Annotated in this window: 824 protein-coding genes, 9 tRNA genes, 1 other RNA gene, 2 pseudogenes and 1 riboswitch (2 of these 837 cut by a window edge); of the genes and pseudogenes, 319 read left to right on the forward strand and 517 right to left on the reverse strand. The window is 65.0% G+C overall.

From position 1 onward, the window contains the following. On the reverse strand, positions 1-537 hold the 5' portion of the coding sequence (locus AC239G_RS11800; RefSeq protein WP_487488939.1) for an IclR family transcriptional regulator. Its footprint begins 354 nt before the window's first position; only the first 537 of its 891 coding nucleotides appear in the window; its start codon is at positions 535-537; its stop codon lies off the left edge, out of view. Positions 538-581: 44 nt separating this feature from the next. Between AC239G_RS11800 and AC239G_RS11805 the strand changes: the two genes are divergently transcribed. Together AC239G_RS11805 and AC239G_RS11810 are read left to right on the forward strand one after the other, a co-directional pair. After that, positions 582-1622, forward strand: coding sequence for an amidohydrolase family protein (locus AC239G_RS11805; protein ID WP_487488940.1), 1041 nt, complete (start codon positions 582-584; stop codon positions 1620-1622). A gap of 122 nt (positions 1623-1744) precedes the next feature. Then, on the forward strand, positions 1745-2971 hold the full coding sequence (locus tag AC239G_RS11810; RefSeq protein WP_487488941.1) for an MFS transporter: 1227 nt from the start codon (positions 1745-1747) through the stop codon (positions 2969-2971). A gap of 48 nt (positions 2972-3019) precedes the next feature. Here the strand turns inward: AC239G_RS11810 and AC239G_RS11815 are convergent, their stop codons facing one another. Continuing rightward, on the reverse strand, positions 3020-3769 hold the full coding sequence (locus tag AC239G_RS11815) for an IclR family transcriptional regulator (RefSeq protein ID WP_487488942.1): 750 nt from the start codon (positions 3767-3769) through the stop codon (positions 3020-3022). 151 nt (positions 3770-3920) lie between these two features. On the opposite strand from AC239G_RS11815, the gene AC239G_RS11820 reads away from it, so the two are divergent. From AC239G_RS11820 to AC239G_RS11835, 4 genes are all read left to right on the forward strand, one after another. Then, positions 3921-5273, forward strand: coding sequence for an RraA family protein (locus AC239G_RS11820; protein ID WP_487488943.1), 1353 nt, complete (start codon positions 3921-3923; stop codon positions 5271-5273). Between the two features lie 38 nt (positions 5274-5311). Then, positions 5312-6664, forward strand: coding sequence for a TRAP transporter large permease subunit (locus tag AC239G_RS11825; RefSeq protein WP_487488944.1), 1353 nt, complete (start codon positions 5312-5314; stop codon positions 6662-6664). 1 nt (position 6665) lies between these two features. After that, a complete protein-coding gene (locus AC239G_RS11830; RefSeq protein WP_487488945.1) occupies positions 6666-6908 on the forward strand; it encodes a hypothetical protein in 243 nt (80 codons plus the stop codon). Positions 6909-7019: 111 nt separating this feature from the next. After that, positions 7020-8060 (forward strand): Ldh family oxidoreductase, encoded by a 1041-nt coding sequence (locus AC239G_RS11835; protein ID WP_487488946.1) that lies wholly within the window; start codon positions 7020-7022, stop codon positions 8058-8060. A 56-nt stretch (positions 8061-8116) separates the two neighbouring features. Here AC239G_RS11835 and AC239G_RS11840 read toward each other — a convergent pair whose 3' ends face one another. Continuing rightward, positions 8117-8776, reverse strand: coding sequence for a pentapeptide repeat-containing protein (locus AC239G_RS11840; RefSeq protein ID WP_487488947.1), 660 nt, complete (start codon positions 8774-8776; stop codon positions 8117-8119). A gap of 84 nt (positions 8777-8860) precedes the next feature. Between AC239G_RS11840 and AC239G_RS11845 the strand changes: the two genes are divergently transcribed. Continuing rightward, on the forward strand, positions 8861-9232 hold the full coding sequence (locus tag AC239G_RS11845; protein ID WP_487488948.1) for a hypothetical protein: 372 nt from the start codon (positions 8861-8863) through the stop codon (positions 9230-9232). Positions 9233-9270: 38 nt separating this feature from the next. Then, entirely contained in the window at positions 9271-9687 is a 417-nt protein-coding gene (locus AC239G_RS11850) for a VOC family protein (RefSeq protein WP_487488949.1), read from the forward strand. Positions 9688-9693: 6 nt separating this feature from the next. On the opposite strand, the gene AC239G_RS11855 is transcribed toward AC239G_RS11850, so the two are convergent. From AC239G_RS11855 to infC, 5 genes are all read right to left on the reverse strand, one after another. Next, on the reverse strand, positions 9694-10044 hold the full coding sequence (locus AC239G_RS11855; RefSeq protein WP_487488950.1) for a hypothetical protein: 351 nt from the start codon (positions 10042-10044) through the stop codon (positions 9694-9696). Between the two features lie 148 nt (positions 10045-10192). After that, complete coding sequence (locus AC239G_RS11860) at positions 10193-11014, reverse strand: TrmH family RNA methyltransferase (RefSeq protein ID WP_487488951.1); 822 nt, start codon at positions 11012-11014, stop codon at positions 10193-10195. A 191-nt stretch (positions 11015-11205) separates the two neighbouring features. Next, positions 11206-11595: a 50S ribosomal protein L20 gene (rplT, locus tag AC239G_RS11865; protein WP_039206669.1), complete on the reverse strand. Its 390-nt coding sequence runs from the start codon at positions 11593-11595 to the stop codon at positions 11206-11208. A 128-nt stretch (positions 11596-11723) separates the two neighbouring features. Next, positions 11724-11930, reverse strand: coding sequence for a 50S ribosomal protein L35 (gene rpmI, locus AC239G_RS11870; protein ID WP_039206667.1), 207 nt, complete (start codon positions 11928-11930; stop codon positions 11724-11726). Positions 11931-12030: 100 nt separating this feature from the next. Then, positions 12031-12681 carry a translation initiation factor IF-3 gene (gene infC / locus AC239G_RS11875; RefSeq protein ID WP_229664191.1) on the reverse strand — a complete coding sequence of 217 codons (651 nt, stop codon included), beginning with the start codon at positions 12679-12681 and terminating at the stop codon, positions 12031-12033. Between the two features lie 278 nt (positions 12682-12959). Between infC and AC239G_RS11880 the strand changes: the two genes are divergently transcribed. Further along, the gene (locus tag AC239G_RS11880) at positions 12960-13331 is read left to right on the forward strand and encodes a DUF1844 domain-containing protein (RefSeq protein ID WP_039206663.1); all 372 of its coding nucleotides are present in this window, start codon (positions 12960-12962) and stop codon (positions 13329-13331) included. 110 nt (positions 13332-13441) lie between these two features. Here AC239G_RS11880 and AC239G_RS11885 read toward each other — a convergent pair whose 3' ends face one another. Then, positions 13442-14152, reverse strand: coding sequence for a TetR/AcrR family transcriptional regulator (locus AC239G_RS11885; protein WP_487488952.1), 711 nt, complete (start codon positions 14150-14152; stop codon positions 13442-13444). A 135-nt stretch (positions 14153-14287) separates the two neighbouring features. Here AC239G_RS11885 and AC239G_RS11890 point away from each other — a divergent pair, with 135 nt between their 5' ends. Continuing rightward, positions 14288-15295: an NmrA family NAD(P)-binding protein gene (locus tag AC239G_RS11890; protein ID WP_487488953.1), complete on the forward strand. Its 1008-nt coding sequence runs from the start codon at positions 14288-14290 to the stop codon at positions 15293-15295. A gap of 72 nt (positions 15296-15367) precedes the next feature. On the opposite strand, the gene AC239G_RS11895 is transcribed toward AC239G_RS11890, so the two are convergent. From AC239G_RS11895 to AC239G_RS11940, 10 genes are all read right to left on the reverse strand, one after another. Continuing rightward, on the reverse strand, positions 15368-15742 hold the full coding sequence (locus tag AC239G_RS11895) for a VOC family protein (RefSeq protein ID WP_487488954.1): 375 nt from the start codon (positions 15740-15742) through the stop codon (positions 15368-15370). A gap of 13 nt (positions 15743-15755) precedes the next feature. Beyond that, complete coding sequence (locus AC239G_RS11900) at positions 15756-17402, reverse strand: AbgT family transporter (protein ID WP_487488955.1); 1647 nt, start codon at positions 17400-17402, stop codon at positions 15756-15758. A 49-nt stretch (positions 17403-17451) separates the two neighbouring features. After that, the gene (locus tag AC239G_RS11905) at positions 17452-18798 is read right to left on the reverse strand and encodes a M20 family metallopeptidase (protein WP_487488956.1); all 1347 of its coding nucleotides are present in this window, start codon (positions 18796-18798) and stop codon (positions 17452-17454) included. A 46-nt stretch (positions 18799-18844) separates the two neighbouring features. Beyond that, positions 18845-19681 (reverse strand): SseB family protein, encoded by an 837-nt coding sequence (locus tag AC239G_RS11910; RefSeq protein WP_487488957.1) that lies wholly within the window; start codon positions 19679-19681, stop codon positions 18845-18847. A 4-nt stretch (positions 19682-19685) separates the two neighbouring features. Next, positions 19686-20423: a bifunctional 1-(5-phosphoribosyl)-5-((5-phosphoribosylamino)methylideneamino)imidazole-4-carboxamide isomerase/phosphoribosylanthranilate isomerase PriA gene (gene priA, locus AC239G_RS11915; RefSeq protein WP_139470134.1), complete on the reverse strand. Its 738-nt coding sequence runs from the start codon at positions 20421-20423 to the stop codon at positions 19686-19688. Between the two features lie 58 nt (positions 20424-20481). Beyond that, a complete protein-coding gene (hisH, locus tag AC239G_RS11920) occupies positions 20482-21165 on the reverse strand; it encodes an imidazole glycerol phosphate synthase subunit HisH (protein ID WP_487488958.1) in 684 nt (227 codons plus the stop codon). Further along, positions 21162-21764, reverse strand: coding sequence for a hypothetical protein (locus tag AC239G_RS11925; RefSeq protein WP_487488959.1), 603 nt, complete (start codon positions 21762-21764; stop codon positions 21162-21164). The genes hisH and AC239G_RS11925 overlap by 4 nt, the downstream gene beginning before the upstream one ends. Next, a complete protein-coding gene (gene hisB / locus AC239G_RS11930; protein WP_172174436.1) occupies positions 21761-22357 on the reverse strand; it encodes an imidazoleglycerol-phosphate dehydratase HisB in 597 nt (198 codons plus the stop codon). Before hisB ends, AC239G_RS11925 begins: the two co-directional genes overlap by 4 nt. Then, positions 22354-23532 (reverse strand): histidinol-phosphate transaminase, encoded by a 1179-nt coding sequence (locus tag AC239G_RS11935; RefSeq protein ID WP_258041695.1) that lies wholly within the window; start codon positions 23530-23532, stop codon positions 22354-22356. Before AC239G_RS11935 ends, hisB begins: the two co-directional genes overlap by 4 nt. Positions 23533-23670: 138 nt before the next feature. Then, the gene (locus AC239G_RS11940) at positions 23671-24009 is read right to left on the reverse strand and encodes a LysM peptidoglycan-binding domain-containing protein (protein WP_101546893.1); all 339 of its coding nucleotides are present in this window, start codon (positions 24007-24009) and stop codon (positions 23671-23673) included. A 234-nt stretch (positions 24010-24243) separates the two neighbouring features. Here AC239G_RS11940 and lexA point away from each other — a divergent pair, with 234 nt between their 5' ends. After that, positions 24244-24999 (forward strand): transcriptional repressor LexA, encoded by a 756-nt coding sequence (lexA, locus tag AC239G_RS11945; protein WP_092012603.1) that lies wholly within the window; start codon positions 24244-24246, stop codon positions 24997-24999. 66 nt (positions 25000-25065) lie between these two features. Here lexA and AC239G_RS11950 read toward each other — a convergent pair whose 3' ends face one another. Further along, positions 25066-27036, reverse strand: coding sequence for an ATP-dependent DNA helicase (locus AC239G_RS11950; protein ID WP_172174430.1), 1971 nt, complete (start codon positions 27034-27036; stop codon positions 25066-25068). Further along, positions 27033-28505, reverse strand: coding sequence for a GTPase HflX (gene hflX, locus AC239G_RS11955; RefSeq protein ID WP_434590301.1), 1473 nt, complete (start codon positions 28503-28505; stop codon positions 27033-27035). The genes AC239G_RS11950 and hflX overlap by 4 nt, the downstream gene beginning before the upstream one ends. Before the next feature lie 129 nt (positions 28506-28634). Here hflX and AC239G_RS11960 point away from each other — a divergent pair, with 129 nt between their 5' ends. Beyond that, entirely contained in the window at positions 28635-29249 is a 615-nt protein-coding gene (locus AC239G_RS11960) for a class I SAM-dependent methyltransferase (protein ID WP_434590303.1), read from the forward strand. 2 nt (positions 29250-29251) lie between these two features. On the opposite strand, the gene dapF is transcribed toward AC239G_RS11960, so the two are convergent. The 12 genes from dapF to AC239G_RS12020 all read right to left on the reverse strand — a co-directional run bounded on the left by dapF (position 29252) and on the right by AC239G_RS12020 (position 41067). Next, positions 29252-30241 (reverse strand): diaminopimelate epimerase, encoded by a 990-nt coding sequence (dapF, locus tag AC239G_RS11965; protein ID WP_482400454.1) that lies wholly within the window; start codon positions 30239-30241, stop codon positions 29252-29254. 75 nt (positions 30242-30316) lie between these two features. Beyond that, positions 30317-31237: a tRNA (adenosine(37)-N6)-dimethylallyltransferase MiaA gene (gene miaA, locus AC239G_RS11970; RefSeq protein ID WP_482400455.1), complete on the reverse strand. Its 921-nt coding sequence runs from the start codon at positions 31235-31237 to the stop codon at positions 30317-30319. A gap of 6 nt (positions 31238-31243) precedes the next feature. Then, complete coding sequence (locus AC239G_RS11975; protein ID WP_482400456.1) at positions 31244-31954, reverse strand: hypothetical protein; 711 nt, start codon at positions 31952-31954, stop codon at positions 31244-31246. Beyond that, complete coding sequence (gene miaB / locus AC239G_RS11980) at positions 31911-33407, reverse strand: tRNA (N6-isopentenyl adenosine(37)-C2)-methylthiotransferase MiaB (RefSeq protein WP_482400457.1); 1497 nt, start codon at positions 33405-33407, stop codon at positions 31911-31913. Before miaB ends, AC239G_RS11975 begins: the two co-directional genes overlap by 44 nt. 35 nt (positions 33408-33442) lie before the next feature. After that, the gene (locus AC239G_RS11985; protein WP_482400458.1) at positions 33443-34429 is read right to left on the reverse strand and encodes a regulatory protein RecX; all 987 of its coding nucleotides are present in this window, start codon (positions 34427-34429) and stop codon (positions 33443-33445) included. Then, positions 34410-35501, reverse strand: coding sequence for a recombinase RecA (gene recA / locus AC239G_RS11990; RefSeq protein WP_101595229.1), 1092 nt, complete (start codon positions 35499-35501; stop codon positions 34410-34412). Before recA ends, AC239G_RS11985 begins: the two co-directional genes overlap by 20 nt. A gap of 191 nt (positions 35502-35692) precedes the next feature. Continuing rightward, a complete protein-coding gene (locus tag AC239G_RS11995) occupies positions 35693-36100 on the reverse strand; it encodes a VOC family protein (RefSeq protein WP_181272067.1) in 408 nt (135 codons plus the stop codon). A gap of 120 nt (positions 36101-36220) precedes the next feature. After that, positions 36221-36448 (reverse strand): DUF3046 domain-containing protein, encoded by a 228-nt coding sequence (locus AC239G_RS12000; RefSeq protein WP_139470110.1) that lies wholly within the window; start codon positions 36446-36448, stop codon positions 36221-36223. Then, entirely contained in the window at positions 36448-36777 is a 330-nt protein-coding gene (locus AC239G_RS12005) for a helix-turn-helix domain-containing protein (protein WP_098731348.1), read from the reverse strand. Before AC239G_RS12005 ends, AC239G_RS12000 begins: the two co-directional genes overlap by 1 nt. A 177-nt stretch (positions 36778-36954) precedes the next feature. Next, positions 36955-37497 carry a CinA family protein gene (locus AC239G_RS12010; RefSeq protein WP_487488960.1) on the reverse strand — a complete coding sequence of 181 codons (543 nt, stop codon included), beginning with the start codon at positions 37495-37497 and terminating at the stop codon, positions 36955-36957. After that, the gene (gene pgsA, locus AC239G_RS12015; protein ID WP_181272065.1) at positions 37490-38158 is read right to left on the reverse strand and encodes a CDP-diacylglycerol--glycerol-3-phosphate 3-phosphatidyltransferase; all 669 of its coding nucleotides are present in this window, start codon (positions 38156-38158) and stop codon (positions 37490-37492) included. The genes AC239G_RS12010 and pgsA overlap by 8 nt, the downstream gene beginning before the upstream one ends. 125 nt (positions 38159-38283) lie before the next feature. Next, positions 38284-41067, reverse strand: a complete 2784-nt coding sequence (locus tag AC239G_RS12020) for an FtsK/SpoIIIE family DNA translocase (protein WP_487488961.1) — start codon at positions 41065-41067, stop codon at positions 38284-38286. A 627-nt stretch (positions 41068-41694) separates the two neighbouring features. Here AC239G_RS12020 and AC239G_RS12025 point away from each other — a divergent pair. Both AC239G_RS12025 and AC239G_RS12030 read left to right on the forward strand, forming a co-directional pair. After that, positions 41695-42495 carry a hypothetical protein gene (locus AC239G_RS12025; RefSeq protein ID WP_482400462.1) on the forward strand — a complete coding sequence of 267 codons (801 nt, stop codon included), beginning with the start codon at positions 41695-41697 and terminating at the stop codon, positions 42493-42495. A gap of 130 nt (positions 42496-42625) precedes the next feature. Beyond that, positions 42626-43885, forward strand: a complete 1260-nt coding sequence (locus AC239G_RS12030; protein WP_139470450.1) for an IS30 family transposase — start codon at positions 42626-42628, stop codon at positions 43883-43885. Between the two features lie 86 nt (positions 43886-43971). On the opposite strand, the gene AC239G_RS12035 is transcribed toward AC239G_RS12030, so the two are convergent. Continuing rightward, the gene (locus tag AC239G_RS12035; RefSeq protein WP_482400463.1) at positions 43972-44775 is read right to left on the reverse strand and encodes a class I SAM-dependent methyltransferase; all 804 of its coding nucleotides are present in this window, start codon (positions 44773-44775) and stop codon (positions 43972-43974) included. After that, on the reverse strand, positions 44765-45304 hold the full coding sequence (locus AC239G_RS12040) for an ArsR/SmtB family transcription factor (RefSeq protein WP_482400464.1): 540 nt from the start codon (positions 45302-45304) through the stop codon (positions 44765-44767). Before AC239G_RS12040 ends, AC239G_RS12035 begins: the two co-directional genes overlap by 11 nt. 150 nt (positions 45305-45454) lie before the next feature. On the opposite strand from AC239G_RS12040, the gene AC239G_RS12045 reads away from it, so the two are divergent. Then, positions 45455-46816 carry an MFS transporter gene (locus AC239G_RS12045; RefSeq protein WP_487488962.1) on the forward strand — a complete coding sequence of 454 codons (1362 nt, stop codon included), beginning with the start codon at positions 45455-45457 and terminating at the stop codon, positions 46814-46816. A 158-nt stretch (positions 46817-46974) separates the two neighbouring features. On the opposite strand, the gene AC239G_RS12050 is transcribed toward AC239G_RS12045, so the two are convergent. Together AC239G_RS12050 and AC239G_RS12055 are read right to left on the reverse strand one after the other, a co-directional pair. Beyond that, on the reverse strand, positions 46975-47634 hold the full coding sequence (locus AC239G_RS12050) for a response regulator (RefSeq protein ID WP_487488963.1): 660 nt from the start codon (positions 47632-47634) through the stop codon (positions 46975-46977). Continuing rightward, on the reverse strand, positions 47631-49433 hold the full coding sequence (locus AC239G_RS12055) for an ATP-binding protein (RefSeq protein WP_181272052.1): 1803 nt from the start codon (positions 49431-49433) through the stop codon (positions 47631-47633). Before AC239G_RS12055 ends, AC239G_RS12050 begins: the two co-directional genes overlap by 4 nt. A 143-nt stretch (positions 49434-49576) precedes the next feature. Between AC239G_RS12055 and AC239G_RS12060 the strand changes: the two genes are divergently transcribed. Then, positions 49577-51070, forward strand: a complete 1494-nt coding sequence (locus tag AC239G_RS12060; protein ID WP_458311120.1) for a CitMHS family transporter — start codon at positions 49577-49579, stop codon at positions 51068-51070. A 13-nt stretch (positions 51071-51083) separates the two neighbouring features. After that, the gene (locus AC239G_RS12065; protein ID WP_487488964.1) at positions 51084-51545 is read left to right on the forward strand and encodes a universal stress protein; all 462 of its coding nucleotides are present in this window, start codon (positions 51084-51086) and stop codon (positions 51543-51545) included. Between the two features lie 52 nt (positions 51546-51597). On the opposite strand, the gene AC239G_RS12070 is transcribed toward AC239G_RS12065, so the two are convergent. Both AC239G_RS12070 and aceB read right to left on the reverse strand, forming a co-directional pair. Further along, positions 51598-52752 (reverse strand): FAD-binding oxidoreductase, encoded by a 1155-nt coding sequence (locus AC239G_RS12070; RefSeq protein WP_482400468.1) that lies wholly within the window; start codon positions 52750-52752, stop codon positions 51598-51600. Positions 52753-52912: 160 nt separating this feature from the next. Beyond that, on the reverse strand, positions 52913-54517 hold the full coding sequence (gene aceB, locus AC239G_RS12075; protein ID WP_172174384.1) for a malate synthase A: 1605 nt from the start codon (positions 54515-54517) through the stop codon (positions 52913-52915). Between the two features lie 357 nt (positions 54518-54874). Here aceB and AC239G_RS12080 point away from each other — a divergent pair, with 357 nt between their 5' ends. Next, a complete protein-coding gene (locus tag AC239G_RS12080) occupies positions 54875-56746 on the forward strand; it encodes an L-lactate permease (protein WP_482400469.1) in 1872 nt (623 codons plus the stop codon). Positions 56747-57005: 259 nt separating this feature from the next. Here the strand turns inward: AC239G_RS12080 and AC239G_RS12085 are convergent, their stop codons facing one another. Together AC239G_RS12085 and dapA are read right to left on the reverse strand one after the other, a co-directional pair. After that, complete coding sequence (locus AC239G_RS12085; RefSeq protein WP_181272060.1) at positions 57006-58652, reverse strand: ribonuclease J; 1647 nt, start codon at positions 58650-58652, stop codon at positions 57006-57008. Between the two features lie 34 nt (positions 58653-58686). After that, positions 58687-59610 (reverse strand): 4-hydroxy-tetrahydrodipicolinate synthase, encoded by a 924-nt coding sequence (dapA, locus tag AC239G_RS12090; RefSeq protein ID WP_482400470.1) that lies wholly within the window; start codon positions 59608-59610, stop codon positions 58687-58689. A 174-nt stretch (positions 59611-59784) separates the two neighbouring features. Between dapA and AC239G_RS12095 the strand changes: the two genes are divergently transcribed. After that, positions 59785-61098: an ATP-binding protein gene (locus AC239G_RS12095; protein WP_487488965.1), complete on the forward strand. Its 1314-nt coding sequence runs from the start codon at positions 59785-59787 to the stop codon at positions 61096-61098. An 11-nt stretch (positions 61099-61109) separates the two neighbouring features. On the opposite strand, the gene AC239G_RS12100 is transcribed toward AC239G_RS12095, so the two are convergent. The 3 genes from AC239G_RS12100 to ypfJ all read right to left on the reverse strand — a co-directional run bounded on the left by AC239G_RS12100 (position 61110) and on the right by ypfJ (position 64839). After that, on the reverse strand, positions 61110-61802 hold the full coding sequence (locus AC239G_RS12100) for a TetR/AcrR family transcriptional regulator (protein ID WP_487488966.1): 693 nt from the start codon (positions 61800-61802) through the stop codon (positions 61110-61112). After that, entirely contained in the window at positions 61799-63799 is a 2001-nt protein-coding gene (locus tag AC239G_RS12105; RefSeq protein ID WP_487488967.1) for an oxidoreductase, read from the reverse strand. Before AC239G_RS12105 ends, AC239G_RS12100 begins: the two co-directional genes overlap by 4 nt. Positions 63800-63960: 161 nt before the next feature. Beyond that, a complete protein-coding gene (gene ypfJ / locus AC239G_RS12110) occupies positions 63961-64839 on the reverse strand; it encodes a KPN_02809 family neutral zinc metallopeptidase (RefSeq protein ID WP_181272045.1) in 879 nt (292 codons plus the stop codon). A 68-nt stretch (positions 64840-64907) separates the two neighbouring features. Here ypfJ and AC239G_RS12115 point away from each other — a divergent pair, with 68 nt between their 5' ends. Further along, positions 64908-66188 carry a heparan-alpha-glucosaminide N-acetyltransferase domain-containing protein gene (locus AC239G_RS12115; protein ID WP_487488968.1) on the forward strand — a complete coding sequence of 427 codons (1281 nt, stop codon included), beginning with the start codon at positions 64908-64910 and terminating at the stop codon, positions 66186-66188. Here the strand turns inward: AC239G_RS12115 and AC239G_RS12120 are convergent. The 8 genes from AC239G_RS12120 to AC239G_RS12155 all read right to left on the reverse strand — a co-directional run bounded on the left by AC239G_RS12120 (position 66151) and on the right by AC239G_RS12155 (position 75230). Further along, positions 66151-66609: a tetratricopeptide repeat protein gene (locus AC239G_RS12120; RefSeq protein ID WP_139908413.1), complete on the reverse strand. Its 459-nt coding sequence runs from the start codon at positions 66607-66609 to the stop codon at positions 66151-66153. The genes AC239G_RS12115 and AC239G_RS12120 overlap by 38 nt on opposite strands. Beyond that, the gene (gene dapB, locus AC239G_RS12125) at positions 66609-67355 is read right to left on the reverse strand and encodes a 4-hydroxy-tetrahydrodipicolinate reductase (RefSeq protein ID WP_139908414.1); all 747 of its coding nucleotides are present in this window, start codon (positions 67353-67355) and stop codon (positions 66609-66611) included. The genes AC239G_RS12120 and dapB overlap by 1 nt, the downstream gene beginning before the upstream one ends. Positions 67356-67576: 221 nt before the next feature. Beyond that, the gene (locus AC239G_RS12130; RefSeq protein ID WP_487488969.1) at positions 67577-68146 is read right to left on the reverse strand and encodes a GNAT family N-acetyltransferase; all 570 of its coding nucleotides are present in this window, start codon (positions 68144-68146) and stop codon (positions 67577-67579) included. A gap of 122 nt (positions 68147-68268) precedes the next feature. Beyond that, positions 68269-68895, reverse strand: a complete 627-nt coding sequence (locus AC239G_RS12135) for a superoxide dismutase (protein ID WP_135539373.1) — start codon at positions 68893-68895, stop codon at positions 68269-68271. A 184-nt stretch (positions 68896-69079) separates the two neighbouring features. Then, the gene (locus AC239G_RS12140) at positions 69080-70246 is read right to left on the reverse strand and encodes an acyl-CoA dehydrogenase family protein (protein ID WP_487488970.1); all 1167 of its coding nucleotides are present in this window, start codon (positions 70244-70246) and stop codon (positions 69080-69082) included. A gap of 70 nt (positions 70247-70316) precedes the next feature. Next, positions 70317-71951 (reverse strand): thiamine pyrophosphate-binding protein, encoded by a 1635-nt coding sequence (locus tag AC239G_RS12145; RefSeq protein WP_487488971.1) that lies wholly within the window; start codon positions 71949-71951, stop codon positions 70317-70319. 2 nt (positions 71952-71953) lie between these two features. Next, a complete protein-coding gene (locus AC239G_RS12150; protein ID WP_487488972.1) occupies positions 71954-74041 on the reverse strand; it encodes an acetate--CoA ligase family protein in 2088 nt (695 codons plus the stop codon). A 4-nt stretch (positions 74042-74045) separates the two neighbouring features. Next, entirely contained in the window at positions 74046-75230 is a 1185-nt protein-coding gene (locus AC239G_RS12155) for a glutamate dehydrogenase (RefSeq protein WP_487488973.1), read from the reverse strand. A 115-nt stretch (positions 75231-75345) separates the two neighbouring features. Here AC239G_RS12155 and AC239G_RS12160 point away from each other — a divergent pair, with 115 nt between their 5' ends. After that, a complete protein-coding gene (locus AC239G_RS12160) occupies positions 75346-76011 on the forward strand; it encodes an SDR family NAD(P)-dependent oxidoreductase (RefSeq protein ID WP_181272037.1) in 666 nt (221 codons plus the stop codon). 105 nt (positions 76012-76116) lie between these two features. Here the strand turns inward: AC239G_RS12160 and AC239G_RS12165 are convergent, their stop codons facing one another. The 14 genes from AC239G_RS12165 to AC239G_RS12230 form a co-directional block, all read right to left on the reverse strand. After that, positions 76117-76704, reverse strand: a complete 588-nt coding sequence (locus tag AC239G_RS12165) for a TetR/AcrR family transcriptional regulator (protein ID WP_181272036.1) — start codon at positions 76702-76704, stop codon at positions 76117-76119. 77 nt (positions 76705-76781) lie between these two features. Next, complete coding sequence (locus AC239G_RS12170; protein WP_446657220.1) at positions 76782-78053, reverse strand: M16 family metallopeptidase; 1272 nt, start codon at positions 78051-78053, stop codon at positions 76782-76784. A 62-nt stretch (positions 78054-78115) separates the two neighbouring features. Continuing rightward, entirely contained in the window at positions 78116-80338 is a 2223-nt protein-coding gene (locus tag AC239G_RS12175) for a polyribonucleotide nucleotidyltransferase (protein ID WP_376907120.1), read from the reverse strand. Positions 80339-80671: 333 nt separating this feature from the next. Continuing rightward, positions 80672-80941 (reverse strand): 30S ribosomal protein S15, encoded by a 270-nt coding sequence (gene rpsO / locus AC239G_RS12180; protein WP_039210907.1) that lies wholly within the window; start codon positions 80939-80941, stop codon positions 80672-80674. Between the two features lie 91 nt (positions 80942-81032). Further along, the gene (locus AC239G_RS12185; RefSeq protein WP_139908423.1) at positions 81033-81971 is read right to left on the reverse strand and encodes a bifunctional riboflavin kinase/FAD synthetase; all 939 of its coding nucleotides are present in this window, start codon (positions 81969-81971) and stop codon (positions 81033-81035) included. Between the two features lie 90 nt (positions 81972-82061). Further along, on the reverse strand, positions 82062-82433 hold the full coding sequence (locus AC239G_RS12190; RefSeq protein WP_139468782.1) for a hypothetical protein: 372 nt from the start codon (positions 82431-82433) through the stop codon (positions 82062-82064). Further along, entirely contained in the window at positions 82423-83064 is a 642-nt protein-coding gene (locus AC239G_RS12195) for a hypothetical protein (RefSeq protein WP_139468783.1), read from the reverse strand. Before AC239G_RS12195 ends, AC239G_RS12190 begins: the two co-directional genes overlap by 11 nt. Positions 83065-83163: 99 nt before the next feature. After that, entirely contained in the window at positions 83164-84102 is a 939-nt protein-coding gene (gene truB / locus AC239G_RS12200) for a tRNA pseudouridine(55) synthase TruB (protein WP_139468784.1), read from the reverse strand. An 11-nt stretch (positions 84103-84113) separates the two neighbouring features. Next, entirely contained in the window at positions 84114-84989 is an 876-nt protein-coding gene (locus AC239G_RS12205) for a VldE C-terminal domain-containing protein (RefSeq protein ID WP_139468785.1), read from the reverse strand. Positions 84990-85183: 194 nt separating this feature from the next. After that, a complete protein-coding gene (gene rbfA / locus AC239G_RS12210; protein ID WP_139468786.1) occupies positions 85184-85618 on the reverse strand; it encodes a 30S ribosome-binding factor RbfA in 435 nt (144 codons plus the stop codon). 189 nt (positions 85619-85807) lie between these two features. Beyond that, the gene (infB, locus tag AC239G_RS12215) at positions 85808-88726 is read right to left on the reverse strand and encodes a translation initiation factor IF-2 (protein WP_139468787.1); all 2919 of its coding nucleotides are present in this window, start codon (positions 88724-88726) and stop codon (positions 85808-85810) included. A 130-nt stretch (positions 88727-88856) separates the two neighbouring features. Then, positions 88857-89195: a YlxR family protein gene (locus tag AC239G_RS12220; protein ID WP_487488974.1), complete on the reverse strand. Its 339-nt coding sequence runs from the start codon at positions 89193-89195 to the stop codon at positions 88857-88859. A 9-nt stretch (positions 89196-89204) separates the two neighbouring features. After that, on the reverse strand, positions 89205-90167 hold the full coding sequence (gene nusA / locus AC239G_RS12225; RefSeq protein WP_101547295.1) for a transcription termination factor NusA: 963 nt from the start codon (positions 90165-90167) through the stop codon (positions 89205-89207). A 137-nt stretch (positions 90168-90304) separates the two neighbouring features. Further along, complete coding sequence (locus AC239G_RS12230; protein ID WP_446657216.1) at positions 90305-90769, reverse strand: ribosome maturation factor RimP; 465 nt, start codon at positions 90767-90769, stop codon at positions 90305-90307. A gap of 242 nt (positions 90770-91011) precedes the next feature. Here AC239G_RS12230 and AC239G_RS12235 point away from each other — a divergent pair, with 242 nt between their 5' ends. Both AC239G_RS12235 and AC239G_RS12240 read left to right on the forward strand, forming a co-directional pair. After that, positions 91012-92010, forward strand: coding sequence for a hypothetical protein (locus tag AC239G_RS12235; RefSeq protein ID WP_446657215.1), 999 nt, complete (start codon positions 91012-91014; stop codon positions 92008-92010). Then, the gene (locus AC239G_RS12240; protein ID WP_487488975.1) at positions 92007-93026 is read left to right on the forward strand and encodes an aminoglycoside phosphotransferase family protein; all 1020 of its coding nucleotides are present in this window, start codon (positions 92007-92009) and stop codon (positions 93024-93026) included. The genes AC239G_RS12235 and AC239G_RS12240 overlap by 4 nt, the downstream gene beginning before the upstream one ends. A 67-nt stretch (positions 93027-93093) precedes the next feature. On the opposite strand, the gene AC239G_RS12245 is transcribed toward AC239G_RS12240, so the two are convergent. Together AC239G_RS12245 and AC239G_RS12250 are read right to left on the reverse strand one after the other, a co-directional pair. After that, positions 93094-93861: a TSUP family transporter gene (locus AC239G_RS12245; RefSeq protein WP_139909806.1), complete on the reverse strand. Its 768-nt coding sequence runs from the start codon at positions 93859-93861 to the stop codon at positions 93094-93096. Between the two features lie 51 nt (positions 93862-93912). Continuing rightward, positions 93913-95760 (reverse strand): proline--tRNA ligase, encoded by a 1848-nt coding sequence (locus AC239G_RS12250; RefSeq protein ID WP_487488976.1) that lies wholly within the window; start codon positions 95758-95760, stop codon positions 93913-93915. Positions 95761-95965: 205 nt separating this feature from the next. Here AC239G_RS12250 and AC239G_RS12255 point away from each other — a divergent pair, with 205 nt between their 5' ends. Further along, complete coding sequence (locus AC239G_RS12255; protein WP_229664182.1) at positions 95966-96826, forward strand: NUDIX hydrolase; 861 nt, start codon at positions 95966-95968, stop codon at positions 96824-96826. Next, positions 96826-97242, forward strand: a complete 417-nt coding sequence (locus tag AC239G_RS12260; protein WP_139468792.1) for an RNA-binding S4 domain-containing protein — start codon at positions 96826-96828, stop codon at positions 97240-97242. The genes AC239G_RS12255 and AC239G_RS12260 overlap by 1 nt, the downstream gene beginning before the upstream one ends. A 12-nt stretch (positions 97243-97254) precedes the next feature. On the opposite strand, the gene AC239G_RS12265 is transcribed toward AC239G_RS12260, so the two are convergent. Both AC239G_RS12265 and ispG read right to left on the reverse strand, forming a co-directional pair. Next, positions 97255-98136: a GNAT family N-acetyltransferase gene (locus AC239G_RS12265; protein WP_487488977.1), complete on the reverse strand. Its 882-nt coding sequence runs from the start codon at positions 98134-98136 to the stop codon at positions 97255-97257. An 81-nt stretch (positions 98137-98217) separates the two neighbouring features. Continuing rightward, complete coding sequence (ispG, locus tag AC239G_RS12270) at positions 98218-99381, reverse strand: flavodoxin-dependent (E)-4-hydroxy-3-methylbut-2-enyl-diphosphate synthase (protein WP_487488978.1); 1164 nt, start codon at positions 99379-99381, stop codon at positions 98218-98220. Positions 99382-99662: 281 nt separating this feature from the next. Here ispG and AC239G_RS12275 point away from each other — a divergent pair, with 281 nt between their 5' ends. After that, positions 99663-101063, forward strand: a complete 1401-nt coding sequence (locus tag AC239G_RS12275) for a serine hydrolase domain-containing protein (RefSeq protein WP_487488979.1) — start codon at positions 99663-99665, stop codon at positions 101061-101063. A 71-nt stretch (positions 101064-101134) separates the two neighbouring features. Here the strand turns inward: AC239G_RS12275 and AC239G_RS12280 are convergent, their stop codons facing one another. Next, a complete protein-coding gene (locus AC239G_RS12280) occupies positions 101135-102685 on the reverse strand; it encodes a M50 family metallopeptidase (RefSeq protein WP_487488980.1) in 1551 nt (516 codons plus the stop codon). Beyond that, positions 102682-103902 carry a 1-deoxy-D-xylulose-5-phosphate reductoisomerase gene (dxr, locus tag AC239G_RS12285; RefSeq protein WP_139468798.1) on the reverse strand — a complete coding sequence of 407 codons (1221 nt, stop codon included), beginning with the start codon at positions 103900-103902 and terminating at the stop codon, positions 102682-102684. The genes AC239G_RS12280 and dxr overlap by 4 nt, the downstream gene beginning before the upstream one ends. 158 nt (positions 103903-104060) lie before the next feature. Between dxr and AC239G_RS12290 the strand changes: the two genes are divergently transcribed. Then, a complete protein-coding gene (locus AC239G_RS12290; RefSeq protein WP_092017334.1) occupies positions 104061-105260 on the forward strand; it encodes an acyl-CoA dehydrogenase family protein in 1200 nt (399 codons plus the stop codon). Positions 105261-105460: 200 nt separating this feature from the next. On the opposite strand, the gene AC239G_RS12295 is transcribed toward AC239G_RS12290, so the two are convergent. From AC239G_RS12295 to rpsB, 9 genes are all read right to left on the reverse strand, one after another. Further along, on the reverse strand, positions 105461-106276 hold the full coding sequence (locus AC239G_RS12295; RefSeq protein ID WP_487488981.1) for a N5-glutamine methyltransferase family protein: 816 nt from the start codon (positions 106274-106276) through the stop codon (positions 105461-105463). Between the two features lie 172 nt (positions 106277-106448). Then, positions 106449-107123, reverse strand: coding sequence for a hypothetical protein (locus AC239G_RS12300; RefSeq protein WP_139908439.1), 675 nt, complete (start codon positions 107121-107123; stop codon positions 106449-106451). After that, positions 107116-107676 (reverse strand): DivIVA domain-containing protein, encoded by a 561-nt coding sequence (locus AC239G_RS12305; protein WP_025777300.1) that lies wholly within the window; start codon positions 107674-107676, stop codon positions 107116-107118. Before AC239G_RS12305 ends, AC239G_RS12300 begins: the two co-directional genes overlap by 8 nt. 100 nt (positions 107677-107776) lie before the next feature. Beyond that, on the reverse strand, positions 107777-109006 hold the full coding sequence (rlmN, locus tag AC239G_RS12310) for a 23S rRNA (adenine(2503)-C(2))-methyltransferase RlmN (RefSeq protein WP_139468950.1): 1230 nt from the start codon (positions 109004-109006) through the stop codon (positions 107777-107779). A gap of 186 nt (positions 109007-109192) precedes the next feature. Next, the gene (locus AC239G_RS12315; RefSeq protein WP_487488982.1) at positions 109193-110215 is read right to left on the reverse strand and encodes a phosphatidate cytidylyltransferase; all 1023 of its coding nucleotides are present in this window, start codon (positions 110213-110215) and stop codon (positions 109193-109195) included. Further along, complete coding sequence (gene frr / locus AC239G_RS12320; RefSeq protein WP_101544639.1) at positions 110215-110772, reverse strand: ribosome recycling factor; 558 nt, start codon at positions 110770-110772, stop codon at positions 110215-110217. Before frr ends, AC239G_RS12315 begins: the two co-directional genes overlap by 1 nt. A gap of 193 nt (positions 110773-110965) precedes the next feature. After that, a complete protein-coding gene (gene pyrH / locus AC239G_RS12325) occupies positions 110966-111718 on the reverse strand; it encodes a UMP kinase (protein WP_139468802.1) in 753 nt (250 codons plus the stop codon). Between the two features lie 184 nt (positions 111719-111902). Continuing rightward, entirely contained in the window at positions 111903-112730 is an 828-nt protein-coding gene (tsf, locus tag AC239G_RS12330; RefSeq protein WP_101544635.1) for a translation elongation factor Ts, read from the reverse strand. Positions 112731-112763: 33 nt separating this feature from the next. Then, entirely contained in the window at positions 112764-113681 is a 918-nt protein-coding gene (rpsB, locus tag AC239G_RS12335) for a 30S ribosomal protein S2 (RefSeq protein ID WP_101544634.1), read from the reverse strand. Between the two features lie 551 nt (positions 113682-114232). Here rpsB and AC239G_RS12340 point away from each other — a divergent pair. Next, the gene (locus AC239G_RS12340) at positions 114233-115303 is read left to right on the forward strand and encodes a D-alanyl-D-alanine carboxypeptidase family protein (protein WP_487488983.1); all 1071 of its coding nucleotides are present in this window, start codon (positions 114233-114235) and stop codon (positions 115301-115303) included. A 63-nt stretch (positions 115304-115366) separates the two neighbouring features. On the opposite strand, the gene AC239G_RS12345 is transcribed toward AC239G_RS12340, so the two are convergent. From AC239G_RS12345 to smc, 19 genes are all read right to left on the reverse strand, one after another. Then, positions 115367-116482, reverse strand: coding sequence for a tyrosine recombinase XerC (locus tag AC239G_RS12345; RefSeq protein ID WP_487488984.1), 1116 nt, complete (start codon positions 116480-116482; stop codon positions 115367-115369). A gap of 77 nt (positions 116483-116559) precedes the next feature. Continuing rightward, a complete protein-coding gene (locus tag AC239G_RS12350; RefSeq protein WP_487488985.1) occupies positions 116560-117234 on the reverse strand; it encodes a maleylpyruvate isomerase N-terminal domain-containing protein in 675 nt (224 codons plus the stop codon). A 49-nt stretch (positions 117235-117283) separates the two neighbouring features. Then, positions 117284-118513 carry a DNA-processing protein DprA gene (dprA, locus tag AC239G_RS12355; RefSeq protein ID WP_487488986.1) on the reverse strand — a complete coding sequence of 410 codons (1230 nt, stop codon included), beginning with the start codon at positions 118511-118513 and terminating at the stop codon, positions 117284-117286. Then, positions 118510-120147, reverse strand: coding sequence for a YifB family Mg chelatase-like AAA ATPase (locus tag AC239G_RS12360; RefSeq protein ID WP_482400480.1), 1638 nt, complete (start codon positions 120145-120147; stop codon positions 118510-118512). Before AC239G_RS12360 ends, dprA begins: the two co-directional genes overlap by 4 nt. Further along, positions 120144-120563 (reverse strand): YraN family protein, encoded by a 420-nt coding sequence (locus tag AC239G_RS12365; RefSeq protein ID WP_139908445.1) that lies wholly within the window; start codon positions 120561-120563, stop codon positions 120144-120146. The genes AC239G_RS12360 and AC239G_RS12365 overlap by 4 nt, the downstream gene beginning before the upstream one ends. Positions 120564-120732: 169 nt before the next feature. Beyond that, entirely contained in the window at positions 120733-121050 is a 318-nt protein-coding gene (locus AC239G_RS12370) for a DUF2469 domain-containing protein (RefSeq protein WP_025777313.1), read from the reverse strand. After that, positions 121047-121859, reverse strand: a complete 813-nt coding sequence (gene rnhB / locus AC239G_RS12375; RefSeq protein WP_482400481.1) for a ribonuclease HII — start codon at positions 121857-121859, stop codon at positions 121047-121049. The genes AC239G_RS12370 and rnhB overlap by 4 nt, the downstream gene beginning before the upstream one ends. Then, positions 121859-122566 carry a signal peptidase I gene (gene lepB / locus AC239G_RS12380; RefSeq protein WP_172171301.1) on the reverse strand — a complete coding sequence of 236 codons (708 nt, stop codon included), beginning with the start codon at positions 122564-122566 and terminating at the stop codon, positions 121859-121861. The genes rnhB and lepB (AC239G_RS12380) overlap by 1 nt, the downstream gene beginning before the upstream one ends. A gap of 106 nt (positions 122567-122672) precedes the next feature. After that, entirely contained in the window at positions 122673-123296 is a 624-nt protein-coding gene (gene lepB / locus AC239G_RS12385) for a signal peptidase I (protein WP_482400482.1), read from the reverse strand. Between the two features lie 31 nt (positions 123297-123327). Continuing rightward, positions 123328-123669, reverse strand: coding sequence for a 50S ribosomal protein L19 (gene rplS, locus AC239G_RS12390; RefSeq protein WP_025777317.1), 342 nt, complete (start codon positions 123667-123669; stop codon positions 123328-123330). A 173-nt stretch (positions 123670-123842) separates the two neighbouring features. Further along, entirely contained in the window at positions 123843-124661 is an 819-nt protein-coding gene (gene trmD / locus AC239G_RS12395; protein WP_181272055.1) for a tRNA (guanosine(37)-N1)-methyltransferase TrmD, read from the reverse strand. A 119-nt stretch (positions 124662-124780) separates the two neighbouring features. After that, positions 124781-125281, reverse strand: coding sequence for a ribosome maturation factor RimM (rimM, locus tag AC239G_RS12400; protein WP_458310317.1), 501 nt, complete (start codon positions 125279-125281; stop codon positions 124781-124783). Positions 125282-125461: 180 nt separating this feature from the next. Next, positions 125462-125692: an RNA-binding protein gene (locus tag AC239G_RS12405; RefSeq protein WP_039210974.1), complete on the reverse strand. Its 231-nt coding sequence runs from the start codon at positions 125690-125692 to the stop codon at positions 125462-125464. A 1-nt stretch (position 125693) separates the two neighbouring features. Further along, entirely contained in the window at positions 125694-126137 is a 444-nt protein-coding gene (gene rpsP / locus AC239G_RS12410; RefSeq protein WP_139468811.1) for a 30S ribosomal protein S16, read from the reverse strand. A 157-nt stretch (positions 126138-126294) separates the two neighbouring features. Next, a complete protein-coding gene (gene ffh / locus AC239G_RS12415) occupies positions 126295-127905 on the reverse strand; it encodes a signal recognition particle protein (RefSeq protein WP_458310316.1) in 1611 nt (536 codons plus the stop codon). 429 nt (positions 127906-128334) lie between these two features. After that, a complete protein-coding gene (locus AC239G_RS12420) occupies positions 128335-129555 on the reverse strand; it encodes an ammonium transporter (RefSeq protein ID WP_139908450.1) in 1221 nt (406 codons plus the stop codon). A gap of 174 nt (positions 129556-129729) precedes the next feature. Beyond that, positions 129730-130872, reverse strand: a complete 1143-nt coding sequence (ftsY, locus tag AC239G_RS12425) for a signal recognition particle-docking protein FtsY (RefSeq protein ID WP_482400484.1) — start codon at positions 130870-130872, stop codon at positions 129730-129732. Positions 130873-131033: 161 nt separating this feature from the next. Next, entirely contained in the window at positions 131034-131435 is a 402-nt protein-coding gene (locus AC239G_RS12430) for a hypothetical protein (protein WP_025777325.1), read from the reverse strand. A 238-nt stretch (positions 131436-131673) separates the two neighbouring features. Continuing rightward, on the reverse strand, positions 131674-135213 hold the full coding sequence (gene smc, locus AC239G_RS12435) for a chromosome segregation protein SMC (RefSeq protein WP_482400485.1): 3540 nt from the start codon (positions 135211-135213) through the stop codon (positions 131674-131676). A gap of 87 nt (positions 135214-135300) precedes the next feature. Here smc and AC239G_RS12440 point away from each other — a divergent pair. From AC239G_RS12440 to AC239G_RS12455, 4 genes are all read left to right on the forward strand, one after another. Next, positions 135301-135373, forward strand: a tRNA-Asn gene (locus AC239G_RS12440). Positions 135374-135656: 283 nt separating this feature from the next. Next, positions 135657-137441: a BCCT family transporter gene (locus tag AC239G_RS12445; RefSeq protein ID WP_229664185.1), complete on the forward strand. Its 1785-nt coding sequence runs from the start codon at positions 135657-135659 to the stop codon at positions 137439-137441. A 90-nt stretch (positions 137442-137531) separates the two neighbouring features. Beyond that, positions 137532-138005, forward strand: a complete 474-nt coding sequence (locus AC239G_RS12450; RefSeq protein WP_139468815.1) for a hypothetical protein — start codon at positions 137532-137534, stop codon at positions 138003-138005. A 72-nt stretch (positions 138006-138077) separates the two neighbouring features. Further along, positions 138078-138938 carry a CorA family divalent cation transporter gene (locus AC239G_RS12455; protein WP_487488987.1) on the forward strand — a complete coding sequence of 287 codons (861 nt, stop codon included), beginning with the start codon at positions 138078-138080 and terminating at the stop codon, positions 138936-138938. Positions 138939-138959: 21 nt separating this feature from the next. On the opposite strand, the gene AC239G_RS12460 is transcribed toward AC239G_RS12455, so the two are convergent. From AC239G_RS12460 to AC239G_RS12495, 8 genes are all read right to left on the reverse strand, one after another. Then, positions 138960-139355 carry a DoxX family protein gene (locus AC239G_RS12460; RefSeq protein ID WP_139468817.1) on the reverse strand — a complete coding sequence of 132 codons (396 nt, stop codon included), beginning with the start codon at positions 139353-139355 and terminating at the stop codon, positions 138960-138962. A gap of 293 nt (positions 139356-139648) precedes the next feature. Beyond that, entirely contained in the window at positions 139649-140587 is a 939-nt protein-coding gene (mutM, locus tag AC239G_RS12465) for a bifunctional DNA-formamidopyrimidine glycosylase/DNA-(apurinic or apyrimidinic site) lyase (RefSeq protein WP_139468818.1), read from the reverse strand. 61 nt (positions 140588-140648) lie between these two features. Continuing rightward, positions 140649-141353 carry a ribonuclease III gene (rnc, locus tag AC239G_RS12470; protein ID WP_025777329.1) on the reverse strand — a complete coding sequence of 235 codons (705 nt, stop codon included), beginning with the start codon at positions 141351-141353 and terminating at the stop codon, positions 140649-140651. A gap of 4 nt (positions 141354-141357) precedes the next feature. After that, the gene (gene rpmF / locus AC239G_RS12475; protein ID WP_025777330.1) at positions 141358-141561 is read right to left on the reverse strand and encodes a 50S ribosomal protein L32; all 204 of its coding nucleotides are present in this window, start codon (positions 141559-141561) and stop codon (positions 141358-141360) included. A gap of 2 nt (positions 141562-141563) precedes the next feature. After that, on the reverse strand, positions 141564-142127 hold the full coding sequence (locus AC239G_RS12480) for a YceD family protein (protein WP_227492764.1): 564 nt from the start codon (positions 142125-142127) through the stop codon (positions 141564-141566). A 74-nt stretch (positions 142128-142201) separates the two neighbouring features. Next, entirely contained in the window at positions 142202-143392 is a 1191-nt protein-coding gene (locus tag AC239G_RS12485; protein WP_487488988.1) for an MFS transporter, read from the reverse strand. 3 nt (positions 143393-143395) lie between these two features. Next, a complete protein-coding gene (coaD, locus tag AC239G_RS12490) occupies positions 143396-143914 on the reverse strand; it encodes a pantetheine-phosphate adenylyltransferase (RefSeq protein WP_139468820.1) in 519 nt (172 codons plus the stop codon). A 71-nt stretch (positions 143915-143985) separates the two neighbouring features. Next, a complete protein-coding gene (locus AC239G_RS12495; protein WP_139468821.1) occupies positions 143986-144744 on the reverse strand; it encodes a GntR family transcriptional regulator in 759 nt (252 codons plus the stop codon). A 116-nt stretch (positions 144745-144860) separates the two neighbouring features. Here AC239G_RS12495 and ehuB point away from each other — a divergent pair, with 116 nt between their 5' ends. From ehuB to ehuA, 4 genes are read left to right on the forward strand one after another with little or no spacing between them, the layout of a single operon-like run. After that, entirely contained in the window at positions 144861-145739 is an 879-nt protein-coding gene (ehuB, locus tag AC239G_RS12500; RefSeq protein ID WP_139468822.1) for an ectoine/hydroxyectoine ABC transporter substrate-binding protein EhuB, read from the forward strand. Positions 145740-145761: 22 nt separating this feature from the next. Further along, positions 145762-146508, forward strand: coding sequence for an ectoine/hydroxyectoine ABC transporter permease subunit EhuC (ehuC, locus tag AC239G_RS12505; protein ID WP_139468823.1), 747 nt, complete (start codon positions 145762-145764; stop codon positions 146506-146508). Beyond that, positions 146508-147164: an ectoine/hydroxyectoine ABC transporter permease subunit EhuD gene (gene ehuD / locus AC239G_RS12510; protein WP_139908457.1), complete on the forward strand. Its 657-nt coding sequence runs from the start codon at positions 146508-146510 to the stop codon at positions 147162-147164. Before ehuC ends, ehuD begins: the two co-directional genes overlap by 1 nt. After that, positions 147151-147963, forward strand: a complete 813-nt coding sequence (gene ehuA / locus AC239G_RS12515; RefSeq protein ID WP_139468825.1) for an ectoine/hydroxyectoine ABC transporter ATP-binding protein EhuA — start codon at positions 147151-147153, stop codon at positions 147961-147963. The genes ehuD and ehuA overlap by 14 nt, the downstream gene beginning before the upstream one ends. Here ehuA and rsmD read toward each other — a convergent pair. Genes rsmD through thiL form a run of 4 tightly spaced genes read right to left on the reverse strand, consistent with a single transcriptional unit; the run spans position 147960 to position 153387 of the window. Next, positions 147960-148562: a 16S rRNA (guanine(966)-N(2))-methyltransferase RsmD gene (gene rsmD, locus AC239G_RS12520; protein WP_139468826.1), complete on the reverse strand. Its 603-nt coding sequence runs from the start codon at positions 148560-148562 to the stop codon at positions 147960-147962. The genes ehuA and rsmD overlap by 4 nt on opposite strands. Before the next feature lie 10 nt (positions 148563-148572). Further along, positions 148573-150720, reverse strand: a complete 2148-nt coding sequence (locus AC239G_RS12525) for an ATP-dependent DNA helicase RecG (RefSeq protein WP_139468827.1) — start codon at positions 150718-150720, stop codon at positions 148573-148575. Next, positions 150717-152348 carry a DAK2 domain-containing protein gene (locus AC239G_RS12530; RefSeq protein WP_139468828.1) on the reverse strand — a complete coding sequence of 544 codons (1632 nt, stop codon included), beginning with the start codon at positions 152346-152348 and terminating at the stop codon, positions 150717-150719. Before AC239G_RS12530 ends, AC239G_RS12525 begins: the two co-directional genes overlap by 4 nt. A 1-nt stretch (position 152349) precedes the next feature. Then, on the reverse strand, positions 152350-153387 hold the full coding sequence (thiL, locus tag AC239G_RS12535; protein ID WP_139468829.1) for a thiamine-phosphate kinase: 1038 nt from the start codon (positions 153385-153387) through the stop codon (positions 152350-152352). Positions 153388-153419: 32 nt separating this feature from the next. On the opposite strand from thiL, the gene AC239G_RS12540 reads away from it, so the two are divergent. After that, positions 153420-153944, forward strand: a complete 525-nt coding sequence (locus AC239G_RS12540; RefSeq protein ID WP_139468830.1) for a DUF3515 domain-containing protein — start codon at positions 153420-153422, stop codon at positions 153942-153944. Positions 153945-154001: 57 nt separating this feature from the next. On the opposite strand, the gene AC239G_RS12545 is transcribed toward AC239G_RS12540, so the two are convergent. From AC239G_RS12545 to leuC, 7 genes are all read right to left on the reverse strand, one after another. Further along, positions 154002-155117 (reverse strand): D-alanine--D-alanine ligase family protein, encoded by a 1116-nt coding sequence (locus AC239G_RS12545; RefSeq protein ID WP_139468831.1) that lies wholly within the window; start codon positions 155115-155117, stop codon positions 154002-154004. Positions 155118-155209: 92 nt separating this feature from the next. Continuing rightward, positions 155210-155743 (reverse strand): YbhB/YbcL family Raf kinase inhibitor-like protein, encoded by a 534-nt coding sequence (locus AC239G_RS12550; protein ID WP_487488989.1) that lies wholly within the window; start codon positions 155741-155743, stop codon positions 155210-155212. A 44-nt stretch (positions 155744-155787) separates the two neighbouring features. Then, positions 155788-156801 carry an NAD(P)H-dependent glycerol-3-phosphate dehydrogenase gene (locus AC239G_RS12555; protein ID WP_139468833.1) on the reverse strand — a complete coding sequence of 338 codons (1014 nt, stop codon included), beginning with the start codon at positions 156799-156801 and terminating at the stop codon, positions 155788-155790. After that, positions 156798-157565, reverse strand: a complete 768-nt coding sequence (locus AC239G_RS12560) for a lysophospholipid acyltransferase family protein (protein ID WP_139468834.1) — start codon at positions 157563-157565, stop codon at positions 156798-156800. The genes AC239G_RS12555 and AC239G_RS12560 overlap by 4 nt, the downstream gene beginning before the upstream one ends. After that, complete coding sequence (gene murA / locus AC239G_RS12565) at positions 157562-158878, reverse strand: UDP-N-acetylglucosamine 1-carboxyvinyltransferase (protein ID WP_139468835.1); 1317 nt, start codon at positions 158876-158878, stop codon at positions 157562-157564. Before murA ends, AC239G_RS12560 begins: the two co-directional genes overlap by 4 nt. 206 nt (positions 158879-159084) lie before the next feature. Continuing rightward, positions 159085-159684 carry a 3-isopropylmalate dehydratase small subunit gene (gene leuD, locus AC239G_RS12570; RefSeq protein WP_139468836.1) on the reverse strand — a complete coding sequence of 200 codons (600 nt, stop codon included), beginning with the start codon at positions 159682-159684 and terminating at the stop codon, positions 159085-159087. A 16-nt stretch (positions 159685-159700) separates the two neighbouring features. After that, positions 159701-161185 carry a 3-isopropylmalate dehydratase large subunit gene (gene leuC / locus AC239G_RS12575; RefSeq protein WP_139468837.1) on the reverse strand — a complete coding sequence of 495 codons (1485 nt, stop codon included), beginning with the start codon at positions 161183-161185 and terminating at the stop codon, positions 159701-159703. Positions 161186-161360: 175 nt separating this feature from the next. On the opposite strand from leuC, the gene AC239G_RS12580 reads away from it, so the two are divergent. The 4 genes from AC239G_RS12580 to AC239G_RS12595 all read left to right on the forward strand — a co-directional run bounded on the left by AC239G_RS12580 (position 161361) and on the right by AC239G_RS12595 (position 165135). Continuing rightward, a complete protein-coding gene (locus AC239G_RS12580) occupies positions 161361-162077 on the forward strand; it encodes an IclR family transcriptional regulator (RefSeq protein ID WP_025777351.1) in 717 nt (238 codons plus the stop codon). 155 nt (positions 162078-162232) lie between these two features. Then, the gene (locus AC239G_RS12585; RefSeq protein WP_487488990.1) at positions 162233-162991 is read left to right on the forward strand and encodes a DeoR/GlpR family DNA-binding transcription regulator; all 759 of its coding nucleotides are present in this window, start codon (positions 162233-162235) and stop codon (positions 162989-162991) included. A gap of 150 nt (positions 162992-163141) precedes the next feature. Continuing rightward, positions 163142-164839, forward strand: coding sequence for a sodium:solute symporter family protein (locus tag AC239G_RS12590; protein WP_139468839.1), 1698 nt, complete (start codon positions 163142-163144; stop codon positions 164837-164839). Between the two features lie 17 nt (positions 164840-164856). Further along, complete coding sequence (locus AC239G_RS12595) at positions 164857-165135, forward strand: hypothetical protein (RefSeq protein WP_487488991.1); 279 nt, start codon at positions 164857-164859, stop codon at positions 165133-165135. A 94-nt stretch (positions 165136-165229) separates the two neighbouring features. Here AC239G_RS12595 and AC239G_RS12600 read toward each other — a convergent pair whose 3' ends face one another. From AC239G_RS12600 to galT, 3 genes are all read right to left on the reverse strand, one after another. Beyond that, positions 165230-166150, reverse strand: coding sequence for an alpha/beta fold hydrolase (locus tag AC239G_RS12600; protein ID WP_487488992.1), 921 nt, complete (start codon positions 166148-166150; stop codon positions 165230-165232). A gap of 86 nt (positions 166151-166236) precedes the next feature. After that, positions 166237-167544, reverse strand: coding sequence for a galactokinase (gene galK, locus AC239G_RS12605; protein WP_487488993.1), 1308 nt, complete (start codon positions 167542-167544; stop codon positions 166237-166239). After that, positions 167541-168761: a galactose-1-phosphate uridylyltransferase gene (gene galT, locus AC239G_RS12610; RefSeq protein WP_139468843.1), complete on the reverse strand. Its 1221-nt coding sequence runs from the start codon at positions 168759-168761 to the stop codon at positions 167541-167543. The genes galK and galT overlap by 4 nt, the downstream gene beginning before the upstream one ends. 119 nt (positions 168762-168880) lie before the next feature. Here galT and AC239G_RS12615 point away from each other — a divergent pair, with 119 nt between their 5' ends. Next, complete coding sequence (locus AC239G_RS12615; protein ID WP_139468844.1) at positions 168881-169882, forward strand: aldose 1-epimerase family protein; 1002 nt, start codon at positions 168881-168883, stop codon at positions 169880-169882. A gap of 106 nt (positions 169883-169988) precedes the next feature. Next, complete coding sequence (locus tag AC239G_RS12620; RefSeq protein WP_487488994.1) at positions 169989-170735, forward strand: DUF4282 domain-containing protein; 747 nt, start codon at positions 169989-169991, stop codon at positions 170733-170735. Positions 170736-170902: 167 nt separating this feature from the next. Here the strand turns inward: AC239G_RS12620 and AC239G_RS12625 are convergent. From AC239G_RS12625 to AC239G_RS12645, 5 genes are all read right to left on the reverse strand, one after another. Further along, positions 170903-170975, reverse strand: a tRNA-Glu gene (locus tag AC239G_RS12625). Positions 170976-171012: 37 nt separating this feature from the next. Next, a tRNA-Gln gene (locus AC239G_RS12630) sits at positions 171013-171084 on the reverse strand. A 203-nt stretch (positions 171085-171287) separates the two neighbouring features. Then, entirely contained in the window at positions 171288-172616 is a 1329-nt protein-coding gene (locus tag AC239G_RS12635) for an alpha/beta fold hydrolase (RefSeq protein WP_487488995.1), read from the reverse strand. A gap of 2 nt (positions 172617-172618) precedes the next feature. Further along, positions 172619-174085, reverse strand: coding sequence for a glutamate--tRNA ligase (gltX, locus tag AC239G_RS12640; protein WP_139468847.1), 1467 nt, complete (start codon positions 174083-174085; stop codon positions 172619-172621). A gap of 111 nt (positions 174086-174196) precedes the next feature. Then, entirely contained in the window at positions 174197-175003 is an 807-nt protein-coding gene (locus AC239G_RS12645) for a fumarylacetoacetate hydrolase family protein (RefSeq protein WP_139468848.1), read from the reverse strand. Positions 175004-175131: 128 nt separating this feature from the next. On the opposite strand from AC239G_RS12645, the gene AC239G_RS12650 reads away from it, so the two are divergent. The 3 genes from AC239G_RS12650 (at position 175132) to AC239G_RS12660 (ending at position 180103) form a co-directional block, all read left to right on the forward strand. Beyond that, on the forward strand, positions 175132-177912 hold the full coding sequence (locus AC239G_RS12650) for an ATP-dependent RNA helicase (protein WP_487488996.1): 2781 nt from the start codon (positions 175132-175134) through the stop codon (positions 177910-177912). A gap of 37 nt (positions 177913-177949) precedes the next feature. After that, the gene (locus tag AC239G_RS12655; protein WP_345788947.1) at positions 177950-178918 is read left to right on the forward strand and encodes a 3-methyladenine DNA glycosylase; all 969 of its coding nucleotides are present in this window, start codon (positions 177950-177952) and stop codon (positions 178916-178918) included. Between the two features lie 129 nt (positions 178919-179047). Beyond that, positions 179048-180103 carry a zinc-binding dehydrogenase gene (locus tag AC239G_RS12660; RefSeq protein WP_487488997.1) on the forward strand — a complete coding sequence of 352 codons (1056 nt, stop codon included), beginning with the start codon at positions 179048-179050 and terminating at the stop codon, positions 180101-180103. Positions 180104-180176: 73 nt separating this feature from the next. Here AC239G_RS12660 and AC239G_RS12665 read toward each other — a convergent pair whose 3' ends face one another. From AC239G_RS12665 to AC239G_RS12720, 12 genes are all read right to left on the reverse strand, one after another. Continuing rightward, complete coding sequence (locus tag AC239G_RS12665) at positions 180177-180611, reverse strand: HIT family protein (RefSeq protein ID WP_139468851.1); 435 nt, start codon at positions 180609-180611, stop codon at positions 180177-180179. Positions 180612-180692: 81 nt separating this feature from the next. Beyond that, a complete protein-coding gene (locus AC239G_RS12670; protein WP_139468852.1) occupies positions 180693-181271 on the reverse strand; it encodes a maltokinase N-terminal cap-like domain-containing protein in 579 nt (192 codons plus the stop codon). Between the two features lie 119 nt (positions 181272-181390). After that, positions 181391-182176, reverse strand: coding sequence for an FAD-dependent thymidylate synthase (gene thyX, locus AC239G_RS12675; RefSeq protein WP_139468853.1), 786 nt, complete (start codon positions 182174-182176; stop codon positions 181391-181393). A 93-nt stretch (positions 182177-182269) separates the two neighbouring features. Next, positions 182270-183073, reverse strand: a complete 804-nt coding sequence (locus AC239G_RS12680; protein WP_482400498.1) for a Type 1 glutamine amidotransferase-like domain-containing protein — start codon at positions 183071-183073, stop codon at positions 182270-182272. Then, a complete protein-coding gene (gene lplB / locus AC239G_RS12685) occupies positions 183070-184149 on the reverse strand; it encodes a lipoate-protein ligase small subunit (protein WP_139468854.1) in 1080 nt (359 codons plus the stop codon). The genes AC239G_RS12680 and lplB overlap by 4 nt, the downstream gene beginning before the upstream one ends. 10 nt (positions 184150-184159) lie before the next feature. After that, positions 184160-186361, reverse strand: coding sequence for a prolyl oligopeptidase family serine peptidase (locus tag AC239G_RS12690; RefSeq protein ID WP_487488998.1), 2202 nt, complete (start codon positions 186359-186361; stop codon positions 184160-184162). Positions 186362-186435: 74 nt separating this feature from the next. After that, positions 186436-187098, reverse strand: coding sequence for a GNAT family N-acetyltransferase (locus AC239G_RS12695; RefSeq protein WP_487488999.1), 663 nt, complete (start codon positions 187096-187098; stop codon positions 186436-186438). Between the two features lie 78 nt (positions 187099-187176). Further along, a complete protein-coding gene (locus tag AC239G_RS12700) occupies positions 187177-188145 on the reverse strand; it encodes a hypothetical protein (protein ID WP_487489000.1) in 969 nt (322 codons plus the stop codon). A gap of 66 nt (positions 188146-188211) precedes the next feature. After that, positions 188212-188907 (reverse strand): DUF222 domain-containing protein, encoded by a 696-nt coding sequence (locus AC239G_RS12705; protein WP_487489001.1) that lies wholly within the window; start codon positions 188905-188907, stop codon positions 188212-188214. A gap of 130 nt (positions 188908-189037) precedes the next feature. Beyond that, a complete protein-coding gene (locus AC239G_RS12710) occupies positions 189038-190441 on the reverse strand; it encodes an MFS transporter (protein WP_367647473.1) in 1404 nt (467 codons plus the stop codon). 151 nt (positions 190442-190592) lie between these two features. Next, positions 190593-191684 carry a branched-chain amino acid aminotransferase gene (locus AC239G_RS12715; RefSeq protein ID WP_139468859.1) on the reverse strand — a complete coding sequence of 364 codons (1092 nt, stop codon included), beginning with the start codon at positions 191682-191684 and terminating at the stop codon, positions 190593-190595. Between the two features lie 213 nt (positions 191685-191897). Then, the gene (locus tag AC239G_RS12720; protein WP_434590555.1) at positions 191898-192935 is read right to left on the reverse strand and encodes a 3-isopropylmalate dehydrogenase; all 1038 of its coding nucleotides are present in this window, start codon (positions 192933-192935) and stop codon (positions 191898-191900) included. A 298-nt stretch (positions 192936-193233) separates the two neighbouring features. Between AC239G_RS12720 and AC239G_RS12725 the strand changes: the two genes are divergently transcribed. Further along, the gene (locus tag AC239G_RS12725; protein ID WP_139468861.1) at positions 193234-194085 is read left to right on the forward strand and encodes an HpcH/HpaI aldolase/citrate lyase family protein; all 852 of its coding nucleotides are present in this window, start codon (positions 193234-193236) and stop codon (positions 194083-194085) included. After that, the gene (locus tag AC239G_RS12730) at positions 194082-194783 is read left to right on the forward strand and encodes a phosphatase PAP2 family protein (protein ID WP_487489002.1); all 702 of its coding nucleotides are present in this window, start codon (positions 194082-194084) and stop codon (positions 194781-194783) included. The genes AC239G_RS12725 and AC239G_RS12730 overlap by 4 nt, the downstream gene beginning before the upstream one ends. Positions 194784-194804: 21 nt before the next feature. On the opposite strand, the gene serA is transcribed toward AC239G_RS12730, so the two are convergent. Both serA and AC239G_RS12740 read right to left on the reverse strand, forming a co-directional pair. After that, a complete protein-coding gene (gene serA / locus AC239G_RS12735) occupies positions 194805-196397 on the reverse strand; it encodes a phosphoglycerate dehydrogenase (protein WP_172171209.1) in 1593 nt (530 codons plus the stop codon). Positions 196398-196524: 127 nt separating this feature from the next. Continuing rightward, the gene (locus tag AC239G_RS12740) at positions 196525-197817 is read right to left on the reverse strand and encodes a GNAT family N-acetyltransferase (RefSeq protein ID WP_139908478.1); all 1293 of its coding nucleotides are present in this window, start codon (positions 197815-197817) and stop codon (positions 196525-196527) included. A 285-nt stretch (positions 197818-198102) separates the two neighbouring features. Between AC239G_RS12740 and AC239G_RS12745 the strand changes: the two genes are divergently transcribed. The 4 genes from AC239G_RS12745 (at position 198103) to AC239G_RS12760 (ending at position 203710) form a co-directional block, all read left to right on the forward strand. Then, complete coding sequence (locus tag AC239G_RS12745) at positions 198103-199092, forward strand: ABC transporter permease (RefSeq protein ID WP_376906218.1); 990 nt, start codon at positions 198103-198105, stop codon at positions 199090-199092. Then, a complete protein-coding gene (locus AC239G_RS12750; RefSeq protein WP_139908480.1) occupies positions 199089-200087 on the forward strand; it encodes an ABC transporter permease in 999 nt (332 codons plus the stop codon). Before AC239G_RS12745 ends, AC239G_RS12750 begins: the two co-directional genes overlap by 4 nt. 143 nt (positions 200088-200230) lie before the next feature. Continuing rightward, a complete protein-coding gene (locus AC239G_RS12755; protein ID WP_487489003.1) occupies positions 200231-201904 on the forward strand; it encodes an ABC transporter substrate-binding protein in 1674 nt (557 codons plus the stop codon). Between the two features lie 3 nt (positions 201905-201907). After that, positions 201908-203710: an ATP-binding cassette domain-containing protein gene (locus AC239G_RS12760; protein WP_487489004.1), complete on the forward strand. Its 1803-nt coding sequence runs from the start codon at positions 201908-201910 to the stop codon at positions 203708-203710. Between the two features lie 188 nt (positions 203711-203898). On the opposite strand, the gene ilvC is transcribed toward AC239G_RS12760, so the two are convergent. The 3 genes from ilvC to AC239G_RS12775 form a co-directional block, all read right to left on the reverse strand. Further along, positions 203899-204930: a ketol-acid reductoisomerase gene (ilvC, locus tag AC239G_RS12765; RefSeq protein WP_101544534.1), complete on the reverse strand. Its 1032-nt coding sequence runs from the start codon at positions 204928-204930 to the stop codon at positions 203899-203901. Between the two features lie 106 nt (positions 204931-205036). Next, positions 205037-205552, reverse strand: a complete 516-nt coding sequence (ilvN, locus tag AC239G_RS12770; RefSeq protein WP_139468869.1) for an acetolactate synthase small subunit — start codon at positions 205550-205552, stop codon at positions 205037-205039. Then, positions 205549-207483: an acetolactate synthase large subunit gene (locus AC239G_RS12775; RefSeq protein ID WP_139468870.1), complete on the reverse strand. Its 1935-nt coding sequence runs from the start codon at positions 207481-207483 to the stop codon at positions 205549-205551. The genes ilvN and AC239G_RS12775 overlap by 4 nt, the downstream gene beginning before the upstream one ends. A 371-nt stretch (positions 207484-207854) precedes the next feature. Here AC239G_RS12775 and AC239G_RS12780 point away from each other — a divergent pair, with 371 nt between their 5' ends. From AC239G_RS12780 to AC239G_RS12790, 3 genes are all read left to right on the forward strand, one after another. Then, positions 207855-209645: an ABC transporter ATP-binding protein gene (locus tag AC239G_RS12780; RefSeq protein WP_487489005.1), complete on the forward strand. Its 1791-nt coding sequence runs from the start codon at positions 207855-207857 to the stop codon at positions 209643-209645. After that, positions 209642-211462 (forward strand): ABC transporter ATP-binding protein, encoded by a 1821-nt coding sequence (locus AC239G_RS12785; protein WP_487489006.1) that lies wholly within the window; start codon positions 209642-209644, stop codon positions 211460-211462. Before AC239G_RS12780 ends, AC239G_RS12785 begins: the two co-directional genes overlap by 4 nt. A gap of 298 nt (positions 211463-211760) precedes the next feature. Further along, positions 211761-212132, forward strand: a complete 372-nt coding sequence (locus tag AC239G_RS12790) for a hypothetical protein (RefSeq protein ID WP_487489007.1) — start codon at positions 211761-211763, stop codon at positions 212130-212132. On the opposite strand, the gene AC239G_RS12795 is transcribed toward AC239G_RS12790, so the two are convergent. After that, positions 212122-212736, reverse strand: coding sequence for a protein-L-isoaspartate O-methyltransferase family protein (locus AC239G_RS12795; RefSeq protein ID WP_487489008.1), 615 nt, complete (start codon positions 212734-212736; stop codon positions 212122-212124). The two genes, AC239G_RS12790 and AC239G_RS12795, sit on opposite strands and share 11 nt — an antisense overlap. 90 nt (positions 212737-212826) lie before the next feature. On the opposite strand from AC239G_RS12795, the gene AC239G_RS12800 reads away from it, so the two are divergent. Continuing rightward, positions 212827-213345 carry an adenine phosphoribosyltransferase gene (locus tag AC239G_RS12800; RefSeq protein WP_376906226.1) on the forward strand — a complete coding sequence of 173 codons (519 nt, stop codon included), beginning with the start codon at positions 212827-212829 and terminating at the stop codon, positions 213343-213345. A gap of 25 nt (positions 213346-213370) precedes the next feature. On the opposite strand, the gene AC239G_RS12805 is transcribed toward AC239G_RS12800, so the two are convergent. Beyond that, positions 213371-213823: a PTS sugar transporter subunit IIA gene (locus tag AC239G_RS12805; RefSeq protein ID WP_487489009.1), complete on the reverse strand. Its 453-nt coding sequence runs from the start codon at positions 213821-213823 to the stop codon at positions 213371-213373. 123 nt (positions 213824-213946) lie between these two features. Then, entirely contained in the window at positions 213947-214309 is a 363-nt protein-coding gene (locus AC239G_RS12810) for a PTS sugar transporter subunit IIB (protein WP_376906228.1), read from the reverse strand. Between AC239G_RS12810 and AC239G_RS12815 the strand changes: the two genes are divergently transcribed. Continuing rightward, the gene (locus AC239G_RS12815; RefSeq protein ID WP_487489010.1) at positions 214297-215667 is read left to right on the forward strand and encodes a PTS transporter subunit EIIC; all 1371 of its coding nucleotides are present in this window, start codon (positions 214297-214299) and stop codon (positions 215665-215667) included. The two genes, AC239G_RS12810 and AC239G_RS12815, sit on opposite strands and share 13 nt — an antisense overlap. Before the next feature lie 132 nt (positions 215668-215799). Continuing rightward, positions 215800-216621 carry an aldo/keto reductase gene (locus AC239G_RS12820; RefSeq protein ID WP_139468878.1) on the forward strand — a complete coding sequence of 274 codons (822 nt, stop codon included), beginning with the start codon at positions 215800-215802 and terminating at the stop codon, positions 216619-216621. A gap of 141 nt (positions 216622-216762) precedes the next feature. On the opposite strand, the gene mdlC is transcribed toward AC239G_RS12820, so the two are convergent. Together mdlC and AC239G_RS12830 are read right to left on the reverse strand one after the other, a co-directional pair. Beyond that, a complete protein-coding gene (mdlC, locus tag AC239G_RS12825) occupies positions 216763-218409 on the reverse strand; it encodes a benzoylformate decarboxylase (RefSeq protein ID WP_487489011.1) in 1647 nt (548 codons plus the stop codon). Between the two features lie 96 nt (positions 218410-218505). Then, a complete protein-coding gene (locus tag AC239G_RS12830) occupies positions 218506-219447 on the reverse strand; it encodes a D-2-hydroxyacid dehydrogenase family protein (protein ID WP_139468880.1) in 942 nt (313 codons plus the stop codon). Between the two features lie 56 nt (positions 219448-219503). On the opposite strand from AC239G_RS12830, the gene AC239G_RS12835 reads away from it, so the two are divergent. Then, complete coding sequence (locus AC239G_RS12835; protein WP_180345618.1) at positions 219504-220085, forward strand: YdbT family protein; 582 nt, start codon at positions 219504-219506, stop codon at positions 220083-220085. Between the two features lie 77 nt (positions 220086-220162). Here AC239G_RS12835 and AC239G_RS12840 read toward each other — a convergent pair whose 3' ends face one another. From AC239G_RS12840 to cysK, 11 genes are all read right to left on the reverse strand, one after another. Beyond that, complete coding sequence (locus AC239G_RS12840) at positions 220163-221860, reverse strand: ABC transporter family substrate-binding protein (protein ID WP_139468882.1); 1698 nt, start codon at positions 221858-221860, stop codon at positions 220163-220165. Between the two features lie 52 nt (positions 221861-221912). After that, the gene (locus AC239G_RS12845; RefSeq protein WP_248283985.1) at positions 221913-224018 is read right to left on the reverse strand and encodes an ABC transporter ATP-binding protein; all 2106 of its coding nucleotides are present in this window, start codon (positions 224016-224018) and stop codon (positions 221913-221915) included. Beyond that, positions 224011-224928, reverse strand: coding sequence for an ABC transporter permease (locus tag AC239G_RS12850; RefSeq protein WP_139468884.1), 918 nt, complete (start codon positions 224926-224928; stop codon positions 224011-224013). Before AC239G_RS12850 ends, AC239G_RS12845 begins: the two co-directional genes overlap by 8 nt. A 1-nt stretch (position 224929) precedes the next feature. Further along, positions 224930-225913, reverse strand: coding sequence for an ABC transporter permease (locus tag AC239G_RS12855; RefSeq protein ID WP_139468885.1), 984 nt, complete (start codon positions 225911-225913; stop codon positions 224930-224932). Positions 225914-226411: 498 nt separating this feature from the next. Further along, positions 226412-228124 (reverse strand): dihydroxy-acid dehydratase, encoded by a 1713-nt coding sequence (gene ilvD, locus AC239G_RS12860; RefSeq protein ID WP_487489012.1) that lies wholly within the window; start codon positions 228122-228124, stop codon positions 226412-226414. Between the two features lie 189 nt (positions 228125-228313). Beyond that, the gene (locus AC239G_RS12865; RefSeq protein WP_487489013.1) at positions 228314-229258 is read right to left on the reverse strand and encodes a 2-hydroxyacid dehydrogenase; all 945 of its coding nucleotides are present in this window, start codon (positions 229256-229258) and stop codon (positions 228314-228316) included. 67 nt (positions 229259-229325) lie between these two features. Then, positions 229326-229790, reverse strand: a complete 465-nt coding sequence (locus tag AC239G_RS12870; RefSeq protein ID WP_139468888.1) for a MarR family winged helix-turn-helix transcriptional regulator — start codon at positions 229788-229790, stop codon at positions 229326-229328. Between the two features lies 1 nt (position 229791). After that, entirely contained in the window at positions 229792-230505 is a 714-nt protein-coding gene (locus AC239G_RS12875) for an NAD(P)H-dependent oxidoreductase (RefSeq protein ID WP_487489014.1), read from the reverse strand. Next, positions 230502-231692, reverse strand: a complete 1191-nt coding sequence (locus AC239G_RS12880; protein ID WP_139468889.1) for an LLM class flavin-dependent oxidoreductase — start codon at positions 231690-231692, stop codon at positions 230502-230504. The genes AC239G_RS12875 and AC239G_RS12880 overlap by 4 nt, the downstream gene beginning before the upstream one ends. Positions 231693-232030: 338 nt before the next feature. Beyond that, positions 232031-232705, reverse strand: a complete 675-nt coding sequence (gene epsC, locus AC239G_RS12885) for a serine O-acetyltransferase EpsC (protein WP_139468959.1) — start codon at positions 232703-232705, stop codon at positions 232031-232033. A gap of 146 nt (positions 232706-232851) precedes the next feature. Continuing rightward, on the reverse strand, positions 232852-233778 hold the full coding sequence (cysK, locus tag AC239G_RS12890) for a cysteine synthase A (protein WP_482400506.1): 927 nt from the start codon (positions 233776-233778) through the stop codon (positions 232852-232854). Positions 233779-234160: 382 nt separating this feature from the next. Between cysK and def the strand changes: the two genes are divergently transcribed. Next, positions 234161-234733 (forward strand): peptide deformylase, encoded by a 573-nt coding sequence (gene def / locus AC239G_RS12895; RefSeq protein WP_139468891.1) that lies wholly within the window; start codon positions 234161-234163, stop codon positions 234731-234733. 13 nt (positions 234734-234746) lie between these two features. Here def and AC239G_RS12900 read toward each other — a convergent pair whose 3' ends face one another. The 10 genes from AC239G_RS12900 to AC239G_RS12945 form a co-directional block, all read right to left on the reverse strand. Then, positions 234747-235781 (reverse strand): hypothetical protein, encoded by a 1035-nt coding sequence (locus AC239G_RS12900; protein ID WP_434590590.1) that lies wholly within the window; start codon positions 235779-235781, stop codon positions 234747-234749. A 213-nt stretch (positions 235782-235994) separates the two neighbouring features. Then, positions 235995-237476, reverse strand: coding sequence for an Asp-tRNA(Asn)/Glu-tRNA(Gln) amidotransferase subunit GatB (gene gatB, locus AC239G_RS12905; RefSeq protein ID WP_482400507.1), 1482 nt, complete (start codon positions 237474-237476; stop codon positions 235995-235997). Beyond that, a complete protein-coding gene (gatA, locus tag AC239G_RS12910; protein ID WP_487489015.1) occupies positions 237473-238975 on the reverse strand; it encodes an Asp-tRNA(Asn)/Glu-tRNA(Gln) amidotransferase subunit GatA in 1503 nt (500 codons plus the stop codon). Before gatA ends, gatB begins: the two co-directional genes overlap by 4 nt. 1 nt (position 238976) lies before the next feature. Then, positions 238977-239282, reverse strand: a complete 306-nt coding sequence (gene gatC / locus AC239G_RS12915) for an Asp-tRNA(Asn)/Glu-tRNA(Gln) amidotransferase subunit GatC (protein WP_062862017.1) — start codon at positions 239280-239282, stop codon at positions 238977-238979. Between the two features lie 153 nt (positions 239283-239435). Next, the gene (locus AC239G_RS12920) at positions 239436-239903 is read right to left on the reverse strand and encodes a hypothetical protein (RefSeq protein ID WP_259357842.1); all 468 of its coding nucleotides are present in this window, start codon (positions 239901-239903) and stop codon (positions 239436-239438) included. A 169-nt stretch (positions 239904-240072) separates the two neighbouring features. Beyond that, positions 240073-242301, reverse strand: coding sequence for an NAD-dependent DNA ligase LigA (ligA, locus tag AC239G_RS12925; RefSeq protein ID WP_487489016.1), 2229 nt, complete (start codon positions 242299-242301; stop codon positions 240073-240075). Continuing rightward, on the reverse strand, positions 242298-243470 hold the full coding sequence (locus AC239G_RS12930) for a uroporphyrinogen decarboxylase/cobalamine-independent methonine synthase family protein (protein ID WP_487489017.1): 1173 nt from the start codon (positions 243468-243470) through the stop codon (positions 242298-242300). Before AC239G_RS12930 ends, ligA begins: the two co-directional genes overlap by 4 nt. Beyond that, positions 243463-245514 carry a S9 family peptidase gene (locus AC239G_RS12935; RefSeq protein ID WP_376906782.1) on the reverse strand — a complete coding sequence of 684 codons (2052 nt, stop codon included), beginning with the start codon at positions 245512-245514 and terminating at the stop codon, positions 243463-243465. The genes AC239G_RS12930 and AC239G_RS12935 overlap by 8 nt, the downstream gene beginning before the upstream one ends. A gap of 66 nt (positions 245515-245580) precedes the next feature. Next, on the reverse strand, positions 245581-246795 hold the full coding sequence (gene mnmA, locus AC239G_RS12940) for a tRNA 2-thiouridine(34) synthase MnmA (RefSeq protein ID WP_139468898.1): 1215 nt from the start codon (positions 246793-246795) through the stop codon (positions 245581-245583). Beyond that, positions 246792-248003: a cysteine desulfurase family protein gene (locus tag AC239G_RS12945; protein WP_181271631.1), complete on the reverse strand. Its 1212-nt coding sequence runs from the start codon at positions 248001-248003 to the stop codon at positions 246792-246794. Before AC239G_RS12945 ends, mnmA begins: the two co-directional genes overlap by 4 nt. A 114-nt stretch (positions 248004-248117) precedes the next feature. On the opposite strand from AC239G_RS12945, the gene AC239G_RS12950 reads away from it, so the two are divergent. Both AC239G_RS12950 and AC239G_RS12955 read left to right on the forward strand, forming a co-directional pair. Continuing rightward, positions 248118-248468, forward strand: coding sequence for a hypothetical protein (locus AC239G_RS12950; protein WP_139468900.1), 351 nt, complete (start codon positions 248118-248120; stop codon positions 248466-248468). A 149-nt stretch (positions 248469-248617) separates the two neighbouring features. Then, the gene (locus AC239G_RS12955; protein WP_181271683.1) at positions 248618-249010 is read left to right on the forward strand and encodes a hypothetical protein; all 393 of its coding nucleotides are present in this window, start codon (positions 248618-248620) and stop codon (positions 249008-249010) included. Positions 249011-249040: 30 nt separating this feature from the next. Here AC239G_RS12955 and AC239G_RS12960 read toward each other — a convergent pair whose 3' ends face one another. From AC239G_RS12960 to AC239G_RS12970, 3 genes are all read right to left on the reverse strand, one after another. After that, complete coding sequence (locus AC239G_RS12960) at positions 249041-250693, reverse strand: hypothetical protein (protein ID WP_487489018.1); 1653 nt, start codon at positions 250691-250693, stop codon at positions 249041-249043. Between the two features lie 167 nt (positions 250694-250860). Then, entirely contained in the window at positions 250861-251856 is a 996-nt protein-coding gene (locus AC239G_RS12965) for a tetratricopeptide repeat protein (protein WP_487490115.1), read from the reverse strand. A gap of 157 nt (positions 251857-252013) precedes the next feature. Then, complete coding sequence (locus tag AC239G_RS12970; protein WP_482400510.1) at positions 252014-253633, reverse strand: DUF8094 domain-containing protein; 1620 nt, start codon at positions 253631-253633, stop codon at positions 252014-252016. 227 nt (positions 253634-253860) lie between these two features. Between AC239G_RS12970 and orn the strand changes: the two genes are divergently transcribed. The 3 genes from orn (at position 253861) to AC239G_RS12985 (ending at position 256595) form a co-directional block, all read left to right on the forward strand. Next, positions 253861-254445, forward strand: a complete 585-nt coding sequence (gene orn / locus AC239G_RS12975) for an oligoribonuclease (protein WP_139468963.1) — start codon at positions 253861-253863, stop codon at positions 254443-254445. Between the two features lie 117 nt (positions 254446-254562). Further along, positions 254563-254934, forward strand: a complete 372-nt coding sequence (locus AC239G_RS12980) for an ArsR/SmtB family transcription factor (RefSeq protein WP_062862026.1) — start codon at positions 254563-254565, stop codon at positions 254932-254934. Continuing rightward, entirely contained in the window at positions 254931-256595 is a 1665-nt protein-coding gene (locus AC239G_RS12985; RefSeq protein WP_487489019.1) for a SulP family inorganic anion transporter, read from the forward strand. Before AC239G_RS12980 ends, AC239G_RS12985 begins: the two co-directional genes overlap by 4 nt. Before the next feature lie 7 nt (positions 256596-256602). On the opposite strand, the gene AC239G_RS12990 is transcribed toward AC239G_RS12985, so the two are convergent. After that, entirely contained in the window at positions 256603-257523 is a 921-nt protein-coding gene (locus AC239G_RS12990; protein WP_139908507.1) for an SCO6745 family protein, read from the reverse strand. Positions 257524-257834: 311 nt separating this feature from the next. Between AC239G_RS12990 and AC239G_RS12995 the strand changes: the two genes are divergently transcribed. The 7 genes from AC239G_RS12995 to AC239G_RS13025 all read left to right on the forward strand — a co-directional run bounded on the left by AC239G_RS12995 (position 257835) and on the right by AC239G_RS13025 (position 265651). Beyond that, complete coding sequence (locus AC239G_RS12995; protein ID WP_487489020.1) at positions 257835-258830, forward strand: (Fe-S)-binding protein; 996 nt, start codon at positions 257835-257837, stop codon at positions 258828-258830. Continuing rightward, the gene (locus AC239G_RS13000; RefSeq protein ID WP_487489021.1) at positions 258827-260350 is read left to right on the forward strand and encodes a lactate utilization protein B; all 1524 of its coding nucleotides are present in this window, start codon (positions 258827-258829) and stop codon (positions 260348-260350) included. Before AC239G_RS12995 ends, AC239G_RS13000 begins: the two co-directional genes overlap by 4 nt. After that, positions 260347-261069, forward strand: coding sequence for a LutC/YkgG family protein (locus AC239G_RS13005; protein WP_487489022.1), 723 nt, complete (start codon positions 260347-260349; stop codon positions 261067-261069). Before AC239G_RS13000 ends, AC239G_RS13005 begins: the two co-directional genes overlap by 4 nt. 91 nt (positions 261070-261160) lie before the next feature. Then, positions 261161-261895, forward strand: a complete 735-nt coding sequence (locus tag AC239G_RS13010; RefSeq protein ID WP_172171152.1) for an LmeA family phospholipid-binding protein — start codon at positions 261161-261163, stop codon at positions 261893-261895. Positions 261896-261973: 78 nt separating this feature from the next. Continuing rightward, positions 261974-263470, forward strand: coding sequence for a SulP family inorganic anion transporter (locus tag AC239G_RS13015; protein ID WP_487490116.1), 1497 nt, complete (start codon positions 261974-261976; stop codon positions 263468-263470). A gap of 347 nt (positions 263471-263817) precedes the next feature. Then, entirely contained in the window at positions 263818-265158 is a 1341-nt protein-coding gene (nhaA, locus tag AC239G_RS13020; RefSeq protein ID WP_487489023.1) for a Na+/H+ antiporter NhaA, read from the forward strand. A gap of 139 nt (positions 265159-265297) precedes the next feature. Next, positions 265298-265651 (forward strand): antitoxin, encoded by a 354-nt coding sequence (locus AC239G_RS13025; protein ID WP_172171146.1) that lies wholly within the window; start codon positions 265298-265300, stop codon positions 265649-265651. A gap of 139 nt (positions 265652-265790) precedes the next feature. Here the strand turns inward: AC239G_RS13025 and AC239G_RS13030 are convergent, their stop codons facing one another. Both AC239G_RS13030 and AC239G_RS13035 read right to left on the reverse strand, forming a co-directional pair. Beyond that, a complete protein-coding gene (locus tag AC239G_RS13030; protein WP_139468910.1) occupies positions 265791-266525 on the reverse strand; it encodes a hypothetical protein in 735 nt (244 codons plus the stop codon). After that, complete coding sequence (locus AC239G_RS13035; RefSeq protein WP_139468911.1) at positions 266525-267394, reverse strand: hypothetical protein; 870 nt, start codon at positions 267392-267394, stop codon at positions 266525-266527. Before AC239G_RS13035 ends, AC239G_RS13030 begins: the two co-directional genes overlap by 1 nt. Positions 267395-267642: 248 nt before the next feature. Here AC239G_RS13035 and AC239G_RS13040 point away from each other — a divergent pair, with 248 nt between their 5' ends. Both AC239G_RS13040 and AC239G_RS13045 read left to right on the forward strand, forming a co-directional pair. After that, a complete protein-coding gene (locus AC239G_RS13040) occupies positions 267643-268974 on the forward strand; it encodes a glutaminase (protein WP_139908515.1) in 1332 nt (443 codons plus the stop codon). 155 nt (positions 268975-269129) lie between these two features. Continuing rightward, on the forward strand, positions 269130-269948 hold the full coding sequence (locus tag AC239G_RS13045) for a siderophore-interacting protein (RefSeq protein WP_487489024.1): 819 nt from the start codon (positions 269130-269132) through the stop codon (positions 269946-269948). Positions 269949-270043: 95 nt separating this feature from the next. Here AC239G_RS13045 and AC239G_RS13050 read toward each other — a convergent pair whose 3' ends face one another. The 4 genes from AC239G_RS13050 to AC239G_RS13065 form a co-directional block, all read right to left on the reverse strand. Then, positions 270044-272245, reverse strand: a complete 2202-nt coding sequence (locus tag AC239G_RS13050; protein WP_487489025.1) for a choice-of-anchor I family protein — start codon at positions 272243-272245, stop codon at positions 270044-270046. 223 nt (positions 272246-272468) lie between these two features. Continuing rightward, positions 272469-273386, reverse strand: a complete 918-nt coding sequence (locus AC239G_RS13055) for a dihydrodipicolinate synthase family protein (RefSeq protein WP_487489026.1) — start codon at positions 273384-273386, stop codon at positions 272469-272471. 108 nt (positions 273387-273494) lie between these two features. Next, complete coding sequence (locus tag AC239G_RS13060) at positions 273495-274340, reverse strand: ribokinase (protein ID WP_487489027.1); 846 nt, start codon at positions 274338-274340, stop codon at positions 273495-273497. 148 nt (positions 274341-274488) lie between these two features. After that, positions 274489-274561, reverse strand: a tRNA-His gene (locus AC239G_RS13065). A 227-nt stretch (positions 274562-274788) separates the two neighbouring features. Between AC239G_RS13065 and AC239G_RS13070 the strand changes: the two genes are divergently transcribed. The 6 genes from AC239G_RS13070 to AC239G_RS13095 all read left to right on the forward strand — a co-directional run bounded on the left by AC239G_RS13070 (position 274789) and on the right by AC239G_RS13095 (position 279946). Beyond that, a complete protein-coding gene (locus AC239G_RS13070; protein ID WP_487489028.1) occupies positions 274789-276474 on the forward strand; it encodes a hypothetical protein in 1686 nt (561 codons plus the stop codon). Positions 276475-276605: 131 nt separating this feature from the next. Continuing rightward, on the forward strand, positions 276606-278246 hold the full coding sequence (locus AC239G_RS13075; protein ID WP_487489029.1) for a hypothetical protein: 1641 nt from the start codon (positions 276606-276608) through the stop codon (positions 278244-278246). A 6-nt stretch (positions 278247-278252) separates the two neighbouring features. Next, the gene (locus AC239G_RS13080; protein WP_376906753.1) at positions 278253-278975 is read left to right on the forward strand and encodes an ASCH domain-containing protein; all 723 of its coding nucleotides are present in this window, start codon (positions 278253-278255) and stop codon (positions 278973-278975) included. Positions 278976-279071: 96 nt separating this feature from the next. Next, a complete protein-coding gene (locus tag AC239G_RS13085; protein ID WP_062862037.1) occupies positions 279072-279356 on the forward strand; it encodes a DUF3618 domain-containing protein in 285 nt (94 codons plus the stop codon). Then, entirely contained in the window at positions 279349-279669 is a 321-nt protein-coding gene (locus AC239G_RS13090; RefSeq protein ID WP_039209700.1) for a GroES family chaperonin, read from the forward strand. Before AC239G_RS13085 ends, AC239G_RS13090 begins: the two co-directional genes overlap by 8 nt. Before the next feature lie 204 nt (positions 279670-279873). Further along, a tRNA-Lys gene (locus tag AC239G_RS13095) sits at positions 279874-279946 on the forward strand. Between the two features lie 228 nt (positions 279947-280174). On the opposite strand, the gene AC239G_RS13100 is transcribed toward AC239G_RS13095, so the two are convergent. After that, positions 280175-280813: a GntR family transcriptional regulator gene (locus tag AC239G_RS13100; RefSeq protein WP_139908521.1), complete on the reverse strand. Its 639-nt coding sequence runs from the start codon at positions 280811-280813 to the stop codon at positions 280175-280177. Between the two features lie 206 nt (positions 280814-281019). On the opposite strand from AC239G_RS13100, the gene AC239G_RS13105 reads away from it, so the two are divergent. The 9 genes from AC239G_RS13105 to AC239G_RS13145 all read left to right on the forward strand — a co-directional run bounded on the left by AC239G_RS13105 (position 281020) and on the right by AC239G_RS13145 (position 289251). Beyond that, complete coding sequence (locus tag AC239G_RS13105; protein ID WP_259357777.1) at positions 281020-282324, forward strand: NRAMP family divalent metal transporter; 1305 nt, start codon at positions 281020-281022, stop codon at positions 282322-282324. Next, positions 282321-283112, forward strand: coding sequence for a LamB/YcsF family protein (locus AC239G_RS13110; RefSeq protein ID WP_482400522.1), 792 nt, complete (start codon positions 282321-282323; stop codon positions 283110-283112). Before AC239G_RS13105 ends, AC239G_RS13110 begins: the two co-directional genes overlap by 4 nt. Next, positions 283109-283924: a putative hydro-lyase gene (locus tag AC239G_RS13115; RefSeq protein WP_487489030.1), complete on the forward strand. Its 816-nt coding sequence runs from the start codon at positions 283109-283111 to the stop codon at positions 283922-283924. The genes AC239G_RS13110 and AC239G_RS13115 overlap by 4 nt, the downstream gene beginning before the upstream one ends. Continuing rightward, a complete protein-coding gene (locus AC239G_RS13120; RefSeq protein ID WP_487489031.1) occupies positions 283921-285675 on the forward strand; it encodes a 5-oxoprolinase subunit B/C family protein in 1755 nt (584 codons plus the stop codon). The genes AC239G_RS13115 and AC239G_RS13120 overlap by 4 nt, the downstream gene beginning before the upstream one ends. Before the next feature lie 3 nt (positions 285676-285678). Beyond that, positions 285679-287448 carry an ATP-binding protein gene (locus tag AC239G_RS13125; protein ID WP_487489032.1) on the forward strand — a complete coding sequence of 590 codons (1770 nt, stop codon included), beginning with the start codon at positions 285679-285681 and terminating at the stop codon, positions 287446-287448. Between the two features lie 139 nt (positions 287449-287587). After that, complete coding sequence (bcp, locus tag AC239G_RS13130) at positions 287588-288061, forward strand: thioredoxin-dependent thiol peroxidase (protein ID WP_101553572.1); 474 nt, start codon at positions 287588-287590, stop codon at positions 288059-288061. 136 nt (positions 288062-288197) lie between these two features. Further along, positions 288198-288279, forward strand: a tRNA-Leu gene (locus AC239G_RS13135). A 130-nt stretch (positions 288280-288409) separates the two neighbouring features. Beyond that, positions 288410-288874, forward strand: coding sequence for a GNAT family N-acetyltransferase (locus AC239G_RS13140; RefSeq protein WP_139468923.1), 465 nt, complete (start codon positions 288410-288412; stop codon positions 288872-288874). Continuing rightward, a complete protein-coding gene (locus AC239G_RS13145; protein WP_248283994.1) occupies positions 288871-289251 on the forward strand; it encodes a hypothetical protein in 381 nt (126 codons plus the stop codon). The genes AC239G_RS13140 and AC239G_RS13145 overlap by 4 nt, the downstream gene beginning before the upstream one ends. On the opposite strand, the gene AC239G_RS13150 is transcribed toward AC239G_RS13145, so the two are convergent. Beyond that, positions 289229-289876: a MerR family transcriptional regulator gene (locus tag AC239G_RS13150; RefSeq protein WP_248283995.1), complete on the reverse strand. Its 648-nt coding sequence runs from the start codon at positions 289874-289876 to the stop codon at positions 289229-289231. The two genes, AC239G_RS13145 and AC239G_RS13150, sit on opposite strands and share 23 nt — an antisense overlap. Positions 289877-289990: 114 nt before the next feature. On the opposite strand from AC239G_RS13150, the gene AC239G_RS13155 reads away from it, so the two are divergent. Beyond that, entirely contained in the window at positions 289991-290431 is a 441-nt protein-coding gene (locus AC239G_RS13155; RefSeq protein WP_139468924.1) for an anthrone oxygenase family protein, read from the forward strand. 73 nt (positions 290432-290504) lie between these two features. On the opposite strand, the gene AC239G_RS13160 is transcribed toward AC239G_RS13155, so the two are convergent. From AC239G_RS13160 to AC239G_RS13170, 3 genes are all read right to left on the reverse strand, one after another. Continuing rightward, on the reverse strand, positions 290505-291134 hold the full coding sequence (locus AC239G_RS13160) for a maleylpyruvate isomerase family mycothiol-dependent enzyme (RefSeq protein ID WP_139468925.1): 630 nt from the start codon (positions 291132-291134) through the stop codon (positions 290505-290507). Further along, positions 291131-291568: an ASCH domain-containing protein gene (locus AC239G_RS13165; RefSeq protein ID WP_139468970.1), complete on the reverse strand. Its 438-nt coding sequence runs from the start codon at positions 291566-291568 to the stop codon at positions 291131-291133. Before AC239G_RS13165 ends, AC239G_RS13160 begins: the two co-directional genes overlap by 4 nt. A gap of 80 nt (positions 291569-291648) precedes the next feature. Then, on the reverse strand, positions 291649-292278 hold the full coding sequence (locus tag AC239G_RS13170; protein WP_139468926.1) for a TetR/AcrR family transcriptional regulator: 630 nt from the start codon (positions 292276-292278) through the stop codon (positions 291649-291651). Between the two features lie 134 nt (positions 292279-292412). On the opposite strand from AC239G_RS13170, the gene AC239G_RS13175 reads away from it, so the two are divergent. Together AC239G_RS13175 and AC239G_RS13180 are read left to right on the forward strand one after the other, a co-directional pair. Continuing rightward, positions 292413-294059, forward strand: coding sequence for an amidohydrolase (locus tag AC239G_RS13175; RefSeq protein ID WP_218973647.1), 1647 nt, complete (start codon positions 292413-292415; stop codon positions 294057-294059). Positions 294060-294074: 15 nt separating this feature from the next. Further along, positions 294075-295436: an APC family permease gene (locus tag AC239G_RS13180; RefSeq protein WP_139468928.1), complete on the forward strand. Its 1362-nt coding sequence runs from the start codon at positions 294075-294077 to the stop codon at positions 295434-295436. A gap of 401 nt (positions 295437-295837) precedes the next feature. On the opposite strand, the gene AC239G_RS13185 is transcribed toward AC239G_RS13180, so the two are convergent. Beyond that, positions 295838-296458, reverse strand: coding sequence for an HAD-IA family hydrolase (locus AC239G_RS13185; RefSeq protein ID WP_248283997.1), 621 nt, complete (start codon positions 296456-296458; stop codon positions 295838-295840). A 175-nt stretch (positions 296459-296633) separates the two neighbouring features. Between AC239G_RS13185 and AC239G_RS13190 the strand changes: the two genes are divergently transcribed. Together AC239G_RS13190 and AC239G_RS13195 are read left to right on the forward strand one after the other, a co-directional pair. Further along, entirely contained in the window at positions 296634-296981 is a 348-nt protein-coding gene (locus tag AC239G_RS13190; protein WP_487489033.1) for a PadR family transcriptional regulator, read from the forward strand. Then, a complete protein-coding gene (locus AC239G_RS13195; RefSeq protein WP_487489034.1) occupies positions 296978-297949 on the forward strand; it encodes an HAAS signaling domain-containing protein in 972 nt (323 codons plus the stop codon). Before AC239G_RS13190 ends, AC239G_RS13195 begins: the two co-directional genes overlap by 4 nt. A gap of 56 nt (positions 297950-298005) precedes the next feature. Here the strand turns inward: AC239G_RS13195 and AC239G_RS13200 are convergent, their stop codons facing one another. The 7 genes from AC239G_RS13200 to AC239G_RS13230 all read right to left on the reverse strand — a co-directional run bounded on the left by AC239G_RS13200 (position 298006) and on the right by AC239G_RS13230 (position 307267). Further along, positions 298006-299283, reverse strand: coding sequence for a class I SAM-dependent methyltransferase (locus tag AC239G_RS13200; RefSeq protein ID WP_181271608.1), 1278 nt, complete (start codon positions 299281-299283; stop codon positions 298006-298008). Positions 299284-299336: 53 nt separating this feature from the next. Continuing rightward, a complete protein-coding gene (locus AC239G_RS13205) occupies positions 299337-299618 on the reverse strand; it encodes an HPr family phosphocarrier protein (protein WP_135808719.1) in 282 nt (93 codons plus the stop codon). Between the two features lie 121 nt (positions 299619-299739). Next, entirely contained in the window at positions 299740-301410 is a 1671-nt protein-coding gene (ptsP, locus tag AC239G_RS13210; RefSeq protein ID WP_376906731.1) for a phosphoenolpyruvate--protein phosphotransferase, read from the reverse strand. 38 nt (positions 301411-301448) lie between these two features. Beyond that, positions 301449-303632, reverse strand: a complete 2184-nt coding sequence (locus AC239G_RS13215; RefSeq protein ID WP_487489035.1) for a PTS fructose transporter subunit IIABC — start codon at positions 303630-303632, stop codon at positions 301449-301451. Beyond that, positions 303629-304771, reverse strand: coding sequence for a 1-phosphofructokinase family hexose kinase (locus AC239G_RS13220; RefSeq protein ID WP_181271605.1), 1143 nt, complete (start codon positions 304769-304771; stop codon positions 303629-303631). Before AC239G_RS13220 ends, AC239G_RS13215 begins: the two co-directional genes overlap by 4 nt. Further along, a complete protein-coding gene (locus AC239G_RS13225) occupies positions 304768-305562 on the reverse strand; it encodes a DeoR/GlpR family DNA-binding transcription regulator (RefSeq protein ID WP_172171091.1) in 795 nt (264 codons plus the stop codon). The genes AC239G_RS13220 and AC239G_RS13225 overlap by 4 nt, the downstream gene beginning before the upstream one ends. Before the next feature lie 328 nt (positions 305563-305890). Continuing rightward, the gene (locus AC239G_RS13230; RefSeq protein ID WP_229664088.1) at positions 305891-307267 is read right to left on the reverse strand and encodes an MFS transporter; all 1377 of its coding nucleotides are present in this window, start codon (positions 307265-307267) and stop codon (positions 305891-305893) included. A 316-nt stretch (positions 307268-307583) separates the two neighbouring features. On the opposite strand from AC239G_RS13230, the gene AC239G_RS13235 reads away from it, so the two are divergent. After that, positions 307584-307994 (forward strand): universal stress protein, encoded by a 411-nt coding sequence (locus AC239G_RS13235; RefSeq protein ID WP_139468937.1) that lies wholly within the window; start codon positions 307584-307586, stop codon positions 307992-307994. Positions 307995-308033: 39 nt separating this feature from the next. On the opposite strand, the gene AC239G_RS13240 is transcribed toward AC239G_RS13235, so the two are convergent. The 3 genes from AC239G_RS13240 to sucC all read right to left on the reverse strand — a co-directional run bounded on the left by AC239G_RS13240 (position 308034) and on the right by sucC (position 311532). Then, entirely contained in the window at positions 308034-309176 is a 1143-nt protein-coding gene (locus AC239G_RS13240) for a threonine aldolase family protein (protein WP_181271604.1), read from the reverse strand. Positions 309177-309447: 271 nt separating this feature from the next. Beyond that, entirely contained in the window at positions 309448-310344 is an 897-nt protein-coding gene (sucD, locus tag AC239G_RS13245; RefSeq protein WP_139468939.1) for a succinate--CoA ligase subunit alpha, read from the reverse strand. Between the two features lie 18 nt (positions 310345-310362). Beyond that, on the reverse strand, positions 310363-311532 hold the full coding sequence (gene sucC, locus AC239G_RS13250; protein ID WP_139908545.1) for an ADP-forming succinate--CoA ligase subunit beta: 1170 nt from the start codon (positions 311530-311532) through the stop codon (positions 310363-310365). 197 nt (positions 311533-311729) lie between these two features. Between sucC and AC239G_RS13255 the strand changes: the two genes are divergently transcribed. The 4 genes from AC239G_RS13255 (at position 311730) to AC239G_RS13270 (ending at position 315398) form a co-directional block, all read left to right on the forward strand. Beyond that, complete coding sequence (locus tag AC239G_RS13255; RefSeq protein WP_181271603.1) at positions 311730-312224, forward strand: MarR family winged helix-turn-helix transcriptional regulator; 495 nt, start codon at positions 311730-311732, stop codon at positions 312222-312224. A gap of 85 nt (positions 312225-312309) precedes the next feature. Beyond that, positions 312310-312999 carry a GNAT family N-acetyltransferase gene (locus AC239G_RS13260; RefSeq protein ID WP_181271602.1) on the forward strand — a complete coding sequence of 230 codons (690 nt, stop codon included), beginning with the start codon at positions 312310-312312 and terminating at the stop codon, positions 312997-312999. A gap of 191 nt (positions 313000-313190) precedes the next feature. Next, positions 313191-313901 (forward strand): hypothetical protein, encoded by a 711-nt coding sequence (locus AC239G_RS13265; RefSeq protein ID WP_172171087.1) that lies wholly within the window; start codon positions 313191-313193, stop codon positions 313899-313901. A 153-nt stretch (positions 313902-314054) separates the two neighbouring features. After that, positions 314055-315398 carry an FAD-dependent oxidoreductase gene (locus AC239G_RS13270; RefSeq protein WP_487489036.1) on the forward strand — a complete coding sequence of 448 codons (1344 nt, stop codon included), beginning with the start codon at positions 314055-314057 and terminating at the stop codon, positions 315396-315398. A gap of 315 nt (positions 315399-315713) precedes the next feature. On the opposite strand, the gene AC239G_RS13275 is transcribed toward AC239G_RS13270, so the two are convergent. The 5 genes from AC239G_RS13275 to AC239G_RS13295 form a co-directional block, all read right to left on the reverse strand. Further along, complete coding sequence (locus AC239G_RS13275) at positions 315714-316154, reverse strand: hypothetical protein (protein ID WP_248284103.1); 441 nt, start codon at positions 316152-316154, stop codon at positions 315714-315716. Then, complete coding sequence (locus tag AC239G_RS13280) at positions 316151-317254, reverse strand: adenosine deaminase (RefSeq protein ID WP_139470381.1); 1104 nt, start codon at positions 317252-317254, stop codon at positions 316151-316153. Before AC239G_RS13280 ends, AC239G_RS13275 begins: the two co-directional genes overlap by 4 nt. Positions 317255-317289: 35 nt before the next feature. Next, entirely contained in the window at positions 317290-318456 is a 1167-nt protein-coding gene (locus AC239G_RS13285) for a BMP family ABC transporter substrate-binding protein (RefSeq protein WP_139470355.1), read from the reverse strand. Between the two features lie 97 nt (positions 318457-318553). After that, the gene (locus tag AC239G_RS13290) at positions 318554-319726 is read right to left on the reverse strand and encodes an amidohydrolase (protein ID WP_139470356.1); all 1173 of its coding nucleotides are present in this window, start codon (positions 319724-319726) and stop codon (positions 318554-318556) included. Positions 319727-319876: 150 nt separating this feature from the next. Beyond that, the gene (locus AC239G_RS13295) at positions 319877-320986 is read right to left on the reverse strand and encodes a mannose-1-phosphate guanylyltransferase (protein ID WP_181272497.1); all 1110 of its coding nucleotides are present in this window, start codon (positions 320984-320986) and stop codon (positions 319877-319879) included. A gap of 345 nt (positions 320987-321331) precedes the next feature. Between AC239G_RS13295 and sdhC the strand changes: the two genes are divergently transcribed. The 6 genes from sdhC to AC239G_RS13325 all read left to right on the forward strand — a co-directional run bounded on the left by sdhC (position 321332) and on the right by AC239G_RS13325 (position 326773). Beyond that, on the forward strand, positions 321332-321709 hold the full coding sequence (sdhC, locus tag AC239G_RS13300; RefSeq protein ID WP_081770431.1) for a succinate dehydrogenase, cytochrome b556 subunit: 378 nt from the start codon (positions 321332-321334) through the stop codon (positions 321707-321709). Position 321710: 1 nt separating this feature from the next. Next, positions 321711-322160: a succinate dehydrogenase hydrophobic membrane anchor subunit gene (locus tag AC239G_RS13305; protein ID WP_025778711.1), complete on the forward strand. Its 450-nt coding sequence runs from the start codon at positions 321711-321713 to the stop codon at positions 322158-322160. Positions 322161-322169: 9 nt separating this feature from the next. After that, positions 322170-323930, forward strand: coding sequence for a succinate dehydrogenase flavoprotein subunit (sdhA, locus tag AC239G_RS13310; RefSeq protein WP_139470358.1), 1761 nt, complete (start codon positions 322170-322172; stop codon positions 323928-323930). Beyond that, the gene (locus tag AC239G_RS13315; protein ID WP_101546859.1) at positions 323930-324718 is read left to right on the forward strand and encodes a succinate dehydrogenase iron-sulfur subunit; all 789 of its coding nucleotides are present in this window, start codon (positions 323930-323932) and stop codon (positions 324716-324718) included. Before sdhA ends, AC239G_RS13315 begins: the two co-directional genes overlap by 1 nt. 242 nt (positions 324719-324960) lie before the next feature. Then, positions 324961-326187, forward strand: a complete 1227-nt coding sequence (locus AC239G_RS13320; protein WP_139470359.1) for a D-alanyl-D-alanine carboxypeptidase family protein — start codon at positions 324961-324963, stop codon at positions 326185-326187. A 415-nt stretch (positions 326188-326602) separates the two neighbouring features. Beyond that, complete coding sequence (locus AC239G_RS13325) at positions 326603-326773, forward strand: hypothetical protein (protein ID WP_172171077.1); 171 nt, start codon at positions 326603-326605, stop codon at positions 326771-326773. A 123-nt stretch (positions 326774-326896) separates the two neighbouring features. Here AC239G_RS13325 and AC239G_RS13330 read toward each other — a convergent pair whose 3' ends face one another. The 5 genes from AC239G_RS13330 to nrdH all read right to left on the reverse strand — a co-directional run bounded on the left by AC239G_RS13330 (position 326897) and on the right by nrdH (position 333381). Further along, a complete protein-coding gene (locus AC239G_RS13330) occupies positions 326897-329251 on the reverse strand; it encodes an FdhF/YdeP family oxidoreductase (protein ID WP_229664250.1) in 2355 nt (784 codons plus the stop codon). Between the two features lie 219 nt (positions 329252-329470). Then, a complete protein-coding gene (gene nrdF / locus AC239G_RS13335) occupies positions 329471-330442 on the reverse strand; it encodes a class 1b ribonucleoside-diphosphate reductase subunit beta (RefSeq protein ID WP_139470360.1) in 972 nt (323 codons plus the stop codon). A gap of 145 nt (positions 330443-330587) precedes the next feature. Beyond that, the gene (gene nrdE, locus AC239G_RS13340) at positions 330588-332714 is read right to left on the reverse strand and encodes a class 1b ribonucleoside-diphosphate reductase subunit alpha (protein ID WP_229664253.1); all 2127 of its coding nucleotides are present in this window, start codon (positions 332712-332714) and stop codon (positions 330588-330590) included. A gap of 5 nt (positions 332715-332719) precedes the next feature. Continuing rightward, on the reverse strand, positions 332720-333133 hold the full coding sequence (nrdI, locus tag AC239G_RS13345; RefSeq protein WP_101546862.1) for a class Ib ribonucleoside-diphosphate reductase assembly flavoprotein NrdI: 414 nt from the start codon (positions 333131-333133) through the stop codon (positions 332720-332722). 2 nt (positions 333134-333135) lie between these two features. Next, positions 333136-333381 (reverse strand): glutaredoxin-like protein NrdH, encoded by a 246-nt coding sequence (gene nrdH, locus AC239G_RS13350; RefSeq protein WP_025778731.1) that lies wholly within the window; start codon positions 333379-333381, stop codon positions 333136-333138. A 702-nt stretch (positions 333382-334083) separates the two neighbouring features. Between nrdH and AC239G_RS13355 the strand changes: the two genes are divergently transcribed. The 7 genes from AC239G_RS13355 (at position 334084) to AC239G_RS13385 (ending at position 340601) form a co-directional block, all read left to right on the forward strand. After that, on the forward strand, positions 334084-335079 hold the full coding sequence (locus AC239G_RS13355; protein WP_139908556.1) for an AAA family ATPase: 996 nt from the start codon (positions 334084-334086) through the stop codon (positions 335077-335079). 12 nt (positions 335080-335091) lie between these two features. Continuing rightward, on the forward strand, positions 335092-335976 hold the full coding sequence (locus AC239G_RS13360) for a DUF58 domain-containing protein (protein ID WP_181272496.1): 885 nt from the start codon (positions 335092-335094) through the stop codon (positions 335974-335976). Next, complete coding sequence (locus tag AC239G_RS13365; protein WP_139470365.1) at positions 335963-336415, forward strand: hypothetical protein; 453 nt, start codon at positions 335963-335965, stop codon at positions 336413-336415. The genes AC239G_RS13360 and AC239G_RS13365 overlap by 14 nt, the downstream gene beginning before the upstream one ends. Then, entirely contained in the window at positions 336406-337380 is a 975-nt protein-coding gene (locus AC239G_RS13370; protein ID WP_139470366.1) for a vWA domain-containing protein, read from the forward strand. The genes AC239G_RS13365 and AC239G_RS13370 overlap by 10 nt, the downstream gene beginning before the upstream one ends. Further along, a complete protein-coding gene (locus AC239G_RS13375) occupies positions 337377-338561 on the forward strand; it encodes a vWA domain-containing protein (protein ID WP_139908559.1) in 1185 nt (394 codons plus the stop codon). The genes AC239G_RS13370 and AC239G_RS13375 overlap by 4 nt, the downstream gene beginning before the upstream one ends. Continuing rightward, positions 338558-339343 carry a tetratricopeptide repeat protein gene (locus AC239G_RS13380; protein ID WP_139908560.1) on the forward strand — a complete coding sequence of 262 codons (786 nt, stop codon included), beginning with the start codon at positions 338558-338560 and terminating at the stop codon, positions 339341-339343. Before AC239G_RS13375 ends, AC239G_RS13380 begins: the two co-directional genes overlap by 4 nt. Positions 339344-339413: 70 nt before the next feature. Continuing rightward, positions 339414-340601: a histidinol-phosphate transaminase gene (locus tag AC239G_RS13385; protein ID WP_446657111.1), complete on the forward strand. Its 1188-nt coding sequence runs from the start codon at positions 339414-339416 to the stop codon at positions 340599-340601. Between the two features lie 54 nt (positions 340602-340655). Here the strand turns inward: AC239G_RS13385 and AC239G_RS13390 are convergent, their stop codons facing one another. After that, a complete protein-coding gene (locus AC239G_RS13390; RefSeq protein ID WP_487489037.1) occupies positions 340656-342077 on the reverse strand; it encodes a PucR family transcriptional regulator in 1422 nt (473 codons plus the stop codon). Between the two features lie 145 nt (positions 342078-342222). On the opposite strand from AC239G_RS13390, the gene speB reads away from it, so the two are divergent. From speB to AC239G_RS13410, 4 genes are all read left to right on the forward strand, one after another. Then, positions 342223-343233: an agmatinase gene (speB, locus tag AC239G_RS13395; protein WP_139908563.1), complete on the forward strand. Its 1011-nt coding sequence runs from the start codon at positions 342223-342225 to the stop codon at positions 343231-343233. After that, on the forward strand, positions 343234-344952 hold the full coding sequence (locus AC239G_RS13400) for a thiamine pyrophosphate-binding protein (RefSeq protein ID WP_487489038.1): 1719 nt from the start codon (positions 343234-343236) through the stop codon (positions 344950-344952). Between the two features lie 24 nt (positions 344953-344976). Further along, complete coding sequence (locus AC239G_RS13405; protein ID WP_487489039.1) at positions 344977-346533, forward strand: sodium:solute symporter family protein; 1557 nt, start codon at positions 344977-344979, stop codon at positions 346531-346533. A 292-nt stretch (positions 346534-346825) separates the two neighbouring features. Further along, on the forward strand, positions 346826-348502 hold the full coding sequence (locus tag AC239G_RS13410) for a thiamine pyrophosphate-binding protein (RefSeq protein WP_139470374.1): 1677 nt from the start codon (positions 346826-346828) through the stop codon (positions 348500-348502). On the opposite strand, the gene AC239G_RS13415 is transcribed toward AC239G_RS13410, so the two are convergent. From AC239G_RS13415 to prfB, 11 genes are all read right to left on the reverse strand, one after another. Then, positions 348483-349613, reverse strand: a complete 1131-nt coding sequence (locus AC239G_RS13415) for a DUF418 domain-containing protein (RefSeq protein ID WP_139470375.1) — start codon at positions 349611-349613, stop codon at positions 348483-348485. The two genes, AC239G_RS13410 and AC239G_RS13415, sit on opposite strands and share 20 nt — an antisense overlap. 176 nt (positions 349614-349789) lie before the next feature. Then, positions 349790-350428, reverse strand: a complete 639-nt coding sequence (locus AC239G_RS13420) for a response regulator (protein ID WP_482400540.1) — start codon at positions 350426-350428, stop codon at positions 349790-349792. Further along, positions 350425-351627 (reverse strand): sensor histidine kinase, encoded by a 1203-nt coding sequence (locus tag AC239G_RS13425; protein WP_139470377.1) that lies wholly within the window; start codon positions 351625-351627, stop codon positions 350425-350427. The genes AC239G_RS13420 and AC239G_RS13425 overlap by 4 nt, the downstream gene beginning before the upstream one ends. A 79-nt stretch (positions 351628-351706) precedes the next feature. After that, on the reverse strand, positions 351707-352264 hold the full coding sequence (locus AC239G_RS13430) for a hypothetical protein (protein ID WP_139470378.1): 558 nt from the start codon (positions 352262-352264) through the stop codon (positions 351707-351709). Positions 352265-352511: 247 nt separating this feature from the next. Then, positions 352512-352898 (reverse strand): SdpI family protein, encoded by a 387-nt coding sequence (locus tag AC239G_RS13435; RefSeq protein WP_139470379.1) that lies wholly within the window; start codon positions 352896-352898, stop codon positions 352512-352514. Between the two features lie 169 nt (positions 352899-353067). Continuing rightward, positions 353068-353445, reverse strand: a transfer-messenger RNA (tmRNA) gene (ssrA, locus tag AC239G_RS13440). Positions 353446-353666: 221 nt separating this feature from the next. Beyond that, positions 353667-354137 carry an SsrA-binding protein SmpB gene (gene smpB / locus AC239G_RS13445; protein ID WP_101547462.1) on the reverse strand — a complete coding sequence of 157 codons (471 nt, stop codon included), beginning with the start codon at positions 354135-354137 and terminating at the stop codon, positions 353667-353669. Positions 354138-354300: 163 nt separating this feature from the next. Continuing rightward, positions 354301-355530 carry a peptidoglycan DD-metalloendopeptidase family protein gene (locus AC239G_RS13450; RefSeq protein WP_259357733.1) on the reverse strand — a complete coding sequence of 410 codons (1230 nt, stop codon included), beginning with the start codon at positions 355528-355530 and terminating at the stop codon, positions 354301-354303. A gap of 1 nt (position 355531) precedes the next feature. Then, a complete protein-coding gene (ftsX, locus tag AC239G_RS13455; protein ID WP_139908578.1) occupies positions 355532-356446 on the reverse strand; it encodes a permease-like cell division protein FtsX in 915 nt (304 codons plus the stop codon). Beyond that, entirely contained in the window at positions 356443-357132 is a 690-nt protein-coding gene (ftsE, locus tag AC239G_RS13460) for a cell division ATP-binding protein FtsE (protein ID WP_139908579.1), read from the reverse strand. The genes ftsX and ftsE overlap by 4 nt, the downstream gene beginning before the upstream one ends. 209 nt (positions 357133-357341) lie before the next feature. Continuing rightward, a complete protein-coding gene (gene prfB, locus AC239G_RS13465) occupies positions 357342-358466 on the reverse strand; it encodes a peptide chain release factor 2 (RefSeq protein WP_487489040.1) in 1125 nt (374 codons plus the stop codon). Between the two features lie 394 nt (positions 358467-358860). On the opposite strand from prfB, the gene AC239G_RS13470 reads away from it, so the two are divergent. The 8 genes from AC239G_RS13470 to AC239G_RS13505 all read left to right on the forward strand — a co-directional run bounded on the left by AC239G_RS13470 (position 358861) and on the right by AC239G_RS13505 (position 367655). Next, positions 358861-360084 carry a TadA family conjugal transfer-associated ATPase gene (locus AC239G_RS13470; RefSeq protein WP_376906417.1) on the forward strand — a complete coding sequence of 408 codons (1224 nt, stop codon included), beginning with the start codon at positions 358861-358863 and terminating at the stop codon, positions 360082-360084. Next, positions 360081-361055, forward strand: a complete 975-nt coding sequence (locus tag AC239G_RS13475; protein ID WP_487489041.1) for a type II secretion system F family protein — start codon at positions 360081-360083, stop codon at positions 361053-361055. The genes AC239G_RS13470 and AC239G_RS13475 overlap by 4 nt, the downstream gene beginning before the upstream one ends. Continuing rightward, positions 361052-361990, forward strand: a complete 939-nt coding sequence (locus AC239G_RS13480; RefSeq protein WP_487489042.1) for a type II secretion system F family protein — start codon at positions 361052-361054, stop codon at positions 361988-361990. Before AC239G_RS13475 ends, AC239G_RS13480 begins: the two co-directional genes overlap by 4 nt. Before the next feature lie 119 nt (positions 361991-362109). After that, entirely contained in the window at positions 362110-362352 is a 243-nt protein-coding gene (locus AC239G_RS13485; RefSeq protein ID WP_487490117.1) for a hypothetical protein, read from the forward strand. A gap of 58 nt (positions 362353-362410) precedes the next feature. Then, positions 362411-362809 (forward strand): TadE/TadG family type IV pilus assembly protein, encoded by a 399-nt coding sequence (locus AC239G_RS13490; protein WP_172170900.1) that lies wholly within the window; start codon positions 362411-362413, stop codon positions 362807-362809. Next, a complete protein-coding gene (locus AC239G_RS13495; RefSeq protein WP_181272338.1) occupies positions 362802-363251 on the forward strand; it encodes a hypothetical protein in 450 nt (149 codons plus the stop codon). Before AC239G_RS13490 ends, AC239G_RS13495 begins: the two co-directional genes overlap by 8 nt. Before the next feature lies 1 nt (position 363252). Next, positions 363253-363738 (forward strand): pilus assembly protein TadG-related protein, encoded by a 486-nt coding sequence (locus AC239G_RS13500; RefSeq protein WP_181272339.1) that lies wholly within the window; start codon positions 363253-363255, stop codon positions 363736-363738. A gap of 146 nt (positions 363739-363884) precedes the next feature. After that, positions 363885-367655, forward strand: a complete 3771-nt coding sequence (locus AC239G_RS13505; protein ID WP_487489043.1) for an FtsK/SpoIIIE domain-containing protein — start codon at positions 363885-363887, stop codon at positions 367653-367655. Here the strand turns inward: AC239G_RS13505 and AC239G_RS13510 are convergent. After that, the gene (locus tag AC239G_RS13510) at positions 367629-368669 is read right to left on the reverse strand and encodes a GNAT family N-acetyltransferase (protein WP_487489044.1); all 1041 of its coding nucleotides are present in this window, start codon (positions 368667-368669) and stop codon (positions 367629-367631) included. The genes AC239G_RS13505 and AC239G_RS13510 overlap by 27 nt on opposite strands. A 44-nt stretch (positions 368670-368713) precedes the next feature. On the opposite strand from AC239G_RS13510, the gene AC239G_RS13515 reads away from it, so the two are divergent. The 3 genes from AC239G_RS13515 to AC239G_RS13525 all read left to right on the forward strand — a co-directional run bounded on the left by AC239G_RS13515 (position 368714) and on the right by AC239G_RS13525 (position 371907). After that, positions 368714-369523: a purine-nucleoside phosphorylase gene (locus AC239G_RS13515; RefSeq protein ID WP_487489045.1), complete on the forward strand. Its 810-nt coding sequence runs from the start codon at positions 368714-368716 to the stop codon at positions 369521-369523. Positions 369524-369584: 61 nt separating this feature from the next. After that, the gene (locus AC239G_RS13520) at positions 369585-371396 is read left to right on the forward strand and encodes a phospho-sugar mutase (RefSeq protein ID WP_487489046.1); all 1812 of its coding nucleotides are present in this window, start codon (positions 369585-369587) and stop codon (positions 371394-371396) included. 94 nt (positions 371397-371490) lie between these two features. Further along, positions 371491-371907, forward strand: a complete 417-nt coding sequence (locus AC239G_RS13525) for a hypothetical protein (RefSeq protein WP_376906427.1) — start codon at positions 371491-371493, stop codon at positions 371905-371907. 70 nt (positions 371908-371977) lie between these two features. Here AC239G_RS13525 and deoC read toward each other — a convergent pair whose 3' ends face one another. From deoC to AC239G_RS13560, 7 genes are all read right to left on the reverse strand, one after another. Next, positions 371978-372625, reverse strand: a complete 648-nt coding sequence (deoC, locus tag AC239G_RS13530; protein WP_487489047.1) for a deoxyribose-phosphate aldolase — start codon at positions 372623-372625, stop codon at positions 371978-371980. Positions 372626-372759: 134 nt separating this feature from the next. Beyond that, the gene (locus AC239G_RS13535) at positions 372760-374049 is read right to left on the reverse strand and encodes a thymidine phosphorylase (protein ID WP_487489048.1); all 1290 of its coding nucleotides are present in this window, start codon (positions 374047-374049) and stop codon (positions 372760-372762) included. A gap of 134 nt (positions 374050-374183) precedes the next feature. Further along, positions 374184-374690 (reverse strand): cytidine deaminase, encoded by a 507-nt coding sequence (locus tag AC239G_RS13540; protein ID WP_487489049.1) that lies wholly within the window; start codon positions 374688-374690, stop codon positions 374184-374186. A gap of 74 nt (positions 374691-374764) precedes the next feature. Continuing rightward, positions 374765-376048, reverse strand: coding sequence for an ABC transporter permease (locus AC239G_RS13545; protein WP_259357721.1), 1284 nt, complete (start codon positions 376046-376048; stop codon positions 374765-374767). Between the two features lies 1 nt (position 376049). Beyond that, positions 376050-377282, reverse strand: a complete 1233-nt coding sequence (locus AC239G_RS13550; RefSeq protein WP_487489050.1) for an ABC transporter permease — start codon at positions 377280-377282, stop codon at positions 376050-376052. Next, positions 377279-378838 carry an ABC transporter ATP-binding protein gene (locus AC239G_RS13555; RefSeq protein WP_139468459.1) on the reverse strand — a complete coding sequence of 520 codons (1560 nt, stop codon included), beginning with the start codon at positions 378836-378838 and terminating at the stop codon, positions 377279-377281. The genes AC239G_RS13550 and AC239G_RS13555 overlap by 4 nt, the downstream gene beginning before the upstream one ends. A 74-nt stretch (positions 378839-378912) precedes the next feature. Then, positions 378913-379980 carry a BMP family lipoprotein gene (locus AC239G_RS13560; protein WP_248283945.1) on the reverse strand — a complete coding sequence of 356 codons (1068 nt, stop codon included), beginning with the start codon at positions 379978-379980 and terminating at the stop codon, positions 378913-378915. Between the two features lie 326 nt (positions 379981-380306). On the opposite strand from AC239G_RS13560, the gene AC239G_RS13565 reads away from it, so the two are divergent. The 4 genes from AC239G_RS13565 (at position 380307) to AC239G_RS13580 (ending at position 385306) form a co-directional block, all read left to right on the forward strand. Then, positions 380307-382163, forward strand: a complete 1857-nt coding sequence (locus tag AC239G_RS13565; RefSeq protein ID WP_139468458.1) for an ABC-F family ATP-binding cassette domain-containing protein — start codon at positions 380307-380309, stop codon at positions 382161-382163. Beyond that, positions 382164-382514: a TraR/DksA family transcriptional regulator gene (locus AC239G_RS13570; RefSeq protein WP_248283944.1), complete on the forward strand. Its 351-nt coding sequence runs from the start codon at positions 382164-382166 to the stop codon at positions 382512-382514. A gap of 113 nt (positions 382515-382627) precedes the next feature. Continuing rightward, positions 382628-384034 (forward strand): acyltransferase family protein, encoded by a 1407-nt coding sequence (locus AC239G_RS13575; RefSeq protein WP_487489051.1) that lies wholly within the window; start codon positions 382628-382630, stop codon positions 384032-384034. A gap of 222 nt (positions 384035-384256) precedes the next feature. Next, a complete protein-coding gene (locus tag AC239G_RS13580; RefSeq protein ID WP_259357717.1) occupies positions 384257-385306 on the forward strand; it encodes a homocysteine S-methyltransferase family protein in 1050 nt (349 codons plus the stop codon). Positions 385307-385593: 287 nt separating this feature from the next. Here AC239G_RS13580 and AC239G_RS13585 read toward each other — a convergent pair whose 3' ends face one another. After that, complete coding sequence (locus AC239G_RS13585; RefSeq protein ID WP_139908666.1) at positions 385594-386736, reverse strand: pyridoxal-phosphate-dependent aminotransferase family protein; 1143 nt, start codon at positions 386734-386736, stop codon at positions 385594-385596. 151 nt (positions 386737-386887) lie between these two features. After that, complete coding sequence (gene gndA / locus AC239G_RS13590) at positions 386888-388330, reverse strand: NADP-dependent phosphogluconate dehydrogenase (protein WP_487489052.1); 1443 nt, start codon at positions 388328-388330, stop codon at positions 386888-386890. Between the two features lie 125 nt (positions 388331-388455). Between gndA and AC239G_RS13595 the strand changes: the two genes are divergently transcribed. Both AC239G_RS13595 and AC239G_RS13600 read left to right on the forward strand, forming a co-directional pair. Further along, entirely contained in the window at positions 388456-388968 is a 513-nt protein-coding gene (locus tag AC239G_RS13595; protein ID WP_229664230.1) for a gluconokinase, read from the forward strand. Positions 388969-389018: 50 nt separating this feature from the next. Beyond that, positions 389019-390422 carry a GntP family permease gene (locus AC239G_RS13600; RefSeq protein ID WP_139908669.1) on the forward strand — a complete coding sequence of 468 codons (1404 nt, stop codon included), beginning with the start codon at positions 389019-389021 and terminating at the stop codon, positions 390420-390422. Positions 390423-390484: 62 nt separating this feature from the next. On the opposite strand, the gene AC239G_RS13605 is transcribed toward AC239G_RS13600, so the two are convergent. Genes AC239G_RS13605 through rsmA form a run of 3 tightly spaced genes read right to left on the reverse strand, consistent with a single transcriptional unit; the run spans position 390485 to position 393158 of the window. Then, complete coding sequence (locus AC239G_RS13605; RefSeq protein ID WP_482400554.1) at positions 390485-391258, reverse strand: FadR/GntR family transcriptional regulator; 774 nt, start codon at positions 391256-391258, stop codon at positions 390485-390487. Positions 391259-391260: 2 nt separating this feature from the next. Then, a complete protein-coding gene (locus AC239G_RS13610; RefSeq protein WP_434590878.1) occupies positions 391261-392208 on the reverse strand; it encodes a 4-(cytidine 5'-diphospho)-2-C-methyl-D-erythritol kinase in 948 nt (315 codons plus the stop codon). Next, the gene (rsmA, locus tag AC239G_RS13615) at positions 392205-393158 is read right to left on the reverse strand and encodes a 16S rRNA (adenine(1518)-N(6)/adenine(1519)-N(6))-dimethyltransferase RsmA (protein WP_487489053.1); all 954 of its coding nucleotides are present in this window, start codon (positions 393156-393158) and stop codon (positions 392205-392207) included. The genes AC239G_RS13610 and rsmA overlap by 4 nt, the downstream gene beginning before the upstream one ends. 116 nt (positions 393159-393274) lie before the next feature. Here rsmA and AC239G_RS13620 point away from each other — a divergent pair, with 116 nt between their 5' ends. The 3 genes from AC239G_RS13620 to AC239G_RS13630 all read left to right on the forward strand — a co-directional run bounded on the left by AC239G_RS13620 (position 393275) and on the right by AC239G_RS13630 (position 396653). Beyond that, a complete protein-coding gene (locus AC239G_RS13620; RefSeq protein WP_487489054.1) occupies positions 393275-394492 on the forward strand; it encodes a class I SAM-dependent methyltransferase in 1218 nt (405 codons plus the stop codon). A 47-nt stretch (positions 394493-394539) separates the two neighbouring features. Then, positions 394540-395373, forward strand: coding sequence for a sulfurtransferase (locus AC239G_RS13625; RefSeq protein ID WP_487489055.1), 834 nt, complete (start codon positions 394540-394542; stop codon positions 395371-395373). A gap of 383 nt (positions 395374-395756) precedes the next feature. Continuing rightward, positions 395757-396653: a C40 family peptidase gene (locus AC239G_RS13630; RefSeq protein ID WP_487489056.1), complete on the forward strand. Its 897-nt coding sequence runs from the start codon at positions 395757-395759 to the stop codon at positions 396651-396653. A 127-nt stretch (positions 396654-396780) separates the two neighbouring features. Here the strand turns inward: AC239G_RS13630 and AC239G_RS13635 are convergent, their stop codons facing one another. The 5 genes from AC239G_RS13635 to AC239G_RS13655 all read right to left on the reverse strand — a co-directional run bounded on the left by AC239G_RS13635 (position 396781) and on the right by AC239G_RS13655 (position 403311). Then, entirely contained in the window at positions 396781-398418 is a 1638-nt protein-coding gene (locus tag AC239G_RS13635) for a glycoside hydrolase family 3 N-terminal domain-containing protein (RefSeq protein ID WP_487489057.1), read from the reverse strand. Positions 398419-398456: 38 nt separating this feature from the next. Next, positions 398457-399971: a mannitol dehydrogenase family protein gene (locus tag AC239G_RS13640; protein ID WP_487489058.1), complete on the reverse strand. Its 1515-nt coding sequence runs from the start codon at positions 399969-399971 to the stop codon at positions 398457-398459. Then, positions 399968-400921 (reverse strand): carbohydrate ABC transporter permease, encoded by a 954-nt coding sequence (locus AC239G_RS13645; protein ID WP_245395713.1) that lies wholly within the window; start codon positions 400919-400921, stop codon positions 399968-399970. The genes AC239G_RS13640 and AC239G_RS13645 overlap by 4 nt, the downstream gene beginning before the upstream one ends. After that, on the reverse strand, positions 400918-401859 hold the full coding sequence (locus tag AC239G_RS13650) for a carbohydrate ABC transporter permease (RefSeq protein ID WP_253903790.1): 942 nt from the start codon (positions 401857-401859) through the stop codon (positions 400918-400920). The genes AC239G_RS13645 and AC239G_RS13650 overlap by 4 nt, the downstream gene beginning before the upstream one ends. 93 nt (positions 401860-401952) lie before the next feature. Further along, a complete protein-coding gene (locus tag AC239G_RS13655) occupies positions 401953-403311 on the reverse strand; it encodes an ABC transporter substrate-binding protein (RefSeq protein WP_487489059.1) in 1359 nt (452 codons plus the stop codon). A gap of 130 nt (positions 403312-403441) precedes the next feature. On the opposite strand from AC239G_RS13655, the gene AC239G_RS13660 reads away from it, so the two are divergent. The 4 genes from AC239G_RS13660 (at position 403442) to AC239G_RS13675 (ending at position 408485) form a co-directional block, all read left to right on the forward strand. Continuing rightward, on the forward strand, positions 403442-404455 hold the full coding sequence (locus tag AC239G_RS13660) for a sugar-binding domain-containing protein (RefSeq protein ID WP_487489060.1): 1014 nt from the start codon (positions 403442-403444) through the stop codon (positions 404453-404455). Beyond that, positions 404452-406107 carry a xylulokinase gene (locus AC239G_RS13665; RefSeq protein ID WP_482400561.1) on the forward strand — a complete coding sequence of 552 codons (1656 nt, stop codon included), beginning with the start codon at positions 404452-404454 and terminating at the stop codon, positions 406105-406107. The genes AC239G_RS13660 and AC239G_RS13665 overlap by 4 nt, the downstream gene beginning before the upstream one ends. A gap of 5 nt (positions 406108-406112) precedes the next feature. Next, the gene (locus AC239G_RS13670) at positions 406113-407210 is read left to right on the forward strand and encodes an ABC transporter ATP-binding protein (protein WP_181272358.1); all 1098 of its coding nucleotides are present in this window, start codon (positions 406113-406115) and stop codon (positions 407208-407210) included. A gap of 147 nt (positions 407211-407357) precedes the next feature. Next, complete coding sequence (locus AC239G_RS13675) at positions 407358-408485, forward strand: glutamate--cysteine ligase (protein ID WP_139908678.1); 1128 nt, start codon at positions 407358-407360, stop codon at positions 408483-408485. Between the two features lie 162 nt (positions 408486-408647). Here AC239G_RS13675 and AC239G_RS13680 read toward each other — a convergent pair whose 3' ends face one another. From AC239G_RS13680 to AC239G_RS13695, 4 genes are read right to left on the reverse strand one after another with little or no spacing between them, the layout of a single operon-like run. After that, positions 408648-409202, reverse strand: a complete 555-nt coding sequence (locus AC239G_RS13680) for an NUDIX domain-containing protein (RefSeq protein WP_229664235.1) — start codon at positions 409200-409202, stop codon at positions 408648-408650. Beyond that, entirely contained in the window at positions 409189-410268 is a 1080-nt protein-coding gene (gene tsaD, locus AC239G_RS13685) for a tRNA (adenosine(37)-N6)-threonylcarbamoyltransferase complex transferase subunit TsaD (protein ID WP_181272360.1), read from the reverse strand. The genes AC239G_RS13680 and tsaD overlap by 14 nt, the downstream gene beginning before the upstream one ends. Further along, complete coding sequence (locus AC239G_RS13690) at positions 410265-410792, reverse strand: SRPBCC domain-containing protein (protein WP_487489061.1); 528 nt, start codon at positions 410790-410792, stop codon at positions 410265-410267. Before AC239G_RS13690 ends, tsaD begins: the two co-directional genes overlap by 4 nt. Further along, positions 410789-411736: an aldo/keto reductase gene (locus AC239G_RS13695; RefSeq protein WP_181272362.1), complete on the reverse strand. Its 948-nt coding sequence runs from the start codon at positions 411734-411736 to the stop codon at positions 410789-410791. The genes AC239G_RS13690 and AC239G_RS13695 overlap by 4 nt, the downstream gene beginning before the upstream one ends. 155 nt (positions 411737-411891) lie before the next feature. Here AC239G_RS13695 and AC239G_RS13700 point away from each other — a divergent pair, with 155 nt between their 5' ends. After that, positions 411892-412530: a biliverdin-producing heme oxygenase gene (locus AC239G_RS13700; protein ID WP_181272363.1), complete on the forward strand. Its 639-nt coding sequence runs from the start codon at positions 411892-411894 to the stop codon at positions 412528-412530. Positions 412531-412548: 18 nt separating this feature from the next. Here the strand turns inward: AC239G_RS13700 and AC239G_RS13705 are convergent, their stop codons facing one another. Genes AC239G_RS13705 through alr form a run of 4 tightly spaced genes read right to left on the reverse strand, consistent with a single transcriptional unit; the run spans position 412549 to position 415599 of the window. After that, the gene (locus tag AC239G_RS13705) at positions 412549-413055 is read right to left on the reverse strand and encodes a GNAT family N-acetyltransferase (protein WP_181272578.1); all 507 of its coding nucleotides are present in this window, start codon (positions 413053-413055) and stop codon (positions 412549-412551) included. Continuing rightward, the gene (gene tsaB, locus AC239G_RS13710; protein WP_181272579.1) at positions 413052-413786 is read right to left on the reverse strand and encodes a tRNA (adenosine(37)-N6)-threonylcarbamoyltransferase complex dimerization subunit type 1 TsaB; all 735 of its coding nucleotides are present in this window, start codon (positions 413784-413786) and stop codon (positions 413052-413054) included. Before tsaB ends, AC239G_RS13705 begins: the two co-directional genes overlap by 4 nt. Continuing rightward, positions 413783-414388 (reverse strand): tRNA (adenosine(37)-N6)-threonylcarbamoyltransferase complex ATPase subunit type 1 TsaE, encoded by a 606-nt coding sequence (tsaE, locus tag AC239G_RS13715; protein ID WP_487489062.1) that lies wholly within the window; start codon positions 414386-414388, stop codon positions 413783-413785. The genes tsaB and tsaE overlap by 4 nt, the downstream gene beginning before the upstream one ends. Continuing rightward, complete coding sequence (alr, locus tag AC239G_RS13720; protein WP_181272581.1) at positions 414385-415599, reverse strand: alanine racemase; 1215 nt, start codon at positions 415597-415599, stop codon at positions 414385-414387. The genes tsaE and alr overlap by 4 nt, the downstream gene beginning before the upstream one ends. Positions 415600-415751: 152 nt before the next feature. Between alr and AC239G_RS13725 the strand changes: the two genes are divergently transcribed. Then, on the forward strand, positions 415752-416429 hold the full coding sequence (locus AC239G_RS13725; RefSeq protein ID WP_487489063.1) for a hypothetical protein: 678 nt from the start codon (positions 415752-415754) through the stop codon (positions 416427-416429). Between the two features lie 190 nt (positions 416430-416619). Continuing rightward, positions 416620-417105 (forward strand): hypothetical protein, encoded by a 486-nt coding sequence (locus AC239G_RS13730; protein WP_487489064.1) that lies wholly within the window; start codon positions 416620-416622, stop codon positions 417103-417105. A 6-nt stretch (positions 417106-417111) separates the two neighbouring features. Here the strand turns inward: AC239G_RS13730 and AC239G_RS13735 are convergent, their stop codons facing one another. The 4 genes from AC239G_RS13735 to AC239G_RS13750 form a co-directional block, all read right to left on the reverse strand. Then, on the reverse strand, positions 417112-418641 hold the full coding sequence (locus tag AC239G_RS13735; protein ID WP_420096372.1) for a bifunctional ADP-dependent NAD(P)H-hydrate dehydratase/NAD(P)H-hydrate epimerase: 1530 nt from the start codon (positions 418639-418641) through the stop codon (positions 417112-417114). Between the two features lie 106 nt (positions 418642-418747). Then, positions 418748-420064, reverse strand: coding sequence for a M20 metallopeptidase family protein (locus AC239G_RS13740; RefSeq protein WP_487489065.1), 1317 nt, complete (start codon positions 420062-420064; stop codon positions 418748-418750). A gap of 124 nt (positions 420065-420188) precedes the next feature. Further along, positions 420189-420416, reverse strand: coding sequence for a HepT-like ribonuclease domain-containing protein (locus tag AC239G_RS13745; protein ID WP_487489066.1), 228 nt, complete (start codon positions 420414-420416; stop codon positions 420189-420191). 5 nt (positions 420417-420421) lie between these two features. After that, positions 420422-420775 carry a nucleotidyltransferase family protein gene (locus AC239G_RS13750; protein ID WP_482400566.1) on the reverse strand — a complete coding sequence of 118 codons (354 nt, stop codon included), beginning with the start codon at positions 420773-420775 and terminating at the stop codon, positions 420422-420424. A gap of 155 nt (positions 420776-420930) precedes the next feature. On the opposite strand from AC239G_RS13750, the gene AC239G_RS13755 reads away from it, so the two are divergent. Beyond that, positions 420931-421344 (forward strand): GNAT family N-acetyltransferase, encoded by a 414-nt coding sequence (locus tag AC239G_RS13755; RefSeq protein WP_259357925.1) that lies wholly within the window; start codon positions 420931-420933, stop codon positions 421342-421344. Positions 421345-421371: 27 nt separating this feature from the next. Here the strand turns inward: AC239G_RS13755 and AC239G_RS13760 are convergent, their stop codons facing one another. The 3 genes from AC239G_RS13760 to glmS all read right to left on the reverse strand — a co-directional run bounded on the left by AC239G_RS13760 (position 421372) and on the right by glmS (position 424443). Further along, on the reverse strand, positions 421372-421992 hold the full coding sequence (locus AC239G_RS13760; protein ID WP_229664269.1) for a DJ-1/PfpI family protein: 621 nt from the start codon (positions 421990-421992) through the stop codon (positions 421372-421374). 44 nt (positions 421993-422036) lie between these two features. Further along, positions 422037-422495: a holo-ACP synthase gene (locus AC239G_RS13765; protein ID WP_259357675.1), complete on the reverse strand. Its 459-nt coding sequence runs from the start codon at positions 422493-422495 to the stop codon at positions 422037-422039. A 73-nt stretch (positions 422496-422568) separates the two neighbouring features. Next, complete coding sequence (gene glmS / locus AC239G_RS13770) at positions 422569-424443, reverse strand: glutamine--fructose-6-phosphate transaminase (isomerizing) (protein WP_487489067.1); 1875 nt, start codon at positions 424441-424443, stop codon at positions 422569-422571. Positions 424444-424672: 229 nt separating this feature from the next. Here glmS and coaA point away from each other — a divergent pair, with 229 nt between their 5' ends. After that, positions 424673-425710 (forward strand): type I pantothenate kinase, encoded by a 1038-nt coding sequence (gene coaA / locus AC239G_RS13775; RefSeq protein ID WP_025779539.1) that lies wholly within the window; start codon positions 424673-424675, stop codon positions 425708-425710. A gap of 253 nt (positions 425711-425963) precedes the next feature. After that, complete coding sequence (locus tag AC239G_RS13780; protein ID WP_482400568.1) at positions 425964-427826, forward strand: ABC transporter ATP-binding protein; 1863 nt, start codon at positions 425964-425966, stop codon at positions 427824-427826. Between the two features lie 353 nt (positions 427827-428179). On the opposite strand, the gene glmM is transcribed toward AC239G_RS13780, so the two are convergent. From glmM to rplM, 3 genes are all read right to left on the reverse strand, one after another. After that, the gene (gene glmM, locus AC239G_RS13785) at positions 428180-429532 is read right to left on the reverse strand and encodes a phosphoglucosamine mutase (protein WP_259357672.1); all 1353 of its coding nucleotides are present in this window, start codon (positions 429530-429532) and stop codon (positions 428180-428182) included. Between the two features lie 400 nt (positions 429533-429932). After that, on the reverse strand, positions 429933-430442 hold the full coding sequence (gene rpsI, locus AC239G_RS13790; protein ID WP_025779545.1) for a 30S ribosomal protein S9: 510 nt from the start codon (positions 430440-430442) through the stop codon (positions 429933-429935). 32 nt (positions 430443-430474) lie between these two features. After that, entirely contained in the window at positions 430475-430918 is a 444-nt protein-coding gene (rplM, locus tag AC239G_RS13795; RefSeq protein WP_101554123.1) for a 50S ribosomal protein L13, read from the reverse strand. Between the two features lie 320 nt (positions 430919-431238). Between rplM and AC239G_RS13800 the strand changes: the two genes are divergently transcribed. Both AC239G_RS13800 and AC239G_RS13805 read left to right on the forward strand, forming a co-directional pair. Next, positions 431239-433635 (forward strand): hypothetical protein, encoded by a 2397-nt coding sequence (locus AC239G_RS13800; RefSeq protein ID WP_487489068.1) that lies wholly within the window; start codon positions 431239-431241, stop codon positions 433633-433635. After that, the gene (locus AC239G_RS13805; protein WP_487489069.1) at positions 433632-435932 is read left to right on the forward strand and encodes a hypothetical protein; all 2301 of its coding nucleotides are present in this window, start codon (positions 433632-433634) and stop codon (positions 435930-435932) included. The genes AC239G_RS13800 and AC239G_RS13805 overlap by 4 nt, the downstream gene beginning before the upstream one ends. Before the next feature lie 400 nt (positions 435933-436332). Here the strand turns inward: AC239G_RS13805 and AC239G_RS13810 are convergent, their stop codons facing one another. From AC239G_RS13810 to AC239G_RS13820, 3 genes are all read right to left on the reverse strand, one after another. Further along, positions 436333-438954, reverse strand: coding sequence for a bifunctional metallophosphatase/5'-nucleotidase (locus AC239G_RS13810; RefSeq protein WP_487489070.1), 2622 nt, complete (start codon positions 438952-438954; stop codon positions 436333-436335). A 218-nt stretch (positions 438955-439172) separates the two neighbouring features. Further along, the gene (truA, locus tag AC239G_RS13815; protein ID WP_487489071.1) at positions 439173-440027 is read right to left on the reverse strand and encodes a tRNA pseudouridine(38-40) synthase TruA; all 855 of its coding nucleotides are present in this window, start codon (positions 440025-440027) and stop codon (positions 439173-439175) included. Further along, on the reverse strand, positions 440024-440650 hold the full coding sequence (locus AC239G_RS13820) for a LemA family protein (protein ID WP_487489072.1): 627 nt from the start codon (positions 440648-440650) through the stop codon (positions 440024-440026). Before AC239G_RS13820 ends, truA begins: the two co-directional genes overlap by 4 nt. Before the next feature lie 250 nt (positions 440651-440900). On the opposite strand from AC239G_RS13820, the gene AC239G_RS13825 reads away from it, so the two are divergent. Continuing rightward, complete coding sequence (locus AC239G_RS13825; RefSeq protein WP_487489073.1) at positions 440901-442082, forward strand: glycosyltransferase family 4 protein; 1182 nt, start codon at positions 440901-440903, stop codon at positions 442080-442082. A gap of 129 nt (positions 442083-442211) precedes the next feature. Here the strand turns inward: AC239G_RS13825 and AC239G_RS13830 are convergent, their stop codons facing one another. From AC239G_RS13830 to AC239G_RS13875, 10 genes are all read right to left on the reverse strand, one after another. Further along, positions 442212-442781 carry a cysteine hydrolase family protein gene (locus AC239G_RS13830; RefSeq protein ID WP_258233415.1) on the reverse strand — a complete coding sequence of 190 codons (570 nt, stop codon included), beginning with the start codon at positions 442779-442781 and terminating at the stop codon, positions 442212-442214. A 270-nt stretch (positions 442782-443051) separates the two neighbouring features. Then, entirely contained in the window at positions 443052-444002 is a 951-nt protein-coding gene (locus AC239G_RS13835; RefSeq protein WP_487489074.1) for a hypothetical protein, read from the reverse strand. Positions 444003-444110: 108 nt separating this feature from the next. After that, positions 444111-444809, reverse strand: coding sequence for an energy-coupling factor transporter transmembrane component T family protein (locus tag AC239G_RS13840; protein WP_258041728.1), 699 nt, complete (start codon positions 444807-444809; stop codon positions 444111-444113). After that, positions 444806-445534 (reverse strand): energy-coupling factor ABC transporter ATP-binding protein, encoded by a 729-nt coding sequence (locus AC239G_RS13845; protein WP_482400575.1) that lies wholly within the window; start codon positions 445532-445534, stop codon positions 444806-444808. Before AC239G_RS13845 ends, AC239G_RS13840 begins: the two co-directional genes overlap by 4 nt. Further along, complete coding sequence (locus AC239G_RS13850) at positions 445531-446187, reverse strand: biotin transporter BioY (RefSeq protein ID WP_062243406.1); 657 nt, start codon at positions 446185-446187, stop codon at positions 445531-445533. The genes AC239G_RS13845 and AC239G_RS13850 overlap by 4 nt, the downstream gene beginning before the upstream one ends. A 180-nt stretch (positions 446188-446367) precedes the next feature. Further along, positions 446368-447951: a glutamine-hydrolyzing GMP synthase gene (gene guaA, locus AC239G_RS13855; protein WP_139908708.1), complete on the reverse strand. Its 1584-nt coding sequence runs from the start codon at positions 447949-447951 to the stop codon at positions 446368-446370. 170 nt (positions 447952-448121) lie between these two features. Next, positions 448122-448559: a DUF3817 domain-containing protein gene (locus AC239G_RS13860; RefSeq protein ID WP_139468416.1), complete on the reverse strand. Its 438-nt coding sequence runs from the start codon at positions 448557-448559 to the stop codon at positions 448122-448124. A gap of 2 nt (positions 448560-448561) precedes the next feature. Further along, complete coding sequence (locus AC239G_RS13865) at positions 448562-449488, reverse strand: SURF1 family protein (protein ID WP_258041729.1); 927 nt, start codon at positions 449486-449488, stop codon at positions 448562-448564. Positions 449489-449543: 55 nt separating this feature from the next. Then, the gene (locus AC239G_RS13870; RefSeq protein ID WP_139468415.1) at positions 449544-450677 is read right to left on the reverse strand and encodes a GuaB3 family IMP dehydrogenase-related protein; all 1134 of its coding nucleotides are present in this window, start codon (positions 450675-450677) and stop codon (positions 449544-449546) included. 135 nt (positions 450678-450812) lie between these two features. After that, the gene (locus AC239G_RS13875; RefSeq protein ID WP_487489075.1) at positions 450813-451718 is read right to left on the reverse strand and encodes a LysR family transcriptional regulator; all 906 of its coding nucleotides are present in this window, start codon (positions 451716-451718) and stop codon (positions 450813-450815) included. 189 nt (positions 451719-451907) lie between these two features. Here AC239G_RS13875 and AC239G_RS13880 point away from each other — a divergent pair, with 189 nt between their 5' ends. Beyond that, positions 451908-452633, forward strand: coding sequence for a LysE family translocator (locus tag AC239G_RS13880; protein ID WP_367647459.1), 726 nt, complete (start codon positions 451908-451910; stop codon positions 452631-452633). 91 nt (positions 452634-452724) lie between these two features. Here AC239G_RS13880 and AC239G_RS13885 read toward each other — a convergent pair whose 3' ends face one another. The 3 genes from AC239G_RS13885 to panB all read right to left on the reverse strand — a co-directional run bounded on the left by AC239G_RS13885 (position 452725) and on the right by panB (position 456258). Then, the gene (locus AC239G_RS13885; protein WP_487489076.1) at positions 452725-454149 is read right to left on the reverse strand and encodes a mechanosensitive ion channel; all 1425 of its coding nucleotides are present in this window, start codon (positions 454147-454149) and stop codon (positions 452725-452727) included. Between the two features lie 211 nt (positions 454150-454360). Continuing rightward, complete coding sequence (gene panC, locus AC239G_RS13890) at positions 454361-455272, reverse strand: pantoate--beta-alanine ligase (protein ID WP_487489077.1); 912 nt, start codon at positions 455270-455272, stop codon at positions 454361-454363. Continuing rightward, positions 455272-456258, reverse strand: coding sequence for a 3-methyl-2-oxobutanoate hydroxymethyltransferase (gene panB, locus AC239G_RS13895; RefSeq protein WP_487489078.1), 987 nt, complete (start codon positions 456256-456258; stop codon positions 455272-455274). The genes panC and panB overlap by 1 nt, the downstream gene beginning before the upstream one ends. A gap of 316 nt (positions 456259-456574) precedes the next feature. Here panB and nadA point away from each other — a divergent pair, with 316 nt between their 5' ends. The 5 genes from nadA (at position 456575) to AC239G_RS13920 (ending at position 461933) form a co-directional block, all read left to right on the forward strand. Further along, entirely contained in the window at positions 456575-457858 is a 1284-nt protein-coding gene (gene nadA / locus AC239G_RS13900) for a quinolinate synthase NadA (RefSeq protein WP_259357654.1), read from the forward strand. After that, positions 457858-459489 carry an L-aspartate oxidase gene (gene nadB, locus AC239G_RS13905; RefSeq protein WP_487489079.1) on the forward strand — a complete coding sequence of 544 codons (1632 nt, stop codon included), beginning with the start codon at positions 457858-457860 and terminating at the stop codon, positions 459487-459489. Before nadA ends, nadB begins: the two co-directional genes overlap by 1 nt. Next, entirely contained in the window at positions 459483-460334 is an 852-nt protein-coding gene (gene nadC / locus AC239G_RS13910) for a carboxylating nicotinate-nucleotide diphosphorylase (protein WP_259357652.1), read from the forward strand. The genes nadB and nadC overlap by 7 nt, the downstream gene beginning before the upstream one ends. Before the next feature lies 1 nt (position 460335). After that, positions 460336-461589: a cysteine desulfurase family protein gene (locus AC239G_RS13915; RefSeq protein WP_487489080.1), complete on the forward strand. Its 1254-nt coding sequence runs from the start codon at positions 460336-460338 to the stop codon at positions 461587-461589. Positions 461590-461717: 128 nt separating this feature from the next. Beyond that, positions 461718-461933 (forward strand): hypothetical protein, encoded by a 216-nt coding sequence (locus AC239G_RS13920; RefSeq protein WP_139468407.1) that lies wholly within the window; start codon positions 461718-461720, stop codon positions 461931-461933. An 85-nt stretch (positions 461934-462018) separates the two neighbouring features. Here the strand turns inward: AC239G_RS13920 and AC239G_RS13925 are convergent, their stop codons facing one another. The 13 genes from AC239G_RS13925 to guaB all read right to left on the reverse strand — a co-directional run bounded on the left by AC239G_RS13925 (position 462019) and on the right by guaB (position 478914). After that, the gene (locus tag AC239G_RS13925; RefSeq protein ID WP_487489081.1) at positions 462019-462759 is read right to left on the reverse strand and encodes a TenA family protein; all 741 of its coding nucleotides are present in this window, start codon (positions 462757-462759) and stop codon (positions 462019-462021) included. A 101-nt stretch (positions 462760-462860) separates the two neighbouring features. Beyond that, positions 462861-463730 carry a bifunctional hydroxymethylpyrimidine kinase/phosphomethylpyrimidine kinase gene (gene thiD / locus AC239G_RS13930; protein WP_487489082.1) on the reverse strand — a complete coding sequence of 290 codons (870 nt, stop codon included), beginning with the start codon at positions 463728-463730 and terminating at the stop codon, positions 462861-462863. After that, a complete protein-coding gene (gene thiE, locus AC239G_RS13935) occupies positions 463727-464485 on the reverse strand; it encodes a thiamine phosphate synthase (protein ID WP_487489083.1) in 759 nt (252 codons plus the stop codon). The genes thiD and thiE overlap by 4 nt, the downstream gene beginning before the upstream one ends. Further along, positions 464482-465411, reverse strand: a complete 930-nt coding sequence (thiM, locus tag AC239G_RS13940) for a hydroxyethylthiazole kinase (protein WP_487489084.1) — start codon at positions 465409-465411, stop codon at positions 464482-464484. The genes thiE and thiM overlap by 4 nt, the downstream gene beginning before the upstream one ends. Next, positions 465399-465532, reverse strand: a riboswitch (TPP riboswitch). It overlaps the preceding gene by 13 nt. Before the next feature lie 151 nt (positions 465533-465683). Beyond that, positions 465684-466895 carry a sugar ABC transporter permease gene (locus AC239G_RS13945; protein ID WP_139468402.1) on the reverse strand — a complete coding sequence of 404 codons (1212 nt, stop codon included), beginning with the start codon at positions 466893-466895 and terminating at the stop codon, positions 465684-465686. Then, positions 466892-467716 (reverse strand): ATP-binding cassette domain-containing protein, encoded by an 825-nt coding sequence (locus AC239G_RS13950; RefSeq protein WP_259357645.1) that lies wholly within the window; start codon positions 467714-467716, stop codon positions 466892-466894. Before AC239G_RS13950 ends, AC239G_RS13945 begins: the two co-directional genes overlap by 4 nt. A 98-nt stretch (positions 467717-467814) precedes the next feature. Further along, a complete protein-coding gene (locus AC239G_RS13955; RefSeq protein ID WP_487489085.1) occupies positions 467815-468909 on the reverse strand; it encodes a substrate-binding domain-containing protein in 1095 nt (364 codons plus the stop codon). A gap of 92 nt (positions 468910-469001) precedes the next feature. After that, a complete protein-coding gene (locus AC239G_RS13960) occupies positions 469002-470099 on the reverse strand; it encodes a LacI family DNA-binding transcriptional regulator (RefSeq protein WP_482400587.1) in 1098 nt (365 codons plus the stop codon). A gap of 93 nt (positions 470100-470192) precedes the next feature. Then, positions 470193-470540: a TfoX/Sxy family protein gene (locus AC239G_RS13965; RefSeq protein WP_487489086.1), complete on the reverse strand. Its 348-nt coding sequence runs from the start codon at positions 470538-470540 to the stop codon at positions 470193-470195. A 638-nt stretch (positions 470541-471178) separates the two neighbouring features. After that, positions 471179-473809: a GNAT family N-acetyltransferase gene (locus AC239G_RS13970; protein ID WP_482400588.1), complete on the reverse strand. Its 2631-nt coding sequence runs from the start codon at positions 473807-473809 to the stop codon at positions 471179-471181. Next, positions 473806-475239, reverse strand: coding sequence for a lysine N(6)-hydroxylase/L-ornithine N(5)-oxygenase family protein (locus AC239G_RS13975; protein WP_487489087.1), 1434 nt, complete (start codon positions 475237-475239; stop codon positions 473806-473808). The genes AC239G_RS13970 and AC239G_RS13975 overlap by 4 nt, the downstream gene beginning before the upstream one ends. After that, positions 475236-476888 carry a pyridoxal phosphate-dependent decarboxylase family protein gene (locus AC239G_RS13980; protein ID WP_487489088.1) on the reverse strand — a complete coding sequence of 551 codons (1653 nt, stop codon included), beginning with the start codon at positions 476886-476888 and terminating at the stop codon, positions 475236-475238. The genes AC239G_RS13975 and AC239G_RS13980 overlap by 4 nt, the downstream gene beginning before the upstream one ends. A 499-nt stretch (positions 476889-477387) precedes the next feature. Beyond that, the gene (gene guaB / locus AC239G_RS13985) at positions 477388-478914 is read right to left on the reverse strand and encodes an IMP dehydrogenase (RefSeq protein ID WP_259357641.1); all 1527 of its coding nucleotides are present in this window, start codon (positions 478912-478914) and stop codon (positions 477388-477390) included. A gap of 171 nt (positions 478915-479085) precedes the next feature. Between guaB and AC239G_RS13990 the strand changes: the two genes are divergently transcribed. Beyond that, positions 479086-479400, forward strand: coding sequence for a hypothetical protein (locus AC239G_RS13990; RefSeq protein ID WP_181272453.1), 315 nt, complete (start codon positions 479086-479088; stop codon positions 479398-479400). A 64-nt stretch (positions 479401-479464) separates the two neighbouring features. Here the strand turns inward: AC239G_RS13990 and AC239G_RS13995 are convergent, their stop codons facing one another. Both AC239G_RS13995 and AC239G_RS14000 read right to left on the reverse strand, forming a co-directional pair. Beyond that, entirely contained in the window at positions 479465-480127 is a 663-nt protein-coding gene (locus AC239G_RS13995) for a GntR family transcriptional regulator (RefSeq protein ID WP_025776861.1), read from the reverse strand. A gap of 9 nt (positions 480128-480136) precedes the next feature. Continuing rightward, positions 480137-481222, reverse strand: coding sequence for a pseudouridine synthase (locus tag AC239G_RS14000; RefSeq protein ID WP_181272452.1), 1086 nt, complete (start codon positions 481220-481222; stop codon positions 480137-480139). Positions 481223-481429: 207 nt separating this feature from the next. On the opposite strand from AC239G_RS14000, the gene AC239G_RS14005 reads away from it, so the two are divergent. Then, entirely contained in the window at positions 481430-481882 is a 453-nt protein-coding gene (locus tag AC239G_RS14005; protein ID WP_139908728.1) for a hypothetical protein, read from the forward strand. 139 nt (positions 481883-482021) lie between these two features. Here AC239G_RS14005 and AC239G_RS14010 read toward each other — a convergent pair whose 3' ends face one another. Next, positions 482022-483695: an acyl-CoA dehydrogenase family protein gene (locus tag AC239G_RS14010; protein WP_139908729.1), complete on the reverse strand. Its 1674-nt coding sequence runs from the start codon at positions 483693-483695 to the stop codon at positions 482022-482024. Beyond that, positions 483692-484294, reverse strand: a complete 603-nt coding sequence (locus AC239G_RS14015; RefSeq protein WP_172170756.1) for a TetR family transcriptional regulator — start codon at positions 484292-484294, stop codon at positions 483692-483694. The genes AC239G_RS14010 and AC239G_RS14015 overlap by 4 nt, the downstream gene beginning before the upstream one ends. A gap of 135 nt (positions 484295-484429) precedes the next feature. Between AC239G_RS14015 and AC239G_RS14020 the strand changes: the two genes are divergently transcribed. The 3 genes from AC239G_RS14020 to AC239G_RS14030 all read left to right on the forward strand — a co-directional run bounded on the left by AC239G_RS14020 (position 484430) and on the right by AC239G_RS14030 (position 490102). Beyond that, complete coding sequence (locus AC239G_RS14020; protein ID WP_482400593.1) at positions 484430-485947, forward strand: class I adenylate-forming enzyme family protein; 1518 nt, start codon at positions 484430-484432, stop codon at positions 485945-485947. Between the two features lie 90 nt (positions 485948-486037). Next, positions 486038-487252, forward strand: coding sequence for a lysophospholipid acyltransferase family protein (locus AC239G_RS14025; RefSeq protein ID WP_487489089.1), 1215 nt, complete (start codon positions 486038-486040; stop codon positions 487250-487252). Between the two features lie 108 nt (positions 487253-487360). Further along, on the forward strand, positions 487361-490102 hold the full coding sequence (locus AC239G_RS14030) for a PEP/pyruvate-binding domain-containing protein (protein ID WP_487489090.1): 2742 nt from the start codon (positions 487361-487363) through the stop codon (positions 490100-490102). Positions 490103-490251: 149 nt separating this feature from the next. Here the strand turns inward: AC239G_RS14030 and AC239G_RS14035 are convergent, their stop codons facing one another. Next, a complete protein-coding gene (locus AC239G_RS14035) occupies positions 490252-491673 on the reverse strand; it encodes an FtsX-like permease family protein (RefSeq protein WP_487489091.1) in 1422 nt (473 codons plus the stop codon). Further along, complete coding sequence (locus AC239G_RS14040) at positions 491670-492446, reverse strand: ABC transporter ATP-binding protein (RefSeq protein WP_487489092.1); 777 nt, start codon at positions 492444-492446, stop codon at positions 491670-491672. Before AC239G_RS14040 ends, AC239G_RS14035 begins: the two co-directional genes overlap by 4 nt. Before the next feature lie 265 nt (positions 492447-492711). Between AC239G_RS14040 and AC239G_RS14045 the strand changes: the two genes are divergently transcribed. After that, the gene (locus AC239G_RS14045; RefSeq protein ID WP_487489093.1) at positions 492712-493116 is read left to right on the forward strand and encodes an SRPBCC family protein; all 405 of its coding nucleotides are present in this window, start codon (positions 492712-492714) and stop codon (positions 493114-493116) included. Positions 493117-493353: 237 nt separating this feature from the next. Here the strand turns inward: AC239G_RS14045 and AC239G_RS14050 are convergent, their stop codons facing one another. The 11 genes from AC239G_RS14050 to AC239G_RS14100 all read right to left on the reverse strand — a co-directional run bounded on the left by AC239G_RS14050 (position 493354) and on the right by AC239G_RS14100 (position 506399). Further along, positions 493354-494922: a polysaccharide pyruvyl transferase family protein gene (locus AC239G_RS14050; protein WP_487489094.1), complete on the reverse strand. Its 1569-nt coding sequence runs from the start codon at positions 494920-494922 to the stop codon at positions 493354-493356. A 283-nt stretch (positions 494923-495205) separates the two neighbouring features. After that, positions 495206-496798 carry a chaperonin GroEL gene (groL, locus tag AC239G_RS14055; protein WP_172170740.1) on the reverse strand — a complete coding sequence of 531 codons (1593 nt, stop codon included), beginning with the start codon at positions 496796-496798 and terminating at the stop codon, positions 495206-495208. Positions 496799-496834: 36 nt separating this feature from the next. Continuing rightward, positions 496835-497128: a co-chaperone GroES gene (gene groES, locus AC239G_RS14060; protein WP_039209993.1), complete on the reverse strand. Its 294-nt coding sequence runs from the start codon at positions 497126-497128 to the stop codon at positions 496835-496837. A gap of 391 nt (positions 497129-497519) precedes the next feature. After that, positions 497520-498734, reverse strand: a complete 1215-nt coding sequence (locus AC239G_RS14065; protein ID WP_487489095.1) for a ubiquitin-like domain-containing protein — start codon at positions 498732-498734, stop codon at positions 497520-497522. A gap of 218 nt (positions 498735-498952) precedes the next feature. Beyond that, positions 498953-499954: a TatD family hydrolase gene (locus AC239G_RS14070; protein ID WP_487489096.1), complete on the reverse strand. Its 1002-nt coding sequence runs from the start codon at positions 499952-499954 to the stop codon at positions 498953-498955. Next, positions 499954-501669, reverse strand: coding sequence for a methionine--tRNA ligase (gene metG / locus AC239G_RS14075; RefSeq protein ID WP_259357627.1), 1716 nt, complete (start codon positions 501667-501669; stop codon positions 499954-499956). The genes AC239G_RS14070 and metG overlap by 1 nt, the downstream gene beginning before the upstream one ends. 176 nt (positions 501670-501845) lie before the next feature. After that, positions 501846-502910 carry a type IV toxin-antitoxin system AbiEi family antitoxin gene (locus AC239G_RS14080; protein ID WP_139908741.1) on the reverse strand — a complete coding sequence of 355 codons (1065 nt, stop codon included), beginning with the start codon at positions 502908-502910 and terminating at the stop codon, positions 501846-501848. 300 nt (positions 502911-503210) lie between these two features. Further along, on the reverse strand, positions 503211-504083 hold the full coding sequence (gene rsmI, locus AC239G_RS14085) for a 16S rRNA (cytidine(1402)-2'-O)-methyltransferase (protein ID WP_219729093.1): 873 nt from the start codon (positions 504081-504083) through the stop codon (positions 503211-503213). Between the two features lie 167 nt (positions 504084-504250). Further along, the gene (locus AC239G_RS14090) at positions 504251-504685 is read right to left on the reverse strand and encodes a DUF4190 domain-containing protein (protein WP_139908742.1); all 435 of its coding nucleotides are present in this window, start codon (positions 504683-504685) and stop codon (positions 504251-504253) included. A 192-nt stretch (positions 504686-504877) separates the two neighbouring features. Continuing rightward, entirely contained in the window at positions 504878-505333 is a 456-nt protein-coding gene (locus AC239G_RS14095; protein ID WP_139908743.1) for a DUF4190 domain-containing protein, read from the reverse strand. Positions 505334-505697: 364 nt separating this feature from the next. Continuing rightward, positions 505698-506399 carry a DUF4190 domain-containing protein gene (locus AC239G_RS14100; protein WP_258041733.1) on the reverse strand — a complete coding sequence of 234 codons (702 nt, stop codon included), beginning with the start codon at positions 506397-506399 and terminating at the stop codon, positions 505698-505700. A 314-nt stretch (positions 506400-506713) separates the two neighbouring features. Between AC239G_RS14100 and AC239G_RS14105 the strand changes: the two genes are divergently transcribed. The 7 genes from AC239G_RS14105 to AC239G_RS14135 all read left to right on the forward strand — a co-directional run bounded on the left by AC239G_RS14105 (position 506714) and on the right by AC239G_RS14135 (position 516437). Then, the gene (locus tag AC239G_RS14105; RefSeq protein WP_487489097.1) at positions 506714-508597 is read left to right on the forward strand and encodes a dolichyl-phosphate-mannose--protein mannosyltransferase; all 1884 of its coding nucleotides are present in this window, start codon (positions 506714-506716) and stop codon (positions 508595-508597) included. A gap of 507 nt (positions 508598-509104) precedes the next feature. Then, positions 509105-510559 (forward strand): acylneuraminate cytidylyltransferase, encoded by a 1455-nt coding sequence (locus AC239G_RS14110; RefSeq protein WP_248283932.1) that lies wholly within the window; start codon positions 509105-509107, stop codon positions 510557-510559. Beyond that, complete coding sequence (locus AC239G_RS14115) at positions 510556-511443, forward strand: N-acetylneuraminate synthase family protein (RefSeq protein ID WP_487489098.1); 888 nt, start codon at positions 510556-510558, stop codon at positions 511441-511443. Before AC239G_RS14110 ends, AC239G_RS14115 begins: the two co-directional genes overlap by 4 nt. 114 nt (positions 511444-511557) lie before the next feature. After that, complete coding sequence (locus AC239G_RS14120) at positions 511558-512553, forward strand: glycosyltransferase family 2 protein (protein WP_062243296.1); 996 nt, start codon at positions 511558-511560, stop codon at positions 512551-512553. Next, complete coding sequence (locus AC239G_RS14125; RefSeq protein ID WP_487489099.1) at positions 512550-514010, forward strand: polysialyltransferase family glycosyltransferase; 1461 nt, start codon at positions 512550-512552, stop codon at positions 514008-514010. Before AC239G_RS14120 ends, AC239G_RS14125 begins: the two co-directional genes overlap by 4 nt. Continuing rightward, the gene (locus AC239G_RS14130; protein ID WP_487489100.1) at positions 514007-515008 is read left to right on the forward strand and encodes a polysialyltransferase family glycosyltransferase; all 1002 of its coding nucleotides are present in this window, start codon (positions 514007-514009) and stop codon (positions 515006-515008) included. Before AC239G_RS14125 ends, AC239G_RS14130 begins: the two co-directional genes overlap by 4 nt. Continuing rightward, entirely contained in the window at positions 514995-516437 is a 1443-nt protein-coding gene (locus tag AC239G_RS14135; protein WP_487489101.1) for a DUF6716 putative glycosyltransferase, read from the forward strand. Before AC239G_RS14130 ends, AC239G_RS14135 begins: the two co-directional genes overlap by 14 nt. A gap of 120 nt (positions 516438-516557) precedes the next feature. Here AC239G_RS14135 and AC239G_RS14140 read toward each other — a convergent pair whose 3' ends face one another. Then, the gene (locus AC239G_RS14140; protein ID WP_181272506.1) at positions 516558-517337 is read right to left on the reverse strand and encodes a TetR/AcrR family transcriptional regulator; all 780 of its coding nucleotides are present in this window, start codon (positions 517335-517337) and stop codon (positions 516558-516560) included. A gap of 77 nt (positions 517338-517414) precedes the next feature. On the opposite strand from AC239G_RS14140, the gene AC239G_RS14145 reads away from it, so the two are divergent. Beyond that, positions 517415-518383, forward strand: coding sequence for an ATP-binding cassette domain-containing protein (locus AC239G_RS14145; RefSeq protein ID WP_487489102.1), 969 nt, complete (start codon positions 517415-517417; stop codon positions 518381-518383). Beyond that, entirely contained in the window at positions 518380-519162 is a 783-nt protein-coding gene (locus AC239G_RS14150) for an ABC transporter permease (RefSeq protein WP_181272504.1), read from the forward strand. Before AC239G_RS14145 ends, AC239G_RS14150 begins: the two co-directional genes overlap by 4 nt. A 79-nt stretch (positions 519163-519241) precedes the next feature. Here the strand turns inward: AC239G_RS14150 and AC239G_RS14155 are convergent, their stop codons facing one another. Genes AC239G_RS14155 through AC239G_RS14165 form a run of 3 tightly spaced genes read right to left on the reverse strand, consistent with a single transcriptional unit; the run spans position 519242 to position 522358 of the window. After that, entirely contained in the window at positions 519242-519754 is a 513-nt protein-coding gene (locus AC239G_RS14155; RefSeq protein ID WP_181272503.1) for a GtrA family protein, read from the reverse strand. A 13-nt stretch (positions 519755-519767) separates the two neighbouring features. After that, a complete protein-coding gene (locus AC239G_RS14160) occupies positions 519768-521291 on the reverse strand; it encodes a hypothetical protein (RefSeq protein WP_487489103.1) in 1524 nt (507 codons plus the stop codon). Then, positions 521288-522358 (reverse strand): glycosyltransferase, encoded by a 1071-nt coding sequence (locus AC239G_RS14165; RefSeq protein WP_229664254.1) that lies wholly within the window; start codon positions 522356-522358, stop codon positions 521288-521290. Before AC239G_RS14165 ends, AC239G_RS14160 begins: the two co-directional genes overlap by 4 nt. A gap of 407 nt (positions 522359-522765) precedes the next feature. On the opposite strand from AC239G_RS14165, the gene AC239G_RS14170 reads away from it, so the two are divergent. The 5 genes from AC239G_RS14170 (at position 522766) to AC239G_RS14190 (ending at position 527530) form a co-directional block, all read left to right on the forward strand. After that, positions 522766-523734 (forward strand): methionine ABC transporter ATP-binding protein, encoded by a 969-nt coding sequence (locus tag AC239G_RS14170; RefSeq protein WP_139908749.1) that lies wholly within the window; start codon positions 522766-522768, stop codon positions 523732-523734. Beyond that, positions 523734-524408, forward strand: coding sequence for a methionine ABC transporter permease (locus tag AC239G_RS14175; RefSeq protein ID WP_139468372.1), 675 nt, complete (start codon positions 523734-523736; stop codon positions 524406-524408). The genes AC239G_RS14170 and AC239G_RS14175 overlap by 1 nt, the downstream gene beginning before the upstream one ends. A gap of 154 nt (positions 524409-524562) precedes the next feature. Continuing rightward, positions 524563-525399 (forward strand): MetQ/NlpA family ABC transporter substrate-binding protein, encoded by an 837-nt coding sequence (locus AC239G_RS14180; RefSeq protein WP_139468371.1) that lies wholly within the window; start codon positions 524563-524565, stop codon positions 525397-525399. A gap of 219 nt (positions 525400-525618) precedes the next feature. Next, positions 525619-526551, forward strand: a complete 933-nt coding sequence (gene bla / locus AC239G_RS14185; RefSeq protein ID WP_482400604.1) for a class A beta-lactamase — start codon at positions 525619-525621, stop codon at positions 526549-526551. Positions 526552-526753: 202 nt separating this feature from the next. After that, positions 526754-527530: an NAD(P)-binding domain-containing protein gene (locus tag AC239G_RS14190; protein ID WP_487489104.1), complete on the forward strand. Its 777-nt coding sequence runs from the start codon at positions 526754-526756 to the stop codon at positions 527528-527530. A 75-nt stretch (positions 527531-527605) separates the two neighbouring features. On the opposite strand, the gene AC239G_RS14195 is transcribed toward AC239G_RS14190, so the two are convergent. Continuing rightward, a complete protein-coding gene (locus tag AC239G_RS14195; protein WP_487489105.1) occupies positions 527606-529387 on the reverse strand; it encodes a formate--tetrahydrofolate ligase in 1782 nt (593 codons plus the stop codon). 115 nt (positions 529388-529502) lie between these two features. Beyond that, positions 529503-529865, reverse strand: a complete 363-nt coding sequence (locus tag AC239G_RS14200) for a MerR family transcriptional regulator (protein WP_487489106.1) — start codon at positions 529863-529865, stop codon at positions 529503-529505. Positions 529866-529919: 54 nt separating this feature from the next. On the opposite strand from AC239G_RS14200, the gene AC239G_RS14205 reads away from it, so the two are divergent. Continuing rightward, on the forward strand, positions 529920-530747 hold the full coding sequence (locus AC239G_RS14205; RefSeq protein ID WP_487489107.1) for an alpha/beta hydrolase: 828 nt from the start codon (positions 529920-529922) through the stop codon (positions 530745-530747). A 182-nt stretch (positions 530748-530929) separates the two neighbouring features. Further along, a complete protein-coding gene (locus AC239G_RS14210; RefSeq protein ID WP_487489108.1) occupies positions 530930-531679 on the forward strand; it encodes a class I SAM-dependent methyltransferase in 750 nt (249 codons plus the stop codon). A 43-nt stretch (positions 531680-531722) separates the two neighbouring features. Here AC239G_RS14210 and AC239G_RS14215 read toward each other — a convergent pair whose 3' ends face one another. Together AC239G_RS14215 and galE are read right to left on the reverse strand one after the other, a co-directional pair. After that, positions 531723-532871, reverse strand: a complete 1149-nt coding sequence (locus AC239G_RS14215; RefSeq protein ID WP_487489109.1) for an FAD-dependent oxidoreductase — start codon at positions 532869-532871, stop codon at positions 531723-531725. A gap of 41 nt (positions 532872-532912) precedes the next feature. Then, positions 532913-533905 carry a UDP-glucose 4-epimerase GalE gene (galE, locus tag AC239G_RS14220; protein ID WP_487489110.1) on the reverse strand — a complete coding sequence of 331 codons (993 nt, stop codon included), beginning with the start codon at positions 533903-533905 and terminating at the stop codon, positions 532913-532915. 152 nt (positions 533906-534057) lie between these two features. Between galE and AC239G_RS14225 the strand changes: the two genes are divergently transcribed. From AC239G_RS14225 to AC239G_RS14235, 3 genes are all read left to right on the forward strand, one after another. Continuing rightward, the gene (locus tag AC239G_RS14225; protein ID WP_487489111.1) at positions 534058-534375 is read left to right on the forward strand and encodes a hypothetical protein; all 318 of its coding nucleotides are present in this window, start codon (positions 534058-534060) and stop codon (positions 534373-534375) included. 17 nt (positions 534376-534392) lie between these two features. Further along, positions 534393-535112 (forward strand): hypothetical protein, encoded by a 720-nt coding sequence (locus tag AC239G_RS14230; RefSeq protein ID WP_487489112.1) that lies wholly within the window; start codon positions 534393-534395, stop codon positions 535110-535112. A gap of 86 nt (positions 535113-535198) precedes the next feature. Further along, on the forward strand, positions 535199-535723 hold the full coding sequence (locus tag AC239G_RS14235; RefSeq protein WP_487489113.1) for a Dps family protein: 525 nt from the start codon (positions 535199-535201) through the stop codon (positions 535721-535723). A 96-nt stretch (positions 535724-535819) separates the two neighbouring features. On the opposite strand, the gene lhgO is transcribed toward AC239G_RS14235, so the two are convergent. Next, positions 535820-537034 (reverse strand): L-2-hydroxyglutarate oxidase, encoded by a 1215-nt coding sequence (lhgO, locus tag AC239G_RS14240; RefSeq protein ID WP_487489114.1) that lies wholly within the window; start codon positions 537032-537034, stop codon positions 535820-535822. Between the two features lie 478 nt (positions 537035-537512). Here lhgO and AC239G_RS14245 point away from each other — a divergent pair, with 478 nt between their 5' ends. Next, positions 537513-541160: a choice-of-anchor G family protein gene (locus AC239G_RS14245; protein ID WP_487489115.1), complete on the forward strand. Its 3648-nt coding sequence runs from the start codon at positions 537513-537515 to the stop codon at positions 541158-541160. A gap of 166 nt (positions 541161-541326) precedes the next feature. On the opposite strand, the gene AC239G_RS14250 is transcribed toward AC239G_RS14245, so the two are convergent. Further along, on the reverse strand, positions 541327-542856 hold the full coding sequence (locus AC239G_RS14250; protein ID WP_487489116.1) for a deoxyguanosinetriphosphate triphosphohydrolase family protein: 1530 nt from the start codon (positions 542854-542856) through the stop codon (positions 541327-541329). Positions 542857-543021: 165 nt separating this feature from the next. On the opposite strand from AC239G_RS14250, the gene AC239G_RS14255 reads away from it, so the two are divergent. Then, positions 543022-543210: a hypothetical protein gene (locus AC239G_RS14255; protein WP_139468354.1), complete on the forward strand. Its 189-nt coding sequence runs from the start codon at positions 543022-543024 to the stop codon at positions 543208-543210. Between the two features lie 17 nt (positions 543211-543227). Here AC239G_RS14255 and AC239G_RS14260 read toward each other — a convergent pair whose 3' ends face one another. Both AC239G_RS14260 and AC239G_RS14265 read right to left on the reverse strand, forming a co-directional pair. Beyond that, entirely contained in the window at positions 543228-545030 is a 1803-nt protein-coding gene (locus AC239G_RS14260) for a thiamine pyrophosphate-requiring protein (protein ID WP_482400620.1), read from the reverse strand. Between the two features lie 213 nt (positions 545031-545243). Next, on the reverse strand, positions 545244-545933 hold the full coding sequence (locus AC239G_RS14265; RefSeq protein ID WP_487489117.1) for a peptidyl-tRNA hydrolase: 690 nt from the start codon (positions 545931-545933) through the stop codon (positions 545244-545246). 170 nt (positions 545934-546103) lie between these two features. On the opposite strand from AC239G_RS14265, the gene AC239G_RS14270 reads away from it, so the two are divergent. Continuing rightward, positions 546104-547174, forward strand: coding sequence for an alpha/beta hydrolase fold domain-containing protein (locus AC239G_RS14270; RefSeq protein ID WP_487489118.1), 1071 nt, complete (start codon positions 546104-546106; stop codon positions 547172-547174). Here AC239G_RS14270 and AC239G_RS14275 read toward each other — a convergent pair. Beyond that, entirely contained in the window at positions 547135-548019 is an 885-nt protein-coding gene (locus AC239G_RS14275; protein ID WP_487489119.1) for a YihY/virulence factor BrkB family protein, read from the reverse strand. The genes AC239G_RS14270 and AC239G_RS14275 overlap by 40 nt on opposite strands. Positions 548020-548045: 26 nt before the next feature. Next, positions 548046-549131 carry an AI-2E family transporter gene (locus AC239G_RS14280; RefSeq protein ID WP_458310767.1) on the reverse strand — a complete coding sequence of 362 codons (1086 nt, stop codon included), beginning with the start codon at positions 549129-549131 and terminating at the stop codon, positions 548046-548048. Positions 549132-549272: 141 nt separating this feature from the next. Between AC239G_RS14280 and AC239G_RS14285 the strand changes: the two genes are divergently transcribed. Next, a complete protein-coding gene (locus AC239G_RS14285) occupies positions 549273-550412 on the forward strand; it encodes a phosphatase PAP2 family protein (protein ID WP_487489120.1) in 1140 nt (379 codons plus the stop codon). Here the strand turns inward: AC239G_RS14285 and AC239G_RS14290 are convergent. The 5 genes from AC239G_RS14290 to AC239G_RS14310 form a co-directional block, all read right to left on the reverse strand. Beyond that, positions 550294-551403, reverse strand: a complete 1110-nt coding sequence (locus AC239G_RS14290) for an LLM class flavin-dependent oxidoreductase (RefSeq protein ID WP_487489121.1) — start codon at positions 551401-551403, stop codon at positions 550294-550296. The two genes, AC239G_RS14285 and AC239G_RS14290, sit on opposite strands and share 119 nt — an antisense overlap. 2 nt (positions 551404-551405) lie before the next feature. Continuing rightward, complete coding sequence (locus AC239G_RS14295; RefSeq protein ID WP_487489122.1) at positions 551406-552776, reverse strand: LLM class flavin-dependent oxidoreductase; 1371 nt, start codon at positions 552774-552776, stop codon at positions 551406-551408. Positions 552777-552865: 89 nt separating this feature from the next. Continuing rightward, positions 552866-553639 (reverse strand): ABC transporter ATP-binding protein, encoded by a 774-nt coding sequence (locus tag AC239G_RS14300; protein WP_482400625.1) that lies wholly within the window; start codon positions 553637-553639, stop codon positions 552866-552868. Then, positions 553615-554478, reverse strand: a complete 864-nt coding sequence (locus tag AC239G_RS14305) for an ABC transporter permease (protein WP_259357573.1) — start codon at positions 554476-554478, stop codon at positions 553615-553617. The genes AC239G_RS14300 and AC239G_RS14305 overlap by 25 nt, the downstream gene beginning before the upstream one ends. Next, entirely contained in the window at positions 554475-555602 is a 1128-nt protein-coding gene (locus tag AC239G_RS14310; RefSeq protein WP_487489123.1) for an ABC transporter substrate-binding protein, read from the reverse strand. The genes AC239G_RS14305 and AC239G_RS14310 overlap by 4 nt, the downstream gene beginning before the upstream one ends. 416 nt (positions 555603-556018) lie before the next feature. On the opposite strand from AC239G_RS14310, the gene AC239G_RS14315 reads away from it, so the two are divergent. After that, entirely contained in the window at positions 556019-557854 is a 1836-nt protein-coding gene (locus AC239G_RS14315) for a DEAD/DEAH box helicase (RefSeq protein ID WP_487489124.1), read from the forward strand. 36 nt (positions 557855-557890) lie between these two features. Here AC239G_RS14315 and crtI read toward each other — a convergent pair whose 3' ends face one another. The 3 genes from crtI to AC239G_RS14330 are packed head-to-tail and all read right to left on the reverse strand — an operon-like array spanning position 557891 to position 561572. Then, positions 557891-559456 (reverse strand): phytoene desaturase family protein, encoded by a 1566-nt coding sequence (gene crtI, locus AC239G_RS14320; protein WP_487489125.1) that lies wholly within the window; start codon positions 559454-559456, stop codon positions 557891-557893. Beyond that, entirely contained in the window at positions 559453-560379 is a 927-nt protein-coding gene (locus AC239G_RS14325) for a phytoene/squalene synthase family protein (RefSeq protein ID WP_487489126.1), read from the reverse strand. The genes crtI and AC239G_RS14325 overlap by 4 nt, the downstream gene beginning before the upstream one ends. Further along, complete coding sequence (locus AC239G_RS14330) at positions 560376-561572, reverse strand: polyprenyl synthetase family protein (protein WP_487489127.1); 1197 nt, start codon at positions 561570-561572, stop codon at positions 560376-560378. The genes AC239G_RS14325 and AC239G_RS14330 overlap by 4 nt, the downstream gene beginning before the upstream one ends. 114 nt (positions 561573-561686) lie before the next feature. On the opposite strand from AC239G_RS14330, the gene AC239G_RS14335 reads away from it, so the two are divergent. The 7 genes from AC239G_RS14335 to AC239G_RS14365 are packed head-to-tail and all read left to right on the forward strand — an operon-like array spanning position 561687 to position 568142. After that, entirely contained in the window at positions 561687-562265 is a 579-nt protein-coding gene (locus AC239G_RS14335) for a MarR family winged helix-turn-helix transcriptional regulator (RefSeq protein ID WP_487489128.1), read from the forward strand. Continuing rightward, entirely contained in the window at positions 562262-563536 is a 1275-nt protein-coding gene (locus AC239G_RS14340; protein ID WP_482400632.1) for a cytochrome P450, read from the forward strand. The genes AC239G_RS14335 and AC239G_RS14340 overlap by 4 nt, the downstream gene beginning before the upstream one ends. Then, positions 563533-563928: a lycopene cyclase domain-containing protein gene (locus AC239G_RS14345; protein ID WP_487489129.1), complete on the forward strand. Its 396-nt coding sequence runs from the start codon at positions 563533-563535 to the stop codon at positions 563926-563928. Before AC239G_RS14340 ends, AC239G_RS14345 begins: the two co-directional genes overlap by 4 nt. Then, on the forward strand, positions 563925-564248 hold the full coding sequence (locus AC239G_RS14350; protein ID WP_487489130.1) for a lycopene cyclase domain-containing protein: 324 nt from the start codon (positions 563925-563927) through the stop codon (positions 564246-564248). Before AC239G_RS14345 ends, AC239G_RS14350 begins: the two co-directional genes overlap by 4 nt. Continuing rightward, positions 564245-565819, forward strand: coding sequence for an FAD-dependent oxidoreductase (locus tag AC239G_RS14355; protein WP_487489131.1), 1575 nt, complete (start codon positions 564245-564247; stop codon positions 565817-565819). Before AC239G_RS14350 ends, AC239G_RS14355 begins: the two co-directional genes overlap by 4 nt. Continuing rightward, positions 565819-567279 (forward strand): cryptochrome/photolyase family protein, encoded by a 1461-nt coding sequence (locus AC239G_RS14360; RefSeq protein WP_487489132.1) that lies wholly within the window; start codon positions 565819-565821, stop codon positions 567277-567279. Before AC239G_RS14355 ends, AC239G_RS14360 begins: the two co-directional genes overlap by 1 nt. Next, positions 567276-568142, forward strand: a complete 867-nt coding sequence (locus AC239G_RS14365) for a Rossmann-fold NAD(P)-binding domain-containing protein (RefSeq protein WP_487489133.1) — start codon at positions 567276-567278, stop codon at positions 568140-568142. Before AC239G_RS14360 ends, AC239G_RS14365 begins: the two co-directional genes overlap by 4 nt. Here AC239G_RS14365 and AC239G_RS14370 read toward each other — a convergent pair. Then, the gene (locus AC239G_RS14370; protein ID WP_487489134.1) at positions 568100-569695 is read right to left on the reverse strand and encodes an SDR family oxidoreductase; all 1596 of its coding nucleotides are present in this window, start codon (positions 569693-569695) and stop codon (positions 568100-568102) included. The genes AC239G_RS14365 and AC239G_RS14370 overlap by 43 nt on opposite strands. A gap of 146 nt (positions 569696-569841) precedes the next feature. Here AC239G_RS14370 and AC239G_RS14375 point away from each other — a divergent pair, with 146 nt between their 5' ends. After that, positions 569842-570072, forward strand: coding sequence for a hypothetical protein (locus tag AC239G_RS14375; protein ID WP_376905737.1), 231 nt, complete (start codon positions 569842-569844; stop codon positions 570070-570072). Between the two features lie 93 nt (positions 570073-570165). Here AC239G_RS14375 and AC239G_RS14380 read toward each other — a convergent pair whose 3' ends face one another. Genes AC239G_RS14380 through AC239G_RS14400 form a run of 5 tightly spaced genes read right to left on the reverse strand, consistent with a single transcriptional unit; the run spans position 570166 to position 576388 of the window. Next, a complete protein-coding gene (locus AC239G_RS14380) occupies positions 570166-571938 on the reverse strand; it encodes an ABC transporter ATP-binding protein (protein WP_487489135.1) in 1773 nt (590 codons plus the stop codon). Beyond that, positions 571938-572855 (reverse strand): ABC transporter permease, encoded by a 918-nt coding sequence (locus tag AC239G_RS14385; RefSeq protein ID WP_487489136.1) that lies wholly within the window; start codon positions 572853-572855, stop codon positions 571938-571940. The genes AC239G_RS14380 and AC239G_RS14385 overlap by 1 nt, the downstream gene beginning before the upstream one ends. After that, a complete protein-coding gene (locus AC239G_RS14390) occupies positions 572852-573805 on the reverse strand; it encodes an ABC transporter permease (protein WP_376905742.1) in 954 nt (317 codons plus the stop codon). The genes AC239G_RS14385 and AC239G_RS14390 overlap by 4 nt, the downstream gene beginning before the upstream one ends. 1 nt (position 573806) lies before the next feature. Continuing rightward, complete coding sequence (locus AC239G_RS14395) at positions 573807-575354, reverse strand: ABC transporter substrate-binding protein (RefSeq protein ID WP_487489137.1); 1548 nt, start codon at positions 575352-575354, stop codon at positions 573807-573809. Between the two features lie 11 nt (positions 575355-575365). Next, on the reverse strand, positions 575366-576388 hold the full coding sequence (locus AC239G_RS14400; RefSeq protein ID WP_487489138.1) for a TetR family transcriptional regulator C-terminal domain-containing protein: 1023 nt from the start codon (positions 576386-576388) through the stop codon (positions 575366-575368). 785 nt (positions 576389-577173) lie between these two features. Between AC239G_RS14400 and AC239G_RS14405 the strand changes: the two genes are divergently transcribed. Beyond that, positions 577174-578307 carry a Stealth CR1 domain-containing protein gene (locus tag AC239G_RS14405; RefSeq protein WP_487489139.1) on the forward strand — a complete coding sequence of 378 codons (1134 nt, stop codon included), beginning with the start codon at positions 577174-577176 and terminating at the stop codon, positions 578305-578307. A gap of 30 nt (positions 578308-578337) precedes the next feature. Here AC239G_RS14405 and AC239G_RS14410 read toward each other — a convergent pair whose 3' ends face one another. Continuing rightward, complete coding sequence (locus tag AC239G_RS14410) at positions 578338-579804, reverse strand: polysaccharide pyruvyl transferase family protein (RefSeq protein WP_487489140.1); 1467 nt, start codon at positions 579802-579804, stop codon at positions 578338-578340. 342 nt (positions 579805-580146) lie between these two features. On the opposite strand from AC239G_RS14410, the gene AC239G_RS14415 reads away from it, so the two are divergent. The 4 genes from AC239G_RS14415 to AC239G_RS14430 all read left to right on the forward strand — a co-directional run bounded on the left by AC239G_RS14415 (position 580147) and on the right by AC239G_RS14430 (position 586795). Then, on the forward strand, positions 580147-583434 hold the full coding sequence (locus tag AC239G_RS14415) for a CDP-glycerol glycerophosphotransferase family protein (RefSeq protein WP_487489141.1): 3288 nt from the start codon (positions 580147-580149) through the stop codon (positions 583432-583434). A 38-nt stretch (positions 583435-583472) separates the two neighbouring features. Continuing rightward, the gene (locus AC239G_RS14420) at positions 583473-585284 is read left to right on the forward strand and encodes a glycosyltransferase (RefSeq protein ID WP_487489142.1); all 1812 of its coding nucleotides are present in this window, start codon (positions 583473-583475) and stop codon (positions 585282-585284) included. A 172-nt stretch (positions 585285-585456) separates the two neighbouring features. Beyond that, positions 585457-586437: a hypothetical protein gene (locus AC239G_RS14425; protein ID WP_487489143.1), complete on the forward strand. Its 981-nt coding sequence runs from the start codon at positions 585457-585459 to the stop codon at positions 586435-586437. Next, positions 586391-586795 (forward strand): hypothetical protein, encoded by a 405-nt coding sequence (locus tag AC239G_RS14430; protein WP_487489144.1) that lies wholly within the window; start codon positions 586391-586393, stop codon positions 586793-586795. The genes AC239G_RS14425 and AC239G_RS14430 overlap by 47 nt, the downstream gene beginning before the upstream one ends. A gap of 214 nt (positions 586796-587009) precedes the next feature. On the opposite strand, the gene AC239G_RS14435 is transcribed toward AC239G_RS14430, so the two are convergent. The 5 genes from AC239G_RS14435 to AC239G_RS14455 all read right to left on the reverse strand — a co-directional run bounded on the left by AC239G_RS14435 (position 587010) and on the right by AC239G_RS14455 (position 593498). Continuing rightward, a complete protein-coding gene (locus AC239G_RS14435) occupies positions 587010-588371 on the reverse strand; it encodes a polysaccharide pyruvyl transferase family protein (RefSeq protein WP_487489145.1) in 1362 nt (453 codons plus the stop codon). Between the two features lie 33 nt (positions 588372-588404). Beyond that, positions 588405-589817 carry a polysaccharide pyruvyl transferase family protein gene (locus AC239G_RS14440; protein WP_487489146.1) on the reverse strand — a complete coding sequence of 471 codons (1413 nt, stop codon included), beginning with the start codon at positions 589815-589817 and terminating at the stop codon, positions 588405-588407. 96 nt (positions 589818-589913) lie between these two features. After that, positions 589914-591026: an NAD-dependent epimerase/dehydratase family protein gene (locus AC239G_RS14445; protein ID WP_487489147.1), complete on the reverse strand. Its 1113-nt coding sequence runs from the start codon at positions 591024-591026 to the stop codon at positions 589914-589916. Beyond that, entirely contained in the window at positions 591016-591738 is a 723-nt protein-coding gene (locus tag AC239G_RS14450) for an IspD/TarI family cytidylyltransferase (RefSeq protein WP_487489148.1), read from the reverse strand. Before AC239G_RS14450 ends, AC239G_RS14445 begins: the two co-directional genes overlap by 11 nt. Beyond that, on the reverse strand, positions 591720-593498 hold the full coding sequence (locus tag AC239G_RS14455) for a CDP-glycerol glycerophosphotransferase family protein (RefSeq protein ID WP_229664207.1): 1779 nt from the start codon (positions 593496-593498) through the stop codon (positions 591720-591722). Before AC239G_RS14455 ends, AC239G_RS14450 begins: the two co-directional genes overlap by 19 nt. A 250-nt stretch (positions 593499-593748) precedes the next feature. Here AC239G_RS14455 and AC239G_RS14460 point away from each other — a divergent pair, with 250 nt between their 5' ends. After that, complete coding sequence (locus AC239G_RS14460) at positions 593749-595041, forward strand: CDP-glycerol glycerophosphotransferase family protein (protein ID WP_487489149.1); 1293 nt, start codon at positions 593749-593751, stop codon at positions 595039-595041. 60 nt (positions 595042-595101) lie between these two features. On the opposite strand, the gene AC239G_RS14465 is transcribed toward AC239G_RS14460, so the two are convergent. The 7 genes from AC239G_RS14465 to AC239G_RS14495 form a co-directional block, all read right to left on the reverse strand. Next, a complete protein-coding gene (locus AC239G_RS14465) occupies positions 595102-596988 on the reverse strand; it encodes a glycosyltransferase (RefSeq protein ID WP_487490118.1) in 1887 nt (628 codons plus the stop codon). Positions 596989-597047: 59 nt separating this feature from the next. After that, positions 597048-599705: a glycosyltransferase family protein gene (locus AC239G_RS14470; RefSeq protein WP_487489150.1), complete on the reverse strand. Its 2658-nt coding sequence runs from the start codon at positions 599703-599705 to the stop codon at positions 597048-597050. A 115-nt stretch (positions 599706-599820) separates the two neighbouring features. Further along, positions 599821-601893 carry an acyltransferase family protein gene (locus AC239G_RS14475; protein ID WP_446656971.1) on the reverse strand — a complete coding sequence of 691 codons (2073 nt, stop codon included), beginning with the start codon at positions 601891-601893 and terminating at the stop codon, positions 599821-599823. Between the two features lie 211 nt (positions 601894-602104). Next, entirely contained in the window at positions 602105-603028 is a 924-nt protein-coding gene (locus tag AC239G_RS14480) for a glycosyltransferase family 2 protein (protein WP_039206953.1), read from the reverse strand. Continuing rightward, on the reverse strand, positions 603025-603855 hold the full coding sequence (locus tag AC239G_RS14485) for a CDP-alcohol phosphatidyltransferase family protein (RefSeq protein ID WP_139908806.1): 831 nt from the start codon (positions 603853-603855) through the stop codon (positions 603025-603027). The genes AC239G_RS14480 and AC239G_RS14485 overlap by 4 nt, the downstream gene beginning before the upstream one ends. A 65-nt stretch (positions 603856-603920) precedes the next feature. Next, complete coding sequence (gene tagD / locus AC239G_RS14490; RefSeq protein ID WP_101639558.1) at positions 603921-604310, reverse strand: glycerol-3-phosphate cytidylyltransferase; 390 nt, start codon at positions 604308-604310, stop codon at positions 603921-603923. Positions 604311-604413: 103 nt separating this feature from the next. After that, positions 604414-605619 carry a CDP-glycerol glycerophosphotransferase family protein gene (locus AC239G_RS14495; protein WP_487489151.1) on the reverse strand — a complete coding sequence of 402 codons (1206 nt, stop codon included), beginning with the start codon at positions 605617-605619 and terminating at the stop codon, positions 604414-604416. Between the two features lie 396 nt (positions 605620-606015). Here AC239G_RS14495 and AC239G_RS14500 point away from each other — a divergent pair, with 396 nt between their 5' ends. Continuing rightward, positions 606016-606948, forward strand: coding sequence for a magnesium and cobalt transport protein CorA (locus AC239G_RS14500; protein ID WP_487489152.1), 933 nt, complete (start codon positions 606016-606018; stop codon positions 606946-606948). Here AC239G_RS14500 and AC239G_RS14505 read toward each other — a convergent pair. After that, entirely contained in the window at positions 606932-609688 is a 2757-nt protein-coding gene (locus AC239G_RS14505; RefSeq protein ID WP_487489153.1) for a CDP-glycerol glycerophosphotransferase family protein, read from the reverse strand. The genes AC239G_RS14500 and AC239G_RS14505 overlap by 17 nt on opposite strands. Positions 609689-609760: 72 nt before the next feature. On the opposite strand from AC239G_RS14505, the gene AC239G_RS14510 reads away from it, so the two are divergent. Further along, a complete protein-coding gene (locus tag AC239G_RS14510) occupies positions 609761-611593 on the forward strand; it encodes a CDP-glycerol glycerophosphotransferase family protein (RefSeq protein WP_487489154.1) in 1833 nt (610 codons plus the stop codon). A 27-nt stretch (positions 611594-611620) separates the two neighbouring features. Continuing rightward, a complete protein-coding gene (locus AC239G_RS14515) occupies positions 611621-612655 on the forward strand; it encodes an XcbB/CpsF family capsular polysaccharide biosynthesis protein (RefSeq protein WP_487489155.1) in 1035 nt (344 codons plus the stop codon). Between the two features lie 37 nt (positions 612656-612692). On the opposite strand, the gene AC239G_RS14520 is transcribed toward AC239G_RS14515, so the two are convergent. Continuing rightward, positions 612693-613589, reverse strand: coding sequence for a CPBP family intramembrane glutamic endopeptidase (locus tag AC239G_RS14520; RefSeq protein ID WP_487489156.1), 897 nt, complete (start codon positions 613587-613589; stop codon positions 612693-612695). 194 nt (positions 613590-613783) lie between these two features. Between AC239G_RS14520 and AC239G_RS14525 the strand changes: the two genes are divergently transcribed. Genes AC239G_RS14525 through AC239G_RS14535 form a run of 3 tightly spaced genes read left to right on the forward strand, consistent with a single transcriptional unit; the run spans position 613784 to position 615955 of the window. After that, complete coding sequence (locus AC239G_RS14525) at positions 613784-614659, forward strand: glycerophosphodiester phosphodiesterase (RefSeq protein WP_487489157.1); 876 nt, start codon at positions 613784-613786, stop codon at positions 614657-614659. 13 nt (positions 614660-614672) lie between these two features. After that, entirely contained in the window at positions 614673-615434 is a 762-nt protein-coding gene (locus AC239G_RS14530) for a pyrimidine reductase family protein (RefSeq protein WP_487489158.1), read from the forward strand. Next, positions 615431-615955 (forward strand): flavin reductase family protein, encoded by a 525-nt coding sequence (locus AC239G_RS14535; protein WP_487489159.1) that lies wholly within the window; start codon positions 615431-615433, stop codon positions 615953-615955. The genes AC239G_RS14530 and AC239G_RS14535 overlap by 4 nt, the downstream gene beginning before the upstream one ends. A gap of 8 nt (positions 615956-615963) precedes the next feature. Here AC239G_RS14535 and AC239G_RS14540 read toward each other — a convergent pair whose 3' ends face one another. Then, the gene (locus AC239G_RS14540) at positions 615964-617220 is read right to left on the reverse strand and encodes a phospholipase D-like domain-containing protein (protein ID WP_487489160.1); all 1257 of its coding nucleotides are present in this window, start codon (positions 617218-617220) and stop codon (positions 615964-615966) included. A 119-nt stretch (positions 617221-617339) separates the two neighbouring features. On the opposite strand from AC239G_RS14540, the gene AC239G_RS14545 reads away from it, so the two are divergent. From AC239G_RS14545 to AC239G_RS14555, 3 genes and pseudogenes are all read left to right on the forward strand, one after another. Continuing rightward, the gene (locus tag AC239G_RS14545) at positions 617340-618443 is read left to right on the forward strand and encodes an FUSC family protein (RefSeq protein ID WP_487489161.1); all 1104 of its coding nucleotides are present in this window, start codon (positions 617340-617342) and stop codon (positions 618441-618443) included. Positions 618444-618462: 19 nt separating this feature from the next. Beyond that, positions 618463-618603, forward strand: a pseudogene (locus AC239G_RS14550) (ChaB family protein); the annotation flags it as partial. Positions 618604-618606: 3 nt separating this feature from the next. Then, positions 618607-618825 carry a Rho termination factor N-terminal domain-containing protein gene (locus AC239G_RS14555; protein WP_487489162.1) on the forward strand — a complete coding sequence of 73 codons (219 nt, stop codon included), beginning with the start codon at positions 618607-618609 and terminating at the stop codon, positions 618823-618825. A 58-nt stretch (positions 618826-618883) separates the two neighbouring features. On the opposite strand, the gene AC239G_RS14560 is transcribed toward AC239G_RS14555, so the two are convergent. Both AC239G_RS14560 and AC239G_RS14565 read right to left on the reverse strand, forming a co-directional pair. Next, a complete protein-coding gene (locus tag AC239G_RS14560; RefSeq protein WP_487489163.1) occupies positions 618884-619036 on the reverse strand; it encodes a hypothetical protein in 153 nt (50 codons plus the stop codon). Next, a complete protein-coding gene (locus AC239G_RS14565) occupies positions 619030-619389 on the reverse strand; it encodes a hypothetical protein (protein ID WP_181270670.1) in 360 nt (119 codons plus the stop codon). Before AC239G_RS14565 ends, AC239G_RS14560 begins: the two co-directional genes overlap by 7 nt. Before the next feature lie 119 nt (positions 619390-619508). Here AC239G_RS14565 and AC239G_RS14570 point away from each other — a divergent pair, with 119 nt between their 5' ends. The 4 genes from AC239G_RS14570 to AC239G_RS14585 are packed head-to-tail and all read left to right on the forward strand — an operon-like array spanning position 619509 to position 623078. Continuing rightward, positions 619509-620312, forward strand: coding sequence for a DsbA family protein (locus AC239G_RS14570; protein ID WP_487489164.1), 804 nt, complete (start codon positions 619509-619511; stop codon positions 620310-620312). After that, on the forward strand, positions 620312-621049 hold the full coding sequence (locus tag AC239G_RS14575) for a DsbA family protein (RefSeq protein ID WP_487489165.1): 738 nt from the start codon (positions 620312-620314) through the stop codon (positions 621047-621049). The genes AC239G_RS14570 and AC239G_RS14575 overlap by 1 nt, the downstream gene beginning before the upstream one ends. After that, positions 621049-621900 (forward strand): cytochrome c biogenesis CcdA family protein, encoded by an 852-nt coding sequence (locus AC239G_RS14580; RefSeq protein ID WP_487489166.1) that lies wholly within the window; start codon positions 621049-621051, stop codon positions 621898-621900. Before AC239G_RS14575 ends, AC239G_RS14580 begins: the two co-directional genes overlap by 1 nt. Beyond that, complete coding sequence (locus tag AC239G_RS14585) at positions 621900-623078, forward strand: hypothetical protein (RefSeq protein ID WP_376905846.1); 1179 nt, start codon at positions 621900-621902, stop codon at positions 623076-623078. Before AC239G_RS14580 ends, AC239G_RS14585 begins: the two co-directional genes overlap by 1 nt. 46 nt (positions 623079-623124) lie before the next feature. Here AC239G_RS14585 and AC239G_RS14590 read toward each other — a convergent pair whose 3' ends face one another. The 3 genes from AC239G_RS14590 to AC239G_RS14600 all read right to left on the reverse strand — a co-directional run bounded on the left by AC239G_RS14590 (position 623125) and on the right by AC239G_RS14600 (position 625755). Further along, positions 623125-624420 carry an MFS transporter gene (locus AC239G_RS14590; RefSeq protein ID WP_487489167.1) on the reverse strand — a complete coding sequence of 432 codons (1296 nt, stop codon included), beginning with the start codon at positions 624418-624420 and terminating at the stop codon, positions 623125-623127. 164 nt (positions 624421-624584) lie between these two features. Beyond that, positions 624585-624818 carry a hypothetical protein gene (locus tag AC239G_RS14595; protein ID WP_487489168.1) on the reverse strand — a complete coding sequence of 78 codons (234 nt, stop codon included), beginning with the start codon at positions 624816-624818 and terminating at the stop codon, positions 624585-624587. A gap of 277 nt (positions 624819-625095) precedes the next feature. Continuing rightward, positions 625096-625755, reverse strand: a complete 660-nt coding sequence (locus tag AC239G_RS14600; RefSeq protein WP_487489169.1) for a DUF998 domain-containing protein — start codon at positions 625753-625755, stop codon at positions 625096-625098. Positions 625756-625894: 139 nt separating this feature from the next. Here AC239G_RS14600 and AC239G_RS14605 point away from each other — a divergent pair, with 139 nt between their 5' ends. Continuing rightward, entirely contained in the window at positions 625895-626377 is a 483-nt protein-coding gene (locus tag AC239G_RS14605; protein ID WP_487489170.1) for a MarR family winged helix-turn-helix transcriptional regulator, read from the forward strand. A 13-nt stretch (positions 626378-626390) separates the two neighbouring features. Here AC239G_RS14605 and AC239G_RS14610 read toward each other — a convergent pair whose 3' ends face one another. From AC239G_RS14610 to AC239G_RS14620, 3 genes are read right to left on the reverse strand one after another with little or no spacing between them, the layout of a single operon-like run. Further along, on the reverse strand, positions 626391-627533 hold the full coding sequence (locus tag AC239G_RS14610; protein ID WP_487489171.1) for an aminotransferase class V-fold PLP-dependent enzyme: 1143 nt from the start codon (positions 627531-627533) through the stop codon (positions 626391-626393). Positions 627534-627577: 44 nt separating this feature from the next. Continuing rightward, positions 627578-628459: a formate dehydrogenase accessory sulfurtransferase FdhD gene (fdhD, locus tag AC239G_RS14615; protein WP_259357491.1), complete on the reverse strand. Its 882-nt coding sequence runs from the start codon at positions 628457-628459 to the stop codon at positions 627578-627580. 14 nt (positions 628460-628473) lie between these two features. After that, positions 628474-629007: a MogA/MoaB family molybdenum cofactor biosynthesis protein gene (locus tag AC239G_RS14620; RefSeq protein ID WP_181270673.1), complete on the reverse strand. Its 534-nt coding sequence runs from the start codon at positions 629005-629007 to the stop codon at positions 628474-628476. A gap of 304 nt (positions 629008-629311) precedes the next feature. On the opposite strand from AC239G_RS14620, the gene AC239G_RS14625 reads away from it, so the two are divergent. The 4 genes from AC239G_RS14625 to AC239G_RS14640 all read left to right on the forward strand — a co-directional run bounded on the left by AC239G_RS14625 (position 629312) and on the right by AC239G_RS14640 (position 632236). Next, positions 629312-629791, forward strand: a complete 480-nt coding sequence (locus AC239G_RS14625; RefSeq protein WP_487489172.1) for a DoxX family protein — start codon at positions 629312-629314, stop codon at positions 629789-629791. Positions 629792-629958: 167 nt separating this feature from the next. Then, the gene (locus AC239G_RS14630; RefSeq protein ID WP_487489173.1) at positions 629959-630405 is read left to right on the forward strand and encodes a MarR family winged helix-turn-helix transcriptional regulator; all 447 of its coding nucleotides are present in this window, start codon (positions 629959-629961) and stop codon (positions 630403-630405) included. 62 nt (positions 630406-630467) lie between these two features. After that, positions 630468-631673, forward strand: a complete 1206-nt coding sequence (locus AC239G_RS14635) for an LLM class flavin-dependent oxidoreductase (RefSeq protein ID WP_487489174.1) — start codon at positions 630468-630470, stop codon at positions 631671-631673. After that, a complete protein-coding gene (locus AC239G_RS14640) occupies positions 631670-632236 on the forward strand; it encodes an NADPH-dependent FMN reductase (protein ID WP_487489175.1) in 567 nt (188 codons plus the stop codon). Before AC239G_RS14635 ends, AC239G_RS14640 begins: the two co-directional genes overlap by 4 nt. Here the strand turns inward: AC239G_RS14640 and AC239G_RS14645 are convergent. The 5 genes from AC239G_RS14645 to AC239G_RS14665 are packed head-to-tail and all read right to left on the reverse strand — an operon-like array spanning position 632224 to position 637375. Further along, entirely contained in the window at positions 632224-633105 is an 882-nt protein-coding gene (locus AC239G_RS14645; protein WP_376905857.1) for a citryl-CoA lyase, read from the reverse strand. The genes AC239G_RS14640 and AC239G_RS14645 overlap by 13 nt on opposite strands. After that, positions 633102-634316, reverse strand: a complete 1215-nt coding sequence (locus AC239G_RS14650) for a CaiB/BaiF CoA transferase family protein (protein ID WP_376905858.1) — start codon at positions 634314-634316, stop codon at positions 633102-633104. The genes AC239G_RS14645 and AC239G_RS14650 overlap by 4 nt, the downstream gene beginning before the upstream one ends. Next, complete coding sequence (locus AC239G_RS14655) at positions 634313-635818, reverse strand: tripartite tricarboxylate transporter permease (RefSeq protein ID WP_487489176.1); 1506 nt, start codon at positions 635816-635818, stop codon at positions 634313-634315. The genes AC239G_RS14650 and AC239G_RS14655 overlap by 4 nt, the downstream gene beginning before the upstream one ends. 1 nt (position 635819) lies before the next feature. Continuing rightward, entirely contained in the window at positions 635820-636398 is a 579-nt protein-coding gene (locus tag AC239G_RS14660; protein ID WP_376905861.1) for a tripartite tricarboxylate transporter TctB family protein, read from the reverse strand. Next, positions 636395-637375, reverse strand: a complete 981-nt coding sequence (locus AC239G_RS14665; protein WP_376905862.1) for a Bug family tripartite tricarboxylate transporter substrate binding protein — start codon at positions 637373-637375, stop codon at positions 636395-636397. Before AC239G_RS14665 ends, AC239G_RS14660 begins: the two co-directional genes overlap by 4 nt. Before the next feature lie 120 nt (positions 637376-637495). Between AC239G_RS14665 and AC239G_RS14670 the strand changes: the two genes are divergently transcribed. Both AC239G_RS14670 and AC239G_RS14675 read left to right on the forward strand, forming a co-directional pair. Continuing rightward, complete coding sequence (locus AC239G_RS14670) at positions 637496-637837, forward strand: universal stress protein (protein ID WP_487489177.1); 342 nt, start codon at positions 637496-637498, stop codon at positions 637835-637837. Continuing rightward, positions 637830-638600, forward strand: a complete 771-nt coding sequence (locus tag AC239G_RS14675; RefSeq protein ID WP_376905865.1) for an IclR family transcriptional regulator — start codon at positions 637830-637832, stop codon at positions 638598-638600. The genes AC239G_RS14670 and AC239G_RS14675 overlap by 8 nt, the downstream gene beginning before the upstream one ends. A gap of 80 nt (positions 638601-638680) precedes the next feature. Here the strand turns inward: AC239G_RS14675 and AC239G_RS14680 are convergent, their stop codons facing one another. Beyond that, positions 638681-639304, reverse strand: a complete 624-nt coding sequence (locus AC239G_RS14680) for a TetR/AcrR family transcriptional regulator (RefSeq protein WP_376905866.1) — start codon at positions 639302-639304, stop codon at positions 638681-638683. A gap of 79 nt (positions 639305-639383) precedes the next feature. On the opposite strand from AC239G_RS14680, the gene AC239G_RS14685 reads away from it, so the two are divergent. Both AC239G_RS14685 and AC239G_RS14690 read left to right on the forward strand, forming a co-directional pair. Then, positions 639384-639917: a hypothetical protein gene (locus tag AC239G_RS14685; RefSeq protein ID WP_376905867.1), complete on the forward strand. Its 534-nt coding sequence runs from the start codon at positions 639384-639386 to the stop codon at positions 639915-639917. Positions 639918-640344: 427 nt separating this feature from the next. Beyond that, positions 640345-641574: a calcium:cation antiporter gene (locus AC239G_RS14690; RefSeq protein ID WP_487489178.1), complete on the forward strand. Its 1230-nt coding sequence runs from the start codon at positions 640345-640347 to the stop codon at positions 641572-641574. A gap of 80 nt (positions 641575-641654) precedes the next feature. Here AC239G_RS14690 and AC239G_RS14695 read toward each other — a convergent pair whose 3' ends face one another. Next, complete coding sequence (locus tag AC239G_RS14695) at positions 641655-642122, reverse strand: winged helix-turn-helix transcriptional regulator (RefSeq protein ID WP_259357483.1); 468 nt, start codon at positions 642120-642122, stop codon at positions 641655-641657. A gap of 76 nt (positions 642123-642198) precedes the next feature. Here AC239G_RS14695 and AC239G_RS14700 point away from each other — a divergent pair, with 76 nt between their 5' ends. Then, the gene (locus tag AC239G_RS14700) at positions 642199-642639 is read left to right on the forward strand and encodes a PaaI family thioesterase (protein ID WP_376905869.1); all 441 of its coding nucleotides are present in this window, start codon (positions 642199-642201) and stop codon (positions 642637-642639) included. A gap of 1 nt (position 642640) precedes the next feature. Beyond that, positions 642641-643156 carry a PaaI family thioesterase gene (locus tag AC239G_RS14705; RefSeq protein ID WP_487489179.1) on the forward strand — a complete coding sequence of 172 codons (516 nt, stop codon included), beginning with the start codon at positions 642641-642643 and terminating at the stop codon, positions 643154-643156. 3 nt (positions 643157-643159) lie between these two features. Here the strand turns inward: AC239G_RS14705 and AC239G_RS14710 are convergent, their stop codons facing one another. Next, entirely contained in the window at positions 643160-644761 is a 1602-nt protein-coding gene (locus AC239G_RS14710; RefSeq protein ID WP_487489180.1) for an AMP-binding protein, read from the reverse strand. A gap of 186 nt (positions 644762-644947) precedes the next feature. Further along, on the reverse strand, positions 644948-646003 hold the full coding sequence (locus AC239G_RS14715; protein ID WP_487489181.1) for a GmrSD restriction endonuclease domain-containing protein: 1056 nt from the start codon (positions 646001-646003) through the stop codon (positions 644948-644950). A 271-nt stretch (positions 646004-646274) separates the two neighbouring features. Between AC239G_RS14715 and AC239G_RS14720 the strand changes: the two genes are divergently transcribed. After that, a complete protein-coding gene (locus AC239G_RS14720; RefSeq protein WP_487489182.1) occupies positions 646275-646967 on the forward strand; it encodes a hypothetical protein in 693 nt (230 codons plus the stop codon). 142 nt (positions 646968-647109) lie between these two features. Here AC239G_RS14720 and AC239G_RS14725 read toward each other — a convergent pair whose 3' ends face one another. Then, positions 647110-647907, reverse strand: coding sequence for an NAD(P)H-dependent oxidoreductase (locus AC239G_RS14725; protein ID WP_487489183.1), 798 nt, complete (start codon positions 647905-647907; stop codon positions 647110-647112). 80 nt (positions 647908-647987) lie between these two features. Between AC239G_RS14725 and AC239G_RS14730 the strand changes: the two genes are divergently transcribed. Next, positions 647988-648929, forward strand: coding sequence for an AraC family transcriptional regulator (locus tag AC239G_RS14730; RefSeq protein WP_139468224.1), 942 nt, complete (start codon positions 647988-647990; stop codon positions 648927-648929). A 14-nt stretch (positions 648930-648943) separates the two neighbouring features. On the opposite strand, the gene AC239G_RS14735 is transcribed toward AC239G_RS14730, so the two are convergent. From AC239G_RS14735 to AC239G_RS14750, 4 genes are read right to left on the reverse strand one after another with little or no spacing between them, the layout of a single operon-like run. Then, entirely contained in the window at positions 648944-649744 is an 801-nt protein-coding gene (locus tag AC239G_RS14735) for a sulfite exporter TauE/SafE family protein (protein ID WP_487489184.1), read from the reverse strand. 15 nt (positions 649745-649759) lie between these two features. Continuing rightward, the gene (locus tag AC239G_RS14740) at positions 649760-650566 is read right to left on the reverse strand and encodes a thioesterase family protein (RefSeq protein WP_487489185.1); all 807 of its coding nucleotides are present in this window, start codon (positions 650564-650566) and stop codon (positions 649760-649762) included. A 44-nt stretch (positions 650567-650610) separates the two neighbouring features. Then, complete coding sequence (locus AC239G_RS14745) at positions 650611-651366, reverse strand: enoyl-CoA hydratase/isomerase family protein (RefSeq protein WP_139468221.1); 756 nt, start codon at positions 651364-651366, stop codon at positions 650611-650613. A 31-nt stretch (positions 651367-651397) separates the two neighbouring features. After that, positions 651398-652285, reverse strand: coding sequence for a LysR family transcriptional regulator (locus AC239G_RS14750; RefSeq protein ID WP_139468220.1), 888 nt, complete (start codon positions 652283-652285; stop codon positions 651398-651400). Positions 652286-652364: 79 nt separating this feature from the next. On the opposite strand from AC239G_RS14750, the gene AC239G_RS14755 reads away from it, so the two are divergent. The 6 genes from AC239G_RS14755 (at position 652365) to AC239G_RS14780 (ending at position 659166) form a co-directional block, all read left to right on the forward strand. Beyond that, positions 652365-653312 carry an EamA family transporter gene (locus tag AC239G_RS14755; RefSeq protein ID WP_218973628.1) on the forward strand — a complete coding sequence of 316 codons (948 nt, stop codon included), beginning with the start codon at positions 652365-652367 and terminating at the stop codon, positions 653310-653312. After that, the gene (locus AC239G_RS14760; protein ID WP_487489186.1) at positions 653309-653944 is read left to right on the forward strand and encodes an NAD(P)-dependent oxidoreductase; all 636 of its coding nucleotides are present in this window, start codon (positions 653309-653311) and stop codon (positions 653942-653944) included. Before AC239G_RS14755 ends, AC239G_RS14760 begins: the two co-directional genes overlap by 4 nt. Before the next feature lie 148 nt (positions 653945-654092). Continuing rightward, positions 654093-655499: an MFS transporter gene (locus AC239G_RS14765; protein WP_139468217.1), complete on the forward strand. Its 1407-nt coding sequence runs from the start codon at positions 654093-654095 to the stop codon at positions 655497-655499. Beyond that, complete coding sequence (locus tag AC239G_RS14770) at positions 655496-656158, forward strand: GntR family transcriptional regulator (RefSeq protein WP_139468216.1); 663 nt, start codon at positions 655496-655498, stop codon at positions 656156-656158. The genes AC239G_RS14765 and AC239G_RS14770 overlap by 4 nt, the downstream gene beginning before the upstream one ends. 220 nt (positions 656159-656378) lie before the next feature. Next, positions 656379-657389: an aldo/keto reductase family protein gene (locus AC239G_RS14775; protein WP_487489187.1), complete on the forward strand. Its 1011-nt coding sequence runs from the start codon at positions 656379-656381 to the stop codon at positions 657387-657389. A gap of 325 nt (positions 657390-657714) precedes the next feature. Beyond that, positions 657715-659166, forward strand: a complete 1452-nt coding sequence (locus tag AC239G_RS14780) for an MDR family MFS transporter (protein ID WP_487489188.1) — start codon at positions 657715-657717, stop codon at positions 659164-659166. Positions 659167-659236: 70 nt separating this feature from the next. Here the strand turns inward: AC239G_RS14780 and AC239G_RS14785 are convergent, their stop codons facing one another. Beyond that, positions 659237-659788: a TetR/AcrR family transcriptional regulator gene (locus AC239G_RS14785; RefSeq protein ID WP_139468213.1), complete on the reverse strand. Its 552-nt coding sequence runs from the start codon at positions 659786-659788 to the stop codon at positions 659237-659239. A gap of 114 nt (positions 659789-659902) precedes the next feature. Between AC239G_RS14785 and AC239G_RS14790 the strand changes: the two genes are divergently transcribed. After that, entirely contained in the window at positions 659903-660436 is a 534-nt protein-coding gene (locus AC239G_RS14790; protein ID WP_139468212.1) for a DoxX family protein, read from the forward strand. A 10-nt stretch (positions 660437-660446) separates the two neighbouring features. Here AC239G_RS14790 and AC239G_RS14795 read toward each other — a convergent pair whose 3' ends face one another. Continuing rightward, positions 660447-660962 (reverse strand): SRPBCC domain-containing protein, encoded by a 516-nt coding sequence (locus tag AC239G_RS14795; RefSeq protein WP_139468211.1) that lies wholly within the window; start codon positions 660960-660962, stop codon positions 660447-660449. 16 nt (positions 660963-660978) lie between these two features. Here AC239G_RS14795 and AC239G_RS14800 point away from each other — a divergent pair, with 16 nt between their 5' ends. After that, on the forward strand, positions 660979-661320 hold the full coding sequence (locus tag AC239G_RS14800) for an ArsR/SmtB family transcription factor (RefSeq protein ID WP_181270692.1): 342 nt from the start codon (positions 660979-660981) through the stop codon (positions 661318-661320). Positions 661321-661420: 100 nt separating this feature from the next. Here the strand turns inward: AC239G_RS14800 and AC239G_RS14805 are convergent, their stop codons facing one another. Next, on the reverse strand, positions 661421-662653 hold the full coding sequence (locus AC239G_RS14805) for an MFS transporter (protein WP_181270693.1): 1233 nt from the start codon (positions 662651-662653) through the stop codon (positions 661421-661423). Between the two features lie 110 nt (positions 662654-662763). Between AC239G_RS14805 and AC239G_RS14810 the strand changes: the two genes are divergently transcribed. Further along, positions 662764-663327: a hypothetical protein gene (locus AC239G_RS14810; protein ID WP_434591395.1), complete on the forward strand. Its 564-nt coding sequence runs from the start codon at positions 662764-662766 to the stop codon at positions 663325-663327. A 78-nt stretch (positions 663328-663405) separates the two neighbouring features. Here AC239G_RS14810 and AC239G_RS14815 read toward each other — a convergent pair whose 3' ends face one another. Beyond that, on the reverse strand, positions 663406-664629 hold the full coding sequence (locus AC239G_RS14815) for an integrase (RefSeq protein ID WP_181270695.1): 1224 nt from the start codon (positions 664627-664629) through the stop codon (positions 663406-663408). 126 nt (positions 664630-664755) lie between these two features. Here AC239G_RS14815 and AC239G_RS14820 point away from each other — a divergent pair, with 126 nt between their 5' ends. Both AC239G_RS14820 and AC239G_RS14825 read left to right on the forward strand, forming a co-directional pair. Then, positions 664756-665889: a helix-turn-helix transcriptional regulator gene (locus AC239G_RS14820; protein ID WP_139468206.1), complete on the forward strand. Its 1134-nt coding sequence runs from the start codon at positions 664756-664758 to the stop codon at positions 665887-665889. A 281-nt stretch (positions 665890-666170) separates the two neighbouring features. After that, on the forward strand, positions 666171-666674 hold the full coding sequence (locus AC239G_RS14825; RefSeq protein ID WP_181270696.1) for a hypothetical protein: 504 nt from the start codon (positions 666171-666173) through the stop codon (positions 666672-666674). A 62-nt stretch (positions 666675-666736) separates the two neighbouring features. Here AC239G_RS14825 and AC239G_RS14830 read toward each other — a convergent pair whose 3' ends face one another. Then, positions 666737-667180 (reverse strand): NUDIX hydrolase, encoded by a 444-nt coding sequence (locus AC239G_RS14830; protein ID WP_139468204.1) that lies wholly within the window; start codon positions 667178-667180, stop codon positions 666737-666739. Further along, on the reverse strand, positions 667177-667797 hold the full coding sequence (locus tag AC239G_RS14835) for a DNA-3-methyladenine glycosylase I (protein WP_482400696.1): 621 nt from the start codon (positions 667795-667797) through the stop codon (positions 667177-667179). Before AC239G_RS14835 ends, AC239G_RS14830 begins: the two co-directional genes overlap by 4 nt. Before the next feature lie 107 nt (positions 667798-667904). On the opposite strand from AC239G_RS14835, the gene AC239G_RS14840 reads away from it, so the two are divergent. After that, entirely contained in the window at positions 667905-668864 is a 960-nt protein-coding gene (locus AC239G_RS14840) for an aspartate dehydrogenase domain-containing protein (RefSeq protein WP_482400697.1), read from the forward strand. Positions 668865-669031: 167 nt separating this feature from the next. Here the strand turns inward: AC239G_RS14840 and betT are convergent, their stop codons facing one another. The 4 genes from betT to aztD all read right to left on the reverse strand — a co-directional run bounded on the left by betT (position 669032) and on the right by aztD (position 675861). Further along, positions 669032-671113 (reverse strand): choline BCCT transporter BetT, encoded by a 2082-nt coding sequence (betT, locus tag AC239G_RS14845; protein WP_487489189.1) that lies wholly within the window; start codon positions 671111-671113, stop codon positions 669032-669034. A gap of 293 nt (positions 671114-671406) precedes the next feature. Further along, positions 671407-672786 (reverse strand): short-chain fatty acid transporter, encoded by a 1380-nt coding sequence (locus tag AC239G_RS14850; RefSeq protein WP_487489190.1) that lies wholly within the window; start codon positions 672784-672786, stop codon positions 671407-671409. A 150-nt stretch (positions 672787-672936) separates the two neighbouring features. Beyond that, the gene (locus AC239G_RS14855; RefSeq protein WP_139468199.1) at positions 672937-674316 is read right to left on the reverse strand and encodes an NAD-dependent succinate-semialdehyde dehydrogenase; all 1380 of its coding nucleotides are present in this window, start codon (positions 674314-674316) and stop codon (positions 672937-672939) included. A 279-nt stretch (positions 674317-674595) separates the two neighbouring features. Beyond that, positions 674596-675861 carry a zinc metallochaperone AztD gene (gene aztD, locus AC239G_RS14860; RefSeq protein WP_139468198.1) on the reverse strand — a complete coding sequence of 422 codons (1266 nt, stop codon included), beginning with the start codon at positions 675859-675861 and terminating at the stop codon, positions 674596-674598. Between the two features lie 172 nt (positions 675862-676033). Here aztD and AC239G_RS14865 point away from each other — a divergent pair, with 172 nt between their 5' ends. After that, positions 676034-676387, forward strand: a complete 354-nt coding sequence (locus AC239G_RS14865) for a nuclear transport factor 2 family protein (RefSeq protein WP_139468197.1) — start codon at positions 676034-676036, stop codon at positions 676385-676387. 14 nt (positions 676388-676401) lie between these two features. Here AC239G_RS14865 and AC239G_RS14870 read toward each other — a convergent pair whose 3' ends face one another. Together AC239G_RS14870 and AC239G_RS14875 are read right to left on the reverse strand one after the other, a co-directional pair. After that, positions 676402-677229 carry a DUF981 family protein gene (locus AC239G_RS14870; RefSeq protein WP_229663988.1) on the reverse strand — a complete coding sequence of 276 codons (828 nt, stop codon included), beginning with the start codon at positions 677227-677229 and terminating at the stop codon, positions 676402-676404. Between the two features lie 150 nt (positions 677230-677379). Beyond that, positions 677380-678300: a 3-hydroxyacyl-CoA dehydrogenase NAD-binding domain-containing protein gene (locus AC239G_RS14875; RefSeq protein ID WP_181270703.1), complete on the reverse strand. Its 921-nt coding sequence runs from the start codon at positions 678298-678300 to the stop codon at positions 677380-677382. Positions 678301-678464: 164 nt separating this feature from the next. Here AC239G_RS14875 and AC239G_RS14880 point away from each other — a divergent pair, with 164 nt between their 5' ends. Continuing rightward, positions 678465-679328, forward strand: coding sequence for a hypothetical protein (locus tag AC239G_RS14880; RefSeq protein WP_139468195.1), 864 nt, complete (start codon positions 678465-678467; stop codon positions 679326-679328). Between the two features lie 129 nt (positions 679329-679457). Then, the gene (gene chrA / locus AC239G_RS14885; protein WP_482400701.1) at positions 679458-680792 is read left to right on the forward strand and encodes a chromate efflux transporter; all 1335 of its coding nucleotides are present in this window, start codon (positions 679458-679460) and stop codon (positions 680790-680792) included. A gap of 49 nt (positions 680793-680841) precedes the next feature. On the opposite strand, the gene AC239G_RS14890 is transcribed toward chrA, so the two are convergent. From AC239G_RS14890 to AC239G_RS14910, 5 genes are all read right to left on the reverse strand, one after another. Beyond that, positions 680842-682473, reverse strand: coding sequence for a long-chain-fatty-acid--CoA ligase (locus AC239G_RS14890; protein WP_139468193.1), 1632 nt, complete (start codon positions 682471-682473; stop codon positions 680842-680844). Positions 682474-682710: 237 nt separating this feature from the next. Next, positions 682711-683472: an enoyl-CoA hydratase gene (locus AC239G_RS14895; RefSeq protein ID WP_139468192.1), complete on the reverse strand. Its 762-nt coding sequence runs from the start codon at positions 683470-683472 to the stop codon at positions 682711-682713. A gap of 231 nt (positions 683473-683703) precedes the next feature. Next, the gene (locus AC239G_RS14900) at positions 683704-684276 is read right to left on the reverse strand and encodes a GNAT family N-acetyltransferase (RefSeq protein ID WP_139468191.1); all 573 of its coding nucleotides are present in this window, start codon (positions 684274-684276) and stop codon (positions 683704-683706) included. Further along, positions 684276-685463, reverse strand: a complete 1188-nt coding sequence (locus AC239G_RS14905) for a trans-sulfuration enzyme family protein (protein WP_139468190.1) — start codon at positions 685461-685463, stop codon at positions 684276-684278. The genes AC239G_RS14900 and AC239G_RS14905 overlap by 1 nt, the downstream gene beginning before the upstream one ends. Before the next feature lie 176 nt (positions 685464-685639). Next, on the reverse strand, positions 685640-686557 hold the full coding sequence (locus AC239G_RS14910; protein ID WP_482400703.1) for a LysR family transcriptional regulator: 918 nt from the start codon (positions 686555-686557) through the stop codon (positions 685640-685642). Positions 686558-686643: 86 nt separating this feature from the next. Between AC239G_RS14910 and AC239G_RS14915 the strand changes: the two genes are divergently transcribed. Beyond that, positions 686644-687780, forward strand: coding sequence for a YeiH family protein (locus tag AC239G_RS14915; protein ID WP_487489191.1), 1137 nt, complete (start codon positions 686644-686646; stop codon positions 687778-687780). Between the two features lie 209 nt (positions 687781-687989). Further along, positions 687990-689363 (forward strand): SLC13 family permease, encoded by a 1374-nt coding sequence (locus tag AC239G_RS14920; RefSeq protein ID WP_139468187.1) that lies wholly within the window; start codon positions 687990-687992, stop codon positions 689361-689363. 156 nt (positions 689364-689519) lie between these two features. On the opposite strand, the gene AC239G_RS14925 is transcribed toward AC239G_RS14920, so the two are convergent. Continuing rightward, positions 689520-690107, reverse strand: a complete 588-nt coding sequence (locus tag AC239G_RS14925) for a GNAT family N-acetyltransferase (RefSeq protein ID WP_139468186.1) — start codon at positions 690105-690107, stop codon at positions 689520-689522. A gap of 165 nt (positions 690108-690272) precedes the next feature. Here AC239G_RS14925 and AC239G_RS14930 point away from each other — a divergent pair, with 165 nt between their 5' ends. Beyond that, complete coding sequence (locus tag AC239G_RS14930) at positions 690273-690599, forward strand: GNAT family N-acetyltransferase (RefSeq protein WP_139468185.1); 327 nt, start codon at positions 690273-690275, stop codon at positions 690597-690599. Positions 690600-690662: 63 nt separating this feature from the next. Here AC239G_RS14930 and AC239G_RS14935 read toward each other — a convergent pair whose 3' ends face one another. Continuing rightward, positions 690663-691235 (reverse strand): DUF2306 domain-containing protein, encoded by a 573-nt coding sequence (locus AC239G_RS14935; protein WP_487489192.1) that lies wholly within the window; start codon positions 691233-691235, stop codon positions 690663-690665. Between the two features lie 121 nt (positions 691236-691356). Between AC239G_RS14935 and AC239G_RS14940 the strand changes: the two genes are divergently transcribed. After that, positions 691357-692058 (forward strand): MerR family transcriptional regulator, encoded by a 702-nt coding sequence (locus AC239G_RS14940; RefSeq protein ID WP_180345580.1) that lies wholly within the window; start codon positions 691357-691359, stop codon positions 692056-692058. A 60-nt stretch (positions 692059-692118) separates the two neighbouring features. On the opposite strand, the gene AC239G_RS14945 is transcribed toward AC239G_RS14940, so the two are convergent. Continuing rightward, positions 692119-693186: a zinc-dependent alcohol dehydrogenase gene (locus AC239G_RS14945; RefSeq protein ID WP_487489193.1), complete on the reverse strand. Its 1068-nt coding sequence runs from the start codon at positions 693184-693186 to the stop codon at positions 692119-692121. Next, positions 693186-694550, reverse strand: coding sequence for a shikimate transporter (shiA, locus tag AC239G_RS14950; RefSeq protein WP_420095619.1), 1365 nt, complete (start codon positions 694548-694550; stop codon positions 693186-693188). The genes AC239G_RS14945 and shiA overlap by 1 nt, the downstream gene beginning before the upstream one ends. 156 nt (positions 694551-694706) lie before the next feature. On the opposite strand from shiA, the gene AC239G_RS14955 reads away from it, so the two are divergent. Then, positions 694707-695504, forward strand: coding sequence for an IclR family transcriptional regulator domain-containing protein (locus AC239G_RS14955; protein WP_248283913.1), 798 nt, complete (start codon positions 694707-694709; stop codon positions 695502-695504). 73 nt (positions 695505-695577) lie between these two features. After that, on the forward strand, positions 695578-696057 hold the full coding sequence (locus AC239G_RS14960) for a putative immunity protein (protein ID WP_482400711.1): 480 nt from the start codon (positions 695578-695580) through the stop codon (positions 696055-696057). 188 nt (positions 696058-696245) lie between these two features. Here AC239G_RS14960 and AC239G_RS14965 read toward each other — a convergent pair whose 3' ends face one another. The 3 genes from AC239G_RS14965 to galU all read right to left on the reverse strand — a co-directional run bounded on the left by AC239G_RS14965 (position 696246) and on the right by galU (position 700101). Beyond that, positions 696246-698402 carry a hypothetical protein gene (locus AC239G_RS14965; RefSeq protein ID WP_487489194.1) on the reverse strand — a complete coding sequence of 719 codons (2157 nt, stop codon included), beginning with the start codon at positions 698400-698402 and terminating at the stop codon, positions 696246-696248. A gap of 116 nt (positions 698403-698518) precedes the next feature. Beyond that, the gene (locus tag AC239G_RS14970; RefSeq protein ID WP_139468299.1) at positions 698519-699115 is read right to left on the reverse strand and encodes a GNAT family N-acetyltransferase; all 597 of its coding nucleotides are present in this window, start codon (positions 699113-699115) and stop codon (positions 698519-698521) included. An 83-nt stretch (positions 699116-699198) separates the two neighbouring features. Then, complete coding sequence (galU, locus tag AC239G_RS14975; protein ID WP_139468177.1) at positions 699199-700101, reverse strand: UTP--glucose-1-phosphate uridylyltransferase GalU; 903 nt, start codon at positions 700099-700101, stop codon at positions 699199-699201. 45 nt (positions 700102-700146) lie between these two features. Here galU and AC239G_RS14980 point away from each other — a divergent pair, with 45 nt between their 5' ends. From AC239G_RS14980 to mscL, 4 genes are all read left to right on the forward strand, one after another. Further along, a complete protein-coding gene (locus tag AC239G_RS14980; RefSeq protein WP_487489195.1) occupies positions 700147-700890 on the forward strand; it encodes a 5-formyltetrahydrofolate cyclo-ligase in 744 nt (247 codons plus the stop codon). A gap of 123 nt (positions 700891-701013) precedes the next feature. Beyond that, positions 701014-701331 (forward strand): FmdB family zinc ribbon protein, encoded by a 318-nt coding sequence (locus AC239G_RS14985; RefSeq protein WP_139468176.1) that lies wholly within the window; start codon positions 701014-701016, stop codon positions 701329-701331. Positions 701332-701494: 163 nt separating this feature from the next. After that, the gene (locus AC239G_RS14990; RefSeq protein WP_487489196.1) at positions 701495-702124 is read left to right on the forward strand and encodes an SAF domain-containing protein; all 630 of its coding nucleotides are present in this window, start codon (positions 701495-701497) and stop codon (positions 702122-702124) included. Positions 702125-702374: 250 nt separating this feature from the next. Continuing rightward, entirely contained in the window at positions 702375-702836 is a 462-nt protein-coding gene (mscL, locus tag AC239G_RS14995; RefSeq protein ID WP_062862383.1) for a large conductance mechanosensitive channel protein MscL, read from the forward strand. Between the two features lie 406 nt (positions 702837-703242). On the opposite strand, the gene AC239G_RS15000 is transcribed toward mscL, so the two are convergent. Continuing rightward, positions 703243-708228, reverse strand: a complete 4986-nt coding sequence (locus AC239G_RS15000) for a DUF4011 domain-containing protein (RefSeq protein ID WP_487489197.1) — start codon at positions 708226-708228, stop codon at positions 703243-703245. A 107-nt stretch (positions 708229-708335) separates the two neighbouring features. Here AC239G_RS15000 and AC239G_RS15005 point away from each other — a divergent pair. Next, a tRNA-Arg gene (locus AC239G_RS15005) sits at positions 708336-708411 on the forward strand. 152 nt (positions 708412-708563) lie between these two features. On the opposite strand, the gene AC239G_RS15010 is transcribed toward AC239G_RS15005, so the two are convergent. From AC239G_RS15010 to pdxH, 6 genes are all read right to left on the reverse strand, one after another. Further along, on the reverse strand, positions 708564-709628 hold the full coding sequence (locus tag AC239G_RS15010) for a universal stress protein (protein ID WP_139468173.1): 1065 nt from the start codon (positions 709626-709628) through the stop codon (positions 708564-708566). 167 nt (positions 709629-709795) lie between these two features. Continuing rightward, the gene (locus AC239G_RS15015) at positions 709796-710296 is read right to left on the reverse strand and encodes an HNH endonuclease (RefSeq protein WP_139468172.1); all 501 of its coding nucleotides are present in this window, start codon (positions 710294-710296) and stop codon (positions 709796-709798) included. A 416-nt stretch (positions 710297-710712) separates the two neighbouring features. Continuing rightward, positions 710713-711537: a C40 family peptidase gene (locus AC239G_RS15020; RefSeq protein ID WP_139468171.1), complete on the reverse strand. Its 825-nt coding sequence runs from the start codon at positions 711535-711537 to the stop codon at positions 710713-710715. Positions 711538-711994: 457 nt separating this feature from the next. Next, entirely contained in the window at positions 711995-712681 is a 687-nt protein-coding gene (locus AC239G_RS15025; protein ID WP_139468170.1) for an iron-dependent transcriptional repressor DtxR, read from the reverse strand. A gap of 263 nt (positions 712682-712944) precedes the next feature. After that, on the reverse strand, positions 712945-714417 hold the full coding sequence (locus AC239G_RS15030) for an aldehyde dehydrogenase family protein (RefSeq protein WP_487489198.1): 1473 nt from the start codon (positions 714415-714417) through the stop codon (positions 712945-712947). 204 nt (positions 714418-714621) lie between these two features. After that, the gene (pdxH, locus tag AC239G_RS15035; RefSeq protein WP_139468168.1) at positions 714622-715293 is read right to left on the reverse strand and encodes a pyridoxamine 5'-phosphate oxidase; all 672 of its coding nucleotides are present in this window, start codon (positions 715291-715293) and stop codon (positions 714622-714624) included. A gap of 175 nt (positions 715294-715468) precedes the next feature. Between pdxH and serC the strand changes: the two genes are divergently transcribed. Beyond that, a complete protein-coding gene (gene serC / locus AC239G_RS15040; RefSeq protein ID WP_487489199.1) occupies positions 715469-716650 on the forward strand; it encodes a phosphoserine transaminase in 1182 nt (393 codons plus the stop codon). 307 nt (positions 716651-716957) lie between these two features. Here serC and AC239G_RS15045 read toward each other — a convergent pair whose 3' ends face one another. The 5 genes from AC239G_RS15045 to AC239G_RS15065 form a co-directional block, all read right to left on the reverse strand. Continuing rightward, entirely contained in the window at positions 716958-717455 is a 498-nt protein-coding gene (locus tag AC239G_RS15045; RefSeq protein WP_181270724.1) for a DUF456 domain-containing protein, read from the reverse strand. A 162-nt stretch (positions 717456-717617) separates the two neighbouring features. Further along, positions 717618-718895, reverse strand: a complete 1278-nt coding sequence (locus AC239G_RS15050; RefSeq protein ID WP_139468165.1) for an MFS transporter — start codon at positions 718893-718895, stop codon at positions 717618-717620. An 8-nt stretch (positions 718896-718903) separates the two neighbouring features. After that, positions 718904-719863 carry a DUF3027 domain-containing protein gene (locus tag AC239G_RS15055; protein ID WP_487489200.1) on the reverse strand — a complete coding sequence of 320 codons (960 nt, stop codon included), beginning with the start codon at positions 719861-719863 and terminating at the stop codon, positions 718904-718906. Then, the gene (locus tag AC239G_RS15060) at positions 719863-720243 is read right to left on the reverse strand and encodes a cold-shock protein (RefSeq protein ID WP_101543626.1); all 381 of its coding nucleotides are present in this window, start codon (positions 720241-720243) and stop codon (positions 719863-719865) included. The genes AC239G_RS15055 and AC239G_RS15060 overlap by 1 nt, the downstream gene beginning before the upstream one ends. A gap of 405 nt (positions 720244-720648) precedes the next feature. After that, positions 720649-720879 carry a hypothetical protein gene (locus AC239G_RS15065; protein WP_101543627.1) on the reverse strand — a complete coding sequence of 77 codons (231 nt, stop codon included), beginning with the start codon at positions 720877-720879 and terminating at the stop codon, positions 720649-720651. A gap of 73 nt (positions 720880-720952) precedes the next feature. On the opposite strand from AC239G_RS15065, the gene AC239G_RS15070 reads away from it, so the two are divergent. Together AC239G_RS15070 and AC239G_RS15075 are read left to right on the forward strand one after the other, a co-directional pair. Further along, positions 720953-723097, forward strand: coding sequence for a helicase-associated domain-containing protein (locus tag AC239G_RS15070; protein ID WP_139468163.1), 2145 nt, complete (start codon positions 720953-720955; stop codon positions 723095-723097). 135 nt (positions 723098-723232) lie between these two features. Then, positions 723233-724867 carry a DNA repair helicase XPB gene (locus AC239G_RS15075; RefSeq protein ID WP_137211323.1) on the forward strand — a complete coding sequence of 545 codons (1635 nt, stop codon included), beginning with the start codon at positions 723233-723235 and terminating at the stop codon, positions 724865-724867. A gap of 82 nt (positions 724868-724949) precedes the next feature. Here AC239G_RS15075 and AC239G_RS15080 read toward each other — a convergent pair whose 3' ends face one another. Together AC239G_RS15080 and AC239G_RS15085 are read right to left on the reverse strand one after the other, a co-directional pair. Then, on the reverse strand, positions 724950-726629 hold the full coding sequence (locus AC239G_RS15080) for an ABC-F family ATP-binding cassette domain-containing protein (protein ID WP_487489201.1): 1680 nt from the start codon (positions 726627-726629) through the stop codon (positions 724950-724952). A 104-nt stretch (positions 726630-726733) separates the two neighbouring features. Then, positions 726734-727696, reverse strand: a complete 963-nt coding sequence (locus tag AC239G_RS15085) for an EamA family transporter (protein ID WP_139468161.1) — start codon at positions 727694-727696, stop codon at positions 726734-726736. 215 nt (positions 727697-727911) lie between these two features. Here AC239G_RS15085 and AC239G_RS15090 point away from each other — a divergent pair, with 215 nt between their 5' ends. The 10 genes from AC239G_RS15090 to pspAB all read left to right on the forward strand — a co-directional run bounded on the left by AC239G_RS15090 (position 727912) and on the right by pspAB (position 737884). Continuing rightward, on the forward strand, positions 727912-728523 hold the full coding sequence (locus AC239G_RS15090) for a CGNR zinc finger domain-containing protein (protein WP_248283910.1): 612 nt from the start codon (positions 727912-727914) through the stop codon (positions 728521-728523). A gap of 15 nt (positions 728524-728538) precedes the next feature. Next, the gene (locus AC239G_RS15095) at positions 728539-729315 is read left to right on the forward strand and encodes a hypothetical protein (RefSeq protein WP_139468160.1); all 777 of its coding nucleotides are present in this window, start codon (positions 728539-728541) and stop codon (positions 729313-729315) included. 233 nt (positions 729316-729548) lie between these two features. Continuing rightward, positions 729549-730307 (forward strand): response regulator transcription factor, encoded by a 759-nt coding sequence (locus AC239G_RS15100; RefSeq protein ID WP_039208507.1) that lies wholly within the window; start codon positions 729549-729551, stop codon positions 730305-730307. Between the two features lie 30 nt (positions 730308-730337). Next, positions 730338-732416, forward strand: a complete 2079-nt coding sequence (locus tag AC239G_RS15105; RefSeq protein WP_487489202.1) for a sensor histidine kinase — start codon at positions 730338-730340, stop codon at positions 732414-732416. Next, entirely contained in the window at positions 732413-734485 is a 2073-nt protein-coding gene (locus AC239G_RS15110; protein WP_487489203.1) for a S1C family serine protease, read from the forward strand. Before AC239G_RS15105 ends, AC239G_RS15110 begins: the two co-directional genes overlap by 4 nt. 228 nt (positions 734486-734713) lie before the next feature. After that, entirely contained in the window at positions 734714-735001 is a 288-nt protein-coding gene (locus AC239G_RS15115) for a WXG100 family type VII secretion target (protein ID WP_035321190.1), read from the forward strand. 214 nt (positions 735002-735215) lie between these two features. Beyond that, positions 735216-735965, forward strand: a complete 750-nt coding sequence (locus AC239G_RS15120) for a PspA/IM30 family protein (protein ID WP_101543641.1) — start codon at positions 735216-735218, stop codon at positions 735963-735965. Further along, the gene (pspAA, locus tag AC239G_RS15125) at positions 735962-736246 is read left to right on the forward strand and encodes a PspA-associated protein PspAA (RefSeq protein ID WP_139468159.1); all 285 of its coding nucleotides are present in this window, start codon (positions 735962-735964) and stop codon (positions 736244-736246) included. The genes AC239G_RS15120 and pspAA overlap by 4 nt, the downstream gene beginning before the upstream one ends. A 79-nt stretch (positions 736247-736325) precedes the next feature. Next, positions 736326-737237, forward strand: coding sequence for a zinc metalloprotease HtpX (gene htpX, locus AC239G_RS15130; RefSeq protein ID WP_487489204.1), 912 nt, complete (start codon positions 736326-736328; stop codon positions 737235-737237). Between the two features lie 47 nt (positions 737238-737284). Next, positions 737285-737884, forward strand: coding sequence for a PspA-associated protein PspAB (gene pspAB, locus AC239G_RS15135; RefSeq protein WP_139468158.1), 600 nt, complete (start codon positions 737285-737287; stop codon positions 737882-737884). Between the two features lie 111 nt (positions 737885-737995). On the opposite strand, the gene AC239G_RS15140 is transcribed toward pspAB, so the two are convergent. From AC239G_RS15140 to AC239G_RS15150, 3 genes are all read right to left on the reverse strand, one after another. Further along, positions 737996-738214, reverse strand: a complete 219-nt coding sequence (locus AC239G_RS15140; RefSeq protein ID WP_259357418.1) for an RNA-binding S4 domain-containing protein — start codon at positions 738212-738214, stop codon at positions 737996-737998. Continuing rightward, a complete protein-coding gene (locus tag AC239G_RS15145) occupies positions 738214-739035 on the reverse strand; it encodes a hypothetical protein (RefSeq protein WP_487489205.1) in 822 nt (273 codons plus the stop codon). Before AC239G_RS15145 ends, AC239G_RS15140 begins: the two co-directional genes overlap by 1 nt. Positions 739036-739264: 229 nt before the next feature. Beyond that, on the reverse strand, positions 739265-740014 hold the full coding sequence (locus AC239G_RS15150) for a sulfite exporter TauE/SafE family protein (RefSeq protein ID WP_487489206.1): 750 nt from the start codon (positions 740012-740014) through the stop codon (positions 739265-739267). Between the two features lie 76 nt (positions 740015-740090). Here AC239G_RS15150 and AC239G_RS15155 point away from each other — a divergent pair, with 76 nt between their 5' ends. Continuing rightward, positions 740091-740858: a DUF1707 SHOCT-like domain-containing protein gene (locus AC239G_RS15155; RefSeq protein WP_487489207.1), complete on the forward strand. Its 768-nt coding sequence runs from the start codon at positions 740091-740093 to the stop codon at positions 740856-740858. 113 nt (positions 740859-740971) lie between these two features. Here the strand turns inward: AC239G_RS15155 and AC239G_RS15160 are convergent, their stop codons facing one another. The 6 genes from AC239G_RS15160 to AC239G_RS15185 form a co-directional block, all read right to left on the reverse strand. Continuing rightward, positions 740972-741355 (reverse strand): DUF4440 domain-containing protein, encoded by a 384-nt coding sequence (locus AC239G_RS15160; protein ID WP_181270736.1) that lies wholly within the window; start codon positions 741353-741355, stop codon positions 740972-740974. 202 nt (positions 741356-741557) lie between these two features. Next, positions 741558-743201 (reverse strand): chaperonin GroEL, encoded by a 1644-nt coding sequence (groL, locus tag AC239G_RS15165; RefSeq protein ID WP_039208485.1) that lies wholly within the window; start codon positions 743199-743201, stop codon positions 741558-741560. 553 nt (positions 743202-743754) lie between these two features. Beyond that, positions 743755-743958: a cold-shock protein gene (locus AC239G_RS15170; protein ID WP_025780447.1), complete on the reverse strand. Its 204-nt coding sequence runs from the start codon at positions 743956-743958 to the stop codon at positions 743755-743757. Positions 743959-744407: 449 nt separating this feature from the next. Beyond that, complete coding sequence (locus AC239G_RS15175; RefSeq protein ID WP_487489208.1) at positions 744408-744971, reverse strand: LytR C-terminal domain-containing protein; 564 nt, start codon at positions 744969-744971, stop codon at positions 744408-744410. A 2-nt stretch (positions 744972-744973) separates the two neighbouring features. Next, entirely contained in the window at positions 744974-745240 is a 267-nt protein-coding gene (locus AC239G_RS15180) for a DUF3263 domain-containing protein (protein ID WP_025780444.1), read from the reverse strand. 331 nt (positions 745241-745571) lie between these two features. After that, positions 745572-747038, reverse strand: coding sequence for an aldehyde dehydrogenase family protein (locus AC239G_RS15185; protein WP_487489209.1), 1467 nt, complete (start codon positions 747036-747038; stop codon positions 745572-745574). Positions 747039-747524: 486 nt separating this feature from the next. On the opposite strand from AC239G_RS15185, the gene AC239G_RS15190 reads away from it, so the two are divergent. Further along, positions 747525-748226, forward strand: coding sequence for a uracil-DNA glycosylase (locus tag AC239G_RS15190; RefSeq protein ID WP_139468151.1), 702 nt, complete (start codon positions 747525-747527; stop codon positions 748224-748226). A gap of 25 nt (positions 748227-748251) precedes the next feature. On the opposite strand, the gene AC239G_RS15195 is transcribed toward AC239G_RS15190, so the two are convergent. Together AC239G_RS15195 and AC239G_RS15200 are read right to left on the reverse strand one after the other, a co-directional pair. Next, positions 748252-750159, reverse strand: a complete 1908-nt coding sequence (locus tag AC239G_RS15195) for a threonine/serine exporter family protein (RefSeq protein WP_487489210.1) — start codon at positions 750157-750159, stop codon at positions 748252-748254. Further along, on the reverse strand, positions 750156-751436 hold the full coding sequence (locus AC239G_RS15200; RefSeq protein ID WP_172171483.1) for an amidohydrolase: 1281 nt from the start codon (positions 751434-751436) through the stop codon (positions 750156-750158). Before AC239G_RS15200 ends, AC239G_RS15195 begins: the two co-directional genes overlap by 4 nt. A gap of 284 nt (positions 751437-751720) precedes the next feature. Here AC239G_RS15200 and AC239G_RS15205 point away from each other — a divergent pair, with 284 nt between their 5' ends. Both AC239G_RS15205 and AC239G_RS15210 read left to right on the forward strand, forming a co-directional pair. Continuing rightward, on the forward strand, positions 751721-752659 hold the full coding sequence (locus AC239G_RS15205; RefSeq protein WP_139468148.1) for an SGNH/GDSL hydrolase family protein: 939 nt from the start codon (positions 751721-751723) through the stop codon (positions 752657-752659). Then, on the forward strand, positions 752656-753420 hold the full coding sequence (locus AC239G_RS15210; protein ID WP_139468147.1) for an alpha/beta hydrolase: 765 nt from the start codon (positions 752656-752658) through the stop codon (positions 753418-753420). Before AC239G_RS15205 ends, AC239G_RS15210 begins: the two co-directional genes overlap by 4 nt. A 9-nt stretch (positions 753421-753429) precedes the next feature. Here the strand turns inward: AC239G_RS15210 and AC239G_RS15215 are convergent, their stop codons facing one another. From AC239G_RS15215 to AC239G_RS15225, 3 genes are read right to left on the reverse strand one after another with little or no spacing between them, the layout of a single operon-like run. Further along, positions 753430-754350 (reverse strand): tryptophan 2,3-dioxygenase, encoded by a 921-nt coding sequence (locus tag AC239G_RS15215; RefSeq protein ID WP_139468146.1) that lies wholly within the window; start codon positions 754348-754350, stop codon positions 753430-753432. 17 nt (positions 754351-754367) lie between these two features. Continuing rightward, positions 754368-754694 carry a protealysin inhibitor emfourin gene (locus tag AC239G_RS15220; RefSeq protein ID WP_139468145.1) on the reverse strand — a complete coding sequence of 109 codons (327 nt, stop codon included), beginning with the start codon at positions 754692-754694 and terminating at the stop codon, positions 754368-754370. Next, positions 754691-755815, reverse strand: coding sequence for a M4 family metallopeptidase (locus tag AC239G_RS15225; protein ID WP_487489211.1), 1125 nt, complete (start codon positions 755813-755815; stop codon positions 754691-754693). Before AC239G_RS15225 ends, AC239G_RS15220 begins: the two co-directional genes overlap by 4 nt. Positions 755816-756006: 191 nt before the next feature. On the opposite strand from AC239G_RS15225, the gene AC239G_RS15230 reads away from it, so the two are divergent. Together AC239G_RS15230 and AC239G_RS15235 are read left to right on the forward strand one after the other, a co-directional pair. Beyond that, the gene (locus tag AC239G_RS15230) at positions 756007-756642 is read left to right on the forward strand and encodes an ArsR/SmtB family transcription factor (RefSeq protein WP_139468143.1); all 636 of its coding nucleotides are present in this window, start codon (positions 756007-756009) and stop codon (positions 756640-756642) included. Further along, positions 756639-756950 (forward strand): hypothetical protein, encoded by a 312-nt coding sequence (locus AC239G_RS15235; protein WP_139468142.1) that lies wholly within the window; start codon positions 756639-756641, stop codon positions 756948-756950. The genes AC239G_RS15230 and AC239G_RS15235 overlap by 4 nt, the downstream gene beginning before the upstream one ends. A gap of 114 nt (positions 756951-757064) precedes the next feature. Here AC239G_RS15235 and AC239G_RS15240 read toward each other — a convergent pair whose 3' ends face one another. Then, positions 757065-758267: a low temperature requirement protein A gene (locus AC239G_RS15240; RefSeq protein ID WP_218973627.1), complete on the reverse strand. Its 1203-nt coding sequence runs from the start codon at positions 758265-758267 to the stop codon at positions 757065-757067. A 180-nt stretch (positions 758268-758447) separates the two neighbouring features. On the opposite strand from AC239G_RS15240, the gene AC239G_RS15245 reads away from it, so the two are divergent. Both AC239G_RS15245 and AC239G_RS15250 read left to right on the forward strand, forming a co-directional pair. Further along, the gene (locus tag AC239G_RS15245) at positions 758448-759794 is read left to right on the forward strand and encodes an MFS transporter (RefSeq protein ID WP_139468141.1); all 1347 of its coding nucleotides are present in this window, start codon (positions 758448-758450) and stop codon (positions 759792-759794) included. Between the two features lie 118 nt (positions 759795-759912). Further along, complete coding sequence (locus tag AC239G_RS15250; protein WP_139468140.1) at positions 759913-761925, forward strand: ABC1 kinase family protein; 2013 nt, start codon at positions 759913-759915, stop codon at positions 761923-761925. A gap of 282 nt (positions 761926-762207) precedes the next feature. Here AC239G_RS15250 and AC239G_RS15255 read toward each other — a convergent pair. From AC239G_RS15255 to AC239G_RS15265, 3 genes are all read right to left on the reverse strand, one after another. Further along, positions 762208-762283 (reverse strand) — tRNA-Thr (locus AC239G_RS15255). Positions 762284-762477: 194 nt separating this feature from the next. After that, a complete protein-coding gene (locus tag AC239G_RS15260; protein WP_139468139.1) occupies positions 762478-763338 on the reverse strand; it encodes a DsbA family protein in 861 nt (286 codons plus the stop codon). Positions 763339-763682: 344 nt separating this feature from the next. Then, a complete protein-coding gene (locus AC239G_RS15265; protein ID WP_139468293.1) occupies positions 763683-765737 on the reverse strand; it encodes a serine/threonine-protein kinase in 2055 nt (684 codons plus the stop codon). 65 nt (positions 765738-765802) lie between these two features. On the opposite strand from AC239G_RS15265, the gene AC239G_RS15270 reads away from it, so the two are divergent. Together AC239G_RS15270 and AC239G_RS15275 are read left to right on the forward strand one after the other, a co-directional pair. Then, positions 765803-767392, forward strand: a complete 1590-nt coding sequence (locus AC239G_RS15270) for an alpha,alpha-trehalose-phosphate synthase (UDP-forming) (protein ID WP_139468138.1) — start codon at positions 765803-765805, stop codon at positions 767390-767392. A gap of 10 nt (positions 767393-767402) precedes the next feature. Continuing rightward, complete coding sequence (locus tag AC239G_RS15275; RefSeq protein WP_487489212.1) at positions 767403-768380, forward strand: trehalose-phosphatase; 978 nt, start codon at positions 767403-767405, stop codon at positions 768378-768380. A 143-nt stretch (positions 768381-768523) separates the two neighbouring features. On the opposite strand, the gene AC239G_RS15280 is transcribed toward AC239G_RS15275, so the two are convergent. Together AC239G_RS15280 and AC239G_RS15285 are read right to left on the reverse strand one after the other, a co-directional pair. Beyond that, positions 768524-769609, reverse strand: a complete 1086-nt coding sequence (locus tag AC239G_RS15280) for a substrate-binding domain-containing protein (protein WP_139468136.1) — start codon at positions 769607-769609, stop codon at positions 768524-768526. Beyond that, positions 769606-770589, reverse strand: a complete 984-nt coding sequence (locus tag AC239G_RS15285; RefSeq protein ID WP_139468135.1) for a LacI family DNA-binding transcriptional regulator — start codon at positions 770587-770589, stop codon at positions 769606-769608. Before AC239G_RS15285 ends, AC239G_RS15280 begins: the two co-directional genes overlap by 4 nt. A 236-nt stretch (positions 770590-770825) precedes the next feature. On the opposite strand from AC239G_RS15285, the gene AC239G_RS15290 reads away from it, so the two are divergent. The 4 genes from AC239G_RS15290 (at position 770826) to AC239G_RS15305 (ending at position 775494) form a co-directional block, all read left to right on the forward strand. Continuing rightward, the gene (locus AC239G_RS15290; RefSeq protein ID WP_258041763.1) at positions 770826-771524 is read left to right on the forward strand and encodes an ABC transporter ATP-binding protein; all 699 of its coding nucleotides are present in this window, start codon (positions 770826-770828) and stop codon (positions 771522-771524) included. 3 nt (positions 771525-771527) lie between these two features. Continuing rightward, on the forward strand, positions 771528-772874 hold the full coding sequence (locus AC239G_RS15295) for a DUF4032 domain-containing protein (RefSeq protein ID WP_487489213.1): 1347 nt from the start codon (positions 771528-771530) through the stop codon (positions 772872-772874). A 147-nt stretch (positions 772875-773021) separates the two neighbouring features. Further along, positions 773022-773909 (forward strand): SDR family NAD(P)-dependent oxidoreductase, encoded by an 888-nt coding sequence (locus tag AC239G_RS15300; protein ID WP_482400748.1) that lies wholly within the window; start codon positions 773022-773024, stop codon positions 773907-773909. A gap of 85 nt (positions 773910-773994) precedes the next feature. After that, positions 773995-775494 carry an amino acid permease gene (locus AC239G_RS15305; RefSeq protein WP_487489214.1) on the forward strand — a complete coding sequence of 500 codons (1500 nt, stop codon included), beginning with the start codon at positions 773995-773997 and terminating at the stop codon, positions 775492-775494. 68 nt (positions 775495-775562) lie between these two features. On the opposite strand, the gene rlmB is transcribed toward AC239G_RS15305, so the two are convergent. Then, positions 775563-776501 (reverse strand): 23S rRNA (guanosine(2251)-2'-O)-methyltransferase RlmB, encoded by a 939-nt coding sequence (gene rlmB, locus AC239G_RS15310; RefSeq protein WP_139468133.1) that lies wholly within the window; start codon positions 776499-776501, stop codon positions 775563-775565. Between the two features lie 60 nt (positions 776502-776561). Beyond that, positions 776562-778013 carry a cysteine--tRNA ligase gene (gene cysS, locus AC239G_RS15315; RefSeq protein ID WP_487489215.1) on the reverse strand — a complete coding sequence of 484 codons (1452 nt, stop codon included), beginning with the start codon at positions 778011-778013 and terminating at the stop codon, positions 776562-776564. Positions 778014-778260: 247 nt separating this feature from the next. Here cysS and AC239G_RS15320 point away from each other — a divergent pair, with 247 nt between their 5' ends. After that, positions 778261-779823 (forward strand): sodium-dependent transporter, encoded by a 1563-nt coding sequence (locus tag AC239G_RS15320; RefSeq protein ID WP_139468131.1) that lies wholly within the window; start codon positions 778261-778263, stop codon positions 779821-779823. A 1-nt stretch (position 779824) separates the two neighbouring features. Further along, positions 779825-779929 carry a methionine/alanine import family NSS transporter small subunit gene (locus tag AC239G_RS15325; RefSeq protein WP_139468130.1) on the forward strand — a complete coding sequence of 35 codons (105 nt, stop codon included), beginning with the start codon at positions 779825-779827 and terminating at the stop codon, positions 779927-779929. Between the two features lie 179 nt (positions 779930-780108). Here AC239G_RS15325 and AC239G_RS15330 read toward each other — a convergent pair whose 3' ends face one another. Then, the gene (locus AC239G_RS15330; RefSeq protein WP_139468129.1) at positions 780109-781602 is read right to left on the reverse strand and encodes an amino acid permease; all 1494 of its coding nucleotides are present in this window, start codon (positions 781600-781602) and stop codon (positions 780109-780111) included. Positions 781603-782047: 445 nt separating this feature from the next. Here AC239G_RS15330 and AC239G_RS15335 point away from each other — a divergent pair, with 445 nt between their 5' ends. The 3 genes from AC239G_RS15335 to AC239G_RS15345 all read left to right on the forward strand — a co-directional run bounded on the left by AC239G_RS15335 (position 782048) and on the right by AC239G_RS15345 (position 785394). After that, the gene (locus AC239G_RS15335; RefSeq protein ID WP_482400751.1) at positions 782048-783139 is read left to right on the forward strand and encodes an S-(hydroxymethyl)mycothiol dehydrogenase; all 1092 of its coding nucleotides are present in this window, start codon (positions 782048-782050) and stop codon (positions 783137-783139) included. Then, positions 783139-783810: an MBL fold metallo-hydrolase gene (locus AC239G_RS15340; RefSeq protein WP_139468127.1), complete on the forward strand. Its 672-nt coding sequence runs from the start codon at positions 783139-783141 to the stop codon at positions 783808-783810. The genes AC239G_RS15335 and AC239G_RS15340 overlap by 1 nt, the downstream gene beginning before the upstream one ends. A 171-nt stretch (positions 783811-783981) precedes the next feature. Then, a complete protein-coding gene (locus AC239G_RS15345) occupies positions 783982-785394 on the forward strand; it encodes an amino acid permease (RefSeq protein WP_248283906.1) in 1413 nt (470 codons plus the stop codon). A 171-nt stretch (positions 785395-785565) separates the two neighbouring features. Here AC239G_RS15345 and AC239G_RS15350 read toward each other — a convergent pair whose 3' ends face one another. From AC239G_RS15350 to AC239G_RS15365, 4 genes are all read right to left on the reverse strand, one after another. Continuing rightward, the gene (locus tag AC239G_RS15350) at positions 785566-786789 is read right to left on the reverse strand and encodes a hypothetical protein (RefSeq protein ID WP_139468126.1); all 1224 of its coding nucleotides are present in this window, start codon (positions 786787-786789) and stop codon (positions 785566-785568) included. Between the two features lie 84 nt (positions 786790-786873). Then, complete coding sequence (gene ispF, locus AC239G_RS15355) at positions 786874-787359, reverse strand: 2-C-methyl-D-erythritol 2,4-cyclodiphosphate synthase (protein ID WP_487489216.1); 486 nt, start codon at positions 787357-787359, stop codon at positions 786874-786876. Next, a complete protein-coding gene (locus AC239G_RS15360) occupies positions 787356-788393 on the reverse strand; it encodes an IspD/TarI family cytidylyltransferase (RefSeq protein WP_487490119.1) in 1038 nt (345 codons plus the stop codon). Before AC239G_RS15360 ends, ispF begins: the two co-directional genes overlap by 4 nt. Beyond that, on the reverse strand, positions 788387-788869 hold the full coding sequence (locus tag AC239G_RS15365) for a CarD family transcriptional regulator (protein WP_025779034.1): 483 nt from the start codon (positions 788867-788869) through the stop codon (positions 788387-788389). Before AC239G_RS15365 ends, AC239G_RS15360 begins: the two co-directional genes overlap by 7 nt. 352 nt (positions 788870-789221) lie before the next feature. Between AC239G_RS15365 and AC239G_RS15370 the strand changes: the two genes are divergently transcribed. Then, positions 789222-789785, forward strand: a complete 564-nt coding sequence (locus AC239G_RS15370; protein ID WP_139468124.1) for a hypothetical protein — start codon at positions 789222-789224, stop codon at positions 789783-789785. A gap of 163 nt (positions 789786-789948) precedes the next feature. Here AC239G_RS15370 and AC239G_RS15375 read toward each other — a convergent pair whose 3' ends face one another. Together AC239G_RS15375 and AC239G_RS15380 are read right to left on the reverse strand one after the other, a co-directional pair. Continuing rightward, positions 789949-790632: a response regulator transcription factor gene (locus tag AC239G_RS15375; protein ID WP_039208435.1), complete on the reverse strand. Its 684-nt coding sequence runs from the start codon at positions 790630-790632 to the stop codon at positions 789949-789951. Beyond that, positions 790629-792053: a sensor histidine kinase gene (locus AC239G_RS15380; protein ID WP_482400753.1), complete on the reverse strand. Its 1425-nt coding sequence runs from the start codon at positions 792051-792053 to the stop codon at positions 790629-790631. Before AC239G_RS15380 ends, AC239G_RS15375 begins: the two co-directional genes overlap by 4 nt. A 267-nt stretch (positions 792054-792320) precedes the next feature. Here AC239G_RS15380 and phoU point away from each other — a divergent pair, with 267 nt between their 5' ends. Next, positions 792321-792983, forward strand: coding sequence for a phosphate signaling complex protein PhoU (gene phoU / locus AC239G_RS15385; protein WP_487489217.1), 663 nt, complete (start codon positions 792321-792323; stop codon positions 792981-792983). A gap of 99 nt (positions 792984-793082) precedes the next feature. Here phoU and AC239G_RS15390 read toward each other — a convergent pair whose 3' ends face one another. Further along, complete coding sequence (locus tag AC239G_RS15390; protein ID WP_487489218.1) at positions 793083-794027, reverse strand: EamA family transporter; 945 nt, start codon at positions 794025-794027, stop codon at positions 793083-793085. Between the two features lie 71 nt (positions 794028-794098). On the opposite strand from AC239G_RS15390, the gene AC239G_RS15395 reads away from it, so the two are divergent. Beyond that, a complete protein-coding gene (locus tag AC239G_RS15395) occupies positions 794099-795016 on the forward strand; it encodes a LysR family transcriptional regulator (RefSeq protein WP_487489219.1) in 918 nt (305 codons plus the stop codon). 83 nt (positions 795017-795099) lie between these two features. Here AC239G_RS15395 and AC239G_RS15400 read toward each other — a convergent pair whose 3' ends face one another. Then, the gene (locus tag AC239G_RS15400; RefSeq protein ID WP_139468119.1) at positions 795100-795843 is read right to left on the reverse strand and encodes a phosphoglyceromutase; all 744 of its coding nucleotides are present in this window, start codon (positions 795841-795843) and stop codon (positions 795100-795102) included. A 167-nt stretch (positions 795844-796010) separates the two neighbouring features. On the opposite strand from AC239G_RS15400, the gene AC239G_RS15405 reads away from it, so the two are divergent. Together AC239G_RS15405 and AC239G_RS15410 are read left to right on the forward strand one after the other, a co-directional pair. Next, positions 796011-797051, forward strand: coding sequence for a bile acid:sodium symporter family protein (locus tag AC239G_RS15405; protein ID WP_446656859.1), 1041 nt, complete (start codon positions 796011-796013; stop codon positions 797049-797051). Then, the gene (locus AC239G_RS15410) at positions 797051-797758 is read left to right on the forward strand and encodes a GNAT family N-acetyltransferase (protein ID WP_487489220.1); all 708 of its coding nucleotides are present in this window, start codon (positions 797051-797053) and stop codon (positions 797756-797758) included. The genes AC239G_RS15405 and AC239G_RS15410 overlap by 1 nt, the downstream gene beginning before the upstream one ends. 13 nt (positions 797759-797771) lie before the next feature. On the opposite strand, the gene AC239G_RS15415 is transcribed toward AC239G_RS15410, so the two are convergent. From AC239G_RS15415 to AC239G_RS15445, 7 genes are all read right to left on the reverse strand, one after another. Further along, the gene (locus AC239G_RS15415) at positions 797772-798152 is read right to left on the reverse strand and encodes an iron chaperone (protein WP_259357390.1); all 381 of its coding nucleotides are present in this window, start codon (positions 798150-798152) and stop codon (positions 797772-797774) included. Beyond that, complete coding sequence (locus tag AC239G_RS15420; RefSeq protein WP_259357389.1) at positions 798149-798730, reverse strand: YbjN domain-containing protein; 582 nt, start codon at positions 798728-798730, stop codon at positions 798149-798151. The genes AC239G_RS15415 and AC239G_RS15420 overlap by 4 nt, the downstream gene beginning before the upstream one ends. A 50-nt stretch (positions 798731-798780) precedes the next feature. After that, positions 798781-800217, reverse strand: coding sequence for a glycosyltransferase (locus tag AC239G_RS15425; RefSeq protein ID WP_487489221.1), 1437 nt, complete (start codon positions 800215-800217; stop codon positions 798781-798783). Positions 800218-800370: 153 nt separating this feature from the next. After that, positions 800371-801180 carry an alpha/beta fold hydrolase gene (locus AC239G_RS15430; protein WP_139468115.1) on the reverse strand — a complete coding sequence of 270 codons (810 nt, stop codon included), beginning with the start codon at positions 801178-801180 and terminating at the stop codon, positions 800371-800373. Positions 801181-801253: 73 nt separating this feature from the next. Continuing rightward, positions 801254-801565 carry a DUF2516 family protein gene (locus AC239G_RS15435; protein ID WP_487489222.1) on the reverse strand — a complete coding sequence of 104 codons (312 nt, stop codon included), beginning with the start codon at positions 801563-801565 and terminating at the stop codon, positions 801254-801256. Positions 801566-801674: 109 nt separating this feature from the next. Then, positions 801675-802157, reverse strand: coding sequence for an AzlD domain-containing protein (locus AC239G_RS15440; protein WP_139468114.1), 483 nt, complete (start codon positions 802155-802157; stop codon positions 801675-801677). Next, entirely contained in the window at positions 802154-802930 is a 777-nt protein-coding gene (locus AC239G_RS15445; protein ID WP_139468113.1) for an AzlC family ABC transporter permease, read from the reverse strand. Before AC239G_RS15445 ends, AC239G_RS15440 begins: the two co-directional genes overlap by 4 nt. A 66-nt stretch (positions 802931-802996) precedes the next feature. On the opposite strand from AC239G_RS15445, the gene AC239G_RS15450 reads away from it, so the two are divergent. Beyond that, entirely contained in the window at positions 802997-803650 is a 654-nt protein-coding gene (locus AC239G_RS15450) for a helix-turn-helix domain-containing protein (RefSeq protein WP_139468112.1), read from the forward strand. A gap of 12 nt (positions 803651-803662) precedes the next feature. On the opposite strand, the gene AC239G_RS15455 is transcribed toward AC239G_RS15450, so the two are convergent. Further along, positions 803663-804811, reverse strand: coding sequence for an FUSC family protein (locus AC239G_RS15455; protein ID WP_139468111.1), 1149 nt, complete (start codon positions 804809-804811; stop codon positions 803663-803665). 85 nt (positions 804812-804896) lie between these two features. Here AC239G_RS15455 and pepN point away from each other — a divergent pair, with 85 nt between their 5' ends. Continuing rightward, positions 804897-808022, forward strand: a complete 3126-nt coding sequence (pepN, locus tag AC239G_RS15460; RefSeq protein WP_139468110.1) for an aminopeptidase N — start codon at positions 804897-804899, stop codon at positions 808020-808022. Between the two features lie 363 nt (positions 808023-808385). On the opposite strand, the gene AC239G_RS15465 is transcribed toward pepN, so the two are convergent. The 3 genes from AC239G_RS15465 to AC239G_RS15475 form a co-directional block, all read right to left on the reverse strand. Next, a complete protein-coding gene (locus AC239G_RS15465) occupies positions 808386-809474 on the reverse strand; it encodes a C40 family peptidase (protein WP_139468109.1) in 1089 nt (362 codons plus the stop codon). 318 nt (positions 809475-809792) lie between these two features. Continuing rightward, on the reverse strand, positions 809793-810908 hold the full coding sequence (locus AC239G_RS15470; RefSeq protein ID WP_139468108.1) for an LLM class flavin-dependent oxidoreductase: 1116 nt from the start codon (positions 810906-810908) through the stop codon (positions 809793-809795). Between the two features lie 163 nt (positions 810909-811071). Further along, positions 811072-812958, reverse strand: a complete 1887-nt coding sequence (locus AC239G_RS15475; protein WP_487489223.1) for a DUF222 domain-containing protein — start codon at positions 812956-812958, stop codon at positions 811072-811074. Positions 812959-813114: 156 nt separating this feature from the next. Between AC239G_RS15475 and AC239G_RS15480 the strand changes: the two genes are divergently transcribed. Further along, entirely contained in the window at positions 813115-813387 is a 273-nt protein-coding gene (locus AC239G_RS15480) for a hypothetical protein (RefSeq protein ID WP_180345573.1), read from the forward strand. Positions 813388-813988: 601 nt separating this feature from the next. Here AC239G_RS15480 and AC239G_RS15485 read toward each other — a convergent pair. Then, positions 813989-814648, reverse strand: a complete 660-nt coding sequence (locus AC239G_RS15485) for a helix-turn-helix domain-containing protein (protein WP_487489224.1) — start codon at positions 814646-814648, stop codon at positions 813989-813991. A 109-nt stretch (positions 814649-814757) separates the two neighbouring features. Between AC239G_RS15485 and AC239G_RS15490 the strand changes: the two are divergent. Both AC239G_RS15490 and AC239G_RS15495 read left to right on the forward strand, forming a co-directional pair. Next, positions 814758-814913 (forward strand): annotated as a pseudogene (locus AC239G_RS15490) (NAD(P)/FAD-dependent oxidoreductase); the annotation flags it as partial. Between the two features lie 292 nt (positions 814914-815205). Beyond that, positions 815206-815787, forward strand: coding sequence for an FAD-dependent oxidoreductase (locus AC239G_RS15495; RefSeq protein ID WP_487490120.1), 582 nt, complete (start codon positions 815206-815208; stop codon positions 815785-815787). A 66-nt stretch (positions 815788-815853) separates the two neighbouring features. Here the strand turns inward: AC239G_RS15495 and AC239G_RS15500 are convergent, their stop codons facing one another. From AC239G_RS15500 to AC239G_RS15595, 20 genes are all read right to left on the reverse strand, one after another. Then, positions 815854-816249, reverse strand: coding sequence for a universal stress protein (locus tag AC239G_RS15500; RefSeq protein ID WP_101543775.1), 396 nt, complete (start codon positions 816247-816249; stop codon positions 815854-815856). A 133-nt stretch (positions 816250-816382) separates the two neighbouring features. After that, positions 816383-817816 (reverse strand): APC family permease, encoded by a 1434-nt coding sequence (locus tag AC239G_RS15505; RefSeq protein WP_229663977.1) that lies wholly within the window; start codon positions 817814-817816, stop codon positions 816383-816385. 105 nt (positions 817817-817921) lie between these two features. After that, the gene (locus AC239G_RS15510; RefSeq protein WP_434591603.1) at positions 817922-818623 is read right to left on the reverse strand and encodes a type 1 glutamine amidotransferase; all 702 of its coding nucleotides are present in this window, start codon (positions 818621-818623) and stop codon (positions 817922-817924) included. Continuing rightward, on the reverse strand, positions 818620-819846 hold the full coding sequence (locus tag AC239G_RS15515) for a dipeptidase (RefSeq protein ID WP_229663976.1): 1227 nt from the start codon (positions 819844-819846) through the stop codon (positions 818620-818622). Before AC239G_RS15515 ends, AC239G_RS15510 begins: the two co-directional genes overlap by 4 nt. 112 nt (positions 819847-819958) lie before the next feature. Further along, entirely contained in the window at positions 819959-821116 is a 1158-nt protein-coding gene (locus AC239G_RS15520; RefSeq protein WP_487490121.1) for a DUF819 family protein, read from the reverse strand. A 220-nt stretch (positions 821117-821336) separates the two neighbouring features. Next, a complete protein-coding gene (locus AC239G_RS15525) occupies positions 821337-821645 on the reverse strand; it encodes a DUF3870 domain-containing protein (protein WP_139468103.1) in 309 nt (102 codons plus the stop codon). A gap of 165 nt (positions 821646-821810) precedes the next feature. Beyond that, a complete protein-coding gene (locus tag AC239G_RS15530) occupies positions 821811-822611 on the reverse strand; it encodes a serine hydrolase (protein WP_139468102.1) in 801 nt (266 codons plus the stop codon). A gap of 94 nt (positions 822612-822705) precedes the next feature. Further along, on the reverse strand, positions 822706-823752 hold the full coding sequence (locus tag AC239G_RS15535; protein WP_139468101.1) for a S66 peptidase family protein: 1047 nt from the start codon (positions 823750-823752) through the stop codon (positions 822706-822708). Then, a complete protein-coding gene (locus AC239G_RS15540) occupies positions 823745-825400 on the reverse strand; it encodes an ATP-binding cassette domain-containing protein (protein WP_139468100.1) in 1656 nt (551 codons plus the stop codon). The genes AC239G_RS15535 and AC239G_RS15540 overlap by 8 nt, the downstream gene beginning before the upstream one ends. Further along, a complete protein-coding gene (locus tag AC239G_RS15545; protein WP_139468099.1) occupies positions 825400-826383 on the reverse strand; it encodes an ABC transporter permease in 984 nt (327 codons plus the stop codon). Before AC239G_RS15545 ends, AC239G_RS15540 begins: the two co-directional genes overlap by 1 nt. Beyond that, positions 826383-827543 carry an ABC transporter permease gene (locus AC239G_RS15550; RefSeq protein ID WP_487489225.1) on the reverse strand — a complete coding sequence of 387 codons (1161 nt, stop codon included), beginning with the start codon at positions 827541-827543 and terminating at the stop codon, positions 826383-826385. Before AC239G_RS15550 ends, AC239G_RS15545 begins: the two co-directional genes overlap by 1 nt. Before the next feature lie 126 nt (positions 827544-827669). Then, a complete protein-coding gene (locus AC239G_RS15555) occupies positions 827670-829490 on the reverse strand; it encodes an ABC transporter substrate-binding protein (RefSeq protein WP_139468098.1) in 1821 nt (606 codons plus the stop codon). 183 nt (positions 829491-829673) lie between these two features. Next, positions 829674-831203, reverse strand: coding sequence for a type III PLP-dependent enzyme domain-containing protein (locus AC239G_RS15560; protein WP_248283902.1), 1530 nt, complete (start codon positions 831201-831203; stop codon positions 829674-829676). A gap of 149 nt (positions 831204-831352) precedes the next feature. Then, positions 831353-833245 (reverse strand): PucR family transcriptional regulator, encoded by a 1893-nt coding sequence (locus AC239G_RS15565; RefSeq protein WP_139468096.1) that lies wholly within the window; start codon positions 833243-833245, stop codon positions 831353-831355. A gap of 150 nt (positions 833246-833395) precedes the next feature. Further along, a complete protein-coding gene (locus AC239G_RS15570; protein WP_229663972.1) occupies positions 833396-834175 on the reverse strand; it encodes a response regulator transcription factor in 780 nt (259 codons plus the stop codon). Next, positions 834175-835668 carry a sensor histidine kinase gene (locus tag AC239G_RS15575; RefSeq protein WP_139468095.1) on the reverse strand — a complete coding sequence of 498 codons (1494 nt, stop codon included), beginning with the start codon at positions 835666-835668 and terminating at the stop codon, positions 834175-834177. The genes AC239G_RS15570 and AC239G_RS15575 overlap by 1 nt, the downstream gene beginning before the upstream one ends. 104 nt (positions 835669-835772) lie before the next feature. Then, positions 835773-837137 (reverse strand): 4-aminobutyrate--2-oxoglutarate transaminase, encoded by a 1365-nt coding sequence (gene gabT, locus AC239G_RS15580; RefSeq protein ID WP_487489226.1) that lies wholly within the window; start codon positions 837135-837137, stop codon positions 835773-835775. A gap of 207 nt (positions 837138-837344) precedes the next feature. Further along, complete coding sequence (ygfZ, locus tag AC239G_RS15585) at positions 837345-838556, reverse strand: CAF17-like 4Fe-4S cluster assembly/insertion protein YgfZ (protein WP_139468094.1); 1212 nt, start codon at positions 838554-838556, stop codon at positions 837345-837347. Between the two features lies 1 nt (position 838557). Then, positions 838558-839160 (reverse strand): heme-binding beta-barrel domain-containing protein, encoded by a 603-nt coding sequence (locus tag AC239G_RS15590; protein WP_180345572.1) that lies wholly within the window; start codon positions 839158-839160, stop codon positions 838558-838560. Positions 839161-839330: 170 nt separating this feature from the next. After that, positions 839331-840134, reverse strand: coding sequence for an ammonia permease (locus tag AC239G_RS15595; protein ID WP_229663971.1), 804 nt, complete (start codon positions 840132-840134; stop codon positions 839331-839333). 130 nt (positions 840135-840264) lie between these two features. Between AC239G_RS15595 and AC239G_RS15600 the strand changes: the two genes are divergently transcribed. The 10 genes from AC239G_RS15600 to AC239G_RS15645 all read left to right on the forward strand — a co-directional run bounded on the left by AC239G_RS15600 (position 840265) and on the right by AC239G_RS15645 (position 852742). After that, a complete protein-coding gene (locus AC239G_RS15600) occupies positions 840265-841170 on the forward strand; it encodes a winged helix-turn-helix domain-containing protein (RefSeq protein WP_229663970.1) in 906 nt (301 codons plus the stop codon). Beyond that, a complete protein-coding gene (gene mshD, locus AC239G_RS15605; protein WP_139468093.1) occupies positions 841167-842195 on the forward strand; it encodes a mycothiol synthase in 1029 nt (342 codons plus the stop codon). The genes AC239G_RS15600 and mshD overlap by 4 nt, the downstream gene beginning before the upstream one ends. Positions 842196-842199: 4 nt before the next feature. Next, positions 842200-844344, forward strand: a complete 2145-nt coding sequence (locus tag AC239G_RS15610) for an RNA degradosome polyphosphate kinase (protein WP_229663969.1) — start codon at positions 842200-842202, stop codon at positions 844342-844344. Continuing rightward, positions 844341-845315 carry an NUDIX hydrolase gene (locus tag AC239G_RS15615; RefSeq protein WP_139468091.1) on the forward strand — a complete coding sequence of 325 codons (975 nt, stop codon included), beginning with the start codon at positions 844341-844343 and terminating at the stop codon, positions 845313-845315. Before AC239G_RS15610 ends, AC239G_RS15615 begins: the two co-directional genes overlap by 4 nt. 306 nt (positions 845316-845621) lie before the next feature. Next, the gene (gene pstS / locus AC239G_RS15620; RefSeq protein ID WP_139468277.1) at positions 845622-846725 is read left to right on the forward strand and encodes a phosphate ABC transporter substrate-binding protein PstS; all 1104 of its coding nucleotides are present in this window, start codon (positions 845622-845624) and stop codon (positions 846723-846725) included. Positions 846726-846969: 244 nt separating this feature from the next. Beyond that, positions 846970-847860, forward strand: coding sequence for a phosphate ABC transporter permease subunit PstC (gene pstC, locus AC239G_RS15625; protein ID WP_101544086.1), 891 nt, complete (start codon positions 846970-846972; stop codon positions 847858-847860). A 14-nt stretch (positions 847861-847874) separates the two neighbouring features. Then, positions 847875-849014 carry a phosphate ABC transporter permease PstA gene (gene pstA / locus AC239G_RS15630; RefSeq protein WP_139468090.1) on the forward strand — a complete coding sequence of 380 codons (1140 nt, stop codon included), beginning with the start codon at positions 847875-847877 and terminating at the stop codon, positions 849012-849014. 55 nt (positions 849015-849069) lie between these two features. Beyond that, positions 849070-849849 (forward strand): phosphate ABC transporter ATP-binding protein PstB, encoded by a 780-nt coding sequence (gene pstB / locus AC239G_RS15635; protein WP_139468089.1) that lies wholly within the window; start codon positions 849070-849072, stop codon positions 849847-849849. Positions 849850-850243: 394 nt separating this feature from the next. After that, entirely contained in the window at positions 850244-850801 is a 558-nt protein-coding gene (locus AC239G_RS15640; protein WP_139468088.1) for a PadR family transcriptional regulator, read from the forward strand. A 168-nt stretch (positions 850802-850969) separates the two neighbouring features. Continuing rightward, complete coding sequence (locus tag AC239G_RS15645; RefSeq protein ID WP_229663994.1) at positions 850970-852742, forward strand: ABC1 kinase family protein; 1773 nt, start codon at positions 850970-850972, stop codon at positions 852740-852742. A gap of 69 nt (positions 852743-852811) precedes the next feature. Here the strand turns inward: AC239G_RS15645 and AC239G_RS15650 are convergent, their stop codons facing one another. Continuing rightward, positions 852812-853450: a winged helix-turn-helix transcriptional regulator gene (locus tag AC239G_RS15650; protein ID WP_139468086.1), complete on the reverse strand. Its 639-nt coding sequence runs from the start codon at positions 853448-853450 to the stop codon at positions 852812-852814. A 127-nt stretch (positions 853451-853577) separates the two neighbouring features. Here AC239G_RS15650 and AC239G_RS15655 point away from each other — a divergent pair, with 127 nt between their 5' ends. Then, positions 853578-854138 carry a dihydrofolate reductase family protein gene (locus AC239G_RS15655; protein WP_139468085.1) on the forward strand — a complete coding sequence of 187 codons (561 nt, stop codon included), beginning with the start codon at positions 853578-853580 and terminating at the stop codon, positions 854136-854138. 85 nt (positions 854139-854223) lie between these two features. Here the strand turns inward: AC239G_RS15655 and AC239G_RS15660 are convergent, their stop codons facing one another. The 3 genes from AC239G_RS15660 to AC239G_RS15670 all read right to left on the reverse strand — a co-directional run bounded on the left by AC239G_RS15660 (position 854224) and on the right by AC239G_RS15670 (position 857650). After that, on the reverse strand, positions 854224-855357 hold the full coding sequence (locus tag AC239G_RS15660) for a hypothetical protein (RefSeq protein ID WP_139468084.1): 1134 nt from the start codon (positions 855355-855357) through the stop codon (positions 854224-854226). Positions 855358-855476: 119 nt separating this feature from the next. Next, a complete protein-coding gene (locus tag AC239G_RS15665; protein WP_139468083.1) occupies positions 855477-856115 on the reverse strand; it encodes a response regulator transcription factor in 639 nt (212 codons plus the stop codon). Continuing rightward, a complete protein-coding gene (locus tag AC239G_RS15670) occupies positions 856112-857650 on the reverse strand; it encodes a sensor histidine kinase (RefSeq protein WP_434591652.1) in 1539 nt (512 codons plus the stop codon). The genes AC239G_RS15665 and AC239G_RS15670 overlap by 4 nt, the downstream gene beginning before the upstream one ends. A 122-nt stretch (positions 857651-857772) precedes the next feature. On the opposite strand from AC239G_RS15670, the gene AC239G_RS15675 reads away from it, so the two are divergent. Further along, a complete protein-coding gene (locus AC239G_RS15675; protein ID WP_229663967.1) occupies positions 857773-858231 on the forward strand; it encodes a DUF4383 domain-containing protein in 459 nt (152 codons plus the stop codon). Between the two features lie 104 nt (positions 858232-858335). Here AC239G_RS15675 and AC239G_RS15680 read toward each other — a convergent pair whose 3' ends face one another. The 3 genes from AC239G_RS15680 to AC239G_RS15690 all read right to left on the reverse strand — a co-directional run bounded on the left by AC239G_RS15680 (position 858336) and on the right by AC239G_RS15690 (position 860901). Then, the gene (locus tag AC239G_RS15680; RefSeq protein ID WP_487489227.1) at positions 858336-859349 is read right to left on the reverse strand and encodes an anion permease; all 1014 of its coding nucleotides are present in this window, start codon (positions 859347-859349) and stop codon (positions 858336-858338) included. A gap of 3 nt (positions 859350-859352) precedes the next feature. Further along, entirely contained in the window at positions 859353-859973 is a 621-nt protein-coding gene (locus tag AC239G_RS15685) for a DUF47 domain-containing protein (RefSeq protein ID WP_101543807.1), read from the reverse strand. A 340-nt stretch (positions 859974-860313) separates the two neighbouring features. Continuing rightward, on the reverse strand, positions 860314-860901 hold the full coding sequence (locus AC239G_RS15690; protein WP_229663966.1) for a hypothetical protein: 588 nt from the start codon (positions 860899-860901) through the stop codon (positions 860314-860316). A gap of 175 nt (positions 860902-861076) precedes the next feature. Here AC239G_RS15690 and AC239G_RS15695 point away from each other — a divergent pair, with 175 nt between their 5' ends. The 3 genes from AC239G_RS15695 (at position 861077) to AC239G_RS15705 (ending at position 862941) form a co-directional block, all read left to right on the forward strand. After that, positions 861077-862015 carry a hypothetical protein gene (locus tag AC239G_RS15695; RefSeq protein ID WP_434591657.1) on the forward strand — a complete coding sequence of 313 codons (939 nt, stop codon included), beginning with the start codon at positions 861077-861079 and terminating at the stop codon, positions 862013-862015. Positions 862016-862158: 143 nt separating this feature from the next. Continuing rightward, positions 862159-862231, forward strand: a tRNA-Lys gene (locus AC239G_RS15700). A gap of 230 nt (positions 862232-862461) precedes the next feature. Further along, the gene (locus AC239G_RS15705; protein ID WP_434591660.1) at positions 862462-862941 is read left to right on the forward strand and encodes an RDD family protein; all 480 of its coding nucleotides are present in this window, start codon (positions 862462-862464) and stop codon (positions 862939-862941) included. A gap of 20 nt (positions 862942-862961) precedes the next feature. Here AC239G_RS15705 and AC239G_RS15710 read toward each other — a convergent pair whose 3' ends face one another. Together AC239G_RS15710 and AC239G_RS15715 are read right to left on the reverse strand one after the other, a co-directional pair. Continuing rightward, the gene (locus tag AC239G_RS15710) at positions 862962-863174 is read right to left on the reverse strand and encodes a hypothetical protein (protein WP_039209588.1); all 213 of its coding nucleotides are present in this window, start codon (positions 863172-863174) and stop codon (positions 862962-862964) included. Positions 863175-863234: 60 nt separating this feature from the next. Continuing rightward, positions 863235-864074 (reverse strand): helix-turn-helix transcriptional regulator, encoded by an 840-nt coding sequence (locus tag AC239G_RS15715; protein ID WP_482400769.1) that lies wholly within the window; start codon positions 864072-864074, stop codon positions 863235-863237. A gap of 101 nt (positions 864075-864175) precedes the next feature. On the opposite strand from AC239G_RS15715, the gene AC239G_RS15720 reads away from it, so the two are divergent. Further along, entirely contained in the window at positions 864176-865177 is a 1002-nt protein-coding gene (locus AC239G_RS15720; RefSeq protein WP_434591666.1) for an aldo/keto reductase, read from the forward strand. Positions 865178-865191: 14 nt separating this feature from the next. Here AC239G_RS15720 and AC239G_RS15725 read toward each other — a convergent pair whose 3' ends face one another. The 4 genes from AC239G_RS15725 to AC239G_RS15740 form a co-directional block, all read right to left on the reverse strand. After that, a complete protein-coding gene (locus tag AC239G_RS15725; RefSeq protein ID WP_139468021.1) occupies positions 865192-865443 on the reverse strand; it encodes a PspC domain-containing protein in 252 nt (83 codons plus the stop codon). 10 nt (positions 865444-865453) lie between these two features. Then, positions 865454-866023 carry a GNAT family N-acetyltransferase gene (locus AC239G_RS15730; protein WP_482400770.1) on the reverse strand — a complete coding sequence of 190 codons (570 nt, stop codon included), beginning with the start codon at positions 866021-866023 and terminating at the stop codon, positions 865454-865456. Next, a complete protein-coding gene (locus AC239G_RS15735) occupies positions 866020-867411 on the reverse strand; it encodes an FAD-dependent oxidoreductase (RefSeq protein ID WP_181270790.1) in 1392 nt (463 codons plus the stop codon). The genes AC239G_RS15730 and AC239G_RS15735 overlap by 4 nt, the downstream gene beginning before the upstream one ends. A 239-nt stretch (positions 867412-867650) precedes the next feature. Beyond that, a complete protein-coding gene (locus tag AC239G_RS15740; protein ID WP_180345562.1) occupies positions 867651-869258 on the reverse strand; it encodes a glycosyltransferase family protein in 1608 nt (535 codons plus the stop codon). Positions 869259-869570: 312 nt separating this feature from the next. Here AC239G_RS15740 and AC239G_RS15745 point away from each other — a divergent pair, with 312 nt between their 5' ends. Further along, positions 869571-870077, forward strand: coding sequence for a GNAT family N-acetyltransferase (locus AC239G_RS15745; RefSeq protein WP_219922212.1), 507 nt, complete (start codon positions 869571-869573; stop codon positions 870075-870077). A gap of 7 nt (positions 870078-870084) precedes the next feature. On the opposite strand, the gene AC239G_RS15750 is transcribed toward AC239G_RS15745, so the two are convergent. The 6 genes from AC239G_RS15750 to AC239G_RS15775 all read right to left on the reverse strand — a co-directional run bounded on the left by AC239G_RS15750 (position 870085) and on the right by AC239G_RS15775 (position 877485). Continuing rightward, complete coding sequence (locus AC239G_RS15750) at positions 870085-871164, reverse strand: N-acetylglucosamine kinase (RefSeq protein WP_139468018.1); 1080 nt, start codon at positions 871162-871164, stop codon at positions 870085-870087. After that, on the reverse strand, positions 871161-872210 hold the full coding sequence (murQ, locus tag AC239G_RS15755) for an N-acetylmuramic acid 6-phosphate etherase (protein WP_139468017.1): 1050 nt from the start codon (positions 872208-872210) through the stop codon (positions 871161-871163). The genes AC239G_RS15750 and murQ overlap by 4 nt, the downstream gene beginning before the upstream one ends. Continuing rightward, complete coding sequence (locus AC239G_RS15760) at positions 872207-873715, reverse strand: sodium:solute symporter (protein WP_139468016.1); 1509 nt, start codon at positions 873713-873715, stop codon at positions 872207-872209. The genes murQ and AC239G_RS15760 overlap by 4 nt, the downstream gene beginning before the upstream one ends. A gap of 116 nt (positions 873716-873831) precedes the next feature. Next, positions 873832-875055, reverse strand: a complete 1224-nt coding sequence (locus AC239G_RS15765) for an anhydro-N-acetylmuramic acid kinase (RefSeq protein WP_139468015.1) — start codon at positions 875053-875055, stop codon at positions 873832-873834. After that, the gene (locus AC239G_RS15770) at positions 875052-875828 is read right to left on the reverse strand and encodes a GntR family transcriptional regulator (RefSeq protein WP_139468014.1); all 777 of its coding nucleotides are present in this window, start codon (positions 875826-875828) and stop codon (positions 875052-875054) included. Before AC239G_RS15770 ends, AC239G_RS15765 begins: the two co-directional genes overlap by 4 nt. Positions 875829-876099: 271 nt before the next feature. Beyond that, positions 876100-877485 carry a GntP family permease gene (locus tag AC239G_RS15775; RefSeq protein ID WP_229663965.1) on the reverse strand — a complete coding sequence of 462 codons (1386 nt, stop codon included), beginning with the start codon at positions 877483-877485 and terminating at the stop codon, positions 876100-876102. Positions 877486-877580: 95 nt separating this feature from the next. Here AC239G_RS15775 and AC239G_RS15780 point away from each other — a divergent pair, with 95 nt between their 5' ends. Both AC239G_RS15780 and mgrA read left to right on the forward strand, forming a co-directional pair. Next, complete coding sequence (locus tag AC239G_RS15780) at positions 877581-878243, forward strand: VOC family protein (RefSeq protein WP_139468012.1); 663 nt, start codon at positions 877581-877583, stop codon at positions 878241-878243. 40 nt (positions 878244-878283) lie between these two features. Beyond that, positions 878284-879324 (forward strand): L-glyceraldehyde 3-phosphate reductase, encoded by a 1041-nt coding sequence (gene mgrA / locus AC239G_RS15785; protein WP_139468011.1) that lies wholly within the window; start codon positions 878284-878286, stop codon positions 879322-879324. A gap of 37 nt (positions 879325-879361) precedes the next feature. Here mgrA and AC239G_RS15790 read toward each other — a convergent pair whose 3' ends face one another. From AC239G_RS15790 to AC239G_RS15820, 7 genes are all read right to left on the reverse strand, one after another. Beyond that, on the reverse strand, positions 879362-880552 hold the full coding sequence (locus tag AC239G_RS15790) for a phosphotransferase (RefSeq protein ID WP_487489228.1): 1191 nt from the start codon (positions 880550-880552) through the stop codon (positions 879362-879364). Further along, positions 880549-881868: a phosphotransferase family protein gene (locus AC239G_RS15795; protein ID WP_139468009.1), complete on the reverse strand. Its 1320-nt coding sequence runs from the start codon at positions 881866-881868 to the stop codon at positions 880549-880551. The genes AC239G_RS15790 and AC239G_RS15795 overlap by 4 nt, the downstream gene beginning before the upstream one ends. Further along, entirely contained in the window at positions 881865-883775 is a 1911-nt protein-coding gene (locus tag AC239G_RS15800) for an ABC transporter ATP-binding protein (protein WP_172171644.1), read from the reverse strand. Before AC239G_RS15800 ends, AC239G_RS15795 begins: the two co-directional genes overlap by 4 nt. Further along, the gene (locus AC239G_RS15805) at positions 883772-885091 is read right to left on the reverse strand and encodes a glycosyltransferase family 4 protein (RefSeq protein WP_482400774.1); all 1320 of its coding nucleotides are present in this window, start codon (positions 885089-885091) and stop codon (positions 883772-883774) included. The genes AC239G_RS15800 and AC239G_RS15805 overlap by 4 nt, the downstream gene beginning before the upstream one ends. Next, entirely contained in the window at positions 885088-886335 is a 1248-nt protein-coding gene (locus tag AC239G_RS15810) for a glycosyltransferase family 4 protein (protein WP_487490122.1), read from the reverse strand. The genes AC239G_RS15805 and AC239G_RS15810 overlap by 4 nt, the downstream gene beginning before the upstream one ends. Before the next feature lie 97 nt (positions 886336-886432). After that, positions 886433-887758: a glycosyltransferase family protein gene (locus tag AC239G_RS15815; RefSeq protein ID WP_487489229.1), complete on the reverse strand. Its 1326-nt coding sequence runs from the start codon at positions 887756-887758 to the stop codon at positions 886433-886435. A 151-nt stretch (positions 887759-887909) separates the two neighbouring features. Beyond that, positions 887910-888506 (reverse strand): TetR/AcrR family transcriptional regulator, encoded by a 597-nt coding sequence (locus tag AC239G_RS15820; protein WP_487489230.1) that lies wholly within the window; start codon positions 888504-888506, stop codon positions 887910-887912. A gap of 65 nt (positions 888507-888571) precedes the next feature. On the opposite strand from AC239G_RS15820, the gene AC239G_RS15825 reads away from it, so the two are divergent. Then, on the forward strand, positions 888572-889513 hold the full coding sequence (locus AC239G_RS15825; RefSeq protein WP_458311002.1) for a beta-ketoacyl-ACP synthase 3: 942 nt from the start codon (positions 888572-888574) through the stop codon (positions 889511-889513). Between the two features lie 65 nt (positions 889514-889578). On the opposite strand, the gene AC239G_RS15830 is transcribed toward AC239G_RS15825, so the two are convergent. Genes AC239G_RS15830 through AC239G_RS15840 form a run of 3 tightly spaced genes read right to left on the reverse strand, consistent with a single transcriptional unit; the run spans position 889579 to position 892140 of the window. After that, positions 889579-890238: a response regulator transcription factor gene (locus AC239G_RS15830; RefSeq protein WP_434591706.1), complete on the reverse strand. Its 660-nt coding sequence runs from the start codon at positions 890236-890238 to the stop codon at positions 889579-889581. After that, positions 890235-891818 (reverse strand): sensor histidine kinase, encoded by a 1584-nt coding sequence (locus tag AC239G_RS15835; protein ID WP_487489231.1) that lies wholly within the window; start codon positions 891816-891818, stop codon positions 890235-890237. The genes AC239G_RS15830 and AC239G_RS15835 overlap by 4 nt, the downstream gene beginning before the upstream one ends. Then, the gene (locus AC239G_RS15840) at positions 891724-892140 is read right to left on the reverse strand and encodes a hypothetical protein (protein ID WP_487489232.1); all 417 of its coding nucleotides are present in this window, start codon (positions 892138-892140) and stop codon (positions 891724-891726) included. The genes AC239G_RS15835 and AC239G_RS15840 overlap by 95 nt, the downstream gene beginning before the upstream one ends. 129 nt (positions 892141-892269) lie before the next feature. On the opposite strand from AC239G_RS15840, the gene AC239G_RS15845 reads away from it, so the two are divergent. Beyond that, positions 892270-893121 (forward strand): DedA family protein, encoded by an 852-nt coding sequence (locus tag AC239G_RS15845; protein ID WP_487489233.1) that lies wholly within the window; start codon positions 892270-892272, stop codon positions 893119-893121. 51 nt (positions 893122-893172) lie between these two features. On the opposite strand, the gene AC239G_RS15850 is transcribed toward AC239G_RS15845, so the two are convergent. From AC239G_RS15850 to AC239G_RS15860, 3 genes are read right to left on the reverse strand one after another with little or no spacing between them, the layout of a single operon-like run. Next, entirely contained in the window at positions 893173-894033 is an 861-nt protein-coding gene (locus AC239G_RS15850; RefSeq protein ID WP_487489234.1) for a shikimate dehydrogenase, read from the reverse strand. After that, positions 894030-894482: a type II 3-dehydroquinate dehydratase gene (aroQ, locus tag AC239G_RS15855; protein ID WP_139467998.1), complete on the reverse strand. Its 453-nt coding sequence runs from the start codon at positions 894480-894482 to the stop codon at positions 894030-894032. Before aroQ ends, AC239G_RS15850 begins: the two co-directional genes overlap by 4 nt. Positions 894483-894484: 2 nt before the next feature. Then, complete coding sequence (locus tag AC239G_RS15860; protein ID WP_487489235.1) at positions 894485-895234, reverse strand: IclR family transcriptional regulator; 750 nt, start codon at positions 895232-895234, stop codon at positions 894485-894487. A 241-nt stretch (positions 895235-895475) separates the two neighbouring features. Between AC239G_RS15860 and AC239G_RS15865 the strand changes: the two genes are divergently transcribed. Both AC239G_RS15865 and AC239G_RS15870 read left to right on the forward strand, forming a co-directional pair. Then, on the forward strand, positions 895476-896801 hold the full coding sequence (locus tag AC239G_RS15865; protein WP_487489236.1) for an MFS transporter: 1326 nt from the start codon (positions 895476-895478) through the stop codon (positions 896799-896801). Further along, positions 896798-898699, forward strand: coding sequence for a bifunctional sugar phosphate isomerase/epimerase/4-hydroxyphenylpyruvate dioxygenase family protein (locus AC239G_RS15870; protein ID WP_172171662.1), 1902 nt, complete (start codon positions 896798-896800; stop codon positions 898697-898699). The genes AC239G_RS15865 and AC239G_RS15870 overlap by 4 nt, the downstream gene beginning before the upstream one ends. 24 nt (positions 898700-898723) lie before the next feature. On the opposite strand, the gene AC239G_RS15875 is transcribed toward AC239G_RS15870, so the two are convergent. Continuing rightward, positions 898724-899521: a hypothetical protein gene (locus AC239G_RS15875; protein ID WP_172171664.1), complete on the reverse strand. Its 798-nt coding sequence runs from the start codon at positions 899519-899521 to the stop codon at positions 898724-898726. A gap of 269 nt (positions 899522-899790) precedes the next feature. On the opposite strand from AC239G_RS15875, the gene AC239G_RS15880 reads away from it, so the two are divergent. Then, on the forward strand, positions 899791-900108 hold the full coding sequence (locus tag AC239G_RS15880; RefSeq protein ID WP_092010600.1) for a transcriptional regulator: 318 nt from the start codon (positions 899791-899793) through the stop codon (positions 900106-900108). Between the two features lie 223 nt (positions 900109-900331). Here the strand turns inward: AC239G_RS15880 and gap are convergent, their stop codons facing one another. From gap to AC239G_RS15945, 13 genes are all read right to left on the reverse strand, one after another. Continuing rightward, entirely contained in the window at positions 900332-901327 is a 996-nt protein-coding gene (gene gap, locus AC239G_RS15885; protein WP_487489237.1) for a type I glyceraldehyde-3-phosphate dehydrogenase, read from the reverse strand. 242 nt (positions 901328-901569) lie between these two features. Beyond that, positions 901570-902667: a GlxA family transcriptional regulator gene (locus tag AC239G_RS15890; RefSeq protein ID WP_218973622.1), complete on the reverse strand. Its 1098-nt coding sequence runs from the start codon at positions 902665-902667 to the stop codon at positions 901570-901572. A 45-nt stretch (positions 902668-902712) separates the two neighbouring features. Then, entirely contained in the window at positions 902713-903081 is a 369-nt protein-coding gene (locus AC239G_RS15895; RefSeq protein ID WP_229663963.1) for a carboxymuconolactone decarboxylase family protein, read from the reverse strand. A 189-nt stretch (positions 903082-903270) separates the two neighbouring features. Beyond that, the gene (locus tag AC239G_RS15900; protein ID WP_487489238.1) at positions 903271-905190 is read right to left on the reverse strand and encodes a serine hydrolase domain-containing protein; all 1920 of its coding nucleotides are present in this window, start codon (positions 905188-905190) and stop codon (positions 903271-903273) included. Positions 905191-905472: 282 nt separating this feature from the next. Continuing rightward, the gene (locus AC239G_RS15905) at positions 905473-906945 is read right to left on the reverse strand and encodes an outer membrane protein assembly factor BamB family protein (RefSeq protein WP_487489239.1); all 1473 of its coding nucleotides are present in this window, start codon (positions 906943-906945) and stop codon (positions 905473-905475) included. 194 nt (positions 906946-907139) lie between these two features. Continuing rightward, complete coding sequence (locus tag AC239G_RS15910; RefSeq protein ID WP_139467990.1) at positions 907140-907760, reverse strand: response regulator; 621 nt, start codon at positions 907758-907760, stop codon at positions 907140-907142. Next, the gene (locus tag AC239G_RS15915) at positions 907757-909190 is read right to left on the reverse strand and encodes a sensor histidine kinase (protein WP_487489240.1); all 1434 of its coding nucleotides are present in this window, start codon (positions 909188-909190) and stop codon (positions 907757-907759) included. The genes AC239G_RS15910 and AC239G_RS15915 overlap by 4 nt, the downstream gene beginning before the upstream one ends. A gap of 126 nt (positions 909191-909316) precedes the next feature. Beyond that, a complete protein-coding gene (locus AC239G_RS15920) occupies positions 909317-911590 on the reverse strand; it encodes an MMPL family transporter (RefSeq protein ID WP_487489241.1) in 2274 nt (757 codons plus the stop codon). A 138-nt stretch (positions 911591-911728) separates the two neighbouring features. After that, positions 911729-912295, reverse strand: a complete 567-nt coding sequence (locus AC239G_RS15925; RefSeq protein WP_420097225.1) for an isochorismatase family protein — start codon at positions 912293-912295, stop codon at positions 911729-911731. Positions 912296-912403: 108 nt separating this feature from the next. Further along, a complete protein-coding gene (locus AC239G_RS15930; protein WP_487489242.1) occupies positions 912404-913294 on the reverse strand; it encodes a siderophore-interacting protein in 891 nt (296 codons plus the stop codon). A 109-nt stretch (positions 913295-913403) separates the two neighbouring features. Further along, positions 913404-914090 (reverse strand): GrpB family protein, encoded by a 687-nt coding sequence (locus tag AC239G_RS15935; protein ID WP_181270807.1) that lies wholly within the window; start codon positions 914088-914090, stop codon positions 913404-913406. A 3-nt stretch (positions 914091-914093) separates the two neighbouring features. Next, the gene (locus tag AC239G_RS15940; RefSeq protein WP_172171684.1) at positions 914094-914582 is read right to left on the reverse strand and encodes a DoxX family protein; all 489 of its coding nucleotides are present in this window, start codon (positions 914580-914582) and stop codon (positions 914094-914096) included. A 69-nt stretch (positions 914583-914651) separates the two neighbouring features. Next, the gene (locus AC239G_RS15945) at positions 914652-915800 is read right to left on the reverse strand and encodes a CPBP family intramembrane glutamic endopeptidase (protein WP_487489243.1); all 1149 of its coding nucleotides are present in this window, start codon (positions 915798-915800) and stop codon (positions 914652-914654) included. Positions 915801-916009: 209 nt separating this feature from the next. Between AC239G_RS15945 and AC239G_RS15950 the strand changes: the two genes are divergently transcribed. Further along, complete coding sequence (locus AC239G_RS15950) at positions 916010-917557, forward strand: APC family permease (RefSeq protein ID WP_487489244.1); 1548 nt, start codon at positions 916010-916012, stop codon at positions 917555-917557. A gap of 27 nt (positions 917558-917584) precedes the next feature. On the opposite strand, the gene AC239G_RS15955 is transcribed toward AC239G_RS15950, so the two are convergent. Next, positions 917585-918097, reverse strand: coding sequence for a GNAT family N-acetyltransferase (locus tag AC239G_RS15955; protein WP_446656809.1), 513 nt, complete (start codon positions 918095-918097; stop codon positions 917585-917587). A gap of 130 nt (positions 918098-918227) precedes the next feature. Here AC239G_RS15955 and argG point away from each other — a divergent pair, with 130 nt between their 5' ends. Continuing rightward, positions 918228-919649 carry an argininosuccinate synthase gene (gene argG, locus AC239G_RS15960; protein ID WP_139467983.1) on the forward strand — a complete coding sequence of 474 codons (1422 nt, stop codon included), beginning with the start codon at positions 918228-918230 and terminating at the stop codon, positions 919647-919649. Positions 919650-919856: 207 nt separating this feature from the next. Here argG and AC239G_RS15965 read toward each other — a convergent pair whose 3' ends face one another. The 3 genes from AC239G_RS15965 to iolG all read right to left on the reverse strand — a co-directional run. Beyond that, the gene (locus tag AC239G_RS15965; protein WP_487489245.1) at positions 919857-920708 is read right to left on the reverse strand and encodes a sugar phosphate isomerase/epimerase family protein; all 852 of its coding nucleotides are present in this window, start codon (positions 920706-920708) and stop codon (positions 919857-919859) included. Then, complete coding sequence (locus AC239G_RS15970) at positions 920705-922126, reverse strand: sugar porter family MFS transporter (protein WP_487489246.1); 1422 nt, start codon at positions 922124-922126, stop codon at positions 920705-920707. Before AC239G_RS15970 ends, AC239G_RS15965 begins: the two co-directional genes overlap by 4 nt. Before the next feature lie 120 nt (positions 922127-922246). After that, positions 922247-922746, reverse strand: partial view of an inositol 2-dehydrogenase gene (iolG, locus tag AC239G_RS15975; RefSeq protein ID WP_487489247.1) — the 3' portion only. It continues 514 nt past the right edge of the window; the window shows 500 of its 1014 coding nt (coding positions 515-1014); its start codon lies off the right edge, out of view; it ends in the stop codon at positions 922247-922249.

The following is a 922746-nucleotide window of genomic DNA, read 5'->3' on the forward strand; positions in this document are numbered from 1 at the left end:
CCCCATCGGAAGTTCATATGCCAACGGTTTGGCCCCAGGAACTCTGGCCACGACGACACGCGACCACCCCGCTCGCACAAAGAGCGACGCGGTCAACGACGTTCGCTGAGCCAGTTCCCTGAGCACAGGCTTTGCACGTTCGACCAATGGGCTCGTCGTCAGATACGCATGAGCACCGTAGACCGCGCTGGCACCGGATCGATATTCCCTTCCGTCTCGCTCGACCCGCCCTCGCGATTCGAGCGCGTTGAGGATGCGTTGGACGGTTGCATTGTGCAGTCCGGTCACACGAGAGATCTCGACCAGCTTCAATGGCCGACCGGCTTCCTCCAAAGCCTCGACCACAGTGATCGCTCTGTCCAGTGACCGCATGTTACTGGTGTCTCGAGGAGAACTCGGCGACATCGCGAAACCCCACTTCTCTTCCGACGAACTTCGACACAGTTCGTGCCCGAACTCTTCTGGGCTGCCTGGGCGTTGACAAGCCTTCCAGAGGACTCTATCGTTCATCTGCCACTGAGTGGTAGAAGTTGTCACCTAATGATAGTTTGTCGAGTTTCGACGTCGATGGAGATGCTGAGATGAGTACCACCCACCCCCGTGCGCGATCGGCCGGTCCGCGCCGAGTCCATGTACCGATTCGACCGGCCTGGCTGGCCCTCGGTGCTGAAGAGCCGCTGACGTCCGACGTCGATATCATCGATTCGCATCACCACCTCTGGAACAGGCCTGGGGATCGCTATCTGCTCGATGACTTCGCTCAGGACGCAGTCACAGTTCCGAAGCTTCGGGCGAGTGTCTATGTGCAGAGCAGAACGGGGTACAGGACGACCGGACCAGAATGCATGAGGTCCGTGGGCGAGGTGGAGTTCGCGGCGGCAGTCGCTGCTGAGTCGTCTCGTTCACCTCGCGGTCAGGTTGCAGCAGCGATCATCGCCGGGGCTGACCTCGACCAGGGCGACACGCTGAACTCCGTCCTCGACGCGATGCTCACCGCCTCCGACGGCCGCCTAAGAGGCATCCGCAACCAGACGGCGTGGCACTCGGACCCTTCAATCGTCACCTCACCCTTCCCTCCTCCCCCGGGCCGCTTGTCCGACCCAGCGTTTCGCGACGGTGTCAAACTGCTCGGTGAACGCGGCCTCGTCCTCGACGTATGGGCCTACGAAAGTCAGCTCGATGAGGTGGTCTCACTCGCAGAGGAATGCAACAAAACATGCATCGTCATCGATCACCTCGGTGGGCCTCTGAGTAAAAATGGACGCTTGCCTCGACCGAACTCGCCGTGGTCGGATCGAGTCCGCAGGCTTGCCGACCTGCCGAATGTCCACATTAAAATCTCCGGCATCGGCCTGCGGTCGTTCGGGCTCGAGGTCGAGCACCGCGATCGACCTCCGTCTTCGGCGGAGCTGGCAACGGTCCAGGCTCCGTTCTTCGACGTCCTGCTGACCGAGTTCACCTCGGATCGGCTGATGTTCGGGAGCAATTTCCCCGTCGACAAGGGAATCGCCTCGTACACAGTGCTGTGGAACTCCTATTTCAGACTCTGCCAGGGTCTGGCGGCGGAGGATATCGATAATCTCTTCGCCCGCACAGCATCCTCCGTCTACTCAATCTCCTGAATCTTGATGATTCACCGACCGACCACGAAAGGAAGCTGACATTGTCGTCACATACCGCCACTGAATCATCGGAGCACAGCGAGCTCGAAAGGAGGACGATTCGAAAGATCTCACTGAAACTGATGCCCTTCCTCACTTTCGGATACTTCATCGCGCACGTCGACCGCAACAACGTCGGAATCGCCAGTTTGCAGATGAACGACGCCATCGGTCTGACATCAACGATCTTCGGACTCGGGTCCTCTCTGTTCTTCCTCGCCTACGTCCTGCTCGAAGTGCCGAGCAACATCATGCTCGCCAAGGTCGGCGCGCGACTGTGGATTGCACGGATTCTCATCACCTGGGGGATCATCGCGACCGCCATGGCGTTCGTCATCGGACCTATCTCATTCACGGCGATGCGCATCCTCCTCGGAGCAGCTGAGGCCGGATTCTTTCCCGGAATCATCCTCTACCTCACCTACTGGTTTCCTCCGCGCTACCGTGCGCGGAACATGGCGCTGTTCAGCATTGCCATTCCCTTGTCCAACGTCCTCGGATCGATCATCGGCGGGCTCCTTCTGCGACTGTCGATGTTCGGCCTCGACGGCTGGCAATGGCTGTTCATCATCGAGGGTCTGCCGGCCGTCATCCTCGGCGTTATGGCCTTCAAAGTGCTGCCGAACGGCCCGACGGACGCCAAGTGGCTCTCCGACGAAGAACGCGTATGGCTGACGACAGCAATGAGCGAGCAGGAGCAGACCCTCGAGGAGACACGATCCCACACCAGCTTCTGGACACTCTTCACTAACGGCCGCATCATGCTGCTCGCCCTCGTGTACACCTCAACCGCCGCGATCAGCCAAGGGCTGTCACTATGGCAGCCGCAGATCATCAAGAGCTTCGGTCTCACGGACTCTCAGGTCGGCCTCATCAATGCGATCCCGTTCGCAGTGGCAGCAATCCTCATGTACCTCTGGGGCAAGCTGTCGGATCGGCGCTCCGAACGAGTGCTGATGACATTGGTCCCCACAATCGTGGCGGCGATCTCTCTGGCTTTCGTCCCGAACGCGTCGACAATCATCGTGTTCGTCATCGTGATCTGCGGCGTACTGGTGGGGACCTATGCCGCCAAAGGGCCCTTCTGGAGCCTGAGCTCCGAGTGGCTCAGCAGAAAGGAAGCAGTCGCCGGGATCGCCATCATCAACTCGATCGGATCGCTGGCGGCATTCGGCAACAACATCCTCATCGGCTTCATCAATGATCGAACCGGAAGCTTTGCACTGTCGATGGTGCCTTTGATGGTGCTGGCGATCAGCAGTGTGGCCCTCCTCATCATCGGGTCCAGGAGGTATTCGACGTCGGTGTGACGACAGGCCGGTACCCGACTTCGAGTCAGTGCAGGATGATCACTGCCATCACATCTGTGCGGTGATCTTCCTGCATGCTCGCAGGAGCTCTGCCCGGTGGTCGAACAGCCCTTCCCTGTCCATCTCACCATGCTCGGCGACCAAATTGAGCGACCCGAGCAGCTCCATGTCCGGCGACCAGATGGGTGCCGTGATGCTCATCGCCCCGAGGTTCCGCTCCGACTCGGCAATCAGGTAGCCGTCCCGTCGGATTGCCTCGAGATCCTCCTGCAACGCGTTCAGATCCTGGATGCGTCCATTCTCCAATCGGATCGGCGAGTATTCATCCAGGAGCTGCTGACGCGCCTGCGGTTCAGCATGGGCGAGCAAGACCTTGCCGCCGCCGAAGAAGAGGCTGAGGACCTGACCGACCGGGAACTGATAGCTCAAAGGGTTCGGCGCTTCAATCCGTGCGACCAACACCCTCGTATCCTTCACACGGACGAACACCGATGAGGTGAGCCCGGTCTGCGCGGTCAGCATCGACAGCAGACCAGGCGCAATCAGTGCCAACCGATCCTCCAGCACATAGGCATGTGACATCGGCAGAACCTTCGGCCCCAGCGTGTACCCGCGCTTGCCACCTTGCAGATAGTCCCGTCCGACCAACTGCCCCACTAGCCGCTGAGTCGTGGCGATGTGCAGACCAGTCATCTTCGAGATGTCGGTCAGACTGACCGGTTCCCGGCTGTTCGTCACACTCTCCAACACATCCAGTGCCCTGTCGAGGGTGCGCCCTTGGTTTCCCTTGGCTTCCACGATCTCACGTCCTCTCAGCAGATTTCCGAGCGCCGCCTCGAAGACGTACCAATTTCCGGTCGCCGACAGTTGACAAGAGCGCACTCCCACTCAATACTACCGTCACCCGCGCCAAATGATATTAGCTATCATCCAGTGAGAGGAACATAATATGAGAGTAACCATTCTCGGTCTTGGTGAAGCCGGTTCGGCTTATGCGTCTGCCTTCGACGAGGCGGGACACGCAGTCACCGGGTTCGACCCAAGTCCGGTCGCGACTCCCCCAAATGTCACGCGTACCGCCTCGGCAGCCGAAGCCGTCTCCGAGGCCGAGGTCGTCCTCGGTCTGACCACTGCCGCACCTTCAGTTACGGTGGCATCCGAAGCCGCAGAGCATCTGCACTCCGAATCGATGTACATCGATATGAACGCGGCTTCACCGCAGAAGAAGCGTGAGGTGCAGGCGGCGCTCGGATCTGATGCCAAGTTCGTCGACGGTGCAGTCATCGGATCCGTCATCCAGTTCGGGGCTCGGGCACACGTACTCCTATCAGGACCGTATTCCGACCTCGCGGAAACCGTGCTCGGCACGATCGGAGCCCAGACAGAGTCCCTGAAAGGTCAGATCGGTGACGCCTCGCAGCGAAAACTCCTTCGCAGCGTGTTCATGAAAGGACTGGGTGCACTCATCACCGAGGCCATTCAGGCCGGCGAAGAGGCAGGAGAAACCGAGTGGGTCCGAGCACAGATCGCCGGTGAACTCGCACTCGGGGAGAAAGCACTCGATCGACTGCTCAACGGCACTGCACAGCACGCGCGGCGCCGATCGATCGAACTCAACGACAGCCTGGCTCTCTTGGCCAGCTTCCCGCGCCAATGGCCCATGACTCAAGCCGCGCAGTCGGTCCATCTCACCCTTTCACGGACTGAAGAAGCCTCCGTAGCCGAACAGCTCGCATCGATTCCCACCTCTGCTCTCGGCGATGCCGGCGATCGGTTGGGCTTTCTCGATTCCGCCGTCAAACCGATGTGGAAGTCGGCGCCGATCTCAGGTCGGGCGTTCACAGTGCACACACGCCCCGGGGACAATCTGGCCATCCACCAGGCGCTCCCCCTGACTCAGCCCGGGGACATCCTCGTCGTCGCCGGCGGAGGAGACTGCGAACGTGCCCTCATCGGTGAGCTCATCGCCGAGCGAGCTCAGCTTCGCGGAATCGCGGGCATGGTGATCGACGGCGCGATTCGCGATGTCGACGAGATCGAAGCGCTCGGATTTCCTGTCTGGGCGCGCGGCGTCTCTCCCGCGGGACCGTACAAGACCGGCCCCGGGCGACTCCGCGAAACCATCTCCGCAGCAGGGGCCGTGTGCCACCACGGAGATTTCATCGTCGCCGACGCCGACGGCGTCTTCGTCGTCAATCCGCTCGAAGCGGAGAAGGTCCTCGCCGATGGTCGAGCCGTCGTGGCCGATGAAGAGGGCCGCAAAGCAGCCATGCGCCAAGAGGCGTCCCAGCAGACGCAGTAACGAACTTCGCCAACGAATCCAGAAAGGGGAGGACAAAGATGCCTCTCGCCCTTATCGCTCTGGCGGTCTTCATCACAGTCATCGTGGTGTGGAACGTCGTCGTCAAAAGAAACATGGCCGAAGCAATGCTGCTCGGCTTCATCGCCACGCTGCTGTTCGCCGGAGCGGACGCTCGGCAGTACGCGGCCGATGCCTTTGTCGAGGCATCTGAGAACGACGTTCTCTACGCCGCCATCGCGTTCGTCTTCATGACGTATTTCGTCGAGAAGACAGGAGTGATGGACAAACTCATCGGAATCCTGTCGTCCCTGCTCGGCCGGCTCCCAGGCGGACCTGCCTTTGTCGACACGGCCGCGTCGGGAGCCATGGGCGCCTTGGCCGGCGGGTCGAACACAGGCAACGCGGCGGCCTCCGGCTCGATCACCGGGCCGTGGATGGTACGCACCGGGTGGAAGAGAGAACGCGCGGCCACCGTCATCGCCGGCAATGCCGGCCTCGGCGCGGCGCTTCCGCCCAGTGCCTCGATGATCATCATGATCGGGTTCGCCGGGACGCTGGTGACGACCTCGCAGGTCTACCTCGCGCTACTGGTGGCTGGTTCGTACCAGGTCATCTACCGAGTGTTCCTCACGTGGTGGTTCGTGTATCGAGACGGAATCAAATCCGAAATCGGTGCCGAGCACGTTGCGCTGAAAACTTCCCTGAGCCGCGGGTGGACATCCGCGCTCATCTTCCTCGGCGCTGTCCTCCCGATCCTGGTCACTGTCGGGCCCCTCGCCGATCTGCTCGCGTCCTCGCCGCGCATCGGCGACTCGCTGGAGAACATCTCGCTCATCATGTGGATTCCCATCCTCATCATCTTCATCAGCGGGGTCGTTGCGTGGAAAGAACTGCCGAAGACGCTTCCCCAGTGGTGCCGCTTCCTCGAGGGCTCCGTCCCACGCTTCTTCACCATCGGGGCGATTCTCTTCTTCGCCATCACCGCCTCAGAGGTGCTCGCGTCGCTGGGTCTCGACGACGACGTCAACTCCGTCCTCGGCGCAATGAATCTGCCGCTGTGGCTGCTGGTGACCCTCATCGGTGCTCTCATCGTCATCGTCGCCGGCCCGCTGTCGTCGACGGCGACGTTGAGCGCGGTCGGACAGGTGGCGCTCTTTTCAATGGTCGGAGCCGGCATCGATCCGCTTCTGGCCGTCATCGCGATTCTCGTATTCGCGTCGACAGAGGGGGCATCGCCGCCGGCCTCGGGATCGATCTTCGTCGCCTGCGGTATCACAAAAGCCCGACCGGAGAAGACGTTCATTCCCTTGGTCATCTACTACGTCGTTCCATTCTTCATTCTCGGCGTCTTAATCGCGCTGGGCATCGTTCCTGTCCCCATGGGAGGTTGACATGAAAGCCACATTCAGATCCATTTTGCTGCCCCTGTTCACACTGGCGATGGTCGTGTTCCTCGTCCTCGCCTTCATCATCGTCTTCACCCAGATCGCCGGAATCCTCTTCGCACAGGGCGCGTGGATCGACGCCGCCCGTGAGTCGCTGTCTCAGCCGAGCATCATCGCCGCAATCGTGGTTGGGCTGCTCGGATACTGCTACTACACCACGATCGACAAGGACGGTGAAGACGAAGACTGACCGTTCAACAACGACCCGATCCCGCATGAACGAACCCGAGACGACCGCACACAATGCAGCTCAACGGTCTGCATCACATCGATACACCGATGCCCCATGCAAAGGAGCACAATGCCTAGGATAGAACTGTCGAGACTCGAAGACTTCGCGACGACGATTCTCCACCACGCCGGTATGGCTGAGGAGAACGCGTCGACCGTGGCCAAGGTGATGTGCGCGGCCGACCGCATCGGCCTTGGCTCCCACGGAGTCGCCAGGCTATCGACATACCTCGAACGCGTGAGGGCCGGCGTCATGGAGATCGATCCGGAAGTGGTCGTCACCGAGGTGACGGCGGCGCTGGCCACAGTCGATGCGGCCAATGGCTTCGGCCAGGTGGCTGCCACTCGGGCCATGGACGTGGCGATGGACAAAGCGCGCAGAATGGGCATCGCTGCGGTCTCAGTCAAGAACTCCAACCACTTCGGCATCGCCGGGCACTATGCACGGACCGCTGCCGAGAACAGACTCATCGGCATCGTCATGACGAATGCGTCTCCCGCGCTGCCACCGTTCAATGCCAAGAACAAGCTGCTCGGGACGAATCCGGTGGCGATCGGCATTCCCAGCATCAACCAGCCCATGGCCGTCTTGGACATGTCTTCGACTCTTGTGGCCCGCGGTAAGATCCGCCGGTACCTGGAAGAGGGGCGGACGACTTTGCCTCACGGCTGGGCAAATGATGCACAGGGTCGGCCCACTACTAACCCATACGAGGCGCTCGAGGGTTCACTGGCACCGATCGGTGGGCCGAAGGGAGCCGGACTCGCACTCATGATCGACCTGCTCACCGGGGTGCTCTCCGGGACGAGCATAACCGGGGAGGTCGGCAACCTCCTTGACGCGAGCAAGACCGCGAACACGGCCCATCTGATGATCGTTTTGGACCCCGACAAGTTCGTCGGTGCGACGGCGTTCGGTGAGCTCGTCGACACTGTTCTCGCCGCGATCTCATCGATGGAACCGGCAGACGGAGGGCGAGTGTACTACCCCGGACTCATCGAGCACGACCGTGCTCGGGACACTGCGGAGAACGGTGCCGACATCACGGATGAAGGGCTCGACCGGCTCAACCGTGAGGCGGCTGTCTACGGACTCAGACCATTGGGCTGAGATGGTGGAGACTGCGGGCCCCGGGTGTTTCGTCGGGCCCTGCAGTCACCGTCCGCTCACGCCACGGTGATGCCGAGTTCCGAGGCGAAGAGTTCGGCGAAGAGCATGAGCTGGGTGTCGTCGATGGTCGCTCCGCCCAGAGAGTGCACGCCGGAGATCTTGTGCGGTTCCAGTCCCCGGATATCGACGTTGCCGAGGGCGGCGCCTTCGCACTGGAAGACTCCGACGCTGCTTCCCGGAAATGCGACCCGGCTGACCTTCGCTCGGTCGAGGTCGATCTCGTCGATCTTGCAGTCGCGGAACTCGACATCGGTAAGCTTCGACCCGCGCAGGTTGAGGTAGGAGATACGGCAATTGGTGAATCGCACCTTCTCCCACACGCTGTCATAGACAACGCCGGCACCGATCCGTGTTCCAGAGATCGCTGTGTGCAGTAGGTTTCCACGGGACATAGTCCACGTGTCGGCGCGGCAGTCCGTAATCTCCGTGCCGGAGATCCTGGCCCCGGTGAGATCGACCGGCACGTCGACATCGCCGAAATTGACGTTCGACCATCGACAGTCGAGGAACGTCGCTTGGGTGGCATCCACCTCGGCGAGGTCGAGATCGGTGAATTCCATGCCCTCGAGGAATTCCTCGGGATCGATATCCCCGAGGTAACCCTGGGCAAGTTCGCCGAGGTTAATCTTCGGTGGTCGCGGCGTCTCCGTGGTCATGGGCCCACCCTAATCGCTGCCGGTGACATACCCCGTCGTTGCGAGTTCACCCGAACGAAAACACGCCTTGTTATCGTCGGGTGCATGGACTCGCGGCCACGCTCACCCAATGACCGCGATGCACCCTACGCGGTTGCGTTTGCAGCAGGCGGGGTGCTCGCTGTTGTCTACCTCGTGGTCCGTTACCTGCACGCTCAGTACATCGGCTGCGGTGAAGCCGGCTTCCAGTGTGGCGGGGCCATCAATGACCTGTTCTTCGGGTACGGAAGCTGGTTTCTTGGATTTCTTATCGTCCTTGGCTGGGTGGCCACGGCGGTGATTGCACCGTCGATGCTGAATCAGCTCCGACCGCACACGTCATGGTGGAGACGCGGACTCATCGCCACTGGATTCTGTTTAGCCGTGACCGTTGTGATCATGGTGGTCTACAGCGGAATAGTGACGTATTCGGAATAAGGCTGAGCGATCGACGTCTCCCCCACTAGACTGCAGGCATGAAGCCACTGACAACGATCCTGTCATTGCCCGTCGCCGATCCGCAGGCCACCGCGAACTTCTACGCCGATGGACTCGGTCTCGAAACCGACGGTGTGGACGACGGCATCGTCGCCTTCGAACTGCCGAACCTCTCAATCTTCTTCATCACCGCAGACGAATACGGCCAGTACCTCGAGCTCTCAGGCCAGCCCGGTTCGAAGAATCCGGTTCCAGGAGCCAGCATCATCTCGTGCGCCTTCGCCACTAAAGCCGAGATCGATGAGACCCTCGATCGTGCGGTCGCCGCCGGTGGATCAGCCGATCCGGGCCAAGATGTCGATGGGTCGTACATGGGCTACTTCGCTGACCCGGACGGATACATCTGGGAGCTCGTCGCCAACGAGCAGACCGCGAAGGCCGCTGCGAACGGCTGAATAGTTTTACGCACCTGTCGGACGGTCACGGAGGGCTTTCGCGCACGATGAGCGCACAGTCGTGCGCGTCTCAGCGGCCACGGGAAGCTGAGACTCTGCCAACGCCGTTTTCGGGACATCGACGAAACCGAGTCTCTTCACCGCCGAGGTGTAGACGACATACTCTTTGATGAGTGCCACAGGCACCGTCACCGAGATCAGCAGTCGCGGTACCGACGGAGAGGCCCCCGTACCGAAATCGAGTACCCAGAAAATACACGCAACAGCCGAGAAGACGACCACTGACTCGGTCGCTTCATTGAGATGATGACTCCGCAGCGTCACCAGAGACTTCGGCGCATCGGCAATATCAACCACGCTCGTCTCACCGCCCTGACTACTGCTGTTAATCGACTAGGTTACTTGTCGTCACAGTAGCGCAGATCGCCGCAGAATTGAACCATGCCCGCAGTTCAGCGAGCCAGTCCGGAGCACCTTCCCCAATGCACAGAAGCTGCCCAGCCCCTCACATCCGCTGGTTGCGAGCACTCTCGTAGATGCACACTCCGGCGGCAGTGCCGAGGTTAAGGCTTTCGGCCGAACCGTAGATGGGGACGGCCACGGATGAGTCGCACAGCTCAAGATCCTCGGGGCTCATCCCCCAAGCTTCGTTGCCGAAGACCCAGGCGGTCCGTGCGGTCAGGTCGAGGCCCGTCTCCCAGGGGTGGTGAAGATCGTGGGCTTCGTCGTTCGCGTCGGCGGCGAGCACCTGCAGGCCGCGGGCACGGGCCAGTTCGGTCACCTCGGAGAGTCCGACTCCGGTGACGACAGGAATGTGGAAGAGCGAACCGGCAGTCGAGCGCACGACCTTGTCGTTGTAGACATCCACCGACGACGATGTCAGCACCACGGCATCGGCGCCCGCGGCATCGGCCAGCCGAATGATCGTGCCGGCATTGCCCGGATCGCGCACTTGCGACAGGACGACGACGAGCTGCGCTTCCTTGTCGAGCACCGAGGTCAGCTCCACGTCGAGCGCCCTGCACACGGCCACGACGCCTTGTGAGTTCACGGTCGAGGCGAGCTCGGTGAGCACCTCGGGGGTGACGATGCTGCACTGCATGCGCCCGTGCTTGGCTGTCGAGACGAACGACGGATGCTCCTCAGCAGCCTCCTCGGTGATGAAAAGCTCGACAACGGAGCCCTTGCGCGCCAGGGCCTCACGGACGGCCTGCGGACCCTCGACGAGGAACAGCCCCGTGGACTTGCGATCGCGACGCTTGAGCAGCTTCGCGGCGTTCTTGATCCGCTTCGACTGAGGTGAGGAGATGACGTCAGGGAGTTTCATGAAACCGTGTTCTCGATCCGTTGAGTGCTGAAGTGGAAGAAGTGGGTGCTGAAGAGGCAGAAGCTGAAATGAGGACCAGGCAGGTCCTGGCAGAAAGACCGACGGCCCCGAACCTGCAGTTCGGGGCCGTCGTCGATCACCGAGGCGATCGTTCAGTCACTTAAGTGACCGGAGTCTTGAGATGACGCTGCTCAGGCGGCGTCGGTCTTCGCTGCGTTGACGTCAGCAGGAAGAGCTTCCTTGGCGACCTTGACCAGGTGCGCGAAGGTGGCCGAGTCGTTCACGGCGAGCTCGGCGAGCATGCGACGGTCGACCTCGACTCCAGCGGCCTTGAGGCCCTGGATGAAACGGTTGTAGGTCATACCGTTGGCGCGGGCGCCGGCGTTGATGCGCTGGATCCAGAGACGACGGAAGTCGCCCTTGCGCTTGCGACGGTCACGGTAGCTGTAGACCAGCGAGTGGATGACCTGTTCTTTGGCCTTGCGGTACAGGCGCGAGCGCTGTCCGCGGTAGCCGCTTGCCCGGTCGAGGATGACCCGGCGCTTCTTGTGAGCGTTGACCGCTCTCTTCACACGTGCCACGTGTTACTCCTTTAGAAAGTTCGTATCTGCCGGCGGTGCCGGACTCTGGTTCAAGCTGAGACAGCCGATGTCGACTGCCCGTGGGAGATCCCGGAGACTGTCCGGGAAGGAAAGACCCGAAAGGGGTCTCACCTGCCCTTGAGCTTGCCCAGAAGCTTGCGGGCCATGGCGCGGTCGCCGCCGGTGAGTTCCTGGTCGGTGGACACGCGGCGCTTACGAGCCGAGGACTTGCCCTCGAACTTGTGCTGGTTGTTCACGCCTTCACGCATGATCTTGCCACTGCCAGTCACGCGCATGCGCTTCTTGGCGCTGCTGTTCGTCTTCTGCTTCGGCATAGTGCCGTTCTCCTTTGCAATTCGTTGCCCGCGTCAACCGCTGGCAACTACTTCACACGCACAGACCAGGACGGACCTGGAACGCGACGTACTTAATTTCTCACGCGTCCGGGCGAGCTGCGTTCTTCTCTGCAGCGACCCGATCGCGACGGGACTTCACCTCAGCGGACTTGCCCTTGGCATCTGCCGATGCCTTCCGGGCCTCCGCCTTGGCGTCAGACTTTGACTTGTGCGGGGCGATGACCATCACCATGTTGCGTCCGTCGACTCGCGGTGAGGATTCGACGGAGCCAAGATCGGACACATCTTCGGCCAAGCGGTTGAGCAGCTTGATGCCCATCTCGGGACGGGACTGCTCACGTCCGCGGAACATGATCATGACCTTGACCTTGTCGCCGCCTTCGAGGAAGCGGGTGACGTGGCCCTTCTTCGTCTCGTAATCGTGTTCGTCGATCTTGAGACGGAAGCGGATCTCCTTCAGCGCAGTGTTCGCCTGGTTCTTCCGGGCTTCTCTGGCTTTCTGGGCAGATTCATATTTGAATTTTCCGTAGTCCATGAGCTTGGCTACGGGTGGCTTCGCCTGTGGGGCTACCTCGACGAGGTCGAGGCCGGCTTCACCGGCGAGATCGAGTGCCTTGCGAATGGCAACGATACCGACCTGTTCACCATTGGGTCCGACCAACCGGACCTCGGGAACCCGAATCCGGTCATTGATGCGCGTCTCGCTGATGTGTTCACTCCTTTTGCTCAAATGTGGTCGTGACAACGAAAAAGGCTCCCGTTGACACATGCCAAGGGAGCCTGCACACACGAGCAGTACGGTAGACGTACGTTCAGTGAATACACCTCGATCTGGACCCGATCAGACTATGCCTGACGGACAGATCTTTGGACCCGATCGCTCTTCGCGATCAAGGTGGGAGACAGACTCCGCTTCGCACCAGCTACCAGTGTACTACGCTTCATGACTCTTCGCACATCGAAGCCCTGGTGTGATCGCCGCATTGATTTATATGTCAAGCTTATGGCATGAGTTCTGAAGAATCTGTTCCCGCCGAGGCGATCGCCGACGTTACGCGCGACATCGCCGAGGTCCCCGCTGTCGAGGTCATCACCTCCAGCGCCGTCCACCTCATGTCCGCTGCCGCCGTCAAGTGCGGCCTGGCCGAGGACACCGCCGAAGGTCGCGGCGCCGACCTCCAGGACCTCGATGAGGCCCGCAAGCTCATCACCGCACTGGCCGGCTTCGTCACCGGTGCTGCCACCGTGATCGGCGACCACCACGCCCGCCCGCTGCGCGATGGACTGCGCAGCCTGCAGCTGGCCTTCCGTGAGGCTTCGGAATACCCCGACGCCCCCGGCGAAGGTCCCGGAGAAAAGTTCACCGGCCCCGTCCGCTGACACTCCCCCGCCGACCACTCACGCAACGGCCCTCGATCATCGATCGGGGGCCGTTGTCATATCCTCATTCGCCGAGGCGGCCGTGTCCTAGCCCGCAGATGATCACCGATTCACGCGCCGAGGCGGCCGATCACCTCGGACATGAGATCGTCTTCGACGTCGTCGAATCCCGGCCCGAATTGGCCGAACCGCAGACCGTTGATCAGCCCGATCACAGCAACCCAGATCGTGATGGTCTCCAAAATCACGTGATCGTCATAGTCGAGACCGAGCTCCGCAAGCCCGTCCCGCAGAGGCTGCAGCGCGGCCTCCATCCCTCGCCGCTCTTTGCCGCCCTGCAAACTCTTCGCCGCCGACCCTCTCGGCTTCGCGTCCCCCTCAGTCGCCGCCTCGGCGTCGTCCCGAATTTCCGCGACCAGTTCCGCGAGCGTCACCATGATTCGAGTCCCCGGCACAACGGTCTCCTCACGCGGAGCCTCATAGTCGGCGATCGGCGTGCCGTAGATCAGCGCCCACCGACTCGGATGTCTCCTCGACCATTCGAGCATCGCCAGGGCCAGCGTCTCGACACTGCGGTGACCGTCCAGCGCCTCATCGACAGCATCGGCGATCTCTGTGAAGGCATCGCGGATGAGGATCGTCAGCAGTTCATCACGACTCTTCACGTACCGGTACACCGCACTGGAGACGACTCCGAGCTCACGAGCGATCGCCCGCAGCGACAGCCCATCAACGCCGTCGTCATCGATCATGCGATTGCCGATGGCAGTGATCTGCGCTTCCGTCTCGATGCGGGCGCGCTGTCGTGGGGTCTCAGTCATGGCTTCACCTTACGTTTCGAGAGCAATGATGACAACAGTGAGCACTGCTCTTGAATTGTCGACGTATGAGGCCTACACTGATTCGAGAGAGCACTGCTCTCGTTTATCGCTCACAGGCATCGGAAGGGATCCGTCATGAAAACAGCACTCGTCATCGGCAATGGTCAGATCGGTTCGGAGATCGCGGCTCAGCTCATCGCATCAGGCACAGATGTCCGCATCGCCACCCGCTCCGGCAGAGGTTCGTCCAGCGCCTCGGGCGGCGCGACCAACACCACCGCCCCATCGGAAACGTTGTCAACGTCTGGCACGACGACAGTCAGCGCTCCAACTCACCTCAAGGCCGACGCGAGTGATCGCGCCCAGCTGGCCGAGGCCGCTCAGCGAGTCGATGCGATCTTCGCCTGCGCACACGCTCCCTATGACAGTCGGAAGTGGGAGCAGGTCCTCCCCCGCCTCGACGCAGCGATCCTCGACACCGCCGCAGACCTCGGCATCCCCGTCGTCTTCCCGGAGTCGGTCTACGCTTTCGCCGGACTCGACTCCCCAATCACCGAAACCTCACCGTTCGCTCCGGTCGACCACAAGGGACGAATCCGGCAGCGACTCATCGAAGCCCGTGACTCTCATCCCGCCACAAGCGCAAGCGTCATCGCCGGGGACCTGCTCGGCAGAACCGCGGAAAAGTGGTCGTCGGTCGTGCGGATGTGCATCACCGAACCCGTTTCCGCCGGGCGCAGGGCCATGGTGCCGGCACGGACTGATGTCCCGCACGGAATCACCGTCATCGCCGACCACGCTGCCGCAATGATCCAGGCGGCAGAGGATCTGAAGGACGTCCCCGCGGGGACGCATCAGCTGCGGATCGCACCGGCATCAAATCCGACACTGGCCGAGATCGCCGACTTCACCGCGGACACTCTTGGGCAGAAGCACAAGCGTCCGCTCTCAGTCCCACGCTGGGCGACCCGTGCCATCGGTGCATTCGAACGCTCCTTCTACGAGCTCAACCAGTTGGCACCGATCTGGTACGAACCCTGCGTCATCGCCTCCAGCGATTTGGCCGAAACAGTCGGAACAACCGACTGGCGCGAAGGCGTACGGCAGATGCTCGCAGGCATAAAGGTCGCGAACGACCTCTGACCGCGGAATTCCGACAGTAATCCGCAGAACTTCATGGTCGTTTGCTGCTTCTGTCACCGATTGGGTTGGGACTCAGCCATGGAAGTCGTCCGGCTCTGCGGGAATGCGCTTCGCCATGAGACAGAACTTGTTGCCGTCCGGATCCGCGAGGACATGCCAGCTTCCGGACGGCACGACATCAGTCTTCGTGGCACCCAAAGCCATAAGTCTTTCGAGTTCGTCCGGCTGGCTGCGGTCAGTCGGACAGAGGTCGAGATGCAGACTGTTGTCCCCAAACGAATCGCTCGAACGCTCGAAGAGAATAGTCGGTGCATTCCACGCCCCGGAGATCGCGACACCGGTTTCGTCTGTGGCCGTCACCTCGTATCCCAGTGCTTCGCACCAGAATCGGCTCAGCCGAGCCGGGTCCGGGGTTTTGACGATAAGATCGCTGATTCGACTCACCATCGGCAATCGAACCTCACAGTCGGATCCCGTTGCCCGGTCCCAGAGGCAGGTCGAAGAGGAACCAGATGCCCAGCAGCACGGCCCAGGCCAACCAGAACGGGATGACGAATGGGAACATCCGAGAGATGACCGTGCCCAGCCCGGCGTTCGGCTCATAACGGCGGACGAGGCCGAGCAGGACGATCATGTACGGATTGAGCGGAGTGATGACCTGAGTGGCCGAGTCTCCGACGCGGAAACCGGCTTGGATGAACGCCGGTTCGTAGCCGAGCAGGGCGAAGAGTGGGACGAATACGGCGGCCATGAGTGTCCACATCGACGACCCGGACACGATGAACAGGTTGAGCACACTGGCCAGGAGCATGAAGCCGATGACCGCGGCGAATCCGGTCAGCCCGATCGCCTCGAGCCCCGACGCCCCTGCGACGGCGATCCACGAACCGATTCCCGTCCAATTGAACAGGGCGATGAACTGGCCGAGGATGAACGCGAGAATGAGGAACGACATCATGTCGATGATCGATTGGCTCATCATCTTCACGAGGTCGTTCATCGACCTCACGGTGTGCACGACGATGCCGTAGACGACGCCCATGAGCATGAAGTAGGCGAAGACGATGAACACGATCGACGACAGCAGCGGGGACTCCGGGAGGAATCCGCCGTCCTCGTTCCGCCAGGGAGACGATGGAAGTAGGAACGCGAAGAGGAAGACTGCGGTGAGGACGAGACCCGAGACGACCGCCCAGATCAGCCCCTTCTTCTCCTCGGGTTCGAGTTCGGCCTTGATCTCGGTGGACGACTCTTCGTCCGAAGATTCAGAGGATCCATCCGATGTCGCCGAGGCATCACCGTAGGGGCTGTCGGGTGCCTGGTATTCGCGCGCCAGACCGCTTCCCGAGCCGTTCGCGTATTCGCGGGGCACTCCCTTGCGCACCATGTTCGGTTCGATCAGCCGGTCGATGATGAATCCGGCGATGACGGCCAGCACGATCGACGAGGCGATATTGAAGTAGTAGTTCGACACCGGGTTGACCGCGGTGTAATCGGTGTTCGGCAGGGTCTCCATCACCGAGGTGGTGATCCCGGCGAACAGAGCGTCGAGGCTCGTAGGGACGATCGAGGTCGAATAGCCGGCACCCGTGGCGGCGAACCCGCCGATGAGCCCGGCCATCGGATGCCGTCCTGCCGCTTTGAACACGAGCGCAGCCAAAGGCGGGATGATGACGAACGCCGAGTCGGCCATGATCGACCCGACCACCCCGACGAAGCCGACGGCATACGGCAGCAGCCACTTCGGGCTCTTGCCGAAGGCGATGCGCACGGCCGCTGCGAGCATTCCCGACTTCTCGGCCACACCGACGGCAAGCAGAATCGGCAGCACCGTCGCCAAGGGCGGGAACCCGATGTAGTTGTCGCCCATCGTCGTGGTCAGCCACGACAGGCCCTCCCCGGTGAACAGTCCCTTGATCGCAACGGTCTCGTCGCCGCCGGGAATGGCCACGGTGACATCGGCCATGGCCATCGCCGTGGAGACGAGGCCGGTGATGATGAAGAGCCCGAGGAACAGTGTGAACGGTTCGGGCAGCTTGTTTCCGATGCGTTCGATCCAGTCCAGCGTGCGCTGGCCGAAACCGACTTTCCCATCTGTCGTCGACATGAGCGGTCCTTCTCTTCGATGGATCAGGTCTGGGTGCGGCGGGACGATCTCAGTCGAAGAAGTGCTCGACGTCGATGGCTCCCCCGTCGCGGGTGAACTCTTCGGTCACCTCGGCGGCGAGAGCATCGTCGACGAGGAAGTCCAGTGCGGTGCACGCAAGACCGTAAGCTGCGTCGAGTGCCGCAATTTCGGCGGCCGGGGTCTGCGCTGCCTCGGCGAATTCACGAGTGTGCAAGGCCACCTCGGCGTCGGCGGTCTTGATCAGCGGATGGATGCCGGGAATCCGGTAGGAGACATTGCCGAAGTCCGTGGACGCAGCGATCGATTCGTCGAGCACTCCGGAGGGAAGCGGTTGGCGACCGCGCGCCTGTTCGTGTTCGGCCCAACGGGCGGTCAGGGTCGAATTCGTGCGCACGGGCAGCGACGGCGGATGTTCGTCCCAGTCGACAGTGACGCCGGTGCCGGTCATGAGCGCGGCGCCCTTCGCCGCCTCCTCGACCCGGTCGGAGAGCTCTTTGAGCGTCTCAGGGAACTTCGAACGGACGTAGCACTGCACGGTGGCGGTTTCGGTGATGATCGACGGTCTCGTTCCGCCGTCGGTGATGACCGCGTGCAGACGGGAGATCGGCGGCATCTGCTGCCGCATCAGGCCAAGTCCCTGATAGAAGAGGTTCGCCGCGTCGAGGGCGTTGCGCCCCATGAACGGCTGCGCCGAGGCGTGGGCGGCGACCCCCGAATACGTGACCTTGAGCAGGCGGCGTCCCAGCCACACCTGGTCGGCGCAGTCGTATCCGTAACCATGGACCATGATGGCCGCGTCGATACCGTCGAAGGCACCGGCCCGGGCCATAACCTCTTTGCCCGAATGACCTTCCTCGGCCGGGGTGCCCAGCAGCACGACGGTGCCCGGCACGGCGTCGGGGTCCTTCTCATACAAGGCGTGGAGGGCAAGAAAGGCACCGATTCCGGCGGTGGCGATGATGTTGTGTCCGCACGCATGCCCGATCTCGGGCAGGGCATCGTATTCGGCGAGGATCGCGATCGTGCGACCGTGGCCGGATCCCGTCGTCGCCCGCAGCGTCGTCTTCACACCGTAGAGGCCGGTCTCGACGTCGACTCCGTGATTCTCCAGCACAGAGGCGATCGCGGCGACCGAATCGAACTCTTCGAACGCGGTCTCGGCGAGGTCATGGACGGTGTGAAGCAGACTCGTGAGGTCGCCTTCCGCAACGTCGAGGCCTGCGGCGATGCCGGACCGGCTCGTCTCGGGGGCGCCAGTGAAGTCAGAGGTCCACTCGGCGGCCTGCTCGGCACGATCCCGAGTCTGCCGAGCCATCTCGTCGAGGTAGCTGTCGTCCGGTGCGGTCGAGTGGCCGAGGTCACGGATTTCGCTCATGGGTCACAAGCATAGGTGCCCTGCCGATCTGACACGCCCGGAACGGTCAGACTTCGACGAGACGAATGGCCAGGGAGTCGATCTTCGCGACGAGGTCCTCGTCACCGGCGACGGTTTCCTGGAACCGGCGCACTTCCTCCGGCGGCACCTCGGACTCGACACCGAGCGTGATGCCAAGCTCCGGCCCACCGAGGTGGACGCTGTTGCTGCCGGGGCTCACGCCAATCCGAGCCAGCCACGGGAAGGACTCGGCGATGGCACGCAGACGCTGGGCCACCTCGGCGTCGGCCCAGGACGGAGTCCAGGGCTGGGACTGCACGAACGCGAACATGGCGGGGCGGCGCAGCAGGAATGAGGACTCGGCTCCGGGGTCGAGGACGACGAGCTGGGACTCGGCCTCGATCGCCCCGAGGACGAGCCGTTCGGACTCGATCGGCACGGGTCTGGCATCGGAATGCCACGCCGTCAGCGGTGGGATTCCGGAGAATCCGGGTGTGCACTCGCGGCCGTCCTCGGCTTGGAGGCGGACCATCGCCATCTCCGAGGAGTTGTCGGCCATGAGCCCGTTCTCTCCGACCTCCTGATCGAGAACCATCGGCACGATCGGGGCATAGAGCCTGGCCCCGGACAGGGCCCTGACGACCTGCTGGTGTGCGGCCGGATCGAGGGGTGTCTGAGCGACCTGGGTCAGGGCCTCCAACAGGGCCGCATCCGCCAGCCCGGTATCACCGGAGAAGGGGTTGGGTTTGAGATCCCGGCCCTCCCACGCCTGACCGGCGGAATCCGTCGGGGCGGGGGCCTCGCCTGCCTGGGCTTTAGACGCGACGGACCGGGGCTCGTCCGGCTCATGCGGCCGGTCCGGATCGTGCGAGTGCGTGCTCACAGACTCACCGTCCTGCGACGTCGAGGGCTTCTTCCAGAGTGAACTTGCCGGCGTAGAGTGCCTTGCCCACGATCGCCGAGTCGACGCCGAAGGGCACGAGCTCACGGAGGGCACGCAGATCGTCGAGGCTCGAGACTCCGCCGGAGGCGACGATCGGAGAGTCCGTCTTCTGCGCGAGATCCTTGAGCAGGTCGACATTGGGGCCCTGCAGGGTGCCGTCCTTGCGCACATCGGTGACGACGTAGCGGGAGCAGCCGGCGGCTTCGAGGGTGGCGAGGACTTCGTACAGGTCGCCGCCGTCCTTCGTCCAGCCGCGGGCGGCCAGGGTGGTTCCGCGCACGTCGAGGCCGATGGCGACCTGGTCGCCGAAGCGCGAGATCATCTCGGCCGTCCACTCGGGGTTCTCCAGGGCGGCGGTGCCGATGTTGACGCGCTCGGCTCCCGTGTCGAGTGCGCGTTCGAGGCTTTCGGTGTCACGGATGCCACCGGAGAGTTCGACCTTGATCCCCACGGCCTTGACGACCTGGTTGAGCAGATCCGAGTTCGATCCGCGTCCGAACGCGGCATCGAGGTCGACGAGGTGGATCCATTCGGCACCACGGCTCTCGAAGTCCTGAGCGGCGTCGATGGGTGAACCGTAGTCGGTTTCGGTTCCGGCTTCGCCCTGGACGAGGCGGACGGCCTTGCCGTCGGCGACGTCGACGGCGGGGAGGAGGACCAGCTTGTTCGAACTGTCTGTCATTGTGACCTTTCTGCCAGGGTGCCACGGGGTTTGAGGCAACCATAGTCGGTGTGCTCGGTCAGGAGCTGAGTGAGTCTGTGGGGTTGGTGCCGGAGCTGTCGGTGCTGCCCGAACCGCTGCCCGGGCTGCTGTCGGCGGCGAACGAGGCGAGCCAGTTGCGCAGGAGCCTGGCGCCCGCCTCGGCGGATTTCTCGGGATGGAACTGTGCTGCCCAGGTGGTTCCGTCTTCGACAGCGGCGATGAAGTCATTGCCGTGGCGGGCGGTCGTGACCGTCGCGTTCGCCGGCGGCTCGGTCGCGGCGTAGGAGTGGACGAAGTAGAAGCGTTCGTCTCCGATGCCGGCGAACATGGCCGAGTCTGCGGGAGCGTTGACCTTCGACCATCCCATATGCGGGATGACCGGTGCTTCGAGGCCGGTGACGGCTCCGGGCCACAGACCGATGCCCTCGGTCTTGACTCCGTGTTCGACGCCGCGGGCGAAGAACACTTGGAGGCCGACGCAGATGCCGAGCAGCGGTCGCCCCTGTTCGTGGCGGTCCCGGATGAGGTCGACTCCCCCGACGTTCTCCAGTCCGGCCATGACTGCCGAAAACGCGCCGACGCCGGGGACCAGCAGTCCGTCGGAGTCGTTGATGACATCGTGATCGGCCGTGAGAGTGACCTCGGCGCCGGCTGCGGCGACCGCACGCACGGCGGAGCGGACGTTTCCGGCACCGTAGTCGAGGACGGCCACAGTCGTCATCGCTTCGCCCCCTTGCTCAGCACCGACCAGATCCTCCACAGGGAGAACCCGAGGACGATGGCACCGAGTGCGGCGACGACCCAGGCGATGGTGTTCCCACCCAGGGCCAGGGCGATGCCGAAGGCCATGACGAGTCCGGCGAGGACGGCGGCGATGATCCACAGCAGTGCCGTGCGTGCCATGGCGGCCCGACCCGGGCTCATCGTGGCCGCACTGGCCTGCAGCTTCGTCATCGACGACGTCGGGATACTGCCTTCGACATCCTCTGCGGCAACGGTTTCGAGCAGCAGACCTTCGAGCACATCGGGCAGGTTCTTCAGCGCCAGCCCGGCCGGCACATCGGATTCGCGGGCACCGTGACGGAAGTGGCCGGCGTCGATCTGCTCTTCGCTGCGCACGAGGAGGAGGACCTCGTGTTTGCCCGCGAGCTTCGAGATCGCCGCGGCCGCCTCGTTGCCGGCTTTGACATCCGTGTCGGCGAGCACGATTCCGCTGAACTCGCCGATCGGCACGATGGTGCCGGAGATGTTCGACAGCACGCAGGCGGCGGCCAACTGCTGGGCGACCCCGAACGGGGTCACGATGACGGTCGTGCTCACAGAACTCCCTTGGTGCTGGGAACGGAATCGCTGCGCGGATCGGTTTCGACGGCCTCGCGCAGCGCGCGGGCGAAGGCCTTGAACTCGGCTTCGACGATGTGGTGCGGGTCGCGACCGCGCACCAGGTCGAGGTGGACGGTCAGGCCGCCGTTGAAGGCGATCGATTCCAGCGAGTGGGAGGTCATCGAACCGGTGAAGTGACCGCCAATGAGGTGGTACTGCTGGCCTTCGGGCTCGCCTTCGTGGACGAAGTAGGGGCGACCGGAGACGTCGACGACGCACTGGGCCAGGGCCTCGTCCAGCGGCACGGCGGCGAAACCGTAGCGGCGGATGCCGACCTTGTCGCCGAGCGCTTCGCGCAGGGTCTGACCGAGCACGATCGAGGTGTCTTCGACGGTGTGGTGGACATCGATGTGCGTGTCACCGGTCGCGGTGATGTCGAGGTCGATCATCGAGTGCTTCGACAGGGCGGTGAGCATATGGTCGAAGAACGGCACGCTCGTCGAGATGTTCGAAGTGCCGGTGCCGTCGAGGTTGACGGACACGGACACCGTGGACTCGGACGTGGTGCGTGAGTTCTGGGCCTGCCTCATGGAGTGCCTTTCGTCGGGGCGGCTGATGACGGGGTCGGAGACTGCGGACGGTCCGCGAGGATGTCCGGTGATTCGGCGAGGATGTCGTCGATGGCGGTCAGGAACGCTTCGGTCTCTGCCTCGGTGCCGGCGTTGACACGGGCGTGGCCGGTGATGCCGATATCGCGGATGAGGACTCCGCGGTCGAGGAGCTTCTGCCACAGCTCGGCCGGTGAGGCGATGTTGCCGAAGAGCACGAAGTTCGAATCGCTGTCGTGGACGGTGAAGCCCGCCTCGGCGAGGTGAGCGGCCATCCGATTGCGCGAGTCGATAAGACGGTCGACATTGCCCAGCAGCAGTTCGGCATGTTCGAGTGCCGTGCAGGCCAGCACCTGGGTGACCTCGGACAGGTGGTAGGGCAGACGGACGAGGCGGAGGACGTCGATGAGTTCGGGGGCGGCGATGGCGTAGCCCAAGCGCAGTCCGGCACAGGCGAAGGCCTTGCTCATGGTGCGCGAGACGACGAGGCGGGGCCGGCCCTCAAGCAGAGTCATGGCCGAGGACTTGGCGGGGCGGGAGAATTCCGCATACGCCTCGTCGACGATGACTATCCCTGCGCAGTTGTCGTAGGCGGCTTCGATGACGTCGAGGCCGATCGAGGTGCCGGTCGGATTGTTCGGCGTGCACAGGAATACGATGTCCGGATTCGCACGAGCCACCTCGGCGGCGACCGTCTCGGCATCGAGAGTGAAGTCGTCCTTGCGTTCGACGTGCTGCCATTCGGCACCCGTGCCCGTGGTGATGAGCGGGTGCATCGAATACGAGGGGGTGAAGCCGATGACTGTGCGGCCCGGGCCACCGAAGGCCTGGACGATATGGCTGAGCACTTCGTTCGAACCATTGGCTGCCCAGATCATGGAGGGGTCGAGGTCGACGGAGTCACCGGCGCGTTCGTTCACACCGTCCAGATAGGTGACGAGGTGTTCGCGCAGTGCGGTGAATTCGCGATCGGGATATCGATTGAGTCCGGCGAAATGATCGTCGACGGCTGCGCGCATGCTGTCGACTACGACATCCGGAAGCGGATAGGCGTTCTCGTTGACGTTGAGCTGGACCGGCACATTGAGGTGCGGCGCCCCGTACGGCTTGAGGCCGACGAGGTCTGAACGCACTGGCAGAGAGTCGATGTTTCCCACGGCGATCATTCTACCGAGAGGCCCCCGCCGCCCGGGCGGCGGGTCGGGCATCGAGATACGCCGGTCGGCTCACCCGATCGAACGGGTCAGCGCGCTGCCGGTCGGGCCGGCGCCCTGCCGGTCGAGCCGGGTCCGGCCTCAGCGGACGGGGACGTCGAGGGTCTGTCCGGGGTGAACCGTCGGGGTGTCCAGGTGGTTGATCTCGACGATATCGGCAACGACATCGCGGGTGTCGCGGTCGATGCCGAGATTCGAAGCCACGGTCCACAGCGATTCGCCCTCACCGACGACGACTGCCTCGGCGTCGATGCCGATGCTCTCCGTCTCCGATTCGGCGACGGCAGCGGCCGAGAACGACTGGGTGGCGAGGAGGACCGCCCCGCCGATGACGACGAGAGCGACGAGCAGGGTCCGGAGAAGGCGCACAGCCTGGCGTCCACGAGGGGTCAGGTGCAGCTCGGTGTTCTGTGCAGACATCGCATTACCTCTTTCATTCGTACGATTCCACCAGTAATCGGTAGAACGTCTGTTCTATTCAACATGCCAATCGAACAAATGTCCAGTCCAACTCGAACATCTATGCGACAATGAGAGGGAACCAGCGTTGTTGATTGATCTGTCAGAACCATCTCAGTCGGCACTGACACGAGAATTTCCGAAGCGGAGATCACGGCGTTCAGCGGCAGGGAATAGAACGAAGGGGAACGAGCAATGGTTCAGAACAAACGAGGCAGAGGCAGGCCTCGCAACGAAGATGTTGCCAGCGAGATCGCTGCCGCTCGCACCGATGACGACGTCGTCCAGATCCCTGAGGGATCATCCGGTGAGGGCGACTTCCGCCTCACTCCCCGTCAGCGTCTCGTGCTCGAGACCATCGAACGCGCGGTCGTGACCAACGGCTACCCGCCGAGCATGCGCGAGATCGGCAAGGCCGCCGGGCTGGCCTCCCTCTCGAGCGTCGCCCACCAGCTCTCCCAGCTCGAACGCCTCGGCTATGTCCGCCGCGACCCGAAGCGCCCACGTGCCATCGAAGTGGTCAATCCGTTCGAAGAGGAAGAGGCCGAGCGCGCGAAGTACGAGGAGCTGGCCAACAACACCGTGCAGGTGCCGGTCGTCGGACGCATCGCCGCCGGTGGGCCGATCCTGGCCGAACAGGAAGTCGACGATGTCTTCTCCCTGCCGACCCAGGTCGTCGGCTCCGGTGAGATGTTCCTGCTCAAGGTCGTCGGCGATTCGATGATCGAAGCCGCCATCTGCCACGACGACTGGGTGGTCGTGCGCAAGCAGCACACCGCTGACAACGGTCAGATCGTCGCCGCCCTCCTCGACGGCGAGGCCACGGTGAAGACCCTCAAGCGCAAGGCCGGTCAGCAGTGGCTGATGCCGCAGAACGAGAACTACGAACCCATCGACGGCACCTACGCGCAGATCATGGGCCTCGTCGTCGCCGTCATCCGCCGCCTCTGACCCTCTGTCGTCTCTCCGCTGCCGAAACGCAAAGGCCCGCGACCGATTCGGTCGCGGGCCTTTGCGTCATCCTTCGTCGGTTTCGGCCAGCCTCGCCAGGCTCTTGCGAACGAGACCGGAGTTCGTCGTCGGCCACATCCTCGGCATCGAATTGACGAGGAACCCGGCATACCGGGCCGAGCGCAGCCGCGAGTCGAGCACGGCCACCACTCCCCTGTCCTTGGTCGACCGGATGAGGCGTCCGGCGCCCTGAGCCAGACGCAGGGCGGCATGCGTGGCCGACACCGCCATGAATCCGTTGACTCCCCGCTGGTCGGCATCGCGTGCCCGCGCCTGCATGAGCGGGTCGTCCGGACGTGGGAACGGCAGACGATCGATGATGACCAGACGGTTCGTCCGTCCCGGCACATCGACCCCCTGCCACAGTGACATGGTTCCGAACAGGCAGGTCTGGTCGTCGGCCGTGAACTGAGAGACCAGCGCCGGCAGGCCGTCATCGCCTTGGAGCAGGATCGGGAAATCGAACTTCTTCCGCAGGTGTTCGGCCGCCGCGTTTGCGGCCGCCCGGGAGGAGAACAGGCCCAGTGCCCCGCCGTTCGAGGATTCGACGAGTTCCTCGAGTTCGGTCAGCGCTTCCTCGCTCAGTCCGCTGCGTCCGGGCTTGGGCAGGTGGGAGGCGACATAGAGGATTCCCTGTTTGCCGTAGTCGAAGGGTGATCCGACATCGAGGCTGTCCCATTTCGGGGCGTCGGGTCCGAAGAGTCCCAACGAGGCGGCCACCGCGTCGAAGTTCCCACCGAGGGACAGGGTCGCCGAGGTGGCCACGACCGTGGATTCTTCGAAGATGCCGTTGCGCATGGTGCCGGCCACGCTCAAGGGCGCGACGACGAGATTCGTCGTCTCTTTCTCCCGGAAGGTCGAGCGCGACAGCCAGATGACGTCGTTCTTGCCCGGATCGCAGAAGCGTTCGGCGAGTTCGAAGATCTCCTGGCAGCGTGCCTTGGCCATCTGCCGGCCGGCATCGGCGTCCTCGGTCTTGCCGCCGATGTCGTTGATGATCTGGCGGGCGGAGTCGCGGATCTGTGCCAGGGCCAGTCCGAGCGCCTCGCTCATGTGGAGGATGAGTCCCTCGGGCACCGAGGCCTGCGCACGTTCGAGAGCCGCCGCGGCGGAGTCGAGCAGTGACACGACTCCGTCCTGGACGGTGGTGTGTTTGCGTACCGAGCTCGTCGCGGCCGAGAGCATACTCGTGTTGATCTGCCCGGACAGGGCGCTGGTCACCCGGTCCTTGAGTTCGTGGGCCTCGTCGATGATGATGACATCGTGCTCGGGCAGCACGTTCGATTCCCCGAAGGCGTCGATGGCCAGCAGGGCATGGTTCGTCACGACGATATCGGCTTCGGCGGCTTTGTTCCGGGCGATTTCGGCGAAGCATTCGGTGAACAGCGGACAGTTCGAACCGAGGCAGTCGAAGGCGTTGACGGACACCTGTGACCAGGCACGATCGCTGACGCCGGGCAGGAGGTCGTCCCGGTCGCCGGTGTCGGTGGTCTTCTCCCAGGTGCGGATCCGCTGGATCTCCTCCCCCAGACCGGAGCGTTCGGTGGGTTTGCGTCCCGCCTCGGCGTCGGCACCGAGGTCGAAGAGCATGCCCTCGCCCTCGTCGGGGTACCCGCCGGCGAGCTTGTGCTTGCACACATAGTTTCGGCGGCCTTTGAGCAGTGCCGCCCGGGGCAGCGGATCGAGGTCCTTCTTCACGGCCTTGAACAGCCGGGGCAGGTCGCGGTGGATGATCTGCGTCTGCAGGGCCAGGGTCGCCGTTGATACGACGACCTTCCCGCCGGTGCGGGTGACGTACTCGGCTGCAGGCACCAGGTAGGCCAGCGATTTGCCGGTGCCTGTTCCCGCCTGCACGAGCAGATGGATTCCCTTGTCCAGCGACGAGGCGACCGCCTGCGCCATCTCCTGCTGACCCTCGCGTGGCGATCCGCCGATGGCGCCGACGGCGGATTCGAGGAGGGTGTCGACAGTCTTCACTCGTCGATGACCAGGTCCGGACGTTGGAATTCGCGCAGTTCGTCGACGAGCTCGGTCGGCACCTTGGCCTGCAGGCTGGTGCCCTCCGTGCCGTGCGATTCGTGTTCGACCGTACCGAGGGCGTAGATCTTCGACACGAGGTCACCGCGTTCATAGGGAATGAGCACGGTCATGTCGATGTCCGGGACGGGAAGGCGGTCCTCGATGGCCTCGATGAGGTCGTCGATCCCTTCCTTCGACACGGCAGAGACGAACTGGGCGTCGGGATACTCCGCGCGCAGGCCGGTGGTCACGGCCTCCTCGGCGATATCTGCCTTGTTGAACACGAGGAGTTCGGGGATGTCTCCGGTCTCGACGTCCCCCAGGACGTCGCGCACGGCTTGGATCTGTCCGTGCGGATCCGGGTGGGAGGCGTCGACGACGTGGAGGAGCAGATCCGAACCGGCGGCTTCCTCCAGGGTCGAGCGGAAGGCCTCGACGAGCTGATGGGGCAGGTTGCGGACGAACCCGACGGTGTCCGTGTAGGTGAAGACGAGGCCGTCGGCGGTCTTGGCCTGCCGGACGGTCGGGTCGAGGGTGGCGAACAGGGCGTTCTGCACCATCACCTCGGCGTCGGTGAGCAGGTTGAGCAGGGAGGACTTGCCCGCGTTCGTGTAGCCGACGATCGCGACTGAGGGCACGTGGTGGCGGGCGCGGTTCTTCCGCTTCGTCTCCCGCGAGGGCGCCATGGCGTTGATCTCGCGGCGCAGCTTCGACATGCGCGTACGGATGCGGCGACGATCGAGTTCGATCTTCGTCTCACCGGGTCCGCGGGAGCCGATTCCGGCACCGCCGGCGACACGGCCGCCGGCCTGACGGGACAGCGACTCACCCCAACCGCGCAGTCGCGGCAGCAGGTATTCGAGTTGCGCGAGTTCGACTTGGGCCTTGCCTTCGCGGGATTTCGCGTGCTGGGCGAAGATGTCGAGGATGAGCGCGACGCGGTCGACGACCTTGACCTTGATGACGTCCTCGAGTCCGCGCCTCTGGCTGGGGGCGAGTTCGGAGTCGATGATCACGGTGTCGGCGCCGACAGAGGCGACGACCTCGGCGAGTTCGGCGGCCTTGCCCTTGCCGAGGTAGGTGCCTGGGTCCGGCTTGTCGCGACGCTGGATGAGTGCGTCGAGGACTTCGGATCCGGCGGTTTCGGCGAGTGCGGCGAGTTCGCGGATCGAGTTCTCGGCTTCGGCCTGGGTGGTGTTCCAGATGCCGGCGAGGACGACGCGTTCGAGGCGGACCTGACGGTATTCGACCTCGGTGATGTCTTCGAGCTCGGTGGAGAGTCCGGCGACGCGGGTGAGGGCGGCGCGCTCGGCGAGGTCGAACTGGTCATCGCCCGGGGTGGTGTCGTGATCGTCGAGGGCTTGGGCGCCTCGGGAGAGCACACGGTCGAGCATCGCGTTGCGACGCTCCTTGTCTTCAGACGTCATTCATTCCTTTGTTCTCTGCCGCCCGCACGGGACTTCTCGTGCGGACGTCGTCATGCTTGCCACCGGTCGCGGCGATTCGCACCGACGGTGGTGTCCATCAATTCTCCCACAGCCGTCTAGACTGAAACGGTGTCAGAGCACTATTTCACCGAATCGCCGAGCAGCGAGGCCAAGTCGCGGGTACTCGACCTCGATCTGGCCGGCCGCGCCGTCACCGTCGAAACCGTATCCGGCACGTTCTCGCCCACTCGCCTCGACCTCGGCACGGCTGTGCTGCTGCGGCATCTGCCTCAGCCGCCGGCCGGCGATATCCTCGATCTCGGGTGCGGTTGGGGTCCGATCGCCCTGCACACGGCCTTGGATGCCCAGGAGGCCGAGGTGGATGTGCGAGTATGGGCACTCGACGTCAACTCCCGGTCCCTGGAGACCACCGCGGCGAATGCGCGCAGGCTCGGCCTCGATACGATCAACACCGTCACCGCCGCGGATGTTCCCGCTGACCTGCAGTTCGCAGCGATCCGGTCGAATCCGCCGATCCGCATCGGCAAGGAAGCGCTGCACGAACTCTTGGAGACCTGGCTGCCGCGTCTGGCGCCGGGCGGCCGCGCCGATCTCGTCGTATCGAAGAACCTCGGCGCCGATTCTCTGCAGAAGTGGATCGCCGGGATGCTTGGTGACGGGTTCGAGGTCGTGCGCACGGGATCGTCGAAGGGTTTCCGCGTGCTCACGGTCGAGCGCGACTGAGTTCAGCCGATCGTGCCGCTGGCGACGAGGACGGCTGGGCCGGCGAGGCTGACGCGTCCGCTCGTGCCCTCGGCGTTGGGTTCGATCTCGATACGCAGCTGACCGCCGGGCACGTCGACTCTCCACTGCAGAGGCGACTTCTCACCGGCCCAGTGGTGGGCTGCGATCGCTGCCGCGCAGGCTCCGGTTCCGCAGGAGCGGGTCTCACCGACGCCGCGTTCGAACACGCGCATGCGCAGGGCGCCTTCTCCCCCGGCCACATCGGATCGGGCCGGTTCCATGACGATGTATTCCACATTGGATCCCTGCGCCGGGACGGGGTCGAGGACGGGTGCATCGCGCAGTTCGGCTGCGGCGAGTTCGGCGTTCTCGGCCAGGGCGACGACGGTGTGCGGGTTGCCGGTGGATACGCGCAGTCCGGGACGGGCGACGTCGATGCCGCCGGTGGTCACGAGTACGCTGCTCGCGGGGTCGAGTGACCATTCGCCCATGTCGATGGTGTACCAGGCGTCGCTGGCGGATCCGGGTCCGGCTGTACCGGTGTCGACGACGTCGTCTCCGGTTTGGACGCCGAGGGCGGGATTGAGGGTGGTGCGCACGGCTTTGATGCCGTCACGGGTGCCGACGAGGATCTCGCGGGCATCGGCGGGGACGCGACCGCTGGTCAGGAGTGCGTGGGCGAAGACGCGAACTCCGTTGCCGCACATCTCGGAGAGGCTGCCGTCGTTGTTGTAGTAGTCCATGAACCATTCGGCACCGGCGTCGGCCTGTTCGGCGGCTCCGGGGATGCCGCTGGCTGCGGAGCGGACGATGCGGATGATGCCGTCGGCGCCGAGTCCGGCCCGTCGATCGGCCAGGGTGGCGACGATTTCGGGATGCATCTCCAGTGTGCTGTCGTCGTCGGAGAGCAGAACGAAGTCGTTCTGGGTGCCGTGCCCCTTGACGAAGCTGACATCGGTCCAAGCGGCGAACGGGGTATCCGGAGTGCTCATGGCTCCATCCTATCTGTGAGCGTCCAGTCGGGTCTTCAGTGCCCGTTCAGGACGTCGAGTGCAGCCGCTATGCCGTCAGTGATCGCGCAGCGCATCAAGTGCGGCCGCCAGATTCTGTTCGGCGTCGGCGGCGCTGCCGTCGATCCAGCGGATGCGCGGGTCGCGGCGGAACCAGGTGTCCTGTCGGCGTGCGAACTGCCGGGTGCGGATCGTCGTCTCTTCCTTCGCCTCGGCGGCGGTGAGCTCTCCTGCCAGATGGCGTTGGATCTGTGCGTATCCGATGGCACGTGATGCTGTCTTGCCTTCGGCCAGCCCAACGTCGAGCAGACGCGTCACTTCGTCGACCCATCCGTGCTCCCACATGAGGTCGACGCGGGTGGCGATGCGCTCGTGCAGAATGGCCCGGTCCATGCTCAAGCCCAGGTGGATGGTCGGTTCGATCTCCTGGTAGTCCGGCAGTTGGGCGCTGAAGGGACGTCCCGTGAGTTCGATGACTTCGAGCGCTCGTGCGATACGTCGTTGGTCGTTGACGGTGATCTTCTCGGCCGCTTTCGGGTCGAGTTCGCGCAGCTTCTGATGCAGCGCCCACCGGTTTGTTGCGACCTCGGCCTCGAGGCGAGCACGCACCTCGGAGTCGGTGCCGGGAAACTCCATATGATCGACCGCGGCACGAACGTAGAGCCCGGACCCGCCGACGAGGATCGGCCGCAGACCGCGCCCCCGGATGTCCGCAATCGCTGCCCGCGCACGTGCCTGAAAGTCCTGCACGTTCGCCTCTTCGGTGACGTCGAGGATATCGATGAGGTGATGCGGAATCCCCCGACGCTCATCGATCGGCAGCTTCGCCGTGCCGATGTCCATCCCTCGGTAGAACTGCATCGAATCCGTGTTGACGATCTCCCCGCCGAGGCGGTCGGCCAGATCCAGCGCCAGATCCGATTTCCCGGTGGCGGTGGCTCCGACGACGGTGATGATCGGCGAAGTGTCCTCAGCCATCGGCGATCACTCCCAGAGTCCGGTGCCGCAGAGTGTCCGGACTTCGTGGACACGTTCGTCGATGACCGGTTCCAGAGTCGAGACTCGCGCGCCCTGGTCAACGGCGTGGCGGAAGCCTGCAGCCAGCACACTGAGGTTGGCGGCCATGGCCTCTGCTTGGTCGCAGAGGTCGAGCAGTCTTTCGGTGTCGATCGACGTCCCGGAGGTGAGTGTCTCGCTGACGGCACAGTCGAATTCCGAGGCACCGTCGATCGGGGCCAGGGGTGCGTCCTCTGTTGCGGCTCCGGACAGGTCGATCGGCAGCAGAAGGTTCTCGCTCGATCCGAGCGGTCCGATGTCGACGCCGGCGGCGTGAGCGTGAAGGATCGCGACGATGACGGCGGGGTCGGCCGCCTCGGCGAGTCTGCGTTCATCCGTCGTCAGGGTGTCAACGGTTTCGACCCAGTCGGACCCGGACAGCAGCCGACCGGTGCGAGTATCGACGCCGTGATCGATTCCCCAGCCGCCGAGTCCGGCCACGGGTGGCAGGGTCTCGATGGGCAGGGCCCAATCGGTCCGCGTCCGCACGGTATCGCGGATGGCAGTCCGCAGCTCGGCCATTCGCGCCGTCTCGCTGCGGTCGATGTTCTCGAGCAGCACGGGGGCTGCCGGGATGATGGCGAAGGCGCCCATCTCAGCCGCGGGGGCGGATCGTCGGCATGCCGAGGTTCGTTGCACCGGCGGCACCCTGTCCGGGGCTCGGTGCGCCGCAGCTGTCGGCCTGAGCCCGGTCGTAGGCGTCACCGGCTCGGGACGGGCGTACGGAGAATCCGGAGTCGGCGAGGAGGAAGTAGGGTTTCGCCTCGGTGACGGTGGCAGTGACGAAATCACCGGGCCGCGGCATCTGAGCGCCTTCGGGGATTCCGACGTGGACGAGGCGGTTGTCGGCGGCGCGACCGCTCAGTCGTGGGGAATCGTCATGGGGCAGCTTGGTCACGAGCACCTCGACCTCACGGCCGATCTGGGCTTTGTTCTCGTCCCAGGCGATCTCATCCTGGAGCGCGGTGAGGCGTTCGAACCGCTCCTGCACGACGTCCTTCGGGACCTGGTTGTCCATCGTAGCCGCCGGTGTGCCGGGGCGGATGGAGTACTGGAAGGTGAAGGCCTGGGAGAAGCGGGCGCGGCGGACGATGTCCATCGTCCCCTGGAAGTCCTCTTCGGTCTCTCCGGGGAAGCCGACGATGATGTCGGTGGTGATGGCAGCGTGCGGGATGCGTTCGCGCACGGTGTCGAGGATGTTCATGAACCGTTTGGTCCGGTAGGACCGCCGCATTGATTTGAGGATCGTGTCCGAACCGGACTGCAGCGGCATGTGTAGCTGCGGCATGACGGTCGGGGTCTCGGCCATGGCGTCGATGACGTCGTCGGAGAAGGCGGCCGGGTGCGGGCTGGTGAAGCGGACCCGTTCGATTCCGTCGACGTTGCCGACGGCGCGCAGCAGTTTTGCGAATGCGCCTTTGTCGCGGAATTCGGCTCCGTAGGAGTTGACGTTCTGGCCGAGCAGGGTGACTTCGACGACTCCGTCGGCGACGAGGGCTTCGACCTCGGCGAGGATGTCGCCGGGGCGGCGGTCCTTCTCTTTGCCGCGCAGGCTGGGCACGATGCAGAAGGTGCAGGTGTTGTTGCAGCCGACCGAGATCGATACCCATCCGGAGTGCTGGGATTCGCGGCGGCTGGGCAGGGTGGAGGGGAAGACGTCGAGGCTTTCGAGGATCTCGACCTGGGCTTCCTCGTTGTGGCGGGCGCGTTCGAGCAGCGCCGGCAGGGATCCCATGTTGTGGGTGCCGAAGACCACGTCGACCCAGGGGGCCTTCTTCACGATCGTGTCCCGGTCTTTCTGTGCCATGCATCCGCCGACGGCGATCTGAAGGCCGGGGTGGTTCTCTTTGACCTTCGCGAGCTGGCCGAGGTTGCCGTAGAGGCGGTTGTCGGCGTTTTCGCGGACGGCGCAGGTGTTGAAGACGACGACGTCGGCCTGGTCGTCGGTGTTCGCCTGAACGTAGCCGGCATCGTCGAGCAGTCCGGACAGACGCTCGGAGTCATGCACGTTCATCTGACATCCGTAGGTCTTGACCTCGTAGCTGCGAGGGGTGGTTCCGGATGTCGTCGGGGATTCAATCAGTTCAGTCATGGCGCACCCATTCTAGCCGTTCCCCACGTGCCGTTTCAGTCTTCGGCGAGCACTTCCCGTGTGACCTTGATGCAGATCGCCGAGGGGAAGCCGCGGCGGGCGAGCATGCCGAGGATTCGGCGCTCTCGCACGGCATAGTCGAGGCGCCGGGTGGAGGCGGCTTTCTTCTCGGCGACTTCGCGGGCGAGTTCTTCCTCGCCGTCGATGTCGGCCACTGCGTCGGCGGCCAGTTCGGGGCTGATGCCTTTCTTGCTCAGTTCGCGTTTGAGCACGGATCGGGAGAGTTTCCGGTTCTCACGCTGTGCTCGTGCGAAGCGGTGCGCGAATTCTTCGTCGTTGAGCAGACGCGAGTTCTGCAGCTTCTCGATGAGGACATCGATCGCTTCGGGCATGAGGTCGCGTTTGAGGAGCTTCTTGCGCAGTTCGTCGCTGGAGTGATCGCGCATGGCGAGCATGTTCATCGCCGTCTTCTTCGCCTGAGCATAGTCCGCGTCGAAGTCGGGGGCGTCGTCTTCGTCGTCGAAGCTCAGCCCGGGACCGGCAGCGAAATCGGGTGAGCCGTCACTGTCATCCAGGAAGTCGGGCCCGGCATTGCCATCGCTCGCCAGGAAATCTGGACCATCATTCTCGGCTGCAAGGAAATCAGGGACATCGATGAAATCCGGAGTCGAGTCGGTACCGCCTTCGACCCACCCGTTGTCCGGCTCCTTCTGCTGTCGCTTCCAGCCGCTGGAGTTCTTCTTGCGCTTCGAGCCCGAGTTCTTTCGTTTGTCGGTTCGACCATTGCCACCGGTGACATCGTCGTCGTCGAGTCCGGAGAGGCCGGCGAAGAACCCGGCCTCTCCTTCGGCATGACGTTGGTCGATCTCCGAGATCGCACTGCGCAGCTGCGAGAGCGTCTCGGTCTGAGACGAATCGCTCCGACCCGAGTCCCCCGCACCGACCGTCTCGGTCGATGCGGCGGGCTCGCGGCCCGGGAATTCGTCGTCAGTCGACGAGGCGTCAGGAGACTTCGACGTCATCCGTCTGTGCTTCTCCGGCCGCCTCGGCGCCGTCCTCGGGTTCGTCGACCTGGATCAGGCCCAGCTTGTGCTTGATCTTCAGCTCGATCTCTTCGGCCAGGCCCGGGTTGTCGCGGAGGAAGTTGCGGACGTTCTCCTTGCCCTGACCCAGCTGATCGCCGTCGTAGGTGAACCAGGATCCGGACTTGCGCACGATGCCGTTGTCGACGCCCATATCGATGAGGCTGCCTTCGCGGGAGATGCCGTGGCCGTAGAGGATGTCGAACTCGGCCTGCTTGAACGGCGGAGCGACCTTGTTCTTCACGATCTTCGCACGAGTTCGGTTGCCGACCGCGTCCTGACCTTCCTTGAGGGTCTCGATGCGGCGGACGTCGATGCGCACGGAGGCGTAGAACTTCAGCGCCTTACCGCCCGAGGTGGTCTCCGGCGAACCGAAGAAGACGCCGACCTTCTCACGCAGCTGGTTGATGAAGATCGCGGTGGTCTTCGACTGGGCCAGGGCACCGGTGATCTTACGCAGTGCCTGCGACATCAGGCGAGCCTGCAGGCCGACGTGGCTGTCGCCCATCTCGCCTTCGATTTCGGCCTTGGGCACAAGGGCCGCGACGGAGTCGATGACGATGACGTCGAGGGCCCCGGAGCGGATGAGCATATCGGCGATCTCGAGAGCCTGCTCACCGGTGTCCGGCTGGGAGACGAGGAGCTGATCGGTGTCGACGCCGAGCTTCTTCGCATACTCCGGGTCGAGTGCGTGCTCAGCATCGATGAACCCGGCGATTCCGCCGGCCTTCTGTGCGTTTGCGACGGCGTGGAGAGCCACGGTCGTCTTACCGGAGGATTCCGGACCGTAGATCTCGACGACGCGGCCGCGCGGCAGACCGCCGATGCCCAGAGCGATGTCGAGTGCGACCGAACCGGTCGGGATGGAGGCGATGGGCTCACGCACACCGTCGCCGAGGCGCATGATCGCGCCCTTGCCGTAGTTGCGATCGATCTGGCCCATTGCGGCTTCGAGTGCCTTCGACTTGTCTCCGCCGGTGGGAACCTGAAGGTTCTTGGGTGTACGTGCCATGACGTCTCCTCTTCGTTGCTTTTCCGTTGAGACCAAGGCTAGAAGATGGCACTGACATAACGACAGAGGAAGCGATTCCCCCGTGGATAACCAGCCACTCATGGTCACAGGTCCCGTGATTCCTCACCAGGATAACCCACATGGGAACAGGTGTTCTATATATTCGGGTGTGTCGCGTGTCTCCGCGAGAGTCAGGCCTGGGCCAGACCCAGCTGCCAGGTGAGACCGAAGCGGTCCCCCACCCACCCGAACGGGCCGAATCCGTAGTCGTCGAGCGGCATGAACACAGTTCCGTCTTCGCTCAGTGCGGTGAAGATACGTTCGAGTTCCTCGGCCGAATCGCAGTCGACCATGAGTGACACGCCAGGGGTGATGTCCCACTCGTGTGCGACGAAGCTGTCACTGAAGCGCAGTCTCTGGCCGGCGATCTCGATCTCGGACATGATGACCGTACCCTCGGCGCCCGGACCGTCGGGACCGTACCGATTGTCGAGGATCACTCGCCCGTCGGCGAAGACCTCGAGGTAGGTCTCCATGGCCTCGGCGGCGCTCTGTCCTCGACTGGGCTGGAAGGTGATGAACGGGATGGCCTGATTCATGCGGTCAGTCTACACTCGGCCGGCACGGCGCCGATAGTAAAGACCAGCGCTGTTCCGAGCAGACAGAGCCACAGACGGTGCGAGGCAGCTCCGATCCAGAAGTACGGCGTCGAACCTCGGTCAGAACGGCGTCGAGCGCGGCTTTTCCTTGCCGAGACGCCGAGATTCGGGAACGCCCATGGAATCGCAGACGGCAGTCCAGATGTCGCGGGGTTCGACCCCGGCTTCGAACGCCTGAGCTGCGGTCCGCGAACCCAAGGAGCTCAAAGTGAGGTCGGTGTGCAGGGAGGCGGCGCGCGCCTCACCGAACTCCTCGTTCATGAGGATCCAGTAGAGCGTGTGCCTCATCAGGGCTTGGCGGCCAGCCGCGGAGCAGAGTATCCCTCGGGGTGACCGAGGACCTTGTCCGAGAGCTCCTGCGGAATGGTGTCGGGGATCTGCACGCCTTCTTCGAGAGCGAAGCGATCGGACACAGACGACAGCAGTGCCGACAGCGGCAGGTCGAGTGCTTCGCAGATCGCCGACAGCAGCTCCGAGGAGGCTTCCTTCTGTCCGCGCTCGATTTCGCTGAGGTAGCCGAGCGAAACGCTGGCCCCGGTCGAGACATCGCGAAGGGTGCGTCCTTGACGACGGCGGGCGGAACGAAGTGCGTCGCCGATTTCGACTCTCAGTAACATAACGCGGCCCTCCCTTTGTCAGCGCGTCCCGTCAATGTAGTTCCAATAACTTTACAACCTGGCCGTGACACAGCACCAACCTGGTGCCCCGAGCGGATGGTATTGCCAGTCCATTCGAAGACTTTGGAGAATTTTCGTCCGATGGTCATCACCCGGTCAACCGCACAGCAGACGAACTTATTCCGTGGCATCTCCGCCAGCATTCGACGCCTGTCCGGCCTCGGGCCCGAAGGCGAGTTCGCCGACGAATTCGTCGAGGTTGACGGCCATCGCCTGCACCGTCTGGCTGCGGATGGCATCACGGTCGCCGGTGAAATCGTGTTCGAAGACCTTCGCCTTCCCGCCGAAGGCAATCGCCGTGTAGACGAGTCCGACGGGCTTGTCGTCCTGCGGATCGGGACCGGCGACTCCGGTGCAGGAGATTCCGATATCGGCGACGCACTGCACGGCCGTGCCGACGGCCATCTGCGCGGCGACGACCGGGTCGATCGGTCCGGTCTCCTCGAGGTGGTCAGCATCGACTCCGGCCAGGCTCGCCTTGAGGTCGGTGGCGTAGGTGACCAGTCCGCCGCGCACCACAGCCGAGGCCCCCGGCACATCGACGAGCGAGGCGACGAAGCGTCCCCCGGTCAGCGACTCTGCCGACGCCAGCGAGATCCCCAATCGAGTACAGGTGGAGATGATGCGACGCGCGGTCTCCATCAGCTCGGACTCAGCCACGCTGCGCGTCCCCGCCGGTCTGCGTGCTCCCACCGCTCTTCGCGTCCCTGTACAGCTTCGCCGCGTGCACGCAGTAGTCGACGCCGGTGACGATGGTGACGACGATGGCCGCGGTCATGATGATCCACGCGAAGACGAGGAGGATGACGTAGACGACAGAGGGCACCACGCCCGAGAGCGGGAAGACCAGCAGGAAAAGTCCGATCGCAGCGGTCTGCAGCACGGTCTTGATCTTGCCTCCGCGTGAAGCAGGCATGACGGCGATGCGGATCATGAAGAACCGCAGCACGGTGATGCCGAATTCGCGGACGAGGATGATCACGGGCACCCACCACGGCAGTTCGACGATGATCGCCAGACCGATGAGTGCCGCCGCCATGAGCGACTTGTCGGCGATGGGGTCGGCGATCTTGCCGAAGTTCGTGATGAGGTTGTTCCGCCTGGCCAGATAGCCGTCGACGAAGTCGGTGAACATGGCCAGCAGGAACACGATGAGCGCCCACCAGCGCAAAGTCACATCGTTGCCTCCGTCTGCCAGCAGAAGCACGAGGAACAGGGGCACCATGAGGATACGCAGCACCGTGAGTGCGTTCGGGACATTCCACGGACTCGGTTCTGCAGAGGGCTGCTGAGAGGCTCCAGCCTCGACTCGATCGTTCACGCATCCAGCCTATCGGAGTGAGCTGAGCAGATCATTCCAACCATGGGAATGACGACCATAATCGCCGAGGCGGCGCACCGTCGGTACGGTGCGCCGCCTCGGCGAGGGGTGGGGTTCGGATGAGATCAGCGGCCGGTGAGCTGCCAGGCGTCCTCTCCGCTGGCCTCGACGACCTCGAGTCCGGTCTCCGGATCGACGTCGCCGACGGTGAGGTCGCCGGCATGACCGACGCCGTTCGCGTAGCGGTCGGGCGATGCCGATCGGTACGCCGACGCCGAGCCGTGGGAGGTCTCGCCGTAGTCGTCGTCGAACTCCTCGTCATAGTCCCCGGCTGCCGAGGCGTGCCCGGATCCGGTCTGTCCGGACTGGCCGTGGCCTCCATCGGTCGGGACGTCGGCAGAGGCGCCGCCGGAATCCTCGGGCGGGGTCTCGCCCTTGATGATGGCCAGGGTGCCCGGCAGATCGTCGGGGCGCACGAGCACGTCGCGGGCCTTCGATCCCTCGGAGGGTCCGACGATTCCGCGGGACTCCATGAGGTCCATGAGGCGACCTGCTTTGGCGAAGCCGACGCGCAGCTTGCGCTGCAGCATCGAGGTCGAGCCGAACTGCGTGGTGACGACCTGCTCGATCGCCTGGAGCAGCAGGTCGAGGTCGTCTCCGATGTCCTCGTCGATCTGCTTCTTCGGCGCTTCGACGGCCACGTCTTCGCGGTAGTTCGGGGTGAGCTGGCTCTTGACGTGTTCGACGACCTTCTCGATCTCGGACTCGTTGACCCAGGCGCCCTGGACTCGCATCGGCTTGGCCGCGCCCATCGGCAGGAACAGGGCGTCACCCTGACCGATGAGCTTCTCAGCACCGGGCTGGTCGAGCACGACTCGCGAGTCGGCCAGCGACGAGGTCGCGAATGCCAGGCGGGAGGGCACGTTGGCCTTGATGAGACCGGTGACGACGTCGACGCTGGGTCGCTGGGTGGCGAGCACCAGGTGGATGCCGGCGGCACGGGCCAGCTGTGTGATGCGCTGGATCGAGGCTTCGACGTCGCGCGGGGCGACCATCATGAGGTCGGCGAGCTCGTCGACGACGACCAGCAGGTACGGGTAGGGCTGGAGGACGCGTTCGGATCCGGCGGGCGGCTGGATGCGGCCCTCACGGACGGCCTTGTTGAACTCCTTGACGTGCTTGAACCCGTAGTTCGCGAGGTCGTCGTAGCGGGCGTCCATTTCACGCACGACCCATTCGAGCGCCTCGGCGGCCTTCTTCGGGTTCGTGATGATCGGGGTGATCAGGTGCGGGATGCCTTCGTAGATCGTCAGCTCGACGCGCTTGGGGTCGACGAGGATCATGCGGACCTCGTCGGGGGTCGCGCGCATCATGATCGAGGTGATCATGGAGTTCACGAAGCTCGACTTACCGGCACCGGTGGCACCGGCGACGAGGAGGTGGGGCATCTTCGAGAGGTCGGCGACGACGAATCCGCCTTCGACGTCCTTGCCCACGCCCATGACCATGGGGTGGTCGGTCTTACGGGCGGCCTTCGAGCGCAGCACATCACCGAGCGCCACGTTCTCACGGTCGGTGTTCGGGATCTCGATGCCGATGGCCTTCTTGCCGGGGATCGGCGAGAGGATGCGGACATCGGCGCTGGCCACGGCGTAGGCGATGTTCTTCGACAGCGCCGTGACCTTCTCGACCTTCGTACCGGCGCCGAGCTCCACCTCGTAGCGGGTGACCGTCGGTCCGCGGGAGAACCCGGTGACCTCGGCGTCGATCTTGAACTGCTCGAGCACATCGCGCAGGGCTTCCACGACGCGGTCGTTGGCCTCGGAGCGTTCCTTCGCGGGAGGGCCGGGCTGGAGGTTGTCGGAGGCGGGCAGGGTGTAGGTGACGTCGCCGGCGAGGGTGAGCTGTTCGACGCGTTCGGGCAGCTGTTCCGTAGGCGGGGGCGCTGGTGCGTTCGTGGTCGGCACCGGCGCCGAGGCGGCAGCGGGCTCGGACTTCTTCGCCTGGTTCGCGGCGTCGTCGTCCATCCCGATGGTCTTCTTCAGCTCGGCCATCTCGCGTTCGGCCTTGGTGGGCCGGCGCTGGCCGGGCTTGAGCTTCGGCTCCGGACTGGTTTCGATGCGGGTGGTGTCGGCGTCTTCGTCGCTGACGTCATCCTCGTGGATATAGGCCTTGTCGTAGGCCTTCGTCGCGGTGTCGTCGTCGGCGGATTCGGCGTCGAGATCGGGGATCTCGGTCTTCTTCTTCCGGCTTCGGCGCTTGGCGCCCATCACGGGCTTGAGATCGGAGGTGCGACCGTTCTCGGCAACGAGGTCGGACTGTTTGGTCTCGGCCGCTTCGGCGTCGGTTTCGGGTCGGGCACCGCCGGTGAGGCGGTAGTAGAGGTCGGTGAGGCGACGGGGAATCGCGCGCACCGGTGTCGCGGTGACCACGAGCAGGGAGAACAGCCCGAGGAGGACGAGCAGCGGCACCGCCACGTACACGGTGGTCGCAACGACCAGCGGTGAGGACACGACGAATCCGAGCGCGCCTCCCCCGTTGGCCATGGCCTCGCGGGAGTTCGTGAAGGTCGGGTTGCCGGCGGCGATATGGGCCAGGCCCGAGGCTGCGAGCAGACCGAAGATCATACCGATGAGGATGCGGTTGTTGCCGCGGTTGTCGTCGCCGCGAAGGAACAGGCGGATCGCGTAGCAGGTGAAGACCACCGGCAGGGCGAGTGCCACCCGGCCGAAGGTGCCTTCGACGATTCCGCGGACGCCGTCGCTGATCGCGCCGGGGATGTTCCACCATTCGAATGCGGCGATGATGATCGAGAGTCCGATGAGGAAGAAGGCTGTGCCGTCCCGCTTCGTCGGTGATTGATCGGTCGGTTCGTCGCTGAGAGTCTTTCGCGCACGGTTTCCGGCCATGTGGGCCACTCCCCTCCATGCACCGGTGACAACGTTTGTCCCGGGTTCTTCGGTCCCCGCTTGACCGGACCGACCAGCGTTTTTGCGCGCTGTGCGTTTCCCGGAACCAGAAGCGGGGGAAGTCGTTCTGGTCGCCATGTCTCTCATCTTAGGACGATATTGCGCTCCTGCCCAGCAAATCCGCAGGTTTCGGCGTGTGGCGCTGCGGCCCGCGGGGGCTTCGGCAACCGAGGCAAGTCGGACGAATTTCGACGTCAGCCGGGATGTCGGTGAGGATGTCGGGCAGAGCATCGGAGTGCCGGCCTGCAGGCTGGAAGTGCTGCATTCGACAACATGCGGAGTGAATGTCCACGTCAGGCCGCATATCTCGCCGAAAAACGGGCTACGTGTCGAGAAACGGGTGTGCACATGCGTTTCTCGACGCTTCACCCGTTTCTCGGCGACGATGTTCTGCCGCGTTCCGCTTTGCGTCACGACTGAGTCTCTCCGCGGGCTGGAGTCGACCGTCTGCGTCTGGCACTCGAGAAGGGAGGAAAGGCGAATCCGCCACAAACTGGACTGAGACCGTCAAAGAGACAACAGATATTGTAGGCTCCTGCTTAAAGCCGCACACGAAAGGGCAAGTTGTTGAAACGCTTCACGATCGGAATCATGGCTGTGGCCTGCGCACTCGCGCTGTCTGCCTGCTCTGACGGATCCGGTGATCAGGCTGGGCAAGGACAGAAACAGGAGGAGGCCTCCCCTGATCCAGCAGCTGTTGAATCTCAGGAAGCCGACGAACGCGCGGCTCTGAGTGGCGCCGAATACAGCGACAGAATCCTCTCACTGGAGGACTTGCCCAGCGGTTTCACCCTTGAGGACGACGTCGAATTCGGGGAAAAGGACGAGCAGGCTGCCAATCCGTTCGGCTCTAAGGAAAGCTCTCCCGACAATCGGTCCACACAATCCGAGTGCGTCATCGGTGCCATGTCCGCCTACTCATCCGATCTGGACGGAGTCTCTGCTGCGCGATCATTTGATCAGTCCGACGACAGCACCGGTACATACATCCTGACATCGCTGACCAGACCCGAAAGCGGATCGGCGGAGCTGCTCGAAGATCTCCGAAACACCGTGGGCGACTGCCAAGAATCGATCAGCGCGGAATCGACGGAGTCGGTCGAGGTCTTCGAACCCAAAGGCAACAAGGGCGAAGGCTTCTGTACTGCGGCCTACAACGGAACGTTTTTAGGCCAGGGCAAGATGGCAATGTCAGAGTGCTACGTTTCCTGGGCAGGAGAATTGCTGACAGTTCATCAAATGGCATTCGACTCAGAAACCAGCCTCGCCGTTGACGAAGAAGCGATGAACGGTGTCAGCGACTACCTGACCGAAGATCTTCTCCCGACGGCGCTCAAGAAGGCAGAAATGACGGCACACCAAGAATGAGTCCTGCGTTGGGGAGATAAGTGTGCTCAGATTGCCCGTTTTCCTAGGGCGGTTTCTAGGTTCTAGTGCAACACCCGGTCTGACCAGCACTATCAGACCGGGTGTTTCCACTGAACGAAGGAACACCCCCATGACCACGCACTACAGACGTCCACGGCTGCCCTTCCACGTCCTCGACGAACTCTTCTGGCTCCTCCTCGAAGGCAGACCACGATCAGCGATCGCTGACCACCTCGGCATCAACCTCAACACCGTCACCCGGTGGGCGCGGCGACTCGGCCTGCCCAAAGGCAGGACCGGCAGAATACTGTCCATGCCGACCACCATCGTTGCTGCCCCGGCACCACCACGACCACCTGCCTACCGCCACCTGACGATCGCCGACCGAATGACGATCCAGGCTGGCCTGCAATCAGATCCGCCATTGTCGATGAGAACCATCGCGACTCAACTCGGTGTTGCTCCGTCAACCGTGTCCCGAGAGATCCGCCGCAACCGACTCATCCAATACGACAGAATCAGCCCACACCCGGTCTACAGTGCCGCCGGCGCCCACGGCCGCACCTATGCCCGACAGGCACGCAAGAAACACCGTCGCACACGTCTCGAGGATCCGTGGCTGCGGGCTCACGTGATCAACGGGCTCAACGACAAGTGCTCGCCCGAACAGGTCGCCGGTAGGCTTCGGCGTGACTACCCTGACCGGAAGGACCTGCACGTGAGCCACGAAACGGTCTACCAAGCTCTCTACGTCCAAGGACGCGGATCCCTGCGTCACGAGCTGGCCGTGGTCAAAGCCCTCCGATCGGGACAGACGGGAAGGAAGCCACAGTCGAAGCTGCCGCGTCGGTCCAACCGTCCCTGGCTCGATGGTGCCTTGTTGACCGACCGTCCCTCACAAGCTGCCGACCGCACTGTTCCTGGCCACTGGGAGGGTGATCTCGTCGTCGATTCCCACGCCGGTGGCCTGGTGACCGTCTTCGAACGCCGGTCCCGGTTCTCCTTGATCCGGAAACTGCCGAACAACCGCGAATCGGTCACCGTCACCGGACTAGTCCAGGACATGATCGCTTCCCTGCCGGAAGCGTTGTTCTCGACTCTCACGTGGGACCAGGGTCAGGAGATGGCTGAGCATCTGCGGATCACTGTCGCCACCGATTGCCAGGTGTACTTCTGCGACCCGCACTCACCCTGGCAACGACCGACGAATGAGAACTCCAACGGTCTCGTTCGGGACTACTACCCGAAGGGCACGGTCTTCGATGAGTCGGTTACTGACGAGGAGATCCAGGCGATGCAGGATCAGCTCAACCGCAGGCCGCGGAAGGTCCTCGGGTTCGCGACCCCGGCCGAGGTCCTGGCTGATCTGTTGCATGAGCAGGTAGCCTGAGACCAGCCCACTGTTGCACTAGAACACTGAGCCCACCTAGACTTTTTGGCATTCTGAGCACACTTAACTCGCCATTCGCGGCAGAATCAGCACGGTCGGTCGCGGTCGACATCCTGCCGATGGGTCGCCTGGCTCTTTCGGGCGACGAAGACGAACTCGCGGCCCGGTCTGTCCGGTGCATCACGGATCTCTTCGACCATGAAACCGGAGTCTTCCAGTGACTTCGTCAGTTCAGCGCGGTCACGAAACCGCAGACGGCTCTGCTGTTCGACGCGGCGGCCGTCCCGTTCGAAGACCAACATTCCGAAGAAGTCGACGAACGCGCCGTGTGCGGCGTCGAACTCCACCCACGACTCGACTGATCCCTCACCGTCAACCTCGGCCGCAGAATAGGTGTTCTCCTTCGTCCATTCCCGCCACGCCTGCCTCTCGGGGTCGCGTGATTCGAAGACGAGGATTCCGCCCGGCGAAAGTCTCCGGCGGATCGCCATCAACGTCTCCGCCCAGGCTTCATCTCCGAGAATCGCCTGGGCCACATTAGCTGTCATGAAAGCCATGTCCGCCTGCAGCGGCGGCAGGTCCGCTGCGATCCCGTGGACCCACGTCACCTTGCCGGCATGGGGTTTCGACTGCGCCACGTCCAACGCCAACGCCGAGGGATCGACGCCCACGACCTCCACTCCCCGGCTGGAGAGCATCGTGGCAAACGTGCCCGTTCCGCATCCCACATCCACCACCGAGGCGGCCCCGAACTCCTCGACCATCGCAGCGTAGACGTCGAGGTCGTCCCGTTCGGGTCCTTCGAAGATGTCATAGACGGCAGCGCATCGCGCGTCGACATAACGGTCCCCGGCGTTATCAGCTGGATCCCGGCCGCCGTCAGCGGTCATGTGGATCGCTCGGATGCATGGCGATGAACAGACCCCACTGGGTGGCACCGTCCTTGTTGCGCCGGCTGCGGAACTCTTCGAACAGCTCATCGATACGAGCCCGGAACTCCTCGACCTCATCCTCGGTGAGCATCGCCGCCATCCGACCCATCGTCCGCTCCTCATACGGTGCGGCGGTGAACTCGGCCGTGAAGGCCTCGAGCATCTCGGTCGTCATATCGCCGGTGTTGAGGAACCAGCTCTTGCCCGTGGCAAGGTACGGGATCTCCCTGGACCCGCGTTTGCCGCGCCGCGCCTCCTGAGGTTCGAGGAATCCGGTGTCGGCAAGCATCCGCACATGGTGGAGCGAGGTCGCGGGATTGAGGCCGGTCGCCTCGGCGATCTCCCGATTGCTCAAGGCCTCGTCCAGACACAGCCGCAGGATCCGAATCCGAATACTCGATGCCAGCGCCTTGGCTTCGGCATCGGTGGCGTCCCTGCGCCCCACCGCTCGGGCGAGGGCGGCCGCGGCAGGTGTGTCATCGTTCATGCCTCAACGCTAGCGAGTGATCGGGAGAAGTCAATCAATCCCCCAAAGCGATTGACTTTCCCCAATCGCTCGTGGAGCATTACTGATTGACAACCCTCAATCACTGACCTTCAATCGCTGATCCTCCGCCCGTCGTCTCGAGGAAGAGCCATGGCAGCAGCCGACCAACCACCGTCGAGCGAACCACAGCCGCAACACGGTCCCGCCTCATCGCAGCGGCCGAAGCACGTCTCGCTGTGGAGACACCGCGATTTCATGAAGTTGTGGGCAGGCGACACGGTCTCTGTGTTCGGATCCGAGCTCGTCCTCTTCGCTCTCCCCCTCATCGCCGTGCAGCTCCTCCACGCCGACGCCTTCGAAATGGGAGTACTCGCAACGCTGGAATCCGCGGCTTTCCTGCTCATCAGCCTGCCCGCCGGGGCCTGGGTCGACCGTCTGCCGAAGAGACTCGTCATCGTCTCCGGCGACATCATCCGTGCCGCCATCCTCCTGACCATCCCGCTGACCTGGGCGTTCGATGCCCTGAGCATGGTCCAGCTCTATCTCGTCGCGGCCGGGGTCGGAATCGTCAGCGTCTTCTTCGACATCGCCAATCAGTCCTACCTGCCCGAACTCGTCGACGGGGAAGCGATCTCCGACGGCAACGGCAAGCTCCAAGCCAGCCAGCAGACCGCCGGAGTTGCTGGCCCCACTCTGGCCTCGGGCCTGGTCACCGCGATCGGTGCCCCACTTACCATCGGACTGACCAGCATCTGCATGGGACTCTCCAGCATCCTCGTTGGACTCATCAGACACCGCGAAACCCCACGACCGGCCGAGGGCCGGGCCGGATTCGTCGCCGAGATTCGGGAGGGACTCGGCTTCGTCCTCGGTCACCCGCTGCTGCGCCGGATCACTGCCTGCACAGGTCTGACGAACTTCGCGTCGTCGGGCATCTTCGCCCTCCTCGTGCTGTACGCACTCACCACGCTCGGTCTTCACCAGGTCGAACTCGGAATCATCATGTCCGTCGCCTCGGCCGGTGGCATCCTCGGCGCACTCACGGCGGCGTGGGTGCAGAAGATCCTCGGCGAAGGAACGAGCATCGCCGTGTCCGCGCTGATCGGCAGTCTCTGCTTCCTCGGTGTTCCGCTCGCTTCCGTCCTGCCGGCGCTGCCGACCCTGCTGATCAGCTGGTTCCTTGTGACCTGGGCGGTCGTCGTCTACAACATTGCGCAGGTGAGCTTCCGGCAGCGCCTGTGCCCGAAGCCGCTGCTGGGCCGGATGAACGCGTCCATCCGCTTCCTCGTATGGGGACCGATGCCGTTGGGCGCATTCCTCGCGGGCATCCTCGGCGACCGGCTCGGACTGACGAGGACGATGTGGATCCTGGCAGCCTGCGCGCTGCTCGGCTCACTGCCGGTACTCGCCTCCCGCCTGCTGCGGATGCGCGAACTCCCCCGCGAACTCGATCTGCTCGCCGAGGCGACCGACCCGATCTCACCCTCGGCGGAGGCCGAAGGCCGCGGTTGAGCTCTCCTGCCAACAGCGAGATAAGTGTGCTCAGATTGCACAATTTCCTCGCCCTTTTGGCAATCTGCGCACTTAACTCGCCGTTCGCGGCAGAATCACTGGGGCCAGGCAGCACCAAAGCCGTTGATCGAGAGTGACCGGGACGAGCCCGAAACACCTCAGCGGGTGGCGTAGAGGTGTTCGGGCCGACCAGTGTTGCCGTACTGCAGGGACACCGTGATCGTGCGGGCTTCGGCAAGTTTCGCCAGATGCCGCTGCGCGGTCGCACGGGAGGCACCAACCGCCTCGGCGACCTCGAGAGCCGTCATCGGACCGCTCGCCTCCTCGAGTGCGGCGAGAATCCGGGTCGTCGTCGACGATCCCGCCGGGCTCGCTCCGGTCCCGCCGACGGCCGCGGCATCGTGGAGGTTGCGCAGCTGCCGCTCGAGGTCGGTCTGCCCGACCTTCTCCCGCTCCCAATAGCGGAGGAACCGCGCATAGCGGCGCAGGAAGTTCTGCAGCACCTCGGCGGCGAAGGGCTTGACGATGTACGTCATCGCCCCAGCACGCAGCGACGAACGGACCACCTGCGGATCAGTGACCGCCGAGAGCACTATCGCATCGATGTCGGTCTCACGGATGAGTTCGACTCCGGTGCCCTCCGGCAGGACGTAGTCGACGAGAAGCAGGTCGACCTCGTTCTCGGCGATGACCTCGCGGGCCGTCTTCAGGTCGCGGACTGGTTCGAGCGCCGTGAAGCCGGGCACCTCGTCGACGTACCGGGCATGGATCTGCCCGACGAAGAAATCGTCATCGAGCACGAGAACTTTGACCATCATCTCTCCTCATCTTGCTGAAATTCATCGAGGGCATCGGGCAGGCGCATGCCGAAGCTCGCCCCGCCGAGGTCCGGGTCGTGGCCGTCGATGAGCCACACCGCTCCCCCGCCCTTCTCCGCGACCCGGCGGCTGAGCGCAAGGCCGATGCCGAGTCCGTGGCCGTCCCCGGTGCCGGTTCCGGTGGTCAGTCCGATCCCGAAATCCGGCGCCGAGGCGGCCGTCGAGGTCGAGAATCCCTCGTCGAAGATCTTCCCCGCCACCTCGTCGTCGATCCCGTCACCGGTGTCCGTGACGACGGCGTGGAGCTCCGTCCCGGAGCTGAGCACCTGCACTTCGACTCGGCCTCCGTCCTCGGCGTACCGCCGGCCTGCGACGGCCGCACGGACAGCATTGTCGATGAGGTTGCCGAGGATGAGCGTGACTGCCTCCGGGTCGCGGACCGCACCGACGGCCAGGGAGTCAGGGGTGACGGCCAGGGCCACTCCCGCCTCGGCGGCGGTCGTTCCCTTCGCTTCCAGAACTGCGCGCAGGTACGGGTCGGACACGAGGTCGATGTCCTCGACGGGAGTCGTGATCGGCCCGGTGCCCAGGAGGGAGGACAGGTAGGTGTGGGCCTCATCGGTGGCGCCCGTGTCGACGAGTCCGAGCACGGTGTGCAGCCGGTTGGCGAACTCGTGCCGCTGGGTGCGCAGGGCCCGGGCCATGGCGGTGACGGACTCGAGCTGGCGAGCCATCGTGAGCATCTGGGTCTCGTCGCGGAGGGTCACGACTCCGCCGACGGACACCCCGTCGCGTTGGACCCGCACGGCTGTTGCCAGCAGGATCCGGTCGCCGATCGTGACACGCCGCCGCAGGGCTCCGTCCGCCGGGGCGTCGGCCATGAGCGCGGTGATCTCATCGGGCACATTGACGAGTTCGTTGTCGGAGGCGTCGACCAGTTCGCGGCCGGAATCCCCCGCCGAGGCGGCTCCCCCGTTCGCGCCGGCCGTTTCGCCCGCGCGGTCAACGTGCTTCGCCGAGGAGGCCCCAAGCAGCTCCTTCGCGTTCGAATTGCTCAGGGTCAGCTTTCCGTTCGTATCGAATCCGAGCACTCCGTCGTCGAGGCCGTGGAGCACGGCCCCTTGGTCGCGGGCCATCTCGGCAAGCTCTTCGGGTCCGACGCCGAGCGTCTCCCGCCGCAGCCGGCGCCCGAGCATGACGGAGACGACCCCGCCGAGAGCGAGGGCGAGCACCGCGACAGTGCCGAGCAGGATGAGTTCGCGGCGGACATCGGCGTCGAGCACAGAGGCGAAGATGCCGACCGAGACCTCACCGACGACGGTCTTGCCGTCCTCATTCGAATAGATCGGCACCTTCGCGCGCACCGTCTCGCCCAGGGTTCCTGATTCGTGGGAGACGTTCTCGCGTCCGGCAAGTGCCTCCTCCGGCGACGTCGAGACCCTGTGCCCGATCTTCGACCGATCAGGGTGGGTGAGTCGGATGCCGCGATCGTCGGTGATGACGGCGAAGCTGATGCCCGACCGGTCGCGCAGATCATCGGTGATCGCCAACATCGAGGTCACGAGCTGCTCATCGGGTTTCTCGGCATGCTCGGCAGAAGCCTGGGTGGCGGCGGCGCGGACGTCCGGATCGATCGCCAGCGTGCGGGCAGTGGCCAGCGCCTTCGTCTCGGTCACCTCGGTGACGGTGCGCGCACCCATCCACGCGAACACTCCGGTGACCAGGGCGAGGATCACGATGACGAGCGCGAGCTGAGAGATCAGCACACGTCGGGAGAACGAACGATGGGGCCGGGGCACGCGCTCAGCGTAGCCGCGTTTGAGCGCAATGCGCAAAAGGCGCGCAACGATCTAAACGCCATCAGTGCACACAAGCGCGCGCGGCCCGTGATCTGGGCCCTACGGTGTTTCGAGCCTCACATTCGCCTTCGAAGGAGAAGCTCGTGCTTGTCATTCTCGGTTTTGCCATGATCCTCGTCTTCATGACGCTGATCATGACCAAACGACTCTCGCCGATCCTCGCGCTCATCCTCGTGCCCACGATCTTCGGCCTCTTCGCCGGGGCCGGTCTGGGCATCGGGGACATGGTCATGGACGCGATCGCCTCGATGTCGTCGACAGCAGCGCTGCTGCTCTTCGCCATCATCTACTTCGGCATCATGATCGACGTCGGTCTCTTCGACAAGCTCGTCGAGTTCATCCTCAAGGTCGCCGGCAACGACCCCGTCAAAGTCGTCCTCGGCACCGCACTGCTCACCGGCGCCGTGTCCCTCGACGGTGACGGATCGACGACGTTCATCGTCGTCACCGCGGCCATGTTGCCGATCTACCAGCGCCTCGAGATGTCACCCGTGGTGCTCACCTGCGTCGCCGGCCTCATCAACGGCACGCTCAACATCGTCCCGTGGGGCGGCCCGACTGCCCGAGCCTCCTCGGCGCTGCAGATCGACGCCAACGAGATCTTCGTCCCCATGGTCCCCTCCCTGGTGGCCGGCCTGCTCGTGTGCCTCGTCTTCGCCTACGTGCTCGGCATCTCCGAACGGCGCCGCCTGGCCAAGAACGGCGTCGCCTGGGTCGAGGACCGCGGTTCGAATCGTCGTATGGACCTCGTCGGCGCTGTGGCCGGAGCCAGCACGACCGCGGGTTCGTCCGCGGGCACCACCGCGGGTGGTCACGGACACGGATCCGGCTCGGCCGCCTCGGCGAATGATGACACCACCCCCGAGGCGGGACCCGCCTCCGCGAACGACACAGGCGATTCCGCCGGTTCCGGCACGGGCCTGTCGAACACCGCGCTCGATCCCAACCGCGCAACGCTGCGCCCGAAGCTGTTCTGGTTCAACCTGGCTCTGACCGTGGCCGTGATGGTCCTGCTCATCATCGACATCCTGCCGCTGCCGTACCTGTTCATGATCGGCACCGTCATCGCGCTCATGGTCAACTTCCCGAAGATGAAGGACCAGCAGGAGGAGCTCGCCTCCCATGCGACCGCGATCATCTCCGTCGTGGCCATGGTCATGGCCGCGGGCGTGCTCACTGGCATCATGTCCGGCACCGGAATGGTCGACGCGATGGCCGAATGGCTCGTCGAGGTCATCCCGAACTCGATGGGACCCTACATGGCCGTCATCACCGGCCTGCTGTCGATCCCGATGACGTTCTTCATGAGCAACGATGCCTTCTACTTCGGCATCCTGCCCGTGCTCGCCGAGACCGCCTCCCACTTCGGCATCTCCGCTGCAGATATGGCCCGCGCCTCGATCACCGGCCAGCCCGTGCACATGCAGTCGCCGCTGGTGCCTGCGATCCTGCTGCTCGTGTCCCTGTCCGGCGTCGAGCTCGGCGATCACCACAAGAAGGTGCTGTGGCGCGCGCTAATCGTCGCCCTCGTCATGCTCGCCGTGGGTGTCGCCGTCGGCGTCATCGGAATCGGCTGAGCGGAGGACTGCGATGACTGACCTCTATTCGACTCCGCAGCGCCGCTTCCCTGCCCCGTCGCTGCAGGTCACTGCCTCACCGAGCATCGATTCGGCTTCAAATACTGTGGTCCTGGCGCTGCGCCCGGATGCCTCGGATGAGGTGCTCGAGCAGGCGATCGCCGCGGCCCGCCGTGAGAACGCTGCGGTGCAGGCGGTCGTGTTCGGCACGGATACGACGACGGCCCCGTCGACGTCGTCCCTGTCCGAATGCACCCGGTTGGGGGCCGCCCTCGCCGAGGCGGGGCTCGAGTATGCCGTCCACCGCTCCGGGCCCGACCCGGCCGAGCAGATCCTCGGTCTCGCCGAGGATCACGATGCCGCACTCATCGTCATGAGCACGAAGCGACGCTCGCCCGTGGTCAAGCTGCTGCTCGGCTCGAGTGCGCAGCAGGTCATCCTCGAGGCCGAGTGCCCGGTGCTGTTGGTCAAGTAGAAGTTCGGAGCCGGCCGCACGAATTTGGTCGCCCGGCCTCGGTGGCGCGACGCTAGATTCCGGCGATCCCGCGGCCCGGAGCCAGGATTCCTCGAGGGTCGACCAGTTTCTTGATCTCGCGCAGACCCGACCGCCCCGGCTGCGGACCCCAAGCGTCCACCTCGTTCCAGACCGGTGCGGGTGCGTGGATCAGCCGGGCGGCGATGACATGCAGGCCGAAGCTGCGCAGATGCTCAAGGGCCACTCGGGTGGCCACCCCCGGTTCGGATTCCGGTGCGCCGATGCCCAGTTCGAACGTGCCCGTTGCACTGCCGCGCAGCTGCAGCGGATAGCCGATCGTCGTCTCCAGTCGGGCGACGGCATCGATGAGCGTCGGAATGAAACTCGGCACCACGGATACTCCGATAGTCGCGCCCAGTCGCGCCCTGCGCCCCCACCATTCCGGCTCCCCGCACGGGGTCGCACCGGGGTTCCGATCGACGAGGTGGCCCACTTCGGCCTCGACTTCGTCGGTCTCCCCTTCGATGAGGACCACTGTCGCCGCCAGTGAACCAGGTGGGCGTTCGATGACGACCGCGTCCGGGGCTCTGCGGGCGATGAGGAGATCGGCAGCCGCCTCGGTGCCGGGAATCCAGACGAATCCCTGCGCTGCGGGGCGCTCTGTCAGACGGATCTCGGCCTCGGCAATGATCGCTCGGGTTCCCCAGGATCCGGTGACGAGTCCGGGCAGATCGCGGCCGCCCAGGTCCCGGTGGAGCCCGTGAGAGGTGCGGGCGATGGTCCCATCGGCACCGACGACGGTCACGGATTCCACGGTCTCGGCCAGGCGGGGACGGCGCAGACTGCGGGGCCCGGTGGCCGCGGTGGCGATCATGCCACCGAGGGTGGCGCCGGCTTCGATGCGGTCGGCGGGAAGGTCGCCGAGGAGCTCCAGATCTGACTGTGCGGCGAACCTGGTCAGGGCGCTGATCCGGGAGCCGGCTCCGGCACGGATGGTGCCGCCTCGAGGATCGGCCGCCTCGGCGATGGATGTCAGGTCGATGAGGAGCACCGGAGTGGAGACCGGCGGATGATCGTCGAAGGCGGTACCGCCGCCGAACACGGTCACGGTGCGGTGCTCGGCATGGGCGCGGGCCATGAGCTCGGAGAGTTCGGCGATGCTTGAGGGGCTGGCCAGTCGGGGCAGTTCGTCTGTGGTCAGGCTCATCCCCACCTCCGTAGGTCCATCCGTCGTCGGCACCTCCCACCTGCGGGTCGAGTTGGAACCCTCACGTGGGTGTGTATGTCGAGCTTAGCGAAGAACGCCCCCGAAATCGGTGCTCAAGGCACAGATTTCGGGGGCGTTCGGCTTCGTCAGCGAGTGCCGATCACGGCATGCGGGCGTAGGCCGGCAGGGTGAGGAAGTCGACGTACTCGGGATCGAGGGCGACCGAGACGAAGGTGTCGGTGGCGTCCTTCCAGCCTGCGTCGTCACCGGGCAGCTTGGCGACCTCCTCGGCGACGATGCGCTCGACGAGCTCCTTCGTCACCTTCTCACCGGAGTCCAGGGTGATTCCGGCGTCCAGCCACTGCCACACCTGGGACCGTGAGATCTCGGCGGTCGCGGCGTCCTCCATGAGTCCGTTGATGGCGACCGCGCCGTTGCCTTCGAGCCAGGCGCGCAGGTACTGGATGCCGACGGACACGTTGGTGCGCAGGCCCGCCTCGGTCATTGCACCCGGGGTCGACTTCACGTCGAGCAGATCGGCAGCGGTGACGTTGACGTCTTCGCGCTTGTTGTCTATCTGGTTCGGCTTCTCGCCGAGGGTCTCGGTGAAGACCTCCTTGCAGAGGGCGACCATTCCGGGGTGTGCGACCCAGGAGCCGTCGAAACCGTTGGAGGCCTCACGCGACTTGTCCTCGCGCACCTTGTCGAAGGCGGCCTTGTTCGCGGCTTCGTCCTTCGAGGGGACGAACGCGGACATTCCGCCGATGGCATGCGCACCGCGCTTGTGGCAGGTGCGCACGAGCAGTTCGGTGTAGGCGCGCATGAACGGCACCGTCATCGTCACGTCCGAACGGTCCGGCAGCAGGAAGTCGGAGCCGCGGGAGCGGAAGTTCTTGATCACGGAGAAGATGTAGTCCCAGCGACCGGCATTGAGTCCGGCGGAGTGCTCGCGCAGCTCGTAGAGGATCTCCTCCATCTCGAAGGCCGCGGTGTAGGTCTCGATGAGCACGGTGGCGCGGATGGTGCCGCGGGCCAGGCCGAAGGCATCCTCGGCGTGTTCGAAGACCTGGTTCCACAGGCGGGCCTCGAGGTGGGATTCCATCTTCGCGAGGTAGAAGTAGGGGCCGCGGCCCTTCTCGATCTGGATCTGACCGGCGGTCGAGAAGTACAGCGCGAAGTCGACGAGCGAACCGGAGGTCTCCTCACCGTCGATGAGGATGTGCTTCTCCGGCATGTGCCAGCCGCGGGGACGCACGACGATGGTCGGCAGCTCCTCGTCGGGGGCGAGCTTGTATTCCTTGCCCTCGGGCGAGGTGAAGTCGATTTCGCGGTTGAGCGAGTCGAGCAGGTTGATCTGGCCCTGGATGACCGAGTCCCACTGCGGGGTGTTCGCGTCTTCCTGGTCGGCCAGCCACACCTTCGCGCCGGAGTTGAGCGCGTTGATCGTCATCTTCTTGTAGGTGGGGCCGGTGACCTCGACGCGGCGGTCTTCGAGACCGGGTGCCGGGGGTGCGACCTGCCAGGAGGGATCGTTGCGGATCTCCGCGGTCTCGGGGAGGAAGTCGAGGTCCTTGCCCGCGGCGATTTCGGCCTGGCGTTCCTTGCGAGCCTCGAGGCGCTCGAGACGGTCGCCGTTGAACTTCCGGTGCAGATCGACGATGAGCTCAAGCGCCTTGGGCGTGAGGACCTTCTCAGCCCCGTCCGGCAGCTCACCGGTGATCTCCATCCCGGCGGGGATGTCCAGGTTTTCGATATGAGCGGTCATCGATGGTTCTCCTTAGTCAGCACATCGGTGCTGCGTCCTTATCCACATCTGGTGATGCGATATGTTCGCTGGTCAACGGGGTTTTGACTGCGAAACTTTCACATTGTGAAAATGTTTGTTCACACAACGAAAGAATATGAGGTGATGCACGTCTCGTCAAACCATATCCTGCATTCGAGACGGTGTGTTCATTGACTCTGATCAGGCGGCTGGGGAGGATAAGGGGAACATCTCTCATGGACTCGCCGAGGCGGCCCATCGTCACCGACCACCGCTGGCTCTCGGTCGGCTGAGGAAGATCGTCGCACCACGTCGGTTCCTTGGAACGATGCGGCAAGGACGCCGCGGATCGGACTCATGGTGGACAACCTCGCTGTTGCAGCTCTCCTGGCCCTCTCCCCCATCCTGTTGGCCGGAATCCTTCTCATCGGATTCCGCTGGCCCGCGAAATACGCCATGCCTGTCGGACTGATAGCCGCGGCGCTCGTGGCGAACTTCGCGTGGAAGATCGAGTGGGTGACGATCGGCGCCTCGGTCGTCCAGGGCCTCCTCGTCGCGATCGGCCTGCTGTGGATCGTCTTCGGTGCGCTTCTGCTGTTGGCCACGATCACCCGGTCCGGGGCGATCGAAACGATCCGCGCCGGCTTCATCGCGATCTCCCCGGACCGGCGGGTGCAGGTCATCATCGTCGCCTGGCTCTTCGGTTCCTTCATCGAGGGCGCCGCCGGCTTCGGCACTCCGGCCGCCGTGGTCGCCCCGCTCATGCTGGCCCTCGGCTTCCCCGCGATCGCCGCGGTGCTCGCCGGTCTCATCATCCAGTCGACGCCGGTGAGCTTCGGCGCCGTCGGCACTCCGATGGTGCTGGGCATCGGCTCCGGGCTGGCGCAGGAGGACGGGTCGATGTCGGCCGACGTCGCCGAACGTGCCGGTCAGCTCGGACTCGGCCAGGCCGAATTCGTCGCTCACACCGCGACCCAGGTCGCGCTCATCCACGCCTGCTGCGGCATCCTCATCCCGCTGCTGCTCTCGTGCCTGATGACGGGATTCTTCGGTGCCAACCGACGCTTCGCCGACGGCCTGGCCATCGCCCCGTTCGCGATCTATGCGGCCCTGGCGATGATCGTGCCCTACCTCATCGTGGCCAATGTGCTCGGACCGGAGTTCCCGTCTCTGCTCGGCGGGCTCATCGGTCTGGCCATTGTCGTGACGACCTCGCGGATGGGCTTCCTCATGCCGAAGAAGACCTGGGACTTCGCACCGCGCGAGAAGTGGCCGGCCTTCTGGATGGGCACCGTCGACCCGAACAAGGAGAAGGCGCAGCTGACCAAGAAGATGTCGCTGCCCCGGGCGTGGTCGCCCTATCTCATCGTCGTCGCCCTGCTGCTCATCACGCGCAATGTGCCCGCGATCAAGGAGTTTCTCAACGGTCCGGCCGTGATCAAGATCGACAACATCTTCGGCACCCCGATCAGCCAGAACATGGATCTGCTGTGGTCGCCCGGCGCGATCTTCGTCCTCGCCTGCGGGCTGACGTACTTCATCCACCGGATGACGAAGAAGCAGATCGCAGGGTCCTGGCAGATCGCCGGTTCGCAGATCGCCGGCGCGGCCGTTGCCCTGCTGTGTTCCCTGCCGCTGGTACGCGTGTTCATCAACTCCGGCGCCGACTACAACGGCGCCGGCTTGGAGTCGATGCCGGTCACCCTCGCCGAGGCGGCTGCCAGTTCCGTGGGCGACGCCTGGCCGCTGTTCGCCCCGTTCGTCGGGGCCCTGGGTGCCTTCGTCGCCGGGTCGAACACCGTCTCGAACGTCATGTTCTCGCAGTTCCAATTCTCCACCGGCACCGCGATCGGTGCCGCCAGCCCTGAGACCGTGGTCGCGGCTCAGGCGGTCGGCGGCGCCGCTGGAAATATGGTGGCCGTGCACAACGTCGTGGCCGCCTCGGCGACGGTGGGACTCATCGGTCGGGAGGGCGAGCTCATCCGGCGGACCTCGATCCCGATGCTCGTGTATTCGCTGGCCGCGGGCGCCCTGGCGTTCATCGGACTCAACGGGCTGGGCTTCAACGCGGGCACCGTCGTCCTCACTGCGATTGTCATCGGCCTCGCCGCCGTCGTGGTGATGATCCGCCGCTCACCGGGCAAGCCGCTGCCGGGCCTTGAAGCAGGCGTCAGCGACCTTCGCACCTCCGACCCCGACGACGAACCGGAGCCCACCGCTCGCGCCTGACGCTCACGCCCGCGCGGATCGTCCCCGCACTTGACGCTTCCGCACGCGCGAATCGTCCCCCGCACCAGGTGTCATCGCCTTTTGAGTCGGGAGTCATCGCCTTTTGATCCACGCATCGGGTTCAAACGCGATGCGCCGATCAAAAGGCGATTCGCCCAGAACGCGACAACGCCCGCAGAGCCTCACGAGGAGGCATCTGCGGGCGTTCGCAGTTTCGTCGGGCAAGAGACCGACGACGGAGCCGCTCGAAAGCGGAGTCTCAGACGATGACGACCATAGGAACGATCATCGGCTTGCGGCGCAGCTTCGAGGACACCCAGCGGCCGATGGTGCGGCGCACCACCTGCTGGAGCTGGTACTGATCGGTGGTCCCGTCACGCAGAGCATCCTCGACGGCCTTCTGCACCTTCGGGACGATCGAGTCGAAGACGTCGTCGGACTCGGCCACACCGCGGGCATGGATCTCGGGTCCGGCGATGAGCGACTTCGTCTGCGAGTTCACGGCCATGAAGATCGTCACGAAGCCCTCACCGGACAGGACGAGACGATCCTTGAGGTCCGCCTCGGTGATCTCACCGACCGAGGAACCGTCGACGAAGACGTAGTTGCAGTCGACGGCGCCGACGACCTCGGCGTGACCGTCCTTGAGGTCGACGACCCAGCCGTCATCGGCCAGGACGATGTTGTTCGGATCGACACCGGTCGCCTCGGCGTGGCGGGCGTTGGCCAGCAGGTGGCGCCATTCGCCGTGGACGGGCATGACGCCGCGGGGCTTGACGATGTTGTAGCAGTAGAGCAGCTCGCCGCCGGAGGCATGACCGGACACGTGGATCTTCGCGTCGGCCTTCGAGATGACACGAGCACCGAGCTTCATCAGGCCGTTGATGACCTTGAACACGGAGTTCTCGTTGCCGGGGATGAGCGAGGAGGCGAGGATGACGGTGTCGCCGTCGCCGACGTCGACGCGGTGGCTGCGGTTGGCCATCCGGGACAGGGCGGCCATCGGCTCCCCCTGGGAGCCGGTGCACATGAGGACGATCTGGTCCTCGGGGTAGTCGTCGACCTTCTTGATGTCGATGAGCGTTCCGGCAGGCACGTTGAGGTAGCCGAGGTCTTCGGCGATCTTCATATTGCGCACCATGGAGCGGCCGACTAGGGCTACCTTGCGACCATGGGCGGTGGCGGCGTTGAGCACCTGCTGCACACGGTGGACGTGGGAGGAGAACGAGGCGACGATGATGCGACGTTCGGCGGTGCCGAAGAGGTTCTCGAGCACGGGCCCGATGTCCTTCTCCAGTGCGGTGAAGCCGGGAACCTCGGCGTTCGTCGAGTCCGTCATGAACAGGTCGACGCCTTCTTCGCCGAGGCGGGCGAAGGCGCGGAGGTCGGTGATGCGGCCGTCGAGCGGCAGCTGGTCCATCTTGAAGTCACCGGTGTGCAGGATGTTTCCGGCGCCGGTGCGGATGAACACGGCCAGGGCGTCGGGGATCGAGTGGTTGACGGCGACGAACTCGAGGTCGAAGGGACCGAGCTGGTCGACATCGTCTTCCTTCACCACACGGGTGATGGGCTTGATGCGGTGCTCTTTGAGCTTGGCTTCGATGAGCGCGATGGTCAGCTGCGAACCGAGGATCGGGATGTCGCCCTTGCGACGCAGCAGGTAGGGAACGGCGCCGATGTGGTCTTCGTGGCCGTGGGTGAGCACGAGGCCGATGATGTCATCGAGGCGGTCATCCAGGTAGGAGAAGTCGGGGAGGATGAGGTCGACGCCGGGCTGGTCCTCTTCGGGGAAGAGCACACCGCAGTCGACGATGAGGAGTTTGCCGTGGTATTCGAAGACGGTCATATTGCGACCGACTTCGCCGAGTCCGCCGAGCGCGACGATGCGAACGGCTTCTTTGTCCATCTTCGGCGGGAGGGACAGTTCTTGGGTCAATGCATTATTCACTGAGGTAACCACTCCTGGTCAATTGGGCGGCGACGAACGCCATCTGCTCCTCATCAGCTGGGAGCAGCGGCATACGCACGTCGCGGTTGTCGAGTATTCCTTGGGCCTGCAGAGCGGCCTTCGCCGAGATCACTCCCGGCATGTGGTTCATGAGCGCATCCACCACGTCCGCGGTGTCGCGGGAAAGGGTGCGTGCGGTGTTGAGGTCGTTGTTCGCCACTGCGGAGACCATGGCGGCGAACCGGTCCGAGCAGACGTGTCCGGCCACGGACACGAGTCCGAGCGCGCCGAGGGACAGCAGCGGCAGGTTGAGGGCGTCCTCGCCGGAGTAGTACACGAGCGAGGAGTTGTTCATGACGAACGAGGAGGCGAAGAGGTCGCCCTTGGCGTCCTTGACCGCGAGGATGTTCGGGTGGTCCGAGAGTCGCAGCAGGGTGTCCGTGATGATCGGGGCACCGGCGCGGCCGGGAATGTCATAGAGCATGACCGGCCGGTCGGTGGAGTCGGCGGCCGCGCGCATATGGGCTTCGATCGCCGGTTGGGTCGGCTTCGAATAGTACGGGGTGACGAGCAGGATCCCGTCGGCTCCGGCGTCGGCCGAGCGGCGGGAGAGGTCGATGGTGTGTGCGGTGACGTTGTTGCCGGTGCCGGCGACGATCTTCGCCCGCTTGCCGATGACGCCGCGGACGACGCGGATGAGTTCGACCTTCTCGTCGTCGGTCGTCGTGGGAGATTCGCCGGTGGTGCCGGAGACGACGAGCATGTCGTTGCCGAGCTCGACGAGGTGGTTCGCCACCTTCTCCACGGACGCATAGTCGATGCTGCCGTCGCGCTTGAATGGAGTCACCATTGCAGTGCCGACGGAACCGAACGCGTCAATGGCAGTCGCTGCTGCCTGGTCACCGAGAATCGCCATAGAACCAGGATAGCGCCCACGTCCTCTCATGAGTGCAGTGGTCCACCCGCGTTGCGGGTGTCGTTCGCCTCGCCTGCGGTGCCCGTGCGGTCACGTTGAGAGACGGATCACACCTGCAGCCGCTCGATCGTCTACTCTTGAGCCCTGCCCGCCACCGAAACAAAGGAGTTTTCGATGACCCGCACCCGCATCCGCGATTTCCATGATGATGACCTCGACGGAATCATCCGTCTCTTCGAAGCCGCCGTCCCGGAATCCGAGGCCGCTCCCCCGCTCTATCCGCTCTCCGAGGTGTTGGCCGCCTGCCAGCGCAATCAGGCCGTCGTGGCCGTCCGCGATGAGGAGATCGTCGGTGCCGCCGTCGGCCGCGCCGCACACGGTCAGGGAGTTCTCGTGTTCTTCCATGTCCTGGAGACGGTGCGTGCCGATCCTGAGCAGGGCACCCGCGCCGAGGCGGGGCTGCTCGATGCGCTCGAACGACGCCTCATGCCGCTGGGCTTGGGGAAGCTGTCGATGCTCATTCCCGCGGGGACGTCGGCCTGCGATGGTCTGGTGGCCAACGGTTTCGAGGCCCGGTCCGGGCTGAAGTACGTCGAGCGGCACTTGCCCGTCCAACGTCGTGAGCTCGACCGACTCAAAACGGTCGGGGGACGGATTCTGCCCCGCCACCTCTGGGATGGGGTGAGCGGGATGCAAGAGGAGAAGGACATGCTCGAGGATCGCCTCGTCGTGCCCTTGGCCGAACCGGATCTCGCCGATCATTTCGGGGTCGTGCCGCCTCGGGCGGTGATGCTCTTCGGTCCGCCGGGGACGGGGAAGACGACGTTCGCGAAGGCGGTGGCATCGCGGTTGGACTGGCCGTTCGTCGAGGTGTTCCCGTCGCGTCTGTCCGGTGAGCCCGGCGGTGTGGCCGCGGGTCTGCGCACAACGTTCGAGCAGATCAATGAGCTCGAACATGCTGTGGTGTTCATCGATGAGGTCGAGGAGATCGCGTCGAAGCGCGGAGGTGAGCCGCCGTCGCCGACGCAGGGGGTGACGAATGAGCTGCTCAAGCAGGTTGCGGAGTTCCGGGATCGGGAGGGCCGGCTGCTCATCTGTGCGACGAACTTCGTCCGTGCCCTCGATGCGGCGTTCCTGCGGCATGGGCGCTTCGACTATGTCATCCCCATCGGTTTGCCGGATGCCACCGCCAGGGAGGCGATCTGGTCTCGCTACATTCCAGAGCACACGATCGCCGGTGTCGATCTCGATGTGCTCGTCGATGCCAGTGACGGGCTGACCCCGGCCGATATCGAATATGCGGCCCGGCGTGCTTCGCAGGAAGCGCTGGCCTCGTCGCTGCGACAGCAGCACGTCGATATCGCTTTGCGGACCGACGTGCTTTCGACCGATGACTATCTCGAAGCGCTGCGGGCGACACGGGCGACGGTGTCCGAGGAGACGGCCCGGGAGTTCGGTGAGGACGTGGAGACGATCGCCAGGCTGTGAGGCGGGCCGGGCTATGACCGGACCGGATTGTGCGGACCCGAATGCGTCGCAGCGGCGCCCGGACTCCCACCGCTCAACAGGCCGTCCGCAGTCGCGCCGAGGATGCGCGCCATCGTCGTCGGCTCGGGTCCCTGTCCGGCAACGGCGGCGAGGTCGAAGCCGTCGATGATGGCGATGAACGTATCGACCACCTCGGTGGCGGTGAGCCCGTAAAGAGTGAAATCTCCGGTCCTGATGCCGTCACCGATGATGCGTGAGAACAGGCTGCGCCAACCGGCGAAGACGGAATCGACACAGTCTTGCAGGCTCGTATGGGTGCGTGCCGCGGTGACGAGCTCGATCCAGATCCGCGACCTCTGGCCGTGGTTGCCGACCTCGTGGACGGCGGTGAAGGCCGCGTGCAGGCGGGACCGAAGCGAACCGGTTTCTGTCCCTTCGCCTGTGTTCTTGCCATTATGGTTCGCCATGTCGGCGATGTCCTTGAGCACCGCATCGCTGTGGGCCGAGAAAGCTGCGGCGAGTAGGGCATCGCGTGACCCGAAGTAGTACTGCACTGTCCCGACCGACATGCCGACGGCCTTCGCTACATCGGACATGCGGACAGCCGTGGGGCCTCGGTCGACGATCTGGTCGAGGGTGGCCGCGATGATCGCCGCCTTCTTCGCCTCGGCTTGCTCGGGCGGTTGGGCCGGACGCGGGCTCACGCCGTGACCGGTTCGTCTCGTTCGGCCAGCTCGGTGGCCGCGGTCAGTCCTTCGTACACGGCCTCTTCGACCGTGCGCGGTGCCAGGGCGTCGCCGATCACCGTCACCGAGGCGGCCCCGAAGTCGAGGTCGACCGGAACAGATCGCGGTGCTCCGGAGACGATCGTCGCGGCGACACCGTCGACCTCGTGAACGACCTCGCAGAGAGTGGACTGCAGGTACCCGGTGTCGGCATCGACGCCGACAAGTCGGGCATCACTGACTAATTCGATGCGACCGGTCCGCAGCGCTTGGGACACGAGCAGGGTGCGGGTGTACTGCTGGATGGCGGCACCGGCGAAGTTCGCCGCAGTCGCCAAGCTCACGTGTCGCCCGGACTCGGCCAGCCGCAGGGCGATGCCGAGTCCGATCCAGTCGCCCTTCCAGTCCGTGACGAGCACGCGTCCGGGCGGCAGGTCCGGGGGCTCTCGCAGATAGTCGCGAGCCCCGATGACGAGCGCATCGTCGGCGATCTCAAGGGCAGGCATGCGCTGTTCGGCTCCCGTGGCGATGATGACGTGGTCGGGGGCCACCTCGGTGATGAGGTCCTGGGTGGCCGGTACGGAGGTGCGGATGTCGACGCCGGCGCGGGCCGCCTCGGCGGTAAGGTTCGTCGCCGCTCCCCCGAATTCGGACCGATACGGCAGTTCCTGAGCCAGGAGAACCGCCCCGCCGAGGTGGGGCTCCCTTTCGCACAGGACGACGTCATCGCCCTGTTCGGCGGCGACCGCGGCGGCCTTGAGTCCGGCCGGTCCCCCGCCGATGACGAGGATCTTGCGTCGTGTGCGCACCGTCGGTCGGGGAAGGAAAGTGAGTTCCCGGCCGGATTCGGGGTATTGGATGCACGAGATCGGCACACCCTGTTGGAAGTGGCCGATGCAGGCTTGGTTGCAGCCGATGCAGGCGCGGATTTCGTCGACCTTGTCGGATTCGGACTTGTTCGCGATTTCGGGGTCGCAGATCATCGCGCGGGTCATGATCGCCATATCGGTGCGGCCCTCGGCGATCGCGGCTTCGGCTTCGTGGGGTTGGTTGATGCGGCCGGCGACCATGACGGTCTTGGCGGTGATCTTCTTGACCTGTTCGGACAGGTTCGCGGCGTAGCCGGGGTCGATCTGCATCGAGGGCACGATGTGGACGGCGCCTTGCAGGGTTGAGGAATCGCCGGCGGTAATCGAGAAGTAGTCGAGGCAGTCGACGCCGTCGGTGGTCAGGGAGTCGAGGTGTTCGATGAGGTCGAGGATCTCGGTGGCGACGAGGCCGTCCTCGGTCTTCTCCTCACCGGAGATCCGCACGCCCACCACGACGTCAGGGCCGACTGACTGACGGACGGTCTGGGCCACCTCGGTGAGGAAACGGCGACGGTTCTCCGGGCTGCCGCCGTAGTCGTCGGTGCGGGTGTTGACGGAGGGGTTGAAGAATTGGATGGGCAGGTAGCCGTGGCTGGCGACGATCTCGACGCCGTCGATTCCGGAGTCGGCGATGCGTTTCGCTGCATGTCCGTAGCCGGCGATGATGTCTCTGACCTCAGCGGTGGTCAGAGACTCGGGGACGACTTTGAAGCGTTCCTGCGGTTCGTCGCTCGGGGCCTTGGCCCGTGGTGCCATGCCGCGCTCGCCGTCCATGACTTCTCGGCCGGGGTGGAAGAGCTGGGCGAAGATCGTTGCTCCGTGGCGGTGGACCGCCTCGGCGACGTTTTGGTAACCGGGGACGGAGGATTCGTCGGTGGCCATGAGGACGTGGCTGGTGTAGCGGGCGGTTTCGTGGACGCCGGAGACCTGGAGGACGATGAGTCCGGCTCCGCCTTTCGCGCGGGCCTCATGGTAGGCGACGAGGTCGTCGCCGATGTGGCCGTGATCGTCGAGGACGGTGTCATGTCCGGAGGAGACGATGCGGTTGCGGATCGTTGTGGAGCCGATGGTGATGGGTTCGAAGAGGTGCGGGAACAGCTGAGACATGATCGTCCTTGATCAGATCGTCGGGTGGGACTGGGTGGCTGCCCCTCGATGGGGCTGCCTCAGTTATTCATATCACCGTATGACGAACGGCGGCAAGGGTTGGCTCCCGAGGTGTCGATCGCCGGTTGGGGGGTGCGATTGCTGTTGGGCGGAACCGTCAGTCAGAGCTCGTTGCCCGACACTTCGAAGGTGTCGCAGCTGTTCAGGCCCTCGTTGTATCCGGTGGTGAACCATTTCTGGCGCTGCTTGCTCGAGCCGTGGGTGAAGGATTCCGGGTTGACGAAGCCGGACTGCTCCTGGATGTGATCGTCGCCGACGACGAAGGCCGCGTTGAGAGCGTCGTCGAGCTGTTCTTTGGAGGGCTCTTCGAGATACGGAGTGCCGTTGTCGTCGGTGAGAGTGGTGACCTTGCCCAGCCAGGCGCCTGCGTAGCAGTCGGCTTGGAGTTCGGTGCGCACGCCGTTGCTCTCCGGACCCGTGCCGTTGTTCGGATGTTCGCTCATCACACCCGTGATGTTCTGGATGTGGTGACCCCATTCGTGGCCGACGATATAGAGCTGGGCGAGCTCATCGGCCGAGGCACCGTACTGCTGGCGCAGAATGTCGAAGAAGCTCGGATCGATGTAGACGCCCTGATCGGCCGGGCAGTAGAAGGGTCCGACCTGGTTCGATGCGGTCCCGCAACCGGTCGAGGTCTGACCGTCGACCAGTGTCATCGCCGGCGGTTCGTAGCCGTCGACCTTCTGCGCCCAGTAGTCGTCGAGAACGACCTGTGCTCCGGCCATTCGGCAGTCGATGTTCGTGTTCGCATCCTCGCCCGTATCGCACTGGGACATGCTCGTCCCGCTCGATTGGTTCTGGCCGCCGTCGTCAGGGGTGATTCCGCCCATCAGTCCGGTGACATCAACGCCGAGCAGCGGTCCGATGAGGAAGACGAGCAGGCCGACGATGCCCACGCCGCCGCCCCCGACGATCGCGGTGTTGCGACCGCGTTTGCTCGTCCTGTTGCCGCTGATATCGGCGTTCGGGTTGAAGGTCATGGCATAAAGATACCCCGGGAGCGTACGCGGGAGGGCGCGCAGAAGTGAAGTCGTGTGAGAATCGTTCCATGAGCTCTCACCCGGCGGAACCTCACCGAGCGCACGACGCGGACTCCACGGCCACCTCGGCGAGGGTTGCCCGTCGGCTCAGCCCCGATGGGCGGCTCATCGGACTCGATGTCGCCCGCGGGATCGCCCTCTTGGCGATGATGGTCACGCACATCTTCGCCCTCAGCGACGAGACGGGGATGCCGACCTGGGCGGCGGTCTTCGCCGGGCGCGCCTCGGCGCTGTTCGCGGTCCTCGCCGGCTGTTCCCTGGTGCTCTCGACCCGATCGCGGATGGCAGTGTCGGGGCGGTTGCGCGATGCGGCACCGAGCGTGCTCATCCGGGCGGCGGCCATCGTCCTCATCGGGCTCTGCCTCGGGTCGATCTCCGGACTGCTCGCGGTCATCCTCGTCAACTACGGGATCATGTTCGCCCTCGCCCTGTTCTTCCTGCGGCTGCGCGCGGGGGCGCTGTTCGCGATCGCCGGGGTCTGGATGGTCGTCTCCCCCGTCGTCTCGATGTGGGTGCGTTCGACGTTCCTCCTCGAACCGAGCTACCTGCCGATGGGCTTCTTCGACTTCGCGACGCCGGGGACGATGCTCACCGACCTCTTCCTCACCGGCTATTACCCGGTGCTGCAGTGGCTGTCGTACATTCTGCTCGGCATGGCCGTGGCGAAGCTCGAAATCGGCCGCCACTTACTCGCGCTGTTCACCGCCGGACTCGGGCTCTTCATCATCGGTCGCGGTGCCTCATGGATTCTGCTCAATGTCTTCGGCGGTGATGCCGCGCTCGTGGAGGTTGCGCAGATGTGGGGCACGGATCTCACGGCGGCCCTGTTCACCGGCAGCTACGGCGTGACTCCGGCGACGTCGTGGTGGTGGCTGGCGATCGCGGGACCGCATTCGGGGACGCCGTTCGATCTGCTCTCCACCGGTGGAACCGCGGTGATGACGATCGCTGCCTGCCAGGCCGCTGCAGCGCTCTTGGGTCGCCAGTCATGGGTGCTCGCACCGCTGTCGGCTCCGGGATCGATGCCGTTGAGCGTGTATTCGGCGCACGTCGTGCTGTTGGAGATCACGAGGTCTCAGATCGTCCGCGATCCGTTGGAGGAATCCGCAACGACGGGCGAGCAGACTCTTGAGTTCGTCATCCACGCACTCACATTCGTGCTGCTGCCTCTGCTGTGGAAAGCATTTGTCAGCGCCCGCGGCCCGTTGGAAGGCGGAATCGCGGGCATCATCAGGGTGGCGTCGCCGGGACCTAAGCGCCCTGCTTCTGACCTTCCCGGAAAAGGCTGATCGATTTGCGCATCGTGGCCCGCGCTCGTTTGCGGTCGCCGCTGGCATCGTAGGCGCACGAGAGCCGGAACCAGGACCGCCAATCCTCGGGTGCGGCCTCGGCTTCGGCCTGGTACTTCACGAATTCCCTGTCGGCGGCCTCGCGGATGATCTTCCCGCCCGGCGTCCTGGGCAGGTCGTCGACGGGCAGTCCGCCTTCCTCACCGAGGATGCGCGCGAGCTTCTCCGTACGGGCACCGAAGACGAGTTCGACGATGAGCGTCCACGCGCCGATGACGGGCAGGACGAACAGGGCGATACCCATGATCTTGGGGATCATCGCAGGTTCGCGGACGAGGATCCACGCCCGCTGTCCCATGAGGACGAAGTAGAAGACGAGGACGACGGAGACGATGATCGCTCCGATCTTGGCCTTCGACATCAGAGGTCGAGCATGTTCTCGAGGCCGTGGATGAGCCCCGTGTAATCGGCGATGGACCGCACGGCGGTGACGATGCCGGGCATGAACGCCGAGGTGGAGTGCGAGTCCGTGCGGATGGTCAGGGCTTCGCCGTCGGAGCCGAAGAGGATCTCTTCGTGGGCGTTCATGCCCTGCTGACGGATGGCGTGGACGTGGATTCCGTCGATGACGGCACCGCGTGCACCCTGCGGATCGGATTCGGTGGAGTCGGGAACGGCGGGCAGACCGGCGGCATTGCGGGCGGCGGCGATGCGCTGGGCCGTGTGGTTCGCCGTGCCGGACGGGGCGTCGAGTTTGCGGGTGTGGTGGATCTCGACGACTTCGGCCGAGTCGAAGTAGGGGGCCGCGAGCTCGGCGAAGCGCATGGCCAGGACGGCACCGATCGAGAAGTTCGGGGCGATGAGCACCGCAGTCTCCGGGTGGTTCTTCAGCGTGGCTTCGAGCCGGGCCAGGCGGTCGTTGTCCCAGCCGGTGGTGCCGACGACGGTGTCGATGCCGTTCTCGACGAGGAAGGTGACATTGTCCTCGGTGGATTTGGGAACGGTCAGTTCGACGGCGACGTCGATGTTCTGATCGAGCAGGGTCTCCAGCGAATCGCTGCTGCCGAGTGCGGCGACGAGTTCGAGTCCTTCGGCGTCGTTGATCGCATCGACGGCGTGGGATCCCATCCGACCCTTGGCTCCGATGACGGCTACGCGAATGCTCATATGCTGTGACTCCTTGTGCGATGATCCCTGCGAGGTGTGCCGGTCGGGCCGAGGCGAGACGACCGGAACGATCTCCGCCAGTCAGTCTAGCGACCCTCGGCAGTTCTCTTCACATCCAGTGACCATCCGAACACTCCCAATTACTACCTGACGGCGGCGCAGCAACCTGGCGCGAGGTTGCTGGGCCGCCGTCAGGTAGTTCTGGAGGGGACGATGCGGGGTCAACGAGGTGGGTCGAACGGTATGCGCGGTCCACGGTGCCGCGGGTCTCCACTCAGCCGAGCGCAGACCTCGGTGTCGTATCTGATGCCGTCGTAAAGGAGTTTCTCTCGTTCGCGGCCTTCGACGAGGAAACCCGCGTTCCTCGCGACTGCCGCCGAAGCCGGGTTGTTCACCCGGTAGCCGAGTTCGAGCCGGTAGATCCCGAGTTCGTCGTGGAGGAGGTCGACGAGGCTGCGCAGCGCTGCCGACGCCAGGCCCTGGCCGCGGGCTTCGGCCACGGACCAATAGGAGATCCACGCGCTCGAGTGCCGGCGTTCGATCCCGGAGGCCATGACGTTTCCAAGGATTCGTCGCCCTGAACGGTCACCGTCATCAATGATCGCCCGAGCGCAGAGGTCACCGGCTGCCTCGGCGTCGGTGATGGTCTCCAGCCTTGTCCGGGCACCACCGATCGTGCGGTCGTCGGGGATGTTTCTGAGCAGTGCGTCATCGGCCCGCTCATACACCTCAGCCAACGCCTCGGCATCACCCGAAGCGCCTGACTGCCAGGGTCGGAGAATTGCGCTCATCCGGCCACCTTATCCGCAGTCGCCGGTCCGCCAGCGCCCGCTCCGAGGTCTCAAACAACCTGACGGCGGCCCAGCAACCTCGTGCGAGGATGCTGGGCCGCCGTCAGGTAGCAATTGGGGTCTCAGCCGAGGAGGAGGCCCTTGGTCTGAGCGACTGCGCGGTCGAAGCGTGCGCCGGCGTCTGCCCAGTTGACGATGTTCCACCAAGCCTTGACGTAGTCGGGCTTGACGTTCTGATAGTCGAGGTAGAAGGCGTGCTCCCACATGTCGAGCTGCAGAACCGGGGTGCCGCCGAGCTGGATGTCGGACTGCTGGTCCTTGAGCTGCTCGATGAAGAGGTTTCCGCCGAGCTGGTCGTAGACGAGGACGGCCCAGCCGGAGCCCTGGATCGTGGTGGCCGCGGTGGTGAAGTGCTCGCGGAACTTGTCGAACGAACCGAACTGGTCGTCGATGGCTGCGGCGAGTTCACCGACCGGCTTGTCTCCACCGTCCGGGGACATGTTGTTCCAGAAGATCGAGTGGTTGACGTGACCGCCCAGGTTGAACGCGAGGTCGCGGGTCAGCTTCGGCACATTGGCGAGGTTGCCGGATTCGCGGGCTTCGGCCAGCTGCTCAACGGCGGTGTTGGCGCCCTTGACGTAGGTGGCGTGGTGCTTGTCGTGGTGCAGCTCCATGATGCGAGCCGAGATGTGCGGCTCAAGAGCGGAGTAGTCGTAGGGCAGTTCCGGAAGTGTGTACTGCTCAGCCATGAGATTCCTCCTGATCAGATTTGATGACCACCACATCGGTGGCTTCATTTCGACCCTATCCCAGGGTCTCATCTCGGACAACAAGGGGATCCGTCATCCTATTCCATATGACGCGCAGTGACGGGATCACTTCCCCGCCCGCGATTGCTTAAGACACCTCCGCCCGAGATCGCTCAAGACACCTTCACCCGAGGTTGCGTGAGATGAGCAGCCGCATGATGTCCGAGGTGCCCTCCTCGATCTCCTCGAGCTTGGCATCGCGCATCCACTGCTCGACGGGATGCTCTCGCGAATACCCCCATCCGCCGAGGGTCTGCACGGCCGCCCAGGTGCAGAACATGGCCGTCTCCGAGGCGTTCAGCTTCGCCATCGCCGCCGTGGCCGTCATCCGCTGTCGATCAACGGCATCGCCGGCGTCGAGCATCCGCGCCGCATTGAGCACCTGCAGCCACGCCGCATCGATCCGCGAGGACATATCCGCTAGCCGGAACGCAACGGCTTGGTGATCGATGATCTTCGTCCCGAACTGCGTGCGCTCCCGCGCATAGTCACGCGCATATTCGAAGGCCGCCCGAGCAGTGCCGAGCGCCGCAGCACCGAGCACCACCCGTGAGATGTCGAAGGTGCGCATGAGTCCGTAGAAGCCCTGCCCCTCCTCGCCGAGGCGGCCCGACGTGGGCACGAATGCGTCGGAGAAGAAGATCTCCCGACACACGATGGCCCGCTGTCCCATCTTCTTCATCGGCGCACCGAACTCCATCCCCTCGGTCTCCCTGGGCAGCAGGAATGCGCTGATTCCGCGGGAGCGACGGCTCGAGTCGGTCTTGGCGAAGACGACGTAGAAGTCGGCGAGCCCCGCGTTCGAGATCCAGGCTTTCTGCCCGTTGAGCACGTACCCACCGTCGACGGCATCCGACCGGGTGATGATCGAAGCCGAGTCCGATCCGGATCCGGGTTCGGTCGTTGCCAGCGCCGTGATCTTCGGGTCTGCTCCAGTCAGCGGGCGCAGCCACTCCTCCTTCTGCTCCGGCGTGCCCAATGCGAGGATCGGGTCGGCGAAGAAGCCGTTCGAGCACACGAAGTTCCCGATGCCCGGATCCCCGAAGCACAGCTGTTCCTGGACAAGGCACTGAGTGAAGACATCGGTGAATCCGCCGCCGCCGAATTCCTCGGGAATCATGAAGTCGGTGATCCCGAGCCGGGCTGCCGCCGCAAAGATGTCGACCGGCGATTCGGTGTCGGCCTCGTCGACGCGGCGACCGGCCGGACGGATCGTGTCGTGGGCGAATCCGCGCACGAGGTCGAGGATGTCATGCTGTTCATCGCTCAGCGGCCAAGGTGTGTAGCTCATCAGTTCTCCTTCGAAGTGTCAGTGGAGGTCGGGCGCCTCACTGCGCCCGGCCGACGTCCCTCGTCCCCGGTCAGCCGAGCATGTCCGCTCCGGCCCGGGAATCCTCGGTGATGTGGATGAGCGTCGGGCCGACCGCTGCCTCCGCCTCGGTGAGCGCGGCCAGCAGCGCGTCCGCGCCGTCGACGTGGATTCCGCGTGCCCCCATCGCCTGCGCGAGTGCCGGGAAATCCGGCCCGGTGAGCTTCACCCCTGACGGAGTGTCCCCGCGGTCCTCCATCTCATTGCGGATCTCCCCGTACCCGCCGTTGTCGACGACGATGAGGCACATCCGCACGCCCGCCTGCACGGCCGCGGCGAGTTCGGCGATCGTGAACATCGATCCCCCATCGCCTTCCACCGCGACCACTCTGGCCTGCGGAGCAGCGAGTTTCGCACCGATGCCGGCGGGCAGCCCGTAACCGAGCGTGCCCGCCCCGGCCGGGTAGAGGAACCGGTCACCGGAGCGAGCTTTCCACCCGGTCTGCACCCCGTAATAGCAGGCCATCGTCGAATCCGCTGCGACGAAGAGCGGTGAGGTGTCCGATTCCGCGAACGCTGTGAGTGCGGCCGACAGATCGGCCCAAGGTCGGCCGTCGGTTTCCATCGCCGAGGCGGCCCTTGACTTCCAGCCGGCCGTCCAGTTCCGTGCGGCGGCGGTCGCGGACTCCGTCCGCAGCGCTGACACTTGTTCGTTCAGGGCCGCTGTCGCGTTCTTCGCGGCGGCGAGGATCGGATGGGTGACGGACGCGTTCGTGAGCATCTGCACTTCGTCGATGTCGATGCGCACCACGGTGTCGGGCAGCGGCAGGGGTTCCGGCCAGAAGTCACTGGGTGCCAGTTCCGTACCGATCGCGATGACCGCATCGGCATCGCTTGTGAGTTCTGGAAGCAGCTCGAGGACCCCGACGGCGCCGATGGTGGTCTCGGCGCGGTCATCGACGAGTCCCTTCGCGTTCGAGGACAGGACGATTCCCGCTCCGAGTGACTCGGCCAGAGCGGCGACCTCCGCTCCTGCTCCGTGTGCTCCGGCCCCGGCGATGATGAGCGGGCGCTGGGAGGAGGCGATCGCCTCGGCGGCAGCATCGATCTCGGAGGCCACGGGAGCCGGCAGCGCCCGGGCCACGGACGGATGGAGCGTGCCCGGACCGGTCTCCTCGATGAGATCGAGGGGGATCTCGATGGCGGCCGGGCGGATCCGGCCTGAACGCATCGCCGACAGCGTCTGCCCGACTGCCAGCGACACCTCGCCGGGACTCGTGACCCGCATGACCTCGGTCAGTACCGCCGAGAGCGCCGCGGACTGGTTGCGCACTTCGTGGAGGAGTCCGTTCCCGCGGCCGGGGTGGGTCAACGGCATGCCGGGGGTGATGAGGAGGACGGGCACGGAATCGGTAAAGGACTGCAGCAGGGCGGTGAGTGCGTTGAGCGCGGCCGGTCCGGTGGTCGTGACGATGACCTGCACCTCGCCGGTGACGCGGGCAGCTCCATCGGCCATGTAGCCCGCGCCCTGTTCGTGGCGAGGTGAGACGATGTCGATGCCTGCGGCGCTCAGCTGCGCGAAGATCTCGAGGTTGTGGGTGCCGGGGATTCCGAAGACGCGGGTGATCCCTTCGGCCCGGAGCGCACGAGCCAGGTGTGCTCCGCCGGTGATGGTCGTCTGGTCCATTCTCATTCCTCGCTGTTCGGTTTCTCTGCTGGCACGTTCTCTGCTGTCGGGTCCTCCGTCGTCACGACGAGTGCGTCGACGGCCAAGGCGCCGTCCGGGGCGACTCGCACCGGGTTGATCTCGATCTCGGCGATGGCATTGTTCCCGGCCACCAGTCTGGACACCGCGACGATGATCTCGGCGAGGGCGTCGATATCCGCGGCGGGTCTGCCCCGCCACCCGGTGAGCAGCCGCGAGCAGCTCAGCCGCGAGATCATGTCCAAGGCTTCGGTGTGGGTGACGGGGGCGAGTTCGAGCCACATATCGGCGAAGAGTTCGGTCTCCGTCCCGCCGGCGGCCACGATGACGAGCGGACCGAAGTTCTCGTCCTGCCGACCCCCGACGAGGATCTCGACGACGTGATCGCGCGTGTCCATCTCCTCGAGGATGTACTCCCCTTCGCCGAGGCGACCCGCCATGTCCGCGTATGCCGTTTCGACTGCGGTGAGGTCGTTCAGACCCAGAACAATGCCGCCGACCTCCGTCTTGTGGGCGGGCCATCCGGCCTTGAGCGCGAACGGCGGTCTGAGATCGGATGACGCGGCCGCCTCGGCGGGTGCACGGGACTCCCCGGGGCCCACGCTGCCCACAGTCACAGCGGCAGGGACGGGAATCCCAGCGCCCGCGATCACTGCACGAGCGGCCGCATATCCGGTGCCCCACGGGGTGACGGGGCCGGTGAGTTCGAGGGATTCGGTGAGCCGACCCGAATGGGCGGCGTAGAAGCCGGCGCGGGCGAGCACGCGCATGGCCGCTTCGATGGAGGTGTAGGCGGGTATGCCGAGCTCCCAGAGACGGGTGACGGCGGGCGACGATGCGCTCATCGAGTGGACGATGACGGGCTTCTTCGCCTCGGCGACGAGCTCGCCCAGACGATCGACGACAGCCAGTTCTCGGTCGCGCAGGTCGGGGACGTCCTCGCCGTAGCAGCCGAAGTATCCGGAGACAACGACAGCGTCGATGTCCGTATCGGTCAGCAGCACCTCGGCGAGGTCAGCATAGACATCAAGGTTCTTCTCTCCTGCGCCGTCGAGGTCGATGGGATTAACGATGTGGTCGGCCTCGGGCAGCAGTTCGCTCACGCGTCCGGCACCGCCGGCGCTGAGTTCGCGCACGTCGAGTCCCCAGCTCTCGGCGGTGTCGGCGGCGATCGCTCCCTGTCCGCCCGAGTCGGAGAGCACACCGATGCGCCGGTCTTTCGGCAGCCAGGCGGAGGCGAAGAATCCGGCGAGTTCGACGAGTTGTCCGGGAGTGGCCAGGCGGATGGCGCCGGCGGCCCGGCAGGCGGCATCGACGGTGTCCATGGCCGAGGTAATCGATCCGGTGTGGGATCTCGCGAGACGCGCTCCTGCGCTGGAGGCTCCTGTAGTCAGGATCATCGTCGGCTTCCCGGCGGCGCGCAGGGCTTTGAGGGCTGAGACGAGGGCGGCTCCGCCGGTGAAGGATTCGAGGTAGAGCGCGACCTGAGCGGTGGCGGGGTCTTCGACGAGGGCGGCGAGCACCTCGGCGGCGCGGACGTCGGATTGTCCTCCGATCGAAGCGAATCGGGAGACGCCGAGTCCGCTGCGGGCCGCGAGTGTCGCGATCTCCGTGCCGAGCTGGCCGCTCTGGGTGACCACGGCGAGACTTCCGGGAATGAAGTTGCCCCAGGCCAGGAGCAGATCGGTGTGTGAGTCGACGATCCCGAGCGAGTTCGGGCCGATGAGGCGGCCGCCGGTCTCACGGATCGTGGCAGCCAGTCGGTCGGCGTCGGGAACGCGGGCGGAGATGATGAGGAAAGCGCGCACTCCGTTCTCGAGTGCTTCGGCGACGACTCCCGCGACGGTGGGGCCGGGCACGGAGATGACGAGCAGCTCGGGCGTCTCCGGCAGGTCTCTCAGGCGAGCGTACGTCGGCTGGCCCTGGATCGAGGCGGCTGTGGCGTTGATGAGGTAGACGCGGCGGCGCTCGGCTCCGCGCAGGGCTCCGGCGGCGAGCCAGAAACCCCATTTGCTGGAATCGTTCGATGCTCCAAGAACGGCGACGCTGCCGGGATCGAAGAACGCGTCCATATCGCTAGCTTTCCGGCGCCGAAACGGCAGCGGCAGTGCGATCGCACAAGGCTGCGAGATTCGCTTCGACCTTCGCCTGAGCGGCCGCCCGGGGACTGATGCCCAGGTCACGGGCAGCGGTGAGGACTTCGGTGGTGAGATCGCGCAGGGTCGTCGTGACGATGGCGCGGCTGTCGTCCCAGCTGCCGTCGACGTCGCCGAAGGTCACCCACCACCACCAGGCGTTCGTCGCCGAGTTCGCGAGGAAGTCCGGGACGACGGTGACGCCGCGAGCCAGCAGCGTCTCTTCGGCCGCGGGCAGGACAGGCATGTTCGCGGCCTCGACGATGAGTGAGGCGGTGATGCGGTCGCAGTTGTCCGGCGTGATCGAGTAGCTCACGGCCGCGGGGACGAGGACATCGGCGTCGGCGGCGAGCCAGTCGTCGCGATCGCCGACGCGGTCCTCCGGGCGCAGCGCTTCGCGGTCGATTCCGCCGAACTGGTCCCGGGTGACCAGCAGCGCTTCGACGTCGAGCCCGGCAGGGTTGGACACGAACCCGTCGGCGTCGGCGATGCCGACGATGCGCAGTCCCGCCTCGGCGAGATAGCGGGCGGTGGCACCGCCCATGGAGCCGAATCCTTGGATGACGGCGGTGGATTCGCTGGGGTCGCGGCCGGCGTCGTGCAGGGCCGCAATCGCCGAGGTGGCCACACCGAGGCCGCCGACGAGTTCGTCCTGGGCGACGCCGTCGACGACGGCGGAGAAGGCCTTCTCCGCACGGGCCTCGACGGCGACGGGATCGTCGACGAGCTTGTTGACGGCGGAGAGTCCCGAGCCGAGTTCGCGGCGGGCGAGGATCTCGTCGATGTCGTCCTGGCGAACGCCGAGGTCTTCGCCGAGGGCCCAGTAGGCGTGCATGATCGGGTTGATGTCGACGAGGAAGCGTTCGAGGACGTCCTTGGCTCCGGGTGCGCGGGGGTCGAAGTCGATTCCGCCCTTGGCTCCGCCGACGGGCACATAGTGTCGGCCCTCGCGCAGATGGATCGCTTCCTTGCGGGTCATCCCCTGGGCGAGTCCGCGCACCTCCTCGAGGGTGCAGCCTTTGCGCATGCGCAGACCGCCCGAAGCGGTGCCGCGCACGAGGGTGTCGATGACGACGTACCCGTGTGCACCGGTGTCCGGATCCTGCCAAGTGATGTCCATGAACATGGGGCTCCCAAAAGATCGGCGTCTCAAGACTCTTACTGAACCGCTATTCAGTAAGACGTGTGACTCCAGTCTGTCCGGGTGAGGGCCACCACGTCAAGGCCGCTAGGATCGAAGCATGCCGACAGCACTCATCACCGGAGCCGGACGAGAGAACAGCATCGCCGCGGGAGTGGCCGCACGACTGTCGTCCGACGGCTGGACCGTGTGCACGAGCGATCTCGATCGCGGAGACTACCCGTGCGACCTGTCATCGGCTCAGGAAGCTCAGGAGCTGGTCGGTCGGGTGAGCAGGGATCATGGCACCATCGACGGATTGGTGCTCAGCCATGCGCACGGCGAAGAGTCCGGGATCTTGGACACCACCGCCGACAGCTTCGACCGCCACATGGTTGTCAACGCACGCGCGTCGCTGCTCCTCATCGCGGCGTTCGCGAAGCAGATCGGCGAGTCGGGAGGCGCGATCGTCGCCTTCACCAGCGATCACGCCACGGGCAATCTGCCCTATGGAGCATCGAAAGGCGCGCTCGATCGAATCGTCATCTCCGCTGCGCGGGAACTCGGACCGAAGGGGATCTCTGCGAACGTCGTCAATCCTGGGCCGATCGATACGGGCTGGATGGACGAAGAGACGAGGACCGGGCTGATCCCTTATCAGCCGCTCGGCCGCATGGGCACTCCTCGCGACATCGCCGGGGTCACTGCATTTCTGCTCTCTGCTGAGGGTCGGTGGATCAGCGGCCAGCTGCTGTCTGCCGACGGAGGGTTCTCCGCTCGCTACTGATGGGAGCGCACGGCAGTCGACCACATGACCGCACGGAAGCATTGTTGGGTCGATCCGCGGCGTTCTGGACGTGCAGAACACCGTGGATCGACCCAACAATCACCCTCAGCCGAGTTCGCGGGTGAGGAAGTCGTCGACCCAGGTGCTCAGCGCCTCTGTGTCAACGGTCTCCGAATTGACCATCACCTGGATAGCCAGGCCGTCGAGGAAGGCGAGGACCCTGGTCGCGCCCGACGCGGTGCCGCCTTCAGGTGCCGTGCACTCCCCCGCCGCGATGGCCTCGTCCATGAGGTGCACGAGAATCGACTTCCACTCCCGGTCGAGAGCGGCGAATGTTGCTCTCAGACCAGCATCGAAGAGTCCGGCCGACCAAGCGTCGATCCAGATCTTCCAACTGCGCGAGGAGCCGCTTGGCAGGTACCAGCCGACGACGTCCCGCAGTCGCTGGAGAGCCGAGACCTGCCCGGCAGCCAGCTCCCGGGCACGGTCGATGTCCTGCCGCCCGGCGAAATCGAAGGCCTCGGCGACGAGGGCTTCCTTCGTCTCGAAGTGGTAGATGACGAGACTGGCGCTCAAGCCCAGACGCGCGGCGACGTCGGAGACCCGCAGCGCGCGCAGACCCGTCGCCTCGATCTCCTCGACCGTGGCCGCCAGGATCTCCTCCCGGCGAACCGCTGCGCTCTTCCTCGCCATCTCGCCTGTCTCCTTTCACGTTCCAGCCGGACGGCATCCCGCGCCCGAGGCTCGACGCCCCGAACGCGGCGACGCGATCAGGGCAGTTCGACCTCGGCGGCCGGTCCGACCAGCGCCAGAGCCTTGGGCCGCGACAGCAGCCGCCCGGCCATCTCGCTGACGTCCTCGGCCGTGACCGAGCGGACGCGTTCGATGAGGTCCATCGGCGATTCGAGCGGCAGCCCGAAGATCTCCGACCGGGCGAGACGATTCATCCGCGCCGCAGAAGACTCGAGTCCGAGCACCATCGACCCCGACAGCTGGGACACGATCTCGTCGAGCTCGAACTGGCTCGGTGTCACCTGTGCCAACCGATCCCATTCGCTCACCGCCAGATCGACGACGGCCTGAGCGTTCTCGGCCGTGCATCCGGCATAGATGCCGAAGGTGCCGGTATCCGTGAACTGACTGGCCACGCAGTTCACGGCATAGGCCAGTCCGCGCTCCTCTCGCACGCTCTGGAACAGCCGCGACGACATTCCCCCGCCGAGCATGGTGAGCATGACCGAGTAGATGAACCGGTCGTCGTCGCCTTCGGGCAGGCCTTCGCAGCCGAGCATGACGCCCAGCTGTTCGATGTCTTTGACGGTGTGCGACTTCCCGGAGTGGAACTCCGGACGCACCCGTGCGGCCCCACCGAGGTGGGAGCCTTTCGCCACCGAGGCGGCGTCCCCGTTCCCCGCGCCCGACCAGACGTCGGCACGGGATCCGAGCCCCGCCTCGGCGAGGGCATCCTCAACCATCGCGAGGACCTCTTCGTGGGTCGCCCCGCCCGCGGCGGCGATGACCAGACGAGGCGGGATATACGTCGACTGATAGTGGTCGATGACCGTGTGGTGACCGAGCACGCGGATCTGATCTTTCGTCGCACCTACGGGCCGGGCCAGCGAATGCGGCCCGAAGACAAGGGAATCGAAGTCGTCGAAGAGGACGTCTCCGGGATCGTCGGCGGACATTGCGAGCTCTTCGATGATGACACCGCGCTCGCGTTCGAACTCCTCGACGTCGAGCTGGGAGTTCGAGACCATATCGACGAGCAGGCCCGTGATGTTCGGCAGATCCGTCACCAGGCACCTGGAGTAGTAGCAGGTGAGCTCCTTGGCGGTGATCGCATTCGAATCCCCGCCGGTGCGGTCGAAGGCGGCGGCGATGGTCTTCGCATCGCGGCTGCCGGTGCCTTTGAACAGCATGTGCTCGAGGAAATGCGTCGAGCCGGCGGTCTCTGCGGATTCGTCACGGGACCCGGCTGCAACCCAGATCCCGATCGTCTCCGAGGCCAGACCCGGCATGTGTTCGGTGGTCAGCGTCAAACCACCGGGGAGGACAGACCGATCGATTCGGCTGCCCTCCCCGGTGTGCGAACTGCTCAGTATCAGTTGTCTGATCCCTCTTCGTCCGATTTCTCGTCTTCGTCGGTGACCGGAGCCAGCGACAGCTTGCCGCGGTCATCGATCTTCGTGATCTCGACCTGGACCTTCTGGCCCACGCCGACGACGTCTTCGACGTCCTCGACGCGCTTGCCGTCGTTGAGCTTACGCAGCTCGGAGATGTGCAGCAGGCCGTCCTTGCCCGGGGTCAGGGACACGAATGCGCCGAAGCTCATCGTCTTGACCACGGTGCCCAGGTAGCGTTCGCCGACCTCGGGAACCTGCGGGTTCGCGATCGCGTTGATCATCGACCGGGCGGCCTCGGCGGCCGGTCCGTCGGTGGCACCGATGAGGACGGTTCCGTCGTCTTCGATGCTGATGTCCGCGCCCGTGTCCTCCTGGATCTGGTTGATCATCTTGCCCTTGGGCCCGATGACCTCACCGATCTTGTCGACGGGGATGTTCACGGAGATGATCCGCGGTGCCGTCGGTGCCATCTCGGCCGGAGCGTCGATGGCCTCTGCGATGACGTCGAGGATGACCATGCGTGCTTCGCGGGCCTGCTTGAGGGCGGCACCGAGCACCGAGGCGGGAAGGCCGTCGAGCTTGGTGTCGAGCTGGATCGCGGTGATGAAGTCACGCGTACCGGCGACCTTGAAGTCCATATCGCCGAAGGCGTCTTCGGCACCGAGGATGTCGGTCAGAGCCGCGTACGCGGTCTGCTCACCCTGGTCGGTGGAGATGACGTCGGAGACGAGACCCATGGCGATGCCGGCGACGGGCGCCTGCAGCGGCACACCGGCCGAGAGCATGGCCAGCGTCGAGGCGCAGACCGAGCCCATCGAGGTCGAACCGTTCGAACCGAGGGCTTCGGAGACCTCACGGATCGCGTACGGGAAGTCCTCACGCTTGGGCAGAACGGGCACGAGGGCGCGTTCGGCCAGTGCACCGTGGCCGATCTCGCGGCGCTTCGGGCTGCCCACGCGGCCGGTCTCACCGGTCGAGTAGGGCGGGAAGTTGTAGTGGTGGATGTAGCGCTTGGAGGTCACCGGCGACAGGGAGTCGATGGTCTGCTCGAGCTTGAGCATGTTGAGCGTGGTGATGCCCAGGATCTGGGTCTCGCCGCGCTCGAAGATGGCCGAACCGTGCACGCGCGGAACGACGTTCGTCTCGGCGGTGAGCGGACGGATGTCCTTGAGCCCACGCCCGTCGATGCGGACCTGGTCGGTGAGGATGCGCTTGCGCACGACCTGCTTGGTCAGGGCGTTGAGAGCGTTCGCGATCTCCTTCTCACGGCCTTCGAAGCGCTCACCGAGCTTCTCGAAGAGCTCGTCGAGGAGGGCGGCGCCGGCGGCTTCGCGCTCCTGCTTGTCGGCGATCTTGAAGTTCTCGGTCTGCTTCGCCTCGGCGAGTTCCTTCACGGCTTCGAAGACGTCGTCCTCGTAGTCGCGGAAGACGGGGAATTCGACGGTCGGCTTCGCGGCGCGATCGGCGAGTTCGGACTGCGCACGGCAGAGCTCGGCGATGAACGGCTTCGCGGCTTCGAGACCCTCGGCCACGACCTCCTCGGTGGGGGCCTGGGCGCCGGTCTTGATCTTGTCGATGGCGTTGTCGGTGGCTTCGGCCTCGACCATCATGATGGCGACGTCGTCACCGACCACGCGACCGGCGACGACCATGTTGAATACGGCGTCCTCGAGCTGCGAGTGGTTCGGGAAGGCGACCCACTGGCCGTCGATGAGCGCGATGCGCACACCGCCGATGGGGCCGGAGAACGGCAGACCCGACAGCTGGGTCGACATCGAGGCTGCGTTGATGGCCAGGGCGTCGTAGAGGTGGTCGGGGTTGACCGACATCACGGTGACGACGACCTGGACCTCGTTGCGCAGGCCCTTGACGAAGGACGGGCGCAGCGGGCGGTCGATGAGGCGGCAGGTGAGGATCGCATCGGTCGAGGGGCGTCCCTCACGGCGGAAGAACGAACCGGGGATGCGTCCGGCGGCGTACATGCGCTCTTCGACGTCGACGGTCAGAGGGAAGAAGTCGAAGCCCTCACGGGGGTTCTTGCCGGCCGCAGTGGCCGAGAGAAGCATGGTGTCGTCGTCGAGGTAGGCGACGGCGGAGCCGGCGGCCTGCTGAGCCAGACGCCCGGTCTCGAAGCGGATGGTGTGCGAACCGAAGCTGCCATTGTCGATATGGGCAACGGCGGATTCAGGGTTGAGTCCCACGTAGTCTCCTATGTTGTGCCGGCACGCGGTGGTCTGCGGTGCGCAGGTGATAGTTCTCAACGCACGAGTGGACGCGCTGCCTTCGGCGGTGTGCCTCGGCAGTGCGCGACCCCGCGTCGTTCCGGCGGGATATTGGCTCGGACATCCCATGGATCCAAGCCGGTCATCGATCGGGGCCCACGGAACCGGCGCTCAAGCGCTCATTCCTCCGGAGGCCACTACCGAAGACCGAAACGTCCATGGCGTGGTTGTCCGGTACGAAGTCTACCGCAGAAGCACAGAAGCGCCCCACCCGAAGGTGGGACGCTTCCATTTCAGCTGCGCTGAGTCGAATCAGCGGCGCAGGCCGAGGCGCTTGATGAGCGAGCGGTAACGCTCGATGTCGACCTTCGCGAGGTACTTGAGCATGCGGCGACGCTGGCCGACGAGGAGCAGCAGGCCACGACGCGAGTGGTGGTCGTGCTTGTGATCCTTGAAGTGCTCGGTCAGGTCGGTGATCCGGCGGGTCAGCAGTGCAACCTGGACCTCGGGAGAACCGGTGTCGCCCTCATGAGTTGCATATTCCTTGATGATCTCTTGCTTCACAGCGGTATCGAGAGCCATGGAGTTCTCCTTCGTGTCGTTGCGCGGCGCAGGGACCTGAAGTCTCTGCCCTATGGGACCGCGGCCGGTGAAAACGGCAGAGATCAGCTTATCAGGTGTGCAGGACCTCGCGCACATCGGCGATGTCCTCATGCATCTGCACGATGAGGTCGTCCATCCCGGTGAACGCGACCTGCCCACGGATGCGGGAGACGAATTCGAGAGTCATCTCACGGTCGTAGACGTCGAATTCGCCGAATTCCTTGTCGAGCACGTACGCCTCGACCCGTCGGACCTGCCCCTGGAAGGTCGGGTTCGTGCCCACGGAGATCGCGGCCGGGTACGCCTGATCCTCACCGGAGAACGTCGCCCAGCCGGCGTAGACGCCGTCGGCGGGGACGAGTCCATCGGGATTCTCCGAGAGGTTCGCCGTCGGGAATCCCAAGTCGCGGCCGCGGGCATCGCCGTGGACGACGGTGCCGTGGAGGGCGTGGTAGCGCCCGAGCTGGTCGGCCGCCTCGGCGACATCACCGCCGGTGAGCTGCTCCCGGATCCGGGAGGACGAATACCGTCCCCCGCGCCCGACTTCGTCGATCGTTTCGACCCGGAACCCGAATTTCTCGCCGAGGCGGCGCAGAGTCTCGATCGTGCCTTCGTTGTCCTTGCCGAACCGGACATCGTCGCCGACGACGACGATCTTCGCGCGCAGGGCTTCGACGAAGTACCGGCGCACGAATTCCTCGGCCGACTGGGCGGCGAAGTCGAGGTCGTAGGGCTGGATGAGGAGGCCGTCGATTCCGGTGGCGGCGATGAGGTCGGCGCGCTGCCGGGTCGAGTTGATCATCACGGTCGGCTCGTCGGGGCGGTGGACCGTGCGCGGGTGCGGGTCGAAGGTCATTGCGATCGAGCGCAGGCCTTCTTGCCTGGCCAGGGCGGCGACGGTGGTCAGGACCGTTTCGTGTCCGCGGTGCACGCCGTCGAAGTTGCCGAGGGTGACGACGGTGCCGACAGCGTCGACCTCGACCTCACCGAGTCCGTGATACAGCTCCACCAGACATTCGCTCCTTCCGTGCACCGATTCAGATTATCGCAGAGATCTTCCGCCTCCTAACCCGGACCTCGCCGAGGCGGAAGGACGGGTTCAGGCGACGATCGCCCACCCGATGACGCCGAGGAGGGAGGCCAAGGCGATGGAGACGAAGGTGCCGATGATGAACCGCTCCCCCGCGGCCGCCGAGGACTTGATCTCCGCGAAGCGCCCGAGCCCTTTGACCGCGATGACCACGGCCATGAGTTCGGGGCGACCGAGCACGATCGCACCGGCGATGAGTGCGCGTTCAACGATGCCGATCCACAGTCCGCCGCGCAGGACTTCGACGTCCTCGGCTCCTGTGCGTTCGGGCTTGGAGCCCGGGCCCGCATGGGTCAGACGGAGGAGAAGCGGGACGAGTGGCCAGCCGATGAGGGCCGCGATGATGGCGGCGGCGATGGCGACGAGCACGTCAGTCCACATGTGCGTCTCCTTCCGATAGGGCTCGTTGGAGCCGGTCGAGATGGTGCCGGGCCAGATGCTCGGCCCCGGCGATGATCTCGGCGGGACCGGCCGCCAGCACCCGAGAGACCGCCTGTTGGGAGACGTCGAATTCCGCGGCGATCTCGGCCTGAGTGGCATCAGGGTGGTCCAGTCGGTATCCGACGTAGCCGCGGGAGTGACCGCGCAGCTCTGTCAGCGTGCTGATGAGGAGCCGCAGAGCTGCCTCCGCCAGCCCACGATGGTCACTGTCCGCATCGGCGCTGACGACGTCCGGGTCGGCGCTCACGACGAGGTGGACGGGTGCGGATTTGGCTGCTTCGACCGCCTGGCGAGCGGAGTAGAAGGCTTCTCCCCTACCCTCGGTGGTCGTCTCGGGCAGCGGCCGTTCGACCTCGCCGATTCCGAGGCCGATATGCCAACCGGAGTCGATGCCGATACGGCGCACCGCCTCGGCGACGGCGTCGGGACCGTCGAGGACCCCTTGGACCTCGTCACCGATGGTGCGGGCGAAGGGAACGACCGTGTCGATCGGAGAGAGAGCATCGAGGATGCGGGGCACCGCGTCGGCGTTCGACCGCGAATCCTGCTGGTCGATGGTCAAGACAAACATAGGACAAGTAGACCAGATGATAGCCTCAGACACAATGGTTTCGGTTGTATCTGATGAATACAAACTATTTAGTTGTTTCGAGCGTGAAGGCTGAGCCCCTCAGGCGAGGTCGATGGCGAAGGCGGTCAGCGACTTCAGACCGCCATTCCGACGCACTTCGGCCACGGAGACGAGGGCGTCATCGCAGATGACGGCGACCTCTCGGTTCCCCGCGTCGCCGGCGTCGGAGCCTATATGCCAGTCACCAGCCTCAACGATCTTGCCCTGCATGAGGGCGCGGGCCCGCTCGGCATCGACGGTGACGACGGGCAGGAGGGTGCGGGCCGCCTCGGCGAGGGAGATGAGGCTGGGCGCGGGGAGGTCGAGGTCCTCGGGCAGGGTCACGGCCTGGTCGATATGGAAATCGCCGACGCGCGTCCGCCTGAGCGCGGTGAGATGGCCGAAGACGCCGAGGTCGGTGCCGATATCGCGGGCCAGGGCGCGCACATAGGTGCCCGACGAGCAGTCGACTTCGACATCGACGTCGATATGCCCGTCCTCGGCGGCGAAGCGGATGTCGATGATCTCGAAGGCCGATACCTCGACACGACGGGCCTTGAGTTCGACGTTCTCACCGGCACGGACACGGGCATAGGAACGCTTGCCGTCGACCTTGATCGCCGAGACGGCACTGGGCACCTGATCGATGGGGCCGCGCAGCTTGGCCACGGCGGCTTCGATGGCCGCAGCGTCGACACGAGCGAGATCGGACGGGTCGGCAAAGCGATCGGGCTCGGAATCGGCGTCATCGGTCGGGGTCGACGACCCCAGGCGGACGGTGGCGAAATAGGTCTTCGAGACCCCGGTGATGTAGGTGAGCAGCTTGGTGCCGCGGCCGAGGCCGAGCACTAGGACGCCCGTGGCCATCGGGTCGAGAGTGCCGGCATGGCCGACCTTCTTCGTCCCGAACCAGCGGCGGATGCGGGAGACTACGCCGTGGGAACTCAGCCCCTGCGGTTTGTCACAGACGAGGACGCCCTGTGGGGAAGTATCGCTCACTGGGTGTGCGATCAGTTGAAGGACGCGTGCACGTGGTCGAAGTGGTTGGCGGTCGCGTCTCCGCGATCCTCCATGCCCTTCCAGCCCTGTCCGGGCATCCAGATGCGCTGCTTCCAGATGACGTACTTGACGTTGAGGGCGCTCTGGTTCTGGATGAGGTATTCGGCGATGCGGTCGCCGGTGGATCCGGTGATCATGATGTCGACGGCTTCACCGGTGTTGTGATCCGAACCGGTGCCGGGGCGACGTCCGCCGAAGGTCTTGACCTCGGGGAACTTCGCGCAGACAGCACGGTAGCCGTTGACGGCGTTCGGCAGCAGGCCGGACTCGATCGAGGAGGACACGCTGCACGGCGGTGCCGAGGTGTCCGAGGAGGTGCCTTCGCCGGAGGACTTCTCATCGGAAGACTTCTCATCGGAGGACGAATCGTCGCTCTTCTCCTCAGCAGCCGAGGATTCCGCGGTCGGCTTGGGCTTCGGCGGAGCCTTGACCTCGAGATCGGTCTTCGAGGTCTTGTTCTTGTACTTCGGGTCGTCCTTGACCTTCTCCAGGTACTCTTCGCCGGCCTTCTTGCGTTCGGCGTCGAGTTCTTTCTGACTCGGGGTCGAGGCAGTGGTCGACTCCTCGGGGGTCGTCGATGCGGCCTCGGTGGTGACGTTGCCGGACTCGGGCGGACCCATGACGACGGTCGAACCGACGACGGCGGCGGTCGCGGCTGCAGGAACGGCGATCGCGGCGACGACGGGACGCTGCTTGACGGTCGCCAGCACGGAAGTCGCCGAGGACGGCGCATTCGCTGCGCGTCGGCCTGCGGGGCGCTTGCCGGGAGTCAGGTCCCGGATCAGCTGCTTCGCGAACGACGGCTTCGGTGAGGAGTGCTTACCCAATGCAGAATTCCCTTAACAGAGTCGTAATCATTTCGTTACCGCAAAAAGTCTACGACATCTCGGAAAGATAACAAAACTGTTACGAGAACTTTTTCCGTGACGTGACGAAGCTCAAATCGGCCCCGGAACGGCCGTTCCGCCGCTCTCCACCCGATGACCAGGCGCGATGCAGTCTGTTCGCTGGAATGCGATGATCACTCCTCGTCGGCGTCGTCGGCCTTCTTGTACGGGTCGGATTCACCTGCATGCTGCGCGTTCTTGGCCAACCCGGCGACTCGAGCGTCGTCGGCGGCGGCCTGAGCGAGCAGTCCGTCGAGACGGGCGGCCGCCTCGGGGACGGCATCGGCGATGAATTCGAGGCTCGGGGTCAGACGGATCGTCAGCCCCTTGCCGACCTCGGAGCGGATGAAGCCCTTGGCCGATTCGAGGGCATGACCGGTGCCGACGAGATCCTGGTCGTCGCCGTAGACGGTGTAGAAGATGGTGGCGTGCTGCAGATCGCCGGTCACGCGAACATCGGTGACGGTGACGAAGCCGAGGCGGGGATCCTTGAGCTTGCGCTCGATGGTGCTGGCGACGATGACCTTGATCTGGTCGGCGATCTTGCGGGCCCGTGTCGAGTCTGCCATGGTGTGTGTCCTTCTGTTCGGGGCCGGAACAACTCTTCCGACCCAATATTAGCTGTGCAATCGAACCGGCTCCGGCCGGTCCCCCGTTCGGGGGCCGACCGGAGCCGTCGACTCACGATGTGAGTCCCATCCTCCTCGGCTGCGCTGCTGCGCTGTCGAATCAGCGGGTGGAACTCGCTGTGCGACCGATCAGTCGCGCGGCTTCTCCTGCATCTCGAAGGTCTCGATGATGTCGCCGACGCGCAGGTCGTTGAACTTGCCGAGTCCGATACCGCACTCGTAGCCCTCGCGGACCTCGGTCGCATCGTCCTTGAACCGGCGCAGCGATTCGATGTGGACGTTGTCGCCGATGACGATTCCGTCGCGGGTGACGCGAGCGGTCGAGTTCCGCTTGATGAGGCCGTCGCGGACGATCGAACCGGCGATGTTGCCGAACTTCGAGGAGCGGAAGACCTCGCGGATCTCCGCGGTACCGGTCTGGACCTCTTCGTACTCGGGCTTGAGCATGCCCTTGAGCGAGGACTCGATGTCGTCGATCGCCTGGTAGATGACCGAGTAGTAGCGGACGTCGACGCCTTCGCGGTCTGCCAGGTCGCGAGCCTTCGCTTCCGGACGGACGTTGAAGCCGAGGACGATCGCGTTGTCGACCGTGGCCAGGTTGATGTCGTTCTCCGTGATCGCACCGACGCCGCGGTGGATGATCCGCAGGTCGACGTCGTCGCCCACATCGATCTTGAGCAGCGAATCCTCGAGCGCTTCGACAGCACCGGAGACGTCACCCTTGAGGATGAGGTTGAGCATGTCGACCTTGCCCTCAGCCAGAGCCTTCGTGAAGTCCTCGAGGCTGATGCGCTTGCGACCGCGGGCCTGAGCGGCGTTGCGCTCGATGGCGTCACGCTTCTCAGCGATCTGACGGGCCGTGCGGTCGTCATCGGTGGAGATGAACGAGTCACCGGCACGCGGGACGGACGACAGGCCGAGCACCTGCACGGGGCGGGAGGGTCCGGCCTCCTCGACGACGTTTCCGTTCTCGTCGAACATCGCACGCACACGTCCGTAGGCGGTGCCGCAGACGATGGCGTCGCCCTGACGCAGGGTGCCGGACTCGACGAGGACGGTGGCAACCGCACCGCGGCCCTTGTCGAGCTTGGCTTCGATCGCGATGCCGCGAGCGGACTTGTCGGGGTTCGCCCGCAGGTCCAGGGCCGCATCGGTGGTCAGCAGAACGGATTCGAGCAGCTGGTCGATGCCCTCGCGCTTGAGCGCGGAGATCGGCACGAACATGGTCTCGCCGCCGTATTCTTCGGCCACGAGGTTGTATTCGGTCAGCTGCTGCATGACCTTGGCGGGGTTGGCGCCTTCCTTGTCGATCTTGTTCACGGCCACGACGATCGGCACATCGGCCGCCTGAGCGTGGTTGAGAGCTTCGATCGTCTGCGGCATGACGCCGTCGTCGGCGGCGACCACGAGGATCGCGAGGTCCGTCGACTTCGCACCACGGGCACGCATGGCGGTGAACGCCTCGTGACCGGGGGTGTCGAGGAAGGTGATCTTGCGGTCTTCTCCCTCGTGCTCGACCTCGGCCTGGTAGGCACCGATGTGCTGGGTGATTCCGCCGGCTTCGCGGGAAGCGACATTGGCCGAGCGGATCGCGTCGAGCAGCTTGGTCTTACCGTGGTCGACGTGACCCATGACGGTGACGACCGGCGGACGTGCCTGCAGGTCCTCGTCGTCCTCTTCTGCGGCTTCGGCATCGAGGTCGATGTCGAAGGTCTCCAGCAGCTCACGATCTTCGTCTTCGGGCGAGACGATCTCGATCTTGTAGCCGAGCTCTTCGCCGAGGACCTCGAAGGTCGCCTCGTCGAGGGACTGGGTGATCGTGGCCATCTCACCGAGGTGGAAGAGCACGGTCACGAGGTTCGTCGGATCGGTATTGATCTTCTCGGCGAAGTCGGCCAGCGAGGAGCCGCGACGCAGACGCAGCGGCGTGTTGCCGTCTCCGCGCGGAACGGTGACGCCACCGACCGAGGGAGCCTGCATCTGTTCGAGCTCTGCGCGCTTCGCCCGCTTCGACTTGCGTCCCTTCTGACGGGGACCGCCGCCGCGGCCGAATGCACCCTGCGTGCTTCCGCGACCGCGACCTGAACCGCGACCACCGGGACCGCCGCCGGGTCCACGACGAGGACCGCCGGGAGCGCCGCCCGGGGCACCGGGTGCGCCGCCGCCTGGGGCGTTTCCGCGTCCGCCGCCGCGACCGCGGCCGGGAGCGGGCTTGTTCAGTGCCGAGTTCTTCAGCATCGACGGGTTCGGGCGTGGTGCGCCCGGGCGAGGTGCCGGACGGGGACCGCCCGAGGATTCCTCACCGGATCCGCGCTGCTTCTGGCCGGGCTTCGGCATTCCCTGCGAAGGCGCAAACGGATTGTTTCCGGGGCGTCCACCCTGGCCACCCTGACCGCCTTGACCGCCCTGGCCGGCACGACCGCCGGGCTTGGGTCCGCGACCGGGCTTCGGCATTCCCTGCGAGGAAGCGAAGGGGTTGTTTCCGGGACGCGCGGCACCACGACCGCCGGGCTTCCCGGCAGCACCCGGCTTGGGAGCGCCGGGCTTCGGGGCACCGGGCTTGGGTGCGGCAGCCGGCTTCGGGGCACCGGGCTTCGGCGCCGAGGAGGCAGCCGGCTTGGCAGCGGGAGCCTCGGTCGATTCGGCTGCCTCCGGGGCAGCCGGGGTCGCCGGCTTGGCGGCAGGCTTCGGTGCGGACTTCGCAGCGGGGGCGGCATCCTCGGCGGGGGCCGATTTCGCCGCACCGGCGGACTTCGCAGCACCCGGCTTGGCGGCCGACTTCGCGGCGGGCTTGGGTGCGGGCTTCGCACCGGGTTTCGGGGCTCCGGGCTTCGCGGCCGGCTTGGCGGCCTTCTTCGCGCCGGTGGACTTCTCACCATCAGCGGAAGAGGAATCGGCGAATGCCTCCTTCACGCGGCGCACGACGGGCGCTTCGAGCGTCGAAGAGGCGGAGCGAACGAATTCGCCCATGTCCTGGAGCTTTTCGAGGACGTTCTTACTTGTTGTGCCGAGCTCTTTCGCGAGCTCATGGACACGGGGCTTTGCCACAGTTCTCCTGTCCGGGTTCTTTCCCGGTCAGGAAAGAACCTCATCAATGAAGAGCAGTACTCATTTCACTGCTCTCTCGAATTCCGTTTGGGTGTCATCGTGCGACACTCACAACTTGTCATCCATTCGGCTACCCGTTCTCTTTGGGTTCGGTGTCCGGCCTCGGGAGGTCCGAGGCGGTGATCTTCGTTCGAAAGGATCGAGCGAAGGCGGCAGTGGTCAGGGCCTTGTCCAGGCACTTCGCATCAGGATGCACCCACGCACCACGTCCCGGCAGTGTCGCTGACACATCGCGGACGACGGCGGGGTGCCGATCGGGGCGGAACACGAAGCGTGTCAGCTCGTCCCGACCGGCCTTCTGCCTACAGGCGATGCACGTCCTTACGGGTCCATCACCAACATTCACAATGAATGATTCTACAGCACCGGCACCCGGGCTCGCGCCAAGGGGGCCAGTGGTGCGAATCACTGCACGAGGCTATTCGCCTGCGACGATGTCGATCTTCCAGCCGGTGAGCTTGGCTGCCAGGCGGGCGTTCTGCCCTTCTTTGCCGATGGCCAGGGACAGCTGGTCGGTGGGGACGACTGCGCGGGATTCCTGAGCGGCGGCGTCGAGGATCTCAACGCTCTTGGCCTTGGCCGGGGACAGGGCGTGTGCGATGAACTTCGCCGGGTCGTCGGAGTAGTCGACGATGTCGATCTTCTCCTGGCCGAGTTCGTTCATCACCGCACGCACACGGGAGCCGAGTTCGCCGATGCACGATCCCTTCGCGTTGACTCCCGGCTTCGTGGCGCGCACGGCGAGCTTCGTGCGGTGGCCGGCTTCGCGGGCCAGGGACACGATCTCGACAGTGCCGTCGGCGATCTCCGGAGCCTCATGGGCGAAGAGTCGGCGCACGAGGTTCGGGTGGGTGCGGGAGACGGTGACCGAGGTGCCCTTCGTGCCCTTGTGCACGTCGGCGATGTAGACGCGCAGTCGGGTGCCGTGGGCGTAGGTTTCGCCGGGGACCTGTTCGTGCGGGGGCAGCACGGCTTCGACGTCTCCGATGTCGACCTGGACCATCTGCGGGTCGCGGCCCTGCTGGATGATGCCCGAGACGATCTCGCCCTCACGGCCCTTGAATGTGCCCAGCAGCGTCTCGTCCTCGACATCGCGCAGCCGCTGGTGGATGACCTGCCGAGCGGTCTGGGCGGCGATGCGGCCGAAGCCGGTGGGAGTGTCGTCGAACTCGCCGATCGGGTTGTCGTCGTTGTCGAATTCCACGGCGAGGATGCGCACCTCGCCGGTGGACTTGTCGAGTTCGGCACGGGCGTCGGGCCAGGCCCCTTCGGTCTTCTGGTAGGCGAGGAAGAGCGCCTGTTCGATGAGTTCGATGAGGGTTTCCAGCGGAATCTCACGCTCTCGTTCGATGACGCGCAGAACATTGAGGTCGATGTCCATGTCTAAGTCCTCTCTCGCTCAACCGAGCATTGAATTGTCTGTGTTCACTTATGCAGGCGTAACAGTCTATCCCAGTCCGCGCCCGCACTCTGTCTGCGAAGGGGCCGCCGCACTGCCGGAGGTACGTGAGGTTCGCCTCAGCGGAACTTCAACTCCACCTGGGCCTTGCGGATCTCGCCGAGGTCGACCGTCTTCGACTCCTTGCGCTGGGGGTCCGTGCCCGTGATCGAACTCTCCCCCACCTCGGCGAGGTCGAGCTTGAAGGTGTCCTTCTTCGTCGTGATCTCCAGGCGACGGCCGATGACGCGTCGGAAGTGGCGGGGGGTCTCGAGCTTTCGGGTGGCACCGGGGCTGGTGACCTCGAGCTGGTACGGCTTGTCCCGGAAGACCTCGACCTCGTCGAGGGCGTCGCCGACGATCTTCGTCGATTCGGCGATCTTCTCCATCGACATCGGATCGGTGCTCGATTCGTCGAGGTCGACGACGACGGTGAGCGTGCGCCGCGGACCGGCCGCCACCGCTTTGACGGTCTCGAGGTGGAATCCCGCATCCTGCAGGGGCGGGGCGAGCAGGCCCTTGATCCGCTCGACGTCTTCGTCCATTTCTCCTCCATATCCTTGTGCGTCCCCTTCGCCGAGGCGGGGCAAGGGGGCCGGCGCACCGTGCACGTGTGCGACCGCCGTGTTCTCCCCCACCCTAAGCGACAGCCGACGTCGAGGTTAAGCCTTCGTCGCGGTTCTGCCGGGTGCGAGTCTCATTCTGCGGTCGGGCGGGCGACGGTCGGTGCCCCTCGGCGATGGTGGGAGTCCCACGGCGATGACGGGGCATCCGATAGGATTGTCGTATGCATTTTCCCGTCAGTCGCCGCGGCCTGTTGACTGCCGGCGTCGGCGGGTTGAGTCTGAGCCTGCTCACCGCCTGCGGCCTGCGACTCGATCAGGATCCCGAGATCCCCACTCTTGATGCGACTCAGCAGCTGCGCAATCGTCTGGCCCGCATCTTGGACTCCGCTTCTCCCGGCGCCGGTGATCCCGAAACCGCGGGTGAGGACCTTACTGACTTCGCTGCGGCGATCGGTCCCGAATGGAACCCGCCGACCGAATTCGCCACCGAGGCACCTCCGACAGAGAAGAACCGCACCTTCGTCCAGGCCGCCGAGGTGGCTTCCCGCGCCGTCTTCGAGGCCTCAGCGTCCTTGGGTTCGGACCTTATTCCCGTCCTGGCCGATGTGGCCACGGGTCTGGCTCTGGTCGCTGGGACGAAGAAGCCGGAGATCATCACCACCGCCGACGAACTCATCCGCGCCGGCCGTGAGGAACTCGACCAGAGCAGGGACGGCGGCGATGATGCGACAGCGTCTCCCAGTGCCACCGGCGGGGCCGACGCGGATGCCGGGACGGACGACTCCGGAAGCCAGGATCCGAAGGGTCGGGCGGAGATGTTCAACGCGATCCTCAATCAGTCGCGGGCGGCCGCGTACGGCTATGAACGGCTGGCTGTGAACTTCGATTCGAAGTCGCGTGAACGCAAGGCTGCGCTGGCCAGGCTCGAATCCTTGGGTGCCCTGTCCGGGGAGATGCTCGAACGACTCGGCGAGGACGCAGCCGATCCGGCCGCCTCGGCGTGGAAGCTCGATCCCACCCCGACGGATGCGGACTCCGCGAAGGAGCTAGCGCTGTCATTGGAAGACGGCGTCGCTTCCGCGCTTCTGCCCTGGTTGGAGGCGGACGCCTCGGCGATTCTCCGGCTCTGGGAATCGGCCCGGAACCGGATGGTCTTCGCCGCTCCGCAGCCGCTGCGTTTCACCTATGACGAACCCGGGCAGGCGGAGGTGCAGGAGTGAGGGTCCCACCGGTTCTCTACCGCGCGACGCGCGAGATCATCGGCGAATATCGCACCGATTCGTGGGTTGCCGCGCTCGACTATATGGCAAACGAACTCCTCGATCGGTGGAAGCTGCGCTTCGACGATGTGCCGGGGGCGCCGTGGGCCGGGTGCGAGTCCTTGGTGATTCCGGTGCTCACTCAGGAGAACTATCAGGGGGTGCTGCGGTTCGCGGCTCCCACCTCGGCACATACGGCTGCGCATGCGCAGGTGCTGCGGGCGCTGAAGATGTGGAACGGGCACGGGGCGGTGCGGGTCATCCGGGATGATCGCAGCTTCCGGGTCACGCTGCAGGAGCGACTGCGCACGAAGGACAATCTGTCCGTGCTGCCACTGGCCGATGTGCCGCCGGTGTGGGGTGCGCTGCAGCGGTCCTTGGAGATTCCGGCGACCTCGGAGTTCCTGCGGGTCCAGGATGTCGTGGCCGGGTGGCTGAATTCGTTCGATGCCGATGCCGCGCTGTTGACCGGGTGGTCGGAGGCGGGTCCGCACGATTCCCTGCTGCTGTCGTTCGCCCGCAATTGGATGCAGACTCTGGCGTCCTCGGATGAGAACTGGCTCATCCACGCCGACCTGCACTACTACAACATCCTCGCCGGCAATCCCGACCCGACGGGCATCTCGACGTGGAAGGCCATCGATCCGCAGCCTTTGGCCGGTCCGACCGCGTACACCTTGGCCCCGGTGCTGTGGAACCGCCTGGCCGAGATCCCCTCGGATCATCCGCAGGCGCAGGCGGCGTGGCTGCGTGGTTTCGCCACGGACCTGGCGCTGTGCGCCGGGGTCGATCCGCAGTACGGGATGGGGGCGACCGTGGCCAGGGAGATCACGAACATGTTCTGGTATCTGCGCGCTGCCTCCGGCGGGTCGAATTCGAGCCTGGCCGATGCTGCCCGCTCCCTGTGGGTGGCCCGCGCGCTGTCCGGCGCCGATGTCGCCGGAGTCAACGCCCACGCCCTCAAACCCATCGGCTAACCCTATTGCTACCTGACGGCGGCCCAGATACCTCGCGCGAGGTTGCTGGGCCGCCGTCAGGTGGCAATTAGTGGATGAGGGTGGAGATGAAGTCGAAGCCGAGTTTGAGGATCAGAGCGGAGACGACGATGACGAAGACGACGCGGACGAACCCTGAGCCCTTCGCCAGCGCGGTGCGCGCACCGAAGATCCCGCCGGTGACATTGCCGACGGCCATGATCACACCCAGCAGCCAGACGACCTGACCGTCGGGGATGAAGTAGACGAGCGCTCCGAAGTTCGTCGCCCAGTTGATCACCTTCGCCGTGGCCGAGGCCTGCAGGAAAGAGAATCCGATGATCGAGACGAAGGCGATGACGAGGAACGATCCCGTCCCCGGCCCGAGCACTCCGTCGTAGACGCCGATGACGAGCCCGATCAGCCACGACAAGGCATGGTGGCGTTTCGACGTTTCCCCGAACCGCAGCGTGGCATCGGCGCCGAGGCTCGGATTGAGGACGGTGAAGATCCCGACCCCGATGAGCGCGAGCAGGATGATCGGGGTGAAAGCCTCGCTGGGCACCAAGGTCGCGAGCTTCGCCCCGAGCACGGCACCCAAGAACGCCGAGGCCGCGGCCGGAATCGTCGCCGACCGGTCCGGGGTGATCTTGCGCAGATAGGTGACCGCCGAGGCGGTCGTGCCCGCAATCGACCCGATCTTATTCGTCGCGACCGCCTGCACGGGGCTCATCCCCGGCACGAGCAGCAGCGCGGGCAGCTGGATCAGTCCGCCCCCGCCGACGACGGCATCGATCCACCCGGCCAGAACTCCCGCGGCGAGCAGCCACAGGACCATCGTCCAGGTGACATCGATTCCTCCGGCGAGGGCTTCGAACACCGAGGCGGCTCAGGCGTTCTGGTCGGCGCTGATCGCCGCGTCGGCTGCGGCTGCAGCCTTCGCGTACGCCTCACGCACACGTGCCACGGTGGCAGGAACCACCTCGGCGACGGGCTGGTCGGACTTCTCCCCGGCCAGACGGTCGCGGACCTCGACGACGCCATCGGCCAGACCGCGGCCGACGACGATGACGGTAGGAATGCCGATGAGCTCGGCATCGGCGAACTTGAACCCGGGCGAGACCTTATTGCGGTCATCGAGCAGGACGCTGATGCCTTCGGCCTCGAGTTCGGTCATCATCTTCTCGGCGGCTTGAGCGATCTCCTCACCCTTGCCGGCGACGATGATGTGCACATCGGCCGGGGCCAGGTGCTGGGGCCACAGGAGGCCGTCCTCGGAATGGTATTCCTCGGCGATGCAGGCCATGACGCGGGTGACGCCGAGACCGTAGGAGCCCATGGTCACGGTCGTCGCCTTGCCGTTCTGGTCGAGCACCTTGAGGTCGAGGGACTCGGCGTACTTGCGGCCGAGCTTGAAGATCTGACCGATCTCGACACCGCGGGCCAGCTCCAGCGGACCGGAGCCGTCCGGTGCCGGATCGCCGAGGACGACCTGGGCGGCTTCGATGGTGCCGTCGGCAGTGAAGTCCCGTCCGGCGACGAGGTCGAAGACGTGGCGTCCGGGCTCATTGGCTCCAGTGATCCAGCGGGTGCCGTCGACGACGCGAGGGTCGAGGAGGTAGCGGATCTTCGAGGGCGATTCGAGGCCGAGAACCGGCGCGTCGAGGGAGTTGCCGGGTCCGATGTAACCCTTGACGAGCTCCGAATGGGCGGCGAGATCCTCAGCCGTCGCGGCTTCGAGGTCGACCTCACCGTCGCCGAGCATTCCGGTGCCGGCGGCCCGGTCGAGGTCGACTTCGCGGTCGCCGGGCAGGCCGATGACGATGATCTCGCGGGTGCCGTCGGGGTGGGTGACGGCGCAGACGACGTTCTTCAGTGTGTCTGCGGCCGTCCACTCACGATCGGAGCGCGGGTGCGAGGCGTTTGCGGCTGCCACGAGGGTCTCGATGGTCGGGGTGTCGGGGGTGTCCTCGACATGCGCGGCCGGCGACTGCGAGTAGGGAATCGCCTCGGGGACGATCGAGGTCACGGCCTCGACGTTTGCGGCATATCCGCCGGGCGACTTCACGAACGTGTCCTCCCCGACCTCGGAGGGGTAGATGAACTCCTCTGTCCCGGAGCCGCCCATGGCACCCGGGGTCGCCTTGACCGGCAGGCACGGCAGGCCGAGGCGGGCGAAGGCCCGCAGATAGGCCACGCGCATGGCCTCGTAGGAGGCGTCGAGTCCGGCGTCGTCGATGTCGAAGGAGTAGGCGTCCTTCATGATGAATTCGCGTCCGCGCAGCAGTCCGGCCCGAGGGCGAGCCTCGTCGCGGTATTTGGTCTGGATCTGGTAGATCGACAGCGGCAGGTCTTTGTACGAGGAGTAGAGGTCCTTGACCAGAAGGGTGAAGACCTCCTCATGAGTGGGGGCGAGGATGTAGTCGTTTTCGCGGCGGTCCTTGAGATGGAAGAGGTCGGGACCGAAGGCCTCCCAACGGCCGGACTTCTTGTACGGATCGGCGGGCAGCAGGCCCGGGAAGTGGACCTCTTGGGAGCCGGCGAGCGCCATCTCTTCGCGCACGATGGCTTCGATCTTGCCGAGCACGGCCAGTCCCAGCGGCAGCCACGTGTAGATTCCCGGTGCTGACCTGCGGATGTATCCGGCACGGTGGAGCAGTTTGTGGCTGGCCACCTCGGCGCCGACCGGGTCTTCCTTCTGGGTTCGCACGAACAGGGACGACATGCGCAGGGCCATGGGTAAATCTCCTCAACTTGTCAAGACTCAGATCGAACACTATCGCACGCGGGCGAGCCGGAGGGAATCGGAGCGGGCGCGGATTCGTCACCTGCGGGAAGAGAATTAGACTGGTGGCTGCAGCACCGAAGCCCGGCATCGGTCGGGGCCGTCCGGTCCCCGCCCGGTCCCCGCTGAAATGACGAGTCCGAACGATACGAAGAGCATGCCTGATCCCAGCCAACTCACGCAGTTCCCGCGGCCCTCGGTCGCGGTCGACACCGCGGTCCTCTGCCCCGTGCCCGGCCGTGGCCTGCATGTTCTCATGACCCATCCAGGAGATGGGGTATGGCAGCTGCCCGGGTCGATCCTGCGTCCGCAGGAACGCCTCGCCGAGGCGGTCGCCCGCTGTCTGCGCGAAAAGGCTCGTTTGGTCGACCGCGCCCCCGTCCAGCTGCACGTGTTCGACCAACCCGACCGCGATGATCGCGGCTGGGTGATCTCCGTGGCCCACCTCGATGTTCTCTCCGCCTCCGATGTCGGACTCGCCGAGGAGGACGATCCCACCGAGGCGGCCGTGGCGGATGCTCCGGCGCAGGTGACGGAATCTTCCCCCGCCGAGGCGGTCCTCCCCGAGGCGGCCGACCCTGATCCTGCCGAATCGGATTCCGATCACCCGGACTCCCCCGTCCACAGGCGGAAGCTCGTGCCCGTCCACGATGTCGGCGAGCTCAGCGCCGAGCATCAGGAGATCGTGCGCGTGGCCGTGCACCGACTGCGGGCGTTCCACGAACGCACCCCGGATCCCTTCGGGCTCCTGGAGAAGGAGTTCTCGCTGCGGCAGCTGCGCGAGCTCCACGAGATCGTCGCCGGGGAGAGCCTCCAGGCAGATACGTTCCGCCGCACCATGCTGCCGCTGCTCGATCCCACCGGGGAGGCCGTCAGCCAGGGGCGAGGGCGTCCCGCGCAGACTTTCACCCGGCGCTCGGCACTGGCGCTGCGCGCCGACTCCCGGATACAGGACCCCGATGGTGCCGATGCGGGGATGCCCTCGTCCGGCACGAATTTCTCGGACGGTCATCGCTGATGACCGAGATCAACCGCGATGCCGGAAAGCACATGCGCGTCGACGTGTGGCTGTGGACGACGCGGATGTTCAAGACCCGCAATCTCGCCACTCAGGCCTGCCGCGGCGGGCATGTGCAGGTCGACGGTCAGCGCGTCAAGGCCGCGCAGAAGGTGAGCATCGGCCAAGAGGTGCGTGTGCGCAAGGCCGGGTCCGAATTCATCTGGAAGATCACCGGTTTCATCCCCACGAGGATGCAGGCCTCCATCGCCGTCCAGTGCTATGAGGACCTCACTCCCCCGCCCGATCCGGCACTGCGCGGATTCGTGCCCCGGCGAGACAAAGGGCTGGGGCGTCCGACGAAGAAGGACCGCCGGGAGATGGAGAAGTTCCTCGGCGATATGGCCAAACCTCAGTCGCGCAACCGCCGCGACTGATCCGCCGACCGCTCAGTACATGACGGTGGCGAAGGTGCCGACCTGTTCGAAGCCGACGCGGGCATACATGCGCAGCGCCGTCTCGTTGTAGTCATTGGCATACAGGCTCACCGTGGAATGGCCTTTGTCACGGGTGCGCTGGACGACCGCGGCCATGCCCGCTGCCCCCAGACCCTGATTGCGCACTGCGGGATGGACCCATACTCCTTGGACCTGGACGATGCGGCGGGCACGGATGCCGATATCGGCCTTGAACAGCACCTGTTCGTCCTGCTCTTCGGCCGGCCACCGCGGCACCGCACCGCCTTGAGGGAGGGTGGAGGAGATCCGGGCATAGCAGTTCTTGCCGCGGATGATCCCGCGCACCCGCGCCAGGTACCCGGCGGTGCCGTCCTCGATCGGTGAGAATCCGACCTCTTTGGTGAACATGTCCACACTGGCGGGAAACACCGCACCGAGGTCATCGAGGGTCACCCGGTGCACATGTTCATCGGGGGTGACAAGCGGATCCGAGCTGATGGCCAGCAGCGGCTGCCGTTCGCGCACTCCACGCGGTCGGCCCCAATTGAGCCGCTGCTGCAGGTCGAGGATGACGGACCGGCTGCCGATGAGTGAGCAGGACACGCGACCGTCGGCATTGAGTTTCCGGGCAAGCACCTCATTCGTCGCCGGGGTCGCTGCGACCGGGATGATGTTGCCGCCCACCCAGTAGGCGGCGACGGGTCGGTCACCGTCGAAGATTCCATACAGGGTGCCTGCCGGGGAGCCGAGACGGGCGGTGCCCGTGACTTCGAGTAGGGAGATGAGGTAGACGTTCTCGCATGGGTTGCGCGCAAGCAGGTCCTTCAGCCACCGGGTGTGCTGATGTTCCAGTCGTGCGATCCTCAGCGCCATGTGCCCCTGAACTCTTTCTCAGCCGTCAGCATGGGCCAATGACTGGACCATGAAACTCTTCGTCCTCACAAGGTATCGCACCTAGCCGACGGTCACTTCAGGCGGCCCCGATGCAGCGCCCGATGGCTGCCCCGCGGCCTCCTCGGCGATGCGGTTGGCCTCATGGATGAGCGTCTCGACGATCTCGGATTCGGGCACGGTTCGGATGACCTCGCCCTTGACGAAGATCTGGCCCTTGCCGTTGCCGCTGGCCACGCCGAGGTCGGCGTCGCGGGCCTCACCGGGGCCGTTGACGACGCAGCCCATGACAGCCACCCGCAGCGGCACCTCCATGCCTTCGAGCCCGGCGGTGACGCGTTCGGCCAGCGTGTACACGTCGACCTGAGCGCGCCCACAGGACGGGCAGGAGACGATCTCGAGCTTTCGGGGCCGCAGGTTGAGGGATTCGAGGATCTGGTTACCGACCTTGACCTCTTCGGCGGGAGGCGCGGACAGGGAGACTCGGATGGTGTCTCCGATGCCCTCGGCCAACAGGTGTCCGAAGGCGGTGGCGGACTTAATCGTGCCCTGGAAGGCGGGCCCTGCCTCGGTGACGCCGAGATGGAGGGGCCAATCGCCGCGCTCGGCGAGCAGCTCATAGGCGCGGACCATGATCACCGGGTCATGGTGTTTGACGGAGATCTTGAAGTCATAGAATCCGTGTTCTTCGAACAGGGAGGCCTCCCACAGCGCGGATTCGACGAGCGCCTCGGGCGTGGCCTTGCCGTATTTGTCCATCAGCCGTCTGTCCAGGGATCCGGCGTTGACGCCGATGCGGATAGACACGCCCGCCTCGGCGGCGGCCTTCGAGATCTCCTTGACCTGGTCGTCGAACTTGCGGATGTTGCCGGGGTTGACGCGCACTCCCGCACAGCCGGCGTCGATGGCGGCGAAGACGTATTTGGGTTGGAAGTGGATATCGGCGATGACGGGGATCTGGGATTTGCCGGCGATGATCGGCAGAGCCGCGGCATCATCGGCGGTGGGACAGGCCACGCGCACGATATCGCAGCCGGCGGCGGTGAGTTCGGCGATCTGCTGCAGGGTCCCGTTGATGTCCGTCGTCTGTGTCGTCGTCATCGACTGCACGCTCACCGGGGACTCGGATCCGACCCCCACTTTTCCGACATTGATCTGCCTCGTCTTCCTTCGCGGAGCGAGCACGGGAGGCGGCGGTGCGGGCATTCCGAGATTGACCGATGTCACGAAGGATCCCTTCAGTCAGGCTGTTGACCAGCCACAATGTCCGAGCCGGCGCCGATGCGGGACCCGGATTGTGCGAACCATCACCATTGTAGGACCTCCCACTGACACAGAACTGTCCGTCCACGGGGCATACCCCGAACAGTCCATCGGCGCACCCCCGGGCGGCCCCCGCGCGACCTCGACTCCGCCCGCACCACGCCACGGCCCACTGGTCCCGATCCGGTGTCACCGGCTGACGGTAGTGTGAAGGTGACCCGAAGTCTGCGCGAAGGAGCAGCCCTGTGAGCACACCCGGATTCGTCGAACCCGATGTCGAGGCGATGACTGCGGCTCTCGAGGCCGCAGCACAGAAGCTCGACGACCAGGGTGGATCTCTGGCATGGGGAATCTTTCGCCGAGGCGGCCCCGCCCGAACTGTGAACGGCGAGGTTCCGTACCGGATCGCTTCGATGACGAAGTCCTTCACCGCCGCAGCCATCGGGCTCCTCGCCGCCGACGGGCTCGATCTCGACGCTCCCTTCGGTGCCCTGCTCCCGGAACTGGCCGATACGGCCATCACAGACCGCACCTGCCGACAGGGATTGACGATGAGCACCGGTTTCACCAAGGACGACCCGTGGGCGGACCGGATGGAGGCGATGACTCCGACCGAGCTCACCGACTGGCTGCACCGCGGCGCCATTGCCTGCGCGCCTGCCGACACCGGCTATGAGTATTCGAACCTCGGCTATGCGCTTCTCGGCATGGTCGCCGAGGCGGTCACAGGCAGTGCGTTCACCGAACTCGTGTCCACTGAGATCTTCGATCCCCTGAAGCTCACGCGCACCGGTTTCGACCACACGGACTTCCCGAACTTGGCGACCGGGTTCCGCGTCGACCTGGGCGGCGGCCTCCACCCGGCCGAACTCACCGGCCCCGGGGTCTTCTCCCCCATCGGCGGGGTCATCTCCACGGTGAACGACATCGGCACATGGATGGACGCGCATCTCGATGCCCTCGAACGCATGGACTCCTATGCCTCCGGCTCCTGGTCGCGGATACTGACCGACAACCAGCAGCCACGACGGATCATGGAGGTCCAGACGAGCGACCACCACGCGGAGACGCTCAGCTACGGATACGGTCTCGAGACTCGTCTGGACACACGTTTCGGCCGCATCGTCTGCCATTCCGGCGGCTACCCAGGATACGGCTCACATATGCGTTGGTTCCCCGATCTGGGGCTCAGCCTCGTCGTGCTCGGCAATACGACCTATTACCCGGCGCAGCGCGTCGTCCAGGACGCGCTCGACCTCGGTTGGGCGGCGGCCACGGGACGACAGGGCACCCGGCTGGAACGTCGGGCCACCTCGGCGCCGGTGCCCCGTTATCCCGCCGCCCAACCCCAGATCGATGCCGTGATGGCTGCGGCGAACCTTGTCAACGACTTCGACGACACCGTCGCCGAGGCGATCTTCTCCATGAACATGGACCTCGACGAACCCCGCGAAGAGAGGCGGGAGCGCTTCGCGCGGTGGCGGGCGGAGAAGCAGATCGACCGTCCTCTCACCGAGGCGGACCTCGAGATGGTCTCCCCGTTGCGCGGAGTGGTCACAGTGCCGGGCACAGCAGATGAGAACGCCACGATCACGGTCGGCCTCAATCACCTCGGCGAGGTGCAGACGATCACCCTCAGTTCCTGAGTTCGATATCCCGCGGCGGCCCGTGAACCCACTCGCCCGGGCGACCCATGAGCCTGCCCGAGCGACCCGGCCTAACCGCCGGAGTTGAAGATCGCGTCGAGGGTGATGGGTTTGACGAGGTCGACGTAGACGAGCAGCGCCGTCATGCACAGCATCAGCCCGATGCACACGTACGTCAGCGGCAGCAGCTTCGCGGTGTCGAAGGGACCGACCAGTCCGCGGCCGCGCCACCGGTTGATGCGGCGGCGCGCACCTTCGTAGAGACCCACGGCGATGTGTCCGCCGTCGAGGGGCAGCAGCGGGATCATGTTGAACGCGAAGAGGAAGATGTTGAGCGAGCCGAGCATGCCCAGCCCCATCTGTGCCTTGTCGACGACGTCGATCTGGTCGGTGGACACGATCTCACCGGCGATGCGGCCGACGCCGACCATGCCGACGAGTCCTTCGGCGTCGCGGTCCTTCGTGCCGACGGCCACTTCGCCGATGTCGACGAGTTTGACCGGCAGGGTGATGATCGCGTGGAAGACTCCGGAGACTTGGTCCCACACTGCGCCGGGGAACTCCGCGAGCGGCAGGGACTGACGTTCCTGGACGGGTCCGACGCCGAAGAATCCTTGGGTCTCGGTCTGCGGAGTTCCGTCCGGGTTGAGCACGGCCTTGCCCGCGTCGTCGACCTTCGGCCGTTCGGTGGCGATGATCGGCACGGTCACCGTTTGGTCCTGACCATCTCGGATGAAGTCGACCTCGACCCGTTCACCGGCGTGGTCCTTGATGACCGAGGACAGCTGGTCCCAGTCCTTCGTCTCGACGCCGGCGATCGAGGTGATCTCGTCACCCGGTTTGATCCCAGCCTCCCACGCGGGGGTGAGCTGATCGTCGGGACGGCAGGTGTTCTGCTCCGAGGCCGGCCGTTGCTGCGCTTCGGACGCGGGCACCGCACATTCGACGACGGTCTGGACGGTCGTCGTCGGAGTGACTACACCGATGCCCAGCAGCGAGATCCCCATGATGAGGATGCCCAGGATGAGGTTGACGAAGGGACCGGAGAACATGACGACGAGGCGTTTGGGCACGCTGAGCGCATAGAACGTCCGGTGTTCCTCCCCCGGCGCGATCTCCTGGTTCGAGAACTCCCGGGCATCGGCCATCGTGTCTTCGAACAGCCGCCCCTTCCGCTTCTTGCGGTCCCGGCGCAGCGGAGCGGCATCACCGTCATCCGTCCCCTCGCCGAGGCGGCCCGAGGTTTCGCTGCCCGTCGAGTCGAGTGCAGCGCCCGGTTCGCCGAGGCGGCCCGACGTGCCGTCGACCCCGCTGTCGACGCCGGCGACCGTGCCGCCCTTCTGCGCAGCGGCGGCGGTCTCATAGCGGGACTTCGTCGCTTCCTCGGGCGGATACATCCCCGGCATCGCGATGAACCCACCGAGTGGGAACGCTTTGATGCCGTACTCTGTCTCACCGCGGCGGAAGGAGAACAGGGTCGGTCCGAAGCCGACCATATAGTGCGTGACTTTCACCCCGAACTTCTTCGCCGGGGTGAGGTGGCCGAGTTCGTGCAGCGCAATCGAGATCGAGATGCCGATGAGGAACAGGATGATCCCGACGATGTAGAGCACAACTGTCATCGGCGGCCTCCGTTCTGTTCGGCGACGTCGGCGCGAGCGAAGTCCCTGGCCCAGGCGTCGGCGGCCAGCACGGTCTCCACCGTGTGTTCGGCCGCAGGTTCGTGGGCGGCCAGAGCTCGGGACAGGCCTTTGTCGATTCCGGTGAAGGCGATGTCTCCGGCGATGAATGCGGCGACGAGTTCCTCATTGGCAGCGTTGAGCACGGCCGGGTAGCTGCGGCCTTTCTTACCGGCGTCGATAGCCAGACCGAGCGCAGGAAAGGCGAGATGGTTGACCGGCTCGAACGACCAGTGCATGGGCTGGCCCCAATTGTGCGGAACGGCCCCCGAAGTCAGTCGCTTCGTCGTTCCATCGTCCTGGGTACCCAGCGCATAGGAGATCGGCAGCCGCATATCCGGTGGGGAGATCTGCGCGATCGTCGAGGCATCGGCGAACTCGACCATCGAATGGATCTGCGACTGAGGATGCACGACGACTTCGATGTGGTCGAAGTCGATGTCGAAGAGCAGGTGGGCTTCGATGACTTCGAGGCCCTTGTTGACCAGGGTCGCAGAGTTGATGGTGATCATCGACCCCATCGACCAGGTGGGATGGTTGAGCGCCTGGGCGGGGGTGACTCGACGCAGGGCATCACGGGTCATGCCCCGGAAGGGACCGCCCGACGCGGTGATGATGAGCTTGCTGACTTCACCGTGCGTGCCGGCGCGCAGCGCCTGGGCGATGGCGGAGTGCTCACTGTCGACCGGCACCAGGCGGGCCCCGGAGGCACGAGCGGCGTCGAGGACGATGGACCCGCCGATGATGAGGGATTCCTTGTTCGCCAGGGCCACGTCCGTGCCGCGTTCGAGGGCGGCCAGGGTCGCGCCGAGACCGGCGGCACCGGTGATCGCGTTGAGGACCATATCGGCGGCCAAGCCCGCGACCGCCTCGGCGGCATCGTCCCCGAGGTGGATGGCTTCGACAGGATCGGCGGTCCCCCGCTGGGCAGCCAGCTCGGTCAGTCGCGCACGCACCTCGGCCTCGCCTCCGGCGGGTGGGGTCGTGAGCCCGATGACGGGGACGTGGAAATCGAGCGCCTGCTCGAGCAGAAGGTCGAGCTGGGACCCCGCGGCCAAGCCGATGATCGCGTGCTCGTCCCGGTGTTCGGCTAGGACATCAAGGGCCTGGGTGCCGACCGAACCGGTTGAGCCGACTACAATGAAACCACGTTTACTCACGCCAACCGATGATGCCAAAGTTCTCTGGGAAATGACTCGACACGGACTCGTGTGTCGCCTAGCGGAACCTGGTCATCTGTAGTGCTTCGGGACACCGACCTTCCACCGGGTTCCGGTAAAACTGTGAATGAAGACAATCAATGGCGAAAGAGATGGATATGAGCAAGACGCTGAGCCCCGACGACATTCTTGGACTGGATTCGGTCTTCGAATCCGATGACCTCGAATTCGCATCGATCGTGAAGAAATGGCTGGACGAGAACGTCCGGGAGAAGATCGGCGACTACTTCCTCGACGCCACCATCCCCGCCCGGGAACTGGCCGAAGGACTCGGCGAGCTCGGGCTGCTCGGCATGCACCTCGACGGCTACGGCTGCGGCGGTTCGACGGCGACTCAGTACGGACTGGCCTGCCGCGAACTCGAAGCCGTCGACTCCGGTCTGCGCTCCCTCGTCTCCGTGCAGGGCTCGCTGGCGATGTTCGCCATCCACCACTGGGGATCGGAAGCACAGAAGGAAGAATGGCTGCCGAAGATGGCCGCCGGCAAGGCCATCGGCTGCTTCGGACTGACCGAACCCGATGTCGGATCCGACCCGTCGGGGATGAAGACGACCGCGAAGAAGGACGGATCCGATTGGATCCTCAACGGCGCGAAGATGTGGATCACGAACTCCCCGGTCTCCGATGTCATGGTCGTGTGGGCCAAGACCGAAGAGGTCGACGACAAGGGCAAGAACGTCGTCCGCGGCTTCGTCGTCCCCTCGAACACCGAGGGTGTGCAGACCCCGGAGATCCACCGCAAGATCTCGCTGCGTGCGTCGATCACCGGTGAGATCGTCCTCGACAACGTCCGCCTGCCCGAGGATGCGATGCTGCCGAAGGCCAAGGGGCTCAAGGGCCCCCTGTCCTGCCTGTCCGAGGCCCGCTACGGCATCGTCTTCGGTGTCACCGGTGCAGCCCGCGACGCGCTGCTCTCCGCACTGGAGTACACCGGCACCCGTGTCCAGTTCGATCGCCCGCTGGCGTCGTTCCAGATCACGCAGCAGAAGCTGGCGAAGGCCTTCGGCCAGTACTCGCAGATCACTCTGCTCGCCGCTCACCTGGGCAAGCTCAAGGACTCCGAGAAGGGTGTCCGTCCCGAGCAGATCAGCCTGGGCAAGATGGTCAACGTCGATACCGCGATGAACGTGTGCCGTGACCTGCGCGCCCTGTTCGGCGGGTCGGGCATCACGAGCGAGTACCCGCCGCTGCGTCACGCGGTCAACCTCGAGACAGTGCTCACCTACGAAGGCACGCACGAGGTGCACCAGCTGACCCTGGGTCGGACGATGACCGGAATCAACGCTTTCGCGAACTGAAACCAGTGAGCAGGGCACCCGCACTCCTCTGAACACAGTCAACGCCCGCCGATCCTGCTGAGGTTCGGCGGGCGTGCTGTATCTGCAGTCACCGGCTGGTTCAAAGTGCTGACGCACAGACTTCGCGCCCCGCGCCCGCACTTCGAACCAGTCGGCACGCAGCCGGCCGGCTGAAATCACTCGATTTCAGCCGGCCGTTGTCAGTTTCCACGACGCAGTTCGAGCACGACCGTCTGGTCATCCTCGCCGAGGTGGCTCCGGGCTTCCAGCCCCTGCTCGGCTGCGAACCCGGTGGCCCCTGCAACCTGACCTCGCCCGAGCTCGATGAGCAGCACACCATCCGGGGCCAGCCAGTCCAACGACTCCGTGATGAGTCGACGGACAAGGTCGAGTCCGTCGGAGCCGCCGAAGAGTGCGCTGCTCGGTTCGAAGTCGAGGGCCTCATGCGGCAGAAAATCGGCTGCCGTTTCAGGAACGTACGGCGGCACGGCAGCGATAACTGAGATCGACCGCCGCAGCGTGTCGGGCAGTCCGTGGAGGCAGTCGAGGACATGCCCCGACACGGTAGTGCCGGACTCATTTGCCTGTTCGGACCCGCCGGCCTGCGTAGACTCCCCCGCGTGCGCTGAGTCCCCCGACTGGATGCAGCGTTCGACATTCTCCACCGCACACCGCACGGCCTTCGCCTGAGCATCGCCGACGTGGATCACCACCCCCGGCACCAAGGAGGCCACCACTGAGGCGACCGGGCCGACTCCGCTGAACGCTTCGAGCACAACGGGCCGGTCAGCAACAGAGTTTGAGCATGCGATTGTCCTGGCCCCATTTCCCTGTGGGTCCAGCATCCGTCGGGTCACCGCGACTGCGTGAGCCGCAAGCAGAGCAGTCCGCTGCCGCGGCACAAACACTCCGGGACGCACGCTCAGTCGCAGACCCGCGACATCAACCCAGCCGACGATCTGCTCGAGGGGTTCACCGGCCACGCGTCGTGCAACGAGCTCATCGAGTTTCGGCACAGAGCCAGATGCTGACTCCAGCAGGATCGCCGCCTCGTCCTCGGCGAAGACGCAGCCGGCCGCGCGCAGAGCAGCCGCCGTCTCAGCCGAACGCGGATCAGCAGGCCGCGGGTCCGCGGAAGCCGGAACGTCGACACCATCGTCGGCGTCGAAGCCCCCATGCGTCCAGGGCTCAGGAAGCAGAGAGAACCTCGGTGCGGTACCAGTCTAGGCTCGTACCCGCCTCAAGATCACCGTCGTCGGTGAGCAGCAGAGTGCGCTGCGGGTCGAGCGGCACTACTGCGGCGAATTCGACGCGGGAGTCACGCATCGCCTGGTCGAGGTTCGCGGTCTCGGAGCCGATCGTCACGCCGACGCCTTCGAAACGCGAACGGGTGACACGAACGGAGGCACGCCCCGGCTCGACCGGTTCGTCTTCGATGGCGTGGAGAACCACTAAGTCTGAGGCAGAGTCAGACGGAGCTCCTGCTCGCAGATCCACGACGAGCCCGATCCGGGCGGCAGCAAGAACACCGAGCGCCCGCGCCAACGGCGGGACATCCTCGGCGAAGGTGAGCCGGGCACCGGATTCCGGAACCACGCCCATGGCACGGAGCACTCCGGCGAGCTTCGAACTGCGGTCGAGCACCTCGGCGCGGTCGAGCTCGACGGGAACGGACAGGGCCTTGACCAGGCGGGGATCCGTGACTTCCCGGCCGTCGACGAGCGGTTTCTCCGGAGCGGGTCCGGTCAGCACGATGTCTTCGGCCTTGCCCATCGCGATCGGAAAGTCCAGGAGTTCGTAAACCGGGTTGAGCGTGCCGGGATCGGTCGCGGTCGGGACCGCGAAGTAGTGGAAATCAGTCAACGGAGGCCATCACTTCGACGACGCGGTCGATGAACGCATCGACCTGGTCCTCGTTGTACGCCTTCTTGCCTTTTGCGGTCTTGAACAGCACGCGGCGGACCTGGTCGACGCTCATCGCCACGCCCTGCGTGAAGTACGAGTTGACCTTGTCGCACATGTCGTCGACCTGGGTGATGTCGTAGCCGATGACTCCGGGAGGAGGATTGTCGAAGCGCTCACCGGGTTCACGGACCAGTCGACCCCGCAGCGACGCGGCCACACGGGTGAGCTCGGAGACCCAGGCGTCCTGCCCGGACTGCGCGATCAGACGGTCTCGGGCCTGCTTGGCGAATGCATCTTCGAGACGGTCGAGCGCGGCGTCGACGACGGCGACGTGGTAGCCCTTGCGGACGAGATCGAAACCGACCGTGCGCACCGCCCGGGAGTCGAGGTCGCCGGGCTGCGGCGTCGGCCGTTCGAAGGACTCACGTGCACGCTTGAAGAAGCTGTCGACCTGCTTGGGGTCGTATCCGTTCTTCCAACCGGACATTCGAGGGAAAGTCGTGTCCGCCATGTCTCCTCCAGAAGCGAGTGGCTGTGGTGTTTCCACCATAATAGATGGAAGCCGCAGCAATTGCGTTGCCGCGGTCCGCAGTTGCCGAACCGGGCGTCGATCAGTCGGCTGCGGCGAGCTGTCCGCAGGCGCCGTCGATATCGGATCCGCGGGTATCGCGGATCGTCGTCGGAATGCCCTGATCGATGAGGCGGCGGACGAATTCGTCGGCGACCTCAGGTTCCGAGGCCGTCCACACCGAGCCCGGAGTCGGGTTGAGCGGGATCGGGTTGACATGGACCCAGCCCCGTCCGCGGGCATTGAGTTTCTTGGCCAGCAGTTCCGCACGCCACGCGTGGTCGTTCATGTCCTTGATGAGCGCGTATTCGATGCTCACCCGCCGTCCGGTCACCTGGTAGTAGTTATAGGCGGCGTCGATGGCCTCATCGGCCTTCCAGCGCGTATTGACCGGGATCATCTCATCGCGCAGTTCGTCATCAGGTGCGTGGAGGCTGAGCGCGAACGTAACGGGGATGTCTTCGGCGGCGAGCTTGTTGATGCCGGGCACGAGACCGACCGTGGAGATCGTGATCCGCCTGGCCGACATGCCCAGTCCTTCGGGGCTCGGTCCGACGAACCGGCGCACCGCGTTCATCACTCGCTTGTAGTTGGCCAGGGGTTCGCCCATTCCCATGAAGACGATGTTCGAGACCCGTTCGGGGCCATTCGCCGAGGCGGCCGTGGCCTCCCCGTCGAATGCGGCTTCTCCCGCCGCTTCGTCTTCGTCGGCTTCCGCGCCGAGCGCGGTCTCTCCGGCACCGGGCATATCCGACTTCGGGGCTTCGGCGAGTTCGCCGGCGGCTATGACCTGGTTGGCACGCACGACCTGTTCGACGATCTCGGCCGTGGACATGTTCCGGGTCAGACCCTGCTGGCCGGTGGCACAGAACGGGCAGTTCATTCCGCAGCCGCACTGGCTGGACACGCACAGGGTGACCCGGTTGCGGTAGCGCATGAGCACGGACTCGACGAGAGCTCCGTCGAAGAGGCGCCACAGGAACTTGATGGTGTCGCCGTTCTCGGTGCGCAGGCGGCGCACTTCGGTGAGCAGGTGCGGGAAGAACCGTTCCTGGATCTCTGCCCGTTTGTCCTTGGGCAGGTCCGTCATCGCCTCGGTGTCGGTGACATAGTGGCTGAAGTAGTGGGTGGAGATCTGCTTGGCCCGGAAAGCGGGCAGTCCCATCTCCTTGACCGCGTCGACGCGTTCGTCCATCGTCATATCGGCCAAATGCTGAGGAGGCTGCTTGACCCGTGCGGACTTGAAGTTGAGAAGGGGACGGCCATCGCGCATCGGGGTCTTCGATGTCGTGCCGTCGGCATGTTCGACGACGGGCCTGGTCTGCCTTCTGCCTGCTTGAGAACTCACACGGCCATTGTCTCATGTTCGCTGCACGGCTGTCGTGTGTGAGCCGCCACGTCGGGCAGGTGCGAACCGGACAGGGTCAGAGGCAGCCGGGCAGCCGAGTCGGCGGGCCGGTCAGAGGTAGCCGGGCAGGACCGAGAAGAGAACGAGCGCGACCGGTGCGGTCGGCAGGATCGAGTCGAGTCGATCCATGACACCGCCGTGGCCGGGCAGCAGGGTGCCCATGTCCTTGAGTTCGAGGTCGCGTTTGATCATCGATTCGCTGAAGTCGCCGAGAGTGGCGAAAGCGGGGATGACGGCACCGATGACCAGACCGGTCCAGAACGGAGCGTCGACGACGGTGACGGCGAGGATCGTTGCGACCACTGCGGCGAAGACGGTCGAGCCGAGGTAGCCTTCCCAGGACTTCTTCGGAGAGATCCGCGGGGCGATGGGGTGCTTGCCCCACAGCACGCCGAAGACGTAGCCGCCGGTGTCGGAGGCGACGACCGCGGCGAGGAAGATGATGACGTAGAAGTTGCCGTCCGGCTGGGTGAGGATGTAGACGATGAAGCAGGCCATGAGGCCGACATAGGTGAGAGCGAAGAGGGAGAGCGAGACGTCTTTGACTGCGTTCTTCCGGCGCTCGACCATCGTGAAGAGCATGACTGCTCCGGCGCTGGCGGCGAAGGTCACCCAGAGCGCTTCGCGGCCCCCGATGAACGTGGCCACGACCATACAGGCTGCCGACACCATGGTGGGCACGCGGGAGACGAGGGAGCCGGAACGTGACAGAGCGTTCGCCAGCTCCCACATTGCGGCGACGATGCCGACAAGGACGATGAAGAGGAACGAGATCGGCAGGAAGATCAGAGACGCGAGCACCACGCCGCCGATCAGCAGTCCCATGCCGATCGCGGCCGGCAGGTTGCGTCCGGCTCGACCGTAATCCTTCGGTTCAGGTTCGGAATCGGTCGCAACCGCCTCGGCGGTCGGATTCGATTCCGGGTCGTCAGGCGAATACGGCTTGTCCGAGTTGCGCAGGTCTCGACGTTTCGGGAAAGGGGTCTCAACCCGCGCGGCCTCGCCTGACGGATCCGGCTCCCCGAGGGGAGCCGGGTCTGTCGCGGGGCTGTCGGACCCTGTCACGGCGATCATCAGACCTCGAGCAGCTCAGCTTCCTTCTGCGCAAGCAGCTTGTCGACGTTCTCCACCTTGCTCTTCGTCAGATCGTCGAGCTCGGAGATGCTGCGAGTGACCTCGTCCTCGCCGGCTTCGCCGTCCTTCTTGATACGTTCGAGAGTCTCCTTGGCGTGACGACGGATGTTGCGGATGGAGACCTTGCCGTCTTCGGCCTTGCCCTTGACGATCTTGACGTATTCCTTGCGGCGTTCCTCGGTGAGGTCCGGGAGGACGACGCGGATGACGTTGCCGTCGTTGGCGGGGTTCGCGCCGATGTCGGAGTTGCGCAGAGCGTTCTCGATATCGGTCAGCGTGCCCTTGTCGTAGGGGGTCACGAGAATCGTGCGTGCCTCGGGCGTCTGGAACGAGGCGAGCTGCTGCAGCGGTGTCGGAGCGCCGTAGTAGTCGATCTCGATATCGGCGAACAGTGCGGGGTTGGCACGGCCGGTGCGGATCGACGCGAAGTCCTCCTGCGTGAATTCGACGGCCTTGTCCATCTTCTCTCTGGCTTCGGCCAGTGTCTCTTCAATCACGGTTGCCTCTTTCCCTCTTCTTAAAGCTTTGGGTTCATTCTATGGGTCATCACTGAAAAATGCCGCACCGAATCATCGCAGGAGTGTTCTCACCTGCGTGGATGCCAGGCGGCCGACCGCCTCGATGGAGACGGTCCCCCGCCTTGAGGATCCGCCTGCGTTCAGCGTCGGACCGCCTCGGTGGGGGTGGGTCTCAGTGGACGACCGTGCCGATCTTCTCACCGATGATGGCCTTGCGCAGGTTGCCCTCGCCTTCCATACCGAAGACGTGCATCGGCAGCTTGTTGTCCATGCACAGGCTGAAGGCGGTCGCGTCGACGACTTTGAGGCCTCGCTGCAGGGCGTCTTGGTAGCTGATCTCGGAGATCTTCTCGGCCTTCGGGTCGACCTTGGGGTCGGCGGTGTAGACGCCGTCGACACCGTTCTTGGCGATGAGGACCTCATCGGCATGCACTTCAAGTGCGCGCTGGGCGGCCACGGTGTCGGTGGAGAAGTACGGGAGTCCGGCGCCGGCGCCGAAGATGACGACGCGGTTCTTCTCCATGTGCCGCATGGCACGGCGGGGAATATACGATTCGGCGACCTGCGACATGGGGATAGCGGTCTGCACGCGGGTGTCGACACCCGTCTGTTCGAGGAAGTCCTGCAGTGCCAGGCAGTTCATCACGGTGCCGAGCATGCCCATGTAATCGGCACGGGTGCGGTCCATGCCGCGCTGGGAGAGTTCGGCTCCGCGGAAGAAGTTGCCGCCGCCGACGACGATGCTGACCTCGACGTCCTCGGTCGTGGGAGCGACCTCGCGGGCGACTGCGGCCACGACGTCGGGATCGACGCCGATCTTGCCGCCGCCGAAGACCTCGCCGGAGAGCTTGAGCAGAACGCGGCGCCGATGGGAGCGCACCGCGCGGCTGGCGTAGCTGGATTCGTGAACAGGGGTGCTTGTCATGGAGTCCTTCTTCCGTGCGGGCAGGTCTGTACCCGGTGGGATCGTCACTGTGATCGGGCGTCTGGGTCAGTTTAGCGAAAAACGGGGCCGGACCGATTGGTCCGACCCCGCTCCTCGGGTGAGTTCTCACTCACTCGGTGAACCTGGGAAGCAGAGATCTGTCTGCTTCACGGTCAGTGGTGAATCAGGCTCCGACGCGGTAGCGCAGGAAGCCGGTGGCCTTGACGCCGGCAGCCTCGAGGACCTTGGCCACGGACTGCTTGGGATCCTTGGCGAATCCCTGGTCGAGCAGGCAGTTCTCCTTGAAGAAGCCGTTGACGCGACCCTCGATGATCTTCGGCAGAGCCTGTTCGGGCTTGCCTTCGTTCTTCGCGGTGTCTTCGGCGATGCGGCGCTCGTTCTCGACGAGGTCGGCGGGAACGTCTTCGCGGGAGAAGTACTTCGGGGCCATAGCGGCGATGTGCACGGCGACATCGTGTGCCACGGTCTCGTCGTCACCTTCGAATGCCAGCAGCACGCCGACCTGCGGCGGCAGGTCCTTGTTGGTGCGGTGCAGGTAGGAGGCGATCTTGGAGCCTTCGACACGGCCCACGCGACGCAGTTCGACCTTCTCGCCCAGCGAGGCACCGGATTCGGTGATGAACTGGGAGACGGGCTTGCCGTCGGTCTCAGCGGCGAGGAGAGCCTCGGCCGAATCGGCCTTGTTGGCCACGGCAAGCTCGAGGACCTCTTCGGAGAGCTTGACGAACGGTTCGGACTTCGCAACGAAGTCGGTTTCCGAGTTGAGCTCGATCATGGTGCCGACTCCGCCTTCGACGGAGGTCGCGACCAGACCGTCGGAGGTCGAGCGGCCTTCGCGCTTGGTGGCGCCCTTGAGGCCCTTGATGCGCAGGGCTTCCATGGCCTTCGTCTGGTCGCCGTCGGACTCGTCGAGAGCCTTCTTGACGTCCATCATTCCGGCGCCGGTCTTCTCGCGCAGTGCCTTGATATCAGCGGCAGTGTAGTTTGCCATTCCTTCTCCTCAGGATGGTGGAGTTAAACGAAATCAGGACTCGGTCGACTCGGTGGAGTCGGCAGCTTCAGCGGCCGGAGCGGCTTCGGCGTTCTCGGCGTCGGCCGCAGGAGCAGCCTCAGCGGCAGGAGCGGCTTCTTCGGCCGGGGCAGCAGCCTCGGTGCCGTTCTCTTCGGTCTTGCCTTCGAGGAGCTCGCGCTCCCACTCGGGCATGGGCTCGACGGCGGAGACGTTCTTCTCACCGCTGGCGTCGTCCGAGGAGTGGCGGGCGATGAGGCCTTCGGCCACGGCGTCGGCGACGACGCGGGTCAGCAGCGAGACGGAGCGGATGGCGTCGTCGTTGCCCGGGATCGGGTAGTTGACGTCGTCCGGGTCGCAGTTGGTGTCGAGGATGCCGATGACCGGGATGCCCAGCTTCTTGGCTTCGTCGACCGCGAGGTGTTCCTTCTTGGTGTCGACGATCCAGACGGCCGACGGGGTGCGCTGCATGTCGCGGATGCCGCCGAGGGTCTTCTCGAGCTTGTCCTTCTCGCGACGCAGGATGAGCAGTTCCTTCTTGGTGTGCGAGGAACCTGCAACGTCGTCGAAGTCGATCTCTTCGAGTTCCTTGAGGCGGCGCAGACGCATCGAGATGGTCTGGAAGTTCGTGAGCATACCGCCGAGCCAACGCTGGTTGACGTAGGGCTGACCCACGCGCTGAGCCTGCTCAGCGATGGATTCCTGGGCCTGCTTCTTGGTGCCGACGAAGAGGATCGAGCCGCCGTGGGCCACGGTCTCCTTGACGAATTCGAAGGCGTTGTCGATGTAGCCCAGCGACTTCTGCAGGTCGATGATGTAGATGCCGTTGCGCTCGGTGAAGATGAAGCGCTTCATCTTCGGGTTCCAACGACGGGTCTGGTGTCCAAAGTGAACGCCGCTGTCGAGCAGCTGGCGGATGGTGACGACGGCCATGCCGACGCCCTCCTTTCTGTGCACCCTCAGGGTGCTTTTACGTCACGCGCGCGTCGATCGCTCTCAAAGCGAACCTCTGAGGGTCCGCATCGATTCGATCGACGGGATGCGTCGATGACATTTTCGGTTGATTCCTGGTACCCGGTTCGTCCGCCCCACAGGCACACCTGACGGCTGCCTGCACCATGGGAAGGAGAAGAATTCGGATACGCGTAGTCAGAAGACACGCTTCTGCTGGGCTTAAGTCTATCCCGGTTGGGCAAGTCATTTCCAATCGAGAACGATCCCTCGCCGAGGCGGCCCGCCGGGCCGTATCGTCGCACCGACTCGTACGTCGACGGGTGGGGATCGATGGGTGCGGGCGAGTGTCGGAGCGCAGGGTCCCGTCGGGCGTGTGGAGCCGGATTGCCGTCGATTCGGTGCACTCGACCATCGCTTCCTGTGGACGGTCGCCGCACTCGAACGTCTTTGGCTTGTGGGTGGAGGCAGCTCGTCCACAGGGGTGATACTCACGGGTGACACGACCGCGCCCTAGGCGTTTGCATGCTCCCATGACTCACTTCGCGTTCGACCGTCTCCGCCTGCTGCTCCATCTCCGAACGAGACGCTCAAGCCTCGGCTCACCGCAGTCACTGCTCCTTGCCGTGATCATCGCAGCGGCGCTTGTGCTCACGAGCACTCCCCCGACGGCGAGCGCCGCCTCCGGGCCTGCGTCGACACGGACACAGGTCAGCCTTCAGAGGAGCGCACCGACGAACTGGGTCACCCCGGTGCCGGCGATGGAGATCATCGAAGCCTTTGATCCTCCGGACAAGCCGTGGCTCAAGGGGCATCGCGGAATCGACGTGCTCGCTGTCGTTGGCGAACCGCTGCGGGCACCGACGGAAGGGACGATCCGCTTTGCCGGCACGGTGGCGGGGACTGCGACCGTCAGCATCCTCACCGAGTCCGATCATGTGCTCACGTTCCAACCGGCCGCGACGTCGTTGAAGAAGGGTGAGGGATTTGCCGCCGGCGAGAAGATCGGCACGGTGGGCAGCGGTGGCCACTGTCAGCGTTCGTGCCTGCATATAGGAGCATGGCCGGCCGCGAGCGATCAGAGGTACGTCGATCCGGACAAGTTCTTCGGCCAGGAGCAGTCGGCACTTCTGCCTCTGTCACGGAAGCCCGCGAAGGAACCGAAAGGCGGCGGAGATTCGGCCACCTCCGGTGCCGGAGCGTGGGGCGGTCACAGCAATGGGCAGATTCCCGCCTCGGCGATGTGCCAGTTGGAGTCGGCCCCCGGGCAGATGCTGCGCTGCGATGCTCAAGCGGCTTTCGATCGGCTCTCGTCGGCGTTCGAGGCTCGGTTCGGCGCCCCGATCTCGGTCACCGATGCTTACCGGGACTACGCCACGCAGGTGATCCTCAAACGGCGAAAGGGGCGGATGGCGGCGACACCGGGAACGTCGAATCACGGGTGGGCGCTGGCCGTCGACCTCGGCAGCGGGATCAATTCCTTCGGCACCGCGCAGCATCAGTGGATGCGGGCGAATGCGCCGAAGTTCGGGTGGATTCATCCCGGTTGGGCACGGCAGACGGGGTCCCTGCCCGAGCCCTGGCACTGGGAATTCCGGAAGTAGGAGGCCTCGGCCAGGCCGACGCTTCCGCCATGACTCTGCCGGCCAAATCCGTCTCTGTGAGTCTCAGGCTCGCGGGTGTGCTCGCCGGTAGGTGTCCTGCAGACGCTGCATGGATACCTGAGTGTAGATCTGGGTGCTGCTCATCGTGGAGTGGCCGAGCAGCTCTTGGATCTGACGCAGGTCGGCACCGCGGTCGAGCATGTGTGTGGCCGCAGAGTGTCGCAGTCCGTGTGGTCCGATGTCCGGGGCGCTGGGGTCGTCGGAGCCGTAGTGGTGAACGAGTTCGCGCACCTGCCTGGCGCCGATGCGTCCCCCGCGAACGCCGAGGAACAGTGCGTCGCCGCTGTGAGGACCGGTGAACAGTTCGCGGGCGGCGAGCCAGTCGTCGAGGGCTCTGCGTGCCGGGGTCCCGAACGGGACGCGACGTTCTTTGTTGCCCTTGCCGAGCACGGTGATCATCGATGCGCGGTGATCGATGTCGCTGCGGTCGAGTCCGGTCAGCTCCGAGACACGCACCGCAGTGGCGTAGAGCATTTCCAGGATTGCGGCATCGCGGATGCGTTTGGCCGCATCGAGTGGATCGTTCTTGCCGTGCTGTGCGGAATCACCCGTCGTGGTGTCGTCTGCAGCCGGGTCGCTCGTCGAGGAGTCGTCTGCCATCAAGCCACTCGTATCCATGCCGTTGTCGGCGCTTCCCCCTTTCCGTCTCCGCCCCACGCCGGTGACTCCGGTTCGGTGGTTCTCGGCGGCGGAGATGAGGTCAGCGGCCTGCTGAGGTTTGAGCACCGTGGGTAGGCGGGAGTCCTTCTTCGGAGTCCGCAGACGCGCGGCCGGGTTGTTCGGCAGTCCCAGGTTGCTCACACCGTAGGCGAAGAAGGAGCGCACTGCCGCGATCTTGCGAGCCACCGTCGATTTCGCGGCACCGGCATCGTCCAGGGCGATGAGCCAGGACCGCAGATCGTCGAGTTCGATCGCAGCGATGTCGATCCGTGCGCCGGATGCCGTCGTGAGGTGCCCCTCTCCGCTCCCCTGTCGGAGCTTCGTCGAGTGCACGGCGTGATCGAGGAAGTCGGAGACGTCGGCGACGTAGGCTCGGGCGGTGTGTTCGGAGACGTCACGAGACCTCAGGTGGTCGGCATAGCCTGACACAACCTCGGCGACGGTCGATGATGTGCTCACGTCCCCAGGATACGCGGCGCCGAAGGACGCCGCCGTTTTCCGTCGGCCATCAGGCGTCAGGTGTCGGCCATCAGGCCTCAGCTGAGGATGAACGGCAGCCGTTCGCCTATGTCGCCGAGGACCGATCTCTGCGCCGCGTCCGGTGGTCGTCGTCCCGTGCCGATGAGCAGTGCTTCGGCATCGGTCAGTTCCGCGGGGATCGTCGCCCCGATAGCGTCCTCGAACATCGTCCGGCTTCGAGCGACGCAGCCTGTCGGCGGAGTCGGCGCATCCGGCAGGTGTGCGATGAGATCGAAGTGGTGAAGGGTCCATTCGAGGACATACGCGTTGAGGAAGTCTCCGATCGTGAGCACCATGTGCTGGGTCTCCACCCGTCGTTCGGGGTCGGCGAGCCGAGCGGCCCGGTCGGCGGCTGTGCCCACATCGTCGAGGTGGAACTTCAGCAGCTGCGGGGCCTCATAGGCGGCAGCCAGTCGCGGGATGAGCGCGTCGAGGGGATCATCCCCGGTCGGCGGGAAGTCTGTGACAGTCCAGTAGGTTGCTGAGTCGTGGGTCGGTGCGCCCTCGCTCGGTGTCACGAGGGTGATGAGGACGTCCTGGGCATCGATGATGAGGTGGCACACGAGGTCTTGGACGCGCCACCTGGCACAGCCGGAGGCTCGCCCGAAGTCGCCGTCACGCAGTCCGGCGACGGTTCTCAACAGTGCTGTCCAGGCCTGAGAGAAATGGTCGGCGGGAGAGTCTGTGCTCACGTCCTCAGGATACGCGGTCTCCGCGGCGGACTGACGGTCATCGCCGGCATCAGGAGCGCGGTCTGCGCAGCTTCACCCATCCGGTGTCACGGCGTGCGGCCAATCCGGTCAGGTCGAGCGCGGTGAGAGAGTTGAGCGCATCCGCGATCGTCAGCCCTGCCCGGGAAGCGATGGTGCCGACGTCGAGCGGCTTCGACACGGTCAGCGCATTCAGACAGATCTTCTCCCGCTCGTCGAGCCCTTCGCGGGGATCGAAAGACGGCGGGCGTTCTCCACTCCCCACCGCAGCACTGAGCACGGCCGTGTCGAAGAGTGCCGGGGTGTCATCGTCCATGAGCGCGATGACGTCGTCGCTGCAGGTGACGAGTTCCGCTTCGTGTTCGCGCAGGAGCTTGTGTGCTCCGGTCGAGGACGCCGAGTACACGGACCCGGGGAAGGCCGCGACCTGGCGGGAGAGTTCGAGGGCATGCCGGGCGGTGTTGAGTGCCCCGCTGCGCCAGCCGGCTTCGACGATGACGCTCACCTGCGACGAGGCGGCGATGAGTCGGTTGCGCAGCAGGAACCGGTGGCGCATCGGCGTCATTCCGGGTGCAGTCTCGGACACGATGGCACCGGTGGCGAGGATCTGTTCGAACAGTTCGGCGTTCGCCGCCGGGTAGAAGCGGTCGACTCCCCCGGCCATGAATGCCACCGTCGGCGATTCGCGGGCGATGGCGGCACGGTGGGCGGCCGCATCGATGCCGAACGCGCCGCCGGATACGACGGTGATTCCGCGAGCGGCAAGATCCCACGCGAGGTCAGAGGCGCATTTGGTTCCGTAGTTGCTGGCTGCTCTGGCCCCGACCACGGCAACGGCACGAGTCAGTGCGGCGCTGAGGGAGGCTGCTCCTCTCACCCATAGGCCCAGTGGCGCTGCAGGGCCGAGGTCGTCGAGCATTCGGGGCCACTCATCGTCATCGGGAATGATCAGTCGGCCGCCGATTCTCGCGATCTTGTCCAGGTCGCTCCCGACCGCGTCGGCTTCGCCGGCTCGCACAGCCCACCGGTCGATGGCCGCTGGCAGCTGACTGTGTTCGGCCGCCTCGGTGCCGGTGTCGGCCAGACCTTGGACAGCATCGTGCGCGGTGGTCTCACCGCGACCGACGGCCGTGATGATCGACAGAGCGGCGACCGGGCCGATTCCGTCGACGAGCTGTCTGAGCAGTCCGTCGCCGGGCTCACCGATGCGCAGCAGTGAGGCGATGGCCATGCGTACGTCCTCATGTGTGTTCACGGTCATGACTCCTGTGTCCGCAAGGCGAGCGCCATTCTCATCGTGTCGGGGTCGGGACCCTGCTTTCCCGCCAGGTCGGCCAGAGTGGTTGCGACACGCAGCACCCTGTCATAGCCGCGCATGGTGATCCGGCCGGTGTCGAGTGCCCGGTCCAGGTCCGTCAGGTCTTTCGGTGTGAGTGCGAAGTGTTCGCGCAGCCAGGTTCCGGGCGCTTCAGCGTTGAGCCTCCAGTCGCAGCCGGCGAATCGTTCCGACTGTCGCTTCCGTGCGCCTGACACGCGGGCGGCCACCGTGGTGCTGGTCTCCTGGTCCCCGCCGAGCCGGATGTCGGCGGGAGAGACGGGGAAGAGCTCGAGCTGCAGGTCGACGCGGTCGAGCAGCGGCCCGGAGAGCCGATTGCGATAGCGGCGTTTGTCCAGAGGGGTGCACCGACAGTCCCCGCCGGCGCCGGCCATCCCGACTCCGCAGGGGCAGGGGTTTGCGGCCATGATGAGCTGGAAGGATGCCGGAAGCACCATCGATCCCCAGGCGCGGTGGATGTGGACGCGACGGGATTCCATCGGCTGTCGCAGGGCTTCGAGCACATCGCGTGAGAATTCGGGTGCCTCATCCATGAACAGAACCCCGCGGTGGGCTCGGCTGAGGACTCCGACCGTTCCGGGGCGGCGTCCGCCGATGAGCGCCGAGGCGGTGCTGCGGTGATGGGGTGCCTCGAACGGCGGGCGGTGATCGAGTCCGTCGCTGCCGTCGAGTTCTCCGCGCAGGGAACGGACGGTGGCGACTTCGACGGCTTCGTCGTCGTTCAGCGGCGGCAGGATTCCGGGCAGGCATTGGGCCAGCAGCGTCTTGCCCGCGCCGGGTGTTCCGCGCATGAGCAGGTTGTGGCCACCTGCCGCGGCGACTTCGAGGCCGAAACGTCCTTCGGCCTGTCCTTGGACTTCGCTGAGGTCGTGGAGTTCCGGGTTCACGGGGACGGGCCGATCCATTTCGAGGACGGCAGGCAGTGCGGGTACGGCCATCGATCCTCCGTAGGCATTGACCACCTCGGCCAGCGAGGCGACCGGGAGGATTCTTGCCCGTCCGATGAGTCCCGCCTCATCGGCATTGCCGATGGGGACGACGAAGCGGTCGAACCCAGCTTGCAGCGCTGTGTGCAGGGACGGGAGCACCCCGGTGACGGGACGGATTCTGCCGTCGAGTCCGATCTCACCGCAGTGGATGACGCTGCCTGTGTCGTCGTTGGAGATCAACGAGAGTGCTCTGAGCACGGCGACGGCGATGCCGAGGTCGAATCCGGTGCCGATCTTCGGAACCGTTCCCGGGGTGAGGTTGATCGTCAGGTGTTCTGTGGCGACTGGTTTGCCGAGATAGGACAGGGCCGCACGAAGGCGCTTGCGTGATTCGCTCACCGAGGCATCCGGCAGTCCGACGATGTCGATTCCCGGCAGGCCCGCGCTGACGCTGGCTTCGATCGACACGATCTTCCCGGTCAGTCCCCACAGAGCCACGGCGGAGGCCCGCCCGATGATGTGCGCCGAGGATGCGGGTTCGACTTCGTCGGCCTCGACCGGCTCGACCAGCTCCGGCGGATCGACCGGATCGCCCGACGGTTCCTCCCGTCCCAGGGTCTCCTCACTCACGAGTCGACCTGGATGTTCGGGCAGTGGAAGTACTGGACGCGCGGTTCCATGATGATTCCGAGTGCGTCGATGCGCGTGGCCGGAAAGTATTCGTCCTGCCCGCTCAGCCAGAACCCTGCCAATGTGCGGATGCGGGCGAGCTTGTTTCGGGTCACGGCCTCCAACGGTGATCCGAGCATGGCCGTGCGACGCGTCTTGACCTCCACGAAGACCGCGGTGTCACCGTCGCGGGCGATGATGTCGAGCTCACCGCGTGGGCACCGGAAGTTGCGTTCGAGAACGACGAGTCCAGCGTCTTCGAGGAACGCAGCGGCGAGGTCCTCTCCTCTGCTGCCGAGCGCCTGCTTGCGCAGGCCCTTCACGGTCCGCGTGCTCTTCGACGCTCGTGTCCGACCGGGTGTTCGTATCCGTCCCATACCGGTCAGATGACCATGCCGGCAATACTTCAGGGAAGAGCAGAAAAAAGGCCTGTGGACGAGGCCGCCTCATCCACAGGCCGAGGACGGTCGAGTCAGTGCCTCGTCCACAGCAATCGGTGCAAGGGTCAGTGAGCCCAGGGTTCGCCGGTGGCCCCGGCGCCCCGCCTCAGCCGCGGATCGCCGTCGGCGGTTCGAGATCGGACTTCGCGATCTCTTCGATATTGACGTCCTTGAACGTCAGCACGTGCACAGTCTTGATGAACCGTGCCGACCTGTAGCTGTCCCACACCCACGCGTCGCGCAGGGTGAGTTCGAAGTACACGTCGCCGGCATCGTTGTGAGCCTTGAGGTCGACGTGGTTGGCGAGGTAGAACCGGCGCTCGGTCTCGACGACATAGGCGAAGAGACCGACGACGTCCCGGTATTCCTTGTACAGCGCAAGCTCGAGTTGTGCTTCGTAGTCGTCAAGATCATCGGCGCTCATAACAGGCCCTCCTTCGCTCCTGAGTCCGCGGTCAGGCGGAAGCTTCTCCGGTGGTGGATGCTGGGTCCGAGTTCGGTGATGCCCTGTCGGTGCTTCACCGTCCCGTATCCCACGTTCGATTCCCAACCATAGTGCGGATGGGCCTCCGCGAGTGCGATCATCGTCTCGTCGCGTGCCACTTTCGCCACGATGCTCGCCGCCGCGATAGCCGGAACGGAGCCGTCCCCCTTGATCACGGTGCGCACAGGCGGCAGTTCGAGGTCGACACAGTCACCGAATGTCCCCAGGCAATCGAGGGTGAGTGGGGCCGAAAGCCAATCGTGTCGACCGTCGAGGAGCACCATCGTCCGGCCCGGGAATTCCCTCGCCGAGGCGGCCGTTCCGTTGACATCGGCACCTCCCGAACCGTTCCTTTCGAAACCGCCCGAACCGTGCCTGTCGGTACGAGCGTCCGCCCATTCGCGCAGCATCGAGATCATGGCGCGACGTCCGGCGAGGTTGAGCGCCATCGTCATCCCCACCTCGTCGAGCTCGGCCGGCGTCGACGATCCCACCGCCGCGGCGGTCGCCCACGACCGCACGCGGTCGGTGGCCTCCTGCCTCGACTGCGCGCTCAGCTGCTTCGAATCATGGATGCCGGCGGGCACCTCGGCGGCGGTGAGAATGCGCAGATCGAACAGGGCGACACCGACGCTGACGGGCCCGGCCAGGGCACCACGGCCCACCTCGTCGACGCCGATGACGTAGTCGAATCCCTCGCTCAGCAGCTCCCGTTCGACGCTGAGGTCGGTCAGTCCACGTGCGGCCATCAGTTCCCGCTGAGTCCCTCGGCGGTGTCCGGTACGTCCGCGAAGACCTTGTCGGGTGTCGAGACCCAGCTGAAGTGCTTGAACGGCCAGTTGATGAGGAACACGGTGCCGACGACGTCGTCTTCGGCCACGAAGGGGTCGGTGTCCATGTGGTAGCGCGAGTCGGCGGAGTTGCTGCGGTTGTCGCCCATCACCCAGTAATGGCCTTCGGGCACTGTGACTTCGAATTCGACCTCCGAGGGAGCGGTGCCCTCATCGAGATAGGTTTCGTCGATCGGTTCGCCGTTGACCAGCAGGCGTCCCTCGGCGTCACAGCATCTGATCGTGTCGCCGCCGACGCCGATGACCCGTTTGATCAGCTGATTGCCCGAGTCCGCGGGAGCCAAGCCGATGAATTCGAGGACCGGGTTGGGCGTGTATTCGGCGGTCTCGGCGGCCGAGAGCCAATGGTCCGGGTCGTCGAAGACGATGATGTCGCCGCGGTCGGCGGGTCCGAAGCGGTGAGCCAGCTGGTTGACGAGCACCCGGTCATCGACCTGGAGAGTGGTCATCATGGATTCGGACGGGATGTAGAACGAACGGACGACCCACGTCTTCAGGGCCGTCGAGATGAGCAGGGCGACGACGATGATCGCCAGGGTCTCCAGCAGACCGCGCGCGAACCGTTTCGAGGCGGGCGGCGGGGAAGCTTCGGATTCGCTTGTCATTCGTTCGCTTTCACATCGGACCAGGACTGCGGCTGTGGACTGAACCGAGCGTATCAGCACGACTCTCGCCGCACACTCAGCCGCAGTGCAGTTGCGGTGTGTGCGCTCAGTCGATCGAGGAGCCGTGCCCGATCACGGGGCCGATGATCCGGTCGGTGGGGATGAATCCCCCACCGGGCCGTCCCAGCAGCGACCTGGAGTCGGCGGAGTCGTTGCGATTGTCGCCCATCACCCACATGGTGCCCTCGGGGACTTCGATGGAGAATTCCACCGACGAGGCGGGGGCCGGCGCATAGTCCTCGGTCAGAGGCTTGCCGTTGAGCAGCAGACGACCCTTCGCGTCGCAGCATTCGAGGCTGTCGCCGCCGACGGCGATGACGCGTTTGACGTAGTAGACGTCCCGAGGGCCGAGTCCGACCCAGGAACCGATCTTCTGCAGAGGAGTGGGCAGCGCATCGTCGACGAACGATCCGCGGCCGTCGAAGACGACGATGTCTCCGCGTTGGAGGTCTCCACGCAGGGCGTCCGGGCGCCACACCGTGATCGAATCATCGACCTTGAGCGTCGGCTCCATCGAGGCGCTCGGAATAGTGAAGCGCTGGATGACGAATCCGCGGATCGATCCGCCGAGCACGATGATGACGACGACGATCGCCGCGATCGCTTTCCAGAACCGTGCCGAAGACAGAAGACGCGACCCGAAGGTCGCGTCTTCATGTCTGTTCGGCACCGTGTGATCATCGCCCACAGTGCCGGGCAAATCAGGCCTTTTCGCGGATCCGAGCAGCCTTGCCGCGCAGTTCGCGCAGGTAGTACAGCTTCGCACGGCGCACAGCGCCGCGGGTGAGCACCTCGATCTTGTCGACGTTGGGCGAGTGCACCGGGAAGGTACGCTCCACACCGACGCCGAAGCTGATCTTACGGACGGTGAAGGTCTCGCGAACGCCGTCGCCCTGGCGACGGATGACGATTCCCTTGAAGACCTGGATACGCGAGCGCGAACCTTCGATCACCTTGACGTGAACGTTGAGGGTGTCGCCCGGACGGAATTCGGGAACGTCAGACTTCAGCGAGGCTGCATCTACAACATCGAGCTTCTGCATTGTGGTTTCTCCTGTGGCCTCTGCTTCAGGTCGAGGACACGCATATCGGACCGGTGTTCCGGTAACTGGATCGTCTGTCGGGATCTCTCCCCGTCGACCCGCCGAATCGATGCGACGGGCCACCGTGGGCACTCATCCCCCTGAAGCAGGTGAGTGCCAACAAACGCGACGCTCTATTCTGTCACGGTTGAGCGCTCAGACTCAAACCGCTCGAGCGCGGCCAGGTCGTCCTTGCTCAGGTCATCGAGCTTCTCGAGCAGATCCGGTCTGACATCCGCGGTGCGTTCGAGACGTCGGTCACGTCGCCACCTGGCGATCGCAGCGTGGTTGCCGCTGAGCAGGATCTCGGGCACTTCGCGACCGCGCCAGTTCGCCGGCTTCGTATAGATCGGGTATTCGAGCAGTCCGTCTTCGTGGCTTTCCTCGGTCAGCGACTCGGGGTTTCCGATGACGCCGGGGATGAGGCGGGTGACCGCTTCGATCATCACCATCGAGGCGACTTCACCGCCGTTGAGGACGTAGTCGCCGATGCTCATGGGCAGCAGGTCGAAGTGCTCCCCGGCCCAATCGATGACGCGCTGGTCGATTCCTTCGTAGCGTCCGCAGGCGAAGACGAGGTGGTCGCGGGCGGCGAGATCCTCGGCGATGCGCTGATCGAACACCTGCCCGGCAGGGCTGGGCACGATGAGCGTCGGCTTGCCTCCGACTGCCGGACCGGCGGTCCGAGCACCGTCCGCACCTTCGTCCACCGCAGCGCTGCCGCGACCTGCCAGGATGTGCTCGAGAGCCAGCGCCCAGGGTTCGGCCTTCATGACCATTCCCGCTCCCCCACCGTAGGGCGAGTCATCGACGGTGTTGTGCCGGTCGAAGGTGAAGTCCCGCAGGTCGTGGACGCCGAGGCTCAGCTGACCACGATCGACGGCCTTGCCGATGAGCGAGAGCTGCAGTCCGGCGAGGTATTCGGGGAAGATTGACACGACGTCGATCGACATCTGCGGTCCGACCACGTCGGCGCAGGTCGCACCCTGGGTCACCGGGTCCGTTCCGGTCGCCTCGGCGGGGGTGTCGGTGCCAAGCATCGGGGACGATTCGGGCATCGGGGATGGTTCGCTCATTCGGCGTCGAAGAGGCCGGCGGGCGGGGTGACGATGACGCGTCCTGAGTCGATGTCGACATCGGGCACGATCTCGGTGACGAAGGGGATGAGCACAACGTGTCCGGCGGTGTGCTTCATGTGGAGCAGATCCTGGGCGGTGCCGTTCGTGACGTCGACGATCTCGCCGACGAGGGCGTCGTTCTCATAGACCTTGAGGCCGATGAGGTCGTCGAGGTACCAGGCGTCGATTTCGTCTTCGTCCTCATCCGCTTCGGCGAGGATGAGGGTGTTGCGGATCTCCTCGGCGCGGTTGCGGTCGGGGACTTCGTCGAAGGCCAGGAGCAGGCGGTCGCGATGCCACCTCGCCGACTTCAGCGTCAGCAGTCCGATATCGGGATCGGTGGCGAAGGTCGCCCCTGGATTGAGCCGGTCCTCGGGTCGGTCGGTGCGCACCTCGACGGTGAATTCGCCCTTGATTCCGTGCGGCTTGCCCAGCCGGGCGATCACCGTGTCCATACTGCTCCTCGAAGTCTGCTGTCGCTGTCTGTTCGGCCGGCCCTGCACTGAGGTGACTGCGCTTCTGCGGTCGTACGACGGGCCGCCCTGTTCAGGCACCAGTGTAGTCGGCGACGGTTAAGTGAATGCACGAGAGGGGATGCAGCGCACGTGCGCTGCATCCCCTCTCGGATGTTGGAATTACGCCTCGATGAGGTCCACTCGCACCGACTCACGGCCGGCCAGCGAGTTCATCACGGTGCGCAGGGCCTTGGCGGTCCTGCCTGCACGGCCGATGACCCGGCCGAGGTCTTCGGGGTGAACCCGGACCTCGAGGGTCGTGCCGCGCTGCGAAGAACGCGAACGAACGGAGACGTCGTCGGGATGATCGACGATTCCGCGGACCAGATGTTCGAGCGAATCAGGCAACATCTCAGGCTTCAGCGCTTTCTTCAGCGGCCTCAGGCGCGGCTTCGGCTGCTTCCTCGGCCGGAGCCTCGGCAGCTTCAGCGGACTTGCCGCCCTTCTGCGTGATGGCTTCCTTGATCACCGATTCGGCGTTCGGGGCCACGTAGGCTTCCTTCTCCGGCTGCGGCTTCACGGTGTTGACCGCTTCGCCTTCGCCGGTGAACTTCTGCCAGTCACCGGTGAGCTTGAGCAGAGCCTTGACCTGGTCGCTCGGCTGTGCGCCGACGCCGAGCCAGTACTGTGCTCGCTCGGAATCGATCTCGATGACCGAAGGCTCACGGGTCGGGTGGTAGATGCCGATCTGCTCGATGGCCTTACCGTCACGACGGGTCTTCGAGTCAGCGACCACGACGCGGTAGAAGGGTGCACGGATCTTGCCCATGCGGGTCAGACGAATTTTGACTGCCACTTTAGTGGTGTCTCCTTTTGTGTTCTGTGTGCACAGCTGTACCAGAAGAATCGTGGGGTTGATCTGCTGGAAGCCGCGGCTCGGACTATCACTTCGGCGCGGATGAGAGGGCCCGGACCGAGAGCAAAAGTACAAGAGTCAATTGTGCCAGAAGGCTCTACTTCTTGCCACCTGGGAAGATTCCGCCGAAGCCCTTGGGCAGGTTCGCCGGATCGAAGTCCTCGTCCTTGCCCAGATCGACTCCGCCGAAGGCCGAGCCGACCGGGTCCTGGGTCTTGCCCGCCTTCTTGTCCGCCAGCGCCTGCGCCTCCTGCGCACGCTTGGCCGGGTTGCCCGACTGACCGCCCTTGCGGCCCTTCTTCTTCCCTGCGGGTTTCTTCTTCTTGCCACCCGCGGCACCAGGCATTCCGCCCATTCCGGGCATCTGCGGCATACCTCCGCCACCGGGCATTCCGGGCATTCCGCCGCCGCGGGTCATCGACCGCATCATCTTCTGCGCCTGGGTGAAGCGCTCCATGAGCTGGTTGACCGCGGTGACCGTGGTGCCGGCGCCCTTGGCGATGCGGGCACGGCGGGAGCCGTTGAGGATCTTCGGGTTGGAGCGCTCCTGGGGTGTCATCGATCTCACAATCGCTTCGACCCGGTCGACCTCACGCTCGTCGAAGTTCGCCAGCTGCTCCTTGTACTGGCTCATGCCGGGCATCATGCCCAGCATCTTCTTCATCGAGCCCATCTTCTTCAGGCCCGCCATCTGCGTGAGGAAGTCGTTGAGGTCGAAGTCCTCGCCGGATTCGACCTTCTTCTTGAGCTTCTCGGTCTCTTTTTCGTCGAAGTTCTTCTCGGCCTGCTCGATGAGCGTCATGATGTCGCCCATGTCGAGGATCCGGTCGGCCATCCGGTCCGGATGGAACTGCTCGAAGTCCTTCATCGATTCGCCCGTCGAGGCGAACATGATCGGCTTTCCGGTCACCTCGGCGACGGACAGCGCGGCACCACCGCGGGAGTCACCGTCGAGCTTCGAGAGCACGACGCCGGTGAAGTCGACGCCGTCGAGGAACGCCTCGGCGGTCTTCACCGCGTCCTGACCGATCATCGCGTCGATGACGAAGAGGACCTCGTCGGGGTTGACCGCGCTGCGGATGTCCGCGGCCTGCTGCATGAGCTCCTCGTCGATGCCGAGGCGCCCGGCCGTATCGACGATGACGACGTCGTGGAGTTTGGACTTCGCGACCTCGATCGAGTTGGTGGCGACCTGGATCGGATCGCCGACACCGTTGCCCGGTTCCGGGGCGTAGACCACGGCACCGGCACGTTCGCCGACGATCTGGAGCTGGTTGACGGCGTTGGGGCGCTGCAGGTCGGCCGCGACGAGCATCGGCCGGTGGCCCTCGGACTTCAGCCAGTGTGCGAGCTTTCCGGCCAGGGTGGTCTTACCTGCACCCTGGAGGCCGGCGAGCATGATGACCGTCGGCGGCCGCTTGGCGAAGTTGAGTCGACGGGTCTGACCGCCGAGGATGCCGACGAGTTCGTCGTTGACGATCTTGACGACCTGCTGGCCGGGATTGAGTGCGCCCGAGACCTCCTCGGACAGGGCGCGTTCACGGATCCGGCCGGTGAAGGCACGCACGACAGGCAGGGCGACGTCGGCGTCGAGCAGGGCACGTCTGATCTCACGGATGGTGGCATCGACGTCGGCTTCGGACAGCCGGCCCTTCCCGCGCAGATTCTTGAAAGTCGCGGTGAGCCTGTCGGACAGAGAGTTAAACACGTACAAGCCTTCTTCACGATGGTTTGGTCGACTCTCTAGACTAGCAACTCACCCGGGTCCGGCTGAAACCGCGGATGCTGGCAAACCCCCGTGAGCCCCGGTGAGTCCCAGTGAGCCTGCCCCGGGGACAGGAGCCACTCCGACCAGATCACTGGTTCGGCCGCAGGAATCCTGCGGCAACTTCTCAATTCCTTCGCCGAGGCTGCCCGCCGTACGCCACTCGCGAGGCATCCCTCACCGCTAGCGGTTCACCCGACATTTCCTCGCAAAACACGCTGGCAGTCGCATACCCACTCGTTGCACCAAGGCGGACTGCGAGGAGCGGTGAGGGATGCTGCTCGCCGCAGAGGTGATGGCCGAAATTCAGCCGACCGCAGCCGGCGGCCGGGGAAGCCGGCGCTCGGGGAAGCCGGCGCCGGCGGCCGTGGATCACCGGAAGGAGTAGGCCTGCTCCGCGTGCTCGTAGGTGTCGATGCCCTCGAGCTCCTCGCGCGGGTCGATCCGCAGCCCCATCGTCTGCCGCAGCACCAGCGAGATGGCCAGCGTGACGAGTCCGGCGAAGACGATGGCCACGAGGCAGGCGAGCACCTGCGCGATGAGCAGTTCGAGTCCGCCGCCGTAGAAGAGACCGGCAGGCCCGTCCTCGTGTGGGAAGGCGAAGAAGCCGATCATCACGGTGCCGATGATTCCCGCGACGAGGTGGACGGCCACCACATCGAGCGCATCGTCGTAGCGCAAGCGGTTCTTCGCTTCGACGGCGAAGATCGCTCCCGCTCCTGCGGCGATGCCGATGAGCACGGCGGCGTAGGGATCGACGTTGGCGCACGCCGGGGTGATGGCGACGAGGCCGGCGATCGCACCCGAGACGCTGCCGATGCTGGAGGGCCGCGAGGCCCGCAGCCGTTCGATCATGATCCAGGTGATCATGCCGGCGGCCGGAGCGGCCAGGGTGTTGATCCAGATGAGTCCGCCCTGTTCGATCGTCGAGGCGGCACCGCCGTTGAAGCCGAACCAGCCGAACCACAGCAGGGCCGCTCCGAGCACGGTGATCGGAATGTTGTGCGGCTTGTGCGGGGTCGAGAAGCGGGCGCGGCGACCCATGACGACGACGAGGACGAGTGCCGAGATGCCGGCATTGATATGAACGACGGTGCCGCCGGCGAAGTCGATGGCGGGTCCGAACAGGCTGCCGATCGCACCGGATTCGCTGAGCAGTCCGTCGCCCCAGACCATGAACGCCAGCGGGCAGTACACGAGCGTCACCCAGGCGGCGGAGAAGACCAGCCAAGTGGAGAATTTCGCTCGGTCGGCGACGGCACCGGCGATGAGTGCGATCGCGATCATCGCGAACGTCGAACCGTAGCCGATCGAGATCAGCGAGGCGGGGTCGTCGGCGACGGCACCGGTGAGTCCGAGCTGGGACAGCGGATTACCGACGAGCCCGGCGATCGAATCACCCGAGCTCAGGCCGTATCCGTAGAGCACCCAGACGAGCCCACCGACGGCCATTGCGGAGAAGACCATCATCATCATGTTGATCGCCGAGGTGATGCGCGTCATCCCGCCGTAGAAGAACGCCACCCCGGGGGTCATGAGCAGGACCAGCCCTGCCGCGACCATCATCCATACGTTCACTGCATCGAGTTCCATGTCGTCTCTCATCCGTCGAAGCCGGTTCCGGATCGAACCGCGCAGAGACAGTTTCCATGACGCATGTCACAGTGATGATTCGGCTATGTTTCGTGAATATGACAAGCCGGGTCTCACCCAGCAGATACAAGGGTGAGACCCGGCAGAATCCATCCGCAGATTCGGTGTGCGAAATCAGTCGAGCAGCGCGTCGACGAACCCTTCGGCGGTGAATGGCGCCAGGTCGTCCGCGCCTTCGCCGAGGCCGATGAGCTTGACCGGCACTCCGAGCTCACGCTGGACGGCGACGACGATTCCGCCCTTCGCGGTGCCGTCGAGCTTGGTGAGCACGATCCCGGTGATGTCGACCGCCTCGGCGAAGACCTTCGCCTGCTGCATGCCGTTCTGTCCGGTGGTTGCGTCGAGGACGAGGAGCACCTCGTCGATGTCGTGGCCCTCCCCCAGCGGTCGGGTGGCCACTCGTTTGACCTTGCCGAGTTCGTCCATGAGTCCGCGTTTGTTCTGCAGACGTCCGGCGGTGTCGATGAGGACGACGTCGGAACCGTCGGCCTGCCCCTTCTCGACGGCCGAGTAGGCCACCGAGGCGGGATCGGCACCTTCTTCCTTGCGCACGGTTTCGACGCCGACACGTTCACCCCATGTGGCCAGCTGTTCGGCCGCGGCAGCGCGGAAGGTGTCCGCGGCACCGAGCAGCACGGATTTGTCCTCAGCGACGAGCACGCGGGCGATCTTGCCCACCGTCGTCGTCTTCCCGGCACCGTTGACCCCGACGACGAGGATGACGGAGGGGTCACCGTTCTTGCCGGTATCGGCGAGCGAGCGGTCCATCGTCGGATCGACGAGTTTGATGAGCTCTTCGCGCAGCAGCCCGCGGACCTCTTCGGGATCCCGGGTGCCGAGCACCTTGACGCGTTCCCGCAGGCGGTCGACGAGCTCGGTCGTCGGTTCGACGCCGACGTCGGCGAGGATGAGCGTATCCTCGATCTCCTCCCATGCGGACTCGTCGAGGTTGTCACGGGAGAGGAGGTTGAGCAGTCCGCGTCCGAGCCCGCTGTTCGACTTCGCCAGGCGCTCGCGCAGGCGGACGAGGCGGCTGGCCGGTTCGGTGGGGACCTCGGAACCGCGCGCTTCGGCTTTGTCCTTCTCGACCGCCTCGGCGACGTCATCGATGCTCAGCTCACCGGTGACCTCCGCATCGATGCCGCGCCTGTCATCGAGGCCTTTCTTCCGAGCGTTGACGCGCAGCGAGATGCCCACGCCGACGACGAGAGCGAACACGATCGCCGCGACGATGAGCAAGATGATCGGCTGATCCATGGTTCTTCCGTCCTCCTTTGAGTGCCGCCGTTCGGGCCGCCGGCACTCGAGTTCCCGGACTCTTCCGGTGGTGTCAGTGTGTCGGTGAGCGCGCCGGAATCAGTCGGCGCGGTCTCCATTGTCGCGGGCCTCGACCGCTCGAGGCCGCATGGGTCTTAAGGTCAGGAACCGCGGCTGCCGAAGAGCAGCCCGGCGGTGGTCTTCCACCCTGTTCCCGACTCGGGGATCTTCCAGTGGCGGGTGCGCGGGCGGACCGTGATGAGCGAGGGCGCGGCATGGCGTCGGGGCTGTGGCCGGAGCACATAGGAGTGGTCGCGGATCGCGGTCACCGCCGCCTGTTCCCTGGTCGCCAGGTGCGAGGTGCCGTCATCGTGGCCGAAGAATTCGTGGACTTCGTCGTCGTAGCCGGTCCACTCCGGGGGAAGGCGGAACCGCTGCACGTCGGAGGAGTATCGCAGGCGTCCTTCGGCGCGAAGGCCGGGCAGAGCCACGAGAAGGACGACGACGAGTGCCAGGGCGAAGGAGATCGCGAGTCCGACGATGACGACAAGTACCGAATTCATGCCCTCGAGCCACCTCGCAGTACAGCAGCCTCGGCCATGGACGTCCCGCTCCTCACATTCTTCGAATACCTGTGTCTCGGCCCAAGTCTATAGTCCCCGGCCACGACTATTGTGCTCGCCCGCCGTACGGCAGTTGCAAAATTCCCTGGGACTGTCCTGGGCATCACCGTCAAACGGCCTTGTGCCCCAGCGGCGGGCCTGCCACCTCGGGCGCGCCGGCCGAAGAGCGGACTGCCGATCACGGAATCCGCTGCGATATGACTTTCGACACCCCGTCGCCGTGCATCGTCACTCCGTAGAGGGCATCGGCGATCTCCATCGTCCGCTTCTGGTGGGTGATGACGATGAGCTGCGAGGAGTCCTGCAGCTCCTTGAACACCGTGAGCAGGCGAGAGAGGTTGAGATCGTCGAGGGCCGCTTCGACCTCGTCCATGACGTAGAACGGGCTCGGCCGGGCCTTGAAGATCGCGACCAGCATGGCCACGGCCACCAGCGACCGCTCCCCTCCGGAGAGCAGAGACAGACGTTTGACCTTCTTGCCGGCCGGGCGGGCGTGCACGTCGACGCCGGTGGTGAGCATATCGTTCGGATCGGTCAGGCTCAAGGCGCCCTCACCGCCGGGGAAGAGACGGGAGAAGATGTCCTCGAACTCCCGCGCCGTATCCGCATAGGCTTCGGCGAAGACGCGTTCGACGTGCCGGTCGACCTCCTCGACGAGCTGCATGAGGTCCTTGCGCGAGGATTCGATGTCCGCGATCTGCTTCTCGAGGAACTGATGCCGCTCCTTCAGCGCCTCATACTCCTCGAGCGCGAGCGGATTGACCGTGCCGATGCGCTTGAGCTGCGACGCCGCCTGCTTCTGCCGCTTCTCCACTTCCGCGCGCACATACGGCCGGTCCTCGACGTCCTCCTCGAACGACGGAACGGGCAGATGCGGCCCGAATTCGTCGATGAGGCGGTCGATTCCCAACCCCGTCTCCTCCTCCGATCGGTGCGCGATCTCCTCGAGCCGAAGTCGGAAACGCTCCTTCGCGAGTTCGGCTTCGGCCGCGGCGTCCTTGAGCTTCTGCAGCTGGGTTCGCGTCGATCCCAATTCCTCGCCGAGGCGGCCCTTCTCTTCGCGCAGACCGCCGCGTTCATCGACGAGAACCTGGATCGCCTCACCGAGTTCGGCCACCGTGGAGGTGGCCAGCTCCGCGGCTTCGGCCGCGGTTTCGGCGATGAGCTGTACCGAGGCTGCCGCGCGCTTCTTCTTCGCGATCGTGCGCTGCGTCTGCTCCCGCGCCGCTTCTTCGGCCTTCGCCGCCCGCAGGAGGGAGTCCACCCGGTCGCTGAGGAACCGGGCCCGGTCGGCTGCCGACCGGTGGCTGATGCGGGCTTCGACGAGGTCTTCCGAAGCTTGGGCGACCTGTGCGCTGAGTTCGTCCCGAGCGGCGGTATCGACGACTTCGTCGACCTCGGCGGCTCCGGCCAGTGCTGCCGCGGCCGACTGAGAGTCGCGTTCGGCGGCGGCGAGGCGGGATTCGAGTTCGGTCGCGTTCTCCTGCGCGCGCTGCAGGCGCGTGCGAGCCACACCGATCTCACCGGTGATGCGCGAGACCTCTTCGGCCGCGGCCATGATCTTCGCGTCCGAGGAGTGGAGAGCGTCGAGGGCTGCGGCTGATTCCTCACGTGCCGCGGTCAGGCGCGGTTCGAGTTCCCTCAAGGAGGCGTCGAGCTTCCCTTCGCGGTCGTCGAGGTCGGCAATGAGGGAATGGGTGTCCTCGAGCGCGGTCTGTGAGGCCAGCCGTGTGCCCGATGCGGTGCGGGCCCGGCTGATGCGGGTCGTGGTGAGTACTTCACCGTGGACGGTGACGGCGGTGAGCTCAGGCCGGGCCGCGGTCAGTTCGATTCCGGTGCGCGCATCGGGGACGCAGACGACACCATGCAGGGCACGGGCCAGCAGAGAACGCAGTTCGGGGACGTCGCTGTCGACGACGTCGGAGAGCCATCGCAGGTCGTCCATCGCAGGCAGCTCCGGCAGAGCGTCAAGGGTGGTCCCACCGCCCTTCCCTGCCGCTGGTTCGACTCCGGCGGGGATCGTCAGTGACACGTTCGTGTCCTCGCCGAGGTGGTCGAGCACTGCCAGCGCCGCTGCGCTGTCATCGACGATGACGCCGGAGACCGTCGTCGACAGGGCCGCTGCTGCGGCCATTTCGAACCCGTGGTCGACACTCAGTCTTTCTGTCACGGCCGTGCGCACTCCCGGCAGGTCCGCATTGACGATGTCTTCGAGGTCGGCTTCCAGGGCGGTGCCCAATGCCAGGGCCTCCGCGCGGGCCTTCGCCGATGACAGTTCGGACGCGACCTGCGCCCGCTGCTCCTGCAGCTGAGTGCGTTCGGTCTCCAGCTTCTCGAGGCTCTCCTGCGCGGCCTCGTACGCGGAGTCGAGTTCGGTCTCACCGGCTTCGACGTCCTCGACGCCGGTCTCGGCGGTTTCGAGTTCCCTGCTGCGCTCGGTGATGCGGGCGGTGACGGTGTCGATCTCGGCACGGTTGGCTTCGATCCGGGTCTTGAGGTCGGTGATCCGCTCGGCCGCCTGGGTCTGCTTCGACTGTAGCGCCGAGCGGTTCTTCACCGCTTCGGTGATGGCGATCTGTGCGGCCTTGACCTCGTCTTCGGCGGCGCGCAGGGCTTGGGTGAGCTCTTCCTTCCGCTGCTGGCTGGCCTCGAGTGCGTTCGTCTTCTCGGTCACGGCCGCCTCGGCGTCGGTGAGTTCGGAACGGTTGCGTTCGGCCTGGGCGCGCAGCTCTTCGGGTGACTTCGCTTCCCTCTGCCCGAGGCTCGTGACCTCCGAGAGCAGGTGGGAGCGCTTGTCCGCGGCACGTTGGCTCAGTCCTTGGGCGCGCACGACCTGCGTCTGTGTCCGCGATTCGGCGGTGCGTTGGACGTCGAGTTCGCTGTCGAGTTCGGACAGCCGAGCTTCGATCTCCGACAGGCGCGCCTCGGTGCGGGTGCGGCGGTGGTCGAGTTCGGCGATGCGGTCGCTGTGGTCTTCGCCCTCGCTCGTCGAGGCCAGGGAGGACTGCATCCGCACGGCGTCGTCGGCGAGCAGCCTGGCGGTGGCGTCACGCAGCGTCGCCTGCACGGTCGCTGCCTTCGCGGCGGCTTCGGCCTGCCGTCCCAAGGGCCCCAGCTGCCGGTTGAGTTCGGTGCGCAGATCGGTGAGCCGGTCGAGATTCGTCTGCAGTCCGGTGAGTTTGCGGACCGCTTTGTCCTTGCGACGTCGGTGCTTGAGCACCCCGGCGGCCTCTTCGATGAAGCTGCGCCTCTCCAGCGGGTCGGCATGGAGGATCGCGTCGAGGCGGCCCTGACCGACGATGACGTGCATCTCCTTGCCCAGGCCGGAATCGTTGAGCAGCTCTTGGATGTCGAGCAGCCTCGCCGGTGCCCCGTTGACGGCGTATTCGGATCCGCCGGTGCGGAACAGGGTCCGCGAGATGGTCACCTCGGTGTAGTCGACGGGGATGGCTCCGTCGGTGTTGTCGATGGTCAGAGTCACCTCGGCGCGTCCCAGGGCCTGACGTTTCGAGGTTCCGGCGAAGATGACGTCGTCCATCTTTCCGCCGCGCAGATTCTTCGCACCCTGTTCGCCCATCACCCAGGACAGGGCGTCGACGACATTGGACTTGCCCGAGCCGTTGGGTCCGACGACGCAGGTGATTCCCGGCTCGAATCGAAGGGTCGTCGCCGAGGCGAAGGACTTGAATCCCCGCAGTGTCAGGCTTTTGAGATGCATATTGGGCACCAGCATATCCGCAGGCGGCGGCGAGATCCCGAATCTTTTGGTAGAGTTTCTCCTCGTGCGTAGACGACTGCGCCGTTTTCCTCCGTAGCTCAGTTGGCAGAGCATTCGACTGTTAATCGAAGGGTCGCTGGTTCGAGCCCAGCCGGGGGAGCTGGAAGGGGCCCTGTCGTGCGCGGCAGGGCCCCTCACTATTCACCGCACCTGTGTGACGGTGAAGCACAGCGAAAGGCGACCGATGGTGGTCCGAGATGAGGGAATTCCGACCATCATCGCCCATGGTCTGTCATGATCATGTGTGAGAGGTGTTCGGGTGCACTCGGCTCGGATCCCTTCGGCCACCTGTCCGATGCAGTCCATTCAAGGAAGGAACGCCGAGGCGGCAGCCCGTTCTCATTCGTGTCACCGAGGACCCGCCCCCGATCGGCCCGATCACTATGAGCAGTGAACATACAAAGACTCAGGAGCTCATCGAGCACCTGAAGCATCCGACGACCGCGCTCCGGCCCTTCAAACGTGAGGGTCTGGACAAGGTGGTCTTCTTCGCGGCCGGCATCCTCGCCGTCGCATTCGTCGTCTGGGGCTTCGTCTCTCCCGACAGCCTCGGCAATGTTGCTGGCACGCTGCTGACCGGAGTGATGGACAACTTCGGCTGGCTCTTCGTCATCGCCGCGACGATCTTCACGATCTTCGTCATCGTCGTCGCCGTCAGCCGATTCGGACGGATCCCGCTGGGCAAGGACGATGAGAAGCCGGAGTTCAAGACCTCCTCGTGGATCGCGATGATGTTCGCCACGGGCATGGGCATCGGACTCGTGTTCTCCGCGGTCGGCGAGCCTCTCTTCTTCTACATGTCGCCTCCCCCGAACACCGTCGACGGCTCCACTGCCGAGGCGATGGGCACGTCCATGGGAACGACACTGTTCCACTGGACGCTCTACCCGTGGGCGATGTACGCCATCGTCGGTCTCGGCGTGGCTTACGGTTCGTTCCGTCTGGGACGCTCGCAGCTGTTCTCGTCGATGTTCACCCCGCTGTTCGGCGAACGCGCCGTCAATGGAATCGGCGGCAAGGTCATCAACATCCTCGCGATCCTCGCGACTCTGTTCGGTTCGGCCTGCTCGCTGGGTCTGGGTGCCATCCAGATCGGCGGCGGCATCGAGTCCGCAGGCATCATGTCCGAGGTCACTTCACCGGTGCTCGTCATCATCATCGCGATCCTCACGGCCGCATTCGTCGCCTCGGCGGTGTCGGGCGTGGAGAAGGGCATCCAGTGGCTGTCGAACATCAACATGGTGCTCGCCGTCATCGTCGCCCTCATCGTCTTCATCGGCGGTCCGACGCTGTTCATCCTCAACGTCATCCCCTCCTCGGTGGGTGCGTTCATCCAGGATCTGCCGCAGCTGGCTTCACGGACCGCTGCCGATGGGCAGGGTGTCAATGAGTGGCTGTCGTCGTGGACGGTCTTCTACTGGGCATGGTGGGTGTCATGGTCGCCCTTCGTCGGCCTGTTCATCGCGCGCATCTCGCGCGGTCGCACCGTCCGTCAGTTCGTCACCGGCGTGCTCATCGTCCCCTCCGTCGTCTCGACCATCTGGTTCGCGATCTTCGGCGGCGGTGCCATCGGCATCCAGGAACGCGCTGAACGCGGCGAGGGCACGGTCAAGGCATTGGCGAGCATCGTCGACGGAGAACCGGACATCAACATGGACACGGTTCTGTTCGACCTCCTCGGCGCTCTGCCGTTGCCGAACCTCATCGCGATCATCCTCATGATCGTCACGGTCATCCTCATCGCGATCTTCTTCGTCACCGGTGCGGACTCCGCATCGATCGTCATGGGCACGCTGTCGGCCAACGGCATGCAGGAGCCCGGCAAGGGCCTCGTGATCTTCTGGGGCACCGCGACCGGTGCCGTGGCTGCGGTGATGCTGTTGGCGGGAGGTTCCGATCCCGCCGAGGCGCTCGACGGACTGAAGAACATCACGATCGTCTCCGCCCTGCCGTTCGTCATCGTCATGCTGCTGCTGTGCGTGGCTGTGTGGAAGGACCTGTCGAAGGATCCGCTCATCATCCAGGAGCAGCTGGCCGCACACGTGCTCGAGACCTCGGTGGCCACCGCGGTCGACGAGTACGACGGCGAGATCTTCGGCCTCGAAACCTCGGAACTCCAGATCGAGGACGAGCCGGACGAGGACAAGGACACCTCCGAAAAGAACTAACCCCCAATTACTACCTGACGGCGGCCCAGCAACCTCGCGCGAGGTTGCTGGGCCGCCGTCAGGTAGTTCTGAGGGAAAGGACGTCGATAGATGAACAGAGTCATCAGACGCGAGGGGAACATCTCGACATTCATCGGCTGGATGCTCGTCGTCATGGCGATTCTCGCGTTCATCACGGTGATCCTCCTGGCGATCTTCGCCGAACCATTCTTTCTCATTTTCCTCTTCACACCGGTCATCGCGCTCATCGGCGCGTGGGTGAATTTCCACATGGGTTCACGCGCCCGGTTGGAGATCACTCCTGAGGAGTTCATCTGGTGCGGCTTCACCGGCAGACCTCATCGGATCGCCTGGCGGGATCTCGACCGCATCCTCCTACCGGTTCCCGGTTCACGCTATCGGCTGGCTGCGGCAGCGCGCCTGCGAGACGGTCGGATCGTCGAAATCGACTCACTGTGGTTATCTCCGACGAACCCCGCGAATATTCTCTCCCCACCTGACCACACCGAGGCGCAACGCGCGCTCATCGACGGCCACAAAGCGTATCTTGCGAGGGCATTCTGACACTGACGTCTTGATACTGTGTTCGCATGCGGCACTGCTGACGGCGAGAGACGGAGGGCGAGACTGATGATCGTGATCGACAGCATCGAGGCGCTGCGTGAGCACACAGCCGACACACGTTGCGTTCTCGCCACCCCCGAAGACCGAGAGCTGACGGATGAGGCGGCCAATAGCCTCGACCTGACGGTGCACACCGCACATCCTGGGCCGAGGCGGCCGATGGCTGCGGTCGTCGACGACCAGATCAGCCTCGTGCTGCAGGTCCTCGACGAGGATCGTGCCCACCATGCGCTGCAGCTCCACGCCCGTGAGCGCGGCCTGCTCGTCATCGGTGAGAAGAAGGCCCTGGACTCCATCGCGGGAAAGATTCCTGCCGATGCCGGCGATACGTGGACCGTGCTCGTCGAGCTCATCCTCATCGTGGCGCGCCGCTGCGAAGAGACACTCGACGAGATCGATGATCGGTGCCAAGAGCTCGAAGCACAGTCCGTGGGCTACGCGTCTTCACCGCGGCGGCGGACGATGGGGAGACTGCGAGCCGAGCTCTTCCGAATCGGTGAGACCCAGGCGGCCCAACAGAGGCTGCTGTCGAACGAGGAAGAACTCGCGCAGAGCCTCGGCGAGGACCATCAGCGGCTGCTCGCCCGTGCTTCAGCGGCGTTCGGGGCGAATCAGTCGATGACCACGCGACTGTATGCGATGCTCGGCGACATCCTCAACGAACAGGACTCCGTCGTGTCCGAACGGCTGACACTCGTGGCGACGATCTTCCTGCCGCTGACCCTGGCGACGGGGTTCTTCGGCATGAACTTCCAGTGGATGCTCGATCGTCTGGGCAGCCTGCCGGCGTTCATCGTCTTCGGCCTCGTCATCCCCGGCCTGCTCACGGTGGCGACCCTCGTCTTCATCCGCCGCCTGACGCGCACCTCCTGAGCCAGCCGAACCCGGTCTCGGCTACATCCCGAACAGCGCCGGAATGGCGATCGGGCCGGCACCGAACGCGGTGATGACCGCGGCCAGCACCAGCAGGAGCAGGTCGTATTCGGGACCGCCCGCCGAGGCCCAGTACTTCGAGTGCCATTTGAAGACGTGCAGGCTCGTCGTGATGAGCATGAGCACGACGACGCCGAGACCGGCCCATTGAGCGAGGACGCCGGTGCCGAATGAGACTGCGGCGGCGAGCTCGGCGATGGTGACGAACCATGCAGTCGGGACGTTGAGCCCATCCGCTTTGGCGAACCGCGGAATATCCTTGGCCTTGACCATGAACTCGCGGACGAAAGCCACCGTCAGAACCGCCCTGACGAGCAGGAGTACGATCCCTGCAGCGATCGTTGGAACCGTGAACATGAGCATTCCTCTCCGCCTGAGCGCCGAGGTGGCGACTTCTCGCCCGAGTCTACGCTTCACTGCGTTGCAGCCGGAGGTCTCGACAGCCTCTCCTGCCCGGCATCCCTCACCCTGAGTTGCATTTCACCGCGCTGCAGCGGTGCATAATGCCGCAGCCGGTGACCGATGGACCGTTGACTGTAGGACTTGCGGCGAAGGCGAGGGACTGCGAGCAACGGTGCGGGATGCTCTCGGCAGCTGGAGTGCACCGTGCCGGAGACACGGAGGCCGGATCACCCCAGCGTCGTCACCGCCTACCTATACCGCGGGGGCTTCTGGCACACGGGACAGTAGTGGGTTCCGCGTCCGCCGACGGTGATCTTGACGATCTCGGTCCCGCAGCGCACACATTCCTGTCCCCCGCGCCCGTAGACGAGCAGGGCACGATCGAAGTATCCGGATTCGCCGTTGACGTTGACGTAGAGAGCGTCGAAGCTCGTCCCGCCCACGGCCAGGGCATCGCTCATCACCTTCGTCGCGGATTCGAGGACCGCGACGAGGCGGCTCTTCCGTGTCCGCGCGGGTGTCGCCAAAGGGTGGACTCCCGCCCGAAACAGGGCCTCATCTGCATAGATGTTCCCGATTCCGCTGACCAACGTCTGGTCGAGCAACGCTGCCTTGACCGCCGTGCGCTTCCTCGCAAGGTCCGAAACGACCCGTTCCGGATCGAATGCGGGCTCGAGCGGATCCGGGGCGATGTGAATCGCCGAGGCGGGGACGAGCCGTCCGTACCCGTGGACGAGAGGTTGGACGCCGATATGGCCGAAGATCCGTTGGTCGACGAAGCGCAGTTCTCGTGGCTGTCCTCCATCGTCCGAGAGGTGCAGAATCGCCCGTGTGTGGCGGTGGATCTCCTCGCCGTGCGAGTGGATGCGCAGCTGTCCGCTCATGCCCAGATGCACGAGGATGCCGAGTTCGGGCCTCGGCACAGATGAAGCGACCGAGTCCGCAGTGGAGAGATCAGTCCCCTCTCCCAGGCTCAGCCACATGAACTTCCCGCGCCGTTCGGCCCTCAGGATGTGCGCCCCGGTTACGGCCGAAACGAACCCGGAGACCGCGGACGGATCGATGCGCCGCTGGGACGTCGTGCCCAAGATTCGGGGGTCGGCCACCTCGGCGCCGGTGATCGTGGTCCCGGCCGTCCATTCGTCGACGCCGCGACGGACGCTTTCGACCTCGGGAAGCTCAGGCATCAGTGACCCTCGATTCGATCAGGCATGCGCCCGTGAGCGCACAAAGAGACCACGGTGAGGCTCAGCGCCGGTAGTCCGGGTAGATGGTGCGGATGGCTTTGACGGCCACCTCGGCGGCCGCGGCTTCGGCGGCCTTCTTCGAGGATCCGTCGCCGGCGCCCCAGTTGTTCGCCCCGAGCATTGCGGTGGCGGTGAAGACCATCGCATGGTCGGGACCCGCCGAGGTGATCTCGTAGCTCACTGCGCCGAGGTCGAGGTCGGCAGCGGCCTCCTGCAGGGTGGTCTTGAAGTCCATCCCGGCCCCGAGGTTGACCGCGTCGTCGAGCATTCCGTCGATGAGGCGGTGGACGAAGGCAAAGGCCTCTTCGCGTCCGCGGGAGACGAAGGTCGCGCCGATGAGGGCCTCGACCGTGTCGGCGAGGATCGAGTCTTTGTTCCGGCCTCCGGTCAGCTCCTCACCCTTGCCCAGCAGAATGTGCTCGCCGATGCCGTGTCGGCGGGCGATCGACGCGAGGGCACGCGTGTTGACGACGGCCGAACGCATCTTGGCCAGCTGGCCTTCGGGCAGATCCGGGTTGTCGTAGAACAGCGACTCGGTGGCGACGAGGCCCAGAACGGAGTCGCCGAGGAACTCGAGGCGCTCGTTGGTGGGGATGCCACCGGCCTCGAAGGCGAAGGAGCGGTGCGTGAGCGCGAGACGAAAAGTCTCGGGATCAATATCGATCCCGAGACTCTTCTTCAGTGCTGCTGTGGTGTCAGTGTCCACAGTCTCAGACGTCAGCGACCTTGCGGCCCTTGTACTCGAGGTACAGCGGGGTGCCGGCTGCGTCTTCGACGACCTTGGCCTGGTGGGGGCGCGAGTACACAACGCGACCGTTCTCCACAGTCTTGACCAGGTTCGGAGCCTTGGCCTTCCACTGCGAACGACGGTGGCGGGTGTTGCTGCGCGACAATTTACGCTTCGGAACAGCCACGTCTAGCTCTCTTTCTTCTCTTCCAACAGATTCTTCAATGATGCGAACGGCGATTCGGATTCGTCCTCGTCCACCTCGAGGTCCTCCCCCAGGGTGTAGCTGAACTCCTCGCTCTCATCCCGCGAGGGATTGAACGGCAGAGCCATCACGACGGCGTCTCTGATCGCGGGCTCGAGGTCGAGCTGATCCCGGTCGATGACGTAGGAGTCCTCGTCCCCTTCGGCCTGCTCATAGACGTACATCTCCTGGATGTCCACATCTATAGGCAGCTCGATGGGTTCGAGCGTCCTCGCGTCTTCGCCGCGGGCCGTCGCCGAGACTGTGCCCGACACGTAGATCCCCTCCGACACACTCTCGAACATCAGCTCGAGCGTCAGTGGTGAACCTTCCGCAACCCCGATCACTTCGATCTTGAGATCCGCTGGAGCCGACAAGGTGGTGTTCACCCGTTCCCACTCACCCGGATGACCGAGCAATCCCATGGATCTGAGATCATAGACGAATTCAGATCTGTTCTTCATGCCCTGTCCTCCTGGTGCGTTTGAGGATGTCGCTCCTGCGTTCACACGCGACTCACCATTCTAATCATTGTCAGCGGCCATTACCAATCGGGTCCGTCCCGCAGCGCAGGTGTTCCTGCTCACCATTTCTCGTGTTGGTTTCGCCAGGTGACGCCGCCGGCCAGGAGGAGCAGTGCGCCGGAGATCGTGAACACGATCCCGGAACCGGCGACGACCGTGAGCGCCGAGGCGGCCGATGGTATCGCGACCTGGCTGAGTCGGTTGCCCGCCAAGCGGATCGACAGCACCGCGGCCCGGTTCGCCGGATCCGAGAGCGTCGACACCCAGGTCATCGTCAGCGGCTGGGTGAGACCGAAGCAGAAGCCCGCGATCGTGAGCAGGATCGCCAGCGTCCACGGTTGGCTGAGCACGGGAATGAGGACCACACAGAGCCCAGCCGCCGCCGAGGCGGTCCACAGCAGGGAGAGATTCCGCCATTTCCGCGTGAGGAAACCGATGAAGAGCCGGGAGATCACCGAGGCGAAGGTCCGTGCCGCGAGCAGCCACGTCACCGTCGTCACCGACAGTCCGTTCTGCTGACCGATGAGCGGCAGATAGGCGGTCATCAGATCCACGGCGGCGAGCGTGGCCATGGAGGCGAAGATCGCGGGCTTCATCCCCCTCACCGACAGCAGAGCCAACGGGGCGATGGCGCCTTCGGCCGCCTCGGCGCGGGAGACGTGAGGGGTCCGGCCGCGGAGCATGACGATGACGGCGGCGATGAGGGTCAGCGCTGACAGTGCGGTCATGAACCACAGCGCGTTCGTGATCGCGGTATCACCTGTGGTGGCGTCGGCGACAATGCCGGCCAGGGGCAGGCCGATGGTCTGTCCGATCGAGACCCCGAGGGTGAGGTGGCCGAACTTCGCGGTGAGCTTCGAAGCGGGGAAGCTCTGCGGGATGAGCGCCTGGGAGGCGACCGTGGTGAGCAGCTGGCCGAAGCCCAGGCTCATCGTGGCGATGAGGAGCACGCCGAGGTTGGGAGCGGTGGCCGCGAGCGCGACGGGCAGGATCGACAGAGCGGTGCCGACCCACAGCACCGCCGTGGCGTACCCGCGGTCGACGAGGCGGCCGACGAAGAGCGCGGTGAGCAGTGGGACGAGTGAGTACACCGCGGTCATGAGACCGAGGACGACTCCTGATCCGCCGAGCTCCAGAGTGCGGTAGGAGATGAGGACGCGGACGCCGTTGTACGTCGCGTGCGCGATGACGGTGTGGATGACGAGGCCCGGGAACCAGGCCCTATTGGCAGGATCGGCGGCTGCGCTCATCCCTCAGACGACGCTGTCGTCGTTCGCGGCCGCGGGTCCGCGGCCGCCCAATGCCTCCAGCACCGAGGTGGGGACGAGGCCTTCGATGTTCCCGCCGCCTCCGTGGACTTCCTTGATAAGTGAGGAGGAGACGTGTTCGAACTTCGGGTCACCGGGGACGAAGATCGTTTCGAGTTCGGACAGGTGCTTGTTCATCAGCGCCATCGGCAGTTCGTAGGCGAAGTCGGTGCCCGACCGCAGGCCCTTGACGACGGCGGGGGCGCCGATTCTCGTGCAGTAGTCGACGAGGAGGCCCCCGGAGACGAGGTCGATCGTGATGTTCTGCGCTTCCCGGGCGCGTACATCTTCGGCCAGGGACCGGCGGATGAGGTCGGCACGGATCTCCGGGTCGAAGCGACCGGATTTCGAAGGATTGTGGACCACTGCCACGACGACCTCTTCGAACATCCGAGAGCTGCGGGCGATGATATCGAGATGACCCATGGTGATCGGGTCATAGGAACCGGGGCAGACGACCTTCATGCCCTCATCGTATCGTCTGCCCCGATCAGAGGCGGGCAGATCCGTGTGACGGACACGTAAGGTCGCGACCGTCAGTGCGTCTGTTCCCGCAGTCGCAGCCACTGGTCGTCGGCGGAAGTCTCAGCGTCGGTGCCTTTGACCACCTGCCCGTCGAAATCATCAACCGGTCCGTGCAGGCGGGAGGCCGCCTCGGCCATGATCCGGGCGACGATGGCAAGGGAGCGGGGTTCGTCACCGGCGGCGACCGCCTCGGCGAGGTTCCTGTGACTGTCCAGGACATCGCATCGGACCTCATAGCCGCGCTTGTCCGACAGCGACAGCAGCCGGGTGTGGACCATCGAGACCTTCATGAGGTCGGTCAGCCGCGCCGATCCGGAGCACGCGACGATCGAATGGTGGAAGTTGAGGTCGGCGTCGCCGATCGTGCGCGCGACGTTGTCCTCGATGGCGTGCTCGAGCTCTCGCAGCGCCGTGCCGATCCGTGACGTGGACCGACCCTGCCTGATGACGAGCCTGACCGCCTGCGATTCGACCGCCTCGCGCACGGCATAGACGTCGTCGATATCGGCCGTGCGCATGCGTCTCACATGCACACCTCGTCCGGGAGCATGCGTCATCACGCCTTCGCTGATGAGGCGCTGCAGGGCCTCCCGCAGAGACGGCCGCGAAACCTCGAGCAGCTCAGCCGTGCGCACCTCGTTGATCGACTGCCCTGGCTCGAGCGAACCGGAGTAGATGGCATTGCGCAGCTGGTCCGCAATGAGGTCGATCGTCGAGGACCGGACCACTTTGCGCAGCACCGGCAGCTCGGAAGCAGGAGGATTCGTCACGGTCACGATCATATAACGTTGTCAGACAGTGTGACATTCGGACAACATGAGTATTGAATACTGTTTCAGAGACGCACGTCACGATGATGTGTCGACGTTCAAGGAAGGAACAGCACATGAAACTCAAAGGACTGGCCGCCGCGACATCGATCCTCGCGCTGACGCTGACCCTCGGTGCCTGCGGCGGAAGCGACTCCGACAAATCCACCCTGCAGAAGGCCGTCGACGACGGAAAGATCACGGTCGGCTTCGCCGGTGAAGCCCCGTACAGCTTCGAAGAGGGCGGTGAACTCCAGGGAGCATCGGTGGCACTGGCCAAGGCCGTGTTCAAGGAGCTCGGCGTCGACGACGTCGAAGGCGTCAACACCGAATTCGGCTCGCTCATCCCCGGCCTCAACGCCGATCGCTTCGATGCGATCTCGGCCGGCATGTCGATCCTGCCCGACCGCTGCGAACAGGCCGCCTTCGGTGATCCCGAGTTCATGTACACCACTGCCCTGATGACCAAGGAGGGCAAGCTCGACGGGATGAAGAACCTCGAGGACGTCAAGGAGAAGGGCGTCAAGCTCGCCACCATGACCGGCGCCATCGAGTCCGACTACGCCAAGGACCTCGGCATCAAGACCCAGCAGGTCGGCACCCCGCAGGACGGCATGGACGCTGTGACCACCGGTCGCGCCGACGTCTTCGCGCTCACCGCAATCTCGCTCAACTGGATGGAGAAGAACACCGAGGATTCCGGGGTCGAGGTCAGCGATTCCTTCGTCCAGGAGATCGACGGAGTCCCACAGGTGGGAGCCGGCGCCACGGTCTTCCGCACAGATGACAAGGAACTGCGCGACGAATGGAACAAGGGCCTCGAGAAGATCGTCTCCGATGAGAAGTCGTACCTCGACGTCGTCGGCGACTACGGCTTCACGAAGGAAGAGCGCCCCGACGGTTCGATCACCACCGATCAGCTGTGCAAGGGCGAACTTCCCACCGCTGACTCCTGAGTCGGCGCTGTAGTCACGCACCATGAATGACAATGTCACAACGTTGCTGAACTTCCTCCCACAGCTGTGGGAGGGAGTTCAGACAACCATCATCCTCACGGTCGCCGGCAGCATCGGCGCCGTCATCATCGCACTCATCCTCGGACTGACGATGACCTCGCCGAGCGCCTGGCTGCGCATTCCGGCTCGCATCGTCGTCGAATTCTTCCGCGGCACCTCTCTGCTCGTGCAGCTGTTCTGGCTGTTCTACGTGCTCCCGCTCCTCGGCGTCGATTTCGACCCCATGTCCTGCGGTGTCGCCGCTCTGGCGCTCAACTACGGAGCCTATTCCGCCGAGGTGGTCCGGTCCTCGATCAAGACCGTGGCACCCGGTCAGTGGGAAGCCGCCATCGCGCTCAGCCTCTCCCCCACCCGTCGGATGATCCGCGTGATCTTCCCACAGGCCTGGGCACTGATGATCCCGTCCCTGGCGACGCTGCTCATCCAGCTGCTCAAAGGCACGGCGGTCGTCTCCTTCATCACGCTCTCCGACCTCACAGACAAAACCGAACAGCTGCGTCAGTCGACCGGTGACACGATGTTCGCCTATTCGATCAGCCTCCTCATCTACTTCGCACTTGCATGGCTGCTCCAGGAGTTCATGAACTTCCTCGAACGCAGAGCGACGAAAGCTCTCGGCCGCCGTCGCCCGAACTCTCGCACCGATCGCCGTGCGGCCAGGCGTGCAGCCCGTGCCGACGCCGTGCGTGCGAAGGGAGGTGACCTCTGATGTGGAATTGGGAATTCGCCGCCGAGGCACTGCCGATCCTGCTCCGCGGTTTCGTCAACACTCTCATCGCCACGGTCGTGGGCACCGCCATCGCCGTCGTTCTCGGACTCATCCTCGCCGTCGCCATCCGCGGCCTCCCACGGTGGATCAACTGGCTCATCCGGCTCATCGTAGCGTTCATCCGCAACACCCCGCTGGTCGTCCAGCTGCTGTTCGTCTACTACGCGTTCGCGGATATTCCGGGACTCGTCGATGTGCCCGCTCTGGTGATCGGCTTCATCGTCATCGGCATCCACTATTCGACGTACATGTCCGAAAGCTACCGCGCCGGAATCGATGCCGTGCCGCCGGGACAGTTCGAGGCTGCCACCGCGCTGTCGCTGCCGCCGGTGCGCACGTTCACCGCGATCGTGCTGCCGCAGGCGCTGCGGGCAACCATCCCGTCGCTGGGCAACTACGCTGTCGCGATGTTCAAGGACACTCCGTTCCTGTTCGCGATCTCCGTCGTCGAACTCGTCACTGCTGCGAAGGAATTCGGCGGTTCGACCTTCGCCTACACGGAAGCCTTCACCCTGGCCGGAATCATCTTCCTCGCCGCCAGCTACCCGACCTCACTGCTCATTCAGAGATTGGATCGACGCCTTGCCAAGTACTGAGAACACCCCAGCCAATTCCTCCACTCCCGGCGCAGGCACACCGGCGATCGAGTTCAGGGATGTGGAAAAGAGCTTCGGGCCGACCACCGTGCTCAAGGACCTCAACTTCACGGTGGCTCCCGGCGAACGCGTCACCCTCATCGGGCCCAGCGGTTCGGGCAAGACAACGATCCTGCGCCTGGTGATGACGCTCGAGGAGCTCACCGGCGGATATATCTTCGTCGACGGTCAGCCGCTGACGCACGAGGACCGCGGCGGCAAACGCGTGGAACTGCCGAAGAAGCGCACGCGTGAGATGACCACGCGCATCGGCATGGTCTTCCAGCAGTTCAACCTGTTCCCGAACATGACCGTGCTCGAGAACATCATCGAAGCCCCCGTCCATGTGCTCGGCAAGTCCAAGGTCGAAGCCACCAAGGAAGCCAAGGAGCTGCTCGAACGGGTGGGACTGGCCGACAAGGCCGACGCTCACCCGACTCGTCTCTCCGGCGGTCAGCAGCAGCGCGTGGCGATCGCCCGAGCACTGGCAATGAACCCGGAGATCCTCCTCCTCGACGAGGTCACCTCGGCGCTTGACCCCGAGCTCGTCGGGGACGTGCTCGGAGTGCTGCGCGATATCGCCGAGACCACGGACATCACGATGCTGCTGGTCACACACGAGATGCAGTTCGCCCGCGACGTCTCTCACCGCGTGATGATGTTCGACGGCGGTCAGGTGCTCGAAGAGGGTCCGCCGGATCAGATCTTCAACAATCCGCAGCACGAGCGCACGCGCAAATTCCTCTCCAGCGTGCTCTAATCCTCTGCGGCGCTCACTTCGTCCGGCTCTGCGACGAGCTGGACGAAGTGGATCGCGGTCTCGCCGAAGGTCTTCGCCCGAAATACCTCCAGCCCGTCGGGCATCGTCGGCTCCGGCGAACGCGCGGCACGTTCGACGACGACGATGGACTCCATGTCCAGGTGTGTGCTCAGCCGTCTGAGGATCTGCGTGACAGCGTCCTCTCCCAACGGGTATGGCGGATCCATGAACACGAGGTCGAAGACACGTGACTCCGGATTCTCCGGTCCGGGCAGTCCGGCGAGAAAGTGGAGCACGTCCCCGGTGTGGACCTCGGCCGAATGGTCGAGACCGAGCTTGTCCGCATTGGATTCCAGAGCGCGAGTCGCAGCCAGGGATGAATCGACGAAGTCGACTTGTGCTGCGCCCCGCGACATCGCCTCGAATCCGAGTCCACCGGAACCGGCGAAGAGGTCGAGGACGTTCGCTGCAGGCAGCACCCCGTAGCCGTCGAGCATGGAGAACAGGGACTCCTTGACGCGGTCGGACGTCGGTCGGGTGTTCGCCCCCGACGGTGACGACAGTCTGGCGCCCTTATGTGCGCCGGCGATGATTCTCATATCTGCTCCCTCAGCCTGCCTCGATGAAGTGGGCGTCGTCCTCGGGCAGGACGCGCCTGATGAAGGCCTTGAGCGCGGGCACCGCTTCCAGTGTCGGGTCGACCGCGACGATCTGCTCAGCGATCGTCTTCGCTTCGGCGACCATCTCGGAGTCGCGGAGGATCGACAGATGCCGCAGCGACGACCCACCCCATTGGGAGCCGCTGAGCACATCGCCTTCGCCTCGGGCGTCGAGATCGTATTCGGCCAGAGCGAAGCCGTCGAGCGTCTCGGCCACGGCCTGCAGCCGTCCATAGCTCTCATCCTCAGCACTCATCTCGGTGAGCAGGAAGCACAGGGCCGAGCTGCCGTCACGTCCGACGCGTCCGCGCAGCTGGTGCAGCTGTGCGACACCGAAGTTCTCGGCTTCGATGATGACCATCATCGTCGCCCTCGCTACGTCGACGCCGACCTCGATGACCGTCGTCGAGACGAGGATCTCGATGTCGCCTTTGACGAAGTCCGCGAGCACCCGGTCCTTCTCCGCCGTCGACATCCGCCCATGCAGCAGACCGAACTTCAGACCAGCCAGTTCCGGGGTCTCAGACAGCTTCCGTGTGATGTCTTCGATGCCCTGCTTCTGTCCGACTACGTCCCCGGACTCCGGATCTTCGATATCCGTCGGTTCGATTCGCGGGAAGACGACGAAGACCCCCTTCTCAGCCTCGACGGTCTGCCGCATGAGCTCCCGAACCCGGACGTACCAGGCAGGTTGGTCGACGATCGGCACCACATGGGTGGCGATGTCCTTCGGCCCCGCCGGCATCTCGTCGAGCGTCGAGATATCGAGGTCGGCGAAGACCGTCATCGCCACTGTGCGCGGGATCGGCGTCGCCGACATCACGAGAGTATGCGGGGTGGTGTCCCCGCCCTTCGCACGCAGCGCTTCCCGCTGTTCGACACCGAAGCGGTGCTGTTCGTCGACGACGATGAGACCGAGATCTGAGAACATCGTCGACTCCGACAGCAGCGCATGCGTGCCGACGACGATGTCGATGTTCCCGGCGACGAGGTCGAGGGCGAGTTCGCGACGGTCCTTCGCCGGCATCGACCCGGTCATCAGCGCCACCGTCACCTGGTCGTCGTCAGCCAGCAGCGGCGACAGCGCCATCTGCTCGTCGAGGAATGTCTGGATCGAATGGAAATGCTGAGTGGCGAGCACCTCGGTGGGGGCGAGCATGGCGGCCTGGGCACCGGAGTCGACCGCAGTGAGCATGGCCCGCAGTGCCACGAGGGTCTTACCGGAACCGACGTCACCGTGCAGGAGCCGGTGCATCGGCCGGTCTGCGGCCATGTCCTCAGCGATCTCCTCACCGACCCTGACCTGGGATGCGGTGAGGGTGAAGGGCAGGTCTTCGTCGAACCGGCGGCTCTTCGTCCCCTGCGTGAGCAGCGGCGTCGCCTTCTCGTCGGCCAGTTTCGCTTTGCGGGCGGCGAATTCGGTCTGCAGGGCGAGCGCCTCTTCCCATTTCCACCTCAGCCGGGCCCGTTCGACGTCCTCGATCTTCCGCGGTCGATGCATGTCTTCGAGAGCTGTGCGCAGGTCCGGCAGCTCATGAGCGTCCCGCAGCCCCTTCGGCAGCGGATCCTCGAACTCCTCGGGCCCAGCGACGGTGAGCAGGGTCTTGATCGAACTCCACAGCCGGGACTGTGCGATCTTCTTCACAGCCGGGTAGATGGGGAACGGCGAGTTGAGGTCCTCGGGAGTCCACTCATGGTCATCCTCGGTGCGGTTGAGCCACACCGGAGACGCTAGCGTCAGCTGCCCGCGGAACGATTCCACCTTGCCGCCGAAGACGACGGTCAGTCCCGGCTTCAGCGACTTCTCCAACCAGTACTGGTTGAAGAACGCGATCTTCATCGACTGCTTCCCGTCATGGACGATGACTTCGGTGATGGTTCCTTTCCGCTGTTTCATCCGTCGCGTCTCCACCCGGATGACTTCGGCCTGGATGATCGCGGTTTCCCCCAGGGGCAGATCCCCGAGTTCCGTGCGCTCCCCGGGGACGAGGTAGCGCCGCGGGAAGAAGCGGAGCAGGTCGGTGACCGAATGCACCCCACGTTTGGCCAGGTTCTTCCGATCGCCCGGCCGGAAGTTGTCTTCGAGCCGGGTCGTCATTCGACCCCCATGATCACGAGCACTCCGGAGTCTCTGGCATCGATGTCCTGGAAGTGGACGGTCTCATGTGACTTCTGGATCCAGTCACGCAGGTGGTCGAGCACCTCCGGTGCGCAGTCGGGTCCGTGGACGACGGTGAGCAGCTCTCCCCCGGCACCGAGCAGCCGATCGGCGAGCTTCTCCACCAAGGTCCGCAGCTCCGTGCTCTGGGTCTTCGCGCGGCCTTCGATGAAGACCCGGTAGAACTGTGCCGGATGAGCCGCCACTGCCGTGCCCCCACCCGGACCGAGAGCCGTGCCCGACCCCAGACCGGCACCTGCCCTATCCCCGACGTGCTCATCGATCACCGGCAGCATCCCCGTCGGAGGGTCGGTGGCGAGCTGATCGGCCGAGTAGATCGTGCCCACCCTCGTGCCCGCGGCCGCTTCGGTCATATCGGCGAAGATCTCCCCCGCCGGGGCGAACGGATCGTAGACGGCCAGGGCCGAGAGCAGGGTGCCGACGTTGCGGGAGCGCACGACGTGCGCACCCAGCCCTGCCAGGGACTTCAGCGCCGAGGTGGAGCTGGGGATGACGATGACCTCCCGGTCTTCGGCGGCGATGAGTTCGGACATCGTCTCGAACAGGTCCCCCACCTCCGGAGTCAGCGCCGTGGCCCCGTTGAGCGCGGTGTGCATGAGCAGTCCCGTGCCCTTGACCAGGGCGATGAGCTTCGTCTCGCCCTCCTCCTCGTGCATCCGCAGGTCTTCCATATCGAGCCGGGCGATCCCGTATTCGCCGAGGCGGTCGATGACGGTCGCGGCGGTCGTTTCGTCGGCGACGTGGACGTGGACCTTGGCCGCGTTGATGACGATCGAGGTCCCGCCGAGGCGGTCGAGATCCTCGGCGAGCGAGTCCGCGGGGGTGTCGGCGAGGATGGCGACGATCTCGAGTTCGTCGGCGGTGGCTTCGTGGATGATCTTCGGGGCGCGGGCTACCTCGGCGAGCATCGAATCCTGCGGGGTACGGCCGGTGACGGTGGCGTAGAGGAGGTCGAAGAGTTCGACGATTCCCGTCGATCCGGCGTCGACGACCTCGGCTTCGCGCAGCACGGTGAGCTGTCCGGTGGTCTCCCGCAGGGCGGACCGGGAGCGTTCCCGCACTGCCGCGATGACATCGATCAGGGAGGCTCCGTCGTCGGCACGTTCGCGGGCCTCGGTGGCCATGGCGTCGAGGACGGTGAGCATGGTGCCGTCGACGGGTCGGGCGACGGCGGACCGAGCCCGGTCGGACGCGGTCTCCAGGGCGGTGGCCATGGCGTCGGCGGTGGCCACGGTGACTCCGGCCAGAGCATCGGCGACGCCCTGCAGAGCGACAGCGAGGATGAGCCCGGAATTGCCGCGCGCACCACGTCCGGCTCCGGCGGCCAGTGCCGCGACGACCTGTGGGAGGGTGACGGGGCCGGTGAGCTCTTCGACGGCGAGGTAGGCGGCGCGCAGAGTGTGGTACATGTTCGTGCCCGTGTCGCCGTCGGGGACGGGGAAGACGTTGAGCTCGTCGATCTCGGTGCGTTCCTTGCGCAGCCGGTCGACCGCACGGCGGGCCCAGCGGGCGGCCAGACGACCGTTGAGGCTGATGGCGTTGCTCATGTCACTTCCCGAAATGGCTGAAACCGCTCGCCGGCACGGGTGTGCCGTCGAGGCTGACATCGTGTCCGGTGCGGACCTCACCGATTCTCCGCCAGCCTACTCCAGGCACGGCGGACGGCGGCGCAGACGCGGCGAAGCCGTGGTCCTCTCCCCCGTCGAGCACCCAGGACAGCGCCAGATCCTCTGCCGTCGCGGCCACCTCCGTTTTTCCGACCCCGTCGCCTGACCCTCCAGTCGCCCGTGTTTCGAGCACGAATTCGGCTGCGGGCAGCAGCGGGTCGACGAGGTCGCGCAGGAGTGATCGGTCAAGGTCGATGCCCACCCCCGAGGCGGTTGCCACCCGGGCGAGGTCGAGGCTGAGCCCGTCGGAGACGTCGATCATCGCCGAGGCCGCCCCGACCGTGCGTAGCGCACCGTAGCCAGGCTGTGGCGCCAGCTGGGTGTCGATGAGCGAACGGAGTTCCGGTCCGGCGGTGTCAGGTCGCGCTCCGGCGAAGAGCAGGTCGAGCCCGGCGGCGGATCGACCGACCGTTCCGGCCAGGTAGAGCGAATCTCCGGGCCGGGCGCCGGAGCGCAGAATTGCGGACTCCTCCTCCACCGTCCCGAGAGCGGTGATGGCGATGACGATGAGACCCGAGGACGACAGATCCCCGCCGATGATCGGCACCGTGCAGTCCAAAGCCGTCCCTGCTCGTTCCGCTTCGTCGAAGAGCCCGGAGTACAGGGCTTCGAGGCAGGCGATGTCCGTGTCATCCGGAACGGCGACGGAAACGAGCAGTCCGTGCGGCATCGCTCCCATGGCACAGACGTCGGCGAGGTTCTGGGCCGCTGCCTTGACTCCGAGCTTTTTCCAGTCCAACCACTCGCGAGTGAAGTCCTCGTTCTCCACGAGCATGTCCGCGGTCGAGACGAGTCGACCCTCAGGTGCGGTCACGGCCGCATCATCTCCGGGTCCGACAATCACGTGCGTGCTGCTGGGGTTGCGGCCCAGCACGCGGGAGATGATGTGTGATTCGCCAAGTTCGGACAGTCGGGTCATGGCTCCAGGTTATCGGGCGATACGGTAGTCCTATGAGATCTCGCCCTGCTTCGACGCGCCGCAACGCCCGGCCCGCGCACCGTCGTCGTTCTCTCACCTTCGTCGCATTGGCCACGGTGCTCACCGGTCTGGCGGTGACCGGGTGTTCGCGCACCGTCATCGTCGAACCGGCCAAGGATGCGGCGAATCCGAAGTGTGCCGACATCCTGCTCACCCTGCCCGATGAGATCTCGGGTGAGAAGGCACGCACGACCTCCTCGCAGGGCACGAAGGCGTGGGGAGATCCCAACGTCGCGGTGCTGCGCTGCGGAGTCACTCCCCCCGGGCCGACGACGGATCAGTGCGTGAGCGTGTCCGGAGTCGATTGGATCTCGAAGCCGGTCGAGGACGACGATTCGACGTGGAGGTTCACCAGCTACGGGCGCACCCCCGCCGTCGAGGTGCTCGTCAACCGCAAGGCCGAGTCAGGCAATGACGTGCTCGCCGCGATCTCACCGACCCTGTCGAAGTTCCCTCCGGAGAACGAGTGCGTCGGAGCCGAGGACATCGCCGGCTAGAGCGCCCACCGAAGACGCGATTGCTCCACGGAGGCGGTTGCTCCGCGGCCCGCGTGCCTACTTCGCGCGGGCGTGGTCGATCAGGGCGATCGAGATGAGTTCGCCGATGAGTTCGGAGTATTCGAGTCCCGACTGCGCCCACATGAACGGGTACGCCGAGGTGGGAGTGAACCCGGGAAGGGTGTTGAGTTCGTTGATGACGACCTCGCCGGTGTCCGTGACGAAGGTGTCGACGCGGGCCAGACCGGTGCAGTCGAAGAGACGGAACACCGAGGCGGCCAACTCCTGAACCCGGGCGGTCACCGTCTCGTCGAGATCGGCCGGACAGGTGACCTCCGCGGCGGCGAGGTCGAGGTACTTGGCGTCGAAATCGTAGAAGGAGTGGTCGCCGCTCACCCGGATCTCTCCGGGAGAGGACACTCGCAGCTCCGTGTCATAGACAGAACCGAGCACGGCGCATTCGACCTCACGACCGCTGACCTCGGGTTCGACGATGACCTTGGAGTCGTGTTCGAAGGCACCGAGCAGGGCGGCTTCGAGGTCGGCCGCCTCGGCGACCCGGCTGACTCCCATGGACGATCCGGCACGGGCGGGTTTGACGAACACGGGCAGGCCGAGCGCGGCCACTCGCCTCTCCGCCTCCGCGCGGTCTGCGGCCCACATCGTCTCGGTCACGAGCTCCCACGGGCAGGTGGGGACTCCGGCGTGGGCCATGAGTGACTTCGTGTAGTGCTTGTCCATGCTCGCGGCGGAGGAGAACACTCCGGAGCCGACGAACGCGGTGTCGCTGAGTTCGAACAGTCCCTGCAGGGTTCCGTCCTCACCGAAGCGGCCGTGCAGGAGTGGGAAGAATACGTCGACGGCACCGAGTTCGGTGTAATTGCCCTCGGCATCGCGGTGCAGCAGCGGTGACCCGTCGGCAGAGACCGGAGGAATCACCTCGGTCCCATTGTCCGTGACCTCGGGCATGGCTTGCGGGTCGAAGCGCATGCTCGCCCAGTCGTCGACGACCCGCCACACACCGGTCTTCGTGATGCCGATCGGCAGAACATCGAAGGCATCGGCGTCGATGGCACCGATCACCCCGGCCGCGGTGACGCAGCTGACGGAGTGCTCGCTCGAACGGCCTCCGAAGAGGACTGCGACAAGGGGCCGGTGATCGTTGTCTGCCATGAGTTTCCTTGCTGAAGTGGTACTCCCGTGCACTCGGACCGGACACGGGTGCGCACAGCGGGTCAGGTGTGCGCGGACTGAAAGACTTTAGCTCACTTGGCCTCGTACGTGCATTCCAGCCACGCCCGGCCGATGCCCTTGAAGAACATGTTGAAGCCGGCGAAGGCAGGTGTTGCGGATTCGTCGATGCCCAGCGGTTCGGCCAGAGCGGTGACGATGAAGAAATAGCGGTGCGGTCCGTGGCCCTCCGGCGGGGCGGCACCGACGAAGCGGGGTTCGCCGGCGTCGTTGCGCAGGGTCACGGCACCGCTGGGCAGGCGGTCGGCGGCCGGGTCACCGGCGTTGGCCTCCAGGCTCGTCACCGAGGCGTCGAGGTCGGTGATGACCCAGTGCCAGAAGCCCGAGCCGGTGGGAGCGTCGGGGTCGTAGCAGGTCACGGCGAAGGCCTTGGTCTCTTCGGGGAACCCGGACCAGGACAGCTGCGGCGAGACGTCCTCACCGCCGGGCACGCCCATGGCGCCGGAGAGCTGGGGGCCGGTGAGCACCCCACCGTCTTCGATGTCGGTGCTCGTCAGCGTGAAGGTGGGAAGTTCGGGAAGGTTGAAGAACGGTGAGTTGGCGCTCATTTGTGCTCCTAGTTTTCCAGCGGGTGCCTGAGATTCGGTGTGAATCAGGCGGGTGGTCCTTCGTGCTTACGCTTCCGAGACAACAGCAATCCGGCGAGTTCGTCAACCTGCAGTTTTCCGGCGAGAACCGCACAGACCGCCTCGGTGATGGGCAGGTCGACGCCGTTGCGTCGCCCCAGGGCGAGGACGGCGGGAGCGGATTTCACGCCTTCGGCCGTCTGCGAGGTGTGGGCGATGACGTCCTCGAGGCTCATCCCCTCACCGAGGTGGCGTCCGAAGGTGCGATTGCGCGACAGGGGCGAGGCGCAGGTGGCCACGAGGTCGCCGAGCCCGGCGAGTCCGGACAGGGTGTGCGCCTCGGCGCCCATGGCCGCGGCTAGGCGAGAGGTTTCGGCGAGCCCGCGGGTGATGATCGACGCCTTCGAGTTGTCGCCGAGCTTCTGTCCGTCGGCGATGCCCACGGACAGGGCGATGATGTTCTTGATCGCACCGCCGATCTCGACGCCGACGACGTCGGTGTTCGTATACGGGCGGAAGTACGCGTTCGCGCTGATCTCCGCGACCACCTCGGCGGTGGTGATGTCGGAGGACGCGACGACGGTGGCGGTGGGCTGCCGGTCGGCGATCTCCCGCGCCAGATTGGGTCCGGAGACGACGGCGATCTGGGATTCGTCGACCTCGGCGACCTCGGCGATGACCTCGGACATGCGTTTGCCGGTGTCGACCTCGATGCCCTTCATCAGGCTCACGAGCTTCACACCCTCACGCAGATGCGGCTTCCACCGGGTGAGGTTCTCCCGCAGGGTCTGGGCGGGCACGGCGAGGACGATGACCTCGGCGTCGGTGACCGCGGCGATATCGTCAGCGGTCGCACTCAGCCCCTCGGGCAGGAGTCGCTCGCCCAGGTAGCGCTCGTTGGTGTGCGTGGAGTTGATCTCTTCGGCGACCTCGGGACGGCGGGCCCACAGGGTGACGGGGAATCCGGCGTCGGCGATGACCGCGGCGTAGGTGGTTCCCCACGATCCGGCTCCGAGGACGGTGATCTTGTCGACGCTCATTCGCCAGTCTCCTTAGCTGTGAAACGCTGCGGCAGTTCGCGTTCGGACAGTTCGGCCACCATCGCCGCCACGGTGTTCTTCACACGCTGGGAGAGGTCTCCCATCGTCTTCTTCTCAGCCCGGTGATCCCACAGATCCGAATAGTCGATGGCGGGACCGAAGGCCACGACGGAGTCATGGCTGAAGGGGCGGAAGCGGACCTTCTTCTGCCCGCGCGGGTAGACCGTGTCCAGTCCCCAGTGGGCGACGGGGATGATCGGGGCTCCGGTCTCCAGCGCCAGCCGGGCAGTGCCGGTCTTGAAGTGCTGGGGCCACAGCTCCGGGTCCTTCGTCAGCGTGCCCTCGGGGTAGATGACGACGGTCTGGCCGTTCGCCAGGGCGTCCTTCGCATATTCGAGGGAGTCCCCGGCCGAGGCCGAGGCGCGCAGCACCGGGATCTGCCCGATGGTCTTGAGGATCTTGCCGAGCACCCCGGTGAACAGCGTCGACTTCGCGAGGAAGTGCGGCATCCGACCGTTGCGCTTCAGCGCCAGCCCCACGAGGATCGGGTCGAGATGGTTGGCATGGTAGGCGGCGGCGATGATGCCCGTGCCGGCCGGCGGCAGGTGCTCGACTCCCCGCACGCTCATCTTCGTGGCCGTGCGCATGAGCCCGAAGGCCGCTGTGGCGGCGACGGTGCCGGCCCGGTTCTGGGACCGCACCGAGGCGGGATCGAAGGAGACGAGATCGTGGTCGTTCGCGTCCGGTTCGATGTCGGCGCTCATGCGGAGACCTCGGCACCGAGTCCGGTGAGTTTGTCGAGGAAGTTCTCGTAGCCGCGGTTGATGAGTTCGATGCCGTGGACTTCGCTCGCACCCTGGGCAGCCAATGCGGCGATGAGGTGGCTGAAGCCGCCGCGCAGATCGGGAACGTCGATGCGGGTGCCCTTGAGGTCGGTGGGTCCGGAGATCACGGCCGAGTGTTGGTAGTTCCGTCGTCCGAAGCGGCAGGGAGTGCCGCCGAGACATTCGCGGTAGAGCTGGATCTGCGCACCCATATCGCGCAGGGCGTCGGTGAAGCCGAAGCGGTTCTCATACACGGTCTCGTGGATGATCGACAGACCTTCGGCCTGAGTCATCGCGACGACCAACGGCTGCTGCCAGTCGGTCATGAAGCCGGGGTGGACGTCGGTTTCCAGCGCAAAGGATCGGAGTTTGCCGCCGGGGTGGCGGAAGCGGATGCCGTTCTCCTGCACATCGAATTCTCCGCCGATCTTGCGGAAGACGTTGAGGAACGTGATGAGCTCCGGCTGGCTGGCGCCTTCGACGAAGATGTCTCCGCCGGTGGCCAGTGCCGCCGAGGCCCAGGACGCGGTCTCGTTGCGGTCGGGCAGGGCGCGGTGGATGAACCCGCGGAGGGTGTCGACGCCTTCGATGCGCACAACGCGGTCGGTGTCGACGGTGATGATCGCGCCCATCTTCTGCAGCAGCGCGATGAGATCCATGATCTCCGGTTCGATGGCCGCGCCCCGCAGCTCGGTCACGCCTTCGGCGCGGACCGCGGTCAGCAGCACCTGTTCCGTGGCACCGACGGAGGGGTAGGGCAGTTCGACCTTGGTGCCCTGCAGGCGGCTGTGCGCCTTGAGCATGATGCCGCCGGGGGTCTTGTCGACCTCGGCTCCGAACTTGCGGAGCACATCGAGGTGGAAGTTGATGGGGCGGTCGCCGATATGGCAGCCGCCGAGGTCGGGGATGAACGCCTGACCGAGGCTGTGCAGGAGAGGTCCGCAGAAGAGGATCGGGATGCGAGAGGATCCGGCGTGGGCGTCGATGTCGACGATGGAGCCCTGAGCCACATCGGCCGGGTCGAGGTGGAGTTCGCCGTCGGGCTGGTCCCCGTCGGGGCCGGAGGTGACGCGGACTCCGTGGAGTTCAAGGAGTCCGGTGACGATCTCGACATCGCGGATGTTGGGCACGCCGCGCAGCACGGACGGGGTCTCACCGAGCAGAGAGGCCACCATCGCCTTGGGCACCAGGTTCTTGGCGCCGCGGACTCGGACGGTGCCGTCCAGCGGATTTCCCCCACGTACTTCGAGCATGTTCCTCCCTGATTCCGATGATCGGATCCGGGCGGGATGCCACCCGGAGACGGTGCCCCACGATTGCCGCGGGCACCGTCCTAGACTAACCCAGCCGACGGTATCCCACCGATTCGCCGAGGATGCCCACCGTCACGTCCGGACGTGTGACGGTGGGCATCCTCGGCGGGGTGGAAACGGTACGGGTGGGCCGGCTTAGGTGAGGGTCAGACCTTGGCGGGCAGGGTCGTCGGCTTGAAGGCGAAGCGGGAGGATTCGTAGGCGACGATCTCGTCTTCCTTGGCCAGGGTGAGGCTGATGTCGTCGTGGCCTTCGAGCAGGCGCCAGCGCGTGTAGTCGTCGATCTGGAAGGACACGGTGACGGTGTCGCACGTCACGGTCTTCTCGTTCAGGTCGACGGTGATCGAGGTGCCGGGATGGTTCTCGAGGATCTTCCAGATCAGTTCGATATCGGCCTGTTCGAGCTGGGCGGCCAGCAGGCCCTCTTTGCCGGAGTTGCCGCGGAAGATATCGCCGAAGCGGGAGGACAGGACGACGCGGAAGCCGTAGTCCTTGAGCGCCCAGACGGCGTGCTCGCGGGAGGAGCCGGTGCCGAAGTCGGGGCCGGCGACGAGGACGGAGCCGGATGCGAAATCGGGGTCGTTGAGGACGAAATCGTCGCCTGACCGCCACCGGTAGAACAGGGCGTCCTCGAAGCCAGTGCGGGTGACCCGCTTGAGGAACTTCGCGGGAATGATCTGGTCGGTGTCGATATTGGATCGGCGCAGAGGAACGCCGATGCCGGTGTGGGTGGTGAAAGCTTCCATGGCTCGTCCTCCTTTGTCAGTCGTTCGCCGAGACGGGTGTCAGGTTGAGGGACAGGCGGTTGTCGGCCCATTCCACGGGTTCGGCATCCCGCGGCAGGTCGGCGACGTCGCCCGGTGAGGAGAGCGTGCCGCGCACCGCGGTGGCCGCGGCCACGAGCGGTGAGACGAGGTGGGTGCGCCCGCCCTTGCCCTGGCGGCCTTCGAAGTTGCGGTTCGAGGTCGAGGCGCAGCGTTCGCCTTCGGCCAGCTGGTCCGGGTTCATCCCTAAGCACATCGAGCAGCCGGCGAAGCGCCATTCGCCGCCGAAGTCCTTGAAGATGACGTCGAGGCCCTCTTCTTCGGCCTGGAGTCGGACCTTCGCGGAGCCGGGAACGACCATGAAGCGGACGTTGTCGGCCTTCTTGCGGCCGCGGACCACCTCGGCGGCGGCCCGGAGATCTTCGATCCGGGAGTTCGTGCAGGACCCGAGGAAGACGGTGTCGACGTCGATCTCGCGCAGCGGCGTGCCCGGGGTCAGGCCCATATAGGCCAGCGCATTGGCGGCTGCGGCTTTGTCGTTCTCGTCGGTGAAGTCGTCGGGGCTGGGCACGCTCGCCGACAGCGGCAGGCCCTGGCCCGGGTTCGTTCCCCAGGTGACGAAGGGTTCGATGTCTTCGGCCTTGAGGACCACCTCGGCGTCGAATTCCGCGCCTTCGTCGGTGTAGAGGGTCTTCCAGTACTCGACGGCCGCGTCCCAGTCTTCGCCTTCGGGGGCGTGGGGACGGCCCTTGACGTATTCGAAGGTCGTCTCGTCGGGGGCGACCATTCCGGCGCGGGCGCCAGCTTCGATCGACATATTGCAGATCGTCATCCGGGCTTCCATCGACAGCTGGCGGATGGCCGAGCCGCGGTATTCGAGCACGTAGCCCTGTCCCCCGCCGGTGCCGATCTTCGCGATGATGGCGAGGATGATGTCCTTGGCGCTCGAGCCTTCGGGCAGGTCGCCGTCGACGGTGATCGACATCGTCTTGAAGGGCTTGAGGCTGAGCGTCTGCGTGGCGAGCACGTGTTCGACCTCGGAGGTGCCGATGCCGAAGGCGAGCGCTCCGAAGGCGCCGTGGGTGGAGGTGTGCGAGTCGCCGCAGACGACGGTGGTGCCCGGCTGGGTCAGACCCAGCTGCGGTCCCACGACGTGGACGATTCCCTGGTCGGCGTCGCCGAGGCTGTGCAGGCGGATGCCGAATTCCTCGGCGTTCTTGCGCAGGGTGTTGATCTGCGTGGCCGAGGTCGGTTCGGCGATCGGCTTGTCGATGTCCCACGTCGGGGTGTTGTGGTCCTCGGTGGCGATGGTGAGGTCGGGGCGGCGCACTGGGCGCCCGGCGAGTCGGAGTCCGTCGAAGGCCTGCGGGCTGGTCACCTCGTGGACGAGGTGGAGGTCGATGTAGATAAGGTCCGGCGCACCGTCAACACCTCGTGAGACGACGTGATCGGCCCAGACCTTCTCGGCCAATGTGCGTGGCATGGTTCCTCCCGCCGGTGCAGGGATCTCTGCACCCGATGTAGACCTGACGGGCCGAGGTACGGCGCGTCGATGAACTGCGATGTGCGCACTGGAGTGAGTGCGTATTCGAAATCTACTCGCCCGTATCGCAATGCGAACTTGCATCTCGCCCACTGAGACGCGCACAATGGTGCCTATGACAAGCAATGGTAGCGGCGTCGGGGTCATCGACAAGGCCGCAATGGTTCTCTCCGCACTTGAGGCCGGACCCGCCTCTCTCGCCGAATTGGTGACGCTGACCGGACTGGCACGCCCCACTGCCCACCGCCTGGCTGTTGCCCTCGAATTCCACCGCATCGTCGGTCGCGACCTGCAGGGACGTTTCGTCCTCGGGCCGCGTCTGGCCGAGCTGTCGTCGGCCGCCGGCGAGGACCGCCTGCTGGCCGCGGCCGGGCCGGTGCTCGGTCAGCTGCGCGATCAGACGGGTGAGTCCGCTCAGCTCTTCCGCCGTCAGGGCGATCTGCGCCTGTGCGTGGCCGCGGCCGAGCGCCCCGTGGGTCTGCGCGACTCCGTGCCGATCGGCGCGACGCTGTCGATGCGCGCCGGTTCTGCGGCTCAGGTGCTGCTGGCCTGGGAGGAGCCGGACCGTCTGCACACGGGCCTGCGCGGTGCCCGGTTCTCCGCGACCATGCTCTCCGGGGTCCGCCGCCGAGGCTGGGCCCAGTCCATCGCCGAACGCGAACGGGGGGTCGCCTCGGTGTCGGCTCCCGTGCGCGGTCCGAGCAATCGGGTGGTCGCAGCCGTCTCGATCTCCGGACCGGTCGACCGGCTCACCCGCCAGCCCGGCCGCCTGCACGCGAAGTCGGTCATCGACGCCGCGCGTGCGCTGACCGAGGCACTCGTGCGCGGCTGAGTCCGACTCAGCTCCCATCGCACCTCGCCCAGCGGCGAACGGGTTGACCGCGGGCCCGGAGGATCATCCCTCCGGGCCCGCGGTCGTGCCTCCAGGCCCGCGGTCGTGCCTCGTCCTTGAAGTCGGCCCGACCTCCGGGCTTGTACTATGGCCCCATGATCGCCGCTCAGAGACGCAACATCATCGTCGATACGATCGAGAGAGACGGCGCCGTCTCCATCACCTCCCTGTCGGAGAAGCTCGATACTTCGGCCGTGACCATCCGCCGGGACCTCGATCAGCTCGCCGAGGAGGGCAGACTCATCCGCACCCATGGCGGCGCCGTTCTCGCCTCGAGCGCGCGGGAGTCGAGCTATGCGGAGAAGCTCGAGCAGGCTCTGGCCGAGAAGACGGCGATCGCGCGTGCTGCAGCGACCCAGGTGCGCAACGGCGACGTCGTGGCGCTGGGGCCGGGAACGACGACAGAGCTGTTGGCCAAGGAGCTCATGACGCGTTCGGGTCTGCGCGTGGTGACGAATTCGCTGCTCGTCGCCGAGGCCATGGTCTCCTCCCCCGACAACGAGGTCATCGTCGTCGGCGGTCTGCTGCGCCATTCGATCCGGGCCTTCGTCGGCGGCGGCACGGTGTCTCAGCTGCTCGGCCTGCGCGCCGACACCGTCTTCCTCTCCGGGAACGGACTGGCCGCGGACTTCGGCCTGTCGACACCGGCGTTCCCCGTCGCCGATACGGATCGGGCCATGGCCGCCGGGGCAGGGCGCGTCACTGCACTCGTCGATCACACGAAGGTCGGCCTCCGCTCGTCGGTGCTCACTGTTCCGACCGAGCAGATCCAGCAGCTCATCACCGATTCGAAGAGCGAAGAATCCGAACTCACCGCCCTGCGCGAGGCGGGGGTTGAGGTCGAGGTCGTCTGACCCTCGCCAGCAAACGATCAAAACTGTTCAGGTTCGATCACTAGCGATCAGGCTCACAATCCTCTAAAGTGTCCACTCGGGTGTCATACACCACACGCAGCCATGCACTGACGCATTACGAAGCGATGCACTGACGCATATGGAGGAACCTTGGAAGCAATCCGCTTGGACGCACAGTGGATCGACTATCTGCTGATAGCGATCTACTTCATCTTCGTCCTCGGCATCGGCTGGTTCGCCAAGCGCGGGATCTCCTCGAGCATCGAGTTCCTCCTCTCCGGACGGAGCCTGCCTGCTTGGGTCACGGCTCTCGCGTTCGTCTCGGCCAACCTCGGCGCCGTGGAGATCATGGGCATGTCCGCCACGGGAGCCCAGTACGGCATGCCGACGATGCACTACTTCTGGATCGGCGCGGTCCCGGCGATGCTGTTCCTCGGCGTCGTGATGATGCCGTTCTACTACGGTTCGAAGGTCCGGTCGGTTCCGGAGTTCATGCGCAAGCGCTTCGGCACGGGCGCTCACCTCGTCAACGCACTGTCCTTCGCGGTCGCACAGCTGCTCATCGCCGGCGTCAACCTGTTCCTGCTCGGCACGATCGTCAATCGACTGCTCGGCTGGCCGCTGTGGATCACTCTCATCGTCGCCGCCGCGATCGTCCTGTCCTACATCACCCTCGGCGGGCTGAGCGCGGCCATCTACAACGAGGTGCTGCAGTTCTTCGTCATCGTCGCGGCCCTCCTGCCGCTGACGCTCATCGGCCTCAACCGCGTCGGCGGCTGGGACGGGCTGGTCGACCGTGTGAGCAATGACGGAATGCTCGGCGCCGAACAGCTGAGCAGCTGGCCCGGCGAGCAGCTCTCCGGCTTCTCCAACCCCGTGCTCTCGGTCGTCGGCATTGTCTTCGGCCTCGGCTTCGTCCTCTCCTTCGGCTACTGGACGACGAACTTCGTCGAGGTCCAGCGCGCCATGGCGTCGAAGTCGATCAATGCCGCGCGCCTGACCCCGATCATCGGCGCATTCCCGAAGATGCTCATCCCCTTCATCGTCGTCGTCCCCGGCATGATCGCCGCGGTCCTCGTGCCGCAGATGACGCAGTTCAAGGAGATCTCGGCCTCCATCGACGAGGCGACCGCGCTGGAGCAGACGGGCGTGACGTACAACGATGCGCTCCTGCTGCTCATGCGCGAGGTCCTGCCCAACGGTCTCCTCGGTGTGGCGATCGCCGGCCTCCTCGCCGCGTTCATGGCCGGTATGGCCGCGAACATCTCCGCGTTCAACACGGTCTTCAGCTATGACCTGTGGCAGCAGTACGTGGTCAAGGACCGCGAGGACGACTACTACCTGAAGATCGGCCGCTGGGCGACGATCGGCGCCTGTGTCGTCGCGATCTTCACAGCGCTCATCGCGGGCAACTTCTCCAACCTCATGGACTACCTGCAGACGCTATTCGGCTTCTTCAACGCCCCGCTGTTCGCCACGTTCATCCTCGGTATGTTCTGGAAGCGGATGTCGGCGACCGCCGGTTGGGTCGGCCTCGTCGGCGGCACGCTCTCGGCCGTGTTCGTGTTCATACTCGCCGAGACCGGAGTCCTCGATCTGCCCGGTCAGGGTGCCGCATTCCTCGCGGCCAGCACGGCGTTCGTCGTCGACATCGTTCTGTCGGTGATCGTCACCCTGTTCACCACGCCGAAGCCCGCCGCGGAGCTGCGCGGACTCGTCTACTCGGAGACCCCGAAGTCCGATTTCGAGGACCTCAGCGAACCGAAGGCGCCGTTTTGGAAGCGCCCCGTGCCCGTCGCGGGTGTCGCTCTGGTGCTCGTCATCATCCTCAACGTGACATTCGGCTGAAGGAGCCAGTGAGACCCATGAGCAATTCCAACGAACTGACCAAGACCGCAGGCGCCTTCGACGTCCGCAACTTCATCGGTGCGCTGCTGGCGATCTTCGGCGTCATCCTCACGATCGCCGGAATCGTCGGCTTCACTCCCGACGAAGCCGAGCGCACCGGCGGGGTGGATGCGAACCTGTGGACCGGGATCGGCCTCATCATCGCCGCGGCCGTCTTCCTCATCTGGGCGAAGCTGCGCCCGATCCGCATCGTCGAAACTCCCGACGACGCCGCGGGCGCGGCCAGCACCGACTGACACCGTCGCCGAGGCGGACCTTGGGTCCGAGTGATTCCCTGAGTCCGCGCGGTGCCGGGTCAGAAGCGACCCTAGGCCGTCTGAGCCGGTCTGCTCAGAGCGAGGCCATCGCTCTCACAACCTCGGGGAAGTCCGCGACCGGTACGGCCGTCGAGGCCTCCTCGAGGGTCAGCAGCCGGGCACCGGGAATCTCCCGGGCGAGCGCCTCCGCATTGCCCACGGGGAAGAACGGGTCACGCCTGCCGTGCACGACGAGAGTCGGCACCGTCAGCCGCGGCAGTCGTTCTCGCCAGCGTGGCTGGCAGTCGAGGCGGGAGAACACCATTCCCAGTTGATCGGCCAGATGATCTTCCGGATCCGAGTTCTGTGTCGGAACTGAGCCCTGTTCTGAATCAGAGCCCTGTGTTCGCTCCCAGATCCGCACGGCGACCTCGCGGGCCTCTTCAGGGTCGTCGCCGAGGATCCGTGCACCTTCGGCCATATAGTCGGCCACCGAGTCGACGTCCGTCCAGTCCGGCTGCGGTCGGGAGAAGAGCAGACCCATCGTCGCCTCATCATGATCCGGCAGGTCATCGTCGACGGGACCGGGAGCGACCGGTCGGGTGCCGATGAGAGTGAGTGCCGAAAACGCCTCAGGGTGGTCGAGCGCCGCGACCTGTGCGACCATCCCGCTGATACCGATTCCTGCGAGATGAGCGGGTCGGCCATCGAAGGTCCGTGCGAGTTCGGCGGCATCAGCCGCGAGGTCTCGCAGAGTGTAGTCCGGTGATTCGAGATCACCATGGCTCGAGGCCCCGGCATCCCGGAGATCGCAGCGCACAACGTGACGTCCCTGCTCTGCCAGCTGCTCGCACAGAGCATCGGGCCAGGACAGCATCGTCGGGGCACCGAGGCAGAGAACCAGCAGCGCATCCGCCTCTCCGAACTCGTCGACGCCGAGGCTCACTCCATTGACGTCGCAGATATCCATGCCGCTCCCCCGCTCCGAGTTCATCCTCGTCTGAGGTTCAAGCATGAACCGCGTTGCTTAGAGAGGTCAATGCCTGCCCGGCTCGGCCGCACCGGCGGCTCAGCCGAAACAGGTTCGGCCGAATCAGGGGCTCAGTCGAAACGGGCAGCACCCCGGCCCGCGCTGACGGCGAAGATGTCCGGCTCCCCGTAGCCGTGCTCGGCGAATGCCGCGGTGACGGCGTCGCCGACCTGGTCGACCTGGTCTGCGTGGATGAGGGCGATCGCGGAACCGCCGAAGCCGCCGCCGATCATCCGCGCCCCGAGTGCTCCGGCTCCCATCGCGGCGGCCACCGCCACGTCGAGTTCGACGCACGAGACCTCGTAGTCGTGCTGCAGAGATTCGTGGGAGGCCACCAACAGGTCGCCGATGGCACTGATGCGCGCGTCATGGTCGTCGCCGGTTGCTCGTTCATTGTCCTCGAGCAGTTCGACGGTGGCGCGGACCCGAGCGTTTTCGGCGATGACGTGGCGCACCCGCTTCCGCTGCTCCTCGGTCAGTTCGCTCAGGTCGACGTCATCGGCGAGTTCCCGCAGACTGTCGACTCCGAAGATCGCGGCGGACTCCTCACAGGTCCTCCGTCTGGCGCCGTACCCGCTTTCGCTGTGCGAGTGAGAGACCTTCGAGTCGATGACGAGGAGTCTGAGCCCCTCGGCGTCGAGGTCGAAGGGAATCTGGCGAGCGCTGAGGTCACGGCAGTCGAGGAAGAGCGCATGCCCGGCCTCGGTCATGATCGACGCGGCCTGGTCGACGATGCCCGTCGGCGCACCGACGAAGTCGTTCTCGGCTCGCTGAGTCAGCAGGACTTTCTCCCGGTCGTCGAGGCCGAGGCCATACACCTCGTCGAGGGCGATGAGCACCGCGACTTCGAGTGCGTGCGATGACGACAGTCCGGCACCGACAGGCACGGTGGATTCGATATAGAGGTCGACTCCGCCGACCACCGTGCCGGTGGTCTTCGCGATCTCATCGACGACTCCCGCAGGATGACTCAGCCAACCGGGCAGGGTTCCGGGCACGAGTTCCGCGGCCGCGAACTGGCCGAACATTCTCTGGCCGGTGTCATCGCGATGGTCTGAAACGATGCGAATGCTCTCCCCACGCCGAGGCGGTTCCACAGATCCAGTGTTCCCTGCGTCATCGACCTGCTGCTCTGAGGCGTCCCCGCCTCGCCCGGCAGCGCCGTTGTCGGGTCGCCGACCGATGGCGACGTACACCGCCCGATCGATGGCGATCGGCAGGACGAAGCCGGCGTTGTAGTCGGTGTGTTCGCCGATGAAGTTCACCCTGCCTGGAGCACGGAAGGAACCGATCGGACGGTATCCGAACAGGGACTCGAACTCCTCGGCGAGGTGTCCGGGGGTCGGTGTGGATACGGCCTCGGGGGTCTCTGTGGTCATGAACGATCGTCTCCCGGGTCGAACGCCGAAGCCGTGCTCGCGTTCGCGCTCACGGGTACGGCTGCCCCGGCGAGGGGTTCCAGGGCCACGGCACGCAGTCTGGCTGCGGTCTCCTCGGCGGAGACGTCGCCGACGAAGGCACCCATGGCGGCCTCCGAACCGGCGAGGAACTTCAGCTTGTTCTCCGCACGACGGGGGCTCGTGATCTCGAGGTGGAGCCAGTCGGCGCGGCGGTCGGCACTGTTGACCGGCGCCTGGTGCCAGGCCGCGATATACGGTGTGGGACTCGGGTAGAGGCCGTCGATGCGGCGCAGCACCTCCGGATAGACGCGGGCCAGGTCGTCGCGTTCGGTCTCGTCGAGCTCGTCGACGCTTCCCACCTGGCGGTGCGGAACGAGGTGGACCTCGATCGGCCAGCGGGCCGCGAAGGGCACGAAAGCGGAGAAGTGATCGGTCTCAAGAATCATTCGCTCTCCTGCCTCGCGTTCGAAGGCGAGCACATCGCCGAGCAGCGGCCGACCGGTCCGGCGCAGGTGTTCATGCGCCCGGGCCGAGGTGATCGCGGTGTGCGGGGTGACATAGGGGTAAGCATAGATCTGACCGTGCGGGTGGTTCATCGTCACCCCGATCTCCTCCCCGCGGTTCTCGAACATGAAGACCTGTTCGATGCCCGGCAGCGCAGCGAGTTCGGCGGTCCGATTGGCCCACGCGTCGATGACGGTGCGGGCACGCGCGGTGCCGAGGCCCGCGAAGGAGCCGGTGTGCTCCGAGGAGAAGACGACGACTTCGCAGCGGCCGTATCCCGGTCCCGACAGCACGGAGGTCACGGTTTCGGCGGAGTCGGCGGCCGCCTCGGCGAAGGTGGTGTCCACGCTCTGCGCGGACGGAACATCACCGAGGCCGGGGCCGAGGGAGGGGAAGCGGTTCTCGAAGACGGCGACGTCGAAGTCCACTGCCGGGATCTCTGTGGGACGGTCCGTCGTCGACGGGCACAGCGGGCACTCGGCGGCGGCGGGCAGGTGGGTGCGGGTCTGTCGGTGGGTGGCCACGGCGACCCATTCGCCGGTGAGGACGTCGAAGCGCAGGGTTCCGCTGTCGGGGCGCGAATCGTGTGGCCGGGGGTCGGCGGCGATCGTCGGTGCAGGTGAGTCGGGGTCCTGGAAGAACAGGATCTCGCGACCATCGGACAGGTTCGCCCGGCGATGCGACGCTGGCATCAGACCTCCCAAAAGTTATCATTTTCGATCATAATGCTAACATCTGGCGGCCCGGATGCGTGCGGACGGCGTAGAATATCTGCAACTGTTCTTCCCGCGCTCGAGCACCCTGGAGACCCATGACCGCCACCATCGAACTCGCCTGTGACGAGTCAGCGGCGGTCATCTCCCCCATCGGCGCGAGCCTGGTTCGCTTCAGCGTCGGCGATCGTCCGGTCGTGGTGCCGATGAACGCGTTCGACGGAGCCGTGCTCGCCCCCTGGCCGAACCGGATCGATGGGGGTCGCTACGACTTCGCCGGGGACAGCTACCGGCTGCCGATCACCGAGCCCGAGCGGGGTACTGCCTTGCACGGCCTCGTCGCCGATGTCGAATGGTCCGTAGTCGAGCGCACCGAGTCGACGGTCAGTCTCGCATTCACGCTGGAGCCGACTGCGGGGTATCCGTTCAGGTTCGATCTGCAGGTGGATTTCGAACTCGCCGAGGCGGAGCTGCGCATGCGCGCACGTGCCCTGAACACGGGGTCGGCTCCCGCACCGTTCGGTTTCGGATTTCATCCGTGGCTCTCCCCGGGCACGGCCCCATCGGGTACAACCGACCCCGTTGACGGTGCCCTTGTCGATGAGGCTCAGCTCGTCATTCCCGCTGCGCGCTGGTACGAGACCGATGAGCGGCTTATCCCCACGGCTGTTCGCCCCTTCGATGACGGCACTGCCGTCCCGGCCGATCATGCCTCCGATGATTCGGCATGCATGGTGTGCAAGGACTTCCGGGCGCTGCGCCTCATCGGCGGCACGGTCCTCGATGATGCGTACGGCTCACCTCGGCGCGGTGACGACGGATGGTCGCGGGCACGGCTGAAGGGTGCAGATCTGCGCGAGGTCGTCGTCGGGATGGGGCCGGGGTTCCGCACCTGGCAGGCGTGTACGGGCGACGGCCTCGATGAGGATCTGGCACGTCGGGCGATTGCGATCGAGCCGATGACCTGTCCCCCGAATGCATTCGCAGCGGGCGAAGCCGGCGAGGACTTCGACGTCGTCGCCCCGGGTGACGAGCTTGTCGTCGAGTGGAGCATCGCTCTGACCGGGGCAGACGACACTTCGTGCTTCCTTCCGAAATGACAGTCGCCCTGCCGCGAGTCGGCGCATCCTGATAGGTTGCGACTACAGGCAGATATCAGGCGAGCGTGCCCTGTCCTGGGTGCGTTCCATTCTCGAAGGGGACACCATGTCGACACCGCAGAACCCGAACGACCCGAACAGCAGCTCGGCTGAGCAGAATCTCGACGGCCAGAACCCCGGTGCGAGCGACCAGCCGGAGAGTGCCCAGTCCGCCTCGGACCAGTCGGCGCAGAATCCTCAGGACACTCAGTTCCAGCCCAACCAGGATGCACCGGCATCGCAGCCTGGCCAGGATGCGCAGTTCCAGCCCGAGCAGCCCACCTATCAGCAGGGCACCTATGATCCCAATGCCTATCAGGCACAGGGGCAGCCGTACCAGCAGGGCGGGTATTCGCAGCCCGGCGCCTATCAGCAGGATCCTTATCAGCAGCACGCATACTCGCAAGGAGCGGCCCAGCAGCAGGCTTATGGTCAGCCTGCGTATGGTCAGGCTCCGCAGTCGGCGCCTCAGCAGGCTGGGTTCTTCAAGTCGCTGTTCGATATCCGCTTCGACAACTTCATCGCGGTGAAGTGGGCGGGCTTCATCTACATCATCGCGATCGTGGTCGCGGTCCTGTCCTATCTCGGGACTATCGTCGCCGGCATCACCACGGGAATCGCCGCAGGTTCGGCGTCGAGCTACCTCAGCGGCGGACCGAGCTTCAGCGTGCTTCCACTGATCCTGTCGATCATCTTCGGCTGGATCATCCCGGCCCTGTGGGTCATCGGCGTGCGTCTCGTGCTCGAGCTCATCGTCTCCAATATCAAGACTGCCGAACATACGAAGCGCATCGCCGATTCAGTCGGCCACTGACTCACTGCGCCCGCCCTATATTTCTGGTGCAGGAGCGGCTTCAATGTGCAGAAGTGGTGATCTCAATCAGTGCATATGAATCTTGAACCCGCAGATGCTGACACGGTGCAGGAACGCCCGTGAATTAGAGTGAGCCCCGCACCGAAATTCGATGCGGGGCTCAACCGTACCCCCGAGCAGATTCGAACTGCCGTTACCGCCTTGAGAGGGCGGCGTCCTAGGCCACTAGACGACGGGGGCTAGAACAACACTCCTGGACTGATCCAGACTGTGTCCGCTGGGCTACCAGGACTTGAACCTAGACTAAATGAACCAGAATCACTCGTGCTGCCAATTACACCATAGCCCAATGTTCTTCAAGGTCATCCCCGAGGAGATTTCCCTGAGCAACGAGATATAACTCTACACAAGCACCCCGCCTCCCGACAAATCCGAGAGGCTCCTTTTCAGTGTGACCTTCTTAACAGAACAGGCTCACCGCACCCGGCCCGTCGACAGGCCCAGAAGTCCCGCGCGCGCAGGCTCGCTCTGCCGGCCCCGACGGCCCCGGCCTCACCCGCGAGCGAGGCCGATGAGCCGGTCGAGGACCCGGTAGCCGTCGGCGCGCAGACCGTTGTGTTCGTACTCGTTCGTCACCCACGGCTGCACCCCGGAGAGATGCTCGGCCGTGGCCAGCGAATACTCCACCGGCACGTACGCGTCCTCGAAGTACACTGCCGCCGCACCACGCACCGAGGCGGCCTGCAGAGCGTCGACATCGTAGAGACCGGGCCACTGACGCGCGGCGACGAGCTCGGCCACCTCGGCGAAGGGCGTAAGCTCCGGATCCTCATGCAGCGACTCCGGCCCGGCATGCTCGCCGGCCAGCAGCGTCGGATCCTTGACCACGGCATCGGGCATCGCCCGCCTGGCCGCCCAATTCGTCACCGTGCCGTCGGCCCAACAGGATTCGTGGATGACGGCATAGAGCGGGTTGCGCCCCGAGAACGGCAGAGACGCGGCAAGGTCATGCCGGAAAGCTCCCGAAGAGAAGTCGAGGTCGAGCAGATAATGCAGCTTCTCCGGACCATCCGAGGCGCCGAGGAAGTGCCCAAGCAGACGGATCCGCTCCGGCGTCGCCCGCGCTCCCCCAGGCAGGGCGAGACCGTCACCGACAGACGCAAGGTCGACGAGGCGCCGCAGCTTCTCACGGTCGCCGGGGAACGCTGCGTAATACTGCTCGGACTTGCGGATCATGCCCTCCCACGTGCGTCCGTAGACGGTCGCCGGGTCGAGGCCGATCGCCGGCAGACCGCCGGTGAAGTACACCTCGTGAAGGGCACTCGAATGCGCGGAGATGTAGCGCAGAGTCGTGAAGCCGCCGAAGGACTGCCCCAGCAGGGACCAGGTTTCCGCGCCGAGGTGGCGGCGCAGGATCTCCGCGTCCTCGACGATCGAATCGGCACGGAAGAAGGACAGCGCCTCGGCGATCGCGGCCGGGTCGTCCCCTACCGTCTCCAGTCCGGTGATGGCCCCATCGACAGAGCCGATCGGATTCGATCTTCCGGTTCCACGCTGGTCGAGCATGACGACCTGGAATTCCTCGAGGGCACGCTTCACCCAGCCGCCGGGACCGCCGACGACGCCCGGGCGCGGGGCTTCCACGCCGGGCCCGCCCTGCAGGTACACGAGGTAGGGCTTCTGACTGTCCGCCTCGGTGGCGATGATCCGGGCGAACACGTCGATCGTATCCGGCAGATCCACCTTCCCCGAGGCGGCAGTCGCGGCGTTCTCCCCCGCCGAGGCGGCCTCCCCCGACCGTCCGAAATGGTCGAAGGGCACGGTGACCGTCACGTCACGGAAGTGCAGTCCCCCACGGGTCCAGTTCTTCTGCTCGACCATGGTCACAGCTGCGCCGCGAGTGCCTTGAGGCGCTTCAGCGAGGAGTCCTTGCCGAGGATCTCCATCGACTCGAACAGCGGTGGTGAGACCTTGCGGCCGGACACGGCCACACGCAGGGGTCCGTAGGCCAGGCGCGGTTTGATCTCCATCTCGTCGACGAGTTTCGCCGACAGCACCTCTTCGAGCTTCGCCGTGGTCCAGTCGTCGAGCCCTTCGAGGACCTCGATGGAGGCGGCGAGCACCTCGGGGGCGGAGTCCTTGAGCGTCTTCAGTCCGTCTTCGGCCATGACGAGGTCGTCATCGGAGGTGAAGAGGAACGCGAGCAGGTCGGGAGCCTCTCCGAGCAGCTTCATGCGGGTCTGCACGAGCGGAGCCGCCTCGTTGAGGATCGCCAGCTGAGCATCTGTCGGGGACTCTGGGAGCACCTCGGCGGCCTGGAGATACGGCACCAGACGGTCACGGAAGTCATCCGGCTCGAGGAGGCGGATGTGGTCGGCGTTGATGGCGGTGGCCTTCTTCACGTCGAAGCGGGCCGGGTTGGGCAGGACGTCGTGGATGTCGAAGGCCTCGGTGAATTCCTTGACGCTGAACACGTCGCGGTCGGGTCCGATGGACCAGCCGAGCAAGGCGAGGTAGTTGATGAGTCCCTCGGGGATGAATCCGTTCTCGCGATGGAGGAACAGATTCGATTCGGGGTCGCGCTTCGACAGCTTCTTGTTGCCTTCGCCCATGACGTAGGGCAGGTGGCCGAACTCGGGAGTCGCCTCGGCGATGCCGATGGCCTTGAGGTGTTCGTAGAGAGCGATCTGACGCGGGGTCGAGGACAGGATGTCCTCGCCGCGGAGCACATGGGTGATGCCCATGAGCGCGTCGTCGACGGGGTTGACCAGGGTGTACAGCGGCTGGCCGTTGGCACGAACGACGACGAAGTCGGGAACGGTGCCGGCCTTGAAGGTGATGTCGCCGCGCACGAGGTCGGTGAAGGTGATGTCCTCATCGGGCATGCGCACGCGCCACACGGGTTCGCGACCCTCGGCGCGGAAGGCAGCCTTCTGCTCGTCGGTGAGGTCGCGGTCGTACCCGTCGTAGCCGAGCTTCGGGTCACGGCCTGCGGCCTTGTGCCGGGCTTCGACTTCCTCGTTGGTCGAGTAGGACTCGTAGATGTGGCCGCCGGCCTTGAGCTTCTCGATGACGTCGGCGTAGATCTCGCCACGCTGGGACTGGCGGTAGGGTCCGTTGTCTCCGCCGACCTCGATGCCTTCGTCCCAGTCCAGGCCCAGCCATTTCAGCGCCTCGACGACCTGACCGAAGCTCTCCTCGGAGTCACGTGCCGCGTCGGTGTCCTCGATGCGGAAGACGAACTTGCCGCCGGTGTGCTTGGCATAGGCCCAGTTGAACAGGGCTGTGCGGACCATACCGACGTGCGGGGTGCCGGTGGGTGATGGGCAGAAACGAACTTTGACGCTCACGATTGTCCTTTGCGTGATCTTCTCGGGTGTGAGTCTGTGGTGTGCGCGGTGGCGCTGGTGGTTCGGCGGCTCTGGTGTTCCGTGGATGCGATCGCCGAGGCGGCGGTGGGTTCAGGCGTCCATGACCGGGTTCGACAGGACGCCGAGTCCTTCGATGGCGATGTCGACGCGGTTGCCGGACACGATCTGGCCGACCCCCTCCGGGGTTCCGGTGAGGATGACATCGCCGGGCAGCAGGGTGATCGTCTCCGACAGGTGTTCGATGATGGTCGGGATATCGAAGATGAAGTCGGCGGTGGTGCCGTCCTGCTTGAGATCCCCGTCGACCCAGGAGCGGATGCCGAGGTCGTCGACGTCGAGTTCGGTTTCGATCCAGGGACCCAGCGGGGCCGAGGTGTCGAAGCCCTTCGCCCGCGTCCACTGCTTGTCCGACTTCTGGAGGTCGCGCAGGGTGACATCGTTGCTCGCGGTATAGCCGAGAACATGGTCGAAGGCGTTCTCCGCCTTCACACCCTTGGCCACACGGCCGATGACGACGGCGAGTTCGGCCTCATAGGAGACGTATTCGCTGATCGCGGGCAGGCGGATGGGGTCGCCGGGGCCGATGACCGCGGTGTTCGGTTTGAAGAAGGTCACCGGAGTCACGGGAACCTCGTTGCCGAGTTCTGCTGCGTGTGCGGCGAAGTTGCGGCCCACGCCGATCACCTTGGAACGCGGCAGGATGGGGCTGACCAGACGCACATCGTCGATCTTCAGCCTCTCCCCCGTCGATTGGGCCGGAGAGAAGAAGGGGTCCGAGTCGAGAACGGCGAGTTCGAGTCCCGACGTGTCCCAGCTTCCGTCGGTGATCGGCGGCACTTCACCCTCGACGACTCCGTATTTGGGTTCGTCCTGATGTACAAATCTGGCGATACGCATGTGTCACAGTCTAGTCAGTGCCTGGTGCCTTCCGCGCGTCGGTGCTCATCGATCCGCGATCGGGTCTCCACAGATCCCCCGCTGTGTCCCGTGTGCGGGCGGGGCCGCCCTGCTGAGAGACTGGTGGCATGCCCGATCCGCACCTCCCGCACACCTTCGATCTCGCCCGTATCGGGGCCGGCCTGCCCGCCGCCGCGCTCATCGATGAGCTGGGCCTCGGCGAGGCGGCCCCCGCCCCGAGATTGGTCGTGGAGGCTCCTCCCGGAACCGGTAAGACCACCGTGGTGCCGCCGATGATCGCTGAGCACGTGGCCGGTCCGGGCCGCATCATCGTCACCCAGCCCCGGCGGATGGCGGCCCGCGCCGCGGCCAGGCGGCTCGCGTCGTTGACGGGGACCCGCCTCGGCGAGGTGGTGGGGTTCACCGTCCGCGGTGAATCGCGGACTTCGCGGGCGACACGGATCGAGTTCGTCACCACGGGTGTGCTTCTGTCCCGGCTGCTGCGCGATCCGGAGCTGACCGGTATCGACGGGGTCATTCTCGACGAGGTGCATGAGCGGCAGCTGGATACGGATCTCGCGTTCGCGATGTGCCGGGAATTGGCTGATCTGCGCGAGGACCTGTCCGTGGTCGTCATGTCGGCGACCTTGGATGCGCAGCTGTGGGCCGCGCGTCTCGGTGACGGACCGCAGTCGCCGGCGACGCTGCTGCCGGTGTCCGCCGATCCTCATCCCTTGGAGATACGGTGGGCACCGGCGAAGGATCGGCCCCTTGATGCGCGGGGTGTGACCTGGGATTTCCTTGATCATCTGGCGGCGACGACGGTGCGTGCGCTGACTGAGACCGGTGAGGGCGACGTCCTCGTCTTCGCTCCCGGTGCACGCGAAGTCGACGAGGTGGCCTCTCGCGTGCAGCGCCGTGTGGAATCAGGTGGCGGTTCGGGTGATGGCGGACCGATCGGCTCTGGTGGTTCGGGTACCGGTGACACGATCGAGGTGCACACTCTCACGGGGCGGACCCCCGCGAAAGAGCAGGACGCGATTCTGCGCCCACGCACCGACGAGGGACGGAACCGTCGCGTCATCGTTTCGACCTCGGTGGCAGAGTCGGCGCTGACGATCGATGGGGTCCGCATCGTCGTCGACTCCGGGCTCTCCCGAGGACCACGGCTGGATACGCGGCGTCGCATGTCCGGGCTGGTCACGATGCGGGAGTCGAAGGCTTCGGGAACACAGCGCTCCGGTCGTGCCGCCCGGCAGGGACCGGGTGTTGCGTATCGGTGCATGTCAGAGGCGGATTGGGCAAGCCTGCCCGAGCACACTCCTCCCGAAATTGCGACCTCCGATCTCACCTCCGCAGTGCTCGCACTCGCTGTGTGGGGCGGCGACGAGACCCTCTTGCCAGATCCGCTGCCGGCCGGACCGAAACGGCAGGCGGTCGACAACCTGGTCGCTTTGGGAGCCGTGGAGATCTCGGCAGCGGCAATGGACGGTGCAGGAGGCGAGCGCTCCGCCGGTGAGCGCCCCACCGGTGAGCTCCCCGACACTGCCGAGTTCCCGATATCAGCACTGAACGTCACCCAGACGGGGCGGGCCATCGCGGCGGTTCCCGCCTCGGTGTGGTCGGCACGTGGCCTCCTCGACGGGGCTGCCCTGCTCTCACCCGCGCGTGCGGCAGAAGCAGTCGCCGTCATCGAATCCGATCAGAGGGCTCCAGGCGCCGATCTCTCCGCGCTGCTGCGGCAGCTGCGACGCAGCAAGGACGCTCGATTCACTCAGGACCGCAAACGGTTCGCGTCGATCGCACGCGAGTTCGCCTCCGATGGCGGCGAGGGTGGCGATGGCGGCGACACGGGAGACGACACCGGGAACGGTGGAATCGGCGACCGCGCTGAAGTCACCGGCGGCTCCGGCACAGCGTTGACTCCCCAGGACCTCGGACTCGTCACGGCGCTGTCCTATCCCCTGCAGATCGCGCGGCTGCGCAGCGCCTCCGATTCCGAATACCTACTGGCTTCCGGCACGGCGGCGAGCCTGCCCCGAGACTCCTCGCTGCAGGGCAGCCCATGGTTGGCTATCGCCGAGGTGGGCCTGGCCGGATCGCGTGCGATCATCCGATCTGCTGTTCCCATCGACGTCGACACCGCGGAACTCGCCGGCGCCGGGCTGCTGCACACGGAGGAGACGGCGACGTTCGAGTCCGGGAAGGTCCGTGCGGTACGGCGCAGCCGCCTCGGCGGAATCGAACTGACCTCCACCCCGATCCAGGCCGGTCGCGAACTCGCCCGTCGTGCCATCGCCGAATCGGTGCGCGAGCGAGGAGCCCGCGAGGTTCTGCGTCCCTCCGAGGCTTTCGAATCGCTGCGCGCCCGGCTGGGACTGCTCCGCGCGATCTACGGGGACCCATGGCCGGAGGTCACGTGGGAGCACCTCTCTGAGACGCTCGACCAGTGGTGTCCTGATGCGCTCGACCGGATCGCGAAGGGCTCCGATCATGCCCGCGTGGACCTCGTCTCCGCGCTGCGCGGTCTGCTGCCGTGGCCCGAGGCGGCTCGGCTCGATGAGCTGGCCCCGACCCATATCGAGGTGCCCAGCGGATCACACGTCCGCCTCGAGTATCCGGATCCCGAGCGCGCCGAGCTCCCGAGCCCGATCCTCGCGGTCAAACTCCAGGAGTGCTTCGGCTGGACCGATGTGCCTCGCATCTGCGACGGCCGGGTGCCTGTCAGCATGCATCTGCTCTCCCCCGCCAGGCGGCCCCTGGCGGTGACCAGTGATCTCGCGTCGTTTTGGGCGAATGCGTATGCCCATGTCAGGGCCGAGAACCGGGGCCGCTACCCGAAGCATCCGTGGCCGGAGGATCCACTCACCGCACCGGCGGCGAAGGGCACGAAGCGCTCGAGTCGCTGAGCTGGAGCCCGACTCGACCGTCTGGGACAATGGTGCGGTGACTTCCGCACTCTCGACCACGACTCCCGCCCCATCCAGGGCGGCGACCGAGCGTGCCGACGCATCGTCGGGCCGCCTCGGTGACGGTGTCGTTCCTGCCGAGATCTGGCGCGAGCTGCGTGACGAGCACGAACATCGGATCGCCGAGCGCACCGATGCGCATATCGACCGGCGGATGCGACAGGAGACCCACCCGGTCGAAGACTTCCTCTTCACCTACTACCCGTTCAAGGTCGGGCAGCTGAAGAAATGGCATCCCGGGCCGGGTGTGCGTGTCGCGCTTGAGACGGCCGAAGATCGTCGGTATTTCGACCGTCGGTGGTATCGCATCGACGATGCGCAGAATTTCGCCGAGGTGGACCTCGAGTCCTGGCGCACCGACCGTGGGGACGGAGCGAAGTTCATCGCCTCGCTGCTGTCGTCGACATTGGGTCGGGAAGCGAACTTCGGGTGCTTCGGCATCCACGAATGGGCGATGGTCTACCGTCTCACCGACGAGCAGCGCCGGCATCAGCAGGTGCCGCTGCGGCTGAGCCCCGCCGAGACCGATGCCGTGGTCGAAGGCCACCGCATCCAGTGTTCGCATCATGATGCGTTCCGTTTCTTCACCGCACCGGCCCGGCCGCTCAACACCTTGCAGCCGAGCCGCGAGGGCATGGTCGCCAACGAGCAGCCCGGGTGTCTGCACGCGGGGATGGATCTGTACAAATGGGCGATGAAGATCTCGCCGATCGCTGATTCGGATCTCGTCGTCGACTGCTTCGACCTCGCGCTCGACATCCGCACCCTGGACATGGAGGCCTCCCCCTATGACCTGCGTGGTTGGGGCTACGGGGTCGTCGCCATCGAGACCGCTGCGGGCAAGGCCGAGTACATGGAGCGGCAGAAGGATTTCTCCGGCAGGGCGCAGTCGCTGCGGTCGCGCCTGCTCGATGCCTTGGCAGTCGCGGGAGTCCATCCGCGCTGAGTCGCCTGGTGGCTGCGCTGGTTAGCCGCTGCGGCTGCGCCGGGCCCGCTGTGCTGACCGGTCGCTGCGGCCGCGCCATTTCGTGGACGTCTTCGCGGTCGCGGCACCGGCGAGCCTACGATCGGCGGTATGCGCGCCGTCCTCTTCGACCAGTTCTCCGTCCGTCCCGAACTCACGGACATTCCCGCCCCGACCGCACCTGGTGCGGGCGTCGTCATCGACGTCGAAGCCACCGGGGTGTGCCGCAGCGACCATCACGCGTGGGCCGGCCACGATTCGACGATCACTCTGCCCCACGTGCCCGGGCATGAGCTGGTCGGTCGGGTCGCCTCGGCGGGTGTGGGCGTACAGGACTTCCACGTCGGCCAACGGGTGACTGTTCCTTTTGTGTGCGGTTGCGGCAGCTGCCGGTGGTGCGTTTCCGGCAATGCGCAGGTGTGCCCCGATCAGACCCAACCGGGATTCACGCATTTCGGGTCGTGGGCGGATCAGGTCGTCATCCACAATGCCGATGCCAACCTCGTGGCCGTGCCCGAGGACCTGCCGGCCGCGGCCGTCGTCGGGCTCGGATGTCGATTCGCCACGGCCTTCCATGGTCTGCGAGTGCGGGCTCACCTTGCCGCGGACGAGACTGTCGCCGTCTTCGGCTGCGGCGGGGTGGGACTGTCGACAATCATGATCGCCGGGGCCCTCGGTGCGAAGGTGATCGCCATCGACGTCAGCGATGCGGCCTTGGAATCCGCCCGTGAGTTCGGTGCCGCACGATGCGTCAATGCTCGGGATCTCAGCCCTGAGGAGCTGAGCGCCGAGGTGGTCGCGCAGTTCGCGTCGACCGATCCCGACGGGGTGGCTGTGACCGTTGATGCCCTGGGCAGGGAGGACACGATCCGGGCGGCGATCGGTGCTCTGGCACCTTTGGGTCGGCATGTGCAGATCGGGCTGCTGCCCGCGGAGCCGGTCGTCGATCTGCCGCGCGTGATCGCTCTCGAGCTCAGCGTGCTCGGCTCGCACGGAATGGCTGCGGCCGAGTACCCAGAGCTCGTGGACCTTGTCGTTCAGGGACGATTGCGTCCGCAGGAGCTGGTCACTACTGTCATCGGACTCGACGAGGCGCCCGCGGCGATGGAGGCGATGGGGTCACCCTCTGCCTCGGCGGGGATGACGATCATCGACCTGGCCAGGTGAGACGGCCGGCGGTCCGGGCACTGTGAGTCGCCTCGGCGAGGTCGAGCGCAACGGCGGCGATCACGGCAATGCCTCATTCGTCGCCGAGTGACTCCCGCATGCTCGCGGCCAGGAATCCGATGAGTTCCTGATTCCCGCGGATTCCGGGTTCGAACGGCAGCCGCAAGCGGTCTTTGTCCCTGTCCCGGTAGCGCGGAATGACGTGCATATGGAAGTGGAAGACCGTCTGCCACGCCTCGGCACCGCAGCAGTTGAGGAGATTGACGCCATCGGCTCCCCATGCATCGAAAGCGTGCTTGGCGATGCGCTGGGATTCGAGCGCCACCGCAGACAGATCTTCGGCCGGGATATCCCGCAGGTCCGTGCTGTGACGTTTCGGCACGACGAGCAGATGCCCGTCCGACCCGGGCTGGATGTCCATGAACGCTAAGGTCGACTCGGTCTCGGCGATCGGCGCACTCGGTGCGTCACCTGCGACGATCTGGCAGAAGATGCAGTCGCTGCTCATGAGTTCCGATTCCTCCCCTGCTGTCAGTCAATTGTCCTGTTCGGTGCTGGGTCGAGTCCCTCAGATCGTGCTGACGAGCCCTCAGACCATGATGGCGAGGACGACATTCGTGTCCTGGCCATCCCAGCGGCCCAACAGCAGACCGGCGTCGGACTTCTCCGCCGGAGACTCGGGCGACAGGCGGTAGAGGATCTCGACGTCGCCGGCACCCGGCAGAGGTCCCGTCCCGAAGGCGTGGGCCACCTCGGTGATCTCTTCGCCCCGGTTGCCCTCAGCATCGACGCGGTACTGCTTCGCTGCGGTCGACGCGGTGGCGATGGTGTGGTCGAGGCGCTGCCGGAACAGCGGGTCACCCATGCCGCCGTAGACCCACCGCTTGCCGAGCACCGAATGCTCCATATTCGCCACGAATGCTTCGTCGGCGCCTTCGAGCGGTGCTCCGCGGTAGGTCAGCGGCACCTGCAGCAGCTGGTCGCCGCTCTTCACGATGTGGATCTCGATGCCCACTTCGCCGGCAGGGTCGTCGAAGCGGTACGCGGTAACAGTCTCGAGCGGGTTCGCCGCGAGGTCGAGCTCGGCGGCCCAGTCCTGCTTGGCAACCCAGTCGGTGACGACGTCGAGCTTGCCGGGATTGAGCTGAGCTGCGTAGATATCTGCCATGACGGTTCCTCCTGAAATCTGTCTGACGTCGGCGTCAGGTGTGGCTGGGCGGGTCAGGTGTCTGTAGGTGTGAGGCGATCGGAGGTCTCCGGACGCTTCGCAACAGGCCTTGCGTGGTCTCAGGCCTTGCGCGTGCCGGGGATCCATTCTCCGTCGACGACTTCGTAGTCGGCGAAGACTGCCGGTGCCTCTTCGCGCATGACCTCGCCGATCTTGTTGAAGATGAGGCGGATCTCCTCTTCAGCGCCCTTCGCAGTGCGCATTTCGATGACGTGGCGCAGAGAACGCAGGTTCGCGGTGTAGACGATTCCGGTCGCCAGGCCCTCGGGGGCGAAGCGGCGCATGAACGAGGTCATGTGCTTCTTGTGGGAGAACTTCGTGCCCTCCTCGTCAAGCTCGAAATGATCGGCCATCCACTGCTGGTGCTCCTCGAGGGTGTCGAGGACCTTGAGGCTGCGTTCCATGAGTTCGGGATCTTCGCGGGCCCACTCGGGGAACCAGAACGGGATGTCCGTGAGGCGGACGTAGCGCAGCGATTCCTGCGAGAACGCCGATCCTGCGCGGTGGCGGATGAGTTCGTGGGTGAGCACGCGCGAGACGTTGTGGAGGACGAAGGTGAAGTTCGCGTGTTCGAGCACGGATCCGTGCTGGGACTTCACGACGTTGCCGAGGTACTGCGCGGAATCGGTGCGCACCCGCGAGACGTTCGGGTTGAGTCCCGGCTCCCACGAGCGATAGCACATGCGTCCGGAGAACTCGAGGAGATCCTCGGCGTCGGGAGATTCCGCATCTTCGACCCGGTCCGCCCAGGAGGTTCCGCCCACCTCGTCGAGGTAAGTCCTCATCGCTTCCCAATCGATATTGGGCTTGGCGAGCAGTTCAACGGACGGTTCGACCTGGCGCATGGCTCTCCTATTGAAGGGGACGTGATTGATTCCCAATCCTACAGACAGCCCGGCTGGTTGCGGCGACCGGTCCGCACCGAAATTCTCCTCGCCTCAACCGCCTTGGCTGACAGATGCGACGGGGCCCTGTTCGTCGAGGTTGTGCAGGCGACCGCCCGTATCAACGACGAACGCCTGCGCCCCCGCGGATTCCACCATCACCGAGGTGGCCGCACCGTCGACGTATACGACCGCGGCATGATCATCGATGGCGATTCCGGGGCCCGGAAGTCGGCCCTGTGCGATCCATTCCCGGAAGGATTCCTTCCGTCCGGATTCTCCATGGAAGTGCGGGCAGGCACTCCCCCGCAGGAAGCCGAGCCCGTCGTTCAGCGGTGCCAGCGGACCGAACGAATCCGTCGAGGATGCCTCGAACCAGCAGCTTGCACCGGCGCTGATGCCGGCGAGGATCGTTCCTCCGGCGGCCGCTTCTCTCATCCGTTGGTCGACGCCATGCCTCCGCCAGAGGCTGAGCAGGTTCGCCGTGGAGCCGCCGCCGACGTAGATGAGGTCCATGTCGAGCAGCATCGCCGGATCCTGGTAGTCCCACGGACTCTGCCCGAACAGGGAGAGGACATGGGTTCGTGCCCGCGCCGCGAATGCCGCTTCGAACCTTTCGCTGTAGTCACGGCTGTCACCGGATGCCGTCGGGACGAAGCAGACGTTCGGGAGTCCAACAGAGGTGCCGAAGCCGCTCTGAGCACCGGCCTCGTCCTCAGCGCCGCCGCGGATCCGTCTGGCGGCCATGCGCACCAGCTCGTCGTCAATGGCCGATTCCCCGGTCTCGGACATCGAGAATCCACCACCGCCGAGGGCCACGATCGTGCCCCGGAAAGCGGTGGATTCAGAGGTGCTCACGGCACTCGGTGCGTCCACTTCTCGGTTCCGAACTTCTCATCGACGAGTTCCTGGGCCCGCTTGAGTTCCTCCTCCGTGTAGGTGCCGTAAGTGGCCCCGTAGCGGGTGGCGAAGGTGTCCGCCATGACATCGATGATGTCTTTGCGCGCCTCACCGGTCTGACTCCGCAGCGGATCGACGCGCTTCTTCGCGCTCGCCACTCCCTTGTCGGAGATCTTCGCTTCGCCGATGCGCAGAACTTCGACCATCTTGTCCGCGTCGATGTCGTAGCTCATCGTCGCGTGGTGGAGCAGTGTGCCGTCGCGATTGCGCTTCTGTGCGGCACCGCCGATCTTGCCTCCGGTCGAGGAGATGTCGTTGATCGGCTTGTAGAACGCCTCAACGCCGAGAGTCTTGAGAGCCGCGAGCACCCACTGGTCGAGGAACACATACGACTCCTCATAGTCGAGGCCGGCGACGAGGGCAGGCGGGACGAACATCGAATAGGTGATGCAGTTGCCGCCTTCCATGAACATCGCACCTCCGCCCGAGATACGACGCACGACCTGGACGTCGTACTTCTCCACGCCTTCGGGCCGCAGCTCGTTGACGTAGGACTGGAAGGCCCCGATGACGGTGGCCGTGTCCTCCCACTCCCAGAACCGCAGGGTCGGCTGACGACGACCTGCCGCAACTTCCTCGAGCAGGACCTGATCAAGTGCCACATTGAGCTGAGTCGGCAGCACCTCGCCGCGAATGACCTGCCAGTCGAAGTCAGTGAAGTTCGCCGCCGAACCCAGCGCCCGTCGCACGACGGTGGCGATATCGGCGGTGGAGAAGCCGTGCATCGCCAGTTCCGAACCGTAGCCGGCCAGAGCCTCGTCGAGGCGGCCGCGCAGCGCCGCATTATCGGCAGTGACGCTGGCGCCGACGAGGGCCGGTGCCAGGTCGAAATAGGCTTCCTCGGGTTCGAGGAAGAAGTCCCCGGAGATCTTCACCTCGGTGATGGTCTTGCCGTCGGTGGTGACATCGGCGACGACGAGTTTGCCGCCGATGACCTTGTATTCGCCGTGGAAGTGCTGCGTCTCGTTCGTCATGTCTCCCAACCTACTCCCCTGTCAGTGCGTTCCACATGAACCGGTAGCTCAGCGCCCGGGTGAATGCGGTCTGTTCATTGTCCGAAGCGGCGGAATGTCCGCCTTCGGTGTCTTCGAAGAACCACACGTTCTCGATTCCGTCCGCCTGCATCCGGGCGGCCATCTTCCGGGCCTGCACCGGCCCCACCCGATCATCCGACGTGGCCGTCCAGAACAGCACCGGCGGATAGTCCTGACCGTCCTCGAGGAGGTGGTAGGGAGAGAATTCCCTGATGAACGCCCAGTCCTCGGCCACGTCCGGGTCTCCGTACTCGGCCTTCCACGAATAGCCGGCGCTGAGCTTCGTGTATCGGGCCATGTCCAGCAGCGGCACTCCGCAGGACACAGCACCGAAGAGCTCGGGATACTGGGTGAGCATATTGCCCACCAGCAGGCCCCCGTTGGATCCGCCGGCACAGGCGAGCGTCTGGGGACTCGTCACGCCGCGGGCGATGAGGTCGCGTGCCACGGCCGAGTGGTCCTCATAGCAGCGCATGCGGTTCTCCCGCATCGCCGAGGTGTGCCATTCGGGTCCGTATTCGCCTCCGCCGCGGATGTTCGCGAGGACATAGACGCCTCGGCGACCTGCCGGAAGGGTTTTGCCGGTGGTGCTCCGGCTGAGCCAGCCGATGCCGACGACGGGTGAGTATCCGGGAGTGCGGCTGACTTCGAAGCCGCCGTAGCCGTCGAGCAGGGTGGGATTCTCTCCGTCGAGCGGGAGGTCGTCGGCTCCGATCTGGAAGTACGGGATCTTCGTTCCGTCGGCGCTGGTGGCGAAGTGCTGTTCGACGCTCAGCCCTTCGGCATCGAACATCGCCGGTGCTGACTTGATCACCTCGATGGTGGGCTCGTTCGTTCCCGCAGCTTCGTCCGAGGGGCCCAATGTGCCGTACGACAATGTCGAGGGCGTGAGGAAGCCGGTGCTGACCATCCAGAAGTCGTTGGCGGTGGCCGGGTCGTACTTGTCGACCGCGCCGAGGCCGACCATATGGTTGGCCGGGACTCCGGGCAGAGCGGATTCGGCGAAGTTGTTGTTCAGGTCGAGGACCGTGAGCTTCGACTGCACGTCGGCGAGCAGCTCGAGCACGAGGTAGTCCCGGGTGAAGGTGAAGGACTGCAGGGAGGTGTGGGCGTCGGGGGTGAAGATCACGCGCGGAGCGATCTCGCCTGCCTTGACCGCATCGATATCGGCGATGGCGAGGCCGCCGGCGGCCACCTCGGTGGTGGCGGACGTCCACGTCGACTGGGGTCGGAAGAGCACGAGGTCGCGCTCGAAGCCGACCTCGACGTCAGTGGGGACGTCGACCCTGTTGAGCGCGTCGGCCCATGCCGTCGGTTCGGCTGACAGCGAACCGTCTGCGCCCGTGATGTCGGCGAGGTCGAGAAAGCTCATCGTCGAGTTGAAGAAGTCGATGGCGTCGATGATGACGGCGCGGTCGGTGGCCTCGGTGTCGGTGCGGATGTCGCTGCCGACGAAGATCGCCACGTGGTCGCGCGGCACTTCGGCGACGATCGGGGCGTCGTCGAGGCTCTGACCGCGGCGGAGCGCTCGGGCTTGGCGTGGGTAGGACGAGGTCGTCAGTGAGTCGGCGTCGGTTTCGGTGGCGACGAGCACGGTGTCGTCGTCGAGCCAGGCCAACCGTGTCTTGGCGGCGGGGATGTCGAAGCCGCCGTCGACGAAGGCGCGGTCGTCGAGGTCGAATTCGCGGACTCGGTGTGAGTCGCCTCCGTCCGGGGACAGGAGGACGAGTGCGCGGCGGTTGTCGCTGCGGCGCACCATCGCTCCTGACCAGACCCAGGCGGTGTCTTCCTCTGCGGCCAGTTCGTCGAGGTCGAGCAGCACCTCCCAGTCGGGAGTGGCCGTGCGGTAGCTGTCCCAGGAGGTGCGTCGCCACAAGCCCTTCGGGTTCGTCTTGTCCCGCCAGAAGTTATAGAAGTGATCACCGCGTTTGGTGACCATCGGGATGCGGTCGTCGGAGTCCAGCGCAGTGCGCAGATCACCGGAGATGTCGTCGAAGAGGCCGTCGTGAAAACGTTCGAGGGTCTTCGCGTTCTGGTCCTTCACCCAGGCGATCTGCTCCTCGCCGTAGATGTCTTCGAGCCAGAGGTTTTCGTCGTCGGGCAGTTCGGCGTTCACCGTCGAGGCCGCCTTCGAGGAGTCTTCTTCACGCATGCTCCCATCCTAGTGACCGCCGCCGACGCGGCCACGTGTCGCCGCTGACGAGAAACTGTTCTGCCGAGGATTTCTCACCGCGGGCTGCGGAACATGACCAAGCCGGGGTGCCCGTTGGGTGCTTCGGGCCCGTGGCCGAGTTCGGTGAAGCCGAGTTCCTCGTAGAGCCGTCGTGCCGGGCTGTCGATATCGTCGGTCTGCAGCCAGCAGCCGAAGCGTCCGACCTCCCCGATCCACGCCTCGAGAGTGCGCCGTCCCAGTCCTCGTTCGCGCCGGTTCGGATCACGGGCGAGCAGGTTGAGAGCGAAGGTCGATTCGAGTTCGGTCGAAACCTCGCCGAGGCGGCGCTGCAGTTCGAAGGCCCACGGATATTTCTGTTCTTCCCATTTCCAATGGTGTCCGTAGGCGAATGAGCTCAGCCGTCCGTCGGGCTGGGTCCGGGTCAATGTCATGAGGACCTGCCCGTTGCGGACGGAGACTTCGTAGACGTCGGCGAACACTGCCGCAAACCTCGGGTCCTCGTTCAGCGGCGGCTCGGCGGCAGCGGCCCCATAGACTGCTTCGACCTCGTTGCGGGGCGGGAGGACTCCGGTGATTCCCGGCCCCGAGGGCATGCCCTGCCACAACGGCCCCATTCCCGTCGGCATCCCCCACACGATTTCGATCGCGGGAACGTCTGCGCGGCCGGAGGGCGCGATGTGGTCAGCGGGCGACGGCTGCCCGTTGAGGTCGTTCATGACTATCACCATAGTCCCGTGATGGAGCGGGCAGTTGAACTTTCGGTGACCACTTGTCATCGCCTCGGCAGACTCGGTTCACAGCCTGCCTCGGTGTTCGAGGATTGCGGCGCAGAGTAGTTCTTCGGTGGGGCTCATCGGGCGTTCGTCGGCATCAAAGATATCGATTCCGATAGTGGTTCCGCCAACTTCGACAATTGCCGGCTGCGAGGTCCGGCGAACGTACCGCCATGGGATCAGCACCGAGAACGCGTGTTCGGCTTCGTCTGGTGAAGCACCGTCACGGTCGCTCGGGGGAACGGCACGAGGTCCGTCGTCCAGCGGCGCGGCACGTGTTCCCTCGCCGGGCGGCGCGGCACGAGGTCCGTCACCGGTCGACGCCGTCGCCTCCGCTGCTTGAACGGGCCCTCGTCCCGGTTCGGGGCCATAGTCTCGTCCCGGCTCGGGACCGTGTTGTCGACCGGGAAGTTGCTGCCGTTCCCGATCGTGCTGCTGATCAGGAGGATCCTGTTGGCCGGGGCCATGCCTCGCACCGAGTCCCCCGTCCTGACCGGAGGCGCATCCGGGATCGGGACCGCTGAGTGGTTTGGTGCGGGTTTTGTAGTGGTGACCGGTCGGTGTGACGACCTCGAGGGAGTCGGCAGTTGCCTTGTGGCGCCACCCGCTGAGCTCTTTGAGATAGTTGCAGGCGGCGCACAGTCCAGAGGCGTTGTCCCACTCGGTTTCGCCGCCGCCGGCAGCCGCGTCGGCATGATCGGCGTGCTGGATGGGGGCCTCGCACCACGGCGAGCGGCAGACGTCGTCGCGGAAGACGACCATGCGTCGAAGCAGCCCGGAGAATTCCCTGCGGCGCGAGTCCATCCTCACGAGCTGCCCGTCTTCGGGCCGAGTGTAGAGCCTGCGGATGAAGGTGGCGGCCTCGTTCTCGGCAACGACGGCCCTGGCGGCTTGTGCCGGGATCGGGCCGACTCCGGGGAACCATGCCGATTCTTCCCCGGGCCCGAACAGACTGCTGTCCTGCATGATGAGGTGGACTTCAGTGGGCACTGCCGCAGCAGCAGCCTGCCCGGTCAGTCGCTCGACCAAGAGATCCGCAGCGATCTGATTCTGACCTCAACCGTCGGCTCTGCCGGTGGCGATGGCAGTCTGCGCCGACTTCTTGAGGTTGGCGAATGCGGCGACAGCCTGCGGCATCGGCAGCAGAGCGGTCAGATACGCCATATTTCCCGGTGCCGGACGCACACTGACCGAGCGCTCCTCGATACAGCGCTCGAGGTGGTCGACTGCAGCCTTCTGATCGAGTCTCTGTGCGAGAGCCCTCACTTCGTTGCCCAGTCGCCTCACACCCACCTCGGCCAGGCGTCCGGCCATCTGCTCGTCGAGCTCGTGCTTCTTCTCCCGGGGAAGCCAGTCGGATTCCTTTGCGACCGTGCGGGCCTTCTCCTCCGAGATGTCGCCACCTTTCATCGCCCTGTAGACATTGGGCAGATCCAAGAGCAGGGTCCGAGAGAATTTGAGCAGCGCGTTGCCACGGTGCCGGGAGACCTTTCTGGCTAAGCCGATCTCCGCACCGACTCCGAGGCCCTGCTTCTTGCTCGGGATCCCGTCTTCGGCTTCCCGATTCCTGCGGTGCGTATCGAACGTCAGGGATTCGCGGGCCTGCGCGGCGGCGCAGGCGGAAGTCAGCTCCTCGAGAGCCGTGATGCGATCGATCGCCTCTTCCTCGGTCGCGGCAGGAGGCATTTCGGACAGGCTCTCACACCACCGAGCGATCTCGGTGAGCACGTCTGGAACCGGCTTTGCCTCCATGTCCAGAACACTATCGTTCGCCACTGACACGAGATTTCGCGCGACCATCTGTGCAGGTCACAGCTTCATGGAAGCAGATCCGTTGCCAATCGGTTCGAGGTGGAGCTGCCCCGCTGCTTTCGCGGCTGCCTCAGCTCAGTTCTTCGCCGGTCGTCTCTCGGGCGAGGAAGCCCATGAGCAGCACGGCGACGACCACAAGCGCGCCGGTGAGGACGAACGTCAGCGCCAGTCCGAGCACGGGCCACATGAACGCACCGAAGACGATCGGGGCGATTCCTGTCGCCAGTCGAGACGCTGCCGACGCCCATCCGAATCCGGATCCGCGCAGGCGGGTGGGATAGAGCTCGGAGACGTAGGTGTAGAGCGTCGGGATGGCGATCTGGATGACGAAGCCGAACCCGATGATTGCGGCCTTCGCAGTCCAGGTGAGGTCGGCGCCGGAGGCTTCGATGAACACTGCCGATCCGACGAGGAGGATCGCGGCCACGATCGACGAGACCCCGAGCACCCATTTGCGACCGAATCGTTCGACGATGAGCGCGGAGACGATCACACCGAGGATGCCCACCGCTGTCATCGACCCGGTGACGAGGAATGCCGCCTGATCGGCCAGCCCCTGCTTCTTGAGGATCCCCGGCAGCCATGTCAGCGCCGCATAGTAGACAAGAAGGACGGAGACGAACAGCGACCAGGCGACGAGAGTCGTTCTCGCGGAATGCTGCCACAGCTGCACCAGCTGACCACTGGCCGCACGCAGCTGCCCACCTACCTTGGGCTCTGCACTCGAGGTCGGCGTCGCAGCAGTCCCTCCGACCGGCTCGTGTGTCCACTCACGCACGTCGGCGCCGGTGCGCTCGACCAGTCGCTTGATGATCGCATCGGCCTCTGCGTAGCGTCCGACCGAGGCCAGATAGAGAGGTGATTCCGGAATCCCGAAACGCACCGCCACCGTCAACAGAGCCGGCACGATCATGACGAGCATGATCAGGCGCCAGTCCCCGAAGCCGAGGAGGTAAGCCGACACGAACGCACAGAGCGAGGCGCCGATCGGCCACCAGCCGTCCATAGCCGTGAGCACGCGTCCGCGGTGACGGCTGGGAGTGAACTCCCCGACGAGGGCGTAGTCGACGGGGATACATCCGCCGAGCCCGAATCCCGCAAAGAAGCGGAAGAGGATGAACCACCCATATGCGGGCGCGAAGGCTCCGGCGACGGTGAAGATCGAGAACACAAGGAGCGTGAGAGTGAAGGCCTTCTTCCGACCGATGACGTCGGCGATGCCGCCCCAGATGAAGGCACCAAGTGCCATGCCGATGAGGTTGGCGGTCGCGATCCAGGCGGCCTGGCCGACGGTGAGACTCCAATAGTCGCTGAGCAGCGGAATGAGGAATCCGTTGAGGGCGACGTCCCATGCGTCGAACATGAAACCGAGCCCGCCGATGATGAAGATGGCACCTTGGGTGCGCCACTTCCATGGCAGGTGAGCGATGACTTCGGAGGCTGTCGGTACCGACGCCGAGGTGGTCGTGTGCACGAAGACACAGTACCCCATTTAACGCACAGCTGAGTAAAATAACTGCCGACCGGTCACCCCGTAATCAACGGCTCCGCAACAGCAGACGAACTGACACAAAGGGCCGGACTCCGCGATCATCGCGACGCCCGGCCCTCCAGAGCCCCGACCCTCAGGCCAGCCGCACGAGCCAGTTGTTCTTGTCCTCGACGCGTCCGTACTGGATGCCGAGCAGCGTCTTGCGCAGCTCCATTGTCTTCTCACCGGCCTCTTCACCATGGTCGATGGTGAAGTCTTCGCTGACAAGCTTGCTGATCGGCGTGATGACCGCGGCGGTGCCGCAGGCGAACGCCTCGACGATCTCGCCGCTGGCCGCGCCCTCGCGCCACTCCTCGATGGAGATCTGACGCTCTTCGGCCTCGAGTCCGAGCTGAGGAGCCAGTTCGAGCAGCGAACGGCGGGTGACGCCGTCGAGGATCGAATCGCTCAGCGCCGGGGTGAGCAGCTTGCCGCTCCTCGTCACGAGCATGAGGTTCATGCCGCCGAGCTCGTCGATGTACTTGTTCTCCACCGAGTCGGTGAACAGCACCTGCTGGCAGCCCTTGGCGGCCGCCTCGTTGGTCGCCACCAGCGACGATGCATAGTTGCCGCCGCACTTGGCGAATCCGGTGCCGCCCGCGCCGGCGCGCTTGAGCTTCGGCGAGAGCCAGATCGACACCGGCTTGATGCCGCCGGAGAAGTAGGGTCCGGCCGGTGAGGCGATGACGTAGTAGTCGACCTCGTGGCTCGCCCGCACGCCGAGGAACCGCTCCGTGGCGATCATGAACGGGCGCAGGTAGAGACTCGACTCATCGGCGTCCGACTCCGGCGTCGGAACCCATGCCTGATCGAGGCTGACCAGGTGCTTGAGCGAGTTGATGAAGTCCTCTTCGGGCAGCTGCGGCAGCGCGAGACGCTCGGCAGACTTGTTGATGCGCGCGGCATTGCGCTCGGGTCGGAATGTCCATACCGATCCGTCGGCATGACGGTAGGCCTTGAGCCCCTCGAAGATCTCCTGGGCATAGTGGAGGACGGCGGCTGCCGGGTCGAGCAGCAGCGGACCATACGGCCGGACCTCGTGTCCCTGCCAACCGTCATCGATCGTATAGCGGATGTGCGCCATGTGGTCGGTGAAGTACTGGCCGAAGCCGGGATCCTTCTTGATGTTCTCGCGCACCAGCTCGGGTTGCGGCTGGAGGTTCTTAAGAACGGTGAAATCTGTCATGAAAACTCTTTTCTCACTTGTGATGAGTGACACTTTCAGGGTAGTCCATCACCCGGCGCTCGTCGCACCGGGGTGATGTCGTCAAACCTGAAATCGGGTGTCGCTCGGTTGGGTTCATCCTCGCAGAGGTGACCCCATGGTTGCCCATCCGCCCCCTCGCAGAGGTGACCCCGTGGTCACCCACTCACCCCTTCGCCGAGACGGTCGATCCGGTCAGCCGATGCGTGCCGCGATCGCGTCGCCCACCTCGGCGGTGGACCGCTTCGTTCCGTCGCGCTCGGCGAGGTCGGCCTCCACGGCCGTCTCGATCGCCTTGGCCACGGTCTCGAGCCCCAGGTGGGAGGCCATGAGCGCCCCCGAGAGGATCGAGGCGGTCGGGTCGGCGATCTGCTGCCCGGCGATGTCCGGAGCGGATCCGTGGATCGGTTCGAACAGGCTCGGCGCCGTGCCTTCGACGTTGAGGTTCCCCGAGGCTGCCAGACCGATTCCGCCGGTGACCGCGGCTGCGAGGTCGGTGAGGATGTCACCGAAGAGGTTGTCGGTGACGATGACGTCGTAGCGCTCGGGATTCGTGACCATGTAGATCGTGCACGCATCGGTGTGCTCGTAGTTGACGGCCACCTCGGGGAATTCCTGCCCGACCTTCTCGACCACGCGACGCCACAGGTGGCCGGCGTGGACCATGACATTGTGCTTGTGCACGTAGGTGAGCTTCTTGTTCCGCGCCTGAGCACGGGCGAAGGCATCGCGGACGGCGCGCTCGACGCCGTACCAGGTGTTGACCGAGACCTCGGTCGCGACTTCCTGTGGCGTGTCCGTGCGCACGGAACCGCCGGATCCGGTGTACGAGCCCTCGGTGCCCTCGCGGACGACGACGAAGTCGATCTTCCCGGGCTCGGCCAGCGGGCTGGTGACTCCGGCGAACAGCTTCGAGGGACGCAGGTTCACAGCATGCCCCAGCCCGAAGCGCATCTTGAGGATGACTCCGCGCTCGAGCACGCCGGAGGGCACGGACGGATCTCCGCAGGCGCCGAAGAAGATGGCATCATGTTCACGCAGCGATTCGAGCTCTTCGTCGGTGAGCGTCTCACCGGTCTCGTGATAGCGCTGAGCACCGACCTTGTAATCGGTGAGCTCGAGCTCGACGGGCTCGCCGGACACCTCGATGGCGCGCTTGAGGACTTTGAGGCCTTCGGGGACGACCTCGTTGCCGATTCCATCTCCGGGCATGACTGCGATTGAGAACTTCATGCTCACAGAATAAGACTCAATCTCACGATACAACTACAGCGTCTTACAATGTGAACCGTCGTCTGCGCCGTCGCGGAGGGGCGGAGATGCAGCGACGTCGGTGCAACAGTGGCGCGAACACTTCGGACGACGACCGCCGCACCCGCCGCTGCCCCGCGCTCCGTGTGCCGACATGAACAAATTCACGTCTCAATCACTGTTCTCGGCTACACATCCGACGCCGCAGGGACGAAAATGGAGACAGCACCCCAAACCCCGTGGGGGCCGCACGCAACCAGCCCCGAGAGAAAGTCGATCATTGACCGAAATCATCCGCAACGCCCGCGCCGCAGCTCTGCCCGCCAAACTCTCCCGGTCCTGGCTGCTCGTCAATGCTGCGAGGGAGGAACTGTTCACTCCTGCGCAGACCTCGGAAGCGGATTCCGTCATCTTCGACCTCGAGGCTTCTGTCGCCGATGACAAGAAGATCGAAGCCCGCGACAATGTCGTGCGCGCCCTCGACTCGGGAATGTCCGCCTGGGTGCGGATCAACAAGATGGAATCCGAGTTCTGGGCCGACGACCTCGCCGCCGTCGCCATGCTTCCGGGCCTGCGCGGAGTCATGCTGCCCGAGACCGAACGCCCTGAGCAGGTGTCCTACACCGCGATGCGCGCGAAGGCCGGCCTGCCCGTGCTCGCCCTCTTGGAATCGGCCCGCGGAGTGGAGAACGCCACCCGCATCGCCGAGGCGCCCGGCACCTTCCGTCTGGCCTTCGGCACCAATGACTTCCGCAAGGACACCGGCTTCTCCGGCGATCCGATGGCTCTGGCCTATGCCCGCTCACGCCTGACGATCGCCTCTCGCATGGGCGGCCTTCCCGGACCCATCGACGGCCCTTCGGCCGCCGATGCCGATGATGAGAAGGTCTGGGCCGATGCCGAAGTCACACACATGATGGGCATGACCGGAAAGCTCGTCCTCACCGTCGACCAGGTCAACACCCTCAACGAGGCCATGAGCCCGAGCGAAGACGAACGCGATTGGGCCCGCCAGATGCTCGAAGCCGCCGAAGGCGGATCCGAGATCACCGACGGCTCCTATCTGCCGCGCCTGGCCCGCGCCAAGAAGATCGCGTCCATGGCCGACGCCTACGGTCTCTGGAACGCTTGAGCCGACAGCCGCCTTGGCTGCTGTGGGCAACACTGCCCGCCGTCCTGCTCGTCATCGCCTTCGGACTGTGGCTGCATCTCGAGCGCATCGGGCCCACCCCGGTCGATCAGTCCTGGTTGGAGTTCGTCGGCCTCGATAGAGGCTCGGTGCCGTATTGGATCGCCGTCGTCCTCGCCGAGGTCGGCGGCGGCACGGGTGTGGTCATCTGCACCGCGTTGCTCACAGGCGTCTTCGTGTTGCGCAGACGCCTGCGCTCGGCGCTCTTCCTCGTCACCACGATGCTCGCCGGCATCGCCGCCTCGGAGATCCTCAAGGCCATCGTCACCCGGCTGCGCCCCGGCGACCAGCTCTACGAATCCTTGGGGTTCTCCTATCCCTCGGGGCATTCGATGGGCGCGGCCGCACTGGCCATGAGTCTGGCCATCATCGCCTGCCGCCGTCATCAGCTGCGCGGATCGACAGCCCAGGAAGCACAAGCACAAGCACCGAGGATGGGCTTCCATTGGTCGTTCATCCTCGCCGGGATCTGGATCCTCGGCATGATGTGGTCTCGGACAGCGCTCCAGGTCCATTGGCTCACCGACACGATCGCCGGCGCCTTCATCGGCATCGCCGTCGCCGTTCTCGTCGACGAATTCTGGACCCTGACAGCGCAGAAGACCCGTTCACCCCGCTTCGCTCTGTGGCTTGCGGGGTGAACGGGTCTTCTGCTGAGGGGCTCAGTCCTCCTGGAGCGAGACGCCGGTGAAGGCCGAGGCGTTCACGGCACCGGCCACGGCCTTGACGACCTCGTCCGAGACGACCGAATCCACGGCGAGCACGGACAGCGCCTCGTTGCTCGTCGATGCAGGCGAGACCTGCATTCCCGCGATGTTGACGTTGTTCGCACCGAGTGCCAGACCCAGCTGACCGATGATTCCCGGACGGTCCTCGTAGCGGAAGATCAGCAGGTTGTCGGTCAGTTCGATCTCGAGCGAGTAGCCGTCGACCTCGGTGAGCTTCTGCACGAGCTTCGGACCGGTGACCGTGCCGGACACGGAGATGCGCTGCCCGGTGCTCGTCGTCGCGGTCAGTCGGGTGATGTTGCGGAACGATTCGCAGTACGGATCGGTGACGAGCTCGACGCCGATTCCACGCTCTTCGGCCAGCAGCGGAGCGTTGACATAGGAGACCTGATCGGACACGACGTCCTTGAACAGGCCCTTGAGCGCGGAGAGCTTGAGGACGGAGACGTCCTTGTCGGCGATCTCGCCGTTGACCTCGACCTTGAAGTGCGTGACCGAGGAGTCCGCCAGAGCGTTGACGACCCGGCCCAGACGCTCGGCCAGGGGAATGCCCGGGCGCACATCCTCGTGGATGGCGCCGCCTGCGACGTTGACCGCGTCGGGGACGAGTTCCCCGGCCAGGGCCTTGCGCACGGACTTCGCCACGGCGACGCCGGCCTTCTCCTGGGCCTCATGAGTCGAGGCGCCCAGATGCGGGGTGACGTTGACGGCATCGAGATCCATGAGTGCCGAGTGCTCCGGCGGTTCGACGTTCCAGACGTCGATTCCGGCACCGCCGACCTCGCCGTTGGCCACAGCCTCGGCCAGGGCTGCCTCGTCGATGATGCCGCCGCGGGCGACGTTGATGAACCGGGCTCCGGGCTTGGCGGCTTTGAGCTCCTCGGTGCTGATCATGCCGACCGTCTCCGGCGTCTTCGGCATGTGCACGGTGACGAAGTCGGACACGGCGAGCAGACCGGGCAGGTCGAGGACCTCGACGCCCATCTGAGCCGCGCGGGCCTGGGTGATGTAGGGGTCGTAGCCGACGAGTCGCATGCCGAAGGCCTTCGCGCGTTCGGCGACGAGTCCGCCGATGCGGCCGAGGCCGACGATGCCCAGGGTCTTCTCGTAGAGTTCGACGCCGGTGTACTTCTTCCGGTTCCACTCCCCCGCCTTCAGCGAGGTGTTTCCGGCACCGAAGTAGCGAGCCGAGCCGAGGATGTGGGCCATCGTCAGCTCGGCTGCGGAGATGATGTTCGACGTGGGTGCGTTAACGACCATGACACCCGCCGAGGTGGCCGCGGGGACATCGACATTGTCGAGTCCGACGCCGGCGCGGGCGATGACCTTGAGTTTCTTCGCAGCGTTGATGGCTTCGGCGTCGACCTGCGTGGCAGACCGGACGAGGATCGCATCGGCGTCGGCGATGGCGGGCAGGAGCTGGGATCGGTCGGCGCCCTCGGTGTGACGGATCTCGAAGTCTCCTCCGAGAGCTTCGATGGTGGCCGGTGACAGTTCTTCGGCGATGAGCACGACGGGCTTGGGCACTGATTTCCTCCTGTTGCGTCCGGGACGCGTCCACCTTATGAGACTTTCAGGATTCCTTCACAAGGTCTCAGATTCTGGGAAGAATCGCTCAACAGACCGTTCGGGTTGCTCAGAATCCGCGGCGTGCTCAGAATCCGTTCGGAGAATACGGTGCCCGACCGAGGCTGAACATTGCGCTGGCGAGTACGGCGGATCCCGGCGTCTGCTCATCGATGCGTCCGGCCCGGGCGAGGATGACGGGATCGGCGCCGCCGAGGTACAGGGACCCGAGCTCGGCGATGCCGAGCCCCAGGTCTGCCGGCGTCGAATCGGAGGCAGGGGTCACCTCGGCGCTCTCACCGTCAGAGGTGATCGTGAAGCGTCCCCCTGCGAGGTCGAGGGAATCGTCGATGTCGATCGTCAGCGTTCCGGGCACATACCAGGGCCGGGCTTCGAGTGCGGCCTTGACGTCGAGGATGCGGATCCAGATGTTGTCCTCGCTCGCGACGGTCTTCACACGCCTGGAATCGGTGAGCAGCCACGGCAGCGGGGAGTATTCGGCGGACTCGCCGAAGGTCACGCGGGTCGACAGGTCGATGGCGGCGAGGAACGACCACAGGGAGGCGTAGGCCGCATCGGTGACGGCCACGAAGTCGATGATGTCGACGGTCGGCGGGGTCTTCGACCAGCCGGCGAACTTGTAGGACACATAGCCGTCGGGCTCGCCCTGTTCGTCGAAGTGCAGGGCCGCGCGGACACCGCGGTCCTCTTCGCCCGTCTCAGTGTTGAGGGCGCCGGTGGCGCGTTCGATGTAGGTCTGCTGGCGCTCCATCGCTCCGGGCGAGGTCCGCATGAAACGGTCGTAGATCTTCGGAGCGAGTTCGCGCAGCTCGCTGGGCAGGCACATCTCGACACGGCGATCGGGTTCGCGGACCATTTTGAAGCCGGGAGAGGTGTCGACCTCGATCGAACGCAGCCAGGTGGCCACACCGAAGCCGAAGCGCGAGTAGATTCCGCCTTCGGTCGCGGTCAGTGCGGCGAACGGGTAGCCGGCCGCCTTCGCCTCGGCGAGGTCCGTGGTCATCAGCGACCGCAGCAGACCGCGCCGCCGGTGGGTCGGTCGCACCGTGATCCAGGTGATGAGGTGACCCGGGACCAGCCGACCGCCGCCGACGTTGACGAGTTTTTCGAACCAAGCGAAGGTCGCGACCGGGATCGACGAATCCAATCCGTGGCCGAACTCTTGGTCGGCGTAGACGGCGGTGAGCTTGCGCCCATCGGCGATCGCCCGCTTCACCCTGCCCACCAGGGCCGCATCCGTCGAACGCGGGTCGTGGAAGCCCACACTCGTCGAGGCGAAGTACGCCTTGGTGCGCTCATCCGGCTCGCCGGCGGCTTCGTCGATGGTGGGCTCGAAGTCTTCGAATCTGTAATTCGTCACACATCCACAGTAGTCCAGATCACCCTCCATGCCCACGAATGATTGCGCTCAGGCTAGGCAGAGGGCTCACAGATCCCAGACGGACCGGCCGATCGCCGCCCACGGGAGCCGACCGTCCGCAGACCGAGAAAGCATCCAGACTTTGCCCAGGAGGAATTCAGGAGTAATAATTGTTGAGCAGTTCAGGCAACCAAGCCGAACCCGGCCACCTCCGGGTCGCACCCGCCCTTCTCCGAGCACACCCGCTCGACTCAAGAACGGCGACGCCGTCGAAGAAAGCAGAACATGGATCAAGCACCACCCCCACGCGGTCAGCGCATCACCGTCTGGACGCGCCTGAGGCGGTCCCGTCCCGCCATGATCGGCCTCGCGCTCGTCGTCTTCTTCGTCGCCCTCGCTGCGCTCGCTCCCGCATTCTCTGCGATCACCGGCAACAGCCCGTATGCCTACAACCCGGATGCACTCGGCCCGGACACAGCCCCGACCGGACCATTGGGCGGAGTAAGTGCTCAACACTGGTTCGGCGTCGAACCCCGCACGGGCCGAGATCTCTTCGCCATCGTCAGCTATGGGGCGCAGGTGTCACTGCTCATCGGTCTTGCCTCCACCGCGGTGTCCATCATGGTCGGCGTCGCCGTCGGTCTCATCGCCGGCTTCTACGGTGGAGTCGCTGACCGTCTGCTCTCCAGGCTGACCGACATCATCTTCGGCTTCCCGTTCCTCATCTTCGCCATCGCATTGTCCGCAACGGTCCCGGCCAGCGTCCCCCGACCGCTGCTGCTCATCCTCGTCATCGGGTTCTTCGGCTGGCCGTCGATCGCCCGCGTCGTCCGCAGCGAGACCCTGTCCTTGCGGGAGCGCGGATTCGTCCGCGCCGCCGCGGCGCAGGGCATCGGCAGCGGCCGCATCATCATCCGCGAGATCATTCCGAACATCCTCGCCACCATCATCGTCTTCACGACAGTGTCGATTCCGGGCAAGATCGGCGCCGAGGCGGCGCTGTCCTTCCTCGGCGTCGGCGTCAACCCGCCCACTCCGTCATGGGGCCGGTCGATCTCCGATGCCATCAGCTGGGTCCAAGTCGACCCGATGTATCTCATCTTCCCCGGAATGGCTCTGTTCCTCGTCACGCTCGGATTCAACATGTTCGGCGACGGGCTCCGCGATGCCCTCGACCCGTCCGAGGCTGAGGCCTCGACAACCACCAGCACCGAGGCGGCCCCCGCGGCTGCTCCCGTCTCGACTGATCCGCTGAGCGCGGGAGGGCAGGCATGAACCGCACGAAATTCATCCTCATGCGCCTCCTCGGCGCGGCCTTCGTACTGCTCATCATCGCCGCTGCGTGCTTCGCGATCTTCTACCTCATGCCTGCGAACCCGGCACAGTATTCGTGCGGCAAACCCTGCTCCCCGGAACGTCTGGCCGAGGTCGAGCGCTATCTCGGCGTCGATCAGGCCTGGTGGAAGCAGCTCTTCGACTTCCTCGGCGGCATCGTCGGCGGGCGCACCTATGGTGAGGGCGCGGCCGCAATCCACTGCAACGCACCCTGCTTCGGGTATTCGTTCCGTCTGCGCGATTCGGTCACCGATCTCGTCATCGACCGTCTGCCGATCACGTTCTCGCTCACCCTCGGAGCTGCGGTCCTGTGGGGAATCGGCGGAATAGCCGCCGGTCTCATCGCCGCTCTCAAACGCGGAACTGCCGCCGACAGCACGGTCATGGGCGCCGCCATCACCGGCATCTCCGCACCGACCTATCTGCTCGGGCTGCTCGGCATCCTCCTCTTCGGCTTCACCCTCAACGTGCTGCCGATCGGCGGCTACGTGCCGTTCACCGAGAACCCCGGAATGTGGGCCTTCCACCTCATCCTGCCGTGGATCGTGCTCGCCATCGCCAATGGCGCCATCTATGCCCGGCTCACTCGCGGACAGATGCTCGAAGTGCTCAGCCAGGACTTCATCCGCACTGCCAGGGCCAAGGGACTGTCCGAAACGACGGTGATCGGCAAACACGGCCTGCGCAACCTCGTGGTTCCTCTGACCACCCTCTTCGCCATCGATATCGGCGGACTCCTCGGCGGCGCCGTGATCACGGAGAAGGTCTTCGGGCTCGGCGGAGTCGGGACTCTGCTGCTCGAAGCGGTGTCGAACCTCGACATCCAGGTCATCGTCGGTGTGACTCTCTTCGCAGCCGCCGTCGTCATCATCGCCAACCTGCTGGCCGATCTCAGTTATTCGCTGCTCGACCCGCGAATCAAGGCCGTCCGATGAACGGTGACCGGCCGATGAGCACCGCACACGAACACATGCGCACGGGGCCGCCTCGGCGGCGATGTCGATACCAGCTCTCCTCCTCATTCGTCTCTTGACCGACTTCGCGACGCAGTCAGCGCCGCACATCCGAAAGGCACACCATGAAACGCGCAGCACTCATCGCCGCCACCCTGTCCTTGGGTCTCGTCCTCACCGGCTGCAATGCCAACCCTGAACTGAACAAGGACGGCGGGGAGTCCAACACCCTCGGCGAAACGCACAAGGGAGGGACGCTCAACATCTTCTCCGACGCCCCGGACATGGACTTCGATCCGGGCAAGAGCCAGGGCCTGGCGATCACGTCCCTGTCGTTCGTCCACCGCCGCCTGACCACCTGGGACATCCAGCCAGGCAAACAGGCGAAGGTCGTCCCGGATCTCGCCACTGACACTGGTACAGCCAGCGACGACGGCAAGACCTGGACCTTCACGCTGAGGGACGGGCTGAAGTACGAAGACGGCTCGGAGATCACCTCGGCCGATATCAAGTACGGCATCGAACGCTCCTTCTCCACCGAACTCTCCGGAGGGCTCAGCTATCACAAGACGCTGCTTGAGGGCGGCGATGACTATGCGGGCCCGTTCAAGGGCAAGGAGCTCAAGTCCGTCGAGACTCCTGATGAGAAGACGATCGTCTTCCACCTCGATTCCTCATTCGGCGACTTCCCGTGGATCGCGTCGATGCCGGCCTTCTCCCCCGTGCCCGAATCGAAGGACGATCCGGGCAAATACGGCCTCGATCCCATCGCATCGGGTCCGTACAAGGTCGAGTCGAACAAGTCCGGCGCCGAGGCGGTGCTGACCCGCAATGACAATTGGGATGAGAAGACCGATCCGGTGCGTACCGCCGGCCCCGACGAAGTCGTCTTCAAACTCGGTCAGGATGCTTCGGTGACTGCGCAGGCGCTCATCTCCGATTCCGGGGATGCGAAGAACGGCTTCTCGGCAAGCTTCGTGCCCGCTGCTCAGCTCGCCCAGGTGCAGAACGATCCGAATGCGAAGTCGCGTCTGGTCACTTCAGGCCCCGGAGCTTTGTCATACCTGGCGATGAACAACGATTCGAAGGGTCTCGACAACGTCAAGGTTCGTCAGGCGATCAACTATGCGGTGAACAAGGACACGTTCCGCATCGCCGCCGGAGGCGAGATCTCGGGCGACTTCGCCTCGACCCTCATCACCCCAGGCATCCCCGGACGCGTCGACTACGACCTGTACGAGGCGAAGCCGGAAGGCGATGTGGAGAAGGCGAAGTCCCTGCTCGAGGAATCCGGAGAGAAGCTCGGTGACCTCAAGCTGCTCGTCGCCAATGACGCCACCTCCGTGTCCGAAGCAGAAGCTGTCCAGGAAGCGCTGGCACGCGCCGATATCAAGGTCACCATCAAATCCGTCGACTCGAACACCTTCTCCGCCGACGCAACGGATGCCAAGGGCGACTACGATCTCGCCCTGAGCTCTTGGCAGCCGGACTTCCCATCGGCCAACGGCAATATCGCTCCGCTCTTCGACTCCTCACAGATCGGCAACGGCAACTACAACATTTCGCACTTCTCCGATGAGAAGGTCGATGCCCTCATCAAGAAGGCCACCGAGACCGTCGACCCGACCGCAGCTCAGAAAGTCTGGGCCGAGGCCGACAAGGCGATCATGGAGCAGGCGCCGATCGTACCGCTGACCTATAACAAGAACTCCTACCTGCACGGGTCGAACGTGGAGAACTTCGTCATCGGCGACTTCCCCGCCTACCCGGTCTACTTCAAGGCATCGCTGAAGGGCTGATCCATGGTTGCCGATTCTGCGCCGTCGCCTGAGACCGTTCCGACTGACCGCGCTGCACTGTCCTATCGTGACCACTGCGTGTCGTTCGGACCGAAGGTCATCACCCGTGAGGTGTCTTTCGACCTCGTTCCCGGCCGGATCCTCGCCCTCGTCGGCGAGTCCGGTTCGGGCAAGTCCGTGACCGCACTGGCTGCACTCGGCTTGGCAGGAAGCGCGGAGCAGACGGGGTCCGTGCTTCTGAGCTCTGCGGGCCTAACCGGTACAGCTGCAGACAGCCGTGAACTCGTCGGGCTCGACCCCACTGGGCTGCGCGGAGTGCGTGGGGCGGAGATCGGCGTCGTCTTCCAAGAGCCGATGAGCGCGTTCAATCCGATGTTCCGCCTCGGTCATCAGATCGCCGAGGCGGTTCGTGCTCACCGTCACCGCGCGGGCTCTTCGCCGGGTGGAGCAGAACCCGCTGGAGGTGCGGAGGCGACGGCCGGTGCCGCATCTGCTGCCGAAACATCGGTGAGAGACCGGGTACGAGCCCAGTTGGTCAAGGTCGGCCTCGACGACCCGGACCGGATCATGCGAGCCTATCCGCATCAGCTCTCGGGTGGTCAGCTGCAGCGAGCGATGATCGCCTTGGCGACGGTCAATGCCCCGCGTGTGCTCATCGCCGACGAACCGACGACGGCTCTCGATGTCACGGTCCAGACGGGCATCCTCGACCTTCTCCGCTCCCAAGCGACTGAGGAAGGGCAGGCCGTCCTCCTCATCACCCACGATATGGGTGTCGTCGCCGATATCGCCGACGAAGTGGCCGTGATGAAGAACGGTCGCATCGTCGAACAGGGCAAGGTCGACGAACTGTTCTCGGACCCGCAGGAAGAATATACGCGCCAGCTGCTGGCTGCGGTCCCCCGCCTCGGTGACTTCGGATCTGGAAGGTCGAAACCGGAGACCGGTTCATCCAGCGCTCCGGATGCATCGACAGCGCCAGATGGATCAACTGCTCCGGCAATCGCCGCCGAGCTCAGATCTGCCACAGTCGTGCACAGGAGCTCGGCGGGCCCGGTCACCGCGATCGAGGGCATCGACCTGCAGATTCCTGCCGGTTCGATCACCGGACTCGTGGGCGAATCCGGTTCCGGGAAGTCGACGATCGCCACTGTCCTCACCGGCGGGCAGAAGCTCAGCAGCGGTCAGGTCTTCGTCGACGGTCAGGCCGTGTCCACCCGCCCGAACCGGGCTCAGCGACGTCGCCGCGCCGATATCGGTGTGGTCTTTCAGGACCCACGCGGCGCACTCAATCCGCGGCGGACCATCGGTTCTCAGATCGGCGAGCCCCTGCGGGTCCATCGTCGCCTCGATTCTCACACGATCGACGCACGCGTGGCTGCGCTCCTCGACGATGTGCAGCTGCCCGGTGACTTCGCCGAGCGCTATCCGCACGAGCTCTCCGGTGGTCAGCGTCAGCGTGTGGCCATTGCGCGGGCACTCGCTCTGGATCCGAAGCTGCTCATCGCCGATGAGCCGACGTCCGCGCTCGACGTTTCGGTCCAACGCGGGGTGCTGCGTCTGCTGGCCGAACTCCACGAGATCCACGATTTCGCCTGTCTGTTCATCAGTCATGACCTTGCCGTCATCGAGCAGCTCGCCTCCACCGTCGTCGTGCTCAGGCATGGAGCGATCGTCGAACAGGGCACGAGCGCTCAAGTGCTCACTGCGCCGCAGCAGGCGTATACGAAGGAGCTAATCGAATCCGCTCCCCTGCCGGATCCGCAGATCCAAGCCGCCAGACGCGCTGCCCGGCTGGCCGCCTGACCGGGCGAGTCGGCTGCCAGAGCGACAGCACCGGCCGTCTGACCAGCCGAGATCTGTGAATGTGAAGGAGCCCTGGACACCGAATGGTGTCCAGGGCTCCTTCTCTCAGCTCTCCCAGCTGGGGCGGTCACAGCATCGCAGCGTTGGGGCCGCCTCGGCGAGGTTGAGACTCAGCCGATGATTCCGACTCAGCGAGCGGCAGTGCCCTCGGTGTAGTCGTCGTCGGAGTCCTTGAGCCATGCGAACATCTTGCGCAGCTCGCGACCGGTGGATTCGATCGGGTGCTGCTCTTCCTTGGCGCGCAGCTCCTTGAACTCCGGGGCGCCGTTCTTCTGGTCGTTCATGAAGCGCTCGGCGAACTTTCCGTTCTGGATGTCGTCGAGGACGCCCTTCATGTTCTCCTTCACCTCGGGGGTGATGACCCGCGGGCCGGAGACGTAGTCGCCGTACTCAGCGGTGTCGGAGCAGGACCAACGCTGCTTGGCGATGCCGCCCTCGACCATGAGGTCGACGATGAGCTTGAGCTCGTGGAGGACCTCGAAGTACGCGATCTCGGGCTGGTAGCCGGCCTCGGTCAGGGTCTCGAAGCCGTACTGGACGAGGTGCGAGACACCGCCGCAGAGCACGGTCTGCTCACCGAACAGGTCGGTCTCGGTCTCCTCGGTGAAGGTGGTCTTGATGCCGCCGGCGCGCAGGCCGCCGATGCCCTTGGCGTAGGACAGCACGGTGTCCCAGGCCTTTCCGGAGGCGTCGACCTCGACGGCGACGAGCACGGGCACACCGCGGCCGTCGACGAACTCACGACGAACCACGTGGCCGGGACCCTTCGGTGCGACCATGATGACGTCGACGCCCTCGGGAGCCTTGATGTAGTCGTAGCGGATGTTGAAGCCGTGGATGAACACGAGGGTCTTGCCGGGAGCCAGCTGATCCTTGATCTCATTGTTGAAGATCTCGGCCTGAACCTGGTCGGGTGCGGCGATGGTGATGACATCGGCCCATGCGGCCACCTCGGCGGGGGTGCCGACCTCGAGGCCCTCTGCCGTGGCCTTGTCGCGGCTGGCCGAGCCTTCCTTGAGGCCGATGCGGACTTCGGCGCCGGAGTCGCGCAGGCTCAGCGAGTGGGCGTGGCCCTGGCTGCCGTAGCCGATGACGGCGACCTTCTTGCCCTGGATGATCGACAGGTCTGCATTGTCGTCGTAATAGCGTTCTGCTGCCATAGTTCTAGCTCCTTCGGGTTACGGGGTGATGTCCCCATTGTTTCACAGTTCGGTACTGCTGTTCACGTATTGAGATGAGCGGGGTTCCACAAGTTGGAACGCGAAATCAGCCACGCAGTGCGCGGTCGGTGATCGACTTCGCCCCGCGGCCGATGGCCACGGTTCCCGACTGCACGATCTCCTTGATCCCGAAGGGTTCGAGGACCTCGCGCAGGGCTTCGACCTTGCCGAGCTCACCGGTGGCCTCGATGCTCACGGAGTCGGGTCCGACGTCGACGATCTTCGCGCGGAACATCTCCACCGCCGAGGCGACCTGGGGTCGTGTGGCCGCATTCGCCTTCACCTTGTAGATGATGTGCGCACGGCGCACCGAGGACTCAGGTTCGAGTTCGACGATCTTGATGACGTTGACGAGCTTGTTCAGCTGCTTCGTCACCTGTTCCAGCGGAACGTCGTTGACGTCGACGACGACGGTGATCCGGCTCAGCTCCTCATGTTCTGTCACACCGACGGCGAGGCTGTGGATATTGAAGCCGCGGCGGGCGATGAGCCCGGTGAACCGGGTGAGCACGCCGGGCTTGTTCTCGACCAGGACAGAGAGTGTGTGTCGGCTGCTGTTCATTCCAGGCCTCCTTCGATCTGAGCCACGGAACGCACCGTGCCGTCTTCGTTCGCTCCGGCCTCGGCGATGGCAGCCTCGGCCTCCTCTTCGCCCTCTCCGTCGAACTCGGGACGGATGCCGCGGGCGTACTCGATCTCATCGTTCGACACGCCTGCCGCGACCATCGGCCACACCATCGCATCCGGTGGGACCGTGAAGTCGAGGACGACCGGTCGGTCATTGATCGACAGCGCCTTCTCGATCGCGGCGTCGACATCCTCGTTGCGGTCCACGCGGATCGCCTCACAGCCGTAGGCTTCGGCCAGTTTGGCGAAGTCGGGGATGCGGATCGTCTCGTGCCCGGTGTTGAGGTCGGTGTTCGAGTAGCGGCCGTCGTAGAACAGGGTCTGCCACTGACGGACCATGCCCAGCGACGAGTTGTTGATGATCGCGACCTTGATCGGGATGTTGTTGAGCGCACAGGTGGCCAGCTCCTGATTCGTCATCTGGAAGCAGCCGTCACCGTCGATCGCCCACACCACGCGGTCGGGCTGGCTGACCTTCGCACCCATGGCCGCGGGCACGGAGTAGCCCATGGTGCCGAGCCCGCCGGAGTTCAGCCAGGACTTGGGGCGTTCGAATTCGATGAACTGAGCGGCCCACATCTGGTGCTGCCCCACGCCTGCGGCATAGACCGCCTCGGGGCCGGTGAGCGCAGAGATCCGGGAGATGACGTACTGCGGATCGCACAGTTCGCCGTGCGTCTCATAGCCGAGCGGGTAGGTCTGCTTGAGACGGTTGAGGAAGCGCCACCACGGTTCGCGCTGGCGCTCCAGAGCCTTGGGGAACTTGCTGCGCATCTCTGCGAGCATCTCGGCGAGCACTTCGCGGGCATCGCCGACGATGGCGACATCGACCTCTCGGTTCTTGCCGATCTCGGCCGGGTCGATATCGGCGTGGATGACCTGGGCGTTCGGCGCGAACGAGTCCAGCTTGCCGGTCACGCGGTCGTCGAAGCGGGCACCGATGGCGATGAGCAGGTCGGCCTTCTGGAAGGCGGTGACGGCAGGCACGCTGCCGTGCATTCCGGGCATGCCCAAGTGCAGCTGATGCGAGTCGGGGAAGGCTCCGCGCGCCATGAGCGTGGTCACCACGGGGATGTTCGTGGCCTCTGCCAGGCGCAGCAGCTCCTTCTCGGCCTCCGAGCGGATGACTCCACCGCCGATGTAGAACACCGGGCGCTGAGCCTCGGACATCAGGCGTGCGGCCTCGCGGATCTGCTTGGCGTGCGGCTTGAGGATCGGGCGGTAGCCGGGCAGCACCGGCTCTTCCGGCCAGACGAACGGGGCCGTGCCGGTCTGCGCATCCTTGGTGATGTCGACGAGCACGGGGCCGGGACGGCCGGTGGTCGCGATGTGGTGGGCGTTGACGAGCGCCGCCGGAATGTCCTCGGCACGGGTGACGAGGAAGCTGTGCTTGGTCACCGGCATCGTCATGCCGACGATATCGGCTTCCTGGAAGGCGTCGGTGCCGAGCAACGATGAGGCCTGCTGACCGGTGATCGCGAGCATCGGCACGGAGTCCATGTGCGCATCGGCCAGGGCCGTGATGAGGTTCGTCGCGCCCGGACCCGAGGTGGCGATGCACACGCCGAGCTTGCCCGATGCGGCCGCATAGCCTTCGGCCGCGTGGCCGGCGCCCTGCTCGTGACGGACGAGGATGTGACGGATCTTGTCCGTCTCGAACAGCGGGTCGTAGGTGGGAAGGATGGTGCCGCCGGGAAGCCCGAATACCGTGTCGACCTCGAGCTTCTCGAGGCTGCGGACGATCGCCTGTGCGCCGGTGAGGACCTCCGGCCCGGTGTTGCGGCGAATGCTGGACGGTGTGGCTGTGACCGGTGCGGACGCGGGTTGAGTGCCCGTGTCTTTCGCGGTCGAGGGCTTGGCTGCCATCGATTCCTATCCTTCCTGGGTTTCCTTCTCATCTCCGCATTAAAAAAGCCCCTCCGGATTCGGTAGGGGCGCGCGGAACGTGTCGTCTCGACAGGCTACGGAAGATCCGCGCGCTGGGTAATAACGACGACAAGAAGGTGAGTCATGCCTCAATAGTTCCCCGCAGCACTCGAGGGTGTCAAACCTCGCAAACGTTCGTCCCGACATTCGAGACCGACGATGATTGCCAGGCGAGACTCGCCGAGGCGGCACAGCGTCCCCATTCCCCACCGCCGTTCCGCTCGACCTCAATTTTCAGCGCACAGAGAAACGGGAAGCCTGTTTGCCGGATTCGTGGAATAGATCACAGTCTGCGACTAGGCTGGATTCTCGTGCGCCCCCTCCTCCGTTTCTGGCCTGACCTCCGCTCCCGCATCGGCGTGTACGTCCTCGTGCTCGTCCTCACTCTCCTGGCCAACGGAATCCAGCTCATCGTCCCCGTGATCACCGGCTACATCGTCGACGGACCCATCGCCCACCGCGATCTGTCGGGCCTGTGGCTGCCGGTCCTCGGGGTCCTGTTCATCGGCATCGCCGAGGCTGTCGGGATGTGGGCACGGCGCATGGTCGTCGCTCCCGTCGTCTCCCATTGGGAGGTGACGTGGCGTTCGCGCCTGTTCGATCGTCTGCAGTACACCTCGGTGGCGATCCACGACTCCTGGGAGTCCGGCCAGCTCCTCTCGCGCGCGGTGAATGATCTGTCTCAGCTGCGTCGCTTCTTCGCGTTCGGGCTCCCGTTCCTCCTCTCCACACCGATCGTGCTCGCCGTCGGCACGGTGATGCTCGTGATCATGCAGCCCGTCTTCGGTCTGATCATGATCATCATGGCAGTGCCGGCGATCATCGCGGTCGCCGTCTTCGAGAAGCACTATCGGGAGACCTCCCGTCGGTCGCAGGACACTATGGGCGAACTGACCACCGACGTCGAGGAGTCCATCCAGGGCATCCGCATCCTCAAGTCGTTCGGACGCTCCCCCTGGGCCGCCGAGCGCTTCTCCGAGATCTCCACCCGGCTGAAATCCTTGGAGATCCGCAAAGCGAAGCTCGACTCCTGGCTGTGGAGCGTGCTCCTGCTGCTGCCGACCCTGGCTCAGGCCGCGATCGTCGCCGTCGGCACGTGGGGTGTCATCGAGGGCTGGACGACGATCGGCACGGTCGTGGCGGCCGTGACGATCTCGATGGTGCTGCGGATGCCCATCGAGATGCTCGGCTTCCTGCTCGCCGATGCGCTCATGGCGCTGACCGCCGCAGGACGGTACTGGGAGGTCATCGACATCCGCCATGACATCACCGATACCGACGGCGGTGTCGACGATGCTCCCGAAGTCGGCCACTACCGCGGGAAGCTGCGCTTCGACGACGTCGATTTCCATTTCTCTGATACCGAGCGACTGACCCTGCGCGGTCTCGATCTCACCATCGAGCCCGGTCAGACTCTCGCTCTCGTCGGGGCAACCGGCTCGGGGAAGACGACTCTGGCGTCTCTGGTGCCCAGGCTTCAGGACGTCTCCGCCGGCACGGTGAGCATCGACGACGTCGATATCCGAGACATGCCGGTGAACGAGCTGCGTCACCTCGTGTCCGTATCCTTCGAGGACCCGATCCTGTTCTCGACTTCCGTGGCCGAGAACGTCGAGATGGGTTCCCCGGGCGCGGGCGAGGAAGAGATCTGGGAGGCCCTCGAGATCGCGGCGGCGAAGGATTTCGTCTCCCGACTGCCCGATGGTCTGGAAACGCAGGTCGGCGAACAGGGACTGTCGCTTTCCGGCGGTCAGCGTCAGCGCCTCGCTCTGGCTCGTGCGGTCATCGGGCGTCCGCGCATCCTCGTTCTCGACGACCCGCTCTCGGCCGTCGACGTCGACACCGAGGATCGGGTGCAGCGGGCCCTGCGGGAGATCCTGCCGGATTCGACGACTCTCATCATCGCCCACCGCCCATCCACAGCGGCATTGGCCGATGTGGTGGCGGTGCTCGACGAGGGCCGGATCGCAGCGCTCGGCACCCACGAACAGCTGCTCGAGTCCTCGAAGCTCTACCGCGAACTCATGGGGGCGAGCGCGAAAGCCGATGCACACACGTATCCGGGTGCGGCCGCCTCGGCGAAGGAAGGAGGGACACCATGAGCATGCCACGTCTCGACAGCGACGACGAGATCGAGTCGCTGCCGCCGGACATTGCGAAGAAAGCCCGCACCCTGCTGATGTCGTTGGTCAGGCCGCACCTGGCGATGGCCGTCTTCCTCGCCGTCATCGTCGTGCTCACGGCTGCGCTGATGGTCATCGGGCCGGTGTTCATCGCTGATGCCCTCGATCGAGGTGTGCCCGCAGCCATCGACGGCGATATGGATCCCCTGATCCGGGCGGTCACGCTCTTCGTGGTCTCCGCAATCGCCTCGGCGATCTTGGCGTTCACGTCGACCAGGCTCGTCGGGATCACCGCTCAGCGGATCCTCTTCACCCTGCGCGAGAGGGTCTTCACCCATGTGCAGCGTCTTGACCTGGGCTATCACGAGAAGTCGACCTCGGGTCGGCTCGTGTCCCGGCAGACCTCGGACATGGAATCGGTGCAGCAGTTCCTGTCGTATTCGCTCTTCGACACGGCGCTGGCGGTGCTGCAGATGCTCTTCATCGCCGTCACCCTCGTCGTTCTCGATGTGCCGCTGGCGATCGTCGTCTTCGCTGGATTCGTGCCGCTGTTCTTCATCACGAAGGCGGCGCATTCGACTCAGCGCAGCGCCTACCGGCGCACGCGGACATCGATCGCGAAGGTCATCGTCCACTTCGTCGAGACGATGGGCGGCATCCGCGCCGTGCAGGCGTACCGGCGTCAGCCCGAGCGGCGCGGGACCTTGAGCGATCAGGATGCCCGGTATCGGGATGCGAACACGGATGCCCTGCGCGGGGTGGCCTGGTTCGCCGGGTGGACGCGGCTGATCGGCAACGTCACGCAGACGGTGATCATCGTCATCGGTGCGTGGCTCGTTATCGAGGGGTGGACGCAGATCGGCGTGCTCGCCGCCTTCATCCTATACCTGCGTCGTTTCTACGGTCCTCTCGATGAACTCGTTCAGGCGTTCAATCTCTACCAGTCCGCCTCGGCGGCGCTGGAGAAGATCGCGGCGGTGCTCGACACCGACCCCGAGGTGGTCGAACCGACCCAGCCGCAGGCTCTGCCTGCGCACGCAACCAGTGACGCGGCTGCCAGCGGTCGTGCCCTCGATCTCGACGACGTCCGCTTCGCCTACTCCGACGGCCCCGACGTCCTCCCCAGCTTCGATCTCCACATCCCGGCGGGACAGATCGTCGCGCTCGTCGGCGCCACCGGCGCGGGCAAGTCGACCCTGGTCAAGCTCGTCACCCGCTTCTACGATCCAAGCGTTGGACGGATCACCCTCGACGAGGTGGATCTGCGTGACCTCGACGATGCACAGCTGCGATCGTCGGTTGTCATGGTGACGCAGGAGTCGTTCCTCTTCGCCGGCACCATTGCCGACAACATCCGCATCGGCAATCCGGGCGCCAGCGATGACGATGTCGTGGCGGCTGCGACCGCGGTCGGCTTGGATGCGTACATCCGCCGGCTGCCCGAGGGCTATGCCACGGATGTGAAGAAGCGCGGCGGCCGGTTGAGTTCTGGCCAGCGTCAGCTCGTGTCCTTCGCCAGGGTGTTCCTCGCCGATCCGGATGTCGTCGTCCTCGACGAGGCGACTGCGCACCTCGACATCCCGTCCGAGCGGCTGGTGCAGAACGCTCTGGCCACGGTGCTCGAGGGCCGGACAGCGATCATCATCGCCCACCGCCTGTCCACTGTCGAGATCGCCGACCGCGTGCTGGTCATGGAATCCGGTCGGATCATCGAGGACGGCACACCCGACGAACTCATCTCCGGCACCGGGAAGTTCGCACAGCTGCACCAGGCCTGGCGCGACTCCCTCGTGTGAGGTCCTCCCGTCCTCCTGCCGCTCGTCATCACCAGCGTGGTCGACTCAGCAGTTCCAGCAAAGTATGTTGCTGTGTAAAAGACGAGTCGAATCGACGAGGAGGGCAACCTTTGCCACTGGATCGGATAAGGAAGCTGCGGCCGAGCACCCGACCGACGCCGAGTCCTCAGCAGAAACTGAGGTCAACGCGACCGGCACAACCAACGACACTGACGACGCCGCCGACGAACGACGGATCATCGGAGACGCCGTCGCCCTCGGATTCCTAGTCGGCCTGGCGATGGCCGCGGTGGTGGGGATGCTGCTGATCGCTTCTGGACTGTGGTTTGCGGGGCTTCTCCTCATCTTTGTGACCAATCTCGATCTGCCGCGCGCAGCAGCCCAACGCCACCTGCGCATACACCGAGCCGAACTGGAGATTCCGTCGCTGAAAGAATTCGAAGCCACGACGCTGTCGGGCATGCTGAGTGGGGCTGGTCTCATCATTGCAGTTTGCGCATTGGCCATCACCCAAGCACTTCTCGGCCACCCGATTCTCAACTGGTCGTGGAGAGCGTTCACCGACGGAGTGGACCTATTCATATTGGTGCCACTCGTCGGTTTTGCGCTCTTCATCATCAATTGGTTCATCCGCTGGCGGAAGCGAAGCAGTGGTGAGGTCACCCGATGATCAGCGGCACGAACCGATACCGGCCGTGACGAGTGATCGTCAGCTCGTCGGAACCACGACCGTCTCGGACGACTCGGAGCATCTCTCGCGCAACGGGAATGACCATCGTGGCACCGAGGGCCAGCTGATCGACGAGCTGGTCGGGCAGTGATTCTGCCCCGGCGGAGACGAGGATCCGGTCGAACGGCGCCTCAGCAGGGAGACCGAGGGCACCCGGAATGGCTTCGTGGATGGTCACCTCGGCGAGGGTCTCTTGGTCTGCGGGATCGGCGGTGACGGCTTCGATGGCCGCCCGCGAGGATTCGACGAGCCCGGGATGGCGTTCGACCCCGAGCACCCGCCCGGCCGGACCGACGAGGACGGCGAGCAGCATCGAGGTCCACCCGGACCCCGATCCGAGGTCGAGGACAGAGTCACCCGGCTGCGGATCAAGCAGCCGGAGCATGTCCGCGACGGTGCTCGGCTGCGAATTCGTCTGCCCCAGCCCGATCGGCAACGGAACGTTGTCGGAGGCATTCTGTCGTTCTGCCACCGGCAGGAACGGTTCGCGTGGAACCCGGGCGAACGCCTCGGCGATTCGATCGCGCGTCGCATCCGATGTCACTGCTCCTCCGATCCACGACGGTCTTCTGTACCCTCCCATTGTGCCGATCCGCGCTGAGGGCACAATGGCGTCACCGAGTATCGTTGTGCCGTGACTCAATCTGATCTCGGCCGCGCCCAGAGCCTCATCACCTCAATTCCTGACTATCCCGAACCGGGAGTTGTCTTCCGCGACATCTCCCCGCTGCTCGCCGATGGTCCGGCAATGCGGAGCGTCACCGAGGCGCTCATCGAACCTTTCGCAGGTCAGTTCGATATCGTCGGCGGGCTCGAGGCCCGTGGCTTCCTCTTCGCGGGTGCCATCTCCGCGATGACGGGAGTCGGAATCCTGCCGATCCGCAAGGCCGGAAAGCTCCCCCGCCCAGCGGCTGCTGTGTCGTACACGCTCGAATACGGCACTGCCACGATCGAAGGTCCCGATGTTCTGAAGGAGGGCGAGCGCGTGCTGCTCATCGATGACATCCTCGCCACCGGCGGAACGCTCACAGCGGCCCAGTCCCTGGTCGCCGATCTCGGCGCCGAGGTCATCGGCTCAGCCGTCGTCCTTGAGCTCACCGCGCTCGGCGGACGCGAGCATACGGGCGAGGTTCATACCCTCTTCGCGGAGTGAGACGCCTCAGCTGACTCGGACGTCCTCAGCCGATTCGGATGAGGACGTCGCCGGCCGCGATCGGCCCCGCCTCGGCGAGAGACAGGTCTTCGGCGTCGGCTTCGAGAACGACGACCGGAACGACCACGGACTTCGCCGCTTCACGGGCGGCGGCCAAGTCCCAGACGACGATCTCTTCGCCGGCCTCGACCTGCTGCCCGGCCTCGGCACGGAGCGTGAAACCCCCTCCCTTCAGGTGAACGGTGTCGATGCCCAGGTGGACGAGCACACCCTGATCGGGTCGGTGGGAGATGACGAAGGCGTGGGGTTTGAGGCTCGTCAGCTTTCCCGCGACAGGAGCCGTGACCGTCAGGGTCGCGGCCTCGCCGGGGTCGATGGCCGCTCCGGGGCCGACGAGCGCTTTTGCGAAGACGGGGTCGGGAACCTCCGTCAATGGGATCACCGTGCCGGTGATGGGTGCAGCGATCGTGACTGCCATAGCCAGCAGGCCGCCTTTCTCCAAAATCAGTTGTACTTCGCCTAGACTGACCTCAGACTACAGACAAGGATCACTGTCGACCAGCAGATGCTCATCGGCGAGCAGAGGAGACGAAGACGTGACTCAGCCCATGAGGTCTTCGATGTCATCGACGAGGTTGTCGGCCTCCGGACCGACGACGACCTGGACCGCGCTCCCCTGCACCACCACGCCGAAGGCACCGGCTGCCGTGAGCGCCTGTTCGTTGACGAGAGAGTCATCGTCGACCTCGACGCGCAGGCGAGTGATGCACGCTTCGATGTCGTCGATATTGTCGGCACCGCCCAGTCCGGCGAGGATCTGCGCTGCTTTGTCCATGTCTGTCACCTTCATCTCCGGCGTCCATGCGCCGGCGTCGATTTCACGTTCTGCGATCTGCGTCACAAGTCTACGGCGACTCGTGACCGACTGCCCCATTTCCGAGGAGGAACCCGATGACCACCGCATCCGCTGAGGCACCGAAGAAGCGCAGGAGGGCGATACCAGGGTTCGCCCAGCTCCAACGCGTCGGGCGCTCCCTCATGCTCCCGATCGCCGTGCTTCCGGCCGCGGCCCTTCTCATGCGCTTCGGCCAGCCGGACATGCTCGGCGCCGACGGACTCGGCCAGTTCGCGGACTGGTTGCTGCCGGTGGCGACGGTCTTCGCGGCCGCCGGTTCGGCTCTGTTCGACAACCTGCCGCTGATCTTCGCCGTCGGTGTGGCCATCGGCTTCGCGAAGAAGGCCGACGGCTCCACGGCACTGGCCGCCGTCGTCGGCTATATGGTCCTCACCGGAGTCTTCACCGCCATGGCTCCGGGCTTCGGCTCGGACAACGGTGAGGGCGAGAACGTCATCAACTTCGGAGTGCTCGGCGGAATCGTCGTCGGCATCATCACCGCCCTGCTCTATCAGCGCTATCACCGGATCAAGCTGCCGACCTACCTCGGCTTCTTCGGCGGTCGCCGTTTCGTCCCGATCGTCACTGCGGTCGCGTCGATGGTCATCGCCGTGATCATGGCGCTCATCTACCCTGTCTTCGACGCCCTCATCAACAAGGGCGTGGGCGGCTTCCTCATGGAGCACGGAGCCAACCCGGGCACAGGCTTCGTCTTCGGCACGATCAACCGTCTCCTCATCCCCTTCGGACTGCACCATCTGCTGAACAACCTGCCCTGGTTCCAACTGGGTTCGTGCACCACCTCCTCGGGGGACACCGCACACGGCGACATCACCTGCTTCTTCTCCGGTGTGGACGGCACGGCCGACTGGACGGGGTCATTCATGACCGGCTTCTTCCCGATCATGATGTTCGCGCTGCCGGCCGCGGCCCTGGCGATCTATCGCACCGCCCATCCCAAGCGCCGCAAGGTCGTCGGCGGCATCATGCTCTCGGTGGCGCTGACCGCCTTCATCACCGGAATCACGGAGCCGCTCGAATACGCCTTCGCCTATGTCGCATTCCCGCTCTACGCGGTCCACGCCGTACTCACCGGCACATCTCTGGCATTGGTGAATGCGCTCGGCATCAAATCCGGGTTCGGCTTCTCGGCCGGTGCGCTGGACTATCTGCTCAACCTCGGACGAGCGTCGGAACTGTCCGGCGGCATCGGACCGGTCCTGCTTCTGCTGGTCATCGGCCTGGCCTATGCCGTCATCTACTACTTCCTGTTCCGGTGGGCGATCATCAAGTTCAATCTGCACACCCCGGGCCGCGAGGACGAGACCGACACCGGCACCGGTGCTCCTTCGGTCTTCGACGAAGCCCAGATCGCCGCCGAAGAGTCCACGGGCAAGAAGCGCGCACAGGACGAGGGCAGAAGCTGACCGTCCATGGAATGCTCCGGGGCCCGGTGACGTTATACGCTCGGTTCGGTGCCCTCACCGGGTGCCGAACCGGCGGACCCGATCAGCCTCGGATCCGTCCTAACCAGTGCATACGTGACGAAAGGCGGCACCATGACGGTTCCCACACTCACTCTCAACGACGGTAAGACGATCCCCCAGCTGGGATTCGGCGTCTTCAAGGTCGACCCCGACGAGACCGAACGCATCGTCACCGACGCCCTCGAAGTCGGCTACCGCCACATCGACACCGCTGCCGTCTACGGCAATGAGGAAGGCGTAGGCCGGGCCATCGCGAAGTCCGGGATCTCCCGCGACGAACTCTTCGTGACGACCAAGCTGTGGAATGACCGCCACGGTGCGGAGGAATCCAAGCGGGCCCTCGGAGAATCCCTGGAGAAGCTCGGCCTCGACCATGTCGACCTCTACCTCATCCATTGGCCGACCCCGGCGAACAAGAACTCCGTCGAGACCTGGGAGGCCTTCCCCGGCTACCGCGACCAGGGCCTGACCACCTCGATCGGCGTCTCGAACTTCGACCACCGCTTCCTGCCGGAGATCCTCGACACGGGCATCATCCCGGCCGTCGACCAGATCGAGGTCCACCCGCAGTTCCAGCAGGTCGAGACCCGTCCGCTGCTCGCCGAGCACGACATCAAGATCGAAGCCTGGGGTCCGCTGGGCCAGGGCAAGGTCGACTACGCGAACACCGTCATCGGTGAGATCGCCGCCGCCCATGAGAAGTCCTGGGCTCAGGCGATCATCCGCTGGCACCTGCAGAAGGGTCACGTCGTCTTCCCGAAGTCGAACAACCGCGACCGCATGGAGCAGAACTTCGACGTCTTCGACTTCGAACTCACCGACGCCGAGGTGGCAGCCATCGACGCGCTCGAAAACGGCGGCCGCGTCTCGGCCGATCCCGCCGAGGTGAACTGACCCGTTCAGGTTCGACCAAAACCTCGCCGAGGCGGCCCACCCCGACCAACGATCGTGACCGACGTGGCCGGTTGGGCAGTCAGGTCGACCAATGACGAAGCCGCCGGAGAGTTCCGACTCTCCGGCGGCTTCGTCGTTCTGTCACGCCACCGTCCGCCCGTCGACGCCGAGGACGACGGCGTCGATGAGCACCGGTCCGTCGGCCTGCAGCGCTTCACGGTAGGCCGCGTCGAACTCCTCGCGAGTCGTGGTCCGGCTGGCCGGGACACCGTAGCCCTGCGCCAACGACACGAAGTCGATCGTGCCCAGGGTCAGCCCCGGTGTGTCAGGGACGCCCATCCGTTCGGCGAATCCGGAGAGCGCACCGTAGCCGGAGTTGTTGACGATGATGAAGATCGTCTTCGTGCCCAACTGGGCGGCCGTGTACAGAGCTGTGAGCCCGTAGTTCGCCGACCCGTCACCGACGGTGGCGACGATGGTCTTCTCCGGGTCGCCGATCGCCAAACCCAGCGCGACCGGCAGCCCGAAGCCGAGCCCTCCCGAGGCCGGGAAGTGGTACATGCCCGGCCTGTCGATGACGATCCGCTCGAGGTAGTCGAGGTCGAGGGTGGTCGTCTCATTGACGTACACGACGCTGTCGTCGACATGATCGTTGAGCACGGCGAGCACCTCGGTGCCGGTCATTCCCTGCTCTGACCGCGGCGGGGAGGTGACGATTCGAGACCCACGGTCGCCTCGGCGAGTTCCTCGATCCGTCGTCGCTGCAGCGAGGTCGGCGAGCGCGGTCGCGACGTCCGCGACGACGGCGCGGCCGAACGGTGCCCGTGTCGCCTCACGCGGGTCCTGGGTGATCTGGATGACCTCGGTGCCCGGCGCCAGATAGTTCGCCGGCTCCCAGCGGTGGTACCGGAACGTGGCGGCTCCCATAACGAGCACGACGTCGTGGCCGGACAATCGGTCGCGCACCGATCGGATGCCCGGAACCAGGACGCCTTCGAAGTTCGGATGGGTGGTCGGGAACGGGCACCGCGTTGGTGAGGGTGCGACGTAGACGGAGGCGTTCAGGCGTTCGGCCAGCACCATTGCGTCCTCATAGACCGTCGGATCAGCCACTGCGGCGGCATCGACCTGCGGGCCGAGGACGAGGGCAGGGTTCTGTGCCCCGTCGAGGACGTCCGTGAGTTCGCGGCGCAGCGACTCCGGCATGGTTCCTGCCGTCGTCACCGAACGCTTCGCCAACAGTGCGTCGTCGGGTAGTGCCGGTTCGTCCCAGTCATCGAGCGGAACGGACACATAGACGGGACCACTCGGCTGGGTGGTTGCCTCGAGTGCCGCCTGCGACAGCGTGCGCGGCACGTCGGTGGCCGACAGCGGCTCGTGCGAGTACTTCACCAGCGGGGCGGGCAGCATCGAGGCATCGACGCTGGCGAGCATCGTCTCCTGACCGACGGTGCGGCGCACCTGCTGACCTGCGAGGACGACCAGCGGAACGTGGCCGTAGTGGGCGTTCGTCAACGCCCCCATGCCGTTGCCCGACCCCGAGGCGGCGTGCAGATTCACCAACGCCGGCCCTCCCGTGGCCCGTGCGAAGCCTTCGGCCATACCGACGACGACTTGCTCGTGCAGACCGAGGACGAACCGGAAGTCGTCGCACAGTCCTGCGAGGAACGGCAGTTCGTTCGATCCCGGATTTCCGAAGATCGTCGTCATCCCGTGGGCACGGAAGACCTCCAGACTCGCGTCGAGGACTGTCTTCTCTCCGTCGTCTCTGTCGGATTGGTCGACCATTGTGCCTCTGCTTTCGTTCATAGTTCTCGCACGGAGGAGCCGAGTTGTGTGGCGCCTCTCCCACCTCACCATATCCGTTGGCGTATTCGAGTCGGCTCAGCCCAGCACGCGGATCGGCTCTCCTGTGACCCAGGCTGCGATGTCCTCGACTGCCTGAGTGAAGAAGATCCGATAGGTGTCTTCGGTGACGTATCCCAGGTGCGGGGTGAGCACAGTGCGCGGTGTGCTGCGGAGGCGATGGTCCACCGGCAACGGCTCTTCCTCGTGGACGTCGAGTCCGGCCCCACGGATCCCACCTGCTTCCAGCACGGTGATGAGCGCGTCGGTGTCGACGAGTCCGGCGCGCGAGGTGTTGACGAGGATGCTGTCGGGCTTCATCGTCTCAAGTTCGGCGGCTCCCACGAGTCCTCGGCTGCGGTCGCTGAGTTTGTAGTGGATCGTCACCACGTCCGCGGTGGAGAACAGTTCGTCCTTGCTCACCGCGCGCACGCCCAGGGCGTCCGCCCGTTCCGCGTCGAGGTTCTGGCTCCACGCCACGACATCCATTCCGAAGGCCGCACCGACCCGCGCGACCTTCGTTCCCAGACGTCCCAGACCGACCACGCCGAGGCGGTGCCCATCGAGGTCTCCCCCGACGGTCGACTGCCAGCCGCCGCCTCGGACAGCGGCGTCCTCGGCCGGGATGCTGCGCAGAACGGAAAGGATGAGTCCCCAGGTCAGCTCCGGTGTCGCCGAGGTGGTCGACTCGGTTCCGCAGACCACGATCCCCTGCGCACGCGCCGCCTCCACGTCGATGGAGGCGTTGACCCGTCCCGTGGTCACGAGCAGACGGAGGTCCGGCAGCCGTTCCAGCCGGCCGGCGGTGAAGGCGGTTCTCTCTCGCATCGCCACAGCCACCTCGGCGCCGGAGAGGACTTGCACGAGGTCTTCGTCGTCGACGATGGGACGATCGATGAACTCGACCTCGGCGTCGAGACCGCTCCAGTCCGCGAACGTGCCTGCCACCTGCTGATAGTCATCGAGAACGACGATGCGCATTGTGTTCCTCTCCTGAAGTCGTGTGACCTACATCCTAGAGCCGATAGGCTGGGCTGGTGAGTGCACCGATCATCCTGAGACAACGCAGCGGCCCCATCATCACGGTCATCGTGTGGGCGTTCCTCGCTTTCCTCCTCGGCGACGCGCTGCTGCGCGGGGCGTGGGACACCGTCGGCCGTTTCGGTCCAGGGCTTGTACTCATCGGCTGGCTCGCGTTCATCGTCCTCTGGCGGCCGGCTCTCGTCGTCGGAACCGACGAGGTGGAGGTCAGGGAGATCCTGCGTACGACGACGGTGCCGTTCACCCGAATCCGTGATATTCGGCTGGGTTCTGTCGTGACGATCGAAACCGCCTCGGCGGAGGGGGTCGAACGCACCATTCGACCGTGGAACGCCCCCGGAATGCCGCGACGGAAGATCGATTCCGGACTGACCGGCGGAACGCGACCGGAGTCTCTGGACAATCACCCCGCGTTCGAGCTGCTGCGTCGATGGGAGCATGCTCAGGCCCATGCCCCTGGAACGGCTGCGCGAAGAGGTCCGTCCGGCGTTGCCGAGGACGTCAGCACTCGATGGAGCCGGGGCGTCATCGGGGTGACTCTGGTGCTGGTGCTCCTGGTGGCAGTCGGACTCATCTGAACACAGAAGGACCGGCCCCGTGGGGAACGTGATCCCACGGGGCCGGCAGTCTCGGAAGGCTTCAATCGATCAGTGCATCACTTCTTGAAGCCGATCTCGGTCCAGTCGGGTGTTTCGAGCTGGCGCGGCCCGAGGTTGAGGACGTCATTCCTCACGCCCCACACATATGGTGTCGGGTAGAAGGGGATGAGCGGCTTGAGCTTCAGAACCTCGGCATCGCCCTCGTTCGCCAGCTTCTTCGCCTCGGCCGGATCGAGTGTCTTCGTCGCAGCCTTGAACTTCTCGCCGATCGCATCGCTGGAGATCTTCGAGTGGTTCTGCGCGGAATCCGCCGGGTAGAACAGGTTCGATCCCGAGGAGATCGGGAAGGCTGTGCCCTGCCAGGTGAACGTCGCCATCTCGAAGTTGCCGTTGAGCACGTGGTCGGCGAAGTACGCGGCGACCGGAACGGTTTCGATTTCGACCTTGAAGCCGATCTCGTTGAGGTCCTTCATCACCTGTTCGGCACGCTGGGCATTCGAAGCGGTATCGGCGGGAACGACGATCTTGAACTGGAGCTTCTCTCCGTCCTTCTCGCGGACACCCCCATCGCCTTCCTTCCAGCCGGCGTCGTCGAGGATCTTCTTCGCCTTCTCCTGGTCGAAGTCGAGGCTGCCGTCGGTGTTGTCCTGGTAGCCTTCCTGGCCGGGCATGAATGTGACGTTGTTGATGAGAGTCACCGGTGCTTCGACGGGGCCGATCGCAGCCTGAGCGATGGCTTCGCGGTTGATCGCATGACCGATCGCGTCACGGACTTCCTGCTCCTTGAGCGCACCCTTCTTCGCATTCATCGTCAGGTGCGTGTATTCCATGCCCTGCGACTTGTACATCTCTCCGTCTTCGCGCTTGCCGGCGGTCTTGTAGGAGTCGCCATCGGTGCCGACATCGACAAGGTCGATCTCCTTGTTGGCGTAGGCCTGAGCCTGCTGTGCCTGAGAGACGACCTTGAAGATCACCTTGTCGAGCTTGGGTTCCTGTCCCCACCATTTGTCGTTCTTGACCATGGTGATGACGCCGGACTTCGTGTCGACCTTGTCGGCCTTGTAGGGACCGTTCGAAGGCAGGACTTTCTTCGTGTAGTCCTTGTTGAAGGAGTCGGCATCCTCGGTGATCTCATTGGGCAGGAAGGCGCCGATGTAGTTCGGCCAGTCGATGTTCGGGGTCTTGAAAGTGACCTTGACGTCGTGCTTGTCCTTGCCGGATTCGATCTTCTCGATGTCCTCGTAGCCCTTGGTCGAGGCGACCTCGAACTCGTCGTGTTTGCCGTCGCGAGTCTGCCAGAAAGCCTTGTAGTCGTCGACGTCGATCGGTGTGCCGTCCTCCCAGACGGCGTCCTTATTGAGCTTGACGTCGATGACCAGGGGATCCTCGCTGGCGATCTCGACGCTCTCGGCGTAGTTCTTGTCGACTTCCCAGGTGCCGTCATCCTTGATCTTGACCGGTCCGCCCAAGGTGGTGCCGTAGATGTTGTTGTTGTCCACATGGGCGCCGTCGGCGTGGTAGTAGTTGAGGCTCGCGGGGATCTCGGTGATCGGGTAGGTCAGCGTGCCGCCGTCCTTGACCTCGTCGTATCCGGCCTTCTGGTAGTCGGTGGTGGGGAGCCCGGAGATCTCCTTGTCCGCCTTGTCGCTGTCGACTCCGCCGGAGTCCTTGTTCGCCTGCTGGCAGCCGGACAGTGCCAGGCCCAGCGCAGCGGTCGCGGCGACGACCATTGTCGCCTTCTTCCTCATTCTCATGAGTTCCTCATTTCTAGTGTGGTGTTCCTCGAGGTGGGCTATGGGTGCGGCTTCAGGTCGCGGTGTCGAGCTCCGTGATCCGCTCCGCATGGTGGCAGGCGACGAGGTCGCCTTCCAGTGACCGCGGACGGGGGTCATCGGTCAGGCACATTTGCCTGTCCCCGTCCGGCAGCAGGTTGAACAGCGGGCACCTGGTGCGGAAGTTGCAGCCGGAGATCTCATCGGTCGGGCTCGGCAGATCTCCGGTGAGCAGCACCCGTTCCCGAGACCGTTCGATTTCTGGGTCGGGAACGGGGATCGCTGACATCAGTGCACGTGTATAGGGGTGCCGCGGCTGCCGATAGAGCGCGTCGGATTCGCCGTACTCGACGATCCGACCGAGATACATCACGGCGACATAGTCCGATATCTGTCGGACGACCGCGAGGTCGTGAGCGACGAACAGATAGGACAGTCCCAAGGTGTCACGCAGGTCTTCCAGCAGGTTGATGACACCTGCTTGGACTGAGACGTCGAGAGCCGAGACGGGTTCGTCGAGGACGAGCAGCTTCGGGTTCGTCACCAAGGCCCGAGCGATGCCGATGCGCTGACGCTGCCCACCGGAGAACTCATGCGGATAGCGTTCGGCCATCGACGCGTCGAGGCCGACGAGTTCGAGCATCTCGGCAACCTTGTCGTTGCGCTCCTGAGCCGGCACTTTGTGCACGGTCAGCGGTTCGGCGATCACTTCGCCGACCGGCAGCCGCGGGTCGATTGCGGCCATCGGATCCTGGAAGACGACCTGGACGTCTTTGCGCATGGCCAGACGTTCACGCTTGTTCAGGTCCGCGACATCGATGCCGTTGATGACCAGCCGTCCCTTCTGCGGAGCGACCATCTCCAGGACTTCACCGATCGTCGTCGACTTCCCGCAGCCCGACTCGCCCACCAGTCCGAGGGTCTGGCCGGCCTTGATCTCGAGATCGATTCCGTCGACGGCTTTCACCGTGCCGATCTGTCGCTTGAACACGGCACCCTTGAGCAGAGGGAAGTGCTTCTGCAGACCGGTGACTTCAAGGATGTTCGGGGCTGCGTCGTCTTTCACCCGAGTCGCCACCGGGTCGGGGCGCGGGTAGATGTCCTTGGCTTCCAGATCGCCCCGGGCGATCTCGTCGGCACGATGGCAGGCGGCCTGCACGCCGGCGATTCCGTGTTCGACGAGTTCGGGCTCGACCTCGCGACATCTGTCGACCGCGATCGGACAACGCGGTGCGAATGGGCACCCCGGCGCAAGATTCGACAGCGACGGCGGTTTGCCCTCGAGCGGAACGAGTCTCTGGGTTCCCGCTGTGGCAAGGTTCGGCACCGAACGCAGCAGTCCTGTCGTATAGGGCATCTGCGGGCTGTGGAAGACCTGCTCCACTCCCCCGGTCTCGACGAGGCGGCCGGCGTACATGACAGCGATTCGGTCGGCGTTTCCGGCCACTACACCGAGGTCGTGAGTGATCAGCACGATCGCGGCACCGGTGATCTCGCGTGCCTTCTGCAGCACGTCGAGGATCTGAGCCTGAATCGTCACGTCCAATGCCGTCGTCGGCTCGTCGGCGATGATGAGATCCGGATCGTTGGCGATCGCAATGGCGATCATGGCTCGCTGCCGCATGCCTCCGGAGAACTCGTGGGGGTATGACTTCACCCGCCGTTCCGCCCCTGGGATGCCGACGATTCTGAGCAGTTCGATCGCCCGGTCGTTCGCCGCCTCTTTCGACAGGCTCGGGTCATGGATGATCAGACCCTCGGAGATCTGTTCTCCGATCGTATAGACGGGAGTCAGTGCCGACAGCGGATCTTGGAAGACCATGGCGATCTCGCGGCCACGCAGCTTCGACATCTGGTGGTCGTTCATGTCGAGAAGAGACTGCCCGCGATACCGGATGGAGCCGGCGATCTGAGCGGTGGAGGGAAGCAGACCCATCACAGCCATCGATGACACGGATTTGCCTGACCCGGATTCGCCGACGATGCCGAGGAATTCGCCCGGTCTGACCTCGTAGTTGACCCCGCGCACTGCTTGAACGTCGCCCTTGGGGTTGGGGAAGGTCACCGTCAGGTCTCTGACCTCAAGGATGGGTTCTGCCGCGGTGACGGGGGCGAGGTCGATGTCAAGGGTTTCAGTCACGGTTGACTCCTGAGGTCGGATCGATCGCATCCCGCAGGGCATCGGCCATGAGACTGATCGCGAAGAGCATGAGCACAAGCACCCCTGCGGGGAAGACGAACAGCCAGGGACGTGTGGCCGCCGCTCCGGAGCCTTCGGCCAGCAGTGTGCCGATCGACACGTCGGGTTTCTGAATGCCCAGATTGAAGTAGCTCAGGGAGGTCTCGGCAAGGATCGCGGAGACGACGCCGAGCGTCGCATCGACGATGAGAATCGAGGCCACGTTGGGAATGATGTGACGGCTGAGGATCTTCGGAGTCGAAACCCCCATATAGCGGGCGGCTCGGACGAAGTCGCGGTCCTTGATCGCCTTGGTCTGGTTGCGCACGACTTGAGCCATGATCATCCAACCGAAGAGCACGAGGAAGACGACGATGGCCGTCCACGACAGCTGCCTCAGCAGAGGCGCCATGAGCACAAGGATGAAGAAGGACGGCAGTACGAGCAGAAGGTTGATGAACCAGACGATGATCGTCTCGACGCGACCACCGAAATAGCCTGCCGTCGAACCGATGATGGCGGCCAGAATGCTCGCACACGGTCCGGCGATGATGCCGATGAGCAGGGATTTCTGAAGTCCCACGACGGTCTGAGCGTAGATGTCCTGGCCGATCGTGTTCGTACCGAACCAGTGCTGGGCGCTCGGGCCCTCATTGAGTGCGAAGACATCCTGGTCGGTCGGCGAATAGATGTTGATGGTATTGCCGAACAGAGCGAAGAGAACGAAGAATGCGAGTAGGATCCCGCCGACCCAGAACCGCGGGGTCGAGCGCAGGCGGCGCCAGATGAGCATCGCCCGAGAGGTCGGCTTCGAACGCTTCGTCACCACCTCGGTGTCGGGCTCTGTGGAGATCGGAATATCTGTTGCCATGTCAGATCCTCACTCTCGGGTCGAGTGCGGCATAGAGCACCTCGGACAGGGTCGAGGCCAGGAGCGTGAGCACTGCGACGAAGAGAACGGAGCCTGCGGCCGCGTTGATATCGGACTGCAGGATCGAGTTGATGGTGAACTGGCCCATGCCGTTCCATGAGAAGACGACCTCGAGCATCGAGGAGCCGGCGACCAGGGTGCCGAACGCGTAGGCGAAGTACGTCGACATCGGGATGAGTGCGACGCGCACGCCGTGCTTGACCAACGCGGTTCTGCGGGTGCGCCCTTTGGACCTGGCGGTGCGAATGAAGTCCGATGCAAGCACGTCGAGCATGACCGAACGCTGGTAGCGCGAGTACGTCGCGGCGCCCATGAGCACGAGCGCCAGGGTCGGCAGCAGCATATGTGACACCTGGTCGGTGAACCACGGGATGAAGCCAGGGTCGATATTCGCCGAGTAGTCACCCGAGAAGCGGATGAGGGTCGTGCCGAGTGCATTGTTGAATCCGGTGGCGATGATCATGAGGATCACGCCGATGACGAATGTCGGAGTGGCGATGATGAGGTAGGACGCGTAGGTCACGACCTGGTCGGATGCCTTGTACTGCTTGACGGCTCCCCAGACGCCGAGGATCACACCGAGGATGGCTCCGATGATCGATCCGATGAGCAGGAGCTTGAGGCTGACACCTGCCCGAACGAGGATCTCCTGCAGCACAGGCGAGTTGTGGACCGTCGTGCCGAAATCACCATGGAGGAAGATGTTCGTCAGCCAGTGCCAGGTCCTCTCGAGGATCGGGACTTCGGGGTTCGTGCCGTGGCCGTTGAGGATGGACCGAATCGAATCTTCTGACAGCGGCGGATTCTGGCCACGGTACCGGGAGGCCGGATCCATGAATGAGCTGGAGGTGATGTAGGCGGTGACCGTCGCTATGAACGCGAGGATGAAGTAGTTGATGAACCGCCGCAGGACGTACTTTCCCATGGCGCCGACTACGACACAGGGATCAGCCGGGCCTCACTGGACGTCGAGGAATGGTGCATGGGACCCGGCAGCTGGGAGTAGATCTCACGGCGAATCGGGTAAGCGGTGCGAATCATCAACGATCAAGGTTCCTTTGCGCGAATTTTCCTCTGATCAGCCACTATGAGTGAATCATCAATGGTTCATCACAGAAGACTGAACGTAATTCGCACTGTATCTCCATGTGACCTGTTGCACAAACTTCCCTTGCAGTATTGATTGCGACAAGGCTCCGTGTCCCCCGGAATTCCGCGCGACACGCCGAAGTAACTTTTCGGTAACTGTAGTCTCGTGTCGCCGGGTCGGAACGGTCCGTGCTGTCCTCAGGAACGTTCCCCACCGAAATCGCCGAGGCGGTGCAGACGTGATGTCTGCACCGCCTCGGCGATGGTGGAACCGTTCCGTATCGCTGAGCGTCACCCGAAGGCGAGCGGAATCAGCAACGGACCTTGAACTGGATCAGAAGCAGACCGCGCCCTTCGATGCCGACTGCACGAGCTTCGCGTACTTGCCGAGCACACCGGTGAGGCGGTGGTTCTCGGGCAGCGTCCAGGTCTTGCGACGCTCGGCCAGCACCTCCTCGTCGACGTGGAGCTCGATCGAGCGGGCCGCGATATCGACGGTGATCTTGTCACCGTCCTCGACGAGCGCGATCGGACCGCCGTCGACTGCCTCGGGGGCGATGTGGCCGATGCACAGGCCGGTCGAACCGCCGGAGAAGCGACCGTCGGTGAGCAGCAGGACGTCCTTGCCGATGCCCGCGCCCTTGATGGCGCCGGTGATCGCGAGCATCTCGCGCATTCCGGGTCCGCCTTTGGGTCCTTCATAGCGGATGACGACGACGTCGCCCTTCTTCAGTTCTCCATTGAGCACGGCGTCCATGGCCGGCTGCTCCTGGTCGAAGACGCGAGCGGTGCCCTCGAAGACATCGGCGTCGAAGCCCGCGGACTTCACGACCGCACCCTCGGGAGCCAACGATCCCTGCAGCACGGTGAGGCCGCCGGTGGCGTGGATCGGGTTGTTGAGCGCGCGCAGGATCTTCCCGTCCGGGTCTGGCGGGTTGATCGACTCAAGGTTCTCGGCCACGGTCTTGCCGGTCACGGTCAGGCAGTCGCCGTTGAGCAGACCGGCATCGAGGAGAGCCTTCATGATCACGGGCACGCCGCCGATCTTGAAGACGTCGTTCATCACGTACTGTCCGAAGGGCTTGACGTTGCCCAGGTGCGGAACCTTGTCGCCGATGCGGTTGAAGTCATCGAGCTGCAGCTCCACGCCGGCTTCGTGCGCGATGGCCAGCAGGTGGAGGACCGCGTTCGTCGAACCGCCGAAGGCCATGACCACGGCGATCGCGTTGTGCAGCGATTCGCGGGTGATGATGTCCTTCGTGGTGATGCCCTGGCGCAGCATGTTGACAACAGCCTCACCGGACTTGCGAGCGAACATCGTGCGGTTGCGGTGGATGGCCGGCGGAGCAGCCGAGCCCGGCAGGGACATGCCCATGGCCTCGGCGGCCGAGGCCATCGTGTTCGCGGTGTACATTCCGCCGCAGGCACCCTCACCGGGGCAGACGGCGCGCTCGATGGCGTCGACGTCCTTCTGGGACATGGTGCCCGCACGGCAGGCGCCGACGGCTTCGAAGGCGTCGATGAGGGTGACTTCCCTCTCCGAGCCGTCCTCCATTTTCGCGGTTCCGGGCATGATCGAACCGTTGTAGAGGAAGACGCTCGAGAGCCCGAGGCGGGCGGAGGCCATGAGCATTCCGGGGATCGACTTGTCGCAGCCGGCCATGAGCACGGAGCCGTCGAGTCGTTCGGCGCTCATCACGGTTTCCACGGAGTCGGTGATGACCTCGCGGGAGACCAGCGAGTAGTGCATTCCCTCGTGGCCCATCGAGATTCCGTCCGAGACGGAGATGGTGCCGAATTCCAGCGGGAAGCCACCGGCCTCGTGGACGCCTTCCTTGGCGGCCGAACCGAGACGCTGCAGCGACATGTTGCAGGGGGTGATCTCATTCCACGAGGTCGCGATCGCGACCTGCGGCTTCACCCAGTCGTCGTCGCCCATGCCGACGGCGCGCAGCATGCCGCGTGCGGCGGTGGCCTCGAGGCCGTCCGTGACATCGCGAGAACGGGGTTTGATGTCGGGAGTGGTGTTGTCTGTATCGATGCTCATGCAGGCATGCTACGCCCGATTTCAGCATCCGCATGCCGGACTCTCGCATGGTGGAACCTCTCGTGGGAACCATGCGAGAGTCCGACCGCGGGGACATGTTCCGGCCCTGCTTAGGTCAGATTCGCGTGACCTATTGCCGGCGATGCAGGCCCGCGATTCGCTGCGCCTCGGGCCCCAGCTCACGGCATCTCAGGCCTTGATGAGATTGACCGGCTGCTCACCGTCGTTGATCCGCCTGACCTGCTCGGCGAGGATCTTCACGACCCGTGGTTCGAACGCCGAGGTGTCGCCTCCGACATGGGGTGTGATGAGGGTGTTCGGGGTGCCCCACAGCGCGTGGTTGCGCGGCAGCGGCTCCGGATCGGTGACGTCGAGGGCGGCATGGAGCCGGCCCGCGGCGAGTTCCGCCACAAGCGCCTCCGTGTCGACGACCTTGCCGCGGGCGACGTTGACGATGAGCGCATTGTCGGGAAGCTGGCTGAGGAACTTCTCGTCGACGAGGCGGTGGGTGCCCTCGTTGAGCGGGGTGATGAGCACGACCACCTCGGTGTGGGGCAGTAGTTCCGGCAGCTCGTCGACGCCGTGGATCTTCCCGCGCTCGTCCTCACGTGCGGTCGAGGCCACTCGGGTGAGCTGGACTTCGAAGGGGTCGAAGCGGTCGGCGATGGCCGAGCCGATCTCGCCGACGCCGATGATCATCACCCGCCGGTCCTGCAGCGAGCGGTGACGCTGGTGCTCCCATACCCGCGAGACCTGCGAGCGCACGGCGTCATCGATTCCGCGCAGGCTGGCCAGGGTCAGCGCCAGGGCGAGCTCGGCGGTGCCCCCGGTGTGCACGCCGGAGGCGGTCGCCACCTGGATTCCGCGTTCGGGCAGGTGGGCGACGGGATCGAATCCGGTCGTCTGAGTGATGACCATGCGCAGGTTGGGCAGCTCGTCGAGCAGCTCGATCGTCGGCCCGGAATCCATGTACGGCAGGATGACGACATCGACATCGTCACGACTGAGCTTGGCCGACCGTTCGGAATCGGAGAAGACGACGAGGTCGACGTTCGCGCGCTGGTGAGCGGGGATCCGAGCGATCACACGGTTGCGGAGCTCGGAGTTCGGGAAGGCGATTGTGGTGATGGACATGCCCTCATTGTGGCACGCGGCCAGGCCCGGTGCCGAGGGATTCGTCACTCTGAGATGACGGGCCTCGTCACTCGGGCAGCGCTCTTCCGATCCGAGTGAAGACGGCCTCGATCACCTCGAGTTCGGCATCGCTGACATGATCGAAGAAGATCTCGTCGACATAGCTCTTGTGCTGGGACCCGGCGGACAGGAATGCCCGCGCCCCCGCCTCGGTGAGAGCGACATTGTGGGCACGCCCGTCATCGAGACACTGGGTCTTCGTCACCAGTCCCGCGTCGACGAGGACCTTGATCCGATAGTTCAGCCGCGACGGCGAGAAGACGAGCTTCTTCGCCAGGGCACTCATCGTCAGCGTCCGCTCCGGCGCCTCCCACAGCAGGAGCAGAGTGTTGTAGTCGCTGACGTCGAGCCCTGCATCGTCCTTGAGCTGGACCTCGAGGGCCTGACGGAGGCGCTGCGAGGTCTCGAAATAGGTCCGCCACGCGTTCTGCGCCAGCGCCTCCCTGCCGAGCCCGAATCTGATCTCCGTCATCTCAGCCCTCGAGCAGCTGCGCGAACGGGGTGACGTTCGCGGGGTCGAATTCGTCGACGATTCCGCGATTCGCCGAGGAGGTGCCCCGGGTCGCGCCCGCCCCTGCACCTGCGTGCGAATCGGGGTCGGCCACCTCGGCGAGGTCGTCGTTTCCGGCGCCGATGATCGCTGCGGTCAGGGACACGAGTTCCTCCCCCGCCTGACGGATCCGGGCGGTCAGCGCACGGCCGCCTTCGACGGTTCCCCAGTCGTCGGTCGCGGCGAACACCGTGGTGGGCACGACGATGCCCTTGAGGCAGGACAGCATCGGCCGCAGCACCGCGTCCCCGGCCAGCGAATGGCGGGCAGTGCCGCCGGTGGAGGCGATGAGCACGGGCTTGCGGCTCAGCGCCCTGTCGTCGACGAGCTGCCAGAACAGGGTGTGCAGGCCGACGGGGGCTGCCTTGTACACCGGTGCGACGGTGACGATCGCATCGGCGGCGGCGATGGTCGCGAAGGCCTGCTCCAACGCTTCGGAGCGGAACCCGGTCAGGGTCATATCCGTGAGCGCGGTGGCGAGGCTGCGGACGTTGATGACGTCCGTGGTCACGTCGATGCCCACCGATTCCCCCGCCGAGGCGGTCTGACCGAGGATCCGGTTCGTGAGCTTGAGCGTGGTCGAGTCCTCGCTCAGGGAGGTGGTCACGGCCACGATGTTCATCGTGTTCGTGCTCATGAGCGGTCGGCTCCTTCCTGTGTCGGATTCTGGGCCGCTTCGGCGGCGCGTGCCTGACGGTCCTCGAAGGCGCGGGAACCTTCTCCGCCGCCGGGGATCGGGTCCCGGCCTTCGCGATGGCGGATGACGAGGGATTCGTGGGTGGGAGCGTCGGGGACGTCGGCCGGGCGGCCCTTCGCGAACTCCTCGCGGAGGACGGGGATGACCTCTTCGCCGAGGAGGTCGAGCTGTTCGAGCACCGTCTTCTGCGGCAGTCCCGCATGATCGATGAGGAAGAGCTGGCGCTGGTAGTCCCCAGCCCAGTCCCGGAAGCTCAGGGTGCGCTCGATGACCTGCTGCGGCGAACCGACAGTCAGCGGAGTCTGCGTCGAGAAGTCCTCGAGGCTGGGCCCGTGGCCGTAGACCGGGGCGTTGTCGAAGTAGGGACGGAACTCGCGGACGGCGTCCTGGGAGTTCTTGCGCATGAATACCTGACCGCCGAGGCCGACGATCGCCTGGCTGGCCGTGCCGTGGCCGTAGTACTCATAGCGCTGACGGTAGAGCTGAACCATCCGCGCGGTGTGCGAGGTCGGCCAGAAGATGTTGTTGTGGAAGAACCCGTCGCCGTAGTAGGCGGCCTGTTCGGCGATCTCGGGGCTGCGGATCGATCCGTGCCAGACGAACGGCGGCACTTCGTCCAGTGGGGTCGGGGTGACGGTGAAGCCGTTGAGCGGTGTGCGGAACTTGCCTTCCCAGTCAAGGTTCTTCTCACGCCACAGACGGTAGAGCAGGTTGTAGTTCTCGACCGCCAGCGGGATGCCGGCACGGATGTCCTTGCCGAACCACGGATAGACGGGGCCGGTGTTGCCGCGGCCCATGATCAGGCTGATGCGACCGTCGGAGAGGTGCTGCGCGTACGAGTAGTCTTCGGCGATGCGCACGGGATCGGTCGTGGTGATGAGCGTGGTCGCCGTCGAGAGTTCGAGCTTCTCCGTCTGTGCGGCGATGTTGGCCAGAAGGACCGGCGGGTTCGCCGGGGCCACGAAGGGCGGGTTGTGGTGCTGCCCGGTGGCGAAGACGTCGAGTCCGACCTCCTCGGCCTTCTTGGCGATCTCGACGGTGTTCTTGATCCGCTGGTGTTCGCTGACGGTGGTGCCGTCGGTGGGGTCGGTGGTGACATCGCCGATGGTGAAGATTCCGAATTCCATGACGCCTCCTGCATCTGGGCTGCTGCGGTTCTCGCGGCCGCCCAACTGATTGAACTAACTTCAATTTTGAAGTAACTAGTTGAAATCTTAACAGAAGTGGTCGCGAAAGTATTCCCGGCCCCAGAGCGGTCACCTGGGTGGGACGCGAGGCCATGACCGCAAACGGTCGATTGCCGGGTCGATCCACGGTGTTTCCAGCCCGATTTTCACCGTGGATCGCCCCAACAATGCACGAAAAGCGGCTCCCGCCCGTAGGCAGGAACCGCTTTTCGTGTCTGTTCGCCGAGACCGGTTCGCTGAGCACAGCAGCGAACCGGAGCATGGCCGCGGCGGTGGACTCAGATCCAGAGGGCCGGATCCTCGAGGACGAAATCCGGGTGCGTCGTCGACGACTCGGCTCCCGCCTTCGCCGAAGCGGCGCCGTCCTTCTTCTTCGAGCGCACGGTCGCGGGGATGCCGACAGCGCTCGAGTCGGCCGGCACGTCCTTGACGACGACGGCGTTGGCTCCGACCGCGGAGTTGTCGCCGACGACGACGGGGCCGAGGATCTTCGCCCCGGCTCCGACGAGCACGTGGTTGCCGATCGTCGGGTGGCGCTTCGTCTGTGCCATCGACGTACCGCCGAGGGTGACCTGATGGTAGAGCATGACATCGTCGCCGACTTCCGAGGTCTCCCCGATGACGACTCCGTTGGCGTGGTCGATGAAGAAGCGACGCCCGATCCTGGCCCCTGGGTGGATCTCCACCCCGGTCAGCGTCCGCACGAGCTGGGACATCAGTCGCGCCGGAACCTTTGCGGCATCGTGCTGCCACAACCGGTGGAGTCCGCGGTGCGCCCAGATGGCATGCATCCCGGGGTAGGAGACCAGGGAGACGAAATCATTGCGCGCCGCCGGATCGCGTCGCTTCACCGTCTCGAGGTCTTCTCTCAGCGACTCGCGCACACCGGGTCGGCTCAGCCCAAAGGCGGCCGCCCCCGCAGCTGCCGCGGCCACTGCCCACAGTGCCTTCATCATTGACTCCCTTGCTCAGTCGTCTCGGTCTATCTCGTGCAAGTCGGATCCGGTCGGAAGAATTCCCGCGACCCTCCGACAGGGAACGTCTCAGACAGCGAGGGCGCCAAACCGAAGTCTGACGCCCTCACGCTGTTCACTCGCGCTCAGTCGAGGTATTCCGAGAACAGCGGTGTCGACAGGTAGCGCTCGCCGAAGTCGGGGAGGACGACGACGATGCGCTTGCCGGCGTTCTCGGGGCGCGAAGCGACCTGCTCAGCCGCAGCAAGGGCAGCACCCGAAGAGATTCCGACGAGCAGACCCTCTTCCTTGGCGACCTCGCGGGCCCGCTCGATGGCGACCTCGTTGTCGATGTCGACGACCTCGTCGTAGATCTCAGTGTTGAGGATGCCCGGCACGAAGTTCGCACCCAGACCCTGGATGGCATGCGGTCCGGCAGTGCCCTCGGTCAGCAGCGGCGAGGCGGAGGGTTCGACGGCGACGATCTTGACCTCAGGCAGCGCCTCACGCAGAGCGGCGCCTGCGCCGGAGATGGTGCCGCCGGTGCCGATGCCGGCAACGAAGATGTCGACCTTGTTATCGGTGTCGGCGAGGATCTCGGGGCCGGTCGTGGCCTTATGGATCTCAGCATTGGCTCTGTTCTCGAACTGACGGACGAGCACGGCCCCCTCGGCGGCGACCTCTTCCGCCTTCGCCACGGCACCTTTCATACCCGCAGCCTTGTCGGTGAGGACGAGCTCGGCTCCGAAGGCGCGCAGCAGAGCACGGCGCTCCTTCGACATCGATTCGGGCATCGTGAGGACGACCTTGTAGCCGCGGGAGGTGCCGACCATGGCCAGCGCAATGCCGGTATTGCCCGAAGTCGCCTCAACGATGGTTCCGCCGGGCTTGAGTTCGCCGGACTTCTCGGCGGCGTCGATCATCGCCACGCCGATGCGGTCCTTGACGGAGTTGCCGGGGTTCGAGGATTCGAGCTTCGCCACGATCTCGGCGCCCGACCGGTCACTGGCCTTGTTGATGCGCACCAGCGGCGTGCGGCCGACGAGTTCGGAGACGTTGTTGAAGATGGTCAAAGTAAGTCCTTTCACGATTCTTTGTGCACCGCCGTCGGCGGCCACTCGCCGTTCGGCGGACGTGCACCTGAACGGGTGGAGCGACAGCTTGCATCTCGTGGTCCGAGACGGCTTGCCCTCATCATAACCACGCCGACCTTGAACGTGTTCCCAGATATGTTGCTCAACAATCTGTGTTCGCTGGGGGCGAAACTTTATGACGGCCCCTATCACATACCCGAGATGGCCGCATATCCATCCACTCGATCGAGCGCGGGATACGATCAACCGCTGAGCAATCGGTGGACACGGTCACCGAGGCGGCCCTCCCCCGAGATCGCGCCCGAGCGCTGCGATCGGGCGGAGTCTGAGACGGTCTCAGGTGACCGATACGATTGTCCCCATGGCTATTCATCCCATCGTCGTCTACGGCGAGCCCGTTCTGCATCGTCGTGCCGAGAAGATCACCGAGTTCGACGAGGACCTTGCCGAACTCGTCGCAGACATGCACGAGACGCTCGACGCCAGCAACGGTGTCGGACTGGCCGCACCGCAGATCGGTGTCGGCAAGTCCATCTTCGTGTTCAACGCCGACGATGACTATGGTGTGCGTCGTCGCGGCACCTTCGTCAATCCCGTGCTCATTGCCTCGAAGGTTCCCGATACCCGTCCTGATCCCGACGATGAGACCGAAGGATGCCTGTCGGTGCCGAGTCTCGATTTCCCCCTCAAACGTGCCGACAGGGTCACCGTCAACGGCTTCGATGAGAAAGGCGAACCGGTGACCCTGAGCGCTGACGGGTGGTTCGCGCGCATCATGCAGCACGAATACGACCACCTGCAGGGAACCCTCTACGTCGACCGTCTCGACAAGCGGTGGTCGAAGAAGTGGAAGAAAGCCCAGGAGGCTCACGGCTATAACCAGCCGGGCCAGTCATGGATGCCGGGAGTCGACCCCGACCCTTTCGGTCACTGAGCCGGGGGCGAGCTCAGGCTTCGAGTTCGTCCACGGACTTCTGAGCCGCGGCGAGCCGGGTGTCGAAGTCGTCGAAATCATCGGCAGTCTGGTCGAGTTCGGCGACGAGTCCGGAGATGATCGACGACTGCGAATCCGCATCGATGCGCAGCTCCCTGAACTGCCAATCGGCGGAATCATCGGCTGCGGTGCGAGACAGCACATCGAGCACTCGATCGCCGAGCTCGCGGGAGCGTTCGGAGTTGTGCAGCAGCATCAGCTGCTGATCGAGTTCGAGCAGCCGCTCGTAGTATTCGTGCATCGACTCCACCCGGCGGGCCATCGACGAGAATGCGACGGCCAGCTTCGACAGATAGGTCTCCACCGACTTCGCGGTTCCCGCATCGCGGATGCCTTCGATCTCCTCGCGCAGGCTGACGAGTTCCTGCAGCCGCACTCCGATGGAGGCCACGGCATGGTCGAGGTCGACGCGGGAGACGTGGTCTTTGAGTATCGGGTGGGTCCAGGCACGGGTGTGCACGATCTTGCGAGCGATCGTGACCGCGAGATGGAACAGACGCTGTTCGTCGGTGTCCCGGCCTTCCTTGCGCCCCGGCAGATAGCCGAGACTGGCCGGAGTCACCCACTGGGCGCCGGCGACCTTGCGCCGGTTCTTCCGACTCAGTCGCTTCGGGTCACGCAGGTACTTGGGCCCGGTGACGGCGGCGAAGATTCCGGTGCCCAGGGCGGTAGCCGCACCCATTCCGCCGAAGGTCAGTGCGGCGTCGGCGAATCCCGAGACCAGAGCCAGTCCCCCGGGAGCCGCGAATCCCGCGGTCACGGCGGTGCCGGCGGCAGTGCCGCCCTTGAACAGGACGCTGGAGCGGAAGAAGTTCCGGCTCATCCCACCGGTGAGCATGATCGCGCTCGGGGCTCCGGCCGTGTAGCGGTATCCGCGGGCACTCCAGGCTCGCAGCACCGCCTCGTTGACGCTGTCGGGCACGAGCACCCGATAGATCGGCGCGGACTTCCCGCATTCGCTCTTCCACAGCGATTTCCACTCAGACACCGCTTCACCTCCACGCGTGTGGGTCACGCACTCGGCCCTGTCCCTGCGGGCCATCGGCTGCGGGGAATGCGAACAGCCACACCCTCCGCTGTGCTCGGGAAACCGGTCGGTTCCCTTGGACGCACAGTCTAGAGGGTGTGGCTGGATCAATCCTGAGTCCTGCTCGGCACTGTCAGGCGCCGCCGTCGACCAAGATCGGAGTCGGACCTGTACTCAGACGCCCAACTTGGCGAGGATGAGGTCCTTGGCCTTTCCGGCATCGGCCTGCCCGCGGGTGGCCTTCATGATCGGACCCATGAGCGCTCCGATGGCCTGCATCTTCCCGCCCTTGATCTTCTCGACCACATCGGGGTTGGCCGCGATGGCCTCCTCGACGGCGGCTTCGAGTGCACCGGTGTCCTCGACGATTTCGAGGTCGCGGGCCTTCATCACCTCGGCGGGCTCGCCTTCGCCGGCGATGACTCCGGTGAGCACATCCTTGGCCAGCTTGTCGTTGAGCTTGCCCTCGTTGATGAGATCGACGAGTCCTGCCACCTGGGCGGGTGTGATGATCTCGGTGGGGTGTTTGTCCTCCTGGTTGGCCAGGCGTGCGACCTCACCGGTCCACCACTTGCGTGCCGCTGCGGGCTTCGCACCAGCGGTGACGGTGTCCTCGATGGCTTCGAGGAGTCCGGCGTTGACGATGTCGCGCATCTCCAGGTCGGAGAACTTCCATTCCCCGAGGAGGCGGCGCCGCTTCTGCGCCGGCAGCTCGGGCAGGCTCGCCCGCAGCTCCTCGACCCATTCGCGGGACGGCTGCAGCGGGACGAGGTCGGGCTCGGGGAAGTAGCGGTAGTCGTCGGCGTCGGACTTCGGACGCCCCGAGGAGGTCTCTCCGGTCTCCTCGTGGAAGTGACGGGTCTCCTGGACGACCTTCTCCCCCGCCTCGAGGAGGGTCGCCTGGCGGGCGATCTCGAAGCGCACGGCGCGTTCGATCGAGCGGAAGGAGTTGACGTTCTTCGTCTCCGTGCGGGTGCCCAGCGGTGCCTCGGGGCGCTCCCGCAGGGACACGTTGACGTCGGCGCGGACGTTGCCCTGTTCCATGCGGGCTTCGGAGACGTCGAGGGCGCGGAAGATGTCACGAAGGGTCCGCACATAGGCGGCGGCCACCTCGGCGGCCCGTTCCCCTGTCCCGGTGATCGGGTGGGTGACGATCTCCACGAGCGGCACACCGGCGCGGTTGTAGTCGACGAGGGAATGGTCGGCGCCCTGGATGCGGCCGGTGGCCCCACCCACGTGGGTGTTCTTGCCGGCGTCTTCCTCCATGTGGGCGCGCTCGACGGGGACGGTCACGATGGTGCCGTCCTCGAGCTCGACCTCGACCTGGCCTTCGGCCGCGATCGGCTCATCGGACTGGCTGGTCTGGAAGTCCTTGGGCACGTCCGGGTAGAAGTAGTTCTTGCGGGCGAACCGGCAGGTTTCGGCGATCTCGCAGCCGAGCGCCAGACCGATCTTGATCGCGTACTCCACACCCTTCTCGTTGACCACGGGCAGGGACCCGGGCAGCCCGAGGGAGGTGGGGGTCACGTTGGTGTTCGGTCCCCCGCCGAAGGTGTTGGGGGCGGCGTCGAACATCTTGGTCGCGGTGCCGAGTTCGACGTGGACCTCGATGCCGATGACCGGATCGTATTTCTTGATCGCGTCTTCGTATTTCACTTGGCGTTCAGTCCTTCCGCGAGAGTGTCGAGCACGCGTCCGCCGGCGGATTCGAGTGCGGCTTCCAAGGGTCCGGCCACCTCGTAGAGCTTGATGTCCTCACGGGCCGGAGCCAGGATCTGGAAGCCGACCGGCAGACCATCGGCCAGGCCCGCGGGCAGGGACAGTCCGGGGATGCCGGCGAGGTTCGCCGGGATCGTCGCCACGTCGCCGAGGTAGAGGGCCATCGGGTCAGCCGCCTTCTCCGCACCGAACTTCAGTGCGGTCGTCGGGGTCGTCGGGGACACGAGGACGTCGCAGGCTGCGAATGCCTTCGCGAAGTCGTTCTGGACCAGGGTGCGGATCTTCTGCGCCGAACCGTAGTAGGCATCGTAGTAGCCGGCCGACAGAGCGTAGGTGCCGAGGATGATGCGGCGCTTGACCTCCGATCCGAAGCCTGCGGCACGAGTGGCCGACATGACGGTCTCGGCGGTGACGGGACCGGATTCCGGTTCGACGCGCAGGCCGTAGCGCATGCCGTCATAGCGAGCGAGGTTCGAAGACACCTCGGAGGGCATGATGAGGTAGTAGGCGTCGAGGGCGTAGGAGATCGACGGGCAGTCGACCTCGACGATCTCGGCTCCGGCAGCGGCAGCGGTTTCCAGCGCTGCCGTGAACGCGGTGCGGACTCCGTCCTGGTATCCCTCACCGGCCAGCTGCTTGATGACGCCGAGCTTCTTGCCCTTGAGCTCGCTGGTCTGGGCAGCGCTCAGGAATCCGCCGACCTCATCGGGCAGCGAGGTCGAGTCGAGTGGATCATGTCCGGCCAGCAATTCGTGCAGGGCGGCGGCGTCGGCGACGTTGCGGCCCATCGGTCCGACCTGGTCGAGGCTCGAGGCCATGGCGATGATGCCGAAGCGCGAGATCGACCCGTAGGTCGGCTTGACGCCGACGGTTCCGGTGAACGCGGCGGGCTGACGGACGGATCCGCCGGTGTCGGTGCCCACGGACAGCGGGGCCTGGAATCCGGCCAGCGCTGCGGCCGCACCTCCCGACGATCCTCCGGGCACGTGGTCGAGGTTCCACGGGTTGCGGGTGTTGCCGAAGGCCGAGTGCTCGGTCGTCGAACCCATGGCGAATTCGTCGAGGTTGGTCTTGCCGAGCACCGGCAGACCGGCGGCCTTGACCTTGTTGTGCACAGTCGATTCGTAGGGCGGAACCCAGTTCTCGAGCATCTTCGACCCTGCGGTCGTACGCGTGCCTTCGGTGACGACGAGGTCTTTCAGCGCCACCGGAACACCGGCGAGGGCGTGGAGGTCCTCACCGGCGGAGCGCTTGGCGTCGACGGCCTTTGCGGTCTCCAGAGCGAGCTCGTCGGTGACGGTGATGAAGGAGTTGAAGTCATCCTCGGTGGAGGCGATGCGGTCGAGGTGCGCCTGTGTGACGTCGACGGAGGAGAACTCGCCGGATTTCAGTCCTGCGGCGAGTTCGAGGGCGCTCTTGTTCGTCAGTTCAGTCATCTCATTCCTCCCCGAGGATCTGCGGGACGAGGAACTTGTCGTCCTCGGCGGCCGGGGCCGAGGCCAGTGCCTGTTCGCTGGAGAGCGTCTCGCCCACGACGTCGGGGCGCATGACGTTCGTCAGCGGGATGGGGTGACTGGTTGCGGGCACATCGTCGCCGGCCACTTCGTTGACCCTGGCGACGTTTCCCAGAATTGTGCTCAGATCACCGGCGAGCGATTTCAGCTCATCTTCGCTCATGGCGATCCGAGACAGTGAAGCCAGATGCTCCACCTGTTCGGGGGTGATTGCGGAAGACTCCGTCATTCCCTGCCTTTCATCGTCGTTTTCACTCGCCACCAGTCTAGTCTCTTCAGCCGACCCGCCCCCGCCGTTGCGCTGTGACCTTCCCCCAGAACTACCTGACGGCGGCCCAGCAACCTCGCGCGAGGTTGCTGGGCCGCCGTCAGGTAGTAATTATTAGGCGGGGAGGCGTTCGGGCCAGGTGCGGGTGCCGTGGATGTATCCGGCCATGTCGGCCACGACGCGGTCGGCGTCGGCCTGGGTGAATTCTCCGGCCGAGACTCCGGCCTGGAGGTCGGCGGCGAGATCGGCGATGCGGGTCCGGGCGTCGGCCGCGGTGGCGGCGACGAGGTCCGTGCCGGCTGAGAATGCGCCGACCGCAGAATCGTCGACGATGGTGCCTTCGATGACCTCGTGCGCGTCCGTCGAGATGCCGTCGAACGCAATCGTCGACTCCTCGGTCCGCGCGGTGACAGGAGCGGCCGGGGTGCGCATCGAGGTCAGTGCCGGCTGAGCATTGCGTTTGGTGCTGTTCGGTCCCGGCCCCAGCACCAGGTCCGCCAGGCCTGCCGTCACCGGCACCGCGGTCAGTGCCGCGGCGACGACCACGCAGGTTCCGGCGAGGATTTTGGGGATCCATCTCATGTCCCACACTCTTCCACTCGAAGCTGTCTCTGAGCTTGGCTGAGTCTGAACCCCGACTTCGAGTTCGGTCACGAACGAATCACAGCCACACCATGGAACCTCCCGGAACCGGGATGTATTCCCTCCTGCAGCGAGGCACCAGGGACCAGGCACGAGGCCAGGGCACACCTCAGTCGAGGCTGCCGGTCTCCAACAGAACCCTGAACTGGTCCTCGTCGAGGACGGGCACGCCCAGCGACTCCGCCTTCTCCAACTTCGACCCGGCATTCTCACCGGCGACGACATAATCGGTCTTCTTCGAGACCGATCCCGCCGCCTTGCCGCCGGCACCGAGGATCGCCTCCTTGATGCCATCGCGGGTGAACGAACTCAGCGAACCGGTCGCCACGATCGTCAGCCCCTCAAGGGTCTGCGCGGCGGCCTCGACCTCGTCGTCTTCCATCCGCACCCCGGCGGCCGCCCAGGTCTCGACGATCTCGACGTGCCAGTCGATCTCGAACCAATCGCGGATGCTCTGGGCGATCGTCGGACCGATGCTCTCGACGGCCGACAGCTCCTCGAGGCTTGCCTCACGGATGGCCTCAAGGGTCCGGAACTTCGCGGCCAGGGTCCGTGCCGCGGTCGGTCCGACGTGGCGGATCGACAAGGCGACGAGCACCCGCCACAGATCCTGATCCTTCGCCTTCTCCAGCTCGTCGAAGAGCTTCTTCGTGTTCGCGCTCGGGGCGCTCGGCTTCTTCGCGGTTCCCCGGGTGTAGAAATACGGGACAAGCTCTCGCTCACCGGTCTCCACTCCCTTGGACTTCTTGTTCCGCCAGATCTTGACATCGCCCAGATCCTCCGGGGTGAGGTCGAAGAGGAAGGCCTCCGACGTCAGCGGGGGCGTGTCCGGTTCGGCCGGCGCCGTCAGCGCCAGTGCAGCCTCCTCGCCGAGAGCTTCGATGTCGAAGGCCGCGCGGGAGGCCAAGTAGAAGATGCGGTTGGCCAGCTGCGCCGGGCACGATCGAGAATTCGGGCACCGCAGGTCCTTGTCGCCCTCCTTCTGCTCACCGAGCTCGGTCCCGCAGGACGGGCAGTGGGTGGGCATGACGAATTCGTGCTCGGATCCGTCCCGCAGCGCCGCGACCGGGCCGAGCACCTCGGGGATGACGTCTCCGCCCTTGCGCAGGGTGACGGTGTCGCCGATGAGCACGCCCTTGCGTTTGACCTCGTACCCGTTGTGCAGGGTCGCCCGCTCGACGGTCGATCCGGCCACGGTGACCGGTTCCATCACGGCGAATGGGGTCACGCGCCCGGTCCGACCCACCTGCACCTGGATGTCGATGAGCTTCGTCGTGACTTCCTCTGGCGGGTATTTGAAGGCCGTCGCCCACCTCGGTGCGCGAGACGTATAGCCCATCGTCTCCTGCACGGCGATATCGTCGATCTTGATGACGATTCCGTCGATCTCGTGGGTGACATCGTGACGGTGTTCGCCGTAATAGGAGATGAAGTCTTCGATCTCGTCGACGGTGGCGAGGACCTTGAAGTAGTCGCTGATCGGCAGACCCCACGACCGGAACTGCTCGTAGACCTCGGACTGGTGAGCAGGCTCCGGATGCGAATCATCGGCCGGTGTCCACACGGCGATTCCGTGGACGAGCATGTGCAGGGGCCGGCGTGCGGTGACGGCCGGGTCCTTCTGCCGCAGCGAACCGGCCGCGGAGTTCCGCGGGTTCGCGAACGGGGCCTTGCCCTCGGCGACGAGGGAGGCGTTGAGTTCGGCGAAGTCCTCGACGGGGAAGAACACCTCACCGCGGATCTCGACCTCGGCCGGCGGGTGCTCGGTGTCGAGGCGGTGCGGGATATCGGAGATCGTGCGCACGTTCGCGGTGATGTCCTCACCGATGCGTCCGTCGCCGCGGGTCGCCGCCCGCACGAGTTCGCCGTTCTGGTAGAGCAGATTGACGGCGAGGCCGTCGATCTTGAGTTCGCACAGGAACTTCGACTTCACCGAGGTGGCCGACCGCACCCGTTCGTACCAGGCACGCAGTTCGTCGTAGTCGAAGACGTTGTCGAGGCTGTACATCGGACCGATGTGTTCGACCGGGTCGAAGGTCGAGGTGTCGACGACGCCGCCGACGGTCTGCGTCGGCGAGGAGTCGGTGACGAGTTCGGGGAACTGCGCCTCGAGGTCTTCGAGGCGATGGACGAGTTCGTCGTATTCCGCATCGGAGACGAGCAGGGAGTCCTGATAGTAGGCGGCCCGCAGCTCCTCGATCCTCTCGGTCAGCTGAGCATGGGCCTGAGCGCGAGCGGTCGCGTCGGTGAGGTCGACGCCCTGCAGGTCGGGTGTGGTCGAATCCGAGGTCTGATGCTCGGGCGTCGACGAGTCGGCGTTCTCCGGTGTCGTGGTCATTCGATCTCCTCAAGAGCCCGCCGCAGACCGGCGGCGATGGTCATGGTTCCCCGATTGTGCTCGGGTCCGATCCCCGGCTGGTCCTCCAGCAGCGGCGGGTAGGTCAGCGGCAGTTCGGGTCCGGCGATGATCCCGAATTCGCGCAGACTCGCGACCCCCATGCCGATGCGCGACCACGGGATGCGGATCCGTTCGCACCAGTGGTTGACCGCGTCCGATCGCACACCGGCCGCTGCCGGCAGGTGGATCCAGGTGCCGAGCCCCGCCTCGGCGAGGATCGCCAGCTGCTCCCAGCTGTGTGGTCTCAGGCTAGCCAACGGCACTGACACGGATCGGGCGCCGGTGCGGCGGACCGCCTCGGCGGCGGGAATCTCCTTGCCCTGCAGGTTCAAAGAATCGAGGTCCGGCAGGGCGAGCACGGTGGGCGGGAGGTGGCGCAGCGTGGATTCGAGCGCCGCCCACACCTGGGTTTCGCTGATGGCGGGCAGGCTCGCCCACCCGGACACCGTCGGCCAGGTGCCGGTGAGGACCGGGTTCAGGCGGGATTCGACGAGGCGGACGGTCGGCTGCATACCCAGGCTCGCGATGCGGTCGGTGAAGGCGGCGATGCCGAAGGCGTAGGCCTGGACGACGTCGCGGCGTGCCCCATAGTCGCCGAGCACACGAGCGCCGGAGCTCAGGCTCAACGCGGTCACGAGCGACCACGGTCCCGGCAGGCTGATCTGGACCTGCCCGGGCCGGGACCCACCGTATTCGGCGATCGCGTCGAAGGCTTCGATCAATGCCGAGTCCTCGAGCCGTTCGTCTTTGCCCGCCGAGGCGGTCAGGCGCCATCCGTAGGATGTGCGGTCGACGTGGAGTTCGGTGAGCAGGCCGACGGCGCGACCGATGGCGTCGGCGCCCCATCTGCCCTCGGATTGGTGAGCGGTCAGGGGTACCGGCGGAAGCTGGTCGGCGAGGATGTCGAAACCGGAGGCCGCAGCCTCCCGGACCGGACTGGTCGCGATATAGCCGCGGTGCGGATCGCGGGCTCCGGGCAGCCAGATTCCCGTGGTCGTGGCGGCGGGCAGAACGGACATCGGGACATCGGGGGCGGCCGCCTCGGTGGAGGTGGCACCGGGACGGTCGCGGTCGGAGCTTTCGCGGTCGGAAGATCGGGGTTCAGCCATGCTGGTGGGCGCGGGGGATTCCGAAGACGTCGACATAGAATCCGAACTCGCTTTCCAGGGAATCGATGATGGTTTCGGCGCGGACGAAGCCGTGGGATTCGCCCTTGTACAGACGGTAAATGTACTCCACTCCGGCCAGTTCGAGTGTATCGACGAATTCCTGGGCCTGTGAGGGTGGGACGATCGGGTCGCGGTCGCCTTGCATGACGGCCACGGGCACCGTGATATCGCTGGTCCGGCGGATCGGCGACCGAGTGATGTATTCGTCCTGGGCTGCGGGCCAGGGTCCGACGAGGCCGTCGATGTAGTGGGATTCGAAGTCGTGGGTGTCGACGACGAAGCGCATGAGGTCAGTCACCCCGAAATACGAGGTGCCGCAGGCGAACACGTTCGTCGAGGCCAGGGCGGACAGCACCGTCCACCCGCCCGAGGAGGCTCCGGAGATGGCGATGCGATTCGGATCGGCGAGTTCGGCTGCGATGAGTCCGTTGACGGCGGCGACGGTGTCCTCGACGTCGACGACTCCCCACCCGCCGCGCAGCCGGTCACGCCAGGCGCGACCGAATCCGGTCGACCCGCCGTAGTTGACCTCGAGGACGCCGATGCCCTGGGAGGTGAAGAAGCTCGTGCGGGCCGTCATCTCCGGAGTCGCCTGTCCCGTCGGTCCGCCGTGGATCGAGACCACGAAGGGCGGGAGTTCGTCGACGGGAGCTGCGAAGCGCGGGTTGTGGGGCGGGTGGATGACGACGGGCACTCCCCCGAGCTCGCCGACCTGCGGGCGGGAGTAATAGCCCTGGTGGGTGTCGAGGCGTTCGCTTGCGATCTCGGTGAACAGTCCGGTCACCCGGTCGACGGCATAGAGGACTCCGGGGCGCCTTGTCGATTTCGCCGTCAGCAGCAGGTGTGTGCGTCCGAGGTCGAGGAGTTCGATCGTGCCGAAGGTCTCCCCCGTCGTGTCGATGGTCTCCCAGGCCGTGTCGGAAGGACCCAGCGTTGTATCGGAGGGGGTGAGGCGGCAGCGCACGAGCGTCGCGGTGGCCGCCTGAGAATGCGCCCACACCTCATCCCCGTCGTTGAGGTGCCACCGCGTGCCCAGCTGCCAGAGGGCACCACCGATCTCCTCGCCGGTGTCGATGACCGGTCGCAGCCGGTCGAATCCGATTCTTTCGGGCGCCGGCGTCTGACGGTCGTCGGTGACCAGGGGACGCGAGGCGACGGGGTCGATGTCGAGCCCGTATAACGACCAGTGCCCGTGATGGTCGGAGATGACGTGGAGGGAGGAATCGGAGGTGAACTCCGGCTGGAGCAGGGAGATGCCCGGATCGGTCGGGCTCGGCATGCCCGGATCGGCTCTGCGTGGCCTTTCGACGCCGTCGCCGCTGAGCACGGCGACCGCAGGGGTGGCCGGCGTGCGCACATCGACCAGCCACAGGGTCGTTCCGTCCCAGGGCATGTTCGGGTGCTCCCAGCCGATGAATGCCAAGCTGCTGCCGTCGGGTGAGAGTCTGGGCCAGGCCATGAAATGAGAGTGGGTCGAGAGCACATTCGTCGTCCCGTGCTTGGTCAGCAGCACAATCGCGCGTTCACGACGGGTGGACCGGCAGTCCTCGCGCACGCACAGCAGTCCCCACGGACTCATGTGCAGATCTCCGTAGCGGATCCGCCCCGAGGTGTCCGGGGTCAGGGCATGCGGGGCTCGCCCGGGAATGATCTGCCAGACGCGCTGATCTGCGGCGTTGACGAAGTAGATGACTTCGCTGTTCTGGTCGAGAGCCCACGAGGCGCCACCGTATTCGTGGACGGCGGAGCGGATGTTGAACCCGGTCGGAATGACCTGCTCACGCTCTCCCGGACGCGACAGTGAGGTGCGGACGAGCCCGGTGCGGGCTTTCTCGGCGGGGATCTTCGTCGAATAGAAGATCTCGTCTCCCCTGAAGGCGGCGTCGAAGATCGGAGCGGCACCGGCGGCCACCTCGGCGGCGCCCAGAGGTGAGGACCAGGTTCCATAAGGTGCCGTGACGACATCTTGGGGACTTTCCTTCATGCCCCCAGAGTATCGCCAGTGACCGACATCGGTCCCGGGGCCGTCGCTTCAGTGAGGTGAAGCGGCTCAGGCACCGGCGAATTCGGGTGCCGGGGTGATGCGGTCCTTGGCCGTGGAGTCGATGGTGGCCTGGCCGAGGACACGGGTGCCGCGGTAGATGACCATGGTCTGGCCCGGGGCCACTCCGGACAGCTCCTCATCGACGTCGACGTGCATGAGCTGCCCGGCCGGACGTGCGGCAGGCACCTCGACCTCGTCGACGATGGGGTTGACTTCGTGTTCGGGCGCCTCGGCGACGAATTCGCCGAGCCACGCACGGGCCGGCACCGGATCGGCGTGGGCACGGATCTGCACTTCGCAGTCGATCCCGGTCTCCGGAGTCGAACCCATGTCCGAGGGGGCCGCTCCGGCCCAGGAGGTGCGGATTCCGGTCAGATGCGAGACCGCGAGGTCGGCGCGCGACCCGACGGTGACGGTGTTCGTGGCCGGGTCGAGGCCGGTGACGAAGCGCGGCTTGCCGTCCGCGGCAGGCTTCTCGATGCCGAGGCCCTTGCGCTGACCGATCGTATACGTCATCGCTCCGTCGTGACGCCCAAGCACTTCGCCTTCGGAGTCCTTGATGAGTCCGGGTCGCATCGGGATCTTATCGGCCAGCCAGGCCTTCGTGTCCCCGTCGGGGATGAAGCAGATGTCGTAGGAGTCGGGCTTGTTCGCTACGGAGAATCCGCGCTCGGCCGCCTCGGCGCGCACTTCGGCCTTCGACGCCGTCGCACCGATCGGGAAGTAGCAGTGCTCGAGCTGGTCGGAGGTGAGCACACCGAGGACGTAGGACTGGTCCTTGGCCAGATCCTCACCGCGGTGGAGTTCGGGCCGGCCCTCGTCGTCACGCAGCACCTCGGCGTAGTGGCCGGTGGCGATGGCGTCGAAGCCGAGCGCCAGGGCCCGGTCGAGGAGGGCGGCGAACTTGATGCGCTCATTGCAGCGCATGCACGGGTTCGGGGTGCGTCCGGCGGCGTATTCGGCGATGAAGTCATCGACGATGTCTTCCTTGAACCTCTCGGAGAAGTCCCAGACGTAGAAGGGGATGTCGAGCATTCCCGCCACCCGGTGGGCGTCGCGGGAGTCTTCGATCGTGCAGCAGCCGCGCGATCCGGTGCGCAGGGTCCCGGGCATCCGGGACAGGGCGAGGTGAACGCCGACGACTTCGTGTCCGGCGTCGACGGCACGGGCGGCTGCGACGGAGGAATCGACTCCGCCGGACATGGCGACGAGTACTCTCATGATGCTCCTTGCATCCATCGGGGTGTTGCCGAAACCATCCCGGCTCGGCGTGCCTGGTCGACGACCTCGGGAAGGGCCGTGAGCAGGGCATCGACATCGGATTCGGTCGTGTCGTGACCGAGCGTGAAGCGCTGGGTGGTGCGGGCGCTGTCCTCATCCATCCCGCAGGCCAGGAGCACATGGGAGGGACGGGAGACACCGGCAGAGCAGGCCGATCCCGTCGAGGTGGCCAATCCCCTGGCATCGAGACCGAACAGCAGCGAGTCCCCTTCGCAGCCCGGGAACGTGAAGTGGGCATTGGCCGGCAGGCGGTCCGCTCCGCGCGGACCGGAGAGCACGGCACCGTCGATGCTCGATTCGATTCCCGCGATGAGGCGGTCCCGCAGCCCCGACAGTCGGGCCGACCGGGACTCGAGGTCGGCAGTGACGAGATCGACGGCGGCGGCGAAAGCCACGGCACCGGCGACATCGAGGGTGCCCGAACGCACGCTGCGCTCCTGTCCCCCGCCGTGGAGGATGGGCGTCGGGCTCGCTGCGCGGTCGAGCAGGAGTGCGCCGATGCCGACGGGGCCGCCGATCTTGTGCGCGGTGATCGTCATGGCCGTCGCCTTGAGTGCCGCGAAGTCGAGCGGGATCTGTCCGAGCGCCTGCACGGCGTCGATGTGGAAGGGAATGCCGAGTTCGGCGGCGATCTCACCGATCTCGGCGATCGGCTGCAGAGTGCCGATCTCGTTGTTCGCGGCCATCACGCTGATGAGCGCGGTGCGTTCGGGTTCGCGGCGCAGTTCGGCGGTCGCCGCGTCCAGATCGAGACGCCCTGCCGAGTCGACGTCCAGGTAGACGGCTTCGGCGCCGAGGCGCTCCAGCCACTCCACGGTCTCGAGGATCGCAGGATGTTCGATCGTCGTCGTCAGCACCCGCGGGCGCGCAGGCTCCGTGAACGTTCCGTTGTTGCGGGCGAGGTAGAGGCCCTTGAGAGCGAAATTGTCCGCCTCGGTGCCTCCGGAGGTGAAGATCACCTCCGACGAGGTGGCCGCACCGACCGCGCGGGCGATTCCTTCGCGTGCTTCTTCGATGCGCATCCGTGCCGCCTGTCCGACCGCGTGCAGGGCCGAGGGGTTGGCCCGGCGGGCCAGCTCCTTCGTGTACACCTCGAGCACCTCGGCGGGCATCGGCGAGGTGGCTGCGTGATCGAGATAGATGGGCACCCTGCAATTTTAGGGCGTGAGCCAGGCTACGGCCAGGATCCGTGCGGCATCTCACCTGCGCAGCGGCACATCCGGACGAGTTGCCCGCCGGTGTGGCCGACTAAACTGGTCTCCGTGTTCACCGTTTTCACCATCGTCCTCTATGCCGCCACCGGCATCCTGACCCTGTGGTCGATCGTCGAGACCATCCGCAACCGTCCGGCCGGCAAGGCCCTGCTCGGCGGTGCCGCTCTGCTTCTGCTGCTGCTCATCGTGCAGCTGATCATCTCGATTGCGACCTTCGGCTCCACGCATGATGTCGACCCGCTGCTCTACTTCGGCTACATCATCACGGCGATCATGGTCATGGCGCTGGCCGGGTTCTGGGCGTTTGCGGAACTGAGCCGCTGGGGGCCGGGTGTGCTGGCCGCGGCAGGACTGACGGTGATCGTGATGATCGAGAGATTGGACCAGATTTGGCAGTGACCAGGCGCAATCGGTTCGGCGGGGACTCCGCCGACGATGCGAACTCAGCAGACAGCGCGAATAAGGCAGGCAATGCGAAGTCAGCGGGCGACGCGGACTCCACGGCCGCCTCGGCGAGGGGAAAGACGGGACGGTCGCCGTTCTCGGCGATGCATACCGGACCGGGACGGGCACTGACGGCGGTGTACGGGGTCTTCGCGCTCTCGGCCACGGCCCGGGCGGGCTACCAGCTCATCCGCGAATTCGATGTCGCGCCGATCGCGTACTCGCTCTCGGCCTTCGCTGCGGTGATCTACATCCTCGCCACGGTCTGTCTGGTCATCGGCAACCGCGTCTCGCACCGGATCGCCGTCGCCGCCTGTGCGATCGAGTTCCTCGGCGTCATCGTCGTCGGCATCCTCAGCCACACTCACCCCGAGGACTTCGCGAAGCCGTCGGTGTGGTCGAACTTCGGCAGCGGATACGGCTATATTCCGCTGCTCCTGCCGCTCATCGGCCTGTGGTGGCTGCTGCGAGTAGGCCGCCGCGCCAGCCGCGGCTGACAAATCGCGCGAACCGCGGCCCAGCGCGGTTCATTCCACCTTGGAGGACAGGACGTTCCAGTCGGTGGCGACGGCGGTGAGTTCGTCACCGGTCTTCATGAGCACATAGGGGTGCGCGGTGTCGACCTTGATGGTGTCGCCCTCTTTGTCGTTCGTCTTCACGGCTTCGACGGTGTCGCCGAGGTCGAGTGCGTAGTCCGACGGTGCCTTGATCGTCAGGGTGCACCGCACTTCGCCCATTCCGATCGCACCGTTCTCGGTGCTCAAGGTCATGTCCTCGAACTTGAGGTCCTCGTAGGGCTTGCAGTCGACGTCGACCTTGTCGAAGCCGGAGTCCTTGTCCCGCAGGTCACCCAGGTAGTCGCGGAATCCCTTGAATCCGCCCTCCTTGAGGCCCTCGGGACCCCCGGACTTCGCCTTGCCGTCAACGAGGAACGACGAGACATCACCGGACGCGGTCGTCAGATCCTCGGAGAAGTCCTCCGGCCCCTTCTCCACGGCGCCGCTGTCATCGGCCATGAGGGTCGGCATCTGGTCGGTGGGGATATAGGACGCCGAACGTACGAGCGGATCGGTCGACGCCGATTCCCGCGTCACCAGCATCACCTGGGTCAGCTGCTTGTCCCCGTCCGTGGACTTCTTGTCCGCGGTGCCGAAGGCGTAGAACCACATCGGATATTCGGTGAAGTTCGGGCTGCCGGCGATAACCTCGGTGAAGTTCGGTGCGCGCAGCTTCTGCTTCGCCTTGTCCGCGATCTGGATCTGCGCGCGGGTGTGGTCGATGAGCGGCGCCGCCTGGATCTTGTCGAGGTCGGAGCCCTTGTCGCCGAGGGTCTTGTCCAGCGATTCCGTGTAGTTCGTCATGAACTTCCCGGCTTCACCCGGGCGCACCGCAGTGCGCTCGTACGGGGTGGTGTCCGGGCTGCTGGGTTTGGCGATCGGCATATTCGCACAGCCGCTGAGCACGAGTCCGGTGCCCAAGACGGAGGCCGTAACTGCGCGGAAGGACCGCCGGTTCCGCAGATCCCGTCGCCGAGGCGGCGCGTGGCCGGCCGTGTCCGGCTGCACTGTCGAGATCGGCTGAGTCGCCGGTCCCGGCTCGCCTTTGACCGTGCGGTCGGCGGCCGTTCCCCGGCCGTCACGGCCGGAGCTGCTGCCGGCTCCGGGCCCGGGTCCGCTGTCGTTGCTGTCGGGTTCGCTGCCGCTCGGGGGTCCGACGTCCTTCTTCGGCGGGCGGATGCGCGAGGCCCACCAGCGCATGAAGAAGAACACCGAGAATCCGGCGAGGATGATCGTGCCGGCAATGCCGAGCAGGCTGAGTGCGAACACGCCCTTGACGCGCATCTGGAGACTCACCGTCGTTCCGTCGAGGCTGTCATCGGAGTTCGCAGGAGCGATGACGAGCACCTGCGGTTCGGCATCGAGGTCGAAGGTCTTCGCGACCGTCTTTCCCGTGTCCGAGCTGATCCACCAGTCACGGTCGGCGATATCGGCCTCCGGCTTCGCATCACCGGGAGTGAACCGGTGGGAGGCGGAGTTCGGGAACGACACATCACTGATCTGCTCCTGCGCCACCCCGTCGAGGTAGCTGTCGGCGTCGACCCCGCTGGCGGTGCCGACGAACAGCTCCGTGCCCTTCGAGTTCTTCGCCGTCACGGTCACGCTCGAACCCGAATAGGGCACGATCGCCTCGTCGAGGACGACGGCGTAGGCACCGTCCTTGACCTTGAAGGCCGGCGTCTCGGTGATCTCGTCGGTGCCGACGACCGAGAGCGCAGAGATGACCAGTCCGGCGAGCGTGAGTGCCGCTACGCCGAAGAGGATGGCGGTGATGAGTCGGATTCGCTGGATCAGAACAGTGCCCTCATGAGTGCGGTCCGTGCCTTGGTCACGGCTGGGTCGTCGGCGCCGAGGACCTCGAAGAGATCGAGGACCCGCAGGCGCAGGGACTCCTTCTCATCACCCGCGGTGGTGCGGATGAGTGAGATGAGTCGGTTGAAGGCGCTGCCGGCTTTGCCGCTGACCACTTCGGCGTCGGCCGCGGCCTTCGCGGCTTCGACGTTCTTGGGGTCCGCATCGGCGGCGGCGATGAGATCGGCTGGTTCCTGGTCGATGAGGCGGCGGCCCAGGCCTGCACGGGCGAGACCGAACTTCGCCTCCTCATCGGCGGGAGAGTTCGCCAGCGCGGCTTTGAACAGGTTCTCGGCTGTGTCGAAGTCGCCCTTGGCGAGTGCCTCTTCGGCCTCCGGGTGGGCAGGGCCGGCCGGTTCGGGCTCGGCTCCCCCGACGGCCGCATGACCGGTCACACCGTTCTCACTGGCGAGCTTGAGCAGCTCGTCGAAGTACGCCTGGACCTGCGGCTCGGGCAGAGCACTCTGGAACAGCGGCACGGGCTGCCCCTTGATGAGGGCGACGACCGTCGGGATCGACTGAACGCCGAAGGCCTGCTGCAGACGCGGGTTCGCATCGACGTCGACCTTGGCCAGCACCAGACGTCCCCCGTAGGAGGTGACGACGCGCTCGAGGATCGGCGAGAGCTGTTTGCAGGGTTCGCACCAATCGGCCCACAGGTCGATGACGACGGGCACGCGGTCGGAGATCGCCACCAGGCTGGTGAACGTCGATTCGTCGACGTCGAAGACCAGTCCCGGAACGGCGACCGCATTCGGATCCCCACCGGCCGGGCCGCCGGCAGCACCGTCAGCACCGGCTCCCGCACCGGCGGCCTGACCGGTCTGACCGGTCTGACCGGTCTGACCGGCCTGTTCGGCGGGCATGTTCTTGCTGCGCACCGCCGACAGGTCGAGTCCCTGATTGGGCTGCGTGCTCTCCTGCGAGGGATCCATTGACACGTGGTCTCCTTTGTGACGCGGTCGGTGGGCTCGGCGCAAACCGTGACGCACCTGGTCCTTGCTTATCCAACAGAACGTATCAACACCGGTGCGCCCACGGCTATTTCCTCAGCCGTCAGGGAAGGAACACCACGGTGCCGACCCTTCCGCCTCAGCCTGCTTCGGCTCCGGCGAGAGTCTCGAGACCGCCGATGAGCTTGACCTTGCCGTCCTTGGGGACGAGGAAGGTGAGCACCTGGGTGGTCTTCGTCGTCACCGGCTCCTTGGTCGTCGCGGAGCCGACGAGTTCCTTCTGGGGCGACGACAGCGACAGGGTGCCGGTGCGACCCTCCTTCGACTCGGGGCTGATCGTCGATTCGGCGTCGATGACTCCGGTGACGATGGCGGCGTCCCCGGCGGTGCCCTGGGCGACGAGCTCCTTGCCCGGAGTGTACTTGTACTTCACCTCGGCCTTGCCTTCTTCGGCACTGGCCTTCTGGTCCTTCTGGTTCTTCCAGATGGACTTCGAGAAGTCATCGGACTCGAACTTCTTCGCCTCCTTCGAGTCCGCCCCGCTGCCGAGGGCCTTCGCGTAGTCGGCGACGGCCTTCTCCGGAGTGGTGACGAAGTCCTTGGATCCGGGTTCGAGCATCTTCGCCCCCTGACGCGAGTCGGGCAGCTCGGGCAGCTTCGTGCCGGCCGTCAGCTGGGTCTGCGACCACAGTTTGTAATTGCTGCGCGGATCCTCCTGGGTCAGCACGAGCAGCTGCGAATTCCCACCAGCGGAGGTGATCAGGCTGGTCACGCGCGGCCAGGCATCGGTGGCCGAGGTGTAGTTGGCGACGATCTCTTCGCTGGCCACCTCCGGCGCCATCTTCTGGTCTTCGACGTCGTCTTTCACCTTGTACAGGTCTTCACGCTGTTTGAGCGCGGGACCGGCGGCACGTTCGGCCAGTGCCTTCTTATCGGTCTTCTTGTCCGCGGCTTTGACGTCGGCGGCCACGGAGTCGAGGATCCGCTTGGCCTGGTCATCGGTGACACCCGCGGCCGCGGAGCTCGGAGCCTCGGAGGGTTCGGGCTTCGGCAGCTCTTCGGGCCCGCAGGCGCTCAGGGCGAGCACGGGGACGACGGCGAAGGCGGTGCCGTATTCGGCGAGCTTGCGGCGGCGCTCCTGGCGCGCCTTGCGGCGGTTCGCTTCCTTCTTCGAATTGTTCGCACCGAGGAAGAGGAGGACGACGCCGACGACGAAGAGGACACCGCCGATGATCATCAGCGGGAGCGCCCAGGGAGTCTCGGCATGGTTGGGCCAGGTGAGGGTCACGGATTTGACGGCTCCGGCTTCGCCGTCGCCGGCAATGAGGAATCCGGTGCGTTTGGCCTCGTCGTTCCATTCCAGCTCCACCGAATCGGTGCCGGTGACTTCCGACTGCCACAGATCGGCCCCGGCAGGATTGGGAACCTTGCCCTCACCATCGGTCGCCTTGGTCGTGAGCTTGCCGCCTTCGGCGAGTCCGGTGACGCGGTCATAGGCGGACTGTCCCGCCCAGGCTTCGACGTTCTCGATCGGAGCTTGGGCGATCGTGAGGTCACCGCTGCCCTTGACCGTGAGCGTGGTCGGGGTTTCGTAGAGGTTGAGCATTCCGGGGTCGACGACGACCGCCGGTTTGTCGGCATCGATCTGTGCGGTGGCAGTGATCGTATCCTCCGGCGCCCACAGGGTCTTCTGCAGGATGCCGAGGCCACCGACGACGACACCCACCACCATGAGAATCACAGCGAATGTGTAACGCACGAGCGAACCTTCCCTCAGCCGAGCAAAAATGGCACCCCAGTTCGGGGACTCTTCAAGTTTAAGTCACATCCCGGACATCGCCTTTGTGCGCACGCTCAGTGTGTGTCGACGTTCACACGCCCAAGCCGCGCAGCGGCGCCGATTGCGCCCCGGAATGTCCCGTTCCCTGCTGTCTGCCCTAAGCTGGGCGAGTGAGCAACAACAGAATTGTGTGGATCGACTGCGAAATGACCGGCCTCGACGAGGTGCGGGACGAACTCATCGAGGTGGCTGCGATCGTCACCGACTTCGAGCTCAACCCCCTCGACGACGGAATCGACATCGTCATCAAGCCCTCGGCGGAGGCACGGGCGAACATGAACGAATTCGTCACGAACATGCACACCACCTCGGGCCTGATCACCGAACTCGACGCGGGCACCACCGTCGCCGAGGCGCAGACCCGAGTCCTCGAATACGTGAAGAAGCATGTCCCCGAGGCCGGCAAGGCACCGCTGGGAGGGAACTCGGTCGGCACCGACAAGGTGTTCCTCACCAAACAGATGCCCGAACTCGTCGAGCACCTGCACTACCGGATCATCGATGTCTCCTCGATCAAGGAACTGTCCAAGCAGTGGTTCCCACGCGCCTACTTCCAAGCACCGGCCAAGCACGGTGGCCACCGTGCACTCGGAGACATCATCGACTCGATCATCGAGCTCCAGTACTACCGGAAGGCCGTGTTCTCCGCCGAGGGGCCGAGTTCCGATGAGGCGAAATCGATTGCCGCCGAGGTGGCCGAGGCCTACCCGAAGGCGACCGACGAGGACTGACCGCCGCCTTCCGAGGCGATCGTGAGCACAGCCCGGTTCCGCAGCTGCGGAACCGGGCTGTTCATTCTCTGAGACCAGCCGGATCTGAACCCGAGCGTTCGATATGATGGTTTCATCATGCCATTGAATCAGCTTCAGCGACCCCTGTACGAGGTCAAGGCGAACCTCTTCAAGGGCCTCGCCCATCCCTTCCGCATCCGCATCCTCGAGCTCCTCTCCGGCAACGACGAGGTCAGCGTGGCCGATCTGCAGGCCGAGACCGCGCTCGAGGCCTCGCACCTCTCGCAGCATCTCGCAGTGCTGCGGCGCCACCGTCTCGTCGAATCCGAACGTCGGGCCAGCCATGTCTACTACCGTCTGGCCGACCGGCGCACCGCAGAGCTGCTCGCGGTGGCCAGGAGCCTGCTGCTGACGATGCTCGAAGACGATGAGCAGCGACTCGCCGAAGCCCGTTCGCTGCCGAAGATCCCGGGCGCTGATACGGCATGAGCCCGACATCTCCGCTGCGCAGCACCCGATCTCTGCTGCCGTCGGTCGCCGACTACCGTGAGACCCGCCGCTCCTGGCCGAAGGACCTCCTCGCCGGCGCCACTGTCGGCATCGTCGCCCTGCCCCTGGCTCTGGGCTTCGGAGTCAGCTCCGGGCTCACTGCCGAACAGGGACTCATCACCGCAATCGTCGCAGGCTTCCTTGCCGCGGTCTTCGGCGGATCCCACCTGCAGATCTCCGGTCCCACCGGTGCCATGGCCGTCGTCCTCGTGCCGATCGTCGCCAGCCACGGCGCCGAGGCCGTCATCGCCGTCACCTTCATCGCCGGACTCATCGTCGTCGTGGCCGGACTGCTGCGGCTCGGCCGGACGGTGTCCTTCATCCCCTGGCCGGTGATCGAAGGCTTCACCGTCGGCATCGCTGCGATCATCTTCCTCCAACAGGTGCCGTTCGTGACGACCCCCGATGATCTGGCTCCGGGCGAGGTGAGCACGAATGCCTTCGCCGCCGCCGTGCAGCTCGTTTCGTCGGCGGACTGGTCGTATCTGCCCTACTCCCTGGGTGCGGTCTCGATCGTCGCCGTCTGCATGCTGCTGGCTCCGAAGTTCCATGAGTCGATCCCCGGATCATTGGTCGGCATCATCGTCGTCACCGTGCTCGCCGGAATCGTGCCCAATCCCCTGGCCACGATCGAAGAGATCCCCCAGTCGCTGCCGACCCCCAGCCTGCCGGTCGTCGACCCGGCCTCCCTGCCGTCACTGCTGCCGGCGGCGGGCACGATCGCCGCGCTCGCGGCCATTGAGTCGCTGCTTTCGGCCAGGGTCGCCTCGTCGATGTCCGACGCCGGCGCCTACCAGCCTGACCGTGAGCTCGTCGGCCAGGGCGTCGCCTCGATCGGATCGTCGCTGTTCGGCGGCATCCCTGCCACCGGTGCCATCGCCCGCACCTCCGTGAACATCCGTGCCGGCGGTCGCACGCGCCTGGCCTCGATCGTCCACGCGGCCGTGCTGCTGCTCATCGTGCTGGTGGCTGCGGGACCGGTGAGTCGGATTCCGCTGGCGGCCCTCGGCGGAGTCCTCTTCGTCACGGCGGTCCGGATGGTCGATCTCAAGACGATGCGGTCGATTCTGCGCTCGACGAAGTCCGATGCCTTCGGGTTCGTCATCACTGCGCTCATCACCATCTCATTCGACCTCATCGTCGCCGTGGGCATCGGCGTCGTCGTTGCCGCGGTCTTCGCTTTGCGGAAGCTGTCGTCGATCACCTCGGTGCGCATCGAACGAATCTCGGAATCAGAGTCCGAGTATCCGGGTGATGAGAGGATCGCCATCGTCCATTTCCACGGACCGCTGTTCTTCGCCTCGGCCGATCGCATCTCGGATGAGGTTCTGGGGCTGCGGGGAGTCGAGGTCGTCGTGCTGCGCATGTCGCAGCTCGAACTCGTCGACGCCACCGGCGCACACATCCTCACCGATATGGTCACAGCCTTCGAACGCCGCGGGATCACGGTGCTCATCAAGGGCGTCAGAGACAGCCAGGCCGGACTGTTCGAACAGGTCGGGGTGCTCGCCGCACTGCGTCACCACAAGCACCTCTTCGATGAGCTTCCGGCTGCCCTCGCCCATGCCCGCTCGCATGTGGAGCGGGCGCGGCAGAGCTGATCGTGTCTCAGCCGGCCTTCTTCTCGGGACGGGCGAAGATGTTCGACGGGAAGGCACCTGACTTCGCAATGACGCGCAGCAGGTCACGGCTCGGCGAAAGCAGAGATTCGATCGTCTGATCGTCAAGCACCGACCACGCGGCTGCAACGGTACCGTCGGTGAGGGCTTCGACCTGCTCCTTCAGGTCACGTCCCGCCTCGGTGATGGTGGGGAGGTCGTGCCCGCGTTCATCCTTGTCCACGGTGATCAGCCCCGCCTCGGCGAGCCTGGACTGCGCGGTCTGCCATTCCTCATCCGTGTAGCCGCGTGTCTTCTGTGCCGCTCGCGGACGGAACCCGGCACCGGTCGCGACGTCGAGCATGAGGGCGTCGATTCCGGGCACACCGGCGGTGACGAGGGAGGCGACATGGCCGTCGCCGCGGAATTCGCGGGCCACGGTCGCCACGTCCCACATCTTCTCGAATGCGGTGGCCGCCTGGTGGCCGCCGATGACGTCGGCGGTGGCTGCGGCCAGGGTGCGGCCGGAGAAGTCCATGGCGGCGAGCACGGGTGCCAGCGTCTCCGTCACTTGGGTGGCCGCCTCGGTGAGCAGGGCGATGTCATCACGGTCACCGAAGAGTTCGGCCATGTACGCGCCCACTGCGTCGAAGCGGGCCTGGACCATCTGCTCCGGGCTCACCGTCTCCCACAGGCGCGGCAGCATTCCGGCGACGAAATTCGGGGAATAGTTGTAGTACGCGGCGGACACGACTCCGGGATTCACCCGTCCCAGCGGAGCCGAACGGGCGGCCATATTGCCTTCGACACCGGGTTCGAGTCCGTACTTGGCGTACTCGGCGCCGACCGTCTGCGAGAAGTAGATCGACGAGTGGAAGGAGTTGATGCGGGCCGAGACCGTTCTGATGTTCTGTGTGCGCTGGGAATCCATATCGTCATCCTATGGGCGGTCTCCTCCCAGGTAAATGGGTCTGCGCGTGCGTCGCTGCCCGCACCGACCGGCGCAGGTCAATAGCGCAGTCTCATAGGTCCTAAATCGCTTTCCCCCTCCCCCGAGGCGGCCGGACTCCCGCGTCGATCCTCGCACCGGCGCGCCCGTCCGGTCGCGCACATTTGCCGCGTCAGGACCCGGTGCTACGGTCTGAGCATGGAGTGACACGGACCGTTTGCGACCACGGCATCGTCCCGGTCGGAAGCCGATCCCGCCAACCGCATCAGCACAGCGTCCGGCTTGGAGGTCAGATGAGGATCGCACTGTTCGCCACCTGCATCGTCGATGCGATGTATCCCGAGGTTGCGCAGGCAACCGTGAGAATTCTGCGCCGACTCGGCCATGATGTGATCTTCCCCGAAGGCCAGTCGTGCTGTGGGCAGATGCACATCAACTCCGGCAAGTTCGCGCAGGCCGAACCGGTCATCGCCAATCACCTCCGCGCCTTCACGAGCACCGAATGGGATGTCGCCGTCGCCCCGTCCGCTTCATGCGTGGCCTCGCTCGGCCACCAGCAGCCGATGGTCGCCACCCGGGTGGGCAATGATGCCCTGGCTTCCGAGGCCGCCGAGGTGGCCGGCCGCACCTATGAGCTCACCCAGTTCCTCACCGACGTCCAAGGCGTCACGGATGCCGCGGCCGATCTCGGTTCCTATTTCCCGCACCGTGTGACGTATCACCCGTCGTGCCACGGAATGCGGCTGCTGCGCCTCGGCGATCGACAGTCCTCCCTCGTCCGGTCCGTCGAGGGCATCGACTTCGTCGAACTGCCTCTGGCCGATTCCTGCTGCGGGTTCGGCGGCACTTTCTCCGTGAAGAACCCGGAGGTGTCCTCGGCGATGCTCGCCGACAAGGTGCGCACGATCCAGGCGACCGAAGCCGATGTCTGCACCGGCGGCGATGCCTCCTGTCTGCTGCACATCGGCGGGGGCATGTCACGGTTCGAACGCACCGGAAGCTTCGACGGCGCCCCGGACGTCACCGCCGTCCACGTCAAGGAGACGAGTTCGACCGATGAGCGGGGGCACACGACCGAGACGCTGACGACGGTCGTCGGTGCCGACGATGACGACCACCTCACCCCAGGCCATCGGGGCACCTCTCCGGCCGAACCAAGCCGCACCCAATCCGGGTTCCGCGTCGGTCAAGCCGCGGTCCATCTGGCCCGGATCCTCGCGTCGACGAAGGAGGACCCGCTGCGGGTGCCGAGCGAAGGAGCAGAAGTGAGCGGAGGGAGCCTGCGATGACCTTTCTGGGAATGCCGCTGCTGCCGTCGAAGCGACGCAGCGATCTGCCCGGCGGGCAGGGCAACATCATCGAAGCCGAGGCCTTTCCCGAGGTCTCGCACGAGCATCTGAGCAACCAGCAGCTGCGCAACAACATAGGCCACGCCACCTCGACGATTCGGTCCAAGCGCGCCGAGGTCGTCTCCGAGCTCGACGACTGGGAAGCCCTGCGCGACGCCGGTGAGGCCACGAAGAACGAAGTGATGGAGAACCTGCCCGAGTATCTCGCGCAGTTCGAAGAGGCATTCACCGCCGCCGGCGGCATCATCCACTGGGCCCGCGACGCCGATGAGGCCAATGCCATCGTCGCCGAACTCGTCGAGGACAATGCGCCGGTGCTCGAGACAGGCCGCCGTGAGGTCATCAAGGTCAAGTCGATGGCCACCCAGGAGATCGGTCTCAACGAGCACCTCGAGGCCGAAGGCATCGATGCGTTCGAGACGGATCTGGCCGAGCTCATCGTCCAGCTCGGCGAGGACAAACCCAGCCACATCCTCGTTCCCGCCATCCACCGCAACCGGGATGAGATCCGTGAGATCTTCATGGACAAGATGCCCGACGCCGGGGAGCTGACGAACGAACCGGCCGTCCTCGCCGAGGCGGCCCGCCGACACCTGCGCCACAAATTCCTCACCACGAAGGTCGCGATCTCCGGAGCGAACTTCGGTATCGCGGAGACCGGCACCCTCGGAGTGGTCGAGTCCGAGGGCAACGGGCGCATGTGCCTGACCCTGCCGGAGACGCTCATCACCGTCATGGGCATCGAGAAGCTGCTGCCGAGGTTCGCCGATCTCGAGGTGTTCCTGCAGCTGCTGCCGCGCTCGTCCACGGGGGAGCGGATGAACCCCTACACCTCGTTCTGGACGGGGAAGTCCGAGGGAGACGGTCCGCAGAACGTCCATCTCGTTCTTCTCGACAACGGACGCACACGGGCCCTGGCCGATGAGCACGGACGTACGGCGCTCAACTGCATCCGCTGCTCGGCATGCATGAACGTCTGCCCCGTCTACGAACGCACCGGCGGCCACGCCTACGGCTCGACCTATCCGGGACCGATCGGAGCGATCCTGTCCCCGCTGCTCACGGGAGTCGAAGAACAGGGCAACGGTTCTCTGCCGTACGCGTCGAGCCTGTGCGGCGCCTGCTACGACGTGTGCCCTGTGAAGATCAACATCCCGGAGATCCTCGTCCATCTGCGGGGCGAAGATGTCAAAGCCAACCACTCCCCTGTGTCCTCCCAACTCGACGCCGCCCTCACCGGCGCGTCATGGATGATGGGAGACGGGAAGCGGATGGCCGCTGCGGTGAGGGGACTGCCTCTCGCGCACAAGGTCACCGGCGGTGAGCAGATCAACGCTCTGCCCGGAATCGCCGGCGCCTGGACATCGAGCCGGGACATCCCGGCCCTGCCCAAGAAGAGCTTCCGACAGCTGTGGGCCGAAGAGGAAGCGAACGACCGCGACGAGGAGGGACAGCGATGACCGATACCGCCCGCGAGGAGATCCTCGCCCGCATCAGCGAAGCACTCGGTCGCCGCGGCGGCGGGGAATACGTGTCGTCGTCTCCGCGGACGGCGGTACCGGGCACCGGCGGCACGGCACATGCCGAATCCGGTGGGGTCGCCTCGGCGAACACTGCCGCCACGGCCGCCGACGCCGGATACCACCATGAGGGCACACACACGGGTGAGGCCCTCGTCGAGCTGCTCATCGACCGCCTCGTCGACTACAAAGCCAACGTCCACCGCGCCGACGGCGACCCGAGCACGACGATCGCCGAACTCATCGGCGACCATTCCTCGGTCGTCGTCCCCCGCGGCCTCGACTCGTCCTGGCTGGCGGGGTATTCCGGTGGGGTGCGGGTCGATGCTCCGGGTGAGGAACTCAGCGTCGACGAACTCGACGCTCAGGGGGCGGTGGTGACCGCCTCGGCGGTGGCGATCGCGCAGACGGGCACCATCGTCCTCGACGGATCGGACGAGTGCGGACGGAGGGCGATCACGCTCGTGCCCGACCATCACGTGTGCATCGTCCGGACGGACGACATCGTCGACATCGTCCCCGAGGGAATCTCCCGGCTCGACGCGCACGCACCGCTGACGTTCATCTCCGGGCCCTCGGCCACGAGCGACATCGAGCTCAGCCGGGTCGAAGGAGTCCACGGACCGCGCACCCTCGACGTCATCATCCTCAGCAGTTGAGCTCAGCGAGGACCTTCGACTCGGCCGAGCCGGCGAGCGCACTCGGACCGGCGAATGCGAACGGACCGGCGAGTGCGGAACAATGGAGCCCATGACCACGGCGCAGACCCTTCAGTACCCGCGGCCGGATGACCGACCTCGACGTCGCAGTCGGCGGACGACGTTCATCGTCTCCGCGGTCGTCATCGTCCTCACCCTCATCATCGGCAGTGTCGCGGCCGACCGCATCGTCGACTACACCACGGAGCAGCGCATCGCCGACGGACTTGCCGACTACGGTGAAGCCGAGGTCTCCGTCGAAGGCTTCCCCATCCTCACGCAGCTGGCTTCCAGAGAACTGAACACGGTGCATGTCACCGCCGATGAGGCCACCTATGAGGGCGTCGACTTCACCGATGTCGATGCGAAGCTCTATGACGTTCCCACCGGCGGGTCGAAGCCGATCGGCACCGTCGACGGCACTGCGGTGCTCCCCCACTCGACCCTCGACGAACTCGCCGCCGAACATGCGAACCTGCCCGAGGGGATGTCGTTCACGACCGTCGACGGCGAACTCTTCCTCAAGGGGTCGATGCTCGGTCAGGATCTGCTTGTGGGCATCGACCCGAAGGCCGACGGCAGGCGGGCCGTCGTCGACGCGACGACGATCAAACTGGGTTCGGCGGAGTTCTCCCTCGATCGCCTGCCTGGATTCCTCACCTCGGAGATCTCCGATATCGTCATCGATCTCGACTTCCTGCCCGCCGGACTCGAACTCACCGACATCACCGCCACCGACTCGGGACTGCAAGTCCGCCTCCACGGTTCCGGCGTCAGCCTGCAGTGACCCGCTGGGACCCCGGGCGGCCGTGGTCGGGTCGGGCCGCCTCGGCGATCGGGTAATGTTCCGGTCGTGACGACTCCCATTCCCGCCGAGACCGCCGACGATGCCCGCCGCTACCGCCCCGATCCGACCGTCCTCACCGCACTGACCTCACCGAGGCTGCTCACCCGTGAGGTCCTGGCCGGACTCGTCGTGGGGCTCGCCCTCATCCCCGAGGCGATCGCGTTCTCGATCATCGCCGGAGTCGATCCGAAGGTCGGGCTGTTCTCCGCATTCATCATGGCCACCTCGATCGCGTTCCTCGGCGGGCGCCCGGCCATGATCTCCGCGGCGACGGGAGCCGTCGCGCTCGTCATCGCCCCCGTCGCCCGCGAGCACGGGATGGACATGTTCATCGCCACCGTCATGCTCGCCGGTGTGTTCCAGATCCTGCTGGCCGTGGCCGGAGTCGCGAAGCTCATCCGGTTCATCCCCCGCAGCGTGATGGTCGGGTTCGTCAACGCCCTGTCGATCCTCGTCTTCGCAGCACAGGTCCCCCACGTCATCGGAGTGCCGTGGATGGTCTACCCTCTGCTGACCATCGCCATCGTCGTGCTCGTGTTCATGCCGAAGCTGACGAAGATCGTACCGGCACCGCTGATCACGATCGTGATCATCACCGGCATCGTCGTCGTGTTCGCCGTCGATGTCCCTACTGTCAGCGACCAGGGCGAGCTGCCGCGCAGTCTGCCCGAACTCTTCATCCCGCATGTGCCGCTGACCTGGCAGACCTTTACGACGATCGCCCCTTACTCGCTAGCCATGGCACTGGTCGGGCTGATGGAGTCGCTCATGACGGCGAAGCTCGTCGACGAGATCACCGACACGCACTCGAACAAGACCCGTGAGTCCTGGGGTCAAGGGGCTGCGAACATGATCTCCGGCCTCTTCGGCGGGATGGGCGGCTGCGCGATGATCGGGCAGACGATGATCAATGTCCGCGCTTCGGGGGCGAGGACTCGGATCTCGACGTTCATGGCCGGAGCGTTCCTGCTCATCTTCGTCGTCGTGCTCGGCGACATCGTCGGCATGATCCCGATGGTCGCACTCGCTGCCATCATGATGATGGTCTGCGTCGACACCTTCGACTGGCATTCCATCCGTCCCTCGACGCTTAAGATGCTGCCGAAGTCCGAGACTTTCGTCATGATCGCCACCGTCGCCGTCGTCGTCACCACCGGCAACCTCGCCATCGGCGTTGTTGTCGGAGTGTTCGTGGCCAGTGTGCTCTTCGTTCGGAGGGTCGCCCACTTCGTCACCGTCGAGCGCACGGTCACCGAGGCGGTCGCCCGGTATGTGGTCCGCGGCGAGCTCTTCTTCGCCTCCTCGAATGACCTGACCACTCAATTCCGATACACACATGATCCCGATCAGGTCGTCATCGATATGACGGAATCGCATGTCTGGGATGCGTCGACAGTGGCCGCCCTCGATGCGATCGTGACGAAGTACGAGGCGCTGGGCACGAACGTGGAGATCACCGGAATGAATGCGTATACCGAGACTCTGCATACGCGACTCTCCGGCGGGCTGGGATAACTGCCCGGTGAAGTCGGGCAGGCGCGCGATCCGCTGAGGTAGACTGTCCGCAATGTCACAGTCAGCCCCGGATGCCGCTTTCCGCCCGAAAGTGTGGGTTCTTCCGCACTCGGGCACCAACGGCTACATCACTTCGTGGGGCGAAATGCAGTCGGGCACACAGCCGTTCGGACGCGGAGATCTTCCGCCCCGACCCCTGGTGTGATCTTCCGACAGAGTTCATCGTCCGAGCCGACGACGTCCGCTCGATTCACGTACGTACGCTCAGCGTCGACGAACTGAGCACAGTCTGCACATCCACTCTTCGGGTCGAACCCTTTTCTCTGCCGACCACGAACGGGATCACTGTGACCACCACTTCTGCAACCGCTTCACCACTCGCCTCACCGACCCCTCTGGGACAGCGCTTGTTCCAGGCGCTCCGCAGCGACACCGTCGGCGGCGCCCTTCTCCTCGTCGCCGCAGCTGCCGCTCTGATCTGGGCGAACTCACCGGCGTCGGCCGGATACTTCGCACTCCGCGATATCGAGTTCGGTTACGAACCGTGGCATCTGCGGCTGAGCATCGGGCAATGGGCCGCCGACGGACTGCTCGCAATCTTCTTCTTCCTCGTCGGTATCGAGCTCAAGGCGGAATTCACCCGCGGTGACCTGCGTCGGCTCCGCACCGCCGTCGTCCCGATCACTGCGGCGGCCGGCGGCGTCCTCGTCCCCGCCCTCATCTGTGCGGCGTTTCTGCTCACCCGCCCGGAGCTCCTGCGCGGCTGGGCGATCCCCACCGCGACAGACATCGCCTTCGCCGTCGCCGTCCTTGCGATCGTCGGCTCCCATCTGCCGAAAGCGCTGCGCCTCTTCCTGCTGACCCTGGCCGCAGTCGACGATCTGCTGGCGATCGCGATCATCGCGATCTTCTATACCGAGTCCATCGCGGTTCTCCCCCTTGTCGCGGCGCTCGGAATCGTCATCGTCTACGGGCTCATCGCGAGCCGTTTCCGTCGCTTCTTCGTCGACCGTACCTGGGCCTCGTGGGTCATCCTCCTGCCCCTCGGACTCACCGCCTGGGCGTTCATGCACGCCTCCGGCGTCCACGCGACCATCGCCGGAGTGCTACTGGGCTTCACGATCCCCGCCGTCGTCGGTCGTGGTTCGAACCGCGCGATCGGCACCGACCACGGTGCCTCCAGCGACCTCGATCCGGATGCCGACAGTAGGTCCGGAATCGACCTCGCCGAGGCGCTCGAACACCGCCTTCGACCGCTGTCGGCCGGTTTCGCCGTCCCGGTCTTCGCATTCTTCGCCGCCGGCGTCGATATCGGCGGAACCCACGGTCTAGCCTCGGCGTTCTCCCACCCGTTGACCTACGGGATCGTGACGGCACTGATCGTGGGCAAGCCTGTCGGCATCCTCGTCTCCACCTGGTTGGTCACCCGGTTCACCGGTGGGTTGAATCCCAGTCTGCGTTGGGCCGACCTCACCGGCATCGGGCTGCTTGCCGGCATCGGCTTCACCGTCTCGCTCCTCGTCGCCGAGCTCAGCTTCACCGCCGGTTCGGTCGAACACGATGTGGCGAAGGTCGCCGTTCTCAGTGCCTCTCTGTTCTCGGCGGCACTCGCCGCGCTCATCCTCACCGTCCGAAATGCCCAGCACCGTCGCCGGTCTCAGGCGCACCATCGACGGTCGCAGGTGTGAACGAGCTCGGTGACCAGCGAATCCGCACCGGGCGATTGCCAGTTCCGTCACAGACAGCCGCACTAGGCTTCGAATCGTCCGTGTTCATCCCCACGATCAGCATCGACAGTGTAATCGACCAACTGAGAAGGACCGTGCCATGGCATTCGACAAATTCCTCGACAAGGCCAAGAACCTCGCCAACGATCCCAAGATCAAGGACAAGCTCAATTCTGACAAAGCTGAGAAGGTCACCGACTCGGTCCTCGACAAGGCCGCCGGTGTCGCTGACTCCCTGACCGGAGGCAAGCACTCGGACAAGATCAAGAAGGCCCGGGACGCCGCCGACAATGCCATCGGCAATGACCGTGATCAGACCGGTGGAGCGAATCGCAGCGACGATCAGCCCGGCGGTGCGAACCGCGGCGACGACGTTCGTGGGAACGATGTCCGCGGAGATGATCGTGGCGACAACGGTCTCGACGGCGGCAACGGACCTGCCGGAAACCGCTGATCATCTGCGTCACCTGATCGAGCCCCTGCCGACTGCGGCAGGGGCTCGATCTCTGTTCGGCGGTCTTAAGCGGACGCAGCGGTGCTGCTGACGGTGCGGCCAGCAGGGTCAGATATGCGACTGTGCAGACAATCCTGGCTCAGGAATCGATGTCCGGGGCCGGCACACCCTTCGGATCGGCGTCGATCGTGATCCGCACTGCGTCGATGACAGCACGATCGTGCAGGAGATCCTCGGCCGGTACAGTCCACGAGTCCCCCGTCTTCTCTCCGCATGACTCGCCACGGGGAGAGAAGACCTCACAGTCGACGGCAGAGATCGGTGCCGCGGACTCGATGACGAGGTCTCCTCGGTCCAAGGGACGGACATACACGACGACGCCATTGCCCTGATCGCCGTTCATGTCTGCTGCAGGCACCGCTGCCCCCGCCACCTCGTAGTTGAGGACCCCTCGATGAGCTCCTGCAGTGAGCCTGTCTGTGGAGAATCCGATATCGACGGAATGCAACTCTTCCTCGATAGTCGCCTCGGCGGGAGCCGAATCGATGGTTCCCTGCGGATTCGAATAGCGCGCACGCAGGTACGGCGGCAGCAGAGACTCGGAGTCGGGCAGGCGGAATCCGTCATGGATGTCACCACCGAATCCCCATGCTGTCTCCAGCGCCAGCTCGAGTTTCGTATCCATCCGCACCGAGTAGCTGCCATCGGCGGCGATGCTGACCGTGTGCTCAGCAGTCTTGTCTCGCAGCGGGTTCGGCGCTGCATCCACTCCGCCGGGCGCTGCGATCACAGTCGTGATCACCGCAGTCACGGCGAGCGCCGCCATAATGGAGAAAGCTCCCCGGGTTCCGAATCCTCTCTTCGTCTCGCTCATCACTGCCTCTCCTCTGCAGGGATCGGGGATACTGTCATTCCCGTGGGAGGAGTGAAGGCGATGATTTCATGACTGTCCGTCAGGGACTCCCGCCAGACCATATGGGTTCCGTCTTCGACCGCGTCGCCGCTGTTGATCGCATCGCTGTCATCGACTCGCGAGAATGCCTCAGCGTCACACCCGTCACCAAGATCGAAGTCGACGTTGTCGGCCGGACAGTACACCGGCCCGTCGGTGTCGATGTCCAAAGTGTGCGTCGTCGGTGTGCGCTGACCATTCCCGATCACGGGGACGGGCACGGCGAAGAATTCCTCGCCGGCCACGGTGATGAACACGTCGTCAAGGACGTATTCGAGCTCGACGACATGACGGCCTTCGCTCCACGGCACGGCCTTTCCGTCGGAATCCTGCGGGGTGAACTCGAAGAGAACCCGCGGGTGGTCGAAGCCCTCCTGCTTCGTCTCTTCGACGTCGATGTGCAGCTCTCCGAGGGACTTCGGTGAGTCCTGAGTCGAATCGTCGGCTGTGCTCAGCTCGACTGCTCTCAGCGCCGACGGCTTCGGCATCATCGCCAGCCTGTTGCCGGTCCGCGGATCACTGCCCACGCCGACATCACTGATCCACAGACCGACCGGTTTTCCGCCTTCAGGCGGGCTCTCGAAGATCAGCCTTTGGCGGATCTGCACGGTGCCGTCTCTGTGCGGGTCCACCTCGGTGATGGTTTCCTGCGGGGTCAGCGCATGTTCGGGCAGGCTTTTGGTCTCAGGGTGGGGAGCCGAGTACCGCAGCACCAGCGCGATCACGATCACGCCGATGACGGCGACAGTGAACGCGATGCCGATGAGGAGGAGCAGCTTGGGGCGGGTCATGACTTCACACTATGGCCGGGTCCCGTCACAGGAGCTGCACAGTCGGTGCCAGACCTGGAACAATCGCTGGGTGCGGCGCTGAAACTGTGCCGCTGAGTGCGTCATCGAAGTACCTCCGCACCGGCCCCGTTCGGCCGAACCGGTGGCTCTGCTGCCGACGATCGGCAGCCGGCGGAGGAGTGTGTGAGAATGGCAGTCTGCGTCAAGCTACGCTGTGCCCACCGACCACGACTGCAGCAGGAGGTGCCATGCGATCGCCTATCCCGGATTTCCTCGATGAGACGCTCGACCGATTCCGACCGGATCGGTCCGGCGAGAATGCGGACTATATCCCGGACCTCGCCTCAGCGGATCCGGAGAAGCTCGCGATCTGCATCTCCACCCTCGACGGCGTCGAGTACACCTCCGGCGATGCCGACTATGAGTTCTCGATCCAGTCGATGTCGAAGCCCTTCATCTACGGCCTCGCCCTCGAGCAGGAGGGCCTGGCCGGGGTCCTCGAGATGGTCGGCGTCGAACCCAGCGGTGAGAAGTTCAACGAGCTCTCCCTGGACAAGAAGTCGGGTCGGCCGCTCAACCCGATGATCAACGCCGGGGCCATGACTATTCACTCCATCCTCGGCGATCCGGGTGCAAGCTTGGCCGAACGCACGGAGATCGTGCGCGCCGGACTCTCTCGCTTCGCCGGCCGAGAGCTGTCGATCGACGAATCGGTGGCCGACGGCGAATGGCGGGAAGCCTACCGCAACGTCGCCATCGCGAACATGCTCCGGTCCTACGACATCTTCTATGACGACCCCGACGAGGTGGTCCGCGGCTATATCGAACAGTGCGCGATCACCGTCACCGTCAAGGACCTCGCCATCATGGCCTCGACGCTGGCCGGCGGCGGCATCAACCCGCTGACCGGCGAACAGGTGCTCTCCCCCAGGGTCAATCGGCAGGTGCTCGCAGTCATGATGACCTGCGGCATGTACGACGCGGCCGGCGACTGGATGACAGAGATCGGGATCCCCGCCAAGAGCGGAGTCTCCGGCGGTGTCTTCGGTGTCATGCCCGGTCAGGTCGGCATCGCCACGTTCTCTCCGCGGCTGGACAGGCACGGCACGAGCGTCCGCGGAGCGAAGATCTTCCAGGACCTCTCAGATCGGCTGAGCCTGCACATCATGGATGCTCCGGAACCGGCCCGCTCGATCATCCGCCGCGACCGTCGCTTCGTCGACTCTGAGGGCAAAATGGTCCGCATCTGCAGCCTGCAGGGACTCATCCAGTGGAGCGGTTCGGAGAACGTCCTGCGCACGATGGACGAACCCGGTTCCACCACGAACACCTTCGTCCTCGACCTGCGCCGCGTCAACGAGATCAACTCCGTCGCCCGGAGCATGCTCACCGAGGCGCTGTCACGAATGAAGGACGATGGGATCCGCGTTGTCCTGCTCGACCCCGACGACATGATGCAGTGCAAAGGACCGAACTCCGCCCTTCCAGGTGTGCAGATCCTCGATTCGCTCAAATCGGTCAAAGGACTCAAACGCATCCGCGACGATCGTCGCCGGGAGATGGCCGACCGCTCCAACTGACGGCAGCGATGGGCCCGCCCTCTGGGCTCGGGGCCAGTGGGTGGTCGACAGAGATTTGATAAGGTGAGCCTTACTGAACCCCTGCGCCGAGGCGGCTCCACACTTCAAGGCCGACCGTGAGCTTCCAGGGGCACCCCGTTTGAGAAAGGCCGCCTGTGACGACCGCACCCAACACCCCCGAACGCACCGCACGACCCGTCCGCCAGCAGGCTGTTCTCACCGTGCTCGAGACGACCGAAGTCAGCCCGCACCTGGTGCGGATCCGCCTCGGCGGGGACACCTTCGACAACATCGATTCGAACGATGCGACCGACAAGTACGTCAAGCTCCTCTTCGCCGATCCGGCACACGGGCTCGTCCCGCCCTACGACCTGACGAAGCTGCGCGAGCAATCCCCCGAGAAGCTGCCGAGTCGCCGTACCTACACGGTGCGCGAGATCAACCTGGACGAGAAGTGGCTGAGCATCGACTTCGTCATCCACGACGATGACGGAATCGCCGGACCGTGGGCGAAGAGCGCGAAGCCGGGAGACACGATGGTCCTCTCCGGCGCGGGCGGCAAGTACGCCCCTGCCGCCGAGTCCGACTGGCACCTGCTCATCGCCGACCATTCCGCGATCCCCGCGGTGAGTTCGGCCATCGAGGCCATGCCCACCGGAGCCACCGGGGTCGTCCTGGCCTATGTCGCCGACGACGCCGATCGCGTTCTGCCCGAGGCGCCGGAAGGCGTCGAGGTGAGATGGGTGGACTCGGACGACGAGCTCATTGCCGCAGTTGAGGGGCTCGAGTGGCGTGCGGGCACTCCGCAGGTCTTCGCCCACGGCGAGCGCGAGACGATCAAGGCGATCCGCAAGATCCTCAAGGACCGCGAAGTGCCGCGGGAGTCGCTGTCGATCTCGGCGTATTGGGCCCGCGGCCGTGCCGAGGACCAGTTCCAGGCCGAGAAGCGCGAGCCCATCGGCCAGATCGACTGATTTCCCTGCCTGGTCACAGCGACCGCTCAGGTCGCCGTCGACCGCTCGAGTTGTCGCCGACCGCTCACGCCATAGGGTGAGCGATCGGCTGGGGTTCAGCTGCGACGGCGGGCGAAGAAGTAGGCCGCTGTGCCGATGGCGATGAGACCGACAGCGATGCCGCCGAGGATGAGGTACTGACCGAGGTCGGCACCGGTGCGCGGCAGCGGGTCACCGTCACCGTCGCTGGATGCTTCGGAACCGTCTGCACTCGAGCCAGCTTCGCTATCCGACTCCGCCCCGTCAGCAACCGCACCGTCAGCGCGCGAATCCGCTTCGCTGCCCGCATCGGCCCGAGCGCTGTCGTTCGCACCCGACTCGGAGTCGGACTCGCTGCCGGCCGCGTCGACCTGAGCATCCTCGGTCGCGTTGTCGTCGGCACCCGCGTTGTCGTCTGCGCCGGCGTCCTGATCTGTCCCGGCGTTCTCATCGGCGCCCGCGTTGTCGTCTGCGCCGGCTTCCTGATCAGTACCGGCCTTCTCATCGGCACCAGCATCCTCGTCAGTCCCGGCGTTCTCATCGTCGCCGTCGTCTCCACCGTTCGCGAGATCGGCCACCGAGTAGAGACTTGTCGTTCCCGAGACCTCATTGCCGACGACGAGCGCAGCCTCACCCGTCGGCGACTCATCGGAGCCGAGGAACGTAATGCCCTCCGGTCCGAGGTCTCCGGCGCTCGCGAGCAGCGCAGCAGGATCCGAGGCATCTTCGATCTCGTCCTCGACGGAGACCGAGAAGGCCCGATTGTTGAAGTAGGTCGCGAACTTCGGGGCGCTCGGGTCGCTGAGGTCGAAGGCCGCTATTCCGCCGATGCGTTCGAAGCCGACGAACGCGTAGGTCGTCTCCCCCACCTCGCCGATGGTCAGCGCCTCGGGCTCTGGGCCCTTGTCGTCGCTGCGTCCTTCGAGGTTCGACTCGGAATGGTTGGAGTTGAAGAACTCGGGCACCGCCTCGGCGGTCAGCTTCTCGAACTCGTCCCCGGAATCGGCGACGAGCTTCCCGTCGGTGGTCCACACGGAGAATGAGCGGGCGCCGAAAGCCACGAGCTCCTCATAGCAGTCGCCGGCGTCGTTGAGACCCAGATCGGTGATGATGTTCAGCCGTCCGAGGTCCGCGTCGCCGAGTCTGTCAGCCAGCGGCGAGGTCTCGCACACCGGTGCGAGGCCGTCCTCGCCGAGGTCCTTGACCCTGGCCGCATCGACGAAGTCGCCCCACTCACGGGAGTCGCCCTCGTTCGCGGTCACGAGGTAATCGGTGCCGCCGGAGGTGAACGTCGAGATCGTATCGGGCATATAGGCGCCCTTGAGCCCCTCGTATTCCGTGATGTTCACGGTCGGAGCATCCTCGGGATCCCGGTCCGACGCATCGAGTCCGTTGCCTGCCTGGCCATGATCTTTGAGGCCCAACGGGAGGATCTCCTCGACCGAAGCCGAGGCGATATCGACGACCGCGATCGCGTTCGCTTCCTGCAGGGTCGCGTAGGCCTTGTCACCGGCGACAGTGATGTACTCGGGTTCGAGGTTGCGGGAGATCGGGTGGTCCTCTTCGGGGGTGGGACCGAAGATCCGCACATCCTCGGGCAGTGTCTTCGCTCCGCCGTCCTCGAACTCGTGGAAGTCCGCGGTGTGCACGTCCGAGTCCGACGGCGCGGCCACCTCGGCGGGGAGATCGATGACGGACACCGAGCCTTCGGGGTCGGTCGAGAAATCATCGGCCGGTTCGCCCTCGTTCGCGACCAGGGCATGGCTGCCGTCCGGAGTGACGGTGACCATGTCGGGCAGGGACCCGACGGGAACCTCGCCGAGGATGTCCGCCTCGGGGTCGTTCGCGTCGAAGAACATCACGGTGCCCGGCTGCGTCTTGTCATCGTCCTCGAGGGCGATGACGCCCAGGCCGTCCTCACGGATGGAGATCGAGTTCGCGACCCCGGTGCCCTTAATCTCGGAGACCTTCTGCGGGTTGGTCGGGTCGGAGGAGTCGATGACGTCCACGGTGGCCGCCTGGGCGTTGACGGTGAAGACCGTATCGCCGTGGACGGCGGTGATCTCGGCGGCGGACTCGTCGAACTGTCCGGTCTCGTGGGACCCGAGGAAGCCCATCTCGATCTGTGCGTCCGAGGCCGAGGAGCTGATCGGATCGTCCACTTCCGCGGCGTGAGCGGTGCTCGTGCCTGGCGCCGTGCCGCCGACGGTGAAACCGGTGGCCAACAGGAGGGCGGCCGCCTGGGCCGTGAGCGTCTTCGCGGACAGTGGGATCGGCATCGGTTCTCCGGGATCGATTGGGCGTCGCGGGCCGACTGAACCCGCAAACACCTATTCATAGGCACCCAGAATGGACCGGCTCCGAACCGCAGATGGACGGATGGTGAACACACTCAGCGACTGCTTCGGTTAACGTCGACCGCTCACGACCATCCTGGCAAATAGGGTATACAGTGAGCGCTCGGCGCTGAGGCGAGCGGTCGGTGAGGTCGCCAGGGAGAGCTCAGCCGAGATCGAGGTTCTCGGCCACCTCGGCGACCTTGCGCTTCGCTGCCGCATCGAGGTCACGCACCGGCAGAGGCAGGGTGTCTGCACCCACGAGTCCGAGATGTTCGGCGATGGCGGCGGTCACGCGCAGGCTTCCGCCGAATTCGGTGAACAGATCCCACAGCGGCTGCAGCTCGGCCGAGAGTTCGCGGGCGAGCTGTGCATTGCCGAGTTCCGCGGCCCGCGTGATCTCGAGCATCGGCTCGGGGATGGTGCCGCCGACTGCCGTGTACCAGGCATCACAGCCGGCGATGAGGCCCGCGGCACCATGGGCATCGCCGGAGATGCCGATCGTCACCTCGTTGCCGATGGCCGCACGGATCTCGCCGATGCGCTCGTCCCATCCGGCGGGCGAGGCCGGTGTTCCGGGGATCTTGATCGAGGCCACACCGTCGAGCCCGGCCAGTCGTGAATAGAGTTCGGTGGTGAACGTGAAGTGCGTGGTGCCGGGGTTGTCGTAGACGACGACGGGCAGATCGGTGGACTCGGTGACGCTGCGGAAGAGTGCGAACACCTCGTCATCGGTCAGCGGCTGATAGCTCACCGGTGCCAGCAGCAGCCCCTGCGCTCCGGCAGCTTCGGCGGAGGCGACATTGGCCAGAACGTCTCTCGTCCGCAGTGCACCGACTCCGATGAAGACGGGGATGTCGAGGGCGGATTCGACGCTCAGTTGCGCCACCCGGGCGCGTTCGTCGGTGTCGAGGTAAGCATACGAACCGGTCGATCCGAGCGCCGTGATCGAGTCGACTCCGGCAAGCACGAGACGTTCGATGAGCCCGATGAAGGCATCCTCGTCGAGGGAATCGTCCTTCAGCGGGGTCAGCGGAAAGGCACTCAGCCCGGTGAACAGGGACGGGTCGGGGGTGTTCGTCAATGATCCTCCTCGGGTGGACGCGGGCCACCGATGGCGCGAACCTCGGGTGGCCGCGACGAAACGCGGTCGGCAGCAGCGGATGGGCCCGCTTGCGTTCAGTCTGCCAGGTCAGTCGAGAGTAGGCAGGTACATCTCGAACCGATCGAACTCCAATTGTGCTGAGGCGACCTCCACGGCCGCCGCACCGACGGCGTTGGCAGCCCGCAGCGCGCGCTCCGGTTTGAGTCCGCTGGTCAGGCCGATGGTCAGCGCCGCGCAGTAGGCGTCTCCGGCACCGACGGTGCTCACGGGATTTGCGGGGACCGCCTCGGCGAAGGCGATCTGCTCACCTCTCTGCAGCAGTGCCGACCCTTCCGCCCCGTAGGTGACGGCCACGAGCTTCGCGTTCTGCAGCTGCGGCAGCTGGGAGTACTCGTATTCGTTGACGATGATGAGGTCGGCACGGTCGACCACCTCGGCGGGCAGTTGAAGGGCGGGAGCCGCATTGACGGCGAGGAACCCGGGCACATGGTTCGCGAGCTCGACGATGAGATCGAGGGAGATCTCGAGTTGAGTGAGCACGGCCTCGTCGGCCCGGAATTCGATACCGTCGAGGCTGACCTCGGCATTCGCTCCTTCGCAGACGGCGATCTGATTCTCACCGTGGGCGTCGACCATGATGAGCGCGGTCCCGGTCTCGGCGGTCGCCTCGGCGATGTCATCGGTATCCACCCCGGCGGCGCGGAGGGCCTCGAGCATTGCCCTGCCGTCGGAGTCTGGGCCGACCGCACCGATCATGCGGGTCCGCGCACCGAGGCGTGCGGCAGCGGCGGCCTGGTTCGCCCCCTTACCGCCGGGAGAACGGGACAGTCTGCATCCTCCCACGGTCTCGCCGGCGGCGGGAAGTCGGGAAGTGGTGGCGGTGATATCGGCGTTGATGCTGCCGACGACCGTCAGGGAGCAGTCGATGGTCATGACCCCATTATCGACGATCGAAAGAGGGCGGATCGACGACGATTGTCGGCGATCGGAATCGGGCGGGTGTTGGCAAAACGTGGGCACACAGCGAACATGAGAGAAGCCCCGCGATCCATCTGCACAGATCACGGGGCTTCCCGATCGGGGTGAGTAACGGGACTTGAACCCGCGACATCCGCGACCACAACGCGGCGCTCTACCAGCTGAGCTATACCCACCACATGCGCTGCGCCTTCAGGCGCAGACAGCAAGATACATCTTAACCGCACCCGCCTGACCCGGGCAAACCAGAACCGCCCCATCGGCCCGATGAGACGCAGATCTCATTACATGCAACGATTCAGTAGCGATCTATAACGGTTTCGGAAAACTGGTAGGAGCGACCCTCGACATTCATTAGTATTGACTCGGCCCTGTCCTCGATAGCTGTCAAGGAACCCTGTACATGCCTCGTGCGTTGATCTCCGTCTCTGATGACGGGTTCACCTACACCACCCTCAACGGGGCGACGAGTCGCTATTCGGACACCGGACAGGCCATCTCCTACCTCGGCGACTATGCCAAGGAGACCGCGACTCCCCTGACCGTGACGATCGACGACGGTACGAAGACGACCGAGATCGGCATCGATGTGAATGGCCGAGTCGGGGCGGTTCCCAAATACAACACCGGCGCCGAGGAGGTCGCGGACGAATCATCGACCGCTTCGTCCGCGCATGGTTCGGCTGAGACGGCCGGACAACCGGACGACGCCGACCAGAACACAGGCGGCGAGAACACGAACGGCCAGAGCACACACGGCCAGTCCGCCAGCGGGCAGAACGGCTTCGCAGCCTATGACGACTCATCAGGGTCGAACGGCGACAGCTACCCGATGGGCACTCCGTTCTCCGGACCGGCCGCACCGGCCACGCCGACAGTGAAGAAGACACCAGTGCGCAAACGGTCGACACGCAACCGTCCGCAGCGACTGAAGAAGATCACCATCCCAGGACTCGTGCTCATCGGTCTGGCGATCCTTATGATCGGCGCCTTCGTCGTTCCCAATATCGTCCCCATCGACTCCCCCGATACCCCGCAGACGATCGGTTCGGAGCAGCAGGTCAACCCCGCCTCCGAACTCTCCGTCGACAATACCCAGGACATAGTTCCCAGCTACGACAACTCCCCCACGTGGGAAGCCGAGGTGCCCAAGCGCGCCTCGGTGACAGCCTCCGATCGCGGCGTGCTCCTCGTCAACGACAACCGCCTCGAAGTCCTCGACGCCGACACCGGCAAGACCCGGTACAAAGCCAAGATCGATCAGTCCCCGACCTTTGCCGTCGATACCGTCATCGACGGCCGCCCGGCCCTGCTGTGGCAGTCGGGCAATACCGCCGAGGCGCTCTTCGACGGGGAATCGAAGCCGAAGACCTACCAGTTGCCGGAGAAAGCCCGCATCACCTCCGCAGGCAAGAGCGTGCTCATCAAGTCGGGCAACAAGCTCTCGACCTTCGGCGCCGAAGGCCTGGAAGACGTGCCCACCCCGCAGGCCGGCTCGACACCGATGGCCATCGACGATGATGAGATCTTCAGTTCGGACTGGAACGGTCCGGTCACAGCGAAGAACATCAAGTCCGGCGACGAACGCAGCATCAAGCTCGAAAGCCCCGGCGACGAACTGAAGATCATCGACTGGATCTCCGCTGGCCACGGCAAGGCGATCACGTTGTGGGGCGAACAGGGCGCTTCGACGAACTCGGGTCACAGGATCCAGCTCGTCGTGCACTCCCTCGACGACGGGTCGATCCTCTCGACCGTGACGACGACGACCGACATCGTCGGCGAGAAGTCCTGGGTGCGCGGGCAGGCCGGAGAACGCGCCTACATCGGTCCGTATCTCTTCGACCTGGAGACGGGTCTGCTGCTGATGGACGTCTCCAGCCGTGATATCCATCTCTCCGAACCGCGCGGATCCATCGTGCCCTGCACGATGGACACGAGCACCTCGTGCCTGCTCGCCGGCAAACAGGCGTTCAAGACCGACACCGACCTGCTGGCGGTCGTCGACAAGGGCAACGAGGCCCTGGTGCTCGGTGACGACTCGACCGTTCGCGCATATCCGAAGAAGTCAGAGACGCAGGATCGCTGATTCCGCGCCACGGCGAAACACGCCTACGGCTTTAACACATCTGGCCGAGACATTAAGATAGTGCCCGATGTGTCTGAACGTCATGTCCCCTTGACCCAATGAAGTCGGAATCCCCACCGCGAAGGAACGTAGTGCCAGTCTCACACAGGTTCAGCCGCAGAGCCGCCGCAATCGGCGCCGCGCTTGCCCTGGCAGCACTACCCATCTCGGCGACGTTCACACCTGCATTCGCGCAGCCGAGTCCGACCCCCACAGCCGAAGCCAGTTCGAACGCGGAGGCAGGTGCTTCCGCCGGAGCAGATTCCGATTCCGGCGATGACGCTGGTTCGACAGCCGACGGCACCGACGGTGCCGACGCCGATTCGAGCAGCGCCGACAACGGCGTGACCGAAGTCGAAGCCGCAAAAGAGGGGGACACCGATCCGGATCCCGATCCCGAATATGACGAAGCCTGTGCACCTCCTGAAGAGGGCGACCCGGTGCCGGGCACCAACGGACCGTGCAAAGTGGCGGAGCCGCTGGAAGCCGAATGGCACCCAACATCCAAAACGATGACGGTGGCCGAACCGGCCGGCAAGCCTGAAACCTTGCCGGAGAGCTGGGTCGGAAAGCCGTTCAAGGCCCCGAAACAGGCAATGAAGCGCATTCCGGCACAGTCGTCCGCTGACCACGACACTGGTTCGGCCGAGAACGGTTCGGGCACCGATGACAGCGGTCAGTCCGTTGCCGAAGCGACCGCACGGGCCTCTATCCCGGATACTGTTAAGTTCAACGAAGACGGGGTGATCGTCGACGCCGACGGTTCCGGTCCAGTGAAGTTCGAGAACTTTGATGCCCTTGAGGGGCCCGACCCTGCCTGGACGTTCGCGCTCAACGACGATGGCCAGATCGCCGTGGCCGATGGGCAGCCCTACCCGGACGACGAGGACGGGGCCGATGCCTCCAGCGACCCGGACGGTTCCACTTCAGACGATTCGGAAAACGGCAACAATGATGGGTCGGAGGACAACGACCCCACTCCGGCGGCGGATGGGTCGACCTCATCCGACGGCGCCACTGCCGACGGTGGCGAAAAGACTGCCGGCGAAGACGGCGCCACCTCCGACGACGGCTCTGCGAACGACCGCGGGGCCAGCAAGGACGGGTCGTCTGCGGACAGCGACACCTCAAAGGACAGTGACACCTCGACCGACGGCGGCTCCTCGTCGGATTCGGGATCGAAGGACCGCGCGAACACCTCGGGTGACAAGGACTCCGACGGCCGAGAATCTGACGCCGACACCGGCTCAGGCTCGGACGGCTCACGCGGCAGCGATTCCGACAGGTCGGGCTCCGATTCGGACTCCGGCGACGATGACGAGAAGGAATCGGACAAGGATGGTTCCGGCTCGTCGATCGGAGCCTCTGATGCCGACGGCACCACCCCGGACCCGTCGAACGGCAACGGCTCCCCCGATGATGAACGCGAGACCATTCCCGGCAATGCCGGTGATGAATGGCTGCCCGGGGATGACGAGGATACCGAAACCCCTGACTACTCGGACCCTGTGCCTCGCAACCCCGACGAGCCTGCGCCCAAAGACGATACGGACCTCATCACGGGTGGCGATCAGCCGTCCCCGCGAGCCAACCAGAATCCGGCGACCTCGTTCGGCGAATCCATCATCTCCACGATCGTCAGCTCCTGGCCCATCTTCGTCCTCGCCGCCTCCGGTATGGCCGCAGTCGGGTTCATCATCTACCTCATGGGACGCCGCGGAAAACAGGAGTGAGGCCGCGTGGACCTCTTCGACTCCGAACTGCGAGTCATCGCCGCTGCCGAGCAGCTCGTTAGCGGACTCGGCAGCGATGACAACCACACCGTTGCCGCTGCCGCGATGGACGCCTCCGGTCGCATCCATACCGGCGTCAACGTCTTTCACTTCACCGGCGGACCCTGCGCGGAACTCGTCGTGATCGGTGCCGCCGCGACAGCGAACGCCGGACCCCTGGTCACGATCGCAGCGGTTGGCGACCGGAACCGCGGTGTGCTGGCCCCGTGCGGACGCTGCCGTCAGGTCATCCTCGACCTCCATCCTGATGCGCTCGTCGTCGTACCCGACAACACCACTGGCCAGACGTCGATCGCCCCGATCCCCGCCCTGCTCCCCCACTCCTACCGACATCCGGATTCTGATCCCAAACGGCTGCTGAGGTTCCACGCTAGATACTTCGAGGCCGTCGCGGACGGGACGAAGACGCTGACGGTGCGGTGGAACGAAGGCCACCGCACGGGTCCGGCTCTGGCGCACTTCGAGAACACCGCGCATGGCACGCTCCCCGTGGAAGTCGCCTCGGTGATGGTGAAGCGACTCGACGAACTGCGACCTGAGGATCTCGACCTCACCCGCCCGAGTGGATTGGAGCGGTATATCGCCAATCTCCGCGGGCACTACCCGACCATGCCCGCGGACGCGAGCGTCGAGATCGTAAGATTCCGTCGAACCGCGGCCGATATCTGACACTCACAGTGCCCAGCCGCTAAGCTGGACAGCGAAGCACTGTGGCACAAGGTCACAGACGCAGCAAAGCATTCTCGACCGGGAGGACTCGACCCGATGACTGACAACGTCTACACCTCAGATGTGACCGTCGACCAGGCGACAACCGCGCAGCTCGCGGAGTCGATCCGACTGCGCGAGGAGCGCATCGCCGAGAACATCGACGAGCTCGTCGGCCGCATCCACCCAAAGGTGCTGGCGACGCGCGCCGTCAACAAGGCGAAGTCCGAGGTCGTCGAGGAAGACGGCTCCCCCAAGCCCGAAATCATCGCACTCGGTGCCGGTGCCGTCCTCGGTGTGGCCGCCCTCATCGTCGGACTCTCCGGTCGCAAGCGTGGCTGATGCCGCACTACCGATCCGGATGCTCCATGACCGGATCCTGCTCGAACCCAGCGCGGAAGCCGGGGAACGCAAATCCTCGGCGGGCATCGTCATTCCCGCCACCGCCAGCATGGGCAGACGCCTCGTGTGGGGCAAGGTCGTAGCGGCCGGCCCGCACGTGAGGCAGGCCAACCTCGGCGACACCGTCCTCTACGATCCCGAGGAACTCGCCGAGGTGGAGCTCGAGGGACGCGCGTATGTGCTGTTGCGCGAACGCGACGTCCACGCGATCTCCGAACCGGCCGAACAGTCGAGTTCCGGAATGTATCTCTGAAGTGCCTCCGGGAATCGAGGACGAATCCGGTGCGGTGGAGGGACTATTGATCAGTGGGTTCCGGGTCGCCGGATTCGCGGGCAAAGGGACTCTGACCAGGGGCTTGCGACCTTCATCACAAAACTGAATATGGGCCGATCTCGGTTTGCATGATCGGTCGACACCTGAGTATTATTAATTCTCGTTGCACAGCATGTGCGGCAAGCACCTCTAGCTCAATTGGCAGAGCAACTGACTCTTAATCAGTGGGTTCCGGGTTCAAGTCCCGGGGGGTGCACAGCATAGAGAGAACCGCCTTCGACTTCGGTCGGAGGCGGTTCTTTCGCATTCACACCATCTGCCGGTGGGGTTCTGTTTCCGGCGAGGAGCATTCGCCTGCGGGATTTGCCAATAGCCCAACTGGGGGTGAGCAGCCCAAGTTTGAAACTGGGCTGCTCACCTCGGAGTGAGCTATTGCGGGATTCCGGCCGGGCCGCTCATGGCATACGGCTTGCCGCCCCGCGGCTCAGTCCTGGCCGGCGCGGGCGTAGGCGCCGAGCACCTGGCGCTCGGAATCACCGAGGTAGGCGCCGAGGATCTTCGCCGCAGCCACCGGCCCCTCCGTGCGGTAGATCTCGACGACTTCCTTGTTGCGGCCGATGAACGGCGCATGGAGGAAGTCGAGGACCTCGACCTTGAGGAATGCCAACCGCAGCTCGGCGAGCACATTGGAGAACGACTGCATCAGCCGCCTGCTGTCCGAGAGCGAGACTACGGCATTGTGGAACTCCATGTTCGCCGTGCCGACCTCCAGCCAGTTCTCTTCGGCAGCGAACTTCTCGGCGGCTTCGACGGCCGCCTCCATCCTCACGGCGTTCGGGTGATTGCGCGGAGCGTGCTCGAGCACCGAGCACTCGACATGATGGCGCACCCGGTAGATGTCGACGACATCGGCGGTGCTCGGTGACGCCACTGAGACGCCTCGGTGCGGGATATGCGTGACCAGGCCCTGCTCCCCGAGGACCCGGAACGCCTCACGCAGAGTATTGCGCGAAACATCGAATTCCTTCGCCAGCGCGGTTTCGGACAGCCGCTCACCGGGGCGCAGCTCTCCAGCGATGAGGCGGTCAGTGAGCCTGTTGACCAGGGACGAATCGTGATTCACCTCTCCATCCTACTGAAACAGCACCCCGAACTCCCATCCGTCCGTCGACAAAGCGACGAAGAAAAGTGTGACCCCCGTCTATGTTTGTTGAACAATGAGTGCTAGATTGTTTACCACTTCACGTGTGCCAGGACACAGACATCGCTGTTCTCACCCCATCGGCGCACACGAAGGAACAATTGACCACCAGACAGTCGGAGACTCCCATGTCACACGCACCGGAATCCCAACCGCCGGAATCCTCTTCTACGGATGGGGCCGCCTCGGGCCTTGACAATGCCAAGAGCGAAATCGGATCCAAGATCAGCCGCAGCGCGATCATCGGCGCCATCTTCCTCATGGCCACCTCGGCGATCGGTCCGGGCTTCATCACCCAGACAGCCACATTCACGGCTCAGATGGGTGCGGCCTTCGCCTTCGCGATCTTCGCGTCGATCCTCATCGACATCGCCATCCAGCTCAATATCTGGCGGATGGTGACCTCCTCGGGCAAACGCGCAGCCCAGCTGGCCTCCTCGGCCGTGCCGGGTTCGGGCATCCTCCTGTCCGTCCTGATCGTCGTCGGCGGACTGGCCTTCAATATCGGCAATATCGCCGGTGGCGGCCTCGGCCTCAATGCGCTGCTGGGCATCGACCCGAAGCTCGGCGGACTGCTCACCGGCGTCCTGGCGATCGGCATCTTCCTGTTCAAACGCGCCGGAAAGGTCGTCGACGCCGTCGTCCTCGTCCTCGGCGTCGGAATGATCATCCTCACCTGTGTCGTCGCCATCGTCTCGAACCCGCCGGTCGGTGAGGCGATCAAACAGTCGTTCGTGCCCGACACCATCAACTTCGCCACCGTGACGACGATCGTCGGCGGCACCGTCGGCGGCTACATCACCTACTCCGGTGCCCACCGCTATCTCGACTCGGGCAAGACCGGCCCGGAGAATGCCGGTTCTGTCATGCGCTCGGCTCTGTCGGGGATCCTCGTCACCGGTGTCATGCGCTACGTCCTCTTCCTCGCCATCCTCGGCGTCGTCGCCTCCGGCGTCGCTCTCGACCTCGACTCGAGCGTGGCCAACCCCGCCGGTCAGGCCTTCGCCGCAGTCCTCGGCGATGCGGGAATGCGCATCTTCGGCGCGATCTTCTGGGCCGCGGCTCTGAGCTCGGTCATCGGCGCCGCCTACACCTCGGCGACGTTCCTCTCGGCGTTCTCCAAACGCCTCGAAGGCGGCTGGCCGCTGCAGCTGGCGACGGTGTCCTTCATCGTCGTCTCGCTCGTCGTCTACCTCGTCCTCGGCACGGCACCTGCCACACTGCTCGTCTTCGTCGGCGGCTTCAACGGGCTTATCCTGCCGATCGGTCTGACGATCTTCATGTACATCGGCTGGTTCAGGCCGCGCCTGTTGCGCGCTGATTCGTACCCGAAGTGGTTGCTCATCATCGGCACCGCGGCAACACTGGTCACGTGGTACACGGCCACACAGTCCATCGGCCCCATCTTCGCCATGATCGGAATCGGAGGGTGACATTGTCTGTCAACAGCGAACTGAGAATCGACCTCAACTCTGACCTCGGGGAGAACGTCCCCGACCGTGTCGTCAGCGACGATGCCGCCATGCTCGGCCTCGTCACCAGCGCCAACGTCTCCTGCGGGTTCCATGCCGGCAACCCGGAAGGCATCCGCGCCACCGTCGACGCCGCCACGAAGGAAGGTGTCGTCATCGGGGCCCACCCCGGATACGACGACTACGAGGGCTTCGGCCGCCGCGCCCTCGACGTGCCCGCCGCCACCCTGCAGGCCCAAGTCGAATACCAGATCGGCGCGCTCATCGGCCTGACCACAGCCGTCGGCGGAACCGTCTCCTACGTCAAACCCCACGGCGGTCTCTACAACGCGATCGTCCACGATGAGGCGCAGGCGAAGGTCGTCGTCGACGCGATCACAGCCATCGACGACTCGTTGGTCTTCCTCGGACTCGCCGGCAGCGTGGCCAACCGCGTCGCCGCCGAAGCCGGGCTGACCGTGGCCGCCGAGGCTTTCGCCGATCGGTCCTATAACCCCGACGGCTCCCTGGTCTCCCGGTCGGAGCCGAACGCTGTCCTCCACGACCCAGAGGCCGTGGCCGCCCGCGTCCTGCGCCTCGTCCAGACCGGACAGGTCGAAGCCGTCGACGGCACCCTCGTCGACGTCGACGCGCAGTCCATCTGCTTCCACGGCGACAGCCAGGGATCCATCGACATGGCCCGGGCCGCCCGTGATCTCCTCGAATCCGAAGGCGTCACGATCGCCGCCTTCGCCGGAGCCGGACGATGAACACTGCCACCACCAGCACATCTTCCATGGACACGATGCGGGCTGCGGGTGCGGAAGCCCGCGCACGCATCCGGGCAGGATTCGACGGTCCCACCTCGGGGATGGCACCGGGACTCGTCCACGCGAACCTCATCTCCGTCCCCGCGGACTGGGCCTTCGACGTTCTCCTCTTCACCCAGCGCAACCCGAAGCCGTGCCCGGTCGTCGACGTCCTCGAACCCGGACAGCTGGCATCCGCACTCGCCCCGGGCAGCGATATCCGCACGGACATTCCCGGATACCGGATCTGGGAGAACGGCGCCCTGACCGACGAGGTCACCGACGCCACTTCAGTCTGGGAGCAGCATCCGGACCTCGTGTCCTTCCTCATCGGCTGCTCATTCACCTTCGAAAACGGCCTGACCGAAGCGGGCATCCCGATCCGCCACCAGGAGGCCGGTCGCAACGTGCCGATGTACCGCACGTCGACGGCCTGCCGTCCCGCCGGCCGGATCAGCGGAGACATGGTCGTGTCCATGCGCCCGATCCCGGCCTCCCAAGTCGCCGAGGCAGTGCGCATCACCGACCGCTTCCCCGCCGTCCACGGTGCACCGATCCACATCGGCGAACCCTCCCAGATCGGCATCGATGACCTCGGCGCCCCGGATTTCGGTGATGCTCCGGCCATCGAAGACGGCGACATTCCCGTCTTCTGGGCCTGCGGAGTCACTCCACAGGCAGCCATCCAGGCGTCGAGAATCCCCTTCGCGATCACCCACTCACCTGGGAAGATGTTCATCACTGACGAACCGGAAGACACCTACCGCCAATGACCTCGACACCTCCGGCCGACTCCCTGACCTTCCACACCGCCTCCACGCGCCACCTCCTCGTCGAATGCGCGGACCTGGGCACGACGATGGCCCTGCACCACAGTCTTGAAGCCGCCGATCTGCCCGGCGTCGCCGAACTCATCCCCGCCGCCCGAACAGTGCTGATCAGTTTTGATCCCGCACGCACGAACGCCGAGATCCTCGCCGAGGCAATGCGCGGGCTCGGGCACACCGAGTCGGCCTCGGATGCGGCCCGTGAGGTGACGATCGATGTCCACTACGACGGGGACGACCTCGCCGAGGTGGCCGACCTCCTCTCTGTCTCCCCCGCCGAGGTGATCAAACGCCACCAGGCCGCAACCTGGCAGGTCGCGTTCGCCGGGTTCGCCCCCGGCTTCGGCTACCTCGCCGGCGACGACGAACTCTTCAACGTTCCCCGCCGCTCGTCCCCACGCACGCGAGTGCCCGTGGGATCGGTGGCATTGGCCGGCGAGTTCACCGGCGTCTACCCCCGCTCCTCCCCCGGCGGCTGGCAGCTCATCGGACGCACCGATGCGAAGCTGTGGGACCTGGACCGGGAACCACCGGCCCTGTTCGTACCCGGCACGATCGTGAAATTCGCCGAGGCGGGGCGCGAGACCGTCGAGGTCGCGGGCTCGAGTGCGGGGTCAGGTTCGTCAGGTGCGGCAGGTTCGTCAGGTGCGGCAGGTTCGCCAGGTGCGGCAAGTTCGGCGTCGGATTCTGCGGTGGATTCAGCAGCGGATTCGGCGTCCGATTCGGCGGCTGCTGCCACCCACTCCCTCGAGGTGCTGCGTCCCGGGCTGCAGCTGCTCGTCCAGGATCTCGGTCGCCCCGGTTTCGCTTCGATGGGAGTCTCCGCCGCCGGTGCCGCCGACCGCACCGCGTTGACCACCGCCAACCGTCTTGTCGGCAATGCCGAAACCGCGGCCGGGCTGGAGAGCTTCGGGGGCGCAGTGCTCCTGCGCTCCACGGGTGACGGCGTCGCCGCTGTCACCGGGGCCACCGGAGCGATCACCGTGACCGCTGCCGATGGCACGGTCCTCACGCCCCGCCTCGGCGAGGCCTTTGCCCTGGCCGACGGGGACGAACTCGAGCTCGGACCAACCGAGCGCGGAGTCCGCCGCTACCTCGCCGTGCGCGGTGGAATCGCTGTCGAGACGGCTCTCGACAGCAGCTCCGCCGACACCCTGGCCGGGCTCGGTCCGGCCGCTGTGGACAAAGGCACCACGGTGGGAGTGCACGATCCGCGGACGGCGCCCCACCTCGTCGATCCCAATCCCACGCGGCCAAGGGATCTTCCGCAGGCGGGTGAGACCGTGACGCTGAGCGTGACGCTGGGACCGCGTGAGGATTGGTTCACCGAGACCGGGATCGAGACTCTGCTGTCACAGGAGTGGACGGTCACCCACGAATCCGACCGGGTCGGACTGCGCCTGAACGGTGAGGTTCCACTCGAACGTGCCCGCACCGGAGAGCTGCCCAGCGAAGGCGCGGTCACCGGTGCCCTGCAGGTTCCGCCGAACGGTCAGCCGGTGCTCTTCGGACCCGACCACCCGCTCACCGGCGGCTATCCGATCATCGCCAGCGTCGATGATGTCGACCTCGCCGCGCAGCTGCCTCCCGGCGTGAAGCTGCGCTTCACCACCTCTGCCCGACCGACGTCGAACGCCCACCCAGCCGAGGCGTCCCGCACCGCAGCAGAATCCCGCACCAACGAGAACGAAGGCTGAACAATGTCGAGAATCCTCATCGCCAACCGCGGCGAGATCGCTGTCCGCATCATCCGTGCCTGCGCCCAGCACGGGCACACTTCGGTGGCTGTCTACGCTGATCAGGACGCCGACGCCATGCATGCCCGGTTCGCAGACGAAGCGTTCGCTCTGCCTGGGACGACAGCGGGTGACACGTACCTCAACATCGATGCGATCCTCTCCGCAGCGAAGTCCGCCGGTGCCGATGCCGTCCACCCCGGGTACGGATTCCTGTCCGAGAACGCCGATTTCGCCGCCGCCGTCGAAGCCGCCGGCCTCATCTGGATCGGTCCGACCGCGGACACGATCACGGCCCTCGGCGACAAGGTCACGGCCCGTCAGCTCGCGCAGAAGGTCGGCGCTCCCCTGGCACCGGGCATCGACCGTCCCCTCGAGAACGCGGCTGAGGTCGAGTCCTTCGCCGCCGAGGCGGGACTGCCGATCATCATCAAAGCCGCCCACGGTGGCGGCGGACGCGGAATGAAGATCGTCCACGAGCTGTCCGAGGTAGCAGGTGCCTTCGAATCGGCGACCCGTGAGGCCGTCGAGGCTTTCGGTCGGCCCGAGTGCTTCGTCGAGAAGTTCCTCGAGCGTCCCCGCCATGTCGAGGTCCAGATCGTCGGCGACGGTCAGGGTCGGGTCGTGGCCGTCGGTGACCGCGACTGCTCCGCTCAGCGGCGCAATCAGAAGCTCATCGAGGAAGCACCCGCCCCGGGACTGACGGATGAGCAGCGTGAGCGCCTGCACCGTTCGGCCGAAGCCATCTGCGCCGAGGTGGACTACCGCGGTGCCGGCACCGTCGAGTTCCTGCTCGCTGCCGATGGCACCATGACGTTCCTCGAGGTCAACACCCGACTGCAGGTCGAACATCCCGTCACCGAGGTGACCTCAGGGGTCGATCTCGTCGCCGAACAGTTCCGCATCGCCTTCGGACAGGGACTGTCGCTTGAGTCGACCCCGCAGCCGGTCGGTCATGCGATCGAGCTGCGCATCAACGCCGAGGATCCCGGCCGCGGCTTCCTGCCGACTCCGGGACACATCGATGTCCTCGACGTGCCCGGGGGCCTCGGCGTGCGCTGGGATTCCGGTGTGCGTGCCGGTGACACCGTACAGCCGGCCTTCGATTCCCTCTTCGCGAAGCTCATCGTCCACGGTCCCGACCGTGAGCAGGCGATCGCGCGCACCGTGACAGCGGCAAAGGAACTCCATGTCGAGGGTCCGGCCACGGTGGTGCCGTGCTCCCTGGCGATCCTCACCGATGAGGCGTTCACCGGTCTCGGCGTCGACGGTGTCGACGGCATCCACACGCAGTGGATCGAGGCCGAGCTGCTGCCGCGCTTCGAGACTCAGGACCGCCCGGCGCCGGTCGCCGATGGCGCGATGCAGCGGATGTCGATCGAGATCGATGGGAAGCTCACCACGATCGGACTGCCCGCCGGACTGCTCGCTGCGCTCGGCTCGGTCGGTGGGACCGGTCAGGGCGGCACGGGTCAAGGCGGCGAGGCCGGTGGCGCCGGACACGGTGGAGCCGCCTCGGCGAGTGCCGGGGATGTCACCGCTCCTGTGCCGGGCAGCCTTGTGGACTTCCTCGTCGAAGACGGCGCGCAGGTGGCGGCCGGTGACGAGGTCGCTGTGCTCTCGGCGATGAAGATGGAGACCCGGGTCGAAGCCCCGGTCGCGGGAACGCTGCGCCAGGTCGCGGCGGTCGGCGACGTCGTGGCGGTCGGGCAGGCCATCGCACGGGTCGACTGAGACGGCGGGCTGCCTCGGCGAAAGGATCGGTCGAGGTGACTGCGTGCATCGGTCGAGGCATCGGGCTCGGCAACGGAATAGAGTGGTGGTCAGCAATGGTTGTCCATCATGGAGACCACCCCAATCAAGAGGAGCATTCATGTCACGTCTGTCGGTCGGCGACACCGCCCCGGAGTTCACCCTCGTCAACCAGGACGGGAAGTCCGTCAGCCTCAGCGATTTCCGAGGTCAGCGGGTCGTCGTGTACTTCTACCCCGCCGCTATGACCCCGGGCTGCACGACCGAGGCCTGCGATTTCCGGGACTCGCTGTCGGCACTCAAGGCCGCCGGAATCGCCGTCGTCGGCATCTCCCCGGACAAGCCGGAGAAGCTGCAGCAGTTCATCGAGAAGGAAGGTCTCAACTTCGACCTCCTCTCCGATGAGGACAAGACGATGATGACCGAGTGGGGTGCCTTCGGCGAGAAGAAGAACTACGGCAAGGTCGTCCAGGGCGTCATCCGCTCGACCGTCGTCGTCGATGCCGAGGGCAAGGTCGAACTCGCCCAGTACAACGTCAAGGCCACCGGGCACGTCGCCCGCGTGCGCAAGGAGCTCGGCATCGACGCTGCCTGAGTCTGCTGCAACTTGAGCGTCGGGCGGGCTGAACTGCCCGTGCTCAACGTGAGCATCGGGGCGGTCCGAGTTTTCAACAACTCGGGCCGCCCCTGCTAATCTTGAGGACGTTGTGGCCGCGAGGGTGGCCGCTTCAGCGCGAGTGGCGGAATTGGTAGACGCGCTGGATTTAGGTTCCAGTGTCTTCGGACGTAGGGGTTCAAGTCCCCTCTCGCGTACCGCGGTCCCCGGCGCGGAAGTCGACAGGCTTCCGCGCCGGGGACTTTTCTGTCGTCACTTCTGTACGCGAAGAGACGCGGAGAACGTAGTGTGGTCATTGGTGCACCGAACCTAGTGAGAGGACTGCAGATGACGACGTCCCCGGCCCCGACGATCCGCCCCACCGCTCCTGCCGACGAGGCCCGGTGGAAGGAGCTCTTCCGCGCCTACCGCGAGTTCTACCGACTGGAGCCCTCCGAGGAGATCGTCTCTCGCGTGTGGTCGTGGCTGACCGACTCCGCCCATGAGTGCCAGGGACTCGTCGCCGAGGCGGACGGATCGATCGTCGGAATCGCCGACTATCGTCGTTTCTCGCGTCCCTCGACAGGCAGCGTCGGCATCTGGCTCGACGATCTCTTCACCGATCCCGAGGCGCGCGGCCGAGGTGTGGGTCGTGCATTGATCTCCCGGCTGCAGATGATCGCCGCGGCCGAAGGCTGTTCGGTGGTCCGGTGGATCACCGCCGATGACAACGCTCAGGCTCAGGTGCTCTATGACGATGTCGCAGCGAAGACGAACTGGCTCACCTACGACGCGAAGCCGACGGAGTCGTGAGCACGGAGTTGCCGAGTGAGGAGAGGCCGAGCTCGGTGGAGCCGGAAGAACAGGCAAGCTCAGCGAACGCCGGTGATGACCGCGAGGTGCTTCTGTGCTGCCTGCTGTGGGCGCGCGAAGGACGGGCTGAGGCACTGACAGCCTACGAGAACGGTGTTCTCGCGCTCATCTCCGAGCACGGAGGGCGCGTCGTCAATCGTGCCAAGAGCGACGGGGCTCAGGGGCGTCCCAACGAGGTGCAGTTCTATCGGTTCGAATCCACGGAAGCTCTCGATTCCTACCTGTCGGATCCGCGACGTCGGGCGCAGGCCGCCGAACGCGATCGAGTCATCGCCAGGACGGAGCTGTTCCCCGTCAGCTTTCTTCCGAGCGAGTGAGGTCCTGCGCGAAGTGCTGCTGTGCGAGCAGGACCAGCGCCTCGAGCAGCGGTCGGCGCAGCACGCTGCCGAGGACGACTCCGCGGATCCGCTCCTCCAGACTGTCTGCGTCGCCGATCGCGTCGAGGTCGGTGCGACCGACGTCTTCAGCGGCTTCGACATAGGCGTCGAGTCGGTCGAGGATCGGAGTCAGGTTCTCCGCAGTCAACATGGCAACCGCCTTCACAGCCGCCCGATAGGCCGGTGACGACTTCGCGCAGTGCCACCCTCGCGCGGTGATCGCGCGGTCGAGTATCGCCGAGGCGGCTGTATCGTCCGTCTCGGCCTCGTCGATGAGCGCGTCCTGGACGACGCCCATCGCTTCGACTTCCGAGGCCTGCCCGTCCACAGCATCAACGACGGCTCGCACCTTCGCCAACGGCAGTCCGGCCACCGACGTCAGCGCCCCGATGAGGCGCAGCCGCTCGAGATGAGTGCGATCGTAGACGGCTTGATTCACGCTTGTCCGTCGTCCCGGCTGCAGCAGTCCTTCGCGGAGGTAGTACTTGATGGTCGGCACGCTGAGGCCCGAACGACGGGACAGCTCCGCCATCCTCATCCCCGACTTCTCCGCTGATTCCTGCATCGTCATCTCCTCCCGGCACTGTCAGCAATGTTCGGTGACTGGTCTTGCTCGACCCTAGCAGATACCTCTACTATCTATTATGGATAGTATAACTACCTATTAAGAGGAGAGGTCATGGATGCCTTGACTTTGGCTGCGGTCCTCGTCACCGGCTTCGTCGGCTCAGCGGAATTCGGGTCGGCCGCTTTGGTTCATCCGGTGATCCGTCAGCTGAGGACGGACGATCAGCTGATCATGGAGAGGGGCCTGCTGAAGACGTTCGGCCGGGTGATGCCGGTGGGGATGACCGCAGCGACAGCGCTGGCCATCATCATTGCCATCGATGAGCCCAACGCATGGTTGGTTTCGGCAGCAATCAGCCTCAGCGTCGCTCTGGTCGTGACGATCATCGGGAACGTCCCGATCAACACCCGGACTGGACGGATCACCGAGGAGACCGCCCCCGAGGGATTCATCGCCATGCGCAGACGGTGGGACGCCTTCCAGATTGTGCGCGCTTCACTGCAGCTTCTCGGATTCGTCCTGGTGGCGGTCGGAGTCGTCGGACTCGCCTGAGCACACGGCGACGTTCATCTCGTCGTCAGGGATGGCCCGGCAAAAGCGTCGCAGCACTCTGACCGCTGAGGTTTCAGTTCATCCGTCGCCGGAGTTCGGTGACTCCGCTGCCCGTCAGCTCTGTCAGTGATTCCGGTCGACCGGCCATAGCCAGGACGAGGTCGAGGACACGACCGGTCACCTCCGGCCCGCTTCCGGATTCGAAGTCGGCGTCGACAGCACTGAGCTTCAGCCCTCTGACCAGGGTCTTCGAGTTCACTGCGAAGTCCTTAGAGGCGAAGTATCGGGCCACCTCGACGGTCGCCTCGGCGCCAGGGGTCAGGTCGAGTTCCAGTGGTCGTGCGATGTCCTGGCCGTGGACGATGACTTCACCCAGGAAGGCCGGGAAGTCTTTGGTCGGCGCGATAGTCAGTGGGATCGAGCTGTGGAACTTCGCAAGGGTCTCCTCAGGTGAGCCACCGAGGCGGCGCTCGAGCAGTCGCGCATTGTGTTTGGCAGGATCGAATCCCGCCCGAACGATGCTGCGGATCCAGGCCCACTTCCCGGTGTTGGCTGCGGCTGTCAGGTGGGCGACGACCTGCTCGACCGTCCAGTCTGCACACAGAGTGGCGAGCGCCCACTGCTCCGGTTCGAGCGTGGAGAGCAGGTCGGCCAGGCGCGCGCGTTCCGTGTGGATGAGGTCCCAGTATTCGGCTTCGTTCATCTGCTCGCCCCCTGTGATTCGTCGCCGGAGATGCTGAAGAACCCATCGTCTTCTACGTCGAACAGCAACCGGAAGCGTTCGCAGACGACCGGCATCTCGGGCGCGAATCCGCGCCGGCCATGCTCTTGCCAAAAGCGCTCATGGATCTCGCGCCAGGCGGCCAGGGTTCGGTCGCCTTCCCCTTCCGAATGGGCATGCTCGGCGGTCACCTCGCAGAACGGAACGATGTCGATCGCCGTGGTTTCGATAAGGGCTCTCGGCCGGCCTCGGCCGTCTAGGATGATGCTCAATTCACCCACCTCGGGTACGGATTCGTCATCGGCTTCGATGTCCCATAGCGCCGAGGCGGTGCCTGTCTTGGTCCCAGCCAGCACGAGAGCGAGGAGGTCGTCCGCATGCTCGGGAGTCGCGCCGAAGGCCCATGCTTCAGGCATCGCCTTCGGCAGGTCTGGGATGCAGCTGCGGACCCGCACCCAGAACGAGTCGAGTGTGACATCGAGCCTTGCCGTTTGACTCACGACACGGCCTCAAGCCGATGCTTCAGACCTTGGATCAGACTAGTCAGCCCAAACTCGAAGGACGCCACCGCTGACGAGTTCTCGCCGAATCGAGGATCCAGCGCACCTCGAATCTCCGCAAATCTGTCTCCGGCCGATTCCTGAGTGATGAGGTCGACTGGAGCGACGATGTCCAGAGCGGAACCGAGGACATAGGCTTCAACGGACCGCATCACCGCCACGGTCTGACCCTGCGGCCATCCCCCTCGACGAAGTCCACCGATCACTGAGTCATACATTTCATACGTTGAGAGGTCTCGAATCGAGGTCGTGGCCAGCAATCGGATGAGGTTCGGGTGGTCGGCGAAGGCTCTGAGATACGTCCGGGCCCACAGCTCCAGAGCTCTGTCCCACGGCACGCTCTCCGACGATTCCTCGATCCCAGAAAATACTTGAACGTCGATTCCAGCCACAATACGGGCGCGCATCAATTCGATGAGTTCACCTCGGCCGGAGACATGGTTGTACAGAGAGGACACCTGCCTGTCGACGCGAGCCGCCAGAGTTCGCATCGACAATGACTCTTCGCCGAGGTCGTCGACAAGCGCGAGCGCGGCATCAACCAGCCGATCCTGATTCAATCTCACAGAATGCTCGCTCTCAATTTCGCACTTCCCTACATCTTTCGAGCAGTGTATCGTGTTCCCAGTCACATACGAACACTGTTCGTGTAAACGCCGGCGCGGCCGGCCACAAGCAATGGAGCAGGAGGACGGCAGTCTTGACGACACAGCACTTCCACAACGGCACCATCTGGTTGGGCGCCGGCGCCCAAACTGAGGATTCCCTTGTAGTTCAAGATGGCACTGTCGTTGCCTCTGGTTCACATGCGGTGGCGGCCGTCCTCGATCAAGTTTCGAGCCACGACGGCGCAGAGTTTGAGTCCATCGATCTCGACGGCGGGTTCCTCATGCCGTCCTTCGGCGACGGCCATGCTCATCCGATCTTCGGTGGCATGGAAGCAGAGGGCCCACAGGTGAGATCGTGCACGAGCGTCGAAGAGATCATCGCTGAAGTGAAACGGTACGCCGAGGCTCATCCCGACGACGACTGGATCACTGGTGCCTCATATGACGGCAGCCTCGTAGGCGACGGCCTCTTCGACGCCGAATGGCTTGACAGAGCCGTGTCCGACCGACCGGTCGTCCTTCGCGCTTGGGACTACCACACCGTGTGGTGCAATTCTCGAGCATTGGAACTCGCGGGAATCACCGCGGCAACCCCGGAGCCGCAGATAGGCGAGATTCCTCGCCGAGACGACGGCTCACCGCTGGGCACTCTGCGTGAATGGGGTGCAATTGATCTGATCGACGCCGTTCGTCCGCCACACCACGATTCCGTCCGACTTCGCGCTCTCGATCGGGCAGCCGACTATTACCTGGCTCGAGGCGTCACTTGGGTCCAGGACGCTTGGGTGGAGCCAGCCGATGTCGAGACCTATGCGTCCGCCTCTCAGCAGGATCGGCTCAAACTGCGATTCAACCTCGCGTTCTACGCCGATCCCCGCCGCTTCACGCAACAGCTGCCCGAAATGCTTTCTGCGCGCCGAAGGATCGAGGAACTTTCGGATCCGTTCCTGACCGCTCAGACCGTGAAGTTCTTCGCCGACGGAGTCATCGAGAACGAAACCGGTGCGCTCATCGAGCCCTACTGCTCCTCCCTTCACAACCACGGCATGCGAGTCTGGGAAGGAGATTCGCTGGCAGAGGCGGTTCGCGAAGTCGACGCGGCAGGTTTTCAGATCCACATCCACGCCATCGGCGACGCGGCCGTTCGACAAGCATTGGATGCCATCGAGTACACAATCCGGAACAACGAAGCCCGTGATCGACGGCCGGTGATCGCACATGCCCAGATCATCGACTCTGCCGACCTGTCCCGCTTTGCTGAACTCGGCGTCATCGCGAATATGCAGCCTTTGTGGGCTCAGCTCGATGACCTCATGACAGTACTCACCGTCCCCCGGATCGGCAGAGAACGCGCCGTGGCGCAATATCGGATGCGCAGCGTCCTCGACAGCGGCGGGCACCTTGCGTTCGGTTCGGACTGGCCCTGCACTTCAGGGGCGCCGCTCGAGGGTCTCGCCGTTGCCGTGAGCAGACAGACCGATGACGGTGAGCCCGACGGCGGGTGGACTCCCGAAGAGATCCTCGACGTCGAACGCTCTCTCGACGCTTATTCGGCTGCGGTTGCCCACCAAGCATTTGCAGACCAAAGACCCGACGAGTGGGGAGTGATCCGTCCGGGCGCGAGCGCCGACTTCATCGTTCTCGATTCGGATCCTCGAACACTTCTCCCCCAAGAACTGTCTGATGCCCCTGTTCGCCGCACATACCTGCGCGGCGCGGCCGTCTACTCAGCGGACTGAATCGAAAGGACAATGATGTCCCATTCCAACCACAGTGTCACCACTCAAGACTCCGCCGAGACCCACCTGAAGCGTGCGCTCGGAGTGCCTTCACTCGTCTTCTTCGGCCTCGTCTATATGGTTCCGCTGACAGTCTTCACGACTTACGGAATCGTCACCCAGGTCACCGGGGGCCGCGTCCCAGCCGCATATGTCATCACCCTGCTGGCAATGGTGTTCACCGCCAGGTCATACGCGAAGATGGCCGCCGCGATGCCTTTCGCCGGTTCGGCATACACGTACACGCAGAAGAGCTTCGGAGCAGGAATCGGCTTCGTTGCCGGCTGGGCACTGCTTCTCGACTATCTGTTCCTGCCGATGATCAACTATCTGGTCATCGGCATCTACCTCAGCGCAGCATTCCCCATGATTCCGGCTTGGGTCTTCGTCGTCTCTGCCATTGTTCTCGTCACCGTCCTCAACGTCATCGGAATCGTCTCCGTTGCACGGGCCAACATCGTCATCATCGCTGCCCAAGCTATTTTCATCGTTGTCTTCGCTGCGCTCGGCATCGCCTCATTCACCGGATCCGGTTCTGTCGACCTAGCGGCGCCGTTCACTGGTGACGGTTCTGCACCCGGATTCGACAATGTCATGGCCGGCGCAGCGATTCTGTGTCTGTCTTTCCTCGGCTTCGATGCGGTCTCGACTTTGTCCGAGGAGGCCAAGGACGCGAAGAGAGCAGTTCCCCGCGCGATCGTCATCGCCACTGTCACCGGCGGCCTCATCTACATTGTTCTGTCGTACCTGGCTCAGCTGGTCTACCCGTCGAATCAGTTCGCCGATGTCGATTCAGGCGCGCTTGACGTCATGGCGGCGGCCGGCGGCGAATTCCTCACCGCCTTCTTCACCGCCGCCTATGTCGCCGGAGCATGCGGCTCGGCTCTGACCTCGCAGGCATCAGTCTCACGCATTCTCTTCGCGATGGGTCGCGACGGTGTGCTCCCGAAAAGCTACTTCGGCCGCTTGTCACCGCGCTTTCACACACCCACGATTGCAACTCTGACTGTCGGCGCAGTCTCTCTGCTTGCGCTCGCCGTCGACCTCGCATTCATATCGGAGATGGTCAGCTTCGGTGCTCTGATCGCGTTCTCAGCAGTGAATCTGTCGGTTATCAAGCACTTCATCATCGACGAGAAGAATCGCGGTTCACGTGCTGTTCTCAGTTCGATCGTTCTACCGGGAATCGGGTTCTGTCTGACCCTGTGGCTGTGGACGAGCCTGTCTCCGCGGACTCTTCTCATCGGCGCCATCTGGCTGGTTCTCGGAGTCGGATACCTCGCTTTCGTCACACGGGGATTCCGTCGGCCGACACCAATGCTCGACCTGACGGACTGACGTTGACCTACTCGGCTCAACGGGCACGCGATCACCCTCGACACGATCCGGCTCGTCATCGGAGCCGTCATCCCAGCCGTGGCAACAAAGGGCCTCCGCACCCAGCTTTCCGAACTCGCCGTTGACTCGGCCGATTCAGATCAGCCGGGATCCGTGGCAAAAGCCTGAAGAGGATGCGCTTCGATCATCGCCCGCGGGCTCGAGACAATACCGTCCCGAGCGCGCAGGCGATGGCACATCCGGCAGCCATCCAAGCTACCCACACCTGCCATGCCTCAGGCCCTTCAAGAAGCCCAGGAAACAACAGCATCAACACCCCAGCAGACACTGCCAGCCCGAGGATGAAACCAGCCAAAGCACTGTTGTTCGCCATTTCATTCACTCCTGTTCAGTCAAGCCGCCTAAAGAAGAAACTGCTCGATCTCATCAATCGTCGACCGATTGTCACGGTGCACGATCGCATCCATGCCGACGGCACGGGCGCCTTCAGCACAGACTTCGTGGTCATCAATGAAGAACACGTCTCCGGCGTCCGCAGCCATCCGCTCAAGCGCATTCTCATAGGCCTCCGGTTCCGGCTTGAGCAGACCGGTCTCGTGACTGTAGAGAATCGGGTCAAAGACTTCACTGAACCCGAACCGCCGTTCTTCCTCGCGCCGCGCCCCGTCCACTGAGTTCGACAGAATCGCCACACCGGCGCGTGGCCGCAGCGCAGCTGCATACTCAAACAACTCTGTATTGAGACTCCCGCAGTATTCGTGCCACATCTCGGCCTGCATAGCCTCGATCAGGTTCGAATCCATCTCGAGCGCTCGACCCAGCTTCGACCAGTACTCGTCCCGCGTGTCCGCTCTACGGTCGATGACCGGCAAGTCCGCCGCCAGAATGCGCGCCCGATACTCCTCCGCTGAGAATCCAGAGCGCTCCTGCCACCGGCGAACGAAAAGCTGTCCCCAGGTGTCATCATCAACGACCTCCAGCACTCCCCCGATATCGAAGAGCACCCACTTCCTCAAACTCATGAGGCAAGACTACCTACCGATGCTCGCGCTACTCGTGTGCCGGAAAGCCCAGGTTGAGGCGAATAGCCCATGTTCCAACGTGAGCTGCTGACCCTAAACCGTGCCGCGCGCCGTGCCGCAGCAAAGAATACCCCGCCTCTTGTAATAGTGTGTGACACACACTATTGTGTGATGCATGAACGGGGATGAAGACAAGGCACTGGCCACCCACGAACAGGAGCTGCGACGCGGCACCGTGGTCTTCGCCAGCCTCGTCGCCTGTCGACGGCCGCAGTACGGCTACTCGCTGCTGACGACGCTGACCGAAGCAGGCATCGCCACCGAAGCCAACACCCTCTATCCCCTCCTGCGGCGGCTCGAGAAACAGGGCCTGCTCACATCGGTTTGGAACACCGAACAAGCCCGCCCCCGCAAGTACTACACACTCACCGACAGCGGCGCCGAAGTCGCCGCCGCACTGCACAGCCACTGGCTCGAACTCAACTCCAGCATCACCAAGCTCTGGAAGGACGGCACACCATGAGTGCGCTCACCGAAATCTACGTCGACAACGTCACCCGCCACCTCCCCGAAGACTCCCGGCCCGACATCGCCGCCGAAATCACCGCCACGATCGACGACATGGTCGACGCCCGCCTCGGCGAGGATGCGGATTCGTCCCCGGATCACACGGCGACCGTCGAACGCGAAGTCCTCGAAGAGCTCGGCGATCCCGTCGCGCTGTCGCGGGAGTACTCGAACTCACCGCAGCACCTCATCGGCCCGAATTCCTACCCGCTCTATATCTGGGCGCTGCGCTGGATCCTGCCGGCCGTCGGTCTGCTCGCCATTCTCACGAATGTCGTGGTCACTCTCGCTACCTCTCCCGACGTCCAGATCGGCGAACTGATCGGCAAGACCGTCGGCAGCACCGTCACAGCGCTGCTGACCGCCTTCGCGGTCATCACGATCATCATCGGCCTCGGCGATCGCGGAATGGACGGCGGCGCAGCCGATTCGCTCCGGAAGCGGAAACCGGGCACGTGGACGATCGATGATCTCGACCGACGTGATTCCCGCAGCAAGCAGATCCGCGCCGAGGCGGGGCTCGGGCTGGTCTTCATCGTCGCCCTGGCAATGGTCCCGCTCATCCCGACCTCTCTGCTCTACGTCGGCCACCTCAACGATGGGGAGACGTTCGTCAACCCCGACCTCGGCGTCGGCTGGCTGCTCGGCTACTGGGCGTTCCTCGCGCTCATGGCCGCAGTCGAGGTCATCAAGTTCACGACCGCCTCGGCGAAACCGACCGTGGCCATCATCGGCGGGATCGTCGACATCGCCATGGCCGTCTTCCTCACCATCGCGCTGCTGACTCAGCCGGTCCTCCACTCCGAGCTCACGAACACCGGGAACGCCGACTTCCAGCAGATCATCACGGTCATCGCGATCTGGATCATCACCGTCTGGGATCAGGTGAGCACCTGGCGGATCTATCGCCGCAATCGTCGGTGAAGTTGTGCGATCGGGACGGCCACCTGCCGACCCGATCGCACAGCTGGTGAGAGATCTCAGTCGCGGCGGCTGGCGATGACAGTGAACTTCTTGTTCCGGGCCAGCTGCCGACTCGGTCCGATGATCGATTCGAGACGATCCCGGTAGCGCAGATGCGAATTGAACACCGTGAGCACCTGCCCGCCCGGCGCCAGATGCTCGGCGGCCGTGGCCATGAGCGCCGCGGCCGTCTCGGTCTCGATGGCCGTTCCCTGATGGAACGGCGGATTGAGCAGGATGACATCGAATTCGCCTAAGTTCGCGAGCGCCGGTTCTCCCGGATCTGCGGCATCACCGAGGATGATATCGACTCCGACTCCGTTCGCCTCCGCTGTGGCCCTCGCCGAGGCGACCGCCGCCTTCGACACATCGACGCCGAGCCCCGTATTCGCCCCCGAGGCCCGCATGGCTGCGGTGAGCAGCCAGCCGTTGCCGCAGCCGAGGTCGAGCACAGATTCCGGCGCCCCGCCTGGGAGCAGTCTCAGCAGTGAGTCGATGAGCAGCTCCGAGCCCTCATCGCTCTTCGTCCCGGAAAAGCAGGCCCCATGTGCGCGGACTTCGAGCTCACCGACACCGCCTTGGGTGATCGCCCCACGGCGTGGGAATTCCGGCAGGCTCGGAGAGGACAGGGGGCGGCTGCCGATGATCATCCGGTGCTTGCCGACCCCGGGAGAGACATCGACTCGGCCGAATCCGCGGGCGAGCTCCTTGTTGACGCCCCGGCTCATCGCATCGCTGCGGCCGATGACGATGATGGTGCTCGCCAACGGCTGCAGTACCGCGATCGTCTCGGTGAGCGCATTCATCGCCTTCGGAGCGTTGACGACTGCCCACGTCTCCCCTACGCCGAGTTCGGCCAGTCCCGCGATCTCATTGAGCTCGCTCACCGCCAGCACGGGGGCCGCTTCGGCACTGGCCTCTCCGGCCTCTCCGGCGGATTCGCCGGCTCCGGCCAGGGACTCGACCGCTGCGGCCAAGGTCCGTGCCTCGTCGAGCCGGTCGTTGTATGTGCATACCTGAGTCAGCCGGCTGAGCAGGGTCGCCTGCAGACCGTGCGCGTCGTCGACGAGGATGAGGTTCTCGGGGACCTCGGCTGAGAGTTCGGCGGCGACGAAGGTGCCTTCGGTGTCACGACCCGAGACGTCGAGGGCTCCGCAGCGGCGACCGATGACGTAGTCGATGAGCATCCGCGCCTGCGGCAGGCCGGGCAAGTCGCTCAGCTGAGGGAATACCGCCAGCAGACCCCGGCTGCGGTGGGCGGCGGCAGAGTCAGAGGGCAGCAGGGAGGCGGACATTCGATCAGTCTAAACTGAGCGGACCGGTCGCCGCCTCCTCGAGGGTGTGCCGCTCAGCCTTCGGCGTCGTGGTCGGTCTCGATGAGCTGCTTGAGGTTGGCCAGTGCTTCATCGGCTCCGTCACCCTCGGCGCGCAGAACGACCTTCTGACCGTATTCCGCGCCGAGGCCCATGAGGGAGAGCACGCTGGCCGCATCGAGGGCGTCCTCGGCCGGTTCGCCCTCCAGGGCGATGGTGATCTCGAGGTCATAGTCTGCGGCAGCCTCGGCCAGCAGTGCTGCTGGACGGGCGTGCAGGCCGACGGTGCTTCCGACTGTTGCGATGGTCTCTGCCATGAGTTGTCCTTCCTGATCAGACCGGCCGCGGTTCGGCCGGACCGGTGTCTCGGCATTTCCTGTTGGTGGTGTCTGCGGTGGTGCTGAGTACGTCACGGGGCCACTCCCCTGACGTCCGGGCTCACAGGCCGAGCTCGTCGAGGATCGGCAGCTCGGCACGGACTATGGCCTTCGCCTCGCTCGGGCTGCGTGCCGCAAGTGCGCTGCGGGCGATCTGCTGTGCCCGCTCCAGGGTGACACCGGACAGCACCTCGGCGACGGCAGGCAGAGCTCGGGGCGCCATGGACAGGCTGGTGACTCCGAGGCCGACGAGCACGACGGCCAATGCCGGATCGGCCGCAGCCTCTCCGCACACGCCCACGGACTTCTCCGCCGCAGCTCCTTGCGCGGCGGCCATCCCGATCAGCTGCAGGACTGCCGGCTGCCACGAGTCGCTGAGTTCGGCCAGACCGCCGAGCATGCGGTCGGAGGCCATGACGTACTGGGTGAGATCATTCGTGCCGATGGACGCGAACTCGACTTCCTCGAGGATCGTGGCCGCCTGCAGCGCCGCCGAGGGGACCTCAACCATGACACCGGCGGTGGGGAGTCCTGCCGCACGAACGAGGTCTGCGAACTGTCGGGCCTCCTCGGCGGTGGCGATCATCGGAGCCATGACGTGGACGGTCACCGCATGCCTTGAGGCGGCGAGCGCGATCGCCTCGAGCTGACGTTCGAGGACGCCCTGAGCCCGGCGACTGGTCCGGAATCCGCGTACGCCCAGGGCCGGGTTCGGTTCATCGGCGTCGGTGAGGAACGGCAGAGGCTTGTCGGCTCCGGCGTCGAGGGTGCGCACGACGACCTTGTGATCATCGAAGGCTGCGAACACCTGCCCATAGGCCTCGGCCTGCTCCTCGACGCTGGGTTCGGTGTCACGATCGAGGAAGCAGAACTCGGTGCGCAGCAGACCGACGCCTTCGGCACCGGCGGCTGCCGCTGCCCGTGCCTGAGCGCCGTCGCCGACATTCGCACGCAGTGGAATCCGGGTGCCGTCGCTCAAGAGACAGGGTCCGGTGAACGACTGCAGACGGCCAGCCGTCTCCGCCCATGCCTCGACGAGACCGGTCTCCAACGCACCGGGTTCGGTGCACAGGACTCCGGCACCGCCGTCGACGAAGACGGGTGTGTGGTCGGTGATCTCGCGGACGCCGGCGGCTGCGACCACGGCGGGAATGCCCAACGACCTGGCGAGGATGGCCGTATGGCTCTGCGGTCCACCCTCTGCGCAGACGAGTCCGACGACCAGCTCAGGATCCAGAGTTGCGGTGTCGGCGGGAGCGAGATCCGTGGCGATGAGCACGAAGGGCTCGGCCGCGTGTGGAATGCCGGGGGCCGGCACTCCACGCAGATGGGCGACGAGGCGGGCGCGGACATCGAGGACGTCGGCTGCGCGTTCGGCCATATAGCCGCCGAGCTTCTCCAGCTGTGCAGCGGTCTCCGCGGCCACCGTCCAGATCGCGGTCTCCGCATCGGTCTCAGGCAGGCGTCTGATCGCCGTCTTCACCAGAGTGGGGTCCTTGGCCATGAGGGCGGTGGCCTTGAGCACGTCGCGGGCGTCCCCGGTGACGGATTCGGCGCGCTCACGCAGTTCGGCGTGGACGGCGGCCGAGGCCTCTCGGATCCTGTTCGCCTCCGCTTCAGGATCAGCCGGGGCGGGCTTCGCCACGGGTGCGGACACGGGGTCGGGCATGGTCAGCGCCGGGGCGATGACCCGTCCGGGTACGACTCCGATGCCTGAGAACTCTGCGGACATCCCCATTCCTTCCTGTCTTGCCTCGTCGGTGAGAGCGGTCAGACTCGTGTGGCGTCAGCGTTCGACGATACCGGTTCGGCCTGCTGACCCTCACCGGCCGAACCGGATCCGGTGGTCGAACCGGTCGACGCGGCTGCGGTCGTCGCCGGTGCGGACCGGTCGGCCGCCTCGGCGAGGCCTGCCGCTCCGCCCTTGCGGACGAGGATCTTGAGCGCGAGCACCAGCACGGCGCTGATGATCGTGCCGACGACGACGGAGAGCAGGAACAGCAGGAACGAGTCGATGGCGAAGAAGACGAACACGCCGCCGTGCGGGGCCTGGCTGGTGACAGAGAAGGCCATCGTCATGCCGCCCGTGACGCCGGCACCGACGACCGAGGCAGGGATCACGCGCAGCGGATCGGAGGCGGCGAAGGGAATCGCGCCTTCGGAGATGAACGCGGCGCCGAGCAGCCAGGCGGCCTTTCCGTTCTCCTTCTCCGCCTGGGAGAAGATGCGTGGGCGGACGGCGGTGGCCAGCGCCATGGCCAGGGGCGGAACCATTCCGGCGGCCATCACCGTGGCCATGATCTCCCACGGCACGGGGTTGTCGACGGAGCCTGCGGCGAGGCCGGCGACGGCGAACGAGTAGGCAACCTTGTTGACGGGCCCGCCCAGGTCGACGGCCATCATCGCGCCGAGGATGAGCCCGAGGACGACGGCGGCGGTTCCGGTCATGGAGCTCAGCCAGCTGTCGAGGCCCTTGGTCAGAGCGCTGATCGGTCCGCCGAGGACCATGAACATCAGGCCCGAGGAGACGAGGGAGGCCACCAGCGGGATGATCACGACGGGCATGAGTCCGCGCAGCCACCTCGGTGCGGCGAAGGAGCCGATCCAGTGGGCGATATAGCCGGCGAGGAGTCCGCCGATGATGCCCCCGATGAACCCGGCGCCCATGAGCACGGCGACGGCGCCGACGGTGAAGCCGGGAGCGATTCCGGGGCGGTCGGCGATGCCGTAGGCGATGTATCCGGCCAGGGCGGCGACGAGGAAGCTCATCGACAGGTTGCCGATCTGGAAGGCCACGGCGCCCAGGTAGGCGCCGACGGGTCCGAGTGCCAGGTCACCGTATTCGGTGGGCAGGTTCCACAGGGAGTTGCCCAGGACGATGTCCTCGGCGTAGTCGGGGATGTCGAATCCGCCGAGGAGGAACCCCAGTGCCATGAGCAGTCCGCCGGCGGCGACGAAGGGGATCATGTAGCTGACACCGGTCAGCAGCACGCGTTTGAGGTGGGCACCGATGCTTTCGCGAGAGCCGGACTGTGTTTCGGAGGAGTCGTCGGCGGCGTGAGCGGCGGTCAGCCTGCGGCCGTTGGGGGCGTCCGCCTCGGCGAGGGCCTTGCGAATGAGACCCTGAGGATCATCGATTCCGGCCTTCACCGGCACCTGCACATAGGGTTTGCCGGCGAACCGCGGCTTGTCGCGGACGTCGACGTCGACAGCGAAGACGACGGCATCGGCGGCATCGATGACGGACTGGTCGAGCGGAGTCGTGCCGCTCGAGCCCTGAGTCTCGGTGACGACGTCGATGCCCATCTCGGCTCCGGCCTGGACGAGGGCGTCGGCGGCCATATAGGTGTGGGCGATTCCCGTCGGGCAGGCCGTGACGGCGACGACGCGGCGGGGGTGGTCGGTCGAGGATGAGGCGGATTCGGTGGGGGCCCCAGCGGCACCGGTGGTGGGTGCGCCGGTAGGGGCCGCCTCGGTGCTGGTCTGCTCTTCGGGCGTCTCGCGTAGGCCGAGGGCGGTTTCGACGAGGTCGACGACTTCCTGCTCGGTCGTCGCCGCGCGCAGGGAGGCGACGAAGTCCTTCTTCACCAGTGACCGCGCGAGTTTCGACAGGAGCTTGAGGTGGTCCTTCCCGGCGCCCTCGGGGGCGGCGATCATGAACACGAGGTCGGCGGGGCCGTCCTTGGCACCGAAGTCGACCGGCGGGTTCAGTCGCGCCATTGCGAGGCTGGGTTCGGTGACCGCCTCGGTGCGGGCGTGCGGGATGGCGATGCCGCCGGGAACGCCGGTCGGGGTCTTCTCTTCGCGGGCGATCGCCGCGTCCGCCAATCCGTCTGCGGAGTTCGCGCGGCCCTGTTCGGCGATCGTGGCGGCCAGAGCGCGGATGACAGCGGACGACGCCGTCCCCTGATCCGCGTCGAGGACCACCAGGTCTGTTGTGATGAGCGATGTCATCGTGCCTCCTCGGCTTCGGGGGCTGTGCCCTCATGTCGGTGGGAAGTGTCGTCGGTATGCGTGTCTGTATGTGCTGTGGGACTACCTGTCAGCGGTGCTGCGGATGTCTCCAGTGACGTCACGGTCACCGCGTCGGTCCGGGCGTCCGCCGGGCTCGGCACTCCGGTGCCGCGCAGCCGGGCGGCTGCGGATCCGTAGGCGACGGCTCGCGCCAGAGCCGCATCGGGTTCACGGCCGTCGGTCAGACCCAGCAGGTACCCGGCGAGGGTGGAGTCGCCCGCGCCCACGGTGCTCACGACGTCCGTAGGCGGATGCTGGGCATGCCAGGCAGCGTCCGGCTGGGCGAGCACTGCGCCGCCGGCGCCCAAGGTCGCAAGGATCGACCGCGGGCGGGGGCCGCGCGCGTTGAGCAGGGTCGATGTGGCGCGAGCCGTGAGCTGCGGTGAGGACTCGAGGCGGTCGGCGATCGTCTGCAGTTCGGCGGTGCCGAGGGATTCGACGGCGACACGTGGGTCAGAATCGTCCCGGAGACCGGAGGCGTGCAGGAGGCCGGCGGCGTTGAGGAGCTCGGCGAGTTCTTCGGCGTTGGGTTTGATGAGATCTGGTGAGGCCATCAGGGCCGCAGTCAGAGGAGCACCGGAGGTGTCGACGGCGATCAGCGGCGGACGATCAAGCTGGCGGATACGTTTGATCGCGCGGGCGTAGAAGTCATCGTCGACTCCTGGAGGCAGCGAACCGGCCAGGACGACCCAGCTCGCACCGACTGCCTGCTCGGCCACGAGATCGAGCAGTTCGTCCTGAGCCTGCGGGCTCAGAGGCGAGCCTGGTTCGTTGATCTTCGTCGTCGTGCCGTCGGGTTCGGTGACGGTGATATTGGACCGCAGCGGCGTGCCGGTGGGAACGGAGCGATGAGCCAGTCCGGTCGCGTCGAGTCCGGTGAGCACCGGGTCGTCGATGTCTCCGGGCAGGACCGCCAGGGTGTCACGGTCGGAGGCCGCCACGGCACGGGAGACGTTGACTCCCTTGCCGCCGGGCTGCTGTCCGGCCCAGACGGCGCGCTGCACCTGGCCGCGGAGAACGGGGCCGGGCACTTCGATGGTCCGATCGAGGCTGGGGTTGGCGGTGAGGGTGAGGATCATGGAGTGACGACCTCGACTTCCGCAGTCTCCAGATCGGCCGACAACGACTCTTCCGGCGCGTCATCGGTGATGAGGACATCGATCTGGTCGAGTTCCGCGAACCGCACCAGAGAGATGGCATCGAACTTCGCTGAGTCGGCGAGCACGGCGACCCTGCGTCCGGAGTGCACGAACGCTGACTTCGTCGCCGCCTCGTCATGGTCGGGCGTGGAGACGCCGTCGCCGGTGAGTCCATTGGTGCCGAGCACCGCGAGATCCACTCGATGGCCCTCGATGGCCGTGATCGTCTGCGGTCCGACCATGGCCCGGGTGACCGGTCGGAACCGGCCGGGGAGGACGAAGATGTCGACGCCGGGCGCTCCGGCCAGGCTGTCGATGGCGGACAGGGAGTTCGTGATGACGCGCAGTTGTCGCGGTGCCTGTCCGGCGACGAGGCGGCCATGGGCTTCGTCGGCGATCGCGCGAGCGAAGGCCGCACAGGTCGTGCCGCCGTCCACGGAGATGCTCATCGTCTCCTCCAGCAGGCTCAGCGCTGACCGGGCGATCGCTGTCTTCTCATCGAGGTTGTGGATCTCGCGGTCGTCGAAGGCCGGCTCTTCGAGGCTGTGGGGACGGCAAGGCACCGCTCCCCCGTGGACGCGCTGGAGGGCTCCGGCCTTTTCGAGGGCGGCGAGGTCGCGTCGAACGGTTTCCGTCGTGATGTCGAAATCGGCGGCCAGATCGGTGACATTGACCCGGCCCGCTTCGCTGACGAGCTCAGCGATGCGTCGTTGCCGTTCTTCAGCGAACACGTCCGGCCTTTCCCTTCGCGCGGCTCATCGTCATACGGACGAATAACCACGTGGTTATCTGTTGGTTTGAACGATCTTAGGACTCTATTCACGCACCGTCAATCACATTCCAACATCTTTCCAATTATTCCCACATCACCTAGTGGTCGACCCGGCAAGGCGGCTCGGCCGAGGCGGCTCGGCCGAGGCGGCGAGATCTATGAATGACGAGTGCCCCAGAACTCAGCGTTCAGGGGCACTCGTCGTTCACGGTCGGGGTGGGCCACCTCGGCGATGGGATCAGTGGACCGGGTAAGCCGCCTCGGTGATGGGATCAGCCGTCTGTCACTCAGCTGCCGATGCGTTTGTACGCCGAGGAATCGGCGTTGTCGATCGTTGAGTGTTTGCGGTTGTCGTGCATGAAAGCCACGGCGACGAAGCCGACGATCGCGATGACGACGACGTAGACGGCGAACCAGGTGCCGATTCCTGCGTTGCGGAACCACAGCGCGACGTATTCGGCGGAGCCGCCGAACAGCGAGTTGCCGACCGCATAGGTGAAGCCGACGCCGATTCCGCGGATGTGGGCCGGGAACATCTCGGCCTTCACGATTCCGGAGATCGAGGTGTACATGCTGATGAACGCCATGGCGATGACGATGAGGATGCCTGCAGTGAGGACGGAATCGGCCTTGCCGATCATGCCGAGCAGCGGGATGGGCAGCGCGATCATGCCGATGACGAAGATGAGCATGTTGTTTTTACGGCCGATCTTGTCCGAGATCTTGCCCGCGATGGGCTGCATGACGACGAAGATGAGCAGGCAGATTGTCATGAGGTCAGCGATGGAGCCTTTGTTGAACACGGCTTCGCCCGGGGTGCCTTCGTTCTGCAGCAGCAGGAACTTCTGCATGTAAGTGGTGAAGACATAGAAGACGAGCGATCCGACGCTGGTGATGCCGAGGACGACGAAGAAGGCGCGCGGGTGGCGCAGCACTTCGCGGAAGCTGCCGGAGTTCTCGTCCTTGCGGGTGTCCGCCGAGGTCGTCTCCTCGAGTCCGCGGCGCAGCCACAGGGAGACGATCGCGGCGGCAGCGCCGATGGCGAAGGGCAGTCGCCACCAGCCGGCTTCGATCTGGTCGGTGCCCAGAGTGTGGGTCATGATGACGGCCAGCAGGCTGGCCAGCAGCTGGCCGCCGATGAGAGTGACGTACTGGAAGGAGGAGTAGAAGCCGCGTTTGCCTTCGGTGGCGACCTCGGACATGTAGGTGGCGGTGGCGCCGTACTCGCCGCCGACGGCCAGCCCCTGGATCATGCGCACGATGAGCAGCAGGATCGCGGCCCAGGAGCCGACGACCGCACTCGTGGGCAGCAGAGCCATCATCAGCGAACCGGCGCACATGAGCAGAATGGAGATGAGCATCGAGTTCTTGCGCCCGAGGCGGTCGGCGGCGCGACCGAAGATGTAGCCGCCGATGGGACGCATGAGGAAGCCGACGAAGAAGACGCCGGCAGCCTGCATCAGTGACAGTGCTTGGTTGTCAGCGACGAAGAACTGGTCGGCGAAGTAGACGCTGAAGAAGGCGTAGATGTAGAAGTCGAACCATTCGACGAGGTTGCCCGAAGAGGCAGCCATGATGGCCTTGACCGTCTTCCATTCCGACTTCTTCTGCGCTGGGGTCTCACCGGCTTCTGCCTGGTCGAGATGCGTATTCTGATCTGTCAATGCTTCTTCTTTCTCACTCGTACGCGGCGCACGCAGCGCCCAGGTCACCTTACTGCCGAGTCAATCGAACTGACGATTCAGTCAGTAATTGAGATTTGGGGTCGGAGGCCCGATTCCGCGGGGTTTTCGCACGGTTTACGCGCGGTTACAGAGCAGAAGTCGCTCGAGGCTGACGATCCCGTACCTGGTGAGGTGAGGAAGATCTCAGTCGAAGCTCCCCGTTTCCCCCGTCGCAGAGTGAGCTGCCGCCCGTCCGAACAGCGCGGATATGCTACTAATTGAGAGAGCTTCGTCCAATGTCGCACCAGGAGAGATCATGACAATCCTCGTCGGTTATTCCCCCTCGCCCGAAGGCAAGGCCGCTGTCGAATTCGGCATCGAGCAGGCCCGCGCATTCGACGATGTCCTCGTCGTGCTCAATGCCGGAATCGGTGAGACTCCCGACGAGCGCGGCGTCGCCACCAGCAAAGACATCGAGGAACTCAAGGAGACGCTGAAGTCTTCCGAGGTCTCCCACGAGATCCTTCAGTTCCTCCGCGGCAATGACCCCGTCGAAGAGCTTCTGGCGCTGGCCGAGGCGACCGCCGACACCCGCATGATCGTCATCGGATCACGCCGCCGCTCCCCCGTGGGTAAGCTCATCATGGGCTCGACGGCCCAGCGCATCATCCTCGACTCCGACGTCCCCGTCGTCTCCGTCAAGGTCGATCGCCGGAAGAAGAAGTAGCCTGCGGCGAAGGACTCCCAGCGCCGCGCCTGAGGTCTTTCAGTCCCCTGCGATGGCGGCGACGAGGGCGTCGACGTCTTCGGCCGTCGTGTCGAAGGCGCACATGAGGCGGACGATGTCCTTCTCCAAGGGCCAGTCCGCGAAGGCGAATTTCTGCCGGGCGCGAGCGGCCACCTCGGCGGGCATGCGGACGAACACGACGTTCGACTCGACCTTCTGCACGATCTCCAGTCCGGGGACACGGCCGCTGCCGGCCACCTCGGCGAGTCTCTCATTGAGATACTGAGCCATCTCGTTCGACCGGGTGGCGGAGGTTCGCCACAGGTCCCCTTCGTACAGGGCGTTCAGCTGGGCGGAGAGGTAGCGCATCTTCGAGGCCAGCTGCAGGTTCATCTTGCGCAGGAACCGCAGTCCCTGGCCGATCTCCGGGTTGAGGACGACGACCGCCTCGGCGCCGAGCAAGCCATTCTTCGTTCCGCCGAGGCTGACGATGTCGACTCCGGCCGCGGTCGTGATGTCGCCGAGGCCGACGCCGAGGTGGGCGGCCGCGTTGCCGAGTCGGGATCCGTCGATGTGGAGGATCATGTCGTTCTCGTGCGCGGTGGACGCGATCGCCGCGATCTCGTCCGGGGTGTAGGTCGTGCCCCATTCGGTCGATTGGGAGATCGACACGGCCAACGACTGCGCATTGTGTTCGCTGCCGCGGCCGATGATCGCACCCTTGACCGTCTCGGGGGTGAGTTTGCCGTTCTCGGTGGCAGCACCGATGATCTTGAGCCCGCCGACCTTCTCCGGGGCGCCGGTCTCGTCGTAGTTGATATGCGCCGAGGCGGCCGTGATCACCGCCGCCCACCGCGGCAGCGCCGACTGCAGGGCGAGCACGTTCGCGCCGGTGCCGTTGAAGACAGGAAACGCCTGAGCCTCGGGCCCGAAGTGGTGGGCCATAATGTCGTGGAAGCGCTGTGTCCACGGATCTCCGCCGTAGCCGGGCGTATGGCCGACGTTGGCCTCGGCAATGGCCGTGATGACCTCGGGGTGGACCCCGGCCCAGTTATCGGACCCGAAGTTGCGCGGGTGCGCCTCGGGGCTGGGGTCGACAGGTGGGGCTGCGGTGCCGGTGTCGGGGAGAAGGTCCGCGGGGTTCGTCGACTGCGCTGTCTGATCAGATGTCTGAGAGTTCACGATCCCAGCCTAGACCCTCCGCGGGGCCCTGACACGACGGTCCGCGCGATGTCAACGGAGCTTCAGACGCCCCTCCTGCGGGCAATAACGGCTTCAAAATGCATACGCAGATCATTCGTGCGCGGCAATCACACTTTGAACCAGTTGCAGGGCTCTGCGCCGCCCCAACCGACCGAGACGCACTGCGGCCCGCCTCCGTTTGTGGAGGCGGGCCGCAGTGTGGTTCGGATCAGTGCCGGTCAGGCGCTCACCCGATGCGGGAGTGCTCGACTCAGCCGAGGAGTCCGCGCATGAGCTCGGCGGTCTCGGTCGGGGTCTTGCCGACCTTGACGCCTGCAGCTTCGAGGGCTTCCTTCTTGGCCTGAGCGGTTCCCGAGGAGCCGGAGACGATGGCGCCTGCGTGGCCCATGGTCTTGCCCTCGGGAGCGGTGAAGCCTGCGACGTAGCCGACGACCGGCTTCGTCACGTTCTCCTTGATGAAGGCTGCTGCGCGCTCTTCGGCGTCTCCGCCGATCTCGCCGATCATGACGATGGCTTCGGTCTCCGGGTCGGCCTCGAATGCTTCGAGCGCATCGATGTGCGTGGTGCCGATGACCGGGTCTCCGCCGATGCCGATGGCGGTCGAGAAGCCGAGGTCACGCAGTTCGTACATCATCTGGTAGGTCAGGGTGCCGGACTTCGAGACGAGGCCCAGCTTGCCCTTCTTCGTGATGTTGGCCGGGATGATGCCGGCCAGCGACTCACCGGGGGTGATGATGCCCGGACAGTTGGGTCCGATGATGCGGGTGGCGTTTCCGGCCGCCTGCGCACGGGCCCAGACCTCTGCCGAGTCCTGCACCGGGATGCCCTCGGTGATGATGACGAGCAGACCGATCTTGGCGTCGATGGCCTCGATCGCGGCGTCCTTGGAGAACGCCGGCGGCACGAAGGCCACGGACACGTCGGCACCGGTGGCTTCCATCGCCTCGGCGACGGACCCGAAGACGGGGAGTTCGACCTCGTTGCCGGCCTGGTCGTTGTGCTTCACAGTGGTGCCGGCCTTGCGGGCGTTGACACCGCCGACGACGTTCGATCCGGCTGCGAGCATGCGGGCGGTGTGCTTCGAGCCCTCTCCGCCAGTGATGCCCTGGACGATGATCTTCGAATCGGAATTCAGGAAGATAGACATTGTTGTAAAGACCTTTCCTTACTTGGCAGCAGCCAGTTCGGCGGCCTTGTCGGCTCCACCGTCCATCGTGTCAGTGAGCGTGACGAGCGGGTGCGCGGCCTTCTGGAGGATGGCGCGTCCCTCTTCCACGTTGTTGCCGTCGAGGCGGACGACGAGCGGCTTTGTGGCCTGGTCGCCGAGGATCTCGAGGGCCTTGACGATGCCGTCGGCCACGGCGTCACAGGCAGTGATTCCGCCGAAGACGTTGACGAAGACGGACTTCACCTGATCATCGCCGAGGATGACGTCGAGTCCATTGGCCATGACCTCAGCCGAGGCGCCGCCTCCGATGTCGAGGAAGTTCGCGGGCTTGACGCCGTTGTGGTTCTCACCTGCGTAGGCGACGACGTCGAGGGTCGACATGACCAGTCCTGCGCCGTTGCCGATGATTCCGACCTCACCGTCGAGCTTGACGTAGTTGAGGTCGAGCTTCTTGGCCTTGAGCTCCAGCGGGTTCTCTGCGCTGATGTCGCGCAGCTCCTCGTGCTCCTTCTGGCGGAAGTCGGCGTTGTCGTCGAGCGAGACCTTGCCGTCGAGGGCGATGATGTCGCCGGCACCGGTCTTGACCAGCGGGTTGACCTCGACCAGGGTAGCGTCTTCCTTCTCGAAGACGGTCCACAGGCTGGTCAGCACGGGGGCGACCTTCGCGGCGGTGTCGGCATCGAAGCCGGCCGCCTCGGCGATCTCTGCTGCCTTGGCATCGTTGATGCCGTCGATGGCGGAGACGGGGATCTTGGCGAGCGCTTCCGGACGTTCCACGGCCAGCTGCTCGATCTCCATGCCGCCTTCCTTCGAGCACATGGCCAGATAGGTGCGGTTGGACCGATCGAGGAGGACGGAGAAGTAGTACTCCTCAGCAATGTCGGCACCCTCGGCGATCATCACCTTTTCGGTGATGTGGCCCTTGATGTCGAGTCCCAGGATGTCCTTGGCGCGAGCCTCGGCCTCATCGGGGTTCTTGGCGACCTTGACGCCGCCGGCCTTTCCACGGCCGCCGATCTTGACCTGCGACTTGACGACGACGACACCGCCGCCAAGATCTTCGGCTGCCTTCTTCGCTGCTTCTGGCGTCGTCGCGACCTGGGCCTTGAGCACGGGCACTCCGTGCTTCTCGAACAGGTCACGTGCTTGATACTCGAAAAGATCCACGTGTTTTCCTTCGTTTCTGCTGCCGGGTGGTTGGCCCCTGCAGGTTCGTTGACGGATGCAACAACCAAGGACAACCATATTCCCAAACGCACCCGTCCATCCAAACCTGCAGGTTAAACGGACCCTGAGAGTAAGGAATCTCTCGTCAAAAAGTATCTTTGCGCTCAAGATTCTTGATATGGACGTAAAATCGATTCATGGACGAAGTGGATCGAATAGTCGCAGCCTGGCGACGTGAGCGTCCGGATCTCGACGTCTCCCCGATGGAGATCCTCTCCCGAGTCTCGCGGCTGGCCAGGCAGTTGGACCTGGCACGGAAGGCGAGCTTCTCCGATTACGGAATCGAGGGATGGGCCTTCGACGTGCTCTCCGCCCTCCGCCGGGCCGGTGAGCCCTATCAGCTCTCCCCCTCGACCCTGTTGCAGGAGACGCTTGTCACGAGCGGCACCATGACCAATCGCATCGACCGCCTCGTGGCCCGCGGATGGGTCGAGCGTCGCCCCGATCCGGGTGATCGCCGCGGAGTGCTCGTCCACCTCACCGACAGCGGCCGCGCCACCGTCGACTCCGCCCTGGCGGACCTGCTCGTGAAGGAGCGCGAGATCCTCAGCGGCCTCACCTCCGCCGGCAGCCGCAAGCTCGCCGGACTTCTGCGCGAGCTGTCCACCGGCTTCGACGGCAGCGAAGACTGAACCCACTCCGAGCACAGTCACACCTGCCCAACCACAGACACGGACACACGAAACCCACCCGAACCCCGATGACGAGGACCCAGCCATGAACGACGACCTCACGAATTTCACAGGTGCACAGCCGCCTCGGCGAGAGCCCATCCACGGTCATTACGTCGATCTCGAACCCCTGGATCCTGCCGTCCACGACGATGATCTGTTCGCTGCGGTCTCAGTTGCCGACGGGATCGAGGAGCGGTTCCGCTACCTGCCGCAGTCTCCGCAGACCGAACGCAGCGACTTCGATACCTGGATCGCCGAGGCGGCCACGTCGTCCGATCCCCTCTTCTTCGCCGTCGTGGACCGATCCACCGGTCGAGCCGAGGGGCGGCAGGCACTGATGCGCATCGACACCGCCAACGGAGTCATGGAGATCGGGCACATCCTCTGGGGTCCGGCGCTGCGGCGGACGCGAGCAGCCACCGAGGCGCTCTTCCTCTGCGCCGATCTCGCCTTCGCCTCCGGTTTCCGACGCTTCGAGTGGAAGTGCGATGACGCGAACGCCCCGTCGAAAGCGGCCGCCGAACGCTTCGGGTTCACCTTCGAAGGAGTGTTCCGACAGCACCTCGTGTACAAGGACCGCAACCGCGACACCGCGTGGTTCTCGATCATCGACAGCGAATGGCCGGCGCTGCGATCGGCGTATGAGCAGTGGCTCGACGAAGCGAACTTCGATGCCGCGGGCGGCCAGCGGCAGAGCCTGCGCGAACTCATCGCCGCAGCGCGCCGCGGCTGAGGCAGCAGGGTCGGGCGCCGCGGTTGGGCGGCCGGCCTGTGACGTCAGGGTCAGTGCGTCGCACCCCGGCGCAGAAGTCTCGCACCCGCGCTGCTTTCACCGCCTCGCCGCGCGTCCACCCGGGCTCGGACCGTCCCGCGCATTACGCTGGAAGCGACACCACTTGGACGCTGAAGATACCTCGAGGAACCATGCGACTTCGCCCCCTTGCCCTGCTGTCCGCCGCAGCACTGCTGGCCACGACAACGGCCTGCGTGTCGACTCCCGATGAGACCCGACCCCAGCCGCGCCCTTCGGTGAGCAAGGAGGAGGTCACCCCGATCGAGACGCCAGACGATGCACCGAAGGTGTCCATCGTCGATTCCTCGCCAGGTGGGGCGAAGGACACCGACCCGCTGTGGCAGGGCCTCGCCGAGGCGGCCGAGAAGAAGACCGAGGCCTACCTCAAGGTCTACGTGCACACCGGCAACCCGGAAGTCCCCGACTCCGGCGAGACGACCGTGACCGCCGACAGCCCCGACAGCGTCAGCGTCACCGTCGACTCGAAGAACGTCGACGACGGTGCCTCCCCGTTCCTGCTCATCCACGGCACCTTCGAGGTCGAAGAGATCGGCAACTCGGCTTACACCCTCAAGACCGTCGATGACGAAGACATCCCCGAGCTCGACCCGAAGGGCCCGGATGACGAGAAGCGCTGCACCGCCGATGATGCCCAGGACCGCATCGGCCTGGCCGCCGACGACCTCGCCGAAGATCCCGGTCGTCGCGAGGAGTTCCGCCAACAGTGGGGCGGTTCGCCGCGCGTGTGGTGGGGCATCCAGATGACCGCTATCAGCCTCGGCGAAGAGGGCGGAGTCGCCGGCGACTACCTCACTGAAGCCTGCGGAGAGTTCCTCCAGTAATCTCTGGGCACTCCTCGCCTTGCCTCGGTGCGTGTTAAGTGTGCGCAGATTGCCACTCTGAAGCCCGTTTTGGGTAATCTGCGCACACTTAACGCGTACCAACGGTCAACCGGCGGCGTCGCCACCCGGCGTTCTGCGTGCGACGATGAGTTCATGAAGATCGCTGTCATCGGAGCTGGAATCGGCGGACTCTCGACGGCCGTGGGACTGCAGAGGGCCGGCGCCGAGGTCACCGTGTTCGAACGTGGCCCCGAAGTGAGGGCCGGTGGTTCGGGACTGTCGATCTTCGCCAACGGGCTTGCCGCACTGGAGTCGCTCGGTCTGCGCGAGGCGTTCGACGCCGTGACCGATTCCAGCGTCGAAGGCTTCGCCGCAGGTCAGCGCCGCGCAGACGGGCACTGGATCGCTCAGGTGCCCGATGATTCGGTCGGTGCGCTGCGCATCGTCGACCGGGCCGACCTCCACCGCATCCTCCTCGATGCTCTGGCTCCCGGGACAGTGCGCACCGGCACCGAGGCGACGGCGACCGGCACCGACGGGACGCTGACTATCAGGGCCAGGTCCGCCGACGATTCGAGCACGATGGAGTCGATCGCAGAGCGTTTCGACCTCATCATCGGCGCCGACGGTCTGCACAGCTGGGTCCGCACCGTCGTCGACGGTGAACCGGTGGCACCGCGGTACTCCGGGTATTCCGCGTGGCGGGGCATCACCTCGGTGCCGGTGGATCTGTCCGGCGAGGCCGGGGAGTCGGTCGGGCACGGACGCCGCTTCGGCATCGCTCCGCTGGCCGACGGCCGAGTGTACTGGTTCGCCGTGGCGAATATGCCGCAGAACGCGGTCTTCGCCGATGAGAAGGCGACGATCGAGCAGATGTTCACAGGCTGGCACTCCCCCATCGCCGAGCTCATTGCCGCCACCCCCGCCGAGGAGGTCCGCCGCACCGCGATCTCCGACCTCTCCCGCCGGTTGCGTCGTTATCACCGCGGCCGAGTCGTCCTCCTCGGCGATGCCGCGCACGCGATGACGCCGAACCTCGGTCAGGGTGGCGGTCAGGCCCTCGAAGACGCGGCGACGCTGGCCGTCCTGCTCACCCCGCTGATCAGTAAGTCTCCGGGGCCCGAGGCGAATCGACCCGGGCGGATGGTGGAGCAAGCCGAGATACCAGTCTCCGCTGCAGGTGCCAGAGCGGGCGCAAGTGTGAACTCTGCCGACGATGTGGGCACACGCGCCGGTGTGAACCCGGCCCACGACGCGGGCCCGCGCGCCTCAGCACCGGCAGACCTCGCTGCGGCACTCAGCCGCTATGACTCGCTGCGGCGTCCGCGGACGCAGTCGATCGCACAGAAGTCTCGGCTGATGGGGCAGGTGTTCCAACTCGAATCGCCGCTGCTGGCGCGGCTGCGCAATGCCGTCTTCTCAGCGGTTCCGTCGCGACTCATCGCCGCTCAGGCCGCGAGCGTCCAGAAATGGTCGCCGCCGACGCTGCCGTCGTGAGTTGGATGTGGCAAAAAATCCGCTGAGGCGCCGATTTTCCGCCTTTTACCCACAGTGAACGCGTTCGCCATGCGCGAAGTCGGCGGGCGCGGCAACCTCGAACCGTCAGACACGGACGCCGTCGTCGCGCGAGTTAAGTGTGCGAAGAGTGTCCGTCAGACGCAGTTTTTCGGCAATCTGCGCACACTTAACGCGTTCGCCGGGTGGCAAGCCCACGGCAGCGCAGCCAGCCAGCGCAGTCGTGACCTCTGTTCAGGGGAGGTCGCGGCTGGCCGCAGTCCTCAGGCAGTCAGTCGGGCGGGGAGCCTCACAGTCTCAGTCAGCCAGCGCTCGGTTGTAGGCGTCGACGACGGCCGGCAAGAAGAAGCCCAAGAGCACGGCGATGGCGGTGACCAGGCAGGCCAGCCCCAGCCACAGGGAACCGCCGATGACGCTGAAGGCAAAGACGATGACGAGCAGCTCGAAGGCGATCGCCGCCGGACGCGCCCACCGATGCAGACGCCAGGCGCCCCGGGCCGCGGCGCCGACACCGGCCGCGAAGATGAGGAACATGACGGCCAGACCGATCAGCGAAGCCGCCAAGGGGCCGGCGGTGATCGCGGTGATGACGAACGACACCGCCGCTCCGACCAGGGCCAGCGCCTGGATGCCGAGGACGCTCACGGGTAGCAGCATCGCCCGTGGGGTCGGAACGCCGTGCCCCTCAGGCTCCGGTGAGGCACCGGACGCTGCGGCCCGGTCATTGTGTGAGCTCAAATGGTCACCCGGGCGAATCCGGGGATGAGGATCTCGTCGAGCATGCGCTCGCGCACATCCAGCGGCAGGAAGGCAGCGGTGATGGCGTTGACCGTCGCCCATTCGAGGTCGGTCTGGTTCCAACCGGCCTCATCGACGAGCAGACGCATCTCACGCGACACCGACGTGCCGGACATGAGCCGGTTGTCCGGGTTGATGGTGACAGCGAATCCGAGATCCTTGAGCCCCGTGATCGGGTGGCTGGCGATGGTGCCGCCGATGTCGGTCTGCAGGTTGGAGCTCGGGCACAGTTCGAGCGGGATCTGCTGGTCGAGGACCCAGGCGGCGAGGCTGCCGAGCTGCCCCTGGCCGTCGACGATGTCCATGTCCTCGACGATGCGCGCACCGTGGCCCAGACGCTGGGCGTGGCAGATGGTGACCGCCTCGTGGATGGATTCCTTGCCGGCGGCCTCACCGGCATGGATCGTCACCGGCACATATGCCTGGTGCAGGGCGTTGAAGGCGGAGAGGTGCGCAGACGGCGGGAAGCCGTTCTCGGGCCCGGCGATGTCGAAGCCGACGACACCGGAATCCGCACCCTTCTCACGATGGCGGATGGCCAGTTCGGCGATCGCCAGCGAGTTGTCGGCCTGACGCATGGCCGTGATGAGCTGTCCGACGCGGATGTACTTGCCCTCGGCCGCGGCCTCGGAGACGCCGGCTTCCAGACCGTCCTGGACGGCTTCGACGACGGCGTCGAGTTCGAGTCCGCCTTCGAGGTGCTGTTCGGGAGCCCACCGGGCCTCGGCATAGAAGACTCCGTCGGCAACCTGGTCGAGGACCCATTCCTTGGCCACGCGGCGCAGGTTGTCCTCGCTCTGCATGACCGCCACGGTGTGCGAGAACGTCTCGAGGTAGCGGACCAGGTCACCGGAGTTCGCGGACTCCGAGAACCACCGGCGCAGCGATTCGGCATCGGAGGCGGGCAGGGTGTGACCGATCGAGTCGGCCAGTTCGAGCATCGTCGACGGGCGCAGACCGCCGTCGAGGTGATCGTGGAGGGAGACTTTGGGCAGCTGCAGGATGGGGTCGTCCGATGCGACGCCGGCGGGTACATTCATCACCGTCTCAGCTTATCCGATGCGGCGCGCGGCCCTCATCCTTTCTCCGGGTCGATCTCCCCGCTCTTGATCCGCTCGCGCAGGTCCGTGATTCCGCGTCCGGCGTCGGAGACACGGGAGAGGAATCCGTCCTCGGCGACGATGCGCACTCCCCCGTTGTCGAGGGTGCCCCAATAATGACGGTCGGCGACGCGGAAGCCGCCGATCTCCTCGGGCCCGGTCTTCGGGGCGGGGGCCACCTCGTCGGGGTTCTTGCTCTGCGGCCAGTCGGGGAACATCGTGCGCAGTCCGCGGCGCACGTTCGGCTCCAGGGTGGCCACGATCGCCTTGGAGAACCCGCCGGCGGTGCCGTACCAGACGACTTTCGGCAGGCTCGGTCCCTCATCGTCGCCCTCCGGATCCTCCGTTGCCGCGGTCAGCTCGGTCCGCTTCTCATCCGCCGAGGTGACCACCCCCATCGCGGCCGCCGATCCGAACGGGACGAGCACGTCGACATCGGCATCGAAGGACCGTTCGAAGTAGTCCTTCCCGGCGTCGCGGGTATCGTCGATCGTCCGAGGCGAACCGTTCGCCGAGGCGGCCCCGCCCGAGGAGGGACGATAGGACTCCGCCTTCGGCAGGTCCTCGTCCTTCTCCTTGTTGTACAGGTCGACCCCGGCGTCGAAGGCGGCCAGGATGCGTTCGGACTGCGGGAAACCGTGCGCGACGACGACCCCGACCTTCCCCGTCTCCGAGGCTGTGGCAGCGGTGTATCCCGCGATGAACGCCGGCGGGACGAGGTCGAAGTCCATGCTCAGCACGTTCTTCGGCAGGTCGTCGGTGCCGCTGGAGACCCCGAGGAACAGATCATCGGGGTGGGCGGCGGCGAAGTCCGCGAGTTCGTCCGCTCCCCCGGGTCCGATGACCGTGGTCAGTGCACAGTCGTGTCTGTGCATCCGATCCAATGCCGCCGAGGTGGCCGACCCACCCGAGACACGCTGGCTCGAGGTACCCGAGAAGACCCCGGCCCCACGGGCCAGTTCCGCCTCCTCGAGGGTGAGCGCACCGGCCGAGTGATCGTCGAAGCCGGCCGGAGCCGAGACGAGGCAGCCGAGCCGTTCCTCTTCGAGGGCTTCGGGAGTCGTGACGGAGCAGCCGGTCAGCACCAGGGTGCCCACCGCGGTGAAGGCGGCGATGGAGGTGCTGCGGGTTCGGAGACTCATGACATCAAGATTATCGGCCGGGTAATCAGCGTGGACAGCCGGCGCAGCCGAGCAGCCACCGATCGCTGTCGTTTGGTCGCGGACCGTGACAGGTCGATCAGCGGTCGCGGTCGAGGACCTTGAGAGCGGTGGCGGTGAATACGCGGGCGGCGATCTCCACGGCGCGTTCGTCGATGAGCAGATCACCCTGGTGGATGTCGTAGGTGATGCCGCCGGGTGTGCGGGTGCCCAGCCGGATGAGCGCACCCGGGCAGTGGGTGAGGTACCACGCGAAGTCCTCACCGCCCATGGACTGCGGGGTCAGCTGCACCGAGTTCTCGCCGAGCTCACCGCGGACCGCGGATTCGATGAGGGTGACCTGGTCTTCGGTGTTGACCACCGGTGGGACGCCTCGGCGGTGTTCGAGGTCGACCTCGACTCCGTACGGTCCGGCGATGCGGTCGACGAGCTCGGGCAGCACCTCGGCGACCTGGTTCCAGCCGTCCACGTCGAGGCAGCGCAGGGTTCCGCGCAGAATCCCCTCGCTGGGAACGACGTTCGCTGCGTGACCGGCGCTGATCTCGCCCCACACAAGGGAGATCGCGTGCCGCGGATCGATCAGCCGGCCCAGGGTCGAGGGCAGGTCGGTGGCGAGCTTGCCGAGCGCATAGACGAGGTCTTCGGTCAGATGGGGACGGGAGGTGTGCCCGCCGTGACCGGAGAGGCGGATGATGACCGTGTCGCCGGCAGCGGTGATGGCGCCGATGCGCGAACCGACCTTGCCGATGTCGACGTTCGGGTCACAGTGAACGGCATAGACTTCGGGCACGTCGTCGAGGACGCCCTGGGAGATCACGCGCAGCGCACCGCCCGGGGTGACTTCCTCACCGGGCTGGAAGATCAGTCGCACGCGACCGCCGAGGCCGCCGGGCCGTGATTCATGGATCTTCTGCAGGGCGATGCCGGCGCCGATGAGCGAGGTCAGGTGGACGTCGTGGCCGCAGGCATGGGCGACGCCGGGAACGGTGGAACGGAATTCCTCGTCGATGAGGTCATCAACCGGCAGGGCGTCGATATCGGCTCGCAGTCCCACGGCCACCGGCCCCTCGCCGACCTCGCAGACGACCCCGGTGCCTTCGAGGCGCTGGGGACCCAGACCTGCGGCCTCGAGACGGGCGACGATCTTGTCGGTGGTCTCGAACTCCTGGAAGGACAGTTCCGGATGGGCATGGATGTCGCGGCGGAAATCGATGAGTTCTGCACCGATCTCAGCGATTGTCGAGCTGATCACGTCGGGTCCTTCAGGGCGGGGAGGTCGGGGATGGGCGATGTCGAACATTTCAAGCAATGCTAAGCACTCGATGTCATAAATGTGCCCATTGCGACCAATTTCGACATACTTCGCAGTTCGATCCCCCACGCCCGGGGGCGGCCCAGCGACTCAGAGCAGTTCGTCGAGTCCGCGCTCACCGGCGACGGACACTGCCTTCTTCACGTCCTGGGCGTGCGAGCGGGAGGTGATGAGCAGGACGTCGTCGGTGTCGACGACGACGAGGTCTTCGAGTCCGACGATCGCCACGGTCCGCGGTCCTTCGGAGAACACGACCCCCGAGGCATCGACCTCGAGCAGGTCGGTGTTCCCGCCGATCGAGATCACTCCGCGCGGCTCCCCGGGCACCGGCTGCCGCAGGCGGGCCACCGAGTCGAAGTCGCCGACGTCGTCCCAGCCGAAGTCACCGGGGATGACGATGACACGACCGGCCGCGGCCGCGGGCTCGGCCACCACATAGTCGATGGCTCGCTTCTCCAGTCCGGGCCACACAGCACTGAGGACCTCGTCGTGGTCAGGAGTGTCCCAGGCCTCGGCGATTCGGGCCAGTCCCGAATAGAGCGGCGGGTCCTCCTCGGCGAGGATGTCGAGGAGGGAGGACGCCTTGGCGATGAACATGCCCGCGTTCCAGCGGTAGCGTCCGGAATTCACATACTGACGGGCCGTGCTCGCCTCCGGCTTCTCCGCGAATGCCAGCGCCCGCCTGGCCGTGGGCGCCCCGTCGAGCCCGAGCAGCTCACCGGTCTCGATATAACCGTAGGCGGTGGCAGGATTGCGGGGCATGATGCCGATGGTGACGATGTCACCGGTCTCCGCGGCAGCGACGGCCTGGTCGATGACGAGACGGAATTCGTCGACGTTCGTGATCGAATGGTCGGCGGAGAACGAACCGACGATGGCGTCGGGGTCCTCGCGGGCGATGATCATGGCCGCCAGTCCGATGGCGGCGGCAGAGTCCTTCGGGGACGGTTCGGCGATGATCTGGGCGCGAGCGATATGCGGCAGCTGCTCGGCGACCTGGTCGAAGTGACTCTCACCGGTGACTACCCAGACCCTGTCTTCGCCGACGATCGGCGCGACCCGGTCCCAGGTGGCCTGGATGAGGCTGCGGCCGAGGCCGAGGACATCGTGGAGGAACTTCGGCGTCGCCCGGCGAGACAGCGGCCACAGGCGCGTTCCGGATCCGCCGGCGGGGATGATGGCGTGGAAGTGCGTGTTCACGATTTCAGTGTCTCAGAATTCGGGCACACCTTCCCCGAGGTTGCCCGCCGTGTCGGATGAGCCGATCCCCAGGGATCCGGTGGGGATCTCCCCACCTCAGAGCCGCCTCGGGGATGGTGCACCTGAGTTCCCGGGCCGCCCGGGTCAGGACGGGAGCGCAACAATTTAGAGCACACGACTGTGATGTAATTGAAATTTCGTGAGACGCGAAATCCCAGTTTTGAGGGAATTGCCAGGGTTGCGGTGTGATCCGGGACGCTCAGCCGTGTCTCGACTGGCACGGAAGCGGTCTTCGGCGTAGTTTCTAGACGTACACACCCGAATATTCAAGATGGAGGATGCTCCGTGGCCAAAGCGTCTACGGGCACTCTGTACCGAGGAAACGAAGGAATGTGGTCCTGGGTCGCGCATCGCGTCACAGGCGTCGGAATCTTCTTCTTCCTTCTGGTCCACGTGCTCGATACTGCACTCGTCCGCGTCTCGCCCGAGGCCTACAACGCAGTGATCGGAACCTATAAGACACCGGTCATGGCATTCGGTGAGATCGCGCTCGTCGCCGCAATCGCATTCCATGCGTTCAACGGTCTGCGCGTCATTCTCGTCGATTTCTCGAAGAGTGGCCCGAAAAATCAGAAGAAGCTGTTCTGGGGAGTCATGGTTGTGTGGCTCATCATCATGATCGCCTTCATTCCCCGCCAGCTGATGCACACCTTCGGAGGCTGACATGAGCACAACATCCATTCCGGCTCCGCGGACCGGCTACTCCCGGCACAAGTCGACGCGTTCGAAGTTCGAGATGTTCGCATGGCTGTTCATGCGCATCTCCGGCGTCGTGCTCGTCATCCTCATCTTCGGCCACCTGTTCGTGAACCTGTGGGCCGGCGACGGCGTCCAGGCCATCGACTTCGGCTTCGTCGCAGGCAAGTGGGCCAGCCCGTTCTGGCAGATCTGGGATCTGCTCATGCTGTGGCTGGCGATGCTGCACGGCACCAACGGTCTGCGCACCATCATCATGGACTACTCCGAGAAGCCCGGCACACGCATGTCCCTGCAGGTGATCCTCTACATCGCCTCGGTCATCGTCATCGTGCTCGGCACGCTCGTCATCTTCACGTTCGATCCCTGCCCGGCCGGAGCGGACCCCTCGGTCCTGGCTGAGTTCTGCAAGGCCTAAAGGAGAAACATGCAGGTACATCATTACGACGTCGTCATCGTCGGTGCCGGCGGCGCCGGCATGCGTGCGGCGATCGAGTCGGGCCAGCGTGCCCGCACCGCCGTTCTCACCAAGCTCTACCCCACCCGTTCGCACACCGGAGCCGCCCAGGGCGGAATGTGCGCCGCACTGGCGAACGTGGAAGAGGACAACTGGGAATGGCACACCTTCGACACCGTCAAGGGCGGTGACTACCTGGTCGACCAGGACGCCGCCGAGGTGATGGCCAAGGAAGCCATCGACGCCGTCCTCGATCTCGAGAAGATGGGGCTGCCGTTCAACCGCACCCCCGAAGGCAAGATCGACCAGCGTCGTTTCGGTGGTCACACCCGCGACCACGGCAAGTCCGCCGTGCGCCGCTCCTGCTACGCCGCAGACCGCACCGGTCACATGATCCTCCAGACCCTGTACCAACAGTGCGTCAAGCACGGCGTGGAGTTCTACAACGAGTTCTACGTCCTCGACCTCCTCATGACCGAGGTCGACGGGGTCAAGCGCCCCGCAGGCGTCGTGTCCTACGAACTGGCCACCGGTGAGATCCACGTCTTCCAGGCCAAGTCGGTCGTCTTCGCCACCGGCGGTGTCGGCAAGGTCTTCAAGACCACCTCGAACGCACACACCCTGACCGGCGACGGCATGGCCGTGACCTACAACCGCGGAATCCCGCTGGAGGACATGGAGTTCTTCCAGTTCCACCCGACAGGCCTCGCCGGCCTGGGCATCCTGCTGTCCGAGGCGGCTCGCGGTGAGGGCGGAATCCTCCGCAACTCCGAGGGTGAGCGCTTCATGGAGCGCTATGCCCCGACGATCAAGGACCTCGCCCCGCGTGACATCGTGGCCCGTTCGATGGCCAACGAAGTGCGCGAAGGCCGTGGCTGCGGACCGAACAAGGACTACGTCCTGCTCGACCTCACTCACCTCGAGCCCTCACACATCGACGAGAAGCTGCCGGACATCACCGAGTTCGCCCGCACCTACCTCGGTGTGGAGCCCTACACGGAGCCGGTGCCGGTCTTCCCGACCGCGCACTACGCGATGGGCGGCATCCCGACGAACATCGAAGCCGAAGTCCTCGCCGACAACGACACCGTCATCCCCGGCCTCTACGCCGCCGGTGAATGCGCCTGCGTGTCGGTGCACGGTTCGAACCGTCTGGGCACGAACTCGCTGCTCGACATCAACGTCTTCGGCAAGCGCGCCGGCATCGCCGCTGCGGAATACGCGAAGACCGCCGAGTCCGTCGAACTGCCCGAGAACCCGGCGAACGACGTCGTCGAGATGCTCGAGAAGATGCGCACCTCGGACGGCACCGAACGCATCGCGGCGATCCGCAAGGATCTGCAGGACATCATGGACGCCAACGTGCAGGTGTTCCGCACCGACGAGACTCTGCGTGACGCTCTCGACGAGATCGCCAAACTGCGCGAGCGCTACAACAACGTGGGCATCCAGGATCGCGGCAAGCGCTACAACCTCGATCTGCTCGAGGCCGTCGAGCTCGGCTTCCTGCTCGAGCTCGCCGAGGTCATCTCTGTCGCCGCCATCCACCGCAAGGAATCGCGTGGAGGACACTTCCGCGAGGACTTCCCGGATCGTGACGACGAGAACTTCATGCACCACACGATGACCTACCTCGATCCCGAAGCGGAGACCGACGGCATCAAGGGCATGCGTCTTGAGACGAAGCCCGTCATCGTCACCCGTTACCAGCCGATGGAGCGTAAGTACTGATGAGCACCGATACCACCCCAGAGCCAGCGTCGAAGATCGACCTGCCGACACATGTGTCAGGCGAAGGCGGGTCCATCCCGTCCTTCGACTGCACCTTCCGGATCGCTCGCTTCGACCCCGAGGTCGATTCCGAGCCGCACTGGGAGGAATACAGCATCACGATGTACGGCACCGACCGTGTGCTGGATGCTCTCCACAAGATCAAGTGGGAGATCGACGGTTCGCTGTCCTTCCGCCGGTCCTGCGCCCACGGCGTCTGCGGCTCCGATGCGATGCGCATCAACGGCCGCAACCGTCTGGCCTGCAAGACTCTGCTCAAGGACCTCGACACGTCCAAGCCGATCACCGTCGAGGCGATCAAGGGCCTGCCGCTCGAGAAGGACATGATCGTCGACATGGAGCCCTTCTTCCAGTCGTACCGCGAGGTCATGCCGTTCCTCGTCACCTCGGGACACGAGCCCACGCGTGAGCGTCTGCAGTCGGCCGAACAGCGTGCGGCCTTCGACGACACCACGAAGTGCATCCTCTGCGCTGCGTGCACCTCGTCGTGCCCCGTGTTCTGGACCGACGGCCAGTACTTCGGTCCGGCCGCGATCGTCAACGCGCACCGCTTCATCTTCGATTCGCGTGACGAAGGCGGAGACATGCGCCTCGAGGTCCTCAACGACAAGGAAGGCGTGTGGCGCTGCCGCACCACCTTCAACTGCACCGAGGCCTGCCCTCGCGGCATCGAGATCACCAAGGCCATCGCCGAGGTGAAGCAGGCGATCCTGCAGCGCGCATTCTGATCGCGCCAGTCTGATCCCGACTGCAGCGGCCCCGCACCACACGGTGCGGGGCCGCTTTCGTCTGTCCCGCCGTGATTGGGTGCTTTTCACCACGGCCCAGTTGAGGGTGGATAGCCCACGTTTGAACGTGGGCTATCCATCTCAAACTGGGCTGCCACCACAAGCTTCGTCTCGGTGAGGTGCCGCCTCGAGTGAACGAATCCTGAGGACGAGCTGCTCGCGGCGAAAGTAGACTGGTGCGCATGCGTTTCACCCGCTCGACTGCTTCCTCACTACACAGCCTGCCCCTGAGCATCCTCGGCTTCGCCGCCGCACTGCTGATGCTCGCCGCGCAGCTCGTCCACTCCCCCGCCCCCGCACACGCGGTGCCGCAGCCGGCGGAGTCGACAGCACCGGCGTATGTCAGTCCAGAGGACCTCGGTGACGGCGCGAAGCCCCCGAAGCCGACGGGCACGTCCTGGTTGGTGGGCGACCTCGACTCCGGAGAACTGCACGTGGCGAAGAATGTGGAGAAGCGGCACGCTCCGGCGTCGACGATCAAGCTGCTCACGGCTCTGGCGCTCGTGGACGAGTTCGACGACAAGAAGAAGAAAGTGACCGCCGAGTTCGAGGACATGGAAGTCGATGGGACGAAGGTCGGTCTCATGCAGACGAACAAGTACTCCATCGATCTGCTCTTCCACGCGATGCTGATGTCGAGCGCCAACGATGCGGCGAATGCACTGGGTCGTGCAGCCGGCGGGCAAGACAAGGCAGTGAAGCTGATGAACGAGAAGGCGGCCGAGCTGGGCATGTCGAATACGCAGGCGAAGAACACCTCGGGACTCGATGCAAAGGGCCAGTACACGACCGCTGAGGACCTCATGAAGCTCGCGTGGGCGGTGTGCGAAGACGACTACCTCATGAAGGTCATCGGCACGGAGACTTATCAATTCCCGGGCGGAAAGAACCCGCAGACGAAAGAGAAGTTCAAGGGCTACGAGATCCAGAACCATACGAAGATCGTCGGCCAGGTCGACGGCGGGCTGGGCCTGAAGAACGGGTTCACTCGGGCGGCGAAGGGCTCGTACGTGGCCGTGGCCGAGCGCGACGGGCACCGTGTGGTCGCGACGATGCTCGGCATCGACAACAACTCTCGCCAGGTCGCCGTGGACCTGCTCGACTGGGATTTCGCCCAGAAGGACCCGAAATCGCTGCAGACCGTGCCCGTCGGGGTTCAGGCCACCGCCGAGGCGGCCCCCACCGCCACTGGCAGCTCGAGTGATGCCGGGGGCGCCGAATCGGATTCGAGCGGAACGACGGAGTCCCAGAAGTCCGATGAATCGGAGTCATCCATGGCATCCCAGACCGTCGGTGCAGCACTGGACAATCCCCTGGCGCTCGTCCTCTTGGCGGGTGGGGTCGTGCTCTTCATAGCCACGGTGATCCTGTGGCTGCGACTCCGGGCACGGTTGCAGGGCCGACGATAGGGGCATTCAGAGCCTCCTCGGCCAGAGGCCGGCAAAAACGATTTGCAGGTCCACTACGGCGAGAGGATCAACGGTAAGGTTCGGTGCCGCCTCGGCGAGATGGCCGGAGGTAAGGTCGGTCGACCTGAGCCTAGGGTTCTGACCTCAATTGGACAACGTCGACATAGACGCGTTAAGCTTACAACTTGCGTTCGAAGTTGTCCGCATTCATCGAACTGATCGTTGCGTTGCTCCTGACGACAAGCTTTTGAAGTCGTAGGCCCCGATCATGGTTCGACTTTGCAGATGAATGTTCCGGACACTGTGTCTCTTCGAATCGCAGATCCCCATGGCGATCACCCAATCGCCGTATTGAGAACCTGAAGAATAGCGCGCGTCGTTGCCTGCTATTCACAACTGAAGAAAGGAGGGAACCATGTCTGAGTTCCCACAGTGGGTCCAGCGCGGACTCGCACACGCAGGATTGATCGATCCCCGGATCAGCCGTCAGGCTCCTGGTGAGATCACGATCAAGGATGCGACCGGTCGAGTTGTGCTGTTCACCGGCACCTCGCTGCGTGAGATCACGCCGATGGCCGCTGCCTGACCGAACCTCGGTCGCCCTGATCTGCAGGGATCGACATGGCCCGACCGGGCCGGACTGATCCTCACTGATTGAGAAGACGCCCACTTGCTGCCGGGTTTTACGCAGCAGGTGGGCGTCTGTCGTTCACCCATGCGCGTCAACGAGGCTGTGGATCTCTGCAGGTTCCTCGTCATCGGTGCGTGGTTCGAACCGCACCATAACGGCTTTGAATCCCGGAGTGTTCGACTCTCTGGCCACGAGGTCCCGGTGAACCAACGCGTTCGCCTCCGGATAGTAGGCAGCGACACAGCCGCGGGCCGTCGGATAGGCGACCATCCGGAATTTCTCCGCCCGTCGCTCTTCCCCGTTGAAGACCGAGACAACATCGACGAGCTGACCGTCGTCGACACCGGCAGGGCCGAGATCGGCAGGATTGATGAGAATCACCCTGCGCCCGCCCGAGATTCCCCGATAGCGATCGTCGAGCCCGTAGAAGGTCGTGTTGTATTGATCGTGCGAGCGCATCGTCTGCAGCACCAGGTGTCCCTCCGGCGGCAGCAGATATTCGAGTTCGCGCGTGCTGAACTGCGCCCGTCCTTCGGCTGTCGCGAAAGTCCGTGTATCACGGGGCGGATTGGGCAGAACGAAGCCGTATTTGTCCCGCACGCGGCGGTTGAAGTCCTCGGTGCCTTCCACGACCCGTGAGATGCGGTCGCGGATGACGTCATAGTCTTCGGCCATCGCCCTCCAGTCGATGACGTGATCGGGTCCGAAGACCGCCTCGGCGATCCGGGCCAGCAGCACCGGTTCGGCAAGGAGGTGGTCGGAGACCGGCTCGAGCCGACCTTGGGTGCGGCTGACGACCGACATGGAGTTCTCGACCGAGAGGAACTGTGCTCCTCCGGGGTGCTTGTCATCCTTGTCGGTGCGTCCGAGCGTCGGGAGGATGATCGACGTCTTGCCGTGGACGACATGGGAACGGTTGGGCTTCGTGGAAATATGCACGGTGAGGCCTGTGCGTTTGAGTCCGGCCTCCATTGCGGCGGTGTCGGAGTTGGCCATGGCCAAGTTCCCGCCCAAGGACATGAACACGTCGACGTCTCCGCGGGCCATGGCATGCATCGCCTCTGTGGAGTCATAGCCGTGCCTCCGGGGCGCATTGATGCCGAATTCGGCATCCAGGCGCTGTAGGAAGTCCTCCTTCGGCTTCTCCCAGATCCCGAAGGTGCGGTCGCCCTGGACATTCGAGTGCCCCCGCACCGGGCAGGCCCCTGCCCCGGGCTTACCGAAATTGCCCTGGAGTAAGAGCAGGTTGATGATCTCTTTGATCGTGTCGACCGAATGAGGCTGCTGCGTGATGCCCAATGCCCAGCAGAAGATCGTTGCCCTCGACTTCGCCAGCAGATCCGCGACGTGTTCGATCTCGGCTCGTTCGAGACCGGTGGCGAGCTCTGTCTCCGCCCAGTTGAGCTCCTGCCTGGCTTCCGAGTAGGCGGCGAAGCCGTCAGTGGAGGATTCGATGAAGTCCCGGTCGACGACCGTTCCCGGAGTCTCTGCTTCCTTCCTCAACAGCAGGTGTCCGAGCGCTTGGAAGAGCGCTTGGTCTCCCCCGACCCGGATCTGGAGGAATTCGTCACTGGTCCGCTCCCCGTCGGCCAGCAGGCCCTTTGGCGTCTGCGGATCCTTGAAGCGGAGAAGCCCCGCCTCGGGCAGCGGATTGACCGCGACGACCTTGCCGCCGTTGCGCCGGCACGCGGCGAGCGTGCCGAGCATACGCGGATGATTCGTCCCCGGGTTCTGCCCGACGACGAAGATCAGTTCGGCTTTCTCGAGATCCTCAAGTGAGACGGTTCCTTTGCCGATGCCGATCGTCGGAGACAGTGCCGTGCCGGAGGATTCGTGGCACATGTTCGAACAGTCGGGAAGATTGTTCGTTCCCAGGCTGCGGGCAAACAGCTGGTAGAGGAACGCTGTCTCATTGGGAGTGCGACCGGAGGTGTAGAAGACCGACCGGTCGGGTTCGGTGGCGCGGAGGTGCTCGGCGATGGTCTCGAAGGCGTCGGCCCAGGAGATCGGTGAGTAGTGCGACTCCCCTTCGCGGATGATCATCGGATGGGTGATGCGGCCGGATTGGCCGAGCCAGTACTCCGTCTTCTGCTCGAGCACGGAGATTGGGTGCTGCTCCCACCAGCCGGGGGTCGCCACCCGGGTCGTGTTCTCCTCAGCGAGCGCCTTCGCCCCGTTTTCGCAGAACTCGATCTTCTTCCGATCACCGGTGATCGATTCCGGCCACGCGCAGCCTGGGCAGTCGACGCCGTCAGGCTGATTGACGCGGAACATCGACCGTACGGTCCGGCTCGCGCCGCCCTGTTTGAGTCCGCGTTCGAAGGCAACCTCGACGGCTTTGAGTCCCGCTGCCGCGGTCTTCGGTTCGCTGATGACAAGATCGTTCTCGTCGATATCATCGAATTCGACTCGGCGTCCACGTACGTTCGACACTGACGATCACCTCTGACCTCGGCGGACTTGATTCCGATGATCGTATCTGAGCCGAGTCATAGTATCCGAACCACGAGGAAAGAATCTCGCATTCCGAACATTCCGCTTGACGCTCATCGAACAACCGCCCCGGTGCACGAACAGCGAGGCGGCCCATCCAAACGTTTTCCGTCTGGATGGGCCGCCTCGATGCTGAAAAGTCAGGTCAGGGCTGAGTACTCAGAAGTCCCAGTCGTCGTCTTCGGTGTTCTCGGCCTTGCCGATGACGTAGGACGATCCCGAACCTGAGAAGAAGTCGTGGTTCTCGTCGCTGCCGGGCGACAGAGCCGCGAGGATGGCCGGGTTGACCTTCGTGACCTCCTTGGGGAACATCGCTTCGTAACCGAGGTTCATCAGCGCCTTGTTGGCGTTGTAGTGGAGGAACATCTTGCAGTCCTCGGACAGTCCCACGGGATCGTAGAGATCGTGGGTGTAGGCGACCTCGTTCTCGTAGAGCTCGAACATGAGGTTCATCGTGTAGTCCTTGAGCTCCTGCTTGCGCTCTTCGGGCTGCGATTCCAGACCCTTCTGGTACTTGTAGCCGATGTAGTAGCCGTGCACAGCCTCATCGCGGATGATCAGACGGATGAGGTCAGCGGTGTTCGTCAGTTTGGCGTGTGCCGACCAGTACATGGGCAGGTAGAAGCCGGAGTAGAAGAGGAAGGACTCGAGCAGCGTCGAGGCGACCTTGCGCTTGAGCGGATCGTCTCCCCGGTAGTAGCTGAGGATGATATCGGCCTTCGACTGCAGGTACTTGTTCTCACGCGACCAGCGGAAGGCCTCGTCGATCTCCTTCGTCGAGCACAGGGTCGAGAAGATCGAAGAGTACGACTTCGCGTGCACGCTCTCCATGAACGCGATGTTCGTCAGCACCGCCTCTTCGTGCGGGGTGACCGCATCCGGGATGAGCGAGATCGCACCGACGGTGCCCTGGATCGTGTCGAGCAGGGTCAGACCGGTGAAGACGCGCATCGTCAGCGTCTTCTCATCGTCGGTGAGAGTCGCCCAGGACTGGATGTCGTTGCTCAGCGGGACCTTCTCCGGCAGCCAGAAGTTGCCGGTCAGGCGATCCCAGACCTCGTCGTCGATCGGATCGACGACGCGGTTCCAGTTGATGGCATCGACATGCGATGCCAGAGTCAGATTCTCCAACGCTTTCTCTCTTCCCAAAGTGCTGTTCGTCGTGAGTACGTGCTGTCTGCGCGGCAGACGAAAGTCATGTGTGCGGGCCCAGCCGGCGGCTTGGAGCCCGCACGAGGCCGGCGGACCGATTCGCATCGGTCCGCCGATTCCATCATCAGAGCATGCAGGAGACGCAGCCATCGACTTCCGTGCCCTGCAGAGCGAGCTGCCGGAGCCGGATGTAGTAGATGGTCTTGATGCCCTTGCGCCACGCGTAGATCTGCGCCTTGTTGATGTCACGAGTGGTGGCGGTGTCCATGAAGAACAGTGTCAGCGACAGCCCCTGGTCCACGTGTTTCGTGGCCTCGGCATACGTGTCGATGATCTTCTCGTAGCCGATCTCGTAGGCATCCTGGTAGTACTCGAGATTGTCGTTGTCCATGAAGGGAGCCGGGTAGTACACGCGGCCGACCTTGCCCTCCTTGCGGATTTCGATCTTCGAGGCCACCGGGTGGATCGACGAGGTCGAGTTGTTGATGTACGAGATCGAACCGGTCGGCGGCACGGCCTGGAGATTCTGGTTGTAGATGCCGTGCTCGGCCACTTGAGCCTTGAGCTCGCGCCAGTCGTCCTGGGTCGGGATGTGCACGCCTGCTTCGGAGAACAACTCGGTCACACGAGCGGTGCGCGGCTGCCAGACCTCATCGGTGTACTTGTCGAAGTATTCGCCGGTGGCGTACTTCGACCGCTCGAAGCCGGCGAAGGTCTCACCGCGCTCCTTGGCGATCTCCATCGACGCCCGCACACAGTGGTAGGCGACGGTGTAGAAGTACATGTTCGTGAAGTCCAGGCCCTCATCGGAACCGTAGTAGATGTGCTCACGAGCGAGGTAGCCGTGGAGGTTCATCTGCCCCAGGCCGATGGCATGCGACATGTCGTTGCCGCGGGCGATCGAAGGCACGGACTGGATGTTCGAGGTCTCGGCGACCGCGGTGAGTCCGCGGATCGCGGTCTCGATGGTCTGCCCGAAGTTGCTCGAGTCCATCGTCAGAGCGATGTTGAGCGAACCGAGGTTGCAGGAGATGTCCTTGCCGACGACGTCATAGCCGAGATCGTCGTCGTACTTGCTCGGTTCGGAGACCTGGAGGATCTCCGAGCACAGGTTGGACATGATGATCTTGCCGTCGATCGGGTTCGCCTTGTTGACGGTGTCCTCGAACATCACATACGGGTAGCCGGACTCGAACTGGATCTCGGCTAGAGTCTGGAAGAACTCGCGGGCGTTGATCTTCTTCTTCTTGATCGCCGCGTTGTCGACGAGCTCGGTGTACTTCTCGCTGACGTTGATGTCGGAGAAGGGCACACCGTAGACGCGTTCGACGTCATAGGGGCTGAAGAGGTACATGTCCTCGTTGCGCTTGGCCAGTTCGAAGGTGATGTCCGGGATCACGACGCCCAGGGACAGGGTCTTGATCCGGATCTTCTCATCGGCGTTCTCGCGCTTGGTGTCGAGGAACTTGTAGATGTCGGGGTGGTGGGCGTGCAGGTACACGGCACCGGCACCCTGGCGGGCTCCGAGCTGGTTGGCGTAGGAGAACGAGTCCTCGAGCAGCTTCATGACGGGGATGACGCCCGAAGACTGGTTCTCGATCTTCTTGATCGGTGCACCGGACTCGCGGATGTTTGTCAGAGCGAAGGCCACGCCGCCGCCGCGCTTGGACAGCTGCAGAGCGGAGTTGATGGACCTACCGATCGACTCCATATTGTCTTCGATGCGCAGCAGGAAGCAGGAGACGAGCTCACCGCGCTGCTTCTTGCCTGCGTTGAGGAACGTCGGGGTGGCCGGCTGGAAGCGGCCGGCGATGATCTCGTCGACGAGCTGGGTGGCCAGAGTCTCGTCTCCGCGAGCCAGGAAGAGAGCGACCATGACGACGCGGTCCTCGAAGCGTTCGAGATAGCGCTTTCCGTCGAAGGTCTTCAGCGTGTAGGAGGTGTAGAACTTGAACGCGCCGAGGAATGTCTGGAAGCGGAACTTCTGATCGTAGGCGCGCGTCGAGAGCTGCTCGATGAAATCGAACGAGTACTGCTCCAGAACCTCGGGCTCGTAGTAGTCCTTCTCGACGAGGTAGTCGAGCTTCTCCTTGAGGTTGTGGAAGAAGACGGTGTTGTTGTTGACGTGCTGCAGGAAGTACTGCCGGGCAGCCTGCTTGTCACGCTCGAACTGGATCCTGCCGTCCTCGTCGTACAGGTTCAGCATCGCGTTGAGCGCGTGGTAATCCAGATCCGTCTCTTCGCGGATGATGTCCTCTACATTGCGGTCTTCAGCGAGCTCGCGCACAGTTTGTCCAATCCTAGGTTGACAGCGTCGACATCTTCCTGAGTGCCCAGGAGTTCGACTCGATACATGAGGGGTACTTGACACTTTGCCGCGACCTTGAAGGCCGCGCGGCAGTAGTCCATGCCGAAGTTCGTGTTTCCGGCGCCGATGACACCGACCAGATGGCGCCGGTTCTCTTCGACATTGAGGAACTTGATGACTTGTTTGGGAACAGCCCCGCGATTGCGACCGGCCCCATAGGTGGGGGTGACGAGAACGAATGGCTCATCCACTCGCAGCGTCGGCTCCTTGGTCAACGTCGGCAACCGCACTGCCGGGTGACGCAGCTTCGCGACGAAGCGGTGCGTGTACTCGGAGTTGGCGGAGAAGTAGACCAGCAGCATTGTCAGGCCACGACGGACGCAGACTGTTCGCCGGTCAGGGTGGCGATCTTGTCCGGACGGAAGCCCGACCAGTGATCGTTGTCGGTGACGACGACGGGAGCCTGCATGTAACCCATGGCCTTGACGACATCGAGGGCGTTCTCGTCGACGCTGAGATCCACCGACTTGTACTTCAGGCCCTTGGCGTCGAGAGCACGGTAGGTGGCGTTGCACTGGACGCAAGCTGGCTTGGTGTACACGGTGATCATGACGACTCCTTCATTCTGCTGTGCAGTTCGGCATTCTGATGGCTGTGACCGTGTCCCGTCAACTGCTCGATCATGATGAATATCACGAGGCGCAGGCTCAGGGGTGACCACTAGATGTTGTGTTCGGGTTAGACCTTACCCCTATATCCAGTGTTACACCAGTGTCATTTGCAGGTTCCACACCCTGTGTCATCACCGTCCACAATCGTCCACAGGCTGTGAACGACAATCATGTAGTTCGATCACCTGCGCGGACGCTGGGATCGGCGGCTTCAGGGCCGATTTTCGACCCGTTGTCCACCTCCGTTTTCCACCGCTTTCCACAGAAAAAATTTTTGCCTGTGGGCATGTCGCGGAGTCCACGACCGACGATTCCGAACTCCTTAGTGCGGCACCGATCACGTCGAGGCAGAGGCGATCATCACAGCACCTCCTCACATCCGTTCGTCGGTTCCATCGACGCTACAGCCCGGTCCTGACATGAGATGGCCGCGCTGTGAATGGCAGGTGGCGGACGGACGCACGTCGGGCACAGCACTGCTCTGTGTGTCAGCACTGCAACGTTCTCGGCTGTCGCGTGTCAGTGCCAGCCAATATGCTGGAGACCACAGAAACGCATCAGACGGCGTGGCTGAACGACCACAGTGACACCGAAAGACACGTGGCATCGATGCACCAGTGACACCGAGAGACTGAGGGACCATGACGGCAACGGCACCGGCGAACACGCAGGAGATCGCGCACGCACAGACGATCCTCAAGGCTCTGGAGTCCTACCTCGACCATTTCGTCGTCGGGCAGCAGCGCCTGCGCGAATCCTTGCTCATCGGACTTCTCTCCAGCGGTCATCTGCTGCTGGAGAGCGTGCCGGGGCTGGCGAAGACCACGGCGGCCGCGGCTCTGGCCAATGCCGTGGACGGCAAGTTCTCCCGCATCCAGTGCACCCCGGATCTGCTGCCGGCCGACATCATCGGCTCGCAGATCTACAACGCGCACGAGGGGTCGTTCAACACCGTGCTCGGTCCCGTGCATGCGAACATCGTCCTCCTCGATGAGATCAACCGGTCGTCGGCGAAGACCCAGTCGGCGATGCTCGAGGCCATGCAGGAGAAGCAGACGACGATCGGCGGCAAACGCTTCGAACTCCCCCGCCCCTTCCTCGTCATGGCCACGCAGAACCCGATCGAGCAGGAGGGCACCTACCAACTGCCCGAAGCCCAGCTCGACCGGTTCATGATCAAGGACCTGCTCACCCACCCGAACCCCGGCGAAGAGGTCGAGATCCTCTCCCGCCTCGACTCCGGGGTCTTCGACAAGGACTCGGTGCCCGATCCGGCCTGCTCGCTCGACGATGTCGTGACCATGCAGAGCTACGCCCGCACCGTCTATATCGACCCGGCCATCACCCGCTACCTCGTCGAACTCGTCCACGCCACCCGCAATACGACGAAGTACCTCGGCCGCTTCGCCCCGTTCATCGAATACGGAGCCAGCCCACGTGCCTCCATCGCGTTCACGAACGCCGGCCGGGCGCTGGCGATGATCCGCGGCCGCAACTACGTCATCCCCGAAGACATCAAGGACCTCGCCCACCGAGTGCTGGCCCACCGCATCCAACTCAACTTCGAAGCCGCCGCCGAGAACATCACGAGCGCCCAGATCGTCGATGCCCTCCTCATGGCAGTGCCCACTCCCTGATCGGCTGCCGCGATGACTGTCCTGCTCAACCGAATCAAGGCGCGGATGACCATCCACGCCCATCGGCGGACCCGGCGCCTCCTCGACGGCGACTACTCCTCGGTCTTCCACGGCCATAGCCTCGACTTCGACGATCTGCGCGACTACATCCCCGGTGACGAGATCCGCGACATCGACTGGAAAGCCACGGCCAGGCACACAGAGCCCCTGGTCAAACGCTATGTCGCCCACCGTCGGCACATCCTCGGCCTCGTCGTCGACACCTCCCGGAACTTCGACGCCGTGACCTCCGCCGGAGCCGACAAACGCCACCTGGCCATCCTCATGGCGGGGATGGTCGGCTACCTCGCCGTCCGCCACGCCGACGACGTCATGCTCATCCACGGAAACGCCGGTCACACCACCGCTTCACCGCGGAAAGGCAGCGAGGCCCACCTCGAGCATCTCCTGCAGCAGATCCTCGCCGAGACCGGCAGCGACTCCCCCGGGTCGATCAACACCCAGCTGCAGTGGATCACCAGCCATATCAACCATCGGATGCTGCTGGTCGTCATCTCCGATCAGGCTCCGCTGGGGCCGGAGGCCGAAGCGACGATCCGTCGGCTGCGCGCCCAACATGAGGTCCTGTGGATCACGATCACCGACGCGGACCTCGCAGGACTGCCGTCCGCCTCGGCGCCGTTCGACGTCGCCCGACCCGACCATGGACTGCCGACCTCGGTGATGACGAAACCCGAGGTCCGACAGGAATTCGCCCTCGCCGAGGCGGCCCGCCGTCAGCAGCGCATCGACCTTCTCGCCAAGCTGGGCATCGCCCACATCGAAATCGACCATCCGAAGTCGGCCCTCGGCCGACTGCACACTCTTCTGCTGAGGCACCGCCGTGGGCCCCGCTGAACTCATCGGGCCCCTGGAGGTCTCACCGGCGTGGTACGTGGCAGCCTGCTTCGTCCTGCTGCTGGCGTGCGGAAACCTCTTCGCCCCTCTCTTCCGCGCCGCCGCCGGAGTCACCGCAGCGGACGGACCGCGCATCCCGATTCCCGTGCGCAGCACCTACCTCTCCCGCATCAGCGCCGTGGAAACGGGACTGACCGCAGAATCGGCGGACGTGCGCGAATCGGCACAGCAGCTGGCGACGATCGTGCGCGAATTCGCCCATGACGCCTGGGGCGTCAAAGCCGAGCACCTGACCTACCGCGATGCGGCAGTCGCCGGTCTCGACGACCTCGCGCAGTGCCTGCTCGGCCTCTACGAGGCGGAGTTCGCCGAAGCCGAACCGGCCGGTCTGCAGCCTCAGATCGCCGAGGCCCGGAAGTTGGTGGCGCGATGGTCCTGATGTTCTGGTGGCTGGCGCTCATCCTGCTGGCCCTCGCCGCAGCCGCAGTCTTCTGGTTCCGCCGTCCGAAGTCGACGGAGTCCTCTTTGGCCGTGGCCCACAGCGGGCGGATGACGAGCCTGCCGAGTTTCCGCAGGGCCATGCGCAGACGACTGGTGACCACGGTCGCCCTCCTCGGAGTCATCGTCCTCACCGGGCTGTCGGCACTGGCGGGAGTCGCACGTCCGGCTTGGGTGGAGACGGTCAACCCGGAGCGGAAGATGCGCGATGTCATGCTCTGCCTCGATGTGTCCGGGTCGATGCTCGGCTACGATGCCGATCTGCTGGAGTCCTACCAGGAGCTCGTCGACCGCTTCGACGGCGAACGCATCGGCCTGACCGTCTTCAATGCCACCGCGGTCTCCGCATTCCCGCTCACAGACGACTACGACATGGTCCAGAACTACCTCGCCGAGGCCGAGGAGGGGTTCCGCACCTGGGGCGCAGAGGGCACCGACTACTCGTGGTCGACGTCGCCCCCGAACATCGGCGGCTCCTCACTCATCGGCGATGGACTCGTCAGCTGCGTCGACAACTTCGACCGGCAGGACGAGGACCGGTCCCGGTCGATCATCTTCGCCACGGACAATATGCTCGCCGGTGAGCCCCTCTTCGAGCTCAACGAAGCCGCCGATATCGCCGTCGACGCGAAGGTCCGCGTCTACAGCCTCTCCCCTCCCTCGGTGCTGACGACCACTCAGACGAAGGAGCTGCGATCCGTGTCCGACCGTACCGGCGGCGAACAGTTCGACATGGGTTCGGCCTCGACGATCGACCGCATCGTCGAGGAGATCCAGAGCCAGGAAGCGGCGAACACCCCCGGCCGTTCGTACACGATCGTCCACGATATGCCGGTGGTTCCGCTCGCACTCGCCGTCTTCGGCCTCGCCGGAGTGTTCGTACTGGCGTGGAGGACGAAATCATGATCTTCGATCCCGTCTTCACCTGGTTCGGCTGGGGCTTCATCGTCATCGCCCTGCTCACCGTGTGCATCATCCCCGCCATCCGCGGCGACGGAGCACGCTGGAAGTGGTTCGCCCGCATGGGTGTCGTCGCCGTGCTCGCAATCGCACTGGCACGCCCCGGGATCCCCATCAAATCCTCGACCGAGGAGTACGAGGCACGAGCCGATGTGTACTTCGTCGTCGACGTCACGACGTCGATGGCCGCTGAGGATTTCGACGGGGACGACACCCGCCTCGAGGGGGTCAAGAAGGACATGCTCGAACTCGCCGACGCCTTCCCCGGCACCCGGCTGAGCATCATCACCTTCGCTTCGACCGCAGCCACCGTGATGCCGCTGACGACCGACCACGCCGCCTTCGCCTCCGCCGTCGACGTCCTCGAACCCGAATCATCCATGAATTCCAGAGGCTCATCGATCACCGAGGCCGGTGAGGAGCTCGATAAGCGGATGACCTCGAACGATGAGGACCGTCCGGAGAACAAGAACGTCGTGTTCTACTTCGGCGACGGTGAGCAGACCGTATCGGAGAATCCGGAGTCGTGGTCGCCCTTCGCCTCCCGCATCGACAGCGGCGCCGTCTTCGGATACGGCACCGATCAAGGCGGGAAGATGCGCGACAGCCAGCCGTTCGGCTACGGGTCCGGTGTCGGTGATCCCGGCAATGCCCCAGGAATCGGTGACCCCGATGACCCAGATGACGATCAGGCACCTCCCGAGTACATCCAGGACCGCAACGGCAATCCGGGGATCTCGAAGATCGACGAGGGCAACCTGCGCCAGATCGCCTCGGACCTCGGCGTCGATTACCACCACCGGGACGGAAACGGCGCGATCTCCAGCGTCTACACCGCCCCGAAGTACGATCAGGCCCTGGTGAAGAAGGACGGCCGGGTCACCGTCGACGAATACTATTGGGTCCCGCTCATCCTCGTCTTCGCGTGGATCGCCGTGGAGCTCGTCTTCGGAGTCCGCGAATACCTTCGCCTCAAGGCGATCACCCCCAAACGCCCTCGCCGAGGCGGCCCACCCGGTCCCGGAGGCCCGCTTGGTCCCGGAGGTCCGTTTGGTCCCGGGGGCCCACCAGGTCCCAGCGGATCGGTTCCCTACCAGCCGGTGCCCTATCAGGGAGGTCAGCGATGAACCGCCTGAAGAATCTGTGGTCACGGCTGCGTCGGATCACGAAGATCAACCTCATCCTCGGCACGATATTCGCCCTGGTGTTCGGCTATATCGCCATGGCCACATACTTCGGAACCGCCTCGCAGGTCAGATACACCTCGAATGACTTCCCTGGTGCCAAGAAGGCGGCGACGGCGTTCCTACGGGTCAGCCCGTTCCAACGCCATATCGGCTACTTCAACCGCGGCACCGCCGAGGCGGCCGTCGGCGACTACGACGCTGCCCAGACCGATCTCGAAGCCGCCTTGGAGATCGCTCCGACCTCGGCCGAATGTGCTGTGCGGATCAACCTGTCCTTTGTCTATGAGAAGCAGGCAGATCAGATCGCCTCCCAGGACCCCGACCAGTCGCAGGAACTCTACGACCGGTCACTGAAGACCCTCGAAGACGCGCCCGAGGAATGCCAGCCGAAGAAGAGCGAAGAGAAGCAGAAGAGCAGCCAGGCGAAGGAACGCGTCGAGGACAAGAAGCAGGGCGGGCAAGCCAAGGAGGAGGGAACCGACGACAGCGAGTCCGAGGACGAGGACTCGCAGGAGAAGGACTCCGGGGACGAGAAATCCTCCGGAGATGAAAGCCAGGATCCCGGGGAAGATGAGGAGAAGCCGGACGATTCCTCAGGCAAGTCCGAACGAGAGAAGAAGCGGGACGAGCTTGAGAAGCGCCGCGAGGACTCCGAACGACAGCAGCAACAGCAGGGCCCCGGCGGCGAGGGAGGCCGGTCGACCCCGGAGAAACCCTGGTGATCCTCGTCGACGAAGTCTGACCCCTCCGGGGCGTGGTGGCAGCGCTGACCCGCTGTGACATCATGAGTCCATGAACGCCTCCGACCCCGCTGCTTCAGATTCTGCGTCCACCTCCGCGCCCGGGACTTCGTCCTCGAGCGCATCCGGCTCCACCGCTTCGGCGTCCGCTCCCTCGGCACCGTCACCGCGGCTGCGGGCCGCTCTGGAGACCTTCCCGCCCTATGTTCCGGGCAAGCCTCCCCGCCAGGTCGAGGGTCTCGAGTCGTTCAAGCTCTCCTCGAACGAGAACTTCCTGCCTCCCCTGCCGGCAGTGCTCGAAACCATGGTCGCTCACGCGACGAACCCCGCGCTCTACCCCGACGACGCGGCGCTGGCGCTGCGTCAGGGACTGGCCGACCGCCTCGGTGTCGGGCTGGATCAGCTCGTCGTCACCACCGGTGCCAGCGAACTGCTCGTCGCGCTGACCCAGATCACCTCGGATGCCACCACCGAGGCGATCTATCCGTGGCCGTCGTTCGAGATGTATCCGCAGACCACCGGGCTCGTCGGGTCCACCCGCCGCGAAGTGCCGCTGACAGCCGAGGGTCGCCACGACCTCGACGCGATGGCGGCGGCGATCACCGAAGACACCCGCCTCATCATCCTGTGCTCGCCGAACAACCCGACCGGCCCGGTGCTGCGCGACGACGAGGTCCGCGCCTTCCTCGATAAGGTGCCTGACCACGTTCTCGTCGCCCTTGACGAAGCGTACTGGGAGTTCGCCACCGAACCCGGGCGAGCCGATGGACTCGGTCTTGTCCGCGACTATCCGAATCTCGTTCTGCTCCGCACCTTCTCCAAGGCACACGGACTCGCCGGGCTGCGTGTCGGCTACGCCGTCGCCCACCCGCCGGTCATCGAAGGACTGCTCAAGGCCGTCATCCCCTTCGGCGTCACCGATCTCAGCCAGGCCGCCGCCCTCGAATCCCTCAATCATTGGGACGAAGTGCTCGAGCGGGCCGGCGAGATCGCACAGACCCGCGATGCCTTCGCAGCTGCACTGCGCGAACAGGGCTGGGAGGTGCCCGAAGCACAGGCGAACTATGTCTGGCTGCCGTTGGGTGAAAAGTCTGGTGCCTTCGAAGATGCCTGCGTCGAACAGGCCGTGGCGGTGCGCAACCTCGGGGCCGGTGTGCGCATCAGCATCGGCGCAGACGAAGCCCTCGCCCGGGTGCTTGAGATCGCCGAACGCTTCCGCATCGAACACTTCGAGGACTGAGCGGAGAGCACCGCCGCGCGGAACACCGTGCCGAGCGGTCGGTGAGAGGTGTGCCTAGAGTTCAGCGAGTTCGAGTGCCAACGACACGGCCTGCAGTGTTTCGGCACGGGAGAGGTCCCGGCCGAGCAGCTTCTCGATCTTCGCCAACCGCGCCCGCACCGTATGCCGGTGCACTCCCAACTCGGCGGCGATGCGCTCGCGTGCCCCGGACGCGGTGATGAAGGCCCGGAGGGTCTCCAACAGCTCCTCACCGCCGCGGGCCCGAAAGAGTTCGCCGAGAACCCGATCGACGAATCGGTCGGCAGCCTCCTCATCGACCGCCGACAGCAGCGCCCTGACCTCGGAGGCCTCGGACTCGTGCTGGGTTCGCCACAGCATCCACGTGTGATGGAGCTGACCCAACGGCAGCCTCTTCTCCGCGAGCACGTCCAGGCCGGTGACCTCGGCGGCCCGCGTCACCAGCTCATCGAGTCCGCGTTCCTGTGCTCCGACCACCCCGAGCAGCGAACCGGTGCGAGTGAGCAGGCTCCGACCGACGATATCGGCGATGAGGCGTTCGGCGGAGTCCCCTCGGACACCGCCGAAGATGCGCATCCCCACCGTCGCCACCGGTGCCAACCCCGTCACCCGAGTCCACTCCCCACGTGCTTCGTCGTCACTGAGATCGGAGTCGAAGAGCCGCGCGCGACCGGAGGGAACGGGCAGATCCGCCAACGACATCGCCAACAGCGCCGAGGCGGTCGACAGCAGCAGGGCACGCGTCTTCGGAGATCCGGCCGCCTCGGCGGGGGTGAGTATCCACCCGAGCGGATGATCACCTCCGATCGGAACGGCCTCGACGATCCGCGAACCGGTGCGGATCAGGCGAGGCCCCGACGTCGGCTTCAATGACTCCTCGATGAGTGCCGAACGCACGTCTTCCTCGGCGTCGTCACCGCTCAACGCCCTGCCGGTCGGCGAGACGAACCGGACCGGAGCCTTCAGCGTCTCTGCCAGGTCGGCCACAAGCGCCGCAGGTCCCTCCCCGGCCAATGCGGTTGCGAAACGGCGGGCGGCGCTGCTCGCCCGGGTCAGCTCTCGGTTGGTCTCGGCCTCACGCATCCGGGTGAAGGCATCGACGACGGCGACGAACGGAACCGGCTCGGGCACGCCGAACAGCGCCAGCCCGGCCTCCTGCGCGGCGGCGACGAGCTTCGGCGGAACCTGCTGCCACGGCAGGTCGGAGCCCAGCCCGATGCCGAGCGCGTGCACGCCGACAGTCTTGAGGCGGCGCACATAGTCCCCGACCGTGTCCCCGCCGAGGTCCTGACCGACCCCGATCGTCAGCAGCACCTCACCGCCGGCAAGCCATTCGTCGACCTCCGGCAGCTCCGAGGAGTGCACGATCGTGACGTTCTGCTCCGCTGCGGTGGGCGAATCGACGATGACCTCGAGCGCGAGTTCTGCGCGCGTCCAGATCTGTTCCAAGGTGACCATGCACCCGATTCTATCCATGATGGACAGTAGTGGTTTCAAATGCTCCCCTACGGATATCGGTGTTGTGTGACGCACGTCCTAGGCTGAGGGCATCACCTCCGGCCCGTTCGGGTCGGGTCAGCCGCTACGACGAAGGAGCAAGCCAGTGACGTCTCAGCCGCTCGGCCCAGCCGACTACAGCAAGACACCCCGCTACGCAGGACCCCCGACGTTCGGACTGCTGCCGCGCATCGACGAGGTCGAAGCCGAGCGTCCCGGCGAGAAGATCGACGTCAAGGTCATCGGCATTCCCTTCGACGCCGGCGTCAGCTACCGTCCCGGTGCCCGCTTCGGACCCGCTCACATCCGCCAGTCCTCGAAGCTGCTGCGCCCCTACAACCAGGCCACGAACGTCCACCCGTTCACCTGGCAGCAGGTCGCCGACTGCGGTGACCTCGGCGTCAATCCCTTTGACATCGAAGAGGCCATCACCACCGTCGAGGCCAACGCCGACGCCATGCGCGCCGACGGGGCCAAGCTGCTCACCCTCGGCGGGGATCACACCCTGGCCTTGCCGAACCTGCGCTCGCTGCACAAGACGCATGGCAAGATCGCCGTGCTCCACTTCGATGCGCACCTGGACACCTGGGACACCTACTTCGGTGCGCCCTACACCCACGGCACTCCCTTCCGCCGCGCCAGCGAAGAGGGCCTCATCGACATGACCGCTTCGATGCACATCGGCATCCGCGGTCCCCTCTATGGGAAGAAGGACCTCGAGGATGATGAGGTGCTCGGCTTCCAGATCATCCGCAGCGACGAATACCAGTTCACCTCCGTCCAGGACGTCGTCGCCCGGATGCGGGGTCGCCTCGGCGACGCTCCGGTCTACCTGTCCGTCGACATCGACGTCCTCGATCCGGCGGCCGCACCCGGCACCGGCACCCCCGAGGCAGGTGGAATGACCAGCCGTGAGCTGCTCAACTCGATCCGCGGGCTCCAGGGACTCAATGTCGTCGGCGCCGAGATCGTCGAAGTCGCCCCCGCCTACGACCATGCCGAAGTCACCGGACTCGCCGCCGCTCATGTCGGCTACGAGGTCCTGTCCCTCTGGGCGGCGGAGAACAACGGAGTCACCGCTCCCTCCGGGCCCGCCGGCGATGCTCTCGGAGTCTGAATGAGCACCGAACAGAACGTCCGCAACGGCGGTCGCGCGGTCGTGGCGACCCTGGCCGCCCACGGTGTCGACACGATCTTCGGCATCCCCGGCACCCACAATCTCGAGTTCTACCGGCATCTGCCGGAGTTCGGGATCCGCGCCGTGACTCCCCGCCACGAGCAGGGGGCAGGCTACGGTGCCGACGGGTACTTCCTCGTCTCGGGCAAGCCCGGGGTCGTCATCACGACCTCGGGGCCGGGGCTGACGAACGTCATCACCGCCGCCGCGACCGCCTATGCCGAGTCCCGACCGATGCTCATCCTCTCTCCCGGTGTGCCCACCGGGTTCGAGCGCGCCGACGTCGGGATGCTCCACGAGACGAAGGACTCCTCCGGTGCGGTGGGCCACCTCCTCGTGTCCTCCCAGCGCACCCGCACTGCCGAAGGTGCTGCTCAGGCCGTCGCCGAGGCGTTCGCCATGTTCGACTCGGCCCGTCCCGGACCCGTGCATATCGAGGTTCCCCTCGACGTGCTCGAGGGCGCATGGAACGGAAGCGTTCCGGTCCCGTTCGCGGGTCGCCGTCCCGGACTCGATGATCATGTGGTGTCCCGTGCCGCCGAGGCGATCCGTGCGGCGAAGCGTCCGCTGGTCATCGCCGGCGGCGGTGCCAGGGGCGCCCACGCCGAGGTGGCTCGTCTCGTCGAGGCCCTCGACGCTCCCCTGGCGACGACGGCCAACGGCAAGGGCATCGTGTCCGAGACGCACCCGCTGTCATTGGGTTCGAATGTGCGCTTCCCCAGCGTGCAGGCCGAATCCGCGGCGGCAGATGTGCTCATCGTGCTCGGCTCCGAATTGGCCGACTCCGACCTGTGGGGCGGGGTCATCGGTGCGCAGACGAGCATCGGTGTGCGTGATGAGTCTGCCGGACAGACCGTCATCCGCTGCGATATCGACCCCGACCAGCTGAACAAGAACCTGCCCGGGGACATCCTCGCCTGCGCGGACACTGGCGAGTTCCTCACCGCGCTCATGAGCGCACTCGGAATCGGAAACGACAGTGCCGCCTCGGCCAGCGCCGCCTCGGCGAAAGATGACGGAACGGAATCGTCCGAGCGACACGGATCGGCCGCCTCGGCGAAGGAATCCGGGGCCGATCGGGTCGCCCGGATCCGAGAGACCTGGGCCACCGATTTCGACTTCGAGGCGATCGGCGCCCGAGTCACCCGGCTCGTCGAAGAAGGTGCGGGATCGACCGTCGTCATCTCCGGTGACTCCTCGCAGGTCACTTATGACGGCACGGTGCACGCGCTGACGGCGAGCACGCCCGATCAGCTGCTCTACATGCCGGGATTCGCCACTTTGGGCTACGGCATTCCCGCCGCCCTCGGAGCGAAGGTCGCCGATCCTGCACGACCGGTCGTGTGTATCCTCGGCGATGGTGCGGCCATGTTCTCCATCCAGGAGCTCATGACCGCTGCCGAGCTGGGGCTGGGCATCCCCTTCGTCGTCGTCGACAACGGCGGATATGCGGAGATCGAGGGTCAGATGGTCGACCGCGACATCGAACCCTTCGCTGTCAGACTCGCCCGTCCGGACTTCGCGAAACTCGGCGAGTCCATGGGCGGGGCCGGGGTGACGATCGCCGAAGCGGACATCGATTCCGCTCTGCCGCAAGCCATCGCCGAGGCGCTCGATCGCACCGTTCCCACCGCCATTCACATCACCGTCGGTCACTGAGCCGATCCAACAGAAAGGGTCGCTGTGGACTCTTTGGTAGTCATCATCTATCTCGCCGCCATGGTGGGATTCGGAGTCTGGGGCCGCTTCAAGGCCCATAACCAGGAGGACTTCCTGGTCGCAGGGCGCCGCCTCGGCGGACTGCTGTACACCGGCACGATGTCGGCCGTCGTCCTCGGCGGCGCGTCGACGATCGGCGGAGTCGGCCTCGGCTACACGGCTGGGCTGTCGGGAATGTGGCTCGTCTTCGCGATCGGCTTGGGCATCATCGCGCTCTCGCTGTTCTTTGCTCCGAAGATTCAGAAGCTCGAGATCTACACGGTCTCGCAGATGCTCGAACTCCGCTACGGCAAGGGCTCCCGCTTCGTCTCCGGAGCGATCATGACCGCCTACGGTCTGATGATCTCGACGACGTCGACAGTCGCCTACGCCACGGTCTTCCATGCCCTGTTCGATCTCAACAAGGTGTGGTCGGTGCTCATCGGCGGCGGCATCGTCATCCTCTATTCGATGCTCGGCGGCATGTGGTCGATCACGCTGACGGACTTCGTGCAGTTCTTCATCCAGACGATCGGCATCTTCCTCATCATGCTGCCCATCGTGCTTTCGAAGTCCGGAGGCATCTCCGAGCTGTTCTCCTCGCTGCCCGAATCGCACACCTCACCGGTGGGCATCGGCTGGGAGGCAATCCTCGGCTACATCCTCATCTACACCCTCGGACTGCTCATCGGCCAGGACATCTGGCAGCGCGTGTTCACCGCCCGCAGCCCGGGTGTGGCCAGGTGGGGCGGCTTCTCCGCCGGCGTCTACTGCCTGCTCTACGCTGTCGCCGGTGCGCTCATCGGCATGGCCGCGACGAAGATCGTGCCCGGCATCGAAGTCCAGGACGATGTGTTCGTCGCCGTCGTCGATGCCTCGATGTCTCCGGTGCTCGCCGGAATCGTGCTCGCTGCGGCCCTGGCCGCGATGATGTCGACGGCCTCGGGCTCGCTCATGGCCGCCTCGACCGTCTGCCGTCAGGACATCGTCGAACCGATCCTCGCCCGCAAGGACATCGTTCCTGAACGCGGCGACGGCGACGGTGCGGGAGCCGGTGCGAAGGATACGGCAACGGATGGGTCGGACGCCTCGGCGAGTGCGTCCGGCATTTCCGGCTCGGAATCCGGATCCGGTGCGAGGTCGACGCTCGTGCGGTCGCTGGTGCGCGAGACCGGTGACGAGGTGCGCGACTCGCGCATCTACCTCATCGTGCTCGGCGTCGTCACGCTGGTGCTCGCGATGATCATGCCCAGCGTCGTCGAGGCGCTCACCGTGGCCTACAACCTGCTGGTGGCCGGTCTGTTCATCCCGATCCTCGGCGGTCTCGTGTTCAAGCGCGGAACGATCGTCGGCGTCATGGCCGGCATGATCCTCGGCGCCGTGACCACCGTGATCGTCATGATCGTGGCGGGCATCTACGCCAACGAGGCCATCTACCTGGGCCTCATCGCCTCGCTGGTCGGCTACCTCGTCGGGTCCTTCGCGTCGAAGCCGACCTCGCCCGAGGTCATGGCCGCCTGGAAGGAACGCATCACCCGCTAATTGCTACCTGACGGCGGCTCAGCAACCTCGCGCGAGGTTGCTGAGCCGCCGTCAGGTAGTTCGGGGGCGGGCGTTCTCCTCGCGAGGCCACCACCCGGATTGGTGCGCCGGGCTACAGTCCCCTATATTCGTACACGTCAGGCTGAGCCGCCCACGGCAGCCCCCGGAGCTGGGTGCCCAGGGCGAGCGGCACATCAGCCGGTGCTCGAAAAAGGAGCACGAAGCCGCAAACCGCGCGTGTGAGACATATATGGATCCCTCATTTCCATATCTCATTCGCGAAAGGCCTGCCATGGCTCATACCTCCGCGCACGTCGCGCACACCCTTGCCGCCCACATCGACGAGGTCTTCGGCCTCATGGGCAACGGCAATGCCTACTTCCTCGACGCCCTGCTGCGTAACACCTCGGCAACCTACACCGCCGTCCGCCACGAGGCCGGAGCCGTCGTCGCCGCCGACGCCCACTTCCGCACCTCCGGGCGGATCGCCGCGGCCACCACCACGTATGGTGCCGGGTTCACGAATACGCTCACCGCCCTCGCCGAGGCGGCACAAGCCCGGGTTCCCCTCGTCCTCGTCGTCGGGGATGAGCCCACGTCCGGTCCCCGCCCATGGGACGTCGACCAGATCGCCATGGCCTCCGCCGTGGGTGTGCGCACCTACACCGTCGGTCGGGTCGATGCCGCCGCAGCTACCGTGACCGCCATCGAGCATGCGCTGACCTACCGAATGCCCGTCGTCCTGGCCATTCCCTACGATGTGGCGACTCTGGACCTCGGTGAGATCCCGGCTGTGCCCGGCCCCAGTCGTCCCTCGCCGATGGCACCGACCGGCGAATTCGCACATGCGGCTCTTGATCGCCTTGCCGCCGATCTGTCTGGAGCGAAACGTCCCCTGCTGCTCGCCGGCCGCGGTGCCTGGCTGGCCAGAGCCGAGTCCGAACTCGGTGAACTCGTGGACATCACGGGAGCACTCACCGTGACGACCGCGCTGGGACGCAACATCTTCCCGGCTGCCGAACACGATTTGGGAGTCGCCGGCGGATTCGGTGCCCCGGCCGCGATGGAGCGCGTCCGCGAGGCCGATGTGGCCGTGGTCTTCGGAGCCTCGCTCAATCAGTTCACCATGCGTTTCGGAGACCTCTTCCATCCCTCGACGGCGGTATGGCAGATCGACACCGACGACCGCGCCACGAACGCCCGAGTCGGAGGCTTCATCCGCGCCGATGCGAAACTCACCGCCGCCGAACTCATCGCGCGCCTGGCGGCGACCGGCGCAGGCAGTGCTGGGGGTTCGGACAGTGCCGACGAACGCTGGCACGATTCCGTCGACACCGCTGCCGACCGTGCCTACGTCGTCGGGTCGGAGCTCGCCGACGATGGTCGGCTCGATCCGCGTGCGGCGGCGAACCGCCTCGGCGAGGTTCTGCCCGAGGATCGGGTCGTCGTCTCCGACGGCGGACATTTCATCGCCTGGGCGAACATGTTCTGGGAGCCCAGTGCACCCGATCGGCTGGCGATGGTCGGCACCGCCTTCCAATCGATCGGACTCGGTTGGCACAGCGTCGCCGGGGCCGCCCGCGCAAACCCGGACTCGACGATCGTGCTCACCACCGGTGACGGCGGCGGAGCCATGGCACTGTCCGACCTCGACACCGCGATCCGGGTGGCCGGCGGTCGCGGTCTGGCCGTGGTCTTCAATGACGCGGCCTACGGTGCCGAGGTCAACCTGTACGGGCTCAAGGGGTTGGAGAAGTCGCCCATGCTCATCGACGAGATCGATTTCGCGGCCCTCGCGACGGCCGCCGGTGGGCACGGGGTCGCCGTCCGCACCCTGAGCGATCTCGCCGTGGTTGAGGAGTGGAAGTCCCGCCCAGTGGACGAACGGCCTTTCCTGCTCCTCGACCTGCGGATCTCCGGCGAGATCATCGCACCGTACCAAGAAGAGGTCATCCGCGTGAACTCGTGAAGGCGCCCGGCCGGTTGCGCAGCTGGTGGCGGCCCTGGTTCAGACACTGGTCTTGCTGTGCCGACCGGCCCCAGGTGACGAGGCGCCACAGCTTCTCCAGCGGGCCCTGTCCGAAACAGCGCAGCCACAGAGTTGAGACGACGACCTGAACGATGATGATCGCGGCGCAGATGACGAGTCCGGCGACGTATCCGCCGCGGTCCTCGAACCGGGCGAGATCGGGCGCTGCCAGCCGAACGGCGACAAGGATGACAGTGGCGCCGACGTAATTGCTCAGCGCCATCCGACCCAGCGGTGCGAATACGGACTTCAGGACCGCCTCGGCGGGGGTGCGCAGGAGCAGCAGGATGGCGAGGATATAGGTCAGGGCCATACACAGGCCCAGGCCGGCATTGATCCACTGGTCGACGTGACGGGTCGTATAGTCCGTCACGGAGAAGCCGACGACCGTCACGATCAGTGCGAGACCACCGGCGATCGCGACTCGTCCCGGGCGGTTGAGGACGGAACGGAGGAAATCGCTGCCGCCGATGGCGAAGCCGAGCAGGAAGAGTCCGGGGATGACGGCCATTCCGCCTCCGGTGGCCACTCCGGCGATGAGCAGAACGACGCCGAGGATCGCAGTGACGACGTTCCGCCACCGGTCGGCGATCCACGTGGCCGGCAGCAGGAAGACGATCCCGGCGAGCGCATATGGAAGCAGCGCCTCGCCGGGTTGGAGGAGCTGATGGAGCCCACCGAGAATGCCGAGGAAGGCGAACCGGCGCAGCAGAGCCAGGCGCGGTCGGTGGCTGCGGTTCCGGGCGGACAGCCACATGAGTCCGAACCCGATTCCGAAGAGGAACGAGAAGATCGGGAAGAAGCGGTTCTGCACGAAGTCTTCGTAGAAACGGTAGAAGTCGAGGCCCCCACCCTCGACGCCGAGGCCGAAGATCGGCGGCAGGTTGACCAGCAGGATCCCGCACAGGGCGAACCCGCGGATGACGTCGAGTGCGGCGATGCGGGGTCGAGATCGGATATCTGCGGGCCGCGCGGTGTCGGCGAGCCTCGCCGAGTCGGCAGGGCTCACGTTGTCGGCAGGGCGTGTGGTGTCGGATTGAGGTCGTGTCATGGCTTCTATCCTTCCCGGATCGATGACCTGGCACATCGGCCGTGCGACCGAGAATCGACGAACGGGGTCGGCCATTCGGCTGATCCCGGCACGACTGGCGGGGTGAGGTGGGCGCAACGGTTGGGGCGGTTGGGGCCGGTGAGGCGACTGCAGCGTGGGAGAAGAGTCCGCGCTCCTCAGCCGTTGGAGTTCATGGCCCCGGATTCCCACATCCGGGCGGCGATCTCGACGCGGTTACGGGCATCGAGTCTGGCCTGGATGCTGCCCAGGTGGGTCTTCACGGTGCCGAGTGAGATGAAGAGCTCGGCGCAGATCTCCTGGTTCGTCCGTCCCACGGCGACGAGCTTTGCGATCTCGGTCTCCCGATCGCTGAGGCTGTCGATGCGCGCGGTCTCCGACCGGGGTGCGGCGGTGCGCCGTCGGAGCAGGTCGAGAGTGAGCGAGGGGGAGATGAGCGCATCGCCGTTCGCCGCCGCTCGGACTCCGGCGAGCAGGAGGTCGGCTCCGGCGTCCTTGAGCAGGAATCCGCTGGCTCCCCCGGCGAGAGCCGCATCGACATAGTCATCATCGTCGAAGGTGGTGACCATGATGACCTGCGAATACGGAGTCAGTCGCGGAAGCGCAGCCAAACCGTCGAGGCGCGGCATGCGAATATCGAGCAGCACCACATCGGGCTGTTCGCGTTTGACAAGAGCGATCGCGTCGACGCCGTCGGCGGCTTGCCCGGTGACGCGGATATCGGCTTCGGCGTCAAGGATGAGTGAGAATCCCATCCGCACCATCTCCTGATCGTCGATGACAGCGACGGTGATCATCGGCTCTCCCCTGTTCGGTGGTCGTTCACTGGATTGAGCGGCAGCCGCGCGACCACGCTCCATCCTCCCCCGGGTTCGGATCCCGCCTCGATCCTCCCACCGAGGTGGCTCACCCTCACGCGCAGACTGTTCAGTCCCGTGCCGCTACCGGCACCGACCCCACCGGAACCGGGTTCGTTGGTCACGGTCATGGTCAGGGTGCCGAGAACGTCGGGCCCGGCGAGGTTTTCGGCTGAGTCAGTCGGGGTGGCGGGCTCGATCATGACGGTGACCGTCACCGGAACATCGGCGCCGGCGTGACGGCGCACGTTCGTCAGGGATTCGACGAGGACACGGTCGAGGACGGGCCAGACCGGGGCGGCCACCTCGGTGGGGGTGTCGATTGTGATCGTCGCGGACTTGCCGAACGCCGCGACCCGGTCACGCAGAGCCTGCGGGCCCGAAGCGATCGGGGTGCGGGAAGCGGTCTCCGCGCCAGAATCGGACACCGTTCCCGCAGCGGTGACGGGTGAGGCATCGGTTCGCGTGTCGCTGCGGGCGTCGGAGACGAGGCGGCGGATCTCCTCGAGCGCGCGGGTCCCCGAATCTTCGATCTTCGCCAGGGCCGTTGTTCTCAGGTCCGGGCTGTCGCTGCGCCCGGCGGCTTGGGCGAGCACGACGATTCCGGTCACCTCGTGGGCGATGAGGTCGTGGAGTTCGGTGGCGATGCGACGTCGTTCCGCCTCGGTGGCGGTGGCCTGTCGTTCGATCAGGGTACGGTCATTCGATCGCAGCATCAGACCGATCGCGATCGCGGCGATGATCAGGGCGAACACCATGAGTGCGAAGGTCGCACCGTCGGCCATGACCAGGGGACAGACGATGTTCGCGACTGCGAGAACGACAATGGAGGCGATGCTCATCCGGCCCGAGGATGCGCGCGTGAGCATCGCCAGCACCGTCAGGCTCAGCCACAGAGTCGTCAGACTCAGTGTGGCGGCGACGGCGGCCAGGGCGAGGCCACCGAGCAGTCCGAGGACGGCCCACTCCAGCCGTGCAGACCGTCCCGGACGCAACTGGGCTCGAATGAGGATGGGCAGGCCGACGGCCACGGCGATGACGTTGCCGAGGATCAGTGACCAGCCGCTGCCGATGAACAGTTCCAGGGCGAAGGTCAGCGGGACCGGGATCAGCCACAGCCAGGTGAGGAGTCGTCTCATTTGCTCACAGTCTAGTCAACGCCGGATGCCAGGTTCTGGTTTCTCGGGTTCGGCATTGTCGTGCGCTGCGCTGACCGTATCAGCGGCAGTCGGTGTCAGCGTATTCGACCTCGACAACCACGCCATCGTCTCCCGCGGACACGTTCCGCACTTCGGCCGCCTGCGGCAGGGCGCGGTCGGTGAGGAAACGCTCGTCGGCGAGGACATCGAGCCGGTTGCCTTCCGCCCGGGCGGAGAAGGTCACCCTCTTGCCGTCGATGGTGGCCACCTCGGTGTAGGAGTCATCGGGATTCTTCACCGGCCGGACCTGGCCTGACGGGTAGTCGAAGGTGATGAAGCGGGTGAGCCGGTCGGCGTGGCCGTCGACGAGGCGGTGGACGAGGACCTGATCCTTGTTCGTTCCCTTCGCTGGGTCGAGATCGACGTAGCTGAGGTCTGCGGTGTGCTGTGCAGCGTAGAGGAGGTAGGGGCGACCGTGGACGTCGATCGTGTCGGGTGTGATCGCGCAGCCGTCCAGGTAGTCGGCGACGTCGGCTTCGAGTGCGACTTTCGCACGGTTCTCAGCCACAATGAGTCCGCCGATGAGGGCGATGAGGATGATGACGATGGTGCCGAGGGCGATGAGTGCCTTCTTCATGAGTGTGGAGCGTCCTTATCGGATCGGAGTGAGCAGTCACTGTGCTGGGCCGGGGTTTCACAGCCGGCGCGTGGCTGCTGTCTGACACCCTCGATCCTTCCCGTTTCGGGGAGGCCGAGCCTCGGCCGAATGGCTGATCGTGATCGGCCGAGTGGTCGGAACTCCCGGGTCTCGCAAGGGCGTCGCGAAGAGAGTGCCCAGACAACGGTATGGCGGTCGTCTCTGGGGAGGTCGTCGCCGTGGCAGATCAGTCGTCCGCGGATCGCGCCGCGCGGTTGGCCGTCGTCCAGACTCTGACAAAGAGGCCGAGGATGAGCAGCCACCCCGAGACTGCGAGAACGGCTCCGACTGCCTTCGGCCAGGCGAATTTCTCAACGCTCAACAGTGCAATCGAGAACCCGACGGCGATGATGCTGATGATGATGAGCACGGGAATCGCCGCACGGTGGCCAGCTTTCCAAGAAGCCTCGGACCGCAGCGTCAGCGCCGACCGGATTCCGATTGCACGATTGCGGGGCAGACGGTCGCCGCGGATGACCAACACGAGAACGACGCAGACAACGGCGAGGAGCAGATAGCCGATCAGCGGCGGATAGAACATCGTTGCCGGTCCCCTCTCTGAACTCGGATCCACCGTATCTCATCGGGGCTGAACCCAGCCGCTCTCCAAAGGACAGATGGGAACGGCCCTGTCCGGCCGCCTCGGCGATGGTGTTCACCGGTGTCGATGTGGTGAAACTGCAGGTCTGGGGATATCCGGACAGCGAAAAGCCCCGGATCCTTGCGGAATCCGGGGCTTAGACACGTGGAGATGGCGGGAATCGAACCCGCGTCCGTCGGCAGATTGTCAGGACTTCTCCGGGCGCAGTTCGTGAATTAGTGTCTTAGGTTCTGGCTATCGCACGAACACGTAAGCCAACGAACGGAGTTGAGTGAAAGTCCCTCAGGCACCCCCAACATGTGCCTGAAGCAGTGGCCTCTTAAGCGACGCCAGGATCTAGAGCAGAGGCAACTCTAGGCTGACGGATTCGCAGCTCGCGCTCTATCAGGCAGCGAGGGCGAAATCGGTGCGGTTGTTAGACTTAGCACCTATTGTTTTGCAGAGGACATTAACGAGATGACTCTGCATTCTCGGCCCGCTTCTCCCGACGCAGTGTCCAACGTCGAAACCGATCATCCCCATATTCTGTTACCAATCCTGATCAGCTGTTTCATCCGCCGAGGCGGCTGCTGGCGCCGATCAGATACTCCAGCATACTCGTACAACGCAGACCGAGCCAATTGCATTCCCTGAACTCCGCGAATACGTGACCGGACGCGCTCGGATGCGCTCGGACCGCCTCGGCGACGGAGCCGAGAGACGGTGGAGATGGCGGGAATCGAACCCGCCGTCGACCAACCCTTACAGGTACTGCTTGGACTTCATGGCGCGTTCGGCTTCGCGTTTGTCCTGCGCTTCGCGCAGTGCCTGTCGCTTATCCCATTCGCGCTTGCCGCGGGCCAGGGCGATCTCGACCTTGACGCGTGAGCCGTCGAAGTACAGCTCCAGCGGGACCAGGGTCCGGCCGGATTCCTTGACTTTCTGCGAGATCTTGAGGATCTCCTCGCGGTGAAGCAGCAGCTTACGACGGCGGCGGGCCGAGTGATTCGTCCACGTCCCCTGCAGGTATTCGGGAATGTAGACGTTCTCCAGCCAGGCCTCATTCTGGAAGATGAGGGCAAAGCCGTCGGTGAGCGAGGCTCGGCCTTCGCGCAGCGATTTCACCTCGGTGCCGGTGAGTACGAGTCCGGCCTCCCACGTGTCTTCGATGTGGTAGTCGTGGCGCGCCTTGCGGTTCCTCGCAATGACTTTCTTGCCTGTGTCCTTCGGCATGACCGGCCTCCTCTCTGCTCCCGATCACCTGTGCACGCGTTTGCGGGCACAGCCATCAATTCTATCCCATCGCCGCCCTTCCGCACGCCCGTCCCCTCCCAGAACTACCTGACGGCGGCCCAGCAACCTCGCGCGAGGTTGCTGGGCCGCCGTCAGGTAGCAATTAGAAGATGAAGGGTTTGGGATCGACGTAGCCGCCGTTCTCCATGATCTCGAAGTGCAGGTGGCAGCCGGTCGACGCTCCCGTCGTACCGGAGTACGAGATGATATCGCCTTTCTTGACCCTCTGCCCGTCATGGACCTTGAGCTTCGTGTTGTGGTTGTACGTCGACGCGATCGATTTGCCCTTGATCTTGCCGTGGGAGATGACGACACGGTTGCCATAACCGCCGGTCCAGCCGGAGGTGACGACGATTCCGTCGCCGGCCGAGCGGATCGGGGTTCCGCAGGGAACGCCGAAGTCCATTCCGGTGTGCAGCTTCCGTGCACCGGTGATCGGGTGGACCCGGTATCCGAACGGAGACGTCGTCGGGTATCCCTTGGCCGGGTTGGCCAGGACTCCGTCACCGAAGACGAACTTGCCCTTCTTCTCCTGCTCTTTCTCCCATTCCCGGACCTTCTCGGCCAACCGGTCCTGCTCGGCCTTCTCATCGGCCAGCTGCTTCTCGGTCTTGTCCTTGTTGTCGGAGATCGTCTTCTCCGCATCGTCCTTCGCGGAGATGAGGTCGTTGAGGCTGTCGGCCTTCTTCTTCGCATCGACCTGCGCGGCCTCTTTGGCCAGCACCGCCTCGGCGGCTTCGTCCTTGAGGTCGGAGATCTTCTCGGTCACGCCCGAGAGCCGCTCTTCGTTGTTCTTGTTCAGCGCCCGCTGTTCGGAGAGTTTGTCGATCGTGCGCTGCTGAGACCGCACCGCCGAGTCGACGCGACCGATGCCGCCGTCGGCGCTCGTACCCTCGGCCATCTGCAGCAGCATAGCCAGATCGGACGTGATGCCCGAGTTCTGGTAGGCCTGTCGTCCGATGCGCGCCGCCGAGGTCTTGTGCTTGTCGATCTCCTCCGTGCCGGATTTGATCGTGTCCTTGAGATCCTTCTGCGCGTTCTCCGCCGAGGTCAGGCGCGCGGCCATGTCCTCATCCTTCTCGATCGCCTCAGCCAGCGCATCGTCGGCGGCCTTCGATTCGGCTTCGGCATCCGGCAGCTTCTCCTGCGCCGCATCGCGTTCGGCGATGACGCGGGCGAGGTCCTCATCGAGACCTTCGAACTCCTGCTGGAGTTCCTTGACGCGTTCGTCGACCTCGCTCTTGTCGTCGCGAGGATCGGCCACCACCGAGGTGACCGGCATGACCACTGCCAGCGCAGCTGCCGTGAGGACGAGTCCGAGTCTGCGTCTCATCTCAGACCTTCGTGTACTTGTTCAGCGTGATCAGCGACGATGCTCCGGCCATGAGCACGCCGATGATGATGAGCACGGGGGTGATGAGGAGGACGTCCCATCCGGAGATGAGGCTGAATCCCGTGGCCTGCGACTGCAGCCAACCGCTGACTCCGAAGTGGACGAGCAGTCCCAGGGCACCGGCGGACAGCGTCGCACCGACGGCCGAGGCGATGACGCCCTCGAGCAGGAACGGCATCTGGATGAAGGTATTCGACGCACCGACGAGCCTCATGATGCCGGTCTCCCGGCGTCTCGAGAACGCGGAGAGTCGAATGGTGGTGGCGATGAGCAGCATCGCGCACAGCAGCATGATGCCGGCGATCGCGATCGCCACGATGGTCGCGATATTGAGCACCCCGAACAGGCGGTCGAGCAGCTGATTCTGGTCGACGACCTCTTCCACCCCGGGAGTCGACGAGAACGTCTCCTTGATGATGTCGTATTTCTCGGCGTCCTTGAGTTTGACCCGGAAGGACTCGTTCATCTCGTCCTTGGGCACTGTGCCTTCGAGGCTGGTGCCCTTGAACTGCTCCTGGAAGTGCTCGTAGGCCTCGGCCTTGTCCTCGAAATAGACCTTGTCGACATAGGGGGCCAGATCGGAGCTTTCGAGTTCTGCCCGGATCTGATCCTTCTGGTCGCCCGTGACTTCACCGTCGACGCAGTTCGTCGCCTCCGAATCCGGCGGGCACAGGAATACGGAGACCTGCACGCGGTCGTACCAGAAATCCTTCATCTGCCCGACCTGCATCTGCAGCAGGATCGCGGCACCGACGAAGAGCAGGGACACGAAGGTCACGAGCACGACGGAGATGACCATGGAGAAGTTCCGGCGCAGACCCGACCAGACTTCGGAGAGGATGAAACCGGCCCTCATGAGGCGACTCCGTAGGTGCCTTCTTCGACGTCGCGGACGATTTCGCCTTCGCGCAGTTCGATGACTCTCCGGCGCATCCGGTTGACGATCTCTCCGTCGTGGGTGGCCATGAGCACCGTGGTGCCGTTGCGGTTGATCTTCTCGAGAACGTTCATGATGTCAGCGCTCGTCGCCGGGTCGAGGTTGCCCGTCGGTTCGTCGGCGAGCAGGATTCCGGGCTTGTTGACCACGGCGCGGGCGATGGCCACACGCTGCTGCTCGCCGCCGGAGAGCTCACTGGGGTACCGCTTCTCCTTGCCGGCCAGGCCCACGGTCTCAAGGACGTCGGGGACGAGGGTCGACATGGCCGCGCGGGACTTTCCGATCACCTGAAGGGCGAAGGCGACATTGGCGAACACGGTCTTGTTCGGCAGCAGGCGGAAGTCCTGGAACACGGTTCCGATCCCCCGCCGCAGGTAGGGCACCTTCCAGCTGGGCATCTTCACCACGGATTTTCCGGCGATGTGGATGCGACCGGAGCTGGGGACCTCTTCACGCAGGATGAGTCGGATGACCGTGGACTTTCCCGAGCCGGACGCCCCGACGAGGAACACGAATTCCCCGCGGTCAGCCTCGAAGGAGATGTCATCGAGTGCTTTGCGGGAACGCGTGTCGTAGGACTTCGAAACGGAGTCGAATCTGATCAAGTCGGTCTTCAATCATGTTGCGGGTGGCTCGGCCGATTCCACTGTACGTAACAGTTCCGTGATGTTCGCGGAGGCGGCCGGGCGTGTGTTGCGATCTGATGAAGTTCACAGTCGCCTCGGTGATGGTCGAAGCCTTGCCGAGGCGGCCGACCCTCAGTCGGCCATCGACCGAGTGAGACGGTTCGGTACCGTTGCCCGAAGAATCAGGATCAGGCCTCGGCCTCTTCGGCCATCTCCTGTTCCTTGCGCCAGCGAATGCCGGCCTCGATGAGTCCGTCGAGGTCACCGTCGAAGACGGCCGAGGGGTTGTTGACCTCGTAGCCGGTGCGCAGGTCCTTGACCATCTGGTACGGATGGGTGACGTAGGAGCGCATCTGATCACCCCAGCTGGCCTTGATATCGCCGGCCAGCTCCTTCTTCTGCGCGGCCTCTTCCTGGCGCTTGAGGTCGAGCAGTCGCGACTGGAGGACACGCATCGCGGCCTCACGGTTCTGGATCTGGGACTTCTCGTTCTGCATGCTCACGACCACACCGGTGGGGACGTGGGTGATGCGCACGGCCGAGTCAGTCGTGTTCACCGACTGCCCACCGGGGCCCGAGGACCGGTAGACGTCGATGCGCAGATCGTTCTCGTCGATCTCGACATGGTCGGTCGATTCGATGAGCGGGACCACCTCGACGGCCGCGAAGGAGGTCTGGCGGCGGCCCTGGTTGTCGAAGGGGCTGATGCGCACGAGACGGTGGGTGCCGGCCTCGACCGACAACGTGCCGTAGGCGTAGGGCGCGTCGATCTGGATGGTCGCGGACTTGATGCCCGCACCTTCGGCATAGGAGGTGTCGAGCTCCTGGACCTTGTATCCGCGGTTCTCCGCCCACCGGACGTACATGCGGGTGAGCATCTGCGCCCAGTCGGTCGCGTCGTCGCCGCCGGCACCCGACCGCACGGTCACGACGGCGGAGCGCTCGTCGTATTCGTGGCTGAGCAGGGTCGAGATCTCGAGTTCGGCCAGCTGATCGCGCAGCTTTCTGATGTCGCGGTCGGCTTCTTCGAGCGAGTCCGAGTCGCCTTCATCCTGGGACATCTCGACGAGCAGCTCAGCGTCGTCGATCCGCTCACCGAACTTCTCGAGCTTCTCCAGGGTGCCCTGCTTGTGCGAGAGCTTGGCCGAGGTCTTCTGCGCCGAATCAGGGTCGTCCCAGAACGTCGGCGACGACGCCTGCTCCGTGAGTTCGGCAACCTCGTCGCGCAGGTTGTCCAGATCGGACACGTCGAGAATCGCTTTGTACGTCTGGCGGAGGTTGGCGATTTCAGAAGAGTAATCAGTGGAGGCCATAATGATCCGATTCTAGTGCATGCCCTCCCCCGAGCATGAAACGACGCCGAGGCGGTCGACCGTTGAGATATCGAAGGCTGATCGGTCGAGGCAAGCCCCGATCAGTCGCCCCGGCCCCAAAAAGCGCCGCCGGCGGGAGATCTGATTCATCCCGCCGGCGGCGCGGCTCACGTCGCTTCATACGAAGACTGGTGAGGAAAATATAGACCGAAACCCACCCTTGCGCAAGACGAAAACGCCCCGCAATGACAATCGTGAAACTACACCGTGAGCATTTGCAGAACTCATTCCCAGTTATCCACAGATTTCGGAATTCACTAGATTCTTCATTCGACTACAGATAGGTTAAACAGCAAATCACGCTGTCAATTGAATGATCGGGCAAGGGTTCAGAGTGGAAGCCACCGAAGTCATCACCAGCGAGGTTCACAAGCGGATCAGAGATCTCGATGTGGATCCCCGCGCCGATATTCAGCGCTCTCGCGAGCTCATTCGCACCGTCATCGCCGAATACGACGAACGCAGCCTCGTCGCCGATCTCCCCGTGCTCGAGGATAAAGAGGCGACGTTTCGGCACATCGATAATCAGCTCTCGGGTTTCGGTGCCCTGCAGGATTATTTCGATGATCCGCACGTCGAAGAGATCTGGGTCAACTCCCCGAGCGAGGTCTTCATCGCCGTCGACGGAATCCACCAGCTGACGACGACGAAGCTGAGTTCGGGCGAACTCGATGACCTCATCGAGCGGATGCTGCGCACCTCGGGCCGTCGCGTCGACCTCTCCCAGCCGTTTGTCGACGCCATTCTGCCCGACGGGTCCCGGCTGCATGTCGTGCTGCCCGATATCACTCGCACCCACCCGGCCGTGAATATCCGCAAGTTCATCGCCCGGCCGCGCAACCTCGCCAATCTCGTCGCTCACGGCTCACTGACTCCTGGGGCCGCCGAGTTCCTCGACGCGGCCGTGACGTGCGGTGCCAATATCCTCGTCTCCGGGGCTACTCAGGCCGGCAAAACCACTATGCTCAACGCCTTGGCCGGCTCGATACCGGCCCGCGAACGCACGATCTCCTGCGAAGAGGTCTTCGAACTCAATCTGCCCAGCCGCGACTGGGTTCCCATGCAGTGCCGCCAGCCGTCACTGGAAGGAACCGGCGAAGTCACCCTCCGCGCCCTGGTCAAAGAGGCGCTGCGCATGCGACCGACGCGCATCATCGTCGGCGAGGTCCGAGAAGCCGAAAGCCTCGACATGCTCATTGCGCTCAACTCGGGTCTGGCCGGAATGTCGACCCTGCACGCAAACTCCGCTCGGGCGGCGATCACGAAGATCTGCACTCTGCCCCTTCTGGCCGGGGCGAACATCTCCTCGGCGTTCGTCGTGCCCACCGTCGCAGTCAGCCTCGACGTCGTCGTCCACCTGCGCAGGGACCCGTCCGGAGTGCGCCGAGTCGATGAGATCTGCGCGGTGCCAGGCGGAGTCGAAGGCGACGTCGTCGAACTCGACACGATCTTCCATTCGCCACGAGGACAGCTCATTCGCGGTCAGGGGTTCGGCCACCTCGGCGAGCGATTTGCGGCCATCGGCCGCGATCTTCACGCCATTCTGGAGGCGGCGTGAGCTATTCTCAGTCCGCTCTGCTCATCGGTGCCTGCCTCGGGGCGGGGCTGTTCCTCATCTGGATGTCGCTGTGGCGGCGACCGCAGGGCAAGCGGACTCAGTCGCGGTTGGTGCGCGAGCTCGATGACATGCTCACCGGGGCCGGATTCCCCAGGCTGCGGCCGGCCCACCTGCTGCTCATCTCCGTCGCAGCGTTCTGTGTCGTTGCAGTCGTCGCGACAGTGCTCACCGGATCGTGGGCGATCGCGCTGTGCTTCGGTCTGTTCGCCTCCTGGCTGCCGCATCGGGCGCTGCAGCATCGGGCGCGGAGCCGACAGGTGATGCGGCGGGAGCTGTGGCCAGAGACTCTCGACCATCTCAATTCCGGTGTCCGTGCGGGTCTGTCCCTGCCTGAAGCACTGAGCTCTCTGGCTCATCGCGGGCCCGAACCGCTGCGACCGCTGTTCGAAGTCTTCGCCGAGGAATATCGGGCCAGCGGTTCGTTCGCATTGGCGTTGGAGCGCTTTCGGCAAGTCAGCGCCGACCCGGTGGCCGACCGCATCGTCGTCGCGCTCAGCGTCACCAGGCAGGTCGGCGGCAGCGATCTGGGCACCATGCTCCGAGCCTTGGCTCAGTTCGTCCGCGACGATGCCCGCACCCGCAACGAGCTCTCCGCCCGGCAGCAATGGACGGTCAATGGTGCCCGACTGGCCGTCGCCGCACCGTGGGTGGTGCTCGCATTCCTCTCCACGCGGCCCGAAACGGCCGTGGCGTACAACTCGCGGACCGGGCTGATCCTCCTGGCGGCGGGCTTCGTCGTCTCTCTGCTGGCGTATCAGGCGATGAAGCGCATCGGTCGGCTCCCGTCCGAACCCAGAGTCATCGAAGGGTCCTCACTCAGCGCCGCCCACCGACGTTTCGCGGGCAGCCCCGGCGCGAATGGCGGATTCTCGGCCGACGACAAAGACGCTGCGGACCGGCGGGCGGCATGAGTCCCCTCGGCGAGCCCCTGTCGGTCCTGGCCCTCGGACTCTTCAACGGCTTCGCCCTGTGTGTCTTCGTTCTCTCCCTCCCGCCGCTGCGCAGACCGACTCTGTCGTCGCGAATCGCACCCTATCTGCGGGATCAGGAATCCCTGGTCGACATCTACGCTCCGCCGACCCCTCGCACCGAAGGGTTCTGGGGACTGGTGAAGTCCTGGCTGATCGGTTCGACCCTGTGGGTGACGTCGCGCATCACCACGGATGCGACTCTGCGGCTGCGCATCGACCGCCTCGGCGGCAATGCCACGATCGAACGCTTCCGCATCAGCCAGGTGCTGAGCATCCTCGTCGGGATGATCGTCGCCGGCGGTCTGGCCGGTGCACTGTCGGCGCAGCGCGGCTTCTCCCCCATCGTCACCGTCGTCCTCGTCATCAGCGGCGGCATCGCCGGGCACGTCTTCAATGATTGGCGACTCAGCCAAGCCATCGCCCGCCACGAATCCCGTGTGCTCGCCGAATTCCCGACCGTCGCCGAGCTCCTCGCACTGTCCATCACCGCCGGTGAGGGAATCGTGGAGGCTCTCGAACGCGTGTGCCGCACCTGCTCCGGCGACCTCATCGACGAACTCCGCGCAGCCCTGGCCGCCACTCGCACCGGGACACCGTTGGTCGAAGCGCTCGATGGGATGGCTACGCGCATCGCCATCCCCGAGATCGTCCAGTTCGTCGTCGGCCTCGCCGTGTCGATGACCCGCGGCACCCCGCTGGCCGAAGTCCTCCGCTCCCAAGCCGCTGACGTGCGCGAACAGTCTCGACGACGGCTGCTGGAACTGTCCGGTCGCAAAGAGATCGGGATGCTCATTCCGGTTGTCGTATTCGTGCTTCCCGTCACCGTGATCTTCGCCGTCTTCCCGTCCCTGACCGTCCTCGACCTCAGCCCGTAGCGACCGCACTCCGCACCACTGACCACGCCCGCACCACTGACCACGCGGATCGAACCCTCGACCTCGCCGATGAAGGAGACACGATGTTCCGCCAGTTCACCTACCGCCTCGTCCCGTTCATGCTCGGGCTCATCCCGGGTCCTCCTCCGCGAGGTGGAACCACCATCACCGAGGCGGCCGAGACCGGCATCGACGCGAAGCTCACCGCCGATGTCGACCGTCCCGATCGCGGGGACGTTCCCGGCTGGGTCCTCATCACCCTGATGACTGCGGGGTTAGTGGTCGCATTGTGGGCTCTGGCCGGCGAGGCCTTCACCTCGATGTTCCAAGACGCGATGAACAAGGTCCGCGGGGCCGGGTGACCCAGCTGTGACCAGTGGCGACGAGACACTACCGGGAAGTCGGAGGAGGGCTGCCTCGATGACGGAGGCAGGCGAGCACAGCGATTCGGGATCCGCCGTCGCCGAGTTCGCCCTCATCGCCTCGCTGCTGGCCCTCATCCTGGCCGGCGCCCTGCAGATCGGTCTCGTCATCCACGTCCGCAACACTGTCATCGACTCCGCCATCGCAGGGGCGAGGCAGGCGAGCCTGGCCGATCAGACTCCGCGCGACGGGCAGAAGCTCACCCGCGACCTCATCCGAGTGTCCGTGGGCGAGCGCTATGCCCAGAAGGTCACAGTCTCGACGTCACAGCGCGGTGCCGTCGAGATCGTCGAGGTGAGGGTGACGACCCCGCTGCCCGTCCTCGGGCTGTGGGGACCCGCCGAGGTCTGGGACCTGCGCGGACGATCCATCGTCGAGGACGTCGACCGTGACTGAACCCGCGTTCGTTCAGGGAGTCGCGACCGACGACGCAGACGAAGGAACGGCGGTCATCGAGTTCATCTTCGCCTCCATCGTCCTGCTCATCCCGGTCATCTACCTCATGCTCACCCTCTCCCAGCTGCAGGCGGCCAGCTATGCGACCACCTCGGCGGCGATGTCGGCCTCACGTATCGCCGCCCGCGACGCGAACCCCTCGGAGGCTCGCGCCCATGCCGTCGCGAAAATGCATTTCGCGGACTTCGGGCTGCGTGATGCGCCGACTTCCATCACCTACTCGTGTGCCGGACCCTGTGGACAGGCCGGCTCTCTCATCACCGCTCGAGTCGAGACGAAAGTGTCACTGCCCGGGTTCCCGCTCCTCTTCGGCTCCGCCCGGTCTCCACACATCACATTGCGCGCAAACCACACCGACGTCGTCGCCACAGGACATCAGTGATATGCCGACCGCGGGAGAGCACATTTTGGAGCGATGTGAGGATTCGACGCGCGGTCAGGAGTCGGATCATGATTCGGATGCCGGGTCGATCACGCCGCTGGCGATCGGCTTCGTCGTCATCGCCTTGCTGCTCGCCTTCCTCATCGCTGCCCTGACCGACCTGCACATGGCCCGCCGAGAGCTGCAGGGGCTGGCCGATTCTGCGGCGCTGGCGGCCTCGGACTCATTCGAACCGGCTCCCGGAGACGATCCCGGTCTCGTGTTCTCACCTCCAGCGGCCAAACGCGCCGCCGGACGGTACCTCGACGCAGTGCCGACTCCGAAGGACATGGGCAATCTGCGGTTGAGCGCCGACGCCGATGGAACGCATTCGGTGCGCATCCGCATCGAAGCCCGCTACTCGCCGGCGCTGCTCTCACCGTTCGTGCCCGGCCTCATCGACCTCCACGCCACCGCTTATGCCCGGGGCGCCCTGCGCCTCGACTGATCAACCCGAGCCGTCTCCACCTCGACGCTGATTCCTGTGGGCACAGGTTCCACTCACGCATCCTGAGGCTGTGGATGCCCAAAGCGTATCCACAGGGCGCATTCTCGCTCTTGCCCAAGCCATGCGCTCGCGGTGAGTCTGTGGGCATGAGAACCCTGGGACTCATCCACCGCATTGAGACGAACGGAGCCGTCACGAGCATGAGCATCGAAGCCGAATCAGCCCAACCGGCCCTCGAGATCTTCCGGTCTGCCCTTGGAGCGGAACTGACTTCCCAGGACTTGGCCGCCGGCAACCGGCTCGACAACCACAGAATCGAGTCGATCAGCTGGGGTCATTGGCAGAGACTCAATCCCATCACTGTTGTTGGAGCGAATGTTCTGCGCACCACCGACGACTGTGCCGACTCCGCGCGGACGAACGTATCCGTCCTGGCAGGACCGGATGCGGGATTCACCCTGACGCTCGACCCACGGCGGGCCCACTTGTCTCGACTGCCCCACCCCGACTGTCTGACCATCATCGACCCCAGCATCTCCCGCGCCCCTCAGCCGCTGCGACTCGATGCCACGGGGACTGGGCCCGCCGTAGCTCTGGGTGCGACTGTGCTCGCACCGGGCCCGTCATTCGGTTCTTCAGTCGGCACTTCTTCCTCGGCTGCCCGTTCGGCTCCGCCGATCCGGTCCCCGCCGCTGCACCACAGCAATGACATCCACATCGCCCCGAAGACGATCGCCGATCCTCGGCCGGCCAGACCCCCACAGTGGTGGACGTTCCTCATCCCCGTCGGCATCGGCGTGGTGCTGGCCGTGGCCACCGGAATGTGGTGGTTCCTGCTCTTCAGCATCTCGGCCCCGCTCTCCGGGTGGGTTGCCTACGTGGTGGAGAAGAAGCGCTTCACCCGCGACAGCGCACAATGTCGACTTGACCGCGACGAGGCATTGGCCGAGGCGCGGGCAAGGCTGAGGCGCCTGGAGAAGTCGCACCGTCAGATGATCTTCTCGTCCCCTGGTCTGTGTCTGGGCTTCGGGACGGTCTTCAGCGACCTCACCATCGACGAACGGCTGCAGCATGGAACAGACCACGTCGACGGTCGGATCGTCTGCACCGATATGCCGATCCGCATCGATCCACGTACGACCACGGTCACCGTCAGCGGAACACCCGCAGTCCTGCGCACCATGGCCTTCGCCTGGTTGGCCGACCGGCGATTCAGATGGCGACCGAGTCCCGAACTCTCATTGCTGCCGGAACTGGCAGGCACCGGGTTCTCCGCCGACCACGCATCGACCACTGTCGGGTCAGGGCCACGCCCAGACGCCGGCATCGACGATCCCATCTCGATCACCCTCGACGAGGCGGTTCACCCCGCCGTGCTCACGCTCACCGCCCCGCATGCCGGCTCCGCGGTCTCGCTGACGGTGGGCTCTCTCGCGCAGGCACGCACCACGTCCTCGACTGCGGCCGGTGGCCCGGTGCCAGGACGGGCACTCGTCGCTGCACTCATGCCGGCCGCGCGATTCGTCACTCTGCACTGTGGCCGTTCAGCCGAAAGCGGCCCCCGTGCCTGGCCCGACCACGGACTCGGCGAGCTCTGCGACGATGCACCCGAGGCCATCCGACAACGGTGGCGGTCTCCTACCTCGGGGCCGGTGCCGATCGGGCGCGGAACCGACGGTGACGTCGGCATCGATCTGTTCTCCGACGGTCCTCACGCTCTCGTCGCCGGCACCACGGGCAGCGGAAAATCCCTGCTCCTGCAGACATGGCTGCTGTCGATGGCCCTGGCACAGCCGCCTCGGCGATTGTGTTTCGTCCTCATCGACTTCAAAGGTGGGGCCACGTTCTCACCACTGCAGGATCTGCCTCACACCGACAGTGTGCTCGACGACTTCGACTCCGGTCTCGCCTTTCGCGCTCTCGTCTCCGTGCGCGCCGAGATCACCCATCGAGAGCGGCTGTTGGCCGATCACGGGTGTGCCGATGTCGCCGATCTCGCCGATCCTCCCCCACGACTCGTCATCGTCATCGACGAGTTCCATGCGCTGATGGCCACTCATCCTCGCGCCGCCGACCTCCTCGAACACCTCACAGCTCTCGGCCGGTCCCTCGGCGTCCACCTCATTCTCGCCACTCAGCGCCCGATGGGCGTCGTCACCGGGCAGATGAAGGCGAACATCAACATTCGCGTGTGCCTGCGAGTGCGCGATGAGACCGATTCCTTCGACGTCATCGGCTCCGAGGCGGGTGCGTTCCTGCCCGCGGACAAGCCCGGCGCCGCCTGTCTGGACTCCGGGATCTGCGTCACCCGATTCCGCGTGGCGGTTCCTTTCGGAAATGACGCCCACACCGAGGCGGCCCTCCGCCCTCGCGTTCGTCCCTGGGTTCCGGGGCCGGTTCCGTCCCTGGCCAGCGGCGCCCACGGCGTTCACGTCGACAACATCATCGCCGCGGCTCACGACATCGCCAGGGCCGAGGACGCTTCGGCTCATCGACAGGTGGTGTTGCCTCCCTTGCCGGGACCTGAAGAGATGCCGGCCTGGGCGGCAGGGGCACTGGCCCATTCTGATGGTGAGCTCGCCGCTTCCTCTGCGGGACCGGTGACGGACGGTGGTGAATTCGCGCCGACAGTCACGGGGATCATCGATGTTCCCAGTCAGCAGCGGCAGCAGATGTGGTCATTCGACCCGGACGTGGATGGTTCCACGATCCTCACAGGCGGCAGCCCGGACACCGTGGAATCCGTGCTTGCGACCATGGCACGAGCGGCCGCTCCGACCCGGCGGATCATCGCGATCGGCAGAATCGCCGCGGTCCTCGACTGGGCCGAGATCAGCTGCGGATTGAGCTCGGGCTGGCGGATTCAGGCGGTGCTCGACCATCTCTCTGCCCGTGGGGACCCGAGCAGATTCTCGCGCGCCGGTGAAAGCACAGATTCCCCGACCGGGTCGAGGCAGAGTCGACAGCCACCGAGCCTGATCGTCTGCAGCAATTGGGCCGAGTTCGTCGACTCGCTCGACCACTACTGGGCCGAACGGGCCGAACGTCTCCTCGGACATGGTGCCGAATCGGATCTCGTGTTCCTGCTCGCCGGGTGCCGGAATATGACGAGCAGGAGCTCTCGTTTCTCCACCCAGATCATCTTTCCGCCCGAGGCCGGCGAAGACGGAACGAGCGTCGGGCTCAGCCGGCAGCGATTCGCCGGTTCGTGGCCGGATCTCCGCGCCGTCATCCGCGGTCCCCGCGCGCAGGCCGCCGGCGGGGACGGTGCTGATGTGCAGTTCGCACCCGGTGATGCGGCACGATTCGATTCGTCGATGTCCGAGGCGGGCACCAGCATCCTCGGCGGATCACCCGGCATTCCGGAGGCCCGGAAGGGATTCGCTCCACGCTGGCGGGGGCTTGACCAATCTGTGGGCGTGGGCGAGGAACCCTTCAGCGGCATGCCGGGCTGCATCCCGGTCGGCGTTGATGCTTTCGACGACCTCGTGGTGTGGGATCCGCGGCGAGACGGTTCAGTGCTCACCGTTCGCGGTTCTCCGCAGAGCGGCAAGACCGGATTCGCGACGTACCTGGGCCGCCTCGGCGGGGTCTCTGTCCACGACGATGTGCACATGGAATCGGAACCAGCCGACTGGGATCTGCTCGACGGACGCTTCCATGTGCTCACTGTGCCGACACGGTTCACTCCCGGCTATGGTTCCTCTCTGGCGAAGGCACAGAGTCTCGGACCGCTTCTCGTGCTCGGTGCGCATACCAGGCAAGATCTCACCGGGCTCGGAGTGCTGCGACAGGCCCCGCTCGACGGGCTGCCGGGGACGGGCTGGTTCGTCACCGAGGACCGGGCTCGCCCTGTTCGCTTCTTCAGCCCAACGGGAGTCGAGCCTGAGTCAGTTGACGTCGGCAGGCGGTCCTGAGAGAGTCTCGTAGCGGTAGAGCTCAGTGGCGGTTCCGGCGTCGAGCAGTCGATCGGCGAGCGAGGAGATCACGGGCATTCCGCTCGTGACCTCGATGACGACATCGGCGTCGACCGACAGCCTGGCCAACAGGAGTTCGGCATCGGCGACGGCCGCGGCGAAGTCCTCACCCGTGGTGTCTGCGGCATCGTCGCGAGTCTCGAACATCGACCCGAGGATGAGCTCGGTCGGCGGTTCCTCGTCGACCTGGTCGACGGTGGCCCTGCCGTCCCCGACAGCATCTCCGGCACCCGGTTCACCGGCCGAGGGCAGAACACCGGCGGTCTCGTCGGCTTCCCGCGCATAGGACACGGCGAAGGCGCTGAGTCCACCCGCCTCGGCGGTCCCGGCAGCGCCATTCAGCAGCGCGGCACCATGAGCTCCGGCCGCCTCGGAGAGGAAGACGTTGTTCACCTGTCCGATGGTCAGCGGGCCGACGGCATCGTCTCGGTTGACGGCGGTGTACCAGGCGAGGAATGCCTTCGTCAGCTTCACCGAACCGGTGGCAACGATCTCGAGGTCCTCGGCCCGACCGCCGCCGGCCGGAGGCAGAGCACCGGCGGGCACCTTGATCACGCGGGTCGTCGTCAGTGGGGTGAAGCCGAGAGCCTGCGCGAAGCCCTCTCCCGGGCTGCCGGCGTGCACACGGGCACGCAGATCGAGGCCCTCGAGTGCGGTTCCCCGCGTCTCCGCGCACACTGCGTCGAAGAGTTCACGCCCCTGACCATGTCCCTGCTCCTCGGCGGCGACCTCGACGTGGACCCACGCCCGGTAGGGGTGAAGCGGGGATTCGGCGATCGCGGCGGCTCCGACGGGAACGTCGGGGACCACCTCGGCGACGACGGAGCGGATCAACGGCGAATCCGAGGACGGACGGAACAAGGACCTGGCCATATGACCGGCCGGGGTGGTCGCGTCGGCGAACACCTCATTCAGGCGCAGATCGTCACCGTCGGTCAGCTCTCGAATCGGCATGTGCTCGCTCCTTGGGCGGTGGGGAACTTGATAATCTTGGCGTCATGACTGACTTAAGCGATCCTACCGCCGCCGCGCACGCCGCGGCCACGACCATCAACGCGAACGCGGGCATCGAAGCCCATGACATCGCGCTCGTACTCGGCTCCGGTTGGGGCGGGGCGGCGGACCTCCTCGGCGAGACCGTTGCCGAGATCTCCGCGGCGGAGGTCCCCGGATTCCACGCCCCCGCCGTCGAGGGCCACGGCGCGACGTTGCGCACGGTGCGCATCGAAGCCAGCGGCAAGCATGCGCTCGTCCTCGGATCGCGCACCCACTACTACGAGGGCAAGGGTGTCCGGGCGGTTGCCCACGGTGTGCGCACCGCCGCGGCTGCCGGCTGTTCCTCGCTGGTGCTGACGAACGGGTGCGGCGGGCTCAACCGCAATTGGGGGCCCGGCATTCCGGTGCTCATCTCCGATCACATCAATCTCACCGGCACCTCTCCGATCGAGGGCGCGAACTTCGTCGATCTCACCGATCTGTACTCCCCGCGGATGCGAGCCATCGCCAAGGAGATCGACCCGACGCTCGACGAGGGGGTGTACGCACAGTTCCGCGGACCTCATTACGAGACCCCCGCTGAGGTGCGCATGGCCGGGGTCCTCGGTGCCGATCTGGTGGGAATGTCGACGGCGTTGGAGGCCATCGCCGCACGTCAGTCCGGGCTCGAACTCATGGGAATTTCGCTGGTGACGAACCTTGCCGCCGGCATCCAGGAGACCCCGCTCTCTCATGCAGAGGTCATCGAAGCCGGAGCCGCGGCCGCCCCGCGCATCTCCCGTCTGCTCGCCGACATCGTCGCGAAGCTCTGAGACGGCCAGCCCCACTCCGCGCTCCCCCGCCCCGCCACCGCGAATTCGCAAAGGACCTCATATGACCCGCGTAGCCGACCGCTTCACGAATGGATTCGACGCCGAGGTGGTCCGTGCCTGGATCGCCGACGACCCTGATCCGCAGACGGCCATCTCCTTGGAGCACATCCTCGCCGAGGCCGAGAGCGGCGACGAGGCGGCGGTCGCCGATCTCGAGGACCGGTTCTCCGGTCCCCTCGTCTTCGGCACGGCCGGTCTGCGCGGCGAGATCGCCGCCGGCCCTAACCGGATGAACCGAGCCGTCGTCATCCGTGCCGCCGCCGGACTGGCCGCATTCCTCGCAGACACCGTCGGTGAGGGCTTCCAAGTCGTCATCGGGTGCGATGCTCGGTACAAGTCCGCGGAGTTCGCCGCCGACACTGCCGCCGTCATCACCGCCGCCGGCGGAGTCGCGATTCAGCTGCCCGAGCAGCTGCCGACCCCGCTGCTGGCTTTCGCGCTGTCGCAGCGCGGGGCCGATGCCGGAGTCATGGTCACGGCCAGCCACAACCCACCGGCTGACAACGGCTACAAGGTCTACCTGGGACAGCGTCCGCTGCAGGCGATCGGATCCGAGGCCGACGCCGAAGCGGGTGCCGGAGCGCAGATCGTCAGCCCGGCCGATGCGCTCATCGCCGAAAAGATCTCAGCAGTCGAGTCCGTGGCGTCTGTGTCACGTGCGGAGTCCGGGTGGGAACATCTCGACGAGTCGATCGTCGAGGACTATCTGTCGCGCATCGACGATCTGGGTGTCCGGGCGGAGTCGGATCTCTCGATCGTGCTGACCTCGCTGCATGGTGTCGGTGCCGGAGTCGCCGAGGCTGCTCTGACCCGCACCGGGTTCACAAACCTCCACCCGGTGGCCTCCCAGCAGGCACCGGATCCGGACTTCCCGACGGTGTGCTTCCCGAACCCGGAGGAAGCCGGCGCACTCGATGAGTCCTTTGCCCTGGCCCGTGAGGTCGGTGCCGAACTCATCATCGCCAACGATCCGGATGCAGACCGGTTCTCTGCGGCCATCCCCGATGAGTCGGCGGCCATCGGCTACCGTCAGCTCTCCGGCGACGAGGTGGGGCTGCTGTTGGGTGAGGACCTCGCCGACCGACTCGCAGAAAGCGGTTCAGACGGCGCCGTTTTCGCGAACTCGATCGTGTCCTCCCGGGCTCTCGCGGCTGCGGTTAAGAGCCACGGTTTCGCCGCAGTGAACACACTCACTGGTTTCAAGTGGATATCTCGTGCCAGTCTCGGGCTTGTCTTCGGCTACGAAGAAGCACTCGGCTACTGCGTCGACCCTATGATCGTACGCGACAAGGACGGGATTTCGGCGGCTGTGACGTTCGCAGCGCTGGCCTCACGGCTCAAGGCTGCGGGCAGCAGCATCGAGGCCGAGCTCGATCGCATCCGCAATCGCGACGGATACTTCGCCACCGCTCCGCTGAGTTTCCGTCTCGACGATGTCTCTCTCATCGGCACGGCCATGGCGAAGCTGCGTGAGAACCCTCCGGCCGCTCTTGCCGGCTCCCCGGTCGCCGAGGTCCACGACCTGTCGGCAGGGTATGAGGGGCTGCCGCCGACCGATGGAATCCTGCTCCTCTCGGAGTCGAACTCGCGGGTCATCGTGCGTCCTTCGGGTACCGAGCCGAAACTGAAATGCTATCTCGAGGTCGTCGCCGAACCCTCGGAAATCCAGGCTGCGGCCGAGGCCGATGCACGTGCTGCGGCCAGCGCCGGAGTGCGCCTGCCGACCGCCTCGGCCAGCGCCTCGCTCAAACCGGCCCTAACGGAGCGCCTGAACACGATCACCACCGAGCTCAAAACCTTCTTCGCCCTCTAATTACTACCTCACGGCGGCCCAGCAACCTCGCGCGAGGTTGCTGGGCCGCCGTCACGTAGTATTTAGGGCCAGTAGCTGTAATAAGGAGGCGACGATGGACGTTCCTCACGATCCAGAGGTCGACGCGGTTCTGACCAGCCTGCTGGGATCACTGGGCGAAAGCAGCAGCGTCTTCGGTGCCGGTCGACTCGGTGCCGAGTGGTCGGCGAAGCGGCTGAAGACCGAAACCCATCACGCCGTCATCGAAGTTCCACCGGATGAGACCGAACGCGTTCTCAATCAGGTGACTCAGCTGGTGTCCGCACACGCTCCTGCGACCGACGACCCTGTCGTCACCATCCGCGGTGTCATCGGATCAGGCTTCGCGTCGATGAATCCGGCCTACGTCATCGTCGTACTCGACCGGAGAGAGTCGACCCTGGGGATCGCGGCCCATGCAAAAGAGGGCCTCATCAAACAGCGAACGGCGCAGAAGGCCGTCACTAAGATCCGGGAAGCCATCGCCCTCTGACACTCCCAGAACTACCTGACGGCGGCCCAGCTACCTCGCGCGAGGTAGCTGGGCCGCCGTCAGGTAGTAATTAGAGGGAGTTGAGGATTGCGGCGCTGCCGGAGAGGCCCAAGCGGGACGCGCCGGAGGCGATCATCTCTTCGGCGGCTTCGGCGGTGCGGATTCCGCCGGAGGCCTTCACCCCGAGGCGGTCGCCCACGGTCTCGCGCATGAGAGACACAGCATGAGCGCTGGCGCCTCCGGCCGGGTGGAAACCGGTCGACGTCTTGACGAATCCGGCTCCGGCGGCCTCCGAGCGGCGGCAGGCCTCGACGATCTGCTCGTCGTTGAGCGCAGCCGATTCGATGATGACCTTGACGAGGGCGTCCCCGCTGGCCTCGACGACGCCGCGGATATCGGCCTCGAGTCCGTCGAAGTCCCCGGCGACGGCCTGTCCGATGTTGATGACCATGTCGACTTCGGCAGCACCGTCGGCGACGGCCTGAGCAGCCTCGGCGGCTTTGATCTCCGGCTTCACCTGGCCGGAGGGGAACCCGACGACGGTCGCCACGACGAGCTCACCCGGATCGGTGATCGGCAGCATGGACGGTGACACGCAGATCGCGAGCACGCCCAGCTCCTTCGCCTCCGCCACGAGGGCATCGACGTCGGCGCGGGTCGCTTCGGGCTTGAGCAGGGTGTGGTCGATGATGTTCGCGACATCGGTGCGGCTGGTCATTCGGTCCTCCAGAAGTGGTCGTGCAAGGTTGCGTGGTCGTGCATGGTTGCGCGTGCAGGTGCCGCGCAGAGTCATCAGGTCCAGCGTAGCGAGGCCAGCGGCCGCGCGGCAGTGCTGAGAGTGTGCGATTCGGCTCAGGTGATCGTGTCGAAGACGATCGATTCCGGCACCGAGGCGGCATCCCCGCCGATCTCGACCGCGGACTCCAAAGCCTCGATGGCGCGCTCGAACCGTTCCGGGGTCGCCGTGTGCAGTGTCATGAGCGGCTGACCGGCCGTGACCGTGTCCCCTGGTTTGGCGTGCAGTTCGATTCCGGCCACGTCTTGGACCGGGTCTTCCTTCCGTGCCCGTCCGGCGCCGAGACGCCACGATGCCACCCCGACGCCCAGCGCGTCGAGCTTCGTAAGCACCCCGGAGTCGGTCGCTGTGACGACCTCAGTGTGCTCGGCGACCGGCAGAGCGGCGTCCGGGTCGCCGTGCTGGGCGCGGATCATCTGCTTCCACTTGTCCATGGCCCGACCGTCGGTCAGCGCGGCTCGAACATCGACATCGGTCTTGCCTGCCAGGCGCAGCATCTCCTCCGCCAGAGCCACTGTGAGATCGACGACGTCGGCGGGTCCGCCGCCGGCGAGGACCTCGACGGATTCGCGGACCTCGAGGGCATTGCCGACGGTCAGGCCCAAGGGCGTGGACATATCGGTGAGCAGCGCCGAGGTGTTGACGCCTGCGGCCTTGCCGAGTTCGACCATCGTCTGCGCGAGTGTGCGAGCCTTCGTCAGGTCCTTCATGAACGCACCGGAGCCGACCTTGACGTCGAGGACGAGACCGGAGGTGCCCTCGGCGATCTTCTTCGACATGATCGAGGAGGCGATGAGCGGAATGCAGTCGACCGTCGAGGTGATGTCGCGCAGGGCGTAGAGCTTCTTATCGGCCGGCGCCAATCCGGATCCGGCGGCGCAGATGACGGCGCCGACGTCCTCGAGCTGGTCGACGATCGCCTCGTTGCTCAGTCCCGCCTGCCAGCCGGGAATCGATTCGAGCTTGTCCAGGGTGCCTCCGGTGTGGCCGAGGCCGCGGCCGGAGAGCTGTGGGACGGCCACGTCGAAGACGGCGACGAGCGGGGCCAGGGGCAGGGTGATCTTGTCGCCGACTCCCCCGGTCGAATGTTTGTCCGAGGTGGGCCGGGACAGGGACGAGAAGTCCATGCGCTCACCGGAGTCGATCATCGCCTGCGTCCAGTGCGCGATCTCAACCGGTGCCATGTCGTTGATGAAGATCGCCATGGCCAGGGCCGCCATCTGCTCTTCGGCGACAGCACCCCGAGTGTAGGCGTCGATGACCCAGTCGATCTGCTCCTTGCTCAGGGCTCGGCCATCTCGCTTTGCGGCGATGACGTCGACGGTGTCGAATGCTTCTACGCTCACGGTCTCAATCCTTCGTTCTCGTCGAAATCTGTGTTGTCGACGATGCGTGCGTTGTCGTCGAAATCTTCGTTGTCATCAATCCCTGTGATGACATTCCGGGCCACAGCCGCCTCGGCGGGGGGGGGTAGGACTCGTCAGTGCTTGGCCTCATGGCCGTCGCGCGCCCCGGCCAGGTGGTCGGGGCCGAAGGCTTCGGGCAGGACCACGGACATCGGGGCGCGTCCGCTGGGCATGTTGATGACGAGGTCGTTGCCGCCGTGTTCGAACAGCAGCTGTCGGCATCGCCCGCAGGGAACGAGGGTGTTGCCCTCTCCGTCCACGCAGTCGAAGGCGACGAGGCGGCCCCCGCCGGTCATGAACAGCTCGGAGACCAGCGAGCATTCCGCGCACAAAGTCACCCCGAACGAGGCATTCTCGATGTTGCAGCCGCCGACGATGCGACCGTCGTCGACGAGACCGGCGGCTCCGACAGGGTAGTTCGAGTACGGCACATAGGCCTTCGTCATCGCCCGCGTCGCCTCGGCTCGCAGCAGCTCCCAGGTGCCTTCGCTGAGGTCTTCGGGGCTGACCGGGGTGGGTTCCTCGCTCCAAACCGGGTCGGTCGACTCGGGTGCGGAAGCGCGGGGTTCGGGGGCAGTCATGGGGATATCTCTTCCTTCGGGTGGTGACTGTGGGGTGATCGAGGGGAAATGCCGATCCATCGCCGAGGCGGGGCTCACTTCACGTAGGGCACACCTTCCGCGGCCGGCGGGCGGACCCGACCGACGAATCCGGCGACAGCGAAGACGGTGACGATGTAGGGCAGCATGAGCAGCAGCTCGTTGGCCACCGGGGTGCCGATGGACTGCAGAGTGTTGCCGAGGCTCTTGGAGAATCCGAACAGCAGGGCCGCGAACAGCGCACCTTTCGGGTTCCACTTGCCCAGGATCATCGCGGCCAGGGCGATATAGCCCTGTCCTGCCGACATCTCCTTGCCGAACGCCAATCCGGAGCCGACAGTGAAGAAGGCACCGCCGAGACCGGCGATGGCACCGGCGAGCAGCGTATTGCGCACGCGGGTGAAGTTGACCTTGATGCCGACGGTGTCCGCCGCCTTCGGGTGCTCACCGACGGCGCGCATCCGCAGACCCCATTTCGAGCGGAACACGAAGATCTGCAGCGCGATGACGACGACGTACATGATGTAGACGAGGATGTTCTGGTCGAACAGCACCCGTCCGAGCACCGGAATGTCCGAGAGCAGCGGGATCGGCAGGTTCGGCAGTTTCTGGCGGGAGTTCCACAGTCCCGGGTCCTGGGTGAGAACCGTCGAGTAGAGGAAGCTCGTGATGCCGACGACGAGGACGTTGAGGACCACGCCGATGATGATCTGGTTGACCCAGTACTTCACCGCGAAGAAGGTGAGCACCACGGCGACCAGGGCACCGGCGATGGGAGCTGCGAGCAGTCCCGCATACGGGTTCTTCACCACGGAGGCGACGACCGCGGCGAGGAACGCACCAGCGAGCAGCTGGCCTTCGATGGCGATGTTGATGATGCCCGAACGTTCTCCCACGAGACCGCACATGGCGCCGAAGATCAGCGGCACGGACAGTGCCAGGGCTCCGGCGAGCAGCGTCGTCAGCGGGATGACGCCTCCGGATCCGCCGCCGGCCCAGGCGAGGAAGGAGAGAACGAAGATGACGCCGAAGAGCATCGGGAACCACGAGCCGAGGTCGATGCGCCTGATCGCCACATAGATGGACACGGCGGCCATGATGATGAGCAGGATGCCCAGCGTCAGCCCCGCCGCGGTCGAGGACACGGCGAAGTCGGGGATGGCGAAGAAGTCTCCGCCGGTGGCCACCCGGAAAGTCGTCTCCCCGTCACGGCCGATGAGGCCGAAGAAGATGAGCGAGACGAGGGCGAGGATCGTATAGACGATCGGGAACTTCCAGGCGATGGGCGCAAGCGCCTTGACCTGGGTCGAAGGTGTCTTATCCATGGTCTGAGCAGTCATCTCAGTCCTCCTTCCGCTTGAGCACCGGTGTGGGCAACCGGAAGATCGACCTCACCAGGGGCGGGGCCGCGATGAGCAGCACGATGACGGACTGGACGACGAGGACGATGTCGATCGGCGTACCGGTCTGGGACTGCATGAGGTAGCCGCCGGCCTTGAACGCGCCGAAGAGCAGGCCCGCAAGGAACGTCCCCAGCGGTTTCGACCTTCCCAGCAGGGCGACGGTGATGGCGTCGAAGCCGATCGATCCGCTGATTCCGCCGGTGAGTTTGTATTCGGTGCCGAGCACCTGAGCGGCACCGCCGAGTCCGGCCAGGGCACCGGCGACGATCATGACGAGGATCGTCACCTTCGACACGGAGATGCCTGCGGTCCGGGCCGCGTGCGGGTTCGCGCCGACGGCCTTGAACTCGAAGCCGATCGTCGAACGCTCGAGCAGCCACCACACGAAGATCGTGGCGAGGATGGCGATGATGAACCCGAAGTGGAGACGGAACGGCGGTGGCAGCAGCAGGAACATCTGCGCGGAGTCGTCGATGACGCGGGACTGCGGGTTCGCCGAGGTCGTGTGCGTGAACCAGTTCTGCTTGAGCAGGTAGCCCAGTGCGTAGCCGGCGATCGAGTTGAGCATGATCGTCACGATCACCTCGTTGGCACCGGTGCGTGCCTTGAGGACACCGGCGATTCCGGCCCAGATCGCACCGCCGATGATTCCGCCGATCGCGGCCACGAGCATGTGGACGACGGGAGGCAGCGGCAGCGCGTAGCCGAGGAATCCGGCGATGGTCGCGCCGAGGATGACCTGGCCCTGACCGCCGATGTTGAACAGACCGCAGCGGAAGGCCAAGGCGATGCCGAGACCGGTGAGGATGAGCGGGGTGCCCGAGACCATCGATTCGGTCAGGGGGCGGATGGCGCGTTCGGTGGTGCGTGCGTCCCAGTCGAAGACCGCTCCGCGGAACAGCGCCGAATAGGCATTGCCGACGGTCTGGAAGAGCGTGGCGAAGAACTCGCCGGGAGCGGCGAAGAAGTTCTCGGCCGCCGCGACGACCTCCGCGTTCGACACAGCGATGAGGACACCGCCGAACAGAAGGGCGAGAACGATCGCCAGCAGCGAGACCAGCCAGGATCCCGACATGATCTGCTGGAGCAGAGTCTGTTCCTTGCCGTCCTCGGTCTCGGACTCCGGCGGCGGTGCCGCGGAAGGAGCCGCCGGTGAGATATCAGTCGTCATTTGGTCTCCTCCGCCGAGGTGGTGGCTGAGTCGTCGTCCGTCGCCTCGAGGGCTTCGTCGGCGGGAACGCCGGCCATCATCAGGCCCAGTGCTTCGCGGGAGGTCTCGGGTCCCACGATGCCGACGATGCGCCCGGCGTACATCACGGCGATTCGGTCGGCGAGGCCGTAGACCTCGTCGAGTTCGGTCGAGACGATGATGCAGGGGGTGCCGGAATCGCGTTCGGCGATGACGCGCTTGTGCACGAATTCGATCGATCCGACGTCGAGTCCGCGGGTGGGCTGGCTGGCGATGAACAGTCGCAGATCGCGGCCGAGCTCGCGGGAGAGCACCACTTTCTGCTGGTTTCCGCCGGAGAGGGTCGAGATCGGATCGGAGACGCTGCCGAGGCGGATGTCGAACTCCTCGACCTTCTTCTTCGCCTCTTCGTTGATGACCTTCGACCGCATATTCAGGCCCTTGGCATAGGGCTCACGATCGTAGACGTCGAGGATCATGTTCTCGCGGATCGCAAACTCCGCGATGATGCCGTCGGTCGACCGATCTTCGGGAACAAATCCGATACCGGCACCGAGGCGGTCCTTGACCGAATCCCCGACGAGCTTCTTCCCGTCGAGGGTGATCGTGCCCAACCGCGGTTCGGTGAGACCGATGATCGTCTCGGCCAGTTCGGTCTGCCCGTTGCCCTGGACGCCCGCGACGGCGAGGATCTCGCCGCGACGGACGTCGAAGGACACATCGTCGACGACGACGTTCTCGGCCTTGTCGACGACGGTGAGTCCGCGCACCTGGAAGGTGGCATCGCCGGGATCGGCGGCCTCCTTCTCGGTCGTCAGCGACACGGCTCGGCCGACCATCTGGCTGGCCAGCTCGGTCTCAGTCGACTCCGGCGAGGCCTCGCCGACGATCTTTCCGCGGCGGATAACCGTGATCGAATCAGCGATCGCCCGGACCTCACGGAGTTTGTGGGTGATGAAGACGATCGACGTGCCCTGCTCCTTGAGCTGGCGCATGATCGAGATCAGTTCGTCGGTCTCCTGCGGAGTGAGCACAGCCGTGGGCTCGTCGAGGATGAGGATCTCGGCATCCCGGGACAGGGCCTTGATGATCTCCACTCGCTGCTGGGCGCCGACCGGCAGATCCTCGATGAGGGCATCGGGATCGATGTTGAAATTGAAACGCGAAGAGATCTCCTTGACCTTCTTGCGCGCCTCGCTGATGTCGAGGAGCCCGAGGCTCTTCGTCGGTTCGTAGCCCAGCGCCACGGATTCGGCGACGGTGAACACGGGCACGAGCATGAAATGCTGGTGTACCATGCCGATGCCCGCAGCGACGGCGTCGCCCGGCCCGGAGAACTTCACCGGCTTGTCGTCGATGAGGATCTCTCCCCCATCGGCGTCGTAGAGTCCGTAGAGGACATTCATCATGGTGGACTTGCCGGCGCCGTTCTCACCCAACAGGGCGTGGATCTCGCCCGGTTCGATGGTGAGATCGATGTGGTCGTTGGCCACGAACGATCCGAACACCTTGGTCATCCCGCGAAGCTCGAGTTTCACTGCTTCCGGTTCTCCTCACAAACTTGAAAACTGCAGGGCCGAAAGAACTCGGCCCTGCAGTTTAACCGACGAGCTTACTTCGGTGTGCTCTCAGACTCGACGACCAGGCTGCCATCGACGATCTGCTTCTTCAGATCCTCGACCTTCTTCTTCACGTCCTCGGGAACCTTGTCCTCGAAGTCGTGGTACGGAGCGAGGCCCACGCCTTCGTTCTCAAGCGTACCGACGTAGGGCTCATTGGAGAAGTTGTCCTCCGAGCCTTCCTTGATGGTGTCTTCGACGGCCTGCGAGATCTGCTTGACCACCGAGGTGAGGATGATGTCTCCGTATTCGGTCGACTCGTAGCCGTCGGAGTCGACCCACACGAGGTTGACGTCGCCGGCTTCCTTCGCCGCCGCTGCGGCACCGAGGCCGACGGGTCCGGCCACGGGCATGATCACGTCGGCGCCCTGCGAAATGAGCTGCTTGGTCAGCTCCTGGCCCTGGCCCTGGTTCTCGAAGTCACCGGAGAACGATCCGTCCTGCTTCTCCTTGTTCCAGCCGAGCAGCTTGACGTCCTTCTTGTTTTCCTCGTTGAACTTGTCCACGCCATCGGCGAAGCCGTCCATGAAGATCGTCACCGACGGAATCTGGATGCCGCCGAAGGTGCCGACCTTGCCCGACTCCGAGGTCGCGGCCGCAACATAGCCGGCCAGGTACGCGGCCTCGGCGGTGTTGAAGACGACTGCCTTGGCGTTGTCGATCGTCACCGGCTTGCCGTCGGCGTCGGAGAATGTGGAGTCGATGAGCGCGAAGTTGAGGTCCGGGTTCGCTTCGGCGGCTTCCTGGATCGTGTCCTCGAGGAGGAATCCGACGCCGAAGGTGAGGTTGCAGCCCTGCTGCACCATGTTGTCGACGTTCGGCCCGAAGTCCGCGTCGCCCTGCGATTCGGCGAGCTTCTCTTCGATGCCGAGGTTCTTCTTCGCGTTCTCCATGCCCTCCCGACCGGACTGGTTGAAGGACTGATCGTCCCAACCGCCGGAGTCGGAGACCATGCAGGCGAGGTAATCCGAACCGGATTCGCCTCCTTCGCCTGAACCACAGGCCGAGAGGACGAGGGCGGATGCGGCGATCATCGACACCGCTGAAGCGAGCTTCTTCACGTTTTCTCTTTTCTGATACAGACAGTGCACACGGATGAGGGCCCTGTCTGCCCCTACCGAAAATGTGAAACCACTGGACGAACTGTCATATTTTAATGAGTTTCGGTCAGTCTAATGTACCGAAGTCATTTCAGCGGCTCCGCTAGCACCTCAATCACGGACACCGATATGAAAAAGAAATATTCCGTCATGCATGACCGTTTTCGGTCCGCGATGCGAACGCGGAGGCCTCTGACTTTGAGACAGAAAGACGACGAACGAAGTAGGTGGACCGCCGGACCGACGGCGCAGAAGACGAACCGCGGTGAACTAGGCTAGAGACTGCTATGGCACATCTCCTCGGGGCAGAAGCCCTCCACCTCGAATATCCCACGCGCGTCGTCTTCGACTCGGTCACTCTCGGTGTCGAGTCCGGTGACATGATCGGCATCGTCGGCCGTAACGGCGACGGCAAGTCGAGCCTGCTCGGCATGCTCGCGGGCACCATCGAACCCGATTCCGGACGCGTGACGTATCGCGGCGGGCTGCGTCTGGGCATGCTCGGCCAGCGCGATGACCTCGATGACGAGGCAACCGTCGGCTTCTCGGTCGTCGGCGATGCCGCCGATCACGAATGGGCCGCCGATCCGCAGGCCCGTGACATCATCTCCGGTCTCATCGCCGATCTCGATTGGAATGCGCGGATCTCCTCGCTCTCCGGCGGTCAGCGCCGCCGAGTGGCTCTGGCGGCTCTGCTCATCGGCGATTGGGACATGCTCATCCTCGATGAGCCGACGAACCACCTCGATGTCGACGGCATCGCGTGGCTGGCGAAGCATATTCGCGGGCGGTGGCCGAAGAACGCGGGAGCCCTGCTGCTGGTCACCCACGACCGGTGGTTCCTCGACGAGGTGTGCACGAAGACCTGGGAGGTCCACGACCGCATCGTCGAGCCTTTCGAAGGCGGTTATGCCGCCTATGTCCTCCAGCGCGTCGAGCGCGATCGGATCGCCGCCGCCACCGAGGCGAAGCGACAGAATCTCATGCGCAAGGAACTCGCATGGCTGCGACGCGGTGCTCCCGCCCGGACGTCGAAGCCGAAGTTCCGCATTGAAGCCGCCAACCAGCTCATCGCCGATGTGCCGGAGGTGCGCAATCCGATCGAGCTGAAGAAAATGGCCACGGCCCGCCTGGGCAAGGACGTCGTCGATCTGCTCGACGTGTCCAAGCACTTCGCCGAGACCACGATTCTGGAGGATGTCACGTGGCGCATCGGTCCCGGTGAGCGCACCGGGATCCTCGGTCCGAACGGTGCTGGGAAGTCGACGCTCTTAGGTCTGGTCTCGGGAGAGATCGAACCCGATGCGGGTCGGGTCAAGCGCGGCAAGACCGTGCAGATCGGTGTGCTCGATCAGCAGTTCAAGGATCTGGCCCGCATCGCCGAATCCCGTGTGCGCGAAGTCCTCGCCGAGTCGAAGACCTCGTTCAACATCGAAGGCAAGGACTTCACTCCGGCCCAGCTGCTCGAACGGCTCGGCTTCGCGAAGGAGCATCTGTCCGCCCGGGTCAAGGAGCTCTCCGGCGGGCAGAAGCGCCGACTCCAGCTTCTGCTGCTGCTCATGGCCGAACCCAATGTCATCATCCTCGACGAGCCGACGAACGACGTTGACTCGGACATGCTCGCGGCGATGGAGGATCTCCTCGATTCCTGGCCGGGCACCCTCATCGTCGTCTCCCACGACCGGTACCTGTTGGAGCGGGTCACCGATCAGCAGTACGCGATCCTCGACAACGGACTGCGCCATGTTCCCGGCGGCGTCGAAGAGTACTTGCGGCTGCGAGCCGAACAGGAATGCCGCGGCACTGCAGGTTCGAACAGGGCTTCCGGCGGTTCGAACGGGGCCACAGCGGGAAACGACGGGACCGGTTCCGGTGGGGCCGCCTCGGCGAGCGAGGGATCCGCATCGGTTCCGAAGCTGTCCGGCGCGGAAGCCCGGGCGGCGAAGAAGGAACTGTCGTCGATCGAGCGGCGGATGGACAAGCTGAACACTCAGATCGCGAAGAAGCACGAGGAGATGGCCGCCCACGACCAGACCGATTTCGAGGGACTGGCCAAGCTCACGGCCGCGATCCGCGAGTCCCAGGACGAACTCGACGAACTCGAGATGCGCTGGCTCGAAGCGTCCGAAGCTCTCGAGGCCTGAGTGATCGACGAAGCGACGATGCGAGACCTGCTCGAGGCGGAACGAGCGGAGACGCAGGCGCTCATCGACCGCCTGACTCAGGGAATCGATGAGGTCTCGGCCGCTCGCGAGGGCGACAACAGCGACGACGAGCACGATCCGGAAGGGGCGACGCTCGCCTTCGAACGGTCGCAGGCCGCGACCTTGCTCGAACAGTCCGAGAATCGCCTCGAGGAGATCGCCGAGGCGGTCGACCGCCTGAACGCGGGCACGTTCGGGACCTGCATCGACTGCGGCAGACCCATCGCCGAGGCGCGGCTGGAGGCCCGCCCCTACGCGGCCAAATGCGTGAACTGCGCCGCCCGCGGCTAGTCGTTTCCATCCCCTTTCGCACGCACGAGTGCACCGTCGCACACGACCGGGCGACCGCCTCGGCGCCGGTCTGAACTTTCCCCAAAGCCTGCCGGGTGCGGTAGTGTATCGGCGTGTCATCACGGGACTATCGCATCGACCGCGCCAAGGGAATACTCATCTTCCTGGTGGTTCTGGGCCACCTCCTCGCCAGGACCTCCCCATGGGAGTCGCCGATCCTGGGCGCACCGATGTACTTCGTCTACATGTTCCACATGCCGGCGTTCGTCTTCCTTGCCGGCATCACGGCGAAGTCGAACAAACTGGCCGAACGGGTTCTGACCTACTTCGTCCTCCTCGCCACGGTGCTGCCGCTCATGTGGGGGTGGATGTGGCTCTTCGGGCTCAATCCCGACTACGACTTCCTCCGACCGTTCTGGTACACGTGGTTCCTGCTGTCGATGGCGTGGTGGATGATAACGGTCCCCTTCATCGAGCGATTCCCGCGCACGATGCTCGTCGCTTCTCTGGTCGTCGGGCTCTTCGGCGGATTGCTGCCGGTCCTCGACACCGAGCTCTCCGCGGCTCGGACGATGGCGTTCTGGCCGTTCTTCGTCATCGGCAAGCTCTACGGCAAGCAGATCATCGACTGGGCGGGCAGCCTCGCGATCTGGCAGAAACTCTGTCTCAGTGCCGCTGCCCTCGCGGCCGTCGGATATTTCTTCCTCGACCAGGTCGACTACAACTGGCTCTACGGCAGCCTCAACTTCGCCCACTTCGACGTCAGCGTTCCCGAAGGCGTGGGACTGCGACTCATCGTCGACATCGGAGCGGTGCTGCTGACGCTGGCCCTTCTATCCTGGTTGAGCAATACGAAGGACACGATCGCGACGATCGGCAAGAACAGCCTCGCTGTCTACATCCTCCACGGATTCGTCGTCCGCGCCCTGCAGCCGGTCCTCGACGAAAGCCGCAACGTCCTCCACGACGCCGTCGTCCTGCTCATCTGTGTGGCCCTGGCCGTCGTCTGGACGGGCTTGCTCGCCTGGTCGCCCTTCGAACGCGCCCTGCGCTGGTGGTCCTCGACCGTCACCGGCCTGCTGCTCAAACCGTTCCCCTTCCTCCGGCCGGAGGACTCCGACCGTCGCAGCGGGCGAGGTCGCGGAGAGCGAGGCCGCAGCAGGCGAAATCGCGGAGAGCGAGGTCGCCGTGGAGATGCCGGCTACACCGGCGACACCTATCACCCCGGGGACGCCTACAGCGAGGGCGACGGACCGGACCGGCAGGGACTCGGGCTGCAGCCCATGCCCGGAGTCGGCTACCAGCACTCCCCCGGCTACGAACAGCAGCCCGGTCAGCAACAGTCGTTCGCCTCCCCCGCCCCGGTTGCGGGCGAGCCGTACCCGTTGCCGGGTTCACATGAGGTTCCGCAGAACAACGCCACCTACGAACCCACTCAGGAGGTGCCCGCCGGCGCAGCCCAGCGGGCAGTGCGCTACCGTCGCCTGCCGGTCTATCTCAGCGGCGACGAGGACCGCTGACGATCGGGCCGCCTCGGCGGTCGCTGATCTTTGCGGGGACCCCACCGGAGCCCGACATTGCAGGCTTTCGGTCGGGCCGCCTCGGCGAGGTCGTGTTCTTTCATGGCCTTCAGCGTCGAATTATGTCGATGTGACGGACCTCACTGCGCCGATTGATGGTGTGATAACAATGTTCGGGCCGTTTGCCCGGGCTCGGCCACATCATCGAATCGGAGAGCATCCATGACCGCGACCAACGCCCTGACCCAACGCCTCGATGCCGGCCCCGTGATCTGCGCGGAAGGCTTCCTGTTCGAGCTCGAGAAGCGCGGATATCTGTCTGCCGGCGAGTTCGTCCCCGAGGTGGCCCTCGAGTTCCCCGACGCCCTGCGCTCCCTCCACGTCGACTTCCAGCGGGCCGGCTCCGACATCGTCGAGGCCTTCACCTACAACGGGCACCGCGAGAAGATGCGCGTGATCGGCAAGGAAGATCTGCTCGAACCGCTCAACCGCGCCGCCCTCCAGATCGCCCGGTCGGTAGCCGACGCCAAGCCCGGGAACTTCATGGCCGGCAACATCTCGAACTCGAACATCTGGGACCCCGCCGACGAGTCCAAGCAGTCCGAGGTGCGAGCCATGTTCGCCGAGATGGTCGCCTGGGCGGTCGAGGAAGGTGCCGACCTCATCATAGGCGAGACCTTCTACTTCGCTGGTGAGGCCATCGCCGCCGCCGAGATCGCCAAGGCCAGCGGACTGCCCGTCGTCCTCACCCTCGCCCCGATGGCCTTCCAGGAGATGGCCGACGGGGTCGGGATCGTCGAGACCGCGCAGCGCCTCGAGCAGCTCGGCGTCGATGTCGTCGGGCTCAACTGCTTCCGCGGTCCCGCGACGATGCTGCCGTGGCTGAAAGAGATCCGTCAGGCAGTGTCCTGTCACGTCGGCGCCCTGCCGATCCCCTACCGCACCACTGAGGACGAGCCGACGTTCTTCAACCTCTCCGACCCCCGCGCCGAGGTGGCCTCCCCGCACGGACGCACGTTCCCCACCGCTCTCGATCCCCTGCAGACCAACCGCTACGAGATCGGCGCGTTCGCCAAGGAAGCCTATGACCTGGGCGTCAACTACATCGGAGTGTGCTGCGGCGCGACCCCGATGCACATCCGCGAGGTCGCCGAGGCGGTCGGACTGACCACCGATGCGAGCCGCTTCTCCGAGAACATGGCCAACCACTTCATGTACGGCAGCAACGAACGGCTCGCCGACAACGTCGTGGCCCTCGGAGACACTGCCTGAGACTCGGGAGCATCGCTCACAGCTAGGCGAACGAGGGTGCCTGAGCGTCCCCGCCATAAGGCACTCGAGCGTTCTGAGCACCCCCCCCCTCACTGTCAGGGCCACCCCATACAGTCAGCGCCATAACCCCTCGCAGGAACGGGAGGTTATAGCGCTGACTGTATGTGCTGCGACTACCGGTAGGCAGTGCCACTGGCGGTGCGTGATGCTTCCCGGCGTTCTGCCTGTAGGCAGTGCCGGTTACGGTGCGTGATGCTTGGCGACCGCGCGGGGTCGCCCGTGAGCGCTCAGGCTTCGGCGGTCACGCCGATCGAGTCGAGAGCGGCCTCGAGGCGCGCGATCGTGCCGTCGATGTCGCCGAGCTTGTCGAGACCGAACAGGCCGATGCGGAAACTCGAGAAGTCCTCGGGCTCATCGCACTGCAGCGGCACGCCGGCAGCGATCTGCACACCGACTTCCTTGAAGCTGGCACCGGTCGCGAGCTTCGGATTGTCGGTGTGGACGACGACCACGCTCGGCGAGGCGAACTCGTCCGAAGCCACCGAGGGCAGTCCGCGTTCGGCGAAGACCGCGCGCACGCGCTGTCCGAGTTCGGCCTGCGCGGCGGCGAGCTTATCGAAGCCGCGCTCCTCGCTTTCGACCATGAGCTTGGCATTGTGCGCCAAAGCATCGGTGGGCATCGTCGCATGGTACGGCGCACGGCCGGCTTCGTATTCGTCGGCGATGAACAGCCACTTCTTCAGATCCATCGCGAAGCTCGTCGAGGTGGACGCCTCCACGGCGGCACGGCCGGCCTTGCTGAGCATGACGTAGCCGGCGCACGGCGATCCGCTCCACCCCTTCTGCGGAGCGGAGATGAGCACATCGACACCGAGGTCGGTCATCGACGCCCACACCGCGCCCGAGGCGATGCAGTCGAGAACGAAGATTCCGCCGACCGAGTGCACGGCCTCGGCAACCTGGCGAACGTAGTCATCGGGCAGGAGCATCCCCGAGGCGGTCTCGACGTGGGGAGCGAACACGACAGCGGGCTTCTCGCGCTCGATGGCGGCGACCACCTCGGCGACGGGGGCCGGCGACCACGGCGACTGGTGCTCGGCACTGTCCGGGGAGGCCTTGAGCACGGTCGTCTCCGAGGCGATGGCTCCGGCGTCGAGGATCTGCGACCAGCGGAAGGAGAACAGACCGTTGCGCACGATCAGCGCCTTCTTGCCGGTGGCGACCTGACGGGCAACGGATTCCATGGCGTAGCTGCCGCCGCCGGGGACGATGGCAGCGGAATCGGCGTCGTAGGCCGAGCGCAGGATCCGGTTGATCTCCTGCATCACGGATACGAACCGCTGCGACATGTGGTTGAGCGATCGGTCGGTGAAGACCACCGAGTATTCGAGCAGTCCGTCCGGGTCAACATCTTCGTGTGGCAAAGTCATGGCTCTAACATATCGACAGTCCGCCATCCGGGCCACCGGAGTCGATCAGTGAGACCGCAGCGACCCTCGCCGAGGCGGCCGAACGTCAGTTTCACCGCGCACCGAGGCGGCCCCGTCGTTCCGGTCGACCATCACCGAGGCGGCCCGACGATCAGACTTCGACTTCACCCCGATCCCCCGACCACAGGGTATGGAAGAACCCGGGACGGTCGGTGCGCGTGTAGGTGTGCGAACCGAAGCGATCGCGCTGGGCCTGGATGAGTGCGGCACTGCCCGCCTCGGTGCGCAGTCCGTCGAAGTAGGCCAGCGTCGAGGACAGTCCAGGCACGGCGATTCCGTGACCGATGGCCTCGACCACGGTCGTCCGCAGGGATTCCTGGCAGCGGTCGGCGACCTCGCGGACGAAGTCGGCGGCCAGCAGGTTCTCGGGCGGAGTCGGTACGTCGAAGGCCTCGACGATTCGATCGAGCAGGCGGGCCCTGATGATGCACCCGGCCCGCCAGATTCCGGCGAGCGCCCCGAGGTCGATGTCCCATCCGTGTTCGGCTGCCCCGACCGCGATCTCGTGGAAGCCCTGGACGTAGGCCATCACCTTGCCCAGCAGCAGGGCCTTGCCGATCTCCTCGATGCGAGCCGCACGCTCGTCCGGAGACAACGACGACGATCCGGCGCCGGGACGGGGACCGGCCAAGCGGAGTCCCTGAGCGCGCAGATCGACCGAGGATGACAGCGAACGGGAGAAGACCGCCTCGGCGATGGTGGGCACCGGAACCCCGAGATCGAGCCCGACCTGCGCCGTCCACGCACCCGTGCCCTTGGCCTTCGCGGCGTCGGCGACGATGTCGACGAACGGCCGACCCGTCGCCTCATCGACGTGGTCGAGGACGTCGGCGGTGATCTCGATGAGGTAGGACTCGAGCTCTCCGGTGTTCCAGTCGGCGAAGACTTCTGCGATCTCGGGCGGTGTCATGCCCAGGCCGTCACGCAGGAGGGTGAAGGCCTCGCTGATGAGCTGCATATCGGCGTATTCGATGCCGTTGTGGACCATCTTGACGAAATGGCCGGCCCCGTCGGTGCCGATGTGATCGACGCAGGCCTCGTCTCCGACCTTCGCAGCAATGGGTTCGAGCAGGGGACGCAGGCGCTGCCATGCGGTCTCCGATCCGCCGACCATGAGGGAAGGCCCGAGCAGGGCGCCGACCTCTCCCCCGGAGATGCCGACCCCGGCGAACTCGATGCCGGTGCCATCGAGTCGGGTCCCGCGGGCGATCGTGTCCCGGAAGTGGGAGTTGCCGCCGTCGACGATGATGTCTCCGGGGGCGAACGCCTCGGCGAGATCGCCGATCGCCGCATCCGTGGCGCCTCCGGCATTGACCATGAGGATCGCCACTCGTGGTTCGTTGAGCTTCCCGGCCAGGTCGGTCGGGTCGGTGGCGACGAGGAAGTCCGCCTCGGGGAAGTCCTGCGCCAGGTTCTGGGCGCGCTCGACGTCGCGGTCGTAGACGGCCACTCGGCGGCCCGACTCACGGGCGAGGTTGCGGGCGAGATTCGACCCCATCACGCCGGTTCCGATCACCGCGACATCGGCCTTCATCAGCATCCTTCTTCCCTGTGATCAGCAGTGTTGACAGTCGCTTCCCACCAGCACTACGGTGCAATAAATCTGTTTTAATAACTGATTATAGATATTTCTTCATATTTTATCGAGAGGTTTCGGTTATGGGTCACAGCCCTTTCCTTCCACCGCTCGTCATCATGGGTGTCTCGGGAACCGGCAAAACCGTCCTCGGCGCGCAGGTGGCGCACGCCCTCGACCGTCGATTCGTCGACGCCGACGATCTGCACTCCGCGGCGAACAAAGCGAAGATGAGTTCCGGGGTGCCGCTCACGGATGAGGATCGCTCCCCCTGGCTTAACAGCGTCGCCGTCGAGGCCGCCCGCACCCCGGCCCCGGTCATCGCGTGCTCCGCGCTCAAGCGCACCTACCGTGACCTGCTGCGCAGGTCGGCACCCTCACTCGTCTTCATCCACCTCGACGGTCCTCGCGAGGTCATCGCCGACCATCTGGCCCGCCGCGACCACGAGTTCATGTCTCCCGATCTGCTCGATTCGCAGCTGGCCACCCTCGAACCGCTCGCTGCCGAGGAAGCTCACGCCACCGTCGACGTCGACCGGTCGATTCCCGAGGTTCTGAATGCGATCCTCGAATCCGTAAAGCGGCTGAACGCATGATCGTCCCGTCCACCGTCCGCCCATCCATCTGACCTCAAGGAAGAGGAACAATGACCGAACTCGAATTGGCCTGGACCCTGCCGACTCCGGCCCTGCTGGGAATCGCAGCCGCGGCGATCGCCGTGCTGCTCCTGCTCATCATCAAGGCACGCGTCCACGCCTTCATCGCCCTCGTCATCGTCTCAGTGATCACAGCACTGGCCGCCGGCATCATGCCCGGCGACCTCATCGACGTCCTCTACGACGGCTTCGGATCCACCCTGGCCAGTGTGGCTCTGCTCGTCGGACTCGGTGCGATGCTCGGGCGGATGCTCGAACTCTCCGGCGGCGCCGAGGTGCTCACCGACGCCCTCATCCGCCTCTTCGGTGAGAAGCGCGCACCCTTCGCCCTCGGCGTGACCTCGCTGCTCTTCGGCTTCCCGATCTTCTTCGACGCCGGCCTCGTCGTCATGCTGCCGATCATCTTCACGATCGCGCGCCGCCTCGGCGGGTCTCTGCTGCTCTACGCGATGCCTGCGGCCATGGCATTCTCCGCCATGCACATCTTCGTACCCCCGCACCCCGGCCCTGTCGCAGCCTCCGGACTGCTCGGCGCGAACGTCGGCCTCGTCCTCATCTGCGGAATCATCATCGCCATCCCCTCCTGGTACCTCACCGGGTATCTGTTCGGGCTCATCATCGGCAAACGCATCGACGTCCCGGTCCCGACGGTCCTTTCGGCCGGGAAGGACGACAACTTCAAAGATTTCGCCTCGCGCCCGAAGCTCGGCCACGTCATCTTCCTCCTCGTCCTGCCTCTCGTGCTCATCTTCCTCAACACCGGGCTGAACTTCGCCGGTGAAGCAGGGTGGGTCGATATCGAATCGGTGGGCATCAGCTCCCTGCGACTGCTCGGAGAGACGCCGATCGCCCTGCTCATCACCGTCGTCATCGCCATGTGGCTGCTCGGCTGGAAGCAGAAGAAGGACCAGTCGCTCATCGAGACCGTCGTCGACTCCGCGCTCGGCCCGGTGTGCTCGATCATCCTCATCACCGGTGCCGGCGGCATGTTCGGCGGAGTGCTGCGTGCCAGCGGCATCGGCGATTCCCTGGCCGATTCGCTGGCTGCCCTCGGCCTGCCCGTCATCGTCGCCGGCTTCGTCATCGCCGCGATCGTGCGTATCGCACAGGGTTCGGCGACGGTGGCGCTGACGACCGCGGCGGCACTGGTCCAGCCGATCGTCGTCGGCAATCCGGACTTCTCGAGCCTGCAGGTCGTGGCGATCGTGCTGTCGCTGGCCGCCGGTTCGGTCTTCGCCAGCCACGTCAACGACTCCGGCTTCTGGCTGGTGTCCCGCTTCTTCGGGATGGATACGAAGACGACGCTGAAGACCTGGACCGTCGCCGAGACGCTGCTCGGCACCGTCGGATTCCTGCTCAGCCTCGCCCTCTACGGAGTCGTCAGCCTGTTCTGAAGCCGGTGCTCAGCCGCCCGGGCGCTTGGGTGCTCAGATGCCCGGGCGCCTCGGCACCTTCGTCAATTGCTGGGGTGCCGGGGTTCGTCAGCCCAGACGCTGCCCATCTCCGCATCGGCTTTGGCCACGATCTTCGCCATCGCGTCCTTCGCCCGGGCCGGGTCCTGCCCGCCGATGGCATCGGCGACGTCGAAGTGCCATTGCAGGGCATCCGGGTGCGGGAACTTCGGCATCAGTCCCGCTCCGGTGCGGCCGGCGAGGATCTCGCCGATGACGGTGTCGAAGGCGGCGAAGAGCTCGTTGCCTCCGGCGCCGAGCACTGCCCGGTGGAATTCCACATCGGCTTCGAGGAACGCCTCGACATCGCCCTGCCTGCCCGAGGCTCGCATCCGAGCGGCCAGACCCATGATCTCCTCGGCGGCTTCTGCAGGGGCATACTGTGCGGCCAGTCCGGCCGCTTCGGGTTCGATGGCCACTCGCAGTTCCGTCAGCGACCGCAGCTGCCGCGCCGGCGCCTCGGTCATCCTCCAGCGGATGACGAGCGGGTCGAGCAGCATCCATTCGCTCATCGCGAGCACGACGAGGCCGACCCGACGGATCGGCTGCAGCATGCCCAATGATTCGAGGACTCGGACGACTTCGCGCACCACCGACAGCGACACATCGTAGCGGGCACGCAGATCTTCGGCCTTGATGATCGTCCCGGCGGCCAGCCGCCCGGAGACGATGTCCTGTCCGACCTGATCGCGCAGCGTTTCATAGAGGTTGCCGCGATTCTCCGGGCTCGATTTCGGACTGTCGGCCGCCTCGGCGGGGGTCTGGTTCTCCTCCCCCACGGTCAGCCGCCGTCCACGATATGCGCTCCGGGGGCGGGCCCGGTGGTGCGCAGTGCTTCGTTGACGCCGCGCGTAGCCTGCAGGAGCACAGCGAGGTCGAGGGCGTGGTGGGCATCGCGGGCGAGGAAGCCGATCGTCGGCCCTGACCCGCTGAGCAGGGGCAGGACGGCGCCGGCGTCCCGGCCGGCCTCCATCACCTCGGCGATTTCGGGCATGAAGGACACGGCCGCCTCGGTGAGATCGTTCGCCGCGAATTCCGCGAGCGAGTCCGGTTCGCCGGCGGCGAGCGCCGTGAGCACCTGATCGGGGACGGTCGCGGGTGCCGGGTCGGGGTTGAGTTCGTCGAAGCGGGCGTAGACGTCCGGGGTGGGCAGGGGCGACGCCGAGGTGGCCATCACCCAGTGGAAGGTTCCGCGGGTGAGCACGGGGCTCAGCTTCTCCCCGCGACCGTGGCCGATGGCCGTGCCACCGCGCAGGAGGAAAGCGACGTCGGCCCCGACGGCGACCGCGCATTGGTGGAGGATCGCCTCATCGACTCCGCCGACGAGGTGAGCGGCTCCGACGAGCGCGGCGGCCGCGTCGGCCGATCCCCCGCCCATTCCGCCGGCCACGGGCACCTGTTTGTCGATGACGATGTCGAGGTCGCGCAGCACATCGACATCCCGGTCGCCCTCGAGCGCGGCGATGAGGAGGTCGACGGCGCGTCTGGCGAAGTTCGATTCATCGCGTGGGACCTCGGCATCCGCGTAGCGGCCCTGGACGATGATCGTTCGTGTTCCGCCCGGAATGAGAGTGAGGGTCTCGCCGAGGTTGAGCGCTTGGAATACGGTCGCGAGTTCGTGATACCCGTTGTTCGCCGCACCCACACCGAGGTGGATGTTTATCTTCCCCGGCGCCTGCACTTTCACCGGGGCCGGGATCGTCATGCGCGGATGCAGCGGGACGGTCATGGTGAGGGATCCTCGGCGGGCGGGGCCGGTGCAGCGGCATCTCCGTTGGAGGCGCCACCGTCGTCGACGGCAACAGCGGCGAGGCGTTGGAAGTCGGCGACGGTGAGGGCCTCGCCGCGGGTCTTCGGGTCGATTCCGGCGGCCGTCAGCAGGTCTTCGGACTGTTGGGGGCTGCCGGCCCATCCGGACAGGGCTGCGCGCAGGGTCTTGCGGCGCTGGGCGAAAGCGGCGTCGATGAGGGTGAAGAGGCGGCTGCGCACGGCCGGGTCGCGGTCGGTGCGGGTGACGTCGATGCGGACGAGTCCGGAGTCGATGTTCGGGGCCGGCCAGAACACGTTCTTGCCGATCTTGCCCGCCAGCTGCACGTCCCCGTACCACTGGGCTTTGACGCTGGGGACTCCGTAGGTGCGGGAGCCGGGGGCGGCGGCGAGCCGTTCGGCGACTTCGAGCTGGACCATGACGAGGACGGTTGTCAGGCTCGGGAAGGTCTCGAGGAAGTGCAGCAGCACGGGCACGGCCACGTTGTAGGGCAGGTTCGCCACGAGCGCATCGGGCTGGTTCTCGGCATCGGCGTCAGGCGTGTCGGTCGCGGCTTTGGTGGTGTGCTGCGGCGTGGGCAGCGTCGTGACGCGGAGTGCATCGGCGTTGACCAGCTGGAACGGTGCCTCACTGCCGGCGAACCTGTCGACGGTGCTCGGCAGCTTCTGTGCGAGCAGTTCGTCGATCTCGACCGCGGTGACCCTGTGACCGGCTTCGAGCAGGCCGAGGGTGAGCGAACCGAGTCCCGGACCGATCTCGACGACGTTCGAGTTCTCATCGAGCCCTGCGGCGGTGACGATCGAGCGCACGGTGTTGGGGTCGATGACGAAGTTCTGGCCCTTCTGCTTCGTCGGGCGCAGACCGATGTCAGCGGCTAATTCGCGGATATCGCGGGCGGTCAATAACGTCACAGCCAACAACTTACCGCAACGGTCGGCTCGCACAATCACCTCGGCGGCCCGGCGGTTCGGCCGGTCCGCCTCGCCGCGGGGAATGACCCCACCGCGCAGACGATAGGGTGAAGCCTATGGATCCGCAGACACTGACCGAACTGCTCGACGTCGCCGTCCTCGAACGTCTCGACCGCATCGACGACCTCGAGGGCGATGAGCTCGCCCGGTCCACGGCCCTGCGCAAGGAGGGCTACTCCTCCGAGGTAACTGCGGCCCTGCTCACTCAGGCGCGGCTGCGTCAGGAGGCGGCAGCGAAGCTCGGACCTTTCGCGGAGGACATGCTCTTCACTCGCGACGGACTGGCCCAGGCCACGCGGCTGCCGGTCGCCGCTCATCATGCGCGTCGCCTCATCGGCGACGTGGCCGAGGGTGAGTCCTTCCGCATCGCCGATCTCGGATGCGGGATCGGCGCGGACTCGGTCGCCTTCGCCGGAATGGGCGCGCAGGTCTCGGCTGTCGATGCCGACGAGGTCACCGCTGCCATCGCCGCCTTCAACCTCCGCCACCTGCCCGATGCGGCCGTCGAACATACTCGCGCCGAGGATGTCGACCTGGATGGATTCGATGCCCTCTGGTTCGATCCGGCCCGGCGGACCATCGGCAAGGCCGACAAACGCGGATCGACTTCCCGCATCACCGACCCCGAGGCCTTCTCCCCTTCTCTGTCATGGGTGATCGAGAAGGCGAGTACGGCGAAGGCGGCCGGAGTGAAGCTCGGCCCGGCACTCGACCACGACCTCGTCCCCGAGGATGCCGAAGCCCAGTGGGTCTCCCATAACGGAGAGGTCGTCGAGGTCTGCCTCTACTTCGGTGCAGCCAGGCAGCGCCCCGGCCGCGGAGCCCTCGTCATGGGCGAACGCACCCTCCTCGTCCATGAACACAATCTCCCTCGTGAGGACGAGTCGGGCATCGGGGAGCTCGGGAAGTATCTGCTCGAACCCGACGGGGCGATCGTGCGCGCCGGACTCGTCGCCGCATTGTGTGCACCGCTGCAGGCGCGCCGACTGCACCCGAAGATCGCGTATCTGACCACCGACGTCGAACCGAGCGGGCCGGCCTCTGCAGGTGTCACCGCCTACGAGGTCGTCGACGTTCTGCCCGCGAAGGTCTCGAGCCTGCGCAAGGAGCTCGTCTCCCGCGGAATCGGCTCGGTCGTGATCAAGAAACGCGGTGCCGACATCGTGCCCGACCAGGTCCGACGCCAACTCAAACTGCCCAAGGGAGACAAAGCCACGCTCGTATTCACCCGGCTCGGCGATAAGCACGTCGTGCTGCTCACCCAACCGGTGTGACCCCTTCAACCTGCCCATGAAGATATCTGCCCGTGAAGGAGATCGAATTGTCCCGCTCCGACGTTCTCATCAGCGCCGATGAACTGCTCATCCGAATGGCCGACTCCCCAGCGCCGAGGCTGCTCGACGTCCGCTGGACCCTGTCGAAGCCCGATGGCCGCGAGGACTTCGCCGCGGGGCACATCCCCGGTGCCGTCTATGTCGATCTCGACACGGAGCTCGCTGACCACGGCACCACCGATCCGACGGCCGGTCGCCACCCGCTGCCGAGCCCCGAAGCCTTTCAGGAGACGGTGCGCTCCTGGGGCATCGACGAAGGTACCGAGGTCGTGGTCTATGACGACAACTCCTCCCTCGGAGCGGCCCGGGCCTGGTGGCTGCTGCGCTGGGCGGGATTGAGCGCGCGAGTCCTCGACGGCGGGCTCGCAGCGTTCCGTGACGCCGGCGGGACGCTCGAGACCGGCGACTCCCCCGAGGTCGCACCGAGTGCCGTGGAGATCAGCCCGGGTCGACTGCCCGTCATCGATGCCGAGGCGGCAGCCGGTTTCGATGGAGTCCTGCTCGATGCCCGTGCCGGTGAGCGCTTCCGCGGAGAGACCGAACCGCTCGATCCGCAGGCCGGTCACATTCCCGGAGCGAAGAGCGCCCCGGCCACGGACAACGTCCCCGCGGGGACGTTCCTGCCCGAAGCGCTGCTGCGCGAACGCTTCGACGACCTGGGTGCCCTCGATGGTCCCGTCGGCGTGTACTGCGGTTCGGGAGTCACCGCCTGCCACAACGCTCTGGCGCTGGCGACCCTCGGCGTCGAGGCCAGCCTCTACCCCGCGAGCTGGTCCGGTTGGTCATCCGATCCCAATCGACCTGTCGAAACCGGCTCCTGACGCTCAGTCACAACCGGAGCCTGACGCTCAGTCATCACCGCACGTGCGCGCCACCGCGTCCGCGCGCAATAAAACGTCGACGGCATTCTTGGGTCGATCCACGGTGGTTTGGCCGCGAATAACGCCGCGGATCGACCCAAGAATCGCGGCTCGCGAATGTCACGAAACGTTATTCAAGACTGAGACTGAGCGCTGAATCACAGTCGCAATCAGGCGGAACCACAGCCCACCACCAGCCATTCTTGTCCGCACTGCCCCTGTGAACTGGGATTATGCCCTCGAACCTGCCCGAGAATCCTTTTGTAACAAAAACGTGACAGAAGATCACGAATTCGTTACAGTGGAGGACATCGTCACACTCAGACAGGCAACGAGAGGAAATCGTGGCATCTAAGCAGCACGGCCGCCGCGCCGCGAACGCCAAGGCCAAGACACCACTGACCGAGCTGAGCGAACTGCTCGCAGCGAACTCCGGCGCATTCGGCCGCCGTGCCGCAGTCGTCGCCGCTAGCGGCGGACTGCTCACCGCAGCGGTCCTCCCTGCCGCCGGGCAGGGAGCCGACGACGAGGCGAAGGTCGCAGCCGAGTCCGAGAAGCAGGCACCGGTCGAGTTCAAGAACCAGACACCGACCATCGATGCCGGCGGCGCGTCGAAGAAGGGCGATCAGGAGGCTGAAGTCACCGTCGACACGGACGTCGTCACTGCCGAAGCCGCCCCCAAGCCGAAACCCAAACCGAAGCCCGAGCCGAAGGAGGAGCCGGAGACGACCGTCGCCGAGCCGGCCCCCGCTGAAGAGCCGGAGGAGGAGCCGAGCGAGTCCTCGGACGATGACTCCGCCGGCACCAGCGATGAGGGTCCGGCCGATTCGGGCGACGACAAGAGCAAGGACGACGGTGCGGACTCGGGCTCCGGAGACGTCAAGATCCCGGACGGGTCGAAGGCCGAGCAGGTCATCGCCATCGCGAAGCAGTACGTCGGCACGCCGTATGTGCTGGGCGGGACTTCACCCAGCGGCTGGGACTGCTCCGGCTACACCTCATTCGTCTACGGCAAGGTGGGCGTGGATCTTCCGCGCACGTCTTCGGCACAGAAGGGCGCCGGGCAGACCGTCTCGGCCTCCGAGGCGAAAGCCGGAGATATCATCTGGTCTCCGGGCCACGTCGGCATCTACGCCGGCGACGGCATGATGTATGACGCTGGGAACACTTCAGTGGACACCAGCTACCGCAGCGTCGACTGGATGACCAAGCAGGGCGCACAGTACATCCGCGTGCTCTGATCTCCACTCAGAACTGAATACATAAGGAATCCCCTCGTCGGCACTGTGCCGATGAGGGGATTCCTTATGTGAGCCGCTCGTTCACGACCTTGGCTCGTTCACGACCATGATCGCAGCTGACTAGTTGTCACCCGCATTCGGGAGCCTTGTCGCTGCCGTCGTATTCGGCAGGCAGCTGGCCCGATGCCTCGAGGTCGCCTTTCAGCCACTTCGCCACGGCCCGCAGTGCGTACGGGTTCGAATCGTACGCGGTCACGGCGGACTTCGCCGCGGTGTTGCGCATCGTCCACGGAGCAGCGGTGCCTACGGCCACCTCGGCGGAGGTCGACGGGCTCAGGCTCACGGAGGTTCCACCGGATCCCACGGTGAGGCCCTCGGCTTCGGCGGCTTCCTTCAGTGCCGCCTTCTCCTTGTCGCTGCCGCCGACGATCGAGATCGAATCGGTCCCGGTGAAGGAGCATTCGCCCTTGAGCACGGTCAGCGACTTGTCGGCGACCTCGGTGAGGACCTTCTTCGGATCCTTCGCATCCGAGTCCCCGGCCTGCACGCTCTTCTGAGCCTCGGCGGTGGCCAGCTGGGCTGCGACGACGCGTTCGGACTTCTCGACGAGGTCCTTCTTCTCCAGCGTCCCGTCCCCAATCGCCTTGACGATCGCCTTCTGCGCGGCCGCCGAATCCGGGGGCATGAGCGCGATATCGGCTCCAGCAGCGAGCGCCTTGACCGTCTCTCCGCCCTTGAGGTTCTGCGGCACAGCCTTCATGTTCAGCGCATCCGTGGTGATGACACCGTCATAGTCGAGAGTCTCCCGCAGCGCCGAGTAGGCCTTCTTGTTCAGCGTCGCGGGCGTCGTCTTCGCATCGGGCAGCCCGATATGGCCCATCATCACCATCGGCACCCCGGCCTTGACCGCGGACTTGAACGGCAGGAGGTCCGTGTCCTCCATCTCCTCGATCGACTTCTCCGACACCGGCAGGCTCTCGTGCGAATCCACGCCGAGGCGGCCGTGCCCCGGGAAATGCTTCGCCGAGCTCGACACCCCACCTGACCGGTATCCCTCGACGGCGTCGGCGACGACCTCGGCGACATCCTCGTGGTCGGTGCCGCCCGAGCGGACGTTGATCGCCTTGTCCTTCGGCCCGACCGTGACGTCGGAGTCCGGAGCGAAGTCGATGGTGAAGCCCAGGCCGGTGAGGTTCTGCCCCTGCACGGTCGTGGCGTCGGTGATGAGATCGGAATCATCGGTCGCGGCCAAGCCCATGAGCGGCGGGAACGGCAGGGCTGCGGTGCCGAGGCGTGACACCGGTCCGCCTTCCTGATCCACGCCGATCGATACGGGCTGACCCTTCGACCGTGCCGCGGAGATCTGACCAGTCAGTTCCGTGACCTGGTCCTTCGTCGGGTTCTCCTGCAGGTTGTAGCCCATGACGATGACCCCGCCGAGGTGGTTCTGCTTGACCATGTCCACCGGGGTCTGCGTGTCGGTGCCTTCCCAGGTGCCGATGATGAGGGACCCGGCGAGTTCCTCGTCGGAGAAGTCTCCGACGATGTCCGCGGCCTCGTCCTTGAAGTCGGCCGGATCCGCGTCGGCGGGGTTGTCCAGGGACGATTCGGACTGGGCTTCAGACTGCGCTTGGGTCTCAGCACCGGAGTCGGCGGAGGACTTCTGCCCGGCCGTGGAGGATTCGGGGGCTGACGCTCCGCCGGAACAGCCGACGAGCGCGAGAGTCGTGGTCAGGGCCAGGAGGCTCAGGCGAGAACGCAACATGTCTCCATGCTAGACGTTCCCGCCTGCTCACCGCCTGCTCAGAGTTCTTCGTGAGCGGCCAGGCGGCGGGCGGTCTCCTTCGCTCCCCGTTCGTGCAGCGATGTCAGTGCCTTGAGATACGGTTCGGTGAACTTCGGCTCCTCGGCCAGCGGTCCGAAGAACTGTTCCTGCCGGACGAAGGCCAGCGGGTCCTCTCCCTGTGTCGCGGCCACTGCCTGCAGTTCGTCGACATAGCGGTCGACGATGGTGAACCGACCGCCGGATTCGTCGTGCCCTTCGGCATACCGGGCCCACGAGGCGCAGATCGCCGCGGCCACCTCGATCGGGTGGCCCGAGGCGAGGTTGTCCTTGACGACCGGCAGCAGCCATTTGGGGATCCGGTCGGACGACTCTGCGCCGAGGCGGGCGAGGGTGTCGCGGATCTCCGGGTTGCTGAACCGTTCGATGAGCGAATCCTTGTAGGCGTCCAGGTCGATCCCGGGCAGCGGTGCCAGACTCGGCGTGCCTTCCTCGTCCATGTATCGGCGCAGGTAGACGGGGATGTCCGGGTTCGCCATCGCTTCATGGGCGAAGGTGTATCCGCCGAGGAGGCCGAAGTACGCGAGCCCCTGATGCCCGGAGTTGAGCAGCCGCAGCTTCATGTGCTCATAGGGCTGCACATCGTCGACGACCTGCACCCGTGCCTCTTCATAGGGAGGACGACCAGAGGTGAAATCGTCCTCGAGTACCCACTGGAAGAAGGGCTCGGCGACGACAGGCCAGGCATCGGTGACTCCGGTGTCGGCCACCAGGTCGGCGCGGTCGCCATCAGTGGTGGCCGGGGTGATGCGGTCGACCATCGAGTTCGGGAACGCCACGGACTCGGCGATCCACTCCGCGAGTTCGGCATCGACGAGGCGGGCGAAGGCAGAGAACATCTTCGCCGCCACATCGCCGTTCTCCGAGATGTTGTCGCACGACTGCACGGTGAACGGTGCGACTCCGGCCTCACGCCGTGACCGCAGAGCGGAGACGACATAGCCGAAGACAGTGGCCGGCAGCTCACCGGACCGCAGCGCCTCGACGTCGGCGACGATCGTCGGCTCATCGGTGATGAACTCTCCGGTGACTGGGTTGACGTTGTATCCGCCCTCGGTGACGGTCAGGGAGACGATCCGGATCGTCTCATCGGTGAGCAGATCGAGCAGTCCGGCAGGGTCATCGGGCCCGAATCGGTAGTCGATGATCGACCCGATCACCCGACGTTCCTTGGTTCCGTCGGCGTGTTTGAGCGTCAGCGTGTACAGGTGATCTTGGTCGGCGAGCGCATCGCGCATGGCCACGTCGTGGGGCAGCACTCCGGCTCCGACGATCCCCCAGTCGGAGGCCAGCCCAGCCCCGAGCAGATCGTCGAGGACCATGGCCATGTGCGCGCGGTGGAATCCGCCCACTCCGAAATGGACGATGCCGGGGCTCACGGCCGACCGATCATAGGCGGGGACGGCGATACCGTGGTCGGCCACCTCGGCGAGGTTCTGGGTGTTGAGGGAAAGCGCGGTGGTCGGTGCGGTCATTTGACGGCTCCCATGGACAGGCCCTGGACGAGTTTGTCCTGGGCGGCGATTCCGGCCACGAGCACGGGCACGGAGATGATGAGCGAGGCCGCGCACACCTGTGACAGGAACAGACCCTGGGAGGTGACGAAGCTGGTGAGGAACACGGGTGCCGTCGATGCCGCCGTGGAGGTGAGCACGGTGGCGAAGAGGAGTTCGTTCCACGAGAAGATGAAGCAGATCAGTGCGGTCGCGGCCAGTCCGGGTGCGGTCAGCGGCAGCAGGATCTGGAGAAAGACGCGCGGCAGGCGGGCGCCGTCGAGTTCGGCGGCTTCGAGGACTTCGACGGGCACCTCGGCGAGGAAGGAGCGCATCATCCACACCGCGATCGGCATGTTCATCGCCGAGTAGATGATGATGAGCAGCAGCCAGGTGTCGAGGATGCCGAAGGATTTCGCGACGAGGTAGACGGGCAGGAGGCCCGCAACCATCGGCAGCATCTTCGTCGACAGGAGGAAGAACAGCACGTCCGACCAGCGTTCGATGCGGCGGATCGCCAGTGAGTACGCGGCCATCGTGGAGAGGACGAGGACGATGAGGGTCGAGACGATGGCGGCGACCGCGGAGTTGATGAGGAACGGCCAGGGGTTCGCGCCGTTGCCGCCGCCGAAGAAGTTGACGAAGGACTCCAGCGTCAGCGGGGCGAAGTAGCTCGGCGGATTCGTCGAGGCGTCGGTCTCCGCGTGCAGGCTGGTCAGCAGCATCCACAGCAGGGGTGAGACGAACAGGAGTCCGACGAACCAGGCCAACAGGCCGAGCAGGATCTTGCCCGCCCGCCCCTGGCCGGGCCGCCTCGGTGCATTCGCCTTTCGCCGAGGCGGCTCTGCGGAACCGGGTCCGCCCGGTTCGGTCGGGGTGGGGGTCACCCCGGGTGCGGGGTGGTCGTCCACGGTGAGGTCGGGGGTGCTCATGAGTTCTCCTCCTTGAGCAGGGTCGATGCGGTGCGCAGGGCGAAGGTCGCAGTGATGAGGGAGGCGATGACGACGATGACGCCGACGGCGGAGGCGACTCCGTAGTCCTGAGCGACGAAGAACTCCTGGTAGATGACGTACGGCAGGGTGGCGGTGCCGAGCCCTCCGGAGGTCATGGTGAAGACCATGTCGAAGTTCTGGACGATGTAGATGGTGCCCAGCAGTGCGGCGAGTTCGATGTATCGGCGCAGGTGGGGCAGGGTGATGAAGCGGAAGGTCTGCCAGGGTCCGGCGCCGTCGACGAGGGCCGCCTCGTAGACGTCCATGGGTCGTGACTGCAGTCCGGCGAGCATGATGAGCATCATGAACGGCGTCCACTGCCAGACGAGGACGATCCCGATGCCCAGCAGCGGGTTCGAGGTCATGAGGTCCGGCTGTGGGGCGTTCTCGCCGAACATGGTGGTGAGCAGCCCGTTGATGAGGCCGTACGAGGGGTTGAAGATCGCGTGCTTGAACAGCAGCGCGGCGGCGACGGGGACGACGAGGAACGGGGTGATCATCAGGGTGCGGACGAATCCGCGGCCGATGAACTTCCGATCGAGCAGCAGCGCGATGCCCAGGCCCAGCAGAGCCGAGGCCAGCACGACGCCGACCGTGAGCCCGACGGTGACGATGACGGCCTTGAGCAGGTTCGCATCGGTGAACACGGTGACGTAGTTCTGGACGGTGCCGAAGCTGATGTCATCGGGGTAGGCGGCGTTCCAGTTCATGAACGAGATGATGATCGTGATCGCGAACGGGATCTGGGTGACGAGGATGACGAAGATCAGCGCCGGCAGCATGGGCGCGCGCTTGAGCCATCGGTCCTTGGCACGGGGTTTCGGCGGCGTGATCGGCTGCGATGCACGCTCGGCGGCTGGAGCTGACACTTCGAACATCCTTCGTCAGGCGGGTGGTGGGTCGGGCGGTGGTGCGGATGGGGCCGGGGCCGCCTCGGGGAGGGTGATCGTCACCCGCCCCGAGGCGCTCGGTCACTTCTTGTACTTGTCTCCGACCTTCTCGGCTTCCTTCTGGCCCTTCTTCAGGGCCGCATCGGCCGAGGTCCGACCGGCGATGGCGGAGCTGACGTCTTCGGAGATGCCCGTGGCGAGGTCCGCGAATTCGGGGATCGTCACGAACTGGACTCCCAGCGTCGGCCGCGGCTGGACTCCGGGGCTGACCGGATCGGCCGAGTTGATGGCGTCCTCGGTCTGCTGGTAGAAGGGCTTCGCGGCCTTCTGGTACTCGGGGTTCTCATAGGTCGAGGTCCGCTTGCCGGCAGGCACGTGCTGCCAGCCGAGCTCCTCGGCGACGGTCTCCTCGTAGTCCTTCGACGAGGCCCAGGCGACGAACTGCTTCGCCGCGTCCTGGTTCTTGCCTGCGGCCTGGATGCCCCATGCCCAGGTGTAGAGCCAGGAGCTCGACTCCGTTTCCTTCACCGGTGCCGCGACGTAGCCGATCTTGCCCTTGACGGGAGAGTCATCGGCCTCGAGGGTTCCGGTGGCGGCCGTCGAGTCGTACCACATGGCGACCTTGCCCTGCTGCAGGTTCGTCAGGCACTCGGTGTAGCCGGCCTGCGGGGCTCCGGATTCGCCGTGGTCCTTGATGAGGTCGACGTAGAAGTTCGTGGCTTCCTTGAATTCCTTGGAATCGACCTGCGCGTTCCAGTCCTCGTCGAACCAGGTTCCGCCGAAGGTGTTGACCACGGTCGTCAGAGGAGCGAACATCTCGCCCCAGCCGGGCAGTCCGCGCAGGCAGATGCCCTTCGTGCCCTTCTCCGCACCGTCGACCTTCGCCGCGAGCTTAGCGACTTCGTCCCAGGTCGGATTCTCCGGCATCTCCACGCCGGCCTTGTCGAAGATGTCCGTGCGGTACATGAGGAACGAGCCCTCACCGTAGAACGGCTCACCGTAGACCTGGTCGTCGACCGTCATCGACTCGGCCATCGGGGCGAGGATGTCGTCCTGGTCGAAGCCCTCGGCATCGACGACGCCTTCGTCCATGGGGGTGAGCCACTTGTTCTTCGCGTAGGTCGGGATCTCGTAGTTCGACATCGAGGCGACGTCGTAGTTGCCGGCCTGAGCGGCGAACTCCTGGCCGATCTTCGCCCGCACCTCGTTCTCCGGCAGCACGGTGTAGTTGACCTTGATGCCCGTGTCCTTGGTGAAATGATCGGCCGTGAGCTTCTGCAGGTCCTGCATCTGCGGGTTGTTGACCATGAGGACGTTGACTTCGTCGCCGCCGCCTCCAGCCGAGCTGCCGCCGGCACCACCACAGCCGGACAATGCCAGTGCTCCGACCATGCCGATGGCCGCCCAGGTGGCTCCCCGGCCTGTGATCAGGTGTTTCATCGTTGCGCCTTCCCTCGTCCTTGCGGGATCGCAGCCCGCCGTCGGTTCACTGCGAGAAAATCATATGAGCATCCGTGCTCATATGTGCAATACTGTGTCACGAACCAATCAGATGTGCAACACTTCACATATGAGCGAACACACAGTCGTCGACGCCGAAGGGAGGCCCATGTCCACGGTGCCCACCGCCCGCCACCGCCGCTTCCTCGCCCAGCTGGCCCGCGATCACTACCTCGAGGGGCGGTCCAAGGTCGAGATCGGCAAGGCGAACGGACTCAGCCGGTTCCAGGTCGCCCGCCTCCTCCAAGAGGCCGTCGACACCGGAGTCGTGACCATCACCATCGAAGCCGATGCCGGTGAAGCCGACGGTCTGGCCGAGCAGGTCGCCGCAGCACTCGGCCTCGACTCGGTCGTCATCGTCGACATCCCCGACGAGACCCAGGCCTCCCAGCAGATGGGTCGGGCCGCGCTGTCGCTGGTCGGCCGCCACGCCCATGCGGGGATGCGCATCGGCCTGTCCTGGTCGCGCACCTTGGATTCCGCGGCCGCGTTCACCCCGGCCCTGCCCCGCTGCACGATCGTCCAGCTCGCCGGTGCGCTGCGCCTGGAATCGCATCGTCCCAGCTCGGAGATCTTCACCCGGCTGGGCCAGGATCCGGCGGTGAGCATGGTCCGTCTGCCCGCCCCGCTGCTCGTCACCGAGGCGGGAACCGCCGCTGACCTGCGGGCACTGCCCGAGATCTCCGGGACCCTGGCCGCCGCCGATGACCTCGATCTTGCCGTGGTCTCTGTGGCTTCCTGGGCCGAGGGCCTGTCCTCGGTGTGGGAGAAGTGCTCCCCCGCCCAGCGTCAGGCGGGCATCGACGACGGCGCCATCGCCGAGGTGTCCGGACGTCTCTTCGCCGCCGACGGATCGGATGTCACCACGATCGACGACCGCGTCATCGCCGTCACCCTCGATCAGCTCCGCCGAGCTTCGACGACCGTGGGAGTCGCCCGTGGAGCCGAGCGCGCCCGCGCGGTCCGTGCCGCCTGTGCCGCCGGGATCCTCGATATCGCGATCATCGACCGCTCCTTGGCCGATGAGATCCTCGCCGAGGCGGCCGACCCCGGTGCTGCACCAGCTGAGGAGGAGTTCCGATGAGTGCGAATCGCAGGTTCGTCGCCGGTGTCGACTCCTCGACCCAGAGCTGCAAGGTCGTCATCGCCGATCCGGACTCCGGTGACATCATCCGCACCGGTTCGGCCCCGCACCCTCCCGGCACCGAGGTCGACCCCGAAGCGTGGTGGACGGCTCTGCAGGAGGCGATCGCGGCAGCCGGCGGACTCGACGATGTCGCGGGTCTGAGCATCAGCGGTCAGCAGCATGGACTCGTCGCCCTCGACGCCGAGGGCCGGGTCATCCGCGATGCCCTGCTGTGGAACGATCTGCGCAGCAAGGCCGCGGCCAGAGACCTCATCGCCGAGGTCGGAGCCGCCGACTATGTCGCACGCACCGGGGTCCTGCCCGTCGCCTCCTTCACCGCCGCCAAACTGCGGTGGCTGCGCGATGCCGAACCGGACAATGCCGACCGGGTCGCCGCCGTCGCCCTGCCGCACGACTGGCTGAGCTGGCGCTTCCTCGGATACGGCCCCACCGACGCATCCGTCCGCGGTCCCGTGCTCGAGGCCTTGGTCACCGACGCGTCCGACGCCAGCGGCACCGCCTACTTCGACCCCTCCGCTTCTCGCTACGATCTCGATCTCTTCCGCATCGCCTTCGGTGCGTCCGCCCGTGAGGCAGCGGGCTTGCCGTGCGCCGCGGATACGGAGGTGGAGGCGGATTCACCGAACGTGGGCGGGAACGGGCAAGCCGCCTCGGCGATCATCCTTCCCCGCGTCCTCGCCCCCGACGAGGCGGCCGGGCACAGCCCGGACGGAATCGTCGTGGGCCCCGGGGCCGGCGACAATGCGGCCGCGGCGCTGGGACTCGGGGTCACCTCGGGGGATCTCGTCATCTCGATCGGAACGTCCGGTACGGTCTTCGGCACCACCGACCTGCCCATCGCCGATTCGTCCGGCACGGTCGCCGGGTTCGCCTCGGCCGACGGCGGGCGCCTGCCGCTGGTCGCCACGCTCAATGCCGCCCGCGTCCTCGATTCGGCGGCGAAGCTGCTGCGGGTCAGCCACGACGAACTCGCGGCCCTGGCGCTGGCGTCCCGGCCGGGAGCGGACGGGCTCACGCTCGTCCCGTATTTCGAGGGCGAGCGCACCCCGAACCTGCCCGACGCCACCGCTCGCCTCGAGGGGATGACCCTGGCGAACTCCTCGGCGCAGAACGTCGCCCGCGCCTTCGTCGAAGGAATGCTGTGCGGTCTGGCGGACGGGCTCGACGCGGTGCAGGCTCAGGGCCTGGAGGCCGGACGGCTGCTGCTCATCGGCGGGGCGGCACGCAATCCTGCCGTCCGGGAGGTCGCCCGCGATATCTTCACCGTGCCCATCGACGTGCCCGAACAGGCCGAATACGTCGCCATCGGGGCGGCTCGGCAGGCGGCGTGGACACTCTCGGGAACCCTGCCGGACTGGACAGTCGAGCTCGTCGCCACTCTGCATCCGCGTCCATCGCGGGTGCGGCAGCAGTACCGGTCCTGTGCAGCGCAGACGGCTGCACAGCAGACGGCCAGTCTCGTCTCGCCGGGCCACACAACGCCGGAACCGACTTCGTCAGAACCCTCTCTGTCCGAACGCTCATCGTCCGATCAATCACTGACCGATCACCGTGGATCTTCGGGTGCGCACGCATCCGCGAAAGGTTGAGAACAATGGCCACAGTCACCTTCGACAAAGCACTTCGTCAATACCCCGAGGCACTCAAACCCTCCGTCGACGAGGTCAGCCTCGACATCGCCGACGGGGAGTTCCTCGTCCTCGTCGGCCCCTCGGGCTGCGGGAAGTCGACGACCCTGCGCATGCTCGCCGGGCTCGAACCCGTCGACTCCGGTCACATCCGCATCGGCGACCACGATGTCACAGACCTCTCCCCCAGGGAACGCGATATTGCGATGGTGTTCCAGAACTATGCGCTCTACCCGCATATGAGCGTGCGCGAGAACATGGCCTTTGCACTGAAGATCGCGGGAGTCGCCAAGCAGGAACGCGATCAGCGCGTCGAGGAAGCCGCCCGGCTGCTCGACCTGGAACCGTACCTCGACCGCAAGCCGAAGGCGCTGTCCGGTGGGCAGCGACAGCGAGTGGCGATGGGGCGTGCCATCGTCCGGTCCCCGCAGGTCTTCCTCATGGACGAGCCGCTGTCGAACCTCGATGCGAAGCTGCGGGTGCAGACCCGCGCACAGATCGCCTCGCTGACCCGCCGCCTCGGCGTCACCACCGTCTACGTCACCCACGATCAGGTCGAAGCGATGACGATGGGCGACCGGGTCGCGGTCCTCGCCGATGGCCGGCTGCAGCAGGTGGACACTCCCGCGAACCTCTACGATCGACCGGCGAACCTCTTCGTCGCGGGCTTCATGGGCTCGCCGGCGATGAACCTCGTCGACGTGCCGGTCGAGGGCACGTCGCTGCGCCTCGGCGATGTCGAACTCTCACTGACCGCGGAACAGCGTGAGCAGGTCACCGGTGAGACGGTCACCGTCGGCATCCGTCCGGAGGATCTGCAGGTCACCGAGACGCAAGGCCTCGAGGTCACCGTCGATCTCGTCGAGGAGCTCGGCGCCGATGCCTACGTCCACGGTCGAGCGGTCCTGGCCTCGGGCGAGAAGACAGTGGTGGCTCGCGTCGCCGGTCGGTCGACGATCCGCCGCGGGGACACCGTGCGCGTCGCTCCCGATACCGCGCGCCTGCACCTCTTCGACACCGATTCGGGCAGCCGATTGGCCGAGGACACACGCCGCGCCGCGTGACCGGCGGACCTCGTGACCGGCGCGCCGACGGAGGCGAGCGCACCGCGGGACGGCGGCGCCGCCTCGCCGGGGGAATGCGGGGCATCACACAGCTCGAAAGTCGCCGCTGAGTCAGGGGAATCGGGCGTGCGCGATTATGATCGGATCATGGTCGATTTCGCACGCTCTCCCCGCTCCACCCTCGGTGTCGAGTGGGAACTGGCTCTGCTGGATTCTCGCAGCCTGGATCTGACCCCGGCTGCCGAGACTCTGTTGGCCGATGTGGCCGAGCATGCGCCCGAGTACGAGAAGCACATCGTCGGAGAGATGCTGACGAACACCATCGAGCTCGTCACCGGCGTGCACAAACAGGTGTCGACCGTCGCCGAGGATCTGGCCACTTCGATCGGGGCGCTGCGGAAGCTGACCGAGGCACGCGGTGTCGAACTGATGTCGGCGGGCACCCACCCGTTCGCGCAGTGGCAGTCGCAGGAGGTCCGCGCGAAGGACCGTTATCTCGAACTCGTCGATCGCACCCAGTGGTGGGGCCGGAACATGCTGATCTTCGGCGTCCACGTCCACGTCGGCATCGACTCGCGCGACAAGGTGCTGCCGATCGTCAACGCACTGCTCGCCTATGTCCCGCACCTGCAGGCACTGTCCGCATCGTCTCCGTTCTGGGGCGGCACGGACACCGGCTATGCCTCGAACCGAGCGATGATGTTCCAGCAGCTGCCGACGGCCGGTCTGCCGTTCCAGTTCGATCAGTGGGCGGACTACGAGAAGTACGTCGACGATATGCTCACCACCGGGATCATCGACAACATCAACGAGATCCGCTGGGACATCCGGCCGGCCCCGCACTGGGGCACCGTCGAGGTCCGTGTCTGCGACGGACTGCCGACCCTCGAGGAGATCCTCGCGGTCACCGCGTTCATCCAGTGCCTCGTCGATGACATGTCCGAACGCCTCGACGCCGGTGAGACCCTGCCGACGATGCCCGATTGGTTCCACAACGAGAACAAATGGCGCGCCGCCCGCTACGGCATGGACGCGATCATCATCGAGAACGCCGCGGCCGACGAGCGTCTCGTCACCGAATGTCTCGCCGATGAGATCGAACGACTCTCGCCCGTCGCTGAACGCCTCGGCTGTGTCGACGAGCTGCACTCGATCACCTCGATCATCGAACGAGGCGTGCCCTACCAGCGCCTGCAGAAGGTCTTCGGCACCACGGGTTCGCTCACCGAGGTGACCCGCTCGCTCATCGGCGACCTCCGCAACTCCTACAGCTGAGGCGGCTCTTCCGGGTTCGATTGCGCCCACCCGCGGCCGCATCAGCCCCTCATGCGTCCTAGGGGTGGATCCACCACGATTCGCAAGGAGATTTCGAGACGGATCCACCCACAGGAGACACGTGGGCCCGCAGGCACAGCCCCAACGGCGAGCGAGCCGAGCTCACAGATGGGGTCGGAGCAGCTCCAAGAGCGTCGGCAGCGCGGAGGCGACTCCCGGGTGCAGTTCGTAGTCGTTGAGCTCGTCCAGCGGCACCCACGACAGCTGGATGCTCTCGGGGTCATTGATGACAGCGTCGAAGCGGCGCAGGGTCTTCGCGATCACCGTCGTGTACGACCAGGTGTCCAGGTCGAGGATGTGCGTCTCGAGGATCTCGATGCCCGATCCATCCTGGTCGGGCACCCCGGCCTCTTCCCAGGACTCCCGGACCGCGGCCTCGACCGCCGACTCGCCCATATCGCGGGCGCCGCCGGGGAATCCCCAGGTCCCACCTTCGACCGACCACAGCGCCCGGTGCTGCATGAGCACCCCGCGCTCGGGATCGACGAGCATGAGCCCCGCGGCCCCGTTGAGACCCCAATGCTTCTTCCCATCGGACCCATACGTCCACCCGTCACCCGATCGCCGAGGCGGCCGACCGGCAGGCAGGCGCGTTGACTTCGCCGCCTGTGCGTTCCGTTCGGCGGCGCTGTTCGGGTCGCTCTCAGACGAGGACATGATCGACATCCAAAGAGGAGACGGCGGCGAAGGACAGGTCACTCGGTCCGATTCCGCGGGAGACGAGCTCCGCACCGAGAGCTGCGACCATGGCTCCATTGTCCGTGCACAGTGTCAATGGCGGCACGCGCAGAGTCACGCCCGCCTCGGCGCAGCGAGCCGAGAGCACTTCACGCAGGTGCGAGTTCGCGGCCACTCCCCCACCGAGGACGACATGGTTGATGCCGGTGTCAGCCGCAGCGAGCAGAGTCTTGGTCACGAGCACGTCGACGACAGCGTCTTCGAACCCGGCGGCGATATCGGCCACCCTTAGGTCCGCGCCCAGAGTCTCGGCCTTCGTCACCTCACGCAGGGCTGCGGTCTTCAGCCCGGAGAACGAGAAGTTATACCGACGCTCGGGGTCGCGCAGGTCCTGCTTCTTCGCGAGTCCGCGCGGGAATCTCACTGCCTTCCGGTCGCCGGGGATCCCGGTGCCGTCGAGCAGGCCGAGAGCAGCCTTCGAGATGTTCGGTCCGCCGGGATAGTTAAGCCCGAGCAGGCGCGCGGTCTTGTCGAAGGCCTCACCTGCGGCGTCATCGATCGTAGCGCCGAGGAGTTCGATGTCCTCGACGAGGTCGCCGATGCGCAGAATCTCGGTGTGCCCACCGGAGACGAGCAGGGCGATGGTGGGAGTGGTCAATCCGTCGACGTCCTCGGCGACGAGGTCGACGGCCACGTGAGCGGCCAGATGGTTGACTCCGTAGAGCGGTTTGCCCAGCGCCGCGGCAAGTCCTTTGGCCGCGCCGACCCCGACCATGAGCGCACCGGAGAGACCCGGTCCGGCGGTCACCGCGACGGCGTCGATTTCGGACAGCTCCACCTCGGCGGTCTCACAGGCAGAGGCGATGGCCGGGCCGATGGCCTGCACATGGGCGCGGGAGGCGACTTCGGGCACGACCCCGCCGAAGCGCACATGCTCGTCCATCGACGAGGAGACGGTGTTCGTCAGCAGCGTGCGCCCGCGGACGATGCCGACCCCGGTTTCGTCGCACGAGGATTCGATGCCGAGGACGAGTGGGTCGCTCATGATCCGTCCTCCGGGGCGTCGGCAGACTCCGCGGTTTCGAGGTCGAGGTCGGAGTAGATGGCCACGAGTTCGGGTTCGGTCACCTCGGCGATGTCCATACCGAGGGTGCGGGCGAAGAGGCGCAGATGCGTGTCCCACATCGGCCCCACTTCGGCGGCCTGACCGCTGGCGGTCTCGGCATCGGGCGCGGTATGGGTGAGCACGAGCAGGGTCTCGTGACCGGTCTCCCCCTCGATCGGCAGCACGCGGAGGCCGAGCACTCCGAAGTCGTCGAGTTCGAGCAGCACGTGGTCGAAGTCCTCGCAGCTGAGGACGGATCCGTTCAGGTCGATGTCCTCGAGCGCGAACGTGATCGTGCGCGTCTCTCCATCCTCGCCGAGGCGGAACGGCGCGAACCAGGCCCGTGCACTCTCGGCATCGGTCAGTGCGTTCCACACCGTTTCGACGTCACGCTCGAGGAGCAGCTCGATGACGAGGTCGGTGCCGTTCTCCCAGGTGACCAGGCGCGGGCTGGTCCCACTCATGCTTCCTCCCAAGCGCCGTCGAGGGCCGCCTTCTCATCAGGACTCAGCTGCATCTCCGTTCCGGCGAGCAGCTCGGTGAGCTGTTCGGGCACGCGCGCCGAGGCGATCGTCGAGGGGATGAAATCGTGGGTGAGCTGCCACGCGATGGCCGTGGCCGTCATCGTTACTCCGTGGTTGGCGGCGACATCGTGGAGGATTTCGAGGGCGCCGAGGGCTTTCTGGTCGTCGACGAAATCGGCGACTCGGTCACCGCGGACGCTGCCGGTGGCGTCGCCGCCGGTGTGCTTGCCGGTGAGGAAACCGGAGGCCAGTGAGTGGAAGGGCAGTTCGGCGATGCCCTCAGATCGCAGGTACGCCTGCTTCTGCGGATCGACGGCGGCGCGGGAGACGAGGTTGAACCGGTCTTGGACGACTCGATAGCAGGCAAGCGAGAACTTCGTCGAGATCTTCCGGGCTTTCTGCAGTCGCTCGAGGCTGAAGTTCGATGCCCCGAGGTAGCTGACCTTGCCGGAGCGGACGAGCGCGTCGAAGGTCTCGGCGACGGCGACCTGGTCGACGTCATCATCGTCTCTGTGGGCATAGTAGACGTCGATGTGGTCGGTGCCGAGCCGGCGCAGCGAGTCGTCGACGCAGTTGCGGATGTTCGCCGGATCGAGGCCATGCCCCTTCGGGTGCATGCCGACTTTGGTGGCGATGACCATCTCGTCGCGATTGCCGCGAGCCTTCATCCATTCGCCGATGATCGTCTCAGACTCTCCGCCCGAGTTCCCCTCGACCCAGGCCGAATACGCGTCGGCGGTGTCGATGAAGTTTCCGCCGGCCTCGGCATAGGCGTCGAGAACAGCGAAGCTCTGATCCCGATCCGCACCCCAACCGAAGGGGTTGCCGCCCAGCTGAAGAGGGTGAACGAAGAGATCGGTATCTGCCAATTGCACACGTGTCATACCCTCCAGACTACCCGTTTGACCTCCACTGCTTCGGGGCAGGACCGTCTCCCGGAACTCAGGTTAGGCTAAGCTATAGATACGCAATGATGCCGATCACGCCGCCTCGGCGGCAGACCAGCATTCGGTTGGCCGCACTCCCCCAAGGAAACATCATGTCTGAACCGTTCTCCGCTCGCCTCAAGGCCAGCACCGCCACCATCCACGACGAGGTCGAACACACCACGTTCATGGTCGACCTCATGGAAGGACGGCTCGACGCAAGGGCCTACGCTCTCCTGCTCAAGCAGTACGACGTCATCTACGGCGTGCTCGAGTCGAAGTCACGGGAGTTCGCCGAGGATCCGGTCTTCGCGCCGTTCTTCGACGCCCATCTGTTCCGGGCCGACCGCATCGCCGCCGATCTGGCCGCGCTCGACGGCACCGAATTGCCTGTCATGCCCAGTGCCACCGCCTATGCTGCGCACTTGGCGGGGCTCGAACGGGCCGAGCAGGTCATCGCCCACCACTACACGCGCTACCTCGGCGACCTCTCCGGCGGTCAGGCGATCGGCACCCTCATGGGCCGGCACTACAGTCTGCCGGCGACCTCGCTGACGATGTGGGATTTCGCCGAGCTCGGCAAGACGAAGCCGTACAAGGACGCCTACCGCCGACTCCTCGACCAGGTTGCGGCAACCGGCGGTGACGAGCAGATCGTCGTCGACGAGACGATGGAAGCGTTCCGACTCAATGGAGCGCTGCTCGTCGACCTCACCGAGGCGACTGATAACCGCGCGGTTCCCGTCGCCTAGGGCGCGATTTGAGAAGGATCAGTCGCCGATCCGCAGACGCATGAGAATTCCCGCGGCGCCCGGATAGTAGTCCGGGCGCCGCCCCCATTCCTCGAACCCGAAAGATGCGTACATCCCCAACGCCGCAGCATTGCGTTCGTCGACCTCGAGGTGGACGATCTCGGACCCACGGTCCTTCGCCCAATTGATTCCGGCCTGCAGCAGGGCACGACCGATGCCTGTGCCGCGTGCCGCCTCGGTGGTGGCGATCGTCATCACATCGGCTTCCGCACCGGCCCCCGACATGACGATCCACCCTGCCAGCTCCCCCGTCGAGGCGGTGAACTCACTATCCGTGGCTGTGCCGTCCACATCCGTTTCCCCCGCCGATGCGGTCCTGGCGGCGAGCATGACCGTGCCGTTCTGCGCCTTGACCGACCAGTAGTAGCCGAGCGTCCAGGCTGTGGGTCCGAAGATCGCCGCGTCGTGGTCGGCCACCTCGGCGAGGTCCCACCAGGGAAGCTCGGCAATGGTCGTGGAGGTCATTTCAATGAGCTCTCGCGTACCGGGGTTGCTTTCGCATCGGGTTCGCGCAGGTATTCGGGGATCGGGTCGGCAAGGTCTCGACCGGCGGCGAGTTCCCGTGCCGCCGCGAGGGCAAGATATTCGGCACGAGGATCGGTGATGGACTCGGTGCTCGACGCTCCGAGGACGTCCGGATAGAGGAGGAATCCGCGGCCGAGCTTCTGATCGATCGTATCGAGCCGGTAGCCGTTGTCGGCGAGAACTGAAGCAACCTCGGCCGGTTTGGCCACGAACGGCCCGGCGTTCAGCGTGGCGTCGGCGGAGTCGTAGACGCTGAAATAGACCTCTTTGCGGCGGGCGTCCGAAGCGATGAGGACGGGGCGAACGGATTCGGTCGCGGCGGGCGACGCGACCTCCGACGCAAGTGCTGGGGAGCCTTCTGCCCTGCGGACGAACTCTTCGACGATCGCGGCTTGGGACAGCAGTCCCTTGACAGGAATCCCACGAGCCTGACCGACGGCGATTCCGGAGGCGATGCCCACCCGCAGACCGGTGAAGGGTCCGGGTCCGATGCCGACGACGACGAGTTCGGGTTGGGCATCCTCGGCGAGCACGCCGGCGAGCGCAGGACCGATGAACTCAACGTGTCGACGTTGGTCATCGGCCTGTTCGGCCGCGATGACCGAACCGGTGTCCGTATCCACGAGGGCCACAGAGGCCGACTGCGAGGTGTCGATGGCCAGAACGATCATGATTCGTCTCCCTCATCCGCGAAGTCCTCGGCAGGCAGATCTGCAGAGGCCGGGTCGTCGACTCGCACGCCTGCCAGCGCCGAGACAGTGGCCACAACCTGCGGCATCCGATCGATCCAGGCATCCCCGCGACCAACGAGGTCGACGGTGCGTCGTTCGTCCTCCACCTCATCCTCGTCGTCCACACCGACCGAGTCATCATCCCCCGCGGCTTCATCCCACACCGGGGTGATGGTGATGTCGAGGTGATCGCTGCTGAGCTGCTCGGCCAGGCCGGCTCCCCACTCGACGACCGTGATCGACTCGTCCAGTTCGGAGTCGAGGTCGAGATCTTCGAGCTCCTCCCCGTCGGCCAACCGGTAGGCATCGACGTGGACGAGGGCGGGTCCGCCCGAGCGCGATGGGTGCTCGCGGGCGATGACGAACGTCGGCGACGTGATCCGTCCGGCCACGTCGAGGGCTCTGCCCAGCGACTGCGTGAACGTCGTCTTCCCCGCTCCGAGGTTGCCCGTGAGAATGAGCAGGTCACCGGCGCGCAGATGGTCGGCCAGGGCCGCAGCGAACGTGCGCATCTGCTCCAAGGATTCGAGATGGACCCTCATCGCCCGTCTCCCTTCCGGGCGACCCGGTCGACGCGGGCGCTGAGCTGGGTGACGATCTCGTAGTTGATCGTGTTCGCCCAGGTCCCCCATTCGGCCGCACTCGGCCCACCGGGGCCGAAGATGACGACCTCGTCGCCGATGGCCACCTCATCGTTGCCGGCACCGATGTCGATGATCATCTGATCCATGGCGATACGCCCGACGACGGGGTAACGACGACCCCGGATGGCCACCTCGGCGCGGTTCGAGGCTGCCCGCGGCAGTCCGTCCCCGTACCCACCGGGCACGAGCGCGAACCGGGTGTCGGTCGCGGCGGTGAACGTCAGCCCGTAGGAGGCGCCGTGACCTGCGGGAATGTCCTTGAGATTGATGACGCTGGAGGTCAGCCGCATGACCGGCCGGAGCCCGAGAGCCGCCGGATCTCCGTCTTCGAGCGGGGACAGACCGTAGAGGGCGAGCCCCACCCTCGCCGAGGTGCCCGGGCACGGTCCCAGAGTGAGCGCTCCGGGTGAGTTCGCGATGTGCACATCCAGGTCATCCGATTCGCCGAGGCGGCCGTCCGCGGCGTCGAGCACGGCCCGCAGCTGCCCGTGGGCGGAGGAGAAGACCGCGCTCTGCGCCGCGGTCTCGGGGCGTTCGGGTTCGTCGGCGACCGCGAAGTGGCTCATCATTCCGACGATGCGTATATCGGCGCCGGCCTCGGGGTTCCCGGAGTCGTCGGTGTGGCTGTCTTCGGCGTGGCGGCGCAGCCAGTCGAAGGCACGGACGAGCGCTTCCGGGGACAGACCGTTGCGGCCGAGTCCGGTGTCGATCTTGAGATGGGCTCGGGCTGTGACGCCGGTGCGGCGGGCCGCCTCGGCGAGTCGGTCGAGGGCCCCGACCGTCGAAATTCCCAGTTCGATGTCAGCTCGCACCGCCTCGTCGAGGTCGGTGGTCGGTCCGTAGAGCCATGCGAGGATCTGCGCTTCGGGGCCGAGCAGGCTGCGCAGGCGAAGGGCCTCGGGGATCGTGGCCACACAGAACTCGCGCCACCCGGCCGAGAAGAGAGCGGGTGCGACGAGGTCGATGCCGTGGCCGTAGGCGTTGGCTTTGACGACGCATTTGAGGCGGGCGGGTGAGAGCCGATCGGCAAGGACGGCGGCGTTGTCGCACAGGGCTGCCTCGTCGATCTCGGCCCGTACGAGAGCCTCGGGGATGTCGAAAGATGTCACTGGATAAGACTACCGCCGACCCCCGTCGACCAGCACCTTCGTTACGCTGATCCCCCGCGACATTCGGCTCTGGCGCCGGTGTCGCAGGTGCAGCCGACGACGTGTTCGGCGAAGACCGGCTCGACGAGCCATTCGATGAAGAAGGAGACATCATGCACACCACACCAGCCCGCATCCTCGCGATGGTGGTCGCGGCCGTCCTGTTTGCGACAGGCCTCACCGTGATCGGACAGACCGGTCCTGCCGAGGCGGCCGCGAAGTACTGCACCGGCGTCGAGTCGAACAGCTCGGTGACGGCCGCGAAGGCCATCGAGGTCAAGCAGCGGTCGACGATCACCGCCGATATCTACCTGTGCAAGAAGTCCGGCGACCGGTACGTCCGCGACAGCGGCCCGTTCAAGGCCCGCCTCGGCTACAACGGCACCACGTCGAGCAAACGGGAAGGTGACGGCAAGACCCCGAAGGGTGTGTTCTGGATGCGCGATGGCTTCGGCACCTCGGCGAATCCCGGGCTGGGCAAGCCGTGGACGAAGGTCACCCGCGATCATGTCTGGGTCGACGGTGACGCGACGAAGGCCGAGGGCTACAACACGATGCAGCGGAAGTCCGAAGGGTACAAGGGCGAATCTCTCTACCAGCCGAAGCCGTACAAGTATGCCCAGGTCATCGGCTACAACGAGGCTCGCACACTGGGGAAGGGATCGGCGATCTTCCTGCATGCGAACACGGAGTCGATGAAGACCGCCGGCTGTGTGTCGATGTACGAGTCCAGTCTCGTCAAGGCGATGAAGTGGGAGGGCTCGACGAAGACGCAGATCCTCATCCACTGAGGCTCGGCGCCGTTCCGGCTGTTCGGCATGTCCCGGCTGTTCGAACCATTCCGCCTGTTCGGCGCGTTTCGCAGCCCGGCGGCATCCCCCTCAGGAACTACCTGCCGGGCGGTGATTCGCTACCTCTTGGTGATGACTCCGAGCTGGACACCCGGCTCATATGGGACTCACCGACGAGGAGGACAGCGACATGGAACGAACCGGTCGACAGACAGAATTATCCACTGAACAGACAGACGAACACGAGCGGCAGGGGGCCTGGACGCCCAGACGCCTGGCGGTGACGGCGCTGTTCACCGCTTTGGCGGCCGGAATCGTCGAAATGGCCGCACATCTGTGGCCGTTCACCGACCTCGCGGAGAATGCGGGGGCGGTGGTCATCCGCCTGGCCGTCTACGCCCTCGTCGCCGTCGTGATCCTCCGATTCGCTCGCGGCAGGCAGTGGGCTCGGATCGTCCTGCTCGTCGGGCTCGGCGTGATCGGGACGGCATCTCTGCTCGTCGAACCCGTCATGTGGCTGTTCGGCGATGCCGATCTCGGCGCTTACTTCGCCGGTCTCGACGGCCCCGGAGCGGTGATCCTCGTCAGCCGAGTCGCGCATCTGTCTGCGGTCGCCGTCGGTGTGGCCGCCATGCTCGTCATGCACCCACGGAAAGTCGCCGGCGTGACCGGGTGAGCGGATTCAGTCAGTGCCGTGGATGAGTTCGCCGACCACCTCGGCGAGGGCATCGGCGAATCCGGACGCGGTCACCGCGCGTCGGCCGGCCTCGTTGTGCAGCAGCACTCCGACTCCGACCAGGCGAGCCCACTCGCGGGGTGGACGCGTCCGATCGTCACTGTCATAGCGGCCGTGGGCGGCGGTGATCGCGGCGAGCGTGCCGAGGATCCCGGCGAGCACGTCCCCGGAGCCCGCCGTGGCGAGGGTGCCCGGCCCCGGCGCGGGCAGAACGACGTGTCCGTCGGGGGCGGCGATGACCGTGTGATGGCCTTTGAGCAGGACGATCGCTCCGGTCAGCTCCGCGGCTCGCCGCGCCCATCGCATCGGGTTCGCCCCGATCCGGCCGGCGGTGATGATCTCGCCGAGGAGGCGGCTGAGCAGCCGCGCCAGCTCGGCGGCGTGCGGGGTGATGATGAGCGGGCGGTCGGCCAGCCAGGTGCCTGCCATCGATTCGGCGCGGGCGATCATGTCGAGGCCGCCTGCGTCGACGACGACCGGTGTGCGGTTGCCGGCCAGCGCCTCGGCGACGCCCTGCACGAATTCGGGTTCGGGGTCGCCCGGGCCGAGGACGACGGAGTCGATGCGTCCGGAGGCGTTGACGACCTCGGGGTGGAGGCCGAGGACGTATTCGGCGACGAGCGGGGAGCCGAGATAGCGGACCATCCCTGCTCCGGTGTTCACCGCCGAGGTGGTGGTGAGCACGCCCGCGCCAGGGTAGTCCTCGGAGCCGGCGAGGACCCCGGTGACACCGCGGGAGTACTTGTGCCCGGTCTCATCGGGGCGCGGGAATCCGGTGACGAGATCATCGTGATCGAGCAGCTCCGCGGCGGCCGAGCGGGGGTCGAGGCCGAGGCCGATATCGATGACGTCGATGGTTCCGATGAACTCGTCCACACGCGGATCGATGAGTTCGGCCTTGAGTCCACCGAAGGTCACAGTGCGGTCGGCGTGGAGTCTTTTCTCTGCCCCGGTGTGGTTCGGGTCGAGGTCGGAAGGGACGTCGACGGCGATGAGGCGGCCGGTCCGGTGCGGGGCCCAATCGGCGGTAAGTGAGGAGATGTGGTCAGGCAGTCCGCGCCGACCGCCCGTGCCGAGGATGCCGTCGAGGACGAGATCGGCCCGGGAGAGCTCCCGCAGAGCGTCGGCCCGGGCCGCATCGGACTCGGCCGAGGTGAACGCGATGACCTGCGCACCGGCGCTGTGTGCCGCGGCCAGTCCATCGTCGTGAGTGCGATCGAAGAGGGTGATGACCGTGACGGCGGCACCGCGCCTTCCCAGAGTCGCCGCGGCGAAGAGTGCGTCCCCGGCGTTGTTGCCGGGCCCGGCCAGTACACTCACGCGGGTGCCGGTGACCTGTCCGTGGTCGGCCTTCAGCATGGCGGCCGCACTGTTCGCCAGTGCTCGGGCGGCCCTGGCCATGAGCGGGATGCCGGCTTCGAGCAGCGGATTCTCGGCCTCCCTGATGGTTTCACTCGGGTAGGCGAACATGCTCATCGACTGTTCCTCTTCACAACTCTGCTCCTGATACGACGTCGCCCTGCACGGGACTTATCCCTGCACCGTATGCCGTTTCCACCGTCCAGGCCAGGGGTCGAGCGGATCATCCCTCGGACAGCTGCGCCAGCCGGCGCCCGGCCAGATGAGCGAGGAACAGAGCCTGGTCGGCGAGACCGTCGTCGCTGTGGCGGGCGCGAGGGGAATGATTGGCTTCGCGTTCTTCGACCGGCAGATTCGGCAGGGCGACTCCGAAGTGTCCATAGGCTCCGGGCACGGCGTCGAGCACACGGGAGAAGTCCTCGGAACCGGGCAGCGGATTCGCCTTGCGCACGGTCCGTTCCTCGCCGAAGAGGTCGGTGAAGGTGGAGAGGAAGAACTCGGCTTCGGCGTCGTCGTTGATCGTCGGCGGCAGGATCTGCTCGTACTCGACGTCGGCGGTCAGACCGTGGGCGGCGACGAGGTCACGGACAAGCTGAGGCAGCTCCGCCTCGGCGCGGGAGGTCACAGCTTCCGAGAACGTGCGCACACTGACGACCAAGGTCGCGAAGTCGGGGACGACGTTGGGAGCGGTGCCGCCGTTGAACTGGCCGACGGTGATCACGAGCGGGTCGAAGATGTCGAAGCGGCGGGTGACGTACTCCTGCAGCTGGCCCACGAGCATCGCACCGACCTGGATGGGGTCCTTGCCGGTGGCCGGGCGGGAGGCGTGCGTGCCCTTGCCATTCACGGTGATCGTCATCTTCGAAAACGCCGCCATGTACGACCCGGGACGGGAGCTGGCGACGCCGAGGTCGGCGTCGGCGGAGACGTGGATGCCGTAGGCGGCTTTGACGCGGGGACCCGCGGCGTCGAGGACGCCTTCGTCGATCATCTTCCCGGCCCCGTCATAGCCTTCTTCACCGGGCTGGAACATGAACACGACGTCGCCGGGCAGGGAGTCGCGGTCGCGGTGGAGGAGTTTGAGTGCGCCGACGAGCCCGGCGGTGTGCAGGTCGTGGCCGCAGGCGTGCATCCTCCCCGAAGTGGCCGCGAAGTCGAATCCGGTCGCCTCGGTGACGGGCAGTCCGTCCATGTCCCCGCGCAGGAGGACGGGGGGCACGACCCCGGTCGAGTCCTCCTTGCGGGCACCTCCGCGCAGGACGACGACGATCGACGACAGCCCCTCCCCCGTGCTCACCTCGACGTCGAGGCCTTCGATGGCGTCGAGGACGAGCTTCTGCGTCACCGGCAGGTCGAGTCCGACCTCGACGTTCTCGTGCAGGGCACGGCGCAGGGTGACCAGACCGGGCGCGATGTCGTTCGCGTCATCGGCGGTGGGCAGGTGCACCTGGGTGGCGGCCGCCTCGACGGGGGTCGGGATCGTGGGGGCGGCGAGGTCGGCAGCGGCGGTGTTGTCGGTGTCGTTGGGAAGTGAGCTCATGCCCTGAGTCTATTACCCACCAGGCGCAGGCGGATTGAGACCGATCAGCCTTCCTGGAAATCCGCGCGCTACGCGTGATTCTTCCGGCGGCAGTGATCGATCAGCAGTCTTCGCAATGGAGCCGCTACAGTCCTGTAGCGTCTCTGGCCTCATCGACGAGCTCATTGAGGATCGTGATCAGGCCGGGGATTTCGGTTGTGGTCGCCAACCAAAGTATTTCGTAGTTGATGTCACCGTATTCATGGGCAAGGACGTTCCGCAGCCCAACGATTCGTTCGAGTCCGGGCACACGAGCAGCGGTGTCGGCATCGTCTCTGCGGAGGCGCTTCAGCAGCATCCCAGAGATGCGCACCTGTCTTACGCTGCATAGACATCCCGCGCACTCTCGAACGCGGCCGCTTTGAAGAAGGGGTTCTTCACCGAGCGTTCCATGACCAGATCGACTCGCCGTCCGACGATCCGCTCCAGCTCAGCCTTCAGATCGAAGTAGTCGTGGAACAGATTGTCCCGTTCCGGTCGAAAAGTGACGAGGAAGTCGATGTCGCTCGTCTCCGGATTGAACCGATCCGTGAGCACGGACCCGAAAATGCGAAGCCGTTCCACACCGAATCTTTCGCAAGCGCTCCTGATTGCGTCAGTGTCGAATACCACGGCGGATTCCATAAATCTATTCTCCCAGATCGGGAGCGACTCAACCAGGCCATATAACATTTCCTTGCGAATACATTCACCTCCATCGGACGTGAACCGTACGCGGTGGTGGGCGATGGACGGATCTCATGAAGCGTCAGGGGTCCCGGTTCTCGGTGGCAGACAGAGAATTCAGCGAAGCTCACCATGTTGATCGATACGGCATACTGATCGTCATGGCCCAGGACATAGACCTTCGTGTGCGATTCACTGTTGATGACGCCCACCTATCTGCGCTCCATGCACGAGCGTTTGGACACTCAGGTGGAGAGGTGAAACCGTGGGGAGCGCGCCTGAAGCGGCACAGCCTGACGTGGATCGGTGCGTTCTCCGACGACCAGTTGATCGGGTTCGTCCACGCCTGTTGGGACGGCGGGGTGCACGCGTTCGTCCTCGACACAATTGTTGATCCGGGACATCAGAGGCGTGGTATCGGAAAACGACTGGTCCAGACTCTCGTTCATGAAATCAAAGCCGCCGGCTGCGAATGGGTGCATGTCGACTATGAGCCGCACCTCGAAGTTTTCTATCATGATTCGTGCGGGTTCAGCCGAACACATGCTGGTCTACTGAGACTCGCGTCCCGATGATGCTCGACTGTGCAAGAAGTCGACGGTTCAGACCAGCCCGTGGTGGGCGGCGAAGGGATCCCAATCGGGATCGGTGTGGATATCCAACTCGATCTCACGGGCGACGGTGGCGGCCGCCTCGGCGCCGTAGAGATGGGTGATGAGTGCCGCAGTCATGTCCATGCCAGCGGCCACACCCGATGAGGTCCATCGATCCCGGTCCTCGACCCATCTGGCCTGCGGTATCCAGGTGACATCCTCGCCGTGTTCGGACGCCCACGTGAAAGCCTTCTTGTTCGACGTCGCCCGGTACCCGTCGAGCAGGCCGGCGGCAGCGAGCACCGCCGAACCGGTGCACACAGAGGTGATGAGCTCGGCACCGGCCGACCAGTTCACGAGGCGGTCGAGGAATGCTCGGTCGTCGACCAGCTGCCGGGTGCCCATCCCGCCGGGAACCATGACGATGTCCGGGTTGCTCGCTGTGTCGAAGGACTCGGTGACGATAACCTCGATGCCCTGAGCGCTGCGAACGGGCCCAGGCTGAGCGGCGACATAGGAGAGGGTGAAGGAATCCGGGAGACGGCTGAAGAGTTCGACGGGGCCGAATACATCGAGAACTTCGAAGCCGTCGAAGAGCACTACCGCCACATTGCTAGTCATTGAGTCCATCGAATCATTGTCCCAGCTGCAGCGTAAGTCTTCCTGCCGCGGATTCAGTCTTCCGGCCGAAGAACTCGCTTGTACATCGAATGGGTGAAGTGCTCAGCGGCACCTTCGATGCCGGGGCTCAGCGACGGCCCGTCGCCCTCGGCGATGACGAAGGTCATCGTCAGGTGCGCATCGTGGGTGATCGACAGGTGGATGTTCGTTCCGCCGATGGCACGGAAGTGCTCGAGCACGAGCCCGCGCAGACGGAAACTCGGCGCACCGGACCTGGCGGGGACCACCTCGGCGGACTGCCACGGCAGCCATCCGGGGAAGCCGATCGCCTTCTTCAGCGCCTCCTTCGCGGAGAACCGCGCCGCCAAGGAGGCATCCGTCCGGCGTTTGCCGTTGCGTTTGAGCTGCTCACCGGGAGTGAGCAGGCGGTCGAGCAGTTCAGGCACGCGTTCGATGTGCTCCGCGAAGCGCGGCACGTCGGCGATGTCAGTGCCGATCCCTAGAATCGCCACAATCGAACCTCCTCAGATACCCGACCGACTCAGATGCCGGACCGACCGTTGTCGTGCCCGGCACCGAGGCGGATCATTCGACCGTGACCGACTTCGCGAGGTTGCGCGGCTGGTCGACGTCGAGGCCCTTGGCCGTGGCCAGCTCCATCGCGAAGATCTGCAGCGGAACCGTCGTCAGCAGCGGCGCCATGAGCGTCGTCGTCTCGGGCACGTAGATGACCTCGGAGGCGAACTGATCGACCTCTTCGTCGCCCTCCTCGGCGATGACGACGGTGTTCGCACCGCGGGCGCGGACTTCCTGGATGTTCGAGATGACCTTCGCATGCAGCGAATCCCGGCCGCGCTTGGACGGGACGACGATGATGACGAGCTGACCGTCGTCGATGAGCGCGATCGGTCCGTGCTTGAGCTCACCTGCGGCGAAGCCCTCGGCGTGGATGTACGCGAGCTCCTTGAGCTTGAGCGCACCCTCCATCGCCACCGGGTAGCCGACGTGACGGCCGAGGAACAGCACCGAACCGACGTCCTGGTTGCGGTCGGCCAGGGCGAGGACCTGCGACTTGGTCTCGTCGAGGATGTGCTGGATCTTCGCAGGGATGGACTGCAGCTCGCCCAGGATCGTGCCGATCTCGTCGCGGAACTTGTTGCCCCGCAGCTGGGCGAGGTAGAGGCCGAGCAGGTAGCAGGCGACAACCTGCGACAGGAAGGCCTTCGTCGAGGCCACGGCGATCTCCGGGCCGGCGTGGGTGTACAGCGCGGCATCGGATTCGCGTGGGATCGTCGAGCCGAAGGTGTTGCAGATCGCGATGACCTTCGCACCCTGCTGACGTGCGTGGCGGACGGCCATGATCGTGTCCATGGTCTCACCGGACTGCGAGATCGCCACGACGAGCGTCTTCTCCGTGACCACCGGATCCCGGTAGCGGAATTCGTGGGCCAGCTCCACCTCGGTGGGGATGCGGCACCAGTGCTCGATCGCGTACTTCGCGACCTGACCGGCGTACGCTGCGGTGCCGCAGGCGATTACGACGATCTTGTCCACGGACTTGAGCACGTTCTCATCGATGTGCATCTCGTCCAGCGTCAGGCGGCCCTCGGTGTCTAGGCGGCCGAGCAGAGTATCGGCCACGGCCTGCGGCTGATCGTGGATCTCCTTGTCCATGAAGGACGCGAAGCCGCCCTTCTCCGCCGAGGCGGTGTCCCAGTCGACCTCGAACTGCTCACCCTCGACGGGGTTGCCATCGGTGTCCGTGATCGTAACCGTCTCCGGGGTGATGGTGACTACTTCGTCCTGGCCGATCTCGACGGCTGTGCGGGTGTAGTCGATGAACGCGGCGACGTCGGAGCCGAGGAAGTTCTCGCCCTCACCGAGGCCGATGACCAGCGGTGAGTTCCGGCGCGCGGCGACGACCTGACCGGGAGCGTCGGCGTGGACGGCGAGCAGGGTGAACGCACCTTCGAGTTCGGTGGCGGTCTTGCGCATCGCGGCGGTGAGGTCGCCGGTCACCTTATAGTTCTTCGCCAGCTGGGCGGCGGCCACCTCGGTGTCGGTCTCGGAGAGGAACTCGACACCTTCGGCAACGAGGTCCTTCTTCAGGTGGGCGAAGTTCTCGATGATCCCGTTGTGGATGAGCGCGAGCTTGCCGCCGTCGGCCAGGTGCGGGTGGGCGTTGAGGTCGGTGGGTCCACCGTGGGTGGCCCAGCGGGTGTGGCCGATTCCGGTCTGCGCAGCGGGCAGCGGGTTGGCCTCGATCTCCTCGGTCAGGGCGGAGAACTTTCCGGCCTTCTTCGCCGAGGCGAGCTGACCGTCGGGCGTCACGAGCGCGACGCCGGCCGAGTCGTAGCCGCGGTACTCGAGCCTCTTCAGGCCGCCGAGCACGACATCGAGCGCCGAGTGGTCGGCATTGTCAACGGGGGCCTTGGATACATAGCCAACGATTCCACACATGAGGGAGATTTTACGCACTGATAGCCGATCTCGGGTATTCCGGCGAGTCACGATCGGGTCAACGTGACGAACTGCACGCGCACGCGGGCGCGGGAGAGGATGGTCGGGGCACACCTGACGGGGCCGGAGACGGAACGGTCACCTCGGTGGGGTGGGGCTCCTCGGTGGGGGTGGGGGCTTTCGCCGACCTGGGGCGGGTGGCGAACATGACGCATGACACAATGGTGGGATGAGCCATGTCGACCCTCAGTTGGACCGTGCGCGCAAGCTCGCCGGCCTCAATACCGCCCGGCGCAGCGAGCCGGACACGACGTCTCCGTTCTGGGAGTTCGATCGGGAGGTGTGGGGTACGCTCGCCCAGGCTACGCCGCTTCCGCTGAAGCAGCGCGATATCGAACGGCTGCGCGGGCTCGGGGATCGGATCAACCTCGACGAGGTGGCCCAGGTCTATCTGCCCCTGTCACGACTGCTCAACCTCTACGTCTCCGCACGGCGGGCGAAGCACGACCTGACCAGGGAATTCTTCTCTCCGCTGCACGAACGCGGGTTGGAACCGCAGGATGCCAAGCGCACGCCCTTCGTCATCGGCGTCGCCGGATCGGTGGCCGTGGGCAAGTCGACGACGGCACGTGTGCTGCGCGAACTGCTCGCCCGCTGGCCCGACACTCCGCGCGTCGAGCTCATCACCACCGACGGATTCCTCTACCCCAACGCCGAACTCGACCGTCGCCGCCTCAACGGGCGGAAGGGATTCCCCGAATCCTACGATCGGCGCAAGCTGCTCAAGTTCATCTCCGCCGTGAAATCCGGGGCCCCCGAGGTCCGTGCACCTGTGTACTCGCACCACACCTATGACATCGTTCCCGGCGCCGAGGTGGTCGTGCGTTCCCCCGATGTCCTCATCGTCGAGGGCCTCAACGTCCTCCAACCCGCCCGCCCCCGTCAGGACGGGACCGTGGGCTTGGCCATCAGCGACTACTTCGACTTCTCCGTCTACGTCGATGCGCGCTCCCGTGACATCCGCCAGTGGTACATCTCGCGGTTCCTCAAACTCAAGCACGGTGCGTTCCAGGACGAGGATTCCTACTTCCACCGGTACTCGCAGCTCGACGACGACGAGGCGATCACCTTGGCCACGGAGATCTGGGACTCCATCAACTTCCCGAACCTGCGCGAGAACGTCCAGCCCAGCCGCGGCCGAGCCGATCTCGTGCTCCACAAATCCTCCGACCACACCATCCGGAAGGTGCAGCTGCGGAAGCTGTGACGGGAGTCGCTGGTGGGTCTGGGACCTCGGAAGGGGCGGGCCGCCTCGGCGAGCTTGCGATGGTACCTGTGATGGGAGTCGCCGGGCGGTGAGGAAATAGTTTCACCGCTCTGGCGGTTGCACAGTGTGCACTGAACTACTCACCGCCGGCAGGCCACCCGCCCACGGCGGCGGCCGGATGCGAGCGATCCTCGCGCCGTCACGGGCTCCCCCGTGCATGCTCGGTCGTTTCGGCAGCAGAAAGGGACCCAGTATGAGCGTGCCATCCGCACATCACCTCATGTACTCCTCGGTCAAGAGCAAGAAGACCCCCGAGACGCGCATCCAACCGGGCATCTACAAGCGGATCGCCGGGTATGCGACCCGGCACAAGCGCAAACTCATCATCTTCCTGCTGCTGTCCGTGCTCACCGCGGGCATCGGCGTCCTCAACCCGGTCCTCGCCGGCGACGTCGTCAACGCGATCACCGGCGGCGGGCCCGTGTCCACGGTCGTATGGCTGGCCGTGGCCATCGGCGGGTTGGCCATCGCCGATGCGGCCATCTCGATCACGAACCGGTACCTGTCCTCACGGATCGGCGAGGGACTCATCTTCGATCTGCGCACGGCCGTCTATGATCACGTCCAGTCGATGCCGATCGCATTCTTCAATCGCACCCGCACCGGCGCCCTGGTCTCCCGGCTCAATACGGACGTCATCGGTGCGCAGCGGGCGTTTTCGAACACCCTGTCCGGCATCGTGTCGAACTTCGTCTCCCTGGCCCTGACCGTCGGCGTCATGGTCACGATCTCCTGGCAGGTGACCGTGCTGTCGATCCTGCTGCTGCCGCTGTTCATCATCCCCACCCGAATGCTCAGCGGAAAGCTCGCATCCCTGCAGTTCGAAGCGGCCAACAATTCCGCAGACATGTCGACCCGCATGACCGAGCGCTTCTCCGCCGCCGGTGCCACCCTGGTCAAACTCTTCGGCAATCCCCGCCAGGAGAACGAGGAGTTCGCCGACCGCGCCGGCCAGGTCCGCGATATCGGGGTCAAGGTCGCGATGCTGCAGTCGACGTTCGTGTCCTCGCTGACTCTGGTCTCCGCCCTGGCGCTGGCTCTCGTCTACGGCGTCGGCGGTGCACAGGCCGTCGTCGGCAACCTCAACGCCGGTCAGGTCGTGACCCTGGCACTGCTGCTGACCAGGCTCTACACGCCGCTGACGATGCTCGCCAACGCGCGCCTGGACATCCAGAGCGCAGTGGTGTCGTTCCAGCGGGTGTTCGAGATCCTCGATCTCGTGCCCTACTTCAAGGAGCCGTCGCAGCCGAAGGCCCTGCCCGCCGGCGGGTTGGATGTGCAGTTCGATCACGTCGACTTCGCCTACCCCAGCGCCTCGCAGGTCAGCTTGGCCAGCCTCGAAGACGTCTCCGTGCTCGACACCCGCGGCGGCGATCAGGTTCTCCATGACCTGAGCTTCACGATTCCCGCCGGGCACACCGTCGCCCTCGTCGGATCCTCGGGTGCGGGAAAGTCGACGATCGCGTCGCTGCTGCCGCGGCTCTACGACGTCACGGGCGGCTCGATCACCATCGGCGGAGTCGATGTTCGCGATCTGTCGTTCGCCGATCTGCGCGAGGCCGTCGGCGTCGTCACCCAGGACGGACATGTCTTCCACGAGTCGATCCGCGCCAACCTGGCGCTGGTCAATCCCGATGCCACCGAGGAGCAGATGCTCGATGCCATCGACCGGGCACAGCTGAAAGGCGTCATCGATGCGCTTCCCGACGGACTGGACACCGTCGTCGGTGAACGCGGGTACCGTCTCTCCGGAGGCGAGCGTCAGCGCCTGACCATCGCCCGGATGCTGCTGGCGTCTCCGGAGATCGTCGTCCTCGATGAGGCCACCTCGGCGTTGGATTCGACGAATGAGGCCGCGATCCAGCGTGCCCTGGCCCAGGCGATGCACGGGCGGACGGCCCTGGTCATCGCCCACCGTCTGTCGACGATCCGGCAGGCCGACACGATCCTCGTCGTCGAGGCCGGTCGCATCATTGAGAAGGGCACTCACGAGGAGCTCGTCGGTCGCGGCGGCCGCTACGCCGAGCTCTACGCCACCCAGTTCGCCTCGAGCTGAGTACGCGACGCTGAACCACTCTCGGTGCGAGTCCCGCACCGACGCCGCAGGGTCAGAGACTTCCTCGAGTCAAGTGTGCGCAGATTGCCGGTTTCGAGCCGAAATTGTGCAATCTGCGCACAGTTGACTGGCCAACGCCGCGGCAGAAGGTCGTTCCGCCCCGCAGTCGCCACGGCAGGGCCCCTCTGAAACTGGCGATCGGCGCGGCACTGCGCACTCGGCAAACCCTGCGCCTCTCAACGTCGATCAAGGGCCCGCCCGAATATGCTGCGGAAGACCGCGACATATCTGAGCGAGCCCTTGATCGAGCGAAGGGCGCCCCGCAAGGCACGCCGGAGCCGGTGGCTCGGCGTTTACAGCGCGAGGTGCTCCTTGACCGACGCGGCCAGGCGCTCGGCCTGGGCGGAGGCGGCATCCTCGGTGGCGGCTTCTACCATGACCCGGATGAGCGGCTCCGTGCCCGAGGCGCGCAGCAGCACGCGACCGGTGTCGGCGAGTTCGGCCTCGACAGCGGCCACCTCGGCGGCGACCTGCGGGTGATCGACGTTGTTCTTGTCCACGCCCTTGACGTTGACGAGCGCCTGCGGCAGCTGCGGGATCTCCGCGGCGAGGTCGGCCAGGGTGCGCTTGGCATCGGCCATCCGCTTCATCAGATGCAGGGCGGTCTGCACTCCGTCGCCGGTGGTGCCGTGATCGAGCATGAGCACGTGTCCGGACTGCTCCCCGCCGAGCGCATACCCGTCGGCGAGCATCCGCTCGAGCACATACCGGTCGCCGACAGCGGTCTGCACGGTATCGATGCCGTATTTGTCCATCGCCTGCTTCAGACCCAGGTTCGACATGACGGTCGTGACGAGGGTGTTGCCGCGCAGTTCACCGAGCTCCTTGAGCCCGATCGCCAGGATGCCCATGACCTGGTCGCCATTGACGACCCGCCCCAAGGAGTCCACGGCCAGGCAGCGGTCGGCGTCACCGTCGAAAGCCACGCCCAGATCGGACTGGGTCTCGACGACGAGGCGCTGCAGCGGTCCGAGGTGGGTCGATCCCACACCGTCGTTGATGTTGAAGCCGTCGGGTTCGGCGGCGGAAACGATGACTTCGGCACCGGCCTGGCGCAGGGCGGCGGGTCCGACGATGGACGCCGCACCGTGAGCGCAGTCGACGACGACCTTGAGTCCCGACAGCGGGCGCACATTGTCGGCGTCGACACAGCGCACCAGGTGCTCGGTGTACTCGTCTGCAGCGGCCGGGTAGCGCGAGATGCGGCCGACGTCCGCTCCGGTCGGACGGTCCCAATCCTCATCGAAGATCGCGAGGATCTCGTCTTCGACGGCGTCGTCGAGCTTCGTGCCTCCTGCGGCGAAGAACTTGATGCCGTTGTCGGGCATGGGGTTGTGAGAGGCGGAGATCACGACTCCGAAGGCGGCGCCGGTGTCCTTGACGACCTGGGCGATGCCCGGTGTCGGCAGCATGCCCGCGTCGAGGACGTCGACTCCCGTCGAGGCGATTCCGGCGCTCAGTGCGGCGGAGAGGAATTCGCCGGACACGCGCGTATCACGTCCGACCACGGCGAAGGGGCGCTTCTCACCCGTCCAGCCGCTGCTGAGCACGCGTGAACCTGCGACCGAGAGCTGGAGCGCGAGTTTGGCCGAGATATCGCGATTGGCCAGTCCGCGCACTCCATCGGTGCCGAAGAGTCGAGACATAGTGGAGATCCTTTCGTCAATGTCGGAGTCGATCTTAGTCGATCCGCTGTGTGTCGCTCGTGATGTCGGCGTCCTCGCCGAGGCGGCTCACCCGCAGCCGTGGCTCCTGTGATCGCGGCGTCGCGAGTGTCCGTTCAAGGCGGAGCGCGCTTATCGTGCGGTGCACAATGCGATATTCGCGCTCAGGCTTGAGCGACGGACTATGCGCCGAGGCGGCACACCCGACCGCAGCCGCGGTCGCGCGCAATGCCGGCTAAGTCAGTGACCGTGTGAGATGAGTCCGGATATGAGAAATGCGGCCCCGAACCTGGTTCGGGACCGCATTCTCATGTTCATGATGCTGAACTGTCGATGACTGCGACTCAGTGGCAGACCAGCCGCAGTCGGTTCGCCAGCGAGATCAGCGCTTCGAGAACTGAGGTGCCTTACGGGCCTTCTTGAGACCGGCCTTCTTGCGCTCAGGAACGCGAGCATCGCGGCTGAGGTATCCGGCCTTCTTCAGCTCGGCACGGTTGGACTCCGCGTCGATCTGGTTGAGCGAACGAGCCACGCCCAGGCGGACGGCGCCGGCCTGGCCGGAGGGTCCACCACCGGAGATCCGGACGATGACGTCGAAACGTCCGCCCAGGTCCAGCAGGGTGAAGGGCTCGTTGACGAGCTGCTGGTGCAGCTTGTTCGGGAAGTACTCCTCGAGAGTACGTCCGTTGATGGTCCACTCACCGGTGCCGGGGACGAGGCGCACACGAGCAATTGCCTGCTTGCGGCGGCCGACTCCGTTGCCGGGGGCGGTCAGGGACTGTCCACGTCCACCGGCGGTGCTTTCGCCCAGGCCAGCGGATGCGGGAGTCTCGGAAGTGTATTCGGTGATCTCTTCTTCGACAGTTTCTGTCGCGTTGGTGGTATCAGCCACGGTTCTCCTCGGTATGTCTAGAGCTCAGGCGCTTACTGCGCGACCTGGCTGAGTTCGTACGGCTGCGGATTCTGAGCGGCGTGCGGGTGCTCGGCACCTGCATAGACCTTCAGCTTCTGCATCTGGGCACGTCCGAGACGAGTCTTCGGGACCATACCGGCGACAGCCTTTTCGACTGCACGCTCGGGGTGGGTGGCGAGGAGCTCGGCGTAGTTCACGCTCTTGAGGCCACCGGGGTACCCGGAGTGGCGGTAAGCGCGCTTCTTCTCGAGCTTCGCACCTGTCAGCGCGACCTTGTCGGCGTTGATGATGATGACGAAGTCACCGGTGTCGGTGTTCGGAGTGAACGTGGTCTTGTGCTTGCCGCGCAGGAGGCGTGCAACCTGCGAAGCAAGGCGACCGAGCACCTGGTCAGTGGCGTCGATGACGTGCCACTGGTGCTCAACGTCACCGGGCTTAGCTGTATACGTACGCAAAAGTAGCCTTCTTTTCGTATCTGTGTTCAGTGCAGCGCCGGATCCTCATCGGGTCGTGAGTCCAATGGGTCTCAAGCGCTGGTTGTCTTCAATCGGGTGAACCTATCGACGCATTCCCCTCACCTACGGGCCTGCAACGCATGAGGCTATGTAAGGGAGTGCGACAAGCACACACAACGACAATCAAATATACATGCCCTCAGCCCCGGGGAGCAAACGCCCAGAGCGGTCTCAGGGCCAGCTGAAACCCGAGCCGATAGTATTGATCTGTGCCGACTCATTCCAGCCTGCCCTTCCGACTTCCCGCATTGAGAATCCTGATGCTGGGTCTCTTGGTCGGGCTCCTGACGGCGGGCCTCGGACTCGGCCCCGCCTCCGCATCGGCATCAACGGACAGCATGGCACCGACCGACGGTTCGGCCAACGCGAATGCGTCCTCCACGCAGTCCACTGACACCGGCAGGCCCCCGGCTGGGCAGACGGTCGTCTTCGGCATTCCGGGTCTGACCATCGATGATATCGACCCCGAGCGCACTCCGAACCTCTTTCATCTGCTCTCCGAGGGCGCGGCAGCGAACCTCAACGTGCGCACGATCGGCTCGGCCACCTGCCCCGCCTCCGGCTGGCTGTCCTTCGGCGCGGGCGCCCGCGCGCAGGCCGGCCCCTCCCCCATCGCCGAGGATGCCGACCCCGATGACTCGGCCCGCTGCCCGACCATGATCGCCCCCACCACGGACGGTTCCGCGGATGCCGAGAACGGGGCCACCTCGGCGAAGGGGGCGACGAACAGTGATGAAGCTCATGGCGACGATTCCGCGGCCGGAACGACGACGGCTCGGATCGAAGGTTTCGATGCGGTCAAGGAACCCAATATCGGCTCCGGCTACTCCGTCGACTACGGCATGCTCGCGCGCGCCGTCACAGAAGCCGGCAGCGCCGTGCCCGCCGGCACCGACGCAACCGATGCGGACTCCCTGCTCGAACCCTGCGTCGCAGCCGAAGGCCCCGGCGCAGCATATGCCGCCGCGGACGAAGACGGGGTGGTGACGAATTTCACGGACGATGCGTTGGCCACGGACTGCCGCCTCGGCGTCGTCGACCTCGGCGCGATCGGCATCCGCTCCTGGCTGTTCGACCCGATCCCGAACTACTCCTATACCGTTCCGCCGAACTACGACCGGGAGACCCGAGTCGCCGAAGCCGACCGCCGCCTCGGCGTGCGCCTGCAGGAGGTGCGGGAGAACGCGAAGGACGGGGCCGCGGATCCGACGATCATCGTCGCCGGCCTCGGTGACAGTTCCGGTCTGCCGCAGCTGCGCGCGTTCATCGCGTCCGGGCCCGGCTTCGAACCCGGGTCCCTGTCCTCGGCGACGACCCGCACCCCGGGGCTGCTGCAGATCACCGATCTGGCGCCGGGCATCCTCGATGTCCTCGAAGTCGATTCCCCGCGCGCCGTCGGCTTCGACTCCACCCCGACCGATGATGATCCGCAGCAGCGCATCGACGATCTCGTCGCCGAGGCGCAGAAGTCGACGACGATCCATCAGAATCTCTCGACGTTCTCCATCACCCTCGACGTCATCTTCTACATCCTCTTCATCGCGTGCGCGGTCCTGCTCAACCGCTCCATCCTCGGCCGCCGAGGCGGTGCCACCCGAGCGTCCCACGTCCACCGCTTCCTCGGGTGGGTGTCCCTGGGCGTGGCCTCCCTGCCGATGGGCGCGTTCCTCGCCGGGCTCCTCCCCTGGTCGAGGATGGCCGATCCCGGGCTCGGCCTGTTCCTCTCGGTCATCGGCACGGCCGCCGTTCTGTTCGTCCTTGCCCTCATCCCGCCATGGGGTCGGACCTGGCGAGGACGGGTCGGCGCCCTGGCCGGGGCGAACCTGCTCATCCTCGCCGCCGACCTGGCCACCGGGTCCCATCTGCAGGCGAACTCGCTGCTCGGGTACAACCCGATCGTCGGCGGCCGCTACTACGGACTCGGCAATCAGGGTGCGGCGATCTTCATCGTCAGCCTCTTCATCTTCTTAGGGCTTGTGGTGTCCTGGCTGCGGACGCGGGGCCACCGAAAAGCCGTGATCATCGTGCCGGTCGTCGTCGGACTGGCCGCCGTGTTCGTCTCCGGCAACCCCTCCTGGGGTGCGAAGTTCGGCGGCACGATCGCCATCCTCGCCGGACTCATGGTCCTGCTGGCACTGCTGTCGAAGATCCGACTGACTCTGCTGCGCCTCGCCCTCATCGGTCTGTCTTCGCTGGCCGTGCTCATCGGCATCGCCTTCCTCGACTGGCTGCGCCCGGCCGGGGCGCGCTCACATTTCGGCACGTTCTTCGACCAGATCGTCACCGGTGAGGCCCTGCAGGTCGTCGGCCGCAAGCTCGGCGCGAACCTCCACATCATCCAGGTCAATCCGGCTCTGGCCATCGTCACCCCGCTTGCGGCCATCGCGATCCTCATCTTCCTCCGCTACCTCCTCCACTTCCCCCGCGTCCACGCCGGCAGCCGGACCGGGCGCCTGGTCAACAAATGGCGCGGACGGCTCCCCCAGCTCTTCACCGATTCAGACCTGCACTATGGATTCCTGGCCGCCGCCACCGGGCTCGGCGTCGGGCTCGTGCTCACCGATTCCGGGGTCGCCGTGCCCTCGACCGGAGCCATGGTTCTGCTGCCCTTCCTGCTGGCGCTCAGTGCTGAGCACGCCGAGGAGGCTCACCGATGAGAGCCCCCGTGACCTCCCCCGCCGCTCGGGTTCTGCTCGGGATCCTGGCCATCGCCCTGTTCGTCCTCGGCCTGCCCCAAGCCGGGCAGGCGGTTCCGGGCGCGGGCTCGAACGCGGATGCTGCCACGGGCGCGAATGCGGCCGCGGGTGCGTCGGCTCGAGCCGACGCCCAGGCGGCGGGCGGGAACGGGGGCACGGCTCCGGCCTCGGAAGACGGCGACGGCGGGACCACCTCGGCAAGTCCCGGGGTCGTGTCGATCAGCGTCTCCGGGTTCAGCTTCGAGGACCTCGATCCGCGCACCACACCGCACCTGTGGGTGATGATGAAGGGCGGGCAGATCGGGACGATCACACCGCGCAGCGTGCGCTCGACGAGCTGCCCGGTCGACGGCTGGCTGGGGCTCGGATCCGGGCGGCGAGCCGCCGACGAACCCCGCGATCAGTGCCGCGAACCGGCATCTCCGCTCGACGGCTGGGTCGCCGATTGGGACGTGTACGCGCAGGTGGCCCGCGGCGACAACTACGATGCCTCCCTCGGGGCCCTGGCCGAGGCAGTGCCCGATATCCGCGCCTTCGGCAACGGTGCCGCCATCGCCGCGGCCACCCCAACCGGCCGCGTCGAGAACTGGTCGCCCGTCGGAGCCGACCTTGGAGCGGACGTCGCGAAATCGACCGCAGACGGCGAGCTTACGCTCGTCGATCTCGGCAATACCGCCGCCGACGGCTACTCGCTGAAGAGCCTCGACGCTCAGGTCGGGGAGATCCTCGAATCGACGGGATGGATGAGCGCGGATCAGCCGAACCGCCTCGGCGAAGGACGCGTTCCCGTGATGTTCTCATCGATCGCCGACGGCACGCATGAAGGTTCGTCGATGCAGGCGACGATGATGGTCGCCCCGGGCGAGCAGGCGGGACTGCTCACCTCCTCGTCGACGCGGCAGCCGGGACTGGTGCAGGTGCCCGACCTGGCACCGACGCTCGTGGCACTGTCCGGTGCCGAGGAGATGGACAATGCGGCCGGGGCGCCGATGACCTCGGGGGCGCATGGGTCCGATTGGCATTCGCGCTATCAGGCAGTGCTCGACCGGCAGGTGGCGGTGAAGACGCAGAACGATCTGTCGACGTGGTTCTTCCCCGTGGTCGCCGTGCTCATGATCGGACTGTTGGCCTTGGCGTGGTTCATGCGGAAGAACCACCGGGAGCTCGTCCATTCCGGGGCGTACCGCCTCGGTGTCGTATTCGCGGCGATGCCGATCTCGACGTATCTGGTCAATACCGTGCCGTGGGAGCGGGCGACGAATCCGGACATCGCGATGCTCGGAGCCCTGGCCGGGTGGGCGCTGCTGCTCGGGGTGCTGGCGCTCCTCGGCCCCTGGCGGCGGCACAAGTTCGGGCCGGTGCTCTTCGTGTCCACCGTGACCGTCGCCGTGCTCGCCTACGACGTCGTCACCGGATCCCAGCTGCAGATGTCGACGCTCTTGGGTGAGCCCCTGCTCATCGCCTCCCGGTTCTACGGGATCGGGAACTCGGCACTGGCGCTGTACTGCTGTGCGCTGCTGCTGGCGGTCGCAGGGTTCGCGTCACTGGTGACCAAGCCGCTGCATCGGGTCCTCATCGTCACCGTTCCCGTGCTCGCCTCCTGCGTCATCCTCGCAGCACCAGGTCTGGGCACGAAGTTCGGGTCCGTGCCGACCCTCATCATCGGAGTCGCCTACCTCGTTCTGGCCGCGGCGAGCATCCGGTTCTCGCTCAAACGGCTGGGACTGACGGTGGGCATCGCCGGGTTCGTCATGCTCACCGTGCTGTTCCTCGACTGGCTGCGCCCGGCCGATCAGCGCACGCACTTCGGACGGTTCTTCGACTCGATCATCAGCGGTCAAGCGCTCAGCGTTCTGGCTCGAAAGATCGGGATGAACATCGACATCCTCACCCAGTCGTGGATGACTCTGGTGCTGCCGCTGGTCATCATCGGCGTGTTCTGGATGGCGCTCGATCCAGCGCGCTTCCGACTGAACGGACTCCAGGACACCTACCGCCGGATCCCACTGCTGAGGGCGGCGATGATCAGCCTCGCGATCCTGCTGGGAGTCGGCACTCTCATCAACGACTCGGGCATCGTCGTGCCGGCCGTCGGCATCCTCTTCCTCGTCCCGGTGCTCACTCACCTCGAGACCTTCCGCGCCGGTCGCCCGCCGGTCCCAGCGGCGACGCCCTCCGGCGACGGTGCCGACGCCGACGGCGACGGCTCCGGTGCCGAGGCCGACGCCGACGGCTCCGATTCATCGTCACGCCCCTGACACTGCGGGCATCACGCACCGGTAGTCTCAACATCCACCGCTCGCCGCAGAACACCTCCGTGGCGACAGAAGGCACCTTTGCACCGGTGCGCAATGCGCCTACCTGTAGGAGACGGCACTGACGGCGCATGGTGCCGCACAGAGAACGACCTTCGCCGAGGCATCCCTCACCGTCAGTGGCATCCCCGCCGCTTCCTCGCAAAACACCCCCGCAGCAGCAATTCGCACTCGTGCACCGGTGCACTATGCGACTACCGGGTGGGGATGACGCCAAGGGTGCGGGATGGCTCCGCGAGAAATGTGCCTGTATACGACGGCGGGCCGGAGAGAAGAACTCTCCGGCCCCGCCCGTCTCGGCGATGATCTCGCCTGAGTGTCAGGTGCTTCTGAACAGCCTGGCTCAGTTCTGGAGGCTGAGCTTGCGGCGACGGACGATCGTGACCGCAGTGGTGCCGGCGACGATGAGCGCCAGGGCCGCGGCGACGATGTTGACGGTCTCGAAGCCGGTGCGCGGCAGGTCGCCTCCATCCTTCGAACCGTTTGCATCGGCCCCGGAGCCATCGGCCGAACCACCGTCGGCTCCACCGCCGGCGTTCGACGAACCGTCCGACCCACCGGCCGCGCTGTCTCCGCCATCGGCATTGCCGCCGGCCGCGCTGTCTCCTCCGTCAGCGGCGCCGCCATCGGCGGAACCACCATCGGCATTGCCGCCGTCGGCCGAACCGTCATCGCCGGCCGAGGCATTCGCATCGTCACCGACAGCAGCGGTGGCTTCGAACTCATGTGCCAGCGGCAGCGGGTTGTCATCCCACCACGGACCATCGGAATTTGCCTGCACGCTGGCCGTGACGGCCACCTCTCCCGAGGCGTCCTTCGGCGCGGTCACGGTCACGGGAGTCTCGGACGCACCTGCCGGGATCGAGTCGAGGGTGATCGTCTTGGCAGCCGCCTCGGCGCTGACCTCGGGGGCTTTGTCCTTGGTGGCGCTGCTGGAAGCAGACCGGGACTCGGACTGCGCGGCCGCCTCGGCGGTATAGCCCTCCGGCAGGTCGACGGTGACGTCGATGGGACCCGCAACCTCGGACTTCGCGTTCGTCTTGAGCGCGAACTCAGCGCTCTCACCGGGCTTGATGGCCTTCGGCCCGGTCAGCTCGGCGCTCAGATCACCCTTGTCGATGACGTCCTTGGCTGCGTCTGCCTGACGCTCGTTCTTATCCGGGGTGACGTCTTTGCCTTCGGCCTGGTGCTTGTTGAAGTAGTTCTCCCAGGTCTCGAAGTCGGTGAGTCCCGACTGTTCGAAATCACCCTTGGCGAAGGAGGAGAAGTTGTCACCACCGGTGGCGAGGAAGCTCAGCGTCGCAACCCGGTAGTCCTTGTTCGGATCGATGTCCTTGCCATCGACCTTGACGGATTTCACGTGCTCGCCCTTGTCGGCATCAGTGTCATAGACGACGTCGAGGTCATCGGAGATGCCCAGGTGGAGGAACGACCGGGAGGCACCGTCGGGCTGCCACTGCTCTTCGAAGAGGCCGATGACGTCCGAACCCTTCATCGTCACGACACCATGGTCGTTGGCGAAGGGAAGCACGCTGTTGAGCTCGGCAACGGTGACTTCGCATTTCTCCTCGGAGTTGTAGATGTCATCGCAGAGCAGATCGGTGCGCAGACCGCCGGGGTTCGTGATGCCGAAGTCGGCTTCTTCCAGCTGGGTCTCTTCGACGCCTTCCTTGAGCGCATCGGCGACGAGGTTGCCGAGCGTGGACTCGGCACCGCGGTCCTCCTCGCCGTCCTTCTTCGCTCGGGTGATGTCCTCGCTGATCGTGCCGGTGACCTCCGAGCCGAGCTCCTTGGCCTTCTCCTCTGCGTCGCTGACGATGCCTGCGACCTTGTCGACGACCTCGGAGTCATAGCTCTTGCCCTCGGTCTCGATGAGATCGATGCCGCTGGCCTGCCAGTCGCTGTTGCCGTCGACTCTCATGGTCACCTGCCCGACGTATTCGCCGTAGCTGCCGGCCTCGATGACGGGACGGGTGCGATCGGGTTCTCCGGGCACCGGTGCTTCGAAGGCATACGGCATATGGGTGTGGCCGGTGAACATGGCGTCGACCGAGGCGTCGGCCTCGGTGACGAGCTTCTTGAACTCCGCGTTCGACGCCTTCGCGTCTTCCAGGCTCTCGGTCGACGACGCACCGAGGTGGGCCTCGACGACCGTCATATCCGGTCGTTCGTCCTCGGGCAGGTTCTCGAGATCGTCGGCGACGCGGTTGACTGCGTCCGTGGGGTCACCGAAGTCGAGGTCGGCGATGCCGTCCGGTGAGACGAGTGAGGCGGTGTCCTTGGTGACAACGCCGATGACGGCGATCTTGACTCCCGACACGTCGACGATGGAGTACTCGTCGAGGCCGTCGACGACGTTCTGAGTTCCCTTGTCGTAGACGTTGGCCGCCGAGTACGGGAAGTCGGCTTCGACGCTCACTCTTCCCGTGAGGTCATCGATGCCTTTGTCGAATTCGTGGTTGCCGACAGCAGAGGCCTCGACGCCCATGGCGTTGAGGACATCGAGCGTGGGGGTGTCGTTCTGCGATGAGGAGGTGTAGGTCGAGGCACCGATGTTGTCACCGGTCGAGAGCAGAGCAGTGCCCATATTGTCGCCTCCGGTACCGAACTTCGCTCGTTCCTCCTCGACGACCGAGGCGACCTGAGTGCCTGCCTCGGAGATGCGTCCGTGGAAGTCGGTGATATTGAGCAGCTGAACTTTGGTGCCCTCGGGCGCCGACTGCGCATCGCTGCCGGAATCCTGCTCGTCGCCGGCGTTGTCCGACGGCGCGGACTTGCCGTCGGTCGAATCGTTCGACGACCCGTCGGGGTCCGCGGGAGCCGCTTCACTCGGTGCCGTGGCGCTGTCGTCGGTGGAGTTTCCGTTGCCCAGAGAGGGTGCCCCGATGGCAGGCGCGAGGCCAGGCAGCGTCAGCATTGACACCGCGGCGCCCGTGGCCAGCACTTTGGTCACAAGTTTCGACATGTATTCGGTTCCTTCGATCGTTCAGTGAGGCGCACATCAACCGTGCCGGTGGGATTGAAGACGGATTCCATCCTGCAGTGCCAATGCGAACTGAAAGTTACTTAAGTGTGAATCTACACAGGATTCTCACAACTGGAAAGAGGAATTCTCACATGATCGCGACTCGCGCGATAAAAGGCGGCTTGATGCTTCTGCCGACGACCCGACGAACCGTCGGCCTATTCCTGGTCGCGGCGGGCCATCGTCTGGGCGTTGCGGGCCGCGTAGTCCTCGGGTGCCGGATAGCCGACATCGGTGAGGACGAGTCCTTCGGCAGACGTGACGAACATGGGCACATCCGGAGTCAGCCCGGCGTCCGCCTCGGCGATGAGTTCGGCCGGGCGGGTCACCGCCCAATTGCCGGATCCGACCTTGATCAGTCCGCCGACGAGTGCACGGACCATGTGATGGCAGAAGGCGTCGGCGCGCAGATCAATGGTGATCACAGCATCCTGATCGCGCGAGACTCGCAGTTCGTGGAGGGTGCGGATCGTCGTCGCGCCCTCCCGGGGTTTGCAGAACGGCAGGAAGTCGTGGAGCCCTTGGACCTCGCTCGCGGCCTCGGCCATGGCTTCGGCATCGAGTTCGCCCTTGTGCCGCGGCGTCACCTGCGTCAGCAGCGGGTCGATGAATGACCGATGATCGGCCAACCGGTACTGATACGACCGCCACAGCGCAGAGAACCGGGCGTCGAAGTCCTCTGGCACCTCGGCCACCGCGTGGACGACGATGTCGTGGAACTCACCGGCGATGAGGACTCCGCGCAGACGTGACAGGAGGGCCGCCTCGGCGGATCGATTCGACTGGCCGATGAGCTTGCCGATCGCCTCATCGCCCAGATCGACATGCACGACCTGACGACGGGCGTGGACGCCGGAGTCGGTGCGGCCGGCGACGACGGTGGCCACCTCGATGCCGGTGATCCTCTCCAGTCCGGATTCGATGGCGGCCTGGACCGTGCGCAGCCCCGGCTGCTTGGCCCAGCCATGGAAATCCGTGCCGCGATAGCCCAGGTCAAGGCGGAAGCGGGTCATCGGGTCATCCTCGCCGAGGCGGGGCCCGCCGTTCCGGGTCCGCCATCGTCATCGATCGCCTCGGTGAATGGGGCGCGGGGCTTGAAGACCCCGCCGAAGAGGCGGGAGACCAGTCGCGCCCGCTGCCGGTGATAGCGCTCGACATTCGTGTTGTAGAAACGCGCGCCGGCGAGGATCCGTTCGGTGAGCACCTGCAGCTGACCGTGCAGAAGCTGGATCGTCGTGTCGATCTCCTCATTGACCGCAGCCCGATGGGGACGGGCAGAGTCCGAGGTCAGGGACCTCTCCGTCAGCGCCGCGGGGATGAGTGCGGCGTCATCGACGGCGTCGGTCAGGGCGTTTTCGGCTGCAGCGCCGCGGTGGTCGAAGGGGGCGCGTTCGGCAGAGGCGAGCGCGAGTTCCAGCCGGGACAGGTCCTGTCCGGCGATCTGCTGGAGGGTGCCGATATAGGCCGGCACGAGAGCATGGCGGGCGCGGATCTCGCCGATGAGCTGGCGCTTGGCTTCATCGCACAGCGACCGGGCCATGGACAGCTGGTTGAAGCGCAGGACGGTGAGGATGACGAAGAGGACGATGAGAGCGGCGAGTACGCAACCGCCGACGATGAACCAGACCACGGCCATTCCCCTCGTTCCATGTGCTGCACGAGCATTTCCGACACCTCAGTTTACGCGGGGTTCAGACTCGTCGCGAACAGGTCATCATCCGGACACCGAGGCTACTGAGAAGAGTCACCGAGAAGGACCGCGCCCGGACACCGGCCCCGGCATTCTGCAGTCACCGCAGAGAGTGCGGACCGATTTCGGCCAGATGTCGCCGACCTGTCGCCTTCGGGTCATGCGTTCGTCACTCGGCGGGCCTTAGCTGGAAGTCGTGAGAGTAGCGATCATTGCAGAATCCTTCCTCCCCAATATGAATGGGGTCACCCACTCACTCCTGCGGGTCCTCGACCATCTGGCCGACCGCGGCGACGAAGTCCTCGTCATCGCTCCGGGCACACGCAGGGACGGTCCGAAGGAGGTCGCCGGCGCCCGGATCGTCCGGGTTCCCTCGATCGCCTTGCCGAAGTATCGGCGCATCCGTGTCGCTCCCGGCGGCGTCACCCGCATCCGCCGACTGCTGCAGCGGTTCGCCCCGGACGTCGTCCATCTGGCCAGCCCGTTCGTCCTCGGTTGGCGCGGGGTCCTCGCCGCCCAGGCACTCAATCTGCCGACCGTGGCGATCTACCAGACCGAGGTTCCCGCCTATGCCGCCCGGTACGGAATGCACGGCATCGAGGCCATGCTGTGGAACCACGTCCGCAATATCCACCAGCATTCCTCTCTGACGCTGGCCCCATCGTCGTACACGATCGATCAGCTGCAAGGGCTCGGGGTCGCCGAGGTGGCACTGTGGGCCCGTGGGGTCGATTCCTCCCGTTTCGACCCGGGTCACCGGTCCGAGGCCTGGCGTCGAAGCGTTGCCCCGAATGGTGAGAAGATCATCGGCTTCGTCGGCAGGTTGGCCGCGGAGAAGCAGGTCGAAGACCTTGCTGCGCTCACCGATCTGCCCGGGGCGAAGGTCGTCATCGTCGGTGACGGTCCCTGGCGGACGCGTCTGCAGCGGCTGCTGCCGGAGGCTCATTTCACCGGGTTCCTCGGCGGGGATGCCCTGGCCCAGGCGGTGGCGAGCTTCGACCTCATGGTCGCCCCGGGTGAGCTCGAGACGTTCTGCCAGACGATTCAGGAGGCCATGGCCTCCGAGGTGCCGGTCATCGCTCCCGCCCGAGGCGGCCCACTCGACCTCGTCGACTCCTCGCGCACCGGGTGGCTCTACACCCCGAAGGATCTCGCTGCCATGCGAGCGCATGCGGCGGACCTCCTCGGCGACGAGGCGAAACGGCGGGCCTTCGGGGTCGCCGGTCGTGAGCAGGTGCAGGCCAGGAGTTGGAAGAGCGTGTGCTCACAGCTCGTCGGCCACTATTCGCGGGCGATCGAGAATCCAGCCCCGCAGGTGCTCGGCCGCGGATTCAGCTCGATGGTCAACTCCGGACTGGAGAATCCACTGCCCTACTGAGGTGACCGCGCAGGTCAGCTTCCGGCCCTTTCGCCGACCGCTCAAGTTACCGCCGCTGTATCAAGCTATACGGTGAGCGCTGGGCGCCGAGGTGAGCGGTCGGCGCGCGCGAGCCTTCAGATGCCGAGCTCAGCCGAGGCCGGCCGTCCAGTCGGCGACGGTGACCACTGTCGCCTGCTTGGGGAACACCTTCTCGGTGAGCACCGCGTGGACCTCGGGGTCGCGGTCGGCGCAGGCGTCGGAGAGCACAGTGAGCTCGAAGTCGAGATCGGCGGCCTGGCGCACCGTCGAGAGCACGACACCGCTCGTGGCGACTCCGGCGAGCACGAGAGACGATGCCCCGTAGCCGCGCAGCAGCACCTCGAGATCGCTGCCGGTGAAGGCGCTGATGCGACGCTTGGTCACGATCGGCTCGCCCTGATGCCGGTCAAGGGTGTCGTGGATGCTCGTCGAGGCATGGGTCTCGTCAAGGTCGCCGTGGGCGGCGATCTGCGCGAACGATGCCGTTGCCGACAGTTCCGGATGCCCCTCGCGCAGCGCCACTCGCACCCAGACGACGGGGATGTCGTGGCTGCGGGCCGCGGCGACGGCGTCACGTGCGCGTTCGAGCACACCGGTCGAGGCGAAGGCGTCGTCACCTGCGATGCCGTTCTGAAAATCCATGGCCAAGAGAACGGTGCTGTCGGTTCCGGTCATCATGTCTCCTTCGGTTCGTGCGGGGCTGATTCCCTCTTCCGCCGAGGTTACTCCTGACTCCAGTTGGTCCGCTGAGTCGAGGCTCAATGCCGACTGAGACCGGAGCGACGGCTAGCAGTGGAGTGCCGTTGTCCGCCGAAGGCGGCATCGATATGATGAAGAGGAAGCAACGTCAGGCCCCGGGCTACCGGATAATCCCGGCCCTTGGGAAGACGGCCCCCTGGCGAATGCGGAAGCACCCAGGGGGTGCTTCATATTCACGGACCTATCGTTTCAACCGCCTGCCTTCCGTCGAGCCGCTTCGCCCAAGGCGCGGATCTGGCGCAGAAGATCATGGCCCACCGACTGGCCGGGAGCAAACAACGCGCCGTTGTCGACCGCATAACGCGCTGGTATCCTGGATGATGAAGCAACGTCATGCCCCGGGCTACCGGATAATCCCGGCCTTTGGGAAGACGGCCCCCTGGCGAATGCGGAAGCACCCAGGGGGTGCTTCATATTCAAGAGCTTTCCGTCGACAGCATTGATGACCGTCAACTTGCCTTCCTGCAGAACCGGCTCGATGAATCTGACATCATCGCGCGCGATGTCACGTTGCATCGCCCATGAGATCGCGTCTGCTGACCACAACAACGGTTCGAACGCCATTCCGCCGTGAGTGAAGGCGACACCAGGGTGAATCGCGCCCGTCCTCCGCAAACTATCGACCACTCGCTCATCTGCACGGTTGAGTCTCTGATCCCTATTGTTGTCAGCGACGATCCCCCGAACAGCCCCCTCTCCGGTACCGCTCGTGAGGTTACGGACGAGCCGGCCGAGACACAGCGCCCTGGCCCTCGCAATGTCGCCCTGAGAACTGCCCGCCAACGGCATCTTCACAGCAATGACATTCCACACCGATTCCTCGGTGATCGTCTCGACCATCTCGACGATGTCACCGCGGTCGAAGTCGCTTCCGCGGAACTTCTTGTTCGTATGCCAGTAGGTTCCGTCGGCCACTTCCACCAATCGCTCGCGAATGGAATCCAAGCGCGCATGAGAGAAGATGACCGCGGCCATCTGATATAACGAGACCTCCGCCGGACCCAACCGCGTTCGAGAGAAGGTGCCCTCCGCCGCGCCTGTCGGCTGCCTCATCGACTCGTCGATGAACGCGATCGGGTTCGGGGCAGCAGCGAGGTAGAACCTCTCCAGTGCAGGTGACCGCAGGTTTGGGCTCGACATATCTCCGCTCTCATCCGGCAACGCTGCTCTCTTCGAGCAGCATTGCTCTCATCCGATGATGTGCCGAACACTCTATGGGGCGGTCCTGACACGACCGATGGGGGCGGTTCAGTCGACGATGCCGCGAGCGTCGAGGGCCCGACCGGTGTCCTGCGCGTATTTCACCGACCGCAGGATCGCCGGCACCACTCGGGCCCTGATGCTCGAGTCCAGTCCCCTGGCCCGGGCTGCGCGTTCGGCTTCGCCGAGCAGACCGGAGATATGGGAGATCGCCCTGACCATGAGGCTCGCTGTCAGTGCGATCGCCTCGGTGTTCGCGCCGAAGAACCGCAAGGGCGCGACCAGCACCGTGAACGTGTCGAGCAGCTGCGCCACCGACGTCGTCAGGGTGAGGATCAGGGCCGCCTGCACACAGGCGAACACGGTCCCGCCGACAGCCAGCCCCGACTCCATGGACCCGAAGAAGTACTGCAGCCCCATGACGATCGCCACGAGCACCGCCACATAGATCCATGTGCGCAGGAAGTGCTTCACCCGCAGCCGGGCGGTGAAGCCGAGGACCACGAGGACAGCGAACATCGACCAGTTGATCGCCGCATCACGGAAGATGAGCGCAACGATGCCGATCACGGCGATCACCGCCAGCTTCACTCCCGTCGGCACTGCATGCAGCCATCCCCGAGGATGCGCCACCTTCCCGAAGAGCTGCGGTCGGGCCTTGATGCCGGCGTGCTTCCGCCACGTCGTTCCGGTGTCACCGGCACCAACGCCGGTATGACCGGCCCCGACAGGACGTTTCCCACTCATGGCGTATCGCTCATGATGAGATTCCGGTAGGCGGCGACCGCCTCGGCGGGGGCGGCATCGGCCACGATCCGACCGTCGTCGACGACGATCGCGCGCTGGGCGGTCTGCGCGAACTCGAGGTCATGGGTGGTGAGGATGATGCGCACCCCGCGCCTGTCCACGAGCTCCTGGAGATGCACGCGCAGCCGCTCTTTATTGCGCAGGTCGAGCAGGGTCGTCGGCTCGTCGAGGACGAGGATCTGCGGATCCACCGCAAGCACCGCGGCCAGTGCCACGAGCTGACGCTGACCGCCGGAGAGTTCGTAGACGCTGCGTTCAGCCAGGTCGGCGATGCCGAGCTCGTCGAGCACCGCCAGTGCCGCTGCCCGCCGTTCGCGTTTGGGCACGGACTTGCGCAGGGACAGTTCGATGTCCTCGATCGGGGTCGGCATGACCAGCTGCGCGGCCGGATCGGTGAAGACGAAGCCGACCATTGAGCGCACCTTCGCCGCCTGCCGGCGCGGGTCGAAACTGTCGACGAGGACCTCTCCGGCGTTCGCGGTGACCAGCCCGTTGAACAGCTGCAGCAGGGTCGACTTCCCCGAGCCGTTGGCACCGATGACGGCGACGACATCCTCGGTGAGGGTGAGATTGACGTCTTGGAGGATCGGGCGCACGACATCGCCGTCGGGTCCGTCGTCGAGGACTCCGACGCCGACGTCGCTCAACCGGATCTCACGAGTCACTTCGCGCCCTGTGCCTGCCCGGCCGACACCGATTCGACGCTGATGCCGCGACGGCGCAGCACGTCGGGGAATGCACGGTGGATGAGCACCGCCACCGACGCGGCCAGGATGTTCTTCACAATGTCACCGGGCCAGTAGGCGAGGTCCGCGACCGCAGCCACGCCGAGCGGCAGATCGCCGTTGATCGACATGCCGAGAATGCCCAGCGGGTGGTTGAGCAGGAGGCTGCCGCCGAAGCCGCCGAGGAACAGCACCACGCCGAGCTTCATTCCGCTGAAGCGGCGCACGGCCCAGCGGGCGATGAGCCCGGCGAGGAGAGCGTAGAGCGCGAAGGAGAGGATGTAGCCGGCGCTCGGACCTGCGAGGACGCCGATTCCGCCGCGCATTCCCGAGAAGATCGGGAGTCCGACGAGACCGAGGACGACATAGAGCAGGGTGGCTGCGAATCCGCGCCAGGGTCCGAGCACCATCCCGCACAGTGCGATCGCGAAGGTCTGCAGAGTGATCGGCACACCGAGGGGACCCACCGGGACAGGAGGCATCATCGCAAAGGCCGCGAGCATCGCCGCGAAGACCGCGACGAGGGCGATATCGCTGCCGGCCGAGCGAGGACGGGTGATTCCCGCCGAGGTGGTGCTGTGGGTCGGTGTCATGAGTACTCCATTGGTCGTGATCCTCCCCGACGGGATCGGGGACGCCCGAGGCGGCCTCGAGCACCCTCCCACTGTAACTGAACGGTGTTCAGGAGCGGTATTCGGGGTTGCGGTCGAGGCCGCCTCGAGGAGGGTGTCCGCACGTTCACACGCGCAGTGCCCCTCAACGGTCGCGGAGGATCACTCCCATTCGATCGTGCCCGGAGGCTTCGAGGTGACGTCGAGGACGACGCGGTTGATGTCGTCGACCTCGTTGGTGATGCGGTTGGAGATCACGGACAGCACATCGTAGGGGATGCGCGTCCAGTCGGCGGTCATCGCGTCCTCGCTCGAGACCGGGCGCAGCACGACGGGGTGGCCGTAGGTGCGGCCGTCGCCCTGGACGCCGACGGAGCGGACATCGGCCAGGAGCACGACCGGGCACTGCCAGATCTCTCCGTCGAGGCCGGCCTTCGTCAGCTCTGCGCGGGCGATCGCATCGGCCTTGCGCAGGATGTTCAGGCGCTCCTCGGTGACTTCGCCGATGATGCGGATGCCGAGCCCCGGTCCGGGGAACGGCTGGCGGGAGACGATGACCTCGGGCACGCCGAGTTCGCGGCCGATGGCGCGGACCTCGTCCTTGAACAGGGCGCGCAGAGGTTCGATGAGCTGGAACTGGATGTCATCGGGCAGGCCGCCGACGTTGTGGTGGCTCTTGATGTTCGCGGTGCCCGATCCGCCGCCGGATTCGACGACGTCCGGGTAGAGGGTGCCCTGGACGAGGAACGCGATCTCTTCGCCCTCGCCTTCCTGAGCCTCGAGCACGAGGTCGGCGGCAGCAGTCTCGAAGGTGCGGATGAACTCGCGGCCGATGATCTTGCGCTTCTCCTCCGGGTCGGTGACCCCGGCGAGCTGGGACAGGAACTGCTCACGCGCATCGACAGTGACCAGGCGGACGCCGATCGAATCGACGTAGTCCTTCTCGACCTGGACGCGTTCGTCCTGACGCAGCAGCCCATGATCGACGAACACGCAGGTGAGCTGGTCGCCGATGGCCTTGTGGACGAGAGCTGCGGCCACGGAGGAGTCGACTCCGCCGGACAGACCGCAGATGACCTTCTTGTTGCCGACGCGGGCGCGGATGAGTTCGACCTGCTCGTCGATGACGGATTCGTTCGTCCAGTCGGCGGTGAGGCCGGCGACGTTGAACAGGAAGTTCTCGAGGATCTTCTGCCCGTTCTCCGAGTGGAGGACCTCGGGGTGCCACTGCACGCCGGCGAACCTCTTCGCCGCGCATTCGAAGGCCGCGACGGGGGTGTCCGGGGTGGAGGCGAGGACGTCGAAGCCGTCGGGCGCCTCGGCGACGGAGTCCCCGTGGGACATCCAGACCTTGTAGTTCTCAGGGGTCTCGGCGAGCAGCGAGCCGGTCTGGGACACGGAGACCGGGGTCGATCCGTATTCGCGCTTGTCGGTCTTGGCCACGCGCCCGCCGAGTGCGGTCGACATGAGCTGGAAGCCGTAGCAGATGCCCATCGTGGGCACTCCGAGGTCGAACACGGACGTGTCGAAGCTCGGGGCGCCGGCGTCGTTGACGCTCGAGGGTCCGCCGGAGAGCACGATGGCCACGGGGTTCTTCGCGGCGAATTCGGACGCCGGGGCGTCGTGGGCGATGATCTCCGAGTACAGGCCGGCTTCGCGGATGCGGCGCGCGATGAGCTGGGCGTACTGGGCGCCGAAATCGACGACGAGGACGGGGGGCACCTGCGTGCTCTGAGATTGCGTCATGATCCAATTCTAAGCGTCGGCGACCAGACGCCCGAATTCGGGTCGCGCTCCCCTCGAAGGGCGGATGCGCACGTAACGGCGGGCCGCCTCGGCGAAGGTGGGCCGGGCCGGTTTCGCCGCCGCGGATGACCGCGGGTCGGCGGGCCGCCTCGGCGAAGGTGGGGTCCCTCTTAGGACTTGGGGGCGACGACGACGGCGGCTTCGAGCTCGGCGTCGACCTGACGGTGGATGCGACGCTCGAGGATGAACGACATCACGGGCACGACTCCGGCCAGGGCGAGGATGAGGTAGCGGCCGAGCGTCCAGCGCATCTGCTGGTTGAGCCAGAAGCAGCCGATGAGGTAGACGACGTAGCACCAGCCGTGGCAGATCGCGATGGCTGCGGCGAGGTTGAAGCCGCCGAAGTTCAGGGCCGTCTCGGCGTCCGCGGCGATGAGGTACTTGTAGATCATCTCGACCGTGAGGATGAGCAGCATCGTACCGGTGATGAGCGCCATCACGCGGTAGAACTTCAGCGCATTGCGGGCCGAGGTGAAGCGTTTGACGCTCCACACGTTGTTCTCGTCGAAGTCGGGGCGGGAGTCCAAGGACTCGTGTTCTTCGCTCACGCTCAGTTTCCTCCGGTCGTGCGGGTGTCAGTGTTTCGGGCATCGGCGTTCTTGCTTCGTTTCCTGCCGGGCTTGGCGCCTCCGTGGCGGTGGGCCGGCAGTCCGGTGAGTCCGGACATCACCTCGGGGTCGATGGTCGCGTCGCCCGCGGGTTTGACGACAACATACTCGACGCTCTTCTCCGAATCATGGGAATCCTCGCCGAGGCGGCGCCGGAGGTAATCATCGCGCAGCAGCTGGAACCACATGTAGAGGGCCATGGCCGCGAAGATGATCCATTCGAGAGCGTAGACGGCTGACTGCAGATCGAATCCGCCCTCGTCGCGGGTCGTCGTGGTCGGAACCTGTGCGAGACCGTCGGTGCCCACCGAGGCGGCGGCACCGGTGGCCTTCTCCGGGATGAGGAATCCGGAGTAAGTGAGCAGGTCGGGGAACAGGTTGACGATCTGCGAGGTCGAGACCGTGTGCACCTGCCCCTCGGGCAGATCGTTGCCCTCGACGGGGCCCTCGATCGGTCCGATGCGCGCGGTCAGCTCGACCTGACCGTCCCTGGCCTCCGACGTCATCGCCGTGTCCTCGTCGGTGGTGAAACCGCGGACGACGGGGATCGCAATCGTCTTCTCGTCGGCGTTCGCGGCCTCGACGCCTTCACCGAGGTGACCGCCGTCCGGGGCGAACATCGTCACGACCCAGTACCCGGTATCGCCGTCCTGGACGCGTCCGGGAACGACGATCTGAGCATCGGGGATCCAGTGTCCTGACAGGCTGACCCGCTGGTCGGCGAGGATGCCGGGCATCGGAGCCTGGGCATCCATGACGTCGTTGAAGTCCTTGAGCTCATCGACTCCGGAGGACGCGGCGACGTCGTTTTTGTGCTGGGCCCGGTCGACCTGCCACGCGGAGAGTCCGACGAAGCAGGTGACGAGCACCAGGACGAGGAGCAGGGACCCCAGCCATTTGGGAGTCAGTGCCAGGCGGAACAGTTCAGACCACCGAACCAGTCTGGTAGGGCGAGACGGTGACGTCGACGCGCTGGAATTCCTTGAGATCGAGGTAACCCGTGGTCGCCAGTGCCCGACGCAGGGCGCCGGCGAGGTTGAGTTCGCCGATCGCGGTGCGGCCGGGGCCGAAGAGCACCTGCTCGAGGCTGCCGACGGTGCCGAGTTCCACACGGTGTCCGCGTGGCAGATCCGGGTGATGAGCTTCGGCGCCCCAGTGCATTCCGCGGCCGGGTGCTTCGGTCGACCGGGCCAGGGCGGTGCCGAGCATGACGGCATCGGCGCCGACCCCGAAGGCCTTGACGATGTCGCCGCTGGTGCCGAGTCCGCCATCGGCGATGACATGGACGTAGCGGCCGCCGGATTCGTCCATATAGTCCCGCCGGGCGGCGTGGACGTCGGCGACGGCCGTGGCCATCGGCGCGTGGATGCCCAGAGTCTTGCGGGTCGTGGCCGCCGCTCCCCCGCCGAAGCCGACGAGGACGCCGGCGGCACCGGTGCGCATGAGATGCAGGGCCGCGGTGTAGGTGGCGGCTCCGCCGACGATGACGGGCACATCGAGTTCGTAGATGAACTGCTTGAGGTTGAGCGGTTCGGTGTGGGTCGAGACGTGCTCGGCCGAGACCGTGGTGCCGCGGATGACGAAGATGTCGACTCCGGCGTCGACGACCGTCTTGTAGAACTCCTGGGTCCGCTGCGGGGTCAGGGCACCGGCGACGGTGACTCCGGCTTCGCGGATCTGCTCGAGGCGAGCGGTGATGAGTTCGGCTTGGATGGGTGCGGAGTAGAGCTCCTGCATCCGGGAGGTTGCCATCTCGGCCGGCAGCTGGGCGATTTCAGCCAGCTGCGGGGTGGGGTCCTCGTACCGGGTCCACAGACCTTCGAGGTCGAGGACGCCGAGTCCGCCGAATCGGCCGAGCGCGATGACGGTCTCCGGGGACATGGCCGAGTCCATGGGAGCGCCGATGAAGGGCAGCTCGAACTGGTAGGCGTCGATCTGCCAGTTCAGGGACACGTCTTCGGGATCACGGGTGCGCCGAGCGGGGACGATGGCGATGTCGTCGAGCGAATAGGCGCGACGGCCGCGCTTGCCTCTGCCGATTTCGATTTCAGAACTCACCCCAACAGCCTATCCCACCGCCCTTCGCGCAACGTCTCAGCCCACTATGAGGTACAGCGCATCTCCCCTCCCAGGACTACCCGACGGCGGCCCAGCAACCTGGCGCCAGGTTGCTGGGCCGCCGTCGGGTAGCAATTAGGGGGTGGCGAGGTGAGACTCGACCGCTTTCGACGTGGCTGTGGCGAAGGCGCGGACGTGGGGTAAATGCGCGTCTTTGTCGCGGATGTGCATGACGACCCGGCGCATCGGGACGGGGTCGGTGAGGTCGACGGCGACGAGGCCGGGCGGCAGCTGCAGAGTCGAGAGCCGCGGAAGGACCGTGATGCCCATGTTTGAGGCGACGAGGGCCAATGCCGCGAAGTCGTCCTCGCAGGCGGCGAAGCTTCTGCGTTCGAATCCGGCCGCGGCGCACGCATGGTCGACGACCTTGCTCGAGGGTCCGGCCCACATGTCGTAGTCGACCCAGTGCTCGTCCTCGAGGTCGATGAACGGCACGGACTCATGGTCTGCGAACCGGTGCCCCTCGGGGACGACCACCCGATAGTCGTCGTCGAAGAGCGGGATGCGCGTCATCTCCGGCAGATGGTTCTCCCCGTCCTGCGGAGCCTCGGCGCGGATCTCGATGAGGCAGTGCCCGCGCCGGTTCTTCGCCGGTTCGTTGAGCTGAATGTCGAAACGCAGATCCGGATGCTCCAGGGCCACAGCATCGATGATGCCCGGCAGCAGGCGCGCATTGAACGAAGTGAACGCCGCGATCCGCAGCCGGGGCCTGCTGACGCTGCGGAAGCCTTCGACCAGATCGTCGAGGCGGCCGACCGCAGTGAAGACCTCCGCCGAATCATCGGCCAGACGCCGGCCGAGCTCGGTGATCTCGATTCCGCGCCCCGACCGCCGGTAGAGCGGCGCCCCGACGGCCTTCTGCAGGGTGGTGATGTGCTGACTGACGGTCGCCGGTGTGTAGTTGAGGTTCTTCGCCGCGGCGACCACGGAACCGGTGGCCGCGACGGCCCGCCAGACCCGCAGACGATTGAGATCCCACATGCCCTCAAGACTAACCGCTGAGCGCCCGGAAAATCATCAGGCACTGCCTGATGATCATTCACAATCAATTGCTTTTCCCGATTGATCGATTCCGGCAGAATGATATTCCTCCCCGATGCCATCGGACGACGCCCCGAGGCACCCGTGCACCATCCCCGCTGACCGTTCCCATCACCCCGAAGGAGTGCCATGACCGGACCCGAGATCCTCACCATCACCGGAGCAGCTGCCGCGCTTGCCGTGACGCCCGGCCCCGAGACGATCCTGACGATCCGACTGTCCTCGCTGCGCCGCAAGGCCGGACTCGTCTATGCGCTCGGCACGGCCACGGGCACCGTGATCTGGATGGTCCTCGCGCTCACTGGCGTCTCCGCACTGCTGACCCTCTATCCGGCTGCCGTGCAGGTGCTCAAGATCGGCGGCGGCCTCTATCTGTGTCTCCTCGGCGTCCTCGCCGGTCGGCAGGCGCTTCGCCTGCGCCGGGAGCTGAAGGCCGCCGAGGCGACCGACCGCCCCACCGCGAACGCCACCCCCACCCCATCGACCGCCCCCGACTCCCCCGACGGGCCCGTGACCGAGATCGCTCACGTCATGGAGTCGACCTCGTGGGGCCACTTGCGCTCGTTCGTGTCGTATCGCCGCGGCATCATCTCGTCGCTGTCCAACCCAAAGGTCGGCCTGTTCTTCCTCGCGATCCTGCCGACCCTCGTCCCCGCGTCCCCGACCGGCATCGACTACACCGTACTCGTCGCCCTGATCCTCGGCGTGCTCCTGTCCTACCAGCTCGTCCTCGCATGCCTGGCCAGCCTCGCCGCGTCCGCAATGGCCCACCGCAGCGCCGACTTCTTCATCGAAGCCGCCTCCACGCTCATCCTGCTCATCATCGGCATCGCCGTCATCGCGATCCCCATCTGAGCCGCGGTTGCCCGGAACATAAGAGAAGGGCGGGGCACCGAGGTCGATCCTCGGTGCCCCGCCCCTTTCGGTTCGGTGGGCAGACCCTCACTCAGCTCTCATTCGCCGAGGAGGCTCCCCCGTTCCCGCTGCCACCTCCGTCAGTGCGCGTTCCGGTCCCCGGTGTGCCGCTGTCGACGGCGTCCGGGTTCGTCTTTTCGGCCGCCTCGGCGAGGTCGACTTTGTCGAGCATCTTCGCGGCTGCCTCACGTCCGCCGAGGCCGAAGGCCAGAGCGGCCGCTGCGGCACCGCCGATGACGACGGCGCCGAAGGCGAGGTTGATGATCGAATCAGCCAGGCCCATGTAGCGCAGGCCCATGGCGATGAACAGGGCGATCGCCGAGTAGCGCAGCACCTTGCTGGCGAGGTTGTTCGTGATGAACTTGCCGATGATCGCAGCGATGAGGAATCCTGCGGCGATGATCGCAGCGCCGAAGAGCACGCTGCCGCCGAGGTCGAGGATCTCGTTGAGGATGTTCGTGATCTCGGGGAATCCGAGCATCCGGGCGGCCATGATCGCGAAGAAGATCATGATCGCCACCTGCACGAGGCGGGTGATCACGTTGGAGGCGCTGGTGCCTTCGGGCACGATCCCGATCTCGTTGATGGCTTTGTCGGTGCCGATGCCCTGGAGGATCTGTTCGAGCAGATTGCCGAGGAACTTGGCGATGACGAAGCCGATGGCCAGCAGGATGCCGGCGGCGATGATGAGCGGGATCGCGTTGAGGAAGATCTGTAGCATCTGCTGGGCAGGCTCCGAGATCGCCTTGATGCCGAGGACCTGCAGCGCCGAGATCGCAACGACGATGATGATGATTCCGAACACCAGGTTGCCGATGAGGTTCGAGATCTTCGCGTTCGCCTCCGCGTTCGGGTTCGGTGCATGACCGGGGTGTCCGCCCTGCGGCGGCATACCCTGCTGCCCCTGCGGCGGCATGCCCTGCTGACCCTGCGGCGGCATGCCCTGCTGACCCTGTGCGGCGTACTGCTGAGTGGCGTCGGGATGCGGTTGAGCATTTCCGGCACCCTCGGCCACTCCGGTGGCTTTGTCGCCGAGCGAGCGGAACTTCGACGTCAGCTTCGTCAGATCCACGGCGTTGAGAGCGGTCTGGACGAGCTGTTTGGCGATCTTCGCGAAGACATAGCCGATGAAGAAGATGAATCCCGCGCCGATGATATTGGGCAGGAATCCGAAGATTCCATCGAGCAGACCCTGCAGCGGAGTCAGCACCTGATCGAGGTTGAACAGCTGGAGCACGGCGATGAGTCCGAGCAGCCAGATGACGAGACCGGCGATCTGCCCGACCGACTTTCCGATCTGCTGACCATTGCTTCCATCGCGTTGAAGTGCGGGAACCTTGGTGACGAGTTTGCCGATCGCCCATTTGACGATGGCGGCGAGAATCCAGGTGACAATGAGAATGACGATTGCCAGTCCGACTTTCGTCAGGACCGACCAGATATCCAGATCTTGCATGTCGCTTATCTCCTTCGAACTCAGCGAATCGGCAAGTTTCATTTTCTCTTGCTGATTTTGAGTCTATTCTCAGCGAACACTGAGAACAAGGGTCCGGCGACTGATAGCCGACATTTGAAACCACAGTTGTCGATGATTCTCGATCGGTTACATATGCATATGTCGATCGCTCAACAGAATCTTCACAAACTCATCACAATTGCATATCGCGTCAGAATTCCAGCGGCAGATTGTCGATGAGGTGAGTCCCACCGACCGTCGCGGAGACGAGCAGCAGAGCCGGTCCCGTGAAGGCCGGTGGGCACGGCCGCAGGGTCGCGGCCTCGACGAGACTGCAGTAGACGATCTCGAGATCCCCACGTTCAGCAGCCGGCTCCAGCTCGGCGAGCGCGGCCGCCTCGACGGCAGCGGGCAAGCCAGCAGAGACACCACTGGTGCCGGCCCCAGAGCCAGAACCGCCACCGATGCCGGACTCCGCCGCCCCACGGCCTCGCTCGGCCACCTCGGAGGCGGCGGTGAGAGCCCGTGGAATCGCCAGAGCACGGGCACGGTCGTCCGGCGCCAGGTAGGAGTTGCGGCTCGACATGGCCAGCCCGTCGGCGTCCCGGACGACGGGTAGCCCGATGAGTTCGATATCGAAGTTGAGGTCGGCGATCATGCGTTTGACCAGGACGAACTGTTGGATGTCCTTGAGCCCGAATACCGTGACGTCGGGGGCGATGAGGGTGAAGAGCTTCGCCACGACGGTGAGCACGCCGTCGAAGTGCCCGGGCCTGGCCGCGCCTTCGAACACGGCCCCCATGCGCCCGGCGACGACCCGCACTTCGGGTGCGGACGGGTACATCTCGGCCAGCGCCGGGGCGAAGACGAAGTCGACTCCGGCCTCTTCGCACTTCCTCAGATCCTCTTCGATCGGCCTCGGGTACTGGACGAAGTCCTCGTCGGCACCGAATTGAAGCGGATTGACGAAGATCGAGGCCACGACGAGTTCGGACTCTGCGCGTGCACGTGTCATGAGTGCCTGATGCCCGGAGTGCAGGGCGCCCATCGTCGGGACGAGACCGATGCGGCCCGACTGCTCGGCCCGCCACCGGCGCAGTGCCTGGATGCCGCCGACCTCCATCAGTCGAAGCTCCTCTCGGGCTCGGGGAAGACCCCGGACTTCACTTCGTCGACATAGGTGCCGACCGCCTCGGTGAGCACGGAATGCAGGTCTGCGTAGCGCTTGACGAAGCGCGGGGCCTTCCCCGTACGCAGGCCCGCCATGTCCTGCCATACGAGGACCTGGGCGTCGCAGTCCGCACCGGCGCCGATCCCGACGGTGGGGATCGTCAGTTCGGATGTGACCTGGCCGGCCAGCCCGGAGGGCACCATCTCCATGACCACGGAGAAGGCTCCGGCTTCGGCCACGGCGCGGGCATCGTCGAGCAGGGCGCTGCCTGCGGCGCCGCGGCCCTGGACCTTGTAGCCGCCGAGGTTGTGCTCGGCCTGCGGGGTGAAGCCGATGTGCGCCATGACCGGGATCCCCGCCGTCGTGATCGCCTTGATCCGCGAGGCCATCCGCGCCCCGCCCTCGAGTTTGACCGCGTGGACTCCGGCTTCCTTCATGAATCGCACGGCCGTGGCCACGGCCTGTTCATCGGAGATCTCGTAGCTGCCGAATGGAAGGTCGGCGACGATGAGCGCCCGGCTCGTCGCCGAGGCGACTGCTCTGGCCAGCGGGATGAGTTCGTCGACGGTGACCGGCAGGGTCGTCGTGTGGCCATAGACATTGTTCGCCGCCGAATCGCCGATGAGCAGGGCCTCGACACCGGCCTGCTCGAACAGGGCCGCCGTGTACTGGTCGTAGCTGGTCAGCATCGCCCACCGCCGGCCTTCGGCCTTGGCCTTGATGAGATCGAGGGTCCGGATTCGCCGAGGCGGCGCTGCCGGTGCGGACACCGGACCGCCGTACGGGGCTGGTTGTTCCGCCGAGGCGGCCCCTGCCGTCGCGTCGGGGCTGGCCGGGGCGCCGAGGCCGGCCGGGGCATTGTCACCGGCAGCAGCGTTGCCCGCGATGCCGGTGGTGGAGGGGGAGGTGAACTGGTTCGAGTGTGCCGCTTCGGGCATGAGAATCCTTCAGATATGCGATGTCGTCGGTGCCGGCGCGGGCGGGGCGAGACCGACGCTTCGGTCCGAAGCCTCGGCGACTCTCACGGGGGCGCCCACCGCAGTGCGCATCGACTCGGATTGCGAGCCAGACCACAGCCTATTGCATCCCCCGGCGCAGAGCCATCGCCGGCGAGTTGTACATTGCCCGCCGACAGGATTAAGCTCAAATCTGCGCAAAGAAATAAACGCACAATTGCGCAAAAGATTTCGGGCGGCTCTCACCACGTGCGAGGCACTTCAGGCACGGGTCCCGCCCACCGAGCGAAGGACGATGATGACCACAACAGCTTCGATCGAACTCACCCTCAAGGACATCTCTGCCTCGGGAGCGAACGACGAAATGTGCTCGACGGACCTGCTCGATGCCCCGTGGGATGTCGACGAACGTCCCGGCTACGGTCCCGGTTCCTCGATGGCCGACCCGATTCCGGTCGCCGCCCCACGTCAGGGCGATATCCCCGAGGAGTACAAGCAGGCCGCGCCTGAGGAGCTCGATGCCCGCATCCGCGCCGCCAAGGCCGCCCTCGGCGATCGTGTCGTCATGCTCGGCCACCACTACCAGCGAGTCGAAGTCGTCGAACACGCCGACTACATCGGCGACTCGTTCATGCTCGCCCAGGCCGCCCAGAACCATCCGGAGGCCAAGGCCATCGTCTTCTGCGGCGTCCACTTCATGGCCGAGACCGCCGACCTGCTGTCGAAGCCGGAGCAGTCGGTCATCCTGCCCAACCTCGCCGCAGGCTGTTCGATGGCCGATATGGCCAGCATCGACCAGGTCGAGGACTGCTGGGAGCAGCTCGCCGAGGTCTTCGGCACCGAAGCCGATGCCGACGGTCGCGTCCCGGTCATCCCCGTCACCTACATGAACTCCTCGGCCGCGATCAAGGGCTTCTGCGGCCGCAACGGCGGAATCGTGTGCACCTCGTCGAACGCCGAGGTGGTTCTGGAATGGGCGTTCGAACGCGGGCAGCGGGTCCTGTTCTTCCCCGATCAGCACCTGGGCCGCAACACCGCGGTGAACATGGGCATCGGTCTGGACGAGATGCCGCTGTGGAACCCCGCCAGGCCAATGGGCAACAACGACGAGCAGACGCTGCGTGAGGCTCGGGTCATCTTGTGGCAGGGATTCTGCTCCGTGCACAAACGCTTCACCCCCGCCCAGATCGACAAGGCCCGCACTGAGCACCCGGACGTGCGCGTGATCGTTCACCCCGAATGCCCGCGTGAGACCGTCGAGGCCGCCGATGAGGCCGGATCGACCGCGTACATCACGAAGGCCATCGAACAGGCGACCGAACCGACGACGTTCGCCATCGGCACCGAGATCAACCTGGTCCAGCGGCTGGCCGCCGAACACCCTCAGCACGAGATCTTCTGCCTCGACCCCGTCATCTGCCCGTGCTCGACGATGTACCGCATCCACCCCGGCTATATCGCCTGGGTCCTCGAATCGCTCATCGACGGACAGGTCGTCAATCAGATCTCCGTCGACGCCGAGGTGGCCGAACCTGCCCGTGTGTCCCTGGAGCGGATGCTCGCCGCGAAGCCGCGGATCTGATGAGCCGCGTCATCGTCGCAGGCTCCGGGATCGCGGGGCTGACCGCGGCACTGCACCTGTCCGGCCGCCACACGGTCACGCTCGTGACGAAGGGCCGCCTCGGCGAGTCGAACACCGAGTGGGCGCAGGGCGGCATCGCCGGTGTCATCGGACCCGATGACTCGGTCGATTCTCATATCGCCGATACGCTCGCGGCCGGCGCCGGGCACTGTGATCCGGAGGCCGTGCGCTCCCTGTGCGAAGCCGGTGGGGGCGCGATCGTCTCCCTCGCCGAGGCGGGGGTGGACTTCGACACCGATCCGACCGGAGCCTGGGCCAGGGGTATAGAAGGGGCGCATTCCTATCCGCGCATCTTCCATTCCGGAGGTGATGCGACAGGTCGGGCGATCAGCACCGCCCTGGCGCAGAAGCTGCGCACCGAAGTCGCCGCAGGGCGAATCACCCTCCTCGAGGACACGATGCTCGTCGACATCCTCACCACCGACGCCCACGAGCGCCGACAGGGTCGAGCCACCGGAGTCGCCACAGCCACCGGAGTCACCGTGCTCCGCGAAGGCCGCGTCGCGGCCCTGGCTGCTGATGCGATCGTGCTGGCCACCGGCGGTGTCGGGCAGCTCTTCGCACACACGACGAACCCGGCAGCTGCCACCGGAGACGGTTTGGCCGCTGCCATTCGCGCCGGTGCTAAGGTCTCCGATCTCGAGTTCTTCCAGTTCCACCCCACCGCCCTTCCAGGTCCCGGTTTCCTCATCTCCGAGGCCGTCCGCGGGGCCGGCGCTCTCATCCTCGACGAGCACGGCCACCGGTTCATGACTGACATCGATGATCGCGCCGAGCTCGCTTCTCGTGATGTCGTCGCACTCGCCCTGCACCGTCGCCAGGCGGCTCAGGACGGACGCCCGTGCTTCCTCGATGCGCGGGCCGTCCCGGATGTGCAGGCGACGTTCCCGAGCATCACTGCCGGTCTGGCCGCTCACGGTCTCGATCTGTCCCGGGACCTCATCCCCGTCACTCCCGCCGCCCACTACTTCATGGGCGGGGTGACCACGGATCGCGATGGTCGCACGAGCATCCACGGAGTCTTCGCGGTCGGCGAGGTCGCGTGCACCGGAGTGCACGGAGCCAATCGGTTGGCCTCGAACTCTCTGCTCGAGGGCGCGGTCTTCGCCGCCCGCGCCGCCGCGGCGATCGACGCACTGCCGGTCAACAGAGACCATGAACTCCCACTCCCCCAGTCCCGTTCACTCCACCAGACGGCACTGACACGAACCGAGCTGCAGGACCTGACCTGGGCTCATCTGGGCGTGGAGCGCACCGCCACGGGCCTGCGGACCCTGCTCGACCGCCTCGGTGACGGTGCCCGCAACGACGGGGCCCGCAATGCCGGCACCTCCGCCAACCGTGCCCACAGCGCCGATGATCACCCCACCACCCCGGCTGCGGCCCTCGCCGACGCACTCGAGACCGCGAATCTCGCCCTCATCGCCGAACATATGGCTCGGCATGCCCTGGCCCGCGAGCACAGCCTCGGCGCGCATACCCGCACGGATACGACACTCACGCCGTCGACGACCGCGCCGTCCACCGCCACTTCGCCCACCGCTCTGCTTCAGGAGGCCTCCGCATGCTGACCGCTTCAACCATCGATTCCGCACTGCGCACAGCCCTTGACGAAGACGCTCCCTGGGGAGATATCACCGGCGAGGTCTTCATCCCCGCCGCCGCCTCGGCGAGGGCCGAGCTGCGTGCCCGCGAAGACGGGGTGCTCGCCGGAATCGAGGTCTTCGCCCGTGCCTTCGCACTCGTCGACCAGAGCGTCACGGTCGACCTCGCCGCCGCCGATGGAGACGCTTTCACCGCAGGTCAGGTGCTTGCCGCGGTCGCCGGTCCCGCTCGGGCGGTGCTGCAGGCCGAACGGATCGCGTTGAACTTCTGCCAGCGCATGAGCGGAATCGCCACCCAGACCCGCGCCTATGTCGATGCCGCCGCCGGGCGGGCGCGCATCGTCGACACCCGCAAGACGACTCCGGGGCTGCGCGCGTTCGAGAAGCACTCCGTCGTCTGCGGCGGCGGACACAACCACCGTTTCGGCCTCTCCGACGCGGTCATGGCCAAGGACAATCACCTCGCCGTGCTCACCGGTGCCGGACTCAGCGTCGCCGAGGCGATCCGCACCGCCCGCGCCCGTCTGCCGCATACGACGATGATCGAGGTCGAAGTCGACCGGCTCGACCAGGTGCCCGCAGTGCTCGACGGCGGCGCCGATATCATCATGCTCGACAACTTCACCCCGGCTCAGCTGCGCGAAGGCGTCGAACTCGTGGGCGGCCGCGCCGTAGTCGAAGCCAGCGGCAACGTCACCCTGGAGACGATCCCGGAGATCGCCGCCACTGGCGTCGACGTCATCTCCTCGGGCGCGCTGACCCACAGTGTCCGCGCGATCGACCTCGGTCTCGACCTTTCCCTCGAGGCCTGAGATGACCGGACGCCTCTACCTCGACACCGCGGCCGCGGCTCCCGTGCGCAGGGAAGCCCTCGAAGCCGCTTGGCCGTATCTGGCCGGGGCGTTCGGCAACCCGTCGAGCCACCACGAATTCGGGCGCGGACCCGCCGAAGCCCTCGCCGATGCCCGTGCTCGCGTGGCGAAGGTGCTTGGCATGCGCGCCACGGACATCACGTTCACCAGCGGCGGCACCGAGGCGGACAATCTCGCAATCATCGGTATGGCCCTCGGCGCTCGGACTCAGGATCGGGCTCAGACCCAGGGTCGATCGCACACCCAAGATCGGGCTCAGCCCGAGGGTCGGGCCGGGACCGCGGTGCCGCCTCGGCGACATATCGTCACCTCTCCCATCGAACACGAAGCGGTGCTCGCCTCGGTGGAATTCCTGACCCGCGTCCACGGATTCACCGTCACCGAGGTGGCCCCGACCTCCGATGGAACCGTGACCCCCGAAGCCCTCACGGCGGCGATCCGCCCGGACACCGTGCTCGTGAGCGTGGGATATGCGAACAATGAGATCGGCACCGTTGCCGACATTCCGACCCTGGCCGGAATCGCCCATGAGGCCGGTGCTCTCTTCCATACTGACGCCGTGCAGGCGGCCGGGTGGCTGCCGCTGACCGGATTGGGCGTCGATGCGCTCAGCCTGGCCGGGCACAAGGTCGGGGCGCCGAAGGGCATCGGTGTGGCCGCGATCCGCGCCCGCGTCCCCGTCGAACCACTCATCCACGGCGGCGGGCAGGAGTCGGGCCGACGATCGGGCACGGAGAACGTGGCTTTGGCCGTTGCGTTCGCCACGGCACTCGAACTCGCCGAGGCGGATCGGCATGAGGCCGCCGATCGTGTCCGAGCCATCCGCGATGAGTTCATCTCCACAGTGCTCAGCCATGTCCCCGGGTCGTTTCTGACGGGCGCGGCGGGCACGGCCGGCCCTGACGGCCGGGCGACTCGGACTCCGAATCATGCGTCGTTCTGCTTCTCGAACACCTCCGGCGAGGCAGTGCTGCTCGAGCTCGAACGCCTCGGGGTAACGGCCTCGAGCGGTTCCGCCTGTGCGGTCGGCTCCGATGAGCCCTCCCATGTGCTCACGGCCTTAGGGGTCGCGCCCGAGGTCGCGCAGACGAGTGTGCGCTTCACCTTCCCGTCCTCGATCACCCCCGACCAGGGACGAGCGGCCGCCCGAGCCGTCATCAGCGCTGCCGAGAGCCTCGCCTCATCCTTTGCATGAACGGCGTCTCACACCCGAGTTGATTTTGATCACCTTCACGCTCACCAGGTGGGATAGCCCTATCTTTCTCTTTATTTTGGGGCGAGACTAAAAGAGAGGCATTCGTATCAGGATGTGAGGGGGCCGCCATGGATCTTTTGATTCTGTTCATGATCGCAGTGATGTTTGCGACCGTTGTGTTCTTCATCGGTCGGTTCGCCTGCCCGAAGCACGACCGAGTGCCCCTCATCGAGGTCGATCACGTGCTTCTGTGGACGACTCTGCGCCGCGGTTGGCATGCTCTCGGATCGTTCGGTCCGCTCACTCATTACCCGGATGACCCTTATGGAGCCTCCCGCGCCTGAGGCGGGAACGCTTCCGCCCGCCGACCGAGGTGACCGACTCAAGGTCAGGGCCACCTCGGCGAGGGGGATCCGATGCTCCCTGGAATCAGACGGTGACTTCCTGGGGCAGGAACACGGAGACGTCCCAGTTCTGCATGGCGTGTGCCGAGGCCCAGAAGTGGAGTTCGAAGACGCAGGCCTGCTCGAAGGCCGCCCGCATGCGGGCGGCTTCCTCGCTCGGTGCCTTCGCGAGTTCCTGTTCGAGGATCTGCACGGCGTGGCGGGTCGATTCGTCGAAGTCGGGTGAGTCGTAGGTCTGCACCCAGGTGCGGTAGGGGTGGTCGTCGGCCATCTGCCCGGCCCGGTCGACAAGCACCTTGCCCATATGGGCGTACACCCAGAAGCAGGGCAGCACTGAGGCGACGCCTTCGCCGTAGGATCGGCTGGCGGCCGTGGCGACGAGGAAGGACACGTAACCCAGCGTCGTCGGGGAGGCCTTGAAACGGGAGCCTTCCGCGGTGAGTTCTTCCAGCGCCGAGGCGAGTCGGGCATCGGCGAGCAGCTCTCCGTGCATCTCCTCTTCGACGGTGATCGCCTCAGCGGCGGATCCGGCCCAGAATCGGGATTCGTCACGGTCGACGGTCTTCGCGGCCAGGAACGACATGGCCTTGGCGTATCCGTTCAGGTAGAGGCTGTCCTGCGAGATGTAGTTGACGAAGGCCTTCGGATCGAGGCTGCCGTCGGCGAGCTGGGCGAGGAACGGCAGCTCTTCGATCTGCTTGACGATGGGGCGGACACGGTCCCACAGCTGGGTGGTCAATGGGCCGGCGGTAAAGGTGACGGTCATGGGAACTCCTTTGTGCTCGTATGACGTGGTGGTTCGTATGACGTGGTGGATCGACTGAGTTGGCGGTTCGCGTGAGGTGGTGGTCTGGCGGGATGGATATGTCAGGCGGGTCGACCGCGGACGATGTCGACCTGGTGGTCGACGGGTCCGTGGGCGCCCTCCGGGTTGAGGCTCAGCTGCCAGTCCGCGGCCGAGGTGAGAGCGCGAGCAAGATAATCGAGGGCATTGTCGACGGCCTCGCCGAGGATGTCCGACCCGATCTCTGTGCGTTCGCGGCCGAGGACGGCCACCTCGGCGGTGATCGCGGCTGACAGAGTGCACCCGGTTCCGTGCGTGTTCATCGTCGTCACGCGGGGGTGGGTGAACTCGCGGACCTGGCCATCGGCGGTGGCGAGGATGTCGATGACCTCGTCCTCGCTGCCGTGCCCGCCCTTGAGCAGGACAGCTCCGGGGCCGCGTTCGAGCAGGCGCCGAGCCTGGTCACGCATGGCTTCAGTCGTCTGCGCTTCGGGTTCGTCGTCGGAGATCAGCAGGGCCGCCTCGGGGAGGTTGGGGGTGATGAGGTCGGCGACCGGCAGCAGGTGGGTGCGCACGGCCTCGACGGCATCGGTCTCGAGGAGGCGGTGGCCGGAGGTCGCGATCATCACCGGGTCGACGGTATAGAAGCCGAGCCGGCCTTCGGCGGCGCGATCGACGACGAGTTCGACGAGGTCACGGCTGCCGAGCATCCCCGATTTCGTCGCATCGACGGGCAGGTCGCCGAGCACGGAGTCGAACTGATCGGCGACGAAATCGACGTCGATCGGATAGACGCGGGACACACCGTGCGTGTTCTGCGCGACGAGGGCGGTGATGACGGTCGTGCCCATGGTCTTCCGCGCGGTGAAGGTCTTGAGGTCGGCATGGATTCCGGCACCGCCGGAGGGATCGGTGCCGGCGATGGACAGGGTGATCGGCGGGCGGGTTGTCACTGTGCACTCCCGGCGTATGCGGCGAGCAGCTCCTCTGCTGCCGTCTTCGGATCGTCGGCCATGCAGATCGCCGAGACCACGCAGATCCCGATCAGCCCACGTCCCTGCAGGTCAGGAGCACGATCGGCGTTGATGCCGCCGATCGCGACCGCGGGGATGCCCGCTTCTGCCACCAGTTCCCCGAGGCGGTCCGGTCCGATTCCGTCGGGGGCGTCGGCTTTCGTGGAGGTGTCATAGACCGGTCCGATGCCGACGAGGTCGACGACTCCGGAGTCTCGGGCGGCGACGAATTCGTCGCTGTTCGCGGCCGAGAGACCGATGAGCGGTTCCGCACCCAGGGCGGCGCGCACCTCGACGACGGTGGTGTCAGTTTGGCCGACGTGGATGTGCACGTTCTCGCCTTCATCGATGAGGCGGCGGGCCACCTCGACGCGGTCGTTGAGGACGACGGGGACCGTGCGGTCGGTGTCGCGGGTGGCGGCATCGACGGCGGCGATGACCTGGCGGGTGAGCGAATAGAAGCCTGCATCGTCGATGTCTTTGTCGCGGACCTGGACGATGCCCACTCCCCCGGCGACGGCGGCCTGCACGGTCTCGGCGACGCTGCGGCCGGCGGCCTCGCATTGCGCGGAGTCGGTGACGAGGTAGAGGCGCGTGTCGATTCCGGCGAAGCGGTCGGCCGAGCCGTCTCGGTCGTTCACGGTCGCGCCGTCGTCAGCCGGGTTGTCAGCGATGTGGGCGGATCCGGCGGTCATGCCTGGACGCCTTCGCCGGCGGTTTCATTCGCAGAAGTGAGCGTGTCGAGGCCGATTCTCGCCTGTGCGAGTCGGTCACCGTCGACGGTGTGGAGTGCGTCGAGAAAGTTCACCGAGTAGCTGCCCGGACCCTTCGCACCATCGGCGGCGAGTTCCCCGGCGACCGCGAAGTGGGCGTGGGCGGCGACGACGGCTTCGAACTTCGCCGAGGCGGCCCCACCGTTCGCGGACTGCTCAGTGGCGTTGACGGCTGAGACGTCGGCGTCGGGGTCGGCGAGTCCGGCTCGGACGGCGGCCAGGTAGGCGACGGTGACGGCACCGAGTGAGCAGCCGGTGCCGATGACGAGCGGCATGAACTCATGTCCGCCGGAGATGCGGGCGACGTGGTCAGTGCCGTCGATGTGGGCAACGACGGCATCGGTTGGTCCGGAGACAGCGACGATGGCACCGGTTTCTCTGGCCAGTTTCGCGGCGGCGGGAAGGACGGCGTCGACTTCGTCGGTGGAGTCAACTCCACGACCGCCGAGTCCGACTCCGGCGAGTGCGGCGATCTCGGAGGCGTTGCCGCGGATGGCGGTCGGGTGATCGGCGGCGGCGCGGCGGATGCGGGAGGTGCGGAAGTCGACGGCGCCGACGCTCACGGGGTCGAGGACCCAGGGTTTTCCGGCGGTGTTGGCGACGTCGATGGCGGCATCGGCGGCGAGCAGCTGGTGGTTCGAGGCGGTGCCGAAGTTGACGAGGACTCCGCTTGCGATCCCGGCGAACTGTCCGGCATCGGCCTCGTGGTCGAGCATTGCCGGGGAGGCGCCGATGGCCAGGAGCACGTTGGCGCTGAACTGCTGCACGACGGTGTTCGTGATGCACTGGATGAGTGGATTGCTTGCGCGCAGTCGCGCATTCGCAGAACGCAGGTCGAAGTCAACCATGACGATCCCTTCGCTAGTATGGCCCAGATCAGGTTCGATGGGTGTTCTCTCAGCCTCGGTGTCCTCCGTGCGCAACTCTTTGGTGCGCACGGATCCTCATGAGGCACCCCATGTCATTGGCTCCGACTGTATCAGCCCGGTCGGACACGGGCGACTCCATACTCTGCTTGGATGCTCAGCACCGACCGCTCGACTCAACGTCGCTGTATCAAGCTATGCATTGCGCGCTCGACGCTAAGGCGAGCGGTCGGCAGAGGGAGCTTCACGCCCCACTACCCGCGCCCGACGTACCTCTGTCCGCGGCGGCTGAGCGCGTCGATGACGACGGCGGTGAGCAGGACGAGTGCGGTGATGATCTGCTGCGCATCGGAGTTGAAGCCGATGAGGTAGAGACCGTTGTTGATCGCACCGACGACCAGAGCACCGAGCACGGCTGCCCAGGCGGTTCCGCGTCCGCCGAACAGCGAGGTGCCGCCGATGACAGCTGCAGCGATCGCATTGAGTAGGTCCTGCGTGCTCACCAGCGTCGATCCCGCATTTGTCGTCACACCGGTCTTGATGAAGCCGAACAATGCGGCCAGCACTCCGGCTGCCATGAACACGCTGATGCGCACCCAGGTCACGCGAATGCCGGCACGCCGTGCAGCTTCGACCTTGCCGCCGACGGCGTAGATGGAACGACCGTAGCGGGTCTTGCGCAGCACGAGGTCGATGATGATCGCAATGACGATCATGAGGAAGAAAGGCATCGCCAGACCGAAGTCCTGATTGACGAGGATGAGGAACCCGAACACGATCGCGGCCAGCAGCACGATCCGCACGATCACAGAGGTCCAGCTCGGAGCGCTGAGACCCTCCCGGTGGCGGCGCAGCTTCGAATAGATGATGCCGCCGCCGAAGCCGATGATCGCGACGGCGCCGAAGATATAGGCCCAGATCGCAGGAAAGTAGAAGCTGGCGAAGTCGAAGGCGAAGGTGTCCGACATCGACAGGTTCTTCTGCGTGCCCAATGTCGTCAGAGTCAGACCGGTGAACGCGAGCAGACCGGCCAAGGTGACGACGAACGCCGGGATGCCGACGACGGCGAAGAACCAACCTTGAATCGCGCCGACGACCAGGCCGAGCAGCAGCATGATGACCAGCGCCAAGGCCGGCGGCACACCTTGCCTTACCACCAAGACACCGAGCAGCGAGGCGGCCAAACCGCCCAATTGCGCCAGAGACAGATCGATCTCGCCGAGGAGCAGGATGAGGTTGATGCCGAGAGCCAGGATCGCGAGGAACGCGACCTGAGTGGAGAGGTTGACTAGGTTGGCCGGAGAGATGAAGTTCGAGTCGGCCGACTGGAATACGATGACGATGACGATGAGTGCGAGGATGACCGGGAACGACCCCAGCTGCCCCTCTTTGACCCGGCGGACGAAGGTGCCGATCACGCCTTCGGACGAGATCCGCTCATCGGTGATGAAGGAATTGCGGGTCATCGACGCTCACCCCTCCGTGCGGCGCGTTTGGTCACGACATTGTCGCTGGCTCCGGTGATCGCGGCGACCAGCACATCGGTGCGCTCGTCACCGGGGAAATCACCGGCGTCCTTGCCCAGCCGCAGCACGTGCACCCGGTCGCACACCGCCTGCACATCGGCCATATTGTGGCTGACGAGCAGCACGCCGAGGTCGCGTTCTTTGAGCCGTTCGATGAGGTTGAGCACTTCGGCCGTCTGGGCGACGCCGAGTGCCGCCGTCGGTTCATCGAGCATGACCAAGGATGGTTCGCCGAGGAGGGACCGGGCGATCGCGACCGTCTGACGTTGACCGCCGGATAGGGCCGCGATCGGTACGCGCACGCTCGGGATCTTTGCCGAGAGGCTGCGCAGCAGCTCCCAGGATTTGGCTTCCATCGTCACTTCGTCGAGGACGCCGCCGCGGGTCTTCTCATGTCCGAGGAACAGGTTGGCCACCACGTCGAGGTTCTCGCACAGGGACAGATCCTGGAACACTGTGGCCACTCCGGCTTTCTGTGCATCCTTCGGGGAGGAGAATCTCTGCGCCGTCCCGTTCATGATGAGTTCGCCGTCATCGGCGGCGTGGACTCCGGCGATGACCTTGATCAGGGTCGATTTGCCGGCGCCGTTGTCGCCGACGAGGCCGACGACTTCGCCGCGACCGACGCTGAGATGGATGTCGGTCAGGGCTTGGACTGCACCGAACCGTTTGTTGATTCCGCGCAGTTCGAGCACCGGCTCGCTGTCGCTGCCCGGCGTCCGCGTCGCCTCAGTTGCCGGGTCGGGTGTCTCTGATGTCATCTGTTCCTACTTGTCGCAGTCGTTGACCCCGGCAGCCGGCGACCGGTGGCGGTCGCCGGCTCGAGGTCGGGCACGTCAGATTGTGAACGCGCACGCGCTCACTTCACGCCGGCATCGGCACAGAGCTTCTCCACCTTGCCTGTGCAGATGTCATCAGCTTTGATCTGGTCGCCGACGATGTCCTTGATGTTGTCCTTGGTCACGACCTTGGCCTCGACGAAGTCCGTCGGAGTGTCCTTATAGGTCGTTCCCGCATCGACGTCCTCTCCAGCGGCCAGGGCCACTGCGGCCTTCGCAGCGAATTCGGCCTGCGGTGGGATCGACTTGTAGATCGTGGCGAACTGGTCACCCTTGAGGATGTTCTGCAGACCGTCGACCTCGGCGTCCTGACCTGTCACGACGGGTTCGACCTTGGCTTTCTTCGTTGCGGCGATGACGCCACCGGCGGTGCCGTCGTTGGCAGAGTAGATCGCGATCGGCTTCTCGCCCTTGCCCTGCAGCTGACCTTCGACCCACTGGCGGGCGTCGTCGGGGTTCCAGTCGAGGGTGTCGTGGCTGGCGGCGATGTCCACGCCTGCGCCCTTGAGGGTCTCTTCGGCGCCGGCCTTGAAGTCCGCGGCGTTCGGGTCCTTCGGATCACCATTGACCATCCAGACCGGTCCCGATTTCGGGTCGACGCCGGCGTCTTTGAGCCCGTCGAGGACGGCCTGGCCCTGCAGGTTGCCGATCTTCTTGTTGTCGAACGAGGTGTAGTAATCCGCACCTTCGAAGAAGCGGTCGTAGGAGATGACCGGGATCTTCTTCGCTTCGGCTTTCGACAGCGCGGATGAGACTGCGGAAGCGTCGACGGGGTCGAGGACGATGGCGTCGACGCCTTCGGTCACGGCCGCCTCAATCTGTTGCTGCTGCTGAGTCGCGTCCTGATTGGCGTTGCGGTATTCGACCTTCGCGTCTGGGTTGGCTTCTTTGAGGTATTTCTCGAAGTTCGGCTTGTCGAGCGACTCGTACCGGGTGGTCTTCGACTCGGGCAGCAGCAGCGCGATGGTGACGTCCCCGTCGCCGCCGGATCCGCTGTCGGCCTCGTCGTTTCCCTGGCCCTTCTGATTGCCGCAGCCGCTGAGCGCAAGAGCGCCGATCGCGACGGAGGCACCGAGGAGCGCCAGCTTCTTGTGGGACTTAAGGTTGTGCCTCATTGTGAACCTTTCAATCTTTCTGACAACGTTGTCAGGCTGTTGAATATGATTCGCTGAACGCCGCCTGCTGTCAACTGTTTCGACAAAAATCTTCAGCGGGTGTCCGGCGGCTCTTCACCGCTGCCACGAGCGATGACGCACAGCGCATTGTCGAAATCGGGCACGCCGTCGTCGACTCGATCGCGCCGGTTCGCCTCCCCCGCAATCGGGCCATCCCCTTCGCCGAGGCGGTCCCCGCCCTCGCCAGCATCGCTGGGTTCGACACCGACCCGGAGTCGTCGGACCGCCTCGGCGGCGAGGGATTCGACGTTGCGATCGACGACGGTGACATCGAGGAGTTCGGCCGTGGGGAAATCGTCGATGCCGACCAGTGCCGGCCATTCGCCGAGGCGGCGGCAGGCGTCGATGGCACCTTGGGTCACTGTGGCGGACAGGGTGATCAGGGCTCCGGGTGCGCTGCGGGAACCGAGCCAGGCGGCGACGACGTTCTTCGCGCTGGCTTCGTCGTGGGCGTCTTCGCGCATATAGGCGCGCCAGCCGACGCCGCGGCGGCCGGCGATGGCGTCCTGGATTCCCTGCAGTCGGCGGGTGGTGATGAGGCTGGGCGAATGGTCGCCGATGACGCCGAGTGCCATGTGCCCGTGAGCGAGCAGCTGTTCGGCCGCGAGGCGTCCCGCCTCACGATCGTCGCCTGCGACGATGCTGATTCCAGGGCCTTCGACCGCTGGGTCGAGGGAGACGATTCGAGTGCCCGGCGCCGAGGCGGCTCGTGCGTAGGTCTCGGCCGCCTCGGGGTGGGCGCGGATGACGATGAGCCCGGTCAGGTCGTTGGCGAGGCATTCGTCGAGGAAGGCTTCCTCTCGGTTCGGGTCGTCACCGACCACGGTCACCACCGGGCGCAGGTCGAGGATTGCGAGCTCGGCTTCCACTGCGGCGAAGGCACGTGATTGGAAGGCGTCACCGGCGTCCGAGAGGACGACGCCGATATAGGGTGAGCGGCCTCCGGCACGCAAGCGTCTGGCCGTGGGGTTGAGGCGGAATCCGAGCTCTTCGGCGGCAGCTTCGACTTTCTCCGCCGTCGAGGCGGCAACGTGCTTTTCGCCGTTGAGGACGCGGGAGGCGGTTTTGATGCTCACGCCGGCACGCGCAGCGACCGTGGCCAGGGTCGGCCGATCGTTCTGCTTCGCCATGCGCACACCTTTGAGTCTGAGAACCGGTTCGTGAATCTGCGCATCGACGCACAGGCAACCGTTGGAATGATACTAACCGCTCGCGCGGCGGACTCAGTTGTGCTGGCCTGTCACCGTCCGGTTGAAGTCCAAGGCGGTCTCGACCCAGAATGCCAGCTGTTCGTCATCACAGACAGACTCTGCGCTCACGTTGATCCACCCCGGTCCCATGTCCCGACCGGTTCCCATCTCGGCTTGGGCAGCTTCGGGTCGTTTGAGGAGCTCATCGTGACGGTCGGGATCGATGTGCGCCAGCAGATCGCCCGTCTTACCAGCACTGACGATCATCTTCTCGTTGACCATGACCGCGCGGCCTCCGAACATCGAGACCTCTCGAACCACGGGCTCTTCGACAATGAGTGCACGGATTCGTTCGATAAGTGAAGTCTGCTCGGGAGTCATATCAGTGGCCTCCGGTCGGCTCTGCAGTGTTCCAAACGAGTGGTTTACGACGGTGATGCCTTTATCGAATTATGCCGTAACCGCTTGAAAATCAACATGAGTTCGACAAGATTGCCTGTATCGTCAAATCTCACAGTACGCCGCGATTGCGGAAGGACAGAGTGATTCCGAAATCCACAGTGGGCCGCTGGCTCTACGCCGCCGTGTCAGTTGTGTGTCTTCTTCTCCTGGGATTCTGCATTGTCGTAACCATCTGGGCGAGCACCATTGAGGACGGGTGGATCTCGGCCGGTGTCGCGATGATACTCACTTGGTTGTTCTGCGGACCGCTGATCCCCATCCCATTGGCCTGGTCACTCGGCCTGCTCATCGCCCGCAGACGCGCTCAGAAACATGGCGCCGATTCCGCCATCGGATCAACTCGTTGAACGTACTCGCCGAGGCGGGACTCCTTTCCGGAGTCCCGCCTCGGCGAGTGGCATGTTCTGCTGCGTCGAATCACCGACCGCTCAGCGCAGCGGCGAGCGCACGCACTGGCTCAGTCATCCTTCACTGAGCGCTCGAGTTGCCGTCGCTGTATCAAGTTATGCGACGAGCGGTCGCCGCTCAGGTGAGCGGTCGGCGTGGCCCCCTATGACTCAGCGAGCCACCGGGTTGGGCATCGTGCCCGCGTAGAGCAGTGATTCGGCTTGGTTGCCGATGTCGACCATCTGCTTCGTGTTCTTCAGCTGCAGCCGGTTGAGGCACGAATGAGCGAAGTGGTCGGCACGCAGATCCACGTCGCCGCTGACACCGCGCGCATCATCCGGGTGCTCCGCTTCGTAGTCGTCGAGGGTCTCGGCGACGATCGCCCAGAATCTCTCGGCCGGCAGCAGTCCATCGCCGTCGAGGATGCCGGAGAGGTGCCGCAGGACCCCGTCGAACATATCGGTGAACACCGACAGGGCCTTCTCCTCCCCCGACACCACGGCGCGGATGCGCTCGACATCGGCAGGCAGCTCGCGGTGGCCGAGCACGGCGACCTCCTCTCCGATGTCCTTCATGAACGCCCCGGTGACCACATGCTCGTCGAGGACGAGGATGAGGTTCTCCCCGTGCGGCATGAACACGAGATCGTGGGCCAGCAGCGCATGGACAAGCGGCTTCAGGTACGCCCGCAGGTAGCTGCGCAGCCATGCCGCGGTGCTCAGGCCTGATGCGCTGATGAGCTCGCCGGCCAGCGACACCCCCTGGTGATCCCGATGCAGCAGGGCGGCCATCGTGATGAGCTTCTGACCTGGTTCGATCTGCTCGACGGGGTTCTCCCGCCACAGGGCGGCGAGCATCTTCCGGTGCGGGTTCGTCTCCTTCGTCCGGTGGTAGACGTCCCCCGTGTACCCGAGCGCGGCACGCTCCCGCAGCACTCGGAAGCCCGCCTCGGCGAAGGTGGGGTCGGATCCCACCAAGCCAGCAACCCAGTCGTTGATGGCTGGAGTGTCGCGCATGTACTTCGGCGACAGCCCACGCAGGAATCCCATGTTCTGCACGGCGAGCGCGACCTTGACATACGGAGCTCCGGCCCGCGAGCGGTTGAAGAACGTGCGCAGGGACTGCTGCGCCTGGTGCTTATCGAGCCCTTCCCCGAGCGGCAGCAGATCGCCGCGCGCGATGTCCGCGGCGAAGGTGATCGCCAGGCGGTGGTCGGCCTGCCAGGGATGGATCGGCATGAGGTGGAAGTCCGCAGGATCCTGTCCCGCCGCCCGGATCCGGGACCCGAAGAGATCCCGTTCGGCGTCGCTGAGAGCCTCACCGAGGTGGCTCTCCTCGTCGAGTCCGATGCCCGTGGACAGATGGCTGAGTTCACGCCTCACTGCCACCCATTCGATGCGGTTGAGCCGTCCGTTCTCCGGCGCCCACTTGCAGAAGTCGCTGAGGCCGAAGCCGATGCGACCATTGTTCGCGAGGAACCCCGGGTGGCCTTCGGTCATGGCCGCCTCGGTGGTCTGGAAATCCGCTTCGACGAGTGCACGTGCATCGGGCCTGCGCCCGGCTCGAGCGTCCTCGAGTTTGTACGCGGCCCCGGCCAGGGTCGAGGCGAGTTCCTCGAGGTAGGTGGAGATGAGGTCCTCGGGGATGGAGAGTTCGTCTTGGAGTTCGACGACGAGTTCCTGCGCGTCGAGCGGAACCTCGGTACCGTCGCGCAACCGGGTGATGCTCGCTTCGTCGATCACCCAGTGTTCAAGCGGCAGCACGCGCGCGGTGAACGTGTATCGGCTGGCGCCGTCGATGCTCAGTTCCCAGGTCTCGCCTTCGCCATTCGCCGAGGCGGCTCCCCCGACCCGATGTGCACTGCCGTTCGCTGCGACCCCTTCACCCTCGCCGAGACTCACCGGTGCGATGAGTCGTTCGTGGGCGAATTCGGACAGGGCTTTGGCGACGAGGTGGCGCTGCACGACGGCGAACGCATCCCCGTTGAGGTGGGCGTACGGGACCGGTGGGGTTGCGAATGTCCGACCCGCGCGTGATTTGGTGGACCTCCGGTCACTGTCCGACTCGCCGGTCTCAGCCACGCGCGACTCCCGAGCACCGGCCGTGACGAACGGAGCCAGCGCGCTGGCTTCGAAATCCGCGCGAGTGCACACACTGACGAGCGCCGGTTTCTCGATCTCGCCCATCATGATGGTCGCTTCGGTGATGGGGGTGAAACCGGCAGCTCGGTTCTTCTCGATGATCGCGTCGTTCCTGGCATCGGGTTCGACGATGACGCGCTCGGCACCGCGTCCTCCCTGGTCAACAGGCTTCAGGCAGAAGTCGATGACCTCCGCCATGATGCGGTCGGTAAGGCCATGCACGGCCGGTCCTGCCGGCGGTGCGACGAGCAGGTGCATCCCGATGTCCGCGGGCCCGGTCGCCACGATGTTCTGCGGGATGAGGGTGTCCGGAGTGTAGGTTTCGACGTAGAAGCAGTCGGTGCCGTCGACGGAGCCAACCCAACCGGCGTCGTCCGCGGAGTCGCGAATGCCATCCAAGTAGGTCCGGACCTCGTTCTCGTCGAGGTCGGTCATCATCCAGTAGTGAGCGCGCGGGTGGGTCAGCCACCCGTGGATCCGGGCGGTGTCCCGGTCGACGTCGAGCGGACGGATGGTCACTGTCGCCGAGGCAGCCGTGAGCTTCACGTCCGAACTGCGGTCCGTGCGCGTACAGGTGGCGTTCGCACCAACCGCAGAATCGGTCGGGTCGGTTTCGTCCGCCTCGGCGGTGGTCAGGCTGGTGATGAGTTCGGTGGTCATACGTGTGACATCTCCTTGGAGTCGTCGAGTGCGAAGGCGGCATCGGGCACGGCATCGGATTCGTCGGCCGGGATCCCGAAGGTCTGGAAGGCGATGGTCCGTTCGATCGGATAGGGTTCCCGGCCGGTCACTGCGGCCAGCACCACCGAGGCCCGCCACGGGCCGAAGCCGAGGTCGGGGGCGGTCACGCCGTGGGTGTGCTCTTCGCCGTTGAGGACGTGGATGGTTCCTTCGTCGTTGATCGTGTAGTGGCGGCTGACGTCGAGGCGGCCTCGGGAGTCCAGACGGATGTCGTCGCCGAGAGGGCTGAGGAAGTCCGGGACCTGCGATTTGTATCCGGTGGCGGCGACCACGGACCCGGATCGCCGAGTAAACGTCTTGTCCAGTGCCGTGCTGCGGAAGCCGAGCAGGTATTCGCCGCTGATCGGATCAATCTCGGCGGTTTCGAGTTCGGCTTCGGAGACGAGGTTCGTCAGCAGCTGCCGCCCGCCGCGGCTGAGTCGGTAGAGAGTGTCGTGGATGTCGTCGACGAGGTCGGCGGAGATGCCCTTGTACAGCGTGCGCTGTTCCCGGCCGACCCGTTCGCGCAGCTCATCGGGCAGCGCCCGGAAGTGGTCGGTGTACTCCGGGGAGGTCATCTCAAGGGTGAGCTTCGTATACTCCATCGGGAAGAACCGCGGCGACCGGGTCACCCAGTCCAGGCGCACTCCGCGGTCTTCTGCGTCGTCGATCAGGTCACGGTAGATCTCAGCGGCGGACTGGCCGCTGCCGATGATCGTGATCGCCCCGGAGTCGAGCAGCGCTTCCCGGTTCTCGAGGTAGTCGGCGGTGTGGATGAGCGGGCCGGCAGCGGGCAAGCCGGCGGCACCGTCCCGGCCGGCAGCGGGCGAGTCGGCGGCTCCTCCCCCGAGCCCCTGCAGCGCAGGTGGCAGCACCGGCTGCGTTCCCACCCCGAGGACGAGATGCCGAGCGCGGTAGGTCTCGGTCGTCACGATCGAACCGGAGTCATCGACCACCTCGGCGAGGGCGGTGTACACACCGTCGTCCCTGGTCACGGACACGACGCGGCGGTTCCATCGCAGCGTATCCAGCTGGGCGGCTACCCACCGGCAGTATTCGTCGAATTCGGCGCGCAGGGGGTAGAAGGATTCGCGGATGTAGAACGGGTAGAGCCGCTTGCGCTCCTTGAGGAAGTTGAGGAACGAGTACGGCGAGGTGGGGTCGGCCATGGTGACGAGGTCGGCGAGGAACGGCACCTGGATGGTCGAGCCTTCGATCATCATGCCCGGGTGCCAGCGGAATTCGGGGCGCTGATCGAGGAAGATCGCGTCGACGTCGTCGAGCGGTTCCGACAGCGCGGCCAGGCCGAGTCCGAAGGGTCCGATGCCGACGCCGAGGATGTCGTGAATGTGTGTGGAATCTGCGCTCATGCTGCGCCTCCTTCTGTCGCTGCGTCCTCGAGGTCCCGGCCGGCGAGGATGCCGTGCCCGGTGGCACGGACGAGGTCGAGCACGGCGGTGACGTCGTCGATGCGGGTGTCGGGGTTGAGCAGGGTGAGTTTGAGCCACGGCGTGCCGTCGATGACGGTGCGGGCGATGGCGGCGCGGCCGGAGCGGAAGAGGACTCGGCGGATGAGCGGGACGAGTTCGTCGCAGGTGGCCTGGTCCGCGGTCTCCGGGGTGAATCTGAAGAGCACCGTGGACAGGTCCGAGGCGCCGAGCACTTCGAAGTCCGCCTGGTCCTCGAGCAGCGCCCGGACGTCGGTCGCGAGGTCGCAGACGGTGTCGAGCATCGATCCGATCTCCCCTGCTCCGCGGGCGCGCAGCGTCGTCCAGAGCTTGAGCGCGTCGAAGCGGCGGGTGGTCTGCAGGGACTTGTCGACCTGGTTCGGTTCGGCGTCGGCTTCTTGCGCTTCGGCTTCGGGATTGAGGTAGTCGTGGTGGTGGATCGTCGGCGCGAACAGGCTCGCGTCCCTGATGAGCAGGGCCGATGAGGACACGGGCTGGAAGAACGTCTTATGGAAGTCGATGGTCACCGAGGTGGCTCTGGAGATGCCGTCGAGCAGGTGGGCGCGTTGTGGGGCCCAGAGCAGTCCGCCGCCGTATGCGGCGTCGACGTGCAGCCACACGTTCGCTGATTCGCAGACCTCGGCGATGGTCTCAAGCGGGTCGATGACACCGAGGTCGGTGGTTCCGGCGGTGGCGACGACGGCCATGGGGATCTGGTCGTTCGCCTGGATCGCGAGGAGGCTGGCATTGAGTGCTTCGGCATCCATGCGGCCGGACCGGTCGGTCGGGACGGTCACGACCGCCTCGGCGTCGAGGCCGAGGAGGAATGCCGCACGGGACACGGAGAAGTGGGCTTGGTCGGTGGCAAGGATCCGCAGCCGGGACAGCAGGTCGCGGCGGTTGGGCGCGCCCAGGTCAGGGCCGCCTCGGCGGGATTCGGCGTCATCGGCCTCAACGTGTCCCGCTGCCTCGGCGAGGACGTCTTCGCGGGCGAGGAACAGTGCCTGGAGATTCGACTGGGTGCCTCCGGAGGTGAAGATTCCATCGCCGCCGGCGAAGCCGAGATGGCCGCAGGTCCAGTCGATGAGGCGGCGCTCCATGAGGGTGGCAACCTCGGATTGGTCGTAGGTGTCGACCGAGGTGTTGATGGCGGCGAGCATCGCTTCGGCGGCGACGGCGGGCACGGCGACCGGGCAGTTGAGGTGGGCGACGTAGCTGGGGTGGTGGAACCACACGGCATTGTCGGCGTAGAGAGCGTCGACCTCGCGCAGGGCTTCGGCGTTGCCGACGCCTGCGGTGTCGAGATCCACGGCGTCGACGGCGGCCTGGAGCCCGGAGCGTTCCTTCGCCGAGGCGGCCCGCTCAGTTGTGCGGAACCGATCGCCGAGGATGTCGACGACGTCGTGCATGAGCGATGTGTACTCGTCTGCGCTGTGGGCGCCGAGGAGGGCATCGGTGTGGGCGCCACGATCGCTGAAGGTGCCGGCGGCGTCCGGGTGGGGAATTTCGGGAGTCTGAAGGGGTGCTGAAGTGGGTGTCGCTTCGGTGTCGTAGAGCAGAGAAGTCGTCACTGTGAGGTTTCCTCCTTCGATGATGCGCACCGCGAAGCGCGGCTCGCATTAGGGAAACCTACCCTAAGTTCTTTTGTTCCCGAAGAGCCTCCGGGCGGATTCGATGACTACGGAAGTAGACCCCTCACCAAGGACGATGCCCCGCTTCCCAGCGTTCACACGGCAAGGCGGCCGTTCGCACTACGGGTGCATCGGCCGGAAAATGGGCGAGTGGCATTCGTCACATCGGGGTGTGTCATCCAGCATCGTGAGACCAAGGGCGCCCGGGTGACCGCGATTTGTTGGGTCGATCCACGGTGGTTTCAGACCGCAGAACACCGTGGATCGACCCAACAATTTGCTCAGGCACTGCAGAGTCACAGATTTCCGTTGAACAGCCAGGAATTCGCCCCGTGCCCTCAGCCGACCGCACACGCAAGAAGCCGCAGCCTCCGCTCAAACGCGGAAGCTGCGGCTTTTCATCGACCAGAGGCATCTCCGTCAGATGTGCCTGCCTACGTCACTTCACGACGTAGTTCGGGGCCTCGACGGTCATCTGGATATCGTGCGGGTGGCTTTCCTTCAGCCCTGCCGTGGTCAGGCGGACGAACTTGCCCTTGGCCTTGAGCTCGCCGACGGTGCGCGCGCCGACGTAGAACATCGTCTGGCGCAGGCCTCCGGTGAGCTGGTGGGCGACCTGCTTGAGGTGACCGCGGTAGGCGACTCGGCCTTCGATGCCCTCGGGGATGAGGTCGGTGTCGGTGGCGATATCGGCCTGGAAGTAGCGGTCCTTCGAATACGACTTGCCCTTGCGCGGGGCCATCGCGCCCAGCGAACCCATGCCGCGGTAGGCCTTGTACTGCTTGCCGTTGACGAAGATGAGTTCGCCCGGCGATTCGTTGCATCCCGCCAGCAGAGAGCCGAGCATGACGGTATCGGCACCGGCGACGAGGGCCTTGCCGATGTCACCGGAGTACTGGAGACCGCCGTCGGCGATGACCGGCACCCCGGCGGCCTGAGCGGCCTGTGCAGCAAGGTGGACGGCAGTGACCTGCGGGACGCCGACACCGGCGACGACGCGGGTGGTGCAGATCGATCCGGGTCCTACGCCGACCTTGACGGCGTCGACTCCGGCCTCGACGAGCGCCTGCGCGCCTTCCTTCGTGGCGACGTTTCCGCCGATGATCTGCACGGCGGAGAACGCCGGGTCCGACTTGATCTTCTTGATCATTTCGGTGACTCCGCGGGCGTGGCCGTTGGCGGTGTCGACGACGAGGACGTCGGCTCCCGCCTCGGCGAGCAGTCCTGCACGTTCGTAGGCGTCGCCGTAGAATCCGACGGCGGCACCGACGCGCAGGCGGCCTTCGTCGTCCTTGGTCGCCAGCGGATATTCCTCGGTCTTGACGAAGTCCTTGACGGTGATGAGGCCCTGGATGACGTTGTTGTCATCGACGAGGGGCAGCTTCTCGACCTTGTGTTCGGCGAGCAGCTCGAACGCCTTCTCGGCAGCCACGCCGACGGGCGCGGTGACCAGCGGCATCTTCGTCATCGTCTCGGCGACGGTGCGTGTGGGGAATTCGCTGCGGGTGACGAAGCGCAGGTCGCGGTTGGTCACGATGCCGACGAGCACATTGTTCTCATCGACGACCGGCAGTCCGGAGATGCGATACTTGCCGCAGATCTCGTCGAGTTCTTCCAGAGTCTTGTCCGGGGTGATCGTCAGCGGGTCGTTGATCATGCCCGATTCGGAGCGCTTGACGTAGTCGACCTGGTTCGCCTGATCCTCGGCGGAGAGGTTGCGGTGGATGATGCCCAGGCCGCCGATGCGGGCCATGGCGATCGCCATCCGGGATTCGGTCACGGTGTCCATCGCCGCGGAGACGAGCGGAATGTTGAGCTCGATCTCCTTGGTCAGCCGGGAGGCGGTGGAGGCTTCGGAAGGGATGACATCGGTGTCGCCTGGCAGGAGGAGGACATCGTCATACGTGAGTCCCGTCAGCGAGAACGGATCGTTTGCGGCCTGTGATTCCTGCTCAGGGTTTCCCATGAAGACAGCCTTTCGACGCGAAGATACGGTGGCTCAATGCTATCGGAGCGAGAGAGTCGACCGCTATGGGTTCAAGCACCGGGCACTGTGAGACTGGCTACACAGGCACTGGCGCTGAAATCAGCACGTCGATGCGCCTCGCGCTGGAATCCGGTCCAGTAGCCTGGCTCCATGATCAAGACGCCGGAGATCCGCATGTTTCCCAGCCACGGACGCCGCTGGCCGCTCTGGGGCGACGTGGAGCATGACGAACTGTGCCTCAAACCCTCTGACCTCGATCTCTCCGATGAGCTCACTCTGAATCTCCGAGCACTCCATGACTTCTGGGAACGCCATGACACCAGCTTCTGGACCACTCCGACAGCAACAGGGTGGGACACGAACGAGAATATGCGAGTGTGGGAGTTAGCCGAGGCCGAAGCGAGGCGCCAACTGGTCGATGAGGTCGCTCAGTACGGCATCGCTGTCGAGCACAGAGATGACTGACTCCGCCCCGCTTTCCGTGCCCTACAGGCACAGATCGTCGCTGCGCCCCATCCTCACCGAAGCGCTAGCGCCCCTCCCCCACAGACCGTGCGAGGTCGAGGGTCGAGGCTTCGGAATCGTCGAGGTGGATGCGCAGCAGTCCTTCGGCGCCCTGCCGGTCCCCGGATTTCATCTTCTCGAGGATGTCCCGGTGCGGGTTCGCCCAGTGCGAGTGGTACTTGCCGGGTTCGGGCGAGCGCGAGAACGTCGTCGACAGTCGGGCCATGAGATTGAGGTAGAACTCGTCGAGAAGCGGTGAACCCAGCAGGCCGACGATCGCACGGTGGAACGATGCCGAGTGCTCCTGCGCATCGGCCCAGGTTTCGTTCTTCGGTGCGGTTTCGGCCCGGACCACGGAGGCTTCGACGGCGGCCATCGCCTCGTCGGTGGCGTCCTGGGATTCCTGGACGGCGCGGATCTCGAAAACCCGGCGCGCGCGGTAGAGGTCCTTGAGTTCGTCGATGCCGAAGGTGGAGACGAAGAAGCCCCGGTTGGGTTCCTGAGTGAGCAGCCCGGCGTGGCGCAGCAAGCTCAGCGATTCGCGGGCGGTGTTGCGCGAAACGTTGAATTCCTTGGCCAGGGCACCATCGCGGACCGGGCTTCCTGCCGGGTATTCACCGTCGGTGATGCGGGTGCGGACAAGGGCGACGATGGCCTCTGATGTGCATCCGGGGGCATGTGGACTCATAACACCAGGCTACCGGGTTTCGCCTGGATCGGAGCTGACTGCGGCGGGTTCGAGTTCGAGTCCGCTCTCGAATCGTCGGCTCAGCCCGTTCAGCGGATCATCGAAGGCGATCTCCGCGGCCAACAGCTGCAGCGGTGATGAGAAGTCGTAGGGGTCCGGGGCGAGGTCGACCGGGTAGACCGGATCACCGAGGATGGGCAGCCCGAGCGCGTTCATGTGCACCCGCAGCTGGTGCGTCTTGCCCGTGACCGGACTCAGCTCGTATTCGGCAATCGCATCAATTCGCCGAGGTGGTGCTCCGTTTCCGTCCCCCGCCCGTTCGGACGGGGCACCGTCAGCTCCACCTCGCCGAGGTGGCGGCAAGGTATCCGTGTCACCTCGCGATGGCTCGCCGTCCGGTGGGGTGATGGTCCGAAGCAGTCGGATCCGACTGACCGCATTCGGCTCCCCTGCGACTTCGTGCACCTGGCGTCCGCCGACGGGTTTGACCAGGCGCGATTCGCGGACGAGCGGGAATCCGAGCTCTGGCGGCGGGGCCGGCGCCAGGGCACGGTAGGTTTTGCTGACTCGTCGGTCTTGGAACAGGCGCTGGTAACGGCCGCGCGTCTCGGGCCGTTTCGAAAGGACCAACAGTCCGGCGGTGATCCGGTCGAGGCGGTGGATGGCGACGAGATCGGGCTGGCCGAGGTCGACGCGCAGACGAGTGACGACGCATTCGCGGACGAATCGTCCGTTCGGGGTACTGGCGAGGAAATGGGGTTTGTCGACGACGAGGAGGTCATCGTCCTCGAAGACGATCCCGACCTCAAACGGGATTCGCTCTTCGGGCGGGACCGGACGGTGGAAGAAGTAGAACCCGCCGGGAATGACCGGATCGTCCCAGGCCACCGGGAGCCCCGCCTCGTCGCGCATGTCCCCATCTGTCAGCAGCGCCCGTCGGGAATCGGGGGCCGCTTCGGGGAATTCGGATTCGAGCCACTGACCGATCGAGTCGGGAACGGGCAGGTGATTCTTCGCGTGGGTGGCCTTGCCGCCGGGGGCGCGCAGCGCGGTCGCCGAGATTCCTTCTCGGGGCGAGAGCGGACTGCGGGGCATGGGGTCAAGTCTATGCGGTGCCATCTCCGTCCCAGTCTTTGCGGCGTCGTCTCCGTCCCAGTCTTTGCGATGCCCCGTCGTCGCGGTCGCGGAAGCATTGGCGTGGAACCGCACGAAGTCTGCCGCATACCGCAGATCCGCCGCGGTTTCCGCAAAACTCCGAGACGCCTTCGAACTCCCAACGGCTGAGCACCTATGGTGGGACACATGGACCGCATCGAACTCACGCAGGATGTCCTCTGCGAGAAGGTCGTCACTCCGATCGTTCTCGCGATGTTCGCCGATCACGAGTGGGACAGCATCGCGATGCTCCGCGATACCGAAGACGAGCGTCGGCTCTTCGCGCGGATCGTCGTCGCCGGAGAGGCCATTGAAGTCCTCCTCGATTACCCAGGCAACGATGAGAGCCTCTACGACATGCAGGAGCGCCTGGTCGCGGAGTTCCGGTCGTTCATCGAAACTTCTGAGTTCGGTGCGCGACGCGCCCCGGAATGGGAGGCCGATTCATTCGCCCTCGAGCACAAACCTGCTGTCGTCTCTCGCACTCCGCGACCGGATTTCGAGGGACCGCCGGACTGCGTTCAGCGTCGACTGCGCAACCGCGGCCGAGTCATGCGCGTCGACCGCCGCCGCTGCGTCTCCGCTCACCGCCGCGACTGAATTCCGCCGCGTCTTCGCACTTCGTCGCGGCTGAGAACACAGGTCACCCGAGGGTTGCAGCACAGTTTGAGTTGAATAGCCCATGTTTGAAACTGGGCTATTCAACTCAAACTGTGCTTTCAGCGCCCGGGCCGCCTGCTCACGCCCGAGCGACGAGGAAGTCGACTTCGACTCCGTCGGGCAGGGCACCGTATTCGCGGCCCCGATCGGCACCGAGGCGGGCCGCCGCAAAACTGGCCGCCACTTCAGCTGGGGCGGATTCGAAGAGGATCGACGCCTGCATGAGCAGCGCCATCTTCTCCACAAGGACACGGCCTCGCGCCTGCAGCGCCGCTTGCGCTGCCGCATCCCCGGAATCCAGATCCTGCACCGCCGACTGCAGCGACCGGGCCAACGACTCATACGCCGCATCGAAGTCCGCGTGTCTGCCCAGCCCGGTCTCGAGGAAGCCGAGGAACGTCTTCGCGCTGCGCGGTTCGCGGGCCAAGGCACGCAGCACGTCGAGGACGATGACGTTTCCGGAGCCTTCCCACACGGCCATCACCGGCTGCTCTCGGTAGCGGCGAGCCAGAGGGAAGGACTCCGTGTAGCCGTTGCCACCGAGGCATTCGAGCGATTCATAAGCATGTTCGGGACCGCGTTTGCAGATCCAGTATTTCGCTACGGCGGTGGCCAGACGTCGGAAGTCGGCCGCCTCGTCGCTATCGTCGTCATAGGACGCGGCCAGGTGCAGCGCCGTATAGGTGGCTGCCTCAGCTTCAAGCTGGAGGTCGGCAATGACGGCGCGCATGAGCGGCTGGTCGATGAGCGCAGCCCCGAAGGCCGCACGCCCGCGAGCGTGCCAGGCCGCTTCGGCCACGCATTGGCGCATCCCAGCGGTCGAACCGAGGACGCAGTCGAGGCGGGTCTGGGCGACCATCTCGATGATCGTGCGGACACCCTTGCCCGCCTGCCCGAGAAGCCATCCGTGTGTGGCGTCGAACTCGACCTCCGAGGAGGCATTGGACTTGTTCCCGAGCTTGTCCTTGAGCCGCTGGATCCGGAACGTATTCCGTTCTCCGCCAGGCAGAACACGGGGTACGACGAAGCAGCTCGGGCCCTCATCGAGTTGGGCGATGACGAGGAACGCGTCGGACTGCGGAGCCGAACAGAACCATTTGTGGCCGGTGATGAGGTAGTGGTCGCCGAACGCAACGCCGTAGGTGGTGTTCGCGCGGATGTCCGATCCGCCCTGCTTCTCCGTCATCGCCATGCCGAAGGTCACTGCGGACTTCGACGCCGGGTCCATCCGCCGCGGATCATAGCCGGCGGCCGTGGCGCGTGGCACCCAGAAATCGGCGAGCGCGGGATCGGCACGCAGGGACGGCACGACCGCGTGCGTCATCGACACCGGGCACGCATGTCCGGGCTCGACTTGGGAGAAGAGCATGAACCGTACGGCACGTTCGACATTGGCCCCCGGCCCGGGATGAGTCCAGGCGTAGGAGTGAGCTTCCGCCTCCAGCGCATCTCCGATAATCCGGTGATAGGCCGGATGGAAGTCGACCTCGTCGATGCGGTTGCCCCAGTCGTCGTGGGTCCGCAGCTCCGGTCCGTGGACGTTGACCAGGCGAGCGTCGCTGATGAAGTCCGCACTGCCGACGAGCGCTCCGATGCGTTCGACCTCGTCAAGCGAGGCATCCGGCGCATAGTGGGCGAGCGCGTCCTTCAGGGCCGTATTCAGCGTGAACTCGTTGATATCTCGCCGAGGTGGTGCCTGGTTGAACACGGTATGCGTCGTCCGCGGGGCGGTCGGTTCTGCGGTCGTGGTCATGGTTCTCCTAATGCCGATCGGGTGAAGGTGGTCAGTGCCTTGACGAGAGTTTCGATCTCCGCAGGACTCGGGTTCGCGGTAGTCGGGTCGAGGATGTCGACGAGGTTCTCTCCCACGCATCCGACGATCGAACGGGCGGCCACCTCGGCGGGGATCTGCGTGCCGCCCACGCGGTCCAGGGCGGTTCCGATGACGGCGACGTATCCTCGGCGCAGCCGCAGCCGTTCGCTCTGCACGGGTTCGGGGACCTCTTCAAGCAGCAGCGCGTGGGCGAGCCTGCGCCCCGCGACGGCTCGGCGAACGAAGACCTCGACAGTCGATTCCGCGATCTCCGAGGCCGTGGATGCTTCGGCGACTGTGCCGGCGATGACATCCAGCTCGTGACCGGCTGCTTGGGCGAAGACGAGACGCAACAGCTCATCCCGGTTGCTGAAATACGTGTAGATCGACCCGGCGCTGCAGTCGGCCTCGACGGCAACGGCGGCCACATTCGCCGAGGCGAATCCACCGCGGGCGATGACGTGTCGGGCAGCACGTTCGATGCCTGCGCGGCGCGCCTCGGCGTTGGCCCGAGTGCGCTGGGTTGCGCGATATGCCATCCTCACCCCATCGGTCGCAGCGGCACCACGGTGTCGACATCATCAACCTCGGCGCCAGCCCGAACTGTCGCTTCCCCAAAGAAATGAATCGTGGTTCAATTGTTCTCAGTATGGCACTCGTCACAAGGAGAAGCAATGAAGCTTGGAACCATGCTCGACACCACCGTCCTGCGGAACCCGGACAAAGAGGCCGTGGTCTACGAGGATCAGCGCTTCACCTATGCCGAGCTGCGGCACCGGGCGCTCAAGGCAGCGCAGGTGCTCGCCGACAACGGAATCCGGCCCGGCGACGCCGTCGGCATCATGACGTTGAATGTTCCAGGTTTCGTCTTCGCCGCTTTCGGTGCCTGGTACCTCGGGGCGACGGTTGTGCCGATCAATCACAAGTTCCAAGCTCCGGAAGTCAAATACACGGTCGAGCATTCGGGAGCGAAGCTCGGCATCGTCAGCACCGAACTCGCCGGAACCGCGCGGGCCGGGGCACCGGACGTCACCTGGCTGGAGACAGAACCCAACGACCCGGGCAGCTTCGATGTCCAGCTCGAGAACGCCACGGAGGCGGCGCCAGGCGACTTCACCGATGAACAGGTCGCGCAGATTCTCTACACCTCGGGCACGACGAGCTCGCCGAAAGGGTGCGTGCATTCGCATCGCAATATCGTCCAGGTCGGCACACTCATCAACCTCAATATGGGCTACCAGAGCGATGACCGGTACCTCATCTGCATGCCGATCTGGCATTCGGCGCCGCTGAACATCGCCCTCGTCCCCACCATCCAGATGGGTGGAACCGTCGTCCTCCAGCGGGCGTATCACCCGGTCGAATCGATGCAGATCATCGCCGCGGAGCAGATCACGACGTTCTTCGGACCCACCGTCGCCTATGTTGCGCCGATCATGACCGCGAAGAAGCTCGGCCTCGACTTCGGTGATTACGACTTCTCCTCCATTCGCCGGTGGAACTACGGCGGTGCCCCGATCGACCGATCGACGGCAGCCATGCTCATCGACGCCTACGGGACCAACCAGTTCTACAACCTCTTCGGCATGTCCGAGATGGGTCCGACCGGTTGTCTTCTCGGGCCCGAGGATCAGCTGCGCAAGGCAGGATCCATCGGTCGGCACGCGATGGTCGGCAACGCGATGCGGGTGGTCACGGCCGACGGGGCCGAGGCGGGTCCCGGGGAAACCGGCGAGATCTGGTTCGCCGGTGACACCCGGATGCGCGAATACCTCGGCAATCCCCCAGCCACCGAGGCGGCCTTCGAGGGCGAGTGGTACAAGACCGGTGATCTCGCCCGGCTCGACGCGGACGGGTACCTCTATATCGTCGACCGCTCGAAAGACGTCATCATCGTCGGCGGTGAGAACGTGTTCTCCCTCGAGGTCGAGGAGGCCATCATCACTCACGACCGGGTCGCCGATGTCGCGGTGGTGGCGAAGCCGGATCAGCAATGGGGCGAGCAGGTCGTGGCCTTCATCACGACTGCAGATGGTGAGAACTTCGGTGTCGAGGAACTGCGCGACCACCTGGCTGACAAGCTCGCCCGCTACAAGCTGCCACGCGAAGTCTTCGTCATCGACGAACTTCCGCGCAACCCTTCAGGCAAACTGCTCAAGCACAAACTGCGCAGCGAGGTGGCTGCCGACTGACGAAGGCCGAGAGCCGCGGTCGTCCTGGCCGACCGTCGATTGCATAGCCAGGACGTCCCATCCCACCCGGACCTGTGGTGGACTGGTGTCATGAGCGATGCCTCACTGAGCCTGCGCCACCGGATCATCAACGCGGCCATGCGCACCGTGTACTTCGGCCGCATCCGCGTGCTCGACCTCAGCTCGAGCCCGGATTCCCAGTCACCGAAGTCGGCATCATCTCCCGCCGAGGCGGCCCCCGCCTCAGGTGCCGGCCGTCCCGCCGCATCCGCTGACTCTCCTTCCGCGCCCGACGGAGGTCCCGTCCGGCGACCGCGCCTCATCATCGCCAGCCACCGCAACGGCGCGATCGATGGCCACCAGGTGCTAGCAGCGTTCCCGCACGCTCAGTTCCTCGTCTCGATCCAGCTGCTGCGCCATTGGTTCCTCCGCCTCTTCATTGCCGGCATCCCCGTGGTCCGTCCCAAAGACGTCGAGCGCTACGGACTCGATCCCGCCTCCGTGGCCAGCCCCGTCGAGGCAGGACTCGCCCACCTGCGCCGAGGCGGTGACCTCGGCATCTTCCCCGAGGCCAGCAGCGATTGGGGCCACCGTCCGCAGCCGTACAAGTCCGGCGCTGCCCGGATCGCGTGTGCCCTCATCGAAGACGGCATCGACGTCGAGGTCATCCCCGTGGGCCTGTTCTATTCGACCCCGGATCGGTTCCGCTCCCGCGCCGAGGTGGTCCGCGGTCGCGCGGTCACGATTCCCGACCGCGACGGCAGGGAGGTCAAAGAATGGGAGGCAGCGGTCGCCTCGGCGATGGGTGCCGCCCTTGACGATGTGTCGGTGAACTGCCCGGACGAAACGACGTTCGCCGCTGTCGAAGCCCGTGCCCTCGACCGGGCGCGGAGGACTCCGGGCGCCTCGGCGAGCTATGCGCAGGCGTTTCTCAAGCTGCAGAATGAGGTCGGATCCGCCGTTCCCGACGGCGACCGCCCTACCGGTGCGGGCCAGGCGGACGGCGGCCCCACCTCGGCGAATGTCCCCACGACACCGCGCACCTATCCCGTCATCAGGTGGGTCGGATTCCTGGCTCTGTGGCTCTTCGCCCCGATCCTTGTGGCCGCCGCGGTCGCCGGGTCACGCGCGGACGGTCGCAATACTGTCACATTCTTTCGCATCCTCGCGGGCTTCGCAGCGGTTATGGTCTGGATACCGGTGCTGATCATCGCGGCGTTCTTCTGGCCCGCGGTCATCGGCGCCGGCGTCCTCAGCGGGGTGCTCGGCTGGCTGCTGCTGGGGGTCCGTCGCATCCGGCTGTGAACCGCCCTTGCTCGACGAACCGCATCGACCCTCCAACCCCACCCCGCCCGACGAACCGCACCGCACCCGATGAACTGTTTCGTGAACCGCAGATCCGAAGGAGCCCCGATGAGCCTCACACTCCGCTTCACCGATCCCCTCGCCACCGAGCTGGCCCGCAGCGGCGGCAAGGGCGCAAGCCTGGCGAAGTCCGCGCAGAACCTGCCCGTGCCCGGTGGCTTCATCGTCACCGCCGACGCCTATTCCCAGTTCATCGCACCGCTGAAGTCGCGGATCTCCGAGCTCTTCGGCACCGACTCCCCCGCCGAGGAGATCGCCGAACTCATCCGCTCCACCGCTATCCCCGATACCTGGCTGTCCGAATTCGACGAAGCCGTCGCCGAGGCGGGCCTGACCGGCCAGGCCGTGGCCGTCCGGTCCTCGGGCACCATGGAGGACCTGCCGGGTGCCGCGTTCGCCGGGCAGCACGACACCTACCTCGGTGTGCGTGGAACCGCCGCCATCGCCGAGGCGGTGCGCGACTGCTATGCCTCCCTGTGGAACGAGCATGCCTTCCGCTATCGCCGGCAGCTCGGCGTCGATCAGCTTGAGGCGAAGATGGCCGTCGTCGTCCAGCTCATGGTCTCCGTCGGCGCCGACGAAGCCGCGGGTGTCGCGTTCTCCGTCGACCCGGTGCGCGGCAACACCGATGAGGTGCTCATCAACGCAGCCTTCGGCCTCGGTGAGACTGTTGTCGGCGGAGAGGAACCCGTCGACGAATTCCGGGTCCGCCGGGAAACCGGCGAGCAGGTCGCAGCCGAGATCGCCGAGAAGCCCACCGCGCTCATCATGACCGGCGGTGGGAACGGCGCGGGCGACGGGGCTGGCCACGACGTCGGAGGCGACCGCCTCGGTGAGGGTGACGGCGCGGGGACGACGGTCGTCGACCTCGGCGCGGAGCAGCGCACGCGTCCGGCGCTGACGACGGCGCAGGCGAAACAGGTCGCCGAGCTCGCGGTGGCCGCGGAGAACCATTTCGGGTTCGCTCAAGACATCGAATGGGCGCTGCATGACGGCGATCTCTATCTGCTGCAGTCGCGGCCGATCACGCGGGTGGCTCCGCGGTGGACCCGCGATGAGTCCGCGGAGCGCTTCCCCACCCCGGTGACACCGCTGACCTGGGATCTCGTGGAGGCCGGCTTCCATCATTCGCTCAATCACAGTTTCGATCTCATGGGGCTGCCGCCGTTCGATGACAAATGGTTCGTCATGCGCGATTTCTATATCTACGGCAATCAGACCGCGGTCGATCTCTACGCCGGCCGGCTGCCGACGAACATGCTCGCCAGCGTCGAGACGATCACCGAGTCGCTGCCCCAGATCGCTCGGCAGTTCGGGTGGGTGCAGGAGCTGCCGGTGCAGTGGATGCGTGATCTCGACACGTATCTCATCGGGATCGGTCGCCTGTCGAACGAGCCGTTGGAAGACAAGTCACTGGCACAGGTGTGGGATCACGTCATTGCGATCAGTGACCTCGGCACCGAGTATTTCCGACCGAACATCGCGATCTCGCTGACCCAGGGCACACTCTATGCGGCTCTGCAGCACATGCTCTCGCTCGCTCTCGACGAGGATCAGGCACAGGTCGTGTTCGAACGCCTCATGGCGTCGACGGAGACGAAGACATCGCAGGTCAACGCCGAGCTGCGCGAGCTCTCGCAGCTTGTCGCCGCCGATGCTGATCTGCTCACTGCGCTCGAGGCCCACCAAGGTGAGGCCGGGGTCGCGGAGCTGGAGAGGTTCCCGCAGTTCAAAGCATCCTTCGACCGGTTCCTCGAGCAGCACGGACACCGTGAACTCGACTTCGACGCCTACCATCCGACGTGGGTCGAGGCTCCGCACATCGTGCTCGACCAGATCCGCCTGCTCGCCGCACGGACCGTGGCCGAAGCAGAGACCTCGGACGTCGGGGCCAGTCCAGCGGGTGGTGGAGACCATTCGGCCGCTGCGACAATCGGCTCGCCGGAGTCGGGTTCGGGCACAGGGGCCGCGTCCGCGCCGATGACGGACATGGAGCGCAAGATCGTGCAGGCAGAGACCGAACTCGCCGTCGTCAATGCGGCACCTGAGAAGCTGCGCTATCTCGTCCAGGAAGTCATCCGTCTGGCCCGCACCTACACGGCACTCGATGACCTCGAGCACTATCAGACGACGCGGCTGACCCTGCCGATGCGGCGCGCGCTGAAGGAGCTCGGCGGCAGGCTCGTCGATGCCGGTGTCCTCGTTGAGGCCTCGGATGTGTACTTCATCGACTTCGAGCACCTCGAAACGGCGATCCGTGCCGACGCCGCGGACCGCGAGGTGGACACCGCCGACGCTGCCGCAACCCGCGCCTCAACGAGCCCGGTCACAGGCACCACGGGAACAGGATCCGCTCTGACGAGCCTCACCGAGATCGCCGCACAGAACAAGGCTGCCTACCAGGCTGCGGTCGATCGCACACCCGAATGGGAGTACGGCAAGGAAACAGCAGCAGTCGACGCTGACACCGACCACATCACTGGCACCGCAGGCAGCCCGGGGACCGTCGAAGGCGAGGTCTTCGTCGTCCACTCCCCCGCTGACTTCTCATCATTCCCCGACGGAGCGATCCTCGTCGCGCGCACCACGAACCCGGCATGGACCGCCCTGTTCTACCAGGCCGGCGGGGTGATCACCGAAAGCGGCGGAGCACTTTCACATGGAGCGGTCACCGCTCGAGAACTCGGACTGCCCGCCGTCATGGCCGTGCGCGACGCAACCAGCAGATTCACCTCCGGCCAGCGCGTCCGCGTCGACGGATCCAACGGAAACGTCATCGAACTCGACTGAGGCGCAGAGCTCGATTCAGCCCGGACGACAGTTCTACACAGTCTTAGTTGAATAGCCCATGTTTGAAACCGGGCTGCTCAACTCAAACTGGGCTGCTCGCCGCGGCCTTGCCGGACGCCTCGGCGGTAGCCATCCGCAGCACCCGCACCTCACACGGCTTCGAGCGCTTCGACGGGGCTGATCGATGTGGCCGCGCGGGCAGGTTCGCGGCTGGCGACGAACACGGCGATGAGGGTGCCGACGATGACGGCGATGACGACCGTCCAGGGCACGCTCGGTGCGAAGAGGCCGAGCAGCGGCGAGAGCAGGGTCAGCGCGCCGACCCAGCCGAAGCCGATGCCCAGCGGGACGGCGACCGCGCAGGCGGTCAGACTCAGCTGCAGGCCTTCGGCCGTGATCATCCGACGCACGCGCTTCGGAGTCTGGCCGAGCGCCATGAGCAGCCCGATCTCCTGAGTGCGCTGACGCACGGAGAGCATGAGTGTGTTCGCGACGCCGATGACGGCGATGATCACGGAGAAGAGGATGAGGGCCAACGCGAACAGCATCGACTTGTCGATGACGGTGGCCAGCGCGTCTTCGAGGCCGCCCCACCCTTCCTCGCCGAGCGACCTGGCATACCGCAGCAGCTGATCGCGGAAGGTCGTCATGGCGGTGGCGAACATGACGATGAGCGTGATGCCGATGACGAGTCCGATGACCGTGCGCGCGTTCCGGGTGGGATGGCGGGCGATCGTCGAGGCGGCCAACCGGGACACCGCGGTGCGCCCGCACAGCCAGCCCATCGCCGACTGCAGGGGCGGCAGGATCCACGGATGGCCGATGATGACGCCGAGGAAGGTCAGGCTCGAGCCGAATGCGGTGAGCACCACGCTGATCACGCTGATCCGATGATCGGCGGCCCCGATCACGGAGTTGACGAGGAACGTCACCCCCATGGACAGCAGAATCAGCGAGGCGGTGAGTCCGCCGAGTGAGGCGCGGGCATCCTCGGGCCGGGCCTCCACCGCCTGCGAGGTCGCCTCGATCGGTGAGATCCCCGTGATGCGGCGCGCGCCCAGGTACGCCGACAGCCAGGTCACGATGATCGTGGCGAGCGCTGGAACAGCCATGGTCGGGGTGAGGAGGGCGACCTCCTCGGTGATGGCGCTGCCCAGATAATTCTGGGCCGCTTTCGCCAGCCCGGTCGACGCCGCGAATGCGAGCACCGCGGCGGGGACGGAGATGATCAGGCCCTCCACCGAGGCGGCCCTGCGCAGCCGTTTCGACGATGCCCCGATGAGGCGCAGCAGAGCCAGCTGGCGGCTGCGACCGGCGATGATGATCGAGAACGTGTTCGCGATGACGATCGCGGAGACGAAGAGAGCGATGAGGAAGAAGGTGACACCGATCATCGAGAGGAAGTTCTGCGCGGTCTCGGACTCGGCGATGATCTTCTCGGACGACAGCCACGCGGTCAGGATCGCGATGCCCTGCATGATTGCGGTGCCGAAGAGAGCGGCGATGAAGACGACGAGGATGCTGGGGAAGAACTGCCGCGGGTTGGTTCGGATTTCGCGCAGCGGGTTCATCGACTCACCGCGGATTCGGCGCGTTCGTCGATGTCGAGCATGGTCGAGGCGATCGCTTCGGCGGTGATGGTGTCGTTCAGTTCCGTCACGGGGGTGCCGTCGGCGATGAAGATCACGCGGTCGGCGTGGGCGGCGACGATCGGGTCGTGGGTGACGAGCACGATGGATTGGCCGAAGTCGCGGACGGCCTCGACCATGATCGCCATAACTTCGCGACCGGACTTCGCGTCGAGGTTGCCGGTCGGTTCGTCGGCGAAGAGGATGTCGGGGCGGGTTGCGAGCGCCCGCGCGATGGCGGTGCGCTGCTGTTGACCGCCGGAGAGCTCGTTGGGTCGGTGTTTGAGGCGGTCTTCCAACCCCAGGCGGTGGACGACCGTGGTGATCCAGGCGCGTTCGTCGGCATTGGGCCGACGGTCGTCGAGTTCGAAGGGCAGGCGGATATTCTCTTTGACGGTGAGCGTGGGCACGAGGTTGAACGCTTGGAAGACGAATCCGATCCGGCGGCGGCGCAGGGCGGTGAGGTCGTCGTCGCGCAGCTTCGTGATCTCCTGTTCGCCGAGGTGGACTGAGCCCGAGGTGGGACGATCGAGTCCGGCGAGGACGTGCATGAGTGTTGATTTCCCCGAGCCCGAGGGCCCCATCACCGCGGTCAGATTGGCCGGTGCGATGTCGAGGCTGACCCCGCTGAGAGCCGTGACCGCGGCCCCTTTCGGATCGAAGACCTTCGAAACGTCGCGAAGTCGGGCGATGGGCATCGTTGGGCCGGTGGTCATAGATTCCTCATGCGTCGGTGCAAGCTGTCATTTCCAGACTAACGAGGATCGGGCTTAAGAAACATGAAAAGCGACTGGCCAGTAGGTGGGAGCGAGCTGTGTACGGTCTGCTGCGAGCGTCACGAGGGAGGGCACTCTGGGCCGGACCGCGTGCGATGGTCGGCCCGCGTGCGAGGTACCGACCCGCGTGCGAGGGGCCGGACCGCGTGCGATGGTCCGCTCCCTTTCCCTGGCCGCGCGGCTTCTCATGTGGTCCACTTGGGAGATGACGAATCCAGCGCTCCACCTATCGACGTCCATCGACGCCTCACCCGCCGAGGTGGCGGCCTTCGCCGGCGATCCCGCGAACCTTCCGGCCTGGGCCGCAGGACTGAGCAATGGAATCCGCGAGGCGGGCGGCCGCTGGATCACGGATTCCCCGATGGGCGAGGTCGAAGTCCGCTTCGGCCCGCACACGGAGCTGGGCATCCTCGATCACGACGTGATCTTCCCCGACGGCACGATCGTGCACAATCCCCTGCGGGTGCTCGCCAACGGCACCGGCGCCGAGGTGGTCTTCACTCTGTTCCGTCTGCCAGGAGTCGACGACGCCGAGTTCGACCGGGACGCCGACATGGTTCGTGCCGACCTCGCCCGCCTGCGCACTCAGCTCGAGAGCGACCGCGCCTGAACACGCCCTGCCTGAGCACCCTTCGTCCAGGCCTCGCGCGCGTGCACAAAGCCGACACCAACGACACAGCCCCATGCCCGAGCACGCCCTAGACGGCACAAAGCGCGCAACAACGGCTGGGTCACAGTGGCTTCAGGCCTTTTGTACACCTGTCTCTGAATTGCCTAGGTTCTTCAGTGTGCATTTCAGAGCAGGGTGTGTCGAAAGTGGAATCCTGCGCGCCCGAGGCCCTTGAGCCTACCTGCGCGCGGAACGCAGCCGGCGATATGCGCGGCGGGCGAAGTCTGCAGACTGTCGGCTCGCGCTCTCGACACGGCGCGCTGCCCGGACGGCAGGCTCTGCCTCGCGCCGCTCATCACGTCGGCGGGCCTCGTCGCGTTCGGTGCGTACGCGCTGCAGCTGCGACTTCACCGCCTGCACCTCTTCATTCAACCGTGCCGCCTTCCGGTCCTTGAGCGCCATCACCAACCCATAGTTCTGGACGGCGTTGAGACGTTCGCGGACAACGCCGATGTTGTCGACGTAAGGGTTGTCGATCACATCGGCGTGAAAGAAGCCGGGTGCTTCGGACTCCGCCGCTCCGGGAGTGACGCCCAGCGTCTTCGCCACGACGAAGTCCCACCACTCCCTATGCTCGGCGCGGCGCTTCTGCGACTGCGAACGCAATCGGTTCGTGAGCTCGCCTCGGTCCTCCACCGCGCCGACCCCAGTTGCCACAATGTCGTCGACCGAATCGAGCGGCAGCACGAAGTCCTCCATACCGACGTTCTCAGCAGCTCCACGCATGCGGATCGACGAATAGAGGTTCGGCGCCAGTGAGATGAACGGGACGCCCGCGGCTCCAGCGAAAATCGCAGCGTGGTACCGGGTCCCGACGACCAAATGGGCTTGCTCCGTCAGGGCGATGAGCTCTCGTGCGGTGAGCATCCGGGTGGGAACGACCTCAGCATGCCCGCTGGCCCGAGCGATCTTCATATCAGTGAGCTGGTCTCTCGTCTCCGGCGCTGGTGGCAGTGCCCCGCCGTGCGGCACAAGCAGCACCCGCAGGCCGGTATCCTCGGCAAGCCGACGTGTGAGTTCCGCCAACCGCGCATGATAGTCATCATCGCTGAGCATCGGGGTCGAGGCCTTCTCGGCGAAGCTCGCCAGGATGAACGGATGCTCGGTCAGATCCGATACGGCAGACCGGTCCTCGTCGCGCGCTGTCAATGAGAACGCGTCGTCGACCTGACGACGCGCCGTGGCCGAACCTCGTCCGAGGTCGTCGACGAGGTGAGTCGTGTAGCTCTCTCGAGTCCCGACGAACTCCGCTTCGGAGAGGAGTTCGTGAACGATGTCCCGATCCTCGTCGTAGATGAGCGGGCCGAGCGTCTGACTGGTCAACGCATACGGTTTGCCGAGGACGCGAGCGATCTTCGCCAGGGTCGCACGCTCATAGATGTGGTGGGCGAACATGGAGTTGAGGTTTCCGCCACCGGCGATGAGGACAGCATCGGACTCACGAACCGCCCCGATGACGTCAATCGCCGGGTCATCTGCCTTGAGCGCTGCCCGATCTCCACCGACATAGTCGAGAACTTTCGCCATCCGCGAGGCATTCGGACGTCGGTCGCGCTTGAACCCGATACGCTTGACAGCGTCGACACCGTACATTTCGCTCGCGTGCTCAGGTTCACCGGCAATGAGTGTGATGGCGATGTCCGAACGGGCACGGAGCGCATCGATGGCCAGTTCGGTCATGGCCTCATCGCCGAGATGGTAGAACCGGCTCCAGCCTACGTCGCCGATCATCGTAATTCTCTTCATGGATCCCTTGTTCACGTCATGCACTGCAGAACTTCAATCGAATATTCCGATCACTGTAACGACAGCGATGGGTTCGCTCGTGAACAGCACCTGTCTCCGAGGTGAATACGTTCGCGTTCAAGCCGACGCCAAGGTCAGGCTCGGATACAGCCACTCAGAATGCGTTGAATAAGCGGCGGCCGCCTCGGTGAGGGTGAATACGCCGATGAATGCGACAGTGGCCCGGAACGTGATGTTCCGGGCCACTGTCGTGGTCAGAGACGACTCAGTCCGAGCGAATGGCTCAGGCTTCGTCCTCCTCGTCCTTCTTCTCGACGACCAAGGTCTCGGTGGTGAGAACCAGGGCGGCGATCGAAGCGGCGTTGCGCAGTGCCGAACGGGTGACCTTGACGGGGTCGATGATCCCGGCACCGATGAGGTCGCCGTATTCGTCGATGGCGGCGTTGTAGCCCTGGCCGGACTCGAGGTCCTGGACCTTGGCGACGACGACGTAGCCGTCCTGGCCGGCGTTGGCGGCGATCCAGCGCAGCGGCTGGACGACTCCGCGCTTGACGATCTCGGCACCGGTGAGTGCGTCACCGGACAGTCCGAGGTCGTTGCCGTCGAGGACCTTCGCAGCGTGGATCAGAGCCGATCCACCACCGGCGACGACGCCCTCTTCGATGGCGGCACGAGTAGCGGACACAGCGTCTTCGACGCGGTGCTTGCGCTCCTTGAGCTCCACCTCGGTGGCGGCGCCGACCTTGATGACGGCGACTCCGCCGGAGAGCTTGGCCAAGCGCTCCTGCAGCTTCTCGCGGTCCCAGTCGGAGTCGGTGTTCTCGACCTCGGCGCGGATCTGAGCGACACGACCGGCAACAGCATCGTCGGCACCGGCACCATCGATGATGGTGGTGTTGTCCTTGGTGACGGTGATGGTGCGGGCGTTGCCGAGCTCTTCCAGGGTCACCTGGTCGAGCTTCATGCCCATGTCCGGGGTGACGACCTGGCCACCGGTGAGGACGGCGAGGTCCTCGAGGATGGCCTTGCGACGGTCACCGAAGCCGGGAGCCTTGACGGCGGCGACGTTGATGATTCCGCGCAGCTTGTTGACGACCAGGGTCGACAGAGCTTCACCCTCGATGTCCTCGGCGATGATGAACAGCGGCTTGCCTGCCTGCTGCACCTTCTCGAGGACGGGCAGGAGCTCCTGGATGTTGGAGATCTTGCCCTGGTTGATGAGGATGAGAGCGTCGGAGAGCACAGCCTCCTGGCGATCGGCATCGGTCACGAAGTGCGGCGACAGGAAGCCCTTGTCGAACTGCATTCCTTCGGTGATCTCGAGTTCGACGGACGCGGCCTGCGACTCGTCGATCGTGATGACGCCGTCCTTGCCCACCTTGTCGAAGGCATCGGCGATGAGCTTGCCGATCTCAGGCGACTGAGCCGACAGACCGGCGACGTGTGCGATCTCCGAGGAGTCGGCGACGTCGCGGGCGATCGTGCCCAGCTGCTGCGAGACGGCCTCGACGGCGGTCTCGATGCCGCGCTTGAGCTGTCCGGGTGCGGCACCTGCGGCAACGTTGCGCAGTCCTTCGTTGACGAAGGCCTGAGCGAGAACGGTCGCGGTGGTGGTTCCGTCACCGGCGATGTCGTTGGTCTTGGTGGCGACTTCCTTGGCCAGCTGTGCGCCGAGGTTCTCGTAAGGATCGTCGACCTCGACCTCACGGGCGATGGTCACACCATCGTTCGTGATGGTGGGAGCGCCCCACTTCTTGTCGAGCACGACGTTGCGGCCCTTGGGTCCCAGCGTCACCTTGACGGTGTCGGCCAGGGTGTTGACACCCTTTTCGAGTGCACGACGGGCTTCGTCGTTGAATTCCAATGATTTAGGCATTCGTCCTCCTGTCAGTGAAGTAGTTGTTCAGGGGATTCAGCCGATGACGGCGAGCACGTCGCGAGCCGAGAGCACGAGGAACTCTTCGCCTGCGTACTTGACTTCGGTGCCTCCGTACTTGGAGTAGATGACCTTGTCGCCGACGGCGACGTCGACCGGCACGCGGTTACCGTTGTCAGCAACACGGCCCGGGCCCACTGCGACAACTTCGCCTTCCTGAGGCTTTTCCTTGGCGGTTTCGGGAATGACCAGACCACTGGCGGTAGTCTGTTCTGCTTCGACCTGACGGATGACAATCCGATCTTCGAGTGGCTTGATGGAGACCGACATATCGGGCCCTCTCCCTTCGCTGGGTTCTATTTCATCGAGTCAGACGGCGGCTTATGCCATGAACCTCTCGTCGTCGCGGGTGCCGAGCGATTCGACCGTCTCATGAAACTGGCACTCAATGAGTGCTAGTGCTAATTCTGACTCTAGAACGCTCTTAGCACTCGGTCAACTTGAGTGCCAGCAATTCGTCATGCTCTGGGCGAAAGTTCAGATTGGGCCCCGGAAGCCGGGGCAGCGGGGCACCGAAAAGCGTGGGCCCCGAGGATCTCTCCTCGGGGCCCACGCTCCTTGCTGACCGCCTCAGCTCAGTTGTCGATATCTGTTGTCAATGACGGCCAGAGTTCATGGCCTGTACAGGCGCTCAGTCGGTTACTGCGAACCTGATCTCAGATCAGGCGCAGGCCCACTGTCCCCAGCCGGCTTCAGCCTGGAGCTTCTTGGCGCGCTGGAACTGCTCCTGCGGGCTGGCATCCGACGGATTGCCGCTGCCGCCCATGGCCTGCCAGGTCGAGGGCAGGAACTGGAACAGACCGAAGTGGGTGCCGTTCGAAGCCTTCGGATCGAAGTTCGATTCGCACTCGACGACCGAGTACCACTTGGAACCGGGTCCGCCGAGCATCGCCTTGATCTCGGCGGTGGACATGGAACCGCCGCCACCGGAGCCGCCGCCGGTGCTCGAGCCACCGGAGTCACCGGAGTCGCCCGAACCGGAATCGCCGGAGTCACCCGAGTCGGAACCGCCGGTGTCAGCCGGCTTTTCCTTCTTCTTGGTGCCCTGGATGACGACCTTGGTCTTGGGTTCGGAGAGGACCTTCTCGTCCTTCTTCTCCTTCTTGACCTCTTCGCCGTTGATCGTCTTGACCTTGTAGGTGACCTGCTTCTCGCCGTCCTTGCCTTCGGTCTCGACCTTGGTCTCACCCTCGTAGAGGGAATCGGACTTCTTGGTCTCGACCTTGGCCTTGATGGCCTGCTTGTCCTTGACGGTGTCGTTCTTCACGCGGTTGACGGTCAGCACCTGGCCGTCGGAGACCTCGGCGGACATCGGCACGGACAGGAAGTCGTCCTTGTCGAGCTTGACGCCCGTGTCCTTGAGGGCTTCCTTGGCGGTGCCCACAGCGGCCGAGACCTTATGGTCCTTGCCGTCGGCGACGACGGTGAGGTCCTTCGACGTGGTCACCTCAATGTCATTGCCTTCGTCCTTCAGACGCTGGCTGGCCTTCGCGTTGAGGTCGGCGCCCTTCGCGTCGACACCGAGGTCGGCCAGAGCCTGACCCACGGTGTTCGCATTGGTCCATTCGTTCGTCTCTTTGCCATCGACGGACAGCGCAACCTTCTTCGCCGTGTTGACGGTGATCGTCATATCACGGTCGACCTTGGTGCCCACACCGGGCTTGACCTGGTCGCGCTTGTCGACATCGATTTCGTGGCTGTCGAGGATGTCCCCGACCGTTCCTCCGAAGGTTCGGATCTCTTCGGCCTGTCCGTTGACCTCCAAGGTCACGGGCTTGTTCATGGTCACAACCGCGCCCGTGCCACCGACGAGTCCGGTGATCACGACCGCCTGTGCAGCGATCTGAACCTTGCGGTTCTTCAGAAAATCAATCACAAAAATATCCCTGAGCAGAGTTTATCGACCTGTTCACTGTAACCGATTCGTTACACGGTTCGCAAAATATCACGGAAATGTAACGGTGTGAGTTTCCTGAGGGCGTGTCTGACCTGGAGTTCCCCGTGTTCCCGGGGCATTCCCGATCGTGACATTCCCCCGCCGAGGCGGCGCTGCGTCCCGTTATCTCGCTCACAGAACGAAGGGCTGAGCCCGGCTCAGTCCCAGCTGCCGAGGGCCCGCTCCGCGTTGTTCCACACGGCCGCGCACAGATCCTCTTCGCTCATCCCGCGCACCTCGGCGAGTTTCCGCGCCGTGACCGCCGTGAGGTAAGGACCTCCCGGCTTACCGCGATGCGGGTGCGGGGTGAGGAAGGGTGCGTCGGTCTCCGTCAGCAGGAGCTCCAGTGGAGCGGCCGCCGCGGCCCGCCGCAGCTCGTCGGCGTTCTTGAACGTGAGGTTGCCGGCGAAGGACATGTAATAGCCTTCGGCCGCACATTCGCGGGCCATCGCCTCGTCGCCGGAGTAGCAGTGGAAGATCGTGACCTCGGGAGCGCCTTCCTCCTTGAGGATGCGCAGCACATCGGCGTGTGCCTCCCGATCGTGGATCTGCAGTGCACGTCCGGTGCGCTTGGCGATCTCGATATGAGCTCGGAAGGAGCGCTGCTGTTCGGCGACTCCCTCTTCTGCCGTGCGGAAGTAGTCGAGACCGGTCTCCCCCACCACGCGCATGCGCTCATGCGAGCTCACGAGCGATTCGATCTCGGTGAGAGCGTCATCGAGCAGGCCGCGCTCGGCCAGCCGCGGGGCTTCGTTCGGGTGGAGGGCGGCCCCGCCGATCATCCAGGTCCGTCCCTCGGCAGGAGGGCCGGGCACAGTACGGGGGTCGGCCGCCTCGGCGAGGGATCCCACCTCCGTGGCCGCCTCGGCGGGGGTGCCTGAATACTGGGAAGCCACGAGCGCGGTCGTCCACCGGGCTGCCGGAAGGTCGCAGCCGATCTGGACGATGCGACGGACTCCCGCCTCGGAGGCGGTGTCATGGAAGAAATCCAGCGACGGGAACTCTTCGTCCGCGTTCGGGGTCACCTCGGGTTCGGGTTCACCAGCACCCAGCGGCAGCCGCACACCCGTGCAGATGTCGAGGTGAGTGTGGGTGTCGACGATGGGATGAGCGAGTGGTTCGGGCACCGGTGGATAGGTTCCGGCGGCGCGCGAGGCCATTATTCGGTCTCCTCCACGAACTTCGGGAACACGGGTTCGGGCTTCGGCAGGGGCGTGCCCGGTTCGAGCGGGAACCCGACGGCCGCGAACGACCGGGGATCCGCCTCGGCGGCGGCGATGCCGTCGGCAGCGGCCTCGGCGACATTCGGCGCCAGGGCGGCCGAAGCGTATGCCGCACCGGCGGCGACGCCGATGGCCGCGCTCGCGGATACGGCTCCCATCGCCTCGGCGCCGGACCCGGAATCGACGGCGGTCGGCAGGACCTTCGCACCGGCCTCACCGACGCCGGCGGGCACACCGAGGAGGTCGAGGATCTTGCCCGCGGAATCGGGCATGACCGGCTGGATGAGGATGGAGATGATGCGCACGACCTCGATCGTCACCCACAGCACGGTGGCCATACGATCGGGATCGGTCTTCTTCAGTTTCCACGGCTCCTGCGCGGAGAAATAGCGGTTGGCCTCGGACAGCACCTTCCAGCAGGCCTCGACATAGAGGTGGAGGGCCTGGGTGTCGACGTGGCGTCGGGCGGTGTCGGGCACGGCCCGGGCGAGGGCGAGGAGTTTCTCGTCCGCCTCGGTGAGCTCACCCGGCTGCGGGACCTGGGCGTCGCAGTTCTTCTGGATCATCGACAGCGAACGCTGGGCGAGGTTGCCGTACTCGTTGGCGAGGTCGGAGTTCTTCCGTGTGATGATCGAGTCCTTCGTATACGAGCCGTCGTGGCCGTAGGAGAACTCGCGGAAGAGGAAGAAGCGCAGGGTGTCCAGGCCGAAGGCATCGACGAGGTCGAGGGGGTCGACTACGTTGCCGACGGACTTCGACATCTTCTCACCGGAGTTGAAGAGGAAGCCGTGGGCGTGGACCCGCTTGGGCAGTTCGATGCCGGCGCTCATGAGGAACGCGGGCCAGTATACCGAGTGGAAGCGGATGATGTCTTTGCCGATGATGTGGACGTCGGCGGGCCACCACTTGCTGAGGCGCTCCTGGTCATCGGGGTAGCCGGCGGCGGTGAGGTAGTTCGTCAGTGCGTCGATCCACACGTACATCACGTGCTTGTCGTTGCCCGGCACCGGCACACCCCAGTCGAAGGTGGTGCGGGAGATGGAGAGGTCCTTGAGCCCGGATGCGACGAACGAGGCGATCTCGTTACGGCGGGAGTCGGGACCGATGAACTCGGGGTGGTTCTTGTACAGCTCGAGCAGCTTGTCCTGGTACTTCGAGAGGCGGAAGAAGTAGGACTCCTCTTCCGTCCAGGTCACCTCGGTGCGGGTCTCCTTGGACAGGCGCACGCCGTCGACGACTTCGGTCTCGTCATCGGTGTAGAAGGCCTCGTCGCGCACGGAGTACCAGCCGGAGTACGTGTCGAGGTAGATGTCGCCGGCCTCTTCGAGCTTGCGCCAGATGGCTTGCGAGGCGGCGTAGTGGTCTTCGTCGGTGGTTCGGATGAACCGGTCAAAGGTCGAGCCGAGGGCGAGCTGGGTGTCGCGGAAGTTCTTCGCGTTGTCGTCAGCGAGTTCTTTGGGGGTGATGCCGAGCTTGTTCGCCGCCTGCAGCATCTTCAGTCCGTGCTCGTCCGTGCCGGTGCAGAAGAAGACATCGTGATTGTCCAGTCGCTTGAACCGGGCGATCGTGTCGGCCGCAATGTACTCATAGGCATGCCCGATGTGAATGGCCCCGTTGGGGTAGGCAATCGCTGTCGTCAAGTAGTAACCCATAGGGAACTCAGTCTAAGGGACACCGCCGCGCAGGCGCGCATGGGCTGGTGCTGGTGGACCCAAGCGAGTTTTTGCCGAGGATTCGCGAATAGCCCAATTTGCGGTGAGTAGCCCACGTTTGAAGATGGGCGGCTCACCTCGGACTGGGCTGAATCAGTTCGCACCTGGACACCAGCTCACAGAACCAGCGGTTTTCCACATCGACGACGTAGTTCAGGTGCCTGTAAGAAGAGCTTCTGTCCGAAGGTCTTCGGGTCCAGAACTTCATTGAATTTGAAGCGCACGATCTTATAGCCCATCGCCAGCAGACGATTGTGCTGTCGGCTCTCCTTGTTCATGACGTCGAAGCCGCCGTCGACGTACTTCTGCGTCCCATCGACGTAGAGTGCGACTCTATCGTCACGGAACAGGAAGTCGAGTCTCGTGAGAAGTCGGCTGCCATCGGCAATATTCACCTGCTGCACGAAGTCGTGCAGACCCAGAAGATGCAGATTGAAGGCGGCTCTGCTCTCCAAATAGCTTTCGGACAACGGTGATGCGAGTGAGACCAGTCTCGCAGCCACCTTTGCGCCCCGTGCCAGGCGGTCAATGGGCGCTGCGAACAGAGCTGCGACTGCACCCGGAACCTCGTCCAGCAGGTGTGCCGGATACCCGAGCCTGAAGATCAGATCCTCGTCGTCGCCGAGAAGATGCCATCTGACCACCTGTTCCATCGCGGCAAACGCCGCAGCGCTGCCGAGTTCGGCCCGCAGATCCAAGGCAGTTCGAGCCGGAGTAGTGACGCGAAGCCCTTCCGCCTCGGAGACGTCTTCAGCTGCGATTGTTCTGCGTCGCCTGATCAGCTCGGGTGATTTGGTGCTTGATACGGGGTGGAACACCGATACTGGTTCGTCCGGCTCATCGAACATACCGATTCTGTGCAGGCGGGCCGCCGAGATCCCGAACACGATGTCTCCTGCGCGGTAGTGGGGATAGTGGAGGACTTGCAGACGCTTCAGATTCGCCTCGTATCTGCGTTGCTGGGACCGCTCTTTGTCGCGTCCTTCCTCGTGATACGTCATCCAATCCGAGTCTGTGGCGAAGGGAGAAAGGTATCGGTGGGCACGGACTTCACAACGACTGACGACTGTATAGACTCCACGAGAGAGCTTTCGCAGACAGCAGCCCAAAGCGCTGCGGATGTCTGCCGATGAGGCTCCAGCATTGCGAAGGTCCGTGAAATACACGACGTTGTTCTTCATGCCGGCACACTGCCGAAATCCGCATTGATTCAGCAATGCTCAATCCTGTTGCTGTGGAATCAGCTTCGGCGTCCACACGGTGACAGCGCCTCAGTAAAGAGTCAATCAACAGGCGTCAGCGTTCGAGTCGAGTCGTCGACCGGCTTCACAGCGGCTCGTGCCTTTCGCACCAGGCTCGTTTGGGGAGTATCTCAACCGCGCTGATGGCCCAGTTTTGGGTGGATAGCCCACTTTCTGCCATGGGCTATCCACCCGAAACTGGGCTGCCGGCTATCCACAGCCGATTGCGCACGAGTCGTGTCACTCGCGGTGGAGCCAGGCCTCGTAGACGTCGCGCTTGGACAGGCCGAACTTCTTCGCCACCTGCCCGGCCGCGTCCTTGGCACGCGAACCGGAGTCGACCAGTGCGCTGACCTCGCCGAGGTGGTCCTCCGGAGCCGTTTCGACCTCGGTGGCACCGGCGAGCACGAGGGTCAGTTCCCCTCGCAGACCCTCGGCGGCCTGATCGCGCAGTGAACCGACGGTTCCGCGCAGAGTCTCCTCGTAGGTCTTAGTCAGCTCGCGGCTGATGGCCATGGGCCGGTCGACGCCGATGATCTCGGCGAAGTCGTCCATCGCATCGGCGATGCGGTGTGGGCTTTCGAAGAAGACCATCGTGCGCTTCTCGGCCTTGAGTTCGGTCAGCAGGGTCTTGCGCTGCCCGGACTTGCGCGGCAGGAACCCTTCGAAGCTGAACCGGTCGCTCGGCAGTCCCGAGACCGCGAGCGCCATGAGCACCGCGGACGGCCCCGGTGTCGACGTGATCGGAAGTCCCGCCTCGGCGCAGGCCTTGACCACACGGTAGCCGGGGTCGGAGACGGCGGGCATCCCCGCGTCGGAGAGCAGAACAACGGTCTCACCAGCGGCGATGATATCGACGAGTTCGGGAGCGCGGTGGCCCTCGTTGTGGTCGAAGACGCTGATGACACGCTTCGTGTGCGTGAGGTTGAGTCGCTGCGCGAGCGACAGGAACCGCCGCGTGTCCTCGGCGGCGATGACATCGGCAGTTTCGATGGCCTCCCGCATCCGCGGGCTCGCATCGCCGAGGTTGCCGATCGGAGTCCCGACCAGGATCAGTCGACCGCCGGTGAGGTTCGGACCGATACGTGGCCCCGCGTCATCGGTCAGGTCGATGTCGTCGGACGGCACCGCCTCGGTGGGGCTGTCGTCGGCTCTGTGGCCGGCCGCCTCGGTGGAGTTGTCGTCGGCTCCGTGGACGGCCGCCTCGGTGGAGTTGTCGTCGTCACCGATTCCACGATCCGCATCGACGCCCTGGTCGGAGGACGCGAAGGAGTCTGAACTCAACTGGTCGAACCCGCGCCGACCATTGCCGCGCCGAAGATGAGGACGAATACCCCGACGTAGAGGACCCAGAAGAGGATCCAGAGGATGGTGCCGATGTAGCCGACCCACAGGGCCGCGATGGCCATACCGTCGCCGCGTTCTCCGCGTTCGCGGATCTGCTTGCGGGCGATGTGGCCCATGATGATGCCGGCGATGCCGCCGATGAAGACGGACGAGATGACGCCGAAGATCGAGGCGCACATGCCGACGATGGCCAGCACGTTCGTCGGTGGCAGCTGCTGGTACACGTAGCCGGGTCCGCCGGCGTACTGCGCATTGGCCGCGTAGGCGCTGTTCTGACTGTACGACTGGGCACCGTACGAGCCGCCCGCGTTCGATTGGGGCTGCTGATAGTACATGTCCGGGTTGTTCCAGTTGTTCTGGCTGCTCATAGCGAAGTCTCCTTGTGGTTGCCTTCAACGGTACAGAGTCGTCGGTGGCGGCAAAAGGCGGGGCGGTTACAGGTCAATCACAGTTGGCGGGGTGGGCACCTTGCGATGTGATGCCGGGGCGGGCGCGTGTGTCGGACGTTGAGGCCGTGCGCCAGGTCGTTTGCCGGGGTGGGCTTCCCGGAATCCCGAGCCTCAGCTGACGGTTGCGTTTCCAGCGGCGATCGAGGCGCCGATGACGAGCGCGATGACGCCGAAGTAGAACAGCCAGAACACGACCCAGAAGAGCACGCTCAGGTAGCTCAGCCACAGTCCAGCCACGGCCATTCCGTTGCCGCGCTCTCCGCGGGCCTTGATCTGCGAACGGGCGATGTGTCCGAAGATGATGCCGACGAAGCCGAGGAAGAAAAACGATGAGATGAACGAGATGAGGCCGAGCACCAGCGCGACGATCGACGAGGAATTCGTCGGCGCCACCTGCTGGTAGACGACGACCGGTGCTCGGTTTCCGTACGTCACGGGGGCCTGGACCAGGGCATGAGGGTGGGCCAGAGTATGAACCGGTGCGGGCGTGTGGACTGCGACGGGGGCGTGGACCGAACCCTTCGATCCGGTGTAGGTGTTCCCGAGAGGCAGTACGCGAGTGTTCATGTCCGTTCCGTTCCGCTGGCTGTCGTTGATCTTTGAATCTGCTCGGGGCCGTCCTCGACGGGTGTCCCGATATCTGTCATCAACGCTACCCACGTGCAGCGAGCGCGGCGGCCGAATCGTGTTGCAGTCCTGCACCACAGGTTGCAGGTTCCCCTCGCCGAGGCGGCCCGACCGGCCCGTACCCGCGTGGCCTTGGGGCGCACGCAACGCTGCGGGCAGGCGTTTTCAGGGTCGTGCAGAGCGGCCCGACCGTCCGAATCGAGCGTGACCTCGGCACCCGTCCGAAGTCATCCGGAGCAGCGCCGAGGTCACGCGGGGCGGCGCCGAAGTCGCCCCGGGCAGCGCCGAGGTCACGCGGGGCTGCTCAGTAGCTGCTCATCATGCCCAAGAAGCCGATGCCCAGGATGCCGATCATGACGATCGCCATGATGAGCCCCAGGGCGATAGTCACGTATCCGATGATGAGCCCGGCGATCGCCTGTCCGCGGCCTTCTTCGCCTGTGCGCTTGATCTGGCCGAGGCCGATGTGGCCGAAGATGACGGCGAGCACCGGTGCGATCCACAGGAACATCGCGATGATGCTGAAGATGATGCCGATGACCGGGATCATCGACAGCAGGCCGCAGACGAATCCGCCGCCGATACCGGCGATGCCCATCCACATCGACCACACGGCCATCTTGTTGGGTGCGGGCCGGACGAAGACCGGCTGCGTGCCGTAGGTCATCGGCTGGCTGTACGCGCCCGACTGGCTGTAGGCATCGTAGGCGTTCGGCTGGCTGTACGCACCTGGCTGGCTGTATCCGCCTGACTGTCCGTACGCGTTCTGCTGACCGTAGGCGCCGGACTGTCCATAGGAGTTCTGCTGCCCATACGGCTGTCCCTGCGAATACTGTCCGGCACCGGACCCATACTGACCCGCACCGGACCCGTACTGTCCGGCACCGGATCCGTACTGACCCGACTGTCCCTGACCATACTGCGGCTGGGACCCATAGTTGTTGTTGAACTGCTGCGAGCCGACCTGGGGAGGATCGCTCGGGCGGTAGTTGGGGTTGTTCGACACGTTGTGCACCATTCGCTCTGACTCCGGCTGTCTCCCACTACTCTAGTGATGCACGGTGGCGAATGCCCAAGAATCCTGCTCAAGGTGCCGAACCTCATGCCGGTCTCCCCCTCCCGACCTACGCCAGCCACACCCGGCACGCCCTCACTCCCCCACCTCGTCGGCCCCACCCGGCACGCCCTCACTCCCCGACCTACGCCCGCCCGACACTCCCCTTCGACCCCACCTCGTCGGCCCGATCACTCCCAATGCCCCGCCCTTCCCTGCGGGTCGCATGAGAGCCCTGCCCGCCGAGATCTCTAAACTGGACTCCGATGACTCACACCGCAGACTCCCCGCCCCCCACCAGGCGCATCGCCCGCGAGCGCCTGGCGAGGAAACGCGAAAAGGTGCGTTCCGGCGCCGCTGCGATGCGCCGCGAAACCTTCCACGCCGGCATGTGGGCCACCCGAGCACCGCTGTGGATGTGGCCGGCCCTGCTCGTCATCACCGGAATCGGTGCGGCCCTGCGACTCTTCCGCCTCGACTTCCCACACCGCCTGATCTTCGACGAGACCTACTACGTCAAGGACGGCTATTCGGTCTTCAACTTCGGCTACGAACGCTCCTGGCCCGAGAACGCCGACGATTCCTTCAACGCCGGCGATCCCAGCGTCATCGAGCCCACCCCCGAATACGTCGTCCACCCGCCGCTGGGCAAATGGCTCATCGGGTGGGGCATCGACCTCTTCGGCGCCGACGATTCGTTCGGCTGGCGCTTCACCGTGGCGATCATCGGCACCCTGACGATCTTCCTCCTCGGCGTCATCGCCTGGAAGCTCTTCCGCTCGGCGTTCTTCGCCTGCATCGCCGCCGGCCTGCTCGCCATCGACGGCGAGCACTTCGTCCACTCCCGCACGAGCCTGCTCGACATCGTGCTCATGGCCTTCGTCCTCCTCGCCTTCTTCTTCATCCTTCTCGACCGCGATCAGGTGACGAAGCGTCTGGCCGCTTGGACCCAGGGCACCGCGGAGATCGACAGCTCCGTTCCGTCCCGCACACTGCAGAATCCAGATCCCCTCCCCGAGGCGGCCGCTTCCTCCCCATCCGACCCCGATGAGGTCCCCCGAACCTTCCCGACCGAACTTAACGAGTCGATCACCTCCGCCGCCCCACTCCCCGAGGCGGCCCCGCCCACCGCGGAAGCCCGACGTCGGCGTCGGACGAAGTCCAGGGACGTGATCAACTTCGGGCCCCGCCTCGGCGCGCGGCCTTGGATCTTCGCTGCAGGGATCAGTCTCGGCCTGGCTACGGGGGTGAAATGGTCGGGTCTGTATGCGCTGGCGGCGTTCGGGATTCTGATCGTCCTGTGGGATGTGCATTCGCGGTATCGGGCCGGGGTCGTGCATCCGTGGCTGGGCATGTTCATCCGCGACAGCATTCCCTCGTTCTTCAAGCTCGTGCCGATCGCGCTCGTGACCTATGTGGCGTGCTGGACCGGGTGGATCCGTTCGGATGACGCGTGGGACCGACAGTGGGCTGCGGAGAATTTCGGCTGGTGGCGCGCGCTGCCGCAGTGGTTGGATTGGCTGCCGTCGCTGGCGCACTATCACTACACGGCGTACTCGTTCCATGTCGGGCTGGACTCGGAGCATCCGTACATGTCGAACCCGTGGGGTTGGATCGTGCAGTGGCGGCCGACATCGTTCTACTACGAGTCCTACGACCGGGGCGATATGGGGTGCACGGTCGCGAAGTGCTCCTCGGCGATCACCTCGGTGGGCAACCCTGTGATCTGGGGCTTGGCCGCTTTGGCTGTGCTCGTCTGCCTCAACGTGTGGATCATCCGCCGGGACGTCCGCCCCGCCGTCATCCTCGCCGGGCTGGCAGCGACCTGGCTGCCATGGTTCGCTTACCAGGAGCGGACGATCTTCACCTTCTACACCATCGTCATGGTGCCCTTCGTCGTGCTGGCCGTGACGTACTGTCTGACCCTCGTCTGGGGTCGGGTTCCGGTTCGTGGGCTAGCGTCGCCAGGGCCGTCGACGAAGCAGCGTTTCACGCGGATCTCCGCGGCGCTGTTCGCCAGGCGACTGAGCGTCGGGCTCATCCTCGTCGCAGCGATCCTCGCCTTCGCCTACTTCTGGCCCGTCTACACCGGTGAGGTCATCCCGTTCTCGGCCTGGAACAACCGCATGTGGAACATCACCTGGCGCTGATCGGCTGACGTCGGCGTGCACCCACGCACCGCACTGGCTCCGTCGAATCACCCCACCGGCAGCTTCGGGCCGCGCGTCATCGACTTTTGTCCCATTCGTCATCGACTTTTGATCAGATACTCATGTTCGAACCGGATTATTCGTCCAAAAGTCGATGAAGCGATTCACCTGCCTACCCAAAAGTCGATGAGACGTTTTCGCACAACTGCACAAAAGTCGATGAGGCTCCCACCGGCTCTGCCCGCTCAGCACCCACCGCCCGCGGGCACAGGGGCCGGCTTGAACGTCGCCGCACGGCCCCGCCCGCGGGCACAGGGGCCGGCTTGAACGTCGCCGCACGGCCCCGCCCGCGGCCCACCGGCACATCCGTCACGGGTTCGCCATCGAAGGGTCGCCTCGGCGACATGGCGTGTTCACCTTGAGGTAACACCCCGTCGTTAGCGTCGAATCATTGTGAATGACCAATCGACGACCTACGAGCCCAACGCAACCGAGTTTCAGTCGGAAATGAAGCCGGATGCGCGCACCACCGTGGCCGCGAACCAGGCGGCAGAAAGCACCACCGCATCAACCAGCACCACCTCCCCCACTCCCCACCGCACCGTCGCGATCATCCCCGCGCGCGGAGGATCCAAGGGCATCCCGCTGAAGAACCTGCAGAAGGTCGCCGGCATCTCCCTGCTCGCCCGCGCCATCAACGCCGCCCAGGCCAGCCCCAGCATCGACCGTGTGATCGTCTCAACCGACCACGACGGAATCGCTGCCGAAGCCCTGCGTGCCGGCGCCGAAGTGGCCCACCGCCCCGCCGAGATCGCCGGCGACACCGCCACCAGCGAATCCGCGCTCATCCACACACTGTCGACCCTCGACGAGGACTTCGACATCACAGTGTTCATGCAGTGCACCTCCCCCTTCATCGACTCCGCCTCGATCGAGAACGCGGTGCGCACGGTCCGTGACGACGACGCCGATGTCGTCTTCTCCGCCGTCGAAGACCATTCCTTCCTGTGGCGCCTCGACGACGACACCCAGGCCGTGGCCGTCGGGCACGAAGCCAGCTTCCGACCGCGCCGCCAGGACCGCGCCAAGCACTTCAACGAAACCGGCGCGTTCTACGTCATGCGCACCTCCGGCCTCATCGAGCATGAGCACCGCTTCTTCGGCCGCATCGGCATCGAAGAGGTCCCGCCCGAGCACGCCCGCGAGATCGACGACATGTCCGACCTCACCCTCGTCCGCGCCATCGCCTCGACGCAGGAGACCGCGCAGGTCATCGACGTCGACGCCCTCGTCACCGACTTCGACGGCGTCCACACCGACGACGGCGCCTACGTCGACGAGGACGGAAACGAACAGGTCCGCGTCCACCGCGGCGACGGCATGGGCATCTCCCGACTCGTGAAGTCCGGCGTGCCCGTGATGATCCTGTCGAAGGAACGCAACCCCGTCGTGACCCGCCGTGCGGAGAAGCTGCGCGTCGACGTTGCCCAGGGCATCGACAACAAGGCCAGCATCCTCGACGCATGGATCACCGCCAACGACCTCGACCCGGCCCGCGTCGCCTACGTCGGCAACGACATCAACGACCTCGAGGCCTTCGACGTCGTCGGCTGGCCCATCGCCGTCGCCGACGCCCACCCGCGCGTCCTCGCCGCCGCCCGCGTCATCCTCGATCGGCCAGGCGGACGGGGTGCGGTGCGTGAGGTCTGCGACCTCATTCCCATCCCCGCCGAGGCGGCCGAACCCCTGCCGAATCCGACCCTGACCTCACTGCGGTCGCCCACCGGACACCCATCGACCTTGGCAGGGCACCAGTCAGGACGCCCGGCCGGCCACCAGTCGGCGGCCCTGTCCGGCCACGCGTCCGCCTTCCCCGACCAGCAACCGTCCGTCCCGCGGCACCAGCCGCAGTTCACCAACCGCGCGGAGATTTCGCGTGCCAACCGAAAGCAGGTTTCATGACTGATCAACTCGCCCCCGTGGCCATCGGAGAGCACCTCGTCGGCCCGAACCAGCCCGTGTACATGATCGGTGAGATCGGCATCAACCACAACGGCGACGTCGACATCGCCAAGCAGCTCATGGATGTCGCCGTCACCGCCGGTGCGCAGGCAGTGAAGTTCCAGAAGCGCAACCCCGAGGTGGCCGTTCCCGAACACCAGAAGTCGAAGATGCGCTCGACCCCGTGGGGCGAGATGACCTACATCGACTACAAGCACCGCGTCGAGTTCGGCATCAACGAATACTCCGAGATCGACCGCTACGCCAAGGAAGTCGGACTCCAGTGGTTCGCGTCCCCGTGGGACACCGACTCCGTCGACTTCCTCGAGAACGAGTTCGATGCCCTGACCTACAAGGTGGCCTCGGCCTCGCTGACGGACTTCGAGCTGCTGCGCGCGATCGCCGCCACCGGCAAGCCGGTTCTGTGCTCCTCGGGCATGTCCGATTGGGAGACCCTGGACAAGGCCGTCGAGGTCTTCGACCGCGACAAGCTCGTGCTCATGCACGCCACCTCGACCTACCCGCTGCCGCCCGAAGAGGTCAACCTCAAGGCGATCCCGGCCATGCGCGAACGCTACGGTGTTCCCGTCGGCTACTCCGGCCACGAGCTCGGCCTGGAGATCTCCTTCGCCGCAGCCGCACTGGGTGCTGTGACCATCGAACGCCACATCACCCTCGACTCCTCCATGTGGGGCTCCGACCAGTCCGCATCGATGGAACCGCGCGAATTCGCCTCCCTCGTCAAGGGCGTCCGCGTCCTCGAAACCGCATTCGGCGACGGAGTCAAGCGCGTCATGCCGGGCGAGGAATCGAAGATCGATTCCCTGCGCAAGGTCACGGCCTGAGCAATCGGCTGAGCCACCTCGGCGAGGATTTTCTGCGCCGAGGTGGCTCTTCCATGTCCGATCCACTGATCTTCTGGTGGACCAACCCATGACCGCAATCTTCGGAGAAGGCCCGTGACCGATTTCGACCTGAGCATCATCATTCCCGCAAAAGATGGTGCCCCCTACCTGAGCACGCTGTTCCGTTCGCTGAGGCAGCAGGGCCCCGTCTGGGACCGCACTCAGCTGATCTTCGTCAATGACGGATCAAGTGATGAGACGCCGGAGCTGCTCGATGAGTTCAGCACTTGGTTCCCTCATTTCGAGGTCCTCACCAACCCGGAGGCGACGGGACTTGCCAATGCCCGAAACAAGGGCCTGGCATCTGCCCGGGGAGAGCACATCATCTTCCTCGATGGGGACGACTGGTTGGCCCCGGGGCATCTGTCCTCGATGCTTGCCGCAGCCCATAGGCTCGGAGTCGATTTCATCCGCTGTGACCATACGACGGTCGAGGGGACCAAGCGGGTGCGCAAACTCGCGCCGATGTCGGTCCGAGACGTGCCATTGGATCCCAAGGTGGGGATCCTGCCCGTCTACGAATCGACGATGGTCGACTATCCGTTCGCCTGGGCCGGCATCTTCCACCGGCGAGTGCTCGAACAGGGGATCCTCCATTTCCCGGAGAACTTCATGACTGCCGAAGACCGGTCCTGGATCTGGCGACTGCACCTGCAGGCCGAGTCCTTCGCCGTCGTCGATGCTCCAGGGATCCTCTATCGAAGAGGGATGGCGGGCTCTCTGTCGCGCATCGTCGACATTCGACAGCTGGATTTCATCCGCGCATTCGGACAAATCTTCGATCTCGTCGCTGCCGAGCCGGACGCCGACCGACTGTGGCCGAAGGCGATCCGCAACTGGTTGGCAATCCTCGACCATCAGATCAATCGTTTCGCAGCGTCGCCGGCGTCCCTGCGAAACCAGTTGCGAAGGGGTGCACGAACGATTTCGGCGAAGATTCCGCCAGAGTATCTGCGTGAGGAATTCGTTCTGCAGAAACAGGGACGACAGCTCAACGTCAGCAGCTACCTCAATGACGCACCTTCGTTAATGCTGGAGATGGTGAAGTGAAACAGATCTTTTTGGCCTCGACCCTGTTCGAACTCGTCTGCTTGGCGGCAGGAATCGATGGCGGTGACTACGACCGGCCGGCGGCTCCGGCGCTGATGGGAACCGATGGATTCGCGCCCGAGGACACCCCGGCTCCGACCGAACGGATCCTGCTGGTCAGCAACAACGCCGTGGTCATGGAGCTCTCGGAATCCTTCGTCGATTCGCCGGGAGCCGCCTCGTTGATCGCCCGGTTCGATCGGGTCGTCAACCTCAATGAGGCGCTCGCGCCTCTGCACGTCCATCCTTCGTCATGGCGGCCCGATCATACGGATCTGCCGGTCGTGGAATCGTATCTGCGTGGCCGGTGGGGGTTGGACGATACCGACGAGATCGAACTCGTAATCGAATCACCCCAGGTCAACCCGGCCATTGCGCTTGGCCGAGTGTTCTCCCGCGCGACGATCAGGGTACATGCCGACGGACTGATGAGCTTCGGCCCGACCCGCAATCAGATTCCGTTGACGAACGGTCAGCGGATGTCCGTGCTGCATTACTTGCCACTGGTGCCGGGAATCTCGCCGAAGCTGCTCCGCGAGTTCGGAATCGTCCACCGCCCACTGGGTGTCGAGTCGTTCACCGGTGTGGTGCGCGAGCTCGGCGAGCATTCGGCCGAAGCGCTGGAGGACGAACTGGGAGGGGTTCTCAGCGCCGCGCCGTCGAGCAATCGTCCGTGGGCACTGGTTGTCGGCCAGTATCTGTCGGCGCTCGGACTCATCACTTCTGAGGAAGAGACGCAGCTGCACATCGACATGATCGAGTCCGCCGCTGCGCGCGGAATGGAAGTCGTGGTGTTCAAACCGCACCCGGCCGCTCCTCCCTCGCAGACAGGACCACTGTTCGAGGCGGCACAGAGACTCGGGATCACTCTGCAGCTTTTCGACCTGCCCGTCATGGCCGAGGTCATCATCGATCGTCTGGCTCCAGACCTCATCGTCGGCGGGTTCTCCACCGCACTGATGACTGCTCGCCAGATCTATCAGGTACCTGCCCTGGCTGTGGGTACGGATCTGCTGCTCGAAGCCATCGCTCCTTATCAGAACAGCAATCGCATCCCATTGACGATCATCTCCGAGATCTGCGACGGCAGCGCCCCGGACAAGACCGATGCGCATCCGCAGCTGGGGCGTCTGCTCGCAGCCGTCTCTTACTGCATGGCACCGACGCTGTCGCACGATCTGCGTGACGCGGCAACAGACTTCCTCACAGAGGTCTTCGAGGTCAGCACAGGCCGCGGCGAGTCAGCCGACCGATTCAGTCGCTATTTCAAACGCCGACGCCTCACCGCGCTCGCTCTGCCGGGCAGCACGTCGAAGGCGTTTGCTCCGAAGCGGATGATCAAACGATCGGGAACGCTCGTGATCAAAGCGGTGGCAAGAAAACAACAACGCATCATGAAACGGATCCAACAGCGGTGACACCGAAGAAGAAGCGCCGGAGCGCCGTCGCTTTCGTCGAATCCCCACTGCAGTTCCTTTCGGCGCTCGAATCACATGAGCCGACGGAGGAGCTGCTCATTCGGGCTCGGGCGAGCGCGAAGGGGATGACGTCCTTCCTCGACGCCTTCGACCCGGCCTGGCTGCCGAATAATGTCCGCCTCGAGCGCGATGGGGCGAAACCGGGAGTGTTGCGGAAGACGAACTTCGACCGGATCTACCTCGGCGATGCCTGCTCCGGTCAGGTGCACAGAGCCTTGGCGCTGGCATACCTGGAACGTCGTCTGCCGGAGGTCGTCATTCTCGATGACGGTCTGGCCACGTACTCTGCGATCGAGATCCTCACCGCCAAGCGCGGTCCCCTCGTCCGTCCCCGGCAGAAGCTCAAAGCTTCGCGCACGGTCATGGCCGCTCACGTCGCCGACCGGCTTCGCCACCTCGCCACTGTGGGCAAGCTGCGCTGGCACACGGCGCTGCCGGTGGCGAAACCGCTGCGCAAGGCTTTCCTCAAATCAGGCGGTGAGATCACTCGCCACCGGTTCGAACATCTCCAGACTCTGCCCACCGGCGGCAGCCACCCCCGGGACAATCCGGTCATCGGTTCGTCCCTGGCCGCCGACGGTCTCATCGATGCCTTTGCCTACCGGGCGTGGGTCGATGACATCATCGACACTCACGGATCGATCACCTACTATCCGCACCGCCGTGAGACCGAGGAATTCCTCGCCGATCTCGCCCAGGACGAACGCGTGAGGATCAAGCATCTCGGCCTGCCCATCGAGCTGCGGCTGATCAACCTGCCGCCGGACTCGACGATCCGCAGCCTGCCGTCGACGGCAGCGGTGTCCCTGGCCGTACTCAATCCGGATGTGACCATCGACGTCACCGAGATCCCCGCGAAGTGGTGGACCGGCGCCTCACCCGATAGTCTGCGAAAGTCCCTCAACGCCCAGTCAGTCAAGGCAGATGACGATTCCTGAACCAGGCGATCCCCACTACAGCGGGCCGATCATGCCGCCGTCGCTCTCCGACGCGCCGCCACGGCCCTCACACCTGACCGAACGCACCCGCGCGGACGGTCAGTCGTCGCAGTCGAACTTCCCGGACGGTCCTGTGCTCCCGCCTCGGCGATCGGCCGGGCTTGCGCCCATCCGCATCCTCTCGATTTCCGACAGTGAGTCCTATCTCAAGTGGGCGACCCAGCTTCTGTCGTCCCTGCCCGACGTGGAGGGACGCGTGTTCCTCGTCGACAATCCGATTCTGCCGACAGATGAGCAGATCGCCAGCGCCGTCGCCGGCACCGACTGGGAACACCGAGAGGTCCCCGTCATCGCGCGGGCCGACCTCGCGCAGGTCATCGCCGATCACTCCCCCGATATCGTCCTCGGTGCCGCCACCGGCCCGATCGTCGCCCAGGTCTTCCTCACCGCGCACACCCGCGCTGACCGTCCGGCCCTGATCTCGGGGCTGCCCGGAATGGGTCTGCCTGCCAGCGGCAAGGGGATGAACTATCGCCGTCTGATGGATGCGTTCATCGCCCATTCCTCCGCCGAGGTTGCCGCTTACACCGAAGCGAGTGCCCGGTCGCAGGTGCCCTGCGAAGTTCTGTTGGCGCGCCTGCCGATGCTGCGTTCGGAGGGCATACCGAAGCTCGCGGCACCTGCGGAACCCCTCGCCGAGGCGACCCCACCATCCGACGCCACCGCGCCGTCCTCAGCGGGTGCCGCACGAACCGGTGCCCCTGCGGCCCCACGGACTCTGCTCTTCGCCCCGCAGGCGAAGGTTCCTGCCGAGCGAGCCGACCGTGAGGCGATCATCGCGGCACTGGCCGAGTTCGCCGACCGGCACCCGGATTCGACGGCGGTCATCAAGATGCGGTCGCGTCCCGGTGAGTTCGAAACCCATCACGAACAGCACTCCTACTTCGAGATCCTCGACGACTTCCGCACCCGCAGAGTGCCTGGAGCGAAGCGCATCGAGCTCGGATATGGTCCTCTCAGCGATTTCCTCACCGACGGCTCGGCACTGATCACGGTGTCCTCGACTGCGGCACTCGAATCCATCGATCGGGGCATTCCGACCCTGCTCATCTCGGACTTCGGCTTCAACGCCGAGCTGCTCAACGAGGTCTTCGCAGACTCCGGTGCCACCGGCACATTGGCCGAAGTCGCCGCCGGATCAATCGGATTCCCTGACCCGGAATGGCTGACCGAGAACTACTTCCACGCGCAAGACGGACAGCTGCGCCGAGATCTGGGGCTGTTGGCCACCCGAGCACGGGCCGGTCAACTGCCGAACCGTCGGTCGACACTGCTCAAGCAGAAGCGGATGCTCATCAGGGCCGAACTGCGCACCGTCACCCCCGCACCGATCATCGCCGCCTACCGCAGGCTCCGCTACGCCCGCTGAACTGGTCCGCTGGCATCTACACTCCCCGAGAATAGGTCACCATCGGACATTTCGCCCGCCGCCCGCCGGAAACTGTCCGTTTGCGACCATGATTTCGCATTGGCCGACCATTCTTCTCACCTACGCCGGCGCCGAGAGGCGTGCCTCCACGCCGGCGATGATCGTCTCGACACCGAACTCATAGACCGCTCTGTGGCTGGTCACTGCCTGGTAGGCCTCGCCCACGGCTGAGCCCACTCTCCCGGAGACGGGATATCCCTCGTCGGGCATGACCTGTTCGAGGAACGGGGCGTTGGCGTTCCACCAATCCACATCGCTGACGCCGGAGTCGTCGGCAAGCTTCTGTGCATTGATGCTGTTCGAGGCGCTGGCCGAAGCGTGCGACTCGACGAGTGCGACGGTGTGGTCCATCGCAATGTCGTCGAGGCCGATCCCTTCGAGCGCCCCGAGCTCCCACTCATAGCGGGCGGAGGTATGGGGGCCGATCCAGGGTCTGTGCGACTGGGCAGCGACCAACCACGGGTGGCGGTGGTACTCGTCCCACAACAGGTCGGAGATCATGCGCAGTCGCTCCCCTACACCCTCGGGGAGTTCCGGCAGAGCGGTTCGGCCGATCACCTCGTCGACCATGAGTCCGATCAACCCCGACCGGTGCGGAACGTAGCTGTAGAGCGACATGACAGAGACTCCGACCGCCTCGGCGACCTTGCGCATCGACAGCGCCTCGAGCCCTTCGGCGTCGGCGAGAGCGACACCGGCCGCAATGATCTCGTCGACGCTGAGCTTGCGGCGCGGTCCACGTCTGCCGGGCGCGACTTCGAGGTGCTCGCGCCACAGCAGGCGGAGCACGACGTCCACGGACTCGGGATCGAATCCCGAACCATCTGATTTCGAATCCATGCTTGCAGTCTACTCCGTGCGGTGTACACTGTTTCAGTCCACCTTAATTCGTACACTGTACATAGTTAGGATTGCAGATGCGTGAAGCAGTGGAGAAGGACCGCGGTCGCCCAGCAGTGCGGGCGACCGGGCTGGTCAAGAACTATGACAATGTCCGGGCCCTCGACGAGCTGGAGATCGAGATTCAGGCCGGCACGATCCACGGGCTCCTCGGACCCGATGGAGCAGGGAAGTCAACGCTGGTGAGTGCGCTGAGCACCCTCATCACCCTCGAAGCGGGAACGGCGGAGGTCGCCGGCCTCGATGTCAGTGCTGACCCGGGTCAGGTGCGGCGACGGATCGGTCTCGTCGGCCAGTCCGCGGCGCTCGATGAGATTCTCGGCGGGCGTCAGAATCTCGTCATGTTTGCACAGCTCTTCGGCCTGTCGCGTCGCGATGCGGCGAGGCGTGCTGATGAGCTGCTGGCAGGCTTCGGCCTTGCCGAGGCAGGCGAGCGCCCGGCGAGCACCTATTCCGGTGGGATGCGCAGGCGGCTCGACATCGCGGTGGGAATGATCCTCGATCCACAGGTCCTCTTCCTCGATGAACCGACGACCGGGCTCGACCCGCGAGGTCGCATCGACGTCTGGAATTCGGTCACCGCGATCGCCGAGCGGGGCACGACGGTGCTGCTGACCACCCAGTACCTCGAGGAAGCCGATGCTCTCGCCGACCGCATCTCGATCATGAAGTCCGGGCGCATCATCGCCGAAGGAACCCCTACCGCACTCAAACGAGCCCGCGGCGGGGACCGGATCGAGGTGACGGGGGCGACAGCGTCTGAGGCTCGGGCGATCCGAACGGCCCTAGTCTCCACGGACGGTCCGGAGATCGCACTGGACGAGGACACAGGCGTCGTGACCTGCCCTGCCGCCGGCGGTGCCGGAGATCTCAGCGCCGTCGTTCGTCGGCTCGATGCCGCCGGAATCGTCGCAGACGACATCGTTCTGCGCAGACCCACCCTGGACGAGGTATTCCTCGCCCTGACCGAGAAGGAGGACGCATGAGCATCGTTCGAGAGGGCCTGATCCTCAGCAGAAGAGACCTCGCCCATTGGGGCCGCCAACCCTGGACGCCGATCTTCAATCTGCTCTTCACCATCATGCTGCTGCTGGTCTTCGCCTTCATCTTCGGCGGTTCGATCGAACTGCCGGGAGGCGGCGACTACATCCACTTCCTGTTGCCGGGGATGATGACTCTGGCGATGATGTTCGGCGTGGAAACGACCATGACGACTATGGCCAATGATGCCAAGAAGGGAATCACCGACCGGTTCAGGTCGATGCCGATCAGCGATGCCTCGGTCTCATTGGGCCGGGCCGGTGCCGACATGGTCAGCTCCACTGTCGAGATCGTCATCCTCCTCATCGGCGGATTGCTCCTGGGATGGCGGGCGACGAACTCCCCACTGGCCGGGCTGCTGGCGGTGGTCCTCCTCCTGTGGCTGCGGTTCGCCGTTCTGTGGATCGGGATCTACCTCGGACTCACCGTCGGCAAGCACGAAGGAGCGACAGTTCTCGTGCAGGTGCTGGTGTGGCCGATCGGCTTCCTGTCCAACGTCTTCGCCGCCCCCGAGTTCATGCCGAACTGGCTGGGCGCGGTCGCGTCGTGGAATCCTATATCGGCCACAGCGACGGCAGTGCGCGAGCTCTTCGGCAATCCCACTGGGGTCACCGGCGGGTGGCTCGATGACTACAGCCTGCTTGCCGCAGTCGCCTGGCCGCTGGTCATCACCGCAGTCTTCGTGCCGCTCTCGGCCCATGCCTACCGGAGATTGAGGAAGTAGGTCGCCGGCCAGAGGGACAGCTGGCCAGAGGGACAGCCGGGGCCCTGCAGGGCCGGGTCGATGACCGCGCCCGCCGCGTTCAACCCCGGTCGTCGGGGACCTGGCTCGATTCCTCCATGGGAACGACCACCTCGGTGTCGGGGGCCTGGTCCTTGAATACCCAAGTGCGGTAGGCGTAGAAGCGGAAGATCATCGCCAGTCCGATGCCGATGACATTCGTCGAGATGTTGTAGGTGAGCTGGTCGCGCATATCGAGCAGGTACCAGGTCACACCGAGGGGGATGACGGTGATGATCATGCCGACGAGGTTGACCGCGACGAACAGGACGATGCCGCGCATGTTCGAGTTCGTGGTCCGGTCGCCGTAGGTCCAGAGCTTATTGCCCATCCACACGACGATCATCGACAGAATAGTCGAGATGATCTTCGACTTGATCGGACTGCCCTCGAGGAGGGCGGGGATCGGACCGAACCCGTAGGCCAGAAGGTTCGACAGGCCCACGTCGACGATATAGCCGAGCCCGCCGACGGTGAGGAACTTGAAGGCTTCCACCGCCAGGCGCCGGAGACGGTCCGAGAATGACTCTTTCATAACTGCACTCAGTCTATGGCCCGATGTTTCGGACTCGCTGGATGCGGCGCTGGGCGAGCCAGAGGACGAACGCGAAGGTGACGGCGAGCGCCGGCCAGAACGTGTACCGGAAATGATTCGCCGGCACGATCGGGAAGTACCCGAAGATGTAGCACAGCGCCGAGGCGGCCAGGACCGTGATCTCGGACCAGAAGGACCGCGGCCGGTGGGCAGACGCGTTCAGTTCGCGACGGGTGCGGCTGTGCGATCGGTACCCGAGACCGAGCAGCAGAACGGCGCCGAGGGTCCAGAACCAGGGCTTGAAGAGCATCGGGAAAGTTCCCAGCGCGAAGTCCTCGACATACGGTCGGAAGATGTAGTCAGCCTTTGCGCTCCCTGCGGGCAAGCGTGCCTTCTGGGCATCGCCGTCCCAGTCGGCTTCCCAGTATTCGAGCTTCGAGGTGAAGAAGTAGGAGGAGTAGACCGATATCCGATATTCGATGTAGCTGACCGGATGAGTGACGACTTCGCTCAACCACAGCGACTTCAGCTCATCCTGGTAGGCAATGGGACTGAATGCCTTCCCAGTCGTGCCTCTGCCGTAGCAGTTCCAGTAGGCGTCCCAGATCTCGCCTCTCTTCAGGCATTTGTCGCGCGCAGAACTGATGTGGTCTTTGAGCGCTCTGGGCGCGTCAGACGACTGCAGTCGAGATTCCGGCACGGAGAACATCACATCGTCGAGGAAGATCTGTGAGATCTGGCCGGTCTTCGTCACTCCCATCTGCGAGTCGATGACCGCGTCGGTGACTTTGACGCCTCCGCCGATGAGTCCGAGCACGATCAGCGACGAAACCGCCGTCAGCAGAAAAGGGCGTCCTTTCTTCGCGGAGTCTGCTGTCGGCTCTGAAGTCTCCGGTGACGCGGAGTCTGCAGACGTGGCAGAGTCTCCAGATCGTCCTCGCCGATGGCGCCACAGATGCACCAGGCACCACCCGCCATACACGGCGATCGGGACGACCGCGAACACCGCATTCTTGCGCACCCCCACCGCGTAGACGAGGAGGGCCAGCGTCGGAAGCCACAGCAGCCACGTCTTCGGAACCAAGCGGGTGATCATGATGAGGACGACGGCGAGCAGGATGGCCACGGCCATCTGCGAATCCTTCCACAGCGTCGTCATCTGGGAGACGACCCAGGGAGTGACCATGATGGTCGGACCCAAGAGCGACACCCACCTCGGCGCCCCAGATCGGTGGACGAGCACCCCGATTCCCCACGCGGCCGCGGCCAGCAGGCCGACCTGCAGCAGGAGCAGACTGCCCGGGTCTCCGGTGATGTCGATGAGGATTCTCCACACCGCGCTCATCACCGGCGCATGCCAATCGGAGTACGGGATCTTTCCGGTTGCCTGCAGGTACTGATTGGCGATATCGACGTTGACCCGGCCCGGCCAGAACAGGCGCAGGAAGATAAACGACCATGCGACGGTGAAGAGAGCAAGCAGCAGGTCCCATGCCAACGGGGACGTCAGCCACCTGCGAATAGCAGAACGACTCATGAAGCGAAGCGTGCCCGCACCTGCCGGTTCGGCTTCATCCGTGCTGCGTCGGCAAAGATCTCTGCCTCCGGGGCTGAAAACTCTCGGTCCGCGGGAGCAGTCTGCTGCGGCGTCTGACGCTGCGTGACGGGTCGACCGGTCACCGCGGGCAAGCTGAGATAGACCAGGCGGGAAGTCTCGCGGCGAGCCCTGCGCAGACCGTCCAAGGTCAGGCCGACGCTGCCGAGCAGGAACGCCAGCCCCATGAGCGCGGTGGCAAGAATCGCAGTCGGGAACCTCGGCACGAGCCCGGTCTGCCAGAACTCCCACACCACGGGCAGACCGAAGACCAGCGACAGGGCGGCGAGCACGACCGTCAGCGTGCCGTAGAACAGGCGGGGTCGTTCATGGCGGACGAGAGCCGAGATGAGCCCGAGGATGCGGAACCCGTCCTTGAAGGTCGAGAGTTTCGACTCGCTTCCGTCGGGTCGGTCACGGAAGTCCACGGCCACCTCGGTGGTGGGAAGGCGCAGCGACATCGTGTGCACGGTCAGCTCGGTCTCGATCTCGAACCGACGGCTGATCGCGGGGAACGACTTGACGAAACGGCGGGAGAAGACGCGGTAGCCCGAGAGCATATCGGACACCTGCGAACCGAAGAGCCACCCGGTCAGCCGGTTGAACATCTTGTTCCCGGCTTCGTGGCCGGGACGGTAGGACGTGGTCTCCTGATTGTCCTGGCGAACACCGAGCACGTGGTCGTAAGGGCCGGAGATCAGCGTATCGATCATCTCGGGCAGGTGGGCCGCCTCGTAGGTGTCGTCGCCGTCGATCATCACGTAGATATCGGCATCGATGTCGGCGAAGGCGCGGCGTACGACATTGCCCTTGCCGGGGACGTTCTCCTTGCGCACGATGGCACCGGCTTCGGCAGCGCGCTGCGAGGTGCGATCGCTCGAGCAGTTGTCATAGACGTAGACCGTGATGCCCGGGACGGCGGCCTTGAGGTCGCCGACGACCTTGGCGACGGTGATCTCCTCGTTGTGGCAGGGAACGATCGCCGCGATCCTGCTCGATTCTTCGTACATTCACCGGTCCCGTCGTGGAGCTCGTCCGCCCGCCGGGTACACCGGGCAAGCGAACCTGTCGATCAACCACAGGTACGCCCCGGACATGGACATCGGGTTACGTCGGAGGAAAATGCTGCTGGATTCTGCCCCGACTTCGACCGCCGTTCACCGTCTCGTCATCTCTGCCGCCGAGGCGGTCGAGATCAGTTGACACCGAAGAGAGCAACAACGCCCTTCCCCGCCGCAGTGAGTTCTTCGTCACGATGAGCCGCCAATGCGTCCTTTTATGACATCTCATGACGCCGCCGAGGCGATTCCTTGTCATCCTGAATCGTCGGCCCTACTGGACCGTAGACCGGCCCATCCCCAAATCTCTGCCGTCCACCACCGTGCGCGGCATTCGTCAACCACACGAGGAGGCGCCTGTGATCGAACTGCGCGCACTGCGGAAGGTGTTCGGAGAGACCGTCGCCCTGGAGGAGATCGACCTCTCGGTCCCCGCCGGAGAGATCCACGGCATCGTCGGCCGCTCCGGCGCCGGCAAGTCCACGCTCATCCGCTGCCTGACGGGGCTCGAGTCCCCCACCTCCGGGACGGTGTCGATCAACGGCGTCGACCTCACGAACCAGTCCGGTGCCGGACTGCGCGAGGCCCGTCGCAGCATCGGCATGGTGTTCCAGCACGTCAACCTCCTCGACTCGAGCACCGCGCTGAAGAACGTGGCCCACCCGCTCAAGATCGCCGGCGTGCCGAAGGCCGAACGCCTGGCCAAGGCCCGTGAGCTCCTCGAATTCGTCGGCCTCGGCGACCGCGTCGACAACTATCCGGCTCAGCTCTCGGGAGGACAGAAGCAGCGCGTCGGCATCGCCCGAGCACTGGCCGCAGAGCCGAAGGTGCTGCTGTGCGATGAGCCCACCTCGGCGCTGGATTCGACGACGACGGATCAGATCCTCAGCCTCATCCGCTCGCTGCGCGACCGTCTGGGCATCACCGTCCTCATCATCACCCACGAGATGTCCGTCATCCGCGAGATCTGCGACTCCGTGACGCTGCTCGCCGACGGGCGCGTGGCCAAGACCGGGAAACTCGCCGAGGTCATCGCCGAGCCCGGATCGGTCCTGGCCAAGGATCTCGTCCCTCTGCCTCCGGTCAGCCTCGACGACGGGGCGAGCCGCCTCGTCGAGGTGTCCCTAGCTGGCACCGATCTGCCCACCGTGCTCACCGCCGCACGGAATGCCGGAGCGAGCGCCGAGGCGATCCTCGCCGGAGCCGTGGAGACGATCGAAGGCCGCCAGGTCGGTCGGCTGCGCTTCTCCGTCGACTCGGCCGAACAGGCGAAAGAGCTGATCAGCGCCCTGAAAGCCGATGGAATCTATGCGGAGGAGGCTGCCTGATGAACGATCCCACATGGTTCGACAACCCGGCGATCACCGATCAGATGTGGCCGGCCACCATCGAGACTCTGCTCATGACGGCCTGGTCGACCGGACTCGCCGTCCTCTTCGGACTGCCCTTGGGCATCTGGCTGTTCACCGCGTCGAAGGGCGGGCTGAACTCGAACCCGGTCGTCTACCGTGTGCTGTCCTTCATCGTCGACATCACGCGCTCGATCCCCTTCATCATCCTCATCATCGCCCTCATCCCCTTCGCCCGATTCGTCGTCGGCTCGGCGCTGGGCTGGCAGGCGACCGTGGTGTCACTGACGATCGGCGCGATCCCCTTCTATGCCCGTCTGGTCGAGAACTCGCTGCGCGAGGTCTCCGAAGGCAAGATCGAAGCCGCACTGATGATGGGCGCCTCGAACGGCCAGGTGATCCGTCAGGTCTACGTTCCCGAGGCTCTGCCCGGTCTCATCGGAGCAGCCACGGTCACCTCGGTGACGCTGGTGTCCTATACCGCGATGGCCGGTGCCGTGGGCGGCGGCGGCCTGGGTGCGCTGGCGATCTCCTACGGCTATCAGCGCTACCAGGCGGACACGATGATCGCCTGCATCATCGTTCTCGTCCTCGTCGTCACGATCATCCAGTTCATCGGCGATCGGCTGGCCCGCACGGTCGACCACCGGTGAACCGCCTCGGCGGCGTCGATCACGTCCGGCGCGGCGACGGAACTCCGAGTTAAGTGTGCTCAGATTGTCCGAATCGGCGACGAATCCGGCAATCTGCGCACACTTAACGGCCACCACTGCTCATCCCTTTGCACAACACACATCAAGGAGAATCATGAAGACCAAGCTCATTGCGATCGCGGCCAGCGCGACTCTGCTGCTCTCGGGCTGCGGACTCGTCGGCGGCGGCACCGACTCCGTCGGCGAGAAGGACGGCGACATCACGAAGCTCACCGTGGGTGCGACCCCGGTGCCGCAGGGCGACATCCTGCGCTACGTGGATGAGAACCTCGCCGAGGATGCCGGCCTCGACATCGAGGTCACCGAGTACACGGACTACACGCTGCCGAACAAGGCGCTCAACGACGGCGACATCGACGCGAACTACTTCCAGCACAAGCCGTACCTCGACTCCGAAGTCGAAGGCCAGGGCTACGAGATCACCGGCTTCGAGCCGATCAACCTCGAGCCCTTCGCGCTGTTCTCGAAGGACATCAAGGACGTCAAGGACATCCCGAAGAACGCCAAGATCGGCATCAACAACGATCCGTCGAACCAGGGTCGCGCGCTGAAGATGCTCGAAGACGCGAAGCTCATCACCCTCAAGGACGGCGTGGACGCGGTCGACGCGAAGCTCTCCGACGTCGAGGACAACCCGAAGAACGTGAAGTTCGTCGAGGCCGACGCCGCGCAGCTGGCTCGCACCCTCGAAGACGTCGATGCTTCGGTCATCAACGGCAACAACGCCCTGGAAGCCGGTCTGAGCCCGGCCAAGGACGGCATCCTGCTGGAGAAGGCCGAGGACAACCCATACGGCAACTTCCTCGCCGTGCGTACGGAGAACAAGGACGACGAGAACATCAAGAAGCTCGACGAGCTGCTCCACTCCCCCGAGGTGAAGAAGTTCATCGAGAAGAAGTGGGCCGACGGCTCCGTCCTCCCCAGCTTCTGACCCCAATTGCTACCTGACGGCGGCCCAGCAACCTCGCGCGAGGTTGCTGGGCCGCCGTCGGGTTGTTTGGGTACGAAACGCCTCTCGATTCGCGGGGAACCGCGATGACGGAGGAGACTGGTCGTTACCGAAGACCACAATGGCGCCTTCGTCAATTTGACGTACTTCCACGATGGCGGCACGCGTCGTCTCCCGCTGGGGAGAGAACGGAACGATTCGATGACCACACGAACTCTGCAGCTTTTCGCTTCGTCAACGTTGACCGCTTTGGCAGTAAGCGGCTGCGCTCCGGGTGAGGCTCAGTCGTCGGACGACAGCGACTCCCACACCGAAGCTTCAACAGAATCAGCGAACGTCTCTGACCGCCAGCGACTCGAAGAGCAGCTCAAGGATCTCGAGGACCGCTGCGACGCGAGAGTCGGAGTCAGCGCATTTGATACCGAGTCCGATGAGTCAGTCGACTACCGAGCAGACGAGCGCTTCGGCTTCGCTTCCTCACTCAAGGTGTTCGCTGTCGCCGAACTCCTCGACCGCACGTCACCGAAAGAAATTGAGAAGAACGTGTCCTGGACTCAGGCCGATGTCGATGAGGCCGGATGGACACCGGTGACGCAGAAACACGTCGACGACGGACTGCCGCTCGACGACGTTGCCGAGAGCGCGCTGAGGGTCAGTGACAACCTGGCGATGAACATCGTGCTCGACGAGCTCGGCGGGCCCGAGGCCCTCGACGACGCGCTGGAGAAGTCCGGTGATATGACGACCGAGGTCACAGACGAAGAGCCGGAGCTCAACGACGTCAAAGATGGCAGCAGGGACAACACCACCACTCCGGCCGCATTCACCAACGATCTCCACCGCCTCCTGGACCCGCAACAGCTCTCGGACGATGATCGCAGGGTGCTCTTCGACTGGATGTCGGCGAACGAGACCGGCGACCCGCTCATCCGCGCAGGCGCACCCGAGGGATGGGTGGTCAGGGACAAGTCGGGGCACTCGGATGCGATTCAGAACGACATCGCAGTGGTCACGCCTCCCGATCGCCACCCCATCGTCATCTCAGTGATGACAGAAACCGATGACCCCGAATCAGAGGACGGACCAGCCCTGGTCGCTGCCGTCGCCGAGGTGGCGCTTACCGAATTCGAATGAAGCCAATCCTCTCCAATTGCTACCTGACGGCGGCCCAGCAACCTCGCGCGAGGTATCTGAGCCGCCGTCAGGTTGTTTGGACACGCGGCAGCTCGCCTCCTATCCCCTTCGAGATCCCCGTACCCGGACGGTTGAGTCGATGAAACAATGCGAACAGACACACCCGTCGCTGACGAACAACTGGTCTCTCAAGGAGGAGCACATGACACGAATCGGTTTCATCGGAGTCGGAGAGATCGCCTCGGCGATGGTCGAAGGTCTTGCCGACAGCGAGGCGAAACCCGACTTCCAATTCTTCCTCTCCCCACGCAATGCAGAACGCGCGGCGAAACTCGCTGACTCAATCGAGTCCGCCACGGCCTGCCAGAGCAATCAGGACGTCATCGACCGCAGCGACCTCATCGTCCTCGCAGTCCTGCCGCAGCAGACCGACGCAGTCCTGAACGATCTCGACATTCCTGCCGAAAAGACCCTGGTCAGCGCCGTCGCTGGAATCTCAACGACCACGCTCGAAAACCGGCTTCCGCATTCCCCGACGATCGTGCGCGTCATCCCCCTGCCCGCCGTCCGCGAGCGCAAGGGAGTCACCGCCGTATACCCGGCCAATGACGCGGTCGAAGGGCTGTTGAGTCACCTCGGCGGATCAGTGACCGCAGCAGATGAGACGATGTTCTCCACGCTCTCAGCGGTGACGGCGACGATGTCGGCGCACTTCGCGTTCCTCCAGACGATCACCGCGTGGCTGGTCGACCGCGGCTGGGACCAGGCGGATGCCGATCACTTCATCCGCGGCCAGTTCGTCGGACTCGGCACCACTCTTGCGCAGACAGACGAGCCCATCGACAACCTGGTCGCAGCTCACGAGACCCCGGGCGGCCTTAACGAAATGCTCAATAACGAGTGGATGAACGAGGCCAACCGCAGCTCCCTGGCGTCAGCTCTCGACGCCGTGTTCGACCGCGTCACGAAGTCCGACTGACCCCCAGAACTACCTGACGGCGGCCCAGCAACCTCGCGCGAGGTTGCTGGGCCGCCGTCAGGTAGCAATTACGTATCAGAAGAGGCCGGTGATGTTGCCGTCCTCGGTGACGTCGATCTTCAGCGCCGAGGGTTCTCGCGGCAGGCCGGGCATCGTCATGATGTCGCCGGCGATGACGACGATGAACCCGGCGCCGGCCGATAGCCGCACGTCCTTGACCTCGATGATGTGGTCGGTCGGTGCCCCACGCAGGCTCGCATCCGTCGACAGCGAGTACTGCGTCTTCGCAATGCACACGGGCGCATCGCCGTAGCCCTCATCGGTGAACTGACGCAGTTTCCGTTTCACCTTGGCCGGAAGATCAACATCTTTGGCCTGGTAGATCCGCTGAGCGATCGTGCGGATCTTGTCCTCCAGCGGCCGGTCGAGGTCATAGCTGTACCGTGCCCGCGACGCCGGATCGGCAGCAGGAGCTTCGGCGTCCCCCGAGGCGGTGCCGGCGACGAAGACCGAGCCGTCATCGACAGCGGCCCCGGCATTGCCGATGCCGCCCGCAGCCTCAACGACCGCCTCGGCCAATGCAAGAGCACCCTTGCCACCGTCGGCCCAGTGTGTGGACTCCACGGCCGCAACCCCAAGACCGTCCAGGTGGTTGATCGCCGCAGCCATCTCCTCGTCGGTGTCCGTGGGGAACCGGTTGAAGCACACGACGGGCGTCAGTCCGTAGATCTCGCGCAGGTTCCGGCAGTGCAGCTCGAGGTTGCTCATGCCCTCCAGCACCGCACCAACATCAGCCGAGTTCACATTGGCAACGTCGACTCCCCCGTGGTACTTCAGGGCCCGCAGAGTCGCGACGACGACCACGGCAGAGGGCCAGATCCCGGCGGTGCGGCACTTGATGTCGAGGAACTTCTCGGCTCCGAGGTCGGCACCGAAACCGGCCTCCGTGACCACCCAGTCCCCCAGCGCCAGCCCGGCCTTGGTAGCCAAGAGACTGTTGCAGCCGTGGGCGATGTTCGCGAACGGTCCGCCGTGGATGAACGCCGGCGAATGTTCCAGGGACTGCACGAGGTTCGGCGCCAGTGCGTTGCGCAGCAGCGCGGTCATCGCGCCCGCCGCCCCGATGTCCGCAACGGTGATCGGCTCCCGCCCCCTACTGTGGGCGAGCACGATCCGTCCCAGCCGTTCCTTGAGATCAGCAAGCGAGGTGGACAGGCAGAACACCGCCATGACCTCGCTGGCGACGACGATGTCGAAGGCATCCTCGCGGGGCACTCCCCCGTTGATCCCGCCGAGTCCGACGACGACTCCGCGCAGGGCTCGGTCATTGAGGTCGACGACACGGCGGAGGTGGATACGCCGCGGGTCGACGTCGAGCTCGTTTCCGAAATGGATGTGGTTGTCGAGCATCGTCGCGGCAAGGTTGTTCGCCGCAGCGATGGCCGCGAAGTCGCCGGTGAAGTGGAGGTTGATGTCCTCCATCGGCACAACTTGCGCGTATCCGCCTCCGGCCGCCCCGCCCTTCATTCCGAAGACCGGGCCCATGCTCGGCTCCCGCAGCGCCAGCACGGCCTTGCCGATCTCGGGTTTCGACCGCGCGAGTTCGTTGAGTCCATCAGCAAGACCGATGCTCGTCGTGGTCTTTCCTTCCCCTGCCGGGGTCGGGCTCATGGCAGTGACGAGGATGAGCCTGCCGTCCGTGGCAGTCTCGGCCGCCTGGTCGAGGACGTCGATCGGCACCTTCGCCTTCGTCCATCCGTGGGGAATGATGTCCTTCGCGTCGAGACCCAGCCCAGCGGCGATATCGACGATGGGATCGAGCTCGGCGCTGAGCGCAATATCCATATCTGTGGTCATAAGGCCATCATGCCCGTTCTGCGAGATTTTGTGACCTTCACCGACCCGAGAATTCGCGCAATGTGCACTGAGTTCCGCCCACCGCAACATCGAACTCGCCGAGGCGGCCGACCGCTCACCCCGCATACTCCGAGCACTCCGGGCACCGAGTCATGAGGTCGTGCCGGCAATGGCGAACATGGAGGAGAAACCTCTCAGCTGAGTCCAGCGCGGTCCGCTGCGCCCGAATCGCCGAGAGCCGAGCAGCGATCACCGAGGCACGGCCGGTCTCCCCACGATGCAGGATCGCCCGGATCTCGGCAAGGCTCAAGCCCACGCTCTGACACGACAGCACGATCCGACACCGGCTCAGATGCTCATCCGAATACTCACGGTGCCCGGCCGCAGTGCGGTCCGGCACGACGACGCCTTCGTCCTCCCAGTGCCTGAGCACATGCGCGGCCGTTCCCAGCTGCGCTGCCGCATTCCCGATCTTCATGACTCCATGATGACACCTTGACTTCAGGTTGACCTGAAGTTCTACCGTCGATCCATGATGACGCCGACCGATCGCAGCCCCGCCCTCCGCATATCCACCGACCGCATCACCTTGAGCGACGGCGCCGAGGTGGCCACCACGACCCTCGAACCGACCTCCCACGACAACGTCCAGGACCGCCTCTGCGAGGTCATCATCTGCCACGGAACCCCGTGGTCAGCACGGATGTGGCTGCCGCTTGCCCGCGAGCTCGCCCAGACGAACCGCGTCCGCCTCTGGGACATGCCCGGCTACGGCGACTCGATTCCCGCCACATCCGGCGATTCCATCCCCGATCCCTCCGAAACGTCGGCACAGCCGACGGACAATCCCCTCGCCGAGGCGGCCCCCGCCGTCGATCTCGTCACCCAACGTCATCGACTGGCCGAGCTCATCGACTGCTGGGACGTCTCGAATCCCCACGTCATCGCCCATGACATCGGCGGCGCTGTCGCTCTCGGCGCACACCTGCTCGAAGGCTGCGATTTCGCGTCGTTGTATCTGCTCGACATCGTCACTCTCGACCCGTGGGGCTCACCGTTCTTCCACCTCGTCGCCGAGAACGAAAAGGTCTTCGCCGCCCTCCCACCTCGCCTCCATCGCGCCCTGGTCTGCGAATACATTGCCGGCGCGGCGGCCATGCCAGCCGACGAATCGCCATCGGGCGAAGACCGTTCGAGTCTCAGCGAGGAATGGATCGCCGCACTCAGCGCACCCTGGCGCACCGACGCCGGTCAAGTTGCGTTCTACCGGCAGATCGCCGCGCTGCGCCCCGAGCACACGGCGCCCGTCGTCGACCGCCTCGGCGAGGTGCGCTGCCCGGTCCGTATCGGGTGGGGGTGAGGACGATCCGTGGATTCCGGTCGACCAGGCCGATCGCCTCGCCGAGGCGCTTCCCGGAAACCCGCACGTGGCCCGGTTCCCGCACTCGGGCCACCTCGTGCCGCTCGAGGCACCGCACGATCTGTTCGTCGATGTGACCGCTTGGCTCGACGTGTGAGAGTCGTGTGCGCGAAGATGGCGGTATGCGCGCATTCGACGAGCTCGTCACCGAGGCACAATCCGCCGATGTCACTGGCTGGGGGTTCGACTGGCTCGCTGGGCGCACCACCGAAGAGCGACCACCCTGGGGTTACGCAAGTCTTCTTGCCAGGCGGTTGTCGACGGCAACGGCGGCCCTCGACATCGATACCGGCGGCGGGGAGGTCATCGACGAGGCACCGGTGCTGCCGCCGCGCATGGCGGTGACCGAGTCGTACCGCCCCAACATCGCCGTGGCCCGTCACCGGCTCGGTCCGCGTGGCGTCGATGTCGTCGAAGCCGACCCGCACAGGCTGCCTTTCGCCAACGGCAGCTTCGACCTTGTCACTTCCCGCCATCCCGTGAGCCCCGCCTGGTCGGAGATCGCCCGGGTGCTTGTCCCCGGAGGCACCTATCTCGCCCAGCACGTCGGTCCGGCCTCGGCGTTCGAGCTCATCGAGTTCTTCCTCGGATCGCTGCCGGAAAATCGCCGCTCACGGCACCCGCAGACCGAATCCGAATCCGCCGAGGCGGCCGGACTCACGGTCGAAACGCTGCGCACCGCGCGCTGCCGCATGGAGTTCTTCGACGTCGGTGCGATCGTGTGGATCTTGCGCAAATGTCCGTGGTGGGTGCCCGATTTCTCGGTTGCCGACTATCTTCCGCAGCTGCAAGAGCTCGACAGGCAGATGCGCAACGGCGAGCCCTTCGTCGCGCATTCGACGCGGCACCTCATCATCGCGTCAAAGCGCTGAGGCAATTCATCGCGACAGGACGCTGAGACACCTCGCCGCCAGATCACATCGTCGAAGCGACGCCCACCCGGAACCGATCCGGAACATCGCCGGCACCCGTAGCGAGGTCGGCGGCAAATTCGCCGAGCAGCGGCGCGAATTTCGCCCCGTGCCCCGAACAGGCCGAGACGATGACGAGACCGTCGACTTCGTCGATGACGAAATCCTCGTTCGGAGTGTTCGTGAACAGACACGTCGTCTCCGCATACGGTTCCGGAATGAGTCCCGGCAGGTTCCGCTTCGCATAGTCGATCATCCGAGCCCGCATCTCCTCGGTGATCTGTCCGTCCTGGTCAAGAGCCGAATCGATGACCTTGCCACCGTTGAACTGCGCGAACTTCTGCCCCGCGAAACCGGCGTCCCGCCCGCCGGGCAGTCCGTAGGTGAACATCTCCCCGGATTTGTGGATGAACGTCGGCCACGGTGTGCTCGGCCGACCGTCCGCACCGGCATCACGGTAGGGCATGTGAAACGCCTGTTCCTGCCGGACTTCGAATGTCGGCAGCGCCTCGAGGAACGCTTGCGGAAGACCAAGATCGCCGAGGAGGTCGGGCAGCCACCCGCCCGCCGCGACGATGACGCGGTCACCTTCGACAATGTCCCCCGGCGCCGAGATGACACTGAAGCCGCCCGCGGATCGTCGGGCCACCTCGGTGACCGTCCAATCTGTGAGGATCCGGGCACGTCCGGTGTCCACCGCACGGTCGATCATGGTGGTCACCGTGGTCTCGGCATCGATGACGCCGGCGGCGGGGTGCCACAGCACGTCGGTGTCGAAGGCGAACTGCGGCCACCGTTCTGCGGCACTCTCGGGATCGAGGACCTCGTACTCAACGCCGACATCATCGAAGATTTCGGCGAGCAGATCGGTGTGCCGGGCGTCGCCGAAGTCGAGCGCTCCCGTGCGGGTGATCAGCTCAGTTCCCGATTTCGTTTCGAGGTCGTCCCACAGCTCACGCGCACGCACAACGAGTTCGGTGTAGAGACGATCCGGATAGGCGTAGCGGAAGATGCGGGCCGAACCGTGGGAGCTGCCACGATCGTTGGCCGGGGTATGCCGTTCGAGCACGGTGACGTCCTCGCCACGCGAGGTCAGCGAATACGCGGCCGCGGCACCAGCCAACCCTGCTCCGATGACGATATGAGAGACCAAAACTCTGCTCCCCTACTCGGATCGCTCTACTCTCGGATCGCCTACTTCTGCTCGGGCAGCATTCCCGCGGCCTCGACGGCGCTGCGGACGATCTCCTCGAGACCGAACTCGGCCTTCCAGCTGAGCAGGGCGGAGATCCGGGTGACATCGGCGACCAACGCAGGCGGATCACCTGCGCGACGCTCGCCCATGTCGGGGACGATGTCACGGCCGGTCACCTCGGCGATGGTGTCGATGACTTCCTTCACCGAGGCGCCGGTACCGGTGCCGACGTTGAACACGGTCTCCGTGGTGCCGCCGGCCTTCATGTAGTCGAGGGCGGCGATATGCGCCTCGGCGAGGTCCTTGACGTGGACGTAGTCGCGGATGCATGTGCCGTCGGGGGTGTCGTAGTCGTCGCCGAAGATGATCGGCGCCTTGCCGTCCTTCAGCCGTCCGAGCACGATCGGGATGAGGTTCATGACGGCGGTGTCTGCGAGTTCGTTCCAGCCGGCGCCGGCGACGTTGAAGTAGCGCAGCTTCACGGCATTGAACGTGGTTCCCCGCATCTGCGAGGCGGTGATCTGGTTGTCGATCATCCACTCGCCGATGAGCTTCGTCTGGCCGTAGGGGTTGATGGGTCGGCACTCGAGGTCCTCGGGCACCATGTCGACATCGGGCATGCCGTAGGTCGCCGCTGAGGAGGAGAAGACGAGCGATTCGATGCCGGTCGCTTCGACGGCTGAGAGGATATTCGTCAGCGCGCCGATGTTCTGCCGGTAGTACATGACCGGCTCTTCGACGGATTCACCGACCTGCTTCTTCGCGGCGAAGTGGATGATCGAGTCGACGCCGTGTTCCCTGATCGCGGACACCAGGCGTTCCTCGGCGTCGGCGGCGGCGAGGTCGAGGTTGACCACAAGAAGGCCCTCGACGCGAGCGTCGATGCCGGTGGAGAAGTCATCGACGACGAGCACATCGTCGCCGCGTTCGGTGAGCAGTCGCACCACGTGCGAACCGATGTAGCCTGCCCCTCCGGTCACCAGAACTGCCATTGACCGCGTCCTCCTTCGTCTCTTCGACACGTCGGTATCAGAATACGCGTTCAGGTGTCCGAGTTCAGATTCGGTCTGAAAACCCCGTGAGGAAAGCTTCGGAATTCGCCGTCCCCCTGGCCAGGAACAGACGGCCCTGCCACAGTGGGAAAATGCACATCCTCCTTATCTGCGATCCCGGGCCTCCGAGCCGCCGTGTGGCCTCGTTCAAGGACGAGTTTGCCGAACTCCTCCGGCAGGATTTCGAGTCGGAGGTGACTGTCGAAGTGTGCACGGAGGCGCTCCGGGTCCAGGCCGACCACCGACTGGAGTTGTCGACGCTCGATGCGATCGTCGACCGCTACCCTGACGCCGACCTCGTCATCATGCTCACGGACATTCCGCGCCACACCCACGGCAAACCGCTGATCGCCGAGGTGCTGCCCGAACGCAATGTCGCCGTGATCTCCTACCCACCCTCGGAGCGCTGACGACGAAGCGCCGTCTGTTGAAGATCTATATGGGCTGCCTCAATCAGCTCCTGCCCGATGAGCACCTGCCTGCCAAGGCGCATCGTCTGCCGCGCTGGGGGCAGTGGTCGAGCAGAGCCGAATCGGGGCGTCGCACGCTCCACTCGCACACATTCACGGGCGGTCCCCGCCTCGTCCTGGGCATGACCATGGCCAATGAGCCGCTGCGGATGGCCCGCAGGCTCTCACGAGCCATGGCCGCAGCCGCTGCCACAGGAGCATTCGGCATCTTCTACAGCTCCATCTGGCAGATGTCCCACCATCTGTCTACCGCCCGCCTCATCTCGATCGGCGCCATCGCCATCGCAGTCATGGTCGGCTGGCTGATCACGATCAATCGCCTCTGGGATCGCCCGGTCAATGAACGCCTTGCTCAGGTCGTCTTCTACTACAACCTGTCCACCGTACTCACACTCATCATCTGCGTGACGGGCCTCTACGCTTTGCTGGTCATCGGCATCCTCGCCGGAGGGCTCATCGTCATCGACCCCGAGTTCATGGCCCAGACGATCCACCGGCCGGAAGCCCGGCTGACGAACTACCTCGACATCGCGTGGTTGAGCGCAGCGATGGGCGTCGTCGCCGGCGCACTCGGCTCAAGCTTCGACAGCGACATCGACCTCAAGAATCTCACGCACGCCCAGCGGCTGCGTTCCCGCGTCTATATCGCCCAAGACGATGAGTCAGGCACACCCTGACGGGGGTTACGTGCCATCTGCGGCAGCGTTATGGTGGCCACAGACTCCGGGTCAACGCGAAACCGGAGAGAACAGGAGCAAGAATCATGACACAGTCAGTGACAGTTCCCGACCCCCATGGCTCAGAGAAGACCACTCGCGAGAACGCCGAACGCGGCTTCGTCGCCTCCGACGCCCTGACCAAGAACCTCCAAACGGTTCTGGTTGACTTCATCGCTCTGAGCCTGACTGCCAAACAGGCGCATTGGAATATCGTGGGCACGAACTTCCGCGACCTCCACCTCAACCTCGACGAAGTCACGGACATCGCCCGTGCAGGCAGCGATGAGATCGCTGAACGCATGCGTGCCCTCCACGCCTCTCCGGACGGTCGCCCCGCGGTGATCGCCGAACAGACAGGGTTGCCGGAGTTCCCGAACGGAGAGATCAGCACCCACGACGCCATCGACCACGTGGTCGCGTCGATCGAGGCAACCGTGGCGTCGATGCGCAGCACCCATGACGAGGTCGACCCGGCGGACCCGACGACCGCCGACATCTTCCACAGCTACATCGCCCAACTCGAGCAGCAGGCCTGGTTCATCAGCGCAGAGACCCGCACACCCAAGTGAGTCGGTGCGACTGAGCAGCCACTCTGGTCTTCGGGCCGCCTCCCCGTCCTCACGGTCGGGCAGGCAGCCTTTCGTCGTCGACGCCCGGCACCGGCATCAACGCCCGTCGATGATGCCGACGAGGTGTTCGGCAATGGCCAGTGCCGAGGTGGCTCCTGGGGACGGCGCATTCCTGACGAACATCGTGGCTCCCGCCCGATCGATGACGAAGTCATCAACGAGTGTTCCGTCCCGATTCATGGCCTGCGCGCGGATTCCACGGGTGGCGCGGTGGCCGCCGGCTCCCGCGAGGGAGGGGACATAGCGGGCCGCCTCGGCGACGAATCTCTCAATGGAGAGCACCCCTGGCAGCTCACGGGCAGCGGTGGCCATATTGCCTGCGGCGAAGCGCCAGAATCCGGGGTCGGCGGCCACGGCCAGGGAATCGGGGATGTTGAGGCCGAGACCTCGGTAGCCTTCGCGGGAGAAGGAGAGGAAAGCGTTGGGCCCGATCATCAGTCCGCCGTCGATGCGGCGGGTGACGTGGACGCCGAGGAAGGGATACTTCGGGTCCGGGACGGGATAGATGAGTCCGTTGACCGTATTGCTGTGCGCCTCGTCGAGGATGAAGTACTGCCCGGAGAAGGGCACCACGGTGGGGGTACGTTTCTGTCCGGAGCGGGCGGCGAGGCGGTCGGACTGGAGGCCGGCGCAGACGATGACGTGGTCGAATTCCTGGGCGTCGACCGGAGTGTGGACGATGGCGGAGCCGCGGGAGGTGGGGCCGCCTCGGTGATCGATGCTTTTGACCGGGGTGGAGAGGCGAACGCGGCCGCCGTGGGCGCGGAAGTCGGTGACGAGGGCGTCGGTGAGGCCGGGGTAGTCGATGATCGCGGTGTGGGGTGAGTGGAGGGCTGCGAGGCCTTCGGCGTTCGGTTCGATGTCACGCAGGCCGTCGCGGTCGACTAGGGCGATGTCGGGGACCCCGTTAGCCAAAGCACGGTCATGGATGGCGTGAAGACGTTCGACTTCTGCTTCGTCGGTGGCGACGACGACCTTGCCACATTCGTCGAAGGCGACGTTGTGTTCCGCAGCGAAGTCGGTCAGGAGGGAGACGCCTCTGCGGCAGAGGGTGGCTTTGAGGCTGCCGGGTTCGTAGTAGAGGCCAGCGTGGACGACTCCGGAGTTGTGACCGGTCTGGTGGGCGGCAGGGTGGTCTTCTTTCTCGAAGAGAGTGACATCGGCAGAGTCGTGGCGAATGAGGACCTCGCGTGCCACTGCGACGCCGATGATGCCGGCCCCAATGACTGCCCATCGTGTCTTCTTCGCCATGCCTCAACTCCTTCGTCGAATGTCGTCACTTCTGCCGGTTGAGCCGACTTTAGGCGACGGCGGGGCGTCTTGCGCGTTCCGTCCACACCGCGGGAGTCGGGACCTTGTCTGTCACCATACGGTCACAGACGGATTTCGCAGCAGCACGCTCGTGTCTCAATCCATGACATAAACGGGCGTACGCAGTGACTCAACTATGACTGTGGCAATTTTCAGTTCGTCAGACTGCGCTCATCCGAACAAGCCTTTCACCTGCAGATTCATAGAATCGGGCAGAAACGAGACTTGCCGCCGCAGACATCCGCAGCAGCCATCCAAACCTACCTTGGCGTAACTATAACGACGAGGTAACTTTTCCTGTGATCTGCTGATTACTTTTTGATTACTCCGTAACGTTGTGAGCGTCCTGTCAGAAAACTGCCTGTTTCCGTCCAGGCGGCGCCTGGACCTGATCAGGGTCTGAACGATGTGGAGAACCATGAGAATACTGAGAGGCCGGCCCGGAGCCGGTCGGAAGATCGCGGTGGGGTCTGTCGCCGCGGCGACAGCGGTGGGACTGACCCTGCTGACGACCTCGCCCGGTGCCGCCGATGAACAGAATCCGAACGAAAACTCAGAAGCCTACGGGCAACTGATCGATGCCGACATTTTGACCGCAGACGCTGTCGACGCTCTCTCGGCGTACAGCAGTTCTCCGTCCAGCACGGACGCGGACAGCACTCCGATCAACGCTGAGGTGCTCCAAGCCATCGGAGTCGAACTCCCCGGAATCGGCATCCCGCTCATCAGCAACGAGGGCGGCGACGGCCTCCTCGAACTCGGCGAAGGCGGAGCACTCAACACCTATGGGCACGCTCCTGCCTACAACGACGCCACGGCCAGTGCCGGCGCCGTCGGGACGGACGGCGGCCTCAATCTCGATGACATCAACAATGGCGAGTACGGCAACGCCAAGGTCGATCTGACTTCAGTGCTCGGCCAGCTCAACCTCGACGGGGTCACCGATCAAATCGTCGATGAGCTCAGTCTCGAACTCGGTGCGATCGCGTCGACGGCCAACAGCAACGGCGAAGCCGACGACTCCGAATACGCCGTCGCCGACGGAATCCTCACAGTCTCTAGCCCCGCGGTCGGCGGCCTGTCCGACGACCTCAACGAAGTCGTCGACGGTGCCGGTGGCACTCTCGAAGAGGTCATCGGCGACGAGGGCCTAGTCAACGAACTGGCCGGTATCGGACTGAATCTGAACGTCGGGATCGCCTCCGTCAATATCGGAGGAGACGACACCCAAGTGTCGGTCCAGGTTCGCGATGCGCTCAACAGCGTTGTCGAGAACGTCGTGAACGAGGCACTCGAAGATGAAGCTGGCATCGTTTCGATCGATCTCGCCAATGGCGACATCCAGATCGACCTCGCGAAGATCGTCAAGGGCGGAGACGCCTCTGACCTCAACGGTCTCGACCCGAACACCCAGGTGCTCACCTCGGACACGATCTCTAAAATCACCGACGCGGTGGCCGACGCTCTCGGCGCGCTCTCCGGCAAGGTCAACGAGACACTGTCTGATGCGCTCAACGATGTACATCTCGTCATCGAGCTCCCTGCGAACATTTCTGCACTCGGAATTCCCGCCGTCAACGGCAAGGTCACTGTGGACGCCACGCTCGGTCAACTGGCCGGCACGGACGACTCCGACCCGACAGTCACCACCGATCTCTCAATTGCGGGCGTTCCTGTGGGCAGTGTGCTCAATGCCATCACTCAACCGGTGATCAACGCTGTCCTCGGTATCACCGAGCCTCTCATCGGCGGGATCCTTGATTCGACGGCTGATGAAGTCGCCGATGCTGTGACCGGCATCGTCAACCCGCTCCTGACCTCCCTCGACCCAGTCTTCGAGGCACTCAATCAGGTCGTAGATCTCACGATCAACGAGCAGCCGACCGCTAAGGATCCTGCAGAGGAAAGCCAGGTCAAAGGCAACAATGGGCCTGGCTTCACGGTCAGTGCAGTGAGCTTGGAACTGCTCCCAGCCGCGGACGCCATCGACATCAACCTTGCGTCGTCCTCGGTCCGTGCGACCGCGGACGCTCCGGAGGAGCCCGGTGACGATGATGTGAACGCAAATGCAGCGGCTTCGGCTGCCGCATCGGCAACCGCCGATGACGACGGCAACGAAGCTGCCCAGGCAGCTTCGCAGGCCGCGGCCAACGACGACGCCACGTCAACCGCTTCGGCCGCCGCCGACGAGGATGCACAAGCTGCGGCTGAGGCTGCGGCGACGGAAGACGCATCTACCACCGCTTCGACCGACGCGACGACAGACGAGAACGCGTCGTCGACAGCCGCGTCCGAGGCCGCAGCGAACGCCGACAACACCGATAACACGAATGCGGAATCCTCCGCCGCAGCGAACGCCGACCCGGCGGCAGCTGCGTCGGCGGCCTCGACGGCAGATTCGTCAGCCACCGCATCGGAGAACGCAGCGGCAGACGCCGACGCCGATCCATCGGCAAATGCCGATCCCAACGCGGATGCAGCTGATGAAGCAGATGCGAACGTGAATGCAGCGGCTTCGGCTTCGGCATCTGCCGACGCTGACGTCGACGGCGATCCCGCCGCTCAGGCTGCAGCTCAGGCTGCAGCCGACAACGATGCGAACAGCGCAGCATCGGCAGCAGCGAACGAGAACGCCGAAGCAGCAGCGGAATCCGCCGCTAACGAAGAAGCTTCCTCGGAGACCTCGGCGGATGCGACATCAGATCCGAACGCATCGGCGCAGCAGGCAGCCAACGCCGCCGCAAACGCCGACAACTCGGATTCGACCAACGCTGATACCTCAGCAGCGGCCGATGCCAACGCGGCGGCAGCAGCCAGCACCGCAGCGACGGCGGACTCTTCTTCAGAAGCTTCGGCCTCGGCTGCAGCAGATGCGGATGATTCCACGGTCGCGGATGCCAGCAATGAGACCACCGCGAACGCGAATGCTTCGGCCTCGGCCGCTGCATCCGCTCAGGCTGACGCTGACACGGACCCTGCTGCTCAGGCAGCAGCCGAAGCCGCGGCCGATGAAGATGCCAACAACACAGCATCTGCAGCGGCGGACGAGAACGCCGAGGCAGCTGCCGAATCGGCCGCCAACGAAGAGGCGACCTCGGAGACCTCAGCCGACGCGACGACCGAGTCCAACGCTGCAGCTCAGGCCGCAGCAACGGCAACGGCCGACAGCAACGATGAGGACTCGGCGAGCGCAGACACCACCGCGGAAGCCGATGCCAATGCAGCGGTAGCCGCTTCGGTGGCAGCGAACGCCGATTCCTCGGCTGCAGCTTCGGCTGAAGCCGCTGCGGATGCCGATGGCGCTGATAACGGAGCCGCGGCCACCGCCTCGGATGATTCCGACGCGAACGCCAATGTGAACGCAGCGGCCTCGGCTTCGGCGTCCGCCACGGCCACCGCTGATGCTGACGCAGATCCGGCGGCGCAGGCAGCCGCTCAGGCAGCAGCTGACAACGATGCCAACAACACGGCATCGGCAGCAGCTGACGAGAACGCCGAAGCAGCCGCAGAGTCCGCCGCCAACGAAGAGGCCTCCTCGGAGACCTCAGCGGATGCGACATCGGATCCGAACGCATCGGCGCAGCAGGCAGCCAACGCCGCCACAAACGCCGATAACTCGGATGACAGCAATGCGGAGGCTTCGGCTGCGTCCAACGCCAACGCCGGTGCCGCCGCTTCGGCAGCGTCGACGGCGGACTCCTCCTCGGAGGCTTCTGCTTCTGCAGCGGCAGACGGCGCTGAGGCTGACGCAGCCGCTGAAGGCGCAGAGGCGAACGCCTCGGCCGACGGCGACGAGGCCAACGCTTCGTCGGCAGACGATGCAAATGAGGCTTCGGCTGATTCGGACCAGGCCGCATCGGCCAACGCAGGTTCGGCAGCCAACGCCGGATCCGGTTCGAACACCTCGGCCGGTTCGAGCACGAACGCCTCGGGCAATGCTGGTGGCGACCTGCCGCGGACGGGTGCCGACGGCCTCCCGGCCATGGTCGGATTCGCCGCGCTGCTCCTCGCCGGAGGTGCCGCAGCGGTGTGGGCAACCCGCCGCTACCGCGCCGGCAAGCATTGAGGGTGACCCAGCTCAGTCACTGAGCTGAAACCGCCAACGGCGGGGTCGGAGTGAGAACTCCGGCCCCGCCGTTTGCATCCCCGTCGCTTCCTGACCGCCGACAACGGGCCACGGCCTCGACCGCAGGTCAGGGATCGCGGGGAGCCCCGACCCCGACGCACGAGACCTACAACCCGCGCCCGGCCTCCCACGGCTCTTCCGAGGCACCGGTGATCAGAGCGTTGACCGACATCGCCTGCGCATCGGTGAACGAGGCGATATAGTCCACGACCGCCCGCGCCCGACCACGCCGCACGATGCCGGCCGCGCCCTCCTCCCCCAACGCAGCAGGGTTGCGCGCGTACAGATCCGAGTACTCCTGCGTGGCCGCCTCGACGGAATCGACCAGACGCCGGGGAATCCGCGTCGCCTCATCCGGATCGAGCAGCCACTCATGGAATCCCTCGACCAGGGACGCGATGATCCGCGTCTGCCCACGCTGATACACGGCGAGGTCAGAGCGTTCGAGCACGAAGCGCGAATGCACGAATTTCAGCACCACGACATCGTGCCAAGCCTCCTGGCTCAGCCGCACGTGACCGCTGCGGATATGCGGGTCCGGGTCGACGACGATGGAGGCCTGCAACCGGTCGATCCACCTCCGGGTGAATCCGGTGACCGCCCGATCCGCTTCCAGTCCTCCGTCGTAGGGAACGCCGAGCAGCCCCTCGACAAGGTCCCGGTTGACCCGCTCCACCGACTCTCGGAACGCCTCCTCCGACGCGATCCACGGGTCCTTGTCCCCGATGTGTCGCCGGATCGCTTCGAGGGCATGCCCGGGCCGCCGCCGGTCCAATTCTGCAGAGTCCAAGGCCGCCAACTCGCGATGATCGCGCAGCCACCGCCCGAGCTCAGCGGACACGGCCGTGTACTGCAGCACGTTCGACCGGTAGAAATCGTCCAGGTCGTGCACCGCGTACGCAATATCGTCGGCGACGTCCATGACCGCGCATTCGAGCGTCTGCTGATACTTCCCGATCGCCGGGAACGCCGAGAGCACGTCCGCCATCTCCTCGACCTCGGTGGCATAGGCGGAGAACTTCATCGCTCCCTCGCTGACATCGTCACCGACCCCACGTGGCATCCGTGCCGCCGACGACGCCCGATCGCCTGTCCATTCCCCGCGCTCCCACGGATACTTGAGCACCGCAGCCCGAATCGCGCGCGTGAGATTGAGACCGCGCGCCGTGGCCTCGCAGCTGTCGAGGGCGGTGAGAATCCGAAACGTCTGCGCATTCCCCTCGAACCCGTCCTCAAGACGCAGAACCTGCCGCGACACCCGGTCGAGTTCCTTCTCGCCGAGGTGGCCGAACGGCGGGTGCCCCAGATCGTGAGCGGCCGCGGCCGCCTGCACGACAACAGGATCACATCCGCCGAGGCGGCTCACCGTTTCCCGGGTCCCATCGTCGGCGTTGTTCAACGTGATCGCGATCGACCGGGCCACCGCGGAGACCTTGAGCGAATGCGTCAGCCGGTTGTGGATGACCGTGCCGGATCCGGCCTGCGGTATGACCTGGGTGACCGAGGCAAGGCGGGAGAAGAACGGGGAGAACCGGATCCGTTCGATATCGACGCGGAACTCGTCCTCTCCGGGGCGGGCCTCCTCGGCGACATTGCGATCGCGACCTCCGGTGGTGTGAAATCTCTGTCGTTCCATGAACTCAGACTACCGATTCCGCACCCTGAAGATCCTCTATTGCTACCTGACGGGGGCTCAGCAACCTGGCGCCAGGTTGCTGGGCCCCCGTCAGGTAGTAAGGGGATCCCTTGAGACTCAGATCACAGCATCGTATGGTGAAGATACCTATAGGAGGTGGTCACGATGACCGGAGTCAATGAGGATTTCTACCAGCCAGCGACCCAACCTGGTGACATCATCGAAGTCGAGGACGAAGAGACCGGCGAGATGGTCAAACACGTCATCTACCTCGACGAATTCGGCAACGGCACGAAGACGCGGCCGCTGTCCGAAGAAGAACTCGAAGACCTCGACGAGGCGCCCGAGACCTGATCGCGAACCAGCCGCCATCAGTCATCCGAGGTCAGGCCCATGCGTGCGAACAGCCGTGCGGCGGTGGCCCGTGAACTCTGCTTGACCACCTGCCCGAGCTCGGGGTCTCCGGCCAGCAGCGATTCCGCGAGTCCTTTGGCCTGCGCGAAAGCGATGTGGGCCGGCAGCGGCGGCGTGTTGCGGTCGCAGCGGACGTCGAGGACGACCGGCCGGTCGGCGGCGAATGCCTGGTCGAGGGCCGCGTCGATCTTCTCCGGATCGTCGACGCGGATGCCTTTGAGCCCGAGCAGCTCCGCATATCCGGCGTAGTCCATCGATTCGACCAGCTGGGCCGTGTCCCACCTCGGGTCTCCGGCCTCCCGCATCTCCCAGGACACCTGGTTGAGGTCGCCGTTGTCGATGACGAGGACGACGAAGGTGAAGTTCGACCATTCCCGCCAGTGGCGTTTGACGGTGAGCAGACCGTTCATTCCCATCATCTGGAAGGCTCCGTCGCCGATGGTGCACACTACCGGGCGATCGGGATGCGCGAACTTGCCGGCCAGCGCATAGGGCATTGCGGCGAGCATTGACGCCATCCGACCCGAGAGGTTGCCCATCTGTTTCGGTCCCAGTTCGATGTGGAAGCCGTACCAGTCGGCTGTGCTCCCGGCGTCGCAGGTGATGATCGCGTTCTCGGGCAGATGTTCGTTGAGGGAGACGAATACACGGCGGGGGTTGATTGGGTCGGCTTCGGTCATGGCGACCCGAGTGTTCTCCTTCTTCCACGCCCGGTTCTCATCGGCGATCTTCTCCTGCCACCCGGTCTCGTGCTGGCTCAGATGCGACTGCAGGGCAGCCAGCGTGGTCTTCGCGTCGCCCCACAGGTTGACCTCGGTGGGATAGCGGATCCCCAGGTGACGCGGCGACAGGTCGATCTGCACGGCACGTGCCTGCCCGGTCGGCGGCATGAACTCGCCATAGGGGTAGTTCGTGCCGATCATGAGCAGGGTGTCGCATTTCTGCATCATGTCGTAGCTCGGCCGCGATCCCAGCAATCCCAGCTGCTGGGTGTGGAAGTCGACATCACCGGGCACCACCTGTTTGCCCAACAGGGTGGTGATGACACCAGCACCGAGGCGCTTCGCCACGGCGATGACCTCATCGGTCGCTCCGATCGCGCCCTGTCCGACGAGCATGGCGACCTTCTCACCGCTGTTGAGGACTTCGGCCGCGCGGGCGAGCGCGTCGTCGTCGGGTCGCAGGCGGTCCTCGGCGTAGCCGATGCCGGTACGGGAGACGAAATGCTCGACCGCCGGCTCTTCCATGTCCATCGTCTGTACGTCGGCGGGCAGGACGACGACGGCCGGACCGCGGTAGGCCTTGGCCATGCGGACGGCTTTGTCGACGACGAGCTGCGCGTGCATCGGCGCGGCCACTGTCTGCACGAACACCGCGGCGTCGGCGAAGAGTCGTTCGAGGTTGATCTCCTGTTGGAATTCGGAACCCAACGACACTCGCGCCTGCTGCCCGACGATGGCCACGACTGGGGCGTTGTCACCCTTGGCGTCGTAGAGGCCGTTCATGAGGTGGATGGCGCCGGGGCCCGAGGTCGAGACGCACACGCCCACCTCACCGGTGAATTTCGCGTGGGCGGTGGCCATGAACGCCGCCTCCTCCTCGTGGGTGGGGCGCACATAGGTGAAGTCCTTGCCCTCGTCCTGCGCTCGGCCCATAGCCCCGTCGAAGCCGCCGATGCCGTCGCCGGGGTATCCGTACCAGTGGTGCAGATCCCAGGCGATGAGCCGATCGATGATGAAGTCGCTGACGGAGGTCGCCATGTGCCTTCTCCTCACGAATACTCGCGTGTCGAATGTGCCAAGCCGACGTGCTGCGACGCGGCCCAGCCTGGCCCTCCAGGCTTGTCCTGGCACCGTCAGCTGTCAAGACTCCGAAGCCCCGTCGCCCGGGCCTCACCGACCATCGCCGCGGCATGTCGCCCGGCGGATGGGATCAGCACAGAAGGGGGTGTCTTGTCCTCGCGAACAGCGGCCTCACCACGAGGCCCGCACCGTTTCCGTCGGCCCATCGACTTCCGTGAAGCCCGCGTCGACGACGCTGACCTGCTGCTCGTTCGCCGCCCACGCGTCCTTCGTCGCAGTCTGCACGCGCAGACTGAACCCCGACTCACGCCAGCGGTCGCGCACCTCGTCGGGCATCTGCTCGAACGCCAGCTGCGCGGCATGACCGCATTGCGCGGCGGCCTTCCCGGTCGTGAGCGTCAGGTCGGGAGAGAGTTCGATCGTCACAACCGCCTCGGCGGCGGGGATCGAGGATTCGCCCTCATCCGGGAATTCGGTGCCGCCGACCTGCAGCTTCTTCAGCTCCGGTGGCAGGGGTTCGACGGGGCCGGGTGCGAAGACGAACGCCTCGGCGGGAGCGAAATCGTCGGTGCCGCCGAAGGTCACGCTCACGCATCCGAGTGCCCGGGCGTCCTCGAGCTTCTTCCCGTCACCGCGGCGCACGACCTTGCGGATCGCTCCGTCACGCCAGTATTCGACGGCCTCGTTCCAGTCCCCGCCCGGCCGCGACCGCTGATCGTCGAGGAAAGTCACAACCGCGCGGGCAGTGGCCTCGAGGACATCGATGTGGCGAGCGATGGCGGTCTTGGACCGACGCACGACGATCGGCAGTGACCATGGGATTTCGTGGTCGGTCTCGTGCCTGCGCATGTGTTCGGTCAAGGGTTCGCTCCTGCAGTGTCTTCGGCGGTGAAGGACTGGTGTCACAGTCCCCTTGTCATAACAGCGACGATCGGCGGATATTCCGGATCTTCGCAGGTGAGTCCTACCGTGGCCGCCGCCGCTGGCCTCGCTAAGCTGGGAATCATTGCCGCCGACCAAGAATGAGGCTGATGATTCCCGGCGTGACCGTCGACCCCGCGCTCACCGAAGCGCTGCTGGCCACCATTCCTGCCTACATCGTGGCATCGATGTCGCCACAGATGCGCGAGGTCATGGCCGTCCAAGCCACTCGGGCCGACGCGTGCCGACGAGCCGGCGAGGACTTCGCCGCCGCCGGTGACCTCTCCCCTGCCGCTCGATCCTTGGCCGCCAAACGCGCCGAATACCGGACTGAACGCGCGCTGTGGAACGAAGGCGGCCCGACCATGGCCCGCACCGATGATCTCCACATCCGCACCGCCGACGTCGACGTTCCGATCCGCATCCATCGCCCCACCACCGAGGCGGTCCTGCCCGGTCTCCTGTTCCTCCACGGCGGTGGGTTCAGCCTCGGCGACCTCGATACACATGACCGGATCATGCGCGTGCTCGCCGCTGCCGGCGGCTTCGCCGTGATCGGAGTCGACTATTCGCTGTCGCCGGAGGTGAAGTTCCCGCAGGCGCTGCACGAGTGTGCCGGGGTCGTCGACCACCTCGCCGGCCACGGTGAGGATTTCGGCATCGACGGCACACGTCTGGCCATCTCCGGAGATTCGGCTGGGGCGGTTCTCACCCTCGGCGCAGGTCTGCTTCTGCGCGATGAACCGGAGACCATCGGGGCGAGTCCCGCGAGCTTCTCGGCTCTGCGCGCCCTCCTGCCCATCTACGGCAGCCACGGTCTCATCGACTCGGCCAGTCGCAGGCTCTACGGCGGCGACTGGGACGGCATGGGCATCCACGACCTCAGCAACCTCCTCGACGACTACCTGCCGACCCCGGAGGACGAACATTCACCGTTCGTCGCGCACCTCACCGCCGATCTGTCCGGTCTGCCGCCGGTGTTCGTCGCGGCCGCCGGGCTCGATCCGCTGCGCGACGACAGCCGGGCATTGGCCAGAACCCTGCAGCGGGCAGGCAACGACGTCCGCTTCGAGGAGTATCCGCATGTGCTCCATTCGTTCCTCCATTTCGGTCGGGTGCTCGACGACACGAACACCGTGCTTCACAATGCCGCCGAGTTCGCCGCACGTCGTCTGAACTGATTCCTGCAGTCTGCGGCACCGTCGGACTGCCGTTGCCGCTCGCGTTCGATCTCAGCGTCGAACTCGGCGCCGAGGAGCAGCGAGAGGTTGACCATCCACACCCAGGCGAGCCCGACGATCACTCCCCCGATCGACCCATAGGTGACGTTGTAGCTGCTGAAGTTGTTGATGTAGAGAACGAAGCAGGCCGACACGGCAAGCAGCACGAGCAACGCGACGAACGCACCGAGGCTGACCCACCGGAACTTCGGCTGCCTGACGTTCGGGGTCACGTAGTAGAGCAGGGCGATGAGCAGCATGACGAAGAAGACGAAGACCGGCCATCTGACCACGTTCCAGATCAGCAGGGCAACGGCGCCCATTCCGATGAACTCGCCGAGCGTTTCGGCGATGGGCCCGGACAGCACGAGCAGCAGCCCCAGAGCGGCCAGGACGATGAGCGTGACCACGGTCATCAGGAGCATGAGCGGCTTGAACTTCCAGTACGGCCGAGTCTCCTCGACCCGGTAGACAGCGTTCAGAGCACGGCCGAATGCGCCGATGTATTTCGACGACGACCAGATCGCCAGCAGCAGGCTGCCGATGAGGGTGGCTCCGGCCGAGGACGACTCGGTGAGTTCGACGATGAACGGGCGGATCGCCGTGGCGGCCTCGGCCGAGACTCCGTGGACCAGGGAGAGCACCGCCTTCGTGGTCGACTCGGCTTCCCCGACCACCCCGAGCAGCGACACCATGGCGAGGATCGCCGGGGCAGCAGAGAGCAGAGCGTAGAAGCTCAGCCCGGCTGCTCTGTCGAGGCACTCGTCGTCGAGCAGACGCCGAAGAGCGCCCTTGACGATTCGCACTCGGTTCAACCGTGGCCCGGCCCGTCTCAACGCTGTCCCACTCTGTAGTCTTTGGCCGCGTGGATCATCGCATTGAGAGTCGCGATGACCGGCACGGAGAAGAAGGCCCCGGCGATGCCCGCCACCGCTGCTCCCGCTGTCACACCGAGGATCACCGCCAAGGGGTGGATCTTCACTGTGGGTCCTGTCAGCCACGGCTGCAGGACGTGGCTTTCGAGCTGCTGGACGACGATGACGATCCCGAGCATGATCAGGCCGTGCACCCAGCCGTTGAAGAGCAGTGCCAAGCCCACTGCGACCGCTCCGCCCACGATCGCTCCGACGAACGGCACGAAGGCACCGAGGAAAACCACCATGGCGATCGGCACCGCCAAGGGGACGCCGAGGATCAGTGCACCCACTCCGATTCCGATTGCATCGCTGGCCGCGACGACCAGCTGGATCCGAATGAAGTTCGTCAGCGTCTTCCAACCGGCCTCACCGGCCGCGGAGATCCGCGCATGCGCCTTCTTCGGCCAGATGTTGACGACCCAGGTCCAGATGCCGCGTCCGTCGATGAGCGCGAAGAGGGTGACGAACAGGATGATGATGACGCCTTCGATGACATGCGCCGCCGTCGTGCCCACCTCGGCGGCACCGGAGCCGAGACCGGCGGCGTTGTCCTGCAGCCACTTCCCCGAGGAATCGACGAGGTCGTTGAGTTTGGCTTCGGTGATTCCGAACGGCTGCGTGGCCAAGAGCTGCTTCGCCGCGTCCAGGGTCGTCGCCACCTGCTTCTGGATCTCAGGTATCTCACTTCTGATCTGAAAGGTGATGAGGAGGACGAGTCCGGCCAACAGGCCGAGGACGACGACCCAGACGGTGACCACCGCCAACCACTTCGGCCACCGATGCCGCTGCAGGAACGTCGACATGGGCACCAGGAGGGCAGAGAGGACGAGCCCGGCCAGGAATGGAACGACGATCTGTGCGACCTGCAGTGCCACGAAGATCGCGACTGTGATTCCCGCGATGATCACCAGCAGGTATCCGGTGAAGCGGGCACCGAGTCTGAGTCCCTCGGGTATCGGGTCATCGCGATTCGGGGGCGCGTTCAATGGACCTTCTGTCATGAACCAACACTAATGCCGCGAGCCGCACAGTGGGTGGACCATTCTGTTCTGCCCCGCCGGCGCGGGCGAGACAAGGTTCCGGTCAGCCGCCTCCGAGGAAAATCCGAAGATGTACTAAAAGTGAATTACTACGGTATTCCGATGACCAGATTGCGACGTTGGCCCTACACCTTTGCCATGGCGCTCGCCCTCCTCGTCGGAGCGGCCGCCGTGTTCTCCTCCCTCTTCCTCGACCTCCCGCTGCGGGACCCCGACGGCTTCCTCGGTCCCTCATACATCCGTCTGCCTCTGCTGGTTCTCGGATTCATCGGCGGCGGGCTGATCGTGGAAACGGTGAGGCGAAGCGGGTGGCGAAATCTGCCGACGTCTGTCGTAGACGTCGCGAAGAAGGAGTGGAACACACACCGTCTGCTGTGCATCGGTGCCGGGCTGCTGAGTTTCTACGTCTGCTACGTCGCCTACCGCAATCTCAAGAGCGTGTTGCCGGTGTTCCGCGAGGGCACCCTCTTCGATCAGCAGCTGTTCCGCCTCGACCATTGGCTCATGGGCGGAAACACTCCCGCCGTGCTCCTGCACGAACTCCTCGGCACCGACATCGCGGCGAACCTGCTGTCGATCGCCTACCTCGCTTACCTGCCGCTCATTCCGATCAGCCTCGGCGCGGTCCTCGTGCTCAATCGCAGACTCGCCGTCGGCGCTTGGTATACAACGATGTTGAGTCTCAATTGGGTGCTCGGCACCGTCAGCTACTATCTCCTGCCATCGGTCGGCCCGGTATTCAGCCACCCAGAGGTCTTCCGGGCGCTGCCCGACACCGGAGTCAGTGAGCTCCAGCAATCCCTCATCGACACTCGCCTCGACTACCTGAGCAACCCGATCGGCAGTGACTCCATCCAGGGTGTCGCCGCGTTCGCATCGCTGCACGTCTCCGTCACCTTCGCCGCCGCTCTATTCATGACGCTGACGAAACAGCATCGCGCCGTCCAGGTGTTCACCTGGATCTTCTTCGGGGTGACGGTCGTGGCCACGCTCTACTTCGGATGGCATTACATCCTCGACGACATCGCGGGCATCGGCATCGGCTGGGCTTCGGTGATGCTCGCCGCTCGGGTGACCGGACATCGCCGAGTTCGAACCCCTTCCCGAACAGCACTGAGAGACACTATCCGAGTACCGCCCCAGCAGGCTCGACAGCAGCCGAATCCTCCCGCTGAAGCAATGGCAGGAGATTCTGCCCGACCCGCTCAACCTCTGCCAGATACGGTGCGTCCGACAGGATGAAGTGACTGACCCCGAGTGACCGGTAGCGGTTCAGCGCATCCGCGACTTCCTGGAACGAACCCACCAACCAGGTGGTGCCGGCGCCCTGCCCACCGAGGCGGCCTGGAGCGGTGTAGAGGACATCGTCGAGGACGTCGCCCTCATCGGCGAGAGCAACGAGGCGGTCCTGACCCACCGACTGCCGGTGGTTCTCCCGCCAGACCTTCGCCTGGCTCTCATGATGCATACCGGCCACGCGATTCCTGGCCACACTCCACGCCTCTTCGCTCGTCTCCCGGACGACGACGGTCACCCGCAACCCGAATTCCAACGGCGCATGCACTCGCCCGACTTCCTCGGACAGCGCCTGGAGTCGCGCAATCCGCTCGGCCACGGCAGCATAGGTCTCGCCCCAGAACAGTTGCACGTCCGCCTCGGCGGCAGCGACCTTCTCCGCTTCGACCGAGGCCCCGCCGAAGTAGAGCGTCGGCTGCGACCGCTCACCCACAGTGAACGGTCGTGCACCGAGAGCGGCGTCGTTGAGGGTGTAGAACCGCCCATCATAGGTCACCGATTCCTCCGACCACAGTCGTCTGACCAGGTGGATGAACTCCAGAGTGCGCGCATACCGGTCGCTCCGATCGGTCACAGTGTCCCCATAGGCCGACGCCGAATCGGCGCCCGAGACGATGTTGATCAGTACACGCCCCCGACTGAGGTGATCGAGAGTGGCTGCGGCCGCCGCGAAGTTCGCCGGGTGCCAATACCCGGGCCTGGCCGCGATGAGCGGTTGGAAGGAATCGGTGCGTGCGGCCAACGCGGTGCCGACGGTGAAGGTGTCCGGCCGCGTCCATCCGGTGCCCAACAGCGCCCCTTCCCATCCATTGGCCTCGACCGCCCGGGCATGCTCGGTCAGTGTGTCCAACGAGTTGTGATCGGCTCGCACTTCGTCGCCGCGGTGTCCGGGCTCAGTTTGGTTGGGGATGTACCAGAGGTATTTCGGTTCAGTCATGGTCATGCCACCTCGCTGCTCGTCGTATCAGTGAGTTCATCGCCGCGGTCCCGTTGACCGGGGGTCGGCAGGCCGTAGTGCCCGCGCAGGGTCGTCGTCTCGTAGTCGTGCCTGAACAGGCCGCGTCGCGTAAGGATCGGCACCACGGTGTCGACGAAATCGTCAAGGCCGCCGGGCAGCGACGGGGGCATGATGTTGAACCCGTCGGCGGCTCCTGCACGGAACCATTCTTCGATCGCGTCGGCGATCTGTTCGGGTGTGCCGGCAACGGTCCGATGACCGCGACCCCCGCCGAGGCGGCCGATGAGTTCTCGTGCCGTGAGACCTTCCCGTCGGGCGAGGTCGACGATGAGCGTGTACCGTGACTTCGCTCCCTCGATCTCGTCCTCGGCGGGAAGATCGGCAGGCAGCTGCCGGTCGAGGGAGAGTTCGTCCGGGGACACCCGCAGTGTTTGGGCGAGTTGGGCGAGCGCGAACTCGGGCCGGATGAGGCGGTCGAGTTCCTCGTCCTTCGCTTGAGCCTCGGCCTCGGTGGCTCCGATCACCGGGACGATGCCGGGCAGGATCTTCACATGCTCCGGGTTGCGGCCGTGCCTGAGCGCACGGTTCTTGACGTCGGCGGCGAAGACGATCGCATCGTCGAGCCACTGGTGGGCGGTGAACACCGCCTCGGCGAACTTGGCAGCGAGCTCCTTGCCGGATTCCGAGGATCCGGCCTGCACGATCAGCGGGTAGACCTGCGGTGAGCGGGGGATGTTGAGCGGTCCGGCGACCTTGAAGAAGCGGCCCTCGTGGTTGATGGCGCTGACCTTCTCCGCATCACCCCAGATCCCGGATTCCTTGTCTCCGAGGACGGCGCCATCGTCCCAGCTCTGCCACAGTCCTTGGACGACCTCGAGGAATTCCTCGGCGCGTTCGTACCTCGTCCGGTGGGCGGGAAGCTCATCGAGGCCGAAGTTCCTCGCCGCATCCGCGCCGGCGGTGGTCACGACGTTCCAGCCGACCCTCCCCCGGCTGATGTGGTCGATCGAGGAGAACCGGCGGGCAAGATTGTAGGGAGAGTTATAGCTCGTCGAGGCGGTGGCGATGAGTCCGATGCGCTGTGTCGCCACTGCCAATGCGCTGAGCAGGGTGAGCGGTTCGAGGTTGCCGGCAGGTCGTCTGCCCACCTCGGCGCGGAGGCTCGGTCCGTCGGCGAAGAAGATCGAATCGAAGCCTCCCCGCTCGGCAGTCTGTGCCAGCCGGATGTAGTGGTCGATGTCCGTGCCGGCCTCGGGATCGCTTTCGGGCAGCCGCCACGAGGCTTCGTGATGACCGGTGGTCATGAGGAATGCGTTGAGGTGAAGAGTCTTCTCCGGTGGTGTTGTCGTCATAGCGTTGCCTTCCGAATCATGGAATGGGAGTCGCGGGATGGGCAGGTGGGGCCGTCGGGTGGGCGGGGCGTCTTCGGCTGGGTGGGAGCTCAGACCGCGACGTCGACTCCGAGAGCCTCGAGCAGCGAGGTTCGCAGCTCGGAGAGCTCTGCGGAGGTGACGGTCCGCGGGTGCGCTGCGTCGATGCGGATGTCCGTGGAGATCCGGCCGTCGTCGAGGACGATGATCCGATCGGCGAGAAGCAGCGCCTCGTCGATGTCGTGGGTGACGAGGAGGACCGCCGGCTGATGTTTCGTCAGCAGGGTGTGGAGCAGTCCGTGCATCTTCGACTTCGTCAGCGCGTCGAGGGCGCCGAAGGGTTCGTCGGCGAGCAGAAGTGCCGGTTCGCGGACCAGGGCTCGGGCCAGGGAGACCCGCTGCTGTTCGCCTCCGGAGAGTTCCTTGGGCCAGGACTTCTCACGTCCGGCCAGCCCCACCTCGGCGAGTGCCTCTCGGGCCCGTTGCGCAGGATCCTCCCCGCGCAGTCCGAGGGTGACGTTGTCGAGCACCTTCTGCCACGGCAGCAGCCGGGAGTCCTGAAAGGCGACCGATCGTTCGGCGGGCACGTCGATCTGCCCCTCGATGTCGGGGTCGAGCCCGGCGAGTGCCCGCAGCAGGGTGGACTTCCCGGAGCCGCTGCGGCCCAGCAGTGCCACGAACTCACCTGCGGCGATGTCGATGTCGACGGAGTCGAGCACGGTGCGGGAAGCGAACCGGCGGGTGAGTCCGCGCACGTGCACAAGGGGCGGAGCCGCCTCGGCGGGGGTGGTGGAGTTCCGGGTCGTGGTGTCCGAGTCGGTCACCGTGAGAGTGTCTGGCGCCATGTCAGCGCCCTCCTTTCTGCGATGCGGACGAGCAGGTCGCTGCCCACGCCGAGGATGGCGTAGACGACGAGGCCGACCACGATGATGTCGATCTGTCCATAGAGGCGGGCCTGGTTCATGAGGAACCCGATGCCCGAGGTCGCGTTGATCTGCTCGACGACGACCAATGACGTCCAGGCGCTGGTCACGGCCAGCCGGAGTCCGGTGAAGAACCCGGGAAGCGCTCCGGGCAGTGCGACCTTCGTGACGAATTCGCGTCTGCTCAGCCGCAGCGTGGCAGCGAGTTCCTGGTACCGGCCGTCGAGTCCGCGCAGGGCGGCGTGGGTGTTGATGTAGATGGGCACCATGACCGAGAAGACGATGAGGGTGACTTTCATGCCTTCGCCGATGCCCAGCCACACGATCGCCAGTGGGATGAAGGCCAGGGTGGGCACAGCGCGTTTGATATTCATCGGACCGTCGATGAGGCTCTCGCCGAGGCGGGTCAGTCCCGCTGCGAGGGCGAGCAGGATCGCGGCGATCACGCCGATGCCCAGGCCGAGTGCCGCTCGCTGGAGGGAGGTGAGGAGGTTCTCGGGCAGGCGACCGTTCTCCGTCAGGGAGATTCCCGTCGAGACCGCCGTCCACGGTGCGGGCAGGACGCGCGGGTCGATGAGACCGGTGGCCGAACCGCTCACCCAGATGGCCAGAAGGATGACGATGCCGAGAGAGATGCGTGTCGGTGAGAAGCGCTGCCACCATGGAGCGCGCGGCTCCGGTGCCGGTGAGATGTCGGAGCTGACGCTGTGTTGACCGGGTTCGAGTCGCGTGGTCTCCGGAGGCTGGACTGTCACACTCATTCGTCGAGTTCCTTTCGGTCCTGGTGGGCGCCGACCTCGTCGACGGTGTCCTCGATGACGTCGTTGAAGCGCCGATCGAACATGTCGTTTGCGTCTACGTCGACCGGCAGTTCTCCGGAGTCGTAGCTGAGGTCGATGGTGGACTGTTCGGTGGCGATGACGTCGTCGAGCTTCGGGAAGACCGTTGTGCCCTCCTGCTCGCGGATGAAGCGGCCCTCCTCTTCGGTCAGCCCTTGGTTCTTCACGAAGTAGTCCTCGACCCAGTCGTCGGTGTTCTCATTGATCCACTGATTGGCCCGGATCGAATGGGCGACGAATTCTCTCAGCGCGGCCGACTTCGCGGGATCTTCGAGCACTTCCTTGCGGGCATAGATGAAGTTCAGCCCGGTGCCCAGCCCTGCGGTCTCCTTGTCGGGCAGGTAACCGGCTCCTTCCTTCTCATAGCCCTGGAGATAGCGGGCCAGCCTGGCTCCGGTGAGCGGGGCGATGTCGATCTCGTCGGATTGCAGGGCTTCGCTGAATTCGCCGAGTTCCAGGCGGACGAGTTCGACGTCGTCGGTCGACAGTCCCGCTTTGTCGAGCAGTCGCAGCACCAGAGATCCCTGGGCGGTGCCCTCTGCGTAGCCGATCTTCGCGCCCTTGATCTTGCTGATCGAGTCGACGTCCGTGCTCGGGGAGGTGGCCAGACGGATGACGTCTGGTGAGGATTGGAGGGCGAGGATGATCGGAACGACTTCCCCGGAGGCGAAGGCCTGGATGGGCGGGGTATCGCCGACGCGGGCGACGTCGACGGCACCTGCCCGGAAGGCTTCGAGGATCTCCGGTCCGCCGACGAAGTTCGAGAATTCGTATTCGAAGCTGAAGTCGTCGAGCTCACCGGAGGACTTCAACGCCACCTGCTGCTGTTCCTGCTGGTCGGCGATATTGAGCACGGTTCCCGCGGGAACCTCGTCTGCCAGAGCCTGATCCTTGAGATCGTCGACCGATCCCTGCCCCGAGGCTGCTCCCCCGCAGGCGGACAATGTCAGGGCGGCTGCTGCGAGGAATCCGACGAATCCGAGAGTTCGGCGTCCGTGGCGCGGCGGAGATGTCCGCCGGTCGGCGGAGGGACGAGATAGTGCCATGGGTCTGGTGTCCTATCGTTCGATGACTGGCCCTCGAATCCCAGCTGAGTGGATCCGAGATGACCTCACGCTATGGTCAGCGCCCGAATCCGAATCGTGATCGCGCCATGTCGAGTCCGCTGAGTTCACGGGCCGACGAGTGACGTCCGGCGACTTCATACACCGAATGACGGCGTCCGCCGGCGTCACAGTCCGACAGAGGGCGTCTGCTGACGTCACAGACCGATGAAGTCAGGACGGCAGCGGGGCCGATGTGATTCGTGAGCCGACGCCCTGTAGACTGGTGCTACTTGCGAACCCGTTTTCGGGTTCCCTGCGTCGTCAGGACGCCTCGCCTCTGCAGCTGGGTGAAAGAACCCGCGCATTTCCGAAGCCGTTTTCTCTCGGCGATCGAGAGCGCCGACAGCGCTCATTCCATGACCGGAAGCGGCTGCCTGCCACCTATTCACGGCACCGGCACGCCCTCCGGCACGTCGAAGGGCCACCCCATCACTACGTCACAGACTCGCACCAATCCCCGCAGCACCCGCACCCGCGGAGGCAGCAACAGCAACACCACCACAACCGCCGCCAACGCCTCGGTCAATCGCACGAAGAAGGCCTCCCCAGCCCCCACCTCGTTCGCCGAGCTCGGTGTTCCCCAGAAGCTGGTCGACACGCTGAGCAAGGAAGGCAAGACTCAGGCCTTCCCGATCCAGCAGGACACTCTGCCCGACACGCTGACCGGCCGCGATGTGCTCGGCCGCGGAAAGACCGGGTCAGGCAAGACCCTGGCGTTCTCCATTCCGCTCGTCGCCCGACTGGTCGAATCCGGCAAGGGTTCGCAGAAGTTCCGCCATCCGCGCGGACTCGTACTCGCTCCCACCCGTGAGCTCGCCACGCAGATCACCGAGGTCATCGACCCGTTGGCCAAAGCCGTGGGCTTGCGGACGACGACGATCTTCGGCGGGGTCAAGCAGCGGCGACAGGAAATCGCACTCAAGGCCGGAGTCGACATCGTCGTGGCCTGCCCCGGCCGCCTCGAGGACCTGCTCCAGCAGGACATCCTCACGCTCGAGAACATCGAGGTCACCATCCTCGACGAGGCCGACCACATGGCTGACCTCGGGTTCCTGCCCGGAGTCACCCGAATCCTCAACCAGACCCCGGCTGAGGGGCAGCGGATGTTCTTCTCCGCCACCTTGGACAACGACGTCAACAAGCTCGTCCGTCGTTTCCTCCACAACGAGGTCCTCCACTCCGTCGACGAGGCGACCTCCCACGTATCGGCCATGACCCACCACGTGTTCGAGGTGTCGGTCGACGACAAGAACGAACTCGTGCACAAGCTCGCCTCCGGCACGGGCCGCCGCATCCTCTTCACTCGCACGAAGCACCGGGCCAAACGCTTCGCCCGCCAGCTCACGGCAGCGGGCATTCCCGCCGTCGATCTGCACGGCAACCTGTCGCAGGGCGCTCGCGATCGCAACCTCGCCGCGTTCACCGATGGTGAGGCGAAGGTGCTCGTGGCCACAGACATCGCTGCCCGCGGCGTCCACGTCGATTCCGTCGAGCTCGTCGTCCACGTCGATCCCCCGACCGAACACAAGGCGTACCTGCACCGTTCCGGTCGCACCGCACGTGCCGGCAGCGCCGGTGACGTCGTCACGGTGATGACCGCCGAAGAGCGCAAGGACACCCAGATGCTCCTGCGCAAGGCCGCCATCAAGGCGACCCCGCAGAAGGTCACCGCAGAGTCCCCCGAGGTGACCGAGCTCGTCGGTGAGATCGCCGAATACGTCGCCCCGCAGCCGAAGGAACCCGTCCAGCCGCGCAAGAAGACCGAACCGGCGAAGTCCGGTGGTCGCTCGCCCCGTCGCCGAGGCGGCCGTGGCGGACGCGGTGGAAGTGCGGGCCGCGGTGGCGCCACCAACGAGTCGGGTCGCAGCCGCGAGAACTCCCGTGGCAACGGCGGAGAGCGCAATGGCAACGCCTCCCGACAGAACAACCGCGGCACCGGTTCCGGCCAGGGCGGTCGTGGCAATGGTTCCGGTCGCAGCGGCGGATCCGGCCATGGCGGTCGCAGCGCCGAGGGCAGCCGCCGTCGCGAGTCGGTTCGCGGCAGCCGTTCCGGTGGTCAGGGTTCGGCTTCGCGTTCCGGTCAGCCGGCCAACCGCCGTTCATCCGATTCGCGCGGCACCAGCCCGGAGACCCGCCGCCGCAATCGGGTGCGCACCGGAGGCTCCGAGCAGGTCTACTCGACCAGCAGCTGAGTCCAGCAGACGATCCCAGCGGAGCACCGGCGCACATCACACGGGTGTCGGCCCTGCCGAATGATCTCCGCGAATGCGTTTGGCCACAAGCTCTGCGCTGATGAGGCACATCGGCACACCGATGCCCGGCGCGGTCGTTGCTCCGGCGTAGAAGAGTCCGTCCACGCGTCGTGACTGGTTCTGCATCCGCAGAAATGCGCTCTGTCGGAGGATGTGCGATGGCCCGAGCATTCCTCCCTTCCACGAGTGGAAGTCCCGGGCGAAATCGGCCGGGCCCAGGGTCCTGCGCAGTCTGATCCGACTGCGCAGGTCCTCGATTCCTGCCCACAGTCCGATGCGCTCGAGCGCGGTATCGACTGCCGCCTCGAGGACGGGGCTTCCTTTCCCGTCCGATCCCCCACTGCCGATCTCCACGTCCGCCGGAACCGGAATGAGAACGAAGAGATTCTCACACCCGGCCGGTGCCACCGTGGGATCCGTGGCACTGGGTCTGCACACATAGAGCGATGCCGGCTCGGGTATCTTCTGCTCGGCACCGAAGATCGCCTGCAGGTTCTCCTCCCACTCATCGGTGAAGAACAGCGAGTGGTGCTCGAGTTCGGGCAGGGTTCCGTCGACGCCGAGCATTGCGATGATCGCCCCCGGTCCACTCTCCACCTTTGACCAATCCGACTCGGGGTAGCTGCGCAGCCGTGGCGGAAGCAGCCCGGTCTCCGTATGGTGCAGGTCGGCGGCGGACACGACGAGATCGGCCGGTTCGACATGCGATCGACCGCCGGAATCGGTCCAGCGAACTCCGCTGACGACTGTTCGACCGCCTCTGCCCTGTGTCATCACTTCCGTCGCCTCCGCCGAGGTGATCACCGTGACCCCGGCTCGGCGAGCCAGCGCTTCCAGACGTTCGACGACAGCCCAGAACCCACCCATCGGATAGAAGACTCCCTGGTCCAGGTCGAATGCGCTCAACAGGTGATAGATCGCGGGTGCGCGATTGGGGTCGGTGCCGAGGAACACCGCCGGATACGTCAGGATCCGGCGCAGGATCGATGCCGCGAACCGCCGCTCCACGAATGTCGCGAGCGGCCGCAGCAGCAATCGGGTCAGCTGCGGCAGGGACTTGAGAACATCTCGGCCGATGGTTGGTCTCAGCTTCGTGAAGGGGTTGTAGAGGAACCGGTTGCGGGCGACTTCGGCCGTCAGCCCCGCGGACCTCACGTACTTCCGCATCGCGGCACCCCCTCCAGTTTCGATGCTCTCGAACAGATCGGCCACCGCCTCGACGCCGTGCGGCACTTCCACACAGCGCAGACCGGTGACATCATCAGGCTCCGAGAAGACCCGATACCCTGGGTCGAGGAGCCGCAGATCCAGCTGCTCATCCGTACTCGTGCCCAGCAGTTCGAAGAAATGGTCATAGACCTCCCGCATGAGGAACCACGACGGCCCGGTGTCGAATCTGAAGCCCTGATCCTCAACACTGCCCGCTCGCCCGCCGAGGCGGCTGTTGCGTTCGAGGAGGGTGACCTCATGTCCGTCGCGGGCCAGAAGAGCCGAGGTGGCAAGTCCGGCGATTCCCCCGCCGATGACGATCACCCGACTCATCGCTTCGCCCCCATCCGCACCTCATAGACCGTCCGAAGGACGAGTGCCGCCTTGTGTGGGCCCGCCACTCGGATCCGACGACGCGGCAGCTCCACGGCCGGCACTTCGGCCAATCTGTCGGTCAGTGCGGAGAATAGACGCAATGCGCACAGGACTGCCAGGCGGGCGTCACCGGGCAGAAGCGGAATCGTCTGTGCGGCGGCTTCGATCTGTTCGCGGATGGCAACGACCCATCGCTCCTGTGTTCGGTCGTCGACCGCGCCATCCTCGGTGAGGTAGCTGCGCCCCAGGCGCTGCATGTCATCGCCGAGGTCGCGGAGGAAGTTGACATTCTGAAAGGCCGCTCCCAGGCTGCGGGCACCGTGTTCCAGAAGCCGCTCTTCCTCCGGTGAGTACGACTCGTCGCGAGCGAAGACCCGCAGGCACATCAGACCCACGACTTCCGCGGATCCGTAGACATAGTCGGCATGCTCCTGGGGACCGAAGCCGATCTGCCCCTCAACAGCGGTGGCCGAAACGTTCGTCGGGTGCCCCTGCAGGTCTGTCCGCATGGATGCGAAGAACGGCCGCGTCAGCTCGTCTCCGATTCCGGCGGCGCGGGCTGTACGGGCAAAGGCATGGATGATGGGGTTGCTGCTGTAGCCGAGGCTCATCCCGCTTTCTGTCTCGGCCTCGAGCCGGTCGAGCATCCGATGCTGCTGGTCGGCGGCGATGCCTGCTTCGGCGGCCACCCCGTCGACGAGCTCGTCGGCCAATCGGACCAAAGCGTAGATGTTGCGCACGTGGTCGCGGTGGCGGGAACCGAGCAGTCGCGTCGCCAGACCGAAGGACGTCGAGTAGGCACCGATGACCGACCGTGAGATCCGGTTCGATACGAACGTATAGCGTCCGAGCGGTCCCAACCGGTCGATGTCCCGCCTCATGATCGTCTCCCGTTGAGCGTGTCGATGAGGTCGTCGATGAGTCCTGCCATGTCGGGGCCGATGACATCCGGTTCGGTCGCGATGAGTTCCCGCACATTCGCCGCGAGTTCGTCGATGAGTGCCCGGACTTCCCGCTCTGCCCCGCACTCGGACAGCAGCGATCTCACTTTCGCGCCATCGGCTGTGCTCAAGTCTCCCGCACCGAAATGCGGTGCGATGTACGGCCAGGCTCCGGTTCGTCTGGCGATGGCGATGATCGCCGTCTCCTTTCCTTCGCGCAGGTCGGAGAATGCGTCCTTACCGTGCTCGTCGGCCCTGCCGAAGGTCGACAGCAGATCGTCCTGCAGCTGATAGGCCAGCCCCAGCTGCGCCCCCACCTGGCCGAGAGTGTCCTCGACATCGGGTCCGAGGCCGGCGAGGATCGCTGCGGAACGCAAGGGCAGCTCGAAAGAGTAGGTCGCCGTCTTCTGCCTGCTCATCTCCACGACGTCGACCAGCTCCGCATCGACGTGCCCGGCACTGAGCGCCACATCGGTCAGCTCACCCGATACCGATTCCACCACGGTCCGATCAAGCTGCTGCTGAAGCCGAATCCCCAATCCAACCGGCAGCGCTTCGCTGAAGATGATCTGATGAGCGGCGGACAGCAGCAGGTCTCCAACCAACATCGCAGAGCTGCGCGCCGCGTGCAGCTGCGATGCGAGCGACGCCCGACCTGTCTCGACTCCACCGACCGCCGCGTCCCCATCCCTGAGCTGGAGGCCGATGAAGTTCGGGCGACCGCGACGCATGAGGTCGCCGTCGATGATGTCGTCGTGGAGAAGAAAAGCGAAATGCAGCAGCTCGACGGCGGCAGCGATGCGCAAAGCCTGTTCTCTCGCTGCCGCCCCATTCGGGAGTGCAGTGTCCCTGAGTGCGGTGAGCGGGAGACCGCTGCCCGACCGAGGAGAGCCGACTTCCGCGAGAACTTCCTGGAATTCAACGGGGGCGAGAGCATCGAAGGCACCCATGAGAAGCCGCGGCCGCAGCAGCTTCCCGCCGAGCAGGCATTCCGAGGCTCGCTCCCAAGCGTGACTGGCAGCTGATCCCAATCCAGCCACTCGCTGGGCCTGCCTGTCCACCACACGGCGGATCTCGGACTCGATTTCAATTGTGACGGAGGGTCCGAACACGACGCCCTCGGCAGTGGTCATCGGTGAGTCCTTCGCTCGAAATGTAATAGCCTAGAACGTATAATACACTGTGGTTTAATATATACAGGAAGTTATTCTTCTAGGTTCGAGAGTGGGAAACAGTAAGATGACGATATGGAGTCATCCGAGGCCGCGGGCGCTCACGACCCGATCACAGAGAACATGTACACCGGATCGCAGAACAGCTTTCCCGGCGACCTCGTCGACTCCTCCGACCTGTCGAACGCTGACCGCGAACAGATTGCTCGACTCATGAACTCTCTCGCCCGACTGCGCGAGGCCGAGCGCACTCTCTCCGAGGCTTCGCGCAGATTCATGAAGCTCAGCGAACAGGACATGCGCGCCCTGCACTATCTCATCGCCGCGAAGCGGCAGGGTGCAGTGGTGACCCCGAAGATGCTGTCTGCTCACATGGCCATGTCGGCAGCCTCGGTGACGAAGCTGATCAATCGCCTGGAACGCGAGGGACATGTCATCAGGAAGCTGCATCCCAGTGATCGCCGGGCCTACGCCATCGAGATCACCGCGGAGACAGCACGCTCAGCACGCGAGACTGTGGGGCGTTCCCAGGCAAGACGCGTCTATGCCGCCGCCCAGCTCAGCAGCCGCGAACGCGATGCCGTCATCCGCTTCCTCGACGGAATGGCCGACGAGCTGTCCTTGAGCAAGGCCGATTGGGCGAAGAAGCAGTGAAACAGCCTCCCCCGGCGCGCCGAAGCCCGGCGCCGGGTGGGCGCAAGGCACGACGTGACAGTGAGGCGGCGGCTCCCGCTGTCGAGTCCGACCGGGGAATGTGGAGAATCCGCTCGTTCACCGCGGCTCGACAGGTATTGCGCGCCCGTGACCAGACGACTCAAGCCGGCTTCACTGCGGAGAAGATCCCCCGCGGCCTTTTCCGCTCCCATCCGATTCTCATCTCCGACGGACCGGCTCATGACCGACAGCGTCGTGAGGTCGCCCGATTCTTCGCCCCGACAGTGATCGCCGACCGCTACGGCGACACGATCGCCGCCTCCGCGCAGCGAATCGTCGACGAGGCGGTGGTCACCGGCCGATGCCGACTCGATGAGGCTGCTCTGCACTTCACGGTCGACGTGACATCGCAGGTCGTGGGACTCACCGAATCCGACACCGACGATATGGCCGCGCGGCTCACCGCCTTCTTCCGTCAGCCGCCGGTCGACCTTGCCGCAGAGAGCTGGGGCAGGTCGAATCGCCAATGGATGCAGGCTGCGGTCAACGGCATCGTTCCGCTCATCACTTTCTTCGCCCATGACGTCTTCCCCGCCATCCGTGCCCACCGACGACGACACCGCGGCGACGTCATCTCCCACCTCCTCGATTCCGGGCACAGCACCGGTGACATCCTCGTCGAGTGCCTCACGTACGGCACCGCGGGAATGGTCACGACCCGCGAGTTCATCGCCATGGCCTGCTGGCATCTGCTCGACAACGAGGAGCTGCAGCGTGAATACCGTGCAGCCGAGCAGCCTCGTCGCCTGTCCATCCTCGAGGAGATCATCCGTCTCGAACCCGTCGTCGGCCACCTCTACCGTCGCGCCACCTCCCCCATCGACATCAGCGACGGCCGCGGGGACACCACCATTCCCGCCGGCGAACTCATCGACATCTGCGTTCGCGAGACCAACATCGACACCGACCACTACGGCCACGAAGCCGAGGCTCTCTGCCCAGCCCGGCAGTGGGCCGCCCCGGCCGCAGGGATGAGTTTCAGCGACGGCGCCCACAGCTGTCCAGGGAAGGCCCTGGCATTGTTCGAAACCGATGCGCTTCTCCATCGGCTCCTCTCTTGCGAGCCCCGGCTGCTGACAGAACCCACCGTCGACTGGGACGACCTCATCGAGGGCTACCGAATCCGCAATCTCGATCTCGGCCTCCACGTGTCGGCCCGCCCCGCGCGCACGCCTGGCAGCAACGATCCCGCACGGTGGAGTCATCCATGATCGGACATTGGGACTACCTCGGCCTCATGGCCGCTTGCCTGCTCATCACGCTGCCGCTGGAGCTCGTGTTCGCCGCCCGCGTCTACCGTCGCTGGCAGGTTCTGCTCAAGTCCCTGCTGCCGGTGGTCGCCGTCTTCGCCGTCTGGGACATCATCGCCATCGCCCGCAACCACTGGACCTATGACTCCCGGTTCGTCACCGGCATCGACCTCGGGGTCCTGCCGCTTGAGGAACTCGTGTTCTTCCTCGTCATCCCGGTCTGCGCGCTGCTGAGTTACGAAGCGGTCGGCACCGTGATCGGGTGGGCAGGACGCCGCACCGGTCGCCGGACGAACCTCGCCCGCCCGGAGAGGCCCGATAACCGCCCACCGAACGACGGCGAGATCCGATGATCCCCGAGTACACCGTGATGACCGCCCTCGGCATGATCGTGGTCGTGGGACTCGAACTCCTCGTCTTCCGCAGCGGCATCTTCCGCCGCGCGAAGTACTGGGCGGCCTTGGCCATCTGCCTGGGGTTCCAATGCCTCGTCGACGGCTGGCTGACCAAATTGTCCGACCCGATCGTCATCTACAACCCGGACATGTTCCTCGGCATCCGCTTCCCGTTCGACATCCCCATCGAAGACTTCGGGTTCGGCTTCGCCATGATCACCGCGGTGCTCATGCTCTGGCAGTGGAACCTCAGCCGAAACCCCGAGGAGGCGGAATGACCCCGCACGATCCGCATGCTCGACAGCTGCCCGCCGACCCAGGACGACGCAGCCTGCTGCGCCCGAAGACCGTGACGGTCGTCGGCGCCGGAATTGCGGGCCTGTCGGCCGCGACGATTCTGGCCGAGCGCGGGGCCGAGGTCACGATCGTCGAATCCGGGCCTCGCCTGGGCGGCCGGGTCAGCGCCTGGCCGGTGGCAGACGATCGGACGATGAGCCGGGGATTCCACGCCTTCTTCCGGCAGTATTACAACCTGCGCGATCTGCTCAGCCGCACCGACCCCGATCTCGATCGTCTCCGACCGATTCCCGACTATCCCCTCATTCGCCGAGGCGGCCCCACCGATTCGTTCGCCTCGATCCCGCGGACTCCCCCGCTGAATCTCCTCGGTTTCGTGCTGAGCAGCCCGACCTTCCCGCTGCTGGGTCTGACGCGTGTCGATCTCGGCACAGCCCTTGAACTCATCGATGTCGACTTCCCGGCCTCGTTCTCTCGCTATGACGGGGAGTCGGCGGCCGCGTTTCTCGATCGTCTCCGCTTCCCGGAGCAAGCGCGCCACCTCGCCCTCGAGGTCTTCGCGCGGTCTTTCTTCGCCGACCCGGGCGACTTCTCCGCCGGTGAACTCGTCGCCATGTTCCACACCTACTTCGCAGGTTCGGCCGAAGGTCTGCTCTTCGACGTCCCCGATGACGACTACGACACCGCCCTGTGGGCACCGCTGGGACGGTACTTGGAGGACCTCGGAGTGCGCATTGAGACCACCACTGCAGCCCGCACGATCAACCGAACCCCTGGTGGCTGGAGTGTCGACACGACTGCGAGGGTCATTGACTCCGATGCGCTCGTCCTCGCCGCCGACACCGCGAGCACTCGGCGTCTGATCTCCACGATCGAGGCGCACGACGACTCTGCAGAGGCCCACGGGACCGGTCGGGCGGCACCCGCTGCTCGGCAGGAGCTGCACGATTGGTTCACCCGTGTCGCCGCGCAGCGCAACTCCCCGCCGTTTGCGGTGCTCCGGCTCTGGTTCGCCGAGGCGGTCGCGCCCGACCGACCCGCATTCCTGGGCACCAGCGGTTTTGAGCTGCTCGACAACATCTCCGTGCTCGAACGATTCGAGGCAGGTGCCGCCCGGTGGGCCGAGGAGCACGCGGGATCCGTCGTCGAACTCCATGCCTATGCCCTTGCCGACTCCGTGGACGAGGACGCAGTGGCCGAGCAGCTTCTGGCAGATCTGCACGAGGTATATCCGGAGACCAGACACATCGAAATCCTCCACCGCGAATTCCTCATCGAATCCGATTGCGGGCTCAGCGACACCCGAGCCTGGGCCGACCGGCCGGGCGTCTCCACTCCGCTGCCCGGCCTGGTCCTGGCCGGTGACCACATTCGGTGCGAACTGCCGGTGGCGCTCATGGAACGCGCGGCGACCACCGGGTATCTCGCCGCCAACGAACTGCTTAGCACCTGGCGGGTCGCAGGCACCCCGATCTGGACTCCGCCGCCGCAAGGGCTGCTGCGGCGCGGTCTGCTCGGTCGTCTACGAAGAGCGAAGAAGGAAACCAACTGATGAGCAACGAGCATCTCACCCTCGTCTGGTTCCGCGACGACCTGCGCGTCGAGGACCACGAGGCCCTGACTGCAGCCCGCGCCGACGGTCAGGTGATCGGCCTCTGGATCAGGGAGTGCCGAGACGATGATGGTCTGGGCCCACGCCCGCTGGGCGGGGCCACCCGCTGGTGGGCGCACGAGTCGCTGCGCGTCCTGGAGACCGAACTCGCACAGCTCGGTATCCCGCTGATCTTCGCAGCAGGCTCCGCTGCGGACATCGTCCCGCAGGCGGCCGCGGACCTGGAAGTCGATGCCGTGCGCTGGTCGCGCCGCTATGCGCCGGCCTCCCGCCGCCTCGACGCACAGATCAAGACACAGCTGACCGACGCCGGGTGTGCTGTGCACTCCCATACCGGCGCGCTGCTGGTCGAACCCTGGACTGTCAGCCCGCAGGGCGGGGACTTCTACAAGGTGTTCACCCCGTACTTCAACGCCGTGCGCGATCGCAGCGTCGGCGACGTCCTCCCTGCCCCACGCAGACAGACGTCTCTGACGAAGGCGGACCGCCAGACCCTCGACGGGCACTCGTGGGTGCGCGACCTCGACGACCTCGGCCTCCTCGACGGAACAGACACGGGCTCGGGCGATTTCGCTTCGGCGAAGACCCCACAGTGGTGGCAGACGACTGTGGCCGAACACTGGAGCCCCGGATGCCGAGAGGCGGCCCGAACGCTGGCGGACCTCAGCGACAGGGTCGACGACTACGCCGATTCGCATGATGTCCCGGCTGACCCAGACAGCACGTCAGGCGTGTCACCGCGACTGCGCTTCGGCGAACTCTCCCCACGGCAGCTGCTGGCCGCGGCCCTGGACCTGCCGGAGGTCAGCGACGATGACCGACAGGCATGGATCCGGCAGCTCTACTGGCGCGAGTTCTCCTGGCACCTGACCTACCATCTGCCGAACGTCGAGTCCGAGCCGATGCGGCCGGAGTTCGCGCGCTTCCCATACGAGGACGACCCCGAGGCGCTCAACCATTGGCAGAACGGGACGACCGGGATCCCCATTGTCGACGCCGGCATGGCCCAACTGTGGCAGACCGGGTGGATGCATAACCGGGTCCGGATGGCCACGGCGAGCTTCCTTACTAAGAATCTGCTCATTCACTGGTGGCACGGCGAACAGTGGTTCTGGGACACACTCGTCGACGCCGATGAAGCCAACAATCCCGTCTCCTGGCAATGGGTGGCCGGATGCGGAGCCGATGCGGCGCCGTATTTTCGGATCTTCAATCCCGAACGCCAACGTGAGCGCTTCGACCCGACCAACGAGTACGTCGGCCGGTGGCTGGGCCACGGACCGGGCGGTCTCACCAAGGCGGAGCGTTCGCACGGCGATCGCGAGCCGATCGTCGACCTCAAGGCATCGCGCCAAGCAGCATTGGCGGCCTATGACCGGATGAAGAGTGAGGCGAAATGAGCACGACGAACGGACGCAGGGTTCTCCTGGCCGGGTGCGGAGACCTGGGTACACGGCTGGGCCTGCGGCTGGTCGACCAGGAGCACGAGGTGATCGGACTGCGCCGCCGCGTCGCCGAACTGCCCGATGCCTTCGAGACCATCGCTATGGATCTCACCCGCCTCGGAGCGCCCGAGCGCGGCTGGGCCGGCGACGCCGTCCGCAGCGATCCGCGACTGGACGCACTCGACGCGGTCATCATCACTCTCACTCCTGACGAGTCGACACGGGACGGATACGAACGGTCCTACCTCCACGGGCTGAGAGGTCTCGCACACGTCCTCGAGTCACAGCCGGGCCGAGTCATCCTCGTCTCCTCCACCCGTGTCCTTGCTGAGGACCCGACGCGTGTGATCACCGAAGACGCTCCGCTCGCCCCAGGGTCCGGGCCGGGTGAGGTCCTCGCCGCGGCCGAGGCCAAAGCAGCCGAGCTCTTCGACCACCTCACGATCGTGCGCCCGGCAGGTATCTACGGACCTGGTCGAACCCGTCTCATCGACTCTGTGCGACGCGGACAGCAGTTCAATCATCAGCGGTGGACGAATCGCGTCCACCGAGACGACCTCGTTCACGGCCTCGAGCGCTTGGCCCTTGACCCTGAGCCGCCGGACCTGGTCCACGCTGTCGATTCTCTGCCTGCCCAGATGGGCGAGGTTGTCGCCTTCATCGCGGACCGCCTCGGCGTTTCCGTCCCTGGCCATATCGAGGACGAGAGGCCGGGCGGCAAACGGATCGATGGGACTCGCTTCGGCTCGCTCGTGGGTGAACTGAAGTTCCCCACCTACCGGGACGGCTTCGCATCGATGCTGATGGACCGCTCCTGATCAAAGCCTGCTCCGTGGATCATTCGCCGTCGGACACGACGCCGCGCCTCGGCGGCGATGTTCTTCGCCATTGCGGGGAAGATGAACCGATGGAACGGGGCGACGAGGGCCCAGTAGATGTGGCCGCGCAGCCCGGTGGGGATGAAGGTCGCTGTCTGGTGATACTCGCAGCCGTCGTCGGAGTCTGCCAGTGTGAATTCGAGCCACGCGTGACCGGAGACTCTCATCTCGGCGCGCAGCAACAGGCGAGAGTTTCGCTCCAGCCGTTCGACTCTCCACCAATCGACCGGGTCGCCGATGCGCAGGGTGTCCGGCAGCCGCCGACCTCGTTTGAGGCCGGCTCCCCCGACGGCTTTGTCCCAGAATCCGCGGACTTTCCAGGCCAGGGGCCAGGAGTACCACCCGTTGGACCCGCCGACGCCCTCGATCACGGGCCACACCTCGGCGGCCGAGAGACCGGGGATCGTCGCCGACCGCTCATCGGTGAAGATGCGCCTGCCCGACCACTGCGGATCATTGGGCAACGGTTGGGCAGCCTCGTCGAGCCCTCCTGCGTCGGCCTCCCAGTTCGTATCCACAGCGCCCTCGACCTCGCGACGCAACCCGAGTCGGACGGCGTCGTCGAACCTGATCAGCCCGGACTCGGGCGGTGGGATGACCTCGTCGACATCGTGTGATGAGGCCACCGCATCCTCCTGCAGAGACTGGACGAGCGGGAGTGTGAGGCGGAACGGCAGCGGTGTCACCAGCCCGACCCAGATACCTGACAGGGTCGGGGCGGGAAGCGGCAGCGCGATGACGTGACGGGGCTTGAGCCCGGCGACAGCGGCAAAGGTCCGCATCACGTCCGCATAAGTGAGGATCTGCCGCGAACCGATATCGAACGAGCAGTTGACCGCTCCTTCCACATCCGCGGCGGAAAGAAGGTAGTAGAGTGCGTCACGGACCGACAGCGGTTCGACGCGGTTGGCCACCCAGTCCGGTGCCGGCATCCACCTCAGCGTCAGGGCGAGATGGCGGACCATTTCGAACGAGGCGGAGCCGGAGCCGATGATGATGCCGGCGTTGAAGACGATCGCGTCGACCTCGGAGTCGAGCAGAATCCGTCCGACGGTCGCCCGCGAGCGCATGTGCTTCGACAGCCTGCGCCCTTCAGGATGCAGTCCTCCGAGGTAGACGACGCGGCGCACACCGGCTGATGTGGCCTCACGAACGAAGCGCTTGGCGGCTTGGGCCTCGGCCGCTTCGAAGTCCCCGCCGGACCCCATGGAGTGGACAAGGTAGTAGACCGTATCGATGCCGACGAGGCTGTCGGACAGTCCGCGACCGCTGTCGAGGTCGAGAGCTCTCACGTCGACGTCGGCTACCCAGGGAACCTGTTCGAGTTTCTCAGGTCGCCGCACCCCGACTCGGACCTCGTGACCGGCCTGCAGCAGTCGAGGCACGAGGCGACCGCCGATGTAACCGGTCGCGCCGAGCACGAGGACTCGGCGCGGGATGTGGGCCTGTCGGATGACTTCGTCGCCGGGCGACGTCGAGTGGTGGGGCTCCATGAGTCAACCCTACACACTTTGTTAACCCGATGGATACATTATCCTTAGAGGTATTTAAATTTCCAGACCTCACGCCTGATCGACGCGGCGCGACCTGCCGCGTAGACTGATTTTCCATCCGCGCTCTCCAGCGAAAGGTGATCAGAATGTCAACCGACGACAACAGCACCGAAGGCAACACATCAGACAGCATGCGCAAGGCTGCGGAGAACCTCGATCACGAGGCCGGAGGTGCACCGTCATCCGAGTATCTCGACAAGGTCGACCCCGACGACTTCGGCCGGAAGGACGAATCCACCGAGGATCAGAACCGAAACGAGGATGCGCCCTCCGAGGATGACGCATCAACGATCGACTCGCCCTCAACGGATCGCTGACGACCTCAGAGCATCGTCGGCTCACAACACAGTTTGGGGCGGATAGCACCTGTTTGAACAGGTGCTATCCGCCCCAAACTGTGCCACAAGCCCTCAAAACTTCGGCACGTCGGCGATCAGCGCCCGTGTGTACTCGTGCGACGGATCCTCAAGCACCTGCGCGGTCGGTCCGTAGTCGACGATCTTGCCCTTGTTGAGCACCGCGAGGTTGTCGGCGATATGCCGCGACAGCGCGATGTTGTGCGTGACGAAGAGCATTGCCAGCTGACGCTCTTCCCGCAGGGTCCGCAGCAGGGCGACGATCGACGCCTGCACGCTGACGTCGAGCGCCGAGGTGATCTCGTCACAGACCATCACCGACGGCGCGTTGACCAGCGCTCGGGCGATCGCGGCCCTCTGCCGCTCACCGCCGGAGAGGTCACCGGGACGCCGGTGATAGAACGATCGTCCTAGCCGCACCGAATCGAGTGCTTCCTCGACAGCGGCCTTCCTGCTCGCGGCCGTGCCCTGACCGCTCATCTCCAAGGGCACCGTCAGCGACTGGCCGATTGACCGGCGCGGGTTGAGTGAGGAGAAGGGCGACTGGAACACGTACTGGATGCCCACGCGCTGTTGGTTCGTGCGTTTGCGCGTCGACCGTGCCAGCTCCGTTCCCCGCAGCTTCACTGAGCCCGAATAGTCGTCGTTGAGCCCGGCCACGCACTGTGACAGTGTCGTCTTGCCCGATCCGGATTCGCCGAGCAGCATCGTGCACTCCCCCGGCTCCAGGGTCAGGTTGATCCCGTCGAGGATCTGCGCCTTCCCGTAGGCGAGCGCCACATCCTTGACCTCGAGTAGAGGTGCATTCGTGGCCCCGCTGTCCCGGTCCTTCGCCGAGGCGGCCACCCCGTCAGCAACGGACCGATCCGATTCCGAATCGCCGTGCTTCTCCCCTGTCGAGACGAGGATGTGCTTCTTCTCGTCGGCCTCGGTGACGGCCTTTGCTTCCGCGGCCCCGTCGCCGATGGTCTTGCGTCCGGCGAGGTCGGGCACTGCGGCCATGAGCATCTTCGTGTAGTCGTGCTGCGGACGTTCGAGCACCGCCGAGACCGGTCCCTCTTCGACGAGGTCGCCGCGCAGCATCACGGCCACTCGGTCGGAGATGTCCTTGATCACCGCGAGGTCGTGGGTGATGTAGAGACCGGCGACGTTGTTCGCCACCGTCATCTGCCGGATCGTGTCGAGCACGACCGACTGCGTGGACACGTCCAGACCCGTCGTCGGTTCGTCGAGAATGAGCACGTCAGGATACATGGCGAAGGCCATGGCGATGCCGATGCGCTGCTGCTGACCGCCGGAGAGCTGATGGGGCCAGCGTCGCTGATAGGCACGATCCCCGGGCAAGCCGACGTCAACGAGCACCTCTGCAACGCGATCAGTTCGCTCCTTCTCCGAAGCTCCGAATCCGTGGATGTCGAGGACTTCCCGGATCTGCTCACCCACACGCATTGCCGGGTTGAGCGAGAGCGCGGGATCCTGAGGGATGTACGCGATGCGGGATCCGCGCAGATCTCGCAGAGCCACCTCGTCGAGGTCGCCGACCTCAAGGTGGGTGGCGTCACCGCGCGGCCAGATGCTCACGGACCCGGACCCGAATTTCAGGCCCTCCCGGAAGTGTCCCATGCAGGCCAGGCCGGCCGTGGTCTTACCGGAACCGGACTCGCCGACGAGTCCGAGGATCTCTCCTCGGGACAGGGCGAAGTCGACTCCGTGAAGGATCTCGTCCCCGGCATTGGTCAGGACGCGCAGGTCGCTGACGCGCAGGACGATCTTCTCGTTCGGCTCGTTCGCATCATCGTGGCGAACGGTCTCTGTCTTCGGGCTCATCATGCCTCCACGGATGTTGATGCGGTGGCTCGGGCGAAGGAGTCCGCGAGCAGGTTGGTGCCGATGGTCAGCAGCGCGATCGCAACGACCGGCAGCAGCACACCCCAGGGTTGGATGGACAGGGCGATGCGGTTCTCGTTGATCATCAGGCCCCAGTCGGCCGCGGGCGGCTGCAGACCGAGTCCGAGGAACGACAGCGACGCGATGTAGCCGATCGAGTAGGTCAGACGCAGTCCTGCCTCCACGCTCAGCGGTCCGGTGATGTTGGGCAGCAGCTCACGGATGAGCACTTTCCACCTGGGCATCGCGTACATCTCGGCCGCCTTGATGTAGTCCTCGGTGATGACGCCCAGCGTCGCGGACCTCGCGACACGGGCGATGCGCGGGGCGTGGGTGAGGCCGATGACGGTGACGAGCACCCATCCTTGCGGTCCCAACACTGTGATTGCCAGGAGGGCGAACACGAGCTGCGGGATGGCGAGGAAGACGTCGTTGATACGCATGATCACAGCGTCGAAGGTCCCGCCGATGTAGGCGGCGAGCATGCCGACGAGGGCACCGACGATCATGCCGAGCGCCGTGGCGAGCACACCGTAGACGATGAGCGTCACACCGCCGGCGAGGAATCGGGAGAGCACATCGCGGCCGAGGTTGTCCGAACCGAACAGGCCGTAAGGGCTGAACGGCTTCGTGACGAACTGGGTGGCGGTGTTGCCTGTGGCCCAGGGCAGCAGCAGCGGTCCGCACAGGGCAAGCACGACGATGACGACGGTGATCGTCAGACCGATCTTGCCCTGTTTCTGAGCGAGCACCCGCTTGTAGAAGGGAACGTAGGTGGTGGCGGATTCCTTGGGCACCTCAGCGGCATCGGTGGCCGCGGACTTGAGGTCATCAAGACTGTTGGCGTCGGTGCTCATGCTGCGCTCCTGAGTTTCGGGTTGGTGAGGATGCCGACGACGTCGGCCGCCAGGTTCACCACGACATAGACGGCGGCGACGAGCATGGAGATCGCCTGAACGACCTGCACGTCACGGTAGGTCACCGCATCGATGAGTGCTTGGCCGAGTCCCGGGTAGCGGAAGAGGAACTCGACGACGACCACACCGCCGGCCAGCCAGGCCAGCTGGATCGCGACGACCTGAGCGACCGGTCCGAGGGCGTGGGGCACGGCGTGACGCATGATCACGCGCTTCTCCGGGACACCTTTGAGACGCGCCATCTCGACGAATCCGGAGTCGAGAACTTCGATCATCGTCGCTCGCATCATCCGCACGATGTAGGGAGTGACGACGAGGATGAGCGTCAGGGTCGGCAGGATCAGCTGTTCCGGACGGTTCCACACGGGTTCTCCCGGCGGGGCGAGGGTCACGGCCGGCAGGATCTGGAACACCGAGGTGGCGAAGATCGCGATGAGGCCGATGCCGATGACGAACTCGGGCATGGCCGCCAGCACGAGGCTGATTCCGGTCATCGCCTGGTCGCGGCGCTTTCCGCGGTGCAGAGCCTGATAGACGCCGAGTCCGATGCCCAAGGGCACGGAGATGACTGCGGCCAGTCCCATGAGGATGAAGGAGGCCCCGATCCGATCGGCGAGGAGCGCACCGACCGATCCGCCCGTCGCCGAGGAGGTTCCGAAGTCTCCGACGAAGAGTCCTCCCAGCCAGGTGAAGTACCGCTGCCAGGCGGGTTGGTCGAGTCCCAGCTGTTCGTTCAGGGCCGCGATGCGCTCCGGTGTGGCCTGTTGGCCGAGGATCGCACGGGCGGCATCGCCGGGCAGAAGCAGGGTGGCGCCGAAGACGAGCAGGGAGACGGCGATGAGGATGAACGCGGAGAAGAGCAGCCGCTTACCGATGACTTTTCCGAACATGTCAGACCTCTCCGATCCATACGCGGTCGAATCTCCAACCGCTCAGGGGTCGTCCAGTGGAGTTCGGGACGAGCCCTCCGACGTACTTCTGGAAGGCGTCGACCTGGTTGGCGAAGCCCCAGACGATGTAGCCGCCTTCGTCGTAGAGCATCTTCTGCAGCTCGTGTTCCAGGTCCCGGCGTTTCTCTGCCTCCGGGATGGCGCGGGCCTTGTCGAAGACCTTGTTGAACTTCGGTTCGTCCCAGTGGGTTTCGTTGAAGGGTGATTCGGACAGGGCGCAGGAGATGACCTGCGGCATGAAGTCACGGGTGTACCAGAAGTCCTGGGCGAAGTCCCATTGGAGGTAGCCGTCGCCGAAGAACGTGGTGGCGTCGACTTTGCGGATCTTGACCCGGATCCCGGCGTCGGCGGCCTGCTGGGCGAAGACCTGGGCGGCCTCGACGGCTCCGGATTGGATGGGGGCGGTGACGAGCTCGACGTCGAGTCCGTCGGGGTAGCCCGCCTCGGCGAGGAGTTTCTTCGCTTTGTCCAGGTCCTGTTTGCGTTGCGGGAACTCCGGATAGTTCTCGCTCAGCGGGCCGAACATATCGTTGCCCAGGGTGCCGTAGCCGGAGAGCACTTGTTCGATCATCTGTTCCCGGTCGACGACGAGCCGGAAGGCTTGCCGGACCTTGACGTCGTCGAAGGGCTTCTTGTCCACGCGCATGGTGAAGGGCAGCCACATGCCGGTCTTCGAGTTGAGGATGGACATGCGTTCGTCGGCGTCGATGACTTCGACGAGGGCGAGCGGAATGCCGGCGATTGCGTCGACCTGGGTGGACAGGAGGGCGTTGATGAGGGCGTCGTCGTCGTTGAAGTTCAGTACCTCCACCTCGTCGAGGTACATCTTGTCGTAGTCGAAGTAGTGCTCGTTGGGCACGAGCACCGTCGACTGGGCGGCGGTGAAGGATTTGAGTTTGAACGGCCCCGAGCACACAGGGTTCTTCGGATCGTAGCCGACTGGGACGATGGCCGCGGTGTATTCGGCGACGGCGTCCTTGAACAGGCCGTTGGGTTCGTTGAGCCGGAATTCGACGGTGCGGTCGTCCTTGGCGACGACCTTCTCCAGCATGGAGAAGTTCGCGGCCGCGGTCTTCGGATCGTCGGGGTCGTTGATCCGCTCGAACGTGAAGACGACGTCTTCGGAGGTGATCGGCTTGCCGTCGGAGAACTTGATGCCCTCCTTGAGCGTGCACGTCCACACGGTGGAGTCGGAATTGGCTTTGATGGATTCGGCCAGCAGCGGCACGACCTGGGAGTCGTCATCCCAACCGTAGAGGGCGTTGTAGAGGTTGACGGCGCGGCAGACGTCGCCGTTGTTGACGGGGATATGGGCGTCGACGGTGTCCGCGGAGTTGCCGCCGGTGACGCCGACACGCAGAGATCCGCCTTTGACAGGTTCGCCGGCGTCGGCGGCGCCGACGGCCCCTCCGCCGCAGGCACTCAAGCCTGCGACGCCGGCCACGGCAAGGCCCGCGCCCAGCGCTTGTCTTCGGTTCGGTGTGTTCATGTGTCTTCTTCCTAGGACGTCGGGTCGGGCCGGCTGCCTGAGGCGACCCGGTCTGACTTCGGGTGTCGGGTGTCGTCGGATGGTTCGAGGAGGACGTGAGCGGCGAGGTAGTTCTCGAGCATGAGCAGCGCTTCATCCTCGGCGATAGGCACCTGACCTGTGCTGCGGGCGACGCCGAGTCCGTCGATGAAGATCGCCAGAGATTTGACCATGAGTGCAGTGTCGCCGGTGCGGATCAGTCCCGAGCGTTGACCGCTGTCGACGAGGCTGGCGATCATGCTCATCCATTCGCCGTAGACGGCCGTAAGGTTCTCACGTGCGTTGTCATCTGTGGCGGCGCGGGCCCAGCACTGCAGCCAGATCGACCACACCCGCCGGATCTTGACGTTGACCCCGGCGTGGATGCGGGCAAAGTGCCGGAGCACGGAGATCGGGTCGTCGGCGTTGAGGTGTCGCGCCTCGGCGATGATGTCGAGGGAGTAGCGAAGGGCCGCCTGCAGCAGTTGGTCTTTCGTTCGGAAGTGGTAGTTCACCGCCGAGGCACTCACCCCGGCCGCGTCCGCCACGTCTTCGGTGCGAACCTTGTCGATGCCGAGGTCGGCATAGAGTCTCCAGGCCGCGGCGATGATCTTCAGCCGGTTGCGGGTGCCCTTCGACATCCAGTCCTGCTCAGCAGCAGGTCCGGATGCCGTTTCCCCATCGACATCCTCCATCCGTCCATCAGCTGCGGCATGGCGGGCAGACGATTCGATGAGAGCCGCCGGGATGTCGGTGCCCATGGTTCGCCGAGGCAGCTGTGCCTTCCGGCCGGTCGTCAGCCAATCGGTGGTGACCCCGGTGAGTTCAGCGATGCGAGAGACCTCTTCGACCCGGAACTTCCGCACTCCGGCGAGGGACTTCGAGAGCTTGCTGGCGTCGAGTCCGATCCGTCGGGCGACTTCGCTGTGGTTGACTCCTGCGTCTCTGATGGCGGTTCGGACACGGCTGACCAGGGACGTCTCTGTGCTTTCAGCACCATTGCCTGTCGTGACCACCACTACAGTCTGCACATAAGTTGCGATTTTGGCAAGACTTACTGGGGTATTGGGTAGTTAAACGTGACGATTGGGCGAGCCGACTGGGAAGAATTCGCAGACACTACCCTTGAGGTTCATCAGCAAGTTGATAGCCATTCATCGAGCAGGGACGATAGAGTCACACTCAATGAACCTTGGCGGTATCCCCTTATCACTGCCGCCGATCCCCTGATTCCGGTATAACGCAAGGAGGCGTTACCAGGATGTGGTACTCACCGTCGTCGGTGCGTTCGTTCCTCGCCGACAAGTTGACGCCCGAGCGTAAGGCCTGGTTCTCTCGAACGCGTCATGGTGAACAGCCTTGGCAGAAACCGGCGTCTCTCAGACGTCGAGATTCGACCCCGAACCGATCCGCGACAAAGCCGTCAACATTTGATGCTCGTGACGAACAGATCCAGGCGCTTTCGGCAGTGCGCTCTGCGTTGACCGATGCCGACATCGAATTCGCAGAGCTCCCCCGGCTGAGCCACTTCCGCCCGACTCTGATCGTCGACGCAGAGAACACCGGTGCAATCGTGGCTGCCTTGCTCGGTCTTCCGGATGGGGGAAACGATGTGAGGGACGGAAATGAAACCTGGTCGGTCCGGTTCCGCAATGTCCGAGGCGCGAGGCTGAGCCGACGAACTGCTCGCGAACGCCCAGCCCGGATCGGCAGCGTGACGTGCCTTCGGCGCCTCCGTGCTGTCAACGGCAGGGAACTCACCACCTCTGCGCTGACTGTCACTGTCGAGCTCTGGAAGAGGGTGAACAGCGATACGCCACGGGCCGACGGCGGCAACCACCTGCCGGGGACTCTGGTCCGACGCCAGAATGATCATTCCCTCACCGTCGACTACATCGAACCGACGGTCTGGCATGCTGCCGTCACCAACAACAGTCGGCTCAGACTGCCGGCGCCTCATCTTCGAGTGCTCAGCGAACCGGTCGACGCCGTCTACACCTGGGTCGACGGCTCCGATCCCAAATGGCGCGCGCGGATGCTGGCCGCTCGAGACGACGCTGATCTGAGAACAAACGCGCCGAGCTCCGTCTCCGACTCTCGGTTCACCTCACGCGATGAGCTGCGCTTCTCTCTGCGTTCGCTCGAATACTATGCATCGTGGGTGCGTCGGATCTTCATCGTCACGGACGGGCAGATTCCATCGTGGCTGAACACCGACGATCCGAAGATCACCGTGGTCGACCACCGGGATATCTTCTCCGACCCCAGTGTGCTTCCCGTCTTCAATTCGCACGCCATCGAATCGCAGCTGCATCACATCCCGGGATTGGCCGACCACTACCTCTACCTCAATGACGACTGCTTCTTCCTCCGTCCGACCGACCCGGAACTGTTCTTCACCGCGAATGGCCTGACCCGGCACTTTCCCTCGACAGTGCCAGTCGATATCGGCAGTTGGACTCCCCGGGACCTCCCCATCATCTCGGCGGCGAAGCGAGGGAGGGACTACGTTCTCGAGAAATACGGGCACACGATCACCCATCGGTTCAAACACACCCCTCACCCACAGCTGCGAATGGTCCTCGAGGCGATGGAATCCGAAGAGCCCGATCTGTTCGCCACTGTCGCGGCGTCACCTTTCCGTGCTCCGGAAGATGTCTCCATCCCTTCGTCCCTGCACCACTTCGATGCGTTTGCACGAGGCATGTCCGTGGAAGGACGCATCGGGTATCAGTTCGTCGACCTCGCCGAGGAGGACCTCGAGCTGCGGTTGCTCAGAGTCGCCCGACGTACCGATCTGGATGTCTTCTGCCTCAATGAGACCGACCTACCGGAAGGCTCTGAGGAAAAAGTCGATCGGCTCGTGGCTCACTTCTTCGACGATCGTTTCCCGGTGGCGTCGAGGTTCGAGAATGATCGGGCCTCGGTTTCGTAAGATCGATGAGGTCGCAGACCAGTAGTGGTCTCATCTGGGGCGACGCCGACCGAGCATATTCTTCACCCCGAGTGGAATCCCCAGCAGCTTGTTGAGCCTCCGGTCGGTCCGATTCGCCGTGGCGCGGACTTCTGCCGCCGACGCCTGTGACTTCTTCAATGCGGCTTCGGTCATCGACAACCGTTTCTCAAGGTCACGTACACGCTTCTCGAGATCTGCCGCTCCGCCTGACCCGGTCCCGGACTTCAGTCCTTTCTGAGTCTTCTTCAGGGCAAGGTAGCGCTGCTGCAGCACTGCGGCCATACGGACGAATTCAGGTGGACGATCCTGCCACAGACTCGTCTGCGGTTCGGGGAACTCCACGGCGTCGAGGCGGTGGCCGTAGTCGGCCAGGGCCTCTTCCTGGCCGGGTTCGTAGATGTGCGAGAAACCATTGGCGTGGATGAAGTCAGCCAGTCGGTCGAATCGCTCGGCGTGGCCTCGGTTGAATTCGGAGAAGTCGGCTCTCTCGTAGAGTTCGGCGACCGTCAGCGGTGCTTCTTCCACGGTCAGGTCGATGGCCGGGACACCGTGGTATCTCGACAGTTCGAGCGTCCGACCGTCATGAGCGAGGACGATTCCGGGAGTGCCGGCGAGGATGCCTGCGACGTTTCCGTGGATGCGGGGACCGAATGAGAAGCTCAGCTCACCCATCCTGCGCATCCATTCTGGAGCATCCAGCTGGAACTGGGCTCTCTTCTCCGTGAACTGAGGATGGCTCCGGTCGAGTGGCAGACTTCGATCATGCCCCCGGTAAGGATCAGTGCCCCACAGCATGAATTCGAGCGTGGCGAGATCTTGTGGCATATACGTCGCGTCGAAGTTCGACTCTGCGTCGCGGATGAGCTCGCTGCCGAAGGGATTGTTCGTCTGCAGGTTGTAGGCGATCGGCGAGCCGGGTGTCAGCACGTCAGGTTTGTCCACCCGATGCCCGCGGCCGTTCATAGTCATGGATGGACACCCGACAACAACGACGTCTTTGAAGCCGAGAGATTTGAGATAGTCCGCGGTCAGCTCTCCCCGCACTGTCAGCGCGCTGGACTTCTCCAGCACCGCCTTAGCAAATCGTCTGACCGTCGGTTCGATCTTCTTCAGCGCGGCGGGGTCACCGTCGAGCGGAAGCTGGGCTCCGCCGGAGAGCATCAGGAAAGGGATCGTCAGCTTTTCGATGAAATCGGTGGTGCGAACCAGTTCTGCCTCGAACCCCGGCCGGAAGGCGTTCGCAAGCGGCAGAATGAAACCGTCGTACTCGTCATTGACCTTCGGCGCCATCGCGCCGTTGATCTTGTAGCGATTCGCGTCGACCACGGTGTCTGCTGTCGAGAACAGTTTGTGAGCGGCCATACCGAAGATCAGGTTGCCGTTGTTTCGCCCGATGGTATTGCGATCGAGCGTATCGAAACCGTCGAAGACCTCGAACGGAGTCTTGCCCAGACGCATCAGAAATCGCTTACTCATGTGCACGCCACCATTGGTCGTCGGTTGAGAGCTGCCTTTGCCCCTCGGGGCACACCCTAGTCCCTGCCGATGGTTCGGGCTACCGTGGACGAACCTCAGAGTTCTTCCGTTTCGGTCGCAGGTATTCGGCATAGCCTCCTGCCTGTTGGGACGATGTGGACCTAGACTGGAATTGCGTGGACCACACCCGACAACGATGTTTTGGAGGAATCCACAGTGGAGTTCAGAAACCTCGTCGCCCGATCGGCGATCAGAGTTCTGGGCACAGCCAGACGGACGTTGAAGAAGGCAGCCCGTGCCTCAGCACGAACGTCCGCGACGGGGCCAGCGCATTCTGCCCAAGTGGCCTCGCTCGAACTCGTTCAAGCCCAGAACCTGCTCCACATCGACCTCACATCAGCCTCCCCCGTCGTCCCGAGCGGACTATGGGTGGAACATGAGAACGATCTGCACCGCATCGGCTCGCTGGAGGAATTGGACGCTCTTGCCGCCGATGCGGGTGGCGCTGCGGTACGCACGGCGACCATCGACCTCGATTCCCTCATTGCGAACCTGTCCGACTGGACTTCGCCTCCGCAGCCAGGTGCCGACGGTGATGAGACAGCCGGATTCGTCCTGCGGCTCTACGTCGAATATGCCGACTACGACGTGGACGAGATGCCGAGTTCCGCCGTCGAGACCTCATACGACGGCACGACTGTCGCTTTGGTCCGGCTCGGACGAGCCACAAGCACTCGCACCGAGAACCTCGCCTACCGTCAAGTCGGTGACCACGAGTGCTATCCGCTGGTCAACCGCAATGGTCACATCGCCATCGAGGTGGATCGTCCCCACCGCCCCTTTGCCGACGTTCGGAATGAGGGGCTGACGATCCGTGACGGCAGGCTCGAAATCGAGGGCCGGGTCATCGCACGGGGAACCGAATACTCGGGCGGAAAACTCGTCGTGGTGGGCCGAACCTCGGGATTCCGTGCCACTGTCGACGTCGAACTCGCTCCCAATGACGAGCTGTCGGAACGACGCTTCGGACTCAACTACTACAGGTTCTCCGCAGCTCTCGACTTCAACGACCTCGTCGACGAGATCAGCGACGACAATGCCGACCTGTACCTCGACCTCGACCCGGTCCTCGGCGATGAGCCCAAGCGCGCCCGAATCGGGAAGAGCCGCTACCTGGTCCGCTTCGGCACCACCGGCAGCACAGTGTCCTCCGGCGACAAGAGCGTTTCCATCATTCCGTACTACACGTTCAAGGCGAAGTATCCGTCACTCCACCTCGAGACTTTCAATGCCTCTGCCTTTGACTATATGCAGCGCCTGGTTGCGAGCCGGCGGTCCTGGAATCCTCCGAAGTCGTCTGATCGCAAACCCGTCTGGCTGATCGGCGAACTGCCGTATAAGGCACAGGACAACGGGCTCCAATTCTTCCGATACATGCGGAACGAACATCCCGAAGTCGACGCCTACTACGTCATCGAGCCGGACTCCCCCGAACGGGTCAACCTCGACGGCTACGACAACGTCATCGACTTCCGTTCACATGACCATATCCAGGCGGCGCTTGCCGCTGACAAGATCATCGGGACCCACCACCCCGATTTCCTCTACCCGACGAGAGAGCCTCAATTCGAGAAAGCGCTGCGGGCCGATAAGGTCTTTCTGCAGCACGGAGTCACCGCCGCCAAGTGGATGGTGCCAAACTACGGACGGTACGTTCGTGGATTCGACGTCGATCTCATCACTGTCTGCTCCGAACGTGAGAAGGAATTCTTCGTCAAGGACTTCGGGTATGCGCCTGAGCAGGTGGCGGTGACCGGCTTTGCCCGGTTCGATGCACTGTTGGCAGACGACGTCGACGTCAATCGCGGCCAGCTGATGATCATGCCGACCTGGCGTCCGTGGCTGCAGGACCCAGAGCGTTTCGTCGAGTCCGACTATTTTCAGAGATGGAAGTCTCTGCTCACCAGTGACCGATTGCGAGCACTGATCGAGAAGTACGAACTCACACCGATCTTCTGTCTGCACCCGAACATGCAGCAATTCAGTTCGCACTTCGATGACCTCGGCATCCGCGTCGTCGTCCAAGGCGAGATCGACGTCCAGCTGCTGCTCAAACAGAGCTCGATGCTCGTCACCGACTACTCGAGCGTCGCATTCGACTTCGCGTTCCTCCACAAACCCGTCGTCTACTATCAATTCGACGACCACCGCTTCGCCCAACCGCATGCGGACCCGGTCGCAGAATTCCCCGGACCTGTTGTCGCCGAAGAGACTCGGGTCCTCGACGCGGTCGAGAGGGCATATGAGTCTGGTGGGGCAATGGCTCCGGAGTTCCGCAGGCGCGCTGACAGGTTCTTGACTCACAGAGACACCTCCAGCCGGGAGCGCATCTTCGAAGCGATTCAGAACTCGACGAAGCCTGATATCACCATGTCCGACCGCATCCAAAGTGAGACGGCTCAGTCCGTCTATCGGGTTGCACGGCGGAACAGGTATTACCTGCCGGTGATGAAGAGACTCTACAGGCTGATGCGTCTGGCTCCGCTCGATGAGCAGACGATCGTCTTCGAGACCGGGCAGGGGAAGCAGTACGCCGACAGTCCTCGGGCAATCCACGAGGAACTCATCCGGCAGGGCGACACCCGACGAAAGGTGTGGATCTACCATAAGCGACTTCCCGTGACCGACCAGCACACAACGGTGGTCAAGCGTCACTCCCCCGCCTTCTTCTGGCATCTCGCGACGGCGAAGTACTGGATCAACAACCACAACTTCCCCAACTACATTCACCGCAGGGATCAGGGCGTGTACATCCAGACCTGGCACGGGACGCCGCTGAAGCGGATGTTCCTCGACCAGGACAACTTCTACGGCCGCGATCCCGGGTATGTCGACCGTGTCAAAGAAGCATCGGCACAGTGGAATGCCTTGGTGTCTCCGTCGCCCTACGCCACCAAGGCAATGCGATCGTCCTACGGTTACACAGGCGAGGTCTATGAACTGGGGTACCCGAGAAACGACGTCTTGAGGGGTCCGGACACGGATGAGATCAGGGCCGGCGTCCGCCGACGTCTCTCGATACCCCGAGAGCGCACCGTCGTGCTCTATGCGCCGACCTTTCGCGATGACCAGCCCACAACCCGAGGCCGCTTCGCATTCCAGTGGCCCTTCGATCCGCAGGACTTCGTGGAACGATTCGGCGACGACGTCACCCTCCTCGTTCGCACCCACTTCCTCATCAATACGAAGCTCGAAATACCGGAGGAGCTGAAGGCCCACATCATCGATGTCAGCGGATTCCCCGACATCAATGAGCTCTTCCTGGCCAGCGACATGTTGGTCACCGACTACTCGTCGTCGTTCTTCGACTATTCAGTCCTCGAGCGCCCCATCATCTTCTTTGCCTATGATCTCGAGAACTACCGGGACAATCTGCGCGGTTTCTATCTCGACTACGAAACGGAGCTGCCTGGACCAGTGGCCACAACATCGACAGCGCTGTTCGCCGAAATCGACAGAGCATCCTCGGTGACGGAAGAGGACAGAGAACGACTGCGATCGTTTGCGAAACAGTACGCCCCCAACGATGACGGACACGCGGCAGCGCGAGTCATCGATCGACTTCTGTAGGACCGCGGGCAACGGCTCGGGCACGATGTGGAGGAACGATGTTCTCACGGCGTAAGAAGTACCTGCCCGAGGCGACTGTCTACGGACTCATCGGCGGAATCCCGAAGACTTTCGGCGGCAGAACCGGTGTGTGTCTGCAGAGAGCCGATGCATTCGCAGAACTCGACGGTCGGCACGTCGAGATCCTGACTCTCTCTCCGCGGAACGACGATCCGGAGGCTCTAACCGCCCGGCTGCGTGGCGAGGGAAGGATCGGCAAGAAGGTCACTGTTCGCAGCGTGTGGGCTGACCTGAAGCGAGCCTCGCCACACGACTTGGCGCAGATCGCTTCTCACTCGACGAAGTCGATCACCATCGACACCGCCAAGCTTCCCGACTTCGACGGAACGTCAGAGATCAAAGAACTGGACGATTCAGGAAAAACGCTTCGGTCCGATCGGTTCAGGGAGGACGGGTCCCGGTATTTCAGCTACCGCCTCGGCGGCGAAGACGAGGCGAAGAGCGTCGCAATCTTCGACGCTCGCGGTCGGCCCATCGCCCAATGGACTGAACAGCACGAACTCTATTTCGCGTGGTTCGACTGGCTGATCGGCTCCGAGCAGGCGATCATCATCAACGACGGCCCTCCTCTGGCCCGCTACCTGCACAAGTATCAGCGAGAGAACGTCGTCCTAGTGCAGACCATTCACAGCAAGCATTCCGCTGAACCGACAAAGCGGTCCCAAACCCTCGGGCCGACTTATACGCCGGCGCTGAAGAATGTCGATCGGTTCGACCTCTTCGCCGTACTCACTCAGTCACAGCACTCTGACCTCACCGATCTGAACTACATCATGGACAATGCGGCCGTCCTTCCGAATATGACGGCCGCAACTCCGATGCGTCGCATCAGGTCCCGGCCACCGGGCGCAGGCGTAATGCTGGCCCGAACCACGTTCCTCAAACGCATCGACCATGCGATCACTGCTGTGCACAAGGCAAGGCAGGCCGGCACGGACGCGACGCTCGATATCTACGGAGTAGCGGACGAGGCGCAGGAGTCGCTGGAGACACTCGTCGCGGATTTGGACGCCCATGGCGCCCTTGCGCTCAGAGGGTTCGACCCGCGAGCAAAGCAGAAGTTCGAGAAGGCATCTTTCACTCTGCTCACCAGCGAATACGAGGGCCAGTCATTGGTTCTCCTGGAGAGCATGGCAGCAGGATGCATTCCCATCTCCTACAACATCAAATACGGTCCCGCAGACATCATCACCGACGGTGTCGACGGATTCCTCGTGCCCGATGGTGATATCGATGCCATGGCCCGCCGAATCAATGACCTCCACACCATGGACGAGCAGAGACTCACGCAGATGAGGCTGGCCGCGATCCGGCGCGTCAGTGATTTCTCTCCGGAGAAGATCACCCAACTGTGGGGTGCCGCACTGACGCGTGCAGTATCGAACAAGCAACGACCGGCCGAAGTCGACGGGAACGCACGCCTGTCGAGCGTCAGAGTCGAGGATGGCGAATTGGCTCTGCGGGTGGTGCTCAGCGGCGATGCTGCATCCGGTCCCGAATGGGCTCTGCTGTCGTGGACCGAGAGAAAGGGCGGACGATTCGGTCGGCTGCCTGCCCGACTTGAGCAGGTCGGCGGCGAGACTCAGGTCGTCGCACAGGCCCACGCGGACGACTTCGCCGCAGTCGACCATGGGCACATCGACTTCTGGATCGACCTGAGAGTCGCCGGTCATCCCTGCAGGCTTCGCATCAAGGGTGCCGGCGACGTCGCACCTCAGCCGCTGGGCCATCTGGAGGTGTACTCGACGAGGTTCGGCAGCCTCAGCCTCCGGTTTCCTGCCCTCGGCTAGTTTGCCGATTATCCATCCGGCCCTCGGCCCGCGGGCACCGGACGTTGCACTCTCGTCAGCCTTCGGTCCGCTGCCCCTCGGATAATCCGAAGGAACCTGTTCGAGGCTGCAGCACAACAAGCCACGGGAACCCAAATGAACAATGAGAGGATGAACACTGGGTTAAACTCCCATGGAACTACTGAATAAGTGCGAATCCATCAGCACTGAAATGCAAAGCGAGGTCAGAGTGGTAAGTATCCGATCGGTGGCGGTTCAGGACAATGACGAGGGTGTCTACGTCTCCGCTGAAATCACCATGCCGGCGGCCGAGGGCGAAGCATGGATTCAGCTCCCTGAGTCCACGAAGACCGACGAAGAGGCCGCCGCAGACGCGTTTTTCATCATCGGTTTGATCCTGGCGATCGGCAGCGACGGCGTACTGGAGATGGATCAGCCTGTCTCGAGTCGGCTCATCTACAACTCACAGGCCGCACAGGACATTCTTCGTACCTGGTACCCCAAACAGTTGGTTTCTGCCCGCCTCGAAGTGGCTCCGCGAGCGCAGGACAAGGCTCCACTGCTCGAGAAGACCGTTTCCTGTTTCACCGGCGGAGTCGACTCTTTCGATACTCTCATCCGAAACGAATCCGAGATCGACGCGCTTGTGTACATGCACGGCTTCGACATCCCGCTTTCGCGGACAGATGTCCGTGAGCCGACATCCGCACACCTTCGAAAAGTGGCCGATTTTACGGGCAAACAGCTCATCGAGGGCTCCACGAACATTCGCAGGTTCCTCAATCGCGCAGGCAAATGGCCCACTCTGACTCATGGCGCAGCCTTGTCATCGATCGGACACCTTCTGAGCGGCCAATTCGGGCGGTTGATGATCCCTGCCTCGCACACCTATTCCGACACTTTCGCCTGGGGTTCACATCCCCTCCTCGACCACCTATGGTCGAGCAACCGACTTTCGGTTGTGCATGACGGTGCCGGATCCACACGGGTCGACAAGACCAAACGTGTGGCCAAGTATCCGGCGGCCAAAGAACATCTGCGATGTGTGCTGGCAGAACACCGGAAAATACAATTGCGGAGTCTGCGACAAGTGTGTAAGAACTATGGTGGCACTTTCGCTGAGCGGAGACCTGCCCGAATTCAAAACTTTTGATTCCGAGATTTCTACCGACGCGATCCGCAATCTCAAGATATCAGGGATGAACAGCCTCTCGTTCGTGAAGGAGAATCTCGAGTTCGCCAAGGAACAGGGCGATACCGAAATCGAAGCTGCGTTGAACTATCTCGTTACTGACTTCGAGACTCGAAAGAAGACGAAGAACGCGGCGGCGGCAGTAGCTTCACTGGAGCGGAGAATTGCTCCTCTCGAACGCAAACTGGCTCGCATGGAAACTAGTGTGAAAGCAACCAAGACCCGAGCAATTGCCGCGGAGAAGTCGGCGAAGAAGCTTCAGAAGATGCTCCCGATCCGCACGTGGACAAAGATCTCCAATGCACGGCACGGCAAGTAGACTCGCCGGCCGCGGCTTGAGGACGAAGATTGAGCCACATCAGGCAGTCTAGAGATTCGTTCCAGGTCGACATAGTGAGATGCGTGGTCCGCTTCTCGAACTCATCGTTCGAGAAGCGGACCACGCTTTTCACTTCGAGAATTGCTCGGCTGCGTATCAGGTGGCAGCGCAAAGATGTCGATTCACCTGACCCCAGGTAGACGCCTTTTCGCGGTCACGAGCGGGTGACGCGCTTCTGCACTTTTCTCAACCCACGGACTACGCGCTTCCCAATCGAGTCAGGCGTTTCCGTCTTCGTCGAAGTCTTCGCAACATCCATGCTGATCCGCTGCTGGTAATACTCGTAGGAGCGTCGCAGCTTGCGTCGCATCTTCTCTTGGTACTGCTTCCGAGACGTCCCGGCGTAGGTCGGCATTTTCTCTCTCAATTCAGAGAGCGAATAGGCATCAGCCTCTGAATTCGGGGCAACGATGCCTTTCATGCCAGTGAACAGTGTCCTGTAGACGGACATCAGCGTATCTGGGTCTTTCGCAACGCCTTCGCTCATGGCAACGTCCAGCGCTTCCAGAACCTTTGCGGAATTCCAATCTGAATCCTCGAGCGCTCGTTCGGGGTAGCCCATAGACCGATAGAAGTCTGGCACTTTGAAGTTCCAATTCAGACCTATCGAAGGAATTCCAAGTGCAAATGATGTGATGCTGGCATGCAGACGGTAAGCGATAACTCCGTCGCACTTCTGCAGTTCGGCGATCAGCTCTTCGGGAGCGTTGAGGGTGACAGCTGCCTTCTTATTAGGTACTCCGTGGTACCGAACGAGTGAGTCGAGAAATATCTCGTCGGAGAAGTGGCCCGTGGTAAAGATCCTATAGTCATCTCCGCGGGACTCCAGCTGACTGATGATGTCGAGCCAGAATCGACGCTGATCGGCTTCATTGAAATCGATGCCGTTGTCTTTGAAGATTCCAGCGCGGGTCACCACCAGACCGATGCACCTGCCTGAATCTGTCTGAGAACCTTCAGCGGGCCGAGAATCGACGCCGAATACCGAGTCCGCCAGAACCGCAGGGTCGGAAACGAGCGCGGTGGGAGTCTGGGTCCCCTCCACATATTTTGTCGCTGACTCCAGGTCATCTCGGGTCGTCAGTTGCCGTACTACGGGCAGACGGAGAGCCTGCTTCAGCTGCTGTGATCGTTCGTTGGTCTCCGAATACGGCTCCACACCGATGCTTGAGAAGAGCACCGGAACATCGTATTCAGCCGCAAGCTCCAGGGTTCGAATCGTCCGGAGATAGAAGCTCTGATAGCGATAGTTGAACAGAGGAGCACCCCCGAATACGATCACGTCTGCGCGAGAAATGGCTCGTCTCGCGGGTTCGAGGAGAGACTCGTCTCGGGTGCTCATGTACTTACGGCTGATGATGCTCGCGGCTCGGCTCCGAATCGTCAGCGACTTCGGATCGATTCCAAGGTTGCTCCCGACCGCTCTCAGCAGACTGATCACCGATGCCTCGATGATCTGATCACCGATGTTGTCCGAGTCGCGGTTGGTCAGCAGCAGCACTTCAGTGTTGGACATTGGAACGGACTTTCTATCTTGGAGCGACAGGGTTCAGGCCTTCTGAGCTTTGAGCGCGAGCTTTTGATAGTTCTCGTATGTGCGACGGAACTTGCGGTTGACGCGCTCCCTATAGCCTTTGGGCCCTATCGCGACCTGCCGAGGCAGGCCGTCCCAGAGATCGTCAAACGCAAATGGCTCGGCTCCGGATTCTGGGGCAAGCACACTGCCGATTCCGGAGAAGAGCGTGTCGTACACGGATTTGAGGAATTCGTAGTCCTTCTTAACGCCCTCAGCCATTGCCGCTTCGATCACAGGCACGACTTCGGCCGCCGTCCAGCGTTCCGATTCGATTGCTCTCTCCGGGTACCCGACGGACTCGTAGAAGTACGGCACCTTGAAGTTCCACGACAGGCCGACTGAGGGGATGCCTAGGGCAAAGGAGGTGATACTGGCGTGCAACCTGTAAGCGATGACTCCGTCACAGGCCCTCAGCTCTCGCAATAGTTCATCAGGCGTATTCACCGTCACCGCAGCTCGTGCGATCGGAATGCCCTTGTCCTTGACAAGCGAGTCGAGGAACACCTCGTCAGAGAAGTGGCCGGTGGTGAAGAGCTTATAGTCGTAACCGCGCTCCTCGAGCATCGCCATGGTGTCCAACCAGAACCGGCGTTGATCCGATTCCGAGAACTCGATCCCGTTGTCGGCAAAGATACCGGCGCGGGTGACCACGAGCCCGATCCGCTTCGGTTTTGTTTCCGCGACCGTGGACTCCATCGGTTTCGAGCTGCTCACCGCTGGGGCAGAATCGGCTGCCGACGGCTTTGCAGATGCGACCACACGACGGAGGATCCTCTTGAGCTTGCGTTTTGCTCGCACTGGTATAGACGGCACCGGTTTCGGCGCGGGAGCCGGCTCCGGTTTCTTCCGGTACACGATGTCGGCCAAGACTGCCGGGTCGGCCACATGTGCAACCGGGATATCAGTGCCTTCCACGTACTTTCTCAATGACTCGACGTCGTCTCGAGTGGTGATCTGCCGGACGACGGGGACCGCCAAAGCTTCTTTGAGTGCGATACATTTCTTGTTTGTCGGATCGAACGCCTCGACGCCAATGCTCGAGAAGATGACGGGCACACCGTACTCCTGCGCTAGCTCAAGAGTCCTGATAGTGCGCAGATAGAAATTCTGATACTTGTAGTTGAACAGCGGAGCGCCGCCGAAGATGATCAGATCGGCAGCGGAGATGGCTTCTCGCGCCGGTTTGAGCAACTCTTCATCTCTGGTCTTCATATATCTCTTCGAGATGATGCCTGCAGCGCGACTGGAGATCACAAAATCGTCAGCGGTGAATCCGAGATTCTTCATCACCCCTTTGACAATCGAAATCACCGTGGCTTCGATGATCTGATCTCCGACATTGTCGGAATCACGATTCGTCAACAGCAGGATTCGAGTTGGGCTCATTGTGGTTCAGGTCTCCTCATCACCGGGGCGAACTTCGCCATTATCGAGATTGTGGCATGAAACGCCATCCAAAGTTCGGACCGTGCGTCCGCAAACTCATCTGCGGACGAGGGGTCCATCCTCGAACGATCTGATTGTCCGGGAGACACCTTCGGACAACGACGTCGTGGCAGCCCAGCCGAGCATCTTGAGCCGACGCGAGTCCAAACCGAGTGAAGCCACTGGAGAGTAGGAACGGCCGTCCTCTGGATTGGCGAAGTCCAGTTCGAGATTCATCTCAGGCCGAGCCCCGGCAAAAGTCTCGGCGAGCTCACGGATACTGATATTCCCTGCGGGATCGGCGACGTTGTAGACCTGTTCTTCGCCCAGCAGATGCGCAAAGAACAGCCCCTCCACTGCGTCGGCGACATAGGTATAAGTCCGCGTCGCAGCGCCAGCGCTCATCATCCGGACATTGCGTCCACGGACGACATCTGCCAAGAAGTCCGCCTGTACCCGGCCGTCGTCGAGTGCCATGCCTGGGCCGTAGATGTGCCCGAAGCGCAGGCTGAGGCCCCGAATGCCGAACTCGTCCGCATATGCGGCGAGAGCGGTCTCAGCGATTCGCTTGCCCTCCGAGTAACTGGCCCGGGGAGCGAAATGCTGGAGTGTTCCCTCGTCGTCCTCACCTATGAGTTCGCTGCCCGCGACCGCACCATAGACCTCCGACGAGGAAAGGAGAGAGAATGACTTTCCGCCTGCTTCGACTAGTGCGTCAAGAAGGTTGATCGTACCGAGGGTGTTCGCCTTCAGCGTGGTCACCGGCGATGATTTGTGCAGACTCGGACGAGCCGGAGAGGCACCGTGGAAGACAATTGAGAACTTCCGTTCGAAACGGCGAGTGTCGATGACGTCACCTGCTAGCAATGTGAAGTCAGAACGGTCAGGGGCAGATCCGAAGCGCTTCTCCGCCTTGGCCGGGTTCCGGACCATTCCTGTGACGTGGAGTCCGAGGTCATAAGCATCGTTCGCGGCCAGCAACGAACCCACTATGTACATCGGGATCATGCCAGAGGCCCCGGTGACGAGAATCTCTGCCTTCCGGAACTTCTCCCATGGCAACTCTGCAGCAGCGATTCGGGCGACGTCGTCAGCGAATACAGGTGTATCGAAGAGAACGACGTCGGTGGAGTCTGCGTCGGAAGCGATTGCGCGGTCCTCACTCGCCACCGAAAGCCTCCCTGTCTTCGATGAGGGTGAGGAACGTCCGGCAGACATAGTAATCCGAGGCCGTGGTGATCTTGATGTTCGTCCGCGGACCTTCCACTCGATGAACGTCATAACCGAAGCCGTTCATCAAGGTACAGGTATCGATGGAATCGTTCTCACCTTCGGCGACAGCACGATCGTATCCGGCAAGGACATCCTTGAGCGGGAATGTCTGAGGAGCCTGGGCCGTCCACAGCGGGTCCCGCGGAATGACCTCTTTGACTCCCTCGCCCTCTTCGACGACGACGGTTTCCGTCATCTTGGTGCATGTGACGGCCGAACCGAACTCGCGTGCACTGGCGATGTTCCTCGAGACAAGATCAGCGTCGATGAGCGGACGTACACCATCGTGGATGAGCACGATGCTGTCCGGGTCGTTGTGTTCGGCGACGACCTTGAGAGCGTTATGTCGCGATTCCTGACCGGTCGATCCGCCGTCCACGATCCATTTCACTTTGTCGAGCTCGTACCGCTTGACGAGGCGCTCCAGATGTTCCCGATACTGCGGAAGAATGGCCACGGCAATGGCATCGATCTCGGGATGCTGCTCAAAGATGTCCAGAGTGTGCACGATCACCGGCCGGCCGTGGATCTCCAGAAACTGCTTCGGACGGGAGCTGTGCGCCATTCGAGCTCCGACGCCTCCTGCGAAGACTACTGCGATGTTTGCCATTGGTTCTCTTCGTCCTCTTCCTCGGTCTTGTAGCTGCTCTCGGAGTCGTTGTCCGTCGGCTCGTTCAGCTGGTCCTCTTGGCCGGGAGCACCCGGATCTTCCTCACCGACACGTTCGGTGATCTCTTGCTCTTCGCCTTCGGTGGGCACCTGCGGTTCCGAAGCGGGCTCGCTGAGGATGAGGGAGTCGATCACCCGGTCGGAATTGTGAGTGTCCACATAGTCGAAATTCTCTTTGACGAATTCCTTCGTCTCCTTGTTGCTCAGTTCAGGCGCGCGGATGAGCTCGGCCAGTTCATCGAATGTAGTGGCGATCTGTCCGGGAGCAGCTTCGCGATAGTCTTTGTGCATGCCTCGGGTTGCCGAATACGTGTCGAGGTCGTAGGCGAAGAAGATCATCGGACGCTCAAGCAGCGAGTACTCGTAGATAACAGAGGAATAATCCGTGATGAGTACATCGGAGATCAGCATCAGGTCATTCGTATCGGGATATGCGGCGACGTCGATCAACCGGTCGCTGAACTCCTCCGGAATGGGTGCTGGATCCGGCACGAAATGGTGCTGACGGAACAGAACGACCGTATCCTGACCGCAAGAATTGTAAAGTTCGCGGAAATCGATCTGTTCATAATCGTAGTGAGCATCGCCTGAACCACGGCCCCGGAATGTGGGAGCGAAGAGGATCTTTCGCTTGTCCTTTGCCGCCGGGAAATCAGTCTCGAAGTCGACGAGGACTTCCTCGGCACGCCCCTCGCGCAGGAACCCGTCGATCCTCGGAAGTCCGGTTGCGATGACAGCCTCTCGCTCGATTCCAAACGCTTCGCTGTACACGTCGCGCAGATGCTGGGACCCGCAGATCGCGTAGGAATAGAGACGATGCGCGTTCTTCAGATTCGGCGATCCATATTGCCCGAATCGGCTGTACCCCACTGATTTGAATCCGCTGCCAGCGTGCCAGAGCTGGATGATCTTCTGCTCGTCTCGATTCCCCAGATCTTTGAGGATGGCGAAGTAGTCGTCGATGAGGATCGTGTTGGCTTTGCCCATTTCCCAAGCAAGGGCAAAAGCGCTCTGGCGGCTGCTGGTTCGCCCCGTACGGAACGAATAGCCGAACTTGAATTGAGAGTCGAGACCCCGTTCGAGCATACGATCGTGGACAGCTTTGAGGTTGCCCTGCATATTAGGACGGGCTTCGGACGCGAACAGGATATTGCTTCCGTCAGACGGCCGTTTGTGCGCGGAAATGGCGAACACAGTCCGAAGAGCCTTCCGTTTGGTCTTCGTCCACCTTTTCCGAGCCTTCGACTTCAAACGTGCCATGGTCGAAGACGGCTTCTTTCCGGAACGACCGAATGAGTAGGTTCGCATGAGGAAGTAGGGGGCAGCTTCGTCGTCCGAAATGCCGAACGTCACGGTGTAAGCAGAAAAGTTCTTGTTGTAGACGAAAGCTCGAGACGCGTCGCCGAGCTCTTCGGCTCTCCTCAGCGGATACGAGGCTGGGTGGTTCTCCTCGCCTCGGCGAGCGATGAGGTAGTAGGTTCCGTTGGGAACCTGCGCTCGTCGATTGAACTGCGTGACATTGATGGTCAGCCGATAGCGCCCCTCCCCCATCGGCTCGGACCGGACCGGAAGCTCCACTTCGTAAGGACGCGAGTTCGGTGTAAGAAAGAAGGAGTCAGGCGCTTCGCCGGAAAACCTGACGACAAATGTCAGAATCACTCGTTCCCACGAGATTCTTTCAATAGTCAGATCATCTATCACGAATGCCCCTCACGCGCCCCGGCATTGGACTACCGACGTGCTCCATTTACCACCAGTTAACGTTGGTAGCCTAGCAGTTCGCTCAGCGGCCACAGAACTTGCTGGCGCGCTCGGCCGCTGTCACCCGTGTTCGAGCTGAAAAGTTCCTACCATCGGGCGGATCACGATAGTCTGGATCGGTCTGCCACTGACGCCTGCGGGGTCACGCCGGCACCTCCGTTCCCCCAAGACACGAGGAGTTCGAACCGTAATGAACCCCCTCCGCACAGTTGCTCGCAACGCACTTCGCTCACGTGCTTGGAAGAGCACAAGTCGCTGGATTCGAGGCACGGAGCGATGGAACCGACTCGAAGACGAGTACGACGGTAGCTACGTCAAGGCCGAGGTAGTGGTTTATTTCGGCGATCGGAGCTCGAAGTTCTATCAGCTTGAGCAGTGGATTCCTGTGCTCGAAGAACTCCATAAGAGTCACAGGGTCGTTTTGGTCATGCGCAAAGGCTCTGCGCTGCTTCGCACGCTCGAAACCACCAACCTCCCAGTGGTGTTCAAACGACGGTTCGACCCGTTGCACACCTTTTACCATGCCAACGACTTCAAGTTGGCGCTCTACGTCAACAACGGGATGACGAACTTCCAGTCGCTGGCCTTCGCCCCGATGGTGCACGTGCACGTCAACCACGGAGAGTCGGACAAGTTGAGCATGGTTTCGAACCAAGCCAAGTCATACGACAAAGTGTTCGTCGCTGGCGACGCCGCTATCGAACGGCACCGCAGAGCCCTCATCGATTTCGATGAGTCCGCCCTCGTCAAGGTCGGACGGCCACAGCTCGACATCGAGCGCCCGGTGGAGCTGGAACCCTCAAACGCGCGAACCATCATGTATGCGCCCACGTGGGAGGGTGAGAACGAATCCAACAACTACACGTCCGTCGATCTTTTCGGTCCGCAGATCGTCGAAGCGGCATTGCAGATTCCCAATGCCCGAGTGATCTACAAACCGCATCCCCGAGTTGAGACATCCAATGACCCGGCGATGACTGAAGCGAACGCTCGGATCCTTGAACTCCTCGAGGCGGCTAACGATTCGATCTCGGACGAGTCCATGCAACATCAGGTGCTCATGCAGGGCGATATTCTCGCTATGTTCGACGCGGTCGATCTGCTCGTCACCGATATCTCCAGTGTCGGGCTCGACTTTCTCTACCTGCACCCCGAGAAGCCGCTTGTATTGACGGATCGCCGCAATGACACCATTTCGCTCAACGCAGAAGCGCCGATCAGTCGCGCCACTCCGATCATCGACCGAACGACGGCCGACGGTTTGGAGCTGATGTTCCAAGCGATTCTGTCCGAGGATTCGGCTGCGGAGGCCCGTCTCGATCTTCGTCGTCACTACTTCGGCGAAGGCGGGAAGGGAACATCGACAGTCCTGTTCACCGCCGCGGTGTCGAAACTGATCGCCGCTCGTACAGTCGACCTGGAGCACTTCCATTCCGATGACAGCATCAACGCCGAGTCCGAGGACGAATCCACCAGCGAATAGAAGGCGGCGGTAAGCAGCTCCACCTGGCGGCGGTTTCCCAGTTCAGGGTGGTTGTTCTTGCTACGTTGATTTCACAGGTCGTACCGAGAGGTTCCCGTACTTCGTGGAATACCATTCCCACTGCCCTGTCCGCATTGCACGGAATCCTTTAGGGAGTCGAATCCTCCGCTTCGACTCCCACAGGCTGCGGGGCATTCGGAGATAGACGTCAAAAGTCTCCCCCATCGCTTCAGAGAAACTTTCGAAGTCCACGTCGAATGACACCGCATGCCGCCTGCCCATCCGACCAGTGGACGTCAAAGAGCCTCCACACACGAAGAAGGTATTGACGTCGCGTGCAGACACGACCATCTCCACGTTTTCACTGACGTCTCGACGGAGATCAGCGAATTCGAGTTCGATCCGACAGACTTCAGACAAGCTCTCGCACGCCGCTCTCTTCACTGCGACAGGAGAGCCCGCTGATTGGATGAGATCATCATAGACCTGCGCCACCGGAAATTCCTCGATGACCGATTTCCAGCGACGGTACCCAGCTTCAGGCAGATAGTGCTCGACTGTATCCATGGCAGAGCTGCGCATCACCGAAACGGTATCTGCGCTCAGAGAGAGAAATTTCTCAATCTGATCGGCCAGGGCCTCGACATCGCCCATCGGCGTGATGAAACCATTGTGCCCCTGCTCGATCAAGTCACGCGGCCCGTACGTGATGTCGTAGACAATCGGAATGCACCCGGCGCCCATCGACTCCATCATCGACAGCGGAAGCCCTTCACTCGTGCTCGTCAGCATGGAGAATGAAGCAGACTTCAACCTGTCGGGGACATCGTTGACGTAGCCGGGCAATTCCACTCGATCTCGAACATCTAGGGCATTGACGAGGCGTTCCAGCCGGTCTCGCTCCGGTCCCTCCCCCAAAATGGTCAAAGAGACGTCGACTCCGCGGTCACGCAGTTTCGCCACCGCCCGTATCGGATGGTCCACACGTTTGAGCTCGATGAGGTTGGCGATCATCACCGCCTTGTTGATCGGCCGTTCTTTCGGGGCCTCCGTCAGCACCGACCCTGCCGGCAGTTCACCGGTCAGAAGTCTGATGTTGTCGTCAGTGAAACCGATGGCGCGAACGGCATTCGCCTGCTGACGTGTCTGAACACCCACCACGTCGAAGCGGTCGAAGTTGCGCACAGTTTCAACTCTGCGAGGAAGCACCTGGCCATGGTCGCCATTCCACGGATGGCGAAGATGAGTTCCGTGGAGGAACAGAACGAGCGCGAAATTCCGATCCGAGATCTCGTGGATGAACTCGCTGACCTTCTTGTCATCGACGATGACGACAGCGGGCTCTTTGTTCACAACTGACTTGATCCAAGAGTTGTAGAAATCTCGTGGTCGTCGCCACTCTGTCATCGGCGTTCCGTCCAGCGAATGGAGGATGAACCTTCTGCCCAGTTTCGGATCCCGGATGTCCGCGACAAGAAGACTTCCGTCTTCCCTGTAATAGTGACGACGGGTGATCTTGCCGCTGCGCGCGTCACGGACCGCATCGTAGAAGGCGGTGATGTTCTCGATTTCACCGTCCACGTCCGGAATCGGACTCCGCGGTTGCTCGCCCGCGAGCTGCGAGAGTTCGTGGTCGGACCTGTTGCGCAGATCCTGCCAGATGTTCACCAGATCGACGTCATCGCGCATACGTCCCGACGAAATCAATCCATCTCGGATCTCATCTGTGTCCATTCGAGGACTGAACGTCAGGATGGTCTGCGACAAGGTCTTCCCGAAGCTCTGGAAGCTGCGAATGCGGCGAAGTGCCGCAGTCGTCATCCCACCCATGGATTCAGGGATCCACCACAAGACGTTGTAGACGTGCACTTCATCGGTTCCGAGCTTGTGGTCGGACGCATTCCGGACCCGAAGGTTGTCGTTGGCGTCATACGTCTGTCGAGGCATGAACTTCACAAGTGGTATCCTTCTCAGCTCTGGTCGTGCGTCGGTCTCAGCGGCATTGATCAACGTGAAAGTGCCATACGACCATAGTGGCGTGTCTGACGACGCCAGTTGACGAGCTTAGGGTTGTCCGAAGTCTCCCACTGTGCACGGACGTTCCACTCGTCGCCGATGTCAGAGTACCGCCCACAGATGATCATCTGCATTGCATCAACATAGCTCAGCTTGAGGTCATTCATCAGACCGATGATCTTGCTGACGAGATCTTCGCTGCGCAGCTGGCTGAGGTTGAGTACGGCAATCTGCGGGTCGAAGGGAACGAAATCTTCGGTGAGGCCGGCATGACTTGCGAAGACGAAGTTGAGTGCTCCGACATGATCGTCGCCGAATGAGCTTGCGATCCTCCTCATCAGAGTGAGACCGCTGGAGCGGTTCTTCCTCACATCATGTTTCGCGGCGATCAGTGCTGTCCCGAGGTCAGCCTTCGAGAGCTCCACGATGTCTGAGGAGAACTCGCCGGCTGCGGGAACAACTACGAGGCGTTCATGATTCGGGAACAGCACCGGAAGCAGAGCCTGTGCCAGGTCATTCTCGTTCGTGATGTCTGCATAGGACAAAGCGCCCAAGCTCTCGACGGCTCCCAGCGAGAGCTGTGCCTGGATCTCGGCGATGCCCTCCGCACTCGCTGCTCCTGACGGCAGCCAGATGCGGTACCGTCCTGAGGCATGGGCGTCGATGGACCTAATGGCCGTTGAGACCAGAGATTCTTCGCCCTTCTCGACGGTCATGAAGACGTCGGTGACCTGTGCTTCGGGAGTTGCCTTGTCCACCTTGTTCACTGCCGCATCGATCGCAGTGCTGTCTTCGATGGGAAGCTCAGCTGTTGCCAGATACTCATCGGCGGCGGCCATGTCGTCCGAGGTGATCTCTGACCACTTCGAGTAGATCTCGTCTTCCGAAGCTCCAGTCGCGATGAGCGGGATCATTACGGACAGTTTGTCTAGGATCCCGTCCCGGATGGCGTCGAACTCGTTCTCGTCGATGCCGATCAGCCCACCGAAACGTGAATCCGATTTGTTCTTCGGTTCGAAATCGACTTCAGCACCCACCGACCGCGCGGGCAGGTTCGCATGTAGCCGCGAGGTGAGAACTCGCTTGTATTTGTAGGCGTAGTCGGCGACCCAGTTGCGAGCAAGTTCCAGGTTCTCGGGGAAGCTCTTGTCACGGATCGCAGTGACTGTCTGCTTTTTCTTCGGACCTTTTCCACCCTTGGTCCAATCGATCCGCAGCGTGCCGGACCGGCGGTCAGTCGGCGGAGCAGGAAACAGGGTATCGACCGTGGTGGTGAGGCAGCCGGAGAAGAATGCCGGTACACCGACGGCTCTGAGCACCGCGACCGACTGCCAGTCACGGCATCCCACCGGGCCGTACTTCTTCAGGTAGTCGATGGCGTCGGGGGTGAGCATCTCCGGGTACCGGACGAAGACTGAGAGCAGAATCGGCCGCAGGTTCGGGTGGAACGGGATGTTGAATGATTTTCCGAAGATGTCGTGCATGTACCAGCCGAAGGCGATGTACCAGGTGTCTTCCGGAATGTCCTGATAGACGTTGCCGTCCCTGTAGACCTCGACGAGATTGAGTTCAGCTTCAGGTCCAGCGTACTTTCGTTCCTCTTTGACTGATTTGCGGAACTTCTTGAAGAGCTCGGTCAACCCCTGGTCACCCGAGAAGCTGAGGTTTTCGTACCGCAGAAGATGACCGATCGACGCGATCGTTTGGATGTAGTCGCCGATGTTGCGGGAACGGATTCCCGGCTGGTCATAGCTGAGCACACCGAAGTTGCGCTTGCCGACTGTGGTCGGGAGAGGCTCGAGGTGCTTTCCGCTCGGAAGCCAATCGAGCATGCGGTTGAGCTCGTAGCGTACCGCCGAGTCCATCTGATCCGACGGCCTATCGAGACGTGCCTCGACGAGGGTGCGCACATGGTCGAAGGCTCCGATGCAGAATGCCGATTCAGCGGTGCGCAGCACTGCTTTGTCGCTCCAACGGTCGGTTTCGCCGGCTTGCTTCGAGTGGTCGAGAAGCGGCAGAGCCTCCTGCCCTAGTGTGTCGATCGCAGTAGGAAAGTATTCTTCGGCTGCGGAGACGATGATGTCGCGGTCGTCGATCTTCTCAAACTCGGCCCACGCCACTTCCGGGTCTGATGATCGCTGATGGGCCATTCCGAGGATCACTCTGCCTGCTTCCTCGGTCGACACGTGGCTGCGCAGATTCAGTCCGATGGACACAGCCTCCGCCAGGTAACCCTCTCCGACGATCACTCTCCCCGCGTCAACAACTGATTCCCCGAGAGCTTCACCCTGTGCCAGTGCTTCCGAAAGGGTCGCATGAGCCTTGACGCGAGCCAATTGGCGCGATTTTGCGTCGACCTCTCGAGTTGACGGCGCAACGGTCCAACCGTTCGTGTCGTCCGCCGTCTTGCCTTTGAGCCCTGAGGCCAGCGTCCGATACGCGCGAGCGGTGTCCGTCGCAATCTTCTTCGCAGAACCGCCAGACTTCCCCGCTCCAGCTCCCCCGGCGGCACGTTCACGCACGTATTTCGTTCCCGAGGCCCGCTCGACCACGGGCAGGGCGCGACGGGCGATTCCGTGGACGACTGGCTTCACCAGTTCGCGTCCCTTGCTGAAGTATCGGTCGGCAGCGTTTCGTCCAGTGGTCACTCGTTCAGTCCTTTGCAGAGGTTTCGGTGATCGGTCGTTCGTAGCAGTCGGTGGTCAAGAGCAATCAGGCACACGGTATACGACTTGACTGTCAGTTCGTTGAACCGCAGCGGTCTCAATCGAAGGTGCCGAGGCCCGTCTTGCGGAGGCTAGCGTCGAATTGCGGGGCAAGGGTCTGCGCATAGGTCGCGGTGATATGGGCGGTGTCGAAATAGGTGATGACGCCGCCGATGACAGGCTCGCAGCGCCCCTCGGGGCAGAACCAGTCTTGGGGGTAGATGACCGACATCTTCTTCGAATCTATGGTCTTCGCGGAGGCTGCGAGCGGATCCATCCAGTGCCATGATTCCGGAGTTCCGGAGCACTCTTCGAGGTCGTCTTCATGCTTGGCAACGCAATCCGGCACGGTGACACCTGCCCCGCCTGGGTATGGGGTATCCCGAATGACCACAACATCCAAATCAGCATCGACCCAACGCTGCAGGATCTCACGATGCCCTTCAGGCGCCTTCTTCTCTGTTTCTTCCCAGTCCATACCTTCCAGCGGCGTGGACTGCCGCTCGGAAGTGATCACTGCGTCGAATCCTCCTTCGGTCGTTCTCTTCGAGACCCAATCGGCGTAGTCCTGACACCCCTTGGTTTCGTCCGGCGTCGAAAGGTCCTGAGGCAGGGTAGAGATGCTGCAGTTCGAGGCGAGGAAAGTGGTGATCGTCAGATCTTGTTCATCTGCCAAGCGCTCGAGTGTCGGCAGCCAATGACCGGCATGTGAATTTCCAACCAGCGCGACATGTTTCGACCCGTCTCCATAGGTGCATTCCGGTTTGCTTGCGTATGGGGCACTGGCCCAACAGCCATCAGCGTAGGCTTTTGACTTGTCCTTCTTCGCCGCAGCGGGCTCCATCTGCAGCGAGTCCTTGTCTTCGCAGTTGGAATTGTCCTTGGCACTGGGGAGGAGAATCCCGGCGCCGAGGCAGGAGTCGGGATCGTCCAACTGGGCCTGCAGTTTGTCTTCGTTCTGCTCGACGATGGTGTTGGCGATGACCATCTGGCTGAGCCCCAGGGCAGCGACAAGAGCCATAGCAAGTCCCGCGAATGCGAAAGTCTTCTTCGAATTGCTGAAGAACGACGACTTGCGGAATCGGTTCTCGACCCAGGTTGTCGAAGCCCAGGCCGCGATGATCGAGACCAAGATGATGGCGATATTGTCCAGGACGCCGAGACTCTCCGAACGTCCGAGCTTGGCCGAGAGGTACGGCACGAGGACGATGAGGGGCCAATGCCAGAGGTAGACGGAATACGAAATGTCACCGAGAAAGCGCACCGGACGCAGCGACAACAGTGGAAGCACAGACGCCCTGCCCCGGGAGTCGGCGAGGATGACGAGTGCAGTCGACACCACAGGGACCAGCGCGATGTAGCCGGGGAACGGCATGTCTGCGCGGACGAGGAAAGTGGCAGCCACAATACCGGCGAGACCGCTCCACCCGAGCACTGAACTGAATGGAAGCCGCTCTGGTCGAACATAGAGCACGAAGACGGCGACGAGGCCGCCGGTGGCCAGTTCCCACATCCGGGTCGGGGTGATGAAATAGGCCATTGCAGGTTCGTTGGCGGTGTACCAGATAGAAAAGACAAACGAGGCAAGGAAGATCCCGAGGACGGTGAATCCGACGAACTTCTTGGACCTTCCGAGTTTCGTCCCTACGAGGAAAGCCAAGCCGATGATCATCGGCCAGACGAAATAGAATTGCTCTTCGACCGACAGCGACCAGAAATGCTGAACGGGCGACGGGGCGTTGTCCGCAGCCAGGTAGTCAACGCTGGAAATGGCGAAATCCCAATTCACGACGTAGAGCCCTGCGGAAAGAATCTGGCGCCCGGTATCGGCCCAAATCGATTGTGGAGCAACGAGGAAAGTTGCGATACCGACGAGGAACAGGACGAGCAGGGACGCCGGCAGCAATCGACGAACCCGTCGTGCCCAGAACTTTGCCACGTCCCCCCAGCTCTGTGGCGGGGACTTGATGAGGTGGCTGGTGATCAGGAAGCCGGAGATGACGAAGAAAACGTCGACACCGACGAACCCGCCGACGAACCGATCGGGCCACAGGTGATAGAGCAGAACGATTCCCACTGCCAGGGCTCGCAGCCCCTGGATATCGGAACGGAATCCCGAGGATTCGGGCACGCTCGACCTCTGTGGGGAGTTTTCAGCGACGGGGGCTGTCGACTGCATCAATCGGCTCCACTCAGTTTCTCAGCCGGTTGGTTCGGACCCGACTGCGGTCCCTGTCATTACTCGCTTCTTTGGTACGCGGCAGACAGCATGCTCCCCGGAGACTCCTCCAGTTTGATTGCTGCTGTATCGACGCGCACCTCTCCGCCATAGCGGCGTGAGGTCACACGATGGGCGGCCGGCCGTGCCGGGACATTCGAAGTACACCTCTTCTTGACAGCTTCTGCCGGTCTTCGTCCTGACCCCACGGGTCGAGACGCCATCCGGCACGCCATCCTTCCATCCACGCTTTGAGTTGGTGTGGCTTGTTGGCCCACTTGATGAACTGCATCAATGTCCATGAACCCACATAGGCCCAGCTGAACGGCCACGGCAGATTACGCCGCGCCAGCCAAACTCGGTTTCTCGCATTCATGTAGAAGTATTCGTCGTGGCGCCTCGGGTCGATCACCGGGTGGGCGACGGCGAGGTCACCCATATACCAGACGATGTAGCCGGCGTCCCAGACCCTCCACGCGAGTTCGATTCCCTCGTGCGCGTACCAGAATGGCGCAGGCCATCCTCCGCACTCGTCGAAGGCTCGACGCTGCATGCAGACTGCGCCTTCCCACACCGAGAACACATTCGATGAATGGTCGGCGCTTCCCTTCTTCAGCCTGGGAATCCACCGTTTCGGTGCATCTGGCCCACCGGGCTCCTCAACCCTCGGCTGGATCAGTCCGATCTGCGGTTTAGTCCGCATCAGTTGTGCCATGCGCATCAGCGACGTGTCGTCCGGCAGCCATGCGTCATCGTCAAGGAAGAACAGGAACTCGCCGTCGACGTGAGGGACTCCGGCATTGCGGCCGGCAGGGATTCCGAGGTTCTCTGGCAATCCCAGCTTCTTGACCTGGTCCGGTATGCCTTCCGGCTCCCAGCCGTTTCCTACGCAGACGATGTCGAGATCGACGCCCTTCTGCGCCAGCAGCGACTCGAATCCACGGTTGAGGTCGTCCAGCCGCTTGCCTTGGCTGAGAACGACAACGCCGAACGTGTAACGTCGATTGTCTTCGAAGCGCTGGGAGAGGATCCTCGATGACTCGCTCATGACAGCCTCCTTGATGCCATGATCGACATGAAATGGCCGATGACGGAGAGCAGGCACAGCGGAGCCATGATGAGGACGAGCCATCGTTCGCCGAATAGAGGCTCAGCTCCTGCCGATACTGCTATCGCGGTGACGATACTCGCCGCCAGTGCCATCAATGACATCTCTACCGAGTGGAATATGCGGTGGAAAGGCACGAACCGAGCGATTCGTTTGAGAGTGGCAACAACTCCGGGGTTCAGCGCTGTGGCTTCCTTCGAATCCGCGAGCTTATCGAGTCCGTTGAATGCACGAGAGACGTGAACCATGTCGTTGAGGGCTTTGTTGAGAAGCACCAGTCCCGCCAGAACCGTTCCGGCAAGCAGGAGCGGGTAGGAACCGGCGGGGTCGTCGATGAGATTGTTCCACTCCCCCACCGCTCGGATTCCGAGCGCAACCGCCACCAGGCCTTCGGTCGTATAGTGGCCGACCTTGTCCAGAAACACACCTTTGGCGCCGCTGGTTCCGCGCCATCGGGCGACCTCACCGTCACAGCAGTCAATGTACATCTGAACTTGGGAGAAGAAGACAGCAAGGACCGCTCCCCAGATACCCGGAATCAGAAGGCTGAAGGCGATGCACCAGCCGGCCAAGATCATCAGGCCGGTGACGCCATTTGCGCTGATCCTTGTGCGCACGAGCAGCATCGTGAAGTAGATCGAGATATGGCGGAGGTAGAGCTGCGCCGACCAGTGCTCCGCGTTCTTGCGACTGCGGACCTCTATCGGCTGTGCTTTCGCCCGAAGCTCCGACAGTGTCGGATGTTTCGCCGAAGACTTTTCGGGCACGTCCGTTCCTCTCAGATCCATCGATGATGTCCAGCAACGATAGCGCGAAGTTCGCGCCGTTACAGTCAGGACTTGCCCAGCTCGCTCTTGATTCGCGTGGTCGAGATCTCGGGAGTGCGTTCCAGATAGACAACTTCGCACTTGTCCTTGAGGAAGTCGAACTTACCTTCCCAATCGTCACCCATGACAAAGGTGTCGATGTGATACTTCTCCACGTCGGTCGACTTCTGCTCCCAATTGTCTTCAGGAATGACGAGATCGACATAGCGAATGGCTTCGAGCATATGCTTGCGCTCTTCGTAGGAGAAGTACGACTTCTTGCCCTTGCCAGCGTTGAACTCGTCGCTCGACAAGGCAACGACCAGGTAATCGCCCTGCTCTTTGCATCGCTGGAGCAGTCGAATGTGCCCATAATGGAGCAGGTCGAAAGTTCCGTACGTGATGACTCGTTTCATTGCTGATTCCGTCCAGAGGTCAAAGCTCACCTCGTGAGCCGCAGAATTAGTTCCGCGTTAGTTTATCATTCTGTTACTTCAAGTTAAGAAAATGTCACACGGCTCACTCAGCGTGCTTCAGGCGACGTTCTTCCGACCGGTTTCTGATCACTCGCTCGCTCGACCGGATGAACCGTTCTGTCTGCTCGCCTGCCGCAGTGTCGCCCAAATACAATTGGGCCAATTCAGCGGCCAGGCCGCTACTGGCTACGGCGGCATCTATGAGGTCGACGACGTCGTCACTGGTTTTCGGATCGACTGCTGGGCATCGATCGAGCAGACCGCCCTCGAGCACTTCTGCGTCTGGCTCATGAGGCTTGACCATCACCAAGGGCTTTCCGGACGCGAGCCAGTCGAAAGCCACCGAAGTCATCTCGACAACGGCCACGTCGGCTTCATCCAACTGCCACGACACATCTGGGCTCTCGTCGAGGAAGCCTCGAGGATCGGACTCGACTATCTCCGCCACATCTTCTACAGCTTTTTCGAACTCGTGGCGCATCACTCCGGTGCGAGGATGCGGTCGGAAGATCACTCGGTAACCGGCTTCCAGAAGCGAATTGACGATCTCCACTCCGTTATAGGCGATGGTTCCATACGCCATCGACGGAGAGTCTCCTTCCCACGTCGGCGCGTAGAACACGGCTTTGCCATCTGGATTCTTCGCCACGAACTCTTTCCACTCGGGAGGGACTGATCGCGGTCGATCCAATTGGGGCCGTCCGACGTCGAACATCCGCTCATCACCCATGCCGTAGAGCGTCTGTGCGATCCGCTCTCTGGCGGCTTGGCCGGCGGTGAAGACGTAGTCGTAACCTTTGAGCTGGTTGGAGATCATCGAGATCTTCTCGCTCTCGCCGTGGCTGAGGTGTACGTGAGCCGGCTCAGGGTAACGCAGGGCCTGAAAATTGCTCGTTCCCTGATTGACATAGAACACCGCACGCAGAGTCGACGACTGCATGAACTCGTCCAGTCCCTTTGTCAGACGCGAGAAGCGGACGGGAAAAGAGGTGACACCTTTCAGGTGTTTGGCGACGAGCGAATTTCGGACGATGATGCCGAACGGACGATCACTGTAGCCGAGTTCCTGCAGACGGGATTCGAGCTGTTCGAAGGGCCACAGCCACTGCTCGAGCTGATAGACCGAACTGAGATCCCCAGCGAAGTACGCGGCCACGACGAATTCGTCGTCGTCCTGGGGGTTGAAATCGTCGGATAGCCGTGATTCACGGACACGTTCACGCAATCGCTGCGCCGCGAGCTTGGCCACTGACTGCGCAAAAGAGGCACCACGGACTGCGGTATGCGGCAGTTCTGCCGGTAGGAAGGTCATGGAGACTATTGTGCATGCCTATCTGTGTTCGACCTGAACTCAGCCTCCGTTCCTGGTGAACCATTGTGCGAACTTCAATCGACTCATCCAGCACCAATCGGCTAGTTTTGGGTGAGATTCTGCGAAAGGGAGCACATGCCGCCTGAAAGCCGTCAACGGTTCGATCGTCCGTCATTGCGAAAACGAGCGACTCCCGGCTCCGAAGAGTCCATACCTCGGGCTACGGCACTATTCAGCCGCAGGATCGTCAGCAGCGAACCTCGAGACCTGCACACCGCACATACATTTCACGATGTCCTGACCGCGTCTACTGCCGATAGCTCTGAATCGAACGTGACAGAGTCGACCACTCAAGTGATCATTCCTTGGTCGACTCCCGAACTCCTCGCAGAACTTGCTTCAGCCTGGGACCTGCATCCGGTCCTCGTCGACGATCTCTTTCACGCTGACCAGCGGGCCAAAGTCGAGCGATACGGTGATGTGCTCTTCGTCGTACTCAAGTCTGCGGTCTACATCGATGCCAAAGAAGAGGTGGAGTTCAACGAATTCCATCTTCTTATGAAGGGCGATGCGCTCGTCATCATCTGCCAAGGGGACCGCTTCATCGATGGCACCCCGATTCCGTCGGACACAGGTGGAATCCAGGAGTACTTCGCCAACGAGAAGCGCAGCTGGACGAAAGACCGCGAACTGCTCGCGCTCGGACCAGAAGCACTCATCTACCGCCTGCTCGACACCGCGGTCGATGGGTACTTCCCTGTTCTCGACGGATTGCAAGACGACAAAGACGGGATCGAGAGACAGGTCTTCAGCGGAGACACTGCCGCGGCCGAACGCATCTATCTCCTCAGCCAGGAGGTGATCGATGTCCTTCACAACTCCACCCACCTCAATCGGCTGACGCAGGCGCTGGGGAACGGGGCAGCCAAGTATGCGATTCCCGACGACCTTCGCGCCTACCTCGATGATGTCACCGACCACCTCACGCGAGTTCTCGCCGAAGCGGGCGAACTGAGAGAAGCCCTGTCGCAGATCCTCAACGTCAATTCCACCCTCGTCGCGCAGCGGCAGAACGAGGACATGAAGAAGATCTCCGGCTGGGCAGCGATCCTCTTCGCCCCCACCCTCGTCGGAGCGATCTATGGCATGAACTTCGACGATATGCCCGAACTCCATTGGGCGTTCGGATATCCGATGGCCCTGGGACTCATGTTCGGATTGGGCGTCGTCCTCTATATCGTCTTCCGAGTCAAGAAGTGGATGTGACCGGCCGGGCCGCCGACGTCGCTTTTGCAACCGTATCTTCGTCAGTTCCGAAGACCACGTCGACGAACTCTTTCATGACCGTTCGGTTGTAGTCGTCCCCGTCGAATGCACGAGCGCGGATCTGCCCGTCGAGGAACTTCCTCAACCCCTCGGCGAGTGCGTCCTCGTCCGTGTCGACGATGAGTCCTCCGCTGTCCTCCATAGCACTCTCGACGGAGCCGAATCGGGTCGTGACAATCGGCAGCCCCAGCACTCTGGCTTCAAGGATGACAATCGGCTGACCTTCATAGTCACTCGACATCACAAAGCAATCGCAGGCGGACATCACTGAATACGGGTTTCGCAGTCGACCAGTGAACTGCACCTGACCGGCGACACCCAAGGATACGGACAGCTGCTTCAACTCGTTCTGCAACGGGCCCTCGCCGATGATCACCAGCTTCGCGTCGGGCTCGTCCACGGCGATCTGCGCAAATGCTCTGATCAGTCTTGCGTGGTTCTTCTCTGGCGAAAGTCTGCCCACGGTGACGAAAGTAGACCCGCCGTTGTCGCCCACGAAACTCGAGAGACTGCGCTGTCTGGAAGCCTCAGTGATGATCTCGTCATATGAATAGAACTGCCCGAGCGCTTTGACTGCGTCGCCCAGATTCTGAAGTGAAGTGTCTCCTCCGGCGTCGTTGCTCGCCATAGATCCACCAGTGCCGGAACGAATTCGGTCAACGTTGATGGTGTTGCGTGCGCTGGTGAACTTCTGACCGCGGACGTACCTGCCGAGACTCCTCTGGTTGATCTTGTCCAAGTCAGGCGAGACAGAGACCAGCGCGTCGAAATCTCGATAGAGCTTGAACACTCCAGTCAAGTTCCGAAAGTGGGGCCGCACGCCGTTGACCTCGCGCTCGGCATCGGCGACCAGATCGTTGTGAAGCCAAATCACCTTCCGCGGCGCGGTCGCATGAGCAACTATTCGAGTCCAGTAAGAGGAGTAACCGCTGAAATCGACGGCCGCGTCAAACTGAGCATGCCCGAAGATCCGTCGCCATTCCCAATCCCAGATAGTTTCGGCGTTGTCGGTCTCGGGAAGCTCTTCGAAACTCGAATTTTCCAAGTCGTTCATGCTGCCCAACAGCGGCAGTTGAAGAATGCTTCCATCTCTGATCACTTGTCGTACGTGCCCAGGAATCATTGCAGCGTTCTCTTTCCGGTCGCGTTGCCCGGAACGATAGAAGAATGCCGTGACGTCGTATTCATCGCTGTCGATGCTGTGAAGCAGGTTCAGGGCGGAGGAGGTGATCCCATTGGTGATCATTCCTCCGAGGTAGATGACCAGCTTCTTACGGCCGTCGCTGAATCCACGTCTGACATTGTATTTGGCCTCGTTCTCTCCGAATATGACATCGAGAATGCGAGATCCGGCCTTGCCGTCGTCCTTGTCTGTGAGCTGCGACGCCAGTTTGGAATAGCGATCGCACTCCAGCGGAAACGCCGATGCGAGTTGCCCAGCTTCGGCCATAGCGACGATGTTCTCCACCAGCTGCTGATCTGTCCGAGACGTGGGGCCGGGGAGCTCTGTCGAGTCGAGATACATTCCGCGATCACTCGAATAGCTGTCGGAATCCGGAATGTGGAACGCGATCGGCCGACCTGTCGCCAGATAGTCGATGAAGATGCTCGAATAGTCCGTCAGCAGAATGTCAGACATGGCCAGCGCTTCATTTGCGGGCACATCATTGGGGATCAGGAAGTCCGAAAATTCCGGATCGTCGATCAGCTGATCGAAGATGACTTGGTGAGCTTTGAGGAGAACTACCCAGTTCTTGAGTTCAGGACGCTCACGAAGTGCCCGAACCGTGGCTTTCAGTCGATTGGCGTCCGCATTCGGCTTGTAGAACGACTCACCGCGCCAGGTCGGCGCATAGAGGAGGACCTTCTTTCCGTCCGTCTCGATGCCGCGTCCGCGAAGTGCCTTCCTGGCCAGACTGCCGGCATTGGACGCGAACATCGAGTCGGTTCGCGGATAGCCCTCTTCGATGATCGCGCCGTCGAAGACATTCGCCAGCTTGTACGCGCCCAGATACATCTCATTCGTCATGAAGGAATTCTGGGAGACCAGATAGTCGGCTGACATGAAGTTGCGCAGGACGTTTCTAGCGCCGTCGGCCCCGTTCTCGATGTCATAGCCCATCTTCTTGAGCGGAGTGCCGTGCCACAGGTTGACATAGGTCTGGTCTGGCCGCTTGATGAACTCAGCCGGAAAGGTGGCGTTGTTGAATAGGTACTGACTGCTTTCCAGCTTGTCGAAATAACTCGTGGATCTGTACTTGACGAAGTCCACTCGCGGGTGATCGGCGAACTCTACGCGAAATGGCGATTCCCAGGCTTTGGCAGACAGGACCCAGGTATGACGGAACTGTCGGTATTGGGGATCTTCGATCATCTGTCGGAAGAGTGCTTCGGGGTTGCAGAGTGCACCGTTTCCCGAGAACGACTCCCACACAATCGTCTTCTTGCGCACCGGTGTCGACAGAGTTTTGACGAACGCCCGTGACTTCACCGCGGACGAAAGCGATTGTCTGTTCTGTCGAAGCTGCTTCGCCCACTGGACGCGCTCCCGGCGAAGATAGGCCGACAGCGCCGACGGCAGTGTCTTCAACAGAACTTGCTTTGCCTGAGGTCCTAAGTGCACAGTGCTCCAAATCAGCTTCAATGACCAGAAAATGAACGCCGGGCCGAAAGCGATCAAATATGTAGTGAATTCTTCGTCATTGGGTATTCTAACGGCGGACGGGACTGGCATCGGCAACGACATGAAAACATGGCCTACCTGCGCAACCGCTGCAGTGAACCCCCAGGTCAGGGTTTTTCGCAAAGCACCCGTCAGCTCAACAACAATCGATCGGAGAGTCCAGACGTGCCAGGCCGCAACACCCGAGAAGCGCCGAAGGGCCTCCTACGCCATCGTCGAACAACCGGCGACGAGTTCTGGAAGAAGAAGCTGCGTGACGCAGAAGAGTTGAAAACTCGACAAGCCGAATACAACGAAGCCGTCCCGACGAACGCCAAAGTGATCTTCTACGAGAGCATGTCGGGCGCCCGAATGATGGACTCACCGTACGCTCTCTTTGCTCGCATCTTCGACGACCCCGCATTTCGCGACCATCACCACGTGTGGTCAGTCCGATCTCAGGATCTGGTGCCAGACGAGCTCAAAGATGAGCCACGAGTCACCTTCGTCACACGAAATACTGACGCTCACATGTACTTCCTTGCGTTGGCCGGACACATCATCGGCAATTCCCTGCTGCCAGATCATTTTGTGAGGAAAACCGATCAGAAGTACCTCAACACGTGGCATGGGATTGCATATAAGGCCTTGGGCCGAACCGAGGATTCGCCTCTAGGTGCTGCGGGAAGTGTCTACAACCTGCTTCAGGCCACTCATGTTCTCACTCCCTGCCCGTTCATGACCGAGACCGAGCTGTCGCGGTTCTCTCTGCGCGGGGTCTTCTCAGGATCTCTGGCTGAAGTCGGATATCCGAGACAAGACCTGATGCTGAATATGCACCAGGATCGGGCAAGCCGCATCAAGGAGGAGCTGGGACTCGACCCCGACAGGAAGACAGTCCTGTACGCACCGACTTGGCGTGGAAACAAGGGCACAGCTCGATTCGATGCGGACCAGCTCGAAAAGGACATCGACAGCCTGACCAAGCTCGACGCGAACGTGGTCTTCCAAGCCCACCACATCATGCTCCGACACATCAAGGACGTCGACTATGGGAATATCATCGTGCCGCCGCCCAGCATTGTCACCAACGAGTTGCTTGCTGTCACGGACCTGCTCATCTCCGACTACTCAAGCATCTTCTTCGACTTCTTGGCCACGAACAAACCTATCGTCCATTACCTGTATGACTACGACGCATACGCGGAAGAGCGCGGACTCCTACTCGACAAGAGTGAGCTCCCCGGACCGATCGTCACAACAAGCGACGAGTTGATTGCGACAGTCAGCGACCTGACAGCTCGGTCATACACTCCCGATGAGAAATACCGACGGGCGCAGGCGAAATTCGGCCCTTACGACGATGGGCATGCCTCCGATCGAACAATCAGATGGTTCTTTCAGGGAGACAGCGCTGACATCAGGCTTGTTGAAACCCGCCAGCGCCCGAGCATCATCTTTTGGGGCGGGCGTCTCGATAAAGGAAAGAAGACCAGGGACTTCCTCGAGTCGGTGCGGATTGCGGCAGAAGCCGGCGACAAGGAAGTGACACTGTTCGTCGCTCATTCGGCGAAGTCCATTGAGGCCGCTATGGAACAGATCAGAGATTTGGGTCTCACGGTGTCGATCGTTGCACGGAACGACTATGAGATGGCTATGACAACGGCAGAGCGAGATGCTCGGAATCCGGTTGACACGTCGAAAGGCGCTCCAGATGCTCAGGCGAGCGCAACGCCGTGGCAGCGTTTGAAATCGGTGTTTCGACGGCCAAAGGATCCAGTCGAACCTGCGGATAACCTCCTGTCCGACATGTATGAGCGCGAATACCGTCGGGTGTTCGGGGATTCACAGTTCGATGAACTGGTGATGTTCCCTGGAGCATCGCACTTTTGGAAGAAGCTGGCCGAGCATGCACGCCGGTGACACCTCGAACGATCTGAGAGGACCGTTGTGAAGAACAACATCCTATGGCTGACGCTCAAGACTCAGGCCAATGACATCGATTCAATGGTCGCGGACAACAACGGATTGCCACGCTACTTTCGAGTCGACACCTCGTCGGCCGAACAGCCGGATATCGACATGATGAAGTTGTCGCTCAAGAGCACAACCGCCAAGCACCTATTGCTGGCCCTCACGAATCTCGGCTATTCCCTTTACTACAACACAACTGATGAGAGCCGCTTCGTCAGACACGATCGCATTGTTCATCATTGGCCCGCAGTGAAAGACGGCATCTTCGAAGCATCCGAGGACGGAATCGTCCACCAGTTCGAGGCTCCCGCTTCGGGAGAAATTGAGCGCCTCGTCGTCATCATGTCGCCGATCAATTCGAAGCCCCGTCTGATCCGGTATTTCCGTCCGTCGTTCGCCACTCTGATGAAGTATGTTCCACGGAATACAGCAATCCTGCGGATTGCAGACGTCGGCGGAGTCAAAGGCGCGTTCTATCTGAATACGAGTTTCCTTCCCGACAACAGCACGAGGATCCAAAACCTGATCAGGTCGACGATCGACCGCCATGGAATCGATTCGCGGAATGTCGTCCTGTTCGGTGCGTCGAAGGGCGGAACAGGGGCTTTGTTCCATGGACTGACCGGAAACTTGAAGTTCGTCGCCGTCGACCCCATTCTCTCTGACTCCTGGTACATCGAGAACGAAAATGACTATCACTTCACAACTGGCGGCGTCTTCCCTCAAACAAAGCAACAGGTGTTCGCGAAACTCGTTGAGCAGTCAGTTACCAGCCCGCCGACTGAAACTGCAGAATCAGTGATCGTGACCTCGTCGAGGTCTCCTCAATACGACTACACGTCGAAGATCATCGAGCCGCTCAGGAGCCAACTGACGATCTTCAATTCCGACAACCCTCAGATCATGAAGCACCCCGATGTGGCCCCCAAGACCATCTATTCCCAGGTGCTGGCGATCAACAATCTGCTGCTCGACTTGCCACTTCCCAAAGGCGAACATCCCATACCGTAACGCGCACTCCTCGATTGCACGTCCGGCGACCCGCAACTCACACCGCACCCGGCCGGTCGAAGAACAGTCGGCGTTCCTTGACGAGGATGATCGCCGAGAGGACGAGCATCAGGCCGGTCTGAATGATCTTCGAGTCAGGATCGGTCATGAAGATCTCCGCGGACATATTCGCAGAGGCGTGGAAGACCACCGGAACCAGGATGCTGCGTCCGCACCGGTAGTACAGCCAGTTCATCACGAGGACGAACGCCACCATCGAGACCGGGAAGTTCAGGGTCTGCAGCACTCCTGATTCGACGACCTCGTTCTGGTAGTAGCCGTCGATGAATGACAACGGCACATGCCACAGCGCCCAGATGAGAGTGAAGAGCATCGACGCCGAGAACACCCGCATCTTCCTCACCAAGGTGTCGGTGCCGTAGCTGTGCCAAGCAAGCTCTTCGATGACAGCGGCCCCGATCAGAGTCACCCACACCGGCATCAGCCCCGTTGAGAACGTGAACCCGCCCCGAAGCTTGAACTGGCCGGGGTCGTAGCCGAATAACAGTGACAGCCACTGCGCAGCCATGAGAGTGACGGGAACGAGGAACACCGCGGCGACAAGGAACGGCCATCGCGCAGAACTCGGCCACTTCAATCTGTTGACGATGTCGGCTCGCAGCTCCGGGCGGTGCCGGACGAAAGCGACGACCACGGCAAGAGGGGCGAACAGCCCCGCCAATGACAGCACCAAGGTCGCGACGAGCACAGCCTGATTCTGCTCAGGCAGATGACTGAGATAGGCAGCCGCGAACCAGAACACCCATGGCAACACGGTCGCCCACATATAGAACGCAACCGGGCGATCGTACTTGTGCAGAACCGCTTCGTCCTGGCGACCTCGTGTGATATCGGGATCGGTCGGAGCTCTGCCGAGGGCGGGGTCGGTGACCATAGCGCAAAGAATAGAGTCCGGTCGGCGCCGAAACCAGGGATACACGTTCCTCAGCTCGATGCCCGCGAAGCAGGCGGACGGCAGTGGGGGCCGCCTCGGCGAGGTCAATCATTTCCCACCCGTTCGTCCACTCGGCCGATGACGTTCACGGCGGCTTCGCCACACGATCACTTGGGCTTCGTAGCGTCGCGGACGTGAATACACAGAGAGAGACATCCACACGCACCCGTCCGTACACGATTCTCGCCACTGCAGTTCTCGCGGCCTCAGCCACTTTCGGCGCCGGCCTCGCCCCCGCGGCAGCCGCCGGGCTCGGCTCCGCCGGTGAAGCACCAGGACTCGGCTCCCCCAGCGGCTTCACCGCCCCGGACAAGGTCGCCGACATCGAATTCCCGACCACGATCTCCCACCGAGGCGGCGCCGACGTCTATCCGGAAGAATCCATGGAAGGATTCACCGCCTCGGCGAAGGACGGATTCCTCCCCGAGATGGACATCCAGTTCCTCGAAGACGGCACCCCTGTCCTCATCCACGACGACACCGCCGACCGCACCCTCAACGGCGCGACCGGACCCATCCGGGACCTCAGCAGGGAGGAATGGGACGCGGCCACGATCAAGCACCCGACCGGCGGAGAAGAAGCCGCCACCGTCACCCTCGACGAACTCCTTGACGAGATGGGCGGCGAGGTCGTCATGGTGCCCGAGATCAAACCCGGGGCCACCCCCGAGGAGGTCGACCGGGTTCTCGACGAATTCGACGAACGCGGGTTGAAGGATTCCCTCGTCGTCCAGTCCTTCGACTTCGAAGCGGCGAAGACGATCGCCGACCGCGGATACACCTCGCTCTACCTCATGGGCTCGACCATGCCGAAGGAATCACCGGCAGAGATCAAGGACGCCGGCATCGAATGGGTGGGACCGAGCAAGAACCTGCCGACGAACAAGATGCGCGAACTCGACAAGGCCGGCTTCCACGTCGCCCCGTACACACTGGCGACCGCGAAAGACGGTCACCGTCTGCCCGGCTTCATCGACGGCTATTTCACCGACGACGCTTGGAGCAACTGAGTAGACTGCACGGATGGAGCCACTCGACCGCGGCGCTCCGATCCCGGACCCGCTGACACCCTATCTCGAGGTCGACCGAACCCAGCCGCGACACGAATGCTGGGTGACCGGTCACATGGTGGCCGGTCTCGACGGGACGGCTGCCATCCACGGACGCGTCGGCGAACTGTCAACGGAACCCGATCAGGACCTGTTTCGGCGGATGCGGCAGATCGCCGATGTCGTCATGGTCGGCGCGCAGACGGTCCGCAGCGAAGGCTATGCGCCGATGCGGCTGAGCGAGTCCGCCCGAGCGCAGCGTCGAACGCGGGGACAGTCCGAGATGCCGCCGGTGGCGGTAGTCAGTCGCAGCCTCGACCTCGACTGGTCCTCACAGGTCTTCGCCGCAGCACCCGAGCACGCGCGCACCATCGTCATCACGTGCGCCGGGGCCGATCCGAAGCGGCTGGCAACCGCCGAACAGGCGGCCACGGTCATCATCGCCGGTGACGACCGGGTCGAACCGGCGAAGGCTCTGCAGGCCCTCGCCGGTCTCGGCCATCGGGTCGTGCTCTGCGAAGGCGGACCCCGGTGGCTCGGGGAGCTCGTCGCCGCAGACCGCCTCGACGAACTGTGCCTGTCGATCTCACCGATGATGGGCGGCGATCCGCTGCCCGTGAGCGTCGCGCCGCCGGGAGCCGACATCGCACAGTTCTCTCTGAAATCGACGATGATCGCCGACGACACACTCTTCCTCCGCTACGAATCGAAGACAGCAGACGAGGGACGGTCATGAGCACCCCCGGGCTCGACGACCTCATGGGATCGGTCGATTCCCCGCTCATTGTCGTCACCACCTCGGCGGAGGGTGAACGGGCCGGCTGTCTCGTCGGTTTCCATTCGCAGGCGAGCATCGATCCGGAGCACTACTGCTTCTGGCTGTCGAAAGCCAACCACACCTACCGGGTGGCTCTGCGTTCGGACCATTTCGCCATTCATTTCCCCACCACCGCGGACAGTGAGCTGGCCCGGTTCTTCGGGTCGCGCTCCGGATCGGAGACGGACAAGTTCGCCGGTCTGGACTTCACCGTCACCGAGGATGAGGTGCCGTTGCTGACTGCCCTGCCGAACCGCCTCGTCGTCGAACGCATCACGATGCTCGACGACGGAGGCGATCACGTCTGCCTCACGGCCCGTGTCGCTTCGGTGGAGGTCGCAGGCGTTTTCACCGCTCTGCGTCAGTCTCAGCTGGGAGTTCTCACCCCCGGTCACGGCAGCGAGGAACGGGCGGTCCACCCGTCGTGCCCTTCGCAGTAGGGTACGCGTCAGAGCCAGGGGCGCATCGGCACCAAGGCACGTTCGGCCAGCTTCGTCAGTCGGTGGCGGTTGAGCCAGTCCCTGCCGAGCTCGGTGCAATGCGCAGAATCGCTGTCGAACACCTTCTCCATCTCGGCCGCAAAATCGGCATCGATGACTTCGACATTCGTCTCGTAGTTGAATGACAGTGACAATCTGTCGATATTCGCCGTGCCGACCGTCGACCATTCGCCGTCGACCGTAGCGACCTTCGAATGGATCATGCTCGCGGTGTAGAGCAGGATCGTGATCTTCGAGTTGATCAGCTGCTCGAAGAAGCCCCGGGACAGCCAGTCACCGAGGATGTGGTTGGACTGCTGCGGCACCATGAGCCTTACATCCACGCCGCGTTCGGCCGCCTCGATGAGGGATCGCAGCAGCTGCTGGTCGGGGATGAAATAGGGAGTCGTCAGCCAGATCCGCTTCCGCGCGCGGGCGAAAGCATTGATGTACATATTGCGAATCGGGTAGACCAGTTGGATCGGCAGATTCGCCGAGACTCGCACCTGCGATTCCCAAGCAGAGGGCCGGACCCAAGAGATCTGTTCGTCCGCAGGGTGGTAGGCGTTCCACACCTGCGCGACGGACTGTCGCAGCGCCCACGCACCGGTTCCGACCGAGCGCAGATGGGTGTCACGCCAGTGCCGGGCATAGAGAGACCCGATGTTGAACCCACCGACGAAGGCCACACCATCATCGACGACGAGGATCTTCGAGTGGTCGAATCCTGAATGGCGCAGAGGTCCTCTCCAGAACTTCCTCGTCACTGTCGGCATCCGGAACACATGGATATCGGCGGCCAGTTGGCGGTAGAAGGAGGAGGGGACAGCCAGATTGGCGAACCCGTCATAGATGAGGTGGATGTCGACGCCGCGGGCAGAGGCCGCGTTGAACGCGTCGATGAACTTCTGCCCCACCTCATCGTTCTTCCAGATGAACGTCTCCATGAGGATCGATTCCTGCGCGGAGTCGATCGCGGCGAGCATGTCTTCATACAGGGTTGAGCCATCGGTGTAGATGTCGAGCTTGGAGTCCTCGACCTGCGAACTGAATGTTCCCGGCCTGGGTGCCACCCGCGACTTCCGTCCTCGCTTCTGGATGAGATCGACGGCCATCGAAACAGCGACCGTCGCCGGGACTGCACTGGCCAGACCTGCGGCCGCCCAGGGCACGAGGCGCCGCAGACGGTCGAAACGGCCGACGGACTGAGTTCTCAGTGGAGACATCTGCTCACTCTAACTCGTCCGTCCTCCCACCACCTTCACCCGACCACAACTCGAAGATGAGCCTTTACACTGAGGCCGGAGCTGAATTGTTCTGACCATTTCGAGGCGAGGAGCCAGCCATGCCCCACAGCGTCTCACCGGCGAATTTCCTGCGGCGGCCCGAGTTCACCACCGATCTGCTCCAGATCGCCAAGGGAGTGATCGCCGCCACCGGCGCCTGGTGGCTGTCCGACAACGTGCTCGACAGCCAGATGCCTTTCCTCGCTCCATGGACCGCGTTGCTGACCGTGCACGCGACGGTCTACAGGTCGTTGTCTCGCGGAGTGCAGACGACGGTGGCGTCGGCCATCGGAGTCGGTGTCTCTTTCCTCATCGGCAGCTACCTCGGAGTCGGCCTGTGGACGTTCGCCTTGGCTATGCTCGTCGGTCTGGCCGGCGCCCGACTGTCGTGGATCCGCGACGAAGGCGTCGCGATCGCGACGACGGCGATCTTCGTTCTCGGTTCCGGTTTCGATTCGCAGCAGCCGCTGCTCGCTGATCGGCTGCTCGAGATCGCCCTCGGCGTAGCGGTCGGCATCGCGGTCAATCTCATCGTGCTTCCGCCTCTGCGCGACCGCCAAGCGAAGCGCTACATCGACAGCGTGAACCGCCAGATGGGTGAAGTCCTCATCGACATGTCGAAAGAGTTCACCAGCTCGTGGGACACGGATTCGGCCGAGGACTGGTTCGAGAGGACCGAAGCGATGAGTCGTGAACTCGACTCGGCCTGGCAGACCGTGCGGTTCGCCCGCGAGAGCCGCCGCGTCAATCCGCGGACGGCGATCCATGCGGAACGGCGAAATCGCCAGTCGAGTGCAGGAGAGGCGCCTGAGAAGGAAAGCTATGAGAACATCCTGCTCAGAGCCGATGAGGGCATTTCGCATCTGCGCAACCTCGCCCGAACTCTGCGCGATGCCTCATCGGCCGAAAGAGACTGGGATTATGAGTTCCGGGAGGAATGGGCGGCGATCGTCGCCGATGCGGGCCGTTCCATCGCTGATCCGGATGCCGAGGTCGGTCCGATCTTCGACCGCCTCGAGAAGCTGTCGGCGAGCATCTCTCAGGACAGGAGACTGTCGACGACCTCCTGGCCCATCTACGGCTCCCTCATCACCAGCCTGCGTCACATCGTCGTCATCGTCGACGATGTCGCCTCGGCGCGCAGCACCCGCGAATCCGTGTGAGTGAGCGACTCATCCGACCCTGAAGAAGTCGAGCAGTAAGGCTCAGCGGACCTTTGCCAAGGCCTTTGACTCGGCTCTTGCCGAATACGGCGATGAGCAGCGAGCGCACCAGGTCGCCTATGCCGCTCTCAAGCACAGCTATGAGAAGGTCGGCGACGAATGGGTGGCCAAGGAAACGCCCGGTCCCTCGGACGCACAGAGCGCCGACGGAAAGAACACCGATGGAGCAACGGCCGGCGGGGTGAACGCCAACGCCACGAAGGACCACCTCTACCAGCAGGCGAGAGATCTCGGCATCGCAGGTCGATCGACGATGACGAAGAGCGAACTCGTCGACGCCCTCGAAAAGGAAAGCAGCCGGAGGACGAAGAAGAACTCCTGAGACCGTCTGCTGCGGCACCAGTTCTGATCGCTTCGGCAATGCCGATCGGCGCCGACGGTCAGGTGGGAGTGCCGCCGAGCATACCGGCGACGAGCCCGAGCACCGCCAGTGCGGCCAGGACGATGATGACGACACGTTTGCGCATGGCCCAGATTCTACCGTGGCACACCTGGCCGCAGTCGAGTCCCGCCGAGGAGCCGACCGTCACCACGGGTTGGCCTCCTGCCAGCGGGTGAACCAATAGCGGTCACCCTGGTAGTGCGATTTCTCCGGCTTGCACCCTTTGAGATCCGAATGCTCGCCCAGCCACGTCCGCACCAGCGGCATGACCTCGTCCAGACGATCGACCCAGTCATCGAGCGGCAGCAACAGAACCGAACCGTCGTCGGAGTCCAGTCGACACGAATAGTTCGGCAGACCCTCGGTGATCTGCGAATGCGTGTACCTGATCTGATCGCAGCCGGTGGTGAGATAGAAGCGGATGAACTCACCGCAGACGTAGGAGCACAGCGTTTTGAAGTTCCGGTAGCGGATCATCCACGCCGGAGGATCATATTCAGACATGTGTTCTATTCTAAGTCTTCGATCTGACAGGGAACAGCGGATCAGTAAAATTGGTCCTAGACCCCCCTGCCGATCCCCACTCACGGGCCCTCGGCCCTTATCGTCCTTCGGAGGAATCTGTGCTCAGGTCGGAACGCGGCCCCATGTTCTGGCTCGTGCCCATCTGCATCGTCGCCCTCGCCGCCGTTCTCATCGGCCTGGTGGTCATCAACAAGGACGACACCTCCGGCTCCGCTGCCTCGGAGACATCCGATGGCTCTGCTGATTCGTCCGGCGCGAGCGGCTCCGGGGATGGAACCGGTCAGACGAGCGACGAACCGGACTTCAGCTTCCTCGAACGCCACGACGACAAAGACACTCGCGCCGTCGGCGATGACGACGCCCCGGTCACCCTCATCATGTACTCGGACTACCAGTGCCCGTACTGTGCGACTTGGAACGACGAGACCCTGCCGGAGCTCATGGACTTTGTCGACGACGATGACCTGCGACTGGAGATGCGCGACCTCGCGGTCTTCGGCGAGGCCTCCGGAACAGCCGCCCGCGCTGCCTTCGCCGCCGGCGAGCAGGACGCCTACCTCGAATTCCACAACGCTCTTTTCGAAGACGGCAAACACCGTTCGGAATCGAAGCTGTCCCAGGATGCACTCATCACCCTCGCCGAGGACCTCGGCCTCGACGGGCAGCAGTTCCACCAGGACATGAACGCGGTCACGGCCCACGACGACCTCGACACCAATTCGTCGGAGGCCCAATCCATCGGAGTCATCAGCACGCCCGCGTTCATCATCGGCGGCACCCCCATCCTCGGGGCACAGCCGACGCAGGAATTCGTCGACGCCGTCGATGAAGCCCTCGCCGAGGCGGAGGCCACCGACAGCGCGGACGGCGCGACTCCCGCTACCTCGGCCGGACAGTCCTGATGGCCAAACACGCCGCACCCAGGGTGCACGTCCGGTGGTGGATCCCCATCCTCGTCATCGCCGTGGCCGCCTCCCTCATCGCCCTCATCCTCGTCAACGACACCGGTGAGGACTCCGCGCCCACCGCCGGGTCGACCCCGGAACCGAACCCCGTCGTCACCGAGGTCGAAGACCCAGAACAGGCCGACGTCGACCAAGACGCCACCGCCAAGGACGTTGACCCGCTGGCCGATGGACCGGCCGACGCCCCGGTCACCCTCGTCGTGTTCTCCGACTATCAGTGCCCGTTCTGTGCCGCCTGGAGCAAGGACACCCTGCCGCAGATGCTCGAGTACGTCGACGAAGGGGATCTGCGCATCGAATGGCGTGAGGTCAATGTCTTCGGCTCCGCCTCGGTGCAGGCTGCGAAGGCCGCCTATGCGGCCGCACTGCAGGACAAGCATTGGGAGTTCCACGCCGAACTCTTCAAAGACGGTGAACCCCGCTCCCCCGGTGAGCTCACCCCCGAGGCACTCATCGAGGCGGCCAAGACGGTCGGTCTCGACGTCGACCGGTTCACCAAGGATATGAACGCGAAATCCACCGCCGAGGCGGTCGAGGAGAACGCGTCCATGGGCACCGACCTCGGCGCGTTCTCCACCCCGACATTCCTGCTCAACGGCCAACCGTACGTCGGTGCGCAGCCGACCGACGTCTTCGTCGACGCCATCGAAGAGGCGAAGAAGGGAGCCAACTGATGGACATCACCCTGCTCAGCGCGTTCCTCGGCGGAGTGCTCGCCCTGCTCAGCCCGTGCGCCGCCCTCCTGCTGCCCGCGTTCTTCGGTTCCACCGTCGGCACCGGCTCGAAGCTGGTCGGCCATGGTCTCGTCTTCTACCTCGGCATGCTGCTCGTGCTCATCCCGCTGGGCATGGGCGCGGGCACGCTCGGGTCGCTGTTCTCCGACCATCGCAGCCTCATCGTCGGCATCGCCTCGGCCGTGCTCATCATTTTGGGGCTGGTTCAATTCTTCGGGTTCGGTTTCGATCCGGCGAAGTATCTTCCCGGCGCCGAGGCGGCCCGCACCAGATCGTCGACCGCGACGGGATGGACGAAGACATTCCTGCTTGGGGCCACGAGCGGGATCGCCGGAGTCTGCGCGGGACCGATCCTCGGTGCCGTTCTCACCTTGGCCGCGGCGAAGGGGCATATCGTCCTCGGCGGGCTTATGCTCGCCATCTACGGGGCGGGCATGGTGGTGCCGCTGTTCATCATCGCCGCCCTCTGGTCTCGGTTGGGCGCACGCGGGCGGAAGGTGCTGCGCGGCGGTTCGATCACGGTCTTCGGTCGTCAGCTGCCGGTCGTGTCGATGGTCACCGGGCTGCTGCTCATCCTCATCGGTGTGGTCTTCTGGGTCACGAACGGCCTGGTGTCGGCACCGTCGGTGGTGTCGACGAGTTCGCTGGCAAGGATGCAGGAGTGGGTCGGTTCGTGGTCGTCGACGACCGTGGACATCGTGGTCGTCTGCGTGCTCGCAGTGGCCGCGCTGGTATGGTGGTTCCTCCACGAACGCCGCCGGATGCGCAAGGCCGCTAAGGCGAGGCACTGATGCGCACTCGCAGAATGTCCGGCCTGGCGGCCGGAGCGGCGACGCTCGCGCTGGTGCTCAGCGGGTGTTCCTTCGGCAATACACCGGAGGACTTCGACCGCAACCCGGAGACGGTCGGCACCGATCTTGAAGCAGCAGACACGTCGGGTCTACAGCTGCCGCTCATCGTCGAACCGCTCGAGCTCGTCGAACCGGGCTGGGATCTGCCCGTGCAGTCAGCCGGTTCCGTCTTCCTGTCCGCCGATTCCGGCGAGGAATCACTGATGTACTCGGCGGTGGACACGAAGGGAGGACAGTTGTGGCAGGCCGAGCGTCCGCGCGGGTGCACCGGCTTCACCGTCACCGCCGACGGAGACACTCCCCTGGCGGTGCTCACTGATTCGGAGTCGAGCACGGACTGCGACGACGATGTCACCGCCAGTGCCTATGACCTCAAGTCCGGCAAGAAGGCGTGGGGACCAGTCGACGTGCCCGGCCCGCTGCGTGGCCCGGGCGCGGTCTTCGCCCCCGAGGACGCCCCCGCGGACGGAGCCGTCGTGCTCGACCCTGCTGCCGGGGAACCGGCCGACGATTCGGACGGCGGGAACGCGGGCGGGGTGCGCCACCTCGGCGAGTATCAGGGCCTGATCCTCGACATCAAGGACGGCAAGCTCGTGGCCAGCGAGGATGGGACGACCGCGTGGGAGCATTCGCTGGCCGACAACGGCTGGGATGCCGAGAAGCTCACGGCGGCTGCGGGCGCGGCGACCGGGGAAGGCTTCATCCACCTCGATGCCGGTGACGGGGTCGGACCGGTGTTCGATCGGGAAACCGGCGATCTGCTCGATGACGATGCGCGCGGGGTTGCCCGTGATGCGAATACGCAGGCCGTGGTCACGCTCGGGAAGTCGGGGATCACGGTCATCGACGATCTCGGGAAGACTGAGCAGCCGGTGTCTGTGCCGCAGTCGGTGCACCTCGAGGCGGCGGCCGGTGGGCTGCTGTATCTGCGTGAAGGCGGGAAGCTGCGGGTGCACAATGCGACCACCGGGTCGTTGGCGCGCGGCTATAAGGCCGGCGAGTCGGGCATCGTCGCGATCCCCGATGTCTTCACAACTGCGGGCGTGGGCACCCTGCGCGCCGGCGACCGAACTCTGCTGGCCACCGATCGCGTGGTCGAGGACTCGGGCGAGGGGTAGTTGCCGCTGGCAGTGGCCGCGGCCGCGCTGTCACCGGCCTTTGTCGTCAGCGGCGGGAACTCACACGAATGAGGATGAACGCGAGGATCACGCACAGCACATAAGTGATGCCGACGGTGATCCAGCCGAGGACGAAACCGCCGGGTGAGCCGACGATGACGCCCATGAGCAGCGGGCCCAGAGCGAAGCCGAAGAACATTCCCGCCGTGACCATGCCGCTGGCCGAGACCATCGAGGATGCCGGGATCGCACGCATGAGTGCGGCCATGAGCACGACCGAGACGCCGAGCGCGGAGATGCCGTGGAAGGCCACGGCGACCCAGACGAGCAGAGCCCACCCAGCCGCGTCGGCGATGAGGAACAGCACCGCTCCGACCAGGGCGATGAGGGCGAGGACCAGAAGCAGGCGCGGCCCCGAGGCGCCTTTGGCCATGCGTCTGGCCCAGGTGACGCGGGCGATGACGCCGATGACGCCGGCCAGTGCAGCCGTGGCACCGCCGAGGACGAGGTTGAACCCCATCTCCCGCACGGCGAAGAGCGGTATGTACACGTTCGTCGCCTGCACGCCGATGCCGTTGATGAGCCCAAACAGCGCCAGGGCCCACACCATGCCGGGGTGCTTGGCCGGACGGGTGGGGGCAGGTTCGGGTTCGGTGTGGGCCGCCTCGGCGGGGGTGTCGGTTGTGTCGGTCTGGGCGTTGTCGTGGTCGGCCGCCTCGTTGGCGGTGTCGGTTGAGGTTTTCGGAGCGGTCAACAGCGGGGTGGTGCGCAGGGAATACCAGGTCATCGCGAGCAGGATGAGCGGGATGATCGCGACGGTGAGTGCCGCGCCGCGCCAGCCGATGCCGAGCGCGAGGACGGGGAAGGCGAGGCTGGCGACGAGCTGGCTGACCTGGACTCCGGACTGTTTGATGCCGACCCAGCCGATGCGTTTCGAGTCCGGGACGCGCTCGAGGAGGATCCGATTGGTCACGCCGTTGGGGAAGGATTGGGCGATGCCGGACAGGGCGGCGGCAAGCAGCAGCATCCAGAATCCGTCGGGCACGGCCACGAGCACGAGGGCGAGGGTGGCGAGGACGAAGATGAACGCCATGAGGGAGAGGTCGGTATGCCGGTCGGCGAGACGGCCGAGGGTGGCGTTGCCGATCGCGGCGGCGCCGAAGCAGGTGGTGGCGAGCAGGCCGAAGTGGGCTTCGGAGATGCCGAGCTCGGCGATGATGGAATCGCTCGTGGCGCTGAGGCCGTAGAGCATGATGGGCCCGGCGGCGACGGCGCCGAGGAGGACGGTGAGAAGACCGATGCCAGGTGTCTTCTGATCCGGTTGCTGGCCCTGGTCGGCCATTGTCCACCTCCTGTCGCCGGCATGCTTCAAGTCAGCATGCTAGCCGGAGGCTGACGACGGGTGTTGCGGTGCCTCAGGAGCGGTTATGCAATCGCGGTGGCACAGCGCTACGGGGGCAGAACGGGTGCAGGTTTGGGCAGGTCTGTCGCGGATTCCTCCGCGGTTCAGCTTTTCGAGCGCCGCACCGAAGATCGGTAAGCCAAGGCGATGTCAATGGCGAGGATGCCCGCACCGCCGACGAAGACGGCGAGCGCGACCGCCACCGGATGTGCTTCATTCCATGCCAGGAGCCCACACAGTACGGAGGCGAAGATGACGATGAGGGCACCGTTGCGGAATCGCCGGACCAGGCCGGCCTTCTCATCCGAGTTCTCAACGGCCTGCAGCGTGTAGGTCATCGTCACTCCATCTCGTTGTCGGCATCTCCGCCAGGTGCGGTCGGAATGCGCCGGGGTCTGTCAGCCGCGCCCGTTCCAGTCACACCGGACAGGCACCGACAGCAAGATTAGCCTGCGAGTTCGGGCTCGGATTGCCACATGAAGAAATTGTTGAATGTTTCAGAATTTTCACAAAAGCCGTACTACCGCGACCGGCTGGGCCGGACGCCTGCTCGCCCCTGGCAAACGTCCGATCGATCGTTATGACTGTGTTACCGAACTACTGAGGGTTCGAGGCTCAGCGCCGGGACAGGTCGGGGTGCGGGACGATCCGGTAGACCCAGAGGCAGCTGACGAGCAGCCAGGCGAATCCGGCGACGACGGCCAGCCACAGCAGACCTACCCCGATCGGGGAGGCAGACAGCGCGGCCCCGGCGAGGAACGCGACGACCACGACGACGCCGAGGATGCGTGACAGTGCGGCGCGGCCGCGCTCGCCGCGACGAGCGAAGGTGCCGGCCAGGATGAGTGCCGCAACGGTCAGGCCGATGAACTGGGCGGCGCCCATGACCAGGTGCAGGATCCCACCGGTGGTGGCGGTCGCCTCGGCGGCGGGAGGGAAATCGGCAACGGGGTCGGGGCGGAATACCCCGGCGAGCACGAGCGCGGCGCCGGCGATGATGACGGCGATGCCGGTGCCGCGTGACCGGTCGGTGGGCGCGCGCAGCAGTCCCCACCCGGCGACGATGACCATGATGCCGGTGAGGGCGAAGTTGAGGATCTGGAGCCAGCCGCCCTCACCGAGGCTGAGCAGACTGAGCGAGTGACGGGTCAGGTCGAATCCGTCCCTGGTCAGGGCAAGGATGAGGCCGAACACGATGCAGAAGGGACCCGCGACGACGCCCCACCCGAGCATCGATCGGGTGACTGCGGCACGGACGTCGAGACCATCTGACATACTATTACGATAAACGAAATATATTGAAACCGAAAGAGTTTGCTGCGTGCGGGTCTGGACTAGATGCGGGTCTGGACTGAATGTGGGTCTGGCGATGGCGGCGCACTTCTTCCCCGCCGAAGACTGAGAGGATGTGGACATGAGCGATCCCGTTCCCGAGGTCCCCGAGATCAACTCGGGCGACTCCCCGATGTGGCGCGTACTCGACCGCTATCGGGAGCTCGAACTCCAACTGGCGATCTTCGGCCAACACCTCAGCGCACGGCTGGGGATGCGTCCGATCGATCTGCAGTGCTTCAACCTCGTCCACCGTCACGAGGCTGTGACGACCGGTGAGCTCGCGCGGATGCTCGCGCTGCCGCCGGCGACGACGACGGGCATCATCGATCGGCTCGTGCAGCAGGGCTGGGTGGTCCGCGAGCGCTCGGAGACCGACCGGCGCACCGTCGTCGTCCGCGTTGATCCGACTCGTCTGCCCGAGCTGTTCTCACAGTTGGCGCCTTTGGGCGAAGAGCTCGGTGCCGGGTTGTCCGGGCTCGATGACGCGGCCCTGGAGACGATTGCCGGCTTCCTCGATCACGCCGCCGAGGCGACCCGCAGAGCGACCGGGAGCCCGGAGTAGCCACCCGCTCCTGTCAGACGGTCGCCGTGTCCGTCACGGCGTTGAGCGCCGTATCGACGTCGGACTCGTCGTTGAAGAGGTGGAAACCGAAGCGCATATTCCCTCCGGCCTGCGAGTACCTGACCCTGGCCGCGTCGAGTCGGTCGGGGGCACCGGGCCAGGACCGGTCGACGATCCCGAGTTCGATCGACACGATCGCCGAGTTCGACTCTGCAAGGCCGAGCCCGGTTCTGAAACGGTTGGCCAAGGCGATGTCATGAGTGTGGATCTGGTCGATGCCGACGTCGAGCAGCAGTTCGAGCGCTGGAGCCGTGCCGACCCACGAGTGCCAGGCCGGTGAGATGTCGAAGGCACGAGCACCGTCGGCCAGATGCATCGGCATCCCGTAGCTGGCCGCTCCCCCGGCTGCGAACCAGCCTGCGGCCAGAGGCTTGAGCCGGTCGAAGAACTCCGCACGGCGAGGATGGGAGCCGTCGGCGGCTATCGCTTGCGACGGCATCGTGAGGAACGCTGTCCCGCGCGGGGCGCACAGCCACTTGTAAGCGGCAACGGCGAGGAAGTCGACCTCGGAGGCGTTAAGCGGCAGCCATCCGGCCGCCTGCGTGCCGTCGAGGACGGTGAGCGCTCCGACTTCGCGGGCGGCGCGGGTGATCGCTGGGATGTCGGCGACTTCGCCGGTCGCGGACTGTGCGGCGGAGAAGGACACGAACGTCGTGGACTCGTCGACCGCCTCGGCGAGGGTATTCAGCGGCGCGGTGCGCACCCGCACCCCACGGTCGGCGTGGACGGCGAACGGGTAGACCCCAGAGGTGAACTCGATGTCGGGGACGAGGACCTCCGCACCGTCGGGCAGCGCCGCGGCGATCGGGGCGAGCAGTTGGGATACGGCGGCCCCGGTGGCCACCTGAGCTGCAGGAACGCCGACGAGGCGACCGAAGAGTTCACGGCTGGTGTCGACCGATTCCGCCCATCGCGGCCAGGGCACGCTTCCGACCCGCCACTCGTCGAGGGACCGTTGCAGCGCATCCCATCCGCGCCGAGGCGGCGGACCGTAGGAGCAGGAATCAAGGAAGGCCGTCTGCACGTCCCATTCGGTGTGTGCCTGCGCGATGGTCAGGCGGGAGGTGAAGCCGGTGGGATCGTCATTGATGTCCATGCCAGCGAATCTAGCACCGGAAAGGCGGGGCCGCCTCGGGGAATTCAGGCCACGCGTTCTGGATACGAGTACGCGTTGAACTTGCCCTTGCGGTTGAAGCCGATAACGCTCACGCCGACGTCCTTGCCGTAGTCGACAGCCATCGCCGAGGGGGCGCTGACGGCCGACATCATCGGGATGCCTGCCATCGCGCATTTCTGGACGAGTTCGAACGATGCCCGCGCGGACACCTGCAGGACGGTCGATCGCAGCGGCAGGCCACGGTTGGCCATGGCCCAGCCGATGACCTTGTCGACGGCATTGTGCCGGCCGACGTCCTCGCGACCGACGAGCAGTTCGGGTTCTGTGTTCGGGTCGTCACCGACGGCGAAGAGCGCCGCAGCATGGACTCCGCCGGTCTTGTCGAAGATCTCCTGCGTCTGCCGCAGCCGATCGGGCAGCTCACCGATCCGGGCGGCGGAGAGCAGCTGCGGGAACTCGTACTCCCCCTGGTCCTCGACATGAAAAGCGGCGGGGATGAGCGGGAACGCGGAGGTCTTCGTCACCGCATCGGCGGCCGCGGTTCCGCAGATCCCGCACGAGGATGAGGTGTAGACGTTGCGGGCCGGAGCCGTCTCTGGATTCCAGATCCCAGGAGCCAGACGCACTTGGGCGACGTTGTAGTTCCGGCTGCCATCGGGGGCGAGCCCGGCGGAGAAATTGACCTCTTCGATATCGTCCATCGAGGTCACGACCGCCTCAGAGAGCAGATAACCGGCGATGAGTTCGACGTCGTGTCCGGGGGTGCGCATGGTCACGGTGTACTGCTCACCGTTGAGCTGGATCTCCAGCGGCTCCTCGCCTGCCAGGGAATCCGGACCGGCCGAGATCTCACCGGTGGCGTCGAACTTATAGACCCGGGCTCGCACGGCCTTGCGCATCTGCATTCTCCGTTCCTCTCTCAGACCCGGGGGCCGTGGTCGGTGGTGTCCTCGACGGAGGTCTGAATGTGCTCAAGGAGGTCGTCGATGACGGTGATTCCGTCCTTGACCCCGCCCTTCGAACCGGGGAAGTTGATGACGAAGCTGCGTCCGCGCACTCCCGCGACTCCGCGGCTCATCACCGCCGAGGATGTCGACTCGAGACCCTTGCGCCACATCGCATAGATGAGGCCCGGGGACTGGCGCTCGAGGAGCTCGGCAGTGAATTCCGGAGTGCGATCGTCGGGAGCGAGCCCGGTGCCGCCGCTCGTGACGATGACGCGAGGACGGTCGGCTTCCGGAGTGTCGACAAGGAGTTGCTTGAGTGCGTCGCCAACGGGTTCGCCGTCGCGGACGACGATAGCCTCGGGAGTCTCATAACCGCGGCCGCGCAGCCAATCGACGAGGATCGGACCCGTCGTGTCCGCGGCCTCTCCCCTGGCCGCCGAGGTGGAGGCAATGATGACCGCAGCCTTGCGTCCCGCCCCGAGGAGCTCGCTGTTCTCTTCGCTCACCTATCTGCCCTCTTCCCAATCAGTTTCAATCGCACCCGTAAGCAGCACATCTGGTACGTGCGCCCGCTCGCGATCCCTGCGCTCACCCACGAGGCACGGTCTTGGCCACCATTGTCCCACTCCGATCGGGGATGACCAGAGACGGCACGACCCCGAGTCGCGGGGAAGAGACGGCAACGCAAGGGACGAATCGTTGAGGGCTGCTCTCGCTGCTTTGCCTCGTTGGCGATAAGGGATTGCCAGCGTATTGCCATGTTCGGCACATACCGTGTGATTGCAATTTCAACCAATCATGGAGATCACCGTGTACGCAACGACCGGACTGCCGACCTTTGCCCGCGACATCATCACTCTCATTGCCCGGATCGGCCTCGGCGCGATCTTCATCGCCCACGGGTGGCAGAAGTTCAATGAGTGGACCATCGCCGGAACGAGCGATTCGTTTGCGCAGATGGGAGTGCCGATGGCCGATATCGCGGCCCCGGTCGCGACCTTCGTCGAACTCATCGGCGGAGCACTGCTCATCCTCGGTGCGCTCACTCCCATCGTCGGATTCCTGCTGGCAGCCAATGTCATCGGCGCCCTGATCATCGTCCACCTCACCCCGACCCCGTTCGTCGATCAGGGAGGCTGGGAGCTCGTCGCCTCACTGGCCGCAGGCGCTCTGCTGATTGCCGCTGCAGGTCCTGGCCGCCTGAGCATCGACCGCCTCCTCTTCACCGGCAAAGCTGGCAAGGGACGTAAGCGCTCGAGCGCATCTCGCGCCGTGGCCGCCGACGCCTGAGCTACAGCAAACGCCAGGCACTTGGCTTGCCCAACGCCGTCACCACCCTCGCCGCGGACCATTCCCGACCCCTCGCACGCCGCAGGTAATGTGAGGGCAGGTCGGGATAGCCGCTCGCGGCGATCACGACGCCGGCGGCCACTACGCAGTCAGGAGAAGGAGAAGCGGTGGAAGATCTGAGCCTGAGCACGCTGATCTGGCTGCGCATGGCCCGCTTCGTCCAGAACAGCAACCAGCTCTCCAATGAGCACCTGCGGCAGTTCGGGCTCACCGTCGCCCAGTTCGAAGCCCTTGCCCATATCCGCAATTTCGAGCCGATCACGCAGTCCGCTCTCGCCGAAGGACTGACCGTCAGCAGCGGCGGGATCTCCCGCATGCTCGCCCGGCTCGAGTCCGAGGGCCTGATCTCTCGCGAACAGGACTGGAAGACCAAACACATCTCGCTGACACCCAAGGGCCGCGAACTCCTCGAACGGGCGTTTCCCTCGCAGCAGGAACAGCAGGCGTCTTTGTTCGACGATTCCTTGAGCGAGGACGAGAAGGTGCAGCTGCACGCACTGATGAAGAAGCTCTACGACACCAGCCGGAAGCGCGGCGAGAACCCGCGGGAATAATCCCGCGGCCGTCTCAGTTGACATGGCAAATGACATTTTCGTCACCGTCACGAGGAGACACCTTGAGCGAGTCCGCGCAGCTGCACACCACCCCTCAGCAGCATTCCGAAACGACTGAATCCCTGCCGTCACAGCAGCCGAACTATATGCACGAATTCGGTTTCGACCAAGGCCAGGGACTGCAGTTCGGCATCTACAGCCTCGGCGACCATCTGCCTGACCCGCACGACGGATCACGCGTCGACGCCGGCCAGCGCATCCACGAGTTCATCGGCTACGCCCAAGCCGCCGAGGCGGCCGGACTCGACTTCTTCAGCCTCGGCGAGAGCCATCAGGAGTTCTTCGCCTCGCAGGCCCATGCCGTCATCCTCGGTGCCATCGCCCAAGCCACGGATACGATCCGCATCGGCAGCTCCTCGACGATCCTGTCGACCTCGGACCCGGTCCGGGTATTCGAGAACTTCGCGACGATCGATCTCATCTCCGGCGGTCGTGCCGAGCTCGTCGCCGGTCGCGCCTCGCGGGTCGGTCTGTTCGAACTCCTCGGCTACGACCTGCGCGACTACGAAGAGCTCTACGAGGAGAAGCTCGATCTGCTGCTCAAGATCAACCGCGAACAGCAGGTGACCTGGTCCGGGCAGTTCCGAGCTCCGCTCAACGACGCCGAGGTCCTCCCCCGCCCCACCGGGCAGGCGCTGCGCATCTGGCGCGCCGTCGGCGGGGCACCGGCGAGCGCGGTGAAGGCGGGACTGGCCGGGGTCCCCATGGTCATGGCCCACCTCGGCGGGACCACCTCGGTGTTCAAGGGCACCGTCGATGCCTACCGTCGCGCGGCCGCGCATGCCGGATTCGATCCGGCCACATTGCCGATCACCACGGCGGGATTCTTCCATGCCGCGGAGACCTCGCAAGAGGCGCTGCAGGCGATGTATCCGCACATCAACGAGGGGATGAAGCGCACGAACGGGCAGGGCATGCCCAAGCAGCATTTCGCGCAGAGCGTCCACCCGGCGAGCATCGCGAACATCGGCAGCGCTCAGCAGATCATCGAGAAGATCCTCCACCAGCATGAGGTCTTCGGTCATCAGCGCTATCTCGCACAGGTCGACTTCGGCGGGATGGCCTATGCCGACGTGATGAAGCAGATCGAGATCATCGGCACCGAGATCCTGCCCGCCGTCAAGAAGTACACCGCGACCGCGCCGACCGATAAGCAGACCGGGGCCGCCGGCTCTGCGTTCGACTCCGCCGAGGAGGCACGGTCATGAAGCTGGTTCTGCTGTCCGGCTCAAACGTCGGAACGAAGACCCGGACCGTGATCGATCACCTCGCCGAGGCGGTCACCACCTATGACTCCACCATCGAGCTGAGCGTCATCGATCTGGCCGAGGTGGACATGGTCTTCGCCGACGGCCGGAACTTCACCGAGTACACCGGCGACACCGGTCGGGTGGCCCGGGACCTCATGGACGCCGACGCGATCATCATCGGCACCCCGATCTTCCAGGCCTCGATCCCGGCGGCGCTGAAGAACGTCTTCGATCTGCTGCCGACGAGCGCCTTCCTCGACAAGGTCGTCGGCGTCATCGCTACGGCGGGGTCGTCGAAGCACTATCTCATTCCGGCTCAGCACCTGCTGCCGATCCTCAGCTATATGAAGGCGCAGGTCGTCCAGCCGTATGTGTTCGTCGGCGAGAGCGATCTGCACCGCGGCGAGATCGTCAGCCACGACGTCCTGCAGCGTCTCGACCGCCTCGTCGAGGACACGGTCGTACTCACCCGCACTTTTGCCTCGATTCGGGAGGAGCGGGACGCCGCCTACGGGTTCTGATGAGAAACCTCGGCACCTTGTTCCTCGCTGGCTGGCCCGCTGTATGGAGCAGTGAGCGGCGGCGGTAGTGGTCCTTTGATTCTTCTGGCACCCTGACGCTCTTCCCACGCATGTGCCAGGATCCCCACGGATCGACTGAGCACGAAGAGTCCACGTGCGAGCTCAGCCGGACAACCCAACGTCGCATAGATGATTGCAGTCGCCCCGTCGATATTCATCGGAACCGGAGCCTTTCGCCCCTCGGCCAGCGCAGCCTCGAGCGCAAGGCCGCAATCGAGCACCTCAGAAGCAACGTGGCCTTGCTCAATCGCCTCCTCAACCAGAGCAATCAATGCGTCTCTGCGCGGATCTCTGGTATGGAAGCGATGCCCGAAGCCTGGGATAAAGGCTTTGCGAGTTCGATAGTCGGCAACGATCGAGCGCGCCACATCAATCGCATCTCCCTCTCCCGCGGTGATTCTGCCTCGCATCTGTTCGAGTATTTCGACGCACTGCTGCCCAGCACCGCCGTGGACGTCACCGAGGGTATTTGCTCCGTTGGCCATCGCATTGTTGAGTCCCACTCCACAGGTGATCGCCATCCGCGCGCTCGCAATCGACGGGGCCTGGGGACCATGATCAGCCGCTGAGAGGAGAGCCGCGTCCAACAGTCGAGCCTCCACCGGCGCCAGCTCACGCCCCGTCACCAACAGCCAGATAACCTTGGTGAAAGTCGAACCTTCGATCAGAGCTTCGATCGGTCGGCCGCGATATTCGATCACATTCGGTTCGATGCGACTGACAGAGGTCGCCCACCACTGGCGCACCTTTTCCACCTGCTCAGCGGCTGGGTCATTGGTCTTCACTGACTCTCCCGCATCTTGAGTCATGCGATACCTCCCTGATCACGCATTTCGTCGATCTGCTCTTGGCCGAGTCCCGCCTCGGCGAGAACCTGTTCTGTGTGTTCGCCGAGGAGAGGCGGACCCGAAAGCGGGGCGCTGATGTGCCCATTGACGCGGATACCGTTGCCGAGGACGGAGAGCGGATTGTCTTCGTCGACCGGATTGGGAACCTCGTGGATGAGGCCACGTCTGACGACGTGTTCGTGACTGAGCACCTCTTCGACCGTCAGCACGCGGCCAGCGGGAACACCGATTGCGGCAAACTTTTCTTCCCATTCCACAGCCCCCTGTGATGCCAGGGCTTCTTCAAGCTCGGAGGTCAGTTGCCCGCGATTAGTCTTGCGCTGTTCACGCTCAGAGAATCTCGGATCGTGAATGAGGTCCTCCCGGTTGAGACACCGGCACAGGTCTTCGAACTGTTCCTGCTTGTTAGCGGAAATGTTGATCTCACCATTGCCGGTCCGGAATGTTCCTGACGGAGCTGCCGTGAAGTTCTCATTGCCCAGTGGAACCGGAGTCGTGCCCGCCACCAGATAGTTCGAAACCACCCACCCCATCGCTGTAATGGCCGTCTCGAGCATGGACACGTCGATGGCGCTGCCACGCCCGGTCTGACCGCGATTGACCAGCGCCGAGGAAATCGCGAAAGCCGCAGCCATGCCCCCGAGAGTGTCGGCGACTGGGTATCCAGCACGCAACGGACCAGTCTCGCTCGTGCCAGACGACGCCATCATTCCCGACAGGCCCTGAACAATCTGGTCATAAGCCGGGCGGTCCCGAAGGGGACCAGACTGGCCGAACCCGCTGATCGCGCAGTAGACGATCCGCGGGTTGAGTTCGAAGAGCTTCTGCTCGCCGAACCCCAGACGATCAAGTACTCCTGGGCGAAAGTTTTCCAGCAGAACGTCGGACTCTTCGATCAAAGCAGTGAGGGCCTTTTTTCCGGCTTCAGTCTTGAGGTTGATGGCAATGGAACGCTTGCCGCTGTTCTGAGCAACAAATGACGCCCCGAGACCCTGGGAATTCAGAGGCTCTGAAGCTCCAAGAGTCCGAGCGAGATCGCCGCCTCCCGGAACTTCGACCTTGATCACATCAGCACCGGAAAGGCTCAGCTGATAGGCCGCAAAGGGACCGGCGAGGACATTTGTCATGTCGAGTACACGCACGCCGGTGAGTGCCCGATGGGAGGACGTCATAGATCGGATCCTTTCTTCTGACGCAGTTTCGTGATTCCCGCAATGATTACTGCGGCGATCATCACGAGGTAGAGGACTATTGATATTCCGCTGTCGAACAGTGCGCCCACTGACCCCTCGCTCACAGCCAGGGTTCGTCGCAGCTCGGTCTCCGCCAATGGGCCAAGGATCACAGCGATGAGCACGGGCGCCACGGGTACGTCGTACCGTCTCATCAGCAGACCAACGAGTCCGACGCCCAGCATCAGCGCGACATCGACGACGGAGGCGCTTGTCGAATACACCCCCAACGCGCAGAACATAGCGATTCCCGCGTAGAGGTACGGCCGCGGAATCAGCAGAAGCTTCGCCCACAACGGAGCGAAGGGAAGGTTGAGGATGAGCAAGACAACCAGTCCGATGAATAACGAAGCAAGAAGTGCCCATGTCAGGTCGCCGTTACGCTCGAACAGCAACGGCCCAGGCTGCATCCCATATTGCTGAAATGCTGCCATCATGATGGCAGCAGTCGCCGAGGTGGGAAGTCCCAAGGTGAGCAGAGCTCCCATGGCCGTGCCAGAGGTCGCGTTGCCTGCCGCTTCAGGTGCCGCGACACCTCGGATCGCACCGCGCCCGAACTCGGGCTCCGACGATTTGCGGTCGATGCGCCGCTCGTTTCCATACGCGAGGAATGTCGGAATCTCCGATCCGCCCACGGGGATGACGCCGAAAGGCAATCCAAATGCGGTCCCGCGCAACCAGGCCGGAAGAGCCTTCCGAAATTCACCGCGTGAGAGGAATGGGCGACGTCCGGCAGAGAGCGAACCGGTACTGGAGCTGCGACCGCCACGGGACGCGACATAGAGCACTTCGCCAAGTGCAAGCAGGCCGACGGTGATGACAATGATGTCAATTCCGTCGAACAACTGTGGGACGCCGAAGGTGAACCGAGACGCTCCCGATTGGGAGTCGATGCCGACGACGGCCAAAGCCAAGCCGAGGACGAGCGCGGCCAGTCCCTTGACAAATGATTCTGCGACGACTGCCGATGTCGCTACGAACGCGAAGACTGCCAGTGCGAAAAATTCGGCTGGACCGAAATAGGTAGCCAGCACCGCCATCGCCGGCGCCATGAACGCGACAATAGTTGTTGCGATGAGTCCGCCGGTAAAGGCCCCTATCGCTGAGGTGGCGAGCGCTTGAGGAGCACGCCCGGTCAAGGCCATTCGGTGGCCCTCGAAAGTCGATGCGATCGCCGAGGAGTTCCCGGGGGTATTGAGAAGGATCCCCGAGATCGAGTCGCCGAAGAGTCCGCCGTAGTAGACACCGGCGAACATGATGAAAGCCCCTGTGGGATCGAGGGTGAAAGTGATCGGCAGCAGAAGAGCGACTGCCATTGCTGAGCCGAGTCCGGGGAGCACGCCGACGGCGGTGCCGAGCAGAGCACCGATGAAGACCCACAGAAGGTTGATTGGTGCGAGAGCAGTCTCGAACCCGCCGAGGAGATGAGTAAGGGTATCCATGTCAGAAACCTCCGAGGAATCCGGTCGGAAGTGGCAGTCCGAGTCCACCCACGAACGCCAACTGCACAATTGCTGACATTGTCAGAGAAACGAAGGCCGAGGTGAACATGCTCTTAGCGCCGAGCCCCGTGGCTACTCCGAAGACGAGCAACGCTGCGCTGAGCAGCCATCCCAGCACGTTGAGAAGAAGTATGAAGGCAATGAAGCTGATGACGACGATTGAGATCATCTTCCAGTTCATCTGCTCGTCCTCGCCCTTGCCGTCACCGCTCTCTGATGAGTCCGCCGTTGAGATGGTCGCGTCACTGCTCACCAAGCCACCAGACACGCTCAGTTCTGACGGACGACGAACAGCAACTGAGCGTCGGTCGGCGAGGAATTGCCGCATGCTCTGGACGATGAGCACAAGGACTACGGCGTAAGCGACGATGGTGATGATTGTGGGAAAGAAGCGAGGACCGGGTGATGCCACAGACTCCGGCACGTTCATCGTTACCAGTCCGATGGTCAGGTAGATCGCGACACCGAGAACCAACACCGTCAACGGAAATGAAGCTCCGGCGTATTGTTTTTCGCTCATAGTCCCAGCTCCTCGATGGTCTTGGTGACCCGACTGGTCTCGCTCTCGACGAACTCGCGAAACTCTTTGCCTTCCTGATAGGCATCGACCCATTTGTTCCTCTTGAGAGCGTCCTTCCATTCCGGTGTCTTCACGGTCTCGGACAGGATGGCCGTTAGCTCAGCCGCGTCTTCGGCGTCGAGGCCAGCAGGCGCCACTGCTCCTCTCCAGTTGGGGAGGTACGCCTTGTAGCCGGCCTCGGAGAAGGTCGGGCCATCAACGCCAGCAACGGCTTTGGGCGACGCGATGCCGAGAAGACGGAGATTGCCTGCGGTCACCTGATCGGCGAACTCGTTATACCCGCTGACTCCTACGGTCACGCTGTGAGAGAGCAGCGCGGACACCGCTTCACCTCCACCAGCGAAAGGAACATAGTTTACTTCGGAAGGATTCACACCGACTTCCTGTGCAAGTAGTCCGGCGAGCAGATGGTCAGTTCCGCCCAGAGACCCTCCGCCAAAGGACACGGCCCCTGGGTCTTCCTTCAGCGCGGCTACCAGATCGTCGAGTGTTTTCAATGACGAATCGGCTGGAACGACTATGGCTTCGTAGTCGTCTGCGAGATGGGCGATTGGGGTGGTAGCAGTGAGATCGTGCGGCGAATCGTTGACCACGACTCCGCCGAGCATCACAGTCCCGGTGATCATCACAACATCACTTTGTCCGCGCATCTGCAGAAGCTGCTCCAACGCAATCGTTCCCGCGGCGCCGGGCACATTGACGACCTGCGGATTCGAAACGATGCCATTTTCGCGCATTGCTGCTTGCAGTTCACGGGCCACTGTGTCCCACCCTCCCCCGGGTGCTGCACCGACCAGCAGTGTCAGCGCTGTGCGCGCCCCCGAGGCGGATCCGCTGATCGCGGCTTGAGTGCCCGCCGCCAATGTCAATGGAATGCTCAGACCGACGGCTAGCCATTGGCGTCTGGTGATTGCCATTCCTGTTCCCTTTCTCGTCTGGATCTTCATTGCCCATTCGTCTTGGCAACGGTTAAAGTGGAGCACACGTTCCGAACAGTGATCAACAAATTCCGTACAACGGAACTCTAGGAGTGAGCAATGACAGTCCTGTGCGTAGTCAACGACAGCGATCTGGGCGTGGAGGTGCTACGACTCGGACACCTCGCCGCCGAGTCAACGGGGCAGCCGCTCATTGTCGCGGCAGTCGAACGGACCCGGCACCCGAAAACCCCTGATGCCGAAGTTGTCTTCCTTGCCGAACATCAGGACGAGTCCGACGCTGTCCTCGATCTCGCAGCAGAGCACGACGCGAGCCTGATCGTCATAGGCGTCCGGAGACGTTCACCAGTCGGAAAATTCCTCTTGGGAAGCGCGGCTCAGAAGATAATTCTCGAAACACCGATTCCGGTACTCACCGCAAAGGAACCAATCCGTGGCTGAGCCGTCCAACGCCTCCACTATTCGGAGCATTTCGCGCGCATTCGCCCTCATTCGCTGCTTCTCCCCCGGAGTCGAGTCTCTTACATTGCAGGAACTCGCCGCGCAAGCCCAGATCCCGAAAAGCACTGCAGTGCGGATTCTCGGAGCACTTCGTGCCGAAGGCATGATCGAGCATGATCCGCTTACTCGCACCTATGCCCCGGGGCTCGGATTCCTCCATTGGGCCCAGATTGCCGGGCATCGGTGGGGAGTCCCGGCTGCGGTGAAAGCCCTCATGAATGACGCGGTCGCCGAGCGCGGGGAGTCTGTCAGCCTCTACATCCGCTCCGGAGATTCGCGCATTGCGATCGCACACGTTCCCGGCACACGGACTTTGCGACACGTGATCTCGGTCGGCGAACCTATGCCGCTGAGCGCGGGCGCGTCCTCATGGATACTGCTCCAGTCGGCACCACCGGAGATTGTCGAGCGAGTTGAACGTCAGCTCCGCGACCGCCGAGCTGATTTCACCGCACAGGAGAGAATTGCGCAGAGCATCAGACAGGGGTACGCAGCCAGTCGGGGCGAGCGTGAAATCGGCGTTGCCGGAGTCAGCGTGCGCATCGATCTCCCCGACGGACGACCTGTAGGTGCCTTGACCTTTGGAGGCCCCACCACCAGGATCGGTTCATCGGAGGCAGCAGAATTCGCGAAATGTCTGCAGCAAATAGCACCACAAGTAGGTGAGCACCTGAGCACCCGCGGCAGTGTTGCCGACCAGTGAGCTGCAACAGCCATCGGCGAACGAGAATTCAGGTTTCGAACTCGACGTGGACCGAATGTTCGAAAGATGCCTGAAACTGTTCATCGCAGGCCTTGCAGATGCAGAGCCAGAAGCTCGCGAGCACGCTCGGGGGCCAGGACCTCGGGGTGCAGCGCCGAACGCAGGGTCAACCCGTCGATGAGGGCAGCGAGCGTCTCGGCTTCGGCTTGAGCGTCGAGGCCCGCATGCAGGACCCCGCGGGCACTCATACTCTCAACGACTCGGGCCATGAGATCACGAGTGCCGCGCACGGACGTTTCGAAGACGTCGGCAAGCTCTGGTGTCGTTCGAGCCTCCTCTTCGAAGGCCAGCCACACCACTGACTCCCGCCGCCGTGTCTCGTCGAGCGGCAGCAGTTCGGAGAGGAAGTCGACCGTCAGCTCTTTGGCCTGATCGTGATCGATGTTCCCGGAATCGAGTTTGGGAAGCATGTCGGCCAGTCGTGTTTCCAGCCGAGCCCCGACACGCTCGACGAGGGTTTCGAGCGCGAAACGCACGATCCCGTCGGCGCCGGAGAAGTAGTGCCTGATGGAGCCGATGGCCAAGCCGGTTTCATCGGAGATCGTCCGCAGCGAAACCTTGGAGAGTCCCTGTCTGAGGACGATGGCGAAGAGCGCATCGGCGATGAGCTCTCGGCGTTGAACAGGGTCGACGAATTTCGGCATAGATCTTTTATAGCACACCACTGCCACGACGTGCTATCGTTTTAGCACGCACCTGCTAACAAATCAAAGGAGATCGCCCATGTCACCCCTCCTCATCGCCCTCGGAGTCATAGCCGTCCTCGCCGTCGTCATCGTTCGGCGCTTCTGCGGAGAGCCCGTCGACGCCAAAGATCTCGCAATTCCACCGCTGATACTGCTGGGGCTGGCCATCAAGGAACTGTGGGGATTCAGCCATTGGACACCGGCGAACCTCACCTTCCTGACCGCCTCGGTGGTGGTCGGTGTCAGCTTCGGAATGCTGCGCGGAGCTTCCACGGTCCTCTTCGAACGAGACGGGACTCTCCACCAGAAATACACGGTGAAGACGATGATCATCTGGGCATGCAGCCTGCTGGCAGGGCTGGGCCTGCATTTCGGAGCTCAGCTCATCGGCGCCGAAGAAGCCGTTCGCCCTATGACACTGAGCATCGGATTGAGCCTGCTCGGCGAAGCGATCACCTGCGGCGGGCGGGGTCTGCAGTCGGGCATTCCTTTCAGCAACCGCGACGCGATGCGCAACGGCTCCGACACATCAGCACTGAGCGGGCTCGTCGACCACGTGCGACACAGGTGAGCGGGCTCGTCGACCGCGTGCGGCAGCGGTGAGCGGCAACGTGCTGGCAAGGGCACGGTTGACGACGAGTAGCACTGTTTCAAACGTGGGCCACTCAACTCAAACCGTGCCGTAGCGGCTGCCCGATCCAGCGAATCAATTCACCCTGCTCTGAATTTCACAGCAAGGAAGGTGGCCATTTCCGAGGACCCTATACAGATCCAGAACGTGCGCTCCGACGAAAGGCTCGCGCCCACCAACGTGCACCCCAATTTGGCCGACGGCGCGCTCGAGCCGCACCCGCACCCCAAGCCATCCGGTGCCCCAGATCACCAGATTTGCCGGGCCAGGCGGGCCTGGATAACCTGAAAGCGGAAGGAACCAGTCGGGACGACCCGGCTGCGTGAGACTCACGATGAGGACGGCCTCAGAGACAGGAAGACCTTTCATGACCGCCGCCCTCCGCACCATCATCACGCCGACCGCAATTCTGCGACTCGTCCTCGGCTGGGGCGTGTTCATCGCCCTGCAGTTCATGCGCTCTCTGCTTGCCCCGCCGGTCCCCCTGCCGCTGCTCGTGACCGCACTCGTGGTCATCATCGCGGTCATCCTCATCTGCGCCTTCGGAGTCGTCACCGAAGCCGAGCACTTAGCGAACCGCCTCGGCGATCCCTACGGCTCGCTCGTGCTGACGATCTCGATCTGCCTCATCGAGGTCATCCTCATCGCTGCGGTCCTGCTGGGCCCCGGCGACCACGCGACGATCGCCCGCGATTCGGTGATGGCGGTATCGATGATCATCCTCAACGCCGTAATCGGCCTCTGCCTGCTCGTCAGCGGACTGCGCCACGGCGCACTCACCCACAATCGCACGGGTGTCTCGAATTACCTGGTCATGATCGTCGTTTTCGCCGCCCTCGCCTTCGCCGTGCCCGCCCTGATCGGCACCCCGGACGGGGCCTACGAGATCTGGCAGGAGATCCCGATCATCGTGGTCACCGTCGGCGCCTACGTCTTCTTCCTCTACCGACAGATGGGCCCGCAGGCTCACGAATTCACCGAGGTGGCCCCCGTCGGGTCTGCTTCGGCGGGCGCCTCATCGACTGCCGGAACGACGCAGTCCTCCCCCACCGAGGCGGCCGGCCGGCCCGAATCAACCCGACCCGAGGCGGCCGACCAAACCGACGACGCGTCTCACGGAATCGTCGAGATCCTCTCGACCCACCGCGTGGAGATCGTCCTCCGGCTGGCCCTCCTCGTCGCCACGGTGCTGCCAATTGTGCTGCTCTCCCACGATATGGCCACACTGCTAGACGACGGTCTGGGCCGCCTTGGCGCTCCGGTGGCCCTGTCCGGGGTGGTCATTGCGATGATCGTGTTCCTGCCCGAGACCCTCACCTCTCTGCGGGCGGCCTGGAACGGGGAGATCCAGCGGGTAAGCAACCTCTGCCACGGTGCACAGGTCTCCACGGTGGGACTGACGATTCCGACGGTTCTAGTCATCGGTATGCTCACCGATCAGCAGATCGTGCTCGCCGAGTCACCGATCAACCTCGCGCTGCTGGCGATCACGCTCATGGTCTCCATCATCGGGTTCGCCGCCAAGAAGGTAACGGCCGTCCAGGGGGCCGCTCACATCATCATCTTCGTCGTGTTCGGCCTCGCGCTCTTCGCGTGACCTGCCCAAACAGCGCGTGAGCTGCTGAACCGACGCGTGAGCAGCCTACGGCTTCGCCAGAGCGCCGGGGCCGGGAGGACTTACGCTCTCACTTCTGCACCGGGGCCGGGCGCTGTCTGGCCCTCGCTCGGCGAGGTGAGCTCGTGTCCGGCCGCGCACATGACTTTCGCCTCGACCGGTTCGCAGCAGTCGCGGTGCGTCACGTCTACCGGAGGGCCGTCCGGCCCTGAGCAATGCCTGTCGCCCCACTGGAGAAGCGCGATGAGCACGGGATAGAGATCGCGGCCCTTGTCAGTGAGTCGATATTCCTTTCGCGCTCGCCGACCCGGTTCACTGTAGGTCGCGGGCTCGAGGAGACCGGCCGCGACGAGTGTGCGGAGACGTTCGGCGAGCACCGGATCGGAGACCCCGAGGTGGTCGCGCAGCTGATCGAATCGCCGCACACCGTTGAACGCATCCCGCAGGATGAGCAACGTCCACTTCTGTCCGATGACATCAAGACTGCGTCGGATCGAGCAGGCAGCTGAGTCGTATTCGAGCCATTCCATGTCCCCCTCCTTCGGTTGACCGTCGTCGACGCCCTAGGCTAACTTCATAATAACAAGTCAGATCGAAGGAGAACACATGACTGATGACGCGCAGGCCGCCCAGACCCCCGATGTCTCGCTGGAGAAGGCAAGTCGATTCGTCGCGGCTTCCGGTTTCGTCGTCGAGGAGGTGACGGCCACCTCGGTGCGGGGATATGCCGAACTCGACGAGAATCACCACACTCCATGGGGCGTCATCCACGGCGGCGTGTACACGACCATCGTCGAAAGCGCAGGCAGCATCGGCGCTTCATACGCCGTGGCTGAGCGCGGCGAGTTCGCCGTCGGCGTCCACAACGCCACCGACTTCCTGCGCCCGAGCACGGGAGCCCGCGTCAATGTCGAGGGCAACGCTCTTCACCAGGGACGCACTCAGCAGCTCTGGGAGATCATCATCACGGATGCGGCCAGCGGCAAGCAGCTCTCACGCGGCCAGCTGCGCCTCCAGAACGTCCCCATGCCCGAAGGGAGCAACTGAGATGAGCACCGAGGCTGAGCCGAAACTTCGCGAAACGACCGTGACCTGGGGCGATCCGGCCATCGGTCTCAAGCAGCTTCCCCACCTCGACGGATTCGACTTCCTCCAGAAGATCGCCGACGGCGAGATTCCCGGCGCTCCCATCGGAGCACACATCGGAATGGAATTCACCGAGGTGGAGCGGGGCAAGGTCACTTTCACCTGCCATCCCGACGAGTCCCACTACAACCCGATCGGAGTGGTCCACGGCGGTCTGGTCTGCACCCTGCTCGACTCGGTCCTCGGATGTGCCGCGCATTCGCTGCTGCCCGCAGGTATGGGCTACACGTCGATCGACATCAACGTCAGCTACCTGCGGCCCGTGACCGCCGACAGCGGCCCTCTGGTCGCCACCGGCAGAGTCACCAAACCGGGACGCCGGGTCACCTTCGCCGAGGGTGAGGTCGTTGACGCAGCAGGCAAGGCCGTCGCGACGGCAACGAGCAGCTTGTTGGTCTTCCCTCTCGAATCGGCCTGAGCCTCAGCTCCCAGCCATCTCCCGCAGTGCGTTCTTGCGGATCTTGCCGGTCGACGTCGTCGGCAGTTCCTCGACGAATTCGACTCCGGCCGGTGCCTTGTAGGAGGCGATTCGGGTCTTGACGAATGCGATGAGGTCGGCTTCGTTCACTTTGGCACCGGGCCCCAGAACGACGTAGGCCAACGGTCGCTGTCCCCACTTCTCGTCGGGCATTCCGACCACGGCCGCCTCGGCGACGGATTCGTGGGCGACGAGAGCCTGCTCGACCTCGATCGTGGAGATGTTCTCCCCGCCGGAGATGACGATGTCCTTGGCACGGTCGAGGATCTGGACATACCCGTCGGGGTGCATCACGGCAAGATCACCCGTGTGGAACCAGCCGCCGCGGAACGCCTCGGCGGTGGCTTCGGGCGCATTGAGGTAGCCCTTCATGACGTTGTTGCCGCGCATGACGATCTCGCCCATCGTCACCCCATCGCGAGGCACGTCGGTGAGCACATCGTCGTCGCGCAGCTCGACCACGCGCATACGTTCGGCGCTGATCATGCCGACCCCCTGGCGGGACTTCAGCTTCGCGCGCTCCTCCACCGGCAGGCCGGTCCATCCGGGCTGCGGTTCGCACGAGGAGTACGGGCCGTAGGATTCGGTAAGTCCGTAGACGTGGATGACCTCGATGCCGAGGCCCTCCAACAGGGCGATCGTCGTCGGCGACGGCGGGGCGCCGGCCGTGGTGATGGACAGCGATCCGTCCAGGTCGTGGGCCTCCTTGGCCCCGGCGATGGTGTTGAGCACGACGGGAGCACCGGCCATCCGCGTGACCTTCTCCTCGTCGATGAGCCGCCAGGCTTCTGGTCCACGCACGGCTCGGATGCACACGTGCGTGCCCGACACCGCGGTCAGCGCCCAGGTCGTGCACCAGCCGTTGCAGTGGAACATCGGCAGCGTCCACAGGTACTTGGTCAGAGCCGGGAAGTCCTGCGTGATGACCTCGCCGAGCGAGTTCAGGTACGCCCCGCGGTGGGTGTACATGACGCCCTTCGGCCGGCCCGTCGTGCCCGAGGTGTAATTGACGGTGATCGTCGCCGTTTCGTCCTCGACCTCGTAGGCGCGGGGTGATTCCGGCGCCGAGGCGGTCCAGTCGGCATACGCTTCCACGCTGAGATCCGCGGCGGCCACCTCACCTGGGGTGCCGTCCTCGTCGGGGTGGACGACGATGGTGTCGACGGCGTTCGCAGCTCCGGCATCGATGACCGGCTGGAGGAGTCCGGCATCGCCGAAGAAGAACTTCACTTCGCTGTGGCCGAGGATGTACTCCACCTCGGGCGGCGCCAGTCGGGTGTTGAGCATGACGAGCACGCCGCCGGCCAACGGGACCGCGTAGTGGGCGATGAGCGCCTCGGCACTGTTAGGGGCGAGCACCGCAACCGTATCCCCTGGCTTCAATCCACGGCGGACGAGTCCTTCGGCGAGGTTCTGGACGGTCTCAGCCATCTGCCGGTAGGTGAAGCGGCGGGGCCCGTCGACGATCGCCTCCCGGTCCGGGTGTGCCTCGAGCGAGCGCTCGAGGAAGCGCAGCGGAGTCAGGGCGGTATCGAGTCCGGACATGGGTATCTCCTCATCGTCGATGATCGTGGCGGCCGTCGGCAGGCGCAGCTGCGACGGTATTCGACTTCAGATTACCGAGCGACTGTGACCTCGTGCACACCACCCCTCGCCGAGTCGGACGGCCGGCAGCGCGACCGTTTCCTGTCCGCGCTTCGGTTCCATGCGAATGTGAGCGTGACGCCTCCGCTATTCGCAGCCGATTCCGTCGCCGTCGCGGTCGAGGTGGGACCCGTATCCGGGGTCGCCTCGGCGAACGGGTGCGGCACCGGCTTCGCGGGCGGCCGTGCAGTTCTCGAAGTAGGACGACGAGTTCGATGAGCCACCTGATGATCCGCTCGACGACGATCCCGGGCTCGAGGATTTCTGCTTCGCCGGGCGGGTCTCTTCCTTCGTGGTGACATTGTCGCCGTCACCGGGGCCGGGCCAGTCGACATCCTCGGCGAAGGCGGGCTGGTCGTCGCACTTCGCAAGCACGCGTTCCATGGCGGCCTTCTCGGCCGGGACCACCCACAACTCGTATTTGTGCTTCACGGCGATCTGTCGGGCGACGTATTCGCAGCGAAAGCTCTTGTTCGGCGGCAGCCAAGTCGCGGCGTCGCCGTCGCCCTTCTGTCGGTTGAGGCTTGAGCTGACGGCGAGCAGGTTGAGCGGGTCGTTGCCGAATTCCTTGAGCGTCTCGTCGTCGAATTTGAAAGCCCCGGTCTGCCAGGCGTTCGATCGGGCGACGACATGGTCGATGTCGACGGCGTTCGCGCCCCGGTCGAAGTCGTAGGTGTCGCCGGCATAGAGGTCGTCGAGCGTCCCGGCCAGCACGATGCATCCTTGAGTTCCGGCTTTGAGGGTGATGGTCGTGAGGTCGCGGCGGAGTACGTCGTTGCGGGTGTCGCAGCCGTTGTGGTCGGTGTCCGACCGCCATTTGAACAGGTCACCGTCGTACCCGGTCTTCGGCGCCCGGCCCTTGACCGTGAGTTCAGCCAACATCGCCGAGGCGGTCCCCGTCGCCGCGCTGCCCGCGCGGCCTTCGTCTCCTTCGCCGGCTTCGTCGGTGTCATCGGAATCCGACGGCGAGGGGATATCCTCGCTTGCCTCCGAGGCCCCACGTGTGGGTGTGGGGTCGGCGGCGCCGGATGAGACGGTGTCGACGGTCGGATCGGCATCCTCGGCACATCCGGAGAGGAGGCCGAGGGACAGGACTGCTGCGAATGCCGCGAGTGCGCGGCGTGAGGAAGAGAGCAAGGGCATGGGCTTTCGGGCGTGCAGGCTCGCCACTGGGGCGAGGTGGTTCAGACGTGGTCGTGGACCGAGCCGACACGAATGCCGCTGCCCGATCCACTCCGATCAGTGTAGGTCCGGCGGAGCGACGATGGCACACGGTCGGCCGGAACGTATCCCATTCGTTAGATACGCGGAAACGTGCCAGCAGACATCCCGCTGACCATCCCATCTGACTCCACCGGCGGGTGGGTGCATGATGGAATGGAACGGTGAGCAGCCTCGGCGAGGAGGATTTTCGATGCGACACGATGAGGAGCGTCCGCGCACCACCGGGTTCCTGGCCGATGGGACGGTGCCGGGGCACTGGACGCAGGTGCTCGGGTCGATGCGCGCGAATCCGTTCACGCATCTTTCCCCGGATGAGGTGCGCACCGAGGCGGCCCACTACCTCATCGTCGCTCCCTCCGCCGAGGTGGCCCGTGCGTGTTTCGGGGAAATGCTCGATGCGTTCGGGGACTCGGTTGAGATCGCCGCCCTCGAAGGGCTCGTGCCCAATCACGTCCCCGCTGGGACGTGGGTGTTCCTGCCACATCGGCAGGACGGGTGGACGGATCTCGAGGACGCCTCGGCGAAGGTGCGGGCGGCTTTGGTCAAGGAGAACTCGTCACGAGAGGCCTCCCACAAGCTGGTTCTCATGGAGTACGGGATCAACCTGTGGATGTGGGCCGAGCCGCCGTCGAGCGGAGGCGACCCCGTCTGCCATGCCGGCGAACTCATCAGCTGGGAAAGCGCCTGGGCCCTGGGCACGAGCGGAAGCGATGAGAGTGATTCCGGAAGCGGCACGGACGGTGCGACTGTCGCGGGAAACGCTGTCACGACAGAACCGTCACCACCGGCTGCTTCTTCGGAAACTGCGCGTCCGGCCTCAGCCCGCCCGCCGATCTACTTCGGCCTGCCACCTATTCTGCGCAGGCGCCGCTGGGACAACTGAGCACATTCTCTGACCCACCCTCGTCGACCGCTCGAGTTAGCCTCGAGCGCACACGCATTGCGGATTGAGGCGAGCGCTCGGCGCTCATACGAGCGGTCTTTGGCCAGGAACATGGCTGAGGCGAGCGGTCGAACAACCTCGGTCAACCGGCCCGGTGGATCGTCAGGTCCGTGCGTCCGGGATGGACGCTGTCGACCAGCGCCCGAGTGGACCGGTCATAGTCTCCGCCCAGCATTCGACGGTAGGGGCGCGCACGTTCCTCGCGCAGTCCCGCGATCCGAGCGGTCAGTCGCGCGGCCTCCCGTTCTCTGCCGTCGGCACCGAGCCCATCCGCGTCATAGACTACGTGGAGGTCGAGGGTTTCGATCCCGACGTACCACAGTGCACCGTGTGTCAGCGGAAAGAGCAGTGATTCGAGGTCGCCGCTGATTCCGCGTGGGCCCAGTGTTCGACTGTCGTCTCCTGCTGTGACGATGATCAGTGCTTTCCTGCCCATGAGCCTACCGTCGCCGTAGCGTCTCGGCAGCCCGGTGGAGTCATCGACGTCGCCTTGCGCGAAACCGGTCTGCAGCACGCGGTCGATCCATCCTTTGAGCATCGCGGGAGGCCCGTACCACCACAGCGGAAACTGGAGAACCAGGAGTTCGGACGCCGCCAGCCGCTCCTGTTCGCGTCTCACCTCAGGCTCGACCTCACCCCGGGCATAGGCTTCGCCAGTCAGTTCCGCCAGGTTCCCACCGGCGCCGGACAGACTTCCGAGATCATGCTCACCTAGCGTCGGGTTGAAGCGATCGGCGTAGAGATCCGACACTGTGAGCTCGTATTTATCGGCCAGCGCGGATCGACCGACTTGGAGCAGGTGCCTGTTGAGCGAATCTGCTTGCGGATGTGTGTAGACCCAGTGGGCGTGACCGGAGATCGGTTCATGAAATGAGTTCATGACTCAATTACATACGAGGCGCACGAGACGGAGAATAGGTGGCACGATCAGATAGATGCTCCATCGTCTAAAATGGCAACGTGGATGCTCTGACAAATGTGCTCACACATATCCGGTCGTCCGGCGCGCTGCTGGGTAGGACTTTGGCGAATCCGCCATGGTCTGCAGTGTTCGCGGAGAAGTCCTCTCTTACGCTCGTCGCCATGATCCGGGGTGATGCGTGGATCGTCGATGGTGGACAGTCTCACCGACTCAAGCCCCATGACATCGCCGTTGTCGTCGGACAGGCCCCTTTCGAGGTCACCAGTGACCCCGGAATGTCTCCTGATCCCATGTACGTCCAGACGGAGTCGGGAGTCTGCCTTGCCGCAGACGGAGGTGTGGCCGACAGCATTGCGCTGGGGACCCGGACCTGCGGCACACAGTTGGATGCCGATGACACTATGCTGACCGGATCATTCACTGTGAACGGTCGCGTAGCCGACCGCCTGCTGACGACACTCCCTCGGGTATTCGTCGTGCCGCACGAGTCACAGCGCACGAAGACGCTGGGTCTTCTTGAGACGGAGATCATGCGCGAAGAGCCCGGACAACAGGTCATCCTCGATCGACTGCTCGACGTCGTGCTGGCTGCGGCGCTGCGGGACTGGTTCGCAATGCCCGAAGTTCAGGCCCCAGGCTGGTACCGCGCGAGCTCCGACCCGACCGTGGGCGCCGCGCTCAACGCCATCCATGATTCCCCGCAGCACCCATGGACCATCGCGACTCTGGCCGAACAGTCCAACGTCTCGCGAGCGACGCTGGCAAGACGTTTCACCGAACTGCTGGGAGAGCCCCCTCTGACATACCTGACGAGCTGGCGTCTGTGCTTGGCCGCCGACCTCCTTGAACAGAGCGACTCGACAGTCGAATCCGTGGCGCTCGAAGTCGGCTACTCCAGCGGATACTCACTCAGCACTGCCTTCTATCGCGAGTACGGGATCCGCCCCAGCCGGTATCGCAGGGCGTCAGCAGACGCCTGACTGCACCTGCTTCCTCACGCCACGGCGACGACTACCCCAGCCGCCACAAGCAACACGAAATACCCCCAGGCGTGGAGGATCTCGGGGATCTTCGGCACCCGACGGCGCAGGAACACGATGATCGGCAGTCCGCCGATGAGCAACGCCGCGGCCGCCACCAGGTCGAGTGATCCCACGATGCCCGGGGCATCGATCGCCGCCGGGGTCAGGATCGTCACGAGCACGGCCGGGCTCATGATCACCAAGGTCAGCGGGTTGGCCAGCGTCGTGGCCACGGTCATCGTCGCCCCGGACCGGCGCATCATCGGCACCGTCATCACCGACCCTCCGACACCGAGGAACGAAGCCAGCCCACCGATCGGCACACCCCAGACAGCGGCGATTCCTCGGCCTCCCTCGCTGACTTCGCCAACGTCATCGACGACCGCGGCCTTGCGTCGGAAGAATCCGGGCCGGGCGAGCAGATCGATGGCAGTGGCCGCAATGTACGCGACGAACCCCCACTGCAGCAGCGCGTCCGGTGCGAATCGTCCTGCGAACGCACCCAATCCCCCGCCCAGCGCGAGCAGCCCGAGCAGCCACCATCGCCCTTTCAGGTGGGCGAGCGTGGATCGCTTCGTCGACACCGTCGCGACGATCGCGTTGACGAGCATCACCAACGCCGAGGTGGCCGACGCCACCCGCGCCGTGTCATGTCCGAGATCCGCATCGACGAGGGTGATGATCGGGACCGTGACGAAGCCGCCGCCGAACCCGAAGAGCACGGTGGTCAGGCCGACGAGGCAGCCGATGAGAACGAGTCCGAGGAATTCCATGACTGGCGGGAAACCTCAGAGCCGGGCGATGAGCAACGGCTGGGTCACCGATCCGACATATCCGACCTCGTCCGCCAGATCACCGTCCGTGACACCGCGCCCATCAGGGCCGACGTGGGTGCGGGCATTCATGTTCAGCCACTCCGACCGCGGTTCGCGAGCGAAGGTCAGCGACAGTGACGGCGGAATGAACGTCCACTCGCCGAACGGAACCGCCGCCGAGACGCCGTTCGCCGAGTCCGCAGCGATGACGAAGCGTTGGATCGGGCTCGTCTCCTCACCAGCGACGAGCGGGATGCGCGGTCGCACCCACACATCGGCCGCGCCAAGTTCTTGGAGGCCGCCGGAGACGAAGCGCCACTCGATGGCACGCCCATAGCCCCAGTCGGGGCTGATGCCGGGGAAATACTTCTGCTCCTGCGGTTCCGGCACCACCGAGGTGTCGAAGGTCGAGGCCACTTCGGCGCTGGATTCGGGTGTCGAGCGCATCCGCCACGCGGTTGCGGTGACGGCGAGTCGGCCCTCGGCCCAGAGTTTGGCCTCGACGAGCTCGATTCGCTTTCCGGGCCTCACGATCGTCGCCTCGGTGCGGATGCGGCCCTGCGGGATAGGGCCGAGCATGTCGATGGTCAGCCGCCCGATGCTCATCGCCTCGTCCTCACGGACTCGTTCGACGGCCCTGGCCAGCAGCGCGGCGGGCGGGCCGCCGTGCTGCATCGCCTCATCCCACGGGCTCGTCGTCGCACGTGTGGAGTCGAATTCGTCCTCGCCGCGCGGAAGGTAGAAGGCCTCGGGAAGCGGGCTGACCTCGTTGTCTGTCATGCAATTTCCTCAGTCGTTGAGCGTTTCCACCATTCTGCCCGACCTCAGACTTTGCCCTCGGGGTCTGAGTCGCCCGAGCCGGGGTCGGCAGTCTCGTTCTTCGCGGCGAAGGCGAGCGCGAACTCCTTCTTGCTATCGGCAATCGCCTGCGCCTCGAAGGTGTTCTTCCACGTCCGCAGCAGTCGCTTCTGCTGCGCGATGACGGCCCGATCGGCGCGTGTGGTGTCGCGCAGCAGCTCGAGTGCGCGCTCCTCGACCGACCCGTCGACGGAGTCGTTGAGGAAGCCGCAGGCGAGCATGTCAGCGGCGGAGAAACAGTTGCCGGTGAGCACGAACTCTGTCGCCTTCGTCCAGCCCATCAGGCGGTGGAGGTTGACCGATTCGAGCACCGAGGGGATGCCGATGCGCACCTCGGGCATCGAATACCAGGAGTCCTGGCTGCCGATGCGGAAGTCCGCGGCTGCGGCGATCTCGGCGGCCCCGCCGATGCAGTAGCCGTCGATGGCGGCGGCGACAGGAAGGGCGCAGTCCTTGATCGCTTCGCACACCTCGCCGAGGCGGCTGATCGTCGCGTACGCCCGCGACGCACTCGTGTGCGCGAATTGTGCGGTGTCCATTCCGGCTGAGAATCCGCGTCCGCCGGCCGAGGTAAGCAGGACCGCGCGCAGGCTCTCGTGAGCACCCGCCTCGGTGAAGGCGTCGATGAGCTGTCCGAGCATGTCCTCGGTGAGCGCATTCGCCTGCCCCGGATTGTCGATGGTGACGGTAAGAATGTCGTCGGTGCGGTCTTGCCTGATCATGCGGGCTCCTGCCTGTGAGTGTGTCGCTTCCTCAACCTTGTTCCGCCCCAAGGCTCGCCAACGCCGACTCAACAAAGGCCGACGCCGCCGGGCTCGGATTGAATTCGCTCCAGGCGAGGTATTCGACGCGCTTCGGCCCGTCGACCACGGGCACGGTGATCAGTCCTCGCCCCTCCGGCACAACTGCCGGGGCAAGCAACGCGATGCCGAGGTCGTGTGCGACGAGGTCGAGCATCATGTCCACGAGCATCGATTCGAACGCAACCGTTCGGGTCAGCCCCGCCTCGTCGAAGGCCCGATCCGACTGAGCTCGACCGGGGCTGTCGGCGGGGAAGTCGACGAATGCCTCGTCGGCGAGATCGGCCAACCGCAGGCGCTTGCGCCGCGCGAACCGGTGCCCGGGACCGAGCACGGCCACGAGCCTCTCCCGAGCCAGCACCTGACTTGCCACCCCGGTCGGCACCGCCGCCTCCGGCAATCCGAGGACTGCCGCGTCGAGGGACCCGGCACGGATCCGCTCGATGAAATCGACGCTGCCGCCCACACTCAATCCGACGCTCACCTGCGGATACGTCCGATGAAACCGTCCGAGCACGGCGACGAGGTCGAGTCGGGTCACCGTCGGGATCGCCCCGACCGTCAGATTTCCACGCATCTGCCCTGTCGCCGCGACCGCCTCGGTGACAGTCCGATCCGCGGCGTCGAGAGTCGCCCGGGCACCGGCGACGAAGGCGTGCCCGGCTTCGGTGAGTTCGACCCGTCGGCTGGTCCGAGCGAAGAGTTGGACACCGAGCTCGCGTTCGAGAGCCTTGATCTGATGGCTGAGTGCCGATTGCACGACATGGGTTTTCTGGGCCGCTCGGGTGAAATTCCGCTCCTCGGCGACGGCGAGGGCATAGCGCAGCTGCTGCAACTCCATTCATACATGATGACAGTTCATGGATTCGATGAAAACTATGTGTTGGACTCATGGCACGATTCAGGCAGACGCTGGAGTCATGACAACGACGACCACACTCACCCCATCCACCCCGACTCCGGCGAGCTCCCGGGTCGGCACCACCGTCCTCACCGCCCTCGCCCCTGCAGTGTGGGGCACGACGTACCTTGTGACCACGGAATTCCTGCCGACGGGCCACCCGCTCTTCGCCGCGCTCATGCGCGCCCTGCCCGCGGGCCTCATCGGTCTCCTCATCGCCCGCCGCCTGCCCGCCGGGTCCTGGTGGTGGAAAGCAGTGGTGCTCGGCACGCTCAACATCGGGATCTTCTTTCCGCTCCTGTTCGTCGCAGCCGCTCGCCTGCCCGGCGGGGTCGCTGCGACCCTGGGAGCCGCGCAGCCGATCCTCGTCACCGTCCTCGCAGTCATCGTCCTCGGTGAGCGTCTGTCGGTGTGGCGATTGGGCTGGGGGTTCGTCGGCGTTGCCGGAGTCGGTCTCGTCGTGCTCGGCCCCGGCGCCGGTTTCGATCCAGTCGGCATCGCAGCGGGCATCCTCGGTGCCGCCTCGATGGGAACCGGCGTCATCCTCGCCAAGAAATGGGGACTGCCGCCGGGCATCGGACCGGTCGGGTTCGCGAGCTGGCAGCTGAGTGCCGGCGGACTCGTCCTCCTCCTGCCCACCCTGCTCATCGAAGGCGTCCCCGCACAGGTCGACGCCCCGGGCATCGCCGGCTATCTGTGGCTGGGCGGCGTCGGCGGACTGCTCGCCTACACCCTGTGGTTTCGCGGCCTCGGACGCCTGCCGGTCACCGCGACCGCCCTGCTCGGACTGCTCTCCCCGCTCGTGGCTGCCGGACTCGGCATCGTCTTCGCCGGTGAGAGCCTCAACCTCGCGCAGATCGCCGGATTCGTCCTCGCTCTGGCAGCACTAGCCTGCGGACAGCTCTCCCCGACCGCACTCAACCGTGCACGCACATCAAACCGCACAGAGAAGGAACCCGCAGTATGAAGATCACCGTCATCGGAACCACCGGAATGGTCGGCTCCCGCATCGTCGCCGAGGCGGCCGACCGCGGCCATGGCATCATCGCCGCCTCCCGCCACCCCGAACACACACCTCGCCCCGAGGTGCATCCGCTGGCGATTGACGCCAGTCGTTCGCAGGACCTCGACCGTGCCCTGCGCGGTGCCGACGCAGCCGTTCTCACTGTGCGCGCGACACCCGGTCAGACACAGCAGTTCCTCTCCATCACGGAGGAAGTGCTGCAAGCGACCGCTCACGCAAGGGTGCCGCTGCTCATCGTCGGCGGTGCCGGGCCGCTGCGCTCCCCGAACCGGGCCGACATCCTCGTAGTCGACGATCCGGAGTTCGTCGCCGCCGAGTGGAAGGAGCTCGCTGCCGCCAGCGTCGCCCAGCTCGACGTCTGCCGCAACCAGGGCGGAGACCACTGGACCTACCTCAGCCCGCCGGCGGTGCTCGAACCCGGCAACCGCCTCGGCGAGTACCAGCGCGGAACGACAGCCCTGCTCATCGGGGCGGACGGCCAGGCGCGCATCAGCGCCGAGGACCTCGCCGCTGCCGTCATCGACGAACTCGAATCACCAGAGGGCGACCGGCACTTCACCGTCGCAAGAGTCTGAGGTTCGCGCGGTCAGGCGAAGGGCATCGGCCGGCCACCACCTCGGTCGTCCCTGTCTGTCCCACCTGCGGCCAGACTCACTCTTGTATCCAAGATGGATGCAAGTTAATGTGAGTGAGTCCTGACCACCACGACGACGTGAGACCACCATGACCAGCCACATCCGCGAACAGGCCAAACTCATCACCGCCCAGCTCCTCTCGGGAGCCGGCATCGCCTCCGGGTATGCCGTCGGCGGACTGCTCGCCGAGGAGATCACCGGGCAGACCTCGATGGCCGGTTTCGCGCAGATGAGCGTCATTCTCGGCGCCGGCCTCATCGCCTATCCTCTCGCCGTGCTCGCCGGTCGTTCCGGTCGTCGTAAGGCGCTGACCTTGGGCTTCGGCATCGGCACGCTCGGCGCCGTGGTCGTCCTCATCGGCGTCGCCCTGCAGTTCCTGCCCTTGTTCATGCTCGGGATGATGATGTGCGGATCCTCGACCGCCTCCGGCCTGCAGGCTCGTTACGCCGCCGTCGACCTTGCCGACCCGGCCGCCGCAGGCCGAGCGATGTCCCTGGTGGTGTGGGCGACGACCGTCGGCTCCGTCCTCGGCCCCAGCTTCACCGCTCCCGGAGCCCACCTCGGCGAAACACTGGGCATGAACGGATTGGCCGGGCCCTACCTCATCTCCATGGTGGCGTTCGCCCTGGCGACGCTGTCGGCCTCGACGCTGACGAAGTCGGTGGCCGCCGGAACCGACCACCCCAGCGAACCCAGGGTCGACGATCCCGGCCACGACGGTGAGGGCACGGCCGAGGTCAACGACAGCGCCGCCTCGGCGAAGGAATCCGCCCCGACCGACAAGTCCACCACCACTGAGGCGACCGCCCCTCCCCCGATGAAACTCGGCGAAGCGCTGCGCTTCGCCCTGGCCCGCCCGGTGCCGCTGTTCGCGATGATCACAATCATCGCGGGGCAGATGATGATGACCAACGTCATGGTCATGACCCCGGTGCACATGGATCACCAGGAGTTCAGCCTCGGCGCCATCGGCATCGTCGTGAGCATCCACATCGCCGGCATGTACGCCCTGTCCCCTGTATTCGGCTGGATGGCCGACCGGTGGGGTTCGGGCGGCGTCATCGCAGGTGGGGCCGGTATCTTCGTTCTCACGATCGTCCTCGGCGTCATCGATGCGGTGGCCCCGGAGTCGTCGATGGTGCTGCTGTCGACCGCGCTGTCGCTGCTCGGAATCGGATGGTCCATGTTCCTCATCGGCGGCTCGTCCCTACTCACCGCCTCGGTGCCGGCACATGCGAAGGTGCCGCTGCAGGGCGCCTCGGATTCGGCGATGAACCTCGGAGGGGCGCTCATGGCGGCGATGGCCGGGACTGTACTCGGCGCCGGCGGATTCCTGTGGATTAACCTCATGGCCACGTTCGTCCTGCTCATCGCCGTCGGATTCTCGATCCGCGCGATCCCGCTGATGAGCTGGCCCGGACGCCGCACTGCCGGCCTCGCCGAGGCGGCCGACCCGCCCGCTGCCGCCACGAGACAGGATGGGGCAGGGAAATGAGCACGAATACACGATCCTCGAGAACGGCGACGGAATCGATGAGCGCGGCCGAACGCGCCTATTCGGTCATCCGCGGGCAGATCCTCAACGGCTCTCACGTGCCCGGGACGATGCTCGGCGAGGCGGCACTGGCCACCGAGATCGGCGTCAGCCGCACCCCGGTGCGCGTGGCTCTGGCCCGATTGCAGGACGAGGGGTGGATCCACATCTATCCCAAGCGCGGGGCGATCGTCCAAGGCATCGACGAACGCACGGTCTCCGAGCTCGCCGATGCCCGTTATGTGCTCGAGACGACCGCTGTCGAGCGGGCATCCGAACCCATGCGGAAACGGTTGGCGGAGAAACTCGGCGCTCTCATCACGCAGCATCGAGCCGCTTTCGCAGAGGGGGACGTCGCCCGATTCATCGAGCTCACCCTGGAGTTCCACCGCGGCTTCGTCGAGGCAGGGGACAACCGGGTGATGCTCGAGATGTATTCGCTGCTCTCCGACCGGCACCGATTCACCCTTTTCATGAACAGCCGACACCTGCTCGATCGGTCGGACGAACTCATCGCCGAACACGAGGCCCTTGTCGCACATCTGCGCTCCGGCGATTCCGCGGCATTCGCGGCGACTCTGCAGGGCCACATCGCGGAGAACGCCGGCCCGGCGCACTGACGGACGGATGCACCGGGCCCCTGTGGCGATTCGACTCGACGTCTCCTCGTAACGGCACAGTCTGAGTTGAGCAGCCCATGTTTGAACATGGGCTATCCACCTCGAACTGGGCCGCGACCGCACGGGCCGGCCGCTCGCGCTCGCTGCGCACTCACCGGTGGACTGAGTCCCGCCTCGGCGAGGGGTTCCCCACTCCCGCGCCCAGTCGTAGGCTGAGGTCATGGAGCACAGATATCTGGGAAACAGCGGACTCAAGATCTCCGAGATCACGTACGGCAACTGGCTCACGCACGGTTCGCAGGTGGAGAACGACACCGCCACGAAGTGCGTGCACGCCGCCCTCGACGCGGGCATTTCCACCTTCGACACCGCCGACGTCTACGCGAACACCGTCGCCGAACAGGTCCTCGGCGATGCGCTCAAGGGCCAACGACGCGAATCGCTCGAGATCTTCACGAAGGTCTACTTCCCCACCGGACCCAGGGGACACAATGACACCGGCCTGTCGCGCAAGCACATGATGGAGTCGATCAACGGCTCGCTGCGCCGACTCGGCACCGACTACGTCGACCTCTACCAGGCACACCGCTACGACTACGAGACCCCGTTGGAAGAGACGATGCAGGCCTTCGCCGACATCGTCCGCTCCGGCAAGGCCCTCTACATCGGCGTGAGCGAATGGAACGCCGACCAGCTGCGCGCCGCCCACCACCTGGCCCGCGACCTCGGCATCCAGCTCGTGTCGAACCAACCGCAGTACAACATGCTCTGGCGCGTCATCGAAGAACGGGTCGTCCCGACGTCGAGGGAACTCGGCATCTCGCAGATCGTCTGGTCCCCGATCGCCCAGGGCGCACTGACCGGCAAGTACAAGCCCGGCCAGCCGGTCCCCGCCGGATCCCGGGCAACCGACGAGGACGGCGGCGGCGCCGAATCGATCAGGAGCCGCTATCTCCACGACGACAAGCTCACGGCCGTGGCGAAGCTCGAACCGATCGCCGACGAGCTCGGAATCACTATGGCGCAGCTCGCGATCGCCTGGGTGCTGGCCAACGACAACGTCGCCACCGCCCTCGTCGGCGCCTCCCGCCCCGAGCAGATCGCCTCGAACGCCGAGGCCGCCGGGGTCACCCTCGACGCGGACGTCCTCACGCGCATCGACGACATCCTCGGCGACCTGCCGGAGACCGACCCCAACAAGACCCAATCACCGGCCACCCGCCTGACCTGACCCCTCACCGAGGCGGCCGACCGTCCGACCGGCCCCTCACCGAGGCGGCCGACCGTTGCGATTCCGACCGCGGCCCCGTATCGGGCCACGATCAGGATCGTCCGCACCGGCGACGGGTGTCTGTCACCCAACCGGGAGATGAACTCAATGAATCTCACACCGACCCGGGGCCGCCTCGGCGAGGGTGGTGGGTTAAACTGCATGAAGCGGTTATATAACCAAGGAATTTATTTCCGGGCGCAAAGAGGAGCCGATTCAGCACACCGCCGCGGGCAGGCTGTCGCTGGAAGACGAGAAGAGACGCAGACGACGAACAGGTGAGGGGATGCCATTGGCGAACGGAGACGATATTCAGAAGGACCCGTCAGAAGGCACCCCGGTCAACCGAAACCTCGTGCTTGCGGTTCTCGTCTCAGGCGCGTTCGTCATCATCCTCAACCAGACGCTGCTCAACACCGCCCTACCGGCGTTCATGCACTACTTCGACATCACCTCCGGCGCCGCACAGTGGGTGACGACGAGCTTCATGCTCGTCAACGGCATCATGATCCCGGTGACCGCGTTCCTCATCGAGAAGTTCACGACGCGCGGCCTGTTCTTCACCGCCATGGGTCTGTTCATCATCGGCACCATCGTCTGCGCGATCGCTCCGGTCTATCCGGTGATGCTCATCGGCCGCGTCATCCAAGCCTCGGCCGGCGGAATCATCATGCCGCTCATGCAGACGATTCTCTTCGCGATCTTCCCCGTCGAGAAGCGCGGATCAGCCATGGGCACCTTCGGCCTCGTCATCGCCTTCGCACCGGCCATCGGCCCCAGCCTCTCCGGTTGGATCGTCGACCACCTTCCGTGGCAGACGCTGTTCTACATGATGCTGCCGATCGCGATCATCGATCTCATCGTCGCCTATTTCCTGCTCAAGAACGTCACCGAACGCACCTTCCCCCGACTCGACGTCCTCTCGATCATCCTCTCCACCCTCGGCTTCGGCGGACTGCTGTTCGGCTTCGGCACCGCCGGTGACGCCGGCTGGCTCAGCGCCGAGGTGCTCATCCCGCTGGTCATCGGCGCGATCTCGCTGACATTCTTCATCACCCGTCAGTTCAAACTCGAACAGCCGATCCTCGAGTTCCGCATCCTCCGCTACCGAATGTTCACGCTCAACACCCTGCTGGGCATGTGCGTGTTCATCGTCATGGTCGGCGGCATGATGGTCCTGCCGCTGTACATGCAGAACATGAATGACTTCTCGGCCATGGAGTCGGGTCTGGTCCTGCTTCCCGGCGCCGCGGTGATGGGACTGATGTCGCCGGTGACCGGTCGCGTGTTCGACGCCGTGGGCGCCAAATGGCTCGCGATCGCCGGCTTCGTCCTGCTCACCGGAACCACGTTCCTCCTCGCGCGGCTGGAACCGGACACCTCGTTCGTCTACCTCGCCGTCGTCAACACGATCCGCATGTTCGGTGTCGCCATGGTGATGATGCCGGTGACCACGGCCGCGCTCAACCAGCTGCCCTCGCACCTCATCCCCCACGGCACTGCCCTGAACAACACGCTGCGCCAGATCGCGGCGTCGGTCGGCACCGCGGCGCTCGTGACGATCATGGTCTCGGCCGCGCGGAACCCGGAGACCTACGGCATGGCAGGCCTGGTCCACGGCGCGAACGTCGCGTTCTTCGTCGCCGCCTGCGTCGGCATCCTCGGCGTCATCGGTGCGTTCTTCATCAAGAACTCCCACGGACTCGAACCGGGGCAGAAGAAGGTCGCCGGCAAGTGATTCCGGGGCACCGCAGGTGCCTCACCGCCATATAAACAGATCCGGCCCAGCCCCTCAGCGGCCCAGCCCCTCAGCGGCTCCTGTCGGCGCCCTCGACGAGGTGGCCCGCCACGATGCGCGCCTGTCTGAGTGCGTCTTCGGGCTCCACTGCTCCGCTGAGCACCAGAGTGGCGTATCCGTGGACGAGCGACCATGCCGCCACCCCGAAGTCGGAGTCCGGCCCCGATCTGGTCGTCGCCACTCCGACCGAGAGCGCCGCCCACGCCCGCTGACGGGCCGCAGTCAGTTCGCCGTCGTCATCGTGGAGCAGCCGGGGTTGGAACATCACCGTAAAGTGGGATGGGCAGGCGAGCGCGAATTCGACGTACGCGACTCCGCGGTCGATGAGTCCGCCGCCTTCGTCGACTCCGGACATCGCCTCCGCCAGGCGGTCGTATCCTTCTGTCGCCAGCGCCGTGAGCAGACCGGATTTGTCACCGAAATGATACGTCGGAGCGGCGTTGGAGACGCCGGCCCGCTTCGCCAGCGCACGCATGCTCAGTTTGGCCACGCCGTCTTCGGCAATCGCCGAGGCGGTCTCCGCCAACAGGGTTCGACGCAGATCCCCATGATGATAAGTCACAGTCCGATCGTACCGGAGCAAACTTTTCATTGACAAGATGCTTGTCGGCGATCTATCTTTTCACTGTAAAGATTCGTCGCGGCCGCAAGGCCTCGCTCATCGAAGGAGCCTCTCATGGCACCCTTGCTCTTTCTCCTCATCACCACTCTCGCCGTCTACGCCGTCGGACGCTTCAACTCGGCGGCGGCCGAACATGGCCTTGGTACATGGCCGGTGGCAATCCGGTTCGGGCTGGCCGTGATGTTCATCGTCACCGGCATCTCACATTTCGTCGGCATGCGCGAGGCTCTCATCGACATGGTGCCGCCATGGCTTCCAGCACCGGCTGCGCTCGTCACCGTGACCGGGGTGCTCGAACTGCTCGGAGCCTTCGGCCTGCTGCTGCGCCCGACTCGCCCGTGGGCGGCCGGCGGGCTGGGGCTGATGCTCATCCTCATGTTCCCGGCGAATGTGCATCTGGCGCTGACCGGCGAGAATCTGCCGTGGGACGATCAGCTGGTGCCGCGCACAGTAATGCAGGCCGTCTTCCTTGCCGCGGTCCTCGCAGTGCTCATTCCGGAGATCCGGGCACAACGGGGAGCACGAAGGCAGCGCACGTCGGGCACTGTGACGACATCGGACTCTGCGGCGGGACCGTCCGGGCGCTGACGTCCCGGGCTTATTTGTAGTAGCCCTCGCGGAGGTTGATTCCGTGCTCGATCCAAACCTTGAGAGCCGAGAGCATTCCGGTCCAGCCCATGCAGTTGCCGAAGGCGCCCTGAGCTCCGCCCTCGGTGAGCTTCCAGGACTTCTCCGTGATCGTCACGAGCGTCCGCGCACCGTCATCGACGGGAGTGAACTCGAAGGTCGTTGTCGTGTCACTCTCCACGGAATCGTCGGAACCCTCCCAGCGGATGACGATCTTCTCGTCCTGGAAGTTCTCGACGACTTCGACTGGGAATCGACCCGGGAAGTCAGCGAAGTCCCATGTCACGTCGGCCCCGGCCTCCAAACGGCCGCGGGCGCCGCCGGTCGTGAAGTAATGCGAGAGCTGCTCGGGATCAGCGACCGCCTCATAGGTCTCATGAGGAGTCTTCGAGATGTAGCCGGTGACCGTGAAGGACAGCTCCTCCAATGGACGGGACTGATCGTTCTGCTCGACGGGTGTGTTCTGGGTGCTCTGCTCATCTGTCATGTGATATTTTTACCACATGTCACGGGAGTTGGGAACAGGCTCGGATGAATCCGACGATGCGGTCTTCAAGGCCCTGGCCAACCCCAACCGCCGACGCGTCCTCGACCTGCTGCGGACTCGACCGCGGACGACCGGTGAGGTCTGCGAGGCGTTTCCCGACCTCGATCGCACGACTGTGCTGCAGCATATTCGAGTGCTCGAGGGCGCTGAGCTGGTCACCGGCCGCAAGGAAGGACGCACCCGACTGCTGGCTCTGGCACCGCTCCCGATCAAACGGATCCATGATCGCTGGATCGGTGAGTACACACGTGCGGCCGTCGGACTGCTCGCGCAGCTCGATGAGGAGTCCCCGCACTGACGATCCAGCCCTGCCCTTCAACCACAGGCTCAGTCGCACCCCGCAGTCTCCGGGTCAGCAGCGCCCGCACTGACAGCTCAGCCGTGCCCGCACTGACAGCTCAGCCGTGCCCGTTGTTCCGCCTCTGCAGAGTCCGCGCGATCCACGACAGGGCACCGGTGAACAGCAGAAGCAGAGCACACACCAAGAAGGTCGACGACGACCCGAGATAGGTGAAACCGAGCCCGCCGACCACACCTGCGACGGCCAGCCCGATGTCGAAGTTCATATTCCATGCGACGCTGGCCCGGCTCGGCGAACTGACCGCGGCGAAGGCCATGACGAGACTTGCCGACTGCATGGCGCCCAATCCCAGTCCGATGACGAGCATCGAGGCGAACAGCGTCCCACCGTAGGAGACGACAGCGCAGACCAGCCCGATCGCCGTCAGGACGAGGCCCAAGATGTTGAGGGCGAACGGCGGGAAGCTGTCCGAAACGGCCCCGACGACGAAGCGTCCGATGACCGCCGAGATCTGCATCCCGGCGATGAACAGTGCCGCTACGGCGACGTCCTCGCCCGGACCGAAGCCGACGATGATCCCGAAGACGATCATGCCGACGAGGAACGGAGAGAGCATGAGGACGAGCCCGAGCGCTTCCCCCGCCCAGCGTCCTGCTTTTCGGAGGCTCCGCTTCTCGTTGCGTCCGGACCGAACCCCGACCGTCTCGTTGCCGCTCGGCGATGCTCCCGAATCGTCATTCCCACGCCGAGGCGGCCGACCGGGTACGTATTTGAGCACAGTGGGAATGGCCAGGAGGAGACAGGCGCAGACGATGATGCGGAAGGTCCAGATCGGGATCGTCTCAACCAACCACAGCCCCAGCGGAGCTCCGACGGCCGCGGCCAGGGAAGTGATCCCACCGAAGAAGCCCAGCGCCTTGCCGGTCCGTCCCGGCGCGGTCGTTCCTGGGACCGCGGCATTGGCGAGGACGACGAAGAGCCCGAACCCGACGCCTCCGCAGAGTCCGGCGAGGACGAGTGCCAACAGGGGCGGGGTGACGAAGAGTCCGAGGAGCTGGCCGAGGAACTGCAGGACTAGAGCCAGCATGAGCGAGGCCTTGAAACCGAAGACGCGACCGGCCCACGGGGCGAAGGGCTGGGCGACGATGACACCGATCATCATCGTCGTCAGCACGGACCCGCCGGTGACGGTCGACAGTCCGTCCGTCGCCGCAATCGTCACCATCGTCGAATAGCTGAAGAAGAAGGCGGAGAACCCGAACATCGCCGTCCACACCAGACCCAACAGCGCCGGGGTGTACGTCGCCTGAGACGGATGTTCGGGGTCCATAGTCCGAGGTTACGACATCGGCACTGCATCTGCCGTGCCCGCACCATCTGCCGTCCATCTGGTGCAGAAGTGTTCACCTCCACGTCAGAATGATCGCCTACCATCGGTCCATGAACTCATCGGAACTCGGCTCGGACCTCAAACGCGACGCTCCCAGTGGCACCATCGACACCGCATTCGTCCTCAAATTCGAACCGCTCTATGCCCTCACGGACCTCGAGTCGGAGATCTTCAGTGATATCGGCCCGAAGACGAAGGTCCGCGAATCGTTCAAACGCAAGCATTTCCTCAAGGTCGCCGAGTGGAAGGCCATCGGAGTTCTGCCGAGCCTCGAGGAGATCTCGTCCGATGACATCGACTTCGTCACCGGCGTCGCGCTCGACGATGACACACCCAACCGCTTCCGTCTGCCTTTGCTGCAGATGCTGCCCGGAGTGGGAATTCCGATGGCCAGCACCCTGCTCACCGTGGTCAATCCCAAGAAGTTCTCCATCATGGATTCCCGGGCGCTGACCGTTCTGCACGATTTCGCTCTCGTGCCCACGGACAATCCGGCGCAGATGGACTATCAGACCTACCGCAAACTCATGAAGTCCCTGGCCAAGGGCGCCAACTGCGCCCCGATCGACCTGTACCGGGCGCTCATCGCCTATTCGCGGCAGGAACGAGACTAAGTCTTCACCCCCACGGGGCGGATCTGCCGACAGCCAGCGGACACGATGCTCTGCCGGCGGCGTGGGAACGGAACTCTCTCAGGCGGCCAGCTCCTGCAGACGCCTCTGCCAGAACACGATCTCCTCGGTCAGTCGGGCCGGGTCGAGACCATCCGCATACTGGGTGAGCTCGTCCTCCTGCGTCGGTGACATGACTCCCGCTGCGCGCAGACGTTCGAACGGTGTGCGCGGTTCGTCGTAGATTCGCCGCTGGTCGCCGTCACCGTCATCGGCCCAGCCAGCCGGTTTGCGCGTGGGAGTGAAGTAGTTGAGCCGGTCATCGACCGCGCGCCAAAGTCCGTTGAGTGCAGACCGGGCCTCTTCGGTGTCATAGCGGCGGATATTGCCGTACTCATGGACGAGATGCTGATGCCGCGAGGCTTCCGGAAGCCGATCGCGGCGGAGATCTTTGAGCACCGGACTGAAATGGATATCCAGTCCCCGCGCCCACCGGTCGGTCGCCTCGTGGACGGTGTCATCGGCATTGCTCAGCTCGATGGCATTGACCCAGAAGGGAATCCCCTGCACCTCATCGAGCGACCACTGCAGCACGTCCACCATGGTGTCCGGAGCGTTGTCGGCGAGGCTGTGGGTGAAGACCCAACCGGTGTGCAGGCAGGAGGCGCTGATCGTGAACACACAGTTCGAGGCTCGGGTCGGTCCTGCGTGGGCGATGGTGTCGACGAGGAAGTATCCGGGTTCGTGCTCGTTCGGCCCCGAAGCGAAGTCGAGGAAGTCTTCGCTGGGACTGGTGAATCGTTTCGTCGACACTCGACGATCTCGGAAGTCCTCGGCTCGCGCGGTGCGCAGATACCGGTCGATCGACGCCGGACTGACGGCGAGCAGCTCGGACCGGACCTTGAGGCTGTAACCATCGCGGTCGGGCACCAGGGCGCCGTGTCGCTCGGCCGCATCGAGCAGCTGCGGCATCACAGCGGCCAGGTACTTTCCACTCTGGAACCCCGACCACTCCCAGATCCGGACGAGGAGTGCTCGCGATTCGGGTGAGTATTTGCAGCACCTCGACGACGGCTGGTCGGCGGGCGGATCGTCGTAGGCATCATCTTCTCCGATGCGGAAGGCCGCCAGGCGGCGCCGCGCATGGTCACGTGACCAACCGGTGAGGATCATGACCTCGTCGAGGATCCACCCTTTGTCCTTCTTCCGTGCCGACGAATACAACTCGAGATAGTCATCGACGTCGAATTCTGCTTCAGTTGTCTCTGTGGAAGGAATGCTCTGAATATTCTGCTGATCGTGCATCAATTTTGTTAGTTCCTCCGAATTCGGGGAAGTCACTTCTTTGTTTTCGCTCTGCCCCGGAACGATTTGCATAATGCTATTCTGAGTTCAGGCAGGAGGTCTTCCTAAACGACAGAAGACGCAGAGATGTCACAGACTGCAGCACGGCTGCTCGGGTTATTGTCACTGTTGATGGTGCCCCGAACCTGGTCGGGAACCGAATTGGCAGATCGCCTGGGAGTGAGCCCGCGGACCATCCGGAACGATATCGGCACGCTCCGCGATATCGGCTATTCGATCGACGGCACACGCGGAAACGAGGGCGGATATCGTCTCTCCTCCAACGGCGTGGGCATCCCGCCGCTCATGTTCGACGCCGATGAAGCGGTGGCGGTCGCCGTCGGCCTCCACTCGGGGCTGAGCTGCATCATCGGCGGAATGGAAGAGACTTCGGCACTGGCACTGGCGAAGCTCGAGACCATTCTCCCCACCGCAGTCCGGACACGGGTGCAGAGCCTCGCGCACTTCACTGTCCCGGTCGTCGGCAATCAGCCGATGCCGATTGTCGACCCCAACCTCATCGTCACTCTCATCGACCACTGTCGCCGACACGAACGCCTGCGCTTCACGTATCTCGGTGAACCGTCCGACCGCTCACCCGGCGGCACAGGCGACTCATGCGCCACCAGCCCAGTTACAGCCGACCCAGACACCGGCGACTCTCTCCTACCGAACGACCCGAGCAGCACCTCGGCACACGAGGTCCATCTGGAAGTCGAAGCCTACCGACTCGTCAATCGTCAGCACCGCTGGCACCTGCTGGCCTTCGAACCCCAGGCTGAGGACTGGCGAGTCTTCAGCGCAGAACGCATCGTGCCGAAGACCCCGAGCGGCCGCAGCTTCACTCCACGTCCGCTGCCGGCCGACGACATCGGAGAATTCGTCGAACGACACGCCACGGAACCCAGGTGGCGGCATTCGGCCCAAGTCATCGTCGATGCACCGGCGCCCACAGTGATGAAGAAGCTCGCGTCCGCCGAAGGCACTGTCGAAGCACTCGAGGACGACCGCTGTCTCGTCACCGTCGGCGGCCAGAGCCTCACCACGATGGCCCTGGCCCTGGCGCGCTTGGACACCGACTTCACCGTCATCGACAGTCCCGACCTCCGCGAATGCCTCCACCGACTCTCGGTCCAGCTCGGTCGGGCTGCCGAGGGCCATGCGGCACCCGACCTCGCACCTTCCCGAGCGAAGAATGCGGCTCCCCGAGCAGCGAAATAGGGATAAGGTCACAACCCGACATAAAAGCCTTTGTGCGAATATGTGAAATTTCGCGGGCATGACCCGTGAGTCATGTCCATTCCTTGTCGCCCGAGAACACCGAGCGGTAACTTTCCTGGATACGTTTCAGGTATCGGTTCGCTTGATGGCGACTAATCCATTCGGGCCGCCGCCGACCACAATCCCTAATCCTCTGATCGGAGAAATGAGATGCTTCTGCCGTGCTTCGGCACAGCAACGAGTCCTCGTACCGCCATCCTCGATTCCGACGGCGGGCCGCAGTGACAGCAACAGATGACGGACGGTCGATGACGACCGGAAATCTCCGCAGCGCTGACGTCCTCGCCGAGCGCATCCGCCGCACGAACATCACCTATGCCCGCCTCTATGGGCCGCTGGTGGTGCTGGTGATCGCCGCTTCGTTCTTCCCCTACTACTCCCCCGAACCGGACAGTTCGGTCACATACGGGAACCTGTGGCAGGAAGTCCTCAGCATCGGACGGGGAGTCGACGTCTTCGCGCTCTTCGCTCTGCTGTTCACCACCGGGCTGCTGTGCCTGGCAGCGGTGGGTCGCACGACAATCGCCGTTCTGATCGCGATTCTCACCGGCGCGATCGTCATCGGCTGCACCCTTCTGCAGGCACCCGGCTATGTCAGCCCACCGGCGCTGACGATCTTCGGCATCATCGACATCTCGCTGAGCTTCCTCATCGCCGCGATCACCGTGGTGCATTCCCTGCACCTGTTCACCCTCGACCTCGGGTTCCAGCGTCGCACCGCATGAGACCAGCGCTGCCCAGCGTGAAAGCAGCATCGCACCGCGCAAGACGACGGCGCTTCACTCGGTCAACCAACCGATCTCCCCGCGGCCTGCAGCGCCGGGATGACCTCGTTGCGGGTCAGTGGCGCGAATTGGCGGATACCGGTGTCCGCGGGCAGCGGGTCGATGGGAAACCATCCGGCTTCGGCGATCTCGGCCAGATGCGCGATGTTCTCCACATCGAGTGCTGCCGGCAGACCGTCATAGCAGAACACGTCGCCGATGACACGGTGATCGGCTTCGTTCGCCGCCGCGGCAGCAAACGTGCCCAAAGCGTGCAGTCGGTGACGGTCCAGATCGAGTCCAAGCTCCTCGGCGATCTCACGGACGATGGTGTCCTCAGCGGTCTCCCCCTCTTCGGGTTTGCCGCCGGGCAGCATGAAGGAACTGGTCCCGGCCTTGCGCACCATGAGCAGTTCCCGGCGTTGCGGGTGGAGGAGGACGAGTGCGGAGACGCGGATGTCATTCATTCCGACCACACTCCGGACGCTCCTCGGCGGTGGGAATCGAGCAGGTGCGTATCGACCATGCCGATGGCCTCCATCAGCGCATACATCGTCGTCGGTCCCACGAAGCGGAACCCCTTCTTCTTCAGCGCCTTCGACAGCGCCACGGATTCCGGTCCGGTCGTCGGGATCTCGGCAATGGTACGCGGTCGCGGGGTCTGCGCAGGTTGGAACGACCACAGGAACGCATCGAGTCCGCCGTCTTCACGCAGTTCGATCACGCGAGCGGCATTGTTGATGCAGGCTTCGATCTTGCCGCGGTGGCGGATGATCCCGGAATCGGTCAGCAGCTGCTCGATCTCGCTGTCGCCGAAGCGGGCCACGGCGTCGGGATCGAATCCGGCGAAGACCTCACGGAACCGACTCCGCTTCTTCAGAATCGTCAGCCACGACAGACCGGCCTGGAATCCCTCGAGGCTCATCCGCTCGAACAGCCCCGCCTCGTCGTGGGTGGGCAGACCCCACTCGCTGTCGTAGTAGTCCAGCAGCATCGGGTCGCCGTACGCCCACGGGGTGCGGGCAAGTCCGTCGTCGCCGGTGACGGCTCCCCCGGATGCACTCGGCTGTGATTCGTCGTCCATCCTGCAACCGTATCGCGTCGCACTGACATTGCCCGCGCACCCCCACGCTCCGGTCTCCTGCGGCAACGGTCCAGCCCCGTGTCAGATGTCTCCGATAGGGTGCGGCCATGACTTCAGTGCTCCTCCTCGGCTTCGGTGCCATCGGCCGTCACGTCGCCCGGCTGCTCTCTCCCGAGCTCGAGTCCGGGGCGTTCAACCTGACCGCCCTGGTCTCGGATCGAGCCAACCACAGAGGTCGCCCGAATCACGGCGCCGAGGTAGTCGACCTCCCCACGCTCACCACCCCAGTTCACGAACCGGCCCCATCGTTGCCTGCTGCGTCATCGACGCAATCACCGTCGCCGAGGATGTTCGACCGCTTCGATGTCATCGTCGAATGCGCCGGGGTTCCCGCCGCCGCCCGATTCGGCCCCGCCGTCATCGCGGCCGGTCGCCCATTCGTGCTCACCAGTGTCGGAGCCATGGCCGATCCCGGCACCCGTGCGGGTCTGCTCGCCGGACCCGGCCGCCTGCATGTGACCAATGGGGCGATCGGCGGACTCGATGTGCTCGAGGCGGCGGCTCAGTCCGATGGCCTCGACAGCGTCGAAATCACCACCTCGAAGGAGGCGAGCGGACTCATCCGACCGTGGATGTCCGAGACCGAAGCCGAGCGTCTGCGTGTCCTCCGTCCTGAGGACGGCCCTCTGACGGTGTTCGAGGGCAATCCCGCCGAGGCGATCGAGAAGTTCCCCGCCAATGTCAACATCGCCGTCGCCCTCGCTTGGGCCACCCGCGGACTGAGTCGAGCTGCAGCGGCCTCAGACTCAGGAGCCAGAGCGGCGTCGACCGACACCGCACCTGAACGCACCGATGCCGACTTACTCGGTGCCTCGTTGGAGAGGGTGCGGGTCGTGCTCCAGGCGGTCGCCGGTCAGACCCAGTCCGCCCACCGAATCCGGGCGTCCGGGTCCGCAGGGGAATTCGCGTTCGACATCCGGTCGACGCCGAGCCCGGAGAACCCTGCCACCAGCGGGCTGACGGCCCTGTCCGTCGCCCGAACCCTGCGCACCGTGACGGCAAGGTGATCACCTGGCCGCCCCCGAGCCCACCACGCAGCGTCCGCCGGCCTCGGCGCTTGAGATCGACGCATCCTCGGTGCGAGAAATGACGACGCCCGGGACCGCCGACCGTCAGGCCAGGGATCCCGGGCGCCGCACTCACCCGCCGGAATCAGTCATCCGGACATCGCGATTCAGTCATCGCGGTGGGTGATGTTCTCCTGGAGTTGGAGGAATTCGACGTGACGTTCGTACTGGTCGAGCACGTCATCGATGATCTGCTCCTTCGAGAAGCCCATGATGTCGTAGCCCTGACCGGTGCCGCCGTCGAGGTAGACCTCCATCCGGTAGTAGTCCTCGCCGGTTCCGCGGGGGACCATTCCGCCGAATGACGGCACGCTGACCTTGTGCGGCCACACCTGATAGCGGAACGGGTATTCCCCGTCTCCGTCGACCTCGAACTGGAAGAGTTCGCCGTCGTCGACGAACACGCCTTCGGAGTCGACGCGACCGCAGCGTGACGAGATTCCGCGGCCCTCCATCTCTTCGGCCACCTCGTGGAGGGTGGGGATGAGGACCTTCTGCTCGAACTCCTCGGCACGCGCCTTATTCGGGAAGGACAGCACCCGCCCGAGCTGACGCTGCCAAGTCTCGTGGCCGGGACCGCGGGAGCGACGGGCCAACGAGCCGGGCAGGGTCGTATCGACGCTGTCGACGCGGTTCGCCTCGACCCGCAGGGCCTTGTACAGGCCGATCATGACGAGGATGACGACGAAGGCGAAGGGCAGGCCCATGATCACCGTCGCGTTCTGCAGCGCGCCGATGCCCCCGACGAGCAGCATCGCCACCGTCAGGGCTCCGGTCGACAGGGCCCAGAAGATGCGCAGTCCGGCGCGTCCGTCTTCGGCGGGATTGCGCAGGTTCGACGACAGGTTCGCCATGACCAGGGCCGCGGAGTCCGCTGTGGTGACGTAGAACAGCAGCGCCGTGATCGTGGCCAGAGCGGCGATGACGGCGAAGGCCGGGTAGCGTGAGAGCAGGTCGTAGAACCCGCCCTCAGGACTGAGCATGACCGACTCACCGAACTTCTTGTCTCCGCTGCGGATGATGTCCAGGGCCGAGTTTCCGTAGATCGAGATCCACATGAAGATGTAGATGAACGGAATCGTCAGGGTGCCCAGCACGAACTGGCGGATGGTGCGTCCGCGGGAGATCCGGGCGAGGAAGAGTCCGACGAACGACGCGAAGGCGATCCACCAAGCCCAGAAGAACAGGGTCCAGTCGGTCATCCATGTTCCGGTGTCTTCGAAGGCGAAGGTCTGTCCTGCCATGTTCGGAAACAGGCGGACGAAGTCCGTGACATTGAGGACGAAGGCGTTGAGCAGGAACTTCGTGTTTCCGGCCACGAGCACCCAGAGGCTCAAAGCGATCGCGAGGACGACGTTGAGGATGGAGAGGAACTTGATTCCCTTGTCCACACCTGAGACTGCCGAGAGCGTGGCGACACCGACTCCGACGACGACGATGCCGACCTGGGTGCCGACGCCGATGGGTATTCCGAGGACAGTGTTGAGGCCGACGTTGACCATGACGACGCCGATGCCCAACGAGGTGGCCACACCGAAGATCGTGCCCAGCAGGGCGGCGAGGTCGACCGTCTCACCCAGAGCACCATGGACGCGCTTGCCGAAGATCGGGGCCAGCGCCGAGCGGATCGCCAGCGGCATATTCATCCGGTAGGCGAAGTAGGCCAGGGCCATACCCATGAGTGCGTAGAGTCCCCAGCCGCTCAGACCGTAGTGAAAGAGCGCCCACACAGTGGATTCGCGGGCCGCGTCCACAGTTTCGGCTTCGGTGCTCGGCGGGGTGAGGTACATCGTGACCGGTTCGGCCACGGCGAAGAACATGAGGTCGGTGCTGATGCCGGCGGCGAAGAGCATGGACGCCCAGGCGACGAGGCCGAATTCGGGTTTCGAGTGTTCGGGGCCGAGCTTCGTGTTTCCGTAGCGGGAGGCCGCCAAGTAGATGACGAAGACGAGAACAGCGAGGACGAGGAGGACGTAGAACCAGCCGAACCAATCGGAGGTCCAGCCGACGACTGCACCGAGGACCGTCTCGGCGTTGGTCGGTGAGATGAGGGCCCATACGGTGATGGCGAGCGCCACCAGTGCTGCCGCGAGGAACACCCGCTTATTCACTGGAGGCAGCGACGGCTTCACCTTGCCCTTCGCCTCTCCCTTCGGTTCACCCGGCGGGGTGTCGACTGATGCTGACATGGTTGTGCTCCTTATCCGGACGCTGTTGCGTCGTGGCATCGGACCCGGTCGAACAGGGTGCTCAACCGAGCATGATCAACGGCTGTTGCTTCAAGAATTTCCGTCATCGCCGATCCCCCGGATCCCCGGGGACGGCCAACAACGGAGGTTACCACATAGACACTTCCGGTCACTTATCCTGTGATGCCACGCGAATCTGCAGATCAGCGACTCACCCTCGCCGAGGTGGGGCTTCACCGACCGGGTCATCGTCGGTCAAGTCCCAACCGCCTCGGCGGAACGTTCATCGAGTCTCAGAGGGAGACGAGGAGCAGCGCGGCAGCCATCACCACCCCTGAGCCGAGGAATGTGATGACGGTGTAGCCGAGGATGTCGCGCATCTTCAGCCCGGCGATCGCGAGCACCGGCAGCGCCCAGAAGGGCTGGAGCATGTTCGTCCACTGGTCGCCGTAGGACACGGCCATGATCGCGATCGACGGGTCGACGCCGAGCTGGTTGGCCGCATCGAGCATGATCGGGCCCTGCACGGCGAACTGGCCGCCGCCGGAGGGGACGAAGAAGTTGACGAGTCCGGCCGAGAGCAGGGCGAGGACGCCGAAGGTCGTGGTGTTCGAGATCGAGACGAAGGCGTCGGAGAACACGGCGATGAGTCCGGTGGTCGACATGATGCCGAGGATTCCCGCGTAGAGCGGGAACTGCAGGAGGATCTCGCCGACGTTCGACGCGGCCTCCTTCGTCAGGTGGATGAGCTCGAACGGGTTGCGCACGAGCAGGAGGATGAGCGCGAGGAACGACCAGTTGACGATGTCGAGGGTGAGTCCCCCTCCTTGGGCGAAGTGGATGATGAGATAGGCGACGAGAGCGAGACCGACGATGAGGGTGAGCACTCGTGAGGCGTCGATCCGGTCGGCCGGAGTGACGACCTCCTCGTCGACCTCGCTCTGCCCCTCCGAGCTCACCGAGGCGGGGAGTTCGTAGACGGCGGCGCCGGCCTTGGGGGCGACGAGGAAGAAGAGGAGCGCGCAGACGATGATGACTCCGGCGATCGCCAATAGGTTCCAGCCGGCGAAGATCGTCTCCGACACCGGAACTGTCTTCCCGCCGAGGGACTCGGAGAGGAAGGAGTCCGGGGTGGCCGCGGTCAGCGGACCCGATCCCGAATACCCCATGTGCCAGACGACGAATCCGGAATAGCCGGCGGCGACGAGCAGCGGGAAGTGGACCTTGATTCCGCGTTCGCGTGACTGCACTGCGATCTCACGGGCGAGCAGGGCGCCGACGACGAGGCCGAGTCCCCAGGTGATGAGGCTGGCGAGCGCGGCGACGATGAAGACGAAGACGTAGGCGAAGGTGGCGTTTCCGGGAACTCGCGCGAGCCGGGACAGCAGCTTCCGCACCGGTCCGGTGTTGGCGAGGATGTGCCCGAGCAGGAGGATCAGACACATCTGCGTCATGAACTCGAGCAGACCGGCCAGTCCCTCACCCCAGCCGGTGACGACGTCCGTCGGTCCGGCGTCGGTGAAGATGAACGCGAGGACGGCGACGATGAGGGTGAGGACGATGGCGAAGGTCAGGGCCGAGGGAATCCACTGTTCGAGGAATCGGTTGACCGGCCGCATGATCCCTTTTGAGGCTGCGGCGTTGACCTGGGTTGACGGCTTCGGTGCCGACATGGGATGACCTCCCGCTGAGAATTATGAGAATTGTCTGTGCGTGGTCTCAGCATACAATCAGGGCGCTGTCCCCGTAAGAGACAGCGCCCTGAGCGCGATCACAACCCGGTCACGATCGGAACCCGGATCCTCGGGCTCTGGTCGTACCGATCAGTCCTGTTTGTACACGAGCTGCTTGTTGACGAATTCGTCCATCGCCAGCGGACCGAGTTCCCGGCCGACACCTGAGCGCTTGACTCCGCCGAAGGGCAGGTATTCGCGGCTGCCTTCCGGAGCATTGAGGAAGACCATGCCGGAATCGATCTGGTCGCCGACGCGTTCGGCACGGGCGATATCGGTGGAGAACACGGCGGCCCCCAGGCCGAACGGGGTGTCGTTGGCGAGCTCGACGGCTTCTTCCTCGCTGCTGACCTTGTAGACGATGACAGCGGGTCCGAAGAGCTCTTCGTAGTATCCGCGCATACCCTTCTGCACATCGGTGAGGACGACGGGTTCGACGTAGGCTCCGCCGCCGTCGTACTTCTTACCGCCGGCCAGCAGGGTCGCGCCCTCGCTGACGGTGTCCTGGACCTGCTCGACGAAGCGGTCGGCGGCGGCCACCGACGACAGCGGGGACAACCGGGAGCCCTCCTCGCCGGGAACGGCGGGGGTGTTCTTCTTGGCCGCCTCGGTGATGGAGGAGACGAAGTCGTCGTAGATGTCGTCCATGACGATCATCCGCTTGGGCGAGTTGCAGGCCTGGCCGGTATTGCCCATGCGGGTGTTGAAGAACGTCTTCGCGGATTTCTGGACGTCGTCCGTGTCGAGCAGGATATAGGGGTCGGATCCGCCGAGTTCGAGCACGACCTTCTTGAGGTTCTTTCCGGCCTCGGCAGCGACGGCGGCACCGGCGCGTTCGGATCCGGTCAGGGACACTCCGTGGTTGCGCGGGTCGGGCAGGATGATGTCGGCGACCTGCTCGTTGCTGGCGTAGATGTTGATGTACGCACCTTCGGGCAGGCCTGCCTCGATGAAGATCTCTTCCATGATCTGTGCCGAGCGGGGGCACTGCGGGGCGTGCTTGAGCAGGATCGTGTTGCCCAGGGCCAGGTTCGGGGCGGCGAAGCGGGCGACCTGGTAGTAGGGGAAGTTCCACGGCATGATGCCCAGCAGCGAGCCGACGGGCTTGCGGCGGATCATGGCGGTGGCGTCCTTGGGTCCGCGCAGGGGTTCGTCGGCCATGAAGGCTTCGGCGTTGTCGGCGAAGTACTTGTAGATCATCGAGCTCAGCTGGACTTCGCCCTTGCCCTCGGGCACGGACTTGCCCATTTCGAGCTTGATGACTTCGGCGAGCTCCTCGGCGCGCTCGGCGTAGATCTCGGACACGCGAGTGAGGATGGCGGCGCGCTCGGCGACCGTGGCCCGGCTCCACTCGTCGAATGTCGTCGCCGAACGATCGAGGGCGGCGAGGATCTCGGCATCGGTGGCGGTGGGGAATTCTTCGGCGACTTGGCCGGTCGCCGGATCGGTGACGCGATACATGGTGGTCATGGCTGTCCTCTTTCACTTCGACGGGGTTGAGGCGATCACCGATGGTGTGATCGCAGGTCCATCCCCCACGCTATGGCCGAACTCCGGCGTCGGCAACGGCGGTCTCATCTCCTGGGCAGATTCTCAGCCGCCACCGAGGCGGCCGACCCGACCGGCGGAGTGTCCAGGGACACCGCCGGTCGAGTCCGTCGAGACCGTTCCGCCGGTCGGGCCTGACCCGCCGGTCGGGCCTGTTCCGCCCGTCGGGCCTGTTTCGCCGGTCGGGCTCGTCCCGACCCCTCAGCCGGTGACGCCGGTGAGTTCGTTCGGTGCGTGCGGCAACGACTTCTCGGCCATCACCTCACCGGATTCGAGATCGACGATGTGGATCGTTTTCTCCGCCGGATCGCTGACGTAAGCGACCTCGTCCTGGACGAAGAGCGTCGGGCGGGCCTTCTGCCACTCGACGGGCTCTTCCCATTCGTCGATGACCGGGTACTCCTCCGTCACCGAGGCGGTCGCAGGGTCGATGATCTTCAGCTTCCCATCCGTGGACAGGACGACGCCTTCCCCTTCTGGTCCGCGGCCCAGTGACCGGAAACTGTAGGAGGCGCCGAGGTCGACGAGCGAGAGCTTGCCTGTCTTCGTATCCGTGACGCTCACCCGTTCGGGACGTTCGAGCTCGGCATCTTCGTCGACCTTGTAATCGCCGAGGATGTACTGCGATTCGTCGCTTCCGGACTGGTTGCCGATGCGACCGAAGGAGTCGGGAGCGTCGATCTTCTCGAACTTCCCCTCCTTGTACAGCAGGATTCCGTTCTCGCAGCCGAGCGCGATGACCTCGTCCTTCGCAGCGGCTTCGCCGTGGACTCCGGGGCACTCGTCGCTGCTCGCGATCTCTTTGCCGGAGCTGTCGACGACTTTCGCACCCGAGCGTTCGTCCTCGGTTCCGACGGTGTGCAGCATCGACCCGTCAGCGAGTTTCACGGCGACACCGTGGTGGGGTTCGTCGACCTCGGCGACCTGGGGCTTCGGGGCGCCGTCGGAGAAGTCCTCGGTGTCGAAGGTCTGGATCTTGCCGTCGCCGTCGCCGAAGAGCACGGTGGCCTCGCCGTGGTTGACGACGTGTCCGGGCAGTTCGGTGTTGAAGACGGTGTCGGTGAGCTGCGGGTCGGCGGCGTAGCTGTGGGTGTGGTCGCCGTGGGGCTGGGTCCAGACTCCGGCGTCGAAGAGGCGGAAGCCTTCGGCGACGGAGACCATGAGGTGGCGGCCGTCACCGACGGGATTGAGGCGGTTGAAGCCTTCGAGCTTCGTATCGTCGATGACGTCGAGAGTCGTCGCATCGAGAGTGAGGATCCCGCCGTCGTAGGTTGTCACGAGCCGCGGCTGGGCGGCGGCGAGCTCCTGGGCGTGCCCTGTGTCCTCCTTGTCGTCTGCGGCGCCTGCGGTCTTCTTGTCCGAACTGCCCGCGTCATAGTCGGTGGCGTCGTCGCCGGCTTGGCAGCCGGTGAGCAGCAGTGCAGAGGCGACCACCGCCGATCCGAGCATCGTGTGGTGTCGTTTCATTATTCGCACTCTCTAGTTAGTGAGACTCGTTATCATTAGCAGGTCGATACTAACCCGATAAGGGACAGATATGCGAAATGAGGTCGCCGTCGGCGACGAAGGGAGACCCGGCGGGCCAGCGAGGACCAAGGGCCGGCCCGACTATGACATGAGCCACTGTTACGGTAGTGCCATGGCCAGTGTGACTGAACTCGTGAAGCGCTACTACACCACCGTCGATGCCGGAGATGCGGACGCCACCTCGGTGCTGTTCGCCGCGGACGCCAGCTATGATCGGCCAGGCTATCCGACGATGGTCGGCCGGCAGATCACCGACTTCTACCATGGCGAACGCGTCATCGAGTCCGGTGCGCATTCGCTGCAGGAGATCCTCGTCGACGGTGATCGCGCTTCCAGTCGCGGTGTCTTCAGCGGTCGTCTCAAGGACGGCTCAGAGGCCTCGGTGGGCTTCGCGGACTTCTTCCTCTTCGACACCGAGGGCCTCATCGCCGAACGCACCACGTACTTCTACCAAGCAGCGGTCTGAGCCGCTGCGGCTGATCACATCGTGTTGACGATCAGTCCGATGTGTGTGTAGAAGTTCATCGCGCCGAAGAGGACGAACACGATTCCGGTGATCGTCCAGACCACGCCGGTCACGGAGATCGCAGCTCCACCGACTTGCGCGTCGACCGGGGTGCTCAGCACCTTGCGCACCGCGAAGGGGAACAGCACCGCTCCGAGACCGACCAGGGCGAAGAGCAGTGACATGAATGTGGCTTCGATGACCGGGTAGTCAGCAAAGGCACCGGAGATCGGCTCCTGCGGCGGAGCGGCGAAGAGCTGGTAGACCGTTCCCGCGAGTGCGATGGCGAAGAGGGCGAGTCCGAGCGCGGCGATGAAGATCGACAGCGGCTTCACCGTGCTTGCCGCCATCCCCAGCGGATCGGCATCGGCCTTGAGGTCGGCCCCGCGCTTCCACAGATACCAGGCAGCAGCGAGCATGAGCACGCCGAAGGCGAGGCTCGTCTCACCGAAGATGACGTTGTCGAAGGCGAATCCGCCCGCTGCCAGCGGCCAGGTCAGCGTCATGTGCAGACCGGTCAGGGTGAGGATGAGTCCCAGCACGCCGAAGATCAGCGCCCATCCGTCGGTGCTGAGCGCGTGTCTGCCTCCACGCCATTTCGATCCTGCGCTGTCACCGACTCCGGCCGTCCCTCCGGCACGGCGCAGTTCCCGGTAGAACAGGACGACGGCGAGCAGTCCGGCGCCGACCGCCACTGACATGATCGTGTTGTAGGTGGGCATCGTGGCCCAATCGATCATTCCCGGCGACTCGACGCCGGTGAAGAATCCGCCCATGGTGATTTCCTCCTGAGGTGATCGCATTGCGGCATCCGGGGCAGGTTGCCCCGAAGCCCCAATGCACTTGCTCTTATGACAACGCTGAGAATCACCTCAAAGATTCCTTATTCGTCCTGGTGAGAGTGTCTGACTCGTCACCAATACGGGCCAACGGTCACCACGTGGGCAGACGTCTCAGTGCCACTGACCGCGGGCCTCGAGCACCGCCTTCTGGATCCGATCGCGGACGGCCGCTGCCTGTGGGGTCGGGGTCTGGCCATAAGCGTCTTCGACCTGTTCGAAGACGTCTTCCATGCCTGCGGGATCGATATCGACCGGCAGGTCCTCGATGGCGGCGAAGGCCGGTCCGATATGGTCCATGAAACCCCGGATCCCGGCCTCTCCCCCGCCGAAGTGCATGCCTTCGAACTGGCCGATGGCCGACCAGCGCAGACCCAGCGAATTCTTCATCACCGTGTCGAGCCCCTCGGCAGTGACGACGCCGTTCTGCACGAGCGAGATCGCCTCTTTCATCAGCGCGTTCTGCAGCCTGTTGCCGACGAATCCGCGGATCTCGCGCCCCAGCACCACCGGTTCGCGCCCGCAGCTGCGGTAGAACTCGACCGCGGCCTCCACGGTCTCCTGGGAGGTCTGCGGCGACGGCACGACCTCGACGAGAGGCATGAGGTGCGGTGGATTGAACGGATGGCCGACGATGACGCGGGAGGCCGCGGACTCGGGCAGTGCGGCCGCGATCGTTGAGGCCGGGATCGTCGACGACGATGTGGCGAACACGGCCCCGGCCGGAGCCGCCTCGGCGATCTGAGCGAACAGCACGGGCTTCGATTCCGGATCCTCGGGACCGGATTCCTGGACGAAGACGACACCTGCCACCGCGGCCTCGACGGATTCGGCGAGTTCCACGGTGCCGACTTCAGAGGCCAACTCATCTTCGGCGGAGGCATCAGCGGTGACGTCGGCCTGTAAGCCGGCGACCACCTCGGCGAGGTCGGGACGCGGGTCGAAGACCCGCACCGTGTACCCGCTGCGGGCGAAGAGGAAGGCGAACGATCGGCCGATGGTTCCGGCGCCGATAACGGCGACTGTTGAGCTCATGCGACCAGGCTATACCCGCCCCACCTGCTCGAGCGGCGGAGTTCACTGTGGCGTGCGAGGGCATTCACCCAAGCGTGCGGCGGCAGACACCGGCCCGTTCGCCGTAGTCGAATCGTTGCCGTGTGCCTCCCGCCGAGGTCGCGTCCTGGTGGCACAATGTCACCATGAGCGCGAACCCAGAACTGAGAACAGTGGACTCGGAGATCATCGCCCTGGCGGAGGACGAATACGCCGCCGCGGCCGAGACCGCACGCATCGAGGTGCGCGAGATCCACACCGCCGACGAGGCGGCCAAGGCCTCACTGCTGCTCGACGAAGTCTGGAACGTTGACGAGACCGGCACGAACGTGTTCGAACCCAGCCTCATCATCGCCTTCGCCCACGCCGGCAACTATGTCTCCGCTGCGTACAGCGTCGACGAACCCGACGAGATGATCGGTGTGACCATCGGCTTCTTCGGCCAGCCTCTGGGTTCGGTCATGCATTCGCATATCGCCGGAGTCCGCCATCAGATCATCGGCCGCGGGGCCGGATCCGCGATGAAGCTGCACCAGCGTCTGTGGTGCCTCAACCTCGGCATCACCGAGATGACCTGGACTTTCGACCCGCTCATCGCCCGCAATGCGTACTTCAACTTCCAGCGTCTGGGCGTCGGCATGGTCGAATACCTCGAGGACTTCTACGGGCAGATGCGCGATGGGGTGAACTCCGGCCAGGCCAGCGACCGGATGATGGTGTCCTGGCCGCTCGACCGTCCGGCACGCGCCTCGGTCGTCGATCCCGGATCGGCGTTCCCCTGCCTGCGCGCCGATGACGACGGGGAGCCGCTGCTGAGCGAGGTTCCGAAGGAGACCGAGTTCGTCTCGCTGGATTTCCCCTCCGACATCGAGGACCTGCGCGGACAGGATGCCGATCTCGCCAGCCGCTGGCGACTGGCGCTGCGCACGGCGCTGACCGGGCTCGTCGGCGACGGCTGGGTCGTCGACACCTGCCTCAAGGGCGGCACCTACCTCCTCCACCACCCCTGAGCGTTCACCTTCGCTGCCCGTTCGCCCGGCGCGGCGAGCCTGCTCGCACTGCCGGCAGCTGTCCCGTTCACCTCGGCGTCACCTGATACGTGTTCACTGAGGTGTTCACCTGAGCGAAGCGGAGGACCGATGAACAGTGATACGGCGGCCACACAGCCGCCTGGTCCGGCCCCCCTCGCCGAGGTGGCCGGATCGTTCCTGCGTCTGGGCCTGACGTCGTTCGGCGGTCCCGTCGCCCACCTCGGGTACTTCCGCGAGACCTTCGTCAGCCGCCGTTCTTGGCTGGACGACCGTGAGTACGCCGACCTCGTGGCCCTGTGCCAGCTGCTGCCCGGCCCTGCGTCGAGCCAGGTCGGCATGGGACTCGGGCTGCGCCGTGCGGGCCTGCCCGGGCTCGCGGCCGCGTGGGTGAGCTTCACTCTGCCGTCGGCGATTCTGCTCACCCTCTTCGCGTTGGGGCTCTCGGCCTTCGGTGACCTCGGGGATGCCGGGTGGCTGCTCGGGCTCAAGGCCGCCGCGGTGGCCGTCGTCGCCGGTGCCGTGCAGTCGATGGCGAAAACTCTGACCCCGGATGCTCGTCGTGCGAGCATCGCCGCTGCCGCCCTCACCCTCATGCTCGTCATCCCGGATTCGATGGTGCCGACGGCGCTCATCCAGATCGCCGCGATCGTCCTCGGCGGAGTTCTCGGCCTCGTCTGGCTGAAACGGCCCGACGAAAGTGGGAAAGAGCAGGAAGCCTCCGCCGAGGCGGCCGCACCCTACACAGCGGTCGATTCCAATTCAGTTTCCGCCTCCGAGTCAGCAGCTGCCGCGGTCGGGCCCCATTCCCCCGAGAGCCGCATCGCCTCCCGCGGTGCCAGACGGTTGGGCATCGCCTCCCTCATCGCCTTCGCCGCTCTGCTCCTCGGACTGCCCGCGCTCACCGCGGCGACCGGGGATGCGACCATTCGCCTCATCGATATCTTCTATCGGGCCGGGGCCCTGGTCTTCGGCGGCGGTCATGTCGTCCTGCCGCTGCTCGAGGCCGAACTCGTGCCCACCGGTCTGGTCGGCCACGACACGTTCCTCGCCGGCTACGGTGCAGCACAGGCCGTTCCCGGTCCGCTGTTCACCTTCGCGGCGTTCCTCGGAGCGTCGATGACGACGGGACCGAGCGGCATCCTCGGTGCCGGTATCGCCCTGTTGGCGATCTTCCTTCCGGCGGGTCTGCTGGTCGTCGGGATCCTGCCGTTCTGGGAACGGCTGCGTGCCTGGGAACCGGCGACGGCGGCACTGACCGGAGTCAATGCCGCCGTCGTGGGGCTGCTGGGGGCCGCGCTCTACGATCCTGTGTTCGTCGAGGGGATCACCTCGCCTGCGACCCTGGCGCTGGCCGTCGCCGCCTTCGTCGCCGGGACCATGTGGAAGGTCCCGGCGTGGACGACGGTGATCGGCGCCGGGGTGCTCGGCTGGCTGCTGCTGTGATCGGTCAGGCCCGGGGCTCGACCGATCGCTGCCCGGATCAGCCTTGTGATCAGGACTGTTCCCAGTCCTTGCGCAGCAGCTTCTTGTCGAGTTTGCCCACCGAGGTGCGCGGCATCTCCTCGACCACCCTGACCTCGTCGGGCATCTGCCACTTGGCGAAACGAGCACTCAGCGTTTCGACGATCGAGTCCCGGGTCACCTCGGCGCCGGGGTTGGCCACAACGTAGGCGACGGGACGCTCATCCCACTTCTCGTCGGGGACGCCGATGACGGCGGCCTCGCTGACGTCGGGGTTGTCGAGGATCGCGTTCTCCATGTCGATCGACGAGATCCACTCGCCTCCGGACTTGATGACGTCCTTGAGTCGGTCGGTGATCTTCAGGTAGCCGTACTGATCGATGGTGCCGACATCGCCCGAGCGCCACCACCCGTCGAGGAACCGGTCGGCGTTGTCGGGCAGCTGGTAGTAGGACTCGGTGATCCAGGGTCCGCGCATGAGGAGCTCGCCCATGGACTTTCCGTCGCGTGGCAGCTCATTGCCCTCGGGGTCGACGGTCTTCATTTCAACACCGATGATCGGCAGGCCCTGCGAGCGCTTGAGGTCCCACTTCTCTTCCTCGTCGAGGTCGAGACCGGGACGGATCTTCCAGTTCGTCGACGCCAGCGGGGTGGTTTCGGTGGCACCGTAGCCGTGGATGACGTCGGCCCCGGTGACCTCCTTGAACCCGCGCATCATGGACAGCGGCGGCTCGGACGACCCGGAGACGAGACGGACGCCGCTGAGGTCCGGGGCCTGCGGCATCTTCTTCATCATCTGCAGCATCGGCCCGAAGATGGCGGGGGCGCCGTTGGCCAGGGTGACCTTCTCCTCGACGAAGGCTTGGGCGATGGCACCGAACTCTTCGGCGGCGAACTTGCCGGGCAGGACGAGCTTGGCGCCAGCGGCCACGGCGTTCTGCGGGAAGCCCCACGACAGCACATGGAACATCGGGGTGATGGGCATGACGCAGTCGTCGAAGTTCGCGTGGAGTGCGGCCAAACCGCCCATCGTGTGCAGGTAGATCGACCGGTGCGAGTAGTACACGCCCTTGGGGCGGCCGGTGGTGCCGGTGGTGTATCCGGCGTAGGCGGCGGTCTTCTCATCGACAACGGGCCAGTCGTAGGTCTCGGGCTTGTCGGCGATGAGGTCTTCGTAGGAGACGACGTTGGTCAGGCTCGTCTCGATCTCGGCGATGGGTTTGTCGGTCATCACGACCCAGCCCTTGACGTCGAGCTTCGGGGCCAGCGATTCGGCCACGGTCAGCAGCGATTCGTCGACGAAGATCCAGTCCGACTTCGAGTGGCTGACGACGTAGGCGAGGTCCTCGGGAGCCAGGCGCAGGTTGAGCTGAAGCATGGTCGCGGCCACACCGGGCACGGCGAAGTAGAGCTCGAGGTGGCGGCGAGAGTTCCAGTCGAGGACTCCGACCATGGAGCCGGCACCGACGCCGAGGTCGGCGAGGCCGTGCGCGAGCTGCGCCATGCGCTTGAACTCGTCGGCGTAGTTCGACCGGCCCCAGGATCCGTCCGAACGGCGGTAGACGACCTCGGCATCACCGAAGACGGTGGCTGCATGGCGGATGAGGCTGGTGGTGTTGAGCTGGTAGCTGTCGCCCAGGGTGGACGGAATTCCTGTCAGCATGAGACTCCTTCGTTCGTGCTCCGGTCCCTCCTCGTCGCTGTGGCTGCGACGGGAGAAGAATCGTGATCGCCGGTTTCGTGGTGGGCGGTCGTCACCATCACATCAGGTGCGGAGGCGGTGCGGATGCAGATGCCTTGATTCGTGGTCAAACAGTTATCAACCGGTCTGCGGTCCGGCCGCTATGGACCAGCGTGCGGTCTGGCAGTCATGAACCGTTTCGTCCGCGCCGACCCACAATCATTCCCCGGTGAAGCCGGGTGCCCTCTTGTCGAGGAAGGCAGCGACCCCCTCGGCGAAGTCGTTGCTCGCACGCAGCGCATCCTGTCCTTCGACCTCGCGGGCGAAGGACGCGTCGAGTTCGGCCAGGCTGGCCCGGTTGATCGCTCGCTTCGAAGCTGCCAGGGCACGGGTCGGGCCCTGCGCGAAGACCGCGGCGACTTCTCCGGCACGTTCCAGGTGGCTTCCAGCCGGAACGACCTCGCTGGCCAGTCCCCAGTCGAGGGCGTCGGCGGCCTGCAGCTTCTCTCCGGTCAGCGCCAGGCGCAGGGCCCGGTGGCGTCCGGCCGAGGCGGCGACCAGGGCGGTCGAGCCCCCGTCGGGCATGAGCCCGATCTTCGTGAACGGCAGCATGAGATAGGACTTCTCGCTCATCACCAGATAATCGCAGGCCAGGGCGAGGGAACATCCGATGCCGGCGGCTGGTCCGGACACAGCCGCGATCGTGGGGATGGGCAGGTCGAGGATCGCGGCGATGATCCTATTCGCTCCGGCGAGGTCGATGCCTTCGCGCTTCGCCACTCCACCCTGCAGGTCCGCACCAGAGCTGAAGGACCGTTCATTGCCGGTGAGGATGATGGCGCGGGAGTTCGCGGCCGCCTCGGTGAACGCGGTGCCGATGGCTTGGAATGTCTCCTCGTTGAGCGCGTTGAGGCTCTCCGGACGGTTGATGGTCACGGTCGTGACATCGCCGCTGACTTCGGTGAGAACGCTGGTGGACAATGCGACTCCTTCGTACGAATCCGATGATCCGGGTAGCTTTCGGGGCTTCTGCTTCCGTCCGCGCTCAGGCAGGCCGAAGCATCTACCGTCACTTTAACGTACGTTAAGTTGATCTGCGTCACAGACCCGAGCAGCTTCGTTCTTCGCCGAGAAACGGGTCAAGCGTCGAGAAACGCCCGCGCACACCCGTGTCTCGACACGCAGCCCGTTTCTCGGCGGAATGCGTCGTGCTCAAGCCAATGTGGCGCCGAGCTGGGCGGCGGTGAGGTTCCGGTCGGCGAAGACCAGGCGGACGGCAGTCGGGTCGGGATTGCCGGCGTCGGGTGCGCGGTGAACGAGGTCGAGGCCGAGTCTGCGAGCGACCTCCGCCGAGGCGGTATTGGCCTCGAGCAGATACGCCACGACCGGCAGCTCCGGGTCGATGTCTGCCGCGGCCTCCATCGCCTCCCGCGAGACCGCTGTCGCCAAGCCACGCCCCTGCGCTTCGGGCCGGAACCGGTATCCGAGGTTCCAGAACGCTCCGGGTGTGCCGCGTGAGGCACCGGGGCCGGAGACTCCGCGCAGCGAGCAGCCGCAATGGCCGAGGATGTCCCCGCCCGGTTTCTGCCTGACCATCCAGGGTCCGATTCCGTCGAGTTCCCACTGCGAGGCCAGTCGGACGAGGATCGCTTCGGCCTCTTCCTCATCGGTCAGACGGCCACTAGGCAGGTGCGTCCAGACCCGCGGGTCGGAGTCGATGGAGAAGAACTGGTCGAGGTCGTCCGCGCTGGGTCGGTCGAGCACATAGTCGGGCGTCTGCCTCATCAGGCAAGGGCCGCCTCGAGGTCGGCCCAGAGGTCGTCGAGGTTCTCGATGCCGACGCTCAACCGAATGAGCCCCTCGGGCACTGTCGCCGGTTCCGAGGGGTGTCGGCGGCGCCGTTCGATGAGGGATTCCACCCCGCCCAGGGAGGTCGCCGGCGTCCACAGTCGGACCGCCTCGGCGATGGCGGTGGCCTTGTCCGCGGTCGCGAGGGTGAAGGAGATGATCGCGCCGAATCCGTTCATCTGCGCGGACGCGCGGGCGTGGCCGGGGTCGTTCGGCAGGCCCGGGTAGCGGGTTTCGACGACGGCCGGGTGGGCGGCGAGGCGCTCGGCGATGACCTGGGCGTTGGCCTGCGCGCGGTCGAGGCGCACCGCCAGGGTGCGCAGTCCGCGCAGGGCCAGCCAGACCTCGAAGGGACCGGCGATTCCGCCCCGCATGGATCGTTCCGTGTGCAGTTCTTCGCGCAGTCCGGTGCTGCTGGTCACGACCGCACCGAGGACGACGTCGGAGTGCCCGGCGAGGTATTTCGTCACCGAGTGCACGACGATATCGGCGCCCAGGTCGAGCGGGGTCTGCAGCAGCGGGGTGGCGAAGGTGTTGTCGACGGAGACGAGGAATCCACGGTCCTTGGCTGCCGCGGTCAGCGCGGGAACGTCGGCGACCTCGAGCATCGGGTTCGTCGGCGATTCGATCCACAGCATCCCCGGGGATGCGGCTTCGCCCGCCGTCGCGTGCCCCGCTTCGTCGAGGGCGGCGATGACCGCCTCGGTGTCGGCGATATCAACGGTGACGAGGTCGAAGTTCTGCCGCCCAGCGATCTGTTCGGCTGAGGCGAGCGCTCCCTGGTAGCTGTGGGTGGGGATGATCAGGGTGCCTCCGGCGGGCACGAGGCTGATCACGGCCGAGATCGCCGCCAGGCCGGAGCCGAAGACCAGTCCGGGCAGGCTCGCGTGTTCGAGCTGACCGAGCGCCTCTTCGAAGGGCGTCCATGCGGGAGTGTCGAAGCGGGCATAGGCATAGGGCGAGTTCGAGATGTCGCCCGCGCTCACGAAGGTCGAGGACAGATCGATCGGCGGGTTCACCGAGGCGCCATCGACGCGCTGAGGTCGTCCGGTCTCGACGACGATGGTGTCCGGAGCGAACTCGGGATGACGGGCGGGAGAGGAGGCTGGCTCGGGCTGTGTCATGTCCCCAATATATGCCTCACCGCATCACACGGAATCGACAGCGATATTTCGGACACTTTTCCGAAACTCTGAAGGGTTCGCCCGGTGTCCGCTGCTTCGGACGGCGCGGAGACTTCGACCTGCTCGAGCCCCCTTCACTTAGGCCCCTTCACTCGGGTCCCGTCGTTCGGATCCTGTCACTCGAGGCTGTACACCATGTGCTCGAGCAGCAGACGTGCCCCGGGTGACTGCCGCCGGCTCCTGGCCCATACGGCGTGGAGTTCGCGGGTGAGGTCGACGTCGTCGGCCACCGGCAGCGGCACCAGACGCCCCGCCCGGAAATCATCGCGCAGAGCGAGTTCGGACAGCACGGCCGGGGCCACGGATGTGGCGGCGGCGATGCGCAGGGCGGAGTTCGATCCGTACTCCCCCGCCACGCGCACTCCCCCAGCTCCGACCAGTGCCGCGTCGATGACTTCCCTGGTGCCCGAACCGATCTCACGTACCAGCAGCGGCACCTGCGCCAGCTCCTCGGCGCTGATCGGCTTCGTCCAGGCGTGAGCGAAGTCCGGGGCACAGGCGATCATGAGTCGGTCACGGCCGACCTCCTCGGCGTTGAGGTCCTGCGGCAGGGACACGGATTCGATGAGCCCGAGGTCGCAGGTCTGCCGGCGCACCCGGTCGATGACGGTCGCGGAGTTCTCCACCGACAGACCGATGTCGATCGTCGGGTGTGCGGCGCGGAAGGTCGTGAGGTGGTGGGGCATGAGGTATTCGGCGACCGTCAGAGAGGCGCTGACCTTGACGGTTCCGGCGCGGGCGTCCTGGATGGCGCGGGCCCCGGCGTAGAGCGTGTCGTAGGCTTCGATGACCTTCGATGCCCATTCGGCGACGGCGCGGCCCTCGACGGTGAGTTCGGTGCCCCGCGGAGAGCGCCGCAGCAGCGGCACCTTGAGATCGCGTTCGAGGTTGCGCAGGCTGCGGGAGGCATTCGGCTGGGCGAGATCGAGCTTCGCCGCGGCCTGGCCGATCGACCTGGCGTTGCCGCTGAGGGCCACCAGCAGCCCCAGAGCCTGGAGCTCGGGCCAGTTCTTCATATTCCCGAGGTCGTGCATATGCTCATCATGACATATCAGATCCATATGGGTTGCTAAGAAATCACCGTCTACTGCGACCGTGCAGGCGTTGACAGACTGAAGTCATGAACCGCTTCGTCTCCCTCTTACCCGGACTCGCCGTCGCCGCTGCGGCCACGGCCGTCGCGTGGCCGATCTCCATGCTCGCTCCCGTGCTCTCACCGCTGCTCGTGGCGATCGTGCTCGGAATCCTTCTGGGCAATCTCGTGCCCAACCTGCCCGAGGCGTTCATGCCCGGATTCAACTTCGCCGCGAAGCCGCTGCTGCGCCTGGGCATCGTCGCCCTCGGCGCGCAGGTGGTGCTCGGCGACATCCTCGACCTCGGGTGGCTGGTTCTCGTGCTAGCCGCCGTCATCGTCGCCGCCGGAATCCTCTCGGCCCTGGCCCTGGCCGGACCGCTCAAGGTCGACCGCCCCCTGGCCGTGCTCATCGGCAGCGGATTCGGCATCTGCGGTGCCGCTGCTGTCGCCGGAGTCGAGTCGACTCTGAAGTCGAAGAAGGAGGATGTGGCGGCCGCGATCGGCCTCGTCGTCCTCTTCGGCACGCTGATGATCGCGATCGTGCCCGGACTCTCGACCGCCCTGGGTCTGTCCCCGGAGACCGCCGGAATGTGGGGCGGTGCCGCCACCCATGAGGTCGCCCAGGTCGTGGCGATCGGCGGGATCATCGGCCCCGCGGCCCTCGAGATCGCCGTCCTCGTCAAACTCGCCCGCGTCATCATGCTCGCCCCCACTGTCGCCGTGTTCAGCTACGCAGTGCGCCGCAGCGAGGACAGAGCACTGACGAACACCAGCACCGAGGCGACCGCCGGTTCCACCGAGACCTCCGCAGCCGCAGGCCGGGGTGGAGAGAGCAAGGGGTCGGGCGCATCGGCCGCGGGGGCAGTGTCGACCGGTGGGCCGGTGTCGATCGCGGTGAAGCAGACTCCGGCGCAGGGCAAACGTCCGCCGATCGTTCCGCTCTTCGTCGTCGGCTTCCTCATCCTGGCGGCCCTGCGCACCTTCGGCCTGCTGCCCGAGATCGCGGTCACCGGTCTCAGCTGGATCCAGACAGTATGCCTGGCGATGGCGATGTTCGCCCTCGGCCGCGGAGTGCAGTGGCGATCACTGAAGAACCTCGGCGCCCGACCGATCGCCCTGGCCGCACTCGTCACGATCATCGTCGCCCTCATCGCCCTCGGCGGAGCCATCCTCCTCACCTAACCCCTCCCCAATTGCTACCTGACGGCGGCCCAGCAACCTCGCGCGAGGTTGCTGGGCCGCCGTCAGGTAGCAATTGGGGAGGATTCTCCGTATATCGGGACTTTCCGACGGTTCGGACACGCCTCAGCGGTACCCGCCGGTAACACTGGTAGTCTCTCAGCGAATCAGCCAGCGATGCTCAGTGTCGCTTCAGCCTTCGCAAGGACATCATGCTCACTCAGATCATTGCTCTGCTCATATTCGTCGCCCTCTTCGCCATCGGCGCTGTCCGCGGCGTGCAGATCGGCGTGCTCATGCTCGTCGGCGCGGCCGGTACCGGGCTCCTCTTCACCGATATGGCCATCGACGACATCATCGCCGAGTTCCCCTTGGACATCATGATCCTGCTGGCCGGGGTCACCTATTTCTTCGCGATCGCGCAGGAGAACGGGACCGTCGACAAAATCATCGACTGGGCCCTCGAACGCGTCGGATCCTCGGCGGTGCTGCTGCCCGCGGTGTTCTTCGTCATCACGGGCTGCATTGCGGCCATGGGTGCCCCACTGGCCGGCCTCGTCATGATGCCGGTGGGCATGCAGGTCGCCCGCAAGTACGGCGTCGACTACGCGCTCATGGGACTGGCGATCTGCTTCGCCATCGGCGCCGGCGGCTTCGCCCCGACCAGCCTCTACGGAATCGTCACGTACTCGACCGCCCACGATGCCGGCATCGACCTCTCCCCATTCCTGCTCTTCGGAATCGCCGTGGCCGTCTACCTCGTTATGCTCGTCGTCGCCTACTTCATGTACGGTCGATCGCTGTTCTCGAAGACGACGGTGGCGGCCGCCGATCATGCTTCGGCCGGGAGTGCCCAGTCGAAGATCTCCCGCGGCTCCGCCTCGGCGTCGAGTGTCGCCTTCGGTGAGGATGACGAAGACGAAGCTCTCTTCGACTCCTCCACCACCGACGTGGCGGGAGAATCCAAGCCGTTCACCTTCGTACAGATCCTCACCGTGATCTTCATGGTCGGCCTCATCGGCACCGTGGTCGTGCTCGCGGCCCTCGGTCAGGAACCGGACATCGGCCTGCTCTGCTTCATGTTCGGAGCGATCCTCGCGCTCGTCGACCCGAAGACGGGCAAGGCCGCGATCCCGAAGATCGACTGGCCGACCGTGCTGCTCGTCGGCGGCATCATCACCTTCGTCGGCGTGCTGCAGAACATGGGAGCCGTCGACCTGCTCGGCGAAGGCGCCGAGTCGATCGGTTCGCCGCTCATCGCCGCCTTCGTCCTCTGCATCGTCGGCGGCTTGGTCTCGGCCTTCGCGTCGACGACGGGCATCCTTGCTGCGCTCGTGCCGCTGGCTCTGCCGCTCATCGCCGCGGGCGGCGTTCCCGGCTGGGCACTCATCGCGGCTCTGGGCGTGTGCTCGGCGGTCGTCGACGTCTCACCGTTCTCGACGCTGGGTGCCACGGTCGTCGCGACCGCCCCGGTCGGGGACAAGCCGCGCCTGACCCGCATCCTCGTGAAGTTCGGCATGTCGATGGTCGTCATCGGACCGGTCGCGCTCGTCGGCGGCCTCGTCGTGCCCGCCATGATGTTCTGAGGCCGGGCTCTCGGGCAGGCCCCAGAGCCTCCAAGAATAGGTCAGCATCGGACACTTTTCTCCAACAGAAGTGTCCGATGCTGACCTATTCTCCGACTGCAACCCGTTCTTCGGCTGCAACCCGTTCTTCGGCTGCAACCACGCTTCTGCCGCCCCTCAGCTCAAGGGCTTGGCCAGCAACACGAATTCCAGGTCGTCGACCTTCGGCAGACCGAAGCGTTCGTCGCCGTAGGGGAAGGGCTCGATTTCGCCGGTGCGCACGTAGCCGCGGCGCTCGTAGTAGGCGATGAGTTCGTCACGCTTATTGATCACGCTCATCCGCATCGACGTCGCACCCCAATGTTCGGCCACCCACGCCTCGGCGAGGCCGATGAGCAACGACCCCAGCCCTTTGCCCTGTCCCAGCGGAGAAACGGCGAGCACCCCGAGGTAGGCGGCCCCGTCTTCGGGCTCTCGCACATAGACGCTGGCCACGGCGCGACCCTGATCATCGCGGGCGAGCAGGATCTGGGAGTCCGCCTCGGCGAGCATGTCCTCGGCCATCGGACCGTCGAGCCGTTGTCCCCCGAGCAGGTCCGCCTCGGTGGTCCACCCCTGTTTCGATCCCTCGCCGCGGTAGGCCGAAGACACGAGCTCGACGTAGTCGGGAATGTCGGCGGACGTCAGTTCGGTGACCTCGAATCCGACTGCGCGCAGCTTCTGGCGGTGCGCGTCGACCAGGGTCGCCGAGGGGTGTGCGGTCATAGGTGGGACTCCTTCAAGATCGTCCGGTCGGCTGCGTCAGACCAGGCTAGTCGCTTCCTCAGAAACAGAACTATAGTGTCAGTTGTCAGGACAGCGGCGATCGCCGATCGAACGCCGACGACCATCGCGCAGTGCCGCCGGCACGGACATTCGGGAGGAATGACCATGGACATCGACATCTCGGGAGAGACCTTCACCATCACCGAGGATGCTGCGGCCAAACGCTTCACCGTCTCCCACTCCGGAAAGGTCATCGGTCTCGTCGATTACATCGACCGTGAGGCGAGTGCCGATGACACCGCCGACGGCCCGGTGCGCATCTTCACCCACACCGAGGTGTCCCCCGAGTGGGGCGGCCGCGGCTTGGCCGCCAAGCTGGTGCGCTATGCACTGGAGACCAGCGCCGAGGAGGGGCTGAAGTTCCGGACGACGTGCTCCTACGTGCAGAATTTCCTGGTCAAGAACGACGAGTTCGACAAGTTCGTCGCCTGAGCGTCACGCTCGGTCTCGTCAGCTCCCTGCCCGGGGACGTCAACTCGCACCCCAGAGTCGTCATTACGCAGTGACCGGGCCTGCTTCGCTTAATTTCGCGGGCGTCAGCGGTTCGCCGCTGGCGCCTTCTTCTGCATTGCCCACGATGTTCGCGCTCTCGACGATCTCCTGTTGACGGTCGTATCCGGAGACGAAGCGCAGGACGAAGATCGCCCAGGCGGTGACTGCCACGATGACCGCGGCGACGAGTGACCACAGCAGTCCTGGGTCACTGACTGCCAGCTGTGGGATCTCTCGTCCGGGGACTGCAGCGGCAAAGATGCCTGCAATCAGTGCACCCAGATAGGAGCCGACCATCATTCCGATGTGGCGGCGGACATTGCCACGGCGGATCGCGATGACGCCGAGCGTGGTGGAGATGAAGGTCCAGATCGCCAGGGCGTGGAAGAGCGTGAAGGAACCGGTGAGCGAGTAGATGAACATTCCGCTGGTGCACACGAAGTACATGAGAATGACCCAGGACCGTCCGATGAAACGGTGCTTGCGGTCCTTGGTGCGGCGGATGATCTGGATGGGTCCCAGCAGGACGGCACCCGTGGCGGCGATGGCATGGATGGCGATGAAGAGTGAGAACATGTCATTAAGATAGTGTCACTAACCAAGTGTGGCAACGTGGATAGTGAACGCCGCTTCCACTATCCATTCACCGTCGTCGAGGACGAAACCTGCAGAAGCAACCCGCAGAAGGAGGGGCACAGTGAAGCTCAGCGCATTGGCAAAGGCCGCCGGCGTCTCGGCTGCGAGTATCAAGTACTACATCCACGAGGGGCTTCTGCCGCCTGGACAGAAGAAGAATGCGACGACGGCCGTCTACGACGCGACGCATCTGCACCGGCTGGCGCTCATCCGCTGGCTGCGCGAGGAGCTGGCCACTCCAATCGCCGACATCGCCGAACTCACCCGCGCCATTGACGACGAATCGCTGCCGACGATCGAGCTGATGGGCGTATGCCAGGAGCTCGCCTTGCGCGTGAATTCCGGACTGCCCGCCTCGGCGCAGCGCGCACCGGGTTCCCCGCCGTTCGCCCTGCGGGCCTCCGGAACACATCCGACCGCAGTCTCCCCCACCCCTGACCGCTTCGATGATCTGGTCTCCGAGGTGATCGACCGCCTCGGCTGGCCCGATGAGGAATCTGCAGCGAGGAATGCACTGGCACGTGTTGTCGCGATGGTCGAGGCGGGTGGATACCCGGTCACCGTCGATTCGATCGTCGCCCAGTGCCGGGCCATTGCCCCTATCGCTCAGTCTCATGTCCGCCCGATCAGCGTCGAGCACAGTCGCGACAGGGTCTGCCTGAGCGTGATCCGCGGCATCACGATGTCCAATCGTCAGCTCATCGCCGCGAGTGCGCTGGCTCATGCGTCACTGTCGATGATGTCGCGCGGCCTCGATGACTGACCGATTCTTACGCCCAATCCCGCAGACCGACCGCTGAAAATGCCCGTGTGCGCTATTGAGTCACGCCTGCAGATCCACCCACTGCTTCACTCCGGGCCGACTTGCTCTTCTCCTCGCGAAAAATTCTGGCAGATCATTGAGCGAAAGGCCCGGGCCCACTATTCCTTCAGACGGCAGTTCGTTGAGCATCGCCACCGCTGTCGCCATGTCATTCGGATGTTCGTAGATGAAAGAGCCACGAATGCTCAGCTGCCGTTGGACGATATCGAAGCTCGACGCGCCGAGGCGGTCCTGATCCTCTCCGACGATTGTGACCTTTGCGAAAGGAGAGAGCTGGTCGACGACTGCGGCGAGTCCCTTTGAGACTCCGGCCGCATCGATGACGACCTGAGGTGCCGGGCCGGCGCTGGGGACGAATGCCCGGGCTCCGAGCTCGACCGCTAATCGGAGCCGGGTCTCGTCCGGTTCACTCACCCAGGGACGATAGCCGAGATCCACGAGAACGAGTATTGCCAATAGTCCTTGAGCTCCGGCACCGATGATGAGGACGTCTTCCCCTCCATGCAGCTCGGTACGTCGGATCGCCGCAGCAGCAACCGCCAACGGTTCGGCGCATACGGCGCGCTCCACAGGTATCCCAGCCGGCACGCGGTGGCAGAATCCGCTGGGATGGTCGACCACCTCGGCGAGGAATCCCGGCTGAGTGAGCACGCCGGCGCTCAGCCGGGAGACACATGCCGAGGTCATGCCCCGAAGACAGTACTCGCACCGCCCACAGGTGATGTTGGGTTCAAGCGCGACTCTGTCGCCGATCGCCCATTCCTCGGCCCCGCGCCCCACCTCGATGACCTCTCCGATACCTTCGTGTCCGAGTCGCCACGGCAGCTCGGGAGGCGTCCGCGAACCGGAGGCCAGGCTGAGATCGGTGCCGCAGATTCCCACCGCGAGCATCCGCACCCTCACATGCCCGGAGGCAGGGCGCCCAGGCGGTCCCGGTCGAGTGAGGACCTCGACGCGACCTGGCGCGGTGATCTCGACAGACCGGATCGTTCCGCTCGAGACAGACTTCGCTTCGACGCGCTTCTCAGCGGTCGGCATGGCGGCGGCGAAAGAGGGGCGGCGAACCATCAGGCGGACACGACCTGAGTGGATTCGACAGTGGAGCGTTCGGCGCGGCGGCCGATCTGCCATTTGCGCACGAGGTGCATGGCGATCGAGATCGAGATGAGGCAGCCTCCCCCGAGGTAGGCCGCCACGAGGTACCAGGTCCCGTTGCCGAGCCCGACGAGGAATGTCGCGATGAAGGGGGTGAAGCCGCCAGCGATGGCACTGGCGAGCTGGTATCCGACGCCCGCTCCGCTGTAGCGGAATTCTGGGCTGAACATCTCGGCGAACAGCGGCTGCTGGACGCTGACGACGGCATCGTGGGCGATGTTGATGAGCAGCACGGCGAAGATGACGATGCCGACGATGTTGCCGGCCTCGAGGAAGAGGAAGAACGGGACCGCGCTGACGAGGCCGATGACGCCGCCGGTGAGGTAGACCCGCAGTCGTCCGTAGCGGTCGGAGAGGTAGGCGAAGGCAGGGATCGTGACGATGCCGAGACCGCCGACGAGGAGCGTGATGTTGAGCATGATCTGTCGATCGAGCCCGAGCTGCTCGGTCGAATACGACAGAGCGAAGGTCGTGACGATGTACATGGTCAGCAGTTCGATGAACCGCAGGCCGACGATCTGGAAGATCTGTGCGGGATAGCGTTTGAAGGCCTCTAAGATCGGCAGCTTCGCGGTCTTGTCGGTCTTCGCATTCTTCACACGCTCGACGTACTCCTCGGATTCCTCGACGCCTGCACGGATCCACAGCCCGACGAGGACGAGGACGGCGCTGAAGAAGAACGGAATGCGCCAACCCCAGGCGAGGAATGCCTCAGCGGAGAAATTGCTGCTGAGCAGAGCCACGAGCCCGGTGGCCAGCAGCAGGCCGAAAGAATATCCGATCTGCACTCCGCTGGAGAAGAATGCCCGCAGCTTCGACGGTGCGCTTTCGACGGCCATGAGCGCCGCACCGCCCCATTCCCCGCCGACGGCGATCCCCTGGATGCAACGCAGCAGCACCAGCAAGGCAGGAGCGAGCCAGCCGACGGATTGGTAGGTCGGCAGGAATCCGATGAGAGCAGTGGCCACGCCCATGATCGTCATCGTCCACACGAGCATGGACTTGCGCCCGAGGCGGTCGCCGAAGTGGCCGAAGATGATGCCGCCGAGCGGGCGGAAGATGAATCCGACGCCGAAGGTCGCGAATGCGGCGAGTGTTCCCGCATGGGAACTGTAGTCGGGGAAGAAGAGCTCCCCGAAGACCAGTGCGGCGACGATTCCGTAGAGGAGGAAGTCGTACCATTCGACGACTGCGCCGATGAACGACCCGGCGGCGGCCCGCCTGGCCCGCTTGAGTTCCGCGGAGGCTCCCGCGTGCGTGCTGTCCGGTGCTGACATGACATTCCCCTTCGAATGATGGCCTCGCGGTTCCTCCGCGATGAGGGCGTGCTCGTGCTTGTCGCAGATCACAGTATCACGATGTGCGGTAAACGTACATATGTGCACATAGCGCACAATGCAGAATGGATCGGACCTTGCCGATACCCTGGGACGGTGAAGTCAGAGAAGAATTCAGGAGCAGATGCGTCGACCGGCGACCATTACGTGAAGTCTGCCGAAAAGACGCTGTCGGTGCTGTTGGCGTTCACTTCTGACGATCCGCGACTGACGGTCACTCAGGTTGCCGAGGCGACGAGTCTGACTCGGGCTGCTGCCCGCAGGTTCCTTCTCACGCTCGTCGATCTCGGGTATCTCAGCAGTGACGGCACCCAGTTCTCGCTCACCCCGCGCGTGCTCGACATCGGTGCAGGGTTCCTCGCCGGGCTCGACCTTCCGAAGGTCGCTCAGCCCCATCTCAACCGGCTCGCGAACGATCTCGACGAATCCGCGACGCTGAGCATCCTCGATGAGGACGATATCGTCTACATCGCCCGCGCCACTGCTCCGCGGCTGCACACCGTCACCGTCAATCTCGGCAATCGACTGCCCGCCTGGGCGACGTCGATGGGCCGGATCCTCGTTTCCGAGCTGCCGCCGAGGGATCGGCAGGCTTTCCTCGACCGCACCGAGATCTCCACATTCACCGACAGGACAGTGTCGTCCAGGGAGGAGCTCGGCAGGGAGCTCGAGCGCATCCGCGAACAGGGATGGTGCCTCGTATCGCAGGAGCTCGACGAGGGGCTGCGAGGATTGGCCGTGCCCGTCCGCCGAGGCGATACCACCTTGGCCGCGCTCAATGTCTCATTGCACACGTCCCATCTGCGTGGACTCTCGATCGAGGACGACGTCGTCCCACGCCTACAGGCCGTCGCGGCGTCGATCGCTGAGGACTTCGGCGGGCGCTCCCAATGACGAACAGCTGCCCCGCCGCAAGGGTGGTCGTCCGGGTTCATCCGTGATCCTGCCGGAGGTCCGAGATCCTCGGATGATCACGATTCGCCGAGGCGGCTCCCTCACCGATGCCGACCACCGTCTTCTCGCGCTGTGGGCCGCCGACTGCGCCGAACACGTCCTGCCGTTCTTCGAAGCCGTCTGCCCCGAGGATGAGCGACCTCGCGAAGCCATTGCCGCCGCCCGGGCGTGGGCAGCTGGTGAAATGCCGATGATGGAGGCTCGCGCTCTCGGCGGTCATGCCATGGGTGCGGCACGACCCTTGCGTGGGCCACCCCGGTTCGCCGCTTATGCGGCGGGGCAGTCGGCCTGTGTCGGACACGTCGCCGAACACGATCTGGGGGCGGCGGCCTACGCGATCAAAGCGGTCCGAGGGACATCGGGGAAGGACCTTGGGGCCGGTCGTGCCGAACGCGACTGGCAGCGTGACCGGCTGCCGAATGAAGTCCGCGAACTCGTGCTGGAAGATCAGGCACGCCGCGATGCGATCTGCTGGTCGGTCTTCAGCGCCTGATCGCTGGCGGCACCCTCCACGGCAGACAGCACGCTTTAGAACGGGTGCTATCTGTCGTGAAGCTGGCTGCCAGTGACTCACCCTCGTGGACACCGTAACCCTGGCATGCAGAAGCCCCGCCGATTGGCGGGGCTTCTGCGTCGGCATCGCGAAATCCGTGCGGACCTCGCTTCAGCGACTTCGGGGCTTCACGCGCGCCGGCGAGCGAGAACGTCGTTGACGGCACCGAGGTCGGCGGCCTTCGTCGTCCGGATCGCCTTGCGCCCGTGGCCAAGGGGTCCTTCCTCGCGGGCGGAGTCGCTGAGTTCCGGCCGGTAGCCGAGCTCTTCGGCGAACTGAGCCGCGATATCTTCACGGCTGCGGGCCTCGGTTTCGTACGAGCTGGCATCGGCCGCCGATGCCGAGGGCACCGGATGCTCGGCTTCGGGTGCGTCGACATAGCTGGGCACCGGCAGCGGAGTCGGCGACCAGCCGTCGCGCGATTTCAGGCGTTGCATGAACGGGTCATCGACCGTGCGAGCCGCCGCATCAAGTGCAGCGTGCACATCCGCATCGACTTCCTTTCGACCGGCCGCATCTGCGACGGTTTCGGTCTCAGTGAGGAGGTCGGCTCCGAGCGAGACCGGGGTCTTGGTGGACTCGGTCCGAGCCTTTTCTGCAGACGTCGCCGAGGCGGCGTCGGCATCGTTCTCGCGGTCGATGTTGGTACCCGTCGCCTTCGGCTCTGCCGTCGACGTTGATTCCGCGGTGACGACGGTGCCCGACGTCGAGGCGGCCTCCGAGCCGGCGGCCACCTCGGCGGAAGTCGCGTCACCGTCTGCGGTGGCGTTCTCCTTCACGACCGGGATCGGTCCGGTGAGGAGGACCTGGCGCGTGGTGTGGCCCTCGGCGGCTTCCTTGCGGATGCGCACGAGCGGGATCTCTCCGGTGTCGGCCTCTTCGCGGGACTTCTTCGCCGCGGCGGAGCGGTTCATCGCAGCGCGAGCCTGCGCGGCCTTCGCCGCCGCGCTTGTGCCCTGGGCGGCCGCGGCGATCCGGGCAGCGGTTCCGCTCGAGGTCGATGCCGGGGCCGTGCGAGGCTGCTGCTTGACCGGAACGGTCTGCGACTTCGCGGACTTCGCGCCCGTGCGAGCTGGCTGCGATCCAGCTACAGGCTGAGCATCAGTCGTCCTGGCTGTGGCAGTCTGTCGTGCCGTGGCAGTCGACGGTTCGGCCGATTTCGGCTCGGCGGCACGCTCGACCTTGGCGGCGCGCTCCGGCTCAGCGGCACGCTTCGGCTGGCCCGCTGACCGTGACCGTGCGGTCTCCTGCAGACGTCGCAGCTTCTTCTTCGTCTCCCGCTTGCGCAGATTGAGCGTGCGCACGAGGAAGAGAGTGACGACCGCGAGCCCGAGGAAGACACCGGCCAAGGCGATGTGCACGACCGAGAAGGCCGCGAGCACACTCGACACAAGGATGCCGAGAACCGAGGCGAGGAAGACCAGGGAGAAGCCCCTGACCATGGTGTTCAGCGACTTCAGTGACTCCCGCAGGGTCGTGGCTTGCTCGGTCATCGCATGTTCCTCATCGGTTCCGATGGTCGGATTGGAAATCTGTCGGTTCTGTCCATCTGTGCCGGCCATCCCCTCGCCGAGGTGGCCGCCGCGTCCCGTCCGGGACTGGCCCTCGCGTGGTCCGCCGCCGTGAGGAGCCGGACCGGCACCGCCCGAAACCGTCCGGTTCGTCGACGCCGCGTGACCGGCGCCGGTCGAGTGCGGCGGATGGGCCTGTGGCGAACGGCCCTGTCTGTCCGACTGCCCGACGGAGCGGCCGCTGTCGTTGAAGACGGCATGGACCGCGGGGTGGAGCAGTCGCACATTGTCAGTGGCAGCGCCTGCACGAACACCTGTGTCAGTGCCGACGCCTACGCTGGAAACGACAACACTGCGACCGACGGCCGCATGGTCGGCGGACAGGGAGGAGTAAGTTTCACCGACCGCAACGGGAAGGACGTTGAGCTGGGCGTGCTCGGCAGCCTCGGTGATGGTGTGTGCTTCGGCGTGACCGTCGATGACGGCGAGCTCGGGAGTGGAGGCCGAGAGACTCAGCTTCGGGGCCTCGACTTCCTGTGAGACGTCCGGGGTCGGAACCGACGGCACCTTCCGAGGTTTGTCGTGGAAGACCTGGATGCGCTCCGAATGGTCGTGCCCGGGGATGGCTGTCTCGGCAGAGACGACGGCCGCATTGTCCGGAACCGTGTCGATTTCGACGCGCGAGAGATCCGTCGCGGACTTCCGAATCATTGCGGGCACAGCAACGGCGAAGACCACGACGATGGCGATGACGACGATGATGCTGGTGTCCACAATGCCACCCTAAGTTGCAGGCATCAGGGAAGTCGTGAAGACGCGAGGTGTGTCGGTCAAACTGGGGCGAAGTTCACCGAATTCCCAGGTGGCGGCTGGACGTCCCCGGTTCGCGCCTACCACCCGCCGGTGCCGTGCCGGTATGCGGCCAGCAGACCCTGAGGGACCTCCTCGGCGAGGAGGGCGAAGGTGCGGTGGTCGCACCACTGCCCATCGATGTGCATGTACTTCTCGCGCAGCCCCTCATCGCGCAGACCCAGCTTCTCGACCACGCGCAGGCTCGCGGTGTTCTCCGGGCGGATGTTGATTTCGATGCGGTGGAGTCCGAGGGCGAAGAAGCAGTGGTCGGCGGCCATCGCCACGGCGACCGGGGTGATACCGCGCCCGGCCACGCGCGAGTCGATCCAGTAACCGATCTGCCCGGACAGGATCGAACCCCAGCTCAGTCCCGATACGGTGATCTGTCCGCGGAAGTTCCCGTCGACCTCGATGGCGAACGGCACGGTCTGCCCGCGTTTGGCCTGTTTGTCCTGCATCCGCACCATCGTGCGGAACCCCGGCAGCTCCTGGCCCGGCGCAGGCAGGGTCGCATCCCACGGGCGCAGCCAGTCGCGGTTGAATCGGCGGACCTCTCGCCAGGCCTCTTCGTCGCGGCGGCGCAGCGGTCGCAGCACGATATCGGACTGTCGATCAGTCAGGATGACAGGCCACACACGGCTGCCCTCGCTCTCGGGATCAAGGTCGGTCTGCCCGGATGGGCTGAACCAGGACGGTCGGCTCGGAGCCGTGTCGGCGCTCAGTCCAGCGTCGGCACGAACTCGCGCAGCCACGCTTTGAGATCGTCGCCGAGGTCCTCCCGGTCGCATGCGATCTGCACAACGGCCTTGAGGTAGTCGAGCTTGTCTCCCGTGTCGTAGCGAGCGCCCTTGAACACGACTCCGTAGACGCCGTGGCCCTCGTCGTCTCCGGCGAGCTCCTGCAGGGCATCGGTGAGCTGGATCTCGTTGCCGCGTCCCGGCTTCGTCGTCTCGAGGACATCGAAGATCTCCGGCGCCAGCACGTAGCGGCCGATGATGGCGAGATTCGACGGAGCATCCTCGGTGGCGGGCTTCTCGACGAGGTCGGTGACCTTGACGACCTCGTCGTCAGCAGTGGACTCGACGGCGGCACAGCCGTAGAGGTGGATCGCCTCGGGCGGAACCTCCATGAGGGCGACGACACTGCCGCCGGTCTTCTCCGCGACCTCGATCATCTTCGGCAGGATCGGGCTGCGCTCATCGATGAGGTCATCACCGAGGAGGACCGCGAACGGCTCATTGCCCACATGCTGACGCCCCTTGAGCACGGCATGGCCGAGTCCCTTGGGGTCGCCCTGGCGCACATAGTGGATATCAGCGAGTTCCGAGGGATGGCGCACCGCGGCGAGCTTCTTGTCGTCGCCCTTCTGCGCGAGCGCTGCCTCGAGCCCGTCAACCCGGTCGAAATGATCCTCCAGCGGCCGCTTGTTCCGACCGGTGATCATGAGAACGTCCTGCAGACCGGCATCGACGGCTTCCTCGATGACGTACTGGATCGCCGGCTTATCGACGACCGGGAGCATCTCTTTGGGGGTGGCTTTCGTGGCGGGGAGGAACCGAGTTCCGAGACCGGCGACGGGGATCACGGCCTTGCGAACGGTGCGCTGCACTTCATCACTCATGAAGTCATCTTAACGAATCCGCCAACCCCGGTTAGTCTGAAATGCGTGGACTCACAAACTTCGAAGGCGCAGCTGCGGTCCCGCATCCGCGCAGCTCGCGCAGACCGCTCCCTCATCGAGGCGACTCCGGGGACCACGGCGGCTGCGGGGACGGTGGCGGCCGCTGCGTGGGACCTCATCCGAGAAACACCGGTTCGTTCCCTTCTTGCCTATGCGGCGCTGCCCGGAGAGCCGGACCTCGACCCGGCACTCGATCAGTTTCTCGCATCCGGCGGCACCGTCTACCTGCCCGTCGTCACCAAGGTGGGCGAACCTTTGATGTTCGGCCAGGTCACTGGTTCAATGGCCAGCCTGAGACCGCAGGGCCGATGGGGAATCCGCGAACCGGCCCGGGATGGTGAGCTGCTCACCGCCGCACAGCTGCTCTCCCCCACGATCGGCCTCGACCTCGTCTTCGTCCCCGCCCTGGGCTTCGGCACCGATGGTGCTCGGCTGGGAAACGGAGGCGGCTTCTACGACAGGACCTTCGGCCCGCACGGGGCCGAGCCTCTCGGGTCGGGCGTTTTCGGATCGGGACGTCCTGGTTCCGAGCCCCCTGGTTCCGAGCCCCCTGGTTCGGAACGCAATGGTTTGGCAGCTTCTGGTTCGGCAGCTCCTGGCTCGGGTCCCCGCGTTGTCGGGGTGTGCTTCGCCTACGAGCTCAACCTCAAGGGTCTCGCCGCAGAAGTCTGGGACCTGCGCATCCCGGAGGCCGTCACCGACGACGGAACTCACATCTTCACGGCCTGACCGTCGGGAATCAGCACCCACTCGCGCGTGTTGATATGTGGATAACCTTGTGCATATCCCGGACCGGTGCTCCGGGGAGGTTCCGACGTGCACTATAATCTTGTCGTCGAAGAAAGGTCTCGAATGCCCGTCTACTCCTACGCCTGCAAGAGCTGTGGTCACGCCTTTGATATTCATCAGGACTTCAGCGATGACTCGCTCACCGTCTGCCCGGAATGCCAGGGCCGCCTGAAGAAGGTCTTCGGCGCCGTGGGCATCAGCTTCAAGGGATCCGGCTTCTACGCCACTGACTCCCGCTCGAGCAAGTCGAGCACCGTCAGCTCCTCGAGTTCAGACTCCTCCTCGAAGGAGTCCTCGAGCTCGTCGTCGAAGGAATCCTCCAGCACGTCGACTTCGTCATCGAGCAGCTCCTCGGCAGCGAGCACCCCAGCCGCAAGCTGAACAACGCCGGTCGCCGGCGCACCTTCCCAGCCGCTAGCCGACCGAATGCCGCGACGAACCGCCTCTCGTCACTCAGACACCGATCGCCTGTGGACGGCACGAACTGTCCACAGGCAAGTTCCGTACCCTTGCCGCGGGCCGCGCACCGCCGCAGACTCGGCGCATGGGCATCTTCCACCGCATCCGGTCCTCGTCTTCTGGCTGGTCACGGCCGTCTCGCATTCGGCCGCAGCGCATCCTCGCCGCCGTCTGCCTCGCGTGCGCCTGCGCTCTTGCCGTCTGGGTGCTCACACCGAGCAGCGCAGGAACGGCGATCGTCGTCGCGAAGTCGGACCTGGCGCCCGGAACCGAGCTCAAGGCCCAGGACCTCACTCTCACTCAGTTCCCTTCCGACCTCGTCCCCGACAAGGCATTCAGGTCCGTTGAAGAGGTGAAGGGACGGGCAACCTCGGCGGGGTTGTCGAAGGGATCACCTCTGACCTCGTCGATCGTTCTCGATCAGCAGGCGCTGCCGAAAGGCAGTCGCGATCTGCTCATGCCGATCCGTCTGGCCGATGACGCCTCGGCGGCACTGCTCCAGCCGGGGCAGAAGATCCGACTCTTCTCGTCCCTGCCCGACGGCGGGTCGGAAGTCGTCGTCGAGAAAGTGACGATCGCCCGCCTCGTCGACAAACCCGAAGGAATAGCCGCGGAGTCAGGACAACTTGTTTCCGTGATCCTCTCCGCCGATGATGCCGGGCGTGTCGCCGAGTTCGCCGGACTCCCCATCAGCTTTGCGATCCTCCCTCGCTGAGCTATGCCATCGCCGGACCGTCCGCCCTGCTGATCTGCGGTGGTCGGAGACGTCTGCGTTCACCGGACGGACGCTCATCACTGCAAACCGATTGCCCGGAGCATCACAGCGATTACCCGAAGCGTCAATACGATGATCAGACTCGCAGAACATTTCTGCTGACAATGAGTTACCCATGTGTACTATTGGAACGTAATTGAGCTATTCGATAACAGCATTTCAGTGAACACACACCGAAAGGGTTTCTCTAATGCTTAAGGGATTCAGAGACTTCATTCTCCAGGGGAATGTCGTCGAACTCGCAACAGCGGTCATCATCGGCGGCGCTTTCACCGCCATCGTCACCGCCTTCTCCGACAAGATCATCAACCCGCTCATCGCCGCTGTCGGTGGTGCTGAGGGACCGGCCCTGCAGATCCCGCTCAAGGAAGGCGTGCCCGAGGCCACCCTTGATATCGGTGCGGTCATCACTGCGGCCATCAACTTCCTCATCGTGGCCGCCATCGTCTACTTCATCATCATCGTGCCGATGAACAAGCTCAACGAGCTGCGCAAGCGCGGAGCTCCCGAAGAAGAAGTTCCTCCGACCACCGAGGATCTGCTCGGCGACATCCGCGAGATCCTGCGCAACCAGGTTGCCTCGCCTGCCGGACCTGCCGAGGGTCCCGCTACCGACGGTCCGATCGATCCGAACCAGCCTCCGCGGCACTGATCACCAGCCGATCGCGAAGAAGGCCCGCTCTCATCCGAGAGCGGGCCTTCTTCATGTGTGAAACGTATTGAGCTGTCTGCAACCGATCAGGAGCTATGACCAGTGCGGGGGCTTCTGCGAACGGTAGTCGTCCTCGCTGAAGCCGCCGCCACCGGAGTCGGCTTCATTGCGCAGAGTCGCTCGATATCGGCGCTTCGCCGCTTCGATCCGGGCCCTCCGAGACTCATCAGTTTCGGCATCGCCGTCGCCATGTGATGGCTGTACCGGCTCAGCGCCGGACTCGCCGTCCCCGTGCGATGGCTCTTCCGGCTCACCGCCTGCCCCAATGACACTGGGATCGACCGTTCTTCGGTCGCGGCCGCTCGTTTCTCGGCCGCAATCAGCATCCTCGGTGCCGGCGGGCCGGTCAGGCATCGTCGTTCTTCGACCCCGACTTCGCCGAGGCGGTCCCGTCTGTCCCGGATTCAGCCGACTCCGACTCCCCCGACTCCACCTCGGCCGAATCCGACCCGCCAAAGTCAGCGGCGGTCGAATCTTCGTCGGCCGAATCCGAGTCTGCGGACTCGGCCCCAGCCGCGCTGGCGGCCCCAGCTGCACTGGCGGCCTCAGAGTCGTGCGTGGCAGTTGCCTCCGCGGACGAACGTGCACTGTCCTCACCGGCACTGTCAGACTTCGCATCAACCGAATCAGCGTGGGCGGACTCGTCGGCCGCCTCGGGGACCTGGTCATTGCTTGCGGTCTGGACGAGGCCGGCGGAGCGGAGCTCATCGGCACGGATCTTACCGGTGTCGAAGGTCGGCAAGATGTCGTTTTCGACAGGGCCGGCCGAGTTCGACCGTGGGATGAACACCTCAGCGCCCGTGACTTTCTTCGCCTGCGCATGGCGTTCGCGGTAGCGGTCGACGGCGGCCTGCAATTGGGAATCGCCGCGGCTCGAGTTGCCCTTCTGCGCCAGGGCGGTGCGCAGCAGATCTTTGATCTCACCGTCGCCGCGCACGACCGCATCCGACTGGATCCAGTCGATCATCTGATCGAGGCCTTCGGCGGAGTACTTGTGCATCGGCAGACCGGGCACGAGCTTCGGTCGGCTGCCGGTGCGGCCGACGACCACCGACGCGGCACGTGCCGCGTTGAGCACGGCCTGCGGGCTCATCGTCTCCACGGTGGCACGCCAGGTCTCGAAGATCTTCTCGGTCTCTGTCTGCGGGTCGACGAACGCATCGGTCGACCACACGCGCATGAACTTCCAGCCTCGGCGGCTCAGCTGTTCGGGCAGCACCCGATCCCGCTGGCGCAGGCTGCGCATCGACGCGTATTCGGGTCCGTCACCGGCGACGGCGATGATCATTCCGTGCTCGTCCTCGGTGGAGTTCGCCACGGCCAGGTCGATGCCGTTGTAGTGTTCGTGAGCGACGACGCCGAGCTGCAGCAGCCGGTCGGCGATGTCATTGAACAGCGGATCGTAGATCTCGCCGTGCGGTCCGGGCTGGTGGACGCCGCCGGTCGCGACCTCCTCGAGCAGCTGCGGGAGCATGACCGCTCCCCCGTTGAGTTTGCTGCGATCGAAGTCCTCGGCCTCGATGCTCGAGACCAGGGTCAGCCGCTTACGGGCCCGCGTCATCGTGGCCGCGAGGATGCGACGACCGTCCGGCCCGGAGAGCGGACCGAAGTCGTGGATGACGCGACCGTGGACGGTGCGGCCATAGCCGAGGGTGAAGATCACGGCATCGCGCGACATGCCCTGGACGCGTTCGGCGTCGGTGACGACGAATGGTTCCTTCGAAGAATCGTTGAAGAACGCCGCCACATACGGCAGATCCTTCATCGCCCGCGAGATCGCCGTCGCCACTCGCTGCGCATGATGCGGGGTGAGCGCGACGACGGCCAATGACTCCCGCGACCGATTCCGCGCGTGCTTGAGCACCAGATCGACGACGCGTTTGACCTCGGCGTCGGGGCTCTCGACCCGACCGGTCCCGATGTCCGTGGGGCCCCTGCCGTCGGCGACATAGGAGAATTCGAGGCCGCTGCCCTCACCGGTATGCGCGGTCGGCAGCGTCGAAATCGTCGAATCGTAGAAGTGCCGGTTGGCCAGGTCGATGAGCCCGACCGGGGACAAGCGGTAGGAGTTCGACAGTCGCATCCGCGGCAGGAACTCGCCGAGGCGGTCCTGCACCGAGCGGGGATGTTTCCCGTCGTCCATGCCGAAGCGATCGACCGCGATCGAGAACGGGCGCGGTCCGAGCAGGCGGGAGTCTCCGAGGGAGATGACCTGACGGGCTCGGGTGATTCCGGGGACGACATCGGCGACCGAGAGCCGTCCGGCATCGGCGATGACGACCGCATCGAAGAGAGGCAGAGCGGAGAAGAGTTCGGGCACCGTGTACGGGCTGCCCATCCACACCGGGGCCAGAGTCGTCAGCAGTTCGGGTGCCTGCGTGGAGATCCGCTTCGTCGAGGTGTGCTTCGACAGCAACTCCTGTTTGATGACTCCGGCGGCGATCGGGTCGGATTCGATTCCGCGCTTCCATGCCTGCGCATGGTTGTAGCGCAGTCGGGAGGCACCGGCGGCGACGAATGCGCGGTCGTTCTCGCGGAAGCCTTCGGCCACCTGGTGGAGAGCTGCACCGTCGTGGCGGCCGATCGCAGGATCTTCACCGGCCATGGTCTGCAGTACGGAGGCCCAATATGCGAGGTCGAACTCGGGGCCGACGAGTGACTCGTCGACCTTGCGCCTGCGCAGATCGGCCATGAGATCGCCGAGGCCCTCGCCGTCGAGTTCACGCTGCAGGCGGGACCGTTCGGGCAGATCGGCGAGGTTCTCCGAATCGCTGCCCATCGCTTCGGCACGTGCCTGAAGTTCCTCGATGAGCATCGATCCGAGGTCCCCGCCGTCCGGCGTCGTCTCGAGGATCGGGGCGAGCTTGGCCATATCGGCTTCGACGCTCTGGAGGATCTCGTCGGCTTCGAGGACGCCGCGCGGGATCTGCGGGCGGCCGTCATGTCCGGCGAGGTCCGAAAGGATGACCCGCTGGGCGCGGACGTCGATGAGTGCCTCGTGGAGGTCAGCCACCTCGGCGCCGGGCCGGAGGAACTCCGCGGCCGACTTCTTCAGCCGACGGCGCTGCATCATGCCCATCTCGACGCCGACATCGGCCCGGTATTCGGGTGTGCCAGTGGCGGCGATGAGGTCATCGAGGCGGTGGTCGTAGATGTCAGGTGCGAAGTTGTCGAGCGTCTTGCGCACGCGCAGGAGCACGCGGACGGCGCGGGACCAGTCATCGACATTGCGGCGCGGATTGAGTTTCGCCTTCTGCAGCACCGGTTCGGCGGCAGCGACGAGGTCGGGGATCGTCCGACCGATGCGTTCGGCCACGGTGCGTGCGGCTTCGGCCTCTTCGACGGATTTGAGATCGGCTCCGAACCAGACGGTGTCTTCGACATCGAGGGTGAAAGCACCCAGTCCGGCGAGTTCACCGAGTTTGCCGCGCAGGATGTTCCGGCGGTCGTCGCTGGCGCCGAGGATATCGTCATCGAAGCGCACCGGTGTCTGCGGGGAGTCATCACCGGAGGTCAGTTCGGCGAGGTGCTGCATGGTTTCGTAGACGGAGACGTCCCACGGCTTGCGCCTGCGGTGCAGGGAGGAGACGTGGTCGGCCAGGGTCGCCCGCTGTTCGTTGAGTTCGGTCAGCAGTTGAGACAGGTCCGGGCGTTCGGACTTCTCTGCCGAGGCGATGAGACCGATGAGCTGTTTGCGGATGTCTTCCGAACCAGCGCGGGTGTCGACCGCGAAGTCGGAGAGTCCGACCTCGCCGAGGCGAGCAGAGAAATCGTCGAGCGCATCGGAGGTCTGCGCGAGGAAGAGGACGCTCTTGCCGGTGTGTGCCAGTGTGGTGGCCACGGCGACGGCAACCTGGGTGGCACCGGTTCCGGGCGGGGTGTCGACGACGACGGAGTGACCGGACACGGCAGCGTCGACGACGGCCTGCTGGTCACCGTCGACGTCGATGACGAGGAATTCCTCCTGCGGCTTCCGGTCGGGAAGAGGGGTGATCGGCTCCTGAAGCGCAGCGGGTACGACGTCTTCACCGTCGGCTTCAGCCGCGGGTGCTGTCTTCTCAGACTTGGTCGCCGATACAGCTTCGGCATCGGTCGACGTCTTCTCGTCGTCGGTGGTCGTGTCGACGGCGGACTCGGCGGCAGTGACCGGCTCTGCGGCATCGAGTGGTTCGTCGGTGATCGGCACGGTCGGCTGACCGTAGTCCTCATCGGCATCGGCATCCGCTGCATCAGCGGCACCGGTAGCTGCCTCGGACGAAGCATTCTCGGCCGCAGGCTTCTCGGACGCAGCTTTCTCACCGGTCTTCTCGCCGCTGGTTGCCGACTCAACAGCGGACTCAGCAGCATCCTCGGCGCGGTCGCCTTCTGCCGTTTCCGCAGTCTTGGTCTCAGCTCCTGACTTCGCTGCGTCCGCGGAGGTCACTTCAGGCGCCGACTTCTCGCCGCCTGCGGGTTCGGTGTCCTTGTCTGCGGACTCGGCGGCAGCGGCGACGCCGGCGACTCTCTTCGCTTCGGTTCGCTTCTGCTCGGCTTCGGCCTTCTCGGCGGCGGCGATCTTCTCGTCCGGGAGCACGCCCGGCTGCGGCACATACGAGGGCCCGCCGAGGGAGGCACGCACGTCCTCGTCACCGGCCAGCGCCCGCAGAACGGGATGCTGGGTAGGCAGGTAGTCGGTGGAGAACGGGTTTGCGATGTTCGCGAACGTCGAGATGATCAGGCGGTGGTTGATCCGCAGACCGGGCACGTTCTGCCCCAGATCGCGCAGGCGGTCGAGAGCCGGGCCGGGGTCGAAGCCGTGCGGTCCGCCGGTCGCGTCGACCCATTCGTCGACGGGCACGTCGAGGTCGTATTCCTCGCGCAGATGCTGGACGAGAGCGGGGTTGATCGTGATCTCGTTGTCGAGCACGATCTCGTAGTCCTCGACTCGGGACCCACGAGGCACCAGCGTGATGTGGCGCATGACGACGGGGGCGTTGAACTTGAACTTCGCGTCCTTTTCCGTCCACGAAGCAAATCCGAGCGCCAGGTGGGCGGTGCGGATGCCGCGTTCGTTGTCGAGCTGCTCTGCCTTCGACCGGATGGATTTCGCACGCCGACGCGCGTCCGTGAGGATGTCGTGGTCGCGGATGAGGCTGGAGAGTCGGGTGGCGCGACCTGCCAGCAGCTGTGCCAGGCCGGAGGGGTGGGCGCCGGAGAGGTCGATGCTTCCGTCACGGGAGTCCCGGAAATGAAGCATGGTGTCGCGACCGCCCAGATGGGCAGCCTGCTTCTTCCACTCGGCGAAGACATCTCCGAGTTCTGGGAACTGTTCGTCTCTAACGGAATCCGACACAATTCGACCCTAACGAGAAACTGTCCATAATAGGTGCTGGCACACCGTGGAACAGTGAGGTTTCTTCTACGCTACACTGGGTGATCGTGGTTGAGGACGACCACCTGGCCCCCGTAGCTCAGGGGATAGAGCACCGCTCTCCTAAAGCGGGTGTCGGCAGTTCGAATCTGCCCGGGGGCGCCAGAACCACCTGTCCGAGCAAGATCCACTTGCCGATGTCGCCCAGACCCACTATCGCCGAGGCGGCCGATCGTATCGATCGGCCGCCTCGGTGATCGTCTTCCGGCCTGAATGATCCGCTCCTCGTGATCGGGATTCACGGACTCAGGCGGGGTCTATAGGCCAGGCTCTGCCGGGGCCTCGTTGCTCTTGCGGCGACCGTGATCGCGGGCGACGCGGACGACCATCGTCGGGCACTGCGAGTACGGCAGCACCGACTGCGAGGTCGAACCGAGCAGGAGGCCGGCGAATCCGCCGCGGCCACGCGAGCCGATGACGAGCACTTCGGCCGTGTCAGAGGCTCGGACGAGCACCTCGGCGGGCTGGCCGTCGAAGAGCGTCCACGTGACGTCGAGATCAGGGAACTCTTCGGCCAGCCGCTGTTTGGCGACGACGAGTTTGTCCGCGCCCTCGTTGACGAGGCGTTCGAGGTCGGCGGTGCTCGGCAGCCACTCGGGACCGATGACCGTTGTGGTGATCACGGCGACGATGTGCAGCGGTGAGCCACGGCGCACAGCCAATCGGGCCGCCTTCCACAGCGCCGGGGATTCGGCGCCGAGGGAGTCGACGCCGACGACGACCTTCCCGTCGAAGCGCAGACCTTCGATCGACTCGGCATTGGGGTCGTGGGTTTCGACCTCGACGCCGTCCTGTCGGATCGGCCGCGACGAGGTCGGGTGCGCGGGGCGCTCGGCCTGGTTGTCCCAGCAGGAGGGGACGACGACTGTCGGGCATGCGGAGTGCGCCGGCAGAGCGCTCGAGACCGTGCCGAGGAGACGACCGGCGAAGCCGCCGCGCCCGCGGGAGCCGACGACGGTGAGGCAGCCGGTCTTCGATTCGTCGATGAGCACACCGGCGGCGTCTCCGATCTCGATGACCGCCTCGACGGGAACACCGGCGGCCTTCACCTCGGCGGCGGCCTCCTTGAGCGTGTTCGTCACGGCCGCACGGATCGAGCTGTCGTCGATGGGCACATAGGACACGTCGATGGCGGCCGCGGCCACGCTCGGGATCGTGTAGGCGCCGACGAGGCGGATCGGACGGTCCAGGGAGCGTGCCTCTTGGATCGCCCAGGCCAGGGCATTGCGGCTCGGCGGCGAACCGTCGATTCCGACGATGACGGCTTCGGGCTCACCGGCCGGGGCCGGGTCGGGGTTCTGTGGGCGATCCTGCTCACTCATCGCAAGCTCCTTGGGTCGAAGCGAACTTCTGTTTCGTCCACCCTAGAGCACATTGACGGTGAGAACTTCACCTATGTCACATCGTTATCCGAATTGCGCCAACATATGGACAACACGGTCCCCTATCTGGGACGATGGCCCGTTTTCAGGCGGCGCTGGAGCTGTTGTCAAGCAGCGCTGGAGTATTCGAGGAATGGTCGCCACTTCTCGACGGGCTTGTCGATCCCACGCATCCACAGCTGACCCAGGCGGGGCTCCTGCGGCAGGAAGCTGAGCTTCCAGCCGATCTCACTGAGAGTGCGATTGCCCTTGCGATTGTTGCATTCGCGGCAGCACGCGACGAGATTCTCCCAGGTGTTCGCTCCTCCGCGGGACCGTGGGACGACGTGGTCGACGGTGTACGCCGGTTTCGAGCAATAGGCGCAGCGGTGGCCGTCCCGACGCAGGACTCCGCGACGGGAGAGCGAGACGCGGCGGTTGCTCGGCGGGCGCACATAGCGGGTGAGCAGGATGACGGAGGGCTGATCGAGACTCATGTGCTCGGATCTCACCGGAATGTCCTCTGCGGCCAGAACTGTCGCCTTTCCGGTCAGCACGAGCACCACGGCTCGTGTGAACGGAACGATCGACAGCGGTTCATAACCGGCGTTCAGCACGAGAGTCTTCATATCTCGCCCCTCATCTTCTTCTCTATCGGGCCGAAACCGGCTGCCCCGGCCCCAGGGAACACAAAAGGCGCCGTGCTCATGGGCACAACGCCTGGGAAAGAGGGCACGGAGACAGATATGTACTCCGCACCAGAGACTGGAGCGGCTATTCGAATTATTCGACTATGCCCCATCCGCTTTCCTTCGCATCAGCGGTTGACACCACTTGGTGTCCACCATTTATGGAACTCAATCTTCTCCAGAGTAACGCCGCGCGCGCCCGTGACCCAATTCATACGGCTAGCGTCACGGAAACTTCGGTTTCCGTTCACCGAATCTGGTAGGCGCGAGCGGGCGCGCGAAGTTTCCGGGCATACGAAAGCTCCCCGTGCGACTCGAGGACCGTCGAGTCTCACGGGGAGCAATCGGAACGAAGATCAGAGAACGCGGATGAAGGTGACGTTGCCCATCCAGCTGTAGCTGCGCTTCGAGGTTCCCGAGCTCGGCGAACCGGCATCGTACATCTGTCCGCCACCGGCGTAGATGCCGACGTGGCCGGGGTGCCAGATGAGGTCACCGGGCTTGGCTTCGGACTGCGAGACGATCTGGCCTGCACCCTTCTGTGCACCGGAGGTGCGGGGCAGGTTCACGCCGACGTGGCTGTAGACCCACGAGGTGTAGCCGGAGCAGTCCCAGCCGCTCTGGCTGGTTCCGCCCATGACGTAGGGGGTTCCGACGCCCTTCTGGGCCCAGGCGAGGACCTGCTCGGCCTTGGATCCGTCGATGGATCCGGCATCCGAGCCGGAGTCCTTGGATTCGCCCGAATCGGACGATCCGCTGTTGGCGGTGTCGTCGGAGGTTCCGGCGGATTCGTCGGAGGAGGGAGTGGAGGTTTCGACCGGCTTGGGCTTCGGCTTGGGCTTCGGAGCAGCTTCAGCGGTAATGGCCTTGCTCTCGACACCGAAGGAATCGGACTTCTTGTCGTCCTTCTTGTCCTTCGAGTCGTCGCCGATGGTGACGGTCTGGTTCTCGAAATCGACCTTCTGGGTGGTCTCGGCTTCTGCGGAGACCTTGCTCTGGTCGTCGGCTCCCTGGCCGGCGGCCGGCATCACTGCGGCGGTCAGCAGACCACCGCTGGCAGCGACAACTGCTGCGCGACGGCCGAAGACGCCTGAGTTGGCGTTCAGAAGTTCAGTGAGTTCGGTCAGTGGAGTCTTGACCTTGGCATCGGCGGCGCGGCGGCCATGCTGCTTAGTTGCCACGTTTTCCCTCTCGCACCTATTGGCTTTCCGGGCCAACCGCCGCTCTTGGTCCTTGGTATCCCACAGCGAGCGCGGCGTTCGGTTCTCGCTGTGCAGTCGTCATTGCGTGAACGACCTCCACAACTGTAACCAATCGGTGACTGATTGTCACGTTTTTGTCACAACCACCGGAGGAAAACCGTGATGTTTTCCATAAAACCGCAGGTCAGAGGCCTTAAACGGCGTATAATATTCGTAACATTTTCTCGTTATACGACGTGACCCAGGGGTGGAAAATCCACTCCCTGGGTCAGAGATCACAGTCATTTGTAACGAATCGGGGTTCGGGCACCCGCTTTTTCGTTACCGTTGCTCGGTCTCGTCGTTATCGAGACACAGCGCTGCCGTCACCGAAACGCCCTCTCGTCCCGTTACCGAGACTCAGTCTCGCCGCTATCGGCGGAGGCCTCTGGGCGTCTCAGCTTCGGTAGGCGAAGACGTGCGAGGCGGTCTCGACCGGCAGGTCGAGTACGTCCTGCGCGCCGGGCACCTGCACGGTGATGTATTCGCCGTTGCGAGAGATTTCGACGTCGCTGCCCGGCAGGACGCCGGCGACCTGGAACTGCTGAAGCAGATGGATATCGACCTGCAGGGGTTCGGCCAGCCAAGCGATCGTCAGCTTCTTCGCACCGTCCCGGCCGACTGCCGTGGCGAGGTCGATGACGTCGGTGGTCTTCGAGGCCTCGCCGCCGATGACGTCGAGTCCGGGGATCGGGTTGCCGTAGGGCCCGGTGGAGGTCTCCGCGAGCAACGTCACGAGCTTGCGCTCGACCTGCTCGCTCATCACGTGCTCCCAGCGGCAGGCCTCGTCGTGGACGAGTTCCCATTCGAGTCCGACGACATCGGAAAGGAGACGCTCGGCCAGGCGGTGCTTGCGCATGACGTCGGTGGCGATCCGTCGGCCCTCCGGAGTGAGCTCGAGATGGCGGTCGTTGCCGACGTGGAGCAGTCCGTCGCGCTCCATTCGCGCCACGGTCTGTGACACGGTGGGGCCGGAATGGTCCAGGCGCTCGGCGATGCGGGCACGCAAAGGCACGATCGACTGTTCTTCGAGCTCGATGATCGATTTGAGGTACATCTCGGTTGTATCAATGAGGTCGTTCACTTCTGACCAGCCACTCCACTCTTCGTCTTCAGGTCGTTTCGACCGTTTCAGGCGTTGTCACCATTTCGGGTCGTTCCGACCCTGCCCCGCCCCGCACAGGCGAACCCGTTCGCGGCCGTTGCGATCTGCCCCAATCCTATCGTGCGTTCAGCAATTCCCGTGATTCGAGGATTCGCCCCGTCCCGGAGGCGACCTCGGTCAGCGCCTGACGGCTCGACCGGGGTCTGCATCTGCCCGCTCGGGAAGAATTCGCACCGCCCGGCTCAGCCCGCGTTCGTGTAGGTCGTCTTGTGCACTGTGAAGAACTCGCGTGCCGCCCGAGCCTGTTCGCGGGGACCATAGCTCGACCCTTTCCGTCCGCCGAAGGACACGTGATAATCCACTCCTGCAGTCGGAGCATTGACCATGACCATCCCGGCATCGGCGTAACGCTTGAAGTGGGTCGAATATTTCAGGGAGGTCGTGAAGATGCCCGCGGACAGTCCGAACTCGGTGTCGTTGGCCACGGCCAGCGCTTCGTCGTAGTCGGCGACCTCGATCACCGAGGCGACCGGACCGAAGACCTCTTCGACGTTGATCGTGTCGCCCGGCTTCGTGCCCGTGACGAGTGCGGGCGCGAGGAAGTACCCCTCCGTGTCCGAGTCGATGAGCTCACCGCCGGTGACCTCCCCGCCTTCGGCTCGGGCCTTGGCGATGTAATCGAGGTCCTGGTCGAGCTGGGTCTTGGAGACCACGGGTCCGATGGCGACGCCCTCGGCTCGGGCGTCTCCGACGGTCAGCGCCGCCATCTTCTCCTTGAGCAGCGCGACGAATTCGTCGTGGACACCGGAGGTGACGATGAGGCGGGAGGACGCGGTGCAGCGCTGGCCGGTGGAGAAGAAGGCTCCGTTGATCGCGGCCTCGGCGGCCGCTTCGAGGTCGGCGTCGCCGAGCACGACGAGCGGATTCTTCCCGCCCATTTCGCACTGCACTCTGATCTGGTGGGCCGCAGCCGATGCGATGACGGACCGTCCGACGGCGACGGATCCGGTGAAGGTCACGGCGTCGACCTTCGCCGAGGTGGTCAGTGCGTCCCCAACCACGGAGCCCGGCCCCATGACGAGGTTGAGGACCCCCTCGGGCAGTCCCGCCTCGGCGAGGATATCGACCAGTGCGTACGCACTGGCGGGGACGAGCTCGGCAGGTTTGAACACGATCGTATTGCCGAAGGCCAGAGCCGGGGCGATCTTCCAGGCCGGGATGGCGATCGGGAAGTTCCACGGGGTGATGATGCCGATGACGCCGATGGGCTCGTGCGTCATCTCGGTGATGAGCCCGGGGCGGACCGAGTCGACGACCTCACCGGTGTTGCGAATGGTCTCGCCGGCGAAGAACTTGAAGATCTGGGAGGCGCGCAGCACCTCGCCCTTGGCTTCGGCGAGCTGTTTGCCCTCTTCCCGGGCGAGCAGATCGCCGAGTTCGTCGGCGCGTTCGGCGATGAGGCTGCCGGCCTTGTCGAGGATCGCGAATCGCTGCTGTGAACCGAGGTCCGCCCAGGCCGGGGCGGCAGCGCGGGCGGCATCGATCGCCGAGGCGACCGTGGCGGCATCCGCGCGGGCGTAGCGGCCGATCACATCGGACGGGTCGGACGGGTTCGTATTCGTCGACCGGTCGTCGCTGGGTACCCGGGCTCCGCCGATGAGGTTGTCGAAGACGGCGTCGGGTCCGTACTGGGTGCTGAATGCTGGGGGTGTCATGGGTGCTCCTTTGCATCGTCTGCGCCTGGTTGCGGTGCGCATGTTGTGACCATTGTGCTGGGTGGCCGGCGCCCTGTGCTGATTCGTTCTGCAACACGGACCCGTGACGTGGACCAGTGGCGCGCCACTGATCCGCACTCCGAAACGGTGCTGTCGATCTCCGCTGCGCTGCGGCACAGTTCGGCGGTGCTCAGGGGAGGAACCTCAGGGGTAGAGGCGGACGACCGACCAGGCCGAGGCGTCATCGAGGTCGGCCGCGTCGTGACTGCTGTCGGCGCGGCGGAAGACCCACCGGTCGTGGAACCGGTTCTGCTGACCCTGCCAGAATTCGATCTCGAAGACGCGCACGCGGAATCCGCCCCAATGATCGGGCCGCGGCACGTCCTGACCCTCGAACTCGGCCGCCGCTGCATCGTATTCGGCCTGCATCTGCTCGCGGCTGGTCACCGGCTGGGACTGCTTCGACACGGTCGCCCCGATCTGCGATCCACGGGGGCGCACGGCGAAGTAGGCGTCCGAGTCCTCGGGGGCGGCCACCTCGGCGACACCGCGGATGCGGACCTGTCGTTCCATGTCCTGCCACGGGAAGTTCACGGCGATGCGGGGGTCGGCCCGCAGCTGCCGGCCCTTCGCGGAGTCGTAGTCGGTGAAGAACAGCAGTCCGCGCTCGTCGAGGCCTTTGAGCAGGACGATGCGCGAGCTCGGGCCCCATTCGTCCAGGGTCGAGACGGTCATCGCATTCGGTTCGCGGACATGGTCAGCCGCCTCGTCGTACCACTGGCGCAGCAGGTCCAGGGGTGCGGTGTCCGGGTGTTCGAAGACGGCTGAGTCATAGGACTTCCGGGTCTGCGGGAGACGATCGACGGGCTCACTCATGTCTTCACTCTACGACGCGGCACGGACACGAGTCAGCCGGGTCCCGCCTCGGCGGGCGATCGAGCCGGGTCCCGCCTCGGCGAGGGCAGTCGAGACTCGGAATGTCGAGACGGCACGTCCGTCACATGACGGACCGGTGCCAGGCGCCGGGCGGGCCCGCCGTAGAATGTCGAGCGTGACTGCGACGAATATTGAGATCCCGAAGAACCTCCTGCCCGCCGACGGACGCTTCGGGTCCGGCCCGGCCCGCATCCGCCCCGCCCAGATCGAGGCGCTGACCTCGGCCGCGACCGAGGTGCTCGGCACCAGCCACCGCCAGGCTCCGGTGAAGAACCTAGTCGGCCGCATCCGCTCCGGACTGGCCGAGCTGTTCAGTCTGCCCGAAGGCTACGAAGTGGTGCTCGGCAACGGCGGATCCACCGTGTTCTGGGACATCGCGGCCTTCGGCCTCGTCCGCGAACGGGCCGCGCACGCGACCTTCGGCGAGTTCGGACAGAAGTTCGCGAAGGCCACCGACACCGCCCCGCACCTGAAGTCGTCCCTCGTCCTGGGCGCCGAACCGGGCACCGCTGCGATCCCGACACCGGAGGCCCTGGCTGCCGCTGGTCTCGTGGACTCCCCCGCCGAGGCGGCCACCGGAGAGTCCGCCGCCGACGTCTTCGCCTGGCCCCACAATGAGACCTCGACCGGTGTGGCCACTCGGATCGCACGTCCGACCGGGATCGCCGAGGATGCCCTCGTCGTCATCGATGCCACCTCAGGTGCCGGCGGACTGGCTGTCGACATCGCCGAGACCGACGTCTACTACTTCGCCCCGCAGAAGAACATGGGCTCCGACGGCGGACTGTGGGTGTCGATCATGTCGCCGCGCGCGATCGCCCGCGCGCAGGAGATCAAGGACTCCGGACGCTGGATCCCGACCTCGCTCGACCTCGTCACCGCGATCGAGAACTCGGCCAAGGACCAGACCTACAACACTCCGGCCGTCGCAACCCTGCTGCTGCTCGCCGAACAGATCGAGTGGATCAACGGCAACGGCGGTCTGCCCTGGGCAGCCGAACGGACCGCTGAGTCCTCCGGGCTCGTCTACGACTGGGCGGATTCCGCCGAGGCGGCCCACCCCTATGTTGCAGACGCTGCGGATCGTTCGTCGGTCGTGGCCACCGTCGATTTCGATGAGTCGGTGAATGCTGCTGCTGTGGCCAAGGTGTTGCGGGCCAATGGCGTCGTCGACGTGGAGCCCTACCGCAAGCTCGGCCGCAACCAGCTGCGCATCGCGACCTTCGTCTCCGTCGACCCCGACGATGTGCGGGCACTGCTTAACTGCATCGACTTCGTCATCGACGCCCTCAAGTAGCGCAGAGCCGCGACCGGCGGCTGCGGACGCAACGCATACGCAAGTTTCCAGTGTCGGCCGCCAGCACCTCGGCCGCGCAACTCCTCCACTCAGTGCCATAACGACCCGTTGCAAAGGGGTGTTATGGCACTCAGTGCGTCGGATGCGTTTGCCGCGGTAGGAGAAGCCACTCCGAGGACGTATTGCCGCTACCGGTGACGGATGCATGCGCCACGGGCGGAACTTGGGGCATCCCTCACCCTTCGCGACAAAACACCCCACTGCAACGATGCAATTAAGCCCTAACGGTGACGGATGCTTGCGAGCCTCAGGCGAAGAAGTGGATGAGGACGCCGATGCCGAAGGTGATTCCGGCGAGCATGGCGAGGATGAACTCGATGCCCGCACCGAGGCCGATCGCCTTGATCGACTCCCAGCTGGAGTTCCACGCCGTCTTTCCGTCCTTGAGGCGGGAATACTCGGCGAGGTAGAGACCGGCGACGAAGCCGATCGGCAGGCCCAGCACCGGAATGACGAAGAAGCCGATGACGGCGAGCACTCCGCCCAGCAGCACCGAGGAGTTCGGCACCTGCATGGATTTGAGTTTGCGGCCCGTGAGCACGAGCGAGGCACTCATCCCGGCCGCGACGAATACGGCGACTATGGCGAAGATGATCCATGCGGTCGGTCCGCCGATGATGATCGCCCAGATGAGCACCGCGATGGCGATGAGGATCGACCCGGGCAGCACCGGCACGATGATGCCCAGGCAGCCGACGAGAATCGCCAGGCCGACGAGCACCGAGGTGATGATGTCAGTTGTCACAGTCCGTCCGTTTCCATTGCTCGACCCTCGAATCCCTCGCCGAGGCGGTCGATCGAAATTCTATGACACGAACCTCCGGGCCCGCCGAGTGCCGGGTTCCTCCCGCCAACGCCCGGGGCCGAACGCCCACCGGCAGTAAGCGACCCCGCCCGCTCGAACCCGTCAGTGTCCGCTGCCGCCCGGCGGCCTGCCCTGATAGCTCATGTGCAGCCGGATCCGCGACTTCGGATCCCGGTGGAGGCGCAGGTCCTTGGCCATGATCATCCACAGCAGGCCCACGGCGAAGGCGAGGATCCCCGAGGCGGCTCCGACGACGAGCGCCATCCGCGGTCCGAAGACATCGGCGACCCAGCCGGCCAGGGGTGCCCCGATCGGGGTGCCGCCCATGACGACAGCCGCGTAGATGGCCATGACTCGGCCGCGGTAGTTCGGCGCGGTGGTCGTCTGCACATAGGCGTTCGCCGAGGTCATCATCGTCAGCGATGCGAAGCCGACGAACATGAGCGAGGCGGCGAAGAGGTAGTAGTTGGGCATCAGCGATGCCACGCCGACGGCCACACCGAATCCGCCGGCGGCGCCGAAGATGAATCGCAGTCGGGGCTTCTCCCGCCTGGCCGAGGCGAGCGCCCCGGTCACGGAGCCTATGGCCATGACGGAGTTGAGCAGGCCGAAGCCGCTGGCATCCTTGCCGAATTCGATCTTCGCCATCGTCGCCGTGTAGATGTTGAAGTTGAATCCGAAGGTCGCGACGATGAACAGCACGACGAGCACGACCGTGATGTCCGGGCGTCTGCGCAGATATTTCAGCCCGCCGAGGACCCCGCCCTTGCCGCGCCGACCGGAAGGGTGCAGCTTCGATTTGTCGAGCCGGAGGAGCACCGTGAGCGTCGCCGCGAAGCCGAGTCCACTGATGAGGAAGACGGGACCGGGCCCGATGACAGCGGTGAGCACACCGGCCACGGCCGGACCGATCATGCGGGCGCCGTTGAAGGACGCCGAGTTGAGGCTGACGGCATTCGGCAGCAGCTTCTCACCGACGAGTTCGGAGACGAAGGCCTGCCTGGCCGGGTTGTCCAGGGTTGTCAGCATCCCGAGCGTGAACGCGAGCACGTAGACGTGCCAGAGGACGATGACGTCGGTGATGGTGAGGACGAAGAGGACGAGTCCGATGAATCCCAGCAGCGCCTGAGTGACCATGAGCAGACGCCGTTTGTCGAACTTGTCGACGAGGTTGCCCGCGAACGGGAACATGATCAGCTGCGGGCCCAGCTGGAGAGCCATGGTGAGGCCGAGCGCCGAAGCGTTGTTGTCCGTGAGCATGGTCAGGACGATCCAGTCCTGCGCCGTGCGCTGCATCCATGTCCCGGTGTTGGAGATCAGGGCACCGGCGAACCAGTGCCGGTAGTTCGGCTCCGACAGTGACCGGAACATCTGGGACATCGAGTGGTTCAGCCCTCCTGGAACTCGAGCTCGCCGGAGTAGTCGTCGACGACCGCTTCAGCAGGCTCGTTGTTCGGCCGTCTCACATCGGTCTCCGAATGCGCACCGCACCCGGATTCGAGTCCGACCACGCGACCGTCGAACGGCGACCACGCATTGGCGCAGACTCCGAACTTCTGGCGCAGCGATCCGGCGATCGGCATGAGGTAGCCGCAGCTGCCGCAGTGTCCGGCCGCGCGTGAGGCGAACTCGCTGTCGGGTCCGGCATCGGATTCCGCCCACCGGCTTGCGGCCGCGCTCAGCCCGTCGGAGGAGAGCACGCGTTCACGACCGAGACCGAATTCGAAGTTCTGGATCTGGTCGACGTTGTCCGCCGCATTGTCCTCGGTCTGCTGGAAGCCCGGCTGCAGGTTCGGATCCTGGTCGAGCTTCGGCAGGGTGTCGCGCGGACCCATATCACCGGGTTCGAGTCGTTCCTCCCACGGCACCCATTCGGGGGCGACGAGAGCGTCGGGTCCGGGCAGCAGCGCGGTTTCGCAGACCGTGACCTTCTTCGCGCGCGGGGCGCGGGCGAGTACGGCCACCCACCGCCAACCGCGGTAGGTCGGGTCGGTGCACACGAAGTAGTGGGTGACCAGTCGCGTCGCCTCGGCCACCGTGCCCAGGTGTTCGCCGACGACGGCGGTGCCGGCCACCTCGGTGATGGCGGTGCGGGCGATGTCGATCGCCGCGGCCAGCTGGGTGTCGAGGACGACCTTCTCCGTGCCCGATCGCGGACGACCGGTCTTCGCTGCCTTCGCCGAGGCGGCCGTGCCGGAATCCGCGGCGACCGCACTTCCAGCGGCGGTCGATTCGCCCGCAGCGGTCGGCACATCGCTGCCAGGGGCTACCTCGGTGGCCTGTTCGGCGTCGTTCTCGGCGGGCGCGGCGGTCTGCCGGGCCAGCCAATCACTGAACAGTGATGACATCAGGACTCCAAATCGTCGGCAATCGCCCGCAGCAGGCTGGCGACCTTGTTCCCATGGGTGGGGTCCGGGTAACGGCCGTGCTGCAGTCCGTTGTTGAGGTCATCCAAAACTTTGATGACATCTTCAACCATAACTGCCATGTCCACGGCCGGACGTCGGCGGGCCTTGGCGACTTTGCCGGGAGTGGTGATCGGGCGGGCCTTGAGCACCTGCGCTCCGCGGCGGGAATCGACGACATCGTATTCGAGCCGGGTGCCCTTGGTGACTTCGACTCCCTCGGGCAGCACGGAGGAATGGAGGAAGGCCTGCGAGCCGTCCTCGGCGATGACGAAGCCGAAGCCCTTGTCGGCATCGAACCATTTCACGCGTCCGGTGGGCATGATGTCCTTTCTGTCTGTTCGTACCCGTTGAAGCGGGCTGATCGTACGGTGCCCGCAGGTGCGGGCTGTGTGTCGGTCGGCTGCGGAGTCGGATTCCGCGGCCGGGAAGCAGGTCGGGTGGTGTGGTCGCTGTGCTCGTGTGCCCTCATCGCCGTCGATCAGACCATGCCGACTGCGGGACCGAGGGCATCGCATCGGCGCTGTGATCCCTGGCTCTCACCTGTCCGTGGAGGTCACGTGCAGGGTGGCGGTGAGCACCTTGTCCGCGGCGGGAGATCACGGGGGCGTACGCGATTGGGTGGTCGGCCGCCTCGGCGAGGTGGGGATCCGCACCATTCGATCACACTGTGCGGGTGGGGCTCATGCCCGTACCCGAACCTGCGGGGTGAGGCATGAGTGATGGTTTCAGCGGTGGCCCACCCCGGTCTGTCTGCGTCGGATGGCGGCTCGGATCATGGCCACGCAGGCGAGGATGACGGCGATGGGCACGAGGATCATGGGCAGGTAGGTCAGCAGCGGACTGGGCGTGAGTCCCATCCAGGCCTGGCCGAGGACGCCGATGAGGCCGAGCGCCCCGATGGCTGCGGCGGCAACCGCGGCGACGACGATGGTCGTGTCGACTCGAGTGGCTGACAATGCGCGTCCTTCCGTCCGATCTCTGATCCTTCTCTGCGCCTCCATTGTACCCCTCGCGATAGACTGATCTGCGATGTCAATGACCTTCAGCCAGTGGCTGTCCCACAGTGCAGATGCCGACTTCGAGTCCTTCGTCCGGACTCGACGCGACCTCCTCCAACCCGAGTCCCCGACGATGGCGGCCCTGGCCGCGGCCGCGTCCTCGCGCATCGGGGTCTCCCGCGGCATCGAAGCTCTCGATGCGCAGTCGCTCGAGGTCTTCATCGCCTTGGCCAAGGCGGCCCGGACGACGCCGGAGATCAAGATCACCGGCAATCCGCATATCGATCCCGTCCTCGCCGAGGCGGCCCTGCCCCGACTGCGCGACCTCGGCCTGGCATGGCCGGCCGGTGGGGATGCCGATGCGGGTGGGTCTGGTGGATCTGCGGGGTCTGGCGGGTCTGCTGGGTCTGCGGTTGGGGGCGTGTGGAAGATCCAGTCCGAGGCCATCACTCTGCTGCCCACCTCGGCGGCCGAATCCGCCCGAGCCTATCCCTGGCAGATCGACCCCTCATCGATCGATTCGAGCACGGCCGCGATCGGTCAGCCGCTCATCCACAACAGCGAACAGGCCGCCGTGGCCGAGGTCATCTCATCTCTGCGCGGCCTCGTCGATGAGCTCGCCGCCTCCCCGATCTCCCGGCTGACCAGCGGCGGCATCTCGAAACGGGACGTCTCCCGACTCGCCCGCACCCTCGAACTGGGTCTTGAGCAGACGATCACCCTGCTGCAGGCGGCGAAATCGCTGCACCTCATCGGCATCCTCGACGATGCGCTCGATCCGCAGTGGACAGCCGCCGACGATGCCGATTCCGCCCTCGCCGGCGATCGTGCCGAACTGTGGGCGGCGCTGATCGGGGCGTGGCTGCGCGATCTGCTCGACGTCACGCAGCTGGCGGCGGGGGCGAGCGAGAACGAACGCCTCACGGTGCTCGCTGCTCCGAAGAAGTCCCTGTTCAAGGGCTATGGGCTGTCGGTGCCGGCGATGCCGCTGCTGCGCTTCGCCGTGCTCTCCGTCCTCCATGACATCGGTCTGGGGTCGGCACGGTCGGCCGGGTGGATCCATGCCGAGGTGCTGCGTCGGCATCCGCTGCTGCCGGCGCACGAATTCGCGATGACCGAGGCCGTTCTCCACACCTGTGTGAGTTTCGGGTTGGCGACGACTCCGCTGCAGGAGCCGGATCATTTCGGTCCGAGCCGGTTCGGACTCCGTCTGGCCGCCGGACTGGATCGGGTGATGGCCGAGCATGCCGAGCAGGACCCCTCGATCCTGCCGTTGGGTGTCTCCGCCGATGCCCTGACAGTGCCCGGCGATGTCATCGCCGCGGTCACCGAGGGGCTGGGGGCCGAGGTCGACACAGTGCTCATCCAGTCCGATCTCACCGCCGTGGCCACCGGCCCGATCGAACCACGGGTCCACCGTATTCTGCGCAAGTATGCCGTCGTCGAGGCACGCGGCCAGGGCACCGTCTATCGCATCGACGCCGAGACCATCGAAGACACCATGCAGTCCGGGACCACCCCGGAGGAGGCCTTGGCCGAACTTGCAGGCATCAGTGCCGAAGAGCTGCCGTCGACCTTGGAATTCCTCGTGCAGAACACGGCCTCGAAGCTGCGCCGGGTGCGGGTGGCAGGGGCCCGGGCGGTGCTCATCGTCGACGACCCGGTCGACCTCGATGTCATCCTCTCCGATCAGGCGATGATGCCGGCCGGTCTCGAACGTCTGGCCCCGACCGTGGCGATCGCCCAGCTGGGCCCGGAGCGGACGATGCATCTGCTCGAGGCCGGGGATCACCATGCTCTGCTGCATTCGGCGACCGGGCCGGTGCGCAAGCGCCGGGTGATCACCGAATCGGAACCCGAGGTCAGCGTGAGGCGACGTCCGCGGGTCAGCGACGGCCACCTCGGCGAATATATTCGGATCCTGCGGTCCGCACCGGCGGCGGCCGCCCAGGTGAGCACGGATGAGCCTTTAGGGCATATGGATCGGCTGCGGGAAGCGGCGGAGGAGAAGCGTCGCGTGCTCATTCGGATCGCGGATTCCCACGGCAAGGAACGGACGATCGAGATGCTGCCGACCACCCTCAACGCCGGCCGCGTCCGCGGAGTGGTGACGACCACCGGCGCCGAGGCCTCACTGTCCGTCGCCCGCATCGTCTCCGTCGACCCCTCCCCCTAATTGCTACCTGACGGGGGCCCAGCAACCTGGCGCGAGGTATCAGGGCCCCGTCAGGTAGCTCGGAGCGGGAACAATCGAGGTGATGGACGTGTTGTGTCCTCTGGTGTCATCACACTTCGGGAAGGGAAGTATTGAATGAATGGTCCGTTGATCGTGCAGTCCGATCGGACTGTGCTGCTGGAATCGGGACATCCTCTGGCCGTCGAGGCGGCCGTGGCGATCGCCCCGTTTGCGCAGCTGTCGCGGACCCCGGAGTACATCCACACCTATGAGATCACTCCGTTGGGGCTGTGGAACGCTCGCGCCAGCGGCCATGATGCCGAATCCGTCGTCGACGTGCTCCTCGAATTCGCGAAGTACCCGGTCCCGCATGAGCTCCTCGTCGACATCGTCGACATCATGGACCGGTTCGGTGTGCTCACCCTCATCGACCATCCGATCCACGGACTGACCCTGACCTCGACGGAGACGGGACTGCTCGATGAGCTCGTCGGTCAGCCCGACCTCGTCGGCAAGTTCGGCAAACGCATCGATGCCGAATCCGTCCTCGTCCACCCCTCCGAGCGTGGGGAGCTCAAACATGCCCTGCTGCAGCTGGGCCACCCGGTCTCCGACCACGCCGGCTACGTCGACGGCGAAGCCCACGAGATCTCCCTGTCCGATGATGCCCACGGCGGGCAGTGGCACCTGCGCGACTACCAGAAGCAGGCGATCGACCAGTCGCTGTCCGGTGAGTCCGGGGTCGTCGTTCTGCCGTGCGGTGCGGGGAAGACAGTCGTCGGTGTGGCCACCATGTCTCGGGTGCAGACGACGACGCTCATCCTCGTGACGAACTCGGTCTCGGCCAAGCAGTGGAAGGACGAGATCCTGCGCCGCACCACCCTGACCGAGGACGAGGTCGGCGAATATTCGGGATCGACGAAGGAGATCCGCCCGATCACCATCGCCACCTACCAGGTGCTCACCACCCGGAGGAAGGGCTCGTATCTCCACCTCGAGCTCCTCGACGCGAAGGACTGGGGCCTGGTCATCTACGACGAGGTGCACCTGCTTCCGGCGCCGATCTTCCGGCTGACCGCAAGTCTGCAGGCTCGCCGTCGCCTCGGCCTGACCGCGACGCTGGTGCGTGAGGACGGACGCGAGGACGAGGTGTTCTCCCTCATCGGGCCCAAGCAGTACGAGGTGCCGTGGAAGGAACTCGAACGACTCGGCTATATCGCTTCGGCCGCCTGTCATGAGGTCCGCGTCCGTCTCGACGGCGGAACCCGAACCGCGTATGCCCGCGCCGACGGGGAGGACCGGTACCGGTTGGCGGCGACCTCGGATGCGAAGCTGCCGATCGTCTCCGAGCTCGTCGCCGATCATCCGGATGCCCAAATCCTCGTCATCGGTCAGTACCTCGACCAGCTCGAGGAGATCGGAGCCGAACTCGGTGCGCCCGTGCTCACCGGGCAGACCCCGGAATCGGTGCGCCAGGAGCTCTTCCGCGAGTTCCGGTCCGGGGAGATTCCGGTGCTCGTCGTCTCGAAGGTCGCGAACTTCTCAGTGGATCTGCCGGCCGCCTCGGTGGCGATCCAGGTCTCCGGAGCGTTCGGGTCTCGGCAGGAGGAGGCTCAGCGCCTCGGACGGATCCTGCGTCCGAAGGAAGACAAGGGTTCGGCCACGTTCTACACGGTCGTCGCCGCCGATACCGTCGATGAGCATTTCGCGGCTCAGCGCCGCCGCTTCCTCACCGAGCAGGGCTACAGCTACAGCATCGAAGTCCGCTGATACTCCCCTCAATTGCTACCCGACGGGGGCCCAGCAACCTGGCGCCAGGTTGCTGGGCCCCCGTCGGGTAGTTCGGGGAGACTCACTTGCGGTCGCGAACCACGCGACCTTCGTCCCAGACCGGTGCTTCCGACTCATAGACTTCGCCGTCGGCCCCGAAGACGAGGAACCTGTCGAAGTCACGAGCGAACCAGCGGTCGTGAGTGACTGCCAGCACCGTCCCATCGAATGACTGCAGCGCAGTCTGCAATGCCTCAGCGGAGACGAGGTCGAGGTTGTCGGTGGGTTCGTCGAGCAGCAGAAGAGTCGCGCCCGCGAGCTCGAGCAGCAGGATCTGAAAGCGCGCCTGCTGCCCGCCCGAGAGCGAATCGAAGGACTGCTCTGCAGCACCGGCCAGCTCGTAGCGGGCAAGCGCCCGCGAAGCCGGTTCCCGCGGCAGGCCTGCTCGATGCTCGTCCCCGCGGTGGAGGATCTCGAGCAGGGTCCGCCCGCGCAAGTCCGGGCGGCCGTGCGTCTGCGCGAACCAGCCGGGACGCACGCGGGCTCCGAGCCGCACTGTTCCGTCGTGGGCGACGGGTGCGATGTCGATGTCAGAGACCGGGCGGTGCTCGGGTTCGGGGTCGCTGCCGCCGGCTGCGAGCAGCCTCAGGAAGTGCGACTTTCCCGACCCGTTCGATCCGAGTACGGCGATCCGATCCCCGTAATGGACTTCGAGGTCGAACGGCAGCATGAGGTCGGTGAGTTCAAGCGCATCGGCGACGATCGCGATCTTGCCCGTGCGTCCGCCGCGCAGACGCATTCCGAGATCCTGTTCACGCGGAATGGCTTCGGGCGGGCCGGCGGTCTCGAAACGCTCGAGACGAGTCTGCGCGGCCCGGTACCGCGAAGTCATGTCCGAGTTGTAAGCGGCCTTCTGCTTGTACATCTGCACCAGCGACCGCAGCTTCGCGTGCTCCTCGTCCCATCGCCTGCGCAGCTCCTCGAGCCGTTCGAACCGGTCCGACCGGGCCGCGTGGTAGGTGCCGAATCCGCCCGGATGCACCCATGCGGTGTTCCCCGCCGCAGAGAGCTCGACGGTGATGATCTGCGTGGCCGCCTGTGCAAGCAGCTCACGATCGTGGGACACGAAGAGGACGCTCTTGTCCGTGTCCTTGAGCTCGGCTTCGAGCCAGCGCTTGCCCGGGACATCGAGGAAGTTGTCAGGCTCGTCGAGGATGAGGATGTCATCGGGGCCGCGCAGGAGCGCTTCGAGCACGAGTTTCTTCTGCTCCCCTCCCGACAGGGTGGAGATCTTACGGTCCCGGCAGCGGTCGTACGACATTCCCAGCGCCGAGGTGGTGCAGGTGTCCCACAGCACCTCGGCGTCGTATCCGCCCACGTCCGACCAATCGTTGATCGCCGTGGCGTAGGCCATCTGCACAGCCGTCGACTCGCTCTCGGGTCCGAGCAGCTTCTCTTCGGCCCGACGCAGATTCGCCGCCGCACGACGGATCGGCTTCGGAGCCAGTTCCTCGAGCGCCTCGGCGACGGTATCGGCGGAGATGAACTGACGCATCAATCCGATGCTGCCGGTATGCGAAACAGCTCCCTCATCAGGGACGAGCTCACCGGTGAGGATCCTCAGGAGGGTGGTTTTGCCGGCACCGTTGGCTCCGATGAGCGCGGATTTGGCCCCGTCCCCGACGCGAAACGACACCGATCCGAGCAGAGGCCTGCCGTCGGCGAGGGTGTGGGAGACATCGTTGATCTCGATATGGCCCATGTGGTCAACCTATCAATATCTCTTGCCATCGCAGATGTCTTCGAGCTACCTGACGGGGGCCCAGCAACCTGGCGCCAGGTTGCTGGGCCGCCCTCAGGTAGTAATTACGTGGTGATGAGGGAGGGTTCGGACTTGGCGACGACCTCGCGGCGGGCGACGCGGCGGGCCAGGCGGGACTCGCCCCACTTGATGAAGCCGACGCCGCCGAGGATGAACACGCCGCCGAAGAGCTGGATCGGGGCGGGCATCTCGAAGAGCACCAGCCAGGCGACGATGACGGAGAACGGGACCTCTACGAGGTTGACGAACGATCCGACCGTCGCCCCGACGTAGCGCAGACCGAGGATCCCGGTGATGTAGGCGCCGACCGTGAAGACGACGATCATCGCCATCGGCACGACCCACGACATCGACACCCCGCCGAAGTCGACGTCCGCCGTCACCGCGTTCCACGGCATGACGCCGGCGAGCACGATGGCCGACATCGCCAGGGCCCCGATGCCCATGCCCAGACCGGTCAGCGCGACCGGCGGGATCGTGATCGTGTCCTTCGCGGAGACGAGGAAATAGCTGGCCAGGCAGACCGCGGCTGCCATGGCCATGATCACGCCGAAGATGCTGATCGACGATCCGCGCAGGTTGAGCACGAGCAGGAGCCCGATCATCGAGACGACGACCCCGATGAATGTCACGGTCGCCGGCCGGGTCCGCGTCCGCGCCCAGATCCAGAAGACGATGAGCATCGGCGCGGTCATCTCCAGCAGCAGCGCCACGGCCACGGTGAGGTGTTCGACGGCGACGAAGTAGAACCCCTGGACGCCGGCCATCGAGACCAGGCCGTAGGTGACGACGGTGCGCCAGTGCGTGAGCACTTCGCCCCAGCGTCCGCGCAGGGCGATGAGGGTGGGGATGAGCAGCAGGACCGCGGAGCCGGCCAAGCGGATGAGCACAACCGCGCCCGGCGTCCACCCGACCTGGTACATCGTCTTCGCGATCGGCCCCGACACCGCGAAGAAGAACGCGGAGGCAAGAGTGAGCAGGAACCCTGCGATGACGGTGCGATTCATTCCTGACCTCCTGATGTGGCGAAACGTTGAGTGGCGTACGAGGACAGACGTCCCCGAGGTGGTGGTGCGGTGTTGAGTTGACAGTGCGACGCTGAGCGGATGGTGCGGTGGCGGATCATCCCCTCGCCGAGGCGGTCCGACGGCTGCTGGTTTCAGTATCGACCCTGAAATTGAAATGGGTCAAGTGCATTTTGGTCCTTACATCCTGTGGCAGAATGTCATTCACCATGGCTTTCATCTACGACATTCGCGCGAACCTCACGATGCTCGTCGACCTCCTCAACACCTCCGGCGACATCACGGACGGCGGTGACGAACTGACGACAACCGCGAAACTCCGCGAATTCGCGGCCCGGCACGACTTCTCCGGACCTTTGACCGCCACCAGAAGCGACGTCGACGAGACCCTGGAACTGCGCCGCAGATTCGCCGCAGCATTGGATGCGAGCATCGACGCCGAGACCGACGACGAGGTCGAAGCGGGGACGATCGCGGTCGTCGATGAGATCAATCTCACACTGAGCGACTCGGGGTCAGTGCCGCAATTGGTCAAACACGACCACTGGGACTGGCACCTGCACGCGACCGGCGCTCAAGCCAGCCTGGCCGACCGAGTGGCCGCCGATGTCGCTCTGGTCCTCATCGACCTCATCCGCTCCGGCGATCTCGACCGGCTCGGCCGCTGCGCCGCCGAGGACTGCCGCGCCTACCTCGCCGACTTCAGCCGCAATCGCTCGAAGCGCTTCTGCGATACCGGCAGCTGCGCCACCCGCACTCATGTCGCAGCCTTCCGCGCCCGCCAGTCCGATGCCGATCCCCACGGCTGAGCCGAGGAGCCGCCCATGTCACTTCAACCCTTGCGCATCACCGCCGGACGCAAGCTCGCCGCCGGCCTTGCAGGCATCACCACCATGTCGGCCACACTGGCGTCGGGCTTCGCCATTGCGGTGCTGTCATTCCTTCCCGCGGATCCCGGAGGGCTGCTGAGCGAAAAAGCCGTCTTCAGCGCCCTCGCCGTCATCGTGGCCCTCGTCTCTGCCGCCATCAGCTTCCTGCTCGTACTCGCGGCCCTCGGCCGCTTCCGCACCGGCGGCAGCCTGTCCAGGTTCTTCCGATACCAACTGGCGGCACTCGGGGCCGGCGGCGGGCTCGGCCTCGGCTTCGTTCCCGCCATGACAGACGCGGCTCCGATCTGGTGGGTGGTTGCAATCGCCGCCGGCCTCGGACTCATCGCCGTCTCCCTGCTCGCATTCCGTAAGGCCCGTTATCCGATTCTCGACCGCCCTCCCTACCCCAATGCAGCCTTGGCCGAAGGCAGCGTTATCGACTACTGGTCCGGTTCCTCGGCAAGAGCACCGAGCCTGACCGTGGTTCACTTCGTCGATAACAAGGGCCGGGACCGCTGGGCCCGTCACCTCGTCCAGCAGGACCCGTCACTACGAGGCACTGTCGGCCAGGTGATCTATGACCGCCACCGCCCCGAGCTGGTTCGGCGCTTCGCCGTCACCCAGCAGCTCTTCGACCTCCGCCCGCCGCGTGAGATCCGAGAGAATCCGACATCCCGGTCGGGCACCGTCTTCCCGATGCCACCCGACCCTCGCCCGCCGCGCCCACGCTGAGCCGAACACCCATACTCAGCTGAACGCGCCCTCGCACACCCACCTCGGCGAGCATTTCTGAAAACAAACTGGGCGCGGCCACATTTTTCACTGAAATCAGGCTTTCGTTCCTGAGAACGAATACCCGATCCAGGACCAAAATGACTTTCCTGAGAGTTTTCCAGTGACACATGTCACATTCGCATTCAGCTTACCTCCAGCCCACTCCCAGAAATGGGTCTCAGACTGGAGCCATGACTACAGCACAGAACGACACCGACATCGAAGCCACCCTGCTCGTTGTCGATGATGAGCCCAATATCCGCGAACTCCTGTCCACCAGTCTCCGCTTCGCCGGCTTCGACGTCGTCTCCGCCGCCAACGGCGCCGAGGCGCTGCGCCTCGCCGAGCAGACCGACGTCGATCTCCTCGTCCTCGACGTCATGCTCCCGGACATGGACGGCTTCACCGTCACCCGCCGTCTGCGCCAGATCGGCATGAACGCCCCCGTCGTGTTCCTCACCGCCCGTGATGACACCTCGGACAAGATCACCGGTCTGACCGTCGGCGGTGACGACTATGTGACGAAGCCCTTCAGCCTCGAAGAGGTCGTCGCCCGCATCCGCGCCGTCCTCCGCCGCACCCGCAATCTCGAGGACGAAGAAAACGCCGTCATCGTGGCTGGCGACCTCGAACTCGACGACGATACCCATGAGGTCCGCCGCTCCGGCATCCTCATCGACCTCTCCCCCACCGAGTTCAAGCTGCTGCGCTACCTCATGCTCAACACGAACCGCGTCCTGTCGAAGTCGCAGATCCTCGACCACGTGTGGGAATACGACTTCGGCGGAGACACGGGAATCGTCGAGTCCTATATCTCCTACCTGCGCCGCAAGATCGACGTCACCCCGGAGACGGATGCCGCCGGCCACCCCGTCGAGATGGAGTGGACACCGATGATCCAGACCAAGCGCGGGGTCGGCTACATGCTGCGCACACCGGAATCCAAGTAGTCGTCCATGCAAGGACGATAGATTACATACGTGGCAATAGAATCCCGTCCCTCCCGTCCCGGCTTCTGGGAAGAATGGTCTCTGACCACCAAGCTGCTGGCCATCATGATGCTGCTCATGTTGCTCGTCCTCACGGGGACGAGCGCTTGGGTGTTGGAGAACCTGCGCGACAGCCTCGTCCAGCGCACCGATGAACGACTCATCAGCGCCTCCGAGACCCTGGCGAAGCAGGCCTACCAAGATGTGTTCCAGAAGGCCGAACTCCAGTCCGGGGACGACGACGCCGAGGATGTGCCGTCGTCGACGACGATCGATTCGAATTCCTGGGATCAGCTCAAGAGCCTCCTGCCGGGTGGATTCTATGTGCAGTTCTACAACACGGACGGAGATCCGATCCGCGACCCCGTCGCCCCGGAGCCGCAGAACCGTCCGATCCTGCCGAAGATCAACGAGAAGGAAGTCTATACGCGCGGCGGCCAGCCATTCACCGTCGCCGGAACGAGTTCGCAGTGGCGGGCCCGGGCGATGAAGGTGAAGAACACCGACGTGCTCGTGTCCATCGCGGTGCCTTTCGACCGCGAAGTCGACAACATCAACGAGCGGGCCCGGAACACGATGATCGGCATCGGCCTGTTGGCCCTGGCGATGGTCGCCGGAGTCGGCTATTGGGCGATCAACAACACGTTCCGCCCGCTGCGCGATATCGAGAAGACCGCCTCCCGCATCGCCGCCGGCGACCTGTCCCAACGTGTGCCCAGCTATCCGCGCAACACCGAGCTCGGGCGGTTGTCGGCGGCACTGAATACGATGCTCGGACGCATCGAGGACTCCTTCGACGGGCAGACCCGCTCGGAGAAGCGCATCCGCCAGTTCGTCTCCGACGCCTCGCACGAGCTGCGCACGCCCCTGGTCACGATCCGCGGTTATGCGGAGCTGTACCGCCAGGGTGCGATCACGAAGTCCGAGGACGTCGCCAATGCGATGGAGCGGATGGAGTCCGAGGCCAAGCGCATGGGCGTCCTCGTCGACGATCTCGTCGTCCTGGCCAGGCTCGACGAGCAGCGTGCCGCCGAGATCGGCCCGGTCGATCTGCACAAGGTCGTCCGCGATGCCGCCGCCGATGCCGCGGCACAGGCCCCGGACCGCGATATCAGCTTCATCGGACTCGACGGTGAGGACGCCCAACCCGTGCCGATGATCCGCGGCTCCGAATCGAAGATCCGCCAGGTCATCGTCAACCTCGCCGGCAACGCCGTGCGCCACACCCCCGAGCATGCGGCGATCGAATTCGCCGTCGGCGTCGTCGGTCTCCCCGAGTCCGTCGACCCCGATTCCGCAGACACCGGCGAGATCCGCGAGGGCGGCGCCCGCGGTCAGAACGGTCGCAATGGTGCGAAGAGCGGGGCGAAGGACAAACCCCGTGAACGCGGGTTCGTCACCGGCGGCGTCCGCATCTTCCGCCGAGGCGACTCCGCTGGACACGACCAAACCGACACCCAACCGACCCCCCGGACCGCCGCACAGTCCCCGGCCGAGCCCGACCGTCAGGTGGGTCCCGTGACTCCCACCGCGAATGCGGAGTACGGAGAGGGGCAGCACAACGGGCAGCTCAGGACACCGTCCGGATCGCAGTCGGCGCAGCCCTCCGGTCCTCAGAATTCCGGACCGCAGAATGGGGCAGCGGCCGATTCCCAGACTGCGGCGCAGTCCTCATCAGCAGCCGAGTCCCAATCCGGACCTCAGTCCAAGGCTCCCGAGCCGGCGAACATCGTCCCCGATGTCACGGCTGCCGGATCGATCACGGTCGATGAGTCACTGCGAGGATTCCCCAACGGCAGGGTCCGCTTCGAGGTCAGGGACCACGGCGACGGTATCGACCCCGAGGTGGTCCCGCGCATCTTCGAGCGCTTCTACCGCCTCGACGTGTCCCGGACCAGGGACACCGGCGGGTCCGGGCTCGGCCTGTCGATCGTCAAGGCGATCGTGGAGAACCACCATGGTGCGATCTCCGTCCACGAAACTCCGGGCGGCGGTGCGACGTTCCGCATCGACCTGCCCATCTCCGACAACGGCGAAACCACTGCGGACACGCGAAAGGATGAGCGATGAACGAGAACACCGACCCTCAGAATCCGGATGAGGTGTCCCGCAGCTCCCGATCGGATGATCAGACACCGCCTCCGTCGGGGAATCATGGCAGCGCTTCCGCCGGCGGGGGACGTCGCAGCCCATCGGCCGGAGGCTACCGCGGGTCCGGAGCCGAGGTTCCGCGCACCTTCCCGTCCCAGCCCAACGGTCCTGCACGCGTCAGTCCACCGGTCGCACCGCCGGAGAGACACCCCGACGTTCCGTCGACTCAGGCGCAGAACCCTGTGGACGGACCCCCTCACCGAGGAGGCTCTCCCTCCCAGCAGCCGTCGCCGTATCAGCCGAACGGGCAGCAGCACTCTTCGTACCAGCCAGGCAGCCAACAGCAGGGCGGCCAGCAGGGACACCAGAGCGCCCACGGCAATTACGGCAGCCAATCGCAGTCGGGTCGGCAGAACGTCCAGGCGAATCAGACTCAGAACCAATCTCCATACGGGCAGTCCCAGCAGAACGGTCCGCAGTCGTATCAGGGCCAGAACGCCAACGGACAGAACAGCACCGGCTCGTCTGCCACCGGCACCGGAGCCCCGGCAGGAGCCGGCGCAGCGGCAGGGGCCGGAGCAGCAGCTGCTGGCGCTGGTGCCTATCACGCCGGGGCGAACTCTCAGCAGACAGGTTCCGCCGACTATCCAGCCGCTCCTGGCCACCCGAACGGCCCCCAGAACCCGCACGGTCCGGGGTACCCGAACGCTCCGGGCCAACAGCCTGGTTCCGGTCAGCAGGTCGCATCGAACCAACAGAACGCTCCCGGCCAGCCCACCGGTTCCAACGCCTACTCGGCGGCACCCGGCTCGGGCCCCTATTCCTCGGAATTCTCGGCCGTCGGTTCCCAGCCCGGACCCGGTGGGCCGGTGAATCCCAACGGACCCGGTGGTCCGTACGGACCGGACGGGTTCGGTCCGTACGGCGCTCAGCAGCCGCCTCGGCGAGAGAAGAAAGGACCCGGTTGGGGTGCGACGATCGCGATCGGCCTGGTGGCCGCGCTCCTCGGTGGGGCTCTCGCGTTCGGAGGAAACTATGCGCTCTCGGCGCTGCAGCAGGACGAACCGCGCAAGGTCGCCGAGGAGACGATCGAGACCCCCGATTGGACGCAGGTCGCAGAGAAGACCTCGGACAGTGTGATGTCGATCCAGGTCGGTACTCGAGGCCAGGTCCAGGGACTCGGCTCGGGTGCGCTGTACGACGATCAGGGCCACGTCATCACGAACAACCACGTCGTCGCGCCCGCGGACACCCCCGACGGCGAGATCGCCGTGACCATGAAGAACGGCGAGACGACGGAGGCGAAGATCGTCGGACGCGATCCTTCGACCGATATCGCCGTCATCAAGCTCGAACAGGTGCCCGACGGGGTGAAACCTCTGGCCATCGGCGATTCGAAGAAGCTGACCGTGGGCGACCCCGTGATGGCCCTGGGCAACCCGCTCGGTCTGGCCAACACCGTGACCACCGGCATCGTCTCCGCGCTCGACCGTCCGGTATCGACGGAGAACATCGGCGACGATGCCTCCTCGCAGGAGAAGGAGATGACGATCACGAACGCCATCCAGACCGATGCGGCGATCAACCCCGGCAACTCGGGTGGACCGCTGGTCAATGGTGATGGCCAGTTCATCGGCGTGAACTCGGCGGCCGCATCGCTGAGCCAGGGCGAGGGAGGTCAGTCCGGGTCGATCGGCATCGGATTCGCGATCCCCGCGAACCAGGCTGTCATGATCGCCGATCAGCTCATCTCCTCCGGCAAGGCCAAGCATCCGTTCCTCGGCATCACTCTCACCGACGGGCACATCAACAGCGGCGGGATCAGCCGAGGCAGCGCCAAGGTGCAGTCCGTGGCCGGTGGATCCCCCGCGGCCAAGGCCGGAATCAAGGACGGAGACGACATCGTCGAGGTGGCCGGAACCAAGGTGAACAACGCCATCGCCCTGCGCGCCCTCGTCCGCGCCCAGCCGGTGAACACCCCGGTCGAGGTCACCGTGGTCCGCGGCGGAAAGGAACAGAAGCTCGACGTCACGCTCGTGCTGCAGTAGGCACGACGCCGAGGCGGTCCGCTGGCTCAGCGGTCAGCCGCCCGAACGTTTACCACTCGAGCGTCCGCGCGTGGGGATCCGGTCGTGACTCAGCCACCTGGAGGGTGTGGACAGCCGAACGCTGTCCACACCCTCCTTTCGTGCTCTTTCCCTCCTCTGTCGCGTCAGCCGACACTGATGTCGTCTCGCCCGACCGCGGCGGAACGTCTCTGACCAAGAGGAGTGATGATGAGTTTCGAAGTCGACGCCGAACGCGTCCAGTCCGCTGCCACAGCCGCCGCGAACACCTCCCGCAATCTCGTGTCCGAATCCGACACGATGATGCGCAATCTGCTCGCCCTCCAGGAGTGCTGGCGCGGCAGTGCGGCCCAGAACTTCCAAGCCGTGGTCAACCAGTGGGAGCGTGCGCAGAAGCAGCTCATGGAATCGCTCAACTCCGTCCACGGAGCGCTCCACACCGCGGCCCGGCAGTACTCCGAAGTCGAGGCGGCGAACTCGCGTCTCTTCGCCCCCTGAGCCGATCGGATTCGAGCGCCGGGACCTCTGCCGCTCATCCCCGAGTTTCTGCGGCCGGGATCTGTTCGTTCTCGTAGTCGGCGTCTGGCAAACTATCAGCCTTTCTCAGTAGACTTGAGAGCGATAGTTCGCGGCGGTGTTGGCCAAGAATCTCCGGACCGGAGTGGATCGGGTTGGCAGCGTCGGGTCAAACCAATGCAGGAGTCGACTACGGATGAGTATCTTCCAACGGATCGCGACGATCTTCGGTGCCAAGGCCAACAAAGCTCTGGACAAGGCCGAAAACCCCAACGAAACCCTTGACTATTCGTACCAGAAGCAGCTGGAGCTGCTGCAGAAGGTCCGTCGTGGTGTTGCCGATGTCGCCACCAGCCGCAAGCGCCTCGAGCTGCAGATCAACCAGCTCGAACAGCAGCAGAACAAGCTCTCCGGTCAGGCCGAGAAAGCCATGCAGATCGGTCGCGAAGACCTCGCTCGCGAGGCCCTGACCCGCAAGTCCGGGCTGACCCAGCAGATCACCGACCTGCAGACCCAGCACGAAGGACTGCAGGGCGAGGAGCAGAAGCTCACTCTCGCCTCGCAGCGTCTCCAGGCCAAGGTCGACGCCTTCCGCACGAAGAAGGAGACGCTGAAGGCCACATACAACGCCGCCGACGCACAGACCAAGATCGGCGAGGCGTTCTCGGGCATCTCGGAAGAGCTCGGTGACGTCGGACTCGCCGTCCAGCGCGCCGAAGACAAGACCGCGTCGCTGCAGGCGCGGGCCGGTGCCGTCGATGAGCTCCTCGCTTCGGGTGCCCTCGACGACGTCACGGGAACCCAGAAGGACGACATCACCGCCCAGCTCGACTCCCTCTCCAGCGAGAACGACGTCGAGATGGAACTCCAGCGGATGCGTGACTCCCTGCCTGCCGGGTCCGAGAAGCAGGACCAGAAGTCGCTCGAAGGTGAGGATCAGCAATGATCATCCGCATCATGGGCGAAGGACAGTTCGACGTCAAGAACGTCGACCAGGACCTGCTCCAGAAGTACGACAACCAGGTCGAAGATGCCGTCAACGCCGGCAACGAGGAAGCCGCCCGCACCGCGCTGAGCGCCCTCCATGACTACGTCACGGCCAACGGGCAGCCCGTCGCCGATGACTACCTCGGATCCTCCGATGTCGTCATCCCCTTCGTCGACGCCACCTTGGCCGAGATCGCCGAACTGCTCACCGGCGAGGGTTTCATCCCGGACCCGGCCTGAAACCACAGAGCACCGAAATGCACCCGGCCCATTGTCTTCGACAGTGGGCCGGTTCTGCCACTGCCAGAGAGGAACCCCGATGAAGAATCGCTTCGTCAAAGACAACGGACTGACCATGCGGATGGGATGGACGATCTTCCTCAACGGCCTCATCTATGTCGTCATCATCCTCGCGATCTGGTGGATCTTCGGACAGAACATTCCCGGAGTCATCATCGCCGTCCTCATCAGCGCCGGCGCGTTCTTCTTCCAGTGGTACTTCTCCGACAAGATCGCCATGCGTGCCATGGGCGGACGAGAGGTCTCCCCCGAGGAAGCTCCGGAGCTGCATACGATCGTCGACCGACTCTGCCAGCTGGCCGATTCGACGAAACCCCGCGTGGCCGTCTCGAACTCCCCGATCCCCAATGCCTTCGCCACCGGCCGATCCCCTGAGCGCTCGGTGGTGTGCGTGACCCGTGGTCTGCTCGAGAAGCTCGACCGTGATGAGGTCGAGGTCGTGCTCGCCCATGAGCTCTCACACGTCGCCCACCGCGATGTCACGGTGATGACAGTTGCCGGCGTCACCGGTGTCGTCGCCGCACTGATGATGCGCGCCGGTTACTACATGAGCTTCGGACGGTCGAACAACAATAACAACGGCATCCCGATCCAGCTGCTCTTCATCCTCGTCGGAGCCGTCGTCTACGGGCTCTCGTTCGTCCTCATCCGCGCCCTCTCCAGGTATCGCGAGTTGGCCGCCGATCGCGCAGCAGCCATCCTCACCGGTGCACCGTCCACACTGGCGTCGGCGCTGACGAAGCTCAGCGGAGACATGGCCAAGATCCCGGAGAAGGACCTACGGTCGTCCGCCTCGGCGAACCACCTCGCTCTCATCCCCGCCATCAGCGGAAAGGCCGCCTTCGGTCAGCTCTTCTCCACTCACCCCTCACTCGAGAAGCGACTGGAGCAGCTGGCCCAGATCTCCGCCCAGCTCTCCCGCCCCGAGTGAGCACCAACTGCACCTTTTGAACTGCGCACCACCGATATAGGAGTTCCATGGGATTCTTCGACGCACTGCTCGGCCGGTCCAAACCGAAGCGGGCCAACCTCGACGACCTCTTCGCCCTGCCTCCGGCGGCACTGACTCTGCAGGCCGCGACCGGCTTCACCCCCACCGGTGTCGGGGCCGTCGCCTTCCGTCAGGTCGAGGGAGCCGCGTTCCAATCCGCCGAGTCCGAAAGCGTCGCCCTCATCGGCTCCGACCCGGCCGCCTCGGTGAGGCAGGAGAACGACGGGTTCGGGTTCACGTGGCAGGTCGTGGCCGATGAGAACGCCGAGGTGGTCAACCTCGTCACGAACATCCACGCCGTGAACTCCGCGCTGGTCAATCAGGGCTTCGACACGATGCTGCTGTGCACAACCGTGTACTTCGTCCATCCCGATGGGCGTCGGATGGCGTTGGTCTACCAGTACAAGCGCGGGACTTTCTATCCGTTCGTGCAGTTGGGACCGAAGCAGCGGGACAATCCCCTGGAGATCCAGGTCAAGGGCATCCTCTCGAACGAGCTGCCGTTCGAAGAGGACACGTCGAACTGGTCGGCGCTGTGGGACGCCCCGGGCATCAACGACACCCCGGGAGCTCCTGAACTGCAGTAGGCAGTTCAGACCGAACAGAGAACAGTTCAGCCGGAACAGAGAGCAATTCAGTCCGAACAGACAAATGGAGGGCGTCCCTGCAGGGACGCCCTCCACTCATATCCGAAGCTGTCAGCCTTCCTCAGCCGCCACCTCGATGACTTCGCCGAGGGCTTCGATGCGGTCGCCGGGTCGGATCGTGGCACCGCGGCGGGTCTCGACCGATCCGTTGACGCTGACCTCACCGTCGGCGATCATGTCCTTGGCCATGGCACCGTGTTCGGCGATTCCGTGGAGTTTGAGCAGCTGACCGAGTCTGATCGACTCGCCGCGGATCCCGATCGTGTCCATCAGAACATGTCTCCGAATCCGTCGAACAGGCCGCCGCCGTCACCGCCGTCGCCTCCGAAGAAGCCTCCGCCGTCACCGCCGCCCATGTCTCCGCCCATATCGCCACCGGCGTCGCCCATGTCGCTGCCGTAGGCGCCGTCCCAGCCGCCGCCCATTCCGCCGAACATCATGGCACCCATGAGGACGCCGGGCAACAGACCGGAGCCGGCGTAGGAGTTGAAGTAGCCGCGGTTGTATTCGGCGTAGGCCGGCCCGGCCTCCCAGTAAGCGCGACGGGTGTGTCCGTCACCGGTGACGACCTTGCGCACCAGCGGATCGGCTCCGACGGCGACGCGCTCGGCGTCGGCGGCGCACACGGGCACGGGGCGCAGCTGGCCGCCGGCCGGGGCCCAGTCGATGTCTTCGACCGAGGGACCGTGCTGCGGGTTGAAGAAGCAGGGCGGACGACGCACCGGCAGGGGTTTGCCTTCGACCCGGGCGCGAACGCATTTGGCGGCATAGCGGCCGTCTTCGAGCGCCTCGGTGACGTGGCGGATGTCAGTGGGTTCGGAGACCTTCTCGAGTGTCTCCTTGGCGACGTCGTACGAGTCGAGCGCCTGCTTGTAGTCCTGCGCTCCGCCCGTGTCGAGGTCGACGCCAGCGGTGATGACGTCGAGTTCGGCGACTTCCTCACCGAATGCGGTGACGTCCTCTTCAGCGGTCTTCTTCACCTGCTGAAGTTCAGCGGCGTGCAATTCCTGCTGCCGCTTCTTCTCCTTGCGGTGACCGATGAAGAAAACGGCCCCGAGAACTACGAGCAGCAACAGAAATACTTCAGTCACGATCCATGCCTCCCAGGCTAGCTTTGTCCTCGAACAGTATGCCCGATGAAACTGGAAGACGTCTGAGCCTGTGCCCCACATCTGCTCAGTCCCCGGCCGTCGATGACGGCTCAGTCCCGGCGGTGGAAGACCGGTGCATGCAGGTCACGCGACGCCGTTGCGCGCGGGTCATCGAACACCGTCGCTCGCCCAGTGCGCCACCGCCTCAGACGGCCAGTGTGCCACCGCCTCAGACGAGGGCCACGAGACCTTTGACCAAGGCCGCGATCCCGCCTCCGAAAGCGAGGACGAGCATCCCGATCCGCGCTGCGCCCACGTCGATATGGCGGGAGAGCCAATCGCCTCCGGCGAGGCCCGCCACAAGGACGAGACCGAGTCCGATCCAGACTCCGATCTCCAGGTGAGGCCAGGACCCTCCGTCGATGATCACCTTCATCACCACCGCCGAGGCGGTCCCGACGACGAGGAACGGCTGCAGGGTGGCCGCGAACGACCGTTGTTCCCAGCTCGTCAGCACAGCGTAGGCGCTCACCGCCGGTCCCCCGGCTCCTGCCGCGGCAGACATCGCCCCGGAGAAGAGACCGGCCGTCAGGCGTGTGCCGATGTTCGCGGGGATCGTCCGCCCCAGCTTCCCCAAGGTCAGTGAACTGATGAGGGAGACGATGATGAGTGCGCCGATGAGGATCTGCAGCGGTGGGGTGGGCATCGATGACGACAGGAGTGCGCCGGGGATGGTACCGATCACCGCGCCCAAGGAAAGATGCCGGAAAGGCGGCCATTCCACCTCTGCGAAGGTGCGGACGAAGACGGAGAATGAGGCGACGATTCCGCAGATGTTGACGAGGATGACGCCGCTGAACGGATCGAGGAGGAGGACGAGGAAGGGACCGCTGACCAGGCCGAATCCCATCCCGGTGACGCGCTGGGACAATGCGCCGAGGAACACGGCGAAGAGGATGAGCACGACGACGGGTTCCACTCGGTCGAGTTTAGTCCAGCCCGATTCCCGGCTGATCCTCAGTCTCACCGCTGATCGCGGGGTTAGAGTATTCACCATGAATGCCAGTCCCCTCTGGTCGCGGTTCAGCGCAGATCCCCGCTCGTATGGGCGGGTCCGGGCCTCTGATGCCGACCGCGCGGTCGTCAGTGATGTCCTCTCGGAGGGTTATGCTCTCGGTCAGCTCGACGTTGAGGAGTTCGATGAACGCACCGAGGCGGCTGCGAAGATCAAGACGCTCGGTGAAGTCCCAGAGCTGATCGAGGACCTCGTCCTCGCCGATCCGGCCGAGGTCGAGCCTGGCAAGCTCGATGATGCGGGCCGTGCGCAGGCACTGGCTCGCCTCGAGGCAGAGCGGGTGCCGATCACGCCGGAGCAGATCGATGCCGCGGCGCAGAAGTACTACCGAGATCGGGTGCGTCGTGCACTGCTCGGTGCTGTTGCAGGGCCGGTCGGGATCGTGCTGGCGATCTGGGCGATCTCGTCGATCGCTTCTGGAGGGTTCATCTTCTTCTGGCCGATCTTCGTCATCATTCCCACGCTGCTCGGCGGACTGGGACACATCGCGCGCAAGGATGAGATCATCCGCAACCGGAAGAAGGAGCTCACCCGCAGAGCCCGGGCCCAGCTCGGTGATGCTGAGGCCAAACGACAGCTCGAGGAGGGTGAGCCTCCCGAGCGGGATTTTGAAGCGGACTTCGGTACGGGCCTGCAGCCGCCGCATCCGTCTCATCCGCCGTACTCTCCCGGACAGATCTCACGGCGGGAAGAGCGGGACCGGCGCCGGTCGCATCGCCGCCATAACCGCGACAATCCCTGGGACTGAGGTTACGTTCCGGGTCTGGCAGGGTCTGGGCCTCTTCAGGCCCGGAAACTCCGTTTCCTACTCAGACCGGGCACGTCCGGAACCGTCTCAAGCAGGGCACGTCCGGAACTGTCTCAGACTTGGAAGATCCGGATCTGTCCGAACTCCTGTGCTTTGTGCGTGGTGAACCACATCGTGTGCGAGAAGTGCCGCAGGTCGTCGCCGTCGGCCTCGGCCTGCCAGTATCCCCACGCGGCCGCGGCTTTGCCGTGGGTGATCGCTGCTTCGAGGTGGCCGACCTCGTGAGAATGGCCGGACAACTTCAACAGAGCTTCGACGACGGCTTCTCGGCCCGTGTGGGTTTCGACGTCGGAAGGGTGAACGACCTGGAGCACGCAATCGTCGGCGATCACCTCGTTGAGTGCTTCTCTGTCGCCGTTGAAGAGATTCTCCTCGAACGTTGCAACGAAGACGTTCTTCGGACTGTTTCCGCAGGCGTCGGTTCCGGTGAAGGTCATGGACCCAGCCTATGCGGGCCCGAGCGGTGTCACAACGGGTCGGCGGGCCGCCTCGGCGATGATGGTCGCCGACGCACGACGAGCGGACACTTCCGCGTGAACGATCTTACCGTCGGGCCGGGACCCGAGAGTCCGAGCACGAAAACGGCCGTGCCGGCACCCTTGCGGGCACCGGCACGGCGGATCGAACAAGCGGTGGCTATCAGAAGCCCATGCCGCCCATTCCACCCATTCCGTCCATACCGGCAGCTGCGTCTGCACCTGCGGCGGCCTTTTCGGGCTTGTCGGCGACGACCGACTCGGTGGTGAGGAACAGACCGGCGATCGAGGCGGCGTTCTGCAGGGCAGAGCGGGTCACCTTGACCGGGTCGTTGATGCCGGCGGCCAGCAGGTCCTCGTACTCACCGGTTGCGGCGTTGAGACCGAATCCGGCTTCGAGGTTGGCGACCTTGTCGGCAACCACACCGGCTTCGAGGCCGGCGTTCGTGGCGATCTGCTTCAGCGGGGCTTCGATGGCAACCTTGACGATGTTGGCACCGGTGGCCTCGTCTCCCTCGAGTGCGAGGTCGGCGAATGCGGCCTTGCCAGCCTGGATGAGCGAGACGCCGCCACCGGCGACGATTCCCTCTTCCACAGCAGCCTTGGCATTGCGCACGGCATCTTCGATGCGGTGCTTGGTTTCCTTGAGCTCAACCTCGGTGGCGGCTCCGGCCTTGATGACTGCAACACCGCCGGCCAGCTTGGCCAGACGTTCCTGCAGCTTCTCACGGTCGTAGTCGGAGTCCGAGTTCTCGATCTCGGCGCGGATCTGAGCGACCCGTCCGGCGATCTCCTCGGCGTCCCCGGCGCCCTCGACGATGGTGGTCTCGTCCTTGGTGATGACGACCTTGCGGGCGGTGCCCAGCAGATCGGTGGTCACGCTGTCGAGCTTGAGCCCGACTTCCTCGGACACGACCTGGCCACCGGTGAGGATGGCGATGTCGGCGAGCTGAGCCTTGCGACGGTCACCGAAGCCCGGAGCCTTGACGGCCACGGACTTGAAGGTGCCCTTTAGCTTGTTCAGCACCAGGACGGCCAGGGCTTCGCCCTCGACGTCTTCGGCGATGATGAACAGCGGCTTGTTGGACTGCTGGACCTTCTCGAGGACGGGCAGCAGGTCCTTCACGTTCGAGATCTTGGAGTTGACGATGAGGATGTAGGGATCCTCAAGGACAGCTTCCTGGCGATCGGTGTCGGTGACGAAGTAACCGGAGATGTAGCCCTTGTCGAAGCGCATACCCTCGGTCAGTTCGAGCTCGAGTCCGAAGGTGTTGGACTCCTCGACGGTGACGACGCCTTCCTTTCCGACCTTGTCGATGGCCTCGGCGATCAGTTCACCGATTGCGGGATCTCCGGCGGAGATGCCAGCGGTGGCGGCGATCTGTTCCTTGGTCTCGATGTCGATGGCGTTGTTCAGCAGGACGTTCGTGACGGCCTCAACGGCCTTCTCGATACCGCGCTTGAGGCTGAGCGGATCAGCACCGGCTGCCACGTTGCGCAGGCCTTCGCGGACGAGAGCCTGTGCGAGCACGGTAGCGGTGGTGGTTCCGTCGCCTGCGACGTCGTCAGTCTTCTTGGCGACTTCCTTGACGAGCTCGGCGCCGATCTTCTCGTAGGGGTCCTCGAGTTCGATCTCCTTGGCAATGGAGACGCCATCGTTGGTGATGGTCGGTGCGCCCCACTGCTTTTCGAGCACGACATTGCGACCGCGGGGTCCAAGGGTCACCTTGACCGCGTCCGCAAGCTGGTTGAGGCCAGCTTCGAGTCCTCGACGAGCTTCTTCGTCGAATGCAATCATCTTTGCCATAGTGGCTTAGATCCTCCCTGATGGAGTGGAGTGGGAATCCAGAGCAGTCGTCAACGCCCGCGACGGCAGAGAGTGTGTCCGCATGTTCCATTCCACATATGGACCACGCTCTCGAGACGACTGGTGGGAACCCATCGGTTTTCACCAGTACTAGATTTAGCACTCTCCCCATGCGAGTGCAAATGTTTGTCGCCCGCCAAGATGGGCGAGGGCAGTTCAGATCCGCGAGTTGTCGGCGCGCGATGGAGGCGCAGCGGGCAGTTCGGCCCAGCGCGAAACGCTTGGCGCAGGCCCGATTGCCCACGATTTCGAACAGCCCAATTTATGGCGAGTAGCCCTGTTTTCAACATGGGCTGCTCAACTCACACTGGGCTGAATCGAAGTCCATGCGCACGGGTGCACCCGACGCGGCCCCCGGGCCCCGCGGGCACTGAAAAGCGCCGAGCAGTTGCCTGCTCGGCGCTTCCCCCGTGCGATTGGTGCCGGTCGGCCCGAAGGCCGTTCCGACTCCCCGCCGCAGCGGATCAGAAAACTGTGCTGACAGCAGCCAGTCTCAGAGGAGGGTGACGGACTCCGCCTGAGGACCCTTTTGTCCTTCTCCAACTTCGAACTGAACCTGCTGGCCCTCTTCGAGAGAGCGGTAGCCGTCCATCTGGATTGCGCTCCAGTGAACGAACACGTCCTGGTTGTCGCCTTCAAGGGTGATGAATCCATAGCCCTTTTCAGCGTTGAACCACTTGACGGTACCTTGTGCCATTACTTCTCCATACAGTGCAGTGCCATTGAAATCCCGCATCGCAGCCGCGATCAGATGACCCCACCCGAGATACGGAAGCTAGTAAAACTCAACTGACCCCGCGACTTCTCTCATTGACCTCTAGAGAATAATCTCGGTGAAGCACGAATAGAACACAAGGTGCTGTGCTTGCCTAGCTGTTGCAACTCTACCGCAGGCGCGCATCCCACCTAGAGCGGTTCAACACTGTTATAGATTCGTTACCTAAGGGTTTCTGCCCTGTTCACAGCGGGGATCGCGGCAAATGAAATCAGACCATTCGGTCAGGAATTCGCCGAGGCGGCCCACCGTCCCATGACCCGACCGCAACCAAGGAGCCCCGCCGTCTCATGCCCTCATCGCCGAGGCGGCCGAGGCCGAACCGATCCCGCCGACTCAGTCGCGCTGCCGCGCCGCCGAATCGCTTCGGATCACTCCGAGTCCCCGCCTCCACTGGGTTCGGGTCCGCGATCGGCGATGTCCGAACAGATGACGACCGTGATGTCGGCTTCGAAGTCGGACGAGGCCTCGGTGGCGGAGACTCCCAGCGACTTGGCGACGAGCTTGGCCTGGGACGCGTTCTCCTCGCCGTTGTAGTACACGGTCGAATCAGAGAGGTTCGTCGAGTAGTTGCCGACCTGCCCGAGCTTCCAGCCCTTCTCTTCGACAGCCTCGGAGAACTTCTTCGCTGCACCGGAGACGCCGGAGCCGTTGAGCACGTCGACGGTGATCGAATCGTCTGCGACGCTGACTTCGCTCTCACTCGGTGAGGGTTCGGCCGACGCCGATTCGGAGGTCGGAGGGTCGGCGATCTTCGACTCGGGGTTGCCCATCGAGGAGAAGATGATGTTGATGGCGGCCACGACCAGCAGGACAGCGACCAGGGCGAGGATGATGACCAGCGAGATGGCACCGATGTTCGACGACGCCGCGGACTCCTGTCGATGGGCACCGCTGCGCCGGCCGGGCTCGATCTCGTCGAATTCGTCGGTCATGTCTACCTCGAGACGCGGGCTTGGGCGCGTTCGCTCTGCCGCGTGCTGCGGATACGGCGAAGGCGCTTGACCAGCATGGGGTCGCTGGCCAGAGCTGCAGGATTGTCGAGAAGCGAGTTGAGGATCTGGAAGTAGCTGGTGGCTGACATGTCGAAGCGCTCACGGATCGCGTGGTCCTTGGCGCCTCCGTATTTCCACCACCGCCGCTCGAACTCCAAAACGGCCACCTCGAGCTCGCTCAGTTCTGAGGTGTCGTCGTTCGGCGGCATAGAGGTTGTGCTCCTTCGAGAGGTGTCTGTGCTTCTATCCTATCGCCGGATCGGCGGTACCGAAATTTCCGGCGCGCCGCCGAGGCTGTGAGGTCGATCCCGACCAGGGCACGGCTCGTGGGACGGCAACTCGCACATGCCCGGCGGCTGCTGCGCCCGCAACTGCATCACCCCGCCGCACGGCACCGGATCGGTGACCGTGTCGACGGGGTGAAAGGAACGACCTGCGCCGAGGCGGGGCCGCCTCGGCGAACCGGGTGACCCGATCACGAGGATCGGATCGACCCCACATTCGACCGCAAGAGCAGGGCCGCCTCGGCAGGGAAAAGGATCAGCGGATGCGGATATTGACCTGCTTGATCTGGGTGAATCCTTCGAGCATGCCTTCCAGCGATGCCTCTCGCCCGAATCCGGAGGTCTTCATGCCGCCGTAAGACTGGCCGGCCAGCTGGCCGCCGCCCTGGTTGACCTGAACCCAGCCGGATTCGATCCGGTTGGCCATGGTCAGGGCCGCGTCGACGTCCTTGGTGAAGACGAAAGCCGCGAGTCCGAAGTCGGAGTCGTTGGCCATGTCGATGACCTCGTCGATGTCCTTCCACGGGATGACCGAGAGGACGGGGCCGAAGATCTCTTCACGGCTGGTCTGCCAGTCGTTCTTCGCCTTCGAGAAGATCACGGGAGCGTGGTAGAAGCCGGGTTCGCCGACTTCCAGCGAATCGGAGCCGTCGTAGGCGATCTCGACGCCGTCCATCGACTTGCCCATCTCGATGTAGCTGGCGACCTGGTCGTACTGCTTCTCGTTGATGATGCAGCCGATGTCGGTGGACTCATCGCGGGGGTCGCCGACCTTCATCTTCGACACCGCGTCGACGAGCTTGGACAGGAAATCGTCGTAGATGTCCTCGTGGAGGAACAGACGCGACCCCATGGTGCACGACTGGCCCTGGCGGGCGAAGCGGGTCGACAGCAGCACCTGCTCGAGGGTGTCGTCGTCGTTCGAATCCGGGAAGATGATGTTCGGGGACTTGCCGCCGAGCTCCATCGACGAATGCGCGAGACGGCCACCGGCCACCTCGGCGACGTGACGGCCGACGCTCGTCGATCCGGTGAACGAGACCTTGTCGACGTCGGGGTGGACGTTGAGGGCCTCACCGATGACCGAGCCCTTGCCGGTGACGACGTTGAGCACACCGGCGGGCAGGATGTCGGCGATGATCTCGGCCATCTTGAGGATGGTCAGCGGTGCATCCTCGGCGCATTTGAGGACGATCGTGTTGCCGGCGGCGATCGCGGCGGGGGTCTTGAAGGCGGCGATCATCAGCGGCGAGTTCCACGGCAGAATGCCGGCGACGACACCCAGCGGCACACGCTTGGTGTACTGGAGCTGCATGTCTCCGGCGGGCAGGGTGTTGCCCTTGACCTCACCGGCGACGCCGCCCATGTAGCGGAACAGGTCGGCCAGGGTGATCGTCTCCGGGCGAGCCTGGGTGCGGATCGCGTTGCCGGTGTCGAGAGCGGTCAGCTGGGCGAGCTCCTCCGAGGCGGCTTCGAGCGCATCGGCGCAGGCCAGAAGCTTCTTCTGGCGTTCCTTGAACGGCAGGGCCGCCCACTCGGGGAAAGCCTTTCGTGCGGCCTGGACGGCGCGGTCGGCGTCGGCCTCTTTGCCGTTGGGCACCTTGGCGATGACGACGTTGCGGTCGATCGGGGTGATGACATCGGTGGTGTCGCCGTCAGCGGCATCGACCCATTCTCCGCCGATGAGCATCTTCCAGTTCTTGGCCTCTGGGAATTCCGACATTTCGGTCCTTTCGTTCAACGATGAACTCCTTAGGCCGAGCATAACGCGTGGCGCTGAACGGCAATACACCGGTTCGGTAGGCGATCGCGCACACCCGATCTGCGCTCCGTGCACATGCGCGCAGGTCGATTCCCACCCTCGCCGAGGCGGTGTCGACGTCATCGTCCTCCGTCGCCGAGGCGGTGCCGAGGCTATCGTCTGCCGTCGCCGAGGCGGTGCCGAGGTTCGCAAAGCTCGCCCCTCCCTCGTCTGTGCGGTGGATGGCGGATTGTTGGGCCGATCCACGGTGATATCATTGAGGAAACCACCGCGGATCGACCCAACAATGATGTCCGTGGTGGCTTCCCGCCCCCGCATCCCCGCCGCCGGCGACAGCACCGCCGTTCCTGCTCCGCCCATTCCCTGGCAGCTGACGTCCATTCCGTGGCAGCTGACACCACTGTCCCAACGCGACCTCGTCCGCCGAGCATCGCTACACTCGTGCCCATGACGTCGACGCCCCCGCTGACAGAGATCATGTCCCCCGATTGGGCGAACGCCCTGACCGGAGTGGAAGAGCGCATCCACTCGATGGGCGACTTCCTCCGCGACGAGATCGCTGCCGGTCGCGCCTACCTGCCCTCCGGGGACTTCGTCTTCCGCGCCTTCGCCGAACCGCTGTCCGAGGTCAAGGTCCTCATCGTCGGCCAGGACCCCTATCCGACGCCCGGCCACGCCATCGGCCTGTCATTCGCCGTCGACCCCGATGTCCGTCCCCTGCCGCGGTCGCTGGGCAACATCTTCAAGGAGCTCGAGTCCGACCTCGGGATTCCGCCGTCCGCGCACGGGGACCTGCGCGCCTGGTCACGCCAGGGAGTCATGCTGCTCAACCGCGCCCTCACCGTCTCCCCCGGCGAACCCGCCTCCCACCGCGGCAAAGGCTGGGAGGAGATCACGGAACGGGCGATCACCGCGCTGATCGAACGCGATCAGCCGCTTGTCGCGATCCTCTGGGGCCGCGACGCCCGGAACCTCGCTCCCCTGCTGACATCAGGAACCGCCGAGGTGGCCATCATCGAATCCGCGCATCCCTCACCTCTGTCGGCACGGCGGGGATTCTTCGGTTCCCGACCGTTCTCGCGCACGAATGAATTGCTCGCCCAGAAGGGCATCGACCCGATCGACTGGGCCCTGCCGGATCAGGTCTGAGTCCGGGACCCGATCTGAGCCCGGATCAGATCTGAATCGGACCGGTATCGGCCTCGTCCGAGGCGTCCGCTTCTCCGGCCCCACTCGGCTGAGCCTTCTCTCCCCCGGCCTCGCCCGACTGGATCCTCGAACCTGCAGACCCGCTCGACTGGGTCTTCGCACCGCCGGGCTGCACCGAGTCGATGACAGAGGTCGATGTCTCGCCGCTGCGCACCTCTTCGACCTTCTCCTCAGCCGAGCTCTGACTCTTGAGGTTCTTCAACGGCAGCGCCAGATAGCTGCCGAGCACAGCGCCGACAGCGAGCGCCGCGTTCGCGAGGATCGCGGTGAACAGCGAGGACAGACCCACAGCGAAGGAGACGTTCTCCGATTCCGACGCGATCTGATAGACAGCGGTGAAGATCGACAGTCCCTGCAGAAGGGTGTAGATGCCGGGAATCATCAGCACGATCGCCGGCGCTCCCAGCCGCAGCGCCAGCGGCCGCGACAGGAAACCGGTGACGGTGGCCGCCAGCAGACTGGCAAGCACATTGTCGATGTCCAACAGCGTCAGCGACATCATCGTGATGTGCGAAGCGAGGCCGACGAGCGCCGCCGGCAGGATGAATCGGCGCCTGGCCGACATGGCCACCGCACCGGACATCGCCACCACGGCCGCCGCGACCATCGACAGGATCGCCGTGACCACATGCGGGCTCGTCTTCGGCACGAGCACTTCGATATGGCTGAGTCCGATGGCCTGACCGCACACGATTCCCAGGGCGATTCCGGAGACGATGCCGGCCAGGGTCATGAACACCCCGACCACCCGCCCGGCGGCGGTCAGCGGGAAGTTCGTCAGCGCATCCTGAACCGCCGAATACAGCGACTGCGTCGGCAGCAGCAGGACGATTCCGGCAGCCACGAGGTACTGCGGTGAGGCGATGATACCGACGTCGCCGGCGATGGTGGCGATGAGAGTCGCCGAGGCGGCCTGCAGCGCCGTGATGAAGAACGACGGCAGGTGGGTGCGTCCGAGCAGTTTGCCGAACTGGAAAACGACGATCGCCATCGTGATGCCCAGGGGAATCGCGATCGGGCCTCCCCCGAGCAGCAGGACGAGGGCACCGACCATGAAGCCCCAGGCACCAGTGGTGAACCATTCGGGGAACGGTCGCCGCTGCGTGCGTATCGCGTCGAGACGACTGCGTGCCTCATGGAATTCCAAACGCCCGTCGACGAGGTCGGTGACGAGCTTGTGCACAGAGGCGAGCTTCGCGAAATGCGTGGACTCACCGCGGTTGACCCGCATCACCGTCAGCAGACGTCCGTCCGAAGTCGAATAGTGCACGACGAGCGTGTTCGATGTCAGATCGACCTCGACGGTGGCCAGACCGCACGCGGTGCACGCGGCGATGACGGAGACCTCGACATCGCTCGTGCCGGCACCGGCGCGCATCATCATCGCCGCGATATCGGCGGCGAGGTCGAGGATCATCCGGGCTTCGTCTTCGCTCGGCTCGTTCGCCTGGACGGGCGCCTGGTACGGGGTGCCCTTGAGCGCGGTGACGATCGGCACCGGCTGCGTGTTCTCCGTCGTACCGGAGACGAGTTTGCCGACGGTACGCCGGGCGACCTTCTGGGCGATGCGCTGAGACGCACCGAGGTGGTCGGTGCGGGACTTCGACCGCCCGCCGCTGCGCTCGGCCTTCGCCGCCTTCGCCGCAGCGGCCTTGGCGAGATCTTCAGGCTGGGGTTCCGGTGAGGAGTCCCGCAGTTCGGCTAGCCGCTGCAGGCGGGTGCGTTCGAGCAGTTCGCGCAGGGCCTGGGATCCGGCCTCCGGGTTGCCGCCGGAGGTCGGGGCCGGGGACGAACCTCGGACAGGGCCCGGCTCGGCCGGATCCTCGACCCGAACCTCGGTGGTGGTGGCGTCTTCGAGTTCTCTGTCGCTCACGGCTCGCTGATGAGTGTCGGGCCGAGTGGGTCGGCGATGTACGCGGTTCCTGAGGCGGCGTCGTAGTCGAAGACGCGACGGCCGGAGACGAAGACGGTCTCGGCGCGGGAGTTCAGATCGAGCGGATCGCCGGACCAGATGACGATATCGGCGTCGCGGCCCACAGCCAGGGAACCGAGGCGGTCGTCGAGGCCGAAGATCGCGGCCGGGTTGATCGTCAGCGCTTCGATCGCGACGGTCGGGTCGAGTCCTTCCTTCACGGCCAGGGAGGCTTCGTGGATGAGGAAGTTGATCGGGATGACCGGATGGTCGGTGGTCAGCGCGATGCGCACTCCCGCCTCGGCGAGGGAGGCCGCGGTGGCCAGGGTGCGGTCGCGCAGTTCGACCTTCGATCGGGAGGTCATCAGGGGGCCGAGGATGACGTCGATGCCCTTGGCGGCGATGAAATCGGCGATCTTGTGGCCTTCGGTCCCGTGGTTGATGACGAGGCGGTAGCCGAATTCCTCGGACAGGCGGATGGCGGTGGCGATATCGTCGGCGCGGTGGCAGTGCTGGTCCCATGCGAGCTTGCCGTCGAGGACGTCGGCCAGGGTCTCCTTGACCAGGTCGCGGTCGAACGGGGTGCCATCGGCGTCGGCTTGCGCACGTTTGGCCTGGTAGTTCCGCGCTTCGACGAAGGCGTCGCGGATGATCTTGACGGTGCCCATCCTCGTTGATGGGGTGACCTTCTTCTCTCCGTATACGCGTTTCGGGTTCTCGCCGAGTGCGGACTTCACGGACAGATCCTGCGTCACGAGCATCTCGTCGACGATCCGACCCCAGGTCTTGAGGAAAGCGGTGCGACCGCCGATGGGATTGCCGGAACCGGGTTTGATGAGCGCCGAGGTGACACCCCCACGCAGGGCATCCTTGAATCCGAGATCGGTGGGATCGATGCTGTCGAGCGCGCGCAGGCCCGCCCCGTTGGGATCGGTCATCTCGTTCGTATCGTCACCGGACCAGCCTTCACCGTCCTCATGGACGCCGAGGTGGCCGTGGGCTTCGATGAAACCGGGCAGGACCCAGCGTCCACCGGCATCGATGACCTCGGTGTCCGCTGGGAGGGAGGACGTGTCGACGGAGCCGGGGGCCACCTCGGTGATGCGGCCGTCCCTGACCGTCAGCGTGCCGGTTTCGATCGCCTCGGCGCGGTTCCCGGAGGCATCGGCCACGGGCACGATCCGCGCGTTCGTGATGACGAAATCTGTGGCTGCGGGGACCGGGACTGACCGATACATTCTGCTCCTAGCGAGGGGGTCGGCGACGACGTCGGGCTGCGGTGTCGAGTCTACGCCACTCGATGATTCCACTCGGTGACCTCGGGGCCCTTCGCCGCGTTGGCGCACGACCTCCGCCAAGGCGAGTTCCCGCCCTCTTCCCCTCCCAATTGCTACCTGACGGCGGCCCAGCAACCTGGCGCGAGGTTGCTGGGCCGCCGTCAGGTAGTTCTGGGGCGGACGGGTCCCCGCGTCGGGTCCGGCGTATAGTCTGGATGAATCGCACGAAGAGAGAAGGATCCCTGATGCTTGAGCCGATCACCTCATACGTCGCAATCGGAGACTCGTTCAGTGAGGGTCTGATGGATCCCGACCCACGGGTCGAGGATCGGTACCGCGGCTGGACCGACCGGCTCGCGCTCATGCTCACCGAGTCGTCGGTGGGCAGCACGGACTTGTCCTATGCCAATCTGGCCATCCGAGGTCGTCTGCTCGACCGCATCGTCGATGACCAGGTGCCGCAGGTCCTCGAGATGAAGCCGGACCTCGTGAGCCTGTGCGCCGGCGGCAATGACTGCCTGCGCCCGAAGGCTGATATCGATGCCCTGGCCGCGAAGTTCGAACGCGCCGTGATCGCGATGCGTGAGGCCGGCATCGAGGTGCTCATGTGCAATGGCTTCGATACCGAGTTCAGCACCCCGCTCATCCGTGCGGTGCGTCCACGCGTGGGAATCTACAACGCCCACCTGTGGTCGATCGCGCAGCGGCACGGCTGCCATATGGTCGACCTGTGGGGGCTGCGTTCGCTCTACGCCGCGGAGATGTGGGCCGACGACCGCATCCACCTGTCGACGAAGGGCCACCATCTCGTCGCCGAGCAGGCTCTGGCGACCCTGGAGAGCGGCCGCTCCCTGCCGGTCAAGGGCTTCGGTGTTCCCGCTCGTCCGACGCGGGCGATCCGCGAGGTGATGAGCGAGGAGTCGCGGTGGGCCCGTGAGTACCTGGCCCCGTGGGTCGGTCGCCGGCTGCGCGGGCAGTCCTCAGGTGACACTCTGGACCCGAAGCTGGCGGAGCTCACCCGCGTCCGCGACCTCGTCGAACGTTCGCGTGAGGTCGACCGCGCCCGGGAGAACGGTGAGACAGGCGCCGCCGGCGAAGCGGGCGCTGCCGACCGGACCGGCTCGGGCGAAACTCACACAGGTGGAACCGGTGAGGTGAACGCACCTCGGGGTACCGAAGGATGAGCGTCGAGTCCGTGCGCATTCCCGAACTCGCCGCCGCCGGGACCGACGTGGCTCCGTCCTTCCGGCACGCCTACGGGGACTCCCCCGAGCAGTTCGTCGAAGTCTATGGTGACCCGGCGACCGCCTCGGCGACGGTCATCTTCGTCCACGGAGGCTACTTCCGCCCCCGCACCGATCTGTCCCATGCCCGACCGTTGGCTCGGGCGCTGGCCGAGTCGGGAGTGCTCGTCGCTTCCATCGAGTATCGACGCCTCGGCGGTCAGCCGCTCCTGCTCGACGATGTCACCGCGGCCATCGAATCGGTGTGCGCCGAACTGCCGCGCTGGGGCGTGAGCGAACGAACACAGGGCAATCTCATCGTCTCGGGCCATTCGGCCGGTGGCTGCCTCGTCCTCGCCTGGGCTTCGCACCTGCCCGACGGGGGTCCGCGGATCCGTCTGCGTCCTCTGGCACCGGTGACCGATCTGCTGCGGGAGGTTGAGGGCCACCTCGGCGATGGAGCAGTCCTCGACTATATGGGCGTACGGCCCGAGCACGATCTGGAAGCCTACCTGCGCCACGATCCGCGATCCCGGGTGGCCCTCATCCCGGCACGCGTCGACGTGCATTCGATCCACGGGGATGCCGATGCCACCGTCAACGTCGAATTCTCCCGTGTCTTCCCCGCCGCCCTGACCGAGCTGCCGGGCGCGAACCATGCCGATGTCATCGACCCCGATTCTCCATACTTCGCACAGATGAGGAACCTGCTGCTCGGCTGAAGGTGCTTCTCAGATCCCTTCGGGGCTGATTCCGGGGCCGTTCTCGATTCCGGTGCGGATGTCGAAGAGCTCGGGGAAGAACGTGAGATCGAGCGCCTTCTGCAGGAATCCGACTCCGCTCGAACCGCCAGTTCCGCGTTTCATGCCGATGATCCGCAGCACCGTGCGCATGTGTCGGTAGCGCCAGATCTGGAAGTTCTCCTCGAGATCGACGAGCTCTTCGCAGCTCTCGTATTCCTGCCAGTACTTCTGCGGGTTCTCGTAGATGATGCGGAAGACATCGCACAGTTCCTCGTCGAAGGTGTGGGCGACCGATTTGTCTCGGTCGAGGAGCCGCTGCGGCACCGGAAGATCGCGCCGGGCCAGGCAGGCGAGGAATTCGTCGTAGATGCTCGGTTCCTCGAGGTACTGCTCCAGGGCCGCACGCGCCTCGGGCTCGCCGTCGAAGACCGGGAGCATGGCCCGATTCTTGTTGCCGAGCAGGAACTCCACGGCCCGATACTGCCAGGACTGGAAGCCGGAGGCACGACCGAGCTGGTCACGGAACCCGACATATTCGCTCGGCGTCAGCGTCGCGAGGACAGACCACTGCTCGGTCAGGGTCTTCTGGATGTGTTTGACGCGGGCGATGCGCTTGAGCGCGGTCTGCAGCTCATCGGCGGCGATGAGGCGCCGGGCGTCGAGGAGTTCGTGGATGACGAGCCGGAACCACAGCTCCGTGGTCTGGTGCTGGATGATGAAGAGCAGCTCATCGTGGTGTTCGGGACTGCTGACTGGATGCTGGGCGCCGAGGAGACGGTCGAGGTCGAGATACGACCCGTATGTCATCGATTCCTTGAGGTCGGTGTGGACCCCGGCTTCGAGGTCGCGTTCGTTCTTCTCGGCCGTCGTCCGAGCGTCGTTGCCCGGGTCATGGTTGGTGTCGGTCATGACCTCCAGCATAAGGGTCAGCCGGGTTGCCGCCTCTGCGGTTCGGCGACTTCCCGCACATCATCGACGAGCTGCTTCCACTCCGGCGGCATCTGAGACTCGCCGAAGCGGACTCGCCCGTACCGGCTCTCGATGAGGTAGGCGAACCGGTCGGCCCCCGTCGTCTGCGGCGAATCGTCCTTCTGCCCGTTGTCGGACCAGGGAAGTTCGGCGATGCGCGGACCGAGGTCATCGCGTCGGGTGCTTGCGTCGATGTCGACTTCCCAGACGAGCAGCATCCCGCCGATCCCGCCCGAGCGTTCCACGAGCAGATGCCCGAACCCATCGGCAGGCTGCTCGTTCACCAGCTGCTCCCCTGGTTTCCGCGGGCCGAACCTGCGTGGGAGATGCCCACGGTTTCCCACCTGGACACGATCGCATCGTGAACGTCGGATCCGGCGCCGAACTGGTCGGCCGCCTCGGCGATGGTGAGTTCTGCGAACTCCGCGAAATCGGTGCGCTGCGTGATCTCAGCCCCTGTGAGGACGGAGTACCAGACCTGTCCGACGCTTTCCCAGGCCGGGCCGCCCACGGCGATGGCGGCGAGCGCGAAGGCCCGGTTCGGGATCCCGGAGTTCAGGTGGACCCCGCCGTTGTCGGAATCGGTGGTGACGAAGTCGTCCATATGCGCAGGCTGCGGGTCCTTGCCGAGGACGTCGTCGTCATAAGCCGTGCCGGGTTCGATCATGGAGCGCAGGGCACGACCGGTCACCTCGGGGGTGAAGATTCCGGCACCGATGAGCCAGTCGGCGTCCTCGGCATTCTGTCCTGCGTCGTGCTGTTGGGTCAGGGCGCCGAAGACATCGGCGCAGTGCTCGTTGAGCGCTCCCGGCTGGCCGAAGTATTCGAGGTCGGCGGTGTGGCTGATGACGCCGTGGGAGAGTTCATGGCCGATGATCGACAGCGAACCGGTGAACCCGGTGAACACTTCGTCGTCGCCGTCGCCGAAGACCATGAGGCGGCCATCGAAGAAGGCGTTGTCGTAGTCCTTGCCGTAGTGGACGCTGGCCATGAGCGGCATTCCCGCGCCGTCGAGCGAATCGCGTCCGAACACCTCGGAGAACAGAGCATACGAAGCGCCGAGCCCATCATAGGCTTCGTTGACCGGCTCATCGTCGACGGGTTCTTCGCCCTCGGAGCGGACGAGTTCGCCGGGCAGCACCTCGGTGTTCTGAGCATCGTGGACGAGGCGCTGCAGTCCTGCAGGAGCGGGTGCGGCGAGCGCGGATACGTCTCTGCCGAGATCGGCCGGTGGGGTATAGCGCAGCCCGGCCAGGCGCAGGTTCCGACAGCTCTCGTCGGACATCCGGCAGCTTGCAGCGGCGGCCGCGGCCTTCGGGAATCGCTCGGTGCCGCGCTCGGCGATCGCATCGAGAAGGTAGGGCGGGACGACACTGTGAAATGGGACGACGCTCTGAGAGACCATGACTCCAGCGTGCCACTTTCGGCGACGAACCGATAGGGAGCCCGGCATATCCGCACCGGACTCCGGCACATCTGCGCCGGGCTCCGGCGTTCAGCCCGATCGACCTGGCCGCGTCGAGGCCTCAGCCGATGACCCGAACACAATCCAAAGAAAGTATTGCAAAGACTTATTTGCAAGCGTATCTTTGCACTATGAGCGAGGACACCGGACACGACGCCACTCACGAGATCACCCACCCCGACGGCGTCCGCGAGATCAGCACCTCGGCCCTCAAGGGCCTGGCCCATCCCCTGCGGATGGCGATCTACGACGCGCTGTCGACGCAGGGCCCGCAGACGGCGACGGGCCTGGCCAAGCGCCTCGGCGAATCATCCGGGGCAACGAGCTACCACCTGCGTCAGCTCGCTCGGCACCAGCTCATCCGCGAGGTCGAGGGCGAACGGAGCGGGCGAGAGAAGTGGTGGGAGAGGATTCCCGGGGCCATGAAGGTGCCGGGCCCCGAACGCGACCTCGACCCGTCGGCACGGACCGCCTCGTCCTACGTCAACCGAGAGTTCGTGCGCAATGCACAGCGCAACTTCGAACACTTCATCGATGCCGCCTATGACGGCCAGCGGATGCCGAAGTCGTGGATCGAAGCCGCGGTCAGCGAGACGAGCAATCTGCGCCTGACCAAGGAACAGCTCGCCGAGATCGCCGCCGAGTACGAGAGAACCACCATGGCCTTCATCAACAAGTACCGCGGCCGCAATGATCCGGGCTCCCGCCCGGTGCAGATCCAGTTCTACGCCTTCCCCCTGACCGATGGAGAGGAAACCTCATCATGAGCACGCTCACCGCACCCATCCGCCCTCCCCTGGACGGCATCGGCACTGCCGACGGCAGGGCATCTCACCAGCGCCGCATCGTCGAACGCACCATCACCGTGACCAGGGAGTTCGTCGTCGACAGCGGCGAGGACACCCGCGCCAGGGCATCCGGCCCCGAGGGTCTGGTCCTGCGCCTGGCGCTGTGGCTCATCGAGCGTCGCCGCGTCCGGGCCCTGCACGTGCAGGTCGACTCCGCGGAGATGTCGCGTCGGGTCGACCACGCCAAACAGAGGCACATCGACCGCTATCACGGTCTGCCGTTCTGACGAGGGCGCAGATCGGACCGGCACTCCCGTTCTGTTGCACGTGGTCGCGCGAACTCCTCCCCCGGCCCGCGCGAGCTCCTTCCCGGCCCGCGCGCACCCGTCAGCGGAGCACGATCACCGCACGACCGCCTCGGCGCCGGTCCTGCCGTTGTCATCGAGCGGAGGGAACACGACGAGGGTGATGACGATGATGACCATGAAGAATGTGGTGAGGAATGTCGGGACCGGGATGATCGGGTCGAGGAGGACGAGCAGCGCGCAGGCCGGGACGACGGTGTTGACGACGGCATTGGCGTTGGCGCGGATGGCGACCACCCATACCCCGAGGACGAACACCACGATCGGCACTGAGACCGTGAACGTCGCCAGCACCGGATTCAGAGCGCTGGCACCGAGCTGGGAATCGGCCTCCACGCCGACCCCGGCCGAGAACGCACCGGCGGCGGCGAAGATGAAGTAGTGGCCGTAGCCGTATCTGAGCGATCCGCCGAGGCTGCCGATCGCCCGGTGATGCGGCGGCCAGAAGTAGATCCACCACATCGCCGCAGTGACGATGAGGCAGAGGACGCCCAGTGAGATCAGCGGGACGATGTCCTCGACTTCGCCCAACGCGTCGAAGACGGTGTTCGCCGAGGCCAGGAGGCTCTCGCCGAGGACGATGATCGTGAAGCAGCCATAGCGTTCGGTGATGTGGTGCGGGTGCCACGGAGTCTTGCCGCGGGCTTCGGCGATGACCGGCACAGCCACCTCGGCGAGGATGAGCACGACGAGGCCCACGGACCGGATCATGGAGTCGTCGATGGCCAGCCACATCACCCACAGGATCTGGGCCAGGCCGATACCGGCCGCGTAGATGATCGTCGTCCACCGTGCGGCCCCGGCACCGCGGGAGGCCCGCAGCCATTGGGAGATCATGATGATGCGCATGAGCACGTAGCCGCCGATGAGCAGCCGGTAGTCCTCGTTCTCGTAGACGGGGCCGATGCCGGCGGCGAGGATGAGCACCCCGCCCATCTGCACGATCGTGAGCACTCGGTAGAGCCAGTCGTCGGTGTCGAAGGAGGTCGCGAACCACGTGAAGTTCATCCACGCCCACCAGATCCCGAAGAACACGACCAGGTAGTTGACCACCCCATCGCCGAGGCGGCCCTCCGTGATCGTGTCATGCAGGTGTGAGGACGCGATCGAGACGGCGATGACGAAGACGAGGTCGAAGAAGAGTTCGAGCGTGCTGGCTGCCCGCCCCTCTTCACCCGGATCGCGCGGACGCATCGGACTGAGGCGGAACCGCGGTGCGGCTGAGTGCTGTGCGGTCATGGGATCCTCACCGGTCGGATTGAGTGCTCGCACATTCTATGGCCGTCCGGCCGACTCCGGCACCCCGCTGCGCTGGCCCAACACCCGCCGAACCGGCCCGCCCGGTGTTCCGCATACCCGCAGCCACTCTCACCTCGGACTCCGCAAACGCCTCGGCCCCGCCTCAACTAAACTTGCCACGTGCTCAAACCCATCCTGTGGCCGGTGCTCGTGCCGTTCGCCCTCTTCGCCGTCGGCCTGGGTGCGATCATGCCGATCCTCGTGCTCGGGGCGCTCTCGCTGGGCTCGACGCAGGCCTTCGCCGCAGCCATCGTCGGCATCATGGGGGCCGTGTCGCTCATGGCCACGGTGCCGGCCGGGATCCTCATCGACCGCCTCGGCGATTTCCGGGCCATGTTCGTGGCCACGTGCGCGGCGATCATCGTGCTCGGTTCCATCGTCGCCGCCTTTATCTGGGATTCGCCGTATTCGCTGCTCGTCTACACGGTCGCGCTCATGGTCTTCGGCCCGGTCTCCGATGTGTGGAGCCTGGCCAGACAGGCCGTCGTCGCCGAGGTGATGCCGCCGGCCGACCTCGCGAAGGCGATGACTGCGCTCGGCGGCACGCAGCGGGTCGGCAACCTCGTCGGGCCGATGATCGGCGCCGGCCTCATGCTCGTCTTCCCGATTTGGTCCGTGTTCGTCTTCTCCGGCCTCACCGCCGTCGCCGCGATCGCGATCATGACCCTGCCGATCGCCCAGATCCCCGGCTTCGACGACCATCCCCACCGCCCCGAGGCGGCCCCGACCTCATGTGCGGACGATGACGATCCCTCCCCCACCGATGTTCCCAACCCCGCCGAGGCGGCCGACCCCACCGCGGCGAACGATCCGGCACACGGTGACGTCGCCCCTCCTCGGCGGGGGAAGAAGGATCGTCGGCCGCCGCTGGACGTGCGATGGAGATCGGTCATCCTCACCGGCGTCACGATCATCGCACTGGCGGCGGCCCGCGCCGCCCAGCCGGTCGTCGTTCAGCTGTGGGGCGTCGAGATCGGTCTGCACAAGTCCTCGATCTCGCTCATCATCGCCTTCGGCGCCGGGCTCGAACTCATCGTCATGTTCCTCGGCGCGTACATCAAGGATCACCTCGGCCGGGTCGCGACCCTCGTCGCGTGCCTGTCCATCTTCGGCACCGGGTTCGTCATCATGGTCGCGAAACCGGATCTCGCCGGGATGGTCATCGCCGCCGCGGTCATGGCTTTCGGCAACGGCCTCGGCGCGGGCGTGAATATGACGATCGGCGCGGACCTCTCTCCCGCGGTCGGGAGGCCGCGGTTCCTCGGCATCTGGGCGATCTTCAACAACGGCGGCAAGCTCGGCGGGCCGACGCTGCTGTCCATCATCATCACCGTGACCACCCTGCGGTTCGGGGTGCTCTTCCCGGGACTGCTCGCCTTCCTCGGTGCGGTGTGGATCCTCATCTGGGCCCGTCAGGTAGGCCTGCCCGGAAGGCGGAGGCGCCTCGATCCGCCGCGCACGGACTGACTCGACGGACTAGGCTGGAGATGACCGAATCGACGATGTTCGGCTGACAGCCCGAAGCTGAAGGCCCACAGCGGCCGGCCCACAGCTGAGAGTCCGAACAGGATCAGGAGAGTCATCGATGGAAGCATTGGACGTCGGCGGATATGTGCTGGTGAGCCTCGCCGCACTCGTCTTCCTCTTCCTCCAGTCATGGTTCGCCGCCACCGTGGTCCGTCGCGTCGTCGGCGTCCCCACCGGCTGGCCACGCACTCTGGCCGTCGGTCTCTTCATGAGCGCCGTCGTGGCCGTGACCGTCCAGTACCTCTACCGGGCCGGCACCGGGCAGAACGTCGACGGGCTCGACGTCTCCCCCGGAGTGGCGGTGCTGTTCATGGTGCTCGCCCTCGGTTGGATCTTCGCTCTGGGCGTCGGTGCCCTCGTCATGCTCGAAGCGGCCTTCCCGACCGGGTCCCTGCCGAGCCCTCAGTCGCTGTTCTTCGGGTGGAAATCCCGTCGTCGCCGCGGCCGCCGCTACGCCCAGGTCGTGTCCATCGCCGTGCGGCACGGGCTCGGCTCACAGCTGCGCGGCTTCGGAGGGGATTCGCCTGGTCGCGACGTCAAGACCGCGCGAGCGCTCAAGGAATCCCTCGCCGAGGCGGGGGTGACCTTCGTCAAGCTCGGACAGATGCTCTCGACCCGCCGGGACATCCTCCCGCCGGTGTTCGTCCGTGAGCTCGAAACCCTCCAGACGCAGGTCACGCCCGAGCCCTGGTCGGTCATCGAACCGGCCATCGCCGAGCGGCTCGGTCGACCCATCGGAGAGGTGTTCGCACGGATCGGCTCCACGCCGCTGGCGGCCGCCTCGGTGGCGCAGGTCCATGAGGCGACCCTGCTCGACGGCACGGAGGTCATCGTCAAGGTGCAGCGGCCGAAGGCGCTCAATCAGGTCACTCAGGATCTCGACATCATCCAGCGGTTGGCGGGCTGGCTGAACAAGACCACGACCTGGGGCAGGGATCTGGGTGTGCAGTCCCTGGCCGCGGGGTTCGCGAACACGCTCGAAGAGGAACTCGACTATCGGATCGAGCTGGACAATATGGCCAGCATCGAGGCCTCTCTCAAACGCTCGGGGAAGTTCGATGTCACCGTTCCGCACGGCTATCCGGGCCTCAGCGGCGAACGCCTGCTGGTCATGGATCGGCTGCCCGGACAGCCGGTCTCACGTGCGGGGGCGCTGCTGACCGGGCTCAGTGATGCCGAGCGGTCCCGGTTGGCGACCACACTGTTGGGTGCCACGCTCGAGCAGATCATCGGTGACGGGATCTTCCACGCCGATCTGCATGCCGGCAACATCTTCATCACTCCCGAGGGGAAGCTGGGGCTGCTCGACTTCGGTGCGGTCGGCCGGCTCGATCCGGGCACGCAGACCTCGCTGGGACTCATGCTCTACTCGATCGATCAGAACGACAGTGCCGGGGCCACCGACGCCCTCATCGAACTTCTCGGGCGTCCCGACGGGCTCAACGATCGGGAGGTCGAACGGGCCGTCGGCGAACTCCTGCTGCGCTACGGCGGCGGCACCCGTGCGGCGCAGGGTCAGAAGCTCTTCGACGACCTGTTCAATCTCGTGCTCGCGCACCGGTTCTCCGTGCCGGCGCCGATCAGCGCCGCATTCCGGGCGATGGCCTCCGTGGAGGGTGCGCTGCTGACGATCGATCCGCACTTCGATGTCGTCGCCGTGTCCCGGCAGGAGGGCAACAGGCTCGTGCGGTCGAAGCTCAAGGGCACGAAGATCACCGATGAGCTGCAGCGTCGGGCCCTGCAGCTGATGCCGATGATCGACCGCATGCCGCGCCGGATCAACAAGATCACCGAGGACCTCGAACACGGCCGGTTCTCGATGAACATGCGCGTGCTCGAGAATCCCTCCGACCGCAGCTTCCTCACCAGTCTGTTTCAGCAGCTCATCGTCGCCGTCCTCGCCGGAGCCGCCGTGGTGGGAGCGATCATGCTCATCACCAGCGATGAGGGTCCGCTGCTGACGAAGGACATCCACCTGTACTCGTTCTTCGGCTTCGTGCTGCTCTTCGGCGGCTTCGTGCTGAGCATGCGCTCCCTCATGCTCGTGTTCCGACGCGACGGCCAGACCTAGCCGGTCGCCCGGCGGCTCGCCTCCGCCACTCGACCGCAGCGCTCGGCCACTCGCCTCCGCTGCCTCGTTCAAGGCTGAGCGCACTTTTCGCGCCGTGTACGAATCGATAGCCGCGCTCCGCCTTGAACGAGAGATGTTTGCGCTTGAACGAGAAGCTTGTGCTTGAACGAGCGCGGCCAAAGCCCGTCGCCCGCAGCAGCGCAGATCCCAGCCACGGCACGGCCCGGGTATGAAGAAGCCCCGCGTTCCGCTAGTTCTAGCGGTTCGCGGGGCTTTCCCGAGTGGAGCCCCCTGTCAGACTCGAACTGACGACCTTCGCTTTACAAGAGCGGTGCTCTACCAACTGAGCTAAGGAGGCGTGGTGCGCACCGAGCGTGCGCGCCTACACGATAGTAGTCCATGGCCGGGTCCGGCCACAAAACCGCGGGGACGACGAAGGCCGGGCCCCACCTCGGCGGGGTCCGGCCTTCATTCGTGCACTGCCGGACCGAGCGCTGTCCCGGACGATGTCCGGTCCAGCCTCGGACAGGAACCGATCAGGTCCTCAGGGACTCAGCCCTTGAACTCTCCGGTGGCTTTGAGGATCTCGGTGGCCAGGGCCTGCGAGTCGCTGGTCTTGTCGGTGTGCTTGCCGTTGATGAGCACCCACGGGGTGGCTTCGACACCGTCGTCCAGCGCGGTCTGGCTCGACTGTTCGACGAACTTGTCGAAGGTGCGGTCCGTGACGCAGGACTTCACGGTCTGCTCGGGATCGGCCGTGAGCTTCTTCGAGGTGTCGACGCCGGCGTCCTCGGCCACCTTGAGCAGCTCCTCATCGGTGCGGCCCTCGGTGCCTTCCTCCGGCTGCTGAGCGTAGAGTGCGTCGAACAGGTCCATGGCGACCTCGGGCTGGCTGTCGACGACACAGGCGGCGAGGTTGGCGGCGCGGGTGGAGTACTCGTTGCCACTGGACATGCGGTCGAGGAACGACACCGGCTTGTAGTTGACGACGACCGAACCCTCGTTGGCGAGCTTGCGCAGCATGCTCGCATTGCCTTCCTCGAAGGCCTTGCACCCGGGGCACTGGAAGTCGAGGTAGACGGTGACCGTGGCGGCACCCTTCTTCGCACCCTCCTCGGTCGGAGCCGGCAGATCCGATTCCTCGCCTTCGGGCATCTTCAGCGGCTGCACGAGCGTATTGTCCTTGCCCACGGTGATTCCGTCGGAGACATAGTTCGAGGGGCTGACAGCGGGCTTGCTCTGCTGGAATACGAGCACACCGACCACGGCGAGCACGGCGACGACGACCACTGCGATCCCGGTGTACAGGATCGTCTTCGCCGTCTTCTCCTTCTTCGCCTGATTCGCCGCGATCTGGCGGGCGTTCTCGCGTGCGCGGTTCCGCTTGTCGTCCGCGGAGTTGTTCTTCGCCATTGTTCCTCACGTTGGATCGTCTGACATCGGTGCGGCCTGAGGCCCGAACGGTGCGGGACGGCTTCCGCGACCCGACGCCACCACTGTACCGAAACAGGTGCTGCGCCGACTCCCAGAAACATTCAAGGTTCAACTACAACGTTCAACTACCTCGGGCTCTTCCGGCACTCAGTACGGATCGAATCGCACGGTCGCACGGTTGAACAGTGCCCAGGTGCCCACGTGCCCACGGGCCCAGGCGCACGATCGCCCAGGCGAACTCCCACTTTCCCGCCCGCGTCGGACCAACCCGCCCACGACCGGCCAACCGACCCGCACCAGACCGAACAGTCAGTCCGACCTGCTCACACCGGTCCGGGCAGGTAGTCGAAGGGGTTGATCGTCAGCGGCCACCAGGACATGGCCGCCCCCGACTGGATGACCATGACGGCGAGGATGACGAGCAGCGCGATCACCGCCAAGGCGATGAGGCGGCCGAGCTGATTTCGAGTGGCTCCAGAGACGGCCAGACGTGAGCCGAAGCGCAGGCTCGAGGCTCCCGGCCCGACCCACAGCACCAGCGAACCCGCGGCGCCGGCCGCCCACACCGACCATTGTTCGGACGACCCGCTGGGCACGATCCCGGCGATGTCGAGCCGGGTGAGCACGAGCGCGGCGGCGGCCGCGATCGCCGGCAGGATGAGCGAGGCCACCGAGGTCAGGATCGAGGCCAGCACGGCCCCCGGCGCCGAGGCGAGCGCCCGGAAGAATCCGCCCGAATCCGTTCCGCGGTCGAACCGGTACCGCTGGACCTTCCGGTCCAGACGTGTGCCGGTGCGGGCGAGCACCGACCAGATCAGCGCGACGACGCTGATGACCAGCGGGCCGAGTGGCATGACGGCGACGGCCAGGGCGACGAGTCCGAAGACGACCCAGCCGCCCGACTGCACTCGTCGGTACCCCATCGGCGTCCACGGCTGACCGCCGGGCTGCATCTGCTGGCCGCCCTGCTGCGTCGGCTGGCCGACGGGCCCCATGTGCTGGCCGCCGGGACCTGACTGGTCGCCCCACTGTCCCTGGGCAACCTGGCCATGCTGTCCGCCGGGACCGTTCGGTCCGACGAGGTTCTGTCCGTGACCGGGTTGGACGAAGCCGGAACGGCCGAGGTCGGCACCGGCCATCGGGGAGCCCGGGCCCGCCTGGATGCCGCCGTTGGGGTTGCTGATCGGCGGTGCGGTCGCCTGCTGCGGCGGCTGCCCGTGCATCTGCCCGGGACCGTAGCCCGCTCCCTGGTTGGACCCGACACTATGACCGGACCCGGCATGATTGGTCGGTCGGCTGGATCCGGGGTACTGCGGCTGCCCGCTGCCGGAAGGGCCGGCTCCCGGGTACCCCGTGCCCGCAAAGTCTCCCCGCTGACCACCCTGACCAGCAGAGCCGCCGTACCCGGCCGCACCCCCGAGCGCTGCCCCCGCTGCCCCGGCACCGCCAAGACCGGCACCACCAAGGCCGGAACCGCCGTGACCGCTGCCGCCGTCGTCGACGGCAGGCATGACCGCGGTGCCGCTCGATGTCCGCTGCGGTCCACCCGAGCTGGCCCCGCCGCTGGGACCGGACCCGAGCTGCGGCATCCGCCCGGACTCGATGTCGACGAGAGCGTCGAGGATCATCTGCCCCGACGGACGACGTTCGGGTTTCGGGTCGAGGCAGGCGGAGATGAGCGGAGCGAAGTTCTTCGGCGCCCCGTCGAGGTCGAATTTGCCCATGGCCACACGACCGAGCACGGCTTCCAAGGGTCCGGAGCCATAGGGGTTGCGGCCGGTGGCGGCGAACGCCATGGTCGCGGCCCATCCCCACCAGTCGGTCTTCTCACTCGACGTCTTGCCGTCGGCGATCTCCGGGGAGAGATAGCCGGGGGTGCCCATGACCAGCCCGGTGGCGGTCACGCGCACTTCGTCGGCGACCTGGGCGATGCCGAAGTCGATGACCATCGGCTCACCGTCCATGATCATCACATTGGCGGGTTTGAGGTCGCGGTGGATGACGCCGGCATCGTGGACGGCGTTGAGAGCGTCGAGGAGGGCGTGGCCGAAGTGGACGAGCTCATCCTCGGCGAAGGGGCCGTTGTCGCGGACATCATCGGACAGGGTCTGCCCGTCGACGAATTCGGTGATGATGAACGGCTGCGCGGAATCGAGTTCGGCGTCGAGCACCTCGGCGATGCGGGGATGGCGGATCCGGCGCAGGGTGCGGGTTTCGCGGGCCAGACGCTTCCTGGCGGTCTCGTCATTGGCGATATGCGGATGGAGGACCTTGACCGCGACCGGGTTGTTTCCGCCGTCGACACCGAGGTAGACGACACCCATGCCGCCCGAGCCGAGCTCCTCGATGAGGCGGTAGCCTCCCAGTTCCTGATCCATCACCTGGCCAAGCCTAGTCGAGCGAGTACAGTTCATTCCAAGGACCGACACAGGAGGAGGCGCAGATGAGCACCGTCGACTCTGCCGAGCCCAGCACCGAGATCCCCTACGGCGACAGCGATTTCGTCGTCGTGGCCAACCGCCTGCCCGTCGACCGCGATCCTGACGACGAGAATCGCGGATGGCGCACCTCACCTGGGGGTTTGGTCACTGCAGTGGCTCCAGTGATGAAGGCCCAGGAGGGTGCCTGGATCGGGTGGACGGGCGTCGCCGACGAGGATTTCGAACCCTTCACCATCGACGGCATGCACCTGACCCCGGTGACTCTGACAAGTGAGGATGTCCTCAGGTACTACGAAGGGTTTTCCAACGCCACACTGTGGCCGCTCTATCACGATGTCATCGTCCCTCCCGAGTACCACCGCACCTGGTGGGACGCGTATGTGCGGGTCAATGAGCGCTTCGCGGCCAAGGTCGCCGAGGTGGCTGCGCAGTCCGCGACCGTGTGGGTTCACGATTATCAGCTCCAGTTGGTTCCGCAGATGGTCCGACGTCTGCGCCCTGACCTCGCGATCGGGTTCTTCAACCACATTCCCTTCCCGCCCTATGAGCTCTTCGCTCAGCTGCCGTGGCGCGACGAGATCCTCCGCGGGCTCCTCGGTGCCGACCTCATCGGGTTCCAACGGCCGGCGGACGCAGCGAACTTCCGCCGTGCCGTCCGCGGGCGTCTGGGATATGCGACGAAGGGGTCGACCGTCTCGGTTCCGCCGGGTGATTTCCTCCCGGCCCACCTCGTCCGCGCCGAGCCGTTCCCGATCTCGATCGACACCCCTTATCTTGAGGAGCTCGCCCGCGATCCGAAGATCGTCGAGAGGGCGAAGCAGATCCGCGAGGAGGTCGGCAATCCTCGGGTGGTCATGCTCGGCGTCGATCGGATGGACTATACGAAGGGCATCCGCCACCGGCTCAAGGCGTTCGGGGAGCTGCTCGCCGAGGGCCGACTCGATGTCGAGGATGTCGTGCTCATTCAGATCGCGACTCCATCGCGGGAGCGGCTCGAGCAGTACAAGATCATCCGCCACGACGTCGAACTGGCCGTCGGGCGGATCAACGGTGAGCAGGTCGATGTCGGATCGATTCCCGTGCGCTACCTCCACCATTCCTATCCGCGCGACGAGATGACGGCTTTCTTCCTCGCCGCCGATGTCATGCTCGTGACCGCTCTGCGTGATGGGATGAACCTCGTTGCCAAGGAATATGTGGCGTGCCGAAGGCGAGACGACGGAGCCCTCGTGCTCTCCGAATTCACCGGGGCTGCCGAACAGCTCAAGGGCGCGGTGATGGTCAATCCCCACGACATCGCCGACCTCAAGGCGGGCATCCTCGAAGCCGTGCAGATGGACGAGAGGACTCGCACCCGCCGGATGAAGCAGATGCGCAAGAGGGTCGCCACGGACACCGTGAGCCGGTGGTCGAAGAACTTCCTTGCCGAACTCGAGCACATCAAGGACAATCCCGAGGTCATCGTCCCCGAACGGCCCGTGGTGCAGAAGAACCGGACCGCACCGCCGCCGGATGTGCCGGCGGCCCCGTCCGATCGCGCCGACAGACCCGATGATGCCGAGTGGACAGACGATATCTCCACCGCCCGCTAGGAGAAGAACAGTGACATCGAAGCCGACCGTGCTCGGTCCTGCCCCCTCCGCCCCCGCCGAGGTGGCCCTGCGTGATCTCGCCACCGCCGATTCGCTGCTGCTGGCCTTGGATTTCGATGGGGTGCTCGCACCTCTTCAGGATGACCCGTCGACGTCCCGGATGGCCCCCGAATCGGCCTCGGCCATCGCGGCGCTTGCCGGTCTGCCGCGCACTCGGGTGGCGCTGGTGTCCGGACGCGATATCGCCACCCTGCGACGCCTGTCCGAGGCGCCGGACTCGGCGTGGCTGATCGGTTCGCACGGCGCGGAGGCCGAGCTCGGCACCGACGCTGATCGCAATCCCGACACCGCAATGGGCCGGTCCCCCGAGCTCGCTCCGGCCGAGGCGGAGATGCTCGCCGCCATAGACGCTCACCTCGACGCGTTCGAACACACTCTTCCGGGCGCTGATGAACGCCCCGGTTCGGCCGCGGCGACCACAGGTGCGGCCGCGACGACGGGTTCGGCCGCAACGATTGGCGCGAGCGACTCGGGCCATGCCGACGGCCCCTCGGATTTCCTCATCGAGCGCAAACCCTATTCGCGGACGGTCCACACTCGCGGACTCGCCCCCGAGGCCGCTGCAGCCCTCCATGAACACGCCCTCGACGTGGTCGAGGAGTTCCCGGACATCCGTGTCATCGAAGGCCACGACATCACCGAACTCGCCGTCAAACAGGCAACGAAAGGCGACGGCATCCGGCTGCTCGCCCGTGCCGGCGAACCGACGGCAATGGGCTACCTCGGCGACGATGTCACCGATGAGGACGCCTTCGCGGCCCTCGACGAACTCACGGACTCCCGCGCTCTGAACGCTGGTCTCACCGTCAAGGTCGGGCCCGCGCCGACTCGCGCTTCATGGCGGATCGCCGATCCTGCAGCCGTGGCCGAACTGCTCGGCCGCCTCGTTGCCGAACGCACGGAATTCCTCCGCACCGTCCACGACTGAGGTCGAGCCGACTCGCCGAAGATGATCCGGTTCGCGACCGGCATCGGACCGCCTCGTCACACTCCGGTCGATCCGACTCACCGGTCGGATCCACATCACGGCAGGACCGCCTCGGCGAGGATGATTGCGATCGAAACCCGAGATCAGCGGCGCTGCGGGGGCACGGCGCTGGCCCGGAGGACGAGATCCGGGTCGACCGTGTAGTCGACATGTACGCGCGCGTCACCGGCGGCGATCATCGCGCGGATCTCGTCGATCGCCGACTGCGCCACGGTCGCCCAGTCATAGACGACCTGCGACAGGGGCGGTTGGACGACATCGGTGTCGGGGACGTCGCCGACCGTGAGCAGGGACAGGTCCCTGGGAACGTCGAGTCGCAGCCGTTGGGCGGCCTCGAGCATGCCGAAGGACAGGGACGGGGCGCAGGCGATGACGGCGGTGCAGCGCAGGTCGAGCAGCTCCTCGGCGGCTGCGACTCCGGCCATGGCTCCGCCGGCAGCCTCGACGACGGGGGCCTGATCACGGGTGGCGGGAATGTGGAGGATCCCTGCCATCGATCTGCGGAAGCCGGCGATCCGGGCCGGGGCAGCCGAATCGCGCAGCACGGCGAGCCCGATGCGCTTGTGGCCGAGGTGGACCAGGTGGGCCACGGCGGTCTCGATTCCGCCGGTCGCGTCGAGGTAGATGCGCGAGATCCCGTCGTCGTGGCGGGCATTCGAAATGCGGATGAGCGGCAGCCCGCGTTCGGCGAGCATCCCCGCAAGCACACCGGCGGCACCGCCGCCGACCACGATGGCTCCGGAGATCGTGGGCCCGCCGTGTTCGCTGCCGAGGATCGTCTCGAGGAGGGCCTCATTGCGTTCGGCGATGGCCTCGATGTGGACGACGGCGATGCCGAGTCCGAACATCCGGTTCGTCAGGATCTCCGCAAGCCGCGAATACGGGTCCACGTTGCCTGCTGACACCGCGGGTTTGATGAGCGCGATGAGCGACGAGCCGGCACCCGATCCAGCCCCAGCACCGGATCCTTTCCGTGTGCCGGATTCGGCGTACGGGGTCTGGCCGGCAGCGCCGAGGATCGCCAGAGCCTGCCGCACCTTCGCCGACGAGGCGGCCGACACCGATTCGGGATCGCGCAGAGCTCGTGAGGCGGTGGCTTTCGAGACTCCGGCAGTACCGGCGATCTCGGCGAGACGGACGTGCCGGTGCTCGGGCAGGTGTTCGCTCATTGGCGGGCCGCCGTCGTCGAGGTTCGGGCGACGAGTCGAGGACGGAACACCGGAGGCACCGAAGGCAGACCCGTCGTCGAGATCCGCAGGGTCTGCAGCGTCGCATCGATGAGGGCATTCGACAGCCCCTCGACGTCGAGGCCGAGCACCGTGGCCGGCGGGCCCGTGAACTTCATCGTCGGGGAATCGCCGAATCCGACGACCGACATGTCCCGCGGCACCTGCAGATGCCGGTTCCGCAGTCCGTGGAGGGCTCCGTGCAGCTGCAGCGCGGACTGGACGATCACCGCTGTGCAGGTCGCATCCTTGAGTTCGAGCACCGCACGCGATCCGCCGGAGAACGACTTCGGCACCCGTGAGATCCAGTCCTCGAGGTTGAGCCCGAGATTTCTGGCCGGATGTTCGGCGAGGAAGCGGCGGATGAGCTGGACGGCCAGTTCACCGCTGTCGTTGCAGATCAGCCCGATGCGCCGGTGTCCGATCGCCCGCAGATGCTCGAAGGCCGTGGTCATCCCACCGCCGAGGTCGAGGCGCGCGGCGATGACTTCCGTACCGGCTTCGGAGACCTCCTCGGTGGCGGACTGTTCGGCGACGCGGATGCAGGGGATCTCCGTATTCAGACTCGTCATCGTCGTGGTCACCAGGGCCACTGCGCCCGCCTCGATTGCGGTCTGCAGCGGTTCCGGGTCGGTTTCGACGAGCGGGCGGGTGACGAGGAGATCATGATCTTGCAGGGCCTTGGCCACGCGGGTGCAGACCTGGACCTGCCAATGTTCGGGATTGCCTGGAGCGCTGACGGCCACGAGCCGCCTCGGCGCATCATGGAGCAGGGTCGAGCGCGAATAGCCGAGCTCGCTCATCGCCTCCAGCACCTTCGCCCGGGTCGACTCGGCGACGGCACCGCGGCGACCGAGCACCCGGGAGACCGTGGCCAGAGAGACTCCGGCCCTGGCGGCGACCTCGTCCAACGTGACCTTCATACGAGTCAGTCTACTTTCGCGCCGCGGTCTGCGTCGGCGCATCGGGCGGGGTGGACGCCGCGGTATGCGTCGGCGCACAGCCATCGTGCTGAGAATCACTCTACGCTTTGTCGAATTCACAGAGCACCCCAATCATCCACCCCTTAGGATGAGAGTGACTGAGCATCCCTGCCGGGTCACCGACGACCAGCTGCTCACGGAGTTATTCAGAAGTTTTAGGAGGACTTATGTCAACGGTGTCGTTGAATGGCCTCAGTCATGTCTACGAGAACACGACGTCCGAATCCGTCCACCCGTTCAATCTCTTCGTCGATGACGGAGAGTTCCTCGTCCTCTACGGACCCAGCGGGTCGGGCAAGTCGACGATCCTGCGGATGCTGCACGGATTGGAGACCCCGAAGTCCGGCACGATCCTCATCGACGGCGCGGATATCACCCACGCCGCCGTCAACGACCGCGATGTCACCCTGGCCCTGGAGAGCTACGCGCTCTACCCGCATATGAGCGTGCGCGACAATCTCGGCTTTGCGCTGCGCGTCGACGGCCTGCCCGCCGACGAGATCACCGAACGCGTCGAATCCGTGATGGACAAGATCGGGCTGAGCGACATCCTCGATTCGGTTCCCGGTGACCTCACCCAGCTGCAGCGCCAGACCGTGGCCCTGGCGCGTGCCGTGGTGCGCCGACCCAAGGTGCTCATCATGGACGAGCCCGTGGTCAATCTCGTCCCCGAGCAGCAGGCTGAGACCCTTGCTCTCATCAAGCAGCTGCAGCAGGAGTTCGGGCTGACGACGATCTACGCCACGTCCGATCTCGAGGATGCGAAGGTCCTCGGCGACCGGATCGCCTTCCTCGATCGCGGACGGCTCATCGGCGTGGAGACACCCGACCTCGCCGAGGCGCTCGTGGCCTCGGTCTCCGACACGGACTCCTGAGCCGTGCCGGGAACCCTGCCCCCGCCGGACCCGTCAGCACAGGCCTCACCGTCGGCGACGACGCCGATCGACGCGGCCGCATCGGTCGGCACCGCCGCATCGGTCGGCACCGCCGTTCCCGCGCCGGAGATCCACACTGTCCGGAACGCCGATCATGCGGCCCTGGCCGAGCTCCCCTGGCACCTGCCCCTGGCCGAGTGGCCGGAGAAGCTGCTCGGCGGTCTGCCCCGCGGAATCTCCCGCCACGTCGTGCGCTATGTCGAGATCGGAGACGAAGTCCTCGCGATCAAGGAGACCGACGACGCGCAGGCCACGCGTGAGTTCGACATCCTCGGCGCGCTCGGCAACCTCGACGTCCCCCTCGTCGAGGCCCGCGCCGTCGTCGGAGGGCGCAGGACCGCATCGGGTCAGGCACTCAAGGGCGCTCTCATCACCGCCTATCTCGAGTTCTCGCTGCCCTACCGTGCACTGTTCTCCCGGGACCTGGCCGAGGACACCGGCGGCCGCCTCGTCGACGCTCTGGCTGTTCTGCTCGTCCGCCTCCACCTCGTCGGCTTCTATTGGGGAGACGTGTCGCTGTCGAACACGCTCTTCCGCCGCGACGCCGATGCCTACGCCGCCTATGTCGTCGACGCCGAGACCGGCGAGCTGCACGACCAGCTCTCCGACGGGCAGCGGAACATGGACCTGCGGATCGCGCGGATGAACATCGCCGGGGACTTCCTCGACCTGCAGGCCGCGGGACTCGTCGCTCCCGAGACCGATCCGCTGGCGGCCGGTGAACGGCTCTGCGAGTCGTACAACGCGCTGTGGGCGGAGCTGACCCGGGTCGAGGAATTCAGCGTCGACGAACGTTGGCGCATCGACGAACGCATCCGCCGCCTCAACGACCTGGGCTTCGACCTCGGCGAACTGACCGTGACGACGGATCTCGACGGCATCAGCCTCCTCGTGTCCCCGAAGGTCGTCGAACCCAACCACCACTCACGGCGTCTGCTGCGCCTGACCGGGATCGGCGCGAACGAAAACCAGGCCCGAGCGATGCTCAACGACCTCGATTCGTTCCGTTCGGCTCCCGAGATCGCCGAATTCGACGAACTCGACGAATCCCAAGCCGCCCGCCGCTGGCTCGACGAGGTGTACAAACCCCTCATCCAGGCGATCCCGGAGAACCTCACCCGCAAGCTCGAACCCGGGCAGATCTTCTACGAATTCGCCGAGCACCGCCGCACCATGGCGCGCGCCCGTCAGCGCGACATCCCCACGATGGAGGCCATCGCCTACTTCATCGTCGACTACCTGGCGAACCTCCCCGACGAGATCCGCTACGTCGACAGCAAGAAATTCTGACCCCCTCCCCGAGGCGGTCCTGACCTCAGCCGATGTTCCACAAGGTGAAACGGGAACGGCGGGACCGCCTCGGCGGGCATACCTTTGAAGTCCACGGAGCGACACCGGTGTCGCTCCGGAACCGAACCCCGCCCGGAAGGATTCCCGATGTCGACGAACGAGCCGATGCCCACGAACGAGAACAACCCGTCGATCCCGTCCCTGTTCGACCTCAGCGGCCGCACGGCCGTCGTCGTCGGGGCCGGCTCCGGACTGGGGCAGGCCAGCGCGATCGGGCTCGCCGATGCGGGGGCGCACGTCGTCGCCGCCGACCTCAACCTCACCGGCGCCGAGGAGACCGCCGCCCTCATCGCCGCTCGCAGGAGCGGGTCGGCCGCCCACTCATCGGCGCAGGGTTCGGAGTCGGACGGATCGGCTGCACCGGGAGCGGACGGAACGGCCACGGCTGCAGCCGTTGACATCACGGACACGGCCTCCGTCGATGCCCTCGTGGACGCCTGGGCCGATGCCGAGATCCTCGTCATCACACCGGGAGCGAACGTGCGCAAACGCCTCGTCGACACCACCGATGACGAGTTCGACCGGGTCATCGACATCAACCTCAAGGGCACGTACCGGCTGATGCGCGGTTTCGGCCGTGAGATGGGTGAGCGGGGTCGCGGATCGATCGTCACCTACGCCTCATTCCGGGCGCTGGCCATCGAACCCGGCCAGGGAATCTATGCGGCAGCGAAAGCCGGTGTCGTCCAACTGACGAAGACGATGGCCAGCGAGCTCGGAGGCAAGGGCGTGCGCGTCAATGCGATCCTGCCCGGCCCGTTCGACACGCCCCTGACGCAGCAGATCAAGGCCGACGGCAAGTGGTGGGACGCGTATGCGGACAAGACCGCCCTGGGCCGCTGGGGTCGCCTGCACGAGATCGCCGGGCCCGTTCTGTTCCTCGCCTCGGACGCCTCGAGCTATGTCACCGGGCACTCGCAGCTCGTCGACGGCGGCTGGATGGCGCAGGACGGCCGGTTCACCCCCGACGTGTGAGATCCGCGACGCTGCGGGGCGGAGTGACCAGTGACCGCGCGGGGAACCGGCGAGACAATATTCATGATTATGCAAGAATATTCAGATGACCGTTTCGCACACTCCGCCCACCCCTCCGGCGCACACTCCCACAGGAGTGCTGCGGCAGCTGGGGCGACGTAAGTCGATCAGCGCCATGACCGCCGAGGCCCACACCGATGCGCAGTCCGCGCAGCAGGGTGGACTGCGGCGGACCTTCGGCGTCTTCCAGCTGACGATGATCAGCGTCGGCGCCACCTTGGGCACGGGAATCCTCGTCATCCTCGGCGAGGCCGTGCCTGTGGCCGGACCCGCTGTGTGGCTCGCCTTCGTTCTCGCCGGAATCACCGCGCTGCTGTCGGCGGTCAGCTATGCCGAGATGGCCGGAATGGTGCCGGTGTCCGGGTCGAGCTACTCGTATTCCTACGCCACCCTGGGTGAGGGCGTCGCCTGGGTCTGCGGCTGGTGCCTCGTCCTCGAATACGCGGTCTCGGTCGCGGCGGTCGCCGTCGGCGCCGCCGACTACGTCAACGAGACCCTGCGCGTCTTCGGCCTCGAGCTGCCCGCGTCCCTGACCACAGGGCCGGGCCTGGCCGAGTATCCCGGCGGCGTCATTAATGTCTCGGCCCTCATCGTCGTGGCCTTGGCGACCGTGCTGCTCATGCGCGGCGCGCGCGAATCCGGTGTCGTCAACACGATTCTCGTCTTCGTCAAGATCGGCATCCTCGTCTTCTTCGCCATCGTCGCGTTCACCGCGTTCAAGGCCGGCAACTTCGCGCCGATGCTGCCGATGGGTGCCGCCGGAGTCACTGCGGCCGCATCCAGCGTGTTCTTCTCCTATATCGGCTTCGATGCCGCGTCCACGGCCGGTGAGGAAGCGAAGAATCCGCGCCGGGATCTGCCGCGGGCGATCATCTTCTCGATGCTCATCGTCACCTCGATGTATGTCCTTGTCGCCGTCGCAGCGATCGGTGCACGGCAGTGGCAGTGGTTCGACGGCGCTCACGCCCCGCTGGTCCAGATCGTCGAGGAGATCACCGGGTCGAATATCGCGGTGCTGCTTTTCGCGGTGGCCGCGGTGCTCGCGATCTTCTCCGTCGTCATCACCGTGCTCTACGGTCAGTCGCGGATCCTGCTGACGATGGCCAGGGACGGAATGGTGCCGAAGATCTTCGGCCGCGTCTCCCAGCGCACCGGCACTCCCCTGGTCGGCACTCTCATCGTCGGCGGCCTTGTGGCCATCACGGCGGCGTTCATTCCGCTCGGCGAACTCGCCGACGCCACGAGCATCGGCACCCTGTTCGCGTTCTGCCTGGTCAACATCGCCGTCATCTACCTGCGGTTCAAACGCCCCGACCTCGAGCGCTCATTCAAGGTTCCGTTCGGGCCGGTCGTGCCCGCGCTGGGAGCCGTGGCGTGTGCGTTCCTCATGATCAACCTCGGCGGGCGGACATGGATCGTCTTCGGAGCGTGGATGGTCGTCGGCGCGATCGTCTACTTCACCTACAGCCGCCGCCACTCGAGAGTCGGGGCATTGGACGAGCAGACCTACCGCGCCTCCCTCTAATTACTACCTGACGGCGGCCCAGCAACCTCGCGCGAGGTTGCTGGGCCGCCGTCAGGTAGTAATAGGGGTCAGGGGCGGCGGGCTCTCGCCACCTCGTAGAGGGACACGGCAGCGGCGATGCCCGCATTGAGCGACTCGGTGGTCGCGGCGATCGGGATCGACACGATCTGATCGCACTTCTCCGCGATGAGCCGCGACAGCCCCTTGCCTTCGGAGCCGACGACGATGCACAGCGGGTCGCGGGTGAAGGTCAGTTCGGGCAGCTCGACGTCGCCGTCCATGTCGAGGCCGACGACGAAGACGTTCTGCTTCTTCAGCTCGTCGATCGCCCTGGCCAGGTTGACCACCTGTGCCACGCGGATGCGCGATGCGGCGCCGGCCGAGGTCTTCCAGGCCGCGGCCGTCATCGAAGCAGCGCGACGTTCGGGGATGATCACTCCGTGACCGCCGAAGGCCGCCGTCGACCGGACGATGGCACCGAGGTTGCGCGGATCCGTGATCCCGTCGAGGGCCACGAGCAGCGGCGTTTCGGCGCGTTCGGCCGCGAACTCGAGCAGATCGGAGGGATCGGCGTAGTCGTAGGGCGGGACCTGCAGGGCGATGCCCTGGTGGATCGCGTCATCGGTGAGCCGGTCGAGGTCGGGCTTGCTCGCTTCGAGCATCGAGATGCCGCGCTGAGTCGCGAGAGTGATGGACTCGCGGACCCGATCGTCGGAGTCGATGCGCCCGGAGACGTACATCGCGGTGGCCGGTACGCCCTCGCGCAGAGCTTCGAGGACCGAATTGCGCCCGGCGACCATATTCGGTCCGAGTTCCTTCTTCTTCCGCTTTGCCTGCGCCGAGGCGTTCGAGCTCTTGCGCTGCTGCGCGGCCTTGTGCGCCTTATGGTAGACGCGGTCCTCGGCTTTCGGCGTCGGTCCCTTGCCGCGCAGGCCGCGCTTGTTCTTACCGCCCGACCCCTTGGTCGGACCCTTCTTCGAACCGCCGGAGCGGGGATTGGAAGCCATCTGATTCCTTCAAATACGTTGGGGCCGCGAGCTCGTGCCCGTGGCCGAAATTCGTCGCCCTCAGCCCTCGCCGAGGTGGTAGCGGTAGCCGTCGGACGTGTCCTCGATGACGACGCCGGCCGCGGCCAGTTCGTCCCGCAGAGCATCCGCGGTGGCGAAGTCCTTCTCCGCCTTCGCCTCGGCCCGTCGCTCGGCCATGGCGGCCACGAGGGAGTCGAGCGCCGACTCCGCCTTGGCATCGGCCGCGGAACCGGCCCAGACCTCAGCGCTGGGATTGACACCGAGGATGTCGAGCATGAGCTCCACCTCGGCGACGATCCGCGTCAGGCCTTCCCGGTCGCTGCCGGAGTCGAGGAGCTTCGCCCCTTCGCTCACAGAGGCGAAGACCACGGACAGGGCACGAGGCACACCGAGGTCGTCGTCGAGGGCGGCGGCGAATTCGGCGGGCACGTCGACGCTGCGTGAACCGTAGGCGTCGCTGACGTCCGGCAGCGCCGGCGCGTCCGCGCCGAGCGTCTGGCGGGCGCGCTGGAGGAAGTTCTGCAGCCGTTCGAGCGAGGCCGCTGAGCGTTCCATCGCCTCGTTCGAGAAGTCGAGGATCGACCGGTAGCTGGCACCGGTGAGGAAGTAGCGCACGGCCAGCGGGCTGAACGTGTCGAACAGGTCAGAGGCGAAGACCGAATTGCCCAGAGACTTCGACATCTTGTCCCCGCCCACGTTGAGCAGGCCGGAATGCATCCAGATGTTCGCGAACTGGTCCCCGGCGGCACGGGACTGCGCCAGCTCGTTCTCATGGTGCGGGAAACGCAGGTCGAGTCCGCCGCCGTGGATGTCGAAGTTCGACCCCAGGTACTTCGTCGACATGGCCGAGCACTCGATGTGCCAACCCGGTCGGCCCCGACCCCAGGGTGAGGGCCAGGAGGCGGTGATCGGTTCGGAGTCCTTGTGGGCCTTCCACAGGGCGAAGTCCCGGGCGTCCTTCTTCCCGCGCAGCTCAGCGCCCTCCGACAGTTCCATGTCGTCGAGTCTCTGGTTCGTCAGTGCCCCGTAGTCGCTCCACGAGGCGGCGTCGAAGTAGACATCGGCGCTGCCGTCGAGCGCGGGGTAGGCATGACCGGCTTCGATGAGGCGGGAGATGAGTTCGATCATCTCCGTGATGTGCCCGGTTGCGCGCGGTTCGCTGCTCGGCGGCAGAACGTCGAGCGCGTCGTAGGCTGCGGTGAAGGCGCGTTCGTACTTGTACGCGTGAGCGAACCACTCCCGCCCCTCTTCGACGGACTTCGACAGGATCTTGTCGTCAATGTCGGTGACGTTGCGGATCACGGTCACCCGGTAGCCGCTGTAGAGCAGCCAGCGGCGCAGCGTGTCGAACACCGAGGCCGACCGCAGGTGGCCGATGTGCGGCTCGCCCTGCACCGTGGCGCCACAGACGTAGATACCGACCTGACCGTCGTTGACGGGGCGCAGTTCTTCGGTCGTGCGGCTGGCGGTGTTATAGAGCGAGATAGTCACGCCCACAAGTCTACCGGGCCTGGCTGATTTCCCCGTTTCCCGATATTCGATACACGACTGTTACGCGGCTCACGTGATGCGTGGCACATCACTCAGCAAGTTCCCAGTAAAGTGGACGCAAGAAATGAAGACCGAGGCGAGAGACCTTCTCGCATAGCGGACTTCGAACGAGCCCGACCGTCTCACGGACGAGACTGCGTGGGCTGACTCGGTCACGAATCCCCGGGACCGCCACAGAAAGGACACCATGTCTCTCAAGACATCACCCCAGAGGGAGGTCTTCGCCACCCGCGGCGCGTTCATCTTCGCTGCCATCGGTTCGGCCGTCGGCCTCGGCAACATCTGGCGCTTCCCCTATGTCACCTACGACAACGGCGGCGGCGCCTTCATCATCCCCTACCTCGTCGCACTCCTGACAGCGGGCATCCCGCTGCTGTTCTTCGACTACGCCATGGGGCACCGTTCACGCGGCTCGGCCCCGCTCTCGTTCCGCATGGCATCGAAGGTCGCCGAACCCATCGGCTGGTTCCAGACCGGAGTCGCCTTCGTCATCGGCATCTACTACGCAGCCATCATCGGCTGGGCCGGCTGCTACATGTTCTTCTCCCTCAACCAGGCCTGGGGAGACGATGCGGCCACCTTCTTCCAGTCCGACTTCCTCAACCTCTCCGACCCGGGAATCTCGATGGAGTTCGTGCCCGCGGTGCTCATCCCGATCATCATCGTCTGGATCATCACCCTGGGCATTCTGCTTCTGGGTGTGCAGAACGGCATCGCCGGATTCTCGAAGATCTTCATTCCGCTGCTGGTGATCCTGTTCCTCGCACTCGTCGTCAGGGCACTGTTCCTGCCCGGCGCAGCCGAGGGCCTCAACGCCCTCTTCACGCCCGACTTCGCAGCTCTGACTGATCCGAATGTGTGGATCGCGGCATACGGGCAGATCTTCTTCTCACTGTCCATCGGCTTCGGCATCATGATCACCTACGCCTCGTACTTGAAGAAGAAGACGAACCTCACCGGCTCCGGCCTCGTCGTCGGCTTCTCGAACTCCGCGTTCGAGATCCTCGCCGGCGTCGGTGTCTTCGCCGCTCTCGGATTCATGGCAGCAGCACAGGGCACTCAGGTCTCCGAGGTCGCGGACTCCGGCATCGGCCTGGCGTTCATGGCCTTCCCCACACTCATCTCCGAGATGCCCGGCGGCGGACTGTTCGGCTTCGCGTTCTTCGCCTGCCTCGTCTTCGCCGGCCTGACCTCGCTCGTCTCGATCGTCCAAGTGCCGATCCAGGCGCTGCGTGAGAAGTTCAGGTTGGGGAACAAGGCATCGATCATCCTGGTCGGCGGTGTGATGGCAATCATCTCGATCCTGCTCCTGCCCACCGTCACCGGACTCTACGTGCTCGACACGATAGATGCCTGGGCCAACAACATCGGCATCGTCGGCGGCGCCGTCGTCGGCCTCATTGTGATCGGATGGGCGCTGCGGAAGCTACCGGTCCTGCGCGATCACCTCAACGCGATCTCGAGCTTCAAGGTCGGCTGGTTCTGGATGATCATCCTCGGCGGAGTGACCACGCTGGTGCTCGCCTATATGCTCATCCATCAGATCATCACCTACGCCACCGAGGGATACGAGGACTACCCGACCCTGATCACCGGGGTTATGGGCTGGGGCATGATCGGCCTGCTCGTCGTGGCAGCGATCGTCCTCACGCTCATCAAGTGGCCGAAGCAGACGATCGACGAGGCGGAGGCGGCGATCGCCGATTCCGCAGCCGAAGAGAATCTCCGCAACGAAACCAAGGGAGACTGAAATGGGTACCTCAGCAATCATCATGATGGTCATCGCCATGGTCACCGTATGGGGCGGACTCGGCGCCGCGATCATGCACCTGCGCAAGCACCCCGACGAGGAGTGAGCACCGCGCCCACTCCGACGGCATGAGACGACGAAGGCGGTCCGATCCCCGATGACAGGGATCGGACCGCCTTCCTCGTGCTCATGTGTAATTCCCTCGCCGAGGCGGCCGGGCCGTGGTCACGGCCGCCTCGGCGAGGCCGGGGTGACCCTGCGGTCATCCCGGCGACGGTGCCGCGGTTACGCTTCGGCCACCTCGGCGGGCCGGTTGAGTCGACTGTGCTTCCGCGAATAGGCGAAATACACGACGAGGCCGATGACCAGCCACACGAGGAAGCGGATCCACGTGTCCATGTTGAGGTTGAGCATGAGATAGAAGCAGACGATCGCGGAGACGATCGGCAGCACCGGGACGAACGGAACCTTGAACGGGCGCTCGAGCTCCGGACGGGTCCGACGCAGCACGATGACACCGATCGAAACAAGCACGAAGGCCGAGAGCGTGCCGATGTTGACGAGCTCGGCGAGCGTCGACAGGGGCACGAACGCGGCGATGACCGCGATGATCACGCCGGTGATGATCGTGAACCGGTACGGAGTGCCGAACTTCGGGTTGGTCTTCGCCAGCCACTGCGGCAGCAGGCCATCGCGAGCCATGGAGAAGCCGACGCGCGTCTGCCCCATGAAGAGGATCATGCACACGACGATGAGGCCGATGCAGGCTCCGATCGCAATGAGGTTGCCCATCAGGGGAAGACCCGCATTGACGAACGCGGTCGCCAGCGGGGCACCGTCTTCGGGGTCGATGTCCTTGTAGTTCTGCATACCGGTGATCACCAGGGAGACGGCGATGTAGAGTCCGGTGACGATAGCCAGGGAGCCGAAGATGCCGATAGGCAGGTTTCGCTGCGGATTCTTCGTCTCCTCTGCTGTGGTGGCAACGACGTCGAAGCCGATGAACGCGAAGAACACCATGGCTGCTGCTGCGAAGATGCCTCCGATGCCGAAGACGCTCGGGTCGAGTCCGAAGAGCCCCTGAACGACAGGCAGGTGCATCATCGATCCGCCGGTGTCGGCAGGCTCTTCCGCCGGCGGGATGAACGGCACCCAGTTCGAGACCTTGACGAAGAAGAGCCCGACGATGATGACGGCGAGGACGACGAGGACCTTGAGGAAGGTGACGATGATGTTGATCCGGCTCGACAGCTTGATGCCGGTGACCAGAACGATCGTCAGACCCAGTACAAGCAGCCCCGCGGGCAGGTTGATCCAGCCGCCCTCGGCTGTGGCGATGGCATCGGGGATGGCGAACGGCGTGCTCTCGAGGACTACCGCGAGGTACTGACTGAATGAGGTCGCGAGCGCTGCCGACCCGACGGTGAATTCGAGGATGAGATCCCAACCGATGATCCAAGCCAACAGTTCGCCCATGGTCGCAAAGGTGAACGTGTAGGCGCTGCCGGCAACCGGCACCGTCGACGCGAATTCGGCGTAGCACAGCGCCGCAAGGCCACAGGCGACGCCGGCGATGAGGAAGGACAGCGCGATGCCCGGCCCGGCGTTCGTCGCGGCGGCGTGCCCGGTGAGGACGAAGATGCCGGCGCCGATGCAGACGCCCACGCCGAAGATGACGAGGTCGAGTGCGCCGAGGTTCTTCTTCAGCTGATGTTCGGGGTCTTGAGTGTCACGGATGCTCTGCTCGATGGACTTCGTGCGTTTCCATTCGCCTGCCATGACTCCTCCTTTGCAGTATGGCAGTGAGAACCGCACCGCCGAAAGTGACGCGGATCACTGAGATTGAGTTTACCGGTCAATGATAAACCACAATGTGAGACGTATTCACCACTCTGGCCGTCGCCTCAGATCGCGGCTCCGCCCACCGCCTGCGATCCCCGTTCCGCCAGGGAAGAACCGCCGGACGCAACAGCGCCGACTTCCGCTCCGCATGCCCCTCAGAGTGCACGAGACCGACGACCGATCGAGGCTGCCCGACGGACGGTTCCGCCCTCTCTGAACCATGTCAGCGCACGTAGGTGCACTGATTTCCGGACCGACCTGGTCGAGCCCAGCGTGCTTGGTTAGGGTGGGGACTGTGAGCACCCCATTCCGGGGTACGCTCAGTCCACTTCGGGTGTTCCCATCCGCGGACACCCGTCACCGAAGACATTTAGGAGACGCAATGCCACAGACCGTCAAGGGCGTCATCTCCCGCAGCAAGGGAGCCCCGGTCGAACTCACCGACATCGTCATCCCGGACCCGGGACCAGGCGAGGTCGTCGTCGATGTGAAGTCGTGCGGCGTCTGCCACACAGACTTCCACTACCGCGAGGGCGGGATCAGCGATGACTACCCGTTCCTGCTCGGCCACGAGTCCGCCGGAGTCGTCTCCGAAGTCGGCGAAGGAGTCACCGAGGTCGCGGTCGGCGATTTCGTCATCCTCAACTGGCGCGCCATCTGCGGCGACTGCCGGGCCTGCAAGCGCGGAGAACCCTGGTACTGCTTCGACACCCACAATGCCTCGCAGAAGATGACCCTGCCCGACGGCACCGAGCTCGAAGCAGCTCTGGGCATCGGTTCGTTCGCCGAGAAGACACTCGTCGCAGCGGGCCAGTGCACGAAGGTCCCCGAGGCGGATCCTGCAGTCGTGGGTCTGCTCGGCTGCGGAATGATGGCCGGGATCGGAGCTGCCATCAATACCGGTGAGGTCACCCGCGGCAAGTCCGTGGCCGTGATCGGCGCCGGCGGTGTCGGCTGCGCGGCGATCGCCGGTTCGGCTCTGGCCGGGGCGAACACGATCATCGCCCTCGACATCGATGAGAAGAAGCTGTCCTGGGCCAGCGACTTCGGTGCCACGGACACGGTGTCGACGAAGGACATGAGCGAGGACGAGGTCGTCGCAGCGATCCAGGAGCGCACCGGAGGCTTCGGCGCCGATGTCGTCATCGACGCCGTCGGACTCCCCGCCACCTGGCGCCAGGCCTTCTACGGCCGCGACCTCGCAGGCACCGTCGTCCTCGTCGGTGTGCCGACCCCGGAGATGGAGCTCACGGTTCCGCTGCTCGATGTGTTCGGCCGCGGCGGCAAGCTCAAGTCCTCCTGGTACGGTGACTGCCTGCCCGACCGCGACTTCCCGATGCTCGTCGACCTCTACCAGCAGGGACGTTTCCCGCTCGAGAAGTTCGTGTCCGAACGCATCGGCATCGGCGATGTCGAATCCGCTTTTGAGAAGATGGCCAAGGGCCAGGTCCTACGATCGGTGGTGGAACTGTAATGACAGCTATTGAACATCTCGTCACATCAGGCACGTTCTCCCTGGACGGAGAGACGCACAACGTCGACAACAACGTGTGGATCATCGGCGATGATTCCGAGGTCATCGTCATCGACCCTGCCCATGATGTCGACGCGATCGCCGAGGCGGTCGGATCCAGAGACGTCAAGGCCATCCTGCTCACGCACGGTCACGACGATCATGTGCGCGTCGTCCGCGACTTCGCACAGCGAGTGGGCAACCCCACCGTGTACCTCAATCCCGACGACTATGTGCTGTGGGATATGACCTTTGAGAACTACCGTCCCGACGGACAGATCGCCCACGGCGACACCTGGACCGTCGGCGGAATCAAACTCAAGGCCCTGCACACTCCCGGCCACTCCCCCGGTTCGACGTGCTTCTTCGTCGAGACCGGCCTGCCGGCTCCGGCATCGGCCGGTGCCGGACGGGCCGTCGGTCCGGTGCTGTTCTCCGGAGACACCCTGTTCAACGGCGGCCCCGGAGCCACGGGACGGTCGCATTCGAGCTTCGAGACCATCATCGAATCGATCCGCGACGTGCTCTTCCCGCTGCCCGAGGCGACCGTCGTGCTCACCGGGCACGGCGATTCCACGTCGATCGGCGCGGAGAGCCCGGCCCTCGAGGACTGGATCAAACGCGGACACTGAGCCGCCGCGGGCCGGGCTCAGACCGCTCGCCGACTAAGACGCAGATCGCATAGCCGACCTGCCTGCGGTCAGGCTGTGACCGACCAGCGCAACTCGCAGACGCGGGTCGCGACCCACACGGGTTCGCGACCCGCGTCTGCGCATTCCGCCCCTGCCGGATAGACTCGTCGGGTGCCTGAATCACAGTCTTCGCAGCCCGCCGAGTCAGCGTCCGCCTCGGCCTCGGGTTCTTCTGATACCTCGTCCAACGGCCTCAAGGTGGGGATGAAGCCCCGCCACCTGGTGATGATGAGCCTCGGCTCGGCGATCGGCGCCGGTCTCTTCGTCGGCTCCGGTGCCGGAGTGCAGGCGGCTGGTCCCGCCGTGCTCATCTCATACGTCGTCGCGGGTCTCATCGTCATCTTCGTCATGCGGGCGCTGGGCGAACTCGTCGCCGCCGACCCGAATCCGGGTGCGTTCTCGCACTATGCGGGCAAGGCCATGGGCCCGGCCGCGGCCTTCGCCGTCGGTGCTCTGTGGTGGGTCCAGCTGTGCCTCGTCGTCGCCGCCGAGGCCACCGCCGCCGCGCAGATCGCCGCTTCCTATATTCCGGCAGTCCCCCAGTGGGTCATCGCCTTGGCGATCATGCTCGTCTTCACGGCCATCAACCTCACCACTTCGGGCAGCTTCGGTGAGTTCGAGTTCTGGTTCTCACTCATCAAGGTCGCCTTCGTCGTCCTCTTCGTCGTGCTCGGTGCCGCGTACCTGTTCGGGTGGACCCCGGCCGAACCGCCCGCTCAGATCTTCGCCGACGGGTTCATGCCCACCGGCATCTCCGGCATCGCCGCCGGACTGCTCGTCGTCGCGTTCGCCTTCGGCGGCATCGAGATCGTTGCGGTCGCCGCGGCCGAGACCGCGAATCCCGAGCGCAGCGTCTCCCAGGCGATCAAGACGATCGTGTGGCGCATCCTGTTCCTCTACATCGGGTCGGTGGCAATCATCGTCCTCGTCCTGCCGTGGACGGACGACCGCCTGGCAGAGTCGCCTTTCGTGGCCGTTCTCGAGACCGCCGGGCTGCCGTTCATCGCCTCGCTGCTGGCCGCGGTCATCGTCATCGCGCTGCTGTCGTCGATGAACGCGAACATCTATGGGGCGTCCCGGATGTCGTTCTCGATGTCGCAGCGGTCCATGCTGCCGCGCGGGCTCGGCCGGACCAATCGCCGCGGTGTCCCCGTGCCTGCGGTGCTGGCCACCTCGGCGTTCGGCTTCGTCGCCGTCGCACTCAACTATTTCTGGGCCGCCGAGGTCCTCGGGGTCCTGCTCAACATCGTCGGCTCGACGCTCATCGTCACCTGGGTCGCCACCCTTGTATCGCAGATCGTTCTGCGTCGTCGCGCCGAGGCGGCCGGTCGGTCCCTGCCGTTGCGCATGTGGGGCTACCCGTGGCTGTCGTATGTCACCTTGGCCGGGATCGCCGTGATCATCGGGCTCGGCCTGACCGTCGAATCCGTGCGCTTCCAGATCGTCGGCACGCTCATCTTCGTCGTCGCGCTCTACCTCGTCGGAGTCATCGTCACGAAGCGTCACCCGAACGCGAAGGTCTGAGCCCGCCGTTCACCGCCACCGAGGCGGCTGTCGGCTTCCGCGCCCGGACCGCGGCAGTCCCCCACCCCCGGACCGCGGCAATCTCCAGCGGCCGGACCGTTGCGATCTCCCTCGCGGCCGGTTGCTCAGTCGCAGCCTTCGTCCAATGCGGGCATCTGAACTCGTCGAGCCTCAATCGTCAAGTGCGTCCAATGCAGCAACGAGCTCCCGCAGGGCGTGGGCTGAATCTGCCGTTTCCGCCCAGCCGGCGAGCATGTCCCGGGTCTGGCCCACGTGCCGGTTGAAGTGCCTGCCCGCATAGCTCGTCACGTCGATCGGCACGATCCTCTCGACTGCTTCGAGCACGAAGTGCGCGGCGGAACCGAACACGGGAACCTGCGCCCCGAGGCGGGTCCGCACTGCTTCGCTCGCTGCCTTCACGGGGCGATCAAGGTGTGATTTCAGTGCGGCCCAGCTGCCGTCGCGGACGCTGAGTTCGGCGACGAAGGGAATGAACACCCTCGGCGGCAGAAGCACGGCTTCCATCGGCACTGGCAGAACGAGTCGACCCAGCCTGCTGACAAGCGAACGCACCGCGGTCGAGGGTCCGGCGACGAAGAACCGCGGCGCACCTGCAGGTGCCCAGAACCTCACTTCATGCCCGGGTTCGGCCTTTCTGCCGACCTCTCCGTCGAGACCGCCGGTTGTGAGCACACCTCCGTCGGCCGCCTCGGTCCGGTTACCCTCTGTACGCACACCTCCGTCGGCATCCCCGGCACGGCTGCCCTCAGCGCGAACAACCTCAGCCGGCGCGCCTGGGTCCAGTCGCTCGGACAGGAACGCGGGTCCGAATATGACTGCTTGAGTGCCGGGGAAGACTGCTCGTGCTCGATCGAGGTCTCCCTCGACCTGGCTCGTCGTCGCAATGAACGCGGGCGAGATGTCCCGAATCGCCGAGACCACCTCTGCATCGAGATCATCCGGCCGAGTCGTGAGCACGATGAGGTCCCAGCTCCCATCTGCGGCAGCAGCAGCCCAGTCTGAGATCGTCACCCGCCGAGTCGCAGCTACGCGAGTCACCGACCAGCCACTGCCCGCGCTCGCTTGTCTGCCTTCAGCTCCCTCGGTTTCTCGCTCGTTTTCTCGCTCGTTTTCTCGCCCGGTTCCTCCCCCGGTTTCTCCCCCGGTTGCTCCCCTGTTGTTGCCTCCGGCTCGCCCACCTCCTTGCCTGCAGCTGCCGTGTCCACCTCCCACCCCGCCGGGATCGGTCGGGTCGAAGGTGCTCACGCGCCACGGAAAGGCCGCCCGCCCATTGGGACCAGCGGTGCGGGAGACGACGGCGACCTCATGGCCATCGGTGAAGAGCGCGGACCCGGCGATGCCGATGGCGCCGGCTCCTTGGAAGAGGACTCTCACTGCTTGTTCCTTCCTCGGCGCACCTGGCTCGGTTCGAACAGAGAAGTGCGTCTGACTCGATACTGGTGGTTCAGAGCTGTTGAATCAGTTCGTATGAATCAAGGCGGTGGCGATGGCGGCGATTCCTTCGCCTCGCCCGGTCAGTCCGAGTCCGTCAGAGGTGGTGCCCGAGACCGACACGGGTGCGCCGGCAGCAGCCGACAGCACCTGTTGGGCCTCTGCACGGCGCGTGCCGATCTTCGGTCGATTGCCGATCACCTGGACGGAGATGTTTCCGATCTCGAAACCCGCCGCGCGCACGATGCGGGCCGCCTCGGCGAGCAGCACCGAACCCGAGGCACCGGCGAATTCCGGACGATCGACCCCGAAGTGCTCACCGAGGTCGCCGAGCCCCGCGGCGGAGAACAGCGCGTCGCAGCAGGCGTGGGCGGCCACATCGGAGTCCGAGTGTCCTTCGAGTCCTCGTTCGCCCGGCCACAGCAGTCCCGCAATCCACAACTCGCGCGCGGGATCGGCGGCGAAGGCATGGACATCGACGCCGGTGCCGATGTGTGGAATGATCTGATTCATCGTGGCTCCTTCGCCGCATCCAACGCATCTGCTCTGTGGACTTCAGCTCGGTCGCGCATTCGGGCGAGCTGTTCCGCGAGGACGAGGTCGAGCGGATAGGTGATCTTCAGCGCCTCTTCGTCACCGTCGACGGCGACAACCTCAACGCCGAGGCGTTCGACGAGCCCCGCATCGTCCGTCGGCAGCACTCTGCCCTGCCGGCCTTCCCCGGCCGTCGGATCTGCCTCTGCAGTCGAGCCCGCGCCGTCGGTTGGGCAAGCGTCATCGGTCGTGACAGTGCCATCGGCCAAGCCAGCCCTTTTTGACGCGCCGACCCAGTCGGCAGCAAACTCGTCATGGGCCCGCCTGAGCACCTCGGCGCGGAACCCCTGAGGCGTCTGGACCCGTCGCAGCTCGGCCCGGTCAAGATCGCCCCACACCACTGCACGCCCGCCGGCGCCCACAGCGACGGCATGATCCGGATTGTCTGGTCGATCCGCGGTGGTTTCAGCGCCAGAATCGCCGTGGATCGACCAAACAATCCCATTGGAAGCGCGCTCCGCACCCGTGCCTGCACCTGAGCTCGGATCCGCACCGACGGTCTCGTGCGAGACGACCCTCCGCACGGTGTCGATCATCGGCAGAACCGGAACGACCGCCTCGGCGCCGGATTGCAGCGCGGCGACCACTCGGGTGAACACATCGGGCGGGGTCAGACACCTCGCCGCATCATGGATGAGAACGTATTCCGCATCTCGGTCAAGTTTCAAGGCTGTTTGCACCGAAGAATTTCGATCACCGCCACCTGCTACGGCTGTAATTGAAATTTCGCATTTCATCCGCGTGGCCACTTCGGCGATTTCTTCTTGCGCCCGCAAAAGAAACTCCTCAGGAGCAGCCACCACGATTGTGGAGGCGACTCCCGAGGATATGATCGTCTCGAGGCTGCGGGCCAGAAGGGTCCGACCGTTCACACGGACGAAGGCCTTCGGCTCGCTGCAACCCAGACGGGATCCCGACCCTGCGGCCGGGACGATGACACAGGTGCTCAGGATGCGAGCACTTCGTCCAGCAGAGCTTCTGCTTCGGACTCTTCCTTCTTCTCGGCCAGTGCGAGTTCGGAGACGAGGATCTGGCGGGCCTTCGAGAGCATGCGCTTCTCGCCGGTCGACAGGCCACGGTCCTGCTCTCGGCGCCAGAGGTCACGGACGACCTCGGCTACCTTGATGACGTCACCGGACTGCAGCTTCTCGACATTGGCCTTGTATCGACGGGACCAGTTCGCGGGCTCTTCGACGAATTCGGCACGCAGGACGTTGAAGACCTTTTCAACGCCTTCTTCACCGACGACATCTCGCACACCGACCAGATCGCAGTTCTCTGCCGGAACTTCGATCACGAGATCGCCATGGGCGACCTGGAGCTTGAGATACAGCTTCTCCTCACCTTTGATGGCACGTTTCTTGATTTCTTGGATTGTCGCTGCACCGTGATGTGGATAGACAACAGTGTCGCCGACCTGGAAACTCATATTCTCTTCAAACCCCTTTCGCGGAATACCAGTTTACCATGAGGCTCGCCACAGAAATCGTTCAGGGTAGCGAATCTTCATGCTAGGCTCCGCCTCTGCCGCGCACCGCGATGAGCCCGGCTGCCGCCTCTGCCAGCGAGTACATCGGGAGAGGGCGCATTGCCGAGAAGCTCGGCCGAGATCCTCGACCAACCACGATGCAGACCGAACTTCGCTGCCTCTTCACCGAAACTTCAACCGCGACGCGCCCGAGCGTCGCGGAACCTCGTCCACTCCGACCACCCGGTTCTACAGCGGGTCAAAAACCGGGTAGTATACAGACTGATCTTGTATTGCCACTTCAAGGAGCATAATGAAACGGCACAACCGCGCGGCTCTCGCCGTTGCCGCACTCGCTCTCGTTATCCCCGTCAGCGGATGTGCAAGCCTGCTGTCTCCCCATCAGACCGCCGAATACCACTACAACGGCGGCGATGGAGCCTCGGGAGCCGTCGGCGACGTCGAGGTCCGTGGGCTCATGCTCATCACGGATCAGGAGAGCTCCGGTCCGGCTCAGCTGTTCTTCACCCTCATCAACAAGGGTGACTCCACCGCCAAGGTGTCCATCGAGGTTGCCGACACCACGGTGAGCGAATCGATCAAGGCCGGCGACACCTTCGTCCAGGACCCGAAGAGTCCCGAGACCTCGTCCAAGGAAGTCGTCACCGTCGACAGCCTCAAGGCGAAGCCCGGCGACCTCGTCGACATCACCGTCAAGAACGGCGGCGAAGAGAAGGTCATCGAAACTCAGCTCCTCACCGACACCCTGCCGTATTACAACGAGTACGTGCCGTCGGAATCGCCGTCCGAGTCCCCGTCGGACATGCCGACCGAGGATGCAGGTTCCGCGGAAGGAACCGCGACAGCCAACGGCTGATCCGCCTTCCTCGAGCACCGGGACCCGTCCCGCGCGAGAGCACAGAAGGAGCCGCTCACAGATGTGAGCGGCTCCTTCTGCATTCACGTCCGGCCCGGGTCTCGCCGCCCCAGAAGCTCAGGCTTCTCTGATCGAAATCACCAGGCTTCGCCGATCGACGCCCTCAGGCTTCGAACTTGTACCCGAGCCCGCGCACCGTGGTGAGCAGACGCGGCTCCGACGGGTTCTCCTCGATCTTCGCACGCAGTCGCTTGACGTGGACGTCGAGCGTCTTCGTATCGCCCACGTAGTCCTCGCCCCAGATCCGGTCGATGAGCTGACCGCGGGTCATCACTCGGCCGGAGTTGCGCACGAGGATCTCGAGCAGCTCGAACTCCTTGAGCGGCATGGACTGCTCTTCACCACGCACGGACACGACGTGGCGTTCGACGTCGATGCGCACTCCCCCGGCCTCGAGCACGGACTCGTCCTCGAACTCCTCGGTCTCGACATTGCGGCGCAGCACGGCTCGCACGCGAGCCAGCAGCTCCCGTGAGGAGTACGGCTTCGTCACATAGTCATCGGCGCCGAGCTCGAGTCCCACGACCTTGTCGATCTCCGAATCCTTGGCCGTGAGCATGATGATCGGCACATTGGACTTCGCCCGCAGCTCGCGGCACACCTCGGTGCCGGAAGCACCGGGCAGCATGAGATCGAGCAGGACCAGATCGGCGCCGGTGCGGTCGAACTCCGCCAGAGCCTTGAGCCCGTCATCGGCGACCGTCACCTCGTACCCTTCCTTACCGAGCAGGTACGACAGCGGGTCCGAGAACGAATCTTCGTCCTCGACAAGCAGAATACGAGTCACGTTGTGAGCTTCCTTTGTTCGCTTTCTTCGGTCAGTTCCTTGGGTGGGTCGGCGGTCGCCCCGCCGTCTCCATTATCACCGGAGGGCGCGTCGTTGTCGCCGGCCGGGTCGTCCGCGCCGGACGCGGCGGTTCCGTGCCCGTCGTCATCCGCCGAGGCGATCCCCGTAGACTCGCCCTCTGTCGCCGAGGCGGCTCCGGTCGGTTCGTCATCATCCGCCGAGGCGGTCCCGGTCGAATCCGCGGAATGTTCGATGAGGACCCCTGCCGGGGCCGAATCGGCAGCGGAGGCTTCGGTCGCAGTTCCGGCCAACGGGAGCACGATCGTGAACGTCGAGCCCTTGTTCAGCTGACTCCACACACGCACCTCACCGCCGTGGGTGGCGACGATGTGCTTGACGATGCTCAACCCCAGTCCGGTGCCGCCGGTGATCCGGGAGCGTGCCGGGTCCACTCGGTAGAAGCGTTCGAAGACGCGCTCGGTGTCCTGGGCGGTCATCCCGATGCCCTGGTCGGTCACGGCGATCTCGATGCGCTCGTCGACGAGGTCGACTCCGACGCCGACGCGGGTGCCCTCGGGCGAGTAGTTCACGGCATTGTCGATGAGATTGCGCACCGCGTTGACAAGCAGTTCGTAGTTGCCTTCGATGAGCAGATCGCTCGGCGGGGAGACCTCGATGTGGATGTTCTTGCCTTCCGCCCCGGTCCGGGCACGGTCAGCGGCATCGTCGACCACCTCGGCGACGGAGATCTTCTCGGTCGTCGCGGGAGCGGCGTGGTCCTGGACGCGGGAGAGGTCGATGATCTCCTGCACGAGCTGGGTCAGCCTCTTCGACTCCCGCTGCATCCGCCCGCCGAAGCGTTCGACAGCGGCCGGATCGTCGGCGAAGTCGGTGACCGCCTCGGCAAGCAGTGCCATCGCACCGATCGGCGTCTTGAGCTCGTGGGAGACGTTGGCGACGAAGTCACGGCGGACGGCGTCGACGCGCTTGGATTCGGTCTGATCGTCGCAGAGGACGAGGACGAAGGAGGTGCCCAAGGGAGCGACGCGGGCGTGGAGGTAGCGGATCACGGAGTCGGAGTTCTCCCGTGTCTGCTCGAGGTCGATCTCTTCGATGAGACCGCGCGCGCGGACGCGGCCGACGACCCGCAGCATCTCGGGCGATGCCAGCGAATGCCCCCTGACCAGGCCGAACGTGTATGCGGCCGGCGACGCCTTGACGACGTCGTCACCGGCGTCGATGACGATCGCGGCCGAGGGCAGGACGGCCAGCACTTCGGCGATGCCTTCGGGCAGGTCGTCCTCGGAATGCAGATCGGCAGCATCGCGGGAGCGTTCGCTGAATCGGAACGCAAGAATTCCCGCTATACCCAGGCCCAGGCCGACGACGCCGGTCAGGACCGCCACGACTAAGAGATCCACAGCCTCAAGCTTAGGCGCTGTCCATCGTCCCGGCGCACCGAATTCACTTCTGCTGGAAGTATTTGCCGAGGAATTCACCTTCCCGTCTGGAGTCGTTCACTCGATCGTGCGATGCTGACGTCTGTGTGCCTGCGCTCCCTGCCGTTCCTGCCTTCTGCTTTCCCCCGCTGAGGGTGCGGACCGGAAGCGCCGGCACCCCTCATGACACCATGCACCACCGACAGTCAGTTCCGATTGTCACAATCGAGAGTTAAGGAACCGCAGTTCATGCGCGAAGTCTTCAGAAACGAATTGGACGATCTGGCCACCCAGCTGGTCGGCATGTCCACCAAGGTCCTCGACGCCATCCGCCTGGCCAATCAGTCGCTGCATTCGAATGATCTCGAGCTGGCCGAGCAGGTCATCGAGGCCGACTCCGTCATCGACAATATGCAGTTCACCCTCGATCAGCAGGCCGCCGAGATGCTCGCCCTGCAAGCTCCGGTGGCCGCAGATCTGCGTGCCGTCATCGGTTCGCTGCGGATGTCGGCATCGCTCGAGCGCATGGGCGACCTCGCCCGTCACATCGCCCAGCAGGTGCGCATCCGCTATCCCGAGTCCGCAATCCCCGAGGGCTTCGAATCGACGTTCGCGCGGATGGGCGAGTCCGGTGAGAGGATCGCCGAGGCGACGCAGAGCCTGCTCTCGAATCCCGGCCTGTCCGATGTGCCCACGATCAACGCCATCGACGAGGAGCTCGACGAGCTTCACCTGAGCGTGTTCGGGAAGCTCAGCGAAGCCCCGGCCGGTTCGCTGGCTCCCCGTCATATCGCCGATGTCACCCTGCTCTCGCGCTACTACGAGCGCTTCGGTGATCACGCCGTGTCCGTGTCGCAGAAGGTCGAGTACCTGCTCACCGGAAACTGGGAACCCTACCTGTCGAAGAAGTAGGAACCCGGCTCGAAGAAGCACGAATCGAGCGAAGCGCCCCGACACTGTCGGGGCGCTTCGCGCATTCTGCGCCAGCGGTTCACTGACGCGACCGAAGCCTCAGCTGGAGGCGGGCACCTCTTCCGGCGCCTGACTGACGACGACCTTTCGGCGTCGTCTGGGCCCGTTCCTGATGCCGCGGACCAGAGTCTTGAGCACTCCCGTCGTCACGGCAACACCGAGGAGCAGCAGAACTCCGCCGATGAGTTCGGCGATGCTCGGGCGGTCTCCGAGCACGATCCAGGCGGAGAGCACTCCGACCGGCGGGACGAGCAGGGAGAACGGCGCGACCTGCGAGGCCGGGAAGCGAGCGAGCAGCGAGTTCCAGATGACATAGCCGACCAGCGACGCCAGTCCGGCGGTGTAGACGACCGAGGCCACGACACCCCAGGTCGGGTGCGTGAGTGCATGGGCCACCTCGGCGGGACCGTCGATGAGCATCGACAGTGCGACCATCGGAATCGGGACGACGAGAGCCGACCACACGGTCATCTGCACTCCGTTCGTGCCGGGTTTCACGCCGCGGGCGATGACGTTGCCCGTCGCCCAGGACAGGGCGGCGCCGACCGCGACGAGGAAGGCGATGATCGGCACGTTCGCCTGCAGGCTCAGACCGATGACAGCCAGGCCGACGAGGCCGATGAGGACGCCGATGATCTGGCGGCGACTCGGGATCTCGTGCAGCACGAGGGCCGCGACGATGACAGTGAACGCGGCTTGGATCTGGATGACGATCGAGGTCAGGCCGGCGGGCAGGCCGAGCGCCATGGAGGTGTAGAGAAGGCCGAACTGGCCGGCCGACATGAAGGTGCCGATGAGGAGTATGCGGCCGAAGGAGCCACGGGGGAAGCGGACGAAGAAGATCGCGGGCACCACGACGAAGGTGAATCGGGCGGCGACGAGGAGCAGCGGCGGCCAGTCGCGCAGACCGAGGTCGATGAAGATGAAGTTGACTCCCCAGAGAACGACGACGAGGAGGGCGAGCATGTAGTGGACCGAGCGCATAACTCCAGCATTCCAGCCCCGTCGTCAAATTTCCATTGAAAGTCCGTCCACTGTTTCATTAAGATAATTTGATGATCGATACCGTTGCCCTGCGCACCCTCGTCGCCCTCGATTCGCTCGGTTCGGTCACGGCGACGGCCGAGTCTCTGGGATATACGCCGGCGGCGGTGAGCCATCAGCTGCAGAAGCTCTCGCGCTATCTCGGCGCACCGGTGACTGAGCGGACGGGCCGCGGCATTGCGCTGACACCGGTGGGCCGGGAGCTCAGCCGACGCGGGGCCGGGCTGCTGGAGGAGCTGGAGAGTCTGGAAACCGCGGCCCGAGCGCAGTCGGGTGAGCCGCGGGGACGGATCACGGTCGGCGGGTTCTCGACGGGGATCCGCGGACTGCTCGTACCCGCGCTGCCGCGATTGGCCGCCTCGGCGCCGGAGCTGACGGTGTCGAACTTCGAGGAGGAGCCGGACGAGCTCATCGAGATGGTCACGGCCGGCAGGATCGATGCCTCGCTCGTCTTCGGTTGGGATTCGTCCTCGCTGCACCTGCCCGCGACGCTGATCTCGGAGACGATCACCGTGGATCGGGCCGATATCGTCATGCATCGGGATCATCATCTGGCCGCCTGCACCGAGGTGATCCGCAGCGATCTGCTCGGCGAGATGTTCGTATCGGCGCCGCGCAATGCCGTGTGCCATCGATGGCTGACGGCGCTGTTCGAGGAGCTGGGCAGCAAGCCGCAGATCGACTACTGGGCCATCGAGTACGACACGCAGATCGAGTTCGTCCGAGCTGTCGGGGCGTTGGCGCTCGTGCCGCGGTTGGGCAGGCCGCACCTGCCGGCCGATGTCGTGGCGGTGCCGCTCGATGATCCGAGCATTGCCCGCACGATCTCACTGGTGTGGAGGAAATCGATGTCGGCCTCCCCCGCGATCGCCTTTCTGCTCGAAGAGATGAAGGCGATCGCCGGGAAGGCCGACTCGATCGATGCATGAGTGGGGCCGGGGTTCGGCATCCGAGTGTCGTCTCGGCGCCCGAGCCCGAACGGATCCCGCCCCGTCTGCGGTGGGGCCGGGGGTCAGCGCCCCTGGTTGGCGACCTGGCCGATGGCGGCCGCTGCCGCTTCGGCATCGAGGTAGGTTCCGCCGGGGGTGACCGGGGTGAAGTCCTCGGTGAGCTCGTAGTGCAGCGGAATGCCGGTGGGGATATTCAGCCCGGTGATATCGGCATCGGAAATCCCATCGAGGTGCTTGACCAGCGCACGCAGCGAGTTGCCGTGGGCGGCCACGAGCACGGTCTTGCCGACGGTGAGTTCGGGCACGAGGGTGTCGTACCAGTAGGGCAGCAGGCGATCGATGACGTCGGCGAGGCATTCGGTGCGGGGCAGCGCATCGCCGAGGTTGGCGTAGCGGGCTTCACCGGCCTGAGAGAATTCCGAGCTGTCGGCCAGGGCCGGCGGCGGAGTATCGAAGGAGCGGCGCCAGGTCATGAACTGCTCTTCGCCGAACTCGTCGCGGATCTCCTTCTTGTTCTTGCCCTGCAGTGCGCCGTAGTGGCGTTCGTTGAGGCGCCAGCTGCGGTGGACGTCGAGCCAGGACAGATCCGCTGCCTCGAGTGCGATGTTCGCGGTCAGAATCGCACGCTTGAGCCGCGAGGTGTAGACGACATCGGGGATGAGGTCTTTCTCGCGCAGCAGCTCGCCGGCGCGCTTGCCTTCGGCACGGCCTTTGTCGGTGAGGGTCACGTCGACCCATCCGGTGAACAGATTCTTCTGGTTCCATTCGCTTTCGCCGTGGCGCAGCAGGATGAGGTTATACGTCATGGCTCCATTTTGACACGACCGTTCAGTCTCGGTCGCCGACGACCGTCATCACCGCCGGTCTCCTCCGGAGGTGGCCCGCCAACACCCAGCCGCTCCTCCTCGCCGATCGGGTCTCAATTTCTGGGCGTGTGTCTCGAATGACAAAATCGTCGGAGTAGCCTGGACCCATGTCACAAACGCCAGCACATCAGGCTTCCGGAGGCACAGCCGCTCCCGCTGCCGATCGCAGTTCGATCATCGCCGTCACGGCTCTGCCGGTCCTCGTCGTCATTGCGGGAGTGCTCGGGTTCCTGCTGCCCAATGCCTTCACACCTCTGGCGCCGTCGATCACCTGGGCGCTCGGCGTGGTCATGTTCTTCATGGGCCTGACCCTGACGCTGCCCGACTTCGCCCGCATCGCGAAGCGGCCGTGGATTGCGGTGCTCGGAGTCGTCACTCAGTTCGTGGCGATGCCGCTGCTCGGCCTCCTCGTCGTGACCGTGTACTCGCTTCCGACCGAGATCGCCGTCGGCGTCATCCTCGTCGGCTGCGCGCCCGGCGGCACTGCGTCGAATGTCGTCACCTATCTGGCCAAGGGCGACACAGCACTGTCGGTGTCGATCACGACCCTGTCGACGCTGCTCGCTCCGGTGCTCACCCCGCTGCTGACTCTGTGGCTGGCCGGTTCGTACATGGACGTGCCGTTCTGGTCGATGTTCGTCTCGATCTGCCAGACGGTGCTCGTGCCGGTCATCGTCGGCGTCCTCGTCCGCGTGTTCGCGTCGAAGTTCGTCGACAAGATCTCGCCGGTGCTGCCGTGGCTGGCCTCGATCGCCATCGCCTATATCGTCTCGATCGTCGTAGCCGGATCCGCGAGTTCGATCGCCACTGCCGGTGTGCTCGTTCTGCTGGCCGTCGTCACGCACAATCTGCTCGGGCTCGGTGTCGGCTACGGTGTGGCCGCGGCCTGCCGTCTCGACACCCCGACCCGTCGCGCACTGTCGTTCGAGGTCGGACTCCAGAACTCCGGTCTGGCATCGACCCTGGCCACCACGTACTTCTCACCGCTGGCAGCACTGCCCGGAGCCGTCTTCAGCGTGTGGCACAACGTCTCCGGCGCCGTGCTGGCCTCGCTCTTCGCGCGTCGTCCCTACGGCAAGCCGCCGGTCGATGCGTCCAACCGTGAGCCGGCCACTGCCGGAGCGACCTCCGCTGGGATCGCGGGCTGATGACCACCGAGGCAGCCCCGGGCGAGGGCGAATCGGGTCAGGGCGAATCGGGCCGAGGCTTCGACGGGTTCTCCCGTCAGACCCTGGACCTGGCGGGCCGGACGTTCGTCATCCGCCGCGCGACCGAGGCCGATGTGTCGGCCATTGTTGCGCTCCTGCGTGACGACGTGCTCGGGGCCGCCCGTGAGGCCGAGGTCGAAGTGGTCGACCGTGCGGGCGCTGTCGCAGCCGGCGCCGCACCTGCCATCCCCGACGCCGAGGATGCGGCCCCCTATTCTCGTGCGTTCGCGCTCATCGACGCCGATCCCAATCAGCTCCTCGTCGCCATCACCGAAGCAGCAGGACAGGCTGACACGCCAGGCCGGGCCGAGTCAGCCGAACAGGCCGAGTCAGCCGAGCAGTCCCCATCAGCAGACCAGACTCACGACGGCTCGACCGTCGTCGGGACCCTGCAGCTGAGTCTGCTGCCCAGCCTGTCTCGCCGCGGCACGCTCCGCCTGCAGATCGAGGCGGTGCGAGTCGGCCCCTCGGCTCAGGGCATCGGGCTCGGCACGGCGGTCTTCGAATGGGCTCACGAGTGCGGACGTCGCTTCGGCGCCGGACTCGTTCAGCTCACCACCGATAAGTCGCGCACCGGTGCTCAGCGTTTCTATGACCGACTCGGCTATGTCGCCAGCCACGAGGGAATGAAGCTGCCCCTCGACTGAGACCGGCGCGCCCTCACATCCACTTCACTCCGTCGACCTCGAATTCGCGGATCCGGTGGGCGATCATCTCGGTCAGCAGCTCAGTCGGAATCTCGCCGTCATAGGGCAGTTTGATCGAGCCCTTACCGGTGTCGAAGTCCTGCAGACGGTCGGCGAAGACGTCTTTCGTGCTGGGAGTGAAGACGACGTTCGCGTGCTTCTTGTACCCGGCGAACACGAACAGGATCGAGCCGAGGGCATAGGCGGGGCTGCCCCATTTGAGGCTCTCCTCGGCTCGCGGTGCAGCGGCACGACTGAGCTCGCGCAGCCGGGTGAGGAAAGCTCGGTGTCGCTCGTCGTCGAATGAGTCGATGTATTCGTCGACGCTCGCCGGCTTGGAGGTGGACGCACTCATGAGCGCGAGCCGTCACTCGCACGATCGGCCGACACCGCCGGGGGTTCGGAATCGGCGTCACCGAAGGTGCCGAGGAATTCGTTGTCATCCCCGCTGAGCACCTTCTCGAAGGCCGCGAGGTTGCGCGTCGACTCGCCCCGGCCGACCCTCCAGGCCCACTCTTTCTTCATTCCGGTGAGGAACCCGATCTGGAGGAGTTCATTGAATGAGGAGTCCGCCGTGGCGAGCATCGCCCCGAGAAGTCCGTCGAGGTCATCGAGCAGGTGCTCTCGGGGCACGCTCGCGCGCAGATAGACATCGCCGAGGCTGTCGATCGCAAATGCCACCGGCCCGGGTTTGAGGTTCTTCAGCAGCAGCCACCGATTGAATGCGGCCGAGTTCTCGTCTGGATGACGGATGACGAACGCCTGCAGATGGGCGGTGCGAGCGAAGACGCTGATCGCCACGTTCGTCTTGAGCTTCTTCTCCCCCGGCAGGGTGACGACGATCTCCGCATCCTCGATCGAATCGACAGGAACGTCGTTGCTCTCGGCCCAGGTGCGCACTCCGGACAGGATCGCCTCGGTGTCGGTGCTCATGGTCTCACGTCTTTCGCTCGGCTCTCGTGCTCACCGCCGACTCTAGTCGTTCAGCACGCTCCCAGCGCTTCCGAGCGCCGCGCAGATGCGCGGGAGATGTCCGGCACAGCGTCGAGGACGGCTGCGACGGTGTGGCCCCAGTCGAAGCGTTCGGCACGGTCGACGGCATGGCCGGCGAGTTCGGCTCGCAGCTGCGTGTCAGTGAGCAGCGTTTCGATCGCCGTCGCCCAGTGGTGCGGGTTGTGATCGGCGATGAGCAGTCCCGAATGTCCGTGTTCGACGATCTCCGGGAGTCCTCCCACCGCCGAGGCGATCGCCGGCAGACCGGAGGCGGCCGCTTCGGCGGCCACGAGTCCGAATGATTCGCTGCGGGAGGGGACGATGAGCAGGTCAGCGGCCCGGTAGTAGTCGACGAGGATGTGGGAGGGAACGGGCGGGCGGACCTCGACGCTGGGTTCGCTCGCGATCGCCGCGGTCAGCTCCCGCAGATACGTCGAGGACGGTCGGACCGCTCCCCCGCCTGCTTCGACGCCTGCCCCCGAGGCGGCTCCGAGGAGGATACCGCGGGTTCGCGAGGCCAGGTGCGGGTTGCGTTCCCGCAGTTCGGCCAGGGCGTCGACGGCGACGTCCGTGCCTTTGATGAACTGCATACGCCCGACGTAGAGGACGATCGCCTCGTCCGAGTCGAATCCCAGACGCTTGCGCGCGTCCGACTGTGAGTCCGGTGCGTAGAGCGCGTGATCGACACCCGGTCGGGCGACGACGACCGAGTCGGGGTCGGTGTGGAGTTCCGACACGAGATCGCGACGTTCGGCGGGTGTAGCGGCGACGAGCAGGTCGGCCTCGGCGGCGATGCGCTCTTCGGCTTCGAGTCGTTGGGGTCGTTCGTGACTGGTGTCGGAATCGCGGTTCTTCACGGCCCCGATCGTGTGCATGCTCACCGCGATCGGAGCCTGCGCCGCACGGTCCTGCCCGGCCCCGGCAACGGCGTCGGCACCGCTGTCTCCGGATTCGGTGCTGCTGTCTCCGGATTCGGCGGCGTTGTCGACGGCGTTGTCACGGGCGCGCAGGGCCGCCTCGGCGGAGATCCAATAGTGGCTCCAGATGAGATCGGCGGAGCGGAAGTCGGGGTGGGCATTGAGCAGGTCGGCGAGTTCGTCGATCGCGTCGGCGAGTTCGTCCTTCGTCGCGGCGCCGACCGGCAGGTGATGGAGGGTGATGGATTCGGTGATCTCCAGCCTCGCACTCTGACCCTCTGAGGGGCCCGCGCCGCGTCCCCGACCAGCGCCGGCTCCGTCGACAGCGACTTCTGCACTGCCTCCCGTGCCGTCGAGTCCGCCGGGGTCGGCGGTGAACACGTCGACTCGGTGTCCGGCGGCGGCGAGCGCGCGCACGGATTGGTCGACGTAGACGTTCATTCCTCCGGCGTCGCCCTGGCCGGGTTGGGCGACGGGCGAGGTGTGGAGGGAGAGGACGGAGATGCGCACGGAGACAGTCTAGCCAACGACCTCTGTCGGGTGACCAGCCGAAGCCAGCGCTGAACCGAATCCAGAACCTCACCGAAGGACGTGACTAACCGAAGCCGGTGCCTGATGGAAGCCGGTGCCCAACCGAAGCCGGCGCCTGGTCGAAGCCGGTGCCTAACCGAAGAACTCGCCGAGGATGCGCCGTACGTCATGACGGCCGCGCCACAGGATCGATCCGGCAGGGAGCACCTCGAGGCGGGAATTCGGAATCGCACGGTGGATGGCTTCGGCGACGGGGACCGGATGTGCTGGGTCGTCTTCGTGGGTGAGCACGAGGACATCGCCCGGGAAGGAGCGCAGGTTCCGGGCTGCCTCTTCGGTATCCGCGACAGCGATTTCGAGGGCGAGTCCGAGTCCGTCGGACATGTCCGTGTGGACGAGGTTCTCGGCCTTCGCCTTGGTCCAAGCACGCGCGGGAAGCATCTGGGCCACCTCGGCGGGTTCGCGGGAGAGCATGAGTTCGACGATGCCGTCGATGTTCTCATCGGCGACGAGGCGGCGCAGTCTCTCCAGGTGGGAGCGGTTGGCGGCGGCCACCTCGGCGGGGAACCCGGTGAAGGAGGCGGGGAGGACGAGGGCGATCTTGTCGAGGCCGCGGGTCACGGGGTGGGCGATGCTCAGCAGGTGGAGGAGTCCTCCGGCGGACATCGAGACGCCCAGCGCTCGGCTCGCCGAGGTGGTGCTCACGGCGTCGGCGAGCACCTCGGCGATCTGCGGGTAGGTCCAGCCGGGGCCGGGTGAGGGGCGGCCGCCGTGGCCGGGCAGGTGGAGGAAGTGGCGGGTGCCGGTGATGCCGGTGCCGAAGGGGCGGGTGTCGCGGATCGCGCCGGCGAATCCGTGGCCGAAGAGGGTGTGCGGCTCGCCGCTTCCGAACGTGGCGATGAAGCCGGATTCGGGGCCCGGCAGGTTGAGGTCGGTGCTCATAGGGTGAGTCTAGTCAGCGTGTGCTGGGCGCTTGCCGATCGGGTCCGCGAATGCAGTTACGGCGTCAAGTCGGTCAGCGGTTGCGGTATCGCGGGTCGACGGCGCGGACCTTCGGGCGCACATCGGTGAGGTAGACGATGCCGGCGACGAGGGCGATGATGTTGAGGAAGATCATGCTCATGCCCATCGGAGGCAGTGCGATGAGGGCGAGCGCGAGTCCGACGCCGAGGAGGATGACCCAGAACATCTTGCTCTGTTTGTCCACGGCACGGTAGTTCTCGTCCTTGAAGCGGAGGCAGTCGATGAACGCCCAGAGCTGGACGACGAATGCGGCCACCGTCAGGGCAAGAAAGACGAGACGCTGAAAGCCCGCGATGTATTCCATGGTCCCAGCCTAGCAATCTCGGGCTTTCGGGGCAGTTCCGGGCGGGAGATCCTCGGCAATTGCCCACCCGCATCCCACGGCTTTCACAGTGGGTGCCTGCCGTCCCTGCTCAGAGGATCCCGGTGGTGCGGATGAGCGCGCACACGCCCATGCCGATGACGACGGCGAGCAGCATCGGCACGCGCAGAATCGAGGCGAGAACGCCGGCGCCGACGCCGATGAGGCGGGCCGGATCGGCGATGTCAGTGCCGTCGAAGACCGCGGTCGTGGCGAAGACGGCGCCGATGAGCACGACCGTGGCCCGGTCCATCCACATCGTCACGCGCTCGGTCGAGTCGGCCGAATCACCGGCCCCCGCCGAGGCGGCTGTGCCCTGCCCCGCGACCCCTGCAGGGGCGGTTGTGCCCTGTCCGTCCACGCCTGCGGAGGCGTCGGCCCCCACAGAGGAGTCAGGCCCTGCCGAGGCGGTCGCCGGGGTCCGCCGGCGCCCCTTCGTGGCGATGGCCGCTCCCACCTTCACACCGGCGAAGCGCATGAGATAGGTTCCGAGGCTCAGCCCGGCAAGGGCGATGAGGAAGCTGACGGCGCTCATCGGCGGCTCTCCTCTCGGGTTGAGTGCTGCGAGTGGGCGGCATCGTGCGGGTCTGCGCTGTTGTCGCCTGCGCGGCGGCGACGGATGAACCAGCGCACACCCCAGCCGGCGGCGACGAAGACGAAGACGGACAGCGAGGTCACTGCTCCCAGCCCGAGCGGCAGCAGCGGGGTCAGGCCCACGGCGATGAGGATGCCGATGACGGTCAGCGAGAGTGTGACCCGGTTCTTCAGGTCCCCGCGGATGAGGCAGAAGAGGATGATCGGGAAGGCCGCATCGAGTCCGAGCAGGTCCGCGTTGATGACATTGCCCAGCCACTGCCCGACCATGGCACCGCCGGGCCACATGATGGCGATTGCGGCGCCCATGAGCAGGAACGCATGCCATTTCGCCCGGTCGTTGTGCCCGAGGCGCGAGATCGCGGTGGATTCGTCGTTGATCCAGTGGGAGGCGATGAGAGCTCGCCAGTCCTGTGGGAAGAAAGGGCCGACTGCGACGCCGAAGGCGAAGTTCCGGGAATTGACGAGGAGACCCGCCAGCACCGCGAGGATCGGGGCACCGCCGGCGGCGATGACGCCGACGAAGGTGAATTCGGCGGCGCCGCCGAGAGCGAACATCGCCAGCAGCAGAGTCTGCCACCAGGCGAATCCGGAGACCGCGGAGATCGCCCCGTACGACAGCGCGACTGCGATGATCGTGACGGTGACGATGGCGACCGCACGATAGGTCGAGCCGGGGAGCACCCGATCAGCCGTGCGAAATAATGAACCCATGTTCTATACAGTGCACCCTCGGCCATCGTTCGTCAACCCGAACGGCCTAACCGCTATAGTGAACCCATGACTTCTCGAAGCAACGACGATTCGCTGAATGACGCTCAGGGCAGCTCCGACCCCGAGTCCGCTCCCAGCGCCACCGATTCCGACGCCACAGCGCCCGGCCCGTCGCTCTCACCGAGTCAGCAGATCGCGGCGGCGCTGAAACGAGAACGACTGCGCGCCGGACTCTCCCTCTCCGAGGTCGCCAGGCGCGCCGGCATCGGCAAGTCGACGATGTCCGGGCTTGAGACGGGAAGCGGAAATCCGAGCCTGGAGACGATGTGGGCTCTGGCCGCTGCGCTCGACATCCCCCTTGCGCGCCTGCTCGACCCGCCCCCGCACGAGGTCGCCTTCCAACACGTCGGCGATATGCCCAGCCTGCCCTCGACCACCGCGAACTATGTGGCCACCCTGCTCTCGCCGTCGCCGACGAATGCCCGACGCGACGTCTACTTCATCCAGGCCGAACCGGGTGAACCCAGGGAGTCTCAGCCGCACCCGCAGGGCACGATCGAACATGTCATCCTCGGCCGCGGGGCCGCACGCATCGAAGTGCTCGGCAAGTCCTACGAATTGGGCGTCGGCGACTACCTCACCCATCCGGGCGATCAGCCTCACCGGTTCACGGCTCTGGAGCCGGGCACGAACGCCGTCTTCGTCGTCGAAAGCAGCTGACCGCCTCGACGGCTATTCGACAGCCGGTCCGTCTTCCTCATCGGCGTTCACGGCCAGCGGTGGAAGCCGGGACTGGGCCTCCTCACGAGTGAGTCCCGCGGCCTGCAGCAGGTCGACGGCGACAGTCCGCAGGAGCAGGACCATCGACTCGTCGTGGATGTCCCAATCGGGCTTCGCTCGCGGATCCAGAGCCCCCGCCGCTTCGGACAGGGCCGCCTCGGCGAGGGAACGGTCGGTGCCGCGGCGCAGAGCGATCTCGAGCTTCTTCGCACCGTCGGCCAAGGATCCGACGTAGTCGGCGATGACGGGTTTGGCGACGCCGAGCTCGGTGATGCCGACGACGCGGCGGGCGATGACTCGCATGGTCCGCATCGCGCGGTCGGAGAAGGTGTGGGCACGTGACAGGCGGGTGACTTCGGCCGCATGCCGGCGGGCACGTGCGTTGATCTTCGCGGCTTCACGAGAGATCCGCAGGGATGAACCCCAGGAGTCGATGATGTCCTGGGTTTCGCGAGCACGCTCGAGGGCTCGTCCTGCCATCGTCACATCGGCTTCGCGCAGGGCTCGTTTCATCATCCTGAGGACTGCGTCGACCTCCTCGAGCATGTCCGCGGCCAGGCGACGCGGAGCCTTTCGAGCGTCGCGCGGGATCAGCAGTGCCAGGAGGATGGCGCAGACGGATCCGGTGAGAGCGTCGAGGGTTCGCGGGAACGGCATGGTGGTGGCGCTGGCAGGGACTACGACGACGTAGACGGATTGGACGGCGATCTGGGTGATGAAGATGCCGCCGGAGTTCAGTATCGTGCCGATCGTCAGGCCGATGATCAGAGTCAGGGCGAGCTGCCAGATGCCGGAGCCGTAGAAGTTGACGAGTATCTCGCCCACGAGCACCCCGAACGTCGCTCCGATGCCGATCTCGAGGGCGCGGCGCAGGCGACGGTCGACGACGGGGCCGATGCCGACGGCGGAGGCGACCGCGGCAAGGAACGGATACGGGTGGCCGAGCACATAGACGCAGAAAGCGTAGGCGGCGGTCGCGGCGATGGGGATCTGGATCAGCTGACCGGAGTTCACCCACACACGCTTGAGCCCTAAGCGCAGGCGGTGGGCGACGACGTTGAACCCCCGCCGAGGCAGTTCGCTGACCCGATTGTCCGCCATCAGTCCCCTCTGCCGTTCGCCGGTGCTGTACTCAGAATACCGGAAATGTGGCATGCTAAAGTCTGTCCGCCGAGGAGGCTATTGAATGACAACGAATCTCACCCGAAGCGAAGCGCAGAGCCGAACACAGCTGCTCGAGGTCGATTCCTACTCAGTCCATATCGACGTCAGCAACGCCGAAACCGATGCCGACACGTACCTGTCTCGCACTGTCGTCGACTTCTCCGCCCGCTTCGTCGATTCGACATTCATCGACCTCATCGCCGACTCCGTGACCTCAGTTCTGATCAATGGTGAGAGTCTCTCCCCCGCCGAGGTCTTCGACGGCGCCCGAGTCACGTTCCCCGTCCGCGCCGGCCGCAATTCCCTGACGATCGAGGCGCAGGCCCGCTATTCCACCTCGGGCGAGGGTCTGCACCGGTTCACTGATCCGGCCGACGGCAAAACCTACCTCTATACACAGTACGAACCCACCGACGCCCGTCGCGTCTTTGCGAATTTCGACCAGCCCGACCTCAAGGCCGAGTTCATCTTCACGGTCACCGCTCCCGCACATTTCCAGGTTCTGTCGAACCGGGCCGAGGCGCGGACGGAACCGGCCGATGGTGCGGCGGGGGCCGCCTCGGCGGGATTCGAGCCTGCGAACGGATCTGCCTCGGCGGCCGCGGTCACCCATTACTTCGAACCGACGCTCAAGCAGTCGAGCTACATCACCTGCATCACCGCGGGCCCCTACGAGGGGGCGACGGACGAGTGGACGGATCCGCGCACCGGGCAGACCGTGCAACTGGGCGCCTGGACGCGCGCGAGCCTCGTCGACCACCTCGACGCGGAGGACATCTTCGGCGTTACGAAGGCGGGCCTCGACTTCTTCACCTCCGAATTCGACTACCCCTATCCATGGGGAAAGTACGATCAGATCTTCGTTCCCGAGTACAACCTCGGCGCGATGGAGAACCCCGGTCTGGTGACGTTCACGGACAATCTGATCTTCCGGGACAAGGTCACGGACGCGAACTACGAGTCCCGTGCCAATGTCATCCTGCACGAGATGGCGCATATGTGGTTCGGCGATCTCGTCACGATGAAGTGGTGGGATGACCTGTGGCTCAAGGAATCCTTCGCCGATTTCATGGGCGGGCTCGCGCTTGCCGAGGCGACGCGGTTCACCGATGGGTGGGTGACCTTCGCGTTGCGCCGCAAGGCGTGGGCGTACACGCAGGACCTGTATCCGACGACGCACCCTATCGTCGCCGACATCCCCGATGTCGAGGCCGCGAAGCTCAACTTCGATGGCATCACCTATGCCAAGGGCGCATCCGTGCTCAAGCAGCTCGTCGCGTTCGTCGGCCGGGAGGCTTTCTTCGCCGGTTCGCGGCTGTATTTCAGACGGTTCGAATACGGCAATACCGAGTTGGCTGATTTCCTCGAATGCCTCGCCGAGGCGGCTCCCGACCGGGACATCGCGAACTGGGCGGCCGCGTGGCTGGGGACGTCCGGAGTCTCGGAGCTGTCCCTGCAGCTCACGACGGCAGACGGTTCGTCTGGGTCCCCGGATGGGTCGGCAGGGTCCGCGGACGGGTCAGCTGGGTACTCGGCCGGATCCGCGGTCGGGTCGGCCGTGTTCTCCCAGGGTGGGGCCGGGACCGGGGCCGAAGGAGGTTCTGCCGGTACCGATGCCGCCGCGCAGAGCGCGGGACGCGGGAAGCTCGTGGCTTCGAGCTCGGGCGCAAGGCTGCGCAGCCCGGATGCGGTCGGCGACGATTTCGACGGGGCTGCCGGGGACGCTCACGAGGCAGGGCCCGGGTCGAGCGGCAGGACAGAACCGCCTCGGCGACGGTCCGGTTCGGAGAAGGTCACGGGTGCCACGATCACTCAGTCCGATTCGGCCGAGGGCACAGCCCTGCTGCGGCCGCACACGATCGAGATCGCCACGCTCGGGCGGTCGGGGCGGGCGATCGTTCCCCTCGATTCCTTCCGTTTCGAGTTCTCGACCGAGTCGGCCGACGTCGAGCAGCTGATCGGTCGCAGCGCCGGCGTGATCACTCTGCTCAATTACAACGACCTGGACTATGCGCGGGTGCGCCTCGATCCGGAGTCGACGGAGGCGGCGGTCACCTCGGCGTCGCGGATCACGGATCCGCTGTCACGGGCCCTGGTGTGGTCGGCCTTGGACAATGCGGTGCGCGATGGGCTCATGCCGGTGCAGAAGTACCTCACCGCCTATGCCCGCAGCCTGGGCAAGGAGAGTCATGCCGGGATCATGGCGGGGCTCAGCCAGACCGCTCTGACCTGCATCGATCAGTGGGTGGCGGACCGGAATTTCGATGCCGCGATCATGGGGCTTCTGGGAGCGGCGTTGGATGCGTTGGCGGCGGCGAAAGCAGGGTCGGATGCGCAGCTGCATCTGGCCAACCTCGTATTGGCGCTGACGTCGCGGACGGCCCGCTGCGCCGCCGGCAGTTCCGCGGTGGCTATGGGGCGTGGGTTCGCCAGCCAGATCCTGACGGTGCCGGTCGGTGAGGAGATCGACCGGATGTATGCCGGAGCTCCCGGGCAGGCCGGTTCGGCTGATCGGGCTGGTTCGGCTGGGCAGGCCGGTTCGATGAGCCAGTCGGCCGAAGCTTCCGGTGGTGCCCGCACGGGTCGCGGCGCCGAGCATTCGACTGCGACGCTGCCGTTCCGGGGTCTCATCAATGATCATGCGCTGCGATGGAATGCGCTGACGGCGCTCGTCTGCCTCGGGTGGGCGGATCAGACGGATATCGCGCGGGAGAATCATTCGGATCCCAGCTCTTCGGGTCGACTTCACGCCGAGACGGCCAGTGCCGCACTGCCTCTGCCGATCGTCAAGATCCGTGCCTGGGAGGCGATCAGCGAGGCGGGAGCGCTGAGCAATGATGTTCTGTCGGCGATCATCGCCGGGTTCATCGCGCCGAGCGCGATGCCGCTCATCGAGGAGTATGTCGATGAGTACTTCGATGGTCTGCTCGGGTTCTGGACGGACAATTCGATTGAGATCGCTCGCCGCCTGGTGCTCGGCCTCTATCCCCGGTGGTCCGTCGACGAGGAGGCTGTGGTCGAGAAGACCGACGCATGGTTGGCCGCCAACGACGATGCACCTGCGGCTCTGCGCCGGCTGGTCATCGAACGTCGGGATGATCTGGCCCGTGCCATCTTCCTGAAATCGACTCAGAGCTCGCGGCACTGACCGGCGGTCGCCTCGGAGAAACCATACGGCGGTCGCCTCGGTGGGCGAGTTTCGATGAAATCGGGTCGCCGGTCATTCCGGTCGACTCTGCTCGATAGCCGCCTCGGCGGGCACCTCTCCCCAGGCCAGGCCCCTCCCCTCCCCTGGCCAGGTCTCTCAGCAATCGCCATGCTCAGCAGACCTGGCGATGCTCCCCAGCTAGAGCCGTGCTCAGCAACCTTGGCGATGTTCCCAGCTAGGCCCTACTGAAATCATTGATGGCCGGTGCCCTCCTCAGGGCACCGGCCATCAGTGTGTCGGCTGGTCACTCGACTGAACTGGTCAGGTCCTGGTTGGAACCGGGACCATCTGACTCGATCCAGATCAGAGGATGCGGCGGGCTCCGGAGAATTCGTTTCCGGTGTCCCACTTCTTCCAGTCGGTGATGTAGACGTCTTTCGACGCGTTCGGCGAGTGGATCATCTTGCCGTCGCCGACGTACATTCCGACGTGATGGACTGTTCCCGAGCTGGTCGAGAAGAACAGCAGGTCTCCGGGCTTGAGGTTCGACGAGGAGACAGCCTTGCCCGCCTTCGCCTGTTCTCCCGAGTCGCGAGGCAGATCGATGCCGTGGGCTTTGTAGATGGAGTAGGTGAATCCGGAGCAGTCGAATCCGTAGGCGGAGACTCCGGCCCACAGGTAGCGCAGGCCCTCGAACTGCTTCGCGGTCTTCACGAGGTCTTTGCCGCTGGGCTTCTCGGGTTTGTCGCCGACGTCGTAGACATCCACGTCATCGATGTCGATCCAGGCGGCTCCACCTCCGGGGAGAGCGACGCGGACATCATCGACGTCCTGGGCGATGAGCGGCAGGTCGACGTTGAAGCTGACGTCGGCACCAGTGTCCTTGGTGAATTCGATGCCTTCGAGTTCGCTCTTGGGCTTCGTGACCACTGCGCGGGGCTGGTCTTCGGCGAGCTTTCCGAAGCGGTCGTTTTCGACCAGCTGCTTCTTGGGCAGCCAACCCGGGTAGCCCTTCTTGTTCTTCGGGGTCTTCTGGTCGGTCACGGCGACCTTGGCCCAGCTGCCCTTGGTTTCGAGGACGGAGACTTCCGAACCGTAGGTTGCCTGTGTCTCGGTTTTTCCAGTCAGGCCCCGGCGCACATCGGTGGATTCGAGGTTCTTGTTCCACTTCTTGAGGTCGACGGGGTGCTGGAGCGCGGGCTTGTCGACCTTGCGAGGGGCCTTCGGGTCGGTCCACAGTGTCGCGACCGTGACATCGACGTAGGCGGTCTCGCCCTTTTCGATCTTGCCGTCGGTGATTCGTTCGAGTTCTTGGCCGGGCACGACATCAGCGGAGATGCCGGACGTTTTTGCGGCGTCAGTCGACGACAGATTGCTCGACAGTGCGGGAGCACCGGCGCCGAAAACCAGTCCGACCCCAAGTGCTGCCGAAACAGCAATTTTGGTACGCATTATTTCTCTTTCGGTCTGCAGGCCGGGGCCCGCGTGGGGGAAGTCTCCGAAGGTGCGCGAGCGCATTCGGCGTACAGCATTCGCCTCCGTTTCGACCTCTCCGCAAGGAGCGGCCTCGCCGTAGACGAGGTTCTGCACGGTGTCGATTCTACTGGCTGTCACACGACTGTCAGCTTTCATGACACTGTGACAGGATAACGCGGACTGGTCGTGGATTGAAGTCCACTTGCCCGAATCGATGCTGAGCTGAGACTTCGGCCCGGTGCCGATGGCCGATATCGGCCCCGATCGGAACCGGGGACAGACCTCAGCCAGGTGTCACATATCGGTGCCTGCATCAGCGACGCCGGAAGCTCCGGTGGAGCCGAGGAATTCCGTGGCAAGCAGGTCGATCGTCTGAGTCCGTCCTGGGTCTTCGCGTACGTCTTCGCCTTCCACGGCACCCGCAATCGGCTGAATCATGATCTCGTCGACCTCGAAGCGCTCGGCGAGTTCCTCGAGCTGCGCGGACACGGATTTCGTGTCGCCGATGATCCAGTTGCCGGAGAGCTCTTCGCCGACCATACGCTCTTGGTCGGTCATCACCGATCGCACGTCGTCGCCGGCCAGGTGCAGCTTCTCCATCGGTCCGCCGGTGCGCATTCTGGCCATCTGCAGCATGAATGGCTCCGAGCGCAGCCGCGCTTCTTCCTCGGTGGGTGCTGCGACGACGTTGGCCGTGACAAAGGTCTGCGGCTTGTCTCCGTAAGCGCCAGGCGTGAAATTGTCGCGGTAGATCTTCATTCCGGTGGTGGCACCCGATGCGAAGTGGTTGGCGAAGACATAGGGCATGCCGAGTTCAGCTGCCAGCCTGGCCGAGTAACCGGATGAACCGAGCAGCCACGGCAGCGGCTGCGTTCCCGGAGCTGCCGCGGGCGTCGCCTTGAGCACATGTTCGCGTCCACCGTGAAGCGGAACTCGCATCCCCTCGGGCCGCATGAGGCTGAGAGTGTCGATCACGTGCTGGGGGAACTGTTCGACGGGATCGATTGCTCGTCCTTCACGGTCGACCATCCGTCCTTCACCGAGGTGGCCGCGCATTGCCGCCGAAGTGATCGGGTCCGTCCCCGGTGCGCGACCGATTCCCAGATCGATGCGGTCGCCGTAGACAGCGGAGAGCAGAGCGAACAGCTCGGCGACCGCCAGCGGGGCGTGATTGGGAAGCATGACTCCACCGGAACCGAGGCGGATCTGCTGTGTTCCCTGGCCGAGGTGCATGAGTTCGGGCCCTGGCATCGTCGATGCGATCGAGGGCATGTTGTGGTGCTCGGCGACCCAATAGCGGGTGAATCCGAGCTTGTCAGCCGTGTCGATGATCTGCTTTGAGGCGGCGAAGGAGTCTGCTGTCGTCTGTCCTGTACGGACAGGAACGAGGTCAAGGATCGAAAGCTTCATAACGAGGCAACAGTGCATGTGAGAAGAACATTCCGTTCCCCGCGGACCACGCCGCCGATGAACCGCACCATTGGTCTCGGCCACGTGTCCCGCGAATAACTGTCACATTGCCGGGGTTTTGCCAGCCGAACCCAAGTGCTTGTCAGCTGAACCTAAGTGCTTGTCAGCCGAAGAGAGTCTCTCCGATTTCCCGCGCGATGAACCGTGCGTGGAGCACCGGTTCTTGTGCTGGATCGATGGTCGCCGGTGGCACCCACGCGGGCCGACCGTCGATGAGCATTCTGCAGTCCCAATCGGTGTAATCAAGCAGGTGGTGATGCGCTGAACAGGCCAAAGTGAGATTGTTGACGTCAGTCTTGCCGTTCTGCGCCCATGGGACGATATGGTGCGCTTCGCACCAGCCGGGAGGAGTGTCGCATCCGGGGAACGTGCATCCCTGGTCACGGCTGGCGAGAATTGCCAGCTGTTTCTCTGTGGCCAACCGTCGTTCTGTCGCGAGTGCCAACGATTTCGCTCTTTCGCCCATGAGGTGGAAGAAGACCGATCCGTTCAGTCCTTCCAGAGCAGCGGAATCGATCGGGAACGGCGTTTCGACTCCCGTGACGGCCTTGCCGGTCTGGTTCGCCAGATCTTCCGCCTTGGCTGTGACGACCAGTGCGTAGGCCGCTCCGGCCTTGATGCGGTTCATTTCGATGTTGCCGATGACGCTGGAGAAACGCTCGTAGATGCGACGCCGGACACTCGGCTGCTCAGCGGCCATCGTCACCAGTGAGCCGTCCTGCCTCACCCCGGCCCCCTGCGGGATCTCACCATTCGCGCCGACCTGTGGCGGGGTGAAGTCGAGCGAGGGGTCGAGACAGTCCGAGCGGTCGCCGCGCAGGACCTCCGTATAGACGTCGACGACTTCCTGGTCGAGGTCGCTCACACTGGCACTGCCGCTTTCGACTGCGGAGCGGGCATCGTCGGCAGAACGGGTATCATCGGTGGCGCTCGCTCCGTCGATTGGGCGTTCGCCATCCGCGGGAGCGGCATCGATGCCCGCCGCATTCGCGCACCTGTCCTCGTCAGACTGAGAATCGGTTTTGATGCGCGAAGTCAGCAAGCCATTGAGAATCCCACCGGTCTCCTCGTCGAGGCGACCTTTGAGGGTCCACGTTCCGTCCTTCGCCTGGCGCAGGTTGACAGCGAAGCTGTCCCGGTCTGCCGCTTCTTTCGGTTCCTGGCCGTCGGGATCGATCCAGCCCAGGATCTCTTCGAAGAGTGCATGGATATCGCAGACGCGAACCGCCTGAGCCTTTTCGACGAGCAGGCTTTCAGCCTTGATCTTGTCGTCCTCCGATACGTTCACAGGCAGGTTCTTCAAGCATTTGGAGATCGTCGACGCCTGGTTTGCCGAGAGCACTCCTTCACGAAGGGCAGCTGCGAGAATCGGAAACTGCGCCTCGATCGATTCCCCGCTCATGCTGGTCCGCTTTCCCAGGCACTCAGCGAGCTGAGTGCGGCGATAGGCCTCTTGTGCAGACAGGTTGAGCCGATGTTGGACCAGCGCCTTCGTCGTTTTCGCCCCGTAGTCGCGGGGCGTGCCGACACGTTCGAACACGGAGAGGGTCACGACCGACAGGGACTCCGTCAGACGGTTCAAGGTCTCAAGACCATCGAGAAGAGTCACCGCGTCATCGGGCCCCATGGGGCGAGTGAAGTCGTGGAGCCCGTCGAGCAGGCCCTGCAGAGCGCAGATGCTTTCTGTGACTTCCGGGGCTGCGTGCTTCAAGTCTGACCAGCGAAACTCGTCGAGCAGGGGATGCGTGTCAGCTTCTGAGTCATAGCGTTCGGCGAGTGCCTTGTGTCGCTCCGCGCGTTCTACCTCAGCGATACGTTCGGCTTCTTTCTGCGCCCGCTTCTTCGCCTCGTACCGCTCAACGTGGGCGTTCCACTCCGCTCTTTCACGCGCGAGTTCTTCGTCCTCTGCGCGAGCCTGCGGGTTCTTCTTCAGGAACTCCTCACGCTCCGCAGCTCGCTGTGTCTCACGTTCTTCGCGCTTTGCTTTCATCCACGCGCTTTGGCGTGCTTCGATCTCTCTGATGCATGCCTGGACCTCTGCCTCGGTCTCCGGCATCGTCGTCCTGCTCGACCAGGGCCCCTGCCCGGCGTGGATAACGCCACCCGGAAGAGCAGGCGCCGCTGCGTCAGCCTCGATAACAGCTGCTTGACTGCTGCCTTCCGCAGCTACGACTCCGTCGACGACTGCATCGCTGCCATCCTCGACGGCGTCATCCTGTCCGTCACCAGCTTGGTCGGCGACCGCCTCGCCGTCGGCCAGGTTGTCGGCGATCCCGTCGAATCTGTCGGCGAGAGGATGACCGGTCAGATCGAATCCGGCCTCAGCGAGCAGCTCCCGGTAAGTCGACCTGGAGGAGTCACTGTCGGCAGACCGGGCAGAAGAGCCGGCCGCAGTTGGAGGGAGGTCACTGGGCGGTGAACCTTGAAGGGGTGGTGCCTGCGAAGCCTTTCCCGCTTCGCAATCATCGTGCTCGTCGTACCTTCGGTCGGGGATGAGAGCCATCTTCTTCGTATCCGTTCATCATCGTTGATGTCTTCGGCTTGGCTCCATTCTAATCCAGGAATAGAACAGAGTCTATAGTTCTGTACGATTTATTTGAGATATTTTCCCTGTCTTGCTATTTTGTACTATTTGCACTGGTCAATGGGAGATCTCACTCGGAGTGCGATGTTTGACAATGATCGCTGGCGGCGACCAGAAGAAGGGGCTCTCACCTACGGTGTCGACGAAGTGGGCCGAGACTACTCCTCGCCACTGACGCGAGGACGCGGGGCCAGGGCCCCGCCACAGCCACGCAGGCAGCACCCCGCCGCAGCCACACAGGGCCAGGGTCCCGCCACAGCCACGCAGGCAGCACCCCGCCGCAGCCACGCAGGACCAGGACCCCGCCACAGCCACCCGGGCAGAACTCACGTCCCGCCACGGTCACGCTTGCGGAACTCACTTCCCGCCACAATCAAGCGCGCGCAACCGACGCCCCGTCGTATCAACGAGCGCCTGCGCCGGCCCACAGCTCCACTCAGCTCTTCATATGAACGCGCTGTCCTTCGGGTCCGAACAGGCTGAGATACTCGACCCCGCCGTCATCGGCTCCCCCGAACCAGTGCGGAGTGCGCGTATCGAACTCTGCGGCCTCTCCAGCACTGAGAACCATCGTCCGGTCGCCGAGGATGAGGGTCAGGCGACCGCGGATCACATACACCCATTCGAATCCGGGGTGAGTCTTCAGCGCACCGAGCTTCGGTGTCTGCCGACCGTCGACGATGTGCTTGAAGGCCTGTACTCCGATTGCTCCGCGGCTGAGCGGCAGGATCGTCTGATCGTGGAACTTCCGCGGGGAGATATGAATGCGCGGATCCCCGATCGGAGGAGTCCCCACAAGCTCATCGAGCGGGAGCCCATAGACCCCAGCCAGCGGCAGCAGCAGCTCCAAACTCGGCTTGCGCTTCCCGGATTCCAGGCGCGACAGTGTGCTCGTCGACATTCCGGCAAGCTCGGCCACCTCGTCGAGGGTGCGCCCCTGCTCCTGCCGCAGCCCTCGCAGGCGAACACCGACACCAGCCAACGACTGCCGGATGGCCTCCTGCGCCTCGACAGGGGCGGACCCATCGGAGAGGATCTCCGACATCCGACCCGTCGCATGAGCGGCACGCTCCCCTGACTCTCTTGGCTCTTCCATGCCCTCAGCATGACAGAGTTTGCTATTTCTGCAAACACGTTTGCACTTTTACATGGGCTAGGAACACACTCGAATAGACGCCGACCATCCATCAGCACACAGGAGAATCATGACCACCCAAACTGCACCCGTAAACTCCCAGCCAACTGCGCCCGACTCGTCGGCCGAATCCGCGCAGGATTCCTTCGATGTCGCCGTCATCGGCGGTGGGGCAGGCGGCCTCGCCGCATCGATCGCCCTGGCCAGGTCTCTGCGATCCGTCGTCGTCATCGACGCAGGCCAGCTGCGCAATTCCTCGAGCGCACACGCGCACAACGTCCTCGGCCACGAAGGCATCAGACCGCAGGACCTCGTCGCGAAAGGCCGCGCCGAGGCCGAGGAATACGGCGTTGCCTTCATCGATGCGACTGTGCAGCAAGCACGCACGATCGATTCGGAACCCCACCCTGCCGAGGAGGCCCCGCATTATCGGTTCGAACTGACCACCTCGGCGGGGGGGCGATGTCAAGGCCCGACGCATCATCATCGCCACCGGCCTGAGCGACGAACTTCCGGACATCCCGGGTCTCGCGGAAGGCTGGGGCGACACCGTCCTGCACTGCCCCTACTGCCACGGCTTCGAGGTGCGCGGACAGCGCATCGGGGTCATCGGCACAACGGCCATGTCATACCACCAGGCGATGTTGTTCTCCCAGCTCAGCGACCACGTCAGCTTCATCCGTCACAACGCTCCCGCCCCTGATTCCGAACAGACGGCAATGCTCGATACGCTCGGCATCGAGTTCATCGATTCCACCGTCACCGAGGTGGCCCGCTCCGAGTCCGACACCGTCGTTTCACTGGCGGCCACCGAATCCGCGGACGGAGCGGAATCTCTTACCTTCGATGCGCTCACCGTCGGTGCGTATGGTCGAGCGAATGCCGACCTGTTCTCGCAGCTCGGAGGCGAGGTCGTCGCTCACCCGAGCGGGATGGGCACCTATATTCCGACGCAGATGGCAGGGCAGACCAATGTGCCCGGCGTCTGGGCGGTCGGCAACAGCGCAGATGTCTCAGCGATGGTCGTGGCCAGCACAGCCAGCGGGGTGATGGCCGGCGCGCATGTCAACGCCGATCTCATCATGGAGCGGCTCCGCTGAGACGTGCACGCAGCGGACACATGTCAGCCCAGCGAGCCGGGTTGCGTGTGCGCTGCGGTCAAGCCCTCAGTGCGCGGCTTTGACGCACAGCACCGGGGCTTCGGCGTCGAGGATGACCTTCTGAATTGTCGACCCGAGCAGAAACTTCCCGACCGGGGTGCGCTTCCGGGTTCCGAGCACGATCAGTTCGGCTCCCACCTCGTTGGCGGTGTCGAGGATCTGTTCGGCCGGGTCGTACTCGCTACCCAAGGTCAGTACGCGGAATTCGACGTCCGCCCTGGTCAGGTAGTTGTTGACCGATTTGAGCTCCCCTTCGCCGAGGCGGTAGGAGTCGCTGCGCTGCGCCGACCGTGACGCATTGACGACGACGAGCTCCTTGCCGTCCTTCTTCGCCTGCGCGATGCCGGCATCGAGAGCAGCGTGTCCGGCGGGATTGTTGACGTAACCGACGAGTACTGTCATTTTTCACCTTCGTTGGATTGAGCTGTACAGAACCGAGCGCGCAGGTCGGGAACCCACAGTCCCAGCATATCGAGCGATGCAGACATGGGTCGGCGAGCGGCCCCGGCTGCACCGCCTCGGCGAGGGGATGAGCTCACGACAGCTCTTCGGGATTGCGGAATCGGGTGCTCGTGCCCTTCGTCGAACGGTTCCAGAACCAGGTCACGGCCCACAGGACGACACCGATGCCGACGAGCGCCGCCGCGATCTGATACTGGATGAGCTCATCGAGACGGGCCCACGGACCGACGAGGAACACGCAGGTGATGACGCCGATCCACGGCAGAATCGTCGGTGCCTTGAAGTGTTCGGCATTGCCGGACTTGTCCTTGCGCAGGATGAGCACGGCGACGTTGACGACGGCGAACACTGCCAACAGCAGCAGCGAGGTGGTGCCGCCCAGGGACGCGGTCACCGTCTCGGGCAGGATCGTGGACACGAAGAAGATGAGCGCGAAGGCGATCAGCGTCGTGAAGATGATCGACACCCACGGAGAGCGGCGGCCGGCCAAGACCTTCGCGAACACGGGCGGGAGCACGTTCTGCTTGGCCATTCCGTAGAGCAGACGGCTGGCCATGAGCATGTTGATCAGGGCCGAGTTCGCAACGGCGAACATCGTCATGAACGGGAAGATCGTATCGATCGGCAGGCCCGGAGCGCCCTCGCGGACGACCTCGAGCAGCGGCGTCTCGCTCTCGGTGAGCACGCCGATGGGCACGGCCGCGACGGTGACCAGGGAGACGAGGACGTAGATGATGCCGGTGATCGTCAGGCCGGAGAGCATGATCTTCGGGAAGATCCGCGGATCCTTCGTTTCCTCGACCATGTTGACCGAATCCTCGAAGCCGACCATGGAGAAGAAGGCGAGCGCAGTGGCACCGGTGACCGCGAGGAAGACGCTCTTGTCGCCCTCGGTCTCGAAGATCATCACACGTGAGAAGTCGGCGTCACCCGAACCGAGTGCGAAGAAGCCGACGACGATGACCAGCAGCAGACCGCTCAGCTCGATGAGGGTGAGGACGACGTTGAACCATACGCTCTCGCCGACTCCGCGGAGGTTGATGAGCGCGATGAGAGTGAGGAACGCCAGCGCAATCCACATCACCCCTGTGCCGGAGACGTCCCAACCGAAGCCGGCCACGAGGTTCGCCGCGAAGACATTCGACGCCGTCGATGCCGAGGTGATTCCGGAGCTGAGGACGGCGAAGGCGACGAGGAACGTCACAAAGTGGATTCCGAACGCCTTGTGCGTATAGAGCGCTGCACCCGCAGCCTGCGGATACTTCGTCACGAGTTCCATATAGGAGAAGGCGGTGATCAGCGCGATGAGGAAGGCGAGGATCACCGGTGCCCAACCGGCACCGCCGACCTGCCCAGCCACCTTGCCCGTCAGAGCATAGACGCCGGTTCCGAGGATGTCACCGACGATGAACAGAAGCAGCAGCTTCGGCCCCATGACCCGCTTGAGGGTCTCGGGCTGGTGTCCGTCACCGGGGTCGATTGTCGTCGTGGGTTCTTTGTCGCTCACGATTCCTCCGTGTCCAATGCGGCGGCTGTGCCGCATACCTGGCAACCCTGACTGTGGTCAGAGCCTCGCCTAGTATGCCTCAGTCACGAGCCTGACACACAAGCTTCAGTTCCGAACCACCGTGAGAAACGCCGAGAACAGGGCCTTCGAATCACGTTCGCTCTCCGGCCCGAGCTCCATCGCTTCTTCCAACAGGGTATCTTTATCGAACCCCAAAGTCTGCAGTTTCTCCGCATCCCAGCGCTCGATGTTCGCCCGCGTCGACTCCGGGTGGAACTGCGTCCCCCACGCCCTGCCGACCCGGAACGCCTGGAATTCGCAGGCCTCGCTCCTGGCGAGCAGGGTCGCCTCCTCGGGGAGGGCGACGATGCGGTCGACGTGGCTTTCGACGAACGAGGTCCGTGGCCGGATCGCGGAGAACACCGGGTCCGCGGCCGCCTCGGCGGTGGTGTCGATCCGCGTGTATCCCTTCTCCGGCGCTCCGGTCCGAGCCCGCACATCGCCCCCGATGACGTGGGCGATGAGCTGCCCGCCGAGGCAGATACCGAACTGCGGCAGATCCGTGGCCAGGGCATGGCGGACGAGTTCGGCCTCATCGGCCAACCATGGGGCCCGATCCGTCTCATCGGGCATGTACCCGCCGCCGAGCATGATGAGCCCGTCATAGCCATCGAGTTCCGAGGGCGCCGGCAGGGGCGAAACCCCGCCGATGCGCAGATCGAATTCGACGTTCTCGCTGATCATCCACCGTGTCAGCAGCCCCGGCTGGGACTCGATGTCATTGACGATGACGAGCAGCCGCGTCATGATTCCGCCCCCGCCGAGGCGGCCGAACCATTGCCTGCGGACCCGACGTTGCCGCCGCCGTTCACCGTCGCCGAGGCGGCCGTGCCGTTGGCCGCGGAACCGGCGTTGGCCGCGGACGGTGCGTCGACCGCCGAGCCGAGGAACGCCGTGTACGCATCCTCGTGCGCGTCGAGGACGCGCATCGCATTGTCGAAGCCGATCTTGCGCAGGTCGGTCTGCGACCAGCCGCGCGAGGCGAGCTCGGCGAACAGGTTCGGATACTGGCCGGCATCACCGAGTCCGGTCGGCAGCTCATCGACTCCGCAGATGTCGCCGCCCAGTCCGATGTGGTCGATGCCGATCCGTTCGCGAACGTAATCGCAGTGGTCGGCGACCTGGGCCACGGTCACCTCGGGGGCGGTTCCCTGTTCTCCGGCGTCGACCCATTCGCGGCGGGCGTTCGAGACGAACGAGGGCACGAACGTCATCATCGCCACTCCCCCGTTGTCGGGCACGCGGTCCAAGACGTCGTCCGGGATGTTGCGCGGGTGCGGGTTGAGACCGTACGCGCAGGAGTGGGTGAAGAGGACCGGCAGGGTGCTCTGGTCCAGCGACTGGTGCATGACGGTGGGCGCGACGTGGGAGAGGTCGAGGATCATGCCGATCCGGTTCATCTCCGCCACGACCTCACGTCCGAAGACGCTCAAGCCGCCGTGGACCGGTTCGTCCGTGGCCGAGTCGGCCCAGGAATGAGTGGTCGACCACGTCAGAGTCATATAGCGGGCCCCGGCGCGGGCGTACGACCGCAGCACGGCGAGGGATTCGTCGATCTGCTGACCGCCTTCGACGCCCATGAGGGAGGCGACCTTGCCGGCTGCGCGAGCCGCACGGACGTCGGCGGCGGTACGGGCGAAGGCAAGTCGTTCGGGGTAGGCGGTGACGACACGCTGGACCGCGTCGATCTGCTCCCATGTGGCCTTGATCGCGTCGGCGCCGGTGATCGAGGAATGAACGTAGACGGACCAGTACTGCGCGGCCACGTGTCCGGCCGCCAGCTGATCCATCGTGGTGAACGGCGAGACGGCCGGGTCGTTGAGCCCCTCCACGCTGTAGTCGCGTTCCTCGCGCAGGTACCAGGCGAGGTCGTTGTGTCCGTCGAAGACGTCGACGGCGGGTGCGGATGCTGCGTCTGGTGCGGATTCGGTGTCGGGTCCGGCTGCGGAGGCTGTGTTGGGTGCGGTCATGGTCGGGTCCTTCCGGTCGGGCGGATTGGGTCGGTGCAGGGGTGCACGCACGGAACGGTACTCCCGCGATGGGGAGGTCGGCCGCCTCGGCGAGGTGGGGTCGGTTCGTTCATCATGCCAGCCCGGACAGGATCTGGGCCGACCACAGGCCGAGGAACGTGCCGAGGAACGTTCCCATGAGCGCGAACAGCACACCGACGGGGACGAGCTGTCGGTTGAAGGCTCCCGCAACGACCGGCGCCGAGGCGATTCCGCCGATGTTCGCGGTGCTGGCCACGGCGATGCTGAAGAGCTCGGTGCGGGTGAGCTTGGCGTAGATGAGCATGATGGCGATGTGAACGACGAGGACGATGATGCCCGCCACCAGATAGAGTGGCGCTTCGGCCAGGGAGGTGAAGTCCGAGCCCGAGGCGATGATGCCGATGATGAGGTAGAGCAGAATCGTCGCGAGCTCATTGGATCCGGCGGTCTTGCCGAACCGAGTCGAACCGATGGCGAGCCCGAGGACGCTGACGATGAGGATCGTCCACGCGGTGCCGTCGATGACCGCTCCGACCTCGGGCAGCAGTTCGCCGAGGCGGATCGCCAAGGCCGAGGCCAACAGTGCGAATCCGATGAGTCCGAAGATCGACGACAGCGTCATCGGCTTCTCCTCCTCGGCCGAGACTCTGTCGGTGAAATCGAGCTTCGACATATCGGCCTTCGTCCACTTGTCGAACTTGTCGGAGACTGTGACGGAGGAGAAGATGAGCAGCAGCCAGAAGGAGTAGAGCACTGTGTCGACGATGAGGACGTAGCCGAACACGTTCTCGGGTGCCTGGAGGACCTCCTGCACCGCGACCATGTTCGCCGAACCACCCGTCCACGAGGCGTTGAGAGCGCCGAGGGCCTTCCACGCTTCCGGGTCGAGGCTGGAGTGCAGGATGAGGTAGCTGATGATGAAGCCGATGATGATGCTCGCCGCGGTCACCGCAAAGGTGAGCAGCAGTTTGGGCCCGAGCTTGATGATCTGCCGGATATCGCACTTGAACAGCATGAGCAGGATCATCGCGGGCAGCATCACCTCGCGCAGGGTGTCGCCGACCACGGTGATGTCTCCACCGTCGTGGTCGAAGACGCCGAACGTGTTGAGCAGCGCCGCCACGATGTAGAGGATGACGAAGCCGGGCACATATTTGAGGAGCTTGAAGCGCCCGCTCCGGTCCGCGACGACGAGCGCTGCGGAGATCGCCAGAAGCAGGCTGATGAATAGAAAACCGTCCGTGATCACTAACGACACTTCCTCATTGAATACGTCCATCCCGGCAGAGGCAGAGCCGACGGTGCCGCAGCTGGCTGCGCCGCACGGCGCGGATGGCAGCAGCACCGGTTGGGCCAGTGGCAGAGCCACGGGCGGCACCGAGGATGCCTCCGGGATGGAGCAATGTGCAGTTGTCGATCGGATCCGGTCCGGTGAGGGCCCGGGCAATCGGGGTGGTCGAAGGCGCTGCCTAAGCGGTGACCTCGCGGTACTTCTTCGCGGCGTTGTTCACTGCTGTGATCAGCGCCTTCTGCGAGGATCCGTGGTAGCGGCGCTGGATGCGCTCTATCAGTCGACCAGGGTCCGTGATGTCGGCATCGACGAACAGGCTCCGAATGAAGTTCCGGGTCAGAGCCAACGTCGCCGTGCAGTCCACATCGAGGATTCGGTGGGTGTCCGGCTGGATCTCGAATGCCACGTAGAACAGACCGAACTGGTTGGTGATCGGGTTGTTCGACGGAGCCTTCGCTTCGCCTGTGAGGTAGATCGTATCGGACATCGCCCACCAGACTACCCCACGGCTCTCGGCGCCGAGACCGGTCCGAAAGCAGCCGGGGCGCTCCCAGAGCGGCCGCGAGTCGCCCGGCAGGCGACGACTGCCGCCGGGGACATTCGTCAGGCGAAAGGCGAGTTCCCATCGACGGCAGTCGAACGCAGTGGACGCTCAGAGGAACCGGTGGATCGCGTTGCCGGCCTGCCGCATGATCGGCATGACGTCGACGACGCGGTCGGTGCCCGGTTCCCAGTTCGCGAACACCGCATAGGCGACGCGACGCGTAGGCGTCATCACGATCCCGGCATCGGCCCGGATCGTCCCGTTCGTGCCGGTCTTGTTCCACACCCACACGTCCCGCTGGTAGTTGTAGTGAGCGAGCGGGTCCAGATCGAACGCCGAGGCGACCATCGAGGTGTCCGCGCCGGCTCCCAACCAGCGCCGGAAGACCTCGTTCGTCGACTCGTCCCAGAATTCGTCCTTGGCGTGCCTGGCCATGAAATCACTGAGCTCCGCGGCCGTGCCCGTCGACAGTGTCCGCGGCGCTTTGGCCGGGCGCGGCCAGCGCAGAAAGTCGTGCAGACCCGAGTTCCTGTACCCGAGCTTCTCCACCTGATCCGCAACATTCTCCAGCCCGACCCTGCGGATGAGCACGTTCGTGGCGAAGTTGTCGCTGAAAGCCCCGATGAGCAGAGCGACGTCGAAGATGCTCAGATCGTCCTGCTCCATGAGGTACCAGATCCCCGATTCGTCGACCCTCTCCGAAGGCCGCCGATGCAGGCGTTCCTCCAGGTCAAGCGTGCCGTCCTTGTACATCTGCAAGGCAGTGTGGAGGAGGAAGACCTTGCCCATGCTGGCGGTGTCGAGTTCGTCGTTCTCATTGTGGGCGAACACCCGTTCCCCACTGTCGACGTCGAAGGCCAGAGCGCTGAATCGCACTCCGGGCAGTCCATCGAATTTCAGTTCGCTCATCAGCGTGCTCCTGTCAGTCTCGTTTCGTTCATGTCTGCGCGCCCGCGATTCGTTCGCCTCACCGAGCCGGGCCATCGGCACGTGGTCGGCACCATCATGCCTGCCCACCCGCGTGATCCACCCACAGCCGCGGCCGTTCCCCGGGCTCCGCCTTGAGCGTGACGTCGACGCCGAGTGGGGCGCTCGGCGCATCGGGATCGTGGCCGAAGCCCATCTCAGACACGATCGGGATTCCCAGACCGCCGAGGTAGTCGATCATCAGCGCCTCCACCTCGTGGACGGGCGCGCAGTCCTCCCACGAGCCGAGCACCACCGCATCCGCCGAGGTGAACCACCCGCCGCGGACCAGCTGCACCATGAGATTGTCGAGCCGGTACAGCTCCTCGTCGACGTCTTCGAGCATGAGGATGCTCGGACCCCGATGCTCGCGTCGTTCCCGCACGTCGATGAGCTCGGGACTGCCCATCCCCGCGGCGATGAGACTGAGATTTCCCCCGCCGAGGCGGCCCCTCGCCGACCCCGGAACCAACGTCTGCGCCCGGCTGAGCGGGCGGGTCGCAGCGGTCTGCTCCGCCGCAGCGGTGCCCTCCGTCGAGGCCTCTGCGGGGAATCCGAGTTCGCGCCCGCCCCAGGGATGAAACAGCCACGAGGCCACCTCGTCGGGCACGACCGTCGAGTTCTTGAACGGGTCATTGCCGACCATCGGGCAGAACAGAGTCGCGACGCCGAGGTGGTGTTCCCAGGCCTGGTGGAGTGCGGTGATGTCCGAGGAGCCGGTGAGCAGCTTGGGACGGCCGTCCCTGCGCAGCATGTGCCGGCGCATGAGGTCGAAGTCGATGCCGTCGAGCAGGCGCATGGCTCCGAAGCCGCCACGCAGCGCGATCACCGCATCCGTGTCCGGATCGCACCACGCGTCGACGAGATCGGCCCGGCGCTCGGCGTCCGTGCCGGCCAGATACTTCACCCGCGGGTGCCGGCTGCGGACGTTGGCCCCCGGCACGACGTCGAAGCCCCAGGATTCCAGCTGGGCGATGGCCCGCTGCAGCGACTCCTCGTCGGTGGGTCCCGACGGCGCAATGAGGCGAACGGTGTCACCGGGCGACAGCGGCGCAGAATCGAGATATGGGCTCGGCTTACTCATTCCTCACCAGACTCTGACTTCCCAATCGGGGAACCGCGGCGAGCAGCTCCTGCGTGTACTCGTGCTGCGGATCGGACAGCACCCTGTCGACCTCACCGTATTCGACGATCTCCCCTCTCTTCATCACCGCCACCGTATCCGCGATGTTCCAGGCCAGGCCGAGGTCGTGGGTGATGATGAGCGCGCTCATCCCGAAGTTCTTCTTCAGCGCGAGGAACAGCGAAAGGATCTCCCCGCGCACCGAGGCATCCAGCGATGCCACCGGCTCATCGGCGATGAGCACCTGCGGGTCGAGAGCCAGAGCGCCGGCGATGACGACGCGCTGCCGCTGTCCGCCGGAGAGCTCCTGCGGAATCGACTCGAGATAGTCCTCGGCAGGGGTGAGCTCGGCGGCTTCGAGCGCGCCGATGACCCTCTCGTACTCCCGGTCCTTGATCCCCTGAACCTTCAGGCCCTCGACCACGGCCTCGTACACGCTGCGTTTGGGATTGAGCGATCCGGCCGGGTCCTGCAGAATCATCTGCACCTTCTGCCGAAATGCTCGCAGCTCCTTCGCCTTCTTCGGCAGAGCCTTGCCCGCGAACGACAGCTGCGAACCCGCTTCCACCTCCTGCAGACCGAGCAGCGACCGTGCCAGAGTCGTCTTCCCCGAGCCGGACTGGCCGACGACGGCGAGGATCTCCGCCTTCCGCAGCTGCAGGTCCACACCGCGCACCGCACGTTCACGACCCCGCCGGGTGTCGAAGGAGACACTGAGATCCTTCGCCTCGAGCACTACCTCATCCGTCATGGTGAATGGTTCGGCCCGGACCACCTCGGCGGGTTTGAGTGTTCGGGGATTCAGCCGGGATTCGGGGTCCCCGATCTGCGGAAACGCACCGGCCAGCTGCTTCGTGTAGTCCTCCTGCGGAGACAGGCACACTTCGTCGCTCGGTCCGTATTCGACGAGGCGGCCGTGACGCATGATCGCGAGTTTCGCGCACACGGCCGAGAGCACGGCGAGATCGTGGCTGATCATCAGCAGGGAGATTCCGCGTTCGGCGACGAGGCGGGCCAGGCCGGACAGGATCTGCTTCTGCACGATGACGTCGAGGGCAGTCGTCGGCTCGTCGGCGATGATGATATCGGGTTCACAGGCGAGCGCCATGGCGATCATGATGCGCTGTTTCTGCCCGCCGGAGAGCTCGTGCGGATATGCGCTCGACTTCGATGCCTCGAGGTTGACCTCGGCGAGGAGTTCGAACATCCGGTCGCGGCGCTTCTGCGGGGTCGTCCACGTGCCCTTCGAGTGATGTTCGAGGGCTTCGATGATCTGCTGCCCCACCTCGCGGACGGGGTTGAGAGAGTGCAGAGCTCCTTGGAAGACGATCGAGGCCTGCGCCCACCGGACCGCGCGGATCTGGCCGAAGCTCAGCTCCCGGATGTCCTGCCCGCCGAGGAGGACCCGCCCGTCGAGGCGAGCCGACTTCGGCAGCAGGCGCAGAGCCGACATGATCAGGGTCGACTTCCCCGACCCGGACTCCCCCGCGATGCCCAGGGTGGCACCGGCGGGCAGGTCGAGGCTGACGTCTTCCACGGCGACGACGTCGCCGCGGTCGGATGAGGAGCGGTAGGTGATCGAGACGTTCTCGAAATGAAGGTCGGTCATCAGCGGCTCCTCAGGGCAGGGTTGATGATGGCCTCGAATGCGCGCCCGACCATCGTGAAGGCGAGCACGACGAGCAGGATCGCCACACCCGGGGTGAGCACGTACCACCAGTAGCCGGAGGTCGCCGCGGACACGTCCATCGAGTTCTTCAGGATCGTGCCCCACGATTCCTTCGACGTGTCCCCGAGGCCGAGGAACGACAGCGTCGATTCGGCGATGATCGCCCCACCGACGGTCAGCGTCGTGTTCGCGAGCACGAGCGGCATCACCGCAGGCAGCAGGTGACGGAACAGGATGTGGGAATGTCCGGCACCGAGGATGCGCGCCCTTTCGATGTAGAGCCGAGATTCGACGCTCAACGTCTGCGAGCGCACGATCCGTGCGGTCGACGCCCATGAGGTCAGTCCGATGGCGACGACGATCGTGAAGACACCGCGCTCGAGCACGGAGGACAGCACGATCGCGAGAAGCAGGGACGGCAGGACGATGAAGAAGTCGACGATGCGCATGATGATGCCGCCGAACAGTCCCGTGAAGTGACCTGCGGCCAGGCCCATGATGGTGCCGATGATCATCGACATGACGGTCGCGGCGACGCCGACGAGGATCGACACGCGCGCTCCCCAGAGGATGCGCACCCACAGCTCCCGTCCCAGGTCATCGGTGCCCAAGGGGTGGTCGAGGCTCGGCGGGGCATAGCGCGGCACGTCGAGCTGCTTCGTGACATCGAGCATCGAGGCCGGGGCGATGAGCGGTGCGGCGATCGCGATGACGATGAAGAAGAGGAGCACGACGGCGCCGATGAGCGCCGGAACGTCGGAGCGGAAGAGCGCCCAGTTCTTCTTCGCGTTGTTCAGGCGGCGTTCGCGCACGAGCTTCGCGCCGTCGACGACAGGGATGGATCCCCGTGTTTCCGAACCACGCGGATTCGGTTCGTTCGATGAGGGGCCGGGGGCCGCCTCGGCGGGGGTGTTCGCGCTCATCAGGCCCTCCTGACGCGGGGATCGAGGAATCGGTAGACGATGTCGGCGGCAAGGTTCATCACGATGATGATCGCCGAGAACACGACGAAGGTGCCCTGCAGCAGCGGCAGGTCGGGGCCGCGGATGGCTTCGAAGGTGAGTTTGCCCAGTCCCGGCCACGAGAACACGGCTTCGACGGTGACGGCGCCGGCGATGAGCCCGCCGATGTGGAGGAAGACGACGGTGACGGTCGGCAGCAGCGCATTCGGCACGGCGTGACGGCGGCGGACCTCATCCTCGGTGAGTCCTTTTGCGCGGGCGGTCGTGAGGTAGTCCTCGTTCATCTCCTCGAGCAGGGAGGCGCGCATGATCATGAGGAACTGCGCATAGACGACGGCGACGAGCGAGATGACGGGGAGGATGAGGTGTTTGATGACGTCGATGATTCCAGCCGGTGACCATGGGTCGAGGCCGGGGGTGATCATGCCGCCGGTGGGCAGCCATTGGAGGGTGCCGCCGAAGATCATGAGCAGGATGAGGCCGAGCCAGAACGTCGGCACGGACCAGAAGATCAGCGAGGTCGAGGAGGCGAGCTTGTCGAACAGGGTGTTGCGGCGCCAGGCCGAGATCTGTCCGAGCCACAGGCCCAGGACGATGGCGATGACGGCCGCGGTGGCGGTGAGCAGCAGGGTCGGGCCGAGGTATTCGCCGATGAGCGCCGACACGGACTTCCGGTACACGTAGGACTCGCCGAGGTCGCCGGTGACGATGCCGACGAGGTAGTCCCAGAACTGGACGATCACGGGTTTGTCGAGTCCGTATTGGCTGCGCAGTTCGGCGATCTGCGCCGGGGACATCGGCCGTTCCTTCGCGATCTTGAGCACGGGATCGCCGGGCAGCATGCGGAAGGCGAAGAAGCCGAGCACGATGACGAGGACCATCGAGGTCGCGGCCCCGCCGAGCTTGCGCAGGAAGTAGCGGGTGAACGATCCGCCGGCCGGTGGTTCGTCCATATCGACGGTGGCGGGGTTCGCCGGGTTGGCGGGGTTCGCGTCGGCGGTTGCCGCGGATCCCTTCGCCGAGGCGGGGCTGGGGTTCGTGGGGTCGGTGCCCGGGTTCGCCGTGCCCGGTCCTCGGTCAGGGCGATCCCCGGACTGGGGATCGTGGGTGGGTGTGCTCACTGTGGTGCTCCAGATGGTGGGGACGGGCCCGTGGGCCCGGGTGCCGCGGGTGGTGCGGACTGGCCCGCGGGTCCGGGTGCCGCAGGTGGTGCGGATGGTGCGGCACCCGGACTGTGGGTGTGGGGACTATTCGCGGTCGTCGGACTTCTTGCGACGGCTGAGCAGCCAGCCGCCTCCGCCGAGGACGACGATGACCGCTGCCGCGATGCCGATCCAGCCTCCGGCGCCCATTCCGCCGCCGGTGGCTTCCTCTTCGCTGACGGGTTCGACCGAGGAATATCCCCAGTAGCCGACCTGGTTGGCGATGGCACCGCCGTCGCTGGGCTGTTTGGTGAAGTTGTCGAACCGGTCGGAGCGGTAGGCCTCGAGCTGGTTCGGGTACCACAGCGTCACCGAGGGGGCTTCCTCGTAGTGGATGGCCTGGGCCTTCTGCACGAGGTCCTGACGCTTGGCCGGGTCGAGCTCGACGTGCTGAGCCTGATAGAGCTTGTCGAATTCCTTGTTGCACCAGCCGTCTTGGCTGGTGCCGCCGTTGCCGTCGGCGTCGGGGCGCTGACCGCAGGTGTTGATGCTCAGCTGGTAGTCGGGATCGGGATTGATCGACCAGCCGGAGAAGTACATATCGTAGTCGCCCTTGGTGGTGCGTTCGGACACCGTGTCGACGTCAGAGGACTCGTTCTTCAGGTCGATGCCGATGTCCTTCATCCACGGTTTGAGGAACTTCGCGGTGCTCTGTTCGATCGGCGCGTCGGCGTCGGTGAGGAAGCGCAGCTGCAGCTTCTCACCGTCCTTCTCGCGGATGCCGCCGGATCCTTCCTTCCAGCCGGCGTCGTCGAGGAGCTTCTTCGCCTCGGCCACGTCGAATCCGCTGATGACGGAGTTGTCGGACTTGAGTGCCCAGTCCGGGTAGACGGCAGGAATGAAGCTCGTGGCCGGCTGCGCATAGTCCTGCATGACCTGTTTGCGCAGGGTCTCGGTGTCAATGCCGGCGCGGATTGCCTGGCGGACCTTCTTGTCCTTGAGCGCCTCATTGCCGGTGCCGAATTCCTTGCCTTTGGCGTCGGCGACGCCCGGGTTGATGGAGATTCCATTGAAGCGGCGGCCGTTGCCGTCGTTGAGTTCGACGTTGTCCGCGTTCTCCAGCGCCGTGAACTGGTCGGGGCTGAGCCCAGTGATGAAGTCGACTTCGCCGGAGCGGATCGCCTGCACCTGCGCATCTGAGTTCGTGTAGTAGCGGTACTGGATCTCGTCGAGCTTCGGCTTGCCGCGCCAGAAGTTCGGGTTCGCCTTGAGCGTGATCGACTTGTTCGCCTCGTAGCTCTCGAGCTGGAAGGGTCCCGAGCCGACGGACTTCTCATCGTTCTTGAATTCGCCGGGCTTGTCGATCTTCGACCAGACGTGCTCGGGCACGACGGGGATCTCTTGGCCGGGGTTGTTCGCCTGCGGCTTCTTCAGAGTGATCTTGACGGTGCCGTCGTCGGGGGCCTCGACCTTGTCGAAGTTTTCGACGAGGCTGCCGTTGGCCACCGCCATCTCTTCCTTCTCCATCATCTGGTTGTAGGTCCAGGCGACGTCTTTCGAGGTCAGCGGTTCACCGTCGGACCATTTCATGTCCGGACGGATCGTGTAGGTCCAGACCTTGCCCTCGGAGTCCGTGTTCCATTCGGTGGCGAGCCCCTCGGTGATCGAACCGTCCTTGGCGTCGTTGGCCACGAGGTTCTCGTACATGTACCGGAAGGTGTTCGTCGGCACGAGGTAGAAGGACGTGAACGGGTTGAAGGAGTCGATGAAACCGTCGGTGGCGATCCGCAGCACGTTCTCGGAGGCCGGAGCCTCCGAGGTGGCGGCCTGCGCCGGGGAGGCGGCCATCGATCCGGCAAGGGCGAGTGCTGCGACGCCGGCCAGGCACCGTTGCCAGCCTCTGCGCAGTGAGTGTGAAGTGAACATCTTCGTCTTTCTTCTCGTGCGGTGATTCACTTGTCCTCCCCCGACCCGGGTGAATCGGAGTGTTCTCCCGGGTCAGAGCAGATGTGTTCTCCATCACTCTACGTTCGAAGTGACGTGAAAACGGCACAACAACACACAAATATGCCAGCCGGTCACTGTGCAGATGCCACAGGCGGTTCGAAATCAGCTGCCGTGGGCAAGAGGTTCGGCAGCGGTTTCGCGATCGTCCGGGTTCAGCGCACGTCCGTCCGGGCTCAGCCCGCGGCTCGCCGGGTTCGGCCGGCGGCTCGCCGGGCTCAGCGGGCGCAGCTCGGTCTCGCCCGCCTCGGCGAGGATTTCAGCGATCGTCTGCCCGCGGCGGATGAGGCTGAACTCGATGCCGCCGTCAGGAGCAATGCGGTAGCCGAAGATCGGCACCCGCGGGAGCAGGTTGTAGGAGAACGGATTCGAGAAGTAATAGGCACCTGTCTCGGGCACGGCGACGAGGTCACCCGCGTCGAGACGCGGCAGCATCCGATCCCGGGCCAGGAGGTCGCCGGAGAAGCAGGCGGGTCCGGCGACGTCGGTCGGGACGACCTCGGTGTCGGCCTCTTCGGCGGTCTTGGGGTTCCCGTCCGAGGTGAACGGCAGGATCCGCAGGGGCCAGTCGTTCGGGGCATAAGCGGTGCGGGTGGCGACCTGGACGCCGGCCTGGGTCATGACGATGCGGCGCCCGCCGGTGGTCTTCGCGTATTCGACGCGGGTGAGGATGGTGCCGACCTTTGCGAGGAGGGCGCGGCCGAATTCGGTGACGATGTCGAAGCCGAACAGGCCCGGCACCTCCTCCTCGAGCACCGAGCGGTAGTCGGCGAAGGTCGGGGTGATGTCCTCACCGTCGAAGTTCACCGACAGTCCCCCGCCGATGTCGATGCGCGTGATCCGCCTGGTCGAGGCACGGGAGTTGATCTCCTCGGCGAGGTCGACGGCGGCGCGGATTCCGACGGCTGCTTTGTCGAGGGTGATGCCCTGCGAGCCGGAGTGGACGTGGATCTGGCTCAGCCATGGGCGAGCGAGGTAGGCCTCGATGAGGGCCTCGCGGGCACCCGGGTCGGCGAGGCCGATACCGAATTTCGAGGTTTCGGTGGCGGTGCTCAAGGCGCCGATCGCGCCCGTGCCCGACTGCGGATTGATGCGGATTCCGATCTTCGCCGAGGCGGGCGCGGCGTCTGTGACGGCCGTGCTGTTCCGATCCGCCAGGATCGTGTCGAGGCGGGAGAGTTCGTCGAAGTTGTCGACATTGATCGAGACGCCGAGGTCGACGGCCCGGCACAGTTCGGCCCAGGTCTTGGCCGGGGAGTCGAAGACGATGCGGTCGGGTGCGAACCCGGCCGAGAGGGCGAGTTCGAGTTCGCCGGGGCTGGCGACCTCGCAGCCGGCTCCCACCTCGGCGAACCGGCGCAGCAACGACGGCAGCGGCACCGCCTTGCACGCCACTGCGTGGAGCACCTCGCGATCTGATGCGAATGCCGAGGTCAGCCGGTCGAAGGCGGTGTCGACCCAATCAAGATCCATGAGTCCGAGCACAGCCGCCTCATCGGTCAGCGCCGGGACGGAGTCCGATTGCGCGGGTGCGGCATCCGGCTGCGCAGGAGCCGAATCCGACGGTGCGGAGGCGTGTGCCGACTGTGCCGGATCGGCTGAGCGGTGAGGCGACACACTGTTCTCTGCGATCATTCGGATTGCTCGGGCGCGACGGTTCGGAATCGCATGGTGGTGACTGGGCATAACGTCCTTTGTTCGAGATCTGTTGTCACTTTAGGACGGCTGACCTCGAAGAACGCACGATAATTCGCCAATGTTCGCGGGGGCTGATTGTAGGTTTCTCACGACCGGTCGTGAGCGAGCACGGAGAGTTCGAGCCAGAGCCGCTCGGCCGGTTCCGCCGTTGAGAGTCCGGTGATCTCCTCGATGCGGCCGAGGCGATGCCGCAGCGAATTCGTGTGCACATGAAGTCGGCGGGAGGCCTCGGCCGAGTTGCCGACCGTGGCGAAGTAGACGCGCAGGGTCTCGAGCAGGCTGCCGTTGTGCTGAGAGTCGTGAGCCGCCAGTGCCTGTGCCGGACCGAGTACTCCTGCGCCCGCCTGAGCCCGCTGGCCGGTGGGTGCTCGTCCGTCGGCCGGTCCGGGCCCTCCGCCGATCACGCGCTCATCTGCGGCCAGCAGCGTATCGGCGACCTGCAGACCCACGACCCTCGCTGCCACGTCGCGGATGGTCGCCCCGACGATTCGGCCGTGAGTACTCGGACTTGCGCGCGTACCCGAGTTCTTCTGTGGGGTCGGGTCCACGTCCTCGTCGTCCGCGCCAGGCCCCGCCTCAGTGACAGCCTGCACGGCGTCGACGACGTATGCGGCTTCGGTCCACGACCGGTGCACGGCATCGAGGCGGTCGACCGGGGTGCCGACTCCGAAGCACAGGGTCTCCGACTTCGGCAGGGACCTGCGCAGAGCGGCGATGACGTGATCGCGCACCTGTTCGGCGTTCATCGGCTCGCTCATCTGCACCAATGCCGCGAGGTGGACCCGCTCCCCGGTTCCGGATCGACCCATGCTGACATCTGCCGGGCCGACAGGGACAGAACTATGTCCGGCGTGTACGGCACCGGCAGAGCTCACGTGCGCGAGCACGGCATCGGCAAAGGCAGCCCGCAGATGGAACCGCAGGACGGGCTCTCGGTCGGGGGCCACCTCGGTGAAGGCAAGGACGCAGAAGCTGCCCGAGAACGGCAGCGACAGCAGGGTCGCCGACGGCCCGAGATCGGCCGAACCGGCGAGGATCCCGCCGAGAGCCTCCCGGCGGATGCGCTTCTCGAACGGTGACCGACGCAGGGTCCGAAGCATCACGGGCAGGGCCGCGCGGGCTGCGTCGCGCAGCACCTCGCGCAGCGGTTCGGGGTCGACCTCGGCCGGGTAGGCCGCCCAGATCGTCCCGATGAGTTCGCCCTCGCTGCGCAGGGCGATGACCGATCGAGCCGGTGATGTGCCTTCGGCGGGACGTTCGACGACATCGGTGGAACGGCGGATCGTGTCGAGGAACCCGGATTCCTCGAGTTCGGCGATCCGCCAGTCGGGAATGGCCCCGGACAGGATCGTCTCGCGACGGATCTCATCGAGTTCGTCGCCGAGGTTCGCATGCGCGAGCACTCGCGAGGCCGGGTCCTCGATCGTGATCGACGCGCCCGTGGTTTCGGCGATGACGGCGGCCAGGGCGCTGAGGTCGTCGACATCAGGCCAGGCCAGGGCGCTCGTCGCCCCCTCGATGAGCTGTCGCAGATGGACGAGGATCTCCGACCACGTCACATGCGGCGATCGTTCGAGGAGGACCGGAGCCCGGCCCGCACTCCCCCGCAGATCGGCCTCGTCACCGAGGTGGCTGTGCGTTCCGGGCGGGACGACGAGAGCGGCGGCTCCCGCATAGTCGGTCAGCACGGAATCGAGCCCGGCAGGGCTGCGCACCGGCTCGGTGACGAGGACGACTGTGCCGTTCAAGGAGCCGTGGTCAGCCGCCTCGGGTGTCGAAGCCGTGCGTGCAGCGGTAAGCGGAGCCGTGCGTGGAGCAGTGAGCGCTGCGGCCGACGGCTCTGTGGAAGCGGCTGGCAGGTCGAAGCCGAATTCGACTCGCGCGACCGCGACGTCGTCGGCCACCTCCGTCAGCGGCAGGAGGAACCCCTCCGTGTCCCGGATCAGGCGGGACAGTCGCGGACTCGCGGTGTCGGTCATGCTCCCACTGTAGTCAACGACCGACAGTGGTCGGGAGGGTCCGCGTCAACGGAACCGGTCGCCTCGGTGGGGTGGGATGAACCGGACGGGTCGGCCGCCTCGGCGGGGTGGGGTTGAGTCGAATCAGCCAGCCGCCTCGACGGGGGCAGATCATTCCGGGGAGAAGAATTTGAACTGGAGGGCGCGGACGACGAGCTGGGCGAGATTGCGCGCCCCCAGCTTGAGACGCAGGTTGCGGGCGTGCGACTTCATGGTGGACATGGCCACCGATTGGTCGGCGGCGATCTCCTCGTAGCTGTGGCCCTGGCAGAGCAGGGTGAGCAGCTCCATCTCGCGGGCGGTCAGCTGCGGTGCCGAGTCGGGGGCGTCGGGCAGGGGATCTCCGCTGATGACGATGTCCTCGGCCAACCCTCTGAGCAGTTCGGGGCTCTCCCCCGCCGAGGCGGCCCGCACGATCGAGACGAGTTCCCTCTCCCCGGCCGTCTTGTTGATCACGGCGAGTGCGCCGGCTTCGAGCCCGCGAGCGATTCCCGGACCAGGCGATACGGTCGTCAGGAGCACAACACGGGCTTCGGGGTCGAGGTCCATGATCGCCGCCGTCGCATCGACGCCGCTCATTCCCGGCGGCATGTTGACGTCCATGAGGACGAGGTCGGGACGCTCGGCGTCGAAAGCGGCGATGGCCTCTTCGCCGGAGTGCACCGGGTCGAGGACATGGAAGGAACCCGCATCATCGAGCGCCGCTGCCACCGCTCGTGTCGTCCACGAATCGTCATCGACGACGAGCACGGAGGTGCGTGCGGCGGAGTCAGAGGTCATGTCGTGGTCGGCCTGCGGCATGGTCGTCTCCGGTCTCACGTGAGGGGCCGCCTCCGAGGTCCGGTGCGGGGCCGCGGTGGTGTGCGCGGCCGTGTGGGAGTGCGACGTCATCAGGCGTCGACCTTGTCCCGGCCGCCCTTCGTGCGGGTGCCATTGCTGTGGCTGCCGCTGCTGTGGCTGCCGTTGCTGAGGCGGTAGGTCTCCTCGCCCGAGAGGTCGGAACCAGCGGTGTCCGTGCCCGTGAGTCGGTCGGGGGCGTCGGTGGCGGCCGACTCAGCAGAGATCGGCAAAGTACCTGTTGCCTCGGCGCTGGTGTCGAAGTCATCATCGACGACGTCGATCATGACCACATTCGAGGAAGACCGCACGGTATGCGATTTCGAGGAAGTCGGCGCGGACGGGGAGACGAAACGGACCGGCAGGGCCACCTCGACGACGGTTCTCCTCCGTTCATCCTCGTCCACCCGGCAGACGCCGCCCACGGCCGTGGCCCGGCGGGACAGCGACCTCGGCGCCTTGGTCAGGGCGGTCGGGGATTCGTTCGTGCTGCGGCAGAGCAGTTCGGCCCGGTCACCGCGCTCACCTCGCATTTCGACGGCGAGGGTGGCGGGGGTGCCCGGAACGGAGTGGCGGATGACATTCGTGGCGAGCTCGAGCATCACGGCCCGGAAATGGTGCGACAAGGTGCCTGTCGCGTGGGGCGGCAACGGGGCGAGCTCGGTGGTCAGCGGAACGGAACCGGCCGCACACCCATCCTCGATCGCGGTCGTCAGCTGCTCCGCCTCGGCGCGGAACCGGACCCGAGAGGTGGCGGAGTCCCCGGAGCAGGCCTCGGTCTCCCACCTGCTCAGGCTCGTCACCAGCTGTCGGAGCCGTTTCGTGGCCTCGGCGTTGACCAGCGCCAACTCGGCGAGGAGACGGTCCGCGGTCTCGGAATCGGTTTCCTTCGCCAGGGTGCGGATGATCGCGGATTCGGTGGTCAGCGAATGCGAGATGGTGTCGTGCATGTCACTGGTGAACCGGGCGCGCATGGCATCGAGTGACTTCTGGTGGTCGACGGCGGCGCGTTCGCGGCGGTCGATCTCACTGCGGATTCGAGCTTCGACGAAGGACGCACACAGGCCGAGGGTCGAGTAGGTCAGCCAGCCGTAGCCGAGGTCGGTGAACCCTTCGAAGCCGGCATCATAGGATCCGAGTCGGGTCGATGCGCCGAGGTAGACGGCCAGTCCGATGGTGCCCAGCGCGAAGCCGATCCAGCGGCGGCGGCTGATCAGGACCGCGGTGGCGAGGATGAGCGCCTCGGGGAACATGTTCTCCAGGTCCGGGTAGAGCATGGAGAACGCGATGCCCAGTCCGGTCGTCGCGATGACGATGCTCAGCGGCAGGAAGCCGGCTAAGACGATGAGTCCGTAGGCGAGGATGAGCAGGCCTGCGTAGCGGGGTTCGGTGATCTCGAACGACCCTGGCACCAGGATCGTCAGCCCCATGATGAGGGCCAGCAGACGGATCGGCAGATCGATGAAGCGAGGCCCCCGAAGGAAGTGCCACACTCGGGCCGGGACGCTCGCTGACGTGCCGGTCGCGCTGTCGATCTCTGAAGTCATGGCCTCTATTGTGCTACAACTGCCTCCCCCGAACTACCTGACGGCGGCCCAGCAACCTCGCGCGAGGTTGCTGGGCCGCCGTCAGGTAGTAATTGGGAGGAGGGTCAGCCGAGGAGTTCGGCGAGGGCTGCCTCGATGACGTCGAAGGCGTCGCCCAGAAGCTCGTCGGAGATCGTCAGCGGCGGCAGGAAGCGCAGGATGTTGCTGAAGGTTCCCGTGGTGAGCACGAGGACGCCGTTCTTCGCGCAGTAGTCCGCGATCTTCTTCACCAGATCCGCGTTCGGCTCGATCGAATCGTGCTCGACGAACTCGGCGGCGATCATGGCACCGCGGCCGCGGATGTCGCCGACCTCGGGGTACTTCGACTGCAGCTTCGTCAGGCGGTCGACGATGATCTCGCCGATGGCCAGGGCGCGCTCGGGCAGCCCGTCCTCTTCGTAAGAGGCGATGGCGCCGAGTGCTGCGGCACAGGCGGCGGGGTTGCCGCCGTAGGTTCCGCCGAGGCGGCCCGGTCCGACCGAGTCCATGATGTCCGCGCGACCGGTCACGGCCGACAGCGGCAGACCGCCCGCGATGCCCTTGGCCGTGGTGATGAGGTCGGGCACGATGCCCTCCCACTCGGAGGCGAACATCTTGCCGGCGCGGGCGAATCCGGCCTGCACCTCGTCGGCGACGAAGACGATGCCCTTCTCGCGGGCGTAGTCGACGAGCGTGGGCAGGAAGCCCTCGGCCGGGACGATGAAGCCGCCCTCACCCTGGATGGGTTCGATGACGATCGCGGCGACGTATTCGGAGCCGATCTGCTTCTCGATCATCGTGATGACGCGCTTGGCTGCGTCCTCACCGCTGATCTTCGTGCCGGCCGCATCGTTGTCGCGGTACGGGTAGGACATGGGTGCGCGGTAGACCTCACCGGCGAAGGGACCGAAGCCGGCCTTGTAGGGTGCTGCCTTCGCAGTCATCGCCATGGTCAGGTTGGTCCGACCGTGGTAAGCGTGGTCGAAGACGACGACGGCGTCGCGACCGGTGTGGGCGCGAGCGATCTTCACAGCGTTCTCGACGGCCTCGGCACCGGAGTTGAGCAGCACGGTGCGCTTCTCGTGGTCACCCGGAGTGAGGCGGTTGAGGGCTTCGGCGACCTCGACGTAGCTCTCGTACGGGTTGACCATGAAGCAGGTGTGGGTGAAGGCCTCGAGCTGGGCCTTCGCGGCCTCGACCACGCGGGGGTTCGCGTTGCCGGCCGTGGTCACGGCGATGCCCGAGCCGAGGTCGATGAGCTGGTTGCCGTCGGCGTCCTTGAGGATGCCGCCGCCGGCCGCGACCACGTAGGCGGGCAGGCTCGAACCGACACCGGTCGCCACGGCTGACTTGCGACGTTCCTCGATCTCACGGGACTTCGGTCCCGGAATCTCGGTGACGATCTTACGTTCCTGCGGCAGAGCTTCGCCGCCAATTTCCAAAGCTGTCATAAGGGGAAGAATAGGGGTTATCGACGCTTTTTGTCACTTACCGTCCGAGGGCTGAGCAGAACCGCCCGCGACGGAGAGACGAACGCGCGGATTCGGGCCAGTTCGGGTACGAAATCCGCAGCCGTTCATCGACCGTCGAATCCCCGAGTCGGACCGCCCACAACGAGGACAGAGGCAGCCCCTGGCCGCACCCAAGATTCGCTGCAATCAGCGGTTCTGACCGCGGGCGTCGACGTCCCTGTTCCGTTCCGGAAGCACGCGCTCGTGCTCGCGCATCGGCACGACGATCGTCTCCTGAGCACCGATGACGCGTTCGCCGTCGCCGATTTCGAAGCTCAGCTGCGCCTCGGGGGCGAGGTTCCGTTTGACTACGGCCAGACCGATCGGTCCGAGCTCCCAGTGCACGGTCACCGAGGTCAGAGTGCCAACTGATCGTTCGGACCCGCGGACCTCGGCAAGCACCTCGGTGCCGGGGTCCGGGGCGATGTGCCCGGACCCGTCGAGATGGACGAAGGTCAGACGCCTGGGCGGCTGACCGAGATTGTGGACGCGTGCCACCGCTTCCTGACCGCGGTAGCAGCCCTTGGCCAGGTGCACGGCCGTGCGCAGCAGGTCGAGTTCGCCGACGAGGGCCTTGTGATCGATTTCATTCCGGCCAGGTCGCCAGGCGGCGATCCGCAGGGCCTCCCAGGCGTCGAAGCCGGCCATGTCGAGGCTGTTCGCCGACAGGCCCTGCAGATCGGAGCGCTTGACGATGCCGATGACGAACGGAGTCTCGAGACCCGGATGGTCGGTTCCGGCGACATCGTGCCCGATGTCGATCTGCGCGTAGGAGGCCGAACCGCTTCCGATGTGCGGCCACGGATCGGACCAGGTCCGGGTGACGGGCAGGGTCTCCGGCAGAGCGGTGATGGCGCCGAAGCACTGATAGTCGTCGCTGAGATCCTCGATCTCAACGCGCATCATGAAGACCATCTTGCGCAGGAAGTCCAGTGTCGCGTCGGTGTTGAGGTCGCTGATCGCCCACAGCGCCTCACCGTCGTCGACGAGCTTCAGCCAGCCTTCGATGCGACCGTTCGGATCGAGCACGAGGGTTTCGGTGGACACTCCGGGGGCCAGGGTGTCGATCTTCTGCGTGGTGATCGAGTTCAGCCAGGTCAGACGGTCGGGTCCGCTCAGACGCAGCACGCGGAGATGAGCGAGGTCGACGAGACCGTCCTTCTCCTCGAGCACGCGCTGCTCTCGCAGAGGAGCTCCGTAGTGGATGGGAGTCTCGGCGAGGTCGCCGGCTCCGAGCACCGCGGTCGAGCTCAGTCCGCGGGCCAGCGACGAGCGCCGAACCGCCTCGGTGGGGGTGTCGGTGTTCTCCGGCGACGGCGAATCGTTGAAGTCAGAATTCGGCGACACGGGATCAGTCATCTTAAGACAGCTTCTTCAATCTGGCAGAGGAGTGGGAGGCGAGTTCGTGGCCCATGGCTGCCATGTCCCAGGCCCACATGAGTTCGCCGCCGACGAGGCCGTACATCCGCGTCGAGGCGGTGTACTCCTTCGCGGTCTTGGTCCTGGCCACCACGTCGGTGGCCAGATCGATGCGCGGTCCTTTGACGGTGCCGGCGTAGAGTTCCATGACTCCGTGCGGGTGGACGATCTCGGCTTCGATCTCGAAGGCGTCGTCGTTCGTGCGCAGGGTTTCGACCGCTGCGGCCGAGGTGAAGGACTGCTGTTCGGTCGGCACCATCATTCCCGGGCCGACGTCGCCGTCGTCGTGCTGACGCACGAGCTGCCAGATTCCGGTCTCGAGAGTCAGGGTCGACTCGAGATCACCGGACTCGCTGAGCAGCCACGCATGCGCGGTGTACTGGAGGAAGGGCGTGCCCTCGTGGGCGACGAAGTCGATGCGCTGGCCGAACTGCTTCTCAGGAGTGTCCGCATAGCCGACGACACCGACGCCTTCCCACGACCCGATCAGCCAGGACAGAGGGACGAGCTCGGGATGGACCGAGGCATCGAGTTCGATCACCATCAGGGATCAGCGGTTGTCTTTGAACAGCGCCGTGACGACCTTGATCCCGACACCCAGGGCACCGAGAGCGGCAATGCCGACGAGGCTGGAGAAGACGATTTCGAGAGCAACAAGATTATCCATGCTCCCAGTCTACAGTTCCTGACAAAGTTATGTGCATTCAGCCCGGGTCAGGAAGCGACGCGTTCGAGTGCGTAGACGACGACTCCGCCGAGCGCGATCGGGGCGGCACCGAGGGCGAGCTGAACGGCGAAGCTCCGGGCCTTCTCGACGTTCTTCTTCACCTCGATGTTCTGTGAGGCCTCGAGGTTGGCGGCCTGGAACTTCGCATAGGCGACGAGCCCGAGCATCCGATCGACCGCTGCCACGAGCAGGCCCATGATGACACCGAGGACGAGCGCCATGGCCAAGGAGATCGCCTGTGCGAACACGAGCACCGACAGGATCCCCGCCACGGCCGTGGACATGGCGATGGCCAACGGCGAGGTGTAGATCGCCGGCCACGGCAGCGCGGTCATACACTGCGCCACGATGAGCGAGGCGAGGCCGATGACGATGGCCTCCTTGTCACCGGGGACGGTGATCGCCGCAACCCAGGTGCTCGCGGACAGGACGATGACGAGACCGGAGACCTGCGCGGACACGTTCGCCACCGCATAGGAGGCACCGATTCCGCGGGTGAGGTTCTGCACGAAGGTCCACAGCAGACCGAGTCCCGCGAGCACGGGCAGCCAGTCGAGGTAGGGAGCCGTTGAGTCCTGCCAGGCGGCGTAGAGTCCACCCACGCCGAAGAGGGCGAGCATGATCGACGTCGCCCGCGGCTGCGGGGAGTCCGTCAGACGCGGCCAGCCATAGGCGACGCCGAAGACGATGAGCCCGGTCGCCAGCAGGAACAGCGTATAGCCCCAGTACACGGAGGCACTGAGGGCCAACACCAGCACCAGGGCGACGGCTACTCGAATCCATCTGATCACAGCACTATCGTGCCTTATCCGGCGACACCCGCGGTAACCACCGGCGGCAGCGCGTCGGAGCTGCCCCGGCCGGGGCCTCGCTATACTCTTCCTCAGACGACGGGCGAGACGACGGGCGCCGAGGAGGTGGATGCAGCACATGCGGATTCTGCACATCTGCCCCACGGCCAGGCTCGACGCCCCGCTCGCTCCCGAATCCCTGCAGTACCTCGGTCACCAGATCGACCGCTGCGCCGCCGAGGACCTGCCCAGCCGCCGGGCCGAATCCGCCGCGGTCGACGTCGTCATCGCCGACGCCTGCCTCGATCTGTCCCTGGCCCCGCGCATCTCCGACCTGCTCGCCGAGGCGCGGATCACCGCCCCCGTCATCGTCGTCCTCGGGGAGGGCGGACTGGCGACCGCCTCGGCGAGATGGAACGTGTCCGACCTCATCCTCACCACTGCCGGCCCCGCCGAGGTGGAAGCGCGGCTGCGCGTGGCCCGTGACCGTCACGCCGCATCCTCGTCAACTCATTCCGGCAGCGGATTCCCCGGCGGATTGCATGCCGGGTCCGGCCGGCTCGGCGCGAAGGGCGACGCCGGGGGCCGGGGACCGGTTCGCACCGGACGCGGCCCCGTCGGCACCGCCCGAGGAGGCGGGCCCGGAACGTCTGGCCGCCTCGGTGACACGGGCGAGGAAATGTGGAATGCCGATGGCGAACCGATGGTCGTCGTCACCGGGGACCTGCGCATCGACGAGACCGCGTTCACCGCCGAGCTCGGCGGACGCAGCCTCGACCTCACCTACCGCGAGTTCGCCCTGCTGAAGTTCTTCGCCATGCACCCCGAACGCGTCTTCACCCGCGACGACATCCTGCTCGCCGTGTGGGGCGACGACTACTTCGGCGGCACCCGCACCGTTGACGTGCATGTTCGCCGCCTCCGTGCGAAACTCGGCAAAGACCTTGAGAACGCCATCCACACCGTGCGCAACGTCGGCTACCGGTTCAGCGCCGACAGCGTCACAGACACAGATTCAGAGGACGTGACGGCATGAGAATCCAGGCCAGCGGAGCAATCACCTCCACCCCGATCGACACCCTCACCGAGGATGAGCTGAAGTTCCTCGATGACGTGGCGGCCACCGATGGCGCCCCCGAGATCTCCGGCGGGCTCATGGCCGTCGCCACCGGTGAGGACACCGCCCACGAGGCGCAGACCGTCTCGAGCGTCTGGCGCGTATTTGCCGACGACGCAGACGGTTCCGGCCCCACCGATGCCGACCCCGCCGGCAAAGACACGACCGGCGAGCTCATCGGGTTCGGAATCCGCGCCCTGCAGGGGGATCGTCACGCCGCCGAGTTCCTCATCGCCCCCGACCATCGTCGTCAGGGCCTCGGCGAACAGCTGCTGAGAACGATCCTCGACGAAGAGCCCGAAGCCTGGTGCTGGTCGCACGGCGACCACCCGGCCGCGGCCCACCTCGCCCAGAAGCACGGCCTCGGCCGCGATCGAGTGCTCTATCAGATGCGCACCGACACCGGTCTGCGCCTCGACGGCCTCCCCGAGACGCAGAGCCCCGACGGGGTCGAGATCCGCTCCTTCGCTCCCGGCGACGAGGACGGCTGGCTGACCGTGAACAACGCCGCCTTCGACTGGCATCCCGAACAGGGCGGCCAGACCCGCGCCGATATCGATGCCGTCGTCACCGCTGCGGACTTCGACCCGACCACCTTCATCATCGCCGCCCGCGATGGCGAGGTCATCGGATTCCACCAGACGAAGATCACGGACACGGATGATGAGGGCCGCCTCGGCGAGGTCTATGTCGTCGGAGTCGATCCGCGCATCCACGCCAAGGGCGTGGGCAAGGCGCTGACGGTCGAGGGAATGCGGCGGATGGTGACCGCCGGCGCCGAGACGATCGAACTCTACGTCGAATCGGACAACGCCCCGGCGCTAGGCTTGTACGAGCGACTGGGTTTCCATGTCGCGGTCGCGCACGTGGCCTATGCACCGGCCTCCGCAAAGGTCACCGGCACTGATTCTGCGAGCACGGCGTCGACGGACGAGAAGGAGTAGAGCGTTGTACGACATCGCGGCTTCGGGTAAGGAGCTGGGACTGCCCGACCCGGCTGATCGCTTCCTCGATCGTGAACTCAGCTGGCTGGCCTTCAACGAACGCGTCCTCGATCTCGCCTCGGATCCGGAGATCCCGCTGCTCGAACGCGTCCGATTCCTCTCGATCTTCGCGACCAACCTCGACGAGTTCTTCATGGTCCGCGTCGCCGGTCTCAAACGCCGCATCAACACCGGTCTCGCCGTGCCCAGCGTCACCGGCCGCATGCCCGCGCAGGTCATGCACGATATCGGGGTGCGCGCATTCGAGCTGATGAGCCGGCATGCCGCCCTGCTCAAGGACGATATCGGTCCCCGCCTCGACGCGGAATCGATCACGAAGGTCCAGGTCGAGGACCTCACCGAGGATGAGCGGCACCGTGTCGACGAATTCTTCTTCGGCCACGTCTACCCCGTCCTCACCCCGCTGGCCGTCGATCCGGCCCACCCGTTCCCGTATATCTCGGGTCTCTCGCTCAACCTCGGCGTGCTCCTGCGGTCGCCGGAGACGGGCAAGGAGTTCTTCGCCCGCGTCAAGGTTCCCCCGCGCCTGCCGCGGTTCTTCAATGTCGCCGAGGCGACCGACCGCCCCGCCGGGCGCGACGTCCCGGCCCGCTTCGTCGCCCTCGAGGACATCATCGCCGAACACCTCGGGACCCTGTTCGACGGTATGGAGATCGTCCACCATTCGACCTTCCGCGTGACCCGCAATGAGGACCTCGAGGTCGAAGAGGACGATGCGGAGAACCTCCTCAAGGCTCTGGAGAAGGAGCTGCTGCGCAGGCGTTTCGGTCCGGCCGTGCGGATGGAGATCACAGAGAACATCCACCCCCGCGTCCTCGAGATGCTCAAGGACGAACTGGGCATCCACGACTCGGAGATCTACCACCTGCCGAGCCCGCTGGACCTGTCCGGCATGTCCGATATCGCCGATGTGCCACGCGATGACCTGCACTATCCGAAGATGGTTCCACAGATGAACAAGGACCTGTCGCTGCGGGAATCCAGCGACCAGGTCGACGTCTTCGACGCGGTGGCCAGCCGGGACATCCTCCTGCACCACCCCTACGATTCGTTCTCCACGAGCGTGCAGGCTTTCCTCGAACAGGCGGCGTCGGACAAGAACGTGCTCGCAATCAAGCAGACGCTCTACCGCACCTCCGGGGATTCGCCGATCATCGACGCCCTCGTCGATGCCGCACAGGCCGGCATCCAGGTGCTCGCCGTCGTCGAGATCAAGGCCCGGTTCGACGAGGAGGCCAACATCACCTGGGCCCGCAAGCTCGAGCGCGCCGGCGTCCATGTCGTCTACGGAATCGTCGGGCTCAAGACCCATGCGAAGCTCTCCCTCGTCGTCCGTCAGGAGGCTGACGGGCTGGCCCGGTACTGTCACGTCGGCACCGGCAACTACCACCCGAAGACCGCCCGCGGCTATGAGGACTTCGGGCTGCTGACACGTGATCGGGCCGTCGCCGATGATCTGACGAAGCTGTTCAACCAGCTCTCCGGCTATGCGCCGAAGTCCGAATATTCACGGTTCCTCGTCGCCCCCAGCAATGTGCGCACCGGACTCATCGACCTCATCGACTCCGAGATCGCGATCGCACAGTCCGGCGGAGCGGGGCAGGTGCGGATCAAGGTCAACTCGATCGTCGACGAAGCCATCATCGACGCCCTCTACCGGGCATCCCAGGCCGGGGTCGCCGTCGAAGTCTTCGTCCGCGGAATCTGCGCTCTGCGCCCGGGCATCGAAGGTCTGAGCGAGAACATCACCGTGCGTTCCGTGCTCGGACGCTTCCTCGAACACTCCCGCGCCTTCGTCTTCGGCAACAACGGCGACCCGATCGTCTACATCGGTTCGGCAGATATGATGCACCGCAACCTCGACCGTCGAGTCGAAGCGCTCGTGCAGATCGTCGATGACGGTCACCGGGCGGAGATCATCGAACTCTTCGATCTCGTCTTCGCCCCGACCACCTCGGCATTCGATCTGTCCGGTGACGGCAGATGGACCCGGCGGACTCACGACGACGAGGGCAGCATCCTCGCCGACTATCAGACGGAGCTCATCCGTCGGCACCGGAAGCGTCGGCGAATCGGGGATGAGGCGTGAGCCGGTCCGAGGTCGCCTCGGCACAGGCGTCATCGCGCGTCACCGCCGATGTCCTTGCCGCCGGGGCGGTCTGCTGGAGATACGGTTCGAAAGGCCTCGAGGTGGTGCTCATCCACCGCCCGAAGTACAACGACTGGTCGTGGCCCAAGGGCAAGGTCGATCCGGGTGAGACCCTGCCGGAGGCTGCGATCCGCGAGGTCAAGGAGGAGACGGGGTTCGACATCCACCTCGGCATCCCCTTGCCGTCGGCCGAGTACACGGTCGGCAAGAACACGCTGAAGAAGGTGTTCTACTGGTCGGCCGAGGTCAAGGACGAAGCGGACTTCGCCCCGGTGAACAAGCGAGAGGTCGACACCGCCGGCTGGTTCCCTGTCGACAAGGCCCGGTCGAAGCTGACGTCCTTCGCGGACCGGGAACAGCTCGACGCGCTGGAGAAGTTCGCTGAGACGGACGCACTGCGGGCGTGGCCGCTCATCCTCGTCCGCCACGGGAAGGCGTTCCCACGTGCGAAGTGGTACGAGACAGAGCATGTGCGGCCTCTGCTCAAGCTCGGCACCCGACAGGCCATGGCATTGACCGGGCTGCTGGGAGCCTGGGGCGTGCGCAAGCTCGTCTCGAGTCCGTGGAAGCGCTGCATGGCGACGCTGACTCCGCTGTCGGCGGCGACGGGCAAGTCGATCAAGAAGGTGTCGACGCTCAGCGAGAAGGCCACCGCTGCGAACCCGGACAAGACCGCCCGCTATATCGAGAAGCTGCTGGCGAAGGGCAAACCAGTCATCTACTGCACGCACCGGCCGGTGCTGCCGACGATCTTCTCCGTCTACGCGGCTCATGCCCCGAAACGGGTAGAGGCGAAGCTGCCGAAGGACGATCCGTACCTCAAGCCCGGTGAGGTCCTCATCGCCTATGTGCGCCCCGGTCCGGTGCCGCGCATCGTCGAGATCGAACGCGTCCGCCCCATCGACAGCTGACCGAGGCGCACGACCCGCCAGCGAGCCGATTCTCAAGGTCGAGCATGCGTACTGGGCGGCCCGCCTCGGCGAACTTACACACGTACGGAACGGGCCGCCTCGGCGAGCGAATGCCGGTCCCGACAATGATCCTTTCATGAAACCGACGAAGTCTGTGATCGAGCACTCACAGCGGTTCCAACCCTTCGCCCCTCATTCACCTTCCATTCACGTTTCAACTCCTTGCACTTCACGCGTGATCCTTAGCGTGGATGACGAGCAATCGAGAACTCTCGAGCTGTGTCCACAAACATGAAAGGCATCTTCGTGAAGATGAAGCATCTCGCCCCCTCCGCTGCGATCCTCGCGGTCGGCGCCATCACCCTCTCGGCTTGCGGTGGCGGACAGTCCGCCACCGGCGAAGAGGCATCCGGCGGCAGCAGTGACCTGCAGGGCACCCTGACCGGCATCGGCGCCTCCTCGCAGAAGGCCGCGATGGATGCCTGGACAGCGGACTTCACCTCGCAGAACTCCGGCGTGACCGTCAACTACTCCCCCGACGGATCGGGTGCCGGCCGTGAACAGTTCCTCGCCGGCAACGCGCAGTTCGCCGGATCCGACGCCCACCTCGACGATGACGAGGTCAAGGCCGGAAAGGAAGCCTGCGGCGCCGACGGAGCCTACGAGTTCCCCGTCTACATCTCCCCCATCGCCGTGACCTTCAACGTCAAGGGCGTCGACGAGCTCAACCTCTCCCCCGAAACGATCGCGAAGATCTTCAAGGGCGACATCACCAACTGGAACGACAAGGCCATCAAGGCCGACAACCCGGATGCCGAGCTTCCGGACCTCAAGATCACCGCCGTTCACCGCGCCGATGACTCGGGCACCACCGAGAACTTCGCCGAGTACCTCAAGGCCACCGCCGAGAAGGACTGGGACGCCGAGGTCGACGGCAACTTCCCGAAGGAGTACGGCGGCGAGGCCGCTCAGGGCACCGACGGTGTCATCCAGACCGTCTCCGACACCGACGGAGCCATCGGCTACGCGGATGCCTCGGCCGTCGGTGAGCTCTCCACCGCCAAGGTCAAGGTCGGCGACGAGTTCGTCGAGCTCTCCCCGGAAGCCGCGACCAAGGTCGTCGACGCATCCGAGAAGGTCGAAGGCCGCAGCGAAGGCGACCTCGCCTTCGACCTGGCCCGCGACACCACCGAGTCCGGCGCCTACCCGATCGTGCTCGTCTCCTACCACCTCGTCTGCTCGTCCTACAAGGACCAGGAGACCGTGGACATGGTCAAGGCATGGGAGAAGTTCGTGGTCTCGGAAGAGGGACAGAAGTCCGCTGCCGATTCCGCCGGGTCCGCACCGCTGTCGGACGACCTGCGCAAGCAGATCGAAGAAGTCATCGACTCGATCAAGGTCGAAGGCTGATTTCAGTCTCTGACCTGGAGATATAGCCAGTCGGGAGCGGCGCAGAAGCCCTGCGCCGCTTTTCCGCGCCTGTGGAACCACCCCGGTTTCACCACAAGTCACATGAGGAGTACTTGTGCCGATCAGCACACAGACCACTGAGTCAGGCCCCACAGGGCCCGGCTCCACGCCCGAATCCGGGCAGAAGCCGCCGCAGAGTCCGGCAACTCGGCAGCAGAAGGCCGTCGTCCGACCCGGCGACCGCATCTTCTCGGCCGCCACGCTCATCGCCGGCATCCTGATCCTGGTGATCCTCGCCGGAGTCGCCCTGTTCCTTCTCGCACAGTCGAAGGACACCATCACCGCGCAGATCAGCGACCCCTCCCAGATCACCGGCGGCAAGGGCTTCTTCTCCTACGTCTGGCCGCTGGTCATCGGCACGCTCATCTCCGCGGCCATCGCACTGATCGTCGCGACTCCCTTCTCGCTGGGCATCGCGCTGTTCACCACCCACATGGCCCCGCGCAAGCTCGCTCCGGTGCTCGGCTACGTCATCGACCTGCTCGCCGCCATCCCCTCGGTCGTCTACGGCCTGTGGGGCATCGCTCTGGCCGGCAACCTCACCGGCTTCTACCTGTGGCTGTCGAAGTGGTTCGGCTGGATTCCGATCTTCGCTCCGGCCGCCGACGGCTCCGTGTCGCAGACGGGCCGCACACTGCTCACCGCCTCGCTCGTGCTCTCGATCATGATCCTGCCGATCATCACCTCGCTGACCCGCGAGATCTTCCTCCAGACCCCGCGCCTGCAGGAAGAGGCGGCGCTGGCGCTCGGCGCCACCCGCTGGGAGATGATCCGCATGGCCGTGCTGCCGTTCGGCAAGTCGGGAATCGTCTCGGCCACGATGCTCGGCCTCGGCCGCGCCCTCGGTGAGACCATGGCCGTGGCCATGATCCTCTCGCCCGGCGTCCTCACCGCCTCGCTCGTCGTCAGCGGCAACCAGACCATCGCCTCCGAGATCGCGCAGAACTTCCCCGAGGCCGCGGGACTGCGCCTGTCCGAGCTCATCACCGTCGGCCTCGTGCTCTTCGTCATCACCCTGCTGGTGAACATGGGAGCCCGCGCCATCGTCGCCCGCACCTCGGTGAAGGGAAGTTGAGACCAATGACCACCATGAACACCACCACCGAGGCGGCCGTGTCGAAACCGGCGAAGCTCACCTCCAAACAGCTCCCGAAGGCCACCCCGTGGATCGTCGCCGTCGCCTCGATCCTCGTGGCGATCGTCATCAGCTTCATCGCCTTCGGCGGCTTCAACATCCCCGTCGTGGCCGTCCTCGCCGGCCTCATCAACGCGATCGCCGTGTTCGCGGTCTCCGCGTCCTACGAAGGCCGCCGCAAGGCCGTCGACCGGATCGCGACCACCATCGTCACCTCGACGTTCGTCCTCGCATGCGTTCCCCTCATCTCGCTGCTGTGGCTGACCGTGTCCAAGGGCGGGGCCGCCATCAGCGGTGACCTGCTCACCCGCACCATGCTCGGCATGAAGGGCGTCCTCGATCAGCAGTACGTCGCCGGTGAGGCCACTCTGGCCGGCGGCTTCTACCACGCCATCGTCGGCACCGTGCTCATCACACTCGCCGCCTGCGTGATCTCGATTCCGATCGGCGTCCTCACCGCCATCTACCTCGTCGAATACTCGAACAAGAACCGCCTGGGCAAGGCGATCACCTTCCTCGTCGACGTGATGACCGGTATTCCCTCGATCGTCGCCGGTCTCTTCGCCTTCGCACTGTTCTCCACGATTGCCAACGTGCTCCTGCCCGGCGCGGCCGGAATCGCGAAGACCGGCTTCACCGCGGCCGTGGCGCTGTCGGTGCTGATGATCCCGATCGTCGTGCGCAATACGGAGGAGATCCTCCGCTTGGTGCCGATGGACCTGCGCGAGGCTTCCTACGCACTCGGCGTGCCGAAGTGGAAGACGATCGTGAAGATCGTTCTGCCCACCTCGGTGTCGGGAATCCTCTCCGGTGTCACCATCGCCATCGCCCGCGTCATCGGTGAGACGGCACCCATCATGGTCACCGCCGGGTTCGCCAAGACGCTCAACTGGAACCTCTTCTCCGGTTGGATGTCGACGCTGCCGACGTTCATCTACGACTCGCAGCTGCGCCCGGTCTCGCCGGGAGCCGCCGCCCTGGCCAGCTCGGAACGCGCCTGGGCCGCAGCCCTTGTGCTCGTCGCCCTCGTCATGGTGCTCAACCTGCTCGCCCGCATCATCGCGAAGGTGCTCGCACCGAAGGCCGGACGCTGACCGGCGACTGCCCACAGACCTCCAGACTCACCCATTTCCACGGATAGGAAACACAATGTCCAAGCAGATCGACATCAAGGATCTCGACATCTTCTACGGCGACTTCCGCGCCGTCGACGGAGTGCAGATGCAGATCAAGCCGCGCTCCGTCACCGCCTTCATCGGGCCCTCCGGCTGCGGCAAGTCCACGGTGCTGCGCACGCTGAACCGCATGCACGAAGTCATCCCCGGCGCCAGCGTCTCCGGTGAGGTCCTCATGGACGGCAATGACATCTACGGCGCCGGCGTCGACCCGGTCAACGTCCGCCGCGAGGTGGGCATGGTCTTCCAGCGGGCGAACCCGTTCCCGACGATGAGCATCAAGGAGAACGTGCTCGCCGGTGTGCGCCTGAACAACAAGCGCCTGTCGAAGACCGAGGCCGACGATCTCACCGAACGTGCCCTGCGCGGCGCGAACCTCTGGAACGAGGTCAAGGACCGCCTCAACCTGCCCGGTTCGGGTCTCTCCGGCGGTCAGCAGCAGCGTCTGTGCATCGCCCGCGCAATCGCCGTCGAACCCGAGGTCCTGCTCATGGACGAGCCGTGCTCGGCTCTCGACCCGATTTCGACCCTGGCGATCGAGGACCTCATCAACGACCTCAAGGACAAGTACACGGTCGTCATCGTCACGCACAACATGCAGCAGGCCGCTCGTGTGTCCGACAAGACCGCGTTCTTCAACATCGCCGGCACCGGCAAGCCCGGAAAGCTCATCGAGTTCAACGAGACCTCGACGATCTTCTCGAACCCGGACACGGAAGAGACCGAGAACTACATCTCCGGTCGCTTCGGATGATTTGAAGGCTCGCCCAAACGGCGGGCGCCCCTCGGGGCGGGTGCCGTCTCGGCGGCGCATGCCTCTATAATCGGCGGCGCATGCCTCTATAAGTGGTCGTTCTGGTCACGCTCTGCTCAGCGGAACGTGACCAGAACGACCACTTTGCGTTGGCAGGTCCGCCGGACGCGACTTCGGGCGGTAGGGCACTCGCGCAGAGTCGCCTCGGGGATCGCGCAGGGCGCTGGCAGGTCGGTCGTCACGTCACCCTGAACGCGCGCAGTGAGTTGCCTCCGCAGACGACCTCATGGTCTTCCCGACAACACATCGGCGATATATCGTTACATATCGTCAGGGCAGTGAACTTCGTGCAATCAGCGGGGTACTGCGGTGTCATCAGACCAGGGAGGTCATCATGAACGAGCCATTCACCCACGGAAGCTCCCATCACCGAGGCGGCGACCGGGGCAGCGCTAGCATCTGGGAGGCGTTCGAGCAGCTGCGCTCATCCTTCGCCCCCAAACAGCCTGCCCGCATGAACCGCGGTGACGTCCGTGCCGGAATCCTCTCGCTGCTGGCAGAGGCCCCGATGCACGGATACCAGATCATCCAGGAGATCGAGGAACGCAGCGGCGGCAGCTGGAAGCCCAGCCCCGGGTCGGTCTATCCGACGCTGCAGCTGCTCACGGACGAGGGTCTCATCAATGCGGAGCCGTCGAGCGGACGCAAGACCTATTCCCTCACCGAGGCGGGACGCGAGCACGTCGAGGCCGACTCCGATTCCGCCGCCCCGTGGGAATCGGTCGGCAGGAGAGAGACTCCGCGCGCGGCCACACTGGCCAAGGCCGGGGTCGAGTTGGCACAGGCCGCCGCTCAGGTCGGACGTTCGGGCAGCAAGGAGCAGGTCGCAGAGGCGGTCACCGAGCTGGAAGAGACCAAACGCAGGCTGTATTCGATCCTCGCTCGGGACTGAGCGATGTCGACGGGAGCCGAACAGAGAAACGTGAGTCCGGATGAGCTCGGCCGAGAAGCCGGTGAGCACAGCGGAGCAGACACTGTCGGCCCTGGCCAGGGTCTTCCCGACCGGAAGCGAGCGCTGCGGTCCCGGTCGTCCCGGATCCTGCGCTTTGCCGCGGCCCAGATGGCCATGGCCTGGTGGTTCGAGCTCGTCCTGCCTCGCATCGGTCTGGGTCGCCTGGCCGCCCGACGACGAGTGGAGCGCTGGCAGTCGACCGCCAGGAAGTTCAGGGCGCTGGCGATCGATCTCGGCGGGCTGATGATCAAGGTGGGCCAGTTCCTCTCCTCCCGCATGGATGTCCTCCCGCCCGAGGTCGCCGCAGAGCTGGCAGACCTGCAGGACGAAGTATCGCCGGTTCCCTTCGACGGGATCAGGCCCCTCGCCGAGGCGCAGCTGGGTATGCGACTCACCACCGCCTTCGCCACTTTCGACCCCCGACCGCTGGCCGCGGCATCACTGGGCCAGGCTCATTCGGCCACCCTGACTCCGGATGTGGCCGCCGAGCTCGGATTCACCGAGGTGGTCGTCAAGGTCCAGCGCCCCGGCATCGCCGACGTCGTCGAGGTGGATCTGCGAACACTGCGCCGGATCGCAGGGTGGCTCTCCCGCGTCGGGTTCATCGCCAGCCGGGTCGATATGCCGGGGCTGGTCGAGGAGTTCGCCCATGTCAGCCTCGAGGAGATCGACTACCTCCACGAGGCGGCGAATGCGGAACAGTTCACCACCGAAGCCGCACGCTTCGCGGACGATGCCGAGCGTTCGGCATCGGGTTCGCCCGGTCCGACGCAGGCCCCGCGAATCGTCTGGGGGCAGACCACGACCCAGGTTCTCACCATGGAGGATGTCTCGGCGATCAAGATCAACGATGTCGCGGCGCTGCGCCGGGCAGGGATCGATCCACGCGAGGTGGCTTCGGCGTTCGCGCACACGATGTTCGATCAGCTCTTCCGCGGCGGCTTCTTCCACGCCGATCCCCATCCCGGCAACATCTTCGTCACTCCCGACCGAACTGGAGCGGTCGAACGCTCGGGTGTCTCTCCGGCGTCCGAGCACATGGGTGGCTCACCGCCGACAGGGGAAACGCACACCTCGACCGGGCATCCCGCCTCGGCGGGGGTCGGCTGGCACCTGACCTTCGTCGACTTCGGAATGATGGGCCACGTTCCTGAGGATCTGCGCTCGGGGCTGCGTGAACTCATCATCGCCGTGGCCACCAGGGATTCCCACCGCCTGGTCACGAGCGTCGAACTCATCGGGGTGCTGCTCGACGGCGCGGACACCGCGGAGCTCGAACGCGCACTGACCGAGCTCTTCTCCCGGTTCGGCGGGATGGGATTCGCTCAGCTGCGCGAGGTCGACGAAAAGGAGCTGCGGGCCTTCTCCAGGGACTTCGAATCGGTGGTCCGCGACCTTCCGGTCCAATTGCCGGAGAACCTCTTCCTCATCATCCGTGCGCTCGCCATGGTCTCTGGTCTGTGCAGCTCACTCGATCCCCGGTTCAACATCTGGGAGGTCGTCGAACCCTATGCACGCGGCCTCATCAGCGACTCACCGGGAGGAGTCGCCGGCTCGGCGACGAAGGAGGCGCTCAACCTCGTGCGTCTGACCCTGAGCCTGCCCGGACGCCTCGACGCACTGGTCACGAAGGTCGAAGACGGCGAGCTCACGGTGTCGACGCCGAAGCTCGATCGTCGGGTGGAAGGGCTCGAACAGCTGGCGCGCGGCGTGATCTCGGCCGTTCTATTCACCGGCTTCGTCATCGGCGGGTCGATCCTGCTGCCGGTGATGACGGTTGGCGGCGTTCTGCTGCTCATCGCCTCGGCACCCGCGCTTCTCCACGCCCTGGTCACTCTGCTGCGACACCGACGGGCAGACCGGCGGAACCGTCGTAGGTGAGGAGTCGGCGGAACCGTCGCAGACGAGGGAGCGGCGACAAGCTGTTCGAGGACGACGCGGCGTTGCCTCCTAGCCGGCCGCTGGTTCGTCGCGGGGAGCACGGAAGGCCGAGGCGAAATCGACCAGCAGGGATTCGTCGCCGTCGACCGTGATCGCCCCTTCCTCTCGTGCGGCTTCGGCTGCGCCATCGGCAAGCAGGTCGCGCAGCCCGGGACCTTCGATCCTCAGGTCAGCTTCTGCCTGGGCCCCTTCCGCAGCCTCCACACCGCGCTCGCTCACGGTCGCATGAGCCGTCGCGGGGCCGGCAGTGATTTCGACTGTGAAGGGTCGGACTCGGGCGTCGGTGCGCGCGGTCAGCAAAGCCGCGGCCAGAGAGGAGTCCGTCGGAACCTCGCCCTCGCGGGGCTCAGCCATCCGCCGTGCACCCCAGCGGCCGAGCTCAATGAGCACCGGACTAAGATCCGAACCGTAGTCGCTGAGGCGGTAGACGACGTTGCGTCCGTCGATGCCGCGCTCGATGATCTCGGCGGCCTCAAGTTCGCGCAACCGCGTGGTCAGCAGGTTCGAGGGGATGCCGGGATTTCCCTGTCGAAGCTCGTTGAAGCGCTTCGGACCGACGAGGAGGTCGCGGAGGATGATGAGCGACCACCGTTCCCCCAGCACCTCGGCTGCCCGAGCCAGACCGCAGAATTGTCCGTACGACTTCATGGTTGACAGCATAGCAATATCAGTTCACTATTGAAACCATAGTTCACTTTCTGAACTTTCTGGGCTGCGGAACCACAGCCCTCAGGAAACGCAACGGCCCGCACGACAACTCGATGAGGAGATCACCATGTCCCGCACTGTCATCGCCGCACTGTTCCAGTCACTCGACGGGATCGCATCCGATCCGTTCAACTTCCAATTCGATTCCTTCGACCAGGAGATGGGCGAGTGGATGACCACGGCCATCGGCGGCGTCGACGACTGCCTCCTCGGCCGTGTCACCTATCAGGAGTGGGAGGGCTACTGGCCGAACCACACAAAAGGCGAGGACGCACCGTTCGCCGACTTCATCAACTCGACTCCCAAGCACATCGCCTCGACAACGCTGTCGCAGGCCGATCTCAGCTGGGAGAACTCGACTCTCATCCAGGGCGAGCTCGTCGACTTCGTCCGCGAGCTCAAAGCCGGCGACGGCGGCAAGATCGCTGTCGAGGGATCGATGTCGATCGTCCGTCAGCTCGTCGAAGCGAACCTCGTCGACGAGCTGACGGTGGCCATCCACCCGGTCGTCGCCGGCAGCGGACGGTCCCTCTTCGAGGGTGGAACGACGACTCGCTTGGAGCTCAAGGACGTGCAGCGGACCAGCAAGGGCAACCTGCTGGCCACCTACGGGCCGTTCCCCGGCTGATCCAGCGGGTGGATCCACCTCGAGATCGTCCGCTTATTCGAGGTGGATCCGCCCGCAGGAGACATCGAAGATTCGAAAAGACAGCTCAGACATCGCCGGACGCACCCGCCTCGGCAGCCAGCCGACGTTCCCGGTAGGCGAAGGTCGCCCAGCCGAGCGCCACGGCCCAGAGCGGGAAGAGCAGCGTCGGCCCGATCGTCACCCACCAGCTGTCGGCGAAGATTTCGGGGGTCCCCGAGAAGATTGTGCGCACCAGGCCGACTCCGCCGGTGAAGATCGCCAGCGACACGATCGTCGCGGGAATCGTCGCCAGAGTGATCGGCACTCGCTTTCCGCCCAGAGGACCAAGCCATGTTGGCAGCCGCTCTCCCCATCTCTGGATGAGACCGAGGGTGAGCAGGATTCCACCGATGGCGGCCAAGGCGAGCGCGAGTCCCGAATGCCAGAGTCCGACACGCTGGCCTTCGTCGTAGAGACCTTCACTCAGGCCGAAGGGAATTCCCACGGCCCAGAGGACCCGCGTCAGGGCATAGAAGCCCGGCACGATGACCGCCACGACGACGGCGATCTTCGCGCTTGCGGTGACCGACGTCGATCTCCCCACGCGTCCGGTACCGTCAACGTCTGCACGCCTGTGACCGGCGGCGGAATCCTCAACATGAACGGTCTCGGTCGAATGACGATGACTGTCCTCGTGAATCCGACGACTGGTCTTCTCCGCACCGGCCCACACGATGATCCACAACAGCGGACCAAGCAGCATGACTCCCTGCCAGATCACCGGAGCCGGGATTGGTGGGAACTGCAGGCTGAGCGCATAGCCGAGGTAGGCCAGCAGCAAGGTGTCGGTGAGCATGACCGTGACCACGGCGGCGAAGGCCAGAACGACAACCCCGAGAACGCGTGCCCCGCCTCTGTCGAAAAGCCGCTGCCGCAGGCGGGTCGCGGTGAGCAGGGCCGCCGAGCCGACAAAGCTGAGCAGGGAGACGGAGCCGATGATGAGACCCGCGAACGGTCCCGGGAGTGCGGCGATCATCGACGTGAACGTCCACTCCTCGGATCCGGCCAGGGGTGAGGCGACGATCCCCAACCCCCAGAGGACCGACATGACGAGAAGGAAGAGCGACCACGCCGAGGCGGCGGCCAGTCCTGCGCGAACGGTGAGATCGGATTGTGGTGACGGATGGTTGACTATGTGAGTGAGCTGTTTCTGTGTCATGACTCCAGGCTCGTCCCCGAAGGCCCGCCGGGGGCTCCCCCACAAGGGTGAATCCGGTTCCCGAGAGGGTGAATGCACACTGGGCGGGTGAACGGCCCTCCCGCCTGCTCACTTTGGGGTCAGGTCTCGACGAACCCCGATTCGAAAGCCTTGATCACCGCTTGTGTCCTGTCACGGGCACCGAGCTTCGACAGCAGCGAACTGACATAGGTCTTCACCGTCTCCGCCCCGAGGAACATCTCCCCGGCGATCTCGGCGTTGCTCATTCCTCTCGACATGAGGGTGAGGACTTCCTGTTCCCGCCTGCTCAGCCCAGCAGAACTCACCACATCGACAGCTCGGTGAGACCGTGCTGCCATGTCCCGGATCTTCTGCGGATAGAGCAGCGCATCTCCCCCGGCCACGGTATGCACCGCCCGGACGAGTTCGGACGGCTGAGCGCGTTTGAGGACGAAGCCGTCAGCGCCCACGCGCAGAGCTTCGAAGACGTAGTCATCGCTGTCGAAGGTCGTGAGGATGAGCACCCGAGGCGGCTCCTGCCTGCTCATAAGCAGCCGCGTTGCCTCCAATCCGTCGAGGTGGGGCATGTGCACATCCATCACCACGACATCAGGATCCAGCCGAGTCACCAGATCGAGTGCTTCCGTCCCGTCATCGCCCTCCCCGACGACCTCGAGTCCCGGGTCGGAGTCGATGATCGCGGCCAGACCCGCACGCACGAGAGGCTCGTCATCGATGAGGATCACCGAAATGGTCATGGCATCTGTCCCTCCGAATACGGCAGTCTCACCTGCAGAATCCATTGTCCGTTCTCGATTCCCCAGTCGGCGCTCCCACCGAACAGAGCAGCCCTCTCACCGATGCCGACGAGTCCGCGTGACTGCCTCGCCGAGGCGGCCGCCCCCTTCGCACCGGCAATCCCCTTCGCATCGCCCGCCGCTTTCGCGTCAGCCGCCGCCTTCCCCTCGGCCCGTCCCTTCTCCGATGAGCCGAGCACCGGGCCGGCGGCCGCGCCGGCATTGCGCGTGACCACTTGTACGCAGTCGGCGCCGATGTCGACGGCCACATCGAGGCCGGGCGTCGTTGCGTGCCGCAGCGAGTTCGTCACCGCCTCGCGCACGATCCGGTGGAGTTCGTGGACCACGGTCGGCGGCAGTCCGGTGGCATCCCCGCTGACCGTCAGTCGGGTGGGGTGCCCGATCGCACGGGCTTCCTCGGCCAATCGGGTGATATCGAGCATTGTTCGCCGAGGCGGCCCCGCACTTCCGCTGTCACCGTCCCCCGCGAGCTCTCCGCCCTCCACTGCTTCGCTCTCGGCGCCATCGAGGGCATCGGCACCATCGATGGCATCAGCAACGCCAAGGGCGTCGGCGTCGCCTGCGGTGCTTTCATCGCTGACTGCGCCGTCGGCCTCCGCACGCAGCAGGGCGAGGACATGGTCCAACTCGGCCACCGCCTCACGGCTGGTGCGAGCGATCTCGTCGACGGCCGCCTCGGCGAGTATCTGATCCTGGTGCAGGGCACGTTTGGCCACAGCTGCCTGCATCATCGTCACGGTCAGGGCATGACCGATCGAGTCGTGGACTTCGCGGGCGAGGACGGTGCGACGGAACCGACGGACTCGCTCGGCCCCGGCGAGCTCAGCCCGGTCAGCGGCCGAGGGGCCGAGCAGGATCTGTGCGTAGTGAGGCAGGAAGTAGCCTTCGGCGATGATCGTGGCCGTGAGGAGAAGCAGGATCACGGGTGCGAGGATCTGCACGAGCCCGGCGGACAGGACGACGACGGACTCGGCACCGGTGCCGGCCGACGGATCGGCATTTCCGGCCGGCGATCCAGCAGTCGCCCCGGCTGGGGAGCCCGCAATGCCGAGGAGTCCGTTCGACAGTTCCGAGGCCTGCTGTGGGTCCGCAACCATCAGGAGCACGGAAGGAAGGACCACGACGACCGTGATCAGGAGCAGGGCACCGGCGAAGGCGTGGCCGAAGTAGAACAGGGCACCGCGGAGGCGATCGGACCAGGTCGGCCGCCTCGGCGGGATGGGGATGGACAGTTCGAGGAGCTGCTCGGCCAGGGTCCGTTCGAGTGCGCGGATGACGGCAAGGAACGCGGGTATGCACAACAGCACGAAGACGACGGCGCTGAAGGCGAGCATGCTGAACGCCAGAGACCGGTCGCTGACCTCGTTCCACGCGGAGACGGCCCAGATGATGACCGCCATATAGGGCACGGCGATGACCCCGCCGATCAGAAGGACCAGCAGTCTGCGCCACAGCTTCGCCGCCCAAGCTCCCATTGCCACCAGACTACAGCGGCGGGCCGACATGAGACGGCGGCCGGAAAGTTTCGCCCGTCGGCCATCCGAATCGGCATCTGCTCCGAATCACCGATACCAGCTATCTTTGGGAAAGGATCGTCATGAATATCTCGATGTCGTCACAGTCGCCCGCCGCTGCACGCGGTGCGCGTTCGCAGGTGCAGATGGTCTCCGGGCTCTTCGGCGCAGTGTTCCTGCTCGTGGGGATCCTCGGCTTCGTCCCGGGCATCACCGCGAATCTCGGCTCGATCAGCTTCGCCGGACACCACACCGACGCGGCACTGCTCGGCCTCTTCCAGGTCACGGTGCTCCACAACATCGTCCACCTGCTCTTCGGAGTCGTCGGGATGCTCGGACTCCGCTCACGTGCACTGGCGAAGAACTACCTCGTCGTCGGCGGAATCATCTATGCGGTGCTGTGGATCTACGGAATGGTGATTCCGATGGAGTCGATGGGCAACTTCGTCGGGCTCAACACCGCCGACAACTGGCTGCACTTCGTCCTCGCCGCGGCCATGATCACCACCGGCTTCGTATTCGGGCGGAAGCCTCGGGGCTGATTCGTCGGCACCGATGTCAGCGATTTCGTCAGAGCCGAGCCCGGGCGCCTCGCGCTCCCGGGCTCGGCTCCGGCGTCAGCGAACAGCAGGAACCGGGTGGCCGGTCAGAGCCCGACGGAGGCCTTGACGATCCACCCGAGCACCACGGCCAACAGCGCGGCGGCCGGGATCGTCAGGAGCCAGACGGCGAACATCGGCACGAAGTACCGGGCTCTGGCGTGGCCCTTGCGCCCGGCGTATTGGGTGCCGAGGATCGATGATCCGAGGACGAAGGTCAGCGACACCGGAACCCGCATGATCAGGGCTGCGGTGTACATGAGGATCGTGGCCGCGCCATCGGCGATGGAGGATTTGAGGGGATCGAGGCGAACCATGCGCACGGAAAGTGTCTGGACCACTCGCCACCCGCTCAATCCGGTGCCCAGAGCCAGAGCCGCGGCGATGAGGAGGCGCACCGGCCAAGAGATGTCGACCACGGAGAGGACATCGTGCTGCTGCGTGTCGAAGGCGAGAATGGCGACCATGACGAGGGCCGCGATCTTCTGCGCGTCCTGAACCCCGTGGACAAGCGACAGGGCCGCCGTGAGCACGGAGTCGACCATGCGCGCACCCCGGAAAAGCGGCTTGGGTGGAGTGGAGGCGAGCGACTTCGACAGGATGAGCGTGAGCACCCACGCGAGGATGAACCCGAGAATCGGTGAGAGCACCAGCGGCCACACCACGGAGTCCATCGCTTCACCGGTATTCACGGAGAACCCGAACACGACTCCCGCGCCGAGCAGGCCGCCGATCAGACAGTGGGTCGACGACACCGGCAGCGCGAGATAGTAGGTGAACAGGCTCCACGTCGTCGCTGCGACGAAGGCGATCAGCAGGGTGGTCAGGATGACGTCTGTCGAACCGGAGAAGAGCACGATCTGGTTGGCCACGACGATGGCGATTCCCTCACCGAGGAGCGCACCGATGAAGTTGAAGATGACGGCCAGGCTGAGCGCCCAGCCCGGTCGCATCGCACGTCCGACGACCGCGTTGCCGACGGTCAGGGCGGCATCGTGGAATCCGTTCGAGCCGGCGAAGATCACCGCGGCGATGACGACTGCCGCCAAGAGCAGCTCCACGGACTACGACTCCTTGATCGCGATGGCTGCGACGACCTTGCCGAGTTCGGTGAACCCGTGGGCGGCCCGGACGAAAGCCTGCCCGAGTTGGGACACGGCGGCCATATACGTCAGTCCCCGTTTGGAGTTCGGCACCGCGTCCGACATCCGCCACTGCAGGCTCTCGACCTGGTAGGTCAGCCGGTTGATCGCGTCGACGTAGTCCCACTGGTCGAGCTTGCCCGGCAGGCGGGTGATCATCCGCGAGGTGTGGTCAGTCTGATTCGACAGCACGGCCAGGGTCTCGGGGACGCCGGAGGGCAGCGGGTCGAAGGCTCCGGAGGCGAGAACGTATCCGACTCCGTGCAGCCGGTGGCAGATATCGCGCATGTGGTGGCTGAGCAGGTAGAGGTCGTTGCGATCGAACGGGGTGATGTAGTTCTCGCGCAGTGCGCGGAGCATCGCGCCCATGTCCTCATCGGCCCTGTCCCCGATCTCGCGGAGGCGGTCGGCGACGTCGCGTCGTTCGCTGATTTCGATTCCGGAGAGTTCGGCGAGCACCAGGTTGCACTGCCGCATCTGTGAGACGAGATCGGACAACCGCTCATAGAACACCTTGTCCTGCGGTACCCGCTTGAGCCGCATGCGCTCCTCCTGCCCGGGGCCCGGACAAGCCGGACGAATATGCATGATGCCTCAATGATATGTGCCGGACGCTGAACCGAGAGCGCCTCTCGGCGGAAGGCCGCTCGAAGCGGCTGAATTTGGAGCCCGGGGCTTCAGCGATCCAGCGTCCGGTGGCCCGAAGGCCACCCCCTACGATACTCGTTCATGCTCATGAATCCACCGCCGAGGCGGCTCTTCGTCCGTTGAGAATCTCACAGTCGATGTCGTGGTCGGGCGGGAATATCCGGTCCCTACGGGGACCACGCTCATTCGGTCGGGCGGGGCCGCCTCGGCGAGGGGATTGCCGGCGAGCTGAGGATCAGTCGAGGCCGCCTCGGCGATGGGCGACCGCGGCGTCGGACAGGTCTTGGGAGAGCTGGCGCAGGCGGACGGCGGTGTCGTGGTCGTCGGCGCCTGCCGCGCAGATGCCGACGAAGGCGGAGGCGCGCAGCAGCGCAATGACGACGTCACCGCGGAAGGCGCCGACGAGGATCTCGTCGATGGCGTGGGCCACTTCGTCGGGTCCGGCGGGCAGTTCGACGCCGGCGAGGATCTCGTCGTAGCCGATGCCCTCGGTGACGCGGCGTTGGCCGTCGGAGAACATCTCGGCGAGTTCGCGAGGTGCGGACTTGATCCATTGGCGCAGGGCGTAGAGGCGCCACAATGCGCCGGGTGCGGAGACGGCGGGAGCGGCTGACCACATCTCGGCGATGATCTCGAAGCCGATGTCATCGGCGAGTTCGACGAAGCGCCTGGTGGCAGCCTCGTCGCGGTTTCCCTCTGCATCGCCGAGCAGCAGTGCCGCGGTGGCGTGCGAGGTCTCCGAACGGGCGACGGGATCGTCGACGGCACCGACGGAGTCGAGGTCGGCCAGGGGGACGGGACGGTGGAATGCGCGCTGTGACATGGTCAGGGCAGTTTAGTCCCTGTCAGGGTGCGCGGACTAGGACGTGGAGCACATTCGGGCTTTCGCCGCACGGTCAGGTTCTGCTCCCGGGACTCACAACGGACGCTATTAAACTTGAGTCTGATTCGTGACTGCGACCGGCAGTCGCGAGTGACCGAAACGAGGAGGAACTCTCGTGGCAAAATCATCAGTGGCGAAGAAGGGTCTCGACAAGGCTGCGAAGTTGGCAGTCAATGACGATGGGACCCTCAATCCCCGCGCCCAGTCGATGTTGTCGCGTCTGCTGTCCGTGCAGCGGCCCGTCGCCCTGGCTTATGTGCGCAGTCTGCGCCGCCGGCATCCGGACGCGACCCCCGAAGAGCTCATCACGATCATTCGCCGGCACTATCTGACCCTGACGACCTCGGGCGGAGCCGCGGTCGGTGCGACCGCCGCCGTTCCGGGGTTGGGCACGACGGCCGCGCTGGGTGTCGCCAGCGTCGAGACCGCTGGCTTCCTGGAAGGCACTGCACTGTTTGCGCAGGCCATCGCAGAGATCCACGGACTGCCGGTGGCCGATGCCAAGCGGGCGAACGCCCTGGTCCTCGGCCTGATGCTGGGCAAGGACGGGAAGAACCTCATCCAGAAGTTCGGCAAGCAGAACGGCGGCGTGGAGTCGATGTTCGGCAGCTGGGGCGCCACCGTGACCAAGCAGCTGCCGGCCCCGCTGGTCGATCTGCTCGTGCGCAAGCTGCGCAAGACCTTCATCCGCAAGTTCGCCGCCCGTGCCGGCGGATCGCTGGTCGGTCGGCTGCTGCCCTTCGGCGTCGGCGCTGTCATCGGTGCCGTGGTGAATGCGCAGATGGCGCGGAAGGTCGCTGGGGAATCGAAGGAGGCCTTCGGTGCTGCGCCGACGGTCTTCCCCATCGAGACCGACCCCGAGTACGTTGCGCCGAAGAAGGATCGGAAGCTGCTCGCGGGCCTGAGCAATATCCGTGCCCTGCTCGGGAAGGTCAAGAAGAACAAGGCCATCGAGTCCGACGTCATCGAGCCCACGGATCCCGAAGAACTCGAGGCCCCTGACGGTCTGCCTCGTACGTACACCGCTGAGGATCGGCGCGGACTGGAGAAGTGAGCCGCGGAGCTTCGTCGGGAGGAAGTCGACGGACTCCCTCCCGACGGCGGTTCCTGGTTTGAGTAATTCGGGCGCGAACCTCTACTATTGGTTCGTCTCCATCATGCGTCAACAGGCCTGTGTACTGCGCTTGTGATGGGGCGGGGCCTCTAGCTCAGTTGGTAGAGCAGCGGACTTTTAATCCGCGGGTCGTGGGTTCGATCCCCACGGGGCCCACCTAGCCTGACCAGGCATGATACATGGCACCCCCGAAGCTGCGAGCTTCGGGGGTGCATCATTTTCAGCAGATTTTCAGCAGACGATTCAGTTCTCCCACCGACCGCGGACGGTCGAGAAGGGTTGTACCGGAACTGGCACAGGATGTTGCCTGACGAACACCCCCTGCGGGCCGGCAACCGCATAGAGTCGGAGTCATCGACCGGTCAGCAGCGAGAAGGATACGCACAATGAGTTCGAACTACCGCGCCCAAGCTGGGCTTGCCGTCAACGGCCCTGGTCCTTGGCGCAACCGCAGTCCGCTGACCCCGGCGCCATTGGTTCGGCGCTGGTGGGCGAGGGTCCTCGACGCGATCTTCGTCCTCTTCTGCACCGGTACGGTCGTCGGTGTCGCCATTGCCCTCGCCGGGATCAAAATCATCTCGCTCGATGCTGCTACTGGAGTTGCTCTCGCCAGCTATCCGTTGATGGCACTGGTGTTCGGAGCCCTCTACGGCTGCACCGTCTCCCCCGGCCAGGCGCTGTGCGGAGTCGTCACGCTCAAGCACAGCGGCAGACGCGTCGGATTCTGGAGGGGCACGACGCGCTATCTGGCGATCGCGTTCTTCCCGATCACGGTCGTTCTCCTCATCTGGACGATCTTCGACGCACCGACGCTGGACCTGGATCCGATCGACGTCTATTACCGCAGGGCTCCACAGGTCTGGTAGATCCGGCTCTCGGGTACGGATCACCGTCGTCGCGCGATGATGAGTCCGCGGAACGCTCCCTGGTTGGCTGCGACCTCGGCATTGGGCATTGACGTCGCAGCACCTGACCTGCGTGTTGCGATGAGCGCGTCGTCTTCACCGAGGAGGGTGTCGGTGAAGTACCTGTCGACCGCCTGCCACTCGTCGGCTGCCGGGTAGCGGTTAGCCGGTGCGGAGGATTCGCTTTCGCTCATGCCTTCATTCTTGCGCATCGGTCGGCAGTGCTCCCCGCGAGTGCTGACTCGGTCCGCACCTCACCCCGAGGCCAGAGTCTGTGTCCCGACGACGCCGAGCAGCTCCAAACGACCCGCTGTCTCGGTGCCTTCGAGAGGCAAGAAGACAAGCAGCGAGATGTCATCGTCGGGAGTGAGAAGCACCTCGCACCGGAAATCGAGTCGACCGACGTCCTTGTGGGCGATCGCTTTGATGTCGGAATGGCGAACCGCGACGTCGTGCCGCTCCCACAGTCCGGCGAACTCCTCGCTGATGTCGATGAGGTCGGCGATGAACTCCCGCACGCGCCGGTCACCCGACCGCTTGGCGTATGTCGCCCGCAGATCGCTCACATGTGTCGCCGAGATCCTGTCCCAGTCCTCTTCGGGCATCGGCCGTGACTCCGGGTCCTCGAACCACTTCCAGATCAGATTCCTCTCACGTCCCGGCTCCTCCGGCAGATCGCCGAACAGAGCACGCCCCGTCGGGTTCCGCCAGACGACCTCGCCGAGGTCGGTGACAATGACGGCCGGCACATCGACGAGCCGATTCGCCACGGCGATGAGCCCGGGCCGAATATGCCCGTCCGAACTGCGCGGCGGGACCGGGTGTCCTGCGAGATGCAGCAGGTGATCGCGCTGGTCCCGGTCGCACTGCAGCGCACGGGCGACGGCGCTGACGACTCCGGCCGACGGCGTCGCTCCTCTGCCCTGTTCGAGGCGGGAGTAGTAGTCGACGGAGACGCCCGCGAGCATCGCCACTTCCTCACGTCTGAGTCCCGGCGTGCGCCGGCGAACCGTGGTGCCCACACCGACGTCTTCGGGTCGCAGGCTCTCGCGGCGACGGCGGAGGAAATCGGCGAGGCCCGAACGATCAGTCATCGCCCCATTATCTGCCTGCTGCCCGACAGCAGCCAGGGACAACTTGTCCCTGGACCGACAGTGCATTCTCACCGGCGCTCAATGCGAGCAGACTCATTGACATGACTATTGAAAACAACTCGCAGACCATCGACCATCGCCGACTGGGCACCGCAGGACCCATCGTCACATCGCCCGGCCTCGGCGCAATGAGTATGTCCGGTGCCTACGGCCCGACCTCTGACGCTGAGGGAATCGCCGCCATCCACACCTACCTCGACGCCGGAGGCACCCTCATCGACACCGGCGATTTCTACGGAGCAGGCCACAACGAGATGCTCATCGGCCGTGCGCTGAGCCAGCGCAGCCGTGACGACGTCATCCTCTCGGTCAAGTTCGGGGCCGTGCTCTCACCTGACGGATCCTTCATCGGCTTCGACTCGCGCCCCGATGCAATCCGAAACTCCTTTGCCTACTCGCTGCGACGTCTCGGCGCAGATCATGTCGACGTCTACCGGCCGGCACGCCTTGACCCGAATATCCCTATCGAAGAGACCGTGGGGGCTATCGCCGAACTCGTCGAGGCCGGGTACGTCCGGTCGATCGGATTGAGCGAGGTCAGTGCGGAGACGATCCGCAGGGCGGCAACGGTCGCTCCGATCAGCGACCTGCAGATCGAGTACTCGCTGCTCACCCGTTCCATCGAGTCCAATGGGATCCTGGCCGCCTGCCGCGAGCTCGGAATCGGCATCACTGCTTACGGGGCGCTGGCGAAGGGACTGTTCGCGGGCAAGACCGGCGGGAATCGAGCGATGTTCCCCCGCTTCCAAGGGGAGAACCTCGAACACAACGAAACGATCATATCGGCATTGGGTTCGGTCGCCTCGGCGAAGGGGATCACGCTGCCCCAGCTGGCGATCGCCTGGGTCGCAGCACAGGGTGAGGACATCGTCCCCGTCGTCGGTTCGCGCACCGTCCAGCAGGTACGAGCGACACTGAGCAGCACCGAGGTGGAGCTGAGTTCAGTTGATCTCGCAGAGATCGACGAGGTCCTCTCCAGAACCGAGGTACGTGGCGATCGCTACCCGAGTGCGCTTATGGCGCAGCTGGACAGCGAACGCTGATCAGCTCAGGCGTGTCACTCGATCGAGCGACCGCCGAAGACCTGCTGCAGCGGGATCGAATTGTCCTGCCACGGAGTGAGGATCCACGCGACGAGGTAAGCGCCGATTCCGAGTACGGGGAGGAGGAACGAGGCGAGGACGATGAGCCGCATGATCCAGACGTTGATGCCGGTTACCTCGGCGAGGCCCCCGGCAATACCGCCGAGGATGCGGTCGGGACCGCGACGGAAACCGATTCTGCGGATGGAGTCGAATAGTGAGTTCATGTCGTCGACTCTACGGATCTGCCGTCACCGCGGCACTAGTGCTGACCGTCGAGGCCGATTGAGGAAAACCGGAATCCGCGCCGATCCAATAACGCCGCTTCGGCGGTCCGTCACTGTTTTCGCGCACGTCTTCGAGGACTCCCCCGCACCGTTCGATCACGCTTGCCGAGGCGATGTTCGTGTCATCGCACGTGACGAGCACGCTCTCGACTCCGGCCGATCGCAGACGTTCGACCGAGCGGGACAGGATCTGCTGGGCGTATCCTCGGCGACGGAATTCCGGGGCGACTGCATATCCGACGTGCCCGCCGAGATCGAACAGGAAGTCGTTGAGTTCGTATCGGATGGAGGTGCGACCCACGGGCCGCCCGTCCACCTCGGCGACGAGGAATTCCGCGCGCACTCGTCCCGGTGGGAGATCGATTCCGCGGGCCTCGCGCTCGTGGGTGGCGATGATGTCGTCCCATGTGCCCTCGGCTTGGAGGAATGCGAAGTCGTCGGCCCGCAGCTGCTCATGGAAGTCCCTCATCACCGTTTCATCGGCGGGATTCAAGGGTCGCAGTTGGAGGATCTGGCTCATCGTGCTCCTTCGAATGCCGGTTCCTCGCGTCGTGCGAAATCCGGGGCGTGTTCGGCAGTGACGCCGACGCCGAGGATGCGCGCCGGGATGCGGGTGAGTGCGGGGAAGGTCCTCAGCAGCCATTCCAACGGCGCCGGCGGGCGGATGGGCCGGTGCCCGTGAACGGCGGGTTCGACCATCCGATGGATGCCCGCCTGCAGGAGTTCGACGGCACGAGTGGTCGGGAGTCGTCTCAGCTGCAGTCGCCGCAGCTCGGCGGTCCCCACCGACCCGGCACGCAGCGGCTCGGCGAGAATCCGGGCGACGGCGATTCCGTCCTGCACCGCGAGGTTGACTCCGACCCCGCCGAGCGGACTCATCGCGTGTGCGGAATCGCCGATGCACAGCAGGCCGTCGACGAACCACTGCTCGGCCTCATTGCGGCGGACGTCGAGAAGCTTCACGTCATCGAAGTCGATCCGGCCGACGTCCGCGGCGAGTTGCGGATAGGTCTCCGCGACGGCATCACGCAACTCATCGATTCCCTCGGCGCGCAATCGCGCGTCCGCGCCTTTCGGGATGAGGCGGGCGATCTGCACGTGCCCGTCGCGCGGAATGGCGACGAAGACCTTTCCGTTCCCACCTCGTGGGGCCACGGAATCGGGCAGCACCGCCTCGGTGTCGATGCGGAACCACCACACATCGATCGTCGACGGCAGTTCCCTCACGGACAACCCTGCCTCGGCGCGTGCCTTCGACCATCTGCCGTCGGCGGCGATGACAAGTGGTGCGCGGAGTTCGAGGGTGGCCGGGGTGGGAACGTCGGTGGCGGGTTCAGCACGTTTCCCGTGGGGAACGTCGGTATCTTCGGACTGTGGGGCCGCCTCGGCGACGGTCGAATTCCGGGCACGGAGACCGACCACACGGTCTCCGTCCCAGATCAACGAGGCGGCCTCGACGCCCATCCGCAGGTCGAAGTTCGAGTCGTTCTCGCCCGCTTTTGCGAGCAGGTTGAGGAAGTCCCACTGGGGCGCGATCGTCATGAACGGATGGGGCAGGTTGAGCCGCGTGAAATCGGCGAGCAGAATGTCCTGGCCGCCTCGCCCGGTCAGGGTCACTCCTTCTACGCGGCGATGAGCAATGCGGGCGAACTCGTGGTAAAGGCCGAGTTCGTCGAGCAGTCGCAGAGTGGACGGGTGGATGGTGTCACCGCGGAAGTCGCGGAAGAAATCCTCGTGCTTCTCGAGCACCACGACCTTCACTCCGCCACGGGCGAGCAGCAGGCCGGCCACGATTCCAGCAGGCCCGCCTCCGCCGATGATGCAGTCGAAATGCTCGGTGTCGGTGCGGGCAGTGTGTGGGGTGTCGGTGTCGGTGCGGGCAGTGTGTGGGGTGTCGGTGTCGGCCATGACACTCTCCTCGGCTCGACGGCACCGCGGCTCCGGGAACCGGCGGCACCGTTGACTCTGTGAACGCTGGGGCTCAGTTCCCAGCGTAGACCTCGCACCGGGCGACGGAAATAGGGTATGCGCTCCGGCCAGCCGACCGACCGCCTCGGCGACGGAGGTGACAACTGGTTCAAAGTGCAGGAGAGGAGCCTGAAATCCGGGCACTCACACTTTGAACCAGTTGATTTGCCGGCACCTGGTCAGTTGGAGCGTCCGCCGGCCATCTTCTCGGTGACGTCGAAGCGTTCGCGGTAGCGGCCGGTGAGCAGGCACCACTGCGAGTACAGCGCGGTCGAGGAATTGAATACGAGCAGCGTGAGCGGATAGAGCAGCCACTGCAGCCACATCGTCACGCGGCGTTCGCGCGGGACGTGGATCGGCCGAGGGGGCAGCAGCGCGTTGAACACGATGATGGAGACGATGAGTCCGATCATGCCGATCTGCTGAATGATGCCCACGGTCATCGGCATGCGCTCGACCAACGAGGATGCCTGCCCCGTCTGCGTGGCCACGACGAAGGGGATCCACCCGCCGATGGCGATGATGATCGAGATCGAGGCGAGACTGACGTGCCCTTCGAGCAGGGAGAAGAACCGGAGCACTCCCGGCCAGAACGGTACGCGGGCTCCTGGGGCGAAGACGCGCACTCCGACATAGGGCACGTCGGAGGCACCGTACGACCAGCGGCTGAGCTGTTTGAACTGGGCGACCATCGTGGCCTTGAACGTTCCTGCCTGCACAGCGTCCTGGAAGATCGGGACGTGGATGGGTACGACCCGGTAGTCCCCGTCGAAGTGGAACCAGCTGCGCCAGTACTGGTGACCGTCCTCGACGATGGTCCGCTTCGACCAGAAGCCCATGTCGACCAGAGCGGTCAGCGGCTGCGCGTGGGAGGCGAAGTTGCGCAGTGCGAGCCTGCGGACAGTGGTCGTGAGATTCCAGAAGCAGTTCGCGCTGGCGACTACTCGCGATGGTGCGGGCACGTCCCAGATGTTCGTGATGTAGAGACTGATCGGCTGGAACGACAGACGCTCCCGGTCCGGCGCGGTCGCATATTCGTAGGCGACACAGTCGAAGTAGGACTCGTGCGGGATGTTGTCGCAGTCGAGGCTCGTGACGATCACCAGGCGTGGGTCGATGGCCTCGTCACGGACCCATTCGGCCAGGTGGTATCCGGCGTACGTGATGTTCGCTCCCTTGCCGGCGATCTCGTCGGGCAATCCGGCCGGATGTTCGACGAGGACGAAGGCCCCGAAGCGGTGGCCGTACTCGGCTTCGAGCCGCCGAGCTGTCTCGGCCATTGCGGGGCCGCCGCGTTCCTCATGAGCGAAGAAGACGAGGAGCTGTTCGGGCTTCGTCGAGGTGTGCAGCAGGGTGCGGATGGTGTCGGCGATGACTGGGTAGGGCTCGTTGTACGCGGCCACGACGACCGCGTGGCGCAGGGTCGATGGACGCATGATCGAGGTCGGATCGGCGCTGACTTTCGCGACGAGGGCGGCGTGGTCGGCAGCACGGAATCCACCCCGAGGATGCGCCAGGGAAGGGCGACCGTCCAGGGCCCGCTCGAGGTCGGTCAGGCGTGCCGCCCAGTCGACGCGAGCGCTGCGTCGGTAGCGAAGGAACCCGCGGGCGACGTCGATCGCCCCGAGCATCGCCCGGACGAACATCAGCCCGACGATCGAGAGCACATAGACCGCTCCGAGCATCGCGTCGACGAACGGGAGGACGAACACGAGCCCGACCGCGGTGAAGCTGATCGCCGCCGGCAGGGCTTCGAAGAATCGGTACAGCCGGGTACGCGGGCCCATCGGCAGCTCGAGGCCGGAGGGCGGTGGTGCCGTCGGCTCGAACGAGAAGGCTCCCCTGCCGGAGCTCCGAGGACCGGGTGGTGACGGCCGGAGCGGTTGAGGAAGTGGGTGGCCGGAGGTTGGCGATTCGACGGAGGTGACTGGTTCGCGGTTCGCTCTCACTCTCTCGATCCTGGGTGCCCCGGCTGGACAGCTGTTTGTCGGCAGATGCAGGTCAGGTGAATATTTCGTGCCGACGACCGGGGCTCCAGCATGTGCTGTGAATGGTCGTTGGCCAGGAGAATGATCGGCACTCGGGGGTAGAGTCGCTTCATGACATTTGCAGTCCGCCCCGCAGTCATTGCCGACGTCGCCGGAATGGCGCGCGTCCACGTCGACACCTGGAGTGAGACCTACCGCGGGATCATGCCCGACGAACTCCTCGATGCTCCGGACCTCGTCGATCGACGCCGACAGATGTGGACGCAGATCCTCGACGAGGCTGCTCCGTCGAAGTACACCTGCGCCGTCGCCGAATCCGATGGCCGGATCGTCGGCATTGCAATGTGCGGACCGCCGGAAACCGACGGAAGCGTCGAAGACCGGCATCTCTACGTTCTCTACGCCTATCGAGCCATGCACGGCACGGGCGTCGGCCAGGATCTCTTCGACGCCGTCGTCGATCCGTCCGTGACGACGGCGCTATGGGTGGCGGATCCGAATCCCCGCGCGCAGGCGTTCTATTCGAAGAACGGGTTCGTCCCCGACGGCACGGTCAAGACCGACGAGTACGACGGGGTGCGCGAGGTGCGGATGGTGCGGCAGGCCAGGGGCGACTGACGCCCAATCAGGTCCAGAGGACCTTGTCCTGTGCGCCCAGTGTCCCACCGGCACCGAGGTGACCGAGCATGAGTGCCCCATCCAATGGTCCGCCTGCGGGCTCGACGATGGTGATGGTCGGATCCAGTCGTGCGGCTTCGGCGCGGAATCCCTCGACGAGGTGATCGCCGGCGGCCGCGACTCCCCCGGTGAGAGCGATGCGGGTCGCGGAGTTGGAAGTGGGAAAGGCCTCGGTGGCTACCGTTGACGAGTCAGTGTCAGTTCGCACGGAACGAGCTGCGGCGAGCGCGCTGCGGGCCGCTTCCTGACCAGCTTCACGGAGCAGGTCGGCAGATGCTGTGTCGCCGGCCCGGGCACAATCAGCGACGTCAACGGCGATTTCGGCGAGGAGTCCGGCCCGGTCGCTGCGGGTATAGAACTGTGCCGGCCACGAGGCGGGTGGGCCGAAGCGTCGGGTGGCTGCCTCGAGCAAAGCACGGCCGTGTTCGTCGATTCCGTCTTGAGTGCGCAAAGCGAGTTCGAGACCATGACGTCCCAGCCACGCTCCTCCCCCGCGATCGCCGAAAAGGTGTCCCCAGCCATCGGCTCGTGACCAGTCTGCTGTCCATTTGCCGTCAGCGTCCGGACCCGGATGGGCGATGGCGATCGCCCCGGTGCCGAGCACACTGATCGCCCCACCGGCCCCACCGAGAGCACCGAGGTGGGCGGTCACGGCATCGATCGCGGCGACTGCGGGCACCCCGACCTCGCCGGAGATCTCGGCGAGAACGTCGGACGGATCCTCAGCGAGGGAGGCGATGCCGGTCGCACCGATTCCGATGCTGCTGACCTCGGGGAAACGTTCGGGCCAGGTCTCCGCGGCCGTTCTCACTAGTTCGCGGACGACGTGAAGGACGTTGCTGCCGCTCGGCCCGATCTCGATCCGCGGGCCGGTGAGTTGGTCGATGATGCGTGGGACGAAGCCCCCGCCGTCAGCGATGCCCGGTCTGCTAACGGCATTGCCACGATGGTCAGTTGCATCGCCAACGTCACCGAGCGCGGCTCGGCTGCCGGTGCCGCCGATGTCGATGCCGAGGATCAGGGTCATGCGCCCACGGTACCCGGGCCGGAACCTTCCGAGTCCGTACCGTCGTCCGAGCCGACCGGTTTCTTCGTCCCGACAAGCTCGGCGATCGCGGCCCTGACCGAACCATCATGGGACTCCAGAGTCGACGCGGCCAGGGCGGGGGCCGCCTCGGTGAAGGAGACGACGATAGCGGTCTTGAGATCGCCATCGCAGCTCTCGAGCAGAGCCCGCGCGTCGGCGTCTCCCAGGTCAGCGGCCTCGCGGAGGATGCGCACAGTGCGCTCGCGCAGCTTCGCGTTCGTCGCGACGACGGAGACCATGAGGTTGTCCCAGGTCCGGCCGAGAGCGACCATGAGCGCGGTCGAGAACCCGTTGAGGGTGAGCTTCTGGGCGGTGCCGGCCTTGAGCCTAGTCGATCCGGTGATCACTTCGGGGCCGGTGTCGAGCACGATGTGGTCATCGGCTTTCTCCGCCAGAGAGGCGTACGGGTTGTTCGAGATGAGCACAGCGTGGGCGCCGTTGGCCCGCGCCGCGTCGAGCGCCCCGCCGACGTACGGGGTCGACCCGCTCGCGGCGATGCCGATGGCCACATCGTCGGGTCCGAGCTCGGCACCGGCCGCGGTTCCGTCGGCCCCGGAGTCCTCGGCGTTCTCCACCGCATTGACCAATGCCGCCTGACCACCGGCGATATGCCCGATGACCCGGCCCGGTTCGAGGTTGAACGTCGGCAGGAGCTCGCTCGCATCGAGGACGCCCAGCCTCCCCGAGGTGCCTGCGCCGAAGTAGTGGACGCGGCCGCCTCGGCGCATGCGGTCAGCGGCAATGTCGACGAGTTCGGCCAGCTGCGGCAGGGCTGCGGCCACCGCGTCGATGACGGCGTGGTCTTCGGCGTTGAGGACCTTGAGCACCCCGAGGGTGTCGAGGTCGTCGAGGCCGGAGCTAGCCGGATTGCGCTGCTCGGTCGGCGACAGCGGCCGGCCGGCCGGCGGTGCCGTTTCAGACGTCGGCGGGTTCGGTTCCGACGTCGGCGAGGTCGGGCGGGCTGAGCCCGGCTGGGAGGAGGTCATGGACGGGGGCTTCCTTCCGCCTCGGCGATGGTGGGCTCTTCGACTGTGGTCTTGTGGCGCAGACCCAGCAGGCCGCCGACGATGAAGGTGACGATGACGCCGAGCAGCGGGTACCACTGCCACGCCACCCACACTTCGCCGGTGACGTACTTCTCCATGACGAAGAAGAACGCGTTGACGGCCACGGCCAGGGCGAAGGCGATGTTCGCGTCGACGGCCCTAGCCCGCTTGTTGACGATGCCGAAGACGAACGCGCCAAGCAGACCGCCGTAAGTGATACCGGCGATGCCGAGAGCCAGGATGACGATGTTGCCGGAGTCGGATTCGAAGACCGTGGCCGGCAGGATGAACGCGATCCCCCAGCCGATCGTCGCCCAGCGGCCGACCCTGAATCCCTGTTCGTCGGTCATCGGGGTGCGCTTGAGCTTCGCGTAGACGTCGTTGACCGTCGAGGACGACAGGGCCGACAGCGACGACGACAGCGTCGACATCGCGGCGGCGAGGATGCCGGCCAGCAGCAGTCCGGAGATTCCCGTGGGCAGGCCCTCGATGATGAACAGCGGGAAGATCTCGTCGTCGCGGGTCAGCCCGAGGTCGGCAGGCAGCGCGTGATCGTAGTACGCCCAGAGAGCCAGGCCGACGGCGAGGAAGATCGCGAACTGGACGACCACGACGAATCCGGAGGTGATGAGGGCCTTCTGTGCCTCGAGCTTCGACCGGCACGACAGCAGGCGCTGAACGATGAGCTGATCGGAACCGTGGGAGGCCATCGCGAACACGGCGCCGCCGAGCACCGACGGGATGAACGAGGTGTCCGCAGAGATCGGGTTGCCCTCGAAGACGAAGATGTTCGTCTTTCCGGCCTCGACCGCCTCGGCGAGCCATCCGCCGCCGATCGATGCGGAGATGATGATGATCGCGAGAATCCCGCCGAGGACGTAGAGGATCATCTGCGCGACATCGACCCAGACGACGGCCTTGATGCCGCCGATGAACGTGTACACGATCGTCACAAGCGAGAGGACGACGATGATGACGAAGTAGTTCGTGTGGATGCCGAGCCCGTCGAGGATGACCTTGAGCGGGATGGCCGCGGCGAGCACGCGGATGCCGTCGGCGAGCAGTCGGGTGAAGAGGAAGGTCACGCCGGCCGTGGTCTGCGTCGACTGGCCGAAACGTTTGCCCAGGTAGGCGTACGCGGTGATCATCTCACCGTCGTAGTAGCGCGGCAGCATGAAGTAGGCGACGATGACGCGGCCGAGGATGTAGCCGAGTCCGAGCTGCAGGTAGTTGAGGTCGCCGAGGTAGCTCATGACGGGGATGCCGATGACGGTGAGCGCGCTCGTCTCGGTGGCGACGACGGACAGGCAGACGGCCCACCACGGCAGGTCGCGCCCGCCGAGGAAGTAGCCCTTGAGGCTGCTCTGCTTGCCGCTCAGTGCCAGTCCCAGCCACGCCGTTGCGACGAGATAGGCGATGATCACCAGGAGGTCGATGATCTGCATTGGTCTCTCCTTGTTGGGGGTGTGGAGTGTGTCGGTTGATCGGTGGTCAGGAGGTGCGTTCGTTTGTGTGGCCGGGCGGGCGATGCCGGTGGCGGCCGCGGTTCAGTCGGCCAGTCTCAGTCACTCAGTCTCAGCCGGGTGGGTCGTCGGTGGAGGGGTTCGGGCAGACGGAGCGGTCCGTCACCGGGAGTGAATCGACCCGCGATGCGCGGTCCGATCGCCCCGGTCAGACTGGGCTGAGTGCCGTCGAGTCCGTGCCAGCTCAGCCACCCGAGGAGCGCCATGAGCAGCGCTTCCTTGCTGCCTTCCGGCAGCCCGAAGGCCTCATCCGTGCTCGTGAGGACGATGCCCTCGCCCAGTTCCTCGCCGAGGCGGCGCATCAGCTCCGGATTCCTCGTCCCACCTCCCGAGGCGATGACGGTGGTGACGTCGTGACGGCGGGCCGCCTCGGCGATGGTGCGCGCGGTCAGCGCGGTGACCGTGGCGATCTGATCATGCTCGCCGAGGTGGGGGTGGGGTTCGAGGTATGAGTCGAGGTAGGCGGCGTGGAAGAGTTCCTTGCCCGTCGATTTCGGGGCGGGCCGTGCGTAGAAGGGTTCGGTGAGGAGCTCGGTGAGCAGGTCCTCGTCGACGGTGCCGGCTGCTCCGAGCGCGCCGTCGCTGTCGTAGCTCTGCCGACCGTCGGTGATGCGGCGGGCGAGGATGTCGATGAGGGCGTTGGCCGGGCCGGTGTCGAAAGCGATGGGATCGTGGCCTGGTTCGATGACGGTGATGTTCGCGATTCCGCCGAGGTTGAGCACCGCGGTCGGCGCCTCGGCGTCGGAGAGCAGGAGGGAGTCGAGCAGCCCGACGAGCGGGGCACCCTGTCCCCCTGCGGCGACATCGCGGGAGCGGACATCGGAGATCACGGGCGCACCGAGTCGTTCTGCGATGAAGGCCGGCTGTCCCAGCTGGAGGGTCGAAGTGACCTGCCCGTCGGTGATGTCGTGGCGGACGGTCTGTCCGTGGGAGACGACGAGGTCAGGGGTCAGGTCGTGGTCGGCGCAGAGTTCGGACAGGGCGTCGGCGCAGAATCGGCCGAGCCGGGCGTCGACGCTGCTGACCAGTGACAACGGCAGATCTGCCGGTTCGAGAAGGCGAAGGATGTCGGCGGAGAGCCGGTCATCGAACGGGGTTTCGCGTTCGGCGAGGATCCGCACGGTCAGGGTGGTGGGGTCGGCGCCGACGAGGTCGAAGCTGGGGGTGGGTTCCGTGTCGCTGATGGGGTCGGGTCGGAACTCGGCGATGACGAGGTCGAGACCGTCGGCGGAGGTTCCGGTCATGAGTCCGGCGATGATCATGGCTGCACTCCCCCAGTGTGGTCGGTGACGGTGGAGGGAGCGGTGCCGGTGGGGGCGGCCTCGGATGCGGCCGGAGCGGGGACGGTGAGTTCGGTGCGGACCTTGTAACGGTCGCCTCGGTAGACGGAGCGGACGAACTCGAAGGGGCAGTCATCGGCACCGCGGGATATGCGTTCGAACAGCAGGGCGGGTGAGAGTTCTTCGACGCCGAGGTGTTGAGCTTCGCCGGCGTCGAGGAGGGTGGGCTCGATCGTCTGCACACTGTGGTTGAGGCGGATGCCGAAGTTCCGGCGCAGCAGATCGTAGAAGGACTGGTCCTCGAGGTCACCTGGACTCAGCCCCGGGACGAGAGCCGAGGGGACGTGGAGTTCTTCGAGAGCGATCGGTTCGTCATCGGCCAGGCGCAGACGCAGGATCGCGATGACGTCGTCGTCTTCGGCAATATGGAGTCGACGAGCGATGTGCGCGCCCGCCTCGGCGACGTCGAAGCTGAGGATATGAGACCCGGGACGCATTCCGCGGGCGAGCATATCCTCGGTGAAGGAGCTCGCGGCCAGCGGTTGGTCGAGTTTCGGCCCGAGTGCGAAGACACCCGTGCCGTGCCGCCTGCGGACCATGCCCTTGGCGACGAGTTCGTCGATGGCGCGGCGCAGGGTCATCCGCGAGATGCCGAGCGTCTCGGCGAGCTGCCGTTCCGGAGGGAACTGCTCACCGGCGGCCATGTCCTCGAGACGGTCGAGGAGCTGGTCACGGATGGCATGGAATTTCGTCACACCACCATTGAGGCACAGGACACACTGCGAAATCAAGACCACTGGTCTATTTTGTGATGGCTGGACCCTCGGTCGGCGTTTCACTCGTGCCGTCGATCAAGCGCTCGCTCACTTTCAAGCGCTCCCTTCCCTCGATCAAGCGGGGCCGCGAATATGGCGTCGTCGACCACGACATATCTGCGCCCCGGCTTGAACGGCGGAGACCGGGCGGGCGGTCAGAGGCCGGGCAGGCGGAGGCCGGGCGGGCTGAGACCGGGCGAGCGGAGACCCGTCAGACGAAGAGCAGTGAGAGCAGGAAGGCGAAGATCAGCCCGAAGACGCTGACCAGGGTCTGGACCATCATGTGAGTCTTCGTCGCCTGACCGATCGTCATGCCGAAGCTCTCCTTGACGAACCAGAATCCCGCATGGTTGACCCAGTTCAGACCGATCGATCCCGAGCCGATCGCAATGACGACCAGAGACACGTATGCCCCCGAGTGATCACCGATGAGAGGGGCGACGATGCCGGTGGCCGAGGTGATTCCGACGGTCGCCGATCCGGTGGCGAACGACAGCAGGATGCCGATGAACCAGCCGAGCAGGATGAGGTTCATCTCCAGATGAGAGGTCGCGCCGACGACGGCGTCGCCGATGCCCGAGTCCTTGAGCACCTCGTTGAAGGCACCACCGCCGCCGATGATGAGGATGACTCCGGCAATCGACTTGAGGCTGTCGCCGAAGGAACTGCGGATCCGCTCACCGCCCATTCCCGAGGTCCATCCGAGTGCGATGGCGGCGAAGACGACTCCGGCCAGCATGGCGATGATCGGGTTGCCGATCACCTCGGCGATGGGTTCGAACGAGGACTCCGGCGCCACGAGCTGAACGACGGTGTGCACGAGCATGAGCACGACGGGGACGAGGACGGTGACGAAGGCGAGCCAGACCGGAATCGTTCGCAGTTCCTTCTGGTCCACCTCGGCGCGGGCTCCGGTGTACTGGTCGATGAGGTCAGCGGTCGGTTCGAGTTTGACCCGTGGGGCGATCCAGCGGGCGTAGACCGGGCCGGCGAGGATGACAGTGGGAATCGCACAGACCAGGCCGAGGCCGATGGTCATTCCGACGTTCGCGTCGAGTCCGGACACGGCGATGAGCGGACCCGGATGGGGCGGAACCATGCCGTGGAGGCAGGCGAGCGCGGCGATCGCGGGAACGAGGATGCGCAGGTACCACAGCTTCTTCTGCCCGGTCTTCTTCTCCAGCTGCGAGGCGACCGCGTAGATGACCGGGATGAGGACGACGAGGCCGACCTCGAAGAACATCGGGATGCCGATGATGAAGGCGACACCCGTCATGATCCACGGAGCGGCCTTCGGCGAGGAGTGCTCGATGACGAGGTTCGCGATCCGTTGGATGGCGCCGCTGTCGGCCAGAAGCCGTCCGAGCATCGCTCCGAGGGCGACGACGACACCGGTCTCGCCGAGGGTATCGCCGGCTCCGGCGGCGATCGTCTCCGGAATCTTGGCGATCTCCTCACCGGCGGCCAGTGCCGTCACGGCGGAGGTGATGAGGAGAGCGAGGAACGGATGCAGCTTCGTCTTCCAGTTGATGAGGAGGATGAGAAGCGCGATCGACGCGAAGAGAAGCGTCACGAGGTATGCGGTTGAGCCAATCACTGGGGCAACGTTACGCCCCTGCCTGCTGGATCCGGGAACGAGGGGTTCGCACGCGAGGGGTTCACGTGGGAGGGAGAAGTCCCTAGCATGAAGCCATGACTGCATATACCGGACAGAAGCTGCTCGACGCACTCGACTCCCAAGGGCTCGGCGACTGGCAGGGGCTGCCGGACTGCATCGGCGCCCGGTTCCTCACCGGCGACTTCGCCACCGGGCTCGATCTCGTGGCCGAGATCGGGTCCCTCGCCGAGGCGGCCGGCCACCATCCCGATGTCACGCTCACTTTCCCCCACGTCGACATCCGCCTGACCAGCCACGACACCGGTGCCGTGACCGAACGCGACCTCAACCTCGCGGGACAGATCAGCGAGGCGGCCGCCTCGGCGGGGGTGAAGGCGGACCCGACCATCCCGGCACTGCTCGAGCTCGGCCTCGATACCGCAAATCAGGACGCCATCGCTCCGTTCTGGGCGGCGCTCCTGACCGGGGATGCGAGCAACGTCTCCGGACCCGATGTCGTCGATCCTGCCGGACAGATGCCGCTGCTGTGGTTCCAGGACTGCGAAGAACACGAGGTTCCGCACCAGCGTCTGCATGTCGACGTCTCCGTGCCGGCGGCGGTCGCGCCGGAGCGGATCAGGGCCGCGGTCGACGCCGGAGGCACGATCGTCGACGAGTCTCAGGCGCCGTCATTCACCGTCCTCGCCGACGCCGACGGCAATCGCGCCTGCGTGTGCACGCTGGCCGCTCGCCCGTAGGCTGGGATACGACCTCTTCCACCCAGTTCAGGGAGTCCGTGTGTACCTAGCCGCCGAGAACCGCTACAACTCGATGACCTTTCGCCCCGTCGGTCGATCCGGGCTCGTCCTGCCTGCGTTGTCACTGGGGCTGTGGCACAACTTCGGCGACGATGTCGCCTTCCAGAACCAGCGCGATATCGTCCGTCGCGCCTTCGACATGGGCATCACGCACTTCGACCTGGCGAACAACTACGGTCCTCCCCCGGGCTCGGCGGAGACGAATTTCGGCCGGTTGCTGCGCGAAGACCTCCGCCCCTACCGCGATGAGCTCATCATCTCGACGAAGGCCGGTTGGAACATGCATCCCGGCCCATATGGAGGTCCCGGCGGCAGCCGCAAATACCTTCTGGCCAGCCTCGATGCGTCACTGCGCCGACTCGGCCTCGACTATGTCGACATCTTCTACTCCCATCGTCCCGATGCTTCGACGCCTCTCGAGGAGACCATCGGCGCACTCGACACCGCCGTGCGCTCCGGTCGCGCGCTCTACGCCGGGATCTCCTCATACTCCGCCGCCGATACGGCCCGGGCCTCGCAGATCGCCCGCGATCTCGGCACTCCCCTGCTCATCCACCAGCCTTCGTACTCGATGATCAACCGGTGGATCGAAGATGATGAGCTCCTCGACACAACCGCTGACGAAGGGCTCGGTGTCATCTGCTTCTCCCCGCTGGCGCAGGGCCTGCTCACGGACAAGTACCTCGACGGAGTGCCCGAAGATTCGCGAGCGGGCAAGGCGAAGCCATCGTTCAAGGACGGGTTCCTAAGCGCCGACAACCTCGCCCGGATCCGCGGGCTCAACGACATCGCGGCCGCTCGCGGTCAGTCGTTGGCACAGCTCGCCCTGTCCTGGGCACTGCGGGATGGCCGAGTGTCCTCGCTGGTCATCGGGGCCAGCCGTGTCGAACAGCTCGAGCACAATGTCGCGGCTCTCGACGCGGCACCGTTGAGCGACGAAGAGCTCACGGCAATCGACGAATTCGCCATCGATTCCGGTGTCGATATCTGGGGAGACGCGCGACGCAGCACTGCCGAGTGAAGTCAGCGGCCCTCCGCAAGGCTCAAGTGTCGCAGTCTCACATCGCCTGCGCCGCCTCGAGCAGCCACCCGATCCGGTCGCTCCAAGCGGGCCGGAAAGCGTAGACGCAGACGAGCCGAATGAGGGTGGCCCTCTCGTACACGCTCACCCTGGCGGGGTCGAACCCTCCCGCCGACGCGACCCGGGCGATCTCATCGATGACCACGGCCGCCTCGGCGGGGGTCCACAGACCCTGCTCGGTGCGCCACCGGGCATGCGCGCGGAGGTTTCCGAGGTCGAGCGCCCGTTCACCCCGGCACGCCGTATCCACGTCGAGCAGCCCCGGTCCGGAGATCGGATCCCACATGATCTGTTTGTCGTGTAGGTCCCGGTGGATGAGCCCGATCGATCCGTCCCTCGCCGAGGCGGTCTCGTCGTCGAGTTCGGCCGTGACCTCTGTGATGAGTTCGTCCACGTCGGCGAGCAGAGTCTCCCCTCGCGCAGTCCGCGTGGTCTCCAGCAGAGGACGGGCGCGCTCACGCCATAAGTGGAGCACTTCGACCTCGTCCGCAGCCCCATGAAACGGCATCGCGGTCGACAGTTTCGGCGCAGCCGCTGGCACGGTATTGGTCGGATGTGCCTTTGCCTGAGCCCAGGCGTCGAGGGACTCGGCCCAGGCACGTGACCACTCCTCGCCGAGCTCGGCTGGATCGTGGAGTTCGACCCCGGGCACCACGCTGAGCACAACGGTCGAAGAATCCGAACTGAGCACCTGCGGGAGGGCGAAACCGGGAAGGAACCCAACCGCTCGGCACTGTCCCGCGATGACGTCGGAGGCCTTTCCGTCGCGCACGCATTTGGCGAAGCTGCCGTCGCGCAGGCGGACGACGGCGCGTCTGCCCGGCCGATGGGAGACCAACCGGCCTCCGTCCTCGAGCAGCCCGGCGAGACCCGGCAGCTTCGGGTCACGGTCAGGGTCGAGGACCGTCACGCCGCGTTCGTCGAGATAGCCGACCCGGGTCCCCTGGCCAGGAAGAGAAGCCTCCCACGCGATTCGACTGTCTCCTGCGGGCCAGGCTCGACGCACGTTCCAGTCCTGTCCGCCGGTCGTGACTGCGTCAGGGATGTGCAGGGCCGCGCCCCACTTCGTCGCAGACTGTTTCGTCACGGTCTGCTTCGTCGCGATCTGCGTCGCCGCGGTCTGCTTCGTCACGGCTTGTTTCGTCACGGTCTGCTTCGTCCCGGTCATGGTGCGACCTCCGTCGTCGGGGCGTTCCCTTCCAGAGCGGTGCGCGCGAGGTCGATGATCCGCATCGTCTCGTCCCTCCAGGTCTCGGAGCAGCTGCGCCAGGGTTCGAGCGCGGCCACCAGGATCGCCCACGCCGTCCATGCGCCCAGGTCGGTCTCCTCGCCGCCGGCGGAACGGTAGCCGTCGATGAAGGGGTGCTCGAGCTCGTGCAACCGGGAATCGACGCGGCAGGCCGCGATCCATCGCCCCAGATCCATCCCGATCGGCCCGTACCCGGACCGGTCGAGGTCGATGATCCGGCACTCGGAATTCGCCAGAAGCACCTGGTCGGGGCTGAGGTCCCCGTGGATCTCCCGCAGTTCCCGCTTCGGCCCGAGGCCTCGATTCGGTCCGAGTCGTCGGCTCAGTTCGGAGAGCAGTCCGACGATGTCAGTCTCTCGTTCCGGGAGCAGACGAACCAGCGACCGGCTGGTGGTCTCGAGTTGGTCGAGCGGAGAGTCGAGCGCGCGTCCGTCCTCCCCTGCCGAAGCGCCAACTTTGTCTGCCTGCACGCCCGCGGATTCTCCCGGATCGCCTTCGTCGTCCGGCAGTGCACGTGTATCAGACACACCGCCTCTGTGCAGTTCGGCGATGATCACGCCGACTTCCTCGGCGACATTCGGATCCGGTCGATCGCTCAGGTCACCGGTCCCCCACCACGGCGAACGTGTGGCGGTGTCACGTCCGCCGACGAACTCGACCGGCAGGCTGGGAAGCTCCGCTCGCTGCCAACGGTCGGCTGCCTCGGCGAGGTGGATCTGGGAGTCGGCGGCGATCCGCACGAATTCCGGCGCCCCATCGGCCGGGGTGTGCTTGAGCAGCAGCCGCCTGGCGGGGTTGTATCCGATGATCCGCAGATCCCCGCCGAGGTGGTCGAGTGTCCGTGCGACATGCTTGCCGATCCTGGGGTCGGCCAGCACTCCGCCGGTGACCAGCACGGCACCGGTCGCACCCGCCGAACGCGGGTCGGCAGCCTCGTGGACGACCAGCTCCTGCCCGTGCCGAGCGGCCCGCCGCCGAGCATTGGCGAGCTTGTCCGGGCTCGTCAAAACCGCGGTGAATCCCCAACCATCGAATTCGCCGAGGCGGCTGGGCTCCTCTCGCTGCCATGCGACGATGGCGCTCTTCCCCGGTTTGACACGGACACGGCGAGGACGAACCGCGAAGCCGAGGCGTCGGGAGAGCTCGTCTGCCGATCGCAGTTCGTCGATATAGGGCAACAGGGCGAATCTCGTGTCCACGAAGTCGTTCACCGGGTCGGAAATCGATGCGGTCATGATGAGGCTCCTGCATAGGTGGGGGCGCTGCCGACGGTGGGCGGTTCGGACGGACGTGGTCCCGCGACCGTGGACGGCTCCGCCCCCATCGTTCGCCCCGGCACGCTGTCGGCTTCGTCGGCCTGCGAACGGATCCACCGGGAGAAGCGCGAGTCCGCAGCCGCAGCCAGCTCGCTCGGTGTTCCGTCCTCGACGACCCGACCGTCCTCGAGCCACACCACACGGTCGAGTCCGCGGATCATCGCCACGTCGTGGCTGATGACGATGCTCGTCCGGCCCGTCGTCAGCGCGGACACTGAATCGGCCACCTCGGCGCGAGTCTGCGGATCGAGCCCTGTCGTCGCTTCGTCGAAGACGACGACCGGGGCGTCGCGGACGAGGGCGCGAGCGATGGCCAGCCGCTGCCGCTGCCCACCCGAAAGCGTGTCCCCTCGGTTGCCGAGCTCGGTGTCGTAGCCGTCGGGAAGAGAGCGGATGAACGCATCGGCACGGGCCGCACGGGCGGCGGCGACCACCTCGGCGTCGGTGGCATCGAGCCGACCGTAGCGAATGTTCTCGCGCACGCTCGCGGCGAAGAGCACGGACTCCTGGAGAAGGACCGACACGTTCTGCCGCAGGGAGGCGCGAGTGACGTTGTGGGTGTCGTAGCCGTCGAGGTAGATCGACCCGGAGTCCGGCTGCGACAACCGCAGCAGGTAGCTCATCAGGGTCGATTTTCCGGCCCCGGAGGCCCCGAGGATCCCGACCTTCTGTCCAGCCGGAATGAGCAGGTCCAGCTCGTCGAACAGCGGCCTGCCATGCCCATCGGCCGAGGTGATGCGGTTGAAGACGACGTCGCCGCAGACCGGGCCCATGGACACTGAGTCGGGGGCGTCGGCGATCTCGACGGGTTCGTCGAGGAGGTCGGCGATCCTCTCCCCCGAGGCGGCCGCGCGAGCGATCCGGCCGGTGTATTTGGCCATGTCCCGCAGCGGCTTCATCGCGATCTTCAAGTAGAGGAGGAAGAGGACGAGGTCGCCCGGAGACATCGCCCCGCGCAGCACCTGCCACCCGCCGAAGGCGAGAACGAGAGCCTGCGAGATGCCGACGAGAACATCCGTGGAGCGCTCGAGCCCGGCCGCCAGACGGCGTGCCCGCACCCCGGCCCTGAGTGCGCGTTCGTTGCCGTCGGCGAAGTCGCGGGCCACGGTCTTCTCGAGTCCGTAGGCCTGGACGACGCGGATGGCACCGAGCGCCTCGGCGGCGGATCCGACCAGTCGGCCCTCACCCTTGCGCGTGGACCGGGAGGCCTTCGTGATCTTCGGGGTCGCCACCTTCGACAGCAGGCCGTAGACCGCCGCCGTGACGAGCACGATGGCGCTGAGCACGGGGTCGAGGACGACCATGACGACGAGTAGGACGGCGAGCGTGATGACATTGCCGACCAGGGGCAGCCCGGCGGTGACGGCGACTTCCTGCAGCCGTCCGATGTCGCCGACGAGTCGCTGTGAGGTGTCTCCGATCGAGGCCTTCGAGTGGTAGCGCAGCGACAGGGACTGGACGTGATCGAACACCCGTGAGCGCAGCTGGGTGGCGACACGGGCGCCGACGAGAGCGAAGCAGATCGTCGAGGCGTAGTTCGCCGCGGCCCGTCCGCCGACGATGACGGCCAGGCCGATGGCCACGACTGCAAGGGTCGTACCCACTCCGGCGTCGAGGCCGAACGTCGGGGCGATCTGGGCGCCCAGGGCCGCGGTGACGGCGTCGACGGCGATCTTGATCGGCCACGGTTCGAGAATGCGGAAGACGACGTCGGCCAGCAGTGCGGCCATCCCGCCGATGATCAGCCACGTGTGCCGACGCAGGTGCGGGCGGATGATCCGCAGGGTCCGCCGCAGCGCGGACGCCGTGAGCTTCTTGCCGCTCATGAGATCACCGCCGAGGCGGGGCGCCGTCCCGATACGGACGTTTCCTCGCAGATAGGTGCGGCATCGGTTTCTCCGGCAGCTGTGTCGCCGGCGGTTCCCGTCACCGGTGCGAGGATCTGCTGACACCGGCGCATCCAGGAATGGCTGGTCAGGGCCTCTGCGCGGGCGCGTGCTCCCATCCTCGCGCGCAGTTCGCCGTCGTCGATGAGTCTCTGCAGTGCGCGGGCGAGGTCCGCGGGGTCGGCCGGGTCGGTGAGGATCGCGGCTCCGGTTCCTGCGAGCACGCCGGGGATCGAACCGACGCTCGATGCAACGACGGGCAGTCCGGCGGCCAGGTATTCGTAGACCTTCAAAGGGGAGAAGTAGTTCTCCCCTGCCGGGTACGGGGCGACAGCGATATCGAATTCGCGCAGCGCCTCCGGCACGGCTTCGGGTGCCAGAGCACCGTGGAAACGCACACGCCCATCCAACCCGAGCGTACGCACCTGATTCTCCAGCGCCTCGGATTCGGGGCCATGGCCGACGATGTCGACACGGAAGTCCCCGACCAGTCCGGCGCAGGCGGCGATGAGCCGATCCGTGCCGTGCCAGGGTTTGAGCGTGCCGACGAACCCGATCCGCACCGGACCGTGAACACTCGGAGGTCCCCCACCGGGGCGGTCCTCCCGTATCGAGCGACCGCTGGGCGACCCGCATCCTTCCCCGCCGAGGCTGTCGTGATCTGGCCGTGGAGTGATCCGTTCCGTGTTCACTCCGTTCGGGACGACGCTGACGTCGCCGAGGCCGGGATAGTCGGTGCGGACCCAGTCGGCGACGAGTTCGCTCACGCACACGATGCGTGCGGCTCCGGCGAAACTTGCCGCCGTGGCACGGGCGGCGTGTTCGGCGTGGACGAGTCCGCGATGGGTCCGCTGCTCCTCCAGCAGAGGCGCATTGACCTCCATGATCAAAGGCACGTCGAGGCGCTGGCTGATCCGGGCACCGGCCGTGGAGAACAGAGAATACCGTTCGTAGACGAGGTCGAATCCCTGCCCCGAGGCGGCCACCGTGTCCGTGACCAGGTCGGCGAGCATGTCGGAGAGTCGCAACAGTACGATCTCACGCTGGGAGCGGTCAAGACCACGGGGCACCTCGAGGCGGGTGACATCGAGGTCGGCGAGGTCGGAGGGCACGTCGTCATCGGTGCGGGTGCAGAAGACGCTGACCTCATGGCCGAGTGTTCGGAAGGTTCGCACGACCTCCTGGACGTGGACGCTGGCACCTTTCGTGCCGAAGACTCCGATGCCGGGGTCGAGAAGGACATAGGCGATTCTCATGACACTGACTCCATTTCACGGACTGTCGGAACGGCAGGAACTGCCCCAGGCACCGCCGCAGCGTCGGCCAGGCTCGCGAGCTGCCCGGCCTGGACGCCCGAGTCGTGCAGGCGGCACACCCGGTCACGGGCGGCATCGGTGACGGCACGGATACCGGCGGGATCCGTGCGGAGGGCGGCGGCCACCTCGGCGATGGTGGAGGCGATGTTCGCCTCATCGGTACCGTCGACGAGCCACCCGGTCCGGCCATGGTCGATGACCTCTGGCACGGCGGTGACGGCCCCGGCGACGCAGGGAATTCCGGTGGCCATGCCCTCGAGCAGCACGGTGGGCAGGCCGTCGGCGTTGCCGTCGGTGCCGATGACGAACGGGGAGACGAGGATGTCATGGTCGGTGAGCATGTCGCGGACCTCGGCCTGGGTCAGCGCTCCGTGGAAGGTGACGAGGTCGTCGAGTCCGAGTGTGTGGGACCGGGTCCGCAGCTCCTCCTCGAGGGGGCCGGTGCCCACGAGGTCGAGACGGCAGCTCATGCCGTCGGCCCGGAGGCGGGCGAGCGCGTCGAGGAGGTGGGCGAATCCCTTCTTCTCGACGAGGCGGCCGACGGCCAGCAGCGAGGGCACCTCGCCCGTCGCGCCCTGCTTGGGCCGATACGGGAAGCGATCGATCTCGAGGCCGTTGCGCACGACGACGACCCGGTCGGCCAACTCGGGGCCGAGCACCCGCGACAGGTAGCGGCGATTGAAATCGCTGATCGCGATCACGTGGTCGGCGTCCGCGGTCTTGCGGGCCAGATCGGTGAGCACGACATCCTCGTGGAAGATGTCCTTCGCATGCGTGGTGAAGGAGTAGGGAATCCCCGTCAGCGCCGAGGCGGCCCGAGTCACGGTCGTCGACACCGACGCGAAGTGCGCGTGCAGGTGGGTGACCTCGTGGTCGAGGGCCAACCGGGCGAGGGTGAGAGCTTGGATCGCATCATCGTGGCCCAGTTCCATAAGTTCGCCGAGGTGGTCCGACACTGCCGCGGCCACGCGCGGTTCCGCTGCCGCCTCGGCGAAGGACTGCCAGAAGCTGCGGGCGCTCGAGGGCCGGTCGATGTGGATGACCTCGGCGCGGACGCGAGCGAGTTCGGGATGGAAGCGGGTGTCCGTGCTGGGGCGCAGGGAGAAGATGACGAGGTCCTCTCCGGCGGCTTCACGCGCGAGGATCTCGGAGACGATGAAGGTCTCGGAGAACCGCGGGTACATCTTGAGCACGTAGGCGCGGCGGCCGAGATGTCTTTCCGGTCGAGCGGTCGGGGCTGCCGGTGGACGCGGTGCCGGTGTTGAAGGGTTTGGTGTCTGTTCAGACAGCATGGCTGGTCTCCTCCAGGGTGATGGGCAGACGGGCGGACGGTGCTGTGCCGGCGGCTGCAGTCGCCGTCGGCGCTGTTGACGCCGGTGCGGTTGTCGGCGTCGGCACGGTTTCGGATCCGAGTGCCGTTGCCTCGGCGCGGACATCAGCGATGAGTTCGGCTGCCAGGCGGGGAACGGTGGCCAGTCCCGTGAGATCGATATGGGAGCGGTCTGTGGGTCGCCCGACCCGGCCGTCGAACCATTGGCTGAGCACATCGACGTCGAGGCTGTCGATCGTCAGAGCGTCGACCGCTCCGACTGCGGAGAGGGCGAATGCCCTCCTGGGCTGTTCGGCCCGATGACCCTTGCGGGGGACGACGAGAGCAGGGGTATCGGTGGCCATGAGTTCGGCCAGAGTGTTGTAGCCGCCCATGCACACGACAGCCTCGGCGGAGGCCACGAGTCCGGGAATGTCGTCGCAGTGACGGATGACAGCAGTGGCCGCACCGGCACGGGCACGCAGTCGTTCGAACTCCTCGGTGTCCATCTGCGGACCGGTGACGATGAGGTGCCGGCAGCCGTCGGGCGGTTCAGCGTCCACGGCGATCGAGGCGAGGCTGCCTCCATCAGAGCCTCCGCCGAGGCAGGTGAGGACGAAACTCTCTGCCCCGCCCCCTGCCGTCTCGACACGCGCAGCCACGGTGGCTGCCGGCAGAACACCGCCGTCATCGGGGCGGTCCTGTGACAGGTAGCCGGTGGTCACGGCCTTGGCCGCAAGCGGAGCTGGCACTTCCCCGGTGGACCGGGGATCGTAGACGTCCGGGTCACCGTAGATCCAGACTTCGTCGAAGGATTCGGCCACGCGTGCGGGCCCGCCGACCTCCTCCCATTCGGCAGCAATGACGGACGGGGTGTCGAGGACTTCGCGCAGCCCGAGGACCGTACGGCAGCCGTAGCCGCGGACCTGGTCGATGGCGTCGGCGAGCTCGCCGCCGATGCCGAAGGGGTGCCGGTCGACGACGAAGAGCTCAGGTCGCTGCTGGTCGAGGATCGCCGAGATCGCCGCCGCTCGCAGTGCCCGCAAGCCCTGCATCGAGGAGGCAAGTGCCCGTGGGACGTAACCGCCGGGGGCGGGGGTGACTCCGGGCAGGATCACCCAGTCCCACCCATCCGGCAGGTCGAATCGCGTGGCCTCGGGACTGCTGGCGATGAGCAGACCGGAGACCTCCCGGCCGGTCAGTGCCGGCAGGTCCCGGGCCAGAGCGAAGGCCAGAGCCCTGTTGCGGCGGATGTGGCCCAGTCCCAGCGAGTCGTGGGAGAACAGTGCGATTCTCAATCGTCGTCTCATACATCTCAGCTTGTCGGCTGTGATTAAGATGAGATTAAGACGCGGATGAGAAAGATCTTAGGTTCAGATTCCTCCAGCGCCCACCCGTATCTCTCAGGGTCGCCGTGCGACTGCCAGCGCAGTCTGCGAATAGGCTCTGCTACTTGTCGACCGGGTGACCGATGATTCTGCTGATAGAACGCCGAGCCATTGATCCGGTTTGATGATCACCACCGAGGCGGAGACTCTGATTGAGGTAGATCATCACCGCGATGAGTTCGAAGGCCGTCTGCTCTCCGGCGCCCTTTTCGTCGGCATCACGTCCCGCCAATGCCGCAATGTACTTTCGCAGCTGAGCATAAGTACCGCGGATGGCGTCGCGCACGACACCTTCACGATCATCGAATTCGGCCGCTGCCGCGGCAAAGAAGCAACCACCGCGAAAGACAGGCAACTCGATGTAGTCCAACCACGCACGGCAGGTGCTGACGATCAGCGGTGTATTCACATTCGAACTTTCTCGACCGATGTCGATGACCGATTCTCTGAACACGGAGCGGGCATACCCGATGACGGCGAGCTGCCAATCGGTCTTCGACTCGAAGTAACCGGCCAACCCCGACTTCGACAAGCCGACTTCCGCAGCGATCTGGCTGAATGACAGGCCGTCAAGGCCATTGACCGAAGCGACATCAGCGCTTCGCCGGAGGACCGTTTCCCGGGTCTCCCGCACCTGGTCGAGAGTTCGTTTGGGCATACATCCAGTCTACCTCGGACACTTTTAGTGTACGCTCGTGCGGTAAACTTCGACCGAGGAGATATATGCCATTTTCGACGATCACAGGGACAGGCTTCCACCAGCCTGAGCGCGTCGTCACCAACGATGACCTCGCCAAACTGGTTAATACCGACGACGCCTGGATCCGGCGCCGGACCGGCATCCGAACACGCCGGATCGCCGCAGCCGACGAACAGGTCTCGGACTTAGCTGCACCGGCCGCACGCATGGCAATGAGATCGGCAGGGCTGCCATCGGACGCAATCGACATGGTGATCGTTGCAACCTGCTCCGCTCGGGACCGGTGTCCGAGCACCGCAGCAGAGGTCGCCGGTCGCCTCGGTCTGACGAATGCAGTCTGCTTCGACATCAACAATGCCTGTGCCGGTTTCAGCACCGCACTCAACGTCGCCGAGAATTCGATCCGAGCCGATCAGAGCAGGCATGCGCTCGTCATTGGGGCCGAGAAGATGAGCGACGTCACCGACTGGAGCGACAGATCATCGTGCATCCTCCTCGGCGACGGTGCCGGCGCAGTCATCGTCTCGCCCGGAGAACGACGGGGAATCCATCCGGCAGAATGGGGAACCGACCCCAAGCTTCGTGACAATGTGACTATTCGCGGGTCTTGGGAGGCCGATTTCACTCAGAACGGAGCGTCAGTCTTCAGGTGGGCCACTTCGATGATGGCGTCAACTGCTCGCGAAGCTGTGGCTCGGGCCGGACTCGATATCGAGAACATCGGAGCATTCATCGCTCATCAGGCAAATCTGCGAATCATCGAACCCATCGTCGACGACCTTGGTCTCGGTCACGCGCTCATCGCTCGCGACGTTGTCGAATCCGGCAACACCTCCGCCGCGTCGATCCCTCTAGCTCTCTCGAAGCTCTCACACAGCGGCGAGCTGCCAGCAGGAGTGCCCACTCTTCTCCTGTCATTCGGGGGCGGATTGTCCTGGTCGTCTCAGGTGATTCTGTCCCCGTGAGTTCACTTCCGCTGCGTGTCCTGCAGCCAGCCGATCCAGACTGAGGCTGGTTTCGTCCTATCGAGTCAGTCCACGCGGTATCCGAAGCCGCGCACCGTGGTGACGAAATCGGAGCCGAGCTTCTTGCGCAGGTACCCTATGTAGACGTCGACGACGTTCGAGCCGGGGTCGAAGTCGAATCCCCACACGTGGGAGAGCAGCTGTTCGCGGGAGAGGACGTTGCCTCTGTTGCGCAGCAGGATCTCGGCCAGGGACAGTTCCCGAGCCGAGAGTTCGACGAGACGGTCTCTGACCCACACCTGCCTCTTGAGCAGGTCGATGCGCACCTCATCGCGGATGAGCTCCGTGACCTCCTGCTCCTGCGGGCTCTCCTTGAGCCGCAGACGAACGCGAGCCAGCAGCTCCGCGAACCGGAAGGGCTTGATCATATAGTCGACCGCCCCGGACTCGAGAGCGTAGATCGTGTCGTCCGGGTTGTCCCGGGCGGTGAGCACGAGCACCGGCAGTTCGGGTCGCCGTTCACGCAGCTGCCCGAGCACGGTGAAACCGTCGAGGACTGGCAGACCGATGTCGAGGATGACGAGCGCGAAGTCGCCCGTCATTGCCAGATCTCGCCCGGTGAGGCCGTCTGCGGCGGTCTGCGGACTGAACCCGGCGGCGGTCAGGCCTTTCGAGATGAAGGCGGAGATCCGCGCCTCGTCCTCGATCACGAGAATGCTCTTCACTTCTGTCCTTTCGGCAGGATCATCCGGAACTGTGCACCGATGGTGGTCCGGTCGAGCACGACCGTGCCTCCGTGCGCCTCGGCGATGGCGGAGATGATCGACAGTCCCAACCCGAACCCGGCTCCGTCGGTCGACCCGCGGCAGAATCGGTCGAAGATGTCCTCGGCGATCTCGTCGGGCACCCCCTTGCCTTCGTCGCGGACCCAGATGTGCACGGAATCGGAGTCGTCCCGGGCACCGAAGACGATCTTCTGACCGCGCTCGGTGTGTTCGACGGCATTGGACGCCAGCTGCAGAAGCGCCTGGGTCAGGCGCTGTCGATCCCCGCGGAAACTCAGCGATTCGGGTACGTCGAGGCCCCATTCCCGGTCTCCCAGTCCTTTGGCCTTCGCCAGGGAATCGGACACGACCCCGCTGAGGTCCACCTCGGCGAAACGCACGAAATCAGGGCGTCGGGCACGCGCAAGCAGGAGCAGCTCCTCGACGAGGCGACCCATCCGATCCGTCTCATCGAGCAGCATCGCCCGGGTCTCCTCGACATCGCCGACGTCCTCTGCGTTCATCGTCTCGAGGTGACCGCCGAGGATGGTCAGTGGCGTGCGCAGCTCGTGCCCGACGTCGTCGAGGAAGCGCCGCTGAGCTTCGAAAGCCGCCTCGAGGCGATCGAGCATCTCGTTGAAGGTGTGCCCGAGTTCGGCGATGTCATCATGGCCCTTCGTCTCCAGACGACTGCTGAGATCACCGCCGGAGATCGACTGCGCGGTCCGCCTCAGCTCGGTCACCGGTGACAGCAGCCGGCGTGCCAGAAGTGAGGAGAGTCCGGCGATGAGCAGAGCGGCGGCGAGCGCAACGACGACATAGATCTGCATGATCTGCACGAGGTCGGCATGGCTGGCCGAGACGTTGTGGACCACCACGAAGGCTCCCGCCCCGTTCGTCGCGGCCGCTCCGCCCGCCACCTCGCCGACGCCCTTCGTCCGGGACGTCGAATCGGTGGGCGCGGTCTGGGTGTCCGTGGCCGTGCCCGCTCCCGCCTCGGTGCCGGCGATGGGCAGGACGAAGCCTTCGTATTCGACGTCACCGACGGTCAGGCGGATCTCCCCGCCTTTCTCGGCCGCCCCGGCTACGGCTTTCTCGAAGTCGCTCGACCTGCCGAGGAGGTCCTTCGGTTCACCCTGATAGAGCACGCGGCCGTCGGTGAGGAACGCGAACAGCACCTCGTCCTCGTCCGGCCTGTTCTGGGCCAGGAAATTGCTGAGGATCTCATCGACGGAGGCGAATGGTCTGCCGGTCTGCGGATCGATCCCGTTCTCGGAGAACGTCCGCATCTCGTCGACCTCTTGGGACATCGAGGCGGTGGTCCGACTGGAGACGTTGTTCGACTCCACGGTGTAGAGGATGAGGCCGACGATGGAGAGGGTGAGCACGGACAGTGCGGCAACGGTGATGGTCAACCGGTTCTGAACGGTCAGCCCGACGCGCCGTTCAGTCGTCATCGTCGTCCCCGTCATCGTCATCGTCGTCCCGGTCATCATCGTCGCCGTCGTCGTCCCCGTCATCATCGTCGTCGGGGACTTCACGAGGCGGGTTGGGCACCGGTTCGTAGGAGTGCTCGATCTCATCAGGTTCTCGCGAATCCTCGCCTCCGGAGTCCGCGGCATCTGAGTCCTCGGCAGCGGAGGCGCCGGTGTCGGAGGCACCAGTCGAGTCTTCGTCGGCAGAGCTGTCAGCGTCTGCATCCGACGTCTTGGAGGTCTCCGTCGGTTCGGGGGTGACTTCCACCGGGCTGAGATCCGGCGGGTCCGCTTGGGTGGTGTTGCGAACGATGAGCACGGTCAGCAGTGCGAGCATGACAACGAGACCGGCCACAATCCAGCCGATGATCTTCGATCGTCCACCCATACCGTCCACATTGCCCAAGGCCTGCCGCAAAGTCGAGCCGGAGGCGATGAGAGTCTTCTTAGGTGGAGTGTTCGGGCGCCTGTGATACCGTAAGCGCCGACCGCCACGACGACCCGCAGGAGCCCACCGATGAGCGACGATCGCGCGGACCGCGACCAGGCTGAGCCCGTATCCGCAGACTCCTCATCGCCGATGCCCGAGTCCCCCGAGCCGGACGATGGTTCCGCGCAGGCAGACGGTTCCGCAACCACTGAGCCGGATGCCACCTCCGAGTCCGAGGCCAAGGAGAATCCGTGGGCGGCGATCAAACCCTGGCAGGGCAGGGCTCAAGGCCTCGACAAGCTGCTGCTGTTCATCATCATCGGCGTCCCGCTCATCTACCTCGGCCTCATGCCGCTGCGACCGTGGATGCTCGTCAATGCCCCGGTCGTCCAGGAATTCATCAACGGCGCGAAGACCTCGATCGTCGCTGCCGCCGCCTATGCCCGCGTCGGTGAGATCCCGCTGTGGCTGGTCATCGTCGCCGGTTTCGTCGGCATGGCCAAACTCGACTGGGCGTTCTGGCTGGCCGGGCGCCGGTGGGGCGACGGTGTGCTGCGGCTCTTCGCACAGAACGAACGCCAGCTCAAACGCATCAACCAGCTGAAGAAGATCCCGAACTGGGCGCTGTTCCTCATGACGCTGATCTCGCGCTGCCCGGGAATACCGGGCACCCTCGTCTACCTCGTCGCTGGGTGGACGCGGATGCGCCTGTCGCTGTTCCTCGTCGCCGACCTCCTCGGCTGCCTCATCTTCACGCTCATCTGGACATTCCTGGGCTACCAGCTCGGAGAAGCCGCGGTCGACATCCTCAAGGTCATCGACAAGTACGCCCTGTGGCTGACCCTGGCCCTGATCGTCGGCATCTTCGCCATCAGCTTCTTCAAGGAATACCGCAAGCAGAAGAAGGCCGAAGCCGCAGGCGGCACCTCCGAGAACTGACCATTCCCGCCGAACCGGGAGCCGCTTCGGATCCTGGTCAGGTGTCTCGGATCAGGAGCCGAAGGACAGGAAGGTCTCACGCATGCGCTGCGGGTCGGCCTTCTGGCCGCTGAAGAGTTCGAACGCGTCGATGGCCTGATTGACCGCCATCCCCGATCCGTCGAGCGTGCGGCAGCCCTTCGCTCTGGCTTCGGCGAGCAGCTGCGTCTCGAGTGGGAAGTACACGACGTCGGCCACCCAGGTCTCCGACCCGAACACGGAAGTGTCGACCGGAGTTCCCGGGTACGCTTTCATCCCCACCGGGGTGGCGTTGACGATCCCCTGCGCCGAGGCGGCCGCCCCTTCCAGCTCATCGAGCCCGATCGCTCGCGCCCGAGTTCCGACCGATGTCGTTTCTACGATGTCCGTGGCGAGTCCTTCGGCACGCTGCACATCGGTGTCGGCGATGATGAGGTCGCCGATTCCGAGTTGCGCAAGTGCGAACCCGACCGCACGGCCGGCTCCGCCCGCACCGATCTGCACGACCGCCTCGGTGGCGGCACCGTCCAGTCCGGCACGGAATCCGGCGGCAAAACCGGTGACATCGGTGTTGTATCCCGTCGTCCGTCCGGCGCTGTCGATGACGACGGTGTTGACCGAATTGATGCGCGCGGCCACGGGATCGACCTCATCGAGGAGGCCGATGACCTGCTGCTTGAACGGATGAGTGATGTTGAGCCCGTCGAAACCGAGGCGGATCGCTGCGGTGAGCAGCTCCGTCAGTGTCGCCTCGGCGAGGTGGGGGCTGCTGATGTCGATGGTGCGGTAGATCGTGGGGATGGAATGTGCGGCACCTTCGTTCTCGTGCATCCGCGGGGTGCGGGAGGCGGAGATGCCATCGCCGATGAGGCCGAGGAGGAGGGATGAGGTCATAGTCTCGCTTTCGCGTTCGTGAGGTGGTCGATGAGGATCTCGACCGCGTGGACGTAGCCCTTCGCACCGGCTCCGGCGATGACGGCCGCGGCCACGGGTGAGAGGTAGGAGTGGTGGCGCACGGCTTCCCGCGCATGCGGGTTGCTCAGATGCACCTCGATGATCGGGTGGTCATAGGATTTCAGCGCATCGTGCAGGGCCAGGGAGGTGTGCGTGTACGCTCCGGCGTTGATGATCGCACCGACCGTGGAGCGCCGGGCCGCATGGACGGCATCGATGAGCCCACCCTCATGGTTGCTCTGGATGCAGCGAACGCTCAGCCCCGCCTCGGCGGCGGTGTCGGCACACATGGCCTCGATATCGGCCAGCGTGGTGCGGCCGTAGATCTCCGGTTCGCGCTCCCCGAGGAGGTTGAGATTGGGTCCGTTGAGGACGAGGATTTCGGGCATGGTCACCTCGGGAATCGGGCGGCGATGGAGGCCGCGGTCTCGGTCAGCTGGGGGACGAGCGCGACCAGTTCGTCGAGACTGCGGCGGAAGACGGGCGCGGCCAGCGCCAGTGAGGCCAGCAGACGGCCGTCGAGGTCGAAGACGGGCACGGCCAGTGCGTTCATGCCGATGTCGTTCTCTTCGGACTGTCCCGCCCATCCGGTTTCTCGGATCTGTTCGAGTTTGCGTCGCATCTGCGCCGGATCGGTGATCGAGTAAGGGGTGCGCGCCTCGAGGCTGAGGGCCTCGACCGTGACGTCGGCATTCGGGTCGTGAGCAAGCAGAGCCTGACCGATCGCCGAGGTGTGCAACGGAGATTCGTCTCCGGGGTCGGTGGTCGTGCGGAACTGGGGGCCGTCGACGGTGAGCACGGTCAGTGCAGCATTGCCGCGGCGGATGGCGAGGATGCTCGATTCGCCGGTGGACTTCGTCAGTTCCTGCAGCAGATCCTTCGTCGCTCCGGACAGTCCCTGCCGATGCGCGACCTTCTGCGCAAGGCGGAAGACCTCCATCCCGAGAGTGTAGATCTTCGTGCGCGCATCGAAGCTGGCATACCCGGATTCGACGAGCCCGCCGAGGAGGCGGTAAGCGGTCGAGAAGGGGTAGCCGGTCGTCTCGGCGGCCTGGGCGGCGCTGATCCCCTCGGGTGATTCGCCGAGGAGTTCGAGCATCTCGAAGGTCTTCGTCACCGAGTTCGAGCCCTTGGGCGGCATGCTTCGCCTCCTTGCGTTGCTGTGGCAGTTCGGTGGTGCTGGGGCAGTATGTGCGGGTGGTTCGTGAGTCCGGAAAGCAGAATTCGTGCGTTCCACGTTGACAGGCTATGTCATCTCAATCACACTGTAAACCACAATGTAACAATTATTGCCACACTATGGCAATGCAGTGTCGGTCCGATGAACGCGCGACAGCGCCGAGGCCGTTGATAAGTCCTGAGAGTGAGAAATGCGAGGAAGCATGAGCAACGCGATCGAGGAAGCTCGCCCCACGAAGAAGACACCGCTGCGCGCGGCCCTGTCGAGTTGGACGGGTTCGGCCCTGGAGTACTACGACTTCGCGGTCTACGGGACCGCGGCAGCGCTGGTGCTCAACACTCTGTTCTTCCCCGAGACCACCGCACCGGGGATCGCCATTCTGCTGGCGATGGGTACGGTCGGGGTCGCCTATGTCGTGCGTCCGCTGGGTGCGCTCATCATGGGACCGCTCGGTGACCGCTTCGGTCGCAAGTTCGTCCTCATGCTCACTCTGTTCATGATGGGCGTGTCGACCTTCGTCGTCGGCTGCCTGCCGACCTATGACCAGGTCGGAATGCTCGCTCCGACCCTGCTCGTGCTCTGCCGCATCATCCAGGGCCTGTCGGCTTCGGGTGAACAGGCGAGCGCAATCTCAGTCTCCCTCGAACATTCGGACGAGGCGAAGCGGTCGTGGACAACGAGCTGGACCTTGCACGGCACTCAGGCCGGCACCCTGCTGGCCACAGCCGTGTTCATTCCCTTCACTGCCTTCCTCCCTGACGAAGCACTCTTCAGTTGGGGCTGGCGTGTACCGTTCTGGCTGTCGGCACTGGTCGTGCTCACCGCCTGGCTCATCCGTCGCGGGCTCGAGGAGCCGCCGGCATTCAAGGAGTCGCGGGTTGAGAACCCACCGCTCATGCAGGTCTTCCGGTGGCACAAGGCTGCGGTCGTCCGCGTGGCCGTGTGCGCCATGGTCAACACCGTGAATATGGTCTTCACCGTCTGGTCGCTGTCGTTCGCCACGTCGATCGTCGGCCTCGAGCGTTCGACCATGCTGCTCGTCTCGGTCATCGCCAACGGTGTCGCCCTCTTCGCGATCCCGGCGGCCGCACTGCTCTCCGACCGATTCGGCCGGAAGCCGATCTTCATCACCGGCGCCGTCGGATCGGGTCTGATGATGTTCCCGTACCTGGGTGCGGTCTCGGCCGGGAACTGGCCGCTCATCTTCGTCTTCGGCGCCATCATGTCCGGCTGCGCGTACTCGCTGGCCAACTCCATCTGGCCCTCGTTCTACGCCGAGATGTTCCCGACGACGGCACGAGTGACAGGTCTGGCACTGGGCACACAGGTCGGATTCGCGGTCTCCGGCGGTCTGGCTCCGGTCCTCGCTTCCGCTGTCGCCGGCGCCGGAGGAGAGAATTGGGTCTCGGTCGCCGCGTTCACCGCGGGCGTCTGCGTCGTCGTCGGCCTGGTCGCGATGACGGCGAAGGAGACGAAGGGACTGAGCCTGGAAGAGATCGATGTCGTCCACGAGGAAAGGTCACGATGAAAACCTCGATTGCCACGGTGTGCCTGTCAGGCACGCTCGAGGAGAAGCTGCAGGCTGCCGCAACGGCAGGATTCGACGGGGTCGAGATCTTCGAACAGGATCTCATCGTCTCCCCCAACTCCCCCGAAGCGACCGCTGCACTGGCCGCAGAGCTCGGACTGAGTCTTGACCTCTATCAGCCCTTCCGCGATTTCGAAGGCGTCGATGACGAGCAGTTCGCCGCCAATCTGACCCGGGCCGAGGCGAAGTTCCAGCTGATGAGTCGAATGGGTATGACCACGATCTTGCTGTGCTCGAACGTCGCCACCGCAACCATCGACAACGATGAGGTCGTCGTCGATCAGCTGCGCCGCCTCGGCGATCTGGCAGAGAGATACGGCATCAATGTCGCCTACGAGGCGCTGGCCTGGGGTCGATTCGTCTCCGAATACGATCGCGCCTGGGACCTCGTCAAGGCCGCCGACCATCCGCGCATCGGCACCTGCCTCGACAGCTTCCACATCCTCTCCCGCGGTACGGACCTGTCACGCATCGCCGAGATCCCGGGCGAGAAGATCTTCTTCCTCCAGCTCGCCGACGCTCCGGCCCTGTCGATGGACGTGCTCAGCTGGTCCCGTCACCACCGAGTCTTCCCCGGCGAAGGCTCGTGGGACCTCACCGACTTCCTCGCTCGCGTCGCCGGGACCGGTTATGCTGGACCGGTGTCGCTCGAAGTCTTCAACGACTCCTTCCGACAGGCCGACACCCAGCGCACCGCCGTCGACGGACTGCGTTCCCTGCGGTGGCTCGAGGCGGCGACCGCGGATCAGGTGTCTGAGGACAATGACCCGGGTTCGGCCAGCGGCACTCCTGCAGCCGCCGGTGCGGGACGAGTGCGTCTCGACCTGCAGCGGCTGCCCGAGGTCGCCGAACCTCGCGGCGTCGACTACGTCGAGCTCGGCACCGACGACCTCGGGGCACTGACCCGGCAAATCCACCAGCTCGGATTCCGCTTCGTCGGATTCCACCGCACGAAGCCGCACGTCCAGCTGTGGCGTCGCGGACAGGCACGCATCGTCGTCACCGAATCCGCTGGTGTCGACCCCGTGGAATCCGAGCCCTCTGGCGCACCCACCGGATCGGGAACCCATCTGCACGGCATCGGCTTCGCCGTGGCCGATGCCGACGCCGCGATCAATCGGGCGATTCTGCTCCAGGCGACCGAGGTCCCCCGCGACCAGGCCCATGACGAGGAGATCCTGCGCGGCGTCTTCGCTCCCGACGGGTCCGAGGTATTCTTCGGCAACGGAACCGGCATCGACCCCACGTGGACCGAGGAGTTCGGCAACGTCCCCGACGATCGCCGCTCGGCCATCGACCACGTCAACCTCGCACAGCCGGCCCACCACTATGACGAAGCGGTGCTCTTCTACACCTCTCTTCTCGCGCTCCACGCTCAGGTCTCGAACGATGTGCCCAGCCCCTCAGGTCTCGTCCGGTCGCAGGTGATGGCAAGCTCCGACGGGGCGATCCGCATGCCGCTCAACCTCGCGCCGCGTTCTGCCGAAACTTCGACGACCGGTGGCTACCCCGAGCACGTCGCTCTCGCCTGCGATGACATCTTCACGGCCGCAGAGACCGCGGTCTCACGAGGGTTGGACTTCCTGCCTGTTCCCGAGAACTACTACGAGGATCTCGAGGCTCGTTTCGATCTCGCCCCCGATCTGCTCGAACGGCTGCGGGCGAACAACATCCTCTACGACCGCGACGGCAGCGGCGAGTTCCTCCATTTCTACACCTCGACGATCGGATCGGTGTTCTTCGAGATGGTCGAACGCCGCAATGACTACCAGGGATACGGCGCCCCGAACGCGCCGGTGCGGCTGGCCGCACAGCACCGGCGCAACGCGGGTCGCTGAGCCGAGCGCACTGCTCGACACGGTTCAGAAGGGCCTGCCCGCCACCGGTTCCGGGCTGAACTCCCAGACCGAACTGGACGTCTCAGGACCCTCGATCGGACCGTCAGCCGGCAGAAGGTCCTCGTCCTTGAGCAGTGAGAGGATACGGCCGTGCGAAGCCTGCCAGACGATCCTTCGGACGGCTGACACCTCGGTGTCGAGCACGCGGGCGACTGCGTGGATCTCATCGTGCACGTAGTCGACGGTGAGATCGGCTTCGGGGTCGGCCACCTCGGCGAGGTATCCGACCACCTTGTCGTCGACCTCGAACTGAGGGCACCCGGCGAGCATCAGCAGGTGGAGCCACGTGATGCCCGAGCTCTGGCTGGGCAGAGCTCGCCAGGCCTTCGAGACGTCGTTGTAGAACGCATCGTTGCCGACTCCCTCGCCGACCGCTTCAAGCAGATCACCGACATCATCGATCCCATAGTCGGCCATGACTCGGGTGGCGTCGTCGACGACCTCGGCCTTGAGCACCGCCCCCGGGCGGGTGCTGGCCGGTTTGAGGTTGCACGCCTCGAACTCAGCCCACGGACGTGCCCCACCTGCGGCGGCGATCGAGTAGCGCAGCGACTTCGCTCCATGGGTGTCTCCGTGCTGGGCGATGTACCGGGCGACGACTTTATCCACCGCCGTCGGGTGGGAGCCCGTCGAATAGATTGCGTCGAGGATGCACAGCGCGAGGCTCGCCGGGTAGCTCGGTGTCATCGTCTGGCCGAAGTCGCCGAGGAACTCTCCGCACCTCTGCGCCAAACGAGCGACGCTGTTGGTCGTGATCATCATTGTTCTGACCTTCCGTCGTGCGCCGCACCCTGCGACGCGTCACCTCCGACTCCGATGTCGGATGCGTGGACAGAACATTAGACCGCGGCACTGACATGACTTGCTCGGGAATGAATAGAACACCATTGGTCCGCAGTTTCACCTGCTTCTACACACTGCACCGGGCTGAGATGTGCGCAGCGATCCCAATTCGCCGCCGGCGGCGAATCAGGCCAAGAGGCCGGTCGCCCGTCCTTGGCAGCCATCATGGCCTCTGGCAAAGTGGAGCCATGAGCACAGAAGAGATCATCATCGACGGTCCCCTGGCACGCGCAACGCGGATCCTCTGCCAGGTCTCGGCCAAGCACGTGGCAGACAAAGCTGAGATCGACAAGTCCGAACTCAAGGACTACGAAAAGGGGACAGCGGACCTGACCGCCGAGCAGGAGCGTCGACTCATCCTCGCCCTCGAACAGTACGGCGCGCGGTTCATTCCCGACGGCAAGGAAGGCGGCTACGGCATCCGCCTGAAGTTCAGCCGCGCAAAGGTCCGCGCCATCGAACGCTGGGAAGACGAAGGCGGCACCCCCGGCGCCGACGACGTCTGAGCGCCGCGCGCAGACGCAGGGCCTCCTCGGTGAGGCGAAGCCCTGCCAGGGAGTCCCCTTGTGACTTCCGGGAATTCCGTTGCGACGACTGTGGCCTCGAATCCGCGCGGAGCGGATTCGAGGCCACAGGTGCATCCGTCGGCGCCGAGCAACCACCTCGGCGACGTTCGAAGTCACCGGCGGATATCGCCGATGAAGATCAGGCGAGTATCAGCGGAGAACGTCAGTTCTTGCCGATGAACTCGAGGTTGTCGACGACACGATTGGAGAAGCCCCACTCGTTGTCATACCAGGCAACGACCTTGACGTGGTTGCCGACGACGCGGGTGAGCGCGGAGTCGAAGATCGACGAAGCGGGCTGACCGACGATATCGGAGGAGACGACGGGCTCGGTCTCATAGTCGAGGATGCCCTTGAGCTCACCCTCGGCGGCCTTCTTGTAGGCGTCGAGCACCTCGTCGCGGGTGACCTCGCGGGACACGGTCGTGTTGATCTCGACGATCGATCCGACCGGGACGGGCACGCGGATGGCGTCGCCGGACAGCTTGCCGTCGAGCTGCGGGAGGACGAGGCCGATGGCCTTGGCCGCACCCGTCGAGGTGGGGATCATGTTCTCGGCGGCGGCACGGGAACGGCGGGGATCCTTATGAGGGCCGTCCTGGACCATCTGGTCGCCCGTGTAGGCGTGGACGGTGGTCATGAAGCCCTGCTCGATTCCGGCGAGGTCGTCGAGGACCTTGGCCAGCGGGGCCAGGGCGTTCGTGGTGCAGGAGGCGTTGGAGATGACGGTGTGCTCGGGCTTGAACGCCTCGTTGTTCACTCCGTAGGCGAGGGTGACGTCGGCACCCTTCGAGGGAGCGGAGACAAGGACCTTCTTCGCGCCGGCGGTGATGTGGGCGCTGGCCTTTTCGGCCTTGGTGAAGCGGCCGGTCGATTCGAGCGCGATGTCGATGTCGAGCTCACCCCAGGGCAGTTTGGCCGGATCCTTCTCGGCGAAGACCTTGATGGCCTTGCCGTCGATGACGATCTCATCATCCGTGGCCTCGACGTCATGGTTGAAGCGCCCGAGGGTGGTGTCGAACTTCAGCAGCCGAGCGAGATCGTCCACGGGGCCCAGGTCGTTGATGGCCACGACCTCGAGCTCGCTGCCGCGCTCGATCAGCGCGCGCAGGGTGCTGCGTCCGATGCGACCGAAACCATTGATGGCGATGCGAGTCAATGTCACTCCTTGTAGATGTTGAACACGGGATTCGTCGTGATATCTCCATCATGGGCGATCTCCACAAACGCCAACAGTGGCCAGCCAGACAATCTACGCAAGGTTCTCGCCAGTCGTATTGCCAAAGGTCGAAAGTTTCTGGCCACCGTTGTCTTCGTGTGATCCGGGCCCCTGAAATGTGCCGAAAAATGCTCCAGCTCGGCCCGGAAGTGTCAGATCCTCGCCCTGGCGAGCGCCCGCTTTCAGCCCTGGAAGGAGTGACGGTAGTCGTTCGGGGAGGTCGAGAGGATGCGCTGAAAATGCATCCGCAGATTCGCACCCGTTCCGAGTCCCACCTGGTCAGCGATCTGTTCGATGCCCAGGTCGGAGTTCTCCAAGAGCTCCCGGGCGACATCGACTCGGGCTCTGAGCACCCACTGCATGGGTGTGTAGCCGGTGTCTTCGACGAAGCGGCGGGAGAAGGTGCGCACGGAGACTCCGGCGTTGGCGGCGAGATCGCGCAGGGTGATCTTCTCGCCGATGTGCTGAAGCGCCCATTCGCGGGTGTCGGCGAAGTCGTCGCCGAGCGGGTCGGGCACGCTGCGCGGCACGTACTGCGCCTGGCCGGCGCTGCGATAGGCGGCGGCGACGAGCCGCCGGGCGACCTGATTGGACAGTCCGACGCCGTGATCGCTGCGGATGAGATGGAGGCACAGATCGATCGCCGAGGCGGCTCCGGCGGAGGTCAGCAGCTGTCCTTCGTCGATGAAGAGGACGTTTTCGTCGACCTTGATCGAGGGGAACCGTCGGGCGAGCTCCTTCGCCGTCGACCAGTGCGTGGTGGCGCGTCGTCCGACGAGCAGTCCCGTGCGCGCGAGGACGAAGGTGCCGGTGGAGATGGCAGCGATCCGCGCGCCGCGTTCGAATGCCGAGAGGAGCGCCCCGATGACCGAGGCCGGAGGTTCTTCTGCCACCGCCGAGGTAGCACCCGGCAGGATGATCGTGTCCGCGGTCTCCAGGGCGTGAAGTCCCTGGTCGACGGAATAGTCGAGCCCGTCCGAACCGGTCACCTTTCCTGCGGTGATGCCACAGACCTCGACTTCATAGGGCCAGTTGCCTGCGGGCACGGTCGTCGGCCGTCCGCTGGGCACGGCGGAAGCCGCCTCACCGCTCGGATTCGGCTGGGAGCGTGGGGCCGCCTCGGCGCGGGTGCGGTCTGTGGCTGCGTTCGACTCCCGCCCGAAGACCTGGACGGGGACGCCGAGATCCATGGCAGACACCCCGTCCAGTGCCAGCACGAGGATGCGGTGCGGGCGGGAACGGGGTGTTCTGCGCGGAAGGGTGCGGGGCTCGTCACTCATGATCGCCTCTCAGTCTAGGCAATCGGGACTCGCCCCGGGGCGAACTCAGTGCTCGTGGACCCCGGTGAGCTTGAAGCCCAGACGACCGTGGGCATATGCTCCACCGGCACGAAGAGCCGAGGCGGTCCAGGCAGTCTCTGCCAGTTCGGTCTCCGTGGCGCCGGCCTTGACGGCGGCATTCGAATGCGCATCGATGCAGTAGGCACACTGGGTGGTCAAGCCGACGGCGTAGGCGATGAGCTCACGGTACTTCAGCGGGATTTCACGACCTTCGGAAGCGAAGACGGCGTTGTTGAACTCGCCGAAGGCCTTGAGGATGTCGGGAGTGGTTTCCTTGTAGGCCCTGTCGTACTTGCGGTCATTCTCGCGGTCGAAGAAGTCGGTCATGGTCATATCTCCTGTGATCGGTGTCATTCCGATCCTCACGCTACCGAGTCCCCGCATCAATCGCTACGGAATTGTCACCTAAGAGGCGGATCGACACGTACACAGCTGCGCCGGACGGGTTTGCGGTCGGCATGTCTCCTGCGGGTGGATCCGCCTCGACTATCCGCACTGTTTCGAGGTGGATCCGCCCGCAGGAGACACGCGAACCGCTCGGCCTCAGTACAGCGTGCCCTGACCGATGAGAGGGGCAGTCTGCGCTCCCGGCAGAGGCGGTTCCTGAGGTGCGGCTGTGGCGGGCGCGGCCTCAGGATGTGCAACCGCTGCTTCACTCAGCGCAGGCACGGGCGCTGCAGATGCAAGGTCTGCAGCTGCTGGGGCTGCCGGAATCTGGTCTGCGGGAGCCGGCGCTACGGGGGCATCTTCCGCCGGGGCGGGCAAGGTCTGTGCAGGGACCGATTCGACGGATTCCGCAGCCGCCTGCACCGCTTCGGCTGGTGACGCAGCCACCGGAATCGACTCCGCGGCCAGAGCCTCGGCACTCGCCGCCTCGGGGCTGCCGATACTCGGGTCGGCGGGAGCAGCTGCGCTCGGCACTGCAGGCGCGGTGCCCGGTACAGAGTTCCGGGGAGCCGCCTCGGTGGGTGCAGGGCTTGCAGGCGTCTGACCAGCGGTCGGGACCGCCTCGGCGATGGCCTCGAACATTGCCAGGGTGCCGTGCTGGGCCGCGAGGCTCACCGGTTCTGGGTCGCTCGAGAGCTTGATGCCGACGGTCTGAGTGGCGCGGTCGATGTAGAGCATCTGGCCGTGGATGCCGATGCCGATGACGACGTTGCGGTCGGCCGAGGGCATCCAGAACTGGCTGCGGTACATTCCGCCCGGGTAGGAGCGTCCCGACGGGGACGCAGCGAAGACCTTGGCGGAGTCCTCGGCGCCGGTGAAGATGTCTTCGACCCATTCCGCCGAGAGCACGCGTTCGCCGTTGTCAGTGGTGCCGCCTCGGGCGATCATCTCACCGAAGCGAGCGAGGTCGCGCAGGGTGGCGCTGATGGCACCGTCGGCGATCGATCCGCCCCACCGGTCCTGGCAGACCTGGGCGGCGTGGGCGGCGCCGATCCGCGACCACACGTATTCGCTGGCGACGATGGAGAACGGCTGGCCGGTGACCGCCTCGGCGATCCAGGCGAGCACATCGGTTTCGCAGCTGCGGTAGACGAAGGCAGAGCCGTGTTCGCGGTCGCTGGTCAGCCCGGTGAGGAAGTTCTTGATCCCCTTCGCCGAGGCGGCCGATCGAGGCGCGAAATCGACGGCTTCGAACAGGGCTCGGATCTCAGAGCCCTCCTCGAGGTATTCCTCGGAGAACTTGATGCCCGAGCGCATATCGAGCAGATCGCGAATGGTGGCTCCCGCGTAGCCGCTCTTGGCCAATGCGGGCACATGCGTGGTGACAAGGTCGGTGGGGCGCAGCAGTCCGGCGTCGGCGAGCGCACCGATAACGGTGGCGACGATGGACTTGCTCACGGAGAAGAGCATGTGCTGGCGGGCGGGCTTCATCGGCCAGGCGTATTCCTCGGCCAGCGCCACTCCGTTGCGTGTGACGAGCCAGGCGTCGGTGTGGGTGTTGGCCAGCACGTCGCCGACGGTGGCCCAGTCCTCGTCGGCGGCCGGCCATTTCTCGCGGTCGATCATCAAGGACCGGAAGTCGTTGTCTTCGGTGACGTATTCGCGCACCGGCCCGATGCCGCGCGGGATTCCGCCGGTCGGGAAGATCTCCTGCATCCGGGTGAGCGCGAAAGCGAAGAACTCGGGCCATTTCCAGGTGTCGAGGTCGATGCTCTCGAGCACCGCTTCCGACGGGTCGACGATGGCGTCTTCACTGGCCGAGGTGAGTTCCCCGACGTGCGGCAGGGTGATGTCCAACGCCGAGGCGTCGACATCATCGACTCCGGACTGCACGGTTGCAGGGTCCGCGGAAATCGGGGGCTGCGGGGAGTCCGCGTCCGCAGATCGACCGGGAGCCGCCTCGGTGGCGGTGTCTGTGGATGTGCCGATGCCCTTGGTATTGCCGGACAATGCACCGATTCGTCGGTTCGGCGGGGTCACCGGGCGGGGCGGAAACGTCTCGTCTTCGCCTGCCATGTCACCTCCACTGTCTCGACCTGGACTGCGCTGCGCATGCGCGCGGCTGTCCCGATGTGCAGGGAACAGACTACCGGCACGAGGTGAAACTCCGTAGTCGAGAAGAGCCGATTGGTGCGATGCGGCGTTCTCCGTCCCGATCGTCTGCGTCTCTCACCTGGAGTGACGGTAATGGTGATTACCTATCAGTTATTCATCTGACAGTCGGTCGCAGTGCCGATGCGGCGCGCTCGGCTTCCGACTCACTGGCGCCGCCTCGGCCTGCAACGGCGGCTCGGCGTTTCACCTGTCGACCACAGCCCACATCGTCGTCGATTTCTCACCGGCGACGAGAATGGTGCTGTAGCCGGAGGTCAGCTCATCGTATTGGTCGGCCTTGTGCTCTTCGACGAGTCTGCCGGCATCCGAGTCGTAGAAGCTCGTCTTCTTATTATCAGTGAGCACGACCAGCCCGACGTCGGGCAATACTCCCTCGCCGCCCCACGGAGTCGTCGATCTGTAGTCGCCAGCATTCCACGCCGTCTTCCCGGTCGCTGCATCGATGGCGACGACGCCTCCGTCGGGACCCGGCGCGAGTACCGCAGCCTTCCCTCGGCTGTCGAAAGGCACTGTTCTGGGAGCCCCCGAGTACAGCACGGTATCGAAAGCCATCTCCGGTGCATCCGCGAACCATCCTTCCGGCGACCCGTCCGAGCCCTGATATTTGACCGCCGAAGCGAACAGCTGCAGCTGCAGACACGCGGCCCGGCCTTCCGGCGTAAAGGTGAAGTCGGTCGAACACATCGGATCGGTCGCGTCCTCCATCGTCGCGGCGTTAGGGCCGGAGTCGGCGGCCAATGTCGCACTGTCGGTCTCTTTGAGTCCAGCAGGAAGGGTCAGCTCAGCTGCTCTGCTGAACGCCTGGCTCATCGGGTCATCGGGGTCCTCGGCTCCGAAGAGGTAGGTCAGCGTGGTCTCATCGCTTGTCGGAAAGACGTCGAAGTGCTCGACTCCGGAGTCGTCGATCGCTCGAGCTTTGGTGATGGGAACAGTGGCATGACGCCCGGTGTCCAATGAGATCCGTGTGACCATGGAGCCCTCCCCGGACTTCCATGACATGACTGCGTTCTTGCGGTCCGGCGCGAGGTGAATCAGGGAGCCGCCGAGGGTCCGACCGTCATCATCGATCGACAGCGACGGCCAGGCTTCAACCCCTGTCGATGGGTCAAGGGCGAACAACACCGCATTGCCGGCTTCGGAGGTAGGTGTGCAGTGCCCGTCCATTCGCATGCCGCTGTATTCGAGCAGGAGCAGGTCATCTTCGCCGAGGCGGTTGCCGAGCCCTGTCGACCGGGAGCCGAACGCCATCTGTTCATGACACGCATCGTCGGGGCCGGGAATGTCGAATGACCAGGCTTCCTCGCCGTCTTCCCAGGTGTAGGCAGTGACCGTTCCCGAGTAGTCGTTGACGATCACCAGGTCTCCCGCGGAATAGGCTTCTGAGCCTCCGCCTTCGTCATTGATGTAGGCGTCGATGCTCCACAGCTCTTCTCCGGTGGAATCGATCGCCCGCAGCTTCTCTTCGACCCAGTCGGTGACGAGCGCATGCCCCGCACCATCGTCGACGGTCAGTGTGGCGAAGTAATCGAGCTCGACCGGTTCGGCCAAGGTCGGGGTCGTCGTCGGCGATGGTTTTCCCTCTGGTTCGCCGCCGATGCTGCAGCCGCTCAGCGCCACTAAACCTGCCGCCACAACCGCCGCCCACATCCGCTTCATAATGCGTTTCTCCTGCTCATACCCCGGTGCATAGCTTGATCATATGCGGCGGCATTCACATTGGCACTTCGGGTGTGGTGAGCATAGAACCGCGCACTCGCCGAAAAACGGGCTGCGTGTCGAGAAACGGGGGTGCACATGCGTTTCTCGACGCTCAGCCCGTTTTTCGGCGGAGACTGCGAGAAGCGCGGCCGCTAAACCAGCCCCTGGTCCTCGGCGACTCGGATGGCGCGGGCCCGCGAGTCCACCCCGAGCTTCGTGAATACATTGACGAGGTGGCTCTTCACCGTCGCCTCGGTGACGAAGAGCTCCTGTGCGATCTGCGCATTCGAGGCCCCTGTGGCCAGAAGTTTGACGACGTCGCGTTCACGCCGGGTGAGCTTCGGGCTGGGGTTGCGCATCGCGGCGAAGACCTTCGACGAGATCTCCGGAGGCATATAGGTCTCCCCCTTCGCCGCTTTCTCGATCGCCGTCGAGATGTCCCCAGGGTCGATGTCCTTGAGCAGGTAGCCCGAGGCCCCGGCGTTGATCGCGGCGATGATCTCCGAGTCGAGGTCGAAGGTGGTGAGGATGAGCACCGCCGGCGGATTCGGCTTCGCTCGCAGCCGCTTCGTCACCTCGATGCCGTCGATCCCCTGCCCCAGCCGCAGGTCGCAGAGGACGACTTCGGGGTCGAGTTCGTCGACGACCGTCAGCGCCTCCTCGCCGCTGCCGGCCTCACCGACAACCGCGATGTGGTCCGGAGCGTCGATGACGGACTTCAGGCCCGCCCGCACGACCGGGTGGTCGTCGACGAGGATGACTCGAATGCTCATGCGTTCTCTCCTGGATCGCGTGTCTCACCTGTGTTGCTTTCACCATCGCCGAGGCGGCCCGATCCATCCGTGCCCGACCCGTCCGCGCCTGTGCCCTCACCCTCGCCGAGGCGGCGGTCCGAATCCGCGCCCGATTCCGCGGCTGAGATGCTGAGGCCCTCGCCCCGGGTGTGCAGCTGGGACTGGCTCGGCAGGGTCGCGGAGATCGCAAAGCCGGATCCCTGACTCGATTCGATGACGAGTTCACCGCCGAGTTCGCGCATCCTTGAGCCGATGAAGTCGAGACCGAATCCCGAATCGGGGTTCCGCTGCCGATTGTGAGGATCGTCCATTCCGACGCCGTCATCGACGATGTCCATCCTGATCGCCCCGTCGAGGTCCATGAGGCTGACCATCACTCGTGTGGCCTGCGAATGCTGCCGAACGTTGGCCAGCGCAGACTGCGCGGTCCGCAGCAGCGCCACCTCCGCCTCGGCGGACAGAGTCGGCAGGGTCTCGTCGACGTCGAGGCGGCCCCTGATCGTACTGTCCTCCTCGAGCCGGGCGAGCAGGCGGCGGATGGCAGCGGTCAGTGCGCCGTCCTCAAGTTCGGCCGGGGCGAGCGCAGCGATGATGCGGCGGACGTCGCGGGAGCTCTGCGCGGCGAGCTCCTCGACCTGGGCGAGCACCTGCCCGGCGTGATCATCGGTGGTGCGCTCCGCCTCGGCGTGGGCGATGAGGCGGATCGACGAGATCGACTGCGCGATCGTGTCGTGGATGTCGCGGGAGACGCGGGTCCGCTCCTGGATCTCGCCTGCGTGGCGCTGGGTGAGAGCGAGCTCGTCCTGGAGGTCGAGCAGGTTCTGGTGGGCGAGCTCAAGCGAGCGCAGCAGTTCCTCGCGGCGGCGGCCCTCGCGCAGGAGTTCGATATAACCGCGGGACAGCCCGAGAGCGAACACGGCACCGATGAGGGAGCCGATGATGCTCGGGGTCGGCACCTGCCCGTAGTGCGCGAGTGGGGCGACGATTGTCGCGATGTAGGTGAGTGCGGTGAAGACGACGGCGATGCGCAGGGAGAAGAGGTGGCCTGCGAGCAGCCAGAGGAGGAAGGCGACCCAGATGAACTCGGCGGAGACGAGCAGGGTGCACAGCCAGGCGGCTGCGAGGACGATGAGCCACCATTTCGCGAGGACCAGTGCGCCGGAGCGCGCTGCGCGGACGGCGCCGAGGGCGTACCAAGCGAGGAAGACGACGCTCACGGCTACGGCAGCGAGCATCGGTGCACCGGCAGAGACCGCGCGGATGCAGGAGATGAGCATGAGGACGAGAGCGATGGCGTGCTGACCGAACTCCATCGTGCGTTCCGTCCATTTGCGTGCGCCCACGCTGCCACCTTCCTGCAGATCGGCCTCGGCGATGAAACTGCCGAAGCGGTGATCCTGTGCTGTCATGTTCTCCCTGCCAACTCAATCACATCCCGACCCCCGGTGGTATGACATCTGAGCCGTCCGGTGCGGAAACCGAGCGGGCCCGGGCGACGATCTGCGTCGTCGCCCGGGCCCACCCAGCGTGACGGTTCAGTGCTTGCCGTGGTGAATCCCGGAACCGGAGTCCGCGAATTCCTTCTCGGCGAGCAGATGGGTGGAGTGTTCGTCACCGTCAGCCGCACCGGATGCCGCACGCTCGTGGAAGTGCGTGATCGCCTTGTTGGGCCACCACATCTTGTCGCCCACGAGTCCGAAGATCGAGGGGACGATGATGGTGCGGACGATGATCGTGTCGACCAGTACGCCGACTCCGACGATGAGGCCGAGCTGGCCGAGCACCATCAGCGGCAGCATGCCCAGCGCCGCGAACACTCCGGCCAGGACGATGCCGGCACTCGTGATGACGCCGCCGGTGTGGGCGACTGCCTCGACCATGCCCTGGCGTCCGCCGTGGAGGACAGATTCCTTCTTCGCACGGTGGGCGAGGAAGATCGAGTAGTCGATGCCGAGTGCCACGAGGAAGAGGAACGCGAGGATCGGCACCTGTGCATCGAGGGCGGACTGACCGAAGATCGTCCGTGACAGGAACGCACCGAGCCCGATCGCCGCCGCGGAGGAGACCACGTTGACCAGCAGCAGGGTGAACGCCGCGATGGGTGCACGGAGGATGACGAGCAGGATGATGAAGCTGATCGCCAAGACCATCGGAACAATGGTCATGAAGTCTTTCTGATTGCCGTCACGGGCGTCGAGCTCCGTGGCCGCTGCACCACCGACCTGAGCGTCGGCTCCGTCGATGGCGTGGACGTCGCCGCGGATGTCCTCAACGAGGTCGAGTCCCTTCGTGCTGTCGGGTGCATACTCGCCGGTCACCATGATCTTCGTGACCGAGGTGCCGTCGATGTTCGTGTCCTCGATCGCCGAGGCGCGCACGACGCCGTTCATATCGTTGACCGAATCGGCGACCTCATCGGCATGGTCGGTATCGGCGACGATCCAGATCGGCTGGGATTCCCCGGGCGGGAAGTGGTCGGCCAGGACATCGAGTCCCTGCGCCGATTCGGACTGGACCCGGAACTTCTCGGTCTGGTCGAGACCGATCGAGGATCCGATGAACCCGGTGGCCATGACACCGAGGATGACGATCCCAGCACCGAGGTGGAGCCCCGGTTTGCGCACCACCCGAGTGGCGATGGTCCGCCAGATCGAGGGCTTGGCCGCACCCGCACGTGCGGTCGCACCCTCAGGTGCGGTGGCACGGCCGGCGGCGGCTGCCTCGGCGGGGGTGAGCTCTTCATCCGTGCTCTCCTCGGCCTTCGGGATGAAGGGCCAGAACATCTTCTTGCCGCAGATCGCGAGCACGGGCGGCAGGGCGAAGAGGACGGCGGCTGCGGAGATGAGCAGGCCGACGGCCGCGGTGATGCCCAGGCCGCGGGTGCCGGGGATGATCGCGAAGACGAGGCTGAGCAGGGACAGCACGACGGTGAGGTTCGAGGCGAGGATCGTCGTGGCGGTGTGTGTCCAGGCTTCAGCGAGCGCGCGTCGGTGGTCGGTGAAGCGGCGCAGCTCCTCGCGGTAGCGGGAGATGAACAGCAGCGCGTAGTTCGCGCCGGCGCCGAAGACGAGGACGCTGATGATGCCCGCATCGAACTGCAGGTCAAGCCAGTCACCGACGGCCGCGGTCACGGTCGAGGCGAGTCCGTCGGCGGTGCCGATGACGATGAGCGGCAGCAGCCACAGGATCGGTGAGCGGTAGGTGATGATGAGCAGGAGGGCGACGATGACGATGGTGACGATCAGCAGCGTGAAGTCCGCGCCGTTGAATGCCGAGGCGATGTCGGCGCCGATCGCGGGACCGCCGGTGACCAGCAGGGACATGCCCTCATCGGTCAGTCCGGTGGCTGTCGGGTCGTCGGCGATGGCGGTGCGCAGGTCGTCGACGGTCTCGGCGGTGTCGGAGTTCGTCAGGCCGACCGTGATGGGCACCATGAGCAGCGCGGCCTGTTTGTCGTCGCTGAGGATCGGTCCGGTGACGGTCTCGGTGGATTCGTCGCCGACGGAGTCGCCGAGCGAGGAGCCGAGCTTCTTCAGCTCGGCCTGGTCGTCGGCGGAGAGTTCGGATCCATCCTCGTTCGAGGCCACGACCATGACGGACTGCTTGTCCGCCTCGGGGAACTTGTCGAGGATCTTCTGTGCCTGAGTCGATTCGGAGTCGGCCGGAGCGGTTTCGTTGGGCCGGTCCTCCCCTGCCCCGGACAGGAGTCCGAAGAGCAGAGCGACGAGGACGACGATCCCGCCGAGGACGAGCCACGAACCGCGCTTCGATGTCAGCGTATGTGCGGTTTTCGCCAGTGGTGAGTTCATGACTCCAGTCCATCAATCTATGGAGTCACACACATCGCCTGTGAGTTCGGATTCGATCTGCAACTTTCGATGGAGAAAACGCGCTGACCTGGGGCGATAGGTTTTCTGAGGGTGGAGGTTCCGCGGAGAGTCGGCGACTCAGACGAGCTCAGCGCCCGCCTTCTCGACCTCCGCGAGGGCGGCCCTGCTCGACTCGCCTCCGACGCCCGCGACGAGGTCGGTGAGCACGCGAACGCTCAGCCCCGCGCTCAGCGCGTCGAGTGCGGAGGCGCGTACGCAGTGGTCGGTGGCGATGCCGACGACGTCCACCTCGGTGATGGTGAGATCGCCAAGAAGCTCGCCGAGGCGGCTCCCCGTGTCCGTGATCCCCTGGAATGCCGAATAGTCGGGTTTACCTTGGCCCTTGCGGACTTCATGGGTGATGGCCGCGGTGTCGAGGAGAGGATCGAAAGCCGCGCCGTCGGTGCCTGCGACGCAGTGGACGGGCCAGGAATCGACGAAGTCCGGGGAGTCACTGAAGTGGCCGCCGTTGTCATTGTCGGCATCGTGCCAGTCACGGGAAGCGATGATGGCATCGTAGTCCCCAGCATGTGCTGTGAGGTGAGCGCTGATGCCTTCGGCGACGGCGTCACCGCCGGTCACGCCGAGCGCGCCGCCTTCGGTGAAGTCATTCTGGACATCGACGATGAGGAGTGCCTTGGCCATGCCTTGAGCATAGGCGTTTCTGCGTGGAATTCCAGAGATGTGGCGAATGGGGACGGAAATCCAGGGCTGTGGCGGATCGGAGGGTCGAGCGATTCGTGTCGGCGCGGCTCAGCCGGTGGGCTTGTCGGCGAACCAGTAGAACTGGGAGAACTGCTGCGAACGCCCCAGCCCCAGATCGCTCTTGGCGAAGCGACGGACCTCTTTGACCATGCTCATCTCCCCCGCCGCCCAGACGTACAGTCCGGCGCTATCGAGGTCGAGTCCGCGCAGGTGATCGGCCACGGATCGATCCGTGCGATGCTGCGGGGCCGCCTCGGCGCTCACACCCTGACTCACCCAATGCCACGTCGCGTTGGGGTGGGCCGACTGCGGGAGCCCTGGCACCTCGGCCGGGTCGGCAGTGATCGCCACGGTGATGGCAATGTCGGCGGGGACGGCTTCGCACCAGGAATTGATGGCCGGCAGCGCGGTGAGGTCCCCCACCAGGAGGAGGCGGGAGGTGTCGTCAGGCAGGTCGAGACGGGCCGGGGTGAGGGCGGCTTCAATGGTGTCACCTGGGCGGACATGCGCCGCCCAGCGGGCCGCGGGACCGATGTCGGGCGTGGATTCCGCCTCGACCGGGCCTGCCGCGGCTGCCGAACCCGACTGGCCCGCGGAAACTGACGGGTCCGCCGGAATTGCCTGGTTTGCCGGTTCCGCCGGATCGACTTCCCCGAGGTCACCGTGGAGGACGAAGTCGAGGCTGAACGTCCCGGCGTGGAGGTCGATGGCCGAGAACGTGTAGCCGCGCTGACTCAGGTGGCCCTCGCCCTTCTCCGGGTGCGGGAACCACAGCCGGGTCCACAGCGTCGGGAAGACCTCATCGAGCTGGGCCAGCAGTTCGGGACCGGAGAAGCGGATCCGACGGTAAGTCGGGGTGAAGTCCGTGACCCCGGTGACGACCACTTCGTGATTCGTGATTCGCATCAGCCGCATCACGCCGCGCTGCCAGTTGACCATTCGCTCCACCCCTCGTTCGCACGTCTTTGCTTAGCCTACCCTAAGCAAACAGCGCCGGTTGCGTGAGTCAGCGGATCAGACGCTTCGCGATGGGCGTGTGTGGAGTGGATCAGACCCAGCCTCGGGCTTCGAAGATGCGGTGGTAGATCTCGCGGACGACGGCCTGCTTGCGGGCGTTGTAGCCCATGACCGTCTCCCCGACCGCGTTCGATTCCGCGGCCGAGGTCCGCTTCACCGACTCGTAGGCCTCGCGCTCGTCCGCATGCTCCCGCAGCCGATCTCGGAAGAGCCGCATCCGTGCCACTTCCGCGCACCGGGGTCCGAAGACGTGGAGATTGTATTCAGGCTGCCCGGGGGCCGGGTCGAGCCGCTTGAACATCCGATGCTCGTACCACGCAGGTTCGCGGAGGGTGAGATCGAATCCCGCTTCGGCGAGCGCGGGGACATAGTCATCTTCGGCCGTGGGGTCGGCTACGACGAGGGCGATGTCGATGATCGGTTTCGCGGGCAATCCCGGCACCGAGGTGGACCCGACGTGGTCGATGCCGACGAACGCACTGCTCGGGCTCAGGGCCCGACGGATCCGGTGGGCCGCCTCGGCGAAATGATCGGTCCAGGCGGGGTCGTGGTCAACGATGGCGATCACGGACGGCGGCGCGGTCGGTCGCGTCCAGAGATCGGGATCCTTGACATCGTTGAAGGTGATGATGTCAGCGATCGCGGCTGACATCGGATCGGCGAACACACCGCCCGCGGCCTCCTGCTCAGAGGAGTCACCAGCGGACGGCTGCGTCATGCCTCAGGCCTGCTTGAGGGCGTGCTTCTCGGCCTTCTTCGCAGCTTTCCTGGCAGCCTTTGCGGCCGCCTTGTCGATGGCCTTCTGGTTCTCACCGGCGCCGATGAGGAGCAGCAGTCCGCCGAGCGCGGCGAGGTTCTTCGAGAACTGGGTCTGGTGAGCCTTCGCCTCTCCGCCTTCCATCTCCCAGAAGGAGTGTCCGGCGAGCGTGGTCGGGATGAGGGACCCGGCGAGTGCGAGTGCCGACAGTCGCGGCTTGATGCCCAGCAGCAGGGTGGTGCCGGCGAGGATCTGGACGCCGCCATTGATGCGCACGAGCAGCTCGTTGTCGTCGGGCAGCCCGGGCACGTATTCGCGGATGGCGTCCAGGGTCGACTCGGCCATCGCTGCTTTGCCTGCCGGATCAGTGACGGCCGAGTATCCGCCGCTGATGAAGATCGGTGCGGTGAACACGCGTCCGGCGGTCTGCAGCAGCGAAGGTCCGAAGGTCATATGAGGCTCCTGTGGGTTTGGGATTGCGGTTGATCGGGTTTTGAGCCTAGCCGACGCCGGGGCCGAGCCTCAAGATTCGGGGCCGGCCTTCGCCTTGATGCCCAGTTCCGGCTGCTTGCGGAACTGGCCGGTGACGACGAGCACTGCGATGACGACCGCTGAGACGATCCAGCCTGCGACTCCGAGGAACGCGACAAGCGCCGGATCCGGAGTCGACGCACCTGCATCGACGAACAGGCCCAGCAACATGGCCCCGCAGCCGTTGAGTGCGGCATGGGCGAATACGGCCGGCCACACGGATCCGGTGCGCAGGCGCAGCCAGCCGAAGAGGATGCCGACCACGATGCAGCCGCCGACCATGAAACCCACACCGGTGAGGTCGGGGCGCCCGAAGTTGTAGCCGAGCAGGATGAGCGGTGAGTGCCACAGGCCCCAGACGACGCCGATGATGAGCAGTGCGGGCCAGGTGCCCAGGGGACGCAGACTGGTGAGCAGCCATCCGCGCCAGCCGAATTCCTCGCCGATCGTGACACCGACATTGGCCACCGAGCTGACGAACATGAGCAACAGGTAGATGGCGATGGCGGCGGCAGTCGGCAATGAGTCCGTGCCGGGAATCGTCTCCAACTGTGCCTTGAACCCGGACAGCCCGTCGAGATCGAGGGCGAGCCATCCGAAGGCCGCGCTGACCAGGTAGCCGAGGACGACGAGCACCATGATCCCGAAGAAGGCGGCGATGGTCATCCCGATGACTCGGCCGAAGCTGCGCAGCGGCCAGTAGCCGAAGTAGCGCGGAGCACTGGCCAGGACCTCTCCCCTGGCACGGGCGCGGCGGCGCTGGATGATGGAGGCGATGATGCTCGCGATGAGCGGAGTGAACATCATGGCGCTGCCGCAGGCCAGAAGCAGAACGGGATCGCCGATCCCCTCCGCGGAGAACCACAGCGGCAGGCAGGCAATCCAAGCGAGCCCGAATGCGGTGACGGCGAAGATTCCGATCTCGAGCCACGGGACCCGGGCGGGTACGACGGCGAGCGGTCGCCCTTTCGCGTCGACATCCTCTGTGGGGGTGTGCGATCCATCCATCGCCGAGGCGGCAGAACCGGGCATGGAATCCGTCGTTCCGGGCGGGTGGGGTTGGATAGTGGGTTGAGGTGATGGCTCGGTCGGTCCGGTCGCCTCGGCGAATCCGTTGTGACTGTGCGTCTGCGTGTTCACGGTTCCTCCTCGATCCTGCACTGTGCCCACCGATTCGGCGGTGGTCCGTGCCTGTGATTCCACGCTATGACTCGCCGTCGTCGGGCACCTCCGCCGCGAGGATGAAATCGCGCTCAGCCGCACGGGCGAGAACGCTTCCGCAGGTGAGAATCGGAGATACGATGCGAACAGCACAGAATCAACGACGATTCGAATGAAGGAACAACACCATGTCCGAATATCCCCCGGACGCCCACCACCCCGCAGGCGTTCACAACTCCGCCGGCAACCGGGCCGGCGACCACCTCTCCGATTCCGACCATCTGGCCGTCCTCGGCTACGAAGACTCCTTCGAACGGTCGATGAGTCCGTGGGCGAACTTCGCCCTCGGCTTCACTTACCTCTCCCCTCTCGTCGGTGTGTATTCGCTGCTGGCAGTGGCGCTCTCAACCGGTGGTCCGCCCTCTATCTGGTGGATCGTCATCGTCGCCTGCGGGCAGCTGCTCGTCGCCCTCGTCTTCGGCGAAGTCGTCTCCCAGTTTCCCATCGCCGGCGGAATCTACCCATGGGCCAGGCGGCTGTGGAGCAAGCGATATGCGTGGATGGCCGCATGGATCTACATCTGCGCACTCATCGTCACGATCACCTCGGTGGCGGAGTTCGGTGCCGGGTTCCTCGCGAGCCTCTTCGGCCTCGAACTCAGCCGCAACTCCACACTGTCCCTCGGCCTGGCGCTGCTGGTGCTGGCCTTGGCGATCAACTTCTCGGGCACGAAATGGCTGGCCCGCATCGCGCGCATCGGCCTCTTCGCAGAACTCATCGGCGTCATCGGACTCGGCCTGTTCCTGCTCATCTTCGAACGCAAGCACAGCTTCTCCGTCTTCTTCGACACCATGGGCACCGCCGGCGACGGCAGCTACCTGCCCGTCTTCATGGGAGCCGCAGTCGCCGGGCTCTTCCTCTTTTACGGATTCGAAGCATGCGGTGACGTCGCCGAGGAAGTGTCGAATCCGGCTCGCGGCATCCCGAAGGCGATGCTCATGACGATCCTCGTCGGAGCGGTCTCGGCCCTGTTCTCCTTCGGCGGGTACGTGCTCGCGGCACCGAATCTCGAGGAGATCGTCTCCGGTGAGGTCGCTGACCCGATTCCCGCGATCCTCGAGGGCAGCCTCGGTGCGGTGGGGGCGAAGATCTTCCTCGTCGTCGCTGTCCTCGCATTCATCTCCTGCGTGCTCAGCCTGCAGGCCGCCGCGTCGAGGCTGATCTTCAGCTTCGCCCGCGACGGAATGATGCCCGGACACCGGTGGCTGTCGAAGGTCACCGACGGGACGAAGATCCCGCACAATGCGCTCATCGTCGCCTGCACGGCACCCGCTCTGATCTGCGTGCTCATCTGGTTCAACGACGGAATCCTCGTCGCCGTGACCTCGTTCGCGATCCTCGGCATCTACCTCGCATTCCAGATGGTCGTCCTCGGGGCGCTGCGGCAGCGGCTGCGCAGGTGGAAGCCGGCGGGTCCGTGGTCGCTGGGCGGTTGGGGCATCATCGTCAATTTCGCCGCACTGGCCTACGGCATCTTCGCGATGGTCCTGCTCTCGCTGCCCGGCGACTCCGGATCGTTCTTCGTCGACTGGATCGTGCTCATCGGTCTGGTCGTCGTGCTTGTCGCCGGATTCATCTATCTGTTCACGGCACGTCCGGATCGGAAGTCCGACGCTCCCGAAGGTGACGCCATCGCCGTCGCCGAGGCGATCCGGGCACACCGCGCGAAGCAGTAACTCACGCGGGTGGGGCGCGGCCCCGGATCAGACCCCGAACTCTGGCGCGAAGGCCAGGGCGCCCGCGGGTACCTCGCCTCCCAGCGGCATCGCCATGAGCGCTTCGTCGGGAACGTCGACGTGCAGGGTGATGCCGAAGCCTGAGGCTGGGGTGAACCCGAAGCGCGGATAGTACTCGGGGTGGCCGAGGACGACGGCGAATGCCTCACCACGGCGGGCCGCCTCGGCGAGGAGCGCTTCGATCACCGCAGTGCCTGCGCCAGTGCGCTGGTGCTCGGGCCATACGGAACAGGGCGCCAGGCAGACGCCTGGGGCCTCGCCGACGAAGCAGCGGGAGAGCATCGCGTGGGCGATGACCTCACCTTCGAGCACTCCGACGAACGACAAGCCCTCGACCCCATTGCCGGATCCGCGGAGGGCGTCGACGAGTTCTGCCTCGTCAACCTGGCCGAATGCAGCTGCGGTCAACGCGTGGATCGCGTCGAAGTCGCCGGAAGTCTCAGGGCGGACGGTGAACTGAGGTACGGGAGGATTCGTCACCCGCTCACGATAGCAATCGGCGGGGCCGCCTCGGCGAGATTCGAGCGCCTCACGCGTTTCATTCACATAAAAATACATGCCACTGCATAACAATTCGACAATCGGCAGAGACTCACGTTACGCTGGTGACATGTCGAAAGTACTGTCTTCGCTCCCAGTCGGTGAGCACGTTGGAATCGCCTTCTCCGGCGGCCTGGACACCTCCTGCGCGGTTGCGTGGATGCGCCACAAGGGAGCCATCCCGTGCACGTACACGGCCGATATCGGCCAGTACGACGAGCCCGACCTGGAGTCGGTGACCGATCGCGCCAAGGAATACGGTGCCGAGATCGCTCGCTTCGTCGACGCCAAGCGCCTGCTCGTCGAAGAAGGCTTCGTCGCCCTCCAGTGCGGTGCGTTCAACGTCCGCTCCGGAGGCAAGACCTATTTCAACACCACTCCCCTCGGCCGCGCTGTCACCGGGACCATGCTGGTCCGCGCCATGAAGGAGGACGGCGTCGACATCTGGGGCGACGGCTCGACCTACAAGGGCAACGACATCGAGCGGTTCTACCGGTACGGCCTCATGGCCAACCCGAAGCTGCGCATCTACAAGCCCTGGCTCGACTCGGAGTTCGTCGACGAGCTCGGCGGCCGACAGGAGATGAGCGAATGGCTCGTCGAACACGGCTACCCCTACCGCGACTCGGCCGAGAAGGCCTACTCCACGGATGCGAACATCTGGGGCGCCACCCACGAGGCGAAGACCCTGGAGTTCCTCGACGCCGGACTCGACATCGTCGAACCGATCATGGGCGTCGCCGCCTGGCGCGATGACGTCGAGGTCAAGTCGGAAGAGGTCTCTGTCCGCTTCGAAGCCGGCCGCCCAGTCGCCATCAACGGCGAAGTCTTCGACGATCCCGTTGCCCTGGTCTTCAAGGCCAACGAGATCGGCGGCCGCCACGGACTCGGCGTCTCCGACCAGATCGAGAATCGCATCATCGAGGCGAAGTCCCGCGGCATCTACGAGGCCCCGGGCATGGCACTGCTGCACGTGACCTACGAACGCCTGCTCAACGCAATCCACAACGAGGACACCATCGCCCTCTACCACGAAGAGGGCCGCCGCCTCGGCCGCCGGATGTACGAGGGACGCTGGCTCGACCCGCAGTCGCTCATGCTGCGCGAGTCCATGCAGCGGTGGGTCGCCTCGGCGATCACCGGCGAGGTCACCCTGCGCCTGCGCCGCGGCGACGACTACACGATCGTCAACACCGAGGGCCCGAACCTGTCCTACCACCCGGAGAAGCTGTCGATGGAGCGTGTGGGCGACTCCGCCTTCGGCCCCGAGGACCGCATCGGCCAGATGACCATGCGCAATCTCGACATCGCCGATTCGCGTGCCCGCCTCGAGCAGTACGCGGCCATGGGCATCGTGTCCGGCCCGACCTCGGAGCTCGTGGGCTCGCTGGAGGCCGGCGGCGCCGAGGAGATCGCGAACTCCAACGCCGAGGTGGACGAGGCCAGCGACCTCGCCAACCTCTCCTCGGCCTTCGACGCCGGCACGGACTGAGGTCCCCAGAACTTCCGGAGACACTGCGCAGCATGAGACTCGCGGCCTCCGGTTGAGAACACAGAACGGCCGGCAGGCGCACTCCCCAATCATCGCGATCGACGGAGTCCGCCTGTCGGCCGCTCCTTCGGCTCGGGCCTGTTCTGCTACCCGTCGGCCGTATCGAACCGTTGCAAACGCTCAGACCGGGGTCATCGCCGTGCTCGTTCAGACAACACCGAAGGCGGACAGCGCTGTTCGACGTGCGACGTCCAGCGCCTCGCGCAGAGGTCGTCTTCGATGCCCCTCAGAGAGGATCTCAACACCCCATGGGCCGTCATAGCCGATGGCCTTGAGCGTCTCGATGAAACCGCTGACATCTTGGTGCCCATCACCGATGAGGCGACGATTGTCCCTGGTGTCTTCGAACAATGTCCCGACAGCGGTTTCGTCGGCATCGCAGAGTTCGACACCGAAGACCTGGTCCGCAGTCAGAGCGCTTCGCAGTTCCTCCAAAGAGGTGCCTGCACGGAAGACGTGCCAGTAGTCGACGACAAGGCCAGCAGCTGGGTGGTCGACGCGTCGAATAAGCTCGGCGCCCTGCGGAATCGACGCGATCATGCCGAACGGTAGAGGCTCGAGCGCGACCTTCGTGCCATAGGTCTCCGCCTCCTCCGCCAAACGTCGCAGCGGTCCGACGAAAGGCTCGACATCCTCTACGGCGGGGACACTGTCAGTGCCGATCTTGATGAAAGCAGCATCGAGTTTTCGCGCCGCTTCGAGCAGTTCCTCCCAATGCCCACGCCATCCCGCGTTGGGTCCCCTCCACCATCCGGAGCACAGTTCGACCTCGACATGGCGCAATCCTGCACCGCTGATCTCTTCAGCCAGTGCGTCGTAGCCGATCGTGTCCCGAATTGCTCTCAGATCATCGAGGACGAATCCGAGACCTGCCCATCCGGTGGCCGCGACTTCTCTCACCCGGTCGAGGGGATCGAAGGGACTGCGTTCACTCGCCCGCATCGGGGCGGCATCCCCGGCACTCGTCCAACAGGTCGCAATCAGTTCTATCCCGGTCACTGCTCGTCACGCATCCTTCTCCACTCGCGGAATCTGTAGGCCATTCCCGTTTCGACCCCTTCCTCCATCTTCTCCAATGAGATGCCGCGAGTCTCGGGCACCTGCGTGGCGATGAAGATCAATGCCACGACTCCGACGATCGCGAAGATGAAGAAGACGCCGGAGATTCCGACACCAGCCACCAGCGACGGGAAGACTAAGGCGATGACGCCGTTCATCCCCCATCCGAACAGTTGCGATACCCCGATTCCGACACCGCGCATCGGCAGCGGGAACACCTCGGCGAGCCAGACCCACACGGCGACGTTGAGGAACGACTGCATGGAGGCTACGAAACCGACGATGAGAGCGAGGATGACCCATGCTCGCAGCGGATTGTCCTCGGCCATGAATTTCGAACACAGTCCGATAAGGAGATGGAACGTCGTCGTCAGAGACAGACCCGTGATGAAGGTGGTGCGCCTGTCGACACGATCCATCATGTACAGGGCGAAGAAGCCGCCGAGCACGGCGACCACACCTGGGGCGATGTTGGCAATGAGCGCGGCGTTCTCCGCGAAGCCGGATTCGATGAGGACGACCTGACCGTAGTACATGATCGAGTTGATTCCGGTGAGCTGCTGACAGACCGCAACACCCATTCCGACGAGGACGATCCTGACCAGCCATTTGTTGAACACGAACTTCCGGTAGCCGACTCGTTGGTCGCCGGTCGACGCCTCAGCAACGACTTCGACGGCCCCGAGTTCGGCGCGAGCCCGTTCCTCGGTACGGACGGACATGAGGACCGCCAGGGCCTCATCCCGGCGATTATGCTCGACGAGCCACCTCGGCGATTCTGGCATCCGAAGCATGCCGATGAAGAGACAGACGGCCGGTATCGCACAGATGGCGAACATGACACGCCAGATCCCGTCGATGTGTCCCCACACGTTGCCGATGATGGCGTTGACGACGAACGCCGCAAGCTGTCCCGTGACGATTGCGACTTCGTTGCGTCCGCTGATCGAACCACGAATCTCGTGCGGTGCGAGCTCCGACAGATACACCGGCACGACGATCGAGGCCCCGCCGACTGCGAGGCCGAGAAGGATCCGGCCGACCACCAGCAAAGCGACGTTCGGCGCGAGAACAACGACCAACGTGCCGAGGAAGAACATCAGCGCGAGGTAGAGGATCGTGCGTCGGCGGCCGATCATGTCGCAGATCTGACCGCAGGTGACTGCGCCCACAGCAGCGGCGAAAACGAGCGAACTCGTCACCACTCCTTCGCTGACTGCAGTGAGGCCGAGCTCCTGGGACATCGGCCGGAGCGCGCCGTTGATGACACCGGTGTCGTAGCCGAACAGAAGGCCGCCGAAACAGGCGACGACCGAGATCAGTCCGAGCCTCTTCCTGAACGGTCCGGTTTTCGGCATGTCCGGTAATGCTGAGTCCCGGAGTGTCGGTGACTCTGTTGAATTGGCAACCACGATGGTCTCCTCACATTGTGCTTCGTTGCACTGTCATTGATGTCGCCGTACGGTTCGTCGAACCGCTCACCTATCCAGGTCGATGCGAACGACTCGTCCTTCTCTGGCCGAGAGTTCGGCCGCATCGGCCAACAGCAGCGCCGCACGACCGTCGGCGAAGGTCGAGCAGCGGGATTCCTCCCCTCTGACGAGTCGGCTGAACTCGCGCAGCTCCTCGAGGTAGGCTTCCGCGTAGCGCTCAAGGAAGAAGTGCTGATAGGGCGTAGTGGTCTTCACTGCTGTCGCATTCGAGTAGCTGACCAGGCTGGTGCCCGCATTGCCGACCTCGAGCATGCCCTCACCGCCGAAGATCTCGATCCGCTGGTCGTAGCCGATCGAACTGTGACGCGAGTTGGTGATCGAGATCTGGACTCCGGTCGAAGTCCGCATCGTCACCATGGCGGTGTCGAAGTCCGACGTCTGTTTGGCACCGTCGTCGAACAGCTGCGAGCCGGTCGCGAAGACCTCGACGATGTCCGGGGCGAAGTAGCGCGCCATGTCGAAGTCGTGGATGGTCTGGTCCCGGA

The organism is Brevibacterium sp. Lmc1 (assembly GCF_057654315.1).

What these genes read in the sequence shown, in the direction of transcription:
- AC239G_RS11805 (WP_487488940.1), top strand. Translation starts at nt 582, where the DNA reads ATGAGTACCACCCACCCCCGTGCGCGATCGGCCGGTCCGCGCCGAGTC.
- AC239G_RS11810 (WP_487488941.1), top strand. Translation starts at nt 1,745, where the DNA reads ATGCCCTTCCTCACTTTCGGATACTTCATCGCGCACGTCGACCGCAAC.
- AC239G_RS11820 (WP_487488943.1), top strand. Translation starts at nt 3,921, where the DNA reads ATGAGAGTAACCATTCTCGGTCTTGGTGAAGCCGGTTCGGCTTATGCG.
- AC239G_RS11825 (WP_487488944.1), top strand. Translation starts at nt 5,312, where the DNA reads ATGCCTCTCGCCCTTATCGCTCTGGCGGTCTTCATCACAGTCATCGTG.
- AC239G_RS11830 (WP_487488945.1), top strand. Translation starts at nt 6,666, where the DNA reads ATGAAAGCCACATTCAGATCCATTTTGCTGCCCCTGTTCACACTGGCG.
- AC239G_RS11835 (WP_487488946.1), top strand. Translation starts at nt 7,020, where the DNA reads ATGCCTAGGATAGAACTGTCGAGACTCGAAGACTTCGCGACGACGATT.
- AC239G_RS11840 (WP_487488947.1), bottom strand. Translation starts at nt 8,776, where the DNA reads ATGACCACGGAGACGCCGCGACCACCGAAGATTAACCTCGGCGAACTT.
- AC239G_RS11845 (WP_487488948.1), top strand. Translation starts at nt 8,861, where the DNA reads ATGGACTCGCGGCCACGCTCACCCAATGACCGCGATGCACCCTACGCG.
- AC239G_RS11850 (WP_487488949.1), top strand. Translation starts at nt 9,271, where the DNA reads ATGAAGCCACTGACAACGATCCTGTCATTGCCCGTCGCCGATCCGCAG.
- AC239G_RS11860 (WP_487488951.1), bottom strand. Translation starts at nt 11,014, where the DNA reads ATGAAACTCCCTGACGTCATCTCCTCACCTCAGTCGAAGCGGATCAAG.
- rpmI (WP_039206667.1), bottom strand. Translation starts at nt 11,930, where the DNA reads ATGCCGAAGCAGAAGACGAACAGCAGCGCCAAGAAGCGCATGCGCGTG.
- AC239G_RS11880 (WP_039206663.1), top strand. Translation starts at nt 12,960, where the DNA reads ATGAGTTCTGAAGAATCTGTTCCCGCCGAGGCGATCGCCGACGTTACG.
- AC239G_RS11885 (WP_487488952.1), bottom strand. Translation starts at nt 14,152, where the DNA reads ATGACTGAGACCCCACGACAGCGCGCCCGCATCGAGACGGAAGCGCAG.
- AC239G_RS11890 (WP_487488953.1), top strand. Translation starts at nt 14,288, where the DNA reads ATGAAAACAGCACTCGTCATCGGCAATGGTCAGATCGGTTCGGAGATC.
- AC239G_RS11895 (WP_487488954.1), bottom strand. Translation starts at nt 15,742, where the DNA reads ATGGTGAGTCGAATCAGCGATCTTATCGTCAAAACCCCGGACCCGGCT.
- AC239G_RS11900 (WP_487488955.1), bottom strand. Translation starts at nt 17,402, where the DNA reads ATGTCGACGACAGATGGGAAAGTCGGTTTCGGCCAGCGCACGCTGGAC.
- AC239G_RS11905 (WP_487488956.1), bottom strand. Translation starts at nt 18,798, where the DNA reads ATGAGCGAAATCCGTGACCTCGGCCACTCGACCGCACCGGACGACAGC.
- priA (WP_139470134.1), bottom strand. Translation starts at nt 20,423, where the DNA reads ATGACAGACAGTTCGAACAAGCTGGTCCTCCTCCCCGCCGTCGACGTC.
- hisH (WP_487488958.1), bottom strand. Translation starts at nt 21,165, where the DNA reads ATGACGACTGTGGCCGTCCTCGACTACGGTGCCGGAAACGTCCGCTCC.
- hisB (WP_172174436.1), bottom strand. Translation starts at nt 22,357, where the DNA reads ATGAGGCAGGCCCAGAACTCACGCACCACGTCCGAGTCCACGGTGTCC.
- AC239G_RS11940 (WP_101546893.1), bottom strand. Translation starts at nt 24,009, where the DNA reads ATGTCTGCACAGAACACCGAGCTGCACCTGACCCCTCGTGGACGCCAG.
- lexA (WP_092012603.1), top strand. Translation starts at nt 24,244, where the DNA reads ATGGTTCAGAACAAACGAGGCAGAGGCAGGCCTCGCAACGAAGATGTT.
- hflX (WP_434590301.1), bottom strand. Translation starts at nt 28,505, where the DNA reads ATGACGTCTGAAGACAAGGAGCGTCGCAACGCGATGCTCGACCGTGTG.
- dapF (WP_482400454.1), bottom strand. Translation starts at nt 30,241, where the DNA reads ATGAGCACTCCGGATACCCCGTTCGCCGCTTGGACCGATGTCAGCTTC.
- miaA (WP_482400455.1), bottom strand. Translation starts at nt 31,237, where the DNA reads ATGGCTGAGGACACTTCGCCGATCATCACCGTCGTCGGAGCCACCGCC.
- miaB (WP_482400457.1), bottom strand. Translation starts at nt 33,407, where the DNA reads ATGACTGAACTGATTGAATCCCCGACGACATCCGGAACCACCCCTCGC.
- AC239G_RS11985 (WP_482400458.1), bottom strand. Translation starts at nt 34,429, where the DNA reads ATGACGTCGAAGTCTCCTGACGCCTCGTCGACTGACGACGAATTCCCG.
- recA (WP_101595229.1), bottom strand. Translation starts at nt 35,501, where the DNA reads ATGGCACGTACACCCAAGAACCTTCAGGTTCCCACCGGCGGAGACAAG.
- AC239G_RS11995 (WP_181272067.1), bottom strand. Translation starts at nt 36,100, where the DNA reads ATGAATCAGGCCATCCCGTTCATCACCTTCCAGCCCAGTCGAGGACAG.
- AC239G_RS12000 (WP_139470110.1), bottom strand. Translation starts at nt 36,448, where the DNA reads ATGAGGCACACGCTCTACTGGATCCTCATGAACGAGGAGTTCGGTGAG.
- AC239G_RS12005 (WP_098731348.1), bottom strand. Translation starts at nt 36,777, where the DNA reads ATGTTACTGAGAGTCGAAATCGGCGACGCACTTCGTTCCGCCCGCCGT.
- AC239G_RS12020 (WP_487488961.1), bottom strand. Translation starts at nt 41,067, where the DNA reads ATGGCCGGAAACCGTGCGCGAAAGACTCTCAGCGACGAACCGACCGAT.
- AC239G_RS12030 (WP_139470450.1), top strand. Translation starts at nt 42,626, where the DNA reads ATGACCACGCACTACAGACGTCCACGGCTGCCCTTCCACGTCCTCGAC.
- AC239G_RS12035 (WP_482400463.1), bottom strand. Translation starts at nt 44,775, where the DNA reads ATGACCGCTGACGGCGGCCGGGATCCAGCTGATAACGCCGGGGACCGT.
- AC239G_RS12040 (WP_482400464.1), bottom strand. Translation starts at nt 45,304, where the DNA reads ATGAACGATGACACACCTGCCGCGGCCGCCCTCGCCCGAGCGGTGGGG.
- AC239G_RS12045 (WP_487488962.1), top strand. Translation starts at nt 45,455, where the DNA reads ATGGCAGCAGCCGACCAACCACCGTCGAGCGAACCACAGCCGCAACAC.
- AC239G_RS12050 (WP_487488963.1), bottom strand. Translation starts at nt 47,634, where the DNA reads ATGATGGTCAAAGTTCTCGTGCTCGATGACGATTTCTTCGTCGGGCAG.
- AC239G_RS12065 (WP_487488964.1), top strand. Translation starts at nt 51,084, where the DNA reads ATGACTGACCTCTATTCGACTCCGCAGCGCCGCTTCCCTGCCCCGTCG.
- AC239G_RS12070 (WP_482400468.1), bottom strand. Translation starts at nt 52,752, where the DNA reads ATGAGCCTGACCACAGACGAACTGCCCCGACTGGCCAGCCCCTCAAGC.
- aceB (WP_172174384.1), bottom strand. Translation starts at nt 54,517, where the DNA reads ATGACCGCTCATATCGAAAACCTGGACATCCCCGCCGGGATGGAGATC.
- AC239G_RS12080 (WP_482400469.1), top strand. Translation starts at nt 54,875, where the DNA reads ATGGTGGACAACCTCGCTGTTGCAGCTCTCCTGGCCCTCTCCCCCATC.
- AC239G_RS12085 (WP_181272060.1), bottom strand. Translation starts at nt 58,652, where the DNA reads ATGGACAAAGAAGCCGTTCGCATCGTCGCGCTCGGCGGACTCGGCGAA.
- dapA (WP_482400470.1), bottom strand. Translation starts at nt 59,610, where the DNA reads ATGGCGATTCTCGGTGACCAGGCAGCAGCGACTGCCATTGACGCGTTC.
- AC239G_RS12095 (WP_487488965.1), top strand. Translation starts at nt 59,785, where the DNA reads ATGACCCGCACCCGCATCCGCGATTTCCATGATGATGACCTCGACGGA.
- AC239G_RS12105 (WP_487488967.1), bottom strand. Translation starts at nt 63,799, where the DNA reads ATGTCTCAGCTGTTCCCGCACCTCTTCGAACCCATCACCATCGGCTCC.
- ypfJ (WP_181272045.1), bottom strand. Translation starts at nt 64,839, where the DNA reads ATGACCTTCAACCCGAACGCCGATATCAGCGGCAACAGGACGAGCAAA.
- AC239G_RS12115 (WP_487488968.1), top strand. Translation starts at nt 64,908, where the DNA reads ATGAGCTCTCACCCGGCGGAACCTCACCGAGCGCACGACGCGGACTCC.
- AC239G_RS12120 (WP_139908413.1), bottom strand. Translation starts at nt 66,609, where the DNA reads ATGTCGAAGGCCAAGATCGGAGCGATCATCGTCTCCGTCGTCCTCGTC.
- dapB (WP_139908414.1), bottom strand. Translation starts at nt 67,355, where the DNA reads ATGAGCATTCGCGTAGCCGTCATCGGAGCCAAGGGTCGGATGGGATCC.
- AC239G_RS12130 (WP_487488969.1), bottom strand. Translation starts at nt 68,146, where the DNA reads ATGAGCGCAATTCTCCGACCCTGGCAGTCAGGCGCTTCGGGTGATGCC.
- AC239G_RS12135 (WP_135539373.1), bottom strand. Translation starts at nt 68,895, where the DNA reads ATGGCTGAGCAGTACACACTTCCGGAACTGCCCTACGACTACTCCGCT.
- AC239G_RS12140 (WP_487488970.1), bottom strand. Translation starts at nt 70,246, where the DNA reads ATGAGCTACACACCTTGGCCGCTGAGCGATGAACAGCATGACATCCTC.
- AC239G_RS12145 (WP_487488971.1), bottom strand. Translation starts at nt 71,951, where the DNA reads ATGGACCAGACGACCATCACCGGCGGAGCACACCTGGCTCGTGCGCTC.
- AC239G_RS12150 (WP_487488972.1), bottom strand. Translation starts at nt 74,041, where the DNA reads ATGGACGCGTTCTTCGATCCCGGCAGCGTCGCCGTTCTTGGAGCATCG.
- AC239G_RS12155 (WP_487488973.1), bottom strand. Translation starts at nt 75,230, where the DNA reads ATGTTCATGGACATCACTTGGCAGGATCCGGACACCGGTGCACACGGG.
- AC239G_RS12160 (WP_181272037.1), top strand. Translation starts at nt 75,346, where the DNA reads ATGCCGACAGCACTCATCACCGGAGCCGGACGAGAGAACAGCATCGCC.
- AC239G_RS12165 (WP_181272036.1), bottom strand. Translation starts at nt 76,704, where the DNA reads ATGGCGAGGAAGAGCGCAGCGGTTCGCCGGGAGGAGATCCTGGCGGCC.
- rpsO (WP_039210907.1), bottom strand. Translation starts at nt 80,941, where the DNA reads ATGGCTCTCGATACCGCTGTGAAGCAAGAGATCATCAAGGAATATGCA.
- AC239G_RS12190 (WP_139468782.1), bottom strand. Translation starts at nt 82,433, where the DNA reads ATGTGGACTGACGTGCTCGTCGCCATCGCCGCCGCCATCATCGCGGCC.
- AC239G_RS12195 (WP_139468783.1), bottom strand. Translation starts at nt 83,064, where the DNA reads ATGTTTGTCTTGACCATCGACCAGCAGGATTCGCGGTCGAACGCCGAC.
- rbfA (WP_139468786.1), bottom strand. Translation starts at nt 85,618, where the DNA reads ATGGCAGACTCGACACGGGCCCGCAAGATCGCCGACCAGATCAAGGTC.
- nusA (WP_101547295.1), bottom strand. Translation starts at nt 90,167, where the DNA reads ATGGACATCGACCTCAATGTTCTGCGCGTCATCGAACGAGAGCGTGAG.
- AC239G_RS12230 (WP_446657216.1), bottom strand. Translation starts at nt 90,769, where the DNA reads ATGGACGAAGACGTCGAGCGGATCAAGGGCCTGCTCGCCCCGCCCCTG.
- AC239G_RS12235 (WP_446657215.1), top strand. Translation starts at nt 91,012, where the DNA reads ATGCATTTTCCCGTCAGTCGCCGCGGCCTGTTGACTGCCGGCGTCGGC.
- AC239G_RS12245 (WP_139909806.1), bottom strand. Translation starts at nt 93,861, where the DNA reads ATGGTCCTGTGGCTGCTCGCCGCGGGAGTTCTGGCCGGGTGGATCGAT.
- AC239G_RS12250 (WP_487488976.1), bottom strand. Translation starts at nt 95,760, where the DNA reads ATGGCCCTGCGCATGTCGTCCCTGTTCGTGCGAACCCAGAAGGAAGAC.
- AC239G_RS12255 (WP_229664182.1), top strand. Translation starts at nt 95,966, where the DNA reads ATGCCTGATCCCAGCCAACTCACGCAGTTCCCGCGGCCCTCGGTCGCG.
- AC239G_RS12260 (WP_139468792.1), top strand. Translation starts at nt 96,826, where the DNA reads ATGACCGAGATCAACCGCGATGCCGGAAAGCACATGCGCGTCGACGTG.
- AC239G_RS12265 (WP_487488977.1), bottom strand. Translation starts at nt 98,136, where the DNA reads ATGGCGCTGAGGATCGCACGACTGGAACATCAGCACACCCGGTGGCTG.
- AC239G_RS12280 (WP_487488980.1), bottom strand. Translation starts at nt 102,685, where the DNA reads ATGACAGTTGTGCTCTACATCGTCGGGATCATCCTGTTCCTCATCGGC.
- AC239G_RS12290 (WP_092017334.1), top strand. Translation starts at nt 104,061, where the DNA reads ATGAGCAAGACGCTGAGCCCCGACGACATTCTTGGACTGGATTCGGTC.
- AC239G_RS12305 (WP_025777300.1), bottom strand. Translation starts at nt 107,676, where the DNA reads ATGGCGGACACGACTTTCCCTCGAATGTCCGGTTGGAAGAACGGATAC.
- rlmN (WP_139468950.1), bottom strand. Translation starts at nt 109,006, where the DNA reads ATGCGCGATGGCCGTCCCCTTCTCAACTTCAAGTCCGCACGGGTCAAG.
- AC239G_RS12315 (WP_487488982.1), bottom strand. Translation starts at nt 110,215, where the DNA reads ATGATCGCCGTGACAGGGTCCGACAGCCCCGCGACAGACCCGGCTCCC.
- pyrH (WP_139468802.1), bottom strand. Translation starts at nt 111,718, where the DNA reads ATGACAAGCACCCCTGTTCACGAATCCAGCTACGCCAGCCGCGCGGTG.
- tsf (WP_101544635.1), bottom strand. Translation starts at nt 112,730, where the DNA reads ATGGCAAACTACACTGCCGCTGATATCAAGGCACTGCGCGAGAAGACC.
- rpsB (WP_101544634.1), bottom strand. Translation starts at nt 113,681, where the DNA reads ATGGCCGTCGTCACCATCCGCCAGCTGCTCGACAGCGGCGTTCACTTT.
- AC239G_RS12340 (WP_487488983.1), top strand. Translation starts at nt 114,233, where the DNA reads ATGACTCACTTCGCGTTCGACCGTCTCCGCCTGCTGCTCCATCTCCGA.
- dprA (WP_487488986.1), bottom strand. Translation starts at nt 118,513, where the DNA reads ATGACCGTGAACACACATGAGGACGTACGCATGGCCATCGCCTCACTG.
- AC239G_RS12365 (WP_139908445.1), bottom strand. Translation starts at nt 120,563, where the DNA reads ATGGGACGGATACGAACACCCGGTCGGACACGAGCGTCGAAGAGCACG.
- AC239G_RS12370 (WP_025777313.1), bottom strand. Translation starts at nt 121,050, where the DNA reads ATGAGCGCCGATGATCTTGACGACTACGAAGCACAACTCGAGCTTGCG.
- rnhB (WP_482400481.1), bottom strand. Translation starts at nt 121,859, where the DNA reads ATGGCCGCACGTGGACTGACCGACCTCAGCGTCGAACGGGAGCTGCTG.
- lepB (WP_172171301.1), bottom strand. Translation starts at nt 122,566, where the DNA reads ATGACAAGCGAATCCGAAGCTTCCCCGCCGCCCGCCTCGAAACGGTTC.
- rplS (WP_025777317.1), bottom strand. Translation starts at nt 123,669, where the DNA reads ATGCAGAAGCTCGATGTTGTAGATGCAGCCTCGCTGAAGTCTGACGTT.
- trmD (WP_181272055.1), bottom strand. Translation starts at nt 124,661, where the DNA reads ATGTCGATCGACGTCGTGTCAATCTTCCCCGAATACCTCGCCGGACTG.
- rimM (WP_458310317.1), bottom strand. Translation starts at nt 125,281, where the DNA reads ATGGACACGGTGATCGCCCGGCTGGGCAAGCCGCACGGAATCAAGGGC.
- AC239G_RS12405 (WP_039210974.1), bottom strand. Translation starts at nt 125,692, where the DNA reads ATGTTGCCTGATTCGCTCGAACATCTGGTCCGCGGAATCGTCGATCAT.
- AC239G_RS12420 (WP_139908450.1), bottom strand. Translation starts at nt 129,555, where the DNA reads ATGGAACTCGATGCAGTGAACGTATGGATGATGGTCGCGGCAGGGCTG.
- ftsY (WP_482400484.1), bottom strand. Translation starts at nt 130,872, where the DNA reads ATGGATCAGCCGATCATCTTGCTCATCGTCGCGGCGATCGTGTTCGCT.
- AC239G_RS12430 (WP_025777325.1), bottom strand. Translation starts at nt 131,435, where the DNA reads ATGAATTCGGTACTTGTCGTCATCGTCGGACTCGCGATCTCCTTCGCC.
- smc (WP_482400485.1), bottom strand. Translation starts at nt 135,213, where the DNA reads ATGCATCTCAAAAGCCTGACACTGCGGGGATTCAAGTCCTTCGCCTCG.
- AC239G_RS12445 (WP_229664185.1), top strand. Translation starts at nt 135,657, where the DNA reads ATGAGCAGTGAACATACAAAGACTCAGGAGCTCATCGAGCACCTGAAG.
- AC239G_RS12450 (WP_139468815.1), top strand. Translation starts at nt 137,532, where the DNA reads ATGAACAGAGTCATCAGACGCGAGGGGAACATCTCGACATTCATCGGC.
- AC239G_RS12460 (WP_139468817.1), bottom strand. Translation starts at nt 139,355, where the DNA reads ATGTTCACGGTTCCAACGATCGCTGCAGGGATCGTACTCCTGCTCGTC.
- mutM (WP_139468818.1), bottom strand. Translation starts at nt 140,587, where the DNA reads ATGCCTGAGCTTCCCGAGGTCGAAAGCGTCCGTCGCGGCGTCGACGAA.
- AC239G_RS12485 (WP_487488988.1), bottom strand. Translation starts at nt 143,392, where the DNA reads ATGAGCGCAGCCGCCGATCCTGCCAATAGGGCCTGGTTCCCGGGCCTC.
- coaD (WP_139468820.1), bottom strand. Translation starts at nt 143,914, where the DNA reads ATGAAGGTCGTCTGCCCCGGTTCCTATGACCCGATCACCATGGGTCAT.
- ehuB (WP_139468822.1), top strand. Translation starts at nt 144,861, where the DNA reads ATGAAACTCAAAGGACTGGCCGCCGCGACATCGATCCTCGCGCTGACG.
- ehuC (WP_139468823.1), top strand. Translation starts at nt 145,762, where the DNA reads ATGAATGACAATGTCACAACGTTGCTGAACTTCCTCCCACAGCTGTGG.
- ehuD (WP_139908457.1), top strand. Translation starts at nt 146,508, where the DNA reads ATGTGGAATTGGGAATTCGCCGCCGAGGCACTGCCGATCCTGCTCCGC.
- rsmD (WP_139468826.1), bottom strand. Translation starts at nt 148,562, where the DNA reads ATGAGAATCATCGCCGGCGCACATAAGGGCGCCAGACTGTCGTCACCG.
- AC239G_RS12525 (WP_139468827.1), bottom strand. Translation starts at nt 150,720, where the DNA reads ATGACGACCCGGCTCGAAGACAACTTCCGGCCGGGCGATCGGAAGAAC.
- AC239G_RS12530 (WP_139468828.1), bottom strand. Translation starts at nt 152,348, where the DNA reads ATGAGCAACGCCATCAGCCTCAACGGTCGTCTGGCCGCCCGCTGGGCC.
- thiL (WP_139468829.1), bottom strand. Translation starts at nt 153,387, where the DNA reads ATGACCCGACTGTCCGAACTTGGCGAATCACACATCATCTCCCGCGTG.
- AC239G_RS12540 (WP_139468830.1), top strand. Translation starts at nt 153,420, where the DNA reads ATGAGATCTCGCCCTGCTTCGACGCGCCGCAACGCCCGGCCCGCGCAC.
- AC239G_RS12545 (WP_139468831.1), bottom strand. Translation starts at nt 155,117, where the DNA reads ATGGCAGACAACGATCACCGGCCCCTTGTCGCAGTCCTCTTCGGAGGC.
- AC239G_RS12550 (WP_487488989.1), bottom strand. Translation starts at nt 155,743, where the DNA reads ATGAGCGCCAACTCACCGTTCTTCAACCTTCCCGAACTTCCCACCTTC.
- AC239G_RS12555 (WP_139468833.1), bottom strand. Translation starts at nt 156,801, where the DNA reads ATGAGCGTCGACAAGATCACCGTCCTCGGAGCCGGATCGTGGGGAACC.
- AC239G_RS12560 (WP_139468834.1), bottom strand. Translation starts at nt 157,565, where the DNA reads ATGAGCGCCGACATCGAACCGGACGCGAACGACCACGATCTCGTCTCC.
- murA (WP_139468835.1), bottom strand. Translation starts at nt 158,878, where the DNA reads ATGCTCGAAGTACGTGGGGGAAATCCGCTGGACGGCACCGTCCGAGTC.
- leuD (WP_139468836.1), bottom strand. Translation starts at nt 159,684, where the DNA reads ATGGAAGCTTTCACCACCCACACCGGCATCGGCGTTCCTCTGCGCCGA.
- leuC (WP_139468837.1), bottom strand. Translation starts at nt 161,185, where the DNA reads ATGCCACGCACATTGGCCGAGAAGGTCTGGGCCGATCACGTCGTCTCA.
- AC239G_RS12580 (WP_025777351.1), top strand. Translation starts at nt 161,361, where the DNA reads ATGACAAGCAATGGTAGCGGCGTCGGGGTCATCGACAAGGCCGCAATG.
- AC239G_RS12585 (WP_487488990.1), top strand. Translation starts at nt 162,233, where the DNA reads ATGATCGCCGCTCAGAGACGCAACATCATCGTCGATACGATCGAGAGA.
- AC239G_RS12595 (WP_487488991.1), top strand. Translation starts at nt 164,857, where the DNA reads ATGAGCAATTCCAACGAACTGACCAAGACCGCAGGCGCCTTCGACGTC.
- AC239G_RS12600 (WP_487488992.1), bottom strand. Translation starts at nt 166,150, where the DNA reads ATGCTTGAACCTCAGACGAGGATGAACTCGGAGCGGGGGAGCGGCATG.
- galK (WP_487488993.1), bottom strand. Translation starts at nt 167,544, where the DNA reads ATGACCACAGAGACCCCCGAGGCCGTATCCACACCGACCCCCGGACAC.
- galT (WP_139468843.1), bottom strand. Translation starts at nt 168,761, where the DNA reads ATGCCAGCGTCGCATCGCCGGGCGAACCTGTCCGATGGTCGCGAGATC.
- AC239G_RS12615 (WP_139468844.1), top strand. Translation starts at nt 168,881, where the DNA reads ATGACCGCCACCATCGAACTCGCCTGTGACGAGTCAGCGGCGGTCATC.
- AC239G_RS12620 (WP_487488994.1), top strand. Translation starts at nt 169,989, where the DNA reads ATGTCGACACCGCAGAACCCGAACGACCCGAACAGCAGCTCGGCTGAG.
- AC239G_RS12635 (WP_487488995.1), bottom strand. Translation starts at nt 172,616, where the DNA reads ATGGTCGAGCAGAAGAACTGGACCCGTGGGGGACTGCACTTCCGTGAC.
- AC239G_RS12645 (WP_139468848.1), bottom strand. Translation starts at nt 175,003, where the DNA reads ATGCGTATCGCCAGATTTGTACATCAGGACGAACCCAAATACGGAGTC.
- AC239G_RS12650 (WP_487488996.1), top strand. Translation starts at nt 175,132, where the DNA reads ATGCCCGATCCGCACCTCCCGCACACCTTCGATCTCGCCCGTATCGGG.
- AC239G_RS12660 (WP_487488997.1), top strand. Translation starts at nt 179,048, where the DNA reads ATGCGCGCCGTCCTCTTCGACCAGTTCTCCGTCCGTCCCGAACTCACG.
- AC239G_RS12665 (WP_139468851.1), bottom strand. Translation starts at nt 180,611, where the DNA reads ATGAGCAGCGACTGCATCTTCTGCCAGATCGTCGCAGGTGACGCACCG.
- AC239G_RS12670 (WP_139468852.1), bottom strand. Translation starts at nt 181,271, where the DNA reads ATGGCAGATATCTACGCAGCTCAGCTCAATCCCGGCAAGCTCGACGTC.
- thyX (WP_139468853.1), bottom strand. Translation starts at nt 182,176, where the DNA reads ATGCGCCAGGTCGAACCGTCCGTTGAACTGCTCGCCAAGCCCAATATC.
- lplB (WP_139468854.1), bottom strand. Translation starts at nt 184,149, where the DNA reads ATGACGAACGAGACGCAGCACTTCCACGGCGAATACAAGGTCATCGGC.
- AC239G_RS12690 (WP_487488998.1), bottom strand. Translation starts at nt 186,361, where the DNA reads ATGCGTGAAGAAGACTCCTCGAAGGCGGCCTCGACGGTGAACGCCGAA.
- AC239G_RS12695 (WP_487488999.1), bottom strand. Translation starts at nt 187,098, where the DNA reads ATGAACGACCTCAACGGGCAGCCGTCGCCCGCTGACCACATCGCGCCC.
- AC239G_RS12705 (WP_487489001.1), bottom strand. Translation starts at nt 188,907, where the DNA reads ATGGAGGCAAAGCCGGTTCCAGACGTGCTCACCGAGATCGCTCGGTGG.
- AC239G_RS12715 (WP_139468859.1), bottom strand. Translation starts at nt 191,684, where the DNA reads ATGACAGATTTCACCGTTCTTAAGAACCTCCAGCCGCAACCCGAGCTG.
- AC239G_RS12720 (WP_434590555.1), bottom strand. Translation starts at nt 192,935, where the DNA reads ATGAAGTTCTCAATCGCAGTCATGCCCGGAGATGGAATCGGCAACGAG.
- AC239G_RS12745 (WP_376906218.1), top strand. Translation starts at nt 198,103, where the DNA reads ATGGATCAAGCACCACCCCCACGCGGTCAGCGCATCACCGTCTGGACG.
- AC239G_RS12750 (WP_139908480.1), top strand. Translation starts at nt 199,089, where the DNA reads ATGAACCGCACGAAATTCATCCTCATGCGCCTCCTCGGCGCGGCCTTC.
- AC239G_RS12755 (WP_487489003.1), top strand. Translation starts at nt 200,231, where the DNA reads ATGAAACGCGCAGCACTCATCGCCGCCACCCTGTCCTTGGGTCTCGTC.
- AC239G_RS12760 (WP_487489004.1), top strand. Translation starts at nt 201,908, where the DNA reads ATGGTTGCCGATTCTGCGCCGTCGCCTGAGACCGTTCCGACTGACCGC.
- ilvC (WP_101544534.1), bottom strand. Translation starts at nt 204,930, where the DNA reads ATGGCAGCAGAACGCTATTACGACGACAATGCAGACCTGTCGATCATC.
- ilvN (WP_139468869.1), bottom strand. Translation starts at nt 205,552, where the DNA reads ATGAACAGCAGCCGACACACACTCTCTGTCCTGGTCGAGAACAAGCCC.
- AC239G_RS12775 (WP_139468870.1), bottom strand. Translation starts at nt 207,483, where the DNA reads ATGGCAGCCAAGCCCTCGACCGCGAAAGACACGGGCACTCAACCCGCG.
- AC239G_RS12785 (WP_487489006.1), top strand. Translation starts at nt 209,642, where the DNA reads ATGAGCATGCCACGTCTCGACAGCGACGACGAGATCGAGTCGCTGCCG.
- AC239G_RS12790 (WP_487489007.1), top strand. Translation starts at nt 211,761, where the DNA reads ATGCTGCTGATCGCTTCTGGACTGTGGTTTGCGGGGCTTCTCCTCATC.
- AC239G_RS12805 (WP_487489009.1), bottom strand. Translation starts at nt 213,823, where the DNA reads ATGGCAGTCACGATCGCTGCACCCATCACCGGCACGGTGATCCCATTG.
- AC239G_RS12815 (WP_487489010.1), top strand. Translation starts at nt 214,297, where the DNA reads ATGACCACCGCATCCGCTGAGGCACCGAAGAAGCGCAGGAGGGCGATA.
- AC239G_RS12810 (WP_376906228.1), bottom strand. Translation starts at nt 214,309, where the DNA reads ATGCGGTGGTCATCGGGTTCCTCCTCGGAAATGGGGCAGTCGGTCACG.
- AC239G_RS12820 (WP_139468878.1), top strand. Translation starts at nt 215,800, where the DNA reads ATGACGGTTCCCACACTCACTCTCAACGACGGTAAGACGATCCCCCAG.
- mdlC (WP_487489011.1), bottom strand. Translation starts at nt 218,409, where the DNA reads ATGGTCGACCAATCCGACAGAGACGACGGAGAGAAGACAGTCCTCGAC.
- AC239G_RS12830 (WP_139468880.1), bottom strand. Translation starts at nt 219,447, where the DNA reads ATGCGCATCGTCGTTCTCGATGACTATCAGCAGGTGGCAGGCACGTTC.
- AC239G_RS12840 (WP_139468882.1), bottom strand. Translation starts at nt 221,860, where the DNA reads ATGAGAATGAGGAAGAAGGCGACAATGGTCGTCGCCGCGACCGCTGCG.
- AC239G_RS12850 (WP_139468884.1), bottom strand. Translation starts at nt 224,928, where the DNA reads ATGGCAACAGATATTCCGATCTCCACAGAGCCCGACACCGAGGTGGTG.
- AC239G_RS12855 (WP_139468885.1), bottom strand. Translation starts at nt 225,913, where the DNA reads ATGGGAAAGTACGTCCTGCGGCGGTTCATCAACTACTTCATCCTCGCG.
- ilvD (WP_487489012.1), bottom strand. Translation starts at nt 228,124, where the DNA reads ATGAGCATCGATACAGACAACACCACTCCCGACATCAAACCCCGTTCT.
- AC239G_RS12865 (WP_487489013.1), bottom strand. Translation starts at nt 229,258, where the DNA reads ATGTCCATCACCACAATCGCCTTCCCGAACTCCGAGCTCCGCAACCGT.
- AC239G_RS12870 (WP_139468888.1), bottom strand. Translation starts at nt 229,790, where the DNA reads ATGACGGAGATCAGATTCGGGCTCGGCAGGGAGGCGCTGGCGCAGAAC.
- AC239G_RS12875 (WP_487489014.1), bottom strand. Translation starts at nt 230,505, where the DNA reads ATGAGCACGAACACGATGAACATCGTGGCCGTGACCACCTCCCTGAGC.
- AC239G_RS12880 (WP_139468889.1), bottom strand. Translation starts at nt 231,692, where the DNA reads ATGGAATTCGGAATCTTCACCATCGGCGATGTCACCACCGACCCCACC.
- epsC (WP_139468959.1), bottom strand. Translation starts at nt 232,705, where the DNA reads ATGAAGGCACTGTGGGCAGTGGCCGCGGCAGCTGCGGGGGCGGCCGCC.
- def (WP_139468891.1), top strand. Translation starts at nt 234,161, where the DNA reads ATGGCTATTCATCCCATCGTCGTCTACGGCGAGCCCGTTCTGCATCGT.
- gatA (WP_487489015.1), bottom strand. Translation starts at nt 238,975, where the DNA reads ATGACTGAACTGACGAACAAGAGCGCCCTCGAACTCGCCGCAGGACTG.
- gatC (WP_062862017.1), bottom strand. Translation starts at nt 239,282, where the DNA reads ATGACGGAGTCTTCCGCAATCACCCCCGAACAGGTGGAGCATCTGGCT.
- AC239G_RS12920 (WP_259357842.1), bottom strand. Translation starts at nt 239,903, where the DNA reads ATGAGATGGATCCCCAAAATCCTCGCCGGAACCTGCGTGGTCGTCGCC.
- ligA (WP_487489016.1), bottom strand. Translation starts at nt 242,301, where the DNA reads ATGACCACGACACCGGAGAACGCCGACTCGTCGACGCCCGAGCATCAG.
- AC239G_RS12930 (WP_487489017.1), bottom strand. Translation starts at nt 243,470, where the DNA reads ATGGCTGAACCCCGATCTTCCGACCGCGAAAGCTCCGACCGCGACCGT.
- AC239G_RS12935 (WP_376906782.1), bottom strand. Translation starts at nt 245,514, where the DNA reads ATGAAGGAAAGTCCCCAAGATGTCGTCACGGCACCTTATGGAACCTGG.
- mnmA (WP_139468898.1), bottom strand. Translation starts at nt 246,795, where the DNA reads ATGAGAGTACTCGTCGCCATGTCCGGCGGAGTCGATTCCTCCGTCGCA.
- AC239G_RS12955 (WP_181271683.1), top strand. Translation starts at nt 248,618, where the DNA reads ATGCATACCGGACCGGGACGGGCACTGACGGCGGTGTACGGGGTCTTC.
- AC239G_RS12965 (WP_487490115.1), bottom strand. Translation starts at nt 251,856, where the DNA reads ATGGATCCCTCGCAGGAGAGCACGCAGCCCAATCAGGGACTCGACCTG.
- orn (WP_139468963.1), top strand. Translation starts at nt 253,861, where the DNA reads ATGACCGGCCTCGACGAGGTGCGGGACGAACTCATCGAGGTGGCTGCG.
- AC239G_RS12980 (WP_062862026.1), top strand. Translation starts at nt 254,563, where the DNA reads ATGCCATTGAATCAGCTTCAGCGACCCCTGTACGAGGTCAAGGCGAAC.
- AC239G_RS12985 (WP_487489019.1), top strand. Translation starts at nt 254,931, where the DNA reads ATGAGCCCGACATCTCCGCTGCGCAGCACCCGATCTCTGCTGCCGTCG.
- AC239G_RS12990 (WP_139908507.1), bottom strand. Translation starts at nt 257,523, where the DNA reads ATGGATTCCCAGCGCACACAGAACATCAGAACGGTCTCGGCCCGCATC.
- AC239G_RS12995 (WP_487489020.1), top strand. Translation starts at nt 257,835, where the DNA reads ATGAGGATCGCACTGTTCGCCACCTGCATCGTCGATGCGATGTATCCC.
- AC239G_RS13000 (WP_487489021.1), top strand. Translation starts at nt 258,827, where the DNA reads ATGACCTTTCTGGGAATGCCGCTGCTGCCGTCGAAGCGACGCAGCGAT.
- AC239G_RS13005 (WP_487489022.1), top strand. Translation starts at nt 260,347, where the DNA reads ATGACCGATACCGCCCGCGAGGAGATCCTCGCCCGCATCAGCGAAGCA.
- AC239G_RS13010 (WP_172171152.1), top strand. Translation starts at nt 261,161, where the DNA reads ATGACCACGGCGCAGACCCTTCAGTACCCGCGGCCGGATGACCGACCT.
- AC239G_RS13025 (WP_172171146.1), top strand. Translation starts at nt 265,298, where the DNA reads ATGGCATTCGACAAATTCCTCGACAAGGCCAAGAACCTCGCCAACGAT.
- AC239G_RS13030 (WP_139468910.1), bottom strand. Translation starts at nt 266,525, where the DNA reads ATGAGCGAGACGAAGAGAGGATTCGGAACCCGGGGAGCTTTCTCCATT.
- AC239G_RS13035 (WP_139468911.1), bottom strand. Translation starts at nt 267,394, where the DNA reads ATGACCCGCCCCAAGCTGCTCCTCCTCATCGGCATCGCGTTCACTGTC.
- AC239G_RS13040 (WP_139908515.1), top strand. Translation starts at nt 267,643, where the DNA reads ATGCGATCGCCTATCCCGGATTTCCTCGATGAGACGCTCGACCGATTC.
- AC239G_RS13050 (WP_487489025.1), bottom strand. Translation starts at nt 272,245, where the DNA reads ATGCCGATCCCACTGTCCGCGAAGACGCTCACGGCCCAGGCGGCCGCC.
- AC239G_RS13060 (WP_487489027.1), bottom strand. Translation starts at nt 274,340, where the DNA reads ATGACCATCGACTGCTCCCTGACGGTCGTCGGCAGCATCAACGCCGAT.
- AC239G_RS13070 (WP_487489028.1), top strand. Translation starts at nt 274,789, where the DNA reads ATGCCTCGTGCGTTGATCTCCGTCTCTGATGACGGGTTCACCTACACC.
- AC239G_RS13085 (WP_062862037.1), top strand. Translation starts at nt 279,072, where the DNA reads ATGACTGACAACGTCTACACCTCAGATGTGACCGTCGACCAGGCGACA.
- AC239G_RS13105 (WP_259357777.1), top strand. Translation starts at nt 281,020, where the DNA reads ATGTCACACGCACCGGAATCCCAACCGCCGGAATCCTCTTCTACGGAT.
- AC239G_RS13115 (WP_487489030.1), top strand. Translation starts at nt 283,109, where the DNA reads ATGAACACTGCCACCACCAGCACATCTTCCATGGACACGATGCGGGCT.
- AC239G_RS13120 (WP_487489031.1), top strand. Translation starts at nt 283,921, where the DNA reads ATGACCTCGACACCTCCGGCCGACTCCCTGACCTTCCACACCGCCTCC.
- AC239G_RS13125 (WP_487489032.1), top strand. Translation starts at nt 285,679, where the DNA reads ATGTCGAGAATCCTCATCGCCAACCGCGGCGAGATCGCTGTCCGCATC.
- bcp (WP_101553572.1), top strand. Translation starts at nt 287,588, where the DNA reads ATGTCACGTCTGTCGGTCGGCGACACCGCCCCGGAGTTCACCCTCGTC.
- AC239G_RS13140 (WP_139468923.1), top strand. Translation starts at nt 288,410, where the DNA reads ATGACGACGTCCCCGGCCCCGACGATCCGCCCCACCGCTCCTGCCGAC.
- AC239G_RS13150 (WP_248283995.1), bottom strand. Translation starts at nt 289,876, where the DNA reads ATGCAGGAATCAGCGGAGAAGTCGGGGATGAGGATGGCGGAGCTGTCC.
- AC239G_RS13155 (WP_139468924.1), top strand. Translation starts at nt 289,991, where the DNA reads ATGGATGCCTTGACTTTGGCTGCGGTCCTCGTCACCGGCTTCGTCGGC.
- AC239G_RS13160 (WP_139468925.1), bottom strand. Translation starts at nt 291,134, where the DNA reads ATGAACGAAGCCGAATACTGGGACCTCATCCACACGGAACGCGCGCGC.
- AC239G_RS13165 (WP_139468970.1), bottom strand. Translation starts at nt 291,568, where the DNA reads ATGCCTGAAGCATGGGCCTTCGGCGCGACTCCCGAGCATGCGGACGAC.
- AC239G_RS13180 (WP_139468928.1), top strand. Translation starts at nt 294,075, where the DNA reads ATGTCCCATTCCAACCACAGTGTCACCACTCAAGACTCCGCCGAGACC.
- AC239G_RS13185 (WP_248283997.1), bottom strand. Translation starts at nt 296,458, where the DNA reads ATGAGTTTGAGGAAGTGGGTGCTCTTCGATATCGGGGGAGTGCTGGAG.
- AC239G_RS13190 (WP_487489033.1), top strand. Translation starts at nt 296,634, where the DNA reads ATGAACGGGGATGAAGACAAGGCACTGGCCACCCACGAACAGGAGCTG.
- AC239G_RS13195 (WP_487489034.1), top strand. Translation starts at nt 296,978, where the DNA reads ATGAGTGCGCTCACCGAAATCTACGTCGACAACGTCACCCGCCACCTC.
- AC239G_RS13200 (WP_181271608.1), bottom strand. Translation starts at nt 299,283, where the DNA reads ATGTCCGCCTCCCTGCTGCCCTCTGACTCTGCCGCCGCCCACCGCAGC.
- AC239G_RS13205 (WP_135808719.1), bottom strand. Translation starts at nt 299,618, where the DNA reads ATGGCAGAGACCATCGCAACAGTCGGAAGCACCGTCGGCCTGCACGCC.
- ptsP (WP_376906731.1), bottom strand. Translation starts at nt 301,410, where the DNA reads ATGTCCGCAGAGTTCTCAGGCATCGGAGTCGTACCCGGACGGGTCATC.
- AC239G_RS13215 (WP_487489035.1), bottom strand. Translation starts at nt 303,632, where the DNA reads ATGACATCGCTCATCACAACAGACCTGGTGGTCCTCGACGCGGATCAG.
- AC239G_RS13220 (WP_181271605.1), bottom strand. Translation starts at nt 304,771, where the DNA reads ATGATCCTCACCCTCACCGCCAACCCCAGCCTCGATCGGACCATCGAA.
- AC239G_RS13235 (WP_139468937.1), top strand. Translation starts at nt 307,584, where the DNA reads ATGACAATCCTCGTCGGTTATTCCCCCTCGCCCGAAGGCAAGGCCGCT.
- sucD (WP_139468939.1), bottom strand. Translation starts at nt 310,344, where the DNA reads ATGTCTATCTTCCTGAATTCCGATTCGAAGATCATCGTCCAGGGCATC.
- AC239G_RS13255 (WP_181271603.1), top strand. Translation starts at nt 311,730, where the DNA reads ATGGACGAAGTGGATCGAATAGTCGCAGCCTGGCGACGTGAGCGTCCG.
- AC239G_RS13260 (WP_181271602.1), top strand. Translation starts at nt 312,310, where the DNA reads ATGAACGACGACCTCACGAATTTCACAGGTGCACAGCCGCCTCGGCGA.
- AC239G_RS13265 (WP_172171087.1), top strand. Translation starts at nt 313,191, where the DNA reads ATGCGACTTCGCCCCCTTGCCCTGCTGTCCGCCGCAGCACTGCTGGCC.
- AC239G_RS13270 (WP_487489036.1), top strand. Translation starts at nt 314,055, where the DNA reads ATGAAGATCGCTGTCATCGGAGCTGGAATCGGCGGACTCTCGACGGCC.
- AC239G_RS13280 (WP_139470381.1), bottom strand. Translation starts at nt 317,254, where the DNA reads ATGAATGTACCCGCCGGCGTCGCATCGGACGACCCCATCCTGCAGCTG.
- AC239G_RS13285 (WP_139470355.1), bottom strand. Translation starts at nt 318,456, where the DNA reads ATGAGTCTCCGAACCCGCAGCACCTCCATCGCCGCCTTCACCGCGGTG.
- AC239G_RS13305 (WP_025778711.1), top strand. Translation starts at nt 321,711, where the DNA reads ATGAGCACAACATCCATTCCGGCTCCGCGGACCGGCTACTCCCGGCAC.
- sdhA (WP_139470358.1), top strand. Translation starts at nt 322,170, where the DNA reads ATGCAGGTACATCATTACGACGTCGTCATCGTCGGTGCCGGCGGCGCC.
- AC239G_RS13315 (WP_101546859.1), top strand. Translation starts at nt 323,930, where the DNA reads ATGAGCACCGATACCACCCCAGAGCCAGCGTCGAAGATCGACCTGCCG.
- AC239G_RS13320 (WP_139470359.1), top strand. Translation starts at nt 324,961, where the DNA reads ATGCGTTTCACCCGCTCGACTGCTTCCTCACTACACAGCCTGCCCCTG.
- AC239G_RS13325 (WP_172171077.1), top strand. Translation starts at nt 326,603, where the DNA reads ATGTCTGAGTTCCCACAGTGGGTCCAGCGCGGACTCGCACACGCAGGA.
- nrdI (WP_101546862.1), bottom strand. Translation starts at nt 333,133, where the DNA reads ATGCTGCTGGTCTACTTCTCCGCCAACTCCGAGTACACGCACCGCTTC.
- nrdH (WP_025778731.1), bottom strand. Translation starts at nt 333,381, where the DNA reads ATGATCACCGTGTACACCAAGCCAGCTTGCGTCCAGTGCAACGCCACC.
- AC239G_RS13355 (WP_139908556.1), top strand. Translation starts at nt 334,084, where the DNA reads ATGACGGCAACGGCACCGGCGAACACGCAGGAGATCGCGCACGCACAG.
- AC239G_RS13360 (WP_181272496.1), top strand. Translation starts at nt 335,092, where the DNA reads ATGACTGTCCTGCTCAACCGAATCAAGGCGCGGATGACCATCCACGCC.
- AC239G_RS13370 (WP_139470366.1), top strand. Translation starts at nt 336,406, where the DNA reads ATGGTCCTGATGTTCTGGTGGCTGGCGCTCATCCTGCTGGCCCTCGCC.
- AC239G_RS13375 (WP_139908559.1), top strand. Translation starts at nt 337,377, where the DNA reads ATGATCTTCGATCCCGTCTTCACCTGGTTCGGCTGGGGCTTCATCGTC.
- AC239G_RS13380 (WP_139908560.1), top strand. Translation starts at nt 338,558, where the DNA reads ATGAACCGCCTGAAGAATCTGTGGTCACGGCTGCGTCGGATCACGAAG.
- AC239G_RS13385 (WP_446657111.1), top strand. Translation starts at nt 339,414, where the DNA reads ATGAACGCCTCCGACCCCGCTGCTTCAGATTCTGCGTCCACCTCCGCG.
- AC239G_RS13390 (WP_487489037.1), bottom strand. Translation starts at nt 342,077, where the DNA reads ATGGTCACCTTGGAACAGATCTGGACGCGCGCAGAACTCGCGCTCGAG.
- AC239G_RS13400 (WP_487489038.1), top strand. Translation starts at nt 343,234, where the DNA reads ATGAGCACCGAACAGAACGTCCGCAACGGCGGTCGCGCGGTCGTGGCG.
- AC239G_RS13410 (WP_139470374.1), top strand. Translation starts at nt 346,826, where the DNA reads ATGGCTCATACCTCCGCGCACGTCGCGCACACCCTTGCCGCCCACATC.
- AC239G_RS13415 (WP_139470375.1), bottom strand. Translation starts at nt 349,613, where the DNA reads ATGACACGACCTCAATCCGACACCACACGCCCTGCCGACAACGTGAGC.
- AC239G_RS13420 (WP_482400540.1), bottom strand. Translation starts at nt 350,428, where the DNA reads ATGATCACCGTCGCTGTCATCGACGATCAGGAGATGGTGCGGATGGGA.
- AC239G_RS13425 (WP_139470377.1), bottom strand. Translation starts at nt 351,627, where the DNA reads ATGAGACGACTCCTCACCTGGCTGTGGCTGATCCCGGTCCCGCTGACC.
- AC239G_RS13430 (WP_139470378.1), bottom strand. Translation starts at nt 352,264, where the DNA reads ATGAAGAAGGCACTCATCGCCCTCGGCACCATCGTCATCATCCTCATC.
- smpB (WP_101547462.1), bottom strand. Translation starts at nt 354,137, where the DNA reads ATGCCGAAGGACACAGGCAAGAAAGTCATTGCGAGGAACCGCAAGGCG.
- AC239G_RS13450 (WP_259357733.1), bottom strand. Translation starts at nt 355,530, where the DNA reads ATGAGACGCAGACTCGGACTCGTCCTCACGGCAGCTGCGCTGGCAGTG.
- ftsX (WP_139908578.1), bottom strand. Translation starts at nt 356,446, where the DNA reads ATGAGGGCCGGTTTCATCCTCTCCGAAGTCTGGTCGGGTCTGCGCCGG.
- prfB (WP_487489040.1), bottom strand. Translation starts at nt 358,466, where the DNA reads ATGGCCTCCACTGATTACTCTTCTGAAATCGCCAACCTCCGCCAGACG.
- AC239G_RS13480 (WP_487489042.1), top strand. Translation starts at nt 361,052, where the DNA reads ATGAGTCCCCTCGGCGAGCCCCTGTCGGTCCTGGCCCTCGGACTCTTC.
- AC239G_RS13485 (WP_487490117.1), top strand. Translation starts at nt 362,110, where the DNA reads ATGCTCGGGCTCATCCCGGGTCCTCCTCCGCGAGGTGGAACCACCATC.
- AC239G_RS13490 (WP_172170900.1), top strand. Translation starts at nt 362,411, where the DNA reads ATGACGGAGGCAGGCGAGCACAGCGATTCGGGATCCGCCGTCGCCGAG.
- AC239G_RS13500 (WP_181272339.1), top strand. Translation starts at nt 363,253, where the DNA reads ATGCCGACCGCGGGAGAGCACATTTTGGAGCGATGTGAGGATTCGACG.
- AC239G_RS13505 (WP_487489043.1), top strand. Translation starts at nt 363,885, where the DNA reads ATGAGAACCCTGGGACTCATCCACCGCATTGAGACGAACGGAGCCGTC.
- AC239G_RS13510 (WP_487489044.1), bottom strand. Translation starts at nt 368,669, where the DNA reads ATGCCGATTCGAGAGCTGACCGACGGTGACGATCTGCGCCTGAATGAG.
- AC239G_RS13515 (WP_487489045.1), top strand. Translation starts at nt 368,714, where the DNA reads ATGACTGACTTAAGCGATCCTACCGCCGCCGCGCACGCCGCGGCCACG.
- AC239G_RS13520 (WP_487489046.1), top strand. Translation starts at nt 369,585, where the DNA reads ATGACCCGCGTAGCCGACCGCTTCACGAATGGATTCGACGCCGAGGTG.
- AC239G_RS13525 (WP_376906427.1), top strand. Translation starts at nt 371,491, where the DNA reads ATGGACGTTCCTCACGATCCAGAGGTCGACGCGGTTCTGACCAGCCTG.
- deoC (WP_487489047.1), bottom strand. Translation starts at nt 372,625, where the DNA reads ATGACCAGCCGCACCGATGTCGCGAACATCATCGACCACACCCTGCTC.
- AC239G_RS13540 (WP_487489049.1), bottom strand. Translation starts at nt 374,690, where the DNA reads ATGACTGCCCCCGAACCCCGCGCTTCCGCACCCGAGTCGACCGACCCG.
- AC239G_RS13545 (WP_259357721.1), bottom strand. Translation starts at nt 376,048, where the DNA reads ATGACTGCTCAGACCATGGATAAGACACCTTCGACCCAGGTCAAGGCG.
- AC239G_RS13550 (WP_487489050.1), bottom strand. Translation starts at nt 377,282, where the DNA reads ATGACGACTGATATCTCACCGGCGGCTCCTTCCGCGGCACCGCCGCCG.
- AC239G_RS13565 (WP_139468458.1), top strand. Translation starts at nt 380,307, where the DNA reads ATGGCACATCTCCTCGGGGCAGAAGCCCTCCACCTCGAATATCCCACG.
- AC239G_RS13580 (WP_259357717.1), top strand. Translation starts at nt 384,257, where the DNA reads ATGACCGCGACCAACGCCCTGACCCAACGCCTCGATGCCGGCCCCGTG.
- AC239G_RS13585 (WP_139908666.1), bottom strand. Translation starts at nt 386,736, where the DNA reads ATGACTTTGCCACACGAAGATGTTGACCCGGACGGACTGCTCGAATAC.
- gndA (WP_487489052.1), bottom strand. Translation starts at nt 388,330, where the DNA reads ATGAAGGCCGATGTCGCGGTGATCGGAACCGGCGTGATGGGGTCGAAT.
- AC239G_RS13595 (WP_229664230.1), top strand. Translation starts at nt 388,456, where the DNA reads ATGGGTCACAGCCCTTTCCTTCCACCGCTCGTCATCATGGGTGTCTCG.
- AC239G_RS13600 (WP_139908669.1), top strand. Translation starts at nt 389,019, where the DNA reads ATGACCGAACTCGAATTGGCCTGGACCCTGCCGACTCCGGCCCTGCTG.
- AC239G_RS13610 (WP_434590878.1), bottom strand. Translation starts at nt 392,208, where the DNA reads ATGACCGTCCCGCTGCATCCGCGCATGACGATCCCGGCCCCGGTGAAA.
- AC239G_RS13620 (WP_487489054.1), top strand. Translation starts at nt 393,275, where the DNA reads ATGGATCCGCAGACACTGACCGAACTGCTCGACGTCGCCGTCCTCGAA.
- AC239G_RS13635 (WP_487489057.1), bottom strand. Translation starts at nt 398,418, where the DNA reads ATGTTGCGTTCTCGCCTGAGCCTCCTGGCCCTGACCACGACTCTCGCG.
- AC239G_RS13640 (WP_487489058.1), bottom strand. Translation starts at nt 399,971, where the DNA reads ATGACCGCACCGACCACCGCGCTTTCCCTCAACACCCAGAACCTCGCC.
- AC239G_RS13645 (WP_245395713.1), bottom strand. Translation starts at nt 400,921, where the DNA reads ATGAGCACCCCCGACCTCACCGTGGACGACCACCCCGCACCCGGGGTG.
- AC239G_RS13650 (WP_253903790.1), bottom strand. Translation starts at nt 401,859, where the DNA reads ATGTTCGAAGTGTCAGCTCCAGCCGCCGAGCGTGCATCGCAGCCGATC.
- AC239G_RS13655 (WP_487489059.1), bottom strand. Translation starts at nt 403,311, where the DNA reads ATGAAACACCTGATCACAGGCCGGGGAGCCACCTGGGCGGCCATCGGC.
- AC239G_RS13660 (WP_487489060.1), top strand. Translation starts at nt 403,442, where the DNA reads ATGAGCGAACACACAGTCGTCGACGCCGAAGGGAGGCCCATGTCCACG.
- AC239G_RS13665 (WP_482400561.1), top strand. Translation starts at nt 404,452, where the DNA reads ATGAGTGCGAATCGCAGGTTCGTCGCCGGTGTCGACTCCTCGACCCAG.
- AC239G_RS13670 (WP_181272358.1), top strand. Translation starts at nt 406,113, where the DNA reads ATGGCCACAGTCACCTTCGACAAAGCACTTCGTCAATACCCCGAGGCA.
- AC239G_RS13675 (WP_139908678.1), top strand. Translation starts at nt 407,358, where the DNA reads ATGGTCGATTTCGCACGCTCTCCCCGCTCCACCCTCGGTGTCGAGTGG.
- AC239G_RS13680 (WP_229664235.1), bottom strand. Translation starts at nt 409,202, where the DNA reads ATGTCCTCGTCTGAGAGCGACCCGAACAGCGCCGCCGAACGGAACGCA.
- tsaD (WP_181272360.1), bottom strand. Translation starts at nt 410,268, where the DNA reads ATGAGCGACCCACTCGTCCTCGGCATCGAATCCTCGTGCGACGAAACC.
- AC239G_RS13690 (WP_487489061.1), bottom strand. Translation starts at nt 410,792, where the DNA reads ATGAGTGGGACCAGCCCGCGCCTGGTCACCTGGGAGAACGGCACCGAC.
- AC239G_RS13695 (WP_181272362.1), bottom strand. Translation starts at nt 411,736, where the DNA reads ATGACACGTGTGCAATTGGCAGATACCGATCTCTTCGTTCACCCTCTT.
- AC239G_RS13700 (WP_181272363.1), top strand. Translation starts at nt 411,892, where the DNA reads ATGTCTGAACCGTTCTCCGCTCGCCTCAAGGCCAGCACCGCCACCATC.
- AC239G_RS13705 (WP_181272578.1), bottom strand. Translation starts at nt 413,055, where the DNA reads ATGACCTCCACGACCATTGCCGAGCTTCCCTGGTGGGACCTCGCCGAG.
- tsaB (WP_181272579.1), bottom strand. Translation starts at nt 413,786, where the DNA reads ATGATCGTTCTGGCCATCGACACCTCGCAGTCGGCCTCTGTGGCCCTC.
- tsaE (WP_487489062.1), bottom strand. Translation starts at nt 414,388, where the DNA reads ATGAGGGTCCATCTCGAATCCTTGGAGCAGATGCGCACGTTCGCTGCG.
- AC239G_RS13725 (WP_487489063.1), top strand. Translation starts at nt 415,752, where the DNA reads ATGCACACCACACCAGCCCGCATCCTCGCGATGGTGGTCGCGGCCGTC.
- AC239G_RS13730 (WP_487489064.1), top strand. Translation starts at nt 416,620, where the DNA reads ATGGAACGAACCGGTCGACAGACAGAATTATCCACTGAACAGACAGAC.
- AC239G_RS13735 (WP_420096372.1), bottom strand. Translation starts at nt 418,641, where the DNA reads ATGAGCATGTTCGCCTACCCGAGTGAAACCATCAGGGAGGCCGAGAAT.
- AC239G_RS13740 (WP_487489065.1), bottom strand. Translation starts at nt 420,064, where the DNA reads ATGAGCTCACTTCCCAACGACACCGACAACACCGCCGCTGCCGACCTC.
- AC239G_RS13750 (WP_482400566.1), bottom strand. Translation starts at nt 420,775, where the DNA reads ATGTTATATGGCCTGGTTGAGTCGCTCCCGATCTGGGAGAATAGATTT.
- AC239G_RS13755 (WP_259357925.1), top strand. Translation starts at nt 420,931, where the DNA reads ATGGCCCAGGACATAGACCTTCGTGTGCGATTCACTGTTGATGACGCC.
- AC239G_RS13760 (WP_229664269.1), bottom strand. Translation starts at nt 421,992, where the DNA reads ATGGACTCAATGACTAGCAATGTGGCGGTAGTGCTCTTCGACGGCTTC.
- glmS (WP_487489067.1), bottom strand. Translation starts at nt 424,443, where the DNA reads ATGTGTGGAATCGTTGGCTATGTATCCAAGGCCCCCGTTGACAATGCC.
- coaA (WP_025779539.1), top strand. Translation starts at nt 424,673, where the DNA reads ATGAGCCATGTCGACCCTCAGTTGGACCGTGCGCGCAAGCTCGCCGGC.
- AC239G_RS13780 (WP_482400568.1), top strand. Translation starts at nt 425,964, where the DNA reads ATGAGCGTGCCATCCGCACATCACCTCATGTACTCCTCGGTCAAGAGC.
- glmM (WP_259357672.1), bottom strand. Translation starts at nt 429,532, where the DNA reads ATGTCTCGACTCTTCGGCACCGATGGAGTGCGCGGACTGGCCAATCGC.
- AC239G_RS13800 (WP_487489068.1), top strand. Translation starts at nt 431,239, where the DNA reads ATGCTGGGTCTCTTGGTCGGGCTCCTGACGGCGGGCCTCGGACTCGGC.
- AC239G_RS13805 (WP_487489069.1), top strand. Translation starts at nt 433,632, where the DNA reads ATGAGAGCCCCCGTGACCTCCCCCGCCGCTCGGGTTCTGCTCGGGATC.
- AC239G_RS13810 (WP_487489070.1), bottom strand. Translation starts at nt 438,954, where the DNA reads ATGTCGAAACTTGTGACCAAAGTGCTGGCCACGGGCGCCGCGGTGTCA.
- truA (WP_487489071.1), bottom strand. Translation starts at nt 440,027, where the DNA reads ATGACCCGCTTCCGCCTTGACCTGGGCTATCGCGGCACGGATTTCCAT.
- AC239G_RS13820 (WP_487489072.1), bottom strand. Translation starts at nt 440,650, where the DNA reads ATGGCCGTGGTCTGGTTCATCGTCGGCGGTTGCGTACTCGCCGCTCTC.
- AC239G_RS13830 (WP_258233415.1), bottom strand. Translation starts at nt 442,781, where the DNA reads ATGATGACCGGAACCGACAGCACCGTTCTCTTGGCCATGGATTTTCAG.
- AC239G_RS13835 (WP_487489074.1), bottom strand. Translation starts at nt 444,002, where the DNA reads ATGTCGAGCCCAAACCTGCGGTCACCTGCACTGGAGAGGTTCTACCTC.
- AC239G_RS13840 (WP_258041728.1), bottom strand. Translation starts at nt 444,809, where the DNA reads ATGAGTGGGAAACGTCCTGTCGGGGCCGGTCATACCGGCGTTGGTGCC.
- AC239G_RS13850 (WP_062243406.1), bottom strand. Translation starts at nt 446,187, where the DNA reads ATGACACCGACCCACAGCACCACCTCGGCGGGAATCACCCGTCCTCGC.
- guaA (WP_139908708.1), bottom strand. Translation starts at nt 447,951, where the DNA reads ATGACGCAATCTCAGAGCACGCAGGTGCCCCCCGTCCTCGTCGTCGAT.
- AC239G_RS13875 (WP_487489075.1), bottom strand. Translation starts at nt 451,718, where the DNA reads ATGTGGGATCTCAATCGTCTGCGGGTCTGGCGGGCCGTCGCGGCCACC.
- AC239G_RS13880 (WP_367647459.1), top strand. Translation starts at nt 451,908, where the DNA reads ATGACCGGACCCGAGATCCTCACCATCACCGGAGCAGCTGCCGCGCTT.
- AC239G_RS13885 (WP_487489076.1), bottom strand. Translation starts at nt 454,149, where the DNA reads ATGCAAGATCTGGATATCTGGTCGGTCCTGACGAAAGTCGGACTGGCA.
- panC (WP_487489077.1), bottom strand. Translation starts at nt 455,272, where the DNA reads ATGGAGGTCGGCGGCATCCAGGCACTGCGCCGGTGGCGGGCCGAGCAG.
- panB (WP_487489078.1), bottom strand. Translation starts at nt 456,258, where the DNA reads ATGCCCGAAGCGGCACACTCGAACCAGTTCACCTCCCCCTCCACCACC.
- nadA (WP_259357654.1), top strand. Translation starts at nt 456,575, where the DNA reads ATGACCACAACAGCTTCGATCGAACTCACCCTCAAGGACATCTCTGCC.
- nadB (WP_487489079.1), top strand. Translation starts at nt 457,858, where the DNA reads ATGAGCCGCGTCATCGTCGCAGGCTCCGGGATCGCGGGGCTGACCGCG.
- nadC (WP_259357652.1), top strand. Translation starts at nt 459,483, where the DNA reads ATGCTGACCGCTTCAACCATCGATTCCGCACTGCGCACAGCCCTTGAC.
- AC239G_RS13915 (WP_487489080.1), top strand. Translation starts at nt 460,336, where the DNA reads ATGACCGGACGCCTCTACCTCGACACCGCGGCCGCGGCTCCCGTGCGC.
- AC239G_RS13920 (WP_139468407.1), top strand. Translation starts at nt 461,718, where the DNA reads ATGGATCTTTTGATTCTGTTCATGATCGCAGTGATGTTTGCGACCGTT.
- AC239G_RS13925 (WP_487489081.1), bottom strand. Translation starts at nt 462,759, where the DNA reads ATGACCGTCACCTTTACCGCCGGCCCATTGACCACCCAGCTGTGGGAC.
- thiE (WP_487489083.1), bottom strand. Translation starts at nt 464,485, where the DNA reads ATGACCGCCGGATCCGCCCACATCGCTGACAACCCGGCTGACGACGGC.
- thiM (WP_487489084.1), bottom strand. Translation starts at nt 465,411, where the DNA reads ATGGTTGACTTCGACCTGCGTTCTGCGAATGCGCGACTGCGCGCAAGC.
- AC239G_RS13945 (WP_139468402.1), bottom strand. Translation starts at nt 466,895, where the DNA reads ATGACCCGCAATTCCTTCATCACCGATGAGCGGATCTCGTCCGAAGGC.
- AC239G_RS13950 (WP_259357645.1), bottom strand. Translation starts at nt 467,716, where the DNA reads ATGACATCAGAGACACCCGACCCGGCAACTGAGGCGACGCGGACGCCG.
- AC239G_RS13955 (WP_487489085.1), bottom strand. Translation starts at nt 468,909, where the DNA reads ATGAGGCACAACCTTAAGTCCCACAAGAAGCTGGCGCTCCTCGGTGCC.
- AC239G_RS13960 (WP_482400587.1), bottom strand. Translation starts at nt 470,099, where the DNA reads ATGGCGAAGCAGAACGATCGGCCGACCCTGGCCACGGTCGCTGCGCGT.
- AC239G_RS13965 (WP_487489086.1), bottom strand. Translation starts at nt 470,540, where the DNA reads ATGACTCCCGAGCAGACTTCACTTATCGAACGAATCCGTGCACTCATT.
- AC239G_RS13970 (WP_482400588.1), bottom strand. Translation starts at nt 473,809, where the DNA reads ATGACCACCGAACTCATCACCAGCCTGACCACCGCCGAGGCGGACGAA.
- AC239G_RS13975 (WP_487489087.1), bottom strand. Translation starts at nt 475,239, where the DNA reads ATGAGCGCAGATTCCACACACATTCACGACATCCTCGGCGTCGGCATC.
- guaB (WP_259357641.1), bottom strand. Translation starts at nt 478,914, where the DNA reads ATGGGAAACCCTGAGCAGGAATCACAGGCCGCAAACGATCCGTTCTCG.
- AC239G_RS13990 (WP_181272453.1), top strand. Translation starts at nt 479,086, where the DNA reads ATGATCAAGACGCCGGAGATCCGCATGTTTCCCAGCCACGGACGCCGC.
- AC239G_RS13995 (WP_025776861.1), bottom strand. Translation starts at nt 480,127, where the DNA reads ATGAGTCCACATGCCCCCGGATGCACATCAGAGGCCATCGTCGCCCTT.
- AC239G_RS14000 (WP_181272452.1), bottom strand. Translation starts at nt 481,222, where the DNA reads ATGCCCCGCAGTCCGCTCTCGCCCCGAGAAGGAATCTCGGCGACCGCG.
- AC239G_RS14005 (WP_139908728.1), top strand. Translation starts at nt 481,430, where the DNA reads ATGGACCGCATCGAACTCACGCAGGATGTCCTCTGCGAGAAGGTCGTC.
- AC239G_RS14010 (WP_139908729.1), bottom strand. Translation starts at nt 483,695, where the DNA reads ATGACCACGACCGCAGAACCGACCGCCCCGCGGACGACGCATACCGTG.
- AC239G_RS14015 (WP_172170756.1), bottom strand. Translation starts at nt 484,294, where the DNA reads ATGGCATATCGCGCAACCCAGCGCACTCGGGCCAACGCCGAGGCGCGC.
- AC239G_RS14020 (WP_482400593.1), top strand. Translation starts at nt 484,430, where the DNA reads ATGAAGCTTGGAACCATGCTCGACACCACCGTCCTGCGGAACCCGGAC.
- AC239G_RS14025 (WP_487489089.1), top strand. Translation starts at nt 486,038, where the DNA reads ATGAGCGATGCCTCACTGAGCCTGCGCCACCGGATCATCAACGCGGCC.
- AC239G_RS14030 (WP_487489090.1), top strand. Translation starts at nt 487,361, where the DNA reads ATGAGCCTCACACTCCGCTTCACCGATCCCCTCGCCACCGAGCTGGCC.
- AC239G_RS14035 (WP_487489091.1), bottom strand. Translation starts at nt 491,673, where the DNA reads ATGAACCCGCTGCGCGAAATCCGAACCAACCCGCGGCAGTTCTTCCCC.
- AC239G_RS14040 (WP_487489092.1), bottom strand. Translation starts at nt 492,446, where the DNA reads ATGACCACCGGCCCAACGATGCCCATCGCCCGACTTCGCGACGTTTCG.
- AC239G_RS14045 (WP_487489093.1), top strand. Translation starts at nt 492,712, where the DNA reads ATGACGAATCCAGCGCTCCACCTATCGACGTCCATCGACGCCTCACCC.
- AC239G_RS14050 (WP_487489094.1), bottom strand. Translation starts at nt 494,922, where the DNA reads ATGAAGAGAATTACGATGATCGGCGACGTAGGCTGGAGCCGGTTCTAC.
- groL (WP_172170740.1), bottom strand. Translation starts at nt 496,798, where the DNA reads ATGCCTAAATCATTGGAATTCAACGACGAAGCCCGTCGTGCACTCGAA.
- groES (WP_039209993.1), bottom strand. Translation starts at nt 497,128, where the DNA reads ATGTCGGTCTCCATCAAGCCACTCGAAGATCGGATTGTCATCCGTCAG.
- AC239G_RS14070 (WP_487489096.1), bottom strand. Translation starts at nt 499,954, where the DNA reads ATGGCCTCGCGCGCCGCCGGAACCTATCCACCGGTGCCCGAACCACTC.
- metG (WP_259357627.1), bottom strand. Translation starts at nt 501,669, where the DNA reads ATGGGTTACTACTTGACGACAGCGATTGCCTACCCCAACGGGGCCATT.
- AC239G_RS14080 (WP_139908741.1), bottom strand. Translation starts at nt 502,910, where the DNA reads ATGAAGAACAACGTCGTGTATTTCACGGACCTTCGCAATGCTGGAGCC.
- AC239G_RS14090 (WP_139908742.1), bottom strand. Translation starts at nt 504,685, where the DNA reads ATGAGCAGCCAGAACAACTGGAACAACCCGGACATGTACTATCAGCAG.
- AC239G_RS14095 (WP_139908743.1), bottom strand. Translation starts at nt 505,333, where the DNA reads ATGAACACTCGCGTACTGCCTCTCGGGAACACCTACACCGGATCGAAG.
- AC239G_RS14105 (WP_487489097.1), top strand. Translation starts at nt 506,714, where the DNA reads ATGACTCACACCGCAGACTCCCCGCCCCCCACCAGGCGCATCGCCCGC.
- AC239G_RS14110 (WP_248283932.1), top strand. Translation starts at nt 509,105, where the DNA reads ATGAAGCCGGATGCGCGCACCACCGTGGCCGCGAACCAGGCGGCAGAA.
- AC239G_RS14115 (WP_487489098.1), top strand. Translation starts at nt 510,556, where the DNA reads ATGACTGATCAACTCGCCCCCGTGGCCATCGGAGAGCACCTCGTCGGC.
- AC239G_RS14135 (WP_487489101.1), top strand. Translation starts at nt 514,995, where the DNA reads ATGACGATTCCTGAACCAGGCGATCCCCACTACAGCGGGCCGATCATG.
- AC239G_RS14140 (WP_181272506.1), bottom strand. Translation starts at nt 517,337, where the DNA reads ATGGATTCGAAATCAGATGGTTCGGGATTCGATCCCGAGTCCGTGGAC.
- AC239G_RS14145 (WP_487489102.1), top strand. Translation starts at nt 517,415, where the DNA reads ATGCGTGAAGCAGTGGAGAAGGACCGCGGTCGCCCAGCAGTGCGGGCG.
- AC239G_RS14150 (WP_181272504.1), top strand. Translation starts at nt 518,380, where the DNA reads ATGAGCATCGTTCGAGAGGGCCTGATCCTCAGCAGAAGAGACCTCGCC.
- AC239G_RS14155 (WP_181272503.1), bottom strand. Translation starts at nt 519,754, where the DNA reads ATGAAAGAGTCATTCTCGGACCGTCTCCGGCGCCTGGCGGTGGAAGCC.
- AC239G_RS14160 (WP_487489103.1), bottom strand. Translation starts at nt 521,291, where the DNA reads ATGAGTCGTTCTGCTATTCGCAGGTGGCTGACGTCCCCGTTGGCATGG.
- AC239G_RS14165 (WP_229664254.1), bottom strand. Translation starts at nt 522,358, where the DNA reads ATGTACGAAGAATCGAGCAGGATCGCGGCGATCGTTCCCTGCCACAAC.
- AC239G_RS14175 (WP_139468372.1), top strand. Translation starts at nt 523,734, where the DNA reads ATGAACGATCCCACATGGTTCGACAACCCGGCGATCACCGATCAGATG.
- AC239G_RS14180 (WP_139468371.1), top strand. Translation starts at nt 524,563, where the DNA reads ATGAAGACCAAGCTCATTGCGATCGCGGCCAGCGCGACTCTGCTGCTC.
- bla (WP_482400604.1), top strand. Translation starts at nt 525,619, where the DNA reads ATGACCACACGAACTCTGCAGCTTTTCGCTTCGTCAACGTTGACCGCT.
- AC239G_RS14190 (WP_487489104.1), top strand. Translation starts at nt 526,754, where the DNA reads ATGACACGAATCGGTTTCATCGGAGTCGGAGAGATCGCCTCGGCGATG.
- AC239G_RS14195 (WP_487489105.1), bottom strand. Translation starts at nt 529,387, where the DNA reads ATGACCACAGATATGGATATTGCGCTCAGCGCCGAGCTCGATCCCATC.
- AC239G_RS14200 (WP_487489106.1), bottom strand. Translation starts at nt 529,865, where the DNA reads ATGAAGATCGGGAATGCGGCAGCGCAGCTGGGAACGGCCGCGCATGTG.
- AC239G_RS14205 (WP_487489107.1), top strand. Translation starts at nt 529,920, where the DNA reads ATGATGACGCCGACCGATCGCAGCCCCGCCCTCCGCATATCCACCGAC.
- AC239G_RS14210 (WP_487489108.1), top strand. Translation starts at nt 530,930, where the DNA reads ATGCGCGCATTCGACGAGCTCGTCACCGAGGCACAATCCGCCGATGTC.
- galE (WP_487489110.1), bottom strand. Translation starts at nt 533,905, where the DNA reads ATGGCAGTTCTGGTGACCGGAGGGGCAGGCTACATCGGTTCGCACGTG.
- AC239G_RS14225 (WP_487489111.1), top strand. Translation starts at nt 534,058, where the DNA reads ATGCACATCCTCCTTATCTGCGATCCCGGGCCTCCGAGCCGCCGTGTG.
- AC239G_RS14235 (WP_487489113.1), top strand. Translation starts at nt 535,199, where the DNA reads ATGACACAGTCAGTGACAGTTCCCGACCCCCATGGCTCAGAGAAGACC.
- lhgO (WP_487489114.1), bottom strand. Translation starts at nt 537,034, where the DNA reads ATGGCGAAGAAGACACGATGGGCAGTCATTGGGGCCGGCATCATCGGC.
- AC239G_RS14245 (WP_487489115.1), top strand. Translation starts at nt 537,513, where the DNA reads ATGAGAATACTGAGAGGCCGGCCCGGAGCCGGTCGGAAGATCGCGGTG.
- AC239G_RS14250 (WP_487489116.1), bottom strand. Translation starts at nt 542,856, where the DNA reads ATGGAACGACAGAGATTTCACACCACCGGAGGTCGCGATCGCAATGTC.
- AC239G_RS14255 (WP_139468354.1), top strand. Translation starts at nt 543,022, where the DNA reads ATGACCGGAGTCAATGAGGATTTCTACCAGCCAGCGACCCAACCTGGT.
- AC239G_RS14260 (WP_482400620.1), bottom strand. Translation starts at nt 545,030, where the DNA reads ATGGCGACCTCCGTCAGCGACTTCATCATCGATCGGCTCATCGCCTGG.
- AC239G_RS14270 (WP_487489118.1), top strand. Translation starts at nt 546,104, where the DNA reads ATGATTCCCGGCGTGACCGTCGACCCCGCGCTCACCGAAGCGCTGCTG.
- AC239G_RS14280 (WP_458310767.1), bottom strand. Translation starts at nt 549,131, where the DNA reads ATGACAGAAGGTCCATTGAACGCGCCCCCGAATCGCGATGACCCGATA.
- AC239G_RS14285 (WP_487489120.1), top strand. Translation starts at nt 549,273, where the DNA reads ATGACCAGATTGCGACGTTGGCCCTACACCTTTGCCATGGCGCTCGCC.
- AC239G_RS14290 (WP_487489121.1), bottom strand. Translation starts at nt 551,403, where the DNA reads ATGACTGAACCGAAATACCTCTGGTACATCCCCAACCAAACTGAGCCC.
- AC239G_RS14295 (WP_487489122.1), bottom strand. Translation starts at nt 552,776, where the DNA reads ATGACGACAACACCACCGGAGAAGACTCTTCACCTCAACGCATTCCTC.
- AC239G_RS14300 (WP_482400625.1), bottom strand. Translation starts at nt 553,639, where the DNA reads ATGGCGCCAGACACTCTCACGGTGACCGACTCGGACACCACGACCCGG.
- AC239G_RS14305 (WP_259357573.1), bottom strand. Translation starts at nt 554,478, where the DNA reads ATGAGTGTGACAGTCCAGCCTCCGGAGACCACGCGACTCGAACCCGGT.
- AC239G_RS14310 (WP_487489123.1), bottom strand. Translation starts at nt 555,602, where the DNA reads ATGGCACTATCTCGTCCCTCCGCCGACCGGCGGACATCTCCGCCGCGC.
- AC239G_RS14315 (WP_487489124.1), top strand. Translation starts at nt 556,019, where the DNA reads ATGACCGGAAGCGGCTGCCTGCCACCTATTCACGGCACCGGCACGCCC.
- crtI (WP_487489125.1), bottom strand. Translation starts at nt 559,456, where the DNA reads ATGAGTCGGGTGATCGTCATCGGCGGGGGAATCGCCGGACTTGCCACC.
- AC239G_RS14325 (WP_487489126.1), bottom strand. Translation starts at nt 560,379, where the DNA reads ATGAGGCGGGACATCGACCGGTTGGGACCGCTCGGACGCTATACGTTC.
- AC239G_RS14330 (WP_487489127.1), bottom strand. Translation starts at nt 561,572, where the DNA reads ATGACCACTGCCGAGGGCGTCGTGTTCGGACCCTCCGTCACAATTGAA.
- AC239G_RS14335 (WP_487489128.1), top strand. Translation starts at nt 561,687, where the DNA reads ATGGAGTCATCCGAGGCCGCGGGCGCTCACGACCCGATCACAGAGAAC.
- AC239G_RS14345 (WP_487489129.1), top strand. Translation starts at nt 563,533, where the DNA reads ATGATCGGACATTGGGACTACCTCGGCCTCATGGCCGCTTGCCTGCTC.
- AC239G_RS14350 (WP_487489130.1), top strand. Translation starts at nt 563,925, where the DNA reads ATGATCCCCGAGTACACCGTGATGACCGCCCTCGGCATGATCGTGGTC.
- AC239G_RS14355 (WP_487489131.1), top strand. Translation starts at nt 564,245, where the DNA reads ATGACCCCGCACGATCCGCATGCTCGACAGCTGCCCGCCGACCCAGGA.
- AC239G_RS14360 (WP_487489132.1), top strand. Translation starts at nt 565,819, where the DNA reads ATGAGCAACGAGCATCTCACCCTCGTCTGGTTCCGCGACGACCTGCGC.
- AC239G_RS14365 (WP_487489133.1), top strand. Translation starts at nt 567,276, where the DNA reads ATGAGCACGACGAACGGACGCAGGGTTCTCCTGGCCGGGTGCGGAGAC.
- AC239G_RS14370 (WP_487489134.1), bottom strand. Translation starts at nt 569,695, where the DNA reads ATGGAGCCCCACCACTCGACGTCGCCCGGCGACGAAGTCATCCGACAG.
- AC239G_RS14375 (WP_376905737.1), top strand. Translation starts at nt 569,842, where the DNA reads ATGTCAACCGACGACAACAGCACCGAAGGCAACACATCAGACAGCATG.
- AC239G_RS14380 (WP_487489135.1), bottom strand. Translation starts at nt 571,938, where the DNA reads ATGAGCCCGAAGACAGAGACCGTTCGCCACGATGATGCGAACGAGCCG.
- AC239G_RS14385 (WP_487489136.1), bottom strand. Translation starts at nt 572,855, where the DNA reads ATGAGCACCGACGCCAACAGTCTTGATGACCTCAAGTCCGCGGCCACC.
- AC239G_RS14390 (WP_376905742.1), bottom strand. Translation starts at nt 573,805, where the DNA reads ATGTTCGGAAAAGTCATCGGTAAGCGGCTGCTCTTCTCCGCGTTCATC.
- AC239G_RS14395 (WP_487489137.1), bottom strand. Translation starts at nt 575,354, where the DNA reads ATGAACACACCGAACCGAAGACAAGCGCTGGGCGCGGGCCTTGCCGTG.
- AC239G_RS14410 (WP_487489140.1), bottom strand. Translation starts at nt 579,804, where the DNA reads ATGAGTAAGCGATTTCTGATGCGTCTGGGCAAGACTCCGTTCGAGGTC.
- AC239G_RS14420 (WP_487489142.1), top strand. Translation starts at nt 583,473, where the DNA reads ATGTTCTCACGGCGTAAGAAGTACCTGCCCGAGGCGACTGTCTACGGA.
- AC239G_RS14425 (WP_487489143.1), top strand. Translation starts at nt 585,457, where the DNA reads ATGGAACTACTGAATAAGTGCGAATCCATCAGCACTGAAATGCAAAGC.
- AC239G_RS14435 (WP_487489145.1), bottom strand. Translation starts at nt 588,371, where the DNA reads ATGTCCAACACTGAAGTGCTGCTGCTGACCAACCGCGACTCGGACAAC.
- AC239G_RS14440 (WP_487489146.1), bottom strand. Translation starts at nt 589,817, where the DNA reads ATGAGCCCAACTCGAATCCTGCTGTTGACGAATCGTGATTCCGACAAT.
- AC239G_RS14450 (WP_487489148.1), bottom strand. Translation starts at nt 591,738, where the DNA reads ATGGCAAACATCGCAGTAGTCTTCGCAGGAGGCGTCGGAGCTCGAATG.
- AC239G_RS14460 (WP_487489149.1), top strand. Translation starts at nt 593,749, where the DNA reads ATGAACCCCCTCCGCACAGTTGCTCGCAACGCACTTCGCTCACGTGCT.
- AC239G_RS14465 (WP_487490118.1), bottom strand. Translation starts at nt 596,988, where the DNA reads ATGCCTCGACAGACGTATGACGCCAACGACAACCTTCGGGTCCGGAAT.
- AC239G_RS14480 (WP_039206953.1), bottom strand. Translation starts at nt 603,028, where the DNA reads ATGAGCGAGTCATCGAGGATCCTCTCCCAGCGCTTCGAAGACAATCGA.
- tagD (WP_101639558.1), bottom strand. Translation starts at nt 604,310, where the DNA reads ATGAAACGAGTCATCACGTACGGAACTTTCGACCTGCTCCATTATGGG.
- AC239G_RS14510 (WP_487489154.1), top strand. Translation starts at nt 609,761, where the DNA reads ATGGCCTACCTGCGCAACCGCTGCAGTGAACCCCCAGGTCAGGGTTTT.
- AC239G_RS14520 (WP_487489156.1), bottom strand. Translation starts at nt 613,589, where the DNA reads ATGGTCACCGACCCCGCCCTCGGCAGAGCTCCGACCGATCCCGATATC.
- AC239G_RS14530 (WP_487489158.1), top strand. Translation starts at nt 614,673, where the DNA reads ATGGAGCCACTCGACCGCGGCGCTCCGATCCCGGACCCGCTGACACCC.
- AC239G_RS14535 (WP_487489159.1), top strand. Translation starts at nt 615,431, where the DNA reads ATGAGCACCCCCGGGCTCGACGACCTCATGGGATCGGTCGATTCCCCG.
- AC239G_RS14540 (WP_487489160.1), bottom strand. Translation starts at nt 617,220, where the DNA reads ATGTCTCCACTGAGAACTCAGTCCGTCGGCCGTTTCGACCGTCTGCGG.
- AC239G_RS14545 (WP_487489161.1), top strand. Translation starts at nt 617,340, where the DNA reads ATGCCCCACAGCGTCTCACCGGCGAATTTCCTGCGGCGGCCCGAGTTC.
- AC239G_RS14565 (WP_181270670.1), bottom strand. Translation starts at nt 619,389, where the DNA reads ATGTCTGAATATGATCCTCCGGCGTGGATGATCCGCTACCGGAACTTC.
- AC239G_RS14575 (WP_487489165.1), top strand. Translation starts at nt 620,312, where the DNA reads ATGGCCAAACACGCCGCACCCAGGGTGCACGTCCGGTGGTGGATCCCC.
- AC239G_RS14580 (WP_487489166.1), top strand. Translation starts at nt 621,049, where the DNA reads ATGGACATCACCCTGCTCAGCGCGTTCCTCGGCGGAGTGCTCGCCCTG.
- AC239G_RS14585 (WP_376905846.1), top strand. Translation starts at nt 621,900, where the DNA reads ATGCGCACTCGCAGAATGTCCGGCCTGGCGGCCGGAGCGGCGACGCTC.
- AC239G_RS14590 (WP_487489167.1), bottom strand. Translation starts at nt 624,420, where the DNA reads ATGGCCGACCAGGGCCAGCAACCGGATCAGAAGACACCTGGCATCGGT.
- AC239G_RS14595 (WP_487489168.1), bottom strand. Translation starts at nt 624,818, where the DNA reads ATGACCTACACGCTGCAGGCCGTTGAGAACTCGGATGAGAAGGCCGGC.
- AC239G_RS14600 (WP_487489169.1), bottom strand. Translation starts at nt 625,755, where the DNA reads ATGTCAGATGGTCTCGACGTCCGTGCCGCAGTCACCCGATCGATGCTC.
- AC239G_RS14605 (WP_487489170.1), top strand. Translation starts at nt 625,895, where the DNA reads ATGAGCGATCCCGTTCCCGAGGTCCCCGAGATCAACTCGGGCGACTCC.
- AC239G_RS14610 (WP_487489171.1), bottom strand. Translation starts at nt 627,533, where the DNA reads ATGGACATCAATGACGATCCCACCGGCTTCACCTCCCGCCTGACCATC.
- fdhD (WP_259357491.1), bottom strand. Translation starts at nt 628,459, where the DNA reads ATGCAGATGCGCAAGGCCGTGCGAGCCCGGGTCTATAAGTTCGACGCC.
- AC239G_RS14640 (WP_487489175.1), top strand. Translation starts at nt 631,670, where the DNA reads ATGAAGCTGGTTCTGCTGTCCGGCTCAAACGTCGGAACGAAGACCCGG.
- AC239G_RS14645 (WP_376905857.1), bottom strand. Translation starts at nt 633,105, where the DNA reads ATGACTCAAGATGCGGGAGAGTCAGTGAAGACCAATGACCCAGCCGCT.
- AC239G_RS14650 (WP_376905858.1), bottom strand. Translation starts at nt 634,316, where the DNA reads ATGACGTCCTCCCATCGGGCACTCACCGGCGTGCGTGTACTCGACATG.
- AC239G_RS14655 (WP_487489176.1), bottom strand. Translation starts at nt 635,818, where the DNA reads ATGGATACCCTTACTCATCTCCTCGGCGGGTTCGAGACTGCTCTCGCA.
- AC239G_RS14660 (WP_376905861.1), bottom strand. Translation starts at nt 636,398, where the DNA reads ATGAGCGAAAAACAATACGCCGGAGCTTCATTTCCGTTGACGGTGTTG.
- AC239G_RS14665 (WP_376905862.1), bottom strand. Translation starts at nt 637,375, where the DNA reads ATGGCAATCACCAGACGCCAATGGCTAGCCGTCGGTCTGAGCATTCCA.
- AC239G_RS14670 (WP_487489177.1), top strand. Translation starts at nt 637,496, where the DNA reads ATGACAGTCCTGTGCGTAGTCAACGACAGCGATCTGGGCGTGGAGGTG.
- AC239G_RS14680 (WP_376905866.1), bottom strand. Translation starts at nt 639,304, where the DNA reads ATGCCGAAATTCGTCGACCCTGTTCAACGCCGAGAGCTCATCGCCGAT.
- AC239G_RS14685 (WP_376905867.1), top strand. Translation starts at nt 639,384, where the DNA reads ATGTCACCCCTCCTCATCGCCCTCGGAGTCATAGCCGTCCTCGCCGTC.
- AC239G_RS14690 (WP_487489178.1), top strand. Translation starts at nt 640,345, where the DNA reads ATGACCGCCGCCCTCCGCACCATCATCACGCCGACCGCAATTCTGCGA.
- AC239G_RS14695 (WP_259357483.1), bottom strand. Translation starts at nt 642,122, where the DNA reads ATGGAATGGCTCGAATACGACTCAGCTGCCTGCTCGATCCGACGCAGT.
- AC239G_RS14700 (WP_376905869.1), top strand. Translation starts at nt 642,199, where the DNA reads ATGACTGATGACGCGCAGGCCGCCCAGACCCCCGATGTCTCGCTGGAG.
- AC239G_RS14705 (WP_487489179.1), top strand. Translation starts at nt 642,641, where the DNA reads ATGAGCACCGAGGCTGAGCCGAAACTTCGCGAAACGACCGTGACCTGG.
- AC239G_RS14710 (WP_487489180.1), bottom strand. Translation starts at nt 644,761, where the DNA reads ATGTCCGGACTCGATACCGCCCTGACTCCGCTGCGCTTCCTCGAGCGC.
- AC239G_RS14715 (WP_487489181.1), bottom strand. Translation starts at nt 646,003, where the DNA reads ATGCCCTTGCTCTCTTCCTCACGCCGCGCACTCGCGGCATTCGCAGCA.
- AC239G_RS14720 (WP_487489182.1), top strand. Translation starts at nt 646,275, where the DNA reads ATGCGACACGATGAGGAGCGTCCGCGCACCACCGGGTTCCTGGCCGAT.
- AC239G_RS14725 (WP_487489183.1), bottom strand. Translation starts at nt 647,907, where the DNA reads ATGAACTCATTTCATGAACCGATCTCCGGTCACGCCCACTGGGTCTAC.
- AC239G_RS14735 (WP_487489184.1), bottom strand. Translation starts at nt 649,744, where the DNA reads ATGGAATTCCTCGGACTCGTTCTCATCGGCTGCCTCGTCGGCCTGACC.
- AC239G_RS14740 (WP_487489185.1), bottom strand. Translation starts at nt 650,566, where the DNA reads ATGACAGACAACGAGGTCAGCCCGCTTCCCGAGGCCTTCTACCTTCCG.
- AC239G_RS14745 (WP_139468221.1), bottom strand. Translation starts at nt 651,366, where the DNA reads ATGATCAGGCAAGACCGCACCGACGACATTCTTACCGTCACCATCGAC.
- AC239G_RS14750 (WP_139468220.1), bottom strand. Translation starts at nt 652,285, where the DNA reads ATGGAGTTGCAGCAGCTGCGCTATGCCCTCGCCGTCGCCGAGGAGCGG.
- AC239G_RS14755 (WP_218973628.1), top strand. Translation starts at nt 652,365, where the DNA reads ATGACAACGACGACCACACTCACCCCATCCACCCCGACTCCGGCGAGC.
- AC239G_RS14760 (WP_487489186.1), top strand. Translation starts at nt 653,309, where the DNA reads ATGAAGATCACCGTCATCGGAACCACCGGAATGGTCGGCTCCCGCATC.
- AC239G_RS14765 (WP_139468217.1), top strand. Translation starts at nt 654,093, where the DNA reads ATGACCAGCCACATCCGCGAACAGGCCAAACTCATCACCGCCCAGCTC.
- AC239G_RS14770 (WP_139468216.1), top strand. Translation starts at nt 655,496, where the DNA reads ATGAGCACGAATACACGATCCTCGAGAACGGCGACGGAATCGATGAGC.
- AC239G_RS14775 (WP_487489187.1), top strand. Translation starts at nt 656,379, where the DNA reads ATGGAGCACAGATATCTGGGAAACAGCGGACTCAAGATCTCCGAGATC.
- AC239G_RS14780 (WP_487489188.1), top strand. Translation starts at nt 657,715, where the DNA reads ATGCCATTGGCGAACGGAGACGATATTCAGAAGGACCCGTCAGAAGGC.
- AC239G_RS14790 (WP_139468212.1), top strand. Translation starts at nt 659,903, where the DNA reads ATGGCACCCTTGCTCTTTCTCCTCATCACCACTCTCGCCGTCTACGCC.
- AC239G_RS14795 (WP_139468211.1), bottom strand. Translation starts at nt 660,962, where the DNA reads ATGACAGATGAGCAGAGCACCCAGAACACACCCGTCGAGCAGAACGAT.
- AC239G_RS14800 (WP_181270692.1), top strand. Translation starts at nt 660,979, where the DNA reads ATGTCACGGGAGTTGGGAACAGGCTCGGATGAATCCGACGATGCGGTC.
- AC239G_RS14805 (WP_181270693.1), bottom strand. Translation starts at nt 662,653, where the DNA reads ATGGACCCCGAACATCCGTCTCAGGCGACGTACACCCCGGCGCTGTTG.
- AC239G_RS14810 (WP_434591395.1), top strand. Translation starts at nt 662,764, where the DNA reads ATGAACTCATCGGAACTCGGCTCGGACCTCAAACGCGACGCTCCCAGT.
- AC239G_RS14815 (WP_181270695.1), bottom strand. Translation starts at nt 664,629, where the DNA reads ATGCACGATCAGCAGAATATTCAGAGCATTCCTTCCACAGAGACAACT.
- AC239G_RS14820 (WP_139468206.1), top strand. Translation starts at nt 664,756, where the DNA reads ATGTCACAGACTGCAGCACGGCTGCTCGGGTTATTGTCACTGTTGATG.
- AC239G_RS14830 (WP_139468204.1), bottom strand. Translation starts at nt 667,180, where the DNA reads ATGAATGACATCCGCGTCTCCGCACTCGTCCTCCTCCACCCGCAACGC.
- AC239G_RS14835 (WP_482400696.1), bottom strand. Translation starts at nt 667,797, where the DNA reads ATGGACGACGAATCACAGCCGAGTGCATCCGGGGGAGCCGTCACCGGC.
- AC239G_RS14840 (WP_482400697.1), top strand. Translation starts at nt 667,905, where the DNA reads ATGACTTCAGTGCTCCTCCTCGGCTTCGGTGCCATCGGCCGTCACGTC.
- betT (WP_487489189.1), bottom strand. Translation starts at nt 671,113, where the DNA reads ATGTCAGCATCAGTCGACACCCCGCCGGGTGAACCGAAGGGAGAGGCG.
- AC239G_RS14850 (WP_487489190.1), bottom strand. Translation starts at nt 672,786, where the DNA reads ATGTCGGCACCGAAGCCGTCAACCCAGGTCAACGCCGCAGCCTCAAAA.
- AC239G_RS14855 (WP_139468199.1), bottom strand. Translation starts at nt 674,316, where the DNA reads ATGACCACCATGTATCGCGTCACCGATCCGGCGACCGGCCAAGTCGCC.
- aztD (WP_139468198.1), bottom strand. Translation starts at nt 675,861, where the DNA reads ATGAAACGACACCACACGATGCTCGGATCGGCGGTGGTCGCCTCTGCA.
- AC239G_RS14865 (WP_139468197.1), top strand. Translation starts at nt 676,034, where the DNA reads ATGGCCAGTGTGACTGAACTCGTGAAGCGCTACTACACCACCGTCGAT.
- AC239G_RS14870 (WP_229663988.1), bottom strand. Translation starts at nt 677,229, where the DNA reads ATGCGATCACCTCAGGAGGAAATCACCATGGGCGGATTCTTCACCGGC.
- AC239G_RS14875 (WP_181270703.1), bottom strand. Translation starts at nt 678,300, where the DNA reads ATGAGCTCAACAGTCGCCGTTATCGGCGCCGGAACCATCGGCCGATCG.
- AC239G_RS14880 (WP_139468195.1), top strand. Translation starts at nt 678,465, where the DNA reads ATGAGCGCGAACCCAGAACTGAGAACAGTGGACTCGGAGATCATCGCC.
- chrA (WP_482400701.1), top strand. Translation starts at nt 679,458, where the DNA reads ATGAACAGTGATACGGCGGCCACACAGCCGCCTGGTCCGGCCCCCCTC.
- AC239G_RS14890 (WP_139468193.1), bottom strand. Translation starts at nt 682,473, where the DNA reads ATGCTGACAGGAATTCCGTCCACCCTGGGCGACAGCTACCAGCTCAAC.
- AC239G_RS14900 (WP_139468191.1), bottom strand. Translation starts at nt 684,276, where the DNA reads ATGAGGCAGACGCCCGACTATGTGCTCGACCGACCCAGCGCGGACGAC.
- AC239G_RS14905 (WP_139468190.1), bottom strand. Translation starts at nt 685,463, where the DNA reads ATGACACAGCCCGAGCCAGCCTCCTCTCCCGCCCGTCATCCCGAGTTC.
- AC239G_RS14910 (WP_482400703.1), bottom strand. Translation starts at nt 686,557, where the DNA reads ATGCACGACCTCGGGAATATGAAGAACTGGCCCGAGCTCCAGGCTCTG.
- AC239G_RS14915 (WP_487489191.1), top strand. Translation starts at nt 686,644, where the DNA reads ATGAACCGCTTCGTCTCCCTCTTACCCGGACTCGCCGTCGCCGCTGCG.
- AC239G_RS14920 (WP_139468187.1), top strand. Translation starts at nt 687,990, where the DNA reads ATGCTCACTCAGATCATTGCTCTGCTCATATTCGTCGCCCTCTTCGCC.
- AC239G_RS14925 (WP_139468186.1), bottom strand. Translation starts at nt 690,107, where the DNA reads ATGACCGCACACCCCTCGGCGACCCTGGTCGACGCGCACCGCCAGAAG.
- AC239G_RS14930 (WP_139468185.1), top strand. Translation starts at nt 690,273, where the DNA reads ATGGACATCGACATCTCGGGAGAGACCTTCACCATCACCGAGGATGCT.
- AC239G_RS14935 (WP_487489192.1), bottom strand. Translation starts at nt 691,235, where the DNA reads ATGTTCTCACTCTTCATCGCCATCCATGCCATCGCCGCCACGGGTGCC.
- AC239G_RS14945 (WP_487489193.1), bottom strand. Translation starts at nt 693,186, where the DNA reads ATGGTTCGCCGCCCCTCTTTCGCCGCCGCCATGCCGACCGCTGAGAAG.
- shiA (WP_420095619.1), bottom strand. Translation starts at nt 694,550, where the DNA reads ATGTCAGCACCGGACAGCACGCACGCGGGAGCCTCCGCGGAACTCAAG.
- AC239G_RS14960 (WP_482400711.1), top strand. Translation starts at nt 695,578, where the DNA reads ATGATCACGATTCGCCGAGGCGGCTCCCTCACCGATGCCGACCACCGT.
- galU (WP_139468177.1), bottom strand. Translation starts at nt 700,101, where the DNA reads ATGAGTGATGAAGTGCAGCGCACCGTTCGCAAGGCCGTGATCCCCGTC.
- AC239G_RS14985 (WP_139468176.1), top strand. Translation starts at nt 701,014, where the DNA reads ATGCCCGTCTACTCCTACGCCTGCAAGAGCTGTGGTCACGCCTTTGAT.
- AC239G_RS14990 (WP_487489196.1), top strand. Translation starts at nt 701,495, where the DNA reads ATGGGCATCTTCCACCGCATCCGGTCCTCGTCTTCTGGCTGGTCACGG.
- mscL (WP_062862383.1), top strand. Translation starts at nt 702,375, where the DNA reads ATGCTTAAGGGATTCAGAGACTTCATTCTCCAGGGGAATGTCGTCGAA.
- AC239G_RS15010 (WP_139468173.1), bottom strand. Translation starts at nt 709,628, where the DNA reads ATGAGTGAGCAGGATCGCCCACAGAACCCCGACCCGGCCCCGGCCGGT.
- AC239G_RS15015 (WP_139468172.1), bottom strand. Translation starts at nt 710,296, where the DNA reads ATGAAGACTCTCGTGCTGAACGCCGGTTATGAACCGCTGTCGATCGTT.
- AC239G_RS15030 (WP_487489198.1), bottom strand. Translation starts at nt 714,417, where the DNA reads ATGACACCCCCAGCATTCAGCACCCAGTACGGACCCGACGCCGTCTTC.
- pdxH (WP_139468168.1), bottom strand. Translation starts at nt 715,293, where the DNA reads ATGAGTGAGCCCGTCGATCGTCTCCCGCAGACCCGGAAGTCCTATGAC.
- AC239G_RS15050 (WP_139468165.1), bottom strand. Translation starts at nt 718,895, where the DNA reads ATGTCCCAGATGTTCCGGTCACTGTCGGAGCCGAACTACCGGCACTGG.
- AC239G_RS15055 (WP_487489200.1), bottom strand. Translation starts at nt 719,863, where the DNA reads ATGTCATCACTGTTCAGTGATTGGCTGGCCCGGCAGACCGCCGCGCCC.
- AC239G_RS15060 (WP_101543626.1), bottom strand. Translation starts at nt 720,243, where the DNA reads ATGCCCACCGGACGCGTGAAATGGTTCGATGCCGACAAGGGCTTCGGC.
- AC239G_RS15070 (WP_139468163.1), top strand. Translation starts at nt 720,953, where the DNA reads ATGTCAATGACCTTCAGCCAGTGGCTGTCCCACAGTGCAGATGCCGAC.
- AC239G_RS15075 (WP_137211323.1), top strand. Translation starts at nt 723,233, where the DNA reads ATGAATGGTCCGTTGATCGTGCAGTCCGATCGGACTGTGCTGCTGGAA.
- AC239G_RS15080 (WP_487489201.1), bottom strand. Translation starts at nt 726,629, where the DNA reads ATGGGCCATATCGAGATCAACGATGTCTCCCACACCCTCGCCGACGGC.
- AC239G_RS15085 (WP_139468161.1), bottom strand. Translation starts at nt 727,696, where the DNA reads ATGAATCGCACCGTCATCGCAGGGTTCCTGCTCACTCTTGCCTCCGCG.
- AC239G_RS15090 (WP_248283910.1), top strand. Translation starts at nt 727,912, where the DNA reads ATGTCATTCACCATGGCTTTCATCTACGACATTCGCGCGAACCTCACG.
- AC239G_RS15095 (WP_139468160.1), top strand. Translation starts at nt 728,539, where the DNA reads ATGTCACTTCAACCCTTGCGCATCACCGCCGGACGCAAGCTCGCCGCC.
- AC239G_RS15100 (WP_039208507.1), top strand. Translation starts at nt 729,549, where the DNA reads ATGACTACAGCACAGAACGACACCGACATCGAAGCCACCCTGCTCGTT.
- AC239G_RS15110 (WP_487489203.1), top strand. Translation starts at nt 732,413, where the DNA reads ATGAACGAGAACACCGACCCTCAGAATCCGGATGAGGTGTCCCGCAGC.
- AC239G_RS15115 (WP_035321190.1), top strand. Translation starts at nt 734,714, where the DNA reads ATGAGTTTCGAAGTCGACGCCGAACGCGTCCAGTCCGCTGCCACAGCC.
- AC239G_RS15120 (WP_101543641.1), top strand. Translation starts at nt 735,216, where the DNA reads ATGAGTATCTTCCAACGGATCGCGACGATCTTCGGTGCCAAGGCCAAC.
- pspAA (WP_139468159.1), top strand. Translation starts at nt 735,962, where the DNA reads ATGATCATCCGCATCATGGGCGAAGGACAGTTCGACGTCAAGAACGTC.
- htpX (WP_487489204.1), top strand. Translation starts at nt 736,326, where the DNA reads ATGAAGAATCGCTTCGTCAAAGACAACGGACTGACCATGCGGATGGGA.
- pspAB (WP_139468158.1), top strand. Translation starts at nt 737,285, where the DNA reads ATGGGATTCTTCGACGCACTGCTCGGCCGGTCCAAACCGAAGCGGGCC.
- AC239G_RS15140 (WP_259357418.1), bottom strand. Translation starts at nt 738,214, where the DNA reads ATGGACACGATCGGGATCCGCGGCGAGTCGATCAGACTCGGTCAGCTG.
- AC239G_RS15155 (WP_487489207.1), top strand. Translation starts at nt 740,091, where the DNA reads ATGAATGCCAGTCCCCTCTGGTCGCGGTTCAGCGCAGATCCCCGCTCG.
- AC239G_RS15160 (WP_181270736.1), bottom strand. Translation starts at nt 741,355, where the DNA reads ATGACCTTCACCGGAACCGACGCCTGCGGAAACAGTCCGAAGAACGTC.
- groL (WP_039208485.1), bottom strand. Translation starts at nt 743,201, where the DNA reads ATGGCAAAGATGATTGCATTCGACGAAGAAGCTCGTCGAGGACTCGAA.
- AC239G_RS15170 (WP_025780447.1), bottom strand. Translation starts at nt 743,958, where the DNA reads ATGGCACAAGGTACCGTCAAGTGGTTCAACGCTGAAAAGGGCTATGGA.
- AC239G_RS15175 (WP_487489208.1), bottom strand. Translation starts at nt 744,971, where the DNA reads ATGACCGACGAATTCGACGAGATCGAGCCCGGCCGGCGCAGCGGTGCC.
- AC239G_RS15180 (WP_025780444.1), bottom strand. Translation starts at nt 745,240, where the DNA reads ATGCCGCCGAACGACGACACCTCAGAACTGAGCGAGCTCGAGGTGGCC.
- AC239G_RS15185 (WP_487489209.1), bottom strand. Translation starts at nt 747,038, where the DNA reads ATGTCGGAATTCCCAGAGGCCAAGAACTGGAAGATGCTCATCGGCGGA.
- AC239G_RS15190 (WP_139468151.1), top strand. Translation starts at nt 747,525, where the DNA reads ATGACGTCGACGCCCCCGCTGACAGAGATCATGTCCCCCGATTGGGCG.
- AC239G_RS15200 (WP_172171483.1), bottom strand. Translation starts at nt 751,436, where the DNA reads ATGTATCGGTCAGTCCCGGTCCCCGCAGCCACAGATTTCGTCATCACG.
- AC239G_RS15205 (WP_139468148.1), top strand. Translation starts at nt 751,721, where the DNA reads ATGCTTGAGCCGATCACCTCATACGTCGCAATCGGAGACTCGTTCAGT.
- AC239G_RS15210 (WP_139468147.1), top strand. Translation starts at nt 752,656, where the DNA reads ATGAGCGTCGAGTCCGTGCGCATTCCCGAACTCGCCGCCGCCGGGACC.
- AC239G_RS15215 (WP_139468146.1), bottom strand. Translation starts at nt 754,350, where the DNA reads ATGACCGACACCAACCATGACCCGGGCAACGACGCTCGGACGACGGCC.
- AC239G_RS15225 (WP_487489211.1), bottom strand. Translation starts at nt 755,815, where the DNA reads ATGGTCTCTCAGAGCGTCGTCCCATTTCACAGTGTCGTCCCGCCCTAC.
- AC239G_RS15230 (WP_139468143.1), top strand. Translation starts at nt 756,007, where the DNA reads ATGAGCGAGGACACCGGACACGACGCCACTCACGAGATCACCCACCCC.
- AC239G_RS15235 (WP_139468142.1), top strand. Translation starts at nt 756,639, where the DNA reads ATGAGCACGCTCACCGCACCCATCCGCCCTCCCCTGGACGGCATCGGC.
- AC239G_RS15240 (WP_218973627.1), bottom strand. Translation starts at nt 758,267, where the DNA reads ATGACCGCACAGCACTCAGCCGCACCGCGGTTCCGCCTCAGTCCGATG.
- AC239G_RS15250 (WP_139468140.1), top strand. Translation starts at nt 759,913, where the DNA reads ATGGAAGCATTGGACGTCGGCGGATATGTGCTGGTGAGCCTCGCCGCA.
- AC239G_RS15260 (WP_139468139.1), bottom strand. Translation starts at nt 763,338, where the DNA reads ATGGCGAAGAACAACTCCGCGGACGACAAGCGGAACCGCGCACGCGAG.
- AC239G_RS15265 (WP_139468293.1), bottom strand. Translation starts at nt 765,737, where the DNA reads ATGGATCAGGAACTGGGAGGCTACCGCCTCATCGAGGAGCTCGGCTCG.
- AC239G_RS15270 (WP_139468138.1), top strand. Translation starts at nt 765,803, where the DNA reads ATGAGCACCGTCGACTCTGCCGAGCCCAGCACCGAGATCCCCTACGGC.
- AC239G_RS15280 (WP_139468136.1), bottom strand. Translation starts at nt 769,609, where the DNA reads ATGAGCGAACACCTGCCCGAGCACCGGCACGTCCGTCTCGCCGAGATC.
- AC239G_RS15285 (WP_139468135.1), bottom strand. Translation starts at nt 770,589, where the DNA reads ATGAAGGTCACGTTGGACGAGGTCGCCGCCAGGGCCGGAGTCTCTCTG.
- AC239G_RS15300 (WP_482400748.1), top strand. Translation starts at nt 773,022, where the DNA reads ATGTCGACGAACGAGCCGATGCCCACGAACGAGAACAACCCGTCGATC.
- AC239G_RS15305 (WP_487489214.1), top strand. Translation starts at nt 773,995, where the DNA reads ATGACCGTTTCGCACACTCCGCCCACCCCTCCGGCGCACACTCCCACA.
- rlmB (WP_139468133.1), bottom strand. Translation starts at nt 776,501, where the DNA reads ATGGCTTCCAATCCCCGCTCCGGCGGTTCGAAGAAGGGTCCGACCAAG.
- AC239G_RS15320 (WP_139468131.1), top strand. Translation starts at nt 778,261, where the DNA reads ATGTCTCTCAAGACATCACCCCAGAGGGAGGTCTTCGCCACCCGCGGC.
- AC239G_RS15325 (WP_139468130.1), top strand. Translation starts at nt 779,825, where the DNA reads ATGGGTACCTCAGCAATCATCATGATGGTCATCGCCATGGTCACCGTA.
- AC239G_RS15330 (WP_139468129.1), bottom strand. Translation starts at nt 781,602, where the DNA reads ATGGCAGGCGAATGGAAACGCACGAAGTCCATCGAGCAGAGCATCCGT.
- AC239G_RS15335 (WP_482400751.1), top strand. Translation starts at nt 782,048, where the DNA reads ATGCCACAGACCGTCAAGGGCGTCATCTCCCGCAGCAAGGGAGCCCCG.
- AC239G_RS15340 (WP_139468127.1), top strand. Translation starts at nt 783,139, where the DNA reads ATGACAGCTATTGAACATCTCGTCACATCAGGCACGTTCTCCCTGGAC.
- ispF (WP_487489216.1), bottom strand. Translation starts at nt 787,359, where the DNA reads ATGAATCAGATCATTCCACACATCGGCACCGGCGTCGATGTCCATGCC.
- AC239G_RS15365 (WP_025779034.1), bottom strand. Translation starts at nt 788,869, where the DNA reads ATGAGTTTCCAGGTCGGCGACACTGTTGTCTATCCACATCACGGTGCA.
- AC239G_RS15370 (WP_139468124.1), top strand. Translation starts at nt 789,222, where the DNA reads ATGAAACGGCACAACCGCGCGGCTCTCGCCGTTGCCGCACTCGCTCTC.
- phoU (WP_487489217.1), top strand. Translation starts at nt 792,321, where the DNA reads ATGCGCGAAGTCTTCAGAAACGAATTGGACGATCTGGCCACCCAGCTG.
- AC239G_RS15390 (WP_487489218.1), bottom strand. Translation starts at nt 794,027, where the DNA reads ATGCGCTCGGTCCACTACATGCTCGCCCTCCTCGTCGTCGTTCTCTGG.
- AC239G_RS15395 (WP_487489219.1), top strand. Translation starts at nt 794,099, where the DNA reads ATGATCGATACCGTTGCCCTGCGCACCCTCGTCGCCCTCGATTCGCTC.
- AC239G_RS15400 (WP_139468119.1), bottom strand. Translation starts at nt 795,843, where the DNA reads ATGACGTATAACCTCATCCTGCTGCGCCACGGCGAAAGCGAATGGAAC.
- AC239G_RS15405 (WP_446656859.1), top strand. Translation starts at nt 796,011, where the DNA reads ATGTCACAAACGCCAGCACATCAGGCTTCCGGAGGCACAGCCGCTCCC.
- AC239G_RS15410 (WP_487489220.1), top strand. Translation starts at nt 797,051, where the DNA reads ATGACCACCGAGGCAGCCCCGGGCGAGGGCGAATCGGGTCAGGGCGAA.
- AC239G_RS15415 (WP_259357390.1), bottom strand. Translation starts at nt 798,152, where the DNA reads ATGAGTGCGTCCACCTCCAAGCCGGCGAGCGTCGACGAATACATCGAC.
- AC239G_RS15420 (WP_259357389.1), bottom strand. Translation starts at nt 798,730, where the DNA reads ATGAGCACCGACACCGAGGCGATCCTGTCCGGAGTGCGCACCTGGGCC.
- AC239G_RS15430 (WP_139468115.1), bottom strand. Translation starts at nt 801,180, where the DNA reads ATGAGCACCGACCTCAACCTGCCGGGCCCCGAATCCGGCTTCATCGCC.
- AC239G_RS15435 (WP_487489222.1), bottom strand. Translation starts at nt 801,565, where the DNA reads ATGGAATACATCGCGGGCTTTCAGCGTCTCGTCTTTCTTGCCCTGACG.
- AC239G_RS15440 (WP_139468114.1), bottom strand. Translation starts at nt 802,157, where the DNA reads ATGAGCGCCGTCAGCTTCCTCATCGCCCTTGCCGGGCTGAGCCTCGGA.
- AC239G_RS15445 (WP_139468113.1), bottom strand. Translation starts at nt 802,930, where the DNA reads ATGGGTTCATTATTTCGCACGGCTGATCGGGTGCTCCCCGGCTCGACC.
- AC239G_RS15450 (WP_139468112.1), top strand. Translation starts at nt 802,997, where the DNA reads ATGACTTCTCGAAGCAACGACGATTCGCTGAATGACGCTCAGGGCAGC.
- AC239G_RS15455 (WP_139468111.1), bottom strand. Translation starts at nt 804,811, where the DNA reads ATGGCGGACAATCGGGTCAGCGAACTGCCTCGGCGGGGGTTCAACGTC.
- pepN (WP_139468110.1), top strand. Translation starts at nt 804,897, where the DNA reads ATGACAACGAATCTCACCCGAAGCGAAGCGCAGAGCCGAACACAGCTG.
- AC239G_RS15465 (WP_139468109.1), bottom strand. Translation starts at nt 809,474, where the DNA reads ATGCGTACCAAAATTGCTGTTTCGGCAGCACTTGGGGTCGGACTGGTT.
- AC239G_RS15470 (WP_139468108.1), bottom strand. Translation starts at nt 810,908, where the DNA reads ATGAAGCTTTCGATCCTTGACCTCGTTCCTGTCCGTACAGGACAGACG.
- AC239G_RS15475 (WP_487489223.1), bottom strand. Translation starts at nt 812,958, where the DNA reads ATGAAAGCAAAGCGCGAAGAACGTGAGACACAGCGAGCTGCGGAGCGT.
- AC239G_RS15485 (WP_487489224.1), bottom strand. Translation starts at nt 814,648, where the DNA reads ATGGAAGAGCCAAGAGAGTCAGGGGAGCGTGCCGCTCATGCGACGGGT.
- AC239G_RS15500 (WP_101543775.1), bottom strand. Translation starts at nt 816,249, where the DNA reads ATGACAGTACTCGTCGGTTACGTCAACAATCCCGCCGGACACGCTGCT.
- AC239G_RS15510 (WP_434591603.1), bottom strand. Translation starts at nt 818,623, where the DNA reads ATGACGCGGCTGCTCGTCATCGTCAATGACATCGAGTCCCAGCCGGGG.
- AC239G_RS15515 (WP_229663976.1), bottom strand. Translation starts at nt 819,846, where the DNA reads ATGACCGCACCCAACACAGCCTCCGCAGCCGGACCCGACACCGAATCC.
- AC239G_RS15525 (WP_139468103.1), bottom strand. Translation starts at nt 821,645, where the DNA reads ATGTCCGATACGATCTACCTCACAGGCGAAGCGAAGGCTCCGTCGAAC.
- AC239G_RS15530 (WP_139468102.1), bottom strand. Translation starts at nt 822,611, where the DNA reads ATGAGCGAACTGAAATTCGATGGACTGCCCGGAGTGCGATTCAGCGCT.
- AC239G_RS15535 (WP_139468101.1), bottom strand. Translation starts at nt 823,752, where the DNA reads ATGAGTAAGCCGAGCCCATATCTCGATTCTGCGCCGCTGTCGCCCGGT.
- AC239G_RS15540 (WP_139468100.1), bottom strand. Translation starts at nt 825,400, where the DNA reads ATGACCGACCTTCATTTCGAGAACGTCTCGATCACCTACCGCTCCTCA.
- AC239G_RS15545 (WP_139468099.1), bottom strand. Translation starts at nt 826,383, where the DNA reads ATGAGCGCGAACACCCCCGCCGAGGCGGCCCCCGGCCCCTCATCGAAC.
- AC239G_RS15555 (WP_139468098.1), bottom strand. Translation starts at nt 829,490, where the DNA reads ATGTTCACTTCACACTCACTGCGCAGAGGCTGGCAACGGTGCCTGGCC.
- AC239G_RS15560 (WP_248283902.1), bottom strand. Translation starts at nt 831,203, where the DNA reads ATGATCGCAGAGAACAGTGTGTCGCCTCACCGCTCAGCCGATCCGGCA.
- AC239G_RS15565 (WP_139468096.1), bottom strand. Translation starts at nt 833,245, where the DNA reads ATGACCGACACCGCGAGTCCGCGACTGTCCCGCCTGATCCGGGACACG.
- AC239G_RS15570 (WP_229663972.1), bottom strand. Translation starts at nt 834,175, where the DNA reads ATGACGTCGCACTCCCACACGGCCGCGCACACCACCGCGGCCCCGCAC.
- AC239G_RS15575 (WP_139468095.1), bottom strand. Translation starts at nt 835,668, where the DNA reads ATGACTTCAGAGATCGACAGCGCGACCGGCACGTCAGCGAGCGTCCCG.
- gabT (WP_487489226.1), bottom strand. Translation starts at nt 837,137, where the DNA reads ATGACAGCTTTGGAAATTGGCGGCGAAGCTCTGCCGCAGGAACGTAAG.
- ygfZ (WP_139468094.1), bottom strand. Translation starts at nt 838,556, where the DNA reads ATGACTGATCCCGTGTCGCCGAATTCTGACTTCAACGATTCGCCGTCG.
- AC239G_RS15590 (WP_180345572.1), bottom strand. Translation starts at nt 839,160, where the DNA reads ATGGTGATCGAACTCGATGCCTCGGTCCATCCCGAGCTCGTCCCTCTG.
- AC239G_RS15600 (WP_229663970.1), top strand. Translation starts at nt 840,265, where the DNA reads ATGCAGCACATGCGGATTCTGCACATCTGCCCCACGGCCAGGCTCGAC.
- mshD (WP_139468093.1), top strand. Translation starts at nt 841,167, where the DNA reads ATGAGAATCCAGGCCAGCGGAGCAATCACCTCCACCCCGATCGACACC.
- pstA (WP_139468090.1), top strand. Translation starts at nt 847,875, where the DNA reads ATGAACACCACCACCGAGGCGGCCGTGTCGAAACCGGCGAAGCTCACC.
- pstB (WP_139468089.1), top strand. Translation starts at nt 849,070, where the DNA reads ATGTCCAAGCAGATCGACATCAAGGATCTCGACATCTTCTACGGCGAC.
- AC239G_RS15640 (WP_139468088.1), top strand. Translation starts at nt 850,244, where the DNA reads ATGAACGAGCCATTCACCCACGGAAGCTCCCATCACCGAGGCGGCGAC.
- AC239G_RS15645 (WP_229663994.1), top strand. Translation starts at nt 850,970, where the DNA reads ATGGCCATGGCCTGGTGGTTCGAGCTCGTCCTGCCTCGCATCGGTCTG.
- AC239G_RS15650 (WP_139468086.1), bottom strand. Translation starts at nt 853,450, where the DNA reads ATGAAGTCGTACGGACAATTCTGCGGTCTGGCTCGGGCAGCCGAGGTG.
- AC239G_RS15655 (WP_139468085.1), top strand. Translation starts at nt 853,578, where the DNA reads ATGTCCCGCACTGTCATCGCCGCACTGTTCCAGTCACTCGACGGGATC.
- AC239G_RS15660 (WP_139468084.1), bottom strand. Translation starts at nt 855,357, where the DNA reads ATGACACAGAAACAGCTCACTCACATAGTCAACCATCCGTCACCACAA.
- AC239G_RS15665 (WP_139468083.1), bottom strand. Translation starts at nt 856,115, where the DNA reads ATGACCATTTCGGTGATCCTCATCGATGACGAGCCTCTCGTGCGTGCG.
- AC239G_RS15670 (WP_434591652.1), bottom strand. Translation starts at nt 857,650, where the DNA reads ATGGGAGCTTGGGCGGCGAAGCTGTGGCGCAGACTGCTGGTCCTTCTG.
- AC239G_RS15675 (WP_229663967.1), top strand. Translation starts at nt 857,773, where the DNA reads ATGAATATCTCGATGTCGTCACAGTCGCCCGCCGCTGCACGCGGTGCG.
- AC239G_RS15685 (WP_101543807.1), bottom strand. Translation starts at nt 859,973, where the DNA reads ATGCGGCTCAAGCGGGTACCGCAGGACAAGGTGTTCTATGAGCGGTTG.
- AC239G_RS15690 (WP_229663966.1), bottom strand. Translation starts at nt 860,901, where the DNA reads ATGTCACAGCGCGCATTCCACCGTCCCGTCCCCCTGGCCGACCTCGAC.
- AC239G_RS15705 (WP_434591660.1), top strand. Translation starts at nt 862,462, where the DNA reads ATGAGTTCGAACTACCGCGCCCAAGCTGGGCTTGCCGTCAACGGCCCT.
- AC239G_RS15710 (WP_039209588.1), bottom strand. Translation starts at nt 863,174, where the DNA reads ATGAGCGAAAGCGAATCCTCCGCACCGGCTAACCGCTACCCGGCAGCC.
- AC239G_RS15715 (WP_482400769.1), bottom strand. Translation starts at nt 864,074, where the DNA reads ATGACTGATCGTTCGGGCCTCGCCGATTTCCTCCGCCGTCGCCGCGAG.
- AC239G_RS15720 (WP_434591666.1), top strand. Translation starts at nt 864,176, where the DNA reads ATGACTATTGAAAACAACTCGCAGACCATCGACCATCGCCGACTGGGC.
- AC239G_RS15725 (WP_139468021.1), bottom strand. Translation starts at nt 865,443, where the DNA reads ATGAACTCACTATTCGACTCCATCCGCAGAATCGGTTTCCGTCGCGGT.
- AC239G_RS15730 (WP_482400770.1), bottom strand. Translation starts at nt 866,023, where the DNA reads ATGAGCCAGATCCTCCAACTGCGACCCTTGAATCCCGCCGATGAAACG.
- AC239G_RS15735 (WP_181270790.1), bottom strand. Translation starts at nt 867,411, where the DNA reads ATGGCCGACACCGACACCCCACACACTGCCCGCACCGACACCGACACC.
- AC239G_RS15740 (WP_180345562.1), bottom strand. Translation starts at nt 869,258, where the DNA reads ATGGGCCCGCGTACCCGGCTGTACCGATTCTTCGAAGCCCTGCCGGCG.
- AC239G_RS15745 (WP_219922212.1), top strand. Translation starts at nt 869,571, where the DNA reads ATGACATTTGCAGTCCGCCCCGCAGTCATTGCCGACGTCGCCGGAATG.
- AC239G_RS15750 (WP_139468018.1), bottom strand. Translation starts at nt 871,164, where the DNA reads ATGACCCTGATCCTCGGCATCGACATCGGCGGCACCGGCAGCCGAGCC.
- murQ (WP_139468017.1), bottom strand. Translation starts at nt 872,210, where the DNA reads ATGACCTCCTCCCAGCCGGGCTCAGCCCGCCCGACCTCGCCGACGTCG.
- AC239G_RS15760 (WP_139468016.1), bottom strand. Translation starts at nt 873,715, where the DNA reads ATGCAGATCATCGACCTCCTGGTGATCATCGCCTATCTCGTCGCAACG.
- AC239G_RS15765 (WP_139468015.1), bottom strand. Translation starts at nt 875,055, where the DNA reads ATGATCATCGCCGGACTCATGACCGGAACCTCCGCCGACGGTCTCGAC.
- AC239G_RS15780 (WP_139468012.1), top strand. Translation starts at nt 877,581, where the DNA reads ATGACTGCATATACCGGACAGAAGCTGCTCGACGCACTCGACTCCCAA.
- AC239G_RS15790 (WP_487489228.1), bottom strand. Translation starts at nt 880,552, where the DNA reads ATGACCGGGACGAAGCAGACCGTGACGAAACAAGCCGTGACGAAGCAG.
- AC239G_RS15795 (WP_139468009.1), bottom strand. Translation starts at nt 881,868, where the DNA reads ATGACCGCATCGATTTCCGACCCGGTGAACGACTTCGTGGACACGAGA.
- AC239G_RS15800 (WP_172171644.1), bottom strand. Translation starts at nt 883,775, where the DNA reads ATGAGCGGCAAGAAGCTCACGGCGTCCGCGCTGCGGCGGACCCTGCGG.
- AC239G_RS15805 (WP_482400774.1), bottom strand. Translation starts at nt 885,091, where the DNA reads ATGAGAATCGCCTATGTCCTTCTCGACCCCGGCATCGGAGTCTTCGGC.
- AC239G_RS15810 (WP_487490122.1), bottom strand. Translation starts at nt 886,335, where the DNA reads ATGTACCCGCGGTTCTCCGAGACCTTCATCGTCTCCGAGATCCTCGCG.
- AC239G_RS15820 (WP_487489230.1), bottom strand. Translation starts at nt 888,506, where the DNA reads ATGCCCAAACGAACTCTCGACCAGGTGCGGGAGACCCGGGAAACGGTC.
- AC239G_RS15825 (WP_458311002.1), top strand. Translation starts at nt 888,572, where the DNA reads ATGCCATTTTCGACGATCACAGGGACAGGCTTCCACCAGCCTGAGCGC.
- AC239G_RS15840 (WP_487489232.1), bottom strand. Translation starts at nt 892,140, where the DNA reads ATGGGTGGACGATCGAAGATCATCGGCTGGATTGTGGCCGGTCTCGTT.
- AC239G_RS15845 (WP_487489233.1), top strand. Translation starts at nt 892,270, where the DNA reads ATGAGCGACGATCGCGCGGACCGCGACCAGGCTGAGCCCGTATCCGCA.
- AC239G_RS15850 (WP_487489234.1), bottom strand. Translation starts at nt 894,033, where the DNA reads ATGACCTCATCCCTCCTCCTCGGCCTCATCGGCGATGGCATCTCCGCC.
- aroQ (WP_139467998.1), bottom strand. Translation starts at nt 894,482, where the DNA reads ATGCCCGAAATCCTCGTCCTCAACGGACCCAATCTCAACCTCCTCGGG.
- AC239G_RS15860 (WP_487489235.1), bottom strand. Translation starts at nt 895,234, where the DNA reads ATGCCGCCCAAGGGCTCGAACTCGGTGACGAAGACCTTCGAGATGCTC.
- AC239G_RS15865 (WP_487489236.1), top strand. Translation starts at nt 895,476, where the DNA reads ATGAGCAACGCGATCGAGGAAGCTCGCCCCACGAAGAAGACACCGCTG.
- AC239G_RS15870 (WP_172171662.1), top strand. Translation starts at nt 896,798, where the DNA reads ATGAAAACCTCGATTGCCACGGTGTGCCTGTCAGGCACGCTCGAGGAG.
- AC239G_RS15875 (WP_172171664.1), bottom strand. Translation starts at nt 899,521, where the DNA reads ATGATGATCACGACCAACAGCGTCGCTCGTTTGGCGCAGAGGTGCGGA.
- AC239G_RS15880 (WP_092010600.1), top strand. Translation starts at nt 899,791, where the DNA reads ATGAGCACAGAAGAGATCATCATCGACGGTCCCCTGGCACGCGCAACG.
- AC239G_RS15890 (WP_218973622.1), bottom strand. Translation starts at nt 902,667, where the DNA reads ATGAGTGACGAGCCCCGCACCCTTCCGCGCAGAACACCCCGTTCCCGC.
- AC239G_RS15895 (WP_229663963.1), bottom strand. Translation starts at nt 903,081, where the DNA reads ATGACACCGATCACAGGAGATATGACCATGACCGACTTCTTCGACCGC.
- AC239G_RS15900 (WP_487489238.1), bottom strand. Translation starts at nt 905,190, where the DNA reads ATGGCAGGCGAAGACGAGACGTTTCCGCCCCGCCCGGTGACCCCGCCG.
- AC239G_RS15905 (WP_487489239.1), bottom strand. Translation starts at nt 906,945, where the DNA reads ATGAAGCGGATGTGGGCGGCGGTTGTGGCGGCAGGTTTAGTGGCGCTG.
- AC239G_RS15910 (WP_139467990.1), bottom strand. Translation starts at nt 907,760, where the DNA reads ATGAGCATTCGAGTCATCCTCGTCGACGACCACCCGGTCGTGCGGGCG.
- AC239G_RS15915 (WP_487489240.1), bottom strand. Translation starts at nt 909,190, where the DNA reads ATGACAGCACAGGATCACCGCTTCGGCAGTTTCATCGCCGAGGCCGAT.
- AC239G_RS15920 (WP_487489241.1), bottom strand. Translation starts at nt 911,590, where the DNA reads ATGAACTCACCACTGGCGAAAACCGCACATACGCTGACATCGAAGCGC.
- AC239G_RS15925 (WP_420097225.1), bottom strand. Translation starts at nt 912,295, where the DNA reads ATGGCCAAGGCACTCCTCATCGTCGATGTCCAGAATGACTTCACCGAA.
- AC239G_RS15930 (WP_487489242.1), bottom strand. Translation starts at nt 913,294, where the DNA reads ATGGTCAACTGGCAGCGCGGCGTGATGCGGCTGATGCGAATCACGAAT.
- AC239G_RS15935 (WP_181270807.1), bottom strand. Translation starts at nt 914,090, where the DNA reads ATGACGCAGCCGTCCGCTGGTGACTCCTCTGAGCAGGAGGCCGCGGGC.
- AC239G_RS15940 (WP_172171684.1), bottom strand. Translation starts at nt 914,582, where the DNA reads ATGACCTTCGGACCTTCGCTGCTGCAGACCGCCGGACGCGTGTTCACC.
- AC239G_RS15950 (WP_487489244.1), top strand. Translation starts at nt 916,010, where the DNA reads ATGTCCGAATATCCCCCGGACGCCCACCACCCCGCAGGCGTTCACAAC.
- argG (WP_139467983.1), top strand. Translation starts at nt 918,228, where the DNA reads ATGTCGAAAGTACTGTCTTCGCTCCCAGTCGGTGAGCACGTTGGAATC.
- AC239G_RS15970 (WP_487489246.1), bottom strand. Translation starts at nt 922,126, where the DNA reads ATGCCGAAAACCGGACCGTTCAGGAAGAGGCTCGGACTGATCTCGGTC.